737 protein-coding genes, 6 tRNA genes, 3 rRNA genes and 10 pseudogenes (1 of these 756 cut by a window edge) are annotated in these 922,746 nt (G+C 72.6%); 289 read left to right on the top strand and 467 right to left on the bottom strand.

Features of this window, described 5'->3' with window-relative positions:
* The 3 genes in view from AC5R91_RS26640 to AC5R91_RS26630 are tightly spaced (at most 30 nt apart) and all read right to left on the bottom strand, a layout consistent with a single transcriptional unit that may run on beyond the window.
* Nucleotides 1–133, bottom strand: partial view of a hypothetical protein gene (locus AC5R91_RS26640; RefSeq protein WP_495394027.1) — the beginning only. The gene continues 1,553 nt to the left of window position 1, outside the view; the window shows 133 of its 1,686 coding nt (coding positions 1–133); its start codon is at nt 131–133; its stop codon lies off the left edge, out of view.
* A 30-nt stretch (nt 134–163) separates the two neighbouring features.
* A complete protein-coding gene (locus AC5R91_RS26635; protein ID WP_495394026.1) occupies nt 164–2,707 on the bottom strand; it encodes an FtsX-like permease family protein in 2,544 nt (847 codons plus the stop codon).
* Nucleotides 2,708–2,718: 11 nt separating this feature from the next.
* Nucleotides 2,719–3,453 carry an ABC transporter ATP-binding protein gene (locus tag AC5R91_RS26630; protein WP_495394025.1) on the bottom strand — a complete coding sequence of 245 codons (735 nt, stop codon included), beginning with the start codon at nt 3,451–3,453 and terminating at the stop codon, nt 2,719–2,721.
* 651 nt (nt 3,454–4,104) lie between these two features.
* On the opposite strand from AC5R91_RS26630, the gene AC5R91_RS26625 reads away from it, so the two are divergent.
* The gene (locus AC5R91_RS26625; protein WP_495394024.1) at nt 4,105–4,524 is read left to right on the top strand and encodes a YciI family protein; all 420 of its coding nucleotides are present in this window, start codon (nt 4,105–4,107) and stop codon (nt 4,522–4,524) included.
* Nucleotides 4,524–5,859 (top strand): annotated as a pseudogene (locus AC5R91_RS26620) (RNA polymerase sigma factor). Before AC5R91_RS26625 ends, AC5R91_RS26620 begins: the two are co-directional and overlap by 1 nt.
* Nucleotides 5,860–5,944: 85 nt before the next feature.
* Here the strand turns inward: AC5R91_RS26620 and AC5R91_RS26615 are convergent.
* The 7 genes from AC5R91_RS26615 to AC5R91_RS26585 form a co-directional block, all read right to left on the bottom strand.
* On the bottom strand, nt 5,945–6,871 hold the full coding sequence (locus AC5R91_RS26615) for a DUF1684 domain-containing protein (protein WP_495394023.1): 927 nt from the start codon (nt 6,869–6,871) through the stop codon (nt 5,945–5,947).
* A gap of 49 nt (nt 6,872–6,920) precedes the next feature.
* A complete protein-coding gene (locus AC5R91_RS26610) occupies nt 6,921–7,952 on the bottom strand; it encodes an LLM class flavin-dependent oxidoreductase (RefSeq protein ID WP_495394022.1) in 1,032 nt (343 codons plus the stop codon).
* Nucleotides 7,953–8,004: 52 nt separating this feature from the next.
* The gene (locus AC5R91_RS26605; RefSeq protein WP_495394021.1) at nt 8,005–9,372 is read right to left on the bottom strand and encodes an NtaA/DmoA family FMN-dependent monooxygenase; all 1,368 of its coding nucleotides are present in this window, start codon (nt 9,370–9,372) and stop codon (nt 8,005–8,007) included.
* A 90-nt stretch (nt 9,373–9,462) separates the two neighbouring features.
* The gene (nikE, locus tag AC5R91_RS26600; protein ID WP_495394020.1) at nt 9,463–11,247 is read right to left on the bottom strand and encodes a nickel ABC transporter ATP-binding protein NikE; all 1,785 of its coding nucleotides are present in this window, start codon (nt 11,245–11,247) and stop codon (nt 9,463–9,465) included.
* 14 nt (nt 11,248–11,261) lie between these two features.
* Nucleotides 11,262–12,170: an ABC transporter permease gene (locus AC5R91_RS26595; RefSeq protein ID WP_495394019.1), complete on the bottom strand. Its 909-nt coding sequence runs from the start codon at nt 12,168–12,170 to the stop codon at nt 11,262–11,264.
* A 2-nt stretch (nt 12,171–12,172) separates the two neighbouring features.
* A complete protein-coding gene (locus AC5R91_RS26590; protein WP_495394018.1) occupies nt 12,173–13,198 on the bottom strand; it encodes an ABC transporter permease in 1,026 nt (341 codons plus the stop codon).
* Nucleotides 13,199–13,415: 217 nt separating this feature from the next.
* Complete coding sequence (locus AC5R91_RS26585; protein WP_495394017.1) at nt 13,416–14,969, bottom strand: ABC transporter substrate-binding protein; 1,554 nt, start codon at nt 14,967–14,969, stop codon at nt 13,416–13,418.
* Between the two features lie 677 nt (nt 14,970–15,646).
* Between AC5R91_RS26585 and AC5R91_RS26580 the strand changes: the two genes are divergently transcribed.
* A complete protein-coding gene (locus AC5R91_RS26580; RefSeq protein WP_495394016.1) occupies nt 15,647–16,333 on the top strand; it encodes a CGNR zinc finger domain-containing protein in 687 nt (228 codons plus the stop codon).
* A gap of 295 nt (nt 16,334–16,628) precedes the next feature.
* Here the strand turns inward: AC5R91_RS26580 and AC5R91_RS26575 are convergent, their stop codons facing one another.
* The gene (locus tag AC5R91_RS26575; protein ID WP_495394015.1) at nt 16,629–17,186 is read right to left on the bottom strand and encodes a MarR family winged helix-turn-helix transcriptional regulator; all 558 of its coding nucleotides are present in this window, start codon (nt 17,184–17,186) and stop codon (nt 16,629–16,631) included.
* Between the two features lie 103 nt (nt 17,187–17,289).
* On the opposite strand from AC5R91_RS26575, the gene AC5R91_RS26570 reads away from it, so the two are divergent.
* Nucleotides 17,290–18,867, top strand: coding sequence for an MDR family MFS transporter (locus AC5R91_RS26570; RefSeq protein ID WP_495394014.1), 1,578 nt, complete (start codon nt 17,290–17,292; stop codon nt 18,865–18,867).
* Nucleotides 18,868–18,922: 55 nt separating this feature from the next.
* Here the strand turns inward: AC5R91_RS26570 and AC5R91_RS26565 are convergent, their stop codons facing one another.
* The 3 genes from AC5R91_RS26565 to AC5R91_RS26555 are packed head-to-tail and all read right to left on the bottom strand — an operon-like array spanning nt 18,923 to nt 21,465.
* Nucleotides 18,923–19,690, bottom strand: a complete 768-nt coding sequence (locus AC5R91_RS26565; protein ID WP_495394013.1) for a MerR family transcriptional regulator — start codon at nt 19,688–19,690, stop codon at nt 18,923–18,925.
* 12 nt (nt 19,691–19,702) lie between these two features.
* Nucleotides 19,703–20,497 (bottom strand): ABC transporter permease, encoded by a 795-nt coding sequence (locus AC5R91_RS26560; protein ID WP_495394012.1) that lies wholly within the window; start codon nt 20,495–20,497, stop codon nt 19,703–19,705.
* Nucleotides 20,494–21,465, bottom strand: coding sequence for an ABC transporter ATP-binding protein (locus tag AC5R91_RS26555; RefSeq protein ID WP_495394011.1), 972 nt, complete (start codon nt 21,463–21,465; stop codon nt 20,494–20,496). Before AC5R91_RS26555 ends, AC5R91_RS26560 begins: the two co-directional genes overlap by 4 nt.
* 196 nt (nt 21,466–21,661) lie before the next feature.
* On the opposite strand from AC5R91_RS26555, the gene AC5R91_RS26550 reads away from it, so the two are divergent.
* The 4 genes from AC5R91_RS26550 (at nt 21,662) to AC5R91_RS26535 (ending at nt 26,474) form a co-directional block, all read left to right on the top strand.
* Nucleotides 21,662–24,340: an FAD/NAD(P)-binding protein gene (locus tag AC5R91_RS26550; protein ID WP_495394010.1), complete on the top strand. Its 2,679-nt coding sequence runs from the start codon at nt 21,662–21,664 to the stop codon at nt 24,338–24,340.
* Nucleotides 24,341–24,401: 61 nt separating this feature from the next.
* Nucleotides 24,402–24,692 (top strand): helix-turn-helix domain-containing protein, encoded by a 291-nt coding sequence (locus AC5R91_RS26545; RefSeq protein ID WP_495394009.1) that lies wholly within the window; start codon nt 24,402–24,404, stop codon nt 24,690–24,692.
* Complete coding sequence (locus tag AC5R91_RS26540; protein ID WP_495394008.1) at nt 24,685–24,873, top strand: hypothetical protein; 189 nt, start codon at nt 24,685–24,687, stop codon at nt 24,871–24,873. The genes AC5R91_RS26545 and AC5R91_RS26540 overlap by 8 nt, the downstream gene beginning before the upstream one ends.
* 239 nt (nt 24,874–25,112) lie before the next feature.
* Nucleotides 25,113–26,474 (top strand): glycosyltransferase, encoded by a 1,362-nt coding sequence (locus tag AC5R91_RS26535; protein WP_495394007.1) that lies wholly within the window; start codon nt 25,113–25,115, stop codon nt 26,472–26,474.
* A gap of 25 nt (nt 26,475–26,499) precedes the next feature.
* Here AC5R91_RS26535 and AC5R91_RS26530 read toward each other — a convergent pair whose 3' ends face one another.
* From AC5R91_RS26530 to AC5R91_RS26510, 5 genes are read right to left on the bottom strand one after another with little or no spacing between them, the layout of a single operon-like run.
* A complete protein-coding gene (locus AC5R91_RS26530; protein ID WP_495394006.1) occupies nt 26,500–26,688 on the bottom strand; it encodes a hypothetical protein in 189 nt (62 codons plus the stop codon).
* Between the two features lie 45 nt (nt 26,689–26,733).
* Nucleotides 26,734–28,098 (bottom strand): TIGR02679 family protein, encoded by a 1,365-nt coding sequence (locus tag AC5R91_RS26525; protein WP_495394005.1) that lies wholly within the window; start codon nt 28,096–28,098, stop codon nt 26,734–26,736.
* Nucleotides 28,099–28,129: 31 nt separating this feature from the next.
* On the bottom strand, nt 28,130–32,515 hold the full coding sequence (locus AC5R91_RS26520) for a TIGR02680 family protein (protein WP_495394004.1): 4,386 nt from the start codon (nt 32,513–32,515) through the stop codon (nt 28,130–28,132).
* Nucleotides 32,512–33,783, bottom strand: a complete 1,272-nt coding sequence (locus AC5R91_RS26515; RefSeq protein ID WP_495394003.1) for a TIGR02678 family protein — start codon at nt 33,781–33,783, stop codon at nt 32,512–32,514. Before AC5R91_RS26515 ends, AC5R91_RS26520 begins: the two co-directional genes overlap by 4 nt.
* Nucleotides 33,780–35,420 carry a TIGR02677 family protein gene (locus AC5R91_RS26510; RefSeq protein WP_495398068.1) on the bottom strand — a complete coding sequence of 547 codons (1,641 nt, stop codon included), beginning with the start codon at nt 35,418–35,420 and terminating at the stop codon, nt 33,780–33,782. The genes AC5R91_RS26515 and AC5R91_RS26510 overlap by 4 nt, the downstream gene beginning before the upstream one ends.
* Before the next feature lie 349 nt (nt 35,421–35,769).
* On the opposite strand from AC5R91_RS26510, the gene AC5R91_RS26505 reads away from it, so the two are divergent.
* Nucleotides 35,770–36,162, top strand: coding sequence for a hypothetical protein (locus AC5R91_RS26505; RefSeq protein ID WP_495394002.1), 393 nt, complete (start codon nt 35,770–35,772; stop codon nt 36,160–36,162).
* A 121-nt stretch (nt 36,163–36,283) separates the two neighbouring features.
* Here AC5R91_RS26505 and AC5R91_RS26500 read toward each other — a convergent pair whose 3' ends face one another.
* The 3 genes from AC5R91_RS26500 to AC5R91_RS26490 form a co-directional block, all read right to left on the bottom strand.
* A complete protein-coding gene (locus AC5R91_RS26500; RefSeq protein WP_495394001.1) occupies nt 36,284–37,540 on the bottom strand; it encodes an IS701 family transposase in 1,257 nt (418 codons plus the stop codon).
* A gap of 725 nt (nt 37,541–38,265) precedes the next feature.
* Nucleotides 38,266–39,519, bottom strand: a complete 1,254-nt coding sequence (gene ltrA / locus AC5R91_RS26495) for a group II intron reverse transcriptase/maturase (RefSeq protein ID WP_495392341.1) — start codon at nt 39,517–39,519, stop codon at nt 38,266–38,268.
* Nucleotides 39,520–40,391: 872 nt separating this feature from the next.
* The gene (locus AC5R91_RS26490) at nt 40,392–40,826 is read right to left on the bottom strand and encodes a hypothetical protein (RefSeq protein WP_495394000.1); all 435 of its coding nucleotides are present in this window, start codon (nt 40,824–40,826) and stop codon (nt 40,392–40,394) included.
* Between the two features lie 126 nt (nt 40,827–40,952).
* Here AC5R91_RS26490 and AC5R91_RS26485 point away from each other — a divergent pair, with 126 nt between their 5' ends.
* Nucleotides 40,953–42,236, top strand: a complete 1,284-nt coding sequence (locus AC5R91_RS26485; protein ID WP_495393999.1) for an IS256 family transposase — start codon at nt 40,953–40,955, stop codon at nt 42,234–42,236.
* Nucleotides 42,237–42,273: 37 nt separating this feature from the next.
* On the opposite strand, the gene AC5R91_RS26480 is transcribed toward AC5R91_RS26485, so the two are convergent.
* The 3 genes from AC5R91_RS26480 to AC5R91_RS26470 form a co-directional block, all read right to left on the bottom strand.
* Entirely contained in the window at nt 42,274–43,050 is a 777-nt protein-coding gene (locus AC5R91_RS26480; protein ID WP_495393998.1) for an IS4 family transposase, read from the bottom strand.
* Nucleotides 43,051–43,438: 388 nt separating this feature from the next.
* Nucleotides 43,439–44,530 carry a CU044_5270 family protein gene (locus tag AC5R91_RS26475; RefSeq protein WP_251743708.1) on the bottom strand — a complete coding sequence of 364 codons (1,092 nt, stop codon included), beginning with the start codon at nt 44,528–44,530 and terminating at the stop codon, nt 43,439–43,441.
* Nucleotides 44,530–45,105 (bottom strand): RNA polymerase sigma factor, encoded by a 576-nt coding sequence (locus AC5R91_RS26470; protein WP_251743709.1) that lies wholly within the window; start codon nt 45,103–45,105, stop codon nt 44,530–44,532. The genes AC5R91_RS26475 and AC5R91_RS26470 overlap by 1 nt, the downstream gene beginning before the upstream one ends.
* 424 nt (nt 45,106–45,529) lie before the next feature.
* Here AC5R91_RS26470 and AC5R91_RS26465 point away from each other — a divergent pair, with 424 nt between their 5' ends.
* The 4 genes and pseudogenes from AC5R91_RS26465 to AC5R91_RS26450 all read left to right on the top strand — a co-directional run.
* A complete protein-coding gene (locus AC5R91_RS26465; protein ID WP_495392250.1) occupies nt 45,530–46,777 on the top strand; it encodes an IS4 family transposase in 1,248 nt (415 codons plus the stop codon).
* Nucleotides 46,778–47,024: 247 nt separating this feature from the next.
* Nucleotides 47,025–47,738: a DUF6461 domain-containing protein gene (locus AC5R91_RS26460; RefSeq protein WP_495398067.1), complete on the top strand. Its 714-nt coding sequence runs from the start codon at nt 47,025–47,027 to the stop codon at nt 47,736–47,738.
* A gap of 43 nt (nt 47,739–47,781) precedes the next feature.
* Nucleotides 47,782–48,303 (top strand): annotated as a pseudogene (locus AC5R91_RS26455) (IS6 family transposase); the annotation flags it as partial.
* Nucleotides 48,248–48,748 (top strand): annotated as a pseudogene (locus tag AC5R91_RS26450) (hypothetical protein); the annotation flags it as partial. The pseudogenes AC5R91_RS26455 and AC5R91_RS26450, both read left to right, overlap by 56 nt.
* Nucleotides 48,749–49,173: 425 nt before the next feature.
* Here AC5R91_RS26450 and AC5R91_RS26445 read toward each other — a convergent pair.
* From AC5R91_RS26445 to AC5R91_RS26435, 3 genes are all read right to left on the bottom strand, one after another.
* A tRNA-Ile gene (locus AC5R91_RS26445) sits at nt 49,174–49,247 on the bottom strand.
* A 239-nt stretch (nt 49,248–49,486) separates the two neighbouring features.
* Entirely contained in the window at nt 49,487–50,500 is a 1,014-nt protein-coding gene (locus AC5R91_RS26440; RefSeq protein ID WP_495393997.1) for a methyltransferase domain-containing protein, read from the bottom strand.
* A gap of 89 nt (nt 50,501–50,589) precedes the next feature.
* On the bottom strand, nt 50,590–51,402 hold the full coding sequence (locus AC5R91_RS26435; protein WP_495393996.1) for an SAM-dependent methyltransferase: 813 nt from the start codon (nt 51,400–51,402) through the stop codon (nt 50,590–50,592).
* 350 nt (nt 51,403–51,752) lie between these two features.
* Between AC5R91_RS26435 and AC5R91_RS26430 the strand changes: the two genes are divergently transcribed.
* Nucleotides 51,753–52,331, top strand: a complete 579-nt coding sequence (locus tag AC5R91_RS26430) for a TetR/AcrR family transcriptional regulator (RefSeq protein ID WP_495393995.1) — start codon at nt 51,753–51,755, stop codon at nt 52,329–52,331.
* A gap of 20 nt (nt 52,332–52,351) precedes the next feature.
* On the opposite strand, the gene AC5R91_RS26425 is transcribed toward AC5R91_RS26430, so the two are convergent.
* From AC5R91_RS26425 to AC5R91_RS26415, 3 genes are read right to left on the bottom strand one after another with little or no spacing between them, the layout of a single operon-like run.
* Entirely contained in the window at nt 52,352–53,308 is a 957-nt protein-coding gene (locus tag AC5R91_RS26425) for a pantoate--beta-alanine ligase (protein ID WP_495393994.1), read from the bottom strand.
* A complete protein-coding gene (locus tag AC5R91_RS26420) occupies nt 53,305–54,360 on the bottom strand; it encodes a hypothetical protein (RefSeq protein WP_495393993.1) in 1,056 nt (351 codons plus the stop codon). Before AC5R91_RS26420 ends, AC5R91_RS26425 begins: the two co-directional genes overlap by 4 nt.
* Nucleotides 54,357–55,613: an ABC transporter substrate-binding protein gene (locus AC5R91_RS26415; RefSeq protein WP_495393992.1), complete on the bottom strand. Its 1,257-nt coding sequence runs from the start codon at nt 55,611–55,613 to the stop codon at nt 54,357–54,359. The genes AC5R91_RS26420 and AC5R91_RS26415 overlap by 4 nt, the downstream gene beginning before the upstream one ends.
* A 349-nt stretch (nt 55,614–55,962) precedes the next feature.
* On the opposite strand from AC5R91_RS26415, the gene AC5R91_RS26410 reads away from it, so the two are divergent.
* The 6 genes from AC5R91_RS26410 to AC5R91_RS26385 all read left to right on the top strand — a co-directional run bounded on the left by AC5R91_RS26410 (nt 55,963) and on the right by AC5R91_RS26385 (nt 59,953).
* On the top strand, nt 55,963–56,703 hold the full coding sequence (locus AC5R91_RS26410; RefSeq protein WP_495393991.1) for an SDR family oxidoreductase: 741 nt from the start codon (nt 55,963–55,965) through the stop codon (nt 56,701–56,703).
* 90 nt (nt 56,704–56,793) lie between these two features.
* Nucleotides 56,794–57,717 carry an LLM class F420-dependent oxidoreductase gene (locus tag AC5R91_RS26405; RefSeq protein ID WP_495393990.1) on the top strand — a complete coding sequence of 308 codons (924 nt, stop codon included), beginning with the start codon at nt 56,794–56,796 and terminating at the stop codon, nt 57,715–57,717.
* Nucleotides 57,718–58,016: 299 nt separating this feature from the next.
* The gene (locus tag AC5R91_RS26400) at nt 58,017–58,217 is read left to right on the top strand and encodes a hypothetical protein (protein WP_495393989.1); all 201 of its coding nucleotides are present in this window, start codon (nt 58,017–58,019) and stop codon (nt 58,215–58,217) included.
* A gap of 23 nt (nt 58,218–58,240) precedes the next feature.
* Entirely contained in the window at nt 58,241–58,816 is a 576-nt protein-coding gene (locus AC5R91_RS26395) for a hypothetical protein (protein ID WP_495393988.1), read from the top strand.
* Nucleotides 58,732–59,145 (top strand): effector-associated domain EAD1-containing protein, encoded by a 414-nt coding sequence (locus AC5R91_RS26390; RefSeq protein ID WP_495398066.1) that lies wholly within the window; start codon nt 58,732–58,734, stop codon nt 59,143–59,145. The genes AC5R91_RS26395 and AC5R91_RS26390 overlap by 85 nt, the downstream gene beginning before the upstream one ends.
* 181 nt (nt 59,146–59,326) lie before the next feature.
* Nucleotides 59,327–59,953, top strand: coding sequence for a malonic semialdehyde reductase (locus tag AC5R91_RS26385; protein ID WP_044886974.1), 627 nt, complete (start codon nt 59,327–59,329; stop codon nt 59,951–59,953).
* 55 nt (nt 59,954–60,008) lie between these two features.
* Here AC5R91_RS26385 and AC5R91_RS26380 read toward each other — a convergent pair whose 3' ends face one another.
* Nucleotides 60,009–60,866, bottom strand: coding sequence for a metal-dependent hydrolase (locus tag AC5R91_RS26380; RefSeq protein ID WP_495393987.1), 858 nt, complete (start codon nt 60,864–60,866; stop codon nt 60,009–60,011).
* Nucleotides 60,867–61,256: 390 nt separating this feature from the next.
* Between AC5R91_RS26380 and AC5R91_RS26375 the strand changes: the two genes are divergently transcribed.
* Nucleotides 61,257–62,165: an LLM class flavin-dependent oxidoreductase gene (locus AC5R91_RS26375; protein WP_495393986.1), complete on the top strand. Its 909-nt coding sequence runs from the start codon at nt 61,257–61,259 to the stop codon at nt 62,163–62,165.
* A gap of 76 nt (nt 62,166–62,241) precedes the next feature.
* Here the strand turns inward: AC5R91_RS26375 and AC5R91_RS26370 are convergent, their stop codons facing one another.
* Nucleotides 62,242–62,637 carry a (R)-mandelonitrile lyase gene (locus AC5R91_RS26370; protein WP_055409094.1) on the bottom strand — a complete coding sequence of 132 codons (396 nt, stop codon included), beginning with the start codon at nt 62,635–62,637 and terminating at the stop codon, nt 62,242–62,244.
* A gap of 242 nt (nt 62,638–62,879) precedes the next feature.
* Between AC5R91_RS26370 and AC5R91_RS26365 the strand changes: the two genes are divergently transcribed.
* Nucleotides 62,880–63,620 (top strand): hypothetical protein, encoded by a 741-nt coding sequence (locus AC5R91_RS26365; RefSeq protein ID WP_495393985.1) that lies wholly within the window; start codon nt 62,880–62,882, stop codon nt 63,618–63,620.
* 59 nt (nt 63,621–63,679) lie between these two features.
* Here the strand turns inward: AC5R91_RS26365 and AC5R91_RS26360 are convergent, their stop codons facing one another.
* Nucleotides 63,680–64,447: an MmyB family transcriptional regulator gene (locus AC5R91_RS26360; RefSeq protein WP_495393984.1), complete on the bottom strand. Its 768-nt coding sequence runs from the start codon at nt 64,445–64,447 to the stop codon at nt 63,680–63,682.
* 87 nt (nt 64,448–64,534) lie between these two features.
* Between AC5R91_RS26360 and AC5R91_RS26355 the strand changes: the two genes are divergently transcribed.
* A complete protein-coding gene (locus AC5R91_RS26355; RefSeq protein WP_495393983.1) occupies nt 64,535–65,623 on the top strand; it encodes an LLM class flavin-dependent oxidoreductase in 1,089 nt (362 codons plus the stop codon).
* Here the strand turns inward: AC5R91_RS26355 and AC5R91_RS26350 are convergent.
* Entirely contained in the window at nt 65,528–66,304 is a 777-nt protein-coding gene (locus AC5R91_RS26350; RefSeq protein ID WP_495393982.1) for an IclR family transcriptional regulator, read from the bottom strand. The two genes, AC5R91_RS26355 and AC5R91_RS26350, sit on opposite strands and share 96 nt — an antisense overlap.
* Nucleotides 66,305–66,615: 311 nt before the next feature.
* On the opposite strand from AC5R91_RS26350, the gene AC5R91_RS26345 reads away from it, so the two are divergent.
* The 4 genes from AC5R91_RS26345 (at nt 66,616) to AC5R91_RS26330 (ending at nt 72,386) form a co-directional block, all read left to right on the top strand.
* Nucleotides 66,616–67,992 carry an FAD-binding oxidoreductase gene (locus AC5R91_RS26345; protein WP_495393981.1) on the top strand — a complete coding sequence of 459 codons (1,377 nt, stop codon included), beginning with the start codon at nt 66,616–66,618 and terminating at the stop codon, nt 67,990–67,992.
* 82 nt (nt 67,993–68,074) lie between these two features.
* Nucleotides 68,075–70,252, top strand: coding sequence for a malate synthase G (locus AC5R91_RS26340; protein WP_495393980.1), 2,178 nt, complete (start codon nt 68,075–68,077; stop codon nt 70,250–70,252).
* Nucleotides 70,253–70,316: 64 nt separating this feature from the next.
* The gene (locus AC5R91_RS26335) at nt 70,317–71,465 is read left to right on the top strand and encodes a thiolase family protein (protein ID WP_495393979.1); all 1,149 of its coding nucleotides are present in this window, start codon (nt 70,317–70,319) and stop codon (nt 71,463–71,465) included.
* 132 nt (nt 71,466–71,597) lie between these two features.
* Entirely contained in the window at nt 71,598–72,386 is a 789-nt protein-coding gene (locus AC5R91_RS26330; protein WP_495393978.1) for an enoyl-CoA hydratase/isomerase family protein, read from the top strand.
* Between the two features lie 70 nt (nt 72,387–72,456).
* Here the strand turns inward: AC5R91_RS26330 and AC5R91_RS26325 are convergent, their stop codons facing one another.
* The 4 genes from AC5R91_RS26325 to AC5R91_RS26310 form a co-directional block, all read right to left on the bottom strand.
* Nucleotides 72,457–73,296 (bottom strand): ABC-2 membrane transporter-related protein, encoded by an 840-nt coding sequence (locus AC5R91_RS26325; protein WP_495393977.1) that lies wholly within the window; start codon nt 73,294–73,296, stop codon nt 72,457–72,459.
* Nucleotides 73,293–74,162 (bottom strand): ATP-binding cassette domain-containing protein, encoded by an 870-nt coding sequence (locus AC5R91_RS26320; RefSeq protein WP_495393976.1) that lies wholly within the window; start codon nt 74,160–74,162, stop codon nt 73,293–73,295. The genes AC5R91_RS26325 and AC5R91_RS26320 overlap by 4 nt, the downstream gene beginning before the upstream one ends.
* The gene (locus AC5R91_RS26315; protein WP_495393975.1) at nt 74,159–74,569 is read right to left on the bottom strand and encodes a GntR family transcriptional regulator; all 411 of its coding nucleotides are present in this window, start codon (nt 74,567–74,569) and stop codon (nt 74,159–74,161) included. The genes AC5R91_RS26320 and AC5R91_RS26315 overlap by 4 nt, the downstream gene beginning before the upstream one ends.
* Before the next feature lie 142 nt (nt 74,570–74,711).
* On the bottom strand, nt 74,712–75,281 hold the full coding sequence (locus AC5R91_RS26310) for a TetR/AcrR family transcriptional regulator (RefSeq protein ID WP_495393974.1): 570 nt from the start codon (nt 75,279–75,281) through the stop codon (nt 74,712–74,714).
* 119 nt (nt 75,282–75,400) lie between these two features.
* Here AC5R91_RS26310 and AC5R91_RS26305 point away from each other — a divergent pair, with 119 nt between their 5' ends.
* The 5 genes from AC5R91_RS26305 (at nt 75,401) to AC5R91_RS26285 (ending at nt 81,004) form a co-directional block, all read left to right on the top strand.
* Entirely contained in the window at nt 75,401–76,645 is a 1,245-nt protein-coding gene (locus AC5R91_RS26305) for a cytochrome P450 (RefSeq protein ID WP_495393973.1), read from the top strand.
* Nucleotides 76,646–76,827: 182 nt separating this feature from the next.
* Nucleotides 76,828–77,271, top strand: a complete 444-nt coding sequence (locus AC5R91_RS26300) for a nuclear transport factor 2 family protein (protein WP_251743306.1) — start codon at nt 76,828–76,830, stop codon at nt 77,269–77,271.
* The gene (locus AC5R91_RS26295; protein WP_495393972.1) at nt 77,268–78,341 is read left to right on the top strand and encodes a ResA-like WAxxUGC motif-containing protein; all 1,074 of its coding nucleotides are present in this window, start codon (nt 77,268–77,270) and stop codon (nt 78,339–78,341) included. The genes AC5R91_RS26300 and AC5R91_RS26295 overlap by 4 nt, the downstream gene beginning before the upstream one ends.
* Nucleotides 78,338–79,765, top strand: a complete 1,428-nt coding sequence (locus AC5R91_RS26290) for a phosphotransferase family protein (RefSeq protein ID WP_495393971.1) — start codon at nt 78,338–78,340, stop codon at nt 79,763–79,765. The genes AC5R91_RS26295 and AC5R91_RS26290 overlap by 4 nt, the downstream gene beginning before the upstream one ends.
* Before the next feature lie 99 nt (nt 79,766–79,864).
* Nucleotides 79,865–81,004 carry a ResA-like WAxxUGC motif-containing protein gene (locus tag AC5R91_RS26285; protein ID WP_495393970.1) on the top strand — a complete coding sequence of 380 codons (1,140 nt, stop codon included), beginning with the start codon at nt 79,865–79,867 and terminating at the stop codon, nt 81,002–81,004.
* Here the strand turns inward: AC5R91_RS26285 and AC5R91_RS26280 are convergent.
* The 6 genes from AC5R91_RS26280 to AC5R91_RS26255 all read right to left on the bottom strand — a co-directional run bounded on the left by AC5R91_RS26280 (nt 80,983) and on the right by AC5R91_RS26255 (nt 89,226).
* On the bottom strand, nt 80,983–81,204 hold the full coding sequence (locus AC5R91_RS26280; RefSeq protein WP_495393969.1) for a hypothetical protein: 222 nt from the start codon (nt 81,202–81,204) through the stop codon (nt 80,983–80,985). The two genes, AC5R91_RS26285 and AC5R91_RS26280, sit on opposite strands and share 22 nt — an antisense overlap.
* 31 nt (nt 81,205–81,235) lie before the next feature.
* Nucleotides 81,236–83,965: an MFS transporter gene (locus AC5R91_RS26275; protein WP_495393968.1), complete on the bottom strand. Its 2,730-nt coding sequence runs from the start codon at nt 83,963–83,965 to the stop codon at nt 81,236–81,238.
* A gap of 34 nt (nt 83,966–83,999) precedes the next feature.
* Nucleotides 84,000–85,505 carry a N,N-dimethylformamidase beta subunit family domain-containing protein gene (locus AC5R91_RS26270; RefSeq protein WP_495393967.1) on the bottom strand — a complete coding sequence of 502 codons (1,506 nt, stop codon included), beginning with the start codon at nt 85,503–85,505 and terminating at the stop codon, nt 84,000–84,002.
* 203 nt (nt 85,506–85,708) lie between these two features.
* Entirely contained in the window at nt 85,709–86,005 is a 297-nt protein-coding gene (locus tag AC5R91_RS26265) for an acyl carrier protein (RefSeq protein WP_495393966.1), read from the bottom strand.
* 180 nt (nt 86,006–86,185) lie between these two features.
* The gene (locus tag AC5R91_RS26260; protein WP_495393965.1) at nt 86,186–86,758 is read right to left on the bottom strand and encodes a flavoprotein; all 573 of its coding nucleotides are present in this window, start codon (nt 86,756–86,758) and stop codon (nt 86,186–86,188) included.
* Between the two features lie 113 nt (nt 86,759–86,871).
* Complete coding sequence (locus tag AC5R91_RS26255; RefSeq protein ID WP_495393964.1) at nt 86,872–89,226, bottom strand: protein kinase domain-containing protein; 2,355 nt, start codon at nt 89,224–89,226, stop codon at nt 86,872–86,874.
* Nucleotides 89,227–89,740: 514 nt separating this feature from the next.
* On the opposite strand from AC5R91_RS26255, the gene AC5R91_RS26250 reads away from it, so the two are divergent.
* The 10 genes from AC5R91_RS26250 (at nt 89,741) to AC5R91_RS26205 (ending at nt 103,461) form a co-directional block, all read left to right on the top strand.
* Nucleotides 89,741–91,921, top strand: a complete 2,181-nt coding sequence (locus tag AC5R91_RS26250) for a TIR domain-containing protein (RefSeq protein WP_495393963.1) — start codon at nt 89,741–89,743, stop codon at nt 91,919–91,921.
* 4 nt (nt 91,922–91,925) lie between these two features.
* Entirely contained in the window at nt 91,926–92,876 is a 951-nt protein-coding gene (locus tag AC5R91_RS26245; RefSeq protein WP_495393962.1) for a hypothetical protein, read from the top strand.
* Entirely contained in the window at nt 92,873–96,325 is a 3,453-nt protein-coding gene (locus AC5R91_RS26240; protein ID WP_495393961.1) for a helicase HerA domain-containing protein, read from the top strand. Before AC5R91_RS26245 ends, AC5R91_RS26240 begins: the two co-directional genes overlap by 4 nt.
* A gap of 138 nt (nt 96,326–96,463) precedes the next feature.
* On the top strand, nt 96,464–97,387 hold the full coding sequence (locus AC5R91_RS26235; protein WP_495393960.1) for a ParA family protein: 924 nt from the start codon (nt 96,464–96,466) through the stop codon (nt 97,385–97,387).
* Entirely contained in the window at nt 97,380–97,847 is a 468-nt protein-coding gene (locus AC5R91_RS26230; protein WP_495393959.1) for a hypothetical protein, read from the top strand. The genes AC5R91_RS26235 and AC5R91_RS26230 overlap by 8 nt, the downstream gene beginning before the upstream one ends.
* A gap of 49 nt (nt 97,848–97,896) precedes the next feature.
* On the top strand, nt 97,897–99,195 hold the full coding sequence (locus tag AC5R91_RS26225; RefSeq protein WP_495393958.1) for a PIN-like domain-containing protein: 1,299 nt from the start codon (nt 97,897–97,899) through the stop codon (nt 99,193–99,195).
* A 22-nt stretch (nt 99,196–99,217) separates the two neighbouring features.
* Nucleotides 99,218–99,652 (top strand): NUDIX hydrolase, encoded by a 435-nt coding sequence (locus AC5R91_RS26220; RefSeq protein WP_495393957.1) that lies wholly within the window; start codon nt 99,218–99,220, stop codon nt 99,650–99,652.
* A 134-nt stretch (nt 99,653–99,786) separates the two neighbouring features.
* A complete protein-coding gene (locus tag AC5R91_RS26215) occupies nt 99,787–100,944 on the top strand; it encodes an esterase-like activity of phytase family protein (RefSeq protein ID WP_495393956.1) in 1,158 nt (385 codons plus the stop codon).
* 462 nt (nt 100,945–101,406) lie between these two features.
* Nucleotides 101,407–102,750, top strand: a complete 1,344-nt coding sequence (locus tag AC5R91_RS26210) for an ATP-binding protein (RefSeq protein WP_495393955.1) — start codon at nt 101,407–101,409, stop codon at nt 102,748–102,750.
* A 156-nt stretch (nt 102,751–102,906) separates the two neighbouring features.
* The gene (locus AC5R91_RS26205) at nt 102,907–103,461 is read left to right on the top strand and encodes a flavoprotein (protein ID WP_495393954.1); all 555 of its coding nucleotides are present in this window, start codon (nt 102,907–102,909) and stop codon (nt 103,459–103,461) included.
* Between the two features lie 87 nt (nt 103,462–103,548).
* On the opposite strand, the gene AC5R91_RS26200 is transcribed toward AC5R91_RS26205, so the two are convergent.
* The 3 genes from AC5R91_RS26200 to AC5R91_RS26190 form a co-directional block, all read right to left on the bottom strand.
* Nucleotides 103,549–104,673, bottom strand: coding sequence for a hypothetical protein (locus AC5R91_RS26200; protein ID WP_495393953.1), 1,125 nt, complete (start codon nt 104,671–104,673; stop codon nt 103,549–103,551).
* 161 nt (nt 104,674–104,834) lie between these two features.
* Nucleotides 104,835–106,259, bottom strand: coding sequence for a sensor histidine kinase (locus AC5R91_RS26195; RefSeq protein ID WP_495393952.1), 1,425 nt, complete (start codon nt 106,257–106,259; stop codon nt 104,835–104,837).
* 44 nt (nt 106,260–106,303) lie between these two features.
* Nucleotides 106,304–106,456: a hypothetical protein gene (locus tag AC5R91_RS26190; protein WP_495393951.1), complete on the bottom strand. Its 153-nt coding sequence runs from the start codon at nt 106,454–106,456 to the stop codon at nt 106,304–106,306.
* 75 nt (nt 106,457–106,531) lie between these two features.
* On the opposite strand from AC5R91_RS26190, the gene AC5R91_RS26185 reads away from it, so the two are divergent.
* On the top strand, nt 106,532–106,885 hold the full coding sequence (locus tag AC5R91_RS26185) for a hypothetical protein (protein ID WP_495393950.1): 354 nt from the start codon (nt 106,532–106,534) through the stop codon (nt 106,883–106,885).
* Here AC5R91_RS26185 and AC5R91_RS26180 read toward each other — a convergent pair.
* Complete coding sequence (locus tag AC5R91_RS26180; RefSeq protein ID WP_495393949.1) at nt 106,882–107,838, bottom strand: HpcH/HpaI aldolase/citrate lyase family protein; 957 nt, start codon at nt 107,836–107,838, stop codon at nt 106,882–106,884. The genes AC5R91_RS26185 and AC5R91_RS26180 overlap by 4 nt on opposite strands.
* A 417-nt stretch (nt 107,839–108,255) precedes the next feature.
* Here AC5R91_RS26180 and AC5R91_RS26175 point away from each other — a divergent pair, with 417 nt between their 5' ends.
* Nucleotides 108,256–109,308: an alpha/beta fold hydrolase gene (locus AC5R91_RS26175; protein WP_495393948.1), complete on the top strand. Its 1,053-nt coding sequence runs from the start codon at nt 108,256–108,258 to the stop codon at nt 109,306–109,308.
* A 26-nt stretch (nt 109,309–109,334) separates the two neighbouring features.
* Here the strand turns inward: AC5R91_RS26175 and AC5R91_RS26170 are convergent, their stop codons facing one another.
* Entirely contained in the window at nt 109,335–110,027 is a 693-nt protein-coding gene (locus AC5R91_RS26170) for a M50 family metallopeptidase (RefSeq protein ID WP_495393947.1), read from the bottom strand.
* A gap of 280 nt (nt 110,028–110,307) precedes the next feature.
* Nucleotides 110,308–111,855 (bottom strand): acyl-CoA synthetase, encoded by a 1,548-nt coding sequence (locus AC5R91_RS26165; RefSeq protein ID WP_495393946.1) that lies wholly within the window; start codon nt 111,853–111,855, stop codon nt 110,308–110,310.
* Between the two features lie 406 nt (nt 111,856–112,261).
* Between AC5R91_RS26165 and AC5R91_RS26160 the strand changes: the two genes are divergently transcribed.
* The 6 genes from AC5R91_RS26160 to AC5R91_RS26135 all read left to right on the top strand — a co-directional run bounded on the left by AC5R91_RS26160 (nt 112,262) and on the right by AC5R91_RS26135 (nt 116,937).
* The gene (locus tag AC5R91_RS26160) at nt 112,262–113,308 is read left to right on the top strand and encodes an aldo/keto reductase (RefSeq protein ID WP_495393945.1); all 1,047 of its coding nucleotides are present in this window, start codon (nt 112,262–112,264) and stop codon (nt 113,306–113,308) included.
* Between the two features lie 147 nt (nt 113,309–113,455).
* A complete protein-coding gene (locus AC5R91_RS26155; RefSeq protein WP_495393944.1) occupies nt 113,456–114,514 on the top strand; it encodes an ATP-binding cassette domain-containing protein in 1,059 nt (352 codons plus the stop codon).
* A 6-nt stretch (nt 114,515–114,520) separates the two neighbouring features.
* Complete coding sequence (locus AC5R91_RS26150) at nt 114,521–115,363, top strand: ABC transporter permease (RefSeq protein WP_495393943.1); 843 nt, start codon at nt 114,521–114,523, stop codon at nt 115,361–115,363.
* 189 nt (nt 115,364–115,552) lie between these two features.
* Complete coding sequence (locus tag AC5R91_RS26145) at nt 115,553–116,068, top strand: mycothiol transferase (protein ID WP_495393942.1); 516 nt, start codon at nt 115,553–115,555, stop codon at nt 116,066–116,068.
* Nucleotides 116,069–116,153: 85 nt separating this feature from the next.
* Entirely contained in the window at nt 116,154–116,342 is a 189-nt protein-coding gene (locus AC5R91_RS26140; protein ID WP_495393941.1) for a hypothetical protein, read from the top strand.
* A 19-nt stretch (nt 116,343–116,361) separates the two neighbouring features.
* Nucleotides 116,362–116,937 (top strand): GNAT family N-acetyltransferase, encoded by a 576-nt coding sequence (locus AC5R91_RS26135; RefSeq protein ID WP_495393940.1) that lies wholly within the window; start codon nt 116,362–116,364, stop codon nt 116,935–116,937.
* A 12-nt stretch (nt 116,938–116,949) separates the two neighbouring features.
* On the opposite strand, the gene AC5R91_RS26130 is transcribed toward AC5R91_RS26135, so the two are convergent.
* Together AC5R91_RS26130 and AC5R91_RS26125 are read right to left on the bottom strand one after the other, a co-directional pair.
* Nucleotides 116,950–117,387, bottom strand: a complete 438-nt coding sequence (locus AC5R91_RS26130) for an SsgA family sporulation/cell division regulator (protein ID WP_495393939.1) — start codon at nt 117,385–117,387, stop codon at nt 116,950–116,952.
* Nucleotides 117,388–117,623: 236 nt separating this feature from the next.
* Nucleotides 117,624–118,601, bottom strand: coding sequence for a DUF3710 domain-containing protein (locus tag AC5R91_RS26125; protein WP_495393938.1), 978 nt, complete (start codon nt 118,599–118,601; stop codon nt 117,624–117,626).
* Between the two features lie 316 nt (nt 118,602–118,917).
* On the opposite strand from AC5R91_RS26125, the gene AC5R91_RS26120 reads away from it, so the two are divergent.
* From AC5R91_RS26120 to AC5R91_RS26105, 4 genes are all read left to right on the top strand, one after another.
* Nucleotides 118,918–119,832 carry a mechanosensitive ion channel family protein gene (locus AC5R91_RS26120; RefSeq protein WP_495393937.1) on the top strand — a complete coding sequence of 305 codons (915 nt, stop codon included), beginning with the start codon at nt 118,918–118,920 and terminating at the stop codon, nt 119,830–119,832.
* A 157-nt stretch (nt 119,833–119,989) separates the two neighbouring features.
* Complete coding sequence (locus AC5R91_RS26115) at nt 119,990–120,460, top strand: Rv3103c transmembrane domain-containing protein (RefSeq protein ID WP_495393936.1); 471 nt, start codon at nt 119,990–119,992, stop codon at nt 120,458–120,460.
* Nucleotides 120,461–120,976: 516 nt separating this feature from the next.
* Nucleotides 120,977–121,348: a LapA family protein gene (locus tag AC5R91_RS26110; protein WP_495393935.1), complete on the top strand. Its 372-nt coding sequence runs from the start codon at nt 120,977–120,979 to the stop codon at nt 121,346–121,348.
* Nucleotides 121,349–121,358: 10 nt separating this feature from the next.
* Entirely contained in the window at nt 121,359–122,510 is a 1,152-nt protein-coding gene (locus tag AC5R91_RS26105; protein WP_495393934.1) for a YihY/virulence factor BrkB family protein, read from the top strand.
* A gap of 69 nt (nt 122,511–122,579) precedes the next feature.
* Here the strand turns inward: AC5R91_RS26105 and AC5R91_RS26100 are convergent, their stop codons facing one another.
* From AC5R91_RS26100 to AC5R91_RS26090, 3 genes are all read right to left on the bottom strand, one after another.
* Nucleotides 122,580–123,086: a universal stress protein gene (locus tag AC5R91_RS26100; protein ID WP_495393933.1), complete on the bottom strand. Its 507-nt coding sequence runs from the start codon at nt 123,084–123,086 to the stop codon at nt 122,580–122,582.
* A 122-nt stretch (nt 123,087–123,208) separates the two neighbouring features.
* Nucleotides 123,209–126,043, bottom strand: coding sequence for a WD40 repeat domain-containing serine/threonine protein kinase (locus AC5R91_RS26095; protein WP_495393932.1), 2,835 nt, complete (start codon nt 126,041–126,043; stop codon nt 123,209–123,211).
* A 56-nt stretch (nt 126,044–126,099) separates the two neighbouring features.
* Nucleotides 126,100–126,534, bottom strand: coding sequence for a hypothetical protein (locus AC5R91_RS26090; RefSeq protein ID WP_495393931.1), 435 nt, complete (start codon nt 126,532–126,534; stop codon nt 126,100–126,102).
* A gap of 4 nt (nt 126,535–126,538) precedes the next feature.
* Here AC5R91_RS26090 and AC5R91_RS26085 point away from each other — a divergent pair, with 4 nt between their 5' ends.
* From AC5R91_RS26085 to AC5R91_RS26075, 3 genes are all read left to right on the top strand, one after another.
* Nucleotides 126,539–127,867 (top strand): hypothetical protein, encoded by a 1,329-nt coding sequence (locus tag AC5R91_RS26085; RefSeq protein WP_495393930.1) that lies wholly within the window; start codon nt 126,539–126,541, stop codon nt 127,865–127,867.
* A 261-nt stretch (nt 127,868–128,128) separates the two neighbouring features.
* Nucleotides 128,129–128,764 (top strand): hypothetical protein, encoded by a 636-nt coding sequence (locus AC5R91_RS26080; RefSeq protein ID WP_495393929.1) that lies wholly within the window; start codon nt 128,129–128,131, stop codon nt 128,762–128,764.
* 177 nt (nt 128,765–128,941) lie between these two features.
* A complete protein-coding gene (locus tag AC5R91_RS26075; protein ID WP_495393928.1) occupies nt 128,942–130,150 on the top strand; it encodes an HAF repeat-containing protein in 1,209 nt (402 codons plus the stop codon).
* Nucleotides 130,151–130,214: 64 nt separating this feature from the next.
* Here AC5R91_RS26075 and AC5R91_RS26070 read toward each other — a convergent pair whose 3' ends face one another.
* Nucleotides 130,215–131,099: a class I SAM-dependent methyltransferase gene (locus AC5R91_RS26070; protein ID WP_495393927.1), complete on the bottom strand. Its 885-nt coding sequence runs from the start codon at nt 131,097–131,099 to the stop codon at nt 130,215–130,217.
* A 403-nt stretch (nt 131,100–131,502) separates the two neighbouring features.
* Here AC5R91_RS26070 and AC5R91_RS26065 point away from each other — a divergent pair, with 403 nt between their 5' ends.
* Nucleotides 131,503–132,285 carry an enoyl-CoA hydratase/isomerase family protein gene (locus AC5R91_RS26065; RefSeq protein WP_495393926.1) on the top strand — a complete coding sequence of 261 codons (783 nt, stop codon included), beginning with the start codon at nt 131,503–131,505 and terminating at the stop codon, nt 132,283–132,285.
* A gap of 128 nt (nt 132,286–132,413) precedes the next feature.
* Here AC5R91_RS26065 and AC5R91_RS26060 read toward each other — a convergent pair whose 3' ends face one another.
* From AC5R91_RS26060 to AC5R91_RS26050, 3 genes are all read right to left on the bottom strand, one after another.
* On the bottom strand, nt 132,414–133,100 hold the full coding sequence (locus AC5R91_RS26060; RefSeq protein ID WP_495398065.1) for an EAL domain-containing protein: 687 nt from the start codon (nt 133,098–133,100) through the stop codon (nt 132,414–132,416).
* Complete coding sequence (locus tag AC5R91_RS26055; protein ID WP_495393925.1) at nt 133,003–134,850, bottom strand: diguanylate cyclase domain-containing protein; 1,848 nt, start codon at nt 134,848–134,850, stop codon at nt 133,003–133,005. Before AC5R91_RS26055 ends, AC5R91_RS26060 begins: the two co-directional genes overlap by 98 nt.
* 220 nt (nt 134,851–135,070) lie before the next feature.
* Nucleotides 135,071–136,507, bottom strand: a complete 1,437-nt coding sequence (locus tag AC5R91_RS26050; RefSeq protein ID WP_495393924.1) for an aminotransferase-like domain-containing protein — start codon at nt 136,505–136,507, stop codon at nt 135,071–135,073.
* Between AC5R91_RS26050 and AC5R91_RS26045 the strand changes: the two genes are divergently transcribed.
* Both AC5R91_RS26045 and AC5R91_RS26040 read left to right on the top strand, forming a co-directional pair.
* The gene (locus AC5R91_RS26045) at nt 136,506–137,435 is read left to right on the top strand and encodes an EamA family transporter (RefSeq protein WP_495393923.1); all 930 of its coding nucleotides are present in this window, start codon (nt 136,506–136,508) and stop codon (nt 137,433–137,435) included. The genes AC5R91_RS26050 and AC5R91_RS26045 overlap by 2 nt on opposite strands.
* Nucleotides 137,436–138,082: 647 nt before the next feature.
* Complete coding sequence (locus AC5R91_RS26040; protein WP_495393922.1) at nt 138,083–139,351, top strand: ABC transporter substrate-binding protein; 1,269 nt, start codon at nt 138,083–138,085, stop codon at nt 139,349–139,351.
* Nucleotides 139,352–139,587: 236 nt separating this feature from the next.
* Here the strand turns inward: AC5R91_RS26040 and AC5R91_RS26035 are convergent, their stop codons facing one another.
* Nucleotides 139,588–139,917 (bottom strand): hypothetical protein, encoded by a 330-nt coding sequence (locus tag AC5R91_RS26035; RefSeq protein WP_495393921.1) that lies wholly within the window; start codon nt 139,915–139,917, stop codon nt 139,588–139,590.
* 293 nt (nt 139,918–140,210) lie between these two features.
* Nucleotides 140,211–140,789, bottom strand: a complete 579-nt coding sequence (locus tag AC5R91_RS26030; RefSeq protein ID WP_495393920.1) for a TIGR03086 family metal-binding protein — start codon at nt 140,787–140,789, stop codon at nt 140,211–140,213.
* Between the two features lie 307 nt (nt 140,790–141,096).
* Here AC5R91_RS26030 and AC5R91_RS26025 point away from each other — a divergent pair, with 307 nt between their 5' ends.
* The 3 genes from AC5R91_RS26025 to AC5R91_RS26015 all read left to right on the top strand — a co-directional run bounded on the left by AC5R91_RS26025 (nt 141,097) and on the right by AC5R91_RS26015 (nt 143,370).
* Entirely contained in the window at nt 141,097–141,366 is a 270-nt protein-coding gene (locus tag AC5R91_RS26025; protein ID WP_495393919.1) for an alkyl sulfatase C-terminal domain-containing protein, read from the top strand.
* Nucleotides 141,367–141,481: 115 nt separating this feature from the next.
* A complete protein-coding gene (locus AC5R91_RS26020; protein WP_495393918.1) occupies nt 141,482–142,759 on the top strand; it encodes a helix-turn-helix transcriptional regulator in 1,278 nt (425 codons plus the stop codon).
* Nucleotides 142,756–143,370 carry a YbaK/EbsC family protein gene (locus AC5R91_RS26015; RefSeq protein ID WP_495393917.1) on the top strand — a complete coding sequence of 205 codons (615 nt, stop codon included), beginning with the start codon at nt 142,756–142,758 and terminating at the stop codon, nt 143,368–143,370. Before AC5R91_RS26020 ends, AC5R91_RS26015 begins: the two co-directional genes overlap by 4 nt.
* Nucleotides 143,371–143,395: 25 nt before the next feature.
* Here the strand turns inward: AC5R91_RS26015 and fabG are convergent, their stop codons facing one another.
* Entirely contained in the window at nt 143,396–144,178 is a 783-nt protein-coding gene (gene fabG / locus AC5R91_RS26010) for a 3-oxoacyl-ACP reductase FabG (protein WP_495393916.1), read from the bottom strand.
* A 131-nt stretch (nt 144,179–144,309) separates the two neighbouring features.
* Nucleotides 144,310–145,515, bottom strand: a complete 1,206-nt coding sequence (locus AC5R91_RS26005; protein ID WP_495393915.1) for a phosphotransferase enzyme family protein — start codon at nt 145,513–145,515, stop codon at nt 144,310–144,312.
* A 142-nt stretch (nt 145,516–145,657) separates the two neighbouring features.
* Between AC5R91_RS26005 and eutB the strand changes: the two genes are divergently transcribed.
* The 6 genes from eutB to AC5R91_RS25975 all read left to right on the top strand — a co-directional run bounded on the left by eutB (nt 145,658) and on the right by AC5R91_RS25975 (nt 150,494).
* Nucleotides 145,658–147,109 carry an ethanolamine ammonia-lyase subunit EutB gene (eutB, locus tag AC5R91_RS26000; protein ID WP_495393914.1) on the top strand — a complete coding sequence of 484 codons (1,452 nt, stop codon included), beginning with the start codon at nt 145,658–145,660 and terminating at the stop codon, nt 147,107–147,109.
* Nucleotides 147,110–147,207: 98 nt separating this feature from the next.
* Nucleotides 147,208–148,023, top strand: a complete 816-nt coding sequence (eutC, locus tag AC5R91_RS25995) for an ethanolamine ammonia-lyase subunit EutC (RefSeq protein ID WP_495393913.1) — start codon at nt 147,208–147,210, stop codon at nt 148,021–148,023.
* Between the two features lie 91 nt (nt 148,024–148,114).
* A complete protein-coding gene (locus AC5R91_RS25990; RefSeq protein WP_495393912.1) occupies nt 148,115–148,423 on the top strand; it encodes a hypothetical protein in 309 nt (102 codons plus the stop codon).
* 29 nt (nt 148,424–148,452) lie between these two features.
* Nucleotides 148,453–149,025 carry an NADPH-dependent FMN reductase gene (locus tag AC5R91_RS25985; protein WP_495393911.1) on the top strand — a complete coding sequence of 191 codons (573 nt, stop codon included), beginning with the start codon at nt 148,453–148,455 and terminating at the stop codon, nt 149,023–149,025.
* A 300-nt stretch (nt 149,026–149,325) separates the two neighbouring features.
* Nucleotides 149,326–150,147 (top strand): EndoU domain-containing protein, encoded by an 822-nt coding sequence (locus tag AC5R91_RS25980; RefSeq protein ID WP_495393910.1) that lies wholly within the window; start codon nt 149,326–149,328, stop codon nt 150,145–150,147.
* A complete protein-coding gene (locus tag AC5R91_RS25975) occupies nt 150,144–150,494 on the top strand; it encodes a hypothetical protein (protein ID WP_495393909.1) in 351 nt (116 codons plus the stop codon). The genes AC5R91_RS25980 and AC5R91_RS25975 overlap by 4 nt, the downstream gene beginning before the upstream one ends.
* Before the next feature lie 107 nt (nt 150,495–150,601).
* On the opposite strand, the gene AC5R91_RS25970 is transcribed toward AC5R91_RS25975, so the two are convergent.
* The gene (locus tag AC5R91_RS25970) at nt 150,602–151,264 is read right to left on the bottom strand and encodes an AAA family ATPase (RefSeq protein WP_495393908.1); all 663 of its coding nucleotides are present in this window, start codon (nt 151,262–151,264) and stop codon (nt 150,602–150,604) included.
* Between the two features lie 345 nt (nt 151,265–151,609).
* On the opposite strand from AC5R91_RS25970, the gene AC5R91_RS25965 reads away from it, so the two are divergent.
* From AC5R91_RS25965 to AC5R91_RS25955, 3 genes are all read left to right on the top strand, one after another.
* Nucleotides 151,610–153,295 (top strand): CocE/NonD family hydrolase, encoded by a 1,686-nt coding sequence (locus tag AC5R91_RS25965; RefSeq protein WP_495393907.1) that lies wholly within the window; start codon nt 151,610–151,612, stop codon nt 153,293–153,295.
* Nucleotides 153,296–153,557: 262 nt separating this feature from the next.
* A complete protein-coding gene (locus AC5R91_RS25960; protein WP_495393906.1) occupies nt 153,558–153,689 on the top strand; it encodes a hypothetical protein in 132 nt (43 codons plus the stop codon).
* Between the two features lie 161 nt (nt 153,690–153,850).
* Nucleotides 153,851–156,451 (top strand): helicase-associated domain-containing protein, encoded by a 2,601-nt coding sequence (locus tag AC5R91_RS25955; RefSeq protein ID WP_495393905.1) that lies wholly within the window; start codon nt 153,851–153,853, stop codon nt 156,449–156,451.
* Nucleotides 156,452–156,966: 515 nt separating this feature from the next.
* Here AC5R91_RS25955 and AC5R91_RS25950 read toward each other — a convergent pair.
* Complete coding sequence (locus AC5R91_RS25950) at nt 156,967–157,920, bottom strand: LysR family transcriptional regulator (protein WP_495393904.1); 954 nt, start codon at nt 157,918–157,920, stop codon at nt 156,967–156,969.
* Between the two features lie 194 nt (nt 157,921–158,114).
* On the opposite strand from AC5R91_RS25950, the gene AC5R91_RS25945 reads away from it, so the two are divergent.
* The 4 genes from AC5R91_RS25945 (at nt 158,115) to AC5R91_RS25930 (ending at nt 162,165) form a co-directional block, all read left to right on the top strand.
* Nucleotides 158,115–158,999, top strand: coding sequence for an NAD(P)H-binding protein (locus AC5R91_RS25945; protein WP_495393903.1), 885 nt, complete (start codon nt 158,115–158,117; stop codon nt 158,997–158,999).
* A gap of 600 nt (nt 159,000–159,599) precedes the next feature.
* A complete protein-coding gene (locus AC5R91_RS25940) occupies nt 159,600–159,839 on the top strand; it encodes a hypothetical protein (protein WP_495393902.1) in 240 nt (79 codons plus the stop codon).
* Between the two features lie 1,111 nt (nt 159,840–160,950).
* Nucleotides 160,951–161,640 carry a CRISPR-associated endoribonuclease Cas6 gene (gene cas6 / locus AC5R91_RS25935; RefSeq protein WP_495393901.1) on the top strand — a complete coding sequence of 230 codons (690 nt, stop codon included), beginning with the start codon at nt 160,951–160,953 and terminating at the stop codon, nt 161,638–161,640.
* 153 nt (nt 161,641–161,793) lie between these two features.
* On the top strand, nt 161,794–162,165 hold the full coding sequence (locus AC5R91_RS25930; RefSeq protein ID WP_495398064.1) for an AfsR/SARP family transcriptional regulator: 372 nt from the start codon (nt 161,794–161,796) through the stop codon (nt 162,163–162,165).
* Nucleotides 162,166–162,277: 112 nt separating this feature from the next.
* Here the strand turns inward: AC5R91_RS25930 and AC5R91_RS25925 are convergent, their stop codons facing one another.
* Entirely contained in the window at nt 162,278–163,123 is an 846-nt protein-coding gene (locus AC5R91_RS25925) for an SAM-dependent methyltransferase (protein ID WP_495398063.1), read from the bottom strand.
* 124 nt (nt 163,124–163,247) lie between these two features.
* Nucleotides 163,248–164,270, bottom strand: a complete 1,023-nt coding sequence (locus AC5R91_RS25920; protein WP_495393900.1) for a LysR family transcriptional regulator — start codon at nt 164,268–164,270, stop codon at nt 163,248–163,250.
* A gap of 250 nt (nt 164,271–164,520) precedes the next feature.
* On the opposite strand from AC5R91_RS25920, the gene AC5R91_RS25915 reads away from it, so the two are divergent.
* Both AC5R91_RS25915 and AC5R91_RS25910 read left to right on the top strand, forming a co-directional pair.
* Entirely contained in the window at nt 164,521–165,231 is a 711-nt protein-coding gene (locus AC5R91_RS25915) for a siderophore-interacting protein (protein ID WP_495398062.1), read from the top strand.
* Between the two features lie 145 nt (nt 165,232–165,376).
* Nucleotides 165,377–166,045, top strand: coding sequence for an O-methyltransferase (locus AC5R91_RS25910; RefSeq protein ID WP_495393899.1), 669 nt, complete (start codon nt 165,377–165,379; stop codon nt 166,043–166,045).
* A gap of 7 nt (nt 166,046–166,052) precedes the next feature.
* Here the strand turns inward: AC5R91_RS25910 and AC5R91_RS25905 are convergent, their stop codons facing one another.
* The gene (locus AC5R91_RS25905; RefSeq protein WP_495393898.1) at nt 166,053–166,754 is read right to left on the bottom strand and encodes an SDR family oxidoreductase; all 702 of its coding nucleotides are present in this window, start codon (nt 166,752–166,754) and stop codon (nt 166,053–166,055) included.
* A 159-nt stretch (nt 166,755–166,913) separates the two neighbouring features.
* On the opposite strand from AC5R91_RS25905, the gene AC5R91_RS25900 reads away from it, so the two are divergent.
* Nucleotides 166,914–167,771 (top strand): helix-turn-helix transcriptional regulator, encoded by an 858-nt coding sequence (locus tag AC5R91_RS25900; RefSeq protein ID WP_495393897.1) that lies wholly within the window; start codon nt 166,914–166,916, stop codon nt 167,769–167,771.
* A gap of 89 nt (nt 167,772–167,860) precedes the next feature.
* Here the strand turns inward: AC5R91_RS25900 and AC5R91_RS25895 are convergent, their stop codons facing one another.
* Nucleotides 167,861–169,387: an MFS transporter gene (locus AC5R91_RS25895; protein ID WP_495393896.1), complete on the bottom strand. Its 1,527-nt coding sequence runs from the start codon at nt 169,385–169,387 to the stop codon at nt 167,861–167,863.
* Nucleotides 169,388–169,741: 354 nt separating this feature from the next.
* On the opposite strand from AC5R91_RS25895, the gene AC5R91_RS25890 reads away from it, so the two are divergent.
* Nucleotides 169,742–170,665, top strand: coding sequence for a helix-turn-helix transcriptional regulator (locus AC5R91_RS25890; RefSeq protein ID WP_495393895.1), 924 nt, complete (start codon nt 169,742–169,744; stop codon nt 170,663–170,665).
* A gap of 136 nt (nt 170,666–170,801) precedes the next feature.
* On the opposite strand, the gene AC5R91_RS25885 is transcribed toward AC5R91_RS25890, so the two are convergent.
* The 4 genes from AC5R91_RS25885 to AC5R91_RS25870 form a co-directional block, all read right to left on the bottom strand.
* Nucleotides 170,802–170,954: a hypothetical protein gene (locus AC5R91_RS25885; RefSeq protein WP_495393894.1), complete on the bottom strand. Its 153-nt coding sequence runs from the start codon at nt 170,952–170,954 to the stop codon at nt 170,802–170,804.
* Nucleotides 170,955–171,129: 175 nt separating this feature from the next.
* Nucleotides 171,130–172,020, bottom strand: a complete 891-nt coding sequence (ypfJ, locus tag AC5R91_RS25880; RefSeq protein ID WP_495393893.1) for a KPN_02809 family neutral zinc metallopeptidase — start codon at nt 172,018–172,020, stop codon at nt 171,130–171,132.
* A 107-nt stretch (nt 172,021–172,127) separates the two neighbouring features.
* A complete protein-coding gene (locus AC5R91_RS25875; protein WP_495393892.1) occupies nt 172,128–172,547 on the bottom strand; it encodes an ester cyclase in 420 nt (139 codons plus the stop codon).
* A 235-nt stretch (nt 172,548–172,782) separates the two neighbouring features.
* The gene (locus AC5R91_RS25870; RefSeq protein ID WP_495393891.1) at nt 172,783–173,424 is read right to left on the bottom strand and encodes a protease; all 642 of its coding nucleotides are present in this window, start codon (nt 173,422–173,424) and stop codon (nt 172,783–172,785) included.
* Between the two features lie 533 nt (nt 173,425–173,957).
* Here AC5R91_RS25870 and AC5R91_RS25865 point away from each other — a divergent pair.
* On the top strand, nt 173,958–175,058 hold the full coding sequence (locus AC5R91_RS25865) for a GlxA family transcriptional regulator (protein ID WP_495393890.1): 1,101 nt from the start codon (nt 173,958–173,960) through the stop codon (nt 175,056–175,058).
* A 98-nt stretch (nt 175,059–175,156) separates the two neighbouring features.
* Nucleotides 175,157–176,059 (top strand): TerB family tellurite resistance protein, encoded by a 903-nt coding sequence (locus AC5R91_RS25860; protein ID WP_495393889.1) that lies wholly within the window; start codon nt 175,157–175,159, stop codon nt 176,057–176,059.
* Between the two features lie 18 nt (nt 176,060–176,077).
* Here the strand turns inward: AC5R91_RS25860 and AC5R91_RS25855 are convergent, their stop codons facing one another.
* Together AC5R91_RS25855 and AC5R91_RS25850 are read right to left on the bottom strand one after the other, a co-directional pair.
* Nucleotides 176,078–176,293, bottom strand: a complete 216-nt coding sequence (locus AC5R91_RS25855; protein WP_495393888.1) for a hypothetical protein — start codon at nt 176,291–176,293, stop codon at nt 176,078–176,080.
* 258 nt (nt 176,294–176,551) lie between these two features.
* Nucleotides 176,552–177,022 carry an SCP2 sterol-binding domain-containing protein gene (locus tag AC5R91_RS25850; protein WP_495393887.1) on the bottom strand — a complete coding sequence of 157 codons (471 nt, stop codon included), beginning with the start codon at nt 177,020–177,022 and terminating at the stop codon, nt 176,552–176,554.
* 126 nt (nt 177,023–177,148) lie between these two features.
* Here AC5R91_RS25850 and AC5R91_RS25845 point away from each other — a divergent pair, with 126 nt between their 5' ends.
* Entirely contained in the window at nt 177,149–177,931 is a 783-nt protein-coding gene (locus AC5R91_RS25845; RefSeq protein ID WP_495393886.1) for an aminotransferase class IV, read from the top strand.
* A gap of 450 nt (nt 177,932–178,381) precedes the next feature.
* Nucleotides 178,382–180,781, top strand: a complete 2,400-nt coding sequence (locus AC5R91_RS25840; RefSeq protein WP_495393885.1) for a hypothetical protein — start codon at nt 178,382–178,384, stop codon at nt 180,779–180,781.
* A gap of 153 nt (nt 180,782–180,934) precedes the next feature.
* On the opposite strand, the gene AC5R91_RS25835 is transcribed toward AC5R91_RS25840, so the two are convergent.
* The 3 genes from AC5R91_RS25835 to AC5R91_RS25825 all read right to left on the bottom strand — a co-directional run bounded on the left by AC5R91_RS25835 (nt 180,935) and on the right by AC5R91_RS25825 (nt 184,970).
* A complete protein-coding gene (locus AC5R91_RS25835) occupies nt 180,935–182,173 on the bottom strand; it encodes an effector-associated domain EAD1-containing protein (protein ID WP_495393884.1) in 1,239 nt (412 codons plus the stop codon).
* Nucleotides 182,174–182,398: 225 nt separating this feature from the next.
* Nucleotides 182,399–183,394 carry a malate dehydrogenase gene (locus tag AC5R91_RS25830; protein ID WP_242418035.1) on the bottom strand — a complete coding sequence of 332 codons (996 nt, stop codon included), beginning with the start codon at nt 183,392–183,394 and terminating at the stop codon, nt 182,399–182,401.
* 286 nt (nt 183,395–183,680) lie between these two features.
* The gene (locus AC5R91_RS25825; protein WP_495393883.1) at nt 183,681–184,970 is read right to left on the bottom strand and encodes an ABC transporter substrate-binding protein; all 1,290 of its coding nucleotides are present in this window, start codon (nt 184,968–184,970) and stop codon (nt 183,681–183,683) included.
* A gap of 161 nt (nt 184,971–185,131) precedes the next feature.
* On the opposite strand from AC5R91_RS25825, the gene AC5R91_RS25820 reads away from it, so the two are divergent.
* Nucleotides 185,132–185,431, top strand: a complete 300-nt coding sequence (locus AC5R91_RS25820; RefSeq protein WP_495393882.1) for an Rdx family protein — start codon at nt 185,132–185,134, stop codon at nt 185,429–185,431.
* A gap of 11 nt (nt 185,432–185,442) precedes the next feature.
* On the opposite strand, the gene AC5R91_RS25815 is transcribed toward AC5R91_RS25820, so the two are convergent.
* The 3 genes from AC5R91_RS25815 to AC5R91_RS25805 form a co-directional block, all read right to left on the bottom strand.
* The gene (locus AC5R91_RS25815) at nt 185,443–185,880 is read right to left on the bottom strand and encodes a heme-binding protein (protein ID WP_495393881.1); all 438 of its coding nucleotides are present in this window, start codon (nt 185,878–185,880) and stop codon (nt 185,443–185,445) included.
* Nucleotides 185,881–186,402: 522 nt separating this feature from the next.
* Nucleotides 186,403–187,374 (bottom strand): hypothetical protein, encoded by a 972-nt coding sequence (locus AC5R91_RS25810; RefSeq protein WP_495393880.1) that lies wholly within the window; start codon nt 187,372–187,374, stop codon nt 186,403–186,405.
* A 12-nt stretch (nt 187,375–187,386) separates the two neighbouring features.
* Nucleotides 187,387–187,623, bottom strand: a complete 237-nt coding sequence (locus AC5R91_RS25805; RefSeq protein WP_009742485.1) for a DUF397 domain-containing protein — start codon at nt 187,621–187,623, stop codon at nt 187,387–187,389.
* A 1,302-nt stretch (nt 187,624–188,925) separates the two neighbouring features.
* Here AC5R91_RS25805 and AC5R91_RS25800 point away from each other — a divergent pair.
* Both AC5R91_RS25800 and AC5R91_RS25795 read left to right on the top strand, forming a co-directional pair.
* A pseudogene (locus AC5R91_RS25800) lies at nt 188,926–190,086 on the top strand (IS701 family transposase); the annotation flags it as partial.
* A 391-nt stretch (nt 190,087–190,477) separates the two neighbouring features.
* Complete coding sequence (locus AC5R91_RS25795; RefSeq protein ID WP_495393879.1) at nt 190,478–191,344, top strand: Sco1979 family transcriptional regulator; 867 nt, start codon at nt 190,478–190,480, stop codon at nt 191,342–191,344.
* A 54-nt stretch (nt 191,345–191,398) separates the two neighbouring features.
* On the opposite strand, the gene AC5R91_RS25790 is transcribed toward AC5R91_RS25795, so the two are convergent.
* A complete protein-coding gene (locus tag AC5R91_RS25790; RefSeq protein ID WP_495393878.1) occupies nt 191,399–194,104 on the bottom strand; it encodes a sensor histidine kinase in 2,706 nt (901 codons plus the stop codon).
* A 234-nt stretch (nt 194,105–194,338) separates the two neighbouring features.
* On the opposite strand from AC5R91_RS25790, the gene hrpA reads away from it, so the two are divergent.
* Nucleotides 194,339–198,784 (top strand): ATP-dependent RNA helicase HrpA, encoded by a 4,446-nt coding sequence (gene hrpA / locus AC5R91_RS25785; protein ID WP_495393877.1) that lies wholly within the window; start codon nt 194,339–194,341, stop codon nt 198,782–198,784.
* A gap of 150 nt (nt 198,785–198,934) precedes the next feature.
* On the opposite strand, the gene AC5R91_RS25780 is transcribed toward hrpA, so the two are convergent.
* Nucleotides 198,935–200,278 carry a CE1 family esterase gene (locus tag AC5R91_RS25780; RefSeq protein ID WP_495393876.1) on the bottom strand — a complete coding sequence of 448 codons (1,344 nt, stop codon included), beginning with the start codon at nt 200,276–200,278 and terminating at the stop codon, nt 198,935–198,937.
* Between the two features lie 472 nt (nt 200,279–200,750).
* On the opposite strand from AC5R91_RS25780, the gene AC5R91_RS25775 reads away from it, so the two are divergent.
* Nucleotides 200,751–201,596 (top strand): IS5 family transposase, encoded by an 846-nt coding sequence (locus AC5R91_RS25775; protein ID WP_495393875.1) that lies wholly within the window; start codon nt 200,751–200,753, stop codon nt 201,594–201,596.
* Between the two features lie 77 nt (nt 201,597–201,673).
* On the opposite strand, the gene galK is transcribed toward AC5R91_RS25775, so the two are convergent.
* Entirely contained in the window at nt 201,674–202,945 is a 1,272-nt protein-coding gene (gene galK, locus AC5R91_RS25770) for a galactokinase (RefSeq protein WP_495393874.1), read from the bottom strand.
* The gene (locus tag AC5R91_RS25765) at nt 202,942–204,075 is read right to left on the bottom strand and encodes a UDP-glucose--hexose-1-phosphate uridylyltransferase (RefSeq protein WP_495393873.1); all 1,134 of its coding nucleotides are present in this window, start codon (nt 204,073–204,075) and stop codon (nt 202,942–202,944) included. The genes galK and AC5R91_RS25765 overlap by 4 nt, the downstream gene beginning before the upstream one ends.
* A gap of 419 nt (nt 204,076–204,494) precedes the next feature.
* Here AC5R91_RS25765 and AC5R91_RS25760 point away from each other — a divergent pair, with 419 nt between their 5' ends.
* The 4 genes from AC5R91_RS25760 to AC5R91_RS25745 all read left to right on the top strand — a co-directional run bounded on the left by AC5R91_RS25760 (nt 204,495) and on the right by AC5R91_RS25745 (nt 208,579).
* On the top strand, nt 204,495–205,655 hold the full coding sequence (locus tag AC5R91_RS25760; RefSeq protein WP_495393872.1) for an alkaline phosphatase PhoX: 1,161 nt from the start codon (nt 204,495–204,497) through the stop codon (nt 205,653–205,655).
* A 42-nt stretch (nt 205,656–205,697) separates the two neighbouring features.
* Complete coding sequence (gene soxR, locus AC5R91_RS25755) at nt 205,698–206,252, top strand: redox-sensitive transcriptional activator SoxR (RefSeq protein WP_495393871.1); 555 nt, start codon at nt 205,698–205,700, stop codon at nt 206,250–206,252.
* A 75-nt stretch (nt 206,253–206,327) separates the two neighbouring features.
* Nucleotides 206,328–207,062: an NADPH-dependent FMN reductase gene (locus AC5R91_RS25750; protein ID WP_495393870.1), complete on the top strand. Its 735-nt coding sequence runs from the start codon at nt 206,328–206,330 to the stop codon at nt 207,060–207,062.
* Between the two features lie 230 nt (nt 207,063–207,292).
* The gene (locus AC5R91_RS25745) at nt 207,293–208,579 is read left to right on the top strand and encodes an ABC transporter substrate-binding protein (RefSeq protein WP_495393869.1); all 1,287 of its coding nucleotides are present in this window, start codon (nt 207,293–207,295) and stop codon (nt 208,577–208,579) included.
* A gap of 25 nt (nt 208,580–208,604) precedes the next feature.
* Here AC5R91_RS25745 and AC5R91_RS25740 read toward each other — a convergent pair whose 3' ends face one another.
* Nucleotides 208,605–211,640 carry an ABC transporter permease subunit gene (locus AC5R91_RS25740; RefSeq protein WP_495393868.1) on the bottom strand — a complete coding sequence of 1,012 codons (3,036 nt, stop codon included), beginning with the start codon at nt 211,638–211,640 and terminating at the stop codon, nt 208,605–208,607.
* A gap of 624 nt (nt 211,641–212,264) precedes the next feature.
* Between AC5R91_RS25740 and AC5R91_RS25735 the strand changes: the two genes are divergently transcribed.
* Nucleotides 212,265–213,356 carry a CAP domain-containing protein gene (locus tag AC5R91_RS25735; RefSeq protein WP_495393867.1) on the top strand — a complete coding sequence of 364 codons (1,092 nt, stop codon included), beginning with the start codon at nt 212,265–212,267 and terminating at the stop codon, nt 213,354–213,356.
* 55 nt (nt 213,357–213,411) lie between these two features.
* The gene (gene cds1 / locus AC5R91_RS25730; RefSeq protein ID WP_495393866.1) at nt 213,412–214,497 is read left to right on the top strand and encodes an L-cysteine desulfhydrase Cds1; all 1,086 of its coding nucleotides are present in this window, start codon (nt 213,412–213,414) and stop codon (nt 214,495–214,497) included.
* Between the two features lie 71 nt (nt 214,498–214,568).
* Here the strand turns inward: cds1 and AC5R91_RS25725 are convergent, their stop codons facing one another.
* Nucleotides 214,569–215,669, bottom strand: coding sequence for an amidohydrolase family protein (locus AC5R91_RS25725; protein ID WP_495393865.1), 1,101 nt, complete (start codon nt 215,667–215,669; stop codon nt 214,569–214,571).
* A 234-nt stretch (nt 215,670–215,903) separates the two neighbouring features.
* The gene (locus AC5R91_RS25720) at nt 215,904–216,275 is read right to left on the bottom strand and encodes a hypothetical protein (RefSeq protein ID WP_495393864.1); all 372 of its coding nucleotides are present in this window, start codon (nt 216,273–216,275) and stop codon (nt 215,904–215,906) included.
* A gap of 461 nt (nt 216,276–216,736) precedes the next feature.
* Between AC5R91_RS25720 and AC5R91_RS25715 the strand changes: the two genes are divergently transcribed.
* Nucleotides 216,737–218,017 (top strand): hypothetical protein, encoded by a 1,281-nt coding sequence (locus AC5R91_RS25715; RefSeq protein WP_495393863.1) that lies wholly within the window; start codon nt 216,737–216,739, stop codon nt 218,015–218,017.
* A 48-nt stretch (nt 218,018–218,065) separates the two neighbouring features.
* Here AC5R91_RS25715 and AC5R91_RS25710 read toward each other — a convergent pair whose 3' ends face one another.
* From AC5R91_RS25710 to AC5R91_RS25680, 7 genes are all read right to left on the bottom strand, one after another.
* Entirely contained in the window at nt 218,066–219,400 is a 1,335-nt protein-coding gene (locus AC5R91_RS25710) for an alkaline phosphatase PhoX (protein ID WP_495393862.1), read from the bottom strand.
* Nucleotides 219,401–219,633: 233 nt separating this feature from the next.
* Nucleotides 219,634–220,866: a hypothetical protein gene (locus AC5R91_RS25705; RefSeq protein ID WP_495393861.1), complete on the bottom strand. Its 1,233-nt coding sequence runs from the start codon at nt 220,864–220,866 to the stop codon at nt 219,634–219,636.
* A 137-nt stretch (nt 220,867–221,003) separates the two neighbouring features.
* A complete protein-coding gene (locus AC5R91_RS25700) occupies nt 221,004–221,306 on the bottom strand; it encodes a GmrSD restriction endonuclease domain-containing protein (RefSeq protein WP_495398061.1) in 303 nt (100 codons plus the stop codon).
* Nucleotides 221,307–221,332: 26 nt separating this feature from the next.
* The gene (locus AC5R91_RS25695; RefSeq protein ID WP_495393860.1) at nt 221,333–221,533 is read right to left on the bottom strand and encodes a hypothetical protein; all 201 of its coding nucleotides are present in this window, start codon (nt 221,531–221,533) and stop codon (nt 221,333–221,335) included.
* 38 nt (nt 221,534–221,571) lie between these two features.
* A complete protein-coding gene (locus AC5R91_RS25690) occupies nt 221,572–221,937 on the bottom strand; it encodes a hypothetical protein (protein ID WP_495393859.1) in 366 nt (121 codons plus the stop codon).
* Nucleotides 221,938–222,099: 162 nt separating this feature from the next.
* Nucleotides 222,100–224,451, bottom strand: a complete 2,352-nt coding sequence (locus AC5R91_RS25685) for an FUSC family protein (protein WP_495393858.1) — start codon at nt 224,449–224,451, stop codon at nt 222,100–222,102.
* A 669-nt stretch (nt 224,452–225,120) separates the two neighbouring features.
* Nucleotides 225,121–226,191: a LysR family transcriptional regulator gene (locus AC5R91_RS25680; protein ID WP_495393857.1), complete on the bottom strand. Its 1,071-nt coding sequence runs from the start codon at nt 226,189–226,191 to the stop codon at nt 225,121–225,123.
* Between the two features lie 167 nt (nt 226,192–226,358).
* On the opposite strand from AC5R91_RS25680, the gene AC5R91_RS25675 reads away from it, so the two are divergent.
* The 4 genes from AC5R91_RS25675 (at nt 226,359) to AC5R91_RS25660 (ending at nt 231,340) form a co-directional block, all read left to right on the top strand.
* Nucleotides 226,359–227,024 carry a succinate dehydrogenase cytochrome b subunit gene (locus AC5R91_RS25675; protein WP_082121678.1) on the top strand — a complete coding sequence of 222 codons (666 nt, stop codon included), beginning with the start codon at nt 226,359–226,361 and terminating at the stop codon, nt 227,022–227,024.
* Nucleotides 227,025–227,042: 18 nt separating this feature from the next.
* Complete coding sequence (locus tag AC5R91_RS25670; RefSeq protein ID WP_495393856.1) at nt 227,043–228,980, top strand: fumarate reductase/succinate dehydrogenase flavoprotein subunit; 1,938 nt, start codon at nt 227,043–227,045, stop codon at nt 228,978–228,980.
* A 111-nt stretch (nt 228,981–229,091) separates the two neighbouring features.
* On the top strand, nt 229,092–229,838 hold the full coding sequence (locus AC5R91_RS25665; protein ID WP_044883743.1) for a succinate dehydrogenase/fumarate reductase iron-sulfur subunit: 747 nt from the start codon (nt 229,092–229,094) through the stop codon (nt 229,836–229,838).
* A gap of 212 nt (nt 229,839–230,050) precedes the next feature.
* A complete protein-coding gene (locus AC5R91_RS25660; RefSeq protein WP_495393855.1) occupies nt 230,051–231,340 on the top strand; it encodes an NAD(P)/FAD-dependent oxidoreductase in 1,290 nt (429 codons plus the stop codon).
* 89 nt (nt 231,341–231,429) lie between these two features.
* Here AC5R91_RS25660 and AC5R91_RS25655 read toward each other — a convergent pair whose 3' ends face one another.
* The 3 genes from AC5R91_RS25655 to AC5R91_RS25645 all read right to left on the bottom strand — a co-directional run bounded on the left by AC5R91_RS25655 (nt 231,430) and on the right by AC5R91_RS25645 (nt 236,242).
* Nucleotides 231,430–232,041 (bottom strand): hypothetical protein, encoded by a 612-nt coding sequence (locus AC5R91_RS25655; protein ID WP_495393854.1) that lies wholly within the window; start codon nt 232,039–232,041, stop codon nt 231,430–231,432.
* 98 nt (nt 232,042–232,139) lie between these two features.
* Nucleotides 232,140–234,290 carry a DUF4012 domain-containing protein gene (locus tag AC5R91_RS25650; protein ID WP_495393853.1) on the bottom strand — a complete coding sequence of 717 codons (2,151 nt, stop codon included), beginning with the start codon at nt 234,288–234,290 and terminating at the stop codon, nt 232,140–232,142.
* On the bottom strand, nt 234,287–236,242 hold the full coding sequence (locus tag AC5R91_RS25645) for a tyrosine-protein kinase domain-containing protein (protein WP_495393852.1): 1,956 nt from the start codon (nt 236,240–236,242) through the stop codon (nt 234,287–234,289). The genes AC5R91_RS25650 and AC5R91_RS25645 overlap by 4 nt, the downstream gene beginning before the upstream one ends.
* A gap of 116 nt (nt 236,243–236,358) precedes the next feature.
* Between AC5R91_RS25645 and AC5R91_RS25640 the strand changes: the two genes are divergently transcribed.
* Nucleotides 236,359–238,353, top strand: coding sequence for a polysaccharide biosynthesis protein (locus tag AC5R91_RS25640; RefSeq protein WP_495393851.1), 1,995 nt, complete (start codon nt 236,359–236,361; stop codon nt 238,351–238,353).
* Nucleotides 238,354–238,428: 75 nt separating this feature from the next.
* On the opposite strand, the gene AC5R91_RS25635 is transcribed toward AC5R91_RS25640, so the two are convergent.
* Nucleotides 238,429–239,412 (bottom strand): NAD-dependent epimerase/dehydratase family protein, encoded by a 984-nt coding sequence (locus AC5R91_RS25635; protein ID WP_495393850.1) that lies wholly within the window; start codon nt 239,410–239,412, stop codon nt 238,429–238,431.
* 155 nt (nt 239,413–239,567) lie between these two features.
* Between AC5R91_RS25635 and AC5R91_RS25630 the strand changes: the two genes are divergently transcribed.
* From AC5R91_RS25630 to AC5R91_RS25620, 3 genes are all read left to right on the top strand, one after another.
* Nucleotides 239,568–240,296, top strand: coding sequence for an acetyltransferase (locus AC5R91_RS25630; RefSeq protein WP_495393849.1), 729 nt, complete (start codon nt 239,568–239,570; stop codon nt 240,294–240,296).
* Nucleotides 240,297–240,454: 158 nt separating this feature from the next.
* Nucleotides 240,455–241,210, top strand: coding sequence for a tyrosine-protein phosphatase (locus AC5R91_RS25625; protein WP_495393848.1), 756 nt, complete (start codon nt 240,455–240,457; stop codon nt 241,208–241,210).
* An 82-nt stretch (nt 241,211–241,292) separates the two neighbouring features.
* Nucleotides 241,293–241,817: a lytic transglycosylase domain-containing protein gene (locus AC5R91_RS25620; protein WP_495393847.1), complete on the top strand. Its 525-nt coding sequence runs from the start codon at nt 241,293–241,295 to the stop codon at nt 241,815–241,817.
* 105 nt (nt 241,818–241,922) lie between these two features.
* Here AC5R91_RS25620 and AC5R91_RS25615 read toward each other — a convergent pair whose 3' ends face one another.
* On the bottom strand, nt 241,923–242,141 hold the full coding sequence (locus AC5R91_RS25615) for an RNA-binding S4 domain-containing protein (protein WP_495393846.1): 219 nt from the start codon (nt 242,139–242,141) through the stop codon (nt 241,923–241,925).
* A 626-nt stretch (nt 242,142–242,767) separates the two neighbouring features.
* Between AC5R91_RS25615 and AC5R91_RS25610 the strand changes: the two genes are divergently transcribed.
* The 6 genes from AC5R91_RS25610 (at nt 242,768) to AC5R91_RS25585 (ending at nt 249,825) form a co-directional block, all read left to right on the top strand.
* Entirely contained in the window at nt 242,768–244,213 is a 1,446-nt protein-coding gene (locus AC5R91_RS25610; protein ID WP_495393845.1) for a PucR family transcriptional regulator, read from the top strand.
* 216 nt (nt 244,214–244,429) lie between these two features.
* Complete coding sequence (locus AC5R91_RS25605; RefSeq protein ID WP_495393844.1) at nt 244,430–245,443, top strand: ACP S-malonyltransferase; 1,014 nt, start codon at nt 244,430–244,432, stop codon at nt 245,441–245,443.
* 20 nt (nt 245,444–245,463) lie between these two features.
* Nucleotides 245,464–246,387, top strand: a complete 924-nt coding sequence (locus tag AC5R91_RS25600) for a beta-ketoacyl-ACP synthase III (protein WP_495398060.1) — start codon at nt 245,464–245,466, stop codon at nt 246,385–246,387.
* Nucleotides 246,388–246,559: 172 nt separating this feature from the next.
* Nucleotides 246,560–246,805, top strand: coding sequence for an acyl carrier protein (locus AC5R91_RS25595; protein ID WP_009742445.1), 246 nt, complete (start codon nt 246,560–246,562; stop codon nt 246,803–246,805).
* The gene (gene fabF, locus AC5R91_RS25590; protein WP_495393843.1) at nt 246,802–248,028 is read left to right on the top strand and encodes a beta-ketoacyl-ACP synthase II; all 1,227 of its coding nucleotides are present in this window, start codon (nt 246,802–246,804) and stop codon (nt 248,026–248,028) included. Before AC5R91_RS25595 ends, fabF begins: the two co-directional genes overlap by 4 nt.
* A gap of 393 nt (nt 248,029–248,421) precedes the next feature.
* Entirely contained in the window at nt 248,422–249,825 is a 1,404-nt protein-coding gene (locus tag AC5R91_RS25585) for an acyl-CoA carboxylase subunit beta (RefSeq protein WP_495393842.1), read from the top strand.
* 125 nt (nt 249,826–249,950) lie between these two features.
* Here AC5R91_RS25585 and AC5R91_RS25580 read toward each other — a convergent pair whose 3' ends face one another.
* The gene (locus AC5R91_RS25580; protein ID WP_495393841.1) at nt 249,951–250,424 is read right to left on the bottom strand and encodes a DUF222 domain-containing protein; all 474 of its coding nucleotides are present in this window, start codon (nt 250,422–250,424) and stop codon (nt 249,951–249,953) included.
* 207 nt (nt 250,425–250,631) lie between these two features.
* Here AC5R91_RS25580 and AC5R91_RS25575 point away from each other — a divergent pair, with 207 nt between their 5' ends.
* On the top strand, nt 250,632–251,996 hold the full coding sequence (locus tag AC5R91_RS25575; RefSeq protein WP_495393840.1) for an MFS transporter: 1,365 nt from the start codon (nt 250,632–250,634) through the stop codon (nt 251,994–251,996).
* 67 nt (nt 251,997–252,063) lie between these two features.
* Here the strand turns inward: AC5R91_RS25575 and AC5R91_RS25570 are convergent, their stop codons facing one another.
* Together AC5R91_RS25570 and AC5R91_RS25565 are read right to left on the bottom strand one after the other, a co-directional pair.
* Nucleotides 252,064–254,622: an AAA family ATPase gene (locus AC5R91_RS25570; protein WP_495393839.1), complete on the bottom strand. Its 2,559-nt coding sequence runs from the start codon at nt 254,620–254,622 to the stop codon at nt 252,064–252,066.
* 107 nt (nt 254,623–254,729) lie between these two features.
* Nucleotides 254,730–255,383 (bottom strand): hypothetical protein, encoded by a 654-nt coding sequence (locus tag AC5R91_RS25565; RefSeq protein ID WP_495393838.1) that lies wholly within the window; start codon nt 255,381–255,383, stop codon nt 254,730–254,732.
* A 657-nt stretch (nt 255,384–256,040) separates the two neighbouring features.
* Between AC5R91_RS25565 and AC5R91_RS25560 the strand changes: the two genes are divergently transcribed.
* A complete protein-coding gene (locus AC5R91_RS25560) occupies nt 256,041–256,463 on the top strand; it encodes a hypothetical protein (RefSeq protein ID WP_044883756.1) in 423 nt (140 codons plus the stop codon).
* Here AC5R91_RS25560 and AC5R91_RS25555 read toward each other — a convergent pair.
* From AC5R91_RS25555 to moaA, 3 genes are read right to left on the bottom strand one after another with little or no spacing between them, the layout of a single operon-like run.
* Entirely contained in the window at nt 256,427–256,795 is a 369-nt protein-coding gene (locus tag AC5R91_RS25555; protein ID WP_495393837.1) for a DUF6457 domain-containing protein, read from the bottom strand. The two genes, AC5R91_RS25560 and AC5R91_RS25555, sit on opposite strands and share 37 nt — an antisense overlap.
* Before the next feature lie 2 nt (nt 256,796–256,797).
* Nucleotides 256,798–257,412 (bottom strand): molybdenum cofactor guanylyltransferase, encoded by a 615-nt coding sequence (gene mobA / locus AC5R91_RS25550; protein ID WP_495393836.1) that lies wholly within the window; start codon nt 257,410–257,412, stop codon nt 256,798–256,800.
* Nucleotides 257,409–258,395, bottom strand: a complete 987-nt coding sequence (gene moaA / locus AC5R91_RS25545) for a GTP 3',8-cyclase MoaA (RefSeq protein WP_495393835.1) — start codon at nt 258,393–258,395, stop codon at nt 257,409–257,411. Before moaA ends, mobA begins: the two co-directional genes overlap by 4 nt.
* Nucleotides 258,396–258,775: 380 nt before the next feature.
* Between moaA and ppgK the strand changes: the two genes are divergently transcribed.
* From ppgK to AC5R91_RS25525, 4 genes are all read left to right on the top strand, one after another.
* On the top strand, nt 258,776–259,645 hold the full coding sequence (ppgK, locus tag AC5R91_RS25540) for a polyphosphate--glucose phosphotransferase (protein WP_495393834.1): 870 nt from the start codon (nt 258,776–258,778) through the stop codon (nt 259,643–259,645).
* Nucleotides 259,646–259,891: 246 nt separating this feature from the next.
* A complete protein-coding gene (sepH, locus tag AC5R91_RS25535) occupies nt 259,892–261,817 on the top strand; it encodes a septation protein SepH (RefSeq protein ID WP_495393833.1) in 1,926 nt (641 codons plus the stop codon).
* 158 nt (nt 261,818–261,975) lie between these two features.
* Nucleotides 261,976–262,176 (top strand): DUF7455 domain-containing protein, encoded by a 201-nt coding sequence (locus AC5R91_RS25530; RefSeq protein WP_009742431.1) that lies wholly within the window; start codon nt 261,976–261,978, stop codon nt 262,174–262,176.
* A gap of 233 nt (nt 262,177–262,409) precedes the next feature.
* On the top strand, nt 262,410–263,750 hold the full coding sequence (locus AC5R91_RS25525) for a YihY/virulence factor BrkB family protein (RefSeq protein WP_495393832.1): 1,341 nt from the start codon (nt 262,410–262,412) through the stop codon (nt 263,748–263,750).
* On the opposite strand, the gene AC5R91_RS25520 is transcribed toward AC5R91_RS25525, so the two are convergent.
* Nucleotides 263,744–265,345, bottom strand: a complete 1,602-nt coding sequence (locus AC5R91_RS25520) for an LCP family protein (protein ID WP_495393831.1) — start codon at nt 265,343–265,345, stop codon at nt 263,744–263,746. The two genes, AC5R91_RS25525 and AC5R91_RS25520, sit on opposite strands and share 7 nt — an antisense overlap.
* A gap of 1,199 nt (nt 265,346–266,544) precedes the next feature.
* Here AC5R91_RS25520 and AC5R91_RS25515 point away from each other — a divergent pair.
* Nucleotides 266,545–267,948 (top strand): aminopeptidase P family protein, encoded by a 1,404-nt coding sequence (locus AC5R91_RS25515; protein ID WP_495393830.1) that lies wholly within the window; start codon nt 266,545–266,547, stop codon nt 267,946–267,948.
* Between the two features lie 220 nt (nt 267,949–268,168).
* Here the strand turns inward: AC5R91_RS25515 and AC5R91_RS25510 are convergent, their stop codons facing one another.
* Nucleotides 268,169–268,510, bottom strand: coding sequence for a histone-like nucleoid-structuring protein Lsr2 (locus AC5R91_RS25510; RefSeq protein WP_011606763.1), 342 nt, complete (start codon nt 268,508–268,510; stop codon nt 268,169–268,171).
* 437 nt (nt 268,511–268,947) lie between these two features.
* On the opposite strand from AC5R91_RS25510, the gene AC5R91_RS25505 reads away from it, so the two are divergent.
* Nucleotides 268,948–269,721, top strand: a complete 774-nt coding sequence (locus tag AC5R91_RS25505; protein ID WP_495393829.1) for a hypothetical protein — start codon at nt 268,948–268,950, stop codon at nt 269,719–269,721.
* Between the two features lie 468 nt (nt 269,722–270,189).
* Here the strand turns inward: AC5R91_RS25505 and AC5R91_RS25500 are convergent, their stop codons facing one another.
* The 4 genes from AC5R91_RS25500 to AC5R91_RS25485 all read right to left on the bottom strand — a co-directional run bounded on the left by AC5R91_RS25500 (nt 270,190) and on the right by AC5R91_RS25485 (nt 279,089).
* Nucleotides 270,190–271,014, bottom strand: a complete 825-nt coding sequence (locus tag AC5R91_RS25500; RefSeq protein ID WP_495393828.1) for an ABC transporter ATP-binding protein — start codon at nt 271,012–271,014, stop codon at nt 270,190–270,192.
* A 94-nt stretch (nt 271,015–271,108) separates the two neighbouring features.
* The gene (locus AC5R91_RS25495) at nt 271,109–275,182 is read right to left on the bottom strand and encodes a SpoIIE family protein phosphatase (protein ID WP_495393827.1); all 4,074 of its coding nucleotides are present in this window, start codon (nt 275,180–275,182) and stop codon (nt 271,109–271,111) included.
* On the bottom strand, nt 275,179–277,824 hold the full coding sequence (locus tag AC5R91_RS25490) for a bifunctional acetate--CoA ligase family protein/GNAT family N-acetyltransferase (protein ID WP_495393826.1): 2,646 nt from the start codon (nt 277,822–277,824) through the stop codon (nt 275,179–275,181). Before AC5R91_RS25490 ends, AC5R91_RS25495 begins: the two co-directional genes overlap by 4 nt.
* A complete protein-coding gene (locus AC5R91_RS25485; protein WP_495393825.1) occupies nt 277,821–279,089 on the bottom strand; it encodes an acetoin utilization protein AcuC in 1,269 nt (422 codons plus the stop codon). Before AC5R91_RS25485 ends, AC5R91_RS25490 begins: the two co-directional genes overlap by 4 nt.
* A 204-nt stretch (nt 279,090–279,293) precedes the next feature.
* Here AC5R91_RS25485 and AC5R91_RS25480 point away from each other — a divergent pair, with 204 nt between their 5' ends.
* A complete protein-coding gene (locus AC5R91_RS25480) occupies nt 279,294–281,336 on the top strand; it encodes an acetoacetate--CoA ligase (protein WP_495398059.1) in 2,043 nt (680 codons plus the stop codon).
* 184 nt (nt 281,337–281,520) lie between these two features.
* Here AC5R91_RS25480 and AC5R91_RS25475 read toward each other — a convergent pair whose 3' ends face one another.
* Entirely contained in the window at nt 281,521–282,789 is a 1,269-nt protein-coding gene (locus AC5R91_RS25475) for an RNA polymerase sigma factor (RefSeq protein ID WP_495393824.1), read from the bottom strand.
* An 806-nt stretch (nt 282,790–283,595) separates the two neighbouring features.
* Between AC5R91_RS25475 and AC5R91_RS25470 the strand changes: the two genes are divergently transcribed.
* Nucleotides 283,596–284,933: an MGH1-like glycoside hydrolase domain-containing protein gene (locus AC5R91_RS25470; protein ID WP_495393823.1), complete on the top strand. Its 1,338-nt coding sequence runs from the start codon at nt 283,596–283,598 to the stop codon at nt 284,931–284,933.
* Nucleotides 284,934–285,317: 384 nt separating this feature from the next.
* On the opposite strand, the gene AC5R91_RS25465 is transcribed toward AC5R91_RS25470, so the two are convergent.
* The 3 genes from AC5R91_RS25465 to AC5R91_RS25455 all read right to left on the bottom strand — a co-directional run bounded on the left by AC5R91_RS25465 (nt 285,318) and on the right by AC5R91_RS25455 (nt 290,194).
* Nucleotides 285,318–288,332, bottom strand: coding sequence for a vitamin B12-dependent ribonucleotide reductase (locus AC5R91_RS25465; RefSeq protein ID WP_495393822.1), 3,015 nt, complete (start codon nt 288,330–288,332; stop codon nt 285,318–285,320).
* A 394-nt stretch (nt 288,333–288,726) separates the two neighbouring features.
* Nucleotides 288,727–289,512 (bottom strand): transcriptional regulator NrdR, encoded by a 786-nt coding sequence (gene nrdR / locus AC5R91_RS25460; protein WP_495393821.1) that lies wholly within the window; start codon nt 289,510–289,512, stop codon nt 288,727–288,729.
* A 376-nt stretch (nt 289,513–289,888) separates the two neighbouring features.
* On the bottom strand, nt 289,889–290,194 hold the full coding sequence (locus tag AC5R91_RS25455; protein WP_495393820.1) for a LysM peptidoglycan-binding domain-containing protein: 306 nt from the start codon (nt 290,192–290,194) through the stop codon (nt 289,889–289,891).
* A 671-nt stretch (nt 290,195–290,865) separates the two neighbouring features.
* Between AC5R91_RS25455 and lexA the strand changes: the two genes are divergently transcribed.
* Nucleotides 290,866–291,624, top strand: coding sequence for a transcriptional repressor LexA (lexA, locus tag AC5R91_RS25450; protein ID WP_495393819.1), 759 nt, complete (start codon nt 290,866–290,868; stop codon nt 291,622–291,624).
* A 129-nt stretch (nt 291,625–291,753) separates the two neighbouring features.
* Here lexA and hflX read toward each other — a convergent pair whose 3' ends face one another.
* Nucleotides 291,754–293,214, bottom strand: coding sequence for a GTPase HflX (hflX, locus tag AC5R91_RS25445; RefSeq protein WP_495393818.1), 1,461 nt, complete (start codon nt 293,212–293,214; stop codon nt 291,754–291,756).
* Nucleotides 293,215–293,574: 360 nt separating this feature from the next.
* Between hflX and AC5R91_RS25440 the strand changes: the two genes are divergently transcribed.
* Nucleotides 293,575–294,597 (top strand): helix-turn-helix domain-containing protein, encoded by a 1,023-nt coding sequence (locus tag AC5R91_RS25440; protein WP_495393817.1) that lies wholly within the window; start codon nt 293,575–293,577, stop codon nt 294,595–294,597.
* Here the strand turns inward: AC5R91_RS25440 and AC5R91_RS25435 are convergent.
* From AC5R91_RS25435 to miaB, 7 genes are all read right to left on the bottom strand, one after another.
* Nucleotides 294,522–294,932: a VOC family protein gene (locus tag AC5R91_RS25435; protein ID WP_495393816.1), complete on the bottom strand. Its 411-nt coding sequence runs from the start codon at nt 294,930–294,932 to the stop codon at nt 294,522–294,524. The genes AC5R91_RS25440 and AC5R91_RS25435 overlap by 76 nt on opposite strands.
* An 89-nt stretch (nt 294,933–295,021) precedes the next feature.
* Nucleotides 295,022–296,101: a diaminopimelate epimerase gene (gene dapF, locus AC5R91_RS25430; protein ID WP_495393815.1), complete on the bottom strand. Its 1,080-nt coding sequence runs from the start codon at nt 296,099–296,101 to the stop codon at nt 295,022–295,024.
* A gap of 68 nt (nt 296,102–296,169) precedes the next feature.
* Nucleotides 296,170–297,060 carry an EAL domain-containing protein gene (locus AC5R91_RS25425; protein ID WP_495393814.1) on the bottom strand — a complete coding sequence of 297 codons (891 nt, stop codon included), beginning with the start codon at nt 297,058–297,060 and terminating at the stop codon, nt 296,170–296,172.
* Nucleotides 297,061–297,168: 108 nt separating this feature from the next.
* On the bottom strand, nt 297,169–298,080 hold the full coding sequence (gene miaA / locus AC5R91_RS25420; RefSeq protein WP_495393813.1) for a tRNA (adenosine(37)-N6)-dimethylallyltransferase MiaA: 912 nt from the start codon (nt 298,078–298,080) through the stop codon (nt 297,169–297,171).
* Between the two features lie 65 nt (nt 298,081–298,145).
* Nucleotides 298,146–298,949, bottom strand: a complete 804-nt coding sequence (locus tag AC5R91_RS25415; protein ID WP_495393812.1) for an alpha/beta fold hydrolase — start codon at nt 298,947–298,949, stop codon at nt 298,146–298,148.
* Between the two features lie 61 nt (nt 298,950–299,010).
* Nucleotides 299,011–299,859, bottom strand: coding sequence for a class III extradiol dioxygenase subunit B-like domain-containing protein (locus AC5R91_RS25410; RefSeq protein WP_495393811.1), 849 nt, complete (start codon nt 299,857–299,859; stop codon nt 299,011–299,013).
* Nucleotides 299,856–301,346: a tRNA (N6-isopentenyl adenosine(37)-C2)-methylthiotransferase MiaB gene (gene miaB, locus AC5R91_RS25405; RefSeq protein WP_495393810.1), complete on the bottom strand. Its 1,491-nt coding sequence runs from the start codon at nt 301,344–301,346 to the stop codon at nt 299,856–299,858. The genes AC5R91_RS25410 and miaB overlap by 4 nt, the downstream gene beginning before the upstream one ends.
* Before the next feature lie 312 nt (nt 301,347–301,658).
* Here miaB and AC5R91_RS25400 point away from each other — a divergent pair, with 312 nt between their 5' ends.
* The 4 genes from AC5R91_RS25400 to AC5R91_RS25385 all read left to right on the top strand — a co-directional run bounded on the left by AC5R91_RS25400 (nt 301,659) and on the right by AC5R91_RS25385 (nt 305,362).
* Complete coding sequence (locus tag AC5R91_RS25400) at nt 301,659–302,393, top strand: amino acid ABC transporter ATP-binding protein (protein ID WP_495393809.1); 735 nt, start codon at nt 301,659–301,661, stop codon at nt 302,391–302,393.
* Nucleotides 302,394–302,575: 182 nt separating this feature from the next.
* Nucleotides 302,576–303,565 carry a glutamate ABC transporter substrate-binding protein gene (locus AC5R91_RS25395; RefSeq protein ID WP_495393808.1) on the top strand — a complete coding sequence of 330 codons (990 nt, stop codon included), beginning with the start codon at nt 302,576–302,578 and terminating at the stop codon, nt 303,563–303,565.
* 187 nt (nt 303,566–303,752) lie between these two features.
* The gene (locus tag AC5R91_RS25390) at nt 303,753–304,448 is read left to right on the top strand and encodes an amino acid ABC transporter permease (RefSeq protein WP_495393807.1); all 696 of its coding nucleotides are present in this window, start codon (nt 303,753–303,755) and stop codon (nt 304,446–304,448) included.
* Complete coding sequence (locus tag AC5R91_RS25385) at nt 304,445–305,362, top strand: amino acid ABC transporter permease (protein WP_495393806.1); 918 nt, start codon at nt 304,445–304,447, stop codon at nt 305,360–305,362. Before AC5R91_RS25390 ends, AC5R91_RS25385 begins: the two co-directional genes overlap by 4 nt.
* Before the next feature lie 97 nt (nt 305,363–305,459).
* On the opposite strand, the gene rny is transcribed toward AC5R91_RS25385, so the two are convergent.
* From rny to AC5R91_RS25365, 4 genes are all read right to left on the bottom strand, one after another.
* The gene (gene rny / locus AC5R91_RS25380) at nt 305,460–307,670 is read right to left on the bottom strand and encodes a ribonuclease Y (RefSeq protein ID WP_495393805.1); all 2,211 of its coding nucleotides are present in this window, start codon (nt 307,668–307,670) and stop codon (nt 305,460–305,462) included.
* A gap of 348 nt (nt 307,671–308,018) precedes the next feature.
* Complete coding sequence (gene recX, locus AC5R91_RS25375) at nt 308,019–308,627, bottom strand: recombination regulator RecX (RefSeq protein ID WP_495393804.1); 609 nt, start codon at nt 308,625–308,627, stop codon at nt 308,019–308,021.
* 3 nt (nt 308,628–308,630) lie between these two features.
* Nucleotides 308,631–309,671: a recombinase RecA gene (gene recA / locus AC5R91_RS25370; protein WP_495393803.1), complete on the bottom strand. Its 1,041-nt coding sequence runs from the start codon at nt 309,669–309,671 to the stop codon at nt 308,631–308,633.
* Between the two features lie 167 nt (nt 309,672–309,838).
* Nucleotides 309,839–310,033, bottom strand: coding sequence for a DUF3046 domain-containing protein (locus tag AC5R91_RS25365; protein WP_495398058.1), 195 nt, complete (start codon nt 310,031–310,033; stop codon nt 309,839–309,841).
* A 141-nt stretch (nt 310,034–310,174) separates the two neighbouring features.
* Between AC5R91_RS25365 and AC5R91_RS25360 the strand changes: the two genes are divergently transcribed.
* From AC5R91_RS25360 to AC5R91_RS25350, 3 genes are all read left to right on the top strand, one after another.
* Nucleotides 310,175–314,980 (top strand): ATP-dependent helicase, encoded by a 4,806-nt coding sequence (locus AC5R91_RS25360; protein WP_495393802.1) that lies wholly within the window; start codon nt 310,175–310,177, stop codon nt 314,978–314,980.
* Nucleotides 314,977–316,398: an MFS transporter gene (locus AC5R91_RS25355; RefSeq protein ID WP_495393801.1), complete on the top strand. Its 1,422-nt coding sequence runs from the start codon at nt 314,977–314,979 to the stop codon at nt 316,396–316,398. The genes AC5R91_RS25360 and AC5R91_RS25355 overlap by 4 nt, the downstream gene beginning before the upstream one ends.
* Nucleotides 316,399–316,512: 114 nt before the next feature.
* A complete protein-coding gene (locus tag AC5R91_RS25350) occupies nt 316,513–317,418 on the top strand; it encodes a DNA-formamidopyrimidine glycosylase family protein (RefSeq protein ID WP_495393800.1) in 906 nt (301 codons plus the stop codon).
* Nucleotides 317,419–317,519: 101 nt separating this feature from the next.
* Here the strand turns inward: AC5R91_RS25350 and AC5R91_RS25345 are convergent, their stop codons facing one another.
* The 37 genes from AC5R91_RS25345 to rimP all read right to left on the bottom strand — a co-directional run bounded on the left by AC5R91_RS25345 (nt 317,520) and on the right by rimP (nt 366,867).
* The gene (locus AC5R91_RS25345; RefSeq protein ID WP_011606798.1) at nt 317,520–318,083 is read right to left on the bottom strand and encodes an RNA polymerase sigma factor; all 564 of its coding nucleotides are present in this window, start codon (nt 318,081–318,083) and stop codon (nt 317,520–317,522) included.
* 516 nt (nt 318,084–318,599) lie between these two features.
* Entirely contained in the window at nt 318,600–319,481 is an 882-nt protein-coding gene (pspM, locus tag AC5R91_RS25340; RefSeq protein ID WP_495393799.1) for a phage shock envelope stress response protein PspM, read from the bottom strand.
* Nucleotides 319,482–319,500: 19 nt separating this feature from the next.
* Nucleotides 319,501–320,430: a PspA/IM30 family protein gene (locus tag AC5R91_RS25335; protein ID WP_495393798.1), complete on the bottom strand. Its 930-nt coding sequence runs from the start codon at nt 320,428–320,430 to the stop codon at nt 319,501–319,503.
* Between the two features lie 491 nt (nt 320,431–320,921).
* Nucleotides 320,922–321,389, bottom strand: a complete 468-nt coding sequence (locus tag AC5R91_RS25330; RefSeq protein WP_495393797.1) for a Dps family protein — start codon at nt 321,387–321,389, stop codon at nt 320,922–320,924.
* Nucleotides 321,390–321,639: 250 nt separating this feature from the next.
* Nucleotides 321,640–321,951, bottom strand: coding sequence for a helix-turn-helix domain-containing protein (locus AC5R91_RS25325; RefSeq protein ID WP_009742389.1), 312 nt, complete (start codon nt 321,949–321,951; stop codon nt 321,640–321,642).
* A gap of 108 nt (nt 321,952–322,059) precedes the next feature.
* On the bottom strand, nt 322,060–323,373 hold the full coding sequence (locus AC5R91_RS25320) for a competence/damage-inducible protein A (protein WP_495393796.1): 1,314 nt from the start codon (nt 323,371–323,373) through the stop codon (nt 322,060–322,062).
* The gene (locus AC5R91_RS25315; protein ID WP_495393795.1) at nt 323,363–324,154 is read right to left on the bottom strand and encodes a CDP-alcohol phosphatidyltransferase family protein; all 792 of its coding nucleotides are present in this window, start codon (nt 324,152–324,154) and stop codon (nt 323,363–323,365) included. The genes AC5R91_RS25320 and AC5R91_RS25315 overlap by 11 nt, the downstream gene beginning before the upstream one ends.
* A complete protein-coding gene (locus AC5R91_RS25310; RefSeq protein WP_495393794.1) occupies nt 324,151–325,839 on the bottom strand; it encodes a MiaB/RimO family radical SAM methylthiotransferase in 1,689 nt (562 codons plus the stop codon). Before AC5R91_RS25310 ends, AC5R91_RS25315 begins: the two co-directional genes overlap by 4 nt.
* A gap of 152 nt (nt 325,840–325,991) precedes the next feature.
* On the bottom strand, nt 325,992–326,876 hold the full coding sequence (locus tag AC5R91_RS25305) for a helix-turn-helix domain-containing protein (RefSeq protein WP_495393793.1): 885 nt from the start codon (nt 326,874–326,876) through the stop codon (nt 325,992–325,994).
* Between the two features lie 104 nt (nt 326,877–326,980).
* Nucleotides 326,981–329,692, bottom strand: coding sequence for an FtsK/SpoIIIE family DNA translocase (locus tag AC5R91_RS25300; protein ID WP_495398057.1), 2,712 nt, complete (start codon nt 329,690–329,692; stop codon nt 326,981–326,983).
* 360 nt (nt 329,693–330,052) lie between these two features.
* Nucleotides 330,053–331,738, bottom strand: coding sequence for a ribonuclease J (locus AC5R91_RS25295; RefSeq protein WP_495393792.1), 1,686 nt, complete (start codon nt 331,736–331,738; stop codon nt 330,053–330,055).
* Nucleotides 331,735–332,742 carry a 4-hydroxy-tetrahydrodipicolinate synthase gene (gene dapA / locus AC5R91_RS25290; protein ID WP_495393791.1) on the bottom strand — a complete coding sequence of 336 codons (1,008 nt, stop codon included), beginning with the start codon at nt 332,740–332,742 and terminating at the stop codon, nt 331,735–331,737. Before dapA ends, AC5R91_RS25295 begins: the two co-directional genes overlap by 4 nt.
* Nucleotides 332,743–333,387: 645 nt before the next feature.
* A complete protein-coding gene (locus tag AC5R91_RS25285) occupies nt 333,388–333,582 on the bottom strand; it encodes a hypothetical protein (RefSeq protein WP_495393790.1) in 195 nt (64 codons plus the stop codon).
* A gap of 21 nt (nt 333,583–333,603) precedes the next feature.
* Nucleotides 333,604–335,271 (bottom strand): hypothetical protein, encoded by a 1,668-nt coding sequence (locus AC5R91_RS25280; RefSeq protein ID WP_495393789.1) that lies wholly within the window; start codon nt 335,269–335,271, stop codon nt 333,604–333,606.
* Between the two features lie 36 nt (nt 335,272–335,307).
* Nucleotides 335,308–336,423, bottom strand: coding sequence for an acetate/propionate family kinase (locus AC5R91_RS25275; RefSeq protein WP_495393788.1), 1,116 nt, complete (start codon nt 336,421–336,423; stop codon nt 335,308–335,310).
* 17 nt (nt 336,424–336,440) lie between these two features.
* Nucleotides 336,441–338,888 (bottom strand): phosphoketolase family protein, encoded by a 2,448-nt coding sequence (locus tag AC5R91_RS25270; protein WP_495393787.1) that lies wholly within the window; start codon nt 338,886–338,888, stop codon nt 336,441–336,443.
* A 56-nt stretch (nt 338,889–338,944) separates the two neighbouring features.
* Nucleotides 338,945–339,787, bottom strand: coding sequence for an FAD-dependent thymidylate synthase (gene thyX / locus AC5R91_RS25265; RefSeq protein ID WP_495393786.1), 843 nt, complete (start codon nt 339,785–339,787; stop codon nt 338,945–338,947).
* 642 nt (nt 339,788–340,429) lie between these two features.
* Nucleotides 340,430–341,752 (bottom strand): histidine--tRNA ligase, encoded by a 1,323-nt coding sequence (gene hisS / locus AC5R91_RS25260; RefSeq protein ID WP_495393785.1) that lies wholly within the window; start codon nt 341,750–341,752, stop codon nt 340,430–340,432.
* 206 nt (nt 341,753–341,958) lie between these two features.
* The gene (locus AC5R91_RS25255; RefSeq protein WP_495393784.1) at nt 341,959–343,482 is read right to left on the bottom strand and encodes a UDP-glucose dehydrogenase family protein; all 1,524 of its coding nucleotides are present in this window, start codon (nt 343,480–343,482) and stop codon (nt 341,959–341,961) included.
* On the bottom strand, nt 343,460–344,527 hold the full coding sequence (galE, locus tag AC5R91_RS25250) for a UDP-glucose 4-epimerase GalE (RefSeq protein WP_495393783.1): 1,068 nt from the start codon (nt 344,525–344,527) through the stop codon (nt 343,460–343,462). Before galE ends, AC5R91_RS25255 begins: the two co-directional genes overlap by 23 nt.
* Nucleotides 344,528–345,049: 522 nt before the next feature.
* The gene (locus tag AC5R91_RS25245; RefSeq protein WP_495393782.1) at nt 345,050–346,000 is read right to left on the bottom strand and encodes a UDP-glucuronic acid decarboxylase family protein; all 951 of its coding nucleotides are present in this window, start codon (nt 345,998–346,000) and stop codon (nt 345,050–345,052) included.
* Nucleotides 346,001–346,566: 566 nt separating this feature from the next.
* The gene (locus AC5R91_RS25240) at nt 346,567–347,181 is read right to left on the bottom strand and encodes a hypothetical protein (protein ID WP_495393781.1); all 615 of its coding nucleotides are present in this window, start codon (nt 347,179–347,181) and stop codon (nt 346,567–346,569) included.
* Complete coding sequence (locus AC5R91_RS25235; protein WP_495393780.1) at nt 347,178–349,736, bottom strand: hypothetical protein; 2,559 nt, start codon at nt 349,734–349,736, stop codon at nt 347,178–347,180. The genes AC5R91_RS25240 and AC5R91_RS25235 overlap by 4 nt, the downstream gene beginning before the upstream one ends.
* A gap of 12 nt (nt 349,737–349,748) precedes the next feature.
* Nucleotides 349,749–351,602, bottom strand: a complete 1,854-nt coding sequence (locus AC5R91_RS25230) for an Hsp70 family protein (protein ID WP_495393779.1) — start codon at nt 351,600–351,602, stop codon at nt 349,749–349,751.
* A 97-nt stretch (nt 351,603–351,699) separates the two neighbouring features.
* Nucleotides 351,700–352,452, bottom strand: coding sequence for a 4-hydroxy-tetrahydrodipicolinate reductase (gene dapB / locus AC5R91_RS25225; protein WP_495393778.1), 753 nt, complete (start codon nt 352,450–352,452; stop codon nt 351,700–351,702).
* Nucleotides 352,453–352,544: 92 nt separating this feature from the next.
* Nucleotides 352,545–353,957 (bottom strand): M16 family metallopeptidase, encoded by a 1,413-nt coding sequence (locus AC5R91_RS25220; RefSeq protein WP_495393777.1) that lies wholly within the window; start codon nt 353,955–353,957, stop codon nt 352,545–352,547.
* 9 nt (nt 353,958–353,966) lie between these two features.
* Nucleotides 353,967–356,156, bottom strand: a complete 2,190-nt coding sequence (locus AC5R91_RS25215) for a polyribonucleotide nucleotidyltransferase (protein WP_495393776.1) — start codon at nt 356,154–356,156, stop codon at nt 353,967–353,969.
* A gap of 279 nt (nt 356,157–356,435) precedes the next feature.
* Complete coding sequence (gene rpsO, locus AC5R91_RS25210; RefSeq protein WP_009742365.1) at nt 356,436–356,705, bottom strand: 30S ribosomal protein S15; 270 nt, start codon at nt 356,703–356,705, stop codon at nt 356,436–356,438.
* 299 nt (nt 356,706–357,004) lie between these two features.
* On the bottom strand, nt 357,005–357,934 hold the full coding sequence (locus tag AC5R91_RS25205; protein WP_495393775.1) for a bifunctional riboflavin kinase/FAD synthetase: 930 nt from the start codon (nt 357,932–357,934) through the stop codon (nt 357,005–357,007).
* 66 nt (nt 357,935–358,000) lie between these two features.
* Nucleotides 358,001–358,924 carry a tRNA pseudouridine(55) synthase TruB gene (gene truB / locus AC5R91_RS25200; protein ID WP_495393774.1) on the bottom strand — a complete coding sequence of 308 codons (924 nt, stop codon included), beginning with the start codon at nt 358,922–358,924 and terminating at the stop codon, nt 358,001–358,003.
* Nucleotides 358,921–360,054: a DHH family phosphoesterase gene (locus AC5R91_RS25195; protein WP_495393773.1), complete on the bottom strand. Its 1,134-nt coding sequence runs from the start codon at nt 360,052–360,054 to the stop codon at nt 358,921–358,923. The genes truB and AC5R91_RS25195 overlap by 4 nt, the downstream gene beginning before the upstream one ends.
* A gap of 61 nt (nt 360,055–360,115) precedes the next feature.
* Nucleotides 360,116–360,724 carry a 30S ribosome-binding factor RbfA gene (gene rbfA, locus AC5R91_RS25190; protein ID WP_495393772.1) on the bottom strand — a complete coding sequence of 203 codons (609 nt, stop codon included), beginning with the start codon at nt 360,722–360,724 and terminating at the stop codon, nt 360,116–360,118.
* 231 nt (nt 360,725–360,955) lie between these two features.
* Entirely contained in the window at nt 360,956–361,288 is a 333-nt protein-coding gene (locus AC5R91_RS25185) for a DUF503 domain-containing protein (RefSeq protein ID WP_495393771.1), read from the bottom strand.
* An 86-nt stretch (nt 361,289–361,374) separates the two neighbouring features.
* On the bottom strand, nt 361,375–364,431 hold the full coding sequence (gene infB, locus AC5R91_RS25180) for a translation initiation factor IF-2 (protein ID WP_495393770.1): 3,057 nt from the start codon (nt 364,429–364,431) through the stop codon (nt 361,375–361,377).
* A 219-nt stretch (nt 364,432–364,650) separates the two neighbouring features.
* Nucleotides 364,651–364,983: a YlxR family protein gene (locus AC5R91_RS25175; RefSeq protein ID WP_495393769.1), complete on the bottom strand. Its 333-nt coding sequence runs from the start codon at nt 364,981–364,983 to the stop codon at nt 364,651–364,653.
* A gap of 7 nt (nt 364,984–364,990) precedes the next feature.
* Complete coding sequence (gene nusA / locus AC5R91_RS25170) at nt 364,991–366,085, bottom strand: transcription termination factor NusA (protein WP_495393768.1); 1,095 nt, start codon at nt 366,083–366,085, stop codon at nt 364,991–364,993.
* Entirely contained in the window at nt 366,082–366,867 is a 786-nt protein-coding gene (gene rimP / locus AC5R91_RS25165) for a ribosome maturation factor RimP (RefSeq protein WP_495393767.1), read from the bottom strand. The genes nusA and rimP overlap by 4 nt, the downstream gene beginning before the upstream one ends.
* Before the next feature lie 406 nt (nt 366,868–367,273).
* Between rimP and AC5R91_RS25160 the strand changes: the two genes are divergently transcribed.
* The gene (locus AC5R91_RS25160) at nt 367,274–367,936 is read left to right on the top strand and encodes a hypothetical protein (protein ID WP_495393766.1); all 663 of its coding nucleotides are present in this window, start codon (nt 367,274–367,276) and stop codon (nt 367,934–367,936) included.
* Between the two features lie 95 nt (nt 367,937–368,031).
* Nucleotides 368,032–368,472 (top strand): DUF4439 domain-containing protein, encoded by a 441-nt coding sequence (locus AC5R91_RS25155; RefSeq protein ID WP_495393765.1) that lies wholly within the window; start codon nt 368,032–368,034, stop codon nt 368,470–368,472.
* Between the two features lie 15 nt (nt 368,473–368,487).
* Here AC5R91_RS25155 and AC5R91_RS25150 read toward each other — a convergent pair whose 3' ends face one another.
* The 14 genes from AC5R91_RS25150 to rpsB all read right to left on the bottom strand — a co-directional run bounded on the left by AC5R91_RS25150 (nt 368,488) and on the right by rpsB (nt 383,953).
* Nucleotides 368,488–368,943: an RrF2 family transcriptional regulator gene (locus AC5R91_RS25150; RefSeq protein ID WP_495393764.1), complete on the bottom strand. Its 456-nt coding sequence runs from the start codon at nt 368,941–368,943 to the stop codon at nt 368,488–368,490.
* A gap of 131 nt (nt 368,944–369,074) precedes the next feature.
* Nucleotides 369,075–370,148 (bottom strand): ABC transporter permease, encoded by a 1,074-nt coding sequence (locus AC5R91_RS25145; RefSeq protein ID WP_495393763.1) that lies wholly within the window; start codon nt 370,146–370,148, stop codon nt 369,075–369,077.
* On the bottom strand, nt 370,138–370,899 hold the full coding sequence (locus AC5R91_RS25140; protein ID WP_495393762.1) for an ABC transporter ATP-binding protein: 762 nt from the start codon (nt 370,897–370,899) through the stop codon (nt 370,138–370,140). The genes AC5R91_RS25145 and AC5R91_RS25140 overlap by 11 nt, the downstream gene beginning before the upstream one ends.
* Nucleotides 370,900–370,956: 57 nt before the next feature.
* Nucleotides 370,957–372,036, bottom strand: a complete 1,080-nt coding sequence (locus AC5R91_RS25135; RefSeq protein ID WP_495393761.1) for an ABC transporter substrate-binding protein — start codon at nt 372,034–372,036, stop codon at nt 370,957–370,959.
* Between the two features lie 479 nt (nt 372,037–372,515).
* A complete protein-coding gene (locus AC5R91_RS25130) occupies nt 372,516–373,367 on the bottom strand; it encodes a GNAT family N-acetyltransferase (protein ID WP_495393760.1) in 852 nt (283 codons plus the stop codon).
* 13 nt (nt 373,368–373,380) lie between these two features.
* Entirely contained in the window at nt 373,381–374,535 is a 1,155-nt protein-coding gene (gene ispG, locus AC5R91_RS25125) for a flavodoxin-dependent (E)-4-hydroxy-3-methylbut-2-enyl-diphosphate synthase (RefSeq protein WP_251746192.1), read from the bottom strand.
* 123 nt (nt 374,536–374,658) lie between these two features.
* Complete coding sequence (locus AC5R91_RS25120) at nt 374,659–375,843, bottom strand: M50 family metallopeptidase (RefSeq protein ID WP_495393759.1); 1,185 nt, start codon at nt 375,841–375,843, stop codon at nt 374,659–374,661.
* Between the two features lie 178 nt (nt 375,844–376,021).
* Nucleotides 376,022–377,245, bottom strand: a complete 1,224-nt coding sequence (gene dxr, locus AC5R91_RS25115; protein WP_495393758.1) for a 1-deoxy-D-xylulose-5-phosphate reductoisomerase — start codon at nt 377,243–377,245, stop codon at nt 376,022–376,024.
* Between the two features lie 186 nt (nt 377,246–377,431).
* On the bottom strand, nt 377,432–378,478 hold the full coding sequence (locus AC5R91_RS25110; protein WP_495393757.1) for a CE1 family esterase: 1,047 nt from the start codon (nt 378,476–378,478) through the stop codon (nt 377,432–377,434).
* A 277-nt stretch (nt 378,479–378,755) separates the two neighbouring features.
* Nucleotides 378,756–380,024 (bottom strand): dual-specificity RNA methyltransferase RlmN, encoded by a 1,269-nt coding sequence (gene rlmN / locus AC5R91_RS25105; RefSeq protein WP_495393756.1) that lies wholly within the window; start codon nt 380,022–380,024, stop codon nt 378,756–378,758.
* Nucleotides 380,025–380,211: 187 nt separating this feature from the next.
* On the bottom strand, nt 380,212–381,129 hold the full coding sequence (locus AC5R91_RS25100; protein ID WP_495393755.1) for a phosphatidate cytidylyltransferase: 918 nt from the start codon (nt 381,127–381,129) through the stop codon (nt 380,212–380,214).
* Nucleotides 381,130–381,270: 141 nt separating this feature from the next.
* Nucleotides 381,271–381,828 (bottom strand): ribosome recycling factor, encoded by a 558-nt coding sequence (frr, locus tag AC5R91_RS25095; protein WP_495393754.1) that lies wholly within the window; start codon nt 381,826–381,828, stop codon nt 381,271–381,273.
* 346 nt (nt 381,829–382,174) lie between these two features.
* On the bottom strand, nt 382,175–382,789 hold the full coding sequence (locus AC5R91_RS25090) for a translation elongation factor Ts (RefSeq protein ID WP_495393753.1): 615 nt from the start codon (nt 382,787–382,789) through the stop codon (nt 382,175–382,177).
* Between the two features lie 285 nt (nt 382,790–383,074).
* The gene (rpsB, locus tag AC5R91_RS25085) at nt 383,075–383,953 is read right to left on the bottom strand and encodes a 30S ribosomal protein S2 (RefSeq protein WP_495393752.1); all 879 of its coding nucleotides are present in this window, start codon (nt 383,951–383,953) and stop codon (nt 383,075–383,077) included.
* 1,223 nt (nt 383,954–385,176) lie between these two features.
* On the opposite strand from rpsB, the gene AC5R91_RS25080 reads away from it, so the two are divergent.
* Nucleotides 385,177–385,554, top strand: a complete 378-nt coding sequence (locus tag AC5R91_RS25080; RefSeq protein WP_495393750.1) for a M23 family metallopeptidase — start codon at nt 385,177–385,179, stop codon at nt 385,552–385,554.
* 21 nt (nt 385,555–385,575) lie between these two features.
* Here AC5R91_RS25080 and AC5R91_RS25075 read toward each other — a convergent pair whose 3' ends face one another.
* The 26 genes from AC5R91_RS25075 to recG form a co-directional block, all read right to left on the bottom strand.
* Nucleotides 385,576–386,556, bottom strand: coding sequence for a tyrosine recombinase XerC (locus AC5R91_RS25075; RefSeq protein ID WP_495393749.1), 981 nt, complete (start codon nt 386,554–386,556; stop codon nt 385,576–385,578).
* A 314-nt stretch (nt 386,557–386,870) separates the two neighbouring features.
* Entirely contained in the window at nt 386,871–388,193 is a 1,323-nt protein-coding gene (gene dprA / locus AC5R91_RS25070) for a DNA-processing protein DprA (protein WP_495393747.1), read from the bottom strand.
* A complete protein-coding gene (locus AC5R91_RS25065; RefSeq protein ID WP_495393745.1) occupies nt 388,190–389,728 on the bottom strand; it encodes a YifB family Mg chelatase-like AAA ATPase in 1,539 nt (512 codons plus the stop codon). The genes dprA and AC5R91_RS25065 overlap by 4 nt, the downstream gene beginning before the upstream one ends.
* On the bottom strand, nt 389,728–390,084 hold the full coding sequence (locus AC5R91_RS25060; RefSeq protein ID WP_495393744.1) for a YraN family protein: 357 nt from the start codon (nt 390,082–390,084) through the stop codon (nt 389,728–389,730). The genes AC5R91_RS25065 and AC5R91_RS25060 overlap by 1 nt, the downstream gene beginning before the upstream one ends.
* Nucleotides 390,085–390,379: 295 nt before the next feature.
* Nucleotides 390,380–390,676 (bottom strand): DUF2469 domain-containing protein, encoded by a 297-nt coding sequence (locus AC5R91_RS25055; protein ID WP_009742334.1) that lies wholly within the window; start codon nt 390,674–390,676, stop codon nt 390,380–390,382.
* Nucleotides 390,673–391,398 (bottom strand): ribonuclease HII, encoded by a 726-nt coding sequence (locus AC5R91_RS25050; protein WP_495393742.1) that lies wholly within the window; start codon nt 391,396–391,398, stop codon nt 390,673–390,675. Before AC5R91_RS25050 ends, AC5R91_RS25055 begins: the two co-directional genes overlap by 4 nt.
* Complete coding sequence (lepB, locus tag AC5R91_RS25045) at nt 391,395–392,225, bottom strand: signal peptidase I (protein ID WP_495393741.1); 831 nt, start codon at nt 392,223–392,225, stop codon at nt 391,395–391,397. The genes AC5R91_RS25050 and lepB overlap by 4 nt, the downstream gene beginning before the upstream one ends.
* A 505-nt stretch (nt 392,226–392,730) precedes the next feature.
* A complete protein-coding gene (rplS, locus tag AC5R91_RS25040; RefSeq protein ID WP_011606861.1) occupies nt 392,731–393,087 on the bottom strand; it encodes a 50S ribosomal protein L19 in 357 nt (118 codons plus the stop codon).
* A 373-nt stretch (nt 393,088–393,460) separates the two neighbouring features.
* Entirely contained in the window at nt 393,461–394,315 is an 855-nt protein-coding gene (gene trmD / locus AC5R91_RS25035) for a tRNA (guanosine(37)-N1)-methyltransferase TrmD (RefSeq protein ID WP_495393740.1), read from the bottom strand.
* 83 nt (nt 394,316–394,398) lie between these two features.
* The gene (gene rimM / locus AC5R91_RS25030) at nt 394,399–394,941 is read right to left on the bottom strand and encodes a ribosome maturation factor RimM (protein ID WP_495393738.1); all 543 of its coding nucleotides are present in this window, start codon (nt 394,939–394,941) and stop codon (nt 394,399–394,401) included.
* 47 nt (nt 394,942–394,988) lie between these two features.
* Entirely contained in the window at nt 394,989–395,222 is a 234-nt protein-coding gene (locus AC5R91_RS25025; RefSeq protein WP_009742328.1) for an RNA-binding protein, read from the bottom strand.
* Complete coding sequence (gene rpsP / locus AC5R91_RS25020; RefSeq protein ID WP_495393736.1) at nt 395,223–395,669, bottom strand: 30S ribosomal protein S16; 447 nt, start codon at nt 395,667–395,669, stop codon at nt 395,223–395,225.
* 242 nt (nt 395,670–395,911) lie between these two features.
* Nucleotides 395,912–397,465, bottom strand: a complete 1,554-nt coding sequence (ffh, locus tag AC5R91_RS25015) for a signal recognition particle protein (protein ID WP_044886248.1) — start codon at nt 397,463–397,465, stop codon at nt 395,912–395,914.
* 469 nt (nt 397,466–397,934) lie between these two features.
* A complete protein-coding gene (ftsY, locus tag AC5R91_RS25010) occupies nt 397,935–399,203 on the bottom strand; it encodes a signal recognition particle-docking protein FtsY (RefSeq protein ID WP_495393735.1) in 1,269 nt (422 codons plus the stop codon).
* Between the two features lie 70 nt (nt 399,204–399,273).
* Nucleotides 399,274–403,110 carry an AAA family ATPase gene (locus AC5R91_RS25005; RefSeq protein ID WP_495393734.1) on the bottom strand — a complete coding sequence of 1,279 codons (3,837 nt, stop codon included), beginning with the start codon at nt 403,108–403,110 and terminating at the stop codon, nt 399,274–399,276.
* 427 nt (nt 403,111–403,537) lie between these two features.
* The gene (locus AC5R91_RS25000; protein ID WP_011606869.1) at nt 403,538–403,735 is read right to left on the bottom strand and encodes a hypothetical protein; all 198 of its coding nucleotides are present in this window, start codon (nt 403,733–403,735) and stop codon (nt 403,538–403,540) included.
* A gap of 213 nt (nt 403,736–403,948) precedes the next feature.
* Entirely contained in the window at nt 403,949–404,245 is a 297-nt protein-coding gene (locus AC5R91_RS24995) for an acylphosphatase (protein ID WP_495393732.1), read from the bottom strand.
* Between the two features lie 407 nt (nt 404,246–404,652).
* Nucleotides 404,653–405,417: a DUF2786 domain-containing protein gene (locus tag AC5R91_RS24990; protein WP_495393730.1), complete on the bottom strand. Its 765-nt coding sequence runs from the start codon at nt 405,415–405,417 to the stop codon at nt 404,653–404,655.
* 205 nt (nt 405,418–405,622) lie between these two features.
* Nucleotides 405,623–406,588, bottom strand: coding sequence for a bifunctional DNA-formamidopyrimidine glycosylase/DNA-(apurinic or apyrimidinic site) lyase (mutM, locus tag AC5R91_RS24985; protein ID WP_495393729.1), 966 nt, complete (start codon nt 406,586–406,588; stop codon nt 405,623–405,625).
* 96 nt (nt 406,589–406,684) lie between these two features.
* Nucleotides 406,685–407,503, bottom strand: coding sequence for a ribonuclease III (rnc, locus tag AC5R91_RS24980; RefSeq protein ID WP_495393728.1), 819 nt, complete (start codon nt 407,501–407,503; stop codon nt 406,685–406,687).
* Entirely contained in the window at nt 407,500–408,573 is a 1,074-nt protein-coding gene (locus tag AC5R91_RS24975) for a phosphate starvation-inducible protein PhoH (RefSeq protein WP_495393727.1), read from the bottom strand. Before AC5R91_RS24975 ends, rnc begins: the two co-directional genes overlap by 4 nt.
* Nucleotides 408,574–408,579: 6 nt before the next feature.
* Nucleotides 408,580–408,750, bottom strand: coding sequence for a 50S ribosomal protein L32 (gene rpmF / locus AC5R91_RS24970; RefSeq protein ID WP_009742317.1), 171 nt, complete (start codon nt 408,748–408,750; stop codon nt 408,580–408,582).
* A complete protein-coding gene (locus tag AC5R91_RS24965) occupies nt 408,750–409,364 on the bottom strand; it encodes a YceD family protein (protein ID WP_495393726.1) in 615 nt (204 codons plus the stop codon). Before AC5R91_RS24965 ends, rpmF begins: the two co-directional genes overlap by 1 nt.
* 322 nt (nt 409,365–409,686) lie before the next feature.
* The gene (gene coaD / locus AC5R91_RS24960) at nt 409,687–410,175 is read right to left on the bottom strand and encodes a pantetheine-phosphate adenylyltransferase (protein WP_011606879.1); all 489 of its coding nucleotides are present in this window, start codon (nt 410,173–410,175) and stop codon (nt 409,687–409,689) included.
* Entirely contained in the window at nt 410,172–410,729 is a 558-nt protein-coding gene (gene rsmD, locus AC5R91_RS24955; RefSeq protein ID WP_495398056.1) for a 16S rRNA (guanine(966)-N(2))-methyltransferase RsmD, read from the bottom strand. Before rsmD ends, coaD begins: the two co-directional genes overlap by 4 nt.
* Nucleotides 410,730–410,740: 11 nt before the next feature.
* The gene (gene recG, locus AC5R91_RS24950; RefSeq protein WP_495393725.1) at nt 410,741–412,918 is read right to left on the bottom strand and encodes an ATP-dependent DNA helicase RecG; all 2,178 of its coding nucleotides are present in this window, start codon (nt 412,916–412,918) and stop codon (nt 410,741–410,743) included.
* Between the two features lie 217 nt (nt 412,919–413,135).
* On the opposite strand from recG, the gene rpmB reads away from it, so the two are divergent.
* Nucleotides 413,136–413,324 carry a 50S ribosomal protein L28 gene (gene rpmB / locus AC5R91_RS24945; protein ID WP_055409184.1) on the top strand — a complete coding sequence of 63 codons (189 nt, stop codon included), beginning with the start codon at nt 413,136–413,138 and terminating at the stop codon, nt 413,322–413,324.
* Nucleotides 413,325–413,330: 6 nt separating this feature from the next.
* Here rpmB and AC5R91_RS24940 read toward each other — a convergent pair whose 3' ends face one another.
* Nucleotides 413,331–414,647, bottom strand: coding sequence for an HNH endonuclease signature motif containing protein (locus tag AC5R91_RS24940; protein ID WP_495393724.1), 1,317 nt, complete (start codon nt 414,645–414,647; stop codon nt 413,331–413,333).
* A 241-nt stretch (nt 414,648–414,888) separates the two neighbouring features.
* Between AC5R91_RS24940 and AC5R91_RS24935 the strand changes: the two genes are divergently transcribed.
* Nucleotides 414,889–415,992, top strand: coding sequence for a D-alanine--D-alanine ligase family protein (locus AC5R91_RS24935; RefSeq protein ID WP_495393723.1), 1,104 nt, complete (start codon nt 414,889–414,891; stop codon nt 415,990–415,992).
* A 46-nt stretch (nt 415,993–416,038) separates the two neighbouring features.
* Here the strand turns inward: AC5R91_RS24935 and AC5R91_RS24930 are convergent, their stop codons facing one another.
* Nucleotides 416,039–416,512: a DUF3515 domain-containing protein gene (locus tag AC5R91_RS24930; protein WP_495393722.1), complete on the bottom strand. Its 474-nt coding sequence runs from the start codon at nt 416,510–416,512 to the stop codon at nt 416,039–416,041.
* A 357-nt stretch (nt 416,513–416,869) separates the two neighbouring features.
* Nucleotides 416,870–417,103: an Lrp/AsnC family transcriptional regulator gene (locus tag AC5R91_RS24925; RefSeq protein ID WP_009742309.1), complete on the bottom strand. Its 234-nt coding sequence runs from the start codon at nt 417,101–417,103 to the stop codon at nt 416,870–416,872.
* A 267-nt stretch (nt 417,104–417,370) separates the two neighbouring features.
* On the opposite strand from AC5R91_RS24925, the gene thiD reads away from it, so the two are divergent.
* Nucleotides 417,371–418,195, top strand: a complete 825-nt coding sequence (gene thiD / locus AC5R91_RS24920) for a bifunctional hydroxymethylpyrimidine kinase/phosphomethylpyrimidine kinase (protein ID WP_495393721.1) — start codon at nt 417,371–417,373, stop codon at nt 418,193–418,195.
* A gap of 185 nt (nt 418,196–418,380) precedes the next feature.
* Nucleotides 418,381–419,733 (top strand): UDP-N-acetylglucosamine 1-carboxyvinyltransferase, encoded by a 1,353-nt coding sequence (gene murA, locus AC5R91_RS24915; protein WP_495393720.1) that lies wholly within the window; start codon nt 418,381–418,383, stop codon nt 419,731–419,733.
* An 84-nt stretch (nt 419,734–419,817) separates the two neighbouring features.
* Here murA (AC5R91_RS24915) and AC5R91_RS24910 read toward each other — a convergent pair whose 3' ends face one another.
* A complete protein-coding gene (locus AC5R91_RS24910) occupies nt 419,818–420,828 on the bottom strand; it encodes an NAD(P)H-dependent glycerol-3-phosphate dehydrogenase (protein ID WP_495393719.1) in 1,011 nt (336 codons plus the stop codon).
* 547 nt (nt 420,829–421,375) lie between these two features.
* Between AC5R91_RS24910 and cofC the strand changes: the two genes are divergently transcribed.
* Entirely contained in the window at nt 421,376–422,128 is a 753-nt protein-coding gene (gene cofC, locus AC5R91_RS24905) for a 2-phospho-L-lactate guanylyltransferase (RefSeq protein ID WP_495393718.1), read from the top strand.
* Nucleotides 422,129–422,174: 46 nt separating this feature from the next.
* On the opposite strand, the gene AC5R91_RS24900 is transcribed toward cofC, so the two are convergent.
* Together AC5R91_RS24900 and AC5R91_RS24895 are read right to left on the bottom strand one after the other, a co-directional pair.
* On the bottom strand, nt 422,175–424,727 hold the full coding sequence (locus AC5R91_RS24900) for a putative bifunctional diguanylate cyclase/phosphodiesterase (RefSeq protein WP_495393717.1): 2,553 nt from the start codon (nt 424,725–424,727) through the stop codon (nt 422,175–422,177).
* 284 nt (nt 424,728–425,011) lie between these two features.
* Entirely contained in the window at nt 425,012–426,028 is a 1,017-nt protein-coding gene (locus AC5R91_RS24895) for a transglutaminase family protein (protein WP_495398055.1), read from the bottom strand.
* A 351-nt stretch (nt 426,029–426,379) separates the two neighbouring features.
* On the opposite strand from AC5R91_RS24895, the gene AC5R91_RS24890 reads away from it, so the two are divergent.
* Nucleotides 426,380–428,578 carry an RNA degradosome polyphosphate kinase gene (locus tag AC5R91_RS24890; RefSeq protein ID WP_495393716.1) on the top strand — a complete coding sequence of 733 codons (2,199 nt, stop codon included), beginning with the start codon at nt 426,380–426,382 and terminating at the stop codon, nt 428,576–428,578.
* A gap of 20 nt (nt 428,579–428,598) precedes the next feature.
* On the opposite strand, the gene AC5R91_RS24885 is transcribed toward AC5R91_RS24890, so the two are convergent.
* The 3 genes from AC5R91_RS24885 to leuC all read right to left on the bottom strand — a co-directional run bounded on the left by AC5R91_RS24885 (nt 428,599) and on the right by leuC (nt 431,493).
* Complete coding sequence (locus AC5R91_RS24885; protein ID WP_009742300.1) at nt 428,599–428,883, bottom strand: HU family DNA-binding protein; 285 nt, start codon at nt 428,881–428,883, stop codon at nt 428,599–428,601.
* Nucleotides 428,884–429,404: 521 nt separating this feature from the next.
* Nucleotides 429,405–429,992 (bottom strand): 3-isopropylmalate dehydratase small subunit, encoded by a 588-nt coding sequence (leuD, locus tag AC5R91_RS24880; protein WP_495393714.1) that lies wholly within the window; start codon nt 429,990–429,992, stop codon nt 429,405–429,407.
* Nucleotides 429,993–430,095: 103 nt separating this feature from the next.
* Entirely contained in the window at nt 430,096–431,493 is a 1,398-nt protein-coding gene (gene leuC, locus AC5R91_RS24875; protein ID WP_495393712.1) for a 3-isopropylmalate dehydratase large subunit, read from the bottom strand.
* 161 nt (nt 431,494–431,654) lie between these two features.
* Between leuC and AC5R91_RS24870 the strand changes: the two genes are divergently transcribed.
* On the top strand, nt 431,655–432,362 hold the full coding sequence (locus AC5R91_RS24870; RefSeq protein WP_495393711.1) for an IclR family transcriptional regulator: 708 nt from the start codon (nt 431,655–431,657) through the stop codon (nt 432,360–432,362).
* Nucleotides 432,363–432,828: 466 nt separating this feature from the next.
* Nucleotides 432,829–435,000, top strand: coding sequence for a serine/threonine-protein kinase (locus tag AC5R91_RS24865; RefSeq protein WP_495393710.1), 2,172 nt, complete (start codon nt 432,829–432,831; stop codon nt 434,998–435,000).
* 383 nt (nt 435,001–435,383) lie between these two features.
* Here AC5R91_RS24865 and AC5R91_RS24860 read toward each other — a convergent pair whose 3' ends face one another.
* Entirely contained in the window at nt 435,384–436,964 is a 1,581-nt protein-coding gene (locus AC5R91_RS24860; RefSeq protein WP_495393709.1) for a sensor histidine kinase, read from the bottom strand.
* A gap of 201 nt (nt 436,965–437,165) precedes the next feature.
* Here AC5R91_RS24860 and AC5R91_RS24855 point away from each other — a divergent pair, with 201 nt between their 5' ends.
* Complete coding sequence (locus tag AC5R91_RS24855) at nt 437,166–437,450, top strand: hypothetical protein (RefSeq protein ID WP_495393708.1); 285 nt, start codon at nt 437,166–437,168, stop codon at nt 437,448–437,450.
* A gap of 117 nt (nt 437,451–437,567) precedes the next feature.
* Here the strand turns inward: AC5R91_RS24855 and AC5R91_RS24850 are convergent.
* The 3 genes from AC5R91_RS24850 to AC5R91_RS24840 form a co-directional block, all read right to left on the bottom strand.
* A tRNA-Glu gene (locus AC5R91_RS24850) sits at nt 437,568–437,640 on the bottom strand.
* Nucleotides 437,641–437,734: 94 nt separating this feature from the next.
* A tRNA-Gln gene (locus AC5R91_RS24845) sits at nt 437,735–437,806 on the bottom strand.
* A 358-nt stretch (nt 437,807–438,164) separates the two neighbouring features.
* A complete protein-coding gene (locus tag AC5R91_RS24840) occupies nt 438,165–438,944 on the bottom strand; it encodes a fumarylacetoacetate hydrolase family protein (protein WP_495393707.1) in 780 nt (259 codons plus the stop codon).
* Between the two features lie 245 nt (nt 438,945–439,189).
* Between AC5R91_RS24840 and AC5R91_RS24835 the strand changes: the two genes are divergently transcribed.
* On the top strand, nt 439,190–439,453 hold the full coding sequence (locus AC5R91_RS24835) for a hypothetical protein (protein ID WP_101829849.1): 264 nt from the start codon (nt 439,190–439,192) through the stop codon (nt 439,451–439,453).
* A 181-nt stretch (nt 439,454–439,634) separates the two neighbouring features.
* On the opposite strand, the gene cimA is transcribed toward AC5R91_RS24835, so the two are convergent.
* The 5 genes from cimA to AC5R91_RS24810 all read right to left on the bottom strand — a co-directional run bounded on the left by cimA (nt 439,635) and on the right by AC5R91_RS24810 (nt 445,509).
* On the bottom strand, nt 439,635–441,239 hold the full coding sequence (cimA, locus tag AC5R91_RS24830; protein ID WP_495393706.1) for a citramalate synthase: 1,605 nt from the start codon (nt 441,237–441,239) through the stop codon (nt 439,635–439,637).
* 457 nt (nt 441,240–441,696) lie between these two features.
* The gene (locus AC5R91_RS24825) at nt 441,697–442,374 is read right to left on the bottom strand and encodes a Crp/Fnr family transcriptional regulator (protein ID WP_041941001.1); all 678 of its coding nucleotides are present in this window, start codon (nt 442,372–442,374) and stop codon (nt 441,697–441,699) included.
* Nucleotides 442,375–442,483: 109 nt separating this feature from the next.
* A complete protein-coding gene (locus AC5R91_RS24820; protein WP_495398054.1) occupies nt 442,484–442,870 on the bottom strand; it encodes a CBS domain-containing protein in 387 nt (128 codons plus the stop codon).
* Between the two features lie 438 nt (nt 442,871–443,308).
* The gene (locus tag AC5R91_RS24815) at nt 443,309–444,235 is read right to left on the bottom strand and encodes a branched-chain amino acid transaminase (protein ID WP_495393705.1); all 927 of its coding nucleotides are present in this window, start codon (nt 444,233–444,235) and stop codon (nt 443,309–443,311) included.
* 245 nt (nt 444,236–444,480) lie between these two features.
* On the bottom strand, nt 444,481–445,509 hold the full coding sequence (locus AC5R91_RS24810) for a 3-isopropylmalate dehydrogenase (RefSeq protein WP_495393704.1): 1,029 nt from the start codon (nt 445,507–445,509) through the stop codon (nt 444,481–444,483).
* Nucleotides 445,510–446,173: 664 nt separating this feature from the next.
* Between AC5R91_RS24810 and AC5R91_RS24805 the strand changes: the two genes are divergently transcribed.
* Both AC5R91_RS24805 and AC5R91_RS24800 read left to right on the top strand, forming a co-directional pair.
* Nucleotides 446,174–447,535 carry an EAL domain-containing protein gene (locus tag AC5R91_RS24805; RefSeq protein ID WP_495393703.1) on the top strand — a complete coding sequence of 454 codons (1,362 nt, stop codon included), beginning with the start codon at nt 446,174–446,176 and terminating at the stop codon, nt 447,533–447,535.
* Entirely contained in the window at nt 447,532–447,828 is a 297-nt protein-coding gene (locus AC5R91_RS24800; protein WP_082122007.1) for a DUF1059 domain-containing protein, read from the top strand. Before AC5R91_RS24805 ends, AC5R91_RS24800 begins: the two co-directional genes overlap by 4 nt.
* A 172-nt stretch (nt 447,829–448,000) precedes the next feature.
* Here AC5R91_RS24800 and leuA read toward each other — a convergent pair whose 3' ends face one another.
* From leuA to gatC, 11 genes are all read right to left on the bottom strand, one after another.
* Nucleotides 448,001–449,758, bottom strand: coding sequence for a 2-isopropylmalate synthase (leuA, locus tag AC5R91_RS24795; RefSeq protein WP_495393702.1), 1,758 nt, complete (start codon nt 449,756–449,758; stop codon nt 448,001–448,003).
* Between the two features lie 367 nt (nt 449,759–450,125).
* Complete coding sequence (locus tag AC5R91_RS24790; RefSeq protein ID WP_495393701.1) at nt 450,126–450,950, bottom strand: septum formation family protein; 825 nt, start codon at nt 450,948–450,950, stop codon at nt 450,126–450,128.
* A 381-nt stretch (nt 450,951–451,331) separates the two neighbouring features.
* A complete protein-coding gene (serA, locus tag AC5R91_RS24785) occupies nt 451,332–452,924 on the bottom strand; it encodes a phosphoglycerate dehydrogenase (protein ID WP_495393700.1) in 1,593 nt (530 codons plus the stop codon).
* Nucleotides 452,925–453,289: 365 nt separating this feature from the next.
* The gene (gene ilvC / locus AC5R91_RS24780) at nt 453,290–454,282 is read right to left on the bottom strand and encodes a ketol-acid reductoisomerase (RefSeq protein ID WP_495393699.1); all 993 of its coding nucleotides are present in this window, start codon (nt 454,280–454,282) and stop codon (nt 453,290–453,292) included.
* Between the two features lie 114 nt (nt 454,283–454,396).
* The gene (gene ilvN / locus AC5R91_RS24775; protein ID WP_044886230.1) at nt 454,397–454,921 is read right to left on the bottom strand and encodes an acetolactate synthase small subunit; all 525 of its coding nucleotides are present in this window, start codon (nt 454,919–454,921) and stop codon (nt 454,397–454,399) included.
* 40 nt (nt 454,922–454,961) lie between these two features.
* Nucleotides 454,962–456,803, bottom strand: coding sequence for an acetolactate synthase large subunit (locus AC5R91_RS24770; protein WP_495398053.1), 1,842 nt, complete (start codon nt 456,801–456,803; stop codon nt 454,962–454,964).
* 350 nt (nt 456,804–457,153) lie between these two features.
* A complete protein-coding gene (locus AC5R91_RS24765) occupies nt 457,154–459,016 on the bottom strand; it encodes a penicillin-binding transpeptidase domain-containing protein (protein ID WP_495393698.1) in 1,863 nt (620 codons plus the stop codon).
* Between the two features lie 438 nt (nt 459,017–459,454).
* Complete coding sequence (gene gatB, locus AC5R91_RS24760) at nt 459,455–460,972, bottom strand: Asp-tRNA(Asn)/Glu-tRNA(Gln) amidotransferase subunit GatB (RefSeq protein ID WP_495393697.1); 1,518 nt, start codon at nt 460,970–460,972, stop codon at nt 459,455–459,457.
* A 43-nt stretch (nt 460,973–461,015) separates the two neighbouring features.
* Nucleotides 461,016–461,288, bottom strand: a complete 273-nt coding sequence (locus tag AC5R91_RS24755) for a hypothetical protein (protein WP_495393696.1) — start codon at nt 461,286–461,288, stop codon at nt 461,016–461,018.
* Between the two features lie 91 nt (nt 461,289–461,379).
* Nucleotides 461,380–462,912 carry an Asp-tRNA(Asn)/Glu-tRNA(Gln) amidotransferase subunit GatA gene (gene gatA, locus AC5R91_RS24750; RefSeq protein ID WP_495393695.1) on the bottom strand — a complete coding sequence of 511 codons (1,533 nt, stop codon included), beginning with the start codon at nt 462,910–462,912 and terminating at the stop codon, nt 461,380–461,382.
* 13 nt (nt 462,913–462,925) lie between these two features.
* Nucleotides 462,926–463,222: an Asp-tRNA(Asn)/Glu-tRNA(Gln) amidotransferase subunit GatC gene (gatC, locus tag AC5R91_RS24745; RefSeq protein WP_495393694.1), complete on the bottom strand. Its 297-nt coding sequence runs from the start codon at nt 463,220–463,222 to the stop codon at nt 462,926–462,928.
* Between the two features lie 339 nt (nt 463,223–463,561).
* Between gatC and AC5R91_RS24740 the strand changes: the two genes are divergently transcribed.
* Nucleotides 463,562–464,275, top strand: coding sequence for an ACT domain-containing protein (locus AC5R91_RS24740; protein ID WP_495398052.1), 714 nt, complete (start codon nt 463,562–463,564; stop codon nt 464,273–464,275).
* Between the two features lie 25 nt (nt 464,276–464,300).
* Here the strand turns inward: AC5R91_RS24740 and ligA are convergent, their stop codons facing one another.
* The 10 genes from ligA to AC5R91_RS24690 form a co-directional block, all read right to left on the bottom strand.
* Nucleotides 464,301–466,610 (bottom strand): NAD-dependent DNA ligase LigA, encoded by a 2,310-nt coding sequence (gene ligA / locus AC5R91_RS24735; protein ID WP_495393693.1) that lies wholly within the window; start codon nt 466,608–466,610, stop codon nt 464,301–464,303.
* Nucleotides 466,607–467,662: a methionine synthase gene (locus AC5R91_RS24730; RefSeq protein ID WP_495393692.1), complete on the bottom strand. Its 1,056-nt coding sequence runs from the start codon at nt 467,660–467,662 to the stop codon at nt 466,607–466,609. Before AC5R91_RS24730 ends, ligA begins: the two co-directional genes overlap by 4 nt.
* Before the next feature lie 62 nt (nt 467,663–467,724).
* Complete coding sequence (gene mnmA / locus AC5R91_RS24725; RefSeq protein ID WP_495393691.1) at nt 467,725–468,783, bottom strand: tRNA 2-thiouridine(34) synthase MnmA; 1,059 nt, start codon at nt 468,781–468,783, stop codon at nt 467,725–467,727.
* A 69-nt stretch (nt 468,784–468,852) separates the two neighbouring features.
* Nucleotides 468,853–470,043, bottom strand: a complete 1,191-nt coding sequence (locus AC5R91_RS24720) for a cysteine desulfurase family protein (RefSeq protein ID WP_495393690.1) — start codon at nt 470,041–470,043, stop codon at nt 468,853–468,855.
* A gap of 46 nt (nt 470,044–470,089) precedes the next feature.
* The gene (mftF, locus tag AC5R91_RS24715) at nt 470,090–471,622 is read right to left on the bottom strand and encodes a mycofactocin biosynthesis glycosyltransferase MftF (RefSeq protein WP_495393689.1); all 1,533 of its coding nucleotides are present in this window, start codon (nt 471,620–471,622) and stop codon (nt 470,090–470,092) included.
* Between the two features lie 43 nt (nt 471,623–471,665).
* Entirely contained in the window at nt 471,666–472,172 is a 507-nt protein-coding gene (locus AC5R91_RS24710) for a MarR family winged helix-turn-helix transcriptional regulator (protein ID WP_495393688.1), read from the bottom strand.
* A gap of 184 nt (nt 472,173–472,356) precedes the next feature.
* A complete protein-coding gene (icmF, locus tag AC5R91_RS24705) occupies nt 472,357–475,644 on the bottom strand; it encodes a fused isobutyryl-CoA mutase/GTPase IcmF (protein WP_495393687.1) in 3,288 nt (1,095 codons plus the stop codon).
* 262 nt (nt 475,645–475,906) lie between these two features.
* Nucleotides 475,907–476,023, bottom strand: a 5S ribosomal RNA gene (gene rrf, locus AC5R91_RS24700).
* A 70-nt stretch (nt 476,024–476,093) separates the two neighbouring features.
* Nucleotides 476,094–479,198, bottom strand: a 23S ribosomal RNA gene (locus AC5R91_RS24695).
* Between the two features lie 422 nt (nt 479,199–479,620).
* A 16S ribosomal RNA gene (locus AC5R91_RS24690) occupies nt 479,621–481,130 on the bottom strand.
* Together the 16S, 23S and 5S rRNA genes form the textbook arrangement of a ribosomal RNA operon.
* A gap of 1,593 nt (nt 481,131–482,723) precedes the next feature.
* On the opposite strand from AC5R91_RS24690, the gene mftE reads away from it, so the two are divergent.
* Complete coding sequence (gene mftE / locus AC5R91_RS24685; protein ID WP_495398051.1) at nt 482,724–483,458, top strand: mycofactocin biosynthesis peptidyl-dipeptidase MftE; 735 nt, start codon at nt 482,724–482,726, stop codon at nt 483,456–483,458.
* Nucleotides 483,455–484,261 carry a mycofactocin-coupled SDR family oxidoreductase gene (locus AC5R91_RS24680; protein ID WP_495393686.1) on the top strand — a complete coding sequence of 269 codons (807 nt, stop codon included), beginning with the start codon at nt 483,455–483,457 and terminating at the stop codon, nt 484,259–484,261. Before mftE ends, AC5R91_RS24680 begins: the two co-directional genes overlap by 4 nt.
* A 61-nt stretch (nt 484,262–484,322) precedes the next feature.
* Here AC5R91_RS24680 and AC5R91_RS24675 read toward each other — a convergent pair whose 3' ends face one another.
* The 3 genes from AC5R91_RS24675 to AC5R91_RS24665 all read right to left on the bottom strand — a co-directional run bounded on the left by AC5R91_RS24675 (nt 484,323) and on the right by AC5R91_RS24665 (nt 487,334).
* The gene (locus AC5R91_RS24675; RefSeq protein WP_495393685.1) at nt 484,323–485,474 is read right to left on the bottom strand and encodes an ROK family protein; all 1,152 of its coding nucleotides are present in this window, start codon (nt 485,472–485,474) and stop codon (nt 484,323–484,325) included.
* A 99-nt stretch (nt 485,475–485,573) separates the two neighbouring features.
* The gene (locus tag AC5R91_RS24670) at nt 485,574–486,536 is read right to left on the bottom strand and encodes an electron transfer flavoprotein subunit alpha/FixB family protein (protein WP_495393684.1); all 963 of its coding nucleotides are present in this window, start codon (nt 486,534–486,536) and stop codon (nt 485,574–485,576) included.
* A gap of 12 nt (nt 486,537–486,548) precedes the next feature.
* Nucleotides 486,549–487,334, bottom strand: coding sequence for an electron transfer flavoprotein subunit beta/FixA family protein (locus AC5R91_RS24665; protein WP_261569943.1), 786 nt, complete (start codon nt 487,332–487,334; stop codon nt 486,549–486,551).
* Between the two features lie 566 nt (nt 487,335–487,900).
* Between AC5R91_RS24665 and AC5R91_RS24660 the strand changes: the two genes are divergently transcribed.
* Together AC5R91_RS24660 and AC5R91_RS24655 are read left to right on the top strand one after the other, a co-directional pair.
* Nucleotides 487,901–489,277, top strand: coding sequence for an NsdA family TPR-like regulatory protein (locus AC5R91_RS24660; RefSeq protein ID WP_495393683.1), 1,377 nt, complete (start codon nt 487,901–487,903; stop codon nt 489,275–489,277).
* A gap of 191 nt (nt 489,278–489,468) precedes the next feature.
* Nucleotides 489,469–490,542, top strand: a complete 1,074-nt coding sequence (locus AC5R91_RS24655) for an endonuclease/exonuclease/phosphatase family protein (protein ID WP_495393682.1) — start codon at nt 489,469–489,471, stop codon at nt 490,540–490,542.
* Between the two features lie 5 nt (nt 490,543–490,547).
* On the opposite strand, the gene AC5R91_RS24650 is transcribed toward AC5R91_RS24655, so the two are convergent.
* Complete coding sequence (locus AC5R91_RS24650) at nt 490,548–491,324, bottom strand: enoyl-CoA hydratase/isomerase family protein (RefSeq protein WP_495393681.1); 777 nt, start codon at nt 491,322–491,324, stop codon at nt 490,548–490,550.
* Between the two features lie 324 nt (nt 491,325–491,648).
* Between AC5R91_RS24650 and glgX the strand changes: the two genes are divergently transcribed.
* On the top strand, nt 491,649–493,931 hold the full coding sequence (gene glgX, locus AC5R91_RS24645) for a glycogen debranching protein GlgX (RefSeq protein WP_495393680.1): 2,283 nt from the start codon (nt 491,649–491,651) through the stop codon (nt 493,929–493,931).
* 120 nt (nt 493,932–494,051) lie between these two features.
* Here the strand turns inward: glgX and glgP are convergent, their stop codons facing one another.
* The 13 genes from glgP to AC5R91_RS24580 form a co-directional block, all read right to left on the bottom strand.
* A complete protein-coding gene (gene glgP, locus AC5R91_RS24640) occupies nt 494,052–496,610 on the bottom strand; it encodes an alpha-glucan family phosphorylase (RefSeq protein WP_495393679.1) in 2,559 nt (852 codons plus the stop codon).
* Between the two features lie 143 nt (nt 496,611–496,753).
* Nucleotides 496,754–498,748: an acetate--CoA ligase gene (acs, locus tag AC5R91_RS24635; protein WP_495398050.1), complete on the bottom strand. Its 1,995-nt coding sequence runs from the start codon at nt 498,746–498,748 to the stop codon at nt 496,754–496,756.
* 144 nt (nt 498,749–498,892) lie between these two features.
* On the bottom strand, nt 498,893–499,747 hold the full coding sequence (locus tag AC5R91_RS24630; protein WP_495393678.1) for a sucrose-6-phosphate hydrolase: 855 nt from the start codon (nt 499,745–499,747) through the stop codon (nt 498,893–498,895).
* Nucleotides 499,744–501,039, bottom strand: a complete 1,296-nt coding sequence (locus tag AC5R91_RS24625) for a cysteine protease StiP family protein (protein ID WP_495393677.1) — start codon at nt 501,037–501,039, stop codon at nt 499,744–499,746. The genes AC5R91_RS24630 and AC5R91_RS24625 overlap by 4 nt, the downstream gene beginning before the upstream one ends.
* Nucleotides 501,036–502,490, bottom strand: a complete 1,455-nt coding sequence (locus AC5R91_RS24620) for a phosphoribosyltransferase family protein (RefSeq protein ID WP_495393676.1) — start codon at nt 502,488–502,490, stop codon at nt 501,036–501,038. Before AC5R91_RS24620 ends, AC5R91_RS24625 begins: the two co-directional genes overlap by 4 nt.
* A complete protein-coding gene (locus tag AC5R91_RS24615; RefSeq protein ID WP_495393675.1) occupies nt 502,487–503,695 on the bottom strand; it encodes an HpcH/HpaI aldolase/citrate lyase family protein in 1,209 nt (402 codons plus the stop codon). Before AC5R91_RS24615 ends, AC5R91_RS24620 begins: the two co-directional genes overlap by 4 nt.
* Nucleotides 503,696–503,983: 288 nt before the next feature.
* Entirely contained in the window at nt 503,984–505,780 is a 1,797-nt protein-coding gene (locus AC5R91_RS24610) for a glycoside hydrolase family 26 protein (protein ID WP_495393674.1), read from the bottom strand.
* A gap of 622 nt (nt 505,781–506,402) precedes the next feature.
* Complete coding sequence (locus AC5R91_RS24605) at nt 506,403–510,272, bottom strand: zinc ribbon domain-containing protein (RefSeq protein WP_495393673.1); 3,870 nt, start codon at nt 510,270–510,272, stop codon at nt 506,403–506,405.
* A gap of 374 nt (nt 510,273–510,646) precedes the next feature.
* Nucleotides 510,647–512,317, bottom strand: a complete 1,671-nt coding sequence (locus tag AC5R91_RS24600; protein ID WP_495393672.1) for an Hsp70 family protein — start codon at nt 512,315–512,317, stop codon at nt 510,647–510,649.
* A 52-nt stretch (nt 512,318–512,369) separates the two neighbouring features.
* Nucleotides 512,370–514,802, bottom strand: a complete 2,433-nt coding sequence (locus AC5R91_RS24595) for a hypothetical protein (RefSeq protein ID WP_495393671.1) — start codon at nt 514,800–514,802, stop codon at nt 512,370–512,372.
* Nucleotides 514,803–514,869: 67 nt separating this feature from the next.
* Nucleotides 514,870–515,550 (bottom strand): TerD family protein, encoded by a 681-nt coding sequence (locus AC5R91_RS24590; protein WP_495393670.1) that lies wholly within the window; start codon nt 515,548–515,550, stop codon nt 514,870–514,872.
* 197 nt (nt 515,551–515,747) lie between these two features.
* Entirely contained in the window at nt 515,748–516,953 is a 1,206-nt protein-coding gene (locus AC5R91_RS24585; protein ID WP_495398049.1) for a DUF475 domain-containing protein, read from the bottom strand.
* Between the two features lie 388 nt (nt 516,954–517,341).
* Nucleotides 517,342–517,917: a TerD family protein gene (locus AC5R91_RS24580; protein WP_495393669.1), complete on the bottom strand. Its 576-nt coding sequence runs from the start codon at nt 517,915–517,917 to the stop codon at nt 517,342–517,344.
* A 691-nt stretch (nt 517,918–518,608) separates the two neighbouring features.
* Between AC5R91_RS24580 and AC5R91_RS24575 the strand changes: the two genes are divergently transcribed.
* The 4 genes from AC5R91_RS24575 (at nt 518,609) to glgB (ending at nt 526,718) form a co-directional block, all read left to right on the top strand.
* Nucleotides 518,609–520,642 carry an alpha-1,4-glucan--maltose-1-phosphate maltosyltransferase gene (locus AC5R91_RS24575; protein ID WP_495398048.1) on the top strand — a complete coding sequence of 678 codons (2,034 nt, stop codon included), beginning with the start codon at nt 518,609–518,611 and terminating at the stop codon, nt 520,640–520,642.
* A complete protein-coding gene (gene treS / locus AC5R91_RS24570) occupies nt 520,642–522,366 on the top strand; it encodes a maltose alpha-D-glucosyltransferase (RefSeq protein ID WP_495393668.1) in 1,725 nt (574 codons plus the stop codon). The genes AC5R91_RS24575 and treS overlap by 1 nt, the downstream gene beginning before the upstream one ends.
* A gap of 228 nt (nt 522,367–522,594) precedes the next feature.
* Nucleotides 522,595–524,019, top strand: coding sequence for a maltokinase N-terminal cap-like domain-containing protein (locus tag AC5R91_RS24565; RefSeq protein WP_495393667.1), 1,425 nt, complete (start codon nt 522,595–522,597; stop codon nt 524,017–524,019).
* A 197-nt stretch (nt 524,020–524,216) separates the two neighbouring features.
* Nucleotides 524,217–526,718, top strand: a complete 2,502-nt coding sequence (gene glgB, locus AC5R91_RS24560; protein ID WP_495398047.1) for a 1,4-alpha-glucan branching protein GlgB — start codon at nt 524,217–524,219, stop codon at nt 526,716–526,718.
* 160 nt (nt 526,719–526,878) lie between these two features.
* Here the strand turns inward: glgB and AC5R91_RS24555 are convergent, their stop codons facing one another.
* Both AC5R91_RS24555 and AC5R91_RS24550 read right to left on the bottom strand, forming a co-directional pair.
* Nucleotides 526,879–527,886 carry a tetratricopeptide repeat protein gene (locus tag AC5R91_RS24555; RefSeq protein WP_495393666.1) on the bottom strand — a complete coding sequence of 336 codons (1,008 nt, stop codon included), beginning with the start codon at nt 527,884–527,886 and terminating at the stop codon, nt 526,879–526,881.
* A 92-nt stretch (nt 527,887–527,978) separates the two neighbouring features.
* Nucleotides 527,979–528,332: an MTH1187 family thiamine-binding protein gene (locus tag AC5R91_RS24550; protein WP_495393665.1), complete on the bottom strand. Its 354-nt coding sequence runs from the start codon at nt 528,330–528,332 to the stop codon at nt 527,979–527,981.
* Nucleotides 528,333–528,560: 228 nt separating this feature from the next.
* Between AC5R91_RS24550 and AC5R91_RS24545 the strand changes: the two genes are divergently transcribed.
* A complete protein-coding gene (locus AC5R91_RS24545) occupies nt 528,561–530,345 on the top strand; it encodes a hybrid sensor histidine kinase/response regulator (RefSeq protein ID WP_495393664.1) in 1,785 nt (594 codons plus the stop codon).
* A gap of 108 nt (nt 530,346–530,453) precedes the next feature.
* On the opposite strand, the gene AC5R91_RS24540 is transcribed toward AC5R91_RS24545, so the two are convergent.
* The 5 genes from AC5R91_RS24540 to AC5R91_RS24520 all read right to left on the bottom strand — a co-directional run bounded on the left by AC5R91_RS24540 (nt 530,454) and on the right by AC5R91_RS24520 (nt 535,160).
* On the bottom strand, nt 530,454–530,915 hold the full coding sequence (locus AC5R91_RS24540) for a cupin domain-containing protein (RefSeq protein ID WP_495393663.1): 462 nt from the start codon (nt 530,913–530,915) through the stop codon (nt 530,454–530,456).
* Nucleotides 530,916–531,052: 137 nt separating this feature from the next.
* Nucleotides 531,053–532,192, bottom strand: a complete 1,140-nt coding sequence (meaB, locus tag AC5R91_RS24535) for a methylmalonyl Co-A mutase-associated GTPase MeaB (RefSeq protein ID WP_495393662.1) — start codon at nt 532,190–532,192, stop codon at nt 531,053–531,055.
* Nucleotides 532,189–533,376 carry an acetyl-CoA C-acetyltransferase gene (locus AC5R91_RS24530; RefSeq protein WP_495393661.1) on the bottom strand — a complete coding sequence of 396 codons (1,188 nt, stop codon included), beginning with the start codon at nt 533,374–533,376 and terminating at the stop codon, nt 532,189–532,191. The genes meaB and AC5R91_RS24530 overlap by 4 nt, the downstream gene beginning before the upstream one ends.
* 234 nt (nt 533,377–533,610) lie before the next feature.
* Nucleotides 533,611–534,606: an FG-GAP repeat domain-containing protein gene (locus tag AC5R91_RS24525; RefSeq protein WP_495393660.1), complete on the bottom strand. Its 996-nt coding sequence runs from the start codon at nt 534,604–534,606 to the stop codon at nt 533,611–533,613.
* Nucleotides 534,603–535,160, bottom strand: coding sequence for a SigE family RNA polymerase sigma factor (locus AC5R91_RS24520; RefSeq protein ID WP_044886710.1), 558 nt, complete (start codon nt 535,158–535,160; stop codon nt 534,603–534,605). The genes AC5R91_RS24525 and AC5R91_RS24520 overlap by 4 nt, the downstream gene beginning before the upstream one ends.
* A 304-nt stretch (nt 535,161–535,464) precedes the next feature.
* On the opposite strand from AC5R91_RS24520, the gene ccrA reads away from it, so the two are divergent.
* Entirely contained in the window at nt 535,465–536,814 is a 1,350-nt protein-coding gene (gene ccrA, locus AC5R91_RS24515; RefSeq protein WP_495393659.1) for a crotonyl-CoA carboxylase/reductase, read from the top strand.
* Between the two features lie 74 nt (nt 536,815–536,888).
* Nucleotides 536,889–537,605, top strand: coding sequence for a F0F1 ATP synthase subunit B family protein (locus tag AC5R91_RS24510; RefSeq protein WP_495393658.1), 717 nt, complete (start codon nt 536,889–536,891; stop codon nt 537,603–537,605).
* Between the two features lie 36 nt (nt 537,606–537,641).
* Here the strand turns inward: AC5R91_RS24510 and AC5R91_RS24505 are convergent, their stop codons facing one another.
* From AC5R91_RS24505 to AC5R91_RS24470, 8 genes are all read right to left on the bottom strand, one after another.
* Complete coding sequence (locus AC5R91_RS24505; protein ID WP_495393657.1) at nt 537,642–537,959, bottom strand: Rv1322 family protein; 318 nt, start codon at nt 537,957–537,959, stop codon at nt 537,642–537,644.
* Entirely contained in the window at nt 537,956–538,690 is a 735-nt protein-coding gene (locus tag AC5R91_RS24500; RefSeq protein ID WP_495393656.1) for a YkvA family protein, read from the bottom strand. Before AC5R91_RS24500 ends, AC5R91_RS24505 begins: the two co-directional genes overlap by 4 nt.
* Nucleotides 538,691–538,930: 240 nt before the next feature.
* Complete coding sequence (locus AC5R91_RS24495) at nt 538,931–540,952, bottom strand: 3-hydroxyacyl-CoA dehydrogenase family protein (RefSeq protein WP_495393655.1); 2,022 nt, start codon at nt 540,950–540,952, stop codon at nt 538,931–538,933.
* A 334-nt stretch (nt 540,953–541,286) separates the two neighbouring features.
* Nucleotides 541,287–541,949 carry an endonuclease NucS gene (gene nucS, locus AC5R91_RS24490; RefSeq protein ID WP_495393654.1) on the bottom strand — a complete coding sequence of 221 codons (663 nt, stop codon included), beginning with the start codon at nt 541,947–541,949 and terminating at the stop codon, nt 541,287–541,289.
* A gap of 56 nt (nt 541,950–542,005) precedes the next feature.
* On the bottom strand, nt 542,006–542,572 hold the full coding sequence (locus AC5R91_RS24485; RefSeq protein WP_495393653.1) for an HD domain-containing protein: 567 nt from the start codon (nt 542,570–542,572) through the stop codon (nt 542,006–542,008).
* A complete protein-coding gene (locus AC5R91_RS24480) occupies nt 542,553–544,736 on the bottom strand; it encodes a protein meaA (protein WP_495393652.1) in 2,184 nt (727 codons plus the stop codon). Before AC5R91_RS24480 ends, AC5R91_RS24485 begins: the two co-directional genes overlap by 20 nt.
* A gap of 250 nt (nt 544,737–544,986) precedes the next feature.
* Nucleotides 544,987–545,592, bottom strand: coding sequence for a hypothetical protein (locus AC5R91_RS24475; RefSeq protein WP_495393651.1), 606 nt, complete (start codon nt 545,590–545,592; stop codon nt 544,987–544,989).
* A gap of 224 nt (nt 545,593–545,816) precedes the next feature.
* Nucleotides 545,817–546,182 (bottom strand): STAS domain-containing protein, encoded by a 366-nt coding sequence (locus AC5R91_RS24470; RefSeq protein WP_495393650.1) that lies wholly within the window; start codon nt 546,180–546,182, stop codon nt 545,817–545,819.
* Between the two features lie 381 nt (nt 546,183–546,563).
* Between AC5R91_RS24470 and AC5R91_RS24465 the strand changes: the two genes are divergently transcribed.
* Nucleotides 546,564–546,947 carry a hypothetical protein gene (locus tag AC5R91_RS24465; RefSeq protein WP_495393649.1) on the top strand — a complete coding sequence of 128 codons (384 nt, stop codon included), beginning with the start codon at nt 546,564–546,566 and terminating at the stop codon, nt 546,945–546,947.
* An 80-nt stretch (nt 546,948–547,027) separates the two neighbouring features.
* Here AC5R91_RS24465 and murA (AC5R91_RS24460) read toward each other — a convergent pair whose 3' ends face one another.
* Entirely contained in the window at nt 547,028–548,287 is a 1,260-nt protein-coding gene (gene murA / locus AC5R91_RS24460) for a UDP-N-acetylglucosamine 1-carboxyvinyltransferase (RefSeq protein ID WP_495393648.1), read from the bottom strand.
* Nucleotides 548,288–548,446: 159 nt separating this feature from the next.
* A complete protein-coding gene (locus AC5R91_RS24455; protein ID WP_495393647.1) occupies nt 548,447–548,602 on the bottom strand; it encodes an NUDIX domain-containing protein in 156 nt (51 codons plus the stop codon).
* A gap of 35 nt (nt 548,603–548,637) precedes the next feature.
* Between AC5R91_RS24455 and AC5R91_RS24450 the strand changes: the two genes are divergently transcribed.
* The 5 genes from AC5R91_RS24450 to AC5R91_RS24430 all read left to right on the top strand — a co-directional run bounded on the left by AC5R91_RS24450 (nt 548,638) and on the right by AC5R91_RS24430 (nt 551,816).
* Nucleotides 548,638–549,627: a hypothetical protein gene (locus AC5R91_RS24450; RefSeq protein ID WP_495393646.1), complete on the top strand. Its 990-nt coding sequence runs from the start codon at nt 548,638–548,640 to the stop codon at nt 549,625–549,627.
* Between the two features lie 94 nt (nt 549,628–549,721).
* Nucleotides 549,722–550,465, top strand: coding sequence for a protein phosphatase 2C domain-containing protein (locus AC5R91_RS24445; RefSeq protein ID WP_495393645.1), 744 nt, complete (start codon nt 549,722–549,724; stop codon nt 550,463–550,465).
* Between the two features lie 126 nt (nt 550,466–550,591).
* Nucleotides 550,592–551,164: a cob(I)yrinic acid a,c-diamide adenosyltransferase gene (locus AC5R91_RS24440; protein WP_495393644.1), complete on the top strand. Its 573-nt coding sequence runs from the start codon at nt 550,592–550,594 to the stop codon at nt 551,162–551,164.
* Nucleotides 551,165–551,256: 92 nt separating this feature from the next.
* A complete protein-coding gene (locus tag AC5R91_RS24435; protein WP_495393643.1) occupies nt 551,257–551,478 on the top strand; it encodes a hypothetical protein in 222 nt (73 codons plus the stop codon).
* Complete coding sequence (locus AC5R91_RS24430; protein WP_495393642.1) at nt 551,475–551,816, top strand: type II toxin-antitoxin system PemK/MazF family toxin; 342 nt, start codon at nt 551,475–551,477, stop codon at nt 551,814–551,816. Before AC5R91_RS24435 ends, AC5R91_RS24430 begins: the two co-directional genes overlap by 4 nt.
* A gap of 140 nt (nt 551,817–551,956) precedes the next feature.
* On the opposite strand, the gene AC5R91_RS24425 is transcribed toward AC5R91_RS24430, so the two are convergent.
* From AC5R91_RS24425 to AC5R91_RS24315, 23 genes are all read right to left on the bottom strand, one after another.
* Complete coding sequence (locus AC5R91_RS24425) at nt 551,957–552,214, bottom strand: F0F1 ATP synthase subunit epsilon (protein WP_495393641.1); 258 nt, start codon at nt 552,212–552,214, stop codon at nt 551,957–551,959.
* Nucleotides 552,214–553,653 (bottom strand): F0F1 ATP synthase subunit beta, encoded by a 1,440-nt coding sequence (atpD, locus tag AC5R91_RS24420; RefSeq protein WP_041939784.1) that lies wholly within the window; start codon nt 553,651–553,653, stop codon nt 552,214–552,216. Before atpD ends, AC5R91_RS24425 begins: the two co-directional genes overlap by 1 nt.
* Before the next feature lie 312 nt (nt 553,654–553,965).
* Nucleotides 553,966–554,862, bottom strand: coding sequence for a F0F1 ATP synthase subunit gamma (locus AC5R91_RS24415; protein WP_495393640.1), 897 nt, complete (start codon nt 554,860–554,862; stop codon nt 553,966–553,968).
* Between the two features lie 3 nt (nt 554,863–554,865).
* On the bottom strand, nt 554,866–556,524 hold the full coding sequence (gene atpA / locus AC5R91_RS24410; RefSeq protein WP_495393639.1) for a F0F1 ATP synthase subunit alpha: 1,659 nt from the start codon (nt 556,522–556,524) through the stop codon (nt 554,866–554,868).
* Nucleotides 556,525–556,599: 75 nt separating this feature from the next.
* Complete coding sequence (locus AC5R91_RS24405; RefSeq protein ID WP_495393638.1) at nt 556,600–557,433, bottom strand: F0F1 ATP synthase subunit delta; 834 nt, start codon at nt 557,431–557,433, stop codon at nt 556,600–556,602.
* 2 nt (nt 557,434–557,435) lie between these two features.
* Nucleotides 557,436–558,029, bottom strand: a complete 594-nt coding sequence (locus AC5R91_RS24400; protein ID WP_495393637.1) for a F0F1 ATP synthase subunit B — start codon at nt 558,027–558,029, stop codon at nt 557,436–557,438.
* A 15-nt stretch (nt 558,030–558,044) separates the two neighbouring features.
* On the bottom strand, nt 558,045–558,287 hold the full coding sequence (locus AC5R91_RS24395) for an ATP synthase subunit C-like protein (RefSeq protein WP_009742208.1): 243 nt from the start codon (nt 558,285–558,287) through the stop codon (nt 558,045–558,047).
* A gap of 64 nt (nt 558,288–558,351) precedes the next feature.
* Entirely contained in the window at nt 558,352–559,221 is an 870-nt protein-coding gene (gene atpB, locus AC5R91_RS24390; protein ID WP_495393636.1) for a F0F1 ATP synthase subunit A, read from the bottom strand.
* A gap of 721 nt (nt 559,222–559,942) precedes the next feature.
* Nucleotides 559,943–560,263 carry an AtpZ/AtpI family protein gene (locus AC5R91_RS24385; protein WP_495393635.1) on the bottom strand — a complete coding sequence of 107 codons (321 nt, stop codon included), beginning with the start codon at nt 560,261–560,263 and terminating at the stop codon, nt 559,943–559,945.
* The gene (locus AC5R91_RS24380; RefSeq protein ID WP_495393634.1) at nt 560,260–560,697 is read right to left on the bottom strand and encodes a Cg1360 family ATP-synthase-associated protein; all 438 of its coding nucleotides are present in this window, start codon (nt 560,695–560,697) and stop codon (nt 560,260–560,262) included. Before AC5R91_RS24380 ends, AC5R91_RS24385 begins: the two co-directional genes overlap by 4 nt.
* Nucleotides 560,694–561,800, bottom strand: a complete 1,107-nt coding sequence (locus AC5R91_RS24375; RefSeq protein WP_495393633.1) for an MraY family glycosyltransferase — start codon at nt 561,798–561,800, stop codon at nt 560,694–560,696. The genes AC5R91_RS24380 and AC5R91_RS24375 overlap by 4 nt, the downstream gene beginning before the upstream one ends.
* Nucleotides 561,801–561,888: 88 nt before the next feature.
* On the bottom strand, nt 561,889–563,145 hold the full coding sequence (gene glyA / locus AC5R91_RS24370) for a serine hydroxymethyltransferase (protein WP_495393632.1): 1,257 nt from the start codon (nt 563,143–563,145) through the stop codon (nt 561,889–561,891).
* A gap of 116 nt (nt 563,146–563,261) precedes the next feature.
* Nucleotides 563,262–563,912 (bottom strand): L-threonylcarbamoyladenylate synthase, encoded by a 651-nt coding sequence (locus AC5R91_RS24365; RefSeq protein ID WP_011607002.1) that lies wholly within the window; start codon nt 563,910–563,912, stop codon nt 563,262–563,264.
* Nucleotides 563,912–564,919 carry a peptide chain release factor N(5)-glutamine methyltransferase gene (gene prmC, locus AC5R91_RS24360; RefSeq protein WP_495393631.1) on the bottom strand — a complete coding sequence of 336 codons (1,008 nt, stop codon included), beginning with the start codon at nt 564,917–564,919 and terminating at the stop codon, nt 563,912–563,914. The genes AC5R91_RS24365 and prmC overlap by 1 nt, the downstream gene beginning before the upstream one ends.
* The gene (gene prfA / locus AC5R91_RS24355; RefSeq protein WP_495393630.1) at nt 564,916–565,986 is read right to left on the bottom strand and encodes a peptide chain release factor 1; all 1,071 of its coding nucleotides are present in this window, start codon (nt 565,984–565,986) and stop codon (nt 564,916–564,918) included. Before prfA ends, prmC begins: the two co-directional genes overlap by 4 nt.
* A 135-nt stretch (nt 565,987–566,121) precedes the next feature.
* The gene (gene rpmE, locus AC5R91_RS24350) at nt 566,122–566,358 is read right to left on the bottom strand and encodes a 50S ribosomal protein L31 (protein WP_011607005.1); all 237 of its coding nucleotides are present in this window, start codon (nt 566,356–566,358) and stop codon (nt 566,122–566,124) included.
* Nucleotides 566,359–566,721: 363 nt separating this feature from the next.
* Nucleotides 566,722–569,166, bottom strand: a complete 2,445-nt coding sequence (rho, locus tag AC5R91_RS24345; RefSeq protein ID WP_495393629.1) for a transcription termination factor Rho — start codon at nt 569,164–569,166, stop codon at nt 566,722–566,724.
* Nucleotides 569,167–569,604: 438 nt separating this feature from the next.
* Entirely contained in the window at nt 569,605–570,810 is a 1,206-nt protein-coding gene (locus AC5R91_RS24340) for a homoserine kinase (RefSeq protein WP_495393628.1), read from the bottom strand.
* Complete coding sequence (gene thrC, locus AC5R91_RS24335) at nt 570,807–571,991, bottom strand: threonine synthase (protein ID WP_495393627.1); 1,185 nt, start codon at nt 571,989–571,991, stop codon at nt 570,807–570,809. The genes AC5R91_RS24340 and thrC overlap by 4 nt, the downstream gene beginning before the upstream one ends.
* Complete coding sequence (locus AC5R91_RS24330; protein WP_495393626.1) at nt 571,988–573,271, bottom strand: homoserine dehydrogenase; 1,284 nt, start codon at nt 573,269–573,271, stop codon at nt 571,988–571,990. Before AC5R91_RS24330 ends, thrC begins: the two co-directional genes overlap by 4 nt.
* The gene (gene lysA / locus AC5R91_RS24325; protein ID WP_495393625.1) at nt 573,268–574,680 is read right to left on the bottom strand and encodes a diaminopimelate decarboxylase; all 1,413 of its coding nucleotides are present in this window, start codon (nt 574,678–574,680) and stop codon (nt 573,268–573,270) included. The genes AC5R91_RS24330 and lysA overlap by 4 nt, the downstream gene beginning before the upstream one ends.
* 135 nt (nt 574,681–574,815) lie before the next feature.
* Nucleotides 574,816–576,474 (bottom strand): arginine--tRNA ligase, encoded by a 1,659-nt coding sequence (argS, locus tag AC5R91_RS24320; protein WP_495393624.1) that lies wholly within the window; start codon nt 576,472–576,474, stop codon nt 574,816–574,818.
* 121 nt (nt 576,475–576,595) lie between these two features.
* Nucleotides 576,596–576,982 carry a response regulator transcription factor gene (locus tag AC5R91_RS24315; protein ID WP_495393623.1) on the bottom strand — a complete coding sequence of 129 codons (387 nt, stop codon included), beginning with the start codon at nt 576,980–576,982 and terminating at the stop codon, nt 576,596–576,598.
* Between the two features lie 74 nt (nt 576,983–577,056).
* Between AC5R91_RS24315 and AC5R91_RS24310 the strand changes: the two genes are divergently transcribed.
* Nucleotides 577,057–577,128, top strand: a tRNA-Arg gene (locus AC5R91_RS24310).
* Nucleotides 577,129–577,799: 671 nt separating this feature from the next.
* Here AC5R91_RS24310 and AC5R91_RS24305 read toward each other — a convergent pair.
* The 4 genes and pseudogenes from AC5R91_RS24305 to AC5R91_RS24290 all read right to left on the bottom strand — a co-directional run.
* Nucleotides 577,800–578,636 (bottom strand): annotated as a pseudogene (locus AC5R91_RS24305) (recombinase family protein); the annotation flags it as partial.
* A 254-nt stretch (nt 578,637–578,890) separates the two neighbouring features.
* Nucleotides 578,891–579,277 carry a hypothetical protein gene (locus AC5R91_RS24300; RefSeq protein WP_495393622.1) on the bottom strand — a complete coding sequence of 129 codons (387 nt, stop codon included), beginning with the start codon at nt 579,275–579,277 and terminating at the stop codon, nt 578,891–578,893.
* A gap of 1,326 nt (nt 579,278–580,603) precedes the next feature.
* On the bottom strand, nt 580,604–581,419 hold the full coding sequence (locus tag AC5R91_RS24295) for a hypothetical protein (RefSeq protein WP_495393621.1): 816 nt from the start codon (nt 581,417–581,419) through the stop codon (nt 580,604–580,606).
* Nucleotides 581,420–582,471: 1,052 nt separating this feature from the next.
* A complete protein-coding gene (locus AC5R91_RS24290; protein ID WP_495393620.1) occupies nt 582,472–583,230 on the bottom strand; it encodes a glycosyltransferase family 2 protein in 759 nt (252 codons plus the stop codon).
* Nucleotides 583,231–583,303: 73 nt separating this feature from the next.
* On the opposite strand from AC5R91_RS24290, the gene AC5R91_RS24285 reads away from it, so the two are divergent.
* Entirely contained in the window at nt 583,304–584,545 is a 1,242-nt protein-coding gene (locus tag AC5R91_RS24285) for a hypothetical protein (protein ID WP_495393619.1), read from the top strand.
* A 74-nt stretch (nt 584,546–584,619) separates the two neighbouring features.
* On the opposite strand, the gene AC5R91_RS24280 is transcribed toward AC5R91_RS24285, so the two are convergent.
* Genes AC5R91_RS24280 through AC5R91_RS24270 form a run of 3 tightly spaced genes read right to left on the bottom strand, consistent with a single transcriptional unit; the run spans nt 584,620 to nt 586,255 of the window.
* Nucleotides 584,620–585,276, bottom strand: a complete 657-nt coding sequence (locus AC5R91_RS24280) for a hypothetical protein (RefSeq protein WP_495393618.1) — start codon at nt 585,274–585,276, stop codon at nt 584,620–584,622.
* The gene (locus AC5R91_RS24275; protein ID WP_495393617.1) at nt 585,276–585,620 is read right to left on the bottom strand and encodes a hypothetical protein; all 345 of its coding nucleotides are present in this window, start codon (nt 585,618–585,620) and stop codon (nt 585,276–585,278) included. Before AC5R91_RS24275 ends, AC5R91_RS24280 begins: the two co-directional genes overlap by 1 nt.
* A 29-nt stretch (nt 585,621–585,649) precedes the next feature.
* Nucleotides 585,650–586,255 carry a hypothetical protein gene (locus AC5R91_RS24270; RefSeq protein ID WP_495393616.1) on the bottom strand — a complete coding sequence of 202 codons (606 nt, stop codon included), beginning with the start codon at nt 586,253–586,255 and terminating at the stop codon, nt 585,650–585,652.
* Nucleotides 586,256–586,482: 227 nt separating this feature from the next.
* On the opposite strand from AC5R91_RS24270, the gene AC5R91_RS24265 reads away from it, so the two are divergent.
* The gene (locus tag AC5R91_RS24265; protein ID WP_495393615.1) at nt 586,483–587,091 is read left to right on the top strand and encodes a putative immunity protein; all 609 of its coding nucleotides are present in this window, start codon (nt 586,483–586,485) and stop codon (nt 587,089–587,091) included.
* On the opposite strand, the gene AC5R91_RS24260 is transcribed toward AC5R91_RS24265, so the two are convergent.
* A complete protein-coding gene (locus AC5R91_RS24260) occupies nt 587,024–588,586 on the bottom strand; it encodes an NsdA family TPR-like regulatory protein (RefSeq protein ID WP_495398046.1) in 1,563 nt (520 codons plus the stop codon). The two genes, AC5R91_RS24265 and AC5R91_RS24260, sit on opposite strands and share 68 nt — an antisense overlap.
* 220 nt (nt 588,587–588,806) lie before the next feature.
* Here AC5R91_RS24260 and AC5R91_RS24255 point away from each other — a divergent pair, with 220 nt between their 5' ends.
* The 3 genes from AC5R91_RS24255 to AC5R91_RS24245 all read left to right on the top strand — a co-directional run bounded on the left by AC5R91_RS24255 (nt 588,807) and on the right by AC5R91_RS24245 (nt 590,497).
* Nucleotides 588,807–589,670 (top strand): helix-turn-helix domain-containing protein, encoded by an 864-nt coding sequence (locus tag AC5R91_RS24255; RefSeq protein WP_495393614.1) that lies wholly within the window; start codon nt 588,807–588,809, stop codon nt 589,668–589,670.
* A complete protein-coding gene (locus tag AC5R91_RS24250; protein ID WP_495393613.1) occupies nt 589,667–589,882 on the top strand; it encodes a DUF397 domain-containing protein in 216 nt (71 codons plus the stop codon). The genes AC5R91_RS24255 and AC5R91_RS24250 overlap by 4 nt, the downstream gene beginning before the upstream one ends.
* Before the next feature lie 273 nt (nt 589,883–590,155).
* Nucleotides 590,156–590,497: an alcohol dehydrogenase catalytic domain-containing protein gene (locus AC5R91_RS24245; RefSeq protein ID WP_495393612.1), complete on the top strand. Its 342-nt coding sequence runs from the start codon at nt 590,156–590,158 to the stop codon at nt 590,495–590,497.
* A gap of 13 nt (nt 590,498–590,510) precedes the next feature.
* Here the strand turns inward: AC5R91_RS24245 and AC5R91_RS24240 are convergent, their stop codons facing one another.
* Together AC5R91_RS24240 and nhaA are read right to left on the bottom strand one after the other, a co-directional pair.
* Nucleotides 590,511–591,752: an IS256 family transposase gene (locus AC5R91_RS24240; protein WP_495392706.1), complete on the bottom strand. Its 1,242-nt coding sequence runs from the start codon at nt 591,750–591,752 to the stop codon at nt 590,511–590,513.
* 194 nt (nt 591,753–591,946) lie between these two features.
* Entirely contained in the window at nt 591,947–593,266 is a 1,320-nt protein-coding gene (nhaA, locus tag AC5R91_RS24235; protein WP_495393611.1) for a Na+/H+ antiporter NhaA, read from the bottom strand.
* Nucleotides 593,267–593,602: 336 nt separating this feature from the next.
* Between nhaA and AC5R91_RS24230 the strand changes: the two genes are divergently transcribed.
* On the top strand, nt 593,603–594,757 hold the full coding sequence (locus tag AC5R91_RS24230; RefSeq protein ID WP_495393610.1) for a glycoside hydrolase family 26 protein: 1,155 nt from the start codon (nt 593,603–593,605) through the stop codon (nt 594,755–594,757).
* Nucleotides 594,758–594,859: 102 nt separating this feature from the next.
* Nucleotides 594,860–597,325, top strand: coding sequence for an FxSxx-COOH system tetratricopeptide repeat protein (gene fxsT, locus AC5R91_RS24225; RefSeq protein ID WP_495393609.1), 2,466 nt, complete (start codon nt 594,860–594,862; stop codon nt 597,323–597,325).
* 148 nt (nt 597,326–597,473) lie between these two features.
* Here fxsT and AC5R91_RS24220 read toward each other — a convergent pair whose 3' ends face one another.
* From AC5R91_RS24220 to AC5R91_RS24200, 5 genes are all read right to left on the bottom strand, one after another.
* Complete coding sequence (locus tag AC5R91_RS24220) at nt 597,474–599,306, bottom strand: chloride channel protein (protein WP_495393608.1); 1,833 nt, start codon at nt 599,304–599,306, stop codon at nt 597,474–597,476.
* A gap of 80 nt (nt 599,307–599,386) precedes the next feature.
* Nucleotides 599,387–599,698, bottom strand: coding sequence for a hypothetical protein (locus tag AC5R91_RS24215; protein ID WP_495393607.1), 312 nt, complete (start codon nt 599,696–599,698; stop codon nt 599,387–599,389).
* 288 nt (nt 599,699–599,986) lie between these two features.
* On the bottom strand, nt 599,987–601,084 hold the full coding sequence (locus tag AC5R91_RS24210) for a cytochrome c oxidase assembly protein (RefSeq protein WP_495393606.1): 1,098 nt from the start codon (nt 601,082–601,084) through the stop codon (nt 599,987–599,989).
* 778 nt (nt 601,085–601,862) lie between these two features.
* The gene (locus tag AC5R91_RS24205) at nt 601,863–602,228 is read right to left on the bottom strand and encodes a response regulator (RefSeq protein WP_495393605.1); all 366 of its coding nucleotides are present in this window, start codon (nt 602,226–602,228) and stop codon (nt 601,863–601,865) included.
* Between the two features lie 210 nt (nt 602,229–602,438).
* Nucleotides 602,439–602,861, bottom strand: coding sequence for a chloride channel protein (locus tag AC5R91_RS24200; protein WP_495393604.1), 423 nt, complete (start codon nt 602,859–602,861; stop codon nt 602,439–602,441).
* Nucleotides 602,862–602,995: 134 nt separating this feature from the next.
* Here AC5R91_RS24200 and AC5R91_RS24195 point away from each other — a divergent pair, with 134 nt between their 5' ends.
* The 3 genes and pseudogenes from AC5R91_RS24195 to AC5R91_RS24185 all read left to right on the top strand — a co-directional run bounded on the left by AC5R91_RS24195 (nt 602,996) and on the right by AC5R91_RS24185 (nt 605,265).
* A complete protein-coding gene (locus tag AC5R91_RS24195; RefSeq protein WP_495393603.1) occupies nt 602,996–603,514 on the top strand; it encodes a MarR family winged helix-turn-helix transcriptional regulator in 519 nt (172 codons plus the stop codon).
* A gap of 212 nt (nt 603,515–603,726) precedes the next feature.
* Nucleotides 603,727–604,226 (top strand): annotated as a pseudogene (locus AC5R91_RS24190) (IS5 family transposase); the annotation flags it as partial.
* A 166-nt stretch (nt 604,227–604,392) separates the two neighbouring features.
* Nucleotides 604,393–605,265, top strand: a complete 873-nt coding sequence (locus AC5R91_RS24185; RefSeq protein ID WP_495393602.1) for an ISAs1 family transposase — start codon at nt 604,393–604,395, stop codon at nt 605,263–605,265.
* A gap of 156 nt (nt 605,266–605,421) precedes the next feature.
* Here the strand turns inward: AC5R91_RS24185 and AC5R91_RS24180 are convergent.
* From AC5R91_RS24180 to AC5R91_RS24165, 4 genes and pseudogenes are all read right to left on the bottom strand, one after another.
* A pseudogene (locus tag AC5R91_RS24180) lies at nt 605,422–605,610 on the bottom strand (hypothetical protein); the annotation flags it as partial.
* 114 nt (nt 605,611–605,724) lie between these two features.
* Nucleotides 605,725–606,630 carry a replication-relaxation family protein gene (locus tag AC5R91_RS24175; RefSeq protein ID WP_495393601.1) on the bottom strand — a complete coding sequence of 302 codons (906 nt, stop codon included), beginning with the start codon at nt 606,628–606,630 and terminating at the stop codon, nt 605,725–605,727.
* Nucleotides 606,631–606,806: 176 nt separating this feature from the next.
* The gene (locus tag AC5R91_RS24170) at nt 606,807–607,469 is read right to left on the bottom strand and encodes a hypothetical protein (RefSeq protein WP_495393600.1); all 663 of its coding nucleotides are present in this window, start codon (nt 607,467–607,469) and stop codon (nt 606,807–606,809) included.
* Nucleotides 607,470–608,155: 686 nt separating this feature from the next.
* Nucleotides 608,156–609,406: an MFS transporter gene (locus tag AC5R91_RS24165; protein WP_495393598.1), complete on the bottom strand. Its 1,251-nt coding sequence runs from the start codon at nt 609,404–609,406 to the stop codon at nt 608,156–608,158.
* A 130-nt stretch (nt 609,407–609,536) separates the two neighbouring features.
* Here AC5R91_RS24165 and AC5R91_RS24160 point away from each other — a divergent pair, with 130 nt between their 5' ends.
* A complete protein-coding gene (locus AC5R91_RS24160; RefSeq protein ID WP_495393597.1) occupies nt 609,537–610,454 on the top strand; it encodes a LysR family transcriptional regulator in 918 nt (305 codons plus the stop codon).
* A 33-nt stretch (nt 610,455–610,487) separates the two neighbouring features.
* Here AC5R91_RS24160 and AC5R91_RS24155 read toward each other — a convergent pair whose 3' ends face one another.
* From AC5R91_RS24155 to AC5R91_RS24105, 11 genes and pseudogenes are all read right to left on the bottom strand, one after another.
* The gene (locus AC5R91_RS24155) at nt 610,488–611,429 is read right to left on the bottom strand and encodes a DMT family transporter (RefSeq protein WP_495393596.1); all 942 of its coding nucleotides are present in this window, start codon (nt 611,427–611,429) and stop codon (nt 610,488–610,490) included.
* Nucleotides 611,426–613,681 (bottom strand): WD40 repeat domain-containing protein, encoded by a 2,256-nt coding sequence (locus AC5R91_RS24150; protein ID WP_495393595.1) that lies wholly within the window; start codon nt 613,679–613,681, stop codon nt 611,426–611,428. Before AC5R91_RS24150 ends, AC5R91_RS24155 begins: the two co-directional genes overlap by 4 nt.
* Before the next feature lie 22 nt (nt 613,682–613,703).
* Complete coding sequence (locus AC5R91_RS24145) at nt 613,704–615,044, bottom strand: lysine N(6)-hydroxylase/L-ornithine N(5)-oxygenase family protein (RefSeq protein WP_495393594.1); 1,341 nt, start codon at nt 615,042–615,044, stop codon at nt 613,704–613,706.
* On the bottom strand, nt 615,034–616,614 hold the full coding sequence (locus AC5R91_RS24140; protein ID WP_495393593.1) for a class I tRNA ligase family protein: 1,581 nt from the start codon (nt 616,612–616,614) through the stop codon (nt 615,034–615,036). Before AC5R91_RS24140 ends, AC5R91_RS24145 begins: the two co-directional genes overlap by 11 nt.
* Nucleotides 616,615–616,714: 100 nt before the next feature.
* A complete protein-coding gene (locus tag AC5R91_RS24135; RefSeq protein ID WP_495393592.1) occupies nt 616,715–617,506 on the bottom strand; it encodes a 2OG-Fe dioxygenase family protein in 792 nt (263 codons plus the stop codon).
* A gap of 89 nt (nt 617,507–617,595) precedes the next feature.
* A pseudogene (locus tag AC5R91_RS24130) lies at nt 617,596–617,799 on the bottom strand (tautomerase family protein); the annotation flags it as partial.
* 36 nt (nt 617,800–617,835) lie between these two features.
* Nucleotides 617,836–618,717, bottom strand: coding sequence for a DUF6282 family protein (locus AC5R91_RS24125; protein WP_495393591.1), 882 nt, complete (start codon nt 618,715–618,717; stop codon nt 617,836–617,838).
* Entirely contained in the window at nt 618,710–619,414 is a 705-nt protein-coding gene (locus tag AC5R91_RS24120; RefSeq protein ID WP_495393590.1) for an RraA family protein, read from the bottom strand. Before AC5R91_RS24120 ends, AC5R91_RS24125 begins: the two co-directional genes overlap by 8 nt.
* A 64-nt stretch (nt 619,415–619,478) precedes the next feature.
* Complete coding sequence (locus tag AC5R91_RS24115; RefSeq protein ID WP_495393589.1) at nt 619,479–621,221, bottom strand: isocitrate/isopropylmalate family dehydrogenase; 1,743 nt, start codon at nt 621,219–621,221, stop codon at nt 619,479–619,481.
* Entirely contained in the window at nt 621,218–621,979 is a 762-nt protein-coding gene (locus AC5R91_RS24110) for an alpha/beta fold hydrolase (protein ID WP_495393588.1), read from the bottom strand. Before AC5R91_RS24110 ends, AC5R91_RS24115 begins: the two co-directional genes overlap by 4 nt.
* Nucleotides 621,976–622,932: a hydroxymethylglutaryl-CoA lyase-like TIM-barrel protein gene (locus AC5R91_RS24105; RefSeq protein ID WP_495393587.1), complete on the bottom strand. Its 957-nt coding sequence runs from the start codon at nt 622,930–622,932 to the stop codon at nt 621,976–621,978. Before AC5R91_RS24105 ends, AC5R91_RS24110 begins: the two co-directional genes overlap by 4 nt.
* 555 nt (nt 622,933–623,487) lie before the next feature.
* On the opposite strand from AC5R91_RS24105, the gene AC5R91_RS24100 reads away from it, so the two are divergent.
* Nucleotides 623,488–623,760 (top strand): hypothetical protein, encoded by a 273-nt coding sequence (locus tag AC5R91_RS24100; protein WP_495393586.1) that lies wholly within the window; start codon nt 623,488–623,490, stop codon nt 623,758–623,760.
* Here AC5R91_RS24100 and AC5R91_RS24095 read toward each other — a convergent pair.
* On the bottom strand, nt 623,726–624,253 hold the full coding sequence (locus tag AC5R91_RS24095; protein ID WP_495393585.1) for a DUF2231 domain-containing protein: 528 nt from the start codon (nt 624,251–624,253) through the stop codon (nt 623,726–623,728). The two genes, AC5R91_RS24100 and AC5R91_RS24095, sit on opposite strands and share 35 nt — an antisense overlap.
* Nucleotides 624,254–624,368: 115 nt before the next feature.
* On the opposite strand from AC5R91_RS24095, the gene AC5R91_RS24090 reads away from it, so the two are divergent.
* The 3 genes from AC5R91_RS24090 to AC5R91_RS24080 all read left to right on the top strand — a co-directional run bounded on the left by AC5R91_RS24090 (nt 624,369) and on the right by AC5R91_RS24080 (nt 626,806).
* Nucleotides 624,369–624,809, top strand: coding sequence for a BlaI/MecI/CopY family transcriptional regulator (locus tag AC5R91_RS24090; protein WP_495393584.1), 441 nt, complete (start codon nt 624,369–624,371; stop codon nt 624,807–624,809).
* A gap of 88 nt (nt 624,810–624,897) precedes the next feature.
* The gene (locus AC5R91_RS24085) at nt 624,898–625,821 is read left to right on the top strand and encodes a M56 family metallopeptidase (protein WP_495393583.1); all 924 of its coding nucleotides are present in this window, start codon (nt 624,898–624,900) and stop codon (nt 625,819–625,821) included.
* Between the two features lie 109 nt (nt 625,822–625,930).
* Nucleotides 625,931–626,806 carry a TIGR03620 family F420-dependent LLM class oxidoreductase gene (locus AC5R91_RS24080; RefSeq protein ID WP_495393582.1) on the top strand — a complete coding sequence of 292 codons (876 nt, stop codon included), beginning with the start codon at nt 625,931–625,933 and terminating at the stop codon, nt 626,804–626,806.
* Nucleotides 626,807–626,922: 116 nt separating this feature from the next.
* Here AC5R91_RS24080 and AC5R91_RS24075 read toward each other — a convergent pair whose 3' ends face one another.
* Nucleotides 626,923–628,962 carry a helix-turn-helix domain-containing protein gene (locus tag AC5R91_RS24075; protein ID WP_495393581.1) on the bottom strand — a complete coding sequence of 680 codons (2,040 nt, stop codon included), beginning with the start codon at nt 628,960–628,962 and terminating at the stop codon, nt 626,923–626,925.
* 391 nt (nt 628,963–629,353) lie between these two features.
* Nucleotides 629,354–630,214, bottom strand: coding sequence for an LLM class F420-dependent oxidoreductase (locus AC5R91_RS24070; RefSeq protein ID WP_495398045.1), 861 nt, complete (start codon nt 630,212–630,214; stop codon nt 629,354–629,356).
* A gap of 454 nt (nt 630,215–630,668) precedes the next feature.
* Here AC5R91_RS24070 and AC5R91_RS24065 point away from each other — a divergent pair.
* Nucleotides 630,669–633,213 (top strand): annotated as a pseudogene (locus tag AC5R91_RS24065) (putative bifunctional diguanylate cyclase/phosphodiesterase).
* Nucleotides 633,204–634,040, top strand: coding sequence for a leucyl/phenylalanyl-tRNA--protein transferase (aat, locus tag AC5R91_RS24060; RefSeq protein WP_495393580.1), 837 nt, complete (start codon nt 633,204–633,206; stop codon nt 634,038–634,040). The pseudogene AC5R91_RS24065 and the gene aat overlap by 10 nt, the downstream one beginning before the upstream one ends.
* A 28-nt stretch (nt 634,041–634,068) precedes the next feature.
* Here aat and AC5R91_RS24055 read toward each other — a convergent pair whose 3' ends face one another.
* A complete protein-coding gene (locus tag AC5R91_RS24055; RefSeq protein ID WP_495393579.1) occupies nt 634,069–635,382 on the bottom strand; it encodes an aminotransferase class I/II-fold pyridoxal phosphate-dependent enzyme in 1,314 nt (437 codons plus the stop codon).
* 850 nt (nt 635,383–636,232) lie between these two features.
* Here AC5R91_RS24055 and AC5R91_RS24050 point away from each other — a divergent pair.
* Nucleotides 636,233–636,970, top strand: a complete 738-nt coding sequence (locus AC5R91_RS24050; RefSeq protein ID WP_495398044.1) for a class I SAM-dependent methyltransferase — start codon at nt 636,233–636,235, stop codon at nt 636,968–636,970.
* A gap of 159 nt (nt 636,971–637,129) precedes the next feature.
* On the opposite strand, the gene AC5R91_RS24045 is transcribed toward AC5R91_RS24050, so the two are convergent.
* Nucleotides 637,130–640,756: a UvrD-helicase domain-containing protein gene (locus AC5R91_RS24045; protein ID WP_495393578.1), complete on the bottom strand. Its 3,627-nt coding sequence runs from the start codon at nt 640,754–640,756 to the stop codon at nt 637,130–637,132.
* Nucleotides 640,757–641,082: 326 nt separating this feature from the next.
* On the opposite strand from AC5R91_RS24045, the gene AC5R91_RS24040 reads away from it, so the two are divergent.
* Entirely contained in the window at nt 641,083–646,215 is a 5,133-nt protein-coding gene (locus AC5R91_RS24040) for a PDDEXK-like endonuclease domain-containing protein (RefSeq protein ID WP_495393577.1), read from the top strand.
* Between the two features lie 17 nt (nt 646,216–646,232).
* Here AC5R91_RS24040 and AC5R91_RS24035 read toward each other — a convergent pair whose 3' ends face one another.
* Nucleotides 646,233–647,723: an acetamidase/formamidase family protein gene (locus AC5R91_RS24035; protein ID WP_495393576.1), complete on the bottom strand. Its 1,491-nt coding sequence runs from the start codon at nt 647,721–647,723 to the stop codon at nt 646,233–646,235.
* A 362-nt stretch (nt 647,724–648,085) separates the two neighbouring features.
* On the opposite strand from AC5R91_RS24035, the gene AC5R91_RS24030 reads away from it, so the two are divergent.
* The 3 genes from AC5R91_RS24030 to AC5R91_RS24020 all read left to right on the top strand — a co-directional run bounded on the left by AC5R91_RS24030 (nt 648,086) and on the right by AC5R91_RS24020 (nt 653,721).
* Nucleotides 648,086–649,054, top strand: coding sequence for a thiamine-phosphate kinase (locus tag AC5R91_RS24030; protein WP_495393575.1), 969 nt, complete (start codon nt 648,086–648,088; stop codon nt 649,052–649,054).
* 554 nt (nt 649,055–649,608) lie between these two features.
* Nucleotides 649,609–653,415, top strand: a complete 3,807-nt coding sequence (locus AC5R91_RS24025) for a multifunctional oxoglutarate decarboxylase/oxoglutarate dehydrogenase thiamine pyrophosphate-binding subunit/dihydrolipoyllysine-residue succinyltransferase subunit (protein WP_495393574.1) — start codon at nt 649,609–649,611, stop codon at nt 653,413–653,415.
* 126 nt (nt 653,416–653,541) lie between these two features.
* Nucleotides 653,542–653,721: a DUF6104 family protein gene (locus AC5R91_RS24020; protein ID WP_009742177.1), complete on the top strand. Its 180-nt coding sequence runs from the start codon at nt 653,542–653,544 to the stop codon at nt 653,719–653,721.
* Between the two features lie 13 nt (nt 653,722–653,734).
* On the opposite strand, the gene AC5R91_RS24015 is transcribed toward AC5R91_RS24020, so the two are convergent.
* Nucleotides 653,735–654,709 (bottom strand): zinc-binding dehydrogenase, encoded by a 975-nt coding sequence (locus AC5R91_RS24015; protein ID WP_495393573.1) that lies wholly within the window; start codon nt 654,707–654,709, stop codon nt 653,735–653,737.
* Between the two features lie 179 nt (nt 654,710–654,888).
* On the opposite strand from AC5R91_RS24015, the gene AC5R91_RS24010 reads away from it, so the two are divergent.
* Nucleotides 654,889–655,134, top strand: coding sequence for a hypothetical protein (locus tag AC5R91_RS24010; protein ID WP_495393572.1), 246 nt, complete (start codon nt 654,889–654,891; stop codon nt 655,132–655,134).
* 91 nt (nt 655,135–655,225) lie between these two features.
* On the opposite strand, the gene AC5R91_RS24005 is transcribed toward AC5R91_RS24010, so the two are convergent.
* A complete protein-coding gene (locus AC5R91_RS24005) occupies nt 655,226–656,455 on the bottom strand; it encodes an NAD(P)-dependent malic enzyme (RefSeq protein ID WP_495393571.1) in 1,230 nt (409 codons plus the stop codon).
* Nucleotides 656,456–656,895: 440 nt separating this feature from the next.
* Here AC5R91_RS24005 and AC5R91_RS24000 point away from each other — a divergent pair, with 440 nt between their 5' ends.
* From AC5R91_RS24000 to AC5R91_RS23970, 7 genes are all read left to right on the top strand, one after another.
* Nucleotides 656,896–657,759 (top strand): ABC transporter substrate-binding protein, encoded by an 864-nt coding sequence (locus AC5R91_RS24000; protein WP_495393570.1) that lies wholly within the window; start codon nt 656,896–656,898, stop codon nt 657,757–657,759.
* Nucleotides 657,756–658,751 (top strand): amino acid ABC transporter permease, encoded by a 996-nt coding sequence (locus AC5R91_RS23995; protein WP_495393569.1) that lies wholly within the window; start codon nt 657,756–657,758, stop codon nt 658,749–658,751. Before AC5R91_RS24000 ends, AC5R91_RS23995 begins: the two co-directional genes overlap by 4 nt.
* A gap of 83 nt (nt 658,752–658,834) precedes the next feature.
* Nucleotides 658,835–659,593 carry an amino acid ABC transporter ATP-binding protein gene (locus AC5R91_RS23990; protein ID WP_495398043.1) on the top strand — a complete coding sequence of 253 codons (759 nt, stop codon included), beginning with the start codon at nt 658,835–658,837 and terminating at the stop codon, nt 659,591–659,593.
* Nucleotides 659,594–659,806: 213 nt separating this feature from the next.
* Nucleotides 659,807–660,433 carry a dTDP-4-dehydrorhamnose 3,5-epimerase gene (gene rfbC, locus AC5R91_RS23985; RefSeq protein WP_495393568.1) on the top strand — a complete coding sequence of 209 codons (627 nt, stop codon included), beginning with the start codon at nt 659,807–659,809 and terminating at the stop codon, nt 660,431–660,433.
* Between the two features lie 5 nt (nt 660,434–660,438).
* The gene (locus AC5R91_RS23980) at nt 660,439–661,137 is read left to right on the top strand and encodes a GNAT family N-acetyltransferase (RefSeq protein WP_495393567.1); all 699 of its coding nucleotides are present in this window, start codon (nt 660,439–660,441) and stop codon (nt 661,135–661,137) included.
* Between the two features lie 363 nt (nt 661,138–661,500).
* Nucleotides 661,501–662,037 carry an anti-sigma factor gene (locus tag AC5R91_RS23975; protein WP_011607046.1) on the top strand — a complete coding sequence of 179 codons (537 nt, stop codon included), beginning with the start codon at nt 661,501–661,503 and terminating at the stop codon, nt 662,035–662,037.
* A complete protein-coding gene (locus tag AC5R91_RS23970; RefSeq protein WP_495393566.1) occupies nt 662,034–663,005 on the top strand; it encodes an RNA polymerase sigma factor SigF in 972 nt (323 codons plus the stop codon). Before AC5R91_RS23975 ends, AC5R91_RS23970 begins: the two co-directional genes overlap by 4 nt.
* A 91-nt stretch (nt 663,006–663,096) precedes the next feature.
* On the opposite strand, the gene AC5R91_RS23965 is transcribed toward AC5R91_RS23970, so the two are convergent.
* Nucleotides 663,097–663,630 (bottom strand): hypothetical protein, encoded by a 534-nt coding sequence (locus tag AC5R91_RS23965; protein ID WP_495393565.1) that lies wholly within the window; start codon nt 663,628–663,630, stop codon nt 663,097–663,099.
* 304 nt (nt 663,631–663,934) lie between these two features.
* Here AC5R91_RS23965 and AC5R91_RS23960 point away from each other — a divergent pair, with 304 nt between their 5' ends.
* Nucleotides 663,935–665,008 carry a diacylglycerol/lipid kinase family protein gene (locus AC5R91_RS23960; RefSeq protein WP_495393564.1) on the top strand — a complete coding sequence of 358 codons (1,074 nt, stop codon included), beginning with the start codon at nt 663,935–663,937 and terminating at the stop codon, nt 665,006–665,008.
* Between the two features lie 396 nt (nt 665,009–665,404).
* Here the strand turns inward: AC5R91_RS23960 and AC5R91_RS23955 are convergent, their stop codons facing one another.
* Entirely contained in the window at nt 665,405–666,256 is an 852-nt protein-coding gene (locus tag AC5R91_RS23955; RefSeq protein ID WP_495393563.1) for a glycerophosphodiester phosphodiesterase, read from the bottom strand.
* 538 nt (nt 666,257–666,794) lie between these two features.
* Here AC5R91_RS23955 and AC5R91_RS23950 point away from each other — a divergent pair.
* Nucleotides 666,795–667,043, top strand: a complete 249-nt coding sequence (locus AC5R91_RS23950) for a WhiB family transcriptional regulator (protein WP_495393562.1) — start codon at nt 666,795–666,797, stop codon at nt 667,041–667,043.
* Nucleotides 667,044–667,412: 369 nt separating this feature from the next.
* Here the strand turns inward: AC5R91_RS23950 and AC5R91_RS23945 are convergent, their stop codons facing one another.
* Entirely contained in the window at nt 667,413–668,873 is a 1,461-nt protein-coding gene (locus AC5R91_RS23945) for a sensor histidine kinase (protein ID WP_495398042.1), read from the bottom strand.
* A 184-nt stretch (nt 668,874–669,057) separates the two neighbouring features.
* Between AC5R91_RS23945 and AC5R91_RS23940 the strand changes: the two genes are divergently transcribed.
* From AC5R91_RS23940 to bioB, 3 genes are all read left to right on the top strand, one after another.
* Nucleotides 669,058–670,275 carry an 8-amino-7-oxononanoate synthase gene (locus tag AC5R91_RS23940; protein WP_495393561.1) on the top strand — a complete coding sequence of 406 codons (1,218 nt, stop codon included), beginning with the start codon at nt 669,058–669,060 and terminating at the stop codon, nt 670,273–670,275.
* A complete protein-coding gene (bioD, locus tag AC5R91_RS23935; RefSeq protein ID WP_495393560.1) occupies nt 670,272–670,988 on the top strand; it encodes a dethiobiotin synthase in 717 nt (238 codons plus the stop codon). The genes AC5R91_RS23940 and bioD overlap by 4 nt, the downstream gene beginning before the upstream one ends.
* A 433-nt stretch (nt 670,989–671,421) precedes the next feature.
* Complete coding sequence (bioB, locus tag AC5R91_RS23930; protein WP_495393559.1) at nt 671,422–672,489, top strand: biotin synthase BioB; 1,068 nt, start codon at nt 671,422–671,424, stop codon at nt 672,487–672,489.
* A 72-nt stretch (nt 672,490–672,561) separates the two neighbouring features.
* Here bioB and bsaP read toward each other — a convergent pair whose 3' ends face one another.
* Together bsaP and AC5R91_RS23920 are read right to left on the bottom strand one after the other, a co-directional pair.
* Entirely contained in the window at nt 672,562–672,756 is a 195-nt protein-coding gene (bsaP, locus tag AC5R91_RS23925) for a biotin synthase auxiliary protein BsaP (protein WP_055408282.1), read from the bottom strand.
* A gap of 197 nt (nt 672,757–672,953) precedes the next feature.
* Complete coding sequence (locus tag AC5R91_RS23920) at nt 672,954–673,184, bottom strand: biotin/lipoyl-binding carrier protein (protein ID WP_011607058.1); 231 nt, start codon at nt 673,182–673,184, stop codon at nt 672,954–672,956.
* Between the two features lie 160 nt (nt 673,185–673,344).
* Here AC5R91_RS23920 and AC5R91_RS23915 point away from each other — a divergent pair, with 160 nt between their 5' ends.
* Both AC5R91_RS23915 and AC5R91_RS23910 read left to right on the top strand, forming a co-directional pair.
* The gene (locus tag AC5R91_RS23915) at nt 673,345–674,232 is read left to right on the top strand and encodes a DUF5317 domain-containing protein (protein ID WP_495393558.1); all 888 of its coding nucleotides are present in this window, start codon (nt 673,345–673,347) and stop codon (nt 674,230–674,232) included.
* A 32-nt stretch (nt 674,233–674,264) separates the two neighbouring features.
* Nucleotides 674,265–674,339, top strand: coding sequence for a 50S ribosomal protein bL37 (locus tag AC5R91_RS23910; protein ID WP_369299096.1), 75 nt, complete (start codon nt 674,265–674,267; stop codon nt 674,337–674,339).
* An 81-nt stretch (nt 674,340–674,420) separates the two neighbouring features.
* On the opposite strand, the gene AC5R91_RS23905 is transcribed toward AC5R91_RS23910, so the two are convergent.
* From AC5R91_RS23905 to AC5R91_RS23890, 4 genes are all read right to left on the bottom strand, one after another.
* Nucleotides 674,421–675,374 (bottom strand): NAD-dependent epimerase/dehydratase family protein, encoded by a 954-nt coding sequence (locus AC5R91_RS23905; protein WP_495398041.1) that lies wholly within the window; start codon nt 675,372–675,374, stop codon nt 674,421–674,423.
* 148 nt (nt 675,375–675,522) lie between these two features.
* Nucleotides 675,523–675,807 (bottom strand): mycothiol system anti-sigma-R factor, encoded by a 285-nt coding sequence (gene rsrA, locus AC5R91_RS23900; protein WP_495393557.1) that lies wholly within the window; start codon nt 675,805–675,807, stop codon nt 675,523–675,525.
* A complete protein-coding gene (locus AC5R91_RS23895) occupies nt 675,804–676,613 on the bottom strand; it encodes a sigma-70 family RNA polymerase sigma factor (protein WP_495393556.1) in 810 nt (269 codons plus the stop codon). The genes rsrA and AC5R91_RS23895 overlap by 4 nt, the downstream gene beginning before the upstream one ends.
* 41 nt (nt 676,614–676,654) lie before the next feature.
* On the bottom strand, nt 676,655–677,302 hold the full coding sequence (locus AC5R91_RS23890; protein WP_495393555.1) for an alpha/beta hydrolase family protein: 648 nt from the start codon (nt 677,300–677,302) through the stop codon (nt 676,655–676,657).
* Between the two features lie 257 nt (nt 677,303–677,559).
* Here AC5R91_RS23890 and AC5R91_RS23885 point away from each other — a divergent pair, with 257 nt between their 5' ends.
* The gene (locus AC5R91_RS23885) at nt 677,560–678,348 is read left to right on the top strand and encodes a class I SAM-dependent methyltransferase (protein WP_495393554.1); all 789 of its coding nucleotides are present in this window, start codon (nt 677,560–677,562) and stop codon (nt 678,346–678,348) included.
* Between the two features lie 12 nt (nt 678,349–678,360).
* On the opposite strand, the gene AC5R91_RS23880 is transcribed toward AC5R91_RS23885, so the two are convergent.
* The gene (locus AC5R91_RS23880) at nt 678,361–679,767 is read right to left on the bottom strand and encodes an amidase (RefSeq protein ID WP_495393553.1); all 1,407 of its coding nucleotides are present in this window, start codon (nt 679,765–679,767) and stop codon (nt 678,361–678,363) included.
* A 54-nt stretch (nt 679,768–679,821) separates the two neighbouring features.
* Between AC5R91_RS23880 and aroA the strand changes: the two genes are divergently transcribed.
* From aroA to AC5R91_RS23860, 4 genes are all read left to right on the top strand, one after another.
* The gene (gene aroA, locus AC5R91_RS23875; RefSeq protein ID WP_495393552.1) at nt 679,822–681,144 is read left to right on the top strand and encodes a 3-phosphoshikimate 1-carboxyvinyltransferase; all 1,323 of its coding nucleotides are present in this window, start codon (nt 679,822–679,824) and stop codon (nt 681,142–681,144) included.
* A gap of 107 nt (nt 681,145–681,251) precedes the next feature.
* Nucleotides 681,252–682,238, top strand: coding sequence for a ribosome small subunit-dependent GTPase A (rsgA, locus tag AC5R91_RS23870; RefSeq protein WP_495393551.1), 987 nt, complete (start codon nt 681,252–681,254; stop codon nt 682,236–682,238).
* Nucleotides 682,239–682,337: 99 nt separating this feature from the next.
* Nucleotides 682,338–683,177 carry a histidinol-phosphatase gene (gene hisN / locus AC5R91_RS23865; protein WP_495393550.1) on the top strand — a complete coding sequence of 280 codons (840 nt, stop codon included), beginning with the start codon at nt 682,338–682,340 and terminating at the stop codon, nt 683,175–683,177.
* 57 nt (nt 683,178–683,234) lie between these two features.
* Nucleotides 683,235–683,954, top strand: a complete 720-nt coding sequence (locus AC5R91_RS23860; RefSeq protein ID WP_495393549.1) for a glycerophosphodiester phosphodiesterase — start codon at nt 683,235–683,237, stop codon at nt 683,952–683,954.
* A gap of 340 nt (nt 683,955–684,294) precedes the next feature.
* Here the strand turns inward: AC5R91_RS23860 and AC5R91_RS23855 are convergent, their stop codons facing one another.
* The 3 genes from AC5R91_RS23855 to AC5R91_RS23845 form a co-directional block, all read right to left on the bottom strand.
* Nucleotides 684,295–684,438 (bottom strand): hypothetical protein, encoded by a 144-nt coding sequence (locus tag AC5R91_RS23855; protein WP_235487522.1) that lies wholly within the window; start codon nt 684,436–684,438, stop codon nt 684,295–684,297.
* Nucleotides 684,439–684,892: 454 nt separating this feature from the next.
* A complete protein-coding gene (locus tag AC5R91_RS23850; RefSeq protein WP_495393548.1) occupies nt 684,893–686,146 on the bottom strand; it encodes an alpha/beta fold hydrolase in 1,254 nt (417 codons plus the stop codon).
* Nucleotides 686,147–686,158: 12 nt separating this feature from the next.
* Nucleotides 686,159–687,589: a gamma-aminobutyraldehyde dehydrogenase gene (locus tag AC5R91_RS23845; protein ID WP_495393547.1), complete on the bottom strand. Its 1,431-nt coding sequence runs from the start codon at nt 687,587–687,589 to the stop codon at nt 686,159–686,161.
* 189 nt (nt 687,590–687,778) lie between these two features.
* On the opposite strand from AC5R91_RS23845, the gene AC5R91_RS23840 reads away from it, so the two are divergent.
* Nucleotides 687,779–689,137, top strand: coding sequence for an NAD(P)/FAD-dependent oxidoreductase (locus tag AC5R91_RS23840; protein WP_495393546.1), 1,359 nt, complete (start codon nt 687,779–687,781; stop codon nt 689,135–689,137).
* Between the two features lie 730 nt (nt 689,138–689,867).
* On the opposite strand, the gene AC5R91_RS23835 is transcribed toward AC5R91_RS23840, so the two are convergent.
* Nucleotides 689,868–691,271: an aspartate aminotransferase family protein gene (locus AC5R91_RS23835; protein ID WP_495393545.1), complete on the bottom strand. Its 1,404-nt coding sequence runs from the start codon at nt 691,269–691,271 to the stop codon at nt 689,868–689,870.
* A 228-nt stretch (nt 691,272–691,499) separates the two neighbouring features.
* Here AC5R91_RS23835 and AC5R91_RS23830 point away from each other — a divergent pair, with 228 nt between their 5' ends.
* Together AC5R91_RS23830 and AC5R91_RS23825 are read left to right on the top strand one after the other, a co-directional pair.
* Nucleotides 691,500–691,988, top strand: a complete 489-nt coding sequence (locus AC5R91_RS23830) for an Lrp/AsnC family transcriptional regulator (RefSeq protein WP_495393544.1) — start codon at nt 691,500–691,502, stop codon at nt 691,986–691,988.
* A gap of 294 nt (nt 691,989–692,282) precedes the next feature.
* Nucleotides 692,283–692,543, top strand: coding sequence for a hypothetical protein (locus AC5R91_RS23825; RefSeq protein ID WP_044885396.1), 261 nt, complete (start codon nt 692,283–692,285; stop codon nt 692,541–692,543).
* Between the two features lie 293 nt (nt 692,544–692,836).
* On the opposite strand, the gene AC5R91_RS23820 is transcribed toward AC5R91_RS23825, so the two are convergent.
* A tRNA-Met gene (locus AC5R91_RS23820) sits at nt 692,837–692,913 on the bottom strand.
* A 119-nt stretch (nt 692,914–693,032) separates the two neighbouring features.
* Nucleotides 693,033–696,089 (bottom strand): UPF0182 family membrane protein, encoded by a 3,057-nt coding sequence (locus tag AC5R91_RS23815; protein WP_495393543.1) that lies wholly within the window; start codon nt 696,087–696,089, stop codon nt 693,033–693,035.
* A gap of 158 nt (nt 696,090–696,247) precedes the next feature.
* On the opposite strand from AC5R91_RS23815, the gene AC5R91_RS23810 reads away from it, so the two are divergent.
* Nucleotides 696,248–696,754, top strand: coding sequence for a PPA1309 family protein (locus AC5R91_RS23810; RefSeq protein ID WP_041939808.1), 507 nt, complete (start codon nt 696,248–696,250; stop codon nt 696,752–696,754).
* Between the two features lie 89 nt (nt 696,755–696,843).
* Here the strand turns inward: AC5R91_RS23810 and AC5R91_RS23805 are convergent, their stop codons facing one another.
* The 3 genes from AC5R91_RS23805 to AC5R91_RS23795 all read right to left on the bottom strand — a co-directional run bounded on the left by AC5R91_RS23805 (nt 696,844) and on the right by AC5R91_RS23795 (nt 698,815).
* A complete protein-coding gene (locus AC5R91_RS23805; protein ID WP_495393542.1) occupies nt 696,844–697,884 on the bottom strand; it encodes a YlbL family protein in 1,041 nt (346 codons plus the stop codon).
* A gap of 91 nt (nt 697,885–697,975) precedes the next feature.
* Nucleotides 697,976–698,356, bottom strand: a complete 381-nt coding sequence (locus AC5R91_RS23800; RefSeq protein ID WP_495393541.1) for a hypothetical protein — start codon at nt 698,354–698,356, stop codon at nt 697,976–697,978.
* A 60-nt stretch (nt 698,357–698,416) separates the two neighbouring features.
* Nucleotides 698,417–698,815, bottom strand: coding sequence for a molybdenum cofactor biosynthesis protein MoaE (locus AC5R91_RS23795; protein ID WP_495398040.1), 399 nt, complete (start codon nt 698,813–698,815; stop codon nt 698,417–698,419).
* A gap of 310 nt (nt 698,816–699,125) precedes the next feature.
* On the opposite strand from AC5R91_RS23795, the gene AC5R91_RS23790 reads away from it, so the two are divergent.
* The 3 genes from AC5R91_RS23790 (at nt 699,126) to AC5R91_RS23780 (ending at nt 704,069) form a co-directional block, all read left to right on the top strand.
* Nucleotides 699,126–700,538 (top strand): zinc-dependent metalloprotease, encoded by a 1,413-nt coding sequence (locus AC5R91_RS23790; protein WP_495393540.1) that lies wholly within the window; start codon nt 699,126–699,128, stop codon nt 700,536–700,538.
* Nucleotides 700,539–700,749: 211 nt separating this feature from the next.
* Entirely contained in the window at nt 700,750–701,988 is a 1,239-nt protein-coding gene (locus AC5R91_RS23785; RefSeq protein ID WP_495393539.1) for a ThiF family adenylyltransferase, read from the top strand.
* A gap of 119 nt (nt 701,989–702,107) precedes the next feature.
* Nucleotides 702,108–704,069, top strand: coding sequence for an ABC1 kinase family protein (locus tag AC5R91_RS23780; protein ID WP_495393538.1), 1,962 nt, complete (start codon nt 702,108–702,110; stop codon nt 704,067–704,069).
* 150 nt (nt 704,070–704,219) lie between these two features.
* Here the strand turns inward: AC5R91_RS23780 and AC5R91_RS23775 are convergent, their stop codons facing one another.
* From AC5R91_RS23775 to AC5R91_RS23760, 4 genes are all read right to left on the bottom strand, one after another.
* Nucleotides 704,220–705,770 carry an alkaline phosphatase family protein gene (locus AC5R91_RS23775; protein WP_495393537.1) on the bottom strand — a complete coding sequence of 517 codons (1,551 nt, stop codon included), beginning with the start codon at nt 705,768–705,770 and terminating at the stop codon, nt 704,220–704,222.
* Between the two features lie 127 nt (nt 705,771–705,897).
* Nucleotides 705,898–706,185 (bottom strand): WhiB family transcriptional regulator, encoded by a 288-nt coding sequence (locus tag AC5R91_RS23770; RefSeq protein WP_173402707.1) that lies wholly within the window; start codon nt 706,183–706,185, stop codon nt 705,898–705,900.
* 106 nt (nt 706,186–706,291) lie between these two features.
* Nucleotides 706,292–706,906: a glycerate kinase gene (locus AC5R91_RS23765; protein ID WP_495393536.1), complete on the bottom strand. Its 615-nt coding sequence runs from the start codon at nt 706,904–706,906 to the stop codon at nt 706,292–706,294.
* 45 nt (nt 706,907–706,951) lie between these two features.
* Entirely contained in the window at nt 706,952–709,204 is a 2,253-nt protein-coding gene (locus AC5R91_RS23760) for an ATP-dependent DNA helicase UvrD2 (protein ID WP_495393535.1), read from the bottom strand.
* A 95-nt stretch (nt 709,205–709,299) separates the two neighbouring features.
* Between AC5R91_RS23760 and AC5R91_RS23755 the strand changes: the two genes are divergently transcribed.
* Both AC5R91_RS23755 and AC5R91_RS23750 read left to right on the top strand, forming a co-directional pair.
* Entirely contained in the window at nt 709,300–709,539 is a 240-nt protein-coding gene (locus AC5R91_RS23755; protein WP_011607091.1) for a mycoredoxin, read from the top strand.
* A gap of 242 nt (nt 709,540–709,781) precedes the next feature.
* The gene (locus AC5R91_RS23750) at nt 709,782–711,308 is read left to right on the top strand and encodes a GAF and ANTAR domain-containing protein (protein ID WP_495393534.1); all 1,527 of its coding nucleotides are present in this window, start codon (nt 709,782–709,784) and stop codon (nt 711,306–711,308) included.
* Between the two features lie 94 nt (nt 711,309–711,402).
* On the opposite strand, the gene AC5R91_RS23745 is transcribed toward AC5R91_RS23750, so the two are convergent.
* The 3 genes from AC5R91_RS23745 to AC5R91_RS23735 form a co-directional block, all read right to left on the bottom strand.
* Nucleotides 711,403–712,797, bottom strand: coding sequence for a M16 family metallopeptidase (locus tag AC5R91_RS23745; protein WP_495393533.1), 1,395 nt, complete (start codon nt 712,795–712,797; stop codon nt 711,403–711,405).
* On the bottom strand, nt 712,794–714,095 hold the full coding sequence (locus AC5R91_RS23740) for a M16 family metallopeptidase (RefSeq protein WP_495393532.1): 1,302 nt from the start codon (nt 714,093–714,095) through the stop codon (nt 712,794–712,796). The genes AC5R91_RS23745 and AC5R91_RS23740 overlap by 4 nt, the downstream gene beginning before the upstream one ends.
* Before the next feature lie 297 nt (nt 714,096–714,392).
* Nucleotides 714,393–714,764 (bottom strand): hypothetical protein, encoded by a 372-nt coding sequence (locus tag AC5R91_RS23735; RefSeq protein ID WP_495393531.1) that lies wholly within the window; start codon nt 714,762–714,764, stop codon nt 714,393–714,395.
* Between the two features lie 100 nt (nt 714,765–714,864).
* Between AC5R91_RS23735 and AC5R91_RS23730 the strand changes: the two genes are divergently transcribed.
* The 3 genes from AC5R91_RS23730 (at nt 714,865) to AC5R91_RS23720 (ending at nt 718,670) form a co-directional block, all read left to right on the top strand.
* Nucleotides 714,865–716,436, top strand: a complete 1,572-nt coding sequence (locus AC5R91_RS23730; RefSeq protein ID WP_495393530.1) for a helix-turn-helix domain-containing protein — start codon at nt 714,865–714,867, stop codon at nt 716,434–716,436.
* Between the two features lie 119 nt (nt 716,437–716,555).
* Nucleotides 716,556–717,347 carry an endonuclease/exonuclease/phosphatase family protein gene (locus tag AC5R91_RS23725; RefSeq protein ID WP_495393529.1) on the top strand — a complete coding sequence of 264 codons (792 nt, stop codon included), beginning with the start codon at nt 716,556–716,558 and terminating at the stop codon, nt 717,345–717,347.
* A gap of 135 nt (nt 717,348–717,482) precedes the next feature.
* Complete coding sequence (locus tag AC5R91_RS23720) at nt 717,483–718,670, top strand: MerR family transcriptional regulator (RefSeq protein ID WP_495393528.1); 1,188 nt, start codon at nt 717,483–717,485, stop codon at nt 718,668–718,670.
* Nucleotides 718,671–718,705: 35 nt separating this feature from the next.
* Here the strand turns inward: AC5R91_RS23720 and AC5R91_RS23715 are convergent, their stop codons facing one another.
* Both AC5R91_RS23715 and AC5R91_RS23710 read right to left on the bottom strand, forming a co-directional pair.
* Entirely contained in the window at nt 718,706–722,269 is a 3,564-nt protein-coding gene (locus AC5R91_RS23715; RefSeq protein ID WP_495393527.1) for an ATP-dependent helicase, read from the bottom strand.
* Entirely contained in the window at nt 722,266–725,649 is a 3,384-nt protein-coding gene (locus tag AC5R91_RS23710; protein WP_495393526.1) for an ATP-dependent helicase, read from the bottom strand. The genes AC5R91_RS23715 and AC5R91_RS23710 overlap by 4 nt, the downstream gene beginning before the upstream one ends.
* A 126-nt stretch (nt 725,650–725,775) precedes the next feature.
* Here AC5R91_RS23710 and AC5R91_RS23705 point away from each other — a divergent pair, with 126 nt between their 5' ends.
* Nucleotides 725,776–726,525, top strand: a complete 750-nt coding sequence (locus tag AC5R91_RS23705; RefSeq protein WP_495393525.1) for an SDR family NAD(P)-dependent oxidoreductase — start codon at nt 725,776–725,778, stop codon at nt 726,523–726,525.
* 177 nt (nt 726,526–726,702) lie between these two features.
* On the opposite strand, the gene AC5R91_RS23700 is transcribed toward AC5R91_RS23705, so the two are convergent.
* On the bottom strand, nt 726,703–727,059 hold the full coding sequence (locus tag AC5R91_RS23700) for an MGMT family protein (RefSeq protein WP_495398039.1): 357 nt from the start codon (nt 727,057–727,059) through the stop codon (nt 726,703–726,705).
* 38 nt (nt 727,060–727,097) lie between these two features.
* Nucleotides 727,098–728,270: an adenylyltransferase/sulfurtransferase MoeZ gene (gene moeZ / locus AC5R91_RS23695; RefSeq protein WP_495393524.1), complete on the bottom strand. Its 1,173-nt coding sequence runs from the start codon at nt 728,268–728,270 to the stop codon at nt 727,098–727,100.
* A gap of 205 nt (nt 728,271–728,475) precedes the next feature.
* Here moeZ and AC5R91_RS23690 point away from each other — a divergent pair, with 205 nt between their 5' ends.
* The gene (locus AC5R91_RS23690; protein ID WP_495393523.1) at nt 728,476–728,679 is read left to right on the top strand and encodes a CsbD family protein; all 204 of its coding nucleotides are present in this window, start codon (nt 728,476–728,478) and stop codon (nt 728,677–728,679) included.
* Nucleotides 728,680–728,740: 61 nt separating this feature from the next.
* Here the strand turns inward: AC5R91_RS23690 and ku are convergent, their stop codons facing one another.
* Nucleotides 728,741–729,961 carry a non-homologous end joining protein Ku gene (gene ku / locus AC5R91_RS23685; RefSeq protein WP_495393522.1) on the bottom strand — a complete coding sequence of 407 codons (1,221 nt, stop codon included), beginning with the start codon at nt 729,959–729,961 and terminating at the stop codon, nt 728,741–728,743.
* A gap of 222 nt (nt 729,962–730,183) precedes the next feature.
* Here ku and ligD point away from each other — a divergent pair, with 222 nt between their 5' ends.
* The 4 genes from ligD (at nt 730,184) to AC5R91_RS23665 (ending at nt 732,677) form a co-directional block, all read left to right on the top strand.
* Entirely contained in the window at nt 730,184–731,119 is a 936-nt protein-coding gene (ligD, locus tag AC5R91_RS23680; protein ID WP_495393521.1) for a non-homologous end-joining DNA ligase, read from the top strand.
* A gap of 110 nt (nt 731,120–731,229) precedes the next feature.
* Nucleotides 731,230–731,430 carry an Rv3202a family protein gene (locus AC5R91_RS23675; RefSeq protein WP_495393520.1) on the top strand — a complete coding sequence of 67 codons (201 nt, stop codon included), beginning with the start codon at nt 731,230–731,232 and terminating at the stop codon, nt 731,428–731,430.
* A gap of 152 nt (nt 731,431–731,582) precedes the next feature.
* Nucleotides 731,583–732,317, top strand: coding sequence for a TetR/AcrR family transcriptional regulator (locus tag AC5R91_RS23670; protein ID WP_495393519.1), 735 nt, complete (start codon nt 731,583–731,585; stop codon nt 732,315–732,317).
* A 135-nt stretch (nt 732,318–732,452) separates the two neighbouring features.
* On the top strand, nt 732,453–732,677 hold the full coding sequence (locus AC5R91_RS23665; protein WP_044888299.1) for a DUF3107 domain-containing protein: 225 nt from the start codon (nt 732,453–732,455) through the stop codon (nt 732,675–732,677).
* A 95-nt stretch (nt 732,678–732,772) separates the two neighbouring features.
* On the opposite strand, the gene AC5R91_RS23660 is transcribed toward AC5R91_RS23665, so the two are convergent.
* Nucleotides 732,773–733,465 carry a ferritin-like fold-containing protein gene (locus AC5R91_RS23660; protein ID WP_495393518.1) on the bottom strand — a complete coding sequence of 231 codons (693 nt, stop codon included), beginning with the start codon at nt 733,463–733,465 and terminating at the stop codon, nt 732,773–732,775.
* 413 nt (nt 733,466–733,878) lie between these two features.
* On the opposite strand from AC5R91_RS23660, the gene AC5R91_RS23655 reads away from it, so the two are divergent.
* On the top strand, nt 733,879–735,480 hold the full coding sequence (locus AC5R91_RS23655) for a DEAD/DEAH box helicase (protein ID WP_495393516.1): 1,602 nt from the start codon (nt 733,879–733,881) through the stop codon (nt 735,478–735,480).
* Between the two features lie 88 nt (nt 735,481–735,568).
* Here the strand turns inward: AC5R91_RS23655 and AC5R91_RS23650 are convergent, their stop codons facing one another.
* The gene (locus AC5R91_RS23650) at nt 735,569–735,955 is read right to left on the bottom strand and encodes a hypothetical protein (RefSeq protein ID WP_495393515.1); all 387 of its coding nucleotides are present in this window, start codon (nt 735,953–735,955) and stop codon (nt 735,569–735,571) included.
* Nucleotides 735,952–736,896, bottom strand: a complete 945-nt coding sequence (locus AC5R91_RS23645) for a ParA family protein (RefSeq protein ID WP_495393514.1) — start codon at nt 736,894–736,896, stop codon at nt 735,952–735,954. Before AC5R91_RS23645 ends, AC5R91_RS23650 begins: the two co-directional genes overlap by 4 nt.
* Before the next feature lie 385 nt (nt 736,897–737,281).
* Here AC5R91_RS23645 and AC5R91_RS23640 point away from each other — a divergent pair, with 385 nt between their 5' ends.
* On the top strand, nt 737,282–738,697 hold the full coding sequence (locus AC5R91_RS23640; RefSeq protein WP_495393513.1) for a hemolysin family protein: 1,416 nt from the start codon (nt 737,282–737,284) through the stop codon (nt 738,695–738,697).
* Nucleotides 738,694–739,806, top strand: coding sequence for a hemolysin family protein (locus AC5R91_RS23635; RefSeq protein WP_495393512.1), 1,113 nt, complete (start codon nt 738,694–738,696; stop codon nt 739,804–739,806). Before AC5R91_RS23640 ends, AC5R91_RS23635 begins: the two co-directional genes overlap by 4 nt.
* A 42-nt stretch (nt 739,807–739,848) precedes the next feature.
* Here AC5R91_RS23635 and AC5R91_RS23630 read toward each other — a convergent pair whose 3' ends face one another.
* On the bottom strand, nt 739,849–740,283 hold the full coding sequence (locus AC5R91_RS23630; protein WP_495393511.1) for an antibiotic biosynthesis monooxygenase family protein: 435 nt from the start codon (nt 740,281–740,283) through the stop codon (nt 739,849–739,851).
* Between the two features lie 52 nt (nt 740,284–740,335).
* Between AC5R91_RS23630 and AC5R91_RS23625 the strand changes: the two genes are divergently transcribed.
* Complete coding sequence (locus AC5R91_RS23625; RefSeq protein WP_495393510.1) at nt 740,336–741,025, top strand: hypothetical protein; 690 nt, start codon at nt 740,336–740,338, stop codon at nt 741,023–741,025.
* A 22-nt stretch (nt 741,026–741,047) separates the two neighbouring features.
* Here AC5R91_RS23625 and AC5R91_RS23620 read toward each other — a convergent pair whose 3' ends face one another.
* Entirely contained in the window at nt 741,048–742,256 is a 1,209-nt protein-coding gene (locus AC5R91_RS23620; protein WP_495393509.1) for a pyridoxal phosphate-dependent aminotransferase, read from the bottom strand.
* 59 nt (nt 742,257–742,315) lie between these two features.
* Nucleotides 742,316–743,164: a RecB family exonuclease gene (locus AC5R91_RS23615; protein WP_495393508.1), complete on the bottom strand. Its 849-nt coding sequence runs from the start codon at nt 743,162–743,164 to the stop codon at nt 742,316–742,318.
* A gap of 434 nt (nt 743,165–743,598) precedes the next feature.
* On the opposite strand from AC5R91_RS23615, the gene AC5R91_RS23610 reads away from it, so the two are divergent.
* Nucleotides 743,599–743,955, top strand: a complete 357-nt coding sequence (locus AC5R91_RS23610) for a chorismate mutase (RefSeq protein ID WP_495393507.1) — start codon at nt 743,599–743,601, stop codon at nt 743,953–743,955.
* 127 nt (nt 743,956–744,082) lie between these two features.
* Here AC5R91_RS23610 and AC5R91_RS23605 read toward each other — a convergent pair whose 3' ends face one another.
* Both AC5R91_RS23605 and AC5R91_RS23600 read right to left on the bottom strand, forming a co-directional pair.
* Complete coding sequence (locus tag AC5R91_RS23605; protein ID WP_495393506.1) at nt 744,083–744,898, bottom strand: DUF1003 domain-containing protein; 816 nt, start codon at nt 744,896–744,898, stop codon at nt 744,083–744,085.
* Nucleotides 744,895–746,238 (bottom strand): magnesium transporter MgtE N-terminal domain-containing protein, encoded by a 1,344-nt coding sequence (locus AC5R91_RS23600; RefSeq protein ID WP_495393505.1) that lies wholly within the window; start codon nt 746,236–746,238, stop codon nt 744,895–744,897. The genes AC5R91_RS23605 and AC5R91_RS23600 overlap by 4 nt, the downstream gene beginning before the upstream one ends.
* Nucleotides 746,239–746,534: 296 nt before the next feature.
* Between AC5R91_RS23600 and AC5R91_RS23595 the strand changes: the two genes are divergently transcribed.
* The 3 genes from AC5R91_RS23595 (at nt 746,535) to AC5R91_RS23585 (ending at nt 749,772) form a co-directional block, all read left to right on the top strand.
* Nucleotides 746,535–747,494 (top strand): HpcH/HpaI aldolase/citrate lyase family protein, encoded by a 960-nt coding sequence (locus tag AC5R91_RS23595; protein ID WP_495393504.1) that lies wholly within the window; start codon nt 746,535–746,537, stop codon nt 747,492–747,494.
* Nucleotides 747,495–747,527: 33 nt separating this feature from the next.
* Nucleotides 747,528–748,745 (top strand): acyl-CoA dehydrogenase family protein, encoded by a 1,218-nt coding sequence (locus tag AC5R91_RS23590; RefSeq protein ID WP_495393503.1) that lies wholly within the window; start codon nt 747,528–747,530, stop codon nt 748,743–748,745.
* A 103-nt stretch (nt 748,746–748,848) separates the two neighbouring features.
* The gene (locus tag AC5R91_RS23585; protein ID WP_495393502.1) at nt 748,849–749,772 is read left to right on the top strand and encodes an NAD(P)-dependent oxidoreductase; all 924 of its coding nucleotides are present in this window, start codon (nt 748,849–748,851) and stop codon (nt 749,770–749,772) included.
* Nucleotides 749,773–749,833: 61 nt separating this feature from the next.
* Here AC5R91_RS23585 and AC5R91_RS23580 read toward each other — a convergent pair whose 3' ends face one another.
* Complete coding sequence (locus AC5R91_RS23580; RefSeq protein ID WP_495393501.1) at nt 749,834–751,309, bottom strand: TerD family protein; 1,476 nt, start codon at nt 751,307–751,309, stop codon at nt 749,834–749,836.
* 129 nt (nt 751,310–751,438) lie between these two features.
* On the opposite strand from AC5R91_RS23580, the gene AC5R91_RS23575 reads away from it, so the two are divergent.
* The 4 genes from AC5R91_RS23575 (at nt 751,439) to ctaD (ending at nt 756,570) form a co-directional block, all read left to right on the top strand.
* Nucleotides 751,439–752,047 (top strand): suppressor of fused domain protein, encoded by a 609-nt coding sequence (locus AC5R91_RS23575; protein WP_495393500.1) that lies wholly within the window; start codon nt 751,439–751,441, stop codon nt 752,045–752,047.
* A 103-nt stretch (nt 752,048–752,150) separates the two neighbouring features.
* On the top strand, nt 752,151–752,657 hold the full coding sequence (locus tag AC5R91_RS23570; RefSeq protein ID WP_495393499.1) for a MaoC family dehydratase: 507 nt from the start codon (nt 752,151–752,153) through the stop codon (nt 752,655–752,657).
* 161 nt (nt 752,658–752,818) lie between these two features.
* The gene (locus AC5R91_RS23565) at nt 752,819–754,552 is read left to right on the top strand and encodes an alkaline phosphatase D family protein (RefSeq protein ID WP_495393498.1); all 1,734 of its coding nucleotides are present in this window, start codon (nt 752,819–752,821) and stop codon (nt 754,550–754,552) included.
* 281 nt (nt 754,553–754,833) lie between these two features.
* Nucleotides 754,834–756,570: an aa3-type cytochrome oxidase subunit I gene (ctaD, locus tag AC5R91_RS23560; RefSeq protein WP_495393497.1), complete on the top strand. Its 1,737-nt coding sequence runs from the start codon at nt 754,834–754,836 to the stop codon at nt 756,568–756,570.
* 120 nt (nt 756,571–756,690) lie between these two features.
* Here ctaD and AC5R91_RS23555 read toward each other — a convergent pair whose 3' ends face one another.
* The 3 genes from AC5R91_RS23555 to gabT form a co-directional block, all read right to left on the bottom strand.
* Complete coding sequence (locus AC5R91_RS23555; protein WP_495393496.1) at nt 756,691–757,701, bottom strand: diacylglycerol/lipid kinase family protein; 1,011 nt, start codon at nt 757,699–757,701, stop codon at nt 756,691–756,693.
* Nucleotides 757,702–757,763: 62 nt separating this feature from the next.
* Complete coding sequence (locus AC5R91_RS23550) at nt 757,764–758,408, bottom strand: DUF6758 family protein (RefSeq protein ID WP_495393495.1); 645 nt, start codon at nt 758,406–758,408, stop codon at nt 757,764–757,766.
* A gap of 251 nt (nt 758,409–758,659) precedes the next feature.
* On the bottom strand, nt 758,660–760,036 hold the full coding sequence (gabT, locus tag AC5R91_RS23545; RefSeq protein ID WP_495393494.1) for a 4-aminobutyrate--2-oxoglutarate transaminase: 1,377 nt from the start codon (nt 760,034–760,036) through the stop codon (nt 758,660–758,662).
* Nucleotides 760,037–760,239: 203 nt separating this feature from the next.
* Between gabT and AC5R91_RS23540 the strand changes: the two genes are divergently transcribed.
* Complete coding sequence (locus AC5R91_RS23540; protein ID WP_495393493.1) at nt 760,240–761,682, top strand: aldehyde dehydrogenase family protein; 1,443 nt, start codon at nt 760,240–760,242, stop codon at nt 761,680–761,682.
* A gap of 88 nt (nt 761,683–761,770) precedes the next feature.
* The gene (locus AC5R91_RS23535) at nt 761,771–762,637 is read left to right on the top strand and encodes a PHP domain-containing protein (RefSeq protein WP_495393492.1); all 867 of its coding nucleotides are present in this window, start codon (nt 761,771–761,773) and stop codon (nt 762,635–762,637) included.
* Nucleotides 762,638–762,726: 89 nt separating this feature from the next.
* Here the strand turns inward: AC5R91_RS23535 and AC5R91_RS23530 are convergent, their stop codons facing one another.
* Nucleotides 762,727–763,248 (bottom strand): MarR family winged helix-turn-helix transcriptional regulator, encoded by a 522-nt coding sequence (locus AC5R91_RS23530; RefSeq protein ID WP_495393491.1) that lies wholly within the window; start codon nt 763,246–763,248, stop codon nt 762,727–762,729.
* A 336-nt stretch (nt 763,249–763,584) separates the two neighbouring features.
* Between AC5R91_RS23530 and AC5R91_RS23525 the strand changes: the two genes are divergently transcribed.
* On the top strand, nt 763,585–764,727 hold the full coding sequence (locus tag AC5R91_RS23525) for an Mrp/NBP35 family ATP-binding protein (protein ID WP_495393490.1): 1,143 nt from the start codon (nt 763,585–763,587) through the stop codon (nt 764,725–764,727).
* A 518-nt stretch (nt 764,728–765,245) separates the two neighbouring features.
* Here AC5R91_RS23525 and tatB read toward each other — a convergent pair.
* The 4 genes from tatB to sigE all read right to left on the bottom strand — a co-directional run bounded on the left by tatB (nt 765,246) and on the right by sigE (nt 771,040).
* Nucleotides 765,246–765,767: a Sec-independent protein translocase protein TatB gene (tatB, locus tag AC5R91_RS23520; protein ID WP_495393489.1), complete on the bottom strand. Its 522-nt coding sequence runs from the start codon at nt 765,765–765,767 to the stop codon at nt 765,246–765,248.
* 66 nt (nt 765,768–765,833) lie between these two features.
* Entirely contained in the window at nt 765,834–768,077 is a 2,244-nt protein-coding gene (locus AC5R91_RS23515) for a S1C family serine protease (RefSeq protein ID WP_495393488.1), read from the bottom strand.
* 1,419 nt (nt 768,078–769,496) lie between these two features.
* Entirely contained in the window at nt 769,497–770,234 is a 738-nt protein-coding gene (locus AC5R91_RS23510) for an anti-sigma factor family protein (protein WP_495393487.1), read from the bottom strand.
* Nucleotides 770,231–771,040, bottom strand: coding sequence for an RNA polymerase sigma factor SigE (gene sigE, locus AC5R91_RS23505; protein WP_495393486.1), 810 nt, complete (start codon nt 771,038–771,040; stop codon nt 770,231–770,233). The genes AC5R91_RS23510 and sigE overlap by 4 nt, the downstream gene beginning before the upstream one ends.
* Before the next feature lie 165 nt (nt 771,041–771,205).
* On the opposite strand from sigE, the gene AC5R91_RS23500 reads away from it, so the two are divergent.
* The 3 genes from AC5R91_RS23500 (at nt 771,206) to AC5R91_RS23490 (ending at nt 774,092) form a co-directional block, all read left to right on the top strand.
* Nucleotides 771,206–771,868 (top strand): O-methyltransferase, encoded by a 663-nt coding sequence (locus AC5R91_RS23500; protein ID WP_009742078.1) that lies wholly within the window; start codon nt 771,206–771,208, stop codon nt 771,866–771,868.
* Between the two features lie 178 nt (nt 771,869–772,046).
* Nucleotides 772,047–773,588 carry a hypothetical protein gene (locus AC5R91_RS23495; protein ID WP_495393485.1) on the top strand — a complete coding sequence of 514 codons (1,542 nt, stop codon included), beginning with the start codon at nt 772,047–772,049 and terminating at the stop codon, nt 773,586–773,588.
* 135 nt (nt 773,589–773,723) lie between these two features.
* Entirely contained in the window at nt 773,724–774,092 is a 369-nt protein-coding gene (locus AC5R91_RS23490; RefSeq protein ID WP_495393484.1) for a hypothetical protein, read from the top strand.
* Nucleotides 774,093–774,161: 69 nt separating this feature from the next.
* Here the strand turns inward: AC5R91_RS23490 and AC5R91_RS23485 are convergent, their stop codons facing one another.
* The 3 genes from AC5R91_RS23485 to AC5R91_RS23475 all read right to left on the bottom strand — a co-directional run bounded on the left by AC5R91_RS23485 (nt 774,162) and on the right by AC5R91_RS23475 (nt 776,770).
* Nucleotides 774,162–775,928: a leucyl aminopeptidase family protein gene (locus AC5R91_RS23485; protein WP_495393483.1), complete on the bottom strand. Its 1,767-nt coding sequence runs from the start codon at nt 775,926–775,928 to the stop codon at nt 774,162–774,164.
* A 91-nt stretch (nt 775,929–776,019) separates the two neighbouring features.
* Nucleotides 776,020–776,187, bottom strand: coding sequence for a DUF3117 domain-containing protein (locus tag AC5R91_RS23480; protein WP_011438211.1), 168 nt, complete (start codon nt 776,185–776,187; stop codon nt 776,020–776,022).
* Between the two features lie 220 nt (nt 776,188–776,407).
* Nucleotides 776,408–776,770 carry a DivIVA domain-containing protein gene (locus tag AC5R91_RS23475; RefSeq protein WP_495393482.1) on the bottom strand — a complete coding sequence of 121 codons (363 nt, stop codon included), beginning with the start codon at nt 776,768–776,770 and terminating at the stop codon, nt 776,408–776,410.
* Nucleotides 776,771–776,784: 14 nt separating this feature from the next.
* Between AC5R91_RS23475 and folP the strand changes: the two genes are divergently transcribed.
* Nucleotides 776,785–777,804, top strand: a complete 1,020-nt coding sequence (gene folP / locus AC5R91_RS23470; protein ID WP_495393481.1) for a dihydropteroate synthase — start codon at nt 776,785–776,787, stop codon at nt 777,802–777,804.
* Nucleotides 777,805–777,982: 178 nt separating this feature from the next.
* Here the strand turns inward: folP and AC5R91_RS23465 are convergent, their stop codons facing one another.
* From AC5R91_RS23465 to AC5R91_RS23390, 16 genes are all read right to left on the bottom strand, one after another.
* On the bottom strand, nt 777,983–778,597 hold the full coding sequence (locus AC5R91_RS23465) for an LOG family protein (protein ID WP_495393480.1): 615 nt from the start codon (nt 778,595–778,597) through the stop codon (nt 777,983–777,985).
* The gene (locus tag AC5R91_RS23460) at nt 778,594–779,544 is read right to left on the bottom strand and encodes an LOG family protein (protein ID WP_495393479.1); all 951 of its coding nucleotides are present in this window, start codon (nt 779,542–779,544) and stop codon (nt 778,594–778,596) included. The genes AC5R91_RS23465 and AC5R91_RS23460 overlap by 4 nt, the downstream gene beginning before the upstream one ends.
* Nucleotides 779,545–779,624: 80 nt before the next feature.
* Nucleotides 779,625–782,312, bottom strand: coding sequence for a GDSL-type esterase/lipase family protein (locus AC5R91_RS23455; protein WP_495393478.1), 2,688 nt, complete (start codon nt 782,310–782,312; stop codon nt 779,625–779,627).
* Between the two features lie 12 nt (nt 782,313–782,324).
* Complete coding sequence (locus AC5R91_RS23450; RefSeq protein ID WP_495393477.1) at nt 782,325–783,500, bottom strand: acyltransferase family protein; 1,176 nt, start codon at nt 783,498–783,500, stop codon at nt 782,325–782,327.
* 107 nt (nt 783,501–783,607) lie between these two features.
* The gene (locus AC5R91_RS23445) at nt 783,608–786,001 is read right to left on the bottom strand and encodes a glycosyltransferase family 2 protein (protein WP_495393476.1); all 2,394 of its coding nucleotides are present in this window, start codon (nt 785,999–786,001) and stop codon (nt 783,608–783,610) included.
* Between the two features lie 740 nt (nt 786,002–786,741).
* A complete protein-coding gene (locus AC5R91_RS23440) occupies nt 786,742–788,232 on the bottom strand; it encodes a sugar transferase (protein ID WP_495398038.1) in 1,491 nt (496 codons plus the stop codon).
* A gap of 741 nt (nt 788,233–788,973) precedes the next feature.
* Complete coding sequence (locus AC5R91_RS23435) at nt 788,974–790,110, bottom strand: Gfo/Idh/MocA family oxidoreductase (protein ID WP_495393475.1); 1,137 nt, start codon at nt 790,108–790,110, stop codon at nt 788,974–788,976.
* On the bottom strand, nt 790,110–790,976 hold the full coding sequence (locus AC5R91_RS23430; protein ID WP_495393474.1) for a phytanoyl-CoA dioxygenase family protein: 867 nt from the start codon (nt 790,974–790,976) through the stop codon (nt 790,110–790,112). Before AC5R91_RS23430 ends, AC5R91_RS23435 begins: the two co-directional genes overlap by 1 nt.
* A gap of 55 nt (nt 790,977–791,031) precedes the next feature.
* Nucleotides 791,032–792,663, bottom strand: coding sequence for an FAD-dependent oxidoreductase (locus AC5R91_RS23425; RefSeq protein ID WP_495393473.1), 1,632 nt, complete (start codon nt 792,661–792,663; stop codon nt 791,032–791,034).
* Nucleotides 792,664–792,729: 66 nt separating this feature from the next.
* Complete coding sequence (locus AC5R91_RS23420) at nt 792,730–792,924, bottom strand: hypothetical protein (RefSeq protein WP_495393472.1); 195 nt, start codon at nt 792,922–792,924, stop codon at nt 792,730–792,732.
* A gap of 7 nt (nt 792,925–792,931) precedes the next feature.
* The gene (locus tag AC5R91_RS23415) at nt 792,932–794,989 is read right to left on the bottom strand and encodes a hypothetical protein (protein WP_495393471.1); all 2,058 of its coding nucleotides are present in this window, start codon (nt 794,987–794,989) and stop codon (nt 792,932–792,934) included.
* 43 nt (nt 794,990–795,032) lie between these two features.
* Nucleotides 795,033–795,395, bottom strand: coding sequence for a hypothetical protein (locus AC5R91_RS23410; RefSeq protein WP_495393470.1), 363 nt, complete (start codon nt 795,393–795,395; stop codon nt 795,033–795,035).
* A gap of 29 nt (nt 795,396–795,424) precedes the next feature.
* Nucleotides 795,425–797,857: a hypothetical protein gene (locus AC5R91_RS23405; RefSeq protein WP_495393469.1), complete on the bottom strand. Its 2,433-nt coding sequence runs from the start codon at nt 797,855–797,857 to the stop codon at nt 795,425–795,427.
* A 209-nt stretch (nt 797,858–798,066) separates the two neighbouring features.
* A complete protein-coding gene (locus AC5R91_RS23400; RefSeq protein WP_495393468.1) occupies nt 798,067–799,122 on the bottom strand; it encodes a polysaccharide pyruvyl transferase family protein in 1,056 nt (351 codons plus the stop codon).
* A 2-nt stretch (nt 799,123–799,124) separates the two neighbouring features.
* Complete coding sequence (locus AC5R91_RS23395; protein ID WP_495393467.1) at nt 799,125–800,783, bottom strand: lipopolysaccharide biosynthesis protein; 1,659 nt, start codon at nt 800,781–800,783, stop codon at nt 799,125–799,127.
* A gap of 113 nt (nt 800,784–800,896) precedes the next feature.
* Nucleotides 800,897–802,282 (bottom strand): glycosyltransferase family 2 protein, encoded by a 1,386-nt coding sequence (locus AC5R91_RS23390; protein WP_495393466.1) that lies wholly within the window; start codon nt 802,280–802,282, stop codon nt 800,897–800,899.
* Between the two features lie 1,109 nt (nt 802,283–803,391).
* On the opposite strand from AC5R91_RS23390, the gene AC5R91_RS23385 reads away from it, so the two are divergent.
* Nucleotides 803,392–804,240 carry a glycosyltransferase family 2 protein gene (locus tag AC5R91_RS23385; protein WP_495393465.1) on the top strand — a complete coding sequence of 283 codons (849 nt, stop codon included), beginning with the start codon at nt 803,392–803,394 and terminating at the stop codon, nt 804,238–804,240.
* Nucleotides 804,237–805,238: a glycosyltransferase family 2 protein gene (locus AC5R91_RS23380; RefSeq protein WP_495393464.1), complete on the top strand. Its 1,002-nt coding sequence runs from the start codon at nt 804,237–804,239 to the stop codon at nt 805,236–805,238. Before AC5R91_RS23385 ends, AC5R91_RS23380 begins: the two co-directional genes overlap by 4 nt.
* Before the next feature lie 118 nt (nt 805,239–805,356).
* On the opposite strand, the gene AC5R91_RS23375 is transcribed toward AC5R91_RS23380, so the two are convergent.
* From AC5R91_RS23375 to fdxA, 5 genes are all read right to left on the bottom strand, one after another.
* On the bottom strand, nt 805,357–806,322 hold the full coding sequence (locus AC5R91_RS23375) for a glycoside hydrolase family 16 protein (RefSeq protein ID WP_495393463.1): 966 nt from the start codon (nt 806,320–806,322) through the stop codon (nt 805,357–805,359).
* A gap of 384 nt (nt 806,323–806,706) precedes the next feature.
* A complete protein-coding gene (gene dapE, locus AC5R91_RS23370; protein WP_495393462.1) occupies nt 806,707–807,780 on the bottom strand; it encodes a succinyl-diaminopimelate desuccinylase in 1,074 nt (357 codons plus the stop codon).
* Nucleotides 807,781–807,863: 83 nt separating this feature from the next.
* Complete coding sequence (locus AC5R91_RS23365; protein ID WP_495393461.1) at nt 807,864–808,706, bottom strand: 2,3,4,5-tetrahydropyridine-2,6-dicarboxylate N-succinyltransferase; 843 nt, start codon at nt 808,704–808,706, stop codon at nt 807,864–807,866.
* Nucleotides 808,707–808,889: 183 nt separating this feature from the next.
* Complete coding sequence (gene dapC, locus AC5R91_RS23360) at nt 808,890–810,773, bottom strand: succinyldiaminopimelate transaminase (RefSeq protein ID WP_495393460.1); 1,884 nt, start codon at nt 810,771–810,773, stop codon at nt 808,890–808,892.
* A 59-nt stretch (nt 810,774–810,832) separates the two neighbouring features.
* A complete protein-coding gene (gene fdxA, locus AC5R91_RS23355; protein ID WP_009742053.1) occupies nt 810,833–811,156 on the bottom strand; it encodes a ferredoxin in 324 nt (107 codons plus the stop codon).
* Nucleotides 811,157–811,241: 85 nt separating this feature from the next.
* Between fdxA and AC5R91_RS23350 the strand changes: the two genes are divergently transcribed.
* Nucleotides 811,242–811,607: a putative acetyltransferase gene (locus AC5R91_RS23350; protein ID WP_495393459.1), complete on the top strand. Its 366-nt coding sequence runs from the start codon at nt 811,242–811,244 to the stop codon at nt 811,605–811,607.
* 117 nt (nt 811,608–811,724) lie between these two features.
* A complete protein-coding gene (locus AC5R91_RS23345) occupies nt 811,725–812,681 on the top strand; it encodes a transglutaminase family protein (protein WP_495393458.1) in 957 nt (318 codons plus the stop codon).
* Here the strand turns inward: AC5R91_RS23345 and AC5R91_RS23340 are convergent.
* The 6 genes from AC5R91_RS23340 to AC5R91_RS23315 all read right to left on the bottom strand — a co-directional run bounded on the left by AC5R91_RS23340 (nt 812,678) and on the right by AC5R91_RS23315 (nt 819,319).
* On the bottom strand, nt 812,678–813,265 hold the full coding sequence (locus tag AC5R91_RS23340) for a flavin reductase family protein (RefSeq protein WP_495393457.1): 588 nt from the start codon (nt 813,263–813,265) through the stop codon (nt 812,678–812,680). The genes AC5R91_RS23345 and AC5R91_RS23340 overlap by 4 nt on opposite strands.
* A 178-nt stretch (nt 813,266–813,443) precedes the next feature.
* Nucleotides 813,444–813,914: a DUF6113 family protein gene (locus tag AC5R91_RS23335; protein ID WP_495393456.1), complete on the bottom strand. Its 471-nt coding sequence runs from the start codon at nt 813,912–813,914 to the stop codon at nt 813,444–813,446.
* 363 nt (nt 813,915–814,277) lie between these two features.
* Nucleotides 814,278–815,255, bottom strand: coding sequence for a S1C family serine protease (locus AC5R91_RS23330; protein WP_495393455.1), 978 nt, complete (start codon nt 815,253–815,255; stop codon nt 814,278–814,280).
* 100 nt (nt 815,256–815,355) lie between these two features.
* Nucleotides 815,356–816,237, bottom strand: coding sequence for an N-acetyl-1-D-myo-inositol-2-amino-2-deoxy-alpha-D-glucopyranoside deacetylase (gene mshB, locus AC5R91_RS23325; RefSeq protein ID WP_495398037.1), 882 nt, complete (start codon nt 816,235–816,237; stop codon nt 815,356–815,358).
* A gap of 217 nt (nt 816,238–816,454) precedes the next feature.
* Nucleotides 816,455–818,290 carry a translational GTPase TypA gene (typA, locus tag AC5R91_RS23320; protein ID WP_495393454.1) on the bottom strand — a complete coding sequence of 612 codons (1,836 nt, stop codon included), beginning with the start codon at nt 818,288–818,290 and terminating at the stop codon, nt 816,455–816,457.
* A 486-nt stretch (nt 818,291–818,776) separates the two neighbouring features.
* Complete coding sequence (locus AC5R91_RS23315; RefSeq protein WP_495393453.1) at nt 818,777–819,319, bottom strand: (deoxy)nucleoside triphosphate pyrophosphohydrolase; 543 nt, start codon at nt 819,317–819,319, stop codon at nt 818,777–818,779.
* 239 nt (nt 819,320–819,558) lie between these two features.
* Here AC5R91_RS23315 and AC5R91_RS23310 point away from each other — a divergent pair, with 239 nt between their 5' ends.
* On the top strand, nt 819,559–819,858 hold the full coding sequence (locus AC5R91_RS23310) for a 4a-hydroxytetrahydrobiopterin dehydratase (protein WP_495393452.1): 300 nt from the start codon (nt 819,559–819,561) through the stop codon (nt 819,856–819,858).
* Nucleotides 819,859–819,914: 56 nt separating this feature from the next.
* Nucleotides 819,915–820,976 carry a DNA glycosylase family protein gene (locus AC5R91_RS23305; RefSeq protein ID WP_495393451.1) on the top strand — a complete coding sequence of 354 codons (1,062 nt, stop codon included), beginning with the start codon at nt 819,915–819,917 and terminating at the stop codon, nt 820,974–820,976.
* Here the strand turns inward: AC5R91_RS23305 and AC5R91_RS23300 are convergent.
* From AC5R91_RS23300 to ychF, 5 genes are all read right to left on the bottom strand, one after another.
* Complete coding sequence (locus AC5R91_RS23300; RefSeq protein WP_495393450.1) at nt 820,951–821,514, bottom strand: DUF952 domain-containing protein; 564 nt, start codon at nt 821,512–821,514, stop codon at nt 820,951–820,953. The genes AC5R91_RS23305 and AC5R91_RS23300 overlap by 26 nt on opposite strands.
* A 256-nt stretch (nt 821,515–821,770) precedes the next feature.
* Complete coding sequence (locus AC5R91_RS23295) at nt 821,771–821,968, bottom strand: hypothetical protein (protein WP_495393449.1); 198 nt, start codon at nt 821,966–821,968, stop codon at nt 821,771–821,773.
* Between the two features lie 94 nt (nt 821,969–822,062).
* Entirely contained in the window at nt 822,063–822,299 is a 237-nt protein-coding gene (locus AC5R91_RS23290) for a type II toxin-antitoxin system MqsA family antitoxin (protein ID WP_495393448.1), read from the bottom strand.
* Nucleotides 822,299–822,625 (bottom strand): DUF4258 domain-containing protein, encoded by a 327-nt coding sequence (locus AC5R91_RS23285; RefSeq protein ID WP_495393447.1) that lies wholly within the window; start codon nt 822,623–822,625, stop codon nt 822,299–822,301. Before AC5R91_RS23285 ends, AC5R91_RS23290 begins: the two co-directional genes overlap by 1 nt.
* Nucleotides 822,626–822,779: 154 nt before the next feature.
* Entirely contained in the window at nt 822,780–823,856 is a 1,077-nt protein-coding gene (gene ychF / locus AC5R91_RS23280) for a redox-regulated ATPase YchF (RefSeq protein WP_495393445.1), read from the bottom strand.
* Nucleotides 823,857–823,994: 138 nt separating this feature from the next.
* Here ychF and AC5R91_RS23275 point away from each other — a divergent pair, with 138 nt between their 5' ends.
* The 3 genes from AC5R91_RS23275 (at nt 823,995) to AC5R91_RS23265 (ending at nt 828,508) form a co-directional block, all read left to right on the top strand.
* Nucleotides 823,995–825,530, top strand: coding sequence for a DNA recombination protein RmuC (locus AC5R91_RS23275; protein ID WP_495393444.1), 1,536 nt, complete (start codon nt 823,995–823,997; stop codon nt 825,528–825,530).
* Entirely contained in the window at nt 825,530–826,159 is a 630-nt protein-coding gene (locus AC5R91_RS23270) for a DUF6542 domain-containing protein (RefSeq protein ID WP_495393443.1), read from the top strand. Before AC5R91_RS23275 ends, AC5R91_RS23270 begins: the two co-directional genes overlap by 1 nt.
* A gap of 1,161 nt (nt 826,160–827,320) precedes the next feature.
* Nucleotides 827,321–828,508, top strand: a complete 1,188-nt coding sequence (locus AC5R91_RS23265) for a polysaccharide deacetylase family protein (RefSeq protein ID WP_495393442.1) — start codon at nt 827,321–827,323, stop codon at nt 828,506–828,508.
* Between the two features lie 82 nt (nt 828,509–828,590).
* On the opposite strand, the gene AC5R91_RS23260 is transcribed toward AC5R91_RS23265, so the two are convergent.
* Both AC5R91_RS23260 and glpX read right to left on the bottom strand, forming a co-directional pair.
* Nucleotides 828,591–829,289 carry a sterol desaturase family protein gene (locus tag AC5R91_RS23260; protein WP_495393440.1) on the bottom strand — a complete coding sequence of 233 codons (699 nt, stop codon included), beginning with the start codon at nt 829,287–829,289 and terminating at the stop codon, nt 828,591–828,593.
* 23 nt (nt 829,290–829,312) lie between these two features.
* On the bottom strand, nt 829,313–830,368 hold the full coding sequence (gene glpX / locus AC5R91_RS23255) for a class II fructose-bisphosphatase (protein ID WP_495393439.1): 1,056 nt from the start codon (nt 830,366–830,368) through the stop codon (nt 829,313–829,315).
* A gap of 360 nt (nt 830,369–830,728) precedes the next feature.
* Here glpX and AC5R91_RS23250 point away from each other — a divergent pair, with 360 nt between their 5' ends.
* Nucleotides 830,729–831,319, top strand: a complete 591-nt coding sequence (locus AC5R91_RS23250; RefSeq protein WP_495393438.1) for a DUF4245 domain-containing protein — start codon at nt 830,729–830,731, stop codon at nt 831,317–831,319.
* A 313-nt stretch (nt 831,320–831,632) separates the two neighbouring features.
* On the opposite strand, the gene AC5R91_RS23245 is transcribed toward AC5R91_RS23250, so the two are convergent.
* Entirely contained in the window at nt 831,633–831,971 is a 339-nt protein-coding gene (locus AC5R91_RS23245) for a hypothetical protein (RefSeq protein WP_495393437.1), read from the bottom strand.
* Between the two features lie 349 nt (nt 831,972–832,320).
* Here AC5R91_RS23245 and AC5R91_RS23240 point away from each other — a divergent pair, with 349 nt between their 5' ends.
* Nucleotides 832,321–832,728, top strand: a complete 408-nt coding sequence (locus AC5R91_RS23240; RefSeq protein WP_495393436.1) for an exodeoxyribonuclease VII small subunit — start codon at nt 832,321–832,323, stop codon at nt 832,726–832,728.
* Nucleotides 832,729–832,777: 49 nt separating this feature from the next.
* Here the strand turns inward: AC5R91_RS23240 and xseA are convergent, their stop codons facing one another.
* Nucleotides 832,778–833,992 (bottom strand): exodeoxyribonuclease VII large subunit, encoded by a 1,215-nt coding sequence (gene xseA, locus AC5R91_RS23235; RefSeq protein ID WP_495393435.1) that lies wholly within the window; start codon nt 833,990–833,992, stop codon nt 832,778–832,780.
* Between the two features lie 142 nt (nt 833,993–834,134).
* Between xseA and AC5R91_RS23230 the strand changes: the two genes are divergently transcribed.
* From AC5R91_RS23230 to sthA, 3 genes are all read left to right on the top strand, one after another.
* Nucleotides 834,135–835,100: a 4-hydroxy-3-methylbut-2-enyl diphosphate reductase gene (locus tag AC5R91_RS23230; RefSeq protein WP_495393434.1), complete on the top strand. Its 966-nt coding sequence runs from the start codon at nt 834,135–834,137 to the stop codon at nt 835,098–835,100.
* Nucleotides 835,101–835,794: 694 nt separating this feature from the next.
* Nucleotides 835,795–837,186 (top strand): class II fumarate hydratase, encoded by a 1,392-nt coding sequence (locus AC5R91_RS23225; protein ID WP_495393433.1) that lies wholly within the window; start codon nt 835,795–835,797, stop codon nt 837,184–837,186.
* A gap of 662 nt (nt 837,187–837,848) precedes the next feature.
* Complete coding sequence (gene sthA / locus AC5R91_RS23220; RefSeq protein WP_041941053.1) at nt 837,849–839,258, top strand: Si-specific NAD(P)(+) transhydrogenase; 1,410 nt, start codon at nt 837,849–837,851, stop codon at nt 839,256–839,258.
* A 143-nt stretch (nt 839,259–839,401) separates the two neighbouring features.
* Here sthA and AC5R91_RS23215 read toward each other — a convergent pair whose 3' ends face one another.
* Entirely contained in the window at nt 839,402–840,595 is a 1,194-nt protein-coding gene (locus AC5R91_RS23215) for a serine hydrolase (RefSeq protein WP_495393432.1), read from the bottom strand.
* Between the two features lie 271 nt (nt 840,596–840,866).
* On the opposite strand from AC5R91_RS23215, the gene AC5R91_RS23210 reads away from it, so the two are divergent.
* Complete coding sequence (locus AC5R91_RS23210) at nt 840,867–841,961, top strand: PfkB family carbohydrate kinase (RefSeq protein WP_495393431.1); 1,095 nt, start codon at nt 840,867–840,869, stop codon at nt 841,959–841,961.
* Here AC5R91_RS23210 and AC5R91_RS23205 read toward each other — a convergent pair.
* The 14 genes from AC5R91_RS23205 to AC5R91_RS23140 form a co-directional block, all read right to left on the bottom strand.
* Nucleotides 841,913–842,608 (bottom strand): nucleoside/nucleotide kinase family protein, encoded by a 696-nt coding sequence (locus tag AC5R91_RS23205; RefSeq protein ID WP_495393430.1) that lies wholly within the window; start codon nt 842,606–842,608, stop codon nt 841,913–841,915. The genes AC5R91_RS23210 and AC5R91_RS23205 overlap by 49 nt on opposite strands.
* Before the next feature lie 144 nt (nt 842,609–842,752).
* Nucleotides 842,753–845,305, bottom strand: a complete 2,553-nt coding sequence (locus AC5R91_RS23200; protein ID WP_495393429.1) for a xanthine dehydrogenase family protein molybdopterin-binding subunit — start codon at nt 845,303–845,305, stop codon at nt 842,753–842,755.
* A complete protein-coding gene (locus AC5R91_RS23195; RefSeq protein ID WP_495393428.1) occupies nt 845,302–845,898 on the bottom strand; it encodes a (2Fe-2S)-binding protein in 597 nt (198 codons plus the stop codon). The genes AC5R91_RS23200 and AC5R91_RS23195 overlap by 4 nt, the downstream gene beginning before the upstream one ends.
* Nucleotides 845,895–848,435, bottom strand: coding sequence for a xanthine dehydrogenase family protein molybdopterin-binding subunit (locus AC5R91_RS23190; protein WP_495393427.1), 2,541 nt, complete (start codon nt 848,433–848,435; stop codon nt 845,895–845,897). Before AC5R91_RS23190 ends, AC5R91_RS23195 begins: the two co-directional genes overlap by 4 nt.
* A complete protein-coding gene (locus AC5R91_RS23185) occupies nt 848,435–849,343 on the bottom strand; it encodes an FAD binding domain-containing protein (RefSeq protein WP_495393426.1) in 909 nt (302 codons plus the stop codon). The genes AC5R91_RS23190 and AC5R91_RS23185 overlap by 1 nt, the downstream gene beginning before the upstream one ends.
* Entirely contained in the window at nt 849,340–850,149 is an 810-nt protein-coding gene (locus AC5R91_RS23180; protein ID WP_495393425.1) for a class II aldolase/adducin family protein, read from the bottom strand. The genes AC5R91_RS23185 and AC5R91_RS23180 overlap by 4 nt, the downstream gene beginning before the upstream one ends.
* Nucleotides 850,146–850,988: an isochorismatase family protein gene (locus tag AC5R91_RS23175; protein WP_495393424.1), complete on the bottom strand. Its 843-nt coding sequence runs from the start codon at nt 850,986–850,988 to the stop codon at nt 850,146–850,148. Before AC5R91_RS23175 ends, AC5R91_RS23180 begins: the two co-directional genes overlap by 4 nt.
* Entirely contained in the window at nt 850,981–851,400 is a 420-nt protein-coding gene (locus AC5R91_RS23170) for a VOC family protein (protein WP_495393423.1), read from the bottom strand. Before AC5R91_RS23170 ends, AC5R91_RS23175 begins: the two co-directional genes overlap by 8 nt.
* A gap of 177 nt (nt 851,401–851,577) precedes the next feature.
* Nucleotides 851,578–852,465: an SDR family NAD(P)-dependent oxidoreductase gene (locus tag AC5R91_RS23165; protein WP_495393422.1), complete on the bottom strand. Its 888-nt coding sequence runs from the start codon at nt 852,463–852,465 to the stop codon at nt 851,578–851,580.
* Nucleotides 852,462–853,781, bottom strand: coding sequence for a Rieske 2Fe-2S domain-containing protein (locus AC5R91_RS23160; RefSeq protein WP_495393421.1), 1,320 nt, complete (start codon nt 853,779–853,781; stop codon nt 852,462–852,464). The genes AC5R91_RS23165 and AC5R91_RS23160 overlap by 4 nt, the downstream gene beginning before the upstream one ends.
* Before the next feature lie 122 nt (nt 853,782–853,903).
* Nucleotides 853,904–854,314: a VOC family protein gene (locus tag AC5R91_RS23155; RefSeq protein WP_495393420.1), complete on the bottom strand. Its 411-nt coding sequence runs from the start codon at nt 854,312–854,314 to the stop codon at nt 853,904–853,906.
* Nucleotides 854,311–855,459: a 2,5-dihydroxypyridine 5,6-dioxygenase NicX family protein gene (locus AC5R91_RS23150; protein ID WP_495393419.1), complete on the bottom strand. Its 1,149-nt coding sequence runs from the start codon at nt 855,457–855,459 to the stop codon at nt 854,311–854,313. Before AC5R91_RS23150 ends, AC5R91_RS23155 begins: the two co-directional genes overlap by 4 nt.
* A 234-nt stretch (nt 855,460–855,693) precedes the next feature.
* Nucleotides 855,694–856,521, bottom strand: coding sequence for a fumarylacetoacetate hydrolase family protein (locus AC5R91_RS23145; protein WP_495393418.1), 828 nt, complete (start codon nt 856,519–856,521; stop codon nt 855,694–855,696).
* 156 nt (nt 856,522–856,677) lie between these two features.
* The gene (locus tag AC5R91_RS23140) at nt 856,678–857,748 is read right to left on the bottom strand and encodes an LLM class flavin-dependent oxidoreductase (RefSeq protein ID WP_495393417.1); all 1,071 of its coding nucleotides are present in this window, start codon (nt 857,746–857,748) and stop codon (nt 856,678–856,680) included.
* Nucleotides 857,749–857,933: 185 nt separating this feature from the next.
* Here AC5R91_RS23140 and AC5R91_RS23135 point away from each other — a divergent pair, with 185 nt between their 5' ends.
* The gene (locus tag AC5R91_RS23135) at nt 857,934–858,614 is read left to right on the top strand and encodes a GntR family transcriptional regulator (protein ID WP_495393416.1); all 681 of its coding nucleotides are present in this window, start codon (nt 857,934–857,936) and stop codon (nt 858,612–858,614) included.
* Nucleotides 858,615–858,652: 38 nt separating this feature from the next.
* Here the strand turns inward: AC5R91_RS23135 and AC5R91_RS23130 are convergent, their stop codons facing one another.
* Nucleotides 858,653–860,023, bottom strand: coding sequence for an amidase (locus AC5R91_RS23130; protein WP_495393415.1), 1,371 nt, complete (start codon nt 860,021–860,023; stop codon nt 858,653–858,655).
* Complete coding sequence (locus tag AC5R91_RS23125) at nt 860,017–860,469, bottom strand: VOC family protein (RefSeq protein WP_495393414.1); 453 nt, start codon at nt 860,467–860,469, stop codon at nt 860,017–860,019. Before AC5R91_RS23125 ends, AC5R91_RS23130 begins: the two co-directional genes overlap by 7 nt.
* A gap of 391 nt (nt 860,470–860,860) precedes the next feature.
* Here AC5R91_RS23125 and AC5R91_RS23120 point away from each other — a divergent pair, with 391 nt between their 5' ends.
* Both AC5R91_RS23120 and AC5R91_RS23115 read left to right on the top strand, forming a co-directional pair.
* Nucleotides 860,861–861,751, top strand: a complete 891-nt coding sequence (locus AC5R91_RS23120) for a GntR family transcriptional regulator (RefSeq protein ID WP_495393413.1) — start codon at nt 860,861–860,863, stop codon at nt 861,749–861,751.
* Complete coding sequence (locus AC5R91_RS23115) at nt 861,748–863,103, top strand: multidrug effflux MFS transporter (protein WP_495393412.1); 1,356 nt, start codon at nt 861,748–861,750, stop codon at nt 863,101–863,103. The genes AC5R91_RS23120 and AC5R91_RS23115 overlap by 4 nt, the downstream gene beginning before the upstream one ends.
* 201 nt (nt 863,104–863,304) lie before the next feature.
* On the opposite strand, the gene AC5R91_RS23110 is transcribed toward AC5R91_RS23115, so the two are convergent.
* A complete protein-coding gene (locus AC5R91_RS23110) occupies nt 863,305–863,910 on the bottom strand; it encodes a TetR/AcrR family transcriptional regulator (protein ID WP_041939841.1) in 606 nt (201 codons plus the stop codon).
* A gap of 467 nt (nt 863,911–864,377) precedes the next feature.
* Here AC5R91_RS23110 and AC5R91_RS23105 point away from each other — a divergent pair, with 467 nt between their 5' ends.
* The 10 genes from AC5R91_RS23105 (at nt 864,378) to AC5R91_RS23060 (ending at nt 876,484) form a co-directional block, all read left to right on the top strand.
* Entirely contained in the window at nt 864,378–865,427 is a 1,050-nt protein-coding gene (locus tag AC5R91_RS23105) for an ATP-binding cassette domain-containing protein (RefSeq protein ID WP_495393411.1), read from the top strand.
* Between the two features lie 17 nt (nt 865,428–865,444).
* Nucleotides 865,445–866,323, top strand: a complete 879-nt coding sequence (locus tag AC5R91_RS23100) for an ABC transporter ATP-binding protein (protein WP_495393410.1) — start codon at nt 865,445–865,447, stop codon at nt 866,321–866,323.
* Between the two features lie 91 nt (nt 866,324–866,414).
* Nucleotides 866,415–867,425, top strand: a complete 1,011-nt coding sequence (locus AC5R91_RS23095) for an ABC transporter permease (protein ID WP_495393409.1) — start codon at nt 866,415–866,417, stop codon at nt 867,423–867,425.
* The gene (locus tag AC5R91_RS23090) at nt 867,422–868,360 is read left to right on the top strand and encodes an ABC transporter permease (RefSeq protein ID WP_495393408.1); all 939 of its coding nucleotides are present in this window, start codon (nt 867,422–867,424) and stop codon (nt 868,358–868,360) included. The genes AC5R91_RS23095 and AC5R91_RS23090 overlap by 4 nt, the downstream gene beginning before the upstream one ends.
* Before the next feature lie 280 nt (nt 868,361–868,640).
* The gene (locus AC5R91_RS23085) at nt 868,641–870,353 is read left to right on the top strand and encodes an ABC transporter substrate-binding protein (RefSeq protein WP_495393407.1); all 1,713 of its coding nucleotides are present in this window, start codon (nt 868,641–868,643) and stop codon (nt 870,351–870,353) included.
* Nucleotides 870,354–870,616: 263 nt separating this feature from the next.
* Nucleotides 870,617–871,930 carry an NtaA/DmoA family FMN-dependent monooxygenase gene (locus AC5R91_RS23080; protein WP_495393406.1) on the top strand — a complete coding sequence of 438 codons (1,314 nt, stop codon included), beginning with the start codon at nt 870,617–870,619 and terminating at the stop codon, nt 871,928–871,930.
* 57 nt (nt 871,931–871,987) lie between these two features.
* On the top strand, nt 871,988–873,277 hold the full coding sequence (locus AC5R91_RS23075; protein ID WP_495393405.1) for an NtaA/DmoA family FMN-dependent monooxygenase: 1,290 nt from the start codon (nt 871,988–871,990) through the stop codon (nt 873,275–873,277).
* Nucleotides 873,278–873,354: 77 nt separating this feature from the next.
* Nucleotides 873,355–873,861, top strand: a complete 507-nt coding sequence (locus AC5R91_RS23070) for a flavin reductase family protein (protein ID WP_495393404.1) — start codon at nt 873,355–873,357, stop codon at nt 873,859–873,861.
* A 72-nt stretch (nt 873,862–873,933) separates the two neighbouring features.
* Nucleotides 873,934–874,773: an MBL fold metallo-hydrolase gene (locus AC5R91_RS23065; protein ID WP_495393403.1), complete on the top strand. Its 840-nt coding sequence runs from the start codon at nt 873,934–873,936 to the stop codon at nt 874,771–874,773.
* Between the two features lie 169 nt (nt 874,774–874,942).
* Nucleotides 874,943–876,484, top strand: a complete 1,542-nt coding sequence (locus AC5R91_RS23060) for a serine/threonine-protein kinase (RefSeq protein WP_495393402.1) — start codon at nt 874,943–874,945, stop codon at nt 876,482–876,484.
* A gap of 28 nt (nt 876,485–876,512) precedes the next feature.
* On the opposite strand, the gene AC5R91_RS23055 is transcribed toward AC5R91_RS23060, so the two are convergent.
* Entirely contained in the window at nt 876,513–877,070 is a 558-nt protein-coding gene (locus AC5R91_RS23055; protein ID WP_495393401.1) for an NUDIX hydrolase, read from the bottom strand.
* Nucleotides 877,071–877,748: 678 nt separating this feature from the next.
* Complete coding sequence (locus AC5R91_RS23050) at nt 877,749–878,873, bottom strand: IS630 family transposase (RefSeq protein WP_495393400.1); 1,125 nt, start codon at nt 878,871–878,873, stop codon at nt 877,749–877,751.
* A 91-nt stretch (nt 878,874–878,964) separates the two neighbouring features.
* Here AC5R91_RS23050 and AC5R91_RS23045 point away from each other — a divergent pair, with 91 nt between their 5' ends.
* Nucleotides 878,965–879,318, top strand: coding sequence for a hypothetical protein (locus AC5R91_RS23045; protein WP_495393399.1), 354 nt, complete (start codon nt 878,965–878,967; stop codon nt 879,316–879,318).
* 152 nt (nt 879,319–879,470) lie between these two features.
* Nucleotides 879,471–880,067, top strand: coding sequence for a hypothetical protein (locus AC5R91_RS23040; protein ID WP_495393398.1), 597 nt, complete (start codon nt 879,471–879,473; stop codon nt 880,065–880,067).
* Between the two features lie 25 nt (nt 880,068–880,092).
* Here AC5R91_RS23040 and AC5R91_RS23035 read toward each other — a convergent pair whose 3' ends face one another.
* The 4 genes and pseudogenes from AC5R91_RS23035 to AC5R91_RS23020 all read right to left on the bottom strand — a co-directional run.
* Nucleotides 880,093–880,749: an adenylate kinase family protein gene (locus AC5R91_RS23035; protein WP_495393397.1), complete on the bottom strand. Its 657-nt coding sequence runs from the start codon at nt 880,747–880,749 to the stop codon at nt 880,093–880,095.
* Between the two features lie 378 nt (nt 880,750–881,127).
* Nucleotides 881,128–882,714, bottom strand: coding sequence for a group II intron reverse transcriptase/maturase (gene ltrA, locus AC5R91_RS23030; protein WP_495398036.1), 1,587 nt, complete (start codon nt 882,712–882,714; stop codon nt 881,128–881,130).
* Nucleotides 882,715–883,628: 914 nt separating this feature from the next.
* Nucleotides 883,629–884,876 (bottom strand): IS4 family transposase, encoded by a 1,248-nt coding sequence (locus AC5R91_RS23025; RefSeq protein ID WP_495392250.1) that lies wholly within the window; start codon nt 884,874–884,876, stop codon nt 883,629–883,631.
* Nucleotides 884,877–884,963: 87 nt separating this feature from the next.
* A pseudogene (locus AC5R91_RS23020) lies at nt 884,964–885,347 on the bottom strand (polyphosphate kinase 2); the annotation flags it as partial.
* A 330-nt stretch (nt 885,348–885,677) separates the two neighbouring features.
* Here AC5R91_RS23020 and AC5R91_RS23015 point away from each other — a divergent pair.
* The gene (locus AC5R91_RS23015; protein ID WP_495393396.1) at nt 885,678–887,168 is read left to right on the top strand and encodes a hypothetical protein; all 1,491 of its coding nucleotides are present in this window, start codon (nt 885,678–885,680) and stop codon (nt 887,166–887,168) included.
* 185 nt (nt 887,169–887,353) lie between these two features.
* Here AC5R91_RS23015 and AC5R91_RS23010 read toward each other — a convergent pair whose 3' ends face one another.
* Together AC5R91_RS23010 and AC5R91_RS23005 are read right to left on the bottom strand one after the other, a co-directional pair.
* Nucleotides 887,354–888,109 carry a maleylpyruvate isomerase family mycothiol-dependent enzyme gene (locus tag AC5R91_RS23010; RefSeq protein WP_495393395.1) on the bottom strand — a complete coding sequence of 252 codons (756 nt, stop codon included), beginning with the start codon at nt 888,107–888,109 and terminating at the stop codon, nt 887,354–887,356.
* A 10-nt stretch (nt 888,110–888,119) separates the two neighbouring features.
* Nucleotides 888,120–888,680 carry a hypothetical protein gene (locus tag AC5R91_RS23005; protein WP_495393394.1) on the bottom strand — a complete coding sequence of 187 codons (561 nt, stop codon included), beginning with the start codon at nt 888,678–888,680 and terminating at the stop codon, nt 888,120–888,122.
* Between the two features lie 682 nt (nt 888,681–889,362).
* Between AC5R91_RS23005 and AC5R91_RS23000 the strand changes: the two genes are divergently transcribed.
* Both AC5R91_RS23000 and AC5R91_RS22995 read left to right on the top strand, forming a co-directional pair.
* Entirely contained in the window at nt 889,363–889,620 is a 258-nt protein-coding gene (locus tag AC5R91_RS23000) for a hypothetical protein (protein WP_495393393.1), read from the top strand.
* A 64-nt stretch (nt 889,621–889,684) separates the two neighbouring features.
* Nucleotides 889,685–890,563, top strand: a complete 879-nt coding sequence (locus AC5R91_RS22995) for an HAD-IIA family hydrolase (protein ID WP_495393392.1) — start codon at nt 889,685–889,687, stop codon at nt 890,561–890,563.
* Nucleotides 890,564–890,648: 85 nt separating this feature from the next.
* Here the strand turns inward: AC5R91_RS22995 and msrA are convergent, their stop codons facing one another.
* From msrA to AC5R91_RS22980, 3 genes are all read right to left on the bottom strand, one after another.
* Entirely contained in the window at nt 890,649–891,314 is a 666-nt protein-coding gene (gene msrA, locus AC5R91_RS22990; protein ID WP_495393391.1) for a peptide-methionine (S)-S-oxide reductase MsrA, read from the bottom strand.
* A gap of 148 nt (nt 891,315–891,462) precedes the next feature.
* Nucleotides 891,463–892,755, bottom strand: a complete 1,293-nt coding sequence (gene phoH2, locus AC5R91_RS22985; RefSeq protein WP_495393390.1) for an RNA 5'-3' helicase PhoH2 — start codon at nt 892,753–892,755, stop codon at nt 891,463–891,465.
* Nucleotides 892,756–894,793: 2,038 nt separating this feature from the next.
* Nucleotides 894,794–896,617 carry a phosphoenolpyruvate carboxykinase (GTP) gene (locus AC5R91_RS22980; RefSeq protein ID WP_495393389.1) on the bottom strand — a complete coding sequence of 608 codons (1,824 nt, stop codon included), beginning with the start codon at nt 896,615–896,617 and terminating at the stop codon, nt 894,794–894,796.
* 363 nt (nt 896,618–896,980) lie between these two features.
* On the opposite strand from AC5R91_RS22980, the gene trhA reads away from it, so the two are divergent.
* Nucleotides 896,981–897,595, top strand: a complete 615-nt coding sequence (gene trhA, locus AC5R91_RS22975; RefSeq protein ID WP_495393388.1) for a PAQR family membrane homeostasis protein TrhA — start codon at nt 896,981–896,983, stop codon at nt 897,593–897,595.
* 17 nt (nt 897,596–897,612) lie between these two features.
* Here the strand turns inward: trhA and abmR are convergent, their stop codons facing one another.
* The 3 genes from abmR to AC5R91_RS22960 all read right to left on the bottom strand — a co-directional run bounded on the left by abmR (nt 897,613) and on the right by AC5R91_RS22960 (nt 901,005).
* Nucleotides 897,613–898,326: an ATP-binding transcription factor AbmR gene (abmR, locus tag AC5R91_RS22970; RefSeq protein ID WP_495393387.1), complete on the bottom strand. Its 714-nt coding sequence runs from the start codon at nt 898,324–898,326 to the stop codon at nt 897,613–897,615.
* 149 nt (nt 898,327–898,475) lie between these two features.
* A complete protein-coding gene (locus tag AC5R91_RS22965) occupies nt 898,476–900,506 on the bottom strand; it encodes a thioredoxin domain-containing protein (RefSeq protein ID WP_495393386.1) in 2,031 nt (676 codons plus the stop codon).
* 316 nt (nt 900,507–900,822) lie between these two features.
* The gene (locus AC5R91_RS22960; RefSeq protein ID WP_495393385.1) at nt 900,823–901,005 is read right to left on the bottom strand and encodes a hypothetical protein; all 183 of its coding nucleotides are present in this window, start codon (nt 901,003–901,005) and stop codon (nt 900,823–900,825) included.
* Between the two features lie 360 nt (nt 901,006–901,365).
* On the opposite strand from AC5R91_RS22960, the gene AC5R91_RS22955 reads away from it, so the two are divergent.
* Nucleotides 901,366–904,647: a leucine--tRNA ligase gene (locus AC5R91_RS22955; RefSeq protein WP_495393384.1), complete on the top strand. Its 3,282-nt coding sequence runs from the start codon at nt 901,366–901,368 to the stop codon at nt 904,645–904,647.
* 102 nt (nt 904,648–904,749) lie between these two features.
* On the opposite strand, the gene AC5R91_RS22950 is transcribed toward AC5R91_RS22955, so the two are convergent.
* Together AC5R91_RS22950 and mca are read right to left on the bottom strand one after the other, a co-directional pair.
* A complete protein-coding gene (locus tag AC5R91_RS22950) occupies nt 904,750–905,106 on the bottom strand; it encodes a hypothetical protein (RefSeq protein WP_495393383.1) in 357 nt (118 codons plus the stop codon).
* A gap of 201 nt (nt 905,107–905,307) precedes the next feature.
* Nucleotides 905,308–906,201, bottom strand: a complete 894-nt coding sequence (gene mca, locus AC5R91_RS22945; protein ID WP_495393382.1) for a mycothiol conjugate amidase Mca — start codon at nt 906,199–906,201, stop codon at nt 905,308–905,310.
* A gap of 445 nt (nt 906,202–906,646) precedes the next feature.
* Between mca and greA the strand changes: the two genes are divergently transcribed.
* From greA to AC5R91_RS22930, 3 genes are all read left to right on the top strand, one after another.
* On the top strand, nt 906,647–907,129 hold the full coding sequence (gene greA, locus AC5R91_RS22940) for a transcription elongation factor GreA (protein WP_495393381.1): 483 nt from the start codon (nt 906,647–906,649) through the stop codon (nt 907,127–907,129).
* Nucleotides 907,130–907,380: 251 nt separating this feature from the next.
* A complete protein-coding gene (locus AC5R91_RS22935) occupies nt 907,381–908,832 on the top strand; it encodes a magnesium chelatase ATPase subunit I (RefSeq protein WP_495393380.1) in 1,452 nt (483 codons plus the stop codon).
* Nucleotides 908,833–908,856: 24 nt separating this feature from the next.
* Nucleotides 908,857–910,851 (top strand): vWA domain-containing protein, encoded by a 1,995-nt coding sequence (locus AC5R91_RS22930; RefSeq protein ID WP_495393379.1) that lies wholly within the window; start codon nt 908,857–908,859, stop codon nt 910,849–910,851.
* Here AC5R91_RS22930 and AC5R91_RS22925 read toward each other — a convergent pair.
* Nucleotides 910,771–911,442, bottom strand: coding sequence for a PadR family transcriptional regulator (locus AC5R91_RS22925; protein WP_495393378.1), 672 nt, complete (start codon nt 911,440–911,442; stop codon nt 910,771–910,773). The genes AC5R91_RS22930 and AC5R91_RS22925 overlap by 81 nt on opposite strands.
* Before the next feature lie 94 nt (nt 911,443–911,536).
* Between AC5R91_RS22925 and AC5R91_RS22920 the strand changes: the two genes are divergently transcribed.
* From AC5R91_RS22920 to AC5R91_RS22910, 3 genes are all read left to right on the top strand, one after another.
* Nucleotides 911,537–911,986: an antibiotic biosynthesis monooxygenase gene (locus AC5R91_RS22920; protein ID WP_495393377.1), complete on the top strand. Its 450-nt coding sequence runs from the start codon at nt 911,537–911,539 to the stop codon at nt 911,984–911,986.
* Nucleotides 911,987–912,179: 193 nt separating this feature from the next.
* Nucleotides 912,180–913,397: a trypsin-like serine peptidase gene (locus tag AC5R91_RS22915; protein WP_495393376.1), complete on the top strand. Its 1,218-nt coding sequence runs from the start codon at nt 912,180–912,182 to the stop codon at nt 913,395–913,397.
* Between the two features lie 174 nt (nt 913,398–913,571).
* Entirely contained in the window at nt 913,572–914,033 is a 462-nt protein-coding gene (locus AC5R91_RS22910) for a hypothetical protein (RefSeq protein ID WP_495393375.1), read from the top strand.
* A 38-nt stretch (nt 914,034–914,071) separates the two neighbouring features.
* On the opposite strand, the gene AC5R91_RS22905 is transcribed toward AC5R91_RS22910, so the two are convergent.
* A complete protein-coding gene (locus AC5R91_RS22905) occupies nt 914,072–914,971 on the bottom strand; it encodes an alpha/beta fold hydrolase (protein ID WP_495393374.1) in 900 nt (299 codons plus the stop codon).
* A gap of 244 nt (nt 914,972–915,215) precedes the next feature.
* Between AC5R91_RS22905 and AC5R91_RS22900 the strand changes: the two genes are divergently transcribed.
* On the top strand, nt 915,216–916,823 hold the full coding sequence (locus AC5R91_RS22900; protein ID WP_495393373.1) for an MBOAT family O-acyltransferase: 1,608 nt from the start codon (nt 915,216–915,218) through the stop codon (nt 916,821–916,823).
* 396 nt (nt 916,824–917,219) lie between these two features.
* On the top strand, nt 917,220–918,263 hold the full coding sequence (locus tag AC5R91_RS22895; RefSeq protein ID WP_495393372.1) for a DUF459 domain-containing protein: 1,044 nt from the start codon (nt 917,220–917,222) through the stop codon (nt 918,261–918,263).
* 88 nt (nt 918,264–918,351) lie between these two features.
* Here AC5R91_RS22895 and AC5R91_RS22890 read toward each other — a convergent pair whose 3' ends face one another.
* Complete coding sequence (locus tag AC5R91_RS22890) at nt 918,352–918,732, bottom strand: hypothetical protein (RefSeq protein ID WP_495393371.1); 381 nt, start codon at nt 918,730–918,732, stop codon at nt 918,352–918,354.
* A 109-nt stretch (nt 918,733–918,841) separates the two neighbouring features.
* Here AC5R91_RS22890 and AC5R91_RS22885 point away from each other — a divergent pair, with 109 nt between their 5' ends.
* Together AC5R91_RS22885 and AC5R91_RS22880 are read left to right on the top strand one after the other, a co-directional pair.
* Nucleotides 918,842–919,069 carry a DUF4287 domain-containing protein gene (locus tag AC5R91_RS22885; RefSeq protein WP_044883402.1) on the top strand — a complete coding sequence of 76 codons (228 nt, stop codon included), beginning with the start codon at nt 918,842–918,844 and terminating at the stop codon, nt 919,067–919,069.
* Between the two features lie 177 nt (nt 919,070–919,246).
* On the top strand, nt 919,247–919,657 hold the full coding sequence (locus tag AC5R91_RS22880) for a PPOX class F420-dependent oxidoreductase (protein WP_495393370.1): 411 nt from the start codon (nt 919,247–919,249) through the stop codon (nt 919,655–919,657).
* 20 nt (nt 919,658–919,677) lie between these two features.
* Here the strand turns inward: AC5R91_RS22880 and AC5R91_RS22875 are convergent, their stop codons facing one another.
* From AC5R91_RS22875 to AC5R91_RS22865, 3 genes are all read right to left on the bottom strand, one after another.
* Nucleotides 919,678–920,436 carry a Bax inhibitor-1/YccA family protein gene (locus tag AC5R91_RS22875; RefSeq protein ID WP_495393369.1) on the bottom strand — a complete coding sequence of 253 codons (759 nt, stop codon included), beginning with the start codon at nt 920,434–920,436 and terminating at the stop codon, nt 919,678–919,680.
* Nucleotides 920,437–920,737: 301 nt separating this feature from the next.
* A tRNA-Leu gene (locus tag AC5R91_RS22870) sits at nt 920,738–920,812 on the bottom strand.
* 363 nt (nt 920,813–921,175) lie between these two features.
* Nucleotides 921,176–922,705 (bottom strand): NAD(P)/FAD-dependent oxidoreductase, encoded by a 1,530-nt coding sequence (locus tag AC5R91_RS22865; RefSeq protein WP_495393368.1) that lies wholly within the window; start codon nt 922,703–922,705, stop codon nt 921,176–921,178.
* Nucleotides 922,706–922,746 lie beyond the last annotated feature (41 nt).

The following is a 922,746-nucleotide window of genomic DNA, read 5'->3' as shown; positions in this document are numbered from 1 at the left end:
CGGCCGCGGCAAGGACCCGCTCGGTCGTCGCGAGTTCCGGCAGATGATCCTGCTCGCCCCACCCGTCGGAGGCGGCGGCGACGGCGGGGCGGCGCAGCCACCGCCGCAACCGCCTACCCATCCTCGGGGCCACCGGTGCGCCTCCTTGCCCGGCAGGCGGCCGTCACCGTCCCGTTCCCGCGGTCTGGACGGGTGGGGTGCGCAGGACGGCGCGGGCGGGAAGCAGGCTGCCGGCCATGGCCAGGAGCAGGCCCGAGCCCAGCAGAACGGCGGCCCACTGCGGTGGCACGTACGGCGTGCCGGTCCCGCTGATGCCCCGGCTGAAGGGCACCAGCGTGACGGCGATGATGGCGGCGCCGACTACGAGGGCGATGGCGGTGATGAGGACGGCCTCCCAGCGCACCATGCGCAGCACCTGGTGGCGGGTGGCGCCGGTCAGTCGCAGGGTGGCGAACTCCCGGCCGCGTTCCAGGGTGGCCATGGCCAGAGTGTTGACGACGGCGATCGCGGCGAACGCGAGGAGCAGGGCGACCAGGAGGTAGTTGGTCCAGGCACCGAGGTCCTCCTGCTGCTGATCGGCGCTGCCGAGGGCGGCGCTCCCGAGGGCGGCACGGTCGCGGACGTGCAGCCCGGGCTGGGCGGCGGCCAGCGCCCGCCGGTCGAGGTGGGCCCCGGGTGCGGTGTCGACCAGGACGGTCTGGATCAGGGGGCTGGTGGTGTGGGTGGAGACGACCGCGTATGGCAGCAGGTAGTCGCCGAAACCGATGCTGCGCCGGTAAACGGCGACCAGGCGCAGGTCGCGTCGGGTGCCGTCGCCGAGCCACAGCCGGACCGTGCGGCCCACGTGTTTGCCGTGGGCCCGGTCGGCGCTCAGGGCGACGGTGTCGCCGCGCAGGTCGGCCAGTGAGCCGGCGGTGACGTCAAGGTCGAGCAGGCCGGAGGTGCCACCGGGGGTGCCAGGGGCGCCGCCGAAGGTGATGGCCTGGGCGGCGTAGCCATCCGATCCGCCGGTGACGACGGTGGTGGGGGTGAGGCCGGCCGCCGCGGTGACGCCGGGGGTGGCGCGGACGGTGTCGACGAAGCCGGCCGGCAGTCCCTGCCGGGTGGTCAACGCCTGGTCGGCCAGGACGCGGTCGCGGCCCTGCACCTCGCCGGCGTGGGAGCGGCTGGTCTGGAGAAACAGCAGTGTTCCGCCCAGCGCGGTGCACAGCACGAGAGGGGTGAACACCGCGGTGACCCGGCGGGTGTGGGCCCTGCTGTTGGCCACGGCGAGGAAGCCGGAGGTGCGGGACAGTCCGCGGATGAAGGGGCCGAGCAGGGCGAGGGCCAGGCGGGCCACCAGCGGTCCGAGCAGGCCGGCGGCGAACAGGTGGAGCAGGACGGCTCCGGCGGCGATGGCGGTGAGCACGCCGCCGGTGAGGAAACGGGTCGTGGCGACCACCGCGATCCCGCCCGCCGCGCACAGCAGCCCGAGCAGGAACCGGCCGAAGCCGAGGCGGGCAGGCGGCGCGGAGGCTTCGGACAGGGCCTGCGCCGGGCGCAGGCGACCCGCGCGCAGCCCGCTTACCAGGACGGCGAGCTGCGCGGTGAGCACGGTGGCGCCCGCGGCGACGAGCAGCGGGATCCATCCGACGTCCAGGCGCATCGCCGCGGGCGCCACCCCGTGGTCGACCAGGACGGCGCGCAGGACCCAGGCCAGCGCGGCGCCGCCCACCAGGCCGGGCAGGCAGGCGAGCAGGCCGAGTACCAGGGTCTCCCCGCCGACCAGGCGGCGGATCTGGCGTCCGGTGGCGCCGACGGCCCGCAGCAGGGCCAGTTCGCGCCGGCGCTGCTGCACCGACAACGCCAGGGTGCCGGCGAGGACGAACAGTGCGACCGCCATCGAGATGCCGCCGAAGGTCGCGCTGAGCGCGACGACGTTCTCCAGGGCGCTGTCCACGTCGAGGAACTCGGCGGTGCCCCGGCCGTCGCCGGTGCGCACCGACAGCGGCAGGCCCCGCACGGCCCGGCGGACCGCCTTGGCCACGGCTGCGGAGTCGGCATCGGGGGCGGGATAGACGCCGAGGACGTCCACCAGGCCGGCGGTGAGGCGGTTCGCCTCGGCGTCGGCGACGAAGACGGCGGGCCCCGGATCGGCGCTGTGGGGAGCGGCGACGCCGACGACGGTGTAACCGCCTGCTACCCGGTCGGTGGCGGCCACGGTCACCCGGCTTCCGGGGGCGAGATGCGCGGAGCGGGCGAGGCGGCTGTCGACCACCACCTCCCCGGGGCTGGCCGGTGCGCGTCCCTTCGTCAACCGGTAGGGGGTGAGCCGAGCGCTGCCCCAGCCGTGCAACTGCACGATGTCGGGGGTGGAGACTTCGGTTCCGTCGGCGGCCAGTCCGACGGGCAGCGAGACATCCGCGACCACCTGCCCCACGCCGGGGACGGCACGCAGCCGCTCGGCGAGGTCCGCCGCGGGGCGCACCCGCTCCGGCAGGGCCACGTGCTCGGTGTTCTTCCCGTCCCCCGAGCCGTAGGTGAACGCCAGTGACTGCCTGCCCGCGACCACCAGGGGAACGTCCCGGTAACGCTCGGTCGGCGGATGAGAGGTGAGCGCGGACTGGAACAACAGCCCACACGCGGTGATCAGCGCACAGGTGCACACCAGCGCGATGAACGAGCCGAGGAAGGCGGACCTGCGCGTCCGCAGGGTCCGCAGCGCCAACCAGAGCACCGTCACCCCCCGAGCCCGAGCAGGCGCCGGGCCACCGCCTCCGCCGACGGGTGGGGCACGGTGTCCACGATGCGACCGTCGGAGAGGAACACGACCTCGTCGGCGTATTCGGCCGCGCCGGCGTCGTGGGTGACCATCACCACGCTCTGGCCGTAGTCGTCGACCGCCTCCCGCAGCAGGCTCAGCACTCCCCGCCCGGACTCGATGTCCAGCGCCCCGGTGGGCTCGTCGGCGAACACGATCTCCGGACGGGTGACCAGCGCCCGGGCGATGGCCACCCGCTGCTGCTGCCCGCCGGACAGCGCGGCTGGGCGGTGCCGTACCCGCTCCTGCAGGCCGGTGCGCGCCACCACCTCACGCACCCAGGCGCGGTCGGCGCGGGTTCCGGACAGCCGGAAGGGCAGCGTGATGTTCTCCAGCGCCGTCAACGATTCGACGAGGTTGAACGCCTGGAAGACGAATCCCATCTCCCGGCGCCGCAGTTCGGTCAGCGCCGGCTCCGGCATCCGCGCGAGATCGTGTCCCGCCAGCCACACCGACCCCGAGGTGGGACGGTCCAGCCCGGCGGCACACTGCAGCAGCGTGCTCTTACCGGAACCGGAGGGGCCCATCACCGCGGTGAACGCACCGCGCCTGAAGCCAATGCTGACGCCCCGCAGCGCCGTCACCCCGGCCAGACCACCGCCATAGGACTTGACGACCCGCTCCAGCCCAACCACATCCGCGTCACCGTGCATGACCCATATCTTCCTACCCACAGCGACTGCCCGCGTACGATCTCGGCCACCTCGCGGGTACTGCATGACCGAGCCCGTGGCGGGCGGGTACTACGTGGCGCCGCAGCCCGACGGCGGCTGGATGCTCGGTGGCCTCGGCACCGCCCGCATCCTCGGCTGAACCACCCGCGCGGACATCACCACTGCCACCGCCGCGTTCAACCTCCGCGCCTTCCTGACCAATCAGGACAGATCCCGATGGGGCCGGAGCCCTGACGGTGACAGCAAGCCGCTCGGCTGACATACCTGACACCCGACAAGGGGTCTCGCGGAAGCGAAGCGTTCGTCACGGGCCGGCTGGGGTGGCGGCCATCCCGGGCACCGGCACAGTGGATGGCCGGCTCAACCCGACCTGACCTGAGCCTCGCCGCGGTTCCGCGGAACCGCGGACCCGGCCGGCGGCCCCGCGACCGATCGGGCAGTCATGCCGGCCCGACTCGACGCCGGCCCCCGACTCGATACCGGCCCCCGACTCGACGCCGGCCCCCGACTCGATGCCGGCCGCAGAGCAGGCGTCGAATTTTCGTCCGGGCGCCGTGTCGATCGGCTGCTGTGCCGTTCGACCTGATGGTGAGAGGGTCGGGAGGCGACCCGTGCTCGAGGAGGTCAACGATGGCGAAGTACATGCTGATCATGCGGGCCACGGACGAGTCCCTGGCGAAGATGATGGCGACGCCCTTCGAGGAGATGCTCGAGATCGTGGGCCGTTTCAACGAGGAGCTGATCCGGGCCGGCGTACTCGTCGCCGCCGAGGGCCTCGACGATCCGGCCCAGGGCGTGGTGGTCGACTTCGGCGGCGAGACTCCGGTGGTCACCGACGGCCCCTACGGCGAGACGAAGGAGCTGTTCGGCGGCTTTTACCTGATCGACGTCGCTTCGAAGGAGGAGGCGGTCGAGTGGGCCCGGCGCCTGCCGGCGAGTGCCGGCGCGAAGTGCGAGATCCGCCGGGTGCCGACCATCGACGAGTTCCCGCAGGACAACGAGTGGATCATCAGGGAGCGTGCGTGGCGCGAGCGGACCGGCCAGCTCTGATGCCCGCGGCCGTCGATGGTCCGCCGCGTGACGAGTCGGCCCGGCGGGCCGTCGAGGCCGTCTGGCGGATGTCCTCCGCCCGGATCGTCGGCGCGCTGGCCCGCTACACCGGGGACGTCGACCTCGCCGAGGATGTCGCGCAGGAGGCGGTGGCCCAGGCGCTCGTCGCCTGGTCGCGTGACGGCGTGCCGGCGAACCCGGTGGGCTGGCTGCTCACGACCGCACGGCGGCGCGCCATCGACGGTTTCCGCCGCCGGTCGGCCCTCGACGAGCGCTACGCCCTGCTCGCCGGCCAGCTCGCCGAGGGCGAGACCAGCTCGAGCCTGTGCTCGGCCTCGGCCTCGGGCTCGGGCTCGGTGCCACCGGCGGACCGGTCGGACGACCTGCCGTGGGATCCCGACCGGATCGACGACGACGTCCTCGCGCTGACGTTCGTCGCCTGCCATCCGGTGCTCTCCCCCGAGGCCCGCGTGGCGTTGACGCTGCGCGCGGTCGGCGGGCTGACGAGCGAGGAGATCGCCCGGGCGTTCCTGGTACCCGTCGCGACGGTCCAGGCGCGGATCACCCGGGCGAAGAAGACCCTCGGCGCGGCCAGGGTGCCGTTCGCCCTGCCGCCGGCCGAGGAACGACGCGGCCGGCTCGGTGGTGTCCTGAGCGTGCTCTACGTGATCTTCACGGAGGGCTCGACGGCGACCACCGGGGACAGCCTGCTGCGCCCCGACCTCGCCTACGAGGCCATCCGGCTGGCCCGGACGCTGGCCGCACTGATGCCCGTCGAACCGGAGGTGCACGGGCTGCTCGCCCTGTGCGAACTCACCGCCGCCCGCTTCCCCGCCCGCACCGGTCCCGACGGCGAGGCCGTCCTCCTGGCGGATCAGGACCGGCGCCGCTGGGACCGCTCGGCGATCCGCCGCGGCCTGGCCGCCCTCGAGCGGGCCGCGGCGCTCGGGGCCGCCGGCCTCGGACCGTACGGCCTGCAGGCGGCGATCGCCGGCTGCCACGCGTCAGCACCGTCGGTCCCGGAGACCGACTGGGAGCAGATCGTGCTCCTCTACGAAGCACTCGGCCAGGTGGCTCCGTCCCCCGTCGTCGAACTCAACCGGGCCGTCGCCGTCGCGATGGCGCAGGGACCGCAGCAGGCCCTGGCCATCGTCGACGACCTCGTCTCCACCGACCGCCTGGCCGGGTCGCACCTGCTCCCGAGCGTGCGGCGAGCTGCTCGGCCGGCTCGGCCGGACGACGGAGGCCCGATCCGAGCTGGAGCTCGCCGCCCGGCTGTGCCGCAACGACCGCGAACGAGCGGTCCTCCTACGCAAGGCGGCCGCGCTGGCGTGACCGTCCTCCGCGGTTCCGCGGTTCCGGTGGGAGGACCAGCGGCCGCGCTACGCCCCGGGCGTCCCGTACAAGGAGCACCTGCCGGTCATCGGGACACAGCGCGTTCCTCGGTCTCGGCGGGCTCGGGGCGGAAGGTGGGGATCTGCTCGCCTGCCTCGATCGGGATCGGGAGGCGGTTCTGCGGCGGGGCGAGCGGGCAGGGAGCGTACGGGGTGTAGGCGCACTGCAGGTTTCCCGCGCGGTTGAAGTCGAGCACGATCTGCGTGCTGCCCGGGACGGGCAGGGGCGTGGTCAGCCGGCGGCTGGCGCGGTAGGTGGTGACGCCGCTCGTCGCGTCGGTGAACAGGATGAGGCCGGCGCCTGGGAGATGCTCCGCGCGTAGGAGGATCAGCCGCCACTCGGTACCGTCGAGCGCGAAGACGGCTTCACCGACGGCCTCGTGGGTGTGCACGATGCCGTCGACCGCCGCGGCGACCTCGACCGGGCGCGGGGCGGGGAACGGCTCGAACTCGGCCGGGATCACCCAGGCGGGGTCGTAGTCGAACGCCGGCGTCCGGACGTAGGTCTCGCGCAGCAGGTGCCGGGGATCGAGCGAGCGGAGCAGGTCGTGCCCGCCGCGGCGGGACAGCTCGACGACGACGTCGCCGAACGACGCCGCCCGCCGGAACTCCCGCTCGCGGACGGGGCCGAACACATGGCGCCCGGTCACGGTCGCGCCGTCGACGGTGAGGGACTCCCCGGCGTCGAGGTCGACGACCGGCCCCTGCTCGCCCGTGGCCCACCGTCCCGGGAAACCCTCGACGCGGCCGGGCTCCTCGTCGAGGAAGTGCAGCGCGCTGTAGGCGAGGAAGCCGTATGGCTCGCGCCGCTGCTGCTCGGCCTCCTCCCGCCACGCGTCCCATTCGGCTCGCGCGGCCGCGACGGCGGCCGCGCTCCCCGACGCCGGGTCGGTCAGAGCCGACGTCTCGGTTGCAGCCGACGTCTCGGTCACGGTCTCGGTTGCAGAGGTCATGGTCGGTTCCTCACCTTCGATGGGCCATGCGCGTTGACGTCGTTGACGGTCACGCCGTCGCTGCCCGGTCGTACGCCGGGAGGCGCGGGAAGATCTCCTGCGCGATCAGCCGAAGTCCGTCGCGGAACTGGGGGGAGGACTGCGGCAGCGGGACGCTGAACAGGTAGTCGGTCGACCGCGTGAACGCGGCGTCCTGCTGGAGCTGCTCGACGATGTCGTCCGGGGCGCCGTACTTCACGTTCGACCTGGCCAGGAACTCCTCGGCCGTGGCCGGCGGGCCGCCCGGGGTGACGTACTGGCCAGGGTTGCGGCGCAGCTCGGAGTCGAGCAGGGCGATCGCGTCGCGCTTGGACGCCGCCGGGAGCAGGACGCGGGAGATGCCGATCCGCGGGCTGCGCTCACCGGTGTGGGCGTCGAGGTAGTCGTTGATGAGACCCGCCTGGACCTGGCCGGCGTCCCCGGACGGGACGAGGCGGTGCAGGAGCAGCCGGTCACCGGCGCGCCCGATCTCGGCCGCCGTCCGCGAGTTCCCGGTCGCCTGCCACAGCCGCGGCAGCAGCCCGGCCGGCGGCGGGTACAGCTTCACCTCCTTGTCGCCGGCGGCGATCGTGCCGGCGAGGGCCCGGCGCAGATCGGCGAGCGCGTGGGCGTACAGCGACTCCCGGTCGTCCTCGGACAGGTTGAAGGCCTCGAAGGCGACGGTGGAGAAACCCCCGCCGTTGCCCTTGCCGACGCCGAACTCCAGCCGCTCGCCGCTCAGGGCGTCGACCAGCGCCGCCGTCTCGGCCAACCGGATCGGGTTGTCGAAGGTCAGCGGGACCACCGCGGTTCCCAGCCTGATCGTCGTCGTGGTCTGCGACGCCGCCGCGAGGAAGGTGAGCGCGGACGGGAGACCGATGAGGGTGAAGTGCGCCTCCGCGGCCCATGCCGTCTCGTAGCCGAGCTCCTCCGCGAGGCGGATGACCTCGAGCGACTGGTTGTACGTGCGGGCGGGCTCGCCGTCCGCGGGAATCGTCAGGAACAGCGACAGGCCGCGCTGCGGATGCGATGTCACCGGATTCGATGTCACGTCCACGGTCACCGTCAGGACCTCCAGTTCACGACCATGTTGATCTCATTGCTGACAGGCATTACTACCGCCGTCCCCCGTCGCGGACCGGACCGCTGGACTCCCCCGCCGCCGCGCCGCCGGGCCGTGCGCCGGAAACCCCGAGGTTGTCCCGCAGGGTGTCGTGGGCGTACTCGCGCCGGAAGCGGCCGCGGTCCTGCAGCTGCGTCACCACGCCCTCGATGAACTCGACGAAGCCCGCGGGCTGGACGTCGATGTTGATGACGAAGCCGTCCGACGCCCGCGTGTCGACCCATTCCACGATGTCGTCGGCGACCTGCTCGGGGGTGCCCACGATCAGCCGCTGGCCGCCGGAGAGGTTGTGGAACAGCAACTGGCGGATGGTCAGCCCGCGGCGCCGCGCCTCGGCGACGAGCTGGTCGCGACGCGCGGTCACCGCCGGCGCGGCGGCACGCGCCGCCAGCTCGGCGTAGGGGAGCTGTGCGTCGAGGTCGAGCCCGGAGACGTCGAACTCGAGCTGCGCGGTGAGGAGCTCCACGAGCGGCCCGACGGCGAGCAGTTCGTCGAGCTCCCGCTTGCGCTCGCGGGCCGCGGCCTCGGTCGCCCCGAGGACGGTGAACAGCCCCGGCAGGACGAGCAGATCGTCGGGATTGCGGCCGTTCGCCGCCGCGAGCCCCTTGACCTCGGCCGAGAACTCCCGCGACAGCTCCGGCAGCCGCTGCGAGGTGAACAGCGCGCCCGCCCAGCGGGCGCCCAGCTCCTTGCTCTGCCTCGACGCCCCGGCCTGGAAGAGCACCGGGCGGCGGCCCCGGTAGCCCCCGGGCAGCGGGAGCACCCCGGACGTCCGGTAGAACTCGCCGGTGACATCCGCCGGCCGGGTGCGCCGCGCGTCGATGTAGACGTCGGCCGCGGCGTCGGCGACCACGGCGTCCTCGGGCAGCGAGGCCCACAGCGCGTCGACGGTGGAGATGAACTCCTCGGCCTTGCGGTAGCGCGTCTGCGGATCGAGGACCTCCTCGACACCGAGCGCGGCGCGGGTGACGTCCTCCTGGCTGGTGATGATGTTCCAGCCGGCGCGTCCCCTGCTGACGTGGTCGAGGGTCGCGATCGAGCGGGCGAGCAGGAACGGGTTGCCGTGGATCGCCGGGTTGGTCGACACCAGGCCGATGTGCTCGGTCTCGCGCGCCAGCGCCGCGAGCAGGACGGTCGGATCCGTCCCGCGCCACGGCCGGCGGTAGGAGGCGGCGTCGAGCGAGCCGAGGCGGTCGGCGATGAAGATCGCATCGAAGCGGGCCCGCTCGGCGAGCCGCGCGATCTCGGTGTAGTAGTCGATGCCGGCGATCCAGTCCGACGTCGGCGGCAGGGTCTTCCAGGCCGCGTCGTGGCGGCCGGTCGCCTGCAGGTTCAGGCACAGTCGCACCTGTCGAGTCACGAGTATTCCTTGCGGTCGTCGGGAGCGGGAGGTCGTCGGAAGCAGGTGGTCGTCGGCGTCAGGGGGCGTCCGCGTCAGGGGGCGTCGACGTCAGGAGACGGCGAGGCCGGCCCGCAGCCGTTCGCGCTGCTCTCGGTCGGCCGGTCGGGAGGTGAGGGTCGGCGCCGACTCCACGAGCAGCCGGGTGTAGGGATGCGACGGCGCGCTGACGATGCGCGCGGTGTCGCCGGCCTCGACGATCCGGCTGCGGTAGAGCACGATCGTCCGGTCGGAGATCCCCGCGACCGAGCCGAGATCGTGGGAGATGAACAGCATCGCGACGTCGAGGGTGGAGCGCAGCTCGCGCAGCAGCTCGAGGATCGCGACGCGGTTGGCCGAGTCCAGCGCGCTCACCGGCTCGTCCAGGATCAGCAGGCGCGGCTCGCCGATGAGCGCCCGGGCGATCGCCACCCGCTGGCGCTGCCCGCCGGAGAGCTCGCCGGGGAACCGGTCCAGCAGCGACTCGTCGAGCCGGACGGCGCGGAACTGGCGGCGGACGGCGTCGTCGATCGCCGCCCGGTCGAGCCCGCCCCGGATGCGCAGCGGTTCCGAGACGGACGCGGCGACGGTGTGCTCCGGATCGAGGCTGCGCAGCGGATCCTGGAACACGTACTGGACGACGCCGTCGCGGCCGAACGCCCGCCGCTCCCGCCCCGACAGGTCCGTGACGTCCCGCCCGCCGACGTGCACGGAACCGGCCGTGGCCCGCACCAGGCCGAGCACCGCGCGCGCGAGGGTGGACTTGCCCGCCCCGGACTCGCCGATGACGCCGACGGTCTCGCCCGGGCGGATCACCAGGGAGGCGTCCTCGAGCGCCTGTTTGCGCCCGCGCCCGCGGCCGAAGTGGACGCCGAGCCCGTCGACCCGCAGGACCGGCTCCGTCGACTCGGGCACGCTCGAACTCCTGGGCGCCGGCACCGACACCGACGCCGCCACCGGCACCGACGCCGACGCCGCCACCGGCTCCGGCGGGCGCGGACCGGCGGCGGAGGCGCTCAGGCCATACTGCTCGTGCTCGGCGACCAGCAGGCGCGTGTACTCGTGCTGCGGGGCGTGCAGGATCGCGGCCGTGGGGCCCTGCTCGACGACGTGCCCCTCGCGCATGACGAGCACCTCGTCGCAGAGCTGGGCCACGACGGCGAGATCGTGCGAGACGACGACGAGCGACAGCCCGATGCGGTCCTTCAGCTCGACGAGCAGGTCGAGGATGCCGGCCTGCACCGTGGTGTCGAGCGCGGTCGTCACCTCGTCCGCGATGAGCACCTCGGGTTCGAGGGAGATCGCGATGGCGATGAGGACGCGCTGCAGCATGCCGCCGGACAGTTCGTGCACGTACTGCTCGTAGACGTACTCGGGATCGCGCAGGTGGACGGCGTCGAGCAGCTCGACGGCCCGCTGCTTCGCGTCGGCCCGGCGCAGCCCCTGCTTGACCCGCAGCACCTCCTGGACCTGCTTGCCGACCCGGATCGACGGGTTGAGGTACGACGCCGGGTCCTGGAAGACGGCGCTGATCGAGGTGCCGCGCAGGGCCGTCCACTCCTGCGGGGACAGGCCCCCGACGTCGCAGCCGAGCAGCTCGATCGATCCGCCCGAGACCTCGAGGTGCTCCGGCAGGACGCCGAGCACGGCCTTGCAGGTCAGCGACTTCCCGCTGCCGGACTCCCCGACGATGCCGACGACCCCGCCGCGCCTCAGCCGCAGGCTCACCCCGTGCACCAGCTCCTCGTCGGCGGCGTCGTTGTGGATCCGCACGTCGGTCAGCGTGAGCACCGCGTCGCGATCGGCACGGTCAGCGCGGGCGGCACGGGCGGCACGGGCGGGCGCGCTCGGCGTCATCTGCTGCTCCTCAGTCATGGCCGGGACGGATCTGCCGGGTCCGCCAGGTCTGCCAGGGCGGCGAGCCGCCGGGTCCGGTTGGACCTGGCGGTCTTCGCGCCGGTCAGGGCGCGGCCGGTCTCGCCCGCGGCGTCCCGGATGGCGTCGGCGAGGAGGTTGCAGGCCAGGACGGCGGCGAGGATGAGCAGGGTCGGGAAGATCGGCGCGTACGGCTTCTGGGCGAGGTAGCCCAGGTCGGAGGCGAGGATCCCGCCCCAGGTCGGGGTGGGCGGTTGGATCCCGATTCCGAGGAACGTCAGGCTCGAGATCACCACCAGCCCGACGCCGAGGGTGTTGGCGAGGGTGACGGCGATCGACGGCAGCACCTTGGACCACACGTGACTGCGGACGATCCAGCTCGTCGATGCCCCCGCGATGGCGGCCGCCTCCACGTACTGCGACCGGGCGACGGACATCGTCGCCGCCCGGCTCACCCGGTAGAACACGGGCGCGATGAGCATGCCGACGACGATCATGGCCTGGGTGATCCCGTTGCCGAGCAGCGCCGTCATGGCGACCGCGAAGACGAGGAACGGCAGTGCGATGAACGTGTCGACGACCCGCAGGCTCAGCCACTCGAACACCGAGCCGAGATAGACCGACAAGATGCCGGGGATCGTGCCGAGCACCAGGGCGATCCCGGCGACCTCCAGCGCGCTGAGGATGCTCAGCGGCGCGCCGGCGAGGATGCGACTGAGCACGTCGCGGCCGATGTAGTCGGTGCCCAGCCAGTGCTTGGCCGAGGGCCCCGCGAGCGTCTGGTCGCCGCCCTTGAGCGGGTCGTAGGGCGCCAGGACGGGGCCCAGCACGGTCACGAGGGCGATGATCGCGAGCAGCGCGAGGGCGACCCGCGCGGTCGTGAGCCGCAACACGGTTCTGAGCACGGTCAGACCCCCCGGTTGGCGTCGGGGGTGACGCGGTTGAGCACGATGTTGACGAGCAGGTTGAACACCACGACGAGGACGACCGAGACGACGAGCACGCCCTGGACGGCCGGCACGTCGCCGCGGACCGCGGCCTGGCTGGCGTACACGCCGTACCCGGAGAGCCCGAAGATCGCCTCGATGATCACCGCGCCGCCCAGCAGGTTGGGGAACTTCAGGCCGAGGACCGCCACCGCCGGCGCGACGCCGTTGCGCAGCACGTGCACGAAGAAGATCCGGCGCGGGCCGAGGCCACGCACGATCGCGCCGGTGACGTAGTTCCCGCGGTAGGCCGACACCAGGCCGTTGCGCAACTGCCGGGCCACGTCGGCGGCCGTGTCGAAGCTGAGCGCGATCGCGGGGAGGATGAGATGGCTCAGCCACGGGCCCAACCCGGCCTGGATCGGCACGTAGCCGGCGGCCGGCAGAATCTGCAGGCCGACCGCGAACACCGCCGCCAGCCCGATCCCCACGATGAACGGCGGCAGCACCGAGATGACCGTGGTGAAGGTCGTGATCGCCCGGTCGGGCCAGCGGGTGTGGAAGTGGGCGGCGAGCGCACCGAGTGCGAACCCGAACACGACGCCGATGACGAGCGCGACCCCGGCGGCCGAGAGAGTGATCGCGGCCCGCTGGCCGAGCGCGTGGGCCACGCTGAGCCCGTTGTACCAGCTCGTCCCCAGGTCGCCGTGCAGGACCGAGCCGAGCCAGTCCCCGTACTGCACGAGGAAGGGGCGGTCGAGGCCCCACTTGTGCTCGATGGCCGCCACTGCCTGCGGGGAGGCCGCGTCGCCGAGCTGCAGGTAGGCCGGGCTGCGCCCGCTGAGATGCCCGAGAAGATAGGTGAGGAAGGTGCCGAGCAGGAACACCGGGACGAGGATCGCGAGCAGCCGGGCGGTCGAGGTGACCGCCCGGCCGATCCGGTGAGCGACCACGCCACGACGGGCGGCAGGCGGCGGCGCGGTGAGCGCGGGCGGTGGTGCGGACACTGGCTTCTACTCCCGTTGATCTTTCGTCGTGCGGGCTACTCGCTGGTCGGTCGGGTCGGTCAGGTGGGAGGGGTCCGGTCGGGTGGGCGAGGTCGATCGGGTGGGAGGGGTCCGGTCGGGTGGGAGGGGTCCGGTCGGGTGGGAGGGGTCGGTCGGGTGGGTGAGGTCGATCGGGCAGGCGGGGCCCCGTCCTCACGGACCCCGCCTGCGCCGTTTCTCAGTCGCCGTGCGTGAACGTGACGCCCTTCCAGCTCAGGAAGCCGTCGATCGCGGGCAGGTCGGAGAGCGACTTCTTCTTCGCGATGGCGGAGGCGTAGGTGTAGAGCGACACCGTGGAGCCGTTCTCGTAGCCGGCCTTGGCGGCGGCCTGCAGGCGGGGCCCGTAGTCCGGCGAGTCGATGGGCGTGGCCCGGACCGCCTTGAGCGCCTGCTGGAAGGGCGCGGACGTGTAGGGAGAGCTCAGGTTGAGCACGCCCCCGGTGTCGTAGTGCTCGGTCAGCGCCTGGACGTGGGAGTCGCGGCCGACGTAGCCGAAGATCGACGCGGCGAGGGTCTTGCCGTAGTACCCCTTGCCCCAGTTGGCGAAGTCGGCCAGCTTGATCGTCGTCCTGATGCCGACCGCCTTGAGCTGCCCCTGGAGGACCTCCGCGACCTGGTCGAAGTTGTTGGCGACGCCGGCGATCTCGAAGGAGATGGCACCGTCCGCGTAGCCGGCCTTCGCCAGGATCTCCCGGGCCCGGGCGGGGTTGTAGGGGTGCTCGGATTCCAGCGCATCGACGTAGGCCGGGTGCCCCTTGGGGAAGGGCTGGTGGTTCGGCTCGCCCTCACCGAACCCGAGCTTGGTGGAGAACTCGGCGGGGTTGACGGCGTAACGGATCGCCTCGACGACCTTCGGGTCGGTGAACGGCGCCTTGTTGATGTTGAGGCTCAGGAAGGTCGACCCCCACTGGCGGTTGACCCCCGCCAGGATGTCGAATCCCGCGCTGCGCGCCTGTTGGATCTGCGACCCGTCGATCTGGGCGAAGTTGTACACGCCGGACTGCAGGCCCGGCACGAGCGTGCTCGCGTCGATGCCGAAGTCGATCTCGATCCGCTTGACGTGGATGTTCGCCGCGTCCCAGTAGCCGTCCCACTTCTCCAAGACGATCTTCGATTCGGGGACGATCTCCACGACCTTGTACGGACCGGCGCCGACCGGAGCCGTCTGGTTGAGCTTGCCGGGGTCCGCCTGCGCGGCCGCCTTGCTGGGCAGCATGCCGCCGCGCACGGAGAGCAGGCGGGGGATCTGGTAGTCCTGCTGGCCGAGGTCGAGCCGCACCGTGAGGTCGTCGATCACGGTCGCCGACTTCACGTTGTTGTACGACCCCTTGAGGGCCGAGTTCTGCTGTGTCTTGATCCGGTCGATGTTGAACTTGACGGCCTCGGCGTTGACCGGCGTCCCGTCCTGGAAGGTCAGCTTGGGCTTCAGCCGGATGGTGATCTGGTCGCCGGCCTGGTTGTACGAGTAGCCCTCGGCGAGGGCCGGTTTCACCTCACGCTTCTCGTTCAGCGTGAACAGCGACTCGTAGATGGGCGTGAGGTAGTTCGTCGCTCCGGTCGATCCGGTGACGACCGGATCCCAGGCGGCCTGGACCTGCTTGGTCCCCCAGTGGACCGTGTCCGAGCCGCTCCCCCCGCCGGCGGCCGCGCTGGTCGAGCATCCGGCCAGAAGTGCGCCGGCCGTCACCAGTGCGGTGAGGACACCGAGGCGCCTCTTCCTCGTTCTGATCATTTCTCTCCGATCGGGGGATCGTTCGGGTGCCGCCGTGGCTGCAACCGGCGGGTCGTCGCACGACGGGCGCGTTGGTCCGGGCGACGGGTGCGAAGCCCCGTCGCCGATGTCGACGTCGATGTCGGTGTTGGCGTCCTCGTCCCGACCGCCCAGCCGGGTCTGGGTGCCCGGCGACGCGCATCAGGAGGACGTGTCCGAACCCGGCGCCACGCCTGTGGGGCGCCGGGCGGACTGTGGAGGTACTGCTCGGGGGGTTACCGCTCGGGCGGGCAGCCGCTCGCGGCGGACCGCTCGGGGGGACTACTCGGGGTCGTCAGGGATGGTGTCGCGGACGACCCAGGATCGGCCCCGCGAAGATGACGTATGGGTCGTGGCTGGAGCACGCGCGCTCGGGGGCACCGACCGGCCCCCTGCCCCTCAGCGACAGCGGGCGCTACCGGTGCGCATGAGGTCGACCTCACGGCAGGTGACGAGCGGCATGAGCACGCGAAGGCGCGGCACGCCTGTCCTCGGTTCCTCGATCGCCACGGGACCGATCAAAGCCGGCCGAGGCGGCGATGTCAACCCATGTTGTAATGATTTTGATCAGAAAGAACCCGCAGTTCCGCCGTCCGGGCCTCCCGTCTCATGACATCATCCCTTGACGACCTCCAGGGTCCCGCAGTCCAAGGAGTCACGTGTCCACCTCCGTTGCGGCCGAGCCCGCCCCGATGCGCACCAACGCCCGTCTCAGGCCGGTCGACACCGGCAGCCTCTGTCTCGATCTCGTCGCCACCCGCACGCCGGGCGGCCCGGACCTGCTCGAGACGGCGGACGACACGGCGGCGTGGCTCGACACCTTCGACCTGCCGACCCCCGCGGCCGGGCTCACGTCGCGTGACCTGGACCGGATCCAGGCACTGCGCGCCGCGGTGGACCGCCTCGTCCAGGCCCGGCTCGCCGGCGCCGGCCCCAGTCCCGAGGACGCCGGGCACCTCAACACCTGTGCCACGCCGCCGACGCCGACGTTCTTCCTCCGCGGGGATGCGTGGGGGCGGGTCGAGGTCCCACAGCCCGACCTGGCCGGCGTGCTGTCCGTTCTCGCGCGCGACGCGGTCCACCTGTTGACCACGAGCGAGCCGAGCCGCCTGCGCTCCTGCGAGGGCTGCGGCCTCGCCTTCTACGACCGCTCGCCCTCCGGCGCCAGGCGCTGGTGCTCGATGAAGCGCTGCGGCGAGCGCACCGCCTCCGCCAACTACCGCCGCCGCCACGCCGACGCCGACGCCGACGCCGACCACAGCGCCATCCCGGCCGACGCGGCGACGGAATCGACCGTGTCGTCGGCGAACCCACGTTCCCGGCGAAGCCCCGCGTCCAACCACTGACTCCGGAGCTGTCCAAGGGGCGTGCGTTCGACGGCGGACAATGAATGCCGTGATCAGCTCGCCGAATGATTCGGCCCATCCACCCTGGCAGCCGTTGGTGGTGACGGACGACGCGCATGCCCACTACACCGCGAGCGGCTTCACCCCTCTGGCCAACATTCAGCGGTGGATGCAGTGGCGACGCGACACCGGCTCCGCGTACACGCCCGATCCCTGGGCGCCAGGTCCCCCGTCCAGTCAGAGCTCCTGCACTTCCGCTGGGCCCCCTATTCACACCGAACCGGACGGCTGCCGATCAGTCGGACGGGGATGTGACGGGGCGCGGGCGCATCGCCGCGGGGATGGTGGGCTCCGCGTCGACGACGCGCACCAGCAGGCGTAGAAGCTGCTTCTGCTCGTCCGGCGAGAGCATCAGGACCGACGCCGGGGGAACGGACAGCGCCTCCTGGGCGTGGGCGAGAACGCGTCGGCCCTCCTCGGTCATCGCGACCGTCTTGGCCCGCCGATCGGTCGGGTGCGGCTCTCGCCGGGCGATGCCGCGGCGCTCCAGCAGGTCGACGACGCCGGTCAGATAACTCGGGTCATAGCGAAAAGTCTCGACGAGCTCGCGCATCGGACGCGGGGCACTCGACAACACCATCATGATCTTGAAGGCGGCGGGCGTGATATCGAACGCCTGGCAGACCGCGTGCATCCGGCCGGGCGCCTCGCCGCTGAACATCAGCGCCAGGATGGCGCGCCACGCTTCCCGGGCCGTCGCCTCACCGTCCGTCGCCCCACCAGCCAGCGCCTCGCGCGTGGCCGCGCCCTGGGCGATCGCCGCTCCGGCAGCCTCCCGAGCGTCCTCGATCATGCCTCAATCGTAGCGGTAGGCCGGCGCCAACATATCGTGGTTGCCACTATATATTTGACACCACTCAATGAAACTCGCCGCCGCCTTCCCCATGGAGACCAACATGCCTGACCAACCCCACGCGGCCCCGCCGCCCGCAACCGCCGCCCCCGATCCCGGGCCCGCGTCGGACGACAAGCTCGACCCGGCGCTGATCCGGCTGTCCGCCACGGTGATGCTCGGCGCGATCATGGTGATCCTCGACACGACGATCGTCTCGGTCGCCATCCACGCGCTTGGCGGCGAGTTCCACACGTCGCTGTCGACCATCTCCTGGGTGACCACCGGTTATCTGCTCGCACTGGCCGTCGTGATCCCACTGGCCGGCTGGTCGGTCGAGCGGTTCGGTGCGACGAGGATGTGGAACATCTCCCTGACGCTGTTCGTCGCCGGCAGCGCCCTGTGCGGTGTCGCCTGGTCGGCGGAGACGTTGATCGCTTTCCGGATCCTGCAGGGCCTCGGCGGCGGCATGATCATGCCGATCTGCATGACCGTGCTCGCCCAGGCCGCGGGCCCGCAGCGGATGGGCCGGGTCATGAGCATCATCGGCGTCCCGACGCTCATCGCGCCGGTGCTCGGCCCGGTCATCGGGGGTCTGATCGTCGACCATCTCAGCTGGCGATGGATCTTCTACGTGAACGTACCGATCGGCGTGCTCGCCCTGTTCCTGTCCTGGCGCGTGCTGCCCCGCGACGACCGCGGCTCGGCGCACCACCGCCTTGACCTGCCCGGCCTGGCGCTGATCTCGCCGGGGCTGGCGGCGCTCGTCTACGGCCTGTCCGAGGCAGGCAACGGCGGCGGCTTCGGGGCCGCGAAGGTGCAGGTCAGCATCGCCCTCGGCATGGTGCTGCTGGCCGGCTTCGTCGGGTACGCCCTGCGCCGCAACGGCGCCCTGCTCGACATGCGGCTCTTCCGTGACCGGACGTTCAGCATCGCGAGCCTCACGACCTTCGCGATCGGCGGGATGCTGTTCGGCGCGATGTTCCTGTTGCCGCTGTACTACCAGGTCGCACGCGGGCAGAGCGCCAGTGACGCCGGACTGCTCATGGCACCACAGGGACTGGGCGCCATGATTGCGATGACGATCGCGGGACGGGTCGTCGACCGCCGCGGCGCCCGGTCGGTCGTCCCGCTCGGCATGGCGCTCGCCCTGCTCGGCACGCTCCCGTTCACCCAGGTCGACGCGCACACCAACGAGGTGCTGCTGGCCCTGTCCCTGTTCGTCCGCGGTCTGGGCTTCGGGGCGGCGATGATGCCCGCGATGACCGCCGCCTACGCGACGATCGGGCCGGCGACGGTGCCGCGCGCGACCACGACCCTGAACATCCTGCAGCGGGTCGGCGGATCGCTGGCCACCGCACTCGTCGCCGTCGAGCTGCAGCACGCCCTCGCCAGCCGGCTGCCGGGCACCGGTGGTGCCGACGGCGCCCTCACCGAATCGGCGGGGGCGAAGCTTCCCGGCCCGGTCGCAGACCAGGTCGCCGAGGCGTTCGGCGTCACGTACTGGTGGATCATCGCGCTGACCGCCGGCGGCTTCGTCGCCAGCCTCTTCCTCCCCGGCCGCCCCACTGCCCCCACGGCGAACGGCCCTGCCCACGCCCAGCCGCGGACCCCGCGGCCCGAACCGGTCGTCGTGGAATAACCGCAAGAGTTCGTCGGGGGTCGCCGACCGGGTCAGTCGGTCAGCCGAGGCGGCGCTATGTCGGACAGATCCGCTCGAGCTTGGTCCAGCCGCGCCAGCCGCGCTCCTCGAGCCGTTCCAGGAGCCGGCGGGCGACCGGCACCGAGTCGAGGAAGACCGAGTCGAGGAGCTCCGCGAGCTCGTCGGTCATCTCCTGGTCGTGGCTATCCCATCCCTCGGCTTCGGCGGCCTCGAGAGAGGCGACCAACCTGTCGGCCAAAGCCGTCAGCCGCGGGTCGTCCACCTCCCAGTCGATCATTGCGACCAGATCCCAGTAGAGTTCGACCGCCGCCGGGTTGTCGAGCTGCTGCTGCTTCGTCTTCATGTAGAACGGCATGTGCTCCGGGTGTTGGGCGGCCACCAGGATCCAGGCGTCCCGCTCCCCCTCGATCATCAGGTCCGGCAGTCCGAGCTCGCGCAGCCGGTCGAGGTACGCCACCGCCTCCGGCGGCAGGGCCAGACTGTCCCCGGCCGCGAGCTGCGCGATCCGTTCGCGGTGCCGCTGCCGCTGCCTGATCTCCGCGCGCAGGCGCCGGTCGATGTCGGCGACGGCGGCGGCGAACTCCTCCTCGCCCGCGGCCAACAGCTCGCGGACGCGCGCGAGCGGCACGCCGGCGTCGGCGAGCGTCCGGATCCTGACGAGCTCGACGACAGCGGGGGCGCCGTAGCGCCGGTAGCCGGAGTGGTCGCGCTCCGGCTCCGGCAGGAGACCCTTGGCGTGGTAATGCCGCACCGCGCGCACGGTGACGCCGGCGTACGACGCGAGCTGGCTGATCGTGAGCACCGCGCCAGTCTCCTATTTCGCGGGCACGCGGAGGAACAGCCGGCGCGACCAGAGGTAGCCGAGCAGCGCGATTCCGACGCACCAGCCGATCGCGAGCCACAGGTCGGAGTCCGTCGAAGCGCCCGTGACGAGTGCGCGGAGGGTGTTGATCATCGGGGTGAACGGCTGGTACTCCGCGAACTGGCGCAGCCCGGTCGGCATCGCGTCGGTCGGCACGAAGGCGCTGCTGACGAACGGCAGGATCACCAGGAACAGCGGGGTGTTACTGGCCGTCTCGACGCTGTCCGCCGCCAGGCCCATGCCGACGGTCAGCCAGGTGAGCGAGAACGCGATGAGGATCAGCAGCCCGATCACACCGAGCCAGCCGAGCGGACCGGCCTCGGAGCGGAACCCGAGCAGGAACGCGAACGCCGTCACGATCACCACGGCGAAGCCGGTCCTGAGGACGGCGCCCAGCACGTGGCCGGTGAGCACCGACACCCGGGCGATGTCCATGGTGCGGAACCGGGCGATGATCCCGGTGGTCATGTCGGTCGCGGTCGAGATCGCGGTGCCGAGCGCGACGCTGGCGACGGTCATGAACAGGATGCCCGGCGTGATGAAGACGAGATAGTCCCTGCGGTCTCCGCCGCCCGCCTGGCCCGGCAGGCCGGCGCCCAGAGTTCCGCCGAACACGTACACGAACAGCAGCAGGAACAGGATCGGCTGGGCGATCAGAATGATCGACAACGAGGGGTAGCGGCGGATGTGCAGCAGGTTGCGCCGCAGCATCGTCGCCGAGTCACGGACGGTGTAGGTGGTGCTCATGCGGGGACCTCCTCGGATGCGGACGCCTCGGATGCGGGCGCCTCGGCCGCGCGGCCGGTGAGCGCGAGGAACACGTCGTCGAGGTCGGCGGAGGAGACCGTCAGGCCGGCGACGCCGTCGTCGTCGAGGCCGTCGAGCACGCGGCGCAGCCCGGCGATGCTGCCGTCGCCCGGTACCTGCAGGGTGAGTGCCTCGGCGTCGGTGGTGGCCGCCGGGTGCGCCGCCGCTGCCGCGGCCAGCCCCGCGGCGTCGGTGAACTGCACCGACACGTGCCAGCCGGGCACCCGTCTCTTCAGCTGGGCAGCCGTCCCCTCGGCGACCAGACGGCCACGGTCGAGGACCCCGATCCGGTCGGCCAGCTCGTCGGCCTCCTCGAGGTACTGCGTCGTCAGCAGCACGGTCACGCCGTCGGTGACCTGCTCGCGCACGATCGCCCACAGGTCGCGACGGCTGCGCGGGTCGAGGCCGGCCGTCGGCTCGTCGAGGAAGATCAACCGGGGCCGGGCGATGAGCGTCATCGCCAGATCCAGCCGTCGCTTCATGCCGCCCGAGTAGGTCTGCGCCCGCCGGTCGGCCGCGTCGACGAGGTCGAAGCGCTCCAGCATCACGGTCACCGCGGTGGTCGCGGTCGCCCGCTCCAGGTGCGCCAGATCGGCCATCAGCCGCAGGTTCTCACGACCGGTGAGCAGCTCGTCGATCGCCGAGAACTGCCCGGTGACACCGATCGCGGCGCGCACCCCGGCGGGCTCGCGTCGTACGTCGAAGCCGGCGACGCGAATCTCGCCGTCACCGGGTGTCAGCAAGGTGGAGAGGATGTTGACGACGGTCGTCTTGCCGGCGCCGTTGGGTCCGAGCAGGGCGTAGACGGTGCCCTCCGGGACGGTCAGGTCGACGCCGTCCAGCACGGTGTGGTCGCCGTAGGACTTGGTGAGTCCGGAAACCTCGATCGCGGAGTTGGTTGCGGTCATGCCGCCATGCTGGAACCCCGACGCAGGGTCAAGGTCAAGCCGGTGCGCCCGGAAATCTGGACCTCCCCGCCAACGTAACGTTCTGTCGATCCGGGCCACGGTCCGCCCCGTCTGTGCCTAACCTGAATCGACCGGAATGGACGGGGAAGGAGCTCTCTATGCCCAGGTGTCCGCACACGTACTGTCGACGGTCCCGATGAGTGCGCCGGTGGTCGTCGCGGTGGTGGGTGGCGGGGCAAGCGGTTGCCTCGCCACCGCCCAACTGGCAAGGTCCGTGGCGGTTACCGGCCGAAAATTCACGATCTTGCTCGTCGAACCGGACGACGTCGGTGAGGGCCTGGCGTATCTGACCCGGGATCCGCGGCACCGGCTCAACGTCCCGGCCGCGAAGATGAGCGCATTCGACGATGACCCGCAGCACTTCCTGCGCTGGCTTCGTCGGCATGTCGCGGTCGACTTTCCAGCCAGGGGTTACGCGCCCCGCCAGTTCTATGCCGACTACCTCCGCCACACGCTGGAGGAGACGCTGCGCGCCGCGAGCGGAGTGCACTACGAGCGGGTGCGCGCCCGCGCGACGGACGTCCGCCGGCACGGCCGCCGGCTGCGCCTCACGCTCGACGACGGGACCAGCCGTCCGGTCGACGGTGTCGTCCTCGCGCTCGGACACGGCGCTGCGACGACGTCGTGGGCTCCGCCGGCGCTGGCCCGGTCGCCGCGGTTCGTCGGTGATCCGTGGCGGGCGGATTCCCAGCCTCGCGTCCCGGCCGGCAGCGAGGTGCTGCTCGTCGGCTCGGGCCTGACGATGGCCGACATGGCCCAGCGCTGGAGCCGGGCCGGCGTGCGCCTGCACGTGACCTCGCGTCACGGGCTGCTTCCACTCCCCCACGTTCTGGACCCGGCGCCGCCGCTGGCCGCCCCGGAGTTGCCCGACGGACCGGTGAGCCTCGCCCGGGCCCGCCGGCTTGTCTTCGATCACATCCGCGCGGCCGGTGGCGACTGGCGGCGGGCCGTGGACGCGATGCGCCCGGTGACGGCCGAGCTGTGGTCACGCCTGGACGCCCCTGCCCGGTCGAGCTTCGTCGCCACGACGATGCGGCGCTGGGACCAGGTGCGCCACCGCGTCGACCCCGCCATCCACGCCTGGCTGGAGCAACGCCGCGCCGAGGGATCGCTGGTCGTGCACGCCGCGCAGGTCGTCGACGCTTCCGACACCCCGGCCGGCGTCGAGGTCTCGCTCAGTGACGGCTCGCGGGTACTCGCCGCGGCCGTGGTCAACTGCACCGGTGCGGGCGCCGGTGTGCGGACCAGCCATGATCCCCTGGTCATGAACCTGCTCGCCGCCGGCCTGGCGACCCCGGACGGCCTGGACCTGGGCTTCGCCACCGAGGCGTCCGGGCGGCTGGTCGCGGCCGACGGGCCCCGGCCGGCGATCTGGGCCATCGGACCGTTGCGGCGGGGGGAGCTGTGGGAGAGCACGGCGATCCCCGAGATCCGCGGCCAGGCGGCCGCGCTCGCCCGTGCCATCGTGGCCGCCCTGCCTGGGCCACGGGTCGTCCGGCGGGTGCGCGACCCCTACGGCCTGCCCCTCACCGCCAGCCCGGAGGCAGCCGGTCGCTATGTCGCCGGGCTCGGACGGATCCTGCGGGTACGGTCCGGAGCCGAGACGCTGGTGGCCGAAGCGGTCGCGGCGGACCCCCAGTTCGCCCTCGGGCAGGCGGTGCTGGCGCTGCTCGGTGCCGAGTGGGGCGCCGACGTCGACGTGGAAACGGCTCTGCGGAACGCGCAACGCCACGCCGGCCGGGCCGACGAGCGGGAGCGGCGCTTCATCGAGGTCGTCGCCGCCCGCATCCACGAGCCGGGCGGAGCCGGTTCGGCGGCGGCACTGCTCAGCTACATCCAGGCATACCCGGAAGACGCCCTGGCCGTCAGCATCGCCGTGCCGACAATCGCGTTCAGCGGCGCGACGGAGATCCCGGCCGAGGCATGGGCCCTGGTCGAAGGACTGGCTGCCGTCTACCGCGACGACTGGTGGTACCGGGGGCTGCTCGCCTTCACCCGCCAGGAGCAGGAGAACTGGGACGAGGCGGCCGAACTCGCCGCACTGGCGCTGGCCGTCGAACCGACCGCCGGCCACGCCGTCCACGCGAAGACCCACGTCCACTACGAGACCGGCGACCACGAGGCGGGGCTGGCCTGGTTGGACGCCTGGATCTCGACCTGTGGGTCGGATTCGTCGCATCGGGCGCACTTCTCCTGGCACGCGGCCCTGCACGAACTCGCACTCGGTGACGACAGCGCGATCCGGGCGCGTTTCTCGACCCAGCTCTCGCCGCCGGCCGTCTCCGGCGTCCGGGCGCTGATCGACTCGGCGTCGCTGCTGTGGCGCGGCTTCGCGGCCGGCGCCTGGACCTCGCTGGAACTCGGACCGGTGTTGGCGACCGTTCCCGCCGCGTTGCTCGTCGATCCGCCGACGCCCTTCGTCGGGCTGCACTCGGCGGTCGCCCTCGCCGCCGCGGGCGACTGCCGCCGACTCGCGCAACTGCGCCGGTCCGCGGCCGCCCGGGGCAGCGCGGCGTTCACCGACACCGTCGCGCCGCTGGCTGACGCCCTGATGCACCTCCTGCACGGTGACCCCGACCGGGCGACCGACGCACTGATCGCGTTGCCCGGCGTCGAGCGGCTCGGGGGCAGCGCCGCCCAGCGCGAGATCGTCGAGGACACCACGATCTACTGTGCCATCCAGGCCAACCGGCCCGACATCGCCCAGTCGCTTCTCCAGACTCGACTCGACCGCCGCTGCTCCCCCCGCGACGTCCACCGCCGCGCACAACTCCTCACCGGCCAGCACACCGGGCGCTCGTCACCGAGCGAGTGAGCAGCCGCTGCCGGGGCACCGCCTTGGCCACCTCAGCCGCCTCGGCCGGCGGCTGCTCTGTGTGGAACCGTTCCAGCCCACGCCGCTCGGCGACCCACTGGGCTTCAATGATGTCGGACGCGCGCGGCGTCGCACCCCGGGACTGCGCCGCGAGGAGGTGGCGCAGCTGGCGGACATGTCCACCGACCACTACACACGGCTGGAGCAGGCCAGGGGCTCACGCCCGTCCCGCCAGATGCTCGCCGCCGTCGCCCGCGCGCTGATCGTCTACACCGCCCGTCCGGGCAGCAGGTCCTACGAGCGGCTGGAACTGCTGCGCGTGGTCGGCCTCCAGGATCTGAGCCGTGGCTGAACCGCTCCGCACGATCCAGCAGATCGACGACGCCGTCGCCTCCCTCGGCCTGGACATCACCGACGAGGAGGCCCTCCGTCTGGAAGCCCCCTACAACCCCCGCCACGACTTCCAGGGCATCTCCGACGAACGCGAACTCGAGCGCATCAAGGCCAGCATCCCCGGCTACGCCACCCGCTGACACCGGGCCCGCCGGCTTCGCCCCCCGCACCCCGCGACGGCGTCGGAAAGACCACCGAGTGAGAGACCCCGGCGGCGGCTGTAAAGATCCTTGGTGCCTTGGTCGTCCGATACCATCGGCCCCTGTGGCGGTAGCGTCCATCGTGTCCGTGACTGGCCGGGCATTCCCACCACAATGGTCAGACCATCGCCCCGCCGTCGAGCGGCTCTTGGTTCATCGGCTCCCCGTTGTGTTTTCTGTTGTCGACGACGAGGTTGACTGTCCTCGGCATCGGCTCGGCGATGTTCGTGTCCTTCTGGAGAGGGGTCGTCGTGCGCGTCGCGATTTTCGCCGTGGGCACCCGCGGTGACGTTCAGCCCGCGGCCGTGCTCGGAGCCGAACTGGTCCGGCGCGGGCATGAGGTGATCATGGGTCTGCCGGGTGAGATCGCCAGCTTCGGGATCCGAATGGGTGTCGAGGTGTCGCCGATCGGCGCGGAGCCGCGCGAGTTCATGGGATCCGAGGAAGTCCGGCACTGGCTGGGCGCGGGCGACGTGCGGCAGGTGATCAAAGGATTCATGGACTTCAAGCGCCAGAACACCGACCGCATCGCCGAGGCGATGGCGGAGGCCAGCGACGGGGCGGATCTCATCGTCTCCGGGATCCTCACCGAGGACGAGGCGGCCTGTATCGCGGAATGGCGACAGGTGCCCATGGTCAGTCTGCACCACGCGCCGCTCCGCCGGAACAGCGCTTTTCCGCTTTTCGTCCTCAGTACCCGCCGACTCCCCGGTGCGGTGAACCGTATGATGTATCCACCGATCGAATTCGCCGGCTGGCGCGTGATCGCCGCGGACGTCAACCGGCTGCGCCGCCGGCTTGGTCTTCCGCCGACCCGTGAACCCACCCCGACCAAACTGGCCCGGGCCGGAACGACCGAAATCCAGGCGTTCAGCCGCTTCCTGGTGCCGGAACTGGAGAACTGGGATACACGCCGACCACTCGTCGGTTTCCTGGGACTGTCTCCGGAACAGCGGCGGCTGCTCGGGGAGGACAAGCTCGACCCGGAGGTCGACGTGTGGTTGGACGAGGGCGAACCACCGGTCTACTTCGGATTCGGGAGCATGCCCATCCACAACGCGCGAGGCACGCTGACGTTGATCGAGCGAGTGTCGCGTTCCCTGGGGGTCCGCGCGTTGGTCAGCGCCGGATGGACCGATCTGCCCGCGGGGATCAGCTCGGACGGTCAGGTCTGTGTGGTCGGGGCGCTCGACCATGACGCGGTGCTGCCCCGGTGCCGCGTCGCGGTGCACCACGGCGGCGCCGGCACCACGGCGGCGTCGATCGGCGCCGGCCTGCCGACCGTCGTCTGCTCGGTCCTCGGCGACCAGCACTTCTGGGGCGCCCGGCTGCAGCGGCTGGGGATCGGGGCCACGCTGCGCTTTTCCGACCTCAACGAGCGAGTGCTGGCCCGGGCCGTGGAACCGCTCCTGCACCCCGGGCGGCGGGAACGGGTGGCCCGCTTCGCCGCCCAACTGAAGTCCGACGATGCCGCCGGTCGCGCCGCCGACATCCTGGAACAGGTGCACGGCTCCCGGCCGACCCGGCCCCGGGTGGGTTAGGCGCCGGACCTGACGTCGCTCCCGGTCACGAGCCGCGGCGGCTACCGGCGAGGTCCTCGGCTCCGGTCTCGACGCGCGCTACATGATGTTCGTGTTTGTAGTTGTGGACGTGTCCGGCGAAGGCGTGGTACGGGCGGTCGGCGAGCGCGGCTCGGATGCGCCTCCAGGCCGGGTGGTCGCCTTGCCACAGCGGCATGTGCATGGACAGGAACATGGGCCTCCGTGGCAAGTTCAGGCAGCGGTCAACCTGGGCGCCGGCTCACGTCCCGGTCCCGGCCTCGGCGAGGTCGTCGAGGAGGGCGTCGAGAACCGCTTCCTCCTCGACGCGGCGGCGGTGGGTGGCGAGGGCGTCGGCCAGGTCCGGGTCGAAGCGGGTGCGGACCGGGCGACCGGTGAGCGCCCCGAGGCCGGGGCGTAGCGCGGCCTCGTAGTGGGCGCGGTCGTAGCGCCATGGGACGGCGTCGAACCGGTCGATGACGGTGTTCGCGATCGCCAGGCCGCCCCAGTCGAAGTCCCCGTGATAGCGCAGGAGCGCGCCCGCATCACGCAGCAACCGCAGCAACGTGCCCACGGGCGCGGCCGGCATGCCGCCGACGCAGACCAGCGGACGGCACCGGGCACCCAGGCGGTCCGCCGCGGCGCTCACGACCGTGGGGTTCTCGCAGACGAACACGGTCAGGCCGCGTGCCGCGTCCAGGACGGGCGGGTCCCGCACCAGCTGGCGCAGCGACAGGTGCACGGGCTGGCCGGCTTTCCGCCACAGGTCGAGCACCCGGCCGGTGACGCTGCGCGCGTCTCCCGGAAGGCCGAGCGTCAGCGCCGGCAGGGCCAGCTCGCTGACGAGGACGCCGACGGCGGCCCATGCCTCGCGCCGCCACTCGGCGGATCGCACGCCGCGCACGGCAGGTTCCGCCTGGGCGTCACTCGGCGCAACGACGTCCGCCGGTGCGCCAGCCGGCTCAGCGAGGTCGTCCGACTCGCCGCCGGTGCGGGCGGCCGGGCGGCCCAGCAGGGCGACGGCACCGAGCACCAGGGTGGACAGTGGGCGATCCGCGTCCAGCCCGTGGCCGTCACCCAACACCTGGGCGGCCAGCACCGAGATCGGTACGCCGTCGGCCGGCAGCGCGTCCAGGACGGCCACTGCCGCCTCCATGAGCTGGCGCCCGTGTGCCGGCCCGTCACCGAGCCGGCGCAGCAGGCCGGTCGCGGCGAGATGCCCGGTCCAGCCGGCGAGGGCAGGCCGGGCCGCCACCAGCGGGTCCGCGACGACGATCGCCGCGTCCCAGCCGCGGGCCGCCTCGGCGGCGGCGGCCGCGAGGTCGGTGACCGGGCCGGTGAGCGCCACCACGGCGGCCGCGAGGCTCGGCGCGCAGCCGCTACGCCGCACCACGGCGTCGATGTCGCCGAGGTCCACCCGCAGGGAACGCCCCGATCGGGGCCGGGAGCCGAGCAGGCCGGCGACGGCCGCGCGCTGCTCGTCGGTCGCGTCCGGCAACGTCACGGCGCCGGTGAGCGGCGTGCCTCGCTCGAGGCGGGCCCGCGCGCGCTCGACGATCCACCACGACGGCGGTCCGAACAACCGCGCCAGGCGAACGGCGTCGATGCCCCCGTCGGTTCCTGTCATGGGACGACCCGCTGTCACGAGGACGGCGGCGTCACGATGTGGCCCAGAGGCCGTCCGCGACGGTCGGCCCGGCCGCGACCTGCCCAGGGACGGCCGCGGTCGCCTGGGGTGCCGCCGCAGTTGAGGTCTCCGCACGGGGGTTCGGCCCGGGGCGGCGTTGGCGTCCGTCCCACTGCCAGCGGGTGACGAGGACGGCGTCGATGCCGTCGCGCCGGGACAGCTGGCTGATCGCCAGGCCGGGGACGGTCGGGTAGCAGCCCCATTCGCGCTCGCTCGTCATCACGACGTCCATGTCGAACACGGCGAGCAGCCCGAGGCAGGACGCGCGGGCGTCGTCGTCCACCCCGGCGAACGCCTCGTCGAGCATGACGAGCCGGGGCGCATGCGGGTTGCCCGCGGACCGGTAGTGGCCGGACGCGGCCGCGAACAGCGGGATCGTCACGGCGAGGGCCCGCTCGCCGCCCGACGCGGGACCTGACGCCGGACGCCACTGGCCTTCGGCGTAACGCTGGACCGCGAACACGTGCCACCGCCGGTAGTCCAGGGCACGGCCGAGGTGTTCCAGCCAGGTCCCACCGGCGTCCTGTTCGCGCTCCCGGCTGATCTGCGCCTGGAGGAACGCGCCGACAGCCTCGCGGTCGTCCGGGGACCAGGCGTCCGCGACCTGGCGCAGCAGCCGTTCGCGGGCCGGGCCGAGGCCTGGCGGGGCGCCCGGGCCGGGGCGCCACTGGAAGCGGAGTTTCATGCCGGTGCTGTTGGGGCGTTCGTCGAGCTCGGCGTTCATCCGCGCGACCTGGCGCTCGGCGTCGCTGATCAGGTCCTGCAGGTGGCTGGCGACCTCGCTGACGAGGTGGTTCTCCAGGATCGTGCGTTCCCGTTCGGTCAGCAGCCGCTTGCGGTCCACGACCTCCGCGCCGAGCGCGTCGGCCAGTTCGGCGGGGCTCATCGTGCGGGAACGGAAGGTCGCCTCGACCACCCAGCCGTCGTCGGTGAGCGTCGCGGCGGCGTGGTGGCCGTGGCGGCTCATCACCTCGCGCAGCGTGCCGTGCTCGGCGGCGATCAGCTTCTGCACCCGTTCCCAGGCCGCGTCCGAGTCGTCGACGTCGGCGACCGCGGCCTCGATCTGACGCGCGATCCGCACCGCTGGATCGGGCGCCCAGTCCCGGGTCGGGTCGGGCACCTCCAGGTCGGGCAGGGCCACGGTGAGCAGGCCGCCGGCGGCGAAACGACGCAGCCGGCCGGCTGCGTCCCGGCGGCGTTCGCCGTGATCGGCGACCTTGCCCACCAGTTCCAGCTCCCGCCCGCGGGCCTGCCCGACGGCTTCGGCCGCCGTCAACCGCTTTCCGCCGAGGGTCCGCATCGTCTCCGTGGCCTGCGTCAACGCGCGTTCGGCGGCGGCGAGCTGGCTCTGCACCTCCGCGACGGCGACGCCGACGGTCCGTTCCATCGTCTCGAACGCAGTGCGCGCGGCCAGCTGGTCCTCTTCGGCCATCGCCCGCTGGTCCTCGCGTTCGGCGAGGACCGCCTGGGCCCGGCCCAGGTCCTGCTCGGTCTGCTCCAGCTGGGCGACGGAGTCGGCTCGCTCGCGGACCGCCGGCCACAGCCCTGACAGCGCGACCCGGTAGGCGACCACCGCGTTCCTGATCTCGTCCAGGGACGCGGTGACGACGGGCAGCGCGAGCTCGGCGGCGGTCTCGTCTCGCTCCGAGCCGGCCTGCCGCGCCGCCTCCTGCGCCGCTTCGGCAGCCCGGGCCGCGCGCTGGTGGACCCCGTCGGCCCGGTGTCGGTCCAGGTCCGTCTGCCGGGCGGCGGTGAACGCCTGGCGCACAGCCGTGTCCGGCGGCAGCCCCGTCACCTCGCTGCCGAGCACCGATCGGCGGCGGCGCAGGTCCGCACGGTCGGCCTCGCGGTCGGCCACCCGGCGCGCGAGGGTCGCCAGCTCCTCGTCGATCTCCGCGAGCCGGGTCCTCCTGGCATGCTCGCGGGCCGCGTGCCCGAGGTAGCGGGCCGCCGGCTTGGACCAGGCACCGGCCAGACGCCCGACGCGGAAGCGGCCGTCCACGGCGACCCAGGTGTCCGTCGCCGCCTCGCCAGACCCAGTGTCAGTGCCGGCAGCGGTGTCAGTGCCGGCAGCGGTGTCAGTGCCGGCAGCGGTGTGTGTGGCGGGTCCGGCGTCGGCGTCGGCGTCGGCGGACCTGGTGACCGTCACGAGGCCGATGCTCGCGAGTACGGCGGCGACGGTTTCGTCGGAGACGGCGGCCGCGGCCGGGTCGGAGCGGTCGACGGCCGGCCGCAGCACCAGGCCGAGGTGCGCGGTGTCGGGCGATGCCGACGGACGCGCGCCGTCGACGCGGATCACCGCGTCGTGGGTGTCGGGTGACAGGAGCTGGCCGTCCGGGCACAGCCAGGCGTCCAGGAGCCCGGCCGCTTCCAGCGCCGCCTCCACTCCGGCGATCCCGGCGGCTGCCAGCGGCTGCGGCCCTGGTGCCAACGGCGCCGATCGGACGTCCATCCGCTCGCCAGGCTTGTACGGTTCGATGAGCTGCCACAACGGTGCGCCGGGTCGGCCGTCGCGGCTCGCGGCGCGGGTGTGCGGCGGCGGAGGCGACAGCCGCGCGCCGTCGGTCAGCGAGCGACGATCATCGGTCAGGACCTTCGTCCTCGCCCGCGCCTCGTTGCTCTCGATCACCAGCCGCTGATCGGCCGCGCCGAACTCGTTCTCGAGCTCGCGGGCCCGCGACGTCACCGCGGCGAGCAGCGGACTCGGACCGTCGAAGCCGTCAAGCCAGCCCGCCAGCTCGTCGAGAACGTCGTCGAGGTCGGGCAGGCGCAGCTGCTCGGCAGCGTCGAGGTGGCGGCGGACCGCGGCGACGAAGCCGTCGGCGGCGGTCTCATGGGCGGCGGCCGCCGTCGCCGCCGCCTCGACCGCCTCGTCGAGGGCAGACCGTACGTCGTCCAGCTCCCGCAGCCGATCACCGGCCTTCTCCTCCGCGCGCAGGGCGGTGGTGACCAGGCCGGCGACGAGCTTCGCTGCCTCCTCACGGCGGCGGGCCACGTCCTCGGCGGCCTCGCGCGCCGTCTGGCTGGCGTCCCGCACCGCCGCGGCAGCCGGCCCGTCCGGAAGCAGCAGCGGCACGACAGCCGCTCGGTGGTCGTCAAGGATGCCTGCGTCGCGGGCCGCGTCTTCCGCGGTGACCTGGGCGCGCTCCAACGCCGTGGCGGTCCCGCCCGCCCGGGTGCGTTCGTCGGCGACCCGACGGGCGTAGCTGTCCCGCTGCCGGGAGGCGGCCGTCTGCTCGGCACGGGCTCGGTTCGCGAGGCGTTCCAGCTCGGTGGCCCGCTGGCGGAGCTGGTTCAGTTCGCAGCCCTGGTCCATCTCGGGGCGGGTGGCCAGGGTGTTCCGTTCCGCGGTGAGTCCCGTGATCCGCAGGCCGAGTTCCGTTTCCTGCCTGCCGATCTCCGCTGCCTCGGCCTCCGCCCCCTCGCGCAGAGACTTCACCTCGCTGAGCTGGCGAGACGCCGACTCGTACAGGGACTGGGCGGCGCGGGGCTCGCGGGCGCGGCGACGGGCGCTGATGCGGGCGTACCGGCGGTAGTGTTCCAGGAACGCGGCGGCCGCCGCGTGGGCCTCCTCGAACCCGAGCAGGTCGGACCGTTCCTGCTCCAGCCCGCGGAACGCCTCGGCCGCATCGGCGATCACCGCCTGGTCGAGCGGGGCCAGCGCCTCGGTCAGCGCATCGGACAGGGCCCGCTCGTTCGGCTTCTTCGACAGCTGCGGCTGGCGGAGCTGGATGAGCAGGTTCACCAGGGCGTCGTAGCGCTCCTCGCCGAGGCCGAAGAACGCCTCGTCGACGGCCCGCCGGTACCGCGACGCCTGGTCGAAGACGCGCCCGCCCGGCCCGAGGACGTCGGCCAGCCGGTCCTTCGTCAACGCGGTCCGGGTCGGGCCGACGAGGGTGAAGTCGACGCCGACCCGTCCGTCGGCAACGAAGAACCAGGTGGTGACACCGCCGCGGCCCGTGACCGCTTTCAGCCCGGCCCCGATCGAGCGGTAGCTCGCGACCCCGGCGGCGTCAACGCGCCCGAACTCCAGCCAGCTGTAGCCGTGCCGCTCCGGGTGCGGGTGGCGCCCGCCCATGAGCAGGTTCCACTCCATCCGCTTCTTCGGGTCGCCATCCGGCTCCACACGGTGGGCCGCGACCTCGCCGTCGAGCAGGAACGGCAACAGCATCGCCAGCACCTTCGACTTGCCGGTGCCGTTGTTGCCGCGCAGGAGCAGGTTGCCGTCGCGAAAGTGGAACTCCTCCTCGTCGTAGAGGAAGACGTCCACAAGCCCCGCGCGCAGCGGCTGCCACCGGCTCGTCGTCGGCTCGGGCAGTGATCCGGGGATGGGTGGCTTCCCGTTGGCTCCGCTCACAGCAGGCTCCCCTGCTCGGTGTCGGTGGTGTCCCGCAGCTCGCCCAGCGCGAACCGGCTCAGCGCGGGCAGCACGATGACCGTGTCACCGCGCCGTCGCAGCAGGCCCAGAGCGGCCATCCGGGTCAGTGCCCGGTCGACCAGGAGGATCTCCGCCCCAGGCTCCGTCACGCCCTTGCGCCAATGGGTGCGATGCTGCGTGATCAGCTCCCGCATGTGCGCGTGCAGGGTGGTGATGGGCGTCGGCTCGGCGGCGCCAGGACGGGCGCCGGCACGCGCGAGGTACTCGGCGAGCAGCAGGGCGGAATGGCCGTCGGTGCCGTCCTCCGGCATCCTCGCGTCGGTGAGGTCGCCGTCGGGGTCGACCATCGCGATGCCCTCCGCCCGGACCTCGGCGACCAGGCCGGTCGCCTCCGTGATCCGCCGGGTCAGCGCGGCGCGCTGGCTCGTCAGGTAGGACAGCTGGTCGGCGTCAAGATCGGCGAAATAGACGACGGGGTCGTCCAGGAGCCGCCGGGTCAACGACTGGCGGCGGGCGAGGTTGCGTGCGTCGTCGGTGTCCGTGACCAGCTCCTCCACGGCGCCGGCCAGCCTGTCCTCGAACACGGCGGCGGCGAGCGTCGACGGGCCGCGCCGGGTGATCAGTATGCCGGCGAGCGCCGAACGGTCGAGATCGTACAGGGCGTCACCGGTACCCGAGGTGAAGGTGGCCTCGTCGCCGGCGACCCGCCGCAGGACCCCGAGGTCGAGCAGCACGCGGACGGCCGCGACCAGGTCCGCGCGTTCCTCGCGGCTGTCCAGACCGAAGCTGATGCCGGCTTCGGCGAGCCGGGGGTCGGCGCAGCCCAGCATCACGTCCTCCGCCAGCCGACCCAGCGTGACCTGTTTCTCCGCCCGTTCCAGGCCGGCGAGCGCCAGGCAGAGCAGCACGTAGCGGCGGCGGCTGAACGCCTGGTGCGCCGCGCCGGCGGTGGCCGGACGGGTGCCATCGGTGAGGTCCGCCGGTAGCTTCGCGAGTCTCGCCACCTCGGGGTCGACGCGCAGCGACCAGCCGGTCTCCCGCGCGAACCAGGCCCGCAGCCAGGTCTGATGCCCGCGGATGAGACGGAAGGCCGCCGCGTCGTCGCCGTGGGCGGTCAGCAACGGGCGGCGCAGGAGGGCCCGCATCGCCCGGCGGCGTTCATCCAGGAGCTGGGCGTCCAGGGCGTCGACGATCGCCCCCGACGAATCCCTGCGGCCGGATGACGTGCGGGGGCGCGGGTTCGTCATGCCGGCTCCGCCAGCAGGTCGTGGATCTCCAGGATGTGGTCCGGACCGGTGAACAACCCGGCGCTGGTCGGGATCGTCGCCACCGCACCGTCGGCGGTCGCGGTCAGCGCGATCGACAGCGTGCCGTCGGCGCTGGTCGTGTCGACGGAGGGCTGCCCCGGGCGGCTGCGGGCGAGCGCGTCGCCGAGCAGGGTGAGGAACAGCCGGAAGGACGGGTCGTCGAGCTCGGCGAGCTCGGACAGGCGGATCGGGACGCCGGTGGCGAGCCGGCGCCGCGCGGCCCGGACGATCTCCTCCTCGGCCGCGAGCCGTTCCGCGAGCAGTCGGCGTTCCGCGGCCCGGTCGCGAATGCGGTTCGGCGCGCCGCGACGCTCGTACCGCCCGGTGCGACGCAGGCGGACGTCGACCAGGATGGGCGGTGCCGCGCGCCATGAGGTCGACGGCGGCACCGGGCTGGTCGCCCGCGCCTCCAGCGTCGCGGCGTCGATAGTGAGGTGGCGAGCCGGGGCGAGCCCGAAACAGGCCCGCCAGAGCCGGTGGGCATCGTCGTCGCTCGGCGCCTGCGCGAACCAGAGGGCGAGGGCCCGGAAGTCGGCGGACCGGTCGCTGCGGCCGGAGCGCCGCTCGTTGAGTGCCAGCACCACCGACAGCAGGGCCGGCACCGCGGCGCGCGCCCGTTCCCGCAACAGCCGTGCCTGCGGCGGATGGAGCCGGTCGCCGACGAACCAGCGCCGCAGGCCCTCCCACCGCTCGGTCCACACCGCGAGCCGCTCGCCGACCGCACCCGACCCGGCAGAGACGACGCCGTCGGCGGAGGTGGTGCTACCGCGGGAGGTGACGCCACCGAGGGCGGCGGCGTCCGGTCCGGCGCCGCCGTCGAGGTCGGGCGCCGCGTCTCGCGCCTCACGCTCGGCCACGGCGCGCAGCACGTCGGTCAGGTCGTGCTCCTCGATCTCGCGGAGCACCTCCACGATGCGCGCCGAGGTCACGACGAGGTCCCGGATGAAACGCTGCAGGTAGTCGACGAGCCGTTCCTTGTAGGCGAGAAAGACGTCGAGATCGGCATCGTGCAGGTCGATGGTGCGCTGCATCGATCCCATGAACGCCTGCGCGTTGTCGGTCAGCCCCCGGAAGACCCCGGTCAGATCGCGCAGGAGCTGGTGCGCCTTCGCCGCGTCGACCTCGGGCTGCGCCAGCACCGCCAGGAGCGCGAGGAGTTGGCTGTGAATGTCGGACAGGGCGACGGCCTGCAGCTCGCCGCGCCGCCCGAGCGCCTCGTCGAACGTCTCCAGGGCCGCCTCGGCCGCCTCGCCGGCCGGGGTCAGCTGATAGAGAAATCGAGGGCGGTTGAAGTCCTCGACGGTGGTGACCCGGCTGGTGTCCGGATCACCACGCAGGTTTCCCCAGCCCTCAAGACTGCGCAGCTCCGCATCGACGTCCCGGACCGCCAGCCCGCCGGCGGCAGGCTCGTTCGCGAGCATCTCGACGACATCCTCAGGACGCAGATGAACGTTGAAACGACGCTTCGCGCGCACAAACGTCCGCATGATTGCCCGATACAGCTCGGCTTTTTCCGTCGTGACGTGGGTGAACGGGCCGAACCTCGAGACGGTTCCGGACACCTGACCGCTCGACATCCGCACCTCTGCCACCCGCACCAGCCTCCTCCGGACCTCTCGATGACCTCATATGTACACTCCGCCACCGATCGATGTGAGGTCGTCGGCGCACAATACCGTTCGTCAGCTCTGCGTCCTCGTCTGAGCTCGACGCCGGAGGCGTCTGAAGCTGCGTTGCGCACGACGTACAGGATCGCGTCGACGGGATCGCGCCGGTCGTGCTTCTCGCGACGGCCGATCGACGCCGCCGGCGGCAACAGCGGCTCGACCAACAGTTACCTGCGGTGGGGCGGCGGAGGCTCCTGCCACTACATCGCGCCGTATACCGGCCAGCCGAACATCAATATCCCGTCGTCACAGATCTTGGATGTCCCGCATCGGCGCCGAATGCTGTGCGGTGGTCGTGAGCCCAAGCGCGGAACGCGCGAGCCGGGTGGCCGAGGATGCGTTCGACATCGTCGGTGACGACTGCGTTACCGCCGTCCCGGACGAGCTGGTAGCCGTTGACGGCGGAGTCCGCGATGGACGGATCGAATCCGGCGCGGACCAGCTGCTGGCGGACCGCATGGGGAGGCACGTCAACCATCGTGACGGTTCGTCCGAGCTCGGCGGCGAGCTGGGCGACCTGGTCAGGAACGCTGAGAAGTTCGGGGCCGGTCAGGGTGTGGGCCGCGCCATCGTGCTCGTCGGTCAGCAGGGCCTCGACCGCGACCGCCGCCACGTCGCGGGGATCGACAACGCCCTAGTAGGACTTTGTTAGGTGACTCCGAGGAGTTGTGGCGATTTGCCCTGTGACGGGTCGTAGGGGCGGTGGCAGGTGCGGCAGGCGCCGGTCCAGACGTTGAGCAGGGTCTGGAGGCTACGGAGGACTCCGTAGAGGGTCAGGCCGGCGCAGGGGCTTTTGGGGTGCGGCGTAGCTGGGTGCACAGGGCTTGGGCGACGGAGACGAGGGTGACGTGGCGGTGCCAGCCGAGGAAGGAACGTCCTTCGTGGTGGTCGAGGCCGAGGCCGTCCTTGAGTTCGCGGTAGTCGTGTTCGATCCGCCAGCGGATCTTCGCGAGGCGTACCAGTTGGCGCAGGGGGATGTCGGCGGGCAGGGTCGAGAGCCAGTAGTCGGTGGGTTCGGTCTTGCCGGGGGGCCATTCGGCCAGCAGCCAGCATTCGGGCAGGCTGCGGTCGTCGGCGCGGGTGACCGACCGGCCGGCGGGGCGGACCCGCAGGGCCAGGAACCGCGACCGCATCGCCGCGGTCGGGTTGTTCGCGCTGTGGTGGGTGCCGTGCCGCCAGGTCACGGTGCGCAGCGCGGCCCGGCCGGCGGCCAGGGCGAGGTCCTTCAGGGTGGACGGCGGGTCCGGGTAGGCCGGGACCGGGCGGCGTCCGGTCCCAGAGTACGGCGGGGTCACCGGTGCGGCCGAGGCCGGGTGCGCGGTGGCGGTGGGGGTCACCCCGAGCACGTAGACCAGGTGCCGGTCGGTCAGGGCTTGGCGGAACTGCGCGGCGTCGCCGTACCCGGCATCAGCGACGACCGGCCGGGCGGGCACGCCCCAGCCGGCCAACTCGTCGAGCATGTCCAACGCCAGGCGCCACTTCTCTCGGTGCCGGACGTCGGCGGGGATCCCGGCCCGGGTCCGGCGAGCGCGGACCGCCGCGGCCTCGGTCGGATCATCGCAGCATGTGTCGTCCCAGCTGGCCGGCAGGAACAGTCGCCAGTCCAGCGCCGCCGACGCCCAGTCGGTGACCGCGTGCACGGACACCCCGATCTGGCAGTTCCCGACCTTGCCCAACGTCCCGGAGTACATCCGGGCCACTCCGGGCGAGGCGGGCCCGTCCTTCGGGAAACCGGTGTCGTCGACGACCAGCGCCTGCGGGGCCACGAAGTCCACCGCCCAGCCCGCCAGCCGGGCACGGACCTCACCATGCTCCCAGGTCGAGTTCCGCAGGAACTGCTGCAACCCCTGATGATCCACCCCGAGGCGCTCGGCCATCGGGACCAGGCTCTTGCGCTTCCCGTCCAGCATCAGCCCACGCAGATACGCCTCGCCCTTGGCCCGCTGGTCCTTACGCGGCAGGTCCGCGAACATCCGGGCCGCGAACTCCTCCACGACCGGACGCACCTGCTCCATCTCCTCCGGCGTCACAGCAGGCAGCGAACCAGGCGAAGATCCCAACAGCCAAACCAGACGATCAAAGACCTAACAAAGTCCTACTAGTACCCATCTACTCTGTGTTGCTACCATCGGCACCTGCGCTGGTCCATCGTCTACTTTCTGTCAGGGATCTGCACGCCAGAGTGGAAGGACCACAACTTGATCAGCAGAGTTGCGCGCATTTTTCCGACGCTAGGCATCATCTCCGTCTTGACCGCCATCTTCCTGGGGGGGAGCACGACTTCGCCCGCGTCGGCGGCGGAGGCGCCAAAAATCACCCAGCATTACAACGGCAAGCTCCTGCCCTGGGACAAGGAGACCTGGAACGGGGCGAAGATCTGCACTGTGACTTCGGCGACCGACGTCTACTGCTTCGACACTGCGGCCGAGGCAGAAGCGTTCAATAGCGAGCAGGCGCAGGCGGCGCCAGCAAGCACCCAAGGGTACAACTGTTCGGGCACGACCAGTCTAAACGGCGACGGCCATATCCTGAATTTTCATGATTGGGGATACTGGCAGAACCTGAGCCAGTGGGTCAACATCCCATTTCACGTCGCAGCTTGGAGTAACCCCAACAGCTGCAAGGCGTACATCCGTTATGCCGGTGGAGCCTGTGCATACATAGCTGCCGGGTGGCCCGGGGGGATCTCACCCCCGGGCTCCCACAGAACGGAGCATGACGATCTCTCGTCACTCCGCTCTTCTCACCTGATCCGTCAGAAATCGGGCATCCACGCCCAATGGGCGAACAGCCGGGGCTGCCTTCGCAGGAGCCCGTTCCACCATCGCTTGGCGCGCTTGAACGCCCTCAACCGTTGGAACTTCCGCCGCGCCCACCGCACCAGGTAGGTGTTGATGCGTCGCAGAAGAACATACATCTCGGTCCGGTAGAATCTGCCGTAGTAGTTCATCCAGCCACGGATGACAGGGTTCATCCACACGGCGATTTCCCCGATGTCCGAGGTGGTACGCAGGTGCAGCCGCCAGCGCCTGACAGTACGGCCCTTGTCTTTCAGGGCCTCCCCGCTCATCGCCGGCAGGAACGCGGTGAACATGCTCCCGCCGTCCTTCGTCGGGGCCTTCCGGGGGCGGAACGTATAGCCCAGGAACGTGAACGACGTCTGTTCATGGTTCTGACGCCGTTTCCGATCCTTGCAGTACACTATTCGCGTCTTGTCGGGATGCACTCGCAGCCCGACACTGGCCAACCTTTCGGTCAGTTCCCCCAGCAGCTGCCTGGCCTGCCGCTCGGTCGCGCAGTGCGCCACAACGTCGTCCGCGAACCTCTCGAACGGGACAGCCGGATACTCCCGGACCATCCACAGGTCCAACGCATAGTGCAAGAACAGATTAGCGAGCACGGGTGACACGGCCGATCCCTGGGGAGTACCGCGATCCCGTTCCACCAGCCTGCCATCGGGCATCCGGATCGGCGCTTTCAGCCACCGCTCCACATACAACACCACCCACTTTTGATCGGTGTTGGCCTTCACCGCCTTGACCACCAGATCATGATCAACCGAATCGAAGAAGCTCTGGATGTCAAGATCGATCACCCAGTTCTTCTCCCAGCACCGCTGGCGGCACTTCTCCACCGCCATCAGCGGCGACCGCCCTGGCCGGTACCCGTACGAGTCCTCATGAAAGATCGACTCGGTACGGGGTTCCAGGTGCCGGGCCACCACTGTCTGTGCGATTCTGTCGGCGACGGTGGGAACACCTAGCATCCTTGTCCCTCCGCCGTGCGGTTTTGGTATCTCGACCGCCCGAACCGGAGGCGGAAAGTAGGTCCCCGAGGACATCCTGTTCCAAATTCGGTACAGGTTGTTCTTCAGATCCTTCTCGAAGTCCTCGACGGACCACCCGTCCACCCCGGCGGCACCCTTGTTGTCCCTGACGTTCTCGTACGCCTCCCACACCAGTCGCTTCGATATATCGAACGGTTTACTTTCCGGATCCAACTTGCCCACTCGTGTCCTCCCAGAAGAATATTCTGGTTGCTCGTCCTCCCGGAGGGAGCCCCTCCGGTTGCTCGTGTGCGCAAACCACAGGTGAGCCGACCCCTTCGCTCCGCTCCCATTACAGAAGCTTCATCACTACTACGAGTCGGTCCGCCAGCGCGCATCGCATCGGTACTCAACGCCTCACGGTTCCCGCCGCTCGACGCACTCCCTCTCGGAGCCACCGTCATCTTTGCCCGGTGGACCCTGTATCGACGCGCGCCTTCTCACGTTCCGTACAGGAGCAGCAGACCAGAATCCCGCCGCCTGCATGCCGGACGCCACCTGGCCAATAGACGGGCACCCGCCAGGCTCATCCCGGAGTCGCATTGACACCCCGGTTTCGACGCCGTTTCCTAAATCTCGACACGTCATCAGCGGTTCACTCACGTTCGGCTTTCTGGTCCCCATCTGACGGCTCTTACACCGCCTTTTCCTCGACGCTCACCACGACAGTCGTCAACTAACGCAGCTCAAGGTGATTTGACATCTCCCCCCGCAGGGCGACGCCGGAGGGCCACAATCCTCCATCTCCTGCACAGCATCACATCGAGTAGTCGCTACCTACCGACCGACTCCTCTCCGTGTTCGTGACGCAACAATGCCGTGAAGCTTAGTTTGATTTTCTGGGGTCTGGTCAGGCTGCGCGTGGGGTGAGTGGGTGGAGCCGGATCGTCGGCGGGCCTGGGTGGCGGGTCGAGGCGGGTTCGTCGGGTTTTTTGACGCGGTAGCTGTTGTGGCGGGGGCGTTTGATGGCGCGGGGGCAGGTGCGGTGGCGCCGTGGCGGGTTGAGCGCGCGGGTGATCTCGGCGTGGAACCGTGGCAGCTGGACGTGCCAGTCCTCAGGGGGAAATGTCCGCCGTCCCGATGGCGGAACGGCGGACGAGACGTAGGGTTCGGGCGAAGCCGACCCGGTCGGGATCGATGTCGGCAGCCTCGGCTGCCTGGGCGATCAGGGCGGTGAGCGCGTACTGGACGGTCAGCCAGGCCCACATCTCCCCGACGGCCAGGTCCGGGAGCCGGGAACGCAGGATCCTGCCGGGGCCGCGTAGGTGGGTCTTGAGCTGGTCGTTGGAGATCTCCTCCTCCCATCGTTCGTGGTAGCCGGCGGCGATCTCGTCGGCCCGGGCGTCACGTGGGTCGAGGATGGTGGTGAGCAGGACGACGAGTTCACCGGTGCCGCCCCCGGCCCGGTCGGGGATGTCGTACTCGACGACCCGGGCCAGGTGTGCCTCGTCCGGATCGAGGTCGGTGCCGGTCTTCGCGGCGGCGAGCAACGCGGCCCGCCGCCGGGCACCGGTGACCTTCGGGTTGATCAGCAGGGCGTGTCATGACGACTGTGTAAGCCGGAGGTGGACCAGGATCGATCTACCTTGATCGGGTAGGTCGGAAAGGGACACCGAATGACACAGAGCACGACGCTTCGGACAAAAGACGAAGCGGCGGCGAAGAGGATCGCCGAGGCTTTCGCGCCGGAGGCGATCGACACGTTGTTGAAGGACGCGAAAGCGACCGGAACACCGATCGACGGTGTCGATGGCCTGTTGAACCAGATGACGAAAGCTGTCCTCGAACGGGCCTTGCAGGTCGAGATGACGGACCATCTCGGCTACGAGGTGGGTGATCCGGCCGGTCAGGGCACGGGAAACTCCCGGAACGGGAAGTCCACGAAGACGGTGTCGACACGGAACGGGCCGGTCGAGATCGAGGTACCGCGTGACCGGAACGGCTCCTTCGAGCCGACGATCGTGCCGAAACGGGCGCGGCGGATCGGGAATCTTGACGACACGATCCTGTCGTTGTACTCGCGGGGCATGACGACCCGCGACATCGAGGCGCACCTGCGTGAGGTGTACGGCGTCCAGGCGTCCCGGGAGCTGATTTCCAATGTCACCGAGGTCGTCGTCGACGAGATCAAGGCCTGGCAGTCCCGGCCCCTCGACGAGGTCTACCCGATCCTGTACGTCGATGGGATCCGGCTTCGGATCAAGGACAACGGGGTGGTCACGACCAAGGTCGCCTACCTGGCCGTGGGTGTCGATGTCGATGGCCGCAAGCACGCGCTGGGCTGTTGGATCAAGGACACCGAGGGCGCGAAGTTCTGGCAGAAGGTCCTGGCCGATCTCCGCAACCGCGGGGTGCGCGACGTGCTGATCGTGTGCTGCGACGGACTCACCGGCCTGCCCGACGCCGCGGTCGCGGTCTTCCCCGAGACCGTCGTGCAGACCTGCGTTGTGCACGTGATCCGCAACGCGATGAGGTTCGTGTCCTACGGCGACCGGAAAGCCGTCGTCAAGGCGATGAAGGACATCTACACGGCACCGACGCTGGAAGCCGCCGAACTCGGCCTGGCCGCGTTCGACAAGAAGTTCGGCGTCCAGTACCCCGGCGCGGTCGACGTGTGGCGTCACGCCTGGCCGGAGTTCATTCCGTTCCTCGACTACCCACCCGAACTCCGGAAGATCGTGTACACGACCAATGCGATCGAGTCGATGAACTTCCAGCTCCGGAAAATCACGAAGAACCGCGGGCATTTCCCCGACCGTGACGCGGCGATGAAGCTACTCTACCTCGGGCTCCGTAACATATCGAGCCAACGCGGCGGCGAGTCCGGTACCGGGACCCACGGATGGAAAATCGCGCTCAACACGCTCTCCAGCCTCTTCCCCGGACGCCTACCTTTCTGATAGTGTGAACGCGTAGGCCAAGCTATTCACCTCTGGCTTACACGGAAATCGTGACAGGCTCGATCAGCACGGTCAGGAACGTGCCGTCGGGCAGGACGTCGACGACGGGCAGGCCCAGCCCGGTCGGAGCCCGCCAGATCAGGTCCGCGCCGGTGCCGGCCGCCAGTCCCCAGTGGTCGAAGGAGTAGAACCCTCGGTCGGCGGTCAGGACCTCGTCGCGGCGAAGCCTCATCAACAGTCCCCGGGCCAGGGCCTTCTCGCTGGTCGCCCACCCGCCGACCTCGGCGGCCCGGAACGCGTGGGTGCCGCACTCCGCCAGTGTGACGACCCGGATCTTCGGAAACGCCGACCGCTTCTCACCCGACCCGGCGTAGCCGAACTCGGCGGCGTTCTCCTCGGTGTCGGGAACGTCGACGTCGAACCCGTCGACCGCGAGCAGCAACCGGTCCCGTAGCCACGCGCCCCGCGTCGACATGGTCGCGACCTGGCCCGCGACCCGCTCGAACACCTCGGCCATCACCGCCCGGCCCAACCGTTTACGGGCCTGGGTGATCCCGCTCGCGCTCGGCGGCGCCCACGCCGCGTCCCAGCAGCCGAACCGGTCCAGCGACCCGGTGACCTTCACGGCGACCTCGGCGTAGTCGTCGTCCGGGAACAGGCACATCCCCAACGTCAGATAGGCCGTCACATGCGGCGGGAGCTTCCCGCCCCTGCGCCGCTCACCGACCCCACAGGCCGCCACCGCGTCGTCCACCGCGTCACGCGGGACCGCCGTCACCAACACCCCGACCGACACCTGGTCCGGGGTCACCATCGAAGCCACGAACCGTGACCAAACCACCCAGCGGCGCCGAGGCCACGCCGCCACGCCGTACCAACCGGACCAGCCACGAACAGCGAAAGATCAACCATCCAAGATCGACTTAAGCTTCACGGCATTGATACATAGCTCCGAATTACTACGAGATCGATTTTATTCCTCCTCGGGCGACGGATCAGATCTTCCTGCAGAACCCGTCGTACGCTCCGGCGCCGGGCTGCTAGAACAGCGTGACCGCGCGTAACTGCTACCTGTAGCAGGCTGATGGCACGGAGGGCGGGAGAGCTCATGAACCGAGCGGTTACCCTGACAGTCGCGATCGGTTCTGCTGTCGCTGCCCTCCGTGCTGTCATCGTTGCCAGTCGATGCGCGTCAACGGCCGTCATGTGACGGCACCGACGGTGGGAACGCGCCGGGTCGTGATGATCTCGGTGTAACTCATGACGGTCGGGGCGGCGGGAAGGCGCAGTCCAACGGGCGGTTGCGTGATGACCTGTTCGATGGTCAGCGGTACACCAGTGTCGGAGAAGATCACATACTCGGTGGCGAGGCTGGGCTGGTCAGAGACCACCAGGCCGACCGCATGACCGGGCCGGCCGGCGTGGTCGCGAACCGGCCCCACGTCGAAGACGCCAGGGACCATGGCGAGGGCCTCGTACAGCGCGGCGTTCTGGGCCGGGCTCGTCAGGCCAGAACGCAGGTCGCTCAGGACGTTGGACGAGATCGAGGTGTCGCTGGGGTAATCGACTGTTGCGGCACGGGTCTTCAGCCTCGCCACCAGCTGCGCGGGGTCGGTGGGAGTCAGGGCCGGATCGAAGTCCCGGGGCACCGGTGGCCGGTCGGACCTGCCCCCGAACCGGTCGTCGTCGAAGGGAGTCGGACCGCCGACGTCCCCGCCGGCACGGTCGATCTGCTGGATGTACCGGTCGGTCCGCGTCATCCCATCGTGGTCACGCCACAGGTCCGTGATCGTCGTGCGGGCGGTGGTCGTCGCCTTGCGGCGGGCGACCGTGACGTCGAGCCCGTAGGTCTGAATGCGGGCATAGCGGACCGGGCCCGTCCCGGGTTGCACGCCGTCCCGCTGGCCGCGGGCGGCATCCGTCAACGCCACCACGGCACGCTTATGATCACCAGTTGTGGCGGTGAGGAGCGGCGTGGGCAGCAGGGGGGCGGCTGCGGCCGTGTTGGGTGTTCGCACGGCCGTCCATCCCACCAGCACACCCGCGATCAGCAGGACGGTGGCCGCCGCGGCCAGAATCCCCCTCCGGCTCGGGGCAGAGCCCCGGCTGAACGACACCCCGCGTCGGCGGGGTCGCGCGGGCGGGTCGGCCATCAGCAGGGCAAGCCTGCGCTCCCCTTCCCGCTGCTCGACGGCGCTGAGCGGATGGTCTGCCACCGGGTTGGCGGCACTGAGAAGCGCCCGCACAACAGCAGGATCGTCCTCGGTGCCGCCACGATCGATGCGGTCGGACATCATGACCTTTCCCTGGCAGTGAGTGGGGGCGTGGGTTCGGGGATGACCGGTGTCGAGGCAGCGTCGGCCAGGGCCGTCTCGAGACGGCTCCGGGCACGATGCAGGCGGACCTTTGCCGTGGTGGTGGACACGGCCAGGGCCACGGCCAGGCCAGAAAGGTCCAGCCCCTCCCACCCGGCGAGCTGCAGAATCTCCCGGTCGTTCTGAGAAAGCCGTTTCAACGCCTGCCAGGCGAGGTCTTTGCGTATCGCCTCGTCCGCGACGTCCTCGTCGGTCAGGGTCGCCGGGCTTCCCAGCGCGAACCCGAGGAACCGGGCTTCAAGCCGTGTCCGACGAACTCCCGCGCGACGCTGGTTACGCACGACGTTGCCAGCGATCCCATACAGCCACGGCCGGACCTCCGCCGAGACGGTGGGGCTGCGCCCCCAGTGCCGCCAGGCCGCGAGGAAGGTCTCCGAGACCACATCCCAGGCGGCCTCGTCGTCACCCAGGCGTCGCTGCGCGAACCGCAGGACCGCCCCGTGGTGCTCCCGGAACAGCGCCTCGAACGAGGGCATGTGCGAACTGACAGGCACAGGGACAGTCCTTCCGCAGGGGCGTCGTCCTGTATATGTCCCGCACCCCCGCGCGGTTACATCCCCACCAAGATTTTCCGCCCGGCCGGCAGGCCACCGGGACTCTTCTCTTCCGTAGTTCCTCGCGGGCAACGCCACACTGCCCGTGCTGACGTCTCGCGCGGCTCTGTTCCGTTGCCGGCCCTACGGATCTGTGAGTGTGTCGTTGCGGTGCTCCCGGGTGGAGTGCCTTCAGGCTCGGTGCCGGTGACCCCGGCGTGACTCGCTACGGATCCGGCCGCTGCGGCGTGCCTTGCCTTTGACCTGTCCATCGGGGTTGCCGGTACCGGCCTGGCCGCAATGCCACTTCCACTATTTGGATCTTGACTGGTTGCGGTGTGTCGGTTCGGGTGGTTCTGCCTGGTTGGCGGCATGATCGTGGGCTGTGACGGACACGGGTAGCCAGCTGATGGACTGGATCTCGTTGGGGGTCCTGACGTCGTTCGTGTCGCGGGATGCGGTCGACGAGGCGATCGAGGCGACCGGGACGGGTGCCCGGCGCAGCGACACGACGATCCCGCCGCGGGTCGCGGTCTACTTCGTGATGGCGCTCGCGTTGTTCGCGGACGACGACTACGAGGCGGTCGCGCGCCGGCTCGCTACCACGCTTGACGATCTCGACGTGGTCGGGCCGCGATGGGAACCGACCTCGGGCGGGCTGACCAAAGCCCGCCAGCGGCTCGGTGCGGCACCGCTGGCGGAACTGTTCTCGCAGGTCGCCGGGCCGGTCGCGGACCTCGACACGGTCGGGGCGTTCCTCGGCCCGTGGCGGCTGATGAGTATCGACGGACTGGAGTGGGACGCGCCCGCCTCGGCGGAGAACATCGCCGCGTTCGGCCTGCCCGCGGGCCGCGACGGCGCGCCGGGGGCGCTGCCGAAGGTCCGCGCCCTCACCGTGTCCGAGTGCGCCTCGCACGCGCCGGTGCTGGCCGTGCTCGGCCCGGCCGGCGGCGCGAAGCCCGCCAGCGAGCAGGCCCTGGCCCGCACCCTGTACCCACGGCTGGCCGAACGCTGGCTTCTGCTCGCGGACCGCAACTTCTACTCCTGGACCGACTGGTGCACGGCCGCGGACACCGGCGCGGCACTGCTGTGGCGGGTCAAGGCCAGCCTGCGGCTGCCGCCGCTGCGCGCGTTGTCCGACGGCTCGTACCTGACGGTCCTGGTCAACCCGAAGATCACCGGGAAGGCGCGGGACGCCCTGGTCGCCGCGGCCCGCGCCGGTGAGGTACTCGACCCGGCGAAGGCCCGCTACGCCCGTCTCGTCGAGTACGACGTGCCCGACCGGGACGGCGACGGGAAACACGAGGTCATCGCCCTGCTCACCACGATCCTCAACCCACGCGACGCGACCGCGTCCGCGCTGGCCGGGGCCTACCGGCAGCGCTGGGAACACGAGACCGGTAACAGGCAGCTCAAGACCTACCTACGCGGCCCGGGGAAGGTCCTGCGCTCGAAGCACCCCGACACCGTCTACCAGGAGATCTACGGCTACCTGCTCACCCACCACGCGATCAGCGCGCTGACCTGCCAGGCCGCGACCGCCGCCGGGATCGACCCCGACCGGATCAAGTTCAAGCGCACTGTCAGGATCATCCGGGACCGGGTCGCCACCGACCCGGCTTTTTCCCCCTGACCAGCGGGCACGCACCCAAGGCGAGATCGCCACCGACATCACCCGACCGACCCGGCTCAACACCCGCCGCGAACGCACCTACCCCCACGTCGTCCGCCGAGCCCGCCACAACCAGTACCCGGTCAAGAAACCCGGCCAGCACGGCATCCGCCACCAGGCCCCGCCCACGATCAGACTCGCCAACCCGGTGAAACCCCAGGTCACAGCTTGATCAACTTAGCGGAAGTGGCATTGGGACTGGGAGGCGATCGGCCGATACGGACCGTTCTGCCTCACCTTCACCCATGACGTGGCACCCCAGAACCTGCTGGAACGCTACGGAGCCGATCCCGCGACAGCCCATCCCGTCGCCTTCGCCGAGACCGGTCCCGTCCTCGACCCTCGCCCGGACCAGTGCATCCTCGCCACCGGCACCCTCGGGGAATGGGCCTTCTGCTTCGAGACCCTGGGAGTCGAGGGCATCATGTCCGCGACCCTCGCCGCGCTGTCCCACGACACGCAGACAGTCGCCGTCAACAACGACGCCAACGCCATGCACTACCTGACGCACTGGGTCGACGGGCAACCCCGAGAGGAGTTCGAGCCCGGGGCATCCTCCACCCTGCGCGCCCCCGGCCCCCATCCCTTCTGGGATGCCACCGAGCGCCACCGTGCCGTCCACCCCGACCAGAGGCACGTTATCGCCGCCCTGCGGGCCGCAGGCGACCACATCGGCGGCCGCCTCACCGTCCGGACACTCACGGCCCCGCTCCTCACGACCGTGCTGACCGTGCCCCGCTCGCGGCCCCCGTCACCCGCAGCCCCCCTCCCACTCGTGCACCCGCCGCAATCCACCTCGAAGCTCGGCCGGCGCCTCGCCGCCCTCGGCCCCCTCGACGCGGACCCGACGCCGACGACCCTGCACAGCCGCGTAGGCCTGTCTGGCCCGGGCCTCCCGCGAACAGACAGGGAAGGGTCGTGACGAACTCGTGGATCATCAGCGAGCCAGATCATGACCCGAGTAGCGCCGGTTCACTCCGCTACTGATCGACGCCGCCCGGCCCTGCCGTCACAGCCCGGGTGACAGGTGATTCACCGACGAGACCCATGTCAAGATCGCAGGGCGGTGGTGCTACCTGTACCGGGCGATCGACCAGTGCGGCCAGAGCATCGACGTGGCGGCCTCCCAGAAGCGTGACCTGGCCGCCACCCGCCGGTTCTTCACCGCGGCGCTGACCCACGGCCGCCGGCCCGTCGAAGTGACCACCGACTGGGCCCCGGCCCACCCGCGCATCCTCGACGGGCAACTCCCCGCCGCCCACCACATCGACGCCCGGTACGCGAACAACAAGGCCGAAGCCGATCATGGCCGGCTGAAAGCCCGACTGCGGCCAATGCACGGCTTGAAACGTCTGCGCTCCGCCCAGGTCACCGGCTCCGAACACGCCTTCGCCCAGAACATCCGCCGCGGCCACTACGAACTCGCCGTCGATGCAGAACCCCACCATCGGCTCGCCGCAGCGTTCACCGAACTCGCCCGGGCGCTCCGGCCAGGGCACCACCGTCGTCCGCCATGCCTCGCACCGGCTCAACGCAACAGCGCCCCCTGGCACGACCGCCAGGTCTCGCGCGGGACCGCAGTCTGACCTGTCGGCCAGGCCCGGCCGTTTCGGCGCGTGCCGTTCCGGCAGGAGACGGCCCGGCAGCAGGCTCACCCCCAACGGCGTTTCCCAACGCTTCGAACGATTCATCGTCCGATTCGCCACCATCCGCCGCGAGCACGCCGAGCATGGTTGGACCGTCGAACAGCTCGCCGCTCGGCATTTCATGCCCGAGGACTCCATTCAGACCGCGCTCGCCTTCGGGCCGTTGCCTCCCATCCGACTGCACGACCTGCGGCACACCGCCGCCAGTCTCACCTACCGCGCCACCAAGGACCTCAAGGACATCTCCGAGCTCCTCGGGCACTCCTCGGTCCACTTCACCGGCGACATCTACACCTCGATCTTCGCCGACGCGGACCGCGCCGCCGCCAAAACCGCCGCCGACATCGTTCCCCGCCGATACCCACCCGGCCCGGTAGAACCGGACAGCGCAGGCGGCCCCACGTCACCATTCCCCGCGAACGGTCCTGCCCTCGACCTGTGGGACGGGTCCGGGCAGGTGCGCAGCACGCGTCGGTCACACAGACCAGATCGGCTCCACCGACCGGCTGCCGAGAGCAACCACGAATGCACTCGCACCGTTCGGCATCACGGCATTGCAGCTGACCATCGCCGGCTGGGAGCACTCTCCGTAACCGGCGAAGGGGGCTCAAAAAGTGGTTGCGGTCGCAACGTCACCGGCACGTCATCACCAAGGCCACTTGTCGATCTTCAAGCCGCCCCGGCCGCTACAAAAGGCCTGGTCAGAGGGTGTGGGGCGGGTGGGGCTCGAACCCACGACCGACGGATTATGAGTCCGCTGCTCTAACCGGCTGAGCTACCGCCCCCTGGCCTGGTCCCCGGGCGTCCGGCAGTGCGGGAGCGCCGAGTGCCTACAGCGTAGCGGGTGGGTTCGGGCGCGGGGCGGGTGCTCGGGCAGGGCCTCCTGGACCCGAGGCCGGTGTCTGGGGCTGCCTCGGGTCCAGGCGCCTGCAGCTCCGAGGGGCACGCCGTCGGCGTGGGCGGGTTCTGTCCGCGCCGAGACGTCGACGGTCGTCCGGATGCGATGCTTCCCGAGGCTCGCCGGTCAGGCGCTGGGGCTCGGCACGGTCCGTTCCGAGCTGTCCAGCCAGAAGGTCTGTCCGTCGGGGGTGACGGTGAGTCCGAACCGGTCGCAGCCCGGCCGGTCGACGCTGACCCACCAGTCGTAGGCCGCTTCGAGTTCGTCCCAGAGCCGCCGGGTGCCGTACTGCGTGACCTCGTGGTCCTGCTCCCCGGGGGTCAGCGACGCCCAGGACCCCGACGCCGCGTGCGACAGCAGCAGCGTCGGAGCCGGACCGCCTTCTTCCAAACAGCCGAGCACGCAGCCCGGCAGCCGCGTGTTCACGGCGAACCCGGCCGTCTCATCCTCGAACGGCTCACGCAGATGCCGCCGGGTGCGACGGACGTCGGCATCGTCCTCCCCCAGCCACCACAGCCCCTTGCCGGGCCGCTGGCCGCGAAGCCGCATGAAACCCGCCGCACTGTCGAACCGGCCCGATGCCGCACCGTCCCCCACGGTCAGCGACAGCAAACCACCACCGAACTCACTCTCGAACGGCAAAACGATCCGCCCACCCGGCCGACATTGCGCCACCCAGGCGAACGGCACCAGCGCCACCGAGGCCGTCACGATCAACCGGTCGTAGGGCGCCCCGCCGGGAAACCCCGCCTCCCCGTCCCCTACGATGACCCGCACCGGCCAGCCGGACCGGGCCAGCGCCACCCGAGCCCGCTCGGCAATCCCCGCGTCGATCTCCACCGAGGTCACCGCGCCCGACGGGGTCCGCTCGGCGAGCAACGCCGCGTTGTACCCGGTTCCGGTGCCCACCTCGAGCACGGCCATCCCGTCACGCAGGTCGAGAAGCTCCAGCATCCGCGCCATCACCCACGGCGCGCTGCTCGAACTGGTCGGGACAATGCCCTTCCGGTCCCCGTACCGGCCCGTGCCGTCGTCTACCTGTGTGGCGATCCCGTCATCGGTCCGGCACAACGCCGCCCACCGCTGCGGATCGTCCTGCCGCCGCAGCGGGACAAGGAAGAAGCCATCCTCAGCGCGCACCCAGACCTCATCCGGTATGAAGTCCTCGCGGCGTACGCGACCGCCAGTCACGCCTTCCTCCCCTGCTCAGGGCATAGGGCTGATCCGACCTATGGCTTGCGGGCCACCGCGCCGTAGCCGTCCACTGCCGCGGCGCCCTCGGCGTCCGGTCGCCACTGCGAGATCGACACCACGCCCGGTTCGAGGAGTTCCAGGCCCTCGAAGAAGCGGGCGACCTGGTCCGGGCTGCGCAGGATGTAGGGAACGGCGCCGGTGTCGTCGTAGCCCTGCTGGGCCTCGTCGAATCCCTCGCTGGTGTTGGTGCTGTCCCACAGCAGCAGATAGCTGCCGGAAGGGACGGCGTTCACCACCCGCGCCACGATCGCGCGCGCCTCGTCGAAGTCGGCGACGTGGCCGAGGATTCCCATGAACATGACGACGATCGGCCGGGAGAAGTTCAGCACGTTCCTGGCGTCGGCGATGATCTGGTCCGGTTCGTGGAGGTCGCCGTCGACGTAGGTGGTCACGCCCTCCGGCGTGGTGTTGACCAGCAGGGCGCGGGCGTGCGCCAGCACGAGCGGGTCGTTGTCGACATACACGATGCGGGACTCAGGGGCGAGGCGCTGGGCGACCTCATGGGTGTTCTGCATGGTCGGCAGGCCGGTGCCGATGTCGAGGAACTGGTGGACGCCCACCTCACCGGCGAGGTGGCCGACGGCCCGGATGAGGAAACGTCGGGATTCCTTGGCCAGGGTGACGATTCCCGGGAACGCCTTGATGTAGGCGTCGCCGGCCTCGCGGTCCACCGGGTAGTTGTCCTTGCCGCCCATCCAGTAGTTCCAGATCCGAGCCGAATGCGGCGTCGTCACGTCGATCTTCGGATGGTCCACCGGGTCCGGGATGCCATCGCGCTGCTCAGCCACGTCTCTCCTCGCGCTAGCTGGGCCGGGCGAACCCGGCGAAGCCGGAAGATTCAGCCGGAACGCGGCCTGCGGACCAGATCGGCACGCACGGCGGTCTCGGCTACCGATCCAAGGCTAGATCATCGCGAACGGCAGCGGACCAACTACAGGGACATGAACGCCCAACGGTCGACTCTCGCCGTGCCGGGATGCGCCGGCCTCCCACCAGGCCGGCGAGCCGCTGGCCACGACCAGTCCCACCTGACCGGTGACGACCCGGTCCGACAGCTCCTCCCGGTTAGGGGACGTTAGCCTGACACGAGGCTGCGTCGTCAGGTGTTGCACCATGCATGGAACGCGGGAGGATCCAGGTGGGTAGAGCCGGCGCGATGCGACCGAGCGCCCAGCGGACGCGCGAGCGGCTGCTGCTCGAGGCCGCCCGCATGTTCGCCACCCGTGGTTTCCACGGAACGTCCATCGACGACCTGGGCGCCGCTTCCGGCATCAGCGGGCCGTCCGTGTACAAGCACTTCGGCAGCAAGGACGAGGTACTCGCCGAGCTGCTGATCGACATCGGCCAACGGATGCTCGACAGCGGGCACGCCGTCGTCGCGGCCGCGAGCGACGACGCGGACGCGCTGCGGCAGCTCATCGCCTGTCATGCCGGTTTCGCGACCAGCGAGCCCGACCTGATCAGGGTGCACGACCGGGACATGGCGAACCTGTCGGCCGAGGCGGCCCACCAGGTCAGGTCCCGCCAGCTCGCCTACACCAGGCTGTGGGTGACGCCCCTGCGCGCCCTGCGGCCCGGTCTCACCGAACGTCAGGCCCAGATCGAGGTGCACGCGATCTTCGGGCTGCTGAACTCGACGAAGTACAGCGACATCGGCATCGCGGCGCGCACCCGGCTGATCGGGATGGCCGAGCGCGCGCTCGCGTTGTCTGCCTGATGATCCGCGGACAACCGTCGCTAGCCCGGGGTGCGACGGCAGGTGGCCGGGTCGGGGACGGTGACCCCGACGTTGTCGAACAGGTGCGTGCCGGTGAAGTCGGCGGACACCAGCAGCCGCAGCTCGCCGGCCAGCGGGTCGACCCGGGCGAGCGTGGCGGCGTCGACCACTTCGGCGTAGTCGACCGGCGCCACCGCGGCAATCCGTCGCCGCAGCAGGGAGCGAATCGCCCCCGCGTCCCGTTCGCCTGCCTCGACGGCGGCGACGGCCTCCCTCAGCGCCGCGTAGAGCGTGGGTGCGGCGGCTCGGTCCGCGGCGGACAGCTTCCTGTTACGGCTGGAGGCGCACAGGCCGTCGGCGAGCCGGACGACGGGACACGCGACGATCTCGGCCCGGATCGACAGGTCCACGACCATCCGGCGCAGCACCGTCAGCGGCACCCAGTCCTTCTCGCCCGTGTACGCCCGGCACGGGCCGACGATGTTGTAGTACTTCGCCAGCGCCGTGGCCGCCATCCGCATGAACGACGGGTCCTCGGCGTTCTCCCACGGCGCGGCCAGCTCGTCGGCCGGCACGACGGCCGTGCGCACCGGGAGATCGGGGTACATCTCCGCCACGGCCGGGCGGAACACCAGGTTCACCCCGGCGCCGAACGCGAGGGCCGCGTCCGCGTCGAAGTCCCGGTCGTAGGCGGGGACCGCGTCGGAGGTCACTCCGGGGACCGGGGCCAGGAACAGCGGCATGATCGACAGGTCGCACTCGGCCGCCATGCGCCGGATCACCGTCAGGTGCCCCTCGTGCAGGGCACCGCTCGTCCCGAAGAAGCCCACCCGTCCACCGGCGGCGCGCACCGCGTCCGCCGCCGCCCGCACCCCGGCGATCGTCGTGACCGTCCGGGCCGAACCCGCGACGGTCCCGTTCCCGGTCCCGTTCCCGCTCCCGGTCCCGCTTCCGCTCCCGGTCCCGCTTCCGCTCACGGCGTGGCCTCGCCCAGGACGGTGTCACTCGACGTGATCATGGGTAGGTCCAGCACGGAGACGCAGCCGGGCGGCGCGGCGACCAGGGCGGCGAGCACGTTGATCGCCCGGGCCGAGTTGAGCTGGGCGTTGGCCGCCGCCGCCGCGGTCCCCGCCGGCCAGGTCAGGGTGGCGACCAACGGCGGTGACGCGTCGAGTTCCACGGTCCACGCCGGCTCCCGCTCCGTCTCGCGCCAGCCCGCGCCGAGCCCGAGCACGGCGGTCTGCTCGTTGGTGATCGTCAGGAAGGCGGTCGGCCCGCTGTAGGCGGTCCAGGTCCAGCGGACCCCGCCGACCGTGCCCGCCTCCACGGTGAGGCCGCTGCCGGGGAGCGTCACGGTCTCGGCGGCCAGCGCGGTCCGCTTGTCCGTCTGCTCGATCCGGGTGAAGGGGACGCGCAGCGCGGCGGCCACCATCCTGGCCGAGGACGTCATCAGCCACAGCCAGCCGGCGTCCAGCGCCGCGGCGCTCTCGGACTCGCCGGGTGGCAGCCCGAGGCCCAGACCATCGCGAAGCTGCGCGGCGGACGGGTAGTGCGACACGTGGTTGCGCTGGACGGCGTCGATGTGCCGCACGGAGCCGGTGTAGCCGGTCAGGAAGATCGGCAGGACGTCGCTGATCAGGCCCGGGATGTTGCCGCCGGCGGCGAACGTGGAGCCGCCCGTGCGGCAGGCGTCGGCCAGCAGGGCCTGTTCCGGCTCGCCGTCGAGGAAGTAGCCGCCGAGCCCGGTGTAGACGTTGATGCCGGCGGCGAGCAGCCGGGCGATCGACGCGGGGTCGTAGCCCTGCGCGCTCCAGATCGCCGCGTCGGGGGCCAGCTTGATGATCTCGTCGAGGCTGCGGGTGGTGGTGATGCCGAGCGGGGGGATGCCCACCACGTCACCCGCGTCGCGACCGTCCTTCGCCGCGCTGTGGACCAGGACCCCGACGAGCTCCATCCGTGGATGGCGGGCCAGCCGGCGGACGTTCTCCGCGCCGACCCCGCCGGTGAAGCACTGCACGATCCGGATCATCGCAACGCCACCACCTGGGCGTCGGTGGCCTTGCCGTGGTCGAACCGCTCGAAGATGTTGCTGCTCGAGCACACCGAGATCAGCGGCTGGAGCGCCGTGCCGTCGCAGGTGAAGGTGATCCCGTGCCCGATCGGCAGCGGCACGTTCTTCGCGCTCTTCATCGCCGCGATGACGGCGGCGGGGCTGATGTCACCGCGCACGCCCTGGGCAGCCCGGATGAACGACATCATGCCCTGGTAGCCGATGCCGGCGTAGCCGCCCGTCGGGGTGTCCGGCGCGTACCTGGCCATGATCGCGTCGTAGCGCCGTACCTCGGGATCATCCTTGCTGATCACGTCGTACGGGGTGGCGACCTGGGTGCCGTCGATGGCGGACCCGACCGCGTCCAGGACGCTGCGCTCCACGCAGGGCTGGGTGATCAGCGTGTCGGCGCTGTTGCCGACGGTCTCCAGGGCCTTGATGACGCTGATGCACACCGTCGACTCGCCGATGACGGCGACCGCGTCGGGCTTGCGCCGCAGCGCCGCGCTGACGATCGGGGTGGCGTCCGGGGTGCCGGCCGGGACGGTGGCGACCGTGAAGTCCACCCCGGCGGCCTTGAACGCCGGCGCCCCCAACTGCTGGGCGGCGCCGATGGCGGACGGGGAGTCGATGACGAACGCGGTGAACGATCGGTATCCCTTGTCCTTGGCGTACTTCGCCCACGCCCGCAGGATGGAGGGGAAGCCGCCCGTCCAGACGAACGAGGCGGGGGAGGTCAGCTCGGGGGCCGTCGCGCCGTTGGCGGTGATGTACGGGATGCCGGCCCCGGTCACGATCGGCGCGATCGTCGCGCCCAGGCCCGTCGAGGTCACGACCAGCGCGTCCGCCTTCGCCTCGACCACCTTGTTGGCGCAGGTCCGGGCGGTCGCGACGTCCTCCCTCGTCGGGCAGGTCAGCACGATCTCGATCCGGTGGCCGCCGATGCCGCCGAGGTTGTCGTTCGCGTAGCTGACCGCCGCCTTGGCCGCCGCGGTCGTCTCGGGCTGGCTGATCGCCGCCCCGCCCTCGTTCGTGATGATCGCGACGCGCACCGGCGCCGACGCCGACGGCTTCGTGCCGGGAAAGAGGCTCGGGTCCGCCGACGCGGCCGCTCCACCCGCGGCGGAACCGCTTGATCCACAGGCGGCCGTCGTCAGGACGAGCGCAGAGAGCACCGTGCCGGCCAGCGCGCGCGGGGCGATGCCCGCGCGCCGTAACGGGATGATCGACATCGTCGGTCCTTTGCCTGGAAGTCGGGTTCCTCCGCTGGGCCTCCGGCCTGTGCCGGACGTCACAGCGATGATCCAGGAAGGTAGAGCTCCCGCGCCGGCAAAGTCAACGTTCGTTAGCCGGCCACCCTGCGAACCATCGCGCTGACCCTGCCAAGTCGGGCACGAAACTCGCTGGTTGACCACAACCGTGAACGAACGTTAGCCTCTGCGACGACGGTGTCGGATGACCTGCCACACGTTTCGCGTTCGGCTCCGCCTCGTCGCCCCGCCCGCACGCACCAGTCCCGCCTCGCATCGGAGCAGGACGTGCCGATCGGCCGCGTTCCCCGCGAGCACCCGAAAGGCTGACATGACCCTCTCCGGTAAGACCGCGCTCGTCACCGGCGCCGGCCGCGGTATCGGCCGTGCCATCGCCCGTCGGCTCGCCCGCGACGGCGCGGCCGTCATCGTGAACTACGCGACCAGCGCCGAGCAGGCCGCCGGCCTGGTCAGGGAGATCGAGGCGGACGGCGGCGACGCCTGGGCGGAGCAGGCCGACGTCGCCGATCTGGCCCAGGTGGACGATCTGTTCACGCGGATCCGGGCCCGCACCGATCGCGTCGACGTGCTCGTCAACAACGCCGGGCGCGGGGCCGGCGGCATGCCGACGCTGGCCGCGACGACGCCGGCGATCTACGACTCCACGTTCGGCCTCAACGCCCGCGGCCTGTTCTTCGTGACGCAGCGGGCGGTCGAGCTCATGCCCGACGGTGGGCGCGTCATCAGCATCAGCAGCGGCAGCTCGTCGACCCGCCAGCCCGGACTGTCGGCGTACGCGGGCAGCAAGGCGGCGATCGAGGCCTTCACCCGCGTCTGGGCCACCGAGCTGGCACCCCGCAAGGTGACGGTGAACGCGGTGGTCCCCGGCATCGTGGACACCGACCTGATCCGCAACGGGATGACCCCGCAGCTCGCCGAGCACTACGGCAGCCTGGTCCCGCTCGGCCGCCTCGGGCAGCCGGAGGACATCGCGGACGTGGTGGCCTTCCTCGCCGGCGACGACGCCCGATGGATCACCGGCCAGTGCGTGACGGCCAGCGGCGGCGCCTGACCGCCAGCCCTGATCCAGCAGCCCTCCCTTCCGCCGCGGCCGTCCGTCGCCCGCCGTCCGCCGCCCGCCATCGCAGTCAGGAGCGCCGTCGTGCACGTCACCGTCGAGTTCCCCGTGTCGGACCCGCAGTACAGCCCCGAGCTGGTGACCGCGGCGGGGGTCACCCGAGTGGTCCAGACGGCCGAAAGGCTGGGCTACGCGGCGGTCGCCTTCACCGAACACCCGGCGCCGTCGCTGAAGTGGCTCAGGTCGGGCGGGCACGAGGCGCTCGACGTCGTCCCGGCCCTCGCGTTCTGCGCCGCGGCGACGACCCGGCTTCGCCTCATGACGTACCTGTTGGTGCTGCCGTACCGCAATCCCCTGCTGACGGCCCGGGCGGCGGCGACCGTGGACATCCTGTCCGGGGGCAGGTTGACCGTCGTGGTCGGAACCGGCTATCTACGCTCGGAGTTCCGGGCCCTGGGCGTGGACTTCGACGAGCGCAACCTGCTGTTCGACGAGGCGCTCGAGGTACTACGGGGCGTGTGGAGCCGATCCCCGTTCGACTACGAGGGCCGGCACTTCACCGCCGCCTCGATCGCCGCTCTACCGATGCCCGTCACGCCGGACGGACCGCCGATCTGGGTCGGCGGCAACAGCGCCGTGGCCCGGCGCCGGGCGGCCCGGGTCCAGGGCTGGAGCCCGCTGATGATCCCCGACTCGATCGCCGCCACGACACGCACGCCCGCCCTGACGTCGTTCGCCCAGCTCAGGTCGGCGGTGACCGAAGTCAACGAGCTTGCCTCCCGGGAGCGGGGACGGGACGTCACCGTCGACGTCCAGCTCCAGTCCCTGCAGAGCACATGGCTCCAGGACCCGAACGGCTCGCCGGACGAGCACCTGGACTTCCTGGGCCAGGCCAGGGACGCGGGCGCGACCTGGTTCGTCGTGCAGCCCCCCGGGCACAGCGTGGCAGCCTGCGTCGACGCTCTCGAGCGCTACGCCGACGTCGTCCACCTCACGGGCGAAATCTGAGCCGTGTCGTGTACACGACCGGACGCGATCCCTCCCGCCCATCGGGGCTCAGGCAGAACCGTGCCGCGTAGAGTGATCCTTCCGTCACCTGCCTCGGGGAGGGGAAGATCGCGGGGATTCCTGTCGGTTCCCACGCGGCGAACATCGGGGCGACGTCGGTGTCCCTGGGGCTGTCTCTCCTGGGTCTGGCGCCCGCTCTCCTCGCCGGGAGCATCCTTCTCGTCCCGCTCGCTTCGGCGCGGCCCCGCGGTAGGCGGCAGCGGCAGCAGCGTCGGGCGCGCGTGCGGGTCGATCGGGCCGTGGGTGCGCTCGCGCCCCGGCCGGATCTGTTGCCGGCTGATCGGGTCACCGATGTCGTCGCCCATCGGGGTCGCCTCGTCGTCCGGACCCACCTGACACTGATCGTGCCGCTCGCGGTGATGACGGCCGGCTTTTTTTTACGTCGGAGGGGGTGCTCCTCCGGGATCTCGCGCGTTTCCACGGCGATGTTCCCGCTCTGACCATGTTCCGGATGCTCGTTGTCATGGCGGCATACTCGCTTTTCCTGGCCGCCGCCGTGGCTGTTCAACGATCAATCTGGAATCGGCATCCGGACCTCTTCGCGGCGCATCACCTGCTGAAAGCCCTCGAACAGATGTCGACGCTTCGACCGGGTGCCGCGGCTCTCGGCGTCACCGGCAGATCCGGCGGGGATGTGGACGTCGACCGGGTCCGGCGGGACGTCGTGGCGACGCTGGGGCAGTCGGCGCGGTACGTGCGCAGGCTGATCGGACGGCGGTTGCCGTTCGTCGGACGTGCGGAGCTCGCGGACGTCCGACGACAGGCGGCCGAGACGGCCCAGGCGATCAGCGGCCTACAGAAGGTTCTCGTCTACGGCTCGCAGCAGGAGATCGTCGCGCTGATCCCGACCGTTGCGGAAACACTGGCCGCCCTCGTCGAGCAGCGGTTCGGAGACCTGTCCAGGAAAGAGGACGGGAAGGTGGCCGCGAGGATCCCGGACATCAGCCAGGCCGCATTCGCGTCGGTCGGCTTGCTGCGCAAGGACCCGACGACGGCACGCCGGCGGCGGTCGACCGTGCCTTCCGGCCGGATGACGTAGAGCTGCTGCGGCGGGAGCTGGCCAGGATCTACACCTCGTCCGCGGCGGCGGACCAGGTGCTGGCGTGGGTGGACTATCCCCGGGAACAGCGTCCGAACATTGACTACCATCGGCCCGACGTCGCCTGGCGGGAAATATTCCATGACTTCGAGGTGGGAATCGTCGCGGACCCGTATCGGCGACTGCTCGCCGGGGCACTCGAAACATACAGTGCGAATGTTGTGCTGCGGGACCTGGCGCGGCGATACTCCCTTCCCGTTCCGCCGGCGCGTACGCCATTGCCTCGGATCACGAACTCGAAGCGATGGCTCCGCCGCCCGCCCGGGTGACGTCGGACGTGATGAGCACCGAGTGCCAGCCGCTCCCCGTCAGAGCGCACCCCGAGGCCGCGTTCGCCCGTCGGCCTCGGGCGACGTGTGGCGCAGCGGACAGCGGAACGGGGACTCCGGACGGCCTGGCTAGAGTTACGGCAGTAGTACGGGGGGCCACACACACTCAGGGAGCTCACGCATGACCTCTGCCGTCGAGAGCATCGAGGCGCCGGACGTTCCCGTCCTCGACGAGGCGGGGCGCGCCCTGCTGTTCACCGAGGCGCGGACGGGGAACGCCTTCGCGGACACCCCGGTCAGCGACGAGCAGCTCGCCGCCATCTGGGAGCTCACCCGGTGGGCGCCGACCAGCGCCAACCTGCAGCCGCTGCGGGTGACCTTCGTGCGCACGCCCGAGGGCAAGGAGCGGCTGCTGCCGCTGATGAGCGAGGGCAACCGGGTCAAGACCGCCTCAGCGCCCGTCACCGCCATCCTCGCCGTCGACTCGCGCTTCCACGAGCACGCCCCCACGCTGCTGCCGATCCGGCCACAGATGCGCGACGCCCTCGAGGCGGATGAGGCCACCCGCAGCGCCATGGCCCAGGTCAACGGGCCGCTACAGGCGGGCTACTTCATCCTCGCCATCCGCGCCCAGGGCCTGGTGGCCGGGCCGATGGCCGGCTTCGACGCCGCGGCGATCGACGCCGAGTTCTTCCCGGACGGCCGGTGGAAGTCCCTGCTCGTCATCAACATCGGCCATCCCGGTGAGAACCCCTGGTTCGACCGGCTCCCCCGGCTCGACCCCGCCGACGTCATCCGCTGGGCCTGACCGCCAACCCGGTTCTGGACCCGGCCGCCGGACCCCGAGCAGGCGAGCCTCGGGGTCACGTGCTTGTGGACCGTCCTCGTCCTGCGGCGGCCGCGGGGTAGCGGGCCAGGGTGGCCTGCTGGCCCGCCGGCGGGGGCGTCGTCGCCGGGTCGTAGAACGGCGAGAACGCGCGGGCGAGCCGGCGGAGGTTCGCCGTGCCGAGTTTCCTGGCCGTGGCCGCCTCCCGCTCCTCGGACTGCCGGCGCTGCTCGTCGGTCATCCCGCGGCGATCGGTGTCCAGCAGGTAGCGCCGCAGCGGTGAGGTGCGCCGGTTCAGGTGCCGGGAGGCGGTGACGATGCCCCGGGCCCGGTATAACCACGCGAACAGCCGGGGGCGGCCATAGAGACGGTGGTAGACGCGGTTCACGACCGTGCGGTGTTCGTACTCCTCGGCGAGATGCCATTTCCACAGGTCGACCGCCGGTGACGGCGGGGCGCCGAGTTCGGACTCCATCAGGCCGTCGACCCACAGCTCCGCGCCGGTCGAGCCGATGGTCTCGAAGCCCTCGCAGTAGGCGAGCAGCCAGCGCAGCGACCTGGTCCGCAGGAAGTGCTCGTAGTCCCGTTCGAAGACGGCCTCGTAGGCGATCATATCCGGGTAGCCGCCGTCGCGGACCATCGCGTTGAACGCCCGGTGCAGCCGGTAGTGCTGGCCCTCCTGCCGGTTGAACAGGTCGATGTCGCGCAACAGCTCGGCGTCGGCCAGCGGATCCAGCTCCTCCGCCGCGCGGCGCATCACCTTGATGAGGAACGGTTCGATGTAGGCCGGGATGATGCCCTGCGCGTTGACGAGATGGACGGCCTCCAGGTTCGCGCCCCAGCGCGGCGAGACGTCGGTGAAGTCGAATTCCGGCGAACGGACACGCATACCCATACCAGACCCTTCCGAGCACGGACGGTACGACCGAGGAGCGACCGTGATCCCGCCGCCCGCTCCGCCGCCAATGATCCGACACTCGAAGGCCACAGGGACGGATCTCGGTGCGGTACCCCGGCAAGTGCCCGCGGCCGGCGTTGCCCCGCGCCCCGAACCCGAGCCCGAGCCCGAGCCCGAGCCCCGCAAGCGTGGCTCTGTCCCTACCAGCCCGGTCCCTACCAGCCCTGGCCCCTACCAGCCCCGATCCCTACCAGCCCCGGCCCGGTCTTCCCGCGCTCCGCGCCGGGACCGAGGGTGAGGGACGGGACCTCGACGGTCCTCGCCCGGCCCGGCGGGACCTCACCTCACCGCCGCGCCGAGGCCCACAGCGGAGAGGAATGATCGCCGGTGACCAGCGAGAAGGTTCTGTTCGGATTCGGCCTCGAGACCGGCGTCGGCGAGGTCGACGCCCTGCTCGCGCACGCGACGCAGGCGGATCGCGACGGGCTTGACCTGGTCACGCTGTCGGATCATCCCTACTTCGCCGACCGGCTGGACGCCTACGCGGTCCTGGGTGTCGTCCTGGGCCGGACGGCACGGGTCACCGGGGCGGTGAACGTGACCAACGTGCCGAGCCGACCCGCACCGATGCTGGCCCGCACGGTCACCGCGCTGTCCGCGCTGACCGGCGGCCGCGTCGCGCTCGGGATCGGGGCGGGCGGGCTGTGGGACGACATGGCCCGTCTCGGCATCCTCCGACGTTCTCCGGCGCAGGCCGTCCGGGCGATGGAGGAGGCGATCCTCGTCGTGAAGTCGCTCTGCGGCGGCGGGGACCCGGTGACCTTCGACGGGGAGTTCTACCAGGTCGCGGGCCTCGTTCCAGCATCCGTCGCGGCCCCGCCGATCTGGACGGGTTCAGGCGGCCCGGCATCGCTGGCGGTCACGGGCAGGCTCGCCGACGGCTGGATTCCCGGCTACGCCGCCGACTGGCGCAGTGCGCGGGTAGTCCAGTCGCGCCCCCTCATCGACGCGGCGGCTGCGGCGGCCGGCCGGAATCCGACGGAGATCGCGACCATCTACAACCTCCCCGGCCGCTTCACCTCGACGCCGCTGACCGCCACCCGCGACGATGCCGGCCGTTGGATCGGCGGTTCGGTCGCCCAGTGGGTCGACGAACTCACCGCGGCCGTGCTGACGTTCGGCGCCGCCGGATTCGTCTACTTCCCGGTCCAGGACGGCACGTCGACCGACCTCGCCCTCGGCACCTGGACGGGCGAGGTCGTGCCGGCTGTCCGCGAGGCCATCGCCCGCGCCTAGTTTCACCGGCTCGCCGCCCGAGGCGCGGCCCGTTGCGGTGCGGTGCGGGTCACGCGCCGCGGCGGCGTCGGACTCGCTACCTGCGGTTGTACTCGGCGTCGGTGACGTGGGTGCCCCACGTGACCTCCGGGCCGTCGGCGGGGGCCTCCCAGATGGCGATGTGTGTCATGAAGTGGTCGGGCGCCGCGCCGTGCCAGTGCTCCTCGCCGGGCGGCGTGTAGATCACGTCGCCGGGACGCATCACCACGACCTCGCCGCCGCGGGCCTGCACGTAGCCGACGCCCTCGGTGACGTAAAGGGTCTGGCCCACGGCGTGGGAGTGCCAGGCCGTGCGGGCGCAGGGCGCGAAGCGCACCGTGTTGACGCGAACCCGGGAGGGTTCCTCGCCCCTGGCGACGACGTCGAACCACACGTCCCCGGTGAACACCTCCGCCGGCCCCTTGGTCGTGGGCTGCTTGGTCAGAACCTGCATTGCCGCTCCTGGTGGCGTGGCGGGTGGTGGCGGGTGGTGGCGGGTGGTGGCGGGTTGTGGTGTGGCGGGTGGAGGTGAGGACCGTCTGGAGGACCGTACCGGCTCCAGTGCCCGCGCTGGAGTCGTCCGGGCTGCCTCGATCCCGTCCTCTCTCGCCGGCTTACCCCGAAGTCAATCCCCGCGGCGACCGTGACTGCTAGTTTTGACGACGAGCACAGCAGCGTGGATCCAGGGGGAAACAGATGGCAGAGGCGAATCCGGAGCAGTTCACCTGGCCGGAGACGATGCGGCGCGTGAACGACGCGATAGGCGTTTCGGTGCTGGGGGCCAACAGTTATGTGGAGAACGCTTTCTCGGCGGTACTGGAAAAGGCGCCGGCGGGCCAGCGGAAGACCCGGGACGAGTTGAAGGCGCCGGGCGCGAAGAGCCGCCGGCCACCGACGCCGGACACCTGCACCTACATGCCGGAGTCGATCGGCCCCGGTCGCAACGCCCGAGCCAGGTACCTCGCCGAGGGCCTGGCCAAGTTCGAGAAGGATCCGACCGCCGGATTCTTCTACGGTGTGTGCAACGACTACGCGTGGGCGGTGAACGGGGCGCTCGTCGCCAAGGTGTTCAAGCGGCCGGCCCTGAAGGTGTATGCGCCGCTGCTACCCGAGGGCACCAGGGTCGAGCTCTACGGCATCGTGGGGATACATTCGGACAAGCATTTGTTCACCGTCGTGAACCGTGCAGTCGACAGCACCCCCACCGATTATCGGACCTGGGGTCGCGGCTGCTTCGTGGTCGACCAGTGGTACGGCCGGCAGTCCGTGACACCGGCCGTGAAGTCGTTCGACCCGCAGGACGATCTGCCCGGTGCGGGTTTCTACGACCTCGCGTTCATCGCCTGGTGGGACGAGGTCCTCGCCAGGGTGCTGCCGACGTCGGGCGGCGGAAACACCCTCGCTCCCCAGGCCGAGTTCGCCGCCGGCCGGAAGTAGCGCCGCCGGTCAGAGGTAGCGCAGGCGGCCAGAAGTAGCGCAGCCACACCCAGGCGCAGCTACCGGGAGGCCGTGCGGCGCAGGAGGACGGCGGTGGGCTGGTCGGCGGGGAGGAAGGCCTCGAGCTTCAGTTCGGCGATGGTGACGTCGACGGCGGTGGCAAAGGTGGTGATCGTGCTGATGAGCCGTAGTTCCCCGTCGGCCGAGCGAAGGTGCAGGGGAACCGCGAAGCCGAGATGATCCGGCCTGAGCGGCTCGGCCGGCACGTACCGGCGGAGTTCGGCGTGGAGATCGCCGAGACGGTCGTCGGGATTGCGCAGGTTCTCGGCGTGAATGCCGTCGAGGATGTGCCGGGACCATTCGGCGAGGTTCACGATGCGCGGCGCGAGGCCCGCGGGATGCAACGCGAGGCGGTAGACGTTGGCGCCGGGCCCGAGCAGGTCCGGCGCCGCGCCGTCGGTAAGGAGGGCGAACGCCTCGTTGGCGGCGACCAGGTCGCCGTGGCGGTCGACGACGATCGCCGGGTAGGGCAGGTGCCCGGTCAGGATGTGCGTCAGCGCGGCGCGCACCGGGGCCAGCGGCGGGTCGTCCAGTGAGGTGCGCGGGTAGGCGGGGGCATAGCCCGCGGCGAGCAGCAGACCGTTGCGCTCCCGCAGCGGCAGGTCGAGGGATTCCGCCAGCCGGACAACCATGGCCCGGCCCGGTTCCGACCGGCCGTTCTCCAGAAAACTGACGTGCCGCTGGGTCGTCCCCGCCCGCTCGGCCAGTTCGAGCTGGCTGAGCCGCCGGCGCAGCCGACGTTCGCGCAGCGCCCGCGGGAAGTCCACGAGCCCCGTTGTACCGCCCGGGATCGCCCGCCGGCCATTCCTCCCGGGGAATTGCCGCCCTTCACCGCCGCCGGCACGATGCGGCGCATGACCGATGACAGGCAAACGAACGATGACATCCGCCTCGGCGTGCTCGTCCCGATCGGAAAGGCCCAGTGGGGCGCGGGAACCGACCCACGTGAGCTCGTCGACTTCGCGGTCCGGGCCGAGGAACTCGGCTACGACTCGCTGTGGGTCAACGACTCGCTGCTCGGCCCGCGCATCGAGGCGCTGACCATGCTCGCCGCCGTGGCACCGGTCACCGACCACGTCACCCTCGGCACGGCGACGCTCCTGCCGGTACTTCGCCGGCCCGTGCAGGCGGCGCAGACCCTCGCCTCCCTCGACCTGCTGGCGGGCGGACGGCTGACCGTGGCCGTGGGCGCGGCCTTTCCCGGCCGTTTCGGCCGGCCGTTGCACGACCTTTCCGCGGTTCCCTGGGCCGACCGGTTCACCCGGCTCGACGAGACCGTCGCCCTGTGGCGCCGCCTGTGGACCGCCGACGGCCCGACCTCCTTCCACGGCGATCTCCTGCACTTCGACGAGATCCCGCCGGCCACGGCGCCCAGCCAGGCCGGCGGCCCGCCGATCTGGCTCGGCGGCGCCGCCCCCGCGGCGCTCACCCGCACCGGCCGCCGCTACGACGGGTGGCTGCCCTACCCGCCCGACCCGGCGGACTACCGCAGCGGTCTGGCCGAGGTACGGAGGGCGGCCGCCGACGCGGGCCGTGTCCCGGACTCGATCACGCCTGCCCTGTTCGCGTCGGTGCTGATCGCCGACAGTGTGGCGAGCGGGCGCGACGCCCTGGCGGACTACAGCCGGGCCAACTACGGGCTCGCGCTGCGCGATCTCGAAGCCATCCAGGCCGTGATCACCGGTCCGCCGGCGCAGGTGGCCGCACACCTGATGCGCTACCTCACCGCCGGCGCGCGGCACCTGGTCTGCCGCATCGGCACCGTCGACCTCAGGTCCGCCCGCGACCAGCTCGAACGGCTCGCCGAACTCCTCCCGCTCCTGCGCGAGGCTGCCAGTGGTCCAGGTTCAGGTGAGGGCCGCGGCGAGAGCGGCGCAGGCGCGGGTGAGGGCCGGCGCCGCACGGCCGGCGAGATCGTCGCTCATGCGTACCGCGGGGCCTGACACGGACAGCGCCATCGGCGCCATGCCGGGCACGGACACCGGCATCGCGACGCAGCGCACCCCGACCTCCATCTCGCCCTCGTCGAGGGCGTAGCCGCGGGCGCGGATGCCGGCCAGCTCGTCGAGCAGCGCGTGGACCTCGACGATGGTCGTGGCCGTGTGGGTGGACAGTGTCGAACGCGTGAGGATCGCGCGGGCCTCGTCGTCGCCGAGCGTCGACAGCAGCGCCTTGCCGACGCCGGTGCAGTGCAGGGGAACCCGCCGGCCCACCTCGGTGAAGGTGCGCATCGAGTACACCCCGGGGGCCTGGGCCACGTACTCGGCCCGCTCGCCGGCCAGGACCGCGAGGTTCGCCGATTCCCCGAGCCCGTCGGCGAGCTCGCGTAGGACCGGGGCGGCCCGCTCGCCCAGCAGTGCGTTCGCGCCGGCGCCCAGCGGGACCAGTCGGGAACCGAGGCAGTACCGGCGGTCGGGCAGCCGACGCAGGTAGCCGCGGGTGGTGAGGGTCTGGACCAGCCGGTGGATGGTCGGCAGCGGCAGGCCGGTCGCCGCGGCCATCGCGCTGATCGAGCAGCCGCCGCCCGCCGCCTCGACCACCTCGAGGATGTCCAGGGCACGCTGGACCGACTGCACCCCCGCCGCACGCTGCTCGACCGGCATTCCCGCACGCCTTCCTCTCATCTCGGGTCGCCTCGGGCCAGGCGTCGACTCCGGGCATCCGCGCCTCGGCCCGCACTCCACCCACTCGCGACCCACCTGGCCGACTCGACCCACCTGGCCGACTCGACCCACCTGGCCGACTCGGCCCACGTGGCCCGCACGCGGCCGGTGCTTCGCCACCACTCTGCCTGCCCGTCGGTGCTCGCCTTGACCGGGACGGCGGTCCCGCCCTACGTTCGTATCACGATACAGATTTGTTTTTCCGTATGGTGGAACCCGGCAGGGTCGCCAGCGACGTCGTGCGGACCCTCCCCTCGGAAAGGCTGGCCCCTGTGACCGTGGAGGACGTCACCATCGCCGAACTGGTCGACGCACTGCCCGCCGGGGTGGTCGTCACCGATCCGGGCCTGCTCGACAAGTACCGCCGTGACCGCGCGGCGGACCCGCTGGCGGGGCAGCCGCTCGCGGCGGTGCGCGCGGAGTCGACCGAACATGTCCAGATCGCCGTCCGGTGGGCGGCGCGGCACCGCGTCGCGGTGGTGCCGCGGGGGGCGGGCACCGGGCTGTCCGGCGGCTCCACCGCCGTCACCGGGGGCATCGTGCTGTCGACGGAGCGGATGCGCGCGATCCGCGTCGATCCGCTCACCCGGATGGCCGTCGTGCAGCCGGGCCTGCTCAACGCCGAGGTCAAGGCAGCGGCCGCGGCCCACGGGCTGTGGTACCCGCCGGACCCGTCGTCGTTCGAGATCTGTTCCATCGGGGGCAACGTCGCAACGAACGCCGGCGGCCTGTGCTGCGTGAAGTACGGCGTCACGACCGACTACGTGCTCGGGCTGGAGGTCGTGCTCGCCGACGGGCGGGCGGTACGCCTCGGCGGCCCGCGGCTCAAGGACGTCGCCGGGCTGTCGCTGACCAAGCTGTTCGTCGGCAGCGAGGGGACGCTCGGCATCGTCACCGAGGCCACCCTGCGGCTCATCCCGGCCCAGCCGCCGTCGAGCACGCTGGTCGCCACCTTCCCCACCACCGAGGCGGCCACCGCGGCCATCCTGGCGATCACGTCCGCCATCCGGCCCGCGATGCTGGAGTTCATGGACCAGACGTCGATCAACGCCGTCGAGGACGTCCTGCACATGGGGCTCGACCGCGACGCGGCCGCGCTGCTCGTGGCCCGCTCCGACAGCCAGCATCTCGCCGCCGAGCGTGAGATGAGGATCATGAACGACGCCTGCGTGGCCAGCGGCGCCACCGAGACGCTGGCCACCGACGACCCGGACGAGGGCGAGGCGTTCGTCGCGGCGCGCCGCGCGGCGATCCCCGCGGTAGAGCGGCGCGGCGCCCTGCTGCTCGAGGATGTCGGCGTGCCGTTACCTCGGCTGCCGGAGCTCGTCCGGGGCATCGAGACGATCGCCGCCGACCGCGCGCTGACGATCGCGCTGATCGCGCACGCCGGCGACGGCAACACCCATCCCCTCGTGGTCTTCGACCCGGCGGACGAGGACATGACCCGGCGGGCCGAACTCGCCTTCGGTGAGGTGATGGACCTCGCCATCAAGCTCGACGGCACGATCACCGGCGAGCACGGCGTCGGCCGGCTCAAGAAGGCCTGGCTGCCCGACCAGCTCGGCCCGGAGGTGATGGAGCTGTCCCTGCGCATCAAGCGGGCGCTCGACCCCCTGGGCATCCTCAACCCCGGGGCGATCTTCCCCTGACGGCGAGGGCCACCGGCGGACGACCGCCCCGGACATCCCGACCGCGCCGCTCGGCACCGCAACCACACGACAAGGACAGACGATGACCGAACGGATCCAGATCGGCGCCCTCCAGGTGGCGGCGAGCCTGCACGAGTTCGTGCAGACCGCCGCCCTGCCCGGCTCGGGAGTAGAGCCCGCGGCCTTCTGGCGGGGCGTCGAGGAGATCGTCACCGCGCTCACGCCCGTCAACCGGGCCCTGCTCGCCGAGCGCGACGAGCTGCAGGAGAAGATCGACGACTGGCACCGCGCCCGCGCGGGCGAGGAGCACGACGCGCAGGCCTACCACGACTTCCTCGTCGAGATCGGCTACCTGCGGCCCGAGCCCGAACGGTTCCAGATCACGACCGAGAACGTCGACGACGAGATCGCGCTGACCGCCGGTCCGCAGCTCGTCGTGCCGGTCCTCAACGCCCGGTACGCGCTCAACGCCGCGAACGCGCGCTGGGGCTCGCTGTACGACGCGCTCTACGGCACGGACGCGATCGCCGAGGACGACGGCGCGCACCGCGACGGGCCCTACAACCCGGTCCGCGGCGCGAAGGTCATCGCCCACGCGCGGGCGCTGCTCGACGAGGTCGCGCCGCTGCGCGAGGGCGGCCACGGCGACGCGTCGCAGTACGCCGTCGTCGGCGGCGAGCTGGTCGTCACGCTGACCGCCGGCACGAAGACCGGCCTCGCCGACCCCTCGGCGCTGCGCGGCTACACCGGCGAGGCGGGGTCCCCCAGCGGGATCCTGCTGGTCCACCACGGCCTGCACGTCGAGATCCTCATCGACCGCGCCGGTTCGATCGGCGCCGGCGACCCCGCCGGGGTGCAGGACGTCGTCCTCGAGGCCGCGATCACCACGATCGTCGACTTCGAGGACTCCATCACCGCGGTCGACGCCGAGGACAAGGTGGCGGCCTACGCGAACTGGCTGGCGTTGAACCAGGGCACCCTGACCGCGAAGGTGGCCAAGGGCGGGTCGTCGTTCGACCGCGCGCTGGCCGCCGACCGGACGTTCACCGCGCCGGACGGCGGGCAGGTCGTGCTCCCGGGGCGGGCGCTGCTGCTGGTCCGCAACGTCGGGCACCTGATGACCACCGACGCGATCCTCGACGCCGACGGCGCGGAGGTGTTCGAGGGCATCCTCGACGCGATCATCACGTCCCTGGCGGCGCTGCCGAGCCTGCGCGCGGACGCGGCCCGGCGCAACAGCCGCACCGGCTCGATCTACATCGTCAAGCCGAAGATGCACGGCCCGGCCGAGGCGGCCCTCACCGTCGACCTGTTCGCCCGGGTCGAGCAGCTACTCGGCCTGCCGGCAGACACTCTCAAGATCGGGATCATGGACGAGGAGCGCCGCACCACGGTGAACCTCGCCGCGTCGATCGAGGCGGCCCGCCGGCGAGTGGTGTTCATCAACACCGGCTTCCTGGACCGGTCGGGCGACGAGATCCACACCTCCTTCGAGGCCGGGCCGATGGTGCGTAAGGCCGACATGAAGGCGCAGACCTGGATCACCACCTACGAGAACAACAACGTCGACCAGGGGCTGGCGGCCGGCCTGTCGGGGCGCGCTCAGATCGGCAAGGGCATGTGGGCGATGCCCGACCTGATGGCCGACATGCTGGTCCAGAAGATCGGCCAGCTCCGGGCCGGCGCGACGACGGCCTGGGTGCCCTCGCCCACCGCGGCGACCCTGCACGCGCTGCACTACCACCAGGTCGACGTCTTCGCCCGCCAGCGCGAGCTGGCCGAGCGGCCCCGCGCGGACCTGCGCGACATCCTGCGGATCCCGCTCGGCGACCCGAGCGCGTGGAGCGCCGAGGACCGCCAGCAGGAGATCGACAACAACGCGCAGTCGATCCTGGGTTACGTCGTGCGCTGGATCGATCAGGGCATCGGCTGCTCGAAGGTGCCCGACATCCACGACGTCGCGCTGATGGAGGACCGCGCCACCCTGCGGATCTCCAGCCAGCTCATGGCCAACTGGCTGCGCCACGGCGTCGTCACCCCGGAGCAGGTGCACGCCAGCCTGCAGCGGATGGCCGCCGTCGTCGACAAGCAGAACGCCGACGACCCGGCCTACCGGCCGATGGCCCCGGACTTCGACGGTGTCGCCTTCCGCTGCGCCACCAGCCTCATCTTCGACGGCGCCCGGCAGCCCAACGGCTACACCGAGCCGATCCTGCACGCCCATCGCCGGGAGGCGAAGGCGCTGGCCGCGGGCCTGTGACGCCGTGGCGTGTGACGCTGGCCGGTAAGGAGAAACGGACGACTATGGGCAAGGTGGTGTGGTCATGCGGGACGCAGTGATCGTCGAAGCGGTGCGGTCGCCGGTGGGCAAGCGGAACGGGGCGCTGGCGGGGGTCCATCCCGGCGATCTGTCGGCGCATGTCCTGACGGAGCTGGCGGCCCGAAGCGGAATCGACCCCGGCCTGGTCGACGACGTCGTGTGGGGGGTCGTCTCGCAGGTCGGCGAGCAGGCCCTCGACGTCGCCCGGACCGCGGTGATCACCGCCGGCTGGCCGGAGCACGTGCCCGGGACGACCGTCGACCGGCAGTGCGGCTCGTCGCAGCAGGCGGTCCACTTCGCCGCCGCCGGGCTCATCGCCGGGCATTACGACGTGGTGGTGGCGGGCGGCGTCGAGTCGATGACCCGGGTGCCGATGGGTTCCGCGGTCGGCGACGCCAAGCCGCATCCGGCCCGGTTCATCGAGTACTGCGGCGGGGTGCGTCCCAACCAGGGCGTCGGCGCCGAGATGATCGCCGAGAAGTGGGGCTTCTCGCGGACCGACTGCGACGAGTTCTCCCTTGCCAGCCACGAGCGGGCGGCGACGGCCCAGGACGCCGGCCGGTTCGGGGCGCAGATCGCCCCCGTCGACCTGCCCGGTGGCGGCGTGTTCGCCGCCGACGAGGGCATCCGCCGCGGCGGCACGGTCGAGACCCTCGGCAAGCTGAAGACCGTGTTCCGCCCGGACGGCGGCGTCGTCACGGCCGGGAACGCCTCGCAGATCTCTGACGGCTCCGCCGCCCTGCTCCTGACGACCGCCGAGAAGGCGGCCGAGCTCGGGCTCACCCCGATCGCCCGGGTGCACACCGCGGTCGTCGTCGGCTCCGATCCCGTCATGATGCTGACCGGTCCCATCCCGGCCACCCACAAGGCGCTGGCGCGCAGTGGCCTGTCCCTCGGCGACATCGGCGCGTTCGAGGTCAACGAGGCGTTCGCGCCGGTGCCGCTGGCATGGCTGGCCGAGTTCGGCGCCGACCCCGCGACGGTCAACCCCAACGGCGGCGCGATCGCGCTCGGCCACCCCCTCGGCGGCTCGGGCGCGCGGATCATGACCACGCTCGTCCACCACATGCGGGACAACGGCATCCGGTACGGCCTGCAGACCATGTGCGAGGGCGGCGGTCAGGCCAACGCCACCATCCTCGAGCTGCTCTGACCCGCGGGCTGCTCTGACCCTCAAGCTGCTCTGACCCTCAAGCTGCTCTGACCCGCGAGCTGCTCTGACCCGCGAGCGGCTGCGGCCCGATCCGATCCTCCCTTTCCGTCCTCACGAAGTGGACCAAACCCAGTGGTAGACGACGCCCACGACCTGCTGCGCTACGAGTCGGTCGGCCCGATCCGGGTCATCACGCTGAACGACCCCGACAAGCTCAACCCGATGACCGACGCGCTGCACGAGGCGCTCACCGACGTGTGGGTGAAGGTCATGCGCGACCGCGAGGTCCGCGCCGTCGTGCTCACCGGTGCCGGGCGCGCCTTCTCCGCCGGCGGCGACGTGCCGGGCTTCCTGGCCTGCGTCGAGGACCTCGACCACCGCCGGTCCAACATGCGCACCGCCCGGCTGCTGGTCGACCACATCCTCGGCTGCCACGTGCCGGTGATCGCCGCGGTGAACGGCCCGGCGGTGGGCCTCGGCTGCAGCATCGCGGTGTCCTGCGACATCGTGCTGATGTCGGACAAGGCCTACCTGGCCGACACCCACGTCAACGTCGGGCTCGTCGCCGGCGACGGCGGCGTGGTGACCTGGCCGTTCATGATGAGCCTGCTCAAGGCCAAGGAGTACCTGTTCACCGGCGACCGGATCCCGGCCGCCACCGCCGTCGAGCTGGGCCTGGCCAACCGGGTCGTGCCGCACGAGAAGCTGCTGGACGAGGCGATGGCCCTGGCGGAGAAGCTGGCCGGGCAGCCCGCCCAGGCGTTGCAGGAGACCAAGCGCTCCCTCAACCTGCACCTGCAGCACGCCGCTCTCAAGGTGCTGCCCTACGCCTTGTCGGCCGAAAGCGAGTCGTTCTCCTCGCCGGAGGTCGCCGAGCGGGCCCGCGCGTTCGCGGCCCGCTCCAGCAACGGCAAGGGCTGATCCACGCGAATCTCGGCGGACGGGTTCCTGAAACGGCTACGGCCAGAACAGGAACCCGCCCGCGTGGGGTTCACGCGCCGTGGGTGCGGGTGGCGCGCCAGCCGAACGCGAGCAGGCCGGTGCCGAGCACGAGCAGGGTGATCAGGAAGGTGACCTGCAGCGGCCAGAACTGGCTCGCGGGGTGGTAGCTGCTGTTACCGTGGACGATCCAGCCGTCGCGGGGGACGCTGGGCCGGGGCCCGGTGGTGTGGCTGGTGGGTGTGAGCGTCTGGACGGCCCGCCCGGTGCACAGCAGGAGTACGAGGAACCCGACCAGCGCGATGCCGACGGCGGGCAGGGTGCGTCGTAGCCAGGCGCCGGCGGCGACGGCCAGGGCGAAGGACAGCAGGATCTCCCCGACCGGCGTGAGGCCGACGGAGAAGAACCATGGCCAGCGTGAGGTCGTGAGGCCGCCGTCGGTGAGGGGTCGCTGGAGCCGGTCGTTGGCGAGGCCCGCGATGAGCCCGGTGAGGGCGAGCACGGTGGCGGCGGTGAGCACCTTCGCCGTGTACCAACGCTGACGGGGCACGGACTGGGTCCAGGCCGTGAGGTGGGTGCGTTGCTCGAGCTCGCGGGCGACCAGGGGCGCGCCGACCAGGGCGCCGATGACGGCGACGACCAGCGGGACACCGAGCTCGAACAGGGGTATCGCGTAGTTGAAGTCCGGGCCGAACCCCTCGAGTCCCGCGCACCCGGAGCCGTGCAGTTCGCCCGGGTCCTGGCCTCGGTTGATGCAGCCGGCGGCCCGAAACGGCGCGAGCGTGTGGGAGGCGTGCAGCCCGACCCAGAGCATGAGGGCGCACAGGGCCGCGACGGTCAGCGCGGCCCACAGCGCCTGCCCGCGGTGCTGTCGCCAGGCGAACCAGGTCATGTGAGTGCCTCCTGCGGGGGGTGGCGGGCGTCGTCGAGGTAGCCGAGTACCAGTTCGTCGAACGTGGGTTGGGATTCGTCGAGGCCCGGTCCGGCGACGGCGGCCGGGTCGGGCCGGACCAGCGCGGTGGTCCGCCCGGCGGTGCTTCGCGCGCTGATGACCGACCACCCGCCGGCCTGCGGCCAGCCGGCCGGCCCGGTGACGACCCGGTGGTCATGCCGCAGGTCGTCGATGTCGCCGGCGAGCCGCACCCGGCCATCGCGCAGCACGACGAGGTAGTCGCAGATGCGTTCCAGTTCGGCCACGACGTGGGAGGAGAACACCACGGCGGCGCCGGACTCGGTGCACGCGGCGAACATCGAGGCCAGGAAGTCCCGGCGGGCGAGCGGGTCGAGGTTGGCCAGCGGCTCGTCGAGCAGCAGCAGGTCCGGTCGTTTGGCCAGGACCAGGGTGAGCGCGACCTGGGCGCGTTGCCCGCCGGAGAGGGTGTGGATCCGGGCGCGTGGCGGGATGGCGAGCCGCCCGATCCGCTCGGCCGCCAGGACCGCGTCGAAGCGGGGGTTGAGGTGCCGACCCGCATCGAGGAGGTCGGCGACCCGCAGGCGCGGCCACAGCGGCGCGTCCTGGGCGACGAAACCGATCCGCGCGAGCTGGCGGGCCGGGGCCAGGCCGGCGACGTGGACCGTTCCGGCGCTGGGGGGCAGCAGCCCCGCGGCCAGGTGGAGCAGGGTGGTCTTCCCGGAGCCGTTGGGGCCGACCAGCGCCACCACCCGTCCGGCGGGCACCTCGACGGTGCAGTCGCGCAGCCCCCACGTGCCCCGTCCGTAGCGGCGTCCCAACCCGTCCGCACGCAACACGGCCGTCATGCGGCACCTCCGGCGCTGCGGTGGACGGCGTCGCCGGTGCCCGGCTCGTCCAGCGCGAGGGCGACCAGCGCCCGGATCTGTTCGGCGGACAGCCCCTGCTGCCTGGCCCGCCGGACCCAGCGGACCAGCGAGGCCAGCAGCGCGGGCGGCGCCTCCAGCAGCGGCGTCGGTGGCGTGGACGCGACGAAGGTCCCCACGCCCTGGCGGCGCACCACGATTCCCCCATGCTCCAGCTCGCCGTAGGCCTTCACGACCGTGTTCGGGTTGACCGCGAGCGCCTCCACCACCTCCTTCACCGTCGGGAGCTGCTCGCCCGGCTTCAGCCGGCCGAGCATGACGTCCTGGCGCACCTGTTGCACGAGCTGCCGGTAGATCGGTACGCCGGACCCGGCGTCGAGACGAAACATGCGCACTCCTAGATCACTGGTCTACTACTAGACTAGTGGTCTAAAGGCTGGCGGCGCAATGCCGGAGGCGCGGCGCCATCGCGCCCGCGCAGCGGCGCGCGAGAGCCCCGGTTCGCCGAGATGACGCTTGCGGACCGTCTCGCTAGGACGGAGCGCCGAGGGCCGCGTCGACGATGCGGTCGGCGAAGTCGCGGTCGACGGGTGCGCGTTGAATCGTCACCCGGAAGATCAGCGGGCCGAGGATCTGGGCGAGCAGTTCGTCGTTGTCGCGCTCCGCCACCGTCTCACCGGCGGCGACCGCCCGGTCGATCGCGGCGCGCAGCAGCGATGAAATGCGCCGCAGCAGATCGTCGCGGAGTTCGGCCACGGCCGGGTTCCGGTCGGCGGTGGCGATGACGGTGGTGAGGAACTGCCGCGCGACCGGCTGGGCGAGATCGGCCCCGGACCGGATCAGCTCGCGGCTGAGCCACTCCCGAAGGGGGCCCTCGCCGGCGCGCAGCAGCGGCTGTTCGGTGATCTTCAGCGCCTCGGTGATCAGGTCGACCTGACGCGGCCAGTGCCGGTAGATCGTCGCCCGGCCCACCTCGGCCCGCTGCGCCACGCGCTGGTGCGTCAGCGCCGCGGGCCCCTCCTCCTCGAACAGCGACCGCACGGCGTCGCGCACCGCGGCGCGGGTACGGGCGATTCGGGCATCCTCGACCGTCGTCTCCACGGGCCGAAATTCTATGAGACGCCTTGACTCACAAAAGATTTATGAGGCACTCTGCCTCACATGCCCGGGATGAGTCGTGGGTCACACGGCGCGCCGGTGGACGAGTCGAGGGGACAGCGATGACCGACGACCGCAACAGCGGGAAAATCACGCTCAACGATCTTCCGATCGCGCGGGATCGGGACGCGGCCTGGCGCCAGCTGCGCGAGCACGGTCGCACGGTGCACCTCGACGGCGGCATCGCGGTCACCGACGTCGAGACCGTCGAGACCGTGTTACGGCAGCCGACGGTCTTCTCGTCGAAGAAGGCGTTCGACGTCCTCGGCAGCCCGCTGCCGCTCGTTCCCATCGCCTTCGACCCGCCCGACCAGACCCGCTACCGCCGCATTCTCCAGCCGTTCTTCAGCCCGCGGGCCATCCGACCGCTGGAGGAGGAGCTGCGCCGGCAGATCATCGAGATCATTGAGCCGTTGGTGCAACGGGGGTCCTGCGAATACGTCTCCGAGGTGGCGGGAATCTTCCCGGTCCAGGTATTCCTCACGCTGTTTGGGCTCCCACTGGAGATGCGCGACCAGTTCATCGAATGGAAGGACGCCATCCTCGGGCTCAGCGACCCCTCCGGGAACACCGCCTTGGACGAGGCCGCGACCGAGGCCGCCATGGCCACGGCGCTGGGGCTGTTCAGCTACCTGTCCGACCTGGTCCCGACGCGCCGCGGCGTCGCGGGCGACGACGTCCTGAGCCAGCTTCTGTGCCCGCCGAACACCGAGGCCAGCATGGGCGACGAGGCCCTCACGGACGAGGAGGCCATCGGCCTGTGCTTCCTGTTCGTCCTGGCGGGTCTGGACACCGTGGTGGACGCGCTCTCGTTCGGCATGGACCGGCTGATCCGCAACCCGGCCCGGCGCCGCGAGATCGTCGACGATCCCGCGCTCATCCCGGCCGCGATCGAGGAGCTTCTGCGTCTCGACCCACCGGCGCCGTTCGTGCCGCGGGTGACCACCGAGGAGACGGTGCTGGACGGGCGGACGCTGCCCGCGGGCACCCGGGTCACCACCAACCTCGCCGCCGCGAACCGGGACGAGCTGCGTCATCCCGACCCCTACACGGTGAACTTCCACCGCGGCGAGAGCCCGCACCTGAGCTTCGGCGCCGGGGTGCACCGCTGCCTGGGGTCGCACCTGGCGCGCCTGGAGATGCGCCTGGTGTTCGAGGAGTGGCACCGGCTGATCCCCGACTACGCCCTCGCTCCGGGTGCGTCGCCGCAGGTCAAGTGGCCGCGCGGCACGCTCGGACTGGACACTCTGCCGCTGCTCTTTCCCACGTCGGCGCCGTCCACCGGGTCGGGGGCGCAGGCGTCATGAGATAGGCAGTTGAGTTCATTTATCGACCTGATCCTTGCGGTTTGTCGGGGGCGGTGGTTATGGTTCGCCCGGGCCTGCCCGGAGGATCCCGCTGCCCCCGGACACCTCGCCGGACACCTCGCGCGAGGGCCCTGCAGAAGCCGACCCAGCGGGCCGACCCGACCTCCGAGGAGGGCTCCCGCATGGGTACACGGCAGGAAGCACCCGTCCGCGAACTCCTGCGCCTGTTCGACGAGGGCGACTTCGTCGGCAACATGGACCGGCTGCTGGCCCAGTTCACCGAGGACGCGACATACCAGATGAGCGTGCCCGGCCGGGAGGCGCTGCGCGGCCGGGAACTCATCGCCAAGGAACTCGCTCGACAGGCCGGCGACTACTCCGACTGCGTCTGCGAGATCCTCACCGTGGTCAGCGACGACCGCCACGTCGTCACCGAACGGATCGACCATGTGACGATGCTGCACGACGGCACGCGGGTGTCGAACCCCCTGCTCGCCATCTTCGAGGTGAACGACGACGGCCGCATCGTCGCCTGGCGCGAGTACTGGGACGCCCTGTCGCTGTCGCACCGCATGGGCGTCGACCCCGGGACCATGCTCGGCCTGATGGGCCTGGAGACGGCATGATCCTCGACGATCTCACCGTGGACCCCGCCGGCTTCCACGCCGGCACCGGCTGGGCCATCAAGCCTCAGGGCGCCTGCAAGGGCGACGTGTGCGTACCGTTACCGAGCTCGGTGCGCCGGCCCGACGGCCGGCTCGACGTGACGGGGCTCGCCGAACGTCTCGGCATGGGCCTGGTGGCGGACGAGGCGCACGGCGTGTGGGCGCTGGGCCCGGAGTCCGCGGTCACCGGCCGGGCGCTCACCACCGCCGAGGCGCCGGCGCTCGAACTGCCCCGGCTGGACGGGACGCCGTGGCGGCTGGACAGCCTGCGCGGGCAGAAGGTCGTGCTCGTCGCGTGGGCCTCCTGGTGCGGCTGCCGGGAGGACCTACGGCTGTGGAGCGCGCTGCGCGAGGAGCTGCACCCGCTGGGCCTCGAGGTCGTCACGGTCGCGCTGGACACCGGCGGTCCGGACGCCGCCCGGCCCTGGATCGAGAAGGCCGGGCCGAACCATCCCGCGCTCATCGACGCCCGGCACGAGCTGGGGGCGAAGTTCGGCGTCGTCAACGTGCCCAACGGGCTGTGGATCGACGAGGACGGCGTCATCGTCCGCCCGGCGGAGCCGGCGTGGATCGAGGATCCGCACGCCAGCTCCGAGACTGCCGCGCGGTCGCTCGACGAGCTGCCCCCCGACCACCGTGACGTCCGCGCCGAGATCGGGAAGATGGCCATCGACCCGGCGGTGTACCCGGCGATGATGAGGGACTGGGTGGCGAACGGCCGCGCCAGCCGGTACGCCCTCCAGCCGCACGAGGTGCTCGAACGCGCCCGGCCGCGCGACGGCGCCGTCAGCCGGGCAGCCGCCCGCTTCGAACTCGGCGAGTACGTCCACCGCGCCGGCGACCACCCCGCCGCCGTCGCCCACTGGCGCGAGGCGCACCGCCTGCAACCCGACAACTGGACGTACAAGCGCCAGGCCTGGAACCTCGCCGACCCCGAGTCCGTGCGGACGATCGACGCGTACGGCACCGGCTGGCTCGACGACGTCCGCGCCCTCGGCGCCGAGAACTACTACCCCCAGATCCAGCCGTGACCGGCGCCGCGGCAGCCGAGGACGCCGCCGACATGTCCGGGGGCGCCGCCGCGTCCGGGGGCGCCGCCGGCCCGGTACCCGCCGCCCGCACCGCGGAGGAGGACCGCCTCGTCGCCCGGGTCGAGGAGCTGGTCGGGGGCAGGGTCACCGCGATCGAGCGCCAGCCGCGCTGGCGCAAGGCCTGGTACCTCACCGTCGACCGGGACGGCACCCGGATCCCGCTGTACGTCCGCGGGGACAAGCAGATCGACGCCGAGCCCTACCCGGGGTTGGACCGCGAGGCCGCGATCCTGCGGATCCTGGAGCGCAACGGCGTCCCGGTCCCCCACGTCCACGGCATGAGCAGCGATCCGATCGGCATCGTCATGGACCGGGTGCCCGGGACCCGCGACGTCGCCGAGGCGGCGGACGACGAGCAGCGCCGGGGCATCGCCGAGCAGTACATGGAGATCCTCGCCCGGATGCACAGCATCGACGTGGCCGAGTTCGCCGCCGCCGGCATCGAGGTTCCGACCACGCCCGAGGGCGCGCAGCTCGCGTTCGTCGACGCCAACGAGCGGCTGTACCGGCGAACGAAGAAGGCTCCCGAACCGCTCGTCGAGTGGGCGCTGCGCTGGGCGCGGCGCCGGCTGCCCACCGCCGGCAACCGGGCCCGGTTCATCCACGGCGACACCGGCCAGTTCCTGTTCGTCGACGGCCGGATCACCTGCGTCTACGACTTCGAGGCGTCGCACGTCGGCGACCCGCTGTCCGACCTGGCCGGGCTGCGAACCCGGGCCGGCACCGAGCCGCTCGGCGCCGACATCGAACACATGATCCGCCATTACCAGCGGGTGGCCGGCACGACCGTCGACCCCTCGGCGCTGTCGTTCTACACGGCCACCTACATGCTCACCGCGGTGATGGCGCTCAGCGGGCCACTGACCGAGCTGCGCACCGCCGATCTGCAGGCCGAGTACCTGACCTGGGACCTGATGGTGCGCCGGGCGATGCTGTGGGCGATCGCCGAGGTCGAGGGCGTCAAGATCGAGCCCGCGCCGCCGGTGACCCTCCCGACGGGCTACCCCGCCCGCGTCACCACGGTGCTCGCGGGCACCGTGCGGCGGATGGTGCCGGCGACGCCCGTCGACGAGGCCAACCAGAGCGCCGCGCTCGCCCTGGCCCAGTGGGCGGGCGCGATGGTCGCCGTGGGGGCGGCCAACGTCGAGCGCGACCTCGACCGGGCCGCCGCCCTGCTCGGCCACCGCCCCGCCGGCCAGGCCGCGGCCGACGCCGAGCTGGAACGGTTCGTGCTGGCGGCCGGGCCCGAGCACGACGTCGCCCTGCTGGAATACTTCGCCGCCCAGACCGAGGCGCGGGTCGCCGAGGCCGTACCCATGCGGCAGCGGCTCGAGCAGTACGCGCTGCCAAGGGTCGTCCTCTGAACCTGAACGCGACCCCGAGCCCGAGCGCGCCCCCGAGCCTGGACGCGAGCCCGAGCCTGGATGCGACCCCATGCCAGCCCTGATCCGAGGGAGCAACCCATGCTGGTGAGCACGGACACCGTGGACCCGGCGGTCTTCACCGCGGGCACCGGATGGTCGATCAAACCGCAGGGCGCCTGCAAGGGCGAGCACTGCGTACCGCTGCCGGCCGAGGCGCGGGACGCCGCCGGTGACATCGTCGTCGAGGTGGTCGCCCGCCGGCTCGGGATGCCGCTCGTCGTCGACGCGGAGCACGGGCTGACGGCGATCGGCCCCGAGGCCGCCGTCACCGGCCGGATGCTGACCATCGCCGAGGCGCCGGAGCTGACGCTGCCGACGTTCGACGGCGCGACGTTCCAGCTCTCGCGGCTACGCGGCACGAAGGTGCTGCTCGTCGCCTGGGCGTCCTGGTGCGGCTGCGCCCACGACCTGCCGCTGTGGGCCGAGCTGCGGGAGCGGCTGCGCGGGAACAACCTGGAGATCGTCACGGTGGCGATGGACGTCGCGGGGCCCGAGGCCGGGCGGCAGTTCGTGGAGCGCGCGGCGCCGCGGCACCCGGCGGCGATCGACGCCGAGCACAGCCTCGGCCGGCTGTTCGGCGTGGTCAACGTGCCGAGCGGGGTGTGGATCGACGAGGCGGGGATGATCGTGCGCCCGGCCGAGCCGGCCTTCCCCGGCCGGGTCGTCATCTTCGACGAGTTACGCGAGGCCGACCTGGCGCGCGAGGCCGCCGCGAGCGCCGGCACCCTCGACCGGATGCGCGAGGTGCTGCGCAGCGACGACGGGCTGTCCGACTCGACCGTCTCGCTGGTCGAGATGACCCGGGTCATCGCCGACCACGCCGAACCGGAGCTGTACCTGCGGATGCTGCTCGACTGGGCGGACAAGGGCGCGGCCAGCGAGTACGTCCTGGCGCCGGACGAGGTCGTCGCACGCTCCGCGCCCCGCCCGCCCGACGTCGCGACGGCCGCCGCCCACTTCGAGCTCGGTCAGCATCTCGAACGTGCCGGCGACCACCTCGCCGCGGTGGCGCACTGGCGGCGGGCGCACGAGCTGCAGCCGCTGAACTGGACCTACAAGCGCCAGGCCTGGCGCTTCGAGTACGGCCCCGACGGCCAACCGGACCTTTACGACGGCTCCATGGAACAGGATCTACGCGCCGTCGGCCCGGCGAACTACTACCCCAGACTGCGCCCCTGACCGCCGCCAAGGGGGCGGGGCGCATAGATGTGGTGGGCCGCCTTTGCGTAGACGGCGCCGACCATGAATCCGCCGGCTGCGTAGCCGTCGGTGCCGGAATCGAGCCAACCGCCCACCCAGCCACCGACGAGCCCCGTCACGATGGGCGCGGAAGCGGTGAGTACTAGCAGCAGCGCAAACCGCCACCTTGGCTGTTTCATCTCGCAATCGTTCCATGACGGACGGCTCGCGTCAGCCCGGCGCAGCCGGCGCGACCGGGACCGCGGACTGGGCGGCCGGGACGAGCAGCCGCGGGCGCCCGGTGCCGTCGGCCGGGACCGTCCAGGTGTCGGCGAGGGGCGTGCCGGAGCCGGGGTTCGCCACGGCGTAGCTGACGTGGTCGTGGTCGGTCCAGGCGGCCTGGTCGTCCACGTTGCGGGTCTCGGCCAGCGGATGGTCCGCGCCGGTCGCGAGATCGAGGACGTGCAGGCGCCAGGTGGCGGGGGCGAAGCCGTGGCTGCGCCGGGACTTGTAGGCGATGCGGTCGCCGTCCGGAGACAGCGACGGGCACTCCACGCCGTCGCGGAGGATCTCCGCCCGCCGGTCGTGCACGTGCCCGCGGATCAGGTAGTAATGATCGCCGGTGTGCAGGGTGGCGTAGAAGGTGTCGGAATCCGCCGCGAAGGTGACGCCCCAGAGGTTCTCGTCGATGGCGTGTAGCCGGCGCCCGCCCCGCGTCACGGCGAAGTCCTCCAGGTCGGCGACGATCCGGCCGGCGGTGAGGTCGATGAGCAGCGTCCGGGTCGAGAAGGTGTCGATGTTGTAGGCGTCGCCGACGACGAAGGTCGTCACCGCGCCGATCCACCCGTCCGGCGCGACCCGCGTGCGGCTGGCGAGGCCCGCGATCGGCAGCCGGAACAGCACGTGCAGCCGGTCGTCGAACACGGCGACCCCGGCGCGGGCGGACGCCCGGTCGTCGCGCAGGCAGATGCCGCGTCCGGCCCGCTGGTCCACCCGGTCACAGGTCAGGGCCGTCGACGCGCGCGGGCCGGCCGGATCGCGCAGGTCGGCGGCCTCGACCCGGCCGAAGCCCGCACCTTCGGCGGCGTCGAGCACCAGCAGGTGCGGGCGGGCCAGCAACGCCGGCAGCGACGCGGTCATCGGCACCGGGCGGGCGGCGCCCGGCGACGCCGCCGGCCCGGTGCGGTGTGCGGCCGACGCCCGGACGGCGGCCGCCTCGCGCCGTCCGTCCCGCACGCTCACCACCACCACTGCGGTCAGGCACACCGCGACGACCACGGCGAACGCCCCCACCCGAAGGCCCGACGGCCATCGCAGTCCCCGTCCGAGACCGCGGCCGCGACTGCGCGCTCCCCTGGAGGCTGCGGAGACCGCTGCTACGGGAACGCCGGATACGGGGATCGCGGATGCGGAAACGGCGGGCGCGGAAATCGCGGGCGCGGAAATCGCGGGCGCGGCACGGCTGGTCGCGGCGCGCCGGGAAGCGGCGCGTCTGGACGCGGGGAGCCGGGGAGCGGGAACGGCATCGGCGGGGCGGGGAGCCGGATGTCCGGGTCGGAAGGAACGCAGCAGCACCGCCGCGCACGTCCCGCTCACCAGGGTCAGCACGAGCGCGTCGGCGAGGGCGGCGCCCGGTCCGAAACGGGTCCAGACCGCGCCGAAACCGAGCGTCGCGGTCCCTCGCCCGGCGGCCAGCACGACACCGACGAGGGCGAGCCCCGTGGTGCGCGCCGACGCGGGCACGGTCTGACTGGTCAAGGCGGCGATCACGCCGTCCGAGGCGGCGAAGTAGATCCCCAGCAGCACGGGCAGGGCGAGCACGCTCCACCCGTACGGGGCCGGGGCGAGCAGGACGGCGAAACAGCAGCCGAGCGCCACCTGACCGCCGAGCAGTACCCGCCCGGCGCCGACCCGGTCGGCCAGCCGACCCATCGGCACCGCGAACAGCAGATAACACAGCGACTCGACGACGAACAGGGAGGGGAAGAGCCGGCTGTCCACGCCGGCCTGGTGGCGCAGCGCCAGGAACAGCAGCGCATCGCTCACCGCGGGCAGGCTCAGCAGGGCCGCCGCCGCAAGCAGCCGGCGCAGCGCGCGGTTCGCCCACAGCTCGGCGAGAGGAGTCCACAGCCGGCCGGGCGCCCCACCGGCCGGCGTCATCGCGGGCTTCGGCCCGGCGTCCGCGGGGCGGCGGTTCTCCACGAACAGTGCCAGGACCGCGAGGCCGACGACGGCGATGAGGAACGCCGCGGTGAACACCGTCGAGTAGGAACCGGGTGCGACGCCGAGCAGGGCCACGGCCAGCAGCGGCCCGAGCAGCGCGCCGCCGGTGTCGAACGCCCGGTGCAGCCCGAACGCCTCGGTGAGCCGCCCGCGGGGCGCGGACAGCGAGATGAGCGCGTCGCGGGGACCGGTCCGGATCCCCTTGCCGAGCCGGTCGGCGCCGAGCCAGGCCAGCACGGGCAGCCAGCCGTGCGCCCCGAGCAGACCAAGCCGGGAGGCCGCCGACAGCGCGTACCCGGCGCCGGCCGCCTCGCGGTAGCGCCGCCACCGGTCGGCGAGCAGTGCTCCGGCCAGCGCGGCGACCGCGGCGACGACCTGGAGGAGACCGTCGGCGGCGCCGAACTGCAGGGCGCTGAATCCCAGTCGCACGGTCAGATACAGGGGCAGCACCGAGGCCACCATCTCGGCGGACAGGTCGGTGACCAGGCTCGTCAGACCGAGGAACAGGACGTTGGCGGACACGGCGGGCGCCGCGGCCCCCGCGTCGGTCTCGGCCCCGGCCCCGACATCGACATCGGCCCCGGCCTCGGCCTCGGCCCCGACATCGAAATGGGGGCCGGCTTCGGTGCTCGCGCCGGCCTTGGCGTCGACATCGCCGCTCAGGTTGTCGCCGGCCTCGACGCCGGTCTTCCGGCTGCGTGCGGACTCGGGCAGCGGGCCCCGCCCCGCCAGGTACACGGCCGGCCCCGCTACCGCGCCCGACCCCGGCCGGTCAGTTCTTCTCTCCCGGCGCGGTGCCGCCGTGGTCCTCGGCCGGGACGGCGTCGACGGCGGGATGGCGCAACCCGGCCGGACCCGCGGCGAAGGCGGTCAGCAGGTTCGTGGTGATCTGGGTGATCGCCCGTTGGATGACCGGGCCACCGGTCCCGGGCCCGCAGACGTCGGCCAGCGGGCAGACCCAGGCGCTGGTCCCACTGTCGAACACGCCCGCCCCGGACGGCGTCGTGTAGTAGCTGACGTCGGAGAAGTCGTGGACGCCGCGGCAGGTGATCGGCGAGTGGGCGATCACCTCGATCGGCCGCGGGGTGGGGTAGGCGAGGTCGACCCGGTCGTACTCGGAGCCGATCAGGCCGGGCAGGCGGGCGCCGGCCGCGAGCCCCGTGCCCTCGAGCAGCCACGACTGCGGGCGGGCGACGATCAGGTCGCCGTGGACCGGGTTGCACTGGTACATCCCGCCGGTCAGCGAGCTTTCGGGGTCCGCGTTCGGCGGGGAGGGCCAGTTGGCGGTGATGTGCGCGTCGTCGCGGCCGTACAGGGGATCCTCCTGCCCGACCTTGTAGGCGGTCTCCAGCCGATCGGGTCCCAGCGGCGACGGGTCGAGGCGGATCCGCCGGTACACGGCGTTGGCGCCCAGAAACGCGAGGTTCGTGCCGCGGTCGCGGGCGGCGGTCAGCGCGGCCCGCATCGCCGGGGAGTAGTACTCGTCGTGGCCCAGTGAGATCACCGCCCGGGCGCCGTCGAGCAGGTGCGGGTCGGCGTGCAGGTCGAGATCGGTGGCGTAGGACACCGGCAGGCCGAGGCGCTCGGCGAGAGCCACGAGGGGCTCCTCGTTGCCGGTGAAGTCCGCCGCGCCGTCGCCGTAGTCGTACGGCCGGTCGAACGAGACGACCCTCGCCCGGTCCGCGAAACCGCGCGGACCGTGGTAGAGGCTGTAACCGCCCCAGGCGTTGTAGGCCTGCCAGGTGGTCACCGCGCTGAGGATCACCACCCGTCCCGCGGCGGACGGCCCCCGGACGGTCAGCGGCACGTACCGGTGGTTTCCGTCGGAGGCGTCCAGCCGGAACAGGTAGTCACCGGGCGGCCAGGAGGCGGTGGCGAAGGTGGTGGTGGGTGCCCAGGACGCCGCGGAGATCGTGTTGGTCGCGGGGCTGTGCGCCTGGCCGGCCTGGCGACGGCCGGGAAGCGGCCCGACCGTCGTCATCAGGCGGCAGGTCCGCCCGCCGTACCACCCGGTGCGAAAGGCCGAGATCGTCAGCGAGGGGGCCGTGGTCGACGCGAACAGCCGGACCGGCGTGCCCGCGGCGACGCTGGCGTGGTCGAGCCAGCCCTCCACCGCGTTCTGCGGGCCGAGCTGACTCAGGCCGCACTCGGCCCCCGGGCGGGCGTTCTCGGCCCGCACGTCGAAGCCCCGGGCCTGATCACCGCCGGGGCCGGTCGACGTCGGGACGCGGGCCGCCTCGGGCCGGCGCGGCGGGGGTGTGCCACCGACGCATCCCACGAGGACGAACCCGCATCCGATCACACAGACAAAGGCCACAAGGCGGATGAGTCGGCGCCGACGCACGGCTCATCGTCGCAGTATCCGCCGCACCCGGCCTCCCGGGGTGGCCGAATCCGACCGGATCGACCGGGTATGGCGCGCAGGCCCAACCTCACCAGCACCTCACCAGGACCCGGCCGGACCGGATCGGTCAGATCAGGTCAGGTCACGGCGGAACCCGCGGCCGGAGTGCCGGACAGGTGGGCGAGGTACCGGTGGCAGGCCCTCGCACGGTCGGCGTCCTCCCTCATCAGGGTGCGGAAGAACTCGGCGATCTCCCGCTCGTCGGCGTTCTCCGCGTCGCGGATGAACTGGTCGTAGTCGTTCCCGGCCTTCAGCGCGTGGTACTGCACCGTGATCAGGTCGTGGACGATGTCGCTGAACCCGGTCGCACCAGTCGCCCCGGTCTCACCAGTCGCCCCGGTCTCACCAGTCGCCCCGGTCTCACCAGTCGTCATGGGATGCCTCCTTCGCAGTTCCGGGAGGTCGCAGGGATATCCACGGCGTTCCGCGGAGGCTCGCCGCCAAACATCCCGCGCCGCCGGAACGACGACCGGAATCGGCGGCGGGGGCAGGCAGGGACGCAGGCGGGACAAGACGGGCCGTCCCGGTGGGAATGTTGCAGGACAAAGGACCTTTCATCTGGCCTGCCCCGTCCCGCCACGAGCCGGCGGGAGGGCTTCGAGCGCGGCACGCAGGCCGTCCCAGGGAAAGGCGGTGTTCTCCCGGCCGGGCTGGTCGGCGCCGCCGCGCGGGTCACCGGGCCGACCGAACACGAGGCGCACGCCCCAGGAGCGCAGCGCCTCGACGCTCGCGGCGTAGGCGGGGTGGCCGGCCAGGGCACTGTTCGGGTAGGGCGCCATGATGATCGGCAGACCCGCGCCGAGAGCCTCGTTGAGCAGGCCCAGCGCCAGGGTGTCCGAGATGCCCGCGACGATCTTGTTGACGGTGTTGAACGTCGCCGGCGCGACGACGAAGACGTCGGCCGGCGGCAGCACGTCGGGCTCCCCCGGCCGCTTGTACGCGGAGCGGACCGGATGGCCGGTGAGCTCGGCGAGCCGCCCGGCGTCGAGAAACACCATCGCGGCCGGAGTGGCGATCACGCACACGTCCCACCCGGCGGACCGGGCGTGCTCGACGAACGCCGGCAGCTCGACCGCGGGATACCCACCGCAGGCGACGAGGTAGAGCACCCGACCGTCGGTTGTCATGAACCATCCTCCCGCGGACCGTCTCGGCGCACGGGCGGCTGCCCGCCGACCGGATCGTCCCGCCTGCACCGACCGCGGTCGACCGAACCCCGCCCACCGGGCGCAACCCGCGGTCAGTACAGGATGCGCTGGCCCGGACCGGATCCGCCGGCGGCGAGCGCACGCGCGGGCATCCGGTAGAGCGACGCCTGGGTGGCGTCGTTGCAGGTGTAGTACAGGTCGCCGCCGCGATCGGCGAGGACGCCGAACAGCCGCTCGGTGTCGCCGACGCACGCCTGTCGCAGGACGGGCCGGGCGAGGGCGACGGCGCCGGCGGTGGCGGTGGCGGTGGCGGTGCGGGCGGTGCCGGTGCCGGTGCCGCCCGGCCGGTCCCCCACCTGCCAGACCGTCCCGTGCCGGGCGTCGGTGAACAGCACCCCCTCGCCGCCAGGGGCCGGCGTGAGGCTGGTGATGTCGGCGTCGTCGAGGCCGCGGTCGACCACGGTCCTGATCCGGCCGTCCTCAACGACGTGGATGCGGGCGTGCCCGTCGGCGTACGACAGGACGTACACCCGGCCGGCGGCATCGACCGCGACGCTGTAGGCGTTGGCCAGCGGGACCTCGCTCGCCCGGTCGGTGCCGTCGTCGTACCGGCGTTCGTGGGCCGCCCGGTGGCCGCGGGCGGTGGCGGCGCCGTTGCCGGCGACGAGCTGCGCCGCGGTGGTCCGGTAGTCACCCGATCCGGCGGCGGGATCGATCTTCCAGACCTGGCCGACGTAGCCGGTGGTGAAGTACAGGACCCCGCTCGGGCTCACCGCGACGCTGGTCGGCGTGCCGATCTGCGCGCCGACGTTCTTCGGCCCGCCCCCACCGCCCACCGGGCAGATCGTCGCCGGCGCCACCGACTTGCCGCGGTCGGCCGCGCCCGCCAGCACCCGGTCCACCGCCTCCGTCGACGGGCGCCCCGCGACGGTCTCGACCCGCCACGGCTGACCCGCCGGCCGGTAGACCCGGCGGACGACGCAGTTCCACTCGTCGGCGACGAAGACGGACCCGCCGCCGGCGGCGATGCCGGCCGGGCGGCGCAGCGCGGCGACCGCGGCGGGTTCGTCCCGGGCCGGTCCCGGCTGGCCGCTGCGGTCGGCGGCGGCCCGGCCGACGACGGTGCTGGCCGCCCCCCGCGCGAACAGCGTCAGCGCGTGCTGGCTGGAGTCGGCGAGTAGGATGCCGCCGTCGCCGTCCGCCGCCAGGCTGACCAGGCCCCGCAGCGGCAACGGCGCGCTCACCGGGTACGCCGGCGGGGCACTCGGGCGGACGGGCGCGGCCGCGGGTCCGCCGCCGCCACCCGATCCGACGCGCAGGACGCCGGTGGCGAGCAGCACGGCGACGGCGAGGACGACCGCGATCAGCGCCGACGCGGACCAGCCGAGCTTCCCCGCCCGCGCCCACACCGGCCTGGCCCCGTCCCGCAGGGACCGCAGGGACCGCACGACCCCGGCGTATCGCGAACTGGACCCGCCGCCGCCCGCGCCCGGGGGCCGACCGTCGGTCGGGAGGCTGGCGTCCGCCGGCCGGTAGCGCCGCGTCGGCGGGAGCGGGCCGCGGATGCGGCGACGCAGGTCCTCGTCGCCGCGGAAGCTGATCCCGGTGCCCGCCAGCCAGTCCGGTCCGAACGCGTACCTGGTGGCGGCGATCAGGTCCGCCGCGAAGGCCAACGCGCTCGGCTGGCGGTCCGCCGGATCCTTCGCGAGCGCCCGCAGGGTGACGGCCGCCAGCTCGGCGGGGATCCGCGGCAGCGGGTGCGGCACGGCGCGGCGGTGCCGCTCGGCCATGACGTGTGGACGCGGGTCGGCCCCGAACGGCGGCGAGCCGGCCAGCAGCTCGTACAGCACCGCGCCGAGGGCGTAGACGTCGGCGGCCACCCCGGCGGCGGAGAGGTCGAACTGCTCGGGCGCCAGGTACGGCGTCGAACCGACCACGCTCGTCGGCGTGGCGGTACCGGTCGCCTCCAACAGCCGCGCGATGCCGAAGTCGGTGAGCTTGGGCGCCCCGTCCGCGGCGAACAGGATGTTCGACGGCTTGATGTCGCGGTGCAGCAGGCCCTCGCGATGCACCCGGTCGAGGGCGACGGCGACCGCCGCGACGGTGGCGCAGGCGGCCGGCGGCGCGAGCCCCGCCTGCGCGCGCCGCGCGAGCGTCCCGCCGGGCAGCAGCTCCATGACGATGAGCGCCATGTCCGCGTCGCGCACGTAGTCGAGGACCCGGACGATGTGCGGATGGTCGAGGCTGGCGACGATCCGCGCCTCGGCGTCGACGCCGTCGGCGGGCAGCTCCGGCGCGGGCGCGGGCACCGCCAGCACCTTGACCGCCACGTCCCGGTCGAGCCGGCGATGCCGGGCGGCGAACACGCGGCCGAATCCACCCCGGCCGAGCTCGGCGCCGATCTCGTAGTCCGGCAGCACCGCCTGGACGTGCCCCTGCACGATCACGCGCTACTCCGCGTCCGCCGCGTTCCCCCGCCGCCCCGGCCCGCCACCAGGTCGGGATCATCCGTGAGCCGACTATAACCGAGCGCCTCCGGCCGATCCGGCGCCAGAGCGGTCAGCGTGCCGGGGCGCGGACGACGACCGGGACGGTGACAGCGAGCGCCCGTGGCCGCCCGGGATTACCGCCGACGTCCTATCCACCGTCCCCGACACGGGCCCGATGGGTTCTTCGAAACGGCAGTTCGGGGCGGGAGGACTCCCTCGCCGTTGTTCTCCGAGCAAACACCTCGGATTTCTCGGCCGGGAGGTCGGCGGGTTTCGGGGAACACCGCGTCGGTCGGATCGCGAGAGAAGGTGCCACGAAAAGCACGGGCCGCTCGACGCCCGGCGGTGGGTGATCGGCTGTCGGCTGCGGGCGGCCCCGCGGGTACCGGAACCACCGGCCGTCACGGGCCTTGCGGCCCGGTGGCACAATCGGCGCCGAGTCCGAAACGGGGGTGAGGACGGCGTGTCGGCCATGGGACGATGGGACTTCTTTCTTTCGTATGCGGCCGAAGATCGCCAGTGGGCCGAGTGGCTCGCCTGGCAACTGGAGTCCGCGCATTACCGGGTGCTCATCCGGGCCTGGGACTTCGTGCCAGGATCGAACTGGAGCCTGCATATCCAGCAGGGCGTCGTCGGCGCGGAACGCACCATCGTCGTGCTGTCTGCGGCGTATCTGCGCTCCCTGGACGACACCCCGGAGTGGCAGGCGGCGTTCGCCGCCGACCCGTCCGGAGCCGGGCGGCGGCTCCTGCCTGTCCGGGTCGAGGACTGCGAGCTGCCCGGGTTACTGAAGCAGCTCGCCCCCATCGACCTGTTCGACCAGCCCGCCGATTCCGCCCGTGACACGCTGATCGCCCTGGTCCGGCACGCGATCGACGGACGCGCGAAGCCGAGTATCGAACCAGCCTTCCCAGCCCAGGCGCAAACCCGGCTGGCCGAACCCGCCTTTCCCTCGGCCCCAACCGGCTGTGGCTCGCGGGCCGGAAGTCCGGCCACACCGCCGACCGGCGAAGCGGCGTCCGCATGGCGACGAAGAACGAACCAGGCCGCCGGCACTGCTCGCCCCCCGGTCGCCGCACCCGGTGGTCCGCCCCGGACCACGCAGCCACGGCCCGCGACGATGCTGGCGATCCGGCCGGGCAGCGGCAATGCCTCGGTGTCTTCCTCTCCGAACGCGGCCCCAGCCTCTCCGCTCTCCGACCCTGCCGCCCGAGGCCCATCAGACCCTGCCGCCCGGGGCCCAGCGGAGGCCGCCCGCAATCCGGGGCAGGCCGCCCGAGACGCACCACGCGCGAACCCGCCAAAGAAGTCAGGTCGGCCGGCGGCGGCGCCCCGGCGCCGGCGCGGTGGATCCTGGGCGACGCTGCCCGCGGACCGGGTCATCCGGCTGGCCGACACGGTCGAACCGGCGGTCCGCGCCGCGCTGGACCCGTTGCCCGCCGACGCGCCCGCCGTCCTCGGCTACCGCCCGGACGCACAGCCGTCGCTCGCCGCCTGCCAACGGGCGTTGCTCGCCGATCTGGAGTCGGTCGCGGTGGCGCTGTTCCCCGACTGGCTGCCAGGCGCCGAGGTCATCGAGTCGGCGGGCGGGGTGGGCGTGGCCGCGGCGCGGGCCCTCGCCAGCCGGAGCGCCGCCGCGCTGGACGTCTTCGGGCCGTACCTGGCGGATCTGGCCGAGCGGTCCCTGCGCGGGGCGCCGACGGGCACGCGGTTCACCGTCGAGGTACGGGCCGCGGGCGTCGCGAAGGCCATCGCCGCCGGGTTCGGCCGTGATCGGCTGGTGCTGCTCGTCGATCCGGGGGCATCCGGGGGTCGGCTCCGCGACCGACGGACCGCCCTCGACGCACTGGCCTGGTTCGCCTATACGGCACGCGTCGGCGTGTGGTTGACCGGGCTCCCCGACGGCCCGGACGCCGACCAGGTCAGGACCGTGTCCTGCCCCGCGAGCGGGCGCCCGGCCCCGGCCGACGGGGCGTCCGAGACTGCGGCGTCCCCGCTGCCGGGCGAGGGCGCCACACCGACCCCCGCGGCCCTGACCACGGCCGCGATCAACCAGATGGAGCCGACGGCAGCGACGCGCGAGGGGCGCATCCGGGCGCGGAGCGCCGGGGCGGAGCCGGCCCGGCCGCAGTCCACCTGGAGGGCGCCAGCCGCCCCACCGTCGGCGTCGACGACGACGGCACCGACGGCGACGGCGACACCGACAACGGCGACAGCGACGGCGACGGCGACGGATGAGCCGGGTATGCCGGCGGGCGGCGATGACCGACCGAACCGAGTGGTCCTGCCGGCGGTCGTCGGCCGGCCGCATCCGGCGAGCCGGGCGGAGAAGCGGCTCGAAGGCGCGTTGCGCGCCAAGGAGTGGGCGCACGGGCGGGCCTGGAACCAGCCCTACCGCTCCGGCCCCCTGACCGGGCTGCACTACCTCGACCTCATCTGGTCCGCCGAGCGGGTGGTCATCGAGGTCGACGGCCCGGAACACCGCGGGATTGCGCACTACGAATCGGACCGGCGGCGGGACGCCGAACTCGTCCTCGACGGTTTCGCCGTCCTGCGGTTCACCAACGACCAGGTGCTCGACGACGTGGACGCCGTCGCGAGCCAGATCGAACGATGCGTCGAAGCGCGCCGAAAGACTCCGAAAGAGGCATAGGACCATGACCCCCGCCAACTCCCCGACCCCCGCCAGCTCTCCGACCCCCACGAGCTCCCCAGCCCCCACGAGCTCCCCAGCCCCCACGAGCGCCCCGGCCCGCCCGACCACGGCGCGCCGCACGGGATCAGCCAGCAGCGACCGCTCAGCCCTGTCCGCCCGGGAGGCGGCGATCCTGCTGGCCCTGCTCGCCCAGGACCGGCCGATCTCCAACGAGGAGCTGCGCGAGCGGTTCCGCTTCACCCTGGTCGGCGCCGAGCGCCGCCGGCTCAACGAGCTGCGCCTCGTCGAGAGCGGCAAGGTGCCCGGGCACGGCAACTTCCTGTTCCATCAGGTCACCGACGCCGGCTGGGCACGGGGCTGCCAGGAGTTGGCGCCGCGTCCGATCGAGACGGGCACCCTGCCCGCCGGGGTCTTCTTCGCCGTCGCCGAGGGCCTGCACCGGTTCCTGGAACGGGAGCAGATCGCCATCGGGGAGTTGTTCCGCGCCGATCCGCCCGGCCCGGCCGATTCCCCGCCGGCGAGTGCCACGACCCCGGCGCTGCCCGATCCGAGCACGGAACCGGCGGCGGGCACCGCGACGGCTCCATCGACAGCGACGACGGCAACCGTGGACGCCGAGCCCGCGGACGAAGCCAGGCCTGCGGACAGCGGTCGGCCCGCGGACGGCCTGGTCGACGAGGACGGTGGCGTGGCCATCGAGGCGGCTATCCGGGCGGCGTACGCCAGTCTCGCCGCCGGGCCGTACGACTGGGTGCGGCTGGCGAAGGTCCGCCCGCTTCTCGGCGGCACGGCCAAGGCTCAGGTCGACCGGGCGTTGCGGCGGATGGCGCGCCAGCCGGACGTGCGGGTCGTGCCGGACGAGGACCAGAAGTCGCTGAATGCCGCGGACCGCGCGGCGGCGGTCCGCATCGGCGAGCACGACAACCACCTGCTGCTGATCGGACCGGCATGATCACCGAACTGGACGCCCTGGCCGCTGTCAGGCTGGACTGGGTGCACGCGCTGGAGGACGTCTGGCGCAGCTCCCCGGTCCACGTCGACGGCCTGCACACGGAGCCGCGGCGACGCATCCTCGCCGCGCTGATGGAGGCCGACACGCGCAAGCCGCTCGGCGTCGTCGTGCAGGGCCAGGCCGGCGCGGGCAAGACGCACCTGCTTGGCTGGGTCCGTCAGCAGGTCCAGGAACTCGGCGGGTACTTCTTCCTGGTCGGGCACGCGAGCAGCGAGGCGTTCCATGCCAGTGTCGTCGGGTCGATGCTGTCCGACCTGTTCCGGCCCGTCGACGGGGAGACCCAGCTTCGACGGTTCCTGCGGTCGCTGTGCGAGCTACTGCGCGTACCCGCGGAGCTGACCGCCTCCGTCGTGGGCGAGACGGCGTTGGAGCCGGGGCACCTGAAGGACCTCATCGTCGCGCTGGGCGACCACGACCGGGCGCTGGCCCGGGAATGTCAGCACACCCTGCGGGCTCTGACGCTGTACAACTCCGACGACTACGACGAGCTGACCGTTGGCGAGACGTATCTGCGATCGATGGACGAACAGGAGCCCGGCGAGCGGGCCCGCCGCGGCATCCGGCCCGCCACCCGCCGCCCGGCCGACATCGTGCACGAGCTGTCCCGGCTGCTGGCCCTGACCGGGCCAAGCGTGATCGCGGTGGACCAGGTCGACACGGTTGTGGCCGAGGCAGCGGTCCGTGACGACGATCCGGACGGGCGGCGCGGCGGGTCGGTGGCGTTCAACGTGCTCGCCGACGGGCTGCTCATGCTGCATGAGCGGACCGAGCGGACGCTGTGCCTGCTGGCCTGCCTGCCAGCGAGCTGGATCCTGTTCCGGGAGAACGCGGTGACGTCCGTGCGCGACCGCTTCCACGAGATCATGCCGCTCAATCGGCTTGAGGATCCCGCGATCACCGTCCGAATCATCGAGCGGCGGTTCCGGGAGGACTTCGACCGGATCGGCTTCACCCCGCCGTACCCGACCTGGCCGGTGAAGCGCGCGGCGTTCGACCGCGCCCCCCACTACACCCCACGCGAGCTGCTACAACGCATCGACCGGCATCTGGAGACCTGCCTGTCCGCCGGCGTCGTCCGCGAGCTGGACGACTTCTCCGCGCAACCCGACGCGCACGCTGCCGCCCGGGCCGCCGAACCGGCCAGGCCCGATGCGTCCGCAACCGCGGCCGGATCCGCCGGGACCGTCGGATCCGGTATGGCTGGGAGCGCGGGGGAAGTGGCCGGCCAGGCCGAAGCCCGGCCGGCGGCCGCGTCCCAGGAGGGTGCGAGGCGAGTCGGTTCGACACCCGCGGCGGACGGGAACTCGACCGGGCCGGCCTCGACCGCGGGGACGCCGCCGCATCCGGCCGAACCATCCCTGGCGGCGCTGGACGCGGTGTTCGCCGAACTGGTCGCGACCGTGCCGAGCGTGACGCCGGCCAATGAGGACATCGTCATGCCGGAGCTACTGAACGCGGGACTCACCGCCTGGATCACCGAGAACGGCGGGACGCGCCGCGGCTTCGGCCTCGAACCGAGCCCGAGCGCCCGACCGCCGCTGCACGCCCGGCTGTCCCACACCCTCAACGCCGAGACCGGCGAGCAGGCTCAGTGGTCGTTCCGGGCGATCACTTCCGGCCACGGCCGGGCGATCCTGCCCCGCATCACCAGCGCCTGCGTCATGTCCGGGATCGCCGCCGGCAATCCGCGCCGGCGGCTGTTCCTGCTGCGCAACACCGACTGGGGCCACGGCACGAAGACGCACGAGGCACTCGCCGCCTTCACCGAGGCGGGCGGCGTCGTGCACCGCCTCGACCGCGACGACCTGGCCACCTTCGCGGCGCTGCGGACCCTGTTCGACCGTCAGCATCCCCACCTGCGCGAATGGCTGACCGCGCGCCGCCCCGCCAGCGCAACGTCCCTGCTGCGCACGGCCTTGGGGGACGCCGCCGTCGAACCCCCCGGCGGCGCCGCAGAACCCGAGGCCGGCGCCGCGCGGACAGTGGACGACAGGGCGGGTGCGGCCGGCGGCTGCCCGACATCGGCGAACGGCTCCCCCGACCGGGTCGCCGGCATCCCCGCCCCCACCGAGCGGACGAGCGCGCCGGGCACGCCGTCCGCCTTCGTCCTAGGCACCTCGCTGGCTTCGGCGGAACCGGCCCGGCTCGATCTGGCCGTCCTGCGCCGGCACGTGGCGATCTTCGCCGGGTCGGGGTCGGGCAAGACCGTCCTGATCCGGCGGCTGATCGAGGAGGCGGCGCTGCGGGGCGTGTCCTCGATCGTGCTGGACCCGAACAACGACCTGGCCCGGCTGGGCGAGGCGTGGCCGAGTCCGCCGGCCGGCTGGCAGGGCGAGGACAAGAGCCTCGCCGACGACTACCTCGCCGGCACCGACGTGGTGATCTGGACGCCACGGCGCGACGGCGGCCGGCCGGTGAGCTTCCAGCCGCTGCCCGACTTCGCCGGTCTGCGCGACGACCCGGACGAGTTCGCCGCGGCGATCGACGCGGCCGTGGCCACGCTCGCCGCGCGGGCGGGCGTGACCGGCGCGACGTCCCGGGCCAGCATCGGCCGGGCGATCCTCACCGCCGCGCTACGTCATTTCGCCCGAGGGAACCGGTCCGGTCTGACCGCGTTCGTCGAGCTGCTCGCGGACCTGCCCGACGGGGTGACCGACCTCGACCCGGCCGACAAGCTCGCGAAGAGCCTGGCCCAGACGCTGCGCGCGGCGATGGTGAACGATCCGCTGTTCGGCGGGCAGGGCGCGCCGGTCGATCCCGGGGCGCTGCTGCGCCCGGCCACGGGACGCCGCGCCCGCGTCTCCGTGATCAGCCTGATCGGGCTGCCTCAGGACGAGCAGCGGCAGAGCTTCGTCAACCAGCTCCAGCTCGCCCTGTTCGCCTGGGTGAAACGCAACCCCGCGGGCGAGCGTCCCCTCGGCGGGCTGTTTGTCATGGACGAGGCGCAGACGTTTGCCCCGTCGGGGCCGACGACCGCCTGCACCGCGAGCACGCTGGCGCTCGCCGCCCAGGCCCGCAAGTACGGCCTCGGGCTGGTGTTCGCGACCCAGGCGCCGAAGAACCTGCACAACGGCATCCCCGGCAACGCCACCACGCAGTTGTTCGGCCGGCTCAACAGCCCGACCCAGATCGACGCGGCCCGGCTGATGGCGCGCGCCAGCGGCGGCGACGCGGCGGACATCGGCCGGCTCGGCGTCGGCGAGTTCTACGCCACCAGCGAGGCGTTGACCTTCGAGAAGATCCGCACCCCGCTGTGCCTGACCCACCATCCCGCCTCTCCCCTGACCGACGAGGAGGTCATCGCCCGCGCCAAGGAGGACTGGCCCCCGAGACGCGCACCGACGACGGTTCCGCTGCGCCCGTCTCGCGCACCCGCGAGCGCCAAATAAGCGCATAAGGCGCCAAGCGGGCACCCGATGACGCGATTGTCCGGGCTGATCCGAACGCCCGAACGCCGTCGGCCCCGACTATTAGCGTCCGATCCGTGGCCCGCTGCGGGGGCGGCCCGGTCGGAGGCGGACATGCGCGTGGTCACCGTCGTCAACTACAAGGGCGGCGTCGGCAAGACCACCGTCACCGCCAATCTCGGCGCCCAGCTCGCCCGCGAGGGCCGCAAGGTCCTGCTCATCGACCTCGACCCGCAGTCCAGTCTCTCTTTGTCGTTCTACCGACCGGAAGACTGGCAGGAGCGGATCCGACCTGAGCGGACAATCTACCGCTGGCTGGAGTCATGGCGGGCACGGGGTGCCCCGCCGAGCCTCCTGCCTTTCGTGTCGACGCCGGAACAGGCCAATTTCTATCTCGACGGCGGCCAGCTCGACCTCGTCTCCGCTGATCTGCGGCTGAGCGACGCCGAGGAGCGACTTATCCACGAGCTCGGCGGCCCGAATCCCCCACGAACGCCGTTCCTCCGGGTATACGGACGACTTGTCGCTGCGCTGGAGACCGTGCGGGAGGCCAGTTATGATCTCGTGCTGTTCGACTGCGCGCCGAACTTCGGAGTGCTGACCCGGACGGCGATCGTCGCCAGCAACTGCCTACTGGTACCGAGCCGTCCGGATCGGCTTTCCACTCTGGCGATCGACCACCTCGGGGAACGGCTCGATCATTTCGTCGGCGAGTACGACGACAGAGCGGGCCCGGCAGCGACACGGAAGGGAATGCCTGCCCGGCTGATCCCTCGGATCCTTGGAGTCGTCTTCACGATGGTGCGGTCATACCAGCGCGACGAGGTCGCCCCCTCTCAACGCAACGCGATCGACCAGGTCCAGCGCAAGCTTCCGGTGCTGAACTCCATCATCTTCGACACCGTCCGGTATGGCGGCACGACAGCGAGCGCACCCATCGTGCTTGCGGATCCGCAACCCCGCCAGCAGCGGGACATTCCCGGCCAGTGGCAGGCTCTAGCAGCCGAGTTCACCGCGAGACTGGAGGCGCTGCACGATGAATGACACGAGGCCGGCGGCGCTCGCGGCCGCGCTTCGACGGCTCGCCGACCTGGTTGAGAGTCTGGACCTCGCGAGCCTGGACGATCTCCTCTCCGGCCGGCGATCTCTGATCCTCGGCGTGCGAGAGCAGTCGGCGAACGCCCGCCAGGCTGGACGCTCCCCTGTTCCAGCCACCTCCACCAAACCGGCCTTCGGCGACAATCTGGGGCATATCGTCTCGCCGCAGGAGGCCACTGCCGCGCACGCCGCCCTGACGGCGATGTCTAGCCGAGAGGAGGCGCGGCGATACCTCGACACCTTCGGAACCATTCCCCGGTTGACGGCACTCGCCGACGCGCTGCACGTCCCGCACCGTGCGCGGGAACGACGAGCCGATCTCATTGACAAGATAGCGGACGCGACCGTCGGCGTTCGCCTGGACACCCGGGCCATGCGAGGAACCCCGCCGAGACCCGCCCCGTGACCAAGGAATAAAGTTTTCCGGTATGGGGGACTCTGCGGTAACACCGGGATTGGCGGCAAGCAAGTTCGGCCTGTTCGACGGGTTCGAGGCGTACCGCACGCCGTCGGTCGAGGACTACCGGCGGGTGCTGACGAGTGGCATGGTCGTGCCGGACACGAACGTCCTGCTCAACCTGTATCGCTATCACCCGGACGCGCGCGACAACCTGTTGGATGTGCTCACCGGGCTTGGCGAACGGGTGTGGGCACCGCATCAGGTCGTCGCGGAGTTCTGGACCCAGCGCACCAACGTGCTGCGCGACCCGCGTGGCACGACGGCGGCCCAGAGCGAGCTGCTGAAGCTGCGCGACCAGGCTGACAAGGTGATACGCACCTGGGTTAACCGGCTCTCCCTCGACCCGGTGGAGGCGACCGGCCTACACAGGGCCCTCGCCGCCGGGTTCGACCATGTGTCGGAGCGGATCGCGGCCACCCATGACCGCGAGATGGCACGATATTCCACCGACTCGAATCTCGACCCCGTCGTGAAGCGACTGGCGACCATTCTCGAGCGGCGGGTCGGTCCCGCCCTGCCGCCCGACGAGCACCGCGAGGCGGTCGACGAGGGTCTGCGCAGAGTCGAGCAGCAGCGCCCGCCCGGTTACAAGGACGGCACGAAGAAGGGTGCCGCTCCGGCCGGCGACTACGTGCTCTGGAAGCAGATCCAGGTGGAGGCCGGCGCGCGACACTGCGCCGTCCTCTTCGTCACCGGGGACGTCAAGGAGGACTGGTGGCGTCTCGACCAGGGCCTCCCCGTGGGCCCGCGGCCCGAACTCGTCCGGGAGCTGCTCGACACCGCCGGCTGCGCCCTGTACATGGTCCGGCCCGACACGCTGCTCCGGCTGGCCGGGGAGGTGCTCAGCGTCGAGGTGCCCGCCGCCGCGCTGGCCGACGTCGGTCGCGTCCAGCAACTGCAGCAGGAGCGGAACGATCGGGACGACGAGCCCGAGGACCAGGAGACCGGCTGGACCGCGGTGGCGCTCGACGCGGTCCTCGGCCGGCTGCGCCAGGAGGCGGCGGTGCAGGCGCGGGCGATCGAGCGGGCCGCCGAGTCCGACGGTTTCATCAGCCGCGACGAGGTGTACCGGATCGCCGGCTACGGGGCGGACCGCAGCCTGCGCGGGTTCACCCGTCCCGTGCGCCGCATCGTCGCCTACTTCCAGGGCCGCGGGCGCATCCCGCTCGACGCCGAGCCGCTGCTGGACGCCGTCTACGACGACCAGTCCGGCCAGGCCATCGGCTTCCAGCTCCCCGTCTCCGTCACCGCGCTGCTCGGCTCCCCCGCCGACCCGGCGGTCGACGAGGACTGAATCCACCGGCCCTGGAGTTCCGATGGCCTACACGAGTCCCGTTGACGTGTTCCTGCTGCTGGTTCGCGACGACCAGGTGCTGCTAGCCCTGCGCGCGGGAACAGGGTTCGCCGACGGCTGGTGGAATCTACCCAGCGGAAAACTCGAACAGAACGAGGACGCCGCCAGCGCGCTCGTGCGCGAGGCCCGCGAGGAGACCGGCCTCGTCCTCGACCGGTCCAGGCTCTCCCTCACCGCCACGGTGCACTCCCGCAACCACCGCGGCATCGCGCGCCTCGGCCTGGTCTTCCGGCCCGCGAGCTGGACGGACGAGCCGGTCAACGCCGAGCCGGACAAGTGCGCCGGAATCGCCTGGTTCCCCCTCGGCGCGATCCCCGCGCGGACCTACGGAACGTCCCGTACCGGCATCGACCTGTTCCGACGCGGCGAGAACTTCGCCGCCGAAGGCTGGTGGTGATGTACCGCCCACCGGGTGGAGGAGGGCGGGCAGAGAAGGGGAGGAGGGTGGGCAGAGAAGGGGCGGCGTCTGTTCGGGCGCCGTTCACCTCACGGGCCTTCCGCCGGTCACCCTCACCCGGCGAGGGTGACGGTATGACAGCGATCCGTCGCACCGTCCTGGCGGCCGCCGCGGCGGCGGCACTCGCGGGTTCCGCCGTCGCGCCCGCAGCCGCATCGACGACGGCAGCCGCATCGACGGCCGGGAAGCCCGCAGCGGCCGGTGCCGCGACGGCGCCGGGCGGGCCGCGGGAGCGAATCTGCCCGCCCACCGCGGTCGCGGTCGGGTTCAGCGACGCGCTGGACAAGGCGTCGATCGGCGGCGTGGCGGTCGGGGGGCTGTCGGGGCTCGCCGCGGATCGGCGCGGCGGCGGGTACGTGGCGGTCCAGGACCACAGTGGGACGGAGCCGGCGCGGCTGTTCTTCTTCCGCGACCCACGCCACCCCAAGCTGACGGGCACGCTGACCCTGCGTCGTCCGGACGGCACCCCGTACGACGCGACGAGCTTCGACGGCGAGGGCGTCGCCGTGCTGCCCGACGGGCGGTTCCTGGTCAGCTCGGAGACGGAGCCGTCGGTGCGGGTGTTCGGGCGGGACGGCCGGCAGGCCGGGGAGCTCGCGGTGCCGGCCCGGTTCGCGGTCGCGCCCGCCGGTGAGGCGACGGCGAACGCCACCCTGGAGGGCCTGTCGATCTCGCCGTCGGGGCGGTTCGTCTACGCCGCGATGGAGGGCACGCTCGCCGGGGACGCCCCGGCCGGCGGCGCGGAGGCCCGCTACCGCCGAATCCTCGTCTACGTCGCCGACTCCGGCGCGCCCGGCGGGTTCCGGCTGACCCGCCAGATCGGCTATCAGGTCGACCCGGGCAACCGGATCGCCGAGGCGACGGCCTACGGCGACGGGCGGCTGGTCGTGCTGGAGGCCTCGTTCACGGCGAACGTCGGCAACACCGTGACCCTCTACGCCGTCACCGGCGCCGACCGGACCCCGGACGTCGGCGGCATCGCCGACCTCGCCACCGCGCCGGCCGCCGACATCGTGGCCAAGCGACCGGTCGCGGACCTCGTCCGCTGCCCGACTCTCGGCGCGCTCAGCCGGGAACCGCAGCTCAACCCGCTGCTCGACAACTACGAGGGCCTCGCCGTCGCCGCGTCGCCGGCCGGCCGCGGCCCGGCGACGCTCACCCTGATCAGCGACGACAACCTCGCCGCCGCCCAGATCACCCGCGTGCTCACCCTCGTCGCGCCCCTGCCCTGACAATCGCTCGCGCCGACCTCTCGACGAGGCGATCCGGGCAGCGAGGGCCCTGCCCCGCGAGGCGGTGCCGGACACCATCCGAACGCAGGGCGATTCACCCGTTCGGGGGCGCCGGGGCGGAGTGGTCACCCCCGGATGGGCGTGGCGGGGTCCACGATGCGGGCGCCCGAACGAGCGTCACCAGGCCGGCCGTCGAAGGTGCCTGGCGAGCAGCGTCACCACCGCAGCGCGCCGCGCCCCCACCAGCGTTCCCGCGGCCGGCCGAGCGGCCGTGCGCGCCGCCGGACGACGAGACGGCGACCCCGCCCGGGGGAGCACGCCCGGGCACACAGACTGCCTTCGTCAACCGGTGCCGGTCCCTTGGTCCCCCCACAAAGCTCCATCAGTCCCAGCGGGTTCGCCGCGACCGCGCAGGCAGAGTCGTCTCGACGATCCGTCGGTGACCGACCTGAAGGAGCCAGCGTGCCCATCTGGCACATCCGTCCCTACGAGACCGTCGACTACGCGGCCACCGTGCGGCTGCTCGAGGAGGTGCGCAGCACCCCGGGCGGACCGCCGATCAACCTGACCGACACCGTGCTGGCGCTGCGGCACGAGCCGCCCGACACCGAGTCCCCGGTGGTGGTCGCCGTCGCGGGCGAACACATCGTGGGGGCCGCGGTCGGGCGCAAGGAGGGCGGCGCGGGCCGGGTCCTCACGGTCGCGCTCGCGCCGGCCTGGCGCCACCACGGCATCGGCTCCGGCCTGCTGCAGAGCGTGGAGAACCTGCTCCTGCACGCCGGCTGCCGGCGGATCACCACGCTGATCACCCCCGGCCAGTCCGGGGAGGAGGCGTTCCTCAACCGCGGCTTCACCGCCACCGGGCAGGTGCTCTACGACAAGCAGATCCCGCTGCGCCCGGCGGACGTGTCGACCGTCGAACGCTGGGGTGGGGCGCTGCTGAGCACGTCCGAGTGGTCGAACCTCGCGGGCATGGAGGACGAACGCAAGCTCATCGAGCAGCGGCTGTTGCTGCCGGTGCGCGAGCGGGAGCTGGCCGAGGCGTACGGCGTCGTCATCCCCACGGCGATGCTGCTGTTCGGGCCGCCGGGAACCGGCAAGACGTCGTTCGCCCGCGCGGTCGCCGCCCGGCTGGAGTGGCCGTTCGTGGAGCTGCTGCCGTCGCGGCTGGCGTCGGGGGCGGCCGGGCTCGCCGCCGAGCTGCGTTCGGCGATCAACGACCTGATGGGCGTCGAACGCGTCGTCGTGTTCATCGACGAGGTCGACGAGATCGCGCAGTCCCGCGAGACCCGGCCGGAGAACCAGTCGGTCGTCAACGAGCTGCTCAAGGCGATCCCGCTGTTCCGCGGGGTGCAGGGACGGCTGCTGATCTGCGCGACGAACGCGGTGTCGGCACTGGACCCGGCGTTCGTCCGGCCCGGCCGGTTCGACCTGGTACTCCCCGTCGGGCCGCCGGACGCCGGCGGGCGGCGCGTGCTGCTGGCGGGTCTGCTGGAGCGGGTCGCCAACAAGGCGGACATCGACCTGGACGCGGTGGTGGCCGCGACCGACCTGTTCACCCCGGCGGACCTCTCCGCGGTCGTGCAGCGCTCGGCCGCGGCGGCCTTCCACCGGGCCGCCGACAGCACCTGGCTGCACGGCAAGCCCGGCTCGGACGCGGCCGGCCCCGACGGCGGCCAGAACCCCGCCGCCACACCGCTGGGCACCGCCGACCTGCTCGACGCCGCCCGACAGGCCCGTCCGACGATCAGCCTGACCGAGCTCGACCGCTTCCGCCGGGACGCGGAGGCCTTCACCCGCATCTGACCCCGTCCCCTGCCGGTGCCGGGTGCGGGGGGACCTTCGGACCGTCCGCACCCGACGTTCGGCTGCTCCGCCCGGAAAGCGGCCGAACCGGCGGAGAATGACGGCTGGAACGAATGCTTCCGGTTTCTCCGCGGCCTCGAGATGGGTTTCTTCGCCATGACTGTCGGAAATCGCGCGCTCTACATCGTCGTCTGCGGCGGCGGGTACCCCGCCGACGACCTCCCTGTCTTCGTCAAGCAGGCGCAGTCCACCGGGTGGGACATCCGGGTCGTCGCCACCCCGTCGTCGCTGAAGTTCATCGACACCGGGCTGCTCGCCAACCTCACCGGCCACGGGGTGCGCAGCGAGTACACGCTGGTCGAGGACGACAACGAGGAGCGCCCGGTACCCGACGCCATCGTGGTGGCGCCGGCCACTTTCAACACGGTGAACAAGTTCGCCGGCGGGATCTCGGACACCCTCGCGCTGAGCCTGCTCAACGAGACCATCTGCTCGGGAATCCCCATCATCATCGGGCTGCCGCCGAACCCGACCCACGCGAAGCATCCCGCGTTCCTCGCGAACATCGCGACCCTGCGCTCCTGGGGCGTACAGGTGATCTTCGAATACGAGGACGTCGTGCTGGAGAACATCCCCGACATCGAGGCGTGGAAGGCGTTGTTCCCCTGGCAGAAGCTCCTCGACGCGCTCGAGGCCGCGAAGACCTCCTGACCGAACGGCCGGCCGGCCCGCAGGTGAGCCGGGGACCGTGCGCGAACAGCTCCGCACGGTCACCCGAGCACGGTCACCCCAGCACTGTCACCCGAGTGCCGGCTGACCGGCGGCCGGCGCTGGCGCGTCCGCCCGGATCCGCAGACCGGTTCGGAAGGCCGCGCCGGCCAGGAGCAGCAGTCCGACGCCGGCCCAGACGACGAGGCAGACGACACCCGCGGCGATGCCACGGCCGTCGAAGTACTGGACGCCGCGCAGCACCGACAGGCCGCCGCCGTGGGGGAAGTACGGGGTCAGCGTGGCGTAGAAGTCGTTGAGCAAGGGCCGGCCCACCGGCCCGCCCGCGCTGGGGTTGCCGAGGATCGTCAGCGTCAACGTGAGCGCGATGGAGGCCAACGTTCCGAACCGCGCCGCGACGCCCGTGCAGGCCAGGCAGATGGCCGTCGTGTAGCCCCAGAGAACGGCGAACAGCGGCAGGGGATGGCCGGCCAGTGCGCCGTAGACGGCGTCGACGAACACCGTTGCCACCAGGCTGAGCAGCCCGGTGAAGAACATCAGGAACCCGACTCGCAGTGCCATGTGCCGGAGGTTGCGCACGGTACCCAGGACGCGCCCCAGCACCGTGGCGCCGAGGGCGCTGCCGATCGCCAGGAAGACGATGGCGTAGAACTCGATCGTTCCGTTGGGATTTTTCGGCGCGGTCGGGGCCAGGTCCGTAACGGTCAGCTTCGTCCCGCTCGCGGCGGCGAAGCGCTGGCCGACCTGGACCAGGGCCGACTCGACGGACCGCGCGGCCCCGCTCGCGACCACAAGCGTGGCCGATTTCGCACCGGTGACCACCAGTGCTCCGTACACGGTCCGGTGCTCGACGGCCCGCCGGGCCGCGGCCAGGTCGTCGACCTGGCGAACGTCCAGCGCGGGCGAGGCGTCGAGCTGATCGGCGACCGCCGGCGGTGCCGCCACCGCGACGCTGATGTCGTGCGGGGAGACCTTGCCGAAGGCACTCGCGTAGCTGCACATCAGGAGCATGACGACGGCGATCAGCGCGAAGGAGGCGATGAGGCCGTTGCGCAGCGGTTCGAGGGAACCCGGGCCCTCCTCCTGCAACGGGCCGCCGGCGATGGTCTCGGCGACGAGACGACGCTGCACCGGCGTCAGCGTCGACGGCGGCGGCGGCGGCGGATCAAGGACCTCGCGCTGTCCGTCAGCCATGCAAACCCATCCTCCACTTGTCGAAAGTCACAATTGGTACGTTCGTGAGTACGAACCGGTAACGACTCTATTCATCGCCACGCGCTCCGGCTCGCGGAGGCGGATGATCAGGTCTTCTCGGTCAGGCCGCCGCGGGGCCGGCGCCGTCCGTCACGGTTCGGTCAGGCGTGCAGCGGCAGGTCGACGCTCACAGCGGTCGGGCCGCCGGGCGGGCTGGTGACGGCGAGCCAGCCGTCCACGGTGCGGACCCGCTCCACCAGGCCCGCGAGTCCCCCGCCGCCCCCGGGGTCGATGCGCGCCCCGCCGGCACCGTCGTCGCCGACGACGACGCGCACCCGCCTGGCCCGCCCGACGATGCTGACGTGCGCCTCGTCGGCGTGGCTGTGCTTGGCGGCGTTGGCCAGCAGCTCGGCGACGCAGAAGTAGGCGATCGTCTCGATCGCGGCCGACGGGCGGTCCGGCAGGTCGACGCTCACCCGCACCGGCAGCGCGCTGCTGGCGGTGAGGCTCGCGAGCGCGGCGTCCAGGCCCCGGTCGAGGATCGGCGGGTGGATCCCGCGGGCGATGTTCCGCAGTTCGACGAGGGCCTCCTTGACGTCGCGGTGGGCCGCGTCGACGAGCGTGCGGGTGGTGTCCAGATCGACGGCGTCCCCGTCGGCGGCGAGGTGCTCGCGGGCGATGCCGAGGTTCATCGCCATCGCCACCAGCCGGGCCTGCGCCCCGTCGTGCAGGTCGCGTTCGATGCGGCGCAGCGCCGCGGCCGAGTCGTCCACGGCGGCGGCGCGGGTGCGTTCCAGGTCGCGCATCCGCTGCGCGGTGAGGGATCGCCGGGTCGGGCCGAGCAGGCCGCGGGTCAGCAGCACGTCCAGGTGCACCAGCCCGCGCACCGCCCAGCGGGCGACGGGCAGCAGGAGCAGGCCCGTCGCGGTCACCGCGGCGATGAGGGGCGCGGTGTCGAGGAAGTAGTCGGTGCCGAACGAGGCGCCGCGGTGGCCATGCCCGTCGCTGTCGTGCTGCAACGGCAGGAACGGTCGCCAGACCGGGTAGGTGACCGCGCCCAGCGCGTAGCCCCACAGCGTGATCGAGACGATCCCGCTGGCCAGCGCGAGCGGAAACTTCACCAGCAGGTAGGCAAGGGCCCGCCAGCCGACCGTGTCGCCCAGCCCCGCCCGGATCCAACCGGACGCGCCGGGGCGGCGTGGCCGGAACGGGCGGGGCGCGGGAACGCGGGCGCCGAGCAGTCCGACGGCCAGCCACCGGTTCGCCTCGCCGAGCTGGCGGGCGCCGACGACCAGAACCGCCAGCAACGGTAGGCCGATGACGGTGGCGGCGAGGCTGGCGCCGACGGAGATCGCGACGACCGCGTAGACGAAGCCGACGATGCACAGCGGCAGACCGACCAGGGTGTAGGCGAACTCCCGGTGCACCCGCCAGCGCGGCGGATGTCCGCCGGGCTGGAGTCCTCCGGGCTGGGGTCCGCCGGGCGGAAGATCGCCCCGTTGCTCACCGCCCCGCGGGCCGTCCACCGGCCGGCGCGGCGGTCCTCCGGGCTCCCGCGAGGGGACGGGGGGCGGAGGGGTCGTCATGGTCATCGGCGCCTTCGGGTTATCCCGACCCCACCCCGCTCCGCTCAGACCGGCGAGGCCAGCCTCGGGGCGGGAAGCTCCGCGGCGTGCGTGTCGAGCCACTGGGCGTAGGTCCGCGGCGGGCGGCCGAGCAGCGCCTCGACGGTGGGCAGCACGGGCGACTCGTCGAGCGAGCCGTCGAGGTAGAAGTCGGCCATCGCGGCGGCGTCCGGCAGTGGTTCACCGAGGCGGCGGAGGCGGGCGGGACGTCGCCGCGCGCGCGGATCCTCGCCGTGTTCGACGCCCTGGTCGAGCAGACGCGGCCCGACCGCTGCCGCGGCTGCCCGTTCCTCATGGCGCTCGCCGAGATCCCCGACCCGCAGGCGCCCGCCCACCGCCACGCCGTCGCCGCCAAGGCGTGGGTCCGCGATCAGTTCGCCGCGATGACGGCCGCCCTCGCCGCGCGCGCCGACCCCACCGCGCCCGGCGCCGACTCCACCTCAGATTCGCGGGAGCTGGCCGACCGGCTGGTTCTGATCATGGAAGGCGTCTACGCCAGCGTGGCGGCCCTCGGCGCCGACGGGCCGGCGCGGCACGCCCGCGGCCTCGTCCGGATCCTGCTGGACAACCACGGCGGTCGCCGCTAGCCGGCGTTGGCGAGCTCGGCGATGGCGGCGTCGACGGCGAGCAGCCGGCGGGCGTTGTCGACGTGCAGATTCTCGATCATCCGCCCGTTGACGGTGACGACCCCCCGGCCCGCGGCCGCCGCATCCGCCCAGGCCTGCACGATCTCCGCGGCCTCGGCAAGCTGCTCGGCGGACGGCGAGAACGCCTGGTTGCAGGGCTCGACCTGGCCGGGATGGATCAGGGTCTTGCCGTCGAACCCCAGCTCACGACCCTGCCGGCACTCGGCGGCGAACCCCTCGGCGTCGCGGACGTCGTTGTAGACGCCGTCGAGGATCGCCTTGCCGCTGGCCCGCGCCGCCAACAGGCACAACCCCAGACCGGTCAGCAGCGGCGCCCGGCCGGGCACATGCTCCGCGCGCAGCTCGTTGGCCAGGTCGTTGGTGCCCATGACCAGCACGGCCAGGCGCGGCGAGGACTGGGCGATCTCCAGGGCGCGCAGCATCGCGATCGGCGTCTCGACCATCGCCCAGATCAAGGTGCGCGCCGAGGCCCCGGCGGCATCCAGGTCCCGCTCGACAGCGTGCACGTCCGCCGGCGAGCCGATCTTCGGCACGACGACGGCGTCCGGTCCCGCCTGGGCGGCGGCGCGCAGGTCGTCGGCGTGCCAGGGCGTGTCCCGCCCGTTGACCCGGATCGCCACCTCCCGCCGGCCGTAGGCGCCGGCGGCCACGGCGGCGCAGACCCGCGTCCGGGCGTCCTGCTTGGCGGCCGGGGCGACCGCGTCCTCCAGGTCGAGGATGAGCGCGTCGGCCGGCAGGCCCTTCGCCTTCTCCAGCGCCCGCTCGTTCGCCCCCGGCATGTACAGCACCGACCGGCGCGGCCGGTAGTCCGCCGCCGGCCCCCCGGCCGTGGCCTTCTCGGCCGCTGCCCTCCTGGCCGCCGTCTCCTCGGCTCTGGCCCCCTCCGCTGTCACCGCGTCCCTCCCATCCCCGCGCGCCCGTGCGGGCCCGGCCCGGGCGTCATCCTCACGGGGCGGACCGACGTCAGCCACCACCCGCCCCCGCGGGCCTGGCCTGGACCAGACCTGTCGGCTTGCCAGTGCCAGGCGGACCTGGCCCCGCTTCAACCAGACCGGCTGTTTCCGGTCGAGGACGCGGCGGTCTCACCCTACTAATGGGAGCTGCCGGGTCGCCGTAGGGCACAAGCTCGGTGCCGGTAGCCGCCGGCAGGTGAGCACGCTCGTCTACAGGACCATCGCGCGTCTTAGGGTCGAGCCAACCCGGTCACGTGAGCCAAGCCGGCCAGGCAAGCCAAGCCGGCCAGGCGAACGTGCGCGACGAGGTGAACCGACCAACCATGTGAGCGGGCCCAACCAGGTGAGGATGTGCGCGTGGTCAGTGCGAGCGGGTGGCGGTTGCCGGTGGTGGCGGGGCTGGAGCTGCACGTCGAGGACGTACGGCCGGACGACCGCCCGCCCGGCGCGACGGCTCTGGCAGGTGCCCCCCATATCGAGGTAGGCGTCACACCTTCCGAGGTCGGTGCCCCACCGGCCGGGATCGGTGCCCCACCGGCCGAGGTCGGTGCGCCCGGTGCCCCAGGCGCCGGGGCAGGTGGCTGGGGCAGCCCGGTCGTGCTGGTCCACGGGATCGCCGGCAGCACCGCGGACTGGGCCGCGGTGGCACCCGAGCTGGCCGCGTCGCGCCAGGTGATCGCCTACGACCATCGGGGGCACGGCGCGAGCGGCCGGGCATCCGGCGGTCGGGCGGACTACACCTTCGACCTGCTCCTTGCCGACCTCGCCGCCGTGGTCGCGGCGCTCGGGCCGGCCGAGGTCCATCTCGTCGGCCACTCGCTGGGCGGGGTGATCGCGCTGCGGTACACGCTGGAGCATCCGGACCGGGTGCGTTCCCTCGTGCTCGTCGACACCGCGGCCGCGCCGGCCACCGCCACCGGCCCGGTCGCGAGGCGGATCGTGGCGGCGGTGCTGGAGGGAGCGGCGGCGATCGCGTCCGGCAGCGGTGGTGCGGCGGAGGGCGGCGACAGCGTGAGTGCGGTCCACGACCGACGCAACCCCGCCGAGCGCCAGGTGGCGGGGTTGGGCCAGACGGACCCGGAGGCGCTCGCCGCGCTGGGCCGGGAACTCGGCGGCTATCCCTCGCTCGTTCCCCGGCTCGGCGAGATCACCGCGCCGACGACCGTCATCGTCGGCGAGCACGACTCCACGCTGCGGGCGGGTGCGCAGACCCTGGCGCACGACATCCGGGGGGCCCATCTCGCCGTGATCGCCGGCGCCGATCACAGCCCCCAGGTCAGCCGTCCGCTCGCGTGGCTGACCGCCGTCGACGACCACTTCGCCCGCGTCGAGACGGCCGCGGCCGGCGGCACCCCGGACAGCGGTGCCCCGGCCGACGGTGCCCCGGACAGCGGTGCCCTGGCCGGCTGACAGGACACCTTCCGCTTGTCCGGAGGTCAGGCGAGCAGGAGGGCCGCGCCCTTCAGCGCGCACCACAGGCTGAAAGCGGCGAAGGCGAGAACCCAGAACAGCGCCGGAAGGTGGGTGCTCTCGGCGAGCTTGTCGGCGTCCGAGCCGACCGCGCCGCGCCGGCGGGCCCGGTGCAGGACCAGCACCGATCGCGGGCCGGAGAACAGCAGCAGCCAGGTGAGCAGGTAGGCGTACCAGACCTGGACCCAGCCCGGGGCGTACCGGCCGGCGAGGACCAGCGAGGCACCGACCGAGACGACGACCAGTTCGCCGAACCCGTTGCGCATCACGAGCAGCAACGCGGCGAGCGCCACCACCGCCAGGATGAGCACGGCGGTCGCCTTGCCCGCCGCCAGCAGTCGCGCCGAGCAGACCCCGATCAGAGAGGGGAAGACGTAACCCGCCGCCCGCGTCGCGAACAACCCGACGCCGCGGCGCCGACCGAACGAATAGGTCAGGCCACTCCCGTCGGACTCCACCCAGACGCCGCCCACCCGCCGGCCGGCGAGAAAGGCCGCGAAGGCATGGCCGCCCTCGTGGACCGCGGTGTCGAGATGCTCCGGCACGCTGCTGACCAGCACCGCCAGCAGCGCGAGGAGCCCGGTCACGACGGCGACCGACCGCGGCGCCGCCGCACCGTCCAGAACGACGGCAAGAGTGCCGTCCGCCACCACGCTCACCGCGCCCCCGAAGCCACGCCGAATCCCCCGGGCCGGCGCAGGCGCGTCACCCCGAGCCCGAGGCTGCCCGCCGCCGGCCTGGTACCCCCAGCAACGGATGCGCCCTGACACGGATGCCGCTCTGACACGGATGCCGCCCGGCCACGGATGCCGCCCGGCCTCCGCTCCCGCGTCCGGCCACGATCATCCCGGGCCGATCTGGGTAACTCCTCGTCTTTTCCCGGTATCGCCGGGATTCCGCGGCCGACGGGATGTCCGGTGAACCCGCCCGGTCACGGCTTCAGACGGTGTTGAGGTACTGGTCGCGGAGCTGGCGCTTGACCAGCTTGCCGGTGGGGGTGCGCGGCAGGTCGTCGACGAAGTCGACCGTGCGAGGGATCTTGAAGCCGGCGAGGCGGGGGCGCAGGAAGTCCAGCAACTCGGCGGCCAGCTCAGGGCCGGGGACTGCGGCCGGGGCGGGCTGGACGACGGCGACGACCCGCTCCCCCATCTCCTCGTCGGGCAGGCCGATGACCGCGACGTCAAGCACCTTGGGATGCAGGGTCAGGCTGTCCTCGATCTCCTGTGGGTAGATGTTGACCCCGCCCGAAATGATAGTGAACGCCCTGCGGTCGGTGAGGAACAGGTAGCCGTCCTCGTCGAGGTAGCCGACGTCGCCGGTGGTCGACCAGGTGGGGTGGTCGGGGTGGCGGGCGGCGGCGGTCTTCGCCGGATCGTTGTGGTATTCGAACGCGGGGACGTCCCGTTCGAAGAAGATCGTGCCGACCTGGCCGGTGGGCAGCTCGGCGCCGTCGTCGCCGCAGATGCGGACGATCCCCATCCCGGGGCGGCCGACCGAGCCCGGCTTGCGTAGCCATTCCTCGGTCGTGATGAACGTGGCGCCGGCCTTCTCCGTCGACGAGTAGTACTCGTAGATGATCGACCCCCACCAGTCGATCATCGCGCGTTTCACCTCGGGCGGGCAGGGCGCCGCCGCGTGGACGGCGACCCGGTGGCTGGACAGGTCGTACTTCTCCCGGACAGCCGGGGCGAGTTTGAGCATGCGGACGAACATCGTCGGCACCCACTGGCTGTGGGTGATGCGGTGGTGCTCGATCGCGGCGAGTGCGCCCTCGGCGTCGAAGCGGTCCATCAGCACGACCGTCCCGCCGTGACGGTGCACCCAGCCGCCGAACCGCAGCGGCGCGGCGTGGTAGATCGGTGCGGGCGAGAGGTAGACGGTGTCGGGGCCGAAGTCGTACATCGACCCGAACAGGGTGACCAGCGGGTCGCCGGGTTCGTGGACCTCGCGCTCGGGCAGGTCGTCCCGGATCCCCTTGGGCCGGCCGGTGGTGCCGGACGAGTACAGCATGTCCGTGCCGCACGGCTGGTGGGGCAGCGGGCCGGGAGGCACCGAGGCCAGCGCCTCGTCGTACGAGCTGTACGTACTCGACGCACCCGCGTCCGCGCCATAGACCAGCCGGATCCCGACCCGGGGGGTCGCCTCGACGATCTGTTCGGCCACGTCGAGCAGGGCGGCCGAGACGGCGAGGCCGCGCGCGCCGCAGTCGTCGATGATGTAGGCGATCTCGTCCGCGACGAGGTGCCGGTTGACGGCAGTGATGTACAGGCCCGATCGAAGCGCTGCCCAGAAGACCTCGAAGGCCCGCGGGTCGTTGTCGGTGAGCAGGGCGAGATGATCCCCGCGGCGCAGACCAACCTCGTGCAGGCGGCGGGCGAGCCGGCTCGAGGCGTCCTCCAGCTCGCCATAGGTGAGCACGGCACCCGTGCCGGCGACGATCACGGCCGGCTTGTGGGGAGACTGCTCGGCAAACACCCCCGGGTACATGCGCTCTCCCTGATGCCGATGCGGCGTGGCTGTTCGAGCGGATCCGAATGTGGCAGTCATCACAATATCGACGCGGTCACGTTACGTCCACAGACTTCGACACATCGGCGCCAGGCTCGACCCCCGAACCGGCCTCGCCAGCCGGGTTGACTTCGAGTGCGCTCTCATCGTTACGGTCGGCTGCGGGCGACGTTTTCCTGCCTGTCCGGGACCCTCGATGTCCGATTAATCCCTCTGGGTAGGCGGTGCGGGGGAGCTCTCAGCCGCGGGATCGGCGTCCAGACATGCAGGGTCAGCACACATGCAGGGTCAGCACACATGCAGGGTCAGCACACATGCAGGGTCAGCACACATGCAGGGTCAGCACACATGCAGGGTCAGCGATGACGAGCAGGAGGCTTCACCCATGCGGTACCGCAAGCTCGCCCGGACCGGCGTCGAGGTCAGCACCCAGTGCCTGGGCGCCATGATGTTCGGCGCCTTCGGCAACACCGACCACGACGAGTGCGAACGCATCATCAACCACGCGCTCGACGCGGGCATCAACTTCGTCGACACCGCCGACGTCTACTCCCAGGGCGAGAGCGAGCAGATCGTCGGCAAGGCCATCAAGGGCCGCCGTGACGACATCGTCCTGGCCACCAAGTGCTTCACCCCGATGGGCGACGAGCGTAACCACCGCGGCGGCTCGCGGCGCTGGATCACCCGGGCCGTCGAGGACAGCCTGCGCCGGCTCGACACCGACTACATCGACCTCTACCAGGTACACCGCCACGACTGGGACGTCGACCTGGAGGAGACCCTCGGCGCCCTGACCGACCTCGTCCGCCAGGGCAAGGTCCGCTACCTGGGCTCGTCGTCGTACCCGGCCGACTGGATCGTCGAGGCGCAGTGGGCCGCGCGCCGCCGCAACAGCGAGCGGTTCGTCTGCGAGCAGCCGCAGTACTCGATCTTCGCCCGGTCGATCGAGGAGGCGGTGCTGCCCGCGACGCTGCGCCACGACGTGGGTGTCATCCCGTGGAGCCCGCTGGCCGGCGGCTGGCTGACCGGCAAGTACCGCCGCGACGCCGAGATCCCGTCGGGCTCGCGCTACGGGTCGGAGGGTCTGTTCGCCCGCCGCCGCGGCGGTGCCGGGCTGGACGAGGACCCGAGCACGCCCGCCCGCTACGACGCGGTGGAGGGGCTCGCCACCGTCGCGGAGCAGGCCGGGATCTCGCTGACCCACCTGGCGCTGGCGTTCGTGGACAGCCACCCGGCGGTGACGTCGACGATCATCGGGCCGAAGACGATGGCCCAGCTCGACGACGTGCTCGCCGGCGCCGACGTCACCCTCGACGCGACCACGCTCGACGCGATCGACAAGGTCGTCCCGCCGGGCACCGACATCGCCGGCATCGAGCACCACAGCGGCAACCCCTCGCTGCGCCCCGCGTCCCGCCGCCGCGCCGGCTGAGCCCACGTCACTGGCATGACCCGGTTACTGGCATGACCCGCTGACACGCACCCGTGTCAGCGGGCTGTCAGCGCGGCGGCCGCGCCACGCCGGGCGACCCGCCGGCGTCTCGCCAAACTGTCAGTGGTGGCCGGCAAGCTGATCGGCATGACGGTCAGACACGAACACTCCACTCCCGCGATCGTCGCCGAGGGGCTGGTCAAGCGCTACGGCGCGACGACGGCGCTCGCGGGCGTCGACCTGAGCGTGCCGGCCGGCACGGTCTTCGGCCTACTCGGCCCCAACGGCGCCGGCAAGACCACAGCGGTGCGCGTCCTGGCGACCCTGATCCGGCCGGATGCCGGGCGGGCGCTGATCGGCGGCTACGACGTCCGCCACGACAGCCACCGGGTCCGCCAGCTCGTCGGGCTCACCGGTCAGTACGCGTCGGTGGACGAGATGCTCACCGGCCGCGAGAACCTGCTGATGATCGGCCGGCTGCTCGGGTTGTCCCGGTCCGCCGCGAAGGCCCGGGCCCGCGAGCTGCTCGCCGACTTCCGGCTCGCCGAGTCCGCGGACCGGTCGGCGCGGACCTACTCCGGCGGCATGCGCCGGCGCCTCGATCTCGCCGCGAGCCTGGTCGGCCGCCCGCGGCTGCTGTTCCTCGACGAACCCACCACCGGCCTGGACCCCCGCAGCCGCAACGAGATGTGGGACGTCGTACGCGACCTTGTCGGCGGCCAGGGCGTCACCGTGCTGCTCACGACGCAGTACCTCGAGGAGGCCGACCAGTTCGCCGACGACATCGCGGTCGTCGACCACGGGCGGATCATCGCCCACGGCTCGCCGGAGGCGTTGAAGAAGCAGACCGGCGCGCAGACCCTGGCGGTCCGCCCCGGGGACGTCGCCGACACGCCGCTGGTCGCCACGACGGTGGCCGAGCTGGTCGGGGTGGCGCCGGACGTCGCCGGTGGCCTCGTCAGCGCCCGCGTCACCGACCCGGCCGTGCTGCCGGCGCTCGTGCGCCGCCTCGACGACGCCGGCGTCACCGTCGGCGAGATCACCCTGCGCAGCTCCAGCCTGGACGAGGTGTTCCTCGCGCTGACCGGCCATCCGGCCACGGACGGCTCGAACCCGCCCGCGCCGACCTCCCCCACCGACGTGGACGGCGGCGAGCCGGCCGTCGACGACCCGGCCGCGCGGATCCCCGCGGCGACGAGGAACTGACCCGCCATGACCGCTCTCACCACAGCCCTGCCGAGCCAGACCCCCGGGACGACGCGGGGAGCGGAGCCGGTCGGCTCCGCGCGGGTCACCCCGCTCGACGCGCTTCGCCACACCGCCACGCTGGCCTGGCGCACCCTCGTGCAGGTCAGGCACAACCCGATGGAACTGCTCGACTTCAGCGTCCAGCCGCTGATGTTCCTGCTGCTGTTCACCTACGTGTTCGGCGGGGCGATCTCCGGCTCGACCGGCGACTACCTGACGTTCGCGCTGCCCGGCATCATCGTCCAGAACACCCTGTTCACGACGCTGAACACCGGCACCGGGCTGAACACCGACCTCACCAAGGGGGTGTTCGATCGGCTGCGCTCACTGCCGATCGCCCGCTCCGCGCCGCTGGCCGGGCGGATCCTCGCCGACATGACCAAGCAGCTCTGGGCCATCGCCATGCTGCTCGGCCTCGGCTACATCCTCGGCTTCCGGGTCCAGACCGGGCCGCTGCAGGCGCTGGCCGCTGTCGGCCTGGTGGTGCTGTTCGCCCTGGCCGCATCGTGGATCTCCGTGCTCGTCGGCATGCTCGTCTCCGAGCCGGAGAAGGTGATGATCTTCGGCTTCACGTTGATCTTTCCGTTGACGTTCGTCAGCAACGCGTTCGTCCAGACGTCGACCATGCCCGGCTGGCTGCAGGCGTTCGTCAAGGTCAACCCGGTCACGGCGCTCGCCGACGCCACCCGCGGCCTGCTCGTCTCCGGCCCAGTCTGGACCCCGACGTGGCACGCGTTGCTGTGGGCCGCGGGCCTGGCCGCGGTGTTCGCGCCGCTGGCGGTGGCCGCGTTCAAGCGGCGGGTCTGACCGGGACGGAGCTCGCCACCGCGGCGGCGGCCGGCGGCTCGCCGGCGGTCGACGCCTTTGTCGCGGCAGCCGCATTCGCCCGCGCTGGCCGGCTGGCGAGCATCAGCGGCGCGCCGGGGCGGCCCGTCCTCACTAAGATCGAGACCGGCGCCGTCGGCGTCGCATCGACCACGTGAGGGAGCCCGCGCGATGAACGGTTCCGATCTTCTCGCCGACGCCTTCGGGCGGATCCGGGACGAGGTGCGCGACGCCGTCGCCGGGCTCGACGCGCACCAGCTCGCCGACCGCGTCGACGGGACGTCCAACTCCATCGGCTGGCTGGTGTGGCACCTGACCCGGGTTCAGGACGACCACGTCGCAGATGTCGCCGGGCTCGAGCAGGTCTGGACCGCGGGGGGCTTCGCGGACCGGTTCGCGCTGCCGCTACCGGCCGCGTCGATCGGCTACGGGCACACGACCGAGGAGGTCGACGCCGTCCGCGTGGCCGACCCGGCGCAGCTCGTCGACTACCACGAGGCCGTCCACGACCAGACCGTCCGCTACCTCGCCACGCTCACCGGCGGCGACTTCGACCGCGTGGTGGACGAACGGTGGGAACCGCCTGTCACCCTTGGGGTCCGCCTGATCAGCGTCGTTTCAGACGACCTCCAGCATGTCGGCCAGGCGGCGTTTCTGCGGGGCATCATCGAGCGACGGCAGTCGTGACGGCGCCGGGACGGGCCGCCGGCCGACCGGACGTTTCGTCACCTCGGCCGGGAACCCATCGCATATTCGGCAAAAGGTAGGCGTCGTGCCCCATCGTTTCGTTGCCGGCGACGGTCAGCTCATCGTGCTCGACGTCTGGCGGCCCACCGAGGCCTTCCACCAGTTCTTCATCGACCCACCCGCGCTCGACATCCTCATGCGGGACGCCGGGGTCGTCGACCCGCCCGAGATCCCCGTCTGGCAACCGACCGAGGGCGCTCCCGAAACCCCCTGACCCCTCCACCGATGGGAGGATGACGGTCGTGCCCGACGCCGGATCACGCCCCGTTCCCGGTCCACGCCCCGCGGCCGCGCTTCCGGCTCCACCGCCGCAGGACGGGATCATCCTCGCGACAGCCCGGGACGAGGACGCGGATCAGATCGTCAAGCTGCAGTATCTCTGCTACCAGTCCGAGGCCGAGCTGTACGGCGACCACTCCATCGCGCCGCTGACGGAGACCGTCGCCGAGCTGCGCAGCATCCTCGCCGCGGGCGGTGACGGGCGGCGCGGCGACGCGACGGTCGTCCTGGTCGCGCAGCGCGGCTGGGAGGTGGTGGCGGCGGTGCGCGGGCAGCTCGACGGCGACACCTGCCGGGTCGGCCGGCTCGTCACCCATCCGCGGCTGCGCCGCCGGGGGCTCGCCAGCCGGCTGCTCGCCGAGATCGAGCTCCGCCACCCCACCGCCACCCGCTTCGAGCTGTTCACGGGCGCCCGCAGCGTCGACAACATCCGCCTCTACACCCGCTGCGGGTATCGGGAGACCGGGCGAGCCGTCGACGGCGGCATCGAGATGATGCTCCTCGCGAAGCCGGCCGGGGCGCCCGCCTGAGCGGGCGGGCCGTCAGGGGTTGCGGGTGCGCAGGAGGGTACGCAGCTCCGCGTTCCAGTCGATGCCCTCGCTCTCCCGGCCCGTCGGCACCTTCTCCTCGATCTCCGCGAGGAACCGGGTGACGATCGAGCGGGGCAGTTCGAGGTCGGCATGCCCGGACGGGCTGGACAGGGAGACGGTGACGACCGCACGCCCCTCCGACCGGGTCGGCCGGATCCGCACGTCCCCGGTGCCGGTGGGGCCCTGCGTCCCCTCCGCCAGCAGCGTGCGCGCGAAGATCCAGGTGATGGATTCCCGGCCGGGGCGCAGGATCAGCTCCACCGCGAACGGATCCGCCGGATCGTAACGCAATGTGCCCGCAACGGAGGCTCGCGCACCGTCCTCCGTGACGAAGTCGGCGGAGAGATCGCGCACCACGACATGCGCGGGCGTCGAACTGTGACGGAGCATCGCTGCCTCCCAACACGGTCGGATCCGACCCTGTCAGCATCGCTCCCGCCACGCTCCGGATCAGCCGCCCGAGGGGCCCCTGTGTACAGGCGGAACAACCCGACGCCCACGGGCCGATCAGCACAAGCGCGGGCGAAACGGCGGGCGGCCCGCGGCGCTCGGACGTCAGCCCAGGTGGCGAGGCGCCCAGGAGGCGGAACGCAGCAGGGGCCCCGCCCTGAGGGCCGTTTCCCGGGTCAGCCCCAGGTGGTGAGGTTGCGGCTGAGGCCGCCGACCGGTGCGCCGATCACCTCATGGCTGGTCCCCCGCGTGTCCAGGACGATGGCGCCGGACGGTCGGATCCGACCGAGCTCGCCGTCGGGGTCGTCGTCGGTGTCGCCGCCGGAAGCGCCGGGAGAGCCGCCGGGAGCACCCTCGTGGCCGACATCGGCACCGCGGCGGGCGGCACCGGGAACGATGGGCGGATCGCCGTCCCGGTCGGTGGGTCGGCGCAGCGGCAGGGCCGCGCCGCGCGGGGCCGCCCGCCCGCCGCGCAGCACGATCACCCCACGCAACACCTCGTCGACGAGGACGTCGGCGTCGGCCGGCGCGGCGGCCGGCGCCGTGACCACTGCCCGCAGAAGCCAGCGCGGTCCGTCGAAGCCGAGCACACGCACCAGCCAGGCCTCTCCGGCAGGCGCCGCCCCCGCCCCAGGCGCCAGCTCCGGGCCCTGCGCCGCCCCCGCGCGGCATGCCCCCTCCGCACCGGGGGCCGTCTCCGCACCGGGGGCCGTCTCGACCGTGAGCCGAAGCTCCGCCCCGCAGTCGCCGACGCTTTCCACGACCGGCCCGCACGTCCTCGGCCCGGTCCAGGGGGCGAGGCCCGCGAGCCGCTCGCCGGGCGATGCGCGCAGCTCGCCGCGTGTCTCCTCCCACAGGCTCTGGCTCTTCGGCGCCGCGTACGCGGCGAGCGTCATCGCCGCCCGGCCGGCGCTCACCTCGACGGCGACGCCACGGCCGGTGTCCGGATCCGTTCGCAGGTCGACGGTGACGCCGGCCGGCACGGGTACGACGAGCGAGCCCAGATCGAGCCGGCGAACCCGGTCGTTCGGCGCGTCGGCGAGGTCGTAGGGCCCCGGGGGCGACTCGCGGCGGCCGGCGGGGACGCCCGCGGGATAGTCCGATCGGTCATCGGCGTTGGCGCCGAGACGGTTGCGGCCAAACCTTCCAAACATCCCGACCGCCCTCTCCACCTGGCAACCCGTCCAGGATCGCCGATCTCCCGGCCGGTGTCGACGCGGACCGGGATTCAGGGAACGCTCGTGTGACCTCGAGCCGGTGTGTACCCGTTGGGTAGACCGAGGGTAGGTTCGGGGGGGTGAGCGGAGTTCGACAGTCCCGGCCGGCGCCGCCGGCGACGAACCGTCCGCGGCCACCCGCCCCCGGGTGTCGCCCGGGCGGACGGTCGGCAGCACACGCCCCTCACCCGGGCCGGCAGTCGTCCGCGCGGGTGACGCACCCGGGTGGCCCGTGCCCGCTCCGCCGAGTCGCATGATCGGCGCTGCCGGCGCGTCCACGACCGTGATCACGGCGTCCGCTCCCCTGAGCGACATCGGTCACTGGGCCCGCGGCAGTGGCCTGGAGATCGTGCTGCTGGTGACGGGGGCGGCGCTGCTCACCCGGTTGGCGACCTGGCTCGGCGACCGCGTCACCAGCCGGATCGACGTACCCGCCACCGGCGCCGACCGGGTGGTGCGCACGGAGGCGGCCAAGCACCGGCATGCCGTCGCCCAGGTCGTCACCTGGGTCGTGCTGGTCATCGTCTACTGCCTGACGGCAGTGCTGGTGCTGCAGCGCTTCGGTGTGCCCCTGACCGGCTTCGTCGCGCCGGCGACGATCGTCGGTGTGGCCCTCGGCTTCGGTGCGCAGCGGGTCGTGCAGGACATCCTCGCCGGGTTCTTCATCATCGCCGAGCGCCAGTATGGCTTCGGCGACCTGGTCCGCCTGCTCGTCGCCGGCGGGCCGCCGACCGGGTCGACCGGCACGGTGGAAGAGGTCACGCTGCGCATCACCCGGATCCGGACGACCAGCGGCGAGGTGGTCACCACGTCCAACGGACAGATCGTCCAGGTGATCAACCTGTCCCGGGACTGGGCCCGCGCGATCGTCGACGTGCCCATCCCGGCGACCGCGGACCTCACCACCGTCAGCGACCTGCTCAACCGGGTCGGCGCCGAGGCGTACGCGGACGAGACCCTGCACGCCCTGCTCCTCGACGCCCCGACCGTGATGGGAGTGGAGAGCATGGACCTCGACGAGTTCAAGATCAGAGTCGTGGCCCGCACCCAGCCGGGCCGGCAGTTCGAGGTGGGCCGGACGCTGCGGGCGCGCATCGGCACCGCCCTGCTGCGGGAGGGCATCATCGTGCCCACCGATCTCGACACCGCCGCCCCCACCTCCTCGTGACCCGCCTCGGCCTCGTCACCCGCCCCAGCCTTGCGAGTCGCCCCAGCCTTGCGAGTCGCCCCAGCCTTGCGAGTCGCCCCAGCCTCGTGAGTCGCGTCGGCCTCGTGAGTCGCGTCGGCTCCACGGCGCGCCCCGATCCGACCAGGCGGTGCCGAGCATGACCACGCTGTCCTCGCTGCGGCCGGTCCAGTTCCTGCAGTCGATCCACATGCGCCGCTCCACCATCGCCCTGGTGGTGTTCTTCCTGCTGACCGTGGCGCTGTACCTGCTGGTCCGCCCGACCCCCGAGCGCGTCGTGCAGAGCCGCCGCTCGGCGCAGACCACGCAGGCGACCGTGACCGACGGGTCGGACGACAGCGGCGTGGTGAGCACGCCCAAGCCGCATCGCGCCACCGCGACGCCGACCGGCTCCGCGACGCCCACGCCGAACCCGTCGCCCACCGCCACCGGAGATCCGGCGGCCACGGCGACCCCCACCGCGCCGTCGACCCCCCTCTCCCCGACCGCGACCGCCGACGCCGGCTCGGGCCTGCGGTCGGACGGCACCGCGACGACGCCGGGCGCCATCGTGCCGGCACCCTCCGCCACGCCCGGCCTCGACTCGTCGGGAACCACTACCCAACCGTGACCCAACCACCCAAAGCCGCACGATGTCAGACCACGGAAAGACCACGCATGGCCACCCGAAAGTGGGGATATAGACCGGCCGGTTGGGTAGAGACCGGCCATGACCACACCGCCCACCCCCGCATCGCCCGAGGGCGGTGCCCCGCGAGCCGGGACCGGTCCTACGGGATCACCGAGGTCGACGACCGAACCGATTCCCGCAACCCAGATGCCGACCGGCGCGCCGCCGCCGGCCACCGCGTTCCCGGCGCCGCCCGCGTCCGGTGCCGCCCCGTACGGCCAGGCGCCCCCGCCTGCCCCGTACGGCCAGGCGTCCCCGCCCGGCGCGGCGCCGGGGCAGTACCCGCCGCCGACCGCCGCGCCCGGATCACCGACCTCTCCGCCGACCGCGCCAGGATCATCGCCCCCGCCGACCACCCCGCCGGGTGCGGGACGGCCGCCGGGTGCGGGACGGGGCGGGCGCGCCGAGCGGACGCACATTCCGGTGACCCGCACCAGCCGGGTCTGGACGACGGTGGTGCTGTTCGCGCTCGTCCTCATCCTTCTACTGATCTTCATCCTGCAGAACCAGGACGATGTGAAGCTGTCGTTCCTCGGGGCGCACGGGTCGATCCCGCTCGCCGTCGCGATGCTGTTCTCGGCGGTAGCCGGCGCGCTTCTCGTCGCGATTCCCGGCGTCGGCCGCATGATCCAGCTCCGCAAGATGGCCCGGCGCGGCACGGCGGCCGTCCCGGCCGGTTCAACCGGCGTGGCTGGCTCGACCGGGGCGGCTGGCTCGAACGGCGTGGCTGGCTCGAACGGGCCGGCTGGCTCGGCCGATCGACCGGTCTCCGCGGATCCGCCGGCCGGCAGGCCCGCCAAGAAGCTGCTGCACCGCTCGGCTCGGTAACCGACTCGCGATGAGAGGGCGCCGGAGGGACGGCCGGGCCACCGGCGAGCGTGCCGCCGCCGCACCGGACACCGGTGCCGGTGGCGAGGTCGGCGATCAGTCCGCGATCGGGACCGGCTCGGATGCCGGAACCGGGCAGAGCCCGGGAGCGGTGGTGGTGCCCGACCAGGCGGTGCTGCGGGATCAGGCGGTGGCGGCCGTGCGGGCGGCCGACGGGCCGGGGCAGGTCACCGAGCTGCCCCGGCGCTCCTGGTTCGGGGTGTTGCGCCGCACGGTCCACGAGTTCATGGACGACGATCTCCCCGACCGGGCGGCCGCGCTGACCTACTACGCGGTGCTCGCCGTCTTCCCCGCGCTGCTCGTGCTGGTGTCGCTGGTCGGCCTGCTGGGCCGGTCGACGACGGACCGCCTGCTCGACAACATCGAACAGCTCACCCCCGGTGCCGCGCGCGACATCCTGCACAATGCCGTGAACGGGCTGCGCGACAGCGCCGGATCCGGCGGGGTCGTCGCGATCCTCGGCCTGGCCGGCGCGCTGTGGTCCGCCTCGGGGTACATCGCCGCGTTCATCCGCGCCGCGAACGCCGTCTACGACATGCCGGAGGGTCGGCCCGTCTGGAAGATCGCACCGCTGCGGCTGCTCATCACGATCGCCCTGGTGGTGCTGCTCGCGGTCAGCTCGGTGATCGTCGTGTTCAGCGGCGCGCTCGCCGAACAGGCGGGCACCGCGATCGGCCTGGGCCATGAGGCGATCACCGCCTGGTCGTTCGCGAAGTGGCCGGTCCTCGTGCTGATCGTCACGGCCATGATCGCGCTGTTGTACTGGAGCACGCCCAACGTGCGGCCGCGGGGCTTTCGCTGGCTGACGCCGGGCAGCGTGCTGGCCGTCGTGATCTGGCTGGTCGCGTCGGGCGCGTTCGCCTTCTACGTGGCCACGTTCGGGTCGTACAACAAGATCTACGGGACGCTCGCCGGCGTGATCGTCTTTCTGGTGTGGCTGTGGCTGTCGAACCTGGCGGTCCTGCTCGGCCTGGAGTTCGATGCCGAGATCGCCCGGGCGCGGGCGATCTCCGCGGGCCTCGACGAGGGCGTCGAACCGTATGTGGAACCGCGCGACACCCGCGCCTGGCCGCGCCCGCGCCGACGGGTCGCCCGGAACTGACGGGGCGCGACCGCCCGAGGACCCGACAGCCGGCAGCCGCGAGACGAGCAGCGGGCCGGCAGTGACGGGCTAAGGGACAACGGTCACCGGCCACAGGCCGCTGCGGACCAGCCGGCTCGCCAGGGAGCCGATGAGCCGGTGCCCGGCGCTCTCGGACGCGCCGACGACGACCATGTCGGCCTGCACCTCGGCGGCGCTCCGCTTGATCCCGTCGAAGGGGTCACCGGCGCGCACGAGGAACCGGATGGGCACGCCGAGCTCCTCGGAGCGTTCCTGGATCGACGAGCGCACCTCGGCGGCGATCGAGTCGATGACCTGTTGGACCGCCTCGCCGGCCGGGGCCGGGGACAGCGCCGCCCAGACCGACGGCGACGCCACGTACACGACGACGAGCCGGGACGCCTGCCGGCGGGCGAGACCCGCCGCGAACGCCGCCGCGCGCATCGCCGTGCGGGAGCCGTCCACACCGGCGAGGATCGCCCGCGGGCCGTCCGTGCCGAGCTCGAACCGCCCCGGCTGCCAGACCGGCCCGAAGTCCTCGACCAGCATCACCGATGGCCCCATCTCAGCACTCACACCTGCAGTCTTTCGCACCCGACGGCGTCTGAACACCGGCCGGGCGCCGACAGCGCGAGCCGGTGGTCGACGTCAGACGCAGGGCCACCTCAGGCGCCGGCCTGGCTCAGGCGCTGGCCGCCTCAGGTGCAGGGCTGGTGGTAGGGCATCGACGCGAACGCGTCGGTCCACTCCTCCTGCGTGATCCGGTTCGCCGGGGCGGCGCAGGCGGCGCGGGCGAGCAGGCCCGGGTCGGCCTCCCACAGCCGCAGCGTGCCGTCGTACCCGGCGGACAGCACGACGCCGGTGCCGGCGACGAACGTGACCGTGCTGATCGGGCGGGTGTGCCCGTGCCACTGGGTCAGCGTGACCGGCGCGGCGGGGTCGGTGACGTCGAACAGGCGCACCGTCTCGTCGTCGCCGCCGGATGCCACGAGCGCGGGGGCGGCGCCACGGGCCACGCTCGAAACCCCGCCGAGCTGCCCGGCGACGACCGCCTGCGGGACGGGACGCCCGGGGTCGCGCACGTCCCACAGGCGGACGGTCGCGTCGACGCCGCCGGTGACGAGCAGGCCGCCGTCACCGCTGAAGGTCACGGCGCGCACCGCGCGGGTGTGCCCGCGCAGGACCGCGCCCGGCGTGGGGTGGGCCGCGTCGCGGATGTCCCACAGCCGCACCGTGCCGTCCTCCCCGGCGAGGGCCAAGGTCCGCCCGGCGGGGGCGAACGCGACGGCGTAGACCCCGCCGGTGGACGTGTCGGCGCGGGAGCGCCGCGTCGGGCTGGCGGGGTCGGTGACGTCCCACAGCGCGAGGACGCCGTCGGCCCCGGCGGAGGCGAGGGTGTTGCTGTCCGGGCTGAAGGCGACGGTGCGCACGGCGTCGGTGTGCAGGCTGGCGACGGACCAGCGCCGGATGTGGGCCGGGTCGTGCACGTTCCACAGCCGCACCGCGCCGTCGGTGCCGCCGGAGGCGAGCAGGTCGCCGCCGCCGTTGAAGGCCAGCGCGCCGATCCAGCCGGTGCTCGCCACCGAGCCGAGCCGGACGAGTCTGGTCCGCTCGGCGACCTCCCACAGGGTGATGACGCCGTCCGTCCCGCCGGTGGCGACCCGGCTCCCGTCCGGGCTGACCGCCGCCGACAGCACGGCGCCGGGCCCGGCGTCGACGGTGGTGGGGGCGACGTCGGCGCCGAACAGGGCGATCATTGCGCTGCGGGTGGCCGGCGAGCTCGGCGCGGCGGTGTAGGCGGCGAGGGCCAGGCGGCGGGCGAGCCCGCTGTCGTTGTCCTGGAGGGTGATCGCGCGGGTGGCGACCGAATCGGGCACGTTCGACGCGGCCGACCCGTTCCCGCCGCGACCGACGAGGACCACGATGAGGCCCGCGGCGACGGCGATGACCGCGACCGCCGCCACGATCAGCCACGGCCGGCCCGAGCGGCGCCGCCCGCGCGCGGACGCCGGTGCCGCGTCCTCGGCGCCCGCACCGGACGCACCGCCGGCTGGCCAGCCCGCGACGTCTCCCCCGCCGGCCCCGGCCCTCGCCCCGAGCCCGGATCCCGCCCCAAGCCCGGGTGCGGCTGCGCGCCCGGATCCGGCCCCGGCCGCGGGTGCGGCTGCGGGGTCCGGCTCCGGAGTTCGGGCGACGCCGCCCGGCGCGTGGCCGGCCGCGTCGCCCGCCAGGCGCTCGCCCACGCCGCCGCGGGACTCGGCCTCGGTCCAGACTGTGACCAGGCCGTCGGTGGCGTCCGGCGGGCTCGCCCACCATCGCTCGGCCGGCTGCCAGACGGGATGCCGACCTGACGGGGACGCCTCCCCGACCGGCCGGGACGGTGCGGACCCGGAGGTCGCGGCCGGCGGACCGGACCGGACGCTGCGGTCGCCCCGGTCCGCGGGCGTCGGGGGGCCGGAGAGGTCGGCGCGCGCAGGCGTCGGCGGGAAATCGGGCGGCGGCCCGACGGGCTGATGATCCGTGATGGGGGTGACGGGAGTGAGGGGGCCCGCGGCGGCTGGGGTGGGGGGCGGCTGGGTGCCCCGCGGGGTGGTGTTCAGCGGCCGGATGAGCGCGGTCACCTCGGACAGCGACAGCGGCGGCTGCGGCACCGCGACCGGCGCGTCGGCCCGCAGGTCGAGCAGCCGGGCGTAGAGCTCCTCGGCGCGCGGCCGGTCCGCGGCGACCTTGCGCATCGCGTCCTCGACGAGCGGGCGCAGGCTGTCCTCGAACCCGTCGAGTGCGGGCGGCTCGTTCACGGTCCGGAACAGCAGCCCGGGCGTCGGGCCGCCGCCGAACGGGTAGCGGCCGGTCCCGGCGTAGATGAGGACGCCGCCCCAGGCGAAGACGTCCGCGGCCGAGGTGACCGGCTCGCCCTTGGCCTGCTCGGGCGCCATGAAGGTCGGCGTCCCGAGCTGGCGGTCCCCGCCGTGGTCGAGATCGAGCCTGGTGGCGGTGTCCAGGGCCCGCGCGATGCCGAAGTCGATGACCTTGGGGCCGAGCCGGGACAGCAGGATGTTGGACGGCTTGAGGTCGCGGTGCACGATGCCGGCCCGGTGGATGGCCATCAGGGCGGTCGTCATGCTCACGGCGAGCTGGTGCAGCTCCGCCGTGCTCAGCGGGCCGCGCCCCACCACCGCCTCGGCGAGCGTCGGGCCGTCGACGAACTCGGTGATCAGGTAGGGCTGCTCTGCGGTGATGTCGACATCGAGGACCGCGGCGGTGCAGAACCGGGCCACCCGACGGGCGTTGTCGGCCTCCTGCTTCAGCCGCGACCGGAACTCGGCGAGGCGGGCGAGGTCCGGGCGGATCAGCTTGACGGCCACCTGCCCGCCGGTGGGGTTCACCCCCAGGTAGACCGTGCCCATGCCGCCCGCCCCGAGCCGGCGCAGCAGGCGGTAGGGGCCGACCTGGGTCGGCTCCCCGGACCCGGGCCCGGGACGGCGGTCGTGCGCGCCGTCGGCGGTGGCGCCGTGACCGGATGGGTGGGACATCGGTGCGTCACTCCCGCCCTGGTCGTCGAGGAAGCCGGCCAATGCTCGGCCGGCGGCTAGCGGCGCTGCGCCCTGGCCCGGCGCCGGCCCCGAGCCGCGAGCTGGTAGTGCACGGCCAGGAAGGACAGCGCGAGGAACAGCGGCAGCAGGACCGACGACGCCGTCGCGCTGGTGTCCGCGGAGACGAGCACCATGTCGATGCCGGCGTCGAGGTCCTTGCCGCAGTCCGCCCTGACCGGGCGGTAGCCCGGCCGGAAGCTGGCGAACTGGACGACAGTCTCGAAGGTACCGGCCTGGTCGGCGACTGCCCGCCCGACGAGTTCGCCGCTGGCCGTGAGCACGGCCGGCGCCCCGGGCCGGCAGCCGGCGCCGCGGGCGAACAGGGTGTCCCCCGCGGTGACGACGGTCCGGTCGAACAGCAGCTCCCCGGGTTGCGCCTCCCGCGCCACCGGGGTGCCGACGGGCGGTTCCGGTGCCCCGGCGGGGAGCACCGGGGTGCACTTTCCGAGCACGCGGACCGTGCCCTTCGCGCAGCGCGGCGGCGCCGGGACGGCGCACTGCTCGTCGAGGGGCACCGCGACGCCCCCTGGGCACAGCCGCCGCCCGGCCGGGCAGTCCAGCGTCGCCGCCCGCACCGAGCCGTCCCAGCAGACGACCGGAACCGGCGGTGACGGCGTCGGAGCCGGGCACGCCTCACCCACCGGCACCCCGACCGGCGAGCCGGCGCAGAACCGCTGCGGCAACGGGCACTGGTCGGCGGTGGCCCGCACCGACCCGTCCGGGCAGGTGACCGAGGCGGCGTGCGGCGACGGCGAACCGCTGGTCGGCGTGGGCGCGGCCTGGTCGGTCCGGGTGGCGGTCGGCGAGGGGCAGGGCGTGGCGGCAGCCGCCGCCGGGCCGCGGGGGCGAGCCGGGGCCGGGCTCTCGCACGGCGGCTGCGTGCCGCAACCCGGCGCCGGCGACGATCCGGCGGGGCAGGGCGTGGAGCAGGGATCGGTGGACGGCTCAACCTCGACGACGGGCGAGTCCGGGAGCGCGGGCTGCGGGCTGCAGGTCGGCGCATGGCAGTTTCCGGCGGGAACGCCGCGGGACGGCGCTGGGCACGTCGGGGTGGATCCGCAGGTCCCGTTCGGGCCGGGGGTCGCGCCGGTCGGGCACACCGGCGGAGACGTCGGGCAGGCACCGGCACCGGCCTGCGCCGGGCAGGCCGTCGGCGTGTGCGTGCAGTCCCCGCCGGCGGCGACGGTCGTCCCACTCGGGCAGGCGGACGGAGTGTTCGTCGGGCCGGTAGGGCTGGGCGTGTCCGAGGGCCCTAGGCCGCTCGGCGACGGGGAGTCCTCGCCGTCGGGGGTCTGCGGCGCGGGTGCCGGAGTCGTCGGCCTGGGCGGGGGCTGCGGCGCGGGATCCGTGGTCGGAGACCCCGAGGTTGCGCCGCCGGAACTCGGCGGCGTGCCACCCGACGGGGACTGGCCACCCGACGGGCCGCCGCCGGTGGAAGTACCCCCGGCCCCGCCGGAACCCGACTCGGCTGCGGAACCCGACACAGCGGCGGCACCCGACGAATCGGCGGAATCCGTCGCGACTGCCGAATCCTGCGCGCCGGCGGAATGCGGCGGGGCGTCGGTGGCCGTCGCGGCGGCGTTCACGCCCGCCAGCCGGGGTGGCCCGGCCAGGCCGCCGGCCACCCCCGCTCCCACGCAAAGGAGCAGAACGCCGAGAAAGACGGTCGGCACGACGCCGCGCCGAGACCGCCCCATGAGCCGGTCAGCCGATCGATGGCCAGACACCAGTGCGCCCCCCCGGGTGCGACCGGCAACACGTTGAGGCCGGCCCGTCCCCACGACCCGCGAAAACACGTGATGCACGTTTGGTGGAAGTCCCACCATACGACGATCGTTAGAATAACAGCAGACCGGCCGCGCATCCCGGTCGCGGGGGGAAGTAGTGACAATCGCAATGCCGGCCGCGCGGCCGGCTCGGGAAAGAATTCTTATCACTGTTTGCCTGGCGGCGTGCCTCGGTTGGCTCATGTTGTCTGCGGCACCCGCTGCCCGTGCGGTACCGGGGGGTGGCGTGGAGCTGGCCGTGACCGTCGACGGCCAGCCGCTCGGCCGGGGCGATCTCGTCCTCGACGCCGGCGCGGTAGCCCGAGTGGTGGTCGGCGTGCAGAACCTGAGCCGGTCGGACGTGGACGTCGACTCGGTGCGGCTGAGCGGCACCGTGCTGGGCCTGACCTTCTTCGACTACGACACCCGCGTCCGCACGACGGTGCCGGCCCGCGGCTCGGCGAACTGGACGGTCGATCTCGACATCCGGGACCTGGACGGGCGGGCCACCGGGCTGATGCCGGTCGAGGTCGCGCTGCGGGACACCGATCTGCACACCGTGGCGAAGGCGTCCGGAACCGCGAGCGTGCACGGCTCGCTGCTGTCCGTCTACGGCCTGTTCGGGCTCGGTCTGCTGGTCCTGATGGGGCTGCTGTGGGCGGTGGCGCTGCTCCCGCTCGGTCGACACGCCACGCCGGCCACCTGGTGGCAGCGGGGGTTGCGGTTCCTGCCCGCCGGCTGCGCGGTCGGGTTGTTCGGCGTCTTCGTCCTCTCCGCGACCCGCCTGCTGTCGCCCACCACCGCCGTCGACGCCTCGCTGACCGTCATCTCGGCCGCCGTCTGCTTCGCGGTCGGCGCCCTGCTTCCACGGCTGACCGCCGCCCGTCCCGGCTGACACCACCCGTCCCACCGGTCGCCAACCGTCCCGCCGGTCGCCAACCGTCCCGCCGACCGCCGGGGCGTGTCGCTCATTGACGACACCGCAACCTAGCGCCACCCTTCAACTCCATAGGGTAGTTGCACGGTGGAGAGCGCCAGGTCCTCCGTCGGGCGGACTGGGAAGGCGGACCACGTGCCGAACGACCGCAGGACATTCATGCGGCTGGCCGCGCTGGCCGGCGCCACCGCTCCACTCGCGCTCGGCGCGGTCACACCCGCCGCGGCAGCGACGGGCGACGCCGCGATCGGGACCGCACCGGCCGCGGTGCCGCTGCCGCGTTCCCCGTTCGGACGGCCGCCGGTGCTCGTCCCCGGCCCCAGTCTCTACAGCGCGGGCCGGCTCAGGGCCGGGAACGCCGCCGGGCTGCTCGTCGGTAGCTGGGACGACTTCCCGTACAGCGCCATCGGCGGCATCTGGCGCGACGGGACCGTGCACTTCCTCGACGGCAGCAACGATCCGACGGCCGTGAACGAGGCCGGCGTCGTCATCGGCGACGTGGTGAGCCACTACGACCGCCAGGCGTTCCGCTGGTTCAACGGGAACTACCAGCGGCTGGGGTTCCTCGGCGGCACCAACACCATCGGCGGATACCGCAGCAGCGCGAACGCCGTCAGCCGCAGTGGGGCCGTCGTCGGTTACAGCAGCACCGACAGCGGCGCGCAGCACGCCACCCTGTGGCAGGACCTCCGGCCGCAGGACCTCGGCACCCTCGGCGGCCCGTCGAGCGAAGCCGTCGACGTGAACGCCGCAGGCCACATCGTCGGCTCCAGCGCGACCGCCGCCGGGCAGTCGCACGCCGTCGTCTGGTTCGGGGGGGCGATCCACGACCTCGGCACCCTTGGCGGCTCGTCGAGCACCGCCGTCGCCGTCAACGAGCGCGGGCAGATCGTCGGCCACAGCGAGACCGCGGACGGCCACCGCCGCGCCGTGCTGTGGGACCGGGGCCGCGCGATCGACCTCGGCACCCTGCCCGGCGACACCACCTCCAGCGCGGTGGCGATCAACAACGCCGGGCAGGTGCTCGTCAGCTCGTACGGGACCACGAACGGCGCCTTCCTCTGGCAGGCCGGGCGCAGCACCCCGCTGCGGGTGGCCGGCAGCTCCGTCGAACCGGCCGACCTGAACGACCAGGGGGTCGCCTGCGGCACGGTGACGGCGTCCGCCGACGGCACCACGCGCGCCTTCCGCTGGCAGGCCGGCGGGCTCACCCAGCTCGCCACCCTCGGCGGCTCCTACGGCAACGCGTGGGCCGTCACTCCCACCGGGATCATCGTCGGCTCGTCCCGCTCGGCGAGCTCGCCGGTCCCGCAGGCGGTGTTCTGGCCTGCCCCCGGCCGCTGAACCCACCACCGAGGCAAAGCGGCGGCCGGGGAGCTGGGGAGCGGGCCGAGGCGGTAAAGCGCCGTCAGGCAGCCGGTTCGGCCAACACCAGGAGATATTCGAACTCGTAGCGGCCCGGACCGCCCAGCGGGCCGAGATACTCGCCGGCGGCGAATCTCAGCAGGTCGTCGTCGAGGGCGGCGAGGAGTTTCGGATTCGTGCCGAGACGTTCGTATGTCTCGACCACCGGGGCGAAACACGCCCGGTAGAGCGCGCACCATTCCGCCGGCGAGCCGGCGAAGTCCAGGCGGGCCGTGCGCCGGTGCGTTTCCAGCCGGGTGACCCGATCACCGAACAGGGCGCGCACGTGGGCCGGGTCGCCCCAGTCGGTCGGCGCCGGCGCACCGTCCGGACGGGTGGGGGCGTGCCGCTCCAGCAGCGCGAACAGCCGTCCCATCGCCCCGCCGGCGGTCCAGTTCGCCATCGCCACCGTGCCGCCCGGACGGCACACCCGCGCCAGCTCCCGGGCCGTGGCCGCCTGGTCGGGCGCGAACATGGCGCCGATGCAGGACAGCACCACGTCGAAGTCGTCGTCGGCGAAGGGCAGCAGCTCCGCGTCCGCTTCCACCCATTCCATGCTGATGCCGCGGTCGGCCGCCGCCTGCCGGCCCCGCTCGATCAGCTTGGGCGTGAGGTCGGAGGCGGTCACGTCCGCGCCCAGCTCCGCGGCCGCGATGGCCGCGTTGCCACTGCCGGTGGCGACGTCGAGCACCCGGTTGACGGGGGCGATCCCCGCGGCCCGGACGAGGTCGCCGCCGAGTCCGACGAGCAGGCGGGCGATCACCGAGTAGTCCCCACGGGCCCAGGTTCGGCCGTCCGGGGCGGGTTCTCCCGGTGCCTCTGGCGCAGCGGTCGCGGCGCTTGTCGGCGCCCCGACCAGCGTGTGCGAGTAGAGATCGTCAACAGTCATGATCTTCCTTTCCCCGGCACGGGTTCACGGATTCCACCGGGCCGATCCACCCCACCACGAAAGAAACCCCAGGTGGATCGCCGATAAACAGCACGGAGCACCCATGAAGGGCACACCGCACTCGGCCCCGAGGCCGCTGAAAATCCCCGGAAGCCGACGGGAACTATTCTCAGTGATCGGCCGGTGACACGCCAGCGATACGCATAGCCGACGAAATTGAAGCAGCCACCGCCCGGCAATGCGGCGGATGCGGTATAAGCCGCGGCCGGACGGCCGAGCGCCGGTCACCCGATTACGCCCGGCCGGTACGGCGCGCCCCAGGCCGGCGGATCGGCCAGGATGGCGGACGGGGCGTCTGACCCCCGGCAACCGCCGGCACCGACCAGCACAACGGAGGATCAGCATGAGCGAGTCCGGCGACGTCGCCGTCGAGACCCGGCCCGACCACGTCGCGGTCGTCGAGATCCGCCGCCCGCCGCACAACTACTTCGACGTGCACCTCGTCGAGGAGCTCGCCGACACCTACGACAAGCTCGCGGCCGGGTCCGAGGTCCGCGCGATCGTCCTCGCCGCGCAGGGCAAGCACTTCTGCGCGGGCGCCGACTTCGCCGGCGCCAGCACGGCGGCGGCGGTCACGGCCGAGGAGGGGGCGCCGGCGCTCTACCGGGCGGCGGCGCGGCTGTTCGCCGCCCCGATCCCGGTGGTGGCCGCGGTGCAGGGCAGCGCGATCGGCGGCGGGGTGGGGCTCGCGCTGTCCGCGGACTTCCGGGTGGCGAGCCCCGAGACCCGGTTCGTGGCGAACTTCTCCCGGCTCGGCCTGCATCAGGGCTTCGGCCTGTCGGTGACGCTGCCGGCGGTCGTCGGCCGGCAGAAGGCGCTGGACCTGCTCTACACCGGCCGCCGGGTCGGCGGGCAGGAGGCGTTCGAGATCGGCCTGGCCGATCGCCTCGCTCCGGCGGAGGGCCTGCGCGACGCGGCGCTCGCGTTCGCCGCCGAGATCGCCGCGGCTGCGCCCCTGGCGGTGCGCAGCATCCGGCAGACGATGTGGGCGGACCTCGTGCCCGCGATCCAGGCCGCCACGGACCGGGAGGCGTCCGAGCAGGCCCTCCTGCGGGCCACCACCGACTTCGCCGAGGGCGTGCGGGCCACCGCCGAGCGCCGCGACCCCCGCTTCACCGGCCGCTGAGCCCGCGCCACGGGCCGGCGATCTACCCGCTGATCTTCCTCGTCGGACTCCCGTCGGCGGCCACGGCGGCCGGCTGGCTGCTCGCCGGCCGGGAACCGGCGACGATCGCGCGCCGGATGCCCCCGTGATCACGCGCGGGTGGCGGTCGCGGATGGCGGGGAACGGTTGTCGACGACGTCGCCGGTGGCGAGGTGGCAGCCGCGTTCGAGCAGGCGGCGTGCCGTCGACCTGCTGTCGACACCGTCGGCGATCACCTCGATCCCCAGGTCGATCATGGTGGCGAGGAAGGCGTCGGTGAGGATGCGCAGCCGGTCCTGCGTCGACCGGTCGACCCACAGCGCCGTGTAGGCGGGGTGCAGGGTGATCGTGTCGACTGGCAGCAGCCGCAGGCTGTCCACGGTGGTGTCCGCCGAGCCGACCTCGGCCAGGGAGATCCGCACACCCGCGCGGTGCAGCCGGGTGAGGACCTCAGCGGTGGCGTCGAGGTCGCGGTCCCGGCTCGTCCCGCGGATGTCGAGGACGAGCGCGCCGGCCGGCAGCCCCGCGTCGGCCAACGCCGAGGAGATCTCCGCCGGCAGCCCCTCGCGGGTCGCCCGCTCGGCGAGCAGCGGCACGTGCACCGCCGCCGGTCGCGTGCCGGACGGCGTCCGGCGGGAGATCCACGCCAGGGCGTGGCGCAGCAGGAACCGGTCGAGGGCCGGCCCGACACCGGCCGAATCACCCAGGGCGGCCAGCTGCTGCGGCCGGAGCACGCCCAGCCGCGGGTGGTGCCATTCCAGCCGGGCCTGGTAGGCGGGCACCTCGTCGGTCGCCAGGTCGACGACGGGTCGCAGGCAGACGCCGAGCCGGCCGCCGCTCGGGTCGTCGCGGGCGGCCGCGGCGAGGGCGGCCTGCAGGGCGGGGACCGTGTCCGGCGCGCCGAGCTCGGCGTCGTAGACCGTGAGGAGTCCGCTCTTGCCGGACTTGGCGGAGTACATCGCCAGGTCCGCGCGATGCAGCAGGGTCTCGGCGGTGATCGCGGTGTCGGCGGTGCCGACGACGACGAGCCCGAAACTGGCCGCGACGGCGTAGGTGCTGGACCGGAAGGCGAACCGCCTCCGCGAGCCGGTGCCCGATCACCACCGGGTCCTCGGCGTCGCCCGCCGGCGCGGATTCGAGCAGGATGGCGAACTCGTCCCCGCCGAAGCGGGCCACGGTGTCGGTGGCCCGAACGGCCGCGGTGAGCCGGCGGGCGGTGACGCGCAGCAGCTCGTCGCCGGCCGCGTGCCCGAGCGCGTCGTTGACCTGCTTGAAGTCGTCGAGATCGCAGAAGACCACGGCGACCGGGTGCGGCACCCGGGCGTAGCGGCACAGGGCCTGGTCGAGCCGGTCGGCGAACAGCGCCCGGTTGGCCAGGCCCGTCAGTGGATCGTGGAAGGCCAGCCGGCGCAGCTCCCCCTGGTTCTCCTCCAACCGCTCCAGCAGCCGCACGTTGTCGGCCATCGTCGTCATCTGCCGGATGAGGGCCAGCACGAGCAGGCACAGCAACGCCCAGATCTCCTCCTGCCCGGCCAGATCGGCCCCCAGCACCCGCACGACCGCGACGGCGCCCGCGACGAGCAACGGCAGGTACGGCAGCATGACGTGCCACCAGCGCCGCCGGTACTGTGCGGCGGTCCACTGCGCCGCCGGGACGACGGCGAGGGGCGGCTGCGCCGGTGGCAGCAGCGCGGCGAGGCCCACCAGCAGCGGGCCGGTCACGAAGCCCATGTCCAGGATGCGCGGAAGGTCGGCGAGGTCCCGCGTCGTCGCGTACAGGTAGATCATGATGGCCAGCGCGAAGACCATCAGCCCCGAGCCGAGCAGACCGAGGCCGAGCAGGGAACGCGGCCGGCGGAACGTGGCGATCAGGATGATCGTCACGGCGGTGACGAGCGCGGCGGCGGTCACGACGAGGGCGGGCAGGATGTCGTAGACGGGATGGTCGTCCCCCTTGATGCCGTTCTCCAGCACCGTCACCCAGGCGAGCAGCGCCACGGCACCGGTCACGATGACGCTGTCGAGCACCGTGATCAGGTACCAGCGCCGCTGCCGGGCGGTCCCGCGCGCGAGCGTGTCGAACGGCTCGGCCGGGTAGCGCAGCACCCCGGCCAGCCCGCACAGCCACGGCGCCAGCAGCGCCAGCATGGGCAGGGTGATGTGCGGCACGGGTTGTCCGCCCCGGACGACGTCGTGCAGCGAGGCGAGCGCCGTCCCCGACAGCGCCAGCACCATCACGCCGACGAGCACGCGCCAGGTGCGTTCCGCGCCCTCGCGCCGGGCCGCGGTCACGAAGCAGGCCAGCGCGCCGGACGCCGTCGACGCGAGCCCGGCGGCCCGCACCACGATCAGCGCGGCCCGGGCGGGCAGCGTCAGCGTGGCCAGCGCCACCGCGACGACGACCACGGCGACACCGAGCGCCGTCCACCGCCACCAGCGGGCGACGGGCGGCCCCCCGAACCCGGGCGGGCGGGCCCGCGCGGGCGCGGGCGGACGGCCCCGCGCGGGCGCGCGTGCCTCGTCCCCCGTCCGGCCGTCACGCCCCATCTGAACGTCACCGTCCAACCCGGCCAAGCGCGGCGTCACCGCGGCGGTGGCGCCCCTCGGCCCCCGTTACCTATGCCCGTCCTATGCCCGTCCGGCGGCCCAGATCCGACCGAATCGGCCCGACCGCTGCCCAGCGTGACCCCCGGTCCGGGGTCTGGCCCGGACGACCGAGGGGGACTACGGCGCTCCCGGGCCCGGACCTCACCCGTCGCGCAGCACCTCACCCGTCGCGCAGCACCACGGCGAGCCGGTCGACCGCGGCGACGAGGCCCTCGCCCGAGGTGCGGCTGTAGGTCAGCCGCAGGTGGGGGGCGACGGCCTCGCCCACGGTGTAGGCGCTGCCGGGGCCGACGGCGACGCCCGCCCGCCGGGCGGCCGCGGTGACGAGCCGATCGTCGGCGCCGAGCGGCAGCGGCAGCCAGACGTGCACACCCCCGCTGGGCGGCTGCGGCGGGTCGAGGGTGGGCAGGGCCCGCGCGATCGCGGCGAGCAATGCCGCCCGGCGGGCCAGCAGCACCCGGCGCAACCCCGCCAGGTGCCGGCGCCAACCCGGGGTGCTGAGCAGCTCCACCGCGGTCTGCTGGAGCACCGGGGCGACGAACAGGTCGTCGGTGATCCGCACCCGGGCCAGCCGGGCCGCGACGGGGCCACGGGCGGTGACCGCCGCGATCCGCAGGCCCGGCGACACGCTCTTCGACAGCGACAGCACGTGCACGACGTGACCGTCCGGATCGGCGGCGGCCAGTGGGGGCGGGCTGACCGCGGTGAGGTCCAGCGGCGCCACCCAGTCGTCCTCGACGCAGAACGCGCGGTGGTCCCGCAGGGCGGCGAGCACCGCCGGCCGGCGGTCCGGGGCGAGCACCGCCCCGGTGGGGTTGGCGTGCCGCGGCTGGAGATAGACCAGCCGGGCCCCGCTGCGACCGAGGACGTCGGCGAGATCGTCCGGACGCACCCCGGCGGCGTCCGCCGGCACCGGGACCGGGACGAGCCCGGCAGCCCGCGCGGCGGCCAGCGCCCCCGGATAGGTGGTGTGCTCGACCGCGAGGGCCTCGCCGGGCCGGCCGAGGGCGCGGAAGACCAGCGCGAGCGCCGCCTGCCCGCCGCTGGTGACGAGCACGTCCTGCGCGGTGTGGGACGGGCTGACCAGGCCGGCGATCAGCCCGCGCAGGTCGGGCAGGCCGGCGACCGGGGTGCGATCCCAGGCGCCGGGCCGGCGCGCGGCGCGGGCGGCGGCCGCCGCGAGCAGGCCCACCGGCTGGGCCGCCGGATCCAGGTAGGCCGAGGCGAGGTCGAGCACGCCGTCGGGGACGGGCGAGTAGAGGTCGGTCATGTCGTGCGGCAGGTCGTCGCGGGCGCCGAGCGCGGCGGTCTGCCAGCTCAGATCGGTCGACCGCGACGCCGGCGGCTCGGCGACGACGCTGCCGCGGCCGGGCGTGGTGACGAGCAGCCCGCGGGCGGCGACCGTCGCGAGGGCCCGCTGCACGGTCAGCGCGCTCGCCCGGTGCCGGCGTTGAAGCTCCCGGGTGCTCGGCAACGCCGAGCCTGCGGGCAGGCGGGCGCACAGCGCGGTCAGCTCGTCGGCGATCCCCGCCGGGCCGCCCCCACGGCCCCGCCCGGCCGCTGACCCGTCAGCGCTTCCACCGCTATCCTCATACATGAGGGACAAGGAAAGCGCATTCGTCGGGCGCGGGGAAGCGCGGGGGCTGGTGTCGGGCGCCGCGGGGGTGGTGGCGTTCAGCCTCACGCTGGTCGCGACCCGGGCCGCGGAACCCGCCTTCGGGGCGCTCACCGTCGGCGCCGGCCGCGCCGTGCTGGCTGCCGGCCTAGCGGCGGCCCTGCTGCGCCGCCGCGGTCTGCCCCTGTGCCCCCCCGACGGGCGGGCGGCGACGATCGTCATCGCGGCGACCGTGGTCGTCGGGTTCCCGCTGCTGACCTCGTGGGCGCTCGCGGACGTCCCGGTCGCGCACGCCGCCGTCGTGGTGGGCCTGGCGCCGGCGGCGACGGCCGGATTCGCGGTGGTGCTGGCCGGGGAGCGGCCGACCCCGCCCTACTGGGCGGCCCTGGGCGTCGGGCTCGCCGCGGTGCTGGCCTTCGCGGCGGTCCAGGGTGCGGGCCGGCCACGGCTGGCCGACGTGCTGGTGCTCGCCGCGGTGGCGCTCGTCGGCCTCGGATACGCGGCGGGCGGGGTGCTGGCGCGGCGCTTCGACGGCGCGGCGGTGATCTGCTGGGCGCTGCTGGCGGCGCTGCCGGTCACGGTGCCGCTGACCGCGATCGGCCTCGCCGTGCATCCGCCGCGCCAGGTGACGGCCGGGGCCGCCACCGGACTGGGCTACGTCAGCGTCGTCAGCATGTTCCTCGGCTTCGTCGTCTGGTATCGGGGGCTCGCCCTCGGCGGGGTGGCGCGGGTCGGGCGGCTCCAGCTCGCCCAACCGGTGCTGACACTGCTCTGGGCGGCTCTGCTGCTCGGTGAGCCGCTGACGCCGGTCGGCGTCGGGACGGCGGTGGTCGTCATCGCCTCGGTCGTCGTCGGCCGCCGGGCTCCCGTACGCCCGAGCCAGACCGACGGGACTCCCCGCCAGGCATGACCCAGGTCACCCGCAGTTGCGCGGGACTGAGCCGGGGGTGGTGCGCCGGGCCGCTGCGGCCCGCCCACCGGACGGCCGGTGGGCGCCGCCCGGTGCGCGGTGCCCACCGACGGTGGGGGCGGATTTGCCGCGCTGGCCGGCAGCCGATATGCAGGAAATTTTACCCGCGGCCACTTTCGCCGACTCGGAACCCGGAGTGCGGCCGTCACGGCGGACTCCGCGCGCGTCCGCGCATCGCCGGGGCCCGGAGAACAGCGTGCATCCGCAGGCCGGATCGGCATCACCGCACCCCCCACACCGGTAATACGGCCGGGCCGATGACATCGACCGGGGCGGCCGTCAGCACCGGTCAATGAGTCGCATCACGCATTCACCCGGTCGGGGCACCCACCGCCCACGGGCCGGACCATCTCGGCGTCGCACTGCGCCGCGGTATACACCCCGAAAGGCGTAGCACCGACGCCCGGAATCAGAACACGACGAATCCCTCTTTGCGACGCCCTGTACCTTGTGCTGCTCCTGGCCCGGCCGCCGACATTCACCGGGCACCGGCCCGACCACCACCCATGGGCCGGCGCAGGGGCTCGAAAGGGCCGGTCCGCCGCATTGGTCGGCGGCCACCGCGCAAGGCACAAAAAAGGTGGGTAATGAGAAGAAGCCTGCGTTCATGCGTCGCGGCGGTTGCCGCGGTCGCCAGCATGGTCGTCGGCATGACCGCGTGCGGCGGCGGGAACGGCGGAGACATCCTGAGCCAGGCCCGAAACGGTGGGGCGGACCCGTGCGCACCGACGCCGGGCGCCGACCGGAGCAAGATCGACCTCGGCATGCTGTACTCCGGCTCGCCGTACGACGGCGACCCCAGCGCGCTGTTCCGGGCGGGCGTGGACGCCCGCCTCGGCGAGCAGAACGCCAACGGCGGGATCTACGGGCGCCGGCTCTCCTACAGCATCGAGGACGACGAGGCGGCCCCCGAGCTGAACACCGTCGGCGGGCGTGCTCTCGCGCAGCGCGACAAGGCGCTCGGCATCCTCCAGTTCAGCGTGGCGGCCTCCGGATCGGCGCACCTGCTGGAGTCCGCCGGGGTGCCCGTCGTCGACGGGCAGATCACCGATCCGTCGCTGGCGCCCCGCTCGAACGTGTTCAGCTACTCCCGGCCGACGGTGGAGGAACCCACCTCCAGCGGCTGGGGCGAGTTCCTCGCCAACCGAGGCGCGCACCGCGCGGTCACGGTCTCCCTGGAACTGTCCTCGGCCACCAGGTCGATGGCCGATGCCGCCCGCAGGAGCGTGCTCGCCGCCGGCCTGAAGGTCGCGGACAACCTGCAGGTGCCCAGCGGGCCCTTCGACGCCGACCGGTTCGCCGACGAGGTCCGGGACTCCGGCGCCGACAGCCTCATCGCCTTCGTCCCGGCGCCGAACTTCTACCAGATCGTCGCCGCGGTGCAGGACGCCGGCGTCGACCTCAAGGCGATCCTGGGCAACCCGACCAGCTACGACCGCAGCCAACTCGCCCGGTTCGGGGACTCCGCCGCGGGGGCGTACGCGTTCCTCGACTACACGCCGTTCGAGCTCAACACCCCGGCGCACCGGCGGTTCCTCGCCGCGATGGCCACCTACGCCCCGCAGGCCGCCGCGCTGCCGGACGGCACGGCGCTGATCGGCTGGATCAGCGCCGACCTGTTGCTGCGCGGGATCACCGCCGCCGGCGTCTGCCCGACCCGCGCCGGCGCGCTCGCCGGCCTGCGCCGCCAGACCCGCTTCGACGCCGACGGGCTGCTGCCGGCGCCGATCAACCTGAGCAAGGGCGTGGCCAACATCGCGCCCTGCTACGACTACGTGCAGGTCACCAAGGACGGTAAGAAGTTCGTCCCGGTGCCCGGCAAACCACGGTGCGGACGGATCCTGCGGGCCGGATGACCGCGCGAGCCGCATGACCGTCCGAGCCGCATGACGGTCCGAGCCGCATGGCCGTCCGAGCCGCATGGCCGTCCGAGCCGCATGACCGCGCGAGGCCGGACGACCGCGCCCGCGCGGACGGCCGGGCTTCCCACCGCCGACCCGAGCGGGCCGACGGCGGGAACCCGGCGCGCCGCGGTGTCAGACGCCGCGGTCAGCAGGCGGTCACCAGATCGGGCAGCCACCGGTAAAGCGGTTTACCACTTGCCCCAGTAGTAGAAGCCGGGGTGCCATTCCTTGGGATGCCAGACCTTGGGGAAGTAGTGGTGGTGCCACCAGTAACCGGGAATCCAGTATCCGGGCTCCCAGTATCCGGGGTGGAAGATCCGGTGCTGCCCCTTGTGGTCCTTGGGGCCTTCGTGCGGCTTTTCCACCGCCTTCGGAGGCGGCGGCGCGGGCGTGGTGACGGCCGGACTTGGGCTTGCCGGTGACGGCGTGACCGCGCCGGCGGGCGCGGCCGTCAGGAATGCGGCGAAGGCGAGGACGACAGCCAGTACCAGAGATCTGCAACGCTTGATGATTTTCATGGCCATCCCTTCGGCAGATGCGCCGTCACGACACCCCGACTGTTCGGATCTCCCGTCGGGAAGCCGTCCCCGGCGCGTCTACTGAATACCCTCGCCACGCTCCGCACAACCGCCGACACGCCACGTCGTCACCAATACGCGAACCGCGTTGTCCGGCGCTTGAACCCTGCTTGTGCCCTGCGCCTGGATCGGCGCATCCGAAATCGGTGAAAGGGCGGTTTTTCCTGTTGCCCGCCCGCGCGAGGCGGCTCGTCAGGACACGGCTCGTCAGAACACGGCGTCAGGACATGGCGTCAGGACATGGTGCGACCGAGGTGGCCGGCCAGCCGACGGTAGGCGTCCGCGTCGGCGGGCACCTCGACCACCGGGCCGAAGGGCATCTCCTCGCGGCCCTCGACCGGCACCGCCCGCCGGGCGATCTCCAGCGAGATGACGGCGAGTTCGGGATCGAGCCCGCCGGTACGGCCCGTCGCGACCGCAAGATCCCAGGAGTGCATCGTCAGCTCCTGGGTGTAGGCGGCCGCGGCGACCCGGCCGGGCAGCACCGCCCAGGGCAACTGCAGGGGCCGGTCGAGCAGGGTGTCGTCGGACCAGACCGCACGCAGGTCGGCGGCGGACTTCGCATAGCGCTCCGCCCAACCGTCCAACGGCACCCCGGTGGTCACCGGAGGCAGCTCCCGGGGGTCACCGCCCCGACCGACGACCGCGATCCGCGCGACCACGGTGAACAGGTGCCCGACCAGGGTGGCGACGTCGAATTCGGAACAGGGGGTCGGCAGCGCGGTCTGGTCCGGCTCGACGGCGGCGACGAGCCGCCCCGCCTGGTCGAGGGCACGGTCGAGCAGCGGGCGCGGGTCATCCAGCGGGTTCATGCGGGCGGGTGCTCCTTCGGTCGTCTTCGGTCGCCGTCAGTCGTCGCGGCGTGTTCGAGGGCGACGGTAGCCACCGAACAGGTCGCCTTCTGTCCTGTTCCCAGCGCCGGACGCGCCCCGCCCGCGCGGCACCTCGCGAAACATGACCACGCCAGATTCCGGGTACGGACTCATCACTCTCGGTAATGCCGCATGCCGGCGGGACCGCGAATTCTGTCTCGGGCCGGCGATGGTCCGTGCCGAAACTTCGGCCCGAGATCCCGGCAGGGCCGGAGAGATCCGTGCGCAGATTTCGGGAAGGTCGATGATGGTCACCGGCGCCGGGCAGCGCCACCGCAGCGTGCTCTCCCACGGCGCGTTCACGCACTGGCCCAACCCCGACCCAGACGTCCGCGCCGGCGCCGGCGCCGGCGCCGCGGATGCCACCGTGCGTCTCAGCCGCGCGCAGCTACTCGGGCTGCTCGGTGGGCAGGTCGCGCACGACACGCTGGCCGTCGACGGCGACGCCACCGTCCTGGCCCGGCTGCTGGGACTGCTCGACGCGCCCGACCCCGCGTTCGCGATCGTGACCCCCTGAGCCGGCCGGGACGCCCGCCGCGAGCGCGGCCGCGGGCCACCCCACCGGACCACCCCACCAGCCCGCCCGGCCACCGGCCCGACGCCGCGCACCGCCGCCGGCCTACGGTGATCGGGTGCGTGCGAGTCGGCTGATCGCCATCATCATGCTGCTGCAGGCGCACGAGCGGCTCACCGCCGCGCAGATCGCCGGGCGGCTCGGCGTCAGCGACCGGACGGTCCGCCGGGACCTCGACGTCCTCGGCGAACTCGGGGTGCCGCTGTACTCCGAACGGGGATACGGCGGCGGGTGGCGGCTGGTCCACGGCTGGCGCAGCGATCTGTCGGGGCTCACCGCCGACGAGGCGCACGGGCTGTTCCTGGTCGCGGGTTCGGCGGCGCGTCCCGGGCTCGGGCTGGAGCCCGCGGTGGACTCGGCGCTGCGCAAGCTGCTGGCGGCCCTGCCCGCGGCGACCCGCCCGGACACCGAGGCCGTTACCGCCACCTTGCTCGTCGACCCGGGCCGCTGGGGTGGCCCGGCCGTGACACCGCCCGCCCAGCTCGCGAAGCTGGCCGGGATCCTGCGGGCGGGCCACCGCGCCCGGGTCCGCTACGCCGGCCGGGCCGCCCGCGCGGCCGGCGCGCCCGCCCGCGACCGGGACGTCGACCCCTACGGCCTGGTCCAGAAGGGTGACACCTGGTACCTCGTCGCCGGGACGGACGACGGTCCACGAACGCTGCGGGTCTCCCGCATCGAGTCGGTCACCGAGCTCCACGAGCCTGCGCACCGGCCCGCCGACCTCGACCTGCCGGCCCTCTGGGCGCAGTCGCGCCGCGCGGTCGAGGAACGGATGTGGGCCTACCGGGTCCGGCTGCGCGCCGATCCCGCGATCGTCCCGATCCTGCTCGGCGTGCTGGGCGCCCGCGGCCGCATCGAACGGCCGGCCGGGCCCCCCGCGGGCGGGGGCACCGTCGCCGGCGCCGAGCATGTCCCGGCCGGCATCGCGCACCTTGGCACCGCCGACGCAGACACCGCCGGCGCAGACACCGCCGGCGCAGACACCGCCGGCGCAGGCACCGCCGCCGACACGGTCGGCACCGCGGCCAACCCGGTCGACTCGGCCAGTCCGACCGACTGGACCGACCCACTCGACGCCGCGGGTGGCACCGCCGGTTGGACGGCGTTGTGCGCCTCGTTCCCGAGCGCGGCCGTCGCCGCCGCCGATCTCGCCGGGTTCGGCGCGCGGGTCATCGTCGACGAACCGCCCGGCCAACCCGACGGCGTCGCCGCGCACCTACGGCGCATCGCGACCGAACTGCTCGCGCGATACTCGGACCCGGCACCGCGGACGGCACCGAACCCTGAAACGGCACAGAACCCCGAAGCCGACGATCGTCAGGAGACCGCACCGTGACCCAGACCGGTACCGAGCCCCAGACCCTCATCGAAACCCTGACCGGCACCGAGACCGCGACCAGCACCGAGACCGCGACCAGCGCCGATCCCGGGACCGGCATCGAGACCGCCGGACCTGACTTCGCCGGACTGCCGCCGCGCAGCCGTCTGGTCGCCGAGGCGCTGCACGCAGCCGGGGCGGAGCAGGCCGCGCGGGCGATCCGCGAGCTGCCCGACTCGGCGCGGACGGCGGCGGAGGCGGCTGCGGCGGTCGGCTGCGAGGTGGGCGCGATCGCCAACAGCCTGGTGTTCGTCACGGAGGCCGCGCGGCCGGTGCTGGTGCTGACCAGCGGCAGCCACCGCGTCGACACCGGCTCGCTGGCCGCCCGGCTCGGAGTGGCCGCCCTGTCCCGGGCCAGCGCCGCCCAGGTGCGGGAGGCGACCGGGCAGGCCATCGGCGGGGTGGCCCCGGTGGGTCATCCGGCGCCGCTGCGCACCGTCGTCGACGTGACGCTCGCGGACCACCCCCGGATCTGGGCCGCCGCCGGCACCCCGCACACCGTCTTTCCGACGACCTACGAGGAGCTCGTCCGGGTCACCGGCGGCACCCCGCTGTCCGTGACGGCCTGAGCCGCCGTCCACGGCGCGCGCGGCGTCACGACGCCTGCAGGGCGGCCGGCGACTCGGGCAGGACCTGACCGCCGTCGATCACCAGCGCCTGCCCGGTGATGTAGGAGGCCTCGTCCGAGGCAAGGAACAGCGCCGCGTGACCGACCTCGTCAACCTCTCCGAGCCGGCGCATCGGGATCGCGGCCTCCATCGAGTTCAGGTAGTCCGCGCCCAGCTCGTCGAGTCCCTCGGTGCGGACGTTGCCCGGGAGCACCGCGTTCACGGTGACCCGATCCCGGGCGAGCTCGACCGCGGCGGTGCGCATGAACCCGAGCAAGGCCGCCTTGGACGCCCCGTAGTGCGACCAGCCGGGATGACCGGTGACCGGCCCGGTGATCGACGAGGTGAGGATCACCCGGCCGCGGCCGGAGGCGACCAGCGCCGGCAGGAACGCCTGCACGGTGAGGATGGCGCCCTTGACGTTCGTGCCCAGCACCTCGTCGATGTCGGCCTCCGTGATCGTCGCCAGCGGCGCGGACGGGAAGATCCCGGCGTTGGCGCAGACGACGTCGACCCCGCCGTGCCGCTCGGCGACGGTCCGGGCCAGCCGCGCGTTGTCCTCGGCGCTGGCCGCGTCGGCGAGCACGAAGCTGACGGTGCCCTCGCCGAGCTCGTCGAGCTCCTGGGCCGTGGTGGCCGCGGCGACGACGTCCCGGCCGCTGAGCACGACGTTCGCCCCCGCCCTCGCGAAGACCCTGGCGATGCCCTTGCCGATCCCCTTACTCCCGCCGGTGACCACGACGGTCCGACCCGCGACCGAGGTGAACATGTGGCACGTCCTTTCGTCGATGCGGGGTGATGTCCGCATAGTCCCCGGCGGACGAGACGTTCAAGCGGCCAGACTTGACCGTCCGCCCCGGCATGCCGTCCGCCCCGGCTTGCCGTCCGGCCCGGCCGCGGTCAGCCGGCGAGCAGGCGGCCGTTCAGGTAGGCCTCGGCGAGGTCGCAGCTCTCGCGGGCGTACGCCGGGATGCTGGGCACCGCGTCGGAGTGCGGGTGGGTGCCGAGCCACGCGACGAGCAGCAGCCGGCGCAGCAGCACGAAGGTCGGGATCATCGCGACGTCCGCGGCGGTCAGCGGGAGCCGCCGCTGGTAGGCGGCGAGCCACGCGGCGACGAGATCGCCGGCGGAGTCCAGGTGCTCGATGAACGACAGCGACGCCGCGAGATCCCACAGATACCAGCCGAAGCCGCAGTCGTCGAAGTCGATGACGCACACCTCGTCCGCCTTCACTGACTTCGCTGACTTCGCTGACTTCGCTGACTTCGCCGCCTGCGCCGCGCTCGCGCCTCCCGTGCCGATGACCAGAGCGTCGTCGGGGACGAGGAGGTTCGCCATCCGCATGTCCGCATGGATGAGCCCGAACCGCTGCGGCCCCCGGCCGAAGGCCGCCAGGCGCTCCTCGGCGACGGCGACGGCCCGGCCCAGCAGCTCCACGGCCTCACCCGCAGCGCCACCCCGCGATCCCCGCCCGGCGGCGACCTGAGATCCCGGCGCGTGGACGACCCGCGATCCCGGGTCGTCCACGCCCGCGGCTGCGTCCGCTCCGACGACGACCGCCTCGGCCAGCGCCGTGCGCAGGCCGGAGATCCAGCTCCCCCACCGGGCAGCGGGGCCGAGGGTGCTCTCCCAGGTCCAGGCGAAGCGGGCGAACGACGGCGGGCGGGCCCAGCTCCGCGCGTGCCGATGCAGCCGGGCGGTGACGTCGCCGAGCTGGCTGAACGTCCCTTGCAGCGCGGCGAGTTCCAGGGCCTCGGGCGACCGGCCGTCGACCCACTCGAACAGCACGGCATGCCGCCCGGTCGCGGTCGCCACGAGGGCGCCGGTGCGGGTCGGGACAACCGGCGGAGTGCGCACGACACCGTCGGCGCGAAGGGCGGCCACCCAGGCAAGCTCCCCGTGGATCTCGGCGAGGCTGTGGTAGCCGGGGCGATGCAGCCGCAGCGCCCAGCGACGCCCGCCGGCCGGGTCGTCCACCTGGTAGGTGACGTTCTCCGAGACGTGCAGGAGGGTGGCCTTCGGCGCCGGCCCGAGATCGTAGGCGCCGAGCACCTCGTCGACGGTCTCGTCCAGCCCGAGCAGCCCCTCCGCCGAGGTTGCGCTCATCGCACGGCCCCCCAACCCGACGGCACCGCCCCCGCGTTCCCGTTCCCGTCCTCTGGCACGGGGAGCACCGTAATACGGCTCCATCGGCCGCCCGGGCAAAGGTCCGTACCGTTACGCGAGCGGAGGGCGTTGGGGACGGGAGGTGGCGGCATTGGCCTACCGGGTGACGTTGCGCGGCGAGCGGCACGTCTTCGCCGATCTGGCGGGGCTGTTCGCGAAGGCGAACGAGGAAAAGTCCGGCGACCAGCTCGCCGGGATCGCCGCCGGGTCGGCGCGCGAGCGGGTGGCGGCCAAGCTCGCGCTCGCCGACGTCACGCTCGGCGAGATCGTCGCCGCGCCGCTGATCGACGACGCGGTCACCGACCTGATCCTGCGCGGCCACGACACCGCGTTGTTCGCTCCGCTGACCTCGCTGACTGTGGGTGAGTTCCGCGAGCTCGTGCTGTCGCCGTCGTTCCCGGCGCGCTGGCGTGACGACGGCCTGGCCCGCGCGATCACCCCCGAGATCGCCGCCGCCACCGCGAAGATCATGAGCGACAAGGACCTGATCTGTGCCGCGAAGCCGCTGCGGACGGTCACCCGCTGCCGCAACACGATCGGCGAGGCGGGCGTCCTCGGCGTGCGGGTGCAGCCGAACCATCCCGCCGACAACCTGGAGGGCATCCTGCTGTCGGTGCTCGACGGCCTGCTGCACGGCTGCGGTGACGCGGTACTCGGCGTCAACCCGGCGCGCGAGTCGGTCGAGCAGGTCGGGGACATCCTGCGCGGCCTCGGCGCTCTGGTCGACGCACTGGCGCTGCCGACCCAGACGTGCGTGCTCGCGCACCTCACCACCCAGCTCGCCGCCCTGGCCGCCGGCGCGCCGGTGGACCTGCTGTTCCAGTCGGTCGCCGGCACGGAGGCGGCGAACACGAGCTTCGGGATCACCCTGGACCTGCTGGCCGAGGGCCGGGAGGCCGTGCTCGCCCACCACCGCCGGGACCGGCCGGGCGACTTCGTCGGCGAGCAGGTCATGTACTTCGAGACCGGGCAGGGCAGCGCGCTGTCCGCCGACGCCCACCACGGCGTCGACCAGCTCACCTGCGAGGCGCGGGCGCACGGGGTGGCCCGGGCGTTCGACCCGTTCCTCGTCAACTCGGTCGTCGGTTTCATCGGCCCGGAATACCTCGCCGACGCCCGCCAGATCACCCGCGCCGGCCTGGAGGACCATTTCGTCGGCAAGCTGCTGGGCCTGCCGATGGGCTGCGACGTCTGCTACACGAACCATGTCGACGCCGACCAGAACACCAACGACGACCTGCTCGTCCTGCTGGTCGCCGCGGGCTGCACGTTCGTGATGGGCGTCCCGAGCGCCGACGACGTCATGCTCGGCTACCAGTCGACCAGCTACCACGACGCCGCCGGCATGCGCGAGCTGTTCAACCTGCGCGCCGCGCCGGAGTTCACCGCCTGGCTGACCGACCGCGGCCTGCTCGTCGACGGCCACCTCGCCGACCCCACCGGCCCGGTCGCCGCTCTCCTCACCGCCGGCCTCGACGGCGCCCTCGCCACTCTCCCCACCCCACCCGCCATCCCCTCGGGCCCGACCCGGTGACCCCGGGCCGCTCCCCCGACCCCGACCCCGACCCCGACGCTGATTCCGACCCCACCGCCGCATCCCCCGAACGGACCAGTCCGGATCGGGAGCCCGCGGTGGTGCCGGTGGATCTGGCGGCGCTGGCCGAGCGGGTCCGGGCGGTGACGCCGGCACGGGTGTTCGTCGGCCGGACCGGAACCTCCTACCGGACGGCGAACCTGCTGACGCTGCGGGCCGACCACGCGGCGGCCCGCGACGCCGTCGACGCCGAACTGGACCTCGCCGGGGCCGCACTGGCCGCGACGACCGAGCGGTTCGGCCTGTTCGCCGTCCGCTCGGCCGCCGCCGACCGGGCCCAGTACCTGCGCCGGCCAGACCTGGGCCGGCGGCTGTCCGACGCCGGCCGCGCGCAGGTCGCCGCCCGCTGCCCGCCCGGCGCGGACCTGCAGATCGTGATCGGCGACGGCCTGTCCGCGGCGGCGGTGGACGCCCAGGTCCCGGCGCTGCTGCCCGCGCTGCTCACCGCGGCGGCCGCGGCCGGCTGGTCCACCGGCCAGCCGTTCGCGGTGCGCCAGTGCCGCGTCGGCATCATGAACGACATCGGCGACCTGCTGCACCCCACGGTGATCGTCCTGCTGATCGGCGAACGCCCCGGCCTCGCCACCGCCGAGAGCCTCTCCGCCTACCTGGCCCACCGCCCCCGCTCAGGCCAGACCGACGCCGACCGCAACCTCCTGTCCAACATCCACCGCGGCGGCCTCACCCCCGCCCAGGCCGTCGAGCGCCTCACCAGTTTGGTCGATACGATGCGCACATTGGGCATCAGCGGCGTCTCGATCAAGGAACCGACCGCCGCGGGGACCCTCCCCACCGGCGCGCCGACCGAAGCTGATGCCGCTCCGCCCGAAGCCAATGCACCTTCCAGCATGTGAGGCGCCCTCGCTTTGCGACTTGCCCGAACTAGGCAAATCGGGCGCCCATTAACAAATAAGTCATCATTGGCACCCCGGAAGATCGGGCAATGTGACCGGCGGGGCATGGAGCCCCGACAACACCCGCATCCTCACCACCAGCGACGATGGCACCGCTCGGATCTGGGACGCCATCACCGGCCGACCGATCGGCTGGCGGCTCGAGCAGCTCCCGGACGGCGAGCTGGCGGTCTGGTCGGCGGACGGGGACGAGCTGCTCGGCGCGTCGGAGGAAGCGTGGCGGTGGTTGGGCTGTCTGGTGCCGCGTGGTGGTCGGCTGGTCCGGTTGCCGGCCGAGACCTGGGGCCCGCTTCCGCCGCTGTCCCGGCCGACCGGTCATCGCCCTGACACTCCGCTCTGACGAAGGCGATGGGCAGCAAGGATGGTCCCATGGCAGCAACAAGGCTTCTTCTGATCTCGGGCAGCACCCGTGGGGCGTCGACGAACACGGCTGCGCTGCGCACCGCCGCCGCGCTGTCGCCCGACGGGGTGGCGACCGTCCTCTACGACGGGCTGGCGGAGCTGCCGGCGTTCACCCCGGATGCCGACGACTCCGCGCCGCCGCCCGCGGTCGCCGCGTTGCGGGCCCAGCTCGCCGCGGCCGACGCGGTGCTGTTCTGCACGCCGGAGTACGCGGGCGCGCTGCCCGGCAGCCTGAAGAACCTGCTCGACTGGACGGTCGGCACCGGCGATCTCTACGGCAAGCCCACCGCCTGGATCAACGTCGCCGCCCCGGGCCGCGGCCTCGGCGCACTGGCAGAGCTCGCCACCGTGCTGGGCTACGTCACCGTCGAGGTGATCGAGGCGGCGTGCGTGGCGATTCCGGTGGACCGCGATGCCGTCGCCGCCGACGGGACCGTGTCCGACGAGGCCGTCCGGGCCACGCTCGTCGCCGCGATGCGCGCAATCACCGAGCATCTCGAGGCACGGAACTCCGCGTCCCCGGCCGCAGCACAAGCCTGACCCGTTCGACCCACCCCGCTTCGCCGGATCGTCACCTCATGGTCGCGCTGCGTGCGATATCGTCCGCCGTGGGTGCATTCGCAGAGCGGCCGGGAGGAAGCGATCAGTCCCTCGCGCCGCCGGCAGCCAGACCGGGCCGGACGCGGACGGCGGGACTGACCCGTGGCCGAGTTCGACAACCCGCGCCCGGCCGGCGTATCCGGCGGGGATGCCCGGCCGTCCCGGCCCGACACACGTCAACCCGCCGCCGACGCTCTACCGCCCCAATCCGACCGGCCCACCGCCACCCCTCGCGAGGGAGTGGAACGCAAGGCCGCGCTCCTCGACCGCCGCGCCGCCGAGGTCTCCGCCCACGACCGGCCAGCACCTGCCGTCACCTCGGCCGAGCGCAAGGCGGCGTTACTCGAAGCCCGCGCCGCCGGCATGGATCGGACCGCCCCCGACGAATCCGGCAGGCCGTCCTCCGACGCTCCCCGCGCCGCCACCGATCCCGAACGCAAGGCGGCCCTGCTCGACAGCCGCGCCACAAACCGCTCGCCCCGGCCCGAGGCTGTCCCGAACGCCGAACAACGCCCGCCTGCCGAGACCGCGCACGCCCCGTCCCCGCGGGACCCGCCGTCTCGATTGCCAGACCGACCGCCGACCCGCCCCACGGACGCACCCGCCCGGCCCGAGATCAGCGAGAAGGTGTTCCAGCACATCCTGCACGGCGAATGGAACAGGCGCGGCCGACCAGTCGGCTTCCACAGCGCCCCCGACGGCCATCCCCCACCCGACCGCCGCATCACCTCGGTGGAAGACAGGAAGCCGGACGGCACCTACCATGCCGACGTCGAGTTTCGCCATCCGACCACCCGAGAATGGAAGAGGAAGGATGTTCCGGAGCACACCATGTTCCCGAACCAGTGGTCGGAGCAGAAAGTGCGCGATGCCGTGCAGACAACCTACGAGAAGATCTACGAAGACGTCATCGAGCCGAGACTGAGAAATAATGATGAACTTCCCAAGAAGGCGCTGCGAAACAGCTACGATGGCGTGCTGATACAGCTCTACATCAGCCCAGGCGGAGAACTCAGGACTGCATTCCCGATCCAGAAGGCCGACCCAGGGGAGCCTCGATGAGCAGATGGACGTTCCGGCGCGACGAAGATCAGAACCTGGAGATAGCCGCGCCACCGCTCGACCGGAACACCCAAGCTGCCGTCCTCGACTTCCTGGAAAGCGATGTCGGCCCAAACCCGCCGGACATCGCAAGGTATTTCCGACGATGGCAGAAAGTTCGTGCGGGCGAGCTGAACGCTGCGCTGGGGAACGGCACCGTGCAGGAGATCGAGGGGGATCGGGTGCTGTTGGAGTCGCTGTATGAACAGTGGGAGTCGGTGTATTTCACGGTTGCGGAGTTCGAGGAGCTGCTGGACGACTATGCGGCGTTCCTCAACTCCCGGAGCCGGCCCGGCGCCGACGGGTGAGCGGTTCCGCGGAACCGTCGTCGGGTAGGCCGTCGAGCGGTTCCGCGGAACCGTCGGCGAGGGCCGGACGACGAGCGAGGGTTGGACCACCAGCAAGAGCCGAACCGTCAGCGGGGTAGGCCGACGAGTTCGTCGAAGCGGATGTGGCGGAGTTGCACGCCGAGGCGGCGGGCCTGGCGGCGGACCGGGCCGGCGGGGTCGGGGGTGAACGCCAGGCCGGCGTCGGCGGCGATGTTCGCGGCGACGGCGCCGATCGGCAGGCCGTCGGTGAGCAGGTGGCGGGCGAATTCCGGAGCCCGGAGCGCGGCAAGGGAACGGTCGGCCTGGGTCGCGGCGTAGCTGCGGGCGGTCTCCCCGCGCGAGCGGATGCGCCGCAGCAGGACGGCTCGGTCGGCGAGCAGCGTCACGTGCCGCACCTCGTGGCCGGCGGCGCGCAGCGGGTCGACAAACGCGGCCAGCAGGCCGGGGTCCAGCACCGTCATCGGCACGACGACCGGCCCGTCGCCGGCATCGAGCACAGTACCGAGCATCTCGACGACGCCGTCCCGCCACAGGGGCATGTCGCGAAAGTCGCCGCGCAGCGGCGCGGGCAGCATCCGGCGCAGCGCGAAACCGAGGTGCTCCGGGTCGCAGACAAAGGAGCCGGCCAACCCACGGTGCAGCTCGTAGGCCACCTGCGTCTTACCGATGCCATTGGGTCCGTTGAGCCATATCAGCACCCGGAAGACGATATCAGCGCCAGGACCGACCCTTGACGGCCATCCCCGCATCCGCCCTCCCACACCGGCGGATACGGGATACGCGAAGCGCCGGCAGCCGCTGCCAAAAGGGCCGATCCGGCGGCGGCCGGGCCGAAGACGGACCAACACCGCGTCGCCGAACGCCACGCATCAAGTGTCCGCTTCAGCGGCAGCGGTCGCGGCCGGCCCTACGCTTCGGGCCTGTGACCGGAAACCGTCATCGCCGCGGCCTCGCGGGTCGGCGACGAACCGGGCGGTGGTTTACGGACCGCCGTTCGCGGAAAACGGGGTAATCCCGCCACCTCACCTCACGGCCTGACGCCGCCCGGCGATCGGCCCTGTTCTGCTCCGACTTTCGGCAAGGAGACTCCACGAGTGGCCACCAGCCCCCAGCGAACGACAGTCTTCGATTTCGCCCCCCAGGACCGATCCCTGCTCGACGCCCAGATCCGGGCGTTGGAGAACCTGGACCGCGGTGACTTCCGGGAGCTTCCGTCCGCGACCGCCGGCAAGTTCCAGCAACTTCAGGGCGCGGGAACGTTCGCGTCCGTCCGGATTCCCGGCGCGGACCCGGACGTCCAGCTCGACGCGGGCGTGTTCGTCCCGCTCGGTGCCGGTCCGCACCCGGTCGTCGTCCTGCCGGCGCCACTGGCCCCCACCGGATGGCGTTCCTACCCCGGGCTGCTCGTGAACTTCGCGATCCGGGGATATCTGGCCGTCTCGTACAGCGAGCGGGGTCTCGCCGAATCCACCGGGAAGATCGACGTCGCCGGGCCGCGGGACCGGGCGGACGGCTCCGCCGTCATCGACTGGATCCTGGAGAACCACGCCGATCGGGTGAACCCGGACCAGATCGCGTTCGTCGGATCGTCCTACGGCGCCGGCCAGAGCCTGATCATCGCCGCGCACGACGACCGGGTGAAGGCCGTCGGCGCGCAGAGCGCGTGGGCGGATCTCACCCGCTCGCTGTACGAGAACGAGACCCGGCACATCGCCGCCTTCGAGGCCCTCGCGGCGCTGTTCGGTGAGGACCGCCTGTCCGACGAGACGCGGCAGATCTTCGAGGACTTCCGCGCCAACAAGAACATCAAGAACCTGCTGGACTTCGGGGCCATCCGGTCGCCGATCAGCTACGTCGAGCGGCTCAACTCCCGGCAGGTGCCGATCTTCCTCGGCACGTACTGGCACGAGACGATCTTCTCTGTGCCGGCCGTCGTCGAGTTCTTCAACCAGCTCACCGGCCCCCGCCGGCTGCTGGTGCAGATCGGCGACCACGGCGGAGACGAGATCCTGGGTTTCCTCGGGGGCTGGAGCCGGCCGACCGCGACGTCCTTCCGCTGGCTGGACCATCACCTTCGGGGCAAGGACAACGGCGTCGGCCAGGACGGCAACGTCCACACCGAGTACATGCACAACCTGTTCGACCTGCGTAAGTCCAACGACTGGCAGTCGTACGTCCAGCCGACCCGGCGGTTCTACCTCGACCAGCCGCGCAACGGCTCCACCGACGGCGCCCTGGCGTCCCGGCCGGCCACCGGATGGACGACGACCATCCAGGCGGGCGTGGACACCCCCGCGCACGTCGCCGAGCAGCTCGTCCAGACCGGCGTCCTGGAGCGGCTCGGCGCCCCCGCGATCTACGACACGGCGTCGATCTCGCGGCGGGACGCGGCCGTCTGGGTGACCGAGCCGCTGGTGCAGCAGAGCCAGCTCACCGGCAACGTCCGGCTGCACCTGACGGTCCGCCCGTCGGCGGCGACGGCGACGATCGTGACCCACCTGTTCGACGTGGATCCGGGCCGCGCCAAGGGCAAGATCATCACCAGCGCACCGTACACGCTGCTCAACGAGCGGGAGGGCGAGGCCCGCGCGATCGACGTCCAACTACAGCCCGCGGACTACCGCATCGCCGCCGGCCACCAGCTCGCCCTCGTGATCGACACGAAGGACCGCCTGTTCGCCGACGCCACCGTCGACGGCAGCCAGGTCGAGCTCGCCTCCCCGGACGGCGCCGCCTCCTACCTGGAGCTCCCGCTCGCCAACCTGCCCGACGCGGAATAGCCCTCCTGTTCCGCGGAACATTCGCCTGAGTCAGGGACGGGACGACGGCCGGGCCCGTGCGGTGGACGCCGCACGGGCCCGATCCGTCCGCGACGATGGCGGCGACCGAACGGCGTTCGGCGGCCGGCCCGGCACCGCGGTGCGGATCGGTGGGGCGCGGACCCACCGGCGGCTACGCTCGGCGGCTGCGCCCGCCGCCGCCACTTACCGCCGCCACCGCTCACCGCTGCCACCGCCACCGCCGGTTCGGAGACGTCCGTCCATGAGCTCCGACTACGGCATTCCCTCCGCCGAGATCGCCGAACTGGCCGATCTCACCTGGCCGGACCCCGAACCACCATCCGTAGCCCGCCACCCGGCGATCACCCTCGGTAGTAGGCATCCCGAGCGGTGACGGTGAGGCGCCGTCCGGCGGTTCGTCCGCGTCACGACCTCGGCGATACGGCGACCACTTCGCCGGGCTCGTCCTGCTCTCTCTGCGAGCGCTGTTGTCCCTGTGTGAACGCTTGCCGACTGGCGGCGGGCTCGGCAGGCCCGGCGGTCACAATGGTCCCGATGTCCTCCACGCCCTCCTTCGCCACGCATCTCGCCGGTCTCGACCCGGTGGAGCTGGGTGCCGTGCTGCGCGCCCGCCCCGACGTACTGGTCGAGCCACTGCCTCTTGGTTTCGACCAACTCGCCCAGCGGCTGGCCGACGCCCGCTCGTTGAGCCGGGCGCTCACCGAGCTTGACCGGGACAGTCTGCAGGTGGGCGTGGCGGTCGCCCTGCTGCCGGGCCCGGTGACCGTCGACCGCCTCGCGGGACTGCTGGACGTGCCCCGCGACGCCATGCGCGCCGTGGTGGACGGTCTGTTCGTCCGCGGCCTGGCCTGGCCCGCCCCGGCGCCGGCGGCCGGCACCGAAGGCGGGGAGAGCACCCCCGGCGAAAGCAACCCCGGCGAGCCGGTCATCCGCCTCCTGTCGCCGCTGCAGCACCACTGGTCGGAACCTTTCACCGAGATCGACACCGCGGCGCAGCTTGCCAGCGCCGCGCTCGTCGAGGACGTGCGGACGGCAGTGCGTGCGCTCGGTGAGGACCCGACCGGGCTGCGCAAGCCCGAGCTCGTCACGCTGTTCGCCCGTCTGCTGGCCGATCCCGCGCGGGTGGCGGTCCTCGTCGCCGAGCTCCCGGCGCCGGCGCGGGAGCTGCTGACGGACCTGTGGTCGGCGGTCGACGAGGACGACGACCTCCCGTTCGTCGTCGTGCTGGCCGAGCGTGAGCAGCACGTCGGACCGTCCGCCGTGCGGGCTCTGATCCGCGCCGGCCTGATGCTGCCGGTCCGGGGCCTGGCGGAGCTGCCTCGCGAGGTTGTCATCGCCGCCTGGATCTCCGAGCACCGGCGCACGCTGACCGGCCCGCCGGACATCCCCCGCCCGTCGGTCGACCCGGCCGGGGTGCAGTCGAGTGCGCAGGCGGCGGCGCAGGACACCGTCCGTAACGTTGCGGCCCTGCTCGACGAGGCGGCGGCCGTGCCGATCGCGGCGCTCAAGCGCGGCGGGATCGGCGGGCGGGAACGGCTGCGGCTGGCCAAGCGGTTGTCGCTGCCGCCGGCGGACCTGCCGGTGTGGATCGATCTGACCGCGACGGCGGGCCTGCTGATCCCCGACGCGGCCGGCTATGTGCCGGGACCGGAGTTCACCGCCTGGCGGGAGGCCACGCCGAGCCGGCAGTGGGCCTCGCTCGCGCTGGCCTGGTACGTCCAGGAGCACGCCCCGTCGGGCCGCGAGCTCGACGACGAGCGGGACATCGCCCCGCCGCTGCCCATCGAATCCGACGCCGGCCTGCTGCGGGGGACCCTGCTGCGCGCCGCCGCCGACGGCCGGTCGGTGCGGCTGACCGCCGAGAACATCGACTGGTTCTTCCCGCTGGACGGATACCCCGACCCCCTGCGGACGGCCGTGATGGCGGCGACGATCCGCGAGGCCGAGCTGCTCGGCGTCGTGGCGCTGGACGTCCTGTCCGGTCTGGGTGAGGCGCTGCGGACCAGCACCGCCGACCTGGCCGACCTCGCCGGCCCCGCCGCAGCCTTCCCGTCCTACCGCGCCCTCACCGCGGCGATCACCACGGCTGCGACGGCCCTCGGCGACCGCTGCGCCAAGCTGCTGCCCGAGTCCAGGCCCAGCCTGATCCTCCAGTCCGACCTCACCGCCGTCGTCTCCGGCCCACCGACCGCGGCGATGGCCCAGGTGCTGCGCGCCACCGCCGAACCCGAATCCCGCGGCGCCGCCGGGACCTGGCGGTTCACCCCCGCGTCCGTCCGCGCGGCGTTGGATGCCGGCTGGTCCGCCGACGAGCTACTCGACGAACTGCGCGCCATGGCCGACCACACGCTGCCCCAGGCCCTGGAATACCTCGTCGCCGACGTCGCCCGCCGCCACGGTCACGTCCGGGTCCGCGGCCTGCGCAGCGCCGTCCTCGGCGACGAGCCGACGACCACCGAGCTGCTGCACACCCGCGTCCTCGCCAAACTCTCCCTGGCCCGGCTCGCCCCCACCGTCCTGTCCAGCCCCGAGAACCCGGACACCGTCCTCGCCGAACTGCGCCGCGCCGGCTTCTACCCCGTCGCCGAGGACGCCACCGGCACCGTCATCGTCCCGTCGTCCGGCCGCGCGCCGGCAGGACCTCCGCCGCGCCGCCAGAAATCCGCCTCTGGTCGACGGTCCTCGACGGCGTCGCCCGGCCGCACCCCGTCCGCAGCCTCCCCCGGCGGCTCCCGGGACCGTCGGTCCGATCCTTCGGGTACCTCCCCAGCTTCCGCCGGTAGCGGCCGGACCCGAGCCGCCGACGGCGCGCCCCGGCGGGTGACGCCGGAGGAGCTCGTCGCGCGCCTGCTCACCGACGCCGACGAGGGCGTGCCCCCGCCGAGCCCCCTGGTCCGCGAGCTCGCCGGCCTCAACGACCGCCTCAACGACAGCGAACTCGCCCTGCTCGCCGAGGCCGTCGAGTCCCGCGGCGACGTGGTGATCACGTATCGCGACAAGAACGGCAAGCGCACCGTCCGCCGCATCACCATCAACGCCATGTTCGGCCGCTGGCTGGACGCCTGGTGCCACCTCCGCAACGACGACCGCGAATTCGCCATCGCCAACATCCAGTCCATCTCCCCCGCCGGCTGACCCGAACCCGCTCGAGCCGGCAGTCCCTCCATGAAGGACAGCCGCGGCGCGCCAGACCGTCGGACGCTGGCACGCCACCCCGTCGCACCCCCTCCAGGGACGATCAGGGACCCGTACGCCACGCTGACCGCGGCGGTCCAGGCGGCGTTGCAATCCCTCCAGGGATGATCAGCGACCCCATAGTAAAGGTGCAGGTCAAGGGCGGTGCGGACCGGGTGCTGAACGGCGATCTTGCAGCGGTCCGGCGGTAATGCAACTGCGCAGGTCAGAGCCATGATCCGGAGCGGGCATCCTGAAGCACTCGGGAAGTGCCCGGCTCGCTCGGATGCGTCATCACAGTGGGTGCCGGAGGTACTCGTCCAGCGCCTACCGCCAAAAGCCGACGATTTCACGGCCCGCCGCCGCGTCTCCTGCGCGGCGAACTCGAGGGCTCCGGATGAGTGCCTGAGCGACGTCGAGCTGGCCCTCCTTGTCTGCGCGGTCAATCCTGCGACGGTCACCGCCTGGCGGAGCCGTCATATCGCCACCGTCTGGGACGTCTGCGCGTCCGGCTGAGCGGCTGCCGCGACGACGGTGGCCGCGCGGACGAAGGCGGCGACGGCTGGCGAGCGGGAGTCCTGCGGCCAGGCCAGAGAGAGCGTGGACGGGGGGAGATCGCCGACGGTCCGGTAGGCGATGCCGAGCCGGCGGTGCCGGGAGGCGACCGAGACGGGCAGGAACATGATGATGCCGCCCAGCTCGATCAGGTTGAAGATCTTCGCCAGGTCCAGGGGAGTCGGCTGGGCCTCAACGACCCGTCCCCGGGGCGGGGAGGGTGACTGCTCGCGGCCGTTCTGGGTCCGCGCGGTCGTGGGCGGACGGCCGTCACGGTCGGCGGGTGTGCCGTCGGGCAGCGATCGGCCGGCGAGGTCGGCCAGGCACAGGGAGGATCGGGCGGCCAGCGGATCGTCGGCCGCCAGTGCGAGCAGGCGGGGCTCGGTCACCAGCGGCTCGACGTCGAGATCGTGGTCGTCGAACGGGGTGGGCAGCAGCGCGATGTCCGCCCGGCCGTCGCGCAGGGCGGGCACCTGCTCGCCACGGCCGCCGAGCAGCAGCTCCACGGGGAGGGCCGCGTCCTCGCACTGGAAGGCGGCGAGGATTCGCGGGAGCAACCCGGCGTCGAAATCAGCTTTGAGGGCGAGCCGCAGACTCGGCGTCGGCTGCCCGGCATGCCGGGCCCGTCGGGCGGCCGCGGTGACCGCGTCGAGTGCGGTCCGGGCGTCGTGCAGGAAGACCTCCCCCGCCGGGGTGAGCGCCACCTGACGGGTCGTCCGCTCCAGCAGCCGCACGCCCAAGTGCCGTTCCAGGTCGCGGATCGCCCGGGACAGCGGCGGCTGCGCCATGCCCAGCCGCTCGGCCGCACGCCCGAAGTGCAGCTCCTCGGCGACGGCCACGAAGTACCGGAGCTGCCGGACCTCCAGCTCACTCATATCCGCACGGTATCAATGCGGTGCCGGTCGGTCCTTCAGCTCCGACGCCGTATCGGATTGACTGAGCGACGCCGACGCCGACGCGCGGGCCCACACATCCCGCTCACGCCGTCGCCGAGTAGGCCATCTCCCGTCCCGCAGGCGCAACGGCGCGCACCTCGCCGTTGTCCGGGCGCAATCCCTTGGAGTCCGTCTTGATCGTCCTCACCGCCCCCACCGGTCAGATCGGCCGACAGCTCCTCGACACCCTCCTGACCAGCGACCAGCCCATCCGCGTCATCGTGCGCGACCCCTCCCGCCTGCCCACGCACACCCGCGAACGCGTCGAGGTCGTGCCGGGTTCGCACAGCGACGCCGACGTCGTCACCCAGGCGTTCGCGGGCGCCGACGCGGTGTTCTGGCTGGCTCCCCCGAACCCCCAGGCCGTGAGTGTCGACGCCGCCTATCTCGACTTCACCCGACCGGCATGCGAGGCGATCGAGAAGCAGGGGGTCAGCCGGGTGGTCGGCGTCTCGGCCCTCGGCCGCGGGGTGGCCCTGGGCCGCAACGCCGGACTTGTGACGGCGGCCCTGGCGATGGACGACCTGATCGCGAGCACCGGCGTGCACTACCGGTCGCTGGCGATGCCCGGATTCATGGACAACATGCTCAACCAGGTCGAGGCGATCAGGAACCAGGGAATGTTCTTCTCGACGCTGTCCGGCGACCGCAAGCACCCGACCTGCGCCACCCGCGACATCGCCGTCGTCGCCGCCCGCCTGCTGCTCGACGATTCCTGGACGGGCCAGGACGACGTCCCGGTACTCGGCCCCGAGGACCTGTCCCAGAACGACATGGCGACAATCATGTCCGAGGTGCTCGAACGCCCGATCCGCCACCAGCAGATCCCCGTCGACGCCTTCAGGGCGACGCTGATCCAACACGGCATGTCCGACGCGATAGCGCAGGCCATGCTCGACATGTTTACAGCCAAGGCCAACGGCCTCGACAACGCCGAACCCCGCACCCCCGCATCCACCACCCCCACCACCTTCCGCCAGTGGTGCGAGGAAGTCCTCAAGCCAGCCATCCTCGCCTGATCACCCCGCCCAACCCGATCCCACCAGGGTGATCAGCGACGGCACCCCCGGTCTTCGGCTTCGGCCGCTTCGCGTGTTGCGATCCCTCCAGGGATGATCAGCGACCGGCAAACAGGCCGAGCAGCAGCGCCATGGACCGCGTTGCGATCCCTCCAGGGATGATCAGCGAACTTATAGTAAAGGTGCAGGTCAAGGATGGTGCGCACCGGGCACAAACCGGCGATCTTGCAGCGGTTCGGCGGTAGTGCAACTGCGCAGGCCAGAGCCATGATTTGGAGGGCGGCCGGGACGCTCCGATGGGTCGGGTTCCCGGCACGTCATCCTGGCGGGGGCGGTGGAACTCGGCCGGCGCCACCGGCAGTGGGGAGCGTGGCAGGACGGCCCATTCGTGCCTGGCTGGCTTGTTCTCGGTCACGGTCTGGCCGGAGCCGAGTTCCCGGACGATCTGGCGGATCGGCGCCTTCGCGGTCCGCTCACCTGCTGTGAAGCTCCATCTCGGGGATTCACGGTCCGAGAACGGGGCGCTGCGCCACCTGTCTGGCCAGGATGGGTGGCCTGCGCCACGACGCGGCGCCGCATTTTGGCAAAGAAGATGGGTCGATGAACTCCGACCCCCTCATGACCGTCCTTGAGGTGGCCGATCACCTCAGGATCACTCCGTCATCCTGGCGGGCCAATGTGGCGAGCGGGGACGCCCCGGCCGCCGACGACCCCGACGCCGATCGACCAGCCAACCGGCGCAGGCCACGCTGGCGGCGCTCGACGGTCGAGGAATGGAACCGGACTCGACGTCGAGCGGGGCGCCCGGACCAGGACACCCCACCGGTCGATCCCGCCTGACGACCTTGCGGACCGCCGGTCCGGTGCGGTTCGACGCCGGTTCGACGCCGGCCCAGCGTCTGTTCGACGCGGACCCAGGGAGCACGCTGGGGTGGCCAGTGTTGGTCCTCCTCGTCCAGCCAGGGGCGGAGCACCCGCTACCGCCGGACCACACACCAGCGGTCGCTTCAAGGATCTCCAGAAGTACCTCGTCGGCGCCAAGAAGCTAGTCTCGGTCGAGTCACCCCGGCCGCCGCGAGGAGCAACCGCGCTCATCCGCAGCACCTACGACGTCAAGACGGCGACCGGCACGGTCCCACACCACCGGTGACGTCGTCTACGTGTACAGGCGATGGTGGACCAGATCACGGCCAAGCTGACCAAACAAAAACCGCCCCCACCGCGCCCCGGCGGTTCCGCGGAACCGCCGGCAGCCGGCATCCTCCAGAGATGATCAGCAACTCCACCTGCGGCCAGGACGAGGCCCTCTGCCGTGCGGGGTTGCGATCCCTCCAGGGATGATCAGCTATGCCAGGGTCAAGGTGCAGGTCGGGGACCCCCGGGACGAGGATGCAAAAGCGATCTTGCAGCGGTTCGGTGGTCATACAAGTCCGCAGGTCAGAGGCATGATCCTGAAAAGGATCTCCGGGGAGGCCGGTAGCCCGACGTGAGGGCTCCGCGACCTGTGGACTGCCCCGTCAGGGCGGCGCCGCGAACCGGATGTGACCCGTCGAGAAGTACCGCATCACGGACCCTCCCATCCGCCCAAGAGGCTCGCCGCGATCCAGGTCACGTCCTCCGGCGGGGAGGAGCAGCCACAGCATCATGGCCTCCGGCAACGCAAGGGTCTGGTTCGACGCATGGCGCGGGCGCATTCGGAGCCGGACTCACCTCATCTTTGAAGCAAAGAAGTCGGAATAGATGCAGGTCGGACCGTGCGCCTGCCCGCAGGCGGGAATCATCGGCCGGCCCGCCGCGGTGAAGTCCGGGTGGGGTGCCCCTTCGCCTTGTGGCGCTGCGCCGACCCCCGCCAGCGGGTGGCGGTTGCGGCTGTGCGACACTTTCCGGCTGTGCAGGGGGCGGCACGATTGTCGCCACCGGACTAAACGGTCCACGCATGATCGGGGGATGCATGAGGTTTCGGGTCGATCTCGCGGCCGATGGGTCGCCCCTGCGATGGGATGACGTTTTCACTCCGGCGCGGGCGTTGGCTTACGACCTGATCCGCGGTCAGGATCCGGAGCTCGCGGAGGAACTGCACGAGCGGGGCTACGCGGGTTCACCGCTGCGCCCACTCGGCATCTCGTCGCCGCAGTTCCGCGCGACGCGGAAGAGCCGCGGCGTCTACGCCACCTCGCCGGACGGCTCGCTCTGGCTCGGTTCTCCGGTGCCCCGCGTCGCCGCCGGGCTGCTGGCCGGAATAGCCGGCCGGCAGACGCTCCGCTGGGCGTCGTTGCAGCTCACCCTCCGCGGCGTTCAGCTCGAACCGGCGCCTGATCACAAGGCGGGCGAGGCGGTGTTCTCGACGCGCACGCCAGTCCTCATCAAATGGGAAGACCGTTACATTCATCCTGACCATCCCCACTTCACCGAGAGGCTCAGCCATAATCTGCGGCACAAGGCCGACCTGCTTGGCCTCCCCGCCGACAACGACGTCGACGTCCTCTCCGCCGGCCAGCCCCGTAAATTCCTCGTGCAACGTGCGCCGCGGCACGGCAGCACGGCCGAGGTCCGCATCCGCGCGAATCCCGCCCTCCTCGATGCCGTCTACGACTGGGGCCTCGGTCTCGGCACCAATCAGGGCTTCGGATGGATCCGGTAGCGTGGCTGCCGCCAAAGTCTCCGCGAGCCAGGTCAACGAGCGCCTGTTCCTGACGGAACATCCGCTGCAACGATCCGGGGCGCGTTCCATCAGGTGAACACGCTGCCGCCACGGCTCGCCGGCTGGCCGGTGTGCCGTCCGTGCCGGCTGGCCATGTGGGCGATGCCCGACGGTGCCTCGGTCACGCTCGGTGAACATGAGCAGGTAGGTGTTCGCGAACTCCTGCGGGTTGGCGATGTCGGCCATTGTTGCTCCGTGAGCCGACTACGCGTCCTGCTGGAGCACTACCCCCTGCGGCAGCGGGCCTGGGAGCAACTCATGCTCGGGCTCTACCGCGTCGGCGACGTCGCCGGCGCTCTCGATGCCTACCGACAGGCCAAGCGGGCGCTCGCCGAGCACACCGGCCTCGACCCGGTGCCACGTCTCAGCCGGCTCCACGACGACATCCTCCACCACCGCGCGAGCCTGACAGGCCCGGGTACCGAAGCCGGCAGCCTGGTCACGTCGAGCGGACGTACGGCCTGACGGCCGCGCGTTTGATGGTTGATCCATCTGGGCGACCCGGCGCAGCCCGGCTCGGTCGGCGTGGACGGTGATGAGATGGCCGGCGGTGCACCCCTCGGCGCGGGCGTCGGGTCTACGGCTTGCGGGCGATACCGCCGTAGCCGCTGACCTGGGCGTCGGTGAGCTCAGGCGGGACGTCGGCGTCGGGGCGCCAGCGGTGCAGGGGCTGGACGCCGGGTTCGACCGGCTCCAGGCCGCCGAACAGGGACTCGACCTCGGCGCGGCTGCGGGCCGCGGCGGGGATGCCGCGGTCCAGGTAGGTCTGGACGAGCCGCGCGACCCCCTGGTCGTAGTCGGCGGTCGAGTGGGTGATGACGACATGGCTGCCGGACGGCAGGCCGTCCACGAGGCGGCGCACGATGCCGTGCGGGTCGTGGTCGTCGGGGAAGAAGTGGAAGATTGCGACCAGGGAGAGCGCGACCGGCCTGGTCAGGTCGAACGTCGAGCGCAACTCCGCGGAGGCGAGGATGCTCGACGGATCGTGCAGGTCGGCGTGGAGGTAGGCGGTCCGGCCCTGGGGCGTGCTGGTCAGCAGCGCGCGGGCGTGCGTGAGCACGATGGGGTCGTTGTCCGCGTAGACCACCCGAGCGTCGGGCGCGATGTCCTGCACGACCTCGTGCAGGTTGGGCGAGGTCGGGATGCCGGTCCCGACGTCGAGAAACTGCCGGATGCCCACCTCGGCGGCGAGGTAGCGGGCGGCCCTGACCAGGAACGCGCGGTTCTGGCGGGCGGCGAGCGGCGCGTTCGGGAAGGCGGCGATGGCCTGCTCGGCGGCCTCGCGGTCGGCCGGGAAGTTGTCCTTCCCGCCGAGGTAGTAGTCGTACATCCGGGCCACGTGAGGCTGGTCGACACGTAGATCCACCGGATCGCTCCGGTGCCCGGCACCGGCCGATGATCCCTCGGATCCCGCATCCCGCAGTCCAGTGTCACTCACCGCATCAACCCCTACCGGTGCGTCCGACTCGAAGAACCGAGCCAGAAAACCCTATCCCGCAGTGAATTCAGGAGTCGATGACGGCACGACGCACGGGGATGGCGACGATCTACGAATCACCCTGAGTGATTGATTCGCGGATGACGTCGCGGACCTGGGCGCGCAGCCAGCGGTGGGGGGCGTCGGCGTCGTAGCGGGGATGCCAGGCCAGGCACAGAGACAGGTTCGGCAGGTCCAGGCCGAGGTCGAGGGGCACGAGCCCGAGCGCGGCGAGGCTGTCCCGGCCGAGTAGCCGCGGCGCCACACCGACAAGATCGCTTTGCGCGACGAACGACAGTGCCACGGTGTGTGACGGGACAGAGGCGGCGACGGCGCGGCGTAGACCGAGGGTCGCCAGCGCGTCGTCGATCGGGCCGTGGAGCCGACCGCGGCGGGAGGCGACGACGTGGCGGGCGGCCGCGAGGCGCTGCGGGGTCAGCGGACCCTCGGTGAGCGGATGTCCGGCGCGGACCACGGCGATGGCCGAATCCTCACCGAGGGTCTCGACGCGGATCTCCGGCGCGGTGGAGTCGATCTGGCCGATCTCCAGGTCGGCGGTGCCGTCACGCAGAGGGTCCGCCGACGGCGTCGGCTCCGGCAGGAAGCGCAGGCGCACGCGGGGAGCCTGGCGGGCCACCCGGTCGAGCAGGCCGACACCGATCGTCGCGACGAGCATGTCGCTGCCGAGGATGGTGAAGGTTCGGTCCAGGGTGGCGAGGTCCGGCGCCCCCACCGGCGCGAACACGCCGTGGGCGCGCTGGACGAGATCATGCACTTCGGCGTGGATCTCCAGGGCCCGCGGGGTCGCGACCATGAGGTTGCCGGCGCGCACGAGGATCGGGTCGCCAGTGGCCCGGCGGATGCGTCCCAACGCCCGGCTCACCGCCGGTTCGGTGAGGTGCAGGCGCCGAGCCGCGCCGCTCACGCTCCGCTCGGCCAGCAGCGCGTCCAGGGTGACCAGCAGGTTGAGATCAACGCCGGCGAGCGGGCGAGCCTCGGCGGATTCGCCGGACGTGGCGGCCGGGAGGACGACGGGATGTGCCGGCCTTCCGTCGCGTCCGGTGGCGGCGGGAAGGTCGGCGACGGAATGCATGGCATGCATCCTCGCATTGCCGTAATTGCATTTGAAGGCAGATCGCCGGCGACCTACGCTCAGCCCTAACGACCTATCGCGATGTTACGTAAACCGTCGAGGAGCTGCCGTGACCGCCGACTCCCCCGCAGCCGTGCCCACCGAGCCATCCGATCCGAGGCCACCCGATCCAACGAGGCCGTCTGATCCAGCGAGGGCGTCCGCCGCCGCGGGCCGGCCGAAGCCGGGGCGCCGCCGCCTGCTGGACCGGGTGTTGCTGCGGGTGCGGGTGGCTGCGGTCGAGCCGCTCGCCCGGCGGACCCGGCGCATCGTCCTCGCGGGCGAACCGCTGGCCGGGCTCGACTGGACGCCGGGGCAGAACGTGACCGTCTTCCTCGCCGACCCGACCTCCCTCGCCTCGTGGCGCCACGGACCCCGCGACCTCAAGCGCACCTACTCCGTCTGGGACTACGACCCGGCCGGGCGGCTGGAGCTCGCCGTCTACGACCACGGCGGCGAGTCGCCGGGGGCGAGCTGGTCGCGGACGGTCCGGCCCGGCGACGGCGTCATCGTCACGAAGCCGGACGGGCATCTCGTCGCCCGCGCCGGCGCGCCCCTGCACCTGTTCGCCGGGGACGACACGGCCGCCGTCCCGCTCGGCGCGATCCTGCGCAGCCTCCCCGACACCGCACAGACCTTCGCGGTCTTCGAATGCGACGAACCGGACGACGAGATTCCGCTGCCCGGGGCGTCGGCCCCGAGGTGGGTGCACCGCCACGGCGCGCCGGCCGCAAGCTCGCCGCTGCTGCCGGCCGCCGTCGCCGAGCTCGACCTGCCCGCCGAACCGGGCGTCGCGTACGTCGCCGGCGAGGCGCGCACCGTCCAGGCCGTGCGCGACCACCTGGTCAACGACCGCGGCTGGCCCCGCCGGGACGTCCTCACCCAGCCGTTCTGGACCCCGGGCAAGCGCGGGATGGACTGACACCGAGAACTCACGGACCCCCGCACACCGGCCGCCCGATCGAGGGCGAGCCGTCATCCCGGCGCGCACCGGATCAGCACGCCCCCGAACCCGACGAGGGCGGCACGACCCAGACCGTCGGCCTTCCGAAAGGGATTGATTCCGCATGCCCACCTTCCTGCAGGACGATGCCGTCAGCGCGGTCCTCGACCGGTCCTTCGCCGCCGCCGAGAAGGACGCCATCACCCTGGACGCCTTCCGGTCGACGGTGGGGCCCCACCGGACCATCGGGGACTACATCCCGGCGGAGCTGGCCGACCTCGCCGCCGACGTCTACATGCCGGTGTCACGGGAGGTCGGCACGCTGCTCTACCTGCTCGCCCGCGCGAACCGGCCGGCGCTGACCGTCGAGTTCGGCACCTCCTACGGCATCTCCGCGATCCATCTCGCGGCGGCCGCGCGGGACAACGGCGCCAGTCGGATCATCACCACCGAGCTGTCGGCCACGAAGGCGACGGCGGCGGCCGGGAACCTCGCCGAGGCCGGCCTGGACGCGTTCGTCGAGATCCGGGCGGGGGACGCGTTCGAGACCCTGCGCGAGCTGCCCGGCCCCATCGACCTGCTGGTCCTCGACGGCTGGAACCAGCTCTACCTGCCGCTGCTGCTCCTGCTCGAACCCCGACTCGCCCCGGGCGCCCTCGTCGTCGCCGACGACGTCACCCTGTTCCCCGAGGAGACCCGCGACTACCTCGACTACGTCCGCACCCCCGGCAACGGCTACACAGGCGTCGAGATCCCCCTCGACGACGGCCTCGACCTCGCCCTGCGCCACTGACCGTCCGTCACCACGCGGCCGGGCCGGTCCTGTCGAAGTAGCCGCCGGTCGGGCCGTCGGCGCCGATCGAGGCCAGGCGGACGATGACCTCCGCGCCCTCCTCGACGGTCTGGGTGCCCTGGTGGCCGTTGAGGTCGGTGGCGGTGTAGCCGGGGTCGACGGTGTTGAACCGGATGGCGGGGAACGCCTTGGCGTACTGCGAGGTGATCATGACCAGCGCGGTCTTGGAGGAGTGGTAGTCCAGCCCCGTCACCTGGAACTCGATCCGGCTGGGGTCGCTGGTCGCCGCCAGCGAGCCGAGACCGCTGCCGACGTTGACGACGACCGGGGCGTCGCTGTCCGCCAACAGCGGCAGGAAGGCGCGCGTGACCCGCACGACGCCGAAGACGTTCGTGTCGTACGTGGTCAGCATGTCGGCCGCGGTGACCTCGCCGAGCCGGCCGAGCTTGCCCCCGCCCACGATCCCGGCGTTGTTGACCAGGACGTCGAGGCCGCCGGCCTCCGCGCGGACGGTCTTGGCGGCGGCGTCGACGGAATCCTCGTCGGTGACGTCGAGCTGGACGAAGCGGGCGCCGAGTCGCTCGGCCGCCTCCCGGCCGCGGTCCGCGTCGCGCGCGCCGACGTAGACGGTGTGCCCGGCCTCGGTCAGGCGGCGGGCGGTCTCGAAACCGAGACCCTTGTTCGCTCCGGTGATCAGGGTGGTGGTCATGGTCTGGTCATCTCCGATGATCGGCGGGCTGGTGTCGCCTGGTGTCGCCTGGTGTCGCCTCCACCGTCGCCGTACCCCGGACGGGCGGCCAGTGCCCACCGTTGCCAGTGGACTGCCAGTACCAGGCTGTCCCGGCGCCGCCGCCGGATACTGGGGACCGTGAGCGGATCCGGAGAACTGGGCCGGGCGCTGCGTGGCTGGCGTGACCGCACGGCCCCGGCCACGGTGGGGCTGCCCGCCGGCGGAGTGCGCCGGGCCGCCGGGCTGCGCCGCGAGGAAGTGGCGCAGCTCGCCGGCCTGTCGGTGGACTACCTCGTCCGACTGGAGCAGGGCCGGGCCACCTCCCCATCCGCGCAGGTGCTGTCCGCGCTCGCCCGCGCGCTGCGCCTGTCGGCGGTCGAACGCGAACACCTGTATCTGCTCGCGGGCCAGTGGGCGCCGGGTCCCGGGCAGGTGTCGGCGCACATCCCGCCGGGGGTCCGACGGCTGCTCGACCAGCTCGACGGCGCACCGCTGAGCGTGTGGGACGCGGCCTGGAACCTGATCCTGTGGAACCCGTTGTGGGCCGCCCTGCTCGGGGACCCGTCCGCGCTGCGCGGACGGGAGCGCAACATCGTCTGGCTACATTTCACCGGTCCGCCGAGCCGGATCAGCCACACCCCCGAGCAGGCGACCCGGTTCAGGGCGGCCATGGTCGGCGATCTGCGGGCGGCGGCCGCCCGCTACCCCGCCGATGCCGGCCTGCGCGCCCTGATCAAGGACCTGCGGGACGTCAGCACCGCCTTCGCAGACCTGTGGGACGCCGGAGCCGTCGGCGTCCATGAGGCGGTCACCAAGACCGTCCACCACCCCACTGTCGGCGTGCTCGCCCTCGACTGCGACGTGCTCACCGCTCCCGGCGGAGACCTGCGCATCGTCGCCTACACCGCCGCCGCCGGCAGCGACGCCGCCGACCGGCTCCGACTCCTCCACGTCATCGGCACCGAGGCGATGACCGCAGACGGCACCCCGCGATAGCAGCCGGCGGCGCAAGCCAAGTCAGCCGGCGCGGACGGCCTGCGCGGGGGCGAGGCGAGCGTCGAACCGGGACGGACGGGGCTGTCGCCTCACCGGTCGGTGCCGAGGACCGGCTGCGCCCGCGGTGGCACGGTCGCGGGCCCGTTGCCCGCGGGCCCGATCTCGGTGACCTCGACGATCCCGTCCCGTCCGGCCGGCGCCGGGACGGCGGCGGCGGTACGCGTCGCCGGCGGGGTGCCCGCCGCGGGCGCCGCAGTCGGGGCGGGCTGCCGTGCCGTGCCGCGGGTCAGGAACGCGGCGCTGACCGCGGCGAGCAGCGCGAGGGCGGACAACGCCCAGCTGATGTCATGCTCGGCGTGCCCGGTCGAGCCGCCGTCGTCGACGACGGTAAGGAACAGTGTGCCGACGGTGGCCAGGCCGATGACCTGGCCGAGCTGCATCAGCGTCAGCAGCAGGCCGCTGGCGTCGGAGGCGTCCTCGACGGGAACATGGGTCAGGGCGACCGAGATGGTGATGGACAGGACGCCGAGGCCCAGCCCGATCAGCGCGGTGGCCACCTCATAGCTCGCGCCGCCGCCGGCCGTCGGGCCGAGGAGCAGGTAGGACGCGGCGGCGCAGGCGAACCCGATCGGGATCAGCGGCCGGTGCCAGGCCGCGGGCAGCCGCTGCCAGGAGGTGCTCGTCAGGCCGAAGGCGGCGACGCAGGGGATGAACGCGATCCCCGAACGAAGCGGGCTCATCTCCAACTCGCCCTGCAGGTGCAGCGTCGTGGTGAACAGAAAAGCCCCCCACGTCGACGGCCCCAGCACCAGCGTCCCGGCCGCCGCCGCCAGGCCAGGGGCACGCAGGACGCGGCCCGAGATCAGCGGGCGTCCACCGGCGGCGGACACGTGCCGCTCCACGGCCACGAACACGACGGCAAGCACGACCGAGGCGGCCAGCGCCACGAATGTCCACGGCGGCCAGCCCAGGTCGTGGCCCAGCACCAGCGGCAGCACGAACAGCAGCACCGTCGCGGACAGGACGAGCAGGCCCGGCACGTCCAGGGACGGCCCGCGCAGCTCCTCGTCCCGCGGCAGGACCCGCGGCGCGGTGACGAGCAGCAGCAGTCCGATCGGAACGTTGACGAGGAACACCGCCCGCCAGCCGGTGTCGAACAGGTCGGCGCTGACGAGCAGTCCGCCGGCAGCCTGGCCGACGACCACCCCGCCGGCGAGCACGGCCCCGTAGTACCCCAGCGCCCGGGCCCGCGCGGGCCCGACGAAGTTGCGCTGGATCAGGCTCATCACCTGCGGAGTCATCAGCGCGGCACTGGCGCCCTGCAGGAACCGGAAGGCGATGAGCGTCCCCGCCTGCGGTGCCGCCCCGCAGGCGGCGGAGGTGAGGGTGAATCCCGCGAGGCCGAGCAGGTATGCCCGCCGGTGGCCGATGAGCCCGCCGAGGCGAGCCCCGGTGATCAGGAGTACGGCGAAGGTGAGGATGTAGCCGGCGGCGACCAGTTGCAGGCCGGCGTCGGAGACGTGCAGGTCGGCCCGCAGCGTGGGCAGGGCGACGTTCACGACGCTGACGTCGAGGTTCGCCATGAACTGCCCGGTCAGGATAACGGCGAGCAGCACCCCGCTGGCCCGTGCCGTCCCGGCGGCGGGCCGGGTGGCCTGGGTGCTGGCAGGTCCGTGCCGGGTAAGCGATTCACGACGTGATGACGGTGCACGGGCAGCAGACGTGTTCCGCGGCATGAATACAGCGTGGGGCCGGCCTGGTGCTGGTAACGAGAGCCTGTTGATACTGGTACTGACGGCACCCGGCGAGAGTCGCCGCAGCGATGTCGGGATTCCCGACAATGGAACCGGGGCTCGACGCCGACGCGGCGGGCGCAGCCGGTTCTGGTAGCGGGTACGCGGTGATACTGGTACTGACAGCACCTGGCGCACCATCACGACTCCGGCGAGGCTGTAGCCATGACGACGCCCGTGACAATCCCGACCGCGGTGCGGGACATCTCCTCCACGTCGCAGACCGTGTCGGTCCGGGCCGTTGCCCGCTCCGGGCGACGGCGCGGCGAGCTGGCGTCGTTCCTGCGCAGCCGGCGCGAGCGCATCAGCCCGGAGGAGGTCGGCATGCCGCCCGGCCCCCGCCGGCGTACTCCCGGGCTGCGCCGCGAGGAGGTCGCGCAGCTCGCCGGGGTGGGCGTCACCTGGTACACCTGGCTTGAGCAGGGCCGTCCCATCAACGCCAGCGCCCAGGTTCTCGACGCGGTCGCCCGCACGCTGCGCCTCGAAGACGCCGAGCGGCAGCATCTCTACCGGCTGGCCGACGTGCCCCAGGTGCAGCCCACCGCGGACAAGGACGACGACGTCCCGCGGGACGTGCCCGCGATCCTCAACGCCCTCGATCCGCTGCCCGCGATGCTGCTGAACGCCCGCTCGGACGTGCTGAGCTGGAACGGTGCCTTCGCTGATCTCCTTCCGGCGCTGGCGGCGGCGCGGCCCGAGCGGCGCAACACGGTGTGGTACGCATTCACCACCCCGTCGTGCTGCAACCCGTTCCGTAATTTGCACGAACAGGCGTCCGAGCATGTCGCGATATTCCGTTACCGCTACAGCCAGCACATGTGCGAACCGGAGTGGCTGGATTTCGTGCGGCGGATCTGCGCCGCCAGCCCACTGTTCGCCGAACTGTGGGCCACCCACGACGTGGCGCCGCCAGGCCAGTGCAACAAGGTGTACTGGTATCCGAAAATCGGCGATATCGCGATGCGGTCGACCAGCCTCGACCTGACCGATCGGCCCGGCAACCGCCTGGTCGTCTACACCCCGGTCGACGGCGACAGCCGTGACCGGCTCGCGCGGCTGCGGGCGCACCCGGAGTTCGCGGTCGCCCCGCACCGGCACTGATCCGGCCTGCCCGAGGCAGGGGGGTCACCGCGCGTGGACCCGATGGACGCGGCCGGTCCCCTGTCGAGATCCCCCTCGACGACGGCGTCGACCTCCGCCCTGCGCCACTGACCCCGCGATGCCCTTCGGAGCCGGCTCAGCCGGCACGGCGACGTTGGCGTCCCCGGTCGCGTCCAGCGCCGTCGCGGGCGACGTCGACGTCGACGTCGACGTCGAACCCCTCCGCGGTCAACCCGGCGTGCAGCACCTCCGCCAGCCGGGCGTCGTCCTCCACCACCAGCACCCGCACGCCGTCCCCTTCCCGCGGCCGCCTCCGCCGCCGGTCGGTCGCGGCCGGCGGCGCCACGGGCCGGCCGGTGACCGCCCCGGGTGCTTCAGGCTCTCAGCGGGAGCTGAGAACGACCTGAACTCAGGTCGGACAGCGGTCCCGGTGGCGGCACGGACGCCCCGGGTCAGGCGCGAGGTCAGGCGTGCGGGACGGTGCCGCAGGAGGACATCGTGGCGCCGCGGTAGCCGGTGAGGAACGAGTCCTTGCGCTGCTGGGCGGAGCCGTGGGTCCAGGTCTCCGGGTTGACCTGGCCGGCCTGGGCCTGGATGCGGTCGTCGCCGACGGCCTGGGCGGCGCCGAGAGCCTCGTCGAGGTCGGCCTCGCCGATGGTGACGTTGCCCGCGTTGTTCGCCAGCGTGCTCCACACCCCGGCGTAGCAGTCGGCCTGCAGTTCGAGCTGGACGCTGAGCGGGTTCTCCCGGGACGGGTCGGCCTGCTGGGCCTGGCGGACGCGCGCCTCGGTGCCGGTGAGCGTCTGCAGGTGGTGGCCGACCTCGTGGGCGACGATGTACGCCTGCGCGTAGCGGCCCTGGGCGCCGTAGTTGCGCTGAAGCTGGTCGAGGAAGCCCAGGTCGATGTACACCTTGCGGTCCGGCGGGCAGTAGAACGGCCCGACCTGCGACGACGCCGTGCCGCAGCCGGTACGCACCGCCTGGGAGAAGTAGACCAGCCGCGGCTTGGTGTAGGTCTGGCCGGCGCGGGCGAACTGGGCGCCCCACACCTCGTTGATCTCGTTGAACGCCTTGAGGACGAAGCAGTCGTCGTACTGGTCGATCGCCCCGGCGGTGTTGCAGCGCCGGGCGACGTCGCTGGACGTGCCGCCGCCGGACGTGCCGCCGCCGGGCTGCGACAGCGGCGACCCGGCCGAGTCCGACCCGCCGCCGCCGAGGACCGCGACGAGCAGGTAGATGACGACGCCGAGGATGCCGGCCCCGCCGCCGCCGACCGCGAGCCCCCGGCCGAGCCCCCCGCCCCCGCGCTGGTCCTCCAACTCGGAGGCATCCACCGACTCGTCGTCGAACTGCATGTCCCGCCCTCCGCCGCGTCCCGAGCCCGTCCGATCTGCCCGAGTTCCGCTGGCAGTATGTCCGGATCGATCAGGCTCCGAACATCGACCCGCCGAACCGACGGCGGTCAGCCGGCGGCGTCGAGCTGGCGGGCCAGCAGGGTCTGGTCGAAGTAGAGGCGGTTCTCGGTGATCAGGCCGTGCTGGACGCGGTAGACCTCGACGACCCGCAGGGTGACGCGCCGTCCGGTCGGGGGGTGCTCGGTGCCGTCGGCGTCGCGCAGGACCCCGGTGTGCGTGGCGGTGAGGGTGTACTCCTCGACGACGAGCTCGCCCTGCTCGGCGAGGATGTGCGTGTCGACGTCCGCGTCGCCGAACGCGGCGAGGAACGCGGCGCTGTACCCGGCGGCGGCGTCGCGCCCGCAGATGCGCACCCCGCCGGGGGCCTCGACGACGAGGTCGTCGTCGAGCAGCGCGTGGACCGCGGCCTCGTCGCCGGCGTCGAAGGCGTCCAGCGCCCGCTTGACCGTGTCCAGCGCCTCCCCCATCGGGCCCTCCCGCTGCGTCGCCGCGACCTCACCGAGGCGGAATCATCCCACCGGACGCGGCCGCGCGACGACGGATTCACCGGATCCCGCGGCCGCCGCGTGGGGCTCTGGCCGCCGCATGCGACCTTGGCCGCCGGCATGGGACCTTGGCAGCCGCATGGGACCTTGGCCGCCAGCACGGCGCCGGCGGTACCGCGCGCGGCGCACCCGGCGGGCGGCGGCGGGTGGGCGGCGGTCAGACGCCGGTGGTCGAGCCGGGGCGGAGGATCATCAGCACGGTGACGGTGGCCCAGAGCAGGTTGAAGATGCCGACGGTCATCGCGAGGCGCTTGGTGCGGGCGAGCGCGATGCCGTTGCCGGTCGCCGCGCCGCTGTCCAGGGCCGCCGCCACGCGGGAGGCGGGCAGGCTGGTGGTCGGCATGTCGGCGGTCGGCAGGTCCATCGCCGAGACGGCCCCGGCGGCGGGCGCGCCCCCGGGCGAGGCGTCGGCGGTACCGGTACCGGTACCGGCGCCGGCGACGCGCGCGGCCGCGGCGGCGGTGATCTCGTCGATGAGGTTGCGCTGGGCGGGCAGGATCGCGAAGGCGAGCACGAGGGCGGCGAGGCCGGTCAGCGCGATCGCGACCATGAGCCAGGTCTGGCCGAGAACGTCGAGGCTCTGCGCGGTGAAGAACCCGAACACGACCACGAGCAGGCCGAGCGCCGAGTAGATCCCGCAGATCCGGTACAGCACCCGCGCGATCCCGGCGGAGTGCTCATCGCCCGGGCGGGCCAACGCCGCACGGGCGGCCGGCGGGAACATGCTCGCCGCCACCGTGACCGGTCCGATCGCGACGATCGCGGCAAGGACGTGCACGCTGAGCAGGAACTTGGTCACGCCTTCGCCCCGCGGGACGCCTCGGGCGCCGGCCGCAGCGGTCGGAAGCACAGCAAGCAGTTCACGCAACACACCTCGCCGGAACGGGCACCGCCCGGCCGCGAAGCCACGGAGATCACTGAGCCGCGGGGATCGCTGAGCCGCGGGGATCACCGGGCCGCGGACATCGCGGAGCCGGGAGAAGGGTCGGACGGTACGACGTCGACGCTACGACCCCCGGGACGCCGGCACGCTGACAGGATTGCCAGGTATCGCCGTCTTCTCGCCACCCCCGGCCAGCGCCGGCGGCCGCGGACCCGCCCGTCCGCGCCTCCCGAGCCTCGGACCAGCACAAATAGCTTGAATGTCATCAAAACGCCCATGCGACGACCGAGATGAACCGTGCGCCACCATCGGGCTCGCCCGAACCCCCGACGTCGCGTCCGGCCCCGGGCAACCGGACCGGGACTGGGCCCGCCGAGCCGCCGCGAGTTCCCGCCGGCGGGCCGTAAGCGGGCGGACGGGCGCCGCGGGCCCGGGTTAGGTTGGCCGGTATGCACGTGGTGGCCGTCCTCGCGATGGACGACGTCGTCCCGTCCGACCTCGCGACACCGCTGGACATCTTCGGTCGCACCCGCCTGGCGGACGGGCGCCCGGCCTACGAGGTGCGGCTCTGCGCCGCGGACGCGGAGGTGACGACTGGCGCGTTCGCCCTGCGCGCTCCCTGGCGGCTCGACGCGCTGACCGCGGCCGACACCGTCATCGTGCCGGGTTGCGACGACCCCGCGACGAAGCCGGACCCCGCGGTGCTCGACGCGCTGCGGACCGCCGCGGCCGGTGGGGCGCGGCTCGCCTCGATCTGCGCCGGCGCCTTCGTCCTCGCCGCGGCGGGCCTGCTCGACGGGCTGCGTGCCACCACCCACTGGATCGCCGCGGCGGAACTCGCGCGGCGCCATCCCGCCGTCGACGTCGACCCGAACGTCCTGTTCATCGACAACGGCCAGATCCTGACCTCGGCCGGCGCCGCCGCGGGGATGGACCTGTGCCTGCACATGGTTCGCCGCGACCACGGCACGGCCGTCGCCGCCGAGACCGCCCGGATGTCCGTCATGCCGCTCCAGCGCGACGGCGGGCAGGCGCAGTTCATCGCCCGTGAGCCGCCGCCGCCCGACGGCACCGAGCTGGAACCGCTGCTGCACTGGCTGACGGCGAACGTCCACCGCGAGCTCACCCTCGCCGACATCGCGGCGCACGCGATGGTCAGTACCCGCACGCTCAACCGCCGCTTCCGCGAACAGACGGGGTTGACGCCGGTGGCCTGGTTGCAGCGCTCCAGGCTGCGCCGGGCCCAGTACCTGTTGGAGACCACCTGCCATCCGGTGGAGACCATCGCCGCGCAGGTCGGCTTCGGCTCGCCGGCCGCGTTCCGGGAGCAGTTCCGCCGACTGGTGGGGACGAGCCCGCGGGCCTACCGGCGGGCCTTCGGCGGCGGCACCCCGGCCCCGGGCGCCGGGACGTTCGAGACGGCCAGAAGCGCCGGATCGGCCGGATCGGCCGGATTGACCGAGGCGAGCATGGCCCGATCGGCGGTCCTCGTCGCGGACGCGCCCACACCGATGGGCCACCGGAGCCGGACACCTCACCGTGCGCGGTGACGCAGCCGAACCGCCGGGTCGGGTCCCCGGCCCGTCTGGGGGATGATGCCGTCAGCGAGTGACCCACCTTGTGCCGTGCGTCTTCGGAGGGAGTCGGTATGCCAGTGCAGGCCGCCGTTCGGCTCGATGTCCGGCTGTTGCTGCGGATCGACGACCAGGTGCTGCTGGCACGACCGCCGGACGACGTCTGGCACGTGCTGCCCGGGGGCCCGGTGGCAGGCGGCGAGAGCACCGACGACGCACTCGAACGGCAGGTGGGACGGCTCGCCGGGCCGCGGGTCGTCTCCCGGCAGTTCGTCGGCGCGGTCGAGCACGACGGCTCCATCACCGGCCGGTCCCCGGAGTCCTCGACGGACCATGTGCTCAGCGTGCTGTTCGCCGGGGTCTGGCCGACCGGCATCCCGACCCCGTCCCGCTGGGGGGAGCACACCATCGTCCCGGTGAACATCGACGTCCTGCTCGCGACGCGGCTGCGCCCGCTGTCCATGGCCGAGGTCGTGCGCCGCTGGCTCGCCGAGGGCTGGCCGCTGTGGCGCGGGCTGGAGCCCGCCGGGGCCAACCGGCGGCTGCCGTCGCTGGCCTCGCTGCGGGCACAGCTTTTCGCCCGCCGCGAGGAACTGCGGACGCTGGCCTTCCGCGACGCGGCGGTGGCGATGTGCGCGCTGGTCACTGCCGCCGACGGGCACATCGACCCGACCGAGCAGGAGGGGCTGCGCGGCTTCGCCGCCACCGACCCGGTGCTGTCCCAGTTCCCCGAGCAGGACACGGTGCGGCTGTTCGAGGCGCACCTCGACCGGCTGACCACGGATTTCGCAGCCGGCCGCCAGGCGGCGCTGGCCGAGATCACCAAGGTGCGCGGCCGAGTGGCGCAGGCCGCCGCCGTCGTGCGGATCGGGCAGGTCATCGGCCTGGTCGACGGGGAGTTCGTCGCCAGCGAGCGGGCGGTCGTGCGGGAGGCGGCGCTCGCCCTCGGGCTGGAGCCGGCCGAGTTCGCCCTCTGACCAGCGTTCAGCCGCCGGTCAGGCGTCGTCCTCCGAGCCCGCCTCGACGACGCGGACCGTGCCCACCGCGCGCCAGTTCACCGCCAGGACGTCGCCGTCCGCGAGGGTGATCCGGTCGAGCCCGACGTTGCCGGCCCGGCCACTCATCACCTCCTCGGCGCGTCGGCGGAGCGCGGCCGCGTCGGTCCCGGCCGGCAGGTCGTACGCCCGGCCGTCGAGCACCAGCCGCACCATCCCACCCTCCCGGAACCACCCTCGGGGAACCACCCGACCGGAACCACCCTCGGGGAACCACCCGACCGGAACCACCCTCGGGGAACCACCCGACCGGAACCACCCTCGGGGAACCACCCGACCGAAGCTGCCGGACCGGAGCCGCGCCCGCCGCGGCACATCGCCACCCGCCACCCGCCACCCGCGTCAACCGACCGTAATACGTGCCGTACACGGAGTGCGTCGCCGTGAGCCGGGCAGCGCCGGGCGCACGCCGGCTCAGTCGTCCTGCTTGATCCCGAACCAGGACATCACCTTGCCACCGAACTTCAGGTCTCCGTCAATCTTGATTTTCCGGGTGAGGAACAGCTTGGCGCCGCTGACCTGGCCGACGAGCACCCGAACGAAGCGGACCCGGTCGGTGGTGATGGTCAGCGCACGGTCCGCCGGCGCCGTGTCGGAGCCGGCGGACGGCCCGGTCGCGAGCGTGCAGGCGCCGTCGACGACGCGCAGCTCGTAGGTGCGGGTGCTGCCGCCCGGACCGCCGGTGAGCGCGAAGCGAACCAGCGCGTTCTCGCCCTGCGCCTGCTCGGGCCGGAACGTGTCGCGCATCTGGCGGAAGATCTCGTCAAGGACGCCCTCCCCGGCCGGGCCACCCAGCAGATCGGAGATCTCCCGCTCCGACAGGGCAGACAGACCGCTGACGATCTTGGCCGGGTCGGCCGTGGGGTCGACGGCGAGGTCGGACATGGCCACTCCATTCATTGACGGGCGGCCCGCCAGGCGACGGGCGCGGCACGAGCACGCTAGCGAACCCGGCGGCGGCATTCGTCGCCCGGGGCGCCCGATCGGGTCCCCCGCGCCGGGGTGGCTATCGTGACCGGAGTGGCCAGCCCGGCGTTGCTGCGCATCGAGATCGACGGATGCCCCGTGCCCCTCGACGATCCGCCTCCGCTGGCCCTGCTTCCCCACGGTCATTTCACGGTCATGCAGGTCCGCGACGGCCGGACCCGCGGGCTCGCTCTGCACCTGCGACGTCTCGACGCGGCGAACCGCGAGCTCTACGCCGAGCCGCTCGACGACGAGCTGGTGCGCGCCCGGATCCGGGCGGCGCTGGCCGCCTCGACCCGCGACGCCACCGTGCGGGTCGTCGTCACCGGCGCCCCGGACGGCGGACCGACGCGGCTCATCGTCGCGGTCGGGGCACCCGCCGAGCCGCCCTCGGCCCCGCAGCGGCTCATGTCCGTGCCGTACTCGCGTCCGTTCCCGCACCTCAAGCACCTGGGTACGTTCGGTCAGCTCCAGTACGGCCGGCTCGCGCGCCGACAGGGCTTCGACGATGCGCTGCTCACCGGGCCGGGCGGCGTCATCACGGAAGGCGCGACGACCAACATCGGCTTCCTCGCCGGGGACGCGGTCGTCTGGCCGGACGCGCCGGCGCTGCACGGCGTGACGATGGCCCTGCTGGAGCAGTCGCCGGACAGCGTGCGGGCGCCGGTGCGGCTGACCGACCTCGACCGCTTCGAGGCGGCGTTCGTGTCGAACTCCCGCGGGATCGTGGCCGTGGCCGCCGTCGACGACCACCGCTTCGCCGGGTCGACACCGCGCATCGCCGAGCTCGCCCGCCGGTACGACGCCGTTCCCGGCGACCTCGTCTGAGGGATCGGCGTCCGCGGCTCGACGCCGGCCGATCGACGCCGGCCGATCGGCGGGGCAGCGGATCGGCGAGGCCGGCGGAGCCGGGTGGCGTCTCTCGCCGATCGCGCGCCGGTGGCCCGTCCTTTCCGGGGCCGCCGAAAGGTCGAAGTGAAATTATTTTTCTACTTGACCGTGCATACATTATCATCACGTCGACGACCATTTCCGCGAGATACATTCGATGCCACAACCGGGCCGTCACGGAACCACCACGAGCCATTTCCCGGCGGCGGAATGCTAGGTACTGTCATGGCTCCGCCGGCATTTTCCGGCGGGTCCGAACAGTCCGAACCGGATACGGTTCCGTGTCGCCCGTGAAGGAACACCGCACCGATGCCGCTTTCCTCAGCAAGGCTCCTCATAGCGCTCCTGCTGCACGAGCAACATCGCGTCGAGCCCGCCGGAGTGCCCGTGCGGTACCCCTTCCCGCCGCCGACCGAGCGCCACCTCCTGCGCGCCGCGACCGCCGTCGCCGCCGGCCGGTCCAAGGGCGCCCTGCGCGAGCTGCGCCAGAGCGAGCACGATCCCGCCGACCCCGACCACGTGGCGGTACACGAGGCGCTCTACCTCGCGGCACTCGCCCTCGACCGGAACTGGTCCCCGGACGACGCGGGCCTCCTGCGGCCCTCGCCGGCCACCGCCGGCCGGTCCGCAACCCCGTCCCGCACCCGCGACCCGGCACCCCCCGCAGACGGCCCGCTGACGGCCTGGACGGCGCAGGCGATCGTCCGGCAGCGTCACAACCTGCTCGCCCCGACCACCGCGGTCATCTGCGTGCTCGCGGCCGAGGTGATCCCCGCGATCCGGATGGCCCGCGCCCGTCTGCTCGCCGCATCGGTCCCGCCTGCGGCGGGCGCCGGCGCCGAGGCCACCGCCGCCGCCCGCCGCCCCCTCCCGGCCGTGCCCGGCGACGTCCGCACCAGCGAGCCCGCAGTCGTCCCCACCCTCGACACGGCCCGACCGACCCCCGGCACACCCACCGCTCGAAGGCTCGGCGCCAGCCACTCGCCCACCACCAGCCACTCGCCCCATGCCAGCCACTCGCCCCATGCCAGCCACTCGCCCCATGCCAGCCACTCGCCCGTCACCGGGACGAGGCACCGGACCGCGGCCGCCGGGAAGGGGCGCGCGCACGCGGTCGCCACGAGACGCGGTGCCGCCGGTACCCCCTCCGCCGGCGGCACCAGCGCGGACATCGCGCCCTGGCTCAACACCCTGCCCCTGGTCCTCGGCTGGACGGGTGCGGCGGGGCTCGTCCGGCACACGGCCTCCGCCCATGGGCTGCACCGGACGGGACCGCGGGCACGCTCCCGTGCCGGCGGCTTCCTCCCCGCCATGCTGGGCTGGGGCTCCACCGTCGGCCGGTCGTCCGCGGGGCACCCGATGCCACCCAAGCACCCGTTGTCACCCCACGGCTCCCCGCTGCCCGACCGCCCGCTGTCTCCGGACGACTCACCGCTGGACGGCCCGCTCCTCCCGGACCGCCCGCTTCTCCGGGACGGCACAGTCCCACCAGACAGCCCGAACTCCCCGGCCGTCGCTATCTCCCCAGCCGTCGCGGTCGCCCGGGACGTCGAGAGCCCCGGGGGCACAACGATCCCCACGGCCGTCGCAGTCGGGCCGGACCTGCCGCTCAGGTCGAACGCCGAGGCACTCCCAGCCACCGGCAGAGCCCCGGCGCGAAGCGACCCGACCGATCCGACCACCCCCGCCGGCATGGCCACCCCCGCCGGCGTGGGCCCCCCACCCGGCCCACCCGGCCCTGCTGCCGACCTTCCCGCCGCGACCGGTTCCCCTACGCAGACGGACCGGCCCTCCCCAACCCTGGCACCATCCCCGACCTCAGCGCTTTCCCCGACCCCGGTGCCCTCCCCAACCTCAGCGCACTCTCCGGCCCGGATCCCCGTGCCAACCCGGACCCCCGCTCGGGGCGGGCTGCCGGGCTCTGCCGGGACGCCCATGCCCGCGGACCCGGTCGGCCTGCCGCTCCGGGTCGCCGCGGTGGGCGGCCCTTCGCCGTCGGGGAAGGCCGCGGTGGCAGGGCTCGCCGCACCCCCGGGGGTGGTCGCGCGGGCGCGCCTGGCGATGACCGCGGCGGCACCCGATTCGAGCGTCGAAGGCGCGGCCCTGGCGGCGGTGGACGCGCTCACGATGGCCGACGCGTTCGTCGCCCGGCTGGCCGAGCTGCCCGTGCAGCAGGCCAGCGCATACGCCCGGATCCTGCGCGCGGACCTGCTGTTCCGGCTGGGTCGGGCGGCCGAGGCCGGCGTCGCGCTGGACGCCGTGGAGACGGCAGGCGGTGCTGACGACGCGACGCTCGCGCACGCGGCCCTGGTGCGAGGCGACTGGGCCGGCTTCCCAGACGGCGGGGCGCAGACCCTGGGTCGCAGGCCGGACGGTTCGCCGATCCCCTCGGCCCGCCCGGCCTACCTGGACCGGGCCGAGGAGCTGTGGCGACGGTCGCTGGCCGCCTACGGCCGCATCAACTCCGACGCCGGGCGGGCCGCCGGGCTACTCCGGCTCGCCGAGGCTCCGACCGCCACGGGACGTCCGATCCTGCGTCGCGCTCGCATCGACGAGGCCGCGCGCCGGGCGCGGGCCGCGGGCGACGACGCCCTCACCTGGACCGCCCGGGTACACAGCCTGATCGAGCGAGCCCGGACCGGAGAGGCGTCCACGACGGAGCTGCGGACCATGATGACGGCGCTGGCGGAATGGAGCCGCTTCGACGGGAGCACCAGCTACGGCCGCGGCCTGAGCCAGCTCCTCGCGGCGGCGACCGGCGGCGCGGTGACCGTGAGCACCGCATGACACCGCGAGCACCCCGTAACAACGTGGGCACCGCATGACAACGGCGATCCCGGGACGGCGCACCGGCCGAGAGGCCGGGTGGACGGGGCACGAACGCCACGCCGCCGCAGACCGCGGTCTGCGGCGGCGGGCGGGCCGACCAGTCGGCGAGGGTCAGCCGCGCCTGCCGGGAAACGGCGGTGGCGAGGCTGGACGCTTCCCGCGTCCTCGGAGAACCCCGATCCGTCCGCGCACCTCGTCCTCGCCCGGCAGTCCCGGCGCCCCGGAGCCCGACGATGCCGGTGCCGCAGCGGTCCCGGCCCCCTCGGCCGCGACTGCCGAGGCAGCGCCCTCCGGGATGCCGCGTGGCTCGACCGTGCGCGGGATGTCGCCGCGCGAGTCGCCCGGGGGCAGGGTGACGGCGCCCGGCAGGTTCGAAGCCGCGCCGGCGGGAGAGTCCGCGGACAACGCGGCGGTGGGGTCCTCGGCGAGGGGTGGATTCCCGGGATGACCGGGCAGCGTCACCCAGGCGGTCCCGGTGTACTTGTCGCCGACGGACACGTCGATTTCGCGGAACTTCGCCGGGTCGAGATCTCGCAGCCGCTCGGCGGCGGTGTCACGGTAGTACTCCGGGGACAGCGCGAGGACCAGATCGGCGTCCGGGTAGCGCTCCAGCATGCCGCGCACCTGGGGTGCGTCGATCAGCCGGGCGGCGACCACCACGGCGTCGCCCGGGGCACCGGTTCGATCGATGATCACGTCGCCGTGGTGCAGCGACATCCGCAGCCGCAGCCGGCTGCCGGATTCGCGCCCGTTGTTGTAGGCGCGCTGGGCGATCTGCAGCTCGCGGACGAAATCGCTGGCGAGGTACGCCTTGGCGACCGAACCGGCCACGGCGATGAGGAAACCGTCGCCCTGGTCCTGACGCAGCCGGATCGACTCCGCCGGCAGCCGCAGCCCCGCGACGGCCGCCGCCACGATCTCCCGCAGGGCAGCCCGCCAGTCGACCTGGCCGAGCATGCCACGCCGGCTGTACCGGCGGGCGTCCAGAAAGAACAGGCTGACCTGCTCCGGCATGCCCGCAACCAGTCGTCCCCGCCCCTGCGCGGCCGGGAGGATGTCCTGTGGCGCATCGGCGTCGAGGGGGGACGCGAGGCCCTGGTAGGCCCCGAAGACCTTGCTGGCCGGGAACGCCTCCGCCGCGGCGGCCAGCAGGCGCGCCCGGCCGCCGACGAGCAGACCGTTCTCGAGCTGCCCCGAGATCTCCGACCAGTAGTCGTACGGCGTGCCGGCGAGCTCCGGCACCCGGCCGCGAGGGATGCCGGCGCGCACCAGTAGCAGCTTCGCCGTGGAGTGCGTGTCGAACGCGTCGGCGAGCGCCCTGATCTCGACCTCGCTCAGCCGCTGCGTCACGAGTCCCCCGAACCGGTTCCAAGATGCGGCGGACGCCGACAGGCCTCTGCCGGCCGGCGCGATTTCCGCGATCATTCTAGTCCGGGGATCGGCGGCCTCGGCCGGATGCGTCTCATCCGTGACAGGTCGAGTGCACACCCGCGTCGGCAGCGCGCGGACGGTGAGGTGCCGCCCGCGCGCGCCGCGGATCGTGTGCCGCGCCTGGAGGAGCTCCGCCGACAGAGCTCAGATGAGGCCGAGCGCGCGGACGGCCTCGCGCTCCTCGGCGAGCTCACGCACCGAGGCGTCGATCTTCTCCCGGGAGAAGGCGTCGAGCTCCAGACCCTGCACGATCTCGAACTTCCCGCCGGCGGCGGTCACCGGGAACGAGGAGATGAGTCCCTCGGGCACGCCGTAGGAACCGTCGGACGGGATCGCCGCGGAGGTCCAGTCCCCCTCGGGGGTGCCGTTGACCCAGGTGTAGACGTGGTCGATCGCGGCCGAGGCGGCCGAGGCGGCCGACGAGGCGCCGCGGACCTCGATGATCTCGGCGCCGCGCTTGGCCACCCGCGGAATGAACTCCTCGGCGATCCACTTCTGGTCGCCGACGGCCTCGGCGCCGCTGCGGCCCCCGACCTGGGCGTGGAAGATGTCCGGGTACTGGGTGGCCGAGTGGTTGCCCCAGATGGTGATCTTGCGGATCTCGGCGCTGGGAACGCCGAGCTTCTTCGCCAACTGCGCGATCGCGCGGTTGTGGTCGAGGCGGGTCATGGCGGTGAACCGCTCGGCGGGCACGTCCGGCGCGTGCGTCTGGGCGATGAGCGCGTTCGTGTTCGCCGGGTTGCCGACGACCAGGACCCTGATGTCCTCCGCCGCGCCGCTGTTGATCGCCTCGCCCTGCGGCTTGAAGATGCCGCCGTTGGCGGACAGCAGGTCGCCGCGCTCCATGCCCTTGGTCCGCGGGCGGGCGCCGACGAGCAGGGCGACGTTGGTGCCCTCGAACGCCCGCTTGGCGTCGTCGAACACATCCACCCCGGCCAGCAGCGGGAACGCGCTGTCCTCGAGTTCGAGGGCGGTGCCCTCGGCTGCCCGGACGGCCTGCGGGATCTCCAGCAGCCGCAGCTTCACCGGCGTGTCCGCGCCCAGCAACTGGCCCGACGCGATGCGGAACAGCAGCGCGTAGCCGATCTGACCGGCGGCGCCGGTGACGGTGACGTTGACGGGCGTTGAACTCACTGGCATCTCCTGGTACAGGTCATCCGGAAGCTCGGGCGGCGGACCGGGACGACCGGCGGCGATCGTGGACCGGCCCACGAAATGCGATGTCTTTCCTTCGCCCCAGCGATGCTAGTCCGACCGCCTGCAACACGGGGAGCTTGGCGGGGCGGAGCCGCTCACACCCCCCGGTGAGGCGTCGGCCCGACCGGCGGGCGCGCCGGCGCCGGGCCGCGGACGTGCGCGGACAGGCCGTCGAGGGGTGGGCGCGCCGGGGCCCGCGCCACCGGCGACTCCCCGGCGGTGCCGGCCCCTACTGGCCGATCTCGTCGCCGCAGCGAGGCGCCGGCGGCACGAGCTCGAAATGCCGCGCGTCCGCGGTGACCTGCAGAAAGGTGTAGCAGCGGTTGATCTGCCCGAAATGCGAGGAGAAATCGATCGGCGCGGGCAGCAGACCGTCGGCGTCGTAGCCCTTCAGCCCGCGCAGCCCCCGGATGAACGACTCCCGGCTCGGGCACGGCCCGGCCGCGGCGAGGCCCCGCAGGAACATGTCGGCCGAGATCCAGCCGGACAGGGCGGCCTGCTGGGCCGGCGGTGACACCTGCGGGGCGTACTTGACCATCCCTGCGAGGAAGCGCTGGTGCGCGGGCGTGCCCACCTCGAACGGCTGGTAGTCGACGAACGTGTAGAGGCCGGCGAGCACCGGGCCGAAGACCTGCAACAGCCGCTGGTCATAGCTGACGGGCGACAGGATCACGCGCAGGTTCGCGTGGGCGGCGCGGGCGCCGACGACCACCTGGCCGAAGGCGGCGCCGGTGACCGCGCCGACCAGGACGTCCGCGCCGCTGGCCCGCACCTTCTCCCCGATGCCGGGAATGTCGATCGGGCCGGTCGCATCGACGCGGCCGACCACCCGGATGCCTGCCGCCTGCAGGCTCACCGCCAGCTTGTCCGCCATCGTCATCGACGTCGCCGAGAACGCCGACTGCGCGATGACCGCGGTGCGCCCGCCGCGCTCGGCCACGAACGTGCCCCAGGTGGTGACGGACGGCCCATCCGAGATCATGTTGGAGTAGCTGAACATGTTGTCGTTCTGCGTCCAGGCCGCCTCCAGCGAGGTGCCCGTCACCGGCACCCGGGCGCCGTGCAGGTAGGCGGCGGAGCCGCTGGCCACCGAGGTCGACTCGATGAGGCCGAAGACCCGATCGGTCTGGACCAGCGCGCGGGCACCGGCCTCGTTGCCCGCGGGGTTCGAGACGTCGTCGCGCCAGGTGTAACGGACCTGGCGACCGCCCACGCCGCCGGCCTCGTCGGCGACCCCGAGCCGCGCGTCGACGCCGGCCCGGAACGGCGCGAACAGCGACGCCGCGTTGCCGGTGTCCGGGTAGAGCAGCCCGAGGCGCACCGCGTCCGGGGTGACGCCCGGCTCGGTGCAGACCGGCGCCGTCGGCTTCTCGTCGCTGGACACCCGGCAGCCGACCGCCCCCAGCGTGACCGCGACACCGAGCAGGCCGACGAGGATGCGGCGGTGGGCCCGCGCTCGACGCCGAGACCCGCCCCGCGGTCGACGCCGGCCGGCGGCCGGGACCGTGACGCTGCTCACTCCACCAACCTTGGCGCAGGATGACATGGTCCGGTGCCATTCCGTTGATTTTGTGAGATTCGCCGGAGCTGGGTTGGGCTGGTTTAGGCTGCCGACGGCGCCGCCGGCCCGCTGGCTCACGCCGCGGCGGGCGGGGAGGATGGTTCGGGGAGGATGGGGCGATGGCCGCGGCGAAACCGACCCTGAAGATCGAGTACTGCACCCGCTGCCGTTGGCTGCCGCGGGCGGCCTGGCTCGCCCAGGAGCTGCTGACCACGTTCGAGGGGGATCTCGCCGAGGTCTGCCTGGTGCCCGGGACGGGCGGGGTGTTCGTCGTGCGGCTCGGCGACCGGGTGCTCTGGGACCGGCGGGAGCAGGGCTTTCCCGAGCCGTCCGCCGTCAAGCGGCTGGTGCGGGACGAGGTTGCGCCCGGACGGCCACTCGGCCATGTGGAGGCGTCGGCCAGCGATCCGGACGCCTGAGCGCGGACAGATCAGAACGCGGCGGCGGCGGCTCGGGCGATGGCCTCGTCCAGCGGCGCGGGACCGCCGCTGACCCCGACGGCGCCGACGATCATCCCGTCCCGCCGCAACGGCAGCGCGCCGGTCAGGCCCGAGCCGGGCTCGGCCGGCGGGCGTTCCCAACCCCCGTACCCCTCGTCCCCTGCTCCCACCCCGGCCCCGGACCCGGCGGCGGCGCCCTCGCCCCCGGTGTGGTTCACCAGGCGGGCCGGTGCGGCGGAGGCCCGCGCCGCGCACGCCCGGTCGACCGAGATGTCGGCGGTCTGCAGGCGGGCGTTGTCCATCCGGACATGCGCCACCAAAATGCCCGCATAGTCGACGACGGCGATGTTAACCGGTTGGCCGAGGTGAATCGCATATCTTTCCCCGGCGGCGATGATCCGGCGGGCATCCTCGAGCGATACGGTCATCCGCGACTCTCCCCATAAAGCGGCGTTCCGGTGCGCCTGACCATAGGCCCAGATCGGCCGTCGGGTGGTGGAAGGCGCGCCGCAGAACAACCGTCGCTCACGGCGGTTCCCCATGCGAGCGGCGGAACACAGAAGGACACAGCTTGCCCGCAGCCGGCGCGGTGGCGCCGCGGCCGGGGCCCGGAACACGGGGAAACAGTGAGGTCGCGCCAGGCGGGTCGCGCGGCGGCGCCGTCCGCGCGACCGCCGGCAGGACGCGGGGGCCCTGGGTTCCCCGATGGCCCTGGCCCGCCGCCGGGGTCGCCCGCCCGGGCCAGGCGGGTGGCCCGGCCGGACCACCACCGCCGCGCGTAGGCCCGCCCGTCCGGTCCGGCGCGGGGCCGTCCCGGCCAGCGGCGGCGCCGCGCCGAGGTGGGTAGCGCGGGCGGCGGCGGTCCACGTCGCCGCCGCCCGCGCGGGACACCACGACCGACCCGCGCCGTTGCGGGGCGGCCGTGGTGAGTCCGGTGGCCGGCGGCCCGGTCAGGCCGCCGCGGCCAGCGGTAGCACGACCCGGGGAAAGCGGTGGATCAGCCGGGTCGTGAGCTGCCCGCCGTCGAGCATGTCGAGCAGCGCGCCGGCCCGGCGATGGTCCAGCCGGCCCGACCGGTGCAGACCCCGCAGCCGCAGCAGACCAGGCAGGTGCGCCTCGATGGCCCGCTGGTCAGGTCGGGGGGCACCGTCGAGCCAGGCGTCGAACTGCCCGCCGGTCATGATCTCCCACACGATCGTGTCGGCCACCGCGCCGGTGCCGTCGGTGATCGTCACCAGGTGGGGCACCCGGACCAGGTCGTCGAAGCCCGCCAGGTCCGGCCGCAGCCCGGCGGTCACCACGTTGTTGCCGAGCCGGGGATCGAGCCCCGGCGCCGGGCGGCGTAGCACGTTGCGCAGATGGGAGGCGAAGGCGAGGGCCAGAGCGCTGCGCCCGGGCGGGCTGGCGTGGGCGTGCAGCACGATGGCGTCGACCCCGGGCGAGCGCACCTGCTCGGCGGCGGCCCGGACCAGCCACGCCGGCTCGACCAGGACGAACCCCACCTGGGCCCGCCGGCGCTCGGCGATCGCGTCGCCGCCGTCCTCGACCGAGCCGGGCACTCCGAGGGTTTCGTGCGTCCACTGGCAGGTGATGAGCCCATCGGCACCCGGCAGTGAGAGCAGGGGAAGGTCTCCCGAGCTGAAGATCCGTTCCGTGGCGGGCGGGGGCATGCTGTCTCCGGTCCGGTTGGCCGGAAGCGCCGCGAAGGCGATCACCGGCCGCAGGGGCGGGTCGGTACGGGCAGGGACAGAACGGGCCTCGTTGCACCGCATGTCCGTCCAATCCAGCAGGTTGGGAGCCGAGACGACGTCGCGTTGGGACGTCTGGACCAGCCACGCATGCTGCGGGCTGCGGGCGAGCGGAGCCCGCACGGCCGTGGCGCACGCCTGCCGGGAAGGGACGACCGGAGTCAGCAGGACCATGATGGCGGACGCCTACTGCAGCAGGTTGTCGAAATCGCCGTCCTTGGCGCCGAGTATCAGGGCCTCTATCTCGGCTCGGGTGTAGACGAGGGCGGGGCCGTTCGGATGCCGGGAGTTGCGGACGGCCACCTCGTCGCCCGGCAGCTTCGCCATCTCGACGCAGTTGCCCTGCGAGTTGCTCCGCCGGCTCTTCTGCCAGGTCACGCGCTCCAGCGCCGCCGCAGACATGCCACTGTAGATCTTGGTCACGCGATCTCCTGAAGCCCCGAGTAGCCGTGCCACGACGGCCCTCACCCACGCAGCCCGCCTGTCGCACCGCCGCACTGCGATGGACCCCTCGCCGACCACGCCGGACGGGTCTACCTCCGAAAACCCCCGCCGATGTGCTCGCGTGTGCGCCTGCACGAACTTCGGCTCACGATACAGCACGGTCAGGTGCACGTGCATCAAGCGGGTCGCATGTGCGCGCCACGGCCTCACGTGCGATCGGCGATGCGGCCGCCGCGGTCGCGGCCTCCCGGCCAGGCGGACCGGCGAGCGGCCGGCGGGGGCGCTCGCCGGCCGGCCGCATACCCCGGTGGCGCTAGCACTCCTGGTCGGGAGTTCACAGAGATGACCCGAAGGAGGTAGCGAATCGTCCGAATAGACCCGCAAAGTGGCGAATCACGCAGCCGACCAGCGGCTCCATAACGGCGTACCAAGGGACCTGGCCACGGGAAGGGGACCGTGACATGCGGGAATGACCTGCGAGCGCGGCGGGGCCCTGGGACTCCGGCACCAAGGGACGCCGATCAGAGGGGCGCTCGCTGGTGTAAAAGTTCATAGCCCCGACACGTCGGGCATCGGGACACAGCCCACGACGACCGGATTCGGAGGCGCCTCGAACTCGCGGGGACAACGCAATGAGAACCCATCGCCTGACCACCGGGGAGGCCGTCGCACCACACAGCGTCTCGCCGGCCACATCCCGGATCCACCGTCCCGGCGCCGGAACATCTCCGGCCGCCGCGGCGGAGCAGGGCGGAGCGACCGGCACCGGTGGGCGGCGCGGGGAGCACGACCGGGCCGTCGACCCGGTCGCATTCACCCGAGTGGGGAGTCGGCCGCCCTGCCCGGTCCCGCCGTCGGGTGGAATCAGACGACGAGCAACCGCGCAGACACCCGCGCTCCACGGCCGGGGACGCCGGCCGGTGGTCCGGGGCTCCCGACGGACGCACCGGACGAACGTGGGGACCATGGGACAAGCGGGCGGGCGGGGGCACGAGAGAGTGGGAGCGAGAGTGGGAGTGGCCCCATGCGACATCGTCGGAACGGATCGGAAGGCCCGTATCACTGGGAGCTACGGCCGATCCCTGGCCGCACCTTCGGGGGCATCCGCACCGCCAAGCCAGCGGACACCCACCACCGGCACTCTCTGTGAGCGTGTATACAAATAACCCTCACTGCGCTAAACAAGCAACTGTCACCTAGTACTACAGCCACAGTGATCTCTTTGTGGTCTCTGGTGCGGAAGGGGTAGCGCGACACGAATATCCTGTGATCGTCGGGTGTATGCGGGGATCTGGCGAGGATGCGCTGGCGACGGATGATGGCGTCGACGACGTGGATGTGCAGGCATGGGAAGCGAGCCTGGAAAGGCTGTTCTCCCGCGTCTCGGAATGTTTCCGTAGCGACGAGTCGGCTGCCCAGGCCCGCATGTATCTGACGGGTCTGCTGTCGGGTGTCGAAAGGAAGAACGGCTGGACACTCGCCGAGCATGCCGGCGATCCGGCCCCACACAAGATGCAACGACTGTTGAACTCCTACGCCTGGAACGCCGACATGATGCGGAACGTGATCCGTTCCTACGTCCTGGAGAACCTCTCCGAACCGGACGGGGTGTTCGTCGTCGACGAAACCGGATTCGTGAAGAAAGGCACCGAGTCCGCCGGGGTACAGCGGCAGTACTCCGGTACCGCGGGACGCATCGAAAACTGCCAGCTCGGGGTGTTCGCCGCCTACGTGTCCGGGAAAGGCAGAGCGCTGATCGACCGCCGCCTCTACCTGCCCGTGTCCTGGACGAACGACCCGGCCCGCTGCCAGACCGCCGGCATCGGCAAGGACACCACCTTCGCCACGAAGCCCGCCCTCGCCCGGGCCATGGCCGCCGACGCCTGGCAGGCCGGGGCACGGTTCACCTGGTTCGCCGCGGACGAGGCCTACGGCAACAGCCCCACCCTGCGCGACTGGCTCGAAGCCCACGACGTCGGCTACGTCCTCGCCGTCGCCCGCAGCCACCAGGTCTCCACCGCCACCGGCCGCCACCGCGTCGACACCCTCGCGGCCAAGGTCCCCACCCGCGCCTGGGAAACATACTCCGCCGCCGACGGATCGAAAGGCCCCCGCCTCTACGACTGGGCCGTCATGGACACCACCGACACCGCCCCCAACACCGGCCGCCGCCGCCAGGTCCTCCTCCGCAGATCCCGCACCGGCAAGCACGAACTCGCTTTCTTCCTCACCTACAGCCCTCGCCCGGCCCCGCTCTCCCTACTCGTCACCGTCGCGGGACGCCGATGGGGAGTCGAAGAAGCCTTCCAATGCGGAAAGAACGAAGTCGGCCTCGACCACTACCAGGTTCGGCTTCACGACGCCTGGTACCGGCATATCACCCTCGCAATGCTCGCACAGGCCTGGCTCGCCGTCACCGCCGCAAACAGCGGCGAAACCCAGCACAAACACTTAAAAAAAAGAATTCCGTCTCCTCTGGCTACCGCCGCCACCGCGGCGGCATCGCGATCGACGCACCACCCGAACTCCCCACGAACGCGATGATCCCTCTCACCGCCAACGAGATCCGGCACGTCTACGCCCTCACCCACCGCATCAATCACCCCACAGGCCACATCCGCCGATGGTCACACTGGCGCCGCCGCCACCAGGCCCACGCCCGCTACTCCCACTACCAACGGCGCATACACGCAGCTCAGACCCCCTCCATGAGGATCAAGACCACACCACAACCACTGTCGCTGTAGTACTAGCCAAGAGAACCAGCCGCATAACCGCATCCAGAAGATCAGATGTCATACTCTTGCGTTGACCGATGGCGAGGGGGCCGACCGTGACGACAGCTCAGCCGGGAAGTGGGCCGACCGTGCGTCGGATCCTGCTCGGCTCTCAGCTCCGTCGACTTCGCGAGGAGAAGGGCATCAGTCGGGAGACCGCTGGATACCACATCCGCGCCTCCGAGTCGAAGATCAGCCGGATGGAGCTGGGCCGAGTCAGCTTCAAAGAACGAGATGTCGCCGACCTGCTGACCTTCTATCAGGTCACGGACGATGCCGAGCGCGCTCCTTTGCTGGCGCTCGTGCGCGAGGCGAACACCGCCGGCTGGTGGCAGAACTTCAACGACGTTCTCCCCACCTGGTTCCAGCCGTACGTGGGACTTGAGGAGTCCGCCCAACTGATCCGCACCTACGAGCTGCAGTTCATTCCGGGGCTGCTCCAGACCGAAGACTATGCACGAGCCATCATCACTCAAGGTAGTGGCGGGGCACCCGTCGAGGTGATCGAGCGGCGGGTGAGCGTCCGCATCAACCGGCAGAAGTTGCTTTACCGCAAGAACCCCCCGCGACTGTGGGTGGTCATTGACGAGGCGGCGCTGCGCCGGCCGATCGGCGGCCCCAAGGTGATGCGCGCGCAGATCGAGCATCTGATCAACATCACGCCGCTGCAGAACCTCACCCTGCAGGTGATGCCCTTCGCCTTCGGCGGCCACGCGGCCGAGGGCGGCGCGTTCACCATCCTGCGCTTCCCGGAGATGGACCTGCCCGACGTCGTCTACCTGGAGCAGCTCACCGGCTCCACCTACCTGGACAAGCGCGAGGACGTCGACCGGTACATGGAGGTCTACAACCGGCTCAGCGTCGACAGCACGACCCCGGCGTCCACCCCCGACGTCCTGCGGCGCATCGTCAACGAGTACTGAGTCCGCGCCGGCCCGGCCACGCACCTGCCCGGTGCCGGCCGTCGGCGCGGCCGTTCAGCGGCCCTGGGACCCGACGGTGCCGGCGTCGGCGCACGCGGACGGCGGCCAGGCGAGCTCCAGGCTCAGCCACTGATCGTCCAGGTCGACGCCGATCCCCAGCATCGGGGCACCCCCCTCCGGCCCGGCGGCACCGGCATCGTCCGGCCAGGGCGGTGGCACCCGGTCCGGCCAGGGCAGCGCGACGAAGACGCTGCCCCCGGCGGGCGCCCACAGCACCGTGACGATCGCCCGCCCGCCCGAGGCCGCGGCGAGCAGCGCACCGACCCGGTCGGCCAGCGCCGCGCGCACCGGCGCCGGGGCCGAGCGTAGATCGCCGGAGAGCTGGATCTCGACGCTGATCCCCGCGTTCTCGGCGTCGGCGAGCACCGGGTCCAGATCCGCGAGCGCGGACGACGGCCCGCCGCCGGTCAGCATCCGGCGGATCGCCGCGGCCCGCACCGCGCAGCGACTGCGCACGGCCGCCGCCCGCGGGTCGAGCCGGCCGGCGGCGATCCCCGCCAGCAGCGGCAGCGCGTCCGCCTCGACCGAACCCAGCCACTGGACGCGCTCGCGGCGGATCATCAGCGACGCGTCGATGCGCGCGGCGACCTCGGCCTCGGCCGCCAGGGTGCGCGCGGTGGTGTCGGCGGTGGCGCGCAGCAGCGGGCCGAGCATGGCGGTAACGATCTGTACGCTGCACATCCCGTAGATGTTCGAGCTCAACCGGGCGAGCACCAGCGGATTGTCCGGATCCCGCACGAGAACCAAGCCGACCACCAGCAGGATCGTCACCACGAGGGCGGCGATCCACTCCCGGCGAGGCCGGGAGGCGGTGATGAACGCGAGCAGCAGTGGCAGGGCGAGCAGCGGCCAGTCGGCGATCCGCACGATGTCCGGTCCACGGGTGTTCGCCGCGCCGACGACGGTGACGGCAAGGATCACCGCCAGCAGCGCGAGTGATTCGGCGCGCCCCAGCGGCCGGTCCCGAACCCGCCGCAAGGTCTCGGCGATCACCAGCGCGAGGACCACCCACAGCAGCGCCGCGACCGGGCGCTCCCGCACCCAACCGAGCGTCGCGACCAGCGGCGCCAGCATGACGACCAGCCAGAGGCCGGCGACCTGGCCGACAGCACGCCGCTGCCCGGCGGCATAGGCGTCGCCGAGGTCGGTGGCGATCGCGGTGACCCCCCGCCGGTCGGCGGCGACCCCGCCGTCACGACCCGAGGCCGGACCCGCGGCGCGCGCGGGGCCCTCGGCGTCGGGAACTTTGCCCCGGTGACCGGCGAACAGGCCACCCCTCGCCCCGCCACCACCAGCACCACCGGCACCACCGGCACCACCGGCACCACCGGCGAGGATCGGCGTGGTCGTCGGCGTGCGCCACTGGAGCCGCACGGTCGTGCCGCGACCAGGCGCCGAGACGATGTCGACCGTCCCGGCGACGTCGTCGAGCCGGCCGACGATCGAACGGCGCAGGCCGAGCCTGGCCGGGTCGACCCGGGTCGGGTCGAAACCGCGGCCGGCGTCGGACACCTGCACGGTGACGACCCCCGCGCCCCCGTCGAGGCGGACCCGTGCCCGCCGGGTGCCCGCGTGGCGCTCCACGTTCGCCAACGCCTCGCCGACCGCGCCCGCGAACGCGGCACCGACGACGGCGGGCGGCTCGGTTCGGACCGCCCCGCGGGCGGCGGCGCGCAGGTGGCTGTCGAAGGCGACCCGCAGCCGCGGACCGTTGGCGTTGCGGACGACCTCGGCCAGGCGCTCGTCGATGGCCGGCTCGTTGGCCTCGTCCGGATCGAGCAGGCCCTGGACGGCGGCGAGACTCTGCCCGCAGCGCCGACGGGCCAGTGCCACGTCCCGCCCGCCGCCCCAGGCGATCCCGGTCAGCGTGTTGAGGACCGTGTCATGGATGATCCGCTCGCGCTCACGGCGGTCCCGGGCGACCGCGTGGACCACGGCCTCGCCGCGGTGGCGGGCGACGACGTTCGCCCAGCGTCGGTCGGCGGTACGGGCGATCTGGCGCAGCCGGCCGATCGCGAGACCCAGCAGTCCCGGCGCCAGCACCAGAATCGTCGACTCGACGATGACCTGCGGGTTGTGCCCCCATCCCCCGGCCAGGGTGCCCGCACCGAGCAGCAGGACGCTCGGCGCGGCCAGCGCCGGCGGGAAGGCCCAGACGGCGACGACCGCCGCGTTGATCGCGGTCAGGAACACGAAGTTACCGCTGTCCCCGACGGACTGGGGCGGCAGCCAGTGCCCGGCCGTCAGCCCCAGCGCCAGCGCGACCGCGACGCTCGCGGCGGCGAGCGGGCGCCCCACCCCGCGACGCAGGCCCGCCACGCAGAAGAACACGCCCCAGCCGACGCTGAGCAGCACGACCGCCATCGCCGCCGGTTGGCCGGCATACCAGTGCCAGACCAGCAGGTAGGCCAGGGTCAGCAGGACCGCGACGGCACGCAGCGCGACGAGCACCGCGGCCATGATCTGTTCCAGTGCCCGGTAGGCACGCCCCGCCTCGACCGACGCGCGACCCAGCTCCAGCGCGGCGGCGCCGAAGGCGGTGTCGGTGATCCCGTCCCCCGCCGCCGGCGCGCCCGGCGGCGGCGCCCCCCTGCCGCGGCTGCCGGTAGCCTCGGGTTCGAGTTCCTCCGCCGTCCCCACGGTGGAACCAGTGCCGCGCATCACCACTGTGGCTCCGTCATGGTTTGGCGGTTCCGTCATGGCTTGACATCACTTCCGACCCGAAGCCCGTTCCGCCCGGGCGAGCTCGTCGCAGGCTACAGGCCGCACACCCCCTTCCGCTGGCAAGCGACGCCTCCGGCCGCCGGCATCGTGAATTGGGCGTCCGGGCAGGTCGGCGACGCGAGATCGGGGAGTCGGTCGCCGATGGCCGCCCGAGCCGGCGGCCCCGTGCCCGCGGTGCCCTAGGCTTGACCGCGTGTGGAAGGACCGCCAGTGAATCCTCCGCCGTCCGCGGACCCCGCCCGCGTGGACCGGGAACCGGCCCACCGCCACCCGACCGGTCGGGACCGGACCGCCGGCCCCCCAGCAGACCGGGAGCGGGTCGACCCGCAGCGAACCGACCCGCAGCGAGCCGACCGGGAGGGGACGCCGCGGGTCGGTGAGCTGTCCGCCCGGCTGGCGGACCTGGGACCCGGCGACGCCCACCGGCTCGGCCGGCGTCTCGCCGACACCCGGCGCACCCGCGAGCCCGCCGCCCGCCAGCGCGCCCTGCGGGCCATCGCCGCCGATGCCGATCGGGCGGCCGCGCGCGTCGCCCGGCGGCGGGCGAACGTGCCGGTGCTCAGCTACCCCGACATCCTCCCGGTGACGCAGCGCAAGGACGAGATCCTCGCCGCGATCCGCGACCATCAGGTCGTGATCATCGCCGGGGAGACCGGCTCCGGCAAGACCACCCAGCTACCGAAGATCTGCCTGGAGCTCGGCCGCGGGGTCCGCGGGATGATCGGCCACACCCAGCCGCGGCGGATCGCCGCGCGCACCGTCGCCGACCGCATCGCCGAGGAGCTCGGCACCCCCTCGCCGCAGGCCGGCGGGGTCGTCGGCTACCAGACCCGGTTCACCGACCAGGTGCACGACGACACCCTCGTCAAGCTCATGACCGACGGCATCCTGCTGGCCGAGATCTCCTCGGACCGATCGCTGCGCCGCTACGACACGCTGATCATCGACGAGGCCCACGAACGCAGCCTCAACATCGACTTCATTCTCGGCTACCTGCGTTCGCTGCTCCCCCGCCGGCCGGATCTCAAGGTGATCATCACCTCCGCAACGATCGAGACGGCCCGGTTCTCCGCGCACTTCGGGGACGCGCCCGTCATCGAGGTCTCCGGACGCACCTACCCGGTCGAGGTGCGCTACCGCCCGCTGGTGCCGGGCGCCCGCGACGCCGACCCGACCGGCCCGACCGGCCCGACCGCGGCCGAACCGGATGCGCGGCCCGCCGAGGAGTCGGCCGGCGTCCGCGGGGCCGGCCGGGGCCGCGGTGGCAGCGGCCCGGGCGGGCGCCGCGGGCAGCCGGCCGAGCCCGAACGCGACCAGACCCAGGCGATCAGCGACGCCGTCGACGAGCTGTGCGCCGAGGGCCCCGGCGACATCCTGGTGTTCCTCAGCGGGGAACGGGAGATCCGGGACACCGCCGAGGCGCTCGCCCGCGAGCAGCGGCCGAACACGGAGATCGTGCCGCTGTACGCCCGGCTGTCCGCCGGCGAGCAGCACCGGGTCTTCCAGCCGCACACCGGACGGCGGGTGGTGCTGGCGACCAACGTCGCGGAGACCTCGCTGACGGTGCCTGGCATCCGTTATGTCATCGATCCCGGCACCGCGCGCATCTCCCGTTACAGCCATCGGACGAAGGTGCAGCGCCTGCCGATCGAGCCGGTCTCGCAGGCATCCGCGAACCAGCGCAAGGGCCGATGCGGGCGGACCGCGGACGGAATCTGCATCCGGCTGTACAGCGAGGAGGACTTCGCCGGCCGACCCGAGTTCACCGACCCGGAGATCCTGCGGACGAATCTGGCCTCGGTGATCCTGCGGATGGCCGATCTCGGGCTGGGCGACATGGCCACCTTCGGCTTCCTCGACCCGCCCGACCCGCGCCAGATCAGCGACGGGGAGCTGCTACTCACCGAGCTGGGGGCGTTCGACGCGGGCGGCGCCGGCCCAGGCGAGCCCGCCGCAGGGGCGACCGGCACGGGCGGCACCGGCACCGGCGGCACCGGCACGGGCGGCACCGGCGGCACCGGCACGGGCCGGCGGATCACGCCGATCGGTCGGCGCCTCGCGCAGATCCCCGTGGATCCCCGGCTGGCCCGCATGGTGCTCGCCGGCGACGAGCAGGGCTGCCTGCGCGAGGTGCTGGTCATCGCGGCGGCGCTGGCCATCCAGGATCCGCGGGACCGTCCGGTCGAACACCAGCAGGCCGCCGACGAGCGGCACGCCCGGTTCGCGGACCCGACCTCGGACTTCCTCGCCTACCTGAACCTGTGGAACTACCTGCGCGACGCCCGCGGCGAGCTGTCCGCCAACCAGTTTCGGCGGATGTGCCGGACCGAGTTCCTCAACTACCTGCGCATCCGCGAGTGGCAGGACGTCCACGGCCAGCTCGCCGCCGTGGCCCGCGGTCTGGGCCTGAACGCCGACGCCCGCGCCGGCGACCGCGCCCCCCGCGACGACCGTGGCGGCCGGGACAGCGCAGCCGGCAGGGAGAACGCGGCCGGCAGGGACGGCGCAGGCGGCACGGCCGATCCGCGGGCGGTGCACCGGGCGCTGCTGACGGGCCTGCTGTCGCACATCGGCCGGTACGACCCGGAGCGCCGCGAGTACGCCGGGGCCCGCGGCAGCCGGTTCATGCTGTGGCCGGGCTCGGCCATGGCCCGCGGCCGGGCCCGGGCCGACCGCGCCGCCTCGGCGGACGCCGCCGCCGACGGGACCGGCCCGGACGCGCCGCGGCAGCGTCCGTCCGGGCCGCCGGCCTGGGTGATGGCCGCCGAGCTCGTCGAGACGTCGAGGCTGTGGGGCCGCACAGCGGCGCGGATCGACCCGGACTGGATCGAGCCGCTGGCCGGGCATCTCGTGCACCGCAGCTACAGCGAGCCGCGCTGGTCCCGCCGCCAGGGGGCGGTGCTCGCCGACGAGCGGGTGACGCTGTACGGCGTGCCGATCGTCGCCGGCCGCCCGGTGCAGTACAGCCGGATCGACCCGGCGCTGTGCCGGGAGCTATTCATCCGCCACGCCCTGGTCGAGGGCGACTGGCAGACCCGGCACGAGTTCTTCCAGCACAACGCGCGGTTGCTCGCCGACGCCGAGGAGCTGGAGCACCGGGCGCGCCGGCGCGACATCGTCGTCGACGACGAGGTGCTGTTCGGCTTCTACGCCGAGCGGATCCCGGCCGACGTCGTCTCCGTCCGGCACTTCGACGCCTGGTGGCGCAAGGCCAGGCGCGGCTCCCCCGACCTGCTCGACTTTCCCCGTTCGCTGCTCGTCTCCGCGGGCGCGGCGGACGTGCGCGAGACCGACTACCCGGACGTCTGGCGGCTGGGCGAGCTGGCCCTGCCGCTGAGCTACCAGTTCGAACCGGGGGCGGCGGCCGACGGGGTCACCGTGCACATCCCGTTGCCCGTGCTCAACCAGGTGAGCGCCGAGGGCTTCGAGTGGCAGGTCCCGGGGCTGCGCGAGGAGCTGGTGACCGCGCTGATCCGCGGGCTGCCGAAGGTGGTCCGCCGCAGTTTCGTGCCGGCGCCGAACTACGCCCGCGCGGTGCTCACACACCTCACCCCGGGTCAGGCCCCGCTGCTGGTCGCGGTCGAGCACGAGCTGCGCCGGATGGGCGGCCCGGAGATCCCGCGGGACTCCTGGTCGCTGGCCGCCGTCCCGGACCATCTGCGGATCACCTTCCGGGTCGAGGATGCTCGCGGGGCGGTGCTCGCCGAGGGCAAGGACCTCGACGCGATCAAGCAGCGGCTGCGGCCGCGGACCCGGGAGGCCGTCGCCGCCGCGGCGGACGGCGTCGAACGGACCGGGCTGCGGTCCTGGGAAGGCGTCGGCACCCTGCCGAAGGTCGTGGAGCTGCGCCGCGGCGGCCACGTCGTCAAGGCGTTCCCGGCGCTGGTCGATGAGGGGAAGTCCGTCGCGGTCCGGGCCACCGACACCGAGACCGAGCAGCGCCAGGCGATGTGGGCCGGCACCCGCCGGCTCGTGCTGCTCGGCGTCGCCTCGCCGATCCGCGGCCTCAACGGGCGGCTGTCCAACGCGGCGAAGCTCGCCCTGAGCCACAACCCGCACCGGGACGCCGCCGACCTGCTCGACGACTGCGTGCGGGCCGCCGCCGACCGTCTCATCACCGCTGCCGGCGGTCCGGCCTGGGACGAGGCGGGCTTCACCGCGCTGCTCGCCGCGGTGCGCGCCGGCCTGCCCGAGGCGTCGTTCGCGGTCGTCCGCGAGGTCCAGCAGGTCCTCGCGCTCGCGCACACCGTCGACCTGGCGCTGCGGGACCTGCGCGCTCCGGCGCTGGCCGCCTCGGTCACCGACGCCCGCGGGCAGCTCGACGCGTTGATCTACCGCGGTTTCGTCACCGACACCGGCGCGGACCGGCTCGCCGACCTCGCCCGCTACCTCACCGCCCTGGAGCGCCGGCTGGAACGGCTGCCCCGCGACCCCGGTCGGGACCGGATCAACACCGCGACCGTGGGGCGGGCGTGGGAGGCCTACCGGGAGCTGCTCGCGACGGTGCCCGCCGGCCGGGAGCCGGGCGAGGAGATCCGCCGCATCCGCTGGATGCTCGAGGAGCTGCGGGTGAGCCTGTTCGCCCAGAACCTGCGCACCCCGTACCCCGTCTCCGAGGAACGGGTCTACCGCGCCATCGACACCCTCCTCGGCTGACGGCCTCCCGTCCCGCGCGCCTGGCCGGCCGGCCAGGCGTCCTCGTCGAGATCATCACCGGCCACGCGGTGACCCGCGGACCACGGCCGTCCATCGAACGCCCCTGGGGCTGGCGGAGGTGATCGGCGCGGGGACGCCGGGCCGACCGGGTTACGGCCTGTCCCCCTGGGCGGCAGGAGCGGAAGGAGCATCCGCGGCGACGCTGGCGCCCAGGGCGGTGGGAGCGTTCAGGGCAGCGGGAGCGTTCAGGGCAGCGGGGGCATCCGGGATGACCGGAGTGTCGAGGGAGGCGGGGGCGGAGAAGTCCCACAGGGCGCCGACGGCCCACCACGGCCAGGCATGGCCGCCGTCCCACAGGATGTGTTGCAACTCGGAGTCGGGCGCGAAGCGGGCGGCCTCCGCCTCGCCGTCGGGGAGGTTCATCTTCAGGTAGTCCGACCAGCCGCCGCGCCATGGCACGGTCCTGTCCGCGGTGCCGTGGATGTGCAGCATCCGGACGGGGACGGTCGGGCAGGACACCAGCGCCTGCCCGCCGACCATGCCGACCGCGGCGACGAGGTCGGGGGCCTCGCAGGCGACCCGGGCGGCGAGCATCGCGCCGTTGGAGAAGCCCCACACGTACACCCGGCTGCGGTCCACCGGGGTGTGGCGGGCGGCGTCGTCGACGACCTGGCGCAGGTAGCCGACATCGTCGGTGGTGGCCTGGCCGCAGCAGTCGCCGGCGTTCCATGCCTCGCGGACGCCGACCCCGTAGGCGACGGCGAAGCCCTGGGCGTCGGCGAACGGATCCGCTCCCGACATCTCCCGCACGTTCTCGGGGCTGTTGAGCAGGCCGTGCAGAAGGATCACCAGCGGGCGGGCAGTGCCGCGGAACGTGGGCGAGAGCCGGACGTCGGTGTGCAGTTCGTAGGTCCGCCCGGAGGCCAGGCGATGCACCGTGTCCGCGGACGGTGCTGCCGGGCCGGATGCGGCCGGGGACGGCGCGCCCGGGGACAGCGCGGCCGGGGACAGCGCGGCCAGGGACGGAGCCGCGGAAGCGGATGGCCCGGCCGAGGTCGCCGCACCCAAGGCTGCGGCCAGACCGGCGACCGCGGGCGAACCCGCGGCAGCGGGCACGCCGGTGCCGCCAGGCGAGCCGGCGCCGGCGGGCGAGAGGCCGCCGGAGGGCGAGACGCTCCCTGCGGGCGAGACGGAGGCGACGGCCGGGAGCCGGGGCGAGGCCGCGGGGCTGGACGCGGTGGGAGCCGTGGGCGCGGCAGGTGCGGCGGCTATCGAGGACGGGCCGGTGAGGTGGGCAGCGCCGGCCGAGGACCCTGCGGCGGCCGCCGGGGCCGAGGTGACCGACGCGGCGGTGGCCGACGCGGATGACGACGGCGACAACGCCGCGAGGATGAGGGTGGCCAGGCCGACGGCGACGACGCCGACGATCCCGACCCCGCGCCGCAGCCGTCCCCGCCGGGACAGCCCGACCCGCGCCCAACGCAGCACGGACACCGTCCTCTCAACTCCTCGTCTCCGCCCGGTCAGAGCGGTCATGCTAACCCGCTTCCGGTCAAGAACTCCTATACCGGGCTAGCACAGCACAGCCACGGGCGATTCGGCCGAACTCGGACGGCTTGCGCACCCGCCCGGGTGCGCCCGACCGTGCCGCGACCGCCCGGGCGCGGGCACCCGCCCGCACCGGACCTGTGCATGGCCGCGGCGTCATCTGTGTCGTTCTGGGGGGACGAATCGGACGCTGAACCCTCCAGAAGGACCCGGGTGGGTGTTCTCTCCCATGCCTGCGCCGCCGACGCACCAGCCGTCGCCCGTTCCGCGACCCGCCTCAGAGAGTGTTGGGTAACTGAGGATGTTCGAAGTGTGATGGTGCTGGTGGGGTGGCGTGTCGTGGGGTGTCCGCGAGGATCTTCCGGTCACGATCGGACCGGTGTGTGTCTGTTCGTGTAAGGCTGCCTACGACACGTCGTTGACGGACGGGCAGTGGGCGGTGATCGGACCGTTGTTGCCTGTGCGGGACCCGCGCCGCGGCGGTGCCCCGGTGAAGTACGACCGACGCCTGGTGATCGACTCGATCCTGTACGTGCTGGGAACGGGTTGTTCGTGGCGGCGGATGCCGCATGACCTGGCGCCGTGGGACGTGGCCTACCGGTGGTTTCGGGACTGGACCGCGGACGGGACGTGGGCGCGGGTCCACGACACCCTGCGCGACCGGGTCCGTCTGGCCGACGGGCGGGATCCGCAGCCGTCGGCTGCGGTGCTGGACTCGCAGTCGGTGAAGTCCGCCGAGGGCGGTGAGGCGATCGGCTACGACGCGGGCAAGCGGGTACGCGGCCGTAAACGCCACCTGCTGGTCGACACCTGCGGGCTGCTGCTGACGATGGTCGTGCACTCCGCGTCGGTGCAGGACCGGGCCGGTGCCCGCCGGGTACTGACCGGTCTGCACCAGCTGTTCCCGCAGGTCGGGTTGGTGTGGGTGGACGGCGGCTACGTGAACGTCGTCGATGCCTCTCTGGTGGCCTGGGCGGCCGAGCAGGAGAACATCGAGATCGTCGCTGTTCCGCGTAACGCCGACGTGCGAGGGTTTCAGGTGCTGCCCCGCCGGTGGGTGGTGGAACGAACGTTCGGCTGGTTAGGCAGGTGCAGACGCTTGGCACGCGACTACGAACGTAAGACTGCGCACGCCGAAGCCATGATCCAGGTTGCGATGATCCGGCTCATGGCGGCCCGGCTCGCCGGTGAGGACGTCGAGCCCCACGGTCCCATCGAGACCGAAGCCGCTCGACGCCTCACCGAAGACCTCACCAACGAGTAGCCACCCGGATACCCAACACTCTCTCAGTCACACCGCCAGACGTCACGGATGGGAAGCGGACTTCTCTGGGCGTTGCGCTAGCGCAGCGCCGTGACCGATGTGCCGGCTACCGCCGAGCAAATATGTAGCACGGCTTCCCGGCCGGTGCGGGCGGAATAGGCGGGTTTGAACGCCGCCGTGAACGCGTCCAGCCGAGCACGGTCCACGAGGGCCACCGCACAGCCCGCGAACCCGCCTCCGGTCATCCGGGCACCGAAGCAGCCCGGGGCGTCGTCCGCCGCGGCCACGGCCGCATCAAGCTCCGGCCCCGACACCTCGAAGTCGTCCCGGATGCCCCGATGGCCGGCCAGCAGCAGCCGGCCGGCCGCCTCGGCGTCCCCGCGGGCCAGTGCCCCGGCGACCGCGTCGACCCGCGCGTTCTCGGCGATGACGAAGCGGGCACGGCGCAGCGCCACCGGGTCGAGGCGGCCGGCGGCGTCCGCCGGCAGGGCCTCGAGGTCGCGCAGCGCCGGCACGCCCAGCGCCCGCGCGGCGCGCTCACATTCGGCGCGCCGGTCGGCGTAGGCGCTCGTGACGAGCTCCCGCCGCGAGCCGGTGTCGATGACGACGACGGCGAGCCCGGCCGGCAGCGGCACCGGTGTGACGGTCAGCGTCCGACAGTCGATGCGCAGGGCGTGCCCGGCGATCCCCCCGACGCAGGCGAGCTGGTCGAGCAGGCCGGTGGCGGCGCCGACCCAGGCGTTCTCCGCCCGCTGGGCGAGCCTGGCGAGCTCCGTCGGCGCCGGCACGGAACCGGCGAGGTGGGTGCAGGCCACGGCGACGGCGAGTTCCAGGGCGGCCGAGGAGGACAGGCCGGCGCCGAGCGGGATGTCGCTGGCGAGCGCGCCCTGCCACGGCACCAGGCCGGCCCCGGCGAGCTGGCCGGCCCCGGCGAGCTGGACCGCCACGCCCTGCACGTACCGGGCCCAGCCGGTCGCGCGGGCCGGCGGCGGGGTGTCCGCGGCGGGCGGCGGCAGCCCGACGACGGCGGGCGTCGGGTCCTGTTCGGATACCAGCCGAAGATGCGCGCCGGTGGCGGTACCCGCGGCGGGGACGTGGTCGGTGCGGCGCAGGGCGATGCAGAGCTCGCGGTCGATCGCCACCGGCAGGCACAGGCCGTCGTTGTAGTCGGTGTGCTCGCCGATGAGGTTGACCCGGGCCGGTGAGCGCACCAGCAGGGTCGGTTCGCGGCCGTAGGCCGCCACGAACGCCCGCACCGCCCGTACCGCCGCCGGTACCGCCCGTTCGCCCGGGCCGCCCGCCGAACCCGGGCTGCCCGCCGAACCCGGGCTGCCCGGGGGCGGCGTCACGACGGCCGGATTCGCAGCGGCGCGGCCGGGACCGCCTCGAGGCCGCCGGGCAGGGTCGCCTCCCCGTCCCAGGTGTCCGCCATGACCGCGCGCAGCCGGCCCGCGGCATCCTCGGGGGTGAGATCGCGCGCGGGCTCCGCGAGCATCTCGTAGCCCACGAGATGCTTGCGGATCGTCGGCGAGCGCAGCAGCGGCGGATAGAAGTGGGCGTGTAGCTGCCAGACCCCCTCGGGGGGGCGCCGCGAACCGGTCGCCCGGCCCGTGGCCCCCGCCGGATGCGGACCCGGGGCGCCGTGCCAGCCCATCGAGAACGGGAACGGGTGATCGAACAGGGCGTCGTAGCCGGCGAGCAGGCGGCCCAGCACGTCGGCCAGGCTGTCCCGTTGGGCGCGGTCGAGCTCGGCGAGCCGTTGCACGGGTCGGCGGGGCAGCAGCAGCGTCTCGAAGGGCCACACCGCCCAGAACGGCACGACGACGAGCCAGTCGGAGTCGTCGAGGACGATCCGCTCCGCGGCGCGTGTCTCGGTGCGGATGTAGTCGAGCAGCAGGGAGCTGCCCGACCGGGCGAAGTGCTCCCGCTGGTGGGTGTCCTCGGCGGCGGCCTCGTCGGGCAGGGCGTCGCAGGCCCAGATCTGCCCGTGCGGATGTGGGTTGGAGGCGCCCATCGCGGTGCCGCGGTTTTCGAAGACCTGCACCCAGCGCCACTGCTCGGACAGCTCGGCCTCCTGCGCCGCCCACGTGTCGACGACCGCGCGGACCTCGAAGGAGGACATGTCGACCAGCCCGCGGCCGTGGTGCGGGCCGAAACAGACGACCCGGCAGGTCCCGTGCGCGGGGGCGCTGCGCAGCAGGCCGCCCGGCTCGGCGCCGGGCGGCGCGGGATCGCTCCCGGCGGGTCGCAGCGCCGGGAAGTCGTTGGTGAACACGTACGTGCCCCGGTAGTCGGGGTTGCGAGCGCCGCCCGCGCGCTCGTTGCCGGGGCACAGATGGCAGGCGGCGTCGTACGCGACGGCGGGAGGCGTCGCCGCCGTCTCCCGACCGCCGTGCCAGGGGCGCCGAACCCGCCCCGGCGAGACCAGAACCCAGCGGCCCGTCAGTGGATTGAACCGCCGATGCGTGGTGTCGTCCATCGATTCGACAGCCTGCCACGGCCGCGGCCGGACCAGCCCCGTCCGGACCACCCCGGAAGATCCACCGGCGGCCGCGGCGGCAGGCGATCCTCACCGCCCGGTTACCTGACGCGACGCTCCGATGACCCTAAGGTCAGAGGGGTGACACCGCCGCGGTGCGGCCGCGACAACCCGCACGTGCGGCGATCCGGACGGGCGACGACCGGGGCCGCCGGTGCGTCGCGGCCGCCCGATGCATGCAACGCGCATCACACGGCGGACCGCGGACGCGCAGCACACGGCGGACGCACAGCACACGGCGGACCCACCACACGGCAGACCCACCACGCGACGGACCAGCACACGGCGGATCAGCACACGGCGGATCAGACGGGCGGGGACGGTCGACAGCCGACCGGCCCGGAAGGGACGGGCAGGGCATGGATCGACGGACGCTGCTGCGCTCGGCGGTGGCGGCGCTGGGCACCGCCGCGTTCTCCGGGGCTACCTGGCATGCGGCCCTGGCCGCCACCGCCCGGCCGGGACTGGGGCCCTACGGGCCACTACGCCCACCGGACCACTCCGGGGTGGCACTTCCCGCCGGTTTCACCAGCCGGATCGTCGCCCGCTCGCACCTGCTCGTCGGCGCGACCGAGTACGTGTGGCACGACGCGCCGGACGGCGCAGCCTGCTTCCCCGGGCCCGGCGGCGGCTGGACCTACGTGTCGAACTCCGAGGTGATCCTGCACGGCGGCGCCTCGGCGCTGCGGTTCCGGGCGGACGGCTCGATCGCCTCGGCGGGGCGCATCCTCGGCGGCACCACCGCCAACTGCGCAGGCGGGGCCACCCCGTGGGGGACGTGGCTGTCGTGCGAGGAGTTCTTCTCCGGCCGGGTGTACGAGGCATGGCCGGACGGGTCGCGCAAGGCCGTGGCGCGCCCCGCCCTGGGCCGTTTCACCCACGAGGCGGCGGCCTGCGACCCCGACCGCCGGGTGATCTACCTGACCGAGGACCGCAAGGACGGCTGCTTCTACCGGTTCCGCCCGGACCGCTGGGGCGATCTGTCCGCGGGCCGGCTGGAGGTGCTGGTCGCCGATTCGCACGCCGAGTCCGGGCCGGTGCGCTGGGAGCAGGTGCGCGATCCGGACGGCTTCCCCCGGGCGACCCGCCGGCAGGTCCGCGAGGCCCGCCGGTTCAACGGCGGCGAGGGCTGCTGGTACGCCCACGGCGTCTGCTACCTGACCACCAAGGGAGACGACCGGGTGTGGGCGTACCGGGTGGACGCCGGGCGGATCGACCTGCTCTACGACCGGGCAAGCCTGCCCGACCCGCCGCCGCTCACCGGGGTGGACAACGTCGTCGGCGCGCGCTCGGGCGACCTGTACGTGGCCGAGGACCACTCCCGTCCCGCCCTGGTGCTCATCACCCCGGACGGCGTGGTCGCGCCCTTCCTCCGGCTTCCGGAACACGACCGGTCCGAGATCACCGGCCCGGCGTTCAGCCCGGACGGGAGCCGGCTGTACTTCTCCTCCCAGCGCGGGGTGACCGGGCGCAACCGCGGCGGCATCACGTTCGAGGTGACCGGCCCCTTCCGCCGGTAAAGCTGAACCTGACTTCAGCTCCAGGGACGTAGGATCGCGGGCATGCTCCCCACCGACCTGCTGACTGTAGGTGAGCTGTCGCAGCGCAGCGGATTCGCGCCCTCGGCGCTGCGCTTCTACGAGCGGCAGGGACTGATCGCCGCCACCCGCACCGCCGGCGGCCAGCGCCGGTACGAACGGCACGTGCTGCGCCGGCTGGCGTTCATCCGCGCGGCCACCGCGATGGGCCTCAGCCTCGACGAGGTGGCGCAGGCGCTGGCGTCGCTGCCGGATGCCCGCACCCCGACGAAGGCGGACTGGTCGGCCATCTCGCGGCGCTGGCGCACCCGGCTGGACGAGGAGATCGCGGCCCTGGAGGCCCTGCGCGACGGGCTCGACTCGTGCATCGGCTGCGGCTGCCTGTCGCTGCGCCGCTGCCGGATCTCCAACCCCGCCGACCGGATCGGCGCCCTCGGCCCGGGGGCCCGGGCGCTGCCCGCGTCGCTGCGTGGCGCCGGGCGGATGCATCACGGCGGCCACCGCCCGCAGCCCGCCCCCGACCGCGCCGGCCCGTGTCCGAGCGGACCCGCCGCCACCGAGTCGGGGTCGGTCGGATAGACAGACGTGACGGCGGGTGGCGCGGCGGTCCGCGACCGCGCCAAGGCGAGCCGAAGCAGGGTCTGAGGAGGGGTTGTGGGGGACACATACGGTGCGTTCCGGTCGAACGCCGGCTCCACGGAGCAGGTCGATGGCCTCGGCCAATGGACTGGCGGCGATCCGATCTCCTCGCTGCCCAGCCGGGTCGGCCACCGACCCGTCGAGGCGCCGCCCACCGGGCCCGGCCCGGTTCGCGTCCGTCGCCGCCGGCCGATGATCGTCGGGATCGGCGGCACCACCAGACCCAACTCCACCACCCACCGGGCCCTGACGACGGTGCTCGCGACGATGGCCCAGGCCGGCGCCGAGACGGTGCACTTCGGCTCCGCCGAGCTGGACCTGCCGATGTACGCCCCCGAACGCCCGGAGCGCTCCGCCGCGGCCCTGCGCCTACTCGCCGCCGTGGAGCAGGCCGACGCCGTCGTGATCGCCACCCCCGGTTACCACGGCGGGATGTCCGGCCTCGTCAAGAACGCGCTGGACTACCTGGAGGACCTGCGCGGTGCGCCGCGGCCGTACCTCGACGGGCGGGCGGTCGGTCTCATCGTCTGCGCCCAGGGCAACCAGGCGGCCGGAACGACGCTGAGCGCGCTGCGCTCGTCCGTGCACGCCCTGCGCGGCTGGCCGACCCCGCTGGGCGTGACCTTCAACACCGAGCAGCCTCTCTTCGACGCCCACGGCCGACTCGTCGACGCGGCCGCCGCGGCGAAGCTCGAGACGCTCGCCGATCAGATCATGGGATTCACCTATGCCTGGTCCCAGGTGATCTGAACCGCCCCGCCGCAACGCCGCCCACCGCAACGCCGCCCCGCCACCCCGCACCCTGCCCACCGCCCCTCCCGGTGGCACTCTCCCGTCCCGGTACTGTTCCGCACCGCGACGATCCCGCCACGATTCACCCTGACGTTTCCGCCCAGACGGGACGGGTCTACCGTGGCTGGCCCCGGCGGCGGAGCGCGGGTGCCCGGCCCGACCGGGTGGGCGGATGACGAGGAGACGACGTGCGACGACGGTACGGGCTGCGTGGACTCGCCCGGACAGGTCTGGCCCGGGCTGGTCTGGCTGCCGCACTCGCGGCGGCGCTCGCCGGGTGCGGCGGTGGGTCGGATGCCGGGTCGGGCAGCGCCGCGGCGTCCGATCCCGCCGCGAAGGGATCACCCGTCAAGCTGATGATCATCGCGCCGACGGGCACCGCCGGGACGAACTATCCCGAGATGGTGGCGTCCGCCCGCGCCGCCGTCCGCGGGGTCAACGCCCGCGGCGGCATCGGCGGGCACCCCGTCGAGCTCGTCCACTGCAACGAGCGCAACGACGCCGCCACCGCGAAGAAGTGCGCCCAGCAGGCCGTCGATGAGGGCGTCCTCGCCGTCGTCAGCGAGGTCAGCGGCACCGGCGGGATCATGCCGATCCTGCAGAACGCGGGTATCCCGTCGATCGGGTCGGCCGGCATCTCCGCCGACGGCTCCGAGCTCAGCTCCCCCGTCAGCTACGTCATCAGCCCGCTGACGCTCTACCCGGCGGTCTGCCCGGCGCTGCTGGTGAAGGCGGGCGCGAGCCACCTCGGCCTGGTCGGCTACGACCTCAGCGCCAGCGACCGGCTGATCGTCATGGCCGAGGGCGGCGCGAAGGCCGTCAACCATCCGATCAACCCGAAGATCCGCATCCCGATCACGACGAGCGACTTCACCCCGGCGATCTCCCAGTTGTCCCGCTCCGGCGCCGACGGCGCCGTGCTGGTCGTGTTCGACCAGGCCGCCTACGCGGTGATCTCCAAGGCGGGCCAGCAGATCCGTACCTGCCACGCGGCGGGCACCCTGTCGCCGACGTACCTGGCCACGCTCGGCCCGGCGGCGGACAAGCTCGTCGTCGCCACCGCCTTCCCGGAACTCAGCCAGGCCGCCGAGTTCCCCGAGGTCGCGCGGATGGTCGCCGAACTGGACGCGGAGCAGTCCGCCGGGGACGCCGACGCCGCACCCGCCCTGCGCACCACGACGACCACCACCGGGGCGTGGCTGTCCGTACAGATCGCCGAGAAGGTCGGCAACCAGGTGTCCGGACCGCTGACGTCGAAGAACCTGCTCGCCCAGCTCAACCGGACCAGGAAGCTGGACCTGGGCGGCATCGTCCCGCCGCTGGACCTCACCGCGACCACCCCGATCCCCGGCGCGGAGCGGATCTTCAACACCACCCTGCGGGGTGCCCGCTGGGACAGCGCCTCGAAGTCGTTCGTCCCCCTCGGCCCCGAGACCTACAACGGCCTGGACATCCTGCGCCGCGCCGCCTCCTGACCCGCCGTCCGCGGCTCAGGGGCCGTCAGGGCAGGGGGAGGTAGGCCGGTTGGCGGGCCGGCTCGTCGGCGTCGCCGAGGTAGGCCGCCCGCACGCGCGGGTCGGCGGCCACCTGCGCCGGCGTTCCCTCGGCGATGAGCGCGCCGGCGTCGAGCACGACCACCCGGTCGCAGACGCTCATGATGACGTCCATGTCGTGCTCGTTGAGCAGGATGCCGAGCCCCCAGTCATCGGCGAGGCGGCGCAGCAGGGCGGCGACCTCGGCGCTTTCGGACTCGTCCAGGCCGGCGCACGGCTCGTCGAGCAGCAGCACGGCCGGCCCGGCCGCGACGGCGCGGGCGATGGCCAGCAGCCGGCGGCGGCCGTAGGGCAGGTCGGAGACGGTGCGCAGCAGGTCCTCGCGCAGCCCGAAGGCGTCGACGGCGGCGATCGCCGCGGCGGGCAGCGGCCGGGACCGCGGGAACACCAGATCGGTGAGGTACGCGCGGGCGTCGCGGCGGTCGCTGGCCGCCTGGATGTTCTCCAGCACGGTGAGGTCGTCGAACAGCTCCAGGTTCTGGAACGACCGGCTGATGCCCGCGCGGGCCCGCCGGTGCGCGGGCAGCCGGTCGAGGCGGACCTCGCCGAGCGTCATCGAGGTGACCGCCGCCGAGGTGTAGCCGGTGATCGCGTCGATGACCGTCGTCTTGCCCGCGCCGTTCGGGCCGATCATCCCGACCACCTGGCCGGGAACGACCCGCAGGTCGACGGCGCGCACCGCGCGCACCGCGCCGAAGCTGACCGTCAGCCCCCACACCGACAGCGTCGCCGGCTCGACCGCGCCCGACGGCGGGCCCTGGCCGGGAGCCGCGCGCAGCGCCTGGTCCAGCCGGGCGGCATCGGCGCGGCGACGGCGGTCGGCCGCGCCGGGTAGGCAGCGGTCGCGGAGCAGGCGGGCGGTGCGGGCGTTCTCGGGCGCCATCCCGCCGCCGGAGCGGGAGAGCACGACGACGAGGACGATGCCGCCGATCAGCGGCACGTACCGGTCCAGCTCGGCCAGCCAGTCACGCACCGCGCCCCCGAAGACGGCGGCGAGCACGGCCGCGGCCGCCGCGACGAGCCAGGGCAGCCGGCGCCGCGCCGCCGCGCCGAGCCCGCCGCCGGTGCGCCGATCGCCGGCCACCGCGGCGCCGGCGGCGAGGCCGAGCAGGCCGGCGATCGCCGCGACGACGACCCGCAGCAGCGCGCCGAGCCGGCCGAGCCACTCCCCGACCGAGCCGCCGATACGGGTCGCCAGCGCGCCGGCGGCCATCGTCGCGCCCGCGAACGAGCCGCTCACCCAGCCGACCCCGCCGACAACGGCGTAGGCGATGAGCAGGATCGAGGAGAACGGCGCGAACGTCCCGTCGCCGTAGTCGATGTTGCCGCGCTCACCGTAGACGTAGAAGGCGTAGAGCACCCCGCCGAACCCGGCGATGGCCGCGGACAGCGCGAACGCGTACAGCTTGGCGGCCACGACGCTGATGCCCAGCGCCGCGGCGGCCCGCTCGTTGGTCCGCACCGCGATGAGCCGCCGGCCGGCCCGGCCGCGGCGCAGGTTCGCCACCGCGAGCGCGACCAGGACGAAGGCGAGCACGGACACGGTCGCGAAGCCGCGCGGATCAGTCACCTTGTCCAGTGGGACGCCGAGGAAACGCTGGCGTCCCACCACTGTCCCCTCGGGCGAGGCGAGGTCACCGAACAGCGAGCCGAGCGCCCCCGCCCCCGGGGGTGGCGGGGAGTGGTAGCCCCGCTGGAACAGCAGGGCGTCGACGGCCGCGCCGAGACCGAGGGTCACCACCGCGAGCTGCAACCCCCGGGTGCGCAGCGCGGGCAACGCGAACAGCAGTCCGACGACGGCGGTGCCGGCCACCCCGACGGCCATCGCCGCCTCCAACGGCCAGCCGCGGGTCGCCACCAGCCGCCCGGCGATCAGCGCCGCGATCCCGGAGAAGGCGAGCTGGGCCAGGGAGAGCTGCCCGGTGAACCCGACAAGCACCACGACGGACAGGATGATCAAAGCCCACAGCGCGTTGGCGTCAAGGGCGTCGACCCAGTCGCGGGGCAGCAACCAGACCGCCGCCAGCATCGCCGCGACGGCCACGGCGAGGGCGCGCGGATGGACCCGGCCGCTGCCGAGCACCGGGTGGCGCTCGGCGAGGTGACCCCGCTCGGGCAGGCCCCGGCCGCGCACGGCCAGGTAGAAGACGATGACGGCCAGCGGCACCGCCCGGTCGACCCCGCGCCACCAGGGATGGTGCGCGACGAACTCGTACTGCGCCTCCACCTCGATGACGCCGAGGACGAGGCCGCCGAGCAGCACCCCGGGGAAGGACTGGAACCGCGCCACCAGCGCCACCGCCAGCGCCGGCACGATGAGCAGCAGCAGGTTCGTCGCGGACAGCGGATTCTGCAACGGGGCGAGCAGGACGCCACCGAGCCCGGCGAGCGCGCCGCCGGCGCCCCACGCGCCGGCGGCGATCGCGTCGACGGACCAGCCGAAGGTGGCGGCGGCCCGCGGGTTCTCGGTGGCCGCCGTCGCGGCGAGCCCCACCGTCGTGAACCGGAAGACCGCCCACGCCGCCGCGATGAGCACGACGACGGCGGCGAGCCGGACGAACACGTCCACACCGATGGACTCGCCGAACAGCTCGACCGTGCCGGTGGGCAGCACCGTCGGGGAGGTGCGCACCGCGCCGGCGAACATCAGCGTCAGCGACGACTGGAGAATGATCAGCAGGCCGAGGGTCGCCATCAGCCGCAGCAGCGCCGTCGCCTCCCGCAGCGGGCGCATGACCAGCAACTGGAACCCGACGCCGATACCGGCCGTCGACGCGACGGCGAGCACCGCGGCCAGGACCAGCGGGAGCCCCCACGGGCCGCGCAGGCCGTGGAAGGCGTAGGCGGCCCACGCCACCAGCGCGCCCTGGGCCATGTTGAGCACCCCGGCCCCGCGGGCGATCACCACCACGCCCGCGGCGACCAGCGCGTACAACGCGCCCGTCCCGAGGCTGAGCAGCGCGAAGCCCATGACGTCGTTCACGGTCCACCCTGCTCCGGGCGCCACACACCGGCGCGCCCTGCTTCATCCCCCCAGCGGTCCCCCACGGCGGCCACCGGCCCGCCCCGGCGCGACGAGCGGCTCCCGCCCATCGCGCCACGGACCTCGCGCGCCGGAACCATTGATCACGGCGACCGACGCAGACGGTACGGCGGGCGCGACCGGCGTGACAAGCAAACCATCCACAACAGCCATGGCGACCCACGTCGCGATCATTGGTTGGCGGTGGCAGCCACCGCGACCCACGGGAATCCCGGCGGCGGACCAAGTCGGGTGATCGTGGTCTTACGGGCGGACACCGGACACTCACCGATGTCACTCGGACGAGCCACAATCCCGCCCGGACGTGGCACGGACCTGGCGCCGCACCGCGTCAGGCATGGTGGCCGCGCCCATCACCCGGTACATCTAGAACAGGCGGACACGTCGCCGTCGCCCGGCGCCCGCCCCAACCCGGCGATGGGCCGGCGGCAGCGCATCCTCACCGACCAGTACACGGCCACGGCCAACAGCCAAGGCCGACCACAACTGCCAAGGCCGACCAGAACAGCCAAGGCCGACCACAGCCAGCCAAGGCCGACCAGAACAGCCACGGGAGTGGGACGGATGACAGAGCTCGTGCCCGGTGCGAACGCGCCGCTGCCCCGCGGCCCCGTCTCGGTTCGCCTGATCGGGCCGTTCGACCTGTGCGCGTTGGTGACCGCGGCGCACGGCAAGGTCGACGGGGATGACGACTTCGTGTTCTACAACCAGCCGGCGACGGCCGGCGTCATCCTCAGCGGCGACGAGGTGATGGTCGACCCGGAGCGGCTGCGGCCCGGCGCCGAACGCGTCGTGATCGTCGCCAGCTCCGAGGACGGCACGACTCCCTTCGGGCAGCTGCCCGGGCCCGTCGTCACGCTGCACGACCGGCGCGGCAACCTCAGCGCCCACTTCACCCCGCCGCCGCTGTCCAGCGAGACCGTGGTCACCCTCATCGAGATCTACCGCCGGGGAGCGGAGTGGAAGGTCCGCGCCGTCGGGCAGGGTTACGCCGACGGCCTCGCCGGCCTCGCCCGTGACTTCGGCGTGGACGTCGACGACGGCAGCCCGGCCGCGCCCGAGGCCGCGGCGCCCCCACCCGGTCTCGTCCCGGCCGTCCCCCGCCAGGACGCCCCCGCCGCCACCGCTCCCGCCAGCACCGCTCCCGCCAGCACCGCTCCCGTCCCCGCCGGCGGCCCGCCGGCGGGGTGGGGCGGCCCCTGGGCATCCGGCCACGGGAAGGTGCCCGACGATCGGCCGGCGCCGGACGGGGCCGGGGAGGGCGACGTTCCGGCGATGTTGGCCCAGGTCGTCGCGCTCACGAACATCGAACGCGAGCGGGAGGGTCTCGCCCCGCTCGCCGTCGACCCGACGCTGACCGCCGCCGCCGCCGAGCACAGCCGGGACATGGTGGCGCGCGGCTTCTTCGCCCACACCAGCCCGGACGGCCGGACCGTGTCCGATCGGGTCACGGACCTGGGCTACCGCTACGCCCGGGTCGCCGAGAACATCGCCGCCGGCCAGACCACGGCCGAGGAGGTCGTCGCCGGCTGGATGCAGAGCCCGGGCCACCGGGCCAACATCCTCATCCCGCAGCTTCGCCAGATCGGCGTCGGCTACGCCGCCGGCGGCGAGTACGGCACCTACTGGACGCAGGTGTTCGGCACGCTCCTCTGATTCACGGCGGCCCGAGAATCGGCAGGTCAGCGGTCAACCGGGTTGGATGTCGGCCATGGACGCAGCACCCAGCCGGCGGGATCGGCGCTGGATCCGGGAGGCCGTCGCGCTGGTGGAGGCCGACACGAACCGCTCGGCGGACACCCACCTGATCCCGCTGTCGCTGTGGTCGGCGCGCCGCGGCGTGGACGTCTACCTCAAGGACGAGTCGACGCATCCCACCGGTTCGCTGAAGCACCGACTCGCCCGGTCGCTGTTCCTCTACGGGCTGAGCAACGGCTGGATCCGGGAGGGCACGACGGTCGTGGAGGCGTCCTCGGGCTCCACGGCGGTCTCGGAGGCGTATTTCGCCCGGATGCTGGGCCTGCCGTTCATCGCCGTGATGCCCGCGTCGACCAGCGCCCAGAAGATCGCCCTGATCGAACGGGAGCAGGGCCGCTGTCACCTGGTCTCCGACGCGGCCATGGTCTACCCGGAGGCGCACCGGCTGGCCACCGCGACCGGCGGGCACTACATGGACCAGTTCACCTACGCGGAGCGCGCCACGGACTGGCGCGGTAACAACAACATCGCCGAGTCGATCTTCAGTCAGATGGCCCTGGAACGCCATCCCGTCCCGGCCTGGGTCGTCGTCGGCGCGGGCACCGGCGGGACCAGCGCGACGATCGGCCGCTACCTGCGCTACCGCCAGCACGACTCCGCCCTGTGCGTGGTCGACCCGGAGGGGTCGGCGTTCCACCGAAGCTGGTCCACCGGCGACCCGCACGCGGCAGGGGAGAACTCCCGCATCGAGGGGATCGGCCGGCCGCGGGTCGAACCGAGCTTCCTGCCCGACGTCGTCGACCGGATGATCAGTGTCCCGGACGCCGCGTCCATCGCCGCCATGCAGTTCCTGCAGGCGCTCACCGGCCGGCGGGCCGGCGCCTCGACGGGCACGAACCTGTGGGGTGCCATCCAGCTCGCCTGCGAGCTCGTCGCCGCCGATCGCCAGGGCAGCATCGTCACCCTGATCTGTGACGGCGGCGACCGCTACGCGGACACCTACTACTCCCCCGCCTGGCTCGCCGCCGCCGGCATCGACCCACGTCCCAGCGCCGAGTTCCTGCGCCGCGCCGTCGACAGTGCCACCTGGCCCACCTGACCGCCGCACCGCCGCACCGCCGGGGCGACGCCGCGCGGCACCTCCCGGGGACGCCGTCCCGGCCCGACGGGTCAGGGGGCGACGGGACGGCCGCGCAGGACGATGACGTCGGGGGCGGCGAGGACGCCGACGTCGGCACGCGGGTCGGCGGGGTAGACGACCAGGTCGGCGGGGGCGCCCTCGGTGAGCGCCGGATGACCGAGCCAGGCCCGCGCCGACCAGGTGGCGGCCGACAGGGCGACCTCGGCCGGCAGGCCGGCGCGGCGCAGTTCGGCGACCTCGGCGGCGACCAGGCCGTGCGGCAGGCTGCCCCCGGCGTCGGTGCCGACGTAGATGGGGATCCCGGCGTCGTGGGCGGCCCGCACCGTGTCGTACCGGCGGGCGTGCAGGGCCCGCATGTGCCGGGCGTAGGCGGGGAACTTCTCCTCGGCGCCGCGGGCGATGCCCTCGAAGGTGGCGATGTTCACCAGGGTCGGGACGATCGCGACCCCCCGCTCGGCGAACAGCGGGATCGTGTCCTCGGTGAGCCCGGTGGCGTGCTCGATGCAGTCGATGCCCGCCTCGACGAGGTCGGCGAGCGAGTCCTCGGCGAAGCAGTGGGCGGTCACCCGGGCGCCGACCGTGTGGGCAGCGTCGATCGCCGCCTTCGCGGCGTCCGCGGGCCAGCAGGGCGCGAGGTCCCCGACGCCGCGGTCGATCCAGTCCCCGACGAGCTTGACCCAGCCGTCGCCGCGGCCGGCCTGGGCGACGACCTCGGCCACCAGGTCGTCCGGCTCGACCTCGGCGGCATAGTTGCGGATGTAGCGGCGGGGACGGGCGATGTGCCGGCCGGCGCGCACCAGGCGGGGCAGGTCGTCGCGGTCGTCGACCCATCGGGTGTCTGCCGGGGAGCCGGCGTCGCGCAGCAGCAGCGCGCCGGCCGCACGGTCGGTGGTGATCTGCTCCTCCGCGGTCGGCCGGTCCACGGCGCCGCCGGCGTCGAGGCCGACGTGGCAGTGCGCGTCGACCAGCCCGGGCAGCGCCCAACCGGACACCGTTCGCACGTCCCGGGCGGCGGTGCCGGCTGGCGCGGTGAAACTGATTCGACCGTCCACGACCCAGAGCTCGTCGCGGACCTCCTCCGGCCCGACCAGCACCGCGCCCCGGATCCGCAGGGCCGGCTGAGCCGTCATCACCGGCCTGCCCCCGACCGGCCTGCCCCCGACCGGCCTGCCCCCGATCGAGCGGTCTCCGTTCCGCGAGCTCCCGCCTTGGGGACGGCCAGCCTGGTTCCGACCAGTGTCGTCAAGTTCGCCTCCGCTGCTCCGTCAGGCCCAGTCTGCCCTTTTCCCGCCGGAGCAGCGCGCCCCGGCCCGCGCTGAGGCCGGGCGCGGGGATGCGCCGAAGCCGGGGCGACGGTGCCGGCGTCAGACGTCGAGCTGGGCCTCGATGGCGCGCAGGCGGTGACGGGCCAGCGCGAGGTTCGCCCGCCCCTTGTCCAGCACCAGGTAGAGAAACAGACCGCGGCCGGAATGACTCTGCAACAGGCGGATCAGGTGGTATTGACGGCCGAGCGTGATGAGGATGTCCTCGATGGTGTCCTGCAGGCCGAGGCTCTCCATGGTCCGCAGCTTCGCCCGGATGACCTCGGTGTTGCCGGCGGCGGCCACCTCCAGGTCGAGGGTGTGCGCGTTTCCGGTCGTGCCGAGAGTCATGCCGCTGGTGAAATCGACGAGGGCCGCCCCGAGCGCGCCCCCGATCTCCAGCGACTCCTTCAGCGCTATATCGACACTGTTCATATCGCCTCCCGCGTTGTCGAGGTGGATGGCGGCGCCGACACTGCCGCCCGTGTGCACCGACGTGGGCTCACGCGAACCGCGCGTCGACAATCGTCCCCGCATCACAGTCCCTCGCAGACTTCAAACCGCCCGATCTACGACTGCTCATCCAACTTTAATCGGCCGCGACCGGAACGCACGAGGCTGAGCCAAAAAGGTACGTCCGCGGACAGAGAGACCACATTGGCCGGCCGTCGCCAACCCGCGAAAAACTTCCCGACCGAATTACTGGGCATTGCATTGACATGCCGATATGATTATGAAGATAGGATTTAGACGACGTAGATGTCCGTCGGACGGCGTGCAGGCCACGCGGGAGCCACCGGCGGCCGCATCGTCGCCGCCGGATCCTCCTGGGCGGCAGCGCAAATCCCCCTGCTCGGACGCCATGATCCGGTGTTGCGCGGGGTAGGAGCGGCGGCATGGCCGATCACCGAGCGACATGGCACCGGGGCAGCCTTCGGCAGGACGACCCGCCGCGCAGCGGCGGGCAGCAGGGCGGCGGCGGGCAGCAGGGCGGCGAGCAACGGCGCGGCAGCGAGCGGCAGGGTGGCGGGAACCAGCAGGGTGGCGGTGAACGGCGGCTCAGGGCCCGGCGGGGTGGCGGGCAGCCCGGGTGGCGAGATGCGCTGCCGGTCGCGGTGCTGGGCCTCCTGCTGCTCGTCTCGGTTCTCGGGGCGGGATGCGGCTCGCAGCCAGAGGGCGCGCAGCAGACTGCGGCGGCGGCGCAGCGCGCACCCGCCGCCAGTCCGACCGGCCTGACCCACCCGATTGGCCCGACCAGCCCGGCCGACCTGATCGGCCCGACCGGCCCCACCGGACAGAGCGGCCCCGGCGGGGGGCCGGGATCGACGCCCGAGCCCGAAGCGGCCGGGCATGGGGACGAGCCGGGGCGGCCCGCGGCCGGGGGCGCCGACGCGCCGCAACTGCCGATGGGCGGTCGCACGCTGCTACCGCGCTTTCGGATCGTGGCGCACTACGGTTCGGTGGGCGGCGGGGCGCTCGGCGTGCTCGGCGAGGGGACGCCGGAGCAGGCGGCGCAGCGCGTGCTCGCGGCCGCGGCGCCCTTCGCCGCGGGCGGCCGGCCGGTGCAGCCGGCGATGGAGCTCATCACGACCGTCGCGTCGGCCTCACCCGGCACGGACGGGCTGTACAGCTCCGCGCTGTCGCCGGCCGCGGTCGAGCCGTACCTCGCCGCCGCCCGGGCGCACCGGATGCTGCTCATCCTCGATCTACAGCCCGGGCGCGGGCGTTTTCTGGACCAGGCGCGCAGGTACGAACGTTTCCTACGGGAACCGGACGTCGGGCTCGCCCTCGACCCGGAATGGAAGATGGGGCCGGGCCAGGTCCCCGGCCGCCAGATCGGCAGCAGCGACGCGGCCGGACTGAACGAGGTCTCCGCCTGGCTCGCCGGCGTCACCCACGCGCACAATCTGCCACAGAAACTGTTCGTAATACATCAGTTCACCGAATCCATGCTGCCCGACCGGGCGGCCATCGCGGCCCGCCCCGAACTCGCCACCGTCTTCCACATCGACGGCTTCGGCGTCCGTCAGGACAAGCTCGACAAATACGCGCTACTGGCGGCCAAGGCGCCGTTCTTCACCGGATTCAAGCTCTTCCTCGACGAGGACACGAACATGTTCAGTCCGGCGGAGACGCTGACCCTCACGCCCCCGCCGGACCTCATCACCTATCAGTGAGTGGCGCCGTCGCCCTTGGAGCGGCCGCCGTCACCTCTGGAGCGGCGCTCAGCCCCGCCACCACGGCCCGGTGATGGCCACCGTGAGGCCGTCGCCCTGGACGTTGGCGTACAGCCAGCGGCCGTCCTGGGAGAAGGTGGCGCCGGCCCACTCGCTGTCGCTGCCGGCGTTGCGGGCGAGCGGGTAGGGGGTGCCGTCCGCCGAGGGGGCGACGAGGTAGTTCTCGCCGTCGCCGTCCTCGCAGAGCACGATCCCGCCGAGCGGCGAGACGGTGATGTTGTCGGGCCCGTCGAACCGGCCGCCCGGCTCCAGGCGCAGGACGAGTTCCAGGGTGGAGTGCTTCGGGTCGAACCGCCAGACCTGCCCGGAGTGGTCGGTGGCGGCGCCGTCGGCCTTCTTCGCGTAGCTGGAGACGATGTACGCGGTGCCCTCGGACCAGAAGATGCCCTCGGCCTTCGGCACCCGGGTGATCTTCGCGGCGTCGAACTGCGAACGGACCGACACCGTGGTCGCGTCCGGGTCGGGCACGTCCACCCAGGTGACGGCCAGCTTGGTGTGCAGCTCCCGCACCGCGGACAGGTCACGCACGTCGGGCACCGACAGGGCCTGCAGCTTCCCGCCGGCCCGCAGGCTGCCGGGGCCGCCGAGCGGGCGGCGCGGCAGGAACCGGTAGAGCAGGCCGTACGGCTTGGACGCGTCCTCGGTGAGGTAGACGATGCCCGAACGCGGGTCGATCGCCACCGCCTCGTGCGGGAAGCGGCCCAGCGCCGTCAGCGGCACCGGGGCGGCGTCGCGCAGCCGACCGAAGGGGTCGACCTCGAAGACGTAGCCGTGCTTCTTGGTCAGCACCGCCTCGGTGGCCGGGGTGGCCTCGGTCTCCTCGCAGGACAGCCAGGTCCGCCACGGCGTGCCGCCGCCGGCGCAGTTGCGGTAGGTGCCGGCGAGGCTCGGCACGTGGCCGAGCAGCCGGTCGCCCGCGACCGTGAGGGTCGTCGTCCCGCCGGCGCAGGCCGGGTCGTAGACGAGGCCGTCGCGGTGCGGCACCGCCGGGATGTCGGTTCCCGGCGACAGCTCGTGGTTGCGCACCAGCACGCTGCGCCCGAACCCGCCAGGGAAGGCGTACATGCCGTCGTGCGACCCCGGCACCGCGCCGCCGCCGTCCAACGTGTCCTTGCCGGCGCGCGAGAACACCGCGTAACGGAAGCCGGCCGGCAGGTCGATGACCTTCTTCGGATCCGCGACGAGCTCCCCGTACCCGCGGAACGCCTTCGGTGTCGCGGCGTTCGCGGTCCCCGCGAAGACGGCATCCACCGCCCCGGCCAGGGCGAAGCCGAGGCCGGCGGTCCCCGCACCGGCCATCAACTGTCGACGGTTCACAACCATGTGTGTCCTCCTCCGGCGCCGGTCCCATCGACGCCGCAGGGAACGCTGTCAGCCGAACATGGCCGGAGATCGACACGGACGGAAACATCAGTGCACCTACAACCAACCGATACGCTCGCCGACCGTCACCGAACCGACGCTCCCCGGCCCCGACGACCAGCACCGACGACCAATCCCCCGCCGCGCCACCACGAGCGAGACCCTCTCCATCGGCTACTCAATGTAACGATGCTCTACTCGGTATCGATCTCCGCCTCACCCGCCGTCACATCAGCCGGGCGTATTCCCTTTCTCAGGATGAATTCCCGCTCCCGCTCGGCGAGATGCTTCGCGCGGCGGGCAATGAAGCCCTGATCGTCTCCCTCATGCAGCGAGGCCATCGCCTCGGGCGGGATGCCGTGGCTCGCCAGCACCGCGTCGGCAACGTCCGGCGCGAGCGTGAGCAGCGCCCGACGAACGGACAGACCCGGCCCGGTCGGCATGATCAACCTGTTCGCCGGACTCTGTTCACCGCCGGCGGAACCGGACGTGACGACGTGCCGGTACGCCCTGGTGTCCGCCTTGACCAGCTCGTCCAGGGCGTCGAATGTCTCTCCGGTCGGATACAGCCGCTCGGGCAGCTCCTGGAGTTCCCATAGCAGGTAGGTCCGAACCCGCGCGCTGCGCATGTCGAAGCGGTCCGGGAACGGGCGGGCCTGCTCGTCGCAGCCGTCGGGGTCGGGCCCGCCCTCCGCGAACTTCTTCATAGCCGCGAGATAGTTCTTGACCTGGGTCGTGTTGGCGCTCGCGAAGAACCCGGACCAGGACGTCGACCAGAACCAGCGGATCAGCACATCGCGTTGACGCCTGTCGGGTTCCGGACACAGATCGAAGAAGGCAGTGAGCAGGAGAACCTGGATGCTGTATGGAACCAGCCGGGCCAGCGGCACCCCGACGGCAGAGCGCAGAAAGTCGACCGTCAGACCGAGTGCTGTCTCAGTTCGTTCGACCGCAGTGTCCAGCTTTCCCTTTGTCCGCCTGGCGAGACTCTCCCACCGCCCCGTCTGGACATCTTCCTCACCGGCGACGGCAAGCACTGCCCGGAAGACCGTGCTGGACGGCAATTCGGCGAAACCCCGACTTCCCAGCCCTTCGAGGATCAAGGAGATCCGATCCCCCAGATTGTCCGCCGAACCCGCGTCATAGGTCAACGCGGAGACCATCTGCTGCGGAGTCATCGGGCTACCCTTGCTGTTCAGCCGGGAGAACACTTCGACGGCCTGATCCAAGGTGCCACCCTGAAGTCGGATGACAGCGAATCGATAGGATTTGATTCGCTGTGAAACCTGTTCGGCCTCGTCGATCATGTTCTCGACATCATGCGAATCGACAAAGAATTCAGTTCCGCCCTGAAGCCTCCGAGCGAAGTTCAGGAAGTCCAGCGTTCGCAGCACCGAGCGCATCGGAAGAAGTTGCGCAGGTGGCATACCGACCTGCTTCCAATGCCGGTAGCGGTTCCGTGAGGAGCGATCGCTCAGCTCTCGAGAAGGACGGTCACCGAGCTCTCGAAAAACCCGCCAGATCCAGTCGCTCTGACCATCGGGTACGGCCTGGTCAACCGACCTCATGAGGGTCCCGAACAGGGTGGATAGTCGCTGGTGGCCGTCGAGCACGAAGGCCGTGGCGTCCCTCGAGGGGGCCCCGGAACCGCTATGTCGCCCACTCGGTCGAGGCTTGGGAGGGGAAGATTCGTCTCCCAGACGAGCAGGCTGCCGACCGGGTATCCGCGCTCCAGACTGTCGAAGAGCTCCAGCATCTGGTCCGGTCGCCAGACATACGGGCGCTGGAACCGAGGGATCCGCAATGTCCCCTGGGCGATCGCGCCCAGGGTGTCGCCCAGTAGCTGTACCTCCGGCTTCACGATCATCGCGGTCTGCCCCGGGGCGGTCTCCATCACAGCACCTCGTCGATCATTGCGAGCAGCTCGTCAAGCTCGGCCTGGACGCCCGGCGCGACAGCCTCAAAATCGGCAGCCGTCAGGTCCAGGTCGCGACGCACCAGGCACTTGATGATTTTCCCGTCGAAACCGTGTCCCAGTTCCTGCACCAGTTCCGGGTCCAGATCGGCGAACAGATTCCGCTGCTCAGGCCGCACCGTCGCCGGCTTCGAACCGGTGGCACCGAAGCCATTCTTCAGGTCATAGTAACCACGCTGCTCGGGGCTGAGTCGAGCAAGTGCCGTGACAGCCCGTCGACATTCTGGACGGTCGCCTCGATATCCATCGCGTCGAAGCGCAGTCCGAAGGTGACATTTCCATGCGGGCGCTGGCCGAAGATGAGGTCAGTGAAGTCGCCGGCCAGTTCGATCCCGAGATTTTCCCGTTCGAGCGGCGCCTCGGAGTCGGTGCGCAGCCCGGTCTCCAGCAGGAGCGGCAGGCGGGCGAGGGCGCTCTTACCGGAGTTGTTGCGGCCCAGCAGGACGGTGATCGGGCGCAGCTCGAGGGTCTGGCGGCGCTCAAAGCACTTGTACTTCTCGACGGTGAGGGCCACCAGGGACATGCGGCCAGCCTAGCGGGGCCGCATGTGGTATCCCGCACGATCGCGGCAGGCGGCCCCCCTAGGGGCAAGGTCCACGCCGGCGCGGACGCGCTGCCGGCCCGGCGGTCGGTGCCGCCGGGCCGCAGAACGCCGGTCACGGGAAAGGGAGCCAGGGGACGGAGGTCAGCCGACGCCGACGGTGTCGTAGTCGGCGATGCGCAGGGACATCGTCTCGGCGAGGCGGGCCATGGCGCCGTCGATGAGCTTGAGGTCGCGGATGGCGAGCTGTCCGTCGTGGACGGTGCCGGCCTGCTCCTCGCTGCGGCGTTCGGCCCGGTCGAGCAGCGCCGACGACCGGGTGTAGGTCGCGTCGCGCGGGCCGTTCAGCGCGGCGGCGATGACGTCCAGCGACTCGTGCAGGGTCGCGGTCGCCCCCTTGATCTCCCGTCGGCTGCCGAGGTCGAGCGGGCCGGCCTTCTCGACGTCGTGGACGAGGTTGCGGCTGTAGCTGCGCGACGCGGTGGCCAGGCGCATGACCTCCCCGATGCCCTCGTCGATGCCGCCGACCACGGTGCGGCGCAGGGGCTGGGCGGTCGCGACCAGGCCCTGGTACGCCGCGTCGACGGCGCGGGCGTCGGCCCGCAGGGCGGAGTCGCCGCCGACCGGATCGCCGAGCAGGCGGGAGCTGGCGTGCTCGACGAGGTCCGCCACCGCCTGCACGTACGCCCGCAGGGCGACCCGCAGCACCCGGCGCGTACGCAGCGGGAACACCACCATCACGACCACGATGGCGACCCCGGCGCCGAGGGCGGTCTCCTCCAGCCGCAGGCGCAGCAGCGAGTTGGAGAACTCGTCGAGCTGGACGTAGAGCTGGGAGACCATCACGGTGATCCCGACGACCATGAAGGCGTAGTTGATCCGCATCAAATAGAAGCCGAGGAACAGCGAGACGAAGATGACCGTGAGCGAGAGCGCCGTGTCGTGGCCGACCGCATGCGCGAGCACCGAGCCGATCAGGATGCCGACCAGCGTGCCGATCACCCGGGACAGCGCCTTGCGCACCTGCTCGCCGGAGTTGTTCGCCCCCATGAAGGTGATGAACGCGGCGATCACCGCCCAGTAGAACCGCCGGCCCGACAGCAGGTCGCCGAGCGCGATCGCCCCGGCGACCGCGACGCCCATCTGGATGGCCGCCCGCACGTGGGGGGCGAGCCGGACGCTGCCACCGGAGTGGACGCCCCGTTCCAACGAGGCCACGGCGCTGGGCACCGCGGACCCCGGCAGCCAGCCGCCGAACAGCATCACCGACGGCTGGAACGCGGCCGCGCCGTCCTCGGCCTTCACCGAGCCCAGGGCGAGCCACTGGACCATCGCCTCGGTCAGCGCGAGCACCGACCCGGCGAACCGGTGCACGACGACGACCGCGGTACGGTCCCGGTCGCCGACCAGGGGATCGGGATCGTGGTCCACCGCCGCCAGCAGCTCGATCAGGGCGCGGGCGTGGGCGTTGGCCGCCTCGGCGTCGCGGTCGAGGATTCCGTTCAGGGCCCCGCGGACCTCGCCGAGCTGGTCGGCGGGCAGGTCGAGGCGGGCCATGGCCTGGGCGAACCGGGCGACGTTGGTCAGGGCCAGCTCGACGTCGAACAGGCGCTGGTGCAGGAGCTGGCCGGAGGAGCCGTCCGCCACCGCGGCCGGATCGCCGAGCTGAGCGTCGATCATCAGGGCGGCCTCGTTGAGCCGGACCAACTGCCGCTGCAGGCGCTGCTCCTGCCGCTCGCTGTGTTCCGGGTCCTCGAACAGCTCCAGGGCGAGCTTCGCCACCTTGCGGGCGCGGGCGGCGTAGGAGCGCTGGGTCCGCTGCAGGGCCTTCGCGGGATGCGGATAGAACAGCACGAAGCGGATGACGATCGCCACTGCCAGGCCCACCCCGAGCTCGGCGCACAGCCAGCCGAGGTCACCCAGCGACACGCCCGCCCCCAGGAAGAACCCCAGGAAGACGCCCATGAACAGCAGCATGCCGCCGATGAAGCCGCGCATGCCGAAACGCCGGCAGTAGGTACCGACCGCCAGGCTGAGAGCGAGGACGATCAGCGAGATCGTCCGGTGATCGGCGAGGCTGATGCCGAGCACGAGCATCGGGACCATGGGGACCGGCAGCAGGAGCATCGTCACGAGCTGGCCCCGCGCGGTCGCGTCCATCACCCCGAAGACCGAGATCAGCCCGATCAGCGCACCCATCATCATGGCGATGACCTGGTACTGGTGGTTGGCCGCCGCCACCGCGGCCGCCTTCGCCGCGGGCAGGTGCGCGCCGTGGGTGTCGATCTGCAGCGCGTGGGTGGCCCGGACGAACAGCCATTCGACCAGCAGGATCGCGCCGATCGTGATGACGCAGTGCAGCGCCATCCGGAACCGGTTCAGGCCGGGGTCCGAACCGAGGAAGCGGTCAACCCAGCGTTTGCGGAGCTGCTCGACCGGCCGGGCCGGCGGGCTGACGGTGGCGACGACGTCGAGCCGGGCCTCACCGATGCTCAATACATCCCTCCAACGGGGGGTCGCGATCCTGCCCTGGTCGAGGACCGGATCGGCTGGATCAGGGCGACGGGGGACCGCCCTCGCGCATGACGCGGAGGTGCCCGGCGAACGGCATCGGTCATCCAGACCGGCGCCCGTGCGGGCGATGGACGCGGCCGGGCCGACGGCCCCGGCGGCGATCCGCACGATCGGAATCCCGAGGTGCGGCTATTTGTAAGTTAGCAACAATTCAGCTTCCGGAGTGCCCTCTCCGGATGTGGGAGATGTGACAGCAGGTGAGGGAATAGGGTGATCTCCCATGGGCCGTTCGGGCCGGTCATGACGGGGGCTCACCACACGCCCGCCGGGCACCACGGAACGTGCGACGGTCCGCGCCCCGCTCGCCGCGCCCGAGTGAGACCAGCCACCCCGCCGGTCGCCGAACGTGACGGTGTGCTCGCCGGTCGCGCGCGGACGACACCTCTGCCGGCACCAGCGGGACAACATCCGGCGACCACCATTTCCGGACCGAATTCTCCGTAGACGGACTTCCCCAAGAATCCTGTTGCGCGGAATTTCGGCGCACTGCCGTCACAGGTGCCGGTGAGCTACGAAATGCCGGCCGGCGTCGATGTCAGCCGGCGGCTTTCCGGCCTCGCCGACAATCCGGCCGCCAACTCACACCTGCCGCTAACTCGCATCGCCATTCCCGGCCAGGCCCGGAGGGTCGGTGGCCGACGGCTCCCGCCGACCGGCCTCGACCCCGGCGGCGGGCGCGGCGGCGGGCGCGGCGGCGGGGACGGGGACGGCGGCGGGCGCGGGACCAGCGCGGTCGCCGAGCAGTCGGGTGCCGTCGGGGAGGTTGCCGGTGGCGGCGGCATGGCGCAGGTACTCCCACAGGGCGCGCTGGAGCTCGACGGCGGCGCGGGTCGGCTCGACGTCGCGGCGCCGCGCCAGCCCGATCGTGCGCTGCAGCCCGGGTGCCACGAAGGGGGTCACCCGCATGCCGAGGCGGCGGGCGACCATGCTCGGGATCACGGCACTGCCGAGCCCCGCCGCGACGAAGCCGAGCACCGCGTCCATCTCCCCGCCCTCGATCGCGAAGGTCGGCTCGAAGCCGACCTCCCGGCAGGCCGTCACGGTGGCCTCGCGCAGGTCGTAGCCGCGCCGGAACATGACCAGCGGATGGTTGCGCAGGTCGGCGACGGTCAGCGAGCGACCGGTGACGACTGGTGGCTCGTCGAGGGAGGAGACCAGGACCAGGCTCTCCCGGATGAGCGGGGAGGTGGCCAGGGCCGGGTCGGAGCTCTGCAGCGGCAGGATGATCAGGGCAAGGTCGAGGTCGCCGCCCGCGAGGTCGCGGACCAGGTCACGTGAGCCGCCCTCCTCTACCAACAGGCGGATGCCCGGGTATCGCTCGTGGAACAGGCGCAGCACGTCGGGCAGGAAGCCGGTGCACAGGCTCGGCGTCGCGCCGAGGCGGACCGTGCCGTGGCGCAGGTCGAGCAGCTCGTTGACGCGCTGGCGAGCCGTCTCCGTGTCCGCGAGGATGCGGCGCGCGAGCGGCAGCAGCGTCTCCCCCGCCGCGGTCAGGCTGATGTTGCCCCGGGCGCGGTTGAACAGTGGTGTGCCCAACTCCTGTTCGAGCGCGCGAACCTGTTGGGACAGTGAGGGTTGCGCCACATGCATCCGCTGCGCGGCCCGAGTGAAATGGCGGGTCTCCGCGACGGCGACGAAATAGGCGAGCTGGTGGAACTGCACGCCCGCCAGCGTAGACCTCGATAGCAGCCGACTATGGAGTCCAGGTTTATCATGTCTTGGACCACTCGAGGCCCCGGTTCTAGGGTGCGGGCGTGGCTGTAACAACCCCGACGCGACCGGCGCCCGCTGGACGCCCCCCGCGCCCCGCGCGATCCTCCTTCGCCCCGTTGAACTTCTGGCGTTCGACGATCGGCAAGAAGACCGTGATGGCGGTCACCGGTCTGCTGATGCTGCTGTTCCTGATCGTCCACATGCTCGGGAACCTGAAGATCTTCTTCGGCCGAACCGACTTCGACCACTACGCCCACTGGCTGCGCACGATCGGGAACCCGGTCCTGCACGAAAGCTGGTATCTGTGGATCCAGCGGTTCGTCCTGGTAGTGGCCGTCGTGCTACATGCCGTCTCGGCCTACCAGCTCAGCCGACGTGACCTGAAGGCCCGGCCGACGAAATACTCCCACCACCAGCGAGCCAGGGCCGGCTACGCCACGCACATCATGCGTTACGGCGGCATCACCCTGGCGCTGTTCATCGTTTACCACATCCTCGACTTCACCACGCTCACCCTGAACCGCCACGGAGTCGACGGCGCGGCCTACGACAACGTCGTGTCGAGCTTCAGCGTGTGGTGGGTCACGGTCATCTACATCGCCGCCATGATCTGCCTCGGCCTCCACATCCAGCACGGTTTCTGGAGCGCCGCCCAGACCCTCGGGTACAACCGGCCGAGCCGCGACCGCGCCTTCAAGGGTGTGGCGACGGGTCTCGCCGTGCTTCTCACGGTGGGATTCCTGATCGTTCCGGTGTCGGTCCTCGCCGGCCTCGTCGACTGACGCACGAAAGAGGCTGACATGTCCTTCTACAAGCTCGGCGACGACATCGCCGACACCACCGCGCCGGACGTGCCGATCGAGCAGCGCTGGGACAAGCGCCGCTTCGACGCCAAGCTGGTCAACCCGGCCAACCGGCGGCGACACAGCGTGATCGTCGTCGGGACGGGCCTGGCCGGCGGGGCTGCCGGGGCGACCCTCGCCGAGCAGGGCTACCACGTCATCCAGTTCTGCTACCAGGACTCGCCGCGCCGGGCGCACTCCATCGCCGCGCAGGGCGGCATCAACGCCGCGAAGAACTACCGCAACGACGGCGACTCGGTCTACCGGCTGTTCTACGACACGGTCAAGGGCGGCGACTTCCGGTCCCGGGAGTCCAACGTCTACCGGCTCGCGCAGACGTCGACCCAGATCATCGACCAGTGCGTGGCGCAGGGTGTGCCGTTCGCCCGCGAGTACGGCGGCCTGCTCGACACCCGGTCGTTCGGCGGCGTGCAGGTCGCGCGCACCTTCTACGCCCGCGGCCAGACGGGCCAGCAGCTCCTGATCGGCGCCTACCAGGCGCTGTCGCGGCAGATCGATGCCGGCAACGTGGAGATGCACGCGCGCACCGAGATGCTCGACCTGATCGTCATCGACGGCCGCGCCCGCGGCATCGTCGCCCGTGACCTGATCACCGGCGAGATCTCGACCTACCTCGCCGACGCGGTCGTCCTGGCCACCGGCGGGTACGGCAACGTGTTCTACCTGTCGACGAACGCGAAGAACTCGAACGCGAGCGCGATCTGGCGGGCCCACCGGCGTGGGGCCTACTTCGCCAACCCGTGCTACACGCAGATCCACCCGACCTGCATTCCGCGTTCGGGCGACCACCAGTCCAAGCTCACCCTGATGAGTGAGTCGCTGCGCAACGACGGCCGGATCTGGGTGCCGAAGAACCCGGGCGACACCCGTTCGCCGGACCAGATCCCCGAGGACGATCGCGACTACTACCTCGAGCGCATCTACCCCGGCTTCGGCAACCTGGTCCCCCGCGACATCGCCTCCCGCGCGGCGAAGAACCAATGCGACCTGGGCCGCGGGGTCGGCCCCGGCGGACTGGGCGTCTACCTCGACTTCGCCGACGCGATCAAGCGGATGGGCGAGCCCGCCGTCCGCGAGAAGTACGGCAACCTGTTCGAGATGTACGACCGGATCACCGGCGAGGACCCGTACAAGGTCCCGATGCGGATCTACCCCGCCATCCACTACACGATGGGTGGCCTGTGGGTGGACTACGACCTGCAGAGCACCATCCCGGGCTGCTTCGTCATCGGTGAGGCGAACTTCTCCGACCACGGCGCCAACCGGCTCGGCGCGAGCGCGCTGATGCAGGGCCTGGCCGACGGCTACTTCGTGCTGCCGCCGATGCTCGGCAACTACATCGCCTCCACCAAGCTCGACAAGGTCGACGCCAGCCACCCGGAGGTGACCGCGACGGTCGCCGAGGCGACGGGCCGGCTGGACCGGCTGCTGTCGATCGACGGCGAGCGCACCGTCGACTCGTTCCACCGCGAGCTCGGCGAGATCCTCTGGAACGAGTGCGGGATGGCTCGCACCGAGGACGGCCTGCGCAAGGCGCTCGGCCGCCTGCCCGAGCTGCGCGAGGAGTTCTGGCGTTCGGTGAAGGTGCCCGGCAGCGGCGCCAGCCTGAACCAGAGCCTCGAGCGGGCCAACCGGGTGTCGGACTTCCTGGAGCTCGGCGAGCTGCTGTGCGTCGACGCGCTGCACCGCGAGGAGTCCTGCGGCGGTCACTTCCGGGTCGAGAGTCAGACCCCGGACGGGGAGGCCCGTCGCGACGACGACCGGTTCGCCTACGCCGCAGCCTGGGAGTTCGGCGGCACCGGAGGCACCCCGGTCCTGCACCGCGAGCCGCTCGAGTTCGACTACGTCCACCTCGCCCAGCGCAACTACGCGTGAGAGACGGGGTCGGACAGCCATGAACCACGAAGCATCGATGATCAACGCGCAGACCATGACCCGCGCGCTCCCGGAAAACCACGACAGCGCAGACAGCGCGAGGAGCCGACCGTGAAGCTCACCCTGCGGATCTGGCGCCAGGCCGGCCCGGCCGAACCCGGCCGCATGGTGGCCTACGAGGTGCCCGACGCGAACCCGGACATGTCCTTCCTGGAGCTGCTCGACGTGCTCAACGAGCGGCTCACCCTGGAGGGCGAGGACCCGGTCACCTTCGACCACGACTGTCGCGAGGGCATCTGCGGCTCCTGCGGCGTGGTCATCAACGGGCAGGCGCACGGGCCGCGCGCCCTGACCACCACGTGCCAGCTCCACGTGCGCTCGTTCTCCGACGGCGACGTGATCGACATCGAGCCCTGGCGCTCGGTCGCGTTCGGCGTGCTCAAGGACCTGATGGTGGACCGGTCGGGCCTCGACCGGATCATCCAGGCCGGCGGGTACATCAGCGCGCCGACGGGCAGCGCCCCGGAGGCGCACTCCACGCCGGTGCCGAAGCCGATCGCGGACACGGCGTTCGACAACGCCACCTGCATCGGCTGCGGGGCCTGCGTCGCCGCCTGCCCGAACGGCTCGGCGATGCTGTTCACCTCGGCGAAGGTGACGCACCTCAACAGCCTGCCGCAGGGGGCGCCGGAGCGGGCGAGCCGCGTGCTCAACCTGGTCGAGGCGATGGACGCCGAGGGCTTCGGTGGCTGCACGAACACCGGCGAGTGCACCAACGCCTGCCCGAAGGGCATCCCGCTGGACAGCATCGCGACCCTCAACCGCGAGTACCTGCGCGCCTCCCTCGGCCGCAAGTAGCCCCACCACGCCCGACTTCCTTACCTTTCCAGAGGGACGAAACGGACACCAAACCCTCCGGAAGGGCAAGGAAGTGGCCGGCCCGCGCCCCGTCGACAGCACTCCCGTCGGCGGGGCGCCGCCGCGCGTGGCGCTGACTGGCGTAACCGGCAACCGTGGCATAGCTCGCGAACGGGCGGGAACCGCGACGCGGCCGCGCCCGCCGGCGGACCATGGGGACGGTGGACAGGCGCGCGCGGGACGTTCCCGATCAGGTGGCGGTGATCGGCGGCGGGATGGTCGGGCTGTGCGTGGCCTGGTTCCTGCAGGAGCGCGGGGTGCGGGTGACGGTCTTCGACCGCGACCGGCTCACCACCGGGCCGACCTGGGCCGGCGCCGGCTCGTCGTGGGGCAACGCGGGCTGGCTCACCCCCGGCCTCGCCACCCCGCTGCCGGAGCCGGCGGTGCTGCGCTACGGGCTGCGGGTGCTGCTGCGGCCCGATTCGCCGGTGTACGTGCCGCCGGTCGCCGACGCCGGGCTCGCCCGCTTCGTCGCCGGGTTCGTCCGGCACAGCACGACCGGTCGCTGGCGGCGCGCCATGCGGGCACTCGCGCCGCTGACCCGGGCGGCCCTCGGCGCGTTCGACGAGCTCGCGGCGGGCGGCGTGACCGCGCCGACCCGGGCCGCCGCGCCCTTTCTCGCCGGCTACCGGGACCGTGCCGACCTCGACGCGCTGTTCGTCGAGCTCGCCGAGGTGCGCGCCGCCGGCCAGCCGGTCGACGCCGAGGTGCTCGATCCCCTCGCCGCCCGCGACCTCGAGCCGCTGCTGTCCGAGCAGGTCCGTTACGTCGCGTCCGTGCACGGGCAGCGGTTCTGCGACCCTGGGCGCTTCGTCGCGGCCCTCGCCGACAGCGTGCGGGCCCGGGGCGGAGTCCTCCACGAGTCGACGGCCGTCACGGGCGTCCGGGAGGTCGGCGACCGGGTCGAGGTACTTGGCCCGCTCCCGGCGGCGGGCGCGTTCGACGCCGCGGTCCTCGCCACCGGTGCCTGGCTGTCGAGGCTGGCCCGGCCCTTCGGGGTCCGCCTGCCCGTGCAGGCCGGCCGCGGCTACAGCTTCCACGTCACGACCGAACAGCCACCGAGCGGGCCGATCTACTTCCCGGCCTCCCGGGTGGCCTGCACGCCCATCGGCGACGGCCTGCGGGTCGCCGGGATGATGGAGTTCCGCCATCCGGACGCGCCGCCGGATCCGCGGCGCACCCGCGCCGTCGTCGAGGCGACGCGAGGCCTGCTGCGCGGGGTCGACCTCGACACCCGCACCCACGAGTGGGTCGGGCCGCGCCCCTGCACGCCGGACGGGCTGCCGCTGATCGGCCCGACCGCGTCACCGCGGGTGTTCGTCGCGGGCGGCCACGGCATGTGGGGCATCACCCTGGGCCCGGTCACCGGCCGACTGCTCGCCGACGCCGTGGTCGCCGGCACCCCCGCGGCCGACCTGGCTCCCTTCGACCCGCTGCGCTGACTCGCAGGCCCCACCACACCGAGTGAGTGCGGCCGGGGTGGGCGGTCTCGCCCTCCCCCCGGCCGCACTGCCTCCGTTACCGGGCTCGATCAGGCCTCGGTACGGGGGGTGGCCTCAGTGGCCCGGCGACGCCGGGCCGCGACCCGCAGCAGCGCACCGCCGCCGAGCAGGGCCACCGCGATCGAGGCAATGGCTCCGGTCTCGACACCGGTGAAGGGCAGCGCGCCGCCGGCGGGCGCCGCGGCACCGGCGCCGACGCCCGCGCCCGCGCCCGCGCCGACCACGCCGACCCCGACGCCGGCACCGACGAAGCACGGGCCGCCGTCACGCTTGTCGCGGTCCTTGTCGTCTTTGTCCCCGAACCAGTCGTCGTTGTCGTCGCGGCCGTCCTTGCCGTCGCGGAAGTCCGAGCCGTCCTTGCCGTCGCGGCCGTCCTTGTTGCCGAAGCCGTCGTTGCCGAAGCCGTCGTTGCCGAAGCCGTCGTTGTCGAACCCGTCCCTACCGAAGCCGTTGTTGCCGAACCCGTCCTTACCGTCGCGGCCGTCCTTGCCGCCGAAGCAGTCGTCGCGGTTGTCCTGACGGCTGCCGTCGTCGGTGCCGATGATGGGCTTGTCAAAGGCTGCGGCTGGAGATGCCGGCAGGGCGGCGAGCGCCACGCCGCCGCCTGCCACCAGCGCGACTCCGAGGGGTCTGAACTTCATACAGGCACTCTCCCTGCGGATCATCAGGTCACACAGTTGGACGATTGACTACACGCAGAGTATCGATGATTACTCTCCGTGTCCACAATCCTCCATAGTCAGTTTTTCACTCTGCGTGACCAGGGAGAAGTGACCGGCACCCCCTCGACGTCGAGGCGCTCGGGAACCGGCAGCGGCTGGGAACGGACCGCGAGCGCGGGGCCCGCCTGCGGCTCGAGCACCTTGAGTTCCAGGGTCCTGGTCTGGCCGCGGTCGACGGTCAGGAAGGTGGAGACGATGGGCAGGCCGTCCTCGGAACCGCTGGTCAGCCCGAGCGGCTGGCCATCGAGATGGGCGCTGGCGAACAGGCTGTCCCGACCCGTGTACACCGACAGCCAGAGGTTGTTCTGGGCCTGCGGGTTGCTGCCGGAACCGCGGACATCCTCGCGATTACGGACGTACTCCGGCAGGCCGTCGGGGGCCGCGTTGGTCAGTTGGACGGCGATCGTCACCGCGCCGGCTCCGTTCGGCAGCCGCCGCACGCGATAGCTGGTCCGGCGGCGAAGCCAGTAGTCGAGCTTGCTCGCCGTGGCGTTCTGCGTGACGACGGCGAGATAGGGCCCGGATCCCGTCGGCAGCGCGCCACCCAGCGCGGTCGTCGAAAGCACGTCCTGCTCATCGGCATGGTTACTTGACAGACTGAGTCGCCCCTCTCCGGCCGCCTTGGACAGGGCGGTCAGCAGCTTCGTCGTCTCCCCGCTGCCCGATTCCACCGCCGCATAGACGGCCTGACCCACCTGAGCGAAGAAACGGTCCCGGGCAGCCACCGTCGGGATGCGGGCGTACACCTTGGACTCGACGAGGTCGACCAGGTTGGCCGACGTGACGACCTGGCCGTCGGGCAGCACGGCGGGCCGGCTCGCCGCCAGCAGATAGGACAGCGTGGTCGGGTCGACGCTGATGGTGCCGTCCACATCGATGCCGGTGCCGGACTGGTAGAGGTGCGAGTAGAGCTTGCCGACCGTGGGGTAGTCGGGGGTCAGGTTGGCGTTGGCCCACACCCGGTCCGGCCAGAACGACGCGTAGCGTGCCGCGAACGGGCCCGGCAGCACCGTGGCCGGCGTCCGCTGGGTGGGACCGCCGGGCAGCGAGCCGTTGCCCGAGATTCCGTCGAGGGACAGGCGTCCCCGATCCGCGGTCAGCAGGCCGAAGCCGCCGATGATCCCACCGGTCGCCCGTGACTCCGCGGGGTTCTGGACGATCAGCAGGTAGCGCCGCCGCTCGGAGGCGCCGAGCATGTCCGGCCCGAGGCGGGCCGCCAGCGCCACGCTGTCCAACGCCCCGGACAGGGTCCGCCCGCGATCGATCACCTCGGCGCGGGCGTCCTCGACGCCGCTGACCCGACCCGGCCAGCCGCAGGTCTCGGTTCTCTCGCCGGCCGCCGACAGCGCCGACAGCGCCGCCGCGGCTCGCTCGGCCGGGGCGCGGGCGGCGGCCAGCGCGGAAACGTTGATCGTCATCTGGTGGCGCAGCCGGTCCGGATTGAGGTCACCGCCGAGGTCCGCGACGGCCGGCAGCCCGGCGTCGGCCATCGTGTCGACGGCCCGCACGAGCGCCGCCGCCGAGCGCAGTGGGCAGCCTGCCCACGGCAGCCGCCCGAAGGCCGACCACACCGGGTCGCCGGTGAGTGACCGGGCGGCCCGGGCCCGCTCGGCGATCCCCGCCACCTGTGCCCGCAGCTCGCCGTCGGCCGGGATGTCCCCGGCCAGCACCTGCCGCTGCAAGGTCGCGATGCGCGTGCGGGCCTCGTCGAGCTGCGAGCGGGCCAGCAGACCGCGGACGGCCACCCAGCCGGCGAGGCCCACGATCAGGGCGAACGCAACGGCGAGGCCCCCGATCAGCCAGCGGGCCCGTCCGCCGCGTCGGCGGGACGACTCCGTTCCGCCCACGGGCTGCCCGCCGCCCGCGCCGGCCACGGCCAGTTCGGACGCGCCGATCGCCTCATGCCGATCGATCGCCTCGGACCTGTCGATCTGACCGGCAGCACCGATCTCACCGGGGGCAGCGCTGGCGGGGCCGGGCGCAGGAGCCGCCGCACTCCGGTCGGCCGGCCCGCCGGCCGAGGACGCCGAGCGCGCCCCGGCCCGGCTCGGCGCGCCGTCCGGGGCGGACTCCACGCCGAGCTGGCGCGGGATGGCCTGCCCTGCGTGCGGGCGCCCGCCCGCACCGCTGTTCCCGGATCCCTCAGCCCCCGATTTCCCAGCCGTCACCGGTTGGACGACGGTCGGGTGGAGTCGCGTCCGCCCGTCGCCGCGGCGGAGCCGGCACCGCCCGAGCTGTCGGCACTACGCGAGCTGTCGGCACGCCGTGAGCTGTCGGTTCCGGGTGCGCTGTCGGTCCCGGGTGCGCTGTCGGTCCCGGCCGAGCCGCCGGGCGTGCGGCGATCCGCGGGCGGCTTCGTCGCTGACCTGCCGGCGACGCCCGGCCGAGTCTCACCCCGGCGGTTGCGGGCGCGACCCGGGACAGCGAATCCGCGGCGCAGCCCGGCGCCGGCCAGGTCCCTCGGCTCGCCGGGTTCCGCCGAGGCGGACGGATCCGCGTCGATCGGTTCCCGCGCGGCCGGTACGGAAACGGCGCCACGCCCGCGGTCCCCGGCCGCGGGTCGGGTGCCGCCCGACCGGCCGGCCGCGGCGGCCGACGACGCGCCCGACGACGACCTTCCCGCCGATGACGTTTCCGACGACGCGCCGGCCGACGCGGGCACCCCGAGCGGCCGGACGGGCCCGACGCCGACGTCCGGCGCGGGGATGCTGGCCGCCCGCCGCATCGACGAGCGGGCGTGTCGGCCCCGCTGCATGAAGTTGCCGTACTGGCCGTAGTAGTAGGCGTCCGGCCCCTTCGTCGGGACCATGTTCAGCACCGTGCCGACCATCCGGGCGTCCACCGCGCGCAACGCCTCGGCGGCCCGGCGAAGCTGCTCGCGGCGGGTCCGGCCGACCCGCGCCACCAGCAGTACCCCCTCGGCCCGGGTCGCGAGCACCGCCGCGTCGGTCACGGGCAGCAGGGGCGGGGCGTCGATCAGCACGATGTCGAACCGGGCCTGCAGCAGCTCGACGAGATCGGCCATGCCCTTGGAGCCCAGCAGCTCGCTGGGGTTCGGGGGGACCGGTCCGGAGGCGAGCACCTCGACCCGGCCCTCCCCCACGCGGCCCTCGCCCCACGGCTGCAGGACGTCATCGAGGTCGGCGGCGCCGATGAGGACGGAGGTCAGGCCCGCCGCGGACTCGACGCCGAGATAGTCGCCGAACGACGGGCGGCGCAGGTCGCCCTCGATCAGGCAGACCCGGGCACCGCCCTGGGCCAGGCTGATGGCCAGATTGCAACTGGTGGTGGTCTTGCCCTCACCCGGCACGGAGCTGCTGACGAGGATCGACCGGGGGCCGGCGTCCACGTCGACGAACTGCAGGTTGGTGCGTAGCTGCCGGAAGGCCTCCGCGCGGGCGGAGTTCGGCCGGGCGTTGGTGATGAGCGGCCGGCGGACCGCGTCGGCGTCGAAGGCGATCACGGCCAGGTTGGGCAGGTCCGTCGACTCCCGCGCGTCCTCTTCCCCGGAGATGCTGGTGTCCAGGCGGAAGCGGATGAGCGCCACCGCCACGCCGGCCATCAGCCCGAGCAGCAGGCCGAGAGCCATGTTGCGGGTCGGTTGCGGGGAGACCGGCGAGACCGGCAGCTTGGCCCGTTCCCAGACGCTCACCCGGACCGACGGCGGTTCGTTGTCCGCGGGCGCCTCGATCTGACCGACGGCGACGGAGAACGCCTCACCGACCGCGTCGGCGATCGACTGGGCCCTTCTTGGCACCCGGTCGCGGACGATGGCGCGAAGCAGCACGGTGTCCGGAACCGCCTGCGCGGAGATCTGCCCCCGCAGCGCCTCCGGAGTCGACTTCAGGTGGAGCCGGTCGATGACCGAGGCCGCCACCCGCTCGCTGGCCACGAGGTTCGCGTAGGACTTCACCCGCTGCTGGGAGAGCAGCCCGCCCTGGTACGCCGAGGCGGCGCCCTCGGCATTGTCGGGCGAGGAGACGACCATGGTCACGGACGCGGCGTACTCCTTCGTCGCCCGCCAGGTCGAGGCGGCGGCGAGCAGGCCGCCGAGCACCAAGCAGGCCACTATGAGCATCCAGCTGCGGCGAAGGACGCGGACATAGTCACGCAGTTCCACTCGCTGACCACCCTCCGGGATGTATGTACCGACCACTCGCCGTCATCGAGGACCGCCTCAACATACTCGATGAGTAGCGATTACTTTACTCTCAGTCACGCTTACTCTATGGCCTCATGTGGAAACGTAGAGTAGACGGCACGGTCGACCGGCGGCGGACAGCGCACCTCGCGCGGCGCGTCCTGAGGCTCAACCTCCGCCAACGGGTCGGATTGCAGATCGCCCTGGACAGCGCGGCGATGGTCCTCGGCCTCACGTCGGCCCAGCTCGGAAGGTTCGACTTCGCCCACGACGCCCTGGCCGACCTCGACTTCTGGGTGATCTGCGCCCTGGCGGTCTGCCTGCTCCACTTCCTGGGCACGGCGCTGCACCTCTATCTGGGGCGTTACCGCTTCGGCGGCTTCGAGGAGGTCCTCGGCCTGCTCGTGGCGGTGGTGCTGACGAACGTCGGCGTGCTCGTCGTCATCGCCGCGTTCGACTCGCCACGCCCGATGCCGCTGAGCGTGCCGCCGCTCGGCGGCGCGGTGACCCTGGTCGTGATGTTCGGCGTGCGCTACCTGTGGCGGCTGGTGGAGGAGCAGCTACGCCGGCCGAACCGGGACAGCGCCGAGCCGGTGCTGATCTTCGGTGCCGGCGACGGAGCCGAAGGGGTCCTCGCGGCGATGCTGCGCACCCGGGACAGCCCCTACTACCCCGTGGCCCTGCTCGACGACGACCCGAACCTGCACAACCTGCGGCTGCTCGGGGTCCGGGTACTCGGCGGACGGGAGTCGATCGGCCAGGTCGCGGCGGCCACCGGCGCGAGGACCCTGCTGGTGGCCATCCCGAGCGCGGACGCCGGCCTTCTCCGGGACATCAGCAGAATCGCCGAGAGCGCCGGTCTCACCGTGAAGGTCCTCCCCAAGGTCGGCGATCTGATCGACGGACGGGTCGGCGTCGGCGACATCCGTGACCTGGACCTCGCCGACCTGCTCGGCCGCCGCCAGGTCCGCACCGACATGGCCGCCGCCGCGAGCTACCTGGTGGGGCGCCGGGTGCTGGTGACCGGCGCGGGCGGGTCGATCGGCTCCGAGCTGTGCCGGCAGATCGCCGGGTACGACCCAGCCGAACTGGTCATGCTCGACCGGGACGAGTCCGCGCTGCGGGCGGTGCAACTGTCGATCACGGGCCGCGCGATGCTCGACGACGACGCGATCGTGCTCGGCGACATCCGCGACCTCGATCTCGTCACCACGCTGTTCATGGAGCGCCGACCGCAGGTCGTCTTCCACGCCGCGGCCCTCAAGCATCTCCCACTGCTCGAACGCTTCCCCGGGGAGTCGGTGAAGACCAACGTCTGGGGCACCCTCGCGATCCTGCGGACGGCCGTGGCCTGCGGCGTCGAGCGGTTGGTGAACATCTCGACGGACAAGGCCGCCAACCCGGTCAGCGCGCTGGGCTACTCGAAGCGGATCACCGAACGGCTCACCGCCCATCTGGCCCGGGAAGCCGACGGGACGCTGGTCAGCGTGCGGTTCGGCAACGTGCTGGGCAGCAACGGCTCCGTACTCACCGTGTTCGCGGGCCAGCTCGCCGCGGGCGGCCCGATCACCGTCACCCATCCCGACGTCACCCGGTACTTCATGACCATCCCCGAGGCCGTGCAGTTGGTGCTGCAGGCCGGCGCGCTCGGCGCCCCCGGCGAGGCCCTCGTCCTCGACATGGGCGACCCGGTGCGGATCGCGGACGTCGCCGCGCGGCTCGCGGCCCGTGAGAAGCGGCCGATCGAGATCGTCTACACCGGCCTGGGTCGCGGGGAGAAGCTGCACGAGGAGCTGTTCGGCGACGGTGAGACCGACCAGCGCCCGCACCATCCCCTGATCTCGCACGTCGACGTGCCCGCGCTGGACCCGACCAGGGCGCTTGCCCTCGACCCCTGGGCCCCGCCGGCGCAGGTGCTGGCCGAGCTCGCCGCCCTGGCCGGCGAGGCGGTCCTCGTCCCCGCCACCGCGGCTGTCGATGTCCCGGCCGCCCCCACAGCCCCCGCCGCTGCGGCCGCCCCGGCGGCCGGCCTGATTCCCCGCCAGCCCACCGCGGACCGCTCCGACGCCGCCCGGCCTGTCACGCCCTGACCCGGCGGGCGGCGGTGGCTCCCGGTGGGCGGCGGTAGTCCTTGCGGCCGCAGTAGTCCCTACGGCCGCGGTGGGTCAGAGCCGCTCGGATGCCGGCGCACCGGGCACTGCGCCGGGACTGGTGCCCGCTGCGGTGCCGGTGCGGTCGGCGTACCAGGCGACCGTCGCCTCCAGCGCGGCGGCGAGGTCCAGGCCGGTCGCGTCGGGGAACAGCGTCCGCATCGTCGCCGCATCCGCCTGCGAGTCGCGGATGTCGCCGGTGCGGGGGGCGCCGTGGAGCACGCTCAGCCGGCGCCCGACGATGCGCTCCAGCTCGCCGATGACGGTGAGCAGATCCGTGCGGGTGCCGAAGGCGATGTTGACCGGCCGCGGGTGGTTCACCCGGCGCATCGCCGCGTCGCACAGCATGCCGGCGACGCTCGCCACGTACGTGAAGTCCCGGGTCTGGCGGCCGTCGCCGTGGACCGTCAGCGGCCGTCCCGCGAGCGCGGCGTCGATGAAGGTGGGGACGACTGCGGCGTAGGCGTGCCCCACCGACTGGTACGGGCCGAACACGTTGAACAGCCGGACGGCGAGCACGGGCAGGCCGAATCCGGCCTGGTAGGCGAGCGCGTACCCCTCCGCGGCGAGCTTCGAGGCCGCGTACGGGCTGCGCGGCAGGGTGGGGGCGTCCTCCGCGCGGGGCAACGGCCCCACCCCGCCGTAGACGGACGACGACGACGCGACGACGACGTGCGTCTCGGCGCGCTGGGCGACGCCGAGCACCGTCAGGGTGCCCGTCGCGTTGACCGTGTGGGTGGCCATGGGGTCCAGCAGTGAACGTTCCACCGACGGCCGGGCGGCCAGGTGCACGATGCTCCCCGCCCCCGTGCACGCCTCCTCGACCAGGGAACGGTCGGTGACGCTGCCGATCACCAGCTTCACGGGCAGGCCCGTGAGGTTCGACACCGCCCCGGTACTGAGATCGTCGATCACCACCACCTCGGCCCCGGCGGCGAGCAGCGCTCTGGTCAGGTGGGCACCGATGAAGCCGGCACCGCCCGTCACGACTACCTTCACCGATTCATCACCCTTCGAGTTCAGAAGGATGCCGATAGTAGTAGAGCCGACCCGATCCACCGACCATCCCGCGCGGAGACGGCCGTCAACATCGCCCACACGACTACCCTGAGTGTCACGTTGAACTCATAGAGACGCGGGTCTACGGTCACCACGTGCCCGACCACCCGCGCTCGCTGGTCATCGTGGGCGCCGGCGGCCACGGCCGGGAGTTGCTCGACGTGGTCGAGGCGGTCAACACGGCCGACGGTCGGAACCGCTACGCCTTCCTCGGCTTCCTCGACGACGGGTCGGCGGACCCCGACCTCGTCGCCCGCCGCGGCGCGCCCCTGCTCGGCGGGCTGGACATGCTCGGCCGCCTCGACGCCGACTACCTGATCGGTTTCGGCGACGCCGCCGCCCGCCTCCGCGTCGACCGGTACGCCAGCGTCCACGGCCGGCGCCCGGCGACTCTCGTCCACCCCCGCGCCAGCCTCGGCGGCGACGTCCGCCTCGGGCCCGGCACCGTGGTCTGCGCGCTGGCCAGCATCACCACGAACGTCCGCACCGGTCGGCACGTGGTGGTCAACGTCGGCGCCAGCGTGGCCCACGACTGCCGCCTCGGCGACTACGTGACGGTCGCGCCCGGAGCGCGGATCTCCGGCGGGGTGGCCGTCGGCGCCCAGGCGTGGATCGGCGCCCAGGCGAACATCGTCGCCCGCCGCAGCGTCGGCGACCGCGCCGTCGTCGGCGCCGGCTCCGTCGTCACCGACGACATCCGCGCCGCCCAGGTCGTCGCGGGCGTGCCAGCCCGGCCGATCGACGCCGCCCCCGACCGACCGCGGCCGCCAGGCGACCGCACGGGCCGCCCGCCCGGCCAACGCGACGCCCCGACATCGGGCTGAGGACGCCTCCCACCCGGGCCGAGGACGCCCCGGCACCGGAGGGACCCTCACTCCCGGGGGCTGAGGACGCCTCGCTCCCGGGCGGTCCGCGCCTGCCGGCGGCACCGATTCGCCTGATTCGGCCCGGCGGGTGCCACCCATGGCCCTAGGATCGCCTTGTGGAACGTTGGTTCAACCTCGCGGGCTGCGACAACGTACGCGATCTCGGTGGCCTGCCCACCGTCGACGGAGCGGCCACCCGGCACGGCGTGTTCCTGCGCTCCGATTCGGTGCAGACGCTGACCGAGGCCGATGTCCTCCTGCTACGGGAGACCTTCGGCCTGCGGACGATCATCGATCTACGGGCCAGGGAGGAGGCGGCGCGGGAGGGCCGGGGGCCCCTCGCCGAGCATCCCATCGACTATCACAACCTGTCGTTCCTGCCCGGCGAGTGGGTGATGCCGGACGACCCGCGGTACCCCGCGATCGTCCGGGACCTCGACTCGGTCGACCGTATCGAGCACTACCTGGACTACCTGCGCCTCGCCGGGCCCGCCGTGGCCCAGGCGCTGCGGGTGCTGGCCCAGCCCACCGCGGGCCCCGCACTGTTCCACTGCGCGGCCGGCAAGGACCGCACCGGCGTCCTCGCGGCCCTGCTGCTGAGCATCGCCGGGGTCGACCGGGACGCCATCGTCGCCGACTACGCACAGACCAACGAGCGGATCCATCTGGTCAACGCGCGCCTGGCGAAGCGTCCCTCCTACAACCGGCCGACCGCCCCGCTCACTCCCGACCAGCTCTCCTGCCGCCCGGAGGTCATGCGGGGCTTCCTCGCCGGCGTCGACGCCGGCTGGGGCGGGCCCGCCGACTGGGCCCTCAAGGCGGGTCTCGCCGAGTCAGATCTGACCACGCTGCGTCAGATCCTGGTCGCCTAGTCCGCGCCGGGAGCGGATCGTCCGGACTGCCATGACCGACCGGACCCCGCCGACGGCACCGTCGTTGACGGAAGATGCGCACATGGTCCACCGGGTGCCCCTGCGAGCGGTCCTGGCCGCCCTGCTCGCGGTCACCCTGGTGGCGAGCTGCGGCATCCTGCGGCGGACCCACCGCGTGCCGGACGACCTGATCCCGGTGTTCCGCTCGGCCGCCACCGCGTACGGCATCCTGACCCCCGCCCAGCTCGCCGCGCAGGCACGCGTCGAAAGCAAGTTCGACGCGCAGGCGGTGTCGCACGCCGGTGCCCGCGGCATCATGCAGTTCCTGCCCACCACCTGGGCGGCTTTCGGGCTCGACGGCAACGAGGACGGCGTGGCGGATCCGCTGGAACCGCGCGACGCCATCCTGTCCGCCGCGTACTACGAGTCACGGCTCGCCGAACAGGTCGCTCACCTGCCGGGGGACCGCGTCTCGCTGATCCTCGCCGCCTACAACGCCGGGCCGGACGCCGTGCGCCTCGCGGGCGGCATCCCCGACATCGGCGAGACCCGGGCGTACGTGACGAAGGTCCGGGACTGGGCGGACACCTTCTCCGACCAGCTCTGACCAGACCGCCCGAGCCACTCCCCGACCGGCCCGCGCCAGACCGCCCCACTCCAGCCAGGCCGCCCGTCTCCCCGCGCCGGCCGTCTCCCCGCGCCGGCCGTCTCCTCAGCCCACCCGCAGCCGCTCCCCCGGCACCTCGACCTCGTCGCCGGGGACGAGCTGGCGCCCGCGGCGGCTCTCCACCTCTCCGTTGACCCGCACCATGCCGCCCGCCAGCAGCCCCTTCACATCCGACCCGACGCCGACGACGTCGGCGAGCTTGAGGAACTGGCCCAGCCGGATCGCGTCACCCTGGATGCTCACCTCGCGCATGCCCTCAAGCATCGCCGGTCCCCTCGGCCGGGCGCGCGGGGCATCCCCCGGCGCATCCGCCCCGCCCGGTCCGCCGGCCTTGGGCCGGACACGCCGCACCTCGGGCTGCTCGCGGCCGACGCCCCGCACAGGCACCATCGGGCGTGGCCGGCGCGACCGCGAACACACCCGCTCACCCGCGTCACCGGCCCGTCCGGACCACCGTTCGGGAACGACAATCCACATCCCGGGCGGAGGGCTGAGGCATGCTGGCGGACGTGGCAGGTATCCCCTCGGACCCGTCGGACGGGCCGGGCAGGCGCGGCGGCGGATCCCCGCGGCCAGCGAAAACACCCGGTAGCGGCCCGCCGGCGCCGCGCGACGCGCCCCCGCCTGCCGCGCCGGACGGCCGAACAGCCCCGATCCACGGCTCACTCTCCGCGCCGGCCGGCCCGCTCCGTTCACCGGACGGCCCACGCGACTCGCCGGACAGCCCGCTTGACTCGGACGATTCACGCGCCCCGTCGGACGAACCAGGCATCTCGTCGGACAGTCCCTTTGCCCCGGCCGGCGACGGGGACGGCGACCCCACGCCGGCCGAGGCCGATCGGGCGGCGGCGCGACGCCGCATCGCCGCGCGCGGGCGGGCGAGACGTGGCGTGCGCACCCCCGCCCTCGGCACTGCGGCCCCGGGCGAGCTGCCCGCGCTCGACGACTACCCGGACCAGCGCATCCCCCCGCTGGACAGCCTGCGAACGGGCGCCCAGACCGGCGACGGGTCGGCATCGGCGACCGTCGGCGGCACGAGCGAGGACGTGGTCCGGCGGGTCGAACGCTCCAGCGGGATGCTCGCCTCCCGGGCCGCGGCGCGGATGGGCGAGGTCCTGCCCTGGTTTCCGGCCATGTCTGCGAGCCATCGGGCCGGAATCCAACTCGTGGTGCAGGCCGGCATCTCCTCGTTCGTCGAGTGGTGCCGGCGGCCCGAGCATGCCCGGCAGCTGTCGGAGGACGTCTTCCGGGTCGCCCCACGCGAGCTCGTGCGGGCGGTGACCTTTCGCCGCCTGGTCGATCTGGTCCGGGTCGCGGTGGAGGCGATCGAGGCCGAGGTGCCGAACCTGGCCGGCCCGGAGGACGAGCTGCGGCTGCTCGCCGACGTCCTGCGCTACTCCCGCGACATCGCCTTCGCCGGGGCGGTCGTCTACGCCCGCGCCGCCGAGGAGCGCGGCGCCTGGGACGCCCGGCTGGAGGCGCTGGTCGTCGATCACGTGGTGCGCGGCGAGGTGGACCGGGCGCTGCCGTCGCGGGCGGCGGCGGTGGGCTGGCGCAACCCGCCGGCCGTGACCGTCATCGTCGGCGGGGCCGAGGGCAACGCGCCGGAAGCGGTGGTCGACGAGGTGCATCGGCTGGCCCGGACGGCCCAGCTGGAGGTGCTCGCCGGCGTCCATCACAACCGGCTGGTGATGGTGGTCGGCGGCCGGTTCGCCACCTCCGACGACACCGGCCGACCCGACGGGATGGCGACCGCCACCACGGCCGGGGACAACGCGACCGCCGGCGGCCCCGCCGGCGCCGGCACGCGGGGCGGCCCGACGCCGGACCGGCAGCCCGGCGCCGTGGTGCACACCGCGCTCGACGCGGCCCGGGCGCTGCTGCCCGCCTGCGGTCCGGGGCCGGTCGTCGTCGGCCCGGTCGTCGCCGACCTGACCGGCGCGCCACGCGCGGCTCGGGTGGCGCTCGCCGCGACCGACGTCGTCGCCGCCTGGCCCGCGGCGCCCCGGCCGGTTCAGGCCCGGGCGCTGCTGCCGGAACTGGCGCTGGCCGGGGACGCCGACGCCCGGCGAGCGCTGGTCGAGGAGGTCTACGTCCCGCTGCGCGACGCGGGCACGCCATTGTTGGAGACCGCCGGGGCATACCTCGACTTCGGTTCGTCCCTGGAGGCCACGGCCCGAGCCCTTTACCTCCACACCAACACTGTCCGTTACCGGCTACGGAAGGCCGCGGAGGTCTGTGGTCTCGACCCAGCGGATCACCGGGAGCGATTCATCCTGCATGTTGCGCTCGTCCTGGGACGCCTCGACGGTGCGTTATCTACAGGGAAGACATGATCGAGTGCATCGCTCCGGAGTCGTCGCACCCCAGTGCGAGAACGGTCACACCAGGCCACTCTGCTGGCCTGTCACGCGAATCCGGCCCGATGCCCGCAGCACGAACGAATTCACGGTGACGGCAGATCGGTTTGTAGGCCATCTACAACGCCCGGTCGGGACATCGGTGAGTGGCCGCCAGCGACAAGTAGTCCTCGCGAAGGGTTAGGTAGTCACGTGCTCGCGATCCTCGCACCCGGCCAGGGTGCACAGACCCCCGGACAGCTCCGCGCCTGGCGTGGTCTCCCCGGGGCGGAGGAAAGGCTGCGCTGGTGGTCGGCCGCTGCCGGCATCGATCTGCTGGAGGTCGGGTGCGAGGCGCCCGCCGAGACGATCCGGGACACGGCGATCGCCCAGCCGCTCATCGTCGCCAGCGGTCTCGTCGCCGCCGAACAGCTCGGCCTGCCCGTCGCCGCCCCGGTCGGTACCACCTCCCTCGTCCTGGCGGGCCACAGCGTCGGTGAGATCACCGCCGCCGCCCTCACCGGCATCCTCTCGGCGGAGGAGGCCCTGGTCCTCGTGGCCCTGCGCGGCCGCGCGATGGCCGAGGCATCCGCGCGGACCGCGACCGGGATGACGGCGCTGCTCGGCGGGGAGCCGGAGGCGGTGACCGCCCGGCTGGCCGAGCTCGGCCTGACCGCGGCGAACCGCAACGGCGCCGGCCAGATCGTCGCCGCCGGCACGACGGAGGACCTCGCCCGGCTCGCGGCTGAACCGCCCGCGGGCGTCCGGCTGCGCTCCCTGTCCGTCGCCGGCGCCTTCCACACTCACCACATGTCCTCGGCGCGCGACGCGCTCGACGCCGTCGCCGGCGGCATCCGGCCGGCCGCGGCCCGGGTGGCGACCCTGTCCAACGCCGACGGCGCGATCGTCACGGACCCGGCCGATCTCGTCTCCCGGCTCGTCGCCCAGGTCGCCGCGCCGGTGCGGTGGGACCTGTGCCTGGCGACACTGCGAGAGCTCGGTGTCACCGCGGTCATCGAGCTGCCGCCGGCCGGCACCCTGGCCGGAATCGCCCGCCGCGAACTGCCCGGCGTGAAGATCCTCGCCGTGAAGAGCCCGGACGACCTGCCCGCCGCGCGCGAGCTGATCGCCGAACACGTCGGCACCGACCACCTCAACCAGGCGCCGGCGAGCCCAGCGCCGCGGACGCCGGCGGACGACGCGGCCCTCGTCGGGGTGCGGGCGTGAGCGCCGTGGGCGGAGCCCGGATGCTCGGGCTCGGCGTCTACCGCCCGGCGCGGGTCGTCACCAACGACGAGATCGCCCAGCGGGTGGACACCTCGGACGCGTGGATCCAGAGCCGCACGGGCATTGCCACCCGGCGGGTCGCCGACGAGGAGGAGACGACCGTCGCCATGGGCGCGGCCGCCGCGGAGAAGGCGCTCGCGGCCGCCGGCCTGACGGCGGACACCATCGACCTCGTCATCGGCGCGACGTGTACCTCGCCCTCGCAGATCCCCGGCGCCGGGCCGCAGATCGCCCACCGCATCGGGGCCGGACAGGCCGGCGCGTTCGACATCAATGGCGCCTGCGCCGGGTTCAGCTACGCGGTGTCGACCGCCGCCGACATGGTCCGCGCCGGCAGCGTGCGCCACGTCCTCGTCGTCGCCACCGAGCGGCTGTCGGACTACACCGACTGGGATGACCGCAGCACCTGCATCCTGCTCGCCGACGGCGCCGGGGCGACCGTGATCGGCGCGGCCGAGACCGACGAGATCGGCCCGGCGGTCTGGGGCCATGACGGCTCCCGGCCGGAGGCCATTCGCGTCCCCGGCTACGGGGACAACATGTTCCGCATGGAAGGCCAGGCGGTCTTCCGCTGGGCGATCTCCCTGGTGCCGACCGTGCGGCAGATCTGCGAACGGGCTGGCGTGGCGCCCGACGAGCTCGCGGGTATCGTTCCGCATCAGGCCAACCTGCGGATCGTCGAGGCACTCGCGACGGGCATCGGCGCCACGAACGCCGCCGTCGCCCGCGACGTCGTCGAATCGGGCAACACCTCCGCCGCGAGCATTCCGCTGGGGCTTGCCCGCCTGCTCGACACCGGCGAGATCCGCCGGGGCGACCCGGTGCTGCTGTTCGGTTTCGGCGCCGGCCTGACCTACTGCGGGCAGGTCGTGCGATGCCCGTGACCCTGTTTGACCTCGCGGCGCGGATGCCCGCGCGCCGCACCCCTGGCGGTCCGACGACCGGGCCCGCCACACCCCTGTCCCAGGTACCAGCATCCTGGCGCCTGCCCGCGACGATCGCCTGATCGCGCGCAGCCACCGCCGCCACCAGCCCAATCCCACAGGAGGAACCACCGTGTCCCAGGACATTCTCGCCGGTCTCGCCGTCATCCTCGAAGAGGTCGCCGGTGTCGACCCCGCCGACGTCACCCCCGAGAAGACCTTCATCGACGACCTGGACGTGGACTCGCTGTCCATGGTCGAGGTGGTCGTCGCCGCGGAGGAGAAGTTCTCCGTGAAGATCCCGGACGACGACGTGAAGTCCCTCAAGACCGTCGGCGACGCGGTCTCGTACATCCAGCGGGCTGGTGTGGCGGCGTGACCACAACCCCAAGGCAGGTCGTCGTCACCGGCCTCGGGGCAACCACTCCCCTCGGTGGCGATGTCGCCTCGACGTGGGAGGGTCTGCTCGCGGGCCGCTCCGGCGCCCGGCGGCTCACCGAGGAATGGATCGAGCAACTTCCGGTCCAGATCGGCGCGCCGCTCGCGGTGGAGCTCCCGCTGGGCCGGGTCGAGGCACGCACCCTCGACCGCAGCCAGCAGATGGCGCTGGTCGCCGCCCGCGAGGCGTGGGCCGACGCGGGCTCGCCCGACGTCGACCAGGAGCGCCTCGCGGCCTGCGTGGCCTCCGGGATCGGCGGCGTGATCACCCTTCTCACCCAGCACGACGTGCTGCGGGAGAAGGGTGCCCGGCGGGTCTCGCCGCACGTGGTGCCCATGCTCATGCCCAACGGCCCGGCGAGCACGGTCGGCCTGGAGTTCAAGGCGAAGGCGGGCGTGCACGCCCCGGTCAGCGCCTGCGCGTCCGGCTCGGAGGCCATCGCCCTCGGGCTGGACATCATCCGGGCCGGCCGGGCAGACGTCGTCATCGCCGGCGGGACCGAGGCGGCGATCGCGGCCCTGCCGATAGCCGGCTTCGCCCAGATGCAGGCCCTGTCCCGCCGCAACGACACGCCGGAGACGGCGTCCCGCCCGTTCGACAAGGCGCGGGACGGTTTCGTTCTCGGCGAGGGCGCGGCGATCCTGGTCCTGGAGGCCGCCGAGCACGCCGCCGCCCGCGGCGCGCGGGTCCACGGCACGCTGGCGGGCGCCGGGATCAGCTCGGATGCCTACCACATCGCCGCCCCGGATCCCACCGGTGCCGGCGCCGCGCGGGCCGTTCGTGCCGCGTTGCGCTCGGCGTCGCTGGAGCCCACCGACATCATCCACATCAACGCACACGCCACGTCGACCCCGTCGGGTGACGTGGCCGAGGCGGTGGCCCTGCGCTCCGCGCTGGGCAACCACGTCGACGAGGTCGCGGTGACGTCGACCAAGTCGATGACCGGTCACCTGCTCGGGGCGGCCGGCGCGGTGGAGGCGGTGGTCAGCATCCTGGCCCTGCGCGAGCGGATCGTCCCGGCGACCCGCAACCTCGACGCCCTCGACGACGAGATCGCGCTCGACGTCGTGAGCATCGACAACCGCAAGATCGGCACGGGCGCGGCCCTGTCGAACTCGTTCGGCTTCGGCGGCCACGACGTCTGCCTGGCCTTCACGGTCTGACGGCCCCGCCGCGGGGACGGCCCACGCCGCCCCGCATCGGCCAGGCACTCGGCCGTCACCGTCGGGACGCCGGCGGAGCCGCATGCCGCGCCCGGCCGGGCGCGGATCCGGATCCGCCGGCCACAGCGACGGCAGTGAGGCACCGAACGGGTGCCCACACGGCTCAGCACCACCCCTGCTCCACCGCTGAGTGCCGCACCAGATCCGCCCATCGCAGTCACCTAGATGTCGCCGTGACGCCGGCCGCCCCACCGCCGCCACGGCACCGCCCGCCGGTGCGGCGGGCGCCCATGGTCGCCGGACCGAGTGTCTCGCGGGTACCGGCGCGTACCCCAGGTGGTCGCGCGTCGGCCGATGAACCGGTCCGGCGCCGTTCAGGCAAGGAGACGCACGGTGAGTCTGTCCACGATCGACCGAGTTGACCCACGCACACCCGAGGCCCGGCTTGGCCGGTTCTTCGACGCCGACACGGTGTCCCTGTTCGCAGCCGGCGACACATCCGGGGTCGTCGCCGGTCAGGGCCTCGTCGACGGGAACGAAGTCGTCGCATTCGCCACCGACCCGACCGTACAGGGTGGTGCGATGGGGCGCGACGGCTGCGCCCGCATCGTCCACGCCATCGAGTCCGCCGTCCGGCTCGGCTGCCCGGTCGTCGGCATCTGGCACTCCGGCGGCGCCCGGCTCCAGGAGGGCGTTGCCTCGCTCGACGGCGTCGGACGGATCTTCGCCGCGACGGTCCGGGCCTCCGGCCGCGTCCCCCAGCTCTCGCTGGTGCTCGGCGCGGCGGCGGGCGGCGCTGCCTACGGCCCCGCGCTGACCGACATCGTCATCATGGGGCCCGAGGCGAAGGTCTTCGTCACCGGCCCGGACGTGGTGCGGTCGGTGACGGGCGAGGAGTGCACCGCCGCCAGCCTCGGCGGCCCCGAGGTGCACTCCAAGCGCAGCGGGGTCGTGCACGTGACCTGCGACTCCGAGGACGAGGCGATCGAGCGGACCCGCGCGCTCGCGGTGCTGCTCGCCGACCAGCGCGACATCGGCCAGGTCGCCGGGCGCGAGCTCGCCGAATTGCTGCCCGAGAACCCGCGGCGGGCCTACGACGTGCGGCCGCTGGTGAACGCCGTGCTGGACGGCGAGGGCATCGAGCTGCACCCGCAGTGGGCCCGGAACATCGTCACCTCGCTCGGCCGGCTCGGTGGCCGCACCGTCGGGGTGGTCGCGAACAACCCGCTGCGCCGCGGCGGCTGCCTCGACGCCACCTCCGCCGAGAAGGCGGCGCGCTTCGTGCGCATGTGCGACTCGTTCGGCGTGCCGCTGATCGTCCTGGTCGACGTGCCCGGCTACCTGCCTGGCGTCGGGCAGGAGTGGGAGGGCGTCGTCCGCCGCGGGGCGAAGCTGCTCTACGCCTTCGCCGAGTGCACCGTGCCCCGGGTCACCGTCGTGACGCGCAAGGCCTACGGCGGCGCGTACATCGCGATGAACGCCAGCTCGCTCGGGGCGACGGCCGTGTTCGCGTGGCCGACGGCGCAGGTCGCCGTCATGGGCGCGGAGGCCGCGGTCGGCATCCTGCACCGGCGCAAGCTGGCCGAGGTGCCGGCCCAGCGCCGACCGGACGTGCTGGCGGAGCTCACCGAGGAGCACATCCGCACGGTCGGCGGCATCGACCGGGCCGTCGAGCTGGGTGTGATCGACGCCGTCGTCACCCCGGCCGCGACCCGAGGCGCCGTCGCCTCCGCGCTGGCCAGCGCGCTCGCCGATGCCCGTGCGGACAAGAACGTCCACGGCAACATCCCGCTGTAGCGGCCACCGGGGCCACCTCGCCCCGTCTCCCGGTACCCTCGGACCCCCCTGACCCGGGGTCCGAGCCGCAGACCGTTCCACCCCCGACCGCCTTCCCCGGCATCCGTACCGCCCGATCGTGGCGCTCATCCGTCCGCCAACTGCATCCAGGTGCGCACGACATTGCTCATCTGCCGCGGGTTCATCCACAGGGCGGCGCGGGCGAAGATCGGATCCGCCCGCAACGCGACCTCACGCCGCTCCGGTGCGGCGGCGGGCGCGATCGCCCGCATGTGCTCAAAGCTGAGGGTGCCCGCGCGGAAGGCCTCGCCGGAGGCCGGCAGCGCCTCGACGGCACGCGCGACCACCAGTGCCGTGGCCGTCGTGGGGTGCACCAGCCGGCATTCCCGGCGCAGCCAGGCCGCGGCCGACCGCGCACCGTCGAGCCGCCACAGCCCGCGCCGGTCGAATTCGGCCAGCAGCCGGATCCACAGCGCGTCGGTGGCGTCGACCAGCCGGCGGACGTCGACGACCAGCAGGGCGACCTCCACATCGGGCAGCTCGCGCGCGTCGACGGCGACGACCCCGCCCAGCAACGCCTCGACATCGATCACGATCACCAACCCCTCCCGCACCGATGCACCGCACCGGACTCCGGCGGAACTCCGCCTGCCCCACGGCGCATCAATCGAACGTCTGTTCGCATAGTAGAGCGGGTTGCGGCGAAAGCCAACCGGCGGCTCGGCTCCGTCACCATCGGGCAAGATGGTTACCTGTTGCGAAATAACGATTCGCCCCCAGGCGTTGGTCCGTCTGGAGGTGTGTGCATGTCCCTGCAGGTCGACAGTCCCGGCCGGCCCCCGGCAACGGAGCCGGACCGGCCGGACCCCGGTACCAGTGCCACGGCTGGATCAGCCGTGGTGGCCTCACCGAGTGGCGGCACCTTCGCCGCCCTGCGGATACCGAACTTCCGCCGCTTCCTCACCGGGCAGGTCGTCTCGCTGTGCGGGACCTGGATGCAGACCATCGCCCTGGGCTGGCTGGTGCTCTCGCTGGGCGCCTCGGGAACCGCCCTCGGCCTGGTGACGGCCGTGCAGTTCCTGCCGGTGCTGCTCTTCGGGCCCTACGGCGGCCTCATCGCCGACCGGACCAACCGACGGCATCTGCTGATGATCACCCAGGTCGGCTCCGGGCTCGCCGCGCTGGCCCTGGGAGTACTGGACCTGACGGGTACCGCCCGGCTGTGGATGGTCGCGGTGGCCGCGGCGCTCATCGGCCTGTGCAACGCGGTCGACAACCCGGCCCGGCAGAGCTTCGTGCAGGAGATGGTCGGTTCCGACCACCTGCCGAACGCGATCACCCTGAACTCGGTGACGGTGAACGCGGCCCGCATCGTCGGACCGGCCATCGCGGGCGTGGTCATCCTGGCCGTCGGCACCGCCGGGTGCTTCCTGTTCAACGCGGCGTCGTTCGGCGCGGTGCTGCTCGCCCTGCACCGCATGGACACCTCGGCGCTGCACGAGAGGCCGCCGGTACAGCGGGCACCGGGACAGCTACGGGCCGGTTTCGCCTACGTCCGCCGCACCCCGGTGCTGCGGATTCCGCTGATCATGATGCTGGTCATCGGCGCGCTGTCGTACGAGTTCCAGGTCGTGCTGCCGCTGGTGGCGCGGGAGACCTTCGGCGGCAACGCGGCGACCTACAGCATGATGACCTCGGCCATGGGGGCCGGCGCGGTCATCGGCGGGCTGCTGGTGGCCCGTCGCCGCCGCATCGGCGTCCGGCCGCTCGCAGTGATCGCCGGGGCCTTCGGCATCGCGTTCCTTCTCGCCGCCGCCGCGCCCTCCATCGAGCTGGAGCTGGCCGCGCTCGTGCTGGTGGGCGGGACGAGCGTCGCGTTCATCTCGACGGGGAACGCGACCGTGCAGCTCTCCGCCGACCCGGCCATGCGCGGGCGGGTGATGGCGCTGTGGTCGGTGGCGTTCCTCGGCACGACCCCGTTCGGCGGACCGATCGCCGGTTGGGTCGCGCAGACCTTCGGCCCGCGTGCCGGCCTGGTACTCGCCGCCGGCGCGGCCCTCGCCGCGGCCGGGTTCGCCCTTGCCTCGCTACGCCCCTCCCCGGTCGCCGGTGCCCCGGCCACCGGTGCCCAGCCCCGGCACGGAGCGGGACGGGCGAAGGCGATCGAATGACCCTCGGCGGTCTGCCCGGTGGTCAGGGTGTTCCGAGCGATTCGGAGTCATTCGTCTCGTCACCCGCCTAGTTGCCGGGGCCCTGCTGGCCCTGACCGGCGGCCGACGGCCGGCCGGCGGGTGGGGCCGGCGGGGCCGCCGCGGGGGCCGCGGACGGCGGCCCTGGCGCCTCGGCGGAGTGGCTGGCCGCCGCGCGGCCGAGCTCGGGGAGCTTGTGCAGCTCCCGGGTCTGGCCCCGGTGCGCCCGCACGGCGTCGGAGTGGTAGCGCTCCGCGACGTTGAGGAAGTCCGGCTCGTGGTAACGACGGCCGTCGACGGTGGGCCCCGTGCGGCCCTCCATGATGGCTTCCACATCCTCGCCGGTGATCGTCTTGTGGGTCTCCAGGGCGTGGGTCAGGGCGAGGATCTCCCGGCGGTTCGCGCCCAGCACCGCCTCGGTGCGCTCGTAGAGCTCGCGCAGCTTGACCTCGACCTGCTCGCCGAAGGGCCGGTCGGCGTCGATGGAGGCGTTACCCATCTGCTGTTCGAGCATCGACAGCCGGGAGGCCAGGGTCTCGCCCATCGCCGCCGAGGAGATGAAGTTGGCCACGAGCAGGGTGGCGCTGCGCAGGTCGCCGCCGACCCCGACGGTGTTGTCCCCCTCGAAGAACATCCGCTCCCCGGCGAGGGAGGCCAGCGAGACCATCACCTGGATCTCGATCTCGGACTTCCACATGAACATCCGGTCCTCGACGGCGACGTGGGCCACGAAGCCGCCGACACCGCCGCGCCGCTCGATGGTCGCCAGGTCGATCACGCGACCGCGCTGCATCCGGTAGGCGACGACGGCGTGACACGCCTCGTGCAGGGCGATGCTGTGCCGTTCCCGGTCGATGTGCTCGTGGTCGTCGGCGAGGCCGTACTCCTTGATCACCCGAGCCCGGAGCATGTCCTGCCAGGTGATCACCTCACGGCCGTCCTTGACCGCCTGCACCAGCGCCTCGTTGACGGTGTCCTTGATGGTCGCGCCGGTGGACTCCGGGCTCATGATGGCAAGCCGGTCGATCTGCTCCGGGGTGAGCTCGTGGCGCACCTTCGCGAGGTACCCCTCGAAGGTGCGGATGCGGCCCTCCTTGCTCGGGTAGCCGACCTTGTACTGGCGGTCGATGCGGCCGGGACGTAGCAGCGCCTCGTCCAGCGACTGCGGCATGTTCGTCGCCATCATCACCAGGATTCGGTACTTCGGCGGCGGCTTCGGACGCATGCCGAGCGTGCGGCGCACCACCCGGTTGAGGAACCCACGCGGCTTCTTCAGCCCCGACATCTCGGTGAGCAGCGCCTGCAGGGTGCCGTCGAACCCGCCGCCACCGCCGCCCATCACGAACTGCTCCCGCGCGTGCTCCCGGGTGATCTCCGAGCGGGCGGCGGAGCTGAGGTAGGACAGACCGTTGCACAGGTCGCGCGACCCGCCATCGCCACGCGCGCCGAACGGGTCGGCGAGGCGCCCCGCCGCGCCCGATCCGGCCATGCCCGACGCCACACCGGACGCCCTGGCCGCGGGCGCGCCCTGGCGGGCGAACCACGACCGCGCCCCGCTGCCCATCCCACCGAAGCCGCCGTTCAGCGCCCCGCGGCTGCCCAGCGTGTCGGCCTCGTCGAAGAAGACGATGACGCCGCCGTAGCGCAACGAGAGCTTGCGCAGCTTGCGGAACAGCGACTTCACCTTGAGGATGCCCACGCCGATGAACATCGCCGAGAAGGCGCCCGGGTCGACGAACACGAAGGGCTTGCCGGTCTCACCGGCCACCGCCTCCGCGATGAGCGTCTTGCCGGTGCCGGGCGGCCCCCACAGCAGGATGCCGCCGGGCACGTGCCCGCCGCGACTCTCGATCTCCTCGGGCCGTTCCAGGTAGAAGACGTTCTCCTGCACCCGGCTAACGACGTGGTCCTGACCCCACACGTCGGCGAAACGGGTGGTGATGTCCTCCGGGAAGTAGGTGTCGACCCCGCCCTTGGACAGGAACCAGAACATGACGACGAACTGGCCGACGACCAGGACCATCAGCAGGACGATCTGGAGGACGAACGGAATGGCCTTCCACAGGTCGCCCGGCACCTGCACGAGCGCGTCGAAGACCGAGGTGTGGGACAGCCGGGCGTAGACGAACAGGGCGAGGGCGAGAGCCACGACCCACTTCGCCGCCCGGCTGAGCCGGTAGCGGTTCCAGTCGTTGAGCCGCAGCATCCGGCGCTCCGCCAGACCGAAGATCCGGTCGGTCCAGAACACGTGGTAGCCCGACCACCGCTCGGCGAGGAGCATGTGGAGCTGGTGCAGCACCTCGAGGCCGAACAGGACGAGCACCCAGGCGCTCTTCCTGGCCTGGATCCGGAACGCGTCGGCCCAGGTCATCAGCGGATCGCCGGAGACGTCCGCGGCCACCACGAACAGGAACACGGCGCCGAGCAGGATCAGGAACTTCACCCGGTCCCACAGCGGGAGCGGGCGGCGGCGCGGCTTCCCGTCGCCCTTGGCCGTCGTCTCCGGTTGGGCCGTCGCGGTCGACGCCGCCGCCGGCCCGCCGGGCGGCGCAGGGCCGTCCGGCCCGGCCGCGTCGACGCCGCGCAACCCGGTGTCGAGGCCGGCCACGCTCCCATCCGTCCGGGCTCCACCCGGGTGGGGCCCATCCGTGCCGGGCCCGTCCGCGCGGATCCCGTCTACGCGGATCCCGTCTGCGTGGTCCATCACGCCCACCCCTACTGCCCTCGGTCCGTCGGCTCGATCGTGAAGGACTTGGCCACATCGCCGATCTGGTCTGCGTGTTGCGCGTAGCACAGCGACGAACACGCGAGGATGAGCTGGTAGAGGACCGTCTGCCCGTTGTCGAGCAGACTCGTCTGGTCGATGGTCACCAGGCCGGCGTCGGTCTGCACCTGGTAGACGAGGTGCACCCCGTGCACGCCGTCCTTCTTGTGCACGACCTCATCCGCCAGCAGCAGGAAATCGGGCGTCAGCCGGGCGCCGTAGGGGTCCTGGCGCACGGCCTTCTCCTGGGCGGCCACCGCGTCGTCCACCGACAGGACGAAGTTGCGCAGGTCGTTGGTCGACACCGCGTTCGCCTCCTCCGGCAGCAGGTGGCGAACCTGCGCGAACCCCTTGGGCAGGGTGGCGTCCGGGACGAGCAGGCGCGAGTCGTCGAATCGCCGGGCCGCGTCGAGGCCCATGACCCATTCCCGCGACATCAGCCCCTGCAGCATCTCGGGACTGACGTTGCGGGCATCGATACCGAACAGTGCCGGCCCGGGCATCTCCTGGTGATTCCACCCGTTCGGAACCCGGAGAAACGCACCGTCCTTCTTGTTCGTCACATATTCGTAACTCGGCGAGCCGCAGCCGCCGACCAAAAGCACCGCCGCCGCTACCGTGAGCAGTAGCAGGGTGCCTGGTAGAGACTTTCGGCGCGGACGGGTCGTCCGACGTCGAGCCGCCACGGCAAACCTCCCGCCTCGCAAGGTCGAACGCATGGTGCGGCGCCGGGCCATGGGTCCATATCGCTTTCCTCCGAAAAGTGTGGCCCAGAAGCCGCCCGACGTGCACAACCTTCACCAAAAAGGGTGAGACTCCATACCCTCCGCTGTCGGGCGTCGACCGGCGACGCCACCGTCACGTGCAACCGCGCCACCTGCCCACAGAGGGCTCCCGACGGCCGGTCCGATGCCCCGCGGCCGAACTTTCGGGCCGCCAGAATCACCGTCCCGTGCCGGCCCGGACGTCGACCCGGGTGTCTCACCCCGGGCACGACGAGCGTCGCCGCGCGGTCGTGCCGGTCAGGTCAGGTCAGGTCCCTGCTGGATACCCGGAAGGCCCCGGCCGAAGCGGTGGAACGCGACCCGCGTTCCCACTCACCCACGCCGGGACTCACCCATCGAACGAGCGTGCCGGTCGACTTCCCGGCCGCAGCCGGCTCGACACCCCGCGGGTCCCGACCGACCACATGAGGACACGCCGACCACATGGGGACACGCCGGCCACACGAGGACTCGCCGACCGTGGGGCACACTGTCGGTATGGCGCACTATCGGCGTGGTCGAAAGGTTCCCGCGCTTCGTCCCACTCGACGCCACCTCGTCGGGGGGCTGACGGTGGTCGCGGTGTTCGCCCTGGTGGGGCTGACGGCGTGGAACCCGATCGCGGCCGTGCCCGCGCTGGCGGCGATCATCGTGCTCGGCGTGATCGACTGGGCCGTCGTGACGGCCGCGCCCGGCGCGGACGACCTGCCCTCCGGCCCGGCCGCCTTCACCGGCGACGAGCCCGAGTGGGCCGACGACCTCGACACCCCGACGCAGGTGCTGCCCCGGCTGACCTTCGGCTACGCCCGGGCGACGAGCGGCGGCGAGCAGTACGAGGAGCCCGACCAGGACGCGGTGCGCACCATGGCGATCGACATGCGCGGCTACCTCGACGAGGCGGGCCCCGGCCGGATGGGCTGAGCGGCCTCGTCCGCCCGCCGGTCGAGCAGATCGTGCACGGCGGCCGTCGCCGCCCGGACCGCCGCCGCCACGTCGGTGCCGCCCGCGGCGTCTCGGCCCGCCGCGAGACCCACCAGAAACGCGGTCAGCGGCGCCGCCGGGCGCGCGACCCCGTGCGCGACGTCCCGGGTGAGATCGAGGAGTGCGGGCACGTCGACGCCCGCCAACTCCAGGCCGAGCTCGGCGCCGACCTGCGCGAACCATCGGTCCAGGACGTCGCCGCCACCACCGGGCGGCGGGCTGTCCCCGGGTCGCGGGCTGTGGGCGGGTCGCGGGCTGTGGGCGGAGGTCATCGTCACATCGTGCCCGGCCGGACCCGGCCGGCCCACCGCCGTGCGCGAGCCACGTCGGCGGGCGCGTCACAGTCCAGGCAGGCGAGGGCGTCCGCGCGCACGGACGTCACCTCCTGGTCGGTGAACAGGCCGCGCACCGGCCGCCCGACCGGGTCTGTGGGCAGCGCGGCACGCAGCCGCGCGGTGCGCCAGACCGCGGCGAGGTACTGGCGCCGCCCGCCCGGGTCGACCAGGACGGCGGCGTGGGCCGCTGGCTCCTCGGCGGCGCGGCGCAGCAGTTCGATCTCCCGGCCGGTGAGGAACGGCAGGTCGGCCGCGAGGACGGCGACGAACGGGGTGGCGACCGCGGCCAGCCCCGCGGCGATCGCCGCGACCGGGCCGCCGCCCGGCGGGTCCTCCCGGCACCACCACACCCCGCCCTCGGGAGGCGCCGCGAGCTGTCGACGGGGGCCGACGACGACGATCCGCTCGGTGCCGGCGCCGGCGACCGCGGCAAGCACCCGATCGAGCAGGGTCGTGCCGCCGACGACGACAGCCGGCTTGTCCCGGCCGCCGAGGCGGCGGCCGGCGCCACCGGCGAGCACGAGCGCGCTGCAGCCGGCCCGCGGGGCGGTCATCCGCCGATCGCCGACATGGGCCGGTCCGGCTGGCGGAAGCCGCGCTCGCCGATCCCGTGGCCGGCCTTTTTGCCCCGTACCGCGGCCCGCCACAGTGCGGCGAGCCGCTCGTCGTCCGCACCGGCGCGCAGGGCCGCGCGCAGATCGCTCTCCTCCCGGGCGAACAGGCAGTTGCGCACCTGACCGTCGGCGGTCAGCCGGACCCGGTCGCAGGCCGCACAGAAGGGGGCGGAGACGGAGCCGATCACCCCGACCCGGCCGGGCCCGCCGTCGACCTCGAACAGCTCGGCGGGCGCGCTGCCCCGCCCCGGCAGCGGCCGCAGCGTGAACTCGGCGCGCAGGGCCGCGAGGATCTCCGCCGCGGTGACCATCTCCGATCGCTGCCAACCGTGCTGGGCATCGAGCGGCATCTGCTCGATGAACCGCAGCTCGTAACCCCCGGCCAGCGACCAGCGCAGCAGGCGGGCGGCCTCGTCGTCGTTGACACCCCGGACGAGGACGCTGTTGACCTTGACCGGGGCAAGACCGGTCGCCGCGGCGGCGCGCAGCCCCGCGAGCACGTCGCCGTGCCTGTCGCGGCGGGTGATCCGGGCGAAGCGGGTCGGTTCCAGGGTGTCCAGGGAGACGTTCACCCGGTCCAGGCCGGCCGCGCGCAACGGCTCGGCCAACCGGACGAGCGAGAGCCCGTTCGTGGTGAGCGAGAGCTCCGGCCGCGGCCGCAGGGCGGCGAGCCGGGCCACCAGCGCCGCGAGCCCCGGCCGCAGGGTGGGCTCACCGCCGGTGAGTCGGACCTCGGTCACGCCGAGCAGCCGCACCGCGATGCCGACCAGGCGGACGACCTCGTCGTCGGTCAGCAGGCGCGCCGACGCCAGCCAGGGCAGGCCGTCGGCGGGCATGCAGTAGACGCACCGCAGGTTGCACCGGTCGGTCAGCGACACCCGCAGGTCCGTCGCAACGCGACCATGGGTGTCGACAAGACTCACCGCTCCAGCGTATAGAGCCCAGGCGCCCGAACCCACCGGGCCCTTCGGCCGGGGCGGACGGCCGAGCGGACCGACCGGTGATGCCGGCGAGGCAGACCCGGCCGGGCCGACCGAACCACGCCCCGGCGGCGCCCGCGGCCGCCGGCGGGCGGCGGGCCGGGGACGTCGCGCCGCACCGTCCGTCGCGCGCCGGAGGGGCTGCCGGGCGGGCGGCCGGCGCCCGTGGTCAGCGGGCCTGCGAGACTTAGCTCGCGGCGGTCGATGGACCGGCCCACCCGGCCGCGCATGTGCGGCGGGCGGCGCCGTCCGCGCACGCGACCGCGGGGCCGGCGTCGCCGGCGCCACAGGCGGGAACTTTCGGCGCGGGGAGGGGCTGGGCGATGCAGATCTTCGGAGTTGACGTCGGAGGAAGCGGGATCAAGGGCGCTCCGGTCAACATCGAGGACGGCACGCTGGCCGCGCCCCGGTTGCGGATCCCGACCCCGCAGCCCGCCGAGCCCGCCGCCGTCGCGGCGACCATCGCCGAGGTCGTCGGCCACTTCGGCTGGTCCGGTCCGGTGGGTGTCGCCCTGCCCTCGGTGGTCAAGAACGGCGTGGCGCTGACGGCGGCGAACATCGCGCCGTCCTGGATCGGCACCGACATCGTCGGCGTACTTGCCGGCGCCCTCGGCCGAGCCGACGGGGATGTCACCTCGGTGCCGGCGCAGCCGGCCGGATCCGCCACTGCGGCGGACATCACCACGGTGAACGACGCGGACGCGGCCGGGATCGCGGAGATGGCCTTCGGGGCGGGCCGCGACACCGCCGGGCTGGTCGTCATGACGACGTTCGGCACCGGCATCGGGACCGCCCTGTTCCTGCACGGGCAGCTCATCCCGAACACCGAGCTCGGGCACCTGGAGATCCATGGACACGACGCGGAGACGAAGGCCTCCGACGCGGCCCGCGAGCGGGAGGACCTGTCGTGGGAGAAGTGGGCCAAGCGGGTGACCCGGTACCTCAACACGCTCGAGGCACTGCTCTGGCCCGATCTGATCATTGTCGGCGGCGGGGTCAGCAAGAAGGCCGACAGGTTCCTCGACCAGCTCGAGCTGCGCACCCGGGTGGTACCGGCGCAGCTACAGAACGAGGCGGGCATCGTCGGTGCCGCGCTGTCCGGCCTCGCCGATCAGAGCCGGCCGCGACCGTCGGCCCGCCCGGCGCGGCGGCGGGGACCGGCGACCCGGCCGCCCGGCGGCCGGCGACCGTAGGATCATCCGGCCGGCTCCCGGCCCGGACGGACAGGCCCGACTCGGTCAGACTGTGCGTGTCGTCCGCCGCCAGCCCGCCAGCCGGCCGCATCGATGGCAGGCTGTCACCTACCGGGACGCACATGCCGAAGGCGGGTTCAGGTGCGTCATGCCGATCTGCCCGCAGGCTCGTCGGCCGACCGGCGCGATGTGCGCCGCGGCGTGCCGACCCGGGCACGGTACGGCTTCGAGTGAACAGGAGGCGCCATGCGTGAGCTGAGGGCGGTCGCACTCAGCGAGGACGGCGGCTACCTCGTGCTCGCGGACGCAGGCGGCAGGACCGACGGTGAGCAGTTCCGAGTGCCGGTGGACGACCGACTCCGGGCTGCCCTGCGCGGGATGCGCCGCAGCGAGGTGCGCACCGAAAGCGCGCTGACCCCGCGGGAGATCCAGGCCCGGCTGCGTGCCGGGGAGACCGCCGCGGAGGTCGCCAGAGCCGCCGGCATACCCGTGGAGCGTGTGGAGCGTTACGAGGGTCCCGTGCTGGCCGAGCGCGCCCGCGTCGTGCAGGAGGCCCGGGCGGCGCTGCTACCCAAGGACCCCGGCGGGGTGCCCGGGCGGCCGCTCGGCGAGGTCGTCGACGCCCGCCTGATCGTCGCCCAGGACAATCCCGCCGCCGCCCAGTGGGACGCCTGGCGCCGCGTCGACGGCATCTGGCTCGTCCAGCTCACCTCGGACAGCCGCTGCGCCCGCTGGACGTGGGATCCGGTGGTGCGCCGGGTCCGCCCCCACGACGACGCCGCCCGGGCGCTGGTCGCCCCGGAAAGCGCCGAGCAGGCCCCCCCGCCGCCGCCCGCGCCGCCCGTGCTTCGGGCCGCGGGTCCGGCGCTGACGCTCGTGTCCGACCAGGGGCTGCCGGCCACGCCGGCCCAGCCGACGGTCGCCGCCGCTCCGCCCCCGGCTGCGCCGCAGGAGCCCATGGTCCGGCCCCACGTCCAGCCCACCGCCTTTCCCGCCGCCCCGGCGGCCGCCTACCCCGCCGAGGATCGTCCGTCGGGTGGCGGCGGGATGCCTCCGCAGCGTCCCGCGGCCGGGCCGCCAGCCGCCGCCACGATGCGGCACCCGGCGGCCCGTGCCGACGGCCGCTGGCAGCCGGCGCCCCGCGAGCACTGGGACGAGCCGGCCCGGACCGAGACCTTCCGCGCCGTGCCGGAGCCCGGCCCTGCCACCGACCGTGACGACCCTGCCGCCGACTACGCCGGCTCGACCCGCCCGGTGAGCCGGCCCGAGCCGGAGTCGGCCGACCGGTTGGCCGCCGAGACCGGTCTGGGCGCGGGTGCCGGCACGCGGCCGGCCGAATCCTGGGCCGCCCCGGCGGGTGGCGAGGTGGCCGGTGAGGCTCCTGACCTTTCCCTGCCCGCCGAGGAGGCTGGTGCGCGCCGACCCGAGCCGCAGACGCCGCGGCGGACGGCGGCGACCCGGGTCGGCTCGCTGCCTCGCGGGACCGGCCGCCGGGTCGCCCCCGAGCCGGGCGGCACCAGGACCGCAGGCGCGCCGCCGGCAGCCGCCACCGGTCGCGCCACCCCGGCCGCCCGGTCCCGGCCGGGCGCACCGGCCGCGGCCGGATCCGGGCGAACGGGAGGAACCCCCCGGGCCGCCGTCGCTCAGGCCGGCGCGCCGGCCGTGACTTCCGCCACGTCGCCGGCCGGATCCGGCGCGATACCCGCCGCAGCCGCCGGCCCGAGCACCGCCGCCGGGGCCCCCACCGGCCCGGCCAGGCCGGTCGCCACCCCCCCGGGCCGGCGTCCGGGGCAGGCCGACGATGCCGCCGCCGCAGCGCCATCCGCGGATGGCGGCGCCTCCGCCACCCCCACCGAGGAGTCTGCTCAGACACCCGCGGTGAGCTCACCGGCGGTCCCGATCGCGGCGGAAGAGGCCCCCGCCGCCGCCGCCAGGCAACGCCGAGGCGCGTCGGCGCCGGCGGCCAAGAGCGAGCCGACTTCTACCGATCCGGAGGAGTCGACGACGGAGAGTACCGACGACTCGACCGCAGAGAAGTCGAGTGCACCCGCTGCGTCACGAAGCCGCCAGAACAACGGCACCCGTGGGGGGGAACGTCCCGCAGGCGGTCGACGCGGACGCAAGTCAGTGCCAGCATGGGACGACATCGTCTTCGGCGCCCGACGGCCCTGATCAGGCCGCCGCTCGCCGGGGGCGAGTAACCATCCGCGGTCCGAAGCTCCGCGGACACCACGCCGCTCTGGATGCAATGACGCCACGAGAGCCGGCTGTGAGTAAACCGTCACATGGTCAGCAGGAACGTCTGACCGCCTAACACAGTTGGAGTAGATGTGACAGGGACTACCACGAAGCCGACGCTGACCAACCTCGATCGTTGCGACCGGTGCGGTGCCCAGGCATACGTGCGGGTGGTGCTGCCTGGCGGCGGGGATCTCCTTTTCTGCCGGCATCATGCCAAGTCGCACGACTCCAAGCTGCGTGAGATGGCCGTCGAATACCACGACGAGACCGACAAGCTCAGCGTGTCCTGAGTCCTACGCTCAGGTATTAAAGGGGCATGCCACGATCACGTGGCGTGCCCCTTTCGCTGCTCTCCGTCACTACAGGGGAGCGGACGCGGTGACATCAGGCCGAGCGTTTCCCCGTCCGCTCCCCCGATCAGGGGATCTACCCCGACACCGCGTGGGCTCCGTTGACCTCCAGGCGCTCCACCAGGCCATACGGTGGGGCCGTGTCCGCCATGGGGAAGGAGGCATCCACCCCCGTGGCTCGCAGCCCGGCGCGGGGCCGCTGGTCGGTGCTGCTTCGCCGGGCCGTCCTCGAGGCCAATCCGGAACTGGTGGCGCAAGCCCGGGAGCGCCGGACGGTGGCCCAGGCGAAGGTGCGGCGCAGCGCGATGTTCCGCCGTCTTGACCGCCAGCAGCGCCGGGTCCCCCGGGGGCCGCTGCGCCTGGCGCGCACGACGCTCGCCAACGCCTGGCGCCACCGGGTGCTGGGCCTGGCGGCGGAGGCGGGATTCTGGCAGTTGCTGTCCCTGCCGCCGTTGCTGCTGTCCCTGCTCGGCGCGCTCGGCTACGTCGCCGACGCCATCGGCGGTGACGCGCTCAGCAGCATCCGGGACAGCATCCTGCGCGGAGCCGGTGACCTGCTGACCGAGTCGGTGGTCGATGACGCGGTGCGGCCCACCGTGGACGAGATCCTCTCCCGCGGTCGGCCGGATGTGATCTCCATCGGCTTCGTGCTGTCGCTGTGGACGGGTTCGACGGCGATGGCGACCTTCGTCAACACCATCACCATCGCCTACGGCCAGCGCGACCAGCGCTCCGCGGTGCGTAGCCGGCTGGTGGCGCTGGGGCTGTTCCTCGCCCAGGTCACCAGCGGCGTGATCATCCTACCGGCGCTGATCCTGGGACCTGGACTGATCTCCCGGATTCTCGACGCCGACCAGCACCCGTCGGTCGACCATCTGCTGACCCTGCTGTTCTGGCCGGTCGTCGGGCTGGTCGCGCTCTCGATGCTGACCTCGCTGTACCACCTGTCCCTGCCGGTGCGCCGGCCCTGGTGGCGGGCGCTTCCCGGAGCCACCCTGGCGCTGGTGTGCTGGCTGGTCGGCAGTGACGTGCTGCGGCTGTACCTGGAGATCGTGTTCAGCCACGAGCTGGTCTACGGCTCGCTGGGCGCGCCCGTGGCGGCGCTGCTGTTCTTCTACATCACCGCGCTGGCTGTGCTGCTGGGGGCCGAGCTCAACGCGGCGCTGGACGAGCAGTCCTCGCACCGGAGGAAGAGGGGGGACAGCGGGCCCACCACCAGCGACACCCCGCCTGCCGCCGGTAGTCCCTCTGCCACCGGCAGTCCGCCTCCCACCAGAAATCCGCCTCCCACCGGGAACCCGCCTGCCGCCGGCGGCTCAGCTCCCACGAGCCGTCCGCGCTCCGCCGGCGGTCAGTCCCCCACCGGCGGCTCGCCGACCGGCGACGGCCCGTGCCCGGGCGGCGGGGAGGCCGATCGCCCCGGCCCCGGCGGCGGCGTCTCGTTCGACCGTTGCGCCGTCGACGACAACCCCACCGCGCCGACGACCGCGCTGTGGCGAGGGCCTGCTCAGTAGGTGCAGGAGACGCCCGCCGGCGCAGCAGCCGGGGTCGCCTGTGCGCTGGCCGGGGCGCCGTCGCCCACGGCCACAGCCGGCCGGGACCAGGACACCGGGACGGCCGTGACGGTGGCCGGACCGGCAGGCAACGCGCCCGCCGAACTCGCCCCGGCGGCGCGGCCACCGAAGGGCTTCAGGAAGGCACCGAGCTGGTCGGGATCGGGCACCAGCACGCTCTGCCCGGCGCGTTGACCTGCCGCGGCCGGCACGGTGGCGAACGCGACCCCACCGGAACCGATCGACTGCATACGGACCGCCAGCAGGCGCAGGTCGGCCAGGGAGGTCCCGTCGTCGAGGGTGATCGCGGAGGTCGCGGCGTCGACCACATTGATCAGCTTCGCCGGATTGAGCAGCGTGTCGGTGGAGGCGATCCGTTGGAAGACGACCCCCAGGAACTGCTGCTGGCGGCGGATCCGATCGATGTCGCTCTCCGGCAGGCCGTACCGCTGGCGGACGAAGGCCAGGGCCTGCGCGCCGTTCAGCCGATTCTCCCCCACCTGGCCGGAGAACCCCGAGTAGTGATCATGCAGGTTGTCGAAGCCGCGCGCCGTCAGCTCGGCCGGTAGCTCCTTGATGCAGACGGTGACCCCGCCCAGGGCGTCGGTCATCCCCTGGAAGCCGACGAAGTCGATCTGCACGTAGTGGTCGACGCGGATCCCGGTGAGGCCCTCGATGGTCGCGACCAGCAGGGACGGGCCGCCGTAGGAGAAGGCCGCGTTCAGCTTGGAGCGCTGGGCCGCGTGCTGGACGCCCCGCGCGTCGGTGTAGGCCGGGATCCGCACCCACAGGTCACGAGGGAAGGAGATCAGGGTCGTCGAACCGTTGCCGTCGAGATGGGCGAGGATCGTGGTGTCTGACCGCTGCCCCTCGGCCGCGCCGAACTCGCCGTTGGTCCCCGCCCGGGTGTCGGATCCGACCAGCAGGATGTTCTGCGTTCCGCCGGTGGCCGACGCCGGCCGGTCCACGCCTGCGGAGAAGGTCAGAGGGGTGTGTCGGACCCGACCGTCGTAGTGTCGCAACACGGCCCAGCCGCTGGTGGCCAGAACGAGTACGACCGCGGCGAGCACCGCCGCGACCGCGGTGACGCCGCGGCGGATCGAGCTGCGGCGCGGCGCGGGTTCGCCGGTCTCCGGCAGGTCCGGCCGGGTCGGGCCGGGCGGATCGCCCACCCGCCGGCCGCCGGGCGGCTCGGCGCGGCCAGTCTCGGGATGACGCCCGGCCTGGGGATCACGCCCGGCGTAGGGATCACGGCCCGAACGGGGATCGGCGTAGGGATCGCGGGAGCCGCCGCCGGCGCCCGGCTGGGCCCGTGGACGAGCCGGGCGGTCCACTGCGGGCGGATGCGACCCGGCGTCGCGGCGCGGCCACTGCCCCGCAGGCCAGTTCTCCTCGGACGCGGGCCGGGGCACCTCACGACGGGGCACCTCACGTCGGGGCACCTCACGTCGGGGGACATCGCGACGCGGGACATCGCGACGCCGGCCGTCGTCCTCCCCCGCGCGGCGTCCCTCGGGCGGCCCGTGCCGTTCCGGCCGATCCGGAGGCCAGGTCATGGCCGCCTCCCCCTCCCTCGTCCACCGGGAGCAGATCTCCCGCGCCGGTGACACCGTCCTGTGCCGGGCATCCGTTCCAGGCGGCGCGCCGCGAGCCGACGAACGGAACACTCCGGGACAGCCTCTCACCGATGTCGTGCTGTGGGACACCATCGGCGTCCCCGGCGGCTGTCGGATGGGCGACCCGACACGCCGGCGACCGCGGGTCCGACGAGTGCGGGTCCGGCGAGCGCGGGTCCGGCGATCGCGTGGCACGCGGTCCCGACCCACAATCCTTGGGCGCGACCGGACCGCAATTGCGGTCCCGCGCCGACGATCGGGCCGAAAATGCTGACATCGCCTGGATGTGAGGTCACTTACAGCACCCTGGTGGAGTCACCCACGCCGACTCGGATGTCCGGGCTCACCGGGAGTCCCCCGATCCCCGCCCCGGGAGGCGGATGAACGTGCGGATATCGGGCCGAGATTGCGGGGATCGATGACGTCCGCACCCGGACCGAACCTCCCTAGGGCGCACCGTCCCGGCCCTTATCCGCGGTCCGGCACCCCCGTCAACGGGCAGCGACAGAAAGTTACGTAACGGCGGATTGGACGGATCTCGCACAACCCGTTGCTTGCCCGCGTTAACCCGTTCGAAGCGGGAAGGCCAGCCCTTGGGTAACCTTCCGAAGTCGCCGGAGGCAGCCGGCACGTACCCTCGGCCCGGGTGATCGGATGACGGCGCGCACGAGTACCCGATCGCCGCGCGACGGATCGGGCCGGGCGCCATCCGGATCGGCTCACATCATCCGGACGATCGGCGTACCGAAAATCCGGCTCCGACCGCGGCGAGATGTCCGCCGCAGTCTCGATGGACGGCGGACCGGTTCAGCACTACCCGCCGGAGCTCGACCCGGCCTACCGTTAACGGTATGAGTGCCCAGTCCCACCAAAGCACACCTCCACCGGCCGGCACGGGGGTACCCGAGGGAGCCTCGGCGGAGCGTGACCAGAACGTCATCACTGTCGGCGAAGCGGACGTTGTCCGCCCCCGCATCGATGTACCCGGGGCGGCGACGGATTCCGCTGGCGCGGAGTCGGATTCGGAGCCGGCGACCGCCGGGCCCGGCGAGTCGACGGTCGAACCGACGGCGTCTTCCGGCCGCGAACCCGGCCAGGCCAACCACGATGAGGAACCGCACGCGGCGTTCCGGCGGTTTATGGCAACCGGCTGGGCGCCCATTGACGACGCTGTGCCATCCCGCGATGACTGTGCACCCTACACCGCGAAACGCCGCGCCTTGTTGGGCTCACGGTTCCCGACCGATGCCCTCGTGGTGCCCAGCGGCGGCCTGCGGGTACGGGCAAACGACACGGATTTTCCGTTCCGTCCGGGAAGTGACTTCTTCTGGTTGACAGGCTGTCATGAACCCGATGCGGTGCTGGTTCTGCTACCCAACGCGGCCGGTGAGCACGATGCCACGCTGTATGTCGCCGGCCGCTCGGACCGGTCCAGCTCGGCGTTCTACACCGACCGCCGATACGGGGAACTCTGGGTCGGTCCCCGGCCGGGGGTTCGCGAGACGGCCGCCGCCCTGGAGATCGAGTGCCGGCCGCTGACCGAACTGCCGGGCGCGCTGGCCCGGCTGGCGCCGGGAAACACCAGGATGCTGCGGGGAATCGACTCGCTGGTCGACCGCTCGGTACTGCGGTGGTCCGACGACAGATCGGGCGACGACCGCGATGTGGTCCTCGCACAGGCCCTTTCCGAGCTACGGCTGGTCAAGGACGACTTCGAGATCGCCCGGTTGGACGAGGCGGTCGCGGCGACGGCGCGAGGCTTCACCGAGTGCGTGGGGGAAATCGGCCGCGCGATGGAGCTGCCCAACGGGGAACGCTGGTTGGAGGGCACCTTCTGGCGGCGCGCCCGCGTCGACGGCAACGACGTCGGCTACGGCTCCATCGTCGCCTGCGGACACCATGCGACCACCCTGCACTGGGTGCGCGACGACGGACCGGTGCGCGCCGGTGAGCTGGCCCTGCTGGACATGGGGGTGGAGGGGAGGTCGCTCTACACCGCCGACGTCACCCGCACGCTGCCGATCACCGGCCGTTTCACGGACCTGCAGCGCCAGGTATACGACGTGGTTCTCCGCGCGCAGCAGGCCGGCATCGACGCGGTCCGCCCGGGAGCCTCGTTCCTGGCTCCACACCGGGCGGCGATGCAGGTCATCGCCGCCGCGCTGGCGGACTGGGGACTGCTGCCCGACGGGGCCCAGGCATCGCTGTCGGAGGATCCCCACGCACCGGGCGCGGGGATCCACCGCCGATACACGTTGCACGCCACGTCGCACATGCTCGGGCTGGACGTGCACGACTGCGCCCAGGCGCGAGACGAGACCTACCGGGATGCGGCGCTGGAGCCGGGGATGGTGCTGACAGTGGAACCGGGCCTGTACTTCCAGCCCGACGACCTCACCGTTCCGCCCGAGCTGCGCGGCATCGGGGTCCGGATAGAAGATGACATCCTGGTCACCGGGGAGGGAAGGCGGAACATGTCCGCCGGGCTTCCGCGAACCTCGGAAGACGTCGAAAACTGGATGGGCCGGCATCTGCCGAACTGACGGAACGAACAGAGCCGACGACAGCGCGCGTCGGCTCTGAGGTCAAACGTTCCTGCCACACCGGCGAGGCCGGTGTGGCAGGAACCTGCCCTGGCAAAACCTGATCAGCAGGTCTTTGGGCACCGGGGCCTGCGGCCCGCGGCCGAATACCGCGGGCACGACGGGTACTACGGGGTCCACCGCTTCGAGTCTCGACCCGGAAAAGTCGTCAAGACCAGGATCAGTGGGCCTTGTCGTACGCCTCGACGATGTTGGAGGCGATACGGCCACGGTCACTCACCGTGTATCCGTTGCTGCGCGCCCACTCGCGAATGTCGGCGGTGCGGTCGGTTCCACCGGTACGCCGCGAAGCGGTACGCACGCCACGGCGGCTGCCCGCCGCACGGCCGCCGGAACGGCGGGCCGCGGTCACGAACGGGGCCAGCGACTCACGCAACTTCGTCGCGTTCTTCTCCGACAGGTCGATCTCATACTGCGCACCGTCGAGTCCGAAGCGGACAGTCTCGTCGGCCTCTTCTCCACTGAGATCGTCAATCAACGAGACGATGGTCTTCTGGGCCATGCCACACTCCTTCAGGTCAGCGGACCGCAGAACTCACGCGTCTAGTATTACCACGAGAACACCGGGAACTGTCACGCCTGGTTCGGCGGACTCGCAGACTTGGGGCCGCCGAACACGAAGACACCGGTCTAGGCACGCTGGTGAGGCTGTCGGAGTGCGGAACCCAAAGACGGTGGCCAAGCTCGGCATGATAGGGGCGATCATGTTCTGCGAATCACACCTTCCGAGCCGAAACGCCGGCCGCAAGCGGACAGTTGGGCCGCCGTCGGCCGGGCGGCGACCATGTCCGCCGACCTTGGGACACCGATCGTGTTCGTCTACCGACTCCCCGGACGATTGCCGGGCAATCGGCAGGCATCAGCCGGTGGGTGCTTTGGGGTGCTGGCGCCGCGAGCGGAACCGACCGGTACGAATGCCAAAGGGGATCGTGGCGGCGGATGAGTACGCCTGATTCCGGCGCCGACCCTATGGCTCGGCGCACGGACGAGTACCCACGGACGTGGGTGGTGGACGGTGCCAACGTCATTGGGTCCCGGGCCGACGGCTGGTGGCGCGACCGTCCGGGCGCGGCCCGGCGCCTGCTCGCCGATATTTCGGCCTGGATCGCCGGGTCCGACGGGCACGTCGGATCGCCGGGGTCAGCGGAATGGCCGACGGGGATCGTGGTCGTTCTGGAAGGGGCGGCCCGGGCCGGGGTTCCCGCCGCGGCGGTGGTCGTCGAGCCGACTCCGGCGAAGCCCCTGGCTCCCGACGATGACCATGTCCAGTCACGCGGAAGCACGGACCAGCCGAGCGGAAGCATGGATCAGCCGAGCGGGAACACGGACCAGCCGGCCGGGAACAGGTACCGGCAGGCAGGGAACGCCGGCCGGCCACGCGGGAAGGACGACCGGTCTACGGGGAAGGGCGACCACTCTGCCGAGAACGGCGACCGCTGCGCGGAGAAGGGCCGCCGCCCGCCCGGAGACGGCGCCGGCAATTCCGGGAACGGTTCCGCCCGATCGGACGCGACGAACGGCGACGGCGCCACACCCGCGCTCGCCGTCGTCCACGCCCCCGGTAACGGCGACGACGCGATCGTCGACGCCGCCCGCGACGCCGGCCCCGGCGTCATCGTGATCACTTCGGATCGCGGGCTCGCCGCCCGCGTCCGCGCCCTCGGCGCCGAGGTGCGTGGCGCCGGCTGGCTGTGGGACCGGCTTCGCCGGTAGGAGCGCCCGCCCAGTTCTCGGCCGCACCCGGCGGCGCCCACCGGGCTCACCGCCCGGCGGCTCCCGGACCCGGCCCGTCCGGCATACCCCTTGCGGGGCTCCCAACGCGCATGCGGGGCCGGAAGGGTGCTATGGGAGAAAAAGACCCGACCGTGGTGCCAGCGCACGTCTGACGCCTTCTGAGGGCCTCGCGTCACCCTGACGCATCAGCCTGCGCACTGAGGGCCTCGCGTCACCCTGACGCATCAGCCTGCGCCGCGGCGACGGCGACCACGCATCGCCCGGGGAACCCGCCCCCGGAAGCCCGCGGGGATCGCGCGCGCGGCGGTCCTCGGGCGCGGTGCCGGCCGCAGGCGCCCGGCTCCTCGTGATACGCCAAGCGGCCCCTGAGACGTGCCGTGCGGACGCCCGGCGTAGAGCCGGGCGAGGCCAGAGCCGGGCGAGGCCAGAGCCGGGCGGGACGCAGCCTCAGACGCCGACGGACACCGGTCGCCGTGGCGGCGGGCCGGCGGCCAGGCGGGCGGCGTAGCGCCCGGCCGCGACGCTGAGGTCGAGGGGAATTCCGAAGCAGTCGGACAGCCTGGGCGCGGTGAGCACCTCGGCCACCGGACCCGCGGCCCGCACCTGGCCGCCGCGCACCAGCAGGGCGTGGGTGACGCCCACCGGGATCTCCTCGACGTGGTGGCTGACGAGGACGCTGACGGGCGCCGAGGGGTCGGCGGCGAAACGGGTCAGCCGGCGCAGCAGTGCCTCCCGGGCCCCGAGATCAAGCCCGGAGGCGGGCTCGTCGAGCAGGAGCAGCTCCGGGTCGCTCATGAGCGACCGGGCGATCAGCACCCGCTTGCGTTCGCCCTCGGACAGCGTCCCGAAGCGCCGGTCCCGCAGCTCCCGGCAGCCGAACTGGGCCAGCAGGCCGGCGGCGCGGGCGAGGTCGACGTCGTCGTACGGCTCGTCGCCGCGCCCGAGCACCGACCAGCCGGCGGTGACCACCGCGTCGAGCACCCGTTCGTCCGGGGGCGGCGTCTCGACCAGCGCCGGGCTGACGACGCCGACCCGGTAGCGCAGCTCGAGGAGGTTCACCGTGCCCAGCCGGTGGCCGAACAGGTCGACCGCGCCCGAGGTCGGGAACAGCCGGCCCGAGGCCACCTGCAGGAGGGTCGTTTTTCCCGCGCCGTTGGGGCCGAGGACGACCCATCGCTGACCGGGAAGCACCTCCCAGGCAACATTTCGCAGAAGGTACGACCCATCCCGCACGACATTGACATTGTCGAGCCGCAGCACCGCGTCCGGCATGCCGCTCACGTTACGCGAGACGTGCTCGCCCGGCGGCGCCGGGACAGCCCGACCCCGCCACACCCGCCCTGCGCCGCCCGCCCGGGCGATCCGATCACGGCGCGCCCGGATCGGCGGGGGCCGGCCCCACCAGGTCAACCTCCGCCCAGACCACCTTGCCGTCGGGGATCGGGCGGAAACCGTGCCGCACGGCGAGCCGGGAAACCAGGTCGAGCCCGCGCCCGGCCTCGTCGTCCGGCGAGGCGTGCCGGCGCCGGGGCAGCCGGCCGCCGCCATCGGCGACCTCGACGACGGCCCGGTCACCAAGCCGCCGCAGCCGCACGGACAACGGCGGCCGGCCGTGACGCACGGCGTTGCTTGTCAGCTCGGACAGGACCAGGACGACGGCGTCGATGATCTCGACCGGCAGCTCGGCGTTCTCCAGGGCGAGCCGGCACTGTGCCCGCGCCGCGCGCAGCCCGGACGGACCGTCGACGGTGACGTCGAGCAGCGTCGGTCCGGCGGTCGGCTCGTCGGGCAGGCGGGCGAGCAGCAGCGCCACGGCGTCGTCGGCGGGCGCCGGCTGGTTGTCGCGGCCGAGCCCCGCACAGGCCGCGGTCGCCAGCGCGTCAAGGTTGTCGTCGGGTGCCTCGCTGGTGCGGGCCAGGACGGCCGCGAGATCCGAGACGCCGGCGTCGACGTCCCGGCCACCCCCGCGGACCAGGCCCTCGGTGAACAGGGCGATGAGGTAGCCCCGGCCCAGGCGGACGGTGTACTCGGTGGCGTCGGTGTGCCCCGACGGATCTCGGTGGACGTCGCCGAGCGGGGAGCCGACCGCCATGTACAGCCGCGAGACGAGCCCGTCCGGGGCGACCACGAGGGGCGGCGGATGGCCGGCGCTGGCCAGCGTCAGCACGCCAGTGTCGAGCTCGGCGATCGCGTAGATGCAGGTCGCGACCTCGCGTCCCGGCATGTCCGCGACGACGCCGTCGAGCAGCGCCAGCACCTCGCCGGGTGGCAGGTCGAGCCGGGCGCAGGCGCGCGCGGCGGCACGTAGCTGCCCCATCACGGCGCTGGTGCGCAGCCCCCGACCCCGGACGCCGCCGATCACCAGGGCAGCCCGGCCGGCCCCGAGGTCGATCACGTCGAACCATTCCCCGCCGGCGTCCCCCTCGGTCCCGGCGGGCAGGTAGCGGGAAGCCACCTGCAACCCCCGGGGCACCACCGGTGCCGCGCCACGCAGGGTTTCGTGCAGCTCCACGGCGCTGCCGCGCGCGCTGTGCTCGCGGTCGAGGCGCTCCAGGGCGACCCCGGCGCGCCCGGCGAGCTCGGTCAGGAAGGCCAGGTCGGCCTCGGTGAACGGGGCCCGGTCACCGACGGCGGTCAGGCTGAACACGGCCGCGATCCGGCCGGCCCGCACCACGGGCAGCACGGCCGTCGTGTGGGCGCCGGCCTGACGGATCCAGCGCGCGATGTCGGACGGCGCCTCCCAGCCGTCCCCGGCGTGGCTGACGACCTCCCCAATCCCACGGGCCGCGACCTGCGTGATCGGGTTCGACGGCGAGGCGAGCGCCGCGATCCAGGCGCCGGTCGACGGCGCGGCGCCGCTCGCGGCGGAACCCGCGACGATCAGCGGCCGGAGCCGCGGAGCCTGCGCCGCCCCGTCGGTTCGCCCACCGTCGTCCTGCTCGGTTCCGGTCGGGCCCTGCGCGCCGCCCTCAGCCGCCGCAACCGCGGTGGGCGCGAGGGCCGGATGGGCCGTGACCAGGTGGACCGCGCACAGGTCCGCGATCTCCGCCACGATCAGCTCCGCGACGGCCCGCAAGGACGGCTCGGGGTCCTCGGCCGCGGTCACGATCTGCGTGGCCCGGGTCAGCAGGCGCAGCCGCCGGTCGGCGCGCTGCCGGGCCTCGCGCTCCTCGTCCGCCGCGGTGAGCGCCGCCTGCGCCCCCGCCGCCTCGGTCACGAGCCGCTCGTGTGCCCTGGCCCGCTCCAGCGCGCGTGCGCCGGCCGCGGCGAGGCCGCCGAGGTAGGCCCGATCCGCGGCGGTGAAGGTCCGCGGGGCCGGGAAGGCGAAGGTCACCACGCCGAAGGCCGAACCGTCGGAGGCGACCAGCGGCAGCATGGCCCACGCCTGCTCACCCGCCGCCGCGGTGGCGTCGGCGAGGCCGGACACCGGCCAGCGGGCGAGCAGCTCCTCCCGGTCGGCCAGGAACAGGGGCCGGGCTCCCCGCACCACCTCGGCCACCGGATGCACCGCTCCCAGCGCCACATCCGGCCAGCGGCCGAGCCGCTGCGCCGGATCCCCACCGGGACGGGCGAACCGCAGCTCCGCCTGGCCGTCGTCGACCAGCGCGACCCCGCGCCCGGCCGCCCGCGCCGCCTGACCGCCGACGTCGAGGATCGCCGCGAGGACCTCGTCGACCGTGCTGGCCCGGGCCAGCGCGACGGAGAACAGCCCGCCGGACTCGGCCCGCTGCGCGGCCGCCTCGGCCTGTTCGACGGCCGCCTCGGCCCGCTGATCGGCATCGGCCCGCGCCGCCTCGGCTGTCCGCTCCCCGGTGAGGTCGCGGACCACGCCGAGCCACTCGGCCGGCCGGCCGTCGCGCGCCGGACCGGTGCCGGCGGCGGCCTGGCCGCCGGCGGCATCCACCGCGGGTCCGGGCACGGGCAGCACTCGGGCGGTGACGACGCGTTCGGCGGCGCCCAGACCGCTCGGCGCGGAGATCCGGAATTCGGCCTCGAAGGTCTCGCCGCGTTCGACCGCCCCCCGCCACAGCCGCGCGACCCGGTCCCGGTCGTCCGGATGCACCCCGGACAGCCAGCCGCTACCGGCCAACGCCCCCGGTTGCTGGCCGGTGGCGGAACGCCAGCCGGGCAGGTCGACGTCGAGGGCGCCGTCGGCCGTCGCGTGGAACACGTCCAGGCCGGCGGCGTCGGCGAGCCCGCGGTAACGCGCCTGCGCCCGCAGCCGCTCCCGATCGGCGATCTGCAGGCCGGTGACGTCCAACGCGACGAAGGACACCCCCACCGGACCGAGCTGCGGATCGCTCACCGGGAACCAGCTCGCCAGCCAGGTCAGCGGTGTTCCGGCCGAGCCCGCGACCCCTACCTCCAGGTCCACCACGGCCTCACCGGTACGCAGCACCCGGGCCAGCAGGGCGTCGAGTTCGGCATCGCTGTCACCGAGCACCTCGGACACGGTGCGGCCCAGGTGGTCCCGGGCGGACCGGCGGTCCAACCGGGTGAGCGCCTCGTTGACGCGCACGAACCGGCCGGCCCGGTCGAGCAGGGCGAGTCCGACCGGTGCCCGGACGAACAAGGCATCCAACATCGCGTATGCCGCCACCGCGGGATCCACCCCGCTGCCGCCCCCGCTGCCACCGCCACCCGGTACCGGTGGCCCGCCGCGGGCAAGGCTCAGCGGCCCGCGCTCCGGGGGGACGTCCTCGGGGCCTCGCCGCGGGCCGGTCCCATCGATGACGTCGCGCGGCATCGCCTCGCCGGCCCCCGGCGGATCGGCCCGCGGGACAAGTGGCCATCCCTCGGGCAGCACGGGCAGGTCTCCGCGGCCCCCGCCGCTCTCGGGGTCCTGGCCGGGCACCAGGCTCGGGCCGGGGCTCGCCATCGAACCGGGACCGGGACCGGCCAGGGAACCAGGACCGGCCAGGGAACCAGGACCCGCCACGGCACCATGGCGAGGCGTGGACCCGGCGCCGGAGCCGCCGGCGGGGCCACCCGGCGCGGGGCGGGTGCCCGGCGCGGGGGCTGGGCCGGGCACGCGAGTCGGCGGGGCAGTCGGTGTGCCGTCGATCGAGCGACCCCCGCCGCCCACGTCCGGCCGACCCGGCCCGGGAACCTGACCCGGCATGATCGGCCCCGAGGCCGACCCTGTCTGGATCGGCCCCGTCGAGACCGGCCCCGTCGAGACCGGCCCGGTGGAGAGCGGCCCCGTCGGGATCGGCCTGGCGTCTTCCGGACCGCTTCCGGCGGGACCCGTCGCCCCCGACTCCGGCGGCCGCTGCGCGCCCCGCTCCGGGCCGTACATCGGCACCAGCTCCGCCTGCCCGGGTGCCCCGGCCCCGGGGGTACCCATGGCCTCGATGGGCCCCCCGGAATCGGACTGCGACACCCCGAAGGCGCCGGATGCGGGCCAGACGGGCGGCTGCCCGGAGTACGGCGACGTCATGGGAGACGATTGTGGACGGTGTGACCATGTTGTGCCGAACCGCCCCGGACGGGGGGTCGGTCGACTACAGGCAGCGCCGGGGTCCAGAAACGCCGCGGCCCGGCGTCCGCTCTGGGCACGGACGGGCCGGTCACGACCTCCGCCGACAGCACGGTGACCCGCCCGGTCGACACGATGACCGGGTCAAGAGTGAGATGAACCACCTCGGGGACGTCGTCGGCGAGCCGGCCGACGCGCAGCACGAGATCCTCCAGCGCCGCGATGTCGACGGGGGTCGAACCGAGGTAGCCGAGCAGCAGCGGCGCCGCCCGCACCGAGCGGACCAGCCGGGCGGCGTCGACGTCGGTCAGCGGCAGGATGTGGTGGGCGCGGTCACCGAGCAGCTCCGTCGCCGGGCCCGACAGGCCGAAGGAGACCAGCGGGCCGTACTGCGGATGCTCCTCGGATCCGACGACCACCGACACGCCGACCGGCGCCATCCGCTGCACGACGATCGGCACCTCCGGTCCGAGCTGGGAGCGCAGCGACGTCCAGGCCGCGCGCACCGCCGCCGCGTCGGGCAGGTCGAGGCGCTGCCCGCGCAGGTCCGGCCGGTGTCGGTACGGGCGTGACCGGGCCTTGACGGCCACCGGGTAACCGAGCCGCGCAGCCGCCTCGACGGCGCGCCGCGGCGAAGTCACGAGCTCCGCCGGCTGCACCGTGATGCCGTAGCAGTCCAACAGCGCGGCGGCTCTCTCCTCGGGCAGCCGACCGGCCAGGCCGGCGACGAGCGCGCGGGCCTCGTCGGTCCGCACGGCCGTCACCGGCTCGGTGCCGGTCGGGCGGGACCGCCACTGTGCGTAGCCGACGACGCGGCGAAGTGCGGTCACCGCGGCCTCCGGGGACGGGTAGGCCGGGATGCCGGCGAGCTCGCTCGGCATGTCGACGCCCTGTACGGAGGCCAGGATCGGCACGGTGATGCGCTCGGCCGCCTCGACCGCGCCGGCGGCGACCGGGCCCGGCGCCGAGGGCGGCAGTCGGGCCACCGTCACGATGAGTGCGTCGGCCCGTTGCACCGCGGCGAGCAGCGCGGCCGTGATCGCCGCCGAACCGCTGCCCGCGGGCAGTAGGACCTCCTCGGCGATCAGGCCGGCGGCGTCGGCGGCGTGCGCGGTCAGCCGGACCAGCGCCCGGGAGTCACCGATCACCGCGACCCGGTTGCCCGCGGGCAACGGCTGCGAGGTGAGCAGCAGTGCCACGTCGAACGCCTGGGAGATGCGGTCCACGCCGATCACACCGGCCTGCCGCAGCAGGGCGTCGTCGAGGGCGGAGCGGCCGGAGTACACGGTCACGATCGGCTTGCGCCGGCCGAGACGGCGCGCCAGCCGGGCGAACTTGCGCGGGTTGCCGAACGTCTCCAGATGCATGATCACCGCGTCGGTCTCCGGGTCCTCCTCCCAGTACTGGAGCAGGTCGTTGCCGCTGACGTCGGCCCGGTCCCCCGCCGAGACGAACACCGACAGCCCGACCCCCCGCGCGGCGGCCGCCTGCAGGATCGCCCCGCCGAACGGTCCGGACTGCGAGTAGCAGCCGACCCGGCCGGCCGGCGGCATCTGCGGCACCATCGACGCGTTCAGGCCCCCCGCCGGGTTCTGAATGCCCATGCTGGCCGGACCCACGACGCGCATGCCGTCGGCCCGCGCCTCGGCGGCCAGGGCGGCGTCGGCGGCGTCGTCACGCTGGTCGGTGAGCACGACCAGGCCCCACACGCCCGCCCGCCCGCAGGCGGCGACGACCCCGGGCACCTCGGCCGGCGGCACGCACACGACGGCCAGGTCGATCGGGCGGGGCACCTCCTCGATGCCGCCGTAGGCGCGGATCGAGGCGACCGCGGTGCCGGCCGCCGCGGCCGCCGGGTTCACCGGGTAGACCGGGCCGTCGAAGCCGCCGGTGAGCAGGTGGCGCAGCACCGAGTTGCCCACGGAGCCCGCGGCCCGCCCGGCGCCGATGACGGCGATCGACCGGGGATGCAGCAGCCGGCCGATGGAGGCCGCCTCCGCGCGGTGCTCGCGGGCGCGCATCACCGTCACCGACTGCTCGGTGGGGGTGATCTCGAACGACAGCCGGACGGCACCGGAGTCCCAGGCCCGGGCGACGGTGTAGCCGGCGTCGAGGAAGACGCGGATCATCTGCCGGTTCTCGCCGAGCACGTCGGCGTCGAAGCGCCGGATCCCGCGGTCCCAGGCCGCGGCGGCGAGGTGCTCCAGCAGCACGGAGCCGAGACCCCGACCCTGCTGGGCGTCCTCCACCAGGAAGGCCACCTCCGCCTCGGTCGGCCGGGCCGCGGTGCCCTCCCAGTGCGCCACGGCGACGAGATCGTCACCGATCATGGCGACGATGGCGCCGCGCATCCGCTGGTCCACCACGGTCATCCGGTGGATGTCGGCGTCGCTGAGCGCCCGGCGGGCGGTGAAGAAGCGGAAGTAGATCGACTGGGGGGACAGCCGGGTCCAGAACGCCCGCAGCAGCGGGCCGTCGGTCGGCAGGATCGGCCGGATGTGGGCCGTGCCGCCGTCGGTGAGGATGACGTCGGCCTCCCACTCCGCCGGGTACGCCAGGGGCGTCTCGTCCCCGGCCGGGGACGGCAGCGGCGCGGTGCTCACCGGTCCACGGTCGGGTCGAGACCGTGCAGGGGCAGCACCTCGCGCCGGGTGGCGGCGACCGCGCGGTCCAGCGGGTCGTCGGGATCGCCCTCGCCGGCGTCCCAGGGCCGGTACCGCACGCTCACCCCGTCGCCGAGCGTCCGGGGCATCCCCGCCGTGGCCCCGACGGAGTCGTGGCCGGTGACGGCGCGGACCCGCTGCGGGGCCTCGGCGCGCCACTGCGCCGGCAGCGCGGTGCCGGGATCGAGGGAGTGGTGGGCGGCGACCGCCAGCAGTTGCGTCCACGCCCGCGGCACCACCGCGTCCAGCGCGTACCCGCCGCCGCCGCAGGCCAGCCAGCGACCGTCGCACAGCTCGTGGGACAGCGCGTGCAACGCCTCGTAGGAGGCCCGCTGCCCGTCGACCGACAGCTCCAGATCGGCCAGCGGATCGAGGGCGTGGGTGTCGCAGCCGTGCTGGGTCACCAGCACCTGCGGCCGAAACGACCGCAGCAGCACCGGGACGACGCCAGAGAAGGCCCGCAGCCAGCCGGCGTCACCGGTGAACGCGGGCAGCGCGACGTTCACCGCGCTGCCCGCGGCGCCGGGCGCGCCGACCTCCTCCGGGAAGCCGGTGCCGGGGAACAGCGTCCGCCCGGTCTGGTGCAGCGAGATCGTGAGCACCCGCGGGTCGTCGTAGAACGCCGTCTGCACCCCGTCGCCGTGATGCACGTCCACGTCGACGTAGGCGACCCGGGTCGCCCCGGCGGCGAGCAGCCAGGCGATCGCGATCGCGGGATCGTTGTAGATGCAGAAGCCGCTGGCCATCCCCGGCATCGCGTGGTGCAGACCGCCGGCGATCGACACGGCGTGGCGCGCCGGCCCCGCCCACACCGCCCGGGCGGCCTCGATCGTCCCCCCGGTGATCAGGGCGGCGGCCTCGTGCATCCGCTGGAAGACGGGGTTGTCGGCGGAGCCGAGGCCGAACAGGGCCGCCATCCGGGCCCGGGTGGGGTCGGGCGCGGCGCGCACCGCGTTCAGGTACAGCGGATCGTGGACAAGCTCGATCAGCTCGTCGGGAGCCAGGGTCGGGGTGGCGATCCGCAGCCCCGGCGCGTCGAGCACGCCCAGACTCTCGGCGAGGTCCATCGTCAGGCCCAGCCGGACGGGGTGCAGCGGGTGCTGCGGCCCGAAGTCGTAGCCGGCCATGGCCGGATCCCACGCCAAGATGGTGGGTTCGACCGCCGACGGCAGGGTGCCGCCGGACCGCTGTGTTTCGCCCGGCACCGTCACCCCTCGACGGTAGCCCGAACGGGTCCCACGCCGGTAGCGGTGGTGACAGTCCCGACCGGCCACCGGCGGATCGAGGTTCGCCGTAGATCCGCGCCAAATGCCCTAGGGTCAGTGCCCGTGGCAGCAGACGGAACGGCACCGCAGCGTCCGGCGGCGGCGGCGGGCGCGGAGCATTCCGCGGCCGTCGGCTCGACCCGGGTGCGTCCCGGCACGCCGCTGTGGGAGCCCTCCGCGCGGCGGATCGAGCAGGCGGCGGTGACGAACTACCGTGGCTGGCTCGCCGCCGAACGCGGAGTGGATCTCGGCGACGAGGCGGCTCTGTGGGAGTGGTCGGTCACCGAGCTGGGCCCCTTCTGGGAGTCGATCTGGGACTTCTGCGCCGTCGAGGGCGAGCGCGGCGGCGGCCCCGCCCTGGCCGGCAGCCCAGCCCGCGCCGATGCCACGATGCCGGGTGCCGTGTGGTTCCCCGGCGCCCGGGTCAACTACGCCGAGAACGCGCTCACCCGGCGGGGTGCCGCGCCGGCGGTGATCGCCGTGCGGGAGGACGGCGCGACCGCGGTGGTCTCCTGGGACGACCTGCGCCGCCAGGTCGCCCGGGCCGCGGCCGGCCTACGCGCCCTCGGGGTCACCGCGGGCGACCGCGTCTGCGGCGTGCTGCCGAACACCGTCTACGCGACGGTGGCGATGCTCGCGGCCGCCAGCATCGGCGCGGTGTGGTCGTCATGCTCGCCCGAGCTCGGCGCCACCGCCCTCGCCGCCCGCTTCGCGCAGATCGCCCCGAAGGTACTCATCGGCGTCGACGGCTATACCTACCGCGGCCAGGGGTACGACACCGTCGCCGCACTCGCCGCGCTCGCCGCCGACCTGCCCGGGCTGGCCGCGACCGTCATCGTGCCCTACCTGGCGCCGGACGCGTTCGCCCGGGCCCGCGGCGCGGGGCTGCCGGGCCTGCTCACCTGGGACGAGCTGATGGCGGCGGAGAGCGCCGAGCTCGAGTTCACCCGGGTCGCCTTCGACGCGCCGCTGTGGATCCTCTACTCCTCCGGCACGACGGGGCCGCCCAAGGCGATCGTCCACGGGCACGGCGGCATCCTGCTGGAACACCTCAAGGCGCTGGCGCTGCATCTCGACCTCGGCCCCGACGACCGGTACTGCTGGTTCACCACGACCGGCTGGATGATGTGGAACTACCTCGTCTCCGGCCTGCTGGTCGGCGCGACGATCGTGCTCTACGACGGCGCCGCCGGCTACCCGGCGCTCGGCACCCTGTTCGGCCTGGCCGAGGCGCTGGAGGTGACGTGCCTCGGCACGTCCGCGGCCTACCTGCAGTCCTGCCGGGACGCGGGCCTCGTGCCCCGCGAACATGCCGATCTGTCCCTGTTGCGCACCATCGGGTCAACCGGGTCACCGCTGTCCGCCGCCGCGTACGCGTGGGTGTACGACGCGGTCAGCTCGCAGGTGATGCTGACGTCGATCAGCGGCGGCACCGACGTCTGCACGGCGCTGGTGGCCGGGCTGCCGACCATGCCGGTGCGCGCCGGAGAGATCGGCTCGCGGGCGCTGGGCTGCGCCGTGGCGGCCTTCGACGCCGACGGCAAGGAGGTCGTCGACGAGGTCGGCGAGCTCGTCGTGACCGCGCCGATGCCCTCGATGCCGCTGCGCCTGTGGGATGATCCGGACGGCAGCCGGCTGCATGACAGCTACTACGCGACCTACCCCGGGGTCTGGCGGCACGGCGACTGGGTGCGAATCACGCCCGATGGTGCCGTCGTCGTCGAGGGGCGTTCGGACGCCACCCTCAACCGCGGCGGGATCAGGATCGGCACCGGCGAGCTCTACGACGTCGTCGAGCAGCTCGCCGAGGTCACCGACAGCCTCGCCGTGGACACCTCGGACGCCGACGGCGGCGGAGGGCTGCTGCTGTTCGTCGCCCTCGCCGAGCCGGGCCTCACGGCGGAGCTCGCGCAGCGGATCCGACAGACGGTGCGCACCGAACTCAGCCCGCGGCACGTGCCGGACCGGATCCTCGAGATCGCCGAGGTGCCGCGGACGCATACGGGCAAGAAACTGGAGGTCCCGGTCAAGCGGCTGCTCGCCGGCGCGGCGCTGGCCGACGTGGTGAGCCTCGACGCCGTCGCCAACCCGCAGGCGCTGTTGGCCATCGCGGCCACCGCCGACCAGGCCCGAGCGGCCAGCGCCGACTCGGCCGCCGGGGCGCCCACCGCCACACCGGACAACTGACCGACCGCACCCCGGGACGGCGCCCCCGCCGACAGCAAAGCCGGATCTTCGCTGGTCCCAGCGAAGATCCGGCTTCCATGGAACACCCGGCCGCGCCGTCACCGGCGTGCCGTGCCCCCCGCGGGGGATGCCACCCGTGGCCCTGTGCGCGCCCGCCGTGCCGGCGGTCTTCGGCCGCGAGCGGTCAGTCGAGAAACTCCCGCAGCCGGCCGGCGACGGCGGGCTTGCGCAGCTCACGCAACGTGTCCCGCTCGATCTGCCGGATCCGCTCACGGGTGAGTCCGAGCCGGTTACCCACCTCGGCGAGGGTGTGCTGCTTGCCGTCGGCGAGGCCGAACCGCAGCCGCATCACCTCCCGCTCCCGCGGGTTGAGGCCACCGAGCACGTTCTCGATCTCGTCCTGCATCGCGCCGTACGAGGCGGCATCGGCAGGGGAGGTCGCGTCCGAGTCCTCGATGAAGTCGCCGAGCACGGAGTCGCCGTCGTCGCCGACGGAGGTCTCCAGGCTCACCGTGTCCTGCGCGTAGCGGCGCAGCTCGACGACCTGCTCGATCGGCATGTCCAGCTCGAGGGCGAGCTCCTCGTCGGTCGGCTCGCGGCCGAGCGTCGAGACGAGCTGGCGCTGCAGCCGCGTGATCTTGTTGATCTGCTCGACCACGTGGACCGGGATCCGGATGGTCCGGGCCTGGTCGGCCAGCGCTCGACCGATCGCCTGGCGGATCCACCAGGTCGCGTAGGTCGAGAACTTGTAGCCCTTGGCGTAGTCGAACTTCTCCACCGCGCGGATGAGCCCGAGGTTGCCCTCCTGGACCAGGTCCAGCAGGGTCATCCCGCGGCCGCTGTACTTCTTCGCGACGGAGACGACCAGGCGCAGGTTCGCCGAGACGAGCTGCTGCTTGGCGGCATGGCCGTCCTTCACAAGCAGACCCAGGTCACGGCGGAGGTCCGCGGGCAGGTCGGGGTCGGACTCCAGCTTGTGCTCGGCGAAGAGACCGGCCTCGACCCGCTTGGAGAGCTCGACCTCCTGCGCGGCGTTGAGCAGCGGCACCTTCCCGATCTCGCGCAGGTACATGCGCACGAGGTCGGCGGTGCCGGCGTGCTCGGCGGTGGAGCGGGTGGCGGCGGTGACTTCGTCGGTCGTCTCCTCCTCTTCGAGGAGCTCGACGCCGGCAGCGCTCAGCTTGGCGATCAGCGCGGGCAACAGCTCGAGGCCGATGTCCGCGGACTCGAGCGCGTCACGCAACTCGGACCGGCTGATCTCGCCGGACTCGCGACCGCGCGCGATGACCTCGGCGACGGCACTCACATCGAGTTCGTCGCCGTCATCGGGAACGGCGGCCAGCGAACGGCCGGGGGCGGTACGGGCAGAGGCAGCGGACCGGCGAGTGCGCCGCGGGCTACGCGGGCGGTTCTCGTCGGTGCGCTCGGCAAGTTCCAGGGCAGGCAGCGTCATCAGTGGCAAATCCGATGGTCGGTGCGGGTGGGACGTCTGTTTCCGTGCACGTGGGAGGTAACGAACGAAGTCGCGGAACCATTCCCCGTGCAGGCGCACCCGGACATCAGCGATCGCCGGGCCTACCGGCAGTGTAGACCCATGCCCTCGAGACGCTGAACTCGCTGTCGCGAAGACTACCTGGCAGATCCCATGGTGTGGCGCGTTCCGCGAACTATCTTGACCTTCTCGCGTGGCGAGACCCCCATCGAGAGCCCGGATCCTGAACGATGCGTACTCGCCCCCTCACTGGAAGTGAGGATTTTCGAGGGGCTGCCGTCCGCACCACATTTTCCGTCCAGTACCGCCATCGGGCGGCGTCGGTCATCCGACAATCCCGACAGTGCCGCCGCGTCTCCCCGATGCCGTCCCCGATGCCCCCGAGACCCCCTCGAGAACCGGCTCAGCAGCGTGACCCGGCCTCGGATCCGGCCGGATCGGCATACTCCGCGCCGCCCACTCGGGCGGCATCCGGCGCCCGGCCGGCCTCACTCCCCGAGAGCAGTTCACTCCCCGGGTGCACCTCATCCCCGGGTGCACCTCATCCCCGGGAGCACCACATCCCCGAGAGCACCACATCCCCGAGAGCACCACGCCACCGACAGCACCGCGCCACCGACAGCACCGCGCCGCGACCGCCCGCGGTCCCGTCGCCGGTTGCCCGGCGCATCAAGTCGGCCGCGGGGCGCCAACGAGGTTTTCGTTAGGCAGACCACACCAGGGGCGCCCTCCACCTGGGCACAGCGCGTGACGGCTACTCTCACACGATGTCCGTCCCCAGCCTCCCGGCAGAGCTGGCGGAGTTGCGCGAGACCGCGGTCTCCGTGCTGCGCGGCAACGACCTCGGCGACATCACCCGGCCGTCGCCGACGCTGTATCCACACCAGTGGCTGTGGGACTCCTGCTTCATCGCGATCGGGCTGCGCCACCTCGACCCGCAGCGCGCCGCCGCCGAGATCCTCTCCCTGCTGCGCGGGCAGTGGCCGAACGGCATGATCCCGCACGTGATCTTCGCGGAGACCACCGACTTCTACCATGCGGGGCCGCAGCGTTGGCGCTGCGACCGGGTGACGACCACCGCCGGCGGCGCGCAGAGCACCGGCGTCACCCAGCCGCCGATGATCGCCGAGGCCGCGGTCCGGGTCGGCGCCATGATGTCCGACTCCGAACGCGGGGAGTTCTACCGCCGGCTGTTCCCCGGGCTGCTGCGCTTTCACCAGTGGCTCTACGACGAGCGTGACCCGGACGACGACGGCCTGGTGTCCCTGGTCCACTCCTGGGAGTCCGGGATGGACAACACCCCGACCTGGATGGAGATCACCAGGCCGGTGGCGCCGCTGGGCGTACGGGCGCTGCGGCGCATCAACGGCGACGACGCCCTGGACGCGCTGCGCCGCGATTCCAAGGAGGTCCCCTCGGATGAGCGGCTCACCTCGGGGGACCTGTTCACGCTGTACCGGATCGTGCGCGAGCTGCGCCGGGCGCACTACAACTTCCGCGAGGTTCGGCGGACCATCGTGCCCCTCGTACAGGACGTGGCGTTCAACGCGATCCTGGTCCGCGCCAACGAGCACCTGAGTACCATCGCCGCCGAGATCGGCGAGGTCATCCCGGCCAGGCTGCGCCGGTCGGCGCGCCGCACCCGGGAGGCGATGGGAGAGCTCGTCGTCGACGGCGTCTACTACAGCCGCGACTTTCGGACCCGGACCCTGCTGCGCCACGAGACGATCGCCGGCCTGCTGCCGCTCTATGCCGGCGTCGTGCCCGAGGACCGCGTCGACGAGATGGTCAAGACGCTCACCTCGCCGCGTTACTGGTCGCGCTTCGGCGTCGCGAGCGTTCCTCTGGACGACCCGAACTTCCTGCCCCGTTGCTACTGGCAGGGCCCACTCTGGGTCAACATGAACTGGCTGATCGCCGACGGGCTGGAGCGCTACGGCCGGCTCGACGCCGCCGAGGACCTGCGCCGCAACACGGTCGACGTGATCGCCTCCTCCGGGGCGATGTTCGAGTACTACTCGCCACTCGACGGCTCGGGCGCCGGCAGCAACCGGTTCTCCTGGACGGCCGCGCTGCTCATCGATCTCCTCGACGCCGAGCGCTGACCCGGCGCCGCCCGCGCGCCGGACGACCGCGCCGCCGTCAGACGTGCACGACGGCCACCCGGCTGTCCTTGGGACGTTCGGGTTCGGCCACGAGCCGGTGCAGGCCCTAGACATCGCTGGTGAGCAGTACCGCGGGCCGATCCGCCCGCAGCGCGGTCGCGGCCACGACCGCGTCGATCGCGCACCGGTGACCAGACAATCCGGCAACAATCCGGCAGCACCGAGCAAGTCGCCGGCCGCGGAAGGCGCCCGGCCCGACCCGGTCCCGCACGGCGGCGGTGAGTTCCTCCTACCAGCGGTGGCAACGAGGTGGACCATCGTCGCCGGCTGGCCGGCCCGGCCGGGGGAACCCTCCCGGCCGGGCCGCGGACCCTGCCGGCTCGCTCAACTGCAACCGCTGGTGGAGCCGCACTGCTCGCAGACGTAGCAGCTCCCCGCCGGGCGCATCGTCACCCCGCAGGTGAAGCACAGCGGGGCGTCGACGACCGTCTGGGCGACCAGCGACTCGCCGGGAGGTGCCAACCGCAGCTCGCGGGCCACGTGCGCGGGCCCGTGCCCGACGGCCACGCCGTTGCTGCCCGGCCCCGGCCGGCTCGCGGTCGGCGCCGGCCCGGCGCCGACCGGACCCACAGCAGGGCCACCCACAGCCGGACCACCCACAGCCGGACCCGCGCCCGGGTCGTCCGCGCCGGGCAGTGCGTCCGCGAGCGACCCGGCGGGCGCCGCGACGGCGTCGACGGCCGCGTCGGCCTGCGAGCCGTACCGGCCGTTGACCTCGCGGACCCGTTCGGCCGCGGTGGAGATGCCGAGCTCGGCGCGGCGGTCCGCGTCGAGGTAGTCCAGGGCCAGCCGGCGGAACAGGTAGTCCATGATCGACTGGGCGATCCGAACGTCCGGGTCGTCGGTCATCCCGGCCGGCTCGAAGCGCATGTTGATGAACTTGCTGACGTACGCCTCCAGCGGCACGCCGTACTGCAGGCCGATCGAGATGGCGATCGCGAAGGCGTCCATCACGCCGGCCAGCGTGGAGCCCTGCTTCGACATCTTGATGAAGACCTCGCCGAGGCCGTCGTCCGGGTAGGAGCCGGCGGTCAGGTAGCCCTCCGCACCGCCGACGGCGAACGAGACCGTCTGCGACGGGCGGGTCTTCGGCAGCCGCCGGCGCACCGGCCGGTACTCGATCTCGGCGGCTCCGCCCGGGGCGGTCCCGGCGAGCGCGGGCGCGCCGGCCGGGGGTGCCGCCAGGGCCGCGGCGGTCGCGGCGCTCGCCGCGGCGTCCCGCTTCGCCCCCCGGACGTCGGACAGCGGCTGGCCGACCTTGCAGTTGTCCCGGTAGATGGCCAGCGCCTTCAGACCCAGCCGCCACCCCTCCAGGTAGATCTCCTCGACCTCCTCGACGGTCGCCGTCGAGGGCATGTTCACCGTCTTGGAGATCGCGCCGGACAGGAACGGTTGCACCGCGGCCATCATCCGCACATGCCCCATCGGGGAGATGGCCCGTTCGCCGATCGCGCAGTCGAACACGTCGTAGTGCTCCGGGCGCAGGCCGGGGGCGTCGACGACGTGGCCGTGCTCGGCGATGTACTCGACGATCGCCTCCACCGTCTCCTCCGGGTAGCCGAGTGCGCGCAGCGCCGCCGGGACCGTCTGGTTGACGATCCGCATGCTGGCGCCCCCGACCAGCTTCTTCATCTTCACCAGGGCGAGGTCCGGTTCGATGCCGGTGGTGTCGCAGTCCATCGCCAGGCCGATCGTGCCGGTCGGGGCGAGCAGGCTGACCTGGGCGTTGCGCCAGCCGTGCTTGTCGCCGACGGTCTGCGCCCGCGCCCATTCCCTGGACGCCGCGGCGAGGACCCGCGTGTCCTCGGTGTGTACGGACCGCACGGCGTCGTTCGCGGCGGAGTGCTTGCGCACCACCCGGCGGTGCGCGTCGGCGTTGCGGGCGAAGCCGTCGTAGGCGCCGACGATGCCGGCGAGCTCCGCCGAGCGCCGGTAGGCGGTGGCGGTCATCAGGGAGGTGATCGACGCGGCGAGCGCGCGGCCGCCGTCGGAGTCGTAGGCGCGAGCGCTGGCCATGAGCAGCGCGCCGAGGTTGGCGTACCCGATGCCGAGCTGGCGATAGGCGCGGGTGACCGCGGTGATCTCCGGCGTCGGGAAGTCCGCGAAGCAGATCGAGATGTCCATCGCGGTGATGATCAGCTCGACCGCGGCGACGAACCCCTCGGCGTCGAACGTCCGGTCCGGGCGCAGGAACTTCAACAGGTTCAGCGACGCGAGGTTGCAGCTTGAGTTATCCAGGTGCACGTACTCGCTGCAGGGGTTGGAGGCGCTGATCCGGCCGCTCTCGGGGCAGGTGTGCCAGTCGTTGATCGTGCCGTCGTACTGGATGCCGGGGTCCGCGCAGGCCCACGCCGCCTCGGCGACGGTGCGGAACAGCCCCTTCGCGTCGATCGTCTCGATCGTCCGGCCGTCGAGGCGCGCCCGCAGGTCGAAGCTGCCCCCGTCGACGACCGCGCGCATGAACTCGTCGGTGACCCGGACCGAGTTGTTGGCGTTCTGGTACTGCACGGAGGCGATGTCGCGCCCGCCGAGATCCATGTCGAACCCGGCGTCCCGCAACGCCCTGATCTTGTCCTCCTCCCGGGCCTTCGTCTCGACGAACTCGACGATGTCCGGGTGATCGACGTCGAGCACGACCATCTTCGCGGCCCGCCGGGTCGCCCCGCCCGACTTGATCGTGCCCGCCGACGCGTCCGCGCCGCGCATGAAGCTCACCGGGCCGGACGCCGTGCCGCCGGAGGACAGCAGCTCCTTCGAGGAGCGGATGCGGGACAGGTTGAGCCCGGCCCCCGAGCCGCCCTTGAAGATCAGCCCCTCCTCGCGGTACCAGTTGAGAATCGACTCCATAGTGTCATCAACTGAAAGAATGAAACACGCGGAGACCTGCTGGGGGGCCGAGGTTCCGACGTTGAACCACACCGGGGAGTTGAAGCTGAACACCTGGTGAAGCAGCATCCAGGTCAGCTCGTGCTCGAAGATCTCGGCGTCGGCGTCGGCGGCGAAGTAGCCGTGCTCGCGGCCGGCCGCTCCGTAGGCGTGCACGACCCGGTCGATGAGCTGGCGCAGGGAGGACTCCCGGCCGGGCGTGCCCAGCGCCCCGCGGAAGTACTTACTCGTCACGATGTTCGACGCGTTGACCGACCAGGAATCGGGGAACTCCACCCCGCGCTGCTCGAAGTTGACCGAACCGTCCCGCCAGTTGGTCATGACGACGTCCCGGGTCTCCCAGGTGACCTCGTCGTACGGGTGGACGCCGGCGGTGGTGCGCGAGCGCCGGATCTTCAATCCGCCCGCCCTGGCCGCAGACCTGCCCGCCTTCGTGCCGCGACTTTCGGTCATGACGCTCCTCGTCCTGTCTTCTCATCGGCGCGCGCTGGCGCACTGGTGGTGGCATCCCCGCCCGGGCCCGGTCCACTGCACGCGTGGACGGCGGACCGCGGGCGAATCGGCGTATCGGCCGACGCCGAACCCTGGGGTCGACCGGGTCCGGCGGCAGCGACACGCATGACGAACACACCGGCCCCGGCGGTCCGGCCCCCGTCCCCGCGCCGTCCGCCCACGGGCGCGGCCGGGTAGGGGTCGCGAGCAGGACGCGCGAAACCGGGTCGCGCGGGATCGGACGCCCACGCCGGCCGGGTCAGGTCGTCCCGTCCAGACGGGAACGGGCCGGCGGGGCGGCGAGCTGCTAGCGGGACGGGCGGGACGGGGCCTCGGCGGTCCCGCGGCGGCCCCGTCAGGTGCGGGTGGCCGAGGCGCCGCGCACCCGGCCGACCTCGTACTCCCCCGTGATCGGCTCGGCCCGGCCGAGCCCGCCCTCGACGATGTTCAACTGGTTTCCGCCGCCACGGCGGCCCGGGGTCTCCGGCTGCTCGCGGACGGCGGCGGGTGTGTCCCGGCCTGGGCGGCCGGGGCGTGGGGTATCTGAGTCGGCCCGCCGGCCGCCGGGTGGGGGGCCTTCGGGACCGGCCCGCTGCGACGGGTCCGCCTGGTCGGTGAACGCTCCGCCGGCGGGACGGACGGTTGGATCTCCCAGCTCGTCAAGGTCGTCGAGGTCGGCGCCGCGGCGGGCTCCGGACGTCTCGGCCCGCAGCGCCGCGATCGCGCTCTCGAAGTCGCCGAGCGACTCGAAGGCCAGGTACACCGAGGCGAAGCGGAGGTAGGCCACCTCGTCGAGCTCGCGGAGCGGGCCGAGGATCGCCCGGCCAATCGCCTCCGCGGGGACCTCCGCCGAGCCCGAGGAGCGCACGGCATCCTCAACCCGCTGGGCCAGCAGAGCAAGATCGTCGTCGCGCACCGGCCGGCCCTGGCAGGCCTTGCGCACACCGGTGATCACCTTCGCGCGACTGAACGGCTCCGCCACGCCGCTGCGCTTGAGCACCCGCAGCGACGCCTCCTCCATGGTGGTGAACCGGCGACCGCACGACAGGCAGGATCGCCGCCGCCGAATCGCCGAGCCCTCCTCGGCCTCCCGGCTGTCGACGACACGGCTGTCCGGATGCCGGCAGAACGGGCATCGCACGCGATACGCCTCCTTCGTCCGGTCCGGCGCGGCCACCTGGCGCGGCGGGACAGCGAGCCGACCCGCGCCTCCGCACCGGCCGAGCCGCCCCTGTGGACGGCCGCCCGCACCTCTGTGGAAAGCCTGTGCGCAACCTGTGGATGACTTACACCCGCATAAGCACCAGATGTTGTGTCTAACCTAGCGCACAACCCCAGTGATGGGGACACCGACCCCCCGCGTGTCACACCGGGACATCAGCCCGCGGGGGCGCGACAACCCTGCGCGAGGGCGCCGCACCCGCCCGCTGCCGCCGGGCACCGGCCCGTCACGGCGGCGAGCCGCCGAGCGCCGATCGGGACCGGACGGTGGCGGAGCGGACCGGCCGACCGGAGGGTCAGCCCAGCAACAGGAACTGGCCGGGGGTGAGCTCGACCGAGGGGAGATGGTTGATCCGCATCAGCCGATCCACGACGGCGCGGGTGTCGGCGTCGGGATCGAGCGCGACTGCGATCTCCCACAGCGTCTCCCCGGCGAGGACCAGGTGACCCCGCGGCGGCTCGCCGGACCACGCGATCGAGGCGCGCGGCAGGACGACCACCAGCACCGCGGCGATCGCCAGCGCGACGACGGCGACCACGACCACCCGGCCGCGGTGGGTCAGCCGCAGCGGCGGCAGCGGCTCGCCGGCGGCGCGGCGCACCGGCGGCCGGGATCCTGATCCGCGGGCAAGCCGCCGCGGCGGGCCCGGCGACCGGGATCTCCGCGACCGAGATCCCGGCGCCTCGGACCTCGACGCCTGAGACCTCGACACCTGAGACTTCGACACCTGAGACTTCGACGCCTGGGACTTCTGCGCCTCGGACCTCGTCGCCCGGGGAACCGGCGCGTGCGAGGGGCACGCCCTCGGAACCGGCCTCCCGGCACCGACCCTGGCGGCCGGCAGGGCCACCCGCATCCGCGCCGGACCGCTCGCCGGCCATCCCCCGGCGCGGCGCACCGCCCGCTCCCGGGCGGCCGCCAGATCGACCACCTGTGTGGTGTGCGCGCTTTGCACGGCTTCCTCCCAAGGCGCCCCGGACCACGTCGTCGACGCCACGAACTCCCGTTCGATCGAACTCCTGATCGATTGTCACACCGGAGTCCCGCCAGGGAAAGGGACACGCTCGAACAGACGTTTGAGATTCCGCGACCGGGCGGTTACCGTCGAGACGATCAGGTTTGCACCGGGCGGTCTCCCCCGGTCGCGGACAGCCGGGTGCCGTGGGGGGTGCCGGTCTCGCCGGGCGAGGCCGACAGCCGCGCGCACGTCCAGCGCGCGGCCGAGCGGCGGCCCACCGGCGACAGAGTAGGCGACGAGGAGAGCGGTAGGCGATGACCAGCCAAGGCAGGGGTACACGCCGGGGCGGGGCCCGCGGCAACGTGCGGGCCTTTCCCGAAAACCCCGCGGACGCAGCCGGCCTGACCCCCCGGCAGCGCAAGGTGCTCGAGGTCATCCGGGCCGAGGTGGAACGGCGCGGGTACCCGCCCAGCGTGCGGGAGATCGGGGAGGCGGTGGGGCTGACCAGCACGAGCAGCGTGGCGCATCAGCTCAAGGTGCTGGAAGAGAAGGGCTACCTGCGCCGGGACCCGAACCGTCCGCGGGCGATGGAGGTGCTCAGCCCCGATCGGCCGCGGCGCAAGGCCGACTCCGGCGCGGCGGCCGTCGTGTCGACGTTCCCGGGCGCCGCGGCCCCGGCCGGCGCGAGCGGCGAGGGGTCCGCGGCCTACGTGCCGGTCCTCGGGCGGATCGCCGCCGGGGGGCCGATCCTGGCCGAGCAGGCGATCGAGGACGTCTTTCCGCTGCCGAAGGAGATCGTCGGCGAGGGCACCCTGTTCCTGCTCCGGGTCGTCGGCGAATCGATGATCAACGCGGCAATCTGTGACGGCGACTGGGTGGTGGTGCGCCAGCAGCCGGTCGCGGACAACGGTGAGATCGTCGCCGCGATGATCGACGGCGAGGCGACGGTCAAGCGGCTACGGGTCCGCGACGGCAAGGTCTGGCTGCACCCGGAGAACTCGACGTTCAGCGACATCCCTGGCGAAGAGGCGACGATCCTCGGGCGGATCGTCGCCGTGCTGCGCCGGGTCTGACCGTGGACGGCCGGCCGCGCGAGGCGGCCGGCCGATTCGGCTGCCGTGGACCGGGCGGGTATGCTCCGCCGACCGCGCCGACGGCGAGCTCAGCGCCGGTCCCGGCGCGGCGGATCAGGGCTGGACGGGTCAGGGCTGGAAGGTGTGCAGTTCCGCGGCGAGCGACGGCGACACCCTCGCGAGCAGTCGGGTGCCGTCCGCCGTGTGCTCCAACTCGAGCACTTCGCCGTGAGCGTGTACCCGCGAGACGAGATCGCCCCGCGTGTAGGGGACGAGGACCTTCATCTCCACGTCGGGGTGGGGGACTCGGTCGCACAGAGCGTCGACGAGCGCGGTCAGCCCCTCCCCCGTGCGCGCCGAGACGAAGACCGCGTCGGGCGCGAGCTGGCGCAGGCCGGCGAGGACGGTCGACTCGGTGGCGTCGACCTTGTTCACGACGATCAGCTCGGTCACGTTGCCCGCGTCGATGTCGTTGAGCACCTCGCGTACGGCTGAGATCTGGGCGGCCGGGTCGGGGGCGGAGCCGTCGACGACGTGCAGGATGAGGTCCGCGTCGGCGACCTCCTCCAGGGTCGAGCGGAACGCCTCGACGATCTGGTGCGGGAGGTGCCGGACGAACCCGACCGTGTCGGTGAGGGTGAACGCCCGGCCGTCCGGCAGGGTCGCGCGCCGCACGGTGGGATCCAGCGTGGCGAACAACGCGTCCTCGACGAGGACGCCGGCGCCGGTGAGACGGTTGAGCAGCGAGGACTTGCCGGCGTTGGTGTAACCGGCGATCGCCACCGCGGGCACCTCGCCGCGCCGGCGGGCCGACCGCTTCGTCTCCCGCACGGTTGCCATCCCGGCGAGCTCCCGGCGCAGACGCGCCATCCGCGCGCGCAGCCGTCGGCGGTCTGTCTCGATCTTCGTCTCGCCAGGTCCGCGAGTACCGATGGGCGCGCGCCCACCGCCGCTGGCCGCGGCGCGGGACATCGACTCACCCCAGCCGCGCAGGCGGGGCAGCATGTACTGGAGCTGGGCGAGCTCGACCTGGGCCTTGCCCTCCCGAGACGTCGCGTGCTGGGCGAAGATGTCGAGGATGAGCGCGGTCCGGTCGATGACCTTGACCTTGACGACCTCCTCCAACTGGCGTAGCTGGCCCGGGGTGAGCTCGCCGTCGCAGATCACCGTGTCCGCGCCGGTCGCGGTGACGACCTCGGCGAGTTCGCGGGCCTTGCCGGACCCGACGTAGGTCGAGGCGTCCGGCCGGTCGCGTCGCTGCACGAGCGCGTCCAGCACGACCGAACCCGCCGTGGTCGCGAGGGCGGCGAGCTCCGCCATGGATGCCTCGGCCGACCGCAGCGAACCCGACGTCCACACGCCGATGAGGACGACCCGCTCCAGCCGCAACTGGCGGTACTCGACCTCGGTGACGTCGTCGAGCTCGGTGGCCAGGCCGGGCACGCGGCGCAGTGCCGCGCGCTCCTCCAGGTCGAAGCCGTCCCCCGAATCGTCATAGAAGCCCGAGAGGTACGCCGAATCCGAATCGGCGAGGTCGATGAGGGATCTGTCGAAAGTGGACGCCGTCAGGGCGTCGGCAGGAAGAGTCATACCATCCGTTCTCAACGCGGCTCGCTGCCGCGAGATTCCGCGCCGCTTCGTCCGGCCAGGTCACGCTCGCGGGTTCCGGCGACCTGATGAGGTCCGCGGGCAAGCGTCGGCGCGGGGCGCCGACCGCTTCCCTCGCGGATTCATCCCGTCTCCCACCAGGGTCCCACGCCGCCATGACGATCGCGAACGGTTTCCGGGCTGGCACACCGTGACCTTCGCGCCGGACCGGACGGGCACCTGGACAGGACGGGCACCTGGACGAGACCGGTGCCCCCGAACGGGACCGGCGTTTGGACGAGACAGGCGCCCCGAACGGGACAGACGCCCGCACGGTACGCCGGGCCGCGTACCGTCGACGCCGTGTACCGGGAACGGCCGACGACCCGGCTGCCGGCGACGCTCTGGTCCGCGCAAGGCCCGTCCGGGCCCACCAGCGACCTCGATCGGGCGGGTGCCAGCCCGCTGCGGCGGCGCCTGCCGGCGGGCAACCCGGCCGCCGACGGACGGGCCGCGCAGGTCCACCGGATCCTGCCCGACGGCTGCATCGACATCATCTGGAGCTCCGACGGCCGGTTGATCGTCGCCGGCCCGGACACGGTCGCCACGCTCGCGAGCTGGGCGCCGGGGGTGTGCTACCTCGGCCTGCGCTTCGACCCCGGGCGCGGGCCGGCCCGGCTCGGGGTGCCCGCCGCGGAGCTGCGCGACCGCCGCCCGGACCTTGCCGACCTGTGGGGCGCGGGTCCGGCCCGCCGACTCGCCGAACGGCTCGCCGACGCGGGCGATCCGGCGCTGGTGCTCGAGACGTGCGTCGCCGCCCGCCCCCGCGATCCGGGACTGGGCGATCCGCTGGTGCCGGCGATCGTCGCCGGAATCCGGGCCGGGTCGCCGGTGGCGGATGTGGCGCGAGCGGCCGCGCTCAGCGAACGCCAGCTCCTGCGCCGCTGCCGGCAGATGTTCGGGTACGGCCCGAAGACGCTCGCCCGCATCCTGCGGCTGCAGGAGGCGCTGAGCTCGGCGCGGACCGGCCGGCGCCTGGCCGCGGTGGCCGCCGACGCCGGCTACGCCGATCAGGCCCATCTGGCCCGGGAGGTGCGCGCCCTGACCGGCGTCACGCTGACCAGCCTGCTCGACCCCGCCCGGCCGAGCAGCCCGGCACCGGCGGGTCTCGCGGAACCCCTGGAACCCCCGGGGCCCCCGGGGCTGCCGGGGCTGCCGGGGCTGCCGGGGCTGCCGGGGCTGCCGGGGCTGCCGGGGCTGCCGGGGCTGCCGGGGCTGCCGAACGAGGATGGGCCTGCCGGCCCTCTCGGTCAGGGCGCCGGAACGGCGGGTAGCGGGGCGAACAGGTCGACGTGGTTGCCGTCCGGGTCGAGGACGGTCGCGTAGCGCTGGCCCCAGAAGGCGTCCCAGGGCGGCAGGTGGCCGGTGTGGCCGGCGGCGAGCAGGTCGGCGTGGAGCGCGTCGACCTCGGTGGGGCTGTCGCAGGCGAAGGCCAGGCTCACCCGCCCGGCACCGCCGGTCGCCGGCGCCCAGTCCGGGTCGAAGGAACGGATCGTCTCCTCGGTGTCGAAGGCCAGGCGCAGCCCGCCGGGCAGGGTCACCTCGACGTGCGGTTCGGCCTCGGCGCCGGCCGGCGGGTCGAGCCCGAGCAGGCGGTAGAAGGCGAGGCTGCGGGCCATGTCGGCGACGATCAAGCCGATGAGGTTGAACGTGGATGGCATGACCGCACCGTAGGACGCCCCAGGGCAGGCGGTCTTGTCGAAAACGGACGTCGCCGTCGGAGGACACGCCCGAGGTCCCCCGGAGCGGGTCAGCGGGTGGGAGAGCCGGGCAGCCCGGCGGCCGCCAGGATCTCGGTGGCGTCGGCGACCCCGGCCGCGTCCGCGCTCGCGGCCGCACCATGCCCGTCCAAGGCCGCCGGCCGCGGGGCCGCCGGACGCAGGGCCGCCGGACGCAGCACGCCGTCGAAGACCAGCTCGGCCGGTCCCCGCAGCAGCACGGTGTCGGGACGCCAGACGACCACCAGGCCGCCGCCCGGGACGTCGACCTCGACCTCGACCTCCGGCGGCGGCGCGCCGGCGCCGTCACGCACCCCCGACGCGGCCGACGGGCGGGCAGCCGCCGCGCCGTCCCCGGCCCCGGAGGCGGTGGCGGGCGTGAGGGCGGGGCGCAGGCCCCGGCGGGCGGCCCAGGCCACCGCGACGGCGCAGGCACCGGTGCCGCAGGAGGCCGTCTCCCCGACCCCGCGTTCGTAGACCCGCATGGCGACCCCGCCCGGCCGGTCCACGACGATCTCGACGTTCACCCCGTCCGGGAAGTCCACCGGGGAGAACGCGGGGGGGCGGGTCAGGTCGAGGCCGCGCAGCGCGGGCACGTCGAGATCGTCGGCGAAGCAGACCGCATGCGGGTTGCCCATCGACACGCCGACCGCCGTGAAGTCGCGCTCGGCGACGGTCACCGCCGACCCGGGCCCGGTGGACATCCTCGGCGGGCCCATGTCGACCGTGACGTCCCCCGCGGCCGGCACCTCCACGAGCCGCAGGCCGGCGCGGGTCGCGATGGTGAACCGGCCGGGCTGGGCGTAGCCGGCGGCCACCAGGTAGCGGGCGAACACGCGGGCGCCGTTTCCGCACATCTCCGCGACGGACCCGTCGGCGTTGCGGTAGTCCATGAACCAGCGGGCCGTCCCAGCGAGGGAGGCGGCCTCGGGGACCGCGGCGGACAGCACGACCCGCAGCACCCCGTCCGCGCCGACGCCGGTGCGCCGGTCGCACAACGCGCGGACCAGGTCCGCGGTGAGGTCGAGGTCGCCGTCCGGGTCGGGAAGCACGACGAAGTCGTTGCCCGTGCCGTGGCCCTTGACGAAGCGCAGCTCCCGGTCGTCCCGCACCAGGCGATCGTACGGCGCGGCAGCCCATGCCGCCGAGCCGCCCAGGCTGCCCGGGCCGCCGCCGCGGCTCATCCCCCTGCGGCGCGCACCCACTCCCGCATCCGATCGTCGGTCCGGGCCGGCGGCTTGTACCAGCGATCCGGGCGGCCCCGACCCAGCGCGATCAGCCGGGCGTCCTCCACCGGGACCGGCGGGCAGAACACCGGCCCGATCGCCCGGTCGCAGCCGAGGTCGACCACCCGGGTGGCCAGCCGGGCGGTGTCCACGCCGTCGGCGACAACGGTGAGCCGCCGCTGGTGGGCCAGCCGGGCGATCGCCGCGACGACCGCCTCCCCCTCCAGATCGCGCATGGTCGCCCGCAGGAAGACGCCGTCGAGCTTGACGAGGTCCAGCGGCAGCAGGTCGAACATCGCCAGCGACCCGAACCAGGTGCCGAACGACTCGACGGCGATCGCGACGCCGAGGGCGCGCAGCCGCTCCAGCAGGCGGGGCACCACCGGCGCGGCGAGCCCGAGGTCCCGCTCGCTGAACTCCAGGCCGATCGCCCCCGCCGGCAGCAGCCGGCCGGAGAGCAACCGGTCGACCTCTGCGACGAAGGCGGGGCTGGCGAGCTGGCGGCCGTCGACGTTGACCCACAGCCGGGGCGGCCGGATCGGCGTGCCCACGGCCATCCGGTGCCAGGTGCGCGCCTCCGTCACCGCCATCCGAAGGACCCACTGGTCGACCTGGTGGACGAGGCCGGCGGCGGCGGCGATCGGCATGAACTCCGCCGGGCCGAGCACGCCGCGCTCAGGATGCTGCCAGCGCGGGTGGGCTTCCATTCCCGGAACCGACCCGTTACGCAGGTCCACCTCGGGTTGGAAATGCAATCGCAACGAGCCGTCGTCGAAAGCGGCGTAGAGGGCGGGAACGAGAGTCAGGTCGGGTGGGGAACCGGCAGCAGCGGAGGGCGCGGTCACATCGATCTCTCCAGACGCCGAGCGGGACCGGCCGCCGCACGCCGGGCGTCGGCGACGCCGCGGTTCGGCGCCGACCCGTCGCCCCGGAGCCGCTTGACCGATCACCCGTCAGAGCGAACCCACCAGCCGTAGCACCTGAGTGACATCCGGTTGGTCCAGCCAGACTATCCGCTCGTCCCGACGAAACCAGGACCTTTGCCGTCGGGCAAAGCGTCGCGTCGCGGTAATTGTGGCCTTCTTGGCCTCCTCGGCGGAGTCCATTGCTCCGTCGAACCAGGCGAGCAGTTGAGCATATCCCAGCGCACGGGACGCCGTACGTCCTTCCCTGAGTCCCTTTTCCGCCAACCTCCGCACTTCGTCGGGAAAACCCGCGCCCCACATTCTCTCCACCCGTTCGACGATGCGTTCGTCCAGATCGGTCCGGTCCACCCCGATCTGGACGACGTCGTAGACGGAGCGGTGCTCGGGCAGGGTGGCCTCGAAGGTTCCGGTCAGCTCGACGACTTCCAGCGCGCGCACGATGCGGCGACCGTTGGTGGGCAGGATCGCCTCGGCGGCCCGCGGCGCGAGCCGCGCCAGCTCGCCGTGCAGCGCCGGCGCGCCGCGGCTGGCCAGCTCCCGCTCCCAGCGGGCCCGCACGGCCGGATCGGTGCCCGGGAAGGTCAGATCGTCGAGAGCGGCGCGCAGGTACAGCCCGGAGCCGCCGACCAGCACCGGGGTCCGGCCCGCCGCGAGCAGGCCGTCGATCACTCGCCGGGCGTCGGTCTGGAAGCTGGCGACGTCGGCGGTGCGCGTCACGTCCCAGACGTCGAGCAGATGGTGGGGCACCCCGCGGCGCTGCGCCGGCGGGACCTTGGCGGTGCCGATGTCCATCCCACGGTAGAGCTGCATCGAGTCGGCGTTGACGACCTCACCGCCGAGCGCGAGCGCGAGCTCGATGCCAAGATCGCTCTTGCCCGCGGCCGTCGGCCCCACCACCGCCACCACCGGTCCCGACCCTGACCGCTCCCGCGTGCTCATCGCCCCGATGGTGCCACGCGCCGGCGCGGCGCCGGCGTGCCCGGTCGGCGTCCCGGCTCAGCCGGTCACACGGCCCCCGAGCTGGCCTCTGCGACGGCGGGCGCCGGCCGCCGCGCCGGCAGGCCCGACGACCGCCAGAAGCCGACCAGCGCGGCGACCAGCGCGTCCGGGGCGTCGGCCGCCGGGTCGTGGCGGGCGCCCGGCAACACCTCGTAGCGGGCCGCGAGCCGGCGGGCCATGTCGGCCTGCACGGCGGCCGGCCATCCGTCGTCGCTCTCGCCGTGTGCGACGAGCACCGGCAGGCCCGCGCCGCGGGCGGCCGCCGCCAGCTCCGCGACCCGGTCCGGCGTGTCGAGCAGATGCTGGGCGATCGCCATCAGGGAGGTCTGGTTGTGGGCGAAGAACCGCCGGCGCAGGAAGTCGGCCGTCGGCGCCGGGCGGGGCCGCTCCACTGCGTGCAGTGCCGCCCACACCGCGGCCGACCCGCCCCGCTCCAGGACCAGCCGGATCGTGCGCAACGCGGCCTGGCGCCGCCCGACGATCCCGGCGGGTCCGGAGGACAGCAGGGTCAGCGTGCGTATCCCGCCGGGGTCGGCGATGACCGCCGCGCGGGCGACGAGGCCGCCGAAGCTGTGCCCGACCAGGTGCACGTCCTGCGCGCCGAGCGCGTCGATCACGCGATGCACGTCGTCGGCGAACGCTTCCAGGCTGTACGCCGCGATCTCGTCGGGGCCGGGCGACTCGTGCTGGCCGCGCTGATCGAGCGCCGTCGCGGCGAAGCCCGCGGCGGCCACTGCCGGCATGATCGGCAGGAAGTCCTCCTTGCTCGCCGCGTAGCCCGGCAACAGCAGGACCCCAGGGGCGTCCACCGACCCGCACCGCAGCGCGGCCAGGCCAGCGACATTGGTCCGCCAGACACCTGGCGGCAGCTCAGCCGGACTCCCTACCACGTTGCGCGCCCCCCCGATTCCATACGGCAACCAGATAGCCGACACCGTAGGGCGCGTCGTCATAGGTGAGCTCGCTGGACCAGGCTTTGGTTGGCGTGTTGTCCCGAGTCGCGGCGAGTAGCGCACCGGCGAGGACCTGCCACGAGGCCCGGCCGGCGGCCAGCAGCTCGGCCGCCAGCTCGGGATCGAGATCGAGCAGCGCGGCGGGATCGGGTTCGGCCAGAGCCGCCGCGGCGGCTGCGTCGAACGCTGCGGCGCGCTCGTCGAGCCCTCCCGGCGCCTTGAGGGTGCGCCGCGCCGACCCGTCCCCCATGACCAGCAGGGCGAGCCGCTCCCCGCGCCGCACCTGCGCGACGAGGCGTTCCCCGAGGCCGGCTGCCTGCCGCGTGGAATGGGTGGCCGGCACCCCGAGCGCCGTGCGGTCCCCGGACCAGCCGGTGCTCGCCAACAGCCAGGCGCCGACGGTCAACGACAGGGGCAGCGACGGCGCCGCTGCGGCCAGCGCCGCGCCCGCCGGCAGCTCGGCGGTGGGCGGCCCGGCGGCCGGCGGCCCGGCGGTGAGCGGCCCGGCGGTGAGCGGCCCGGCGGCCGGCGGTCCGAGCGGCACGCGCAGGTCCACCCCGAAGCCGGCGAGCGACCCGACCGACTCGGGCCCGTAGCGCGTCTCTGCCGGCGCGTCCCCGACGACCACGATGCGGTCCGGCCGCGCGGCGCACAGCCGCCGCACGGCGTCCACGGCCGCGGCGCGGGCGTGGACCTGCTCGCCGCGGCCGACCTCGGGGACCAGCAGCGGCGGGTGCGGGCAGACAGCCGCGGCGACGAAGGTCACCGACGGCCCGGGCTCGGCGCCGGCCCCACCGACGGCATGCCGAGGGCGACGGTCTGCCGGGGCGCCGCCGCAACGCCGTCATCGGCGCCGCCGGCGGGGGCGGTGCGGGCGAGCTCCCAGGCGTCACCCGCGCGGGTGCGGCGGTGGGACAGCAGCGGACCGTCGGCGGTGAGATGGTGCGGCGCCGCCCGCGTCACCACGGTCTCGACGACGTCACCGGGCCGCACCACGGGCCCCGGGCCGGCCCGGAAGTGCACGAGACGACCGTCGCGCGCCCGGCCGGACAACCGGCCGGTGGCGTCGTCCTTACGGCCCTCGCCCTCCGCGACGAGCAGCTCGACCCGCCGGCCGACCAACTCGCGGTTCTGCGCCCAGGAGACCTCGTCCTGCAGCGCGACCAGGCGGCCGTACCGCTCGGCCACGGTGGCCCGGTCGATCTGGCCGTCCATCGTCGCCGCCGGGGTTCCCGGGCGCGGGGAGTACTGGAAGGTGAACGCCCCGGAGAAGCGCGCTTGGCGCACCACGTCGAGGGTGTCGGCGAAGTCTGCCTCGGTCTCGCCGGGGAAACCGACGATGATGTCGGTGGTGATGGCCGCGTCCGGCATCGCCGCCCGCACCCGCTCGACGATGCCGAGAAACCGGTCCCGGCGGTAGGAGCGGCGCATCCGGCGCAGCACCTCGTCCGAGCCGGACTGCAGGGGCATGTGCAACTGGTGGCAGACGTTGGCCGTGGCGGCCATCGCCTCGATGACGTCGTCGGTGAAGTCCCGCGGATGCGGCGAGGTGAAGCGCACCCGCTCCAGGCCCTCGACCCGGCCGCAGGCGAGCAGGAGCTTGGCGAACGCTCCGGGGTCGCCCAGCGAACGGCCGTAGGAGTTCACGTTCTGCCCCAGCAGGGTGATCTCCAGCGCCCCCTCTCCGACGAGCGCCTCGACCTCGGCTAGCACGTCGCCCGGCCGGCGATCGCGCTCGCGGCCGCGCAGGCTGGGCACGATGCAGAAGGTGCAGGTGTTGTCACAGCCCACGCTGATGCTGACCCAGGCCGCGTGGTGGCTGGCCCGGCGGGTCGGCAGCGAGCTGGGAAACACCTCCAGCGCCTCGGCGATCTCCAGCTCGGCGGCGGCGTTGTGCCGGGCCCGCTCCAGCAGCACCGGCAGGCGATGCAGATTGTGGGTGCCGAAGACGACGTCGACCCAGGGGGCCCGGTCGAGGATCGTCGAGCGGTCCTTCTGCGCCAGGCAGCCCCCGACGGCGATCTGCATCCCCGGGTGGCTCTTCTTCACCGGGACGAGCTGGCCGAGATTGCCGTACAGCCGGTTGTCGGCGTTCTCCCGCACCGCGCAGGTGTTGAACACCACGACGTCGGCCTCGCTGCCGGGGGCGGCCGGGACGTAGCCGGCGGACTCGAGCAGTCCGGAGAGCCGTTCGGAGTCGTGAACGTTCATCTGGCACCCGAACGTGCGTACCTCGTAGCTGCGGCCCGTCACGTCAACCAGCCTACGGCGCGTCGCTCGCGGCCCGGCGGGCGACCGGCGCCCCGCCGGGCCGGCGACGGCGCCGGAACATCGCCCGGAGGGACGAGCACCCCGAATCAATGTCACGAAATATACAGGTTGGCGAATTTTGGCGGCCGGTGGCGTATCATCCGCGAATGTCGCTGCAACGGTCCGGAAACGGAACGCAGCGACCGTCCACCTGTCCGACCCACGACTATCCGCGCGCCTGGCCCGTCCGTCCCCGATCCGCCGGGATGCTCGGTCCAACACCACACCGTTCTGTCATTGTGTCGGGAGGTCGATGTGCCCCTGGTGACCCTGGAGGGAGTCGGGAAATCCTTCGGCGACAACCGGGTACTGAGCGACGTCGATCTGTCCGTCGAGGCAGGGGAGGTCGTTGTCGTCATCGGGCCCTCCGGGTCCGGGAAGTCGACGCTGTGCCGCTGCATCAACCGGCTGGAGACGATCGACGAGGGCCGTATCCTGTTCGAGGGGAACCCGCTGCCCGCAGAGGGGCGGGAACTCGCCCGGATGCGGTCCCGGGTGGGGATGGTTTTCCAGTCGTTCAATCTGTTCGCCCACCGTACGATTCTCGACAACGTGACGCTCGGGCCGACGAAGGTGCTCGGACAGAAACGGGGCCAGGCCGAGGCCCGCGCCCGCGAGCTGCTGGCCCGGGTCGGCATCGCGGACAAGGCCGACCGGCTGCCCCGGCAGCTCTCCGGCGGCCAGCAGCAGCGCGCCGCCATCGCCCGGGCGCTGGCCATGGACCCGGTTCTCATGCTGTTCGACGAGCCGACCTCGGCACTGGATCCCGAAATGATCTCTGAGGTGCTCGACGTCATGCGGTCCCTGGCCGCGACCGGGATGACCATGATCGTGGTCACCCATGAGATGGGATTCGCCCGCTCCGCCGCCGATCGCGTGGCCTTCATGGCCGACGGTCGCATTCTGGAGATCGCGCCGCCCGACGACTTCTTCGGCGCGCCCACATCCGAACGGGCCAGGGACTTCCTGGCCAGGATCCTGCAGCACTGATCGCAGCACTGCTCTCAGGCACTGATCTCAGCACTGATCGGGGACGGCCCCGACGCAGGGCCACCCCCATGGCCCCGCGCGCGCCGGGCGGGAGCCGCACCCCAGGCAGCACCGGGACACCTCGTTCGACACCAGCCCGCGCTCCGGATCCGGCGGTCCGGGGCACCGCGAGAGGATCGGTCATGCGTACACCGTTCAGTCGGGGCCGGCGGCCAACCGCCGGGCGTCTTCCCGGGAACCCCGGGCAGCCCGGCGCGAGCTCGCCCCGGCGGTCCGGCGGGGCCGGCCGTGTCCGGCGTCGCGGCGGCGCCCTGCTGCTCGGCGCCGCGATGCTCGCCACCCTCGGCCTGACCGCCTGCGGTGGCGACGACGACGCCGAGGACGCGGTTGCCACGAACGCCGCGGCCAGCTTCGCCCCCGGCACCACCATGGCCCGCCTCCACGACGCCGGGAAGATCACCGTCGGGACGAAGTTCGACCAGAACCTGTTCGGCCTGAAGAACCTCAGCGGCAAGCCCGAGGGCTTCGACGTCGAGATCGCGGAGATCATCACGGATGCCCTCGGGATCCCCCGCGACAAGGTGAACTTCGTCGAGACGGTGTCGGCCAACCGCGAGCCGTTCATTCAGCAGGGCCGCGTCGACATGGTCGTCGCCACGTACACGATCAACGACAAGCGCAAGAAGGTCGTCGACTTCGCCGGCCCGTACTACGTCGCCGGACAATCGATCATGGTGGCGAAGAAGAACACCGACATCACCGGCAAGGACTCCCTCGCCGGCAAGAAGGTGTGCTCGGTCAGCGGCTCCACCCCGGCGGAGAACATCCGCAAGGTGGCGCCGGCCGCCCAGTTGGTGCTGTTCGACGTGTACAGCAAGTGCGCGGACGCGTTGAAGAACGGGCAGGTGGACGCGGTCACCACCGACAACGTGATCCTGCTCGGCCTGATCGACAAGGATCCGGACGCCTTCAAGCTCGTCGGCGGCACCTTCACCAAGGAGCCGTACGGCATCGGGATCAAGAAGGGCGACACGGCCTTCCGGACCTTCATCAACGACACGCTGGAGGCCTCGTACTCCGACGGTCGCTGGGCGAAGGCGTTCAGCTCGACCGTCGGGAAGGTCGAGCCGAACACGCCGACCCCGCCGCCCGTCGACCGGTACACCTCCTGACCCGTGTACTGATCCACACCCTGATCCACCTGGTCGCGCCGATCGGCCGGATCCACCGGTCCGGTCCGGTCCACTGATCACTGATCACTGATCGTCTGATCACTGATCCGCAACCGCTGACGCGGCGAGGGCCCGGGACGCCGGGGCCGACCGGCCGCCGGACCCCGTCCCGGCCCTCGCCGCCGTCGTGCCGCCGCACCGCATCGGGCGTTCCACCGCACGAGGGAGCATCGCGATCGACGCCGTCTTCGACAACCTCGACACCTTCGCCGAGGGATTCCGCCGCACGGTGGGTCTGAGCCTGTTCGCGGCGATCGTGGCGCTGATCCTCGGCACCGCGCTCGCGGCGATGCGGGTCTCCCCGGTGCCCCCGCTGCGCTGGTTCGCCACCGCCTACGTGGAGATCGTCCGCAACACCCCGCTGACGGTGGTGTTCTTCTTCGTCGTGTTCGTCCTGCCGCAGGTCGACATCGTGTTCTCCTACTTCACCTTCGCGGTGGTCGCCTTGTCGATCTACCACGGGGCGCTGGTCTGCGAGGCGGTCCGCTCGGGCATCAACGGGGTCGACCTCGGTCAGGCCGAGGCCGCCCGCGCGCTCGGCCTGACCTTCACCCAGACGCTGCGGATGATCGTGCTGCCGCAGGCGTTCCGCAACGTGCTCCAGCCCCTCGGCAGCGTGATCAGCGCCCTGATCCGCAACACCTCGATCGCGGCGGCGTTCGGCGTCCAGGAGCTGACCGGGGTGGTGCAGCGGCTGACGACGGCCAACCCGGACTCGGTCATCGCCGTACTGCTCGGCGGTGTGGTCGCCTACCTGATCCTCACCCTAGCGCTGGCGGGCGCGCTGGCCCTGACCGAACGACGGGTGGCGAGGGCACGATGAGCGGCACCCCGATCGTCCTGGCGGATCCTCCCGGCCCCCGGGGTCGGCGGCGCATCCTGATCTCCAGCATCGTCGTGCTCGTCGTCCTCGCCGGGCTGATCACGCTGGCCCTGCTGCGGCTGGCCGACTCCGGGCAGCTCGACGGCGAGCTGTGGAGCGTGTTCGTCGACCAGCCCGACCTGCGGACCCTGCTGTGGAACGGTCTACTCGACACGCTGCGTGCGGCGCTGACGGCGATGGTCTTCGCCGTGGTCCTCGGAGTGGCGCTGGCAATGGCGCGGATGTCGCGGCACCGGGCCGTACGCATCCCCGCCACCGCCGTGGTCGAGCTGTTCCGCAGCCTGCCGGTGCTCATGCTGATCCTGTTCGCCTACCTGGGGCTGCCGGCGCTCGGCTGGAAACTGTCGGCCTTCTGGGCCCTGGTGCTCGGCCTGACCGCCTACAACGGGGCGGTGATCAGCGAGATCTTCCGGGCGGGGATCGCCTCGATCGACCGGGGGCAGACGGAGGCCGCCGCCGCGCTCGGGCTGCGGCCGGTGCAGGTCTTCCGACTCATCCAGTTCCCGCAGGCGGTCCGGCGGATGAGCCCGACGCTGATCAGCCAGTTGGTGACCCTACTCAAGGACACCTCACTCGGTTTCGTCATCGCCTACAGCGAGCTGCTGCGCTCCGGGCGCGGCGCCGTGGAGTTCCTCGGCAGCCGGTATGCCCTGCCGATCTACACGGCAATCGCCGTGATCTACATCGTGACCAACAGCCTGCTGTCGGCACTGGCCCGGTGGCTCGACCGCCGGCAGAACCGCCGGCTCGGCGGGGGGCACGCGGAGCTGCCCATGGACGCCGCGGCGGCCACGGGCGCCCGGCCGGCGGCGGCGGTGCCCGAGCAGGGTGGGCCGGGCGGTACCCGGACCTGAACCGCCCCGGAGCAGGAACACCGACGCCCACACGCCCGGGCCCGGACGCACCGTGGCGCTGAGCCGCCCCTGTGGAACCGTCCGGCCGGGCGCCTGGTCAGCGGGCCGTGCCCACCGCCCGGGTCTCGCGGACCACGGTCACCCGGATCTGACCCGGATAGGTGAGCTCGTCCTCGATCTGCCGGGCGACGTCGCGGGCGAGCAGGTGGGCGGCGACGTCGTCGACCTCCTCGGGGACGACCATGACCCGCACCTCCCGGCCCGCCTGCATCGCGAACACCCGGTCGACCCCCGGGCGATCACCGGCGATCTGCTCGATCCGTTCGAGCCGCTTCACATACGACTCCAGGCTGTCGCGGCGCGCCCCCGGCCGGCCGCCGGAGATCTGGTCGGCCGCCTGGGTCAGCACGGCGCACAGGGAGCGGGGCGCGACCTCGTTGTGGTGCGCCTCGATCGCGTGCACGACCTCCTCGGTCTCCCCGTAGCGGCGGGCCACGTCCGCGCCGATGAGCGCGTGGGAACCCTCGACCTCGTGCGTCAGCGCCTTGCCGAGGTCGTGCAGCAGGGCCGCGCGCTTCGCCAGGGGCAGCGCCATCCGCAGCTCCGCTGCCATGATCCCGGCGAGATGCGCGCTCTCGATGAGGTGTGCGAGCACGTTCTGGCCGTAGCTGGTGCGGTAACGCAGCCGCCCGAGCAGGGTGACCAGCTCCGGATGCATCTCGGAGATCCCCGTCTCGAGCAGCGCGTCCTCGCCGGCCCGCACGCAGCGCTCCTCGACCTCCACCTGGGCCCGCGCGTACTCCTCCTCGATGCGGTGCGGGTGGATGCGTCCGTCGGACACCAACGCCGCCAGCGTGATCCGACCGATCTCCCGGCGCACCGGGTCGAAGCAGCTCAGCAGGACCGCCTCCGGGGTGTCGTCGATCAGCACGTTCACCCCGGTGACGGACTCGAAGGTCCGGATGTTGCGCCCCTCGCGGCCGATGATCCGGCCCTTCATCTCGTCGCCCGGCAGGTGCAGCACGGTCACGACGGACTCGGTGGTCTGCTCGGAGGCGACCCGCTGGATGGCCGTGGTCACGATCCGGCGGGCGCGTTCCTCTCCCTCTTCCTCGGCCCGCGACTCGATCTCACGGACCAGCAGGGCGGCCTCGCGGCGGGCCTCATGCTCGATGGTCGAGACCAGCTCCGCCCGGGCCTGGGCCGCGGTGAGCTCGGCGATCCGCTCCAGCGCCGCCTGGCGGGCGGCCTCGATGTCGGCCGCCTCGGCCGTCCTGCGGGCCAGCTCGTCCTCCCGGTCGAGCAGGTCCTGCTCACGCCCGGCGAGCCGGCTGGCGTGCTCGTCGAGACCGGCGGTTCGCTCTTCGACCCGCTGTTCCCGGGCCGCGAGCGCCTCCTCCCGGCCGCGCAGTTCGGCCCGCCGGACCCGCAGCTCGTCCTCGAAGGCCGTCCGCGCCGAGGCGATCTCGGCCCGGACGGCCTCCAGCTCGCCGCGGGCCGCATCGCGCATCGCGGCCTCCGCGCGGGAGGCGTCGGCCGCAGCCTCGGCGCGGGCCTGGTTACGCAGCGAGGCGACCTCGTCCTCGCCACGTCGGCGGATTTCCGCGGCTTCCCGCTCGACCCGGGCTAGCCGCTGCGCCGCCTCACGTTCCGCGCGCGCGACAGTCTGCGCCGCCTCCCGCTCGGCCGCCCGCCGCACCGACGCCGACTCCCGCGCCGCCGACTCCCGCGCCGCCGACTCCCGCGCCGCGGACGCCGACGCCGACACCTCCGCCGACGCCGGCTCTCGCGACTCCGACTCCGACTCCCGCGATGGTGCTTCGATCGATGCCACCACCGTCGAGGCAACCTGCCTCGCCGCCCCGGCGACGACCGTCTCGGCGAGCCGGCCCGCGTCCGCGCCGGCGGGCGATCCGGCGTCCGGCGCGGGCGCGGGCGCACCATCGCCCGCTGCCCCGGGCCCCGACGCAGGTGCCGCATCGTGGTGTGCCGTCCGGGGGGCTGAGGAGTCGGCACCGGCGTCCGGTGCGCCACCTTCGGCCGCCCCAGGAGCGTCAGCCGCCGGCTGGTCGCCACCGGCCGTGGACCGGACGAGGGGCAGCACCCGCACCGCGGGTTCGGCGTCGTCGTCGTCGAGCGGAAGCGCGTCGACCGAGGCCGCGATACCCGAGGAGCTCCGGGTTGCGCGTATCGCGGCGCCGTAATGCCGATCCCCCCGCGCCGTGCGCGCCAGCCACGCCACGGCGAGGATAAGCGCGACGAGCACGACGAGAACGAGTGACAAGAGGATGACGAGAACGCCGTCCACCGCTGCTCCCTCCGCTATCGTCGGACCCGCCCAGGCGGGCTGGATCGGAGCGGCGAAGGACCCACGACCCGGCGCGATCACAGCCGTGGAGGGGCAGCACGCGGACTCCACCATTACGATAAGGAGCCCACGGCGGCACGCTGGAGCAGACCATCAACAGTGATGGCCCATCCCGGCATAGCGACTCGGACACCCGCTCGTGGCGGCTGCCTCCTTGTGAAGTTGAACGAGCTATCGTCACCGCGTCCCCGCGGGGGATCCTGTCACCTTTCTGGGAGAATAAGTCGGGTCACATTCTCCGGTCAAGAAATTCGTCACATTGACAACTGACGGAATTCCCGCTAGAGCTCAGGCGGAGGGGTCGAGGTCGCCGCCGTCCCACGTCGTCGGCGGCGGCTCGCCCTCGTCCGTACCTGCGCCGACCTGCTCCTGCACGACCCGGATGGCAAGCTCGGCCGGATAGCCCCGCCGCATGAGCATGGCCAGCAGCCGCCGCGCCCGCGCCCGCTCGGGCAACCGGTCCATCGATCGCAACCGGCGCCGCACGAGGTCTCGGGCCATCTCCTGCTCGTCCTCCGCGGCGAGAACGGACGTGGCCGCCTCGATCACGTCCGGCTGGACCCCTCTCCGACGAAGCTCCGCGGCGAGCGCCTGCCGACCGAGCCCGCGGTGGGTTCGCGCCGAGGACACGAAGGCGGTGGCGAAGGCACCGTCGTCGACGAGCCCGACCGCGGTCAGTCGGTCGAGGACCGTCTCGGCGACGTCGTCGGCCACGCCTCGGCGGCGCAGGGTTGCGGCCAGTTCGCCCCTGCTGCGCGCCCGCGTCGCCAGCAGGCGCAGGCAGATCTCCCGCGCGCCGCCGACCGGGTCCGTCGGCCGACCGGCACCGGGATCGCCTGCGGCGTCGGTGCCGGTGGCCGGACGGCGGTCGGCATCGCGCCGACCGGCTCCCACCATCGGTTAGAGGTCGATGGGGACCGGTGCCACAACGTCGGATTCGACGCTGGGCAGGATGCCAAGCTTTTCCTTGATCTTCTTCTCGATCTCGTTGGCCAGGTCGGGATTGTCCCGCAGGAACGACCGGGCGTTCTCCTTGCCCTGGCCGAGCTGGTCGCCGTCGTAGGTGTACCAGGCACCGGACTTGCGGATGATGCCGTGTTCGACGCCCATGTCGATGAGGGAACCCTCGCGACTGATGCCACCGCCGTAGACGATGTCGAATTCGGCGGTCCGGAACGGCGGGGCGACCTTGTTCTTCACCACCTTGACCCGCGTGCGGTTACCCACTGCCTCCGTGCCGTCCTTGAGTGTCTCGATACGGCGGACGTCGAGGCGCACCGACGCGTAGAATTTCAGCGCCTTTCCACCGGTCGTGGTCTCCGGCGAACCGAACATGACGCCGATCTTCTCGCGGAGCTGGTTGATGAAAATCGCGGTCGTGCCGGAGTTCGCCAGCGCGGCCGTCATCTTGCGCAGGGCCTGCGACATCAGCCGGGCCTGGAGGCCGACGTGGCTGTCGCCCATCTCACCCTCGATCTCGGCCCGCGGGACCAGCGCCGCCACCGAGTCGATGACGATGATGTCCAGCGCCCCGGACCGCACGAGCATGTCCGCGATCTCGAGTGCCTGCTCACCGGTGTCCGGCTGGGAGACCAGCAGGTTGTCGATGTCGACACCGAGCTTCCCCGCGTACTCCGGGTCGAGGGCGTGCTCGGCGTCGATGAACGCCGCGATGCCGCCGGCCGCCTGCGCGTTCGCCACGGCGTGCAGGGCGACGGTCGTCTTCCCGGACGACTCCGGGCCGTAGATCTCGATGACGCGGCCCTTCGGAAGGCCACCGATACCGAGCGCGACATCCAGCGCGATCGAGCCCGTGGGGATGGCCTGGATCGGCGGCCGGGTGTCGTCCCCCAATCGCATGACCGATCCCTTGCCGAACGCCTTGTCGATCTGCGCCAGGGCATTGTCCAGCGCCTTGTCACGGTCGAGTCCTGCCGCCATTGGAGTTACTCCATGCTGAGGTCGTCGATTCTTGGCCACGGGGGTGACGTTAGGCCGTGGGTCCGACAGTTTCGAGGGCCGGGGGTGATCTGTGGATAAGTGCCCGCATGGGGATAACTCTAGCCGAACAGGCGTTCGACGGCTCGGCGACACGCCGATCGGCGCACTCAACGCTCCCGAGCGGGCACGCCGAACTCGTCGCACACGGCCCGCCACACGGTCCTGGCGTCGTCACCGCGGGCCAAGGCGGCCTCGACCGTCGCGCCGCCGAGCCCCGCGAGCACATGATCGCGGGCAAACGACTCCGCGTAGGCCGAACCGAACCGTGTGTCCATCTTCGCCCAGAACTCGGTCAGCCGCACCTCACCAGTGTGCACCGCCCGGAAAGGACCGGGTCAACCGCCGCCGCAGCGATCGGTCCACGCCTCGCGGGCGCCCACCGGACCCGAGCGCACCCGGTGCGCCGGGCGGGACCGGCAGGACCGGCAGGATCACCGAGCCCGATGGACCGCGGCCGCCGGAATCTGTCGGTACCGCGTCGCAGACTGGTTGACGTGCCCAGTCGCAGCCCCAACGACCAGCCGGATCCGCTCGCGCCGTTCTCCGCGCCGACGCGGAGCTGGTTCGGTGCGGCCTTCGCCGCCCCGACGCCGGCCCAGCATGGTGCGTGGGGGGCGATCCGCGGGGGCGGCAACGCGCTGGTCGTCGCCCCGACGGGCTCCGGAAAGACGCTCGCCGCGTTCCTGTGGTCCCTGGACACACTGGCCCGTTCCCAGCCGCCGCCCGAGCCGACGCGCCGGTGCCGGTGCCGGGTGCTCTACATCAGTCCGCTCAAGGCGCTCGGCATCGATGTGGAACGCAACCTGCGCGCCCCGCTGGCGGGGATCCGGGGCGCCGCGCAGCGCCTTGGCCTGCCCCAGCCCGATATCACCGTGGGCGTCCGTTCAGGCGATACCCCGGCCGCCCAGCGGCGCGGCTTCGGGACCCGTCCGCCCGACATCCTGATCACCACTCCGGAGTCGCTGTTCCTCATGCTGACCAGCGCGGCCCGCGAGGCGCTGCGCGGAGTCCGCACGGTGATCGTCGACGAGGTGCACGCGGTGGCCGGCACCAAGCGCGGCGCCCACCTGGCGCTCAGCCTGGAGCGCCTCGACGCGCTGCTGGAGACGCCGGCGCAACGGATCGGCCTGTCGGCCACGGTGCGCCCGGTCGAGGAGGTCGCGCGCTTCCTCGGCGGGGCGGCCCCGGTGGCGGTGGTCCGGCCGCCGGCGGCGAAGACCCTCGAGATCGAGGTCGTGGTCCCCGTGGAGGACATGACCCGGTTGGGCGAGCCGCTCGTCGACGCGCCGCCGGACGGTTCCGCCGCGGCCGCCCCGCCACGGGCGTCGATCTGGCCGGCGGTCGAGGAGCGCGTGCTCGACCTGGTGCTGGCGCACTCGTCGACGATCGTGTTCGCCAACTCGCGGCGGCTCGCCGAGCGGCTGTGTGCTCGGCTGAACGAGCTCTACGCCGACCGGCTGGTCGAGGCCGCAGCCGCGGCCGGGGGGCCGGAGTCGAGCCCGGTCGCGACCGGTTCCGACGGCACCGGCGCAACTCCGGCGCGCGTGGCCCCGGCCGCGATGATGGGCGCGGCCGGCCAGGGCGGCGGCACCGCCGGGTGGCCGGAGGTCGCGCGGGCACACCACGGCAGCGTCAGCCGGGAGCAGCGGTTGCTCATCGAGGAGGATCTCAAGGCCGGGCGGCTGCCGGCGGTCGTGGCGACCTCCAGCCTGGAGCTGGGAATCGACATGGGCGCGGTCGACCTCGTCGTCCAGATCGGCTCGCCACCCAGCGTCGCCGCCGGCATGCAGCGCGTCGGCCGGGCCGGTCACCAGGTCGACGCCACGAGCCTCGGCGTGGTCCTGCCGCAGCATCGCGGGGACCTGCTCGAGAGCGCCGTGGTCGCCGAGCGGATGCGGGCGGGAGCGATCGAGGAGGTCCACGCTCCGCGAAACCCGCTGGACGTACTCGCCCAGCAGATCGTGGCGATGACGGCGATGGACGACTGGTCCGTCGACGATCTCGGCGGGCTGGCCCGGCGTGCCGCGTCCTTCGCGTCCCTGCCGGCTTCGGTCCTGGAGGCCGTGCTCGACATGCTCGCCGGGCGCTACCCCTCCGACGCCTTCGCCGAGTTGCGTCCCCGCATCACCTGGGACCGGGCCACCGGCATCCTGCGTGGCCGGCCCGGCGCGCAGCGGCTTGCGGTGACCAGCGGCGGAACGATCCCCGACCGGGGCATGTTCGGCGTGTTCCTGGTCGGGGAGAAGGCCAGCCGGGTCGGGGAGCTCGACGAGGAGATGGTCTACGAGTCGCGGGTCGGCGACGTCGTGCTGCTCGGCTCGTCAAGCTGGCGGATCGAGGAGATCACCGCGGACCGGGTGCTGGTCACCCCGGCGCCGGGCCGCCCCGGCCGGCTGCCCTTCTGGCACGGTGACGCCCCCGGTCGGCCCGCCGAGCTCGGTCGCGCGCTCGGCGCCTTCCTGCGCGAGGTCGGCCGGCTGCCGGCGCCGGCCGCTGCCGAGCGGGTGCGGGCCGCCGGGCTCGACGACTGGGCCACCGCGAACCTGCTGCGCTACCTCGACGAGCAGCGGGCCGCCGTCGGGCACCTGGGAGACGACCGCACGATCGTCGTCGAGCGGTTCCGGGACGAGATCGGCGACTGGCGACTCGCGGTGCACTCGCCGTTCGGCGCCCCGGTCAACGCGCCCTGGGCCCTGGCGCTCGGGGCCCGGCTGCGGGAACGGTACGGCACCGAGGTGCACGTCATGCACACCGACGACGGCATCGTCGCCCGGATCCCGGACGCGGCGGAGGTGCCGGGCGCGGATCTCGCGCTGTTCGATCCGGACGAGATCGACGCGATCGTGCGGGCGGAGATCGGCGGCAGCGCCCTGTTCGCCAGCCGGTTCCGGGAGTGCGCCGGGCGGGCCCTGCTGCTGCCGCGGCGCACCCCCGGCCGGCGGACCCCGCTGTGGCAGCAGCGCCAGCGCAGCGCTCAGCTCCTCACCGTCGCCGCCACGTTCAGCGACTTCCCGATCGTGCTGGAGACGATGCGGGAATGCCTGCAGGACGTGTTCGACACCCCGGCGCTGGTCGGGCTCATGCGTGAGGTAGCAGCCAGGTCGCTGCGGGTGGTGGAGGTGGAGACGGCGTCCCCGTCGCCGTTCGCCTCGTCGCTGCTGTTCGGATACGTCGCCGCGTTCCTGTACGACGGCGACGCGCCGCTGGCCGAACGCCGCGCCCAGGTGCTGTCGCTGGACAGCTCGCTGCTCGCCGAGCTGCTCGGCGAGGCCGACCTGCGGGAGCTGATCGATCCCGCCGCGCTCGCCCAGGTGACCGCCGAGCTCACCCGGCTCGCTCCCGACCGGCGCGCCCGCGACGCCGAGGGGGTCGCCGACCTGCTGCGCGTCGTCGGCGACCTGACCATGCAGGAGGCCGTCGACCGGGGTGCCACCCCTGGCTGGCTCGCCGAGCTGGAGCACGATCGCAGGATCCTGCGGGTGCGCATCGCCGGTGAGGAACGGTGGGTACCGATCGAGGACACGGGCCGGCTGCGCGACGCCCTCGGCGTCCCCCTGCCGGTGGGGGTGCCCGAGGCGTTCACCCAGCCGGTGCGCGACCCGCTGGGCGATCTGATCTCCCGGTACGCCCGCACCCACGGTCCGTTCGATGCCGAGGAGCCGGCGCGGCGGCTGGGGCTGGGCACGGCGGTCGTCGTCGGGGTGCTCGAGACCATGACCGCCCAGGGCCGGCTGGTGCGCGGTGAGCTGCATCCCGAGCGCACGGGCATGCAGTGGTGCGACGCCGGGGTGCTGCGCGCGCTGCGCCGGCGCAGTCTCGCCGCGCTGCGCCGCGAGGTCGAGGCCGTGCCGACCCGGGCACTCGGCGCCTTCCTGCCCATCTGGCAGGGATTGACCAGCGGTCGGGGCCGGGGGGTCGACGGCGTGCTGCGGGCCGTCGAACAACTGCAGGGCGCCCTGATCCCGGCGAGCGCCTGGGAGCAGCTCGTCCTGCCGGCCCGGGTCACCGACTACTCCCCCGCGATGCTGGACGAACTGTGCTCCGCCGGCGAGGTCCACTGGGCGGGCGCCGGCGGCCTGCCTGGCGGCGACGGTTGGCTGACGCTGGTCACCGCCGACGCCGCCGCCCTCCTGCTGCCCGCCGCCGACCTCGACGCCGCCGCCGGGCAGCCGCACGCCGCGGTCCTCGACGCTCTCGCGGACGGCGCGGCGCTGTTCTTCCGGACCCTGTCGGATCGGGTCGGCTCGCTCGACGACAACGGCCTGACCGCGGCTCTGTGGGATCTCGTCTGGGCGGGCCTGATCACCAACGACACTCTCGCGCCGCTGCGCGTCGCCCTGAGTGCCACCGGCGGGACCGCCGGACCCGTGGCGAGGCGGCGGGCCCCACGGCCGCGGCAGTCCCGATACGGTCGGCCGACGCTGCCGCGGCGGACCGGCCCCCCCACCGCGGCCGGCCGGTGGTCGCTGCTACCCGAGCGCGATGAGGACCCGACCCGCCGCGGCCACGCGCTCGCGGAGGCGCTGCTCGACCGGCACGGCATCGTCACCCGGGGGGCGGTGACCAGCGAGCGCCCGTCGGGCGGTTTCGCCGCGGTCTACCGGGTGCTCAGCGCGTTCGAGGACGCGGGCCGGGCCCGGCGCGGCTACTTCGTCGAGTCGCTGGGCGCAGCCCAGTTCGCCGTGCCCGGCGCGGTCGATCGGCTACGAGCGATCGCCGCGGCGCAGCGCGACGCGGCCCAGGCCCCCTCCTGGGCGCCACCACCGACCGGATCCGACCTGGGCACCTCGGCGGCTGACGGAGGGCCGTGGGCACAGGCGGATCCCCGCCGGCCCGGATCCGCGGTGGGCCGGGCCGGCGCAGGCCCCGCGGCCGTGGTTCTCGCGGCCACCGATCCGGCCAACCCATTCGGTGCCGCACTGGCGTGGCCGGACCGGCCGGGACCGGGGGCGGACGCGGCGGCCGGGCATCGACCCGGCCGTAAGGCGGGAGCGCTGGTCGTCCTCGTCGACGGCGAGCTCATCCTCTACGTGGAGCGGGGCGGGCGGTCCCTGCTGTCGTGGACGGCGGACGAGCGCCTCACCGGGACCGCCGTGGAGGCCCTGGCCCGCGCCGTCACGGATGGATCACTCGGCCGGCTGACCGTGGAGAAGGCCGACGGGGAGCCGATCGCCGCGAGCGGCCTCGGCGCCGCCCTCGAACGCGCCGGCTTCCATCCGACGCCGCGCGGCCTGCGGCTGCGGGCTTGACCGACCAGATCGGGGCACGCGAGGTAGACGGGCCCGAGCCGGCGGTGCGGTCCCTGTGGGACCGGCGGATCAGGGCGCTGACCGTCGGTCTCGTCACGATCATCACGCTGGTCGCGTTCGAGGCCCTCGCCGTGGTCACGGTGCTACCGGACGTGGCCGCCGATCTCGACGGCGTCGGCCTGTACGGCTGGGCGACCAGCGCGTTCTTCCTCGGCACAACGGTCGGCATCGTGCTGGCCGGCGCCGGCGCCGACCGGGCCGGCCCGGCCCGCCCGTTCGCCGTCGGGCTGCTGTTCTTCTGCGCCGGGCTGCTGCTCGCCGCCCTGGCGCCGACGATGGGTGTGCTCGTCGTCGGCCGGGGGCTGCAGGGCCTCGGCGGCGGGGCGATCCCGGCGATCGCGTACGCCACGATCGGCCGCGCCTACCCCGCCGAGCTGCGGCCCCGGGTGTTTGCGGTGCTCTCCACCGCATGGGTGGTGCCGGGCCTCGGCGGGCCGGCGCTGGCCGGCCTGATCGCCGCTCACGCCGGCTGGCGCTGGGTCTTCGGCGGGCTGCTGCCGCTGACCGTCGCCGCGGGGGGCATCCCCTTCCGGGCGCTGCGCGCGCTACCGGGACGACCGGCCGGCGGGCACGTCCGGATCCCGATCGTCGCGGCCGTGCGGATCAGCGGCGGCGCGGGCCTCGTCCTGGCCGGGCTGACGAACCGCTCGCCGCCCGGCCTACCACTGATCGCCGCCGGCGTCGCCTGCGGTCTCGGCCCGCTGCGCCGGCTGCTGCCGGCCGGCACCCTGCGCCTGCGTCCCGGCGTCCCCGCCGCCGTGGCCGCCCGGGGCCTGCTCACCTGGGCCTTCTTCGGGGCGGACACCTTCGTGCCACTGTCGATCACTACGGTGCGGCACGCGTCGACCACGACGGCGGGACTCGCGGTGTCCACGGCGACTCTGTGCTGGACGGCGGGCTCCTGGACGCAGGCCCGACTCGCCGAGCGCCGGTCGTACCGCGAGCTCATCGGGGCGGGACTCGGCCTGGTCGCCCTCGGCACGGGCGGGTTCGCCACCGTGCTGCTGCCCGCGAGCGTGCCGTTGGCCGCCCCGATCGCCTGCTGGGGAGTCGCCGGGATGGGAATCGGTCTGTCGTACTCGACCATCGTCACGCTGGTCCTCGGCGAGACGCCGGCCGACCGGCACGGGGAGGCCAGCACCGCGGTGGCACTCAGCGACAACCTGGGCACCGCTTTCGGCGCTGGGGTGAGCGGTGTGGCGGTCGCGGCGAGCCAGGCGACGACCGGCGCACCGGACACCGGGCTCGCGGTCGCCTTCGGCCTCACCGTCGGCATCGGGCTGTTCGGCGCGATCGTGGTCGCCCGGCGGCTCCCGCGGCGCCGCTCGCCCCGCCCGGCCGATGTGCCCCAGTCGTGACCGGGCCCGGGACCCTGACCTGCGGCGGCAGGTGACGCGAGGAGTCGAACGGCGAAAGGTGGACGGTGGAGGCACCGGCCGCGGAGGCGCGCAGGAGGCGGGGAGGATGCGGGGATGCCCGAGGGCGACACCGTGTGGCGGGCGGCCCGGCGGATGGACGCCGAGCTCGCCGGCGCGCGGCTGCTGAGCACCGACTTCCGGGTGCCCCAACTGGCCACGGCCGACCTGTCCGGCCAGCGGATCACCGGGGTGGCGGCGCGCGGCAAGCACCTGCTGACCAGGTTCGACGGCGGGCTGAGCCTGCACACTCATTTCCGGATGGAGGGCTCGTGGCACCTCTACCGTCCGGGGGCGGCCTGGTCGGGCGGTCCGGCCTGGCAGATCCGGGTCGTGCTCACCACCGCAGAGCAGGTCGCGGTCGGGTACCGGCTGGCGATCGTCGAGCTGCTGGCGACGAGCCGCGAACAGGACGTCGTCGGCCATCTCGGCCCGGACGTGCTCGGCGCGGACTGGGATCTGGACGCCGTGGTGGCGACGCTGCGGGCAACGCCGCAGCGGCAGATCGGTGCCGCGCTGCTCGACCAGCGAATCATCGCCGGCCTGGGCAACATCTGGCGGACCGAGGCATGCTTTGTCGCCGGGGTGTCACCCTGGACGCCCGTGGGCGACGTACCCGATCTACCGGGACTCGTCCGACGAGCCCAAGCGATGATCAGGACCGGCGCCCACGGTGGGCATCAGGTGACGACCGGGTCAACGCGACCCGGAGAGGAGCACTGGGTCTACGGCCGGGCCGGGCGGCCCTGCCGGCGGTGCGGGAGCCGGATACTCACAGCCGACCAGAGCCGGATACCCGGCCGGGTCGACGACGAGAGCCGGCGCACCACCTGGTGCCCCCGATGCCAGACCGGACCGGCGGCTCCCGAGGGAGCCGTCGCCCATCGCGGACGTGCGAACCGAGGCGCCGAGGCGCGCTCCGGCCGCGTCCGCCGGCCTGATGCCGGGGAAGGTGGTGCCTGATGGTGCATGCGTGCGTGATGGTGCCTGATGGTGCATGCGTGCGTGATGGTGCGTGATGGTGCGTGATGGTGCGTGGTACACGCCCGATCCTGGCGAAACCGTCAGTTCCGGGAGAAGGAGATCAGCCGCGCCCGGCCGCGGGTGAAGGCACCCTCGGCCGCCTTGAGACTGATTTCCAGGTCCGCCGCCGCCTCCCGCGTGCTCATCCCGGCCGCCCGCGCCATGATCACCTGACGCTCGCGGCCACGCAGCGAACCGGCCCGGGCCAGCAGCCAGCGGGCCTCCGCCCGGTCGCAGACGGCGTCGTCCGGCGCGGGTTCCCACGGCTGCAGGTACCCGCGGACGACCGCCCGCTCCGCGCGCTGACGGGCCCGGTGGTGGTCGACGCACAGGCGCAGCACCGTCGTCGTCAGGAACTGACCGACTCGACTCGCGTCGAGGTCCCGGAAGCCCGCCGCACGGATGAACGCCTCGTGCACGCAGTCCTCCGCGTCGGCCTTGCTCGGCAGCCGACGGCGGGCGATGTGGATCAGCCGCTCCCGGTGGGGCAGCATCAGCGACCAACGCTGCTCGCTGTAGGGCCGGTCCAGCTCGGCCAGGGACGTTGCAGTTGCCGTCGCGGTTGCGGAATCAACCGGGGGGAACTCCCCGGCAGGGCATGTCACGGTTCAGTCCACCTCTGACTTGCTCGGACCGCGCCACCCCCCAGCGCGATCACGGTCGGCCCGGTGCACGCCAGCACCGGCAGAACCGCGATGCGCCTTGGTCTTCTATGTCCGCTGCGTGCCAAGCAGCGGACTTTGGACAAGCCGGACATTACACATCCACTCCTGGGCAAGCCAGTCCCGACTTCTCCGTACACGCGGCACGGCCGCCCAACATGCACGCACCGTACGCTCCACGGAGCCGGAACCTTCGCTCCTACGCCGGAGCAACACCACCAAACGGTGGCAAAACGCCGAGAAAGCCAAGAGAATGGCGTTCTCCAGCCCAACGGACCGTATGCCTAATTGCCATTCGCTACGCACCGTGTTCAGTGAACCCGCTGTAAACGTGGCGATCTACGACCCGAAGGTGCCACCCAGTCGAATAGACGACACGTGGTCGGAGCCTCGCAGTTCGTACCGGCCCGAGCATGGGTGCTCCCGCCGTATGGGGCGGGGCAGCGGGGAGCCGGACGGCTAGATGCCCGCGAGTTCTCGCAGGGCCGCCGCGTACCCCCGCAGCGCCTCGGTGTCCTCGCGCAGCCTGATCAGGCCGGGTGCCGACGACGACACGGTACCGACCGTCTCTCCGGCCGCGACGAGCAGGTCGTCGAAGACGGCGACCGACGTCGTCATCGTCGCCACCAGGGCCTCGGTGGTCCGGGCGAGTTCGGCCCGCCGCCCGGGATGGGAGATCGCCCGAACGGCCGCCTCGCAGGCGACGACCCGGGCCGCGCCGACGCGCAGCCCGTCGACCAGCTCCGCCGCGCCGGCCGCGGCCGTCTGCAGGAGCGTTCGGGCCGGGCCCGGGCCGAGGGAGCGGGTCATCGCCACGAGCGCGGCCAGCCCCGCCTCCCCGCGGCGCAGCGGCTTGGCGGCCGCGGACCGGCGCAGCTCCCACGGGCTCGGCGCGGGGGTACGCGGCAGCGGGAGCCCGTTGTCGGCCCGCCGCAGCAGCCCCAGTTCGCGCCCGGCGAGAGCCGCCCGGGCGAGCGCGGCCCCGCCGGCCACCAGCCAGCCCCAGGAGTCGGACGCCACGGCGGCCACGGGGGTCAGCGCGGCGACCCCGGTCCAGATCGACACGGTGGCCGCCTCCCGCCGCCGAGCCCAGCGCAGCCCGCGCCCGGCCCGGCGCTCGGCCCGCTCCAGCGAGCGTCGCTCGACGTCGGCGCCGACCCAGGCCGGCAGGGCAGGTACGACGGCGGCGGCGGCGTCCGCGGTCGCGCGTGCCACGCTCGACCGCCGGTCGAGAAGCGCCTGAACCCGCTCCCACGCCCGGCCGGTGGGGCGGGGGGCGCCCGCAGGACCGGAGGCGCCGGGGGATGCCGCCCGACCGTCGCGCGTCGACCAGTCCGTCACCGTCGGCTCCTCACCCGGCTCACGCCGCCGGCCCACCGGGCGCGGACGCGGGGCCGTCGGCGCCCTGCCCGCCCGCGGCAGGCGGCGGTGCGCCCCGGCCGCCGGCGTCGGGCGCCCGGTACGACTCGCCGTCGGACTGCCCCTTGGTCAGCGACGCCCGCTGCGGGTCGGACCCGGCGCCGAGAGCCGTCGGCGTCCCGCTGCCCAGGGCCGCGCCCGGGCCGCCCCCGCCGCCGAGATCGCCGCGCAGCTCGGCCAGCCGGGACAGGGCCCGGGCGTCCATGGTGGCGCGGCGGACCTCGACCATCCGCGCCTCCATTCCCTGCGAGGCGAGCTCGTGGCGACCGAGCGCCACCGCGTAGCGGTGCTCGACCTTGTCGCGGATCTCGGCGAGCGTCGGGGTGTCACCGGCCGGGGCCAGCGACGACATGCCCTCCATCGCCTGGGTCATCTGCTCCTGCATGGCGGCGTGCTCGATCTGGGTCAGCAGCCGGGCCCGCTCGGCCAGGTGGCGCTGCATCCGCGCCGTGTTGTCCTCGACCGCCGTGCGGGCCTGGGCCGCGGAGGCCGCCGCCTGGCGGTGCAGGTTCTTCAGGTCCTCGAGGGAGGTCTCCGCGGAGACGAGCTGGCTGGCGAATGCCTGCGCGGTCTCCTCGTAGCTGGCCGCGGAGACCGGGTCACCCGAGGCCCGCGCGTTGTCCGCCAGCAGCAGCGACGAGCGGGCCGACTCGGTCAGGCCGGCGACCTCCTCGGCCTGACGGGCCAGCCGCATCTCCAGTTGACGCTGGTTTCCCACGACGAGCGCGGCCTGCTGCACGAGCGCCTCGTGCTGGCGGCGGGCCTCCTCGATGGCCTGGTCGATCTGCACCCGCGGGTCGGCCCGCTCGTCGAACTTGCGGTTCGCCGACGCGGAGAGATACCGGGCAATCTTGCGGACGACATTCGCCATACCACGATCGTCGCACGACCTCGGCCCAGTGGTGACCCGGCCGGTACACCAATCGCGTCGTCCACCCGTCAGACGGGCGCATGGGCGTCAGACGGGAAGGCGTCCGTCAGACGGGAGGGCACAGCGCGGTGCGACCACGTCCCTGGCAGACCACGCATGAGCGGCAGGCCGGCACGAAGCCACCGCGTGCCGTCGCGAAGACGACCAGTTGCTCACCCAGCCCGTTACACGCCTTGCAGACCTGGATCGGCAGGTGCGCCGGGGCTGCGTCATCCTCCTCGGGTTGCGAGGCGGTGCTCACCTGATCTTCTCTCCCTCCGGGCAAGGCCCGGGAGCCATGCCCGGGGGGACGACGACCGACTCAAGCTGCACCGTGAGAACTACCCGGGGAGAGTGGCAGACCGACCCGCGCGCCGCCACCGGAGTCGCCCGTTCGGGCCGGTGGTCCCGGCGGCCGCCGTGGTGGCGGCGGCCCCGGTGGCGGGCCGGGCTCAGACCATCGCCTGGAACATCCAGTGCTGTTCCTCCAGCTCGCGCACGACGTCGATGACCAGATCCTGGGTGACCGGGTCGGGCCGCTCGGTGGCGTCCATCCGGGTGCGCATCCGGGTGACGACCTCGGCGAGCACGTCGGCGATCAGCCGGACCACCTTCTCGTCGGCGAGGTAACCGACCTCGACTCCGTGCAGATGGGTCCCGCGGGCGACGGTCGACGACTGGCCGTCCGGGTTCACCCCGATGGCTACGGCCCGTTCGGCGGCGGCGTCCGCGTAGCGGCGGGCCAGCTCCACGATCTCGTCGAGCTGGCGGTGCACGCTGCGGAAGTTCCGCCCGATGACGTTCCAGTGCAACTGCTTCGCGAACAGGGACAGATCGATCAGATCGACCAATGCGCCCTGCAGCGCCTCGCCGGTGATGGAACGGGCCTCGTCGGACAGTGGGCTACGGATCGCACTCATGCTCGTCCTCTCGGGTCGGAGCCGCTTGCGTTCCCTGGCGTGCCCCGGAAGAAGATCCGTACGCGGAACTTCCGGCGCCGTCCCGCTCCGTCACCGAAGAGCGTCGACACGCGGTAACCACGCTGGTACAGGCCACAGCGCACGGAGACCTGACCGGCATCGAGCACCGGCAGTGACCAGCGGGACGCCGCCTGCGAAGATCGGTCCAGGGTGGGACCTGCGGCCGTCGAGCGGGCGCGACCGGGTGAGCTCAGGCAGCCCGATCCACGACCGTCGGGCGAGCCGGCACCACGACCGTGGCCCCGCCGACGCCCGCGCCCACCGCCAGCTCGGCGAGCTCCAGGTCCTCGCTCACCTCGCGCAGCAGATCCGCGAGCCGGACTCCCAACGCCTCGCAGATGGCTGCGAGCAGCTCGGAGCTGGCCTCCTTCTGCCCACGCTCCACCTCGGAGAGGTAGCCCAGCGACACCCTGGCCGCCGAGGACACCTCCCGGAGCGTGCGGTGCTGATCCTGACGGCGGCGGCGCAACGCCTCGCCGATCATGCGTCGGAGCAGGACCATCGAGCCTCCTCCTTCGTCCGCGGGATGCGTTCACCGTATACCCACCACCGTGGCCCTCGGGCCCTCGTTGATGGGACTGTAACTGTGTAAGCACCTCGGGTCCGGCGATTACTCCCGCGATCCGCCCGTGGTGTCGTCACCGAAGGTGGCGATCTCGCTGCCCGGCAGTCCCGCCAGAGTACGCCGCACCAAGTCCAGAGCGGTCACGGCGGCGAAGGCGCGTACCCGCGTGCGGTCGCCGGGCAGACGGACCGAGCGGGTGATCGTCCCGTCCGGGCCCGCGAGGCCCAAGTGCACCGTACCCGCCGGCTTGCCCTCCAGCTCCCCCGGGCCGGCGACACCTGTGGTGGCCAGCCCGTAGTCGGCACCGAGACGTGCCCGCACCCCGGCCGCCATCGCCGCGGCGGTGTTGGCCGACACCGCTCCCTCGGCGGCGAGCAGGGCCTGATCAACCCCGAGCGCCGACGCCTTGACGTCGGTCGCGTAGGACACGACGCCACCGCGGAACACCACACTCGCGCCGGGCACGTCGGTCAGCCGGCCCGCGAGCAGCCCGCCGGTGATGGACTCGGCGACGGCGAGCGTCGCCGACCGCGCGCGCAGCAGCCCCAGCACGACGCTCTCCAGCGAGTCCTCCTCGCCGCCGTACACCCCGGCGCCGAGCGCCGCGCGCGACGCGGCCTCCACCGGGGCGATCAACGTCTCGGCCTCGGCCCGGTCGCGTGCCCGGGCGGTGATGCGAACCCGGGTCTGGCCGCCGCTGGCCAGGAACGCGATCCGCGGGTTGCCGATCGGCGCCAGCCGGTCGACCTCGGCCGCAAGCGCCTCGGCGACCGCCGACTCCCACATCCCCGCCGTGCGCAGCACCCGGTGCACGACCACCGCCGGCTGGCCCGCGCGGCGCAGGATGTCGGGCAGGACGCTGGCGGTGAACATGTCGTTCATCTCGAAGGGCACGCCCGGCATGGCGTACACGACGCCCGCGCCGATCTCCATCCGGATGCCCGGGGCCGTGCCCGGCCCGTTGGGCAGCGGCTGCGCTCCCGCGGGCAGGTCCGCCTGCCGGTAGTTCATCACCGGGACGTCGCGGGCGTCGCTGCGGCCCATCGTCCGGAACCGTCGACGCAGCTCGGCCTCCAGGAAGTCGTCGCGGCGCAGCTCGACGCCGGCCGCCGCGGCGATGCCCTCGCGGGTCAGGTCGTCCTGGGTCGGCCCGAGACCGCCGGTCATCACGACCGCGTCGGCGCGTTCCAGCGCCACCCGGATCGCCGTGGCGATCACGTCGACGTCGTCGCCGACGACCGTGGACGTCGCGACCGTCACCCCGACGTCGGCGAGCTGGCGGCCGAGCCACGCGGCGTTGCCGTTCACGATGTCGCCGTAGAGGAGCTCGTCCCCCACCGCCAGCAGCTCAGCGCGCATCCGTCAGCCCCTTGTCGTCGGTGATGCCCGTCCCGGCCGCGGGCTCGCCGGTGGCGTCGCGCGCGGTCTGGCTGCGCAGCGCGAGCGCCCGGTACACGTAGTCGACCCCGGTGGCGACGGCGACGACCACCCCCGCGGCGAGGATCACCGCCCGGCTGGTCGCGGCGACCCCCGCCAGCGGCAGCACGTAGAGCCCGATCGCCACGTTCAGCAGCAGTGTCTTCGCCTTGCCCCCGCGGCTCGCGGCGATCACCCCGAAGCGGATCACCCACAGCCGCAGCAGCGTGACCCCGACCTCGCGCAGCAGGATCACCGCCGTCACCGGCCACGGCAGCTCCCCGAGAACTGACAGCGAGATCAGCGCGGCGCCGGTCAGCGCCTTGTCGGCGATCGGGTCGACGAGGATGCCGAAGTCGGTGACCAGCTGCCAGTGGCGGGCGATGGACCCGTCGACCTGGTCGGTGATAGCGGCCACGGCGTAGGCGACGAAGGCCGCGTACCGCCATCCGTCGTCGTCGGGACCGGCGAACAGCAACAGCACGAAGACCGGCACGAGAATCAGTCGGATGATCGTCAGCAGGTTGGCGACGTTGAGCACCGACACGCTCGGCCGCGGGTCCGGCCCGTTCGCGGCGGCAACGGGACGGCCGAGGGCGGCGGCGCCCGGCTCGGGCGGGGCCGACGAGAGGTCGGCGGGTGGCAGCTCACGGGTGGGCTGGCCGGCCGACGACGGCCGCCGCCCGCCGACGCCGCCCGGGGCGTCGGCTCCGGGGGCCGTCACGTCCCGTCCGCGCCGGGCCGGCCCACCAGGACCGACGCCCGCGCCCCGCTTGCCCGCGCCCCGGTTGCCGGCGGCGCGGCCTCACCTCGCCCGGCCGAGGGACGGGCCCGGTCGAGCACCGCGGTGAACTCGGCGACCAGGTCGACCCCTTCGGTCGCGACGACCCGGGCCTCGATCAGGTCCCCCACCTCGACACCGGGCAGACCGGGCAGACCGGGCAGACCGGCGCGGGGCGGGCCCCCGCCGGACGGGCCGGCCGCCGCGGCGGGGCCGGGCAGTCGGACCATGCACGAGCCGTCGGCATCGGGCTGCTGGTGTCCGGCGCACCCGGCGGCGATCCCGTCGGCGACCTCCTCGACGAGGACCTGCACCCGGCTGCCGATCCGCTCCTGCGCCCGGGCGGCGGTGAGCTGTTCGACGAGATCGGTGATCTGCACCCGGCGTCGCTCGATCTCCTCATCGGCGATCTTGCCTGGCAGCGAGACCGCCTCGGTGCCCTCCTCGTCCGAATAGCCGAACACACCGACCGCGTCGAGCTCGGCGGCCTCGAGGAACTCCGCCAGGATGTCCACGTCCGCCTCGGTCTCGCCGGGGAAGCCGACGATGACGTTCGATCGGGCGCCGAGGCCGGGCAGCAGGTGGCGACCGCGGTCGAGCAGGTCGAGGAAGTGCTCGGAGCCGCCGAACCGGCGCATCCGGCGCAGCACCGCCGGGCTCGCGTGCTGGAACGACAGGTCCAGGTAGGGGGCGAGACCCGGCGTGGTCAGCAGCACCTCGAGCAGCGAGGGGCGCAGCTCCGCCGGCTGCAGGTAGACCGTGCGCACCCGCACGATGCCCGGCACGGCGGCAAGCTGCGGCAGCAGCTTCTCCAACGCCCGCAGGTCACCGAGGTCCTTGCCGTAGGACGTCGAGTTCTCGCTGACCAGAACCAGCTCGCGGGCGCCCTCGCCGGCCAGCCACTCCGCCTCGGCCAGGACGTCGTCGACGGGACGGGACACGTGCGAGCCGCGGAATGACGGGATCGCGCAGAACGCGCACCGCCGGTCGCAGCCGCTGGAGATCTTCAGGGCGGCGACCGGCCCCGCCGTCAACCGGCGACGGCCCGGGGCAACCACCGCTCCCCCACCACCGGCACCACCACCAGGTGCGCCGCTCGCCGGCCTGCCGATGGTCCGCCCGCCGGCGCCGGCGTGCCCGGGAACGTGCACGGCGACGTTCGCCGAGGCGCCCCGCTCCACCGGGGTGATCGGCAGCAGGGTGCGCCGGTCACGCGGGGTGTGGGCGGGCACGGTGGCGCCGCCGAGGACCGCCTCGAGATGCTCGCCGATGCTCGGGTAGGCGTCGAAGCCCAGCACCGCGTCGGCCTCGGGCAGGCTCGCCGCCAGCTCGTTGCCGTAGCGCTCCGCGAGGCAGCCGACGGCCACCACCGCACGAGGGCCCGCGCCGGCCGGTTCGCCGTCGCCGGCCCGCAGGTCGTCCACGGCCAGCAGGGCGTCGATGGAGTCCTTCTTCGCCGCGTCGACGAATCCGCAGGTGTTGACCAGCACGGCGTCGGCGTCGGCGGCCTCTGCGACCAGCTCCCAGCCCTGGGCGGCAAGCCGGCCGGCGAGCTCCTCCGAATCCACCTCGTTCCGGGAACAACCGAGCGTGACGAGAGCTACCCGGCGCGGGACGTGAGTGGACACCAGGTCAGGCTACCGGGACGGCGGCACCCGGCGCCGCACCAGCCCGACATGGCCGACTCGCACGGATGGGGAGCCTCACGGGCGGGCGGGCCCGGTCTCGATGGACCGGCAGGCCGCCGGTGGCGCCGGATCGCCGCGCCCGCGGGTCGCGATCAGTCCGCCGACGCGACGGGCGCGGCGGCGAACGCGGACGGCGGCGGGCCCGCGGCGAGGGGGGTGCGGCCGGCCTGCCCGACCTCGCACTCGCCGGAGGCGACCGCGCTGACCCGGATCGTCACCACCTGACCGGCACCGCCGGAGGGCCCCAGGTTCCGGCCGTTGCAGGACACGTCGACCGCGCCCGCGTTGCCCATCCTGATGTTCAGCGCCCCCGGCGCCGTGATGGTACGGCTGTCGCCGGAGTGCAGGAGCTGCGCGAGCAGCACATGGCGGTCGTCGTCACGCACCTCCAGCCAGCTCTGCGCGTCGCGCGCCGCCACCACGACGTTCACCCCCGCCGGAGGGGAGGTGCTGGGAGCGGGGACGGGCGCGCTGCTCGGCGCCGCGGCCGGTGACGGCGCGGTCGGCGCAGGCGCAGCGGCGTCGCCCTGCCGGGTGGACCCGGATGAGCCGGACGACCCCGAACCGGGCACCAGCAGGGCGATGACCGCGATCAGGCACACCGCGGCCAGCGACACGATCATCGCGGCGCCCCAGCGGAACCCGCCGCGCCGGCGCCTGGTCCCGCCTCGCAACGGGTCGAACTCGCCGGGCGGGACGCCGAGCACCGGCCCGGTCAACGCCTCGTGCGAGGCGTCGTAGGCGGCGAGCACGGGGCCGGGGTCGAGGCCGAGGCTGGTGGCGATGCTGCGCAGGTGGCCACGGGCGTAGACCGTGCCGCCGCAGCGGGAGTAGTCGTCCCGCTCGATCTGGTCGATCAGGCTTGCCCGCACCCGAGTGCGCTCACTGACCTCGTCGATCGTCAGGTTGCGCTCGCGACGGGCCGCGGCGAGCAGCGAGCCAGCGCTGGCCGGCTGCGGATCGTCCACGGATTGCATGAGCGACCTCCGCAAGCGTGAATTTCTGCCTACCGTGGAGGCACCGGCTCAGTTTACGGTCCGTCACCCCGCCTCGAAAGCGCAGACCCGGCCACCGGCACTTCCTAGCCGTTACGCAGGGTTGTGAGCAGGCCTTCGAGTTCGTCGGGCATGACCAGCACGTCGCGCGCCTTGGAGCCCTCGCTGGCTCCGACGATGCCCCGGCTCTCCATCAGGTCCATCAGCCGGCCAGCCTTGGCGAACCCGACGCGCAGCTTGCGCTGCAGCATGGACGTGGAGCCGAACTGGGTACTCACCACAAGCTCGACGGCCTGCAGGAACAGCGCCAGATCGTCGCCGATCTCCTCATCGATCTCCTTCTTCGCCTCGCCGCCCCCGTCGAACACATCCTCCCGAAATGCCGGCGGCGCCTGTTCCTTGGTGTGGTCGACGATCGCGGCAATCTCGTCCTCGGAGACGAATGCCCCCTGGATACGCGCCGGTTTGCCCGCGCCCATGGGAAGAAACAACGCATCGCCCAGTCCGACGAGCTTCTCCGCCCCGGCCTGGTCGAGAATCGTGCGGCTGTCCGCGAGCGACGCGGTCGCGAACGCGAGCCGGGACGGGACGTTGGCCTTGATCAGGCCGGTCACCACGTCCACCGACGGGCGCTGGGTGGCGAGCACGAGGTGGATGCCGACCGCGCGGGCCATGGCGGTGATCCGGCAGATGGCGTCCTCGACGTCGCGCGGTGCGACCATCATCAGGTCGGCGAGCTCGTCGACGATCGTCAGGATGTACGGGTACGGCGTGTACACCCGTTCGGAGCCGGGCGGGGCGACGATCTCCCCATTGCGGACCTTGCGGTTGAAGTCGTCGACGTGGCGCACCCCGCAGGCGGCGAGATCCTCGTAACGGTTCTCCATCTCCTTGACAACCCACTGCAGCGCGTCGGCCGCCTTCTTCGGGTTCGTGATGATCGGCGTGATCAGGTGCGGGATGCCCTGGTAGTTCGTGAGCTCGACCCGCTTGGGGTCGACGAGGACCATGCGGACCTGGTCCGGCGTCGCCCGTGCCAGCACCGAGGTGATGAGCGTGTTGATGCACGTCGACTTGCCTGCGCCGGTGGCTCCGGCGATGAGGATGTGCGGCATCTTCGCCAGGTTCGCCAGCACGTAGCCGCCCTCGATGTCCTTGCCGAGGCCGACGACCAGCGGGTGGGCGTTGGCGAGCGCCTCACCGCTGCGCAGCACGTCGCCGAGCGACACCAACTCCCGGTCGGTGTTGGGGATCTCGACGCCGACCGCGCTCTTGCCCGGAATCGGGCTGATGATCCGCACGTCCGGGCTCTTCACGGCGTACGCGATGTTCTTCGCGAGCTGGGTGATCCGCTCGACCTTCACCGCGGAGCCGAGCTCGACCTCGTACCGGGTCACCGTCGGGCCGCGGGTGAAACCGGTGACCCGGGCATCGACCTTGAACTGGGCGAAGACGTCGGTGAGCGAGGCGATGACGCCGTCGGTCGCCGCGGACCGGACCTTCGGCGGCGTGCCGGAACGCAGCAGCGTCGGCGACGGCAGGGTGTAGTCGCCGTCGGTCGGCGGGACCAGGTGCTCGATCTCGTCCGGGGCGCTCGGGGATCCCGGCCCGGGCACGCCGGTCGCCGTATCCGCGGCGCCGCCGGTCACCTTCGCCGCCCGCGTCCGCTCACGTCGGGCCGCGGCCGCCGCCGGACGCGCCGCCGAGGCGCCCCCCGTGCCGGCCAGGCCGGCCACCGGGTCCTCGTCGTCGGGGCCGCCGACGTAGCCGGTGTCGGCCTCGGGGCCGGCGAGCTCCCCGAACAGGTCGAGGCGGAGGTCGCCGGCCGCGGACGCGCCGTCGGCCGCCACGGCATCCGCGGCATCCGCGGCGACACCGCGCCGGGAGCGACGCCGGGACCGGCCGCCGCCCGGCCCGGCCTCGACGTCGAACACCTCGTGCGGACCCGGATCGTCCAGGCCCGAGCCGCCGGCGCCGCCCGCATCGTCCAGACCCGCGCCGACCGGGCTCGCGCCGTCCGATCCGGGGATCGCGGCGCCCGCCCGGCTGCGGCGGCGGCCACGGGCCGGCCGGGCACCGCCGGCGGCGTCCGGGTCGAGCAGATCGTCGGCGAGCACCGAATCGTCGAGGTCGCCGTCGTAGTCGGAGTCGTAGCCGTCGTCGCGGCGCGCCTCGGGATCGCGCACCCCGGCGGTGAGCCGTTCGACGAGCTCGGCGAGCCGCTCGGGCACCTGCCGGATCGGCGTCGCGGTGATCACCAACACGCCGAACGCCGCGATCAGCAGCAGCAGCGGGACGGCGACGAACGGCGTCACGGCGCTCGCGAGCGGCAGACCGCCGAGCAGGCCGACGAGGCCGCCGGCCCCCCGGACCCGCCCGATGCCGTCGGAGAAGTCGGGCAGCCCGCGGGCGATGTGCACGACGCCGAGCAGGCCGACCCCGAGTGCGGCCCAGCCGATCACCACCCGACCGCGGCTGTCGGGGTCGCTGGGCGCGCGCACGAGCCGCCAGGCGGCCCCCAGACCGAACAGCGGCAGCGCCCACGCCCCAGCGCCGACGAACAGTTCCAGGACGGCGGCGACGAAGGAGCCCACGGGCCCGCCCGCGGAGAACCAGACCGCGACGGCGGCGAGGATCGCCCCGCCGAAGGCCGCGAGCCCCAGCCCGTCACGCCGGTGGGCGGGATCGATGCGCAGATCGCGGGCGCCCCGCCCGGTCCGGCGCAGCATGGTGCCGAGCAGCGTCGCCGCTGCCATCCACACCTGGTAGACGGTTCGGACGACGGCCCGGCCGACCATCAGGGTCAGTGGCGTGCGGCCCTGCCGGTCCTGCGCCTTCGCCCGGCCTGCGGGCGCGGGCCGGGTGGATCCCCCGGGCCGCGCCGCGCGGCCGGCCGCGGGCACGCGGGCCTTGCCGCCGGAGGCCGGGCGGCTCTTGCCGCCCGCGCCACCGCGCGTTGCTGTCCGACGCCCATCGCCCCCCGGCGGGGACGTGGCCGTCCCCGTCTGCACACGCGTACGCGCGCCGCTGGTACGTGTGGCCACCGTAGAAACGGTACACAGGGAGGCGGCCGAGTCCCTGCAACCCCGACGAACCGGGCGTGCCGTGCTGGGCACACCCACCCGCACGGGCAGGCGAGGACGGGCCACCCCGCCGGATCAGACCTCCAGAACGACCGGAACGATCATCGGCCGACGGCGGTAGTGCTCGTTGACCCAGCGGCCGACCGTGCGCCGCACGAGCTGCTGCAGGGCCGAGGTGTCGTTCATCCCGCCGCGCATCGCGTCCGCGAGCCCGTCACTGACCAGCCGGGCCACCGAGTCGAAGGTGGCGGGCGAGTCGGTGAAGCCGCGGGCGGACAGGTCGGGGCCGACGACGACCTTGCCGGCGGCGGCGTCCACCACGACGGTGATCGTGATGAACCCCTCCTCACCGAGGATCCGGCGGTCCTTCAGGCTCGGCTCACCGACGTCGCCGACCGCGGCGCCGTCGACGTAGACGTAGCCGCAGGGCACCGCGCCGGTGATCCGCGCCCGGCCGTCGATCAGGTCGATGACCATGCCGTCCTCGGCGAGAACCACGTGGTCCGGCGGCACGCCGGTGGCCTCGGCGAGCTTCGCGTGCGCCCGCAGGTGACGCCATTCGCCGTGCACCGGCATGACGTTGGACGGCCGGGTGGCGTTGAGGACGTAGAGCAGCTCGCCCGCGGGGGCGTGGCCGGAGGTGTGCACCTTGGCGACGCCCTTGTGGACGACCTTCGCGCCGTAGCGGGTCAGACCGTTGATGACCCGGAAGACCGCGTTCTCGTTGCCGGGGATGAGGCTGGACGCCAGCACGACGGTGTCCCCGGCCTGGATGCGGATCTGGTGGTCGCGGTTGGCCATCCTGGACAGCGCCGACAGCGGTTCGCCCTGCGACCCGGTGGAGATCAGGCAGATGTTGCGGTCGGGAAGCGAGTCCACGTCCCGGGCGTCGACGATCAGACCCGGCGGCACCCGCAGCAGCCCGAGGTCGCGCGCGACGCCCATGTTGCGCACCATCGAGCGGCCGACGAAGCAGACCGAGCGGCCGTGCGCCTCGGCGGCGTCGAGGACCTGTTGCACCCGGTGCACGTGGCTGGCGAAGCAGGCGATGATGATCCGGCGGGTCGCGTCCCGGAACACCCCGTCGAGCACCGGGGCGATCTCCCGCTCCGAGGCGACGAACCCGGGCACCTCGGCGTTGGTCGAGTCGGACAGCAGCAGGTCCACGCCCTCGCGGCCGAGCCGGGCGAAGCCGCCGAGGTCGGTGAGCCGACCGTCGAGCGGGAGCTGGTCCATCTTGAAGTCGCCGGTGTGCAGGACGAGGCCGGCCTCGGTGCGGATGGCGACGGCCACCGCGTCCGGAATCGAGTGGTTGACCGCGAAGAACTCGCACTCGAACGGCCCGTAGGTGTGCCGCTCCTCCTCGCGGATCTCCTGCGTGACCGCCTTGATCCGGTGCTCGGCGAGCTTCGCGTTCAGCAGCGCCAGCGTGAGGCGGGTGCCGATGATCGGGATGTCGCGGCGCTCCCGCAACAGGTAGGGCACCGCACCGATGTGGTCCTCGTGCGCGTGGGTGAGGATCAGCGCGTCGATGTCGGCCAGCCGGTCCCGGATGGCGGTGAAGTCCGGCAGGATCAGGTCGATCCCGGGCTGGAAGTCCTCCGGGAACAGCACGCCACAGTCGACGATGAGCAGCCGGCCGGAGTGTTCGAAGACGGTCATGTTGCGGCCGATCTCGCCGACTCCGCCGAGCGGGATGATCCGCAGGCCGTCCGCGCGCAGCGGCGGGGGCGGGCCGTAGTCGGGGTGCGGGCGGCTCATGAGACCTCACCCGCCGCCATGACGGCGAGCCCGGCCGGCGGACCGGACGGTACCTGGCGTGTGCCAGCCCCGCGCGGGTCGCCCACGTCGAGCGTCGCCGCGGCGAGGTCGGCACGCAGCCGTGCGACCTCGGCGGGGGTGGCATCGACCAGCGGCGGCCGGACCGGACCAGCCGGCAGCCCGGCGAGCCGCAGCGCGGCCTTGGCCAGGATCACCCCCTGGGTTCGGAAGATTCCCTCATACGCGGGCAGCAAGCCCTGATGCAGCGCGATCGCCCGACCCACCTCACCGGCCCCAATGGCCTCGATCATGGCACGGATCGCCGGGGTGGCCACGTGCGAGACGACGCTGACGACCCCACAGGCCCCGATGGACAGAAGCGGCAGGGTAAGCGCGTCCGTGCCGGAGTAATACGCCAGATCCGTCCGCGCCATCACCCAGGAGGAGGCGGCCAGGTCGTCCTTGGCGTCCTTGACCGCGACGATACGCGGGTGTTCGGCCAGCCGCATCAGGGTGTCGGTCTCCACCGGCACCCCCGTCCGGCCGGGAATATCATAGATCATAACGGGCAGGCCGGTCGCGTCGGCGACGGTGGTGAAGTGCAACGCGAGCCCGGCCTGCGGCGGCTTGCTGTAGTAAGGCGCGACGACGAGCAGCCCGTGGGCGCCCGCGCCCTCGGCCGCCCGGGCAAGCTCCGCCGTGTGGGCGGTGTCGTTGGTCCCGACGCCGGCGACGACGCGGGCGCGCCCGGCCACGGCCTCGACGACGACCCGCACCAGGCGGGCCTTCTCCGCGTCGGTCGTGGTCGGCGACTCCCCGGTCGTGCCGTTGACGACGAGCGCCTCGTTGCCCGCGTCCACCAGGCGGACCGCGAGCTGCGCCGCACCCGCCTCGTCGAGAGCGCCGTCCGCCAGGAACGGCGTGATCATCGCCGTGATCATGCGCCCGAACGGCGCCGGCGGCAACACTGACATACCGGTCACGCTAGAGCGCACCTCCGACATCATCTCTCCGGCCGGCGCGAAACCGCCGAACCTCCGGACAATCCACCCTTGCTGCCCACACCCTTGCCGCACCCGGCGCCGTACGGCACCCGGCGCGGACCCATCGTCCGCCCGACCCGCCACCCCGGCCAGACCGGCGCGGCCCGCGCGGGGCACACCCGCCCAGACCGGACGGCCGCACCGCACCGGCGGGCAGGCCGTCCGCCAACACTCGATCCCCATCACCCCCGCGCACCAAGCCACATCCGCGCCCGCGCATCCGCACGCCCGCATCCACACCCGCCACGCCTCGTCCGCACCCACCCGCCTCGCTCGCGCACACCACACCTCGTCCGCGCACCCGCCTCGTCCGCGCACCCGCCGCATCCGGCACCGACGCGCCGCGGCGGCAGGGTGAGAACCGGCCGCGCCAGACCGAGCCGCCTCCCCACCGGCCGACACGCCCGCGGTCGCGATCTCGTCCGGCCTGGCCCGACAGCGTGACCGACCCCCCGGACGCGCGCGCCCGGCCCACCCGCTACCGCCACCGACGGCGGTGGCGCCAGTCGGCCGCGCGCCGCCGACGATCGCTGCGGCCGGGCCCGACCGTGGCACCGAACGGCATCGGGCGGGCCGACGAGGGGCGGGAAACAGGGGCGGGAACGACTAGTGCGTGCGAACAGACCCCCCGGACACCCGACCGGGCGATCCCAGCCCCGGCACGCTCCCGCGGTCGCCCGCGCCCAGCATGTTGCGGTCCAGCCGGATCCACAGGTCCCGGCGACCCAGGCGCACCAGCGACCGCAGCCCACCGGAACGGAGCGGGCCGAGCGCCACACCCGGGCCGTAGTTCTTCGGCATCCGCCACCGTCCCGTTCGCCGCTACAGAGCCTCCAGCGTACCGCCACCGGGCCGGTCGGGGACGGTCACGGCGGCTTCCGCGGGCCGCGCGGGCGAATCCGTCACCGCGGCGGCGGGGGCCGGCGGCGCCGGATCGGGCGGGGCGTGCCAGCCGCTGGCCCGCAGCCCGGCGAGGACCGCCAGCGCCACCAGCAGGGCGAGCAGGGTCGTCTTCGCCGGACCGAGGACCCAGGCGGCCAGGCTGCTGCGCTCCCGGGTGAGCAGCACCGTCGCCGCGAACGAGGAGGGCAGCGTGATCACGGCGACGGCATCCGGGGCCAGCTCGACGGGCAGGGCGGACAGGCCCACCGTGAGCAGCATCAGCACGCCGATCGCGCCGGTGATGCGGGAGACGTCCGCGGAGACGCTGAGCCCCACGACCAGCCGGGATCGTGGCGGCCGGCGCGCGTCGGTGGTGTAGAAGGCGTACACCTCCCGGTTGCGCTGGACGTCCTCGATGTAGGTGCGCGGCACCGGGTCGCCGAACAGGTCGATCATCATCGGCGTGTCGAGTTCGATGCTCGTGTCGTCGGTGCCGATGCTGACGTGGTAGCTGCCCGTGCCGCCCGAGTCGACGTCGACCAGCGCCGCGGGGTGCAGGAGCTGGCGCCACGGCGGTCCGGACCGGCCGAGCACCGGACGGCCGCGGATGAGCACGGTGCGCAGCTCCTCGCTCGTCTTGATCAGGAACGGCCGGTAGGGGTCGAGGGTGACGGCGGCGAGCGCCTCCCAGCGCCGCCCGTACTCCGCCACGGTCGTCAGCACCGGTTCGGCTGCCGCCCCGACGCCGACCAGCGCGTCGATCCAGGTGGTGAAGCCGGTCAGGTACCGCTCGACGGCGGCCAGGTCGCGCCCGTCGGGGACGTCCGGGTCCCGCCAGAGCTCCCCGACGGCGAGCAGCAGCGTCTCGGCGCTGCTGAGGGGATCGAACGGCTCGGCGAGGGCGGCGGCCAGCACCCGTTCGGCGTCGACGACCTGGTCCTGCCACCGGCGCAGCCGGGACGCCGGCACGGCAAGCTCGGCCTCGCGCTCCAGGTAGGTGCGGATCGCGTCGAGCCGCAGCGGGCGCCCCCGCCCCGGCACCAGCCGTGGATAGTTGCCGGACAGCCGGCCGGGGCGGAAGCGGGAGATGGCGTCGACCATGCGGCGGGCCGGCTCCTCCAGCGGCGCCCCGAGCGGATCGGCGAGCCTGGCGATCAGGTTTCCCTGCAGGGCCACCGACGTGCCGTAGGGCATCAGGTGCGCGTCCGAGCCCCCCGGGCCGGTCAGGTCGAAGGCCACGAGGGCCCGCTTGGACAGCGTCGAGACCGGCAGCAGTACCAGCACCTCGGGCGGCAGCCTGCCGACGGTGTTCACCCGGCCCGCCCCCGTCACCGGCACGACCTGGTTGAGCACGTCGTCCAGCGGACCCCAGTTGACCGAGCGCGCCAGCCGGCACCGGTTGGCGCTGAGGATCGTGAACTGGTCGACCACCCGCCGCCGCAGTCCCTGGAAGGGCGCCGGCGGGGCGAGCAGGGTCATCGTGACCTCGTCGACGTCGGTGAGGTCGAGAACGGGGGCGTGCTCGGCGTCGTCACGCCGGCTCCACCGCCGTAGCCGGCCGAACGCGCCGGGCCCGGCCCCAGCCCCGGCCGCACCGACGGTCCCCATCACGAATCAGGACATTACCGGCTCATCCGCTGTTGCTCACCCAGCGCCACCGGCGAGGACGCTCCGGACCCCGCGGGCGATCTCCAGATCCTCCCGGGCGGCGAGGACCAGCGTGCGCACCGCCGCCCCCGGCACGCCGATCTCCCGGTCGACCGTGCCATCGACGGGGGCGGCGTTGCGCGCCGGGTCGACCGCCACCCCCAGGTACCCGAGTCCCGCCGCGGCGCCGGCCCGGACCGTCGCCGAGCCCTCCCCGACCCCGCCGGTGAACACCAGGGCGTCCAGCCCGCCGAGCGCCGCGGTCATCGCCGCGATCTGCGCCCGCAGGCGGTGCAGGTAGACATCCAGGGCTAGCCCGCAGGCCGGGTCACCACCGGCGGCGCCGGCCTCGACCGCGCGCAGGTCCGCGGTGCCGGCGAGCCCGAGCAGCCCGGCCGAGCGGAACAGACCGTCGGTGAGCTCCGCGGCGCTCACGCCGGCCTCGGTCTGCAGCCACAGCAGGGCACCCGGGTCGACGCTGCCCGAGCGGGTGCCCATCACCAGGCCCTCCAGCGGGGTGAAGCCCATCGTCGTGTCGACGCCGACCCCGTCGAGCACCGCGGCCAGCGAGGCGCCCGAGCCCAGGTGGCAGGTCACGATGCGCCGGGCGCCGGTGAGCCGGGCCGCGCGGCGGGAGGCGTGGGCGTGGGAGAGCCCGTGAAAGCCGTAGCGGCGGATGCCGTAACGTTCCCGCCACCGGGCCGGCAGGGCGTAGGTCATCGCCGCCGCGGGCAGCCGGCTGTGGAACGCCGTGTCGAAGCAGGCGACCTGGTCGACCTCGGGCAGCGCCGCCCGCACGGCGTCGAGCGCGTCGAGCGCCGCCGGCTGGTGCAGCGGGGCGAGCGCGGTCAGCGCGCGCAGCCGGTCGGCCACCGGCGCGTCGACGAGCACCGGATGGGTGAACTCGGTGCCGCCGTGCACGATCCGGTGCCCGACCGCGGCCGGCTCGCCGTCCGCGGCGCCGGTGAACTCGCCCAGCGCCGCGGCGAGCTCGGCCGGGTCGGCGCGGCCGGCCGGGGTGTCGAGGTCCCGGGCGGCGAGCAGGGTGTCGTCCGGGCCGATCAGCCGCAGCTTGAGGCTCGCCGACCCGGCATTGACCACCAGGACGTTCACCGTCGGGCCGATCACCGTCAGTACGGCCAGGTCCAGTCGCGGATCTCCGGGTCGTCCTCGCCGTGGTCGCGGGTGTAGGCGCGGGCGGCGAGGCGGGCGTCGACCATCCGCTGGCGGACGTGGGCGGCCCGGGCGCCCAGGCTCGGCACCCGGTCGATGACGTCGACCACGAGGTGGAAACGGTCCAGGTTGTTGAGCATGACCATGTCGAAGGGGGTGGTGGTCGTCCCCTCCTCGATGTAGCCGCGCACGTGCAGGTTCTGATGGTTGCGGCGGCGGTAGGTGAGCCGGTGGATCAGCCACGGGTAGCCGTGGTAGGCGAAGATGACCGGGCGGTCGGTGGTGAACAGCGCGTCGAAGCGGGCGTCGGAGATGCCGTGCGGGTGCTCGGCGGAGTCCTGCAGGCACATCAGGTCGACGACGTTGACGACGCGGACCTTCAGGTCCGGGAAGTGCTGGCGCAGGATGTCCACCGCCGCCAGCGTCTCCAGGGTCGGGATGTCGCCGGCGCAGGCCATCACGACGTCGGGCAGCCCGTCCCCGCCGGCCACGCCGTCCCCACCGGCCAGGCCGTCCCTGGCGGTCAGGTGGTCGTTGCTCGCCCAGTCCCAGATGCCCAGGCCGCGTGTGCAGTGCGCGATCGCGTCGGGCATCGACAGGTAGTTCAGCGCCGGCTGCTTGCCGGCCACGATCACGTTGATGTAGTGCCGGCTGCGCAGGCAGTGGTCACCGACGGAGAGCAGGGTGTTGGCGTCCGGCGGCAGGTACACCCGGACGACCTCGGCCTTCTTGTTCACGACGTGGTCGATGAACCCGGGGTCCTGATGGGAGAAGCCGTTGTGGTCCTGCCGCCAGACATGGCTGGTCAGCAGGTAGTTCAGCGAGGCGATCGGCCGCCGCCAGGGGATGTGCCGGGTGGTCTTGAGCCACTTCGCGTGCTGGTTGACCATCGAGTCGACGATGTGGATGAACGCCTCGTAGCAGGAGAACAGCCCGTGCCGGCCCGTGAGCAGGTAACCCTCGAGCCAGCCCTGGCACAGATGCTCGGAGAGCACCTCCATGACCCGGCCGTCGACGGCGAGGTGGTCGTCGCCCGGCTCGATCCGCGCGTTCCAGGCCCGGTTCGTCACCTCGAACAGGGCGCCGAGCCGGTTCGACGCCGTCTCGTCGGGGCCCATGACCCGGAACGTGGTCGGGTTGGCCGCCATCACGTCGCGCAGGAACCGGCCGAGGAGCCGGGTCGGTTCGGTCAGGGTGGTGCCCGGCGCGGTGACGTCGACGGCGTAGTCACGGAAGTCCGGCAGGGTCAGGTCGCGCAGCAGCTCGCCGCCGTTGGCGTGCGGGTTGGCGCTCATCCGCCGGTTGCCCGTCGGGGCGAGCGCCGCGAGTTCGGGCACCAGCCGGCCGTCGGCGTCGAACAACTCCTCCGGGCGGTAGCTGCGCAGCCACGACTCGAGCTGGGCGAGGTGCTCGGGATTGTCATGCACCTCGGCGACGGGCACCTGGTGGGAACGCCAACTGCCCTCGACCCGGTTGCCGTCGACGACGGCGGGGCCCGTCCAGCCCTTGGGGGTGCGCAGCACGATCACCGGCCAGACCGGACGGGTGGTCTCGCCCTGCTCCCGGGCGCGGTGCTGAATCGCCTGGATCTCGGTGAGCGCCTCCTCCAGCACCCCCGCCATCCGCTGGTGCACCACGGCCGGGTCGTCACCGGTGACGTGGTACGGCCGGTAGCCGTAGCCGCGCAGCAGCTCGTCGAGCTCGGACTCGGGGATGCGGGCCAGCACGGTCGGCTCGGCGATCTTGTAACCGTTGAGGTGCAGGATCGGCAGGACCGCGCCGTCGCGGGCCGGATCGAGGAACTTGTTGGAATGCCAGCTCGCGGCCAGCGGCCCCGTCTCCGCCTCGCCGTCGCCGACGACTGCGCAGACCACCAGGTCGGGATTGTCGAAGGCGGCGCCGAACGCATGGGTGAGCGCGTAGCCGAGCTCGCCACCTTCGTGGAAGGAACCGGGCACCTCGGGGGCGACATGGCTGGGGATGCCGCCGGGAAAGGAGAACTGGCGGAACAGCCGCCGCAATCCGTCGGCATCTCGGCCGATCGAGGGATAGACCTCGCTGTAGGTGCCCTCAAGGTAGGCGTTCGCCACGATTCCGGGGCCGCCGTGCCCCGGGCCGATGACGTAGACGGCATTCAGGTCGAGGCGGCGGATCAGCCGGTTCAGGTGGGCGTAGATCAGGTTGAGCCCCGGCGTGGTGCCCCAGTGCCCCAGCAGACGCGGCTTGACGTGCTCGGCGCGCAGCGGCTCGGTGAGCAGCGGATTGTCCAGCAGGTAGATCTGGCCGACGGACAGATAGTTCGCCGCCCGCCAGTAGGCGTTGAGCAGGTCGAGCTCCGCGGCGGACAGCGGGCCCGAGGCCTCGCCCGAGTCCTCCCGCCGCGCCGCGTCAACGACACTGGTCATCCGCTGCTCCTCCTTCGGCCGACCGGCGCCGGCTGCCTCAGCCCTCCCCGACCAACTCAGCCCTCCCCGACCAACGGACTGGAGGCGACTTCCGTGCCGTCCTCCAGGGCGGAGATCCGGAAATCCGCGAAGACGTTCGGCGCCACCGCCTGCAGCTCGCGCAGGATCGTGACGGCGAGACCGCGAATCTCCACGTCGGCGTGCTCGCTGGCGCGCATCGCGATGAAATGCCGCCACGCCCGGTAGTTCCCGGTCACGACGATGCGGGTCTCGGTCGCGTTCATCAGGACCGAGCGGGCGGCCTGCCGGGCCTGCTTGCGCCGCGAGGTGGGGGCGGCGATGTCGGCGAACCGCTTCTCCAACCCCTCCAGCAGCCGGCCATACGCCTCCAGGGACGCCGCCGCCGCCTGCTCGAACAGGGCGTGCAGCTCCGGGTCGCCGGCCACGACCTCGGGCTCGACGATCGCCGCGTCGCGCTCGGGGACGTAACGCTGGGACAACTGGCTGTAGGAGAAGTGCCGGTGCCGGACCAGCTCGTGGGTGAGGCTGCGCGAGACGCCGGTGAGGTAAAGCGAGACGGTGCCGTGTTCGAGCACCGACAGGTGCCCCACGTCGAGGATGTGGCGCAGGTAGCCCGCGTTGGTCGCGGTCGCCGGGTTGGGCTTGCTCCAGCTCTGGTAGCAGGCCCGGCCGGCGAACTCCGCCAGCGCCTGGCCGCCGTCCGCATCGGTGCTCCACGGCACGTCCGCCGGCGGGATGAACTCGGTCTTCGCGATCACCTGGACCCGCAGCCGGGCGGTCGCGGGACCCGCGGGCGCCGTCGCGGACACCGGCGTCGCCCCGCCGGGTACCGCCTGGGACGCCGTCCCGGGATTCGGTTCGGACGCCGGCTCGGACACTGCCACCTCCATCGCCCACCGCGGCACCCGGGGCAACCCTTGCCCCGGCGCGGACTGCGACCACGGTAGACGCCCCGGGGTCCCCGGTGTGCGGCGGACCTCGCGAACCCACCTCCGCCGCCTGGCCGCCGGCCGCGATCGGCGCGCCCCAGGACTGCCCGGTCGCAGTCGGCCGCAGCGGGCCGGCGGGCCACTGCGCAATCAGTCGAGCCGGTCAGCAATCAGTCGAGCGGGCCAGCAATCGCCCAACGCGGCCGGTGTCGGCACCCACTTACCCGTCCGGTCACGCGATCGGCGCACAGGGATTGGGGGTCGGCGCGAGCGTGGTACACCGGTTGTGGACGCCTCGTCAGTCCCCAACGACGAGGAGTCGCAGTGCCCGCTCACGGACGTGGCCTGGCGCGGTCGGGGGTCTCCGCCCCCGTCAATCCCCGGCCGCCCAGCCACGTCGCGGCGGGCAGCCCTCCCCCGCGATGGCGCGGCGGCCCACCCGCCGCGCGCATCCCGGAACCCGCCAGGCCGGGGCCGGGGCCATGCCGAGGCCTGGTCGGCATCGAGGCCTGGTCGGCATCGAGGCCCGGTCGGCATCGAGGCCCGGTCGGCGGCGGAGCCAGGTCGGGGTCAGGTCAGCATGAGGTCAGGTCAGGTCGAGGTGGGGGTCCAGGCGGCGGGGTCGGCGGCAGCCTGGTCACCGGTCGCCATGTTCTTCACCTCGTGCTCCCGCCCCTCGTCGAAGGGAGGGAACCAGACGAAGCCGATGCCCTTGCGGGCGGCGTAGCGGACCTGCTTGGCGAGCTTGTCCGGCTGGTGGTAGGTCTCGACCTTCAGCCCGCGGGCGCGCAGGGCGGTCGCGGTGGCCAGCGCCGCCGCCCGGCGCTGCGCGGCGGGGATCACCACGAGCACGTCGGCGGGGCTCGCCGGGCCGCTCGGCAGCAGGCCCTCGGCGAGGAGCTTGGCGAAGATGCGGGTCAGGCCGATGGAGATGCCGACCCCGGGCAGGTTGCGACGGATGAACGAGCCGGCGAGGTTCTCGTACCGCCCGCCGGAGCAGATGCTGCCGAAGTCGGGCCAGTCGACGAACTTCGCCTCGTAGACCGTGCCGGTGTAGTAGTCGAGGCCGCGGGCGATGGACAGGTCCGCGACGACGCTGCCCGTGGGCAGGTCGGCCAGGTCCTCGAGGACCTGGGCGAGCTCGTCAAGGCCCTCGGTGAGCAGATCCGACTTCACGCCGAGGCGGCGCACCTCGTCGACGACCCCGGGGCCCGTCGCCCGGATCGCGGCGAGATCGAGGCAGGCCCGCACCTGGTCCGCGTCGAGGCCGGCCTGGGCGGCGAGCAGGTTCGCGACGCCGTCGGGACCGACCTTGTCCATCTTGTCGGCGATCCGGATCACCGCGAGCGGATCGCCGATCCCCAGCCCCTCGTAGAACCCCTGCAGCACCTTGCGGTTGTTGATGTTGAGGGTCCAGGGCGGGACGCCCAGGGTGCCGAGCACCTCGTGGACGATCCGGGGCAGCTCGGCGTCGAAGTGCAGGGGCACCCGGTCGACGTTGATGACGTCGATGTCGCACTGGGTGAACTCGCGGAACCGGCCCTCCTGGGGCCGCTCGCCGCGCCACACCCGCTGCATCTGGTAGCGCTTGAACGGGAAGACGAGCTCGTTGAAGTGCGCGGCCACGTACCGGGCGAACGGCACGGTCAGGTCGAAGTGCAGGCCGAGGCGGGCGCTGTCGTCGTCGGCGTCGGCCTGCAGGCGGCGCAGCGTGTAGACCTCCTGGGAGGTCTCCCCCTTCGCGGTGAGCACGTCCAGCGCCTCGACCGACGGGGTCTCCACCGAGCAGAAGCCGTAACGCTCGAAGGTCCCCCGGATCGTGTCGAGCCAGCGCTGCTCGACGATCCGGACCTCGGGCAGCCATTCCGGGAAACCGCTGACGGGCAGGGGGCGGACGATCGGCGCGTCACTCATCGCCGGGAGGTCTCCTCATCGATCTCGAACGGACGGGCACCTGTCGTCCCGGGCGCGGCCGACCGCGACGCCGGGCGGGGCTCACCGATGTCGAACGAGACGACGCATGCGTTGCACCCTACTCCGCGGATCACCAGAACCGTCCCGCCGGGACGGGGCCCCTGCGCCATCGGGCCCCGGGCCGGCGAGCGGCACACCCGCGCCCGTCAGGATCGGCGTCCCACCGGCGTCTCGATCTCCGCGTCCCGGGCGGCCGCGCCGTCCGGGCCGGCTGCGGCCGGCAGCCCGAACCGCGGCCGCTGCTCCGGCACGGGGCTGGGGATGACGCCCGTGGGCCGGCCAGGGGCCAGGTAGACCCAGCCGGCCTGGCGCCACCGGTCGCCGTCGAGGGCGTGTCGGGCATCGATGATGAGCTTGCGGCGGACGAGCTGGCCCAGCCGGGCCGGGTCGAGCTCGGCGAACTGGCGCCACTCGGTGAGCAGCACGACGGCGTCGGCGTCCGCGGCCACGTCCTCGACGGTCTCGCTGTAGGCGACGCCGGGCAGGGCGCGCCGCGCGTTGGGGGTCGCCACCGGATCGACGACCGTCACGTCGGCGCCGGTGCGGGCCAACAGGTCCGCGACCGCGAGCGCCGGCGAGTCGCGCACGTCGTCCGAGTTGGGCTTGAAGGCGGCGCCGAGCACGAGCAGCCGCCGGTGCGCCAGCGTGCCGTCGAGCGCCGCGGCGACCAGGTCGACGACCCGGTCCCGGCGCCGGTTGTTGATCTCGTCGATCTCGCGCAGGAACCGCAGCGCGACGCCGACGCCGAGCTCGTCGGCACGCGCCTGGAAGGCGCGGATGTCCTTGGGCAGGCAGCCGCCGCCGAACCCGACGCCGGGACGCAGGAAGTTGCCACCGATGCGGACGTCGTGGGACAGCGCCTCGGCCAGGGTGAGCACGTCGGCGTCGACCGCCTCGCACACCTCGGCCATCGCGTTGATGAAGGAGATCTTCGTGGCGAGGAAGGAGTTCGCCGCGGTCTTGACGAGCTCGGCGGTCGCGTAGTCGGTCACGATCACCGGCACGCCCTGGGCGATCACCGGGGCGAAGGCTGCCCGCAGCGCCCCCTCGGCGGCGGGCGAGGCGACCCCGAACACGAGCCGGTCGGGATGCAGGGTGTCGGCGACGGCGAAGCCCTCGCGCAGGAACTCCGGGTTCCAGGCGAGCTGCACGCCGGCAAGGTCGGAGACGATGTGGGCATCGGTCCCGGCGTTCGCCGGGGCGAGCCGGGCGAGGGAACGGGCGATCCCGGCGGCCGTGCCGGCCGGGACGGTGGACTTGCCGACCACCAGGCACGGCCTGGTCAGCAGGGGCGCCAACCGCTCGATGGCCGCGTTGAGATGGCTGAGATCCGCCCCGTACCCGTCGGGACGCTGCGGCGTGCCGACGCACACGAAGTGCACGTCGCCGAATTCGGCGATCTCCTCGAAGGAGGTGGTGAAGCGAAGCCGGCCGGTCGCGAGGTTCGCCCGCAGCAGATCGGCGAGATCGGGCTCGAAGAACGGGATCTCGCCCGCGGAGAGCCGCTCGATCTTCGAGTGGTCGACGTCGACGGCAAGCACCTCGAAGCCCAGCTCGGCCATGCAGACCGCGTGCGTGGCGCCGAGGTAGCCGGTTCCGATGACCGTCAGCCGCGGTCGGGGCCCGCTGCCCGGCGCCGCCGCGTCCTCATGACTGTCCGACGTGCTCATCAGGCTCCTCTTCATCGTCGTACCCCCCTGGATTGAGGCGCTGGAACTGCCAGGCGTCCCGGCACATGTCCGCGACGCTGCGGCGAGCGGTCCAGCCGAGCGCCTCGCGGGCGAGCGTGGCGTCGGCGACGAGCGCGGCGACGTCCCCGGGCCGCCGGGGCACGACGCGGCAGGGAAGATCCCGGCCACAGGCGGCGGAGAACGCCGCGTGCAGCTCCCGCACGGACGTCCCGGTGCCGGTTCCCAGGTTGATGACCCGGTGTCCCGACTGGTCGGCGAGGTGGTCGAGGGCCAGGCGATGGCCCTCGGCGAGGTCGACCACGTGGATGTAGTCGCGCACCCCGGTGCCGTCGGGGGTGGGGTAGTCGTCACCGAAGATGGACAGCTCGGCGCGCCGGCCCACCGCCACCTGGGCGAGGTAGGGCATGACGTTGTTCGGCACCCCGTGGGGATCCTCGCCGAGCAGGCCCGACTCGTGCGCCCCGGTGGGGTTGAAGTACCGCAGCGAGATGACGTGCCAGGCCGGATCGCGGGCGCACACGTCGGCGAGGATCTGCTCGCACATCCACTTGGTGCGCGAGTAGGGGTTGGTCGGCCGGGCCGGGGTGTCCTCGGTGATCGGCACCGTGTCGACCGTGCCGTAGATGGAGCAGGACGACGAGAAGACCAGGCGGTGCACGCCGTGCTCGGCCATGACGCTGACCAGGCCAAGCGTGGCGTTGACGTTGGTGTCGTAGTACTCCAGCGGCATCTCGACCGACTCGCCCACCGCCTTGCGCGCGGCGAAGTGGATCACAGCGTCGATCGGCCGGCGGCGGAACACCTCGCCGAGAGCCGCCCGGTCGCGCACGTCGAGCCGGACGAACTCAAGGTCCCGGTCGGCAACCTTGCGCAGCCGGTCCAGAACCCGCGGCGAGCTGTTGACGAAGTTGTCCACACCGACAACTCGGTGCCCCGCCGCGAGGAGGTCGACACAGGTGTGCGAGCCGATGAATCCCGCGGCGCCGGTCACCAGGACGGTCCCGGTCCGGTCCGTCGACGTCATACCTCGACCATCCAGTTCCTCTTCGTCAACTCGCTCACCGTCAACTTGGCTCCGCGGCGAACCCGGCTGTCCAGGCACCTCGGATGGCCCGACGACCCGGCTGTTCCTCACCCCGGACGACCCGGGTTCCCGGTGGACGGTTCGAGGGACACCACAACGCAGGCGGCACAGACAACAGGCACAGGAGAACATAACCCCCAGGTCGAACGGTCACCGCCCCGGCATTCCCGGTCGACCGGGCGCCGCTGGCCGCGCCGACACACGGGCTCCCGGACCGGCCGGCGCTCCGGGTGCCAGCGCCGACGGGGCCGGCCGCCGCCATCGCGGCGGCACTGTGAGCGCGCGGTGTGAGCGCGCGGTTTTGGGAGTGTCGCACCCGCACACTCCGCACGCCCGGATTCCGGTAACCTCGCGCACGCACTCCGCGACCGAACAACGCCGGTGAATGCGGGGCCGGAAAGCGGAGCCGAACCCGATCCCGTCGCGAGGCGGCCGGTGGCGCCGAGAGAGCGCACCGTGTGCTCAGGCGACCTGGCGGCTCTCGGTGAGCTGGCCGGCAAACCAGGAGATCGTCCGGGTCAGGCCGTCGTGCAGGCTCGTCTTCGGCTCCCAGCCGAGCCGGGTGCGGGCGATGGTGATGTCCGGCTGCCGGACGGAGGGATCGTCCTGGGGGCGGGGGACGAAGGTGATCGGCGCCGTCGACCCGCACAGGTCGCGCACCAGCTTTGCCGTGTCGAGGATCGACATCTCGTGCGGGTTGCCGATGTTGACCGGGCCGGGCAGATCCGAGTGCAGCAGTCGGACGATCCCGTCGATCAGGTCGTCGACGTAGCAGATGGACCGGGTCTGGGAGCCGTCGCCGGCGACGGTGATGGGCTCCCCGCGCAGCGCCTGAGAGACGAAGGCGGGGATGGCACGCCCGTCATCCACGCGCATCCGGGGACCGTAGGTGTTGAAGATCCGCACGATCGCCGTGTCGACGCCGTGCTTGCGGCGGTAGGCCATCGTCACGGCCTCGGCGAAACGCTTCGCCTCGTCGTAGACGCTGCGCGGGCCGACCGGGTTCACGTTGCCCCAGTAGGTCTCCGGCTGCGGATTGACCTGGGGATCCCCATAGGACTCCGAGGTGGAGGCGAGCAGGAATCGGGCGCGCTTCTCCCGGGCGAGGCCCAGGGCGTGGAACGTGCCGAGCGAGCCGACCTTGAGCGTCTCGATCGGCAGCTCATAGTAATCGAGGGGCGATGCCGGGGAGGCGAAGTGCAGCACGACGTCGACCGGGCCGGAAACATAGATGAAATCATTCACGTCCCGGTTGACCAGGCGGAAACGGGGATCGACGAGCAGGTGCTCGACGTTGTCCGGCCGGCCGGTGAGGAAGTTGTCGAAGCAGATGACCTCGTAGCCTTCGCCGAGCAGACGCTCACAGAGGTGACTGCCGAGGAAGCCGGCGCCGCCGGTCACTATCGCACGCACGTCGAGTGCTCCCGGATCTGAAACATCGAGGACCCTGGAAAGTGGCAACCGACCGCCGCTGGGACGGGCGGCGGCGCGGATGGACCGCATCCCGAGAGCCAGGCAGGAGTGCGGCGCAGCGGGTCGGACGGCGCCGCATGAGCAGGTGAAACCGGACCTCAGATCATCCGGAATCGAGGGATCACCGTAGCCGCCGGTCCGCCCGGGTGGTCAGCATAGCCACTGCCGGATCGGCCATGAAAGGCCGCGCGACACCACCACAGCACTACCCCCCAGTAGTCTAGACGGCCGGCTACACCGACCTCTGGGGCATGGTACACAGGGCGTCGGCCGGCTAGTCCACCACCCCCTCCCCCAACGTCAGCCTGTTACCAGGAAATCCGCGGTCAGGCACCACACCTGATCACGTCGCGTGGATGGTCAATGCTCCGACTGAACCGTTCGCATTCGGTGAGCAAACCGCCGCCGTCCGGCCGGTGGACGCGGCCGGGCGTCGCAGGCCGAGTCGGCTGGCAATCGCGCGGCCGCATCCCGCCAGATTCCCGGGCCGGAGCCGGCCCGCCCGATCAGCAGGGGTCGCGCTCGAGGGCGATCGCGTGCCGCATCGCCGCGCGTCCCCGGCGGGTGTCGCCGGCGTCGCCGTAGGAGACCGCGAGCCGGTACCAGCGCCGCCAGTCGCCCGGGTCCGCCTCCACCTCGGCCCGCCGTCGCGCGAACACGGCATCGGCGGAGGCCCGATCGATGCGCCCCGAAGGCCGGCGAACCAGGACTGGCTCGCCGGCTGCGACCGGCTCGTCCGCCCTGGCCCTGCCCGCACCGCCGGCACCGCCGGCAGCGCCGGCACCGCCCGCACCGCCGGCACCGCCCGCATCGCCCGCACCGCCGGCCAAGCCCGTCCTGGCGGCCTGGGCGTCGCCCACGGTACCGATCTCGCCGGCGATCCCGGGGCCGACCTCGGTGCCGGCCGCCAGCATGCGGGTGAGCCGACCGCTTTCACGGCCGAACCGCAGCTCACGCGCGATGACGACGAGCCCGACCACGGGCAGCAACAGCACCCCGGCGCCGAGCCCGCGAGCGGCCCAGCGATCGTCGCCGAGCAGGACGACACCGCGCCAGCCGATCAGGCCGAGGTAGAACAGGCAGGCAGCGACCAGGACCGCGACCGTCGCCCGGGCCCTCACCGGCCAGCCCCGTCGCCCCCCGGCGCAAGCCGGAGCCGGGCCCCGGCCAAGGCCGCCACGGCCAGTCGCCCCGCCTGACGCGTGCAGCAGAACAACGCGACGTGCAGGGGACGGCCTGGCGGGAGGGCGACTCCGCCGTCGATCTCGTAGCGAGTGTTGGTCACCTTACGGGCCTGCGCGCGGGGATCGTCGGCGGCCGTCGGCGGCTCGTCCGGTCGCCAGACCACCATCATCTCCGTGCAGCCCGCCGGCCAGGTCCATTGCAGCCGTTCATCGGCCCACCGTAGCCCGACGGGCGGGGGCAGGGCGTCGGCGGCATTGACGGCAGGCCCGGCGCAGCCTGCATCCGGCTCGTCGACGCCCCTGGTCGACGAAGGGGCCTCGGCGCCGGTCGCGGAACCCACCGGCAGCCGCACTGGCGCCCCTGGCGCGCCCGGCGACGGCACACCGGTCGGCGGCACCAGGTCAGCGGACGGCACCGGGTCAGCGGGCGGCGGGCCGGGCTCGGCCGTCCCGGCCGGTGCGGACCAGGTCCCGCCCACGCCCGCGGCGACCTCGTAACGCGGAATGGCACCGTCGGGCGGTACGCCACCGTCCTCGAGGCTGCTGCCCGCGGTCACGCCGACCGCCCGGCCGACGCCGTCGGCGGTGAACCGGGTGACCCGGTATCGCACCTCGCCGGCGGTCGTCGACGGTTGCCAGCTCACCAGGACCGAACGGCCATCCCGCCGAGCCCGTACCACCGCCGGCGGGGCGACGGTGCCCCCGAGCGGGGCCACGCCCGCCGGACCACCCGGCGCGGCCGACGGAGAAGTGGCCGCCGAGGGACGGGGCACCGAGGGACGGGGCACCGAGGGCTGGGGCGGCGACGTCGGGGCGGGGCCGGGCCGGCTTCGCGCGAGCAGCGCCGACGCCTCGGCATGGTCGGTGACCAGGGCGAGGGCCTCATCGAGGAGGCGGTCGTGGTCGGGCGCACCGGCCGTCCGGGCGCGGGCGACGAGCGCGTCGGCGGCGCTGCAGCGGGCCTCGGCCAGGGACAGCAGCTCCCCGACGAGCTGGTTACCCGGGCCGGGCACGTCAGCGCCGGTCTCGGCGAGCCGCCGGGCCGCGGGAATCACCGCCCGGTACCGCCCGGCCGCGATCAGCGGGGCGAGCGCCGCCCACCGGTCGGCCGCTGCCCGGATCGCGGTCTCCACCTCGTCGTCCATCGCCCGGATGGGCGGCAGGGTCTCGCCCGCGAACTCGCGGGCGGCCGCCACGTGCTCGCCGGCCTCCACCGGACGGCCGGCCCGCAGCGCCGCACGGGCGCGGGAGACCGCCGCGCGCCAGGCGTCCGCACGGGCAGGAGGCGGGCCGCCGGGGTGCGGGGCGCCGGGGTGCGGTCCCCGTCCCGCTGCGGCCGCCGGATCGGGGAACGCGCCTGGACCCGGCCGGGAGGAGCCTGGGCCCGGCGGCCGGGAGGAACCCGGCGGCGCGGCTGGGGGCAGTGGGGCGGCCGGGGGCCATGGCGCAACAGGAGGGGGCAGCGTGGCCGGAGGCAACGGCGCAACAGGAGGCCGTGGCGCAACAGGAGGCGGCAGCGGCGGCGCGGTGACCCCCTGCTCCCGGGCGAGGGAGCGGACCACGGCACGCGCGCGGTGCGGGTCGAGGCCGTCCGCCTGCGCCTCGGCGACGAGTTCGGCCGCCTCCGCCGGGAGCAGCGCGTCCTCGACGAGGACCGCCGCCGCCACCCGCGGCCGCAGCCGCTCGCTCGTCGCGACGGCGAGCGCATCGAGGTAGGCGTCCGCGTCCCCCTCGACCAGCAGCGCGCCGACGGCGGCCAACAGGTCGTCGAGCAGCGCGCGGCGGCGGTCCGGCCGGCGAGCGCGATTGCGGACCAGCGCCTCGTCGCGCAGGTCCCGGATCTGCTCGCGCGAGGCGCCGGGCGGCACGCCGAGCAGGCCGAACAGGCTGCGTGGCGGGGCGGACGCGGTGATCCGACCCAGCTCGTCGAGATCCGCGCGGATCTGGCGGAGCACCTCGGCGGGAATCGGCTCGGGCTGTGGCCGGTCGGTCGGTCCGGTGGCCGGGCCCGCGGGGACGATCCGATGGCGGCGGGTCCGCAGCGCGAACGCGGACTCGTCGATGCCCTGGGTCGCCGCCCACGCCCGCAGGCCGGCGACCCGGTCGGCCGGGATGCCCCCGAACCGGGCGACGAGGCGGGCGACGGCGGCATCGAGCGCGGCGAACCGCTCGTCGTCCCGGGCGGCGCGGGCGGCGGCGACCCGATCGCGCAGGGCCAGGCGCGAGGTTCGGTCGGCGAGCGCCGCGGACAGCTCGGTGTGCAGGTCGAGCAGACCGATGATCACGCCACGGTAGCGGGGATGGTCCCGGCTGCGCTGCCAGAAGGCCCAGACCTCGGCGATGCGGGCACGGATCGCCGCGTCGTCGAGCGTGTCCACCTCCGCCAACGGGATGTCGTAGATCTCGAACGGGTCGCTGTGCTCGGCGCCGCCGCGGCGGTGCACCACGGCGAGCACCCGGCGACGGTAGTCGTCGGATTCGAAAGCCCGCATCGTCGTCCCCCGTCAGACCCAGCCGCCCGACATACCGCCCAGTCCGCCCTCCGGCCCGCCCGGCCCGGAGGGTCCGCCGGGTCCCCCGGGGGGCCCGCCCGGACCCGGCCGGCCGTCGACGCCCGGGAGGCCACCGCGTTCCCGGCGGGCCCGGGCGACCTGCTCCCGCTCGCGAGCCACGTCGGCCTGGCTCAGCGCCGCCGACGTCTCGACCCGCACCGTCAGCGGTCGATCGGCGAGACCCTCGTGGGTGGCCGTGACCTCGAGGATGCCGTCGAAGCCCATCCGGAAGACGATCTGGATCTGCGACCCGGCCGGGAAGCCGGGCGGGATGCCGGTGATCTCGGCCTCGGCTATCACCTTGTTGTCCTCGACCCGGGTCGACTCCATCCCACCGGCCTGTTCGACCACGTAGACGGTGACGGCGTCCTGGTCGTCGCGCACGGTCCCGAAGGACCGCCGGACCGCAATCGGCAGCCGGTCGTTGCGGTGCACCAGGAACACCGCGCCCTGCTCGCCCAGACGGCTGAGCGCCAGCACGCCGAAGCCGCGGGAGACGACGTTGACGACCTGCACCTCGACGGTACGACGCACCCGCTGGGCGGGCAGGCCCAGCGCGTCGGCGAGCCGCCGGCAGGCCGCGTCCAGATCGGCCGGGGCGGCGGCGTCCGCCCCGGCGCCGTCGACGAGCTGGCCGCGGGTGACCAGATCGGCGAGCACCAGCCGTTCCAGGGCCTTCTTCTCGCCGTAGACGGCAGCGCCGCGGGCGACCGCGAGATCCGGGTCGGACAGCTCGACGGGCACCCCGAACTCGGCGGCGAGGCGGCGGGCCACGGCGGGCATCCGGGAGGCACCGCCGACGAGCAGGATCCGGTCGATGCCGCGGACCCCGCGGGCGAGCGCCGCGTCGCGGGCAGCCCGGGTCAGGGCGACGGTCCGGTCGAGCAGCCCGGCGGTGAGCCGTTCCAGCTCGTCGCGGGTCAGCACCACCCCGGTGCGGCGGCCGGCGTGCTCGACGACGACGGTGGTGGTGGCGACGTCGGTGAGGTCCCGGCGGGCCCGCTCGGCGGCGAGCAGCAGTGCCTGGGAGCCCGCTCCCTCGTCGAGGGGGTCCGGTGCACCGGGATGCTCGGCGAGGAACCGGTCGCACAGGTGCAGCACGATCTTCTCGTCCCAGTCGGCGCCGCCGAGCTGATGGTCGCCGTCGATGGCGACGACGGAGACCCGCCGGTCCGCGAGCTCGACGACGGTGACGTCGAAAGTGCCGCCACCCAGGTCGTAGACGAGGGCGACCTCCTCTGTCGCGATGCCGGGGCCGCTGAGGGTACGCCGGCTGCCGATCTCGAAGCGGGCGAACCCGTAGGACAGGGCGGCCGCGGTCGGCTCGTTGATGACATCGACGACGTTGAGCCCCGCGTACTCGCCGGCCAGCACCGTCGCCCGGCGCTCCTCGTCACCGAAGTACGCCGGAACGGTGATCACGACGTCCTCGACCCGCTCGCCGGTGGCGAGCGCCGTGTCGGCGACCAGCGCCTTGAGGATCAGGCCGCTGACGGCCGGCGCGGACCAGGCGGCGCCCTGGGTGATGAAGCGCCAGTCGCCATCGCCCATCCGCCTCTTGACCAGCGAACAGACGTCGTCGGGTCGGGCCCGGGCGAGCTCGCGGGCGGTCTGCCCGGTGAGATAGTCGTCCGCGCCCACGAACAGCACGACGCTCGGCAGGGTCAACGCGCCGTCGGACAGCGGCACGATCTGCGGCTCCCCGGTGCGCGACACGCGGGCCAGGCAACTGAACGTCGTGCCCAGATCGATTCCGAAGACGCTGCGGGTACCCGCCGGCGGCCGGCGGTCGACGTGTCCGACCACACCCGGAAACCTATCTTTCGCGGCGGAGCCGCCTCGCGGACACCCGGCGACTAATCCAGCTCGAGCGGGCCAGTCAGGCCAACGCAGGTCGAGCAGATCAGTCCAGGTCGAGCAGGTGCTCCAGGCCGACGGTCAGGCCGGGACGGTCGGCGATGCGTCGCACTGCGAGCAGCACGCCCGGCATGAAGGAGGTGCGGTCATAGGAGTCGTGCCGCAGGGTCAGGGTCTCACCCGCGCCGCCGAGCAGCACCTCCTGGTGGGCGACGAGGCCCGCGAGGCGCACGGCGTGCACGGGCACGCCCGCGACCCGCGCGCCGCGGGCGCCGTCGAGCGCCGTGGCCGTCGCGTCCGGCCCGCCTGGCGTGAGTCCGGCGGCCGCGCGGGCCTGCGCCACGAGCTCGGCCGTGCGCCGGGCGGTGCCGCTCGGCGCGTCGACCTTGTTGGGATGGTGCAGCTCGACGATCTCGACGGAGTCGAAGAAACGGGCGGCACGGGCGGCGAACATCATCATGAGCACGGCTGCCACCCCGAAGTTCGGGGCGACCAGCACTCCGACCTTCGGCGCGTCGCCGAGCCAGCCGCGCACCGTGGCCAGCCGCTGGTCGTCGAAGCCGGTGGTGCCGACGACGACGTGCCGGCCCGCCTCGACGCACCAGCGGACGTTGTCGAGCACCGCGTCCGGCGTGGTGAAGTCCACGACCACGTCGGCCCCGGCGAGCGCGTCCCGGTCATCGCCGACATCGAGCGCGGCGACGAGCGCGAGGTCCGGGGCGGCCTCGACGGCGGCACACACCGTCGACCCCATGCGACCACGTGCACCGAGAACCCCCACCGTGAGCTGCTCGCTCATGCCTCTCCCCTCCGTGGCGGACGCCGGACGACGCCCTCGCCGCCGCGGCCGGACCGGCCGTCCGCGCGCCCGGGCCGGGCCGGGCCCGCGGATCAACGGGCGACGGCCGCGCCGAAGTCGTGGTCGTCGAACGGCCCGATGACGCCGAGCGCCCAGGGCTGCTCGACGAGCGTCGCCGCGACCTGCGTGACGTCGTCCAGGGTGACCGCGTCCACCCGGGCGATGATCTCGTCGACGGACAGCAGCTCGCCGTGGACGAGCTCACTCTTGCCGAGGCGGCTCATCCGCGAGCCGGTGTCCTCCAGCCCGAGGACGAGGGAGCCGTGGCTCTGCCCGCGGGCGCGGTCGAGCTCCTCGGCGCTGATCCCGCGCTCGGCGATGGACCGCACCTGGTCCCGGGCGATCGCCAGGACCTCGTCGGCACGCTTGGGGGCGCAGCCGGCGTAGACGCCGAACAGGCCGGCGTCGGCGAAGTGCGAGGCGAACGAGTACACCGAATACGCCAGGCCCCGCTTCTCGCGGACCTCCTGGAACAGTCGGGAACTCATCCCACCACCCAACGCCGTCGAGAGCACCCCGAGCGCGAAGCGGCGCGGATCGTGCCGGGACAGGCCGACCGTGCCCAGCACGAGGTTCGCCTGCTCGGTGGGCCGCTCCGACACGACGATGCCGGGCGCCGGCGGGTAGTCGTAGCGGCCGGCGCGCACTGCCGACGGATCCCCGGCCGACGTCAGATGGTCGCCGAAGGCATCCGCGACGAGCGCGAGCACGCGATCGTGCTCCAGGTTCCCGGCGACCGAGACAACCATCGCCGGCGGGACGTACCGGGAACGGTAGTAGTCGGCGATGGTCTCGCGGCCGAGCCCCTCGATCGACTCGATCGTGCCGAGCACCGGCCGGCCGAGCGCCGACGCGCCGAGCATCGCCTCGGCGAAGACGTCGTGGACGACGTCGCCCGGGTCGTCCTCGTGCATGGCGATCTCCTCGAGGATCACGCCACGCTCGGCCTCGACGTCGTCGGCGGTCACCAGCGAGTTGGTGACCATGTCGGCGACGACGCCGACGGCCATCGCGAGGTCGGAGTCCAGCACCCGCGCGTAGTAGCAGGTGTACTCCTTGCTCGTGAACGCGTTGAGGTCACCGCCGACCGCCTCGACCGACGCGCTGATCGTCAGGGCGTCCCGGGTCGGGGTGCCCTTGAACAGCAGGTGCTCGAGATAGTGGGAGCAGCCGGCGGTCACCGGGGTCTCGTCCCGCGAGCCGACGCCCACCCAGACGCCGATCGCGGCCGAGCGGACCCCGGGGACGCGCTCGGTGATCACGCGCAACCCGCCGGGCAGCACGGTGCGCCGCACCGCGCCGCCCAGCAACGTCTCGCTGCCGGAGCCCCCGGCGAGCAGGCGGGCCACCCGCTCACCGGCGTCCGCGGCGCCCCGAACCGAGGCGCCGACGCCGTCGGCGCCGTCGGTGGAGCGGGTCAGGTCAGGGGCGGGGGTGTCGGACACGGCGGGCCGTCAGGAAGCCGCCGCCGCGTCCGCGGCCTCGGCACTCGGAGAAAGGCTGATCTTGCCGCGGGCGTCGATCTCGGTGATCTCCACCTGGAGCTTCTGTCCCACGGTCAGCACGTCCTCGACCTTCTCCACCCGCTTGCCGCCCGAGAGCGTCTTGAGCTTGGACACATGCAGCAGGCCGTCCCGGCCCGGGGTGAGCGAGACGAACGCCCCGAAGTTGGTGATCTTGACGATGGTACCGAGGTACCGCTCGCCGACCTCGGGCATCTGCGGGTTGGCGATCGCGTTGATCGCCGAGCGGGCGGACTCCGCCGAAGGGCCGTCCACCGCGCCGATGTAGATCGTGCCGTCGTCCTCGACCGTGATCTCGGCGCCGCTGTCCGCCTGGATCTGGTTGATCATCTTGCCCTTGGGCCCGATGACCTCGCCGATCTTGTCGACCGGGATCTTCACCGAGATGACCCGCGGGGCGTGCGCGGACATCTCGTCCGGGCTGCCGATCGCCTCCGCCATGACGTCGAGGATCGCCAGCCGCGCGCCGCGCGCCTGCTGCAGGGCCGAGGCCAGCACCGAGGCGGGGATGCCGTCGAGCTTGGTGTCGAGCTGCAGGGCGGTGACGAAATCGCGAGTGCCGGCGACCTTGAAGTCCATGTCGCCGTACGCGTCCTCGGCGCCGAGGATGTCGGTCAGCGTGACGTAGGCGTCGTCGGCGTGCACGAGTCCCATCGCGATGCCGGCGACCGGCGCCTTGAGCGGTACGCCGGCGTTGAGCAGGGACAGCGTGCTCGCGCAGACCGACCCCATCGACGTCGAGCCGTTGGAGCCCAGCGCCTCGGAGACCTGCCGGATCGCGTAGGGGAACTCCTCGCGGCTGGGCAGCACCGGCAGCAGCGCCCGCTCGGCGAGCGCGCCGTGGCCGATCTCGCGCCGCTTCGGCGACCCGACGCGACCGGTCTCGCCGGTGGAGTACGGCGGGAAGTTGTAGTTGTGCATGTAGCGCTTGGTCCGGTCGGGGTTGAGCGTGTCGACCGTCTGCTCCATGCGCAGCATCGCCAGGGTGGTGACGCCGAGGATCTGCGTCTCGCCCCGCTCGAACAGCGCCGAGCCGTGCACCCGCGGGATGTAGTCGACCTCGGCCGACAGCTCCCGGATCTCCGTCGTCGATCGGCCGTCGATCCGCACGCCCTCGGTGACGATGCGGGAGCGGACGAGCTTCTTGGTCAGCGCCCGGTAGGCGGCGCCGATCTCCTTCTCCCGCCCCTCGAACTGGGCGGCGACCTTCTCCGCGGCCAACTGACGGACCCGGTCGAGCTCGTTCTCCCGCTCGGCCTTGCCGGCGATGCGCAGCGCGGCGGACAGCTCGTCGCCGACGGCGGCGGACAGCGCCTCGAGCACGTCGTCGTGGTGGTCGATGAAGACCGGGAACTCCCGCGTCGCCTTGCCGCCGGCCAGCGAGGCCAGCTCGCTCTGGGCGCGGCACAGCTCGCGGATGGCGGGCTTGGCGGCCTCGAGGCCCGCGGCGACGACCTCCTCGGTCGGCGCGGGCGCGCCGCCGGCGATCAGCTCCACCGTGCCCGGGGTGGCCTCGGCCTCGACCATCATGATCGCCACGTCCGAGCCGTCCTCGACGACGCGGCCGGCCACGACCATGTCGAAGGTGGCCCGGGCCAGCTCCGAATGCGTCGGGAAGGCGATCCACTCGCCGTCGACGTACCCGACCCGGGTCGCACCGATCGGGCCGGTGAAGGGCAGCCCGGACAGGGTCGTCGACGCGCTGGCCGCGTTGATCGCGACGACGTCGTAGAGCGTGTCCGGGTCGAGGGCCAGCACCGTGGCGACGACCTGGATCTCGTTGCGCAGCCCCTTGGCGAACGAGGGGCGCAGCGGCCGGTCGATGAGGCGGCAGGTGAGGATCGCGTCCTCACTCGGCCGGCCCTCGCGACGGAAGAACGAGCCGGGGATCCGCCCGGCGGCGTACATCCGCTCCTCGACGTCCACCGTCAGCGGGAAGAAGTCGAGCTGTTCCTTGGGCTGCTTGCTGACCGTCGTCGCCGAGAGCACCATCGTGTCGCCCAGGTAGGCGACGGCGGAACCGGCGGCCTGCCTGGCCAGCCGACCGGTCTCGAATCGCACCGTACGGTTTCCGGCCGGGGTCGCAATGACCGCCTCGGCCGCATGTGTCGAGTCGTCCACTCGAACCACTCCATCCTCTTCTTCGGCCGGGTCCACGCAGCCGATCTTGTTCTCCGGGCCGGGTCCACGTCTCGAGGATGCCGGTGCTCAGTCGAAGCCCCCGGGGAGGGCACTGCCCGCTCCCGGCGACCACGACCGAGGACCGGCGGCTCTCGCCACCACGGACCCGGTCAGGTCCTCCGATCCGCCGGCGGAGACCTCCGCCGGCGGGCGACGCATCTGGTATCTACCCCCGATGCGTCAGAGGGAGCGTCCCCGAAGGGCCGCTCCCTCTTCGCGCTACCGTCGTAGCCCGAGTCGCTCGATCAGGGCCCGGTATCGGTTGATATCCGTCTTCGACAGGTAGTTCAGCAGCCGGCGGCGGCGCCCGACGAGCAGGAGCAGACCCCGGCGGCTGTGGTGATCGTGCTTGTGCACCTTGAGGTGCTCGGTCAGGTCGCTGATCCGACGGGTCAGCATCGCGACCTGCACCTCGGGCGAGCCGGTGTCCCGCTCAACGGTGGCGTAATCGGACATGATCTTCTGTTTGACGTCGCTCGCGAGCGGCACGCTCCACCCTCTCCTTCTGCTTCGGGACGGCGCGCGCCCGGGGTCTTCCTCACCCGAACCGACCGCCGGACCACGGCCTCATCGCCGTGTGGTCCGGACACGCCGCACCCGCCTGGACCCGAAGCCTATCAACCCGAGGGGAACCGCTCGGACACCGGTGGCCCCCGTACCCGCGGGCCTCCACCCCGGCCCCCGCTCCCCGACCGGGCCGACGCCCAGCCGGGGCCGACGCCCAGCCGGGGCGCACGCTCAGACAGGCCCGCGCTCAGACAGGGCCCACGCTCAGACAGGGGCCGCCCTTAGACAGGCAGGGTGACCGCCCTGGTCGCCTCGACGTCGGCAGCCATCTGCGTGACGAGCTCGTCCACCGACTCGAAACGCAGCGTCGGGCGCAGGCGGCTGGTGAACTCGTAGGCCATGTACTCGCCGTAGAGATCCCCGTCGAAGTCCAGCAGGAACGCCTCCACCCGCCGCTCCCGGCCGGCGAACGTCGGGTTCGTGCCGATCGAGATCGCGGCGGGCTGACGATGGCCGTCCCAGCAGGCGAACCCGGCGTACACCCCGTCGGCCGGCACCGCCGCCCATGGCGTCACCTCGACGTTGGCCGTCGGGTAGCCGATCGTCCGGCCGCGGGCGTCGCCGTGCACGACCACGCCCTCGACCCGGTGTGGTCGGGCCAGGGCCACGGCGGCCGACTCCACGTCGCCCTCGGCGACGCGACGGCGGATCTCGGTCGAGGACAGCACCCGGTCTCCCGAGCGGACCAGCCGGACCCCGTCGACCTCGAACCCCTCCCGGGCCCCGTCCGCCGCCAGCGTGGCCAGCGTGCCGGCGGCCCGATGGCCGTAGGTGAAGTTCTCCCCCACCACGACCACGCTCGCGCCGAGCCGCTCGACCAGCATCCCGTGCACGAACTCGGCCGGGGGGAGCCGGCTGAAGTCCAGCGTGAACGGCTGCACGCACAGCGCGTCGACGCCGATCGCCGCGAGCAGCTCGGCCTTGTGCCGCAGCGTCGTCAGCAGGGCCGGATGGCTGCCGGGGCGGAGCACCTCCCCCGGATGCGGATCGAAGGTGAGCACGACGGCCCGTTCGCCGCGGTCGCGGGCGCGGCGCACCGCCTGCCCGATGATCTGCCGATGCCCGAGGTGCACCCCGTCGAAGAAACCGATCGTGACGACCCCGCCGCGCCACTCGGCCGGCGTGTTCTCCGCCCCTCGCCACGTTTGCACGTGGGAAGCCTAGGACATTCTCGCGCGGTACGGTCGAGCGCCGCCCGCCCCCGGCCGCGCGCGGCGTCAGGCCGGGGCGAACACGACCAGCGAGCGGACCGCCTCGGCGCTTTCCTCGACCAGTGCCAGCACGGACCCGTCCGGGCCGAACACGCCGTAGGTGCCCGGCCGCCCTACCGGCGCCAACCGGCGGCCGTGACGCACGTCGACCGCCGCGTCCCCGGCCACGTCCCGGCGCGCGAAACCGGCCGAGACGGCCTCCGACAAGCCGATGACCGCCCCTGCGCCCAGCTCGGCGAACGTGTCGAGGCTCACCGCCCGGCCCAGCCCGAACGGCCCCACGACGGTGCGTCGCAGCGCCGTCAGATGCCCCCCGCAGCCCAACGCCGCCCCGAGGTCACGCGCGAGCGCCCGGATGTAGGTCCCGCTGGAGCAGCCGACCGTCACGTCGAGATCGCAGCCCCCCTGGTCCGCCAGGCCGTCGGCGCTGCGGCGGGCGAGCAGGTCGAAGCGGTGCACCGTGACCCGGCGGGCGGCGAGCTCGACCTGCTCACCGGCCCGCACCCGGGCGTAGGCGCGCACCCCGCCGACCTTGACCGCGCTGACGCTCGACGGCACCTGGTCGATCGACCCGGTCAGGGCCGCGATCGCCCGCGCGAGCCGCGCGGGGTCGACGTCGACGGGCCGGTCCTCGAGCGGCTCACCCTCGGCGTCGTCGGTCGTCGTGGTGCGGCCGAGCCGGATCGTCGCGTCGTACACCTTGTCGGTGAGTGCGAGGTGACCCAGCAGCCTCGTGGCCCGGCCGGCGCCGAGCAGGAGCACGCCGGTCGCCATCGGGTCGAGGGTGCCAGCGTGACCGACGCGGCGTTGGCCCAGGATGCGCCGGGCGCGGGCGACCACGTCGTGCGAGGTGAGCCCGGGCGGCTTGTCGACGACGACCAGCCCGTCGACCTGCGGCCCCCCCGCCGGGCGGGATCCCCGCGGGCTCACCGGACGCTCACGGCCGGGCCCCGCCCGGCCCGGCCCTGGGCGGTGACGGGCGTGGGCGCGCAGATGCGCCCGGCGGCCGCGTCGGGGCCGGTCAGGGCCCCGCCCGCGGGGTCGGCCAGCCGCGGCGCCCGAGCCAGCGCCGCCCGCACCGTGTCCATGAGCTCCGGCAGCTCCGCGCTCGTCACGAAGCCGGCGGCCAGGCGGTGGCCGCCGCCCCCGAGACCGGCGCACAGCGCGCCGACGTCGACGCTCCCCTTGGACCGCACGGAGACCTTCCAGACGCCGTCGTCCTGCTTGCAGATCAGGGCGACCTCGGCCTCGGAAGCCGTACGCAACGTGTCGATGAAGCCCTCGATCTCGTCGTAGTCGAGCCCAGCGGCCCGCAGGTCGGCCTGGGCACACCAGGTCCAGGTCAGGTCGTGCTCGGGTTCCAGCCGGGCCCGGCCCAGCACCTCACCGAGGAGCTTCAGGTAGCCGAACGGGTGGGTGTCCCACAACGCCTGGCTGATCAGATCGTGCCGGATGCCGGTGGCCAGCAGGCGCGCGGCGAGGCGGTGCACCGCGGGCGTCGTCGCCGCGAACCGGAAGGAGCCGGTGTCCGTGACCAGGCCGGTGTAGATCGCCGCGGCCAGGTCCGCGTCCAGCGCCACCCCGAGGGCGTCGATCAGGCCGACGACCATCGCGCTGGTCGAGGCGGCCTCGCTGTCGACGAGGTTGAGGTCGCCGAAACGGGTGTTGGAGGCGTGATGGTCGACGACGACCACCCGGCTGCCGGCGGTGATCCGGGCGAGCCGGCCGAGCCGGGACCGGCTGGCCGCGTCCAGGCAGACCACGAGACCCGGCCGGGCGGTGATCGCCACCGGATCGACGAGCAGCTCCTGACCGGCGAGGAAGCGCAGTGTCCGGGGAACGGCGAAGGGCTCGGCGTCGAAGGACACCCTCGGCCGCGCCCCGAGCGTCCGCAGCGCCAGCGCGAGGGCCAGCGCCGAACCGAGGCTGTCGCCGTCGGGATTGACGTGCGCGACGAGCAGGATGTCGCCACCGGCGTCGACGGCCGCCGTCAGCGCGGCCACCACGGCCGCCCGGTCGGCCGCCACGAGATCGCTCGCGTCGCTCATCGCCCGTCCCATCGCCGTGTCCGTGGCCCGCCGACGCACCGGCGGTTTGCCCCCTTGGAGCGGCTTATCACTCTCAGCGCCCGACGGTCGGATCGCCGCCGGGTGACGCCGGATACACCTGGTGGCCACCGGCCGCGCCGGCCTCCCACGCCCGGGCATCTGCGTCTGGGGCGTCGACCGCGTCGACCGCGTCGAACTCCTCGACCTCGTCGAACTCGTCGACGAGGTCGGTGTCCGCGTCGTCCTCGACGTCGTCGTCGACGGTCCGCGGACGGCGGTAGGGATCCTCGTCGCCCGCCGGCCGGGCGTCGCGGCGCACCTCGGCGAGCCGGGCATCCCGCTCGCGGGCGACGCTGATCAGCTCCTCCAGGTGCTTGGCGTCGTCGGGCAGCCGGTCGTGCACGAAGGTGAGGGTCGGGGTGACCTTCACGCCGGTGGCGCGGCCGACCTGGCTGCGCAGCAGCCCGCGAGCGGACTCGAGAGCCTCGGCCGACGCTTGGCGTGCGGCCTCATCGCCGTACACGGTGTAGAACACGGTCGCGTCGACCAGGTCGGGCGTGACCCGCACTTCCGTGACCGTCACCATGCCGAGGCGGGGATCCTTCACGCCGCGTTCCAGCGCGGACGCGACCACCTCACGAATTCGCACGGCCAGCTTCCGTGCCCGGGCCGGATCAGCCACCGTAGACCTCCTCGCTCCGTGTTACCTCGGCGTCGTTCCCGCCGCGATCCCGCCCACTCGGAGACGCCACCATGATCGGTACCGCGCGGGGATCGGTACCGCGCGGGGATCGCTGCCGCGGAATCGCTGCCGCGTGATGGACAGCCACCACGCGGGAGTTCCAGCCGCCCACCGGAGGCCGATCGCCTGAGCGAGGGCCGGGCAGGCGCTCGGCGCCCACCGGCGTGCGGCTCAGTCGAGGGTGCCCGCCGACTGGTGGGGCTGCCCGTCGGCGTCGTCCTCGGCCAGGCAGCGCTCGCGCGCGGCGAGGACCTCGACCTCGGGGCGCCCTGCCACCAACTGCTCACAGGCGCGCAGGACCTCGATGCAGTGCGCACGGTCGGCGGCGACGACCGCCATCCCGATCTCGGCCCGGCGGTGCAGGTCGAGATGCCCCGTCTCGGCGACGCTGAGGGCGAAACGACGGCGCAGTTCGGCCACGATCGGCCGCACCACCGAACGCTTCTCCTTCAGCGAATGCACATCCCCGAGCAGCAGGTCAAGGCTGAGAGTACCGATCCACATGGTCGTCTCCCGCGGTGCCGCACGAGCCGGCGGTGCCGACCGGGCGCGCAGGCGCCCGACCGGCCGGCACCGACCGACACTGTGCCTCAGACGCGGGGAACCTCCCGCTGCTCGAAGGTCTCGATGACGTCATCGACCTTGATGTCGTTGAACGACCCGAGACCGATACCGCACTCGTAGCCCTCACGGACCTCGGTCGCGTCGTCCTTGAACCGCTTGAGCGACTCGACCGTGAGGTTGTCCGCCACGACCACGCCGTCGCGGATGAGGCGGGCCTTGGTGTTGCGGCGGATGATGCCGGAGCGGACGAGCGAACCCGCGACATTGCCGATCCGCGGCACCCGGAAGACCTCGCGCACCTCGGCGGTACCGAGCTGCGCCTCCTCGTAGACCGGCTTGAGCATGCCCTTGAGGGCGTTCTCGATGTCCTCGATGGCCTGGTAGATCACCGAGTAGTACCGGACCTCGACACCCTCGCGGTCGGCCAGCTCCGTCGCCTTGCCCTGCGGGCGGACGTTGAAGCCGATGATGACCGCGTCCGACGCCGACGCCAGCATGACGTTGGTCTCGGTGATCGCACCGACACCCCGGTCGATGATCCGCAGGCCGACCTCGTCGCCGACGTCGATCTTGAGCAGGGCGTCCTCGAGAGCCTCGACCGAACCGGAGACGTCGCCCTTGAGGATGAGGTTGAGCTGGGTCTTCTCGCCCTCCTTCATCCGCTCGAGGATCGTCTCCAGCGTCGGGCGACCACGGCTGAGCGCGAGCTCGGCGTTGCGCTCCCGCGCCTGCCGGCGCTCGGCGATCTGGCGGGCGACCCGGTCCTCGGGCACCACCAGGAAGTTGTCACCCGCGTCGGGAACGCTGGTGAAGCCGAGCACCTGCACCGGACGGGCCGGACCCGCCTCGGTGACCTGACCGCCGTGCTCGTCGAGCATCGCGCGGACCCGGCCGAACGCCTCACCGGCGACCACCGAGTCGCCGACCCGCAGCGTGCCGCGCTGGACCAGCACGGTCGCCACCGGGCCACGGCCACGGTCGAGTCGGCCTTCGATCGCGACGCCCTGGGCCTCGGTACCCGTCGGGGCCCGCAGGTCCAGCGAGGCGTCGGCCGTCAGGATGATCGCCTCGAGCAGCCCGTCGATGTTCGTCTTGTTGCGGGCGGAGACGTCGACGAACATCGTGTCGCCGCCGTACTCCTCGGCGACCAGCCCGTACTCGGTGAGCTGCCCGCGCACCTTCGCCGGGTCGGCGCCCTCCTTGTCGACCTTGTTGACGGCCACGACGACCGGCACCCCGGCCGCCTGGGCGTGGTTGAGCGCCTCGATGGTCTGCGGCTTCACCCCGTCGTCGGCCGCGACCACGAGGACCACGATGTCGGTGACCTGGGCACCTCGGGCACGCATGGCGGTGAACGTCTCGTGACCCGGGGTGTCGATGAAGGTGATCGGCCGCTCGTCGCCGTCGACCACCGCCCGCACCTGGTAGGCACCGATGTGCTGGGTGATGCCGCCGGCCTCGCCCCCGACCACGTCGGTGAAGCGGATGGCGTCGAGCAGCTTCGTCTTACCGTGGTCGACGTGACCCATGACGGTCACGACCGGCGGCCGGATGCTGAGCTCGACGTCGTCGCCGTACTCGCCGCCGAAGGACAGGTCGAAGCTCTCCAGCAGCTCCTTGTCCTCGTCCTCCGGGCTGACGATCTGCACTTCGTAACCGAGGGTCACGCCAAGCAGCTGCAGCGTCTCGTCGGTGCAGGACTGGGTCGCGGTCACCATCTCACCGAGCTGGGTGAAGACGACCTGGACCAGCGCGCCGGGGTTCGCGTCGATCTTGTCCGCGAAGTCGGCCAGCGAGGCGCCGCGCGGAAGTCGGATGGCCTGCCCGTTGCCACGGGGGACCATCGCGCCCATCCGCGGCGCCTCCAGGCCGCTCTCCCATTCCTGCCGCTTGGCGCGCTTGGACTTGCGCTGACGGCCTGGGCGACCGCGGCCACCCGGGCCGAACGCGCCCGCCGTGGTACCGCCACGCCCGCGACCACCCGCCGCGGGACGACCGCCACCGCCGCCACCGGGACGACCCGGCGCGCCGGCACCGGCACCGCCACCGCCGCCACCGGGACGGCCGGGAGCACCGCCGCGACCGGCGAAACCGCCGGGACGCGGGCCGCCACCGCCACCGCCACCGGGACGACCCGGCGCGCCGCCACCGGGACGGCCGGGAGCGCCGCCCGCGGGACGGGGCTGGAACATGTTCGCGTTGGGCCGCGGACCTCCGCTACCTCCCGGCCGCGGCGGCATCCCGCCGGCACCACCAGGGCGCGAGCCGGGACGCGGCGGCATCGAGCCGGGCGAGGGGCGAGGACCGCCGGCGCCGGGAGCACCGGGACGAGGCCCACCCGGGCGAGGACCCGGGCGCGGCGCACCCGGCCGCGGCGGGGAGGCCGGGCCGGAGCCGGACTGACCGGCCGACTGGCGGGGCCCGGCGGACGGCGTCGTGTACGGGTTGTTGCCGGGCGCGGACGGCCGGGGGCCGGGGCGCGGACCGGGACGAGGGCCACCGGCGGACGGACCGCTGGGAGCGCTGCCGCCGGGCGGCGGAACCGGGGCGCCGGGACGCGCACGGCCGGGGGCCGCGGGGCCGGCGGGACGCGGGCCGGGCCGAGGGCCCGACGGAGCGGCCGGAGACGACACCGGAGGAGCCGACGCCGCGGCGGGCGGCGGCGCGGCCGCGCTCGCCGCGGCGGGCCGCGGCTGGGATGCCGGCACGCTCGGCGCCGGAGCGCCAAGTGCCGGAGCGCCAGGCGCCGGCGCACTCGGTGCCGGCGGCGCGGCCGGGCCGGGACGACCGGCCGGGCCGGGACGACCCGGGACGGGACGAGGGCCGGGTCGAGGCGCGAGACCCGGGCGCGGCGGGGCTGGGCGGGCGCCGTTACCGGGCGCCGGCCGACCGCCGGGACGCCCGCCCGAGGCGGGCCCACCCTCGGTGGGGAAGGCTTCCTTCAGCTTGCGGACGACGGGGGCTTCGACGGTGGACGAAGCGGACTTCACAAACTCGCCCAGATCCTTGAGCTTGGCGAGCACGGTCTTGCTGTCGACACCAAGCTCCTTGGCGAGCTCGTGTACGCGGGCCTTTCCTGCCACGGTGCTCCTTCGTTCGGCCCGCGGTCCGTGCCCGCGTGACCTCGTTACCTGCCGGTCGTGATCATGGCTGGGTGCTCATTGAGCGATCATCGCTGTCTCGACCTGCTTCCCTGTCGACGTCATCTGGCGCCGCCTCCCGGACCGGGCGCCGTGGCTGGCGGCGTCCGTCCCGTCTGACCCGGGCGCTCCGCTGCCGCGGACCACCCGTACCTCCTACCTTTACCCGACTTTCGCCCCGTCCGGAGCCCCCGCGGCGGACGGATCCCGCGGACGGGATCCGGCTGCCGCGGGGCGGAACCGCTCCAGATACAGCCTGACCTGCACCGACCCGAGCGGGCCCGCCACCCGCAGCGCTCGCGGGAACGCCTTACGACGCTCCGCGAGATCGAGACAGGCCAGGTCCGGATGCACGTGCGCACCCCGACCATGCATACGGCGACGAGCGTCCGGCAGGAGCTCGCCGCTGTCCACGACGATACGCAAGAGGTCGGAACTTGGCGCACGGCTTCGACATCCGATACAGGTACGGACGGGCTCCGCACGACACGCCATCATAAGTCTATCCCGCCCGACCCCGGGAGTGGCCACCCGCGGTGGGAGAGCGGCGCGGAACCCCGGGCGGCCCGGATCGCCGCGGCGCTCCCGCCGGCGGCGGCTCGGCGGCCGGCGGCCCGCCGGCCCGGTCCTCGGTGTCGGAATGGATGTCGATGCGCCATCCGGTCAGCCGCGCCGCCAACCGCGCGTTCTGCCCCTCCCGACCGATCGCCAGCGACAGCTGGTAGTCGGGGACGACGACCCGCGCCGACCGGCTCGCCAGATCCGTCACTTCGACCCGCGCCACCCGGGCCGGCGACAGGGCGCTGCCGACGAAGGTCGCCGGGTCGGCCGACCAGTCGACGATGTCGATCTTCTCGCCGTGCAGCTCGGCCATGACGGCGCGCACCCGGCTACCCATCGGCCCGATGCAGGCGCCCTTGGGGTTGACCCCGGCCACCTTGGAACGGACGGCAATCTTGCTGCGGTGGCCGGCCTCACGGGCGATCGCGGCGAGCTCGACCGTGCCGTCGGCGACCTCCGGAACCTCCAGCCGGAACAGGCCCTTGACCAGCTCAGGGTGGGTTCGCGACAGGGTCACGGTGGGACCGTGCGGCCCACGGGCGACGTGCACCACATAGCACTTGATCCGGTCGCCGTGCTCGAGCCGCTCGCCGGGGACCTGCTCGGCCGGCGGCAGGACACCCTCGATCGTGCCGAGATCGACCAGCACCACCTTGGAACCGGCCCGCTGCTCGTGATGCTGCACCACGCCGGAGACGACCTCGTGCTCACGGTCGGCGTACTGCCCGTAGGTGACCTCCTGCTGCGCCTCCCGCAGGCGCTGCATGATCACCTGCTTCGCCGTCATGGTCGCGATCCGGCCGAAGTCCGCCGGCGTGTCGTCGTACTCGCGACTGGTCCCGTCGGGACCCTGCTCGCGGGCGAGGACGGACACCTCCCCCGTCGTCCGGTCGATGACCACCCGGGCGTCGGGAGCCGACCCGGCCGTGTGGTGATACGCCGTCAGCAGGGCCGTCTCCATCGCCTGCACCAAGGTGTCGAAGGCGATGTCCTTCTCCCGCTCGATACCGCGCAGCGCGGCCACGTCGAGCTTCACCGGGTCATCTCCTCACCGGCCGCGCCCTGGGCGTCGGCCTGGCGGCCCTCGTCGTTGGATACCGGCCCCGGCGACGCCGGGTGATCGTCCTGATCGCCCTGCGTCGCACCATCACGGGCGGCGTGCGCCTGCGGCGCACCGGCGCTCACGCCGGAGTCCGGCGCGCCCGGCGCGTCCCCCGACGGTTGCGCCGGCGATTCGCCAGAAAGATCATCATACCCCTCGGCCGCGAACTCGACCTCCACCGTCGCCCGCTCGACCTGCGCATAGGTCACCCGCGCGACGCGACGCCGCTGCGGTCGCCCGCGCCGCGCCGGGCCGGTGGCAACGGCCAGATCCGCCCCGGCGTCGTCGGCGGACAGCACCCGGCCGGACAGGACATCCCCGGCGCTGTCCCGCACGGTCACCAGCCGTCCGACGGCGCGGCGCCAGTGCCGGGGCGCGGTCAGCGGCCGGTCGACCCCCGGGGAGGTGACCTCCAGGACGTAGGGCCCGGCGCTGAGGCCCTCGCCCGCCGCCTCCGCCGCGTCGAGCAGGTCCGAGACCACCCTGCTGGCCTCGGCCACCGCGTCCAGGTCGATGCCGCCGTCGCGGTCCACCGCCACCCTGACCAGGCTGCGCGAACCGGCCCGGCTCACCGTCACATCATCAAGATCGAAACCCGCCCCGGCCAGGCCGGACGTCAACCGGTCGCGCAACGCCGGCCGGACGGTCCCCGCCCGCCGAGCCGCTCCGGATGAGCCTCGGCCCCGTCCGTGACCGGACTCCCCCGCCCCTGACACCTGGTCCGTCCCTTCTCGTGTTCACGCCTGACCTGATCGTCTCGCCGCCCCCTGCCGGCCGGCCACCCCGCCCGACCGTCCGGGCCCCGGGCAGCCATGAAGCCGGCCGCCGGCGACCGGCCACCAGGAGCGATACCCGGGTTCGGCCGGACACCACGGATGCACCGCCGGGTTGGCCGGCGACGACGCATGGCGGTCCCCCGCCGGCGGACCACCGCCCACGAGCCCACCGGGCCACGGCGGCGGCGAACAGGATGAGATCCATAGCCTACGTCCGCCGCCGCGCCGGCCGGCCGGGGCCCGCGCGCCGAGATACCGCCGGCAGGCGGATGGATCGCCCGGGCGGGTCGGACGGCGGTCAGCCCGGCCGGCGGGATGTGCGAAGCTCGGGACCGTGGACCCGGCGTTGCACATACCCGTCTCGCGGCGGCGGATCCTGCTGGGGCTCGGCGGGCTCGTCCTCGCCGACGCCGTCGGGGTGGCCGGCTGCACGACCACGGTCTCACCCTCGACCGGGTCGAACGGCGGTCTCAGCGCGACGGACACGGCCGCGGCGCGGGGCGCGATCGGCCGCGCCACGGCGCTGGCGGCGGCATACCGGACCGCGGCCGGACGCCATCCGTCCCTGCGTCCCCTGTTCGACGCGCTGCGCGCACATCACGAGGTCGCCGTGTCGGCTCTGGGCGCGCAGGTCCCCGCCGCGGTCGCGACGATCCCGGCGGCCAGGGCCACCGGCTTGATCCCGGCGGCGTCCGCACCCGCCGGGCCCACGCCGGCCGGGGCGGCGGCGACGGCCGCGGTCGTCACCGACGACTCGCCCACGGCCCGCGCGGCGACGCTGGCCTCGCTGCGCGCCACCGAGAGCGGCGCGACGGCCGCAGCGCGCACCGACAGCCTGCGTGTGAGCGGCGTACTCGCGCCGTTGCTGGCCAGCCTGCACGCCGCCGGTGTTGCGCAGGTGGAGCTCCTCGACCTCTACAGCGCGCAGGCCGGCGCCGGCAGCCCGGCCTCGACCGCCGGCAGTGCCGGGAGCGTCGGGAGTACCGGGAGCGTCAGGAGTGCCGGGTGACCCCGGGCAGGCGGGGCGGACAGGTCGTCGCGGCCCCTTCCGCCGCAACGGGGACAGCCCGGGATAGCCCGGCGGCTTCCGGGCAGGCGGCCGCCGTGGCAGCCCTGAACACGATGCTCACCGCCACCCACGCCGCGATCTACGCCGCCGCGACGGCGGGCGGTGCGCTCGCGCCGCTGGGCCCCACGGCCGCCGGCGCCCGGGAGCTGGCCCGGCTGAGCTGGGTCGCCCATCAGGCGCTTCGCGACGACCTCATCGCCGCGATCGGCAGCCGCGGCGGTCAGCCGTCCCCGGCCCTGCCGGCCTACCGGATCCCCACGACGCCGGTCAGCGTCGCCGCCTCGCTGACCCTGCTGGCCCAGATCGAGGACGCCTGCGCCGTGGCGGCCCACGACGCCACAGCCGTCCTCGTCGCCGACGCCCGGGCGCTGGCCGTCGACGCCTTGGGCGGGGCGGCCGTGCGGGCCCAGCGGGCGCGCCTCGCGGCCGGCCTGCCGCCCGCCACGGCCTCCCGCGCGCTGCCGGGCGCGACGTGAGCGTCCGCCGATCCGCTAGCGAGTGGTCCAGGCATCGGGATCATTGCCGAGGGTGGTGACGATCTCCGGAAGGCGGCCGCCGGCGACCTCGGCGAGGGTCACGTTCTCCAGGACACGGCGCAGGTTGACCCGCACGGCGATCCAGACGTCCTGCAGGTTCTTGGCCGCACCCTCGTAGCAGGCGTCCTCGGGGCGGCGCCCGCGCACGCTCGCTAGCGGGCCGTCGGTCACCCGGATCACCGTGGCGACCGTGATCTGGTCGGCGGGGCGGCCCAACTGGTAGCCCCCGTCGGCGCCCCGACGGCTCTGGACCAGCCCGGCCCGGCGCAGATCGGTCAGGATGTTCTCGAGGAAGCGCAGCGGCAGATCCTGCGCCAGGGCCAGCGACTCGCCCTTGACGAGCTGACCGTCACTCGCCGCCAACGTCAGGAGTGCGCGCAGCGCATAGTCGGCGCGAGCGGAGATCTGCATGCACCCATATTGCCGCCCGGCAGCGCCGAGCGCGCCCGACGGGTTGGCCTGGCGCGCCGCGGGTGCACGTGCCGGCACTCACCGTCCGCAGCGGCGTCCCGGCCACCCGAGGGAAACGGGACGCCGCTCGCTCACCCCGCGCCGCCGGAATGCCCACCGTCTCCGCCGCCGGCGCCCAGGTCGACCGGCGCATACGGCACCCCGCCGTCCCCGGAGCTTCCCCCCGGATCGATTCCGCCGTCGGCCACGCCGAGTCCCCGGCTCCCCCGGGCCGCCCGCACCGCGGACGTCCCCTCGGCGACGAGACCGCGGCGCACACGCATCCGCTGGTCGGCGGTGTTGAAGGCGGCGTCGACGACGACTCCGATGACGAAGATAGTGATCATCGAGGCCATCACCCCGACCGTGTCGAGCAGTTCCCGGGAGTTCTGCAGGTCGGCCCCGACCGAGGGATGGCCGGGAACGATGACCAGCAGCTCGCCGGCCATCAGGCTGCGCCAGGCGAACGCCCAGCCCTGCTTGAGCCCCGCGAGCACCGAGGGCAGGGCGGCTGGCACGACGACGTACCGGTACAGGGAGAAGCCGCGCGCACCCATGCTGCGCCCGACCCGTATCAGCAGCGGCGGCACATAGTCGACGCCGTAGATCACCCCGTTGGCGACCGAGGGGCCGGCCCCGAGCACCACGACGAACATGATCGCCGACTCGCTGAGCTTGAACAGCAGGATGGCCAGGGGGAACCAGACGATGGAGGGCATCGTCTGCAGCGCGGTGATGAAGGAGCCCACCGCTGTCCGCAGGATGGTGGAGCGGGAGACCGCCACCCCCACCACGACCCCGATCACGACCGCGAGGGCGTAGCCCTCCAGCGCCCGGACCAGGGTGCGCGCCAGGGCGTCCCAGAAGTGGCTGGTGCCCAGGCGGCTGCCGAACTCCGACAGGGCCTTACCCGGTCCGGGCAGCACGTAGGAGGGCTTCCAGCCGCTCCAGACGACGACCTGCCACAGCAGCAGGAACAGAGCGAGGGCGCCGATCTTCGGCCACGTGCCCGACCACACCCGCGCCGCGAACGGCCGCTGCTGCGCGGTCGGGATGTCGAGCGCGTCGAGCCCTGCGAGCGCGGCATCGACCTCGAGTCCGGTCTCGGTGTCGAGGGCGGTCGACCGGGTGCGGAGCTGGGTCGAGGCGCTGCTGTCAGTGGCCATGCCGGCCGACCTCCTCGCGTAGGCGCGTGGTCACCTCGGTGGCCAGCTCCGCGACCCGCGCGGAGTCGATCCGCCGTGGCCGCTCGATGTCGACGTCGAAGACCTCCGCGACCCGCCCGGGCCGGGAGGACAACAGCACGATGCGGTCGCCGAGCCGGACGGCCTCACGGACGTCATGCGTCACGAAGATCACCGTGACGCCTGTCTCCCGCCAGATCCGCTCCAACTCGTCGTGGAGCAGATCTCTGGTCATCGCGTCGAGGGCGCCGAAGGGCTCGTCCATGCAGAGGATGTCGGCCTCCTGCGCGAACGCCCGGGCGAGACTCACCCGCTGGCGCATGCCCCCGGACAGCTCGTGGGGACGCTTGTCGGCCAGCCCGGCGAGGCGAACCATCGAGAGCAGGCTCTCCACCCGCTCCCGCCGCTCGCCGCGGCGGATACCCCGCAGCCGCAGCGGCACCTCGATGTTGCCGCCCGCGGTGAGCCACGGCAGCAACGCCGAGTCCTGGAACATCATCCCGGCGCGCCGGCCGGTGATGTCCACGGTGCCGGTGGTCGGCGCGTCGAGCCCGGCGATCAACCCTAGCAGGGTCGATTTACCGCAGCCCGACGCGCCGAGCAGACAGATGAACTCGCCGGACCGGACATCCAGGGAGACGTTGTCCAACGCCTGCACACGTGCGGCGCCGGAGCCGAAGAACCGGCTGACGCCGTCGATGCGCACGGCGGTGTCGGAGCGGACAGCGGTCACGGATCATTCCCTCGTTGCGGTGGAGACGCACGCCCGGCCAGGCGCCCTGCGGGTGGATCAGGAGTCGGAGACGGTCGCCTTGCCCTGCTTCGCCAGGATGTCGTTGAGGATCGTCAGGTCGAAGATGCCGTCGAGCTTCGGATTCTTGATCAACCCGAGCTCCTCCTGATGCTTGGCCGAGGTGAGCAGGGAGGCGGCAATCGGGTCGGGCGTGAACGTCAGCGACTTCCACGCCGAGGTCAGGACCTTGTCCGACAGCGGCTTGCCGGCAAGCTTGCCCAGGGCCGTGTTGGTGACCGTCGCGGCGGCGTTCCGGTCGGCGTTGAGACCGTTGATCGACGCCACGTTGGCGCTGACGAGCCGGCGGACGATCTCCGGGTTCTTCTTCAGGTAGTCGGTGCGCACCAGCAGCACTGTCGTGACGAACTGGCCCTTGGTCTCGGGCCACTCGTCGGCCTCGTTCACGAGCACCTTGCCGCCCGCGGCGACCAGCCGGGACGCCGTGGGCTCGGGCACCCAGGCGCCGTCGATCGCCTTGTTGGTGAAGGCGTCGACGGTGATGGAGTTGTCCTGCGGCTTGATCGAGACGTCGCCGCCGCCCTGGGTGTCCGTCTTCAGGCCGTTCTTCTTCAGGTAGTAGCGCAGCGCCACGTCCTGGGTGTTGCCGAGGCTCGGCGTCGCGAGCGTGGTCCCCTTGAGCTGCGCCACCGAGGTGATGTCCGGCCGGACCACGAGGGCCGCGCCGCCCGACGTCGCGCCGGAGACGATCCGCACCGCCTCGCCGTTCGACTTGATGAAGCTGTTCACCGCGGGGTTCGGCCCGATGTACCCGGCGTCGAGCGCCCCGGACAACAGCGCCTCGGCCTCCTGCACCCCGGAGTTGAACGTCGAGATCTTCAGCGTGACGCCGGAGCCGAGCTCCTTGGTGAAGATCCCCTTCTCGACGCCGTAGAGCGCGGGCGCGTGGGTGAGGTTCGGGAAGTACCCGAGGCGCAACGTCCCGCCCACCTGGCCGGGCGTCGCGTTCGCCGAGGCGTTGGCGTCATCGCCCGAGCTCGAGCAGCCCACCACCGCCAGTGCCAGTGCCCCGGCGGTGATCAGTGGCGTCATGGCTCGCCACAGTCTGCTCGGCCTCATGAAAACCCCCTTCGCGCAGGCTGACGCCCGCGCCATGCAAGTCAATCGACGTCATCGGGATGGTAAGCATGCCAGATGCCCCGCATCCTGGCCATGTGCCTTCATCGTCCAGACATCGTTCAGCAATAGAAGAGCTGAATTTCTGGGCAATCTCAACAAAACGGACAGAATTTGATGATGGAAGACTGATCCCCGCGGACCATCCCGGAACAGGCTGCGGACCAGGTCACAGGCCTGTTCGGCAGGCGCGACGCGGCGGCGCGGACGATGCGGCGGCGCGGACGATGCGGCGGCACGGACGATGCCCGGGCTCAACGTCAAAGCTCAGCGCGTGGCGGCGCGGCGCCCCCACGCGCCACCACGGACGATCGACAACCTGCCGGAACCCGGCCAGGCGACCCTCCGCGCCGCGCCCGGCCCGAGGCGCCCCCGTGTGGCCCGAGGCAATCGCACCTGGCCTGAGGCTGAGGGGAAGCGAGCTAGAAGAGGATCGAGGCGAAGGTGCCCACGCGCTGGAATCCGACCCGCTCGTAGGCTCGGCGGGCGGCGTGGTTGAAGTCGTTGACGTACAGGCTCACCCGCGGGGCGAACGCCGCCCGCGCAAGCGCGACGACGCTGGCGGTGCCGGCTGAACCCAGCCCACGCCCACGCAGCGCCGGGTCCACCCAGACGCCCTGGATCTGGCAGACGTTCCCGGCCACCGCGCCGATCTCGGCCTTGAACAGCACGCGGCCGTCGACGATGTGCGCGAACGAACGCCGCTGCCCGATGAACTCCGCGACGCGGGCCCGGTAGAGGGCCCCGCCGTCGGCGAGGACCGGGGACACCCCGATCTCCTCGGTGAACATGGCGATGCAGGCGGGCAGCAGGATGTCGAGCTCATCGGGCCGGACCGGGCGGACGGACGGGTCGGGCGCGATGAGCGGCGGCCCGTCGATCACGAGCAACGGCTGGTCGGACCGGACCTCGCGGGCCCGTCCCCAGGTCGGCTCGAGGTGCCGCCACATCGCCATGACCGACGAGGAGACGCCGACGACGGAGGAGCAGCGGCGGCCCTGCCGGCGGGCCCGCTCGGCGAACAGCTTCGCCGAGGCGGGACCCGCCGCCACGGGCCAGAGATTGGCGCCGGAGTAACACACCGCGGCCAGGCGGCCGTCGACCGTGTGACCCCACATCTCCGCGCCGAGCCGCCACGGATCAAGCCCGGCGGCCTCGACGCGGGACGCGACGAACACGTCGGCGACCGGATTACGGGCCAGCAGCTCGCGCACGGCGGGGAGATCCCGGTCGTCGAGCAGTCGCGTCGGCGCGGAGCGCAGCGGCAGGCCCATCCGGTCGCGCCGCCTAGCTGACGGTGACCGAAGGCTCGCCGGACGGGGTGCCGTCCGCCGTCATCTCCTCGGCCAGCCGCATGGCTTCCTCGATGAGGGTCTCCACGATCTGCGCCTCGGGCACGGTCTTCACGACCTCGCCCTTGACGAAGATCTGGCCCTTGCCGTTACCGGACGCGACGCCGAGATCGGCCTCCCGCGCCTCCCCCGGCCCGTTGACCACGCAGCCCATCACGGCGACGCGCAACGGGACCTCCATGCCTTCGAGACCGGCGCTGACCTGGTTGGCGAGGGTGTAGACATCGACCTGGGCCCGACCACAGGACGGGCAGGACACGATCTCGAGCTTACGCTGCCGGAGTCCCAGGGACTCCAGGATCGCGGCGCCGACCTTGACCTCCTCGACCGGCGGCGCGGACAGCGAGACCCGGATGGTGTCGCCGATGCCCTCGGCGAGCAGCGCGCCGAAGGCGACCGAGGACTTCACGGTGCCCTGGAAGGCGGGGCCCGCCTCGGTCACGCCGAGGTGCAGGGGGTAGTCGCAGGACTGGGCGAGCAGTCGGTAGGCCTGGATCATGACGACCGGGTCGTGGTGCTTGACCGAGATCTTGATGTCGCGGAAGTCGTGCTCCTCGAACAGCGAGCACTCCCACAGCGCCGACTCGGTGAGCGCCTCCGGCGTGGCCTTGCCGTATTTGGCGAGCAACCTCTTGTCGAGGGAGCCGGCGTTCACCCCGATCCGGATCGGGATGCCGGCGCCCTTCGCCGCGCGGGCGATCTCGCCGACCTTGTCGTCGAACGCCTTGATGTTGCCGGGGTTGACGCGGACCGCCGCGCAGCCGGCGTCGATCGCGGCGAAGACGTACTTGGGCTGGAAGTGGATGTCCGCGATCACCGGGATCGGCGACTTGCGCGCGATGGCCGCGAGCGCGTCGGCGTCGTCCTGGCTGGGGACGGCCACCCGGACGATCTGGCAGCCCGACGCGGTGAGCTCGGCGATCTGCTGCAGTGTCGCGTTGACGTCCGAGGTCAACGTGGTGCACATCGACTGCACGGAGACCGGAGCGTCACCCCCGACCGGGACGTTGCCCACGTTGATCTGCCGGCTGTGCCGCCGAGTGCCGAGCGGTCGGGCCGGAGCGGCTGGCATGCCCAGAGTAACGGTCACGTTGTCCTCACTGGCGAATCGGAACTGGCGAATCGAAAAAAAGGATCGACGTGCGACTGATTCGGCCTGTCGGCTGCGGGACGCAGGGCAGTAGGGCGCACGGTCTCGCGCAACCGTGCGGGATCACTGGTTCAGGCGGATCGGATTGAAGATGTCGGCGGACAGGAGGAGCAGGCTGAACCCGAGCAGGACGACAACCGTGGCGTACGTGGCCGGTAAAAGCTTGGCGAAATCCACCTTCTGTACCGGACCACGGTAGCCCCGGAGCCTGCGCAGACCGTGTCTGGCCTGCTCAAAGCCCAGCACGGCAATGTGGCCGCCATCCAACGGGAGCAGAGGCAGCAGGTTGAAGATGCCGACCGCGAGGTTGATCGCGGCTACCAGGATGAGGAACTGGCGCACCCGGTCGAGCACCGAGCTGTCAGGCGCCGAGACGACGTCACCGCCGATGCGCGCCGCACCCACGACGCTGATGAAGCCCTCGGGATCGCGATCGTCGCTGAAGATCTTACCGATGTCGCCGATCCGGTGGGTCAGCGTGTCGTACATGCCGGTGAAACCGGAGCCGATCACGTCGAAGGTGTGCGGAACGGCCTCGATCGGGTTGTAGTGCACCGTCTCGAGTCCCGGCCGGACGCCCAGCGCGCCGACCCGGTCGTTGCCCGCCTCGCCGGTGGAGCGGTTGCGGCGGACCTCGACGAGGTCCGGGCTGAGGGTCAGCGACCGTCCGTCCCGCTCCACCACGAGCGAGGCGGGGCCGGCGCCGTGCTCGCGCACCTGGCGGGTGAAGTCCTTCCAGGTGTGCACCGCGATTCCGTCGAAGCTGACCACCCGGTCGCCGGGTCGCAGCCCCGCGGCGGCGGCGGGGCCGGGCCCGGAGCAGCTCGCGGTCGTCGCCACGCAGCTCGTCGAGCCGATCTTCGACTCGCTGATCTGCGTGGTGCCGAGCGCGACCAGCACCCCGTAGATCAACACGATGGCGATGACGAAGTGCACGAAGGAGCCGGCGGACATGACCACCAGCCGGGCCCGGGCGCGGGCGTTGTGGAACGCCCGGGGCTCGTCGGCCGGATCGATCTCCTCCAGCGGCGTCATCCCCTCGATCTTGACGAAGCCGCCGGCGGGGATGGCCTTGATGCCGTACTCGGTCTCGCCGCGCTGGCGGGACCAGATCGTCGGGCCGAATCCCACAAAGAACTTCGAGGCCTTCATGCCGTAGTGCCGGGCGGTCACGAAGTGACCGCCCTCGTGCAGCACCACGGACACGAGCAGCGCCGCGGCGAACGCCACGATGCCGAGAATCGCCATCAGGTCGGCCTCCGCCCGACGGGACACCGTTCGGGGGCGCCCGGATGGACCCTGGCCCCCCGCGAACCACCGCGCCCGGCCCGGCCCGGGCGGATCACATCGACCCCGGAACGGAAGCCGGCCGGGTGGGATCCACCGCCCGCCAGGGACCCACCGCTCACTCCGGACAGAGCGTGATTCACACCGATTCCCGTTCGCTCTCGCGCCGGATCAATCGCTGCGCCGCGTCGCGCGCGGCCCGCTCGGTGGCGAACACCTCGTCGAGCGAAGGGTGATCGACGACCTCGTGTTCGGCGATGACCTCGGCCACCAGATCGACGATACGGACGAAGGGCAGGCGTCCGGCCAGGAAGGCGGCCACCGCCTCCTCGTTGGCCGCATTGAACACCGCGGGAGCGGTACCACCCCGGCGACCGGCCGTGCGCGCGAGCTCCACGGCCGGGAAGGCCACCTCGTCGAGCGGTTCGAAGGTCAGCGCCTGGGCCCGGGTCCAGTCCATCGGCGGCTGCGCCTCGGCCACCCGCTCCGGCCAGCCCAGGGCCAGCGCGATGGGCAGGCGCATGTCGGGCGGCGAGACCTGGGCCAGGGTGGACCCGTCGGTGAACTCGACCATCGAGTGCACCAGCGACTGGGGATGCACGACGACGTCGATGTCGTCGTAGGGCACCCCGAAGAACAGGTGCGCCTCGATCAGCTCCAGACCCTTGTTCATCAGGGTGGCGGAGTTGATCGTGACCACGGGTCCCATGTCCCAGGTGGGATGGGCCAGCGCCTGCTGCGGGGTGACGGCGGCGAGCTCGTCGCGGCGGCGCCCGCGGAACGGGCCGCCGCTGGCCGTGAGGACCAGCTTGCGTACCTCGTCGCGGCGGCCGCCGCGCAGGCACTGCGCCAACGCCGAGTGTTCGGAGTCCACCGGGACGAGCCGGTCCGGGTCGCCGCCGAGCGCGTCCAGGACCAGGGGACCCCCGGCGACCAGAGACTCCTTGTTCGCCAGCGCCACCGTCCGGCCGGCGGCCAGCGCGGCGAGCGTCGGCGCGAGACCGACGGACCCGGTGATGCCGTTGAGAACAATGTCACAGGGCCACTCGGCGATCTCGCTGGCCGCATCGGGCCCGGCCAGGATCTTCGGCACGGCGAACTCGCCCCGGCGGTAGCCCCGCCGCGTCGCCTCCGCAAAGAAGGCGAGCTGCAGGTCCTGGGCCGCCGATGCCGCCGCCACGCCGACCGCCTGGACACCGAGATCGAGTGCCTGGGCTGCCAGCAGGTCCACCCGGGACCCGCCGCCCATCAGCGCAACCACCCGGAAGCGCTGCGGATTGCGGCGTACGACGTCTATGGCCTGGGTTCCGATCGAGCCCGTGGACCCGAGCAGAACAACTTCACGCAGGTTCGAAGCCTCCACCACACCTCCATTCTCTCAGGCCCGTCGACGCCTCGGCGCCGCCCTGTTCGGTTCATGACAGGTGCCACCCGTAGATGTGCAATGGGTCTGACGGCCACTACCTTTTGTGACCTCATCCTCTCCCCGTCGAAGCGACGTCGACCCCAACCCGGCAGGGTCGCCGGTCTCGCACCCAACCGGGGGAGCTCATCCGTCCGCGGCCGCCGACGAGGGGGTCCCCGTCACCGAAGGTGATGGCGACGGCACGGGAGTCCCCGATCCGCCCGTGCCGGCGCCCGGGCTCGCACTCGCCGAAGGCGATGCGTTCGCCGCCGACGACGGTGTGGCCGGCGTGGCCGAGGCTGCGGGCGAGCCGCTCGGGGCGAGCGGGCCCGGCAGCGGGAGCGCCCCGCCCGAGCCCGACGTCCCCGCGCCGCCGCCGGCGACGTCCCCGGACGTGGGGGTGTAGCCGAAATAGGTCAGCGCCACGACGGTGGCGCTGAAGGCGTCCGAGGTCGGCCCGAGCGCCGGACGGGCCTGCGCGCCGGGCCAGGTGTGTCCGGCGCCCTGCATGGCCAGCAACCCGACGTCGCTCCCGTTCGGGCAGCCGGTCCACACGGTGCGCTGCCAGGCCGCGGTGTCCCGGGAGGCCTGGCTGGCACCGCTGCACCGTAGTGCGGAGGCGTAGCGGGCCAGCCGGTCGGGCGTCGACTGGGCGATCACGCCGGCGAACGGCGCCGGACGGGGGTCGCCCCCGCCGTCGAGCGGCGCGATCCGGTCGGCCGTCCCGTGGATCTCGAGCAGGTTCGTGGTGGGCGCCGCGCAGGAGGTGGGCAGCACGCTCGAGCCGACCGTGACCGCCGCCGCGAGCCTGCCCGGCAACGCGCAGGCCACGGTGAGCACCATGTTCGCGCCGTCCGCGTAACCTACGGCGAAGATACGCTTCGTGTCGAGGCACATCCGGCCCGTGAGCTCGTTGAGCAGCGTCCCCGCGAACAGCACGTCGTCGGGGCCGACGGCGGCGGAACGCGGAAAGTTCCACCGATCCTGCGCCCCGATCGGCGCCGCGACCGCGAAGCCGGCCTTGGTGCCCTGGTCGGCGAGCCGAGTGTAGGCCTCCAGATCGTCGGTGCTCTGCCCGAGATCGTGGAAGGTGAGGATCAGCGGGAGCGCCCGGGCCTGCGATCCCGCGGTGGGAACGGCCAGGACGTACGTGCGGTCGATGCCGCCGACCCGCAACGTACGGGTACTCACCCCGGACGGCAGAGTCTTACCGGTGACGCATCCGCTGGGTGGCGGCGGGGGGACCGTGGGCGTCGGGGACGCCGAGACGGCCGCCGCGCGCGGCTCGCGTCCGCCGGCGGGACCTGTCGCGGAGGATGGCCCCGAGCCGTGCTCCGAGCCGGCATCCCGCGAGATGGCGTACCACAACAGAAGCAGGAGCACGCCGACTGCGGCCGTGATCGGCAACCAGACCGTGTTCGTCGTCCGCGCGCGATGCCGAAGAGAACCGCGCCGTCGGCTCGCCGGACTACCGAAGGACACGGCTGCCGTGCGCAGGCGAGCCGCTCGCCGCGCCAGCGGCCTCGACGGGCTTCGCGGACTCGACGGGCTTCGCGGACTCGACGCGCCTGGCACGTCCGGCGGGCTCGGCGGCGAGCTGACCGCAGGCCGCCGCTATCTCCCGACCGCGGGTGTCGCGCACGGTGGTGGCGATCCCCCGCTCCCGCAGCCGGCGGACGAACGCGCGCTGGCCGGCGGGTGCACTGGCCTGCCAGGACGAGCCCTCCGTCGGGTTCAGCGGAATGAGATTGACATGCGCCAGGCGGCCGGCGAGCAGGGTCGCGAGCGCGCCCGCGCGGGCCACGTCGTCGTTGACCCCGTCGATCAGCGCGTACTCGATGCTCACCCGCCGGCCGGTGACCTCGGCATATTCCCAGGCGGCGGCAAGCACCTCGGCCACTGGCCACCGCGTGTTGATCGGCACCAGCTCGTCGCGCAGTTCGTCGTCCGGGGCGTGCAGCGACACCGCGAGGGTCACCGGCAGGCCCTCGCCGGCCAGCCGGCGCATCGCCGGCACGAGTCCGACGGTGCTGACCGTCAGCCCACGCGCGGACAGCCCCAGCCCCTCGGGCGGCGGCGCGATCAGGCGACGCAGCGCCGCGGTCACCGCGGTGTAGTTGGCCAGCGGCTCACCCATGCCCATGAAGACCACATTGGACAGGCGGCCCTCACCGCCGGCCAACTCCCGGCGGCGCAGCACTCGAGCGGCGTGCACGACCTGTTCGACGATCTCCGCCGTCGACAGGTTACGGGTCAGGCCCCCCTGACCGGTAGCACAGAACGGGCAGCCCATGCCGCAGCCCGCCTGGCTGGACACACAGACCGTCGCCCGATCCGGATACCTCATGATCACAGACTCGAGCAGCGCGCCGTCCGCGGTCCGCCACGCCGTCTTTCGGGTCAGGCCGTCGTCGCAGCTCAGCGTCCGGGCGGGCACGAGCAGCCGCGGGAGCAGCGCCTCGAGGAGCGGTCCACGGGCGTCCTCGGGCAGGTCGGTCATCGCGTCGGTCTCGTCGGCATCGACCAGCCGGGCGAAGTAGTGGCGCGACACCTGATCGGCGCGGAAGGCGGGCTGGCCCAACGAGACCGCGATCTGGCGGCGTTCGTCCCGGGAAAGATCTGCCAGGTGCCGCGCAGGCCGCGCGGCACGCCGGGTCAGGGACAGGCGGACCGGCCGGCCGGTCCCGGCGGACACCGGGCCGTCCGGGGATTCGGATTCGGCGGTCATGGGAGTCATCGCGGCTCCAGTGTGCCAGGAGGCCGCCGCCTAGACGAATGCGGCGATCGCCCGCGCGGGCGGCGCGCACCGCCCGGCGCCCCCGACCGGGCCTGTACCACCGCCGGTACGGGCCGGTGCCACCGGCCCCCGGTCGAGAACGGAGGCTCAGGTCTCGCGGCAGCGGCTCACTCGTGCCTACGGCTGCTCAGTCGAGGAAGGCGGTGAGCAGCAGCCAGGCGACGGGGGCGGTGCACAGCAACGAGTCCAGGCGGTCCATCACGCCGCCGTGACCAGGCAGCAGATTACTCATGTCCTTGATGCCGATGTCCCGCTTGAGCAGCGACTCGCCCAGGTCTCCGATCGTCGCCGTGCAGGCGGTCGCGAGGCCGATCAGGATCCCCTGCCACGCATGTGCTCCCAGCGGCCATGCCAGCAGGATCCCCGCCACCAGCACGCAGCCCACCGCGGAGCCCGCGAACCCCTCCCACGACTTGCCGGGGGACACGCTCGGGGCCATCTTGTGGCGCCCCCCGGAGAGGACCCCCGCGGTGTAGCCGCCGACGTCGCTGGCCACGACTGTGGCCAGGAAGGCGAGGACCCGCCAGCTACCGTCGGACGGCTCGGTCAGCAACGCCGCGAACCCCGCCGGGAAACCCACGTACCCGGCGACGAAGGCGATGCCGCCCACATCCCGGACCATCCCCTCGGCTGGCCCGACGGCTCGCACCGCAACGCCGGCGCCGACGGTGGCGGCGAGCGTCAACAGCAGGCCCGTCGTCCCCTCGACATAGGCCACCGCCGGCATCGCGAGCGCCCCGGCGACCAACGGCACGGGCGGCACCCGCACTCCGGTGAGCCAGACCGCTCGGATCACCTCCCAGGTGCCCAGGGCGACGGCAACGCTGATGACGCCGACGAACGCCGCCCGCACGGTGAACAGCGGGACGAGAATGATCGCGCCGAGCAGGACGCCGACCGCGATCGCGGCCGGCAGGTTGCGGCCGGCGCGGGAACGGCGCGGTGGGGCCACAGCGGGCCCGGGGCCGCCGGCAGCGGCCCCGGTCGCTTCGGCGCTTCCGGATGGCCCGCCGTCAACCACGGCGCGGCCGTCGACTGCCGTCATGGATGCCTGTATCTCGACTATCTCGACAGAGGCGGACAGGACCGGCACGCATGCCCCGCCGTCGCCCTTCGCGCGCCACCACGATCATCTGGCTCGCGTCGCAGGGTGGGCGGGCCGCATCGGCTCCGGGGACGGCGATGATCAGACCGACAGCAGGTCCGTTTCTTTGAGGCGGAGGAGCTCGTCCACCTGCCCGACGTAACGGTGGGTCGCCTCGTCGAGGTCCTTTTCGGCGCGTCGACCCTCGTCCTCGCCGGCGTCGCCGTCCCGGACGATGCGGTCGATCCCGTCCTTGGCGTGACGCCGGACGTTGCGGATGCTGACCCGGGCCTCCTCCGCCTTGGAGCGGGCGACCTTGACCAGGTCACGCCGCCGCTGCTCGGACAGCTCCGGGAAGACGATGCGGATGATCGTGCCGTCGTTGCTCGGGTTGACCCCGAGGTCGGAGTCGCGCACCGCCTTCTCGATCGAGGGCAGCGACGACTTGTCGTACGGGGTGATGATCACCATGCGCGGCTCGGGGATGTGAAAGGACGCGAGCTGCTGCACCGGCGTCGGCGCGCCGTAGTAGTCCACGAGGATCTTGGAGAAGACCGCGGGCGTGATGCGGCCGGTGCGGATGTTCGCGAAGTCCTCCCTGGCGACCGAGACGGCCTTCTCCATCTTCTCCTCGGCATCGAGAAGTGTGTCGTCGATCACCGCGTTTCCTTCCGTCCACTCTGACTCGCCGGCATCCGTCCGGCTCCAACAGCAGCCTCCCTGCCGGCCGCCCTCCGGACACGGCCGCCTTCCGACCTGCGGAATGACACGTGCTGCCCGTGGGCGCCAGGGCCCCGGCCCCGTCGATGATCGCACAGCCGTGACAAGCAGTGTCCCGCACGAAGTCACCCCCACGGAGCCCGGGGGGACGCGCCACGCCGAACATGTCGAACCGTCGTGTTGCCGCCCCGATACGTGACACCGGGGCATCACACCGGGGCATCGTCGCGGCGAACACGAAACAGGCGGGCGGCCACTGTCCGCCCGCCGTCCCGTGAACCTGCGCTCAGGCCTGCCGGATGTTGAACCGGGAGAACCGACCGACCTCGATCTTCTCGCCAAGCGAGGCGCCCGCCTGGTCGAGCAGGGCTCGGATGGTCACCTTGCCATCCTTCACCCACGGCTGGTCCAGCAGCACGCTGCTCTTGACGTAGCCGTTGACCCGGCCGTCGACGATCTTCGCAATCGCCTGCTCGGGCTTGCCCTCCTCGCGGGCGGCAGCCTCGTAGATCTTGCGCTCGGCCTCGAGCACCTCGTTGGGGATCTGGTCCGCGGTGACGTACAGCGGGTCCGCGGCCGCGATGTGCTGGGCGAGGTCGCGGGCGAGCTGCTTGAAATCGTCGGTCTTCGCCACGAAGTCCGTCTCGCAGCGCAGCTCGACGAGCACCCCGAGGGTCGGGGGCAACTGCGGGTCCGTCCGGTGCAGGTAGGACTCGACCAGGCCGTTGGCGGCGCTGCGTGTCGCGCGCTTGGCGACCTGTGCCTTGCCCTTCTCCCGCAGCCAGGACTTCGCCTTCTCGAAGTCGCCGTCGTTGTCGACCAGCGCCTTCTTGACGTCGCTCATCCCGGCTCCGGTGAGCTCCCGGAGCTTGCGAATGTCGGCGGCTGTGATGTCTGCCATGGTGCTCTTCTCGTCGGTGTCCGTCGGAATGCTGTCGTTGTCCTGGTGGCGTGGCGTGGCACGAGAGCCACCGGCAAGCCGGGTGTCACGGCCGGTACCCCGCCCTCGGACCCGCCGACCGGAGCACTACGGGCCCTCAGATCGGCAGGCTCCCCGCGGCAGCGGTCCTGCGCCGCCTGCCCTGACCGCCACGCGTGCCCGCTGCGGGGCGGCCGCAACCGATGCCGGCCGCCGGGCGGCGCGCACCGGGCGCCACGGAGGCCCGGTGCGCGGGGCGACGCGAGGTCAGACCGCCGTACCGACCGCTGCGTCGGGCTGGGTCTCGGCGGCGGCGGCCGGCGCCGGCTCCTCGGCGGGCTGCTCCTCGCTCGCCGCCGGCGCGGCGGCCTCGCCGCGCAGCAGCGCCTGCTCCCACTCGGCCAGCGGCTCCTCACCGGCGGACTGCTCGGGCTTGGCGTCGGCGGCCTTCGAGGCACCGGCCCGGGCCATGAGGCCGTCCGCGACGGCGTCGGCGACCACGCGGGTCAGCAGCGCCGCGCTGCGGATCGCATCGTCGTTGCCGGGAATCGGGTAGTCGACCTCGTCGGGGTCGCAGTTCGTGTCGAGGATCGCCACGACCGGGATGCCCAGCTTGCGCGCCTCGCCGACCGCGATGTGCTCCTTCTTCGTATCCACCACCCACACCGCGCTCGGCACCCGGCTCATGTCCCGGATGCCGCCGAGGGTGCGCTCCAGCTTCGCCTTCTCCCGGGTCAGCACGAGCTGCTCCTTCTTCGTGCGGACCTCGGTACCGCCGGTCACCTCGATCTCCTCGAGCTCCTTGAGCCGCTGGAGACGCTTGTAGACGGTCGAGAAGTTGGTCAGCATGCCGCCGAGCCAGCGCTCCTTGACGTAGGGCATGCCCACCCGGGCGGCCTGCTCCTCGATGGCCTCCTGAGCCTGCTTCTTCGTCCCGATGAACAGCACCGTGCCACCGTGCGCCACCGTCTCCTTGACGAAGTCGTAGGCGCGGTCGATGTACGAAAGAGTCTGCTGCAGGTCGATGATGTAGATGCCGTTACGCTCAGTGAAGATGTACCGCTTCATCTTCGGGTTCCAGCGCTTGGTCTGGTGCCCGAAGTGGACGCCGCTCTCGAGCAGCTGCTTCATGGTGACGACGGCCATGGCGCGTCGCTCCTCCCCGTCCGGCCGTGGCCGGACGCCTCGGTTGTGACGGCGCCGCCTGACGACGGCTGCCCCTGACGCCCGGAGTGGTCGTGGCCGCCGCGATGCGGCGGACCGAGGAGACCCTTCCGACGGCCTCATGGAGACCCTCGGAAGCGGGCGTGCGAACTGAACCCGCGATGCGGGCCCTGCCGACGATGATACCCGGACCCACGCTGCGGCCCAGCGGAAAACCCGCCCACCCCGGTCCACCGGGATCGGGCGCCGCTGCAGCATGCCCGCCGGCGGGATCATCCTTCGCCGATCTCGGTCGTGGTGGACGGAGGGACCGCAACGACCGCGCAGCGGGCCGATCCGCAGGTCGACGGCTCACCTGAGATCAACGTCAAAGCAAGTTATCCACAGCCAGAAACTTTGGACTACCCAACGAGAGCGAAACATCGCACCGTTGAACCGGCCGATCCGCCGCTCTCGCGGACCGGCCCAGCGGCGGCCGGGACCGTCGCCCCGGACGCCACCCGGCCGCCGCGCCTCCCTCGACCCCGGAGGTTAGGACCGCCATGCCCCGACTGCCCCGCTTCGACCCGCTCTGGCTTGTCATCCCGGCGATCGCGCTGCTGATCGCCGTCGGCTGGCCCACCAGAGTTCCGATCAACCCGCGTGGGAGCGGGCCGCCCGCCACCATCACCGCGCGCACCGCCGACCCGGCCGGTCCGCTGCCAAGGACGGAGCAGGATGACGGCCGCGGAACCGATCCGCGAGACGGGGCGGTCCCGCACGACACGATCGGCCAGGCTCTGGCGGTGGCGCCAGGACCCGTCGCCGCCACGACCCGAGCGCCCGTCCCCGGCACGGGGGTCACCGTCACACCCCCACGTCCGACCAGATCGCCTGGCGCGCCCTCCGCCCGAGCGGTCCCCGCCGTGCCGGGCACGACGGCACCGGCGTCCAGCGCGTCCCTGCCCGCACGCGACGCCGCCTCCGGATCGGGCCCGGGCGATCCGGTCTCCATCCACCGACCCCCCGAGCCGGGTTCGCCCCGGCCCGGGGACCCTCGGCGACCGGCCCTGTCCCCGCCGGTCGCCGATCCGCCGGGCGGTGGCGCGCGGGCGCCACGCCGTGCACCACCGTCCGGCGCTTCCGACCTACTCGCTGCCACGGCGGCGCCCGCGACCGCGGAAGGCGTTCCGCCGCTACGGTGGCCGCTGCCGGGACCGGTGGCGGTGAGCCGAGTCTTCCAACGCCCGGCGACGCCCTTCGGCCCCGGCCACCGCGGCGTCGATCTGCGGGGTTCGCCGGCCGGTCCCGTGCTCGCGGCCGCCGCCGGAACTGTGAGCTTCGCGGGTTCCGTGGCGGGACGGGGAGTGGTCACTGTCGATCACGGGCCGGTCCGGACGACCTACGAACCCCTGCGGCCGGCCGTCCGCGCGGGTGCCGCCGTACGGGCGGGCGACCTGCTCGGCTGGCTCACCGACGGCCACCCCGGCTGCCCCACGACGACGTGCCTGCACTGGGGGCTGCTGCGCGGCGTCGAGTACCTCGACCCCTTGAGCTCGTTCCGGCGTGTTCCGCCTCGGCTCCTGCCCCTTCGCCCCGGATGACCGACGACAGTCCAGGGCGAGTCACGCCCGCGGGTGCGCCTGATCGAAGGCCGCGCGGAGTCGCTCCGGCGTCACATGCGTGTAGATCTGTGTGGTGGCGAGGTTGGCGTGGCCGAGAAACTCCTGGACAGAGCGCAGATCGGCGCCTCCCTCGAGCATGTGCGTCGCTGCCGAATGGCGCAGTCCGTGCGGCGTGAGCCCCTTGGGCACGATGCCCATCTCCACACAACGCGCCAGGACCCGCCGCACCGTGCGTGGATCGAGCCGGCCTCCGAGCTGTCCCAGCATCAGAGCCGGCCCGCTTCCGGATCCGACCAGGATCGGCCGGCCCGAGGTCCGCCACGCCCGCAGCGCGCCGGCAGCGGGCACGCCGAACGGGACGCTGCGCTCCCGACCGCCCTTGCCGTGTACCCGCAGCAGCCGCCGCTCGTCGTCGATGTCCCCGAGGTCCAGTCCGCACAGCTCGGACACCCGCAACCCGCTGCCATAGAGCAGTTCGAACACCAGCGCGTCACGCAGGCCGAGGGCCCTTCGCACGGCTGGATCGTCATCGCGGCCCGGTCGTGTGCCGGTGAGGTGCCGTACTTGTGCGGCGGCCGGATCGCCCTGCGCCTGGCCAGGCCCGGACACCGCATCGAGGAGCTGGCGCGCAGCGACGGCAGTCAGGACCTGCGGCACCTGCCGGATCGCGCGCGCGCCGACCAGCCGGGCGGCCACGTCGGTCGCCAGGAAGCCGCGGCGGACCGCATAGGCCGAGAACACTCGGGCAAGCGAGGCACGCCGCGCACGTGTCGCCGGAGCGGCACCGGCCGCGCGCATGGTGGCCAACCAACTGCGCAGAATCGTCAGGTCCAGGTCGGCGAGCTCCGGGCGCCCCTCCCGCTCCGCGTGCGCCCGCAGACTCGCCAGATCTGCGACGTAGGCACGAACCGTCTCCGGTGACCGGTCAAGCTCGGCGACGAGGTGGCGCCGGAAGCCAGCGATCGCCGCGGCCCAGCCCACTTCGGCGCCTTCGACCGCCGCCGGCCTCGGAGCGGGGTGCGCGCTCGCCGTCCGGGCTCCCCCGGGGACCGGATCCACCCGGCCACGCTCAGGACCACGATCGCGGTGCGATGCCATGCGAGGACCGTGTCCGGACCCGGTCGCCGCGTCAAGACCCCGTCGACGGCGGACGTTGTCCTGCCCCTCGCCGGCGGCGTGGCGCGGGCAGGCGACGGATCCGGCTCGACTGCATCGGCTCGGCTGCATCGGCTACCCGGGCAGTCCCCCGAAGGGAGACCCCGCCGGCTCGGACCGCGTCCGGACGGGGTCTCCGCTCAGCTCCGGCGGGACCGGGACCGCGCGTTGGACGGCGCCCGGCCGAGCGGCGTCAGCCGGTAACCGTTGGGGACGCTCTCGACCAGCCCCTCCACGGTCAGCGGCCCCAGCATGGCCAGCACCTCCTCCGGGCGCAGCCCGGTCCGCTGGGACAACACCGACACGCCGACCGCCGCGCGGGAAGGCATGGCATCGAGCAGATCACGCACCATCGCGGACAGTTCATCGCGAGGCCCGACGGCCGTCGGTGGGCGTGCAGCGAACCGGCCCACGGCCGCGATCTCCTCGCTGACGTCCTCGGCCCCGGTGACCAGCACGGTCTGTTCCCGGAAGTCGCGGAGCAACCGGTGGCAACCGGCGCTCATCGCGCTGGTGACGGGCCCGGGTACGGCCATCACATGGCGGCCGAGGCGACGGGCGTGGGCGACGGTGTTGAGCGCGCCGCTGCGAAGGCCCGCCTCCACCAGCACGGTGCCTCGGCACAACGCGGCGATCACTCGATTCCGGGTCAGGAAGCGCCGGCGGAAGGGCGGGGTGCCGGGCGAGACCTCGCTGACAATGGCGCCCGTGCGACCGATCTCGGCCAGCAGCTCCACATGGGCAGCCGGATACGGCACGTCGACGCCGCCGGCGAGGACGGCGACGGTCGGGCCGGCCGCGGCCAGCGCGCCGCGGTGCGCCGCCGCGTCGATCCCGAACGCCGCCCCTGACACGACCGCCCAGCCCTGCTCCGCCATCGCGAAAGCGATCTCGCCGGCGAGATGCAGTCCGTAGCTCGTCGCGGCCCGGCAACCCACCAGGGCGACCGCCCGCGACGCGAGCTCTCGCAGGTCACCGGGGCCGCGCACCCACAGGCACAAGGGCGCGCCGATCGCGGAGCCGTCGCCCTCGTCGCGCAGGCGATCCAGCGCGTCAAGCTCGATCGGCCATTCGGGATCCTGCGGGCACACCAACCGGGCACCGACCCGGGACGCGGCATCCAGGTCCCGCAGGGGATCCACCCCGGGATGCGCCGACCGCACCTCGGCCCACACTCGAGCGGCACCGCGCCGCCCCACCTCGACGGCCACGCGCTGATGCTCGGGTCCGAACACCCGGGTCAGTGCGATCCGGGCGAGTCGCTCCGGGTCCGTCTCCACCATGCCAGCGGACGTCGCCGTCACCGGGATGACGCCATCGGTCGGCTCCCCACCGCCCTGCTCGGGGAACGGAGCTCCGACATCGGCCCCGTTCGCCGCCGACCGCAGGGGCCCCACTGCCTCCGGTGCGGGCAGGTCGGTCTCGGGTTCGGGCTGCTCAGAAGGCGTGAAGGGCACGGTCATGCCGCCCATCCGGGCAACCTCAGGTCCAGCGCGGCGCCGAACTGTTCCGGCCCGGGCGATGCCCGCCCGGCGAGGTCGGCGAAGGTCCATGCCAGGCGGTGGACGCGGTCAAGGCCACGGGCGGTGAGCAGGCCCGCGTCAAAGGCGCGCTCGGCCACGGCGGTGACCTTCGTGGGCAGCGGCCAGAGCCTGCGCAGCGCCGGACCGGGCACCTCCGCGTTGACCCGCCACGGGGTGCCCGCCAGCCGGCTGCCGGCAAGTTCCCTGGCTCCCGCCACCCGGATGGCAACCTGCGCCGAGGTGGCCGAGCGGCCCAGGTCTGCCTTGAGCTCGGCCCGGCTGGGAGCGCTCAGGGCCACCTGGATGTCGATCCGGTCCAGCAGCGGGCCGGAGAGGCGGGCGAGGTAGCGCCGACGCACCAGGCTCGGACACTCACAGCCCGTCGCCCGCGGGCCACGCGCCTTTGCGCAGGGGCACGGGTTGGCGGCGAGGACCAATTGGAACCGCGCCGGAAACCGGGCGGTCGCCCGGGCCCTGGCCACCTCGATCATGCCGCTCTCCAGCGGCTGGCGCAGGGCGTCGAGACTCTGTCGATTGAACTCGGGGGCTTCGTCCAGGAAAAGAATCCCGCGATGGGCCTGGCTGGCCAACCCCGGGCGAATGACCGCCGAGCCCGACCCGACCAACGCCGCCGGGGTCGCGCTGTGATGCGGGCTGCGGTAGGGCGGCCGGGTGACGAGCGGCGCGTTCGACGGCAGCAAGCCGGCCACCGAGTGCACTGCCGTCACCTCCAGCGAGGCGTCGGTGTCGAGCATTGGCAGCAGGCCGGGCAGCCGGTCGGCCAGCATCGTCTTCCCGCTGCCGGGCGGCCCCTGCATGAACAGGTGATGGCCGCCCGCCGCGGCGACCTCGACGGCGAGCCGACCCCGGGTCTGGCCGGCCACGTCCGCCAGCTCCAAGCCCGACTCCTCGGCCGGGGCGGGTGCAGCGGGCGGCGGCGCCGGCACCTCCGGCGCGGCGGCCTCCCCGCGCAGGACTGCCAGCACGCCGGCCAGATCGCTGGCCGGTTCGACCCAGGCGCCGGGCACCAGCGCCGCCTCTGCCGCGTTGGCCGCCGGGACCACCACGCGCTCGACGCCCGCAGCGGCCGCCTTGAGCACTGCAGGCAACACCCCTCGCACCGCGCGCACACGACCGTCGAGCGCCAGCTCGCCGATGAACACCCGGCGAAGCAGGGAGTCCGGCGGCACCACCGCGGCGGCGCCGAGCACGGCGACGGCCATCGCCAGGTCGAAGCCGCTGCCCGCCTTCGGCAGGGTGGCGGGAAACAGGCCAAGGGTGATCCGGCGGTTCGGCCACCGGTGGCCGGAGTTGACCACCGCGGCGCGGATTCGGTCGCGCGACTCGTGCAGAGCAGCGTCGGGCAGGCCGATGAGAGTCAGCCGCGGCAGCCCGTCGGCGAGATCCGCCTCGACCTCGACCAGGTGTCCCTCGACCCCGAGGACCGCGACCGCCCGGGCTCGGGCGAGCGCCATCAGAACGCACCCCGCAGATGCTCGACGCGGACCGGACCGACCGGCGGGCGCGACACCAGCACCACGTCGAAACGCACCGGAGAGGGCTCGTGCGGGTGCTCCGCGAGCCAGCGGGCGGCCAACCGGCGGATCCGGGCCGCCTTCCGACCGGCCACCGCTTCCGCGGCGGACCCAAAGCGCGTCCCGGATCGGGTCTTGACCTCGCAGAACACCAGATCCGCCCCGTCCCGGAGCACGAGATCGAGCTCGCCCTCTCGGCAGCGCCAGTTGCGGTCGAGGATCGCCGCGCCCCCCGCCGCCAGATGCCGGGACGCGACCTCCTCCCCGAACCGACCCAGTGCGTCCTTCGCGCGCATCGCCACGCTCCCGTCCGCCGGGGGACGTGCGCCCGCCGGCCTGATTCAGGGTCGGCGTTGCGGGCGGAAACAACCAGGAGCCTTGATCAACATGTGGATGACGGACTTTATCCACAGGCGGGCCGCAGTCAGACGGTACGGTCGGGTACTGGCCAGAGGGCGCCGGCGGAGGTGGCCGGCCAGTGAACGAAGCGCCTCGCCCGGAGCGCCACATCCATGGCCACCAAGGCGGGGGCGGAGTCGGGGCAGAGCCCGCTGGCAACGCCAGAGAGGGCCTGCGACCAGGAGCGGAGCGTCAGAGCTCGGCCTTGGTCAGCTCCTCCACATTGATGTCCTTGAACGTTACGACCCGGACATTCTTCACAAAGCGCGCCGGCCGGAACATGTCCCACACCCAGGCATCCCGCAGGGTCAACTCGAAGAAGACCTCACCGTCCGTGCTGTTCCTGACCTCGATCTGATATTCGTTGGCGAGGTAGAACCGGCGTTCGGTCTCGATGACGTACGAGAACAGCCCCACCACGTCGCGGTACTCGCGGTAGAGCTGGAGCTCCATCTCGGTCTCGTACTTCTCGAGATCTTCCGCGCTCATGCGGTCTCCGTGACGCCGTGCAGGCTGGTCGCAAGCACTCTGTCCTCCAGCCGCAATGATCGGGCTTCCCTCGTCGGCACCGCGTGCGCAGCCACGTTGACGTACGACTTCCGGTGCTCGTCACACGGTCCGTACCGCGCCAGCGCCGCCGCGTGGGCCGCGGTGACGTATCCCTTGTGCTGCGCGAAATCGTACTCGGCATAGCGCGTGTGCAACGCACGCATGATCCGGTCCCTCGTCACCTTCGCCACGATCGAGGCCGCCGCGATGCACGCGGCAACCCGATCCCCCTTCACGACCGCCAACGATTCCGTACCGAAGCCGGCGACCGCAAACCCGTCCGTGAGCACGTAGCCCGGCCGACACCCCAACCGCGCGACGGCACGTCGCATGCCGGTGATGTTGGCCACGTGTACTCCGGTCCGGTCGATCTCCGCCGCGGGGATCACCACCGTGGACCAGGCCGCGGCCGATCGCAGGACCTCGTCGAAGAGGTCCTCCCGAACCTGCTCGGTCAGCAGCTTGGAGTCCGCCAGCCGAGGCGACAGCCGGCGCCTGCCATCAGGGCCCAGCACTACCGCGGCCACGACCAGAGGACCGGCGCAGGCGCCACGACCCGCCTCGTCGACTCCGGCGACCGGGCCCAGTCCACAACGCACCAACGCCCGCTCGTAACCGAACAGGCCGGCATCGCGCCTGATCACGACCCCGCCCGGCCTCATGGGGATCCGCGTCGCGGCGGGACCGAACTCCCCGCGACGACGGGCGGTCGATGACGGCGCCGCGCCCGCCAGGCCGGCGGAGCCAGTGCGACGATCGCCACCAGGGACGTGTCGTCCGTCGCCGGCCGGCCCGACCCGCGTTGGGCCGCCCCCGCGCCAAATGTGTCCGACGCCGCAGGTGTCGTGTGCGTCGGCGTCACGCGAGGAGCAACCGACGCGGCGGGTATCCCGCTGAAGGTGTCCGGCACGCCCAGGAAACCGAGCCGACTCAGCGGCCAGACCCGGACGAAGGCACGCCCCACCACCTTGCCCTTCGGGATCGGTCCGTTCTGGCGGGCATCCGACGACGCCCCCCGGTGATCGCCCATCACCCACAGATAGCCCGCGGGCACCTTCACCGGGCCGAAGCGCTGGTAGTCGTTCTGATACACATACGGCTCGTCCAGCGGATGGCCGTTGACCGTCACCCGGCCCTCCGCGTCGCAACACGCGACCGTGTCACCGCCGACCCCGATGACCCGCTTGATGAAATCGGTTTCGCTCGGGGCCCCGAGGCCGAGCAGGTTCTGCGCACCACGGACGAACTTGCTGAAGACATTGGTGGGCTTGGGAACGATCGACTCCTGATGGTCGAAACCCGTCCCCTTGCCGTTGAACACGACGATGTCGCCCCGATGCACGTCACGAAAATGGTAGACGACCTTGTTGACCAGCACACGGTCGTCGACCAGCAGGGTGCGTTCCATCGACTCTGACGGGATCCAGAAAGCCTGGACCAGCAGCGCCTTGATGAGCAGCGCCAGCAGAAAGGCGACCAGCACGAGCACGGGCAGCTCGCGCAGGAACGAGCCCCGACCCCGGACTCCCGATCCGGGTCGACCGGCTCGGCGGCCTCTGCCCTGCTCGTCCGACTCCGCGGCCAGCGCCCCGCCCGCGCCGTCGAGTGCAGCCGGGCCGCCGACATCGCCGCGGGCCTCCGCGGAGTCAGCAGCCCGGTCGGACCGTTCGTCGGCGGAATCACTCCGCGGAGGTGAAACCTGCGGCGGCCCCTCGGATACGGGACCGACCCATCGTGGATCGTCGACGGGCCGGTTGCCTCCCGCGTCCCCCGACGACGGACGATGCCCACCCGGACTGGATGCGTTCACTCCGCCACCTCGCTGGATCGACCGTCTGACCTCATCGGACCGGTCGACGTGCCACCAGCCGCCCCATGCGACGTCGTTGCGGACCGTGCCGCCCATCTTCGTCCAAGAACGAGGTCAACACGCGCACGGAGTACCGGCAAGTCGCCGACAATGGGCCCGGGCGGGGCACTGGGTGACGAGGACGTCAGCGCGAGATCGGGTCCCGCTTCTCCTTGATCTTCGCGGCCTTGCCGCGGAGCTGCCGCAAGTAGTACAGCTTCGCCCGGCGAACATCACCGCGGGTCACGATCTCGATCTTGGAAACGATCGGGCTGTGCAGCGGGAAGGTGCGCTCGACTCCGACGCCGAAGCTCACCTTCCGGACGGTGAAGGTCTCCCGCACTCCGCCGCCCTGCCGACGGATGACGGCACCCTGGAAAACCTGGATGCGCTGACGGTTTCCTTCGACGACCCGCACGTGGACCTTGAGGGTGTCGCCCGGCCAGAACTCGGGCACGTCGGTCCTCAGCGACTCGGCGTCGAGGCTGTCCAGGGTGTGCATGGCAGTCGCTTCCTGAAGAGGTTGAGAGTGGATCGTCCGCGCCCTCGGCCCACGACCGCGGCGAACAACCCATGGCCGAGCCCGACCCGGACCCGTGCATCGACAGGCTCCACCGCGGAGACGTCCCGCAGGGATCATTCGACCTGAGGCCACCCGAGCCGGTCACGAACCGGCGGACACTGCATTGTACTGTGCCACACGAGCGGGCGACTCCGGCCGTGCACCCCAGGGCCGCCACCCGCCCCGTCAGGCAGCCACACGCCATTTCAGGGCAGAGGACACGACACGACGGCGGCCCGCGATGACCGCCAGGCGTGGCGGCCGGGAGCAGACCCAGGCTCCACGTGGCCATGCGCCCCGTCGACTCGGAAGATCATCGCCGGTCCGGCGAATCCATGGCCGAACCGCACCTGGCCGCGGACTCGCCCGCCACGGCCGCCCCTGCCCCTGTCGCGGTCGCGGTCGCGGTCGCGGTCGCGGTCGCGGCATGCTGCTGTACTTCGGCGGCCACGGCTTCGAGGACGGCACGGTCCGCGTCGGACAACTCGGCGTGCTCCACCAGATCCGGCCTCCGCACCACGGTGCGGCGAAGCGCCTGCGCCCGCCGCCACCGGGCCACGGCCGCGTGATCCCCGGATCGCAGGACCGCCGGTACCTCGGCGCCCCGCCAGACCGGCGGGCGCGTGTACACCGGTGCCTCGAGCAGGCCGTCGGAAAACGAATCGTCTGCCGCCGAAGCGGTGTTACCGAGCACCCCCGGCAGGAGACGGGCGACCGCCTCGAGGATGACCAGCGTGGCGACCTCGCCGCCGGCCAGCACATAGTCACCGATCGAGATCTCATCATCCGCCCAGGTATCGATCACCCTGGAGTCGATGCCCTCGTAACGACCGCAGCAGAACACCAGCCACGGCTCCCGTGCGAGCTCCTCCGCGTGACGCTGCGAGAACGGCCGGCCCGCCGGGGTCGGCACCACGACCCGCGGGCGGCGCGCCGGATCCGATGCCGCGATCTCCGACAGCGCCGCGTCCCACGGCTCGGGGCGCATCACCATGCCGGGACCACCGCCGTAGGGGGCGTCGTCGACCGTCCTGTGCACGTCGCTGGTCCACGTCCGCAGGTCATGGGTGCGGACGTCGAGGGTCCCGCGCTCCTGGGCCCGACCTACCAACGACAGGCGCAACGGCTCGAGGTAGGCGGGAAAGATGGTCACGACGTCGGCGCGCATCGGCAGCTCCCCGGAGCATCGGGGCCGGCCCCGAACCGGGGGTCGCCCGCAATGGCGGATCATCCGACCGGGCCGGAGCGGAGTCAGTCTAGATCAAGCAGACCAGGCGGTGGATCGACGACGATCCGACCCACAGCCGGATCCACCGTCGGGACGATCTCCCGCACGAACGGAACGAGATGCTCGCCCCCGCCCGGACGCCCGACGGCGAGCAGGTCACCCGCCGGTGTATGGATGACGTCCGTCACCCGCCCCAGCGTGGCACCGGCCGTCGTGACCGCTTCCAGGCCGACGAGGTCACGGTCCCACCACGTGTCGCCGGCTTCGCCCTCGGCATCCTCGTCATCGTCCACAGGTGGTCCGGCCTCGGCGGGGTCGATGGTCAGCAGAACGTCGCGCAGGGACTCCGCGGCGCCACGATCCTCGACTCCCTCGAAGTGGAGCAGGAGACGGCCCGAATGCCAGCGGGCCGCGGCGACCGTGAGGGGGGCACCGCCGCCCTCACGCCCGAGCACCGCACCCAGCGCAAACCGACGCTGCGGCACATCCGTCCGCACCTCGATCGTGACGTCGCCTCGAACACCATGTGGTCGGCCGATCCGGCCGACGACGATCGACTCAGTCACGGAGGTGGGCGTCGGGTGGACCGGTGGCATCGCCAGGCCGACGAGTGTCAGCGGTCCACATCGACGACGTCGATCCGCAGTCCACGGCCGCCAACGCCACCCATGACCGTGCGCAGAGCACGGGCTGTGCGGCCCCGCCGACCGATGACCTTCCCGAGGTCGTCGGGATGCACCCGCACTTCCAGGGTCCGGCCGCGCCGACCGTTGTTGAGATCCACGCGGACATCGTCAGGATGATCGACGATGCCCCGCACGAGATGCTCGAGGGCCGCTTCCAGCACCTACTGCCCCGCGGCGGTCGGCGCGTCCGCGGCCGGCGCGTCCGCACCATCCGCAGGCGCGGCCTTCTTGGCCTTCTTCGGGGTGGTCGCCGGACGGTCCTCGGCGCCCGCGGCGGCCCGCGCCGCCGCCTGGAAAACCTCCCGCTTGTCGGGCTTCGGCTCGGCGACCTTCATGGGCGGCGGGGCCGGCAGGTTCTTGAACTTCTGCCAGTCACCGGTGACCTTGAGGATCGCGAGGACCGGCTCGGTGGGCTGAGCCCCGACCGACAGCCAGTGCCCAACCCGCTCGGCGTCGACCTTGATGATGCTCGGGTCGGACTTCGGGTGGTACTGCCCGATGGCCTCGATGACCCGGCCGTCCCGCTTGGTGCGGGCGTCGGCCACGACGATGCGGTAATGCGGCTCGCGCATCTTGCCGAGACGCTGCAATTTAATCTTGGTTGCCACGGTGGTCGAACGGCTCCAGACGTGTCGGTGACCGCCGGACCCCGGATGTACGGGAGGTCCGACGGTGGGAAAGCACCAGCGCCGGAACAACCACTCGAATCACTCTCGTAAGGCACGAGATCGGAGGGCAGCCACACCGACGCTGGCAGGCAGGGCCTGCACTAGAGCTTACAGTCTGCCAGACCGCGGCCGTCAGCCGTGCACCCGGGAGAGCGCGGACTCGCCGGGCTGGACCACGGCTGTCAGCGACCGCCGCGCGGACCTCCGGGCGGCATTCCGCCAAGGCCCTCCTGCTGGCGCATGAGGGCCGCCAGATCCGGCATGCCGTCCGGGAAGCCAGGACCCTTGCCGAGGCGCTCCTGCGCCGCGGACTTCTGCGCCTTGGCCTGCGCCGCGCGAGCCGCCGGGTTTCCCTTGCGGTTTGCGCCCTTCCCCTTCTTGGCGGCCTTGCGGGCGGAGGCGGCCTTCGCCCGGGCCATCCCGCCGGGCAGCCCCATCCCACCCGCCATCTGCCGCATCACCTTGCGGGCCTCGGCGAAGCGGTCGAGTAGCTGGTTGACCTCGGTAACCGTGACACCGGACCCGCGGGCCACGCGCGCCTTACGAGAGGCCTGAAGGATCCTGGGGTCGCGCCGCTCGCCCGGCGTCATCGACCGGATGATGGCGACCACCCGGTCGACGTCGCGGTCATCGACCTGGGCGAGCTGCTCCTTCATCTGCCCCATGCCGGGCAGCATGCCGAGCAGGTTGCCGATCGGACCCATCTTGCGGACCGTGAGCATCTGGTCCAGGAAGTCCTCGAGCGTGAACTCCGAGGCCGCCATCTTCGCGGCCATCGCCTCGGCCTGCTCGGCCTCGAACGCCTTCTCAGCCTGCTCGATCAGGGTGAGGACGTCGCCCATCCCGAGGATCCGCGACGCCATCCGCTCCGGATGGAAGACGTCGAAGTCGTCGAGGGCCTCGCCGGTGGAGGCGAACATGATCGGACGCCCGGTCACCTGGGCGACCGACAGCGCCGCGCCGCCGCGGGCATCACCGTCGAGCTTGGTCAGAACGACGCCACTGAACCCGACCCCGTCGGCAAAGGCGTTGGCCGTGGCGACGGCGTCCTGGCCGATCATGGCGTCGAGGACGAAGAGAATCTCGTCCGGCGAGACGGCGTCACGGATATCCGCGGCCTGACGCATCAACTCCTCGTCGACGCCGAGCCGGCCGGCCGTGTCGACGACGACGACGTCGAAGACCTGGCGGCGGGCGTGGGCGAGGGCGTCGCGAGCCACTCGGACCGGATCCCCGACCCCGTTGCCGGGTTCCGGGGCGAAGACCTCGACGCCGGCGCGCGCCCCGACCACCTGGAGCTGGTTGACCGCATTGGGGCGCTGCAGGTCGGCCGCGACCAGCAGCGGGGTGTGCCCCTGTGCCTTCAGCCATCGCCCCAGCTTGCCCGCGAGGGTGGTCTTGCCCGTGCCCTGCAGGCCGGCAAGGAGGATCACGGTAGGCGGCGTCTTGGCGAACCGCAGAGTCGTCGTGCCGCCGCCGAGGATGGCGACGAGCTCCTCGTTGACGATCTTGATGACCTGCTGGGCCGGATTCAGCGAGGCGCCGACCTCGGCGCCCCGCGCCCGGCTCTTGATCGCCGCGACGAAACTGCGGACCACGGGAAGCGCGACGTCCGCCTCCAGCAGCGCAACCCGGATCTCCCGTGCCGTGGCGTCGATGTCCGCATCGGTCAGGCGCCCCCGACCACGCAGCGACGTGAAGACCTTGTCGAGGCGGCTGGAAAGGGTGTCGAACACGCGCACACACTCCGAGATCGCAGGCGGACCGCAGGCACCAGCGTACGCACCCGACGACGAGGACAACACACCCCGCGTCCGAACACCCCGCGCCCGATCAGCCAGCGGTGGACGGCCACTCGCCCTACGCGGGCTCGAGTCCGGCTGGGCGGACAGGCGCGCCGGTGCACCGCCCGGCGCTGCCGGTCACCCCGCAACTATGCGCGGCCCGGCGAGGCATACCCGCACGGACGCCGACCTGGTCTCGTACCGGCCGGATCCGCCCTCTGCGCTGAGGACGGCGAGACGCCTCGCCGGACGCTCACCCCCCAGCCGGAAACTCGCCGAGGACGTTGGTCGCGGCTTACCGAGGAGCCTCCCGGCTCCGCTCAGCGATGAAGCCTAGATCACATTTGCAGCGACGGGAAGACCTCGACGTGTGACACTCCGTGGTCTTCACGCACGCAGGAGCCGATGGGCGTTCGGTCCGTCAGACCGGCTCGCCGAGCAGGGCGTCGACGAAGGCCTCGGGCTCGAAGGGAGCAAGGTCGTCCGGCCCCTCGCCCAGCCCGATCAGCTTGACCGGCACGCCGAGCTCGCGCTGCACAGCGATGACGATCCCGCCCTTCGCCGTGCCGTCGAGCTTCGTCAGCACGACGCCGGACAACTCCACCGCCTCGGTGAACACCCGGGCCTGGACCAGCGCGTTCTGCCCGGTGGTGGCGTCCAGCACCAGCAGGACCTCGTCGACGGGACCGTGCTTGCCGATCACCCGCTTGATCTTCGCCAGCTCGTCCATCAGGCCGGTCTTCGTGTGCAGGCGGCCGGCGGTGTCGATCAGCACGGTGTCGGCGGCCGAATCGATGCCCTGCTTCACCGCGTCGAAGGCGACCGAGGCCGGATCACCGCCCTCGGCCCCGCGGACGGTCACGGCGCCGACCCGCTCGCCCCAGGTCTGCAGCTGATCCGCAGCCGCCGCCCGGAAGGTGTCGGCCGCGCCAAGCACCACCGTCCGACCCTCGGCCACCAGCAGCCGCGCGACCTTGCCGCAGGTCGTGGTCTTTCCGGTGCCGTTGACCCCGACGACGAGGACGACGGCCGGACGATCCGGCACCGACGTCCGCAGCGAACGATCGGTCGCAGTGCCGACCTGGGCGAGCAGCTCGTCGCGCAGCATCGCCCGCGCCTGCACCGGGGTACTGGCGCCGAGCACCTTGGTCCGCTCACGCAGCGCCGCCACCAGCTCACCGGTGGCCGCCACGCCGACGTCGGCGACGAGCAGGGTCGCCTCCACGTCCTCCCACGTCTCCTCGTCGAGGTTGTCGCCCGACAGCAGGGACAGCAGACCGCGGCCGAGTGCATTCTGCGAGCGGGACAGGCGCAGGCGCAGGCGCACCAACCGGCCGGCCGCCGGGGCCGGCATCTCGGCCGGGCGCTGCTGCGGCGGAACCGAGGGCGCGAGGTTCGTGTCCGCCGGGCCCGCGGTCACGGCGTCCCTGGTCGTCGGCAGGCCGGCGGCGTCCGCTCGAGGCGGCGCGGTCTCGGGCGCGGCGGGCAGGCCGACGTCATCGATCGTCCGGGTCGCCGAATCGCGAGGCACCTCGGCGTCGTTACCGACGCCGGGAGCCAGATCGGTGTCAGACCGGCCGCCCCTTCGGACGGCCCGGCGGGGGCGCCGCCGCACGGCGCTGCCCACCACGAGTCCCATGGTGGCCAGCACGACGACGGCGATGACGACGATCAGGATGAGGAGCTCCACACCCCGATCCTGACAGATGGCCGGCGCGGCCCGGGGTGCTCACCCACCCCCGGCACCCACCCGGGCCGGGTCAGACAGCCGCGCGTTCCCGCAACCGCTGGCTGATCACGGTCGTGACTCCGTCACCACGCATCGCCACGCCGTACAGGGCGTCGGCGATCTCCATAGTCCGCTTCTGGTGGGTAATGATGATCAGTTGGGACTTCTGCCGCAGTCCCTCGATGGCGTCCAGCAACCGGCCGAGGTTGCGATCGTCCAGCGCCGCCTCGACCTCGTCGAGGACGTAGAACGGTGACGGACGGGCCCGGAAGATCGCCAGCAGAAGCGCGAGCGCGGTCAGCGATCGCTCCCCACCGGACAGCAGTGACAGCCGCTTGACCTTCTTGCCCGGCGGGCGTGCCTCGACCTCGATCCCGGTGGTCAGCATGTCGTCGGGGTCGGTGAGCACCAGCCGGCCCTCCCCACCGGGGAAGAGGGTGGCGAAGACCACCTCGAACTCCCGGGCGGTGTCGGCGAAGGCCGCGGCGAACACCTCGCGCACCCGGACGTCGACCTCCTCGACCACGAGCAGCAGGTCCCGCCGGGTGCTCTTGATGTCGTCGAGCTGCGCCGACAGGAACGCCGCCCTCTCCTGCAGGGCAGCGAACTCCTCCAGCGCGAGCGGGTTGATCCGGCCGAGGCGGGCGAGCTGCTTCTCCGCGGCGGCGGCCCTGGCGGTCTGCTCGGCTCGGTCGAACGGCGCCGGCGTACCGTCCGGGTCGTCGGGCGGGACCGGCACGTGCGGCCCGAACTCGGCCACCAGATCCTCGGCGCCGATACCGAACTCCTCCATCGCCTTGGTCTCGAGCGTCTCCGCCCGCAGCCGCTTCTCCGCGCGGGCCAGTTCGTCGCGGTGCGCCGCATCCCGCAACGCCGCGACCTCGGTGGCCAGTGCCCGCGTCTGCTCGCGTACGGCGGTCAGGTCCGACTCGGTCGCGCGGCGCAGGGCTTCGGCCTCCGCACGCTCGGCCGCGGCACGAGTCAACGAACGGTCCAGCCGATCCAGGGTCACCTGGGTGGCGTCGCCGAGCGCCGACGCGACCGCGGCCTGACGTTCGCGTACCTCGCGGCGGCGGGCGGCGGCGGCCCGGGCCGCTCGTTCGCTCGCCGCGGACCGGATCAGCCCGTCCGCTCGACCCTGCAGGCCGCGCACCCGTTCCTCGCTGGTCCGCACGGCCAGCCGGGCCTCCACCTCGGCGGCGCGCACGGCCGAGGTAGCGGTGACCAGCCGGTCCCGCTCGGCCGGCGTCGGCTCGTCGATCTCCGGCTGCGCCGAGGTCGCGGCGAGGGCGGTCTCCAGCTCGGTCAGCGCGCCGTAGGCCCGGTCCCTGGCTGTCTCCGCGCGGCCGCGAACGGCCTCGAGCCGGGCCACCTCCGAGCCCGCACCGCCCTTTGCCCGCTCGAGCTGTGCGACCTGCTCGGACAGCGCCCGATACCGGGCGTCGGCCCCGTGCAGAGCGGCCAGCGCCGCGTCGATGGCCGAACGGGTCCGCGCCACCTCGGCCCTGGCCGGCTCGAAGGACTCATGGGCCGTCTCGGCCCGTCGGGCCGCCTCCACCACTCCGGCCTGCGCCTCGTCGGCCGCCGCGCGCAGCTCGATCGCCGAGGGCGGATGTGCGCTGCCCCCGATCGACGCCGCAGGACCGAGGACGTCGCCGGACCTCGTGACAGTCCGCAGATCAGGCCGAGACCGAACGGCGAGCTCGGCGTCGGCCAGGTCGTCGACGACGATGGTGCGTTCGAGCAGCGACACCAGCGCGAAACGGAAACGGTCGTCGACGATGTCCACCAGCGCCAGGACGGGGACGCAGCCTTCGGGGAGCCGGCCCACCACGTCGGCGACCGGCTCGTCCGCCTCGCCGCGGCCCCGGTCGGTGCGCTGCCATCCGCCGGCGCCTTCGGCATCGTCTGCGGTCCCGCTCCCGTCCCCCATGGTCCCCGCGATCACCATGGCAGCTCGGCCGGCATCAGCCCGCCGCAACCAGGCGAACGCCGTCAGTACCTCGGTCGGCCCGGCGACCAGCAGCGCGTCGGCGGCCGGCCCCAGCGCCGCAGCCACCGCTACCTCGGCTCCCGGCCGCACGGTCACAACGTCGGACAGCCGGCCCAGGGGCGCAAAAGAGGGGTCCAGGGGCGGGAGTTCGGACCGGTGCCTGTCGGCCGGGTCGGAGTCCTTGACCGCACCTGATCGGTGCCGACGGCCGCCGGGACCGCCCCTCTTCCCGACGGAGGACCTCGCCGGCGACCCACCGCCCGACGACGTGCCATCGTCAGCCCGCTCGGCACCGTCCCGCGGGCCGCCCGCGTTGCCCGGCGGCTCGCCCTGGGAGATCCGTACCCGCGCGACGGCCTCGAGCAGAGCCGCCACGCCGTCGGCTGGCGCGAGCGAAAGCTGGAGAGCATCACGGCGCGCCGCCCAGGACGCCCGGTCCCGCTCGGCCGCACGCTCCTGTGTCCGCAGCGTCTCCAGGCGGTCGGTCGCGCTGGCGTGCACCGCCACCGCGGTGCCGTGCCGTTCGGCGAGTTCCTCCCGAGCGTCCTCCATCTGGCTGAGTTCCGTCTCCAGCGCGGTCCTGGACTGGGACGCCTCCGCATCGCGCTCCCGTGCGGCCGTCAGCGCCTCCGTCGTCCGCGCGATCTCCTCCTCCGCGCCGGTCGCCCTCGACCGCGCGGCCTCGACCTGGCCGGCGAGCCGAGCGATCTCCTCGCGCCGGGAGGACGCGGCGCGAGCCGCGGCGATCAGCTCGCGCTCCTCGCGTGCCAGCGCTGCCTCGAGGTCCGCCCGCCTGATGACCACTTCCTCGAGCAGCTCGCGATCGCGTTCCAACCGCTCAGTGAGCGCGATCTCCTGCTCGCGGACCGCGATCGCCTCCTGCTCGAGCTCCTCTGGATCACGGCGACCTCGTAGGTCATCGGATCCGATCCGCAGCAGCCGAGCTCGCTCGGTCGCCAGTGAGCGGGTTCCCAGCAACCGCTCCCGCAGGGAGGCCATCGCGTACCAGGTCTCCTGCGCCGCGGCCGCGCGAGGGACGACAACGGCAAGCTCCCCCTGGAGCTGTTCCTCACGCTGCGCCGTGGCGCGTTGCGCCGTCTCCGAGTCGGTGAGGCGTCGCCGCAGCGCCTCCTCGTCCACGACGTCCGAAGCGATCGCGGTCCGTGCAGAGTGGAGATCGTCCGCAAGCAGCCGAAGCCGGGCGTCCCTGAGCGAGGCCTGGATGACTCCGGCCTTTCGCGCGAGCTCCGCCTGCCGGCCGAGGGGACCTAGCTGCCGACGTAGCTCCGCGGAGAGGTCGCTGAGCCGGGTGAGGTTCGCCGACATCGCCTCAAGCTTGCGCAGCGCCTTCTCCTTGCGCTTGCGGTGCTTGAGAACGCCGGCGGCCTCCTCGATGAACGCGCGGCGATCTTCGGGGCGCGCGTGCAGCACGGCGTCGAGCTGGCCCTGGCCCACGATCACATGCAACTCGCGGCCGATCCCCGAGTCGCTCATGAGCTCCTGGATGTCGAGGAGCCGGCATCCCGTGCCGTTGATCGTGTATTCGCTCTCCCCGCTGCGAAACATGAGACGGCCGACGGTCACCTCGGTGTACTCAATCGGCAACGCACCGTCGGAGTTGTCGATTGTGAGCAGCACCTCGGCCCGGCCAAGCGCCGGGCGCGATGGTGTGCCCGCAAAGATGACGTCCGACATGGTGCCGCCGCGCAGGGCCTTGGCGCCCTGCTCCCCGAGCACCCAGGCGATGGCATCGACCACATTGCTCTTACCGGACCCATTCGGGCCTACCACACAGGTAATTCCGGGCTCGAGATGCAAGGAGGTCGAGCTCGCAAAGGACTTGAAGCCCCGCAGGGTCAGGCTCTTGAGGTGCACCGGTCTCCGGAGCGGTGAGGAGGGCTCGCCGGACTGGTGACGGATGGCCGGGATCAGCCGACGGTGGGATAGACCCATCCTATCGAGCGACGCAAAGCGATCGTTTAGCTACACTCCGCAGTCACACTCCGAATAGAGCCTGCGGAGTCGGAGAAATAACCTGTCTCACCAGGATTCCGGCAAGACCGACACTGCTTCCCAGCCCCTCAACGGGGACGGAACATCGCAGCACTTCAGGGCCACGCTAGGAGTCCACCCCCGAACGATGACCCTGACGCTGCGACGACCGCCCCCGACCAAGCGACACCTCAATTACAGTATGTAACCAATCGCACACACACTGAGGCCCAAAAATCGCTTGAAGCTGGGCGTAGTCAATACGAAGGGGCGTTCCTCACAGAAACGCCCCGATAGCCGACCTTGCGGTTCAGCTGTACGCCGGCTCGGCGTCGAGTGCCCGGACATCCTCCGGTACGTCGACACCTCCGACCAGTGCCTCGTTGACCTCGCGTACTCGAGTCAGTTCAGCCTCAAGCTCCGCAACTCGAGCACGGAGCCGGCGTACCTCATAGGAGAGACGCAGGTCGCTGCCGGAACCGACGTGGCCGAAAAGGGCCTTCGCCATAGTGATGGTCCTCCACGATGAGTGACCTAGTGGGTGTCGGACAACACAAGATCCGAACAGATCAGAGTGCGCCCCAAACAATGGCTCTAGAGTCCCACGCCGAGTGACCGAAAGTCAAGAGCATGCCACATGCCCCCCGACTGATCCGGTGAACACGCAAAAACTTGGACGTCATCCTGACGACAGTTGGGTCAGCGCAGTGTCCACAAGCAGTCACTTCCGGCGAAAGTCGGCCAGATCGCCCTGTGCTCTCTGCCACACCACCTCGACCCGATCCGTCCAACCGGGAGTGTGACCCGTCACGAGCAGGCGGGCGAGGTTCTGGCATGCAGGCGCTGCGCCCTCTGCAATCACCACGACGGCGCCATCGGGCATATTGGTGGCCGTTCCCACCAGGCCGAGCCGGCGGCCACGAGTGCGCACGTAGTCACGAAAACCGACGCCCTGAACACGGCCGACGACACGCGCCGTGAAGCGGACCACGGTCGGGCCAGGCGCCGCCTGCTTCATGGGTACCTCGCTCATCAGCACGGTAGGGTACAGCCCATCGTGGACACCTCATCTTTCTCAGACATGGCAGGCCGATCGAGCGAGACACGACGGCCGGTGGACCCCCAACGGGTGCGGCCGCTGGGGCCGCGTTCCCGCCGCAGGTCCACCGCCGTGGTACTCGTCTGCGGAGCCCTCGGTTCGGCGCTGCTGATCAGCGGTTGCGGGCAGAACTTCTCCCAGGACGGCGGAGCGCTACCCGTCCCGCACGCAAGCATCGACGGTGATCGTCATGTGACGCCGGAACCGGTCGACGGTGCAGATAAGATCATCGGTCCCGGTTACGCTCCGCCACGGACCTCCGGCCCCACGCAGACCGCAGTTCCCAATCTTCCAGGCGGCAAGCTCTAGCCAGGAAGATCCGTCATCTATCCACGCGAGCCGATCGCTGGCGAGACCCGACCGGACACCCGGTTGCCGAGCCCGAGGTCGGCTCGCTCGCCGGCCAGGTAACCCGCCCGACCGCCGCTACCGGAAAGCTGACGCACCCGCGGTGTCCGCAGGCGCGGATAGACGGCGGCGAGATGCGCGTCCACCCGCTGGCTCCGGTCCGCCAGGACCACCGCGACCGAGGGGTGACTCCCCAAGCCGTCGTCCTCCTCCGCCCGCTGCTGAGCCTGGGCCCGCTCGCGGGCCGTCCGCTCCGTGCGGGCCAACCGCTGCGCGACGGCCAGGGCGAACCCGGCCATCCATGACCGGCGAAACGCTCTCGGGTCCTCATGCCGCGGCGGGCGCGTGACGGCCAATCCGTGTGCCTGCTGCACAAGCAGCGAGGTGAACAGCAACTGCACGCGGCGGATGTCCGCATCCATGCCGAAAAGGTGCGCGGAATGCTCCGTCCCGTGGTCACGGCGAACCGTGCGATGCACGAGCCGGCATCCCAGCGGGGCTGCGATGCTCGCCAACAGCGAGACCTTGTCTCGGGCATAGGGCGAGTCGACCGCAACCACAAGGTCTGCGGCGGCGACCCGGCTCGGCGCGGCCTCCTCGATGAGCGCGCGGTCGATCCCATACTGCGCGATGAGCTCAGCCGCCTTGACGTTGTACGTCTCCCTGGCGGCCTCAGTGAGCCCCTCGGCCTCCGCCATGGCCAGGAGTTTCCGCACCCGGCCGAGCAGCGCATCCGGATTCATGGCATCTCCGTCCCTCTGCCTCGGGCGGCCGAAGCACGACCCGACGCCGTCGGTGGTGCCTCACCGAGCCGGAAGCATCCCCGGCTCGGCCCCGGATGAGGCGACAGTGTGGTCCAGCACGGGAGTGGGCTCTCACCGCCCTCGCGCTGCTACGTTCGGGATCACCCCGCGAGGAGGTCACCGTCTTCGAACGTATGATCGAATCCTACCATCTGGGCTGGCGGGGTGGGCGCTGACAGGTGGGGCAGGTGAAGCTGGATCTGTTCATGAAGGCGTCCCGGCGGATCGTGTCCCCACACCGGCCGCAGGGCAGACCTGCGCGACCGTAGACCTCCAGTGACCGCTCGAACAGTCCGCTGACGCCCTCGGTCGAGACATACAACCTGTCGAAGGATGTCCCGCCCGCGTCGAGGGCCGCAATCATGACCGTGCGGACGCAGTCCAGCAGCCGACGGATCTCGGGACGGGACAATGTCTCCGTCGGACGGGCGTAGTGCAGCCTGGCCGCCCACAGCGCCTCGTCCGCGTAGATGTTGCCGACGCCGCTGACCAGCGTCTGGTCGAGCAGCGCCCGCTTGACGCCGGTACGGCGGTCACGCAGCCGTCGGACGACGAGGTCCTCGTCGAAGTCGGGATCAAGAAGGTCCCGGGCGATATGAGCGACCGGCCCGGGCAGCTCCCCACCACCGACGTCGACCGCCAGGCCGCCGAAGGTTCGCTGGTCGACGAAGCGCAGTTCCCGGCCTCCGTCGAGGAAGGTGAAGCGGATTCGCAGGTGCTTCTGATCCGGAGTCGCCGGCGGCACCACGAGTAGTTGACCGCTCATGCCGAGATGCGCGATCAGGGCGTCGTCGGGGGCGGAGGACGGGGACGACTCCGGCGCGGGCAGACCCACCGGCGCACTTTCCGTCTCCGGATCGACCGCCAGCGCGGGCGCCCCGGCCGGGATCGCGGCCGCGGGGTCCGTCCTCAGGGCGAGCCAGAGGTACTTGCCGCGACGTCTCGCGGCCGTCACCCGCCGCCCGACGAGCAGGGCGGAGAATTCACCCGCGCCGACCGCATGACGGCGGACCGCACGCGGGTGACACACCGCAACCGAGGCGATGACCCGGCCGACGACGCCGCGCTGCAGCCCGCGGCGTACGACCTCCACCTCTGGTAGCTCTGGCATGATCTCCGACTGTCGGGGGTGGATCAGGGGCGGAACCGGCCCGAGCCATCCGTGAGAAGTAGGACGTCAGCACATGGCAGTCGGTGGTCGCGGCCCTCAGCGACCCGAAACGTGCCCCGGGTCCAGTTGACCTGCCACGGAAGCATCACCGAGCACGGCGGGACCGATCGGACCGCCGTCCCCGTCCTGCTGCTCCGCCGCGGCCGCTCGACTCTCCAGCACCGCGAAGGCCGCTGCCGCGGCCCGCTGCTCTGCTTCCTTCTTGCTGCCGCCCTCGCCCTCGCCCAGCGGCTCGCCGGCGATGCGTGCGTGCGCGGTGAATCTCTTGGCGTGGTCGGGACCGGCCTCCTCGACCACATATTCAGGCGGTCCAAGAGCGAGCAGAGCCGTCTGCTCCTGCAACGATGTCTTCCAGTCCAGCCCGGCGCCACGACCCGCCGCCTCGTCCAACAACGGATCGAACAGGCGATGCACGAAGATGGAGGCCGCGTCGAGGCCAGCCGAAAGATAGACCGCCCCGATGATGGCCTCGAGAGTGTCGGCCAGAATGCTCGCCTTGTCGCGGCCTCCGGTCGTCTCCTCCCCTCGGCCGAGCAGCAGGTAGGGCCCCAGGCCGTTCGGACCGATGCCACGGGCCACGTCGGCAAGCGCCCGCATGTTCACCACCGAGGCCCGCTGCTTGGCCAGCTGCCCCTCGGGAAGATCAGGGTGACGGAGGAAGAGTGCGGCGGTCACGACGAGACCGAGCACGGCGTCACCCAGAAACTCCAACCGCTCGTTGGTTGGAAGGCCGCCCTTCTCGTAGGCGTACGAACGATGCGTGAGCGCCCGGTCCAGCAGCTCCGGATCGATGGCAGCCTCGAGGACCTCGATCAGGCCGTCCCGTGGCGGGGGAGGCGGAAGATGGCGCGTCATCCGGCCAACCCAGCCAGCGCCCGCCGCCGCGCCACCAGGGTCGCCATCGCAGCCCGTGTGCGCGGGACGAGATCCCCGCGTACGGCCAAGGACGCCACCCTCAGCGCCGCGAGCAGCCCGCCGGCCCCGGCATCCACGGATCCTCCTTGGGTGTGCTCCGCATGGACCGCGACACCGTCGATCCCCAGCACGATCGTTCCCCCTCGCACATCAGGATCTTCCAATGTTCCCCATGCCGGATCCAGGCCGGCGTCCGTGCCGCCGGCAGTATTTCGACGTTCCCAGCTCGATACACCTCGAATGGTCGACAGCACGACATCACCGGTGTAACCGTCAGTCACCGCGACCTCCAGCCGCCGGTCTGAGCCTGCTGCTGAAGACCAGCCAACGGCCGCCCGATCCTGACCGGCCGGCTCAGATCGGGCGAGAATACTTTCCACCGTGCACGGGCCGACATAGTTCAGCTCGAGCGACCTAAGCAGCTCGTCGGCGAGGCGCCGCAGCGGATCCGACAATGCCTCCCGGGGTGCCAACAGCCCGATCCGGGGTGTGTCCACCGCGAACCGCAAGGCCGCGTATGCGTTGCCCAGCAGCGCGGACTGGGCAAGTTCGTCGGCCGTGACCCCGACGGTCGATCCGGCGTCGCACAACACGATGCCCGCGTCCTGCCGACCGATGATCGTAGCTAGTACCGCTCGCGTGGCACCGGGAAGCAGACCGTGGGTGAACTGGGCAGCAGCGACGACCGATTCGACGGGCGCTACCGAGACCATCGCATCGGCGTCGCCCTCACGTGCCAACCGAGCGGCCACCCGGACGCCCGCGTCCCTGCGCGAGCGGACTTCGCGAAGGGCGGCGGGTCCCCCCGCCACCGTGCGGGTAGCGGATCTCAGCAGCACTCTTTCGCCAGCCGAGATGCCCAGCCGTGCAAGCTCCTCACGCACACCTTCGGCGGGCGAAACCAGGATCAGCACCAGGCGCGGGTCCGCGTCCAACGCGGTGGGCAACGCCTCAAGGAGGGGCCCGACAGGGAGCCCCTCCCCCAGCAGATCAACGGCGATGCGGGTCACACCGGGTCAGACGTCAAGCACCTGACGATCGTTGTACCGGCCGCACGTCGTGCACACGGTGTGCGGCCGGATCACGTGCCCCCGGGAGCACTTCGCAAGGGTCGGCACCTTGGCCTTCCACTGCGAACGGCGAGACCGGGTGTTGCTGCGCGAGGTGCGCCGCTTCGGGACGGCCACTATTCCTTCTCCTTGCTCTCGTCAGGGTCGGACCGACCCTGATCAGTTCCCGTCGGAGCGCCGCCGTCCGCCAAAGCGGACAACGCAGCCCACCGCGCGTCGAGGCGGTCGTGGGAGTGATTCGACCCGACCTCGTCGAGCCGTGCCCCGCAGTCCACACACAGTCCCGCGCAGTCCGGCCGGCAGGTGGGCGACAGCGGTAGATCCAGTACCAGCGCGTCCCGGACCACGGGCTCGAGGTCGGCGTGATCGTCTACGAGGACCCGGGCGTCGTCGTCATCCGCCACGTCCGCAGCTCGGTCAGCGTAGTAGAAAAGCTCCCGGATCTCGACGGTACCGACGTCGGACACCTCGTCGAGACAGCGGCCGCACTCGCCCCTCAGTGGGGCCACGACCGTGCCGCTGACCAGCACCCCCTCGATCACCGACTCCAGCCGGAGATCCAACGTGGCAGCGGCCCCCGCGGGGACCCACATCATCTCGGTCCCGAGATCGGCTGGGAGCACCGCCTGGGTCCGGACACGGCGCATCGACCCCGGCCGCCGGCCGAGCTCGCGGGTGTCAAGCACCAGGGGGCCCTTGGGCGTCCTACGGCGGGGGTTGGATCCAGTCATGGCGGCAGTCGAATTCACGTCTAGGTTCGGCTCGGGAAAGCCCGCGGTGGCGGACCTTACGTGGGGCTGGGGCTGTTGCAGCGCCGGCTGACAACCGAGAAGCCGGCCTCCGATGGCCCCTCACGGCATCCCGGAGGACCGCCGGACGCACCCCAGCCAGTCGACGACTACGCGTCCAGCGTATCCGATCGGGCCACGACACGGCCCGCACGCTGTCGGCACCCGCCGGGGACGCCCGGCCCCATGGCCCTCATCCAGCCCCGGTGCGAAGCGGACTGCAGGGCGAGCGGCCTCGGGCGCACCCCAGCGGCTGCGATGGCGACTACTCGACCGCGCGCTCGCGAAGCTGCTTGAGCACCACGTCGGGCACGAGGTGCGAGACATCTCCGCCGTAGCGAGCGACCTCCTTCACCAGGCTTGAGGACAGAAACGCATACTGCGGGTTCGTGCTCATGAAGAGTGTTTCCACACCTGCGAGCGAATTGTTCATCTGCGCCATCTGAAGTTCGTAGTCAAAGTCGCTGACCGCGCGCAGACCTTTGACGATCGACTGGATACCGCGCGCACGGCAGAAGTCGACCACCAGGCCGTGTGATGCATCCACCACTACGTTGGACGGCGCCATCGGATGATTGCGCACCGCCTCACGGATGAGCTCCATGCGCTCATCGATGGTGAACAGGGTGGCCTTGTTCTTGTTGATCGAAACGGCGACCACGACCTCGTCGAAGAGCTTGCTCGCCCTGATGACGATGTCGAGATGGCCATTGGTGATCGGATCAAATGAACCGGGACAGACTGCCCTCCTCATGATCGAATACCGTACCAGAGAACACCCTCTCCGTACCTCCGGTCACGCAGTGCACACAAGCCATCCGGCCACGCAACCGGACCCGACCGGTGCGACCTTTCGACTACACAGACACCGTCCGCAGCCAGCCATGCGCCACAACAGAGCTTTGCCAGCACTTCGCCGAGCTCGACGTCGCTCATCGCATATGGCGGATCGAGAAACATCACGTCGTAGGGATCCCCCGAAGTGTTCTGCACCACACGCGACACCGGGGCCTGCACGATCTCGGCGCCCGAAAGCCCCAGGGCAGTCACGTTCCGCCGCAGGGCCCGGACCGCTAGCGGATCATGGTCGACAAGCAGAGCATGTGACGCGCCGCGGGACAACGCCTCCAGGCCCACCGCGCCCGAACCCGCGTAGAGATCCGCGACCCGGGCACCCGGCAGGTCGACACACGTCGACAACGTGTTGAACAGACCCTCGCGAGCACGATCCGACGTCGGCCGGGTGGATCGACCCGCGGGAACGACGAGTTGTCGACCACCTGCGGTCCCACCGATAATTCGCGTCATCGAGGCGCTGGTCATCCCTTCTCGAGAAAGGCCGCACTGGCGTCATCGAGCGCCGCGTCAAGCAGCCGCCGCAGGGCGGGATGCTGATCCAGTTCGGGATCGGCGTCAACCAACCGGGTTGCCTCGACGCGCGCCTCCCGGATCAGCTCCTCGTCCCGCAGCAGCGCCAGCAGCTTGAGGGATCGGCGTCCCCCCGACTGGGCCGCGCCGAGCACATCCCCCTCCCGGCGCTGAGCCAGATCGAGTCGGGCGAGCTCCGCACCGTCGTTGGTCGCAGCGACCGCTCCCAGCCTTTCCCAGGCTGGCGTTTCCTGGTCCGCCGCCGTGTGCAACAGGCACCACCCGGGTGCGGTGCCACGCCCCACTCGTCCCCGCAGCTGGTGCAGCTGCGACACGCCGAACCGATCCGCGTCGAGCACCACCATCACCGTCGCGTTGGGCACGTTCACCCCGACCTCGATGACCGTGGTCGCCACCAGCACATCGATCTGCCCCTCGGCGAAGCGGGTCATCGTGGCCTCCCGCTGTGCTGCCGGGAGACGGCCGTGCAGCGATTCCACCCGCAGGCCGGCGAGTTCACCGTCCACCAACTGTGGCAGCACGTCCGTCACCGTCGCCGCCGGACGCCCCGCCCGCCCCGCCGCCTCGTCCGGGAGCGCACCGGGATCGTCGTCCACGCTGTCCCCGCCGATTCGGGGGCAGACAACGTAGGCCTGGCGACCGGCCGCAACCTCATCACGGATCCGACCCCACATCCGATCGGCCCACGAGCGGATGGCGGCAGGAACGACGAACGTGGCGATCGGAGAACGGCCACTCGGCAACTCGGTGAGCTCGGATACCTCGAGATCCCCGAAGACCGTCATGGCCACGGTCCGTGGGATCGGGGTCGCTGTCATGACGAGCAGATGCGGTGGGCGCCGGCCCCGCGCCCGCAGCGCGTCACGCTGTTCGACGCCGAATCGATGCTGCTCGTCGACGATGATCAGCCCGAGATCCGCGAAGACGACCTCTTCGTGCAGCAGCGCATGCGTCCCCACGACGAGACCGGCAGAGCCCTCCGCGATGTCCGCCAACGCCTCCCGCCGAGCGCGGGCGCCCATCGAACCAGTGACCAGGGTCACTCGAGTCGCCTGTTTGTCGGCACCAAGCTCGCCGGATCGCGCCAGGTCGCCGAGCATCTCCCGCAGACTCCGGCAATGCTGGGCTGCGAGCGTCTCGGTCGGTGCGAGAAGGACGGCCTGGCCGCCCGCATCGACCACGATGAGCATCGACCGGAGTGCCACGACCGTCTTGCCGGACCCGACCTCGCCCTGCAGGAGGCGGTGCATCGGCACCGGGCGCCCGATATCCGCCGCGATGGTGGCACCCACCTCACGCTGGCCCGCTGTGAGGGGGAAGGGCAGCGCGGCATCGAACGCGGCCAGCAGGCCGTCTGGCCTGGCGACGCGGGCGGTCGTCGCCAACGCTTCCACCTCGCGGCGGCGGCGCGCCAGCGCTACCTGTAGCACCAGAGCTTCGTCCCAGGTCAGACGCTTGCGCCCCGCAGCAACCTCGCCGCGGTCGGAAGGTTGATGCACCAACCGGTATGCCTCGGCGAGCGTGGACAGTCGATGCCGCCGACGCAGTTCCTCCGGCAACGGGTCCTCGAGAGGACCGAGGGAGTCCAAGGCCAGGCGGACGCATCTGGCCAAGGTCCAGCTCGGTACTTTGGCGGCGGCAGGATAGATCGGCACCAGCGCGTTTGCGAACAGCGGGCCGTTGACGTCGCCCTCGACCTCCGATTCCAGCAGCTGGACCTCGGGGTTGGTCAGCTGCCGGCGGCCGCGGTACTCGTCGATCTTCCCGGCGAACAGCGCTGTCGTCCCGGGACGAAGGTCGCGTTCGCGCCAGCTCTGGTTGAAGAAGGTCAGAGCCAGCACGTGGGTGCCGTCTGTCACGGTGACCCGCAGCATGGATCGGCGGCTGCCCCGCATCGGTCGGCGCTCGATCTTCTCCACCCGCGCCTGGACCGTGACCGTGTCACCGACGACCAGGTCTGCGAGATCCGTCAGTTCGCCCCGCTCGTGATACCGGCGGGGCAGGTGCGCCAGAAGGTCACCGACCACGTGCAGCTCGAGGCCCTCCGCCAACAGGGTGGCGGCCCGCGGACCGAGGAGTGACTTCAGGGGCGTGTCGAGGTCGACCACACCCAGATACTGCCCGAACCGCCGACGGCGCCGAGCTCGATCGCCTTGTGCCCCGCGGCCGAGACCACAGCGCCTGGGGTAACCTCAACCTGGTCTCTGCTGCGCGAGTTCTCCCGACCAGGCCATCAGGCTCACGGGATGAGTACGATCGCGGTCCTGACCGCCCGACGTCCCGGGCATGCACCGGGACCATTACTACTTCGACGGAGTGTTTCTCGTGTCTTCGGTGTGCGACGTCTGCGGCAAGGGGCCGGGCTTCGGTATGTCGGTCTCCCACTCCCACCGACGCACCCGCCGTCGCTGGAACCCGAACATCCAGACGGTCCGTGCCGTCGTGGGTGGCACCCGTCGGCGGCTGAACGTCTGCACCTCCTGCATCAAGGCGGGTAAGGTCGCGCGCGCCTGACGCTCTCTACACCTGTTCGTCGAGGTAGGGCTCGGGCTCGCTGACGAACTGATGCCCGGCCCGGCTTGTCCAGACGTGGTGGCCGGGCACGGGCTGGCTCAGGGTCCACATCCCGGCATGTTTCAACCGATGGTGATGTCGGCACAGCGGATCCGTGTTGTCGACCCGGGTCTTCCCACCGTCGGCTCGCGCCTTCGTATGATCAAGGTCGCAGTCTCGTGCCGGCTTGGAGCATCCCGGGAAGACGCAGGTCCTGTCCCGCGCGCGGACGAACCGGGCCATCGCCGGCGAAGGGTGGCGTCGGTCTCCCACGTCAAGCACGGAACCGTCGACGGGATCGGTGACGATGCGCCGCCAGCTCGAACGTGAGCCGTGGGCGAGCTCGCGGGCCAGCTCGGCCGGGATCGGACCGTACCCTTCGAGCTCGCCGGGCGCGGTCGAGAGCCCCATCAACGTTGCCAGGGACACCACGACCGAGACCTCGGTGGCGACTGGGCCGTGTCGCTCGCCCATCACCAGATCGACCAACACGTCGGCCCGACGCTGACCGATACTGCGCCCGTCGTCCGGTCCCCCGGAATCTCGGGCCAGCGCATTGATGCGCCGATAGACGGCGACCATCCGATCCACGGGCAGCAACGCCGACAGTTCCCCCATCCCGTCCTCCTTGGCGCGGGTCCGAACATGACGGTCGCGCTCCCGCCGGCGCCGACGCTGGTCAGCACCGTCCGGGTCGACGGCGAGAACCGACCTGGTCACCGCGGCCCGGAAGCCGGGGCAGCTCGCCCGCGCTCCGCGCGCCAGCACCCTGTTCTCGACCGTCCGGGCCTGGCTGGCGTCGAGGCTTTTCGTGACGTCGGCCATCGCCCTCACCCGGTCGAGATCGATCTCGCCGGACTCCAACGCCGCAAGCGTCTCGGGCAGCCGATTGACTACCGCCACGGCCAGCTCGAGCTGGCGTCCGGCGGCGGCGGGTGCGGAACGCGCCGCAGCGGCGATCTCATCCCCGGCGAACTCGCTGAAGCCCCGTTCCGCGCCCTCCCGATCACCCGCAAGCGGCGGACGCAGCTCGGTGAACCTGGCCCGCACGCGCAGCCGCCACGCCTCAAGCCTGGCTAGTTCCCGGGCGATCCGGCCGTCCAGATGGAGACACTCGTCGTCGCTCAGACCATCCACGGGCCGCCCGAACACGGTCGCCCGCGCGGGCGGCGGGCTCGCCCGGTCCGCGTCCGCCGTCGCGGACCGGCTTGCGCGCTTACCTTCGGCGGGCAGGGCCATGCCAGCCTGAGAGGTCTTGTCAGTCTCGGGAGTCGAATCGAACATGTATTCGATTATGCCCCACCGCCACGACAACTCTGCCCCAACGCCTGCGATCGACCCGATCGACCCGATCGACCCGGTCGGCGCAGGCGGGCGCAGGTGGGCGCAGGTGGGCGCAGGTCAGCACCCGGCCATCGGCCCGTCTGGGACCGCCGCAGTCGACCCGTGCGGCGGCGGCGGCGCCGGTCACCGCCACCGGATGCGGCCGCGGACCTCGGCGCCGCCGATCCGTTAGGGTCCCGGCATGGCAGGCACCAGGCGTCGGATTCGAATCGCCCTCCTGTTCGGTGGCCGCAGCACGGAGCACGCGATCTCCTGCGTGTCTGCCGGCGGCGTGCTGCGCGCGCTCGACCCCGACGTCTACGACGTCGTCCTGGTCGGCATCGACCCGTCGGGGCGCTGGGTCGTCCTGCCTGGAGCGGATGCCCTCGCGCCGACGGGTGGTGAACTCCCCTCGGTCACGGCGTCTCGAGGGACGAGTGTCGTGCTTGCCCCGGACCCCACCGTGTCACGTCTGCTCCCCCGCGATGCGGCGGAGGCGATTCGCGGCCCGTTCGGGGACATCGATGTGGTCTTCCCGCTCCTGCATGGCCCATTCGGGGAGGATGGGACCGTACAGGGCCTCCTCGAGATGGCTGGGGTGCCCTACGTCGGCTCAGGTGTCTTCGCCAGCGCGGCCGCCATGGACAAGCAGCACATGAAATCCCTGCTGCGGGCCGCGGGCCTGCCGATCGGCCCGTACACCGTGCTGCGGGCCGGTCAGACCCTGTCCGAAGCCGACCAGGAACGTCTCGGTCTGCCGGTCTTCGTCAAGCCGGCCCGCGGTGGATCAAGTATCGGCATCAGCCGGGTGGACGCCTGGGCTGATCTGGACACGGCGGTCAAGACGGCCCGGGCGAACGACCCCAAGGTTCTCGTCGAGGCGGCGATCACGGGCCGTGAGATCGAATGCGGGGTACTCGGCCGGCTGGACGAGCCCGGCGCGCAGGCCAGCGTCCCGGCCGAGATCACCGTCACCTCGTCGGCCGGCTTCTACGACTTCGAGGCGAAGTACGTCTCCGACCAGACGCGCTTCGACATCCCTGCGCGGCTGTCTGCGACGGCGCTGGCCCGGGTGCAGCAGGTGGCGGTGGCGGCGTTCGAGGCACTCGACTGCGCCGGACTCGCGCGCGTCGACGTGTTCGTCACCTCGGACGATCAGGTGGTCGTCAACGAGGTCAACACGATGCCGGGCTTCACCCCGACGTCGATGTTCCCCAGGATGTGGGCGGCGAGCGGGATCACCTATCCGGATCTGGTCGACCGGCTCGTGCGGCTCGCCCTACGTGACGGCGCCGGGTTGCGGTGACCCTCCGGCCGACCCTCGGTGGACCCCGTCGAGCAGCCGACGGGACTCACGGAGTCGTCGAAGCGCTGTGCGCCCGCACGGCCGGGCCGACGGAGACAAGGATGTCGAAAGGTTGCACCTCGGTCGATGCGGAACCCGCCAAGGTGAGAACGACGTGGGGCGATCGGGTCGGAGTCGAGTACCGCACGGTCTCACCGAGCTTCTCCGCGAACCACCCGACACCATCGACCTCCGACAGCATCGAGTCCGGCCGGTAGCTCGCCGGCACCCCCGAGACCCCGCAGGTGAGGACGATCGGTCCCCCACCGTAGGCCGCCGCGGTGTCCCGTGGCGGATCAAGTCGGCGCCGGTCGAGGCCGTGGCCGAGTGAGGACGGCAACGCCCCGATGAGGGCCCGGCAGGACGCACGATCGGCCGGCGCCGGCACCGGGACGTTGGTCAGTCGGACCGGTCCTGGCCCACCACAGCCCGTCACCAGCAGGCATCCCACGGTGCCGCAGGCGGTGAGTCCGACAGCCACCCGGCGCGACGCAAAAACCGAAGGCCGGATCCCTGGCCGCCGACCGGCGCTCTCCGAGTCGATCCGACTCGGGTCGACTCGCCCGGAGTCCACCCGCCGAGCTGCCGCCGCCGACCGGCCCGCCCGTCGGGCGGCGGGCAGACGTCGACCCTGCTTGTCACGACCCACTGCTGTCATGTCCCGATTGTGGCCATCGCAGGGGTTGCCCGCCGGGCGGCCTTCGACCCCCACCAACAGCAGCCTTTGCCGACCAACGGTCAGGGTCTGCCGGTGTTCCTGCCCGGATCCCCGGGCGAACGATCGGCGGACGAAGCGCCAGCACGCCGGCCGTCAAACCGGGGCACGGGCCGGCGGCCTTCAGAAGTGGACGACCGGACAGGTCAGTGTGCGGGTGATGCCGTCGACCGACTGCACCCTGGACATGACCATCTTGCCCAGATCGTCCACCGTGGGCGCCTCGGCACGCACGATGACGTCGTAAGGACCGGTCACGTCCTCTGCCTGGGTCACCCCAGGGATCTGCTCGATCTCCTTGGCAACCGACGCGGACTTGCCGACCTCGGTCTGGATAAGGATGTACGCGTGGACCACAGACGCTCCCTCGTCGGACGTCAACAGCCCGTCGAGCAGAACTACGGGCCGACAGAAGGTAACAGGCAAACGGGCCGGATGAGAGCCTCTGGGGCCGAGGAATTTCTTCGACTCGACCGACGGGCGCCGGTCGACGCCCCTCGCACGCTCATCCGGCCCCAATCCTGGGGTGCGACGGCCCGACCTCGTACCCGATTGTGATGGCAACCACGATTCTCGCTACTGATAGTGAAGCCCGAGGAGACACATGAGGGTTCGGAGCGTCTCGTGATCAAACCCGCTCCCGTCGCCGCGTCCCCGGCCGCGGCGCCGCCACGGGTGCTGACCATCGCGGGCTCCGACTCCGGCGGCGGGGCGGGGATTCAGGCTGATCTCAAGACGATGCTCGCGTTCGGCGTCCACGGGATGAGCGCCATCGTCGCCGTGACGGCGCAGAACTCGCTGGGCGTCCACGGCGTCTGGGATCTACCGCCCGAGGCGGTCCGCGCCCAGATCAGGGCGGTGGTGGACGACATCGGGGTCGACGCGGTGAAGACCGGCATGCTGTCCTCGGCCGCCCTCGTCGCCCTGGTCGCCACGGAGCTGGAACGCGTCACCGCACCGGTCGTGGTCGATCCGGTGGGCGTGTCGAAGCACGGCGACCCGCTGCTCGCACCGGACGCGGTCGATGTCGTCCGCCGGGAGCTCATGCCGCGCGCGACGATCGCGACTCCGAACCTGGACGAGGTCCGCCTGTTGACCGGTGTGGCCGTGCGGGACGAGGCCGACCTGCCCCGGGCCGCCGCGGCGATGCTCGCGCTGGGGCCGCGCTGGGTGCTGATCAAGGGTGGTCATCTACCCGGTGACGCGGTCGATCTGCTGACCGACGGCTCCACGGAGATCCTCTTGCGCAGCCGTCGGATGGACCGGCGACACACCCACGGCACCGGCTGCACGCTGGCCTCCGCGATCGCCTCGAGGCTGGCGCGAGGAGACTCACCGACGCAGGCAGTTCAGGCCGCGAAGGAATACGTCAGTGGCGCGCTCGCGGCCGGTTTCCCCCTTGGGGCGGGGATCGGCCCGGTAGATCACGGTTATCGTCACCGCAGGTAGCCGGCGTTGGTCCGGGCCGAGCCGGCCCGTGCGATGTCTGGTTCAATCGCCCCGCCGCATGTGACCTGACGCATCCGCATCATCGCCGTGGGAGGTAGCCCGTGGGGGCGAACAGTGCTGCAGTGGCCACGCAAGGAGGCGCCACGCAGGAAGGCGCCACGCAGGAAGGCGCCACGCACGGAGGCGTGGACCACCGGTGGTACCGCATCAGCGGCGGCGCTCCGCTGCGGGGCTCGGTCGAGGCGTCCGGCGCCAAGAACTCGGTCACCAAGCTGCTCGTGGCCACCCTGCTCACCCCACAGCCGTGCACGCTGACCCGGGTCCCGCGGATCGCCGAGGTCGACGTCGTCCTGGGCATGCTCACGGAGCTCGGCACCCAGGTGGAATGGCTCGACGAGCACACGGTGCGGCTCACCACCGAACGGATCGTCGACGCCTCGCTGTCGGAGGCCTACTCCGGGGTGAACCGCATCCCGATCCTCATGATGGGTCCGCTGCTGCACCGCGTCGGCGAGGCCGTGATCCCGCTCCCCGGCGGGTGCCGCATCGGGAAGCGACCTGTCGACTTCCATCTCGCCGGGCTGCGGGCGATGGGTGCGGAGATAGTCGAACAGGTGCGTTCCGTGCAGGTCAAGACCCTCGGCCTGCGCGGCACCCACGTCGCCCTGCCATTCCCGAGCGTCGGCGCGACCGAGAACCTGCTGCTCGCGGCGGTGCGCGCGCAGGGCACCACGGTGATCTCCAATGCCGCGGTGGAACCGGAGGTCGTCGACCTCATCCTGTTCCTGCAGCAGATGGGCGCCCTGGTCGACGTGGAGGCCGACCGGACGATCGTCGTCCAGGGCGTGGCAACGCTGCGCGGCGCCACCCACGCGCCCATCCATGACCGGATCGAGGTCGCGTCGTTCGCCGCCGCCGCGGTGGCCACCGGGGGACGGGTGGAGGTGATCGGCGCCCGGCAGGAGCACCTGATGACGTTCCTGAACCACCTGCGCCGGCTCGGCGGCGAGTTCGAGGTGACCCCGCGTGGCATGACGTTCTTCCGAGCCCGGCCGCTCACCGCCGCGCATGTGCAGACCGACGTGCACCCCGGGTTCATGACCGACTGGCAGCAGCCGCTGGTGGTGCTTTTGACCCAGGCCAGGGGAGCCTCGGTGATCCATGAGACGATCTACGAGGACCGGTTCGGTTACACCCGCCAGCTCGCGGAGATGGGCGCCGACATCGCGCTGTCGACGCTGTGCCTCGGCGGAAAGTCGTGCAGGTTCGCCGCCCGCGACTTCGAGCACTCGGCGGTCGTGAGCGGCCCGACCCCCCTCACCGGCGGTGATCTTACGATTCCGGACCTGCGGGCGGGCTTCGCCTATGTGCTCGCCGCGTTGGTCGCGGACGGAACGAGCGTCATCCGCGGGACCAGATTTCTCGAGCGCGGGTACGAGGACCCGGTCGGCAAGCTCCGCTCGATCGGGGCCCGCGTCGACGCCGATCCGGTGCCCGCCCCCCGCGCTGCCGGTCCGTCACCCGAGCCACCCGCCTGACCGAGTCCACGCCGGAACCGGGAGTCCACGCCAGAACCGGCAGGAGTGTCATCCGCGGCCGGCCCCTGCGGTCTGGCGCCGATGTCATCGATGTGGTCGGTACTCCGGTCCCGGCTCCCGGCTCATCAGATCCTTGACCGCCTCCAGCGGCGGCAGACCCTCATAGAGGACCCGCTCGACCTGTTGCGTGATGGGCATCGAGACGCCGAGCTGATCGGCCATGGCCAGCAACGGTCGGCAGGACCGCACCCCCTCCGCGACCTGCCGCTGCTCCGCCTCCACCTGCTCCAGGCTGAGTCCGCGCCCCAGCTTCTCGCCGAAGGTCCGGTTGCGCGACAGCGGCGAGCCACAGGTCGCCACGAGATCACCGAGCCCCGCCAGCCCGGCGAAGGTCATCGGCTCGGCGCCCAGCGCGATGCCGAGCCGCGCCGTCTCGGCCAGACCCCGGGTGATCAGGGAGGCGAGGCTGTTGGTACCGAAGCCCATTCCCTCGAGCATTCCCGCGGCAAGGGCGATGACGTTCTTCACCGCGCCGCCGAGCTCGCATCCCGTCACATCGTGGTTGGTGTAGGGCCGGAAGTAGGGGGTCCAGCAGGCAGCCTGGACGATTTCCGCCGTCCGGGTCGAGGTGCTGGCGACCACGGTCGCCGCCGGATGCTCCGCGGCGATCTCATGGGCCAGGTTCGGGCCGCTGACGACCGCGATCCGGTCCGGCGTCACTCCGGCGACCTCGGCGATGACCTGGCTCATGCGCAGCCGGCTACCCGCCTCGACCCCCTTCATCAGACTGACGTAGATCGCGTCGGGCGCGATCCGTGGCACCCAGCGGGCGAGCACCGAACGCAGCGCCTGTGAGGGAACGGCCAGCACCACGAGCTCAGCGTCCGCCAGGGCGCCGCCCGGGTCGGACATCGCCCGGACCCGGTCGGGGAGCTGGACCGAGGGCAGATATCGCGGGTTGACATGCCGGTTGTTGATCGAGTGGATGATCTCCGGGTCTCGGGCGACGAGGTCGACCCGGGCGCCCGCGTCCGCGAGGACCTTCGCGAAGACGGTTCCCCATGACCCGGCGGTCAGCACCGCCACCCGCCTCACCTCGTCCTCCCGGAAGCAGCGCGACGACCGCCCTCGGTCGCGCCGACGCGGGCCCCGCCCGGCCGGACCGAGGCCGGGGGCGGGGGCGGGGGCGCGACACCGCTCGCGGCATCCTCGGACCGGTTGTTGGGATCGGCGGTAATGGTTCCCTCCGGATGGGTCACGGGACCGGCGTCGACGTCCGGTGCGGCGAGCACCCCGACGCTGCGCGATGGCGTGCCCACCGCGTCCTCACACTCGACCGTAGACGCCGCTCTGGCGGGCATCACGCAGGATGCGGCGCTCACCAGCGACGTCGCCACCCACCAGGGAGATTCCGACGACTCCATCGCCGAGAGGCCACGCTCAGCGAAGAGCCGCGCCCGCCACCCGCACGATCAACGCGGGCAGCGACCGGAGGCGGACACTGGGGATACGCACGCGGACGACGCTCACCCCACGACCAAGGCGAGACGTTGGCCGACTCTCGCGAAACACCTCCCTGCCACCGCTGGCCGTCGACCGGACCGGGGCGTCCGGCTCGCGACGCCACGCGGCGTCATGGCCTATGGTCACCTTCGTGTGGCTCCCACGAGGCGGGGCGTCCTGGACGGTCCTTCTGCCGCTGAAGAACCTGGCGCGGGCGAAGAGCCGGCTGGACCGGCCGGACCGTAGTCTGCTGGCGCTCGCGATGGCCCTCGACACGGTGACGGCCGTGCTCGCCTCGGCAACTGACCTCGTCGGCGCCGTGGTGATCGTGACCAATGATCAGACGGTCCGCCGGGCGCTGTCGCGGTTGCGGGACCAGGGTGACATCAGCGCCGGGCACGAAGCGGGTCGGGCGCCGGCCCTCTCGCTGTCGACGCAGGAGCGGGCCCGCCTCGTCATCGTTCCGGACACCCCCGACCAGGGCCTCAATCCGGCCCTGGCGCACGGCGCAGAGCTTGCCGCGGGCCGCTGGCCCGGGCGTCCGCTGGCGGCCCTGTCCGGGGATCTGCCGGCGCTGCGGACCGCGGAGCTGCACCAGGCCCTGGCGGCCGCCGGCGACCACCGCCGCGCGGTCCTCGCCGACGCCGCGGGCACGGGCACCGTGTTGCTCACCGCCGCGACCGGGTCGCCGCTGGGCCCGTCGTTCGGACCGCTCAGCCACGATGCGCACCGCCGCTCAGGCGCCGTCGACCTGACCGACGCCCTCGGGTCCTCGGTACCCGGGCTACGACGCGACGTCGACACCATCGATGATCTCGCGCAGGCACGTCGCCTGGGGGTGGGCGGCGCAACGGCGGCGGCGCTCCTGGTCGGCCGGGCGCCGGTGCCCTGACCAGGCCCGGCGGATGCGGGCCGGGGCCGTCACGCAGGCGGCGTCGTCAGGCGACCGGGTCCGCCCCTGGAGCCGGCTCGGCGGTCGGCAGCCGGCCGCCAGCGGGGGGCCACGGCCGGAGCGGCGAAAGGGGCAGCGGACCCGGCCGCGCGAAAAAGAATCCCTGGCCCAGTTCGCACCCGAGCTCCTCCAGTTCGGCGATCTGACCCTCGCGCTCGATGCCCTCTGCGACGACGACGGCGCCGAGCGCGTGCGCCAGAACGATCATGGAACGGCGCATCGCCGCGGCCCGGCCTCCGCCCTGCGGCGGTTCCAGCAGAGTCCGATCCAGCTTCACGACGTCCACAGGAAGCAGGTGCATCGCAGCGAGCGTGCTGTTGCCCGCACCGACGTCGTCCAGAGCGACGGCGACACCCAGCGCACGCACCTCGTCGAGCACCTCGCGCGCACCGTGCAGGTCGTCGATCCGGCTCGTCTCGGTGATCTCGACGACCAGGCGCCGGGGATCGAAGCGACTGGCGGCGAGCGCACGGGCGACGCTGTCGAGCAGGGTCGTGTCGGCGACCCTGCTGGCCGAGACGTTCACGTGCAGGCGCAACGTGGAGTCCGGGTAGGCCACCGCTATCTCCGCGCAGGCCCGGGTGAGGACCATGTCGTCCAGCGCGCCGACGATGCCGCCGTTCTCCGCGGCAGCGACGAAGGTGCCGGGCGGCACCGGTCCGCGGCCCGGTGCCGTCCACCGGGCGAGCGCCTCCAAGGCGACGGGACTGCGATCGCGCAGGCGCACGATGGGCTGGTAGTGGACGTCGAACCCGGCCGATCGGCCGCCGCGACGCAGCGCGGTGGCCAGTGCGTCGGCGAGATGGGTGCCGACGACGAGGTGGGCGCCGGGAGTGGCGCACAACCCGGGCCGATAGACGACCAGGCGGTTCTTGCCCGTCCGCTTCGCCGCGTGCACGGCCGTGTCGGCCCGGCGCAGCAGGGCCTCGGTCGTCTCCTCCTGGGTGCGGCCGGCCACGACCAGCCCCACGCTGCCCCGCACGGGCCAGTGATGGCCGCCCACCGACACGGGTTGGCGCAGGGCCGCGAGCACGCGTTCGGCCACCGTCTCGGGCAGCTCCCGCCCCCCGTCGAGCAGCACGGCGAACTCGTCGGAGCCCAGCCGGGCGACGGTGTCCGTGGCGCGCACGCAGTGCCGCAGACGCTGGCCGACGGCACGCAGCAGATGGTCCCCGGCGGCATGGCCGAGGCTGTCGTTGATGATGCGGAAGTCGTCCAGGTCGCAGTACAGGACGGCGACGTCCCGACCGTCCCGACCATTTCGGCGGCTGGCGGCGAGGGCGTCGGTCAGCCGCTGGTGGAACAGCGTGCGGTTGGCGAGCTCGGTGAGCGGATCGTGTGACGTCCAGTGCCGCACCTCGCGCTCGGCGTTCCCGACCAGCGCCACCAGCCGCTGGCTCGCCCGCAGGGTGACCATCTGCCGGACGACGACGGCGGCGATCAGGGCCGAGCCGACCACGATCTCGACCGGGTCGAGCACAACGCCTGCCCGCGACCGGTCGAGCATCAGCGCGGCGACGCCGGCGGCGGGAACATAGGGCAGCGCGAGCCGCAGCCAGCCGACGAGGTCGCCGCGTGGCCCGTCCCGGGCCACCCGACCGCCGTCGCCCGCCCAACCCGCACGCCACGCCGCCAGGACGACGAGCAAGGCGCCGACCACCGCGCCAAGACCCGCCAACGAGCTACCCAGCCGGCCGGCATCGCCGCCGACCTGCGCGCACCAGGCCCCGACCACTGCCAGGAACACCAGGCCGGTGCCGGCCGCGGCGACGGCCGGCAGGTCGACCGGCTGGCGGAAGCCCGCGACGTGCAGGACCGCGAGCGCCAGGACGAGGACGACGATCGGGTGCGCGACCGTTACCAGGTGTCGCACCACCCCGACACCACTTTCGCCCCCTCCAACGTCGGCGACGTCGGCCTCACCGAGGCCGGCCAGCATGCCCGACCAGGTGAGCAGGAACAGCGAACCGCCGAGGATGATCTCGTCCAGAGCCGTGGCCGGCACTCCGACGAACCCGCCGGTCAACCGGGACCCCCCGCCCGCGCCACCGCCAGCACCGCCAGCACCGCCAGCACCGCCAGCACCGCCGGCGCCGCCAGCACCGCCACCCGCACCGCTGGGCACGCCCGCAGACCGCAGGCCGTCGGCGAGGCGGCCCAGCCGCGAGCCTCCGCCGGCGGGCCAGCCCATCTCGCCCAGTCCCCCGGCCGAGATCGAGGAGGCGAGCAGGGTGCATCGGGCCCGGGAACGCCGCACCCGGCTCGCCGGTACCGCGGCGAGAGCGGCGAGAGCGAGGACGGGCATGGCGAGCTGCCCGGCGTCGGCGAGGTACCCGACGTCCGCGGCCGTCGGGCGGTCGGTGGCGAGCCGTTCCCAGCGGTGCAGCGTCCAGGCCGTCTGCCCCACGGTCCAGGCGGTCAGCGCGAACGACAGCCAGACCAGCCAGCGGCCACGGGGCCGGCCGAGCCGGCGTCCGGCCCACGCGCAGCTCAGCGTCGCGGTCAGGCCGGCAGCGATTGCGGCGGCGTCGACGAGCATCCCCCGTCCCGCCCTCCTCCCCGTGCATCGGCCGCCTGGGACAAAGGAATCCTCATGGAGCAACGGAAACGGCCGATCAAATCACCACATGTCATCAACAGGCGCGTTGGCGCCCCTCGTCAACGTAGCGCGTGATCGCCCTATCACAAAGAGTAGATAGATGCCTCGCGTGCCGCGCGGTCTTCTCGGGCGTCCACCGTGTCGACGGTCACGGCCAGGCCCCACTCGGGGCGGCAACCCGCGGGACGCTCATCCCCCGGAAGGGGCGCACCGCGACAGGGAGATCACGGCGCGGGCTCAACGTCGACGACGGTGACCCGCTGACTGGCGGTCAGGGTCCCCCGCCCCGCTCCGGTGTACCAGCCGGACGTCGGCGCGACGTCGGAGTAGTCGCGGCCGACCGCGACCGTCACGTAGCGGAGATCCGCCAGCCGGTCGTGGCACGGATCGAAGGCGACGGCGAGGGCGCCGGGTTCCCAGCCGGCCGCGTCGGCCGCCGCCCCTCCCCCCGCGCCGGTCCGGGGAACGCCATCGGCCACCCCACCGCTCATGACGACCTCCACCCAGGCGTGTGACGGGCCGTCCCCGACGAGATGCCCGGACACGTAGCGGGCGGGCAGCCCCGCCGCGCGGCACAGGGCGAGCATCACGTGCGCCTGGTCCTGGCAGACCCCGGAACCGCCGGCAAGGGCCTGGGCCGCCGTGGTCGTCACGTCCGTACTGCCGGGGACATATCGAATTCTGCTGTGCACCCAGCCGCAGAACCGGCGTGCCGTCGCCACCGGATCGTCGGTGGCCAGGGCGCGGGCAGCCGCGGTGAGCGTCGCGTCCGGCACGGTCAGCGGGGTGGCGTCGAGCAGCCGACGGCCGGCCAGTGCCGTGGCCCGCAGCCATGGCCGAACACCCCCGGCGATCCGGTCGATCGTCACGGTCACATCGAAGTCAAGTCGGGGCGGCACCCGGTCGAGGCGCACCACCGCACTTCGTGTCCCGTCGGCGCCACGTCGCCAGGTGGTGCGGGCCGCATCGGAGGAGACCGCCAGCCGGGCGTCGCGGACAGTCTGGTCGCCATGCCGATTGGGCGGGACCACGACGAGCCGGTGCACCAGGTCGGTGGCGTCGCCGTCGTAGGTGTACCGGAAGCGCTGCGCGACCCGATAGGTCACCCGCGTCCCGGCCTGCAGGTCGGTCAGGTTGACGGCAGCCACTCCCGGATGCTCCCCCCCGGGCAGATCACTCCCGGACGCCGTCGAGGGTTGCGGCAGCGTCGCAGCCCCGCCGGGTTCGAGCGGATCCGACATCCTCACCGGAGGTCTCCTCGCTCCAGCACCGGCCGTCCAAATGGTGTGATATCAGACACACAGTGCCCGCTTGACCGTGGAAGGGGCACAAGGACCGTTTTTGGAGAGAACGACCGATCGACGGCGGATGTTTCCATCACACTGCCGATCGTCGCCTTCGACTGTTTCCATGCCGTTAACGCCGGGTCCCGGGGCCCGGCAGGCGACCACGGGGAGGCGACCAAACCACTACAACGGGCACGGATCGAACCGGTGGCCCGCCATGATGCCCTCGATGAGTCATCGGCGCCGCCGTATCCGGACATCGTCCCGCGCTGCCGAGTTCGCCGTCGGCTGGCACCATCTAGAGGCATGAGCGAGCTGGTGGCGACCCGTCCCGAACAGCCTCAGCGCAAGGCCCGCAGCGGCCTGCTCGAACCTCTGGAGGCGCCCCGTCCGCCTGCGCCGTCCGATCTGCCGGCCGATCGGTTCATCAACCGCGAGGCGTCCTGGCTCGATTTCAACGCCCGGGTGCTGGCGCTCGCGGAGGACGTCTCCACGCCGTTGTTGGAGCGCGCCAAGTTCCTGGCGATCTTCGCCAGCAACCTCGACGAGTTCTACATGGTCCGGGTCGCCGGTCTGATGCGGCGTGAGGCCACCGGACTCGCGGTCCGCTCGGCCGACGGCCTGAGCGCACGGGAGCAGCTCGACCTTGTCAGCCGGACCACCGCCCAGCTCACGGAGCGGCACTCGCGCTGCTTCACCGACGAGGTCGTGCCGTCGCTGGCGCACGCGGGGATCAGCATCCGGTTCTGGTCCCAGCTCAGCGAGGCCCAGCGGGAACACCTGCACGACTACTTCCACGAGCAGATCTTCCCGGTGCTCACCCCGCTCGCGGTCGACCCGGCGCATCCGTTCCCCTACATCAGCGGCCTTTCGCTCAACCTCGCCGTTCAGGTCCGCGAGCCGGGCGGGGAGATCGACCACTTCGCCCGGGTGAAGGTGCCGCAGAACGTGCCGCGGCTGGTCTCCGTCGCGGTGGACCCGGCCGGGGACTTCCCCGCGGACGGCCCGACGCCGGCGGAGTGCGCCTGCTTCGTGCCGCTCGAAGAGGTGATCGCCGCGCACCTCGATCAGCTTTTCCCCGGCATGGAGGTGATCGACTCCCACCTGTTCCGGGTCACCCGCAACGCCGACCTCGAGGTCGAGGAGGACGAGGCGGAGGATCTCCTGCAGGCCCTGGAGCGGGAGCTGGCCCGCCGACGCTTCGGTCCCGCCGTCCGGCTGGAGGTCGACGACGACATCGATTCCGACCTGCTGGCGCTGCTCATGCGCGAGCTCGAGGTCACCGAGCGGGAGGTGCACCGGGTCGCGGGGATGCTGGACCTGTCGGCCCTCTGGGCCCTGTACGACCTCGACCGGCCGGAGCTGAAGGACGCGCCGCGGGTTCCGATCACCCATCCCCGACTGATCACCGAAGAAGGGGAGACGCCCGACTTCTTCAGCGTGCTGCGCGAGGGTGACGTCCTCGTCCACCATCCGTACGACTCGTTCACGACCTCGGTGCAGAGGTTCATCGAACAGGCCGCCGCCGATCCGCACGTCCTCGCCATCAAGCAGACGCTCTATCGCACGTCCGGCGACTCCCCGATCGTGGACGCTCTCGTCTCGGCGGCCGAGGCGGGCAAGCAGGTCGTCGTGCTGGTCGAGATCAAGGCGCGGTTCGACGAGAGCGCCAACATCCGCTGGGCGCGCGAACTCGAGCGGGCCGGTTGCCACGTCGTCTACGGCCTGATCGGATTGAAGACCCACTGCAAGACCTGCCTCGTCGTCCGGCAGGAGCGCGGCGGGCTGCGCCGGTACTGCCATGTGGGCACCGGCAACTACAATCCCAAGACCGCACGGCTCTACGAGGACCTCGGCCTGCTCACCGCCGATCCCGAGGTGGGCGCCGACCTCACCGATCTGTTCAACGTGCTCACCGGGTACAGCCGGCAGACCGAGTACCGCTCGCTGCTGGTCGCTCCGCAGCACATGCGTGACGGGATCCTGCAGCGCATCTCCGCGGAGGCGCGGGCGGCCCAGGAAGGCCGTCCGTGCGGCATCCGCCTCAAGGTCAACAGTCTGGTCGACGAGCAGGTGATCGACGCGCTCTACCGCGCGTCCATGGTGGGCGTTCCCGTGCACTGCCTGGTGCGGGGAATCTGCGCCCTACGGCCCGGTGTACCGGGCCTGTCGGAGACCGTGCACGTCCGGTCGATCCTCGGCCGCTTCCTTGAGCACAGCCGGGTCCTGGAGTTCGCGTCCTCGGACGAGTTCTGGATCGGCAGTGCCGACATGATGCATCGCAACCTGGACCGGCGGATCGAGGCGCTCGTCCGGGTGCCGCATCCGGAGCGCCGCGACACCGTGCGCCGCATCCTCGATCACGCCTTCTCCGACGAGGTGTCCGGGTGGGTGTTGCAGTCCGACGGCCGGTGGGAACGGCGGACGGCCGGCCCGGACGACGTCCGGCTGTCGGACTACCAACACGACCTCATGGCCGAGGCCATGCGGCGCGGGCACCGGTAGCCCGGCGCCCGCACCGTGGCTCAGTCGCCGCTCGCCGAGACGCTCGACTTGAACTCGGAGCCGGGCCGGAACTTCGGCACCACCGAGGCCGCGACGTGCACGGGCTCACCCGTCGCCGGGTTGCGCCCGGTGCGCGCGGCCCGCTCGACCCGCTCGAACACGCCGAATCCGGTGATGGTCACCTTCTCGCCGCTGGCGACGGCCTCCTGAATGGCGTCGAACACGGCGTCGACGGCTTTGGTGGCATTCGACCGTCCGCCCTCGATCTGCTGGGCGATGCGGTCAACCAACTGGGACTTGTTCACAACAACCTCCGGACGCCCCCCGCAGGCGCGGGGTGGGGAGCAGATCGGGCATCACACTGCGCTGCACCGTAGGCATCTCCACTGTCGAGGGCAATTCCCGCGACCGTGTCGCGTCACACAAACCCGCACGTCAACGGGTTCGAGCCAGTGGGCGACGGGATGCGTGCTGTACGGCCAGCGCGCAGCATCCGGTAGATTCATCACGTTGGGTAGCGAGAGGCGTCTGTTTTTTTGGGCGCAATGTCACGCTTTGGTAGCCGGCCGCCTCCGCGACCGCGCAACCAGCTCTGCTACGTAATCAACCAAACGCCGCAGGCGATGGTGAACAGGTCGGCGCCGGTCGGTAATCGACCGGCCACTCGGGCAGGACTACCCACACATCAGCCCCGATGTTAGTTTCGTCACATCGGGGCCGATGGGCGAGTGGAGAGGCCGAATCGTCTGTGCTGCAGGCCTCCGCCCGGTTGGAGCGGGATCCGCGCCGGAGCTGCCGCCGACGTCGGGACGCCCGCGCGCGGGCGCTACACCGCCGAGGGCAGCCAGACCGGCCTGGTCGCCTCGAAGCCGGTGATCAGCTCCTCGTGCCGCAGAGTCAGGCCCACGTCGTCGAGCCCCTCCATCAGCCGCCAGCGGGTGAAGTCGTCGAGCTCGAAAGGGGCCACCAGGCCGGCTCCCCGAACCTCGCGAGCGGCCAGATCGACGGTGATCTCGACGGTCGGGTCCTGCTCCACCGCCGTCTGCAGGGTCTCGACCGTCTCCGCCGGCAGCTGTACCGGCAACAGCCCGTTACCGAGCGCGTTGCCCCGGAAGATGTCGGCGAACCGGGGCGAGATCACCGCCCGGAAGCCGTAGTCCTGCAGCGCCCAGACGGCGTGCTCACGCGACGAGCCGGTGCCGAAGTCGGGGCCCGCGACCAGGATCGACGCCTCGGCGTAGGCCGGGTTGTTGAGCACGAAGCCCTCGTCGGCCCGCCACTCGGAGAACAGGCCGGCACCGAACCCGGTGCGCTCGATGCGCTTGAGCCACTCGCTCGGAATGATCTGATCGGTGTCGACGTCGCTGCGCCGCAGCGGCACGGCCCGACCGGTGTGAATCGTGAACGCCTCCATCGCCGGAAACGCTCCCCTCTGGACGAAGTCGTGATCAGGATGGCGGTCGCGGTCGCGGGGAACCCGGCTAGTTCGCCGGGACCCGCGGCCGCGCCGGCGCGGCTTACAACTGCGCCGGGGCGGTGAGCTGGCCGGTGACCGCGGTGGCGGCGGCGACTGCCGGAGAGACGAGGTGGGTCCGCCCGCCGGGGCCCTGGCGTCCCTCGAAGTTCCGGTTCGACGTGGAGGCGCTGCGCTCCCCCGGGCGCAACGTGTCCGGGTTCATCCCGAGGCACATCGAGCAGCCGGCGCTGCGCCACTCCGCTCCGGCGGCCCGGAAGACCTCGTCCAGCCCCTCCGCCTCGGCCTCCGCCTTGACCTGCATCGACCCGGGGACGACCAGGGCCCGGACGCCGTCGGCCACCCGCCGGCCCCGCAGCACGTCGGCCGCGGCCCGCAGGTCGCTGAGCCGACCATTGGTGCAGGAGCCGATGAACACCGTGTCGACGGTCACCTCGGACAACGGCGTGCCCGCCGTGAGTCCCATGTAGGTCAGCGCGCGCTCGACGGAGGCCCGCGCGGCCGGGTCCGCGTAGTCGGCGGGCGCGGGGATCAGCGAGTCCAGCGGCGCCGCCTGGCCCGGGTTGGTCCCCCAGGTCACGTACGGGGTGAGGCTCGCGGCATCGATGACGACCTCCCGGTCGAACACGGCGTCGTCGTCCGAGGCCAGCGTGCGCCAGTAGGCCACAGCCTCGTCCCAGTCCGGGCCGGTGGCGGCGTGCGCCCGACCGGCGAGGTACTCGAACGTCGTGTCGTCGGGAGCGATCATCCCGGCACGCGCCCCGGCCTCGATCGACATGTTGCAGACGGTCATCCGGCCCTCCATCGACAGGCCCCGGACCGCCGCGCCGCGGTACTCGATGACGTGCCCGGCGCCGCCGCCGGTGCCGATCCGGGCGATGATCGCCAGGATGAGGTCCTTCGCGGTGACGCCGGCCGGCAGGTCGCCGTCGACCGTGACCGCCATCGTCTTCGGGCGGCTCTGCGGCAGCGTCTGGGTCGCGAGCACATGCTCGACCTGACTGGTGCCGATGCCGAAGGCCAGCGCCCCGAACGCGCCGTGAGTGGAGGTGTGGCTGTCGCCGCACACGATCGTCATCCCCGGCTGGGACAGCCCGAGCTGCGGGCCGACGACGTGGACGATGCCCTGGCCGGGGTCGTTCATCGGGTACAGCCGCACCCCGAACTCAGCGCAGTTCTTGCGCAGCGCCTCGACCTGGGCTGCGGAGATCGGATCCGCGATCGGCGCCAGCGTGTTCGTGGTCGGCACGTTGTGGTCCTCGGTGGCGAGGGTCAGGTCGGGGCGGCGCACCGGCCTTCCGGCCAGCCGCAGCGCCTCGAACGCCTGCGGCGAGGTGACCTCGTGCACGAGGTGCAGATCGATGTAGAGCAGATCCGGTTCACCGTCGGCGCGGCGCACCACGTGGGCGTCCCAGACCTTCTCCGCGAGTGTGCGCCCCATGGCCCACTCCCCTCCTGCGCCGGGCGAGCTGCCCGCGCGGTCGTCCGACAGTCCTGAGTTCGGGGTCGTGCCACGACTAGGCGCCGCGCCATTTGCCCGATCTTGCTATCCCGCCTGCCTACCACCTACCATCCCATCATCTGGGATGGCAGTATCAACTTATGAAACAGCTTAGCGGAGTCGGGGTCCTGGACAAAGCAGCACTCGTCCTGGCCGCTGTGGAGCAGGGGCCAGCCTCCCTCGCCGACCTGGTGGCTCGGACCGGGCTCACGCGGGCGACCGCGCACCGCCTGGCCAGTGCGCTCGAGATTCACCGCCTCGTCGGGCGGGACGGCGCCGGCCGTTTCGTCCCCGGCCCGCGGCTGGCGGCCGGGGTGGCCACCCCGCTGCCCTGGGACGTGCTCGACCGGGCCGACCGGATCCTGACCGATCTGCGCGATGTCACCGGGGAGAGCACCCAGCTCTACGTCCGGCGCGGCGCCCTGCGGCTTTGTGTGGCCGCCTCCGAGCGGGCGAGCGGCCTGCGCGACACGGTTCCGGTCGGCGCCGCGCTGCCGATGACGGCGGGGTCCGGGGCGCAGGTCCTGCTCGCGTTCGCGGATCATCCCGACCCCGACCTGCTCGCCGCCGCACCGTTCGACAGCGGGACGCTCGCCCTGGTACGCGAGCGCGGCTGGGCCGAGAGCATCGGCGAGCGGGAGACCGGTCTGGCCTCGGTGTCCGCCCCCGTGCGCGGGGAATCCGGGACGGTGATCGCGGCGGTGTCGCTGTCCGGCCCGCTGGAGCGCCTGACCCGATCACCCGGGCGCCGGCACGGGGTGGCCGTGCTCGCCGCGGCGGCGCGGCTGTCGACATCGGCCGTCGACTGAAGGAACCACTCGCCGTCAACCCCAGGCCACCGCAGATCGGCCGGCTTGCCGGTCCGGTCGAGCCCTGCGTGCGGCCGGCGTGACCACGCAGACACGTTTTCCCCGCTTGTCCTGGCTTTCTTGAGATTGCGGATGCCCCGATCGGGCCCCACAACCAAACAGAACGCGGACTACGCCCGCTGGGTCCATTCCGGCGTCCCGGTGGCGCGGGTCTCCCCCGCCGCAGGGAGTGTCCTTCCGCCGTCGTAGCCTGTTCGAGTCGTCCGTCTCGGATGATCGGAGAAGTAGGCCGGATGACCCAGTGGGGTCATTGCCATCCAGCGAGCAAGCGATATAGGTCGCCCGCGCACTGGGGGCGCCCGTCCGGAGGACTCTTCGGGTTCCGCATGGCCGGGCGGTCGTCGCCCGCGGCGGCGCCGCCGTAGGTTCGGCCGCCTCGTGCGGCGCCAAGGAGGGACAGGGCGCGGTGCGCAAACTGGGTTCGCGGTACGTGCTGCACGAGCTGCTCGGGCAGGGTACGACCGGCCAGGTCTGGCGAGGTGTCCGGGTCCAGGACGACGCCGCGGTGGCGATCAAGGTGCTGCGTCCCGAGCTCGCGGGCGATCCGGAGATCGTCGATCGGTTCCTGCGGGAGTGGGATCTCCTCGTGGATCTCGACAGCCCCGATCTGGTCGCCGTCCGCGACCTCGTCAACGAGCCGGACGCGCTGGCCATCGTGATGGATCTCGTCGAAGGCCCTGACCTGCGGGCGCATCTGCGTGAGTTCGGCCCGCGGCCCGCCCAGGAGGCGGTCCGGCTGGCGATCGGCACCCTCTGGGCGCTCGACAGCGTGCACGCCGCCGGGATCGTCCACCGGGACGTCAAGCCCGAGAACATTCTCATCGACACGTCCCAGCCCGACCGCCCGATCGTCCGCCTCACCGACTTCGGCATCGCCCGCGTGATCAGCACGCCGTCCCGCATCAGCGCGACCGGGCCGATCGGCACCCCCCTCTACATGGCGCCCGAGCTCGGCACCGGCGCCCCCCCGACTCCCGCCGCCGACGTCTACTCGGCGGGGGTGGTGCTCTACGAGCTCCTCGCCGGATCGCCGCCGTTCGACTCGACGAATCCCGCGGAACTGCTGCGGGCGCACCGGGAGGACGACCCGCAGCCGATCGCCGGCGTGCCGGCGCCGGTGTGGGACGTGCTCGCCGGCATGCTCGCCAAGTCCCCGCGACGACGGCCGACGAGCGCCGCCGACGCGGCCGACGACCTGAGCGACGCGCTCGAGGTAGGCCTGCGCGGCGCTGGCGGCGCTGGCGGCGCTGCCGGCGCCGCCGAGGAGCGCGACCGGCGCGGCGCCGCGCCGAGCTCGGGACTCGGCGAGCTCCCCAACGAAGCGGCGCCGACCGGCGCCTACCACCGACGGACCGGCGAACGGCCGGCAGCGCCGGCCGCCACCCAGCGGGTGGTCCGGCCCGCGGCCGCCGCGGCGACCGTCGGGGCCGCCGCGGGCACCGGTGGCTGGAACGACCTCGAACACACCCAGATCGCGGGCAGCCTGACCGCGGCCGCGACGAAGGTCAACGGCTGGGACGGCGGCGAGTCCGAGCACACTCGTATCGCCCCGGCGACCAGCGCCCAGAGCGGCGGTCGCGGTGGTTGGGACAGCGACGCGCCGACCGGGATGAGCCCCGCGGTGCGCGTCCCCGCCCGCTCCGGTGGGCCGGCCGCCGACACCAACACGGTCATGTCGGCGATCCCGGCCAGCAAGCAGCCCGGCGCGGCCGGCGGCAACGCCGGGGGCGGGTCGCGGGCGGCGGCCGACCGCCGCCGGCGCACCCGGATCGCGGCCGGTGCCGGTCTCGTCGTCGCCCTCGTCGCCGGGGCCGGGGGCTGGGCGCTCGCCTCCGGCGGCAGCACCGACTCGGCGCTGTCGGCCGACAGCGCCTTCGAGTCCTCGGCCGATCCGAGCGCGGGCGCCCCGGCCGCCGGCTCCCCCGGTGCTGGAGCACCCGGCATCGCGGTCGGCGTCAATGGGAGTGCCCCCGGGGCGGTCGCCGTCCGGCCCGGGGCGAAGGGCTCCCCCGCGCCCGGTGAGCACCCGTCAGCCGGCGCCTCCGCCGCGGCCACGACCCCGGCCGGCAGCCCGACCGCGGGCAGCAGCCCATCGCCCTCGCCGACCGACGACGGCACGGTGACGGTCCCCAACACCGAGGGCAGTGCGCTCAACACGGCGCAGAACACGCTGAAGTCGGCCGGCTTCACGAACATCAACCAGACCTACGGCTGCTACAACACCGGCAAGGCCGACAACGTCGCCCACCAGTCCCCGAAGACCGGCAAGGTTGCCAAGACCACGGCCATCAGCCTGCAGGTCGAGGACTGCGCCCAGGTCCCGAACGTCAACGGGATGTCGGAGTCGGACGGCAAGTGGCAGCTCTACTGGGCCGGCTTCACCTCCACGGCGGTCAACGGCGCGTGCGCCAACGGTGAGACGAGCAGGATCTCCGGGTCCTCGCCCACGGGGCAGCGCCCGCGGCACTCCACCACTGTGACGCTGACGGTGACCTGCACCAAGCCGGCGCCGGCCCCGACGACGGCCGCGCCCGCACCTACCCCGTCGACAGCTCCCACGACGGCCACGAAGGCCTGACGCGGTCGGTCGGCCCGCCCGTCAGCGGCCCGACCGGCTCCGCTCGAAGCAGCGACTCCCGCACCGCTCCGCTTGCGGCGGGAGTCGCTGACTGCAGGGCCGCCCCGCGCGGCGTAGCCAGATGCGCCGGCCGGATTCCGCTCTCGCGATCTCATCCCCACCAGATCCCGGCAGGTGCGCGGCCGCCACCTGTTCCAATTCCGGCCGGGACAGGAACGCCGCTGCCCGCCGAGGCGAAGCCGGCAGGAGACCGACGCCGGCGGGGCCGGCCGTCAGCGGTCGGCGGGGGGCGATCGCTCGGACACGATGATGCTTGCATGATGCCCGGCGCGATGCGGCGACCGCGCCGTCCACGCGCCACCCGGCGGGCGCCCGGCCGCCGCTCAGCCGAGCTTGTCCATGGGCAGCGACCGGATGTCGTCCCGGGCCAGCGGACCGCCGCCCAGCCGCGGCACGCGAGGCTCCTCGTCGTCCGTCCGGATGCTGCGGGGCAGCGGCATGGGTACCGGCAGCGCCGCCTCCGGCTCCGGCGCGAGGGCCGCGTGGGCGGTGGCCGCCCACAGGTCGACCTCGACGATGATCTCGCCGTTCTCCGACGACATCCGCAGCCGTCCGCCGTGCACCTCGACGAGCCGCCGGACGACGTAGAGGCCCATGCCGGCGCCGTCGGTGGGTCGGGTAGCGGTGCCATCTCGCTGCGTGAACGGTTCGAAGAGCTGGCGGATCGTGCCGGGGTCGAGGTCGGGCCCGGGGTTACGGACGCGGAGAACGACCTCGTCGCCGACCCGACCCGCGATCAGCCGAACGGGCGCGCCCGGCCAGGAGTGCACCAGGGCGTTGTCGACCAGGTTCGCCACCACCTGGATGAGGGCCTGCCGCGCCATCCGCACGGGCAGTTCGGGCGGCAGATCCACCGTGATGCTGCTGGGCGAGCTGGTGTACGACAGGTTGGCGATCACATGCCGGACGACCTCGGGGAGATCGGCGATGGTCGTCTCGTCCGTGCCGGTGGCCGTGGCGGCCGTCAGCATGTTCTCCAGCAGCCGGGAGAGCCGGTCGGAGTAGTTCACCGCGGCGTCGAGCAGATCGTCGAGCTGGGCGTCGGAGAGCCGGCTGCGGCGCCGCTTGATGGTGAGCAAGTTCCCTCGGATTCCGGTCAGCGGCGTGCGGAACTCGTGCGAGACGGTCGCGACGAGGTCGCTGCGGATGCGGTCGGTCTCCTCCAGTCGGGCCATCAGGCTCTGCTGGCCCTCGTAGAGCTGCTGGCGGTAATGCTCCACCCGCCGCCGGGACTGCTCGTTGTAGTGCCAGAAGACCATCTGCGCGCAGGCGAGAGCGAAGATGAAACCCGCGTGCAGACCGGCCAGCAGCCAGGCATTGTCCAGCACCGCCGCGCCGGCGCTGACGATGTTTCCCATCGCCAGGTTCGCGACGAACACGAACGCGATGGCCAGCAGGTAGACCGTCCACTCCTCATACAGCGCGATCAGCGCCACGACCACGAAGAAGTGGAAGTACATCGGGGTGAGGCCGTCGGCGATGTGCACGAGCACGACCGAACAGCACAGTAGGCCGAGGCTCGCGGCAAGGGCACGGACCCGGCGTCGGCCGGGCACGACCGCGGCGGCGAACAGCAGGGCAGGCGGGCTGGCCGCCAGGAACCCGTGCGCGAGGCTCAGGTCCTGCCAGATCGCGTAGCCGACGATGACCGGCAGGTGCATCGCCAGCACCAGGCACATGAGGGTGTGCCGGGCCGTCCAGTCCTCGATCGGCAGCCCGCGGCCCTGCGGGAGCAGTGCGGTGAGACGCCGGGCCATCCCCGGCTGCGATCCTCCGCCCTCTCCCTCCGCCGTCGGCTCCCCGGCCGAACGCAGCCGTCCGGCGCGGCGCGCGGCGCGTCCCGCGTGGGCGCTGCCGTGCCGGCGTCGGGCCCGTTCGGGCGTCGATGGACTGACGGTGGACATCCGAGCAAGTTTCTACCGTTCCAACCCGGGAGCACCATGGTTGTCAAGGGTGGTGTCGCATGGCGACAGTGCCCAGGTTTGACTAGGCCATCCGCACCACTCGGCACCGGGCTCAACGGAGCATGGCGCGAACCTCGGTTGCGCCGCCAGGCTGTGGTCCGCGAGGTGGCCCCAGGACGGCCGCCCATGGAGGAGGACACCGTGCCCCCAGTGGCCCTGACAGCCTCGACCGCGTCCGCGATAGTTCCGCCGACCGCGGGACGCTGCGGCCCGTCGACGGCCGGCGCCACCGACGAGCCCGCCGGGCCCGCCGTCCTGACCCACCCGGCCCGTCCGCAGCTCCGGCTCGTCGCGGCGGCGCAGGGGGGCGTGGGCGGTCCCGAGGCCGAGGTTCACGGCTGGGGCGGTCCCGCCTCCTGCGGCTGCCGGGAGTGCGCGATGGCCCGCCACCCGGCCGCCATGCCGCGCCTCACCGTCGTGCGGTAGGCGGCGCCTGGCACCTGACATGACGATGGCCCCCGGATGGAAATCCGGGGGCCATCGTGAGTTCTGGAGAGTGGGCATATCTCTGAACCCCTACGAAGAAGGAAGATAGACCCGTTGTAGCCCCGACCGGATTCGAACCGGCGCTACCGCCTTGAGAGGGCGGCGTCCTGGGCCGCTAGACGACGGGGCCAAGACTTTTCCTATTTTACGCTGCGGTGCACGTCGTACTGTACACGATGCCGAAGCAGTCCGGCGAAGCGGTGCAACTCCGACCTTTGGTACAGCTGGGGTACCAGGACTCGAACCTAGACTAACGGAGCCAGAATCCGTTGGGCTGCCAATTACCCCATACCCCATGGGGCCCTGTTCGGGCGCTGCCCACTGTACCTCATGGCGCGGGGGTGTCTGCGCTCCGGGGGTCCGATGCACACCCGTCATCCCTCGATGCCGCAGCGATCCTGCACCGCCGGCACACCACCCACCCCCGCAACCACCGGCCAAACCACCCTCTGATCCCGCCGCCCAGCTCGTCCACAGTGCGCCTGCTCGTCGGCGCGGCGCCGGGTGGAAGGCACCGCGCATGCGAAAGCAGACCGCGCGGGCGAGGCAGGTGGAGAATCCGCGCGAGCCCCAGCGGCCCGGGGAGCGGTGTCGGTTGTCCGGCCGGCGGAGGACCGGCGGACACGCCGCCGCCCCGCCCCCAGGCGAGGGAGCTCAGCGGGCTGTCACGGGGTTGGTCAACGTGCCGATGCCCTCCACGGTCACCGCCACGGTCTGGCCCGGTCGCATCGGCCCGACCCCCGCCGGCGTGCCGGTCAGGAGCACGTCGCCGGGCAGCAGGGTCATGGCGGCGGACATGTAGGCGATGAGTGCGGGCACGTCGCGCAGCAGCAGCTTCGTGCGGGAGTTCTGCCGCAGCTCACCGTCGAGGGTGGTGCGGATCGGAAGGTCGGTGGGATCGAGCTCGGTCTCGATCCAGGGACCGATCGGGCAGAACGAGTCGTGCCCCTTGGCCCGCGTCCACTGACCGTCAGTCTGCTGCTGATCCCGAGCCGTCACGTCGTTGGCGCAGGTGTAGCCGAGTACCACGTCGAAGGCCCGCTCCACTGGGACGTCACGGCACAGCCGCCCGATGACGACCGCCAACTCCCCCTCGAAGTCGACCCGGTCGCTGTCCGGCGGGAGCGTGATCGGGTCGCCCGGACCGGCGACGCTCGTCGACGGCTTGAGGAACAGGATCGGGCGCTCCGGCGGGGTGTCACCGCCCATCTCCCGGACGTGGTCGGCATAGTTCTTGCCGACGCAGAGCACCTTGCTGGGCAGGACCGGAGCGAGCAGCCGGACGTCGCCGAGCGGCCGCCGGGCGCCGGTAAAGGAGAAGGGGCCGAAGGGATGCGGGGCGATGACCGAGATCACGGCGTTGCCCTCCTCGATCGACCCCTCGACGACCCCGAATCCGGGCTCCGAACCATCGGTGAACCTCGCGATACGCACGCCCTGACCGTATCCACCCGAGCGTCGGAACTCGGCGGCCGTCGGGCGGGCGCACCGCGCGGCAGCGACCCGTGTGATCGGGTTCGCCAGAACGCCGGGCGTGCCAGAGAATCGGGCCAGATCGAGTGACAGTTCCAGGTACCGGGCGGCACCCGATGCGGTCCAGCGTCCCGCCCGCCCGGTGCTCCGGCGCCGGCAGCGGTGGGCCCGCTTCGCCGTGTCACACCCGGATCGGAAGGAGAATGGTGAGCGAGACCGATACCACCCCCGTCTACGACGTCGGGGCGCCGGAGCCCAAGCCGATCGACGAGGAGCTGAGCGTCAAGCTGGGCCACCTTGCCGAGGACGCGATCCTGCGCGCCAAGCCCAACGGGGACGAGCGGTGCGACAACTGCCTGTACTACCTCGACACCGACAAGGACCTCACCTACTGCTGGCACCCGAAGCTGCGGATTCTCGTCGGCGGTGACTGGTGGTGCCAGTGGTGGGAGGAGATCCCGGAGGACTGACGGGCCGTCAGGCGCGGCTGATCGGTCCGATCGCGCAATGGGCCGCGACACCCCCTGAACGGGCCGCTACGGGCCTGTCAGGGGGTGTCGGTCACCTCAGGGGCCGCCGCCCCGGCCCTGGACATCGCCAGCCGGCCAGACCCAGTCCGCCAGTCAGACGCAGTCCGCCGTCAGCGGCCGGTCAGGTCGCGTTCGGATCAGCGCGCTCGCCCTGCCGCCGCAGCCCGAAGTTCACCGCGTCCTCGAGAGCCGACCAGGAGGCGGCGATGATGTTCTCGTCAACGCCGATGGTGTCCCAACGTGACCGCCCGTCGCTGGTGCCGACCAGAACCCGGGTGACCGCGCCGGTGCCCTGCTTGCCGTCGAGGATGCGGACCTTGTAGTCGACGAGCTCCAGGTCGGCGAGGCCGGGGTAGGCCTTCTCCAGGGCGTCACGCAGGGCGGTGTCGAGCGCGTTGACTGGCCCGTTGCCCTCGGCCGTCGCGACGTGCCGCACCCCGTGCGAGGTGAGCTTGACGGTTGCCTCGCTGACCACCTGGCCGTCGGAGCGCTGTTCGACGATCACCCGCCAGGACTCCAGGGTGTAGAAGCGCTGGCGGCCTGTCACCTCGTCGCGCAGCAGCAACTCGAACGACGCCTCGGCCGCCTCGTAGGCGAACCCGGTGGCCTCGCGCTCCTTGACCAGGTCCACGACCCGGCCCAGGGCTTCACGCTCGTTGGACAGGTCGAGCCCGAGCTCGCGGCCCTTGAGCTCGATGGTCGCACGGCCGGCCAGTTCGGAGACCAGCATCCGCATGTCACTGCCGACCGCTGCCGGGTCGATGTGCTGGTACATGTCCGGGTCGATCTTGACCGCGCTGGCGTGCAGCCCCGCCTTGTGCGCGAACGCGCTTGCGCCGACGTAGGGCCGGTGGGGGTCCGGCACCGAGTTGGTGACCTCGTCGATGGCGTGGGAGACCCGGACGAGTTCCCGCAGCCGCCCCGGTGGCAGCGCCGCGCGGCCGAGCTTGGTCTCCAGGCCGGCGATGACGCTGAGCAGGTTCGCGTTGCCGCACCGCTCGCCGTAGCCGTTCGCCGTGCCCTGCACGTGGGTCACCCCCGCCTCGACGGCGACCAGGGTGTTCGCCACCGCGCAGTCGGCGTCGTCGTGGCAGTGGATGCCCAGCCGGGCTCCGGTCCTGGCGAGAACCTCGGTGACGACGGCGCCGACGCGGGTGGGCAGCATGCCGCCGTTCGTGTCGCAGAGCACGACGACCTCGGCGCCGGCCTCGGCCGCGGCGGAGACGACCTCGAGCGCGTACTCGGGATGCACCCGATAGCCGTCGAAGAAGTGCTCGGCGTCGAGGAAGACCCGCTTGCCCTCGGCCCGCAGGTGGGCGACGGTGTCTCGGATCATCGCCAGGTTCTCGGCGGGGCTGGTGCGCAGCGCGCGCTCGACGTGCCGCAGATCCGACTTCGCAACCAGGCAGACCACCGGCGTGCCGGCCTCCCGCAGGGCTGCCACCTGGGGATCGTCCGCCGCCACGCGGCCGGCGCGCCGGGTCGCCCCGAACGCGGTCAGCACCGCGGTCGACAGCGTCAGCTCGGTGCGGGCCCGAGCGAAGAACTCCGCGTCCTTCGGATTGGATCCCGGCCAGCCGCCCTCGATGAAGCCGACACCGAGGTCATCGAGGTGGCGGGCCACCGAGAGCTTGTCACCGACCGAGAGCGACAACCCCTCCTGCTGGGTACCGTCGCGCAGGGTGGTGTCGTAGATGTGCAGGGAATCGGGATCGTATGGCCGCACGGGGGTGCCTCTCCGGTGGATCGGGGGCCGTGGAACCGCGTCCGGCACGGCCGTCCCGCGTCCCACCGAGTCACGCACGGACCGTGCTCCGGCACCGACGTCCGGCAGGGTTCGGGGACCATGGGACCGCCACGCGCCCGGTCCCATGGGTCAGCGACCGGAGCGCGCGACGGAGACGGGTTCGCCGCCGGGTGACAAGCCTACGATGTAACAGACTCGACATGTGACAAGTGTGGCGCGCGCCACAGTCGGTCCAGTTCGACCGCTCGCCGCGATCGCCGAAGGCGATTCCCGGAGACCACCCACGGCCACAACCACCAGCAGGGGTCCCCGCAGATTCGCCAAGCCCCGACCCCATCCCCACGGGGATCGCCGAAGGCGATTCCCGGAGACCACCCACGGCCACAACCACCAGCAGGGGTCCCCGCAGATTCGCGCAGCGAATCTGCGGGGCTGCTCAGTCTCCGGCGAAGCGGCGCAGGCGGTCGACCTGAAGGATCGTGATCGTCTGCCCTTCCGACAGGATCCAGGTGCGCCGTTCGAATTCGCGCAACGCCTGATTGACGGACTGCCGGGAACCGCCGAGCAGCGAGGCGATCTCCGTCTGGGTGAGGCCGAGTTCGATCACCGGCCGGCCCGCTTCTCGCATCCGCAGCAGCAGCAGTTTCGCCACCCGGCGCGGCAGGTCGAGGAAGACGAGGTCGGCGTTGGCTCCGGTGAGCCGCCGGACGTGGGCGACCAACGCCCGGATGAGCTGCTCGGCGACGGCCGGGCGTTCCCGGACGAGCTCCCACACGGCGGCCCGGTCGAGGACCAACGCAGTGCTGGGTTCCAGGGCCTCGACGCTGGCGGATCTCGTCCCCGCTTCGACGATGTTGAGCTCGCCCAGCGTCTCCCGGGGGCCGGCGATGTTCAGCACGTGATCGCGCCCGTCGTCGGCTTTGGTGAGCACCTTGAGCCGCCCCGTGGCGACCACGAGAAGGGTGTCTCCCGGCTCACCTTCGGTGAAGACGACCTGCCCACGGCGGAATCGCCGCGTGACCGCCCGCGAGGCGAGCCGCAGCAGGTCTTCTTCGTCCAGCTCCTTCAGCAGCGTGGTCGCTCGTAGCAGGGCGACCGCCTCATTGTCGTGCATGCGGTGACCGTAGCGCCGTTGCTCCGCCTGATGTTCCCCAACCACCGGGGTATGCCCATCCGGAGTGGACGGCGCATCGGGAACATCCTTGGCGTACGTCACGCAGGCATCATACCGTTATATTTTGGTCACTCCAGCACCGCACCACGTCGCGCATGGAGAGAATTCCGGCCACTCCACCACCCGACGTGACGATGAGATGACGAAATCCTCCGCGCAGCATCGCGGCTGCCGCGTCGTCGAGCGACCAGCCTGGATCCGCGAAGACGACATCGCGGGTGAGGTGATCGCCGGCGATCTCGACATCCGGATCCTGTTCCGCCGCGATCGAGCGGAGAATGTCCCGCTCGGTGAGAATTCCGTAGCCCTGACTGTCCGCATCGTGGACGACCGCCGCCCCCACCTTGCGAGCGGCCATCAGCCGCGCCGCCTGGCGGAGCGTGTGGCCCGGGCCGATCATGAGAACAAGGGAGCTCATCCCCTCCGAAACGCGCACGACGCCCTCCGAACCCCGCTGTACCGTCCGAAACCCCGGCACTACCCTCCGACACCCGGCAGCACCCTCGGGTATCGGCAGCACTCCGATACCGATAGAGCCGTCCGCAGCGGTAATGCCGTCCGCAAGCTCCGCGATGCCCACCCGGCGCTTGTGCATTCGTGAAGCCTGCTACTCGCGACGGTAGGCGCCGCAGAGCCGATTGGCCAGGGCGAAACGGGAATTGACGTGGCCGCATTGTGACCTCGACCACGTCACAAAAGCGAAGAATGCGGCTGAAACGGAGTCGGTCGGCGATGGCACCGCCGACCCGCCAAGGAGACACGGGAAGGACCGAGCCCACCCGATGCCTGGGCAGCCCGCGCACGTGGTATCCGCCGAGGCATGCCGCGGCCGCGCGGATCGGTGTGCCTCGGCGGGTCGACGAATCGCGGCTGCCTAGTTCCGGACCAGCTCGTTCCAGGATCGGTAGCGGTCCAGCTCACCTCGCGTGGCCCGGTGGAAGATCTCCAGCAGCTCTCGGGTCACCGGACCCGGCTTACCCGCCCCGACCTGCCGGTCGTCGACCGAGACGATCGGCACGATCTCGGCCGCCGTCCCGGTGAAGAAGGCCTCGTCGGCCAGGTAGAGGTCGGTGCGCACGACGTGCTGCTCGATCACCTCGTAACCCTGGTCGGCGGCGATCTGCATGATCGAGGCGCGGGTGATGCCGCCCAACGGCCCGTCGGTCAGCAGCGGAGTGATGACCTGACGGCCGGAGACGATGAAGACGTTCTCCCCGGTGCCATCCGCTATATGGCCGTTCGGGCTGGTCAGGATGGCCTCGTCGTAACCCGCCTTCACCGCCGCGACCTTCGCCAGCGACGAGTTCAGGTACTGCCCGGACGCCTTCGCCGCCGGCGGGGTGATGTTGGGGTCGTTCCGCTTCCAGGAGGAGATCTGTGCTCGCACGCCGTTCGCCTCGGCCTCCTCGCCGAGGTAGGCACCCCACGGCCAGACCGCGATCATCACCTCGACCGGTGAGGGCAGCGGGTTGAGACCCATCTCCCCGTAGCCGAGGTAGACCAGGGGCCGGATGTAGCAGGAGGAGATGTCGTTGACCGCGATGGTCTCCTTGGTGGCCGCCACCACCTGCTCCTGGGTGAAGGAGGGCTCCATCACGTAGATCTTCGCGCTGCGGTAGAGACGGGCGATGTGGTCCGACAGCCGGAAGACGGCGGGGCCGTCCGCCGTCTCGTAACAGCGGATGCCCTCGAACACGCCCCAGCCGTAGTGCAGGGTCGGGTTGAGCACGTGGATGCGGGCGTCGTCCCAATCGACGAGCTTGCCACTCATCCAGATCTTCGAGGTGGGGGTGATGGGCACAGCGGACTCCAGGCCAGGATCGACGAAGCGAACAGGGATGACGAATTCGCCGATCATCGCCGTGGTGGGCCCCGTCGGCTGCCGTCTACCGGATCTACGGCTCCCGCTTCGAGGATAACCACCTCGCCGCGCGGCGGGGAACGCCGCGAGAACGGCAGACGACCGGCGGCGACGGCCGGCGCGGTCCCGGCGGGCGAAGCGCCGGGGTGGGACGGAACAGCGAGGGCCGCGCCGGCCGAGTGGAGCTAGCCGACCGCGCGCGCGGCGAGGTCCTCGCCGCGCTCTCGGGTCGACAGGGCCGCGGCGCCCGTGCCCGCCCGGCTCGCGAGCGAGGCTGCGACCGCGGCCTCGACCCTCGCCGCCTCCTCGGCGTGTCCCAGGTGGTCGAGCAGCATCGCGACCGAGGCGACCGTCGCCGTCGGGTCGGCGAGCTGCTTGCCGGCGATGTCGGGCGCGCTGCCGTGGACCGGCTCGAACATGCTCGGGTGGGCGCCGGACGGGTCGAGATTGCCGCTGGCGGCCAGCCCGATGCCGCCGGTGATCGCCGCGCCGATGTCGGTGATGATGTCGCCGAACATGTTGTCGGTGACGACGACGTCGAACCGGCCCGGATCGGTCACGAAGAACATCGAGGCCGCGTCCACGTGCTGGTAGTCGACCCGCACGTCGGGAAACTCGGGCGCCACCTCGGCGACCGTGCGCGACCACAGGTCGCCGGCCTTGGTCAGCACGTTGTTCTTGTGCACGAGGGTGAGATGGCGCCGCTCGCGGCGGGCGGCGCGGCGGAAGGCGTCCCGCACGACCCGCTCGACGCCGTAGCGGGTGTTGAGGCTCTCCTCGGTGGCAACCTCGTGCGGCGTTCCCCGCCGCAGCACCCCGCCGGCACCCGCGTACGGGCCCTCGGTGCCCTCGCGCACCACGATCATGTCGATCGTCGGCTCTCCGGCCAACGGCGAGGCTACCCCGGGATACAGCCGCACCGGCCGCAGGTTGACATGGTGGTCGAGCTCGAAGCGCAGACGCAGAAGCAGGCCCCGCTCGAGCACGCCGCTCGGCACTCCCGGGTCGCCGACCGCGCCGAGCAGGATCGCGTCGTGACCGCGCAGTTCGTCGAGCACCGAGTCGGGCAGCGTCTCCCCGGTCTGATGCCAACGCCGGGCGCCCAGGTCGTACTCGGTCGTGTCGACCTTGGGGTGCACGGCCCGCAGTACCCGCAGCCCCTCCGCCACCACCTCGGGGCCGATCCCGTCACCGCCGATCACCGCAAGCCTCATGTGCCCGACTGTAGCCGGAACCGGCGGATCGGAGCGGCTCGACTCGATCCGGCGCCGGGGCTCCGAGGGGACCACCGAACCACGGCGGCGAACCTCCCGGCCCGCGGCAGCGGGGGTGGCACGGCGAGGGCGTCCTCGGACGGCAGCGGGGGTGGCACGGCGAGGGCGTCCTCGGACGGCCCCGGATGTGGAGACACGGCGACGGACGGACACCGTGGGATGAGCCGCCACGCCCGCCGCTACCACAGGGCATCACCGGGCGACCGGCGAGACCACCACACCGCGGCCTAACGATTACCAGCGGTGACCGCTACCCCATCGGGCCACGCGAGGTATCACGTTCGTTGTTCCCGAATTGATGTGCGCCCGCCGGAGCACCAACTCCGACCGCGCGGCACCGACACCTCAGAAAGTGAGGTGCATTGTCATGCTCGACAACAGATCGGTGACGATCGACAGCCCAGCCGTATAGAACACGCCGCCCCCGCCGGGCGGACGCAAGAAAGACGACAACCAGCAATCCGACCGCCACCCGCCGGTCACACAAAAGACCGCAGGCTTCACAACTCCGGACGGTACTCGCGACCAGCATCGAGGCCAGATGGTAAGAAACTCACTTACAGGACAGGTGCGACGTGCTTCGAGGCGAGGGGGTGCACGGCGCATGATTACTCGACAGCGGACTCCCGCGGGATCTCCACCCCGCGGCCGCTGCGATGTCGGCGACTCCGCAGAGACGTCCGGCGAGGTGGCCGACGCCCGGCGCGCCGTCGCGTCCGCGGGAGCCGAGACGTCTGGCTCGGCGAGTCCGCCGGGACTCGCCGACGGGGAGCAGGACGCCTACGAGGCCGACCATCCTGACCTGGCCCGGATTCTCGCCGATCCCGCCGAACCTGCGCTGTACTTCCAGCCGATCGTAGATCTGCAGCGTGGGGTTATCGCCGGATATGAGGCGCTCGCCCGCTTCCACAGCCATCCGACGCACTCCCCCGACCGCATTTTCGCCGCGGCGGACCGGCTCGGGCGCGCGGCCGAACTCGAGGCTCGGGTTCTCGCTGCCGCGCTCGCGGCCCGCGATCGGCTTCCCGACCGCTGTTTCCTGGCCGTCAACGTTCTGCCGCACCTGCTGGACGAGCCCGAAGTCGCCGAGGTCTGGCGGGAGGCGGACCTGCGCCGGCTCGTGCTGGAACTCAACGAGGCGGTCGACCTCGACGCCACGACCGGACTGACCGCCACCGCGAGCGCCCTGCGCAACCGCGGTGCCTTCGTCGCCATGGACGATGTCGGCTCCGGCTACGCCGGGCTACGCCAACTCGCCCGGATCCGTCCCGACTTCGTCAAGCTGGACCGCTCGCTGGTGGTCAACGTCGACGACGACCAGGTCAAGATCGCTCTGACCGAGCTGGTCGGCAACTTCGCCAGCCGGCTGAACGGCTGGGTGATCGCGGAGGGCATCGAACGGGTCGACGAGCTGGCCATGCTGGTCGCGCTCGGGGTTCCCCTCGGGCAGGGATTTCTGCTCGGGCGCCCGTCCGAGGGCTGGCAGCAGCTCGATCCGGGAGTGGCCCGGCGCATCCGGCAGCTCTCCGAGCGCAGCAACCGCGCGGCGAGCATCGAGAGCCTCATGGAACAGGTCACCGTCCGCGTGGGTGACTCGGGCTCGTGCGCCATGTCGCCGGACTGCCCGAGCTGCCCCATGCGGGCGGCCGCGAACCGCGGTGATCCGACCACTGCCGGCCCCGACGACGAGCAGGCTCCCAGAGCGACGATCATCGTGTCCAACCGATGCCGGCCGGTCGCACTGCACCTGTCCAGCGGACCCGGCGGCGGCACCGAACCCCGCCGGGTGCCCACCACCCTGTTCGCCCGCCCGGAGGAGCCGGTGACGGAGGTGGCGCGCCGCGCCATGACCCGCGCCAGGGCCAGCCGGTTCGACCCGGTGATAATCGTGACCGAGATGGGTCGACCCCTCGGTCTGGTACGGATGGAGCGTCTGATGCTGCGTCTCGCGGAAATGTCCACATGAGACGGAACCGATATTGGACCGCCCAGGCGCTGATGTCACCGAGCCCGGCGGCCGGGGGTCATTCCCTGCCCGCGGAGATCACCGTTCGGCGGCCGGCCATGAAGGAATTCTACTGTGGCGCGATCATTCACGGGTGCGAGACGCGCATCGTCGCGTCCGCCGAGGAGGATCTGCTCCGTGCCGTGGACACCCACGCCCGCGTGGATCACGGCATGACCGACGTTCCGGAGGCGATGCTGGATCAGGTCCGCCGCAGCGTCCGGGACGTGGAACCGGCGGATCTCCGCGACTGATCGCCGCCGTGGCAACCCGCCGGCGCGCCCGGACCCGCACCAGGAGACCGGGCCGCGACGAGGGCTGATCCCCCGCGAGCCGACCCGGCAGAGCGGCCGGAGCGGCCTGCCGCCTGCGGCGCCGCGAGGCGCCGCCGCAGGCCGCGGACATGCCTGCCGCCGCGCGCCAGGCTCAGGCCACCGGGGCGGCGGCGGGCTGACCGCCGTCCCTCGGCGCCGCGACGACCGGCGCCGCCGCCCGGTCACGGGAGGCGCGGTTGACGGCGCTCACGACGGCCCGCAACGACGCGGTGACGATGTTGGGATCGATGCCGACCCCCCAGTACACCCGGTCGTCGACGGAGACCTCGAGGTAGGCCGCCGCCCGAGCGTCGGCGCCCGAACCCAGCGCGTGCTCGTTGTAGTCGAGGATGCGCACGCTCAGGCCGCGGGTCGCCAGGGCGGCCACGAAGGCGTCGATGGGGCCGTTGCCGATCCCGGTGATCACCGAGTCCGCACCGTCGAACCGCACCGAGACCGAGACCTCGTCGCGCTCCCCCGAGGCGGCGTTCGTCCGCGACCCCAGCAGCTCCAGCGGGCCCGCCGTCTCGGCGCCGTCGAGGAAGTACTCGCTGCGGAAGATCCGCCACAGCTCCGCGGCGGTGACCTCGCCGCCCTCGGCGTCGGTGTGGCGCTGCACGACTCCGGAGAACTCGATCTGCAGCCGTCGCGGCAGTTCCAGCGAGTGCTCCGACTTCAGCAGGTAGGCGACGCCGCCCTTGCCGGACTGGCTGTTCACCCGAATGACGGCCTCGTAGGTGCGGCCCACGTCCTTGGGGTCGATCGGCAGGTAGGGCACCTCCCACCGGGTCTGGCCGGTCCGTTCCATCGCCTCCAGGCCCTTCTTGATCGCGTCCTGGTGCGAGCCGGAGAAGGCGGTGTAGACGAGGTCGCCACCGTAGGGGTGGCGGGGGTGCACGGGTAGCTGGTTGCAGTATTCGACCGCCCGACGGACTCCGTCGATGTCCGAGAAATCGATCATCGGATCGATTCCCTGCGAGAACAGGTTCAGACCGAGGGTGACCAGGCAGACGTTGCCGGTGCGCTCGCCGTTGCCGAACAGGCAGCCCTCGACCCGGTCCGCGCCGGCCAGCACGCCGAGCTCCGCCGCGGCGACCGCGCAGCCCCGGTCGTTGTGCGGGTGCAGCGACAGGATCACGGCGTCGCGCCGGGTCAGGTTCCGCCCGACCCACTCGATCTGGTCGGCGTAGACGTTCGGCGTCGACATCTCGACCGTCGCCGGCAGGTTCAGCACGACCGGTCGCTGCGGCGTCGGCGACCACACGTCCATGACCGCTTCGCACACCTCGACGGCATAGTCCAGCTCGGTACCGGTGAACGACTCCGGGCTGTACTGCCAGCGCACGTCGGTGCCCTCGAGCAGCTTCTCGGCGTACTGGACGCACCAGCGCGCGCCCTGTACGGCGATCTCGGTGACGCCGGCCCGGTCCAGGCCGAACACGACCCGCCGCTGCAGCGTCGACGTCGAGTTGTACAGGTGGATCAGCGCCCGGTCGGCGCCCACCAGCGACGCGGCCGTCCGTTCGATCAACTCCTCGCGCGCCTGGGTCAGCACCTGGATGACGACGTCATCCGGGATGCGGTCTTCCTCTATGAGCTGGCGGATGAAGTCGAAGTCGGTCTGGCTCGCGGCGGGAAACCCGACCTCGATCTCCTTGTAGCCCATCGCGACCAGCAGCTCGAACATCTGCAACTTGCGCGCGGGGGTCATCGGGTCGATCAGTGCCTGGTTGCCGTCGCGCAGGTCGACACTGCACCACTGCGGGGCGCGGACGATCGACTTCTCGGGCCAGGTCCGGTCCGGCAGCGGGACCGGGGTGAACGCCTGGTACTTCTCGATCGGCATGCCGGACGGCTGCTGCGTGGTCATCGTGCTCCTGCTTCCTCGGAAGAGCCCCACGTCGACCGGATCTCACGATCGCACAGGGGACTTGGGGGCCGGCAGATCCCTCCGCGCGTCGGACGGGGCGGCCGCCCGGGCTGGGCGTGACCGCCGGGCCACCATGACCGCGGGGATCCCGACGCTGGCGCACGAGAACACCGCGACGGGGAAGCCAGCTGGATCAGGCCCCGCCGCGGCGGCTAAGGAGGAGCAGCGCACGCATCGCGGATAAACAGTACCCGATGTCGGCCCCGATCGGTCGGTGGTGGGCCGCCACGGCCCGGTCGCGCCTCGCCTCGCCTCGGCCGCCCGCGCCTCGCCTCGGCCGCCCGCCTCGAGTCCGCTGCCCGCGCCCTCAGGCGCCGATCGAGCCGATGACCCGGAACGGGCCGGTGCGGGCCCGCAGGTCGTCGGTGCGCACCGTACAGGCGACCGAGCGCGCGCCGTCCTGCCAGCTCGGCTCGGACGGGTAGATCGTGCCGACGATGTAGTGCGGGGTGGCGTCGATGGCCCCGGCGAAGTCGCGCAGCGCCCCGGCGCAGCGCGCGTCCGCCACCTGGGCCACCGTCGACGCGCCGGGCCAGCGGCCGAACAGCGGCGCGAGGTTCACCAGCCGGGTGACCTCGTCGATGTGCGGCCGGTCGCAGCTCACCCGGACCGCGACCACCGGCACCATCGGCACGGGTGCGCCTGCCGGGTAGGGCGTCCAGTTCAGACAGTCGCCGCGGTGCAGGGCGGCCAGCAGTGCCGGGGCGACCGCATAGCCGGCGGGAGGGCCGGTCAGGGAGCCGGTGACCGCGGGCCTCGCACTCGTGGCGCTCGCCGCGCCGCCCTGCGACGCGCTCGGTGCGGCCAGGCGGGTGGCGGTGCCCGGCCCGCCCCGGGTAGCCGTCTGCCGCAGGGCCACCACCGTAATGGTGATCATCCCGACGACGATGGCGATGAAGGTGACCATCTGAGCGATCTGCCGGGGGCGTCCCGGCGGCTTCGGCGGCGCCACGAGCCGGTGAAAGAACCCGGGCAGCCCGCGGGGAGCGGGAACGACCTGGCAACGACCGGATGCGGTCCGGCCGTGCTGCCGGCTGCGTTCGGCCGCGGACGGCTCGAGAAAACGGGCTCCGCGGACGAATCGCTCATCCAGGCGAAGCCCCTCGAACGGGTCCTGATGCCGCGACGCCATGCTAGCCACGGTAAACCCGACACCCAGCCAAAGCCGCATGTTCGGCGTAAAGATCACTCCGGGCACTTCCGGGCGGGAACGGGGCGGCCGGCACCGCCGCGCCGGCCTGGCGGGCAGCCCCGACCGGCCGCCGCCGACGACCCACCTGCGGCGTCGCGGCACCCCGACGGCAGCCGACCGCCGCGCCATCGCCGTACCGTGGGCCGGCCCGCCCGCCCGTCGCCGCGGCGCGCCCCCACCGGGGTGCCACCGCCGCGGTCCGACCCCCGGCACCGACCGGCCACCCGATCCCAGGGGTCGGGCCCGAACTGCCGGCCACCCGGTCCGGCGCTGCTCGGCCTACATCCCTACTCGGCCTGGACCGCTACTCGGCCTGGACCGCTACTCGGCCTGGATGCTGACCGCGCGCGCGTAGGAAGCACCGATGATCTTCGCGATGTCGGCCAGGATGTCGGCGGCGACCGCGTCGTCCAGCGACAGCGACATCAGCGCCTCCCCACCCGCCTGGACCCGGCTCACCTGGGCACTGGCGATGTTGATGTTCGCCTCGCCGAGCAGCGCGCCGACCGCGCCGACGATTCCGGGCCGGTCCTCGTAGCGGAAGAACGCCAGGTGCGCCTCGGGTCGGATGTCGACCTCGAAGCCGTCGATCGCGGTGATCTTCTCGACCTGCCGGGAGCCGACGAGGGTCCCGCTGACCGACACCGGGGTGCCGTCGGCGAGCACACCGCGCACGGTCACCAGGTTGCGGTAGTCCCTGGAGCCCTCCTCCGAGGTCTCCAGGGCGACCTCGACGCCACGCTCCTTCGCCAGCAGCGGGGCGTTGACGTAGGTGACCTGCTCCTCGATGACGTCGGTGAAGACGCCCTTGAGCACGGCGAGCTGGAGCACCGAGACGTCGTGGACCGCGATCTCCCCCCGGACCTCGACGGTGATGGCGGCGGCGAGCCCGCCGGCGAGCCCGGAGAAGAGCTGCCCCAGCTTCTCGGCGAGCGGCAGGCCCGGCCGGACGTCCTCGGCGACGACCCCACCGGCCTGCACGTTGACCGCGTCCGGCACGAACTCGCCCTGCAACGCCAGGCGTACCGAGCGGGCGACGGCGAGCCCGGCCTTGTCCTGGGCCTCCTGGGTGGAGGCGCCGAGGTGCGGGGTGACCACCACGTTGTCGAGACCGAACAGCGGCGACGCGGTCGTCGGCTCGGTGACGAAGACGTCGATGCCGGCGCCGCCGACCTGACCTGAGCTGATCGCCTCGGCGAGCGCCGCCTCGTCGACAAGACCGCCGCGGGCTGCGTTGACGATGATGACGCCGGGCTTGGTCCCGGCCAGCTCCTCGGCGCCGATCAGGCCGAGCGTCTCCGGGGTCTTGGGCAGGTGAATCGTGATCACGTCGCTGCGCCGCAGCAGTTCGTCGAGGTCGACGAGGGTCACGCCGAGCTGGGAGGCGCGGGCCACCGACACGTAGGGGTCGTAGGCGATGACCTTCATGCCGAAGCCGGCCAGCCGCTGCGCCACGAGGACCCCGATGCGGCCGAGGCCGACGACGCCGAGCGTCTTCTCGACCAGCTCGACACCGGTGAACTTCGACCGCTTCCACTCCCCGCCGCTCAGCGACTGGTTGGCCGCCGGGACCCGGCGGGCGACGGCGAGCAGCAACGCGATCGCGTGCTCGGCGGCGCTGACGATGTTCGACGTGGGCGCGTTGACGACCATGACGCCGCGCTGGGTGGCGGCGGCGACGTCGACGTTGTCCAGGCCGATGCCGGCCCGGGCGACGACCTTGAGCCGGCTCGCCGCCGCGAGCGCCTCCGCGTCGATCTTGGTGGCGGAACGGACGATCACGGCGTCGACGTCGGCGATCGCGGGCAGGAGGGCCGACCGGTCGGCGCCGTCGACGTGACGAAGCTCGAAGTCCCCGGACAGCACCTCCAGCCCGGCCGGCGACAGCTCCTCGGCAACGAGTACGACGGGCACTGGACCTCTCCTAGCAACCTCTGGTCAGGCCGGAGGCGACGCGCGGAACGAGGTGTGATCACGTGGCCGTCGGCCTGGCGGTGGTGAGCGTGCTGACTGCGCGCCGGGTGGCGCGGCGGGCCCAGCCTACCGACGCGGACTGCGCCCGCCGAACGCTTTGCGCACCGGTCCCGCCGGAAATGCACGATCCCGGCGATGTGGTCCGGCTGTCCTCGCCGTTCGGCGGCCGGGCGCCGCCACCATCCGGCGGCGGAGCCCGGCACCGGCGTCCGCCGGCGGCTGACCGCCCTGCCGCTCGGCGATCCCGGTCCTACTGGCGATCCGCGCGTTACGCGGCGAGCCCTGCTTAAGCGGCGAGCCCTGCGTTACTTGGCGATCCAGGACATCAGCGGCCGCAGCTTGGCGCCGACCTGCTCGATCGGGTGCTGCTTGCCCTCCTCCACGAGCTTGGTGAAGTTCGGCCGGCCGTTGTCGTCCTCGGCGACCCACTCACGCGCGAACGTGCCGTCCTGGATCTCGTCGAGGATCTTGCGCATCTCGGCCTTGACGGCCGGGGTGACCACCCGCGGGCCGCGGGTGACGTCGCCGTACTCGGCCGTGTCGGAGATCGAGTAGCGCATCTGCGAGATGCCGCCCTCGTACATCAGGTCGACGATGAGCTTGAGCTCGTGCAGGCACTCGAAGTAGGCGACCTCGGGGGTGTAACCCGCCTCGACCAGCGTCTCGAAGCCGGCCTGGACCAGCGCGCTCGCGCCACCGCAGAGCACCGCCTGCTCGCCGAACAGGTCGGTCTCGGTCTCCTCGGTGAAGGTGGTGCGCAGCGCCCCGGCGCGGGTGCCGCCGATGCCCTTGGCGTAGGCCAGCGCGACGGCCAGCGCGTTGCCGGAGGCGTCGTTCTCGACGGCGACGAGGACGGGCACGCCCTTGCCCTCCTCGAACACCCGGCGCACCAGGTGACCGGGGCCCTTCGGCGCCACCATGAACACGTCGACGCCTGCCGGCGGCTCGATGAGCCCGTAGCGGATGTTGAACCCGTGCCCGAACGCCAGCGCCTTGCCCTCGCTCAGATGCGGGGCGATGGAGTCGGCGTAGATCTTGCGGTGGGTGGTGTCCGGAGTGAGCAGCATGATGATGTCGGCCTCGGCGGACGCCTCCGCCGGGGTGAGCACGCGCAGGCCCTCCTCGGCGGCCTTCGCCCGGCTGCGACTGTCCGCGGGCAGGCCGACCCGCACGTCGACGCCGCTGTCGCGCAGGTTCAGCGCGTGCGCGTGGCCCTGGCTGCCGTAACCGATGACGGCGACCTTGCGGCCGGCCAGGACGTCGAGCGAGGCGTCGTCGTCGTAGTAGATCTCGACCATCGTGGGGGTGTCTCCTCGTTGAGTGAAGGGAAGTGCGGGCGCGGCCTGACCGGGATCGCCGCGGGACGCCCCGGCCGGCCGGGCCGGGTGAAGCGGGTGGAACAGGTCGACCGGTCAGGCCGACCGGTCGACGGCGCGCAGGCTGCGGTCGGTGATCGACCGCGAGCCGCGGCCGAGCGCCACCATGCCGGACTGGACAAGCTCCCGGATCCCGAACGGCTCCAGCATCCGGATGAGGGCGTCCAGCTTGTCGCGGGTGCCCGTCGCCTCGATCGTGACGGCGTCCGGGGCGACGTCGACCACCTTCGCACGGAACAGGGTGACGGTCTCCAGCACCTGCGACCGGACGGACAGGTCGGCGCGCACCTTGAGCAGCATCAGCTCGCGCTGCACCGAGACGGACGTGTCCATCTCGACGATCTTCAGGACGTTGACCAGCTTGTTGAGCTGCTTGGTCACCTGCTCCAGCGGCAGGTCCTCGACCGCGACGACGATCGTCATCCGGGAGACGTCCGGGTGCTCGGTCGGGCCGACGGCGAGCGACTCGATGTTGAACCCGCGCCGGGAGAACAGGCCGGAGACCCGGGCGAGCACCCCCGGCTTGTTCTCCACCAGCACGGACAGGGTGTGCCGGGTCATGATGTCGCGCTCCTGGGGTCGGGGGTCGGGTCGGGGGCCGTCACAGGTTCACCTCGGCGTCCCCGGAGTAGTCGAAGTCGGGCGCGAGGTCGCGGGCGACCCGGATGTCGTCGTTGCTCGCGCCGGCGGCGACCATCGGCCAGACCATGGCGTCGGGGTGGACGACGAAGTCCACGACCACGGGGGCGTCGTCGATCGCCATCGCCTTCTCGATCGTCGCGTCGACCTCGGCGGCCGAGTCGCAGCGCAGGCCGACGCAGCCCAGCGCCTCGGCGAGGCGGACGAAGTCGGGCACCCGCTTGACCCCGGTCCGCGGCGACCCCGGGTGCGTGCCGAGCTCGGTGTTCGAGTAGCGCTTGTCGTAGAACAGGGTCTGCCACTGCCGGACCATGCCGAGCGAGCCGTTGTTGATGACCGCAACCTTGATCGGGATGCCCTCCAGCGCGCAGGTGGCGAGCTCCTGGTTGGTCATCTGGAAGCAGCCGTCGCCGTCGATCGCCCACACGGTGGCGTCCGGGCGGCCGACCTTGGCGCCCATCGCCGCCGGCACGGCGAAGCCCATCGTCCCGGCGCCGCCTGAGTTCAGCCAGGTGTAGGGGTTCTCGTAGGAGATGAACTGGGCGGCCCACATCTGATGCTGGCCGACGCCGGCCGCGAAAATCGTCTCCGGGCCCGAGATGCGGCCGAGCCGCTCGATGACGTGCTGCGGCGCCAGCGACCCGTCGGCCGGGGTGTCGTAGCCCAGCGGGTAGGTGCGCCGCCAGCCATCCAGGGTGCGCCACCAGCCCTCGAGGTCCGGGCGGGCCTCGGCGGCCAGTGCGGCGATCAGCTCGTTGATCACCTCTCGGCAGTCACCGACGATGGGCACGTCGGCGGTCCGGTTCTTGCCGATCTCGGCGGGATCGATGTCGGCGTGGATGATCGCGGCCTTCGGCGCGAACGAGGCCAGCCGGCCGGTCACCCGGTCGTCGAAGCGGGCGCCGAGGGTGATGAGCAGGTCCGCCTTCTGCAGCGCGGTCACCGCCGCGACCGAGCCGTGCATGCCGGGCATGCCCAGATGCTGGGGGTGCGAGTCGGGGAAGGCGCCGCGGGCCATCAGTGTGGTGACCACCGGGATGCCGGTCATCTCCGCCAGCGTGCGCAGCTCCGCGGCGGCGCGCGCCTTGAGCACGCCGCCGCCGATGTACAGCACCGGACGCCGGGATGCGCTGATCAGCTTCGCCGCCTCCCGCACCTGCTTGTTGTGCGGGCGGGTGATCGGGCGGTAGCCGGGCAGGTCGAGCGTGGGTGGCCAGATCTCGTGCGGCAGCACCGACGTGACCGACTGCAGGATGTCCTTGGGCAGGTCGACCAGGACGGGGCCGGGGCGCCCCGTGCCCGCCAGGTGGAACGCCTCGGCGATCGTCCGCGGGATGTCGTCGACGGACTGGACGAGGAAGTTGTGCTTGGTGATGGGCAGGGTGATGCCGCAGATGTCCGCCTCCTGGAAGGCGTCCGTCCCGATCGCGGCGCTGGCCACCTGCCCGGTGATCGCGACCATGGGCACCGAGTCCATGTAGGCGTCCGCGATCGGGGTGACCAGGTTCGTCGCCCCCGGACCGGACGTCGCCATGCACACCCCCACCCGCCCGGTGGCCTGCGCGTACCCCTCGGCCGCGTGGCCGGCGCCCTGCTCGTGCCGGACGAGGATGTGGCGCACCCGCGTGGAGTCGTACAACGGGTCGTAGGCGGGCAGGATCGCCCCGCCGGGGATGCCGAAGACCACATCCGCTCCGACCGCCTCGAGGGAGTGGACGAGCGACTGTGCTCCGGTGATCTCTCGTGTCATCTGGGCGTCTTCCTTGACAGGCCGGGAATCTGCGACAGCGGGTGGTCTCGGCAGGCGGAACGCGGGGGCGCGCGCTGGGGCTCGGTCACGTGACGGGGCAGGATCACGAACGCGGGTGGGGCAGGATCACGAACGCAGGGGCTGGATCACGAAGCGGGGCTGGGCACGAAAAAGCCCCTCGTGCCTAGGGCACTGAGGGGCGGCGCACGGGGTCGAGGTCGTCGACTACGCGCGCTCTGAACGTACGAGAATCTGACTGTGCACAGACATACCGTGCCGGAGTTCGGGCCGTACGTCAAGCAGCGACCGCAGGTGGCCGCCCCGCCGACCCTGCCGGCGAGCCACCGCGGCCAGATACTCGAGGCCGGCGAGGCCCGCGAGGCCGCCCGGCGGGCGGGGCGGGATCAGCGACCGCCGGAGCCGGGCGCGGCCACCGCGCCGCCGTCGAGGGCGGTCAGGAAGCGGGCGGCGATCGGGGCCGCCGTCTCGGCGCCGAAGCCGCCGTCCTCGACGACGACGGCGAAGGCCACGTCACCCCGGTAACCGACGAACCAGGCGTGGGTGGGCGGCGGGTCGCCGTCGGCGTACTCGGCCGTGCCGGTCTTGCCGTAGACCTCGCCGGGCATCGGCACGCTCGCGGCGGTGCCCTCGGTGACGACGGCCCGCATGAAGTCCCGCAGCGGCGGGAGCACCGCGGGCGGGATGGCGTTGCTGCGCGCCGGCTGGCCGGCGACGAACGGCTGGCGCCAGGTGCCGCTGGCGACGGCCGCCGCCACGCTCGCCATCTGCAGGGGCGAGACCTCGATGCGGGCCTGTCCGATCGACGCCGAGGCGGACTCGACCGAGTCGCGCGGGGTCGGGAAGCTCCCACCGACGCTGGCGATGTCCAGCGGCGCCCGGCCGTCGAAGCCGTAGAGCTGGGCGGCCTTCTCCAGGGCGTCGGACGGCAGCGACTCCTCCAGCCGGATGAAGGCGGTGTTGCAGCTCTTGGCGAAGGCGGTCCGCAGCGGGATGGGCCCGAACTGCTCGGACTCGGCGTTCTGGAAGGTCCGCCCGCCCACGCTGACCGTCTGGGTGCAGTCCAGCGGGGTGTTCGCCGCCTTGCCGTTCATCAGTGCGGCGGTGGCCGTCACGATCTTGAAGGTGGAGCCCGGCGGGTACTTGCCGCGCACGGCGCGGCTCGCCCCGCTCGGCGGGTGGTTCGCCAGCGCCAGCACGCCGCCGGTGCGGGTGTCGATGGCCACCATCGCCGCGGTGGGTCGGGCGGCGGTCGCGAGCGCAGTCTCGGCGGCCTGCTGGACCCGCAGGTCGAGGGTCGTCCGGACCGACCCGCCGTCGGTCATCGGGTAGGTGCGCAGCGTCTGGACGGTGGCGCCCCGCGCGTCGCGCACGACGACGGCACCACCCTGGGCGCGCAGCCGGTCGTCGTAGACGCGCTGCAGCCCGGACAGCGGGTCGGTCCGGCCGACGAGGTTGCCGGCGAGGTCCCCGGAGTCGCGCAGCGGCTGGCCGTCGGCGGCGAGCAGGTCGCCGCGGTGGCCGGTCGAGGCGGTCCGGTCCAGGTGCAGCCCGGGGCGCAGGGCGGGATGCACGGACGCCGGCTCCGCCCGGACCTTCCACCCTCGACCGGTGTCGACGAGGTTGAGCACGCCCGCGTACTCCAGCGGCGCCGGCAGGCCGGACAGGTCGAGCCGGGCCACGTAGGGCGCCCTCGCCGCCTTGCCGCTGCGATCGATCGATCCCGGGGTGAAGGTGGCCCCGGTGACCAGCAGCCGGTCCCGCACGTCGGCCATCGTGGTCAGCAGGGCCGCGACGTCGACGCTGCCGGGCACGCTCACCGCGCTCACCGCGGCCCGACCGGCCCCGTCACGGCCGCCGGCCGGCGCCGACCCGGCGGCCCCCGCGCCGGCCGCGGCCGGTGTCGCCGCCCCGCCGCTCCCGCTGGCCGGGGCGGCGCTGGCCGGCGCGGTGCTGGCCGGCGCGGTGCTGGCCGGCGCGGTGCTGGCCGCGGACGCCGGGCCCGCCGAGGTGCGGGTCGCCGTCCCGCCGGTGGTGGTCAGGGTTCGCCAGGCGGCGAGGTAGGCCGCGGCCGCGGCCTGGGCCCGGCGGTCGGCCGCCCGCTCGTCGGAGCGGCTCTTCAGCACGTAGCCGAGCCCGCTGCCGGCGGCCAGGACGAGGACCACCACGGCGGCGATGATCGCCCGCCGCCGGCCGCGGCCGCGGCGGCGCGAGGTCGACGCGGTGAATCCGGACGGAGTGAGGGGCATGACGAGACGCCTCCCCTCGCAGACGACTGCCCGATCGGAGACCCACCCTACGAAGGCCCCCGGCACTGCGCACCCGACGCGCCGGTCGGCGTCGGCAACTCGACACGCGGGTCCGACACGGAAGGAAAACGTGGTCTTCCCGGGCCCAGGTCACGTCGGGACAACCTTCGGCACCCGCGACTGACATCCCGAACCCGAATGACTACGTCCAACCGGGCAATATCCCCCGAATCGGGGTTGGCAGCCAGGAATCCCCGCAAGAGTCCGCGACGACGGCAAGACCGATCATATCGAGCAACCCCGCGCAGGCTGGAACGGCCCTGGACGGCGTCCCGGAAACCTCGGGCCGGCTGGCGGAGACGCCCGGGGGCGGGGGGTGTCCGGCGGGGCGGGGGGCCTGGCGGGCGGGGTTGGAGTCACACCGCCCGCCCGGCCGGTTCAGGACGCGCCGAGGCGCTCCAGCAGCAGGCCGCGCACGCTCGCCGCGTCCGCCTGACCCCTCATCGCCTTCATCACCGCGCCGACCAGCGGGCCGACGGCGTTGACCTTGCCGCCGCGGATCTTCTCCGCGATGTCCGGCGCCGCGGCGATGGCGGCGTCGACCGCCGCCGTAAGCGCCCCGTCGTCCGCGACGACGGCGAGGCCGCGCCCGGCGACGACCTCGTCCGGGGTGCCCTCCCCCGCCAGCACGCCGTCGATGACCTTGCGGGCCAGCGCGTCGGTGAGCTCGCCACCGGCGACGAGCACGGTGATCCGCGCGACGTCGGCCGGGCTGATCGCGAGGTCGCTCGGCTGGCCGCCGGCGTCGGCGGCGCGACGCGCCAGCTCGTTGAGCCACCACTTGCGCGCCGCCGCCGGGGTCGCCCCGGCGGCCACGGTCTGCTCCACCAGGTCCAGCACCCCGGCGTTGCGCAGGTCGGTCAGGTCCCGCGCGGTGTAGCCGTGCTCGGCGATGAGCCGGGCGCGCCGCGCCGCGGGCAGCTCCGGCAGGCCGACGCGCAGCTCGTCGACGTACTGCGCGGGCAGGGCCAGCGGGGTCAGGTCCGGCTCCGGGAAGTACCGGTAGTCGGTCGCCTCCTCCTTGGACCGGCCCGGCGACGTCCGCCCGGACGCCTCGTCGAAGTGACGGGTCTCCTGGAGGATCCGCTCGCCGTCGTCGAGCAGGCCGGCCTGGCGGGTGATCTCATAGCGCACGGCCCGCTCCACCGACCGCAGGGAGTTCAGGTTCTTCGTCTCGGTGCGGGTGCCGAACGGGGCGTCGGGTTCACCGGGGGCGGGGCGGCGGCGCAGCGAGACGTTCGCGTCGCAGCGCAGCGAGCCCTGCTCCATCCGCACGTCGGACACGTCGAGAGCGCGGATCAGCTCGCGCAGCTCGTCGACGTAGGCGCGGGCGACCTCCGGCGAGCGGACGTCGGGCTCGGTGACGATCTCGACGAGCGGGATCCCGGCCCGGTTGAAGTCGACCAGCGAGTGGGTCGCCCCGTGGATGCGCCCGGTGGCGCCGCCGACGTGCAGCGACTTGCCGGTGTCCTCCTCCATGTGCACGCGGGTGATCCCGACCCGGTGCACCTCGCCGTCGACCTCGACGTCGAGCCAGCCGTCCGTGCACAGCGGCTCGTCGTACTGGCTGATCTGGAAGTTCTTCGGCATGTCCGGGTAGAAGTAGTTCTTGCGGGCGAACCGGCACCAGGACGCGATGTCGCAGTGCAGCGCGAGACCGATCATGACGGCGAAACGCACCGCCGCCTCGTTGACCACCGGCAGGGCGCCGGGCAGGCCGAGGCAGACCGGGCAGACCTGGGTGTTGGGCTCGGCGCCGAACGCCGTGGGGCAGCCGCAGAACATCTTGGAGACGGTGCCGAGCTCGACGTGCGTCTCCAACCCGATCACCGGCTCGTAACGGGCGAGCGCGTCGGCGTAGGAGGGCAGCGCGCTGGCGGGAGCCGCAGTGCTCACCGGGGGTACTCCTCGTGGGTCGCTGGATGCGCGGGTCGGCCGGTCATGACGACGAATCGTCGGCCGAGCCGGGCTCGGCGGAGGTGGTCTCGGCGGAGGTGGTCTCGGTGCCGCCGGGTCCGCCGGGTCCGGCTGGCGGGCGGGTGTCGCGCAGGTGCACGTAGCTGAGGAACACCGCGGCCGGCAGGCCCAGCACGCCCCAGACGAGCAGGATCGGGTTCACCGTCGCGATGCCGAGGCCCAGCACCACGACGGTCAGCAGCCAGACCACGACGACCAGCAGACGGTCCTGCCGCCCGCTGCGCAGACTCACCATCGCCGACCCCCTCCGTCCTGCCCCGTCCCCGGCCCGGTCCGCACCTCCTGGCCGGTCCGCACGTCCTGGCCGGTCCGCACCTCCTGGCCGGTCACAGCGCCGGGGCCTCGTCGAGCAGCGCGTGGCCGCGCCGGACGTCGAGCGCCTCCTCCAGCGCCCCACCGACCAGGTAGAGCCGATCGTCGGCGAACGGCGGCGCCATGATCTGGATGCCCACCGGCAGCCCGTCCGCCAGGCCCGCCGGCAGGCTCATCGCCGGGCCGCCGGCCAGGTTCGACGGGATGGTGCACAGGTCCGACAGGTACATGGCGACCGGATCGTCCACCTTCGCCCCGAGCGGGAACGCCGGGGTCGGGGTGGTGGGCGAGACCAGCACGTCGACCTGCTCGAACGCGGCGGCGAAGTCCCGGCTGATCAAAGTGCGGACCTTCTGCGCCTGGCCGTAGTAGGCGTCGTAGTAGCCCGAGGACAGCGCGTAGGTGCCCAGGATGATCCGCCGCTTCACCTCCGGGCCGAAGCCGGCCTCGCGGGTGCGGCTCATGACCTCCTCGGCACCGGCCTGGCCGTCGTCGCCGACTCGCAGGCCGAACCGCATCGCGTCGAAGCGGGCCAGGTTGGACGAGCACTCGCTCGGTGCGATCAGGTAGTAGGCCGCCAGCGCGTAGGTGAAGTGCGGGCAGCTCACCTCGACGACCTCGGCGCCGAGCTCGGTGAGGGTCTCGACGGCGGCGGCGAAGGCGGCCTGCACCCCCGCGTCGTAGCCCTCGCCGGCGAGCTCCCGCACGACGCCGACCCGCAGGCCGCGGATGTCGCGCCGGCCCGCCGCCTCGACCACCGCGGGCACGGGCACGTCCACGCTGGTGGAGTCGAGCGGGTCGTGGCCGGCGATCGCGGCGTGCAGCAGCGCCGCGTCGGTGACGGTGCGGGCCAGCGGGCCGGCCTGGTCCAGCGAGCTGGAGAAGGCGACCAGGCCGTAGCGGCTCACGCCGCCGTAGGTGGGCTTCACCCCGACCAGCCCGCAGACCGCGGCCGGCTGGCGGATGGAGCCACCGGTGTCGGTGCCGATCGCCAACGGCGCCTCGAAGGCGGCGACCGCCGCCGCGCTGCCGCCGCTGCTGCCGCCGGGGATGCGGGTGGTGTCCCACGGGTTGCGCGTCGGCCCGTAGGCCGAGTTCTCCGTGGACGAACCCATCGCGAACTCGTCCATGTTGACCTTGCCGAGCAGGACGACGTCCGCCGCGCGCAGCCGGCTGACCACGGTCGCGTCGTACGGCGCGTGCCAGCCCTCGAGAATCCGGCTGCCGCAGGTGGTCGGCATCCCGCGGGCGGTCAGGACATCCTTGAGTGCCAGCGGCACCCCGGCGAGCGGGCCGAGCCGCTCCCCGGCGGCCCGGCGCTCGTCGACGGAGCGGGCCGCGGCGAGCGCGCCCTCGGGGTCGACGTGGAGGAAGGCGTGGATGGTGTCGTCGACCTTGGCGATGCGGTCGAGCGCGGCCTGGGTCGCCTCGACGGCGCTCAGCTCGCCCGCGGCGATCGCCGCCGCCGTGGCCGCGGCGGTCAGGTGCACGACGTCGGCCGCGGCGGCCGGGGTGGTCGTGGCGGAAGGTGTCGGGTGGTCCGTCATGCGGGCGGCGACCTCACTCGTCCGGATCAAGGATGCGGGGCACCCGGAAGCGGCCGTCCTCGGTGGCGGGGGCGCCGGCGAGGGCCTCGGCGGCGGTCAGCGACGGGCGGGCGACGTCCGGGCGGAAGACGTTCGTCAGCGGCACGGCGTGACTGGTCGGCGGGATGTCCGCCGCGGCGACCTCGGAGACCCGGGCGACCGCCGACAGGATCGCCTCGAGCTGCGGTGCCAGCGCGTCCAGCTCGTCGTCGGTCACCGACATCCGCGACAGCCGGGCGAGATGGTCTACCTCGTCCCGCGTGATCCCCATGGCGTGTGGCCCCTTCGTGGGCGGTGGGCGCGAAGCCCGTGACTGGTCGTGCGTGCCGCGGGCGGCAGCCGGGAAAGCCGGGGACTCCGGGCCGCCCGGAGGCTGGCCGCGGGGGGAGAACCGGACCGGACGCTTCGCCGCGTCGACGTCATGTCATGGTACGGGCCGCGGCGCGACCGGGACGGACCCCGCCCCGCCGACCTGCCGGCCGAGCCGACCCCGCGGTGGCGGCGGCGGGCCGGTCGGCGCCGCCCGCCGGGCCCCTGACCAGGCAGGCGGCGGCGCGGCGCGTCATCTCGGCGTGACCGGTCGGCCATGCCGACGACACGCTCTTTGTGCATGCTCAACTACATGTCGTACCTGCTGCGCGTCGTGTTGCCGGACCGCCCGGGCACCCTCGGCGCCGTCGCCACCGCCCTGGGCGCCGCCGGCATCGACATCGTCAGCGTCACCGTCGTGGAGCGCACCGCCGCCGGCGCGGTGGACGACCTGCTCGTCATGCTGCCGCCGGGCGGACTCGCGGATCGGGCGATGAGCGCGGCCCACTCGGTCCCGGGGGTGGTCGTCGAGTCGCTGCGCCCGTTCCTCGCGGACGGCGGCGGCGTGGCCAGCGACCTCGACCTCGTCGACGCGCTGACCGCCGAGCGGCCCGTCGACGCCGCGGCGACCCTGACGGAGCTGGCCCCGGGCGTGTTCAACGCGGACTGGGCGGTGCTGCTCGAGCATGTCGGCGCGGGCGACGTGCGGGTGCGGGAGACCTCGGTCGGCGCGCCCACCCTCGGCGGGGACGACCTCGGGGTGCCCGAACGGGTCCGGTTACCGCTACCCTGGCTGCCGCTGGACCGCGCGCGGCGGATCGGGCCGGACGAGGGCACCTTCCCGCCTCGGTGGGAGGCGGTCAGCATGGAGCTCGCCGCGGCACCCGTCGGCTGCGACCGGCTGATCATCCTCATCGGCCGTCCTGGCGGCCCGGCCTTCCGCCCCTCCGAGATCGAGCGGCTGGCCCACCTCGCCGGCATCGCGGCGAGCCTGAGCAGGACGGACCGCCCCTGACGGCTCGGCCCGCGCCAGCCCCGGGTCACCCCGGCGGGGCATCGTCCTGCGTCTGCGCCGCCTGGCGGGCGGAGTCGACGTCCGGAGCGGCTGGAGCATCCGGTGTGACTGGGGTAGCCGGTGTGACTGGGGTAGCCGGTGTGACTGGGGTAGCCGGTGTGACTGGGGTAGCCGGCGCGTCGGCGGGCACGGCCCGCTCCCGCGCGGCGTCCGCGCCCCGCTCGAGCAGCACGGCGAACCCGGCCTCGTCCAGCACCGGCACGCCGAGGCTGCGCGCCTTGTCGTACTTGGCCGCCCCCGGATCGGCGCCGACGACGACGAAGGCGGTCTTCTTGCTCACCGAGCCGGTGACCTTGCCGCCGCGGCCCTGCACCGCCTCGGTCGCCGAGTCCCGGCTCCAGCCGTCGAGCGTTCCCGTGATGACCACCGCTATGCCGTCGAGCGGGCGGGGGCCCTCCTCGGCGCCGGCGTCGGCGAGCGACGCGCCACCGGCGGCGATGCGGGCGACGATGTCGCGGTGGCGGGCGTCGGCGAACCAGTCCACCACCGCGCTGGCGATCTTCGGGCCGACACCCTCGACGGCAGCGAGCTGCTCGGCGGGGGCGGCGGCGATCGCGTCGAGCGAGCGCAGTTCCCGGGCGAGCGCGCGCGCCGCCGTCGGCCCGACGTGGCGGATGGACAGGCCGACCAGCAGCCGCCACAGCGGCCGGTGCCGCCCCGCCTCGACGCCGCGCAGGATCTGGTCGATCTTCTTCTGGCCGAAGCCGCGCAGCCCCTCGAACGACTCCGGCGTCAGGTGGAAGATGTCGCCGATGTCGCCGACCCGGTCGGCCTCGAGCAGGGCGATCGCCGTCTCGTAGCCGAGGCCGTCGATGTCCAGCGCGTTCCGCGAGGCGAGGTGGAAGATCAACTCGCGGAGCTGCGCCGGGCAGGCGTCGGTGTTCGGGCAGCGGATGTCCACCTCACCCTCGGGGCGCACCAGCTCGGTGCCGCACTCGGGGCAGTGGGTGGGCATGACGAAGGCGCGCTCGGTGCCGTCGCGCAGGTCGACGACCGGGCCGACGATCTCCGGAATCACGTCGCCGGCCTTGCGCAGCACGACCGTGTCGCCGATGAGGACGCCCTTGCGGCCGACCTCGTCGACGTTGTGCAGGGTCGCCAGGCCCACCGTGGAACCGGCGACGAGCACCGGTTCGAGCTCGCCGAACGGGGTCACCCGACCCGTGCGGCCGACGTTCACCCGGATGTCGCGCAGCTTCGTCGTGACCTCCTCGGGCGGGTACTTGAAGGCCACCGCCCACCGCGGCGCCTTCGACGTCGACCCCAGCCGCCGTTGCAACGCGAACGCGTCGACCTTGACGACCACCCCGTCGATCTCGTGCTCGACGTCGTGGCGGGCCCGCCCCCAGCGGTGGATGTACGCCAGCACGTCGCCCACCGAGGCCAGCACCTCGAAGTGCGTCGAGACGGGCAGCCCGAACTCGGCGAACCGGGCGTAGGCCCCGGACTGGGAGACGGCGTCGAACCCGCGCTGTGCCCCCAGACCATGGACGATCATGTCGAGGGGACGGGTGGCGGTGACCCGGGGATCCTTCTGGCGCAGCGACCCGGCCGCCGCGTTACGCGGGTTGGCGAACGGCTTGCCGCCGCCGGCCACCAGTGACGCGTTGAGCTCGGCGAACTTCTCGGTCGGAAAGAAGACCTCGCCGCGGACCTCCAGCAGCTCCGGCACGCCCGCCCCGTGCAACCGGGTCGGCACGCTCGCCAGCGTGCGGATGTTGGGGGTGATGTCCTCCCCCGTGCGCCCGTCGCCACGGGTCGCCGCGCGCACGAGCCGGCCGTCGGCGTAGACGAGATCGACGGCGAGCCCGTCGATCTTCAGCTCGCACAGCCAGCCGTCGACCTCGGTCTCCCGCGCCGCGCGCGCGGCCCACAGATGAAAGTCGTCGTCGTCGAAGACGTTGTCCAGCGACAGCAGCCGCTCGAGATGCTCGACCGGGGTGAACAGAGTCGAGTACGACCCGGCCACCTTCTGCGTCGGCGAGTCCGGGGTGCGCAGCTCGGGGTGGCGCTCCTCCAGCGCGGTGAGCTCACGCATCAGCCGGTCGTACTCGGCGTCGGAGACGGTCGGCGAATCCAGCACGTAGTACCGGTAGGCGTGCTCGTCCAGCTCGCGGGCGAGCTCGGCGGCGCGGGCCCGGTCCGCGACGGAGGCGGCGACGGTCGGTTTCGCCGCCGCATGGGCCTCGACCGCAGCCTCGACCGCGGCCCCGGCCTCGCCGGCCGCCGCAGCCTCGACGGCCGCCGCGTCACCGGAGCCCAGTGGCGCGCTCATGCCGGCGCGTCGACCAGGACGCGGCCCGCCCGGCGGCAGTGCCGCATGACCGCTCTGGCCGCGTCGACGTCGAATCCCGCAAGGCCGCACGCGGGTGCCACGGCGACCACCTCCCCGAGCTGTTCGGGCCGGAATCCGAGCCGGCTCCACAGTGCAGTGACGGGTTCGACCGTACGGCGGACGTCCGACAGTTTCGCCGACCCGCCACCGGTGGCCACCCCGCCGCCGGTGGCCACCAGGCCCGCGATGAGCCGCACCCCGGCCTCCACGAGCTCGCCGACCGCGTCGTCCTGGGCGCGGGTCAGCAGGGCCGCGTCGAGCCCGACGAAGTCCATCCCGGCGCCGCGCAGCGCCGCCAGCGGCACGTCCGCCGCACAACAGTGCACGCCGACCCCGGCGACACCGGCCAGCGCGCGGGTGGCGTCGGCGAGTGCGCGCAGCCGCTGCACCGCCAGGCCCTCCTCGACAGCCGGCACCACCGAGAAGCCGCTGGGCGTGCGCACCCGACCGGCCAGCACCACCGGCAGCGACGGCTCGTCGAGCTGGACGATCAGCCGCGCGCCCGGCACCCGGCGGGCGATGTCGCCGAGATGGTCGGCCAGACCGGCGGCGAGCGCCTCGGCGAGGTCCCGGGTGGCGCCGGCGTCGGACAGCGCCTTGTGCCCACGGGGCAGCTCGATGTCGGCGGCCAGCGTCCACGGCCCGGCCACGGCGACCTTGAGCGGCCCGGAGTAGTCGGCGGCGACGTCGAACAACGCGTCCAGGTCCTGTCGGAGCAGGTCCCGGGAACGGCGCAGGTCCAGGCCCGGCCGGGGCACCAACCGCCAGCCGGCCGGCTGCAGGTCGACGGGCAGGTCGAGCAGGATCGCCGCCGACCGGCCGATCATCGCGGCGCCGGGCCCGCGGGCCGGCAGCTCCGGCAGGTGCGGCAGGTCCGGCAGCTCGTCGAACACCGACTTCGTGGCCTCGACGGGGTCAGTGCCCGGCAGCGAACCCACCCCGGTGGCCGCGCCGGCCGGCCACAGCGGCGCGGGGCCGGCCTCAGTGCTCATCGGAACTCATCCCGCCATTGTGGCCGACGGTGCCCGGCACCCCGCCCAGCCCCGCCGGCCGCTCACGCGGCGGTGACGCGGATGTGCCCCCCTCCGAGCACCCGGTCGCCGTCGTAGAGCACGACGGCCTGACCCGCCGCCGTCCCGCGCACCGGGGTGGTGAGGGTGACGACGAGGTCGTCGCCGCGCGCCTCGGCCTCGGCGGCCACGACCCCGCCGTGCGCCCGGACCTGGGCCTGGCAGGTCACCACGCCCTCGTGCGGCCAGGCCGCGCGGTCGGCGACCAGCCGGCGGATGTCGAGCTCCTCCGCCGGGCCGACGGTGACCGTCGAGGTCGCCGGGGAGATGTCGAGGACGTAGCGGGGGCGCCCGTCCGGCGCCGGGTGCCCCACGCGCAGCCCGCGGCGCTGACCGACGGTGAAGGCGAAGGTCCCGTCATGCTCGCCGAGAGTCTGCCCGGTCCGGGAGTCGACGATGGGCCCGGGCCGCGAGCCGATCCGCTCCCGCAGCCAGCCGCCGGTGTCCCCGCCGGAGATGAAGCAGATGTCGTGGCTGTCCGGCTTGTCGGCGACGGCCAGCCCGCGCTCGGCCGCCTCGCGGCGCACCTGCGCCTTGGTGGAGTCGCCCAGCGGGAAACGCGCCGCGCCGAGCTGCTCGGGCCGCAGCGTGCCGAGCACGTAGGACTGGTCCTTGGCGGGGTCGACCGATCGGCGCAGCGTGCCATCCGGGTCGAGGCGGGCGTGGTGGCCGGTGACCACGGCGTCGAAGCCGAGGGCGAGCGCCCGGTCCAGCACCGCGGCGAACTTGATCCGCTCGTTGCAGCGCACGCACGGGTTGGGGGTGCGTCCCGCCGCGTAGGACTCCACGAACTGGTCGATGACCTCGGCCTCGAACCGCTCGGCCAGATCCCACACGTAGAACGGGATGCCCAGCACGTCCGCGGCACGGCGCGCGTCGCGGGCGTCCTCCAGCGTGCAGCAGCCCCGGGCGCCGGTCCGGTCCGACTCGGGCGATCGGGACAGGGCGAGATGGACGCCGGTGACGTCGTGCCCGGCGTCGACCGCCCGCGCGGCGGCGACGGCGGAGTCGACCCCGCCGGACATGGCGGCGAGCATCCGCATCAGACCTGCACCTCCCCAGAACCCTCCGGTTCCCAGAAACCTCCGGCGGCGCCGCGCACGCGGCGCGGATCAGGCGCCGGTCATCCCCGCGAGCGCGCCCGCGCGGCTCGCCCGCTCCACCACCGGCCCGATCGCCTCGACGAGCGCGTCCACGTCGGCGGCGCGCGACGAGTGGCCCAGCGAGAAGCGCAGCGAACTGCGCGCATGCTCCTCGCCGGCCCCCATGGCCAGCAACACGTGCGAGGGCCGGGCTACTCCCGCCGAGCAGGCCGAGCCGGTCGAACACTCGATGCCGCGCGCGTCGAGCAGCATCAGCAGCGAGTCGCCCTCGCAGCCGGGGAACGTGAGATGGGCGTTGCCGGGCAGCCGCTGCGGACCGCCCAGCGGGGCGCCGTTGAGCACGGCGCCCGGCACCTTCTCCTGAATCCGGCGGACGAGGTCGTCGCGCAACGCGGCCAGCCGGGCGCCCTCGCTCGGCGCCTGGGCGCAGGCCGTCGCCGCCGCGGCCGCGAACGCCGCCACCCCGGCGGTGTTCAGCGTCCCGGAGCGGATGTCGCGTTCCTGGCCGCCGCCGTGGGTCAGCGGCTCCAGTGCAAGGCCGCGGCGCACCACCAGGGCGCCGACCCCGACCGGCCCGCCGATCTTGTGGGCGCTGACGGTGATGGCGTCGGGCCCCTGCTCGCCGACCGTGACGGGGATCTGGCCGAACGCCTGCACCGCGTCGGTGTGGAACGGCACCCCGTGCCGATGCGCGACGGCGGCGAGCTCCGCGACCGGCTCGACCGTGCCGACCTCGCTGTTCGCCCACATCACCGAGACCAGGGCCACCGCGGCGGGATCGCGGTCGAGGGCGGCGGCGAGGGTGTCCGGGTGCACCATGCCGGCGGCGTCGACGTCGAGCAGCTCCACCTCGGCGCCCTGCTCGGCACCCAGCCATTGCACGGTGTCCAGCACCGCCCGGTGCTCGACCGCGCTGACCAGCACCCGGCGCCGGCCGGGCTCGGCCCGCCGCCGCGCCCAGTACAGGCCCTTGAGCGCGAGGTTGTCGCCCTCCGTGCCGCCGCCGGTGAACACCACGTCGGACGGCCGGGCGCCCAGCACGCCGGCCAGCGTCTCGCGCGACTCCTCGACGATGCGGCGGGCCCGGCGGCCGCTGGCATGCAACGACGAGGCATTGCCGGTGTCGGCGAGCACCGCGGCGTACGCGGCGAGCGCTTCCGGTCGCATCGGCGTCGTCGCCGCGTGGTCGAGATAGGTCACACGGTAGAGGGTAGCCGCGCGCGGCCGGGCGGCGCCGCCGCGCCGATCACACCCGCCCCGCGACCGCCCCCCGCCCGCGGCGCGGGACGGACGGCGGCGCCGGGATCAGCGGTTCGAGGTCGCCCCGCAGCAGGCAGCCGGACCAGACGCCGGCGCAGTAGGCGGCGTCGTCGGCGACGCGCAGGAGCAGGTACGGCACGGGGCCGACCGCCGGGCGCGTCACCCACCAGTCGTGCACCAACGGCAGCGTCGCCGCGGCCAGGACCAGCCGGCCCGGCGTGCCGGCACAGGCCAGCAGGGGCAGCCAGGTGCGCCGCGACGTCTCGGCGGCGGCAAGCAGGGCGTGGCGCCGCCCCCGGACGGTCAGGGCCAGCGCGGCGCGGCCGGGGCGGTCGGTGCGGCCCAGCCGGCGGGCGAGACGGGCGGTGGTCAGCGCCACCGAGCCCGCGGCCAGGGCGCCGACCACGGCGACCCCACCCCGGTCCCGGCGCAGCGCCAGCAGGCCGACCGCCGCCACCGCGCTCGCCGCCCCGCGGGCCGGTCGCAGCGGTCCGGGATGCCGCCGGGCGAGCTCCGCCGCAGACGAGCCGTAGCCATGGCGCTGACGCGCCCAGGCCCGCCAGGACGGCCGCGGATCGTGGTGCACCACCGCCGCCGGCTCGTAACGGACGGTGTGACCGGCGCCGACGAGCCGCCACACCAGGTCAACGTCCTCGCCGAAGCGCAGCGCCGGGTCGAACGCGGCATGCGCCCGCCGGATGAGCAGCACCGCCGACGGCACGTACGACACCCGCCCTCCGGGGCGCACCGCCGCCGGCCACGGCCCGAGATCGAGCGGGGAGCGGCCCGCCTCGTAGCGTTCCCGCAGGCCGCCACGCGACCCCGGCGGTACCGGGGAGGCGACCCGCGGCGCGACGGCGACGACCGCCGGGTCCGCGAGGTGGGCGATGAGGCGGTCGAGCCAGTCGGCGGTGGGCCGGACGTCGCAGTCGCAGAAGACGATCACCTCGGTGCGCGCGGCCCGGGCGCCCCTGGTGCGCGCCGCGGCGGGGCCGCGGGCCCGGTCGTGCCGGATCACCCGGGCGCCGGCCGCGGCGGCCTCGGCCGAGGTGTCGTCGCGGGAGCCGTCGTCGACGACGACGACCTCGGCGCACTGCCCGCGCAGCGCGCCGACCAGCGCGCCGATGCGCCCGGCCCCGTCCCGGACCGGAATGACAGCCGTGATCCCGCCGACCCCGGAGACCCCGGCGACCTCGGTGACCCCGGAGACCCCGGCGACCTCGGTGACCCCGGAGACCTCGGCGACCGTGCCCACCGGCGCCGTGCTGCGCGGCGGCAGCGGATGGACGATCCCGGCGTCGACGAGCCGGCGCGCCAGCAGCCCCGCGCCGGGCCCGGCCGCACCGACCGTGGCGCCCCCACGCAGCGCCGCGAACACCCGTGCCCCGGGGGCGGACAGCGCCATCAGCCGCAGCGGCGACCCGCCGAGCAGCACGATCCCACCGGCGGCCGCGGCGGCGGGCGCCAGAACCGTGACGCCGGGGTCACACTGCACCCGGAACAGAGCCGGCAGTGGCACCGGAGCCGGCTCAGAAGTCACCGGCAGCGCGACCGGAGCCGGCTCAGAAGTCACCGGCCGCCCGGCGCAGGTCGGTGAGCAGGTCGATGAGCGTCCGCACGCCCCCGTCGCCCAGGCCGGGGTCGGCGAAGACGGTGTCGTTGAGCTTCTCCGTCGCGGCGAGCGCCGTCACCCGCCCCTCCTCGGTGATCTCGGCGAGAATCGCCCGGCGGTCGGTGGGGTGGGGGGTGCGGCGGACCTGGCCGCGGGCCTCCAGCCGGTCGACGGCACTGGTGATGCTGGTCGGATGGACCTGAAGCCGGCTCCCGATCTTGTTCAGCGGGAGGGCACCGCGGCGGGAGAACAGCAGCAGCATGAGCAGCTCGTACCGGGCGAAGGTCAGATCGAGTGGGCGCAGGACCTCGTCGACCCGAGCCAGCATGATCTGCTGGGCGCGCATCAGCGACGTGACCGCCGCCATCCCGTCCGCCACCGAGCCCCAGCCGTGCGCGGTCCAGTGCCGGTGGGCCTCCGCTATGGGATCGGTGGGCAGCGGTTTGGGGGTGGCCACGGCTTGGACGCTCCTGCACTTCAGGGGATGTCTCCCACCCGGCCGGCGGGCCGGGGACCGCCCAGATGACGGCCGGCGTCCATTGCACCCCAGGACGCCACGTGCAGGCAAAGACTCATGCGTACGCGGAGATTACGGGTCGCCACGCTCAACGCACCGTGCGACGTCACCCCGTCGGGGAATGTCAGACATTCCGGCGATACTGGCCACCCACGTCGAAGAACGCCTGGGTGATCTGACCCAGCGAGCAGACCCGGACCGCCTTCATCAACGCCGCGAAGGTGTTTCCGGTGTCGGCGGCGACCGCGCGCAGCTCGGTCAGGGCGGCCTCGGCCTCGGCGGCGTGCCGGCGCTGGAACTCGGTCAGGCGGGTGAGCTGGGAACGCTTCTCGTCCTCGGTGGCTCGGGCCAGCTCCAGGGAGCCGGCGGCGTCGGCGGCGCGATCCGGGCCGCCGACTGCGCGGTCGGGGGCGAGGAAGGTGTTGACCCCGACGATCGGCAGCGTGCCGTCGTGCTTGCGGCGCTCGTAGAGCATCGACTCGTCCTGGATCCGGCCCCGCTGATAACCGGTCTCCATCGCGCCCAGCACGCCACCGCGGTCGCTTATCCGCTCGAACTCGGCGAGCACGGCCTCCTCGACCAGATCGGTCAGTTCATCGACGATGAACGAGCCCTGCAGGGGGTTCTCGTTGGCAGCGAGTCCCCATTCCCCATCAATGACCATCTGAATGGCGAGCGCGCGGCGCACCGAGCTCTCGGTGGGCGTGGTCACGGCCTCGTCGTAGGCATTGGTGTGCAGGCTGTTGCAGTTGTCGTAGATCGCGCACAGCGCCTGGAGGGTCGTGCGGATGTCGTTGAACGCCATCTCCTGGGCGTGCAGTGACCGACCGGAGGTCTGCACGTGGTATTTGAGCATCTGCGAGCGGGGCGTGGCGCCGTACCGCTCGCGCATCGCGACCGCCCAGATCCGCCGCGCCACCCGCCCGATGACCGTGTACTCCGCGTCCATGCCGTTGGAGAAGAAGAACGACAGGTTCGGCGCGAAGTCGTCGATCCGCATTCCCCGGGCGAGATAGGCCTCGACATAGGTGAATCCGTTGGCCAGTGTGAAGGCGAGCTGGGTGACGGGGTTCGCGCCGGCCTCGGCGATGTGGTAGCCGGAGATCGAGACGGAGTAGAAGTTGCGGACGTTGTGCTCGATGAACCATTCCTGCACGTCCGCCATCGCCCGCAGCGCGAACTCGGTGGAGAAGATGCAGGTGTTCTGCCCCTGGTCCTCCTTGAGGATGTCCGCCTGAACCGTGCCCCGCACGGTGGCGAGGGCGCCGGCGGTGATCTCGGCGGCTTCGTCGTCGCTCGGCTCGCGGCCGTGCTCGTCGACGAACGCGGCCAACCGCTGGTCGATCGCCGTGGTCAGGAACATCGCGAGGATGGCCGGCGCCGGGCCGTTGATCGTCATGGAGACGCTGGTCGCCGGGTCGCCGAGATCGAACCCGTCGAACAGGGCCGTCATGTCGTCAAGGGTCGCGATCGACACACCCGAGGTGCCGACCTTGCCGTAGATGTCGGGTCGGGGAGCCGGATCGCGACCGTAGAGGGTGACCGAGTCGAAGGCCGTGGACAGCCGCGTCGCGGGCGACCCGGCGGACAGGAAGTGGAAGCGCCGGTTCGTCCGGAACGCGTCCCCCTCTCCGGCGAACATCCGCGCCGGCGCCTCCCCGGCGCGCTTGAACGGGAACACCCCCGCGGTGAACGGGAAGTACCCCGGCAGGTTCTCCCGGCGCAGGAACCGCACCAGCCGGGCGTCGTCGTCGATGGCCGGGACCGCGACGCGGGAGACCTGGCTGCCGGCCAGGGTCGTGCGACGCAGCGGCGTGCGGATCTCGCTGCCACGCACCGTGTAGGAGAGCTGATCGCCCTGCCGCTCGGCCACGATCGCCGGCCACCGCTCGAGCATCTCCCTCGCCCACGGCGCCAGGGCCGCCTCCGCCTCGTCGCGTAGAGCGGCCAGGGCGCCGGCCTCCGCCGAGGCGGCGCCCAACGCGTCGAGTGCGGTGGTCAGGTGCTCGCGGCGGCGGGCGAGCTGGGCCTGCCGTTCCGTCTCGGCGTGGTAGTCGCGCACCGTCTCGGCGATCTCGGCCAGGTAACGCACTCTGGCCGCCGGGACGATGGTCGTCAGCCCGGTGGCTGCGCGCACCTCGACGGCGGGCAGCACGCCGGGCCTCGTCGCCAGGCCGACGTCGCGTAGCAGGCCGAGAAGGTGCTGGTATAGGGCGGTGACCCCGTCGTCCTGAAAGCGCGCGGCGGAGGTGCCGAAGACAGGCATGTCCTCCCAGGACCGGTCGAACGCCTCCCGGTTGCGCACGAGCTGGCGGGCGACGTCCCGGCGGGCGTCCTCGGCGCCACGGCGCTCGAACTTGTTCACCGCGACCACGTCGGCGAAGTCGAGCATGTCGATCTTCTCGAGCTGCGAGGCCGCGCCGTACTCCGGCGTCATCACGTACAGGGAGACATCGCAGTAGGGCACGATCGCCGCGTCACCCTGACCGATGCCGGGAGTCTCGACGATGACCAGGTCGTAGCCGGCCGCCTTGCAGGCCGCGATCGCCCCCGGCACAGAGGGTGGGACCTCGCTGCCCGCCGCCCGGGTGGCCAGGGACCGGAAGAAGACCTCGCCGGCGCCGGTGTCGCCCAGGGCGTTCATCCGGATCCGGTCACCGAGCAGCGCCCCACCGCCGCGCCGGCGGCTCGGGTCGACGGCCAGCACCGCGATACGCAGCGCGTCGCCCTGATCGAGACGGAAGCGGCGCAGCAGCTCGTCGGTCAGCGAGGACTTCCCCGAGCCGCCGGTACCGGTGATGCCCAGCACCGGCACGGCCGGCCGCCGACCGGCCTCCTCCCGCAGCGCCGCCGCCAGCTCGCCGTCCCGATCGGCCTCGAGAACCGTGATCGCCCGGGCGAGCGCGCCCTGTACGCCGGCGATGACCTCCTTGAGCTTCGGACCATCCGCGGCGAGGTCGACGTCGCAATCGGCGATGATCGTGTTGATCATCCGGGCCAGGCCCATCGCCTGACCGTCCTGCGGGGAGAAGATCCGGGCGACGCCGCGGGACTGCAACAGCTCGATCTCCGCCGGCACGATCACTCCGCCGCCCCCGCCGAAGACCCGGATGTCACCCGCACCGCGTTCCCGCAGTCGCTCGACGAGGTAGCTGAAGTACTCGACATGCCCGCCCTGGTAGGAGGACAGGGCGATGCCCTGGGCGTCCTCCTGGATCGCCGCGGTCACCACCTCCTCGACGCCACGGTCGTGGCCGAGGTGGATGACCTCCGCACCCTGGGCCTGCAGCAGCCGACGCATGATGTTGATTGCCGCGTCATGCCCGTCGAACAGGGCGGCCGCCGTGACGATCCGGACGGGATGGACGGGGACGTGCAGACCTGCCGTGTCCTGCTGGGCGTCGGATGACATCGTGCGGCTCCCCGGGGAGAACGGACGGGCCGGCGCACCGAGCCCACGGCCTTCTGGCTTCCGATAGTAGGACGTCCATCCGACAGGTGCCACTACGGCCAGAGCCGACGGAGGCCCGACGGGGGGCAGTGCGGTTGATCGGGGCTCCGCCCGGGCACGTGGGCTCCGGGAGTCGGGACGCGAGCCGGCATGCACCGGCTGAAAGGTCTCCCAAATACAAGTGTGGGGTTGCCTTAAAAAGGCAACCCCACACTTTGTGTAAGTCCGGCGGCGTCCTACTCTCCCACACAGTCCCCCATGCAGTACCATCGGCGCTGAAGAGCTTAGCTTCCGGGTTCGGAATGAGACCGGGCGTTTCCCCTTCGCCAAAACCACCGAAACACTATTCAACTATACAACCGAAACCGGCCATACAGCTGGGAACCGCACAGTGGACGCGTAGCATCTTCGAAGACAAGCCCTCGGCCTATTAGTACCGGTCAGCTCCATGCGTCACCGCACTTCCACCTCCGGCCTATCAACCCGATCATCTAGTCGGGGGCCTTACCAGGCTACCCTGTGGGAGACCTCATCTCGAAGCAGGCTTCCCGCTTAGATGCTTTCAGCGGTTATCCCTTCCGAACGTAGCCAACCAGCCATGCCCTTGGCAGAACAACTGGCACACCAGAGGTTCGTCCGTCCCGGTCCTCTCGTACTAGGGACAGCCCTTCTCAAGTCTCCTGCGCGCGCGGCGGATAGGGACCGAACTGTCTCACGACGTTCTAAACCCAGCTCGCGTACCGCTTTAATGGGCGAACAGCCCAACCCTTGGGACCTACTCCAGCCCCAGGATGCGACGAGCCGACATCGAGGTGCCAAACCTTGCCGTCGATATGGACTCTTGGGCAAGATCAGCCTGTTATCCCCGGGGTACCTTTTATCCGTTGAGCGACGGCGCTTCCACAAGCCACCGCCGGATCACTAGTCCCTGCTTTCGCACCTGCTCGACATGTCTGTCTCACAGTCAAGCTCCCTTGTGCACTTGCACTCAACACCTGATTGCCAACCAGGCTGAGGGAACCTTTGGGCGCCTCCGTTACCCTTTAGGAGGCAACCGCCCCAGTTAAACTACCCACCAGACACTGTCCCTGATCCGGATCACGGACCGAGGTTAGACATCCAGTACGACCAGAGTGGTATTTCAACAATGACTCCACCAGAACTGGCGTCCTGGCTTCACAGTCTCCCACCTATCCTACACAAGCCGAACCGAACACCAATATCAAGCTATAGTAAAGGTCCCGGGGTCTTTCCGTCCTGCCGCGCGTAACGAGCATCTTTACTCGTAATGCAATTTCGCCGAGTCTGTGGTTGAGACAGTGGGAAAGTCGTTACGCCATTCGTGCAGGTCGGAACTTACCCGACAAGGAATTTCGCTACCTTAGGATGGTTATAGTTACCACCGCCGTTTACTGGCGCTTAAGTTCTGAGCTTCGCCCCGAAGAGCTAACCCGTCCCCTTAACGTTCCAGCACCGGGCAGGCGTCACTCCGTATACATCGTCTTACGACTTAGCACGGAGCTATGTTTTTAGTAAACAGTCGCTTTCCCCTGGTCTCTGCGGCCACTCCCCGCTACGGAAGCAAGTCCCTACACGGAGAACGGCCCCCCTTCTCCCGAAGTTACGGGGGCATTTTGCCGAGTTCCTTAACCACAGTTCACTCGAACGCCTCGGTATTCTCTACCTGACCACCTGTGTCGGTTTAGGGTACGGGCGGCCCTGACACTCGCTAGAGGCTTTTCTCGGCAGCATGGGATCATCCACTTCGCCACAATCGGCTCGGCATCAGGTCTCAGACACATGGAACGCGGATTTACCTACGCACCGTCCTACACCCTTGCCCCAGGACAACCACCGCCTGGGTTGGACTACCCTCCTGCGTCACCCCATCGCTTGCCTACTACCAGCCGGGATCCCACCCTCCCGAACACATCTCCGAAAAGACACATCCGATCAGATGGTTAGCACAACCAGGTTCAGCATGGGCGCGTCAGCGCCGGTACGGGAATATCAACCCGTTGTCCATCGACTACGCCTGTCGGCCTCGCCTTAGGTCCCGACTCACCCTGGGCGGATTAGCCTGCCCCAGGAACCCTTGGTCATCCGGCGGACGGGTTTCTCACCCGTCATTCGCTACTCATGCCTGCATTCTCACTCGTATGGCATCCACGACTAGGTCACCCCGCCGCTTCACACGCCACACGACGCTCCCCTACCCATACACACACCTGGACATCAAAGATGCCTGGCTAACATGCGTATGCCGCAGCTTCGGCGGTGCGCTTGAGCCCCGCTACATTGTCGGCGCGGAATCACTTGACCAGTGAGCTATTACGCACTCTTTCAAGGGTGGCTGCTTCTAAGCCAACCTCCTGGTTGTCTATGCGACTCCACATCCTTTTCCACTTAGCGCACGCTTAGGGGCCTTAGCTGGCGATCTGGGCTGTTTCCCTCTCGACTACGAAGCTTATCCCCCGCAGTCTCACTGCCGCACTTCACTTACCGGCATTCGGAGTTTGGCTGACTTCAGTAAGCTTGTGGGCCCCCTAGGCCATCCAGTGCTCTACCTCCGGCAAGAAACATGCGACGCTGCACCTAAATGCATTTCGGGGAGAACCAGCTATCACCGAGTTTGATTGGCCTTTCACCCCTACCCACAGCTCATCCCCCAGGTTTTCAACCCTGGTGGGTTCGGTCCTCCACACGGTCTTACCCGCGCTTCAACCTGGCCATGGGTAGATCACTCGGCTTCGGGTCTTGGACATGCGACTCAACGCCCTATTCGGACTCGCTTTCGCTACGGCTACCCCACACGGGTTAACCTCGCCACACATCGCAAACTCGCAGGCTCATTCTTCAAAAGGCACGCGGTCACCAGACCGAAGTCCAGCTCCCACGGATTGTAGGCACACGGTTTCAGGTACTATTTCACTCCCCTCCCGGGGTACTTTTCACCTTTCCCTCACGGTACTAGTCCGCTATCGGTCACCAGGGAGTATTTAGGCTTAGCGGGTGGTCCCGCCAGATTCACACGGAATTTCACGGGCTCCGTGCTACTTGGGAACACGTCCGGGAGGAACACTGTTTTCAGCTACAGGGCTATTACCCTCTATGGCGGTCCATTCGCATGACCTTCGCCTAACAGCGCTCTTTCTGACTCCCTGACGGAACGGCAGTCCCGTCCGGACGATCCCACAACCCCACCATCGCAACGCCTGCCGGCTATCACACGACAATGGTTTAGCCTCATCCGCTTTCGCTCACCACTACTCGCGGAATCACGGTTGTTTTCTCTTCCTGCGGGTAATGAGATGTTTCACTTCCCCGCGTTCCCTCCACATGCCCTATGTGTTCAGGCATGGGTGACAGGATTTAAAGCCCTGCCGGGTTTCCCCATTCGGAAATCCTCGGATCACAGCTCGGTTGACAGCTCCCCGAGGCATATCGCAGCCTCCCACGTCCTTCATCGGCTCCTGGTGCCAAGGCATCCACCGTGCGCCCTTACTAACTTGGCCACAAAGATGCTCGCGTCCACTGTGCAGTTCTCAACGTACGGACGGCCCCAGCCGACCCGGCAGAACCCACCCCCACACAGGAAGGCGGTCTCCTACCACGACCGGTCCGTTCACCAGCAGACCCCCACCACAACCCCCCCGAAAGGGAATCAGCAGAAGGGGTCACACCAGACGAGGAAGCCTCACTCCCTCAGGACCCAACAGCGTGCCACGCACCACCAGCCACCCACCAGACCCGTTCCACCCCCACCCGACCCCCCTCCAAAGAGAGAAGACAGCCAAGGAGTACTAGACGCCCACCGGACAACCAGCAGCACAATCGTCAGCGTTCCACCCATGAGCAACCAGACCGGCATGCACATCCGGTCCTGGCCCTGAACCAGCCCACCCCCAACAGGACAGACCAGCCAGACGCTCCTTAGAAAGGAGGTGATCCAGCCGCACCTTCCGGTACGGCTACCTTGTTACGACTTCGTCCCAATCGCCGGTCCCACCTTCGACGGCTCCCCCCACAAGGGTTAGGCCACCGGCTTCGGGTGTTACCGACTTTCGTGACGTGACGGGCGGTGTGTACAAGGCCCGGGAACGTATTCACCGCAGCATTGCTGATCTGCGATTACTAGCGACTCCGACTTCACGGGGTCGAGTTGCAGACCCCGATCCGAACTGAGACCGGCTTTTTGGGATTCGCTCCACCTCGCGGTATCGCAGCCCTTTGTACCGGCCATTGTAGCATGTGTGCAGCCCAGGACGTAAGGGGCATGATGACTTGACGTCATCCCCACCTTCCTCCGAGTTGACCCCGGCAGTCTCCTATGAGTCCCCGACATAACTCGCTGGCAACATAGGACGAGGGTTGCGCTCGTTGCGGGACTTAACCCAACATCTCACGACACGAGCTGACGACAGCCATGCACCACCTGTGCAGGACCCTTACGGACCCCGTATCTCTACGAGATTTCCCTGCATGTCAAGCCCTGGTAAGGTTCTTCGCGTTGCATCGAATTAAGCCACATGCTCCGCCGCTTGTGCGGGCCCCCGTCAATTCCTTTGAGTTTTAGCCTTGCGGCCGTACTCCCCAGGCGGGGCGCTTAATGCGTTAGCTGCGGCACGGAGGCCGTGGAAGGTCCCCCACACCTAGCGCCCAACGTTTACGGCGTGGACTACCAGGGTATCTAATCCTGTTCGCTCCCCACGCTTTCGCTCCTTAGCGTCAGTTCCGGCCCAGAGACCCGCCTTCGCCACCGGTGTTCCTCCTGATATCTGCGCATTTCACCGCTACACCAGGAATTCCAGTCTCCCCTGCCGGACTCTAGCCTGCCCGTATCGACTGCAGGCCCGGGGTTGAGCCCCGGGTTTTCACAGCCGACGCGACAGGCCGCCTACGAGCTCTTTACGCCCAATAATTCCGGACAACGCTTGCACCCTACGTATTACCGCGGCTGCTGGCACGTAGTTGGCCGGTGCTTCTTCTGCAGGTACCGTCACTTGCGCTTCGTCCCTGCTGAAAGAGGTTTACAACCCGAAGGCCGTCATCCCCCACGCGGCGTCGCTGCGTCAGGCTTTCGCCCATTGCGCAATATTCCCCACTGCTGCCTCCCGTAGGAGTCTGGGCCGTGTCTCAGTCCCAGTGTGGCCGGTCGCCCTCTCAGGCCGGCTACCCGTCGTCGCCTTGGTAGGCCATCACCCCACCAACAAGCTGATAGGCCGCGGGCCCATCCCGAGCCGATAAATCTTTCCACACCACCAGATGCCCGGCAGTGTCATATCCGGCATTAGCCCCGGTTTCCCGAAGTTATTCCAGAGCTCGGGGCAGGTTGCCCACGTGTTACTCACCCGTTCGCCGCTAGGAGCCGAAGCCCCTCGCTCGACTTGCATGTGTTAAGCACGCCGCCAGCGTTCGTCCTGAGCCAGGATCAAACTCTCCATCAATGATTTCGAGAGTGCCGGCAAAACCGGCAGACCCCGACATCGACACCACAACCGTGATGCCGTGTCCAAAGGAATCCCTCACAACCACAACCAGCCACCCCCACACACCAGAACGATGCGCAAAGGACAACCAGCCAGGCCATGAACGGGGTAAAACAATTGGCACTGACAATCGGCACGCTGTTGAGTTCTCAAGGAGCAGGCGCTACCAGCTCTTTACCCTTGCGGGTTTCGCTCTGGTGCTTCTTTAAGTTACTCGCCTCTTCGTTCGGTGTCAAATCGCTTCGTTTTGTGCGAGTTGACCCTCTTCGAACAGGTCCTACTTTTTCCTACTTGCCCTTGCGGGCTCCGTGCTGGTGCTTCTTTAACTTACTCGGCCTCTTCGTCCGGTGTCAAATCGCCTCGATTTGTGCGAGATGAACCGTTTCGAACAGGTATTGCTTTCCTGCGCGCCCAAGACAATCCGCCTTGCGGTGATTGGCCTCTGCGATGTTTCTAGGTTACGAGCTTTGGCTCAATTGTGTCAAATCGCTCCGGCTTTCGATACTTTCGCACCGATCTGCCGGCGATTGCCACTTGGAGACCTTATCGCACCGTCCGCGGCCCGTTTCCTCGGGGGGTCTGTGCCCCCTCGGAGGAGATTTGGTCCTGCGCGACATCGGGCTCTTTGCGGAGCTCGGTGGGCGACGAAGGAGAACTATACACGAGGAGGACCGCCGTGGGCGGCCCCAGGGGCATAACTTTCCGGCACCGTCGACAGACGGTGCGTTAGCCCTCGTCCCGACCCAACGGCCGGGGCGCCGGGATGGTTCCCGGCCCGCGGAGCCGCGCCGACTGACGTCCGGCGTCGCCCCGTTGCTGTCTGCCCAGGTCAACGCGCGAGGCGTGCGCCGGGGTTCCGGTACGTCGACCTCGCGCTCGGCGAGCTCGAAGTGAGGTCTGCCCGATAGCGACGCCACCCAAACCTTCCTTCGCGACCGAGATCGATCGGTACCCCGTCCGTGGGGTGAACCGGGAAGGCGCCGCCGTACGGGCCTGCCGACCGAGGCTCCTCCCCCAAGGCGGCAGGCCTGTCCCCCCGAGGCCGCAGGCCTGTCCGCCAAGGCCGCAGGCCCGCCCTCCGGCGGGGTCGGACCCGAGCGCCGGACGAGGAGGACGGGCGCTCGGGCGGCGGATCGGTCGCACCTCGAGGCCGACCTCGGGCAGACCGGTCGACCGTGGGTCCCCCGACATGCTGGGATGGATCCGACGCGGGTGCGATGCCGCGATCGCCCCGGATTCCGGCGTCCACCGGGCCCGGCCGAGCCGCGCTCGTCGGCGTCGCCGGCCCCGGGCACTGCGGCCGCCAGGCCGGATCTCCCCGCGGTAGCCGGCATGTCCAGCCAAGTCCCGGGCCGCGTCCCGGCCGGAAGCCGCCGGCGCGACGCCGCGGCGAAGGGCGGAGGGAGGCGGAGGCGTGGTCGTCGCGCCGAGGGGAGCCCGCCCGGGCGCCGGGCCCCTGCGCGGGACCGGTCCAGCACGGGTGGCTGGGAGACCAGCACGGTTGTCCGGAGAGATCAGCACGGTTGTCCGGGAGAGGAGTGAGAGGTGTCGATGCTCGGCCGAGCCACCTGGCGGGAGCTCGGGAACGACCGCCCGCTGCTGCTGCTGCCGCTGGGCAGCACCGAGCAGCATGGACCGCACCTCCCGCTCGACACCGACACCCGGGTGGCGTCCGCCGTCGCCCACGGTCTCGCGCAGCGGCTGGAGCCCCTGCTCGTCGGGGCGGCGTTGCCGTACGGAGCCAGCGGCGAGCACGCCGGGTTCCCCGGCACGGTCTCGCTGGGCACGCAGGTGCTCGAGCGGTTGGTCGTCGAGCTCGTCCGCTCGGTCGACGACACGGCTAGCGCCGTCGTGCTGGTCAACGGACACGGCGGAAACACCGCCGCCCTCAGGTCAGCCCGGCGGATCCTGGCCGGTGAGGGCCGCCCGGTGCACCTGTGGGCCCCGACAGCGGCCCTGGCCGCGGCCGTCGGTGTGCCGGCGGCGGACCGCGACCTGCACGCCGGTCGTTCGGAGACCTCGCTGCTGCTGCACCTGGCCCCGGACCTGGTCCGGTTGGACCTGGCCGTGGCCGGACCCAGCCCGTCGCTCGACGACCTCCTCGCCCACGGCGTCGCCGCGCTCAGCCCCTCCGGGGTGCTGGGCGACCCGGGGGGCGCGTCCGCGGCCGAGGGCGCCCGCCTGCTCGACGCCTACGTCGACGACGCGGTCGAACGGCTGCTGGCCTGGACGCGGCGCCAGGGCCTCACTCCCCCCGCGGCACGGACCGTGGACCGGTCCGCGTGACCCGCGGCAGCGGCGGCCCGGCCTCGTCGCCGGCCCCCGTAGCGCTGATCACCGGCGCGGCGCGCGGTCTCGGTGCCGCGGTCGCCGAGGCGCTCGACGCGGCCGGCTACCGCCTCGTCCTCGCCGATCTGGCGGTGCCGGAACCGCCGACGGCGGGCTACCCGTACGCGACCGGGCGAGACCTCGACGCGGTCGCCGCCCGCTGCCGCGACGCGGTCGCGGTCCGGGTGGACGTCCGCCGGCAGGCCGACGTCGACGCGGCCGTCGCCGTCGCCGTCGAGCGCTATGGCCGGCTCGACACGGCTGTCGCCGCCGCCGGCATCATCGCCGGCGGGCCCCCGATCTGGCAGACCGACGACGACTCCTGGCAGACGCTGCTCGCCGTGAACCTCACGGGTGTGTTCCACGTCATCCGGGCGGCGGTCCCGGCGTTGCTCGAGGCGCCCGCCGGCCGGTTCGTCGCGGTCGCCTCGGCGGCGGGAACCCGGCCGCTGGCCCGCCTGGCCGCCTACTCCGCCGGCAAACACGGCGTTGTCGGGCTCGTGCGCAGCCTCGCCGCTGACCTCGCCGGGACGGCGGTGACGGCGAACGTCGTCTGCCCCGGCTCGATGGACACCACCATGCTGGCCGAGTCGGCGAAGATCTACGACCTGCCCGACCCGGGGGAGTTCGCCGGCCACGCCTACCTGCGCCGGCTGCTGCGACCCGAGGAGGTCGCCGCCGCGGTGGCCTTCCTGTGCTCACCCGCGGCGAGCGGGATGACCGGTTCCGTGCTGGCCGCGGACGGCGGGTTCACCGGCTGACCGCCCAGCCCGGCAGCCCGCCCGGTGGGGGCGGCGAGACGGGGGCGCGGCGAGACGGCTGTCAGTCGGGCCAGCCGTAGCGTTCCGGCGCCAGGACGAAGGCGGCGGCTCCCCGCAGCGCGATGCGGGCCGGATCGTCGCTAGGCCCGATGCGCATCCGCCGGACGAAGGCCAGACCGGCATGGCGCTCGAAGCCGGCGAGCAGGGCGTCCCAGAAGATCGGTCCGGACTGCGCGAATCCGCCGGCCACGACGGCCGCCTCCAGGTCGAGCAGGCTCGCGCTGGCGGCGAGCCCCGCACCGACTGCGGTCCCGGCCCGGGCGAGCTCCCGGCGGGCGATCTCGTCACCAGCCGCGGCCGCGGCGGCGAGGGTGTGACCGTCGGCCGGCTGGCCGGCGGCGGGAGTCCACCCGGCCACCCGCGCCCGGTGCACCGTCCGCGGACCGGACGCGAGGGCCTCGACGCAGCCCCGACCACCGCACGGGCAGTCCGGTCCGTCCACGTCCACGACGACGTGCCCGATGTGGCCGGCATTGCCGGAGGTGCCGTGGAACAGCCGGTCGCCCAGCACCAACCCGCCGCCGACGCCGGTCGAGACGGTCACCGCGAGCAGGTTGCGCACGCCCCGCCCCGCCCCGGCCCAGTGCTCGCCGGCGACGAGCGCGACGCCGTCGTTGTGGACCAGCACGGGCCGGCCGGGAAACAGCTCACGCAGCCGGGCGCGCAGCGGGAACGCCCGCCAGGACGGGATGTTCAGCGGCGATACCTCGCCCGCCGGCCATTCCATCGGGCCCGCGCACCCGCAGCCGACCCCGGCGACCGCGTCCGCCGCGACCCCGGCGGACGCCAGCGCCGCGCCGACGCAGTCCCGCAGCGCCCCGAAGACCTCCTCGGCGGACCCGCCCGCGCCGCCGCCGGGCTCACGCCCGCCCGGGCGACCCTCGGCCGGCCGGTGAACAGGCACGGGGCGGCGAGCGGTCGCGACGATCGTGCCGTCAACGTCGACGATCGCGGCCGCGATCTTCGTACCGCCGATGTCGACGGCGAGCGCAGGCCTGCCAGCGGGGCCCGGCGCCCCGAGCCCGACCACCGTCGCGGACGGTTCGGCCCCGAGGGCACCCTGCGACTGCGACGACTGCGACTGCGACTGCGACGACGTGGCGATGCCCGATCCCTCCCAACGGCCCGAGCTTGCCCCGTGGCCCGGCCTCACCGTAGTGCTCGCCGGGACGGACGCGGAGACAACAACGGCCGGGCTCCAGCCTCGTCTGGGGACGGGTGGAGGCCCGGCCGTGCCGGTCCGGGGAACCGATCAGCCAGCCTTGCGCTTCTCGATCGCCTCGGTGAGCTGCGGGACGACGTTGAAAAGGTCGCCGACCAGCCCGTAGTCCGCGAACTCGAAGATCGGCGCCTCGGGGTCCTTGTTGACGGCGACGATCGTCTTGGACGTCTGCATCCCGGCCCGGTGCTGGATGGCACCGGAGATGCCGACCGCGATGTAGAGCTGCGGCGACACCGTCTTGCCGGTCTGGCCGACCTGGTTCTGGTGGGGGTACCAGCCGGCGTCGGTCGCGGCACGCGAAGCGCCGACGGCCGCACCGAGGGTGTCGGCCAGCTTCTCCACCAGCGCGAAGTGCTCGGCGGCGCCGAGACCGCGGCCGCCGGAGACGACGACCTGGGCCTCGGTGAGGTCCGGTCGGCCGGACTTGGCCTCGACCACCCGGTCGACGATCTTCGCGCCCTTGGCGGCGTCGGAGATCGCGACGTCCACGATCTGCTCGGCCGGCGTCGACGGCGCGGCCTCGGGGGCCGTGGAGTTCGGCCGGACGACGACCACCGCGACGCCCTTGGTGACCTTCGAGGTGACGATCGTCGAACCGCCGAAGATCCCCTGGGTGGCGACCAGGTCCGCGGACAGCGCGGTGGCGTCCCAGATCAGGCCGGACTCGGTCTTGGCGGCGACCCGGGCCGCGACCTCACGGGAGTCCGCGGTGGCCGCGACCAGCACGGCCGCCGGTGACGCCTCGCCGACCAGCTTGGCCAGCACCTCCGCCGCCGGTCCGCCGACGTAGCTCGCGATGTCGTCCGACTCCGCGACGTACACCTTGGCGGCGCCGTACTGGGCGAGGTAATCCTTGGCCTTCGCGTAGGTGCCCGGGGCACCGAGGAAGACCGCGGACGGCTCACCGAGCGTGCGGGCGAGCGTCAGCAGCTCGGCGGTGACCTTCTTCGGTTCACCGTCGGCGTGCTCGACGAGTACGAGAACTTCAGCCATCGAACAAACCCCTCAGATGAGCTTCTGCGCGGCGAGGAACTCCGCGACCTTCGTTCCGCCGTCGCCCTCGTCCTTGACGATCGTCCCGCTCGAACGCGGCGGGGCGGGCTCCGACGTGACGACCGCCGAAGCGGCGCCCGCGAGGCCGACCGCGGCGCCGTCGAGCCCGGCGTCGGCGGCGGACAGCGTCGTCAGCGGCTTCTTCTTGGCCGCCATGATGCCCTTGAACGAGGGGTAACGCGGCTGGTTGATCTTCTCGACGACACCGACGACCACCGGCAGGCTCGCCTCGACGAGGGCGTAGCCGTTGTCGGCGAGCCGCTCGATCGTCACCTTGCTCGCGCCCGGGTCCACCGTGACCTTGCGGGCCTGGGTGAGCTGGGGCAGCCCGAGGCGCTCCGCCAGCAGGGCGCCGATGACGCCGCCACGGGCGTCCGAGGCCTCGGAGGAGGTGATGACGATGTCCGGGGACAGCGTCGAGATCACCTTGGCGAGCGCCGCGGAGGTCGCCAGCGCGTCCGACCCGTGCAGCGAGTCGTCCGTGAGGTGAACGGCCTTGTCCGCACCCATGGACAGGGCCTTGCGGATCGTCTCGACCGCCTTGGCGGGCCCCATCGTGACGACGGTGACCTCACCCCCGTGCGCTTCCTTGATCTTGAGGGCCTCTTCGACCCCGTACTCGTCCATCTCGTTCATGACGTTGTCGACGCTCTTGCGGTCGACAGTCTTGTCCGCGGCGTCGAGCTTCTTCTCCGCCCAGGTATCGGGAACCTGCTTGACGGTAACGACGATGTTCACGCCTTGGGGCCTCCGTAGCCAACATCCGATGTCAGTGCTCTTGACATCGTCGCATCTGGGGCGCTCACACGCCCGATGATCGGCGGCGTGACGCGGACCGCACTGTGCCCCTGACCTGGACAGCCGGCTCGGGACGGGGATCGACTACACGCCGTCACCAAGACTAGTCCGTGCGCCCCGCGGCAGCCATACCCCGCGGTGGGCGCACCACGCCCGGCCAGTTCCCCCCAGAGCGGGACAAGGCCTCCCCCGCCGACATTGCTTTGCGGCGCATTTGTCCCGTCCGCTCCAGGATGCACGTGCATAAGTGTCATGCATCTGGATGGTGCAGATGACCTGACATCTACGTTCCGTGACCTTGTCGTGAAGCCACCCCCAACCGGCGACGAGGCACTAGAGGCATCGGTCCCTGGTGGGCGTGCAATTCGGCCGGGTTGTGCACACCCTCTTCCGTTGACAGTGACTGGACCGCTACTTTCTGCCTCAGGCGGGTTACACCGCCTGCCAGGCAGGGTCAGCACCCAGGGCACCGCCTGCTTAGGTCGACCTAACTCGACGGGGGAACGATGTCGAATACGCCGCCCGACCACTCCGCACCCACCTCCCCCTTCGCGCGTCTGCTGCGCGAGGCCGGGGTATCGGACACCAGGTTCGCCTGTCAGGTGAACGCCCGCGCCCGCCAGCAGCGCCAGATCGAGCTGGGCCTGGCAAGGACGACGGTCGGTCACTGGCGACGGGGCATGCGCCCGCGCGACCCCATGGTCGCCGAGTTGGCAGCCGCCGAGATGTCGGCTGCGCTGGGCTACCCCGTCCTGCCGGCCGACCTCGGCTGGCGCGGGGAGTCCTACCGCCACGACGACCTGGGGCTGTGCGGAGCGAACGCGCCCGTCGAGACCCTGAGCACCCTCGCCGGACTATCGGGGAGAGACATGCGGCGACGTGACCTTCTCCAGGACGGAACCGCCTTCATCGCGTCCGCCTTCGCCGAACCGGTTCTCTCCAGCCTCACCGGCGTCGTCGACCGGATCGTCGGCGTGCAGCCGCCGGTCGCGGGCGGCGGCGCGCTGATCCGCGACGTGACCGAGACCTTCCGCACGCTCGACGCCAAGTTCGGCGGCAGCGAGATCCGCCCCCAGGCGGTCAGCTTCCTGCACGACCAGACCCGGGCCGCCCGCGACAACCGCCCCAACCCGGACCTGTTCAGCGCCCTGGCGGAGCTGACCCAGTTCTGCGGCTGGCTCGCCCAGGACAGCAGGCGCGAGGCGCTCGCCCAGCGCTACTACATCCAGGCCCTCAGCCTCGCCGAGCACGCCGACGACGCCATGCTCGCCGGGCGGATCCTCTCCGGCATGAGCGACCAGGCCGCCCAGCTCGGCCATCCGCGCCAGAGCCTGGCGCTGGCCCGGGCCGCGCTGCGCCGCTCGCTGACGCACTCCACCAGCGCGGTGCAGGCCATGCTGTACGACAAGAACGCCTGGGCGCTGGCGCGCAACGGCGACGAGTCCGGGTGCCGGCGCGCCCTGGACAGGATGGACGAGGCCATCGCCCGCGACGACGGGGCCGGGCCGTCCTGGGCCGGCCACTACAACGCCGGCGACGCCGCCGAGTGCCGCGGTCACTGCCTGCTGCTGCTGAAGCGGCCGCGAGAGTCGGCGGAGAAGCTGGTCGAGGCGCGCACGCTGCAGGGCGCGGCGCGCGCGCGTACCCGCAGCTACGCCGAGGCCGACCTGGCACTGGCCTACCTGCGTGGGCCCGTGGCGGAGCTGGAGGGCGCCCTGGAGGCGGGCTACCGGGCGGTCGCCGTCGCCGGGCAGGTCTCCTCGCAACGGATCGCAAGGAAACTGGCCGAGCTCGACGAGGAGCTCGGCAAACACCCGACCGTCGCGTCCCGAGAGTGGCGCGAGCAGGCCCGCCCCCTGCTCCAGTCCGCCCCCGCCGCCTAACCTCCCGAATCTCCCGAACCGCCCACCCTCCCGACGGAGGCGGCCACTCGGCGTGACCCGTCCCTCACGTGACGCACTCCTGGGGCCTGCCTCGCGACGGCCCGGCGCTCCCGCCGGGCCGCGCGGGGGTCCCCGTCAGGTCACACGGGTCACCCACCGCTCGGATGCCTCGGCGCGCCGGGCACTCTGGGATGGTGACATCCGCGCAGGAGTCCGGCCGCACGGCGCCGGACGCCAAGACCGACACCGGACCGGGCGACATCCCGGTCGCCGCCCCCGAGCCCAGGGCCCGGCCGGCCCTCCGGGTCGGCACCGTCATCACGGTGATCGCCTGGGTGGTCGCCACGGGCCTCGCCCTGCTCGCCCTCGGCCGGCTGGTTCACCTCGACGACGGCCTCGACTGGCCCTACTCGGCGATCAACGCCGTCACCCCGCTGCTCTACCTGCCGGCCTACGCCACGCTCGCCGTCGCCTTCGCCCTGCGCCGCAACCTGCTGCTGATCCTGTCGGTCGTGCTGGTCGCCGTCCACCTGTTCTGGTCGGTGCCCGAGATGCTCCCGGGCGACGCCGAGGACGCGCCCCAGGGGTCGGCCAGGTTGCGGATCATGTCGGCGAACCTGCTCTACCGCAACGCGCACGCCGACCGGCTCGGCGCGCAGATCCGCTCGGCCAACCCCGACGTGCTCATCCTCGTCGAGCTTTCGCCGCTGACGCTGTCCCGGGTGAACGCCTCCGGCGCCCTGGCCGGCTTCCCCTACCGGGAGGTGCACCCGGACGACGGCGCGTTCGGCGCGGCGATCTACTCCCGGTTCCCGCTGCGCGACGCCGCCGCCCCGGTCGTCGGCGGGTCGATGTCGCTGCGGGCCACCGTCGAGGTCGACGAGAACCGTCGCTTCGTGATGTACGCGGTGCACACCATCTCGCCGACGTCCGGCTCCTACACCAACCGGTGGCGCACCCAGCTCACCGCGCTGCGCCACGAGGCCCAGCACGCCACCCTGCCGGTGGTCATGGCCGGCGACTTCAACGCCACCCGCGACCACCGCCCGCTGCGCAAGCTCGTCAGCGCCGGGGTCCGCGACGCGCACGACGTCGTCGGCGGCGGGTGGGAGCCGACGTGGAACGCCCGCTCGGTGCTGCTGCCACCGGTGCTGCGCATCGACCACGTGCTGGCCTCGCCCGCCTTCGCGGTCACCGGCCTCCAGGTCGGTCACGACTTCGGCAGCGACCACCTCCCGGTGATCGCCGACCTCGCCATGCGGTAGCGGAATCAGCGGCCGGTGAAGTCGGCCTTGCCGGGGCCGTGAGCGAGGAAGGACTCCATGCCGATCCGGCGGTCCTCGGTGGCGAACAGGCCGGCGAACAGTGCGGCCTCCAGGCGCAGGGCCTCGGCGAGGGCCAGCTCAGAACCGTCGTCGACGGCCTGCTTCGCCGCCGCCAGCGCCATCGCGGGGCCGGCCGTGTACCGCCCGGCGATCTCCCGGGCCCGGTCGTAGACCTCGGCGGCGGGGACGACGACGTCGGCCAGCCCGATCTCGGCGGCCTCGTCGGCACGCACCTGCCGGCCGCTGAAGATGAGGTCCTTGGCCCGAGCCGGGCCGATCAGCCGTGGCAGGCGCTGCGTCCCGCCGGCCCCCGGAATCACCCCGAGCAGGATCTCCGGCTGGCCGACCTTCGCGTTGTCGGCGAACACCCGCACGTCGGCGCACAGCGCGAGCTCCAGCCCGCCACCGAGGGCGTAGCCGGTGACCGCCGCGACCACCGGCTTCGGGATGCGGGCGACCACCTCGAAGGTGGAGTTCAGGTCGCCGACCCAGGCCGACGCCTCCGCGTACCCCATCGGCGCCATCTGCCTGATGTCCGCGCCGGCGGCGAAGACCTTCTCGCCCCCGTAGATGACCACCGCCCGGATCGCCGGGTTGCGGGTCGCCTCCACGGCGGCCGTCCGCAGCTCGGCGGCGACGCCGGAGTCCAGCGCGTTCATCGGCGGCCGATCCAGCCGGATGGTGCCGATCCCACCGTCGACCTCGAGCCGCACGACGCTCATCCAGGGTCCTCCCGCTCTGGCCCGCGCCGGGCAGGCGGGGCATGGCGACACCCGGCCGGCCGTGGCGATCGCGTGCCGGGGCCGGCCGCTGCCCGGCCTGGTCGTCGGTCGCTCCAGGGGTGGGTCGCGTCGGCCGGCCGGGCCGGATCGTGCGGATCGGTGGGTGGTCGGAGGTCACGATAGGCCGACCGACGCTGATCTTCATGCGATCGCGGCCGCGGGGGCGGGGTGGGATGGAGGCGCCCGATCGGCGCACCTGGGGCGGGGGCGTCCGTTAACGTCACCGAGGTGTCCGACGCAGGCGGCAGCACCCGCGCATCCCACATGTCAACCCGCTCGGGCGGCGACCTGCGCCCGGGCCGGCCCAGCCCGCTCGGGGTGAGCTGGGACGGCGCCGGGGTCAACATCGCTGTCGCCGCCCCCGGCGCCGAGGCGGTCGAGTTCTGCCTGTTCGACGACGCCGACCGGGAGTCCCGTCACCGCCTGCCGGAGCGCGACGGCGAGGTGTGGCACGGCTACCTGCCCGGCGTCGGACCGGGGCAGCGCTACGGCCTGCGCGCGCACGGCCCGTACGACCCGAGTCGGGGCCAGCGCTACAACCCGGCGAAGCTGCTGGTCGATCCGTACGCCCGGCTGCTGACCGGGGCGCTGCGGCCGGATCCGGCGATCTACGGGTTCGGCGGCGGCGATCCCTACGGCTACGAGCCGGACGCACGGGACTCCGCCCCCTTCGTGCCCCGCTGCGTCGTCGCCGGCCCCGCGCGCCGGGACGGCGCTCGCCGCCGGGGCAGGGGCCGGCACCCGGCGGACAACAGGCCCGCGATCCCGTGGTCGCGGACCGTTCTGTACGAGGCGCACGTGCGCGGCTTCACCCGCCTCCATCCGGGCCTGCCGGCCCGCCTGCGCGGCACCTACGCGGGACTGGCCCATCCCGCCGTGGTCGACCACCTGCACCGGGTGGGCGTCACCGCGCTCGAGCTGCTGCCGGTGCAGGCCTCGGTCTCCGAGCCGGCACTGCTCGAACGCTCGAGGATCAACTACTGGGGTTACAACACTCTGGGGTTCTTCGCCCCGCACGCGGCGTACGCGGCGACCGGCGACCCGATCGGCGAGTTCCAGACGATGGTCGCGACGCTGCACGCCGCCGGCATCGAGGTGATCCTCGACGTCGTCTACAACCACAGCGCCGAGGGCAGCGAACGCGGCCCGACGCTGTCCCTGCGCGGCCTGGACAACGCGACCTACTATCGGGTGGAGCCCACGGACCCGCGGCGCTACCGCGACGTGACCGGCTGCGGCAACACCCTGAACATGACGTCGCCGCACGTGGTGAAGCTGATCTGCGACTCCCTGCGCTACTGGGTGAGCGAGATGGGCGTCGACGGCTTCCGCTTCGACCTGGCCACCGCGCTCGCCCGCAACCCTGACGCCTTCGACCCCGCCGCCGGCCTGCTGACGGCGATCCACGCCGACCCGCTGCTGTCGTCGGTGAAGCTGATCGCCGAACCGTGGGACGTCGGCTGGGGCGGCTACCAGGTGGGGTCGTTCCCGGCGCCGTGGGCGGAGTGGAACGGGCGCTTCCGCGACACGGTGCGGGACGTGTGGAACGGGCGGACCAGCGGGGTCGCCGACCTCGGCTACCGGGTGACGGGCTCGTCCGACCTGTTCGAGCACGGCGGGCGGCGGCCGTGGGCGTCCGTGAACTTCGTCACCGCCCACGACGGCTTCCCCCTGGCCGACCTGGTCTCCTACGCGGAGAAGCACAACGAGGCCAACGGCGAGGGCAACCGGGACGGGGAGTCGGACAACCGCTCGTCGAACTACGGCGCGGAGGGCCCGACCGACGACCCGACGACCCTCTCCACCCGCCGACGGGTGCGCCGCGGCCTGCTGGCCACGCTGCTGCTGTCGGCCGGGGTGCCGATGCTGCTGGCCGGCGACGAGTTCGGCCGGTCCCAGGGCGGCAACAACAACGCATACTGCCAGGACAACCCCGTGTCCTGGCTGGCCTGGCCGGGCTCCGAGCCCAAGGCCGGACCCAGGGCCGGACCCGGTGCCGGACCCGGTGCCGGGGCTGGCGGGCGCGACCCTGCCGGACCGGACGCGGCCCTGCTACGGCTGGTCAGCGGCCTGATCTCGCTGCGTCGCCTCGAGCCGGCGCTGCGCCGCGAGGTGTTCTTCCACGGCGGTGAGTCAGGCCCCGGGCGGCTCGCGGACATCACCTGGTTCCGCGCCGACGGGCAGGTGATGTCCACGGCGGACTGGAACGCGCCGAAGGTCGTCACGCTGGTCGCCCACATCGCCGCGGGCGCCCCTTCGAGCGCCAACGCCAGCGCCACCTCGGACACCGCCTCGGACGCATGGCGCGACGGTGGATGCACGCCGGGCCTGCTGGGCGTGATCCACCCCGACGGCGCGGACACCGCCGTCACCCTGCCCGCGGCGCCGTGGGCGCAGCGCTACGACCTGCTGCTCGACACCGCCGACGAGGACCTCGCGGGTTTCCCGGCGACTCTGGCCGACCCTCGCCGAACCCTGCTGCCCGGCGCCGTCGTGCCCGTCCGCGCCCGCAGCGTCCTGCTGCTGCGGGCGCATCCTCCGGCCTGATCAGCCCAGCCGGGGCCACCAGGGTCGGCGCCCGCCGCGCCGGCGGCCGGAGACCGAGCGACGGGCGACGGGCGACAGGCGACAGGCGAGCGACGGGTTGGCGAGCTACGGGTTGGCGAGCTACGGGTTGGCGACGAGACCCAGCTCGGCGACGCTGGCGGTGAGGCGGTGGCGGGGCAGCACCCGCACGGTGTAGCCGAACGGTCCGGTGCGGCCGAGCGGGATCGTGCCCTCGTAGCGGTGGCCGCCCTCGCCCTCGCCGACGAGCTGCAACGACAGCACCTCCGGGGCGAGGATCCGGTCGGTCTGGTCGATCCGGCCGTAGGAGGCGAGAACGTCGACGTCGTCGGGAGCGAGCCCGCCGAGGTCGATCGTCGCCCGCACCACCAGCGACTGGCCCACCTGAGGGGTGTCGCCGAGTCCGGCGGAGTCGACGTTGAGCACCCGCACCCCCGGCCAGGCGGCGCGGACCCGGCTCTTCCAGGCGGCGAGGTCGCGGGCGCCGGCCAGGCCGTCGGCGGCGGCGGTCCGGGCGGAGACGCCGGCCGGCACGTAGTACCGCTCGACGTACTCCTGCACCATCCGGCTGGCCAGCACCTGCGGGCCGAGGCTGGACAGGGTGTGCTTGACCATCGCCGTCCAGCGCCGCGGCGCGCCGTCGCCGGCGTCGCGGTCGTAGAACCGCGGGGCGACGGTGTTCTCCAGCAGGTCGTACAGGGCCGCGGACTCGATGTCGTCGCGCCGATCGGGGTCCTCGACGCCGTCGGCGGTCGGGATCGCCCAGCCGTTCTGGCCGTCGAACATCTCGTCCCACCAGCCGTCCCGGATGGACAGGTTGAGGCAGCCGTTGAGCGCCGCCTTCATCCCGGACGTGCCGCACGCCTCCAGCGGGCGCAGCGGGTTGTTCAGCCAGACGTCCGAACCGGAGTACAGGAACCGCGCCATGCCGATGTCGTAGTCGGGCAGGAAAACGATGCGCGCGCGCACGGCCGGGTCGTCGGCGAACTGGACGATCTGCTGGACGAGCTGCTTGCCGCCGTCGTCCGCGGGGTGGGCCTTGCCGGCGATGACCATCTGGATCGGCCGCTGCGGGTGCAGCAGCAGCCGGCGCAGCCGGTCGGAGTCCCGCAGCATCAGCGTGAGCCGCTTGTAGGACGGCACCCGGCGGGCGAAGCCGATGGTCAGCACGTCGGGGTCGAAGACGGACTCGACCCAGTCGAGCTCGCCGGGGGCGGCGCCGCGCTCCAGCCAGGAGGCGCGCACCCGGCGGCGGACCTCGCCGACGAGCCGCTCCCGCAACTGGCGGCGGGTGGCCCAGACGACCTCGTCGGGCAGGGCGGAGATCTTGGCGAAGCCGGCCGCGTCATCGGCGAGCAGCCCCGGGCCGGGCTGGCGGTCGGCCAGCTCGATGACGGCCCGCGACACCCAGGTCGGGGCGTGCACGCCGTTGGTCACCGAGCCGATCGGCACCTCGGCGGAGTCGAACCCGGACCACAGGCCCGCGAACATCTCCCGGCTGACGATGCCGTGCAGCTTGCTGACGCCGTTCGAGCGCTGGGCGAGGCGCAGGCCCATGTGCGCCATGTTGAACACGTTCGGGTCGGACTCGACCCCGAGCTCCAGGATCCGCTCGGCCGGCACGCCGGGCCAGGAGTTGTCCCCGCCGAAGTGGCGGGCGACGAGGTCGCGGGGGAAGCGGTCGATGCCGGCGGGCACCGGGGTGTGCGTGGTGAACAGCGTGCCGGCGCGGGCGGCCTCCAGCGCCTCGTCGAAGCTGAGCCCGGTCTCGACGAGCTCGCGGATCCGCTCCAGGCCGAGGAAGCCGGCGTGACCCTCGTTGGTGTGGTAGACCTCCGGCGTCGGCGTGCCGGTGACGGCCGCGTAGGCGCGCAGCGCCCGCACACCGCCGATGCCCAGCAGCATCTCCTGCAGCAGCCGGTGGTCGGTGCCGCCGCCGTAGAGCCGGTCGGTCACCCCCCGCTCGGCCGGCTGGTTGTCCTCGACGTCCGAGTCGAGCAGCAGCAGCGGAACCCGGCCGACCTGCGCCTTCCAGATCTGCGCGTGCAGAGTGCGGCCCTCGGGCAGCCCGACGGCCACCTTCACCGGCACGCCGGCGGCGTCGGTGAGCTGGGTCAGCGGCAGCCCGTGCGGGTCGATGCCCGGGTAGCGCTCCTGCTGCCAGCCGTCGCGCGACAGGGACTGGACGAAGTAGCCCGCCCGGTAGAGCAGCCCCACGCCGATGATCGGCACGCCGAGGTCGCTGGCGGTCTTGAGATGGTCGCCGGCGAGGATGCCGAGCCCGCCGGAGTACTGCGGCAGCACCTCGGTGATGCCGAACTCCGGCGAGAAGTACGCGATCGCCGCCGGCGCGCCCGGCAGCCGCTGGCGCTGGTACCACAGGTCGGCGGAGAGGTAGTCCTGGAGATCGTCTGCGATGTCGGTGAGCCGGCGCACGAAGCGGCGGTCCGCGGCGAGCGCGACGAGCCGGTCGTGATCGACCTCGCCGAGCAGGCGTACCGGGTCACCCTTGGTGGCCCGCCAGAGCTCGGGATCGACCGACTCGAACAGGTCCAGCGTCTCGGGGTGCCAGGACCAGCGAAGATTCAGGACAAGTTCCCCCAGTGGAGCAAGCTGCTCGGGGAGCTGCGCACGGACGGTGAACCGTCGTAGGGCTCTCACGAAGACGTGAGCCTAGAGGAGTGCCGGTGACATGGGCGCACCCGGGTTCGACCTGCGCGTTACGTTCTCCGAACAACTCGTCGCCCGGCCGAACGATCAGCCGGAATCCTCCGGAATTGCACTCCCGAGACCGGCCGGTCTTGCTACTCGTCGTCGGGCGCGGCGGCCACCTTCGCGGCGAGGGCGGACATGACCGCGGGGTCCCGCAGGGTCGTGACGTCGCCGAGTTCCCGACCCTCGGCGACGTCCCGCAGCAACCGGCGCATGATCTTGCCGGACCGGGTCTTCGGCAGGTCGTCGGCCCAGACGATCCGCCGCGGCCGGGCCAGCTTGCCGATGCGGCGGGCGACGTGCTCGCGCAGCTCGGCCTCGACGGCGGAGTCGCCGACCCGCTCGCCCGCCAGCGTCACGAACGCGACGATCGCCTGGCCGGTCTGCTCGTCGGCCTGCGCGACGACGGCAGCCTCGGCCACGGCCTCGTGGGCGACGATCGCCGACTCGACCTCGGCGGTGGACAGACGGTGCCCGGAGACGTTGATGACGTCGTCGATCCGGCCGATGATCCAGAAAAAGCCGTCGGCGTCGAGCCGGGCCGCGTCGCCGACCACGTACGTCGTCGGACCGAAGCGGGAGAAGTACGTCTCGACGAAGCGCTTGTCGTCCTTGTACAGGGTACGCAGCATCGACGGCCACGGCTGCGTGATCACCAGGATTCCGGTGCCCTCGGTGACGGGCCGGCCGTCCTCGCCCAGCAGCGCCGGGCTGATCCCGGGCAGCGGCGTCGTCGCCGATCCCGGCTTGGTCAGGGTCGCACCCGCCAGCGGCGAGATGAGCACCGACCCGGTCTCGGTCTGCCACCAGGTGTCGACGATCGGGCAGCGCCCGCCCCCGATCACCAGGTGGTACCACAGCCACGCCTTCGGGTTGATCGGCTCGCCGACCGTGCCGAGCACCCGCAGCGAGGACAGGTCGTGGCGGGCGGGGTACTGCGCGCCCCACTTGATACAGGTGCGGATCGCCGTCGGCGCCGTGTAGAAGACGGTGACCCTGTACTCCTCGACGATCCGCCACCAGATGTCGTGGTCCGGGTAGTCCGGGGCGCCCTCGAACATCACGCTGGTGACGCCGTTGGACAGCGGTCCGTACACGATGTAGGAGTGGCCGGTGATCCAGCCGACGTCGGCGGAGCACCAGTAGACGTCGGTCGCCGGGTCGAGGTCGAAGACCGTCCGCAGGGTGTAGGTCGCCCCGAGCAGGTAGCCCGCGGTGGTGTGCAGGATGCCCTTCGGCTTCGCCGTCGACCCGGAGCTGTAAAGGATGAACAGCGGATGCTCCGCCGGCAGCGCCACCGCCGGGCACACCGGGTCGGCGGCGGCGAGCAGCTCGTCATACCAGACGTCGCGGCCGGCGGTCATCGGCACCTCGGCGGCGTTCTCCCCCGGGCCGCGGACCACCACGATGTGCTCCAGCGCGGGCAGGTCGCCGAGCTCGACGTCGACGGCGGCCTTCACCGGCGCCCGGCGCCCCTTGCGCCGCGCCCCGTCGACGGTGATGAGCACCTTGGCGTCGGAGACCTCCATCCGCTCCCGGACCGCCGACGGCGCGAAGCCACCGAAGACCACGTTGTGGACCGCGCCGATCCGGGCGCAGGCCAGCATCGCGGCGGCCACCTCGGGGATCATCGGTAGGAAGATCCCGACGACGTCCCCGGCCCGCACGCCGAGGGACAGCAGACCGTTCGCCAGCCGCTGGGTCTCGGCGAGCAGGTCGGCGTAGGTGACGTCGCGGTGCTCGCCCTCCTCACCGCGCCAGTGGAACGCGACCCGCTCGCCCTGGCCGGCCTCGACGTGGCGGTCCAGGCAGTTGGCCGACAGGTTCAGCTCACCGTCGGCGAACCAGGTGTAGAAGGGCGGGTTCGTGTCGTCGAGCACCTGGGTGAACGGCTTGTCCCAGGTGAGCAGCTCGCGGGCCGCAGCGGCCCAGAACGCCTGCGGGTCCGCCGCGGCGGCGGCCTGGTCGGCGTCCACGGGGCGACGCCGGCTGAACCCGGCCGGTGGATCGAAACTCTCCACCGACAGCAGGCCCTCCAGCGTGGCCTCCAGATCGGTCGTGTCACTCAGATCGGTCGTGGCGTTCAGACCGGTCGTGGCGCTCGGGTTGGTCGTGGCGCTCACGCCCGGATCGGTGCTCACGGTTCCTCCTGGACGAACGGTGTCTGGACGAAACGGTGTGTGGCGGGACACCTACCCCAGTGTACCACGAAGACCGGTCGCCGCCCAGGATCACGCCGGGGCGGCGGGAGTCGGATCGGGCCGGTCGGCGCGCACCCGGTCCAGCAACGCCGCCAGCACCTGTTCGCCCGCGACCGCCCCCGCGCCGGCGGTGACGGCGACGTTCGGCGCCGACCAGCCGAGTTCGTGCAGCTCACCGTGGGCGGGCCGGACCGCGGCGTCGGCGGCCAGCAGCATCGGGATGTCCAGGACCGAGTCACCGGCGGCCAGCAGCGTCGCCGTCCCGGCCCGGCGGACCACCTCGTCGACGGCCCGCTGCTTGGTCAGCACCGTCGGCACCAGGTACACCTTGCGGCCCTGCACCGACACCGACCAGCCGCCCGCCCGGGCCGCCGCGGTGACGCCGGTCAGGTCCGGGATGGCGGGCCGGTCGTGGGCGACGAGGTAGACGAACAGGTCGTCGGCGGCGCGGACCGTCCGGGCCCAGCCGCCGGCGGCGAACCGTTCGGCGAGCGCCAGCATCTCGGTCAGCGGCGCGCAGGCGGCGGCCACCTCGGCCGCGATCCCGGCCGCCCACGCCGGATCGGGTTCTCCGTCGACGAGCAGGTGCCCGCCGTTGGCCGCGATCGCGTACCGCGGCCGGATGCCGAGGTCGACGCGGCGGTACTGGGCGAGCGTGCGGGTGGTGACGGGGACGACGACGGCGCGGCGGTGCAGCTCGGCCAGCAGCGTGAGCTCCCGAGCCGTCGCGAAGGACAGCGGGGCGCCGTCGAGCCGCTCGACCTCGACCAGCTCGGGCTCGACCAGCTCGGATTCGGCGGTGCCGGCCGGCAGCAGCGAACGCCGGGAGAAGATCAGCGTCTTGTCCAGGTCGAGTGCCACCAGGTGGCCGGCTCCCGCCGTCACGAGGCGTCCGAGGGGCCTGCGGGGCCTGCAAGATCCGAGGAGCCTGGGAGATCCGAGGAGCCTGGGAGATCCGAGAGCGCGGGGACCGCCGGCAGGTCCGGCAGGTCCGGGACGTCCGGGCGCCAGCGCGCGTTCGGGGTGTGGAACACCGGCGCCGCGCCGACCGGACGAACCAGCCCCACGCACGAGAACGGCAGGTCGGCCATCTCCTCGACGGGAACGCCGCGGTCGGCGGCCAGCGCCAGGACGTGGGGCAGCTCGTTGACGCGGTCCGGGGCGACCAGGATGCGCCACGGCACCCGGCGCAGCAGCACTCGGGTCGTCTCGCCGACCCCGGGCTTCACCATGATCACGTCCGGGATGTCGTAGGTGGCGGCGATGCGCTCCACCGCCGCCCAGCCGGCCCAGGTAGGCCGCCGGTCGCCCGCCCACAGCCGCGGCCAGGTCTCGGCGACCTCGTCCGCGACCGCGTCGAACTGCGCGACGACCGTGTCGATGAAGTGCCGGGACAGGTCGTGCGGCGCGAGCTCGCCGTAGAACTTCGCGCCGTGGAAGTCGTCCGGGCCGATGTGCTCGGCGTTGAGGACGGTCCGGCTGACCAGCCCGCTGACCGTGGAGTTCAGACAGGCGCTCGGGATGAGGAAGTCGTCGCGGGTGCCGTACAGCGGCACGCACCGCGCCGGATCGGCGAGCACGGCGAGGGTGTCGTCGAGCCCGAGACCCGCGACCGCCTCGCTGAGCACCCGCGTCATCACGCCCTTGCCCGTCCAGCCGTCGACGAACTGGATCGCCTCGCGATCGAACCGGTCGGTCAGGTAGCGCACGGCGTTCATGTCCACCCCCCGATCCTTGATCACGGAGATGGCGTGGTGCGGGGTGTCCAGGCCGTGCCGCCAGCCGTACCAGCGGCGCATCAGGATCCCGACCGGCGTCCCGGCCCGGGCGATCGAGGCCAGGACCGGCTCGGGCTTCGTGACCCGGACGAGCTCGGCGACCAGCCCCGTGGCCAGCGCCACCCGCCGGGCCGAGCGTTCCAGCGCCTGGTGGTAGAGGCGCAGGTAACCGGCGTCGGGCTGGTACTCGACGGGCAGGTCCTCGGAGTAGTGCCGGCCGGCCTGCATCGCCTCCTCGCGGTCCTCGGTGGGCCGTTCGAGGTCCACGGCGCTCAGATCGGTGAGCAGGAAGGTGACGTCAGCCGGGTCGTACGAGCCCGAGCCGATCGTCCCCGCGAGCGCGGGGTCGCCCGGCCGCCCGGCCACCGGCGTCGCCGGCCCGGAACCCGTGGCGCTCATCGGGCCTGCTCCGGCCGGGCCGGGCGGTAGGCGGGCAGGGTGAGCACGGTGACCGGGGCGCAGCGGCGCAGCTCGGCGACGAGGCCCGCCGGGTCGGCGACCGGCACGGGCGAGGCGGCGTCCGCGCCGGAGTCGACGATCAGGACTATGTCGTCGTAGGCGCCGGGACGGACGTTGTAGACATGGCTGACCCGGCTCGGGTCGTCCGGCGCCGGGAACGTGAGCGCCGCCCGGATGGCGTAGCCCTCGACGTCGACCGGATGGACCGGCGAGCGGGTCGTCGACTGGTAACGGACCTCGCCGAAGCCGGCGGCGGCCAGCGTGTCCGCGATTCGCATCGGGGTGTACATCAGTTCCTCCGTCCCGAGGACGAGTGTGCGGCCGTCCGGCCGGGTCAGCGCCGCGCGCACGGCGGCGGCGACCGGTGCCAGGGCGTCGTCGAGCCGGCGCCGATGCGCTGGCGACCAGCCGTACCGGCCGCCTTCGGGCAGGTCCGCCGGCCAGTCCGCGGCCAGCCACCGAACCGGATGGCCGGCCTGGGCGGGCGGCGGCACCTGAGCGGGTAGCGCGATCGCGTCGGACGGCGAGGGCCCGGCGGGCTCCGTGACAGCGGCAGGCGGCGGCACCTGAGCAGGCGGCGGCATCTGAGCAGGCGGCGGCATCTGAGCAGGCGGCGCGGCCCCGGCGAGGCGGGCGCGGATGCTCGCCGCCCGGTCGGCGATCTCGGGCGGCACCGTGACGGTGGCCGCGATCAGGGCGACGACCTCGATCCGGACGCCAAGCTCGGCGGCGAGGTCGGCGAACGCCGTGCGGGCCGCGGCCGGCCGGGCGTCGACGAGGGTCGCCACCACGTAGCGCCCGCGGGGGGCGTGGGCGTGCAGGATGCGGATCGTGCCGAGAGCGGTCCGGCCGGTGGACAGCTCGTCGTCGACGAGCACGATCGGCTCGCCGCCGCGCAGGATCGCCGGATCCTCGGGAACCAGCCAGTGGTGGGAGGCGTGCGAGTGCGACTCGGTGAACTCCAGCACCGGCGGCACTCCGGGCAGGTCCCGCCGGGTGGTGTGCAGGTAGTGGCTGCCCGGCAGGCCGTCGGCGACGGCGTGGCCCAACGCCGTCGCCGTCTCGCAGTAGCCGATGACGAGCGGCCCCGTCCGGGTGCCGCCGCCGTGGTGGGCGGCGACGGCCGCGCCGTCGGCGGGGAAGTCGGGCAGAGTCCGTACCAGCGCCGCGAGGTCCGCGCCGGCGGCCAGGCCGGCACCCGGCGCGACCGGCAGGTGCTTGCCGAGCACCCGGCTGACCAGCAGGTGGGCGCGGCGCGGGTTGCGCCGCAGGGCCAGCCCGACCAGCGCGTCGAGGCCCCCGCCGCGCACGTCCGCGCTGACCTCGACGGCGAGCCCCAGCTCCGCCCACAGCCAGCCCGGGTCCGCCGGCAGCGGTGTCGTCGTGGTCATCGGGCGGTCCCCACTCCGCCGTGACCGCGGGTGGCCGCCAGCACCTCGACGAAGGTGTCCCCCTCGCGCAGGACCCCGAACGCCCTGGCCCGGCGCAGCACCGCCTCGGCCCAGGCCCGGTGCGGGCGCAGCTCGTTCATCTTGTTCGCGTAGCTGCTCGGGCGGACCCCGCCGGAGTCCCCGGCGAGGATCGTCTCGGCATCGGTGTACTCCTCCTGGCTGACGACGTGCAGCGCGTGCACGGCCGGGATGTGGCTGGGATGGATCACGGTCTTGCCGATCAGGCCGTTGGCCCTGTCCAGGACGACCTCCCGGATCAGCCGGTCGAGGTCGGCCGAGACCAGCGCGCTGCGCATCCGGATCGCCTCCTGGCTGCCGTCGACCCGGTCGGCCTGCGCGAACGGGGTCACCCGCAGCGAGCTGACGAACAGGCGCTCCGGCTGGGCGAAGTACTCCCACACCGGGCCGGTGACGATGTGATCGCCGCCGCGGGCGCAGATGTTCACGATGTCGGCGATGCAGTCGCGGACCACGGCGATGTCGTAGATCGTCAGGTCCCGGTCCCGGCGCAGCCCGAACAGCCCGCACAGGTCGGTGGCGCCGAGCCGGATCGCGAGAACCTGCTCGGCGTGCTTGTCGACCAGGCGCCGCACGGCCGTGAGCGCCTCGACGCGGGTCTCCCTATTGATCACCGGCGGGCTTTCCAGCACCGGCATCGCCCACAGCGGCCGGCCGACGACGTCGGATGCCCGCAGCACCGCCTCCAATGCCGCCTCGCCGCCCTCCTCGGCGAACTTGGGCAGGACGAACCCGCCGAGGCAGCGGGCCCCGCCCGGACCGAGCCGCGCGATCAGGTCCGGGATCTGCCCGACGGCGCGCACCCGGACGAACAGCAGGGGCAGCCCGTCGCCGGAGCGCGGCGGGTCGTCGGCGAGCGAGCGCAGCGCCGCGACGACGTTGGCCTCGGCGTCGGCCACCTCGGTGTCGGCGATCGAGTCCTCGAGACAGAGCACCATCGAGTTCACCCCGGCCGCGGTCTGCCGGCGCACGTCGGACGCCAGGCGGGGCCTGGTGCCCGGCGCGTACAGCGTCGCGCCGAGCGCGGTGGCCAGCAGCCGGCGGTCCCCGTCGACGGCGATCTCCTCCGGCGGCCGGTGGAACAGGGTCTCGATCGTCTCGTCGTCGAGGAAGGCGAAGTGGCGCAAGCGACGTTCCCCTCGTGAAAGGCGGCGGCGTCGCTCGACCAAGGTCCCCGGTTCGGTGGGCGCCGGCCGGAGTTGCAAGATCGTCAAACGTCGCCTTTCGGGTGACGGTACCTGCCCGGGGGCGTCTGACGACAGACAACGACAACCGTCAGTCAGCCGACATTCGGCGGTCACCCTGAGGTCATCGGCAGGCAGCCGACCTGCGACGGAGCAACCCTCAACGGGTCGGGCCGGGACGGATCTCTCCGTCCCGGCCCGACGATCTGCCGTTGACCAGCCCTGCGCCGGTCAGCTTGCTCCGGTGCCGAAGAGCTTCTTGTACTCGGCGGCGGACTTCGGGTTCTGACCGCCGTTCGTGATCGTCGAGCAGACGTTGCCGGGGGTGGGATCGCTGAAGTAGGCGTCGTAGCCCATCACGTCGCCGGCCGCCTTGAACGTCTCGAACATCTTCTGGATGTAGAACGGGTTGTCGCCGCCGCCGTCACCGCTGCAGGAGGCCACGCCCCATTCACCGACCCCGACCTTCTTGCCGTGCTCCCGGGCGAACCGGATCACGTAGCACAGGCCGTTGACGTCCTCGCACTGCTTGTTCCACGTCGCGTCGTCCTTCGACGGCGGGAAGTGGTCGTAGGCGTCGATGCCGACGTAGTCGACGTACTCGTCGCCCGGGTAGGCGCTCCACGGGCTGTTGCCGGTGGGCACCGGCGAGTTGTGCGCGTTGAACGTCCAGTCGATCTTGACTTGCGGGTCGGTGGACTTGATGGCCGCCGCGATCTTCTGGAAGCAGGTGCGGAACGTCGTCGCGTCGGCGTCGGTGTGCCAGTACATGAACGTGCCGTTGAACTCCCAGCCGATCCGGACGATGGAGTCGCCCCGGCCGTGGGAGACCAGGAAGCTGCCCAGCTTCTTCCACTGACCGTCGTACTCACCGCGGGCGCAGGCCCCGTTGTCGCCCTGGCCCTTGGGGTAGGTCGGCTCGCTGATCAGCAGCTTGCCGGCGAACCCCTTGAACAGGTCGACCGGCCAGGCCGGCTCCACGAGCCCGCCCCAACCCGAGGTGCGGTCGGTGTAGACGTGGACGAGGTCGTTGGGCCGCCCGCGCCAGTTGCCGAACTCCGTGAGCTGCGCGAGCTGGTGCGACTGGAACCCGGACAGCCAGGGCAGGCCCGACTTGGCCCCGCCGGCGTCGATCTCCGGCGCACCGCCGGCAGCCGGGGCAGCCGGGGCGGCCGCGCCGGTCGTGGGGGTCGGGCTTGCCGGCGGGACCGTCGGCAGCCCGGCGGCCGACGGCGAGGCGGCCGAGGCGGCCGAGGCCGACGGCGAGGCTGCGCCGAACTGCCGGCGCCCCCCCTTGCCCTCGGCGGCGGTCGGGCTCGCGGTCAAGCTGGGCGACGCGGTGACGTCGGCGGTGGGTGACGGCTGCGGCGCGGCGCTCGGCGTCGGCGATCCCGCGGCGTCCGGACTCGGCGACACGGTCGGCGTCGCGGCGCCGGGGCTCGCCGAGGCGGCGGTGCCCGTGGTGTCCGTCGCGGTGGTGGTACCCGTCGCGCTGGTGGTACCCGTCGCGCTGGTGGTGTCGGAGTGCTGCACGGGGACGTCGGGCAGGGCCGGCGCCTCCTTGAACTCCTTCGCCGCCGCCTCGGGGCCGGTCACGTCGAGGGCGTCGGCGGCGGTGGCGCCACCCTGGGTCGCCTTGACGTTGACCGTGCCCTTGAAGTCCGCCGGTACCCGGAAGCCCAGGATGAAGCGACCGTCGGCGTCCGCCTTGGTCAGCGCGCTGCCGCCCAGGCTGGTGGTCTCGGCGGCAACGGTGACGTCGTCACCGGCGGCGAAGTCACGACCGCCGACGAGCACGATGTCCTCGTCGAACAGGACCAGCGTGATGCGGCTGCGGGCCTGCGGGGTCATCGTGGAGATCGGGACCCCGGGCTGGACGGTGTTCGCGGTCTCGGTCGAGGCCGTCGGGCTGGCGCTCGGCGAGACCGCGCTCGGCGGCGTCGGGGACGGCTGGGGACTCGGCGTCTCGCCCGCGGCCTGCGCCAGCGGGGTGACCGCCCCCAGCAGTCCGAGGACGAACACCGACACCAGGCCCAGCCGGGCACCGGTACGGACCGGTCGGCGGGTCCGGCGGCGGCCAGGGCCGCGGCGGCCGGGCGCGCCACGAGGTCGAGTGGGCGGGGAGACCGAACGGCCGACCGGAGGGGACGGTCGGCGACGAGAGGTCGAGACCATGCTCGCGCGCTGCCTTTCGGAGTTGGCGTGAGACGCACCCGCCGAGCGCACTGCACACCGACAACGGAGCATGGTCGGATCACGACCGTTGATGGGGCGTCCCCTCCGAGCCGCCGCCTACGCGGCCACTCAGCGCGCCATCAGAGCTCGACGACACCGCGGCGGGCGCGTCGACCGGGCTGCCACTGCGGCCCGTCCGTGACGCCGACCGTCTCCGACCTCGGGGTCAGGACGGTTCGACAGATGCTCCGACCAGGTGGCGAACACCCACCTGGCCGGTACTGGAACTACGCGTGATGGACCCAATCGTAAGGGGCACACCGACTACAAGGAACAGCACCAGGACGAATACTTTCCGTGGTAGTGCCATTATTGCAGACCTGGTGGGACATCTCCGCACGGCGGACGCCACAAGACAACACTCGCCCAAATCACGACGCGGAAGAACATGATCTGACCAGGCCGGAACGGTCGTTCAGCGGACGACCAGATCCTCGTCGGCGGGATGCGTGACGCTCCAGCCGGTGGGGTGGACCAGCGCCGGCAACAATCGGACGCCCCACGGAAGCTGCGCCCCGTCGAGCGTGACGTCGATGGTGCGGGTCACGGCCTGATCGACGGCCGCAAGCCGGGACAGCTCGTGGGCCTCGGCGGCCACCCGCGGCGGCGCGGCGCCCGGCCGCGCGAACAGGATCAGCTCACCGACCGGGCCGGAGGTGTGCACCTGGACCCGCATGGTCCGCCGCCGCCAACCGGATCGACTCACCGTGTAGGTGACCGTCGGCTGAATCAGCGCACCGGCATCCGACCCGAGCGGCACCGGCCCGGTCACCACCGGACCGCCCCCCGCACCCGCCGGGGTCCCGGACCCGGCCGGGGCCCCTGGCGGGTCCAGGACACCGGGGGCGCCGGGGGCGCCACCCTCACCCCGGCCGTCCGAGCCGCCGGGACCGTCGGGGACGACCGGCTGCCCCGCGCCGGGACCGGGTCCCGCCGGTGCCGTGCCACCGGGAACGAGCGGGCCGGGCGAGCCGGGCGCGAACCGCCCGTGCCACGCCTGTGCCGGGCCGCCCGCGGCCGGCATGCCGCCGGCCGGCGGGAGCAGGGGCAGCGGCAGCCCGCCGAGTGGGGCCGTCGGCGGGTTGTCCCCATGCGCGGACCCCCGGGTCCCACCCGGCTGAGGGACCCCCGCCACCCGATGGCGGGCGCCGACCGGCACGGGCACGGGCACCGGCACCGCGCCGGTGCGCGGCTGGGCCGGGCCCCCGAGCGGGTGCGCGGCGGTGATCGGATCGGAGCCGGGCGGGTCGGACCCGGCGGTGGGCCGCCCCGCGAACGGACCGCCGAGGATGCTCCCGGGTCCTCCCCCCGGTCCACCGACGACGTGACCGCCGGTGGCGGGCCCGGACGCCGTGGGAAGCAGCGGCGGCGGGTCGCTGCGGGTCGCGGGCCGGGCCAGCACCGCCACCCCCGCGGTCGCGACCCGGGCGATCCCGCCCGCCCGGTACATCGGATACGCGGCCACGTGGTAGGCCCATCCGTCCGCCGGGGCGGCGAGATGCCAGCCGCCCTTGATCTCCAGGCTGGTGTTGGTGACCTTGGCACTGGCGGCGTACGGGTCGTCCGGGCCGGTGGGCGTACGGTCCCGCCGCCAGAGCACCCGCGCCTCGGTCACCCCGGGCGGCATCTGGAAGGACAGCACGATCGACTCGCCGCGGTCGTCGGCGCGCAGGTCGCGCACGGGCTCGATCACCACGTGCCGCACGGCCCGGCCGACGACGGCCGACTCCCCGTGCACCGTCACCGGGGTGTAGATCACCTCGCCGACCGGGGCGGACTCCGCGGCCTGCCCGGCACGGCTGGCGCCGACCAGGCGGACGGGCCCGGTGATGGCGGCGAGCTGCACGTCGTCGCCCTCGCCACCGAGCCCGCCGAGGGGCAGCGGGCCGGAGCCCGGCATGGCCAGCGGGCCCGAGCCGGCGCCGGGCAGCGGCAGCGGGCCGGAACCCGAGCCCGGCACCAGCCGCGGACCGGTGTTCCCGGCACCGCCGGCAGGACCCGACGCGACCGGCGTCGCGTAGATCCGCACCTCCCAGCCGGGCGGGGGCGTCCAGCGCAGCGTGGTGCGACCGCTGGTGGTGACGGCGGCGAGATCCTGCACCGGCCGGGGCCGGGCGGTCACCTCGACCTCGGCCTCGGCACCGGGCGTGCGGACGGGGCGCCCGGCCGCGTCGTGGTACTCGACGAAGACGTGGTAGCGGTACGTCACGCCGACGACGACGTCCGTGTCGTGGAACACGCCGCCGGTGACCCGGGCCCGCCGGGGCGGCTGGCTGACGGGCGAGCCGGGCGCGACGGTCCGCTCGACCGTGACGACCGACAGGGCGCCGTCGAGCTGCCAGCCCAGCCGGATCCCGGCGGCGGTCCGCTCGGCGCGCAGCTCGGCGAGGTCACGGGTGCAGACCACGGGCGCGGAGGCGACCGGCTCGGAGCGGCGCTCGCCGCAGATCGCGGTGACCTCGTGCCGCACCGGCGTCCACGCCGGCGCGCCGGCGTCGTAGAGCTCGGTGGAGCGGGTGGTGCCCAGGCTGCGCCGGCCCAGCGTCGCCCCGCCGCCCTCGACGAGCACGACGCGCTCCACCCGGTAGGAGACGGGGCCGCCGACGGACGGCGACGCCCGCCAGCGAAGCTGCACCGAACCGTCGGGGCCGGCGACCGCGGCGAGGTCCGACGGCGGCGACAGCGGCAGCGCCGCCAACGCCGCGAGCGCCTCCCGGTTGTCCGCGGCGGTGGCGAGCACCGCGGCCAGGGCGGCCTCCTGGGCCTCGGGTGGCAGCGCCCGCGCGGCCTCCACCCGCCGGCGGATCACCGCCTGGGCGGCGATGAGCTCGGCCAGCACCTCCGCCGGGCTGCGGCCGTCCGGACCGGGCACGTCCGCCGCCTGCGCGGCGAGCCAGCGGGCGTCGTCGAGGGCGGCGTCGGCCCGGTTGGCCGCGCGCGCCTCGGACAGGGCCCGCCAGCCGGCGTCGGCCGCGCCGAGCGCCGCGGACACCCGGGCGCCGAGCTCGTCGGCGGCGCCGGCGACCGGGCCGCCGACGGCGACCAGCACGGGATGCGCGGCGGCGAGCAGCTCACCGGCCTCGCGGGGACGCCCACCCTCCAGCGCGCGGCGCACGGCGGCGAGCGCCTCGGCCGCCTCCCGGGCCTGGCGCAGGCTGTGCCCGCAGTGCCGGCAGACCACCGCGGCGGCCTCGGTCATCGAACCGCAGGACGGGCAGGTCGTGTAGAGGTCGGTGTCGCAGTACCGGCAGTGCCGGGCGGCGCCGGCCGCCTCCGGGCGCCCGCAGCCGGGGCAGACGACGTAGTCGACGACCCCGCCGACGTTGACCGCGGCACCGAGTTCCCGCGCCACCCCGAGCACCACGGACTTCGCCTGCGCCGCGGTGAGCCCGCGCCCGGTGGCCAGCGCCGCGCGGACGAGGCCCTCGAAGGCGACGGCGGTGAGCTCGCCGTCGAGGACGACGTGTTCCTCCACCGCGGGGCGCAACTCGTCGGCCGCGTCCGCCATCAGGCCGACCGTGTAGGCGGCCGGATCACCCTCGACCAGCCGGGTCGAGACGAGGGCCAGCAGATCGGCCGTGACCGTCTTCTCCCGGTCGTGCGGGCGGCGGCTGTTGGCGGCCGCCACCGCGGCGTAGGCGGCGGCCAGCCGTTCCGGCGAGGCGTCGGGGGCGAGCCCGAGGAACGCCCACAGCGACGCGCTGGACACCCGGTCGCCGCCGCGCAGAGCTCGCAGTTCGGCCAACCGCTCGGCGATCTGGCGGCGGACCTCGGGCGGCAGCGGCTCCACCCCGCCGCCGACGCCGTCGACGATGATCTGCTCCCGGCTGAGCCGGGCGTCGAACTCCTCGACGGTCACCCCGGCGGCGACGGCGAGCCGGCGCAGGCCGTCGACGCGGGAGGCGGGGATGCCGCCGAAGCGTTCCCGGACGGTGGCGAGGTAGCCGTCGACCTTCGCCAGCCGCTCCGCGTCCCCGCTGCGCCGGGCGGCGAGCACGTGGGCGCGGACCCGCTCGCGGGACTCGGCGTCGCGCAGCGGCTCCTCCCACTCCCCGCGGCGGCGCACCAGCTCGGTGGCGAGCGTGGCGTACTTGGCCGAGTTGCGCTCGCGCTGTAGGAAGGCGAGGACGCGGACGAGATGGGCCCCGATGTCGGAGTCGGTGTACGGCACGGTGGGGTCGAGGCCGGCGATGAGGAAGGGGTCGGCGGTGTCCAGGGAGGAGCCCGCCCGCAGCGGTGCGAGCACCCGCTGGCGATAGCCGCTGCCGTCGAACGCCGCGCTCAAGGATCCACCTTCGTCCCACGTGACCGCCGTGCCCTCCGGACGGACCGGCGACCGGCCCGTCTTCGGGCGCCGAACGCGGGGCGGCAGTTTACCGCCCCACACCCGGCAGGCCCCACACCCGAGAGTACGAAGCGGCGCCCCGCCCCGGGTCCCGGACGCCGCGGACGCCCAGTCCGGTCCTTGCGGACCGGCGGCCCGTATCGCCGTCTGGCGACGATTGGCGGACCCTGACCGTGCGTCCCGGCTGACCCTACCGACTACGGGGCCGACACCCGGAAGCGCCTGCGTACGTGGGAAATTGGCAGCTCATAACACTTCTCGAGCGGGTTTTTCCCGGGCCGTGGGAGAAGTCCCTGGTCGCGGGATCGACCGGCTCAGTCCCGCTGCTTGAGCAGGCTGACCTTCGCCGACTCGGTCGCCCGCATCTCCTCGGAACCGACCCCGGCACGCACCTGAAGGACCAGCGCGTTGGCGGCACCCTCGTGCGCCGCGGTAACCCGAATTGTCTGGTCCCCCGCCATCGCGAAGGTGACCTCGACCGGCGTGCCGCGCTGGTGACCCGGCGGAATCCCGGAGATCGCCCCGGCGACGATCACCTTGTTGTCGTCGATCGCCGTCGATTCGGCCGTGGTCCCCTGCTCGAAGACCCGGATGTCGACCTCGGCCTGATCGTCGGTCACCGTGTAGAAGGTGCGGGTCACCGAGATCGGCAGCGGGTCGTTCTGGTGGGCGAGGAAGGCCGCGACCGGCACGCCGCGGTCCTCCGCGAAGATCCCGAAGCCGCGGGAGGTGACGTTGGTGACCTTGGTGCGGACGAGGTCGACCACGGACGCGGTCGCGAGCCCCGCGGCGCCGGCGCTGGCCGCCGCCGCCTTCTCCACCGCGGCGGCGTCGGCCGCGGCGAGGTCCTGATCGGGACGCAGCGCCCCGCTGGCCACCAGGTCGGAGTGGACCTCGCGTTCGAGGGCCTTCTTCTGCCCGTACACGGCGGCGCCCTTGGCCACCGCCAGGTCCGGGTCGACGAGCCGGGACGTGAGCCCGAAGGACTCCTGCAACCGGCGGCCGACCGCCGGCGTCTTGCTCATGCCGCCGACCAGCAGGCACAGGTCGATCTTCTCGACGCCCTTCTCCCGGGCCCGCTCCAGCACGGAACCGGTCAGGTCCAGGGTGCGGCGCAGCAGCGGCCCGGTGATCTCCTCGAACGTCGCCCGGGTCACCGGCACGCTCACCCGCCTGCCCTTGTGCACGACAAGGACGTCGACGCTGTCCCGCCCGGACAGCGCGAGCTTGGCGTCCTCGGCCGCGGTGAGCAGCTCCTGCTCGTCGTAGACGTCGTCGAGGGGGTCGCCCGCGTCCGGCTGCGCCTCGGCGAACTTCTGCGCCAGATAGCGGACGAGCTCGTTGTCCCAGTCCGCACCGCCGAGCTCGTGGTCGCCGTCGGTGGCCACCACGGTGATCGCGCCCTCGCTCAGCCGGATGACCGTGGTGTCGAACGTGCCGCCGCCGAGGTCGTAGACCAGGACGGTCGACTCCTCCGCGCCGTCCTGGCCGAAGCCGTACGCGAACGCCGCGGCCGTGGGCTCGTTGATGATGTCGACCACGTTCAGCCCGGCCAGCTCGCCGGCGAGCTTGGTCGCCTTGCGCTCCTCGTCACCGAAGTACGCCGGCACGGTGATGACCGCGTCCGTGACCGGGGTGCCGGTCGCCCGCTCGGCGTCGGCGGCGAGCGCCTTGAGCACGAGGCTCGACACCGCCGAGGCGCTGTACTCCACGTCGTGCGCGACGAAGCGCCAGTCGGACGCGCCCATGTGCCGCTTGACCAGCCGCGCGACGTCGTCGGGGCGGATGCGGGCCTGCCGCTTGGCCTGAGTGCCCACCACGAAGGACGTGGCGCCCTCGCCACCGCCGTCGAACAGCACGACCGACGGTGTCGTGGGCTGGGACTCGATGTTACGGATCACGTCCGGCCGGCCGTACTCGTCGACCTGGGCGATGCAGGAGTAGGTCGTGCCCAGGTCGATCCCGAACACCTTGGTACCCGCCACCGTCTGAACTCTTCCCTTCGCAAGTCTCGTCAGCGTTCGCCGCCACCGCGACTCAGCGCGTGCGGTAGACCTCGGTCTCCGCGGGCCGGACGACGGTCGTCTCGCCACGGACGAAGCCCGGGCGCACGGTGCGGGCGATAGTCCCGTCCCGTCCGGGATCGTCCGTGGCCACCCGCCGCACACCGAGATGCCGCGCCGGGTCGAAGGTCCCCCCCGGTACCGCTGTGTACGGCCGCACGTCCACGGCCAGGTCCAGCACCTGGAGGAGCTGCTTGCGCAGGATGCCGGCGACGCTCTGCGGATCGTCCGCCCCCAGGCTACCCATCTGATCGTGGAGCCGGATCAGGCCCCGCAGCAGCGGCGCCATCGCCTCGGTGAGCTCCCCGGCCCGCAGGCGGCTGTTCTCCGCGTGCAGCCGGTCCACCAGCTCCGCATCGTGGCGGCGTAGCCGGGCGAGCTCGTCGACCTGGCCGGCGAGTCGCTCGAGGGCCACCGCCTGGATCGCGCCGATCGACCCGGCCAGGTCCCCGGCTCCCGCCGACCCGGCGCCCGCCCGCCCGCCCTGCGGGAGACGCGCAGCGGCCACGGAGTCCTCCGTCCGCCCGGCGGCGTCCTCACGGTCGGCATCCCCACGGTTGAGATCCTGGTGACGACCGACTTCGCCGCTCCGACCGACCGCCGCGCGTGCCGTCAACATGCCGTCCGCATCGTCGTCGGGGCCGGGAGCGGAGGGGCCCGGCGGCCCGCCGACGCGCGCCGCACCTCCACTGGTCCCGCCGTCCGGCAGGGAACCGCCGGCATGATCCGATCGCTCGGCGCGATCCGATCCGACGGGATAGTTCGAGTCGTCGAGGTAGTCCGCCTCCGCGGGATCGTCCACCTCGTCGTGGTAACCCTCGCCCGCCGGGCTCGCCACGTCGTCGTGGTCGCCGCCGCCCCAGACCGCCGGCGACCCGATGTCTCCCACCTCGACGGCACTCGACCCGTCCGCACCGGACCCGGCGCCCGCGGCGTGGCCGGCGTCGGCGGCAGGACTGCCGCCAGGCGCCGGCGGCGGGCCCGTCGCCGGCGATACGGCGAAACCGGCCGCCCGCAGCTCGTCGTCGTCGATGCCGCGTGCGATCGTCCCCAGGTTCGGCCCAGGGCGCTGCGCCGGCCCGGCGAGATCGGCATACCCACCGGCCGCCGCCACCATCGGGTCGTCGGGCCGCGCCCCGTGCGGGTACTCGCCCGGGTGGTGGCCCTCCCTCGGCGCGAGCAGATCCGGATAGTCCATACGGCGGGAATGCTCCAGCTCCTGCGGGTACAGACCTCGGCCACCGTCCCGCCGCGGGCCGCCGGGGTCCAGCTCGGCAACCGGCTCGACAACCGGCTCGACACCGCCGGGCCAGGCGGGCTCGGTGCGGCCCGGGTGGTCCGGGTCCGCGAGGTCGGCCTCGTGGGCAGGCTCGGCCAGGTGCCGGGGATCGGCGGCGTAGCGCCGGATGGCGGGTGGGTAGGGCTCGCCGCGGTGGCCGTCGGCCGGCTCGTCGCGCCAGTGCCCGCCCTCGTAGCCGTCTGCCGCGGGCCCCGGGTCGGTGGCGGCCGCACCCGCCCCCGCACCCCCGAAGGCATCGGCGGAGGAGCCGAGGGCATCGGCCGCGGAGCCGAGGGCGCCGCCGCCGGGAGGCGCGCCTTCGGCATAGGTGGCGTCGGCGACATAAGGCGGGTTGTCGGCATACGAAGCAGCGTCGGCATACGAAGCAGCATCGGCATACGAAGCAGCATCGGCGAACGAAGCAGCATCGGCGTAGGAAGCGGCGTCGGCATAGGAAGCGGCGTCGGCGTACGAGGCGGCGTCGGCGGCGGGGCGGACGTCCGCGGTATCGGCGCGATCGCGTCCCGCGGGCTCGTACGGGCTGACCGCCGGGGCAGAGCCCAGCGGCGGCACCCCGAATCCGCGCACCCCCACCGGCACGGACTCGTCCCAGTCCACGCCGGTCCCGGGGGCAGACCGTCCGCCGGCTTCGGGGCGCCCGCCGAAGCCCTGGGCTCGGTCGGGCGGGTCGAAGTAGTCCCCCGGACCATGGCCGGCAGGCTGCGGATCCCAGCCGCGGAGCAGATCGTCGCGCTGCGGTCCGGGAGCCCGCCCCGACCGCTCGAAGGCCCCCTGGTCCTGCACCGCCCGGTCCTGCACCGCCCGATTCTGGGCCGCCCGATTCTGGGCCGCCCGGTCCTCAGGATGGTCCGGTCCCCGCCAGGCCGAGTAGCCGTCCGCGCCGAACGGCTCCAGCCCGTCCCGTGCCCCCCGCGGGTCACGGCCCGGCTCGCCTCCGCCCGCGAGCGGATCCGGGGCCGACGGGTCGGGCTCCAGCGACTCCGGATCCAGGGGATCCGGATCCAGGGGATCGGGAACCAGGGGGTCCGGCGGGCCGGGGCGCGGCCCGCCGGGCGGGAACCAGCTTCCCCGGCCGCGGGGCGCGGGATCGCGACGTGACTGGAACATCGGGTATCGATCCTCCTCGCCGCCGGGCGGCGGGACCGGGGGGGTCATCGCGAGGTACCGGCGTTACTCACTTACGGCCGGCGGTCCAGTTCAGCCCCCAGCCGTAAGCCTGGTCGAGCTCGCGGTGACCGCTGACGTACCGCACCTCGCGGCTGACGGTGAAGTCGTTGCCGGTGTTGGTCAGCAGCGCGATCGCGCACATCCGGGCGCCGCCGGCCTGCTCGTCGAGGCGTACCTCGATCGGGGCACCCTGAGCGGGCGTCAGGGTTACCACCGCGTCGGCCTGGTCGAACGAGGCCACACCCTGGTAGATGAAGGCGAACACGAGCAGGCGGCGGATCTGGCCGATCTGCGCGAGGTTGACGTAGAGGTTCTCGCCGCCCGTGGCGGCTCCGGTCCGGTCGTCCGCGTCGAGGTTGACGTAGGGCGGTCCGTCGAACGAGCCGAACGCGTCGCCGAGCGCCTGCACCACGCCGGAACGGCCGTCGGTGAGCTCGAACAGCGCGGCGAGATCCAGGTCGACGCCCCCGCCGGCGGCGCCGAGCACCCGCTTGAGGAAGCCGCCCTTCTGCTGCTGGCCCCCGGCCGGGGTCTGGTTCCAGTTGAGGTTGACGTGGAGCCGGCCGCCGCCGCCCTGCTTGCTCAGCGACACGGACGGCGCGGACTTCGTCAGCGTCACCTTGCTCAGCGAGACCGGTCCGGAGCCGGCCGGTGGCGTGGCGGGACGCTTGGTGTAGTCGATGCCCATGGTCCGCTCCTTCGCGGTTGCCGGATTGGTGATCTGCAGTCGGTGGGCGGATACGACCGGTGGGTGGATACGACCGGTGGGTGGACCGTCGCCGGCTGCGCCCGGTGTCGCCCCGACGATGTCACATCGGCGGCGGACCACTCCAGACCGCAGCACCCACCGGATGCGCGAGCCGGCCCCGGCCGGTCGCGCCGGCGCTACAGCGGCGCGCCCACCGCCTCGCGCGGCTGGCCCTGGCCGCCCTCGCCTCCGTCGCCCGTGGCGGAGCCGGTGGAGTCGGCGTCGGCGTCGGCCTGCTGGCGGCGGTGGCGGATGGAGGACACCAGCGCCAGGCCGATGAAGGCCACCCCGACCAGGCCGGTGACGATCTCCGGGACCTCGGTCTCGATCGAGATGGCCAGGATGATCGCCAATGCGCCGATCGCGTAGTGCGCACCGTGCTCGAGGTAGATGTACTCGGACAGGGTGCCGCGGCGGACGAGGTACACGGTCAGCGAACGGATGTACATCGCGCCGATGCCCAGGCCGGTGGCGATGACGAAGATGTTCTGGGAGATCGCGAACGCGCCGACGACGCCGTCGAACGAGAACGACGCGTCGATGACCTCCAGGTAGAGGAACAGGAAGGCGGCCGCCCTGCCGGTGGCGAGCACCAGCTTCGGCTGCCCGGAGGGCCTCGGGGCACCGGCGTTCTTCCCGGCGCCCTCGACGGCCGCGCCGTCGGCGGCGTCGTCGGCGGCGTCGGCGGTGTCGTCCTCCTCGGCGCCGACTCCGCGCGACTCGAAGAACTCGCCGAGACCCCGCACGCCGAGGTAGGTGGCGAGACCCGCGACGCCCGCGGTCAGCACCTGCTGGGTGTGGTCACCGGAGAACGCCTCGCCCACGACGAGCAGCGCGATGAGACCGATCACGGTCGGGATCACGTCAAGCTGGCCGGCGCGGCGCAGCGGCTCCTCCAGCTTCTTGATCCACTGGACCTCCCGCTCGGAGTCGAACAGGAAGTCCAGGAACAACATGAACAGGAAGATCCCGCCGAAGGCGGCGATCGCCGGGTGGGCGTCGCCGAGCTTCTCGGCGTACTGCGCGCTGTCGTTGAGCGCCAGGTCGAAGACCTTGATCGGGCCGAGGTGCGCGGTGAGCGCCACGATGATGATCGGGAAGAGCAGTCGCATGCCGAACACGGCGATGACGACGCCGAGCGTCAGGAAGAGCTTCTGCCAGAAGGCACTCATCCGGCGCAGGATCGTCGCGTTGATGACCGCGTTGTCGAAGGAGAGGCTGATCTCGAGCACGGCGAGGATGGCGACGATGGCCGCGTCCCGGGGGCTGCCGATCACCCCCGCTCCGGCCACCCCGATCGCGGTGATCGCCAACGACCACCCGAAGATCCGCAAGGCGTGCACGCCCATCAACACCTTCCCGGACCGATCGCCAGACCCCGGTCGCGCCACGCGGGCGGATCCGCGGTCCGTCGGATCCCGCCGCGTCGCCTGAACTCGCCGGAGACCGCGTCGGCCCGCGGCCGGTTGGCCCGGAGCGGCGGTCGTCGGCATCGTAGCTGTTCATCCGGTGGGTGCGACCTGACAAATGGGTTACACCGGATACGTCGCGCCCTACCCGCGCACTACCTCCACACACTCCGGGTGATGGAGTCGTTGCGCTGCCGCCGCCGGCCGTCCCGGGCCGGTGAGCGGCTTCCTCGGGACGGCCGGTGCCGGTCCTGCGACCGGCGCCGGCCGTCCCCGCCGCCGGGCACGCGGCCCGGCGTGCCACACGTGCTGCGAACCCGGGTCAGACGTTGACGCCGAAGTCGCGGGCGATCCCGGCCAGGCCCGAGGCGTAGCCCTGGCCGACGGCGCGGAACTTCCAGTCCGATCCGTGCCGGTAGACCTCGCCGAACACCATGGCCGTCTCGGTGGAGGCGTCCTCGGTGAGGTCGTAGCGGGCGATCTCGGTGCCGCCGGCACCGTTGACGATGCGGATGAAGGCGTTGCGGACCTGGCCGAAGTTCTGCTGGCGCGAGTCCGCGTCGTAGATGGACACCGGGAACACGATCTTGTCGATGTCCCCGGGCAGCGACGTGAGGTTCACGGAGATGGCCTCGTCGTCGCCCTCGCCCTCACCGGTGAGGTTGTCGCCCTGGTGCTCGATCGCACCCTCGGGGCTCTTGAGGTTGTTGAAGAAGACGAAGTGCCCGTCCGAGACGACCTTGCCGTCGGCGCGGCACGCGATGGCGCTGGCGTCCAGGTCGAAGTCGGCGCCGGTCGTGCTGCGCACGTCCCAGCCGAGGCCGACCAGGATGTTGGTCAGGCCGGGCGCCTCCTTGGACAGCGACACGTTGCCGCCCTTGCTGAGACTGACTCCCACTGTGTTCCTCCTGCTGTGCGTCGACTGCGTTGTCTGGGGGCCGCACCCGAGCCGGGCGGCGGCCGCTGTCCGGAAGCGCGGCACGCCCCCGGGTGTCCCGGATACCCCGGCGGCCGGGCGCCGGCAGCCTACTGCCCGGCGCGAACGGCACGGTGACTCTCCGCCCGCGGAGGCCACGTGCCGGAGTACGTGTGCTCTGCGGGACGAACGAGTCGCGCGCGAGGTTCCCACCGCCGGTCCGGCGGCGGACGGCCGCCCGACCCGATCCGGTATACCCGGCTGACGGCCCGCTCGCCGTCGCGCAGCCGACAGGGCCCGGACCTGCCCCGCGATGACCCGATCGGGCGGTCACTTCACCCGCCGGAAACGCGGGTGGAACACGACCCGACCGGTCACCCAACGCAACAACAACGCCGGCCGGGCCCGCCAGACCCGCTCCGGGCCCGGCACTGTCACCGGTACGGCAGCGAATGCGCACGCCGGACGGCACAACAGACGAGGTTCGGACGTTCGTGGGCGCAGCAACTGGGGAACATCGGCTTCGGCGGGAACCATCCGGACGGGGCCGGCGGACCCACCCCAACGCCAACAATCACCCATCCGGTGGCCGCAGGCAGTTCACGCAGAGGTGTCGTTATTCGCCACGTGCAGGGCGGACCATTGAGGTGTGGTTCGTCTGGATAAGGTCGCCATGATGATCGGACGTTCAGTAGGCCGGGTTGTCATCTCCGATGTGACCCCGGTCGTGTCGTGTGGGCAGTGGCCCGCGCGCGCGGTCGTGGGCGAGAACCTCACCGTCGGTGCGACCGTGTTCCGGGAGGGTCACGACCTCATCGGCGCCAACGTCGTGCTGTCGGGTCCCGACGGTCAGGGCACGCCGTTCATCCGCATGCGTTCCGCGGGCCCCGGCACCGACCGGCTCGAGGCGGAGATCACTGCCGGCGACGAGGGCCTGTGGGGGTACCGCGTCGAGGCGTGGTCCGATCCGGTCGCCACCTGGCGGCACGGCATCGAGCTCAAGGTCGACGCGGGGCAGGACGTCGACGAGCTCGCGGTCGACCTCGAGGACGGCGCGCGGCTGCTGCTGCGGGCGCTGCCGGGCGTGCCGGAGGGCCGGCGCGCCGAGATCGCCCGGGCGGTGGCCGCGCTGCGCGACGACACCCGCAATGATCCCCACGAGCGGATCGCCGCCGCCCTGGACCCTCGGCTGACGAGCCTGCTGGACGCCTTCCCGCTGCGCGAGCTGGTGACCCGCTCCTCCCTGTACCGGGTCTGGGTCGACCGGCCCCGGGCGCTGTACGGGAGCTGGTACGAGATGTTCCCCCGCTCGGAGGGGGCGACCCTCGACCCGCCGCGCTCGGGGACCTTCCTCACCGCCGCCGAGCGTCTGCCGGCGATCGCGGCGATGGGCTTCGACGTGGTCTACCTGCCGCCGATCCACCCGGTCGGCGAGGTCAACCGCAAGGGTCCGAACAACACCCTCGTTCCCGGCCCGGACGACCCCGGCTCGCCCTGGGCGATCGGCAGCGAGCACGGTGGCCACGACGCCGTGCACCCGGACCTGGGCACGATCGAGGACTTCGACCTGTTCGTCGCGCGGGCCCGCTCCCTGGGCATGGAGATCGCCCTGGATCTCGCGCTGCAGTGCGCACCGGACCATCCGTGGGCGAAGCACCACCCGGAGTGGTTCGTCGTGCGCAGCGACGGTTCGATCGCCTACGCGGAAAATCCGCCGAAGAAGTACCAGGACATCTACCCACTGAACTTCGACACCGACCCGACCGGGCTCTACCAGGAGATCCTGCGGGTCGTCCGGCACTGGACCGCGCACGGAGTGCGAATCTTCCGGGTGGACAACCCGCATACGAAGCCGGTCGAGTTCTGGGAGTGGCTCATCGGTCAGGTGAAGGCGACCGAGCCGGACGTGCTGTTCCTCGCGGAGGCGTTCACCCGGCCGGCGATGATGCACACCCTCGCCAAGATCGGCTTCACCCAGTCGTACACGTACTTCACCTGGCGCAACCAGAAGTGGGAGCTGGAGGAGTACGCCCGCGAACTGATCGACGCCGCCCACTACATGCGGCCGAACTTCTTCGTGAACACCCCGGACATCCTGCCGGGCTACCTGCAGGAGGGCGGGCCGGCGGCGTTCCGGATCCGGGCGGCGCTCGCGGCCACGATGTCCCCGACCTGGGGCGTCTACGCCGGGTACGAACTGTACGAGAACACCGCGGTGCGGCCGGGCAGCGAGGAGTACCTCGACTCGGAGAAGTACCAGTACCGGCCGCGGGACTGGGCGGCGGCCGAGCGGGAGGGCCGCTCGCTGGCGCCCTACCTGACCCGGCTCAACCAGATCCGCCGGGCCCACCCGGCGCTGCACTGGCTGCGCAACCTGCACCTGCACCACGCCGACGGCGACGAGTTCATCGTCTACTCCAAGCGACTGGCGGATGTGGACGACCCGGGCGGTTCGGCCGAACCGGGCGGGACGGGCGGGACGGGCGGCGCCGACACCGTGCTCGTCATCGTCAACCTCGACCCGCACGAGACGCGGGAGACCACGGTGCGCCTCGACATGCCCGCCCTCGGCCTCGGCTGGGACGACTCCTTCGACGTGACCGACGAGATCACCGGGCAGACCTTCCGGTGGGGCCGGGACAACTACGTCCGGCTCGACCCGTCCGTCGAGCCCGCGCACATCCTCACCGTGCGAGCCCGGTCGTGATGGAACCGGAACCCCTCAGCGAGCCCATCGGCGACGACACCCCCCGCCCAGCCCCCGCCGGACCCGTCGGGGAGTCGTCCCGCGACCCGTACTGGTTCAAGCGCGCCGTGTTCTACGAGGTGCTCATCCGGGGCTTCGCCGACTCCAACGGCGACGGCACGGGCGACATCCGCGGCCTGATCTCCAAGCTCGACTATCTGGAGTGGCTCGGCGTCGACTGCCTGTGGCTGCTGCCGATCTACTCCTCGCCGCTGCGCGACGGCGGTTACGACATCAGCGACTACTTCCAGATCCTGCCCGAATTCGGCGACCTGGGGGACTTCGTCAGCCTCGTCGACGAGGCGCATCGTCGCGGCATCCGGATCGTCGCCGACCTGGTGATGAACCACACCTCCGACGCCCACCCGTGGTTCCAGGCGTCCCGGTCGGATCCGGAGGGGCCCTTCGGGGACTTCTACGTCTGGTCCGACACGGACGAGCGGTATCCCGAGGCGCGGATCATCTTCGTCGACACGGAGAAGTCGAACTGGTCCTGGGACCCGGTGCGCGGCCAGTACTACTGGCACCGCTTCTTCTCCCACCAGCCCGACCTGAACTACGACAACCCGGACGTGCAGGAGGCGATGCTGGAGGTCCTGCGCTTCTGGCTGGACCTCGGCATCGACGGTTTCCGGCTCGACGCGGTGCCCTACCTCTACGTGCGGGACAACACCAACGGCGAGAACCTGCCGGAGACCCACGAGTACCTCCGGCGGGTCCGCAAGGAGGTCGACGCCAAGTACGCCGACCGGGTGCTGCTCGCCGAGGCCAACCAGTGGCCCTCCGACGTCGTCGAGTACTTCGGCAACGACGACGAGTGCCACATGGCGTTCCACTTCCCGCTGATGCCGCGCATCTTCATGGCGGTGCGGCGGGAGTCGCGCTATCCCATCTCCGAGATCCTGGCCCAGACACCGCAGATCCCGCCGAACTGCCAGTGGGGCATCTTCCTGCGCAACCACGACGAGCTCACCCTGGAGATGGTGACCGACGACGAGCGCGACTACATGTGGGCGGAGTACGCCAAGGACCCCCGCATGAAAGCGAACATCGGCATCCGCCGCCGGCTGGCCCCGCTGCTGGACAACAGCCGCGACCAGATGGAGCTGTTCACCGCCCTGCTGCTGTCACTGCCGGGTTCCCCGGTGCTGTACTACGGCGACGAGATCGGCATGGGCGACAACATCTACCTCGGCGACCGGGACAGCGTCCGGACCCCGATGCAGTGGTCACCCGACCGCAACGCGGGCTTCTCCACGTCCGACCCGGCCCGGCTCTACCTGCCCCTGATCATGGACCCGGTGTATGGCTACCAGGCCCTGAACGTCGAGGCCGGGCAGCGGATGCAGACGTCGTTCCTGGCCTGGACGAAGCGGATGATCGAGGTGCGCAAGCGCCATCCCGTCTTCGGCCTGGGTACGTACGAGGAGCTGGCCGCGTCGAATCCGTCGGTCTTCGCGTACGTGCGCGAATTCGGCGACGACCGGGTGCTGTGCGTCGCGAACCTGTCCCGCTTCGCCCAGCCGGTGGAGCTGGATCTGCGCCGTTTCGAGGGATTGGTCCCCGTCGAGCTGCTCGGCCGGGTGCACTTCCCGCCGATCGGCGAGCTCCCCTACCTTCTGACGTTGCCCGGGCACGGACATTACTGGTTCGCGTTGACCGTACCGGGGGAATTCACCCCCTAGCCCCCTGGGGCCGACGGGGGGAGAGTAGGGCGCTAGACCCGGCCCCGGTGACGGCGGCCGGGTCCGGTGAAACCGGCGGGCCGGCCGGCACACCGCGGGGCTGGCCGGCGGGAACACCGAGGTCGCCGCGGTGTACGCGCGCGACGTGGCCGACGAAAGGTAACTTTCGGGACATTCGACGTTAGGTGCACACGATGATCGTCGAGCACAGGCATCGGGAGGTCGAGGATGGGTGACCACCACACCGAACTGACCGGCCTGCTGACCGACTGGCTTCCCCGACAGCGCTGGTTCGCCGGCAAGGGCCGCGGCGCCGGGCGGATCCGGATCCGCCGGGACACCACCGTCTTCGAACCGCTGCGGCTGCTCGTCGTCGACGTGGACTACGACCACGGGCCGCCTGACCACTACCAGGTTCCCCTGGTGGTCCGGGCCGACGCCCCCTTCGGCCACGACGGTTTCCTGATCGGCGAGTGTGCCGGCGGGCTGGTGTACGACGGGCTGCACGATCCCGACGGAAGTGCTGCCCTGCTGCGGTTTCTCGGCCGCTCGGCCCGCCGGGACGACCTCGTCGCCGAGGCGACGCGGACGCTGGACGACCTGCCCGCGCACGCCGTCGGCGCGGAACAGTCCAACACCTCGATCATCTACGGCGACGCCTACATCCTGAAGGTGTTCCGTCGGCTCTGGCCGGGCGTCAACCCGGACCTGGAGGTCACCCGGGCCCTCGCCGAGGTCGGCAGCACGCACGTCGCCGCCCCGGTCGCCTGGTTCTCCGGGGAGGTCGAGGGGCGGCAGACCACTCTCGGTTTCCTCCAGGAGTACCTGCGCAGCGGGACCGAGGGCTGGCGGCTGGCGCTGGCCAGCGTGCGCGACCTCTACGCCGAGGCCGACCTGCACGCCGACGAGGTCGGCGGGGACTTCGCCGCGGAGGCCGAGCGGCTCGGCGCGGCCACCGCCGAGGTGCACGCGGACCTGGCTCGGGCGCTGCCGACGCGCCAACCCACCGCCGACGCGCTGCGCGCCCTGGTGACGTACCTGCACGGCCGCCTCGACGTCGCCGTCGAGGCCGTCGCCGAACTGCGGCCCTTCGAGGCCGCCGTGCGCAAGTCCTACGACGAGCTCACCGGCGCGGCGCCGGCGGTCGTCCATCCCCGGCCGTTCCAGCGGCTGCACGGCGACCTGCATCTCGGCCAGGTGCTGCGGGTCGACTCGGGCTGGGTGCTGTTCGACTTCGAGGGCGAGCCGGCCCGCCCGGTCCCCGAGCGGGTGGGGTTGGAGTCGCCGCTGCGCGACGTCGCCGGGATGCTGCGCTCGTTCGACTACGCGGCTCGCTCCATGCTGCTGGAACGGGGCGACGAGCCCGCACTGGTCTACCGGGCGCAGGAGTGGGCCGACCGCAACCGGGAGGCGTTCTGCCAGGGGTACGGCGCCGCGGCAGGTCGCGACCCACGCGACGACGCGGCGATGCTGCGCGCGTTCGAGCTCGACAAGGCGGTCTACGAGGTGCTGTACGAGGCGCGCCACCGGCCGGGGTGGATCGGCATCCCGATGGCCTCGGTGGAGCGGCTCACCCAGACTCACCCACCGGCCCAGACCCATTCGCCGGCCCAGACCCATTCGCCGGGCCAGACTCACCCACAGACCGGATGAGCGGGAGCGGGCGGACCGACCCGCCGCCGGTGCGCCGGACCATCATCCCCATCGCGGAGAGAGGCAGGGGTGTCCCAGTGAACAGCGGCGACGTCAACAACGGCATGGCGCGGACGGGACACCGCGGCGCCGGGCCGATCACCGGCCGACCCGACGCCGATGCGGCGGGCGCACCGGCCCGCGACCGCTCGGGCCGCGTGGCCCTGGCCGACCGGGTACCGGGGTCCCTGCCCGACCTGGACAACTCGGCGGCCGACGCGCCGGCGGCGGCCGGCGACCAGCCGGCCCCGGGCGGCCCCGAGGCGGCTACCAGGCCGCCGGCGTCCCCCGGCGCCGCCGCGCCGGCCCCGGTCGAGCCGCTGGGCCTGCCGCGCGAGGAACTGGAACGGCTCGTCAACGGCACCCACCACGACCCGCACGCGCTGCTCGGGGCGCACCCGGCCGGGGACGCGACCGTCGTGCGGGTGCTGCGTCCCGACGCGAGCGCCGTGACGGTGCTCGTCGGCGAGGACCGCCACCCGGCGGCCCGGCTCCACAGCGGCGGGGTGTTCGCCGTGGCGCTGCCGGAGGTCCTGCCCGACTACCGCGTCGAGGTGGCCTACCCGCACGGCTCCCACGTCGTCGACGACCCCTACCGGCACCTGCCGACCCTCGGCGAGATGGATCTGCACCTGATCAGCGAGGGCCGGCACGAGGAGCTCTGGAAGGTGCTCGGGGCACACCTGCGTGAGCTGACGACCCCGGGCGGCGCGACCGTCACGGGGGTGAGCTTCGCCGTGTGGGCGCCGTCGGCGCGGGGGGTGCGCCTGGTCGGCGACTTCGACTTCTGGGACGGCCGGGCGTTCCCGATGCGCTCGCTGGGCCACAGCGGCGTGTGGGAGCTGTTCGTGCCCGGCGCCGGCGTCGGACTTCGGTACAAGTACGAGATCCTCGGGTTCGACGGGGTGTGGCGGCAGAAGGCCGACCCGATGGCCTTCCGCACCGAGGTCCCGCCCGCCACCGCCAGTGTCGTCACCCACTCGGACTACACGTGGGACGACCGGGACTGGCTCGACCGGCGCGCCCGCACGGCCTGGCACGCCGAGCCGATCAGCGTCTACGAGGTCCACCTGGGCTCGTGGCGGCGCGGGCTGTCCTACCGCGAGCTCGCCGACCAGCTCACCGCGTACGTCCTGGACAACGGCTTCACGCACGTGGAGATGCTGCCCGTCGCCGAGCACCCGTTCGGCGGCTCCTGGGGCTACCAGGTGTCGGCGTACTACGCGCCGACGGCGCGCTTCGGCAGCCCGGACGAGTTCCGCCACCTCGTCGACACGCTGCACCGCGCCGGCATCGGCGTGATCGTCGACTGGGTGCCGGCCCACTTCCCCCGGGACTCCTGGGCGCTGGGCCGCTTCGACGGCACGCCGCTGTACGAGCACCCCGATCCGCGCCGGGGCGAGCAGCCCGACTGGGGGACCTACGTCTTCGACGTCGGCCGCAACGAGGTGCGCAACTTCCTCGTCGCCAACGCGCTGTACTGGTTCGAGGAGTTCCACATCGACGGCCTGCGGGTCGACGCCGTGGCCTCGATGCTCTACCTCGACTACTCCCGCCCGGAGGGCGGCTGGCTGCCGAACGTGCACGGCGGCCGGGAGAACCTCGAGGCGGTGGCGTTCCTGCAGGAAACCAATGCGACGGTCTACCGACGCTTCCCGGGCGTCATGATGATCGCCGAGGAGTCGACGGCCTGGCCGGGCGTCACGCGCCCCACCCATCTCGGCGGGCTGGGCTTCGGCTTCAAGTGGAACATGGGCTGGATGCACGACACGCTCGACTACAACTCCCGCCAGCCGGTGCACCGCAGCTACCACCACCACCAGATGACGTTCTCGATGGTCTACGCCTACTCGGAGAACTTCGTCCTGCCGTTCAGCCACGACGAGGTCGTCCACGGCAAGGGATCGCTGCTGCGCAAGATGCCGGGCAACCGGTGGGAGCAGCTCGCCAACCTGCGCGCGCTCTATGCCTACATGTGGGCGCATCCCGGCAAGAAGCTGCTGTTCATGGGCTGCGAGTTCGGCCAGGACAACGAGTGGAACGAGGCCGCCTCGCTCGACTGGCCGCTGCTGAGCGACCCGCCGCACCGGGGCGTGGCCAACCTGGTGGCGGACCTCAACGAGCTGTACCGGTCCATCCCGGCGCTGTACCGCCGGGACAGCGATCCGACCGGCTTCTCCTGGATCGACGCCAACGACACCGCCAACAACGTGTTCTCGTTCCTGCGCTGGTCGGACGGGACCTCCGCCGGCGGCCAGCCGTCCGCCGCCACCCCGAACTCAGCCACCCCGAACTCAGCCGCCCCGAACTCAGCCGCCCGGGCCGGCGCCGACGCGGCGGGGCGGCCGGCGGCCGGCGGCAATCCGGCGGGCGCGGATGTGGCGGACGGCGGGGTCCTGGCCTGCGTCACGAACTTCGCCGGAATCGGTCACCACGGCTACCGCCTCGGCCTGCCCTTCCCCGGCCGCTGGCAGGAGGTGCTCAACTCGGACGGGCAGCGCTACGGCGGCGGCAACGTCGGCAACTTCGGCGCCGTGCAGGCCGTCGAGGAGCCTCACCACGGCCTGCCCGCCTCCGCGACCCTCACGCTGCCGCCGCTGGGCACCGTCTGGTTCCGCTACGACCCCGGCACCGCCGACTCCCCCGGTTCCCCGGCCTGAAGGCCTGACCGGGGTCGGCGTCTCGTCGGCGGAGCCGGGGCCGCGGTCGCCGGGCCGCGGTCGGAACAGGCCCGCGCTGGCACCGGGCCGTGCTCGGAACAGAGCTGTGGTCAACACCGGCCTGTGGTCAACACCGGCCGGTGGTCAGAACAGGCCGCGGTCAGAACAGGGCCGCGGCCAGGGATCGGCGGGCGGGGGCGACGGCGGGTTCGGCGTCGCCGAGTGCCTGGAACAGGTCGACGAGGTGGGCGCGCGCCTGCTCCCGCTGCGGACCGGAGGTGCGCCGCACGACCTCGACGAGACCGGCGAGCGCACCGGCCACGTCGCCCTGCGCGATACCCAGATCCGCCGCGGCGATCGCGGCGTCGACGTCGTCGGGATCGGCCGCGAGCCGCGCGCGGATGTCCGCCGGGTCGTGGTCGCGCACCCGGCGCAGCAACTCGGCGCGGGCCAGGCCGGTGAGCGCCTCCGGGTCCCCCGGCGCCTCGGCGAGGCGGACCCGGTAGGACTCGACCGCCGTGTCGATGTCGCCGCGGGCCAGCGCGGCCTCGGCCGCCGCCAGGTGCGGATCCCGCGCGGAGTCGCCGGCCGCCGCGCCGGGCATCCCGCCCATCGCCTCGTCGACGAGGGAGAGTAGCTGGTCGAGCCAGTTGCGCACCTCGCGCTCGGGGACGGCTCCGGTGAACTCGCCGATGATGCGGCCGCCGACGACGGCCTTCACCGCCGGGATGCCCTGCACCCCCGCCGCCTGCGCGAGGCCCGGATTGGCGTCGACGTCGATCTTGGCGAGGACCCAGCGACCGCCGTCGGCCAGAGCCAGCTTCTCGAGCACCGGGCTGAGCTGCTTGCACGGGCCACACCAGGACGCCCAGAAGTCGAGCACGACCGGCACCTGCATCGAGCGGCTGACGACGTCGGTGGCGAAGCTCGCCTCGGTGACGTCGATGACCACGGGACCGGCGGGAGCGTCACCGGAGGCGGCGGCGCCGTTCGCGCCCGTCGCGGCGGGCCCGGCGTTCGCGGGCGGGGGCGGGGTGGCCGGCTTCGGGTCCAGGGGGACGGCGCCGGCGAGGCGCAGACCGCCGAGGCTGTCGGGCAGGCGCCCGGGTCGTCCCGGGCCTCCCGCACCCCGCGGCGGTCCGGATGGGACTGGTGGCCTACGTTGCATGCCTCCATCGTGACATCCGGGTGGGGCGGACGGCCCTGCCGGCGGATGACTTTTCGGGGCCCGTTGTCCGCACCGTCGCCCGGCGGCCCGGATCAGCCGGCATCGTCCCCGGCGTGGTCCGCCACGCCGTTGCCTGCCACGTCTCCCGCGGGGCCCCCGGCGAGCAGCCGGTCGATACTCGCCACCTTTCCGTGCAGGGCGTCGCTGACGCCGGGGCGCAGGTCCGCCTTGAGCACGAGGCTGACCCGGCCGGCACGGGCGCCCACGGCCTGCGTGGCCCGGCGCACGACGTCCATCACCTCGTCCCACTCGCCCTCGATCGTGGTGAACATGGCGTTGGTCTCGTGCGGCAGGCCGCTCGCGCGCACGATGCGGACCGCCTCGGCGACCAGCTCGGCGACACCCTCGCCGGTTCCGATGGGCGTGACACTGAAGGCAACCAACATGCGATCAGACCTACCACGCCGACGCCCCCGCCGACCATCGCTCCGACGCAGTGCCACGCGCCTGCTACTTTGACAAAACGGATTGGTCGGTAAGCTAGCGACTTGTCACGAAAAGTTGCGCGATCGACCCCCAAGTGGGCGGTTACGCAAACCCGGGACAACGGGCTCTGACGGCACGCCCTACCATTGCCCGCCGTGGGGTGGAAGAAGACGGATGACGAGGCGTAGGTGGGGCCACGCACACTGCTCGACGCGCTGACGGACCTGGCTGTGGTCGTCGGCGCGGACGGCCATGTCACCGACCTGGGCGCCGCGGCTCGCGCCTTCCTCGGTGACCGGATCCCCCGTGACCCGCATCTGCGGGACCTCGTCGAGGTGGTCGACCCGGCGTTCCGTGCCGCGCTCGGCGAGGCTGCGACGGCCGCGCTGGCGCAGTCCGGGCAGTGGCGCGGCTCCGTGGGTCTGGTCGACCCCGCCGGGACGACCGTGCCGCACCACGTGACCATCCGGCGCGATCCGGACGGCGGCCTGGTCCTGCTCGCCCGCGACACGACCGACCAGCGTGCCCGCGAGATCGCCGAGAACGACTCCCGGGCCAAGGACGAGCTGATCGCCCGCCTGGGCCACGAGCTGCGCACCCCGCTCAACGCGATGCTCGGCTTCGCCCAGCTCCTGGAGCTGGAACCGCTCACCCCCGACCTGCACGACGACGTCGAGCGGATCATCACCGGCGGCCGGCATATGCAGGCCCTCATCGACGATGTACTCGACCTGGCCCGGCTGCGCGCGGGTCGCGGCGACATCAACAAGGGCCCGGTCAACGTCCTCGACATCGTCCAGGGCGTGGTGGAGCTGGTCGAGCCGCTCGCCGCGCAGCGCAGCATCCGCCGCGTGATCGACCCGGCCGTGCCGCTCGTCGCCGACGCGGACCGCCGCCGGCTGTGGCAGGTGCTGCTCAACCTTGTCGGCAACGCCCTGAAGTACGGCCGCGAGGGCGGCAGCGTACGGGTCGGCATCGTGCCGATCACAGGTTCCCGCATCCGCATCGAGGTCGAGGACGACGGTGCGGGCCTGTCCCCGCGGGCGATCGACCGGTTGTTCCGACCGTTCGAACGGCTCGGCGCCGAACGCAGCGGGATCGAGGGCAGCGGGCTGGGGCTCGCCCTCTCCCACGCCCTGGTCACCGCGATGGGTGGGGTGCTGACGGTCGCCAGCCGTTACGGGGTCGGCAGCGTGTTCGCCATCGTGCTCGACGCCGTCGACATGCGCTTCGAGGACCCCGACTCCGACGACGACGGCTTCGGGGATCACCTCGGCGGCCACGGCTACCGCGAGACGGGTTACGGACGCGCCGGGTACGGCGATTCCGGTCACGGACGCACCTACGACGGCGAAGCCGGCTACGGTCGCGCTGGATACGGCGAAACCGGCTACGACCGTGCCGGGTACAGCGAGACGGGTCACGGACGCGCCGGATACGGCGAGCCGGGCCACGGCGACACCGCCTATGGCGACACCGGCAATGGGCGGGCCCGCCGTACCGGCACCGGCGAGGGTGCCCACGGCGGGCGGCACGCGGGCGTCTCCGGCGGCGGCGCGGGTGGGGTCGGGCGGCGGGCGGCTCCCGGCGACCTGCGGGTCGTGCACGTCAGCGGCGATCCGGCCGTGCGGGCGGCCGTCGCGGACATGCTCACCGAAAGCCTCGCCGCCGATCCGGTCACCGTGCCGCGGGCGGCCCTCGCGATCGACGCGGTGCGCCGCGCGCGGCCGGCGTTCATCCTGCTCGACCGCGACCTGCCCGACGCGAGCGCGCCCGAGCTGCTCGCCCAGCTCGCGGCGGACCCCACCACGGCCGCCACTCCGGCGTTCGTCCTGACCGAGGACACCGACCCCCGCGAGCGCACCATGCTGCGCCGCGCCGGGGCGGTCGACATCCTCGCCCTCCCGCTGGACCCGGCAAGCCTCGTCGCCGCCGCGACCGCTCTCACCGCCGCGATGACCGCCCCCCGCTGACCCGCTCCCAGCGGTCTCCCGCCCCACTCGGAGGCTGCTGCGACGGCTGGGACGGCTGCGACGGCGAGGTTGGCCAGCGACTGCCCACGGTCGACGAGCGGTTCGCAGCTACCCGGTTTCGTCAGCCAGGAGTTCGAAGTCGGCGAAGTCGAAGCCGGGCGCGACGACGCAGCCGACGAGAACGTGCCGCCCGCCACGGGGCACGGCGGTCTGCCACTCCCCTGCCGGGACGACGAGCTGCGGCACCTCGCCGGCCGCCGCGTTCGGCCCGAGCAGGCCCGCGGGTCCCGGCGACGGCCGGCGGGCCGTGCCGCCGAGGGTGAGCTCAAGGGCGCCACCGCCCTGCCAGAGCCAGATCTCGGCCGAGGCCACCCGATGCCACCGGGACGCCTCGCCCGGGCGCAGCAGGTACAGGATGGACGTCATCACGGGCCGCCGTCCGCCGTGCGCCGTGACGAGGTCGGGGCTGGCCCAGGTCTGGCGGTACCAGCCGCCCTCCGGGTTAGGTTCGAGGCCGAGGGTGCCGATCAGCTCGTCGGCGGACGTCGTCGGGTCGTCGAGGCGGCTCATCGACGGTTCCTCCCCATGGGTCTCAGGGATATGACGGGTCGCAGCGACGTTGCGGTCGCAGAGACGTGGCAGTCGCGGGGACATGGCGGTCGCAGGGACATGGCGGTCGCAGGGACATGGCGGGTCGGCCGGACCGCTCAGGGGGATGGAACCGGCCGTGCCGGCATGATGTCGGCGAGGAGGCGCTCGGCGGCTGACAAGGGGTCGGCGGCACCGGCGAGGACCTGGTGGGCGAGCTCCGCCAGGCGCGCGTCGTGCGGCGGGGCGGCCAGGCGGTCCCGCAGCGCGGTCAGGGCCAGACCCCGGATCTCGTCGGCGGCGCGAGCCAGCCGGCGGCGGTCGAGCTCACCGGTCGCGGCGAGTTTCCGCCGGTGCGCGGCGATGCGCTCGACGAGCTCGTCGATGCCCTCGCCCAGGGTCGCGGCGACGCGGACCACCGCCGGCTGCGGGGCGCCGGCGCGCATCCGGGTCAGCGCGGTCAGGTCGGCGACGGTGCGTGCCGCGCCCGGCCGGTCCGCCTTGTTGACGACGAGAACGTCCGCGACCTCCAGCAGGCCCGCCTTGACCGCCTGCACGTCGTCGCCCGCGCCGGGCGCGAGCAGGACGCAGGTCGTGTCCGCGAGCGCGGCGATGTCGATCTCCGCCTGGCCGACGCCGACGGTCTCGATGATGACGACGTCGAACCCGGCCGCGTCGAGGACCCGCAGTGCCTGCGCGGTCGCGGCCGCCAGCCCACCGAGGCGCCCGCGGCTGGCCAGGGAACGGATGAACACCCCGGGATCACCGGCGTGTTCACTCATCCGAACCCGGTCGCCGAGCAGCGCGCCGCCGGAGTACGGCGAGGACGGGTCGACCGCGAGCACCCCCACCCGGCGCCCGGCGCGGCGGTAGGCCCGCACCAGCGCGGTGACGGTCGTCGACTTGCCGACCCCCGGGGCGCCGGTCAGGCCGACTGTCTGCGTGCCGCCGGCGTGCCCGGCCAGCGCCGCGCCGATCTCGGGCCACCGTCGGGGAGTGTTCTCCACCGCCGAGAGCAGCCGGGCGAGCGCCCGCCGATCACCGCCGGCCGCCGCCGCCAACTGCGCCGCCGCCAGCTCCGCTCCGGATGAGTCCGCCGTGACCGACTCCGCCTTGGTCAGGTCCACCGTGACCGACTCCGCCCCCGTCGGCCCCACCGTGGCCGAGACCGGCCTGGCCAGCTCCGTCGTGGCCGGGCCGCGAGCGCGGTCGGGCAGACCCCGCTCGCGGCCGACACCCACGGCGGAGCCGGTGGTCACGCCGCCGGGACGCGAAGGATCAGGGCATCGCCCTGGCCACCACCGCCGCACAGGCCGGCCGCGCCGAGCCCGCCGCCGCGCCGAGCCAGCTCGTTGAGCAGGGTCAGGGCGATGCGGGCGCCGGACGCGCCGAGCGGGTGGCCGATCGCGATCGCCCCGCCGTTGACGTTGACGATGTCGGAGCTGATGCCGAGGTCGCGCATGGACTGGATGGAGACCGCGGCGAACGCCTCGTTGATCTCGACGAGGTCGAGGTCGGCGGGCGTGAGCCGCTCCTTGGCCAGCGCGGCGAGGATGGCGTTGGACGGCTGCGACTGCAGCGAGGTGTCGGGGCCGGCGACGAAGCCGTGGTGGCCGACCTCGGCGAGGATCGGCAGGCCGAGCTCCTCGGCCTTGGCCCGGCTGGCCACGATGACCGCGGCCGCCCCGTCGGAGATCTGCGACGCGGACCCGGCGGTGATCGTGCCGTCCTTGCCGAACGCCGGGCGCAGCTTGCCGAGCACCTCGGCGGAGGTGTCGGCCCGCACGCCCTCGTCCTGGCTGACGACGAGCGGCTCGCCGCGGCGCTGCGGCACCGAGACGGGGACGATCTCGTTGTCGAACAGGCCGTTCTTGGCGGCGGCGGCGGCCCGCTGGTGCGACCGGGCGGCGAACTCGTCCTGCTCGGCGCGGGAGATGTTCAGCGAGCCGTTGTAACGCTCGGTGCTCGCGCCCATGGAGATCTGGTCGAAGGCGCAGAACAGGGCGTCCTGGTCGATGGCGTCGAGCGCCTCGGCCGCGCCGTACTTCACCCCGGCGCGCATCGAGCGCAGCAGGTGCGGCGCCCCGGTCATGGACTCCATCCCACCGGCGACGACCAGGTCGAACTCGCCGCTGGCGATGTAGGTGTCGGCGAGGGCGATCGCGTCGAGGCCGGACAGGCACACCTTGTTGACGGTGATCGCGGGCACCGTCATCGGGATGCCGGCGGCGACGGCCGCCTGCCGGGCGGTGATCGGGCCGGTGCCGGCCTGGATCACGTGCCCCATGATGACGTACTGGATCGCGTCGCCGGACAGCCCGGCCCGCTCCAGCGCACCCTTGATCGCGATGCCGCCCAGGTCCGTCGCGGTGAAGCTCTTCAACGCCCCGGACAGCTTCCCGATCGGTGTCCGCGCGCCGGCCACGATCACGGAACCAGGCATGGCTGCCTCCTCATCACTTTTGGGACGATCCTCGCCGGCGTCTTCCCGCAAGCCGACGCCGGACGTACCCCTGCGACGACGTCACGGCAGTACGGTCCGGTGCGCTCGCCCCACGGGCACCTGCAACACCACGATAACGTGATCTTGTTCCTGGTGCCCGGCCCGGCGGCGCACCCCGTGCCCGGCCAGGGCCGCCCCGCGGCGGCCGGGCGGGATCCCGCCGCCCGGCCCCGGTCAGGACAGTGCGCCGCAGGCCACCACGAAGGGGGAGGGATCCGCCGGCAGCCGCACCGTGCTGGAGGCGCTGTCCTGGACGGTCAGGCCGTCGGGGGTGAACCCCAGCGTCGTGGTGACGACGTTGAACTGGGTTCCGTCGTTCGAGGTGCCGGTGCTGATCTGCAGGGTCTTGTCGGCGCAGCGCAGGCCGATGCCGGAGTTGCCGTGGACGCCGGCACCGAGAGCCAGACCGCTCGGCGGCGTCACCGCGACCAGTTCGTCGAGGCTGACGTAGCGCAGCAGGGCGTAGCTCTTCGTGCCGTTGGTCACCTGGGTCTGCACCAACAGCTCACCGAAACCGTCGCCGTCGATGTCGACGACCGCGCTGTTCAGCGGGGTGACGATGCTGCCGAGGGGGATCCTGGCCTGCTGGCCGTCCCGGGAGAACCGCACGCGCAGGTTCGTCCCCTCCACGGCGACCGTGTCGGCCTGACCGTCGCCGTCGACGTCGTTCACGCCCGCCGGCTTCGCCACCGGCGTGGGCAACTGCGGGCTGCCCGGGCCGGTCGTGCCCGTCGGCGCGGTCGGCTGCGTGCTGGTGGGGGCCACCGGCGGCGAGGACGCCGACGTCGTCGGCCGGGTCGGGGGCGGGCTCGGCGGCGTGCGGGTGGCCGAGCCCAGGGTCGACCCACGGGTGCCGCCGGAGCTGGAGTGCCCCCCGCCGCCCAGCGACGGCACGGTCGCCGCCCGGCTCGGCTCGCTGAACGTGCTCGGCAGGACCGGCGGCGCGGCCGGCTCGACGACCTGGCTGGACGGGCTCGGCCGGATGGCCACCACCGCCAGCCCGATGAGCGCCGCCATCACCATCCCGCCGACGGTGAACACGGGGATGCGCCAGCGGCGCCGACGGGCGATGCCGGCGCGGATCTGCCGGTAGGCGTCCGGGGACGGCCGGATGGGCTCGACCGCCTCGGTCAGCAGCCGAACGAGCTCGTCCGGTTCCAGCGCGCTCACCGTAGGCCCTCCAGCTTGCCGCTCAAGGCGGACAGCCCTCGGGAGGTGTAGGCCTTGACGGAGCCGACGCTGCAGCCCATCACCGCCGCCGCGTCCGCCTCGGACATGTCGGCGTAGTAGCGCAGGACGACCGCCTCCCGCTGGCGCCGCGGCAGCTCTCGCAGTGCCTGGATGACGGCGGCTCGCTCGACGAGAGAGTAGGCCCCCTCCTCGGCGCTGGCGGCATCGGGCATGGGCTTGGGGGCATGCTTGAGAGCGACGAGTCGACGACGCAGCGTGGAACGTGCGAGATTGACGACGGTCTGCCGAAGGTAGGCCAGGGCCTTGTCCCGGTCCTGCAGGCGTCCCCAGGCCCCGTGGACGCGGATGTACGCGTCCTGGACGACCTCTTCGCACAGGCCGACGTCATCCAGCAGCAACGCGGCAAGACGCACCAATGACCGGTAGTGCTCGGAGTACAAGGCGGTCAGGGCGGCGTCCGCGTCCCGCGCGACGTCGCTACGGGCGGCGTCGCTCCGCGCAGGCACGGGCCGCCACCCCTCCACGACTGTCATGGGCGCGGTCACACCACGTTGGACGCGGACCGAGCACTCGAAGTTGTCCCGAAAGTTCTATCGCGTCGCGCACCAAACAGACAGCCCCCACATCCCGCGACCCCGCCTCCGTACCCATCGGTTACCTCTGCCGCCCTGTCGACGTCGTGTGCCGCCCTGTCGACTACCTGTACTGCCTGTCAGTTGACTACCTGTGCCGCCCTGCCAACTGCCCGTGTCGCCCGTCCGACTGCCCGTGCCACCCGTCCAACCTGCCCGCGCCGCCCGTCATCCCCCCTCGACCACGCACCGCCGGAGGCCGATCGTGAAGGACATCCTCGAAGCGATCCTCGCCCAGACGCCGCCGTCCCCCGACCGGCGAGCGGAGTTCGCCGCGTTCGCGATCCCGGAGTTCTACCGCGGCGTCGTCGTGCGCCGCGAGGAGACCGGGATGTTCGACGGCCTCCCGTCCCAGGACAAGGACCCCCGCCGCTCCCTGCACGTCGACGAGGTGCCCACGCCCGAGGTCGGCCCCGGCGAGGCCCTCGTGGCGGTCATGGCCTCCTCGGTGAACTACAACACGGTGTGGACATCGATCTTCGAACCGATGTCCACGTTCGGCTTCCTCGAACGCTACGGTCGGACATCTCCCCTCGCTTCCCGCCATGACCAGCCTTACCACGTCGTGGGTTCCGATCTGGCCGGAGTCGTGCTGAGGACAGGAGCCGGCGTACACGTCTGGTCCCCGGGGGACGAGGTCGTGGCCCACTGCCTGTCGGTCGAGCTGGAACACGCCGACGGTCACAACGACACGATGCTGGATCCGGAGCAACGAATCTGGGGTTTCGAGACGAACTTCGGTGGGCTGGCCGAGCTGGCCCTCGTCAAGGCGAACCAGCTCATGCCCAAACCAGGCCATCTCACCTGGGCGGAGGCGGCCGCGCCGGGGCTGGTCAACTCCACCGCCTACCGCCAGCTCGTCTCCACCAACGGCGCCCGGATGAAGCAGGGCGACGTCGTCCTGGTCTGGGGGGCGTCCGGGGGGCTTGGGTCCTACGCCACCCAGCTCGCACTGCACGGCGGGGCAATCCCGGTCTGCGTCGTGTCGTCGCCGGCGAAGGCGGAGATCTGCCGATCCCTCGGGGCCGAGCTGGTCATCGACCGGGCCGCGGAGGACTACCGGTTCTGGAGCGACGAACGCACGCAGAATCCGCGGGAATGGAAGCGGTTCGGCCAGCGCATCCGCGAACTCACCGGCGGCGACGACCCGGACATCGTGCTCGAACATCCCGGGCGGGAGACCTTCGGCGCGTCCGTCTACGTGACCCGTCGTGGCGGCACCATCGCGACCTGCGCCTCCACCAGCGGCTTCCTGCACGAGTACGACAACCGGTACCTGTGGATGAACCTGAAGCGCGTCGTCGGCTCCCACTTCGCCAACTACCGGGAGGCCTGGGAGGCCAATCGGCTCATCGCCCGGGGGATGATCCATCCCACCCTCTCCCGGGTGTACCCGCTCGCCGAGACGGGGCAGGCCGCCTACGACGTGCACCGCAACACCCACCAGGGCAAGGTCGGCGTGCTCTGCCTGGCCCCCGCCGACGGGCTGGGTATCCGCGACCAGGAGTTCCGCGCCCGCCACCTGACCGCAATCAACCGGTTCCGTGGCGTGTAGCCAGCGAAATCTCGACGGGCCCGATGCCCGGCTGGCGTCACGTTCACATTGACGGTCTGAGATGCTGAGGTCCTATGACCGAGCACACGGATCTCATCCCGATGGCCGGCGAGACCGACGGGCCCCCAGCCTTCGATCTGGTCCGCCGTGGCTACGACCCCAACCAGGTCACCCACCACGTGAACTGGCTCGTCGAGCAGCTCCGCGAGGCCGAGGCGCACCGGGCCGCGGCCGAGGCCGCCGCCTCGGAGGCGGCGACCGAGGCGGCCCGCGTGCGCGACGACCTGGCCGCGAACCGTCCCGCCTGGGAGGAGTTCGGCGGCCGGGTCACCCAGATCCTCCAGCTCGCGGAGGAGGAGGCGGCCACCGTCCGCGCCGAGCGGACCCGCGAGGCCGACGCCCAGCTCGAGGAGGCCCGCCGGATCGTCACCGAGGCCGAGGCCGCCCGGGAGAAGACGCTGCGGGAGGCCGACGAGCAGGCCGCCTCGATCGTCTCGACGGCGCGCGCCGAGGCCGAGCGGATCGTCGAGATCGCCCGGTCCACCGCGGCGGCGGCCGAGGACGAGTCGAAGCGCCGGCTGGCCGATCTGGAACGTCAGCGCGAGCAGGTCACCACCCAGCTCGCCGCCCTGCGCGAGCAGGTGACGGCCCAGCTCGGCGCGCTGCGCGACAAGCTCACCGCCGCCAGCGCCTCGATCGCCTCGATCGAGGCGGCGCCGACCGAGGAGCGCAAGGCGATCGGCGGGGAGACGACCGTGCTGCCGGCGCCCGCCAGCGTGCGCAGCGCCTGAGCCCGAGCCCTGCGGCTGGCTCGGGCGGGCGCGCCTTCAGCCGGCGCCCTCCGACCGCAGGCGCGCCGCCCGGCAGCGGCGATCCCAGCACGGGCGATGCCAGTGCCGGCGGTCCTCGACGCGCTCCGGCGGCCAGACGACCAGGTGGGCGGTGCCCGGGTTGATCTCGTGGTCACACCCGGGGCACCGGTAGACCTTCGCCGTCGCCGCCCCGGTCACCGGGCGGACCACCCACTCTCCGTCGCGCAGCACCACCACCGGATCGGGCAGCCACGCCCCGACCGGCCGCCCGCGCCCGTTCTGCCCGCGCGCGTCCCGACCCCGGGTGGGACGGCGCCGCGCCCGACGCGTCACCGACCCCGTCTGCCCGGCTCCCAGGAGCGCGCCCGCCGCGGCCACGGCCACGGCCCCGCCGGGCCGCCGTCCGACTCCGGCGAGGCGACCCACTCGGCTCGGTCGACGACCTCCCCGTCGACGATGCGGCCGGGATCTCCGGCCGGGTCGCCACCACGGCCGCCACGGCCGCCGCGCCCGCGCCCCCGGGCGCGCCCAGCCGCACCCGTGGCGCCCGCAGAACCCGCGGCCCGCCCGCTGGCGCCGCCGACACCGCCCACCCCGCCGGCGCCACCCGCGCCACCGACACCGCCGGCGCCGCCCACTCCGCCCGGAGCGGCGCCGCGGACCCGGTCGATGCCGGCCGCCACGAGCGACCGGGCCACCTTCGCCTTGCGCAGGGCCCCGGCCGGGCTCGCCAGGGCCGAGGACGCGCCGATGAGCACCTGGAAGCCACGGTCGCTGCCCCGCCAGTGCTCGCGCAGGATCGGCTCGCCGGCGCCGACGACCAGCCGGCGGAACGCGAAGGCGACGATGGCGACGTCGTCGAGCTGGCCCACCACGGGGATCATGTTCGTCAGCCGGTTGCGCGGCGACACGAGGTAGGCCAGCGCCGCCGCGGCCTCGACCTTCGCGGACTGCGGCACCCGCGGATCGGCGACGACCCGCCGCAGCATGATGACCAGATCGGGGAGAAACATCGTTATCTCCCGACCGAACAGCCGCACGGCGTCCTTGTCGAGCGTGACCATCGCCGTCGCGTCTCCTCTTGTGCGAACCAGGACTTCCCGCCGACCGGCGACATCCTAGTGCCGCATCCGGCACCTTCCACGGGCGACCGCGGCGCCGGCCGTCATCTGTCAACGGACGGCGCCCCCACGGCGTGCCACGTTCTGTCTGGAACGCCTCGATCTGGCGACCCCGCCGGCGCCGTGTCTCGGGCGGCGCGATCCCCGCCCCGGCACCCCCGGTTCCGCGTCCGGCGGATCGGACTACCGGTGTGGATGTGCGAGAAAGCCCCGGCCGGTCTTGCGGCCCAGGAAGCGGGCCCGGACGAGATGCTCCAGCAGCGGTGCCGGGGCGTAGCCCGGCTCACGGAACTGCTCGTACAGCGAGCGGGTGATGGCGAGGGTGACGTCGAGCCCGACCACGTCGGCGAGGGCGAACGGGCCCATGGGATGGCCGCAGCCGACGGTCATCGCCGTGTCGATGTCCTCGATCGTGGCGTAGTTCGCCTGCAGCATCTTCACGGCGTCGTTCAGGTAGGGGAACAACAGCGCGTTGACGATGAACCCGGCCCGGTCGGCGCAGCGCACCGGGTGCCGGCCCGCCGCCCGCGCCAGCGCCAGCGCCGTCGCCGTCGCCCCGTCCCCGGTGAGCACCGTGGGCACCACCTCGACCAGGCGCATCACCTGGGCCGGGTTGAACCAGTGCATGCCGACGACGTCCTCGGGCCGCCGGGTCGCGGTGGCGCACTCGACGACCGGCAGCGAGGACGTCGTGGTCGCCAGCACGGCGCCGGGCCGGGCGACCTTGTCCAGGTCGGTGAACAGCTCCCGCTTGACCGCCAGGTCCTCGACGACCGCCTCGAGCAGCACGTCGCAGCCGCCGAGATCGCCGAGGTCCGTGGTCACGCGCAGCCGGCCCAGCGCGGCGTCGCGGTCGTCCTCGGACAGCCGGCCCTTGGCGACGGCCGCCGCCAGCGACGCCTCGACCCGGCCGAGCGCCGCGTCGGCGGCGTCCGGCCGCCGGGCCCGCAGGACGACGTCATGGCCCGATCGGGCCAGTACCTCGGCGATGCCCCGCGCCATCGTGCCGCTACCCACGATCCCGACCGACCGAACCCGCGGTGCCGCCCCGCCGACCGCCCCCGCCCCGCCGCCAGTCGCCGCCCCGCCGCCAGTCGCCGCATCACCGGAGGTCGCCGCACCACCGGAGGTCGCCGCGGCGGCTGTCCTCGCGCCACCGATTCCTCCGCCGGGCTCCCCGACTGCGCCGGGATCCGCCCTGGCGGGGCCCTCGGGCGGCACCTGCGGGGAGTCCGTCTCCGGGTAGGTGTAGAAACCGCGGCCGGTCTTGCGGCCCAGCAGGCCGGCCGCGACGAGCTGGCCGAGCAGCGGCGCCGGAGCGTGGAGGTGATCGCGGGTCTGGTCATACATCGACGCCAGGATGGCGTGCGCCGCGTCGAGGCCGATGAGGTCGAGCAGGGCCAGCGGGCCCATCGGATGACCGCAGCCGAGCCGCATCGCGGCGTCGATGTCCTCCCGGGTGGCGAAGCGCGCCTCGACCATCCGCACCGCGTTGTTGAGGTAGCCGAACAGCAGCGCGTTGACGATGAACCCGGCCCGGTCCGCGGCGACGATGGCCGTCTTGCCGACCGCGCCCACCAGCGAGACGACCGCCGCCAGGGCGTCGGCGTCGGTCACCACCGTGCGGACGACCTCGACCAGGCCCATCACCGGCGCCGGGTTGAACCAGTGCATGCCGAGCACCCGGGCCGAGCGACCGGTACCCGCGGCGAGCTCCGTCACCGACAGGGAGCTGGTGTTCGTCGCCAGGACGGTCGCCGGTGGGCAGACCTCGTCGAGCCGGGTGAACAGCGCGGTCTTGGCGTCGAGCCGCTCATCGATGGCCTCGATCACCAGGTCGCAGCCGGCCACCGCGGCGAGCTCGGTGCCGAGGCGCAGCCGGCCGAGCAGCTCGCCGCGAGCGGCGTCGGCCAGGCGGCCATGGCGGGCCGCCCGGTCCAGGGAGTGCTCGATCCGCCCGCGGGCCCGGCCCAGCGCCTCGGTGTCCCGTTCGACGCCGACGACGTCGAGCCCGGCCCTGGCCAGCACCTCGGCGATCCCGGCCCCCATGGTGCCGAGCCCCACCACCCCGACCCGCCGCCACCGCGGGTCCCCGTCGGAGGCGGGCCGCCCACCCGCCGAAACCGTCGCGACGTCGCCGCCGGTGCGGGAGGCATTTTCCGACCTGTCGTGCGAATGCGTTCCCCGCCGGGCTCTTTCGGCCATGCCCTGGCTCCTCAAGGTCGTCGCGACAGCCCGACGACAATGTGCCCGATATCGCGGGCCGCACGGTATCCAACCGCGGACCCGTCGATTCTCCCAGCCTTTCCACCGCCCGGCCCGAGATCAGGCGGAGTTCACCGGTGCGACGAGTCCCTCAGCCCTGAAACCTCTTCTCCCAGCCAGGGGAAAAGAGCGACGAAAGACGAGACCGCCGGCAATGCCGCAATGACCCGTCAGGAATTTCCGCAGCCGACCCCGGAAGAACCGATACTCCGGAGTGTCGCGCCGCCCGACTCGAACGGATTTCCAGCCGGGACGCGCCGGCGGGGACGGGCGGTCAGAACAGGGTCGGAATCGAGGGTTCCAGCCCGCGCAGCTCGTCGTAGTCGACGACGGCACAGCCCAGTCCGCGGTCGGCGGCCAGCAGTCGGGCCTGCGGCGTGATCGACTGCGCGGCGAGGATGCCCCGCACCGGATGCGGCAGCGCCGGGTCCGCATCCAGCCGGACGAGGTAACGGGTGAGCTGCTCGACCCCGTCGATCTCGCCCTTGCGCTTGATCTCGACGGCCACGGTGGATCCGTCGCTGTCGCGGCAGAGCAGGTCGACCGGCCCGATCCCGGTCTCGTACTCGCGGCGGATCAGGGTGAGCCCCGCGGCTATCGCGTCCGGCCGGTCGGCGAGCAGCACCTGCAGGTGAGCCTCGACGCCGTCCTTGCGCAGCCCCGGGTCGACGCCCAGCTCGTGGCTGGAGTCGTGGAGGATCTCCTCGAGGGTGATGACGAGCTGCTCGGCGGCCCGGTTGGTCACCCGCCAGACCCCCGCCTCCTCCGCGATGACGCAGGGCGGGCTCATCCAGTTCAGCGGCTTGTAGGCCCGCCCGTCGGCGTGGATCGACACCGACCCGTCCGCCTTGACGAGCACCAGTCGGACGGCGCTCGGCAGATGGGCGGTGAGACGTCCGACGTAGTCGACACTGCACCGAGCGATGACAAGCCGCATGACGTCACGTTATCGCGACCCCCCTGACCGCCCCGCCGTCCGGTGGCCGCCGGTGTTCACCTCCGGCCGGGACGGATGTCGCGGGCGGAGACGAGGTCGTCGAGAAGCTCGCGGCGGCCGGCGTAGCGGGTGGCGAGTCGTTCGGCCTGGTCCGGGGCCAGGCGGCCGAGGCGGACGGGGTCGGAGTTGTCCTGCATGTCCGCTCGCTTGACGACGACGGCGAGCGGGTCGGCGGCGACGCGGGCCAGGTAGTCCTGCATCGACTCGTCGGGACGGTGCGACAGGGCGTCCACGGCGGCGACGACCGGCGCGGGGTAGCCGGCGGCCGTGAGGTCCGCGAGCGTGGTGTCGCTGTCCTCGACGACGTCGTGCAGGACGGCGGCGAGCTGGGCGGTGTGCGGGTCCACGCCGGCGGGCTCGGCGGTGCGGGCGACCGTCGCCATGACGCGCAGCGGATGGCCGATGTACTCCTCGCCGCCCTTGTCGATCTGGCCGGCGTGGGCCCGGGTGGCGAGGGCGATGGCGTCATCCAGGGTCGGACCGGCGCTCGAACCGGCGGTCGAGCCGCCCGGCGCCGGGCCGGGCCGGCTGGGTTCGGCCGCGTCAGGGGTGGTCGAGGGCATGCCTCGACCGTACGACCTCCACGATGCCGCGAATTATGGCGCTGAGCTCATAGTCCCGGGGCGTGAACACCGCGGCCACGCCGAGTCGGGCCAACTCCCGCGCGTCCGCCGGGGGGATGATGCCCCCGACGACGACGGGGATCTCCCCGGCGCCGGCGGCACGCAGCCCGCCGAGCACCTCGGGCACCAGGTCCAGGTGGGCCCCGGAGAGCACCGACAGCCCGACGACGTGCACGTCCTCCTCGACGGCGGCGGCCACGAGCTGCCCGGGGGTCAGCCGGATCCCCTGGTAGACGACCTCGAAGCCGGCGTCACGGGCGCGCACGGCGATCTGCTCCGCGCCGTTGGAGTGGCCGTCGAGGCCCGGCTTGCCGACGAGCATCTTCACCGGCCGCCCGAGCTGCGCGCCCGTGCGGGCCACCAGGGCACGCAGCTCCTCGAGCCCGGTCCCACCCCCACCCCCTTCCCCGCCGACTCCGACGGCGCCGCTCACCCCGGTCGGTGCGCGGTATTCGCCGAACACCTCCCGCAGGGTGTCGGCCCACTCCCCGGTGGTGACGCCCGCCCGTGCGCAGGCCAGCGTCGCGGGCACGAGGTTCACCTCGGTGCCGGCGGCGGTGCGCAGCCCGAGCAGCGCCTCCCGGACGGCGGACGGATCACGCCCGGCCCGCCAGGCGGCGAGCGACTCCCGGGCCGCGGGCTCGAAGGCCGGGTCGACCGACTGGATCGCCGTGTCGAGCTCGGCGAGCAACGGGCTCGGCTCGGTCTCGGTGAACCGGTTCACGCCGACGACGACATCCTCGCCACTCTCGATCCGCGCGCGGCGGCCCGCCTGGGCGGAGACCAGCGCCGACTTCAGGTAGCCGCTTTCGACGGCGGCCACCGCCCCACCCATCGCCTGGACCCGGTCGATCTCGGCGGTCGCGTCCGCCACCAGCCGGCGCACCCGTTCCTCGACGACGGGCGAGCCGGTGAACAGGTCCTCGTACTCCAGCAGGTCGGTCTCGTGGGCGAGGATCTGCTGGACGCGCAGGGACCACTGCTGGTCCCACGGCCTGGGCAGGCCGAGCGCCTCGTTCCAGGCCGGGAGCTGCAGCGCCCGGCACCGCGCGTCCTTCGACAGGGTGACCCCGAGGGTCTCCAACACGATCCGGATGACGTTGTTCTCCGGCTGGGCCTCGGTCAGCCCGAGCGAGTTGACCTGCACGCCGTAGCGGAACCGGCGCGCGGAGGGGTCACTCACCCCGTACCGGGTGCGCAGCAGGTCGTCCCACAGCTCCCCGAACGCCCGCATCTTGCACATCTCCTCGACGAAACGCTCCCCGGCGTTGACGAAGAACGAGATCCGGGCGCACACCTCCCCCATCCGCGCGGCGGGGATCGTCCCCGTGGCCGCCACGGCGTCGAGCACGGCGATCGCCGAGCACATCGTGAACGCGAGCTCCTGCACCGGGGTCGCCCCGGCCTCCTGCAGGTGGTAGCTGCAGATGTTGATCGGGTTCCACCGCGGCAGCTCCGCCACCGAGTAGGCGATCAGGTCGGTCACCAGCCGCAGCGACGGCCCCGGCGGGAAGACGTACGTCCCACGCGAGAGGTACTCCTTGATGATGTCGTTCTGCGTGGTGCCGGTGAGCTCGGCCGGGTCGGCGCCCTGCTCCTGCGCGACGACCTGGTAGAGCGCGAGCAGCCACATGGCGGTGGCGTTGATCGTCATCGACGTGTTGGTGCGGGCCAGCGGGATTCCGTCGAACAGAGCGCGCATGTCGCCGAGGTGCGCGATCGGCACGCCGACCCGGCCCACCTCGCCGCGGGCGAGGGGATGATCCGGGTCGTAGCCGGTCTGGGTCGGCAGGTCGAAGGCCACCGACAGGCCGGTCTGGCCCTTCGCGAAGTTGCGGCGGTACAGCGCGTTGCTCTCGGCGGGGCTGGAATGTCCTGCGTAGGTGCGGATGATCCAGCCCCGATCCCGGGCTCCGCGCCCATCGCCGGCACCGGCGTCGGTGTGAGGCCCGGCGTCGGTGTGAGGCCCGGCGTCGACGCGAGCCCCGGTGTCGGGACGAGCCCCGGCGTCGGCGGGGCGGTTGGCGCCGGCCCCGGGGCGGGAGGACGGCTGCGGGGTGCGGGTGCCGTGCGGATTCGCCGAGCGGGTTGACAGGTCCGTCATCGCCGCCGCCTCCCTGGAGCGCTGCGCCGGGGTCGGTGACCGACCCACGGCAGGCGCGGGCGGGGTCATCACGCCGGCCTCAGCCCGCGCGGACCGCGGGCGACGAGTCAGAGACTAGGCCGACCCACCGAGCCCCGCCTGTCGGCGCGGCAGGCGGCACGACCGCCCGTGCCGGCCGACCCCCGGCCGGACCCGCCACCGGCCGCGCAGCCACCGGCCTGCGCAGGCGCCGGCCTGCGGCGCCTCCGGTTCAGCCCGCGCAGGGAGCCGGTTGGCCCTTCCACTCCTGGATGAGGGCCGCGGGAATCGCCGTGCAGGCGCCCGGGCCGTTCCTGACGACCGTCCACGGTCCCGTGCCGATCCGCCGCCACACGTGCGGGTCGGCGGGCGGGTTGGCGATGCTCGGGACCTGGATGCGGCCGATCGCCCAGTACTCGTCGTGCGCGGCGTCGGCGCCCTCGATGGCGCCGAAGAACATGCCCTGCGGCACGATGACCTGGGCGGCGGTGATCGTGCTGTTGCCCGCGGCCCTGATCTGCTCGGCGACCGTCCAGGACAGGGCCAGCCGAAGTGCGGTGGGGTTCGGCTCGTCGTCGACCCGCATCTGGTGCGCCCGGTTTGGCTGGCGTGTGCCGTCCCACGGTGCGGTGCGCAGGGCGGGGGTGAGCTCGGGCGCCGGCTGGCCGGACGAGTTGACCGTCGTGCCGTCGCCCGAGCCCCGGTCGGCGGTGGCGTAGCCGATGGTCACGCCGATCAGGACCGCGACGACAAACGCCGCGATCACGACGACCGGCCGCAGCTCACGCACGCCGAGAAGCCCCGCGGGTCGCGCACTGCGTTCGCTGGCGATATCCACCCGCGCGGGCACCTCCACGTCCTGCAGACCTCCGTCCGGCGTCCACCATGCCATCAGCCGGGCCAGTGACCCGAAAGCAGTACCCGATCAGCAGGTACCCGGCAAGCATGCCGCATCGGACGTCCAGCAGGCACGCGGGCGCGCCCGGGATGACGGTACGCATCCACCCAGGTTCGGTCCGCTTCGCTCGGTCGCCGAACGCGAGGGCGGCGCCGCGAGGCGGCTCAGGCGTGCCCGACGTGCACCAGCTCGGTCGACTCCTCGAACCGCAGCAGCCGCCCGAGCCGGTCCGCGGCGAACATCCGGCCCAGCGCGCTCGGTACGTCGACGAGCACCATGGATCGGCCCGCCGCCCTGGCCCGGCGCGCCCCGCCGAGCAGCACCCCGAGCGCCGCATGGTCGCCGAGCTCCAACCCGGCGACATCGACGCGCAGCGGCCCGCTGCCGTTGTCGATGGCGGCGTGCAGCAGGGACCGCAGCGCGCCCACCGTCCGCACGTCCACCATGCCCACCAGCCGCACCGCCTGCCCGGAGCGGCCGCCCGCCCCGCGCGGTCCGTACATGTGCACCACGTTCACGCCGTTGTTCATGTGGTCTCCCGTCCCCGGCCGCCCGGCACCCCCGCTCACCGTGACGCCGGCGCTACCAGCTATCCGCGCCGACCGCGGGTAGCACCCAGGTGCGGTTCCGCGCATGACGGACCGCCTCACGCCCTCTCACCTCGTCCGAACCGTCGTCGCTCGGCCACGGGGGGTCGGGGCCGGTTACCCCGATGATCCCAGCCGTCGCGGCGCGATGTTTCCTCTGTCGGATTCCGCGACGGGATCAGGACGGATCGGGGCGGGAACTCCTGCCGATCCGCCGTGCGTCTGGGACCATGGAGGCCGGATGTCGACGGGCGAGAAGCTCCGTCCGAGGGCTCCCGTGCGCCCCCGTGACCCGGCTGCGGCGCGGCGATTCGGAGGTGCCAGGTGGCCGTGAACTCGGCGCAGTACTTCGTCGAACCGGCGTTGGCGATGCTGACCGTGGGGCTGCTGATGGTCATGGCGCGCTGGGCGTCCACCCCGCTGCGGGCGCTGCCCCGCGGGGTCGTGCTCGGCCACGACTTCGGGCTGCTCGTCCCCGTCGCGGTCGTCGACACGCCGGCCGAGGTGATCCGGGCCCGGGCCGCCCTGCGCAGGCAGGGCATCCGCTCCACCTGGGCGATGGCGATGACCCCGCTGCACATCGACGCCGCCGGCAACATCCTGTCCCGGCCCCGGCAGCGCCGGCACGTGCTCGTCTTCGGCGCCGACGCGACCCGGGCCGCCCGTGCCCTGGCCACCCCGCCCGGCGGGCTGTCCTCGCAGACCTGAGGCGGCGCGGACCCGGACGGCAGCAAGACGGCGGCGACCCGGGATGGCAGCCGACCCGAGACGGCTGCTCAGGCCACCGCTCAGGCCACCGCCCGGTCGGAGACCCGCCGGATGTCGGCGCCGAGCGCGGTCATGTTCTCGACGAAGCCGGCATAGCCACGATCAATGTGGTACACGTCGGTCACCTCGGTCTCGCCCTCGGCGACGAGGGCGGCGAGCACCAGGCCCGCGCCGGCCCGCACGTCCGACGCCATCACCCGGGCCGCCGTCAGCCGGTCCGCGGGCCGCACGATGACGTGATGGCCGTCGGTGCGCAGGTCCGCGCCCAGCTTGTGCAGCTCGCGGCAGAACACGAAGCGGCTGTCGAAGACGTTCTCGGTGATCAGCGACGTCCCGCTGCTGATCGCCTCCAGCGCGATGATCTGCGGCAGCAGGTCCGTGGGGAACCCCGGGTAGGGCAGGGTCACGACGTCGATCGAGCGCGGGCGGTCCCGGCCGACCACGCGGAACCCGTCGTCACGGACGTCGATCTCCGCGCCGGCCTGCACCAGCTTCTCCAGCACGATCCCGAGATGCCCGGCCCGGCCGTGCCGGATCATGACGTCGCCGCCGGTCATCAGCGCGCCGATCGCGTACGTGCCGGCGACGATGCGGTCCGGCACCGTCCGGTGCTCGACCGGGGACAGCGCGTCCACTCCGTCGATCACCAGGGTGGACGAGCCCGCGCCGTCGATGCGCCCGCCCATGGCGGTGAGCATCGCGCAGAGGTCGGCGATCTCGGGTTCCTGCGCGGCGTTGTCGATCACGGTCGTGCCCTTGGCGAGGACGCCGGCCATGAGGAGGTTCTCGGTGGCGCCGACGCTCGGGAAATCCAGCCAGATCGACGCGCCCTGCAGCCGACCCGAGCAGCGCGCCACCAGCGCGCCGCCCTCGACGTCCACCAGCGCCCCGAGCTTGGCCAGCCCGTTGACGTGGATGTCGAGCGCCCGCGAGCCGATCGCGTCCCCCCCGGGCAGGGCGACCCGGGCCTCCCCGCAGCGGGCGACCAGCGGGCCGAGCACCGCCACCGACGCCCGGATCCGCCGCACGAGCTCCCCGTCGGCCGAGAACCCCGGCGTCTCGGGAACATCGATGGTCAGCCGGCCGCTGCCCACGTCGCGTTCGACCACTGCCCCGAGTCCGACCAGCACCTCGGACATCACCGTGACGTCGAGGATGTCGGGAACGGCGGTCAGGGTCGTGCGACCGGCGGCCAACAGGCTCGCGGCCATCAGTTTGAGAACCGAGTTCTTCGCGCCCGGGACGGCGACCTCGCCGGCCAGTCGGGTGCCGCCTGTCACGACGAAGCGCTCCACGGACCTCGATGCTAGGTCCTGCGGCAAAGATCTTCATCGGCACCCACCGGATTGACCCCCACCACCCTGCGCGCTTGCCTCATCCCGATCCGTCCGGGCTCACGACGGACACCCCGTCATGAGCCCGGACGAACGGCTCCCCCTCTACTCGGCGACCTCACGGCACAGCCCGGCCTGGATGGTCTCGCCGCGTTCGAGGACTCCGCCGGGGATCTGCCAGGCCCCGTTATCCCTGCGGCGGATGCACAGAATCGACCCGTTCTCGTGGAGTGTCACTCCGGCTACGCTCACCGAATGCATGTGCGGAACGTACTCTTTGCACCACGGAAATCGGGGTGAGCGGCAGTCTCCGTCAGCGGTTGGCGGACCTGCCGCCGGAGACCGATCCGGGGTTCGGCACCGCCGCTCGAGCGTTGCTGGCCGGGCCGGACGCGGGCGACGAGGCCCTTACCGCGATCATCGAGGACGCCGACCTGCCCGAGCAGACCCGGTTCAATGCCTTCTACTGCCTGCAGGCACGGGCCTGGCGACGCAAGGACCATCGCCGACACCGTGCGAACACGGACCGCTACCAGTCTCAGTTCGGGCGGCACCCGATGTTCTTCTATCTGCAGGCCGAGTACTACGCCGCGCTCGGCGACGATCCCGCGAACCTCGACGCCGCATTGACCTTTGCCGTCGAGGCCGTCCAGCGGTTGACGGGTGTTCCCGGTGTACTGCACTTGGCCGCCGAAGTCATCGCGGACCGTCATGAACGTGATCCTGACAGCGACCCTCGCCTACTGCTGGACGCCGAACGGCACGTCCGTCAGGCCATTGCGCTCAGCGACGGTCGGTACGCCCGCTATCACGCCACCCACGCCAGGATCGCCACGTTGCGGGGCGCGTTCACCGCCGCCCGCGCCAGCATCGCGCGGGCGATCGAGGACGAGGACTCGACCGGCGCCGAGTACGCCCTGCGCATCGGGGACTACCAGCTCATCCGGTCCCGGATCCAGTACGCCCAGGAGGCCGAACGGCTCGGCGCCCGACAGGAGGAGGCGACGCGCGAGCTGCGACAGATTCGCAGCCAGGTGCTGGAGATCATGGGTCTGCTCGCCGCCGTGATCGCCTTCATCACGACGGCGGCGAACATCGCGGCCGGCCAGCCGGCACGCCCGGCCGCCGGGTTGCTTACCCTGTCGGGCGGCGTCACGCTGCTGGTCTTCTGGGGCTTCCACGTCCTGCTCATCGGCACGGCGGGCGGCGGCGGGTCCCCCTGGCGTCGGCTCGCCCCCGCGATCGTCGGGGTCATACTCGTGGCGACGGGTTTTCTCATGACCTGATGGGGGCCGACGGGTGCGGGTGCTGCGGTCCATCAGTCGGTCGGACAAGCCGGATAACGAGGATGCGGCCGGCTGCCGTCCGGATGGGCTGTGGGTGATCGACGGCGCGACCCCACTGGGCGACGAGGTCCAGGTGGACGGTCGTTCCCCGGCGGCCTGGCTCAGCGCGGTGGCCGACGCGTTTCTGGTCCGGGTGCCGTGGGAGGGCCGTCCGCTGCGGGCGGTGCTGCGAGACCTCATCGGCCACGTCCGGGCCGAGGGGCGGCGAGCCGGGCTGCGGGCCGGCGGCTTCCCGACGGCCACGCTGAGCCTGGCCCGCGTCCTCGACGGCCAGCTCGATCTCTGCCTGCTCGGCGACAGCCCCGTCCTGCTGCGCCAGCCCGGCGCCGCTGTGATCGAGTTCGTTGATCCACAGTTCGCGGGGGTGGAGGAGGCGCTGCTCGACCGGGTCCGCGCCGAGCTCGACCGGGGCGACGCCGCCGCCGACGCCTACGCCCGCGCCCACAGCCTCAACCGGGAGCGTCGACGGTGGCGCAACACCCCGCGGGGTTCCTGGGTCCTGTCGGACGTGCCTGCCGCCGCCGAGCACGCCTTCGTCACCAGGCTCGCGGTGGCGCCGGGGACGGAGTTGGTCGCGATGTCCGACGGATACGCTCGCGCGCTGCTGCCCTTCGGCCTTGTCCGCGACAGTGCCGGGCTGCTCGACGAGGTCGCCGCCGGCCGCGAGGCGGAGCTGCTCGACCGACTGCGGGCGGCCGAGCGCGCCGACCCGAGCTGCGCGTGCTTCCCCCGCTTCGGGATGAGCGACGACGCGACCATGCTCTACGCACGGCTCTGACCCCGAAGGCGTCCCTGACCCCGAAGCCGGGCCTGACCCCGAAGCCGGCTCCGGCCTCGGACCTGACACCGTCGCCGGTCGGGCGGCGGCTCCTAGATCGGGCGGCGGCTCCCTAGAGTAGAGAGCATGGCGGTACACCTCACCCGGATCTACACCCGCACCGGGGACGACGGCACGACGGCGCTCGGCGACATGTCCCGGGTGGCGAAGACCGATCCGCGGCTGGCCGCCTACGCCGACGTCGACGAGGCGAACGCGGCGATCGGCGTGGCGCTCGCCCTCGGCGGACTCGCGGACGACGTTCGGGCGGTGCTCGGGCAGGTCCAGAACGACCTGTTCGACGTCGGCGCGGACCTGTGCACGCCGGTCGTGGCCGAGCCGGCCTATCCCCCTCTTCGGATCACCGCGGCCTACGTGGACCGGCTGGAGGAGGCGTGTGACCGCTTCAACGCCGACCTGCCGAAGCTCGACTCGTTCATCCTGCCCGGCGGCACACCGGGCGCCGCCCTGCTGCACACCGCCCGCACCGTGGCCCGCCGCGCGGAACGCTCCGTCTGGGCTCTGCTCGACGCCGAACCCGAGCGGACCGGCCCGCTGCCCGCCCGGTACCTCAACCGCCTGTCGGACCTGCTGTTCATCCTCGCCCGGGTGGCGAACCCGCAGGGTGACGTGCTGTGGCGGCCGGGAGCGCACGCCTGACCGGCCGCCCCGGTGGAGCCAGGCACATACCGGAGGGTCGACAGTCCAGTCAACCCAATTGTAGACTGGCGATCATGAGTACGACGGTGCGCGTGAGTGACCGGACGCGGCAGCGGGTCGCGGCCATGGCCGCGTCCACCGGCCAGCAGATGCAGACCATCATCGACGAGGCCGTCGAGGCCTACGAGCGCGAGCTGTTCTGGCGCGGGTTCGAGCAGGGTTACAACCAACTCGCCGACGACCCGGCCGCCTGGGACGACCTCGAGGCCGAGCGCTCGGCCGAGTCGCCGACCCTGCGGGACGGGCTGGAGTGATCTCACCTCGCCGCGGCGAGGTATGGATGGTCGACTTCGGTGAACCGATCGGCCACGAGCAGGGGCTGCGCCGGCCGGCGGTGGTCGTGTCCGCGGATCGGCTCAACCGCAGCCGCGCGGGCCTGTCCATAGTTGTTCCCGTCACCAGGACCCGCCGCGGGCTGCCCTCCCACGTCGAGCTCACGCCCGGCGGCACGGGCCTGCACCAGACGAGCTACGCCAAGGTCGAGGACGTCAAGTCGGTGTCGCAGCAGCGGTTCGACCGCCGCCTCGGCGTCGTTGGCCCCGACCACCTGCTCCGGATGACCGAGGCGCTGAAGTTCCTGCTGGACATGTGACCGCGACGGACCGGGACGGCGAGTCCCGAGAACGAGCGAGGGCGCGTCCCCCGCAGGGAACGCGCCCGTGACTGCCTCGAAGGCCCGACCCGACCCGACCCGGCCAGACGCCGGAACGGAGCCCGTCGGGCCCTAACCACTCAGCTCAGCGTGGCCGTCTCGGCCAGGATGCTGACGCCCTGGTGGGTGACGGAGATGAAGCCGCCGTCGACCTGCGCCGAGATCTCCCGCCCGCCGGTCTTGACCCGCACCATGCCGCCCGGGACCAGCACCCCGAGCAGCGGCACGTGGCCGGGCAGGACGCCGAGATCACCGTCGGTGGTCCGGGCGACGACCATGTCGGCGTCGCCGGACCACACCTCCTGCTCGGGCGAGACGATCGCCACCCGGATCGGCATTACAGGTTCTCCGCGTTCTTCTCCGCGTCCTCGATGCCACCGCACATGAAGAACGCCTGCTCGGGCAGGTGGTCGTAGTCACCCTGGGAGAGCCGCTTGAACGAGTCGATGGTCTCGTCGAGCGGGACGAACTTGCCGGGGATGTTGGTGAACTGCTCCGCGACGAAGAACGGCTGCGACAGGAACCGCTGGATCCGCCGGGCCCGGTTGACGAGGATCTTGTCCTCTTCGGAGAGCTCGTCGATGCCGAGGATGGCGATGATGTCCTGCAGGTCCTTGTAGCGCTGCAGGATCCGCTGCACCTCGCGGGCCGTGTCGTAGTGCTCCTGACCCAGGTAGCGGGCGTCGAGGATCCGGGAGTTCGAGTCCAGCGGGCTCACCGCCGGGTAGATGCCCAGGTCGGAGATGGACCGGTCGAGCACCGTCTGGGCGTCGAGGTGGGTGAACGTCGTCGCCGGGGCCGGGTCGGTCAGGTCGTCCGCGGGCACGTAGATGGCCTGCAGCGAGGTGATCGAGTGGCCGCGGGTCGAGGTAATGCGCTCCTGGAGCACACCCATCTCGTCGGCGAGCGTCGGCTGGTAACCCACGGCGGACGGCATCCGGCCGAGCAGCGTCGACACCTCGGAGCCGGCCTGGGTGAACCGGAAGATGTTGTCGATGAACAGCAGCACGTCCTGCTTCTGGACGTCCCGGAAGTACTCGGCCATGGTCAGCGCGCCGAGGGCGACCCGCAGCCGGGTGCCGGGCGGCTCGTCCATCTGGCCGAACACCAGCGCGGTGTCCTCGATGACACCGGCCTCGGTCATCTCCAGGAACAGGTCGTTGCCCTCACGGGTGCGCTCGCCGACTCCGGCGAACACCGACACGCCACCGAACTCCTTGGCGACGCGGCGGATCATCTCCTGGATGATGACGGTCTTGCCGACCCCGGCACCGCCGAACAGGCCGATCTTCCCGCCGCGCACGTACGGGGCGAGCAGGTCGATGACCTTGATCCCGGTGGTGAACATCTCGGTCTTGGACTCGAGCTGGTCGAACGCCGGCGCCTGCCGGTGGATCGACCACCGCGTCTCGGCGTCGACCTTGTCGACGTCGAGCGGGGTGCCGAGCACGTTGAACACGTGGCCCTTGGTCGCGTCGCCGACGGGCACGGAGATCGGGGCGCCGGTGTCACGCACGACGGCGCCGCGGACCAGACCGTCGGTCTGCTGCATGGAGATAGCGCGCACCGTGTTGTCGCCGATGTGCTGGGCGACCTCCAGCGTCAGCGTCAGCGTCTCGCCGCCGATCGTGCGGTCGACCTCGAGGGCCTGGTAGATCTCGGGAAGCTCGTCCGGCGCGAACTCCACGTCGACGACCGGTCCGATGACTCGGGCGACCCGGCCGATCCCCGGGGTCCGGCCCTCCGCCGTGGCCGGCGAGCTGGTGGTGACGGTCATGGCGTCCTCAGTTTCCCTCATTGCCCGTCGCCGCAGCCTCGGGCTAGCCGTTCTCTGGCACCTCCGGCGCCGCCGGCCTGGTGGGCGCGTCCCCGCCCGCCGTCCGCCGGCGCCGTACTTCTACGTAGTGGTCAGTCGGTGTCGTCTCGCCCGGGCACTCGAGGTGAGGTGGGTGCTCGTCCCCCGAAGGTGTCTCACCTCGACGATGCGCCCTCCCGCGTGAGGACGCCCCACTGTCAGTGTCACCCAAGGGATCCGGCGGCGCGACGACATGGGGGATGTCCTCGCCCAGCCGTGCGCCGCCGGTTCACGTCAGGAGGCCGAAGCCAGGGCGTTGGCGCCGCCGACGATCTCGGAGATCTCCTGGGTGATCGCGTCCTGGCGGGCCCGGTTGGCCTGCCGGGAGTAGCTGCGGATGAGGTCCTCGGCGTTGTCGGTCGCGGACTTCATCGCCCGCTGCCGCGCCGCCGACTCCGATGCCGCCGACTCGAGCATCGCCGCGTACAGGCGGCTTTCGACGTACCGGGGCAGCAGCGCGTCGAGGACCGCCTCCGCGGACGGCTCGAACTCGTACTGGGGCAGCGGACCGCCGGCCGGCGGCTCATCGGTCTCGGTCAGCACCATCGGCAGCAGCCGGCGCGCGACCGGGTTCTGCGCGATGGCGGAGACGTACTCGGTGTGGACGACGTGGATCTCGTCGACCCCGCCGTCCTCGGCGGCGGCGACGAACGAGGCGATCAGCGCGTCCGCGACCGACTTGGCGTCGGCGTAGGACGGCTGCTCGGAGAAGCCGGTGTACTCGCCGCTCATCGCCCGGCCACGGAAGCGGTAGTAGCCCACTCCCTTGCGGCCGATGACGTGCAGTTCCGGCTCCTTGCCCTCCGAGCGCAGCAGCTCGATGAGCTCGTTGGTGCGCCGCAGCGCGTTCGAGCTGTAGCCGCCGGCCAGCCCGCGGTCACTGGTGATCACCACGACCGCGGCCCGGGTGGGCTGAGGTCGCTCGGTGGTCAGCGGGTGGCTGATCGTCGTCTGCGACGCCACCGCCTCGATCACCCGGGTGATCTCCTCGGCGTAGGGGCGGGCCGCGGCGACCCGCGCCCGAGCCTTGGCGATCCGGGAGGCCGCGATCAGCTCCATCGCCCTGGTGATCTTCTTCGTCGACTGCACCGAGCGGATGCGCCGCCGGTACTCGCGAAGCTGCCCCGCCACGGATCAGCCCTCGTCGTCGGTGCGTGCCGGAGCCCGGTGAACCGGGATGGACTCCTTGCGGACCGCACCGGGGTCGAGCGGGCTGGCGGCGGGCTCGTTGACCAGCGGCCGCCCGTCGGACAGCGTGAACTGGTTCTTGAACTCGGCGATCGCCGCGGTCAGCTCCTGAATCGTGTCGTCGCCGAGCTTGCCGGAGACGAGGATGGCGTCGTAGACCCCGCGGTGGGAGCGGCCGACGTAGTCCAGGAACTCCGACTCGAACCGCCGGACGTCGGCCACCGGCACGTCGTCGACCTTGCCGGTGGTGCCGGCCCAGATCGACACGACCTGCCGCTCGATCGGGTACGGCTGGTTCTGCGGCTGCTTGAGCAGCTCGACCAGGCGCGCACCGCGGGCGAGCTGGTCACGCGAGGCCTTGTCCAGGTCGGAGCCGAACGCGGAGAACGCCTCCAGCTCGCGGTACTGGGCGAGGTCCAGGCGCAGCCGGCCGGCGACGGACTTCATCGCCTTGGTCTGCGCGCTGCCGCCGACGCGGGACACCGAGGTGCCGACGTTGATGGCGGGGCGGACGCCCTGGTTGAACAGGTCCGACTCCAGGAAGATCTGGCCGTCGGTGATCGAGATGACGTTCGTCGGGATGTAGGCCGAGATGTCGCTGGCCTTCGTCTCGATGATCGGCAGCCCCGTCAGCGACCCGCCGCCGAGCTCGTCGGAGAGCTTCGCGCAGCGCTCCAGCAGGCGGGAGTGCAAGTAGAACACGTCGCCGGGGTACGCCTCGCGGCCCGGCGGACGGCGCAGCAGCAGCGAGATCGCCCGGTATGCCTCGGCCTGCTTGGACAGGTCGTCGAAGACGATCAGCGCGTGCTGACCGTTGTACATCCAGTGCTGGGCGATCGCGGAACCCGCGTACGGCGCGATGTACTTGAAGCCGGCCGGCTCGTCGGCGGGGGCGGCGACGATCGTGGTGTAGGCCAGCGCGCCGGCCTCCTCCAGGGTGTTCACGACCTCGCGGATGGTCGACTTCTTCTGGCCGATCGCCACGTAGACGCACTTGACCTGCTTCGACGGATCGCCGGAGGCCCAGTTGTCCCGCTGGTTGATGATCGTGTCGATGGCCACCGTCGTCTTGCCGGTCTGCCGGTCGCCGATGATGAGCTGGCGCTGGCCGCGGCCGATGGCGGTCATGGCGTCGATCGCCTTGATGCCCGTCTGCAGCGGCTCCTTGACCGGCTGGCGCTGGACGACCGTCGGCGCCTGCAGTTCGAGGGCCCGGGTGCCCTCGGCCTGGATCTCGCCGAGACCGTCGATCGGCCGGCCGAGCGGGTCGACGACCCGCCCGAGGAAGCCGTCGCCGACGGGGACAGCGAGGATCTCGCCGGTGCGGCGGACCTCCTGCCCCTCCTCGATGTGCTCGGCCTCCCCCAGGATGACGGTGCCGATCTCGCCGATCTCGAGGTTCAGCGCGAGGCCCAGCACGCCGCCGGAGAACTCCAGCAGCTCGTTGGTCATCGTGTGCGGGAGACCCTCGACCCGGGCGATGCCGTCACCGGTGACGACGACCCGGCCGACCTCCTCCCGGCCGGCGGAGGTGGCCTGGAAGGAGTCGACGTACTCCCGTAGGGCGTCGCGGATCTCCTCCGGCCGGATGGAGAGCTCAGTCATCGCTTACGTCCTTCGTCGTTCATCGCTGGCAGGGCAGGTCGCCTGGGCGCCGCCATGGTCATGACCGCCACCCGGCTATCGGAGCAGCGCCCGGCGCGCGGCGGCCAGGCGGCGTAGCACGCTGCCGTCGACCACCTCGTCGCCGACCTTCACCACGACCCCGCCCAGGAGGTCGGGATCGAGATCGACCTGAAGTTGGATCTGGCGGCCGAAGTACCGGCTGATCGCCGCGCCCAGGCGGGCGATGACCTCGTCGGTCAACGGCACCGCCGTGCGCACGATCGCGACGACCCGACCCCGGCGGGCCGCGGCGATCCGGCTGAAGTCGGCCAGGCGACGCTCGACGTCACCGTGGATCCGGTCGGCCGCGGCCTGCTGGGCCAACCGCAGGGTGACCGGGTGAGCCCGACCGGACAGCAGCCGGCTCAGCAGCGCGTTCTTGACCGACGCCGGCGCGGCCGGGTCGGTCAGCGCCAGGGCGAGCTGCGGGTGCTGGCCGAGGATCCGGGCGAACCTGAACAGCTCGTCCTCGACCTCCTCCAGCGCGCCGTCCCGCTCCGCCTCGACCAGCAGGGCCTCGACGCTCAGTTCAAGCAGCGCGTACTGCAGGTCGACCGGCCGGGACCAGCGCGCCGAGACCGCGGTCTGCACGATCCGCAGGCTCACCGCGTCGAGCTGGCGGCCGAGCAGCCTGGCCGCGAGCTCCGTGCGCGCCGTCGGGGGTGCGCCCGGGTCGGTCAGCGCGCGGCGCACGGTCGGCTCCCGGCGGAGCAGGTCGGCGACGGCCCGCAGGTCGTCGGCGACCCGACTGGCATCCACCGAGGTGACGGCGGCGCCCGGCGGCGTCGCCGTGGCCTCGTCGAGGGTCGCCCGCGCGGTGGCGAGCCCGTGCCTGCTGGCTCCCTCCACCGTCAGCCTCCCGACCCCACCGGCGCGGGAGTGCTGCCCGCACCCTCGGCCGAGTTGTCCAGGGCGGCGATGAAGTCGTCGACGAGCCGAGCCTGGGTGGCGGTGCTCTCCACCTGGTAGCCGACGATCTTCGAGGCGAGGTCGATCGCGATCACGCCGACCTCCCGACGGACCTGGGCCACGATCTGCGCCCGGTCGGCCGCGAGCTGAGCGTCGGCGCGCTCCTTGATCTCGGCGATCTCCCGCTGCGCGGACGCGCGGAGCTCCTCGACGATCTGCCGGCCCTCGGTGTGCGCATCGTCCCGGATGCGCGCGGCCTCGGCCCGGGCCTCGGTGAGCTGCGCCCGGTACTGCTCCAGCAACGCCTGCGCCTCACGCTGCGCGGCCTCGGCGCGGGCAAGCCCGCCCTCGATGCGCTCGGTGCGCTGCGCGTAGGTCTTCGCGATCTGCGGGCGGATCTTCCAGAAGAAGAAGGCCACCAGCAGCCCGAAGGCCAGGGTGCCGATGAGCAGTTCGCTCAGCGGCGGGATAAGAACGTTCTCGTCGGAATGCCCGCTCTCGCTCGCGGCGAGAAGGATGGCGGCTGATGCGCTCATGGTCGCTGCGCCGGTTTACGGGAAGACGAAGGGAACGACGAAGCCGATAAGCGCGAGCGCCTCGGCGAGGGCGAAGCCGATCAGCATGTACCGGAAGGCGACCTGCTCCGCCTCGGGCTGCCGGGCGATCGCCTGGACGCCGAGACCGAAGATGAGACCGATGCCGATACCCGGGCCGATGGCGGCCAGACCGTAGGCCACGGCGCCGAGGCTCCCGGTCACGGCGTCCTTGGAGGCGAGAACGATCGAGGGGTCCATTACGGTGCTTTTCCTATTCAGTCGGGCACCGGGACTCGGCCGGTGCTGGGGGGAGTGTTCAGAACTAGGCGTGCGCGGCTGCCGGCACGCCCACCGGGGCGTGCTCGGCGAGTTCCTCGGACGGAGCAACCTCGTGCTCTCCATGCGACATCGCCCCGCCGATGTAGGCGGCGGTGAGGATGGTGATGATGTACGCCTGGAGGGCATCGATGACGAGCTCGAACGCCGTGAGGATGATCGCCACGAGCAGGGACGCGACGCCGAATACGAAGGGAGGCTTGGGCAGGAGGTAGTCCGCGCCCAGCGAGAAGACCAGCAGCAGGAGGTGACCGGCGAACATGTTCGCGAACAGTCGGATGGCCAGCGTGAACGGCCGGACGATCAGCGTCGACAGGATCTCGATCGGGCCCAGCAGCAGGCGGATCGCCAGCGGCGCGGTGGGCGCCGGGTCGATCATCTCCTTGAAGTACGCACCCGCGCCGTTGGCCTTGATGCCCGCGTAGTTGAACATCACCCAGGTGACGACGGCGAGGACCATCGGGACCGCGATGCGCGAGGTCGCCGGGAACTGGGCCGCCGGGATGATCGCGAGGACGTTGCTGACCAGCACGAAGCTGAACAGGACCAGCAGGTAGGGCGTGTAACGCGCGCCCTTCTCCCCGATGACCCCGCGGGCGATCTGCAGATCGACGAAGTCGTACGCGGACTCGCACAGGTTCTGGATCCCGCGAGGTATGATTTTAGCTCGACGGAAACCCAGCCAGAAGATCACGCCAACGAACAGCGCGGCGAAGATCGTAAGCGCGGTGGCCTTGTTGAGGTAGAGATTGACCGAGCCGATCCCGACATCGAACCAGTGCGGAGTCTGGAAGACCTCCTTCGTGGGGCCTTCGAAGCCCTCATCAGCGAGGACCGGCACGACAAACACCTCCATGATCGATTAAGTAGCGCGTCCACGGCTCAGCGAGGTTGCCGTGCCGGCGGCAGATTGCCCCCACCCTACCGGGTTCGCACGACACGCTCACACCGAAGAACGACCCGTAGCCAACCGGCGGCAGCGCTTCGAGGGACACCTCGACAAGCCCAGGCCCTGATGGGTGTCGGCAGGCCGACGTCCTGTTGCCCGCGATACTATCCACACCGGCGCGCCACAGGCACCAACTCGCTTCGAGGTTCACCCCGGTTCATGTGCGCGTTGTCCGGAGGTTTCGCTCCGTTGATGACGATTCCACATTGCGTGACCACCTCATGACGTCCAGTTCGCGTTGACGCCCGCCTGCGGGCCGTCGCTCGGCGTGGTGCCGGGACGTGCACGGGTTGCGGTCATCTCGCCACTCCCTCCCGGCGGTCCGCCGCTTGCGCCCACTCTTGCCTATTTCGCCCGCGACGTCGATGACCTGGGAGGTCATGGTTGCGCCGGTGGGACCGGTGCGCGGTCGCCGCGGGTTTTCCCGATGACCGGTGAGATCGCGGCGAATCGGACCGACCGCACCCATGGAACAGCGGGGAATGGTCGGATAGACAGGTCCACGGGAGGGAACGCCCCGGTCCATTCGGAACGGGACGGCCGGGACCATCGGGATGCAACGAACGGGACGACCGGAACGTCCCCACCAACTCCGGCAAAAAGGGGCGAACGACCCCCGACCAACCGGCTAACGCTGAGTCAGCCGGTAGATGACCAGGTACATGGCGGCCCCCATGCCGACCGCGAGGCCGATGGGCAGGAACAGCGCCCGAAAGCCGAACAGCCGGTCGGCACCAAAGCCCACCAGTCCCCAGAACGCCATCCCGGCGATCAGAGTTCCGAAGACGTTCCACGCCTCGCCGGGATGCTGCCCGCCCCGCGCACGCTGCCGGGGCGGACGACCGGACCCGTGCGGGGTGCCGGCACTTTCGGGTGCCCCACCATCGGGCCCGGGCCGCGGCGCGCCGCCGGCGGCCGGCCCCGGGCTCCGGTCGCTCCGGTCGCTCATCGCGTCGGCGGCCGCCGCGCGGCGTCCCAGGCACCGGGGCGATCCGGGTCGAAAAAGGGCACCCGGGTGTGGGTCGCGACCCACAGCTCGGCACCCATCCAGGCGAAGACGCCGCCGAAGATCGACCAGGCGAAGGCCGGCAGGTCGAGCGCCGAGCTGTCCTGGAGCCCCAGCAGCACCACCCCGAGCACCGCGATCTTCAGCGCGTAGGTGCCGAGGGCCGCCGGCAGCAGCAGGTGCGGCGCGCGGCGCGCGACCGCGCCCACCGCCAGCTTGCTGATGGTGAAGAACGCGACGACGATGGCGAGCCCCAGCGCCGCGCTCAGCGCGCCGGTCCCGCCACGCAGCCCCGCGGAGATCGCCACGGCGGGCACCGCGAGCGCGAGAGTGAGGATCAGGCCGAGTCGGATCACCCGGGCCGCCGGCACGATCACGCGCGTGCCGACTTCTGCGTGCGGACCAGCAGCGCGAGCAGCGCCGCCAGCCCGACCCCGACGGTGGCGACGAGGATCGGCAGGGGGGAGGCGGAGAACGACGCGGCGACACCGCCGAACCCAACCAGAGCCGCCCAGAAATACATGAACAGAACCGCCCTCACGTGCGAATTACCGATCTCCAGCATCCGGTGGTGGAGATGCATCTTGTCGGCCGCGAACGGCGACCGCCCCGCCCGCGTCCGCCGGATGACCGCCAGCCCGAGGTCCAGAAAGGGAACAGCGAGGACGGCCACGGGAATCGCCAGCGGGATCAGCGACGGATACGACCGCGAGGGTCCAGCGTAACCTCCATAGGCGACCTGCCCGGTGACAGAGATCATCGAAGCGGCGGACAGCAGGCCGATCAGCATGGAGCCGGAGTCGCCCATGAACAGCCGGGCCGGATTGAAGTTGTGCGGCAGGAACCCGACGCACACCCCGGCGGTGACCGCGGCGAGCAGGGCCGCGGGCGACGCCCGGTAGAAGCCGTCGATCACCGCGATCTCGTAGGCGAAGTAAAAGGTCGCCAGCGACGCGATCGCCGCGACCCCGGCGGCGAGCCCGTCGAGCCCGTCGATGAAGTTCATCGCGTTGATCATCACGACGGTGGCGAGGATCGACAGCGGGACGGCGGTCTCCGGCCCGAGACTCAGGGTGGTCTCGCTGTTGCGGTCGATGGCGAACGACCACTGGACGCCGAGCAGCACCATGATGCCGGCGGCGGCGACCTGGCCGGCGAGCTTGGTCAGGGAGTCCAGCTCCCACCGGTCGTCGGCGACCCCGAGCAGGCAGATCAGCGTGCCGGCGATGAGCACCGCCCGCGTCTCCGACCAGTCCTGGGACACCACCGACAGGAACGGCAGCCGGTCGGCCACCTCCAGCCCGGCGTAGAGGCCGGCAAGCATCGCCAGGCCGCCGAGCCGGGGCGTCGGGATCGCGTGGACGTCGCGGTCACGGACCCCGGCGACGGCGCCGATGCGCATGGCAAAGGTCCGGGCCAGCGGCGTGGCGAGGAACGTCACCGCCGCCGAGACCACGAAGACGAGCAGGTACTCGCGCACCGTCGGGTATCTCCCACTGCCGACCCGGATGTGGTGGAACGCTGTGATGGAAACGCGGAGGTGGAACTCGGAACGTCGCCCGCGGCGGCTACCGCGGGTACGCGGGGTGCCGTTCGACGAGTGTGGCAACGCCCGCCGCGATGTCCGCCGCCGCGGCGGGATCGCGCACCGCCCGGGCGATCAGGGCGGCGATCTCCTTCATCTCGCCCTCCCCCATTCCCTGGGTGGTGACCGCCGGCGTGCCGACCCGGATTCCGGAGGAGATCGCCGGCGGCTGCGGGTCGTAGGGGATCGCGTTCTTGTTCAGGGTGATGCCGGCGGCGTCGCAGCGGACCTCGGCGTCGCGGCCGCTGACCCCGAGCTCGCGTAGGTCGAGCAGCGCGAGGTGGGTGTCGGTGCCCCCGGCGACCGGCCGGATGCCCTCGGCGGCGAGACCGTCGGCCAGCACCTGCGCGTTGGCCACCACCTGGCGAGCGTACTGGGCGTAGGCGGGGGTGGCCGCCTCCCGCAGCGCGACGGCCTTCGCCGCCACCGCGTGCATCAGCGGTCCGCCCTGGCTGAAGGGGAACACCGCCTTGTCGATGCGCCCGGCCAGCTCCTCGCGGGCGAGGATCATCCCGCCGCGGGGGCCGCGCAGCACCTTGTGCGTGGTGAAGCTGACGACGTCGGCGTACGGCACGGGGCTGGGGATCGCGCCGCCCGCGACCAGCCCGATGAAGTGGGCCGCGTCCACCATCAGCCACGAGCCGACCTCGTCGGCGATGGACCGGAAGGCGGCGAAGTCGATCAGGCGCGGGTAGGCGGTCGCGCCACAGATGATCATCTTGGGACGGTGCTGACGGGCGAGATCGCGGACCTGGTCGTAATCGATGAGCTCGGTGTCCTCGCGCACGCCGTAGGCGACGACGTCGAACCACTTCCCGGAGAAGCTCACCTTGCTGCCGTGGGTGAGGTGACCACCGTGCGGCAGCGACATCGCCAGCACCGTGTCGCCCGGGGTCAGCAGCGCCGCGTACACGGCGAAGTTCGCCGACGCGCCCGAATGGGGCTGCAGGTTGGCGTGCTCCGCGCCGAAGAGCTCCTTCGCCCGGGCGATGCCGATCTCCTCGGCCCGGTCGACCACCTGGCAGCCGCCGTAGTACCGCCGGCCGGGATAACCCTCGGCGTACTTGTTCGACAGCGTCGAGCCCAACGCCGCGAGCACCGCCGGCGAGGTGAGGTTCTCGCTCGCGATGAGCTGCAGGCCCCCGCGCAGCCGAGCCAGCTCGTCGAGCACCACCCCGGCGATGTCCGGATCCGTGTCGGCGAGCTGGTCGAAGTCCGGGCCCCAGAACGGGGTGCTCATGGCGTACCTACCTCCTGCGCTCGTGCCGCCCGATCGGGACCAATGGTCCTCCGCGCCGGCACGGCCCTCCACTCGGGCCGGCCCAGGGCCGGGTCGCGGGCCGATTCAGGACCGGCTCAACGGCCGGCGGGTTCCCGCACGAGGGGCAGGACCTCGCGCAACGCGTCGAGGCCGACGGCGCCGCTGCGGACCACGACCGGCACCTCGCCGGTGCAGTCGACGATGGTCGAGGGCACGGCCGCCGGGCACGGGCCGCCGTCGAGATACACCTCGGCGGCACCGCCGAGCTGGTCGACCGCCTCGTCCGCCGTGGTCGCCGGCGGCTGGCCGCTGATGTTCGCGCTGGAGACGGCCATCGGCCCGGTGCGGCCCAGCAGCTCGATCGCCACCGGATGCAGCGGCATGCGGACCGCCACGGTGCCCCGGCCCTCGCCGAGATCCCAGCGCAGCGACGCCGCGTGCCGGACCACGAGCGTCAGCCCACCCGGCCAGAACGCCGAGATCAGATCCTTCACCTGCGGGGTCTTCCGGTCGATGAGCCCGTCCAGGGTCCGCCAGGAGCCGACCAGGACCGGGACGGGCATGTTGCGCCCGCGCCCCTTGGCGGCCAGCAACGCGGCCACCGCGTCCCGGTCGAACGCGTCGGCCCCCAGGCCGTACAGCGTGTCGGTGGGCAGTACCACCAGCCCGCCGCGGCCCACGGCGGCGACCGCCGCGTCCAGCCCACGGGCCCGCTCGGCCTCGTCGGAACAGTCGAAGCGCTGCATCACCGCTCCTCCCCTGTCGCTCGCTCCCCGGCGCCGGCCCGGCGCCGGCCGCTGACGAACCGGTCCCGCCCGGCCAGGTCGGGATGGTCGGCCACCTCCGCCCACCGCCCGTCGGCCCGCAGCAGGCCCGGTGCGGCGGCACCGTGACCGTCGGCGTGCTCGACGACGAGCAGGCCCCCCGGGCGCAACAGCCGGGCCGCCAGCGCGACGACGGCTCGCACCACGTCGAGGCCGTCCGCACCGCCCCACAACGCCCGGGGCGGGTCATGCTCGCCCACCTCGGGCTCCACCTCGTCGCGGTCGGCATCCGGAAGATACGGCGGATTGCTGACGACCAGGTCGACCGACCCGGCGAGCCGGGCAAGCGACGCGGTGGGCGCGGCGGTGACGTCGGCCTCGTGCACCGTGACCGGAAGTCCGCTCGCCGCAACGTTACGCCGCAGCCAGCCCAGCGCCGCGGGGTCCACCTCCACGGCGTGCACCCGGGCACCGGGCACCTCCGCGGCGAGGGACAGCGCGATCGCCCCGGACCCCGCGCACAGGTCCACACACACTGGGCCGCCCGGCGCCGCCGGCGCTGCGGACGGGGCGGGCAGGGCAGGTAGCGAGGACGGGGCGGGCAGGGCGGGCACCGAGGGCAGCGCGGGCACCGAGGGCAGCGCGGCGAGGGCCCATCCGACGACCGACTCCGTCTCCGGCCGGGGGATGAACACCCCGGGGCCGACGGCGAGGTCGAGGTAGCGGAACCCGGCGAGGCCGGTCAGGTGCTGCAGCGGTTCACGCCGGGCACGCCGGCCCACGAGCTCGTCGAGGCGCTCCGCGGCCGGCGGGGGCAGCTCGTCGACTGCCACCAGCCGGGCCCGGGAGATCCCCAGGGCGAACGCGGCCAACTGCTCGGCGTCGGCGCGGGGGCTGGCCACCCCGGCCGACCGCAGCCGTTCGGTGGCCCGCGCGAGCCAGGCCGCGAGTGTCACGGCGGACCCGCGGGTCATCGACGGGCCGGTCATGACGCCTGGGCGGACAGCCGGGCCTCCAGATCCGCGGCGGCGAGCGCGTCCAGCACCTCGTCGAGCTCGCCGTCGAGCACCTGGTCGAGGTTGTGCGCCTTGTACCCGACCCGGTGATCGCTGATCCGGTTCTCGGCGAAGTTGTAGGTGCGCACCCGCTCCGAGCGGTCCACGGTGCGGACCTGGCTGGCGCGCGCCAGCGACGCCTCCGACTCGGCCTTCTCCCGGGCGACGCCGAGCAGCCGGGCGCGCAGGATCCGCAGCGCGGACTCCTTGTTCTGGAGCTGGCTCTTCTCGTTCTGGCAGGACACCACCAGACCGGTCGGGACGTGGGTGATCCGGACCGCCGAGTCGGTGGTGTTCACGCTCTGCCCCCCGGGTCCGGACGAGCGGAACACGTCGATGCGCAGGTCGTTCGGGTCGATCTCGACGTCGACCTCCTCCGCCTCGGGAAGCACCAGCACCCCGGCCGCGGAGGTGTGGATGCGCCCGGCGGACTCCGTCACCGGCACCCGCTGGACGCGGTGCACCCCGCCCTCGAACCGCAAGCGGCCATACACGCCGTCGCCGGGCGCCGAGCCGCGGGCCTTCACCGCCACGCTGACGTCGCGGTAGCCGCCGAGATCGGACGGGTTGGCGTCGAGGATCTCGGTCTTCCAGCCGCGGCGCTCCGCGTAGCGCAGGTACATCCGCAGCAGGTCGCCGGCGAACAGGGCCGACTCCTCGCCGCCCGCGCCGGCCTTGACCTCCAGGATGGCGTCCCGGGCGTCGTCGGGATCGACCGGGACCAGGTAGGCACGCAGCCGCTCGTTGAGCCCGGCCAGTTCGGCGTCGAGGTCGGTGACCTCGCCGCGGAACGACGTGTCCTCCGCGGCGAGCTCGCGGGCGGCGGCGAGGTCGCCCTCCACCCGCTCGAGCTCCCGGGCCAGATCGACGACCGGGGCGAGCTGCGCGTAGCGGCGGCTCAGGGCACGGGCCTTCGCGGGGTCGTTGTGCACCGCCGGATCGGCGAGCTGCCCCTCGATCTCGGCGTGCTCCGCGACGAGGCCGTCGAGCGGGGACGTCATGGTGTTTCCTCTTCGCGCATCACGGTCCCGGACGCCACACGGCTCCGGAGCCAGGGTCGGCGGGGCGGCGCTGCCTGCGGCGCCCCGGACGCAAACGGCGCCCGCCCGGGGATCCGGACGGGCGCCGTGGCCGCACTACTTCGCGCCGCCGACCTTCTCGCCGGGGCGCCGCCGGCCGAACCGGCGCTCGAACTTCTCGACCCGCCCGCCGACGTCGAGGATCTTCTGCTTGCCCGTGTAGAACGGGTGGCACTGCGAGCAGACCTCGGCGTTGACGACGCCGTTCTCCTTGGTGCTGCGGGTGGTGAAGGTGCTCCCGCAGGTACAGTTCACGGTCGTCTCGTGGTAAGTCGGGTGGATATCAGCCTTCATGGTCCCTCTTTCGATGTGGCCGCCGGGTCGCCGTCCGGATGGAGGGCGTGAACCGGAGCCGTTCCGCTACCAGTCTGCCAGAGGCGGACGCCACGTCCGCGGTGACTTTCCCAGGTCCGTCAACGCCCCCACGGGCCAAGCTGTTCCGCCCCGGCTGCGTCCCCCGCTGCTCTCCCCCGACCTCACCGAGGACCCCACCGGCTCCCCAGCCGGACCATCCCTGGACGACTACCGGCATCCCCAAATTTCGCCGAAGGCCCCACCAGCTTCCCCAGCCGGACCGCCGAAGGCGATCCGGCGTCACCCCGAACGGCGACCAAGGAATCCGGGGTCCCCAAATTTCGCCGAAGGCGAAATTTGGGGCTAATCCTGCGGCGGCGCCGTCTTGGCGATCTGCATGAGGAACTCGTAGTTCGTCCGGGACTGCTTGAGCCGGTCCAGCAGGAGCTCCAACGCCTGCTGGTTCTCCCGGGTGTGGAGCACCCGGCGCAGCTTGTGCATGATCGAGAGCTCTTCGGGGGCGAGGAGGATCTCTTCCTTGCGGGTGCTGGAGGCGTCGACGTCGACCGCCGGGAAGATCCGCTTGTCGGCGATCTTGCGGTCGAGCTTGAGTTCGGCGTTACCCGTCCCCTTGAACTCCTCGAAGATCACGGTGTCCATCGTCGAGCCCGTCTCGACCAGCGCCGTCGCGATGATCGTCAGCGACCCGCCGTTCTCGATGTTGCGCGCCGCGCCGAGGAAGCGCTTCGGCGGGTAGAGCGCGGTCGAGTCGACACCACCGGACAGGATCCGGCCGGAGGCGGGGGCGGCCAGGTTGTAGGCGCGGCCCAGCCGAGTGATCGAGTCGAGCAGGACGACGACGTCGTGGCCGAGCTCGACCAGGCGCTTGGCCCGCTCGATGGACAGCTCGGCGACGTTGGTGTGGTCGGCCGGCGGCCGGTCGAAGGTGGAGGCGATAACCTCACCCTTGACCGAGCGCTGCATGTCGGTGACCTCCTCCGGCCGCTCGTCGACGAGGACGACCATGAGGTGGACTTCCGGGTTGTTCGTGGTGATCGCGTTGGCGATGGACTGCAGCACCATCGTCTTGCCGGCCTTGGGCGGGCTGACGATGAGGGCGCGCTGCCCCTTGCCGATCGGCATGACGAGGTCGATGACCCGCGTCGTGAGCAGGTGGGGCTCGGTCTCCATGCGCAGGCGCTCCTGCGGGTACAGCGGCGTGAGCTTGGTGAACTCGGGCCGCCCGCGCGCCTCGTCGGGTTCCATCCCGTTGATCGTGTCCAGCCGGACCAGCGCGTTGTACTTGTCCCGACGCTGCTCGCCCTCCTGCGGGGCGCGCACGACGCCGGTGATGGCGTCACCGCGGCGCAGCCCGTTGCGGCGCACCTGGGCCAGGCTGACGTAGACGTCGGTCGGGCCGGTCAGGTAGCCGCTGGTCCGGACGAAGGCGTAGTTGTCCAGAACGTCGAGGATGCCGGCGACGGGCACGAGGACGTCGTCCTCGCGCAGCACCGGCTCGTTCTCGGCCGGGCCGACCTGTCCACCGCGACCGCGGTTGCGGCCACGCTCACGGAAGCGGCCCCGCCGGCTGCGGCCGGCGAAGTCGTCGTCGCCCTGACCGTTCTGGCCGGAACGGTCACTACCCGGACGCTCACTACCGGCACGGTCACCGCCGGCACGGTCACCGCCCGAGCGGTCGCCGCCGGTACGGTCACTGCCCGAGCGGTCGCCGCCGGTACGGTCACCGCCCGAGCGGTCACCGCTCGAACGGTCGCTGCCGGAACGGTCGCTGCCGGAACGATCACTGCTCGAACGGTCACTGCTCGAACGGTCACTGCTCGAACGGTCACTGCCGGAACGGTCACCCTGGGTCCGGTCGGCGCGGCCCGATGAACGGTCACCGGACTGCCGGTCCTGACGATCCCCGCCGGACCGACGATCCGTGCCCTGGCGGTCGTTCGTGGGCCGCTCGCCGCCGTCGCCGCCAGAACGGCCATTGTCGCCGGAACGACCGCTGTCACCGGAGCGACCATTATCGCCGGAGCGGTCGCGGCGGTCCTCACGACCGCGGGCAGCGCCTTCACCCTGTCGGCCGGGGCTGGTCGCCGGCTGGGTCGGGGCGGACTGGGCGGAAGCGGCGGCCGGCTGTGCGGAGACGGCCGCGGGCTGCGCCGGGGCCGCCACGACCGGGGCCGGACGGGTCTCGACGACCGTGTCGCCGGCCGGGTCCGGCAGGGTCGGCTGCTCGAGGGCAGGGCTGGCCACACCGCGCGACGCGCCGCGGCGAGAACGGGTGCGGGTGGTGGTGCTGGGGCCGCCGCCGTCGCCGGCGGGCTGACGGGCCGCCGCCAGGGGCGCCCCGGCGGGCGCCTCACTCGGCGCCGGGATAGGCGCCACCGGCGCCAGGTCGGTGGCGGAAGCCGTTGCGGAACCGCCTGCGCCCTCGCCGTTCTGCAGGTTCTGGATCGCGGCGATGAGCTGGCCCTTGCGCAGCCGGCCCACCCCCTGGATACCCATGGACGAGGCCATGGACTGCAGCTCGGGGAGCAGCATCGCGGACAGCCCGGTGCCCTGCCGCCGCCGCCGGGTCGCGGTGGCGCCCTCGGCGGTCGGGGCCGCGGTCGCGGCGGCGGCCCGGGAGCCGCGGCCGGCGCGCGCGCTGCCGTTGTCGGCGGCGGGCGCGGTGGTGATGGCGTCTGCGGACGAGGTGCCGGCCGCCGGCCCGCTCTCGTGGGGCGGCGATGCAGGCGTCGCAGGCGCCGCAGACTCACGTGCGCTCACTGGCAGCACGTTGGTGGTGTCGCTCAAGGTTTTCCTTCCCTGAAGGAACTGGCTCCTGATGAGCCGGGCGTAGCTTGTGAACCTTCTTCGCCTGCACAGATGCCGGGTGAAGGGGATGTACAGCACCGGATGGGCGACGTCGCGCCCGTCTACGGCGCCAGCGGCCGACTGCCGCGAGCGAACTCGCCGATCCCGCCCAGGTGTGCCGGTGTGGAGCCGAGGCAACGACGACGAGGCCGATAACACCGGAGTCCCGAACCACGGCCCATCTGGCACTGCCAGAGCGGCACTGCGGGAGCGAGCACGCGCCGCGGTGGCAGCGGGTGCAGTCACCAGACTATCCAGCGGCAGACACCTCGGCAACAACCTTGAGACGTCAGGACTTCCCGATGTGACCCACGACCACGAGCTGCGGCCCGACCGCCCCACCCCAGCCCGAAAATATTACCTTATGAATCCGTTTGACTACCTTTCGGGGTCGAGGCGGGTAACCTGCGCCCCGAAACGGTCAACGCTCAGCGGCGCGACCGAGAACTCGGAGCTCGCCGCGCCCACCGCCGCCGCGGCCTGCTCCCCGCCGACCGCGAGGGCCAGCACGGACGGCCCGGAGCCGGACAGGGTCGCCGGCACTCCCAGGGCGCGCAGTCGGGCGACCAGCTCGCCGGTGGCCGGCGCGGCGGGCAGCCGGTAGGGCTGGTGGAGCAGGTCCTCGGTGGCGCTGAACAGGGTGCGGGCGCGCTGCGCCGCTCCCGCGGGCTCGGCGGCGGACATCGTCAGCGCCAGCAACGCAGCCCGGCCGAGGGTCCGGGCGGCGTCGGGCAGCCCGACGAGCGCCGGCAGCGCGCCCCGCGACGCCTCGGTGGACTGGCGCACGGTCGGCACGAAGACCACCGGCCGCAGCTCGGCGAAGGGGTCGACGCGCAGGCAGCGGGCCCCCTCGACGTCCTGCCAGGCGACGGTGAAACCACCCGACAGCGCGGCGGCCACATTGTCCGGATGGCCCTCGATGTCATGCGCGAGACGCAGCATCCACGCGGCTCCGGCGGGCACCGAGGACCCGGGACCGGCGGCGGCCGCGGTCACGTCGGAAGGGACGCCAGGACGGGCTACGCCGGGGTCGCCCTCGTTCGCCGCGGCGCCGGCCTCGAACTCCGGGCCGAGATCGGCCCGGGTGAGCGCCGCCGCCGCCACGATCCCCGCCACGATCGCGGCCGCGGACGAGCCGAGCCCGCGGCCGTGCGGGATCCGGTTCACGCAGCGCAGGGCGAGCCCCGGCTGTGCCCGGCCGAGCAGGTCGAACGTCGCCCGGATCGCCCTGACCACCAGGTGCGTCTCGTCCTGGGCGACCTCGTCCGGGCCGACCACGTCGACCGTCAGGCCGGACGCGGTCACCTCCACGTCGACCTCGTCGTACAGCCCGAGGGCGAGGCCGAAGGCGTCGAATCCCGGGCCGAGGTTCGCGCTCGTCGCGGGAACCCGCACCCGGACCCGCCGGGGGGCGCCGTCGGCAGCCGTCCAGCCGGCGCCGGCCGCCGGCAAGCTCCCGTCCGCCCCCGGCGCGTCGCGAGCTCTCGCGCCGAGGATGCTGCGGTCACCCGCGCCGGAGATCTCGCGGACCGCGGCGCCGAGGGCCACCTCGGCCCCCGGGACCGCGCCGGACACGGCGGTCACGACGTCCGCAGCCCGAGCGCCTCGGCGGCGCCCGCGACGGTCGGCCGGATCGTCTCCGGGCGCGCCGCCCCACTGATCGCCCAGTCGGGGTCCTTCAGGCCGTTGCCGGTCACGGTGCAGACGACGCGCTGGCCGGCCTCGATGCGGCCGTCCTTGCGCGCCATCAGCAGCCCGGCGATGCTCGCCGCGCTGGACGGCTCGACGAAGACGCCCTCCCGGCGGGCGAGCAGCCGGTAGGCGGCGAGGATCTGCCGGTCGTTGACGGCGTCGATGAGGCCGCCGGAGGAGTCCCGTGCGTCCACGGCGAAGTCCCAGGAGGCCGGGTTGCCGATGCGGATCGCGGTGGCGATCGTCTGCGGCGAGGTGACGATCTCGCCGCGCACGATCGGGGCCGCGCCCGCCGCCTGGAAGCCGCACATCCGCGGCCGGCCGGCGCCGACGCGGGCGTCCTCCTCGAGGTACCCCCGCCAGTAGGCGGTGATGTTGCCGGCGTTGCCGACCGGCAGGCAGTGCACGTCCGGGGCCCGCCCGAGCGCCTCGACGATCTCGAACGACGCCGTCTTCTGGCCTTCCAGGCGGTACGGGTTCACCGAGTTGACCAGGGTGACCGGCGAGGTGTCGGCGAGTTCCCGGGCGACCCGCAGGCAGTCGTCGAAGGAGCCGTCGAGCTGGAGCAGCCGGGCGCCGTGCACGAGCGCCTGGGCGAGCTTGCCCAGCGCGATCTTCCCGCTGGGGACGAGCACCGCGCAGGTGATGCCGGCGCGGGCGGCGTAGGCGGCCGCCGAGGCCGAGGTGTTGCCCGTGGAGGCGCAGATGACCGCCTGGGAACCCGCGCCGACGGCCCGGCTGATGGCCATCGTCATCCCGCGGTCCTTGAACGAACCCGTCGGGTTCGCGCCCTCCACCTTGAGATGAACCTCACAGCCGGTGAGCTCGGACAGGTGCTCCGCGTGCAGCAGCGGCGTAGCGCCCTCCCGCAGGGTGATCACCGGCGTGTCGTCGTCGACCGGCAGCCGGTCGCGGTACTCCTCGATGATCCCCCGCCACGGCCGGTGCGACCGGTCGGGCGGGGTGGACGCCGCCGGCGCCGCCGGCCCGCCCGGGAACGACGCGGACTGTTCACGAGCGCTGGACTCGGCGGCGGCGCTGGACTCCGCACGAGCTGTGGACGTCGTGGTCACGGCTCACCTCCCTCGACCCGCATCACGCCGGACACCGCCCGCACCCCGGCGAGGCCGCGTAGCTCCTCGACGGTGGCCGACAGCGCCGCGTCGGGCGCGGCGTGCGTCACGAGGACAAGGCTCGCGTCGTCGCCGCGGCCGTCCTGGCGGACGCTCCTGATGGACACATCGTGACGCGCGAAGGCACCGGCGACCGTCGCGAGCACGCCGGTCTTGTCGGTGACGTCGAGATTCACGTGATACCTCGTCACGGTACGGCCCATCGGCAGGACGGGCAGCGCCGCGTAGGACGACTCGCCGGGTCCGCGACGGCCCGCGATGCGGTTGCGCGCCACAGCGACCACATCACCGAGCACCGCCGACGCGGTCGGCGCCCCGCCCGCCCCCTGGCCGTAGAACATCAACTGCCCGGCGGCCTCCGCCTCGACGAACACGGCGTTGAACGCCTCCCGCACCCCGGCCAGCGGGTGGGTCCGCGGGATCATCGCGGGATGCACCCGGACGCTGATCCCGTCGGTCTCGGCGGAGCGCTCGGCCACCGCCAGGGCCTTGACGGTGCAGCCCATCTCCCGCGCGCTCGCGATGTCGGCGGCGGTGACGTCGCCGATGCCGACCCGGTAGACGTCGTCGATGGTGACCGGCGAGTGGAAGGCGAGCTGAGCCATGATCGCCGCCTTCGCGGCGGCGTCGTAGCCGTCGATGTCGGCGGACGGGTCGGCCTCGGCGTAGCCGAGCGCACCGGCCTCGGCCAGCGCCTCGGCGAACGACGCGCCGGTCTCGTCCATCCGGGTCAGCACGAAGTTCGTGGTGCCGTTGACGATGCCGAGCACCCGGCGGACGCGGTCGCCGGCCAGGCTTTCGCGCAGCGGGCGGATCAGTGGGATCGCCCCGCCGACCGCGGCCTCGTAGTACAGGTCGGTGCCGGCGGCGGCCGCCGCGTCGTGCAGCGCGGCGCCGTCGGAGGCCAGCAGCGCCTTGTTCGCGGTGACGACCGGTTTACCGGCCCGCAGGGCGGCCAGCAGCCAGTCCCGGGCCGGCTCGATCCCCCCGACGACCTCGATGACGAGATCGACGTCGTCGCGGGCGACGAGTCCGGCGGCGTCCGCGGTGAACAGGTTCGCGTCGATGTCGAGGTCACGGACCCGCTCCGGGCGGCGCACCCCGATCCCGACGAGTTCGAGCGGCTCGCCGACCCGGGCGGCGAGGTCGCCGGCGTTGGCCCGCAGCAGCCGGACGATCTCGCTGCCGACGACGCCGCAGCCGAGCAGCGCGATCCTCACGGTGTCACCGCCGGGTCCGCCGGGTCCGCCGGGTCCGCCGGGTCCGCCGGGTCCGCCGGCTCCGCGGGGTCGATGTCGAGGCGCAGCAGGTCCTCCTCGGTCTCCCGCCGGACGATCAGCCGGGCGGCGCCGTCGCGCACCGCGACGACCGGCGGGCGGGCGACATGGTTGTAGTTGCTGGCCATGGACCGGTGGTAGGCCCCGCTGGCCGGCACCGCGACGAGATCGCCGGGGCGCACGTCGTCGGGCAGCGGCACGTCGTGGGCGACGACGTCGCCGGACTCGCAGTGCCGGCCGACGAGCGTGACCACGTGGGCCGCGGCCGAGCCCGTGCGGGAGACCAGCCGGGCGGTGTACCGGGCGTCGTAGAGGGCCGTGCGGATGTTGTCGCTCATCCCGCCGTCGACGCTGACGAAGGTGCGCAGCCCGGGCAGATCCTTGACCGTGCCGACCTCGTAGAGGGTGACCGTCGTCGGGCCGACGACGGCCCGGCCCGGCTCCACGCCGAGGCGCGGGACGGCGAGCCCCGCGGCCGCGCACTCCTTGCCCACGACGGCGGTCAGCCGCTCGGCGACGTCGGCCACCTCCAGCGGGGCGTCCTCGCTGGTGTAGGCGATGCCGAGCCCACCGCCGAGGTCGAGCTCGGGCAGTTCGAGGTCGTGGGTGTCGCGGATGCGCGCCAGCAGGCCGACCATGCGGTGCGCGGCCAGGCCGAACCCGGCCGTGTCGAAGATCTGCGACCCGATGTGCGCGTGCAGGCCGACGAGGTGCAGCGAGCCGGCGGCGAGCACCCGCTCCACCGCCTCGGCGGCCGCACCGCCGGCCAGCGAGAAGCCGAACTTCTGGTCCTCCTGGCCGGTGGAGACGTAGTGGTGGGTGTGCGCCTCGACCCCCGGCGTGACCCGCACGAGGACCCGCTGGCGCACCCCGGCCTCGGCGGCGACGGCGGCCAGACGGTCGATCTCGGCGAAGGAGTCGACGACGATCCGCCCGACGCCGTAGGCCACCGCCGCTCGCAGCTCGGCGACCGACTTGTTGTTACCGTGGAACAGCAGCCGCTGCGCCGGGAAGCCGACCGAGCGGGCCACGGCGAGCTCGCCGCCGGTGCAGACGTCGAGGTTCAGCCCCTCCTCGGCCACCCAACGGGCGACCGCGCGGCACAGGAACGCCTTACCGGCGTAGTAGACGTCGCAGTCGGAGAACGCGCGCCGCCAGGCGGCGCACCGGGCCCGGAAGTCGGCCTCGTCCAGGACGAACGCCGGGGTGCCGAACTCGGCGGCCAGCTCGTCCACCCGGACGCCGCCGATCCGCAGCACGCCGTCGGGGTCGAGCCGGGCCGTCGCCGGCCAGAGGCTCTCCTCCAGTGCCACCACCGGGGCCGCCACCGCCGGGTTGTCGGTCTCGCTCATGTCGCCTCTGCCTGTCTCATCCCGCGGCCTGCCTCATCGCCGCGGCCTGTCCCAACGTCCCGGCCTGCCTCGACGTCCCGGCCTGTCTCGACGTCCCGGCCTGTCTCGACGTCCCGGCCACTGTCCGCCATCCGGTCACATCCGCTCGGGAGCGCTGACGCCGAGCAACCCGAGGCCGTTCCCGAGCACCACCCGGGTCGCGGCGACCAGCAGCAGCCGGGCACCGGTGAGCGGGCCCGCCTCCTCATCCCCCTGCGGGAGTACCCGGCAGGCGTCGTAGAACCGGTGGTAGACCCCGGCGAGTTCCTCCAGGTAGCGGGCGACCCGATGGGGGCCACGCAGGCTGGCCGCCGCCTCGATCACCCGCGGGAACTCGCCGAGCCCCCGCAGCAGGTCGACCTCGCGCGGATGGGTCAGCAGCGCGACGTCCGCCGTCTCCGGCGCGGTCGGCAGGCCCAGTGCCTCGGCGTTGCGCAGCAGCGAACTGATCCGGGCGTGGGCGTACTGGACGTAGAACACCGGGTTGTCGCTGGTCTGGCGGGTCACCAGGTCGAGGTCGAGGTCGAGGGACGAGTCGAGCGAGGACCGGACCAGCGAGTAGCGGGCCGCGTCGACCCCGACGGCGTCGACGAGGTCGTGCAGGGTCAGGAAGGTCCCGGCCCGCTTCGACATCTTCACCGGGGCGCCGCCGCGCGACAGCGTCACCAACTGCCCGATGATGACATCCAGGTTGCTCGCCGGGTCGTCGCCGAAGCAGGCGGAGATCGCCTTCAGTCGGGCGACGTAGCCGTGATGATCCGCCCCGAGCAGGTAGATGAGCTGGTCGAAACCGCGGCCCCGCTTGTCGCGGTAGTAGGCGGCGTCGGCACAGAAGTACGTCGGCTGGCCGTCGCTCTTGACCAGGGGACGGTCCTTGTCGTCACCGAAGTCGGTGGTGCGCAGCCACACCGCGCCGTCGGCGTCGTAGACGTGGCCCTGCGCGCGCAGGTCGTCGATCGCCTTCGTCAGCGCGCCGGCGGTGTGCAGCGCCCGCTCGGAGGCCCACCGGTCGAAGTGGACGCCGAAGCCCTCCAGCGTCGACCGGATCTCGGTGAGCATCAGGGCCAGGCCCTCTTCGGTGGTCACCGCGAGCGCCTCGTCGCCCGGCAGGTCGAGCAGGCCCGGCCGGGCCGCCAGCACCGCCGCGGCGATCTCCGCGACGTACGCCCCGTGGTAGCCCTCCGCCGGGATCTCCCGGCCGGCGGCCGCGGCCAGCACCGACGCGCCGAACCGCTCGATCTGCACGCCGGCGTCGTTGACGTAGTACTCGGTGCCCACCGAGTACCCGGCCGCGGTCAGGATGCGGCCCAGCGCGTCACCGACGGCGGCCCACCGGGCCGAGGCGAGTGTGACCGGCCCGGTCGGATTGGCGCTGACGAACTCCAGGTTGACCCGCACGTCGCGCGGCTTCGCCGCCTGGCCGTAGCTTTCACCGGCCCGCACCACCGTGCGGGCGATCTCGCCGAGGGCGTCCCCGGCGAGGGTGAAGTTGAGGAATCCCGGACCGGCGATGTCGACACTCGCGATCCCGCTCTGGGTCACCAGCCGGCCGGCCAGCACCTCGGCGACGGCGCGCGGCGGGCGGCGGGCGGACTTGGCGAGCTGCAGCGCCACCGGGGAGGCGTAGTCGCCGTGCCCGGGGGTCTTCGGTCGCTCCACCGTGACGGTGGTCGGCACAGTCACGTCCAGGTCACCGTCGGCGACCGCGCGGCCAATGGCCGCGACGATGGCGTCGGCGAGATCGGCGGGAGTCATGTCGCGATGCTATCGGCGCGACGCCATCCCACGTCCGCCCGCCGATCCGCCGTCAATGCCACCGCGCGGCGAACCAGCGGTCCGGGCGGCGCGAACCCGGTGATCCGCTGGCTGGACCTGGCTAGACCGGCTGGCCGGCGGCAAGCTTCTGGACGACGGTGATCAGCTCGTCGGGGTCGAACGGCTTCGTCAGGTAGTAGTCCACCCCGATGCGCGTCCCACGCTTGACGTCGGCCTCCTGCGCCCGCGCGGTCAGCATGATCAGCTTGATGTCGGCGGTCGACCGGTCCTCCCGCAGGTGGGCGGCCACGTCCCAGCCGTTCATCCGCGGCATCATGATGTCGAGCGTGATCACCTGCGGGGCTACGGTCCGCACCATCTCCAGCGCGTCGACACCGTCGACGGCGGTATGGACCTCGAAGCCTTCCAACTCAAGGTTGACGACCACGAGCTGACGTATCACCGCGTCGTCGTCGACGACGAGGACCCGGGGGGCGGCGGGGTACACACCGGAAGCTTACGGCCGACCCGGGTGCGCGATCCGGTGTTCCCGCCTGGTAACGTATGCCGCGTTGACCCGGAGCCCCCGTAGCTCAGGGGATAGAGCACCGCCCTCCGGAGGCGGGTGCGCAGGTTCGAATCCTGCCGGGGGCACGTACAGCATCCAGGCAGTGAAGAGACTGAATGGCTGTTGTACGGGGCGCGGAGGTGCCGACGACCACCCCCGCCACATCGGCAACCTGATCAAGATTGATAGCTGGAATTTTGATCATTATCTGTACCTCCCGACTCTCATGATCGACATGAACGGTGAGTTGCGTGACCTCGTAGAGGCGTCGCTGTAGCGCTTCGGGCGCTTGGCCGAGCTCGAGTTGAAGCGTCGGTAGCGCGTCGAGAAGGGTGAGGTTGTCAGGTCCAGGTCGGTCTGGTTCAGCTTCGTCCGCCACGTCAAGATCTTCGATCTTAGCGAGGGCGGTCGTGCGCTCTACATCGAGTTCGTTGTAGTTACGCCGTAGCCCCCGTGTGAAGGGATCGGCGGGATCACCGTCTTGCGCTTGGCGCAGGATGTTGTCCTGCCTACGCGCGAGATCGTCGATCTTTCGCTGGAGCCTGTCCCTCTCGGCGACCAGTTTGTCTTCCCGTCCCCGGTGGTTCGCCTTCGGCCAGCAGATGTAGTAGACCGGGTCCCCGGGCCGGCGGAGGTTGCCGGCCATACGCCGCCCACAGGTGCAGATAACCATGCCCCGGAAGACGTAGGTGCGCAGAGTAGCGGGATGGCTGTTGGGGGCATTCCCCTCACGGGAGCCCCGTTTGGTCTGCCGCTGGGCGTTGAACTCGTCGAACATCCATTTGGGGATCAACGGCTCATGGACCGGTTGGGGTGACCAAACCCACTTCTCCGGGTCGTTGACCGCCCCATGCCTGGACCGGCTTGCGCGACGGTTGAACACCTGGTAGCCGGTGTACTTGGGGTTGCGGAGCAGGTCGGCCACCGTGGACTTGGACCAGGCCCCGCGTGCCTTGTGGGCCCCGCCGACCGGCTCGGGTGGGGGGTAGCGCTCAAGGTCGGCGTTGAGCTGTTCAGCGATCGCGCCGTAGCCGATCTTCCGGTAGTAGCGCCAGTGCGCGATCTGGGTGACGGTCTCACCGCGCGCCCCGTCCGGCTCGAGCCGGTTCTTCGTCGCCCCACGATCGGCCTTGGCCGAGTTGGGGTGCCGGAAACTCTTGGCACGGTAGCCGTAGGGCGGCTTACCGATGTTCCACCCGTCCCGGACATGGGTGCACAGCCCACCCCATGAGCTCTCCAGGGTGTTCCATACCTCGTACTCGGCGACGGACTGGTTGATCCGCCGTTGCAGGATCTGCGACGCCCGCGGCCCATCGACCTTGATCGGCTCGTTCCACGCGAACAGCGGAACCCCGGCCCGTTCGAGCTGACGTTCGATCGAGAGGTTCTCGAACATCCTCCGGGCGATCCTTGACATCGACTCACAGATCACCACGTCGAACCGGCGGTTGGGATGACCCGCTTCGGTCAGGAGGTCGTCGATGCCCCCGTCTCGGGGGATCGGGATGTCGAAGCGGGAGACGTCGGCGCCATGGCCGCGCTCCCCCAGCTCCTTACGCCCGGACTCCACATCGTAGAAGTGGGCGACGATCATCCAGGACTCCGGCAAGACCGACTTGGCCCGGTCAAGCTGGCGTATCAGCGACTGGCGCGGATCTTGCTGCTCCTCGGTGGAGGTGCGCCCGGCAAAGGCGGCGCGGACCTCTCCACGCAGGACCGAGAGCGGCATCCCGAACGGGGAGACCGCCAGGTCCGAAAGTGCCGGGTTCGTCAGATCCGCCGCCCGGTACGCGGGGCCGGGTCCCGGACGGTCCGGTCCGGCCGCGCGGGACGGATAACCAGGATCGATCACGCCGCCTCCTCATCCGATGTGCCGTTGCCGGTACCTTCTCCGGCAGCCCAGAGCAGAAGATCGCGGATGACGGCCGCCAGCTCGGCCCGTATCCGGTCGGCTTCCGGCCCACTGATCGTCTGGACCTCGCCGTGGAACACCCATCGCCGGCCCGGCCGCCCACTCCCGCCGTCCGGCCGCGTCCGGGGCCGCAGCGCGAGGACCCCCGCGTCCTCGACCTTCGGCGGTTCCTCCACCGACCCGTGAGGTTCTTCGATCGGGGCGCCTCCCGTCGGCGCGACCTGTTCGCTCGCCTCAGGGTGAGCGGTGTCGGGTCGGGGCATCCGCGGCCCGCCGTTGTCGTCGGGGTTGTTGAGGGGACCGGTGGTGCGGGCAGCCGTCATAGAGCCTCCTGACGTCGAGGGAAAGGACGAGGCAGGGGAGGTCAGGATCGGGCAACCGCTTCCAGCAGGGCGCGGTGCAGTATCCGGCTCATTGACGGAAAGAGTAACACCCGGATGGGCCGGAAGGGTACCCGCGAAACACGGAAAATGCTCCGATCCGGGAATTGATCGCGGGCACAGGACCGCCGGAGCCGGGTACGGATTCCCACCTACGGTGGGGGCGGACGACCGATCGGGAAAGGAGCCGGGTCCGGACCCGGACTCCTCCCCTGCCACTGGGTCAGGACGTGGTGGGTCGGCGGATGCCGCTGACGGCCCGGACGGCGAGGACACGGGCCGCGGGCCGTCTGACTGCTGCGCTGCAGGGGATTCTGGGCGTTCAGGGCACGGCAGGCGAGGGGAGTCGGGACGGTCGGGGTCGGCATGGGCCGGGTCGGTCACGAGGTGGGTCTCCTTTCGCGCGGCGCGAAACGCCGCTGTATAGGAAGCCGGTTTTTGGGCCCGCTTTTGACACTCGATCTTCAGAGTTGTTGGAGTGTTGTTCGACGGGCAGTGAGGGTGATAGGGGCCGGCAGGATGCTCGGGACGTTGTTTCCGTGTCCCGGCTAGTAGGAATGGGGCCCACCCACCGGACCGCCAGGTTTAGAGATCAAGATGTGCCATGACATGCATTCACAGCAGAAAATAGTGTGCATTAACTAGTTCGAATGAATGGTGATCGCTGGGCACGGTAACCAGCCCAGTCCGAAGATCGCTGGCGCCCCGCCACCGTCGCCGTGCGGCTCCGGGCCGCGCGGGACGGTCGACGGGCCTACGACGATCGCCGCGCACCGCGCGGAGCGGCCATCGGACCCGGCCACCGGCGGGCGAGGGTCCCCGCCCGCCGGCACGCAATCCACGCGACGACCAGAACCCGAACGGGCCTGCCGCATAACCCACCCGAAGGTCCGGGTCCGGACCCGGACCCGGACCAGGTCGGCCGTGAGACCGGATCGCCCCCCCGACCGGACACGAACACGACCGCAACCATCGGGACCGGCGGGGCGGAACCGGCGGCCGGCGGGACCCGCACGAAGCAGGGCAGGACCAGCGCGAGCCGGGGAGGTCCGACCCGAGGGACCGGCGGTATCGACACGACCGAGTCGGCCGCGGGACCGGCACGGCCGGCGGGACCCGACTCGACCGACCGGACCAGCAGAACCGACGCGACCGACGCGACCGGAGCTGAGCGACTCGACCGGCCGGACCGGCGGCCGGTGGTTCCGAAGTTGTGATCATGGACGGAGCCTCCGAGCGTGCATGCTCGGAGGCTCCACGGGGTGGGTGTCAGGCGGTGGAGATGGGCCGCCGGGACCGGTCGCGGTGGGTGAGTTCGTCGCGGATGTCGTCGCAGCGCGCGGTGAGTTCGCGTGATTCCGTGCGTGCCGCGTCACGGACCTTGATCACGGAGCGGCGTGATCCGTACTTGCCCCCATACATCTGCTGAGCGACCGTGGCGAACATTCCCGTGCGTCTCAGGTCATCGGCGCTGTTCGCGACCTTCATGATCCGTTGAAGGGTCGGGAAGTCTCGTCCGTCACCCCACGCCTGCCCGAAGATCACTTCAGAGATTCCGGCGAGGAAGGTCACGGCCGCCAGATGCTCCGCCTGCCCGTCTACCGCTTCGGGGGTGGGGCTAACGGGAGTGGGCTTGATGGTGCGGTAGCCGTTGCGGTGGGCGGCGTCGTGCACGGCCCACCCCCGGATCATGGACCGGTCGGCAAGGAACATGTCGCCGTTCTTCGGCTGGTACTGCCACCGGTCGGGTTCGCGGGTGGTGACGTCGACGGAGGCGACGACACAGTCGCGGATGATCATCCCGAGTCGGCGGGCGAAGATCAGTACCGCGTCCTGGGCGACGCCGTCGGACACGTCGTCGCTGCCGTAGCTACCGCGTCCGTCCCGCGCGATCGTGGCGGAACCGTCCGCGCGGCGACGCGACCGGGACGCGTCGACCTTCCAGCAGTAGCGGTGGGCGTGGTTGACGATGTCGGCCCAGTCCGCTTCGGTGACCCGCGCCATGTCCTCGGTCGTGGCGGCTTCAGCCGGAACGGTCGACGGAATGTCCCGGGAAAGTAACGGAGAAAAGAAGGAATACGACATGGAAGACCTCCATGCGGGTGGGGGAATTAGCGCCGCGCGCCGGGCGCAACGCGCCGATAACTAATACTCCCTCCCCCACGCGGGAGAATCAATACCTAACGGCGACTTTTTCGGACTTTTTCCGACGATTCTTCCGCCCGCGTTTCCGCAGATCGAAGTCCATTTGTGCGAATTAGGAGCAGGGGAACGCAAGGCGAAAGGTACACAGAAAGAAAAGGGGAAAGGCAAGAAAGCGGGGTCTTCAAATATAGAAAATCGAAGTCAGGAAGACGAAAAAGCGAGTAATGGGCGATGCCGAAGAGCAGTCAGAGAAAGGCGGCGGTACGGGTCGCTGCCGTCCGCCCACAGCGAGGCCGTCCTACTATCTTCCGGGCTCCGGTAGCCCAGTCTGGCTGTTCTTGGGCAGTGCCACGTAGGCTCTGATCTGCGCCAGCATGCGGTGGGGGGATAGCTCGTCAAATGGGCGACCCCTGTGCGGACCGGGTTGGCTACCCGATGGGCGAGGGGTACGCCGATACAGGGATCGGATCTATCTGGCCACCCGCTGGGCCACTCGGCGACTGTGTGGCCAGCAACGCGGTCTACATGGCCAACCTGCTGGTCAGAGCCCTCGCTGGCGGTCGCTGTGTTGCCGCTGACAGTGGCAGCGGTGGCCAACTACGCGGCGGTCGGGGCCGCCAGCGGTGGCCAACAACCACCATCTGGCAGCTCGGGCTGGCCATCTTCATCCGACCTCATACAGCCGACTACAGTATGCAATGCGTGTCGAAAGTTCCAGAACGTGAGATTCTGGTGATCAAGCGCCGTCCTGACGCCGCTTCGCGGAGGCCGTTGTCGGCGCATCACCGTCGGGCTTGGCTGCCTGGGAGGGGCTGCCACTGGCCGAGCCAGGGCGCTTGGCCTATTGCCGGAACCGTGTCCGCCAGCGCCTTCCTGCCGCGCTTTCCCAGCCCCCTACTCGCATACGGCCGTCGCGGTATTCCGACCGTTCAGGGTGCGCCGAACGACTGGCCTGCGAGGTACGGGCGATCCTCGATCGCCGGGCGCGCTGGTTATCGGTCTTCCCAGGGATGCCCTGCGGCGAGGAGTGCGGCGCGCTGCCAGATGAGCAAATATTGACCCCCCCCCCCGGAGAAATTGCCGTTCTGACGGGAACGCTGTGCGTCGTGACGCCGGTAACGCAGGGTGGGAATGTCGAGCAGGATTCCGGTGGCGAGGGCGGAGCCGGCGATGAGGGTTGCGGTGTCCTCGACGCCGCGTAGTGCCGCCCATCCCCCGACGGCGAGGAGCAGAGTGCGGCGCCACATCACCCCGGCCGGGTGCACCGGTGGCAGGGTCTGGTCGGGAAGAGCAGACGCCCACGCGACAGCCAGCGCACCGCGGGCCAGCGGCCCGGCGGGCACGGCCAACGGCAAGGTGTGCAGGGTGCCGTCCCCGTGCAGGTCACGGGCATGACCGACCGCGTAGCCGGCCGCGGGATGCGTGGCGAGCGCGCCGCTGAGGGCGGCGAGCGCGTCGGGTTCGAGCTCGTCGTCGGCGTCGAGGTTCTGGACCAGCGGCGCGGTGCATTCACCGAGGGCGATGTTGCGGGCGACGCCGGGGCCTTCCCGGGTGCCGTGCGCGCCGATCCGGACGCGGCCGTCAGCCGCCGCTCCACAGGCGGCCAGCGTGTCGAGAACTTCGTCGGACGGCCCGTCGATCTGCACCCGCCACGTCCAGTGCGGATGACGCTGCCGACGCAGCGACTCCCACGCCGCCGGCAGGTAGCCCGCGTACTCGGCGTGAGCCGCGGTGACCACATCGACCCGCATGTTCGCAGTATGTACCGATCCGGTCCGCATTCGTGTGGTACATATCCGGAGAAGATCCGCCGGAAGGAGGCACGTGGACGTCGCATCGATCAACGCGCGGCTCGGTCAGGCAGCCTCCACCGACTCCCGTGAGCTGGACCGGGTCTGCGAGGATCTCGCCGCCGAACTGATCGACGCCGGCATCGAACCCCCCTTCCAGATCCCGTCGGCGGACTTCGTCATCGACCCCTGGCTGATCTGCGCCGACCGGTACTGGCGCCGCCGATTCCTGCGCGAGCCCACCGTCGAGGTCGCGGCCCGCTGCGCCCGCTGGCTATACGACCACACCGAGGCGCCGATCCGCCCGAACATCATCGACAAGTGGTCGCTGGGCTACGCCTTCATCACCAAGGACAGCGTCGAGTCCCGCCACGACCTCACCCTCGCCACCGGCCGGATCGTCGAGACAACCCAGGGCTCGGCCGACATCTGCTACTTCGCCGCGCTCTACCACGCCGGAAAGCTCCGCTCGAACTTCTGGTTCGACGAGCTCCACCAGTTCCTCGAATCCTCCCTGCTCGCCGTCGCCGCCGGCCGCCACCGCGACGACCCGCTGTTCACCGGCCTACGCGCCTTCGCCGCGTTCGGCAGCCGCACCATCACCACCAGCCACGCCCTCGACCTCCTCGACACGGCCTGGCGCGCCACGCCACGTTCCCGGGCCGTCGTCGACGTCTGCCTGGGCGCCCTCGCTGCCGCCCCGCGTTTCCCGGGACGGGGCGAGCAGCTACGTCGCCGCGCCACCGACGCCGTCGCCGAGTTCCCGGACGACCATCTGTTCCGGTTTCGCCTCGCGTGCGGCCAACGCATGTGCGGCGACTACACCGACGCACTCGACACCATCGACACCGCGCTGCGCCTGCTGCCCGCGATCGGCACCCGGATCAGCCACGAACTTCTTCAGGAGCAGTACCTACGGGAACGCGACGTCATCGAAAAGGGTCTCGATCTCGCCGAACTGGCCGCCGGCCAACAAACGCGCTGGCGTGCCCAGGACGCCGCCAACCGCGATCTGCGCCGGACGTTGCAGACCTCCGCCATCCGCGCCGTCGAACTCGTCACCGTCTTCACCGCCGCCGTCGCCTTCGCTGTCGGCTCACTCCCGATCACCCTCACCGGCAACCTCGGCTTCCGCGACCGCGCACTCCTGCTCACCATCCTCGGCGCCGGGCTCCTGCTCTTCGCGTTCGTCATCATCGCCGGCACCTGGATCATCACCGGTCGACACCACCCCGACCCCGACGCCAATCCGCCGGACAGAACCAGCAGGCCCTGAACCCAGCCGCCCAGAGCCTCCCCATCTTCACGTCTCAGCCCCGGAGGCTCGGCGTAGCTGGGCTGCGCAGACCCTCAGCCTCCGCCAGTGGTCAACGCGGGAACAGAGATCACGGTGACCTGGGTGGTGGAGACGGTGGTGAGGCCGTTGAACACGCCGGTCTGGCCGCCGCCGGTCCAGGTGACGTTCCAGGTGACGGTGGCGGTCACGGGGAACACGCCGCCGGGCTGGTCGTCGGAGCTGGTCTGGTAGGTGTGGCCGCAGTCCGGTGAGGACGCCTTCGGGTCGATGTCGGGCCGGTAGGGGGTACCGGGGCCGGTGCAGCGGACCTGGGTGCCGTCGCCCATCGTCCAGACAACCTCGGCGGGGGTGGCGACGGCGGTCACCGACACGCCGCCGGCAGCGGCCGTAGCGGAGACAGGCTGCCAGCCGGCTGGGTCGAGCCACATCCAGGTCGGGAGGCGGACGAGCTGCCGGCCGGTCGGGCTCAGGGCGATCTTCGGGCCTTGGAGGCGGAGCTGGTTGCGGGCCTGGTCGGCGAGGGCCGCCGGGTCGGGGGCGGCAGCAGCCGGACCGGCCTGCCCGTCGGCGATCCAGACCGGGGGGCGGTAGAGCGCGTCGCGCCACCCGTCGTTCTGGCACTGGTAGACATACCAGGCCCCCGGTCGCCCATCCGGGCCGGTCGCGGCGGGCCGGACGTGTAGCGCACCTGGCCGGTCCACCGCGGCCATCACGCGAGTTCACCGTCGGGCGGGGCGGGACGGAACAGGACGGGCTGGATGGGATCGCCTTCGGGTTGGAAATCGCTGCGGGTGTAGGAGCACGTCGCAAGTTCTGACGGGTCGAGCGACACGTCACCCGGCGGACTCACCGTCCCGCCGCTGGCCGCGCCGTCCTTCGACGCGCCGCCACGCGGCGCGGGACGAGGTCCATCGTCGTGTGGGACCTGGGGGCTGCCGTTCTGGCCGGCGGCGAGTTCACATCCTGGATGCGGGTTCTGGTCGCAGGTGGTGAATGCGTACGGGTCGCGGGCGAACGCCGGGGAGGCGACTGCGGCGGCCAGCAGGAGAGACATCGCGGTCACTGTCGCCGCGCGCCGGGACCTCAGCATGATCCGAGTGCCTCAACGGCGAAGCGGGTGACCTTCCACGAGCCGTCCTGGTGCAGACGCACTTCGGAGGTGACAGCTCGTCGGCCGCCCGGTTCGTCATCGACCAGCGCCCCGTTGGTGCGGTACTGGAGCCAGTTCGTACTGTCGGCGCAGTCGAACACCATCACCGTCTTCGGCGCGTCGATCGGGCTGACCGAGGTGACCTTCGGATGCAGCACGGGCGCCCCGCGCGACACCAGTCCGTTGTAGTGGTCGGCGTACAGGCTGCCGGAGGCGACCTGCAACGCTGGCCCGGAGGCGTAGCGCACCAGGTCGGGTGACTTCCAGTTCGAGGTGTGACTGGCCTCGGCCATCGCCTGCCACAACCCGACATAGGCGGCCACCGCCCGTTGCCCAGCGATCTCGGCCGGCGAGCTCGGCGTCGGCGACACGGTGACACTCGGCGCCGCCGACAGACCGGTCGACGTCGTCACCGGTCCCGGCTCGGAGCCGTGATCCGAGCTGCACGCCCCCACGACCACGGCGACGGCCAGCAGCGCGCCGGCCGTCGCCCACCGCGCCGGCCGGCGGTCCGTGTCGAGGTCCGAACGAGGAGCCACAGCATCCACCTCGCAATGTGCGGCGGCGGTCCGTCACCCCTTCACCGGCGAAGTCCGGGACTACCTGGCAACCATCGGCGTGTCTCATGAGACACGCCGATGCTTTGGGCGTGCTGCGTGCGGACGTATCGAGCTCGGCCGCTGTGGGTGGCCCCCAGGATCCACCCGCTGGCGGCCCATTTCGTCACTCCGGGTGACGGCTGCTGCCAAGGCGCTCGCGCTGGGAGATGACGCTCGGCGCTTCTGATCAGCTATGTAGTGTTGGCGTGGTGGGATCTCCGCAGACGCTCAGCGAAGCCGACCGACGTCTTGTCGCCGCATGGGCCGCCGATTGCGCAGAGCGGGTTCTGGGGCTGTTCGAGGCCGAAGCTCCACAGGATGACCGCCCTCGCGCCGCCATCGCCCGGACCCGGGCGTTCGCCCGGGGAGAGCTGAACACTGCCGAGGAGATCAGCCGTCGATTCGTGGGTGGCGTCGCTGCCGGTGATGCGAAGGCTCCCGCGGCAGCTGCCGCTGCCCGAGCCGCCGGTCAAGCCGTAGCCATCTGCCACATGGGCGCGCACGCACTGGGCACCGCCGCGTATGCAGCCAAAGCAGCCGGCCTGGCGGCCCCCGGCCGGCCAGGAGCCGTCAAGGACGAGATCCGCTGGCAGCTCAATCACATGGCGGCAGAGGTCCGGGCCGCCCTGCGAGCCCTCCCGCCTGTCGGCGAGAATCGATCAGGTCCTCTCGGGCCCGGGCTCCTCGCATCAGGCCAACTCGGCACGATCATTCGCGACCTCCAAGCCGGTCTTGCCCTGCCCGACCGGGACTGCCCGAAAATACGGTCGTTGTAAACGTAGTGCGATCGGCGGCCTTCAGCCCCGTCGCACCATCACTCAGGTGGTCGTAGCCGTCGCCGGCGACTTGGCCACCTGCGGGCAGTTTCCGCTGGTCACCGACGGGCGGCCGAATCCGCCAGGTGGTTCTCGACGGAGGGGACGAGCATCGTCCAGACCCACCTGGCGAACCGCTGCTCAGCGTCGGCGCAGCTCGCCACCTTCCCTTGGACCGGACAGCGTCTGTGCACCCGCGCCGCGACGCCACAGAACCGCCGAACGACGGAGCCGTCCGTGCCTGTCGGGCGTTCGGGCAACATCGACCGCCGGCGTGCCCGCCCGGACTACTCGTCGCCGTCCGGGCCGAGCCGAAGGGCTTCACAGAGATCGGCCGTGGTCGGGCTTCCTGGCCAGCGGGCGGCCAGGTCGGCGTGCAGCCGCCGTAGCCGTGGCAGGAGCCGGGCGGACCCGGTCGCGATGGCGCGATCGTGGCTGCTTCGATGCCGGCGGCGCCGGCGAGGTCGGGGCTGTCGGCCTGGAGGTAGGCGGCGGCCAGGTGGCAGAGGAACTCCGCCGCCCAGCCGGAGGTCCGTGCCTCGCCGAGTCCGGCGAGTCCGCGAGTGAGGCAGGCGATTGCCTCCTCGTTGTAGGCCGGGTCGTCGCGGCCGAGGTAGCGGCAGACCCAGCCGCGTTCCAACGCGTAGAACTCCGGCGTGTAGTAGTAGATCCACGCCGGAGCGGCCTCCCCGTCCGCCGCCGCGGCGGCGGCGAGATCGGCGCCCCGTGCCAGCGCCTCGACCGCCGGCCGGCGCTGGCCGGCGAGCGCGTGGGCGCGGGCTTCCTGGTGGGCGTCGTAGGCCCGCTGGCCCACCCACACCCGCCCGTCCCGCGACGCCGCTCGTGACAGGCCGACCGCGGCGTCGAGTTGGCCGAGGTGGAACGCCAGATGTCCCTTGAAGCTGATCGTGGTCGCGTGCAGGGTCACCTGGTCCGCCTCCCACGCCCACTCGGCGGCCCGGTCCAGCCACCCGCGTGCCGCCGCCCAGCGGCCGGTGGAGATGTGCAGCCAGCCGGCGAACTCGGCCCACTGCGCGCCGATCTCCACCAGCGGGCCCCGTACCCGCCCCGACGCCTCGCCGATCAGCCTCTCCACCTCGCCCAGCTGCGCCACGACCGGGGCCAGCAGACGGGCCGAGCCGATCAGGTCCTCGGTCGCCCGCTGCTCGGCCAGGATCGCCGCCGACGACGCCACCACCCGACCATCCACCCGGCTCGGCCGGGACACCGCACGGCGCAGCCGCTCCTCGACGTCCGCCAGCGGCGACAGCCCCCACTCCTGCAACACGGACCGGACGTACCGCCGTAGCTGCGGAACCGCCGCCGCCACCGCGGGAAGCGTAATTTGGCTCGCCCGCTGACAGGTCACCACGCCGTACATGAGATCATCCCCGCCCGTCGTCTCGGCTTTGACGCTGTCCCCTCCGGGCCTTGCCTTGCGGTGGTCATCCGGCAGGGACAGCCGACTGCGAGAGGACGCCCTGGTGCGACGAACCCTGGGACCAGCGATCAGCCCGGTCGGCTCCGGAGTGCCCTCGGGACAAGATGATGAGTCCGTGCACCTTTAAATGCAACTGCATCTGTACCATTGTTTATGGGGCGTGCGGAGTCCGCCGGACCGGGTGCGGGCGATGGCAGACTGCGATCAGGTGTGGGTGTCCGATGGCGGAGGAAGCGTGGCGAAGTCGTCAGCAGGGCCGACGGTGCGCAGCCGTCGACTCGGAGTAGAGCTCCGGCGGTTGCGGGAAGCCGCCGGCCTGACGGCCGAGGAGGCAGGGCAGGCCATCCGGGCGTCCGACGCCAAGATCAGCAGGATCGAGAACGGACGGGTCGCCGTACGCGCCGTCGACGTGGCGGATCTTCTGACCCGCTACGGGGTCGAGGACACCGACCAGCGGGACGCGATCCTCACGCTCGCCAAGGAGACACGTCAGCAAGGCTGGTGGCGCAGCTTCAGCGACGTCGTCCCGCGTTGGATGGAGGTCTACATCGGCCTCGAAGCCGACGCCTCGTCGATCAACGTCTACCAGTCGTCCCTCGTGGAAGGACTGCTCCAGACACCGGAGTACGCCGCCGCCGTGATCCACTCGACGTGGCCGGAGCTCCCCGACGAAGAGGTGCGCCGCCGCGTGACGCTGCGGACCAGTCGCCAGGAACGTCTCCGCGGAGCCCGACCACCACGACTGTGGGTGGTGCTCGACGAAGCCGCACTCCGGCGGCCGATCGGCGGACGCGACGTGCTCCACGCCCAGCTCAGGCACCTGGTCGACGCCGGAGCCCAACCGAACATCACGATCCAGGTACTACCGTTCGACGTCGGAGGGCACGCCGCGCTCGGCACCTCCTTCACGCATCTCGGGTTCCCGGACGCCGCCGATCCAGAAGTCGTCTACCTGGAGGTCTTGACAGGCAGCCTCTACGTCGAGAAGCCCGACGAGGTGCGGCAGTATAGAGACAAGCTCGATCATCTCCGAGCCCTCGCGCTCAGCCCCCGCACCTCCGCCGAGATGATCACGAGCTTGTCGAAGGAGCCATCATGACACGCAAGATCGAATTTGACCGGGACAGTCTCTCCTGGCAGCTGTCCAGCTACACCAACGGTAGCGGCGCCTGCGTCGAAGTCGCCGCACTGCCGGAGGACGGACGCGCCATCCGGGACTCGAAGGACCGCAGCGGCCCGATCCTCGTCTTCACCGCAGCCGAGTGGACCGCATTCGTCGCCGGTGTCCGCGATGGCGAGTTTGACTCCTGAAGCAGCTGCAGGTTCCCCGTTGGACCTCAGCCGCCGACGATCTGCGATGGCTGTTCAGAAACCGGCATGGAGACATCTACAGGATCAGTTCCGCGCTCAGGACCCTCATAGGACCGCCCTATCCTCCATCCCGCCGCCGCGGCTACTGGCCACGCAACGGCGAGGAAACACCCGACGCCGGACTCCCTGGCCAACCATGACGGCTCTCAACCGGCACTAGGCAATGTCCGAACAGGAAGGTGGCACCGACGAGCCACGGAGCTCACGTTGTGGGTGCGGTCCCGTGCTGCGCCGGGTGAGCGAGCCACCGCCGGCCGGGTCGGGGGTCCTGCGCGCCGGCACCCTCGTCGTCGACGCGGCTGCCCGCACAGCCACCCGCCACGGCACATCCTTAAAGGTGACGTTCCGGCGAGGACCGACGGGCGCGTCATCGGGCATGAGGCGGTCGGTACCGTCGAGGAGGCCGGGGCAGCCGTCAAGAACGTGGCCGTCGGTGACCGGGTCGGCGTGTCCAAGCCGTCCGGCCGCCGCCTCGGACACGCCATAGTTTTCGCCGGCGAAGGCCAGGCGCGGTCACGTCCGGTGGCGTGGTGTACGGAGGGTGACTCCGCGTGATCCTTGGTTTAGTTTATGCGGTGAGTGTTTCTGGTGTCACGCTGATCTCGGGTGTGTCGGCCGGCGTGTTCCCCGCGTCGGCTTTCCCGAGGATTTCCAGGCCGAAATAGCGGTGGGTTTCGATCCACTCGTCGTGTTGCTCGGCCAGGACCGCGCCGACGAGACGTATGATCGCACCACGGTCCGGGAAGATACCCACGACGTCGGTCCGCCGGCGGATCTCCTTGTTCAGCCGTTCCTGCGGATTCGACGACCAGATCTGCCGCCAGATCTCCCGCGGGTAGCCGGTGAACGCGAGCAGATCCGCTTTCGCCTCTTCCAGATGTGCGGCGGCGCGCGGTAGTTTCTCGGTGAGAGCGTCGACGACCCGGTCGAACTGCACGGCCACCTCGTTCGCGTCCGCCTGATCAAAGATTGTCCGGACCAATGTTGCGACCCACGGCTGCGACGACTTCGGTGTGAACGTCAACAAGTCGCGCAGGTAATGCGTCCGGCATCTTTGCCACGACGCGCCCGGCAGCGTCGCCCCGATCGCCGCGACCAGGCCCCGGTGGGCGTCCGAGGTCACCAGGCGGACCCCGGACAGGCCGCGGGCGACCAGCCCGCGGAAGAACGCCAGCCAGCCGGCCCCGTCCTCGCTGGACACGACGTCGAGGCCGAGGATCTCCCGGTGCCCATCGCCGTTGACCCCGACCGCGAGCAGGCAGTGGACGTTCACGACCCGGCCGTCCTCGCGGACCTTCATCGTCAACGCATCCGCCTGCACGAACCGGTACGGCCCGGCGTCCAGCGGCCTCGAGCGGAACGCCTCGACCTGGCCGTCGAGATGCTTCGCCAACTCCGACACCTGCGACTTCGAGATATGCGCCACCCCGAGCTGTTCCACGAGCTTGTCCACTCTTCTCGTGGAAACACCGAGCAGATAGGACGTCGCGACCACCGAGATCAACGCCTGTTCCGCCCGCCGCCGGCGTGTCAGCAGCCATTCCGGGAAGTACGACCCGGACCGCAGCTTCGGAATTGCTAGATCAATCGTCCCGGCGCGCGTGTCCCACTCCCGCATCCGGTACCCATTCCGACGATTCGTCCGATCCGGTGATATCTCCCCGTACTCCGCACCACAGATCCCATCTGCCTCAGCGCCCATCAACGCCTCCGCAAACGCCTTCACCATCGAACCCAACAGATCCGGACTCGCCGCCACCAGTTCCTTGCCCAGCCCGTCGGCGTCGGTCACAGTCGGACGCACGGCCATCGCGTTTCCTCCTCATCGAGTTGCCTTCGCATGTTTCTCGAGAGGATCACGCGGTGGCCGTCCCACGTCACGGACCGCCACTCCGGCAAGTCGTCAGACGATCACAACCCGTACACCACGTCTGTGGACTCAACTGCCAGGCGCGGGGTGTCGACGGTTTGGGCACCCGCGGGCAACGGCTGTGGCGTGTTGGTTCAGTCGACCGTTGGTTGGGGCAGGTCCTGGTAGACGTCCGGGATGCCGTCGTGGTCACGGTCGACGGTTTCCGCTTCCTGTATCCGGCGGTAGACACGGTTACGGAGGCGAAGCACCACGGTGGCCAGCAGGGCGGCGAGCAGGGAACCGGTCAGGACGGCGATCTTGACATGGTCGTCGCGTTCACTGCCGGTGCCGAAGGCCAGTTCGCCGATGAGCAGAGAGACGGTGAACCCGATACCGGCGAGGACTGCCAGGCCGACGACGTCGACCCAGGCCAGCCCGTCCTCGAGGGTGGCGCGGGTGAAGCGGGCCACCAGGTAGGTGGCGGTCATGATTCCCAGCGGCTTTCCGACGACGAGGCCGATGACGACGCCGATGGCGGCGCGGTCGGAGAGCGCGTCGGCCAGTCCGTTCAGGCCGCCGAGGGTAACTCCGGCGGAGAAGAACGCGAAGACCGGTACCGCGACCCCGGCCGAGAGGGGCCGCCAGCGGTGCTCGAAGTGCTCGGCCAGCCCCGGGCCTGCATCGGGCCCGCCAGCCCGCTGGCTGCGTAGTACCGGTACGGCGAAGCCCAGCAGCACGCCGGCGACGGTGGCGTGCACACCGGAGGCGTGGACCAGTGTCCAGGTGGCGGCGGCCAGGGGCAGCAGGAGCCACCATGAGCGCACCCGGCGTTGCACCAGCAGGGTGAACACCGCCAGCGGCACCAGGGCGCCTAGCAGCGGGAGGACTGAGAGGTGGCGGGTGTAGACGACGGCGATGATGACGATGGCGAGCAGGTCGTCGACCACCGCGAGGGTGAGCAGGAACGTGCGTAGCGCGGACGGCAGATGCCGGCCGATGACCGCCAGTACCGCCAACGCGAAGGCGATGTCGGTGGCGGTCGGGATCGCCCAGCCGCGCGACGCGCCGCCGCCGAGGTTGACCAGCGTGTAGAGGATGGCCGGGACGGCGACGCCACCCAGCGCGGCGACGACCGGGACGGCGGCCCGCCGAGGGTCGCGGAGATCTCCGGCGACGAACTCGCGTTTGAGTTCCAGGCCGGCGACGAAGAAGAAGATTGCCAGCAGGCCGTCGGCGGCCCACTGGGCCAGGGTGAGGTTCAGGTGCGCCCAGGACGGGCCGACCTGGTAGGACAGCATCGACCGGTAGGAGTCCGACCACGGTGAGTTCGCCCAGGCGAGGGCCAAGACCGTGGCGGCGAGCAGCAGCGCGCCACCGATGGTCTCCCTGCGCAGGATCGCGGCGATGCGGCGGGTCTCGGGCCACGACCTGCGGTCGAACAGGCTGAACCGGCGAGGCGGGGTCTGGCTCATGGCGGGGCTCCTAGCCGAGGGGTCAGGTCACAAGCTGCCGACCAGACTTCCCGGCGCACCACTACTTCCCACCGTAGTCGGATCGAAGAGGACATGCGCGCCGCCGCAGTCGAAAGTGCCGGACGGACACAGGCCCACTCCGCCATCGCCGGCCGGTGACGTCCAAGGGCGCCGCACCAAACCCGATCTTGCCCTGCCCGTCGCGTGGGGGCCATCCCACGCGAACCCGAAAAGACCCAAATCAACCCTTACGTTAATGTCTTCCTCTCGGTGCGGTTTCGTCGAGGCATGGGCGGGACGACGCAGGTCGCTGCCGATCAAGGGGGGTGTTCGGTCTTGGGGACCGCACGGGAGGCCGCGGGGCCCAGGACGGCCCAGCCGGGGTGGCTTCGGCCGCCGTCGACGAAGCCGGAGCCGCCGGTACTGACCGGGCTGTGGGGGGTCGCCGCGGTCACGGTGTTCCTCCTGGTGGTGGATCCAGGCCGGCATCTGCGGGGGCGTGGCCGACGCCGCCGGTCGCGGCTCGTGTCACTGTCGCTGCTGCTGATCATCGGGTTGCTGGCCGCAGGGCTCGGGGCCTGCTCCAGCTCCTCGGGGCCGGAGCAGGATCATGGCGCGGCGGGAGTGCACTGGGTGTCCGGCGCCAACGGCAACTACCCGGCCGACGTCAACGCCTGGGGTACGTTCACCGGCCGCGAGATCGGGGTCGCGGTCGTCTTCACCAGCCGTAAGGACTGGTACAACCTCGTCTCGGCGGACTGGCCGACGGCGGCCTTCACCGGGGACAAGTTCCCCGGCGAACTGTCGATCGCGCAACCGCCGTTCCCCGAGGACGGTGACGAGGCCACCTGTGCCAGCGGCGCCTACGACGACTACTGGCGCACCTTCGGCACCACGCTGACGAAATTCGGCCGGGCCGGCGCCTACGTCCGCCTCGGCTGGGAGTTCAACGGCGCCTTCAACTACTGGCACGTGCGCAGTGCCGAGACCTGGAAGACGTGCTTCCGTCGAACGGTGACCTCGATCCGGTCGACCGCACCGAAGGTCAAGATCGACTGGAACATGAATGCCCACTCCGACAAGCTGCCCGCCAGCGGGCAGGACGTGTGGGATGCCTACCCCGGCGACCAGTACGTCGACGTCGTCAGCATCGACTCCTACGATTTCTATCCCCCGTCGATCAACGAGGAGAGCTGGGACCGGCAGTGCCACCAGCGGTCCGGACTGTGCACGGTGATCCAGTTCGCCCGTGCTCACGGCAAGAAGTTCGCCGTCCCGGAGTGGGGGGTGGCCTGGTCGAACGGTGGCGGGAAGGACAACCCCTTCTACATCAGCAAGATGCACGAGACGTTCGTCGCGAATGCGGCGAACCTGGCCTACGAGGCCTACTACAACAACTCCGAGCCGACGAACGTCCGGTCGTCGCTCTACCGGCCGGACCTGAACCCGAACTCCTCGAAGCGCTACATGGAGCTGTTCGGCGCCCGCTAACCCTGGTCCCGCCGATCGGAGCGCGGACTGTTGTCGCTGGAAGAGGGAGTGTCCAACGTACGTTGACCGTAACGGTTCGCGACTCTGGCAGGCTGTACGGCTATGGGAACGGCGGCCCCGGCATCGGGCAGCGCAAGCGGTTCACCGGCGGCGGTGGACTTCTTCATCTCGTACACGGGCGCGGATGAGGCGTGGGCAACGTGGGCGGCGGAGGTGCTGGAGACCGAGGGCCGATCGGTGACGGTGCAGGTGTGGGACTCCCCGGCGGGGGAGAACTTCGTGACCTGGATCAGTGTTCAGATGGACGCTGCGGGCCGGACGGTCGCGCTCTGCTCGGAGGCGTACTTCGCCTCGCACTGGTGCACCCAGGAGTGGACCGGCGCCCTGGCCGGGCGCAAAATCATCCCGTTACGCGTCACCGACTGCCCGATCCCGACCGTGCTGTCCACGATCGGCTACCGGGACCTGCACGGCGTCGACGAGGCGACCGCCCGGCGCCGGCTGGTGGAGGCGGTCGGTCTGGCCCGCCCGACCCGCAGGTCCGACGGCTTCCCCGGCGGTACCGTGGCCGGGCCGCGGGGCGGAGCGGAGGCGGTGTTCCCGGGGCAGACGCCCGAGGTTTGGAATGTGCCGGGACGTAACCGTCATTTCGCCGGCCGAGAGGCGCACCTCGATCAGATCCGCCGGGAACTGGCTGCGGGACCGGTGGCAGTGACCGCGCTGCACGGCATGGGCGGGGTGGGCAAGACCCAGCTGGCCGTCGAGTACGCCCACCGACATGCCGGCGACTACCGGCTGGTGTGGTGGGTCGACGCGGAACAGACCGCGCTGCTGGCCGAGAAGTTCGCTGCCCTGGCCGGACCGTTGAACCTGCCGTCGGACGGGCCGCTGCCCGACGTCGCGGCCGGGGTGGTGGCCGCGTTGGGCCGGCAACAGAGATGGCTGCTTGTCTTCGACAACGCCGAAGAACCTGCCGCGCTGCGTTCCTGGTTTCCAGCCGGCCCCGGGCACATCCTGATCACCTCTCGTAATCCGGCCTGGGACGCCCTGGCCGCGACCGTCGAGGTGGACCTGCTCCCCCGGGTCGAGTCGACTGCCCTGCTGACCCGGCGGCTACCCTCACTGGACGTTGCGGTAGCGGACGGGCTGGCAGCGGAGTTGGGTGATCTGCCGTTGGCACTGGCACAGGCAGCGGGCTATCTCACTCGCACACAGCTGCCTGCCGTCGACTACCTGGACCGTTTCCGCCGGCGGCGGCAGGCGTTCCTCGGGAAGGGCGACGACCCGTTGTATGCCGGACGGATCGACACCTGCTGGTCGGTCTCTCTGGATCGGCTGAAGACCGAGGCGCCGGCCGCAGTGCAGTTGCTCGAACTGTGCGCCCTGCTTGCCCCGGAACACATCCCCATCGGCCTGCTCGGACAGCCCGACCTGCTCGAACCACCGCTGTCCGGCAGCGTCGCGGGCGACGATCCCGACGTCGACCTCGACGACACGATCGCCGCCCTCCTGGACTACTCACTGGCCCGCCGCATCGGGGACGGCCTCGTCGTCCACCGTCTGGTCCAGACGGTTGTCGCCGGCCAGCTGACCTCCACCCGCCGCACCCACGTAGGCGACATGCTGGGCCGACTGCTGGGCGCCGCCGTCCCCGACGATGCCGAGGACCCGGCGGCCTGGTCGGCCTGGGCAGCCCTCGGCCCCCACCTGCTACACGCCCAGGCCGGGCTGATCAGCGTCGACGACCCGCACCGGCTACGCCACGCAGCCGACCTGTTCTGCTGGCACCTGTACGTCCGCGGGGAGTACCGCGCTGCCCGCCAGATCGCCGGCCGGCTGCACCAGCAGACCCTCACCGACCTCGGCCCCGATCACCACGACACCCTGGAAACCGCTACCACCCTCGCCGCCGTCCATGCCGCTCTCGGTGACCACCAAGCTGCCCGGACGTTGGACGAGGACGCCTGGTCCCGGCGTCGGCGGATCCTCGGCGATGACCATCGGCACACGCTGGTGTCGGCGGGAAACCTTGCCATCCGGCTGGCCGCCCTCGGCGACGCGCAGGGCGCGTCGGAACTGGAGAGGGACACCTGGTTGCGGCGCCGGCGGGTCCTCGGCGACGACCACCCCAACACCCTGGCCACCGCGTCCAATCTCGCCATCCGGCTGGCGGAACTCGGTGACCTGCGGGGCGCCCGGGACCTGGCCAAGGACATCTTGGACCGGCGTCGGCGGATCCTCGGCGACGACCACCCCGACACCCTGCAGTCCGCGAACAACCTTGCCGTTCGGCTGGCCGCCCTCGGCGACCTGACAGGCGCGCGGGCGTTGGACAAGGACACCTTGGACCGCCGCCGGCGGGTCCTCGGCGAGGACCATCCCCATACCCTGGCCTCCGCGTTCAACCTCGCCGTCCGGCTGGCCGCCCTCGGCGACCCGCAGCGTGCTCGCGATCTTGCGGAGGACACGCTGAGACGCTGGCGGCGAGTGCTCGGCGAAGAACATCCCGACACGCGCCAAACAGCCCGGCTGCTGGCAAGCTTGCCTGACCGGATCGAATGCAGGTGACAGAACCCCACGCGGCGGGTGGTCCCCGCCGCTGATCACATTGCCGTTCCGCCGCCGGTAGGGCCACGAGGGACGCGCGGGCTCGGCGCCGCTGGCAGATTGCCGCTACTCGGGTCACCCGCTCGGGGCCCGTCGCAGTGCCTTGTCATTAGGCGATCGTAAGGAGCGGACGCGGGTTCTCGCCGGGAGGTTGCGAGGTGAGGGAGGGTGATGCGGTGGCGAGGGCGGAGGCGCGGGAGGGCGGGTAGATGGCGGCGAGTATCGACTGGTGGGTGATCCATCCGATGGCCTTTTCGCCGCTGTCGTCGAGGACGGGGAGGCAGTGGGAGTCGGTGCTGGTGAGGGCGTGCAGGGCGGCGGCGAGGCTGGTGGCGGCGCTGACGTGCGGCGGGAGAACGCAGAGGTCGCCGACCGTCCGCGGCATCGTGCCCAGAGCTGGGTCGGGGACGGCCTCGCTGTGGGAGACGGTGCTGTCGAGGGCGGTGGCGACGGCGTGCGCGGTGACGATGCCCTGATAGCGGTCCTGATCGTCGGTGAGGGGGAGAGCTGCGTGTGGGGATCGGGCGAGGGCCTCGGCGGCGTGGGTGAGGCTGGTGGAGGCTGGGATGGCCGGGGGTGGGGGGCGCATTGCCCGGGTCGCGGGGATGGCGCGCAGGCGGCGGGTCTCGTGGGAGGCGGTGAGGTCGATGCCGCGGCGGGTCAGTTTCAGGGTGTAGACGGTGTCGTGGCTGAGTAGCCGGCTGATCAGGGTGGCGATGACGACGGCGGTCATCAGCGGAAGGATGATCGTGTATTCGCCGGTGAGCTCGAAGAGGATGAGGACGGCGGTGATGGGGGCGCGGGCGGCGCCGGCGAACACGGCACCCATGCCGACGAGGGCGTAGGCGCCTACAGGGGCGACGAGCCCGGGGGCGAGGTCGTGGGCGAGGGTGCCGAAGGCGGCGCCGGTCGCGGCGCCGATGAACAGGGAGGGGGCGAAGACGCCACCGGAGCCGCCGATGCCGATCGTCAGACTGGTCGCGATGATTTTTCCGCCGATGAGGATGAGCAGGAACCACAGGGCGTACCCGCCGTGGACGGTGCGTTCGAGGACCGGGTAGCCGACCCCGTACATCTGGGGCAGGGCGAGCAGGACGGCGCCGAGGAGCACGCCACCGACGGCGGGGCGGAGCCATTCGGGCCAGCGCCATGCCCAGTCGCAGAGGTCCTCGATCAGGTAGAGCAGGCGGGTGAACAGCACGCCGACCAGGCCGGCGAGTGCTCCGAGAAGTATGAACAGCAGGTATTCGCCGCCGTGGCGGAGTTCGAATACGGGCAGGGTGAGGAACGGGGCGGTGCCGAAGGTGGCGCGTCCGATGATGCTGGCGGTGACGGCGGACAGGACGACGACGCCGAACGCCTCGGCGGTGAACGACCGCAGGATGACTTCGAGGGCGAAGAAGACTCCGGCGATGGGGGCGTTGAAGGTGGCGGCGATGCCGCCGGCGGCGCCGCAGGCGACGAGGATCGGCAGTCGATGGTGGGCGACTCGTAGGAGTTGGCCCAGGGTCGAGCCGAGGGCGGCGCCGATCTGCACGATGGGGCCTTCTCGGCCGACGGAGCCGCCGGTGCCGATGCAGAGCGCGGAGGCCAGGGATTTGACAGCGGAGACGCGGGGTGCGATGCGGCCGTCGCGTTCGGCGACGGCGTACATCACTTCGGGTACGCCGTGGCCGCGGGCCTCGCGGGCGAACCGGTGGATCAGCGGGCCGTAGACGCACCCGCCGAGGACGGGTACCAGCAGCAGGAACCAGTAGCCCAGACCGGGGACGTGCGGGTTGGGTAGACGGCCACCGACCGAGCAGTCGGCCCTGCCGCAGAACACCTCGGTGAAGACTTTGATCAACCAGCGGAAGGCCACCGCGCCGAGCCCGACCCCGGCACCGATGACCACCGCCAGGCCGGCAAGGCCGGCTCCCGCCCGTTGCGAACCGAGGTCCACGGCTACCGCCCACCGGGCCACGGCCGATCTGGAGCGTTGCCACATGTGTACGTAGTCCAAAGGTCGTAGGGGTGGTCCTGTCAGGGGAACCAGCGGACCAGCGGCAGACGCTGGCGACGGTGCACGGGACGCGCTCTCACCAGGGGCGGCGGTGCCGACGGTGGGACGACGCCGACCCGGGTGTCGGCGGTGACCCGCGGGCCGCCGCAGGCCGGGCACGCAATCCCGCTTGTCGGCGCGGGCACCGGTATCCCGTACTGCTCGTAGAACTCGAACTGGGTGCCTTCGAGGTCCTGCCATCGCCGCACCTGGTACTCCCGGCACCACCACGCCTGGCAGCGCCGGCACGTGAATCGGAAACGGGCCGCCTCGACCGTTGCCTGCCATGCCATCGCGTTGCCTCCCTCGAGGGTGCAGCCGAGGACCGACGGGGCCAGCCGGTCGGGTGCGGGGCGGGCCGCGGAGCCCCGTCGCATATTTGCATAGTACAAAAGTTGCTGTGGGCGTGCTTGCCTCGTGCGGGGTCGATCACGGCTGGCCGCGCGCGGTAGAACGGTGACATGGCGCGTGCGTCGGATGACCCCGCCCCGACACCCCCGGTCCACGGTCGGCCGGGCGGGACGACCCCGCCAGATGTTTCCGGGTCCGCCGTCGACGAGGTCGTACGAGACCGCTTCCACTCACCCGTCGGCGTCAAGGCGGGCGAGCCAGTCGTTGTAGGCATGCCAGCTCGCCTCGTCGTCGTCGATGTCGACCTGCCGTGGCCGGGCACCCGGACCCGCAACGAGCGCGGGGGTTCGGGTGGGTTCGTGGCCGGTGTGGACGGCGAAGGTGGCCGTGCGGGCCCGTTCCGTCCAGCCGGTGCGGGCCCGGCGCACCGCCTCGGGCTTGCGGGTCCATGCCCGGAACACCAGAACGATCATCAAAGCCATGATTCCGTCACCGGCGACCCACATGACGCCGCCGCCGGTCTGGGTGTCCAGCAGGGGGCTGCTGCCCCAGGTGTGCGGGGCCATCGCGATCGGTGTCCGGGACTGCAGCAGGACCAGCCCGACGAAGGTGTCGACCCCCATCGACAGCACGAGCAGCGCGAGCCGGCCGGGCATGGACAGCCGCCACCGGATCGGCTCGTCCCCGAACAGCAGTACGAAGAACTGGTAGCCGGCGGCGAGATAGAGCAGGTGCTCGAGCTGGCCGAGCCAGGGCCGGGCCATCACCGCGCCCATGAACCCGGTGAGGTGGGTTCCCACGATGGTGATCGTGTAGCAGGTGAACGCAGCCGGCGGGGAGAGCAGGACGCCGACCGGCCGGGAGCGAACCGCTGTGCGGACTCGGCCGTGTAGCGGGTTGCCGGTGCTGTGCAGCAGGAGGGTGAGTGGCCGGCTGGCGACGAACAGCGGCGGAGCCACCATGATCAGCATCAGGTGCTGGGCCATGTGCATGCTGAACAGCGTCTCGTCGTAGACGCCGACGGCACTGCTGGTGGCCAGCACGACGACCCCGGTGCTGGCCAGGAACGCCCCGGTGCGGGGCCATGGCCAGGGCCGGGCCGGGTGCCGGGTGCGGACCCGGGCGACTCCCCACAGGTACAGCGCGGTGAGGGGCAGCAGGTAGGCCAGTGCGACCGCGTCGAGCTGCCAGGTGTCGAGCAGGCGGCCCGGACCGAAGGGAGGCAGTGCCTCGCTCTGGCCCCAGCGACACCAGGAGACCGGCAACACAGGCGTGCCCGGCCTGCGGCGGGTCATCCAGAGGACCGTCGCCGGCACGACGAGCGCCACCAGCGCCACCGTGACGGCAGTTGCCGGCAGTGCGGCACCGCTGAGCAGCGGGCCTGCACGGCCAGGGCGCCGACCGGCATCGCACGGCTCGGCACGGCGACTCAGCGTCCCGGGCTCGGATGGCTCCACGTGCTCGACCAACGCAGCCGGATCAGTGGTGTGCTGGGCATCCCCTGTCATGACCCCGCCGGGAGATGCCGGATCGGCCGGTCCATCAGCAGACGACGACCCTTCCTGGTCCTCGCCGCACCGGATCCGCCACCCACGTCCGCCATGCCCCCCGATGGCAGAACTTGATCTCTCGCACGGCTACATGTGTTCATGACAACTATTGTAAAGTGCAAATATTGGCCAGCGGAGGTGTCGGGCCGTCGATCGGGTGCGCCCCACGTCGCCTCGGCCCGCAGGCGCCACCCGGCCAGGGAGGATTTGTGATGAGCCTGGATGCGACGATCGACGAGGCCCGTTCCGGTTCGCGTGTCGCCGTTGCCAGCCGGCGTGGTGCCGGCAGTACCGGGTTCGCCGCTGGCGGGACTTCGAGGGCACCCGGTACGAGGTCTACGAGGCAGAACGGGATCGCCCTGCCCGCGCCGCACGCAGGGGAGGCCTGCCCGGCATGCGGCGGCCTACGGGTGACCGTGGACACCTGGGTGGAGCTCGCCCCGCCGCCCTCCCGGCCGTCACCCCCGGTCCGCCATCGGCCCCGCATGCTCACACCCCAGGTACGCCGGTTCCCCTGAGCCGCATCGCCGCTCCAGACAGCGGCCCCCGGCGAGCTTCAGCCGTGGCCCCGACCGTCGCATCGCTTCTCCCGACCGGGCTCGGCCGGGACGCGCGGTCCATCCGACGACTCGGGAGCGAGGCAGAGATCTTCGATCCTGCGGACCAGTTCCAGGAAACCATCGAAATCGTCAGGCTTCGCCACGAAGACGATCATGGAATCCGGCGGGCCATGGGGCACCTCCACCATGCCGGGCGCCGTCAGGACGATCGTGGGGATCCCTCGCACGTCGAGCTCCGCCTGAGCCCGAGCCAGGAGGCCCCCACCGTCCGCACCCGGCGCGTGAAGATCCAGAAGGATGGCATCCGGCAGTATCGCAAGGCCCCGCAGGAAGTCGAAGGCACGCTTGCTGTCCGGGCACACGTGAAGATCCCAGTCCCGCCCACGGTCACGCAGTGCCTCTCGTAACAGTGCGGCGTCAATCGTGTCCTCGTCGACGAGCAGTAGCCGTCGGCGCCGTGCCTGCTGGTGATCGTGGCTCACGTCTCTCCCGGTGTCAGGTCTCTACCGACCTCGGACGCGCCGATGACTGCCGGCAGCGGATACGCGACAGGCCGGACTCCCCCATGCCGATCAGCGCATCGGCCCCGACCGGCGCGACCAAGCGCGGGACGGCGTGGTGGGCGCACACGCCGGACGTCGCCCCGGTGATCGCGCCGGTGATCGCGCCGACGAAAGGGAGGGTGCGAAGATCCCGCCAGACCCGCCAATACCGATGGTCGGACTGGCAGCGACAATCTTGCCCGGCAGGGCCCGACCGGCGACGCTGACGCACACGCAAGACAGGACCACGACTCCGAACGCCTCAGCTGTGAAGGACGCCAGGATCAGCTCACGGGCGAACACTACTCCGGCAAGCGGCGCGTCGAAGGTCGCGGCGATCCCGCCCGCGGCCCCACAGGCGACGAGGACGGGCAGCCGCTCGGTCCCGACCCGGGCGAGCTGTCCGAGCCCGGAGCCGAGTGCGGAGCCGATCTGGCCGCACGCTCGATCCAAGCCTGGAAGGCACCCGTGACCTCGCTCATCGCGTCAGCCCACACACATTTGCAGGATACAAGAGTTGCCGTAGACGATCGACATTTTGGTGTCCTGGTCGACACACTGGTCGCGGCGCACGGTAAAACGGTGGCATGACCGGGACGCCGGATGCCTCCACTCCCCCGTCCGGCAGCCTGGACGGGGGAGTGGACGAGGTCACCGACGCCGTCCTCACGGCGTCCCGCCTGCTGGTGGCGGTCTCTGCCCGTTCGCTGACGGCCGTTGGAGAAGACGTCACCCTGCCCCAGTTCCGGATGCTCGTAGTTCTCGCGAGCCGCGGCGCGCTGCGCGCCGGTGAACTCGCAGACCTCCTCGCCGTCCATCCCTCCACCGCCACCCGCATGGCCGACCGCCTCGTCGCCGCCGACCTGGTCGACCGCCTCGGCAACCCGGAGAACCGAAGAGAAGTCATCGTTCAGCTCACGGCGACCGGCCAGCAGCTCGTCGCCGACGTGACCCGCCGCCGCCGATCCGAAATCGCGGAGATCGTCGAGAGGATGGACCCCCACCTGCGCGGCAGCCTGGTGGCGGCACTACGCGCGTTCGCGCGGGCGGGCGGCGAACCGGGCGTCGACTCCAGCCGCGACGCCAGCGCCCTTGGCTGGAGTTGACCCGGACCCGAACGGCCCGCGACGAGGTCGGGGCGTTCCTCACGCCAGGGAACGCCCGCCGTCCCGCGGCCTGGAGGTGACCTGGAGGCCGATAGAAGTAGTGACAGGTCACCAGGAGCCCGGTCACCGTGTCGACCACCTCGTCGGCGGGTCCGACGACGGTGAAGCTGCGGCGGCTGATCTGAGAAGGTGTTTTGGATCTTGATGCTTGTGTGCTGAGTGTGGTCGCTTGGGTTGAGTTCGGGGTGTTGGGGCTGGCGGGTCGGGACGGTCGGGTCATGACTCGGTCTGATCCGTATCCCTCTGATCTGTCCGATGTGGAGTGGGGTTGGTGGAGCCGTTACTGCCGCCGCCGTCGAAGGATGGGAGGAAGGAGGCGCATCCCCGCCGGGAGATCGTGAACGCGATTCTGTATGTGACGCACACAGGGTGTTCGTGGCGTTCGTTGCCTCGGGACTTCCCGCCGTGGGAGACGGTCTATGGTTTCTTCGCCCGGTGGCATGACAAGGGGGTTATCGCGCGGGTTCACGACGGGTTACGGGACGTCTCCCGCGAGCTCGAGGGCCGGGACCGGCAACCGACGGCGGGGGTGATCGACTCGCAGTCGGTGAAGGGCGCCCAGACCGTCGACGCGGCTTCGCGTGGCTACGACGCGGGCAAGAAGGTCAACGGCCGCAAGCGGTTCCTCATCACGGACACGCTCGGGCTCCTGCCAGGGTGCCGGCAAGTTTGCCGAGTAGCTGCCCATAGGTCGTGGTGAGGGTTTCTCGTGGAGACGGGGTGTGTGGGCGGGTGGGGCTGGGGCCCTGAACGAGGACGGGCATGACCCTCGGCTGATCATGGAGGTTCTCACGCCATCCTGATCGCCCTGAGGTGTCATGCCCGCCGAACCATTATCTCCGTCTGCCCCTGTCCTGGATCAGCTGGCCTTGGCCGTCACGGAGCGTGCGCCACGGTCGGCGTCGCCGGCGGGTTTGCTGGCGGTATTCGCCCAGGTCACCGACCCCCGGAAACGCCGCGGGCGCCGGCACCGACTACCGGTCCTTCTCACCCTGGCGACGTGCGCGGTGCTGGCAGGGGCCCGGTCGTTCACCGCGATCGCCGAATGGGCCGCGGACGCCGGCGAGACCGTCTGGTCGGCGCTGGGGATCGTGCGGGTCCCGGACGCCTCGACGTTCCGCCGGGTCTTCACCCACCTCGACGCCGACGCGTTGGACACCGCCCTCGGAGCGTGGGCCGCCACCGCGACCACACCGGCTCCGGGGCAGCGGCGGCGGATCGCGGTCGATGGGAAGACCCTGCGCGGCTCACGAGCCGGCGACACCCCCGGCCGGCATCTACTCGCCGCGTTCGACCAGCAGCACCACGTCGTGCTCGCCCAGCGCGCCGTCGACGCGAAAACCAACGAGATCGGCGAGCTGAAAACCCTGCTCAGCGCGGTCGAGCTGGCCGGTGCGGTGGTGACCGCGGACGCGTTACACACCCAACGCGACACCGCCGCCTGGCTTGTCGACCGCGGCGCCCACTACGTCCTGGTCGCGAAAGCGAACCAGCCCGGCCTGTCCGCCCAGCTCGCTGCCCTGCCCTGGACGAAGGTCCGTACCCGGGCTCGCTCCCACGACCGGGGACACGGCCGCGTCGAGACCCGGGTCCTGAAAACCACCGAGGTCCGCGCCGGCATCGGTTTCCCTCACGCCGTCCAGGCCATCCAGATCATCCGCCGCCGGGCAGTCGCCGGCCGGCCAGCTTAACTTAGCGGTATTGGTCGGCTGGGCCGCGATGACCGGTGCGATCTGCTGCATTCGGACGATCTCGCCGTCGCTGATCAGTACGCCGGGGGCATCGATGGCGCGGGCTTGGTCGTCCTCGTCGATCCCGAGGATGATGAGCCCGCCAACAGCGTTCGCGAGCGATGCGACATCAGTAGCCAGCTCCCGCTTATCGCTATCGCTGGATCCGTAGAGATCGCGCTTGAAGTCGAGATCGATCGCTTCGCTGACATTGCTACCGGCCAGCGCGGCGATCCCTGCGTGCCCAGCGGCGTCGACACGCGCGCCGAGGATCGCCTCGAGGCGAGGGGACCGGAATACAGTCATGGACCCCATCCTCGCCGGGATCGCCGCGTTGCCCGCGCTTGAGCGTCTGGGACGCGCCTGGGTCCTGCCGCCCGGCGTTACGTCGGGCGGCAGGACCCTGCCGATCGGAGGGGTTCAGGCCGCAGACTGCTGGTGGTCGAGTCCACTGGGTGGCATCGGCTGCGGTAGGTGTAGCCGATTGGGTCGTTCCAGGACGGTGGAGGCTTCCCCGTCGCCGCGGCGCTGCGGGTCGGTCGGTAGCGGCCAGAAAGCGGTGAGCTGTCCCAGTCCGAGGCGGCCGGCGCCGGCCGGGGTCAGGGGAAGCCAGCGGGCCAGGGTGGCGTCGAGGTGTGCGTCGGGGTCGGCGAGGTCGGCGGCGGTGGTCGCGACCGTTACCCGTGAGGGCTGGTCGAGGCGGCGGAGGGGTTCGGTGCCGTAGTCGAGTTCGAGGAACCATTCGATCTCGGCGCCGCGCTCCGCCCACCGGCCGTAGGCATCTGGGCGGACGATGTCTCCGTATAGCCGCGCGCACCGCTCCTCGGGCCACCACGCCACGAGCCGGCCAGTGGCGCGGTGCTGGCGAGCGTGGTGGATTAGCCGGATGAACATCCCATTGGCCGCAATCCGGTGGGCCAGATGCAGGGAGTGTGCGATGCCCATGGCCCGGTCATGCTGGTAGCCGATCTTCTTTGGGTCCAGACCATCCTCGTGCGCCAGCACCGCGGCGCCGGCGACGTCGAGGATGTAGTGCATGGGTGACAGGCCGCTGACGGCCAGCGGCTGGAACCGGTCGAGGACCCGCCAGCGGTACAGCTCCAGCAGGCGGATGTTCGCCGACCGGCGGGTGATCCAGCCGAGTTCGACGATCTGGTGGGTGGTCAACACCCGATGTTCATGGATCATCCGGACGATCCACCGGTCCCGTGGGGTGAGGTGGCGGGCCAGCCACAGCTGGTGCTCGCCGCTGGACACGACACGGGCGGTGGGCCGGGCGTAGGTACGGCGGCCGAGGTAGGTCTGCTGCCGAGGATTCGTGATCACGCGGAGAGGTCTCCCAAAGGAGTCGTCAGGCAGGCTGAGGTCGACGAACAAGCAGGCAGGAACGGGCAGACGGCGAGCCAGGCCGGGGGGCGAGCGAGCTGGCGCATGCGCGCCGGGGCATTCCGCCCGCCAGCACTCTGGGTTCACGCCGGTCCCGCCCGTCGGGGCGGGGGCCTTCATCCGACGGCGGCCAGCGCACCTGTCCCGGCCGGCTCAGCCGGCCCGAGATCAACCATGTCGACGTCGTCCGGCCCGACCACCGCTAGCAACCCATCCGCGGCCCCGCCGTCGGCTTCCGACACGGTCGCGGCCGTGCCGGCCTCGGACACCTCGGCGTTAGGGGCGTGTTCTTCCAACACCCGGTGCGCCTCGGTGCGCAGTTGCGTGACCAGGGCCCGTGCCTTCTTCGAACCGACTTTCAGCCGCTTGCGCAGCTCGTCTGACGAGATCGGACGGCGGTGCTGCTCCCAGTAGCGAGCGTCCTCGCGCCGCGCCCGGTCCAACAACGAGCCGTCGAGGACCACGATGCCCGGCCGGTCCGGACCGCGCTGCGCAGGAACCGCCCCCACCTCAGCCCGAGGGCTCTCGCCTCCCGCCGGCGCAGACACCGCAGTGGACACCGCCGCCCTGCCGATCTCTGCCGGCTGAGACACGGACGGACGGATGGTGGCGTCCTGCGCTTCAGGGTGGAAGGTGGCGGGGTGGCGCATCGCGCGCAAGAGCCCCGGGCCAACCTCAGACCAGCCAATAAGCAGCGCCGGGCCGACAGCGTCGAACGCGGCCTTCCCGTAGTCCCCCGCGATCACGGGCTCGGCGATGTTCAACGCCAGCGTCACCACGCTGGAGAAGACCAGCAGCCGGCGCGCCGGCTAGCAACTCGGCCGGTGCGCCCTGCAACGCCAAGTGTCGCGTCCCCAGCAAAAGGCCCACGACGGACAGATCGACCGCCGGCGCCACCAACGGTGCGACCCAGATTGGCACTCCGAGACGCAGTCCGAGCTGCCAGACATTGCCAAACCCGAACGCGAACGTTAGGCCGACCACCACAACCATGATCACCGTGACGAGAGTGACCGCCACGTCGCGTCCGTCCGTCGGCCGTCCCACTGTCGGCTGGTCCGCCACGGCGACACTGTCGGCGGCCATCACGCGTCGCCCCTGGTCAGGACCCGCGCGCCCACCGAACGGCTACCGCTACTCGGGGTGATGAGTGCAGGTAGACGAGCCGACACGACCAGGCTGGCCTTCGCCGAACTTTGCGTGGATGCTGTACGACCCTCTCCGGGGGCACCACGCACGCTCGGGTCGCGGTGACGGACCATGCCGACAGCGTCGAGAGCTGCCGCGCCCCGCATCTTGGATTTTCCGCACCCACGATCCGACCAGGCTGCGTCCTCACAACTCCGCCGACGCAGCGTCCGCGCGGATCGATCCCCCCGCGGTGTCGCACCCCACACGTTCGAGCCTTCTCCGTACCGGCCGGGCCGGCCCGCAGACCGGCCGGGCCGGCCGCGGGCGGCCGTGGTCACCGTCCGGCGCGTTCCCCGATCACCGTTCCCAGCAGGGCGATCAACGCCACCACGGACATGATGAGGGCGAACAGGTAGAAGGTCGAGGACAGGCCGATGTGCGTGGACACCACGCCGGCCACCATCACCGGCACGGAGATGGCCAGGTAGGCGACCACGAAGTAGTTGGCCAGGACCTGGCCGCGCGTGTGTGCCGGCGCGGCCACGGTGACCAGCCGGGTACCGCCCATGAACGCCAGCCCGAAGCCGACTCCGGTGACACCGTCGCCGACCAGGAACAGCGCGGCGTCACCGGTCCAGATGGCAAGACATACGGTCGCCATGCCGATGATCAGCGCAGCGCATCCGGCGATCGACGCCAACGCTCCGGACATCCTGGTCAGGACGAACTGGGACAGACCCCCGACGCCCTGCACGGTGAGGATGACCAGGCCCGCGACCAGATGGTTGTGAATGTCAAGCAGTTCTCTGGCCAGACTGCCCCCCAGCGCGAGGTACAGCCCACCCACGGACCACGCGGCCGTGACGGCGAGACAGCCGATCACGAACGGCCGGCGCACCTCCGCGGGGATGCCGATTCGCTGCGGCCTGATCAGGGTGCTCAGGCGGACACGCTCGCGGCGGCGCACCGTTTCGGGCACGCTGACGGCAACCAGCAGGAGCACCACGACCGCGATGGCCATCAGAACGAGGTACGGCAGCCGCAGAGGCCACGGGCCCCACTGCGCGAGCGCCCCGGAGAGGGTCGCGCCGACCGCGATGCCGAGGGAGGTGGACGTGCTGTTCACAAGCGCCGCCGCGCGGGTGTCCCGGGTGGGATGCAGCTCGCTGAGGGCCGCTCCCGCGGCACCGGTGAAGACGCCGGTGGCGAGCCCCTGCAGCAGCCGCGCGACGAACAACCATGCGGTCGAATCCGCGGCCAGGAACACGGCCAGGCTGGCCAGCAGGCCCACCAGCCCACCGAGCAGCACCGGACGCCGCCCGACCCGGTCGGACAGACCGCCGGCGAGGAGCAGCGTGACGATGACCCCGCCCGCATACATCGCATAGATAATCGTCAGTGTTGTCGAGGAGAAGTGCCAGCGCGCCTGGTAGTCGACGTAGAGCGGGGACGGCATACCGCTCGCGGCGAGTGCGAGCGCGGTGGCCGACGTCACCGCCCAGAACGCGACCGGCGGTCTGGTTCCGCCCGGCACGACTGCGATCTTTTCGGAGGTGGACAGGGCCACGGGCGCTTGCGAAGACATGGACCACCCTCTGGTCGCGAGACTGGTCTCCACCGTAATTCCGAGCATTGACGCTGTCGAAGATTGTGGATCCTATGCGAGCCATAGGCCCCGGGCGATATCCGATACTGCGCGCAGTCTGGATGTGATCGTGGACGAGCTGGACGGCCTGGAGATACGACATCTGAAATACTTCCTCCTAGTAGTGAAGATCGGCAAGATTTCGGAGGCATCGCAGGAACTCGGCATTGCGCAGCCCAGTCTGAGCCAGATGATCCAGCGCCTCGAGCGCCGGTTGGGACTCAAACTTTTCGTACGCACGGCGCGCGGAGTCGAACTGACGCCGGCCGGAGTCGTGTTCCAGCGCGGCGTCGAACGCATCCTGGACGAGTTGACGGCGACGCTGACCGAAGCCGGCTCCATGCCGTACGTGGTCCGCGTCGGCGTCTCGGTGGGCGTCGATCCCGGTCTGCTCACGGAGATCGAGGAGCTGATCTCGCGGAACTATCAGGCGGTGCCGTCGGGAAACACGGTCTCCGTCACCTTTCACGCGGAGAGCTCGAGTCGGCAGCTCGATCTGCTCCGCGCGGGGGTGCTGGACTTCGCCGTCGTTCGCCTTCCGGTCGATGACGACGACATCGCCGTCGCGACGGTCAGCGAACTCGAACTCGGCGTCGTCACCCATGTGCGCCATCCACTCGCCGGGCGAAGCCAGCTCAGATGGCGGGATCTGGCGGACCAACGACTGCTCTGGTTCGACTCCCGCCGAGCCCCCGGTTACGCCCGGATGCTGCTGGCCGAGCTGGCCGAGCGGGGCTGGCTGCCCCGTCTGCACACGATGGAGAGCGATCGCCATGCCCTTTTCACCCATGCGTTGGGCTCCGCCGCGGATCTGGTGGCCCTGCGGCCGAGCCTGGCGGTGAAGGCGGAACCACAACTGATGTGGCACCCGATCGCCGGCGGGGCGCCGTGCGAGCGGCTCGGCCTCGCCGCCCTGCGCTCGGGAACGCATGCCGAGACGATCGAGCGCGTCGCCGACGCCATGCGGGCCGACCTCACCCCGACGTGACAGCCCGGCCCGCGTCGGCGGGGGCCCGAGCGCTCAGCCTGTGCGCCTGCGGTTCACGAGAACGGCCCCGACCAGCGAGACGACGCCGCCGGCCAGTCCGAGAAAGGAGGGCAGCTGCCCGAGGAAGACGAGTGACACGACGATGGTGACCGCGGGGAGGGCATAGAGGGCGGACGTCGTCGTGGTGACTCTGACCCGGGCCAGCGCGAAGTTCCACAGCAGGTAGGCGACCCCTGCGGGAAAAACCCCGAGATACAGGACGATGAGGATGCTGCTCCCCCGCGCCGTCGACACGTCATGGACGAGGCTGCCCATGAAGGGAAGCAGCATCACCGCCCCGGGGATCGTCACGAAGACGTTCAGCTGGAGCGGCCGGTAACGTTCCAGCAGGGATTTGGACAGCACGAAGTACAAGCTCTCGCCGATGGCCGCGGCGAGAACGTAGACCGAGCCCGCGTTGAACTCGATTCCCGCCCGATCCGCGAAGAGCATGAGCACGGTTCCGGCGATACCGATCCCGACGCCGATCCAGCCGGCGGTGGTCACCCGCTCCCGAAGGTAGATCGCCGCGAGGATGATGCTGAACACGGGCACCTGGCCGACGAGAAAGCTCGCGGTTCCAGGGGTGACCGAGCGCTCGCCGTACCCCACTCCCAGGTTGTAGACCACAATGAGCAGGAAGGAGCACGCCAACAGCACCGGAACGTCCCGGACCGCCGGCAGTCGCAGACCGCGGGACCGCCCCTCGGTCATCGCCCAGGCGATCAGCAGCCCGGCGGAGGCGAGAAGAAAACGCAGCAGGGCCAGGGCGCCGGGATCGAACTCGTCGAGCACGGCCTTGATGCCCACGAACGCGGACGCCCAGAGAACGACGGGCGTGCCGGTGGCAAGCCAGACCGCGAGCGGCATGCGTCCTTCGCCGCCTCGGCCGACGATCTCGGCGTCCTCCGGCAGGATGTCCTCACCGGCGGTCATGAGCGCGTCCTGTCGACCAGCACGCCGCCGACCAGCGCACACAGGTGTCGGCGACGCTCCGCCCGGTCTGCTCCGCCGTACCGGTACCAGTCGAAGCCGCGCAGATGGTCGGGCAGCCCGCGTGGCTGCGTCGCCCCGGGTGCGGCGGTCGGCAGCCAGCGGATCCTGCGCGCCTTCTCCGTCGCCCGAGAGGTGAGGACGTCGTAGGCGGTGGCCAACGGACCCACGTCCCACGAGCGCAGCGCGGGAGTCATGAGTAGAAGGCACACCCGTGCCTCGCTCCCCATCGCCACGAGGCGGGACGCGTCGGGCGCCCCGAACGTCGCACGCAGCCCGAGGACGGTCAGGTGCGTGGCGAGTTCGGCGGCGAGGTCGTGATCCTCGGCCAGGTGCCAGATGTGGACGTCGACCGGCGCGTCGAGCGGAGCCTGACGCAGCACGAGTCGCTCCTGGCGGGCACGCTCGTCGTCGACCTGTTCGTCGATCAGCGCGACCACGTCCTCGCGTGCAGGCGGAAGGTCCTCCTCGGCGAGCGCCCAGACCGCGGCCGCCGGCGGATCCCACTCCCGCGGCTCGCCCGGCTCGGGGAGACGGACAGCGGTCTCCTCGACCCGCGACGGGGGGCAGCCGACGTTCCTACGGGAGAGCCGACGGACGAGCAGCTCGCTGATCAGGTGCCGGACCGGCTCGCCCTGCGCGCAGACCCGCACGCGCAGCCCACCACGAGTCGGCCGCACGGCCTCCACGCCCACCCGCTGGTCGTCGGGGGTGACGGCCACCAGGAGGTTCCGCCACGCGTCCCACCGCCGGAACAGGGTGGTGTTGAGCACGTCGCTGAAGACCTCGGACGGCCGCGTGCTCACGTCCTGCGGCCAGTGCAGCTCGACCGCCGGTGCTGTCACCGCGCCCGCCGGGGCCGAGCTCGGGAAGGCGTCCGGGATCCACAGCTCCCAGGGACGCGCCGTGCTGCTGATCCAGGCCCGGCCGCGTTGGATCAGCAGCGCCCCGCCCAGGGGCCCGGAGGGCGACGGCACGGCGCCGTCCACCAGGTTCACCAGCCCACGGCAGGCGGCGGCAGCGGAGCGCTCGACGAGCCGGTCGCCGACCTCGGCCAGCGCGGACGGTCCGGTCGCGATCACGTGCGCGCCGAGGAACGCGACCTGTCCGGCTCGAGCGCCGCGCTCGCCCGCGGACCGGACCCAGCCCTCGGGTGTCGGCAGATCCGGCAGCCTCCGCGCCAGATCCTCGGCTGCCTCGCGCACGGTGGTGTACATGCGGCCCCCGTCCTGCGTCCTCCTGAGGAAGTCCCGCAGAGAGGTCGACACCACCTCGGCCGCCCCCGTGGTCGAGCCCGCACCGCCCAGCGGCCACAGCCGGATCTCCCGGCCACTGACGTCGGTGCCCGCGAGCACCTCCTGGGTCGGGCTGGCTTCCAGGCATCCCGACCACCCCGGGTAGGCGTCCTCGTTCCGCCACAGGGGATCGCCAGTTGCCGCGTCCCACACGGCAATGCTCTGATCGTGACCGAGAGTCGCCAGAAGCTGGGCGTTGTGGCTGACGGTGACACGCGCGATCGCTCCGCCATGCCCGTCGACCGTGAAGCGCGGGGCCATCGAGTGGTCGTCCCAGACCCTCAGTTGGCCAGCCGCGTTGCCTGTGGCGATGCCGCCGCGCCACCAGCACACCGTCCAGACGCTGCCCGGTCCGGCCGGCTGGTGCCTGCGAGCCGTCCACGTTCGGGGGTCCCAGACGGTGAGGAACTCGCCGCGTGCGGTCGTTGCGAGGCCGCTGCCGTCGGGCGACCACGCCAGGCTCAGGAACACGCCGTAGGGAGTCGGCAGCGGGGCGCCCGCCGCGCGCCCCGCCACGTCCGTGATCACGGTGCGGCGGTCGCCTCCGGCCGCGGCGACTCGTCCGCCGTCCGGCGACCACGCCACGCCGTTGACCCACCGTCGACCGGCCTGCGGCGTCGCGACCTGCCCACCCGTCGTGGTATCCCAGACGACGACGGTGCCGTCCTCGGCGCCCGATGCCAGCCATCGGTCGTCCGGACTCCACGAGAGACAGCGAACGGAACCGCGGTGTCCACGCAGCGTCACCTGACACACGCCATCACCCTCGAAGGGCAGCCAGATGTGGATCAGGCCGTCGTTGCCTCCGGAGGCCAGTCGCCGGCCGTCGTGCGACCAGGAGACGGCGCACACGCCCGTCGGATGCGCCGACCAGCCGCCGACGGGCGTCGGACCACTCACGCCGCTCCCTCCGTGGGCCCGCTCATCCGATGGGCCATCGCGCGGTAGGTGAGACCGGCCGGGATGCCGTCGTCTTGCCGCCCCAGTCGATCGTGGTGCCGTCGACGTCGACGTCATAGACGTCGCGGCCGGCCAGACTGTTGACGATCACCCCGCTGCGCCAGGCCATGCCGGCGAAGTTCGGATCGATCCAGCCGTGCGTGTGAAGCGCCATGTTGTGCACGAAGATCCTGTTGTCCACCAGGCCGTCCAGGCGGAGCGAGAAGTCGTCGTTCACCACTGGCCGTCCGTGTTCGTCGAGAACGATCCGCGCCCGCAGGCCGTCCAGGATCGAGGGAACTGTGGCGGCGAAGCCCGTCGCCAGGATCACCAGGTCCGCCTCGACCGCCTCGGTTCCGGCCGGTCCGTCGAGCTGCAGCAACCAGCTGGACGGAGTCCGGGACAGGCGGGTGAAGGTCCGGTCCACCAGGAGCCGGTGCCGAAGCCGCGGTCCCTCCAGGTAGTCGAGCTCGTACAGGCGGCGATGGATGTCCTCCAGCAGCGGCTGGAGGACGGCGTCGCTGGACAGCTTCTGCAGGGGCAGGAGTCGTTCGCGTTCGGCGCTGGACTGCGCGTAGAAGTGTCGCGTGTATCCGGGCACGTACAGCTCGTTGGCGAACGGGGACTCGTCGAACGGGGCGAAGTTCGACCGCCGGGTGATCCAGGTCACCTCGCGAGGAAGATCCGAATCACTGCCGATGAGGTGGTCGAAGATCTCGGCTCCCGTCTGGCCGCCCCCGACCACGGCTATCCTTCTGCCCGCGACGGCGGGGGCGCGCAGCAGATACTCCGTCCCGTGGAACACGGTTTCACCGAGATGATCCCGGGCGCCCTCGGGTATGGCGGTCGCGCGACCGACGCCCAGCACGATGTCCCGGGCATGAACGGTGCCCCGGCTGGTCTCGGCCCGGAAGGACCCGCCGTCGAAGGAGAGCGTGTCCACCCGCGTGCCGAACTGCACCGTGTCGAGGTTCTCGCAGATCCACCTGAAGTAGTCGGTGAACTCGGCGCGCCGGACGTTCCGGTAGTCGGCGACGATGAACCTGTTGAGCCGACGGTGGCGGGCGAGGTAGTTCAGGAAGCTGAACTCACTGGTGGGATCGACGAGTGTCACGCAGTCCTTGAGGAAGGGGGACTGCAGGGTCGCCTTCCGAAAGAGCAGACCGGGGTGCCAGGAGAAACTCTCCTTGGCGTCCACGAACCGCGCGGTCAGATCGTCGACCCTGGTCAGCAACGCCGCGGTGCTCAGATTGAACGGGCCCACGCCGATCCCGAGCACGTCGAGCCGGCGAGGCGCCCCCTCGGCCGGGTGGTCATCGGGCACGGCTGCCTCCTGTCCGGGACACACGGGCGAGTTCCTCGACGGTGAGTGGAGTCGCGGTCGGCGGCAGTGCCGGCGCCGGTGCCGGCGCCGGTGTCGGCACGTCGCCGGTGAGGGCGGCGATGGTGGGTCGACCGGGCCGGCCGAGCATCGTCCAGAGGTATCCGGCAAGGTCCGGCATGAACGGCTCGGCCAGGAGAGCGAGGCCGGCCAGCCAGCCCGCGTCGTGGGGCGCCGGCTGCCGCGCCAGCCACCCGTCCAGGACCTCGACCGCCGCCGGCAGGCAGACGGCGGCACCGGGTTGGAGGTGCGCGGCCTGCGCTTCGACGGCCGCGAGCGCCCGCTCGACGTGTTCGCCTGCGAGCTCGAGGGAGGTGGGCCGGGTTCGCACCCGCCCGAGCTGGGCGCGCAGCCGGTTGGTCCGTTCGACGAATCCCGCCACCGTGAAGTCACCGCTGCCGCGCTCCAGGGCGATGTGGCTGAGGTGGTAGCGCAGCTCGTCGGAGGTCGTGGACGTGTGGGCCAGGATCTGGTTCACCCAGATGCCGTGCCCACGGCTGGTGGAGACCTTCTCCCCCTCGAACAGCAGGAAGTGGTTTGTCACCATGTGGTCGAACGGCTTCAATTCCTCGTGGGACGCGGCGAGAGCATGGCTCGCACCGATTCCACCGACGACGTTGTCGATTCCGAAGAGGCCGACGGTGGTGACGTCCGAATCGGGCGAGAACGGGCTGAGCTTCTCCTGCCGTTCCTCCCGGTACACCTCGGCGCAGTACAGACTGAAGACGTAGTAGGGGTTGCTCAGGATCCCGTCCGGGCCGGCGAGGGCGCTCGGAATGCCCCACGCCCCCGGCTGGGACAGCCGGACCCGCCCGCCCGTCTGCCGGATGTACTCGACCGCGATCTCGCGGAACTCGGCATCGACGTCCGCGGACCGCAGGTGGTCGACGACTCCGTCGACGGAGGGTGGGGTGAGGTACCAGCTCTCGCACTTCTCCCAGTACAGCTCACCCTCGTCCAGCCTGGAGCGCGGCTCGAGGATCTCCGCCGGCTGATAGTGGTATCCGCACTCCTCGCAGGCGTTTCCTCCGCCGGGAGTCCGACATCTCGGGCATCGGCCCAGCAACCACACTCCGATGACGTACCGACCCGATCCCGTGGCGCGCGGCACCGGGTCCAGGATCTTCTTCGCACGGCCGCCGGCGGCGAGTTCCGACAGGAGGCGCTCGTGTACCGCCCGGTACCCGTCCGAGTGCTGATCGTCCAGCGGGGAGATCCAGTGATCGAACTCGACGCCGAGGCTCCTCAGGTCGTCGCCGATCAACGAATGGAACCGCCAGCAGGTCTCTGCCGGGGTGCGTCCCGACGTGAGGGCCTCCAGTTCGATCCAGTTCTCGTACGCGTCGCTGCCGCAGATCACGGAGACGGCGTGACCGGCGCGCCGCAGGTGCCGCGCAATGACATCTCCGCGCAGGTAGGGGCCGGCCGCGTGGCCGATATGCAGCCGGCCGTTCGGGGTGGGTTGCATGGGCAGGAGCAGATAGCGTTCTGGAGGTCCGGCGTTGATACCCACGAGTCTCCTCGGCCGTCCGCGGGAACGGAGTACTCCGCTGCCTTCGGATACTGGGCTGATCGTCAGATACTGGGCAGAGCGTCAGATACTGGGCTGATCGTCAGATACTGGGCAGATAAGGGGTGAAGTCGACGAGGAGCACGGAGCGCTCACCCGGACGGGGTTCGGTGCCGCGCCGCACCGGGCTGACGTAGTGGCTGACCCTGGGATCGTGGACCGCGTAGGAGTCCAGCGGGCGGTCGAGGGTGAACTCGGCCTGGAGCAGGTCGTAGGACACCTCCTGCGGGCGGAGACCGGAGCAGCGTGGCGGCGCGATGTAGTTGACCCCGCCGCTGATGTTGTCTCGGCGGATCAGGTGCGCGAAGGTGAACGGCTCGCCGTCCTGGTGCAGCTCGTTCGGCGACGAGACGACCTCGTCACCGGCAGCCGTCGCAGTGAGCTTGACCATGTGCACTCCGATGTGCAGGAGAGAGTCCTGGAAAGAACTCAGCCGCATGGCCTCACCCGCATCGAAGAAGATCAGATGATTCAGCAAAGCGTTCGATCGTACCTCGGCCGGGATCGCGGCAAACCGGCGTCGCGCACCCGGATGCTCCGGGTTGTATGACCCCTGGTAGTACTCCGCGACGGGGCCCATCTCGGGGTCCTCCACGGCCGGAATCCACGTGACGGACCGGTCCCAGGGGACGTAGACGGCGCGACTGTACCTGCGAAACCGGTTCACATCTGGTGCGTACGGGTCGGCGGGAAGCTCGGCGAAGACTGCCTGGAGCTCGGCCAGCTGAGCGTCCACCTCGAACTCACCGGTCTTTCCCAGGAGTTCCTCCCGCCCGTACCGACAATAGCCCTGGAGCAGCAGACGAGAGCGGGTTCCGCCCTCGGTGATTGTCATGCCATCTCCTTGCTCGCTGGTGTTCCCGTGGTTGGTGGTGCGCCCGCCCGGCAGGTCAGCGCGTCGGGCGGGCGTCACCGGTCAGCGCACTACCGGTTCGCGGCCCGGGCGGTCAGAGTCTCTCCGGCGATACCCCAGTTGTCGCGGGGCGTCTCCTCGATCACAACCCAGACGGACTCCGGCCTGCCGCCGGCGACCCGGACGTAGGAATCAGTCAGCTCGCGCACGATGGCGGCCTTCTGCTCGGCGGACTGACCGGCCGGCTGGTTGACCTGAATCAATGGCATTCGCTTCTCCCTGCCGTAGTTAGTGTTCTAGACTGCCGGCGGTCAGAGTGCCAGCAGCTCCTTCGGGGTGCCGAAAGTAATGCGGGCGATCTGCCCGGCGGTCAGGCCGGCCTCGGCGAACCACTGCCTGGAAAGCTCCAGCCACTGCCCGACATCGGGCTGGTCCGGCTGGCCGAGATCCGAGCTGTACACCAGGCGGGGATGCGAACGCAGAATCTCGCCGAAGCGTGGGCCGTCGTGATGGCCGAGTAACCGGGTGAGCGAGGTCAGCTCGACGTACACCGGGGACGCGTCGGCGAGCGAGTCCAGGTCGTCGAGGTCGAGCCCGCACATCGGGTGGGTCGGGTGGGTGAGCAGCAGGCGGTCCAGACCCGCCTGCATCGACTCGTCGACGATGCGGAATATCTCGTCCCGACTGGCATGGCCGGTCGCGATCACCACCGGGAGATCCCGCGCGGCCCGCAACACCTCCCGCAGCTGCGGCAGAAGGTCCGTGACCCGCTGGCCGCCCAGCGCCGCATCGTCCATGCGAGGGTGAAACGGTGTCCTCACCAGCCCTGACCCGTGGACCAGCCCTGACCCGTGGACCGGCCCTGACCCGTGCGAGCCGCCCACCAGCGTGGGAAGGTAGACCACCAGCCGGGCCGGGCCGTCGTCGCCGTGCTCGTAGACGGCACGCAACACCGTGCGCGTCTCCAGCCCGCCGCCGATCCGGTTCAGGGTGAGTGAGCCGGAGACCGGCAGCCCGTCCTGCCGGGCCTCCCAGGCGACCGCGGCCGTCGACCCCAGATGGCTCTTCACCACGACCCATCCCGCCAGCTCCGCATAGCGCCGACCGGTCCCGAGCACCGAGCGACGCCGCCGGTAGATGTCGGCTCCCGCATGGTGGTGCAGATCGATGAAGTCGGCGGCGAGCTCAGGCATGGTCGACCGGGGATCGGTCCGCCCGCGCGCCACGGTCCGCCTGCCAGGGCGTGGCGTAGCCGAAGGCAGCGCGGGCCTCGTCCAGTCGGCTTCCGGTCGCGACGGCGGCCGCGATGCGACGCTCGGTGATCTCCACCCGCTCGGCGCGCTCGGCCACCTCGGCGGCATGCCGGGCGGGAATCACCAGGGCTCCGCTGTCGTCGGCCAGGACGACGTCACCGGGACGCACGATCGTGCCGTGGATGTCCACGTCCGCGTTCACGCGTTGGAGTTCCACCCGGTTCTTGCCGCTCACCATGGTGATCCCCGTGCTGAACAGCGGATACCCGGCGGCGCGCACCTCACCGATGTCGCGCGCCGACCCGTGCAGGACCGTCCCCCGCACACCGCGGGCCGCGGCGACCGCGGTCAGCAGCGAACCCCAGGAGGTGCACGCGGTGCTGCCCCCGTTGTCCACCACCACGACCGCCCCGCAGGGCACGTCGTCCAGGTAGTTCGCCGCGCCCCGGAATCGGGGACCCTCCTGCGTCAGGGGTCCGTAGGTCACCGTGTGGGCGGGTCCGCACGCCCTGGCGCCCGGCACCCTGGCGGCTATCCCCGCCAGCACACCGCGCAGGCCGAGGCTGTCCAGGGCGTCGGACACCGCGGGCGTGTCCAGTCGGGCCAGCCGGTCGAGTACGGACGGATCGACGGTCATCAGAGCTGCCTTCCGGTGAGGGCTCGGCTGATGCTCCAGGCACACCAGGCGGAAACCACATCGGTCACCTGCGGTCCGCGCTTCGGGACGGAGAGGTGGAAGCAGACGGGGTCGTCGTCGACGGTGACCTCCGCGGTGAGTGCGAGGCCACCGGCGTACTCGGTGGTGCCGCCCGACCACGCGGATCGCCCCCGGGGCCGGCCATGGGCAGCTCGTCGACCGCCGCCGTCGCCATCGGCAGGCATTCCGCCGGCGGGCCCGGCAACATCAACAGGATGGTCCCGGGCAGGTCGAGCCGGGCACCCCAGGCGGTGCCGTTCCCGTTCGGGATGACGACGCTTCCCGGCGGGAAGAGCGCCTGCCGCCGATGGGCGTCGTGCACCGGCAGCCCGTACGACTCCAGCCGTGCGCGCACCGCCGCCCAGACCGCCTCGTCCTGTTCCAGGGGACGGCCGCAGGCGGCCGCGACGGCGGCCCGCGTGACATCGTCGGCGGTGGGCGTCAGGCCGCCGAGGACGACCACCACGTCGTCGACGCCCACGCGGGAGCCGATGGCCTCCCGCAGATCGGGCAACGTGTCTGCGACGGTGAACCGGCCGCGGACCTGATAGCCGGCCGCGTCCAGCAGCCGGCTCACCGCCGGGCCACTGACATCGGTGACCGCACCGCTGAGCAGTTCGTCTCCGACGGTGATGACGGATGCCTGCCTGCTGGGCTCGCGCGCGTCGAGAGCGTCTTCCACCGCGGCCGCCGCGGCCGCGGTGGTCGCCGTTCCGCCCAGGTCGTACGTCACGGTCCGGCGGGCTCGGGCCACCGCGCGCACCGCGGCGCGGATCTGCTCCGCCGGGGCGGGCAGCTCGAGGTGACGCAGCAGTTGGGCAGCCGTCAGGAACAGCGCCATCGGATTCGCCCTGCCCTGCCCTGCCATGCTCGGCGCACTGCCGTGAACGGGCTCGAAGTAGCTTCCGTGCTCGCCGATGTTCCCACTCGGAGCCAGGCCCAGCCCGCCCATCACCCCGGCCCCCAGGTCGGAGAGGATGTCGCCGAACATGTTCTCCGCGACAATCACTCCGAACCGCTCGGGCCGGCGCACCACCCACAGTGCGACCGCGTCCACGTTCAGGATCTCGACGTCGATCTGCGGGTAGTCCGCGGCCACCAGTTCCAGCCGGCCACGCAGGTAGTTTCCGCTGTCGCGCAGCACGTTCGGCTTGTCCGCGAGCGTCACCCTCCGATACCCGACTCGACAGGCGTGCTCGAATGCGAAGCGCAGCAACCGGTCCATGCCGTGGCGGGTCTGCAGTCGCAGTGTCACGCTGGTGCCCGACGCACCGGATGCCGCGGCGTTCTGATGGCGCCTGACCACCTCCCACAGGCGCTCGTCCGGACCATGGAAGTCCAGGCCCGCGTACAGGCCCTCGGTGTTCTCCCGGATCACCGTGAAGTCGAACCGGCCGCCACGCGCGTCGATCACCGGCCGCACGTTGGCGTAGAGCGACAGTCGCTGGCGCAGTTGCACCACCGGCGAGACGTATTTCAGCCCGGTGCCGCGAAGGTGGGCGGCCAGTTCGGCCTCCGCCTCGCGAACCGCCTTGCTCGTGACCGCCCCCAGCAGACAGGTGTCGGTCTCGGCCAGCAACTGCCAGGTGGCGGGCGGAACCGGGTCACCGTGCTCGCACCACTGCCGCCACCCGATATCACCGAACCTGAACCGCAGCGGCAGGCCCATACGCTCCAGCACCGGCAGTACGGCGTCGACCACCTCCGGCCCGATGCCGTCTCCCGGCAGCACCGCGATGCTCTTCATCGGTCGACATGCCCCCTTAGGAACCGGATGATGTGGTTGTTGACCGTCTCGGGGCAGTCGCTGTGCGGACGCATCCCGGCGCCTTCGACGGCGACGACCTCGTGGTTGGGCGCCGCGACCACGTGTGCCGCGGTGACCAGTCGGGACCTGGTTCCGACCAGGTGGAGCAGTGGCCCGCGGAAGGCCAGCACGCGATCCGTCAGGTCGGCATCCAGAAGCAGTCGCATCCCACCCGCGACCCGCCTGCCGGCGACCTCGTCGGTCTGCCCGGAGTCCGGCGCCCTGATGGACGCCGAGGTCTCGGCTCCGTCGGGCGCGACCAGCTCGGCCAGCCGGGCGAGGGCCGTCGTCAGGTCCCCCACTGCGGCCGGGTCTGCGACCGTGGACAACCGTCGGGCCAGGACCGCGTCGACGCGGGTGGGGGCCGAGACGAGTACGACCGGTGACGTCGGCGGGATGCAGGGCAACAGCGCCTGGGCGACGGTGCCGCCGAGCGCATTGCCCGCCAGCAGGTGCACCGGCTGGAGCCGGGCCATCTCGGCCGCCCACCGGCCCGCGAGTTCCACGACCGTCGTCACCGCGTCGGTCAGGAGGGCAAGGGTGTCGACGACGGTGACCCGCCAGCCGAGAGTGGTCAGCGCCCGCGTCACCGTGGCGAAGAACCGTCCGCCGTCCCACCTCGGCAGAACCGGCGAGAAGGCGAGCGCGTGCGGAGATTCCGCGGGGAGCGCCGACGGTGGAGCGAAGGTCGCGATCACGCCGCTATCCGGCCCGGCAGCTCACGGCCGGAGGACAGCTGACGGGCCCGCGAGACCACCTCCCGGTGGTCGTCGACGACGATGCTGCCTCGCGCCTCCACCGACAGGTCGAAATGCCCGAGCACCAGATCGGGCAGCGGCAGCGACGGCGTCGATTCCGGAACGCTTTGCCCCAACGTGTCGGCCAGTTGCAGAACCGAGCCCAGGTCGTAGCCGGAATCGGCCGGAGCGGTACGGTCGAGATAGGCTATCCACTGCTCGGCGACCAGGTTTCCCGGACCCTTGCCCATGCCGAGAACCGACGAGTCGATCCAGGTGGCACCCGCGTCCACGGCGGCCATCGCGTTCGACATGGCGAGACCGAGGTTGTTGTGGGCGTGGAGGCCGACCTCGCCGCCGGTCACGGACTTCACGAGAGTGACAAGTCTGCTCGTCTGGGAGGGCAGCAGGCTGCCGTTCGAATCCGCCAGATAGATCGCGTCAGCGCCCGCGTCCGCCGTGGCCGCGGCAATCTCGACCACCGCGCGGGAAGCGATCTGGGAGACTCTCGTCAGGTTCGCGCACACCGTGAAGCCGACCTCGCCAGCCTCGCGAATGACCCTGAGCGTGGGTTTCAGATCGCCCGCGGGAACACAGATCCGTACCAGCCGCGCACCCGCCCGATACATCGCCGGAAGGTCGTTCTCGCCTATGTTGTGCGGGTGCAGGATCACCCCCACGTGCTCGGGTCCGATCTCCGCGGCGACCGCCGCGATGTAATCGTCGTCGCCCCGCCCGGTCAGTCCCAGTCTGGGCATGGGCTTGAAGGAACCGTTCCGGTAGGCGATTTCGACCCAGTCGAAACCGGCGTCCACACTCAGCTTCGCATGCCGCAGCGCGTACTCCTGACTGAATTCGAATGAGTTGCGGTATCCGCCGTCACGCAAGGTCACATCAACATTCACGCAGGACATGGTCTCTCCGTTAGCTTCAGATAAAGGTAAGAATCTCACGAGTCGAGACAGGTTGGACGGAGGCCTGCAGATGCGGAAGCTTTGTGATGTGAAGGCTAGGAGAGCCCACTGGACGCGTCAAACAGGATGTCACCTATAGCGGTTATAGCCGACGGCCTATTACTGCCCGACGACCTGCAATTCCGCCAGCTCGAAGGCGCGCCAGCCAAATAGCGACGGAGGCGGGCCGCCGACCACGGACCGACGCCTTGTATCGCAGATCACAGGTCTCAAAGTTGCTTATCCGCAACGTTGCGGCAAGCATTCCGATTGAGAATGATCTTGCTTTACGTCGGCTTTCAGGTGTCGTTGACACGACAAGTTATCCCGCATACCTGCTTCGCCCGGACGACGAGATCCTGCCGGACCGATTGAGACCCATACGGGAAGCCGCTCGCGACGGTGGACCCAAGGGCAGACAGAAAGCCAACATCTGGTGACGGGGCCGGGGCGCGGCCGCAGGTCAACGACCCCTTCGACGTGAGCCCATGCCTCGGACGACCACGTCAACCAGACATGTTCAAACGCGGATCCTGCGCTCCATCGCGGTGCTGGCCGGCGCGTTCGACGCGGCCGGCTACGAGGCCGCGCACCCTCGGGCCGGTCGACCATGCCGCGCAGCCGGCGCTGGTCGCGCAGGCGCAGGCGGAGGCGGAGGCGGAGGCGGAGGCGGAGGCGTTCGCGTCGACGAAGGAGGGCTTCGGGCTGGCCGCCCTGTACGAGCGACTCGCCGGGGCGGGCGGCGGCTGCAGGTTCAGCCGTGCTCGCCGGGACCGGGGTTCGGACTGAAGCTGTCGTGCCAGACGGCCTTCGCCCCGCTGTCGCCGATCCGGTAGATCTGCACCACCGAGCCGACGGCGACCGCCACGCTCAGGACCGCGAGCGCGATCATCACCGCCGGCCCGCCGGGGCGGGCGGCGGCGTGCGCCCCGCCGTCGCCGGACCGGCCGACCTCGGCCCGCCGGGCCCACAACCAGACCGCCGCCGCCAGGACGAACAACCCGATCGCCCAGGGCAGCAGGCCGTCGCCGAGCTCGGCGTGCCGGCGGACCAACGCATCCGGAGGGACCCGCGCCTCGAGCCATTCCCCGGCATGGGTCGTCAGCGGCACGCTCACCAACGCGACCAGGGCGACCGACGGCGTGAGCACGCCGAGCCGGCGCCGGGCGGCGGGCCAGACGGCCGACAGCACGACCAGCAGCGCGGCGAGCGGCACAAGCACGACGACCACGTGTACGAGCAGCGCATGCGCTGGCAGCCCATTGATCTTCGTTGGTCCCACCGTGACTCCAATCCGGGCCGGCGCCGCACAGGGACGACGCATCATCAACTATCGCTGTAGTACTACAGCGATAGTGATACTACCGGTGTCGTAGTACGCGGCTAGACTTCAGGCCATGCGTGGCAAGGGGCCTGGGCGGCGGGAGGCCGGCGAGCTGGAGTCCGCCGTCCTCGCCGTGCTGTGGGAGGCCGACGGGCCGCTCACCCCGAGCCAGACCCAGGAGGCCCTGATCCGGGACGGCCACGAGCTCGCCTACACGAGCGTCGCGACGACGCTCGCCCGGCTGCACGGCAAGGGCATGCTGGAACGGACAGTCGCCGGCCGTGGTCACGCCTACACCCCGACGCCGGCCGCGGCCCGACAGCTCGCTGACCGCATGCGCGGGCTGCTCGGGGACGGCCGGGGCCGGGCCGAGGTCCTCAGCCACTTCGTCGCCGGGCTCACGGCCGACGACGAGGCCGCCCTCCTCGCGTTGCTCGCCGCCGCCGAGGACGAGCCTTCGACGGACGGCGGCCCGGCGCCCGTCGCGGGCGAGCCACCGGGCTCACTGTCATGAGCGAGGCATCCCCCGGGCCGTCGCGTGCCAGCCGGCCGTCCGCGCGACAGAACCGGCCGCTGGCCGACCGGTGGTGCCGGTGAGGTACATGGTCTGGGTTCCCCTGGCCGTCAACATCGTGGTCGCGATGTGCGCACCGGCGCTCGCCCGCCGGCTGCCCTACCGGGTGAAGCCGGCGGCACTGACCGCCGGTGCGGTGATCGCGGCGGCTGGCTGGGTGTGGTCCCTGACGTTGCTGGCGGCCAGCTTCGCCGATCGGATGCCGGCGCTCGCGCATCGGCTCGGCGCCACCGTCGGCGCACCGCCAGCCGAGCTCCCGCCGTCACCGGCGGGTGCGGTGGCCGTTCTGGCTGTCGGGGGCACTGCCGGCATGTTGCTGGCCGCGGCCGCTCGCATCGGCCGGGATCTGATCAGGGCGGAGCGGCTGGTCCGCCGGCTACCGCCCGGGCGGGTCCACATCGTCCCGCTGGGCCAGCCCGACGCCTGTGCGATCGGTGGCGTCACCGGGGGGCGGGTCGTCATCACCGCAGGCATGATCGACTGCTTGGACAGCGCCGAGCGGGACGCCGTCCTGGCCCACGAGCACGCCCATCTCGCCGGGGGACATCACTGGCTACGGATGATCGTCGCCTGTTGCGTGGCGGTGAATCCGCTGCTCAGACGCCTGCCCGGTCTCGTCGAGAACGCCTGCGAGCGGTGGGCCGACGAGCACGCGGCCCGCGCGACCGGGCAGCGTCGCGTCCTCGCCCGGGCACTCGGGAAGGTCTCGCTGGCGACGCTGCGCGAGGCCCAGCGCCACGGACCGGGCGTCGCGGGAGAAGCCCGATCGACGCCCACCACCTGCGGCTTCGACCGCAGTGGCGTCGCAGAACGGATGACGGCGCTCCTCGACGGATCATCCGGCGCCACCCGGGTGCCCGCGACGGTCCTGCTGGCGACCAGCGCGCTCGCGGCCATCATGATCGGTGCGGCGGTGCACGCCAGCACGGACTACCTCGCCTTGCTCCGCTAGCCGGCGCCGCAACCAGTCGCCGTGCGTCAGGCGTCGAGCACCGACCGCGCGCAGGCTTGGGAGTCGTAGCCACACGACCGGGCGCTGGCGGCGCTGGAGAGGCGGAGCGATGACGGTCAGGACCGGACGGTTCGGGGTGTGCATGGGCCAGCGCCATTGGCCGGCTGAGGCGAGTGAGCGGGCGGCGATCGCGGGCGAGCTGGAGGAACTGCGGTTCGGGGCGATCTGGTTCGGCAGTGCCACAGGCGATCTGGACCTGCCGGCGCAGATCCTCGCGGCGACGTCGCGGATCACGGCGGCGACCAGCATCATCAACATCTGGACCGAGCCGGTCGAGCTTGTCACGCGCCGGCACGCCGACATCACCAGAGATCATCCGGACCGGCTCCTGCTCGGCCTCGGCGCCGGGCACCGGGAGTCCGTCGAGGCCCGGACCGGACGCCGCTACGAACGCCCCTACCAGGCCGTCGTCGACTACCTGGACCGGCTCGACGCGGCCGTCCCGCCGGTGCCGCCCGCCGAACGGGCGCTCGCCGCCCTCGGACCACGCATGCTCGGCCTCGCCCGCGAGCGCACCGCCGGGGCCGTGCCGTACCTGGTCACCCCGGCGCACACCCGGCGGGCCCGGGAGATCCTCGGCGACGGCCCGCTGCTGGCCCCCGGTCAGGTGGTCCTGCTGGAATCCGACCCGACCGCCGCGCGCCGCGCCGCCCGAGCCGCCCTCGCCGTGTACCTGAAGCGGGTCAACTACACCCGCAACCTGCTACGGATCGGCTTCACCGCGGACGACCTCGCCGACGGCGGCAGCGACCGTCTCGTCGACGGGCTGGTGGCCTGGGGCGACCCGGCGACCGTGGCCGACCGCCTGACAGAGCATCATCAGGCCGGCGCCGACCACGTTGGCATCCACCTGATCACTTCCGGCGGCCCGCCGCCCCTGGCACAGTGGCGCAGACTGGCCGCAGCCCTGTCACCGCCCGGCTAGCCTCAATAGCCGCTCCGACTGGCGGGCGTAGCGGTCTGCCGCCGCCACCGGCGGCACGGTGCCCTGGGCGGGTCGGGTCTGGACGGGGATCGACATGGGCCGCAGACCCGCCCGGATTACCGGCCCGGTTCCGCAGGCTGGCCCGTCACCGGGCCGGCCGGAACCGGGCTGTCCGCCGGTCTCGCCACGGCCGGGGTCCCCTGGCCAGTGGATGCCGCCGGCCCGGCCGCGCCGGAACGGGCCGCGGCGGGCGGCACGGGCCGCGGCGCCGCCCCTGGTTCCGTACGCGGCCGACCGCCGCCGGGGACCGTGTCCCGCAGCGTTCGGTAAACCTCGCCGAACTCGCGGACCGCCCGCACGGAGCGGTACCCGCCGAGCCGGCGGGCCAGCATGCGCAGCCGCTCGGCGGTGCGCGCGGAGTTCACCCGGGCGTCGAGCCGGGCGGCGCGGACGGCCCGTTCGCAGGCCCGCTCGACGTCGCCCTGTTGCAGGTGGACCTCGGCGAACCACGTCTCGTACAGCGAGATCTCGCGGGCACGCAGCGGGTCGTAGCCGGTCAGGCCGTGCCGCAGCCGATCCTCGGCCCGGTCGGGGCGGCGCAGCTCGGTCCAGCACCTGCCGGCCATCACGTCGATCTCGCGGGCGTCCAGCCAGTAGACCCATTCGGGGTCCGCGGCCGGATCGCTGCGGTCGTAGAGCCGCTCCACGACGGCGAGCGTCTGCTCGCAGGCCCGCCGTTCCCCGGCCCGGGCGTGCGCCCAGGCAAGCCTGTCGGCGAGCAACGCCCGGGTCGTCGCCGACGCCGAGCGCCCGACCCCGGCACAGGCGGTCTGCGCGAGCAGCACCCCCTGCCGGGCATCGGCATGGTTGACCGTCTGGTAGGCCTGGGTGGAGATCAGGTTCGCGGCCAGCGCGGTGTCCCCGCCGGCGTGCGCGGCCCGGATCCCGCCGGCGAGGAAGCGCACCGCCGCCCCGTGCCGCCCGGCGTCGGCGGCGATCCACCCGGCGAGCTGGCAGAGCTGGGCCACCGACGACAGCAGCCGGCGACCGACCGCAGCGTCGTAGACGGCCTCGCGCAGCATCGTCACGCTGCCGAGGAGCTCCCGTTCGACCAGACCGACGAGGTCGCGCCCACCGACGTAGTCGTCCAGCCGGCGGAACTGGCCGACCCGTCCCTCCACCTTCTCCGCCAGGGCCGCGCCGACATGCCGCCCGGCGGCGAGCTCCGCGACCTGGGGCGGTTCCAGCAGCAGCCACTCGTGGGCGAGGCGGACCGAGTCCCACTCGTCGGCCTGCGCAGGTCGGGTCGCCGCCGCGACAGCGGGGGCGCGGACCGGCCGCGCCGACGCCGGCCCGGCGCTGCGGGCCGCCGGCACCAGGATCGGCGCGGGCACCGCGACCCGACCTCCCGCCGCCGGCGGTGCGCCCACCGCAGGGCCCGAGGCCGCGGGCGACGGTCGCGCGGACGCTGATCCCCCGGCCGCCGGTCTCGCGCCCGCCGCACCCTGCACCGCGGCGGCCAGGTAGTCGGCGAGCAGCTCACTGCTGCGCCGCGTCCACGCCCCAGGGGGACCCGCCGACCCTGGCGGCCCGGCGCCGGTCGATCCCGGCGGCCGCCCCGAACCGCCCGGTCCCGAACCGCCCGGTCCTGAATCGGCCGGCGCCGAATCGAGCGGCATTGAACCGGCCGGCATTGAACCGGCCGGCGCCGAACCGGCCGACACCGCCCGGCCTGATCCGGCGCCTGACCCGACCCGCCCCGACCCACGCGGCTGCGAGCGGCTGCCCGCCAGGCCCACGAGCCCCGACCAGGCCGCGTCCATATCCGCGTCCGCGTCCACGTCCACCGCCGGCGGCCCGGACCCGCCGGTGCGCCCGCCGGCGACGGACTCCCCCGGCAGCGGTGGCCGGAATCCCAGCTCGGGCTCCGTGACGCCGAACAACTGGCAGTAGGAGCGCCGATAGGCGACCCCGGGGAAAACCTTGCCGAGTTCGTGGCGGCGAATCATTTCCGCGGTCGCCGCCGGCGGGGTGAATCCGCTCTTTTCCGGCAGGCCGCGCAGCCGCTCGGCGAGGCCGTCCTGGGTCAGGCCGTGCGCCTCACGAAAACGCCGGAGAATATTCGGCGTCCATCCCGGATGTCTATCGACCGACACGTCGACTCCGTTCTCTCGCCCACCGCCGCGCCCCTAGATCAGGATAGTCAGTGGGATGAGACGAACGGGCAGAATTACCGGAACCGGAACCGGCGCATCGTCGATGTCCCTTTCATGTCCGGTCGTCGGCCTGCCCGGTCGTGGACCTGCCCGGCCGGTCGCCTCCCCGATGCTCTGGTCAGGCCGCCCGGGGTGCGGTGAACTCGTGGTCACGCGGCTGCGCCCGGGTGGACGGGAGGTCCCCGGCCGTGGGGCCGCACCACGGGTGCCGGTCGGCAGCGAGTTGCCCCCTCGAAGACCGGTACCCAGGTCGGTTCCGGGTGGGCGCCCACGGGCCACGCCGGCCCGCCCGGAGCCGGCCGCTCGGCGCCGACCCCCGCCCAGGGCCCCCTCAGGGAGCGGTGCCGAGCTCCGCCGCCACCGGGATCACCCGCTCGCCGAGGATGTGCAGCGGTTCGAGCCGCCACACGTCCCGCACACCGCCGATGACCGCCTGCACGCCGAGTTCGGCCAGCCGACCCAGGTCGTCGAGAATCCTTTCGACCCGCTCCCCGTTCGGCCCGACGTCGAAGGAATAGGTCGTGGTCTTCAGGATTTCGTTGTAATCCCGACCCTCGGCCTCGCAGTGCGCCCGCAGGATGTCGAGCTTTCGCGGCAGCTCCGGGCCGGGAAAGAGATTGCACGCCTGGGCGTAACGGGCCACCAGCCGCAGCGTCTTCCGTTCGCCGCCGCCGCCGATCAGGATGGGCGGGTGCGGCCGGGTCAGCACCTGCGGCGAGTTGAGCGGCCGGGTCAGTCGGTAATGCCGGCCGGAATAGGGGCCTTCGTCGTCGCTCCACATCCGCAGGCAGATCTCGAGGGTCTCCGCGAGGCGTTCGAAGCGTTCGGCCAGTGGCGGGAACGGCAGGCCGAGGCCCGCCGCCTCCGCCTCGTACCAGGCCGCCCCGATGCCGAGCCAGGCCCGACCGCCGGAGAGGACGTCGAGCGTGCTGATGATCTTGGCGAGAGCCCCCGGCTCTCGGTAGACGGCTCCGGTGACCAGCGTGAGCAGCTTCACCCGCCGGGTGTGGGCGGCGAGGAAACCGAGGGTGGTGTACGCCTCCAGCATCTCGTTCTCGGCCGGGCCGACCAGCGGGATCTGGAAGCTCCTCCCCGCCCCCGCCCCCGCCCCCGCCGGCGCGGAGACGGACCGTAGTTTCTCCCTCAGAGCGACCGGGACCCACGACGGACAGGATCCCGCCGGTGACGACAGCCACCCCTTCCGTACACGGAGAGTCGCTCGTAGAACGGCATCCCCGCCGTACACGCCCGCCAGACCCAACATCACAACAGGCATCTCGCGACGGACTTCCACCCGTAATGCCGGGAAACCCGGATGTACGACAATCCAGGCATGTTCGGTCCGGTAGCCGCCAGGACGGCCGTCGGGTGTCCGGGTGGCGGGACCTCCGGGGTGTCCGTACCCTTTTGCGCGAAGGTGGTGGCATCGCTCCGTCCGCTCCGCAGACAATCACATACGGTGACGGCCGGTCGGAGTCCGGGCCGGCGGGGGCGGCCACGCAGCCCGGTCCGTGCCCGGCGGTCGGCTCGGCGGACGTCCCGCCGCGGCGGGCGGTCGACCGGCTCGCGCACGCCGACCGCGCCGGGCCGCAACCGGAGGCCCGGCTCGCGGGCCCGCACCCAGCATCCGGCGGGGGGATGACCGGTTGACCACATCGCCACCTCCCCCACGCCGGTTCCGCCTGATCCGGCTCGCCCAGCTACTGCTCATCCTCGCCACGCTCGCCCTGTCCGTCGCCTCGTTCGTGGACATGCCGCACTTTGGCGACGAGGCCCGGTCGCTGAGCTACGGCGTCGCCATCGGCTCCGGCCTGATCTGCGTGTCCCGGGCCGTCCTCGTCCGCGGCGAGCGCGCCCCCTGGGCACTGCTCGGTGCCGGGCTCATCAGCTACGGCTGCGGGACGATCTACCACAACGTCGCCGTGGACGGGCGGGGCGACGACATCCAGCCCTCGCTGGCGGATCTCGGCTGGCTGCTGTTCTACCCGGCCTGCTACGTCGCCGTGATCCTGCTGCTGCGCCGGCGGCTGGTCCGGCTGCACCGCAGCGTCTGTCTGGCTGGACGCGTTCGTCGGGCTGCTCGGCGTGGCCGCGCTGACCAGCGGCATCGGGGTGGCGATGGCACGGGCCAACCCCGAGCACAGCGCGTGGACGATGACCGTCAACGTCATCTACCCGCTCGCGGACCTGCTGCTGATCCTGCTCGTCGTCACCGTGTTCGGGCTGCTGGGCTGGCGCCCGGGACGGGTGTGGTGGCTGCTGGGCGCCGGGCTGGTGAGCTTCGCCCTGGCCGACTCGCTGCTGCTCGTGATCGTCACCGCCGGGCACACACCGTCGAACGGGGTGCTGTCCAGCCTGTGGCTGCTTTCGGTGCTCATGCCGGCGCTGGCGTCCTGGCTGCGCCCGCGCTGGCAGCCGCCGGCGAAGATGTCCGGGTGGGGCGTGATCGCCGTGCCGCTGGTCCTCGCGACGGTCGCGCTGGGCCTGCTTGTGCTCGGCGCCGCGATCGACCTGCCGGCGGTCACCGTGGCGCTCGCGGCGGCGACGGTGCTGTCCGCCCTGGCCCGCGCGGCCTTCACCTTCATCGAGGTCCAGCAGCTCGCGGAGAGCCGGGTGCTGGCCCGCACCGACGACCTCACCGGCCTGGCCAACCGCCGTGGCTTCATCGAGCGGCTGACCCGGGCCGAGCAGCACACCACCGGACCGGACACCTTCGCCCTGCTGCTGCTCGACCTCGACCGGTTCAAGGAGATCAACGACTCGCTCGGCCACCAGGTCGGGGACGCGCTGCTGACCCAGGTCGGCACCCGCATCTCCGACGCCCTGCGCCCGGGCGACCTGCACGCCCGCCTCGGCGGCGACGAGTTCGCGGTGCTGCTCGAACACGCCGACGCCGACGCCGCCCGCCGGGTCGCCGACCGGGTGCTGACCGTACTCGCCGACCCCTTCGACGTCGGGGGAGTGACGCTGCACGTGGGCGCGAGCATCGGGGCGGCCGTCTACCCGGACCATGCCCAGGACGCGCACACCCTGCTGCAGCGCGCCGACGTGGCGATGTACGCGGCGAAGTCGGGCCGCACCGGCGTGGAGTCCTACCGGCCGGGCGCCGATGTGAACAGCCTCGTCCGACTGGACATGATCGAGTCGCTGCGGGCCGCCCTCGGCACCGGCCAGTTGGAGGTGCACTACCAGGTCAAGGTCGATCTCGGCTCCGGGCGGGCGGACGCCGTCGAGGCCCTCGTCCGCTGGCGGCACCCGACCAGGGGCCTGCTCGGCCCGGAGGAGTTCGTCCCGCTGGCCGAGCAGGCCGGGTTCATGCGGATGCTCACGATCGAGGTGCTGCACACCGCCCTCGACCAGTGCCGGCGCTGGCACGCCGCCGGCCTCGAGGTCGCCGTGGCCGTCAACCTGTCCGCCTCCGATCTGCTCGACCGGGGCTTTCCCGCGCAGGTCAGCGGGATGCTCGCCGGCTTCGGCCTGAGCCCCGCGGCGCTGGAGCTGGAGATCACCGAGACGACGCTCATGCTCGACCGGGTGCGGTCGGCCACGGTGCTCGGGGAGCTACGGGCGCTGGGCATCGGCATCGCCGTCGACGACTACGGCACCGGCTACTCGTCGCTGGCGCGGCTGCTCGAACTGCCGGTGAACGTGCTCAAGCTCGACAAGTCGTTCATCCAGCGGGTGGAGGACGACAGCCGAGCCGAGGCGATCGTGCGGTCCACCGTGGGCCTGGCGCACGCCCTCGACCTGCGGATCGTCGTCGAGGGGGTCGAGACCGCGGCGGCGGTGCGGATGCTGCGCGACGTCGGCTGCGACTTCGCCCAGGGCTACTTCCTCGGCGAACCCGGCCCGTCCGAGCTGGTTACCGAACAACTCCGGCAACAGGCGGCGCCGGCTGGCACGATCGACCTGGAGACCGCGACGCAGGAGACCGCCCCGCGGGAGACGACGACACGGGAGACGACGACACGGGAGGCGGCGACACGGGAGGCGGCGACACGGGAAACGGCGACGCGGGAGGCGGTCGGGCTTGCGACGCCCCGCGAGGCGGGCGCCCGGGAGACGGCCCGCGACCCCGTGGCCGACCGCGGGGCTCGCCGCACCGGCGGCCGTGCCCCGACGAGGGAGGGTGGCGTGCGTAACACTCCGGTGGCCCCCGGCTCGACGCCGGCGGGCAGCCCGTGGCGGTGACCGCGGCGCCCCGCGCGGTGGGTCCCACCGTGTGGGACGGCTTCTCGCTCCTGCGTAGCCCCGGACGGGCACCGGTCGCGATCGGGGGCACGCTGGACCCGGCGACGCTGGTCGGCGCCTACCGGGCGGGGGCGTTCCCGTGGCCCACCGGGGACGAACCGGAGGGCGCCGAGGCCGGCGAGCCGGCGCCGGCCGGGGTGGGCGGCCTGCGCGACCTGTTGCGGGCCGCCGTCGCCGCCCGCCGGGTGCGGCATCTGTCCCCCGACCGTCCCGGCGGCCACGACCTGCCCTGGTGGAGTCCCGACCCGCGGGCGGTGATCCCCACCGGCGGGGTGCGGGTGAACCGGTCCCTGCGCAAGCGGCTGCGCAACTGCGGGTGGACGACGACCGTCGACGAGTCCTTCGTCGAGGTGGTCCGGGGCTGCCAGCGCGACGGCACGTCGGGCTGGATCACCGACGAGCTGATCGACGGCTACGCGCGACTGCACGCCCTGGGATGGGCGCACAGCCTGGAGGTCTGGGACGGTGACGACCTCGTCGGCGGCGTCTACGGGGTCGGCGTCGGCGGCGTGTTCGCCGGCGAGTCGATGTTCCACACCCGCACCGACGCCTCGAAGGTGGCCCTCGCCGACTTCGACGCGCGCTTCGCCGCCGCCGGAGGCGTGCTGCTGGACGTCCAGATGACGACGGACCACCTCGTCGACCTCGGCGCGCTGGAGATCCCCCGGGCCGACTACCTGGCGGTGCTGGCGCGGGTGCGCGACGCCGACGTCCGGCTCGACCGCGACCGGCGGCCGGTCGCCCGCCTCGCGCCGCCCGCGGGCTGACCGGCCACCCCTGCCGCGTGCCGGCGGCTCAGCCGGGATCGAGCGGGCCGCTCGCCGCCGTCAGCGGGAAGCGGTCACCGGCCTCGCCGAGGACGGCGAGCAGGTGGTCGATCTCGTCGTCGGTGTTCGCGGCGGTGATCTGCACCCGCACCCCGACCTGGTCACGGGGAACGACGGGGAAGGGCACCACCGACGCGAAGACCCCCCGCTCGTACAGGAAGCGGCCCAGCGGGTCGGCGTTGTCCGCATCCAGCAGCGGGATCTCGACGATCGGGAATCCGCTGGTGTTCAGCGTGCCCAGGCCCAACCCGCGCAGGCCGTCGAGGAACCGGCTGGTCAGCCGATGCAACCGGGCCCGCAGCGCCTCGCCGCGCCGCTCGTTGACCCGCAGGCCGACCAGGCCCGTCGCCAGCGACGCGACCGGCGACGGACCGGAGAAGATGTACGGCCCGGCCGCCGACTTCAGGTACTCCTTCACCTCCGTCGGGCAGGCGACGAACGCGAGCAGCGACGAGTACGCCTTGGAGAACCCGCCGACGAGCACCAGGTTGTCGTAGCCGGCGCCGAGATGGCGAACGATGCCGTTGCCTCGGCTGCCGTACGGGCTCGACTCGTCGGGACCGCGCTCCCCGACGACGCCGAAACCGTGCGCGTCGTCGACGTAGAGCAGCGCGTCGTGGGCACGCGCGAGCGGGAGGAGCTCGTCGAGCGGCGGCCCGTTGCCCGTCATGCTGTGCACCCCGTCGACGCAGATCACCCGGGGATGGGGGGCCGCGCGCAACAGCCGGTCCAACCGGTCGAGCCGGTCCTCGCGGAACCGCGCGACGGTTCCGCCGCGGCTGGCGACCATCGCGGCCCCGTCGTGGGCGGTCTGGTGGGCGTGGAGCTCGACGAACAGCGCGCCCCGGCCGACCAGCGCGGGCAGTACCGAATGTTGGATATGTGTGATGGTCGGCAGCAGCAGCGCGTCCTCGGCGCCGAGCAGCTCCGCCAGCGTGCGCTCGATGTCGTCGTAGGGGCGCGGGCTGGCAATCAACCGCGACCAGCTCGGATGCGTACCCCACAGGTCCAGGTACGCCGGAACCGCCTCGATGATCTCCCGGTCGAGATCGAGCCCCAGATAGTTACAGGAGGCGAAATCGGTGAGCCAGTGGTCACCGATCCGTATCCGGCGACCGTCGATCTCGTCGACCGTCGCGTCGTAAAAGGGAGCCTGCCGGCGCATGCGGTCGAGTTCCGTGCGGATACCCAGCGGCCGGTCGAGTACGTGCCGCCAGGCCGGCGAGAATGCACTCGGCGCAGGTGGCAGGGGTCGACCCAGGGTTTCAAAGGTCTGGGACATCCGGCCCGCTACCTGGCCGGTCGAGGGTTCGGGGGGATCACGCGACCCGGCCTGATGATCGCGGATAGCACAGAATGTCGCGGGGATCCGAGTTTTCGGGAATTCATCGGATCCGAGTTGCTGGTCGGGCGCGCCACTACCATCACCCATCCTTGGGTTCACCGGGAACGCACGTCGCCGGGTCAGGGAACGAGGGGAAACCAACGGAACCAAGGGAACGTTGAACAGGTAAACGATAAACCCCCCGACCCGCCGATTCCACACATCGCGCGCGAGCTGGGCAAACGCATAGCGAGGTCCTCCGTTCACCGCACCCGACGCCCGCGCGGCGATACACCGGGGACGGCGCATCCCGGCTCCCCCGACCGAGCCGACCCCGCAGGGGGGTGCCGGCCCCTCCCGCCAACCCCGCCGGGGGGCGCCTTCCCGCTCCCACCAGGCCCGCAGGGGCGCCCGCCTCCTCCCAGCAGGCCCGCCGACGGTGCCCTCCCGCTCCCAGCCGCCGCCGGACCCCAGCCGCCGCCGGACCCCAGCCGGCGAGGCACCGACCGGCCCTCGCCCGGGGCCGGCGGCCCCCCGCGGCCGGAGTGTTATCGTCCCCGCCATGTCTGACACGGCGGCATCCGCGGCGACTTCCGCCGAGCCCACGACGGCGACAGCGGGGCCCTCCTCGTCGGGCGCGGGGCGGTCCGCGGCCCGCCCGGCGAAGGAGGCGACCCCGCCGACCCAGGCGGCACCGGCCCAGCAGGCAGCACCCGCCCAGCAGGCAGCATCGGATCCCCGGTCGGCACCGGCCCACCAGGCGCCCACGACCAGCACGGCGAACAGCCCGGACGGCGAGGCGACCCTCGTGCGCACGCTGCCGTACTCCGGCTGGGGCCTCGGCCGATCGAAGACCCTCTTCCTCGCCCACCGCAAGGAGCCCGTCGACCCGGCGGGGTTCTACTCGCTGATCGCCGCGGACTCCGTCCGCCAGCTCATGCGGTACACCTCGCTGACCGGCCAGCTCGTGCTGGACGTCGGCGGCGGCCCGGGCTACTTCCGCTCGGCGTTCCTCGACGCCGGCGCCCGCTACGTCTGGGTCGAGCCGGACGTCTCGGAGATGGAGGCCGGGGGCATCGAGGTCCCCGGCCGGGTCCGGGGCAGCGCGCTGGACCTGCCGTTCCTGTCCGGCAGCGTCGACCTGTGCTATACGTCCAACGTCCTGGAGCACGTCCCCGACCCGTGGCGGATGTGCTCGGAACTGGTCCGGGTCACCCGCCCCGGCGGGCTGATCTTCCTCAGCTACACCAACTGGCTGTCGCCCTGGGGCGGCCACGAGACGGCGCCGTGGCACTACCTCGGCGGTGACCGGGCGGCGGCCCGCTTCGAGCGCCGCAAGGGGCAGGCGCCGAAGAACATCTACGGCCGGACGCTGTTCCCGGTGTCGGTCGCCGACACGCTGTCCTGGGCACGCCGCCGCGCCGACGTCGAGATCCTCGACGCGATGCCGCGTTACCTGCCGGACTGGGCGAAGGTGATCCTGAAGGTGCCCGGAGCCCGCGAGATCGTCACCTGGAACCTCGCGATGGTGCTCCGCAAGCGCTGAGGCCGCCGCGAGCGGCGCCAGCGCCGCGGCCCGAACGTGGCCCGGCGCAGGGGAGCGGCGCCACCTGTCTCTTCCACAGGGATAAATCGGACGCCGAGCCCTGTGGAAGAGCCACGGAGGCGCTCTCCCACGCATCCCCCGCCGGACCGGACGCGCGGTTCAGACGAGCCTGAGCTGCTGGCCCATCGATGGGCGGCGGGCCTGCGGGCGCGTGCTCGCGGGCTCGCCCGTCGACAGCAGGGCCGGGCTGATGTCGGCGAGGAACGGCGAGGGCCGGGTCTCGGCATCCGCGCCGGCCCGGCGGCGCGCCGCGGAGGTCAGGATCAGCCGGTGGCGCGCCCGGGTGACGCCCACGAAGAACAGCCGCCGTTCCTCGGCCTCGGCAAGCAGCGCCGCCGCGGCCGGGCCGGCCTGGCCGCCCGGCGCCTGCTCCCCCGCCGTTTGCTCCCCCGCCGCCTGCCCGCCTTCAGTCGCACGGGCACGGCCGGCGGGCCCGAAGCGCATCGGCAGCAGCCCGTCCTCGCAGCCGACGATGAAGACCAGACCGAACTCCAGGCCCTTGCTCGCGTGCAGGGTGAGCAGGCTGACGCGGTCCGCCCGCGGGTCGAGGCCGTCGACCTCGCTGGCCATCGTGACCGACGTGAGGAAGCCGTCCAGGTCGGTCCCGGCGGCGGCCGCGGCGGGCGAGAGCAGCTCCACGGCCAGCCGCAGCTCGGCCTCGGTCGGCACCCGTCCGCCGGGGAAGCCCGCGAACCCCGCCGGCAGCGACGCCCCCAGTTCGGTGCCGAGCGCAGCCGCCAGGTCGACCGCCTGCGCCCCCGCGTCACGCAGCAGCCCGGACACCGCACGCTCACCCACGGCACCGGCCGCACCGGCCGCACCGGCCGCACTCGCCGCAGTCACCGCACCGGCCGGGCGCAACAGGGCCAGCAGGGCGGCGACGGCCGGGGCGTCGGCCAGCGGCAGGTGCGAACGGCGTTGGAAGGGGAATCCCCGCTTCGCCAGCGCCTCCATGATCGGTTCCGCCTGACGGGCGGTCCGGTAGAGCACCGCGACGTCCGCGAACGACAGGTCCGCCTCCACCGAGCCGTCCACCCCGGAGTCGAGTGCGTGGAAGGACGTCCCGCCGAGTGCGGCGTCGATGGTGTCGACGACCGCGATGGCCTCCTCTGCCTCGCTGCGGTAGCGCCGCAGCAGCACCGGGCCGTCCCCCTCGGCGCCCCGCACCGCGGTCAGCGCCCGGCCCGGCACCAGGCTCGCCGGAGCGATCACGTCGAGGGCCGCCCGCACGATCGTGCGCGTCGACCGGTAGCCGCGGGTGAGCGCGACCGTGCGCGCGTTCGGGTAGTCCTGTTCGAACCGCAGGAAGAAGCCGACGTCGGCGCCGCGGAAGCTGTAGATCGCCTGGTCCGGGTCGCCGATCACGCACAGGTTCGCCGCCGGCGGGCACAGCAGCCCCAGCAGCCGGTACTGCAGCTCGTCGGTGTCCTGGTACTCGTCGACCCAGACGTGGCGCCAGCGGTCGCGGTAGTGCTCGACCAGCTCCGGTGCCGAGCGCAGCAGAGTCAGCGGCAGCGCGATGAGGTCGTCGAGGTCGACCATGTCCCGTTCCCGCAGCTCGGCGTCGTAGCGGGCGAGGACGCCGACCAGGTCATGGTCGCGCTGGGCCTGGCCGAGCGCCCGCAGCCGCTTGAGCTCGGCGAGCCCGGCCGACACCCGGCGCCGGGCGCGGGAGTCGCCCTCGCCGTGCAGCGCGGCGTCGAGCAGCTCCGCCCGCACGGCGTCGTCGGCGACCTGGACCTGCGCCCCGCGCGCCAGCCGCTCGTGCTGCTCACGGACGATCGTCAGCCCCAGGCCGTGGAACGTCGTCGCGAGCACCCGGCGGGCTCGTTCGCCCAGCATGGCGTCGAGCCGCTCGGCGAGCTCCCCCGCCGCCCGCCGGGTGAACGTCACGGCCAGGCACTGCTCGGCGGGCACGTCGCGCTCGGCGACCCGGTGGGCGATCGCGTGCACCAGCGTGCGGGTCTTGCCGGTGCCGGGACCGGCGAGGACGAGCAACGGGCCGGCCGGATGCGCCGCCGCCTGCCGCTGGTCCGGGTCCAGCCCGTCGAGCACGGACGGTGCCGCGCCCGCGACCCGACCCCCCGGCTCGGCCACACCCATCGACTCGACCGAACCCGCCGACTCGACCGAACCCATCGGCTCGACGAAACCCATCGGCTCGACGAAACCCATCGGCTCGACCGGACCCGCCGGTTGCGCGGAACCGACCGACTCGACCGCAGGCGTCCCCGCGGCGACGGCCCGGTCAGCCGGTGACCCCTCCCCCCTCGCGGCGAGCGCCTCGTCGAGCGTCGGGCCGCCGTCGGCGACGTCCGTGCCGCCCGCCGCGGCCGCAGCGGCGGCGAGTGCGCTGTGACGGGACCGCTGACCGCGTCCCGCCTGCCGCGGGATCCGGCCGCCGCGCCCGGCCGCGTCCGGCTCGGCAGGGGTGGCGGGGGCGAGGTCGAACAGGGTGCCGCCGTCCCCGGCGAGCTCCTCCGGCTCGAACAGCTTGATGACGCCGTACTCGCCGTCGAAGCCGGCCTGGCGGATCACCTCGCCGCGCCGCAGCCGGGAGATCGCCTCGACCAGTTCGGCCGAGCCCACCTCGGCGATCGCCGACACCGGGACGTCGCCGAGGATGCCGAGCTCCGGGCCGAGTCGGGACACCAGCGAGGTGACCTGGCCCGCGACCGCCTTGCTCTTCGGCCCCACCCCGAGGATCTCCCCGACGACCTCTGGCAGCGGCACCAGCGAGGTGACGTCGGCGGCTGTCGCGGGACGCACGCCGGCCCCGCGGTCGGACAGCGCCTCCACCCGGTTGAGCACGCCCACGGTCAGCAGGCCGCCGCAGGTCGGGCAGCGCCCGCCGACCTCGCGGGTCTGCTCCGGGGTCAGGCACACCCCGCACTTGCGGTGCCCGTCGAGGTGGTACTTGCCCTCCTCGGGGAAGAACTCGACCGTCCCGGCGAACCCGTCCCCGCCGCGCAGCGCCGCCTCGATGGCGAAGTAGTCCAGCTCGCAGGTGAAGGCCGTCGCCTCGCGGCCGAGCATGGGCGGCGAGTGGGCGTCGGAGTTGCTCACCAGGCGGTAGCGGTCGAGGCCGGAGATCCGCCAGAACATCTCCGGGTCGGCGGACAGCCCCGTCTCCAGGGCGAAGATCTCGTCGGCGAGGTCGACGTAGCAGTCCTCGACGGCGTCGAAGCCGGACTTGGAACCCAGCACGGCGAACCACGGCGTCCACACGTGCGCCGGCACGAGGTAGCAGCCCGGCCCGCCGGCCAGGGTGATCTCCAGCAGGTCGCGGGAGTCCAGGCCGAGGATGGGCCGCCCGTCCGCCGCCAGGTTGCCGATGCGGGCGAGCGCCGCGGTGATGGCCGCGGCAGCTTCCCGGGTCGGCGCGTAGAGCAGGTGATGGACCTTGCGGGTCCGATCGCCCCGCTTGTAGATCGTGGAGATCTCGCTGGAGATCATGAAGCGGGTCACCGTCCGGCAGGAGGCCGGCAGCGTGCGCAGCACGTCGCGCTCCAGATCCGGCCGCAGCCGGAACAGGCCGGGCTCGGCCGGAACGAGTTTCTCGGCGAGCTCCTGCGACCACGCGGGGTGGGTGAAGTCTCCGGTGCCGACGACCGCGATGCCCTTGCGCGCCGCCCACCAGGCCAGGTGCTCCAGGTCGCAGTCGCGGCTGCAGGCCCGGGAGTACCGGGAGTGAATGTGCAAATCAGCATAGAACCGTGACCTCACGGATGCGTATGTTGTCGCATCCGTGAGCGGCGATCGGCGGCGGCACGCCGAAGGGGCGGCCCCAGGCGCCGACCGGCCAACGGCAGGCATACACCGAGGCCACGGTCGATCCATGGCCGCCGGCCGCCGACAGGTCGCGGCGTGCCCCGCGCGGACGTGCCACCCGGCCCGCACGCCCGCCGGGGACAACCGTCATTATTCGTCGTGGCGGAGCCCTGATCGCGGCGGCGCGGAGGGGTACGGGAACGGGAGGGACGGCAGATGGCACCCTACGGGCGGCGCCTCCTGGCCGCCGCCGGCGCGAGGCGAGCGCGGCGGGTGATCCGGTGACGGCGCGCCACGCCGACGCCGAGCAGCGGGCGGCGCTCGCCGACCGCTGCCACCGGCTGGTGCGCTTCCTGCACGAGATCGCCGTGGCCCGCTCCGAGCGGGTGCGGACCGTCGAGGAGCATCCGCTCACCGTCTGGCTCGCCGACATCCCGACCGGCGTCGCCCTGTCGGAGCACGCCGGCGCCGGCGAGGTCCTGCTGACCGCCCCCGCCGCCGCCGCGCTGCCCCCGCCCCCGCCGCTCCCGCCGATCCTCGCCGGTCGGATCCGCCTGCCCGACGCGGCCCTGGCCGACCCCGACCGTCCCCCGGTGTGGCCGAGCGCGGGCGCGGACGCTGCGGCCGGTCCCGACCCGGCAAGCCCGGATGACGACCGGCTGGAGGCCGCCTACCGCGACTGGCTGCCCGGCTGGCGGATCTGGGCGACGCGCGCCCACGCCGACGCCGAGCGCCGCGCCCTGCACAACACGCTGCACGCCGTCGCCGCCCGGGTGGCTCAGGAGGGCGACGCGCTGGAGCTGGTGCTGGCCACCGGCCTGCTCACCTGGACGCCACCCGGCGGCCCGCTCATCCGCGAGCATCTGCTGTCCACCCGGGTGAGCTGCGAGATCGACCCGGTCAGCTCGGACATCCGGGTGCGGGTGCCGGCGGGTGGGGCCACCCGGCTGGGCGACGGCCCGCTGCTCGACGGCCTTCCCGGTTTCCGCCGGGAACGGACCAACCACCTGCACGAACGCCTGCAGAACCGGCCGCCGGTCCCGCTCGGCGCGGACGACCCGCGGCTGCTGCGGGACTGGTTGACCCTGGCCCTGGACGTGCCGGTGGACGGCTTCGAGCCGCAGGACACGCCGCCAGCACCACCGCACGGCGCGACCCGCCCCCGTGTGACCTTCGCCCCCGCGCTCGTGCTGCGCGTGCGTGACCAGGCCTCGCTGCTGACCTACTACGAGCGGATGCTGGCGGCGTTGCGCGGCGACGGGCCGCCGCCGCTGGGCCTAGTCCAGCTCGTCGCGACCCTGGACGCCGACGAGCGGCTCGCCTGGCTCGACGCCGAGGGCGCGACGAGCGGCGCCGAGCTCGGCGCCGACCCGCTGCTGCCGCTGCCGGCCAGCCCCGAGCAGGCCCGGGTACTCGAACGACTGCGCCACGACAACGGCGTCGTCGTCGAGGGTCCGCCCGGCACCGGCAAGACCCACACGATCGCGAACCTGATCTCCGCGCTGCTCGCCGAGGGTCAACGAGTCCTCGTCACCAGCCAGAAGGCGCAGGCCCTGCGGGTGCTGCGGGAGAAGCTGCCGCCCGAGCTGCAGCGGCTGTGCGTGTCGCTCACCGACGTCGAGGAGGCGTCCGGCCCCGCCGCCGGGACGAGCCTCGCCGCGGTGGACGTCGGTGCGGTGGACGTTGGTGCGGTGGACGTTGGTGCGGTGGGTGGGGTGGGCTCGCCCGAGCTCGCCGCGAGCGTCAGCGCGCTGGCCGCGGAGAAGGCGGTCCACCATCCCGAGGCGCTCGACCGCCGGATCGAACAGGCCGCGCGGCGGCGGGCCGAGGCGCTGCGCGCCCGCGCCGAGCTCGCCGAGCGGGCCCGTGACGCGCGGGCCGCCGAGCGCGCCGTGCATCCGGAAAGCGAGGTCGGCGCCGCGGGATGGGGCGGGACCCGGGCGAGCATCGCCGCCCGGGTTCGTGACGGTGGCGGGACCCACGGCTGGTTGCCGCTGCCGCTGCCGCCCGCGCGGACCGGCGACGATCGGCCCGCGCCACTGACGGACGCCGAGGCGGTGGAGCTGTACGCCCTGCTGCGCGCCGCCGCCGACGACCCGGCCGCGCCGAACGCCTCCTCCACGAACGCCTCTTCTACGGGCGCCTCCTCCACGGGCGCGGCGGCAGCGGCAGCAGCGGAGGAAGCCGGGCGGACGGCGGACCGGGCGGACGTCCCGATCGGTGCGGTACCGCCGGTCCTGGCCGCGGCGCGCTTCGCCGCGCTGGTGACCGCGGACCGCGCGGCCCGGCAGGCGGCCGAGGCAGCCCGGGCCGGAGTCACCGCCGCCGCCTGCGGCCTCCTGGACGAGATCGCCGCGGCCGGCCCCGGACCGTCGCCGACCGGCCCGCTGCGGGCGGCGGTGACCGCGCTCGTCCGCGCCCTCGACGACCTGACCGCGCACGGCGCCCGCGGACCGGACCGGGACTGGATCCCCGCCGCCCTCGACGATGCCCTCGCCGGGCGGGACCGCCTGCTGTGGGCCAAGGTGAGCGCCGCCGCGCCGCTCGTCGCGGAGGCGGCCCGCCACGTCGACGACCTCGGCCTGCACGCCGTGGTGCTGCCTGCCGCCGGCGGCGCCCGCACCGATCCGGCCCGTGCCGCGGCCGGCGACGAGGGCGAACCCGGCGACGCCGAACCCGGCGATGAGGGCGAACCCGGCGGCGCCGAGCTCGATCCCGCCGCGCTGCTCCCTCGCGCCGAGGCGCTGCGGGCGCATCTGGCCGGCGGCGCCGAGCTCCGGCGTCGCTTCAAGCCGAAGGTCCAGCGGGAGGCCGACGCGCTGCTGCGCCAGGTGACCGTCGACGGGGTCGCGCCGACGACCCCGGAACTGCTCGACATCCTCCTGACCCGCTTGCGGGCGGAGCTCGCCGTCGAGGCGGCCGGTCGCGGCTGGACCCTGGTGGGCCGCCCGCCGCGGCCCGGTGATCCGCTCGAGGTCCGACTGTCCCGGCTGGTCGAGGGGCAGCAGGCCGTCGAGGGAATCGACGCCGTCGTGGCCGCGCGGGACCGGGTCGTGACCCTCGCCCGCGAGGCGGCGCCCGGGCAGCCGGTCACGATCGACTCCGCCGCGGACGGGCGGGATCTGGCCGCGGCGATGGCCGCGATCGAACCGATGGCGGCCGCGGCCGCGGCCGACCGGGCGCTGGCCGACCTCGCCGACGAGTACGACCGGCTCGCCGCCGACCCGGACGCCCCCACCGCACTGGCCGCCGAGCTCGGCGCCGTGGCCGCCGCCGCCCGGACTCGCGACGCCGATGCCTACGCCACCGCCCGCGCCGGGCTCGACGCCGCAGCGGCCCGGGGGCAGGCCGCCGCCCGGCGCGCCGTGCTGCTCCGCCGGCTACGGGCGGCCCATCCCGTGTTGGCGGATCTCCTGACCGCCGCCACGATCGACGGATCCGACCGCGGCCCTGGCGGCGAGCGAGGGCGCGAGGACGGCGGCGGTGATCCGTGGCCGGCCCGGCTGGCGTCGTTCTCGGCCGCCTGGGCCTGGGCCGTCGCGGCAAGCTGGCTGGCCCGAGCCGCCCGTCCCGACATCCCGGCCGGCTCCTCGGGTTCCGCGGGCGCTCCCGGCGGCGGGTCCCACGGCGACGGCGTTCCCGGCAGCGTTCCCGGCGGTGCGACCACGGTGTCGCCCGTCGACCTGGACGCCCAGCTCGACGCGGCCGAGGACGTCCTCGCCGCGGCCACCGCGGAGCTGGCCGGGGCGAAGGCGTGGAAGCACTGCCTGGAACGGATGGGCGCCGAGCAGTCAGCCGCGCTGCGCGCCTACGCCGACACCGTCGCCGCCGGCGGCACGCTGGCCGGTCGGCACGCCGAGCGCTACCGACAGGCCGCCCGAGAGGCGATGGAGATCGCCCAGACGGCGGTTCCGGCCTGGGTGATGCCGATCCGGGAGGTGCTGTCGACCATCCCCGCGGTCCGCGACAGCTTCGACGTCGTCATCGTCGACGAGGGCAGCCAGGCCGGACTCGACAGCCTGTTCCTGCTGTGGCTGGCGCCCCGCGTGATCGTCGTCGGCGACGACCGCCAGTGCACCCCGCCGGTGGACCCGGCGCAGGAGCTCGACCCGGTCCTCGACCGGCTCGACGCCCTGCTGCCGGACGTGCCGGCCTGGCTGCGCGTCGGTCTCACCCCGCGGTCCAGTCTGTTCAGCCTGCTGCGGACCCGCTTCGGCGAGGTGATCCGGTTGCGGGAGCACTTCCGCTGCATGCCCGAGATCATCGAGTGGTCGTCGGCGATGTTCTACCGGGACGCGCCGCTGCTGCCGCTGCGCCAGTTCGGCGCGGACCGGCTGACGCCGCTGGTCGCGCGGTTCGTCCCGCACGGGTTAACCACGGCCACCCCGGCGGGGCCGCGCAACCCGGCCGAGGCCGAGGCGCTCGTCGCGCAGGTCCTGGCCTGCGCCGAGGACCCTCGTTACGCCGGGCTCAGCTTCGGGGTCGTGGTCACCCAGGGCACCGCGCAGGCCGCGCTGATCCGCGACCAGCTCGCCGAGCGGATGTCGGCCGCCGAGCACCTGCGCCGCCGGTTGCGGGTGGGCACGCCGGCCGACTTCCAGGGCGATGAGCGCGACGTCGTGTTCCTGTCGCTGGTCGTCGCGCCGGGCGACCAACCGGTCCCGCTGACCCGGCTGGAGTACCAGCGGCGGTTCAACGTCGCGGCCTCCCGGGCGCGCGACCAGGTCTGGCTGTTCCACTCGGTGTCGCCGGCCGACCTCGACCACCAGGACCTGCGGCACAGCTACCTCAGCTACGTGCTGTCGGCGGCGCGCCCGGCCGCGCCGCTGCCCGGCATGGCGCCGCCGCTCGCCGAGGTCGCCACGGACCGCCCCCATCCGGCCTTCGGTTCGCTGTTCGAGCAGCGGGTGTTCCGCCATCTCGCGGGCCGCGGCTATCTCGTCACGCCCCAGGTGGAGGTCAACGGCCGGCGGGTCGACCTGGTCGTGGCGGGCGGGCGGGCCCGGCTCGCGGTCGAGTGCGACGGCGACGTCGGCCCCGGGCCGGCGGAGATCGCCCGCGAGTTCGACCGTGAACGGGAGCTGCGCCGGGCGGGGTGGCGGTTCTGGCGGGTCCGCCAGTCCGACTTCGAGCTCGACCCCGAGGCGGCGCTGGCCTCGCTGTGGCCGCGGCTGGCCACCGCCGGGATCGCCCCGGTCCCGGCCGAGCGGGCCGGCACCGACGGTCGGGGAACGCCGGGCGGCCCGACCGTCGCCCGCGGGCCCGTCCGCGCCGGCGCGGACGAACTGCTGCACCGTTGGCGCCCGATCGCGCTCTCGGAGTTGGAGGGCCTCGACGACGCGCCGGCGCCAGCCGTGCGACGCGATCCGGCGGGTGCACGGCGCTCACCGGGTACCGGCGCCTCGACCGACTGACTTATCGGCCCGCCGGCTTATCGGCCCGCCGGGCGGCCCCTCCGGTCGGCCGGCCCCGAACGCGTTGACCCTGCCCGGGGGGACCGGAGCGTTCCTGCCTGCTGCGGCCCGGGCCCGCCGGCGGGCTCGGCGGCGGGCCGCTCGCCGCCTACCGGTTGCGCGGGCCCGTCCGCCGCACCGACCGGCTCGGGGCTGTCGTCTGCCACACCGCCCACGCCCGCCACACCGGCCACGCCCGCCACACCGGCCACGCCCGCCACGCCGGCCACGTCATCCACGTCATCCACGCCGGCCACGCCGCCCGCCTCCTCTCCGCCGCCCGCCTCCTCCCCGCCGGCGGCGGCGCCGACGATGCGGGCGAACGGCGGCCGGTGCAACCGGGGCTTCGCCGCCGTCGGCTCCGTGAAGTCCGCCCGGTGGATGCGGCAGAACGCGGTCTGCGCCCCGGGACCGATCCGGCACACCCCGATGTCGGCCGCCGCCGACAGGTAGGCCAGTGCCTCCGCGCGTTCGAGCCCGACCCGGCTCTGCAGGAACAGCACCGCCGAACGGGTCGCGCGGCGGATCGCCTCGGTCAGGTCTGCGTCGAGGCCCACGGTGACCCACACGGAGTCGGTCTCGACGAACGGCTCGCGCAGCGCCCCCAGGGCGGCGCGGGCGGCCGCCTCCCGCAGCGCCGTCAGGCGCAGCGTCGCGCGCAGCGGGCCCTCCAGGGCCGTCGCACCGATCTTCCCGTCACCGACAGCATAATGGGGGTCACCGACGGCGAACAGCGCGCCGGCGACCTGGACGGGCAGGTAGAGCCGGGCGCCGGTGCCGAGATCGCGGCAGTCCAGGGCGCCGCCGTGCAGGCCGACCGAGGTGGAGGGAATGACCTCGGTGGTACTGTCCACGGCGACCGCCATGACGCCCAGGAACGGGGCCAGCGGGAAGCGGGCTCGTCCGCCGCTCGTGCTGGTCAGCGAGCCGAAGAGGCGACCGCGGCGGCGTTCGACGGCGCAGAAGGTGGTGACGGTGCGAAAGCGCTGCCAGTGCCGCGCGTCGGCGTCCGGCTCGGGCGGGCTGCCCTCCGGAAACTCCCCGGCGAGCAGGCCGGCGCCGTGGCGGGACGAGACGATCCCGTACCGGGCCCGCGGGTGCAGCGACACGACGTCGACGCGCAGCATGTCACCGGGCTGGGCGCCGCGGACGAGCACCGGCCCGGTCACGATGTGCGGGGCGTCCACACCGAACCGGTGCGGCAGGCCGGAGGCGGCGATGGCCCGGGCGTCGGCGAGAACCTCCGAAGGCGGCACGCCGAGGTCGGCGAGGAACGCGTCGGGGTCACGGCCCTGATCGCCGAGGATACCCTCCGGGCTGACCGTGTCGAAGGTGACCGCGGCACCGGAGTCGACGCTGAGCACGGGCCTGGTCAGTGCGTTGGGCAGCTCGCCCCATGTGACGGTCTCGGGGGTGGAGGGCAGGTAGTGCTTTCCCTCGATCTTGCCCCGGCCTGGCTGCAGCGCCACAGGCGGGCCTACCAGGCCCGATGCCGGCTGGGCGGGCTCCCGCCGTGACGAGCCGCCTGGGCGCGCGGGCGACCGGCCCCCGGGGTCTCGGTGGGCCGGACGCGACATGCGGAACGACAGGACTGGTCATGCACGCGCGTCAGATTTTCAGTGGGATATGACGAAAAGGTGACGCGGATGTTGCGATCACGGTCATTCCGCCGGAAGGGGGGTGCTGGGCCGGTGAACGGGGGGTCCATGGGCGCGCGGAGGCGGTCGGGCAGGCGGCACCGGCGCTTCGGTGCCACCCTCCGCGGCGCCCCGTCATTCCACGGCGGCCGGTCGTTCCACGGCGCCCGGTCGTTCCGCAGCGCCGGAGCACCGTGACCGCGACGCTGCGGGATCTCGGCGAGTTCGAGCTGATCCGCGCGATCACCGCCCGTTTCGCCCGCGGCCGGGACGTCCTCGTCGGCCCGGGCGACGACGCCGCGGTGCTGGCCGCGCCGGACGCCCGGGTGGTCGTCACCACCGACCTGCTGCTGGAGGGCCGCCACTTCCGGCGGGACTGGTCGTCGGGCGTGGACGTCGGGCACAAGGCCGCGGCGCAGAACCTCGCGGACGTGGCGGCGATGGGCGCCCGACCGACCGGGCTGTTCGTCGGCTTCGCCGCGCCCGGTGACCTCACCGTCGACTGGGCCCTGGCGCTGGCCGACGGGCTCGCCGCCGAGTGCGCCCGGGCCGGGGCCAGCGTCGCCGGCGGCGACATCAGCTCCGCCGACTCCATCATGCTGGGGGTGACCGCTCTCGGCGATCTCGAGGGCCGGGCACCGGTGCTGCGCTCGGGGGCCCGGCCGGGCGACGTGGTCGTGCTCGCCGGCTCCGTCGGCCGGGCCGAGGCGGGCCTGGCCCTGCTCACCGCGGGCCTGGGCCACGGCGCGGACACCGGCCGGGCGGGGCTGGTCACGGCGCACCGGCGACCCAGGCCGCCCTACCCGCTCGGCCCGGCGCTCGCCGCGGCGGGCGCGCACGCGATGTGCGACGTCTCGGACGGCCTGGTCCAGGACCTCGGCCACATCGCCGCCGCCTCGGGGGTGCGGATCGATCTCGACCTGGCCGACCTGACCGCCCTGGCCGGCAGCGCGCCGCTGCGTTCGGCCGCCGCCGAGCTGGGGGCGGACCCGCTGGACTGGGTGCTCACCGGCGGCGAGGACCACGCGCTCGTCGCCTGCCTGCCCCCGTCCGCGGCCATCCCCGAGGGCTGTGCACGGATCGGGCTGGTGCTGCCTGGAACCGGCGTGACCCTGGCCGGGCGGCCGACCGCCGGCCGAGGGGGTTGGAATCACTTCAGGTGACCGGGGGCTCGGCGACGTAACCGTCCGGCCGGCCACCGCACCTCGGCGGGCGGTCTCGCCGGGCGGCGCGAGATCCACCGAGATCCACCGAGTGCAGGTGAACAGGTCCGAACAGCAGAAATCGCCCCGGCGAACCGCCGGGGCGTGCTGCATTATCCGAACCAAGTAGACGCCGGCCCGCCAGGTCGCCTCACGGGCGTAGGTCGCTCGAAGCGACTTTTATTGGGTCCGGGGGCCATGATGCGGGCCGGCGACACTCAGCTTAACGGATGGACCGCCCCGGGTGTTCCCCAAGCGGGAAACCGGACGAACGGCCCGCATCGGGTGGGGACCGCCAACGCCGGGGTGAGTCACCCTCCGCCGCCGGCCAACCACACGAACACCGGCCAGGTTCGCAGCAGGGCGGCATCGACCCGGCACGCACCGTGCCTGTGACCCGACCGGGCAGGCCCGCCCCTGCCCTGGGTGTCCAGAGCGGGTAGCCTGAGCAGACGGTGGCAGAAGGGCCTTTCGGAGGCCGTGAAGTGAGACCGTGGATAGAGGCGAATGGCCCCGTGACAGCACCGACGGTTCCTGCGTCAGGACCTGACTTCGGACCTAATGAATGGCTGGTCTTCGAGATCTACCAGCAGTTTCTCGAAGATCCACAAAGCGTGTCGCCGGAGTGGCAGGAGTTCCTCTCCGACTACCGGCCCACCGCGCCGCCGGTCGGCCCCGGTGCGGATGCGCCCGCCGCGGAGGTGGCACCAAGCGGGATCTCACCCGACGGTGAGGTCGCCCACACGGCGCCGCCTGAGGCGAAGCCTACCCCGCCCGCGGTCCCGGCGTCCGTGCCCACTCCGGCCCCGCCCGCGAAGCCCGCCGCGGCGGCGCCCGCGAAGCCCGCCACGCCCGCACCCTCAGCGCCCGCGAAGCCGGCAGCCGCCAAGCCCGTCGTGGCCGCCAGGCAGCCGGCACCCGCCCCCGCCGGCGCGGAGGGCTCGGCCACCACGCCGCTACGCGGCGCGGCCGCCCGCGTGGTCAGCAACATGGAGACGTCGCTGCACGTCCCGACCGCCACGTCGGTGCGGGCGTTCCCGGCGAAGCTGCTCGCGGACAACCGCATCGTCATCAACCGGCACCTGGCCCGTTCCAGCGGCGGCAAGGTGTCGTTCACGCACATCATCGGCTACGCGATGGTCAAGGCGCTGGCCAACCACCCCGCCATGAACGCCTCCTACGCCGAGGTCGGCGGCAAGCCGGCGCTCGTCCAGCCGGAGCACGTCAACCTCGGTCTGGCCATCGACCTGGTGACCCCGAAGGGCCGCCAGCTCGTCGTCGCCGCGGTGAAGAAGGCCGACACGCTGGACTTCAACCAGTTCTGGGCGGCCTACGAGGACCTGGTCCGCCGCGCTCGGGCGAACAAGCTGACCACCGACGACTTCACCGGCGTCACCATCAGCCTGACCAATCCCGGCGGCATCGGCACGGTGCACTCGGTGCCCCGGCTGATGGAGGGCCAGGGAACGATCATCGGCGTCGGCGCGATGGAGTATCCGGCCGAGTTCTCCGGCGCCGCGGCCAACACGCTGGCCAGGCTCGCGATCTCCAAGACGATCACGCTGACCAGCACGTACGACCACCGCATCATCCAGGGCGCCCAGTCCGGCGAGTACCTGCGCCGGATGCACCAGCTCCTGCTGGGCGAGGACGGCTTCTACGACGAGATCTTCCAGTCGCTGCGGGTGCCGTACGAGCCCATCCGCTGGGTCGCGGACAAGCCCGTGGTGCACGAGGGCGACCTCGACCACAACGCCCGGGTGCTGGAGCTGATCCACGCCTACCGGGTGCGCGGTCACCTGATGGCCGACACCAACCCGCTCGAGTTCGCGATCCGCAGCCACCCCGACCTGGACATCATCAGCCACGGGCTGACGCTGTGGGACCTCGACCGGGAGTTCGCCGTCGGCGGGTTCGCGAGCCAGCGCACGATGTCGCTGCGCGACGTGCTCGGCGTCCTGCGCGACTCGTACTGCCGCCGGGTCGGCATCGAGTACATGCACATCCAGGAGCCCGACGAGCGCGCCTGGATCCAGGCCCGGGTCGAACGGAGCGCGGAGCGCCCGGACCCGGCCGAGCAGCTGCACGTGCTGGAGCGCCTCGGCGCCGCGGAGGCGTTCGAGTCCTTCCTGCAGACGAAGTACGTCGGCCAGCGCCGCTTCTCGCTGGAGGGCGCCGAGTCGACGATCCCGACGCTCGACGAGGTGCTGGAGCGCTCCGCCGACGCCGGCATCGACGAGGTCGTCATCGGCATGGCCCACCGCGGCCGGCTGAACGTGCTCGCCAACATCGTCGGCAAGTCCTACCGGCAGATCTTCGCCGAGTTCGAGGGTCACCTCGACCCGCAGACGGCGCACGGCTCCGGCGACGTGAAGTACCACCTGGGCGCGGAGGGCGTGTACACCGGCCGCGAGGGGCGCAAGGTGCCCGTCTCGGTCGTGGCGAACCCGTCGCACCTGGAGGCCGTCGACCCGGTCACCGAGGGCGTCGTCCGGGCCAAGCAGGACATCCTGGACAAGGGCACGGCCGGCTTCACCGTCCTGCCGATCCTCGTCCACGGCGACGCCGCGTTCGCCGGGCAGGGCGTCGTCGCCGAGACCCTGAACCTCTCCCAGTTGCGCGGCTACCGCACCGGCGGCACGATCCACCTGGTCATCAACAACCAGGTCGGATTCACCACCTCGCCGGAGTCGAGCCGGTCCTCGGTGTACGCCACCGACGTCGCGCGGATGGTGCAGGCCCCGATCTTCCACGTCAACGGGGACGACCCGGAGGCGTGCGTGCGGGTGGCGGCGCTGGCCTTCGAGTACCGCCAGGCGTTCAACAAGGACGTCGTCATCGACCTGCTCTGCTACCGCCGGCGCGGCCACAACGAGATGGACGAGCCGTCGTTCACCCAGCCGCTGATGTACGACACCATCGCCAGCAAGCGCTCGGTGCGCAAGCTCTACACCGAGGCGCTGATCGGCCGCGGGGACATCACCCGCGACGAGGCCGAGCAGGCGATGAAGTCCTACCGCGCCGAGCTGGAGAAGGCGTTCGCGCAGACCCGGGACACCACCCCGTCGGGCACCGCGCCGCAGCCGCGGATCGTCACCACCCCGGAGGAGGCGGCCGCCGCCGCCGCGGTCAGCACCGCGGTCTCCGCCGAGGCCGTGAAGAAGGTCGTCGAGACGCAGGTCAACCTGCCCGACGGCTTCACCGTCCACCCGCGGCTGCGCCCCCAGATCGAGCGGCGCACCCAGATGATCGAGACCGACGCGATCGACTGGGCGCTCGCCGAGACCCTGGCGTTCGGCACGCTCATCCTCGACGGCCGGTCGGTCCGCCTGACCGGGCAGGACAGTCGCCGCGGCACCTTCGGCCAGCGCCACGCCGTGCTGGTCGACCGGCACAGCGCCGAGGATCACACTCCGCTGCGGACACTGCGGTACGGCGTCGACGGGACCGAGAACAACGACGGCGTCGGCACCTTCTACGTCTACGACTCGCTGCTCAGCGAGTTCGCGGCGATGGGGTTCGAGTACGGCTACGCGGTCGCCCGGCCGGACATGCTGGTGCTCTGGGAGGCCCAGTTCGGCGACTTCGCCAACGGCGCCCAGTCGATCATCGACGAGTTCATCAGCGCGGGCGAGGCGAAGTGGGGCCAGCGTTCGGCGCTGGCGCTGCTGCTCCCGCACGGCTACGAGGGCCAGGGGCCGGACCACTCCTCCGCCCGCATCGAGCGGTTCCTGTCGCTGTGCGCGGACAACAACATGACGGTCTCGGCGCCGTCCTCCCCCGCCAGCTACTTCCACCTGCTGCGCCGGCAGACCCTCTCGCCGGTCCGGCGACCGCTGGTCGTCTTCACGCCCAAGTCGATGCTCCGGCTGAAGGCTGCCACCTCGACGGTGGCGGAGCTGACCGAGGGTAGCTGGCAGCCGGTGATCCCCGACGACTTCGTCACCGACCCGTCGACGGTCCGCCGGGTGCTGCTGTCGGCCGGCAAGGTCTACTACGACCTGGCCGCCGCCCGGGGCAGGCACGACGACGCCGAGCGGTTCGCGCTGCTGCGGGTCGAACAGCTCTACCCGACGCCCGGGCCGGAGCTGGCGAAGGCGCTCGAGCGCTACCCGAACCTCACCGACGTCGTCTGGGTGCAGGAGGAGCCGGCGAACCAGGGCGCCTACCCGCACATGGCGCTCAACCTCGGCGAGTTCCTGCCCGGCGGGATCCGCCTGCGCCGGATCTCCCGGCGGGCGGCGGCGGCCCCGGCGTCGGGTTCGTCGCGGGTGCACGAGCGCGAGCAGCAGGCCCTCGTCGAGGCCGCGTTCGAGGACTGAGCGACCGGCCACGCATCGACGAGATCGGCGAGGATGACGGACGGTCCCGGCCCTGCCGGGGCCGTCCTGTCCGCTGATCCGGCCGGACGGCGGGACCCAAGACGCCGCCGGGATGACGGGAGCGGGATGTACTTCACCGACCGAGGCATCGAGGAACTCGCCGACCGCCGCGGCGCGGAGACGGTGACCTACGAGGGGCTCGCCGACTCGCTGCGGGCGTTCGTCGACGTCCACCCGGAGTTCGAGGAAGCCGTCGAACGCCTCGCCACCTGGCTGGCCCGCCCCGACGACGACGCCGACCTCTGAGCCGGCCGGGCGCTCAGGGCGTCAGGACCAGCTTGCCGAAGACGGCCCCGTCCGCGAGCTGCTCGAACGCTGCGCGCGCCGCGGACAGCGGGCGCACCTCCTGCACCGGCGGGCGGACGCCGGTGCGCTCCAGGAAGGCGAGCAGATCGACGAGCTCCTCCCGGCTGCCCATCGTGGAGCCCACGACGGACAACTGCAGGAAGAAGATCCGGGTGAGCTCGGCCGGCGGGTTCGGGCCGCTGGTCGCGCCGGAGACGACGATGCGCCCGCCGGGCCGCAGGGACTTGACCGAGTGGCTCCAGGTGGCCGCGCCGACGGTCTCGATGACGGCGTCGACCCGCTTCGGCAGCCGGGCGCCGGACTCGAACACGCCGTCGGCGCCGAGGGCCGCGGCCCGCGCCCGCTTGCCCTCGTCCCGCGAGGTGACGAAAACGGTGTGCCCCGCGGCCTTGCCGATCAGCAGGGCGGCGGTCGCCACCCCGCCGCCGGCGCCCTGGACGAGCAGCGTCCCGCCGCCGCCCGCGGGCAGGCCGGCCCGGGACACCACCATCCGGTAGGCGGTGAGCCACGCCGTCGGCAGGCACGCCGCTTCCTCCCACGTCAGCCCGGCGGGCTTCGGCACGAGGTTGCGCCGGGGCACCGCGACCCGCTCGGCGAGGGTGCCGGGATGCAGCTCGGACAGTAGGGTTCGCCGCGGGTCCAGCGTCTCGTCGCCGGCCCCCGCAGCCGGATCACCGATCACCGCATGCACGACGACCTCCTCCCCCTCGGCGGTCACCCCGGCGGCGTCACAGCCGAGGATCATCGGAAGGCGGTCGGCCGGCAGACCCACTCCACGCAGACTGAAGAGGTCGTGATGGTTCAGCGAGGCGGCCCGCACCGTGACGGTGGCCCACCCGTCCGGCGGCGCGGGCTCAGGCTGCTCGCCGATGGACAGACCGTCGAGAGGGGCATCGGGATGCAGGGAGACCGCGGCGGCTGCGAGCACCCCACGAACCTACGGCCGCCCGGTCGCGGGCGCGAGCGACTCGAGGCGGCCGCAAGGGGGATGTCGAGGTCATTTCCGACGAACAGGGATCATCCGCCCCGGGCCGCGCGTCCCCGGGTCCGTTGTGCTGAACTCATCGCCGTGGGTACGACAAGCGCGGACGGTGCGGTGAACAAACCGTGGTGACCCGGGATGACCCGTCAGAGACGCCCCGTCGGCGCGGGGCGCACCGGCGGCTGAGCTTGCGCCGCCGGCACGTCGTCCCGATCCCGGAGGCACCCGCCACGGTCATGGTCGACGGCACACCGGTCATCACCGTCATGTCGGCGGACTTCGTCTGCTGCTCCTACAAGGGCTGCGGGACGCTCCGCCCGCTCGACGACGCCGTCGAGCACCGGCCTTGCCAGGGGTGCGGCCGGGTCTGAGGACGCGCCCGCTCGGGCCCTGCTCCGCCGTGGACGACGGGGACCCCGCAGGCGGCTGCCCGCGGGGTCCCCGACCGTCCGGGATCTTCCGTCAGCGCCGGGCGACCCCGTCGGCCCGGGCGGCCGCGGCGACCGCCGCGGAGACGGCCGGGGCCACCCGGGGGTCGAACACGCTCGGGATGATGAGGTCCTCGGCGAGCTCGTCGGCGATCACGTCGGCGAGCGCCGTGGCGGCGGCGAGCTTCATGCCCTCCGTCACCCGGCTGGCCCGCACGTCGAGCGCACCGCGGAACACCCCGGGGAACGCCAGCACGTTGTTGATCTGGTTGGGGTAGTCGCTGCGCCCGGTGGCGACGATGCGGGCGTACTTGTGGGCGATCGCGGGCTCCACCTCGGGGTCCGGGTTCGCCATCGCGAAGATGATCGCCTCGGGAGCCATGGTGGCGACCGCCTCCTCCGGCACCTGCCCGGAGGACAGGCCGAGGAACACGTCGGCGCCGCGCAGCGCGTCGGTGATCGAACCGGTCAGGCCGGCGCTGTTGGTCTCGGCGGCGAGCGCGGCCTTCACCGAGGTGAGGGCCTCACGGCCGGGGTAGATGATGCCACGGCTGTCACCGACCGCGATGTCGCCGATGCCGGCGGCCAGCAGGATGCGGGTCACCGCCACCCCGGCCGCACCCGCGCCGGACACCACGGCACGCAGGTCGCCGAGGGTGCGCCCGGTCAGCTTGGCGGCGTTCTCCAGCGCGGCCAGGGCGACGATCGCGGTGCCGTGCTGGTCGTCGTGGAAGACCGGGATGTCGACGCGCTCCTGCAGGAGGCGCTCGATCGCGAAGCACCGTGGCGCCGAGATGTCCTCGAGGTTGATCCCGCCAAAGCTCGGCGCGAGCCGGACGACGGTCTCGACGATCTCCTCGACGTCGGTGCAGTCGAGCGCGAGCGGGACGGCGTCGACGCCGCCGAAGTGCTTGAACAGCGCCGCCTTGCCCTCCATGACCGGCAGGGAACCCAGGGGGCCGATGTCACCGAGGCCGAGCACGGCGGTCCCGTCGGTGACGACTGCGACGGTGTTGGACCGCCAGGTGTAGTCGTCGGCGAGTGCCGGCGTCTCGGCGATCGCCATGCACACCCGCGCGACCCCGGGAGTGTAAGCCAGCGAGAGGTCCTCGCGGTTCTCCAGCGGGACGGTGAGCGCGACACCGATCTTCCCGCCGCGGTGCAGGGCGAAGGCGGGATCGTCGTCGGACGGGCGCGGGCTGACCCCGGCCAGTTCCGACGCGGCGGTGGAGTCGAGGGTCGAGTGGTCAGTGGTTGCGGTCACGGAGATTGCTCCTCGGACATGCCGCCGGTGGCCCCGTGGGCGATCGTGGTACCACCTGGGCGGCGCTACAAGACGCCCGCCCTCCGTGCGTGCCGTGTCCGCAGGAGGGCGGGCCTGAGCGGCCCCACTCCACGATGTTTGGTGATCGTGCAGCGGGACGAGCGCCCGGGGGTTGCCCGGGGTTACTTCCAATATCGCACGCCGACCCGGTCGGGCTCTCGCCGAAGGTTCGCCCACGGTGAACCTCGGACGAACCTCACCGCAACGCAAACGAAACATGTCGACACGGAGCGGGTGCGCGAGCGTAGCGAAGGCGTCACATGATCAGGGTTGGGTGCACTCGGACACCGCCCACATCACATAACGCTCCACCCGAATCCTGGAGGTCATCAGTGCACAGCGGCGTTTTTCGTCATGGTGCGAGGATATCTGCCCTGGTCATGAGCCTCGCGCTGCTGACGATCGCGGCGGGCTGTGGCGATGACGACTCCAACACCACGGCCACGTCGGCGACGACAACCGCCACCGACGGCGTCATCGCAGGTCAACTACCCCAAAGCAGCCGCGACAAGGGGACGCTCACGGTGGCCACCGACCCGTCCTACGCGCCGAACGAGTTCTTCGACACGGACGGAAAAACCATCATCGGAATGGATATCGACCTGGCCCGCGCGCTCGGCGGTGTCCTGGGTCTCAAGGTCCAGCCCACGCAGGTGGTCTTCGACTCGATCCTGCCCGGTCTCGCCTCCGGTCGATATGACGTCGGCATGTCGTCCTTCACCGACACCAAAGAGCGGGAGAAGCAGGTCGACTTCGTGACCTACTACTCCGCGGGCACCTCCTTCATGACCCGCGGCCAGGGTGGGGTGGAGATCGCCACGCTGGCCGACCTGTGCGGGCACACGGTGGCGGTGGAGACCGGCACCACCCAGCAGACCGACGCCGGCGACCAGAGCGGCCGGTGCACGGCGGCGGGCAGGCCCAAGGTCAGCGTGCAGAACTACGACGACCAGAACGGCGCCAACCTGGCCCTCACCTCGGGGCGTGCCGAGGTGTCGATGGCGGACTCGCCGGTCGCCGACTACCAGGCGAAGCTGTCCGGCGGAAAGATCAGGATCGTGGGGAAGCCCTACGGGACCGCGCCCTACGGTATCGCCGTGCCGAAGAACTCGGGCCTGGCCGCTCCGCTGCGCGCCGCCATGGCGAAGCTGATCGACGACGGCGCCTACGCGAAGATCCTCGACCGGTGGGGGGTCCGTGACGGGGCCATCAGCGACCCGCGGCTCAACGGCGCGGCCGGATGACGGCCGCGGACGCCTCTCCGCCCCAGCGCGGCGCCACCACCCCCGCCACCGAACCCGCCACCGCCGCCGAAGCCGCCCCGGCCGCCGAACCTGCCCTCGCAGCCGCGGCGGCGCCGGCGGCAGGCGCAGCGCCCGCGGCGGGGGTCGGGGTGGACGTCGACGCCGTGCCGCTGCGCCATCCCGGCCGGTGGGCGGCCGGCGTGGCCATCCTGGTGCTCGCCGCGATGGGGGTGCACTCCCTCGTCACCAACCGGAACTTCCAGTGGGGCACCGTCAGCGACTACCTGTTCGCCGCGCCGGTACTGCGCGGCATGTGGGCCACCGTCTACCTGACGGTCATCGCGATGGCGATCGGGATCGTCGGCGGAATCGTGCTGGCCATCCTGCGGATGTCGCCGAACCCGGTCGTGGCCGGCGCCGCCTGGCTGTACATCTGGTTCTTCCGGGGCACACCGCTGCTGGTGCAGATCCTGTTCTGGAGCTTCATCGGCGCGCTGTACCCCCGGCTTTCGCTCGGAATACCGTTCGGGCCGAGCTTCGTCTCCGGCGACGCCAACCACATCGTGCCGCTGTTCGCCGCGGCGGTGCTCGGGCTCGGCCTCAACGAGGCCGCCTACATGGCCGAGATCGTGCGCGCCGGGATAAACGGCGTCGACCCGGGCCAGACCGAGGCGGCGTCCGCGCTCGGCATGTCCCGGGCGCTGACCCTGCGGCGCATCGTGCTGCCGCAGGCCATGCGGACGATCATTCCACCCACCGGCAACGAGACCATCTCGATGCTCAAGACGACCTCCCTGGTGAGCGTGATCTCCTACAACGAACTGCTCAACGCCACGCGACTCATCTACGCCCGCAACTTCCAGACGATCCCGCTGTTGATCGTGGCGGCGCTGTGGTATCTCGCGCTGACCTCGGTGCTCACGGTCGGGCAGCACCAGCTCGAGCGCCGTTTCGCCCGTGGAACCCTGCCCCGCGTCGGGGAGCGCCGGTGAGCGGCGAGGCGGCGCCCGGGCCCACCGAGCCCGCCACGCGGGCGGCGGTCGGGGGCCCGGCCGGCGGGGTGCCGGCCGGCGGGGTGCCTATGGTCCGCGCCGAGCGGGTGCGAAAGTCGTTCGGCCAGCACGCCGCCCTTCGGGAGGTCTCCCTGACCGTCGTCCCCGGCGAGGTGACCTGCCTGATCGGTCCATCCGGCTCCGGGAAGACCACGTTCCTGCGCTGCATCAACCACCTGGAGCGGATCAGTGGTGGCCGGCTGGAGGTCGACGGGGAGCTCGTCGGTTACCGCGAGCACCGCGGGCGGATCCGGGAGCTGCGGCCCCGCGACATCGCCCGCAAGCGCCGGGAGATCGGGATGGTGTTCCAGCGGTTCAACCTCTTCCCGCACCTGACCGCCCTGGAGAACATCATCGAGGCCCCGGTCCGAGTGCGCGCCGAGCGGCGGTCCGAGGCGGTCGAACGGGGCCGGGCACTGCTGGCCCGGGTGGGCCTCGCCGATCGGGCGGGCGCCTATCCCGCCGAGCTCTCCGGCGGGCAGCAGCAGCGGGTCGCGATCGCCCGGGCGCTCGCGATGCGCCCCAAGCTGATGCTGTTCGATGAGCCGACCTCCGCGCTCGACCCCGAGCTGGTCGGCGAGGTGCTGGAGATCATGCGCCAGCTCGCCGCCGAGGGGATGACGATGATCGTGGTCACGCACGAGCTCGGGTTCGCCCGCCAGGCGGCCGACACCGTCGTCTTCATGGACGCCGGCACGGTCGTCGAGGTCGGGCCGCCGGCCACCCTGCTCACCGCGCCGGCGCACGAGCGCACCCGCGCCTTCCTGTCCAAGGTGCTCTAGTCCCCACGGTCGACGCTGGCCAACGGTGGACACGCCCCCACCGTGGCCGCTGCCCCCGCCGTGGACGTCGGCTCCACCGTGGACGTCAGCGCACGACACCGGCCGCACCACCGGAGCCGGCGCTCCGCAAGAGCCACACCTGCGCGCCAACGCGCGCCGACCCGACGGTCCGGCCTGCTGGGAGGCAACCGGCCGAACCGGTACCTTCGCTGCGTGGAGATCAGCGAACTATCGGTTCCGGACGCCTGGGTGTTCACCCCGCGTCAGCACTCCGACAGCCGCGGGACCTTCCTGGAGTGGTTCCGCTCCGACGCTCTCGCCGAGGTCGTGGGCCATCCGCTGACCCTGTCGCAGGCCAATCACAGCGTCAGCCGGGCCGGGACCCTTCGCGGCGTGCACTACGCTCAGGTGCCACCCAGTCAGGCGAAGTACGTGACATGCGTGCGCGGGCGCGTGCTCGACTGCGTCGTCGACATCCGCACCGGATCGCCAACGTTCGGCACTTTCGCCTCGGTCCTGCTCGACGACGTCGACCGGCGGGGCCTGTACGTCTCGGAGGGCTTGGGGCACGCCTTCATGGCGTTGACCGACGACGCGGCGATCTCCTACCTGTGCTCGACGCCTTACACCCCTGGTCGCGAGCACGGCGTCAACCCGCTCGACCCCGATCTGGCGCTGCCCTGGCCCGACGACCTCACGCCGCTGCTGTCGGAGAAGGACGCCGCGGCCCCCTCACTGAAGGAGGCCGAGTCGGCGGGCCTGCTGCCGGCCTACCGCGACTGCCTGGCCTTCTACGACGAGCTACGTGCCGCCGGCGCCATGGCGGGCGGATCACAGTGATCCGGGTGGCCGGCCCCGGGGACGTCGAGGTCGTCCTGGAGCTGGTCCGGGCGCTCGCCGCCTACGAGCGCGCAGCGGACCGGGTCGCCATGACCCCAGCCGACCTGCAGGCCGCCCTGTTCGGCCCGATCCCGGCCGCCTACTGCCTCGTGGCCACGGCCGACCAGCCACCCGGGGGTGCCACCCCGGACGGGGGCCCACCCCCGCCTGGGGGCCCCCGTCCGACCGGCGGTGCGCTCACGGCTGGCGGTGCGCTCACGGCTGGCGGTGCGCTCACGGCTGGCGGTGCGCTCACGGCTGGCGGTGTACGTCCGGCTGGCCATCCACTTCCGGCCGGGGCGGCGCATCCACCCCCGGTCGTGGGCTTCGCGATCTGGCATCCGACCTTCTCCACCTGGACTGGCCAGTCCGGCATGCGCGTGATCGACCTGTTCGTGCGACCGGAGCACCGCCGTGCCGGCCACGGCCGGGCGCTGCTCGCCGCGCTCGCCACGGTCTGCGTCACGCGCGGCTACCGGCGGCTCGAATGGGCCGTGCTCGACTGGAACACGCCGGCGCAGGCGTTCTACCGCTCGCTGGCGGCGCGGCCGCTGAGCGGGTGGTCGACCTGGCGGGTGGACGGCGACGCCCTCACCGATCTCGCCGCCCTGGCCCGCCCTCGCCCCTGCACCGGCACCGGCACCGGCACCGGCGATCCGGCCTGATCCCGCCGCTTCGGCCCGGATCGGGGCCCGGCCCGCCGGTTCGTCCCCGTTCCTGGGCCTCGCGTGCGTGGCCGGCACCGGCGTCGGCCAGGCCCGGAAAGGCGCCGACGGAGGGGGCTTACGATCACCCGACCTGCGGGACCCACCGGCGGCTGGGTACGGTGGAGGCGGTGGCCACCGACGGCCGCCGACGGAGCGGATCGCGACCGGCCATGAGGGACGTCACGGCCGCCGCGGAGATGCATGATGCCGTCGGTGGGCGGGAAGGCAGTCATTCACAACATCATCGTTCGGCCGGCTCCGGCCGGCGGATCACCCGCGAGGGTCCTCCTCGCACTACGCAGGCTCTTTGGGGGTAGGAACGTGGATCCGACGCCTTCGACCGGCGGCGCGGAGAACTCCGACACCATCGACAGCCAAACCGCCCATTCCGGCGGCCTGCGCGACGTCGTCGCGCTCACCCTGCCCGCGGCCAGTGCGTACCTGACTGTTCTGCGCACCGCCACGGCTTCCCTCGCGGCCCGGCTCGACTTCACCCTCGACGACATCGAGGACCTGCGGATCGCCGTGGACGAGGCGTGCGCGCTGCTGCTCGTCTCGGCGGTACCCGGGTCGTCGCTCGACTGCACGTTCACGCTCTCGCCCGGGGTGATGCACGTGCTGGTGACGGTCGAGAGCCTCGACGGCGAGCCCCCGTCGGAGGACACCTTCGCCTGGACGGTGCTCAAGGCCCTCGCGGGCGATGTGGACACCTCCACGGGCCCGGGCAACAAGGTGAGCATCACGCTGCAGAAGCGCCGGGGCGTGCGGGCGGACCTCGGCGAGCCGCCGGCGGGGCACGTCCGCGGATCGGGTGCGGCCGACCAGACACCATTGGGTGACGCGGTAGGTACACCGTGACGTCAACCGGCAGAACCCCGACTCCGCCCCGCACGGCAGCCGGCCAGGACGCCCCCGCGGTGGACCCGGTGGCCGCGCTGAGCCAGCGGGGGGCCGCCCTGGACGAGCATCCCGCCGAGCGCGGCCAGGAACCGGACCTCGGCACCGAGGTCGCGGCCCAGCCGGTGCCGAGCGCCGAACCCGAGCGCGGGGCCACCGAACGCACCCACTCGCCCGACCGGGCGATGGCCCGGGCGCTGTTCGTGCGCCTCGCCGAGCTACCCGATGGCGACGCGGAGCGCGCCGCCATCCGCGACCAGCTCGTCCGGATGCACCTGCCGCTGGTGGAGTACCTCGCCCGGCGCTTCCGCAACCGCGGCGAGCCGCTCGACGATCTCGTCCAGGTCGCCACGATCGGCCTGATCAAGTCGGTGGACCGGTTCGACCCGGAGCGCGGGGTGGAGTTCTCCACCTACGCCACCCCGACGATCGTCGGCGAGATCAAGCGGCACTTCCGCGACAAGGGCTGGGCGATCCGGGTTCCCCGCCGCCTGCAGGAGCTCAAGCTCTCGTTGACAAAGGCGACGTCCGAGCTGTCCCAGACGCTCGGCCGCTCCCCCACCGTCAGCGAGATCGCCCGGCATCTGCAGATGAGCGAGGAGGACGTCCTCGAGGGGCTCGAATCGGCCAACGCCTACTCGGCGGTCTCCCTCGACGCGCCGGACTCCGGTGACGACGAGGCTCCCGCCGTCGCGGACACCCTGGGCGTCCAGGACGAGTCCCTGGAGGGAGTGGAGTACCGCGAGTCGCTCAAGCCGCTGCTGGAGAAGCTCCCGCCGCGGGAGAAGCGCATCCTGCTCCTGCGATTCTTCGGCAACATGACCCAGTCGCAGATCGCCACCGAGCTCGGGATATCCCAGATGCACGTGTCCCGGCTGCTGGCCCGGACCCTGGCCCAGCTACGCCGCGGCCTGCTCGAGGACGGCTGACCCCTCCGACTCCGGTCGTCCGGCCTCACCCGGTCGCGTACCGCCGCAGGACCGCCACAACCTCACGAACGCATACCGCGCCGCGCACGTCTCAGGGACGCTGCGGCCCGCGGGGCGCCCGTCGGCCGTCGCCGCGTCCGGCGTCCCCGCCCTCGTCCTGCCCCACGTGGGTGGCGGGGCCGCGGGCGTCGGAGGCCGACGGACCGAACCCGACCGAGGCCAGCAGGGCCACGACGACCACGAGCGGGACGACGAACAGCGGGATGCCGTAGCCGTAGTCGCCGGCCTGCACCAGCCCCCAGGCGACCGGCAGGCAGAGGATCTGCACGACGAGCGTGGGCGACCGGTAGGACGCCCTGCGCCGCAGCACTCCCGCCGCGAGCACGGCCACGCCCACGGCGCCGAGGAGCGCGAGAACGCCACCGGTCTCGGCGCGCCCGACGTCGTCGATGTCGGAACCGAACCCGCGCAGCACCTGCAGGACGCCCAGCGCCAGCAGGACAAGCGCCTCGGCGGCAAGCAGGACGCTCGCCACCCAGGCCGGCACGGACGCCGTGCGCGCGGCCTCACGCAGCTCGCCGAACCGGCCGCCGGCCGGCTGCCCGGGACGGCTCGTGGACCCCATGGTTCCGACACTACGTCGCCAAGCGGCCAGACCGGTCTCTCACGAAGCCAGACCGGTCTCCCAAAAGACCAGAGCGGTCGCCCGGTCCGGACCGGTGCCCCACTACCCAGTCGGCGCGGACAGGGGTCGCCGTTACCGTTACACGACTCCCCTGGGCGCCCGTTACAGGCGGTTCATACCGATTCGCGGCCGGGCTCGGGACGCGGCGACCGCGACGGCGCTGACACCCGGACCCCCCGGTTTCACCGATGTGAGAGTTTTCCCAGCCGCCGCCCGGGATGGGCGGGCGGACTACGGTAGAGACATGCGAGGGCTGCTGGTCGTCAACCCCGTCGCCACCACTACAACCGAACGTGTTCGTGACGTCCTCGCCAGCGCGCTCGCGGCGGACGTCGTGATGGAGACCGTGCTGACCAAGGGCCGCGGCCACGGGGTCGAGCTGGGGGCGCGGGCCGTCGAGCTCGGCGTCGACGTGGTGATCGCGCTCGGCGGGGACGGCACCGTCAACGAGATCACCAACGGGCTGCTTCAGAACGGCCCGGTCGACGACGGGCCGGCGCTCGCGGTGGTGCCGGGCGGCAGCACGAACGTGTTCGCTCGTGCCCTGGGATATTCGGCCTCGCCGGTGGAGGCGACCGGCGAGCTGCTGGACGCGTTGCGCGAGGGGCGCAGCCGCCGGATCAGCATCGGTCGCGCCGAGTATGGCGACGAGGGCCGCTGGTTCACGTTCTGCTTCGGCATCGGGCTGGACGCACGGGTGGTCGCGCGGGCCGAGGAGAAGCGGCACAAGGGGCGCCGCAACAGCGCCGGCCTGTTCCTGCGGACGGCGGCGGGCCAGGTGACCCGCGGCACCGACCGGGGCGCCCCGCCCATCACCCTGGAGACGACCGACGCCCACAGCCTTCCCACCGACGCCGCTCTCCCCGCCGATGCCGATCCGGCTGCCGACGCCGCCCGCCCTGCCGACGCGGGCCTCCCTGCCTATGCCGGCCTGCCGACCGATGCCGGGCAGGCCGGCGCCGAGGCGGCCGGGAGCACCGAGGAGCGCATCGCCCTCGGCATCGTCTGCAACACCCGCCCGTGGACCTACCTGAACTCCCGTCCCGTGCTGGCCTGCCCCGAGGCGTCGTTCGACACCGGGCTGGACCTGCTGGCGCTGCGCCGGGTGCGGCTGTCCAGCGTGCTGCGCACGGCCTCGCAGATCCTGGGAGACGGGCGCGGTCCGCGAGGGCGCAACGTCGTGCGCCGCCACGACGCGGCCGTGATCCGGTTCCTTGCGGATCACCCGTTGCCGCTGCAGATGGACGGCGAGTACCTCGGCGAGTACGTCGACGTCACGCTCACCCACCACCCGCGGGCCCTGCGCGTCATCGCCTGACCAGCCGCCCCGGCCTCGACCGGGGACTGCCCGCCAGCCACGCCACCCGGCAGCCACCCCACCCAACAGCCATGCCGACGCGGTCGGGGTCGGGGTCGGGGTCGGGCATCCGCAGGTCCGCCCGCACCGGCGGCGGGTGTCGCGATCCTCGGACGGGTGGGACGAGCACGTCCGAGTCCCACGCCGACAGGCGACCCGCCGCTCACGGTCCGGATTCCGGGCACCTTTCGGGCGCCCACCAACCGCCGTGATCGATCGTGTACGGAATCGTGCCGAGGCTTGGGCACGGTCCGCGTCCGGAATGCCGTACTCATGCCTCGGCACGACCCGGCCGCATTCTAGCCGCGATCCCCGCCAGGACGATCAGGGGCCGGGAGAGGTGGTCCCCGTCTCGCCTCAGTCGTCCTGGGGGACTCCCGCGCCGGGCGGTGTGTCCGCGCCTCGCGAGGTGCCCGGGGCGGGCGGGGCGGGCGAGGTGTCCGGGGCTGCTGAAGTGTCCGGGGTTGGCGGGGCGCCGAGGGCTCGACGGATCTCGACCGGGTCGTCGCAGATCGCCCCGGCGACCCCGGCGTCCCGTAGCCGGCGGGCGGCGTCGACGGCGGTGACCGTCCACGTCACCAGGCGCACGCCGGCCTGCCGGGCGCGGGCGCCCGCGTCCGGCGAGCCGAGCACGGCGCTGGTGTGAGCATGCAGCTCGGCGTGGCCCGCGGACCGCGCGTAGGCGAGGCCGCCGCTGACGGACATCCGCGGCATCGTCAGGAACGCCGTCGTGACGGCCAGCTCCGCGTCCCGCAGGGCCTCGATGGCGAACCAGTCGAACGACGACACCGTGATGCCGCCGGCGCCGGCGTCGAGGTCGGCCACCGTGGGCCGTGGCCCCGTCCAGCCCCGGGCGCGCAGCCGCTCGGCGAGGGCCCGCGCCGTGCGCTCCCGGGGGGCGTCGAAGTCCGGCTGGCCGGGCTGGTTCTTGATCTCGCAGATCAGCCGGCCGCGGCCGGCCCAGACGTCGAGGATCTCGTCAAGCAGCGGGATGCCGCGGGCGCGCAGCGCCTCGGTGGGCTGCCGGACGATCGCCCGCCCGGCCGGCTTGGACAGCCGGGCGTCGTGCACGCACACCAGGTCCCCGTCGGCGCTGCGGCGGACGTCGATCTCGACGCCGTCCGCGCCGGCACACAGCGCCGCGTCCACCGCCTCGACCGTGTTCTCCGGGCCGGGAACCCTGCTACCGCGATGACCGAGAACCTCCATGGCCCAACCCTGCCATCTCCGGCGGGCCGTGCGTGTCACGGCAGGCGGGGAGGACGCCGCCCAGCCGCGGCCGGAGTAACCCGGATGCGTGCAGACGAACACCGATGCCCAGATGGCATGACGCCGGCCACTTGATCGGGAAGAACCCGCCGTGGGCCTCGCGGACCGACCCGACGGCAGCCGGCTCATGCCACCGCATCCCCTGTCAACCAGGACTTCTGTGGCGCTTCAGCAACCGTCGGAGACGGTCGCACCCCGTGGCCCATCTGTGTCCCTGCCGGACAAGTGCAGGCCAGACAGGGTGTGAAGACGGTTGCAGGTTCTTGCGCCCCTGCCCGTTCCGGTGGGAGGGTGGCGAATGTCCGAGGTGGATGCACGTGCACCCGGGCTCACCGACAGCCAGGAACCCGCTCCACGGCCCGCCGACGGGGCCGAGCAGACAACCTGCTCATTTAATTTTCATCCGCGGCACAACCGTAGCGGCTCGCAAAGCGTCTCATGTGCAGTGTGGCCCGAGACGAGAGAGGGAGTTGGACGCATGGACTGGCGCCACAGAGCGCTCTGCCGTGACGAGGATCCCGAGCTCTTCTTCCCGATCGGTACTACCGGTCCGGCGGAACGCCAGGTCGAAGAGGCAAAGGCCGTTTGCGCGCGGTGCGCAGTCACCAGTGACTGCCTCAACTGGGCACTGGACACCGGGCAGGACTCCGGGGTCTGGGGCGGGTTGAGCGAAGACGAACGCCGGGCGCTCAAGCGCCAGGTCCGTCTGCAGGTGCGAACCGCCTGAGTGCACGACCCCCGGTGGCCTAGCGCCGAGGACCGGGGAGCTCCAAGGACGTGCCACGTCCGCATCACCACAACCACCCGCGGTAGATCCTGCCCGCCGGACCTCGCACCATCGGCGGACCACAGCGGTCCCCGCACGACGCCACGCCATGACCCGTGCCTGGGCACGGGGGTGGCTGGCAGCAGCATCGGCCGTTCTGTCCGCGCGTCCGCCGCAGCGATGCGGCGCGACGCGGACGGGGCGGCCGTAATGTTTTCGACCCCCGCCGAGGCCCCCTCGCGCCCCGCCTGCGGGCGCGGCACATCGCCACACCAGCCGCGAGCGAGGGACACAACCTGGGGGATACCCCCGCGCGCGCACCCTAAACACTCAACTTTCAGAAAGTGGGATGGACAGGAGCGCCTCGGTGCCGCGCTCCGGACCGGCCTGCAGCCGGATGGTGCCGTGCATCTCACCGAGCACGAGCTGACGGACGATCTGCAGCCCCAGCCGGGGCGAGTGCTCGAGCTGGAAGTCCTCCGGCAGGCCGGCCCCGTCGTCGGCGACGACGACGTCCAGCCGGTCCACCGAGCGCTGCACGCGGATCTCGATCGAGCCCGCCGAGCCATCGAACGCATGTTCTACAGCATTCTGCAGAAGCTCCGAAAGCACAAGGGCCAGCGGGGTGGCGAGTTCACCGGGCAGCCGCCCGAAGGAACCCGACCTGCGGGTGTTCGCCCGCGCACCGGTGGACGCCAGGTCGACCGTCACTGACGTGATCTGGTCGGCGATCTCGTCGAACGGCACGCTCTCGCCCAGGCTCTGCGAGAGCGTCTCGTGCACAACCGCGATCGAAGTCACCCGGCGCACCGACTCCCGCAGGGCCGATCGTGCCTCGTCGACCTTGGTCCGGCGCATCTGCAGCCGCAGCAGGGCGGCCACCGTCTGAAGATTGTTCTTGACCCTGTGATGGATCTCACGGATGGTGGCGTCCTTGCTCAGCAGCAGCGCCTCCCGCCGGCGCAGATCCGAGACGTCCCGGACGAGGACGAGCACCTCCCGGGTGGCCCCGGGGAACAGCGGGATCGCCCGCAGCATCACCACCGTGCTGCCGACCCCGGCCTCGACCTCCACCGGCCGACGCCGGCCGATCGCATGCCAGACGGCGGGCGTGGTCGCGGGCAGGTTCAGCGCCCGGTGCACCGTGCGCAGGTCCTCGCCGGTGACATTGCCGGTGTAGCCGAGGCGGCGGTACGCCGACAGCGCGTTCGGGCTGGCGAAGATGACCTTGCCGGCACCGTCGAGCCGCATCATCCCGTCGCCGACCCGGGGTGATTCCGGCAGCTCGGCCGAGCTCCCGCGGAACGGAAAGGCACCCTCGGCGATCATCAGGGCCAGGTTGTTGGCGCCCTGCAGGTAGGAGGACTCCAGATCGCTGGGAGTGCGGGGATTGACCAGGTTGGTGTCGCGGGCGAGCACGGCGATCACCTCGTCGCCGTGGCGGACCGGGATCGCCTCCGTCCGCACCGGCACCCCGCCGTCCCACTCGGGTTCGCCCTCCCGGGCGATGCGGTGCTCCCGCCAGGCGTTCTGGACCACCCACCGGTTGATGACGACGCTGCCGACCTCGTCGTTGTGATACGCGGTCGGACCGGTCGTGGGTCGGACCTGGGCCACGACGAGGAACTCCGTCCCGCTGGTATGGCCCCGGCCCGAACCCGAACCGGAACGGACGGGCACGAGGAGCAGCAGGTCAGCGAAGGAGAGGTCGGCGAGCAGAGCCCAGTCCGCGACGAGCGCGTGCAGGTGGTCGATGTCGTCGTCGCTGAGATCCGTGCTCGCGCGCAGCATGTCGGCGAGGGTTCCCACGGCTCGCAGACTGCCAGACGGACCGGGGCTACGAGCTGGCGGGCACCCCCGCGCGACCGTCCGGGCCCGTACGCTCGCCGTCGTGACCGTCGACAACGCCGCCGCGGCCGTGGTTCCCGGCACGCACACGGAGCCGCAAACCACCGCAAGCGTAGCGAATACCGCCATGGAGCCCGCCATCGGCCCGCCCGCGGGTGGTCCGCTGGCCTGGCTCGCCGATCATGCCCGGAGCCGGGAGGCGGCCGGCCTTCGCCGCCGACTGCGCCCGCGCACCCGGACGCCCGCCGCGGACGGCTCCCAGGTTCGCGTCGACCTCGCCAGCAACGACTACCTCGGCCTCGGCCGCCATCCCGCGATCGTCGAGGGGGCGGCGCGCGCCCTGCGGGAGTGGGGCACGGGATCCACCGGCAGCCGGCTGGTGACCGGAACAACCGCGCTGCACGGCGAGCTGGAGGCGGCGCTCGCCGACCACGTGGGCTTCGCCGGCGCGCTGGTCTTCTCCTCCGGCTACACGGCGAACCTGGGCTGCCTGACCGGGCTGGCCGGCCCCGGCGACCTGATCGTCTCCGACGCGCTCAACCATGCCTCGATCGTGGACGCCTGCCGGCTGTCCCGGGCACGGGTGGCCATCACCCCGCACGGCGACGTCGCCGCCGTGACGGCCGCCCTCGCCGCCGGCGGCTGGCGCCGCGCGCTCGTGGTGACCGAGTCGGTGTTCTCCGCCGACGGCGACGCCGCTCCCCTGGCCGAGCTGCACGCCACGGCCCGCGCGCACGGGGCGGTCCTCGTCGTCGACGAGGCGCACGGGCTCGGCGTGGTCGGCCCGGCCGGGCGCGGCGCGCTGGCCGCCGCCGGGCTCGCCGGCCAGCCGGACGTGGTGGCCACGGTCACCCTGTCGAAGGCGCTCGGCGGCCAGGGCGGCGCGGTCCTCGGCACGGCGGCCGTCCGCGAGCACCTCATCGACACGGCCCGCGCCTTCATCTTCGACACCGGTCTCGCCCCGGCGAGCGCCGGCGGGGCGCTGGCGGCGCTGACGCATCTGCGGGCCCATCCGGAGCTGCCCGCCGCGGTCCGGCGCCGCGCCGGCGAGCTCGCCGCGCTCACCGGGGCGCCGCGCCCGGCCGGCGCGGTCGTCTCGGTCCTCGTCGGCGAGCCGGAGCCGGCGGTGGCCGCGGCGGCGAGCTGCCTGGCACACGGGGTGGCGGTCGGCTGCTTCCGGCCGCCGACGGTGCCCGCGGGCACGAGCCGGCTGCGGCTGGCCGCCCGCGCCGACCTCAGCGACGCCGACCTGGCTCTTGCGACCGAGGCGTTCGCCGCCGCCGGGGTCCTCGCCGCCGGGGTGGCCACCGCCGAGGTGCCCGCCGCCGAGGTGCCCGCCCGATGACGCTGCTGGTGGTCACCGGTACCGGCACCGAGGTCGGCAAAACGGTGGTGACCGCGGCGCTGGCCGCGCTCGCCCACGACCGCGGCCACGCCGTCGCGGTGGTCAAGCCGGCGCAGACCGGGGTTCGGCCCGACGAGCTGGGCGACGTCGATATGGTCGCCGGTCTCGCGGGCATCGGCGACGTCCACGAGCTGGCCCGTTACCCCGACCCGCTCGCGCCGGCGGCCGCCGCCCGCCGGGCCGGACGACCCGCCGTCGACCTCGGCGACGTGGCGGCCCGGATCGGCAAGCTCGCCACCGACCACGACCTCGTCCTCGTCGAGGGGGCCGGCGGGCTGCTGGTGCGCTACGACGACAACGGCGCCACCCTGGCCGATCTCGCCCGGCTGCTCGCGGCGCCGGTGCTCGTCGTGACGACGGCCGGTCTCGGCGCGCTGAACGCCACCGCGCTGACCCTGGAGGCGCTGGCCCACCGCGGCCTCGACCTCGCCGGCGTCGTGATCGGATCCTGGCCGCGCGAGCCGGACCTGGCCTGCCGCAGCAACCTGGCCGACCTGGCCGACCTGGCCGACCGGCCGCTGGCCGGGGCCCTGCCGGCGGGCGCCGCCCTGCTGAGCCGGCCCGAGTTCCTGGCGACGGCCCGACAGTCACTCGAGCCCGCCCTCGGCGGTACCTTCCGTGCACGGCAGTTCCAGGAACGCCATCCCCTATAGGGCGATTCCCTTGCGTTTCCCCGGGCCTACCCGGCCGAATTATCCCTGTAGAAAGGCGAGGGAGGAGGCGGCGCTCGGCGGCGGAGGCCGGCGGGTCGGCGATGGAGGCCGGCGGTGAGCGAAGGCGGTAAGTGCGGCTGCCGGCTGCCGGCCCGCTCGCTGCACGGAGGCCGGCCGGGTGACGAACGTGCCCGACGTCGCGCGGGAAAACCGGGCGGCGCGACGGACGCGGGCTCGACAATGGAGGGCGCACTCCGACCGATCTGACGCCAAGCTGATCCGAGAAGACCGACAAAGCAAGACCGACAAAGAGCAACACAACTCGCAAAACCGGACAAGACGAACCGGGAACCGCTTCGATCCCACCCGACGACGAGCCGACCCCTCACCACCGAGCGCATCTCCTCTGCCGACGTCCCGCCTGGAGGCCCCTGTGACCGCACCCGTGACCGCGCATCCCGCTCTGGCGACGGCGCCCCCGTCGGCGCCGGCCGCCGCCGGGCAGGACCCGGCCGCCCTGCTCGCCCACGCCCGGCGTGAGGTGCTCGAGGCCGGGCGGGGGCTCGACGAGGCTGGCGTGCTCGCCGTCCTGCGGCTGCCCGACGAGTACCTGGGCGACGCTCTCGCGCTCGCCCACGAGGTCCGGATGCGCTGGTGCGGGCCGGAGGTCGAGGTCGAGGGCATCATCAGCCTGAAGACGGGCGGCTGCCCGGAGGACTGCCACTTCTGCTCACAGTCGGGCAAGTTCGACTCGCCGGTGCGCTCGGCGTGGCTCGACGTGCCCTCCCTGGTCGAGGCGGCCCGCCAGACCGCGGCCACCGGCGCCACCGAGTTCTGCATCGTCGCGGCCGTTCGCGGACCCGACGCCCGGCTCATGTCCCAGGTCCGCGAGGGGGTCGCGGCCATCCGCGCGGCCGTCGAGATCAACGTCGCCTGCTCGCTGGGCATGCTGACCCAGGAACAGGTCGACGAGCTCACCGCGATCGGCGTGCACCGCTACAACCACAATCTCGAGACGTCCCGCTCGCACTTCCCCAAGGTCGTCACCACCCATAGCTGGGAGGAGCGCTGGGAGACCTGCGAGATGGTGCGCGCGGCCGGCATGGAACTGTGCTGCGGCGCGATCCTCGGGGTCGGGGAGTCGCTGGAGCAGCGGGCCGAGCTCGCCGCCCAGCTCGCCGTGCTGGAGCCCGACGAGGTGCCGCTGAACTTCCTCAACCCGCGGCCGGGTACCCCCTTCGGCGACTACCCGCCGGTGCAGCCGCGCGACGCGCTGCGCGCCATCGCCGCGTTCCGCCTGGCCCTGCCCCGGACGATCCTGCGCTACTCGGGCGGCCGGGAGATCACCCTGGGCGATCTGGAGGCGCAGGGGATGCTCGGCGGCATCAACGCTGTGATCGTCGGCAACTACCTGACGACACTGGGCCGGCCGGCCGAGTCCGATCTGAAGATGCTCGCCGACCTGAGCATGCCGATCAAGTCGCTGCAGGCCACGCTGTAGCACTGGGCCCGTCTCCGGCCGGCCGGCTCGCGCGCGCGGCGCGAGCCCTGGCCGGGGGTGTGCCGGGCGGAATCAGGCGTTGGTGGCCGTCTTAAGGCCGTGTTCGGTGCAGCGCGCCGACCAGCCCGCGGGGGTCACCTGCACCACCATCCGCCGCCGGCAGACCCGACAGTAACGCGGGGGTTCGAGCTCACGGGCCCGCGCGCACGCCTCATGACTGCCCACACTGGCCAACTGACCGCAACGGTCGCAGAACGAAGCGTCCACGAACGTCAGCTTAGGGCATGGCACCACGCAGCCCACAGCCGACGGCGGGGCCCACCCGCAGGCGGCTCGCCGCGGATCCCGGTGGGCCCGACGGTCGCGCCGGGCGCCGGGCGGAACGGCCAGGCGGAACGGCCCGAGATGAGCCGGGGCGGATGGGCCGGCCTGGGTACTTCAACCCCGGGTGAAACCGGGCGGGCTCAGCCCGCGGCGACCGGCTCGACCACGGCGATCAGATCGCCGTCCTGGACGACGTCGCCCTCCTGGACCGCGATCCTGGCGACCGTGCCGCCATCCTCGCTGATCACCGGGATCTCCATCTTCATGGAGTCGAGGATGACGAGGGCGTCACCGGCGGCCACCGGGTCACCCACACCGACGACGACCTTCCAGACGTTGGCCACCATCTCCGCGCGGACTTCCTCGGCCATCGGGCTCCCTTCAGCGGCGGGTCGAACCTGGCAAGAGCCTAGTGCCCCCGGTCACCCGGACCAACTGCCCTCCGCCCACAGGTGTGTTCGCACCGCAGCACAGAGGCGACTCGACCGCCCGGTGTTGGGACTGTCCGCCATAACCCCGCAGACTACGGATGTGCTCGTACTTCTCGTGCTGACCCTGGTGTGCGGGCTGGGCGTCGGCCTGGCCCGCGGCGGAACCCTCGGCGCCCTCGCCCGCGTCCACGTCCTGCGCCCGTGGTTGTTCGCCGCGGTGGTCCTGGTACTGGCGGTGGGCGGGCTCGTCCCGGCGCTGCACAGCCCCGCCTGGATCGTGGCGGCGGTGCTTGCCGCGTTGTTCGCCGGTATGAACAACCGCCTGCCCGGGCTCGGGCTGCTGGTGACCGGCATCATCGCCAACGCCGCCGTCATCACGGCGAACGGCGGGCAGATGCCGGTGTCGTTGTGGGGCGCGGACCGGGCCGGCGTCCCGATCGACGACATCCTCACCTCGGCCTTCCACACCCCCGCCGGGGACGGCACGAGCCTGCGGCTGCTCAGTGACATCATTCCGCTGCCCTTCCCGGGGGCGCCGGCGGTGGTGAGCATCGGCGACGTGGCGATGGCCGCGGCGCTCGGGCTGTTCGGTGCCGTGACCCCGGTGCGGGCCTGGCGCACGTTGCGAGCCCGACGCCAGGCGGCGCTGGCCGGCGCACCGCCGGCGGGGTACGGCGGCGCGGACGGGCTGACCGGTTCCGACGACCACTTCGGTCAGGATGACCGCCTCGGCCACGACGAGCGCTTCGCCGACGACGAGCGACTCGCCGACGCCCAGCCAGGTGAGGACGAGTCCGCCGGGAACATCCGCCTGGTCGGGCAGGTCGACGACGGCGGGGGCGACGGCCACCGTGCGGGCGGCGGGCGTGACACGGGCGACAGGCGTGACACGGACGCCGGGCGTGACACGGACGGGGACCCGGACGGCGCGGGTGGGGGCCCCACGGGCAGGTCGGTCACCACCCGCCGGCCCGGGCTGGCACGATGACTCCACATCCGATTGACGGAGGGGAGGACGCCATGGCGAAGAAGAAGCGCAAGCGGCGCGCGCGGGCCAAGAGCAAGGCCAACCACGGCAAGCGCCCGAACACCTGAGCAGCGCAGAACACCGGAGCAGCGCAGAACAGCTGACCAGCTCGGCGGGCCGTGCACGCACGGCCCGCCGCCAGGCGCCGCTCAGGCCGCGGCGACGGTCTGCCGGCGCAGCCAGGCGACGGTCCGCGCCAGGCCCGTGTCGAGGTCGACCGCGGGCCGCCAGCCCACCAGCCGCTCGGCCTGGTGCACGGCCAGGGCGATGCGGGCCAGCTCGCCGGGACGCGCCGGCGCCCGCAACGGGGTGTCGGGCGCGCCGACGATCGCGGCGATCCGGCTGTGCAGCTCCCGGACGCTGGTCTCGACGCCGGTGCCGATGTTGAGCCGGGTGCCGGCGGCGGCGTCCACCGGCAACACCCGGGCGAACGCCTCGGCCACGTCGCCGACGAACACGTAGTCCCGGCTCGCGGTACCGTCACCGAAGATCTTCGCCTGCCGCCCGGCCAGCATGGCCGTGCCGAAGATGGCGACGACGCCCGCCTCGCCGTGCGGGTCCTGCCGCGGCCCGTAGACGTTGGCCAGCGCCAGGGCGGTCGAAGCCACGCCGTGGGTGGCCCGGTAGACGTGGAGATACAGCTCGCCGGCGGCCTTGCCCGCGGCGTACGGGGACTCGGGCGCCACCGGCGCGGTCTCGTCCACCGGCAACCGCGCGGGCGAACCGTAGATCGACCCGCCGGATGACGTGTGGATGACCTTGGACGTGCCGGCGAGGCGGCTGGCCTCGAGGACGTTGATCGTGCCGAGCACGTTCTGCCGCGCGTCGCGCAGCGGGTCGGCGACGCTGACCCGGACGTCGATCTGGGCCGCCAGGTGGGCGACCACCTCGGGTCGCACCCGGTCGGCGAGGGCGAGCAGCTCGGGCGAGGTGACGTCGAGCTGCTCGAAGGAGAAGCGGGGGTCCGCCGCCGCGGCGGTGAGGTTGGCCAGGCGGCCGGTGGACAGGTCATCGACGCCGACGACGCTGTGACCGTCGGCCAGCAGCCGGTCGGTGACGGTGGAACCGATGAAGCCGGCCGCGCCGGTGACGAGGATGCGCACGAGGCAGGACACTAGCCCGCGCTCCTGTGCCCTTCCTGTACACCACGTCACCGCAAACGCCGTGACGGTCAGACACCGTCCCGGCGGGTGCTCGCGTTCGAGGAAGCGGGGCGACCCCGCGGCCGGGGCTGCCAGGGCTGCCAGCGCCCTAGTCGGGCCGGAACTCGGTGGCGTCCGCCTCCACTCGGGCCGACCGGAGCCGGGCCAGGACGCTGGTCCGCAGCGAGTCCGGCGCCCGCTCCCCGCCGCACTTGCGGGCGACGAGCATCTTCACCTCGTGTTCCACGCCGAACTCGCGCAGACACGGGGAGCACTCGTCGAGATGTGACCGGATGAGGTTCTGCTGCCCGCCGTCGCACTCACCGTCGAGGTACAGGAAGACGGCGTCCAGCACCTTCCGGCAGTCGATCTCGTGCTCACCACCGCAGCTCACGACGCACCACCCTCGCCGTCGGCGGACCCGGCGCCCACCAGCCCGCGACCCGCCGCGTACTGCTCCAGAGACTTGCGCAGACCGCGTCGCCCACGGTGCAGCCGGGACATCACGGTCCCGATCGGCGTTCCCATGATCTCCGCGATCTCCTTGTAGGCGAAGCCCTCGACGTCGGCGAGGTACACCGCCATCCGGAAGTCCTCCGGCAACGCCTGCAACGCGTCCTTGATGTCGCTGTCGGGCAGGTGCTCCAGCGCCTCGGTCTCCGCGCTCTTCAGGCCACTGGACGTGTGCGACTCCGCCTCGGCGAGCTGCCAGTCCTCGACCTGCTCGGTCGGGCTCTGCAACGGCTGCCGCTGCCGCTTGCGGTAGGTGTTGATGAAGGTGTTGGTGAGGATCCGGTAGAGCCACGCCTTGAGGTTCGTGCCCTCCTGGAACTGATGGAAGGCCGCGAACGCCTTGACGAAGGTCTCCTGGACGAGGTCCTCCGCGTCTGCCGGGTTGCGGGTCATCCGCAGGGCGGCCGCATAAAGCTGGTCGAGGTACGGGAGGGCGTCGCGCTCGAACCGCGCGCCCCGCTCCTCGGTGGTCTCGTCGACCAGGATCACTCCCTCACCGTCACGCTGTGCAACGGCCCACTCCGCGCTCCGGGTTTCGGACCGGACGGAACCGGACCGTCTCTCCGGAGCGGACGATACCCCGACCACGGCCTCGGCGCGCATCGGCACGATGGCCGCAGGAGGCCATTGTGGGACATGTCGCGGCTGCGCCGACGGCTGCCGGTGCGTTGCGTTCGCAGGAGTCATGGGACCTCCGTGACCTCGTGAGACAACGACCTCAACGCCGATCACCCCGCGGCTGATTCCCGCCCCGGGGCCGACGGGCCCACCCGGTCGAGCAGGAATGCGGCGCCGGTCCGGGCGGCCTCGGCGACGGCCTCGCCGTCCGGCCGGCCGTCGCGCACCCGGGTCCGGAACGAGTGGTCGCCGCCCGCGACGAGGTGCACCCGCCGGTCGAGCGCCGGATCTGGCTCCGGCCGGCCGAAGGTGTCCCGGTCGCCCTGGACGACGAGGACGGGCACGCCGGCGCCGTCGAGCTCCCCCTGCCGCGACGGCTTCGGACCGCCCGCCGCGGTGGTGCCCGGCGGCCGCAGCGGGAAGCCGAGGGCGAGCACCCCGCGCGCACCGGACTCGGCGGCGACCCGCATGGCGACCCGCGAGCCCATCGACACCCCGGCGAGAGCCAGCGGACGCGGCGTCCCGAGCGCCTCGATCGCGGCGGTGGCGACCGCGTCGAGGCGGGCCGGCCGGTCCGGCGCCCGGCGCCCGGCCACCCGGTAGGGCATCTCCAGCCGGGCGACCCGCACCCCGGCGGCGCCCAGGCGGGCGGCCAGCGCGTCGAACAGGGGCGTGTCGACGCCACTGCCGGCCCCGTGCAGGAACACGACGGTCGACGCGCCGATCCCGGGAACCACCCGCAGCCGCCCGCCGTCCACAGCTATGTAGGCACCGTCAGCTCTGCGGGCACCGTCAGTGTTGAAGGCACCGTCAGCGTTACAGGCACCGTCAGCGTTGCGGCCACCGTCGCCGGAGGCCGGTCCGGGGCCGGCGTCGGGGAGGGGCGGGGCCGGCGTGCATCGATCCGACACAGCAGGGAAGGACACAGCGTGGTCGAGCGTGGAATCTGTCAGACTTCCACCTTGAGTGTGTGACTTGCCTCGCATCATCGCCTCCCGAAGGGTAGGAAAGCTCCATGCTGCCTGGCCCCGACGCCGACCCGGGCCCGCCTCGTGGACGAGCGAACACCCTGGTCTGCGAGGCTCCAGCCGACAGTGACGATCCGTACTGGGCCTTTTATGAGGAGGTCGCGTCGGCCCAGTTGCGGGAGTGGCTGCCGGCGCAGCCGGCGCGGGTGCTTGACGTCTCCGGCCCGCGGGCCCGCTTCGCCCGCCAGATGGTGACCGCGGGTCACCAGGTCGTGCGGGTGGTGGCCCAGGCCGAGCCGGCCGACCCGGCCGTCGGCCCGGGCTCGCTGCTGCCGGTGGTGGGCGACGCCCGCTCGCTGGACTGGTTCTCCCCCGCCTCGTTCGACGCGGTGCTCGCCGAGGCACGGGCACTGTCGTTCTGCCTGGCCACGGAGACGACCCTCGACGAGATCCACAGCATGCTGCGCCCGGGCGGGAGGCTGCTGCTCTGCGTCGACTCGCTGCTGCTCGGCCTCGCCCGCCTCGCCGAGCAGCATCGCTGGGCGGAGCTGTCCGACGTCCCCCGCGCCGACGTCGTGCTCGTTCCCGCCGAGGACGGCACCATCACCCGCTGCTTCTGGCCGGAGGAGCTGCGGGCGCTGCTGACCAGCGCCGGCTTCGTCGTCGACTGGATCCGGCCGCGCACGGTGCTGTCCGCCGAGGCGGTCAAGCGGGCCGTGGCCGAGGACGTCTCCTGCTTCCCCACCCTCGTGCGCACGGAGGTGGAGCTCTCCGCCGAGCGCGAGGGCGAGTCCATCGGCATCCACCTGATCGCCTCGGCTCGCCGGCCCGCCTAACCGGCCCACCGGTCAGGCCCCCGGCGACGGCCAGGGGACGAGCCGTTCGAGGGCGGCGACGAGGCGCAGCAGTCGGCCCTCCTCGCCAGGGCGGCCGACGATCTGCAGCCCGACCGGGCAGCCGTCGGCGGTGAATCCCGCGGGCACGCTCACCGCCGGCTGCCCACTGAGATTGAACGCCCAGGTCAGGCTCACGCTGCGGACCTCGCCTGGGCCCGCATGCGGATGCGGCCGGTTGGGCGTGGTCGGCGTGAGCAGCACGTCCGCCCGAGCGAACACGCCAGCGAGGCCTCGGTCGTTATGCGCGCGCACCGCCGCGGCGGTCGATGCGGCCGCCGTCCCGGCGGACGCCGTCCCCGAGCCCGCCGACGCCGCTCTCAGCGCAGTCCACGCCGCCTCCGGGTCAAGCAGCTCGACGGGCTCGTCCGTCCAGCTCAGCACCCCCGCGGCGGCAAGCCGGTCGGCGGCGGCCCGGCTCACGGCGACCACCTCCGGCTCGGGCCTGGCGAAGCCGAGCGTCGACGACCAGACGGCGATTCCGAGCCGCCCACCGTCCCACTCCCGACCGATGAAGGGATCGGACAGGCCGTACGGGTCGGACAGGCCGTACAGGTCCGACGGGTGGGACGGGTCGGACGGATCTGGCGGACCGATGCCGAGTGGAGGATACAGCCCGGGAATCGGCTCGCCTCCCGCGGCCGACGACACGCCGCCTCTCACCGGCTCCCCGTCAACCGGCCCCTCGGGGGGCACCGCCGACGGCACCTCGCCGGCGCCGGCGACGACCGCCCACCAGGCGGCCGCGTCGGCGGCGTGGCGGACGATCGGGCCGGGCGCGGTCAGGCCGGCGCGGTCGGGGCCGGGGAGGCGGCCGCTGGTCGGCTTGAGCCCGACCACGCCGCACCAGGCCGCCGGGATGCGGGTGGAGCCGGCGCCGTCGGCGGCGGTCGCGAGGGGAACGACCCCGCTGGCCACGGCGACCGCCGAGCCCGCCGACGAGCCGCCGGGGACTCGATCGGGCCGCCACGGGTTCACCGTCGGGCCGCGGGTGGTGTGCCCCCAGGTCTGCCAGGGATGCGCCGCCCGGATCGGCACCGCCGTCGCCCCGATCGCGATGGCTCCCGCGGCGAGCAGCCGGCGGGTCGTGGGCGCCGTGACGCCGCTGCCCGCCTTGACCGCGATCGGCACGCCGGCCAGCGGCAGCTCGGCGCCGCGGGCGAGCGCCCGGCCGACCAGGCCGGCCCGGTACGCGGCCCAGGCCGGCCAGCAGGAGGTGAAGGCCCGCAGCGCGCCGTCGGTCTCCCGCAGCCGGGTCAGGGCCGCCTCGACCGGGGCCTGCGGGGCGATCAGCCCGGCACGGACCAGCGCGGCCAGCTCGGTGGCGCCGAGCGCCGGGTACTCACGGCGCAAATGATTCACCGGCCCGTACGGTACGGCCGCGCCGGGGGCCGGCCGACCATCCGGCATGCTGTCATGGTGAGCATCCTGACCGGCCCTGAGGCCACGGGCACGCAGTCCGACCCGTGGCCGGCCCCGACCGCGCAGCGCCCGGTGACGGCTGTCGTCCCGGTGCCCGGCGCGAAGTCCGGCACGAACCGGGCGCTCGTTCTCGCCGCCCTGGCGAACGGGACGTCCCGGCTGCGCGGCGCCCTGCGCTCGCGCGACACCCTGCTGATGGCGGGGGTGCTGCGCGCGCTGGGTGCCGAGATCAGCACCGACGGGCCGGACTGGGTCGTGCGACCCGCGCCGGCCGCGCGCCTCGCCGCCGGCGCGCGGGCCGAGTGCGGCAACGCGGGCACCGTCGCCCGGTTCACCCCGGCCCTGGCCACCCTGCGCGAGGGCGACGTCGAGTTCGACGGCGACGCCCGCATGCGCGACCGGCCGCTCACTCCGCTGCTCGGCGCGCTGCGCCGGCTCGGCGCCGACATCGACGGCGACCGGATGCCCTTCACCGTGCGCGGTCGCGGTCGGCTGCCCGGCGGCGAGGTCACCGTCGACGCCTCCGACTCCAGCCAGCTCGTCTCCGGCCTGCTGCTCGCCGCCCCCCGCTACGACGCCGGGGTCACGGTCGTGCACCGCGGGGCGCGCCTGCCGTCGGGCCCCTACCTGGACATGACCGTCGCCGACCTGCGGGCGGCGGGCGCGGTGGTCGAGGTCGCGCCGCCCGGCACCGACGGCAGCCGGCGCTGGCGGGTCGAGCCGGGCGAGCTCGCCGCCGCCGACCGGGCCATCGAGCCGGACATGAACAGCGCCGCGGCCTTCCTCGCGGCCGCGCTCGCCACCGGGGGACGGGTGGTGGTGCCGGACTGGCCCGAGGCGACCGAGCAGCCCGGCCGGATGCTCCCCACGCTGCTGGCGGCGATGGGCGCCACGACCGAGCGCACCGCGGCAGGGCTGGCGGTCAGCGGCGGCAGTGGGATCCACGGGATCGACGTCGACCTCGGCGACTTCGGGGAGGCCGCGCCCGTCCTGACCGCGCTCGCCGCCCTCGCCGACTCGCCGTCCCGGCTGCGCGGCATCGGGCACCTGCGCCTGCAGGAGACCGACCGGCTCGTCGCCCTCGCCCAGGAGCTCGGCAGTCTCGGCGCGCGGATCACGGTGACCGACGACGGGCTGGCGATCGAGCCGGCGCCCCTGCGCGGCGCGCGCCTCGACCCGCGCGGCGACCATCGGCTGGCGATGGCGTACGCGGTGGTGGGCCTGGTCGTGCCGGGGATCGTCATCGACGACATCGCGACGACCGGCAAGACGGTGCCGGACTTCCCCCGCATGTGGACGGCGATGCTGGCCGGATGAGCGCTGTCCGGATGAGCGCTGACGGAACGAGTGCTGGCGGAATGAGCGCTGGCGGAATGAGCGCTGGCCGGACGAGCGGCGCGGCGAACCGGGCCGTGGGCTAGCCGATGGCCCGCGAACTGGACGAGGACGATGTCCGGGTGCGACCGGGGCGCAGCTCGCGTCCCCGGACCCGGGAGCGGCCCGACCACGCCGAGGCGGTGCCGGCGGTGGTGGTCGGCGTCGACCGTGGCCGCTACACCTGCCGGCCGGGCCCGACGCCGCAACGGCTGGTCGCCGCGGTGCGCGGCGGGTCGATGCGCCGCACGTCCGTGGTCGTCGGGGACCGGGTCGCGCTGGTCGGCGACGTCACGGGGACGTCTGGGGCGCTGGCCCGGCTGGTGCGCCGCGAGGAGCGCACGAGCGTCCTGCGGCGCACGCCCGACGACACCGACCCGGCGGAGCGGCCGATCGTCGCGAACGCCGACATCCTGGTCATCGTCTGCTCGATGACCGATCCGGTGCCGCGGCCGGGCCTGATCGACCGTTGCCTGGTCGCCGCCTACGACGGCGGGCTGTCCCCGGTGCTGTGCCTGACCAAGACCGACCTGGCCGACCCCGCGCCGCTGATCGAGCTGTACCGGCCGCTGGGCTTCCCGGTGCTGACGACTCAGCCGGACTGCGACCTCGACCCGCTGCTGGCGCTGCTGACCGACCGGGTCAGCGTGTTCTTCGGCCACAGCGGGGTCGGGAAGTCCAGCCTGGTCAACCGGCTGGTGCCGGCCGCGGACCTGGCGATCGGCGAGGTCAACGCCGTGACGGGCCGCGGCCGGCACACGTCGTCGGCGGCCGTGGCGCTGCTGCTCCCGGGGGGCGGCACGGTGATCGACACGCCGGGGGTGCGGTCGTTCGGCCTCGGCGCGGTGGCACCGAACCGGGTGCTGCGGGCCTTCTCCGACCTCGCCGCCGCGGCCGAGCACTGCCAGCCCGGCTGCGAGCATCTCGCCCCGTCGCCCGACTGCGCGCTGGACTCGGCGGTGCGCGACGGCAGGGCCGACGCCGCCCGGCTCGCGAGCCTTCGCCGCCTGTTGGCGGCCCGCGGAACGCCCCTATGAGAATGCAGATCGCGAGATACATCACACTCTTCCCGCCACGCGGGGCCTGCCGTCCGCGTCACCGACGCGCCAGGGGGCTCGACTCGTAGTCTCGCAGGCGTGACCCCGCCTAACCCCACCTCCGTGGGCACCGAATCGACCGAGGACATCGACGCCGTCGCCGTCGCCGACGATCTCGCGCTCGCGCTGAGTCTCGCGGACGCCGCCGATCGGATAACTCTCTCCCGTTTCCAAGCCGTCGATCTGCACGTCGAATCCAAGCCGGACAACACGCCGGTCTCCGACGCCGACACCGCCGTCGAATCCATGATCCGTGAGCGGCTCGCCGTCGCCCGGCCGGGGGACGCCGTCCTCGGTGAGGAGGAGGGGCTCGTCGGCGCGGGCGCCCGGCGGCGCTGGATCCTCGACCCCGTCGACGGTACGAAGAACTTCGTGCGCGGCGTGCCGGTCTGGGGCACTCTGCTCGGCCTGGAGGTGGACGGCCAGATGGTCGTCGGCGTGGCGAGCGCACCCGCGATGAGCCGGCGCTGGTGGGGGGCCCGGGGCACCGGCGCGTTCACCCGGGACGCCACCGGCGACACCCGGGCGCTCAAGGTCTCCTCGGTTGGCCGGCTGGGGGACGCGTTCATGTCCTTCGCCTCGGTGGAGGGCTGGCGGACCGCGGACCGGCTCGACCAGTTCCTGCACCTGGCCGACCAGGTCTGGCGGACCCGGGCCTACGGCGACTTCTGGTCGCACATGATGGTCGCCGAGGGCGCGGTGGACCTCGCCTGCGAGCCCGAGGTGTCCCTGTGGGACATGGCGGCGCTGCAGGTCATCGTCGAGGAGGCCGGCGGCCGGTTCACCGACCTGGCCGGCCGCCGCGGCCCGGGCCACGGCACCGTGCTGACGACCAACGGCCACCTGCACGACGTCGCGCTGCGTTCCTTCAACGACTGAAGCCCCCAGAAAGGCCACGGGGCCCACACGTAACCCCCAGGAGATGAGTGGCGGCCGGTGATCGGCTTCGCGCACCGCGGGGCGCCGGCCCCGCACCAACGGGAGAACACCCTGCCCGCGTTCCGGCGTGCATTGGCCGGCGGGGCCAGCGGGTTGGAGTCGGACGCCTGGCTGACCGCGGACGGGGTGCCGGTGCTGCACCATGACGGGGTACTCGGACCGCCCGGCCGGCGGCGGCGGATCAGCGATCTGACCGCCGACCGGCTGCCCGGCTGGGTGCCGTCGCTGACCGCGTTCTACGCCGAGCTCGGCACGTCGTTCGAGTTCAGCCTCGATCTGAAGGGTCCGCCCGGCGGCTGGGCGCCCGCGGCGGATGCCGTGGTCGCCGTGACCCGCCAGGCGGGCGGAAGCCCGGCAGCTCGGCGGCTGTGGCTGTGCGGGAACCTCCCGGAGCTCGCCGCCTTCCGGGATCGTGACCCGGACGTGCGCCTGGTGAATTCCACGTCGATGCGCACGGTGATGGACGGTGGCGGGGTCAGCGCCTACGGCGGGCGGCTGCGCGCCGCCGGGGTGGCCGCGCTGAACCTACGGACCCGGGAATGGACGCCACCGCGGGCCGGGATCGTCGGCGTTCTGCACGACCTCGGTATCGCCGCGTTCGGATGGGATGCGCAGAGCACAAGCACCCTGACACGCCTGGCCGGATACGGGCTGGACGCGGTCTACAGCGACCATCTCGCGCGGCTGGTGCGGGTCACCGGTTCCGCCGCAGTATAGCGTCGGACCAGCGGCATAGCATCGGACCAGTAGCATAGCGTCGGACCGGCGGATGAGTCGGAAGCACGGGCGGCACACCGGGCGAATTGGCTGACGAAGCTGACGAAGCTGCCCATTGCGTTGTGCGCAGCGTGACCCGGCTCCGGCGCACTGTCATATCGTCGACTGTTAGGTTAGCTTGAGGTAGCTATAGGGACCACCGACGGAGAGTGGCCACGAAAGATCGGCCGACCAGCCGGATGGATTGGCCCGCAGAAGCGATTACCGCGCGGCCGACGACGGTGGGCGACCATGGCTCACCGTGGCACTTTCCTGACACCCGGATGACGGACGACTCCGCTCAGTCCTCCTCGGCGACTTTCAGCATCTGCTCCGGAAACCCGGTGCGTTCCGCCACATGCTCGACGGAGTAACCCTGTCGCACCAGGTCCCGGGCCTGCTCCAGCGTCCAGCCCCGCCCGGGGTCAACCCGGCTGACAACCACTTCACTCGCCTGGTGCCGTTCCTGCGGCCAGCTGAGTCGTGCACGGCGTGCCAAGGGTCGACCTCCGAGATTTGAGGACTTTGGTGTTACGCCACCAAGGATAGGCCATATTGACGCCGGCCTGCCCGTTGAACTCCACGATAGCGGGTGGCGACCTGTTAATGCAGACCCGCGCCGAAGGCTGTGCATCATCCGAACGCCGGGTGGCCCGAACAGGCGGCCATGCACAAGGTACGAGTGGGCAGGATCTCCGTCGACCTCGGGAACTTCCCGGTGACGAAGAGCGTCGAGGAGAGCGGTTCAGCCGAGAAGGCATGACCGCATCTGTCCGGGGGCCTTCCGGCCCACCCACCGCTTAGCCGTCCATCCGCGGCCGCGCGGGCATAGACCGAACCGCGGCGAGGGACGCCGGCCAGACCGAACCCGAAACGGCCTGATACCGGCCCCCGAGCCCTCAGCCGACGGGTGCGCCCGGATCGGGCGGCCCGCCCCGGCCGGTGCCTCCCGACTGCCGCTCCCCCACCCGAGACGCCCCCGCTCGCGCCTTCCCCACCCGCGACGTCCCCGAACGGGGGGACTCGGCGGTGGTGGCGTTCACGGTGCCGGTGGTGTTCGTCTCGGTCGCGGCAGTCGTCTCGGGCGCGGAAGTCGTGTCGGTCGCGGAAGTCGTGTCGGTGGCGGTGTTCGTCTCGGTGCCGGTGCTCTCGGTGACGGCCGTGGCAGCCTCCGCAGGCAGGGTCGTGGGGTCGGGATCGTCCACCGGCAGGGGGGTGCGCGCGTCCCGGCCGTGTTCGCGCAGCAACATCCGCCACTGGCGCGGCGAGTGGCTCGCCGGCCTGGTCGTGGCCAGAAAATCCTCGAGAACCCGCCGGAAGCGCGCGGGATCGCTGTGATGGGGGAAATGCCCGGCACCGGAGAAGATCTCCAGCCGGCTTCCGGGCATGGCCGCATGCGCGATCCGGGCGTGCTCGACCGGGATCACGGCGTCCCGGTCACCCCAGACGATCAGCGACGGCATCCCGGCGGCCAGATAGCAGCGGTCGAGCATCGTGATGGCCTGCCCGCGGGCGTCGACGACGCTTCGTAGCGTCCGGAGGAAGGCCGCCCGCGCCGTCGGCACCCCGAGCGAATCGCAGACGTGCAGGATGTCCTCGGCATCGCGGCCCAGGGCGGTGTGCAGCAGCCGCAGCGCCCGCAGTCCGGTCCAGCCGGCGAGCCGCACCGGCGGGACGCCCATCAGCGACATCACCGCGCCGGCGCCCGGCAGCGCCGCAGCCCGAAGCGCCGGGTGCAGATCGGGCCCGACCCCGCCGGTGGACACCAGGACGAGCCGCTCGCAGCGCTCCGGGAACTGGTAGGCGAACTGCATCGCGACCCCGCCACCGAGGGAATGCCCGACGACCGTCGCCCGCGCGATGCCGAGCACGGTGAGCAGGTCACGCATGCCGCAGGCATAGCCGGCCACCGAGTAGTCGCCGCGCGGCTTGTCCGACTCCCCGTGCCCGAGCAGGTCGGGGGCGATCACCGTGTGGCGTCGCGCGAGCTCGGGAATGATCGGCGCCCAGGTGCGGGCGTTGTCCCCGATGCCGTGGATCAGCAGGAGCACCGGTCCGCGGCCGGCGCGCAGGTAGCAGCGCCGGTACCCGTGGACCGTGACGAACCGCGGGGTCAGCCCCCCAGCCCCCGCACTCGGCGCACCGACGGTCATGGCCACCCCAGATCAGAACTCAATGTTGCTCATCACGTGCTTGATCCTGGTGTAGTCCTCCAGGCCGTACACGGAAAGATCCTTGCCGTAGCCGCTCTTCTTGAATCCGCCGTGCGGCATCTCCGCGACGATCGAGATGTGAGTGTTGATCCATACGCAGCCGAAGTCCAGGCGGCGCGCGACCCGCATGGCCCGGCCGTGATCGCGCGTCCAGACGCTGGAGGCCAGGCCGTACTCGACGCCGTTGGCCCAGGCCACCGCGGTGTCCTCCGAGTCGAACCGCTGCACCGTGATGACCGGGCCGAAGACCTCCGACTGGATGAGTTCGTCGTCCTGGCGCAGACCGGCGATGACCGTGGCGGGGTAGAAGTAGCCCGGCCGATCGAGGGCCGCCCCGCCGGCAAGGACCTCGGCGTGCTCCGGCGCCCGTTGGACGAACCCGCCCACCCGGTCGAGCTGGCCGGCGCTGTTCAACGGGCCGTAGTCGACGTCGGTCTCGTCCGGCGAACCCGTCGCGGTGCCCCGGGCCGCCTCGGCCAGCGCGGCGGCGAGATCGTCGTGGATCCCCGGCGCGGCCAGCACCCGGGTCGCCGCGGTGCAGTCCTGGCCGGCGTTGAAGTAGGCGGCGCCGGCGATCTCCGCGGCGACGGCGGCCGGGTCCACGTCGTCGAAGACGATGACCGGCGCCTTGCCGCCGAGCTCGAGATGCACCCGCTTGAGCGAGTCCGCCGCCGCCCGCGCCACCTCCATGCCGGCCCGCACGCTGCCGGTCACCGACACCATCGCCGGCCCCGGGTGCGCGACCAGCGCCCGCCCGGTGTCCCGGTCCCCGCAGACGACGTTGAGCACGCCGGGCGGGAGGAACTCGGCGGCGATCTCGGCGAGCAGCAGGCTGGACGCCGGGGTCGTGTCCGACGGCTTGAGGACGACCGTGTTGCCGGCCGCGATCGCCGGGGCGATCTTCCACACCGCCATCATCAGCGGGTAGTTCCACGGCGTGACCTGCGCGCAGACCCCGACGGGCTCCCGGCGGACGTAGCTGGTGTGCCCGGCGAGGTACTCCCCGGCGGCCCGGCCCTCCAGCAGGCGCGCGGCCCCGGCGAAGAAGCGAATCTGGTCGGCGGACGGCCCGATCTCCTCGTCGACGGTGAGCTGCAGCGGCTTGCCGGTGTTGGCGCTCTCCACCGCGGCGACCTCGTCGGCGCGCTCCTCCAGCGCGTCCGCGAGGCGCAGCAGCGCCCGGGAGCGCTCGGCCGGGGTGGTGTCGCGCCAGGTCTCGAACGCCGTGGACGCGGCGCGGACGGCGGCGTCGACGTCGGCGGGACCCGACCGCGGGGACTCGGCGAACAGCTCGCCGGTCGACGGGTTCAGAATCGACATCGTCTCGCCGTCGGCGGTCTGACTGGAAACACCGCCGACGAAGTTGGCGAGGATCGCGTCCATATGTCTCTCCTAGCGCTGATGGTCTCCCGACCGTCCGGCTGCCCGACATGTCGCCACAACGATTACGATGGTTCCACGAACTTCAGGCCACGGATAGCGTGAGTAAAGGACCGTGACGCCACGGAAACACGCTACCCGCGCCCCGTCCAGCGGAGGGCGCGCGGCCCCGGAGAAAGGCAGGTCGAAACGATGCCGGGCCGCCGCCGTCCCGCCGCCGCAGCCACCGTCCCGTCCCTGTGGCTGGATACCGCCGGCCCCGCCACCACACCCCGGCCGCGTCTGTTGGGCCGGCTCACCGCCGACGTCGCCATCGTCGGCGCCGGCTTCACCGGCCTGTGGACCGCCTACCACCTGCGCCGCGACGACCCGACCCTGCGGGTGGCCGTCGTCGAACGGGAGACCGCCGGATTCGGCGCGTCCGGGCGCAACGGCGGCTGGTGCTCGGCGCTGTTCCCCGTCCAGTCGATGGCGCCGGCGATGCGGGGGCCGCTCGCGGCCACCATCGACGACATCGACGCCGTCTGCCGCGCCGAGGGCATCGACTGCGACCTCGTCAAGGACGGTTTCCTCGAACTCGCCACCACCCCCGCCCAACTCACCCGCCTACGCGCAACCCTCCCGAGCGCGCCCGCCGTCGACTCCGCACCGCGCTGGCTGGACGCCGACCAGGCCGCCCGCCTCGTCCGGGTGCCCGGCGCGCTCGGCGGGATCCTCGACCCGCAGTGCGCCGCGCTACACCCGGTCAAGCTGGTCCGCGGCCTCGCGGCGGCGGCGCAGCGCCACGGCGCCGAGCTGTTCGAGCACTCCCCCGCCGAGCGCATCGAACCGGGTCGGGTGGTGCTGGCCGACGGCGAGATCCAGGCGGGCGTCGTCGTGCGGGCCACCGAGGGCTACACCCCCGCCCTGCCCGGCCTGCGCCGCGACCTGGCCCCCGTCTACTCGCTCGTCATCGCCACGGAGCCGCTGCCGGAGTCGGTCTGGGCGGAGATCGGCTGGGACCGCCGGGTCACCCTGTCCGACGGGCGGCGGCTGCTCATCTACGCCCAGCGCAGCGCGGACGGCCGGATCGTCCTCGGCGGTCGCGGCGCGCCCTACCACTTCGGCTCGCGCACCAGCCCGGCCTTCGACTCCTCCCCCGCCGTCTTCGAGCACCTCCGCCGCACCCTGGTCACCCTGTTCCCCGCCGCCGCGAACGCCCGGATCACCCACCGCTGGGGCGGCCCCCTCGGCGTCCCGCGCGACTGGACCCCCGGCGTCTGTTTCGCCCCCGACACCGGCCTGGCCTGGGCCGGCGGCTACGTCGGCGACGGCGTGGCCGCCGCCGCCCTGGCCGGACGAACCCTCGCCGACCTGATCCGCGGCCAGCACTCCCCCCGCACCGAGCTCCCCTGGGTCGTCGACCACCGCCGCCCCTGGGAACCCGAACCGGCCCGCTGGCTCGGCATCAACGCCGGCCGCCTGCTCGCCGCCGCCGCCGACACCCGCGAGAACCGCACCGGCCGCCCCTCCCGCCTCGGCCCCGCCCTCGACCACCTCACCGGCCACTAACCCCCTCACCGGCCACTAACCCCCTCACCGGCCACTAACCTCCTTCCCGGCTCACTGATCTCCTCCTCGATCGCGAGCCCGCGAGGCGATCAGCGGGCGCGAGAGCGCTCGCCTTACAAGCGAGTGGTCCGCACAACCACAATCCCGCGATGTTCGTTCACTCCCGAGGCGGAAAGCCCGAACGGGCCGGCCGAACGCCATCTCCGATCACCCCGCGGATCATCAGCGACGGGTGGGCACTCAGCCCGCCGGTACACAACTCGGCGGCGATCTCCTCCCGGACGGGATCCACCCGGTCGCGCGATGCGGTTCCGCGGAACACCAAGATCGCCGGAGCTGGGGGCTGCAGCTGGGGCTGGGGCGCGCAGCGCGGTTCCGCGGAACACCAACATCCCGCGATCGAATCGCCACTCCAACCGGGCGCCGTTGTTGCGATCCCTCCAGGGATGATCAGCGACCCCATAGTAAAGGTGCAGGTCAGGACGTTGATCCAGACCGGTTGGCAGGGCGGGTTCACGGGCGGCCGCCTTGCTGGTTCGGGCGGGTTGCGGTGCGGAGAGCTCGTTGCGGTGCGCTATGCATGGTTCGGATGCTCAGACCGTACACAGCGCGCCGCAATTGCCAGACGGGCCGGAACGCGACGTCCGGAGCGAGCACCCAGGCTCGATCGTCGGAACGGCGGCAGGACTGGCCGGGTGGGCCGGAGGTCCGGTCGGGCAGGTCAGGCGGGTCAGGCGGTGAGGTCGCGGGTGAGCTGGTCGAGGCTGTCGAGGTAGCGGTCGACGTCGGCGTCGGTGTGCTGGACCGACAGGGTCCACTCCTCCTCGCGGCCGGGGGCCATCAGGACGCCGCGGTTGGCGTTGTAGAGCCAGGCGAGCTCGGGTAGTTCGGCGTTCTGGTGGGCCATGAAGGACGTGTAGTCGCGGATGGGTGCGTCGGAGAAGTGCACGCAGCCCTTGGAGCTGATCCCGACCGTGTAGCCGGGGATGCCGTGGCGGGCCAGGATCTCGTCGCAGCCGGCGATCAGGCGGTCGTTGAGGTGGTCGAGGTGCGCGTAGGCGTCGGGGGTGAGCACCTCGAGCAGACTCGCGCGGGCGGCGGCCATGGTCAGCGGGTTGCCGTTGAACGTGCCGACCTGCTTGACCTTGTCCGAGGCGACGACCTCCATGATCTCCGCGGTCGCGCCGATGGCGCCCGACGGCAGGCCGCCACCGAGGGCCTTGGCCAGCGTGATCATGTCGGGTCGCACGCCGAAGCGCTCGGTGGCGCCGCCGGCCGCGACGCACAGGCCGGTCTTGACCTCGTCGAAGATGAGGATGATGCCGTGTCGGGCGGTGATCTCCCGGACCGCCTCGAGGTAGCCGGGCTCGGGCAGGACGACACCCAGGTTCATCATCGCCGCCTCCATGATGACGCAGGCGGGCAGGCGGCCCTCGGCGGCGAGGGCCTCGATCCGGCGTTCCATCGCGGGGGCGTCGTTGAACGGGACGGGCACGGTGAGGTCGATGACGGCCTGCGGGATTCCCGCGCCGTAGCCGAGGGAGTTCATGTTGTCGGCCGGGCCGATGTCGTCGTAGGGCGCGCCGATCGACACCATCACGTAGTCGTGGTGGCCGTGGTACGAGCCGAAGATCTTGACGATCGTGTCGCGGCCGGTGACCCCGCGGGCGATGCGGATGGCGTCCATCGTCGCCTCGGAGCCGGAGTTGACGTAGCGCCACTGCGGCAGCCCGAACCGGCGGGCGAGCTCCTCGCTGACGACGACCGAGTCCTCGGTCGGCATGGCGAAGTGGGTGCCGAGGGCGACCCGCTCGGTCACCGCGCGCACGATCGCGGGGTGGGCGTGACCCTGGACCATCGAGCCGAAGCCGTTGTGGAAGTCGGCGTACTCGTTGCCGTCGACGTCCCAGACGAGCGATCCGCGCCCGTGGGTGAGGTAGATCGGCCACGGGTCGCGGATCTGGTAGGACGAGGGCACCCCCGACGTCATCGACCGCGCCGCCCGCGTGTGCATCTGTTCGGAACCGCGGGTCCGGTTCTGCAGGCGGGCCTCCTCCCGATCGGTGAGCTCCGCCGCCCTGGCGTGAAGTGCGGCCTGGGTCACACTTGCCTCGGTAACGATCAGATTCGACACCGTCCACGCATCCCTTCAGCCAAGCGCCTACCGAAAGCGTAGCTCGACTGGCCATTGGACGAGTGAATCCGTGGACAAAAGCGGATTCGGGTATCGCTTCCCCGTTCATTCACTCGTAGCCATACGATGACAACGGGACGCCCTCCGAGCGGTCCGGGCCGGCGCGGCCCGACACCCCGGCCGGCGATCGGACCGGCGCGCCGCCGGGCGAGACGAGGAGGATGCCGGGTGCAGTCTCGACGGACACCCGGCCAGCGCTCCGCCTCAGACGGGCTGCTGGACGACATCAACAAGGCCATCATCGAGCAGCTCCAGCAGGACGGACGGCGCTCGTACGCGGCGATGGCTGCCGCCGTCGGGCTGTCCGAGGCCGCGGTGCGCCAACGGGTCCAGCGGCTGCTCGACGCCGGCGTCATGCAGATCGTCGCCGTCACCGATCCCCTGCGGGTCGGCTTCCACCGGGAAGCCATGATCGGCGTGCGGGTCACCGGCGACACACGGGTGGTCGCCGCCACCATCGCCGATCTCCCCGAGGTCGACTACGTCGTCCTCACGGCCGGCTCGTTCGACCTCATCGTCGAGATCGTCGCCGAGGATGACGAGCACCTGCTGGAACTGATCAACGACCGGATCCGCGCCCTGCCGCAGGTGCTCGCCACGGAGACGTTCGTCTACCTGCGTCTGGTGAAGCAGACCTACACCTGGGGAGCGCGCTGACGGCGCCGGCGCGACAAGGACGGGCGGGCAGGGGTGACGCGGGGTTCAGGGGCACGAACGGGACGGCGGCCGGGGGCGGCGAAGTGCGACGACGGCGGCGATAAGCCGTGGTCGGAGGCTTGCCCGAGCCAGGGCCGGCGGAGGGGCACTCATCGCCGCGGGTGAGGCGCCGTGAGCGGGGAACGGTCGCGGAGTCACGCCGCCGACAGCGTTCCCCGAACAACCAAGCAGTACCAACAAGAGTCCAACACGTGCAATGACACAACAACTCGGCCCAGACACGATGGGGTGAGCATGGCGCTTGTCCACCATGACCCGCAGGACGGCATACTCGTTACTCGCATTGGCCAGGCCGAGATCACCGTGCGGCCCGAGCCGCCGGCGAGCGCCGGCAAGGCTCCGGTGATCCTCCTCCGCCTGGACGCTCCCATGCTGGATACGCTCGCCGCCGCCTACCTCGACCCCGACGAGGCCCGCCGCCTCGCCCAGTCCCTGCTCCGCGCCGCCGAGGCAGCGCGACCCAGCAGCCCCTGGCGCACGCCCCGCCCCCGCTGACCCGCGCCCGCCGTCTCGCTCTGCATCATCGGTCGACTGCCGAGCCGAGCCGAGGTCTCGATGCGATTTTCCGGTCTGAAACCGTACCCAGATCTCGGGATGATGCGGCCGCGATCTGGCCCTGGCCGGGATGACGAGCGGTCGCCGTGGCCGGGAGCGGAAGTCCTCAGCCGCGGCGCCCGGCGTCTCGCTTGGCGAGGGAGGCTGCGGCAGGAGACAGAGCCGGCAGGAGACAGAGCCGGCAGGCCACAATGCGAAGAGGCTCCCGGAGAATCTCCGGGAGCCTCTTCGTTTGGTAGCGGGGACAGGATTTGAACCTGTGACCTCTGGGTTATGAGCCCAGCGAGCTACCGAGCTGCTCCACCCCGCGTCGGTGTGTCTTTACTATACAGGGCCGCCACCGGCAGATGTCAAACCGATGGCGGCCCTGATTTTGGGAAGTTCCCGGCGAAGATCACAAAGGGGGCGGATCGTCCCGATTCGCTCGCGTCAGCCGGGCGTCGCCGGGGCCGTGGGGCTCGTGGGACCCGGGGGCCTCGCGGGGCTCACGGGGGCAACGGCGGCCGCCGCGGTACTCGGCGGCGCCGAGCCTGCGGCGGCGGTGCCGCGGGGCGTGGACGCCGCCGAGCGGCTCGGCGAGGGACTCGCGACCGGCGGGGTCGTCGGTGGGCTGGCGAGAGCCCGCAGTCGACTCAGCGCGTCGGCCAGGTCGGTCTGCGCCTGGCCGTAGGCGTTGAAGTCCGGCGGGTTCTTGCGCAGGGCGTCCTGACCGGCCTTGTAGGCGCTGTCGGCGTCGTTGACGGCGTCCTGCAGCCCGGACGTCCCGCCCGGTGGAGCGGCGCCCGTGCCGCCGCCCTGCGTAGCGCCCTGACCGCCACCGGTGGTCGTGGTGGCTCCGGTACCGGCGCCGGCCGCGGCGGCCCCGGCGCCGGGGCCGAAGACCTTGTCGAGTGCCTCCCCCAGGGAGGTGCCGAAGCCGATGCGCTCCCCGAAGGCGGTGGCGATGCCCTGCAGGGTGGGATAGCCCGAGCCGCCGCGGGCCTGGACGTAGTAGGGCTCGACGTAGAGCAGTCCGCCCGCGACCGGCAGGGTCAGCAGGTTCCCCTCGATGGTCTGCGAGCCGGCTCCGCGCCACAGGGTCAGCTTGTTCGCGACGTCACCGTTGGCCTCGATCGCGTTCTGCACCTGCACCGGACCGTTGATCGTGCCCCCGGGCGGGAGTTTGAGCAGGGTGAACTGCCCGTAGTTGGACGGGTCGCTGGAGACCGCCATGTAGGCCGCGAGCTTCGACGACCGGGCCGAGATCAGCGGCGAGGTCAGGTTGTACGACGGGCCCGAGCGGCCGGGTAGCTGGCTGTAGACGTAGAACGGAGGCTGCGGCTGCCCGCTGCCGTCGGGAGAGTCCGACACCTGCCAGAAGTCCTCCTGCGAGTAGAAGTCCCGCGGGTCGGACACGTGGTACTGGCCGATGAGGTCACGCTGGACCTTGAACAGGTCCTCGGGGTACCGCAGGTGCTCCATCAGCGACGGCGAGATGTCCCGCTTCGGCTTCACCGTGTCCGGGAAGGCCTTCATCCACGTCCGCAGCACCGGGTCGGACTCGTCCCAGGCGTACAGGGTGACGGTGCCGTTGTAGGCGTCGACGGTCGCCTTCACCGAGTTGCGGATGTAGTTGACCTGGTTGGAGGCCTGCCGGGCGCGGTTGCCGCTCTGCGCGGTCACCGAGTCGGCGGTGACGTTGCCCAGGGTCCGCCGGGCGGAGTAGGGGTAGCCGTCGGACGTGGTGTAGCCGTCCAGAATCCAGGTGATGCGGCCGTCGACGACCGCGGGGTACGGGTCGCCGTCGAGGGTGAGCCAGGGCGCGGCCTTGCTGACCCGGTCCCGCGGGTTGCGCTCGTACAGGATGCGGGAGTTCTTGGTGATGTCGCCGGAGAGCAGCAGGTTCTTCTCACCGAAGCGCAGCGCGAACAGGGCCTGCCGGAAGGTCGAGCCGATCGAGACTCCGCCGTCGCCGGTGTAGGTGGTCGTGACCTGGGTGTCCGCCCCGGGGCCGGGTCCGTCGATCTCCACCTGGCGGGTGCCGACGACGGAGTAGTTCGGCGACATCTCGCCGAAGTAGACCCGGTTCTCCTTGACACCGAAGTCGCCCTCCTGGGGGAGGTTTCGCTCGCCCTGGTCGAAGGCGGGCTGACCCTCGTCCACGGTGTTCGACGGGGCGGCGACGAAGCCCTTGCCGTGGGTGTAGGTGAGGTGCTCGTTGATCCAGTTGCGCTGGTCGGCGCCGAGCCCGGCCTGGTTGAGCTCCCGCACGGAGACGACGTAGTCGCGGGTGGTCTTCTTCTTGTCGGCGCCGGTCACGGTGTACCGGTCGACGTCGAGGGTCTTCTCGAACCCGTAGTAACCGCGGATCTGCTGGAGCTGCTGGAAGGTCCGCGACAGCTTGCTGGGGTCGAGCAGGCGGGTGTTGGGCACCGTGCCGGTGTCCGCGGCGACCTGCGCGGCGGTGACGTCGGTGCGCGCGGCGTACGGCTGCGGCTTGACGTTCTGGATGCCGTAGGCCGCGCGGGTCGCCGCGATGTTGCGCTCGATGTACGGCTGCTCGCGGGTCGCCTCGTTCGGCCGCACCTGGAACTGCTGGATGAACGCCGGGTAGATGCCGCCGATGACCACCGACGACAGCACGAGGATCCCGGCGCCGAGCAGCGGCAGCGTCCAGCCGCGCTGGAAGATGTTGTAGATGAACAGCACCGCGCAGGCCAGCGAGATGAACAGCAGGATCAGCTTCGCGGGCAGCACGGCGTGGACGTCGGTGTAGGACGCGCCGGTGGCGACGCCGCGCGAGGAGAACACCGAGCCGAACCGGTCGAGGTAGTAGGCCCAGGCCTTGAGCAGCGCGAGCAGTCCGAGCAGCACGGAGATGTGCGCCTTCGCGGCGGGCGTCACCCGCTCCCCCGGCGTCTGCAGCCGGATGCCGCCGAACAGGTAGTGGGTCAGCACGGTGACCAGCAGGGACAGCAGCACGGCGGTCAACAGGAAGCCGAGCAGGAAGCGCTGGAACGGGTACGTGAAGGCGTAGTAGCTGATGTCCCGGTGGAACTGGGGGTCCCTGGTCCCGAACGACTCGCCGTTCACCCACAGCAGCCAGGTCCGCCACCGGCCGGATGCCGACAGCCCCGCCGCCAGGCCGAACACCGCCGCGACGGCGAAGAGGATCAGCTTCATGTACGGCTCGATGGCCGACCGGTAGCGTTCGAGGTTCTGCTGTTCGGTGGAGAGTGGGCGCAACTGCGGGCGAAACCGGTAACCAAGTACGATGTTGATCCCGATGACGACGGCCATCACCGCGCCGAAGATGAGGAACAACAGGATCCGGGTGTAGATGACGGTCGTGAAGACCTTGCTGAAATCGACCGAGCGGTAGAACAGCAGGTCCGTGTAGAGCCGCGTGAAGATGGCGAAGAACGCGATCACGAGGGCGACGGCCAGCAGCACCGGGACGATCACCTTGGCGCGGGTCAGCACCGGGCGGCGACTGGTCGTTGCCACAGTTCCTCCGTGCGGTCAGGACGGTCGGGTGTTCATCGGAAGGGCGGATCCGGGGTTTCCGGACCCACCAGCCGGGCGGTGCCGACGCGAGGGGCGCGTACCGCCCCAGTACGGCAACCTACGCCAGGCACTCAGGGGAGATCGGAGAGGATGGGTTGGTGAGCAGCCCGAACATCACGGAGTTGACCTCCGTCGTACTCGAGGTCGAGCGGCACGTCGCGGACTCCGGCTGGGACCAGCCCAGCCAGGTCTACGCACTCGCCGACACCGCCGATCTGCTGGCGCGGGAACCCGCGCTGGCCCCCCACATCGGGGATTCGCCGCCCGGTTCACTGACTCCTGTCGAACAGGAGCCGCTGCCGGTGGGCCGGCTCGACGAGGTGCTCGCCGGGATCGGGTGGCCCCCTGAGGTGCTGGGCTGCGTGCTGGTGACCGAACTCGTCGTCCTCCCGCCGAGCGCGGAGGAGGAGGCGCCGTACTCCGACCACGAGATCGAGTACTGGGCGGCGAACCACCCGGAGCGCCAGGACGTCCGGCTCGCCGTCGGGGTCACCCGCAGCGGGCTGCACGCGTCCTGCCTGCGGGTGCGCGGGGACGACGAGCTCGTCGTCGATCCCGACCTGGCCGACAACCTCGTCGACGGGCTGCTCGCGACGTTCCAGTGACTTCGACCGCCGGGTGGGGCGGCCGGCGACCCGCGTGGCCCGAGGGCCGTCCGCACGCCCCACCCGTCCGGCCCCGACGGCCGGACCGCTCAGCAGGACGGCACGCTCGCTGCCGGATTCGTCCGCAGCGCGTCGACCGCCTTCAGGGCGCCGGCCAGGGTGTCGACCTTCACCAGGCGGGGCGCGCGGCCGGAGTCCACCGACAGGGCGTCGGCGCAGTTCGCCGCCGGCACGAGGAAGATCGACGCCCCGGACGCCTTCGCGCCGAGGATCTTCTGCTGGATGCCGCCGATCGGCCCGACCTCGCCCGCCGCCGTGATCGTCCCGGTACCGGCGATGGTCTTCCCGCCGGTGAGTGCCCCGGGAGTGAGCAGATCCACGATGCCCATCGCGAACATCAGGCCGGCGCTCGGCCCGCCGACGTCAGACAGCCGGATGCGAACGGTGAACGGGTAGGCCCGTTTCTCGGTCGTGGTTATGCCGATCATGGCCCGGGACGGGTCGTCGGTCGCCGGACGGGTGGTGATGGTGACGGTGGCCGGCTTGCCGCCCCGCCTGTAGGCGACGGTGACGGCCGTCCCGGGGCGTACCTTGCCGACCTGGGCGCGTAGCTGGTCCTGGGTCGTCACGGCGACCCCGTCGACCTGGGTGATGACGTCGCCGGCCGCGAGTTTGCCGGCGGCGGGCGACCCGCCCGGGATGGTGTAGACGGCGACCGATCGGCCCGTCGCCGCGATGCCGAGCTGGGCGAGCGCGGCCGCCGTGGCCTGGTCCTGCGAGTCCAGCATGGCCTGGGCGTTCTCCTGCTGGACCTGCTCCTGGCTGGAGCCGCGGGGCCGGATGAGCTCGGTGGGGACGACCGCCCGGTCGTCGTCGATCCAGTCCTGCAGGGCGCTGACCAGATTGAGCTTCGGGGTCTCCTCGACCGTGGTCAGCTCGAGCCGACCGGAGGTCGGGTAGGTGCGGTGCCCCTCGATCGTGATCAGCCGGGTGCCGTCGACGGCGCCGAGCGTGTCGGTGACCGGCCCGGGGGCCAGGGTGACGAACGGTACCGGCATCCACAGGCCCACGACCAGGAGCACCAACGCCAGTACCGACGCCACCACGAGAGACTGGGTGCGCCGGGCCATGAAGGCAGTCTATGTAAAGGCCCTCACCCGGTCGGGTCGGCGTCCGGGGCGGGCGACCCTCCGCCCCGGACGCCGGAGGTCCGACGCGCGGTCAGGATGTCTCGGGTGGACGACCCCTGGCCTGGTGCCGCAACGACGACACGTCGATGGGCACGGTGTCGGCGAAGGGCGACACCTGGGCACCGGTGGCGACACCCAGGTCATCCAGGTCGTCCAGGTCGCTCGGGGAAAGCGGGTCGTTCGGGAGGAGCGGGTCATCGTCCGGAGGCGGTTCGGGGTAGCCGGATTCGTCGAGGTCGGCACCGGTCCGCGTGGCGGACTGGGCGGGTATCGGGCGGGCCAGCGCGGCCATGCTGCGCCGGTAGCCCGCGATGGTGATCATGGCTTCGGAGGTGCGGTCCGGCCGGCCGCGCAGGGCGACCCACACGGCCGTCAGGAGCAGGGCGACAGGGGGGATCAACAGGAACCACATGGGAGCCTCGACGTCGAGACGAGTAAGAAGATGACTTAATTTCTATCGTAGGTGCCCCGCTCAGCAGGCGCCTACCCATTCAGCCGCGCCATCCTCAAAAACCTGGTGTTTCCAAATCGGAACCTGCGCCTTGATGTCATCGATCAGACGACGACAGGCGGCAAATGCCTCCGCTCGGTGGGCCGCCCCCACGGCCACCACGACCGCGGTCTCGCCCACCCGTAGGTGCCCCGTGCGGTGGGCCACCGCGATCGCCCGCACCGGCGCGCCGGCCGCCACCTCGGCGGCGACGCGCTTGATCTCTGCGGCCGCCCGCGGATGCGCCTCGTAAGCGAGGCTCGTCACCCCCCGACCGGAGTCATGGTCGCGAACGGTGCCCACGAACAGCGCAATCCCGCCCACGTCCGGGAGCAGGACGGCGGCCATGCACTCGTCCACCGACAACGGGGTGTCACGAATGTCCGCGAGGACGACGCGGGCCGGAGCCCCGGTACCGTGCCCCGCGCCGGAACCGAGATCGGGGCCGAGATCGGAGCCGGCGTCCGCGGCCGGCTCCCCCGACGCCGGGGACGGCCCGCCCGCCCCGGCCGTCGCGCGCGCCGAGGCACCGGCCGGTGGGACGGGTGCGGGAGAACGCGTCGAGTCCACGTCTACGACCGTAACCGGCCGCGGCGGCCTCCGTTTCGCCCGGCGGGCAGAAAACGCATTACCGTGGGTTCATGTCCCAACCGCGCGTGCGACGTCCCGCTCCCCGATCAGGCCACGTCCGATGAGTGGCGACTTCCCGTTCGGCTTCGCGTCGTCCGGTGGCGGCGGCGAGGAGCCCCGGTCCCCCTTCGGCGGCGGCGCGCCGTTCTTCGCCGAGCTCGAGCGGCTGCTGTCCTGGCAGGGCGGTCCGGTCAACTGGGAGCTGGCCCGGCAGGTGGCGGTGCGCTCCCTGGGCGACGGCGAGTCGAGCGTCCCCATGGGGCAGCAGCACATGGTCGCCGAGGCGCTGCGGATCGCCGACGTCTGGCTCGACCCGATGACGACCCTGCCCGCCGGCGCGACGACCGCCGGCGCCTGGTCGCGAGTCGAGTGGATCGAGAAGACGCTGCCGGTCTGGAAGACGCTGTGCGACCCGATTGCCGCCAAGGTCGTCGAGGCGATGCGCACGGGGATCTCCAGCGGGCTGAGCCAGCTCGGCGGGGGTGGCATCGAGCTGCCCAGCGAGCTGCGTGACGCCCTGCCGCCCGGGGTCGATCTCGGCGCCCTGATGGGGGCCGGTGGACCGATCATGCAGATGATGAACCAGGTCGGCGGCATGCTCTTCGGCGCGCAGGTGGGGCAGGCGATCGGCACCCTGGCCGCCGAGGTCGTCTCGTCGACCGAGGTCGGCCTGCCCCTCGGTCCGGCCGGGACGGCCGCGCTGGTCCCGGCGGGGGTCGCCGCGTTCGGCTCCGGGCTGGAGATCCCCGAGGACGAGGTGCGCATCTACCTCGCGCTGCGGGAGGCCGCCTCCACCAGGCTGTTCGCCCACGTGCCGTGGTTGCGCGCCCACGTGCTCGGCGCGGTCGAGGAGTACGCCCGCGGCATCGCGGTGGACACCGAGGCCGTCGGCCGGGTGATGCGGATGGTCGACCCGACCGCCCTGATGAACCCGGAGCGGCTGTCCGAGGCGCTCGGCGAGGACGTGTTCAACGACGCGACCACGCCCGAGCAGAAGGCGGCGCTGGCCCGCCTCGAGCTGATCCTCGCCCTCATCGAGGGCTGGGTGGACCACGTAACTGACGCCGCGGCCACCGGCCATCTGCCGGCCGCCGGCCGGCTGCGCGAGATGGTCCGGCGCCGTCGGGCCGAGGGTGGGCCCGGTGAGCAGACCTTCTCCACGCTGGTCGGGCTCTCCCTGCGCCCGCGCAAGCTGCGCGAGGCCGCCGCGCTGTGGGCGGCGCTGGCCGAGGCCCGCGGGCGGGAGGGGCGCGACGCGGTCTGGGCACATCCCGACCTGCTGCCCACGGCGGCCGACCTGGCCGCGCCGGACGGCTTCGTCACCGGCGCGTCGGCCAGCGTCCTGGACGATCCGATCGGCGAGATCGAGAAGCTGCGCGACACGCCGCCCGCCGAGGGCGGCGGGAAGTCCCCCGGCGGCCCCGCCGACAAGCCGGACACCCCCGACGGCTCGGACCCCGGCACCGCGGGCTGACCGACCCGCTGGCACGAGCCAGGCACGCCCGGACCAGGCACGCTCGGACCAGGCACGATCCACAGGTTGGTCCACAGCCTCTCCACAGCCGCCGGCGCGGTCTCGCGTTCTGTCGGACCCGCATGACACGGTGGGGATCAACCGGCCGGCTGGCCGGTCGTCCTGATCCGCGTCCGGTGGCTTCGGCCGCCGGCGGACCTGCGGGGGATCCATGCGCCCGATCCTCAAGCCCGGCCTTCGTCGGCTCTGGCACAACAGCTCCACCCTGCAACTCGGCATCGACCCGGCCCGCGCCGTCCTCGTCACCGATCTAGGCCCGCCTCACACGGCCCTGCTGGACGCCCTCGACGGCCGGCGCACGCTGGAACAACTCCGCCTCGACGGCGGCGAGGCCGCGCGCGATCTGCTCGATCTGCTCGGCCGGGCCGGCCTGCTCGACGACGCGGCGACGGCCCCGGGCACCACGCCGCCGAGTCCGGCCGACCGCGACCGCCTGGCGCCCGACCTCGCGGCGTTGTCGGTCCGCTCCGCCGATCCGGCCCGCCCCCGCCGGGTGCTCGCCGCGCGCCGCGCCGCCCGGGTGCTCGTGCGGGGCGCCGGGCGGGTCGGCGCACAGATCTCCACCCTGCTCGCCGCGGCCGGGGTCGGCAGGGTCGTGGTCGACGACGCGGAGGTGACGACGGCCGCCGACGTGTCTCCGGGCGGGCTGCGCCTGGACGACGTCGGCCGACCCCGGGCCCTCGCCGCGGGGACGGCGATGACCCGGGTGCGCCGGCAGGCCGATCGGTGCCCCGGTCTCGGCGCGGCCGGCTCCGCACCCCTGCCGCCCCCGGGCCGCGGCGACGGATCGGGGGTGGCCGCCTTCGACGCGGATCTGATCGTGCTGGCCCCGGTCGGCCCGCCGACCGTCGCACCCGGCGCCTGCCTCGACCTCGAACGCCGCGGGACCGCTCATCTGCTGGCCGGGGTGCGCGAGACGACAGGAGTCGTGGGCCCGCTCGTCGTGCCGGCCGCGACGGCCTGCCTGCACTGTCAGCACCTGCACCGGCACGCCCGCGACCCGGTCTGGCCGATGCTGGCGATGCAGTTGGTCCGCCCGCGCACGGCCGGCCACGACCCGTGCGAGATCACCCTCGCCAGCCTCGTCGCCGCGATCGCCGCCATGCAGGCGCTCGCCTTCCTGGACCTCGCCGTCCCGCCGTCGCCCGACCCGGGCTCGGGCGTTCACCAGTCCGACAACACCGACTTGCCCCACGCAACCGCAAGCACCAGAGATGAGATGTTCGACACACCGGACTTGGCTCCGAGGATCCTTCCAGTAACGGCGGACGGGGCGCTGGAGCTCGCCCTGCCGGACTGGCGCATCCGTCGGCGAAGCTGGCCGGTGCACCCCAACTGTCCCTGCCGCACCGCCCGATCCGCGGCGGGGCAGGCTGGCGCCGATGCCTGAGATCCGGGTGCCGGATGCCCGCACGCCGGCAGCGGCCCGGGCTCGGCGGCGGCAACATCGCCGCGACCGCTACCCACGGTCGGCGCCCCTCACGCCTCGGAACAGGGCACGATGGAGCGGTGTCCGACATCCCACGGCGGGCCGTCGTCCGCACCGCCAAACTGGCCACCCTCCCAATCGGAATCGCCGGCCGAGCCACGCTCGGCGTCGGCAAGCGGATCGGCGGCCGTCCCGCGGAAGCCGTCGCCTCCGAACTCCAGCAGCGCACCGCCGCGCAGATCTTTCGCGTCCTCGGGGAGCTCAAGGGCGGCGCGATGAAACTCGGCCAGGCGCTGTCCGTGTTCGAGGCGGCCCTGCCCGACGAGGTCGCCGCGCCGTACCGGGCCGCGCTGACCAAGCTCCAGGAGGCAGCGCCCCCGCTGCCGGCGCCCGTGGTCCACCGCGTCCTCGCCGAGGAGCTCGGGGCGGACTGGCGGTCCTTGTTCGTCGAGTTCGACGACGCGCCGGCCGCGGCGGCAAGCATCGGCCAGGTCCACCGGGCGGTGTGGTCGGATGGCCGGCCCGTCGCGGTCAAGGTGCAGTACCCGGGGGCCGGGCCGGCCCTGGTCGCCGACCTCACCCAGCTCGGGCGGGCGGCCCGGCTGTTCAGCGCGGTGACCCCGGGGCTGGACATCAAGCCGCTGGTCGAGGAGCTCAAGGCCAGGATCACCGAGGAACTCGACTACCGGCTGGAGGCGGCGTGGCAGTCGGCCTTCGCGCAGGCGTACGCCGACGACCCGGACATCGTCGTCCCGCGCCCGCTGGCCGGCTCGGACCGGGTGCTGGTCAGCGAGTGGATCGACGGGGTCCCCCTGTCCACCATCATCGCCGACGGCTCCACCGAGCAGCGTGACGCCGCCGGCCTGCTGCTCGTGCGGTTCCTCTACTCGTGTCCCGGGCGCGCCGGCCTGCTGCACGCCGACCCTCATCCGGGGAACTTCCGCCTGCTGCCCGACGGCCGGCTCGGCGTGCTGGACTTCGGCGCCGTGAACCGCCTGCCCGGAGGGCTTCCCGCGCCGATCGGCCGGCTGGCCCGCCAGACCCTGGCCGGCGACGCGGAGGCGGTCGCCGCCGGCCTGCGCGACCAGGGGTTCATCCCGCCGTCCGCCGGGATCGACGCCGACGACCTGCTCGACTACCTCGCGCCGATGCTGGAGCCGATCGCCGAGGAGGAGTTCACCTTCTCCCGAGCCTGGCTGCGCAAGGAGGCGGCACGCCTGAGCGACTGGCGCTCCGCCGCGGCACAGCTCGGCCGCCAGCTCAACCTCCCGCCGTCGTACCTGCTCATCCACCGGGTCACCCTCGGCGCGATCGGGATCCTCTGCCAGCTCGGCAGCACCGGCCACTTCCGCGCCGAGATGGAGCGCTGGCAGCCGGGGTTCGCCGAGCCCGGTTCCGCGGCCGCCCTGGCCGCCGAGGAGGCCAACCGCCAGGACCGGCCGCTGCCCGTCCTGGCGGTCCGGGACGAGGCCGGGGTCATCCGGCCGATGCCGGGTCCGGTCGTGCTGCCCGGAGTCCCGACCGGCGGCCGTACCCGCCGAACCACCAGGACCGCGAAGATCCCGAAGCCAGGGCGAGCCGCAAAGCCGGCCCAGACCACAAAGCCTGAACCGGTCACAAAGTCCGAACCGGTCACAAAGCCTGAACCGGCCACAAAGCCTGAACCGGCCACGAAGGCGGAACCAGCCAAGAAGGCGCGGGCCGGTCAGCGGATCGACCGACCGGCCGAGGCCGCGACGAAGGACGGCGCGCCGCGACGCGCCCCGGCGGCCACGCGCGCCAGGAAGCCTGCCGGCGATCCGGTGCCCCAGCCCACTCCCGTAGCCGACGCGGTGCCCACGCAGGCCGAACCCGACGAGACGAGCCGGCCAGCCCGGTCAGCACGGCGCGCCGCCAGGACCGCCGTCTCCCCCGCGACCGACCCCCCAGGCGCATCCGCAGCGCCCGGCCCCCGTCGCGCCGCAGGCCGGGCAAGGGCAGCTCCCCCTCGCCAGCCCCCCCGGGACGAGGCACCCTCGGACCCGATCACCGCCGAGGACTGACGGCTCCGACGCCGACACGCAGCGGCGCCACCTGCTCGACCGCCGGGTGGCGACGCGGCGTCACAACCAGACCCCAGCACCGTCGATCATGGATCACAACCCGGTAGCCGCCCGGTAGCCGGGCACCGCGGACCTCCGCGCGGGGTCCCGTCAGGAGGCGACGACCCCGACGGCGGGGTCGTCCGGGGTGAGATCGTCGAGAACGGACTCGCCGAGGTAGAGGAAGCCGTAGCCCTCGTCGCGGAACCGGACCCCGGCGGCGCGCAGGGCATCGCCCCAGTCGCCGCGGCAGGCCGGGTCCGCAGCCTCCGAGCCGTGGTCGGCGGTCAGCAGGATCGCGGTCTCGGCCAGCAGCCCGCGCTCGGCGAGCAGCTCGAGGAAGCTGCCGAGGCGGGCGTCCGCGTCCCGCAACGCGGCGCGGGACTGGTCCGAGTAGGGACCGCCGCCGTGATGGCCGGTGTCGGTGATCGTGGTGTTCCACCACATGACGTCGGGTGGCGTCGTGCCCGGTGCCCAGAGCTGGACGACCTGGGCGAGGCCCAGCGCGTCCACCCGGGTGGACCAGGCATAGTCGGAGCTCTCCTGGACCCAGCGCGCGCTGGCGTGCGGGTCGCCCTCGGCCGGCGGCAGGTAGTCGCCCATGTCGCCGGCTCCACCGGTGTTACCGGCCGCCCGGACCAGGCCGAACGTCGAGTAGTGCGCGCCCCGGTCGACGGGCTCGTTCACGCAGGCGCTCACCGCGCCGGGGCGCTGGCGGGCGACGGCCTCGAAGAGCGTCTCGACGCCGTCGCGGAGCTGCTCGCAGGCGGCGTGCCAGGTCTTCACGTCGTTGACGATCACCTGGCGGCCGGTGGCCCGGTCGAAGTAGACGTTGTGGAGGATGCCGTGCCGGCCGGGCCCGACACCGGTCAGCGCGGACGTGTGGTTGGTCAGCGTCACGCTGGGGAACTCGGCGATCGCCCCGCCGGTCAGCGCGGTCCCCTCGGCCAGCAGGCGGGCGACGTTCGGCAGCTCGCCGGTCTGGGCGAGGTGCAGCAGGTCGTTGCAGTTCGCGCCGTCCCACAGCAGGCCGACGACGTGGCGCGCGCCCGGTCCGGCAAGCTCGGTCAGCGGCGTGCCCTCGGCGTCGGGCAGGGTGACGCCGGCCAGCGTGGCGAGGGTGGGTGCGACGTCGATGATCCGCGCCGCGCCGGGCCGCAGCCCCCGGACGCGCACGCCGGGGCCGGACAGCACCAGCGGGGCGCGGGACTGGCCGGCGTTGAGCGAGCCGTGCTCGCCGAGGTGCCCGCCGCGCTCGGGCCAGTAGTGCCGCGGGGTGTGCACGACGATCAGGTCGGGCGACCGGGTGGCGTCCCCGAACGCGGACAGCAGCCGGTGGCCGGCGAAGGGGTAGGCGTCGCGTTCGTTCGGCGGCGACGGATCCGCCAGCGCCGCGGCCAGGGGAACGCCGTGCATCGGGTCCTGGCTGGCCAGCGGATGCCGCCCGAAGCGGACCTCCCAGGGGCCGTCCGGATCGGTCACCGACAGCCGGGCCGAGCCGCCGGCGTTGGCCACGTAGAGCCAGCCGGCGTCCACCCAGGCAGCGAGATCCACGATCTCGGCCAGTTCGGGGCTGGTGAGGGCGGCGACGGCGAGAGACAGGTCGTCGGACCCGACCGGTTGCGGCGGCACGCCCGGCGCCGTTCCCGTTCCGGTCGACATCGGATATACACGCTCGCTGCTGGGCACGCCGGAACAGTACCGGTGCCGACGGGAGCACTGAAAGAAATCAACGGCCAACGGCGGCGGGCGGGACGCCGACAAACCGGTGTCCCGCCCACCGCGCCCGTCAGGCCGCGACCTCCTCCGGGCGGACCTTGCGCGGCCGGCCGCGGGGCCGCTTGCGGGGCACGACGGTGCCGGTCACGACCAGCTCGCCACCCCACACCCCCCACGGCTCGGCCCGGTCAAGGGCCGCGGCCAGGCACGCCACCCGGACCGGGCAGGTACGGCAGACCGCCTTGGCGGTCTCCACATCCGCCGGGGACTCAGCGAAGAACATCTCAGGATCGACGTCCCAGCAGGGCAGGACGAGCCGATCCCGCTCGATCCGGGAGACGATCGAGTGATCGAACACCGGTGTCACCTCCGACACGGGTAGGTCTTCGAGCGGATAGAAGGAGCGAAACGACAAAGGCCGCGATCCCCATGGGGATCGCGGCCTCGGCGTCGGCTCCGCGGAGCTAGTCCGGGAGCGGATCGCGAGCGGATCCCGAGATGAGGTGACGGTCTGCGTGCTGGGACGCCTGGGCCGCGGCGGAGGCCGTGTTCCAGGACGACGCCGGGTTCCCGGACATGGCGAGGCGACGCGTAGGCTCGCCGGCCGGACGCTCGGCGAACGGGGCGAACCCGCCCAGGCCGAGGACCGTGCCCGAGATTCCGGCGGCGGGCGCACCCGTCCCCTGGGCCTCGGTGCCACGGCAGGCCGCCAGCACACGGACGTCCGCCCCCACGAGGGCACCGACCGTGCTGACCACATCGGACCGGCCGAGACGGCCGACCGTGCCGAGAGCACCTATGCCGAGGGCGGGGCTGCCGAGGGCGGGGCTGCCGAGGCCGGCTTTGCCGAGGGCGGCTTTGCCGAGAACGACGGACGCCTCGACGGCGGCCGGCACGGGCGCGACGGCATCCCTGGCCGACGGGCCGGGCCGATATCCCCGGGGACGGGCGATCTCGGTGCCGGCTTGGTCCATCACAATGTTGAGCACAGCGAGATCACCTCCTTCTCGGGAAGCCGTGGAGCGCAGCCGTTCCAGGGCCTGCGTCGGGCGTCGTGGGTAACGGTAGAAGGTCGCCACGCGAACCTCAACGTATTTTCTGTGTCGCGTGTCGGACACCCGCGGTTACGAAGGCTCGCGTGTGGACGCCGCCGGCGGGGTGCGACCGGCGACGAGGTCGAGCACCGTCTGCCCGTAGCGGTCGAGCTTGGCCTGGCCGATCCCGGGAATCCGGACGAGCTCCGGGACCGAGCGCGGCCGGCATTCGGCGAGCGCCTGCAGGGTCGCGTCGGTGAAGATCACAAAGACGGGCATGTGCAGCTCCCGCGCGGTGGCCGCGCGCCACGCCCGCAGCCGCTCGTACAGCGCGGCGTCGACGTCGCCGGGGCAGCCGTCGCAGCGCCCGACCCTGGCCTGAGCGCCGGTCAGAGCCCGCCCGCAGACCCGGCAGCGCACCGCCGAGCGCCCCCGGCCCGACTCGCCCGCGCCGGTCTCCTCCGTCGCCCCCTGGCGCCCCGCCGCGCCGCCGGCCCCCCCTGTGGTGCCAGGCCCCACCGAACTGCCAGACCCCGCCGAACTGCCAGGCCCCTTCAGGCCACCGGCCCCGGGGCCGCCCCGCCCGCCGGCGGCCGGGCCCAGGCCACGGCGCACCGGCCGCAGGTCGTCGAGGAAGCGGGACGGACGCCGCGAGCGGCGGCCGTCGGCGCGGGCCAACGCCCAGGACAGGACGAGGTGGGTACGGGCCCGCGTCACGCCCACGTAGAGCAGGCGGCGTTCCTCGGCGATCTGCTCGGCGGTCTTCGCGTGGACGAGTGGCAGCGTGCCGTCGGTCAGCCCCACGAGGAACACCGCGTCCCATTCCAGGCCCTTCGCGGCGTGCAGCGTGGACAGCGTCACCCCCTCCACGGTGGGCTGGTGCTCGTGGGTGACGCGATCGCCGAGCTCGGCGACGAACTCGGCGAGGCCCGCCTGCGGGGAACGGGCGGCGAGGTCGGCGGCGAGGCGATGCAGGGCGGCGAGGTTCTCCCACTGCTCCCGCTCCGCACCGGACCCGGCCGACGGCCGGTCCGCCCGCCAGTGCAACGCGCCGAGAATGTCCGCGACGGTGTCGGCGAGCCCGGCGGGCCGGTCGGTGTCGGCCGAGCGCAGGGCGGCCCGCAGCAGCCGCAGCGCCGCGACCACCTCATTGCGGGCGAAGAACTTCTCGCCGCCGCGGACGAGGTAGGCGATGCCGGCCGCGCCGATCGCGGCCTCGTAGGCCTCGGACTGGGCGTTGATCCGGTACAGCACGGCGATGCGGCTGGCCGGCGTCCCGCGGGCGATCAACGTGCGGATGCGGCTGGCGACGGCGGCGGCCTCGTCCGCCTCGCTGTCGCACTCCAGCCAGACCGGCGGCGGGCCGTCGGGCGCCGCGGCGACGAGCCTCGTCCCGGGCGCGGCCTGCACGAGCCGGTTCGCCAGCCCCACGACCTGCGGGGTCGACCGGTAGTCCCGCACGAGCCGGACGACCGCCGCGTCCGGGTGGCGGCGGGGGAAGTCGAGCAGGTAGCGAGGCGAGGCGCCGGCGAACGAGTAGATGGTCTGGTGCGGGTCACCGACGACGCAGAGGCTGTCGCGCTCGCCGAGCCAGGCCTCGAGCACGCGCTGCTGCAACGCGTTGACGTCCTGGTACTCGTCGACGACGAGGTGGCGGTACCGGGAGCGGACCTCGGTGGCGACCCAGTCGTGCTCCTCGATCACGGCCGCGGTGAGCAGCAGCAGATCCTCCATGTCGACGACGCCGGCCTCCCGCTTGACCTCCTCGTACGCGGCGTAGAGCCGGGCGACGGTCTGCGCCGGGGTGGCGGTCTCCCGGCCGCCGGCCGCCGCCATCTCGGCGTAGTCCGCGGGCGCGACGAGGCTGGCCTTGGCCCACTCGACCTCCGCGGTCAGGTCCCGCAGCTCGGCGCGGTCCGGGCTCAGCCGCAGGCGCCCCGCGGCGCGCGCCATGTTGGGGATCTTGCTGGACTCGGGCCGGGGCAGCGGTCCGCCGGCCACGGCCGGCCAGAAGTGCTGCAACTGCCGCAGCGCCGCCGAATGGAACGTACGTGCCTGCACACCGGGCACACCCATGGCCCGCAGCCGGCCGCGCAGCTCCCCCGCCGCCCTGGTCGTGAAGCTCACGGCGAGGATCTGGCCGGAGCCAACCCCCCGGTCCACGACCATGTGGGCGATTCTGTGCGTGATGGTGCGCGTCTTGCCCGTACCAGCACCAGCGAGGATGCAGACCGGTCCCAGGGGGGCGTCGGCCGCGGCCCGCTGCTCGGGATCAAGCTCGGCGAGCAGGTCCCCGGCCCCGGGGGAGGCGGCCCGCGCGGCGGGGGCAGGCGATCCGGACATCCCCCGACACGGTAGTCCCCACCCGCGCCGGGAAGCGTCGCAGGCACGACGCTGTTACAACAACCGTTGCGTCCCAGTGGCTTGGAGGCCCTTTCGTGCTCACGATCTACACGACTTCCTGGTGCGGCTACTGCGTTCGGCTGAAGAGCCAACTCGACCGCGCCGGGCTGGAGTACAAGACCGTTGATATCGAGAACGACCCGACAGCAGAGCAACTTGTCCGCGATGCGAACAACGGGAACGCGACCGTACCGACCGTGCTCTTTCCCGATGGCACTGTGATGACGAACCCGAGCGTCCGCCAGGTCACCGAGAAGGTCACTTCTGCCGCATAACGGATACGTAGAGCAACAACATCCCGGGAGTTCTTACCTTCCCACCGCACACGCGGCCGGCTCGTGGGACGGTGTCCGTCACTGCCCGTGAAGTTTGTGGGAGAGTTCGGCCTGTGTCGTCAGCACCTTCAGAACAGGCGTGGAGCACCGTCGATGCCGCGCTGCGGGCCGTTCGCGCCCTGGACCGGATGGAGACAGCCTGTTTCGTCGTGGTATCTGCGACGACTGCGAGCTATCTCCGTGTGACCGGAACCCTCGCCGATCTCGGCGAGGGAACCCACTATCCCCGGGCGGACAGCGTCATCGCCCGCATGCTCGACGGTGCGCCCGCGGCGGCGGCCGGAGTCGGCCCGGGGCATCCCGCGGCCGACACGGCCGAGCATCGCCAACTGGGGGTGCACAGCTATCTAGCGATGCCGGTGATCCCCACGGACGGCCGACTACTCGGCTTTCTGGTCGGTCTGGACCACGGTGAGGTGAGCGTGTCCGCCGACACGCTGGCCCTGGTCCGGGCAATCGCGGACGCCCTCGCGGCCACGGGCGACATCCCCCCGCCACCCCCGCCGGCCGTCTCGCCCAACGGACCGCGGCCCGGCGATCACTCCCGGGAGGCCGGCGGCTCAGCCGACCAGGTCTCGGTCGGCGCACCGGACGAGGAACGTCCGGCCCGGGAGGAACCTGCGGCCCAGGAGGGGACGCCGGCCGAGCCCGGCCCGACGCCGGGCGACGAGCAGCGACCGACCCCTGCGGCCCCGCCGACGGGCGCCGCTCCCACCCCGGGCGCGGGTGTGGCACGGCACGGTGACGCAGCACCCAGCACGGCCGCGGGACCCAGCACAGCGACGTCACCCGGCGGCGAAGGGTCACCAAGCGGCGAGGGACCAACGCGCGGCGAGCGACCGACAGGCAACGAGGGGCCGACAGGCAACGAGGGGCCGTCCGGGGGTGCGCCGCCGGGGCCCGTGGACGGGCCGGAGCCCGCCGCGGCCCCGCCGTCCCCCCCGCGGCCACCCGGCCGGGTGCCGACGCCCCAGGCCCTCGCGCGGGCGGTCCGCCCCGGACCACCCGGCCGGGCCGGTCCGCCGCGACCGGCTCCGCCGCCCGCGACCGGCGGCGGCACCGGCCCGGCGGGGACAGGCGCAGCGGGGACCGGCGCCGCCAAACCGGCTCCGGCCGTCTCCCGGCGTTCCACCGCGGACATGCGGCTGCGGCGGACGCCCGCCGGCTGGGTCGTGGAGGGTCCGGGGGCGGAGGTCCGCCCGGTCGGTGATCTCATCTCAGCGATGGTTCTCGCCGACCTGCTGGCCGAGGACCTCGCCCCACCCGGTCGCCCACGCCGAGCGGAGCGTGACCTTGGCGAGATCGAGCAGCTCCGGCTGTCCGTCGTCCAGCTCGAGCACGCCCTGGCGTCCCGGGTGATCGTCGAACAGGCCATCGGCGTGCTGGCGGAACGCAATCAGATCCGGCCGCGGGAGGCGTTCGAGCGGTTGCGGCGCACGGCGCGAGGCATGGGCCGTCGCGTCCATGACCTGGCCCGACAGGTCGTGGATTCGGTCGGCGACCCGCGAGCGGTGCTCCCGGGCGAGCTCGGCGGCCGGGGCCCGGCCGGCAGCGGTCCCGGCGGCGGCGGCGGTCCCGGCGGCGGTTCGGGGCATGGCGGCGGTTCGGGGCATGGCGGCGGGGGCCCCGCAGGCGCGATACCGGGACCGGGATCGGGCGGGGGGGCGCCTCGCCCGACGCCGCCGCGGTCCACCTCGGGGCGGCGCTGACACCACGTCGGTCGGGCGAGCGCTCAGCGCTGCCCGGCGGGCTGGCGCGCCTCGCCCGGCCGGGGCTCGCCCGGCCGCGGCTCGGCGGACCGCGTCAGGACTCGATCAGCCCGAGGGCCCCCACCGCCCGGACGATCTTGGCCTTGTCGCCGACGAGCACCGTGATCAGGCCGGTGGGCGCCAGCAGGTCGGCCGCGACGGCCTGGACGTCGGCGGCCGTCACCTCGGCCAGTGCCCGTGGGTGGTCGCGCAGGTACTCCACGCCGATGCCGACGCCGGCCAGCGCGGACAGCGTCGAGGCAAGCCCCGCGGCGGTGGCGCTGCCGATGGCGAGCGTGCCGACGGCGTACTGGCGGGCCGCGTCGAGCTCGTCCTGCGTCGGCGGGAGCACCGCCAGCCGCCCGAGCTCGTAGAGGATCTCCAGCAGGGCCGGGCCGGTCACCTCGGTGGCGACGTCCGCGGCGACGGTGAAGCGCGATCCGACCTGGTAGTGGTCGATCGAGCTGCGCGGCGAGTACGTGTAGCCCTTGTCCTCACGGATGTTGTTGACCAGCCGGGAGCTGAAGTACCCACCGAAGATCGTGCTGGCCAGCCGCTGCGCCGGGTAGCCGGGAGCGGAGCGGTCCAGGGCAGCCCCGCCGAGGCGGATGTTCGTCTGCACCGCGCCGGGGCGGTCCACGATGACGATCGGGCCGGGGCGCAGCTCGGGCAGCGGCGGCGCGCTCGACGCGGGCCGCCCCGACCAGTTCCCGAGCGCCGCGGTGACCGCCGCCAGCGCCCGTTCGGGCGACACGTCGCCGACGAGGGTGAGGATGGCCCCGGCCGGCGAGACCCGTTCGGCGTGCAGGCCGCGCACATCCGCCGGGCCGACCTGCCCGACCACGTCCGGGTCGGGGATGGCGGTGGCGTAGGGGTGGTCGCCGAACAGCCGCTCGAGCAGGGCCTCGCGGGCGATCACCGCGGGCTGGCTACGGGCGACCGCGGTGTCCTCGACGATCCGGTCACGCTCGCCGGCGACCTCGTCGTCGGGAAAGGTGGCACCGAGCAGCACATCGGCCATGATCTCCAGCAGCGGCTCGAGGTTCGCCGCGAGCGCGGAGCCGACGACGGCGAGCCGGTCGCTGTCGACCCCCGTGGACAGCGAGCCGCCGAGGCGCTGGACCTCCGTGGCGAGCCCCACCCGATCGAGCCGCCGCGACCCGGTGAACAGAGTCTCCGCCAGCACCTCGGCGCGGGCCTGGTACACGGGCCCGAGCCCGGCGAACGGGATGCGCAGCCGCACCTCGACGATCGGCACGCTGCCCCGCTGCACCACCAGCACCCGCAGGCCGTTGGCGAGGGTGCGGTCGGTGACGGCGGGCAGCGCCGCCGGCTCGGTCGGCCGGACGGCGGGGATCACGCCCGCCGGGGCGGCCGGGGTGGCGGTGGCCGCCGGCGGCGCCGAGCGCCCGGAGTTCGTCGAAGTCGAGGTCACAGCACTCCCGATCATGAGGCGGCGCCGGCATGCAGCTCCAGGACCGAACGGCCCTGGTCAAGCAGGGAACCGGCGGCGGCGGCGACCGCCTCGCCGGTGACGGCCGACAGCTCCGCCGGCAGTTCGTTCACCAGCTCGGGCCGGCCGCGGTGCAGCTCGTGCACGGCCATGGCCAGCCCGCGGCCGAGGGCGTCGTCGGCCTCGCGCAGCAGCGAGGAGGCCACTCGGGCCTGCACCCGCTCCAGTTCGCCGGCCTCCAGGCCGTCCCCCGCGAGCCGGGCGAGCTCCTCGTCGACGGCCGCGAGGACCGCGTCGGCGCTGGACTCCTCGGACTGGCGGGCCTCCAGGGTGAGCAGCAGCGGGTCGCGCTGGTCGAACGGGTTGCCGAACGCGCCCAGGTAGGTGCTGACCCCGATCACCGAGCGGTCCTTCTGGACCAGGCGACGCTCCAGCCGGCTGGCATCGCCGTCGCTGAGCACCTCGGTCAGCAGGTAGTAGGCGAGGTAGGTGGGCAGGTCTGCGATCGGGTCGGGGACGCGGTAGCCGACCGCGAGCGCCGCGCGGGGGGCGAGCGGATCGGTGAGGACCGCCCGGCGCTCCGCCGCGGGCACCGGCTCGGCGAAGCTCGCCCGCGGCGGCACCGCGCGGGCGGGGATGTCGCCGAAGTACCGGTTGACGAAGGTCAGCGCCTCCGCGGGGTCGAAGTCGCCGACGATGGTGAGCACGGCGTTACCGGGGGCGTAGTACTTGTCGAAGAAGTCCTCCGCGTCGTCGAGGCTGGCCGCCGCCAACTCCGAGAAATCCCCGTATCCGTTGTGCGCGTTGGGAAAGGTGTCGAACGCCACCGGCGGCAGTTTGATCCAGGGAAATCCGCCGTACGGCCGGTTGAGGACGTTGACCCGGATCTCCTCCTGCACCACGGCGATCTGGTTGTCGAGGTTCTGCCGGGTGATCTTGGGCGCCCGCATCCGGTCCGCCTCGAGGAACAGGGCCAGTTCGAGCGCCCCGGCCGGCAGCAGCTCGAAATAGTCCGTGTAGTCGGGGTGCGTGGAGCCGTTGAAGATTCCGCCGGCGGCCTGGACGTGCTTGGGATGTTCCGCCTTCCCCACGTTCGCGCTGCCCTGGAACATCAGATGCTCGAACAGGTGGGCGAAACCGGTGCGGCCTTCGGGCTCGGACCGGAAGCCCACGTCGTAGTGCACACAGACGGCCACCACCGGCGCCGTGCGGTCGGGGGCGAGCAGGACCCGCAGGCCGTTGTCGAGCCGAGTCCGCTCGATCGGATAGGAGGATGCCGGCAGGGCCGACCTCACCGCGGCAGCGCCGACCGGACCGGGTTCTCTAGGCGAGGACACAGTTGCCAACGCTACTGCCCGCCGGCCCGGCCCGGTGGCGAAGAAGGCCACCGGCCGGCTTTGCGCCATCCGCCGCCGCATTCCGGGGCGCGCGAGGGCGGGGTGACGCGATCGTCGGAACCCACCCGGGCCGGGGTACGCCGCGGGTGCCGGGCGGTCCCACCTACGGAGGCCCGCATCCGGGCACCCGGCTGCGGCCCGAGTGCGGCCGCGCGGCCGTACCGGGCGCCGACCGGGCCGCCCGCCATCCGGCGTTCACCACCCTCGCGCCGCGCCCCGGCGATCGCGCGCGCGGCGCCGACCGCCCGACCGCGCGACCCCGCGGTCACGGCCCGGGCCGCCGCGGCGCCGGGCGGCCGAACCCGCCCCCCGGCCGGGCGCGCCGGCCGCGGAGACCAGAAAGACCAGCGTGGCGGCGATCGCGACCTGCAGGAGCAGGGTCACCAGGGCACCGGCGTCGATCGCCGCAGCCACCACCAGCCCGAGGGCCGCGCCGAGCAGGCCCAGCAGAATGGTCATCACGCAGCCGATGGGGGCGCGCCGGGACCGGGGAACGACGGCCCGCCCCAGCAACCCTATGATCACGCCAGTAATCAGAGCGCTGATGATGCCGGTCAGAGCGTCCACGGGCCGATTCTGCCGGCTGGGGACGATCGACGACCACGAGCGACCCGGCTCGGGTGACGAGGTGCGGGAAATGGCGACCACCAATCGGCAAACTGTCCCCATGGGACAGTTTCCGGCCGGTCTACCCGAGAGCCTCGCGGCGGAAGTTGACTCGCTGGGCGAGGAGATCATGGCGGCGATCGCCCGCGAGGTGCCCGCCTACGCCCGCCCGTTGGAGGGTCGGTTCGGCCGCGGCGTGCGCCGCGGGGTCGCCGAGGCCCTGCACCGCTTCCTCACCGTGGTCGAGGCCGGCCCGCACTGCGCCCCGGACCTCGCCGCCAGCCGCGAGGTGTACGTCAGGCTCGGCCGGGGCGAGGTCCGCTCCGGGCGGTCGCTGGACAACCTCCTCAGCGCCTACCGGGTCGGCGCCCGCGTGTCCTGGCGGCGCTTCGGGGAGGCCGCGGTGCGCCACGGCGGCGTCGACGCGGCGGGCCTGGTGTCCCTCGCCGAGATGATGTTCGCCTACATCGACGGGATCTCCGCGGCCTCCGCCGAGGGCTACGCCGCCGAGCAGTTCGCGGCGGGCGGCGAGCGTGAGCGGCTACTCGACCGCATCGGCGAGATGCTGCTCACCGGCGCTCCCGCGGACGCCGTCGCCCAGGTCGCCGACGCGGCCAGCGTGCGGCTGCCCCGCCGGCTGGCCGCGGTCCTCATCCCGGCCCGGCCCGATCCGCAGCCGGCGGCCGGGCGCGAGCCGGTCGCGTCCGTCCCCGCGGGGCTCCTCCTGACCGGGCCCGTTCCGGCCGAGTTCGTCCCGGCCGAGTTCGTCCCAGCCCGATCCGTCACAGCCCGATCCGTCCCGGCCCGATCCGTCACCGGCGGGTTCGTCCCGGCGGTGCCCGCCCTCACCGAGTCCGCACCGGCGGCGCCCGCGCTTGGCCGCGCCGAGCCGTTCATACTGCCCGCGGACTGCCCGCGGGCCGTGCAGGGCCAGGACACCTGGCTGTTTGTGGGCTCGGCGGAACGCGGTCCGGCGCGAGCGGCCCTGGCGAAGCGGCTGGCGGGCCTGGCCGCGGTGGTGGGACCGGCGGTGCCCTGGGGCCAGGCCAAGGCGAGCGCTGCCCGGGCCCGATTCGCCCGCGACGCCCGCAGCGCCGGCCGGCTCGCCGCCGCGGGCGCCGCCGACCCGCTGTTCACCGACGAGCACCTCAGCGCGCTGGTGCTCGCCCGCGACCCGGGTCTCGTGACGGATCTGGCGACCCGGCTGCTCGCTCCCCTCGACGGCCTGCCGAGCCGGACCCGGGAACGGCTGGCCGAGACCCTGCTGCACTGGCTGTCGCTGCGGGGGCAGCGCGGACTGATCGCCGAGCGGCTGCACATCCACCCGCAGACCGTCCGGTACCGGGTCAACCAGCTCCGCGAACTGTTCGGGCCGTGCCTGGAGGATCCCGACGTCCGCTTTGACCTCGAGCTGGTGCTGCGCGCCGGCGCCACCGCCACCCGCGCCGAATCGGCACCCGGTCCGAGTGGTGCGCTCGGTTCGAACGGTGGGGCCGGGGTGAACGGTGGGGCCGGGGTGAACGGTGGGGCCGGGGCCAGCGGCGCAGGCCGGACGGGTGGTCCGGAGGACGGGGACGGGTTGGCCGAGCCGGGCCGGTCGGACCCCTCGGCGGGCGCTGCGGCGAGGCACTGACACCCGGGCCTCGCCGCCGGCGGCGAGGCCCGGCGCCCCCGGCGATCCTGCGCCCCCCGCCACCGCGCCGCCGCGCCGCCAGGGGAGTTCGGGACCGTCCGATCCGGTACGGTCCAGGCGTGCGGCTGGGCTCCTTCAACGTGATGCACGGCCTGTCCCTCGCCGACGGGCGGGTCGAGCCGCACCGTTTCGCCGCCGCCGTCGCCGGGCTGGGCGCGGACGTGCTCGGCCTGCAGGAGGTCGATCTCGACCAGCCTCGATCCGGCGGGATCGATCTGGCCGCCGAGGCGGCGGCGGCGCTCGGGGCCGCCGACGGGAACTGGCGGTTCGTCCCGACCGTGTTCGGCACGCCGGGGGCCGACTGGCGGCCCGCCGAGGGCGTCCGCGCGCCCGGTGAGCCGGCGTACGGCATCGCACTGATCAGCCTGCTGCCGGTCCACGAATGGCGGGTGATCGACCTCGGCCGGGCTCCGGTCCGCTCCCCCATCGCGATTCCGGGTGGCCCGAACGGGCCGGGACGCCTCATCCTGCTGGACGACGAGCCGCGGGTCGCGGTCGCCGCCCGGATCGACGCGCCCGGCGGGCCGCTCACCGTCGTCACCACGCACCTGTCGTTCGTCCCCGGGTGGAACGCGTTGCAGTTGCTGCGGCTGTCCCGGCGCCTCGGCGACCTCGACGGTCCCCTGATCGTGCTCGGGGATCTCAACCTGCCGGGGCGCCTGCCGGCGGCGCTGACCCGGTGGCGACGGCTGGCGGTCACCCCGACCTATCCCGCGCACGCCCCCCGCGTCCAGCTCGATCACGTGCTGGCCCGCGGGCCGGTGGGCGACGTCACCGCCGTCCTGTGCCGGCGTGCGGAGATCTCCGATCATCGGGCCCTGCTGGTCGATCTGGGCGGCCAGCCGGTCTGACCCGGCCCGCCGCGATCGCGCCGGCGGTTGACCTTGCCCTATGGGCAGGCCGAAGCATGGCCGCAGCCGGGCGCCGTGCCCGCTACGAGGAAGGCCCTGGGCCGAGGAAGGCCCTGGGCCGAGGAGGCGGTGGCGATGGCTCTGCTGACGATCGGGGAGTTCTCCCGGCTGAGCCGGTTGTCCCCGAAGGCGCTTCGGCTCTACGACGAGCTCGGGTTACTCCGTCCGCAGCAGGTCGACGCGGTGACGGGCTACCGCCGCTACGCGCCGGAGCAGCTCGACCAGGCCCGGCTGGTGGCCTGGTTGCGCCGGCTCGGGATGCCGCTCGCGCGCATCCGGCGGGTCCGCGAACTCGACGGGCTCGCCGCGGCCCGCGAGGTGGGCGCGTTCTGGGCCGAGACCGAGGCCGACACCGCCGCCCGCCGCGACCTGGCCGCCGTCCTCGTCGAACACCTGTCTCGAAAGGCTGTCGACATGCCCGACCCGCACCCGCTCACCCCGACCGCAGCCACAACCGCGACCCCCGCACCCGCCACACCCACACCCACACCCACACCCACACCCACCGATCTTCCCAGCGCCCTGTTGACGTTGCGACACGCCGCGTTGACGGACCGGGGCCTCGTCCGGCCGAGCAACCAGGATGCGGTGCACGCCGGCTCCACCGTGCTCGCCGTCGCCGACGGCTTCGGTGCCGGCGGCGCCGCGGCCGGTGCCGCAGCCGTCGACGCCGTGGCCAGGCTGGAGGCCGCCCCCGTGCCGCCCGGGGAACTGCTCGGCTTCCTCGCCGACGCGGTCGCGCGGGCGAACCGGGCCGTCCGGGAGCTTGTCGACCCCGGGCCCGACCCGGACCCCGAGGCCGCCGCAGCGCACGCGGTCGGGACGACGCTGACCGCCCTGCTGTGGACCGGCTCGGCCCTGGCGCTCGTCCACATCGGCGACTCGCGGGCCTACCTGCTGCGCGGCGGCGAGCTGCGGCAGATCACCCACGATCACACGTTCGTCCGGTCGATGGTCGAGGACGGGCGCCTTCGCCCGGAGGAGGCGGCGACCCACCCGCAGCGGCTGCTCCTGCTGCGCGCGCTGGACGGCAGCGCGGCGACCTTCCCCGACATCGGGCTGCGCGAAGTGCGCCGCGGCGACCGCTACCTGCTGTGCTCCGACGGGCTGTCCGGTGCGGTGCCGGCGGCGGGGCTGCGCCGGGTGCTGGTGACGGCGGCCGAGCCGGAGCAGGCGGTCCGCGAGCTCGTCGCCCTGGCGAACGGCTCCGGCGGCGTGGACAACGTCAGTTGCGTGGTGGCCGACGTCGTCCCGGCCGGCTAGGGCGCCGAGGCCGCATCCGCGGGCCGGGCGCGCGCCTATCCGTGCTCGGGGGCGGCGAGCAGCGCGGCGAGTGCGTCCTCGGTGACCAGGGGCGGGCGAACGACGGCGCCGGTGCGGACATAGAGGAAGGCGGCGTCGACGGCGCTCGGGTCGATGCCGCGCAAACGGGCCCAGGCGAGCCGGTAGACGGCGAGTTGGAGCTCGTCGGCGGGCGACTGGCCGGTCTTCCAGTCGATCACCTCCCACCGGCCGTCGCCGAGGTCGTAGACGGCGTCGATGCGGCCGCGCACGATCCGCCCGGCGAGGGGGAGCTCGAAGGCCTCCTCGATCGCGGCGGGCCGGCGCGAGCCGTACGGAGTCCGCAGGAACGCCTCCTGCAGCGAGCGCAGGTCGTCGTCGGTGAGCTCGGCGTCCTGAGCACCGGGCAGGTCCTCGGCGTCGATCAGCGCCCGGTGGTCGAACAGTTCCTCCACCCAGGTGTGGAAGCGGCTGCCGCGGCGGGCCGCCGCGACCGGCTGACGCGGCAGCGGGCGGACGAGCTCCCGGGCGAACGCCGCCGGATCGGCCTGGAGCCGGACGATCTCGGATGCGGTGAGGTTCGCCGGCATCGGCACGTCGAGCTTCGGGACGCGGGCGGCCCGCTCCTCGGCGAGCAGCAGCTCCGCCTCGCGGTCGAGCTCGGCCAGCAGCGCCCGCTCGGCCGCGGTCAGCCCTGGCGGGTCGACGCCGCCCAGAACCGCCGACGCACCCTCGGGAGAGGGCGTCGGTGGCGGTGGAGGGGCGGGGGCCGGCGGGACGTCGGCGCCGAGCGGGGGCGGGATGAGCGCCGCCTCGAGCCGGGCGAGGACGTCGCGGGCCGCCTCGACGCGGCGGGCGAACGGCTCGGGTTCGTAGGGGATCGGCCAGGCGAACTGGCGGGGGGTGGCGAGGGCCGGGTTCGACTTCTCCTCGGGCCGCAGGGCCCAGGCGTCGACCCGCCCGCCGCCGCCGCGGGCGTGCTCGGCGAGCTCCGTCAGGAAGACCGACGCTCCGCGCGGGCGCTTCTGCGCCGGCCCCCACCAGTGCCCGCTGGCGAACAGCAGCGACTTTGCCCGGGTCACCGCGACGTAGGCGAGCCGGCGTTCCTCCCGCTCGGCGTAGGCGCGGACCTCGGCCGTGAAGGCGTCGAGGTCCGCCTTCTGGTCGGAGACCTCGAAGGCGGGCAGGTCCGCCGCGTCGCCGCGCAGCGGCACGGGCAGCACGCCGGGCGAGGTCGTCCACTGATCCCGGACGGTGACGTCGGGGAAGACCCGCTCGCTGAGGTTCGGCACGGCGACGACCTCCCATTCCAGGCCCTTGGAGCGGTGCATCGTCATCAGGGCGATCGCGTCCGCCCCGGACGGGCCGGTGACGTCGAGGCCCCGCTCGTGCTCCCGGGCGGCGCGCAGGAAGCCGAGGAAGGCGTGCAGGGAGGTCGTCCCGTCCGGGTCGGTGAAGTCGGCGGCCACGTCGAGGAAGGCCGCGACGTTCTCCTGGCGGCGGGCGCGCACGGCCGCCTCGGTCGCGGTGAGCTCGACGTCCAGCCCGATCGTGGCGACGACACGGTGCAGCAGGTCGAGCAGGCCCTCGCCGACGTGGGCGCGCAGCTCGGCGATCTCGGCGGCCAGCCGGCGCACCCGCAGACGGCCCTCGGCGGACATCTCCGGGCCGGGGTCGTCGAGGACGTCGGAGATGGCGACCACGTCCGCCGGATCGACGTCGGCCACCGCCGCGGCCAGCGGATCGGCGCGCCCTGGCGGGTCCGGCTCGGCGTCGGCGGGCGGCGAGCCGACGCCCGAGGCATTGCCGGGGCGGGGAGCGGGCACTCCTCGGGCAGGTCCCGGATCGGCAGGTCCCGGATCGGCGGGACCGCGGTCGGCGGCGAGCGGGAGGTCGGCGGCGGGCGGGGGGAGGCGGACGGCCTCGCGGGCGTGGCGGCCGAGCGCGGCGAGGTCGCGGGCGCCGAGGCGCACCCGCGGGCCGGTGAGCAGGCGGACGAGCGCGGCGTTCGCCGTGGGGGCGTCGAGGACCTCCAGCACCGCGACGATCTCGGCAACCTCCGGCACGGTGAGCAGGCCGGTCAGCCCGACGACCTCGACCGGGAGCCCGACGGCCTGCAACGCGGTCAGCAGCGGCGGAATGTCCCCACGGGCCCGGACGAGGACGGCGATGTCGCCGGGGCCGGTGCCCGCGTCGACCACCGCGCGCAGCCGGCCCGCGATCCAGGCCACCTCGTCGGCCCAGCTCCGGTGCAGGGCCACAACCGTCTCGCCGCGGTCGGCGACGTCGGCCCGCGGACGCAGCTCGACGACCCGGTGGCGCGCGCGCAACTGGGCCGCCACCACGTTGGCGAGGTCGAGCAGCCGGCCACCGCTGCGCTGGTTCACCGACAGCTCGTAGACGCCGGCCGGCCGGCCGTCGGCGCGCGGGAAGTGGGTCGGGAAGTGGTCGAGGTTCGCCACCGACGCCCCCCGCCAGCCGTAGATCGCCTGGCACGGGTCGCCGACGGCGGTGACCGGATGGCCACCGCCGAACAGGCCGGTGAGCATGCGGCGCTGGGCGACCGAGGTGTCCTGGTACTCGTCGAGCAGGACGACGGCGGCCCGGGCCCGCTCGGCACGGCCGACCTCCGGCATCGTCTCGGCGAGACGGGCCGCGTAGGTGACCTGGTCGCCGAAGTCCAGCACGTCCCGCTCGCGGCGGGCGGCCCGGTAGTCGGCGACGAGCGCGGCGAGCTCCGAGCGGCCTCGGGCGGCGGCCGCGAACCGGCGCAGCCGCTCCTGCACGCCCTTGGTGCCCCGCCGACCGCCGGCGGCGTCCAGGGCGGCCAGCACCTCCTCGAGGAAGGCGGTGTCGAACCCGACAAGCTTCGCCGGGTCGATGAGGTGCTCGCTCATCTCGGCGTCGAGCGCGACCAGCTCGCCGACGACGGCTCCCAGCGACCGGGTCAGCGCCTGCACCGGGCCGCCGTAGGCACGGGCGACCCGCGCGGCGAGCTGGTAGCGCGCCGCCCCGGACAGGAGCTGGATGTCCGGTTCGAGACCGAGACGCAGCGCGTTGTCGACGACGAGCCGCCCGGCGAAGGCGTGGTAGGTGGCGACGGTGGGCTCGCCGTCCACCTCGGCGTCGCCAGCCGGTCCGGGCGCGCCCGACCAGCCGCCGGGGTCGGCGGCGCCCGCCTTGCGCAGCGCCAGGCGCACCCGACCGGCCAGTTCCCCGGCCGCCTTGGTGGTGAACGTCAGCCCGAGCACCTGCTCCGCGCGCACCTGGCGGGTCGCGACGAGCCAGACCACCCGGGCCGCCATCACCGAGGTCTTCCCGGAGCCGGCGCCGGCGACGATCACCCCCGGTTCCAACGGGGCGGTCGCGGCGGCGATCTGCTCGTCGGTGTACGGGACCTCGAGCAGGTCGCGCAGGTCCTCCGGGTCGAGCCGGGGACCGGCGGGAGCGCCGTCGGGGTCGCCGCCCGGATCGCCGCCGAACCCGGGCAGGAACGGCTGGCGCGACGCCGCCGTCCCGCCGGCTCCCGGGTGGCCCCGGCCACCCGCCGGGCGAGGATGACCGGATCCGGCCGCGTTCAATCGATCACCTGCCGTCCCTCGGGGCGGGCGGGGCAGCTCGTCTGGAACGTGCACATCGTGCAGTGCTCGCCCGGGGTCGGTCGGAACGCCTCCGCGTCGATGGTGCGCACCGCCTCGCCGAGGACATCGTCCATCCAGGTGGGTCCCTCGGCGGGCAGGGCCTCCTGCGCCTGGACCTCGGGCGGGCCGGGCGCCTCGCCGGGCAGGCGTGGCCCGGCGCCGGCGCCCCCGGCGTCGCGGCGGAGCTGGACGAGCTCGGCGCCGCCGGGCACCGCGGGGTCCGCCGAGGCGGGGCCGGCGGCGGCGATCGCCGGGTCCAGCGCGCCGGCCCGCACGGCGAGCTGGTAGCTGCCGAGCTGCGGGTGGGTGGCGAGCTCGGCGCGGCCGGGCGCGGTCCGGCCGGTCTTGAAGTCGATGACGTGCACCCGGCCGGCGTCGTCGAGCTCCAGCCGGTCGATGAACCCGCGCAGCATCACCTCGCGCCCCGCGACGTGAAGCCGGCAGGTGAACCGGACCTCCGCGTCGACGACCCGGCGCCCTCGCTCGCCGGCGTGCCAGGCCAGGAAGCGGGCCAGCGCCTCCCGGGCGGCGGCCCGCTCCTGGTCGCTGCGCCAGCGGGCCTCGTAGTCGAGATGCCGCCAGACGGTGTCGAGCCGGGCGTCGAGGGCGGCGAGGTCCGCCGGGGTGCGCCCGGTGGTGACCTCGTCGGCGAGGGCGTGCACCACCTTGCCGAAGCCCTGCGCGGTGGAGGCGACGGTGACCGCGTGCGCCTCGTGCTCCAGGAACCACCGCAGCGAGCAGGTGCCGATGCTCGACAGCGACGAGCCGGACAGCCGCAGGGGCGCACCCGGCGCGACGACCGGCACGTCGGAGTCGGTCACGTCGAGCAGCCCCCACCAGGTGGTCGGGTGCGCGGCGGGGACGAGCGGGCGGTGGGCGTCGTCGCGGGCGGCGGCGAGGGCGGCGAGGCGGCGGCGGGCGGCGGCGCGCAGGGCCGGGCTGGACGTCGGCTCGGTCGCCAGCCGGCGCAGCGTCGCGACGAGGCCGACGAGGGTCAACGGCCGGGCCGGGCGGCCGGGGACGTTCTCGACGGCGACGCCGAGCTCGTCGAGCAACCGGCTGGGCAGGCTGCCATCGTCGTCCGGGCTGTTGACGGCGGTCACCAGCAGGCGCCGCCGGGCCCGGGTGAGCGCGACGTAGAACAGCCGGCGTTCGTCGGCGAGCAGATCCTGGCGGGTCAGCGGCGGGCGCAGGCCGCCGCGGGCCGGCGCGTCGAGCTGCTCGGCGCCAAGCAGCGAATGCCGCTCCCGCAGGTCCGGCCAGATCCCGTCCTGGACCCCGCAGACGGCGACCACGTCCCACTCCAGGCCCTTGGCGCGGTGCGCGGTCAGCAGCCGCACGCCGCGGCGGCGGGCGTCCTCCCCCACCGGCGCGATGGCGTCGGCGGCGATCTGCTGGCGGCCCAGCTCGTCGACCAGCGAGGCGCTGCCGGTGCCGGGCCCGCGCCGCTGGGCGAGGCGGGCGACGGCGTCGAACAGGGCCACCACCGCGTCGAGGTCGCGGTCGGCCGCGCGCCCCGCCGCCCCGCCGGCCGTCGACGCCGCCACCAGCTCCCGCTGCCAGCCGCTGGCGGACCACAGCGCCCACAGCGCCTGCTCGGGCGAGCCGGAAGGCTCCCGCAGCGCCCGGCGGGCCGCGACGAGCAGGTCGCCGACCCGGCGGGCGGGCCGGGCGATTGGGTCTGCGACGCGCACCAGCCAGCGGTCGGGATCTGCGACGGCCCGGCGGACCAGCTCGGCCGACGCGGCGGGCTGCCCGGCACCGGCGTCACGATCGCCGGCGCCGGTGTCGCGATCGAAGGCACGCAGCGCGCGGCCCAGCTCGCGCAGGCCCGCCGGGTCCGCGCCGCCGAGCGGGGAGGTGAGCAGGGTGCGGGCGGCATCGGCGGTGAGCGCACCGGTGGGGTCGTCCGCGCAGCGCAGCGCCAGCAGCAGCAGCGCCGCGGCCGGTTCCTGCGCGACGGGCAGGTCGTCGCCGTCCACGCTGACCGGCACGCCCGCGGCGGTCAGGACCCGGCGCAGCCGAGCGATCCGGTCCGCGGTGCGGACGAGGACCGCCATCGCGGGCCAGGGGGTGCCGTTCTCCAGGTGCTCACGGCGCAACAGGTCGGCGACGGCCTCCGCCTCCGCGCCGGCACTCGGGTAGGTGCGGGCCTGGACCCGGCCCGCGCCGAGGTCGGTGCGCCCGATCAGGTCGCGGTGTGCCCGGATCTCGGCCACCGGGAGCCCGGCGGCCGGGATCCGCCGGGCCACGTGCCGGCTCGCCTGCAGCGGGGCGGGCGCCATCCGCCGGCCGGTGCGCAGCGCGACGATCGGCGCGCCGGCACCGCGTCCAGGCGCGCCGAATCGCTGGGGGAAGTCGAGCAGGCCGGCGACCTCCGCCCCGCGGAAGGCGTAGATGGACTGGTCGGGATCGCCGAACACGACCAGGTCGCGCCCGCCGCCGGCGATCGCGCGCAGCAGCCGCTCCTGCGCCGGGTCGGTGTCCTGGTACTCGTCGACGAAGACGTGCCGGTAGCGGGCGCGCAGCGCCTCGCCCGCCTCGGCGCCCTCGGCGACGACGACGGCCCGGTGCACCAGGTCGGCGTAGTCGAGCGCGCCCTCGAAGCCGAACACGTCGAGGTACATCTCGTAGAACTCGGCGAGGGCGGCCCAGTCCGGCCGGTCGGTGCGCCGGGCGAGCTGGGCCAGGCCCACCGGCTCCAGGCCGACCTCGCGGGCCCGCGCCAGCAGCGCCCGCACCTCCTCGGTGAAGCCGCGGGTGCCCAGGGCGCGGGCGAGCTGCGGCGGCCAGACGGGGCGGCCGTCCTCGCGCGAGCCCTCGATGAGCTCGCGCAGCCGGGTGTCCCGCTCCGGGCCCGACAGCAGCCGGAACCCGCCCTGCGGCGCCGGCCGATCATGCGCCCGCAGCAGCGCCAGGCACCAGGCGTGGAAGGTCCACGCCCCCGGACCACCCCCGGAGCCGCCCCCGCCCCCGGAGCCGCCCCCGCCCCCGGAGCCGCCTCTGCCCCCGGAGCCGCCGGGGCCCAACCGGGCGGTGATCCGCTCCCGCAGCTCGCCCGCGGCCCGGCGGCTGAAGGTGAGGACCAGGATCGACCGCGGGTCCGCCCCGGCCTCGATCCGGGCGGCGACCGCCTCGACCAGCGTGGCCGTCTTGCCCGTGCCCGGGCCGGCGAGCACCAGCAGCGGGCCGCCCGGGTGCTCGATGACCCGGCGCTGCGCCGCGTCGGCGACGAACGGGCGCGGCGGCGCGACCGGCGTCGGGACGAGCCGGTGGCCGGTGGGCGCGGCGGGCGCGGCGGGGGCAGGTGCGGCAACCACCCCGACAGCACATCACGCGGGTCCGACAGCCTCGCGCCGGCTCCCGACCACGCCACGCCGCGCGGGGGTGGGCCGGGGGTGACGTCACGTGCACGCGCGGGCCGGAGCGTGGCACTGTCATGGCTCATGACCGAATGCAGCGGCAAGGTCGCGCTGGTGACCGGGGCGGGATCCGGCATCGGCGCCGCCTGCGCCCGCCGGCTGGCGAGCGCGGGCGCCCAGGTTGTCGTCACCGATCGCCACCCGGACGGTGTCAAGGAGGTGGCGGCGCTGATCGAACGGGACGGCGGGGCGGCGATCGCGCTGGAGGCCGACGTCACCGATCCCGACGCGCTCGAACGGGCGGTGCAGGCCGCCGTCGGCACCTTCGGGCGACTCGATCTGGCGGTGAACAACGCCGGCGTCACCGCCGGGCGCGAGCCGGTCGGGACCACTCCCGCCGAGGACTGGCAGCGGGTGCTCGACGTCAACCTGTCCGGGGTCTTCTACAGCATGCGCGCCGAGATCACGGCGATGCTGCACGGCGGCGACGGCGGCTCGATCGTCAACATGGCCTCGGTGTTCGGCACGGTCGGCTTCGCCGGGTCCGCGCCGTACGTCGCCGCGAAGCACGGCGTGATCGGGCTGACCAAGACCGCGGCCCTGGAGTACGCGACGCGGCGGATCCGGGTCAACGCGGTCGCGCCCGGCTTCGTCGACACGCCGCTGCTGCACGTCGACGGCCGCCGCCAGCGCGGCGCGGCGCTGCTGGCGCCGATGAACCGGCTCGGCACCGCCGAGGAGGTCGCCGAGGTGGCCGTGTTCCTGCTGTCCGACCGGGCGTCGCTGGTGACCGGCAGCGTCTACCTCGCCGACGGCGGCCTGTCCGCCCGCTAGAACCGCGGCGGATGCGTGGGAAAGCGCCGCCATGGTTCTTCTGTAGGGCTCGGCGTCCGATTTATCCCTACAGGAGACAGGTCGGGCCGCTCCCCTACACACCGCCTCGCGGGGCGGGCCCGCCGCCGCGGACGGGGCCCCGGCTCTGGAGGGGAGTCACAGGGGGCGCGCGGCTGGTCAGGGCGGCGGCGCGGGGGTGCCGTCCCAGCGGGCGGCGGCGAGGTCGACCCGCTCGCCGTTCGCTGACAGCGGGGTGCGCTCGGCGGCGAGCCGGCGCAGCGCCTCGGCCGGCGCGGCCGGGTTCGGCTCGCCGGTCGAGCGGATGACCCGGTGCCACGGCAGGTCGTCGTCCGCGTAGCGGGACAGCGCCGCACCGACCGTCCGGCCGGTGCCCGCGCCGACGTACTCGGCGACGTCGCCGTAGGTCATCACCTTGCCCGCCGGGATCCGGGCGACGGCGGCGAGCACCTCGGCCGCGTGCGGGCTCGGCTCGTCCCCGCCGAGGCGGATCCGGGTGCCGAGCCCGGCGGACAGGCTCGCCGGCGGTGCGTCGCGGCGGGCGCGGGGACGGCTCAGTAGACCGGCAGGGACTTGTCGACCTGGGTGGCCCAGGCCGTCACGCCGCCCTGGACGTGCACGGCCGAGGAGAACCCGGCGCCCTTGAGCGTCGCGAGCGCCTCGGCGGAGCGCACCCCGGACTTGCAGTAGACGACCACGCGCCGGTCCTGGGGCAGCTCGGCCAGGTGGGCCGGCAGGTCGCCCTTCGGAATCAGCCGGGCGCCGGGAATCCGGACGATCTCCCACTCGGCCGGCTCGCGGACGTCGACCAGCTCGATCGGCTCGCCGCCGTCCAGCCAGCCCTTGAGCTCGCTCGCGGTGATCGTCGAGCCGGCGGCCGCGAGCTGGGCCTCCTCGGAGACGACGCCACAGAACGCCTCGTAGTCGATCAGCTCGGTGATCGACGGGTTCTTCCCGCAGAGCGGGCACTCCGGGTCCTTGCGGACCTTGATCGACCGGTAGGTCATCTCGAGGGCGTCGTAGACCATCAGCCGGCCGACCAGCGGGTCGCCGATCCCGGTCAACAGCTTGATCGCCTCGGTGGTCTGGATGGACGCGATCGAGGCGCACAGCACGCCGAGCACGCCGCCCTCGGCGCAGGACGGGACCATCCCGGGGGGCGGGGGCTCTGGGTAGAGGCAGCGGTAGCACGGACCGTGATCCGCCCAGAAGACGCTGGCCTGGCCGTCGAACCGGTAGATGGAGCCCCAGACGTACGGCTTGCCGAGCAGGACAGCCGCGTCGTTGACCAGGTACCGGGTGGCGAAGTTGTCGGTCCCGTCGACGATCAGGTCGTACTGGCTGAAGATCTCCATCACGTTGGAGGTGTCCAGGCGGGTCTCGTGCAGGACCACGTTGACGTACGGGTTGATGTTGAGGACCGAGTCCCGCGCCGACTCGGCCTTCGACCGGCCGACGTCGGACTGGCCGTGGATGATCTGGCGCTGCAGGTTCGACTCGTCGACGGTGTCGAACTCCACGATGCCGAGCGTTCCGACGCCCGCGGCCGCCAGGTACATCAGGGTCGGCGAGCCGAGCCCGCCGGCGCCGACCGCCAGCACCCTGGCGTTCTTCAGCCGCTTCTGGCCGTCCATGGCGACATCCGGGATGATCAGATGCCTGGAGTACCGGCGAACCTCGTCGACGGTCAGGCCCTCGGCGGGGTCGACCAGGGGCGGAAGGGACACGCTTGCTCCTCGCGTTCGGTGTCGTTCTTCGACGATGCCACAACGGCGCGTGGCCTCGTCGGGAATGAGTCATCCCGCGCCGGGTCCGCGTGCGCCCGCTGCCGCTTCGGCTCGCGGACCTCGCCCGGAACGACTCCCATTGGTGCAGCGCCTGGCACCCCCGGCGTGTTCCCCGGACCCCGCTGGGTACACCGACGATGACCTGATGACCACACCCCGTGGGGAGTTGAGTGCGGTGTCCTTCGTTGACAAGGTCAAGAACAAGGTGGACGAGCTGCGAGGACGGGGCAAGGAGACGGCCGGGAAGGCCACCGACAACCGGGACCTGCGGGCCGAGGGCCGGGGCGAGCGCGGCGTCGCCGACCTGCGCGACGCCGGCGAGAAGGCCAAGGACGCCTTCCGCCGCTAGCCCCCGACCCCGCCCGCGGCCGCCAGCCTCGGCTGGCCACGCAGACGCCCACCCGGCCCGATCAGGCTGAGCGCCGGGTGGGCGCGGCGGTGCGCGGGGGCGCCGCCTTCGACTTCGCCGCACCCTTGGCAGCCGCACCTCTGGTGGCAGCCGCACCTCTGGCGGCCGCGTCCTTGACGCCCGCGCCCTTCCCGGCCGTGTTGTTGGCGGAAGTGCTCTTGGCGGAAGTGCTCCTGGCAGACGAGCCCTTGGCGGCCGTGCCCTTGGCTGGCGCCGTCTTGGCAGACGTGATTTTGGCTGGTGCGGCCTCGGCTGGTGCGGCCTCGGCTGGTGCGGCCTCGGCTGGTGCGGCCTCGGCTGGTGCGGCCTCGGCTGGTGCGGCCTCGGCTGGTGCGGCCTCGGCTGGTGCGGCCTTCGGCGGCACGGCCTTCGGCGCCGCGCCCCTCGCCTTCGGCGGGGCCTTCTCGTCGGCGGGCGCGGCGGCGCCGGCCCCTTCGGCCCCGTCCGGGTGGTCCCGGCGGGCGGCGGCGATACTCGCACGCAGCGCGGCCATCAGGTCCCCGACCGGCTCCTGCTGCGGGCTGGCTGGCGGGCTGACCACCTCACGGCCGGCGATCTTGGCGTCGATCACCGACTGCAGCGCCTCCCGGTACTCGTCGGTGAACCGGGTGGGATCGAAGTCGGCGGCGAGGGTTGCGATCAGCGAGGCGGCCATCGCCAGCTCCTGCGGGCGCACCTCGACGTCCTCGTCCAGGAACGGGAAGTCCGGCTCGCGCACCTCGTCCGGCCAGATCATCGTCTCCAGGACGAAGACGCCGTCGCGCACCCGGAGCGTCGCGAGCTGCTCGCGCTGACGCAGAGCTATCTTCACCAGCGCGACGCGGCCCGATTCGGCGAGCGCGTCGCGCAACAGGACGTAGGGTTTCGCGCCGGTGCGGTCCGGTTCGATGTAGTAGCTCTTGGCGAAGTAGATCGGGTCGACCTGCTCCAGCGGGACGAACTCCAGCACATCGATCGCCCGGGAGGTGGACAACGGCAGGTTCGCGAAGTCCTCGTCGGTGAGCACGACGGTCTGACCGTCCGGCAGCTCGTAGCCCTTGGCGATGTCGGCGTAGTTGACCTCGTCCCCGTCGGCCTCCGCCACCCGGCGATACCGCACGCGGGAGCCATCCGAGCGCCTGACCTGGTGAAATGCAACATCCCGCTCCTGCGTCGCGGAGTAGAGCCGGACCGGGATCGACACCAGGCCGAAGGAGATCACACCCTTCCAGATCGAACGCATGTTCGCCCCTCACGTCGACTACCCACCATGGTGACCCACCGGACGCCCACGAGTAAGCCAGATGAGGGAAACGCCCAAAGTTATCAGCAGACGCGACCCTGAGCATGGCGGATCGCGAGCGGGACACCGCGCGGCCGACGCCGGGTTGCCACCGTCGGCACCGGCCGGAAGGGGTGAGGGCGTGCCCGGGACAGCGACGGGAACGGCGGGAACGGTGCCGGGATGAGCGACGCTGTTCACCAGACGACGGTCGAGGTCGACGGCCGGCAGCTACGGCTGTCCAACCTGGACAAGGTCCTCTACCCGGCCACCGGCTTCACGAAGGCCCAGGTCATCGACTACTACCACCGGATCAGCGAGGTCGCCGTGCCGCACCTGGCGGACCGGCCGCTGACCGTCGTCCGCTTCCCGAACGGTGTCGCGGAGTCGAGTTTCTTCACCAAGAACGCGCCCTCGCACCGGCCCGACTGGACCACCACCGCGCGACTGCCCTCGCCCGGGTCGACGAAGGACCGTTCGACGATCGACTACCTCGTCGCCACCGACCGCGCCACCCTGGTGTGGCTGGCCAACCTCGCGGCGCTCGAACTGCACACCCCGATGTGGCGGATCTCGACCGGGCTGCCCGACCTCGTCATCGCCGACCTGGACCCGGGCGCGCCGGCCACGGTGGTCGACTGCGCCCGGGTGGCCCTGCTGCTGCGCGAGGTTCTGCCCGAGCCGCTGTGCGTGAAGACCAGCGGGTCCAAGGGCCTGCAGGTATATGGACGGGTGACCGACAGGCGGACCGCCATGCAGGTCCGGGCGGACATGCGCGCGGTGGCCACCCGGCTGGAACGCGAACATCCCGACCTCGTCGTCGCGAACATGCGCAAGGATCTGCGCGGCGGCCGGGTGCTGCTCGACTGGTCGCAGAACAACCCGGCCAAGACGACAGTGAGCGTCTACTCGCTGCGCGGGCGGGAACGCCCCACCGTCTCCACCCCGGTGACCTGGGCGGAGGTCCGCGACTGCCGGCACCCCGAGGATCTGACCTTCACCGCGGACGAAGTGCTGCGGCGGGTCGCCGAGCACGGGGACCTGTTCGCTCCCCTGCACACGGACCCGTCCGGCGGCGGGCGATCGGCCCGACCGGGCGGGTCGGATGGTTCCGCGTGAGACGGCCCGATCCCGGGCACATCGCGATCCGGACCCGGCCCGGGTTCCGGACCGAATCCGGCGCCCGCCGCGGCGGGCAGCCACCCCGACGAGCGCAGGAGGACGTCCCCATGGGAGTTCCCACCGATCTGCCGGCCTCCGGCCTTCCCCTGGAGGCGCCGGACGCCGACTCGGCCGAGCAGGCACGGGAGGTGCGCCCGCCGGCGGGCGCACCTCCCGTGCTCCCCGCGCCGCCGAGTGAGGCCGACGAGTTCGACGTCGTCGAGCAGAGCATCGTCGTCGAGACCGACGAGGACGACTACGACCGCTGACCCCGCCGCCCGGCCTTCGCCATACCGGACGCCGGGCCGGCTCGCTGTGCGACAGTGGGCCGGCCCCGGGGCCCGGTGATCGCGTTCCGGTGCCCCCCGCCGCGCCGGTGTCCGCGGGTAGGGTTTGACCACATCGACCAGGAGGTGCGCCGGTGACCGCCGAGCCAGCCTCGCCCGGCACGCGCCCGGGACGCACTCCCCGGCTACCCCGCACCGCCCGCCGCTTCCAGCTCCTCGGAGCCGCCCGCGAGGTCTTCGTCGCCCAGGGCTACCACGCCGCCGCGATGGACGAGATCGCCGAGCGGGCGGGCGTCAGCAAGCCGGTGCTCTACCAGCACTTCCCGGGCAAGCTGGAGCTGTACCTCGCGCTGCTCGACGAGCACACCACCCAGCTCGTCACGAGCGTGCAGGAGGCGCTCGCGTCGACCACCGACAACCACGCGCGCATCGCGCGTTCGGTGCGCGCGTACTTCGACTTCGTCAACGATCCGTCCGGGGCCCACCAGCTCGTGCTGGAGTCCGACCTGCGCAGCGTGCCCGCGGTTCGCCAGCGCATCGAGACCGCGTTCGCCCAGTGCGTGCGTTCCATCGCGGCGACCATCGTCGCCGACACCGGGCTGACCCAGGACGAGGCCGACCTGCTCGCCGTCGGGCTGGTGGGGCTCGCCGAGACGGCCTCCCGGTGGTGGCTGGTCCGCGGCGGCACCGTGGCGAAGGAGCGGGCCATCGAGTCGATGGTGGAGCTGGCCTGGCGCGGCATCGGCGGGTACCCCCGTCAGGACCACCACGACGACCAGCACGTCGACCTCCACCAGGACCACCGCGATCCCCGCGCCGACCCGCAGGACCCTCGGCCCACGCGCGAGGGGCCGCGGACGGACCGGTGAGCGCCGGGTGTGCCGGGAGCGAACACGCCGTTCCCGTCCCGGTGGAGAAGTCCCGGAAGCCATAGTGTGGGCGGTGATCCAACCTCGGCGGCGGGTGTCCGCCGGCGGTAGGTCCGACGAAGGCGGAGGTCATCGGTGGAGGTCAAGATCGGCGTGCGGCAGGTCAGCCGGGAACTGGTGCTGGAGAGCGACCAGTCGGCGGAGGCCCTCGCCGCGTTGGTGGGAGAGGCAGTCAAGGCCGACAACGGCGTGCTGACCCTCACCGACGACAAGGGTCGGCAGGTGGTGGTTCCGGTCGCGTCCCTGGCCTACGTGGAGATCGCCGCCGGCGGGCCGCGGCGCGTGGGTTTCGGCGGTTGATCGAAGGCTGATCGCGAGCTCGGCGTGCCGTGCGGCCTGTCCGCCCGGCACGCCCGGCAGGCGATCAGGCGGACACGCGATGAGGGGTCGGGTGATCAGGCCGACAGGCCCAGGGCCGCCATCCGGCGGCCGTGCGCGGCCATGAGGCGGTTGAAGATCGCCGCCAGCGCGTCCAGGTCGCCGACCCCGACCAGCAGGCCGGTCAGCGCGTCCCGGTCGACCCCCACCCGCTGCGCCTGGGTGAGCGCCTCGCCGACCAACCGGCGGGCCCACAGCGCGAGGCGGCCGGCGACCGTCGGGTTGGCCTCGATCGCCGCCCGCACCCGGTCCACCGCGAACGCGGCGTGGCCGGTGTCGTCGAGCACATTCAGCACCAGTTCCCGCGACGGCGAGGGCAGTCGCGCGGCGATCTCGCGGTAGAAGTCGGCCGCGATGTTGTCGCCCACGTACGCCTTGACCAGGCTCTCCAACCAGTCGGCCGGGGCGGTCGAGTTGTGGAACGCGGTCAGCGGGCCGATGAACGGCGCCATCGCGTGCTCGCGGTCGACGCCGAGCCGATCCAGTTCCCCGCAGATGGCCTGAAAGTGGGAGAACTCGGCGGCAGCCATGGCCGCGAGGGCGATCTTGTCACCGAGAGTCGGGGACATCCGCGCGTCAGTGGCCATCCGCTCGAAGGCGGTCAGCTCGCCGTAGGCGAGCAGGCCCAGCAGGTCGACGGTCGCCTGGTCCGGCTGGCCCGCCAGGTCCGGTCCGGGCGCGTCGGTCAGCGGGGAGGATGTCTGCGTCACAGGCGCGATTCTGGCACCTGCCGCCGTCGCTGTCGGCAAACCTCGGCCAAGGAGCCCCCACTCGGCGTACACACCAGCTATGCTAGGTCGTAGCCAGAGGTCATTATGTCACCTCGGCTGTCGCGTAGCAGGCGTCGCCTCGTCACCTGTGCACCCAGAGTAGCCACCTATGGCGCCGGGGCACATGGACTTCGGGTCGCGGGCGCCGCGCGGCTCACCGCGAGCGGGTTCAGCGTAGACACCGCTCAGAGAAGACCAGGAGCGTCCCGCTGTCCGTCACAGCCGCAGCACCCTCGGATGATCTACCCACCTCCCAACCCCTGACCGACACGCCCGCAACACCGGCCGCGCCCACCTTCGCCGACCTCGGGGTTCGCCCCGAGACGGTCGAGGCGCTGACCGAAGCGGGCATTGTGCATGCTTTTCCCATCCAGGAGCTGACGCTTCCGCTCGCCCTGGCCCGCAACGACATCATCGGTCAGGCCCGTACCGGCACCGGCAAGACCCTCGCCTTCGGCATCCCCGTAGTCCAGACGGTGCTGGCGGCGAAGGAGGGCGCCGACGGGCGGCCGCAGGCCCTCATCGTCGTGCCGACCCGGGAACTGTGCGTCCAGGTGACGTCCGACGTCACCCGCGCCGGCGCGGGCCGCGGCCTTCGGGTGCTGTCCGTCTACGGCGGCCGCGCCTACGAGCCGCAGCTCACCGCGCTGCGCGCCGGTGTCGACATCGTCGTCGGCACGCCGGGCCGGCTGCTCGACCTCGCCCGGCAGCGGGTGCTCGACCTCGCCGGCGTGCGCACGCTGGTGCTCGACGAGGCCGACGAGATGCTCGACCTTGGCTTCCTGCCCGACGTCGAGCGCATCATGGCGCAGCTCCCGACCAGCCGGCAGACCATGCTGTTCTCCGCGACCATGCCCGGCCCGGTCATCTCGCTGGCCCGGCGGTTCATGCAGCGGCCGGTGCACGTCCGCGCCGAGCAGCCGGACGAGACGCGCACGGTGCCGACCACGCACCAGCACGTCTTCCGCGCCCACGCGCTGGACAAGATGGAGGTGCTCGCCCGCGTCCTGCAGGCGGGTGGCCGCGGGCTCGCGATGGTGTTCGTGCGCACTCGCCGCACCGCGGACAAGGTCGCCGAGGACCTGGACAAGCGCGGGTTCGCCGCCGCCGCCGTGCACGGCGACCTCGGGCAGGGCCAGCGCGAGCAGGCGCTGCGCGCGTTCCGGGCCGGCAAGGTCGACGTCCTCGTCGCCACCGACGTGGCTGCCCGCGGCATCGACATCAGCGGCGTCACCCACGTGGTGAACTACCAGTGCCCCGAGGACGAGAACGTCTACCTGCACCGGATCGGCCGCACCGGCCGTGCCGGCGAGAGCGGCGTCGCCGTCACGTTCGTCGACTGGGACGACCTGCCCCGGTGGACGCTGGTGAACAAGGCGCTCGCGCTGCCGTTCGAGGGCCCGCTCGAGACCTACTCCACCTCGCCGCACCTGTACGAGGCGCTCGGCATCCCGACCGAGGCCAAGGGCACCCTTCCGCACGCCGCGCGCACCCGCGCCGGGCTCGACGCGGAGGACCTCGAGGACCTCGGCGAGTCCCGTCGTGGTGGGCGCCGCGGGGCGCGTTCCGGGCGCGAGGCGTCCCCGGCGGACAACCTGCCGGTGCCGGCCCGCACCCGTACCCGTCGCCGCACCCGCGGTGGTGGCGCCGCGGCCGCCGCGACCGGCCTGACCATCGCCGCCGACGGCAGCGAGCAGGACGACCCGGCGGGCACGGCACCGGGCCTGGATCTGGACCTCGACCTCGACACCTCTGACGGCACCGCCGACACCGCGCACGTCGTCTCGGCGCTGTCCCCGGAGGCGGCCGGCGAGCCGGTCCGCCGTCGCCGTCGCCGCCGCGGCAACCGTGGGCGCGGCTCCGGTGCGGCCACCGAGCTCACGGAGGCCGACGGCGACGCGATCAGCTCGATCGGCGCGCTCGACGACGAGTCTCCGCGGGCCGAGTCCGCCTGACCGGACGGACCGCCAGCCCGCTCATCCCGTCCAACGCCGGCCCGCGTGGCCCCCTGGCCCGGCGTTGGGACTCCCCCGCGGGAGCTGCTCAGCCCGCCGGCCGCAGGTGCAGCCCGAGGCGCACCCAGCTCATCCGCCGGCAGGTCGGGCAGCGCAGCAACGAGGGATGCCGCGGGCGCACCAGCGGCAGGTGGACGCTGGGGGTGAGAATCCGCAGCGCCTGCCACGCACCGAGCAGGCTCGTCTGCCCGCAACGGGAACACTCGACGCGCAGGCTCGTGTTCGGCGGGGTCGTCGGCCGCAGCCCGCTGTACAGCGCGCGCTTGCCGTGCGCGTCCCGTCCCACCGCCGGGCCCGACGGGGTCGGCGTCACCACCGGTGGTCGGGAACCGCGCGGGCGCAGCCGGTCGAACCCGGCGGAGGCGCGCTGCTGGGCGCGCGGCGACCGCGACGGGCCGCTCGGCCCCACACTCACCCCCGGGCTCCATTGACCCCGACCGGCACCTGTCCGACCCGAACCGCTTCGAGTGCCCCCGCCTCAAGGGCCCCCGCCTCAAGGGGCACCGGCTCAAGGGGCACCGGCTCAAGGGGCACCGGCTCGAGCGCCACAGCCTCGGGGGGCACAGCCTCGGGGGGCTCGGCCCTGAGCGGCCCGGTTCCGACCGTCACGGCGATGGCCCGGGCATGCGCCCGATAGGCCTCGGCGCCCTTGGAGCGCCGCGCCGTCGACAGGATCGACCGGCCCGTGCCCGGCGCCTCGGCGAACCGCACGGAGCGGGCGATCGGCGGCGTGAGCACGGCGATGTCGTACCGCGCGGAGACGTCGGCGAGCACGGCCCGGCAGTGCGCCGTCCGCCCGTCGAACAGCGTCGGCAGGACGCCGCGGACCCCGAGGCCCGGATTCGTCAGCCGCTGCACGTCGTGCACCGTGTCGAGGAGCTGGCCGACGCCGCGGTGCGACAGCGTCTCGCACTGCAGCGGCACGATCACCTCGTCGGCGGCGGTGAGCCCGTTGATGGTGAGCACGCCCAGCGACGGCGGGCAGTCGACGAGCACGAAGTCGTAGGCGTCGATCACCTCGGCGAGGGCGAGCCGCAGCGCGTGCTCGCGGCCGGTGCGCGACAGCAGCACCGCCTCGCAACCGGCCAGCTCGATCGTCGCGGGCAGCAGGTCCATGCCGTCGGAGGTCCTGGCGATCACGATGCCCGCGGAGAGCCGACCGAGGAGCACGTCGTGCACGGACAGCTCGAGGGTGTCGGGATCCAGGCCGAGCGAGAAGGTCAGGCACGCCTGTGGGTCGAGATCCACCAGCAGGACGCGGTGACCCAGCTCGCTCAGCGCGGCGCCGAGGCTGGACACGGAGGTCGTCTTGGCGACGCCACCCTTCTGGTTCGCTACCGCAAGTACGTGTGCCACACCAATCAGTGTGGATGCGTAATCGTGTGGTCACAACACTTGGCGCCCCGAAACCTCGACGCGCCTCGCCGCCCGCGCGCCAACCGGCACAGACCGGACGCCTCGGGCCGGGGCCCTGCCCCTGCCACGGTGTGCGGCCCGGCGTCGCCGGGTAGCGCAGCACCATCGGCCCCTGCAGGCCGCAGCGTCGCGGGCGGAACCGGCGGTCAGCCCCTCGGTGTTCACTCGCCAGCATCACCGACTCTCCATCTGTCCAACCGTCCCAAGCCGGACGGCCCGCCTACAGAAGGGACCCCCCGGTGAACGCGGGGCGCCACCTGCCCGGCCTGACGGCTGGCATCGAGGCCATGAGACCTGCCATGCCTGCCAGGAGCGGCGGCGCCGGGTGATCCAGGCGATCGTCTACCTTGCGATCGTCGTGGTGCTGATCGCCGCCAACGCGCTGTTCGTGGCGGCGGAGTTCGCCCTCGTCGCGGTCGAGCCGCACCAGGCGGAGCAGGCCGCCCGCGCCGGTGACCGGCGATCCCAGGCCCTGCCGGCGGCCGTGCGCTCGCTGTCGTTCCAGCTCTCCGGCGCGCAGCTCGGCATCACGGTGACCTCGCTGGCCGTCGGCTACCTCGCCGAGCCGGCGCTGGCCGCCCTCATCCATCCGGCGCTGCACGCCGTCGGCCTGCCGGACACGCCCAGCTCGGTGCTCGCACTCGCCCTCGCCCTGTTCGTCGCGACCGTGAGCCAGATGGTCTTCGGCGAACTGGTGCCGAAGAACTGGGCGATCAGCGAGCCGCTGCGGGTGGGCCGGGCCGTCTCCTGGCCGCAGGTCGGGTTCTCCCGGGTATGTGGTCCGCTCATCAGGCTGCTGAACGGGGTCGCCAATGCGATCCTGCGCGCCCTGGGGGTGGAGCCCCAGGACGAGATGCACGCCGGGCGGTCCCCCGCCGAACTCGGCTCGATCGTGCGGGCCTCCGCCCGCCAGGGCACCCTGCCGACCACGACGGCCGCGCTGCTGCGGCGATCGCTGCGCTTCGGTGACCGCCACGCCGCCGACGTGATGACCCCGCGGGTCCGGACCGTCTGGGCCGACGCCGACATGCACGTCGCCGATCTGCTTCAGGTGGCGCAGCAGTCAGGTCATTCCCGGTTCCCGGTGCGGGGACGGGCCGAGGGAGAGCGCGCCGACGGGGACCGGGCCGGCGACGTCGACGGCGTGGTCGGGGTCGTGCACGTCAAGGACGTCTTCAGGATCCCGGCCGCGCGCCGCGCCACGGTGAACGTGCGCGAGATCATGGTTCCGCCGCTGCTCGTGCCCGCGTCGCTGGGCTGCGACGCGCTGCTCTCCCGGCTGCGCCGGCACGGGCTGCAGCTCGCCGCCGTCATCGACGAGTACGGCGGGAACGCCGGGATCGTCACCCTGGAGGACCTCGTCGAGGAGCTGGTCGGCGAGGTGTCGGACGAGCACGACCTGCCGAGCACCCCCGGCGTGGTGCCCGACGGGCCGCGATCCTGGCTGCTGTCCGGGCTGCTGCGACCCGACGAGGCGGTCGACGCCACCGGCGTTAGGCTGCCCGACGGGCCGTACGAGACGGTCGCCGGGCTGGTGCTCGCCCGCCTCGGCCATCTCGGCACGGTCGGGGAGCAGGTGGAGGTCGACGGCGTCACCCTGACGGTCGTGGCGGTCGATCGGCACCGCATCGACCGGGTGCGGCTGTCCGCCCCGCCCCCGCAGGCGCCCAAGGCACGACAGACGCCCGAGGCACGGCAGACCCGGCAGATCCGGCGGTCCCAGGCGGAGAGCGGACCTTGACCCTGCTCGCGCTGCTCGCCGGGCTCGCGCTGATCGCCGGCAACGCGTTCTTCGTCGGCGCCGAGTTCGCCTTCGTCTCCGCGCGCCGCGACCGGCTGGAACCCATGGTCGAGGCCGGCGACAAGCGGGCCCGCTCGGTCATCGGCGCCCTGGAGCACCTCTCACCGCTGCTCGCCGCGACCCAGCTCGGCATCACGCTGTGCTCGCTGGCCCTCGGGGCCGTCGCCGAGCCGGCCGTCGCGGGGCTGCTGACGGATCTGCTCGACGCGCTCGCCGTCCCCGAGGCGGCGCAGCACGCGATCGCCTTCGCCGTCGCGCTGACGATCGTGTCCGCGCTGCACATGGTGCTCGGCGAGATCGTGCCGAAGAACCTGTCGATCGCCGGACCTGAACGGGCCCTGGTCTGGCTCGGGCCGCCCCTGATCGCCTTCGCCCGGGCCACCTCGCCGTTCGTGCTCCTGCTGAACACCTTCGCCAACCGGGTGCTGCGGCTGCTGGGGGTCGAACCCCGCGACGAGCTCGCCTCCGCCTACACCCCGCAGGAGCTGGCCGCCATCATCGCCGAGTCGAAGCAGGAGGGGCTGCTCGAACAGGCCGAGCACGAGCGGCTTACCAGCGCCCTGGAGCTGTCCGACCGGGACGCGGGCACGGTGATGATCCCGCTCGCGCAGGCCGTGACGATCGCCTGGACGACCACCGCCCGCGAGCTGGAGGATGTCGTCGCCCGCACCGGCTACTCCCGGTTCCCGGTGCGGGTGCCCGACGCCGGGACCACCCCAGCCCCTGGCCGCGACGCCGGGTCCGGCTCCGGCTCCGGTCCGGGTGCCGCCGGCGGCGGCCACGAGATCGCGGGGTTCCTGCACGCCAAGGACGTGCTGGGGATCGCGCCCGGCGACCTCGACACCCCGCTGGCCCCGGTACGGCTGCACGAGATGGTGGAGCTGGCCACGGACACGCCCCTGGACCAGGTGCTGCGCCGCATGCAGCGCGCCGGCAGCCACCTGGGCCGGGTCGTCGACGCGGCGGGGACGACCGTCGGCGTCATCGCGATGGAGGACGTGGTCGAGCAGTTCGTCGGCGAGGTCACCGACGCCAGCCACCACGACTGAGCACGAGCCGGCCCCCGGCGCCGGGCTCAGTCGGCGCCGGGCTCAGTCGGAGCCGGGCGCCGCCGACTGCACCACCTCGAACGACCAAAGCGTGGCCCCGGTTGCCGCGGGAGCGCCGGCACCACCGTGACCGCCCGCCGCGCCGTGACCGGCACCCCCGCCGTGACCGGCACCCCCGCCGTGACCGGCCGGCGCGCCCTGCCCGGCCGGCGCGCCCGTGGCGGCTGCGGCCTCGGCGGCCGCCCGGCGGTGGCCCTCCTCGAACGCCTGCGAGGACTGCCACTTCTGGAAGTCCTCCTCGCTACGCCAGCGGGTGTAGACGAGGTAGGTGTCCGTTCCCTCGATCGGGCGCAGCAACTCGAACCACTCGAACCCGTCGGCCTGCTCGACCATCCCGGCCCGGCCGGCGAACCGCGATTCCAGGGCAGCCCGCATTTCGGCGGGCACGGTCAGCGCATTGATCTTGACGACGCTCATGTCTTCACCGTAGTGCGAAGGCCCCCGCGCGGCGCCACTAGAGTGCCCCAGCGTGACAGGTCTTCCCCGGGTCGCCGTCCTCGGCGTGGACGCGGCCACCGCCGCCGCGACGATCTCCCTCGTCGACGGGGGGCTCGCGGTCGCCGCCTTCTGCCCCGGTCCCGTGCCGCCCGCCGCCCACGCCCGCCTCGCCGCGTACGGCTGCGCCGACCAGGTCGTCGCGGTGTCGCCCGGCACCCTGCGTCTCACGGCGACCGGCCCGGCGGCGCCGCCCTTCGAGGTCCATGGCGTGCGGGCCGATCCCCGGCCCCCGGCGACATCCGCGTCCCCGGCCGCCGCGGTGGCGGCCGCGGGAGCCGAGGCGGGGGGCGACCTGCTCGGCGTCTTCGACGCGGTCGTGCTGGGCGACGACACGGCCCGGCTGGGGCCGGGCGGGCCGGACTCGCCCCGTTTCGGCGGCGTGTTCGACCTGGCGGCCGCCTGGGTCTTCCACGTCGGCGGCTCCCCGGAGCTGGCCGGCGCGCAGGGCCGGTGGATCGGGGAGTACCTGCGTGGCCGATACGCCCCGCCCGAGCCCGCGGCGATGAGCGCCCGCCCGGCGCTGCTCGGCCGGTCGACGCGCGGCGGGGTGCGCGCCGAGCTCGCCGAGCTGGACCGCGAGCTGCGCGCCGGGCACGCCCGCGCCGCCGGCATCGGCTACCGGCTGCCGACGCCGCCGGCCCGGCTCACCCCGGCGCCGTGACGAGCCCGCCCGAGCGCCGGATTCAGCCGCCGGCGGCCGGGCGGCTCAGGCGGACCAGGCGGTCCGCGGCGGCCTGCAGTGTGGAGATCTTCTTGGGGAAGCCGAACCGGATGATGTGGCGTCCGTCGGCGGGATCGGCGAAGAACGACGAGCCGGGCACGGCCGCCACCCCGATCTCGGTGACCAGCCGCCGGGCCAGGGCCACGTCGTCCCCGGCCGGGTCGATCGCGCGGGTGTCGCACATCACGTAGTAGGCGCCGTCCGGCTGCCGGAACGTGAACCCGGTGTCAGCCAGCGCGGCGCACAGCAGGTCGCGGCGGGTGCGGTACTGCTCGGCGAGCCCGTCGTAGTAGGCGGGCGGCAGGCCCATCGCCGCCACGCCGCCGGCCTGCAACGGTGCCGCCGCGCCGACGGTCAGGAAGTCGTGGACCTTGCGGATCGCCGAGGTGTAGGCGGGCGGCGCGATCGTCCAGCCCACCCGCCAGCCCGTGACCGCGTAGGTCTTCGACAGGGCGTTGATGGTGACGGTGCGATCCTCGAGGCCGGGGATCGTCGCCGGCGGGATGTGGCCGCCGGGTCCGAGGTAGTGGATGTGCTCGTAGATCTCGTCGGTGAACACCAGCACGTCGTGGCGCTGGCAGAGCTCGGCGACCAGCTCCAGCTCGTCGCGGCGCAGCACCTTGCCGGTCGGGTTGTGCGGGGTGTTCAGGACGATGGCCCGGGTGCGGTCGCTGAAGGCCGCGCGCAGCTCCGCCGGGTCGATCGACCAGTCGGGAGCGTGCAGGCGGACCAGTCGCGGGCGTGCACCGGACAGGATCGTGTCGGGCCCGTAGTTCTCGTAGAACGGCTCGAACATGATCACTTCGTCGCCGGGGTCGACCAGCGCCAGCATGGTGGCGATCATCGCCTCGGTCGAACCGCAGGTCACGCAGATCTCGGTGTCCGGATCGACCGACCAGCCCGGGTAGGTCCGCCCCACCTTCGCGGCGACCGCGGCGCGGAACTCAGCCGCCCCCCAGGTGATCGCGTACTGGTTCACGTCCGCGTCGATGGCGGCCTTGGCCGCCTCCTTGAGCTCGGGCGGGCAGGCGAAGTCGGGGAACCCCTGGGCGAGGTTCACCGCGTCGTGCGCCAGGGCGAGCCGGGTCATGTCCCGGATGACGGACTCGGTGAAGGTCATCGCCTTCGCGGAGACCCGCGGCTGGGCGGGGGCTGTGGTCTGCTCGGACACGGTCCCATGTTGACATCCGGCGGGCGAGGAGGTCGCCGGATGGCCGGTGCCGCGGCAGGTCAGCCGGCCGGCCCTGGGTCCTCGCCGAGGGCGGCCCAGGGCTGGCGCTCGGGGCTGGCGGCCTGACCTTCCGCGCACAGCCGGCGGAAGTCGCACCACGAGCACAGCGGGCCGGGGCGGGGCGGGAAGGCGCGATCGGGTTCACCGCCGCCGCTCAGCGCCTCCGTCGCCTCGACGGCGTCGGCGGCGACGGACTCGGCGCGACGGACGTGGCGGGCGATGCTGTCCTCGGTGTGCTCGGCGACGGCGACCCGGCCGGTGGGCACGTGGTGCAGCTCGACCCGCCGGCAGGGCTGGCGCAGCATCCGGCCCGCGGCCAGCGCGTAGAGCGCCAGAGCCCGCGAGGTCCGGGCGTCGTCGTCGGTGACGGGTCGCCGGCCGGTCTTGTAGTCGACGACGACGAGCTCCCCGTCCCGGTCGTCGAGGCGGTCAACCCGGCCGGAGAAGGCCAGCGCCTCGGTGCGGGCGGCGACCGAGCGTTCGACCCCGCGCGGCTCGGCCGCCGGGTCCAGGCCCTCGACATAGCCACGGACCATCCCGACGGCCCGCTCCCGCCACTGCTGCGACTGCTCGGGATCGCGGAACCCCTCGTCGACCCAGCCCAGGCGCAGCAGCTCGGCGGCGCGCAGCGGGGTGCGGCGTTCGAACGGCTCCTCCCACCACCGGCGCAGCGCGTTGTGCACGCTGACACCGAAGGAGGTGTGCGCCCAAGGCGGACCCTTCGGCGGGCGCGGCCGGTCCAGATAGATCATCCGGTAGCGACGGGGGCAGTCCTCGAACGCGGCCAGCCGCGACGGCGTACAGGCGAACAGCCTGCGGGGCATGCCGCCGAGCTCCATCTGTCCCATCGACCGATCATCCCACCCCGCAGGAACCCGTCGGTCACGCACCGATCGCCCTCCGGCGAGCACCCACAGGTACCGCTCCCGGTAGCGGTGCGTTCCGTCCGATCTGGGCATCCTGGCCCGTGCACGGCGCACCGCACCCCGCCCCGCAGCCGGGGAGCGGCGGCACCAGCGAAAGGGTGACCATCCGGGACGAGGGGGGTGGTTGCGGCGCCGCGTCGGTTCCTGGACGGATCCGTGCCGGGCTGGCATGCTTGCTGCATGGAGAGCAGCCGAACCTCGCGCCATGGCGCGCTGCTGCCTCCGTTTTATGGGGACCGGGCACGGTCCCCGCTCCACCGCTGACCTCACGCGGTACGAGCGTCAGACCCAGGCCCGGTCCGCCCCGGGTCGTCTCGGCCTGGGCTGCGCCGGGCCTCCGATCGAAAGGCCCATTCGTGGATAACCTCGTCGACCGTCCCGACGCCGCGATCCCCTCGCCCACGGCACCGGGCGCCATCCTCACCGGCGCGGGGCGCGCGCCGATCACGGGCGAGCCTCTGACGATCAGCAACATCGCCGAGGGACGCCAGCACATCGACGACATCGACGCCCAGCTCCGCGAGCTGCTGGCCACCCGCCGCGACCTGTCCCGGCAGATCCAGGCGCTGCGCTCGGCCGAGGGCGGCCCGCGGATCGAACACGCCCGGGAAAACGAGATCATCGCCATCTGGGCGAACGAGCTCGGTCCCCGCGGCGTCGAGATCGCGATGGCGGTGCTGACGCTCTGCCGCGGCGCGGCGGGCCAGCCCTAGGCCGCGCACCTGCTTGTTGACACGCGAGCCCCTGGCGCGGGGCGGTTCACCCGCGGCGGCGACCCCGCCCCCGCGAGGCGGTGTGCGTGGGAGCGGCGCCAGGGCGTCCGCCCCATCGCCGCGGCGGTCAGCGCTCCCCCGTCCCGCCGGGCGGCCCGCCAGCGGGCCGGGTGCCGTCCTGGTCCGAGTCGTGCCCTCGCTCCCCGGCAGGGGGACGCTTCTCGGCAGGGGGACGTTCGGCGGCAGGCATGCGCTCCCCGACAGGGGCCCGCTCCCCGACAGGGGCCCGCTTCCCGGCAGGGACACGCTTCTCTGCGGGGGTGCGCTTCTCGGTGGGGACGCGCTCGGTCGCAACAGCCCGGTCGGAGCGGTCGGGGCGGTCGCGGCGCTCGCCCTCGCGGCGCCGGCGCCGGTCGCGCCGTTCCCGGTCGCGGTCGCGGTCGCGGTCGTGGTCGTGGTCGTGGTCGGCCGCGTCCAGCTCGGCGAGCAGGGCGCGCAGCTCCGAGCGCAGGAAGTCGCGGGTGGCCAGCTCCCCGATGGTGATGCGCACGGCGGCCAGCTCCCGGGCCAGGTACTCGGTGTCATCGCGGGTGCGGACCGACTGCTCCCGGTCCTGGGCGAGGTTCGCCCGGTCTCGGTCGTCCTGCCGGTTCTGCGCCAGCAGGATGAGTGGCGCCGCGTACGCGGCCTGCAACGACAGCACCAGCGTCAGGAAGATGAACGGGAACTCGTCGAAGCGCGCGGAGCTGGGGACGAAGACGTTGTATGCGACCCACAGCACGATGACGATGCTCTGGGCGACGAGGTAGCGCGCCGTCCCGATGAACCGGGCCACCCGCTCGGCGATCCGGCCGAACGCGTCCGACTCGTAGGCGGGCCGTAGCGACGCGCGCCGCGACAGCCGCGGCTGGTCCAGGCGCGCGCCGCGCCGGCGCCCCCTCACGGAGCCGCCGGCGGGCTGGCGCCCACTCCACCCAGAGCGCCGGGTTCCCCACCGCCCGGGGGCGGGGCGAACAGGCCGGGCGTCGTGTGGGTGTCGACGTCGGATTCGAGCTGGCGCTCGCGCCAGTCGGCCGGCAGCAGGTGGTCGAGGACGTCGTCCACGGTGACCACGCCGACGAGCCGTCCGCCGCGGTCGAGCACCGGCGCGGCGACCAGGTTGTACGACGCCAGCAGCCGGGTGACCTCGGCGAGCGGGGTCTCCGGCCGCAGCGACGCCATGTCCACGTCGATCACGCCGCCGACCAGGGTGGACGGCGGCTCCCGCAGCAGCCGCTGGAAGTGCGCGAGGCCGAGGTAGCGGCCGGTGGGCGTCTCGTACGGCGGGCGGACCACGTAGACCTGCGCGGCCAGCGCCGGGGACAGCTCCGGCTCGCGGATGCGCGCGAGCGCCTCGGCCACCGTCGCGTTCGGGGCGAGCACGACCGGCTCGCTGGTCATGATCCCGCCGGCGGTGTCGTCGGCATAGCGCAGCAGGCGGCGCACGTCGGCGGCCTCGTCCGGCTCCATCAGCCGCAGCAGCCGCTCGGCGTCCTCGGCGGGTAGCTCGCCGAGCAGGTCCGCCGCGTCGTCGGGGCCCATCGCCTCCAGCACGTCGGCGGCGCGTTCCTCGGCGAGCCCGCCGAGCAGCTCCACCTGCTCGTCCTCGGGCAGCTCCTCCAGGACGTCGGCGAGCCGTTCGTCGTCGAGGGCCGCGGCGACCTCGGCGCGCCGCTTGTCGGACAGGTCGTGCAGCAGGGTCGCGAGGTCCGCGGGGCGCAGCTTCTCGAACGCGGCCAGCAGGTTCGCCGCGCCCTGGCCCCCCTCGGCCAGCGACAGGCCGGTGACCTCGTCCCAGGCCACGGTGCGCACCTCGCCGCGCCGACCCCGCCCGGTGCGGACCGCCACCTGGTCGAGCACCCAGTCCCCGCCGCGGATCGGCTCGATCGCGGCGTCGACGACGGTGACCTCGGTGCCCGAGGACAGCAGCGTCGCGCGGCGGTCGAGCAGCTCGCCGAGGACCCGGGTCTCGTTCGGCCGTTGCTGGAAGCGCCGCCAGCTCAGCCGGGCCGAGGAGAGCACGACCGCGCCGGACTCCACGCCGGTGACCCGCCCGATCGGCACGAAGATCGGCCGACGCTGGACCTCGACGGCAAGGCCCAGCACGCGGGGCGGCTCGTGCCCGAGGCGCAGCGTGACGACGATGTCGTGGACCCGGCCGACCTGGTCGCCGTTCGGGTCGAGGACCAGCAGGCCGGCCAGGCGGCGGCAGTACACCCTGGACGGGGCGGGGCGCGTGGGCATCGTGGTCACTGACCGTTCCCGACGTAGGCGGACATACCGCCGCGGGCCGGCGCCGCAGTCCTGTTCACGGCCGGAGGCTACCCGCGCGGGCGCTTCCCGCAACCCCGACCCCGACATACCCGCCCGCCTGGGCAATCACGAGGCAGGCGGGTATGTCCGGACGGCCGGGCCCAGGCCGCGTCGCGCTGGTCGAAGGCGGGCACACGCGGGCCCGTCGATGCTCACCGATCGGATCCATCCGGGGATCCCGGACCGACGTTGAGCACGGCGAGTGACAGGTCGATAGCATAGAGGTCATGCCGCAGCGTTCCCGCCGGTCGTGTCTGGCCGTCCCCGGATCCTCGACGAAGATGCTCGGCAAGGCCCAGGGCCTGCCCGCCGACCAGGTGTTCTGCGATCTGGAGGACTCGGTCGCGCTCGGCGCGAAGGAGGCCGCCCGGGCGAACGTGGTCGCGGCGCTCAACGAGGGCGACTGGGCGGGGCGGACCCGGGTCGTCCGGGTGAACGACCTGACGACCCGCTGGACCTACCGAGACGTCATCGAGGTCGTCGAGGGCGCCGGGGCGAACCTGGACTGCGTCATGCTGCCGAAGGTGCAGTCCGCCGCCCAGGTGGCCTGGTTGGACCTGCTGCTCACCCAGATCGAGAAGGTGCTGGGGTTCGAGGTCGGCCGGATCGGGATCGAGGCGCAGATCGAAACGGCGCTAGGCCTGTCGAACGTGCGCGAGATCGCCTTCGCCAGCCCCCGGATCGAGACCATCATCTTCGGCCCGGCCGACTTCATGGCCTCGATCAACATGCCGTCGCTCACGGTCGGCGCGCTCAGCCCGGACTATCCGGGCGACCCCTTCCACTACGTGCTGTTCAAGATTCTCGAGACGGCCCGCGCCCGCGGGGTGCAGGCGATCGACGGCCCCTTCCTCCAGATCCGCGACACCGAGGGTTTCCGGGCGACCGCCGCCCGCTCGGCCGCGCTCGGCTACGACGGGAAATGGGTGCTGCATCCCGGCCAGATCGAGGCGGCCAACGAGATCTACGCACCGCGCCAGGCCGACTACGACCACGCCGAGCTGATCCTGGACGCCTACGCCTGGCACACCTCGGCCGAGGGCGGGCTGACCGGCGCGGTGATGCTCGGCGACGAAATGATCGACGAGGCCAGCCGCAAGATGGCCGAGGTCGTCGCGGGCAAGGGCCGCGCCGCGGGGCTCGCCCGCACGCGGAAGTTCGAGCCGCCGGTCGGCGTCGGGCGCTAGCCGGCCGCGCAGGCCGCAGGAGGGGGACGACCGATGGGCAGGATCGCGCAGACCGACGACCTGACCGACGTGCAGCGCGACATCCTCGCGGCGGTGCGCACGTTCGTCGACAAGGAGATCCTTCCGTTCGCCACCGAGCTCGAACACGCCGACGAGTACCCGGAGTCCATCGTCGAGTCGATGAAGGAGATGGGGCTGTTCGGGATCACCATTCCCGAGCAGTACGGCGGACTGGGCGAGTCGCTGCTCACCTACGCGCTGGTCGTGGAGGAGATCGCCCGGGGCTGGATGAGCGTCGCCGGAGTCGTCAACACCCATTTCATCGTCGCCTACCTGATCGGCCAGCATGGCAGCGCCGACCAGCGCAGCCGGTTGTTGCCGCGGATGGCCACCGGCGAACTGCGCGGCGCGTTCTCGATGAGCGAGCCCGGCTGCGGCTCGGACGTCGCGGCGATCACCAGCCGGGCCGACCGGAGGGCCGGTGGCGACGGCGACGGCGACGTCTACGTGCTCAACGGGCAGAAGATGTGGCTGACCAACGGCGCGCGGGCCGGGATCGTCGCCACCCTGGTGAAGACCGACGAGGGCGCCGAGTCGGTCTACCGGAACATGACCACGTTCCTGCTGGAGAAGGAACCGGGCTTCGGCACCCACGGCGGGATCACCATTCCCGGCAGCATCGACAAGCTCGGCTACAAGGGCATCGAGACGACCGAGATGGTCCTCGCCGACCACCGGGTGCCGGCCGCGGCGATCCTCGGCGGCGACGACGGCCGCGGCCAGGGCTTCTACCAGATGATGGACGGCGTCGAGGTCGGTCGGGTCAACGTCGCCGCGCGGGCCTGCGGCATCATGATCCGCGCCTTCGAGCTCGGCATCGCCTACGCGCAGACCCGGCGCGCCTTCGGTCGGCCGATCGCCGAGCACCAGGCCATCTCCTTCAAGCTCGCCGAGATGGCGACCAAGGTCGAGGCCGGTCACCTGATGATGGTCAGCGCCGCCCGCAAGAAGGACAGCGGGCAGCGCAACGACGTCTCCGCCGGGATGGCGAAGTACCTGGCCAGCGAGTACTGCCACGAGGTGACGACGGAGGCGTTCCGCATCCACGGCGGCTACGGCTACTCGAAGGAGTACGAGATCGAGCGCCTCTACCGGGAGGCGCCGTTCATGCTCATCGGCGAGGGCACCTCCGAGATCCAGAAGCGGATCATCAGCCGGGCCCTGCTGCGGGAGTACGAAACGCCTCGCTGACCCGCTCGGGCCGGGGGCGACCGCGGGCGCCGATCGCGCCGGCCGCCCGGTCCGACATGCGTAGTCTGCTCCTGACCGACCATCCGGGAACAGGAGCACGCTGATGCAGGTTGCCTTCGTCGGCCTCGGCACCATGGGCTTCCCCATGGCCGGCCATCTCGCCCGCGCCGGATTCGACACCGTCGTGTACAACCGCACGGAGACGACCGCGGCGCGCTGGTCGGCTGCGCACCCGGGCCGGGTCGCGGCCACGCCGGCGCAGGCCGCCGCCGGATCCGAGGTGGTCTGTGTCTGCGTCGGGGCCGACGACGACGTCCGCGCGGTGCTGCTCGGGCCGGACGGCGCGCTCGGCGCGCTGGCGCCGGGGGCGACGATCGTCGACCACACGACGACGTCGGCGGAGCTGGCCGCCGAGATCGCGGGGCAGGCGGCGCAGGTGGGAGTCGGTTTCGTCGACGCGCCGGTGTCCGGCGGGCAGGCCGGTGCCGAGGCGGGGCGCCTCAGCGTCATGTGCGGCGGCGAGGTGGACACGGTGGAGCGGGTCCGACCGGTGCTGGCCGCCTACGGGACGACGATCACCCGCATCGGCCCGGTCGGCGCCGGCCAGCTCACGAAGATGGTCAACCAGATCCTGGTGGCCGGGGCGATCGAGGGCGCGGCCGAGGCACTCAACTTCGCCGCCGCCGCCGGCCTCGACCTGGACCAGGTGCTACCCGCCGTGTCGGGTGGCGCCGCGAGCTCCTGGTACCTGACCAACCGCGCCGCCACCATGATCCGCGATGAGTTCGACTTCGGCTTCGCCGTCGACTGGATGCGCAAGGACCTGCGGATCTGCCTGGCGGAGGCGGCCCGTCGGGGCGTCCCGGTGCCGCTGACCGAGCTCGCCGAGAACGATCTCGCCGCCTCCCAGGCGCGCGGCGACGGGCAGCTCGACGCCACCGCCGTCATCCGCCTGCGCCGCCTCGCCACCGCCCAGCCCGCCACCAGCGCCCAGCCCGCCACCGACACTCGGCCCGCCGACGCCTGACCCGCCGACCGCCTGACTCGCCGACGCCCGGACCGCGGGCGCCGGCCGGTGGCGGCAGGTGTCAGAGGTACTGCTTCGACGGGTTGACCATCGCGCGGACGGTCTTGCCGTCGTGGAACTCGCCGATCGCGGTCATGGCCCAGGTCTGGCCGCCGCCCTCGCGCTGCACACGGCACATCACCAGCCCGGTCGACGGCTTGGACTCGGACAGGTCGAAACGGACGAGCTCCTGGCCGGTGACGTCGTCGTAGAGCCGGCAGTAGGCGTTGCGCACGTCGGTGAACGGCTGCCCCTGGAAGCTGTTCACCGTGAAGATGAGCGTGACGACGTTCGGGGGCAGCGCGGCGAGATCCACCTGGATCGTCTCGTCGTCGCCGTCGCCGCGGCCGGTGAGGTTGTCGCCCGAGTGGCGCACCGCGCCGCGCGCGCCCTTCTTGGACATGAACCAGACCTTGTCCACGTCCTTGCCGCGCTCGTCGAACAGGATGCAGGACGCGTCGAGGTCGATCGACCGACCGCGCTGCGCCGGATCCCAACCCAGGCCCATCCGCACCCGGGTGAGCGGGGGCGCGCCGGTCTTCACCAGCGACACGCTCTGGCCCTTGGTCAGCGAGACCCGGCCCTTGTCCAGGTTGACCCGGCCGCCGGGCTGGCCGGGAGCCGGCGGCGGCGGACCCCACTGCTGACCGCCGGCCGGCGGGGGCCCGGGCGGACCCCACTGCTGGCCTGCGGGCGCGGGCGGCGGCGCGCCGGGCGGCCCCCACTGCTGACCGGGCGGCGGCGGTGGCCCCCACTGCGGCGCGGCGGGCGGCGGGCCCCACTGCTGACCGGGCGGCGGCAGTGGCGCGCCCCACTGCGGCGCCCCACCGGCCGGAGCCGGCGCGGGCGGGACGGGCGGGGGCCCCCACTGCTGACCTCCGGACGGCGGGGGCGCAGGCGGCGCGGGCGGGCCCCACGGCTGGCCCGCGGGCGCGGCGGGCTGCGGGCGGGGAGGGGCGGCCGGCGGCTGGGCCGCGGCCGGTGACGGGCCGGAGGTGCCGGGATCGTCGACGGCGATGCCGAAGTCGGTGGCGATGCCGGCGAGGCCGGAGGCGTAGCCCTGCCCGACCGCGCGTGCCTTCCACGCGCCGGCCCGGCGGTAGAGCTCGACGAGGATCAGCGCGGTCTCCGCACCGAGCCCGGCGGGGTCGAACCGGACCAGCTCGGTGCCGCCGCGGGAGTCGCGCACCGAGATGCCCAGCCCTCGCACGCCCGCGAACGTCACCGGGCCGGAGCCGTCCAGGCTGCCCGTGACGACGACCTTGTCGATGTCCGGCGGCACCGCCGCCAGGGTGAACTCCAGCGCCGCCGGTGGCAGCAGCCGCACCCCCGGGCCGGTCGGCTGGTTGAAGAACACGAAGTCGTCGTCGGTGCGCACCTTGCCGGCGGCCGTCACCAGGATCGCGGCGATGTCCAGCGAGATCGACGAGGCGATCTCCACTCGGACGTCGGTGGTGGACAACGGCGCATTGCCGCCCTTCGTCAGCACCTGTCCCACAGCCCCTCCAAGGTTGCCCACCATGTTGAACGCACCCACCGGGCACGGCGGTTCCCGAACGCCGACCGGCGGCACGAGCGCTCCCGCCGACCCTACGATCGATCCCATGCGAACTGCGGCACGGGTCCCGTGAGCGACAGCGCCCTGAGTCGATCCGTCGAGGGGCACGTCACGGCGCTGTTCGGCCGGGACACCGGCCGCGCCTCGGTGACCTTCCTCGGCACGGAGCGGATGGACGTGCTGCGGTTCGGCCCCGACCGCGGCGGCGTCGTCCGGTACCTCACCCTCGGCATGTCCCGGGAGCCGATGACGGCGTCCGACTCCGCCGTGCGCGACCCCGCCGGGCCGCGGGCCGAGCTCGTGCTGTCGCTGCGCGGCCACCGCGACAGCGTGCTGCGCCGGCTCGCCGTGCTGGCGGCCGTCCCCGCCGTCGAGGGCCGGCCCATCGCCCCCGGTGCCGGCCTGGACCTCGGCGAGCCGCTGTGGGACGGCGCGCCGTTCACCGCGGTGCTCGTCGCCGAGCCCGGCGGCCTGATCCCCGACCTGCCGATCGCCGACGCCCTGGACGACCCCGCGTTCGCCGCCGCCGCGCCCGTGCGCTTCCTGCCCGTCCTGCCGATGACCATGAACGAGGCGGCCTTCAAGCGGGTGCACGGCCCCGAGGCGCTGCACCAGCGCTGGCTGGCCGCGGGCACCGACCTGCGCGACCCGAACCGCCGCGAGGTCGACCTCGGCTGAGGCGGACACCCGAACACGGCGACGCAGCGCAAGAATTGACTACTCTCTGCGTTCAACGGTCCGTGTGGCGCGCCGCCACCGCCGCGTCCGGAGGGGGTCTGTCATGCGGTTCGGCCGCTGGTTCGAGGAGTTCGAGGTCGGGGACGTGTACCGGCACTGGCCGGGCAAGACGGTCACCGAGTACGACGACCACCTGTTCTGCCTGCTGACGATGAACCACCATCCGCTCCACCTGGACAGCCACTACGCCGAGCAGAGCACCCAGTTCAAGCGCAACGTGGTGGTCGGCAACTACGTGTACTCCCTGCTGCTGGGCATGTCGGTCCCGGACGTCTCCGGCAAGGCCATCGCCAACCTCGAGGTCGAGTCGCTGCGGCACGTCGCGCCGGTGTTCCACGGCGACACGATCTACGGCGAGTCCACCGTGCTCGACAAGGTCCCCTCCCGCAGCCGCGATGACCGGGGCGTCGTCACCGTGGAGACCCGTGGCAACAACCAGGACGGCACGGTGGTCTGCGTCTACCGGCGCAAGGTGTTGGTTGCGACGCGGGCCTACGGCGAGGCGCACGGCGGCGAACAGCCCGGCCGCCCCGCCACCGCCCACACCTGACCCGCGGCCGCGCACCACCGGCGGGCGACCGGACCGCCGACGGGCGAACGAGCCACCGGCGGGGGAGCGAGCGGCCGGCGGGCGAACGAGCGGCCGGCGACCGGGCCGGGTGCGGATCCGGCCCTCCTCTGCTGGTCCGGACGCACTACTCTCATGACGTTGTGACCGGTGATGCCGCGGCGGGCCCCTCTCGTCCCCTTCGATCCCTGTCCGCCGGCTCCGGGTCCGCCCCGCACGGACGCCCGCACCGGCGGGCGGTACTGCTCGGCGGGCTGAGTCTCGGGGGCGCGGCGGCGGCCGCGGTGGGGCTGGCGGCGTGTGGCGGCTCGGGCGGCCCGACACCGATCCCGGCTCCGACGCTGCGCGCGCCGACTCCTGTCCCAGGGGTGACCGATGGTGTGTTCGCCCTGGGAGTGGCCAGCGGCGACCCACTGCCCGACGGCGTCATCCTGTGGACCCGGCTGGCGCCGCGCCCAAGCGAGGGCGGCGGGATGCCCTCGCGCGACGTCCCGGTCGACTGGCAGATCGCCGAAGACGAGAACTTCCGGTCGGTGGTGCGCGCCGGCACGCAGACCGCGCAGGCGGCGTTCGCCCACTCGGTGCACGTCGACGTCCGCGGCCTGGAGCCGGGACGCGAGTACTTCTACCGTTTCCGGGCCGGCACCGTGCTCAGCCCCGTCGGGCGCACCAGGACCGCCGCCGCCCCGCAGGCCGGCACGGACGTCACCGGCGGGGCGCTGACCCTGGCGCTGGCCTCCTGCCAGGACTTCCAGAACGGCTACTGGCCGGCCTTCGACGCCATCGCCGCGGACGCGCCGGACCTCGTCGTGCATGTCGGCGACTACATCTACGAGTACGACCCGGACAGCCGGTTCCCGGACCGTCTGCACACCACTCCCCAGCAGCCCGGACTCGACCAGCTCCAGACACTGGCGGACTACCGCAACCGCTACGGCCAGTACAAGGCGGACCCGGCCCTGCAGGCCGCCCACCATGCCGCGCCCTGGGTCGTTACCTGGGACGACCACGAGGTCGAGAACAACTACGCCGGGCTCGTCGACGAGGCTGGCGACTCCGGCGACCGCCACCAGGACCCGGCCCTCTTCGCCCGCCAGCGGGCCGCCGCCTACCAGGCGTACTACGAGCACATGCCGATCCGGGTCGAACTCAACCCGGGTTCTCCCGACCTGCGCATCTACCGCCGCCTCGCCTTCGGCGGCCTGCTGACGCTCAACGTCATGGACACCCGCCAGTACCGGACCCCGGTTCCGGGCAACTCGCCGGAGGCCATCGGCCCGGCCGCGCTCGGCGCCGGCAACACCGGTGGCACGATGGCCGGGGCCGCCCAGGAACGCTGGCTGCGCGCGGGGCTCGACGCCTCCCGGACCCGCTGGAACGTGATCGCGCAGCAGACGATGATGGCCCAGCTCGACGGCCAGCTTCCCGTCGGGTCCGGGAGCATGCTGACCAACCTCGACCAGAACGACGGTTACCGCCCCTACCGGCGGCGGCTGCTGTCCGGGGTGCGCGACAGCCGGGCCCGCAATCCCGTCGTGCTCTCCGGGGACCTCCACTGCGCCTGGGTGAACGACCTGCGCGTCGACTTCGACCGGCCGGAGACCCCCGCGGTCGCGACCGAGTTCGTCTGCACCTCGATCAGCTCGGCCTTCTTCCTCGTCAACGACGACTTCGTCCGGAAGAACAACGCCCGCCTCAACCCGCACGTCCGCTACTTTCGCGGCGATCGCCGGGGGTACACCCGCATCCGGGTGACGCCGACGGAGTGGCGCGCGGACATGCGAGTCGTCGCCGACCTCTCCCGGCGGGACTCGCCGGTCTCCACCGACGCCACCTGGGTCGTCGAGGACGGCGTTCCCGGCGCCCAACCGGCCTGACCGCGACCGCGCCACCGCCCCGGGAATCACGGGCGCGAAGACAATAAATTCCGCGAATCCCCCACATCGAATCCCCCACATCGCCCGGCGGGCATCGCGAAACATATCGAAGAAAACTCGACCAGCGTCCAACCGGAATCCCGCCCGGCACGTTAGGCTGCCGCCGGCCGACCGCCGCTGGTCCGCGGTCGCCGGCGGCGTCGGCCGGCTTGTCGGCCGCCGCCCGCTCACCGCGGCCCGCCTGCGGCGCCGCGCGGACGACGAGGAACCGGGAGCCGAGCGTGACGATTCTGGAGGAACCGCGGGAACCGGCGTCACTCCCTCGGCCCGACCCGCAGGACGTCGTCGCGGCGCATTCGAGGCCGCGCACGAACGTGCTCGGCTACCTGCGGACGACGTCCCACAAGGACATCGCCGTGATGTACTTCGTCACCGCTTTCGGTTTTTTCCTGTTCGCCGGGATCCTGGCCGTCATGATGCGGGCGGAGCTCGCCCGGCCGGGGCTGCAGTTCTTCTCCAACGAGCAGTACAACCAGTTGTTCACGATCCACGGCACGGTCATGCTGCTGCTGTTCGCGACACCGTTGGCGTTCGCGTTCGCCAACCTCCTGGTGCCGTTGCAGATCGGCTCCCCCGACGTGGCGTTCCCCCGCTTGAACTCGCTGTCGTACTGGTTCTTCCTGTTCGGCGGGCTCACCGTCATCGCCGGGTTCCTCACCCCGGACGGCGCCGCCGACTTCGGCTGGTTCGCCTACGCCCCGCTCAACAGCAAGGCATACTCGCCCACCACCGGGGGCGACCTGTGGGTCATGGGCCTGGTGGTGTCCGGACTCGGCACCATCCTGGGCGCGGTCAACATGATCACCACGATCCTGACGCTACGCGCACCCGGGATGACGATGTTCCGGCTGCCCATCTTCTGCTGGACATTCCTGGTGACGTCGATCCTGGTGATCGTCGCCTTCCCGGTGCTGGCCGCGCAGTTGCTGTCGCTGGAGGCGGACCGCCGGTTCGGCGCGCACGTGTTCGACGCGGCGAACGGCGGCGCGATCCTGTGGCAGCACCTTTTCTGGTACTTCGGCCATCCCGAGGTCTATATCATCGCTCTGCCGTTCTTCGGCATCATCAGCGAGATCCTGCCGGTCTTCTCCCGAAAACCCCTGTTCGGCTACAAGGGGCTGGTCTTCGCCACGATCGGGATCGGCGTGCTGTCCCTCGCGGTGTGGGCGCACCACATGTTCGTCACCGGTGCGGTGCTGCTGCCGTTCTTCGCACTGCTGTCGTTCCTCATCGCGGTGCCCACCGGCATCAAGTTCTTCAACTGGATCGGCACGATGTGGCGCGGGCAGCTCACCTTCGAGACGCCGATGCTGTTCGCGCTCGGCTTCCTGGTGACCTTCCTGTTCGGTGGGTTGACCGGGGTGCTGCTGGCCAGCCCGCCGATCGACTTCCACGTCAGCGACAGCTACTTCGTCGTCGCCCACTTCCACTACGTCGTGTTCGGCACCGTCGTCTTCGCCGCGTTCGGCGGCACCTACTTCTGGTTCCCGAAGATCACCGGTCGGATGATGAACGACCGGCTGGGTAAGATCCACTTCTGGACCATGTTCTTCGGCTTCCACGCCACGTTCCTGGTGCAGCACTGGCTCGGCGTGCGCGGCATGCCGCGGCGCTACGCCGACTATGGTCCGACCGACGGTTTCACCACCCTGAACACGGTCTCGACCGCCGGCGCGTTCCTGCTCGCCATGTCCACGCTGCCGCTCATCTACAACCTGTGGCACTCCTACCGGCACGGCGCGCTCGCCACCGTCGACGACCCGTGGGGATACGGCAACTCGCTGGAATGGGCGACGTCCTGCCCGCCGCCGCGGCACAACTTCCGGTCACTGCCGCGGATCCGCTCCGAGCGGCCCGCCTTCGACCTGCACTACCCGCAGGTCAGCGGCGTCGTCGACTACCACGCGACGCCGGAGCTTGCCGCCGCGCCCACCCAACCCGCGCAGCACGAGGACTAACCGCACCCGGACGCCGGCCGGCCCGGTCCGGTCCGGTCCCGGCGCGAGATCCGCGCTGCGGCGCGATGTGCCCGGTCTGCGGCTTCAGACCGTGCAGAGCGCACCGCAATCGGATCACGATCAGCCGGGCGGGACGAGCAGGCGCAGCGCGGCCGGGCGGACGACGATCTCGGCCGGCAGGTCGGCCAGCGGATCGCCGTCGGCGTACACCGCGAACGGCCGGTCGGCGCTGATGTGCACCCGCCGCCCCCGCAGCACCCGCACGTGGCGGGTGTGGACGTGCCCGCCGGTGAACACCCGCGGGAACAGCGCCAGGAAGGTCAACCGGGACGTCCGCGAGATCAGCAGGATCTCCAGCAGCCCGTCGGCGACGTCGGCGTCGGGGGCGAAGCGCATCCCACCGCCGTAGTACGCCGCGTTGGCCGCGGCGACCGTCCAGCCGTGCAGCGTACGGGGCGGGCCGCCGTCGACCGTCACCGTGAACCGCACCGGCCGCCAGGCCGCCACCGCCCGCAGCGCCGCGTAGGTGTAGACGTGCCGCCCGCGCAGCAGGCGCGTCCGATTGGCGATGACCTGCACGTCGGAGTCGAAACCGACACTGGCGATCCCCAGGTACGGCCGGCCGGCGACCTCGGGCAGGTCGACCCGCCGCTCCCGAAACCCGGCGAGCTCGGCGGCGACGCGGCGGGGGTCGGCGGACAGGCCCAGCCCGCGGGCGAAGTCGTTGCCGCGGCCGCCGGGCAGCACGGCGAGCAGACCACCCGCCCGCGCCACCGACCCGGCGACCGCCCCGGCCAGGCCGTCCCCGCCGAGCGCCACCACCACCCGGCCCTGCGCGGTCGCCTCGGCGGCGAGCCGGCCGGCGTGGGCAAGATCGCGGGTGGGCGCGACCCGGACGTCGGCGGCCCACCGGTCGAGCTCGGCGCGGACGCCGTCGAGCAGGCGCAGCGCCCGCCCGCGCCCCGCACTCGGATTGACGATCACGGTGAGCAGCCGCCGATCGACCTCCGCGGCGGTCGGAGCCGCCGGCGCCGGCGCGGAAGATGCCGGCGCCGAGGACTCCGGCGCCGAGGACATCGGCGGTGAAGGTGCCGGCGGGGAGAACGCCGGCGGTGGCGGCGGTTCCGTCATGGCTGCCCGATCCCTTCGCCGGCTGATCCGATCGGATCAGCCTACGGCCGCGGGAACCTCGCTCACCGCACCGCGCTCGGCGCGACGGTGAGATGCTCGCTGACGGCGCCGAAGAACGACCGTTCACCGATCTCGGGGGCGTCCCGCACGTCGCGCAGCACCAGGTGCTCCAGCAGGATCAGGGCCGCGTCCGCCGGCCAGAGCACCAGCCACAGCCATACCCCGCGGGCCTCCCCGACGAAGGCGGCCCGGTCGGACGGGACGGCCAGCGGCCACATGGCGGTGGGATGCCCGGCGGCCTCGACCTTGGCCTCGGGCACGCCCGGCAGCGTCTGCGGGTCGAGGCCGGTGATGCCCGCGAGCCGGGCGCCGAGGCCCACCCCGGGCGCCTCGGCGACGAGGATCATCTCCGCCGGGCCGCCCAGCGGGCAGGGGCCGGCGAGGGCGAGCGCGGTGGCCCGTGGCCCGGTGCGATCGTCACCGGCCCAGCCGACTCCGCTGACGTACCAGTGCACCGGCATGGGCTCGGGCAGCCACACGGGCACAGTCGAGGACGTGGCCAGGGCGTGCAACGCCTGCTCGCGGGAGGAGACGGCAGTCCGGTACGGGCTCACCTCCCCGTGCTCGTCGCAGCGGTACTGGCTGCTCCACAGGTCGGGCGGGCGGAGCGGGCCGAGACAACGAGGGCAGGCGGCAGCGATGGTCACCGGGCGCCTCCAGGCGTAGGTGGACGAAGCCGCCGGACCTCGGCGGTTCAGATATCGCTGTTCCCGTCCTGTACCACGAGCAACCGCCCCACCAGCACAGATGTGCCGAACCGCCGGGCACGACAAGCCGGCGACAAGGCCGGCGACGGGTCCGCGACAGGCCCGCAGCAGGCCCACGAGGGGCCGGCGACCGAGCGGTACGGGGGACGGCGAGTCCCTGGGCGGGGACGTGCGCGCCTGCCGACCCGGCCTCAGCGGCCCGCGGCGACCTCGGCGAACGCCTCGTCGAGGACGTCGAGACCGGCGAGCAGCAGCGAGGGGTCGATGACCAGCGGTGGCAGCAGCCGCAGCACGTTGCCCCACGTGCCGGCGGTGAGCACGATCAGGCCGCGGCGGTGACAGGCCGCCGCGACGGCGGCCGTCAGCTCCTTGTCCGGGCCGGTGTCGCCACCGCCGCGGACGAGTTCCAGGGCGAGCATCGCGCCCCGCCCGCGGACGTCCCCGATCACGTCGTGCCGCGCCGCCAGGGCGCGCAGCCGGGGCAGCGCCAGCTCGCCGATGCGCCGCGCCCGCCCGGCGAGGTCCGCGGACTCGATGAACCCGATCGCCGCGAGCGCCGCCGCGCACGCTGCCGGGTTGCCGCCGTACGTGCCGCCGAGCCCACCGACCTGGGGGGCGTCCATGATTTCGGCCCGTCCGGTGACGGCCGCCAGCGGCATCCCCCCGGCGATGCCCTTCGCGGTGGTGATGAGGTCCGGCACGACGCCCTCGTCCTCGCAGGCGAACATCGTGCCGGTGCGGGCGAACCCGGTCTGGATCTCGTCGGCGACGAACAGGATGCCGGCGTCCGCGCAGAACTCGGCGAGGCGGGGCAGGAAACCGCGGCCGGGGACGATGAACCCGCCCTCCCCCTGGATCGGCTCGATGACCATCGCGGCCACCTCGCCCGCGCCGATCTCGTCCCGGACGAGTTCGATCACCCGAGCCGCCGCCTGCTCGCCGCAGCGATCCGGGCCGGTCGGCCAGCGGTAGGGGTAGGCCAGCGGCGCCCGGTACACCTCGGGGGCGAACGGCCCGAAACCGGCCTTGTAGGGCATCGACTTCGCCGTCATCGCCAGCGTCAGGTTCGTCCGCCCGTGGTAGGCGTGCTCGAAGACGACGATCGCGTCGCGCCCGGTCGCCGAGCGGGCGATCTTGACGGCGTTCTCGACGGCCTCGGCCCCGGAGTTGAACAGCGCCGTGCGCTTGTCGTGGTCGCCGGGGGTCAGCCGGTTCAGCGCCTCGCAGACCGCGACGTACCCCTCGTAAGGGGTGATCATGAAGCAGGTGTGGGTGAACCGGCCGACCTGTTCGCGCACCGCCTCGACCACGCCGTCCGCGGCGTTGCCGACGCTGACCACGGCGATCCCCGAGCCGAAGTCGATCAGCGAGTTGCCGTCGACGTCGACGACGACCCCGCCGCCGGCCGCATGCACGTACACGGGCAGGGTCTCCCCCACCCCGCGGGCCACCGCGCCGGCCCGGCGGGCGGCCAGCGCCCGCGAGCGGGGGCCGGGGATCTCGGTGACGAGGCGGCGGGCCTGGGGCAGCCCCGGGCCGCCGCGGGCCGGCACGTTCGGAGGATTCATGTGATCGGCTCCCGCCTGCTCGCCCAGCCGCTGTCCACCTGGGCATCGTCCCCCGACCGCGGACTCGGGGCCGGCCTGTCCGCCCAGCTCAGCGCCACCGGGGCGCCGGCACGCCGATGGGCCGGCCGGGCGCGTTGGCGCCGCTGGGACGCCGGCGATGCGCCTAGGATGACGGTTGATGGCGACGACATGGGCAGATCGCGATGGCTGACGTCACCTCGTTCTGGTTGGCGGGCAACCGCGCCGAGGGGGCCGCGACGATCGACGTCCGCCACCCCTTCGACGACGGCCTCGTGGCCACCGTGGCGCAGCCCGACGCCGACCAGGTCGAGCACGCCGTCGCGGCCGCCGCCGAGGTCGCCCCGCGGTTCTCGGCGCTGCCGGCGCACGTGCGTGCCTCGGCGCTGGCGCACGTGTCCAGGGAGATTGCACGGCGCGGCGACGAGCTCGCCCGGCTCATCACCGCGGAGAGCGGCAAGCCGCTGACCTGGGCTCGGGCCGAGGTGGCCCGGGCGAGCTCGACGTTTCGCTGGGGTGCGGAGGAGGCCCGCCGCTTCACCGGCGAGCTGACCCGGCTGGACACGGACCCGACCGGGGAGGGGCGCCTGGCGCTGAGCCGGCGCTTCCCGCGCGGGCCCGTGCTGGGGATCACCCCGTTCAACTTCCCGCTGAACCTGGTGGCACACAAGGTCGCGCCGGCGCTGGCAGTCGGCGCCCCGATCATCGTCAAGCCCGCCCCTCGCACGCCGCTGTCCGCGCTGTTCCTCGGTGATCTGCTCGCCGAGACCGACCTGCCCGAGGGGTCCTGGTCGGTCCTGCCCGTCCCGAACAGCGAGGTCACCGCCCTCGTCACGGACCCGCGCCTGCCGGTGGTCTCCTTCACCGGCTCCGGCCCGGTCGGCTGGTCGATCCGCGACGCGGTGCCCCGCAAGCACGTGGTGCTCGAGCTCGGCGGCAACGGCGCCGTGCTGGTGACCGCCGACTACGCGGCGCCCGGCGACCTCGCCCGGGCGGCCGGGCGCATCGCCCTGTTCGCCAACTACCAGGCCGGCCAGTCCTGCATCGCCGTGCAGCGCGTCTACGCCGACCGGTCCGTCTACGACGAGCTGCTGCGTGAGATCGTGACCGCGGTGCGGGCGCTGCGCGGCGGCGACCCGACCGACCCGGCCACCGACGTCGGCCCGCTCATCGACGAGGCCGCGGCGCGCCGCGTCGAGGAGTGGATCGCCGAGGCCGTCGCCGCCGGCGGCACGCTCGTCTGCGGCGGCACGCGCACCGGCGCGAGCGTCGCCCCGACCGTGCTCAGCGACGTCCCCGCCGACGCCCGGGTCGTGCGCGAGGAGGTCTTCGGGCCGGTGGTCGTCGTGTCCGCGGTGGACGGTCTGGACGAGGGCCTCGCCCGGGTCAACGACAGCGAGTTCGGCCTGCAGACCGGCGTGTTCACCCACGACCTGACCACCGCGTTCCGCGCCCACCGCGAGCTCGCCGTCGGCGGGGTCGTCATCGGCGACGTCCCCTCCTACCGCGCCGACCAGATGCCCTACGGCGGCACGAAGGGCTCCGGCATCGGCCGGGAGGGCGTCCGCGCGGCCATGACCGACCTCACCGAGGAGCGCGTCCTGGTCCTCACCGGCCTCGACCTGTAGACACCCGAACCTCCGGGCGACCGTGACGCTCGGCCGGCCGGGCCTCGACGCGGTGCGGCGGGCGGGTGTGAACTGACAGCATGGGCGGGTGACCATCGACCTGCACACCCACTCCACCGCGTCGGACGGCCTGGTCTCCCCGGAGGATCTCGTCCGCCTCGCCGCCGAGGCGGGTCTGTCGGTCATCGCGCTGACCGACCACGACACCACCGCGGGCCTCGGGCGCGCCGCCGCGGCACTGCCCGGCGGCCTCACCCTCGTGCCGGGCGCGGAGATCTCCTGTTCCGTCGATGTGCCCGGTGGGTCGATCTCCCTGCACGTGCTGGCCTACCTGTTCGACGCGGCCGAGCCCGCCTTCGCCGCGGTACGCGCCCGGGTCCGCGAGCACCGGGCCGTCCGCGCCCGCCGGATGGCCGACCGGCTGGCCGCCGACGGGCACCCGATCCGCTGGGAACGGGTGGCGCAGCTCGCCGCCGGGACGGTGGGCCGCCCGCACATCGCCGCGGCGATGGTCGAGGCCGGGCTGGTGCCGACGGTGGCGGCGGCCTTCACCCGGGAATGGATCGGCACCGGGGGCCCGTACTGGGTAGGCAAGGAGCAGCCGGACGTCTGGCAGACCCTGCGGCTGATCCGCGACGCGGGCGGGGTCAGCGTGTTCGCGCACCCGTTCGCCAGCCGGCGCGGGGCGACGGTCGGCCCCGACGTGATCGAGCAGATGGCCCGGGCGGGGCTCGGCGGGGTCGAGGTCGACCATCCCGACCATGACGCCGACGAACGGCGCCGGCTGCGCGGACTCGCCGCCGACCTCGGCCTGATCGTGACGGGATCGAGCGACTTCCACGGCAGCAGCAAGCCGCAGGGCCTTGCCGCCGAGACGACCAGCCGGGAGTCCTACGAGCACCTGGTCGCCGCCGCCACCGGCGCCGCGCCCATCCACGGACCATCCCCGACCTGACCACCGCGCAGAACCCGACCGCACCCGCACCCGCACCCGCACCCGCACCCGCACCCGCACCCGCACCCGCAGGGATGATATGGCCGAGCTCACACGCCCTTGCCGCACCCCCCGGCGCCGGCGTCCCGGTCGCGCCGCGGGCTGAGCCGCCCGAGCAGCTCGGCGAGCTGGTCCTGCTCCGCCCGGCTGAAGTGGGACAGCACGTGCCGTCCCACCCCCTTCAGGTGGGTCCCGGAGGCGGCCCGAAGCCGGTCGAGACCCTGCGGCGTCAGGGTGGCGAGCGTTCCGCGGGCGTCGGACGGACAGGTCCGCCGGGCGACCAGCCCCTCGCGCTCCAGCCGATCGACCAGCCGGGTCAGCCCGCTGCGGGACAGCAGCACCGCCTGCGCCAGCTCGCTCATCCGCAGCTCGTGGGTCGGCGCCTCGGCGAGCTGGACGAGCACGTCGTAGGAGGCCAACGGCAGGTGGTGGATGGCTTCCAGCTCGGCCTCGAGCACCCTGGTGACGTGCGCATGCGCCTGCAGCAGCCCCCGCCAGGCCCGCATGCCGCGCTCGTCGACCCAGTCCGCGTCGGTCTCGGAGCTGGCGCCGATCACCTCTTCGACTGCCATCGCGTCCTCCCGCTGCCGCCTCGATCAGCCTATGCCGTAGCGTGCCCCCACCGGCTCGCCCGCCACGGCCCCGGCCGGGCCTGGGGCGCCGCCGCGCGTCCCAGAATCCAGGTCACGGCGATCGGCCCGGTTTCGAGTCGGGTATCCGACAGGCCCGAGAACCGGCGGGCCACATCGATCGACAACCACCGGTACCACCGGATTCATCCGGGTCCTGGCACCCGTGGCTCACACCTGGCCGGCGGGCCAACGCCGGCGAGCTTTCCGCGGGCTATCGTGGAGCCAACAGCGGCTCCGAGGGCCGCATCTGATGCCAATCAGTGACTGAGGTTTCCCTTGTCCCCATCCCGGCCTTCCTCCGACGCGATCCAGTCGGCTCTGGCGACGGTGCACGATCCCGAGATCGGCCGCCCCATCACGGAGCTGGACATGGTCTCGTCGGTCCACGTGCTCGACGACGGCTCGGTTGACATCACGGTGCTGCTCACCGTGTCCGGCTGCCCGATGCGCGATGAGATCATCAACCGTGTCAGCCGTGCTGTCAGCGCGGTCGAGGGGGTGCGCGAGGTCCGCGTCGACCTGCAGGTCATGACGGACGAGCAGCGCGCCGCCCTGCACACGAAGCTGCGCGGCGGCATCGCCCCCAAGGTGATCCCGTTCGCGCAACCGGGCTCCATGACCAGGGTGTATGGCGTCGCCAGCGGCAAGGGCGGCGTCGGCAAGTCCTCGATCACTGTGAACCTGGCCGCGGCGATGGCCCGATCGGGCCTCTCCGTGGGCGTGCTCGACGCCGACATCTACGGCCACTCCGTACCGCGGATGCTCGGCATCGAGCGGCCGCCCACCCAGGTCGAAAAGATGATCATGCCACCCCAGGCGCACGGCGTCCGGGTCATCTCCACCGGCATGTTCACCCGCGGAAACCAGCCGGTGACCTGGCGAGGGCCGATGCTGCACCGCGCCCTTGAGCAGTTCCTGTCCGACGTCTTCTGGGGCGACCTCGACGTCCTCCTGCTGGACCTGCCGCCCGGCACCGGTGACATCGCCATCTCCCTGGCCCAGCTCGTGCCCTCCTCCGAGCTGCTGGTGGTCACCACCCCGCAGCTCGCCGCCACCGAGGTCGCCGAGCGCGCGGGCACCATCGCCGTGCAGACCCGACAGAACGTCGTCGGCGTGGTCGAGAACATGGCCTGGCTGCCCTGCCCGCACTGCGGGGAGCGTGTCGACGTCTTCGGCTCCGGCGGCGGCGCCGCCGTGGCCGAGCGACTGACCCGCGTCCTCGGCCACGACGTCCCCCTGCTCGCGCAGGTCCCGGTGGACGTCCGCCTGCGCGAGGGCGGCGACAACGGCCTCCCCCTCGTCGTCGCCGAGCCGGACGCCGAGGCCAGCAAGGCCCTGCGCGCCGTGGCCGACCGCCTCACCTACCGCTCCCGCGGCCTCGCCGGCCGCAGCCTCAACCTCACCCCCGCCGGTCGCTGAGCGCATCCCCGAAGCACGGCCCACGCCCGCGGGCGCCCGGCCCCCCGGTGACACCACCGGCCCCGGCCGCCCGCGGGCGTCCTGCTGCCGCCTCGCTCCTGCCTGGAACGATCGAGCCCCAGTCCACGACTCCCGACGTAGTCCGTCGACGCGGCTCAGATGATCAAGGGTGGGCCCCACCGCGGCCGCGTTGCGGTGCGCTGTGTACGGTCTGGGCCCACAGAACGTACATTCCGTACCGCAATGCGCCGCCTCCCGCCATCCAACCTGGATGATCGTCGCGTCCGCGGACCTGTGCCCGCGGCATAACCTGCCACCGCGAAGGCTTGGCACGGTCCCGTCGGTTCCGCGGAACCGCGTCGGCGCCGTCGGAGGCCAGCCCGACGTCAGGACAACCCCGACGCCCATGACCACACGTTCCCCACGACCATGCCTCGATTGTCGGGGGTCAGGTGGCACCACCACGACGCCTGATCACAACCACATACGCGACCTAGTCGGCCGCGGGGAGAGTCGGCTCAGGTGGCGTCGGGGTCGAAGGGGGCGGCGTCCGGCTGGGCGGTGGGCTGGGGCGGGACGGCGCGGGAGGCGGTCGCCTTGGGGGACGACGACTTCGACAGCAGCGCGGGCGTCGACGGGGCCGGCGGCGCGGGAATGTCGGCGGCGGGGCGGCCGGGCTCGCGGGAGGCGTCCTTCGGCAGGGAGGACTTCGTCAGCGACGGGGTCGCGGGCGTGTCGTCGCCGAGGAGCAGCGCGTCCAGCGCGGTCCGCTTCGTCAGGTACGGCGGCAGCGGGGGCTCGTCCTCGAACAGGTGCTTGCGGACGAAGGTCTTCGGATGCAGATCCCGGATGTCGAGATCGGCGAATTCCGGGCCGAGCTCGGACCGGAGATCATTGCGCATGCCGTTGGCCATCTGCCGGAGCTGGCGGAGCATGCGCCCCGCGTCCCGGGCCGCCTTGGGCAGCCTGTCCGGGCCGAAGACGAACAGGCCGATCAGCAGCAGGACGACGACTTCACCCCACCCGACACCGTTGAACACCGGCTGAGCGTACCTCTCCCCATGATGCCGCGCGGAACTCCTGGGCAACGAAAGGATGTCTAATACTCAGTTCTGTTGTTCCTGGAGTGTCATTTGGGTGGTTGCGGTAACGCCGCCGCGCACGTAGGTGACGGCGACCTTGTCGCCCACCCGGTGCAGCCGGGCCGCCACGAGCAGATCGTTCGTCCCGCGGATCGTGTTCGCGTCGATCCGGGTGATGACATCGCCGACCCGCAGGCCAGCCCGGGCCACGGGGCCGTCGGGAACGAGGCTGACCAGCCGAGCGCCGGGCACCCCGCCGGTCGCCGTCGCCTCACCCGCGGTGACGGTCGCGGCCGAGGCGCCGACATAGGGATGGGTGGCTCGACCGGTCGCGATGAGCTCCTGGGCGACGGAGCGCGCGAAATCCACCGGGATGGCGAAGCCCACGCCGATGCTGCCGCTCTGGGTCTGCTCCTCGTGGCCGGGGACCGCCGCGATCGCCGCGTTGATCCCGACGACCTGCCCGAGCGCGTCGAGCAGGGGGCCACCGGAGTTCCCCGGGTTGATCGCCGCGTCGATCTGGATCGCGCCGATGAGGACCGTGGGAGCGCTGCCGTTCTCGGCCGGCACGGTCGGATTGCGATCCAGGGCGCTGACGACGCCGGTCGTCACCGTCCCGGACAGGCCCAGCGGCGCCCCGATGGCGACGACCGGCGCCCCGACCACGAGGGAACCGGACTGGCCCAGCGTGGCGGCGGGCAGCGGCGTCGGGGCGGGAATGCGCAGCACGGCGAGGTCGGTCTGCGGGTCTCGCCCGACGAGCTGGGCCTGGATCTGACCGAACTCCTGGTAGCGACGCACCGAGATCGGGCTGCCGCTGGCGACCGCGGACGCGATGACATGGTTGTTCGTGAGGATGAAGCCGTCGGAACTGATGATCACTCCGGAGCCGGTGCCGCCGCTGCCGTCGTCGCCCACCCCGCCGACGTCGACCGTCACCACGGTGGGCAGCGCGGCCGCGGCGATCGCGGCGACCGTGCGGCGGTCGGTGACGGGAGCCGGGTTGCCGACGGCGAGCGTCTTCACCGGTTGGACGCTGGTGTCGCCCGTGGTGATGGCGACCGCCAAGCCGCTGATCGCACCGCCCAGCAGCCCCGCGACCAGCACACACGCCAGCAGTACCCGCCGGCCGAGGACGACCGGGGCACCCCCCAGCCCCGCGCCGCCGCCCGGCGCCGACCGTGGCGCCGGGGACGCGGGGTACGCGGAGCCGGCATCGCGCTCGTCATCGCCGTCACCGCCGCCTCGCGGATCCGGCTTCGCCTCCCCACCGGGACCGGCGATCCCGACGCGCCGAGCGGGCCGCAGGGCCGTCACCGATCCGGCTCCCCGGCGGGACTCCCGCGCCGGCGCGACACTCACCCCCGACCCGGCGCGTCCACTCGGAGCCGGCCTGGCTTCGGTGGCCCGGCCAGCACCCTGCCCGCGGGCGCCGGTCGCCGCCGACCCGTCGCGGGTTCCCGTGACCGACTGCGACCCGGCGACAGCGGTAAAGATCCCTGCGGCCTGTCCGGTGGGCGGCCGGCTACCCGCAGTCGCCGATGTCGACATCGCCGGCCGCTCCACCCTGCTCGCGGCCGGCGAGTCGCCGATGGGCTCGCCGCGAAGGTCAGCGGCATCCTCGTGGACGACTCCACCGCGTTGGGCTCCGGCACGCTCAGCACCGGCACGCTCGGCACCGGCACGCAGGCTCCAGGTCCGGCCGCCGACCCGGGTGACGCGGTCCGCACCGTCCGGCGTGGCCACCGTGGCACCAGGGCCGCCGGTGCCACGGCCGGAGTGCCGTCCGTGCCGGGCGCCGGTCGACGGACGCTGCCCACCCTCACCGGGCGGCGGCACCGGAGGCCGGCGGGCCGCGGGACGCGCTGCCGGCGCCGGAGCCGCCCGGTCCTGGTGGGCCGCTTCCGGCCCGGCCGACTCCGAACGCGGACTCACTGCGCCCTTGGTGTGCACGTCGTCGAACACCTCGAGCCCGTCGGTCGCGCCGGTAGCGCTCGCCCGCAGCCCGGCGTCGTCCCACGTGGGCAGCACGCCGTCGGACGCCGACGGCGCGGAGCCGTCGGCCGACGTGACGCCGTCGGACGTCCCGGCCGCACGCGCGCGCTCGACGCGCCCTGCGGGCTCACGATCCCCAGCCGGCGCCGCTCGACGCGCCGGCGCAGCCCCCGGCGTCGGTGTGGTCCCCGGCGTCGGCACGATCCCGTGGGCCGGCGTGGTCCCCTGAGTCGGCAGGGTGCCCTGAGTCGGCAGGGTGCCCTGAGTCGGCAAGGTGCCCTGAGTCGGCAAGGTGCCCTGAGTCGGCAAGGTGCCCTGAGTCGGCAAGGTGTCCTGGGCCGGGACGGTCGCCGCCGGCGGTGCGGACCGCCGGGCTCCCGAGGTCGGCATCGCGCGCACGGGCGGCTCCGGGACGGCGTGGGTGGACGGGCTGGAACCTGTCTGGGAGCCCAGTCCGGCGGCCTGGGTTCGCGGGAGGGTGGCCCCGGCGCGCAACCCGGACCGCCCCGCCGCGGGAGCACCCGCCGCGGGTTCGGAAGACGCCGCCGGCCTGCCGTTCCGGGCGGCCAGGTCGGGCCGGACAACCCCGGGCGCAGGCACCTCAGAGGGAAGCGTTGCAGAGGGAGGTGCTGCAGGCGATGGCACCGCGGGCGGAGATACCTCGGACCGGATGACCGGCTCTCCCGCGGCCGACGGAGCGCCGGGCCGAGGATCGGTGGAGGGGGGCCAGGCAGCCCGAACCGCGCCGTTGAAGCTCCGGGGCGGCGGGCTGGCGGGCATCGCCGCCGAGGTCGACGGGATGGTCGTCTCGTCCCGGACGCCGGGGCCGGCCGACCGCCGATCCATGCCCCGCTCGACCAGAGCCGAACCGCCGGTCCGCACAGCGGTCCCAGCGGCACCGGCAGAAACAGCGGCACCGGCGGGACCGCCAGAGGTGGCCGGAGCCGCGGGACCGGCCGGAGCCGCGGACCTGGCCGAAAGGGCGGACCTGGCCGGAGCAGCCGGAGCAGCCGGATCGGTGGGGCTGGCGGCATCGGCATCACCGGCGACGGGCCGGCCGGCGGCCGACCCGGCCGGCCCCGATGTTGCGGTGGGCGCGAGGTCGGTGGGCGCGAGGTCAGTGCGTGCCGGACGGCCGGCCGGCTCGCCGGCACCGGAGTGTCGCCCGGCGGGCTGCGGCTCCCCGGTCGGTTCGGTCCCGCCACACCCGGGCATGGCGGACGGATCGATGACCACGGATGACCGTTCGAGGCGCCGCGGCCTGTTCGGCGTGTCAACCGGCTCCATGCTGGCGATCGCCGCCTTGTCGTCGTTGCCGTCCACCACGACCTCCCGACTCGCTCGTCGCGCGACACGGCGGAACACCGGCAACCGGTTCCGTCCTGGGAGGCCCCGCGCAACGACTCCGAGCGGGTAACACGGTAAAGCCTCACATCAGAGCAGAGGAGACCTCTCCTGCTGAACAGCCGAAAAAAGACTTTTCAGGTATCGGTCAGTAGCATCCTCCCGCCACCCTGACGGGGGTGAAAGCGCCGTCGGTCTCCGCTGCTCCGCGCGATGACCGCCACGTGCGGGCACCCCCGGAAGGGAACACGGGGGCAGCACGGACGCGGCCGACACGGGCCCGGTGGGTAAGCAAATGTTTCCGCGACGTTCAGTACTCGTCAACGGCGGACGTCCGGGAACGCCACGTCAACGGCGCAACGAAACCTTCATCGGCGCGAACATGGGGATCAGGCGCAGGGAGCCACCGGCCGGGGAGCCTGGGGCAACCACGGAGGAAACGGTCGGCACGGCGATGGGACCGGCTGGACGGGCGTTGCCCCGACCGTCCGAGACGGCGGCGCCGGTGACGGCGAGCATCAGCAGCGCGGCGGAACCGAGCAGGGTCCGACGCATGCTCGAGCGGCCCAGGCCGGGCCGCGGGGGTGGCGACGGCCGCCGACGAAGCCGATCACGCGATCCACCCGGGCGAGCCCCCTGCCGACGCCCGGCGTCCGGCCGCGCGGCCCGGGATCCAGGCCTCGTCCTGCCGGGCAGCTCAGTGGATCCGCGGCGCGATCTGCGCCGGGACGCCACCCGATCGGACGCCACCCGATCGGACGGCTGTGCCGCAGACCGGCCGTGGCCGGTGGCATCGGGTCGGCTGGGCGCACGCCTGGACGGCGACGAGGGCAAGGGACGGTGATCGACCACGGTGCGATTCGGCCGCGGCTCGCCCGCGCCGATGCGCAGCAGCCGGGCGGCGACGTCGTCCGGCAGCGCCGGATCGCCGAGCGCGACCAACCGGGCCTTCACCTGGCGGAGCGCCACCACCTCACGCTGGCAGTCCGCGCAGCCGGCGAGATGCGCGAGCGCACGGTCCCGCGCATCGTGATCAAGCTGATGATCGATGAGGGGCGAGACCCGGTCGCCGAGATGCTCGGTCACGCGGGCCGCTCCGCGGGAGCACCACCCTTGCCTCCGGCGGGGACGGCTCCACGCCGCCGCCCGCCCCTGCCACGCCCGTCGTCGCGGCTTCGTCGCGAGGCGGGCGAGGCGGCCAGTTGATCATGATTGGCATCGGCGACACCGGGCGCATCGGCTCGGCCGGCCAGGGCCGCGGGACTGGCGTAGACGTCCTCCGCGTCCTCGGCGGCGGCCAGCACGGCGCCGTCGGCGGTGCGGGGCGCCCGGTCCGCCAGCGCCGACCGCAGCATCGCCCGTCCGCGCGAGATCCGGCTGCGGACCGTGCCGAGCTTCACACCGAGTGTCTGGGCGATCTCCTCGTAGGAGAGCTGTTCGATATCGCACAGCACCACAGCGGCCCGAAAGTCGGGTGGCAGCGCCGCGAGCGCCGCCTCGACGTCGGCGTCGAGGTGAGCCTCGGCGTAGACCGCCTCGGGGCTGGCCTCGCGCCCGGCCAGCCGCTCGGTGTCCTCGGGCAGCGCGTCGAACCGGATCTTCTGTTGCCGGCGCATGCGATCGAGGAAAAGGTTGGTCGTGATCCGGTGCAGCCAGCCCTCGAAGGTGCCGGGCGTGTAGTCCGCCAGGGACCGGAACACGCGCACGAAAACGTCCTGCGTGAGGTCCTCGGCGTCGTGGGCGTTGCCGGTGAGACGGTAGGCGAGCCGATAGACCCGGTTGCCGTGCTCGCGGACCACGTCCTCCCAGGACGGAGGCACCCAACCGGAAGCATCTGAGGTGGCGGCGGCGCCGGCGGCGTCGGAACCCGCCCCGGAGTCCTGTGCAGCCACGGCCGCCTCTCGGTCGGTTCGCGTCGAACGTACCCGACGAGCCGGCCAGGGAGCGGCGAATCCCGCTGCGGACACCGATGTTTCTCCCCTCGTTCCTCGACACGATGCGCGTTGACCAGATGAACGCGCCTCTATGCTCTCCCGTTCCCGTAGGCTGCGGGTGTCATGCCGGACACCGACATCGGCGAGCTTGACTCCGCCGCCGCCTACGCCGAGGGCTTCCTGCTGGAAGACCCGATCCTTCGTGCTGCCCGCGCCCGCGCCGAGGAGGTCGGGATCGTCCCGGTCAGCCCGGGTGCCGGCGCGGTCCTGCGTTTCCTCGCCGCCGCCGTGAGCGCCCGCGCGGTTGTCGAGATCGGCACCGGTACCGGGGTCTCCGGTACCTGGCTGCTGCGCGGGATGCGGCCCGATGGAACCCTAACCACCATCGACGTCGAGGCCGAGCACCTCCGGCTGGCGCGCCGCACCTACGCCGACGCCGGGATGGCGCCGGGCCGCAGCCGGCTCATCACGGGCCGCGCCCTCGACGTCCTCCCGCGCCTCACCGATGGCGCCTACGACCTGGTGTTCTGCGACGCCGACCGCCGAGAGGGCACCGAGTACCTCACGCAGGCGCTGCGCCTGCTCCGCCCGGGTGGAGTGGTCGTGTTCGCGGGCGTGCTGGCCGAGGGCCAGGCGGCCGACCCCGGCGCCCGCGGCCCGGACGCGGTTGCCGTCCGCGAGCTCGCCACCGCCGTGCGCGATGACGTCCGGCTCACCCAGATGCTCCTCACCACCGGCGGCGGCCTGCTGGTTGCAGTGGTCGCCAAGTCCTCACCTGTCGGTTAGGACCTGCGGGGGTAGCCCGGGGTAGCCCGTAAGGGTCATCCTCCGGCCGGTCGACCGTCCTGGCAGCAGTCTTGCCCGGACGCGGCGCCCAGGCCCGGTGCCGTGACTGGCCCGAACCCGCCCGCCACCGCGTTGCGCCGAGGGCCCGACCCGCTCGGCGCGTAAGGTGCCCTCAAGCGTGACATTTCGACGCCTTGGGGAGTGGATGGCACCGGCGGCCCGGGAGTACCGGCGCTACGACGACTTCGGCGGGTACGAGGGCGATGGTCGCGATACCCACGCCGATCGCGGTGCCCACGCCACTCGCGCCGATCGGGCCCGTTCGGGCGCCTACCCGGACACCAGTGCCCGCGGGGATCGCCGAGGCTACGACGGCCCCGGCGGATACCAGGATCACGGCGGCCACGACGGCGGCGGGGGCTACGACGGCGGCGGGGGCTACGAGGACCCCAGGGCCGCCTCCTTTGACGACCGCCGCCGCTACGACGACCGCGGGGGCTACGGCAACCGGGGCTACGACAACCGCGACGGCCATGCCGGCCGCGCCCCCTACCCCCGTGATCCCGACAACGGGCGCGATCCCTACGACGGCCGCGGAAACCACGACGGCCGCGGAGACCAAGACGGCCGCGGCCGGTACGACGGTCCCGATGAGTACGCCGGCCGCGGGGGCTACGGCGATCGCGGCACCCCGGTCGATCGCGGCACCCCGGTCGATCGCGGCACCCGGGACGATCGCGCCGCCCAGGGTGGTCGCGAGAGCCATGCCGACCGCGGTAGCCAGAACGACCGCGGTAGCCAGAACGGTCGCGGTAGCCAGAACGGTCGCGGTAGCCAGAACGGTCGCGGTAGCCAGAACGGTCGCGGTAGCCGCCCCGTCCACGATGAGCACACCGACCCCGGCATCCACACGAACCGCCGCGAGGGCGCCGACCGCGCCGCCCGCGGGGCCTACATCGGCCGCGGGAGCTATGACGGCGGCGGGGCTGGTCTCGCCGGCGGCACGGGCTACCGCACGCGCGCAGGGGCCGATCCTCGCGGCGGGGCCGACGAGCGGGATGCCGGGCCGCCCGGCGCCGCCGCGCGGGACGGCCTACTGCCCTACGTCGCGATCGTGCTGGTCGTGGCCATCCTGGCCGGCGCCGCCGGGTACGCGCTGAACCGGATGGTGGGACCGGCGCACCGGACGCGTACGGCGCCGACCGCGAGTCCGGGTCCGGCGATGCCACCCGCGGCGAGCCCGGGGGCGGCCGGCACTCCGGGAATCCCCACCGCGACCGGCACGGCCGGCCCAGCCCAGGGCGGTGCCGGCGGCCTCCTGACGAGCCTCACCGCCGAGCAGGTCGCGATCAGGCTGGCCGAGGCCGGCCTGCCGTTGCACACGACCATCGTCTACACCGCCGCCACCGACCCCGACCGGCTCCTGGGCACGGCGGGCGGCTACTCCAGCCGGATCGCGTTCAGCGACTCCCGGGTGGGCTCGAACGAGGTGGCGGGGGCGCCGGCGGGGGCGATCGAGCGCGGCGGCGCCGTCGAGGCGTTCCACGACGCGGCGGCCGCTCAGCGGCGGGCCGCCCGGCTCCTCACCGTCACCGAGGACAATCCACTGGTCACAGAGTACGTCTACGTGCGGGGCGGCGTGGTCCTCCGCGTCTCCCTGGTGCTGACCGACGGGCAGGCGAAGGGCTACGAGACGGCGCTGCAGCGGCTGGCCTCCTGAGCGACCGACCACCCCGGGCCGGGCTGGCGGGGCCGGGCTGGCGGGGCCGGCGAGGCTGGCCATGGCCGGGCGGGGCCAGCCGCCGACCGGCGTCCGGCCGTTTACGCGGGTCCGTCCCGCGGGGAAGGATGCTTCATGAACATCCGGGAGTTCTACGGCGAGCAGCCGCGGCGGCAGGCCTCCACCGAGGTCCCCTTCGGGGACGGGTGGACCGACCACCATGACATCCACAGCACCTACCGGCTGAGCTGGGTCGAGGACACCCGGGAGATCTACTCGGTCCGCGAGCCGCACCCCGGCGGGATTCTCGCCCGCTACCTCGACCAGCTCCGCGTCGACCAGGCGGACATCGACGAGCTGCGGGTCGAGGTCCTCGCGGTGGCGGACCGCGAGGCGGTCGAGGCGGCGCTGGCGGGCTGGCCCGCGGTGATGGACGAGCACGACAGCCTGCGCTGGGCCCGCCGCCAGCTCACCAGCCTGAGCTCGGCCGGGGCGGCCTCCTGACCGGCGCCCCGCGCCGCCCCGCCCCGCGCCGCCCCGCCCCGCGCCGCCCCGCCCCGCGGGTACCGGTCGCTACCCGACCTGGGCTGACGCCTCCGCCTGCGTCGGTGTGATCACGTCCGCCGGCGACGTGGCGTCCGCGGCCAACCAGCGCAGCAGGGTACGGACCCCCCAGCCCGTGCCGCCACGGCTGATCTCGCCGTCGTCGGAGTCGGACCGCGCCGTGCCGGCGATGTCGAGATGGGCCCACGGCAGCTTCCCGGCGAACTCGCGCAGGAACAGCGCGGCGGTGATGGACCCGCCGCCGACGTCCAGCGCCCGGCCGATGTTGGCCAGGTCCGCGACCGGCGAGTCGATCGCCGGCCGGTAGTCCTCGGTGAGCGGCAGCCGCCACACCCGCTCCCCGGCGGACTCGGCCGCGGTGGCCAGCTCCGCGGCGAGATCGTCGTCGGAGCTGAACAGGCCCGCGGTGCGCCGGCCGAGCGCGACGGCGATCGCCCCGGTGAGGGTGGCCAGATCGACGACGACGTCGGCGCCGAGCTCGCCCGCCGCGTAGGCGAGGCCGTCTGCGAGGACCAGGCGCCCCTCGGCGTCGGTGTTGAGCACCTCGACCGTCGTGCCGCCCCAGCAGGTGATGACGTCGCCGGGGCGCATGGCGTTGCCGCCGATCATGTTCTCCGCGATGCAGAGCAGACCGGTCACCCGACCGGGCACGCCGAGCGCCGGCAGCGCGGTCATCGTCCCCAGGACCGCGGCCGCGCCGGACATGTCGGTCTTCATCCCGATCATCGACACGGCCGGCTTGAGCGAGAGGCCGCCCGAGTCGAACGTGATGCCCTTGCCGACGAGAACGCGATGGCGGGCGGCACCAGCCCCGTCGTACTCGATCCGGACCAGCCGCGGCGGGCGCGGCGAACCCCGGCCCACGGCCCGCAGCCCGCCGAAGCCCTGCTCGGCCAGTTCCCGCGGGCCGAGCACCGTCGCGGTGAGGCCGGCCGCGGTCGCGATGCGCACGGCCCGGTCGGCGAGCCATTCCGGCGACTTCACCAGGCTCGGCGTGTTCACCAGATCACGGGCGATGTACACCCCGAAGGCCACGGCGCGGGCCGCCCGCAACGCGGCGAGCGCCGCGGGATCCGCCGCGAGGTCGGTGACGACCACCACCTCGCGCAGCGACCCGCCGGCGGGCGCCGACGCCCCGCCGCCCGCGTCCACGGCAGGACCGGCGGCGTCGACGCCGTCGAGGCCGGCATCGTCCACCGTGATCTCGTTGACGTTCAGCGCGTCGCGACCGGGCGCCTCGGCTCCGGCCCCGGGCAGGGTCCGGGCGTCCGCGCCACCGCCCGCGGGACGGCCGGGCTGACCGGCCCGTTCCAACAGCCCGGAGACGCGGTAGGAACCGAGGGCGACTCCCTCGGCGAACGCCCGCAGTCCGACCGGCGCGGGCTGCGCGATCACCGCGAGCCGCGCCGCCGCGCCGGCCCGGCGCGCCACTGCGGCGCCGGCGGCCCGCCAGTCCCCCGGCTGGCCGGCGCCGACTCCCACCACGAGCAGCCTGGTGATCGAACGCTCCGCGCCGGTGAGCGGGACGACCAGCACGGACCCGGCGTCACCGCGCAGGGACTCGGTCTCGACGAGTCGGTCGAGGTCCACACCGAGATCGGCGCCCACCCGCCGGGCGGCCGCCTCGAGGACCGGCTCGCCCTCCCCCGCCGCCAGCACGACGGCGACGACGGAGGCCGCCGCGTCGGTGGCGCTCCCGGACCGGAGAGTGATCTCCGGCGGCGACCCGATGAGAGCATCGAGCACCGGACTCGACGCGGATCCGTCCATGGTCATCTGACCCTCCCTCATCGCCGCCGCCTCGGCCTCCGGTCCGGCCGGCCCCGCTCAACACGGGTCGGCCGCCGGCGCCGGTACGCATCGACAGCTAGCTGACCGCGGTCTTGAGGGCGTCCCCCAGCGCGCTCGCCTCGTCGGCGGTGAGTTCCACAACGAGCCGACCGCCCCCCTCCAGCGGGACACGCATGACGATGCCGCGCCCCTCCTTGGTCACCTCGAGCGGACCGTCACCCGTCCGCGGCTTCATGGCCGCCATCGGTGCACCTCTTCCTGCAGTCGGACCTGCGTCTGGCGACGATTATCCCGTAGACCGGACCGCAAACCGAAACACGTCTCCCCGCGGCATCACAACGGTCGGCGGCGCCGGCATCGGACGGTGGGTGTCCGGTGTCGACGGGCGCGCCCGCGGTCGGTCTCGCGTGACCCAGATCGACCGTCCGTCAACGGGATGCCGAGACGCGCGGGACGCGGGCCGGTCAGTCCTGCGGCTTGTCCAGCGGCACGACGGGGTGCTCCTGCACCGACGGCTCGGGGCCGATGCGCGCGAAGGTAGCCAGCCGGACGAGTTCGTCGTCGCGCCGGGCCAGCTCCTCGTCGCGCCAGGCCAGCTCCTCGGCCAGGCGCAGCAGGACGGCGTCGACCTCGGCCATCCGGTAGCCGCGCGGTGCCATCGCGAAGCGCAGTCGGGCGACGTCGCCCGCCGTCACCGTGCCGGCGGGCAGGCCGACGGAGGCGCCGTCGGGCGGCGCGGGGGCGAGCCGATCGAAGCGGCCGACGGCCAGCGCGGCCACGGCGAACACGACGGCGGCCACGATCACGATCTCGACGACGAGCACCACGGGTCGATCGTGCCATGCCCCGACCACCCTGGTCACCCCGCCCGATCTGGCAGTCTGGCCGGGTGGACGCCGACCCCGCCGAGACGACCGCCCCGACGCCCCGCCCTCCGATCGGTTCCCCCACCGACTCCCGGACCACCACGACCTCCCGGACCACCACGACCGCCGCGTCGCCGCTGCGGCTGGGGCGGCGGGTGTTCGGACCGTCGGAGCTGGTGGTCATGGCCATCGTCAACCGCACGCCGGACTCGTTCTTCGACCGCGGCGCGACGTACGGGCAGGCCGCGGCGCTCGACGCCGTCGACCGCGCCGTCGACGACGGGGCGGGGATCATCGACATCGGCGGGGTCAAGGCGGCCCCCGGCGGCGAGGTGAGCCCGGCCGAGGAGCTTCGCCGGGTCGGCGGCTTCGTCGCCGCGGTCCGCGCGCGCCATCCCGACCTGGTGATCAGCGTCGACACCTGGCGGGCGGCGGTCGGCCGCGTGGTCGCCGGGGAGGGCGCCGACCTGCTCAACGATGCCTGGGGCGGGGTGGATCCGCAGCTCGCCGAGGTCGCCGCCGAGTTCGGCACCGGCCTGGTCTGCACCCACGCCGGGCATCTGCCGCCCCGGACCCGGCCGCACCGGATGACCTACGACGACGTCGTCGCCGACATCGTCACCACGACCGTGGGTCTCGCCGAACGCGCCGTGGCGCTGGGGGTGCGCGCCGACGCGGTGCTCATCGACCCGGGTCACGACTTCGGCAAGAACAGCCGGCACTCGCTGGAGGCCACCCGGCGGCTGCCGGAGCTGGCAGCCACCGGGTGGCCGGTGCTGGTCGCCATGTCGAACAAGGACTTCGTCGGGGAGGCCCTGGACACCGGGGTCGACGAACGCCTGGAGGGAACCCTCGCCGCGACGGCGATCAGCGCCTGGCTCGGCGCCCGGGTCTTCCGCGCCCACCAGGTGGTCCCGACGCTGCGCACGCTGCGGATGGCTGCGGCGATCCGCGGCGACGCCGACCTCGCCGTCGCCCGCCGCGGCGTCGTCTGACCCGCCTCCCATCCCCATCCCCGGACCCGGACCCGGCCGCTTCCTCACTTCCTCACTTCCTTACTTCCTTGCCCTTCCGGGGGACGAACCAGACAGAAAACCCCCCAGAAGGGCAGGGAACGCCGAACGCCACTGGACGGGCAGGGCAGCAGGCCGACGGCTCGGGGCAGGGCCCCACTCAGTCGCCTTCGATGATCTCCCGGTCGGTCGGCTGCGACGGGGCGACGCCGGCGCCCGCGGGGACGGCGCCCGCCGGCGCGGCGGCCTCCAGCCGGTCGAGGGCCTCGTCCACGCTGTCGGCCCAGATCAGCGTGTCGCGGGCGACCGGCCGGACGAACCCGCCCTCGACGAGCTCGTCGACGAGCAGCCGCAGATGACCGAAGACCCCGCCGGGGTCGAGGACGACCACGGGCTTCGTGTGCAGGCTCAGCACCCGGGCCACCCAGATCTCCAGCAGCTCCTCCAACGTGCCCAGCCCACCGGGCAGCGCGAGGAAGCCGTCGGCGCGGGCGTCCATCAGCGCCTTGCGCTCCCGCATCGTGTCCGTGACGATCAGTTCGTCCGCGTCGGTGTCGCTGACCTCCAGCGCCAGCAGCGCGCGCGGGATCACCCCGATGGTGCGGGCGCCGCCGGCCCGCGCCGCCAGGGCCACCGCCCCCATGCACGACACCGAGCCACCGCCGGACACCAGGGTGTGGCCGCGCCGGGCGAGCTCCGCCCCGGTCCGGGCCGCCAGCTCCACGTGGGCTGCGTCGATCGCGGACGAGGACGCGCAGTAGACGCAGATGTTCACGGTTCCCGCACCTCCGGACGGGGCGGCTCGGCGTGCCCGGCCGTCCCCTGCACGATGATGCGCACCGCCTCGTCGACGTCGTCGGTTATCGCCAGAATCTGCAGGTCCGATTCCTTGATCAGGCCGGCCGACAGGACGGTGGAGCGCAGCCACTCCACCAGGCCCGACCAGTACTGCGACCCGATCAGGACCACCGGGAACCGGGTGACCTTGCCGGTCTGGACGAGGGTGAGCGCCTCGAACAGCTCGTCGAGCGTGCCGACCCCGCCGGGAAGGATCACGAACGCCTCGGCGTACTTGACGAACATGGTCTTGCGCACGAAGAAGTACCGGAAGCTGACGCCCAGGTCGACCCAGTCGTTGAGCCGCTGCTCGAACGGAAGTTCGATGCCGAGGCCGACCGACAGCCCGCCCGCCTCCTGGGCGCCGCGATTGACCGCCTCCATCGTCCCCGGCCCCCCGCCGGTGATGACGGCGAAGCCGGCCTCGGCGAGCGCGGCGCCGAGGCGGCGCCCCTGGGCGTAGATCGGGTCGTCCGCGGTGATGCGCGCCGAGCCGAAGACCGTCACGGCCCGCGGCAGCTCCGCGAGCAGCCCGAAGCCCTCGACGAACTCGCTCTGGATGCGCATCACCCGCCACGGGTCGCCGTGGACGAAGCCCGACGGGCTACGGGTGTCGAGCAGCCGCTGGTCGGTGGTGGAGCGTTCGACCTGCCCGCGACGGGCGACGACCGCGCCGCGGAACTGCTCCGGCGGCGGGTGGCGGCGCTCCCGACCCGACGGGGCGGCCGAACCGGCACCGACCCGCGGGCCTGCGGGCGTGGCGGGCGTCCGCGGTGTGGCGGGGGTCTGCGGTGTGGTGGGGGTCGACTCCTCCTCTGGCGGGGGCGGGGGCGCGGCCGTCTGATCCGAATCTGAGGGCGGCATCACCACGGCACCATAGGACACGGCTCGAACATCGCCAGATGACGTGGCCCACGTCCGCGGATCCGAGGCGGCGCACCGTCACCCGGGTGAGCGCGTGGGGGTCAGGGCGCGGTGCGGACGGTGAGATCGGCCACCGACCACCAGTGGTCGCCCACGGCAATGGTCAGTTGCACCCGGACGTAGCGGACGGTGACCGGAGGGAAGGAGACGGCGGCCCGGGGACCGTCGTCGCCGCGGGTCGCGACCGTCCGCCAGGTGGTCCCGTCGAGGGAGACCAGCACCTCGTAACCCCGCGGCTGGTCGCCGACGCTGGGGCCGGTGTCGAGGTCCACGCCGCCGACCCGCGTCGGGGTGCGCATGTCGGCCTGCAGCCACATCCCCGGTTCCTGGGGGTAGCCGCTGGTCCAGCGGGTGCCGGGCAGGCCGTCGGCGGCGAGGGCGGGCGAGGTGTCGGTGCAGCAGGCGCTCACCGCGACCGTCGAGGCCGACATGCGGGGTCCGGGTGCGGCCGCGGAGGCTGCGCGCAGGCGACGCACGACCGGCCTGACGGCGCCGTACCAGGCGTCGCCGAGCGCGTTGTAGCCGGCCTGGTCGGGATGCAGCCCGTCGACGTAGTGGTCGGGGCCGACCACCGAGGACAGGTCCACGACCGAGACGTTCGCGCCGGCGGCCCGGCTGGCGGCGACGACGCCGGGGATCGCCGCGTTGAAGGCCGCCCAGGTGGCGTCGTGGCCGTTGTGCATCGGGACGAGGGTGGACACCAGCACGGTGACGCCGGGGCGGGCGGCGAGGATCGTGCGCAGCAGTGCGTCGAGCCGAGCGGTGGCCTGCGGAGCGCTGGCCCCCTCGTTGATGTCGTTCGTGCCGGCCATGAGCAGGACGACGTCGGGCCGGGCCGAGCCGACCCAGGCGGCCGTCTGGTGTTGTAGCGCGTCGAGTCGCCACCCGGGATGGCCTTCCTCCCGCTGGTCGCCCAGGTCGGGCGGGCCGCTGCGCTGGGAGCCGACGAACACGACCGGCTCACCGTCGTTCTGCACCAGCCGGTGCCACAGTTGGGTACGCCAGCCGCCGCTGGTCACGAACCCGTCGACGAGCGAGTCCCCCAGCGGCATCACCCGGATGCGGTTCTGCGCCCCGGCGAGCTCACCGCCGAGACCGGGAGGCCCGGTGGTGGGGGTTGACCCGGTGGCAGGGGGCAACGCGGTGGCAGGGGGCGACCCGGTGGCAGGGGGCGACGCGGTGGCGACGGCGGGAGAGGACGCGGTTGCGTGCCGGGGGCCCGGCCAGGAGAACGAGGCCATGGCGCCGGCCGGGACCCGCGCGGTGAACGACACCCGGCCGTCGTCGACGGTGACCGCCGCCGGCGCCGTCCCCGGGTTGTAGGCGACCAGCGCGCGCGAGCCGTCCGGGTTCACGAAGGCGACGTTCTCCAGGCCGCCGGGTCCGGGCGAGGACGTGTCCACCCGGACGGCACCCGGCTCGGTGACTTTGGCGAGTTGGCCCAGCGCGTAGTACTCGGGGCTGTACTCCACGTTTCCGGTGCGCCCGTCGATCGTGACCAGGCCGCGGCAGCTCGGGCAGCCGCCGAGCTTGGGCCCGCCGGTCTCGTCGAGGGCCACGTTCCAGTAGGCGACCGTCGCGGCGCCGTTGCGCGTCGCGCCGATCACCATGTTCTGCGCGCTCCAGCGCAGGCTGTCGCCGAAGCCCTTCGACCAGGACCCGCTGGAGCATTCGGTGACGTACTGGGCGAGGTTCGGCGCCTGGCCGCGCAGCACCGCCTGGGTGGAGGGGTCCCCGCCGTAGCAGTGCGAGGCGACCCCGGCGATCCACGGCGCCGCCGCGGGGTCGCTGAGCACCTGCAGGGCGTAGGAGCCGAAGTCCCAGTTCTGATCGGAGACCGCTATCCGGGTGCTCAGCCCGGCCGCGCGCAGCGCCGGACCGAGCGCGGCGATCACCGCCGCCTCCTGCTGGGCCGCCATCGGCATGGCGGGATGGTTCCCGGGCGGTGCCAGCGGTTCGTTCAGCGGCGAGATCAGGTCGATCGGCACGCCGCCGTCCGCGTAGGCACGGGCGTAGGCGGCCAGGTAGGCGGCGAAGGCGGCGGTGTACTCGGGCCGCAGGGGGCCGCCGGAGGACCCGGACAGCGTGCCGCCGGTGCGCATCCAGGCCGGTGCGGTCCAGGGCGTCGCCATCACCCGCAGGTCCGGGTTGAGCTCGCGGGCCTGGCGCAGCAGCGGCAGCAGGTGCTGTTCGTCGCGGGCGACGCTGAACCGCCGCAGCCGCGGGTCGCTCTGCCCCGCGGGGACGTCGTCGTAGGTGACCGCGGCGCGGGAGAAGTCGCTGGCGCCGATCGGCTGGCGCAGGAAGCTCAGCCCGGCGCCGGCGTCCCGGTCGAACAGCGAGCGCATCAGCCTGCCGCGCTCGCGTGCCGACAGCCTCGTGTCGATCAGGTAGGCGGAGGAGTCGGTCAGGGCGGCACCGATTCCCGTCAGGACCTGGAAACGCCGGTCCGGCTCGACCCGCAGGACGCCCTGCGCCGCGACCCGACCGGTCGACGGGAACAGCCGCACGTCCGGCTGGCGGTCCAGGTGGTGCGCGCCGTCCGCACTGGTCAGCCACGCCGAGGCGGACGGGTCCGGGCCAGGACCCACCACGCCGAGGATGATCGACACGGCGACGACGACGGACAGCAGCCCGATCACCGCGAACGCGAACGTGCGGGACCGCGACCGGGACGCAGCCACGATCTCGTCAAGCTGCGGGACTCGTAGCATGGTCGGCTCGGCCATGGTGCTGATCCGTCAGCCCTCGTGCCGGGGACCGTAGTACGAACGCAGCCGACCGTCCGGTCGGAACAGGGCCTTCAGCTCGCCCGCGGGCCTTTCGAGGATGACATAGCTGATCCAGCCGAACGGCACGGAGACGACCACCAGCAGCAGCGCCACCCAGGGGAACGCCGCCGCCTGGTGACTCAGCAGGTGGTGCGTGTCGAGGTAGAGCAGGATCGGTTCGTGCCACAGGTAGACGCTGTAGCTGACGGTACCGACGAACATCAGGGGGCGGGCCGCGAGGGCCCGTCGCCACCAAGCCCGCGGATGCGCGAACAGCGAACTGCCGAGCAGCAGGGTGAACGCGACCATGGCCAGCAGGTTGAACTCGGTCGAGGCCCGGGCGTCCTCGGTCCGGATGGCGCAGCCGTAGGCGAGGATGGCCAGCGCCGCGAGCCGGACGGGGAGGAGCCAGACCGCGCGCACGGGCCGGTCGCCCCACCGGGCGTGGGCGATGGCGAGGAACATCCCCATGGCGAACATCTCCGCCTTCGCCAGAGGGTTGAACCAGATCGCCCACCGGTCCGACGGCTGGTGGGCGATCTCGAGCGCCCACCAGTGGTACGCAAGCGAGCCGACCAGCATCACGGTGGGCGGCGTCGCGATCCCCAGCAGCCGCACAACCGGGCGTGACCGGGCGGGAAGCCAGCCCCGCAGGGCCAGCAGGATGAGCGCCACGGCGACGTAGAAGAAGATCTCCACCGAGAGCGACCAGGCCGGGCCGATGGTGTAGAAGATGCGGCGGCTGTCGAAGACCTGGGTGAAGGTGAGGTGTTCCACCAGGTCGCGCCAGTCCCCGGGCAGGTCGGGGTTGCGGTAGGTCCACACCAGCAGGGTCGCGAACCAGTACAGCGGCAGGATGCGCACGGCGCGGCGCAGCAGGAAGACCCTGGGGCTGCCCACTCGCCGCCCGGCGAGGACCTGGCGTGCCGCCGGGGCGTAGAGCAGGAAGCCCGACAGCAGCAGGAACAGGCTGACGAGGCCGTCGAGGTTGAGCAGCAGCCGGCCCAGCGGCGTCCCGGCGTACGCGTAGCCGTCGGGGGACGAGCCGGCCGAGTCCCCGCCGGCGCCCTCCCGGCAGAACTGGTAGGCGTGGAAGACCACGACTCCCAGGGCGGCGATTCCCCGGTATCCCTCGAGGTCGTCCATGCGCGCCGGCGCAGGCGGCGCAGGCGTTGACGTTGACGTTGACGGCGACGGCGACGGCGACGTGGACGACGGCGACGGCGTGGACGTGGTGAGCAGGCCGGTCATTGTCAGGCCGACTCCCGCCGGTAGGCCGGGCTGGGCACGGGCACCTGGCGCGGGGTGACCCGCCACTGGCGCTCCCCCCCGATTTCCTTGATCTGGGCCACCCGGGCCAGGCCGTTCTTGTATTCGGTGTAGAAAAAACCGCCGAACAGGGCGTAGCCGAGGAACCAGCGCCGGCGCCGACGCACGTCCGGATGGGCGAGCAGATAGGCGAAGAGGCTTTGCGCCACGCCGACTCCCATCGTGACCAGTGTGAGGAACAGGAAGAACGGCATGGCCCAGTGCACGCCCCGACCAGGTGCCGGATGCAGCAGCAGATATCCCAGCAACGGGAAGATCTGGATGGAGATCCACGGGTAGAGCTCGCGCCAGCCGAACAGGAACGCGGCGCCGGCCTTCTGCCGGCGGTTGAGGGCGGGAGAGGCCAGCGCGACGCCGAAGTACTTCCGCGACACCTGGAACCAGCCCTGGGCCCAGCGCAGCCGTTGGCGGGTCAGCGCCCGCAGCGTGGTCGGCGCCAGCTCGAAGGACAGCAGCGCCGGATCGGAGGCGATGCGAACACCGGCAAGGATGGAACGGACCGAGGAGTCTATGTCCTCGGTGAGCATGCGGGGGCGCATCCGGACGCGGCGCAGAATGTCGGTCCGCCAGAATCCGTTGGAACCGCCGAAGATTCCGAAACCGTGCAGTTTCGCCCGCCCCGGATGGCCCACCGCGTACATCGACTCGAACTCCACCGCGACCATGCGCGACAACCAGCTCGCACCGCCGTTACGGATGACGCAGTGACCCTGCACGACGTCGTAGGCATCGGCCAGCCAGCGCCACGCCCGCGTCACCGAGTCCGGCGCCGGATGGTGGTCGGCATCGAAGACGCCGGTGAAATGGCCGGTGGCGATTTCGAGGGCGGCGTTGACGTTCTGGGCCTTCGAGGTGCTGCCGGGCACCCTGAGCACCACCAGCCGGGGATGATCGTGCGCCATGTCCTGGAGCACGGCCTCGACCGGCAGTGAATGTGGGGTGTTGTAGGCGAGGATCACCTGCAGGGGCCCGGCGTAGCTGATGCGCAGGAACGCCTCGAGGGTGTCGATGATCGTCGCTGACTCGTTCGGCAGGTACGCGGCGATGACGACCGTCGCCGGCGGCGGGTCTCCCGGCGGCAGTGCCGGAGGCCGAACCGGGTCGAGCGCGAGCAGACCCTCGACGTAGATCGACCCGGCGGTCGCCACCAGCGCGAGCACGATGAAGGCGTAGGCGGGGCCGAGCACGTCGACACCGAACTGGGCCGTGAGCGTGTAGTAGAGAAAGGGCGGGCCGAGGGCGAGGGCGAGGCTGAGCAGGGCCTGCGCGGCGGTCGACCCGATCCCCCGCCTGGCCATCCGCCAAGCCGCCACCGCCGCACCGGCACCGGCAGCGGTGGGGAGCTCGCCGTGGACGGAGGCCACCTCCTCGGACGGCTCCCAGGTGCAGGGCTCCAGATCGAGGCGGCTGGCCGCGGTCGCGGCGGCGGCCCTGGCCCGACTGATCAGCACGGCCGGATCCGTCCGACTCACGCCGACCAGGCCGACGGCGGGCGTGACGCGCAGATGCTCCTCGGCGTCGCCGACGGTCACCGTGACCGACCGGCTCGCCAGCGCGGCGTTGAGCTGCTCGAGCTGTTTGCGGACCCGAGCGGCCGGCGCGGCCGGCAGGACCCACAGCAACTCGCCGTTGCTGCGCAGAGCCGGCGGCTTGGCCAGGCTCAGTTCCGCGACGGTGACGTCGCGGATCCGGCCGACCAGCTCCCAGGTCGCCTGCGCGCCGAGGCGCTCGCGGACCCGCCCCAGCTCGCTGACCCGCAGGCAGACCAGCACACCCTCCCGCCCGACCAGGCGCAGCCGCCGACCGGAGCCCTGCTGGACGGCGACGTCGTCGAAGATGTCCTCGTCCTCGAGGGCGAGTTGCGCCAGCCCCCGCCGGTTGCGTTCGCCCCTGCGCTGGACGGTGGCGACGAGGCGGCGGGCGACCGCGTCGAGGTCATGCATGGTCAACCGCCCGGGCTGCGTCACCTGCTCCTCGTCGGAACCGCCGGCCGGGGGTGTCGCCGGCCGATCGGTCGGCGGGATCCGGGGCGGGTCACCCCGGCGCGCGGCCGGAATGAGCCCGGCGACCAGCTCCTGACTGACGACGATCTCGTTGGTTACCTGCTGGTCATCCCCGCCCGGCTCGTCCTCGCCCGGCAGCGCGACACGCACCGCCAGCCCGTGATCCTGGAGCAGGTCGGCGAGGTACTCCGACTCGGTGCGGTCCCGTAGGGAGACGCGAATCCACGGGCCGGCCGGTGCCGCTCCGGTGGCAGTCGGCGCAGGGGCGGCACGGACGCGGTGACGGCCGGCGGCGCCGCCGGCCTCAGCGCCCACGACGAATCCTCGGTCGCATCGCCGACGGTCGGCGCCCAATCGCCGACATCACTGACATCACCGCATGGGAATGACAGAAAAAGGTAGGCATATCTTCCCCCGATATGGCCTCTGCACGGTTCCCTCGGAACCTGGGATCAGGCCGCTGACACCTCGGCGCTCACGGCCCGCCTGGCCGCACGAGAACGGAATGTGGTCGGCGGCGGAATCAATACCGCGTCGCCGGGGTCCACCTTACGACCGAGACCCCGCCACATACGACCATCAATGCGCACGACGCCCATCTGTGACCCATATCACGGCAATGGCGTACAATCCTGTAAATGAAATCTGCGACCGCGCCGACGACATCCCGGTCGGACATTGATGATATCCACGGATCAACGGCCGAATGCGGTCACGCGCCGACATTCAGCACCATTCGCATAGCGCAACAATTTCAGGCGACAGAAATGTCGACGTTGCACAGCAATTTCATTGAGCGCCATCCGGAGCACATACAGGCGCAGTGCCGGCGCTCAACGGACAGCGCCTGATGGCAGCGGGACCGGTTTCCTGGCTCCGTTCCCCTGCACAGCTCTCGCGCGGCCGGTGCCGGCGGACCATCCGGTGGCGAGGCGAGCGCGGTCTGACAACACAGGCCGTCACCGAACACCGGCAAGGAACACGTGAGCGGCTGCACTAGTCAGTGCCTGAAGCCGGCTACCGGCCCCGCCGCAGCAGATCGGCGGATCGGCGGATCAGTAGGCTCCCTCGCGGCGCAGCACCGCGAACATCGTCCGCCAGAGGATGTAGAAGTCCATCGCCAGCGACCAGTTCTGCACGTAGCGCAGGTCAAGTCGCACCGACTCGTCCCACTCCAGATCGGACCGGCCGCTGATCTGCCACAGGCCGGTCAGGCCGGGCTTCACCATCAGCCGGCGGTGCACGTCGTCCTCGTAGCGGGCGACCTCCGCCGGCAGCGGCGGGCGCGGGCCGACCAGCGACATGCTGCCCCCCACGACGTTGAACAACTGCGGCAGCTCGTCCAGAGACCACTTGCGCAGGAACTTCCCGACCCGGGTGATCCGTGGGTCCTCGCGCATCTTGAACAGCAGGCCCTCGGCCCGCTCGTTGTGAGACTCCAACTCCGCCTTGCGCTGCTCGGCGTCGACGTACATCGAGCGGAACTTGTACATCGTGAAGTGCTCACCGCCCCGGCCCACGCGCACCTGCCGGAAGATCGCCGGCCCCCGGCTGGTCAGCCGGACGGCCAGCGCGAGGGTGACCAGCAGCGGCAGGCACAGCAGCAGGATCCCCGCGGCCACGCTCCGGTCGAACAGGCCCTTCATCGCGCGTCGGGTACCGCTGAGTTCCGGCTCCTCGACGTGCAGCAGCGGCAGCCCGGCGACCGGACGGATCGAGATACGCGGCCCGGTCACGTCGGTGAGCGCCGAGGAGACCAGGACGTCGACCTCGCTGCCCTCCAACATCCACAGCAACCGCCGCAGCCGCTCACCGTCCATCTGCGGGCTGATCGCGACGGTCGTCGCCGCCGTCTGCGCGATGGCGGTGTGCAGGCTCTCCGAGGTCCCGACGATCGGCACCCCCAGCAGATCGAACCCGCCGCGCTCCGGCGAGTCGTGGCTGTGCCGACCCGGCGACCGATCGAGGACGACCCCGACGACCGACCAGCCCGCGGTGGGCTCCCGCTGCGCTATCCGGATCATGGACGCCGCGGACTCCCCCGCGCCGACGACCAGCACACGGTGCAGGCAGCGGCCCGTCCGGCGCAGCCGGTGCAGACCGGCTCGCGCGCCGACCCGCAGCGCCACCGTCAATAACAGTGCGGCGGGGAACGCGATCAGTACGTAGGCTCTGGCGAGCTCGGCCTTGGTCGCATAGGAGACGACCGCCACGACCGCGGTGAGCTGGGCGGCGGCGTTGAGCACGCGCCGGAACTCCTCGGATCCCCCGCCGAGGAAGCGGCTCTCGTAGGCACGCCCGAAGAACATCGACAGGACCCAGGCGAGCGGCAGCAGGACCGACATCACGATGTAGGGCCGCGCCGATACCGGCTTGAGGTCGAACTCGACCAGGCCGCCGAACCGGACCAGGTAGGCCACCCCCACCGCCACCACGCAGGCGAGGGCGTCGGTGAAGACCAGCAGCCGGGTGTAGGGACGCTCCCAGGGAACCCGGGCCCGGTAGCCGGCATCGCCCCGCGCGTCCGGGTCGGGCAGGCCGGGCAGGTCGCCGGCCGAGGGGTCGAGCCCGCCGGCCGGCCTGGGCGCCGTGGCGATCCCCGCGGCGTCCGGCTGCGCCGCGCCGAGGTCCCGACGGCCGACACGATCGACCGCCGGCGCCGGCGGGGGGACGTCCCCGACCACCACCGCCAACTGGGCACGCTGGTTCGGTATCCGCCGGCCGGGCCGACCCGGCGCGACGGGCGAGGCGCCGAGCGTCGCCGCACCGGCCGGGACCGCCGCCCGGTCGTCGGGCCGGCGGCCGCCGCCACGCTGGGTCACTGAACGGCCCCCCGCCGATCCTGAGCATCGCTGAAGACAGTGTCCGTCACTCGGAAAACCCCCCGCGGTCACGACTTCTTCGGACGGGCCAACAGCCCGACGAGGGACGACCGACCGGGCTGTGTGCCACGTCAGCGCATGACAGCAACACCCGCTGTGCCGATCGACGAACCCCCCACTGGTGCACGTCGCACCACCGGCTTGTCGGACCCCCATCCAGCCGGCCCCGTGCGTGCAAACCAACTCTAACGTCCAGCGAGGGAGCGAACCATCGGACCTCGGTGGAATGCGTCATGCGCGTGACAAAAATTGCGGTAGGCCCGAATCGCTTGAGCCGGTACACCCCGCCTGCCTCCCGAACCCCGGTTCGGCTCGGTCACGAGGTTTTCCGGGTGGGGGATAAGCCCGGAAGATAACGACATATCATAAACTATCCGGACCCGGACCCGGCGGCCTGGCGGGAACTCACCCGGGCCCTCGCGTCGGCGTCCCTCCCCGGCGCGCCGCCGGCCTGGTGATGACGCCCCGAGCCCGGGCCAGCCCGGCGAACATGCCGTCCAGACCGCCGACGATGTTGCCGCCCACGCCCGCCACCGGGTCGACGAGCAGCGGGCTCGTGCGCAGGGCCACCGTCGTCAGGTGGTCGTAGAGCGCCTCCCGGTAGGTGTACCGGGAGTGGAAGGCCTCTCCCGTCACCGCCGCGAGCACCTCCAGCAGGCCGCAGGTCTTCAGGGCGTTGAACAGGCTGCGGTCGGGCACCTCGGCGTCGAGCAGGGCGGGCAGCGCCGGCAGGTCGAGCTCTGAGCCGCCGAGACGCTCTGAGCCGCCGAGACGCTCTGGGCCGCCGAGAAGGTAGCCGTCGGGCCGGTCGTCCCCGCGGGGCCGCAGCACGTGCACCGGGCCGTGCTCGGCACCCACCTGCGCGGAGTCCGTGATCACGCCCTTCTCGCCCGTGATCGTCGTCGTCCCTCGGGCCTGGTCGTACGGCTCGGTGATGCGCCCCCGCAACCCGCCCCGCAGCCGGAAGTCGAAGTGCACGTCGGCGCCGACCCGCCGCCGGGTGCCCACGGTGACATGGTCGAAGTCGGCCAGTGACCGGATGAGGGCGAGCCCGTGGTAGCGGTAGCCCGAGTGCGCGAGCTCCACCGAGCGCACCTCGCCGATCAGGCCGTCGGCGACCGCGCGGCGGGCGAGGGTCCACTGCGGGTAGTTCATGTAGTCCTCGGCCACGACCACCCGGGCGAACGTCCGCAGGGTCGCCATCGCCGGCAGGTGGGCGGCCTGCCCGAACACCGGCGTGTCCAGGACGACCGAGAGCTGGGCCGCCCGCTCGGCGAGTTGGCGCAGGACCGCGCGCACCGCGGTCGTGGAGACCGAGACGACGACCGTGTCGACCGCTTCGAGGACCGCGGCCGGGGAGTCCACCACCGGCACCCCCCACGGCGCGGCCGCGCGTTCGGCGTGCTCCCGGGTGCGCGACCACAGCCCGACGATCTCGAACTGGTCCCGCCGCTGCGCGAAGGCCGGCAGGAAGTTGTTCCGGATCCGTCGCCCGGACCCGATGATCAGGACCCGGCGCCGGTCCACCCCCGTGGCCGCCATCAGCCGACCGGCAGCCGGTACTTGACCGCGCTGACGCGGTGCCAGAGGGCGTCCGCGCGGGAGACCTCGACCACGGCGTTGGGCACGAGATCGGCCGCGGGCGGGGGCGGGGTCGCCGGATCCGCCGCGCGCGGAAGCTGGCGCGGCGCGGCCGGCCCGCCCCGCCCGGCGCCGAGCAGGAAGCCGAGGTACTCGTCCGCCGGGTTGACCGCCGTGCGGGCACGGGCGAACTCGGGCAGCTCGATCCGGTCGTTCGGCAGCGCCGTGGACTGGATCGACAGCTTGAGCACGCGCCGGCGGACGGGGCTGAGGTTCGGCGTCGCGCGGTGGTAGAAGGAGCGGTTCCACACGAAGGCGGTGCCGGCCTGTCCCTGCACCACGACCGAACGGTTGCCGGGCTGGATGGCGTGCGCCGGCGGCAGCGTCCTGAGCTCGAAGCCACCGGAGCCGCTCGCGACGTCGCTCAGGTAGACGAAGATGCTGATGTACTGGGGGGCCGCGGTGGGATCGAACAGACGGATCGTCTCGGTGTCCCGGTGCCAGCCGCCCAGGCGCCCGGAGTGGATGTGCGACCGTTCCTGGTTCGCCGCGGTCTCGTAGACGTGGCAGTGGTACAGCACCGCATCGGGGATCAGCGCACGGATCGCCTGGCGCAGCGGCGTGGAGAACACCTCCTCGGCGATCCCGAGCGCGACGAGCCGGTCCGCGCCGACGTAGGCCCGCGCCTGATCCGCCTTCTCGGCGAACTCCCGGTCGAGGATCTCGTTCCACCGCGCCACGGTCTGCGGCGGGTAGAGATCGGCGACCGAGAAAATGCCCGCGGTCCGCAGTCGGGCGCGGTAGTCCGCAGCTTGCCCGGTACTCACACCATCCTCCTTCTACTCCCTAGGAATCATTGGAAATGCTGGGGATTCGGCGGAATCACGTGGCGACGCCCGGCAGTGGCAGGCGCAGCCTTTGCAGGGCCGCCCGGATCTCGGGATAGGCGACGTCCTGAACGGCCACGCCGCGGCGGACTCCCGTGCCCGCGGCGATGGCCGCCACCTGGCCGAGCATCATGAGCACCGGCTCCATCCGCAGCGAGGACCAGGCCACGTGGGAGGAGGAGACGCAGACCGGCACGACGAGGTTCACGCACTCCTGCCGCCGCGGCAGGATCGAGCGCAGCGACACCGTCCACGGGCCGGGCACGGGAACGTCCACGCCGCCCTCGTTGACGAGGCAGTTGTTCGCCACGACCCGCTGCACGGCGTGCGAGTCGACCTTGAAGGATGCGTAGGCGATCGGGTCGGGGCAGCGCCGGACGCCCGACGTGTCCGCCTCCGTCGCGACGTAGTCGCTGACCATCCGCCTGGCCTCGCGCACGTAGAGCTGGCGCGGCCAGTTGTCGCTGTCCACGAACTCGTCGGCGGCGAGGCCGAGGGAACGGGCCTGGGTACGCTGCCAGGCCGGCACGGCTGGATCGTTCGCGAGGAACCAGAGCAGGCCCTGCTGGTAGGAGAGGTGATCCTGGTAGATCTGCTCGCGGCGCTTGTAGTCGGCGGTCGCCCAGTTCGCCGAGCCGCCCACCAGGTTGGTCGAGACCGGACCGCTGTTGTTGAGGTCGAATTTCCGCCCGGGCAGCTCGACCATGAAGGACATCACGTTCCGGTTCCCAGCGGCCAGATAGCGGCGGTGCAGCTCATACCGCTCGGGGTCGTAGTGCGCCGGCTTCGGGAACGGCCGCGCGTTCGACCCGGCGTGGGTCAGGCAGAGCCGGAAACAGAAGTCCATTCCGAGGGGGCTGCCCTGACCCGTCGCCCCCAGCCCGTTCACCGAGACGTCGGGCAGCAGACCGCTGGTCGGATCGCCGTCGCGGCGGTAGGGACTGACGCAGGACAGGAAGGTCGATCCGGCCGGCCGGTTCTGAATGCCGTTGAGGGTCTCGCCGTATTCGCTGTTGGCCTCCCGCCCGGTCGCGAAGGCGACGCGCGCCGCGGCCAGCAGGTCACCCTCGTAGCTGGCGTCCACGAAGGCGTTCGCCCGGTGGGTGCCGCCGCCGTCGGTGTTGATCCAGCGGATGCGGTTCCCGCTGAGCACGACCTCGGCGAGCCGCTGGCGGGTCATGACCCGCACGCCCGCCTTCTTCAGGACCGCGACGAAGACGTCGCGGGCGACATGCGGCTCGAAGTTGTACACCGGCCCGGTCGAGCGGTAGTGCTCGCCGATCGCGGCGAAGATCTCCCGGGCGAACCCGCCGATGGTCGAGGTGTAGCCGGTGTCCGTGGCGGACAGGCCGCCCGACATCATCCCGCCGATCTCGTCGTCGAAGGCCAGCAGCGTGGTGCGCAGGCCCATCCGCCGAGCCTGGACGGCCGCGGCGATCCCCGCGGGCGTCGCGCCGTAGACGCACAGGTCGGCATCCGTGCGGGGGGCCTGACCGTTGTCGGTCGGGCCGAGGTAGCGCGCCTGCGAGTCCGCCTGGTCATCGCCGCATCCCGCGAGTGCCAGCGCCCCGGCCGCGCCCAACCCCAGCAGGAGGATCTCCCGCCGGCTGCGGCCTCGCCCGCTCATCGCCGCCACTCCCGGCCGCGGGACCAGGTCCTACCCAGGTGCGAGGTCCCCCCCAGGTGCCGGGTCTCACCCATTCGACACCCGCACCCAGCAGGCGGCGAAGGCCGCCACGGCGACCACCGGGAGACCGACGTTCATCAGCCGGCCAACCCCCCGGGCGCGGGGGGACCGCGCCTCGCGCAGCAGATCCACGCCGATCGCGAGGCCCGCCGCCAGGCAGACGAGCACCAGCCCGATCCGAATCACGTTGTGCTGGTCCATCCGTCCCTCACCCCTCCTGGTCCACCGAGAGCACCGGGCGGGTCGACGCGTCCACGCGCGATGTCCGAAGTCCGCCGTCGACCCCGCGCGCGAGAATGACCGCGTCCGGACTGTTCCGAATGCGGTGGTATCCGGCGGACCGTTCCAGAGATGCCGCGTCCGCCGCCGCCCACTTCTCGGGACGGGATTCCGACTCCCGGCCGTATGCGTCCTGGGCCCGCGTGATCAGAATGTAGTCGGGCTTCAACTGCAGAGCGCACTGGTACGGATCGACGACCGGTTTGCACTTGCTCTCGAGATTTATCAACGACACCCGACCGAGATCGTCGTTCTGACCCGGGAAAAAGCCGTTGAGAACGCCGATGGTACTGCCCGCGGGAGCCAGGTCGTAGAGCTCCTGGGTGGCCGCGACCTCCTCGTGGGAGAACCAGACGAACTCCTCGTTGCCGCCCCGACAGACGAGCTGCACCGCGACCGCCCCGATGCACACGACCAGCAGGAGCGCCGACAGGCGCCGCGAGAGCTCCGGCCGCCGCGGGCGGGCCCGCCGGATGCGCACCTGGACCGTGTCCTCGCCGCGACCGGCCTCCCCGGCGCGCGGGCGCCGGCGGGCGGGGCCGCCGCGGCGGCGCCCGCGGCGGGCGAGCGTGCCGAAGTCGGGGTCGGGCGCGGGCAGGAAGGCCGCGGCGCACAGGGCGCACAGGAACGGCAGCGCGAACAGGTAGGCCCGCAACAGCGCCTCGCCGCCGTAGGACTGCAACGCGAGCAGCCCGAACGGCGCGCAGGCCGCGGCCTGTGCCACCGCGCCGAGCCGCCAGCGCCGTCTGCGCAGGGAGCCGACCGCGGCGCCGACGAAGAGCACGCCGACCACCACGATGCGCAGGAACGCGATCCGCAGGTGGGTCGGCGAACCCTGCACCCGGTTCGACAGGGTCTGGTTGACCGTGCCGCCGACCCCGCCCACGTCCCCGGTGACGACCGACAGATGACCGCTCCAGAAGTCGACCGCACCGAACGTGAAGTAGCCGACGAACAGGATCGGCACCAGCAGGACGAGCCCCCGCCCGCGCAGCCGGCGGGTCAGCAGCAGGCTCACGAGCAGCAGCGTCAGCAGCGGCGGGGAGAGCTGGTGGCTGGCCACGACGGCGAAGGCGAGGACGGCCGCGCACGCCAGCAACGCCATCTGCTCGCGCGGCCCGAAGGCCGGCGGGGGCGGTTCGAGCAGCGCGCGCAGCCGGTCACGCCGGCCGCGCGCCTCGCCGCCTCCCGCTGTCCCGCCGCCCACCGCTGTCCCGCCGCCCACGGGCGCGCGTCGCCCGCTCGTGCGCAGCGCGATCACGAGCACCACCAGCGACAGCAGGTACGCCGTCCCCTGCGGGGAGAGGTACTCCTGGTCCGCCCAGTCGGCGCAGAGGAACAGCCACAGCGCGAGCCAGGTCGCCCGGCGGCTCAGCCCGAGCTCGCGGAAGATCATCGCGAGGCAGGGCAGGTAGGCGAGCATGAACACCACGGAGGCGTACAGCAGCAGGTGGCTGGCGTCGCCGACGCCGGCGGTGTTCATCAGCACGGCGACGCCGGCGAAGAACCCCGGCCAGGAGAACCGCGCGTCGTAGTGGTGGAGCACGGTGCCGTTGTCGTGGATGTAGTTGATGAAGCCCGCGTGCCGCCACGAGGTGGGCAGCCGGGCCGTCTGCTCGACGACGGGGGACACCCCGTAGATCGCCATCACCAGCGCGCAGGTCGCGGACGCCAACAGCCAGGTCCGCGGGCGGGCGGCGCCGAGCTCCCAGACGAAGGCGGCGGCGAGCGCCACGATACCGGCCGCGTAACGCCAGTCGAGGGCGTCGACGATGCCCAGCGCGCCGATCCGGTGCGGATCCGCGGCGGCCATCCCCCAGCCGATGAGCACGGCGGCCACGGCGAGCAGCGCGACCGGCGCGGGGCCGCGCGTCTGCCCGGGCGCCGCCGGCGCGGTCCGGCCCGCCGCCGCGCCGCGGTCGGCGTCGGTGGCTCCCGCCAGCTCCCGCGATCCCTTCCCCGGCCGCGTGTACGCATCCGTCGTCATGAGAGACCCACCCCGCCATCGCGGGCACCGGGACACGCCGCGATCACGCTCCGCTCCCCCGCAGGCCGCCCCGCCCCGCGCCGGCCCGCGTCGCCGACGGGCGCGCCCGCCAGAAGTCGACGGCCAGCGCCGCCAGCGAGACGAGCGCGAAAACGACCACCAGGGCGAGGGGATGCCACGCGTCGGACCACAGCATGAGCTGGGCGCCGACGATGGTCAGCGCCACGGACAGCGCGCCGCCCACGCAGGCGAGCAGGACCGGGCCGTCCAGGCGGGTGAGCAGGAGCAGCGGGACGCCGGGAATCGTCACGTGGAAGGCGAGCGCCAGCACGACCCGCACCGCCCCCCCGGTGTCCGCCGCCTCCAGCAGGGGGACCAGCACACTGAGCAGCCCCAGGACGCTCAACCGGACCGTCGTCGAACGCCACGCCGCCATCAGGGCCGCCCCAGCGACACGGTGGCCGCGGCCGGCCCGCTCGTCACGACGGCGTCCGCCGTGGGCGAGGGAGGCGGGGTCAACCGGACGTTGTTCGCCACGCCGACCGCGTTCGACACACCGACCGCTCTGGAGTCGGCCAGGGCGTAGATGCGCGTGTCGGCGTTGCTGTACCAGAGCCGGAACGAGGGCGACCGGGCCACGGCCGCCTCCAGCCGCCCGAGTGCGCCGGCCGGTGCGAGCTGGAACGTCCGGACGTAGGCGTCCCCGCTGTCGGCAAAGGCGAGGTATCCGCGACTGGAGTACTTCCTGATCTCCGACACCACGGTGCTCACGTCCGCCGGACCCAGATCGCGCCCTCGCAGGTCCGGATTGAGCAGCATGTTCGGTTCGTCGCCATTCTTCATGTGGATGAACTCGTCATAGTTGGGCCCGTAGCTACGGGGGAAGTTGGGGGCGGCGCACATGAGCACGGAGCCCGACAGCGCGTGCCCGTAGAAGTAGTCGCTGGCCGCCACGGTGCCGGCCGGCATGTAGTTGAGTTCCTCCTGGCCGAAGAAGGCGGGCAGGAAGGCTCCCGTGCAGGCCAGGGCCACCACCCCGACCCGCCGTGCCCGCACCACCGGCACCGCGGGACCCGCTGGCCGCGCTGGCCGCGCCGGCCGCGCCGCCGGTCTCGCCCGCACCGGCCGCGGCTCGCCCCGGACCATGCCGCTGGCGATGGCCAGCGCCGCCCAGGGCAGGGAGAACAGGTAGACCCGGAAGATCGCCTCGCCCCCGTAGTCCTGCCCGAAGACCAGGATCGCGGGCGAGACGAACAGCAGGCCGAGCACGCCGGCCCCCGGCCGCCGGCGTATCCGGCCGTGCACCACCGCCGCGGCGGCCAGCAGCCAGACGAGCATCGACAGGGCGGTACCGGCCCGGGCGTGCAGCGCCTTCCCCGGTAGCGGCGTCGCACCGTACGGGTCGACCCGCCGCAGGTTCTGCAACGGATCGGGCGAGGACGCGACCCCGAAATGGCTGGTGATGTAGGACAGGTTCGGGATCAGGAACGCCACGGCGAGCACCGTCATGAGGACGACGAGCAGCCACGGCCGGACCAGGCCGGAGGCGACGAGCACCACCACGCTGACCACGATCAGGTACGGGGTGAGCTGGTGGGAGACCACCACGGCGGCCTGCAGCAGCACCGCGACGGCGATCGCCCAGCGGCGCAGCGTGGTCGCGTCGGTCGCACCCGTCGCACCCGTCGTCCCCCGCCCCGGGGACCGGCAGAACTCGACGAGCAGGCAGTAGATCGCGAGGGCGAGGGTGAGCGCGAGGCCCTGGGGTGCGAAGTAGCTCTGCCCGACCCAGTTGCCCGCGACGAACACGAGCGCGGCCACCCAGCCGAGACTCACCGAACGCAGGTACGACCGGCCGAGGCAGGACACCAGCAGTGCGGAGACGGAGACGAAGAAGACCTCCGCCCACTGCGCGAACACCAGGGGATCCGTCGTCCGGGTCAGCCCCGACAGGAAGGCGGCCACCGCGAAGAAGCCGGGCCACCGCTGGTAGATGTCGACGTTCCCGTCGAGGGAGTGGTGCGCCAGGATGTAGCGCGTCACGCCGACGTAGTTGTACACCCAGGAGTAATGGGGCACGGAGTACACCAGCGGAGCCGTGCCGAAGAGCACGAACACGATCCCGAAGAGGTATCCGGCCGCCGCCGCCCGGTTGACCTCGGGCCGGGTCAGCACGGCGACCGCGCCCGCCAGCAGCAGCGCGAGCGCCAGATACCAGGTCGCCGGGAGCACGGTCAGCATGCCGTACTGCCCCATCCGCCCCGGATCCACCCGCCCGACGCTGACCGCGAACAGGACGGCGGCGAGGACGCCGGGAGCCACGAGCGGCCCCGCGGCGGCGGCCCGCGGCCGCGGCGTCCCCGCGCGCCCGCCGGCCTGGACGTCACCGGTGCGGCGCGCGATGGGTTCGGTGTGGACCCCGACGGTGCCCCGCGCGATGGGTGCGGTGGGAGCACCGACGCCGCCGCGCGCGATGAATTCGGTGGGGGCGGCATCGGTGAGAGTGACCGCGACGGGCGCCCGCGCCTCGCCGCTCTCGGGTGCGGACCGGGATCGTCGCGCGTTGACCATGATGATCGCCACCGACAGCACGACCAGCACGGCGGCCACCGCGTCCGGATGCCAGATCCGCAGCCACAGCAGCACGCAGAGCACGACGGCCTCGACGGCGAGGCTCACGCACACGGCCAGGCCGGCCCAGAGCGCCCGATCTTTGATCACCACGAAGCTGAGAACGGCCGCACCCGGCAGGAGCAGGACCGCCGGGAGGATCACCGCGGCCCGCAGGCCGCCGGGAGCACCGAGCGGCAGCATCACGAGACAGATCAGTCCCAGGCCGACCGCCAGGCGGGCGCGAACTCCGCTCATCTGCACGTAAACCTGTCTCCGCTGGGTGGATGCCGGGGATGCCGGGTGGATGTGGACGCCGGGTTGGAGGTGGATGCCGCGGTGAATGTGGAGGTGAAGGTGGATGGGGTGGGGGTGGATGAGGTGCCAGGGGTGGCGTCGCCGGGGCCGTGCCCGGGCCGGCGCCGGTGGGAATCCGACGCCGGTGCTGGTCGAGGCCCGCCCGGTGCCTACCCGGCGGCGTGGTCGAGGCCGAGCTGATCGCCGATGCGCGCCAGCGCCGCGCGCAGGGCCGCGCGGCGGGCGTCGACGGCGATCTGCAGCCGCATCACGTGGTCCGTGCGATCCGCGTCGACCTTCTCCACCAGATCGACGAGCGACTCGGCGTCGACCTCGTCCGTGCGCAGGAGGAACCGCTCCTGGCCGAGGGAGGCCATGAAGTCGTCGCACTTGGGCTGGTAGCCGATGGCGATGGTCGGCACGGCGGCGGCGCAGGCCAGGATCGCCGCGTGCAGCCGCTGGGCCACGAGCACCGAGCAGCCGCGCACCGAGTGCAGGTAGGTGTCCGGATCGACGGTGACGTACACCTCGGTCCGGTCGGTCACCCCGGCGTCGGCCAGCAGCCGTTCGGTGTACGCCCGGTCGCTGTCGTTGGCGAGGAAGGCCCGGAACCGCCAGCCGCGCCGGGCGAGCTGGCGCAGCGCGCCGGCGAGCTCCCGGCCGACCCGCTCGGGATCGTGCCCCCACATGTCGTCGCCCCAGCCGACGTTGAGGCCGAGTACGCCCGCGTCCACCGACCGCGGCAGCGGGCCGGGTTCGAGCAACAGAGCCGGATCCCCCACGACCTCGCTGACCACTCCGATGGTCCCCAGCAGTTCCGCGGAGCGCGGTCCGCGGACGGTCACCCGGTCGAACTGCTCCAGCAGCGGTCGCCACCGGCGCAGTTCTCCGTTCGCGGAGAACGAGTTACGGCCCTGGAACACCGGATCCTCGACACCGGCGCCGAGCAGGTGGAACGGGCGGCGTCCCACGAGCCGGCCGCCGGTCAGCAGGTGGACCCGCCAGTTCTTGCGTCCGATCACCGTGCCGCCACCGAGCAGCAGGGAGGCGTCCCGGAAACTCAGGTGCCGGCGCTCCCGCAGGTGGCCGGGGAGGTCGCCGGGATACAGCGGCAGGGCGGCGATCCGCGCCTGCGGGAACGCCCGCCTGTAGACGAGCTCGATCGCGTCGTCGCCGAGGTTTCCGCGACCGGCGTAACCGAGATAGGCGAGTGCGACTTTCTGCATCTCTACAAGACCGTCCTCATGTGGTGATCCGAATGCGGTGACGCCAGCCGGCGATCCCGGCGGCCGGCCTGCCCGCTCGGTTCCGACGACGACCGCGGGGGGTCGAGCTCGCCGCCGGCCCCCGCCGGATCGGCGACGTACTCCCGCACGGAGGGCGCCGCCGGCCCGGCACCGCGCGCTGCGGACCCCGGTGGGCGCGTGCCGGACTGGCGGGGGTCGGGGAATGACGGCCGGCGCTCGATGAGCCAGGTCGTCTCGGGGTCGGGGAGGTACGGGTCGGGCTGCTCGGGTGCCACCAGGCCCGGTTCCGGGACGTCGGCGTAGGGCAGGGGCAGCACCGGCCGACCCCGGGTGGGCGCGGGCTCCCGCAGCCCGACGCGGGCGGGGTCGGGTGCCGACGACGGCCGGCGCAGCGCCTTGACGTAGATCGGCACCACGGCCAGGGCGATCACCGCGTGGCAGGCGAGGTAGGCCAGCCCGATGGCGGTCAGCCCGTGGGATCCGACGATCAGCGCGGTCGTCAGCAGGCAGACGCTCACGGAACCCTGGATGGCCAGCAGCAGCCGCGCCTTGCGCTGCACCCGGCTGATCGTCACCGCCAGCAGGATCGTCGCCCGGAAGATGGCGCCCAACGCCAGGCACGCCAGCAGGTTCGTCCCCTCGTGCGAGTACTCGCTGCCGAAGACGCCGAGCAGGGTGCCCGAGAAGATCGCCGTGAGCAGCGCGACCGGGACGATGAACGCCAGCAGGAACTTGACCATGCTGAGGATGTGGGCGCTGACCCGGGAGGACTCCCGGGTGCCCTCGACGGTCAGGGACGCGGTGGCACCGCCCATGAGCTGGTCGAAGACCGAGACCAGGTTCCACGAGGTGTAGAAGTACGCGGTGGCCTCGTAGCCCAGCCGGGCGGAGACGATGACGGGCAGCAGGGTGGTGGCGGCGAGCTGGACCAGCCCGCCGGCCATGTCGCTGATGATGTACCAGTCGGCCCGCCGCCGGGGTGCGGCCGCCGCCGCCGCGACCGCCACGGGCAGCGGACCGGTGAGGTCGGGGGAGTCCTTCCTCGGCAGCACCCGGCGCCAGATGAGCGTGTTGATGACGAGGACGAGCAGGAAGACGGGCGCCGTCCAGGCGAAGAACAGGCCGGCGGAGATCCCGAGGGTGGCGAACACGAACAAAAGGACGAGCTTCGCCCCCGCGAAGAACGCGTTCTCGATCGGCACCCAGGGCGCCTTGCGCAGCCCGGCGAGTACCGAGTCCTGCAGCGTGAACAGACACCAGAAGGCGACAGCCGCCACGAAGAACACCGAGAACCACGGGTTGAAGTCGGCGAGGAACGTGCTGCGGCCGAACAGCGCCACGAAGCCCAGGGCGAGCACCGCCGCCAGCAGGCCCGACAGGGCGTACGCGTTGCGGATGATCTTCCGGCGGGGCTTCGCCGCCGCGGGGATGGTGGCCGGCAGGATGTTCTGCTGGTTGAGCTGTGCCAGCCCGGAGAGCAGCAGCATCGTGGAGACGGCGGTGGAGGCGCGTCCCACGTTCTCGGGCGAGTACTTCCAGGCGGCGATCGCCCAGAAGGCGATGCCGAGCACTCCGGTGATAGCCGTGGACGCCATCAGCAGGATCGCGTTGCGCAGCAACGGCGAATGCAGGATCCCCATGGCCGAGGAGACCGCCCGCAGGGGGGCGAACCGCGGACGGGATCGGGTCCGGGCATGACGCGGGTGGGAACGCTCCCGCCCGCGCGCGCCGGGGCGCCCAGGGCTACTCCGCTTCACCTGGCGTGGTCCTCCGCTTCACCTGGCCTGCTCCGATCCCCGTGGCCGAGCTGGGCGCGCCGCGCCCGCGCGTACGCGAACGGTCCCGAGGCGATGCCGAGCACCTCGGTCAGCACCAGCTCGGCGGGGAAACGCGGCCCGCGGCTGACGTTCTTCGACGACCGCGGGAGCAGGAGGAACAACAGCCCGGCGGGTACCCGGCGCATGATCTCCAGGAGCTCCCGGGGACTGGCCGTCGCCTGGGCCAGCAGCATCGCGGACAGCCCGGTGCCGTAGTTGCGGAGCTGGTCGAGCAGCTCGCCGTACTGCTGCCGGTGGGTGTGGTAAACGATCGCCGAAGGTTCGTAGACGATCCGGTGGCCGGCGCGGATGGTCCGGGTGAACAGCTCAAGGTCCTCCCCGGCATGCGTCGGCGTACCGGGCCCGAGGATCTCGTTGAAGCCACCGAGTTCGCGGACGGTGTCCGCATCGAAGGCGACGTTGTTGCCGGAGCCGAAGGCGCCGGCGGCGTACGGGTAGAGGGCGCTCCCCCGGGTCCAGCGGTCGTAGACCCTCCGCTCGAACCCCTTGCCGAAGCCGCCGTACTGCTCGAACCAGATCTGCGCCGAGGTTGTCAGCTCGTCGGGCAGCACCAGACCGGTCACGCAGCCGACGTCGTCCGCGGCGTCGAACCCGCCGAGGATCGCCGGCAGCCAGTGCTGGTCGACCTGGGTGTCGTCGTCGAGGAAGGCGATGGCACGCCCTCCGGCCGCGGCGAGCCCGGTGTTGCGCGCGCGGGCCGCGCCCCGGCGTGGCTCGCACAGGTAACGGAAGCGCCCGTCGGACCGGCTGACCGTCTCGACGAGGTCGCGGGTCGCGGCCGTGCCCGGGGCGTTGTCGACGATCAGGAACTCGATGTCGGTGGCGGCCACCGCACGCAGGGAGGTGATCAGCCGGCCGAGGCTCGCCGGCCGGTCGCGGGTCGGGATGACCACGCTGGCCGGACTGCGCCGCTCGTGCACGGAGACCGGCCAGGTATGGGAGCACCCGTGCTGGTCCAGCCCCTGCTTCTTGACCAGCAGGGGAATCTCGACGGCGTTGGCGTCCCCACTGTCCGGAATCTCGAGCTGCCCGACCGGGACGCCGTGGCAGCGGACCAGCACCCGGACCTCGCCGAAGGTGGCCTGCGGGCGACCGAGGGCCGCCCGGGCCGTCAGCAGCGCGGTGGTCAGCTCGTATTCCGCGATCCGGACGGCCCGGCCGGCGTCCGGCTCCTGGCCGACCACTCGATGACGCCCCTGCACCCGCGAGCACAGGACGGCGAGCCGGTACCAGGCCGCGAGAGTGGTGAGCAGCCGTCGTGCAAGTGCCGGTTGAGGTTCGGATTGAGGTCCGGATTGCACGCCGGAACCGGACCGGCGCGCGGGCATTCCCGCTCCGGACCCGGTCACGGACCTGGCCGCATTGATGTCAAGGGCGTCTACCGACGGAGCCGGGATGGAGGCATCGTCGACGCGCGCGGGAGTCGCCAGAATATCGGCCTTGATGGCCGCGGGAATGTGCTCTTGACCACACATCTGAGGTTCGTCCGTTGGATTCGGCGCCGCGCAGGCGCTGATGGCCTGCCTGAGAGAACAGCAAGGTGCAACCAGAGCGGCCGGACTTTCCGACGCCGTGCGGGATGTCAGATCGGAACGCTCCGCGCCGCCTTGCCGATCGAATTCGAGCATGCTGAAGCCAGCCCCCCAACTGACCAACGACAGAGATCCACCATGGACGATTCGGACAATTATGCCCAATGGCGGTAATAACCAGCTACGCGCGAAGTGTCCGACTCCCGAACCAGCCCCCCAGCCTTCGGAAGGTGGCGCGCCAGGCTTCCATGCCTTTTTGCGTATACGCCACCCGTTCCGGTCATGCTAGCACGTCGGTGGGCCCCCTCCGGGTGCCGGACGCCACGGACCGGATCCACCCGAACCCGCAGTAACCGCTGGCGAGCGGGCTTCACGCGCTTGTTACGCCGCAGACCCGGCCCGTTCTCTTCGGGGCCCCAGGATCGGCCTCGTCCGCCCCCGACCCGGCGTCCCGGCACCGGGTCAGACCCGGCGGCGGTCATATAGAGATTCTAGTTACACATGGATCGTTCGCCTTGCCGACCGTTCGAACTGATGGTTAGCGACAGGCGCAAAGCCGCCGTCCGCCCGCCCTTTGCTCCGGCGAAAGAATCCCGATCCGGCCCGCATCACAAAGCGTGATCGAGCCATGGCATCCACGGAACCTTCGAGGGGATCGGCGGGCTGGTAGCCCTCGAGCATCGCTTCCTGCTATCCTTCAGCGGGGGTATGTGGTGCGCGCCAAGAATCGGCGACGACCTACGGGGGCACGGGGAGAAATTTAGCCTCCATCCACAGGCATTCCTCCGCGGCGACTCCGCCTGTCGAGGGTCCCGCAGGGCATAGCGCCGAGGGCCCTTCGCACGGGGGGGCACCGAGTTTTATGGGGGGAAATACTCATGTCGTCAACGCAGCATCGACCGACCGTGAGCGTCATCATTCCGACGCTGAATGAGGCCCGCAATCTGGCGCATGTCTTCGCGCGGCTGCCAGCCGACGTGGAGATCGTGGTCGTCGACGGACGATCGACGGACGGAACCGTGGAGGTCGCCCGCCGCCTGCGTCCGGACGTGGTCATCGTGAGCCAGACCAGACGCGGGAAGGGCAACGCGCTGGCGTCCGGGTTCGCGGCCGCCACCGGTGCGATCATCGTCATGCTCGACGCCGACGGCTCGGCCGACCCAGGCGAGATCGACGCGTACGTGTCGGCGCTCGTCCTCGGCGCGGACTTCGCCAAGGGCTCGCGCTTCTGCGCCGGCGGCGGAAGCAGCGACATCACCCAGCTGCGTGCTCTGGGTAACCGGGTCCTCAACGGCCTGGTGAACCTGCTCATCGGCAGCCGCTACACCGATCTGTGCTACGGATACAACGCCTTCTGGCGCCGGTGCCTGCCCGTCCTGGAGATGGACCCGGGCCCGTCGGACTCGGTGAAGCGTTGGGGCGACGGATTCGAGATCGAGACCCTCATCAACATGCGGGTCGCCCTCGCCGGGCTGCGGGTGGTCGAGGTGCCGAGCTACGAGCACCACCGGATCCACGGCGCCAGCAACCTCAATGCCCTCTCCGACGGCATCCGGGTGCTGCGCACCATCATCGTCGAGCGGCGCGGGAAGGGCCGGCTGCGGCCGCACGCCACCGTCCTGCCGCATCCGCTGCTCGAGATCCCCGAGCAGCCGCAGCCGCGGAGCGCTGCCGGCGGTCCCGCCACGCCGGTCGCCAACTCCGCGACCCAGTTGGAGAGCGCGTGACCCAGGACCTGACCGACGACCTCCGGGGCCTCGGGGTCAAGACCGTCGACGCCCCCGCGGCCGAACGCCGCCCCGCCGGCGAGCGGCCGAGCGCCTCGGTGGTTGTCTGCTGCTACACCGAAGCACGCTGGAACGACCTGCGCGGAGCCGTCGACAGCGCCCGTGCGCAGCTCGCGGCCGGGGACGAACTCGTCCTCGTCGTCGACAACAACGACGCGCTCCTGCGGCGCGCCGGCGCGGCCATGCCGGATGTCACGGTCGTGCCGAGCACCGGCCCGCGCGGCCTGTCCGGCGCCCGCAACACCGGGATCGCCGCCACCACGGGCGACGTCGTCGTGTTCCTCGACGACGACGCCCGGGCGGAGCCCGGCTGGCTCGACCGCATGCTCGCGCCCTACGCGGATCCCCGGGTCATGGGCGTCGGCGGAGCGGCCCTGGCGGCCTGGCCGACCGACCGACCGGGCTGGTTCCCGCCCGAGTTCGACTGGGTGGTCGGGTGCAGCTATGCGGGGCTGCCCACCTCCCGCGCCCCCGTGCGCAATCCGATCGGCGCCTCCATGTCGTTCCGGCGCTCGGCCTTCGAGGCGGTCGGCGACTTCACCGAGGGCATCGGCCGCACGGGCACCGACCCGATGGGCTGCGAGGAGACCGAGTTCGGGATCCGCCTCCGCCAGTCCAACCCGGACGCGGTCGTCCTGTACGAACCCGGATCGGTGGTCGCCCACCGCGTGACCACCGACCGGGCGACGTTCACCTACTTCCGGCGACGCTGCTACGCGGAGGGGCTGTCGAAGGCCCGGGTCGCCGGCCTCGTCGGCCAGGAGTCTGCCCTGGAGGCCGAGCGCACCTACGTGAGCCGGACCCTCCCGCGAGCCGTCTGGCGCGACCTGACCGGCGGCGGTCACCGCGCCCGCGCGGCGGCCGTCGTCTTCGGGGTGGCCGCGACCTCCTTCGGCTACGTGCGGGGCCGGGTGGGTCTGCGCCGCGCCGCAAACTGAGGAAAGAGCACCGGGAAGGGGTGCCGCGAGCCGTCGGATTCGGCTCCCGGCACCCCTTCGCTCGTTTGCCCTCCGGTGCACCGCGGCCCGGTACCGGCGCCACCGCGGCGGTAACGCCTCAGAGCAGCGTCGACGGGGCGCGATATATCTTGATCCAGTCGACGTACATCGACACGGTGGGCGGCGTCTGCGCGTTACGACACGGAATGAGCTGGAAACAGCCACGGTCATGTTGCAGCGTCATGTGCATCGGCTTGCTCGGAATCATGTTGCGCTCGCGTGAACTCGCCGGTCGCGTGACGGTCCAGGCAACCGCGCCATCGAGGTAGTAGGTGATCCGGTTCGGCAGCCACTCCACCCCGACCGTGTGCCACTGGGTGAAATCCGCGTGAACCTTGTTCTCGATCTGCCGGTTGTCGCTGCCGAGATGAAGGAAGTTGCCGCCGACCTGCCGCTGGGGGTCCGGCACCTCGATGATGTCGATCTCACCGTCCGTCGGCCATTTCTCCGACTTCGGCCAGAGCAGGACCACCGCCGAGTAACCCGAACCGCGTTCGGCCCGGATCCTCGCCTCCCAGCGGCCGTACCGGAGGTTGATGCGGCTTGCCACACCCCCCGAGACGTCCCGCCCGGCGGAGTCGATCCAGCCGGTGAGGCGCAGCGCGCCATCCGAGACCGCGACATTCGCCGGTGACCGAGGCATCAACTTGACCTGCGGCGAGTCGTAGATCACCCATTTACGGGTATCGAGCGCGGTTCCGTTGAAGGAGTCGGCCAGAACCGGGGTTCCCCACACCGGATTCGGCGGATCCGTCGCCGCCGTGTCCGCCGTACCGCCGGTGACGGCGGGCACGGGCACGGGGGACACGGATCCCGCCGATGAAGTTGGCACCTTGTTGGGAGATCCCGGTGAGGCCATCGTCGGCGCGGTCGGAGCGGGCGACGCCGACAGACCGGGGCTGGCCGAGTCGCCGCCGGTCCCCCCGTGGCCGCCGCTCTCGATCGACACCGGGCCACACGCGGCCACCAGCAGCAACAGCACCAGGGAGAGGCGGCGGCCGGGCGGGCGAACGAACCTTCTCATGACAACCCCCCGTTGTGGACTTTTCACGGCGCCTCTCAGCTTTCACCGATGTCGCGACAGCACTATGGATCATGAGCCACTCGCCGCGTGATGACGCCCCGCCATCACAGAATGCCAGCCTAAGAGGCCGACCTAGCCCGCTGAGATTAGCCGAGAGCGCCCATTTTACCGTGAGCCAGATCGACGCCGGCAGCCAGTGGTCGGGCGGATTGCGAACCCTTCGATGACCGCCCGAATACCAACGTTGCGAGGGGCTACGCATCCCCGTGCCGGCCTCGTTCGGACCAGCACGCGGGGAGCCGCGACGCTCAGGTGCTCAGACGGCCAGGTGCTCAGCCGGTCAGCCGGCCAGCCAGGCGGCCAGGCGGCCAGGCGGTCAGGCGGTCAGGCGGTCAGGTAGCGGCGCAGCAGCCGTTCGCCCTCGTCGATCGCGGCGAGCTCCACGTACTCGTCGCGGGTGTGGGCGAGGTTCGGGTCACCCGGGCCGTAGTTCAGCGCCGGGATGCCGAGCTCGGCGAAGCGCGCGACGTCCGTCCAGCCGTACTTCGCCACCGGGACGCGCCCGGTGGCGGCGACGAAGGCGGCCGCGGCCGGCGCGGCAAGCCCGGGCGGCGCGCCGCCCGCCCGGTCGGTCAGCTCCAGGTCATAGCCCTCGAAGACCTCCCGGACGTGGGCGAACGCGTCCTCGGGTGTGCGGTCCGGCGCGAACCGGAAGTTCACCGTCACCCGGCACAGGTCGGGGATCACGTTGCCGGCCACACCGCCGTCGATGCGGACCGCGGACAGCCCCTCACGGTAGGTACACCCGTCCAGCGTCACCGTCCGGGCCCGGTACTCACCGAGCCGGCGCAGGACCTCGGCGGCCTTGTGGATGGCGTTGTCACCGAGCCAGGAGCGGGCGGAGTGTGCCCGGGTGCCGGGCAGCGTGACGACGGCGCGCAGCGTGCCCTGGCAGCCGGCCTCCACCTCGCCGGAGGTGGGCTCCATGAGGATGGCGAGGTCCGCGTCCAGCCAGTCCCGGTGCCGCGCGGCGAGGCGGCGCAGCCCGTTGCGGTCGGCGGTGACCTCTTCGTTGTCGTAGCAGATCCAGGTGACGTCGTGCCGCAACGCACCCGCGTCGGTGATCGGCAGGGTGGCCGCCAGCCGCAGCGCGATCGCCACGCCCGCCTTCATGTCGGACGTGCCGCACCCGTAGAGGCGCCCGCCCACCACCCGCGCGGGCAGGTTGTCCGCCAGCGGGACGGTGTCCAGATGCCCGGCGAGCAGGATCCGCGACGGCCGGCCGAGGAAGGTCCGGGCCACCACGGCGTCGCCGTCGCGGGCGACCCGCAGCCCGTCGACCGCCGCGAGAGCCTTCTCCACCGCGTCCGCGAGCGGAGCCTCCTCGCCGCTGACGGACGGCACGTCGACCAGCCGCCGGGTGAGCTCGCCGACCGGAACGGTGAGATCCAGATCCATGCCGTCGACCCTACGGCCCGCGCGGTGCCGAGCCGCGGCGCCGACGCGCCCGGTGGCGCGGCTCGACCCCGCGAGGCCTGAGGTCAGCCGGCGACGCCGTGCTCGCGCAGGATGTCGTTCAGCGCCAGCTTGTCGTGGATCTCGCCCTCGGCGAGGGTGCGCAGCACCAGGATGCACGGCATCGCGAACTCGCCCCCGGGAAACGACTTCAGCCGGCTGGAGCCGACGGCGACCGCCCGCTCGGGGATCTCGCCGCGCGGGTACTCTTCGCCCGTGTTGGCGTCGAAGACGTGGGTGGACGCGGTCAGGATCGCCCCGGCGCCGAGCTTGGCGCCCCGACGGACCCTCGCCCCGTCGACGACCATGCACCGGCTGCCGACGAAGGCGTCGTCCTCGATGACGACGGGGACCGCGTTCGGCGGTTCGAGCACGCCGCCGAGCCCGACCCCGCCCGAGAGGTGGACGTTGCTGCCGACCTGGGCGCAGGACCCGACCGTCGCCCAGGTGTCGACCAGGGTGCCGGCGCCGACGTAGCCGCCGATGTTCGTGTAGCTGGGCATGAGGATCGCGCCGGGCTGGACGTGCGCACCCCAGCGGACGATGGCCCCCGGCACCACCCGGACACCGTCGAACCGGGTCTTCAGCGGCATCCGGTCGTGGTAGTGGAAGTCCCCGGCGGCCGACTCGGCCATCGGCAGAACCTTGAAGGACAGCAGGATCGCCCGCTTGGCCCGCTCGTCGACGACGACCGAGCCGTCCGCGGCGACGGTCGCGACGCGGGCGATCCCGGCGTCGACGGCGTCGACGGCCGCGACGATCGTCTTGCGGGCGTCGGCGTCGTCGGGGGTCAGGTCGGCCCGGCGGTCCCACAGCTCGTCGATGATGGGATCGATCGGGGAGTCGAAGCTCGTGTTGGGTGCGCTCACAGGCCCGACCTTACGAGGTCGGCGGCGGTACCGGCCACGCCGTGGTTTCCGCTCGCCCCGGGACGGCCGTTGTGGGGTCGCCTGCCCCCGAGGCCGCGTGGCGTGGGACGCGTGGCGTGGGACGCGTGGCGCGCGGGTTCCTGGCAGCGCCGGCTGCGGCCGGCCCGGGGGCCGGCCGCAGGGTCAGCGGATGTCCGGCTCGCCGTTCCACGAGCCGCCGGCGGCGTGGCGGCCGGCTCCGGAGGGCTGGCCGTGGCCGGTCGGCGGGTCGTCGTGGCCGGTCGACCGCTCGTGGCCCGCGGGATTCTCGTAGCCGCTCGTGTGGTCGTATCCGGTCTGGCCGTCGCGCCGGGCCGGATCGTCGTGACCGCTCGGGCGGGCGCCGTAGTCGGACTGCCGCGCATGGCGCGGGGAGCGCTCGTAGCCGGGCTGGCTCTCATAGCCGCGCTGGCCCTCGAAGCCGGCCTGACCCTCATAACCGGCCTGACCCTCGTAACCCGCCTGACCCTGGTAAGCGGCCTGGCCCTCGTAGCCGGGCTGGCCCCGATAGCCGGCCTGACCCTCGTAGCCGGTCTGACCCTCGTAGCCGGTCCGGCCCTGGAAGGCGGTCCGGCCCTGATAGTCGGGCTGACCCTGATAGTCGGGTTGGCCCTGGTGGTCGGGTTGGCCCTGGTAGGTGGGCTCACCCTGATAGGTGGGCTGGCCCTCGTAGCGGGGCTGGCCGTCGTAGCCACGTGCGCCCTCGTAGCGGGGCTGGCCGTCGTAGCCGGGCTGGCCCTCGTGACCCGGTCGCGGCTCGTACGCGGGCCGGATCTCGTACCCCGCCGCGGACTCGTAGGGCACCCGCGCCGGCCCGGCCGGGTAGCCCGGACCCGGGGCGTAGCCGCCCTGCTGGGCGCCGTACCCCGCCGGCGGCCCGGACTGCGGGTAGCCGCCGCCCGCCGGCGGCCCGCCGGCCGGCCCGGTCGGATGCGATCCGGCGCCGCCCGCCACGACGGCCGGCGCCAGCATGGTCATCCGCTCGGGGACGGTCGCCACCTGGGAGTCCGGCGCGGTGAGGGCGACCCGGACATGGTGGCGACCGCCCTCCCCGTAGAACGTCCCGGGCGCGACGAGCACGCCGACCCCGGCGAGGGCGTCGACCGTCGCCCACGCGTCCTCGCCGCGGGTGGCCCACAGGTACAGGCCGGCCTCGCTGTGGTCGATGGTGAACCCGGCGACCGCGAGCGCCGCCGCGAGTACCGCCCGCCGGTTGGCGTAGCGGGCCCGCTGGTCGGCGACGTGGATGTCGTCGGCGTAGGCGGCGGCCATCGCCGCCGCCACCGGGGTCGGCATCATGAACCCGGCGTGCTTGCGGACCCCGGTCAGCCCCTCGACGAGCTGCGGGTCGCCGGTGACGAAGCCGGCCCGGTAGCCCGCGAGGTTGGACCGCTTCGACAGGGAGTGCACCGCGAGCAGGCCCTCGTGGGATCCGCCGCAGACGTCCGGGTGCAACACGGAGACGGGCCGGGCCTCCCAGCCCAGCTCGATGTAGCACTCGTCGCTGGCGACGATGACGCCCCGCTCGCGAGCCCAGGCGACGACCGCTCGCATCTCGTCGACGGTCAGCACCCGCCCCGTCGGGTTCGCGGGCGAGTTCAGCCAGACGAGCGTCACCCCGTCCGCGGGGCCGACGACCGGCTCGCAGCGAGCAAGCAGGGCACCGACCTCATAGGTCGGGTACGCCGGCGTCGGCACCCAGACCCGGTCTCCTGGTTCGAGACCGAGCTGCCCCGGGAGCTGGGCGACCAGCTCCTTGGTACCGAGCACCGGCAGGACGGCACCCGGATCCACGAGGACGCCGAGCCGGCGGGCCAACCAGCCCGCCGCCGCCTCCCGAAGATCCGGGGTGCCGACCGTCAGCGGATAGCCCGGAGCATCCGCGGCACCGGCCAGCGCCTGTTGCACGACGGCCGGTGTGGAGTCGACCGGAGTCCCGACCGAGAGGTCAACGAGCCCGTAGGGGTGCGTGCGGGCCTTCTCCTTGTAGGAGACGAGCTGGTCCCAGGGGAAGTCGGGCAGCCGCACGCGGGAACGGGCTGGTGACCGCAGGACTCCGGAGGTGTTGCCCGACCTCCCAGAGCCGCTCAGGACTCGCCCTGGGGGGCCAGCGCGGCGACCGCCGGCGGGTCGAAGTCCAGCGCGCCGACCTTCGAGGCACCGCCCGGCGAACCGAGCTCCTCGAAGAAGTTGGCGTTCGTGTCCGTGTACCCCTTCCACTGATCGGGGACGTCGTCCTCGTAGTAGATGGCCTCCACGGGGCAGACCGGCTCACATGCTCCGCAGTCGACGCACTCGTCGGGCTGGATGTAGAGCATCCGTCCGCCCTCGTAGATGCAGTCGACCGGGCACTCCTCGATGCAGGCCCTGTCCTTGACATCGACACAGGGCTCCGCGATGACGTAGGTCACCGGTTGTTCCTCCTCGGGCTCGCGGGCGACTGAGTCCTTAGTATCGACATGGACAGTTCCGTGTCGACAACAAGGGCGTGCGCTGGTGGTGTATGTCGTCCGCATCACTCAGGCCGACATCGGCGCGCGAGTCATGATCCGCAGGCGCATCCCGGGTCCGATACCTCTCAGTGACGTTCTCGGGACGCTACGGTCATGGTCATCGCGCGTGCTGACGGTCGAAACGGCGGAGGGCACGCACGTCCAGATTACCGAGGATGACGTGGTCGCGGCACGCGTCATACCCCCTAGACCCCCCGCGCGGCGATCACCCACCGATCCGGCCGCGCAGGTCACGACCGCGGCTGGTCCTCTCGACGCCGATGCGGACATACCGGCTCCGGGCACCATCGTCCGAACCCGGCCGGTCCGGCGAGCGACAATCCCAGACATGACGGAACCCCAGACGTGACGGAACCCCAGCCATGAACGAACAGGGCACTGCGCCGAACCCGGCTCCGGGGACGGCGGCCGGGGCCGCCGGCGGGCGGGCGAGCTCCCCGAGCGACGCGGGCGGGACGGATCGCGGATGAGCGCCCGCAGCCGTAGCCGGTTCGCCGAGGTCGTCCGGCGCGAGCCCGTCGACCTGGCCGTCGCCTGCCACCTGCTCGCCGCCGAGGCGGACGTGACCGCCGACGCCGCCGACGCCGCGGCCACCCTCGGGGCCCTGGATGCGCTCGCCGTGCGCGCCCGCCCGCTGCTCGCCGCCCGAGCCACCGCCACCCGGGGTTTCCCCAGGGTGGAGCGCGGCACGCCGCCGCCGGCCGGTGGCACCGGCGGGGGTCAGCCGGGGCCCGGCGCCGACCCGGTCGGCCGCCTCGGGGAGCTGCGCCGCTTCGGCGCCCTCGATCCGCGGGCCGCCGCGGAGGCCCTGCACGAGGCGCTCGGGCTCGACGCCGGCTTCGCCGGTTCCGCGGACGACTACGACGATGTGCGCTCCTCGCTGCTGCCCGACGTGCTGCGCCGCCGCCGGGGCCTGCCGATCCTGCTCTCCGTCGTCTGGCTGGAGGTGGCCCAGCGGCTCGGGGTCGCCGCGTACCCGGTCGGCCTGCCGGGGCATGTCGTCGTCGCCGTCGGCTCGCCCGAGGACTACGTGCTCGTCGACCCCTTCGCGGCCGGCCGGCTGCTGACCATCCACGACGCCGCGGCGAAGGTCCGCGCGGCGGGGGTCGCGTTCAACCGGGCGCACCTGGCTCCGATGAGCCCCGCGGACGTGCTGAGCCGCATCCTCGGCAACATCCGCATCCTCGCCGCCCGCGCGGACACGCCGCGGACCCGGCTGTGGGCCGTCGAGCTCTCGCTGCTGCTCCCCCACCACCCGGCGAACCTGCGCCGCGAGCGCGGCGAGCTGCGCGTGCGGCTGGGCGACTTCCTCGGCGGCGCGACCGATCTGACGACCTTCGCCGACACCGTGGCCGAGGTGGAGCCCGCTGCGGCCGCCGCCGCCCGCCAGGCCGCCGCGGCGGCCCGCGCCCGCCTCAACTAGATCCGCTTCGCCTCACCGTCCTGGGCGGGGACCGTCTCGCGGGACGGCGCCAGGTCGAGGTACTTCCCCTCGAAGAACACGAGTGGGTCGGCGTCGTCGCGAGGCTGCGCGAGCGACACCACCTCACCGACGACCAGGGTGTGATCCCCACCGGCGTGCGTCGACACCGTCCGGCACTCGAAGACCGACAGGGCGCCGTCGAGCAGGACGACGCCGGTCTGCCCCCCGATCGTGTGCGGCCACTGGGCGAACATGTCGCCGGGCTGTTCGTACGCCCGCCGGGCGAAGAAGCGCGAGACCTCGGTCATGTCGGCGGCGAGCACCGAGACGCCCCAGATCCCGGCGGCCAGCAGCGGGCCGTGGAACCGGGCGTCGCGGCGGATGCTGGCCAGCACCAGCAACGGGTCGAGGGAGACCGAGACGAACGAGTTCGCCGTCATGCCGAGATGGCGCCCCTCGACCACGGTGGTGAGAACCGTCACACCGGTGGCGAACCTGCCGACCGCCCGGCGAAAGTCACCCGCATCCAGGGGTACCCGGACGGCGGGTGGATCGCTGCGGATCTCCTGCGGCGGGCTGCCCACCCGCTCACGCTACCGTCGCGGTCCCCTGCCGTGGCCCCGGATGCCGGAGCCGGTGACATCTTGCACAGTGGGCGTACCCCCGCCATCGGGGGCACCTCCGTCGTCGCGGGGGAACGCCGTCGCGGGGGAACGCCGTCGCGGGGGAACGCCGTCGCGGCCGGGAGCGTGCCGGCGCCGGTCAGCGCAGGGGCGGGAGCACGGTGAACCCGCGGCGCGCCCCGCCGAGGACCGCCACGACGATCGGGCTCAGGCCGCCGAGCAGCAGGAACGCGTACGCGGTGGCGCTGGACTGCAGCAGCAGGTCGCCCTCGGGGCGGGAGGCGGCGAGCAGCAGCACCACCGGCATCCAGCCGATCAGCACCGTCGCCGGGCCCAGCCGAGTACCGGTCAGCCAGCGCACCAGCAGCGCCGCCGCCCCGTTGCCCACCAACGCCAGCAGCAGTCCGACGGACAGCAGCGTGCCGCCCGGACGGGGGCCCTCGGGGACGAGGAAGACGCCGTAGAGACCCAGCCCGACGCCGAGGATGACCCCCAGCGCATACGAGAAACCGAGGAAGACCCGACCCGGTTCCGGTTCGGACGTCGACGCGGCGGGCCCGGGCCGGCCGGACAGCCCCGACTTCCCGCCCGGAACCACCGAACCGGTCACCCCCGACGTCCCCGACGTCCCCGTCACCCCCGCTGAGCCGTTAGCGCGCTTCGCGCCCTTCCCAGCGGCCCGGGACGGCGCCGCGCCGGCCGCGGAGCCGCCCCCGGACGAGGCGCCCTGGGCCGGCCCCATTCCCGGCCGTCGGGATGACCGGGACGACTCGGACGACCGAGACGAAGGCGGCGTCCGACGGGGACCGGTACCGGGGCGGGGCATGGTCCGACAGTAGGACATGAAGCGCCAGAACCGCCTGGGCAGTCCGACCGCATCCCCCTGCCGGGCGGCGGAGTGCGACGTCGGCCACGACCTCACCCCACCCGACGCGCCCCGCCCGGCGCGGCCTGCCCGGGCCCCTGACGAGGGTCAGGTGGTGACGAGCTCCCGGGGGACGACGATGACGTCCACCATGGCGCCGCGTCGCCAGACCGTCAGCTCCACCGCGCGGCCGATCGTGGCCTCCGTCAGCAGCCGCTGAAGATCACTGGGGGTGACGATGGGAAGCCTGTCCAACGACAGCACGAGATCCCCGGTGAACAGGCCCGCGCCGCCCGCCGGGCTGTCGACGACCACTTCGGCGAGGCGGACACCGTGGCTCTGGCCGGTGCGCTCCGCGACGGCCGGCGGCAGCGGGACCCGGACCCCGGCCACGCCAAGGTAGGCCCGGCGCACCCGCCCGTCACGCATGAGCGCGGCGAGGATCTTCCGGGTCGCCGCGTTGACGGGGACGGCAAGCCCCAGCCCCACTCCGGCGACGGCGGTGTTGATCCCGATCACCCGCGCGTCGGCCGTGCCGAGCGCGCCGCCCGAGTTGCCCGGGTTCAGCGCCGCGTCGGTCTGGATGACCTCGTCCACCACCCGCACCGCGGAGCCGGCGCGGGTCGGCAGCGACCGGCCGAGCGCGCTCACGACGCCGGCCGTCACGCTGCCGGTCAGCCCGAGCGGGTTGCCGACGGCGACGACGAGCTGGCCGACCCGAAGCCCGGCGGCGTCGCCGAGGACGGCGGCCCGCGGCGTCGCCCCACGGGCCCGCAGCACGGCGAGATCGGACAGCGGGTCGGCGCCGACGACGTCGAACTCGCGCTCGGTCCCGTCCGCGAACTGGGCGAGCCCGACCGGGGAGCCATCCCCGCCGAGCAGCCCCTCGACGACGTGGGCCGAGGTGAGCAGGAAACCGTCGTCGGTGAACACGACGGCCGATCCCGCCCCGGCCCCGCGCCGGGTCCGCACCCGCAGGCTGGCCACCGACGGGGTCAGCGCGGCGGCGACCTGGGTGACGATCGTCGAGTAGGCGTCCAACGGCTCATCCGGACGGTGGGGATATTCCTCGTTGCTGGCGTGCATCCGACCTCCCGGGCCCGCACCCGTGCGTGCACTGATTACAGCGTTACACCGCTGCACATGTGCACCAACGGCGGGCAGGCCGGCGGGATTCCCGGGATGGTCAGAAGGTGACGCCGGCGAGCAGGTCCCGCTCGCGGCCGTCGGGCCCGTCGCCGGGACCACGGGTGCCCGCGGCGAGCACGAAGTGCTCCACGCCCCACGCCCGCTGGCCGATGCCGTCGGCGAGGGCGAAGAAGAAGCCGTCGACGGCCATCTGGGTCCGGTGCGCCCGCATCGCGGCGATCTTGGCGTCGAAGAACTCCGGCGCGGTGATCTCGGCGGTGATGTCGGCGTCGTCGACGAGTGTCATCGCCAGGTCGTCGACGGACTTCAGGCCGGCGAAGGGGTTGTTCTGGTCGGCGGAGTCGCGGAAGAGCTCGAAACCCGCGACGGCCCGCGAGCGGGGCATCGCCGTCTCGTAGCGCTTGGCGACCTGCCAGGGCTCGCCGGTGCCCGGGGCGAACGCCGGGTCGGCGGCGTCGGTGAAGGCCCGCGCGGTGACCTGGTGGGCCCGGATGTGGTCGGGATGCCCGTAGCCGCCGTTGGAGTCGTAGCTGACCAGCACGTGCGGCCGGACGTCGCGGACGATCCGGACCAGCTCGGCCGTCGCCTCGGCCAGGTCGGCCCGCCACAGGCTGCGGGGATGGTCGTTCGCCGGGGTACCGATCATGCCGCTGTCCCGCCAGCGACCCGGGCCGCCGAGGAAACGCTGGTCGGTGATGCCGAGCGCGGCGCAGGACCCGGCGAGCTCGGCGATCCGGTAGCCGCCGAGCTGATCGCCGCGGTCCGCCCGCAGATTGATCAACTCGGGCACCAGCACCTCGCCCTCCTCCCCCAACGTGCAGGTCACGAGGGTGACGGAGGTGTCCGGGGCCGCAGCGTAGGAGGCGAGCGCGATCCCCGTGGAGATCACCTCGTCGTCGGGATGGGCATGGACGAACATCAGCCGGCGGGCGGCCGGCGGGGTGGACGGGGCCGACGGCGTGGTAGCAGACGTCACCATCCCGACCCTACGGCCCGTTTCGGCCACAGGTCCGTCCCGGCGAGGCCGCCGGCATCCACCCGAGGCGGACGCGGCGACCCCACCAGGCAGGCTGCGACCCCGCCGGCACGCGGCTGATCCGGACCAGCCGCGCGGCCCGCGCGGCCCACGCGGGAGGTCAGCGGCGGCGGGAGCGCAGCTTCTCCCGCTCCCCGGCGGTGAGCGCCACCTTGCGGAGTCGGACGAAGCCCGGCGTCACCTCGACGCACTCGTCCTCGCGGCAGAACTCCAGCGCCTGCTCGAGGGTGAGCACCCGGTGCGGGGTGAGCCGGACCAGCTCGTCGCCGGTGGACGAGCGCATGTTCGTCAGCTTCTTCTCCTTGGTCGGGTTGACGTCCATGTCGTCCGCCCGGGAGTTCTCGCCACAGATCATGCCCTCGTAGACCTCGGTCGTCGGCCCGATGAACATCGTGCCGCGCTCCTGGAGGTTGAACAGCGCGTAGGCGGTCGCCACCCCGCTGCGGTCGGCGACCATCGAGCCCGTGGCCCGCGTCCGCAGCTCGCCGAACCAGGGCTCGTACCGGTCGAAGACGTGGTGCAGCAGGCCCGTGCCGCGGGTCTCGGTGAGGAACTCGGTCCGGAAGCCGATCAGCCCGCGGGCGGGGACCAGGTACTCCAGCCGGACCCAGCCGGTGCCGTGGTTGACCATCTGCTCGACCCGGCCCTTGCGCAGCGCGAGAAGCTGGGTGAGCGTGCCGAGGAACTCCTCGGGCGCGTCGATGGTGAGGCGCTCCACCGGCTCGTGCACCTTGCCGTCGACAATCCTGGTGACCACCTGCGGCTTACCGACGGTCAGCTCGAACTCCTCGCGGCGCATCAGCTCGACGAGGACGGCGAGCTGGAGCTCGCCGCGACCCTGCACCTCCCACGTGTCAGGCCGCTCGGTCGGCAGCACGCGGATGGACACATTGCCGACAAGCTCGGCGTCGAGCCGGTTCTTCACCAGCCGGGCGGTGAGCTTCTTGCCGGACCTGCCCGCCAGCGGCGAGGTGTTGATGCCGATCGTCATGCTGATCGACGGCTCGTCGACGGTGATCACCGGTAGCGGACGGGGGTCGTCCAGGTCGGCGAGGGTCTCGCCGATGGTGATGTCCGGGATGCCGGCGATGGCGATGATGTCGCCCGGTCCGGCCTCCTCCGCCGGCACCCGGTCCAGCGCCTGAGTCATCAGCATCTCACTGATCTTGACGCGCGTCTGGGTGCCGTCCGCGCGGCACAGGGTGGCCTGCTGGCCGCGCTTGATCGTGCCGTTGTGCACCCGGCAAAGCGCCAGGCGGCCAAGGTAGGGCGACGCGTCGAGGTTGGTGACCAGCGCCTGCAGCGGCGCGTCCGGGTCGAACGACGGCGCCGGGACGGTCTCCAGCAGCAGGTCGAACAGGGGCTTGAGGTCTGGCGAGTCGGGGCTCGCGCCGTCGGCCGGGCGGGTCGTCGAGGCGCGGCCGGCCTTGGCGTTGCAGTAGATGATCGGGAAGTCGATCTGCTCCTCGTCCGCGTCGAGGTCGAGGAAGAGCTCGTAGGTCTCATCGACGACCTCGGCGATCCGAGCGTCGGACCGGTCCACCTTGTTGATGACCAGCACCACCGGCAGCCGGGCCGCGAGCGCCTTGCGCAGCACGAAGCGGGTCTGCGGCAGCGGGCCCTCGCTCGCGTCGACCAGCAGCAGCACGCCGTCGACCATGGACAGGCCGCGCTCGACCTCGCCGCCGAAGTCGGCGTGGCCGGGGGTGTCGATGATGTTGATCGTGATGTCGCCGTGCCGGACCGCGGTGTTCTTCGCGAGGATCGTGATGCCCTTCTCGCGCTCGAGATCCATCGAGTCCATCACGCGGTCGGTCAGCTCAGCGTGCTCGCCGAAGGCGCCGGACTGGCGCAGCATGGCATCGACGAGCGTGGTCTTGCCATGGTCGACGTGGGCGATGATGGCCACGTTACGAAGATCGGCACGAAGGGACACGGTGGGGCGCTCCGGGGCGGACGTGGGGCTCTCGACCCCGCAACAACGACAACGGCACCGTGCGAACGACGGTGCCGGCTGGAACCGGTGACGCGAACGCCGCAGCGGAACTCCACCACGCCGATCTGCGCCGAGGCACGCCGACGCGCCCGCCAGACGGGCACTGGCGACGTGCGTGCCACCGCCCATGGTACGGACACCTCGCCCCGGCGTGTCCGCCCCGCCACGGCCACCCCTGCCCGACACCCCCGCGCCGCCTCCTCGCCCACCCGGGGCCACCTCCCCGCACCCCGGTGCCACCTACCCGCCCGCCCGGGGCCACCTCCCCGCCGACGAAGCCTGGACCAGGCTCGTCGGGGCCCTGTCTGGCCCGCTTCCCCTGCCTGTCGAGAGGGACGAATCGGACCCGAAACCCTCTGGAAGGGCAAGGAAAACCGAGACAGAAACGATCAAGCGTCGGGAGGCCGTCACCGGGACTCGGGAGCGTCAGGGCCGCCGGGGCCAGCGGATCTGGTCCGGGCCGGTCAGCGCCAGGCGGAGTTTCTCGACGAGCGGGCCGTCCGCCGGCATCCAGCGGACGTCGTCGAGCTCGTCGGCGGTCAGCCAGCGCAGCTCGTCGTGATCGAGCAGGCGGGGGCTGCGCCCGGTCACCCGCCCAAACCAGACCCGCAGGATCCACCCCGGGCTCGCCAGGCTCACCTCGCCCAGCGGCGGCCCGATCTCGATCTCGACGTCGAGTTCCTCACGGCACTCCCGCGCGAGCGCATCGAGCTCGTCCTCGCCCGGCTCGACCTTGCCGCCGGGAAACTCCCACATCCCGGCGTAGGCCGGCGGCTCCCGGCGCCGAGCGGCCAGCACCCGGCGCTCGTCGTCGAGGAGGGCGACCGCGACGACCAGCCGGCCCCGCGCCGCAGGCGGCCCCGCCGTCCCGGCCGCCGGCACGCCGGCGGCGGCATGCTCTCCGGGGGCTGCGTCCCGTCCTGGCGGGGTAGGAACGCCGGCACGCGGGCCGCCCGCATCCGCATTCATGGTGCCGGACTCTCCCAGACTCCGACCATCAAGGGTTCGGGTACCAGGTGTTCGGGTCGGATGGCCCGATCGGGCCACCCGAGGGCAGTCGACCTGCGGCGGGAGCGGGGACGGCGACGGATCGGCTTCCGGTCCGGCGCGCCGCCGCGCCGACCATCCCGAGAGCGGCTAGGCACACAGCTAGCCAACCCCGGCCCGCGGTCGCCGGACCGCCGGGCCCGAAGACGGAGGGCAGCAGCATGCCGACCAAACTGGACAGCGCCGAGGTCGCGGACGCGTTGGCGTCGCTTCCCGGCTGGCTCGGCGACGCCGACCGCATCCAACTGCAGATCATGGTCGACGGCGACGAGGCCGATGCGATCGTCGCCGAGGTGGCTCACGCCGCCGACGAGATGGATCACCACCCGGTGATCGACCGCGGCCCGGGGACCACGACGTTCACGGTCTGGACCCACTCGGTCGGCGGCGTCACCGAGCTCGACGTCGCCCTGGCCCGAAAGATCTCCCAGATCCTCTACGCCGCGGGCGTGTCGTACTGACCGACCCGTCCTGCGGCATGATCACCCCAGGCGGACGACGGAGGTGATCGCGGGCTGTGGGCGCGCAGGCGGCGGCGGAGATCCGCGCAGGCGGCCGGTTCGGCCGGCCCCCGGCCGGCACGGACCTCCCCCGCGCCGGCACCCTGCGCCTCGGCCCGCTACCGCCCGGCTTCCGGCTGTCCGCGGTGGCACTCAGTCACGCGGCGAGCGGGCTCGGACCGTCCTGCTTCGACGTCGACCGCGGCGAATGGCACCGCGTCCTGGCCACCCCGCATGCCGGCCCGCTGACCGTCACCGTCCACGAGGCTGCCGCCCCCGCCGTCCCCGACCGCGCCGGGCCGCGGGGTGGGGCGCCGGGCGAGGCGTTGCCGGGTGGCGTCGGCCCGCATCTCGTCGTCAGTTGGGGCCGGACGGCCGGCGGGAACGCCGACCGGGAGGCGATCCGCCGCCAGGTGCGACACGCACTCGCCCTCGACGACGACCTTTCCGACCTCTACGCCGCGCTGGCCGGCGAGCCGGACCTCGCCTGGGTGGCGGCCGGCGGCCACGGCCGGCTGCTGCGCAGCCCGAGCGTCTGGGAGGACCTGGTCCGCGCGCTCGCCGCGACGAACGCCGCGCTGACCCGGACCCGGTCGATGCTCGACGCGCTGGTGGAGCTGTTCGGCGCGCGCGGCCCGGCCGGGGAACGAGTGTTCCCGGACGCGGCGGCGGTCGCGCGCGGCGTCGCCGCGAGTGGCCCCGAGATCCTGCGCGACCGGGCTGGCTGGGGCTACCGCGCCGGGTCGCTGGCCATCCTCGCCCAGCGGATCGACGCCGGCACCCTCGACGTCGAACGCTGGTGGGACCGCAGTCCGCGTGGCCCGAGCGACGGCGAGGTGGCCGCCGAGATCCGCGCCCTGCCCGGCTTCGGCCCGGTCAGCGCCGACGGGCTGCTCGGCCTGCTCGGCCGCCCCCGCGGGCTCGCGCTCGACGCCTGGGCCAAGGCCCGCGTCGGCGAGCTCGCGGGCCTGCCCGGCCCGGCCGGCGAGCGGGAGGTCCGCGCCCGCTACGCCCGTTTCGGCCGCTGGGCCGGGACGGTGTGTCGGCTGGAGGTCACCAGAGGGTGGACGGAACGCTGAATGTACCGTCCGGCCCCGGTGGGAACGGGACGACCGCCGCGACCGCCCCGGCGTCGATCGGCCCGTACAGATGCGGGAAAAGCTCCCCGGCCGCCGGTTCGCTCGCGCCGACAGGCACGGTCCCCGACGACGGCACGGTCCCCGACGACGCGGACTCCGACGACGGCACGGACTCCGACGACGACGGCACGGACTCCGACGACGACAGAGTCCCGGGCGGCGGCAGAGTCCCGGGCGGCGGCGTGCCGTCAGGTGGCTGCCCGGCACCCGCGGCCGGTGCAGTGGGAGCGGCGGGGGGCTCCCAGCGCAACGGGGCGCTGAGCCGCTCCGGGTCGACCACGACGAGGAGCAGATCGTCGCGGCCGGCGTAGAACCGGTTGGCGGTGGCGACGACCTGTGCCGGGGTGGAGAAGTGGATGAACCCCTCGGCGCCGAGGCTCGCCGGCCGGTATCCGGCCGCCCCGACCGACCACGCGGTCCGCCCGACCAGATGGCAGATCACCCGGTCGTCCCGCGCCTGCTCGTCGTCGCCCGCCACGTCCGTCCGCCCTTTCCCGCGTGCAGCCATAACCGGAATCCGGCGGGCCCGCCCCGGCCCGCTCGGCCCGGACCGATCAGCCCGCGCCGGTCGACGTCCCACGGCAGCTTTGTACCCCGCGGGAGCGGCCGCCTCGCACGGATCGCCCGCCTCAACCGCCCGTCCGGGCCGGCCGCATTGAGCCGCCGGCGCGCCGCGTCCGCCTTCGTCACCGGCTCGGGTTCAGCGACGCCATCCCCATCCCGGCAATCATGGACTAGTTCCGCCAGCCGGCCGCATTGCTGGCGGATCCGCGGGAAATGCCCGAACCGGTGTCCGGCCAGCCGCCGAACCGCCCCCGGTGCAGATGAGCGAAGAAGTAGCACATCCGTTCGCACTCGGCATCGAGTATCGCCGCGGCGGGGTTGGCACTCACGGCCTCGTAGACCGCGACGGCGCAGGCAGGCAGTTGCACCAGGCGGCCAGGTTGCGCCGCGGACCTGCGGAAGCCGACCGGTCAGACGTTGAAGCGGAACTCGACGACGTCGCCGTCGGCCATGACCTGGTTCTCAGGCAGCGGCCGCTGCCTGAGCATAGGGGCGGATCGCCACGACATCGGCTGCCAGCATCTCTCGGAAAAGATCATCCAACCGATGGGCTACCGGACCATCCAGCCATGTCATGCCGCAGGATGGACACTCCTCCACCGGTATGTCCGTCACGACCGCAACGCGGCCGCCACGCTGCACGACCTTCGGCTTCCGGCCTGGACGGATCTCGCCGTTGCCACACGCGTCGCAGCGCACTACCGCCTCCTCCGAAAGTCATCCGACCATTCAGCCGGATACGGCTCGTACACAGTAACCAGTGTCTCGCGCCGCCGGCTCTCGTCAACGGCGATCACAACATGCAGCGGCCGAAGCCACTCGATCAAGAGCACCAGTTCCTTGAGGACGAACGGCCGGCCCAACGCCTCCTCGATGACCTCGCCCGATCCGAGTAGCCGCTCAAACTCACCGAGCCCGATGTCGATGATCTCGAGCTTGTCGAACACGTGCTCGGTGTAGCGATAGCCGAACCGTCGCGCGTAGGGCCGCGAGACCGGGCGGTAACGATCCTCACCTTCGCGCACGAGATCTCCACCGAGGACGAGGACAAGGCCGTCGAATGCAAGATCCTAGGCCAGATGTCGGGCAGCGCCTCGGAGCACAGCGTGACCCACCTGTGATCCCGGCGCGGTGCTGCGGGGCAGCGTTCCAGGGAGCGCTGCGTGGCTGCGAGCCTCGTCAGACGTTGAAGCGGAACTCGACGACGTCGCCGTCGGCCATGACGTAGTCCTTGCCCTCCATGCGGACCTTGCCGGCGGCGCGGGCGGCGACCATGGTGCCGGCGGCGATGAGCTCGCCGAAGGAGACGATCTCGGCCTTGATGAAGCCGCGCTGGAAGTCGGTGTGGATGGCGCCGGCGGCCTCCGGGGCGGTCGCGCCGGCCCTGATCGTCCAGGCGCGCGATTCCTTCGGGCCGGCGGTGAGGAAGGTCTGCAGGCCGAGGGTGTGGAAGCCGATCCGGGCGAGCTGGGCCAGGCCGCTGACCTCCTGGCCGAGGGAGGCGAGAAGCTCGGCGGCGTCGGCGTCGTCCAGCTCGGCGAGCTCGGCCTCGACCTTGGCGCACAGCACGATCGCGTCGGCGGGGGCGACCGACTCGACGAGCTCCTTGTGCTGGCCGGGGTCGGCGAGGACGTCCTCGTCGACGTTGAACACGTACAGGAACGGCTTCGCGGTGAGCAGGAACAGCTCGCGCAGCGCGTCCCGGTCGATCTTTGGCTCGGAGGAGAGGGTGCGGCCGGCGTCGAGGACCTCGCGGGCGGCCTTCACGGCGGCGAGCAGCGGCTGCTTCGCCTTGTCCGCGCGAGCCTCCTTCTCCAGCTTCGGCAGCCGGGCGTCGAGGGTCTGCAGGTCGGCGAGGATGAGCTCGGTGTTGATCGTCTCGATGTCGTCGGCCGGGTCGACCTTGCCCTCGACGTGCACCACGTCGGGATCGGAGAACACCCGGACGACCTGGCAGACCGCGTCGGACTCGCGGATGTTCGCGAGGAAGCGGTTGCCGAGGCCCTGGCCCTCGGAGGCGCCGCGGACGAGCCCGGCGATGTCGACGAAGCTGACCGTCGCCGGCACCACGCGGGCGCTGTCGTACAGCTTCGCCAGCTCGTCGAGCCGCGGGTCGGGGACGCCGACGACGCCGACGTTCGGCTCGATCGTCGCGAACGGGTAGTTCGCGGCGAGCACATCATTGCGCGTCAGGGCGTTGAACAACGTGGACTTGCCGACGTTGGGCAGCCCCACGATACCGATCGACAAGCCCATGGCGGATCAGTCTACGGGCCGGCGGGCGGCGCGCGGCGGGTCGGCCGCCGCCGGCGACCCGGCCGGAGTCGGCCGGGTCGCCACGCCGCCGACCGGCTTGCCGCAAAACTGTCGGAGGGTCGTGATTGCCTTCCCATCGTGAACACCACCAGCGCGTTGCTGACCCTCCTCGGGCTGGCTGTCGGGGCCGTGGGCGGCCTGTTCGCCGCCCGCCGGCTGGCCGACCCGCGCTACGCGGCGCTCGCCGCCGCCCATGCGACGGCCCAGCGGGAGCGGGACTCCGCCCGCGAGGCCGCCGCGGCGAGCGCCGAGCGCGCCCAGCTCGCCGAGTCGGATGTCTCCGGCCTGCGCACGGCGCTGGATTACGAGCGGCGCGCCGCCGCCGAGCGGGTCGCCCTGGTCGAGCAGAGCCAGGAGCGGCTCGCCGAGAGCTTCCGGGCCCTGTCCGCGCAGGCGCTGGAGGGGGCGAGTCGCCAGCTCGTGGAGCTGGCCACCGCCCGGCTCGACGAGGCCGGCGCCCGCGCCCGCGGTGATCTCGACGCGCGCCGCGCGGCGGTGGAGGGCATGGTCACCCCGCTGCGCGACGCCCTGGGACGGATGGAGAGCCGCCTGCACGAGCTGGAGACGGCCCGCACGGAGGCGTATGCGGCGCTCGTGGAGCAGGTGCGCTTCGCCCGCGAGGCATCGGAGAGCCTGCGGTCCGAGACGGCGGCGCTGGTCACGGTCCTGCGCCGCCCGCAGGCCCGCGGGGCGTGGGGGGAGATGCAGCTACGCCGGGTCGCCGAGGTGGCCGGCATGGTCAACCGTTGTGACTTCACCGAGCAGATGACCGTCCAGGGCGACGACGGCCCGCTGCGGCCCGACATGGTGGTTCACCTCGCCGGTGGGCGCAACGTCGTCGTCGACGCGAAGGTCCCGCTGGCCGCCTTCCTCGACGCCGCCGAGAGCACCGACGAGGAGTACCGCGCCGGGCGGATGGCCGCCCACGCCCGGCACCTGCGCGCCCACGTCGACGGACTCGCCGCCAAGTCGTACTGGCGGCGGCTGCCGGCCTCGCCGGAGTTCGTCGTGCTGTTCGTGCCCGCCGAGGCGTTCCTCGCCCCGGCGCTCGACCACGATCCGGGCCTGCTGGAGCACGCCGCCGCCAGGAAGGTCATCATCGCCACCCCGACCACGCTGATCGCGATGCTGCGGACCATCGCGCATGCCTGGACCCAGGAGGCGTTGACCACGCGGACCAGGGAGATCTTCGAGCTCGGCCGGGATCTCTACACCCGCCTGGGCACGCTCGGCGAACACGTCGACCGGCTCGGCCGCTCGCTGGGCCGGGCGGTCGGGGACTTCAACGCGACCGTCGGTTCGCTGGAGAGCCGGGTGCTCACCCCAGCCCGCCGGCTCGCCGCCATGGAAGTGGTCGAGGCGGCGCTGCCGAGCCCCGCGCCCGTGGAGTCCGGCGTGCGCGCGCTGTCCGCGGCTGAACTACTGCACGACCCCGGCCTGCCCGAGCAGGCGGCGCCGACCGCCGGCGGAACCGGGGATGTCGGATATCGGACCTCGGCAGAAGTGGCGGGGAGGACATCGGGGTCAAACAACCAGAAAGACAATGACTGGACGACGCAAAGCAGTGGTTCGACCACCGAAGGTTCCGACACGGGGGCCGATGCCGCGGTCTGATGCATCGTCCTGACGCATTTGAAATCCCCGGGCGGTACCTTGCGTTCGTGAGTGTGCCGCCGCATCGGCAGTCAGCCGGGCCGCCGGGGAGATCCGTGCGCGCCGACAGGTTCGACGATCCGTATGTCCGCGGCTCGCGGGGCCGCGCGAGCGCACCGCCGCCCACGCTGTTCACCGGCAGCAGGCGGGGGCTGACCGCGCTCGGTACCGGGATCATCGTGCTCGTTGTCGGCGGCGTGGGCGCCCTCATCGACTCGGTCGCCTTCGGCTCGGTGAAGTACGCGTTCGGCACGCTGTTCATCGGCGCCTGCGTGCTCGTCGCGGTGCGGGTCCACACCGACGATCTGATCGGCGTCGTGATCATGCCACCGCTGGTGTACGCGCTCATCACGATCGGCGTCGGCTATCTTGATCCCTCCACCGGAGACGGCAGTTCCGGACTGCGGAACAAGGCGATCGACATCGGCTCGGAGATGATCCTGCACGCGCCGATCCTGCTGGCGGCCTTCCTGCTGGTCGCCCTCATCGCGGTTTTTCGCGGCCGGCGCGCGCAGATCGCCCGGCGCGAGCGGCAACGCGCCCTCGCCGCCCAGTCAGCCGCCGAGCGCCGCCGACGCCCCGGCCACTAGGCCTTCCTGGCCCGCTCAGAGCCAGTCAGCGAGCGCGCCAGCAGGCCCACCGAACGTGGTCTGCGAACCATCGGGTCGCGTCGAAGAGCCCCCGGCGGCCACACCGGCCCTCCCCGGACTGGTTCCCGCCTGCACAACATCCGCCAGCCGCAGCAGCGCGTGCAACGGCGCGGGAGCGCTGCGGGTGGGACACCTGCCGGCCCGCAGGGAATACCCCAGACAGGCACGGCCCCGGCCCCGGCGCCGCGGCCACCGCGGCGACCGCATCTGATTGCGCCTGAGTAATGTCACCGAGTGGTAGCGCCGAGGAAGGGGGGCTCCATGGGAGCGATCTCTTCGTGGTGGGATCGATGTCGTTGCGGCCATAGCCGCGATCTGCATCGGCATTATCGCAAGGGCAATGACTGCGCGCGCTGCGACTGCCGGGCGTTCACCCGGATCCGGCCTCGCCGCTCCGGCGACGACCCGACGCCCTGACCTTCCCGGATCCACGGCCGGCACCGGGGCACATCGGACGCCCGGACACATCCCGTCCCGGAGCACACAGGCACCGGACACACGGGCACCGGAACACATCGGCGCCAGGACAGATCGCCAGCCGGGACACATGGCCAGCCGAAGCCGGCGGGCCGCCACCTCGGCTCGCCCCCGGCCGGAAAGAAGCGCCCGCGGGCGCCGAGAGCCGCAACGTGGCAGTCGGGCCCACAGCGCAGGAGCGCACGACCGGGCGCGGCAGCCGGAGCTCGGCTGCGTGCCGGCCGCCCCGACGACTCGTTGACGGCCCGCACCAGGCCTGACGCCGACCGCACCAGGCGGTCACCGGATGCCCCAGTCGCAACTCCCGCACCACGTCCGCGCCCCCGACGATCCACTGATTGCGCGGCGACACCTCTCGGAAAAGTTCTGTTTTCTTAATCAGCACAATGATGACGGGCTCCGACGGCCGGTCGGCAAGGTACTCGCCTTCCCGGTTCACCGGCTATTGGGACCACTCGTGCTACATTCCATGCCGCATCACGGACTCACTCCTCGGACGCACTTCGGCGCAATTACCCGATGCCGCGTCCATGCCCGCGGCGTTCGCAGGGAGGCCCGCTTGACGTTCGCTCCGCCCGAACCGCTCGCCGAGCGGGACGCGCGCGGCACCGTGCTCGGACCGCGATGACGCTCGGTCTACGGACGGCCCGGCGCGGACAGATGATCCCGGTCCTGCGCTACCGCTCGCTCGACCCGCACACCACCCGGGGTGCACCGCGTCGACCCATGCCGTTCTCGACCTTCGCTCGGCACTGCTGCCTGATCGCCGCGTCCGGCCGCCAGCCGATGACGGTGTCCGGGTACGTCGCCTCCCTCGGTGTCGCCTCCGCCCCGAAGAATCCGATCGTCATCACCTTGGACGACGGCGGCGCGGAAACAATGAACGCGCTGCGCCGCCTGGCCGAGTGGGGACTGACGGCAACGGTCTTCGTGACCAGTTCCCGGGTCGGTGATCCGGGCTATTTCCATCGGGCCGACCTACATCGCATCCGCGGGCTGGGAATCGAGATAGGAGGGTCCGGACACACCGGTCGACCGCTCAACGAGTTGGCTCGCACGGACGTGATCGCGGAGCTGACCCTTTCCAGGCGCCGCCTCGCCGTGGCGACGGGGGACGAGCCGCGCACGTTCGCCTACCCCGGCGGCGGCTATGACCTGTCCGTCCGCCAGTTGGTGATCTCCGCCGGGTACAGCTCGGCCTGCGCGGTGCGCGACGTGCTGTCCCATCCCGCCGACGACCGCTTCGCTCTGGCCCGCCTGACTGTCGACGCGACGACGCCGGACAGCCGGCTGCTGGCCTGGCTTGAAGGAGTCGGCCGGACGGAGCCGCATCCGGTGCTGCCGCGGGACCGGGCCTTCCGGTTTCCGCGCGTGGCCCGGTCATCCGGCCCGTTCCGCCCCCGCCTCGGACGCTCCGAGCCCCGGTCGCCCGGTCCGGCCGTGCCGAGCTCCGCCGCCGGTGCCGACCCGGCCCCCAGCTCCGTGCCCAGCCCCACACAGGCAACCAGCCCCACCGAGGCGGCCGGCGCCACCACGTCAGTCGGCGCTGGCGTCACCGGGACAGTCGGCACCAGCGAAGCAGCCAATCCCGTCACCGGGACGAACCCCGGCGGGCCGGACGGGAGAACTGCCGCTGACGCCGTCGGCGCCGAGTCCCACGCCGCCACGTCGGCCCCGATGCGGGAGTGCGACCTGTGCCGACCGACCTCGCCCAGCGCTGCGCGCACGACGCCGAGCGCGCCGCCCACCAGGGCACTGACGGCAGGGTCAGCCCAGCAGCAGCCCGGACAGCGGATACGGCGTTCCAGTTGAACGAGTCAAGTCAGCCGCCGACGACCGGCGCTCGGTTTCCGCGCCCACCCGCCACCGCACCAGCCGTCAAGGGTTCGCTCCGTCAAGGGTTCGCTGCAGAATCGAGGCCACGGGCGGTCGGGGAGAGCTCCACGGCGTCCCGCGGCGGGTTCGTGCGCAGCGCCAGATCTCCGAGGGGGCTGGTCACGCCGAGCCAGTAGCGCTCGTTGCGGTAGTGGTGCAGCCGATGGCCACGCCAGAGCCGCCGGTAGTACGTGGTGCGCGGCGGGACCCGGGTGTGGATGAGGAAGTGCGTCCAGTCGTAGGCAAGGACGCCGACACCCGCGCACAGCGCCCCCGTCGCCGCCCAGGGTGGTCCGAGCAGCGCCGGCAGGGCGGCCACGGCCGTTCCGGTGATGACCTCGCGGGGGCGGAGGAACATGGTGTCGAGGTCGGTCGGGTCACGGTGGTGCTGTTCGTGGCCGTAGCCGGCAAGCTGGTAGCCGACGGCGCCCAGCCGGCTGGCCGGGCGGGCGTGCAGCAACAGGCGGTGCACGCCCCATTCCACGAAGGGCTGGGCGAGGGCGGCGGCCACAGCGACACGGGTGTCACGCGCCCGCCACGACCCACGGCCCGCGCGCACGGCGGCGAGCGTCCCCACGCAGCCGAGCAGGACGGGCGGCCTTGGATGGGCGAGGAACCGGCGGGCGGCGCCGGCCAGCGTGCGGACCTCCGCCGCGCTGCCATGCGGCCCCGGCCGGTCGAGCCGGACGAACAACTCCGCGGGAGACAGCCGCGCCACGCGATCGCCTCCCCGGGGTGAGATCAGAACGGAACGGTGGAGTACGCCTGCAGCTTGGTGAGCTGATGCTGGCTGTCAACCCGGCGAATCGTGCCCGAGCGGGAGCGCATCACCAGCGACGACGTGTTCGCGCCGCCCGGGCGGTACCGTACCCCGGCCAGCAGCTCACCATCTGTGATCCCCGTCGCGACGAAGAAGACGTTGTCGCTGGCCACCAGGTCCCGCGTGGACAACACCCGCTCCGGGTCGTGCCCGAGGGCGACGACCTTGCTGCGCTCGGCCTCGTCCTTGGGCCACAGCCGGCCCTGGATCACCCCGCCGAGACACGTCACGGCGCAGGCGGTGATGATCCCCTCCGGCGTGCCACCGACGCCGAGAAGCAGGTCGACGCCGGTGTCGGCGGAGGCGGCCATCACGGCGCCGGCGACGTCGCCGTCGGAGATGAGCTTCACCCTGGCGCCGGCGGCGCGGATCTGCTCGACGAGCTCGGCGTGCCGGGGCCGGTCCAGGACGACCACGGTGACGTCGCGGGGATGGATCGCCTTCGCCTTCGCCACGGCCCGGATGTTGTCCTCGACGGAGGCGGTGATGTCGACGACATCCGCCGCCTCCGGCCCGGTGACCAGCTTCTCCATGTAGAAGCAGGCACTCGCGTCGTACATCGAGCCGCGCTCGCTGACCGCCATGACGGACACCGCGTTGTTCATGCCCTTGGACGTGAGCGTGGTGCCGTCGACGGGGTCGACGGCGACGTCGCACTCCGGACCCTCACCCGAGCCGACCTGCTCCCCGTTGAACAGCATCGGGGCCTCGTCCTTCTCCCCCTCGCCGATGACGACGACGCCGCGCATCGACACGGTGCCGACGAGCCGGCGCATCGCGTCGACGGCGGCCCCGTCGGCGCCGTTCTTGTCGCCACGACCGACCCAGCGCGCGGCGGCGAGCGCCGCGGCCTCGGTCACGCGGACGAGTTCGAGGGCGAGGTTGCGGTCCGGGGCCTGCCCCTGCACGGCCAGCGTGTCGGGCACAGCCGAGGAGTCGGAGGACCTGGCGGCGAAGGCATCGGGAGCGGAAGGCACGGGCGTGAGCCTAGTTCGGCCACCCCGCTGGCGCCCGAGATACGCAGCCGCACGACGGTCGACACCCCGGTCACCGTATCCCGGAGCATCTACCGCCGTCAGGCGAACCGGGGCATCCGGACTGTCGTGCGCGTGACAGGCCAGAAGCCGAAAACTTGCGCGCAACCTTCCGGTGCATGCAGGCGTCAAACGCTTCGATCGGGCGGCCGTCACGCGGAGGGGGCGTGACGGCCGCCCGTCGACGTTCCGCCCCGTCCGCGGCAGGCTGTGGGCGAGATTCCGACCACACGAGCGCCGCAAGGGGCCGCCCAAACCGGTCCCGGGCCCCCACCGACCCGCCGAGACCTGGAAGATGGGGGCGTGGCACAACGACAGCGACGCGGCCAGGAAACGATCAGGGACATGATCCTCTCCCTCGCCGCGGTCATGGCGGGCGTTCTGGTCTTCGTCATCTTCGTGATGCCGCGCGGCGGCGACGAGTCGGCGGTCAAGGTCGTCGAGACGGCCGAGCCGATGGCGGCCTTCGCCCGGCAGACGCCCTACACCCCGCTCGCTCCCGCCGGGCTGCCCGGGTACTGGAAGGCGACCTCGCTGCGGCTGACCGGCCCCACCGGCAGCTCCGACGGCGGCAACGTCGCCGAGGCGACGGTCGGATACGTCGTCGACCGGTCCGGCCACCGGACGTACGCCCGGCTGCGGGAGAGCAATGCGCCGAACGCGGTGCAGAAGCTGCTCGGCAACCGCCCGGCGCGCGGGACGGTGGACGTCGACGGGGTCCCCTGGGAGCAGCGCCCGGACAACAACGGCCATCTCGCCATCAGCCGGACCGACGGGGGCCTCACGGTGGTCGTCGACGACGGTGACGGGAAGGGCGGCGCGTCCCAGGTGGACCTGGCCGCCCTCGCCGAGTCGCTCCAGCCGGTCCAGGCGATCCAGCCCAGCGGCACCTGACGGGGGCGCGGGCCCGGGCCACACAGTCCCGCGCCCGACGGAACCGTGGCCCTTGATGCGGAACGCCGAGGATTCGGCGATCCCGGCCGTCGTGCGGCAGATACCTGAACGTCGTTAGTTAGTAAGGATTCGGACCAATCGTCCGGATTTCTCGATTGAAAGGCCCGCATCCTTCGGCGGAATTACCCCGCCGAATGGACCGGAGTCGGCGTCGGCGGGGATCGGCTCCGCGGGCTGGATACCCGGACCTGCGGGCCCGGGTATCCAGTATCACCGAATGATCGCTGCGGTGGCGAGGCCGGCCTCGACGACCTCAGTGGTGGCTGGCCCCGGCGGCGACGGGAGGCCGCCCGGACGGCGCGGGATTCCCGTGGGATCCGTGCGAGCCGTCCCAGGCGGTAGCCGCCGGGATGAGTACCGCCAGCCCGAGGATGAGACCGGCCGCGCGCCGCAGCAGCGGCCCGCCGGCCGGGGTGCGCCGGTTGTACCGGCCACCCCGGCCGCCCTGATCGATGGAACTGGCGTCGCGAGACGCCGTGCCGGCGAGGTCGTGCCGCAGCAGGACCGGACCTCCCGGAGAGGCGGGTGGAACCTGCCCCCGGGAGCGACCACCGACGGCCTGACGTCGGAGCGACGGACGTGCGCCGGGCATGTGGTGTACCTCCGGACCGCCCGAAGCGGACGGGCGGTCAGCCGAGTGGGGCCCGCAGATTCGCGGACCGCCACCAATCTGAAACGTCCTGCAGTGACCTTGTACTATGGATCTCCGCCGAGCCAACCCGCTACGACCATGATTGTCGCCTGATTGATATCACGTTGTGCGGACGGAGTGCGGCATTTCAGGCTCGGGTGACACCCGGCGTGGCGTCGGCGCCGGTCAGGAATACTCGTGACACGCCACGTCGAATTGCGCCCGAGCCGCGCGGAGGCACGAGGCGTCACGATCGGGCCATGGCAACGCATTGGCCTGGAATTGGGTATGCGGGGGCGCGGAGGTGGCGATGTCTGAAAGTCCTGGATCCACGACGGTAGGCGACTCTCCCGGCACCGGGCGAGCCGCCCGACCGAACTCGAACGCACCGAACTCCGACGCACCGAACTCCGACGCACCGGAGGCGCCCGGCATCCCCGCCGTGCCGGCCGTGGTCGGCTCGCCGACCGCCGGCGGCGCGCCGACCGCTGCCGGCGCGCCGGCAGTGCGCGGCACCCAGGCGGCGCCGGCGATCAGCTACGAGACCGCCCGCGCCGAGTTGGAGGAGGTCGTCCGCCAACTCGAGGCCGGCGGAGTGACACTGGAGCAGTCACTGGCGCTGTGGGAGCGCGGCGAGGAGCTGGCCCGGACCTGCCAGGCGCTGCTCGACGGCGCCCGCGCCCGGCTCGCCGCCGCCGACCCCACCCGCCCCGCCTGACACCCCGCCCCGCCTGACACCGATCCGCTCCCCCGCGGCCGGGGTCCCGTTAGTCCTCGCTGGCCGCGGCCCCGAACGCGCCGCCCGCCACCCGGATGGTGAGCCGCTCGCCCGGTCCGACCTCCGCGGGGTCGCGCACGACCGCGCCGTCCGCCGCGCGCTGCGCGACGGCGTACCCGCGATCGAGGGTCGCCGCCGGGGACAGCGCGCGCACCCGGGCGCGGGTGGCGACCAGATCGCGCGCCGTGACGTCCAGGGCGTGGTGCACGCAGCGGCGGGAACGGGCCAGCAGGGCGGCGACGTCGTCCGAGCGCCGGGCGAGGTCGCGGGCGGGCGCCGCGAGGACCGGGCGGCCCCGCATGTCGGCGAGCCGGCGTTCCTCCCGCTCGAGCCGGTGTTCGACGACCCGCCGCGCGCGGCCTCGCAACTGGGCGACCACGGCGGTCTGCTCGCCGACGTCGGGCACCACCCGCTTGGCGGCGTCCGTCGGGGTCGAGGCGCGCACGTCGGCGACGAAGTCGAGCAGCGGCGCGTCCTGCTCGTGTCCGATCGCCGACACGACCGGGGTGCGCGCGGCCACCACGGCGCGCAGCAGCGCCTCGTCGGAGAACGGCAGCAGATCCTCCAGCGACCCGCCGCCGCGGGCGATAACGATCACCTCGACCTCGGTCCGGCCGTCGAGCTCGCGCAGCGCGTCGATGACCTGGGACACCGCCAGCGGGCCCTGGACGGCGACCTCCCGCAGCACGATGCGCACCGCCGGCCAGCGTCGCCGCGCGTTCTCGACGACGTCGCGCTCCGCGGCGCTGGCCCGCCCGGTGATCAATCCGACGGCCGCCGGCAGGAACGGCGGACGCCGCTTGCGGGACGCCGCGAACAGGCCCTCCGCGGCCAGCGTGGCCTTGAGCTGCTCCAGCCGAGCCAGCAGGGCGCCTGCGCCGAGGGGGCGGATCTCCACCACCGCGAGGGCGAGGGTGCCGCGCCCGGGGTGGAAGGACGGCTTGCCCCACACGACGACCCGCGCGCCGTCCACGAGCGCGGGGCCGACGGCATCACAGACCGCTCGCGGACAGGTGACCCGCAGCGACACGTCCGCGACGGGGTCCCTGAGGGTGAGGAAAACAGTGCCCATTCCGGGACGGCGGACGAGCTGCGTGACCTGTCCCTCAACCCACACCCGGCCGAGCCGGTGGACCCAGTCGCCGACGGCTCGCGAGACCGTGCGAACCGGCAAGGGCTGTTCGGGAGTCGAGGTCAGGGCCATTCGGGCACCGTAGCCGGTGCGTCCGACAGGTCGGGGAGAGTGCGCGTGACCGTGGCGCGAGGCGGACCGGACGATGTCGCCATCCGGGTATGCATCGCCCGCGGCTCTTCCAGCAGGCCCCTCACCGCGTAGACTGCCCAGCATGGGCCGGGTCCTTCTTGCCAAGCCGCGCGGCTACTGCGCCGGTGTCGATCGAGCTGTCGTGACCGTGGAGAAGGCGCTGGAGCTCTACGGATCGCCGGTCTACGTACGTAAGCAGATCGTGCACAACCTCCACGTCGTACGGACGCTGGAGGCCAAGGGCGCGATCTTCGTTGACGAGACCGACGAGGTACCACAGGGCGCCACCGTGGTCTTCTCAGCGCACGGGGTCGCGCCGACCGTGCACGAGGAGGCCTCCTCGCGTCAACTGCGCACCATTGACGCAACCTGTCCGCTCGTCAGCAAGGTGCATTCCGAGGCGCGTCGGTTTGCCCGCGAGGATTACGACATCCTACTCATCGGCCATGAGGGCCACGAGGAGGTCGTCGGCACCACTGGCCAGGCGCCTGACCGCATTCACCTGGTGGACGGTCCCGAGGATGCCGCCAAGGTGAAGGTGCGCGACCCCGAGCACGTCGCCTTCCTCTCCCAGACCACCCTCTCCGTCGACGAGACGCAGACGACGGTCAAGGCCCTGCGCGAGCGCTTCCCGCACCTGCAGGGTCCACCGAGCGACGACATCTGCTACGCGACGCAGAACCGGCAGGTCGCCGTCAAGGAGATCTCCAGCGCGGTCGACCTGGTCATCGTCGTCGGCTCGCCGAACTCCTCCAACTCGGTGCGCCTGGTCGAGGTCGCGCTCGACGCCGGCGCCCCCGCCGCCTACCTCGTCGACGACTCCACCGAGGTCGACGCGAGCTGGCTCGACGGCGTCGAGACCGTCGGTGTGACCAGCGGCGCCTCGGTTCCCGAGGAGCTGGTCACCGGCGTCATGGCCTGGCTGGCCGAGCGTGGGTTCAACGACGTCGAGGAGGTCACCTCCGCCGACGAGCACCTCCTGTTCGCCCTCCCGCCCGAGTTGCGCCGCGACATCCGCGCCCGCGAGCGCGAGACCGCCGCTTCCTAGCGGTAGCGGCACCACCCAGACAACGACGCCCACTGCCCCGCCCCGTGGCATCGACGCCACGCGGCAGGGTAGTGGGCGTCTCTCATTGGCGCCGCGCTCCCCGTCCCTGCCGGCCGGCCCGACCTGCCACTCCCCCGGGTTCCCCACATAGTGCACCGCCTCGGCAGCCCGCTTCCCGTCCAACTATCACTTTCCGTGACAGCAGGCGGTGTGGCTGAGTCGGGTCGCAGACCGGACGACGGCTCGTGCGTCGGCAGCGGATGCGCGGGAAAGCGCCTGCCTGTTCCTTCTGGGGGGTTCCGCGCCCGATTCGTCCCCCCAGAAGGAACAGGTAGCCCCGCTCCCATGCACACTGCCGGGCATGGCGTGCGGCGGCACCCGCCAAACCATGATCGCACCAGATTCGCCCCACCACCCCGGCCACCAGGCCCAGGGGAGATCGCCGAAGGCGAGCTGACCGAAACCCGCACGGCGCCCAATACCAGGGGTCCCCGCAAAGCGCCGAAGGCGCTTTGCGGGGGATGGTGTGAGAGCTCCCATGCGCCCGTGCGGCGCGGGCACCAGTCGCCCGGCATGTCCTAGGGTCGGGCGATGGGGCCGCTGTCCAGACGGCCTCTCGCCGGGTGGTGGGCACCGGCGTGTGGTGCTGGTCAGATGCAGGTCAACGGCGACGGAACATCGGGAGAACGGGCGCATGAGCGAGCAGGAATACCGCATCGAGCACGACAGCATGGGCGACGTCCGGGTGCCGGCATCGGCCCGGTGGCGGGCCCAGACGCAGCGGGCGGTGGAGAACTTTCCCGTCTCCGGCCAGCGGATCTCCCGGGCGCACATTCAGGCGCTCGCGCGGATCAAGGCGGCGGCGGCGACGGTGAACGCCAAGCTCGGGGTGCTCGACGCCGACATCGCCGAGGCGATCGCGGACGCGGCGGCCGAGGTCGCGCGCGGCGACTGGGACGACCAGTTCCCGCTGGACGTGTTCCAGACCGGCAGCGGCACCTCGTCGAACATGAACACCAACGAGGTGCTGGCGTCGCTGGCGTCCGAGCGGCTCGGCCGGGCGGTGCATCCGAACGACCACGTGAACGCGTCGCAGTCGTCGAACGACGTCTTCCCGTCGTCGATCCACGTGGCCGCGACCCAGGGGATCGTGCAGGAGCTGATCCCGGCGCTGCAGCACCTCGCCGCCTCTCTCGGCCGCAAGGAGACCGAGTTCGCGGACGTGGTGAAGTCCGGGCGGACGCACCTGATGGACGCGACGCCGGTGACGCTCGGTCAGGAGTTCGGCGGCTACGCCGCGGCGGTCCGCCTCGGTGTCGAGCGCCTGAACGTGGCCCTGCCGCGGGTGGGCGAGCTGCCGCTGGGCGGCACGGCCGTCGGCACCGGCATCAACACCCCGCCCGGCTTCTCCGCCGCGGTGATCGAGGAACTCGCCGCCAACACGAACCTGCCGCTGACCGAGGCGCGCAACCACTTCGAGGCGCAGGCGTCGCGGGACGGCCTGGTCGAGGCGTCCGGGGTGCTGCGGGTCATCGCCATCTCGCTGTACAAGATTGCCAACGACCTGCGCTGGGCCTCGTCAGGGCCGCGGGCCGGCCTCGGGGAGATCCACCTGCCGGACCTGCAGCCCGGCTCGTCGATCATGCCCGGCAAGGTGAACCCGGTCATCCCGGAGGCGGTCTGCCAGGTCGTCGCGCAGGTCGTCGGGAACGACGCGGCGGTCGCCTTCGGCGGCTCGGCCGGGAACTTCGAGCTCAACGTGATGCTGCCGGTGATCGCGCGCAACCTGCTGGAGTCGATCCACATCCTGTCCACGATCAGCCGGCTGCTCGCGGACCGCTGCGTCGACGGGATCGTCGCCAACGTCGAGCGCTGCCGCCGCTACGCCGAGTCCTCGCCGTCCATCGTGACGCCGTTGAACAAGTACATCGGCTACGAGGAGGCGGCCAAGGTCGCGAAGCTGTCCCTCGCCGAGGAGAAGACGATCCGCGAAGTGGTGATCGAGCGCGGCTACATCGAGGCCGGCAAGCTCACCGAGGCCCAGCTCGACGCCGCCCTCGACGTGCTCTCGATGACCCACCCGTAGGCAGTCCACTCGTAGACGGTCCACCCGTCGGCGGTCCACCCGTCGGCGGTCCACCCGTCGGCGGTCCACCCGTCGGCGGTCCACCCGTCGATGACCCGCTCGTCGGTGGCCCATCCGTCGACGAGCGGCCGGACGGACCGGCTCCGGTGGACCACTCCGGAGCCGGCGTCCGGCGCCGCTCCCCCCGCCCGTCACCGCTCCCAGCGCACCTCCCGCCAACGGGTGGGCGTCCGTCCCGAGCGCGGCGACGCGGCGGCGGCGCGGCGGGGGTCGTGGAAGACCCCCCAGACAGCCTCCACGACCCCCGCCCAAGGTCTAACGAGACGGCGGCGCGTTCGTTACGGGTGGCGGCGGCACAAATTTCGAGCGGGCCCGCGAAGATCATTCGACACCGTCGCGCGGTAGACCCGCCCCGGCGGCGTACGGCCGGCGGACCGGCTCGGCTCGGCTCGGCTCGGGTGTGCCACCCGCCGCCGGCACGTCTCGGTCATCACGGACGGGTTACTCTCGAACACAGCCCGTGATATCGCGTGGCTGAAACCCCCGGGGGAAAGCGCGGAGAAGAAATAAACGTAACAAGACCGTGCAACATGCCGACCCGCCCGCTCCAGCCAGATAGCCTCTGCTTCACCGGGAGCCGGAAAGAATGCGGGGAGGTGACGGTGTTCGACTATGACGTCCTCGTCATCGGGTCCGGACCCGGCGGGCAGAAGGCTGCGATCGCGGCAGCCAAGCTCGGCCGGCGGGTCGCGATCGTGGACAAGCGGGAGATGATCGGCGGTGTCAGCATCAACACTGGCACGATCCCGTCCAAGACGCTTCGGGAGGCCGTTCTCTATCTGACCGGCATGTCGCAGCGCGAGCTGTACGGGTCGAGCTACCGGGTCAAGGACGACATCACCGTGGGTGATCTGTCCGCCCGGACCAGACATGTGATCAGCCGAGAGATCGATGTCATCCGCAACCAGCTCAGCCGCAACCACGTCACGCTGCTGACGGGCCTGGCGAGCTTCATCGACCCGCACACGGTGAGCGTGCGGGCGGCCGGGGACATCGAGGACCGGCGGGTCCAGGCTGAGCGGATCATCATCGCCACCGGCACCCGGCCCGCGCGGCCGGACACGGTCGACTTCGACGGCCGGACGGTGGTCGACAGCGACCAGATCCTGGCCCTCGAACGGTTGCCGCGGTCGATGGTCGTCGTCGGCGCCGGGGTGATCGGCATCGAGTACGCCTCGATGTTCGCCGCGCTCGGCACCAAGGTGACGGTCGTCGAGCGGCGCGACCGCATGCTGGACTTCTGCGACGTCGAGATCGTCGAGGCCCTGAAGTACCAGTTGCGGGACCTCGCGGTGACGTTCCGCTTCCGCGAGTCGGTGGTGTCGGTCGAGCGGCACAACGGCGGGACGCTCACCCTGCTGGAGAGCGGCAAGAAGCTGCCCGCGGACACGGTGATGTACTCGGCGGGACGGCAGGGGCTCACCGACATCCTCAACCTGCCCGCGGCGGGGCTGTCCGCGGACAACCGCGGCCGGATCAAGGTCGGCTCCGACTTCCGCACCGAGGTCGAGCACATCTACGCCGTCGGCGACGTGATCGGTTTCCCGGCGCTCGCCGCGACCTCGATGGAGCAGGGCCGGTTGGCGGCCTATGCCGCGTGCGGCGAGAACGTCAACGCGATGCGGGCGGAGCTCATGCCGATCGGGATCTACACGATCCCGGAGATCTCCTACGTCGGGCGGACCGAGGACGAGCTCACCGAGCTCGCGATCCCGTTCGAGGTGGGCATCGCCCGGTACCGGGAGCTGGCCCGCGGCGCGATCCTCGGTGACTCGTACGGGATGCTGAAGCTGCTGGTCAGCCCCGAGGATCGGAGCCTGCTCGGGGTACACGTGTTCGGCACCGGCGCCACCGAGCTGATCCACATCGGCCAGACGGTGATGGGGTGCAACGGCACCATCGACTACCTTGTCGACAGCGTCTTCAACTACCCGACGCTGGCCGAGTCCTACAAGGTCGCGGCGCTCGACGCGATGAACAAGATGCGAGCCGTCGCCCGCTTCAGCGGCTGATCCAACCGCTACGGCGACCCCAGCATCAGCAGCACCCACGCACCCCCGTCGCGGGCCGAGGTACAGCTCCCGGTCCAACGCACGCGACGGGGGACGACGACCGCGGCGGGCCCGGGCCCGCGGCCGCCGCCGCCGCACCGTCGCTACCCGGCGGCCGTCGAGCTTCTCGCCGCCTTCCAGGCCAGCGCGGACAGGCCCTGCACCGTCGCGACGCCCGACCGCATGCTCGGCCCGTTCTTCGTGTAGACGGCCATGATGTAGTCGCGTCCGGCGCCGTGGACATGCGCCAGGCTGGTGATCACCCAGCCGCTGGTGCGGGGCAGCCAGCCGTTCTTCAGCTCCACCGTGGCCCCCGCCGCAACGCCCCCGGTCAGGCCCCACCGCTGCGCCGGGATGACGGTCCTCAGCAGGCCGCTCACCGTGGCGCGCCCAGCGGGCGACAAGGTGCCCGGGTAGGCGATCGCGCGCAGCACCGCGAGCTGGTCGGCCCCGGTGGTCCGGGTCAGGCCCCACTTCCCGCCCGGGCCCGCCGTCGTCGCGTGCATGCCGAGACGGGCGAAGAAGGCGTTCATCGCGCGCGCGCCGCCGACGTCGGCCCACAGGGCGCTCGCCGCCGCATTGTCGCTGACCGAGATCATCCGCCGGGCGAGCGCCTGCTCGCGGGCCGTGAGCCGCCCCGATGCGCCCGCCCGCTGCACGAGCGCCGTGAGGATGTCGAGCTTGACCGAACTCGCCGTCTCGTAGCCGGCGGCCGCCGGGTCGGTGTAGACCGCCGTGGTGCCGGCGACCGCGTCGTACATGGCGACGCTGACGTGCCCCGGCCGGCCCGCGAGGTAGCCGCGGAACCGCGCAGCCAGGCCGCTCGACGCGGTACCACGCACCGCCGCGACCGGCTCGATCGCGGCGAGACCGCCGGCCCGCGCCGTCGCGACCGCGCCGTCCGTCGCCGGCGCGGTCGAGGCGGGAGACGCGGGCCTGGCCACACCGTCTGCGAGCACGTAGGACGGGGTGCGCGGCGCGACCGCCGCAGCACGCAGCCGGGGCACGGCGAGCGCCGCGGGCCCCAGCGCCGTGCCGAGCACCGACGACGGCGCGTCCGTCCCCGCGGCCTCCACGCGGCGTCGCGCCAGCGCCGGGCTGATGGTTCCGAGGCCCCCCGCCCGCGGGGCCGACGCCGGGGCGGACACCGCGGCGGGCACGCCGGCAGCCATCGGACCGCCGAGCCCCGACGACCCGGGCGCCTCGCCGGCCGGCCAGTACATCACGCCACCGGCCACACCGGTGACAGCCAGCAACACCACACTCGCGCCCCACCGGCGCGCCACTCGTTCAAGCACGCCGCCTGTCTAACTAAGGCGGACCAATTTAAGAAGAGTACGGAAGGAAACGACATCAATCTTTTACCGCCACGACAAAGAGAACCCTCAGGGCGACAATGATGTTTCCTTCGCGATGAACGTTAAGGCGTTATACCGCCATATTAGTCCCCACTCGGCAGGGTGACACCTTTGCGCCGAAACGCAGTTGCCCGAATACTCGGACGGAGGCACCGATTCCTGCCCGGCGTAAGCCATCCAGACTGGATCCGGGCCGATGACGGGAGGGCGCGTGGCGGAGCAGGCTGGCGGGGAGCAGGCTGGCGGGGAGCAGGCGTGGCCGGTCGGGGAGGTGGCCGGACGGCCGGCGGGGCTGTTCGTCGGCCTCACCACCCTCGACACGATCTACCTGGTCCGACAACCACCCGGGCCGGACGAGAAGATCGTCGCCGACGATCTGGTGGTCGCCGCGGGCGGGCCGGCGACGGGCGCGGCCGTGGCCTTCGCCCATCTCGGAGGTCAGGCCACACTCGTCAGCGCGGTCGGCTCCGGGCCGCTGGCCGCCGCGGCGCGGGCGGATCTCGCCACGCTCGGAATCCGGCACCGGGACCTGCGGCCGGGAGAGCAGGTCCTGCCGGTTTCAGCGATCATGGTCAACGCGGCCGGGGAGCGGGCGGTGGTGTCGGCGCACGGCGCGCTGCCGGTCGCCGCGCCGCTCGCCGCGGACGCCGCGCGGGCCCTGCTCGCCGGGGCGGACGTCGTCCTCGTCGACGGCCATCAGCTCGACGTCGCCGTCAGCGTCCTGGCAGCCCGCCGGTCCAGGACGACGGGATCAACGGCAATGCCCGCATCAGCCGGCACCCCACCGGCGGCGGTGCCGGCGGGGCCGGGCGGGACAGCGACCTCGGCCGGGTGGCCGCCCGTGGTGTTCGACGGCGGCTCCTGGAAGCCAGGCACCGAGCGGCTGCTCCTCCACGTCGACGTGGCGCTGTGCGGCTCCGCCTTCCGGCCGCCGGGAATCGGCGTCGGCGACCCGGATGCGGTGCTGCGCTATCTGCTGGCGCACGGGCCCTCCTTCGCCGCGGTGACCCACGGCCCCGGCCCAGTCCGGTGGGCGACCGCCCACGCCGCTGGCGAGATCAGGCCCCCCGCCGTCCACGCGGTGGACACCCTCGGCGCCGGCGACGTGTTCCATGGCGCGTTCGCCTGGTCCATCGCGGGGCTGCCGCGCCGCACCACCGCCGGTCTGGTGGCCGCGCTCGCGGCGGCGTCGCGGGTCGCCGCCCGGTCGGTCGGAAGCTTCGGCACGCGCTCGTGGCTGATCCGCGGCCTCCCCCCTCAGGGAGCGGACGAGCCCAGTTCGTCCGGGGCCAGCCGTACCAGGTAGTCGGCGCGCGACGCGGTCGCGTTGACGAGGCGCAGATTGCGGAGATCGTTTTCCTCCACCCGGATGCGGGCGGCCGCCGCGGTCCGCCCGCCGGCGATGTGCCGGGCGATCAGACGGGTCCGGGCGATCTCCTCGCCGGTCTGGAGAAACCACGTCTCGTCGCAGCATGCGCGCACCTGGGCCCATGCCCCGGTGTCCAGCAACAGATAGTTCCCCTCGCAGATCACCAGCCGCACGGCGGCCGAAATCCGGTGCGCACCCGGGACAGGGGCGTCGTGGACGCGGCTGAACGACGGCGCGTCCACCGTCCCCGGTCCGCCGGCGCGTAGACGGGCCAACAGGGCCGCGTAGCCGGCGCCGTCGAACGTCTCGGGGGCACCCTTGCGATCAGCGAGCCCGAGCCGGGCGAGCGTGCCGTTCGACAGGTGGAAGCCGTCCATCGGCGCCTGCGCGACGAGCCGCGGGCTCGTGCCCTGGCGCAGGTCGAGTTCCATCGCAAGCCAGTCGGCGAGCCTGCTCTTCCCCGCGCCCGGCGGCCCCGCGATCCCGAGTAGGTACCGCCCGTCATCGGCCAGCAGCGCCTCGGCCCTCGACAGCACGGCTGCCGTACCCGCCAGCACGCCGGGCCCGGCGGATCGTGGGTCCATCCCGCCATGATGTCACCGGCCCGCGGCGGGTCGCACGCGAAGATCACCAGTGACGGTCCGGTTCTCGCCCCGCGCGGTGCACCCGACTCGCATGGGCGTGGTCTTCGCCCGCCCTCGCGCGACCATCGACTCTGCGAGGCCCGCTCACCGCGCCGGTCCCGTCGCGTCGCCGGTTCCCCCCAGCCTGCCGCCCACCCGGGCGGGCCTGGCCGTGCCATCTGGGCCATCGGCGGCTCCCCCGTCGACCGCCGCAGCGGCAGCGACTCCAGCGCCGACCGGCGTAGCGTCGCGGGCGGCCGCCCAGACTCGTTCGGGATGAAGGGGCAGCTCGTGGACGTGTCGGCCGAGCGCCTCGGCGACCGCGTTGCCGATCGCGGCGGGCACCGCCGGGGAGCCGGTCTCGCCGAGACCGTGGATGCGCGCCCCCTCCGGGCCGGCCGGGTCCTCGGTCATCCCGACGCTGAAGGTGTCCGGCAGGTCCCGGACCGACGGGATTCGGTAGTCGAGCAGGCTGTCGGTGAGCAGGGCACCGGTGTCGCCGCCCCACCGCATCGCCTCGGACAGGGCCTGGCCGACCCCGAACGCCACGTTGCCCTCGCACTGCAGCTCCGCGAACGTCGGATGGATGACCCGCCCGGCGTAGCTCTCCACGTGCAGGTCGACGACGCGCACGGCGCCGGTCTCCAGGTCGACCTCGACCTCGGCGCCGGCCGCGGCGTGGAAGAAGTGCGGGGTGACGACGCCCTGGCCGGTGTCCGGGTCGAGCCCGCCGTCGCTCGCGTGCACCTCGGAGACGGTCAGGCCGCCGGCCTTCGCCCGGTCGAGCACCTCGCCGTAGGTGAGCCCGCCGATCGGACCAGGACCCCCAGCCGGAGCAGGACCCCCAGTCGGACCAGGACCCCCGGCCGGAGCAGGCTCGCCGGCCGGCGCCGGGCCGCCGGTCGGGGCTGCTGCCGCCCGCACCCGGCCGCCGCGGACCTCGACGGCGTCCTCGGCGACTTCCAGCAACGGCGCGGCCAGCGCGGCGAGCCGGGCGCGCAGGGCGGCGCCGGCCCGCTCGACCGCGACGCCCATCATCAGCGTCGACCTCGACGAACTGGTGGTCTGGTCCCAGGCGGTCGTCGCCGAGTCCGGGTAGGTGACGTGCACCCGGTCCAATGCGACGCCGGTGGCGTCCGCGGCGATCTGGGCCAGCACCGTGCGAGCACCCTGGCCGATCTCCACCGTCGAGCAGATCACCGTGAGGTTGGCCTGTTCGTCGAGCTTCAGCGCGACGGTGGACGTCGACGGGGTCACCGTCGTCTTGAGAATGGTCGCGACCCCGCGTCCGCGGACGACCCCGGGGGCGACCTCGCGGCGGCGGGTGCCGGCGGGGCCGGTGTCCCAGCCGATCCGTCGGGTGACCGTGGCGAGCAGGTCGGTGAGGTGGAAGTCCTCGATCGGCTGGCCGGTGGCGAACGCGTCGCCGGGGGTCAGCAGGGTGCGCCGGCGCAGCTCGACCGGGTCGAGGCCGAGATGCTCGGCGATCAGATCGGTGTGGTTCTCGTACGCCCAGGCGACCTGCGGGATGGCGTAGCCGCGGAACCCGCCGGCCGGAGTGGTGTTCGTGTAGACGGCGTAGGAGTCGATCGAAACGTTCGGGATGCGGTAGGGGCCCGCGGCGCTGTAACCGCCGTTCTTGATCGTGCGGGGGGAGATGTCGGCGTAGGCGCCGGCGCCCCAGAGGATTTCCACCCGGCGGGCGAGCAGGGTGCCGTCACCGGTGAATCCGGAGCGGATGCGGACCAGCGAGCTGTGCCGGGCGACGGTGGCGAACTCCTCCGCGCGGGTCAGTTCGACGCGCACCGGGCGGCCGTCGGCGACCCAGGCGAGCACCGCGACCAGCGGTTCCAGCCGCGGGTAGGTCTTCGCCCCGTACGCCCCGCCGACGTTGAGGATGCGCACCCGCACCCGACTCTCCGGCAGCCGCAGCGTCTCGGCCACCTGCGAGCGCACCGTGAACGGTGACGCCGCCGACGTCCAGATGTCGGCCGACCCGCCGCGCACCGTCGCGATCGTCACATGGGGTTCGAGCGGCACGTGCTGCTGCTGCGGGGTGCGGAACTCGTGCGCGAGCACGTGGTCGGCGGCGGCGAGGGCGGCGTCGGCATCACCGCGGCGCAGCCGGAAGTGGTTGCAGACGTTGCCGCCGTCCTCGGTGTGCAGGACCAGGTCGGGGAAGGTCATGACGTCCCGGGTCGGCACGTGGTCGTGCAGCCTGGGCGCGCCGGGGGCCATCGCGGCGTCCGGGGTGAACACCGCGGGTAGCGGGTCGTAGTCGACCCGGATGGCGGCGGCGGCCTGGCGGGCGGTGTCCAGGTCGCGGGCGATCACGGCCGCCACCGGCTCGCCGGCGAAGCGGACCCGGCCGATCGCGAGCACCGGCCGGTCGGGCAGCACCGGCCCGAAGAACGGGTACGGCGCGTCCGTGGACGCCGCCCACTTCTCCAGGTCGGCGCCGGTGACGACGGCGACGACGCCGCGCTGACGACGGGCCGCGGCGACATCGACGGCGCGCAGGGTGGCGTGCGCGTGCGGGCTGCGCACCAGCGCCGCGTGCAGGCATCCCGACGGGGTCAGGTCGATCGCGTACGGGAAGCGGCCGGTGACCCGGTCCGGGCCGTCGCTGGCCGGCACCCGCCGACCGGCTGCCCTCACCGCCAACCCTCGACCTCTGGCCGCCCCTGCACCACGGCCTCGGCCTCGGCCTGAGACTTGCGCTGGGCCTTGGTCTCAGACCCGGCCTGCGGCTGCGGGACGGCGGGCGGGTGGCCGCGCAGCCGGTCGCGGGCGTCCAGGACCGCCTCGAGGATCTTGACGTAGCTGCCGCACCGGCACAGGTTGCCGGCGAGCACGGTGCGGATGCGCTCGCGGTCGGCGTCCGGCTCGGCGGCCAGCAGCGCCACCGCCGTCAGGATGAACCCGGGCGTGCAGTAGGAGCACTGGAACGCGGTGTGGTCGATGAACGCCTGCTGCACCGGGTGCAGCTCCCCGTCGCGGGCCAGATCCTCGACCGTGCGCACGGCCCGCGTGCCGACCTGCTCCACGGGCAGCAGGCAGGAGCTGACCGGTGCGCCGTCGAGCAGGACCGTGCACGACCCGCAGACCCCGGCCGTGCAGCCCGGCCTTGCGCCGACCAGGTCCAGCTCCCGGCGCAGCACGTCGAGCAGGGTGTGATGACCCCGCACGGACACCTCGACCACGTCCCCGTTGACCTCCAGGGTGAGTGTGTGCCGGTCGTCCGGGGTCACTGGGTCTCCTCATGGCCGGGGATCGTGCGAGCGGCGCGCCCTGAGACCGCGACAGCGGCCCGGGACTGGTCTGCGGCCCGGCACCGGTAAGCGGCGGCGGCCTGGTCCGAAACGGGGGCCTGGTCCGCAGCGGGGGTCTGCTGGGCGGCGGGGGTCTGGTGGGCGGCGGGGGTCTGGTCCGCCGTGGGGATACGCAGAGCGGCGAGCACCCTCTCGGGGCGCAACGGCAGGTCGGTGACGACGACGCCGGTGGCGTCGGCGACCGCGGCGGCGACGGCCGGTGCGACCGGGGGGACGGCGGTCTCCCCCAGCCCGTAGATCGGGTCGGTCGGCCGGCCGAGCAGCTCGACGGTGATCCGCGGTGTGTCGGTGAGCGCGGGTAGGCAGTAGTCGAGCAGGTCGCGGGTCACCTGGCGGCCGTCGGTGAGGCGCAGTTCCTCGCCGAGCACGGAGCCGAGCCCGAGCAGGACCGCGCCCTCGACCTGCATCTGGGCCTCCACCGGGTTGACGACCCGGCCCGCCCAGACCGCGGCGTGGTAGCTCAGCACCCGGACCTGGCCGGTGTCCAGGTCGACCTCGACCTCGGCGGTCCCCGTCGCCTGGTGCCAGCGGGACGAGGCGACGCCCTGTCCGGTGTCGTGGTCGAGGCTGCCCACCGAGGTGTAGGACCCCTCGCACCGAAGCTGCCCGGCCCGCACGGCGGTGACCAGCTCGCCGTAGCCGAACCGGGCGGTGCCGGCCCGCACCTCCCCGCCCCCCGCTCGGGCCGCCTGCCGGGGCACCCCGCAGTGCCCGGCGGCGAGGTCGGCGAGCCGCTCCAGCAGGGCCCGGCAGGCGTCCTGCACGGCGGCGCCCATCGCGATCGTCGAACGGCTGGAGCTGGTCTGCTGGTCGTAGGGGGTGACGTCGGTGTCGGGCAGGCTGACCGAGACGAGCGCGACGTCGATCCCCAGCGCCTCGGCGGCGAGGCGCGCGAGGGCGAGATGCGCGCCCTGGCCCATCTCGACGGTGCTCGTCAGCACGTGGACGCTGCCGTCACGGTTGAGCGCGACCGCCGCCTGCGACACCGAGGGGGTGTTCGTCCCCTTCACCGTGACCGCAACCCCCCGCCCGCGGACCCGCCGCTCCCCGCTTCCATCCGGTCCACACCCGACCGCCCCGGACGGGCGGTGCGGTCCGCCTGCCAGGTCGGCCTGGTCCGATCGGGCGGCTGTCCCGGGCCCCCGGGGTGGCCGTCCCGGCCGGCCTCCCCCATCCGGGCCAGGTACGCGGATCGCGGCGTCGAGCAGCTCGTCGTAGTGGCAGTCCGTCATCAGTTCGCCGGTGACGTTGCGGGACCCGTCACGCAGCAGGTTGAGCCGGCGCAGGGCCACCGGGTCCAGCCCGAGCCGGCGGGCGATCAGCTCCAACTGGGCCTCGTAGGCGAACGCGGCCTGCGGCGAGGCGTACCCGCGGAACGCCCCGGCCGGCGGGCGGTTCGTGTAGACCGCGTAGACGTCGACGGACATGTCCGCCACATCGTAGGGACCACCGTAGCCGTAGGCCCCGTTCTTGATCACCCGAGGGCTGATGTCGGCGTACGCCCCGGCGTCGAACCAGGCGGTCACCCGGCGGGCGGTGATCCGGCCGTCGGCGCGCACCCCCGTCACCAGCAGGCTCTCGGTCGCGTGCCGGGTCACCGTGGTGAACGCCTGCGCCCGGTCCAGACAGACCCGCACCGGACGGTCGGTGATCCGGGCGAGGCACGCCGCCAGCGGCTCGATCTTGGCGTAGCACTTCGACCCGAACGCCCCGCCGAGATGGAGCACCCGCACCTGGACCCGGTCGAGGGCGACGCCGAGCATCTCCGCGAGCTGGACCCGAAGCTTGTAGGGCGTCTGGCTGGCGGCCCACACCACCATCCGCTCGGCGCTGGGCACGGCGACGGCGACGTGCGTCTCCAACGCCGCATGGTGCATCGCGGGGGTGGTGAACCGGTCGACGAAGACATGCTCCGCGCGGGCCATCGCCGCGTCGGCGTCGCCCTTGCGGATGACGAAGTGGTTGACCAGGTTGCTGCCGGAACGCCGGCGCAGGCGCAGGTCGGGAAAGGCCTCGGACGCCGCCGCATCCCGCGGGTGCAGCACGGCGTCGGCGGTGGCCGCCAACGCCGTGCGTGCCTCGGTGACGACGGGCAGCGGCCGGTAGGTCGTCCGGACCCGGGTGAGGGCCGCGTCGGCGGCATCCGGGTCGGTGGCGAGCGCCACCGCGATCGGCTCGCCGGCGTAACGGACCCGGTCGACGGCCAGCGGCGGCTGGTCCCGCAGGATCGGGCCGAACCGCGCGGGCCGCCCGAGGGCGGCCTCCAGCTCGGCCCCGGAGTAGACCGCGGCGACGCCGGGCGTCTGGCGCGCCTGGGCGGTGTCGACCCGGATCAGGGCGTGCGGCTCGGTCGACGTCAGCAGCCGGGCGTGCAGCAGCCCCGGGCCGACGTCGGCGCCGGCGAGATCGCCGACCATCTGCAGCCGGCCCGTCACCTTCACGCGCGCGTCGAGCATCAGCCCGCCGTCCCAGCCGGGGTCGCGGCCGCCTCGGCGAGGGCGGCGGCGAGGGTGCGGCGGACCCAGACGCGGACCATCTCGGCTCGGTAGGCGGCGCTGGCCTTGAGATCGTCGACGCAGACGACGGCGTCGGCGTAGGCGTCGGCGACGGCGCGGATGCGCGCCTCGTCCGGTGCCCGGCCGACGAGCTCGGCATCGATGTCGCCGAACCCCACGGGCACCGGGGTCCCGCTGCCGATCACGATCCGGGCCCCCGCACAGACCCCGTCGACGACTCGCATCGTCACCGCGACTCCCAGGCAGGTGGTGTCCTCCGCCGACCGGGTCCTGAACGACTGGTACCGCCCGACCGTGCCAGTCGGAGGCGCGTCCACCTCGACCGCGATGATCAGCTCACCGGGCCGCAGGACGGTCGTGCCGGGGGCCGGGTAGAACTCGTCGAGCGGGACGACCCGGACCGCCCCGCCCGATCCGGCGATGCGGACCCTGGCACCGAGCGCGAGCAGCACGGTCGGGGGATCCCAGGCGTAGCCCGCGCCCGCCAGCACACCGCCCACGGTGGCCACCCCCCGCACCCGCACGTTGCCCACCCGGGCGAACGCCTCGGCGAGGACCGGCAGCGTGGCGCGCACAGCGGGGTGCGCGGCGACCTGCGCGTGCGTGGCCATCGCCCCGAGCAGCAGGCCCCCGCCGGCGGTCCCCTCGACGGTCCACTCGGCGGTGGTGCCGGCGGTGATGGCGGCGAGGTCGGGCAGGCCGCGCAGCGACACGAGGTGCGCCGGCCGGTGGCGGGGGTTGGCGAGGTCGAAGGCCAGGCGGGTGCAGCCGGCCGCGGCCGCGGCGCCGGGCTCGGCGAGGGCGGCCAGCGCCTCGACGAGGCTGGTCGGATGCGTCCAGATCGTCATGATCCCGTCTCCGCCACGCCATCGACCCGCCCGTACGGGCCCCGGCCGGGGGCGTCGTCCTCCGGTTGGACCGGTCGGGCCGGTCGTAGCCCGCCCGGGCCGAGGGCGGCCGACCAGGGGAGGTCCAGCGCGGCGACGGCGTCCGCCCAGATCGCCGCCATCCGCCCGGCGTGACCGGCCTCGAAGGCCGCCGACAACCGCGTCACCGTGACCGGGTCGATCGAGCGGGGCCGGCCCACCGCCATCGCCGCCAGCCGGACCGCCAACGCCCGGTGCAGCAACAACGCGAGAGCGGTGGCCTCCACGATGTCGCGGCCCACAGTGACCAGCCCGTGCGCGCGCAGCAGCGCCGCCCGATCGGACCCCAGGCAGCGGGCGAAGGCCCGCCCGCGCCCGGCGTCGGCGACGAGGTCGGCGTCGTCGTACCAGGCGACTCCGGCGGCGAACGGGACCTCGTCCTGGCTGAGGATGCCGCCGCTCATCGGCGGGAACAGCGTCGCCGTCTGGGCGGCGAGCGGGTGGGTGTGCACGACGGCCCCCACGTCGTCGCGATGGGCGTAGACGGCCCGGTGCAGGGCGGTCTCCTCGTGCAGGCGCAGCCCGGGGGTGCGCGCCGCGCCGTCGGGACCGACCTCGGCGACGTGCCCCGGCCCCACTCGGGCCAGAGACGCCCCCGCCGTCTTGACCAGTAGCCCGCCGTCCGGCATCCGGACGCTGACATGCCCGAAGCAGAAGTGGTCCTGCCCGTCCGCGGCGAGCACCCGGCAGGCGGTCGCCACGTCGAGGCAGTTCGGGTGGACGCTCACCGGGACTCCCCGGGCAGGGCATGCACGGCCCGCCCGGGCCGGGCGGGTTGCTGCGCGTCGGAGGTCTGTCCGGGCCGGACGGCTGGGACGGGTGGAATGGCTGGGACGGGTGGAATGGCTGGGACGGGTGGAATGGCTGGGACGGGTGGGATGGCTGGGACGGGCCGGCCCGCGTCCGGGGTCCGGCCGGGCCAGGCGGCCAGCCTGGCGACGACGGCGGCGAGGTCCTCGACGTCGGCGTACTTGGCGTCCAGGTCGAACAGGCTCACCTCGTGCACGAGCGTCGCCCGGTCACCGACCGCCTCCCGCACGACGATCGGCCGGAACCCCAACCCGCAGGCGTCCACCACGCTTGCCCGCACGCAGCCGCTGGTCGTCGCGCCGGCCACCAGCACCGTGTCGACGCCGAGCCGGCGCAGCCGGACGTCGAGGTCGGTGCCGAGGAAGGCCGACGCGTGCCTCTTCACGACCCGGTCGTCCTCGGGCCGGGCGTCGAGCCGCTCGTCGAGGTCCACCCAGGGGCCGCCCTCGACGAGCAGGCGCTGCGCGGGGATCTTGGCCGGCCACACCCCCGCGTCGCCCATGTCGGGGCGGTAGCGCACCATCGCCCAGAAGATCGGCACCCCCGCCGCACGGGCGGCCGCCAGCAGCGCACCCGTGGCCTCGACCACCTCGCCGAGCTCTCCCCCGAGCGGGCAGGCCGGATCGGTGAATCCCCGGATCAGATCGACGACGACGACCGCCGGGCGCTCCCCCCAGCCGATGCGGCGCACCATCCCGGACCGGGCGAAGCGCGCCCGCAGCTCCCCCAGCTCGGCGAGGGCACCCCCGTCAGGCATCGACGCCCGCGAACCAGCGCACCGGCTCGTCGCACAGCTCGACGATGTTCCCCTCGGGGTCCATGAGCTGGGCGACGCGCCACTTCGGGGCGTCGTCGCCGTCGATGACGACCGGGGCGACGTGCACCGGCGTGACCCCGCGCCCGGCGAGCTCGGCGAGGGTGGCGTCCATGTCGGTGACGCTGAAGGTGAACAGGACCTGGTTACGCTCCCACCCGGTGAACGGCGGGTTGTTCGCCGGGCCGTTGTCGTGGCGGCCGATGAGCACGAGGATGCACGGCCCGGTGTCGAACACCGCGGACTGCGCCGTCGACGTCATCAGCCGCAGCCCCAGCCCGTCGCGGTACCAGACGGTCATCGGGCCGATGTCGTGCGCCCACACCAGGTTCCAACTGATCGATCCCAACGCCATCGGACTCTCCTGCCCGGTCGGTGCCCCGCCGCTCGCCGCACCCGCCGCGCGCGGTGACCGGGGGACACGGACGTGACTCCCGGTGCCCGGGCGCGGCGGCCGGCGGCCGGCGCGACAGGCTGACGTGAAAGCTGGTGGCGGGAGCGCACGAAGCCGGCGGCACCCCCGCCCGGCCGCTCACCCCACGGCGGCCACGCCGCCGTCCACGACCAGCGAGGTGCCGTGGACGAAGTCGGCGATGTCGGAGGCGAGGTAGACGGCGGCGGCCGCGACGTCGACGGGCAGGCCGTTGCGCCGCGCCGGGGTGCCCGCGGCCGACGCCTCCGCGGCGCCCGGCGGGGAGAGCAGCTTGTTCGTCGGCATGTCGATGCTGCCGGGCACCACGCAGTTGACGTTGATGCCGTGCGGCGCGAGCTCCCCCGCGAGCACCCGGGTGAGGAAGCCGACGGCCGCCTTCGTCGCCCCGTACACCGACACCCCGGGGAACGCCCGCAGCCCGGCCACCGAGCCGACGGTGATGATCTTCCCGCGCCGGCCCTGGTCGACGAGGTAGCGTGCCGCCGCCTGGGCGCAGAAGTACGTGCCCTTGACGTTGATGTCGAACTGGTAGTCGTAGTCGGCCTCGGTCGCGTCCAGCAGCGCGGCGCCCTCGTAGACGCCCGCGACGGTGGCGAGGATGTCGAGCCCGCCGAAGTGGTCGACGGTGGCCGAGACCATCCGGGCCGCCTCGGCGACGATGGTCACGTCGGCCTGGATGCCGATGATCTCGCCAAGCGGCGCCAGCGACTCGACGACCGCGTCCATCTTCGCCTTGTCCCGCCCGACGACGGCGACCCTCGCCCCGGCGGCGAGGAACGCCTCGGCCACGCCGAGCCCGATGCCCTGCGTGCCGCCGGTAATCAGCGCGATCCGCCCGGCCAGCGGCGTACCCGGCAGCGGCGCCGGGCTCGACGCCGGGACCGGCGCGGACACCCCGGTCACCTCGGCGCCGCCGTCGGCGCCGGGCGGTTCGGCGCTCACCGCGTCCAGCGGCAGTGCCACCCCGGCCGCGGGCTCCTCGCTCATCGGGTCCGTCCCCGGGTGGGGTTGCGCCGGCTGCGCGGCGCGACGAGCTTGTCGGGCGTCTGGATCGCCCGCGCGTGCTCGCTGAAGAACTTCCGGAACATGGTGATCTCGAGGTCGGGGCGGTAGAGGCGCTCCCGGTCCCAGCCATTCTCGGTCTCGTAGAAGGTCTGCATGCTCTCGCGCGCGGCGTTGTCGTCGACGAGGAACTTCTCGACGCTGGGCACCAGCCACTCGACCCGGCCGACCTCGCCGCGCCAGTCGGCGGCCTCCTGCTCCGTCGCGCAGACCCGCCCGCCGATCATGAAGCTGCGGGTGGTGTTCTCGTCGATCGGCACGAGCCAGTCGTAGGTGATCATGTCGCTCGGGAAGTTGACCGTCTCGTTGCAGGACGGCAGCCAGATGCCCACGTCGATCGGCGGCATCGCCATGAACGCGTCGACCAGTTCCTGGTGCGAGCGGCCGACCGCCGCCGGGGCGGTGTAGGTGGTGTCCGGCCGGCCGTCCTTGCCCGGGATGACGGCAGAGAAGATCAGCTCGGTCGTCCGCGTGCAGCGGGAGAAGCCCTTGGGCCCGGTGGTGTCGACGACGTACTTGACCTCGCCCGCCTCCTCGCCCGGCTTGGCGACATAGCCGAAGGTCATCGGGAAGCCCGATTCGATCACATACTGCGACCAGTTGTGGATGAAGTGATGGCCGGGATCGAACGAGTTCTCCAGCGCCAGCCGCCAGTTCGCCCGGATGACGTTCGGCTCGGCGTAGTGCATGACGATGTCGTCGGCGAGGAAGCTCGCCGGGACGTCGGCCTCCAGCGGCGGCGGCTCGGCGTCGCCGACGTAGACGAAGATAAGGCCCTTGGCCTCGGTGATCGGGTAGGCGCGGACCCCGGTCTTGCCGGCCAGCGCCGTGCCCGGCTCGTTGAGGATGCAGCGCAGGTCGCCGTCCTCCAGATCGAACGTCCACGTGTGGTACCAGCACGTGATCGTGTCCTCGGAGAGCACCAGCGGCCGCTCGGAGAAGCGGGTGCCGCGGTGGGCGCAGCGGTCCTCGACGGCATACAGTTTGCCGTTCTTGCGGACGAGCAGCACCTCCTCGCCCAGCATCTTCACCTTGTGCGTGCCGCCCTCGGCGAGCTCGCCGGAGTGCGCCGCCGGGTACCAGTACTCCCGCAGGCCGAGGTCGGCCTCCAGGTAGCGCTGCCACGGCCGGGCCCGGCGCGGCGGGGCCTCGGCCTGGTCGACCTGGTCGCGGGTCTCGGCCACGAGCCTGTTCGCGACCTCCATCCCCGAGCTGGTCTGCTCGGGCACGCTGATGCTCACGTCGTCATCACCTCAATCACGGATCTGGGCAGCCAGTCAGTGGCGGCCGGACGCGCCGGGCAGCCAGGCGGGGCAGCCAGGCGAGGCGGGGCAGCCAGGCGAGGCGGCCAGGCGAGGCGGCGTCAGTAGAAGACGGGCTCGTCGCAGAGTTCGAAGATGTTGCCCTCGGGGTCGGCGAACTGCGCGACGCGGCCGTCGGGCTCCTGGCCGTCCTCGTTCACCGTCGGCGCCGGGCCGTGCAGTAGCCTCGCGCCGCGGCGGCCCAGCTCGGCGATGACCTCGTCCATCTTCTCGACCTTGAACGACATCAGGACACGGTTGCGGTCCCAGCCGCGGCGCAGGTTCTCCGCGTCGGGGCCGTTGTCCTTGCGCGCCATCAGCTCCAGCGTGCAGCCGCCGGTGTTGTACGCCGCGAAGTACTTCGTGGCGTGCCGCAGCGGCAGGCCGAGGACGTTCTCGTAGAACTCCCGCATGGCGGCCAGGTCGTCGACGTAGACGAGGTTCCAGGACAGCGGCCCGAGCAGCGGCCTCATGACGCACCCACCAGCGGGGCGCCGGCCGCGACACCGGCCGCACCGCCCATGCCGGCCGCGTCGAGCCGGGCGAAGCCGTCGTCGAAGGCGAGCTCGTCGACGACGAACCGGCCGTGGTCGAGGATCTGCCGACCGTCGAGCCACACGCTGCACCGGCGCACCGGGACGTCGGAGTGGGCGAGGGTGAACCGGCTGCCGCCCGCCTCGTTGTTCGGGCCGGTGGAGAACAGCACGTTGCCGGCGTAGCAGCGGCCGTCCATACCCTGGGTGGCGGAGCGGTCGAGCAGGGCGAGTGCGTTCCAGCGGGCCCGGTCGTTGCAGCCCCAGCCGATGTGCGACATCGCGAAGCCCTCCGGGTCGCCCCAGGACTCCAGGTAGTCGCGGTACAACTCGGCGTCCACGCCGGGCCCGGTGATGGCGACGATGAACCCGTCGACCACGTCCACGGTGATCGGCGACTGCACGTAGGTCTTGAACGGAAAGATGATGTCGCCGGCGTCGATGACCCAGCGGCCGTTCGCGCCGCCCTCGTTCGGGTAGATCGCGGCGAGGCCCGAGCCCAGGTGGGCGTGGGTGCCCGGCCCCGAGGTGAAGCCCCAGCCGCCGCCCGCGCCGAACTGGCCGAGCTTCATCGTGATGTCGGTGCCGGCGTCGGAGCGGATGAGGATCTCGCTCGCCGCGCCGAGCAGTCTCGCGCTGGCCTGGACCCGCTCGCGCAGCTCGTCGGTCGGGAACATCCGTTCCAGGATCTCCGGCGGTTCGGTGATCATCAGCATCCGCGTGCCGGCGGCCAGGATGGCCTCCTGCTCGGCGGAGTGCAGCAGGACGGACAGGTCTACGACCATGTCGACGCCCTTGAGCGCCTCGACGAGCGGCCCGAGGTCGGTCAAACCGGTCAGCCCGTAGACCTCGCCGACGCCGGGCACGGTGCCGGCGGCGCGCTGGATGGAGGGCAGGCCGACGGTGAAGACCTTCGCGCCGAGGGTCGCCGCCGCCGCGGCGGTGGCCTCGATGTAGGCGGGGGGCGACTGGGCGTTGGACAGCACCGCGACGGTCTCGCCGGGCTGCACCTGGCACCCGGCGAGCGCCCGCCGGAACAGGGTGGTGAGGGTGCCGCCGTCGGCGGCCTGGTTCGGAATGAGCACGATGCACCTTCAAGTGGTTTTGGCGCGCCGGCCAGACTGATCTATATCAGTGTGCGGAGCAGGTGTTTCCGTTCCCGGTCGACCTGATTTCGGTTCAGCAAAGTCTGCGTTTCCTGGGCGACCCCGAGAAGTCCATCGAATGGAGTCACCATCCGCAGCAGATCACACGTTCTCCGTCACCACACACATAACGTTGATCACCCGGACGACGCCTGGGCGTGGCCGACCCGGGAATCAGGCGAATCGCACGGTGTTACGCACGAAGCCCAGTCCCTCGACATCGACGGTCACCACGTCGCCGTCGGCGAGATAGACCTTCGGATTCCGACCGTGGCCGACGCCGCCCGGCGTTCCGGTGGTGAGCACGTCGCCGGGCTCCAGCGTGATGAACTGGCTGACATAGCGCACGATCTCCACCGGTGGGAAAAGCAGGTCGGAGGTACGCGACTTCTGCATCACCTCGCCGTTGACGAGGGTCCGCAGCGCGAGGTCCGCGGGATTGTCCAACTCGTCCGGAGTGACCAGCGCGGGGCCGAGCGGGGTCGACCCCTCGAACGACTTCCCCTGCAGGAACTGGAGCGTCCGGAACTGCCAGTCGCGCATGGTGACGTCGTTCATGATGGTGTATCCGGCGATCGCCTCGCGGGCCGCCGCCTCGTCGGCGAAACGCACCGTCGTCCCGATGACGAACGCGAGCTCCCCCTCCCAGTCGACGGCGTCGGTCACCGGCGGCACCAGAATGTCGTCGGTCGGCCCGATCAGCGCGCGGGTGTACTTCGCGAACAGGGTCGGATGCGTCGGCGGCGTCCGCCCCATCTCCTTCAGATGGGTCGCGTAGTTGAGGCCCATACAGATGATTTTCGGCGGGGCGGGGACGAGCGGCGCCAGATCGGCGCCGTCGAGCGGAATCACCTCGCCGCCGGCCGCCGCGGCCGTGCGCCAGTCAAGGCCGGACGCGATGAGCGTGCCCACGCACGGATAGTCCAGCAACACGATCGTGTCGCCTTCGATCCGGCCGGCGGCGGTGGTGCCGCCTGGACGGCGGACGGTCGACAGACGCATGACGTCTCCCTTGCTCGAGGTGGAAGGGCTGGGGCTGGTGGGCGCCCGGGGATCTCCCTGGGCGCCGCGGGCGGCACGGGTGCCGGGAACGCATCGGGTGCCGGGAACGCATCGGGTGCCGGGAACGCATCGGGTGCCGAGAGCGCTGCACGCGGGCTACGCGGCGGAGGGCTCGGGAAAGGCCGGCATGACCTCGGCGGCGAACAGCTCCATCGTCCGGCGCGCGTCGGCGAAGGGCATCGCGGCAAAATTGATCTGCATGGACGGTTCGACGGCACCGAAGACCTCGAAGGTCGCGGCGACCTGCTCGCGCACCTGCGCCGGCGTGCCCACGTACACCTGGGCGTTCTCCTCCAGGGTCGCCAGCGACTTCTTGCGCATACCGGCGATCATGTCCGCGTAGCCGGCGTACTGCTCCGGCCGGGCGGTCATGTACGCCTCCCAGGTGTGGACCATCTTCTCGACGTAGTCGGAGTAGTACTCGGCGGCCTCCCGGCGCGCCCGGTCGCCGTCGGTGTCGACGAAACAGTGGATGCCCATCTGGATCCGCTCCGAGCCGTGGGGGTATCCCGCCTCGAGCCGCGCGCCGCGATACAGCGCCAGCAGCTCGGCGACCTTCTCGTTCGTCGACGTGAACGGGATGAACATCAGGTTGAAACCCTGGCTGCCGGCCCAGACGAAACTCTCCGGCGTCGAGGTGGCGGCGATGAACACCGGGGGCGTCGGCTGCTGGAAGACCCGCGGCAGCATGGTCACCGGGCCGAACCGATGAAACGTGCCGTCCCAGACGACCTCCTCCTCCTGCCACAGCCGCAGGATCGCGGCGATGCCCTCCTGATGGCGCGCCCGGCTCGAGTCCATGCTGATCTCGAACGCCTCGAACTCACCGGGCAGGAACGCGCGGGCGAATCCGACGTCGAGCCGGCCGTGGCAGATGTTGTCGAGCATGGCGAGCTGCCCGGCCAGTTTGATCGGATGATTGAATGCGGGCACGTTCGCCCCGGTGACGAGCCGGACCCGCTCCGTCCGAGTCGCCACCGCGGCCAGGAAGGTGACCGGGTCCGGGCTGTACCCCCCGTACGGGTAGAAATAGTGCTCCACGATCTTCACGGAGTGGTATCCGAGCCGATCTGCCAGGACGCTCAGTTCCAGACACTCGTCGAAGAACTGGACGGCCGGCTTCTCCGCCGGCGAGACGGTGGGAAAGAAGTTGATTCCGGCGAGCACCGGTACCTCCAGGCATCCTTGGATGCATCGTATGGTGTATACAAGTCACGGGACACGGGCGCGGCGTCCAGCAGCCTGAGCCACGGCTTCCCCGCCCCGGCGGCGTCGGGCACGCGGAGGGAAGCGACCGGCAGCCCTGCCCGTATACTGTCCACAAACTGAGAACTGCGGCGGTGGTCAACAGCATGAAGACGCTCGGAGCCGCCCACCGGCCCCTGCGCGAGCTCGTCGCCGACGAGCTCCGGCAGCGCATCCTCGACGGCCGGATCACCCAGGGCAGCAGGGTCATCGAGGACCGGCTCGCCGAGGAGCTCGGCGTGTCGCGCAACCCGGTCCGGGAGGCCATCCGGCTGCTGGAGTCGGAGGGTCTGGTCGAGGTGACCCCGCGCCGCGGCGTGGTCGTCACCGTCATCAGCGCCGAGGAGGCGCACGACCTCATCGAGGTCCGCGCGGCGCTGGAGGTCACGGCGGTGCGTCGGGCCGCCGCCCGTGGGGTGGATCCGGTGGTCCTCGCCGAGCTGGCGGAGATCCTCGCCACCGGTTCCCAGGCGGCCGCCGCGGGCGAGTTCGAGCGGCTGCCCATGCTCAACACCCGCTTCCACGACCTGCTCGCCCGGGGCAGCGGCAACGGCGCACTGGTCGAGGTCCTGCGTGACCTGCAGAACCGGCTCCAGCTCCTGTTCTCCACCGGCGTGCAGCGCCGCTCCGGCGGCGCGTGGGACGAGCACCGCCGCATCCTCGAGGCGATCCGCGCCGGCGACGCCGACTGGGCCGAGGCGGAGATGCGCTCGCACATCCGCGGTGCCGCCAGCCGGTACGAGGACACCCGAGCAGGCGTCGCGGCGGCGACCGACGGCGCGGCCTAGCGTCGTCATCCCGGCGGCGCTCATCGTCTCGGCGGCGCTCATCGTGGGGCTCCCGGGGCGACCAACGGCCAGGGGCGGGCCCGCTCGACGGCGGCGGCGAGTTCGATCAGCAGCGCGTCCCGGTGGTGCGGCGCGAACACCTGCAGGCCGACGGGCAGCCCGGTCGGGCCGGACCCGGCCGGGATCGAGATCGCCGGGCAGCCGCTGACGTTGGCGATGGCCAGCGGGCCCGGCGGCCGCGGCGAGGGGGCGCCGGCGGGGAACGCCTCGGTGGCCACCGTCGGGCAGGCGACCAGGTCGACGGCCTCGAACAGCGCGGCCACCGCCTCGATCACGGCGATCCGGTAGTCGTCGAGGCCGGCCAGCACCGTGGGATCGAGCAGCGTGACCGCCCGCATGGCCGACGCGATGTCGTCGGTCAGCTCGTCGGCGCTCGCCGGCCAGTGCGGGGCCAGCCAGCGGTAGAGCCGCAGCGCCGCGATGGCCGCGAAGCTCGCCGCACCGGCCGGGAAGCTCACCGCGGGCGCCTCGACCTGGCACAGCCCGGCCGCGGCGACCAGCTCCGCGAACGTGTCCCCGACCGGGGCGAGCACGCCCGGCTCGGGCTGCGCGCCGCCCAGCGTCGGCATCCAGGCGATGCGCAGCCCCCGGGTGGGCACCGAGCCGAGCCCCGCGGAGAACCGCTGACCCCCGACGGGGCCAGGCGCGCTGTAGGGGTCGCGCGGGTCAAAGCCGACCGTGAGGTCGAGGACGCGGGCAAGGTCGCGCACCGAGCGGGTCAGCACGGTGGTCACGACCGTCAGCGGCTCGATCACCGGCTCCGGGCCGCCGGGCGTGATCCGCCAGGTGGTCTTCAGCCCGGGCAGGCCGCAGAAGGCCGCGGGCTGGCGGGTCGAGCCGCCGCCGTCGGTGGCCGTCGCCAGGGTGACCAGGCCGCCCGCGACCGCCGCCGCACTGCCGCCGGAGGAACCGCCGGCGGAGGCGTCGGGACGCCACGGGTTGCGGGTGACGCCGTGCAGGCGACTCACCGTGTCGTCGCCGCGGGCCAGCTCGCTGGACGGTGTCTGGAACACCGGGATCGCGCCGGCCGCGACCAGCCGCTGGACCTGGGTGGACGTACACGTCGATCGGCGGTGACGCAGCGGCACCGACGCGTCGGCCCGGGGCCAGCCCGCGACCTGCTCCAGCTCCTTGACGGCGAACGGCACCCCGGCGAGCGGAAGGCCGAGGTCGACGTCGCGGGCAGCGACGCCGGCCGCCTCGGCGTCGACGTGGCAGACGGCGCCCAACCCGGACCGCTCGACCGCGCCGAGCACGGCGGCGAGCTCGCCCGCCGGGCTGCGCCGGCCCGCCCGGAACTCCTCGACCAGCCCGAGGACGTCGCCGAGCCAGGGCTCGGCCGTCAGCACGGGCCGTCCAGTTGGGAGGGTCCGTAGTGGCGCAGCTCGACGACGTTGCCGTCGGGATCGCGGATGTAGAGCAGGTCGCTGTTGCCGTACGCGCCGTAGCGGTGGAACGGCCCGCCGACGACGTCGAACGTGCCGGAGGCGGCGAGCTCGGCGAGATCGCAGGGCTCGATCACCAGGCAGAAGTGGTTGACGTTGCGACCCGGACCGGACCGCGGGGTGCGGGCGTCGAGATCGATGATCACGCCCGGCGCGACCTCCACCGACGGGAACGGCGCCCGGCCCTCGCGCCACTGCTCCAGCCGGTGGGTCTTCATGCCGAACTTCTCCACCCACCACCGCACGGACCGCTCCGGATCCGCCACCGCCAGCACGATGTGGTCGAAAGCGATCGTGACGATGGGTGGTCGGACGGTGGGCAGGAGGTTGGGTTCATCGACGACGCTCACAGACGCTCCCTCTCCGTCGCTCGGCTACTGTATACCAAATACTAGGCGGCCCGGAGTTGAGCGCAACTACTCGGCGTGAAAAGTGCATGTGACGGGCACGTTTCGACTTGCCCAGCCCGCCGGTCGCCCCGCACCTCTCGGCACGAGCCCATACTTCGTATACAGTGGACAGTGCGTATCGGAGGGAAGGTCGCACGTCCGGCAGATCGGACGGCGAGCTCCCAGGGGATGGATACGGAATGTGCCCGCCCGCGAGGAGCGCGAGGCGCGCGGGGTCGGCCCCGGGAAACGGTGGTCGCCGCGCACCGGCCGGCCGGCCGCCCCGCCCCATCGCCCCGGGGAGCACAGGACCAACCGGGGATCTCCACCGCAGAAAGGGACGGTGTCAAGCATGGTTGCGCCCGACAGGTTCGCCGAGATCGAGAAGTGCCGGGTCGAGTTCGGCCGGGCCCGTCGCGAGCGTGCCGAGACCCGCCCGTTGCACGCCTCCCCGCGCCGGGCCTACGAGCTGATCCGCGCCAGCCTGCGCTCGGGCGAGCTGGAGCCGGACGCGTTGTCGGAGGGCCGCCTCATCGACGCGCTGGGCATCACCCGTAACTCGGTGCGCCGGGCGCTGTCGATGCTCGCCGACGAGGGGCTGCTCAGCCGGGCCCCCCGGCGCGGCACCAGCGTCAGCCACGGCATCTGGCAGATCCCCGCCGGGGAGGTGCTCCCGCGCGAGATCAGCGAGTCCCAGGAGTGGCAACGGCTCCAGATCGAGGAACTGGCGCACTGCGCGGTGCCCGCCACCGACGGGCTGCGGGACCGGCTGGAGATCACCGACGCCGACATCCTCATGACCGAACAGCTCTTCCGCCTCGACGGCCAGCCGCTGTGCGTGCGCACCGGATACGTCCCCATGATCGTCGAGCCGGAGCGGTACTTCGCCGAGGTGGTGGCGATCGACCGGCGCCCGCCCCGCTACGAGGCCCTGTTCGAGCGGCTGTTCGGCGCGCCGCTGGGAACCGCCGAGGCGGTGGTCGAGGCGGTCCCGTGCGAGGAGCGCACGGCCCGGCTGCTCGGTGTCGAGGGGGGCAGCCCCGTCCTGCTGCGCGAGGTGCTCGTCCGCGACGGCACCGGCCGCCCCCGCGAGGTCAGCTACACGCACTTCCGCGGCGACCGGGTCGCCCTGTCCTCGGTGACCGGACCGCGCCCGGCCCCGCCGGGTCCGATGACCGCGCCCCGCGGCCCGGCCTTGCCGGCGGATCGACGGGCGGCCCCGCCCCGGGCAGACGTGGCGTGACCCAGACGGTGCCCGCCGCCGCGGCCGGCGCCGCCGACCAGGCAAACTCCGACCAGGTGCAGGTCGACCAGGTGCAGGTCGACCAGACGGAGGTCGACCAGACGGAGGTCAGCCAGGCAAACGCCGACCAGACGGAGGTCAGCCAGGCGAAGGTCAGCCAGGGCCGGATCACGACCACGGCGATGGTGCTGCTCGGGGCGATGACCGGCCTCGGCCCGTTCTCGATGAGCGTGCACCTGCCCGGCCTGCCGCGGATGGCCGACGACCTGGCCACGTCCCAGTCCTCGGTGCAGTTGACGATGACGGCGTGCGTGGTCGGGATCGCCGTCGGCCAGGTGGTGGCCGGCCCGCTGTCCGACGCCTACGGGCGGCGCCGGCCCCTGCTCGTGGCGATGACGCTGTACTGCGCGACCTCGGCGGTGTGCGCGGCGGCCTGGACGGTGCCGATGCTCGCCGGCCTGCGGTTCGCCCAGGGGATGTTCGCCGCCTTCGGCATGACGATCGCCCGTGCGGTCATCCGGGATGTCGCCGACGGTCAGCGCCTGGTCCGCCTCTTCGCGCGGATGGCGCTGGTCAGCGGCCTGACGCCGATCATCGCGCCGAACCTTGGCAGCGCCCTGCTCGTGGTCACCGACTGGCGGGGCATCTTCGTCGTGCTTGCCGCGCTCGGCGCGTTGTTCGCCGCGCTCAGCGTGGGCTCGCTCGGGGAGACGTTACCCCCGGCGCGCCGGACGAGCCTGCGCCCGGCCTCGACGGCCCGGACCTACGCCGCGCTCGCCACGGACGGCGCCTTCCTGGCTCCGTCGCTCGTCGTCGGGCTCGCCTACGGGGCGATGTTCTCGTACGTGTCGTCGTCGTCGTTCGTGCTCTCCGACGCCTACGGGATATCGCAGACGCTGTTCGGCGTCCTGTTCGCCGCGAACGCGGTCGGGTTCATGGCCGGCGGTCAGCTCGGCGCGGCGCTCGCCGGCCGGCGGGGGACGATCCGGGCGCTGCGGGTCACCCTGCCGGCGGCGGCGACGGCGGCGGCGGGGATCGCGCTGGCCGCGCTCGCCGGCAGCGGGCCCGCCGTCGTCGGCACGCTGTTCCTCACCGTGGCCTCGATCGGCGCCTGCATGCCGATCGCCTCGGCGGAGGCGATGCGCACCCGACCCGACAGCTCGGGCACGGCCTCGGGCCTGCTCGGCCTGACCCAGTTCGCCCTCGGCGGACTGATCGGCCCGATCGTCGGCGCCTTCGGCTCCACCAGCGCGCTGCCCCTGGGTATCGGCATGTGCCTGTGCCTGCTCGCCGCCTTCGCCCTGTGCCTACGCCCCGCCGCCCTCCGGTCGCCCACGCCTCTCGCCGACTGAGCGAGACGCCGACCCGACCCCGGAACTGGCCGAGCGCTGCCGCGCGGGGGCCGGTGTACCGGGGCGCGGCGCAACCTGTCTCCTCCACAGGGATAAATCGGACGCCGAACCCTGTGGAAGAGCCATGGAGTCGCCCTCCCACGCATCCCCCGTCGACGCATGAGCCGTCGCCCGTCGCGCGATCGTCCCAGCCGGCTCGCCTCAGGTGGGGCGCAGGAGGCGGCGGAGGAGTTCGTCGACGGCGGCGCGGGCGTGGCGGATCGCGGCGCGCTGGTTGTCGGCGCGGGCGACGAGCAGGGCGATCTCGTTCATCGAGGCGAGCAGCACATGGGCGAACAGGTCGGCCATCGAGGCGTCGAACACGCCGTCCCGCGCGAGTTCCGCGACCGTCTGCTTGATCTTGCCGAAGGCGTGCCGTTCGTCGAGTTCCCGCCAGCGCGCCCAACCGAGAACCCCCGGCGCGTCGATGAGCAGGATGCGCTGGACGACGGGGTCGCCCGCGATGCCGATCCAGGCCATGCAGCCCAGGCGCAGCGCCGTGGCGGGGTCGCGGGAGCTGTCGGTGCCGACCGCGGCCACCAGCCGGCGCCCCACGTCCAGCTCGACCGCCTCCAGCACCGCGTCGAACAGCGCGTCCTTGCCCTTGAAGTGGTGGTACAGCGAACCGCGGCTCACGCCGGTCTCGGTGAGCACGGCGTCGATCGAGGTGCCCTCGTAGCCCCGCTCGGCGAACAGCCGGGTGGCGACGCCGAGCAGGTGCTCCCGGGTCGCGGCACCCCGTTCGACGTTCCTGCTGGGTGGGTTCATGGGTACCTCGTGACTCGGAGCCGACACCTCATTGTCGGCGCGCGGTCGCTTCAGCCACCCCCAGAAAGCGCCATCGAAACGACGTACCGGGTGAAGATGTAAGGAACGCGAAAGAAACCGGGCCGGCGCCGGGCCGCGACCGGACCAGCCGACCGGGCCGCCCCCCAGGCCCGCAGGTCGACCGCCGGGCCTGCGCCGATCGATCAGCAAACCGATCGGCGGACCAACCAGCAGGTTGATCAGCGGACCGACCAGTGAACCGATCAGCGCGTCGCCGGCGGAAATCGTCGCAACGGCGTAACCAGACGTTTCTGCCTACGCCGCAGCGACTTTCGCATCACGATCATCGGCGCAATGCGCGGGTTACCCGCCTCGCGACGGCGAGAAACACACAACCGCGACTGTTGTCCCCACGGTGACCGGTGGCGCGAACCCACCGTCACGCGGACGACCTGGGGCGGTGGGCATTGACCACTGGCATTGTGATCCACGAGGCGGAGCCTCGCAACGCGGTCTCCGGCCTGACCGGCAGGCCCATCCTTACCGTCGAGGGCATGACGGTCCGTTACGGTACGTCGCACGGTGACGTCACTGCCGTCGACGACGTCAGCTTCACTCTCGGCCACGGCGAACGGGTAGCGCTCGTCGGCGAGTCCGGGTCCGGGAAGACCACGTTGGGCCTCGCGCTCGCCGGCTTCCTCACCCAGGACAACGTGCGCATCGAGCACACCCGGCTGGACTTCGACGGCGCCGCGCTGTCCCGGGTGGCCCGCTCGCGGCTGCCCGAGCGGACCCCCGGCCTGTCGATGATCTTCCAGGACGCGATGACGACGCTGGACCCGGTGTGGCCGATCGGCAGCCAGTTGCGGGCGGTGATCCGGGCCGCGGCCCGGGCCGGCGGCGGTGGCCGGCCGCGGCGGGCCGAGGTGCGCGAACGCGCCCGCTACTGGCTGGACAAGGTGGGCCTGCGCGACACCGAGCGGGTCCTGCGGGCCCGGCCGTACGAGCTCTCCGGCGGCATGCGGCAGCGCGCGATGATCGCGATCGCGCTGTGTGGGGGCCCGAAGCTGCTCATCGCCGACGAGCCGACCAGCGCGCTGGACGCCTCCCTGGCCCGGGAGGCGATGGAGACCATGCTCGCGCTGACCCGGGAGAGCGGGACCAGCGTGCTCGTGATCAGCCACGACATCCTGCTCGCGCAGGAGTACACCGATCGCACGTTCGTCATGTACGGCGGGCGCATCGTCGAACAGCGCTCCTCGGCACGCCTCGTCGACACGGCCACCCATCCATACACGGTCGCGCTGCTGCGCTGCGTGCCGACGCTGGAGTCCGCCGAACTCGACGAGCTGCCCACACTCGCCTCCGTCGCCGCCGAGACCCGACCCGCGGCGGCCGACGAGACCGCGGCCGCCGACGGCGGCTCCGCCGTGCCCGGCGCCGCCAGCACGTCGATTTCCAGCGCGTCGATTCCCGGTGCGTCGATTCCCAGTGCACGGATGGAGGGCCAGGACTGATGGACCGGTTCGCCCAAATGACCGTGGACGGGGTGTCGAAGTCGTTCGGCCCGCAGCATCGCCGGCACGTGGCCGTCGACGCGGTGACCCTGGAGGTGACGCCGGGTTCGCGGATCGGCGTCGTCGGGGAGTCCGGCTCCGGCAAGTCCACGCTGGCCCGGATGATGGTCGGCCTGGACGCGCCGTCGGCGGGCTCGATCAGCTTCAACGGCGCGCCGCTGCGCAGCCTGCTGAAGCTGCGCGCCTCCCGGTTGGAGCTGCGCCGCGAGGTGCAGTTCGTCGCCCAGGACACCACGTCGTCGTTCGACCCGCTGCGCACCCTGCGGGACTCGATCCGCACCCCCGCGCAGCGCCTGGGCGGGCTCGACCGGCGCGCCGCCGACGCGCGGGTCGACGCCACGGTGTCGATGCTCGGGCTGTCCCCGGCGCTGGCCGACCGCCATCCCGGCGAGGTCTCCGGCGGCCAGCGACAGCGCTTCGCGATCGCCCGCGCCCTGGTCGTCGAGCCGAACCTGCTCGTCTGCGACGAGGTCGTCTCCGCCCTCGACGTCTCCGTGCAGGGGTCGATCCTGAACTTCCTCAAGCGCTACTGCGTCGAGCGCGACGCCGCCCTGGTGTTCGTCTCGCACGGCCTGCCGGCGACGGCGTTCGTCTGCGAGCGCCTGGTCGTGATGCGCGGCGGGCAGATCGTGGAGGACGGCCCGACGAGCACGGTCCTGAACACCCCCCGCCACGACTACACCCGCAGCCTGCTGGCCGCCTTCCGCGGCCCATCCGCGGCCGCCGAGACCCCGGCCCAGCTCTCCTCACCGGCCAACTCCCCCCTCACCGGCCAGCCCTCCCCCACCGGCCAGCTTCCCCCCACCGGCCAGCTCTCCCAGCCGGCCTCGGCATGAACGCGAACCGGCCGGCGCCCGGCGCACGCCCGCGCAACGCACAGGAAGGGCCAGCCCGATGAGGGAGATGCTGCGCCGACATCGGTGGTGGATGGGCAGGGTCATCGCGCTGCCGTTCCAGTTGCTCGTCTTCGCGGCCGTGTCGTTCCTGCTCGTGCAGAGCATCCCGGGCGATCCGGTGGCCGTGCTGACCGGCGGCCAGGCCGACAAGGCGAACTACGCCGCGATCCAGAGGCAGCTCGGCCTCGACGGCAGCCTGCTCCATCAGCTCCTGCGCTACCTGGGACACACCGTCCAGCTCGACCTCGGCAACTCGATCATGACGGGCCGGCCGGTGGCCCACGAGTTCAGCGACCGGCTGCCGGCGACGATCGAGCTGGCGCTGATGAGCCTGTTCTTCTCGATCCTGCTGGCGGTCGGCCTGTCCTACCTGGCGGTCGTGCGGCCCCGCAACCCGGTGTCCTACATCGTGCGGGGCTACGCCCGGATCGCCGGGGGCCTGCCCGACTTCGCGATCGGCGTCGCCGCGGTGTTCGTGTTCTACGCGACCCTGCACTGGGCGCCCGCGCCGCTGGGCCGGCTGTCCTCAGGCGTCGACGACGTCCCGAAGGTCACCGGACTGCCGTTCCTCGACACGATCCTGACCGGCCACTTCGACGCGACGTGGTCGATGGCGGGCCACCTGGTGCTCCCGGTCGGCACGCTGGTGATCAGCCAGGCCGGGGTCCTGGTGAAGATGCTGATCGCCGGGCTGGAGGAGGCCGTCGACGCCCCGCCCACGCGGTTCCGCATCGCCTCGGGCGCCTCCCGGGCGATGGTGCGGGCGAGCCTGTTCCGCCGCGCGCTGCCACCGGCGGTCACCACCTCGGGGACGCTGTTCGGCTACGCGCTGGGCGGCGCCGTCATCGTCGAGTCGATCTTCGGGTTCACCGGGATCGGCGGCTACCTCGGCGATGCCGTGAGCAGCGGCGACATCCCGGCCATGCAGGGCTTCCTGGTGATCGTCGCCGCCGTGTCCCTGCTGGTCTTCCTCATCGTCGACCTCGTGAACATGAGCCTCGACCCGCGGCGGCGGCCCGGGGTACGGACGGAGGGATCATGACCACGACACCGACCGTGGGCGTCGCCCCGGCAGAGCTCGGCCCCCGGCCCGCCGGCGCGCCCGTCGCGCCGGCGACGGAGAGCACGCCGGCCGCCCCCAGCTCCGCAAGCGGCGAGCGCGCGCGGTGGCTGCGCCTCGGGCTGCGGCTGTTGCCGCTGGCCATGCTGGTCATCGTAGCGATCATCGGCCCGTGGGTGGCCCCGCACAACCCCGAGCGGGTCAGCGGCCCCACGTCGGCGGCGCCGAGCGGGGCCCACCTGTTCGGCACGGACACCTCCGGCCTCGACGTGTTCTCCCAGACGCTGGCCGCCACCCGGACCAACGTCTGGGTGGCCACCGTCGTCGTGCTGCTGGCGACCGCGGCCGGCGCGCTGCTCGGCCTGCTGACCGGCATGAACGAGTCCTCTCGCGGCCCGCGCGGCGTGATCGCCCGAGTCGTCGGACGGGTCGTCGACTTCGTCCAGGCGGTGCCCGGCATGCTGCTCGGCCTCGTCGCCGTCGCCTTCTACGGCGCCTCCGTCACCACGCTGGTCCTGACCCTGGCCGTCGTGCTCGCCCCGCTGCAGGCCCGCCTCGTGCGCACCGAGGTGCTGCGGGTCCGCTCGGACGCCTACGTCGACGCCGCCCGGATGGCCGGGCTCAGCGAACTGCGGCTGACCCTGCGCCACGTCCTGCCGAACTCCTGCCGACCGGCGCTGGAGAACATGTCGGTCATCTTCGCGGTGAGCATCATCCTGACCGCCTCCCTGGGCTTCCTCGGCGCCGGCCTGCCCACGCCGAAGCCCGAGTGGGGCTCGATGATCTCCCGGGGGGCGACCGACGCGGCAGTCGGCAACTGGTGGCCGGCCACCTTCCCCACCCTCGCCCTGATCCTCACCGTAGCGATCATCGCCACCACCTCGTCGACCCTGCTCGGCGGCCGGCGCGGCCGGTAACGCCGCCCCCATCCGTCCGCGCCGGTGCCCGCCCCGCGCGCGCCGGCCACGCCGGGCGCAGCAACCCGCTGACCGCCCGTCCCGCCCACCCGCCGCCGGCATTCCCTGCGCCCGGAATCCCTCTGCCGGCGTCCACCCAGCGCTGTCCCATCGAGTGCTGGCCCGCCCCGCGCCGACCCGCACCGCCCCGACCCGCACCGCCGTCCCCCGCCGTCCCGGCGCGGGCGGGCCTGCGAGGTCCCCCTGGCGTCTCGCTTCGTTCTCTGACAGGAGTGCACTGATGCGTGTCCGTCTCGCCTCGCCACGAGGTGACCGACCGGGAGCCGGTGTCGCCGGCTCCGGCGGGCACCGCCGGCTCGCCCGCACGGCCAGCGCGGCCGTCGCCGGCGGCCTGGCCCTCACGCTGGCCGCCTGCGCCGGCAGTTCCAGCTCCTCCTCTTCCTCCTCCTCGGGTTCCTCGGGTAACACGGACTCCCTCACCGAGGCGGTGGCCGCGCTGCCGACGGCGTTCGCCTACGACGCGGGGGCGTTCACCTACGAGGGCTTCGAGTTCCAGATCAACACCCAGGCCCAGCTCGTGCGCAACCCGACGGTCACGGCCGACCGGCCGAACGGCTCGCCGATGCAGAACTTCTTCAAGTTCGAAGGCGAGCTGGCGAAGAGCTACGACGTCAGCCCCGACAAGCTGACCTACACCTTCCACCTGCGCGAGGGTGTCAAGAGCGTCGCCGGCCACGAGCTGACCGCCGACGACGTGCTGTACTCCTACGAGCGCAAGTGGAACTCGACGTCGGTCGCGCCGTTCATCTCCAAGCCGGCCATCTACGACCCGGCGAAGCAGTTCAAGAAGATCGACGCGCACACGGTCAGCATCACCATCGACCGACCCGGTGACGGCTTCACCCTGCTGTCCCTGCTCGCGAACGTCAGCGGCGACATCTTCGACAGCACGCTGTTGAAGGCCCACGCGACGAAGGAAGATCCGTACGCGGTCAAGTGGTCGGCGAAGAATGGGAACTACGGCTTCGGCGCCTACACGCTGGACAAGTTCACCCCCGGCCAGAGCCTGGTGCTGAAGGCCAGCCCGAACTACTGGGAGGGTGAACCGGCGATCAAGACGATCACCCAGAAGGTCGTCACGAACCCCGGCACCCGCACCAACCTCCTCCAGAACGGCGACGCCGACATCGCCGTCCAGCTCCGCCCGTCCGACGTGGTCTCGATGGCCAAGGACTCGAAGCTCAAGACCTTCAACGTCGACTCCATCGAGTACCTCGACACGTTCATCAACACCACCAAGGCGCCGTTCACGAATCCGCTCGTCCGCCAGGCTCTGAGCTACGCGATCCCGTACCAGAAGATCATCGACGACGTCTTCATGGGCCGCGGCGACCCGATGAAGGGATTCATCAACCCGCATTACCCGAACTACACCACGGACGGGCTGCGGCAGGGCACGTACGACCCGGCCAAGGCCAAGGAGCTGCTCGCCCAGGCGGGGGTGAAGAACGTCAACGCGAAGATCCTCGTCGAGAACAGCATCCCGGCCCTGGAGCAGGCGGCGGTCCAGATCCAGTCCGCGGCGGCCGACGCGGGATTCAACTTCACCGTCGACAAGCAGACCGCGACCGCCGTGCAGGACCAGAAGGAGAACAAGGCGTTCGACATCCAGCTCAACCTGAACAAGGCGATCAGCCAGTCGCCGCCGTACGAGATGCTGCTGTCCCTGACGAAGGGCTCGCCGCTCAACACCTCCAACTGGTCGGACGACGCGTACTACGCGGCCGTCGAGAAGGGTAACCAGGCCGGCGACCCGCTGTCGCCCGCGGCGGGCAAGTACTGGAACGAGGCACAGCGGATCTGGCAGACCGGCCAGCCCGAGATCCCCATCGCCTTCGACCAGCCGAACGTCGTCTTCCGCAGCAACATCGACGGCTACGTCTACCGCTCCGAGGGCGCGATCGACTTCGCCCACCTGTCGAAGAGCCAGTAACCACGACCACTCGGATCGCCCGCGCGGCCGGCACCCGGCCGCGCGGGCGGTTTCGCCGCTGAACGGCCCGCATTCGCGGCGCCGCAGGCGAAAACCAGCCGGCGCGCCGCCCCGCCGGTGGCGCAATATCCGCCGAACCGGCCGGCCGCCGATCCGAAACACGGCTGAGATGTGCTGAGCTCAGCCCGAAGTTCCAGGCACCGGGTTCCAGGCGCAGATCTGCAGGCACGGAGTTCCAGGTTCGAAGCTCCAAGGGAGAAGACATGTTCCACATGGGATGGTTCGTCGGACACGGCTTCAGCGTGCAGTCCTGGAAAGGCACCTGGTCCGGCGCCGGTGCCCGCGAGTGGATGATGCCGGACCTCTACGTGGACATGGCCCGGTCCCTCGAGCGGGCCTGCTTCGACTACATGATCTTCGAAGACGGTCTGATGATTCCCGACGCCTTCGGCGGGAACATGGACACCTACCTGAAGTACAACATGGAATGCCCGCGGCACGACCCGACCGCGCTCATCGGCATCCTCGGCCAGGCGACCTCGCGGATCGGCCTCATCCCGACCATGTCGACGTCGTTCTACCCGCCGTTCATGGCCGCCCGGATGCTGGTCACCCTCGACCACCTCACCCGCGGCCGGGTCGGCGGGAACCTCGTCACCTCCTCCAGCCACCGGGCGGCCCAGAACTTCGGCCACGAGCAGCACTTCGAGCACGACCTGCGCTACCGGATGGCCGACGAGTGGATGGACCTCGTCGGGAAGCTGTGGGGGTCCTGGGAGCCGGGCGCGGTGGTCTTCGACGAGGAGACGGGCACGTTCGCGGACGGCAGCAAGGTGCACACCATCGACTTCTCCGGCGAATTCTTCCGCTGCCGCGGCCCGCTGAACGCCGTCCCCGGCCCGCAGGGCCGCCCGGTGATCTGCCAGGCCGGCGGCTCCCCCGCTGGGCGCGAGTTCGCCGCCCGCAACGCCGACACGGTCATCTGCGTCCCGCTCGGCGTCGCGGCGATGAAGGCCTACCGGGAGGACATGTCCGCCCGGCTCATCGCGGCCGGTCGCAAGCCCGCGGACTGCAAGGTGCTTTACCTCATCCGCCCCGTGCTCGCCGAGACCGACGCCGAGGCGCAGGAGAAGCGCCAGCGCATCCGCGCCGCCCAACGCGAGCAGGCGTCGATCGAGACGCAGCTCGCGGTGATGTCCTACTTCAGCGGTCTGGACTTCTCGAAGTTCGACCTCGACAAGCCGTTGCCCGACCTCACCGGGCAGGTCAACGGCCATCAGAGCTCGATGACGCGCTACGCCAAGGACAGCGAGGACGGCAAGACGCTGCGCGAGCTCGTCTCCACCCACGAGACGACCACGTCGCTGGAGCTGGTGGGCACCCCGGACACCGTCGCCGCACTGATGGGCGAGGCCATGGAGGAGGTCGGCGGTGACGGCTTCCTCATCTCCAACGACGTCGACCGGCACTCCATCGCCCAGATCGCCGACGGCCTCGCGCCCGCGCTCAAGCGCCGCGGCCTGATCCGCGAGTCGTACACGCACGAGCACTTCCGGGACAACCTGCTGGAGTTCTGACCGCCCATCGGCGGCGCCGACATCGAGAAACGCCGACATCGAGAACGGGGAGTGACGATGTTTCACCTGGGCCTGTTCACCGGCTGCGGCGTCCAGTCCTGGAACGGGATGTGGTCCGGCGAGGGCGCCACCGAGTGGCTGCACCCACAGCTCTACATCGACACCGCGAAGGCGGTGGAACGGGCCGGCTTCGACTGCATCATCCTGGAGGACGCCCACTTCATCCCGGACGTGTTCCACGGGAACATGGACTTCGCTTTGCACAACGGCTTCCACGCGCCCAAGCAGGACCTGTTCGTGATGGCGCCGTTCATGCTCACCGCGACCGAACACGTGGGCATTCTGCCGACCCTGACGACGACCTTCCATCCGCCGTACATGGCGGCCCGGACCCTGGCCACCCTCGACCACATCTCGCATGGCCGCGGCGGGGCGAACCTCGTCATGTCGCACAACGACCGCACCGCGCAGAACTACGGCGCCGACGCCCAGGCCGACCACGACGCCCGCTACGACGCCGGCGACGAATGGGTCGCCCTGGTCGAGGCGCTGTGGAACTCCTGGGACCGCGACGCCCTCGTCATCGACCGAGAGCGCGGCGTCTACGTCGACACGGACAAGGTGCGTCCCATCGACTTCTCCGGACGGTTCTACCGCTCCCGCGGGCCGTTGAACTCGCTGCCGCCGCCGCAGGGTCGCCCGGTGTTCTCCCAGGCAGGCGGCTCGGGGCGGGGCCGGGACTTCGCCGCGAAGAACGTCGACCTGGTGATGACGAACGTCACCGGCATCGACACGATGAAGGCGTTCCGCGACGACGTCGTCGCGAAGGCGCTCGCCCACGGCCGCAAGCCCGACTCCTGCAAGGTGATGTTCAACATCGCCCCCGTCCTCGGGGAGAGCCGGCGGGAAGCCGAGGAGAAGCGGCGGCGTTCCCTCGCCGCCGCGGCCGCGAACGTCGAGATCAACCTGGGCTGGATGTCCTACTACAGCGGCATCGACTTCGGGAAGTTCGACCTCGACGCCCCGATGCCGGCGCTGCAGACCAACGCCAGCCGCAGCACCACCGAGAACCTGCGCGAGAAGAGCGGCGGGATGACGTTGCGGGAGTTCGCCTCGTACCCGGCGTCGGGCGCCGTCGAGCTCGTCGGCACGCCGGACGCGGTCGCCGCCCAGATGGGCGAGGTGATGGACGAGGTCGGCGGGGACGGATTCCTCATCCAGCAGCCGATGTACCGCGAGGGGATCAGCATGATCACCGATGGGCTGGCGCCCGCGCTGCGGCGCCGGGGGCTGATCCGCGACGGCTACGCGCACCGGCAGTTCCGGGACAACCTCCTCGACTTCTGACGGCAGCTCCGACTTTCCGGCGGCAGCTCCGACTTTCCGACGGCTGCTCCGATTCCTGAAGGGAGAACGTTGGCGTGATGGGATCCGAGATGACCCTCGTCGACGCGGCGACCGACCCGAAGCTGCTGCGCTCGACGTTCGGCTGCTTCCCCAGCGGCGTGACGGCGGTCTGCGCGCTCGTCGACGGCGAGCCGGTCGGCATGGCGGTGAGCTCGTTCACCTCGGTGTCGCTCGACCCGCCGCTGGTGTCGGTGTGCGTGGCGAACACGTCGACGACGTGGCCGCGGCTGCGGGACCCGGCCCGGCTCGGGGTCAGCGTCCTCGGTGAGACCCACGACGTGGCCTGCCGCCAGCTCTCCGCCCGCGACGGCGACCGGTTCGCCGGGATCTCCTGGCGGGCCAGCGGCGGGGGCGCGCTGTTCGTCGCGGACTCGGCGGCGGCCCTGGAGTGCGAGCTCGTCCGGGAGGTCGCGGCCGGCGATCATCTCATCGCGCTGCTGCGCGTCCATGCGCTCAGCTCGGACACGAACGTGACACCGTTGGTGTTCCACCACAGCCGGTTCCGCCAGCTCGTGGCCCACTGACCAGCCCGCGAACCCGAGTCCACGAACCCGAGTCCACGAACCCCAGCCGCCGACCCGTCCCCGGGGGTGCCCGTGCCGCCGTTCCGTCTTCCCGACCTCGATCTCGACCTGCCGATCTGCCTGACCTGCGGGGTGCAGTACGGCGCCGTGCGGGTCGACTGCCCGGTCTGCGAGGACGAGCGACAGTACGTCGGGTGGGAGGGGCAGCGGTGGACGTCGCTGGCCCGGCTGCGCGCCGAGGGCTACCACGGCGTGCTGCGCCCGGAGGGCGAGCGGGTGACCGGCGTCGGCGCCGAACCGAAGATCTCCATCGGGCAGCGGGCGCTGCTCGTCCAGACGGACGCGGGCAACATCCTCTGGGACTGCGTGCCCTTCCTCGACGACGAGCTCGCCGGCCGGGTCGCCGAGCTCGGCGGCGTCACCGCCATCGCGGTCAGCCATCCGCACTTCTACGGGGCGATGGTCGACTGGAGCCGGACGTTCGGGGGGGCTCCGATCTACGTCCACGCCGCGGATGCCGACTGGCTCGGCCGGCCGGACGGCGCCGTCGAGCTGTGGTCCGGCGACGCGCTGACGATCGGCGCCGGGCTGACCCTGATCAACGGCGGGGTGCACTTCGCCGGCGGCACGGTCCTGCACTGGGCGCAGGGCGAGGGTGGGCGGGGGGCGCTGTTCTCCGGCGACATCCTGCAGGTGGTCCTCGACCGCCGGTGGGTGAGCTTCATGTACAGCTACCCGAACTACATCCCGGAGCGGCCCAGCGTCGTCCGCCGCGCGCTGGCCCTGCTCGAACCGTTCGACTTCGACGCCGTCTACGGCGCGTTCTGGCAGACCGTGGTCCGCGCCGACGGTCAGGCCGCCGTGCGCCGCTCCGCCGACCGCTACCTCCGCTTCGTCACCGACACCCCGTAGCCGCCTTCCTCCTCGACACCGACATCCCATAGCCGCCTTCCCTGCCTTTCCAAAGGGACGAATCGGACATCAAACCCCCCTGATGGGCGAGGAAGGTGAGCCGGTTCGGCGTAGCCTGCAAGACTTCTGCTCCGACGGCTGGACCCGGCGCGGCTCCCGGAGGTCTCCAATGGCGCAGAACGACCCACTCCGCGCGGACGACCCCCGCCGGGTCGGGCCGTACACGCTGCTGGAGCGCATCGGCGCCGGCGGCATGGGCGTCGTCTACCTGGCCCACGACCCTGCCGGTCGGCGGGTCGCCCTGAAGATCCCGGGCAGCCCCGGCCGCGACCACCAGATCCCCCAGACCTACGAGCGCTTCGCCGCGGAGGTGGCGACCCACCGGACGCTGACGAGCGAACGGGTGGTCCGCTTCCTCGACGCCGACGTGCTCGGCCGCCCGCCCTGGGTGGCGCTCGAGTACGTCCAGGGCGCCAACCTGGGCCAGGTCGTGGCCCAGGCCGGCGTCTTCCGCGACCGCTTCCTGCTGGCACTCGCCGCCGAGCTCGCCGAGGCGGTGGCCGACATCCACGCGCACGGCATCGTCCACCGCGACCTGCACCCCGCGAACGTCATCTGCCTGCCGAACGGCATCAAGGTCATCGACTTCGGCCTGGCTCGCGTCCAGGCCGACGACGAAAGCCTCACCACCCAGGGCCCGCCCATCGGCGTCCCGGCGTTCATGGCGCCGGAACGCTTCGCGGGCGTCGTCACCCGGGCCTGCGACGTCTTCGCCTGGGGGTGCTGCGTGGCCTACGCCGCCGCCGGGACGCCACCGTTCCCCAATGTGACCCCTCACGACGCCTACGCCGCCGTCGCGGGCTCCCCGCCGGTCCTGACGAACCTGCCCGGCGACCTCGCCGATCTGGTCGGCTGGGCACTGGAGAAGAGGCCGGCGGACCGGCCGACAGCCTCCCGGGTGGCCGCCGAGCTCCAGGGGCTGGGCGTCCCGGTGACCCGGCCGGCCGCCCGGCCCTGGCCCGCGCGGGCGCTCCCGCTGATCAGCCGATTCGTCCCCGGTACGGCCGACGACGGTGCTGACGACTGGATCAATGACCCGCGCGGCGGGATCGCCGACTCGAGGATCGCCGACTCGCGGATCGGCAACTCGACGATCGGTGACTCGACGATCGGTGACTCGACGATCGGTGACTCGGGCCTGGTCACGACGCCGAGCAGGCCGGACCACCCGGACCGCCCGGACCACAGCGAGCCGGCGCCGATCGGTCGCCGCAGCGCCGGCGGAATGCTGGGAGCGGTGATCGGGGCGGCGCTCTGCCTGCTCGGCCTCACGCTCGCGGCGGGGGGATACGCCGCGGGCGACGTCACCGGGCCGGTCGGCGCCGGCCTGGTGGCCGCCGCGGTGGGCATGCTGGCCTTCGTCCGGGCCGGCAGGGGCGGAGGGTGGGCCGCCCCGGACGCCCCGGGTGCCCCGGTGAGCGCGGGGGCGCCGCATCCACCGGACGGCGTACCCGCCTGGTTCGTCCCCATGACCGTCGTCGCCGGCGGCGTCGCCGGCGGCGTGTTCGGGCTGCTCCTCGCCCGCGGGCTGTGGGTCGACAGCCCCCGGGCGGCAGCGGCGTCGGAGCTCGCCCTGGCCTGCTGTTTCGCGGCGGCGTTCGCGCTGTACCTGCGTGGTCCGGCCGGCACACGGCCGGATTCGACCCGGTAGGCGGGGCACCAGGCCCCGCCTACCAGGATCAGGGCACCAGACGGGATTGCCGGGACGCCTTCGTGAGCTTCTCGCCGAGCTGGCCGGCGACCTGCCCGGGCTCGACCCAGCGGACGCGGGTGCTGACGGAGTCGGGCACGGCGAGGCTGCGGTCCTCGACGTGAAACAGGTAGGTCATCTCGTAGTGGACGTGTTCGGGTTCCCCGCGCGTCGGCGCGGCCTCGACGATCCTCGCCTCGACGTCGAAGGGGATGATCCCGTCGGGGATGACCATGTTCGTCTCCACTCCGGCACGGCGGGCGGCGAGCCCGAGCGCCGCGCCGAGCAGGGACGAGTCGCCCGCGTCCACGTGGCCGCTCGGCAGGTGCCAGGTGGACGTGGCCGAGTCCATGATCTCAAGAACCCGCCAGTCAGGGGAAACGATCGCGGCGCGGCAGGTGACGTGAGCCGGCGTCGTGCTACGGGCTGTGATGACAGGCCCGTGCAGGGCAAGCACGACCAGGGACCGCATGAGGTCCATCTCGTCCGGGTTCGCCTCGATGTAGCCGAGGGCTACACCGATCACCGCGTTGTTGGTGACCGCCACGCTCAGAGAACGTACAGGTGTCGGGTGCTCAACACGGAACACCGGGGCGGGACACTCCGAAGTTCGTACTGCACTCATACCCTCACTTACCGTGTCGAGAAATCTGGTTATATCGGAAGAAATCGGAATGCCAGTTCGGCATGTTCCTGGACTTCCTCGTCCAGTCGCGCTGGGCCGCGAGACGATGCGCGCGACGCTCGGCCACGCTCGGCGCGACGCATCCCTCCCCGCGGGCAACTCACCAGACCGCCCCGGCATCGCGACGGAGTGTGACAGTTGGTCGAGCTTCGCGGCACGCCGGCCGCAACCCCTACGGCATCCCGCACGTCGATCCATCCTTCCCGAGATCGGGTGAAGCGGACAAACAGGGCAAGTACCCGCCTGCCGGGTACCCCGCCCCTACCATCGCTAAACCTCCTTCGTGCCGCAAATCAGAAATTTTGCTCCACCTTCAGTCGAGGGTCGACCTCACCCCCAGGTCAGCCCGGCTGCGAGCGGCCCAGGGCGGCGGGACGCGCGGGCGCCGAACGCGGGGGCAATCGGCACCTGTAGGCAGCACGTTCGGGTGGCCCCCGCAGCGGCGCGGTACCCCCGCGACCGGTGGTCGTGACGGTCAGCCGACACCTCGGGCAGCCGGCGTCCGGCCGCGACTAGTGGGTGCCGCCGCAAGTTCGTCGGTTATGCGGCGAGGCCGAGGCGGCTGGCGGTCTTCAGGAGATCGGCGCGGGTGTACTTCCAGTCGAACGGGGTCGCGGCCTGGTTGTAGAGCGCCTGGAAGCCCATGACCCGGGCCGCGAGCGTGTCGAGGTCGGCGAAGTCACCGCGCTCGATGGCCTTGCGCTGCAAGATCGAGAAGAATACCTCGACCTGGTTGAGCCAGGAGGCGTGTACGGGCAGGTGGACCAGCGTCGCGGTCGGGTGGGCGGCGCGCATCCGGTCGATCGAGGCCTGGCCTCGGTGAGACGAGCCGTTGTCGACGATCCAGAACACCCGCCGCGCCGACGCGTAGGGCTCCTGGGCCATGACCTGGGCGGCGAGCCGACCGAACGGGGCGATCCCGGTGGTGTCCTCGATCCGGCCGATCACCTCGGCGCGGTGGACGTCGTAGGCGGCGAAGTACGCCAGCGTGCCCCCACGGGTGTACTCGAACTCCACCCGCGGGCCGTGGCCGGGCATCGCCGGCGCGGTCGGGTGGCAGCGGTGCAGGGCCTGCAGCTGGGACTTCTCGTCCGCGCTGATCACATAGTCGTCCGGGCCGAGCGGCTCGCCGTCCCAGCGGCGGGCATAGAGGTCCAGGACCCGGGACGCCTTCGCCACGAACGCCGGGTCCCGCGGGAAGATCCACGACCGGTGCCGCCAGGGGCGGATCGCGTCGGCGTCGAGCCAGCGGGTCACCGTCGAGGCGGACACCTCCTCGACGATGCCCTCGCGGACCGCGTGGGCGGCGAGCTCGGCCGCCGACCAGCGTTCCAGCGGCACGTCGACGTCGGCGGGCCGGGTGCAGGCCAGCGCCTTGACCTCGGCGACCTGCACCGCGGTGAACCGGGCCGGCCGGCCCGACCGGGGCCGGTCACGCAGGCCCGCGAGACCTTCCCGGGCGAACCGGCCCCGCCACGTGCAGACGGTGTCCTCGCAGACACCCAACCCGGCGGCGATCGCGGCGTTGCCCAGCCCGTCCGCGGCGGCGAGCACGATCCTCGCGCGCAGCCAGTCACGGCGCGGCACGGTCGCCGACCGGGCACGGCTGGCCAGTTCGGCACGGACGTCGTCGGTCAGGATGACCGCGGTAGCACGGCGAGACACCCTGATGTCCTATCGGGCAGGTCGCACCCGACCATCGCCGCCACCACACCCGCGGGCAACCCGCCCTCAACTGACGGCGACAATGAGAGCCGTGGCAGGTATCCCGGCATCGACGAAGATCTCCCTGCGCCAGCGGCTCGTCGCGCACGCGGCCGAGAACTGGCCCGGGATCCGCGAGATCTCCACCCGCTACCACGGCGCGTTCGCCTACGTCACCGCCACCGACCCCGACGGCGCCCCCCAGCCACTGTGCCGGCTGCGCTACCACGGCTACGCCAACGACTGGGGCTTCGCGATCTGGCGCGCCAGCCACGACGACTACGACGACTCCTACCTGCCCGACGGATCCCCCAGCGGCACCGCCGAAGCCGCGCTCGACCTCGCCGCAGGCCTCTACCTACCCGGCACCACCGATCACCGACGAACTAACGGCGACACCCACTAGGGTCGGCGGGGACGCAACGGCAGAATGCCGACACCGGGCCGCCATCCGTCGGCACCAAGGCACATCGCGCCATCACGTACGCCTTCACCGGCTACCTGGAGCGATGCGGCGGTTGGGCCCGGGAACCGCGGGACGAACGGGAGGACCCCACCGTGGCCGACAGTCAGGCTCTCGGCGCGACGCGCCCAGGGGACCGCCGTCCCCGTCGGGCCACGGTGCTCATGGCGGGGCTCGCCCTGACCGGGTTCGTCGGTCTGACGGCCGGTTGCGGCTCGGACGGCGTCGACCTGCCGGACCCGAGCGCCAGCGCGAGCCTGCCAACGGCACTGCCCACGGCACTGCCGAGGGGCCTGCCCACGGCACTACCGACCGCCCTGCCGACGGCCCTTCCCAGCTCGTTGTCGACGTCCATCCCCGGGGTGGGGAAGATCGATGCGGTGACCGGACCGGCCGCGCTGCACGGCACCAACGTCCCCGCGGACTTCCCCGTGCCGCCCGGGGCGGGGGTGAAGGTCGGCACGACCACCGGGAAGACCTCGACGGTGACGCTGTCGGGGGTGTCCAGCGACCGGGTGGCAGCCTTCTACCGCACGGCGCTGCCGCCGGCCGGCTACCGGATCACCTCGGACGTCGGCATTCCCGGCGTCGCCCGTGCGCTGGCCTTCAACGGGCATGGCGTCACCGGGAGCCTCGGCGTCGCGGGCCTCGGCCAGTCCAACGCGATCGCCATCGTGTTCACGAAGAACTGACGAGGCGGGCGGCGCCGGCAGGGGATCACACCGGCGCGGGGGCCAGGTCCGGCAGGTTGAAGTACCCGCGGATCTCCGTCTGAACGGCCCGCGGCTCGCGGCGGGCGTCGACCACGGCCACGAACTCCTTGCGCTGGAAGATCTCCATCACCGGCTGGGTCTTCTCGTGGTAGTCACGCAGCCGCACGGCCAGCGCCTGGGGATTGTCGTCGGCGCGCTTGCGCAGCGGTGCTCCGCAGACGTCGCAGGTGTCCGGCATGACCGGCCGGCTCGCTATCAGGTTGTAGTCCAGTCCGCAGCGGGAGCACAGCCGGCGGGCCAGCACCCGCCGGTAGACCTCGTCGTCCGGGAGGTCCAGGTAGATGACCCCGTCGATGTCGTAGCTCTCCAGAAAGAACTCTGCCTGCCGCGCGTTGCGGGGAAATCCGTCGATGATGAAGCCGTAGTTCCAGTCGTGGTCGGCCAGCCGGGTGCGCACCACCGATTCGACGAGGTCGTCGCCGACCAGGTGGCCGGCGGCAACCGTCCGCTTCACCTGGGCGCCCAGCTTCGTGTGATTCTGTACGTTCCAGCGGAAGACGTCGCCGACGCTTATGTGGACGAGGTCGAAATCCCGTGCCAGCATCGTCGCCTGGGTTCCCTTGCCACTGCCCTGTACTCCCATGATGACGAACTTGCGCACGAAATCCCTCTCCCGCTCGAATCGCAGGTCGCACAGGTGGTCGGCCGCGGACCGTCGTCCGGTTCATTCCCTGCCGGGTACCGTATCCGCTGAACGAATGGGTCGACCCGGAAGCCACCCGCGTGAATGCGGCGTGGGCAACGACACAGATCCTGGTCAACGGCGTGACGGGCCACGGGTGGGTGCCGAAGAACCGCGGGCAGCGGGAGGTACGGCCACCGCCGGCAGGCCCGTCGACCCGGCGGCGCCACCCGACGGACGGCCGGCGCAGGGCCGCGACCGGCACCGAAAGGGCGGTTGCGCGAGGGCCGTCTCACCCTGATCAGGTGGCACCTGCGCGCCACCCGCGGCGGGCCGCCTGGCCGGTGGACGGCCCGCTCAGCCCCGCACGTAGCGGCGCGGCACCCAGGTCTGGCTGTCGATCGGGGGTCGCTTGTAGGCCTTCTCCTGCCGCGGGGGCAGCACGACGCGGTCATGTGGCACGTCGCCGTACGGCACGACCGACAGCAGATGGCTGATCAGGTTGAGCCGGGCCGTGCGCTTGTCGTCGGCGTCCACCACGTGCCAGGGCGCCTCACGAATGTCGGTGTAGGCGAACATCTCGTCCTTGGCCGCCGCGAAATCCACCCAACGGGCCCGTGCCTGCAGGTCCATCGCCGACAGCTTCCACCGCTTGCCGGGATTGTCGATGCGCTCCTGGAAGCGACGCTCCTGCTCCTCGTCGCTGAGCGACAGCCAGTATTTCACCAGGACAATTCCGGAGCGGACCAGCGCCCGCTCGAGCTGCGGGCAGGTGCGCAGGAAGTCGTCGTATTCGTCGTCGGTGCAGAATCCCATCACCCGCTCGACCCCCGCCCGGTTGTACCAGCTCCGGTCGAACAGCACGATCTCGCCGCCGGCGGGCAGGTGCGCCAGGTATCGCTGGAAGTACCACTGGGTGCGTTCCCGCTCGGTGGGCGTGCCCCGGATGACAGGGTTCATCCACACGGCGATTTCCCCGATGTCCGAGGTGGTACGCAGGTGCAGCCGCCAGCGCCTGACAGTACGGCCCTTGTCTTTCAGGGCCTCCCCGCTCATCGCCGGCAGGAACGCGGTGAACATGCTCCCGCCGTCCTTCGTCGGGGCCTTCCGGGGGCGGAACGTATAGCCCAGGAACGTGAACGACGTCTGTTCATGGTTCTGACGCCGTTTCCGATCCTTGCAGTACACTATTCGCGTCTTGTCGGGATGCACTCGCAGCCCGACACTGGCCAACCTTTCGGTCAGTTCCCCCAGCAGCTGCCTGGCCTGCCGCTCGGTCGCGCAGTGCGCCACAACGTCGTCCGCGAACCTCTCGAACGGGACAGCCGGATACTCCCGGACCATCCACAGGTCCAACGCATAGTGCAAGAACAGATTAGCGAGCACGGGTGACACGGCCGATCCCTGGGGAGTACCGCGATCCCGTTCCACCAGCCTGCCATCGGGCATCCGGATCGGCGCTTTCAGCCACCGCTCCACATACAACACCACCCACTTTTGATCGGTGTTGGCCTTCACCGCCTTGACCACCAGATCATGATCAACCGAATCGAAGAAGCTCTGGATGTCAAGATCGATCACCCAGTTCTTCTCCCAGCACCGCTGGCGGCACTTCTCCACCGCCATCAGCGGCGACCGCCCTGGCCGGTACCCGTACGAGTCCTCATGAAAGATCGACTCGGTACGGGGTTCCAGGTGCCGGGCCACCACTGTCTGTGCGATTCTGTCGGCGACGGTGGGAACACCTAGCATCCTTGTCCCTCCGCCGTGCGGTTTTGGTATCTCGACCGCCCGAACCGGAGGCGGAAAGTAGGTCCCCGAGGACATCCTGTTCCAAATTCGGTACAGGTTGTTCTTCAGATCCTTCTCGAAGTCCTCGACGGACCACCCGTCCACCCCGGCGGCACCCTTGTTGTCCCTGACGTTCTCGTACGCCTCCCACACCAGTCGCTTCGATATATCGAACGGTTTACTTTCCGGATCCAACTTGCCCACTCGTGTCCTCCCAGAAGAATATTCTGGTTGCTCGTCCTCCCGGAGGGAGCCCCTCCGGTTGCTCGTGTGCGCAAACCACAGGTGAGCCGACCCCTTCGCTCCGCTCCCATTACAGAAGCTTCATCACTACTACGAGTCGGTCCGCCAGCGCGCATCGCATCGGTACTCAACGCCTCACGGTTCCCGCCGCTCGACGCACTCCCTCTCGGAGCCACCGTCATCTTTGCCCGGTGGACCCTGTATCGACGCGCGCCTTCTCACGTTCCGTACAGGAGCAGCAGACCAGAATCCCGCCGCCTGCATGCCGGACGCCACCTGGCCAATAGACGGGCACCCGCCAGGCTCATCCCGGAGTCGCATTGACACCCCGGTTTCGACGCCGTTTCCTAAATCTCGACACGTCATCAGCGGTTCACTCACGTTCGGCTTTCTGGTCCCCATCTGACGGCTCTTACACCGCCTTTTCCTCGACGCTCACCACGACAGTCGTCAACTAACGCAGCTCAAGGTGATTTGACATCTCCCCCCGCAGGGCGACGCCGGAGGGCCACAATCCTCCATCTCCTGCACAGCATCACATCGAGTAGTCGCTACCTACCGACCGACTCCTCTCCGTGTTCGTGACGCAACAATGCCACTTCCGCTAAGTTGATCAAGCTGTGACCTGGGGTTTCACCGGGTTGGCGAGTCTGATCGTGGGCGGGGCATGGTGGCGGATGCCGTGCTGGCCGGGTTTCTTGACCGGGTACTGGTTGTGGCGGGCTCGGCGGACGACGTGGGGGTAGGTGCGTTCGCGGCGGGTGTTGAGCCGGGTCGGTCGGGTGATGTCGGTGGCGATCTCGCCTTGGGTGCGTGCCCGCTGGTCAGGGGGAAAAAGCCGGGTCGGTGGCGACCCGGTCCCGGATGATCCTGACAGTGCGCTTGAACTTGATCCGGTCGGGGTCGATCCCGGCGGCGGTCGCGGCCTGGCAGGTCAGCGCGCTGATCGCGTGGTGGGTGAGCAGGTAGCCGTAGATCTCCTGGTAGACGGTGTCGGGGTGCTTCGAGCGCAGGACCTTCCCCGGGCCGCGTAGGTAGGTCTTGAGCTGCCTGTTACCGGTCTCGTGTTCCCAGCGCTGCCGGTAGGCCCCGGCCAGCGCGGACGCGGTCGCGTCGCGTGGGTTGAGGATCGTGGTGAGCAGGGCGATGACCTCGTGTTTCCCGTCGCCGTCCCGGTCGGGCACGTCGTACTCGACGAGACGGGCGTAGCGGGCCTTCGCCGGGTCGAGTACCTCACCGGCGCGGGCCGCGGCGACCAGGGCGTCCCGCGCCTTCCCGGTGATCTTCGGGTTGACCAGGACCGTCAGGTACGAGCCGTCGGACAACGCGCGCAGCGGCGGCAGCCGCAGGCTGGCCTTGACCCGCCACAGCAGTGCCGCGCCGGTGTCCGCGGCCGTGCACCAGTCGGTCCAGGAGTAGAAGTTGCGGTCCGCGAGCAGAAGCCAGCGTTCGGCCAGCCGTGGGTACAGGGTGCGGGCCAGGGCCTGCTCGCTGGCGGGCTTCGCGCCGCCGGCCGGGCCGAGCACGGCCAGCACCGGCGCGTGCGAGGCGCACTCGGACACGGTGAGGGCGCGGACCTTCGGCAGCGCCCCCGGCGCGCCGTCGCGGCCCGCGGGCAGGCCGAACGCGGCGATGTTCTCCGCCGAGGCGGGCGCGTCCCACTCCAGTCCGTCGATACTCATCAGCCGCCACGGGCCGAGGAACGCCCCGACCGTGTCGAGGTCCGCGACCGGCCCGGCGACCTGCGAGAACAGTTCCGCCAGCGGTGCCGCACCGAGCCGCTGGCGGGCTTTGGTCAGCCCGCCCGAGGTCGGTTCCCATCGCGGCCCGACCACGTCGAGATCGTCAAGCGTGGTAGCGAGCCGGCGCGCGACCGCCTCGTAGTCGTCGTCCGCGAACAACGCGAGCGCCATCACGAAGTAGACCGCGACCCGCGGCGGGATCGTCGTGTCGCTGCGCCGGGCACCCGTCCCGGTCGCCTCGATCGCCTCGTCGACCGCATCCCGCGACACGAACGACGTCAGGACCCCCAACGAGATCCAGTCCATCAGCTGGCTACCCGTGTCCGTCACAGCCCACGATCATGCCGCCAACCAGGCAGAACCACCCGAACCGACACACCGCAACCAGTCAAGATCCAAATAGTGGAAGTGGCATTGGGGCGTGCCCAGCGCGACGACCCGGCACTGACGGGCGTTGAGTCGCTCGAGGATGCGTTTGATGGTGCCGCCCTTGCCCGCGGTGTCCCGCCCCTCGAACACCACCACCAGTCGGAATCCGGTATGCCGGATCCATTCCTGCATCCGGACCAGCTCGGTCTGCAGGCCGGCGAGTTCCCTCTCATACTCCTTCCTGGAGACTCGGCGCGGGGTGATTCCCGCCGCGAGGGCCGCCGCGGTCGAGGGATCGGCCGCTGCGATCCCAGCAGTCCCAGCAGTCCCGGCGGGTCCGGCGGCCTGCGGCGACCCGCCGGCGGCGGCCGTCACCCCGCCGCCCTCGTCGGCCCTGTCTCCCGCCGGCCCGCTGCGTCGCCCCTGCGCCATGTCCCCACTCTCCCTGCCACGAACAACCGACCCGACCCGACCCGAACGCCTCTCCCGACCCGAACAACTCACCCGACCCGAACAACTCACCGGACGCCGATCTCCCGATACCGACAGCCCTTCCCCGTGCGGAGCTCGCGCATCGCCGAGACGGGTCCGGGATCGCCATCGCCCCATCGTCGCCGCGACCGGACGCGTGGCCACCCACTCGACGCCGGCCGTACCGGTGCAGAACGACAATTCACTACAGAGCAGGATGTGTACGGGAATCGGGGACGTGGGGAACGGCCGCGCGGGTGGCGACCTCCCCGATTTCGGGGAGGAACGCGGGTGTCGAGGGGACTGCGGCGGGCGGTGGGTGCGGCTCTGGCCGCGGCCGCACTGACGGTCGGGCTCGGGGCGTGCGGCTCCGGTGACGAGGCACCGGCACCGCCGGCGGAGGTAGTGCTGAACCGGGGGCAGGACGCCTCGATGCCGTTCCGGACCGGCGCCGAGGGCGAGGTCCTGCTCGACGTCACCACCGCCGCGCCCGGGGTGTCGTGGGGTTCACCGGGCAGCGAGTCGGCCGTCGTGTCCCTGTTCGTCGACAACACCTACGCCACCGACGTCGTCATCCCCGCCTCGTTCCCGATCAAGCGGAGCCTGGCGCTGGGCCACCTCACCGCCGGCGACCACACCCTGCGAGCGCAGTTCGCCGCCGATCGCTCGCCGCAGGCGGCCGCGTCGGCCCGGCTGACCGGCTTCACCTTCCGGACGGTGACGCCGCAGGACAACGGCTACCAGGCATTGGCGCACGCCCCGGTGGTGTATGGCCGGACGACGCCGCTGCCCACCGTCGGTTCTCCCGGCGCGGGCGCGCCGTCGGCGGCGACCGCGGCGGACCCGCTGGCCGGCGGACCGTTCCAGAACGCGATCACGGACACGCCGCTGCTGGCCTTCCACTCCGAGGCGCCGACGGCGATCTCGGGGCACCGGCTGCTGACCTACTCGATCGTGTGGAGCAACGAGGACGGCGGCACGTCCACCCCGGCGCTGATGGCGCAGTGGGGCCGCACCACCGACATCGAGTGGGCCTATCAGGTGGAGATCGACGCCGCCGGCAACGCGATCCCCGGCAGCGCGGTCATCCAGGGCCCCGACCACACGACGCAGCCCTTCACCGGCCGGTCCGAGGGCGGCCACCCGCTGCTCGGGACCTGCACGCTGAACAACGGCATGTGCCAGAACCCGGCCGACCCGATGCGGTTCGCCCTGTCCGCCGCCGACACCCTCGACCCGAACGCCGACGCCCGCGAGCGGCAGATGGACCGCAACCCGTGGACCTACTGGGTGATGGCGCAGGAGGTCGCCCGCGAGGGCAAGGTCGACGAGAACAAGGCGCCGAACTCCACTACGAAGATCAGCGACCCGCGCAACTACCTCTATCTGATCATCCGTAAGAGCACCGTGGGGCCGCCGAACACGGAGAACAACTGGGTCGGCCTGTCGGTCGGCGTGCGGTTGTCCGGCAACGGCGAAACCTACCGGTCGGCCAAGATCTATCCCCTCTGGGCGATCGAACGGGACACCCCCGCCGCGACCGCCGTAGAGCTACCCCCCGGCACGGTCGCCGAGGACATCTCGACGATCGAGGCCACCCGCGTCGTCGGGGCGGGCATCGACCGCGGGGCCCGGATCACCGTCGACTCGATCGAGCGGGCGTTCCTGCTCGGGCCGGACGGCGTGCCACAGCAGTCGTTCCTCTTCACCCCGGCGAAGGCGACCCTGAGCCAGGCCGCGCCGACCGCGACGCTGTTCCGGCGCCCCCAGGGCGGTTCCTGACCCCAGCGGTCGCCGGCACAGCGGTCGCCGGCACAGAGCGGGGCCCGCACCTGAGTGCCGGCACCCAGGTGCCGGCCCGGCACGCCCCGCCACCCTCAAAGCGTCATCCGGCGCCACACCCGGGTGGCACCACCGTGGTGTAGCCCCGGGCGCTCCGGCGCCGGGCCGCTCGGGCGGTCAGACGGTCAGACGCCGGGATGCAGCGCCGGGAGCAGGGCGACGTCACCGAAGGCGGCGAGACCAGGATCGTCGAACGGCAACCGGCCCCACAGGGCGAGCAGCACGGCGGCGGCGGGGCCACGCAGGGCGGCATCCCCCTTGGCATGCTCCCGGGTCACGGTGACGTCGTTGCCGGCCAGCGCGACCAGCCACTCCCCCTCGACGTCGGTGAGATGGACATGCACGCGGCCGTGAGGCAGTCCGGTGGTGGTAGCGCGGGCGCGCTCGCCGGGCAGCAGGACGGTCAGCAGCTCGTCCACGCCGTCCGCGGCCACCTCCGCCGCGGGTGGGCGGGCGGCGCCGACGGCGTTGTCGGCGTCCCAGCGATGCACGGTGAGCTCCTGGGCGAGGCGGCGGTGCCAGAACCCGGCGACCGGTGGCGCGACCCCGGTGTGGTTCCAGGCCGGCCGGGCGGGATCGGTCTCGCGCAGCACGCGCAGCAGGTCGTCGAGGGAGCGCCGATAGTAGGCGGTCAGTCCCTCGTCGTCGGTGGGCGCGGGCGGATTCGGCGGCGGCGGCTCGGCCGTGCCCCGCGCCACGACGGCGCTGACGCTGTGCAGCAGGCGTCCGACGTGCCGCAGCAGGCGTCGCGAACTCCAACCCGGGCAGGTCGGCACGGGACTGTCGAGATGCTCGCTGGTCGTCGCCAGCAGCGCGACGCCCTCGGCCTCGATGAGCGCGAGATGGTCCACCTGCCCGAGTCTGGCAGGGTGGACGCCCACGGGCGACGTGCTAGTTCGTCGGGACGATCTGCGCCGGCGCGCCGATCTGGGCGGCCAGCCTCGTCCAGTGGCCGTCGGCGGTGTTCAGGGCATCGGTCGTGCGCTGGAGCAGGACCGGCGGGGGCAGGGCGGTGCCGTCGAAGAGGTTCCCGCAGGCGGTGACGGCCTGGGCGTAGGCGGTGGCGCCGTCGGTCCAGGTCTGGCTGGCGGTGACGACGGGCGGCACGCCGAGCGCGCCGATCCGGTCCACGGCCTGGCCGAGCTGGACGCACGCCGGCCTCAGCGCCGTGCCGTCGGACGCCTGGATGTCCGTGCGCACCGCGTTGACGGACGCAACGATCTCGTCGCGGATCCCGGCGGTGGTGGAGTACCAGGTGGCGAGCTGGGACTTCACGTCGATGGTCGGCGGGACCACCGCGCCGGCCTCGGCCTGTGTTCCGCCGCCGCCGACGATCAGGTACACCGCGGTCACCGCGCCGGCGCCGGCCACGCCCAGGATCGCGAGGCCCCGGCGGCGCTCCTGGCGGGACAGTTCCTCCCAGTTGCGGTAATCGTTACGGCGCCGGCGCACTGATCCCCCACATCGCGAGAAGTAATCGACAGAACAGACGCCCGAATCAACCCGGACGTTGCGCCCGGATCGCCGCCGGCCGGACCCGAGACCTCCCCGGCCGATTCCGCTGCCTCCCGGCCAGGTCCGCGACCTCTCCTGCTCTGCCCGCCGCCTCCCGGCCAGGTCCGCGACCTCCCCTGCTCTGCCCGCGACCTCTCCGACCAGGTCCGCTCCCCGCCGGACCGCGCTCGCACCCCCGTCGGACCGCGCTCGCACCCCATCGAGCCCGCGCCGGGCGCCACCCCCGCGCCACCCCGCGGTGGGTCGCCAGCGCACTCGACGACGTTTGTCACATTGTCGATTCGGCCGTGTCCGGACCGCCGCGAACGTATGCCGGGTGAGAACGGCCGTGCACCAGCCAATGCAGACGCGCGTTCCGTGGGCCGCTCACCGGACACCGCCGAGAAAAATTCGGCCGTTTCGGTGGACAAGGCGACGGGAAAGCGCACGATATCGGAGGGGGCCATCCACGGCGTCGGCGTGCATCGTGGCGCATCGCCGGCCCGGCCGGAGGGACCAGCGACGATCATTTCGGCAGAGGCATCCAGCGACGCGAATTTGCGCGCTCGATGCGATGACCTGCCGAACCATGTGTCGCCGTCATGGGTGGCCGCTGAAAAACATGCATAAGGGGGCGTGAATGGTCGAGTGTGGGCCGTACTGGTGGGAATCCACATCCTTGCCGGACGGGGCGGCGGATGACGACGCCGCAGCCTGGGCCGTGGTCGTGCTCGGGGGCTCGGGCGGGCGGGTCCGCGGGGTGGTCGGCCCGTTTCGCACCCCGGGCTACGCGCACAAGTACGCGCACGACGAGGGGTTGCGGGAGTGGCTCGTCGTCCCCGCCCTGTGTCTGACGCTGCCGGCCAGCCAGCAGGCCGCCGGCGTCGCGGTGCTGTGAGACGCCGCTCCCAGTGACCGCCCCTGCCCGCCGGCGGGCCGGGCGGCGGGCAGAATCAGTGGTCATGTCGGAACGGATCATCGAGAACTATCTCATCGACATGGACGGCGTTCTCGTCCACGAGGAACACCCGATTGCCGGGGCGGACGCGTTTATCGCCGGCATCATCGCCTCAGGCCTCGGCTTTCTGGTGCTGACGAACAACTCGATCTACACGGCCCGCGATCTGTCGGCGCGGCTGTCCCGCTCGGGCCTCACGATCCCGCCCGAGCGAATCTGGACCTCCGCGCTCGCCACCGCGCTGTTCCTGCACACGCAGCGGCCGGGCGGCTCGGCGTATGTCGTCGGCGAGGCGGGGCTCACCACGGCGCTGCACGACATCGGATATGTGCTCAGCGACAGCTCGCCGGATTACGTGGTGCTCGGGGAAACCCGGACCTACAGCTTCGAGGCGATCACCCGAGCGGTCCGGCTGGTGCGCGACGGCGCCCGCTTCATCGCGACGAACCCCGATCCGACCGGGCCGTCGGTCGAGGGGCTCCTCCCGGCGACCGGCGCCGTCGCCGCCATGATCACCAAGGCGACCGGGGTCACCCCGTACTTCGTCGGCAAGCCGAACCCGCTGATGATGCGCAGCGCCCTGAACACCCTGTCCGCGCACAGCGAGACGACGGTGGTGATCGGCGACCGGATGGACACCGACGTGGTCGCCGGCCTGGAGGCCGGGATGGACACCGTGCTCGTGCTCTCCGGCATCACGACGCACGCCGACGTCGAGCGCTTCCCCTACCGGCCGACCGCGGTCGTGGACAGCATCGCCCGGGTCCCGGTCGGCCGGGACGTCCACACGATCGACGGGGCACACACCACGCCGCCCCGCCGCCCGACCTCGGCTGCTGCCACCCCCGACGACGCGGAACCACGCCACGCCACCCAGAGCTGACCCCGCGGCCTCAGGCGGCCGTCAGGCTGACCGCGGCGCTCGGCGAAGGCGATGACCGGCCGGTGGCCCGAACCACCGGCCGCTGTCAGCCGTCCGTGGAGGCGACGCCCACCGGGCAGGACACGCCCGTGCCGCCGAGGCCGCAGTAGCCGTAGGGGTTCTTGGCGTCGGACAGGTACTGCTGGTGGTACTCCTCCGCGAGGTAGAACGGGCCCGCCGGGCCGATCTCGGTGGTGATCGGGCCGAAGCCCGCGCCCTGCAGGACCTTCTCGAACCCGTCCCGGCTCGCGCCGGCCGCCGCCGCCTGCGCGTCGGACGTCGTGTAGATCGCCGAGCGGTACTGCGTGCCCACGTCGTTGCCCTGGCGCATGCCCTGGGTCGGGTCGTGCCCCTCCCAGAACACCTTCAGCAACTCGGCGTAGGAGACCTTCGCCGGATCGAACACGACCAGCACCGCTTCGGTATGCCCGGTCTGGCCGGAACACACCTCCTCGTACGTCGGGTTGGGGGTGGATCCGCCGGCGTAGCCGACCGCGGTCGTGTACACGCCGGGCACCCGCCAGAACGCGCGCTCCGCGCCCCAGAAGCAGCCGAGGCCGAACACGGCCGTGTCCAGCCCGTCCGGGAACGGCCCGGTGAACGGGGTACCGAGGACGGTGTGCCGGGAGTCGCCCACGAAAACCGGGCGGTCCCGGCCCGGGAGCGCCTCCTCGGGCGTGGGCAGCGTGGTCTTATGGCGACCGAAGAACATCTGTGCCACCTCCGGTGAGTGTCTCCTCTGACAACCATCCAGAGCGGCCAGGCGTTCCCGCGACCCGCCGGCGCCCAGCCGGATCCGCGGGCCGTTGGGCTGGACCGCGGACCGGGCCGCCACGCGGGCCCGGTCCGGGTGCAGCGTGTCAGAGGACCAGGTCCTCCAGCATCGTGGTCACGAGCGCCGCAATCGGCGAACGCTCCGAGCGGGTGAGCGTGACGTGCGCGAACAGCGGGTGGCCCTTGAGCGTCTCGATGACCGACGCGACCCCGTCATGCCGACCCACCCGCAGGTTGTCGCGCTGCGCCACGTCGTGCGTGAGCACCACCCGGGAGCCCTGCCCCAGCCGGGACAGCACGGTGAGCAGGACTCCACGCTCCAGCGACTGCGCCTCGTCGACGATCACGAAGGCGTCGTGCAGGGACCGCCCGCGGATGTGGGTGAGCGGGAGCACCTCCAGCATCCCCCGGTCGACGACCTCCTCGATCACCTCCTGGGAGACCAGGGCGCCGAGGGTGTCGAACACGGCCTGCGCCCAGGGCGCCATCTTCTCGTTCTCGCTGCCCGGCAGGTAGCCGAGATCCTGCCCGCCGACGGCGTAAAGCGGCCGGAAGACGACGACCCGCCGGTGGGCCCGGCGCTCCATCACCGCCTCCAGACCCGCGCACAGGGCCAACGCCGACTTGCCCGTGCCGGCCCGGCCGCCGAGCGAGACGATGCCGACGTCCGGATCGAGGAGCAGGTCGAGCGCCACCCGCTGTTCCGCGGAACGCCCATGCAGCCCGAAGGCGTCCCGGTCACCGCGCACCAGCCGGACCTGCTTGTCCGCCGTCACCCGGCCGAGCGCCGAGGCGCTGCCCCCCGCCGTGGTGAGCACCAGGCCGGTGTGGCAGGGCAGGTCGGCGGCCTCCAGGATCTCCGTGTACTCGCGGGAGTACAGCCGGTCCAGGTCCTCCTGGGCGACGGTGACCTCCGCCATGCCGGAGAAGCCGGTGTCCACCGGCGACAACGCCTGGTACTCCTCTGCCGGCAGCCCCAGCACCGAGGCCTTGACCCGCAGCGGGAGGTCCTTGGTGACCAGCACGACGTCCGCGCCCTCGCGGGCGAGGTTCATCGCGACACACAGGATCCGCGAGTCGTTCGTGTCCACCCGGAACCCCGGGGGAAGAACAGCCGCATCGGTGTGATTAAGTTCCACCCGAAGCGTTCCCCCACCCGCCAACGGGATGGGCTGGTCGAGGCGACCGTGCCGGATGCGCAGGTCATCCAGCAGGCGCAGGGCCTCCCGGGCGAACCAGCCCAGCTCCGGGTGGTTCCTCTTGCCCTCCAGCTCCCCTATGACGACGAGGGGGAGCACGACATTGTGCTCCGCGAACCGCAGCAGCGCGCCAGGATCAGAAAGCAGCACGCTTGTGTCGACGACATGCGTTCGTGGCACACGCCCACCCGCTTACTCGGAGGTAGTCCGGGACCGACCCCTCCAGGGGCCGGGCACCGGCCTCCTGGTGTAGTCGCGCTTGCGGCACCGAGGGGCCTCCCGAGAGGTCCGACACCACGCCGGACCACGGCTTGAGACGCTAGGGCTCTCACGGTAGCTGCCGCCTCCCAGGATGGCGACCCACTTCGGGCAACACGTTGCGTTAAGAACGGGAAACGTTTTGCCTCCTCGGGCGCCTACCGTGTCCCCTTTGGTGACATAGCGCCCCGATCATGACGCCCCGCACCGGCCCTCCTCCCCAGGGCGCCGGCCAGCACTCACCGACCTTCCCGCGAGTCCCACCACACCCAGACCACAAGATCAATACAGTCGCACCCGAGCAACAACCCTGTCACGCAGCCAGTCCCCACTTCACGCCCGGAGCACCATCCCCCGGAACCCGTCAGAAGTGATTCACCTCCAGCAGTTCCGCTACCCACGCGGCCGGATCGCCATGGCCCACCCGGCCTGCTCCGCCAGCGGCGCGCGGCCAGTGCCGATCGTCCCTCTTGCCACGGTTGCGATCCCTCCAGGGGTGATCAGCGACCGACGCTGTCTCCAGCCACGTGCCGGCCGGCATCGCGTTGCGATCCCGCCAGGGGTGATCAGCGACGCGGCTTGACCCTCGGTGTCGGTGTGACCGAACTGTTGCGATCCCTCTAGGGATGATCAGCGACCCATAGTAAAGGTGCAGGTCAGGAGCGGGGGTGGGGGTCTTGCTGGGCGAGATCTTGCGACGGTTCGGCGATGATGCAACTGCGCAGGTCAGGGCCATGATCCATAAGGGTGTGTCGGCGCCGTGCAGGCGGAGTCCGGTCGGGTTTGCCGGGGCGTCGGCGCCAATCCAGATCGTCGAGGCGTGGAGGTGGGGCTCATCATTCCCGTCCAGGTCAGGCGGAGAGGCAGGGTTCCGCGGAACACCACGATCATCGGACCTGCGGCCGAGCCGAGATCGGACGGGGCACGGTTCCGCGGAACACTGTGATCTTCGACCGCGCGGGCGTAGGACCGGTGGGGTCGGGGCCCGAAAGGGGGGCGGAGACTCGCACGGCGGTGCCACGGGAACCCGGAGCCGCACGGCTGCGGGGCCGCGGGAACCGCGTTGGTCGGCGCGGGCGGAGCGGGCAGCCGGGAGCGGGTAGCGGTCCTCTCCCTCGTGCAGGTGGAAAGACGTCAGAGATGCGGAAATCGGAGAAAGGGGAGCGGAGGGCGTCGGGTGCGGAGGAGCGGAGAACGAGCCAGCGCGACACGGGTGGGCCGTGCGGTCGGCCGGCGCGGTCGACGATGCCATGGTCCCGAGAAGACCAGGCGAGGTTAGGAGGACCTAACCAATCCGGATCTTCGGGCGTGTGTCTCGGGGCGATGATCGGGGACCCGCCGGCTGCCGGGATCAGGTCCGGACCCGGAGCAAGGAATCGGGCGGCTCCGGCCTGGGACCCAGGTAACGTGAGCGCCCTTCCGGGCGCGTATGGGGTGGCCGGAAGTCTTCCGGAAACATGGTCAGGTGGCCCGGCAACATCGGGAAATGTGGATGGAACGACTCGGGTCGGATGGATCGGGCGGCACGGGGCTGGACGGACCGCGATTTCCGGCGGGCGGGCGCCCCGGCATGGTCCGATTTCTCCTGCCGACCGGCTCTCAGGCCCTCTTGACGAAAATCCGCCGACCAGTCGCGGACGTTGCAGGAAATCCCCGCGACGACACGCGCAGGTGCCCGTGGAACATGCGGGCTGCCGGGCACCGCGAGCGGGGAGCGGGCCCGTTTTCCGGTGAATGCGGGCCTGCCGGTCGCGTCATAGCGGACGCAGGAGTGCGTGCGCCGTACACGGAAACCGTGACAGAGCGCAACCAACCGGAGAAGCCGGTCGCGGCGGACTTCCGACGGGGACCGGCTGGGGGACGGACTTCCGACGGGAACCGGCTGGGGGCGGGCATGCGACGGCCCGCGTCGGGCGGGGGGACCGTCCGACGCGGGCCGGGGTGACGCTGGTGTCGCGGGTCAGCCGTCGAGGCGGCTGACCAGGGCCTCGTGCTCGGCCCAGAGAGCGGCGGGGAGCCGGTCGCCGAACGTCTGGTAGTGCTCGGGGATCAGCTCGGCCTCCTGCTTCCAGACGTCGATGTCGACCGTGAGCAGGGCGTCCAGGTCGGCTTCGTCGATCTGGAGGCCTTCGGTCGGCAGGGCGTCCCTGGTCGGCAGGACACCGAGAGGGGTCTCCACGCCGTCGGCGTGACCCTCGAGGCGGCCGACGATCCAGGCCAGGACGCGGCTGTTCTCGCCGAAGCCGGGCCAGAGGAACTTGCCCTCCGGGCTCTTGCGGAACCAGTTCACGTAGTAGATCCGGGGCAGCTTCGCCTGGTCGGCCTTCTGGCCGACCTCAAGCCAGTGGGCGAAGTAGTCGGCCATGTTGTAGCCGCAGAACGGGAGCATCGCGAACGGGTCGCGGCGCAGCTTGCCGATCGCGCCGGCCTGGGCCGCGGTCGTCTCGGAGGCGACGATCGAGCCGAAGAAGACCCCGCGCCGCCAGTCGGGCGCCTCGGTGACCAGCGGAACCGCGGTCGCCCGGCGACCGCCGAACAGAATCGCCGAGATCGGCACGCCCTTCGGGTCCTGCCACTCGGAGGCGATGGTCGGGCACTGCCCGGCGGGGACGGTGAAGCGGGCGTTGGGGTGCGCGGCGGGCTCGGTGGACTCGGGGGTCCAGTCGCGGCCCTTCCAGTCGGTGAGGTGCCCTGGGGCCTGCTTGGTCAGCCCCTCCCACCAGACGTCGCCGTCGTCGGTGCGGGCCACGTTCGTGAAGACCGTGTTGCCCCACAGCGTCTTGATCGCGTTCGGGTTGGTCTGCTCACCCGTGCCGGGGGCGACACCGAAGAAGCCGGCCTCGGGGTTGACGGCGTAGAGCCGGCCGTCCTCACCGAACCGCATCCACGCGATGTCGTCACCGACAGTCTCCGCCTTCCACCCGGGAAGGGTGGGAATGAGCATCGCGAGGTTGGTCTTTCCACAGGCCGACGGGAAGGCCGCGGCAATGTAGTGAACCTTGCCCGCGGGCGACGTCAGCTTGAGGATGAGCATGTGCTCGGCGAGCCAGCCCTCGTCGCGCGCCATGACGGACGCGATGCGCAGTGCGTAGCATTTCTTGCCGAGAAGTGCGTTACCACCATAACCCGATCCATAGGACCAGATCTCGCGGGTCTCCGGGAAGTGGGTGATGTACTTCGTCGTGTTGCACGGCCACGGAACGTCGGCCGCACCGGACTCCAACGGGGCGCCCAGTGAATGGACCGCCGGAACAAAGAAGCCGTCTTCACCGAGCTGTTCCAGCGCGTCGGCACCCATACGGGTCATGGTGCGCATGGAAATGACGACGTAGGGCGAGTCGGTGATTTCGACCCCGAGGGCCGAGATATGCGATCCGAGGGGACCCATGCAGAATGGCACGACATACATCGTGCGACCGCGCATGGAGCCCTCGAACAGGCCCTGGAGCTTGACCCGCATCTCCGCCGGGTCCATCCAGTTGTTCGTGGGGCCGGCGTCCTCGGCCTTCTCGGAGCAGATGTAGGTGCGATCCTCGACCCGGGCCACGTCGCTGGGGTCCGAGGCGGCGTAAAAGCTGTTGGGACGCTTTTCGTCGTTCAGTCGGACCAGGGTCCCCTTCTCGATCAGGAGGCTGGTCAGCCGGTCGAACTCGGCCTCCGATCCGTCGCACCACTCAACCCGTTCCGGCTGGGTGAGTTCGGCGATCTCACGCACCCAGGCGACCAGCCTGGCGTGCTTCGTGGGGGCCGCTTCCAGCCCCGGAATCTGTGCCGCGGTCGTCACAGCTCACACCTCCGGTCGAGTCGAACCCGCCACGCTCTCGCCCCGTATGCAGGTGCCGACTTCAGTACTCGAACGTATTCGTTCACGCGCTGACAAAACCCGCGGTACAGGGGCAGTTCGAGGCCGCGTTCAGGATCATTAGACTGTACCGCGCGTTCCCCCCGCAGTCGCGCGATAGCGAGTGGACAGAAGCGTCGGATCCATCACGCACCGGTACGGACGGACCGCCGCCGGGTGACTCCGTCTCGTGGCTGCCGGAAGCCTCGGGTTATCGTCCTCGACGTGGCTTCCCTCACGCAGCAGCCCGCCGGGCCTCCGCAGGCGGACGGCCCCGCCCACCCCCGTGACCTGGTGCGACCACGCATGCGAGGTTGGCTACATGCCGGGGCATTCCCCGTAAGCCTTGCACTGGGTCTCCTTGCCGTGGCGCTGGCCACCACGCTCCGTGCCCGACTGGGGATCGCGATATACGCGCTGAGTATTGCGGCGCTGTTCGGAACGAGCGCGCTCTACCATCGCACGGTGTGGTCGACGTCACGTGCTCGATCACGCATGAAACGTCTCGACCATTCAATGATCTTTGTTTTCATCGCCGGGACTTATACCCCATTTGCCCTCCTTGCGATGCCGGAGCGCACGGCTCGTGTGGTCCTGGCCGTGGTCTGGGGCGGAGCGGCGCTCGGCGTGACCATCCGGATGCTGTGGCTGCACTCCCCGCGGTACCTGACCGTACCGCTGTACATCGCCCTCGGCTGGGTGGCCGTCTTCGTCATCCCGGAGCTCGCCCACCGGGCCGGGATCGCCTCGATGGTCCTGCTGCTGGTCGGCGGCGTCTGTTACAGCCTTGGTGCCGTCGTCTACGCCGCGCGGCGACCGGACCCGGCCCCGGCGACCTTCGGCTACCACGAGGTGTTCCACGCCTTCACCCTCGTCGCCGCGACCTGCCACTACATCGCCCTGATGTTCGCGATCCACTAGGCGAGACGGCTCACCGGCTAGCGGCCGGGGCCCTCGGAGCGGATCTTCTCGACCTGTTCGAGGGCCTCGCGAAGCTGGCGCAGCCAGGTGTCGGAGTTGTCCCCGACCAGTCGCACGCACCAGGCCAGCGCCTCGCTGCGGCTGCGCGCCACGCCGGATTCGACGAGCGTGTCCAGCACCTGACGCTCCGGCTGGCGCAGCCGCGTCATCACCGGCACGGACAGCACGGTGAACAGCTCGCTGGCCGTGCCGGCGGTCGCCCCCCACGCGACCTTGCGCCCGTAACGCCGCTCGGCCTCGGCGGCGATGGCGATCCGTTCCTCCCGGGTGCGCTCTCGGAACCGGCGGATCAGAGCGACGGCCTCCAGGTCACGTCCAGCCGGCAGCTCCGCCCCCCCGGGGTGAGGCGTCACCCCCCCGGAGTGAGGAGTACCGGTCTGCGGGGACCCGGCCTGGGAAGATCCGGCCTGGGGAGATCCGGGCTGGGGAGATCCGGGCTGGGGAGATCCGGGCTGGGGAGATCCGGCCTGGGGGGCGCCGGATCGGAGGGGTTCCTCGTCGGGGAGCTCCCCGACGACGGTGATCTCATCCCGGTCGACGACCACGGCCGGTGGGCCGGTGAACCACCCGGCGGGGATGTGGGCCGCGAACCAGTCCGGCGCGTCATGCGCCGGCACCGACTCCGCCCGATCCCCCGGCCTGCCATAACCACGCCCACGCGGACCGGACATGACGAGTCTCCTCAGGTCCCCCGGCCGGACCCGCGGGCGGGCCCGACCTGCCGAACTGATCCGGAGCCGTAGCCCCGCCGGGGTGTGCGCCGACACACCCCGCCGACGATTACACGCTTACCGGGTCATGAGTGAAAGTCCCTGGGGCCTCAGGTGGCGACCTTCACGCCGAGCTGACTGCGGACCTCCTCCGCGGTGTGCGCGGGCAGCTCGCAGACGAAGTCCCGGCAGACGTACACCCCCGGGGCCCCCCGCCCGGCGACCAACGGTCCGCTGGTCACCACGACGGCACCCGGCGCGGTGCCCAGCCGGGCGAGCCGTTCCAGGGCCGGACTGTCCACGACGGCGACCTCGGCCGGCCCGGCGAGCAGCGCCTCGGCGACCGCTCCGGCCCAGCCGGCGAACCGGGCGTCGCGGGACAGCAGCGGCGCGAACCGGGCCACGGTCGCCTCGGCGGTGCTCCGGTGCTCGGCCGAGCCGGTCAGGGCCGCGTAGGTGAGCAGGGCACCCGCCACCGCCGCCTGACCCGACGGGGTCGCCGAGTCCGAGTCGTCGCGGGGGCGGCGCAGCAGCGCCTCCGCGTCGTCCGCGGTGTCGAAGAAGCCGCCGTCCGGCGCGGCGAACCGGGCTCGAACCACGTCGAGCAGCTCGCCGGCCAGGGTCAGCCACTCCGGATCCCCGGTGACCTGGTGCAGGGTGAGCAGCCCCTCGGCGACGTCGCCGTAGTCCTCCAGCACGCCGGCGTTCGTCCCGACCCGGCCGTCCCGGCTGGTGCGCCGCAACCGGCCCGCCACGAGATGGACGTCGCGCAGCAGCACGGCGGCGTCCTCGGCGGCGCGGATCCAGGCCGGCTCGTCGAGCAGCGCGCCGGCCTCGGCGAGGGCGGCGATGGCGAGCCCGTTCCACGCGGCGACCACCTTGTCGTCCCGGGCGGGCTGCGGACGGCCGGCCCGGGCGGCGGCGAGGGCCGCGCGCACCGCCGCGAAGCGCGCCGCGTCCGGCGGGTCCGCCGGCAACTGCAACACGGACGTCCCGTGCTCGAACGTGCCCTCCGCGGTGACACCGAAGATCTCCGCCGCCCAGGCGCCGTCGTCCGCGCCGAGAGCGGCGCGCAGGCCGGCTGGCGTCCAGGAGTAGCTCGCGCCCTCCTCGGGCTGCGCGTGGGCCGCCGGGACACCCGCGGGCACCGCGTCCGCATCGAGCGCCGAGGCGAACCCGCCCTGCGGGGTGCGCAGGTCGGCGAGCAGGAACGCCGCGGTCTCCCCGACCACCCGCCGGGCCAGCGGCGAGCCGGTGGCACGCCACAGGTGCAGGTACACCCGCAGCAACTGGGCGTTGTCGTAGAGCATCTTCTCGAAGTGCGGGACGGTCCACGTCGCGTCGACGCTGTAGCGGGCGAAGCCGCCGGCGAGCTGGTCGTACATGCCGCCGCGGGCCATCCGCTCGCAGGTGAACGCCACCATCTCCAGGCTGTGCTCGTCGCCGGTGCGGGCGGCATGGCGCAACAGCATCTCCGCGACCATGGACGGCGGGAACTTCGGCGCTCCGCCGAACCCGCCGTGCCGCGCGTCGAACCGGGCGGACAGGCCCGCGACGGCCGTGTCCAGCAGCGGCGGGCTCAGCTCGTCGGCGACGCCGGACGTGGGGCTCGCGGCGAGCCCGGCCACCGGGCCGCGCGCCGCCGCCTCCGCCAGCCGGCGGGCGATGTCGGCGCCCGACTCCTCGATCTCCGCCCGCCTGGTCTGCCAGGCGGCGACCACGGCCTCCATGACCTGGCGGAACGACCCCATGCCGGGCCGGGGCCGGGGCGGGAAGTAGGTGCCGGCGAAGAACGGCTCGGCGGTCGGGGTGAGGAAGACCGTCATCGGCCAACCGCCGTGGCCGGTCAGGGCGACCGTGACGTCCATGTAGACGGAATCGACGTCCGGCCGCTCCTCCCGGTCCACCTTGATGTTGACGAAGTGGTCGTTCATGTAGGCCGCGGTGACCACGTCCTCGAACGACTCGTGCGCCATGACGTGGCACCAGTGGCAGGCCGCATAACCCACCGAGAGCAGCACGGGCACCCCGCGGCGGGCCGCCTCGGCGAACGCCTCCGGGCACCACGGCCACCAGTCGACGGGGTTGTCCGCATGCTGGAGCAGGTACGGAGACGTCTGCTCCGCCAGCTTGTTCGGCACCGGGCAACTCCTCAGGGTCTGGCGTCGCCCGGGTCTGTGGAGCCCCGGGTCACTGGCTATGCAACCAAAGCGACGAGCGGCTATGCCCCCACCCGTGCCGCGCCGCGCCAACTGTGGCCCTCGGCACCCCAACTCGCCAGCCACCCCTGCCAGCGGCCGGCGTGTCAGCCGATCCCCTCGTGTCGTCGAGGGCACCCTCTGGTGGCTCAGCCGCGGAAGATGTCGTGGGTGCCGACCCGAAGCCAGCTCACATGCGGGTCGGTACCGCGACCCGGCAGCGGGTCCCCGTACGTCACAGCGCCCGACCGGCCGGCGCCTAGGTCATCTCGAACAGGCCTGGCTTCGACGTGAACGCCTTAACCCGCAGCGACGGGTGCAATTTGCGGACGGGGAGGCCCTGAACGAACAGCCGCTGAGCGCGCAGGAACGCGGCGCGCTGCTCCGGCCGAAGCCGGTGGTACTCCGCCAGGAAGCGGGCAGCAGCCTCGTAGGTGGGCATGGCGCCACCCTAGAGGGCTGATCCGGCGATTCGGGCACCGACACGGCGCGGAAAACCGGTTGCCGAAGTCGATCATCGTGGCGACCATGGACGAGAAGATCACCCGATGCCCGGGGCCGCTCGGGCAGCACGGTCCGCTCGTGGTGGCGTGCGGTCGGAACCGGGGTGCACGGGACCGGATACGCTCGGAGAAAGGCACGATCCCGGCTCCTCCGCCCGTCCGCCCGTCCGCCGTCCACTCGCTCGACCGCCGTCCGCCAGGCCGCCGTTGCGCCGCGAGAGCGGTCGAAGGGTCGTCGCGGGCACTCGGAAGGGTTGTCGCAGGGTCGGAGTACCAACGAGTTGGGGTGGCACGAGCGAATGAGTGAGACGGCCGAGCACGGCACCGACGCCGGCGCCGCGAACGCCACGGCAGCCCCGTCCGGCGCCACATCCCCATCCGGCGCCACGCCCAGCGCCGGGACCGGCGACGAGCCCGGGTTCCGCTACGATGCGCGGCTCGCCGCGGACATCGAGCGCCGCTGGCAGCGCCGGTGGGCCGACGAGGGCACGTTCAACTCGCCGAACCCGGTCGGGCCGCTCGCCGCGGGCTTCGACGAGGTCGCCGGGCGCGAGCCGTTCTACATCATGGACATGTTCCCCTACCCCAGCGGCACCGGCCTGCACGTCGGGCACCCGCTCGGGTACATCGGCACCGACGTGTTCGCCCGCTACCTGCGGATGTCCGGCCGCCACGTGTTGCACCCGTTCGGCTACGACGCCTTTGGCCTGCCCGCCGAGCAGTACGCCATCAACACCGGTCAGCACCCGCGCACGACCACCGACGCCAACATCGCCAACATGCGTCGGCAGCTCTCCCGGCTGGGGCTCGGCCACGACACCCGCCGCGAGATCGCCACGACCGACGTCGGGTACTACCGCTGGACGCAGTGGATCTTCGAGCGGATCTTCGACGCCTGGTACGACCCGCAGGCCGGCCGGGCGCGGCCGATCGCCGAGCTGATCGCCGAGTTCGAGGCCGGGACCCGTTCTCCGGTGGCCGGCCCCGCCGCCGGCACCACCGCCGTGTCGGTCGACGCCGTCCGCGCCGCGAACCCGGCGGGCCTGCCCTGGGCCGAGCTGGACCGGGTCGCCCGCCGCCGGGTCGTCGACGCCCACCGCCTGGCCTACATCTCCGAACAGCTCGTCAACTGGTGCCCCGGGCTCGGCACCGTGCTGGCGAACGAGGAGGTCACCGCCGAGGGCCGCAGCGACATCGGGAACTACCCGGTGTTCCGCCGGCCGCTGCGGCAGTGGGTGCTGCGGATCACCGCCTACGCCGAACGGCTGGTCGCCGACCTGGACCTGGTCGACTGGTCGGATTCGATCAAGCAGATGCAGCGCAACTGGATCAGCCCGAGCGACGGCGCGAGCGTCGAGTTCGCCCTCGTCTCCGCCGGCACGACCGGACAGACCGGCACGACCGACAAGACCGGCACGACGGACGCGTTCACCGGCGCCGCCAGGTCCTCCCCCGCGCCGCGCATCGAGGTCTACACCACGCGCCCGGACACCCTCGCCGGGGCAACCTTCCTGGTGCTCGCACCCGAGCATCCGCAGGTCGACGCGCTGGTCGCCGACGCCTGGCCGGCGGGCACCCCGGCCGGCTGGCGCTTCCCGGCCGGCCACGGCGCGCCCGTCGCCGACGCCGCGGGCACGGGCGAGGCCGCCACCATCGACCCGGCCACCGCCACCGCCACCGGTACAGACACCGCCACCGGTACAGACACGGCCACCGGTACCGACACCTCCGCGGGCGCCGAGGCCGCCGCCGCCGACCCGGCCTGGACGCCGCGCGCCGCGGTCGAGGCCTACCGGGCCTTCGCGGCGCAGCGCAGCGACCGCCAGCGCGGCGAGGAGATCGACCGCACCGGCGTGTTCACCGGCGCCTATGTCCGCAACCCGGTGGGCGGCGCGGAGATCCCGGTCTTCCTCGCCGACTACGTCCTCGTCGGCTACGGCACCGGCGCGATCATGGCCGTGCCGGCGCACGACAGCCGGGACTTCAGCTTCGCGCGCGCCTTCGGCCTGCCGATCCCGGCGGTGCTGGCGCCCGACGAGCCGTGGTGCGCCGAGCGCGGCGTCACACCTGGTGCACCGCCGTCGGCGTGGCCCGAAGCGTTCAGCGGCGAGGGCGCCTACCTGCCCGGCCCGGCGGGGGCCCCGGTGCTCACCGGCCTGGGCAAGACCGACGCGATCAAGACGACCGTCGCCTGGCTGGAGGAGATCGGCGCGGGCCGGGCGGCCCGGTCCTACCGGCTGCGGGACTGGCTGTTCTCCCGGCAGCGCTACTGGGGCGAGCCGTTCCCGATCGTCTTCGACGACGACGGCCTGCCGCATGCCGTCCCGGACGAGCTGCTGCCCGTCGAGCTGCCCGAGATGACCGACTTCCGGCCGACGGCGATGGCCGAGGACGACGAGAGCGATCCGGTGCCGCCGCTGGCCCGCGTGGCCGACTGGGCGACCGTCACCCTCGACCTCGGCGACGGCCCGAAGCGCTACCGGCGCGAGACGAACACGATGCCGCAGTGGGCCGGGTCCTGCTGGTACCACCTGCGCTACCTGGACCCGACCAACACCGAGCGGTTCGTCGACGAGACCGTCGAGCGGTACTGGATGGCCAAGCCGGGCGCGGCGGCCGGCGACGGCGGCGTCGACCTCTACGTCGGCGGCGTCGAGCATGCGGTGCTGCATCTGCTCTACGCCCGGTTCTGGCAGAAGGTCCTCTACGACCTGGGGCACGTCTCGTCCAAGGAACCGTTCAAGCGGCTGTTCAACCAGGGCTACATCCAGGCCGACGCGTTCACCGACGCCCGCGGGATGTACGTCCCGGCGGCCGAGGTGGAAGCGAGCGGCGACGGCCGGTTCACCCACCAGGGGGCACCGGTCGACCGCCGCTCCGGGAAGATGGGCAAGAGCCTGAAGAACAGCGTCAGCCCGGACGAGATGTACGACCGGTTCGGCGCCGACACCCTGCGGGTCTACGAGATGGCGATGGGTCCGCTCGACGCCGACCGGCCCTGGCACACCGACGACATCGTCGGCTCACACCGGTTCCTGCAGCGCCTGTGGCGCGCGGTCGTCGACGAGGGCAGCGGGACGGTCGCCGTCTCCGACGAGCAACTGGACGCCGAGGCCACCCGCGTCCTGCACCGGACGATCATCACGTTGGCGGCGGAGTACGCGGGCCTGCGGTTCAACACGGCCGTCGCCCGGCTCATCGAGCTGACGAACTTCGTCTCGAAGCGGTACGGCCAGGCCGCGACCCCCCGGGCCCTCGCCGAGCCGCTGGTCCTGATGGTGGCGCCGCTGGCCCCGCACATCGCCGAGGAGCTGTGGACCCGGCTCGGGCACAGCGAGTCGGTGAGCCGCGCGGCCTTCCCCGTGGGCGACCCGGCGCTGGCCGCCGAGTCCGAGCGGACCATCCCGGTCCAGGTGAACGGGAAGGTGCGGTTCACCCTCCAGGTGCCCGACGGTGCCGCGGAGCCCGTGATCCGCGAGCTGCTCACCGCGCACCCCGACTACGCGCGCCAGACCGAGGGCCGAACCATCAAGAAGGTCATCATCGTCCCCGGCCGCATCGTCAACATCGCCCTGGGCTGACCGCTCCCTGCCCTGCCTTGCCTTTCCAGCGGGATAAGTCGGGCACAGAACCCGCTGGAAGGGCAGGTAAGCAGCGGTCGTGGGTGGGGCGGGGCTCCCGGCTCAGCCGCCGGAGGCCGGGGGGCCGGGCTGGACGGGCAGGTCGAGATGCTCGCCCTCGCCATCCGTGGCCGCGGCATCGTCGACGACCTCGCCGTCGATCACCGGGCCCCTTCGGCCGGCCAGCACCGACCGACGGCGGATCGCCTGGCGGGGATCGACCGGGCCGGTGAGCCGGTCGGGATCGACCCCGAGGAAATCACCGTTCGCCACGTTCGCGCGCATCCGGCGAAGGCTCTTCGAGAGCATGAAGAACAGCCCGGTGGAGACCACGATCAACCCCACGACGATGAGCAATCCAAGACCGCCCGCGCTGTGCTCCTGCTCGGCCAGCACCGAACCGGCGAAGATCTCGTTCACGGTGACGTCCTCACACCCGGGTCCAAACTCTGCGGTCATCCCGCCGCTGCGCCGCGCGAGTGCGCGGCCGGCCCCGCCCGAACAGGCGGTGCGCCGTGGGCTCCCGGCGGTGCCCACCTCCGACATTACGCCGCGCCGGACCGCCCCCGGCGGGCGCCGATCAGCCCCCGCCGGCCGGCCGGCCACCCGCCGTGCGCACGATCACACGCCGTTGAACAGATCGTCCTCGGGCAGCGTGCCGACCTCGATCAGCGAGCGGGCGAGCTGGTAGTCCTCGGTGGGCCAGGCCTCCCGCTGCACGTCGAGCGGAACCCGGAACCACCATCCGGTGGGGTCGACCTGGGTGGCATGCGCGATCAGGGCGCGATCGCGGGTCGGGAACCAGTCCGCGCACGGCACCCGGGTGGTGAGCCGGCCCGCGTCCGCCGCCCGGTCGGCCCACTCGTCGAGGCGTTCCGTGTAGGGAGACTCCAGGCCGCGGGCCAGCAGCGCCTCGTGCAGCGCGAGGATGCGCTCCTTGTGGAAGGTGAGGTGGTAGTACAGCTTGAGCGGCTGCCAGGGGGCAAGCCCGGCGTCCACCCCCACCTCGGGATAGCGCTCAGGGTCGCCGGCCGCCTCGAACGCCTCGATGCTGATCTTGTGCGTCATGATGTGGTCGGGATGCGGGTAACCGCCGGACTCGTCGTAGGTCGTGATGACCTGTGGCCGGAAGGTGCGGATCAGCCTGACCAGGGGCTGGGCCGCCGCGGTGAGTGGCGTGGTGGCGAAGCGACCCGGCGGCACGGGCGGCAGCGGGTCGCCCTCGGGCAGGCCGGAGTCGACGAAGCCGAGCCACTCCTGGCGCACGCCAAGGATTCGCCGGGCGTTCTCCATCTCCTCACGGCGGATCTCGGTGATGCGCTCGGCGACGCCGGGTGAGTCCATCGCCGGGTTGAGGATGCTGCCCTCCTCACCACCGGTACAGGTCACGACCAGCACGTCCACGCCCTCGCTCGCGTAACGCGCCATCGTGGCCGCGCCCTTGCTGGACTCGTCATCGGGGTGGGCATGGATGGCCATGAGACGCAGGCCATGCCGCTCGTCGACCGAAGGCATGCCACCATTGTCGCTGACGGCCGGGCCGGACCGCGGCCATCGACCTGGGTGGCCATGACGTGACCGCCGTGCTACACCACTGTGCGGAACCATGGAGCCCGCCTCCACGTTTGATCTGGAAAAGTTACCCAACGCCGTGGCACAATGCACCGTCCGCGCATGCGGTGACGGGTGTGACGTCGCCGGCCGGCGTACCGACATCGGTGTCGGTCCGGCCCCGGGGACCGATGGAGTGCGGCACCCATTCGCCACGCTCCCGCTCCGCCAGGCGTGCGGTCATGGTCGTAACCACGGACTGACGGTTCGCCCAGGAGGGTAGAACCGCTGGTCTGGGGTCTCCCAGCGGTGGAGGAGCCGCCGCCGGAGTCAGCGGGCTCGACCCTGGATTCCTTGATTCACCTTGATATCGTGACCCTTTTGATGTTCACCGAGGAGCGTGACCCGCGTGACGCAGCAGACTTGGCTCACTCAGGAGGCATACGACCGGCTCCGCTCCGAGCTCGACTACCTCACCGGCCCCTGGCGCACGGAGATCGCGACCAAGATCGAGGCGGCCCGCGAGGAGGGCGACCTCAAGGAGAACGGTGGCTACCACGCCGCCAAGGAGGAGCAGGGCAAGCAGGAGGCCCGCATCCGCCAGCTCGCCGACCTGCTGCGCGACGCGCAGGTGGGCGAGGCGCCCAACACGACCGGTGAGGCCGGTCCCGGCACGGTCGTCGAGGTGCGCTTCCCCGGCGAGCAGGAGACCGAGAAGTTCCTCATCGGCTCCCGCGAGGACCACAGCACTCCCATCGACGTGTTCTCCCCCGCCTCCCCGCTCGGTGGTGCCGTGAACGGCCACAAGGCCGGCGAGACCGTCAGCTACACGCTCCCCAACGGCCGCTCCGCGAAGGTCGAGATCGTCTCGGTCGCACCTTACGGCTCCTGACAGCACCGGAGCCTGGTTCGGCCATGCCACTTCGGCCGGACCGGGGGTCACCCATCGTGGCTGGCGCGCCGGCACCTAGGAGCCGGTCCGCCCGGATTGAGCCGGTCGGCGGGGGCGGGGCTCCTTCGGGCGGGGCGGGCGGCGTACCCCGACTACGCCTGCAGCGGACGGCAGTCGACTTGGCTGCGCCGCGGGCGGTGTCGACGTACCGTCGACGCGTGGAGGATCTGCCGGCACCGCCCCGTCATTCCATGCCACCGACCGCGACATCCCCGGCCACCGCGCCGGCGGATACCGCTCCGCCGTATGCCACGGTGGGTGAGCTTCGCCGCAGCGGGCACGTTCACCGGCCCGTCCGCACGGAGCTGCGCGACAACCTCGTCGCCCTGATGAAGGGCGAGGCGCCCCGCTTCCCGGGCATCGTCGGGTTCGACGAGACCGTCCTGCCGCAGGTCGAGCGCGCCATCCTGGCCGGCCACGACATCGTCTTCCTGGGCGAGCGCGGCCAGGGCAAGACCCGGCTCATCCGCACCCTGGTGAGCCTGCTCGACGAGTGGTCACCCGCCGTCGCCGGCTGTGAGATCAACGACCACCCGTACGCGCCGGTCTGCGGCCGCTGCCGGGCACTGGCGGCCCAGCTCGGCGACGAACTTCCGATCGGCTGGCGCCACCGCTCCGACCGGTTCGGCGAGAAGCTCGCCACGCCGGACACCAGCGTGGGCGACCTGATCGGCGACGTCGACCCGGTGAAGGTCGCCGAGGGCCGCACCCTCGGCGACCCGGAGACGGTGCACTACGGCCTGGTGCCGCGCACGAACCGCGGCATCTTCAGCGTCAACGAGCTGCCCGACCTCGCCGAGCGCATCCAGGTGTCGCTGCTCAACGTGCTGGAGGAGCGCGACATCCAGGTCCGCGGCTACCTGCTGCGCCTGCCGCTCGACCTGCTGCTGGTGGCCTCGGCGAACCCCGAGGACTACACCAACCGCGGCCGGATCATCACTCCGCTCAAGGACCGCTTCGGCGCCGAGGTCCGCACCCACTACCCGCTGCAGCTCGGCGACGAGCTCGCGCTGATCCGCCAGGAGGCCGTGATCTCCTGGGCGGGCTCGCCGCTGGGCACCCCCGAGATCGCCGATCACCTGCTGGAGATCGTGGCCCGGTTCACCCGGCTCGTCCGCGACGCCCCACAGGTCGACCAGCGTTCGGGCGTGTCGGCCCGGCTGGCGGTGGCCGCGGCCGAGACGGTGGCCGCCTCCGCGGTCCGCCGCGCGGCGCTGACCGGGGAGGAGACGGCCACCGCCCGGGTGGTCGACCTCGGCGCAATCGTGCCGGCGGTGCGCGGCAAGGTCGAGTTCGACCAGCTCGAGGAGGGGCGCGAGGACGAGGTGCTCGCGCTGCTGCTGCGCCGCGCGATCGCCGAGACGTTCCGGGCCCGCCTCGCCGGTGCAGACCTCACCGGGCTGCAGAACCGGTTCGACGCCGACGGCCCGGTCGAGACGGGGGACATGGTGCCCGCCGCCGAGCTGCTGCGCCGGGTCGGTCCGGTGCCCGGCCTCGCGGCGATCCTCAACCGGCTCGGCGTGGACGGCGCGGAGTCGCCCGGCCTCGCCGCGGCGGCGCTGGAGCTGGCGATGGAGGGACTGCACCTCAACCGCCGGCTGGCGAAGGAAGAGCTGCCGGGCCGGACGGTCTACGGCTCCTGACATGACCCCCGTGGGAGGATCCCGGTGAGCTCCGGCGCATTCCGTTACGGCCCCTGGGACGGCGGGCCCGACCCGCTCGCCTCCCCCTTCACCGCGGCCGGCGCGCTCGACGAGATGTCCCGCCAGATCCTGGAGGGACGCACCCCCCGGGAGGCACTGGAGGCTTTGCTGCGCCGCGGCATGCCGGGCCGGCGCGGGCTGGACGACATGCGCCGGGCCATCGAGCGGCGTCGGCGCGAGGCCCGGTCCCGCGGCCGGATGGACGGCACCCTGGAGGAGGTCCGCCGGCTGCTCGACACGGCTGTCGGTCAGGAGCGGGCGGCGCTGTTCCCCGACCCGTCGGACGAGGCCCGCCTGCGGGAGGCCGAGCTCGACGCGCTGCCCGCCGACCCGGCGCGCGCGGTGCGGTCGCTGGCCGAGTACGACTGGCGTTCCCCACAGGCCCGCGAGACCTACGAGAAGATCTCCGAGCTGCTGCGCCGGGAGGTCCTCGACAGCCAGTTCAGGGGCATGAAGCAGGCCCTGGAAGGGGCGACGCCGGAGGATTTCGCCCGTATCCGGGACATGATCGGGTCGCTGAACACCCTGCTGGAGGCCGACGCCCGCGGCGAGGACACCGACGAGGCGTTCGCCGAGTTCATGTCCCAGTACGGTGATTTCTTCCCGGAGAACCCGCAGTCGCTCGAGGAGCTGGTCGACGCGCTGGCGCGCCGTTCGGCGGCGGCCGCCCGGCTGCTCGCCGGGCTCACCCCGCAGCAGCGCTCCGAGCTCGCCGATCTGATGTCCACCGCCATGGAGGACCTGGGCCTGGCCGCCGAGATGTCCCGGCTCGCCCAGGCGCTGCGAGCCTCCCGCCCGGACCTGAACTGGGGCGGCCGGACCCGTGGGCGCGGTGGCCGGCTCGGCGAGGGCCTCACCGGGGACGAGCCGCTGGGCCTCGGCGACGCCACCTCCGCGCTGGAGGAACTCGCGGAACTCGACGAGCTCGCCGCCGCGTTCGGGCAGGACTACGCCGGGGCCTCGCTGGAGGACATCGACCCGGATGCGGTCGCCCGGGCGCTGGGCCGTTCCGCCGTCGACGACCTGCGCAGCCTGCAGCAGATCGAGCGGGAGCTGGAGCAGCAGGGGTTCATCACCCGCCGGGCCGGCAGCCTGGAGCTCACCCCCCGCGCGGTCCGCCGGATCGGGCAGGCGGCGCTGGCCCGGATCTTTCGGCAGGTCTCCGCCCGCGGCCGCGGCGACCACAATCTCACCGACGCCGGCTCCGCCGGCGATCTGCTCGGCACCTCGCGGGCCTGGCAGTTCGGCGACACCCAACCGATCGACGTCGTCCGCACGGTACGCAACGCCGTGCTGCGCGGCGGGCCGACCGGCAAGGGCCGGCCGGTGCGGCTGGAGGTCGGCGACTTCGAGGTCGCCGAGACCGAGCGGCGCACCACCGCCGCGGTCTGTCTGCTCGTCGACCTGTCCTACTCGATGGCCCTGCGGGGGACGTGGGGAATCGCGAAGTCGACGGCGCTGGCGCTGCACACCCTCGTCAGCACGTCGTTCCCACAGGACAAGATCCACATCATCGGCTTCTCGGACTACGCCCGCGAGCTGCGGCCGGTGGAGCTCGCGGGCCTGGACTCCGAGATGGTCCAGGGCACCAACCTGCAGCACGCCCTGCTCATCGCCGGCCGGCTGCTCAGCCGGTACCCGCAGGCCGAGCCGGTCGTCATGGTCGTCACCGACGGGGAGCCCACCGCCCACCTGCTGCGCGACGGCACTCCGTCGTTCTCCTGGCCGCCGATGCCCGAGACCCTGGAGCTGACCCTGGCCGAGGTGGACCGGCTGACCCGCCGCGGGGTGACCATCAACGTGTTCATGCTCGACGACGAGCCGCGGCTCGTGCAGTTCGTCGAGGAGATGGCCCGGCGCAACGGCGGGCGTGTCCTGTCACCCGACCCCACCGCCCTCGGCAGCTACGTCATCCGGGACTACCTGCGTTCCCGGGGACGCCACCGCGTCGCCCGCTGACCTGCCCGGGGCGTCCCTCGCCGGCCGCTCGGGTTCGGCGGGCGGTGGCGGGGTGCGGGCGAGGAGGGGGTCGGCGGCGAGCCGCTCCCAGAACTCCGCCACGAGCCGCTCGTAGGCGAGTCCCAGGTCCAGCGTGCGCCGCAGCGTCCAGACCATGGCGTCCGGTGGAAGCGCGGCCAGTGTGCGGTAGACCTCCAGGTGCGCCCGGTGCGCGGCGGCCTGGGCACGGGCGAGCCGGGCGACGTCGCCGGGGCGGCCGAGGTCGGCGAACGCAAGTTTGAGCAGGCCGAGGTCGCGTAGTTCGGTGCGCCCGGAATCGGCCGAGGAGAGCCAGTCCTGCAGGCTGCGCCGGCCGGCGTCGGTGATCCGGAAGACGCGCCGACGGCGGCCCCCGGCCTCCCGCTCCTCGGCCAGCAGCCCGGCCTCGGCGAGGCGCGGCGGCTCCTTGTAGAGCTGCGCGTGCGGGAACGACCAGTAGTTCCCGACCGATTCGGCGACCGACACCTTGAGGTCGTAGGGCGTGGCGCTGCCGCGGCGGGCCACCTCCCCGAGGACCAGGTACGACACCGGTGTCAGCGCGATCTCCGCCATGATCTCCATCATACGGCTTGACTCATACCGTCTCTTTCGGACTATCCTGATCCGGACGACAGTCCGAATCAGACGATTGTGGAGGTGGGTCACCGTGCCGACGATCCCCTGGGCCACCCCGCGGGGCGGCAAGGCCGGCGCCGCCAAGCCCGAGGACACCGCCGCCGCGGGCGGCGCCAGCACGAACGGCGCCGTCGAGGTGATGGCCTCCTACTTCGTTCTTTCCTCGTCCCGGTACTCGATCAGGATGCTGCGCTCGGCGCTCGCCGTCCGGCGGGCCCTGTTCGCCGCGCCCGGCGCCCTCGGCGTCTCACTCGTCGCCCGGCCGCTGCGACGGGAGTACTTCACCCTGTCCGCGTGGACGGACCGGGCCGCGCTGGACGCGTTCGTCGGCGACCCCCACCATCGAGAGGCGATGCGCCGCCTCGGACCCGCGATGGCCCAGGCCCGCTTCGTCTTCTGGCAGCCGCCGGCCGGCGCCGGAGCCCCCACCTGGGCGCAGGCCCGCGAGCACCTCGCCGCGCCCACCACGCCCACCGGCTGACCGCACCCGCCGACTGACCGCACCCATCGACCGACCGCACCCATCGACCGACCGCACCGGCAGTGCCGACGCCGACCACTCTCGGCGGTCGGGGCCGCCACCCTCACCCGCCGCGGGGGATCTGACCGGCACCCGGGGGGCGGTCGCCGCGCCCCGACCATCCAGATCTCGAACTCTGCTACTCTGCGCGATCGTGAAGTCACGGAGGGAAGGGGAGGGCGCGGCGGGCGCGAGGCATCGGGCGAGCCTGCGGCAGCGCGGACAGCAGCCCCGGCCACCGGCCCGTTCGCGGCTGGTCGCCGCCGTGCTGCTGATCGCGGGCGTGGGGCTCGCCCCCACGGCCATGCCGGCCAACCCTGCCCATGCCGCGCCCGGCGGCGCGATCCTCGCGGACGGCCTGCGCGGCCTCACCGGCCTGCCGGACTCGGGTGTGCGGTCGGCGGTCGGCGGACCGCCGATCGCGGGTCCCGACGCCGGACCGGTCCGCCCGGCCGACCTCGCCGCCGAGATCACCCGGGGGCAGCCGCCGCCGCTGTCGGCGCCGGGCGCGGTGACCGCCGCCGAGCAGCGCGCGGTCGAACGGTACTGGACGGCCGAGCGTCGCGACCGGGCCTTCGGCTCCCACACCACCGACCGCGCCGATGCCAACACCGGCGCCGCGACGGCGGCGGGCACGCCGTTCGCCGACGACACGAACCCCGGGCTGTCGAGCACACCGCCGCCGCCCAGCGACGGCACGCCGTACACCCGGGGCGGTCGGGTCACGGCCACCACCGGCCGGCTGTTCACCACGATCGGCGGCGCCGACTTCGCGTGTTCGGCGAGCGTGGTGACCAGCCCGGGCCGCGACCTCGTCGTGACCGCGGGGCACTGCCTGCACGGCGGCAGGGGCGCGCAGTTCGGCCGCCAGGTCGCCTTCGTCCCGGGCTACGTCAACGGGACCATGCCGTACGGCATCTGGACCGCCCGCCGGGTGACCGTGACACCGGGTTGGGCGAGCGGCTCGAGCTTCGACGTCGACGCCGGCTTCGCGCTGTTCAACACCCACGGCGGCCAGCACATCGAGGACGTGGTCGGGAGTCAGGGCATCGCGTTCGGCCTGCCGAACACCTACCCGCAGTACAGTTTCGGCTTTCCACGCCTGCTGCCGTACGACGGCAACAAGCTCATCTACTGCGCCGGGCCCGGGTCGGCCGACCCGTACGGGGGCCCGTCGATCGGGATGCGCTGCCGCATGACGGCGGGCTCGAGCGGCGGCCCGTTCATCACCGGGTTCGGCCGGCTCGGGCCCGGCCACGGCTGGATCGACGGGGTGGTCAGCTACGCCTACGCCGGCTCCACAGAACGCCTGTACGGGACGCACTTCGGCGATGCGGTGAAACTGCTCTACTACCAGTCCTACCCGCTCTGAGGCGCGGGCCCCGCGAGGCACAGGAGGCACAGGAGGCGCACGAGGGCGCACACGGTGCACGAGGCGAACAAGGTGCACGAGGCGCACAAGGCACAGGACCAGCACAGTCGCCCCACAGGCGGTTCACATGCGGTCGGTGCACAAGCGGGAGGAGTCAGTCGGTACCGTCTGCGCATGCCGCATCCGGGCAGCTTCGGGCTCCTCCTCACCCTGCACGTCCTTCTCGCGATCTTCGTCATCGGACCGCTGACCCTGGTCTGCGCGACCGTCCCCCGGCTGCTGCGGGCAGGGCCGGGCGCCCTGCCGATGCTGCGGCTCGCCGCGCGGCTGGTGCGCGGGTTCGGGCTGGCCTCGCTGCTCATCGTGGTGACTGGCGTGGGGATGGTGCACCAGGGGTCGTTCGGCAGCGTGCGGTCGTTCAGCGACTCCTGGCTGCTGGGCTCGCTGGTGCTGTGGGTGGTGGCGTGCGGCATCTGCCTGGCGGTCATCGCACCAGGCCTGTTGCACGCCGTCGCCGAGATCGACGCAGGCGGGGACGCTCGGCGCCGGCTCGGCACCGTCACCGGCGGCGCGGTGCTGAGCTCCGCCTGCTGGGTCGTGGTCGTCGCCCTGATGGTGGTCAAACCCGGCGCGTGAGCCGGCGGGCGGCGACCCCCGACGGGCCTTGCGTCCGCTCAGCTCGCGGCGGCGAGGGGGCGCCGACCGGCCTCCCCGCGGTCGACGACGTCCTCCAGCTTGTCCAGCACCCGGTCCCACACCTGCCGGGGCAGGTCGTGGCCCATCCCGTCGATCTCCAACAGCTCCGCGGCCGGGATGGCCGCGGCCGTGAGCCGGCCGCCGATCACGGGAACGAGCGGGTCGGCGCCGCCGTGGACGACGAGGGTGGGCGGGCGCAGCCCGGCGAGTTCCGCGGTGCGGTCCGGGGCGGAGAGCACCGCGGCGACCTGGCGCAGCACACCGTCGGGGCTGGCCCGGCGGTCCCAGTAGATCTCGGCGCGCCGGCGCAGCCACGCCTCGTCCGGCGCGAACTCCGGCGAGCCGAGCACCCGATGCGCCTCGTGCGCGGCGAGGACGGACTGCTCCACGTCGAGCGGCGCCGGGCGCAGGAACAACCCGATGGCCTCCGGCGTCGGCTGCACCCGGTGGTCGCCGGGGTGCGACATCACCGACGTGAGGCTGCGGACCCGCTCCGGGCTGCGCAACGCCGCGATCTGGGCGACCATGCCGCCCATCGACAGGCCCAGCAGGTGCGCCGACTCGACGCCGAGCGCGGTGAGCAGGCCCAGCGCGTCGGTGGCGAGGTCGGCGAGGCCGTAGGGGGCGAGGTCGAAGCGCCCGGCGATGATCGCCCCGAGGTCGGGCCGGCCGAGGTGATCGAGGTGGGTGGACAGGCCCGCGTCACGGTTGTCGAAGACGATCGCCCGGTAGCCGCGCCGGGCGAGCGCGGCGAGCAGGTCGGGATGCCAGCCGACGAGCTGCTGCCCAAGGCCGCCGATCATCAGCAACGGCAGACCGTCGTCGTCGCCGTGGATCTCGTAGGCGAGTTCGATGCCGTTGACCGTGACGATGCCCATGGTCGGAAGGTAGCCATCCCGTGGCTGGCGCGCACGCCTTCCAGGCCGAATCGAGCCAACCTCACCCATTCGGGCCGCTCCGCCGCCCGGGGGAACCGATCTCACCGGTCGTCCCGCCACGCGTGAGCGCGCACCCCTCAGCCGGTCGCTACTTTATGTATCTTTCTAAATCCATAGAGTAGCGACGTGCGGCGCCCCCCGAAAAGTCACCCGCCACCCGCCCGATCTCCCAGGACGGCTATACGTGATCTTTCCGACGATCGAGTTCGCGGCGTTCTTCGTCGTGGTGATGGCGCTGTCCTGGCTGCTGATGCCCCGGCCGGCGCTGTGGAAGCCGTTCATCCTCGCCGCGTCGTACTTCTTCTACGGCTTCGCCGACGCCCGGTTCGTCCTGCTCATCGTCGCCTCGACCCTGATCAACCAGGCCGCCGCGCGGGCGATCCACCGCTTCCGGGACCGCCGCATCCTCGCCGCCGCGATCGCCTGCGACCTCGGCCTGCTCGGCTGGTTCAAGTACTACGGCTTCTTCGCGCTGTCGGTCGATCGCGCCCTGGCCGACGTCGGGCTGCCCGCGCCGCTCCCGCTGCTCCAGGTGGCGCTGCCCATCGGGATCTCGTTCTTCACCTTCCAGGCGCTGAGCTACGTCATCGACGTCCACCGGGGGATCAACGCGCCGGCGCCGCTGCTCGACTTCGCCGTCTACGAGGCGTTCTTCCCGCATCTCGTGGCCGGTCCGATCGTGCGGGCCAGCGAGTTCCTTCCGCAGCTCGCCACGCCGCGCGACCCGGCCCGGGTGCCGACCACCCGGGCGGCGTTCCTCATCCTCGGCGGGCTGATCAAGAAGATCGTGCTCGCCGACGTCCTCGCCTCCCGGCTGGTCGACCCGGTCTTCGACGCCCCGGGCCAGCACTCGTCCGCGGAGATCCTCGCCGCCGTGTACGGCTACGCCGTCCAGATCTACTGCGACTTCTCGGCCTACTCCGACATCGCCATCGGGATCGCGCTGCTGCTCGGCTTCCGCTTCCCGGACAACTTCGACCGGCCGTACGCGTCGCGCAGCCTGCAGGAGTTCTGGCGACGCTGGCACATGACCCTGTCGCGCTGGCTGCGCGACTACGTGTACCTGCCCCTCGGCGGGAGCCGGCGCGGACGTCGCCGGACCTACCTGAACCTCCTGATCACCATGACTCTGGGCGGCCTGTGGCACGGCGCGTCGTGGACCTTCGTGCTGTGGGGGGCACTGCACGGCGCGGCCCTCGTCACCGAGCGCCGACTGCGGACCTGGCGGGCGAGGCGGGCGGCCGCCGCCGGGCTCGCCCGAATACCGCTGCCGCGCGCCGCCGCCCCGGCCACCACCCGCGGCGAGCCCCTCGCCGCCCAGCGCACAGCCTCCGGCCCTGGGTCGGACGCCGCCTCGCCCGCGCCCACGCCCCAGCCGGTAGGGGTGGCGGTGGCTCTCCTGCCAGCCGCCGCCGCTCGGAGCGCCGCCGGGGGTGCGGCCCGGATCGGCGGCCCCGTGCGCGGCTGGGCGGCCCGGCTGGCCGTCTTTCACTTCGTCTGCGCGACCTGGGTGCTCTTCCGCGCCCCGGATCTGGACACGGCGGGCCGGCTGTTCGCGCGGCTGTTCACCGCGGGCGGCCCGGCGCCGCTGGTCACCCCCGCGGTGCTGGCCGCGATCGTGGTGGGCCTCGCCACGGCAGCCATCCCGCCGGGCTGGTGGGCCGGGACGCGGGCCCGGTTCGCTCGGGTGAGCCTCGGCCCGCAGATCGTCCTGCTGACCGTCTCGATGATGGTCATCTACGCGGTCGTCGGGCAACAGGACGTCGCCCCCTTCATCTACTTCCGCTTCTGAGGACGGCCCGCCGGGGCGAGGGGCCGACAGGGCGAGGTAAATCACCTAAGGTAATCGACACACCACGGAAGATGAGGTCCGGTTCCCCTCCCCCAGCCGCCGACGGAGCCCGCGACCATGACCGAGCGCGACGACGCGGCGCCGACCCGGCCGTCGGCGTCCGCGCCCGCCACCGCATTTCCACCCGTCCCCACATTTCCACCCGCCACTGCATTTCCACCCGCCCCCGCACCCCGGACCGCCCCGGCGCCCCAGCCCGCCGGGCCGCCACCGCAGACCCCCCGCGGACCGCGGGGCCGTCCCTCCGCCCGGGACCGTCCACCGGACCAGACACCTCGCGGACCGCGGGGCCGTCTCCCCCAGGACCGTCCACCGCACCAACCAGCCAGGCTGGAGGTGCCGGCTCAGTCACAGCGACGCCATCGGGCCGGCCCGCCGCGGGTCGGGGCGGACGCCGTCCCGGCGCGCCGCGCCCTGTCGCTGGTCGTCGCCGTGCTGGGGCTGCTCGCCGTGCTGCGCGCCCCCGCCATGGTCCATGCCGGCGAGGGCATGCGTCCGGGGCTCACCCGCACGCTCGTGCTGAGCGCGGCGCGGCCGATCGAGCGGGTGACGCACACGGCGCGCCTGGACGCGCCGGACCGCTGGCTGACCCGCGCCTTCGGCCACGGGACCGCGCCGCGCGGCGGCGACTCGGAGCTGGCGACCGCGGCGAGCCGCGCCGCCGCGGGCGCGGCGGTGCCAAACCGCCCCGGCACCGCCGGTCTACCCACCGTCCCGCCCGCCCCCGCCCCGCTGCGCCGGCCCACCGCCGCCGACCCGCTGCGGGTGCTCGTCACCGGCGACTCCCTGACCGAGTCCCTCGGCCCCACGATCACGAACGCGGCGCCGGACACGGTCCGGGCACAGACCGAGACCCGGTTCGGCACCGGCCTGGTCCGGCCCGACTTCTTCGACTGGGCCGCCCATGCCCGCGACCAGGTCGCCGCGCGCAGCCCGGAGCTGGTCATCGTCGCCATGGGCGGCAACGACGGGCAGGGCATCACGCTCCCCGACGGGACGGTGCTGCCCGCCGGATCGGCCGAGTGGGAGGCCGAGTACCAGCGGCGGGCCAGCGTCGTGATGCGGATCTGGACCGGGAACGGTGCCAGGCGGCTGCTCTGGCTCAGCCTGCCCCCGGCCCGCTCCAACCGGCTGAACGGCTACTTCCACCGGCTGAACGCGGCGACGGGGGCCGCGGCGGCGGGGGTGAGCGGCGCGAGCTACCTCGACCTGACCCCGTGGCTGTCGAAGGGCGGCGCCTACAGCGACTACCTGACCGCCGGCGACGGCCGGGACGTGCTCGCCCGGTCCCACGACGGGGTCCACCTGACCCTCGACGGAGCGCGGATCGCCGTAGCGCACGTGCTCGACGCCGTCCGGAGTACCTGGCGGCTGCACTGACATCGAACGGTCCACCGGAGCCGAAGGCCGCGCTCACGCCAAACGGTGCGCTCACGCCGAACGGGCGGCCTGGGGCCGCGGGCCGCGATCAGCGCACGCGGAACCCGAAGCCGGCGCCGTCGAGGTCCGCACGCGCCCGGGTCACCGCCGCGCGGGCGTCGGTCAGCACCCCGGGGGCAGACGGAAGGGTGGCGCCGGCGGCGTCGAGTGCGGCCAGCAGGTCCTCGGCGAGCACGGCGAGCTGGTCGGGCAGAGCGTGGGCGGCGAGCCTCGGCGGACGCATCCCGACGGGCGCACCCGTGCCGATCCGTTCGCCGAGCGCGGCCAGCTCGTCGAGCAGCCGAACCGTGCGCTCCGCCCGGGTCATCCCCGAACCCACCGCGACGTCCCAGGAAGAGCCAGCCCATCCCCGGACGCGGCGGATGAGCAGACCCACCTCCCGACTGAGATCACCGACCTCATCGGACATCCCGGCAGGATACCCCACGAGGCCCGATCGGGGCCTTGCCCTTTGCTGTGGGATGGGGCACGCTGGCGACATGAGCCGTTGACGTCGGGTTTCACTTCTGGAGGCGCGCATGTCGCTCAACCGCTCCCCGCAGACCCACCAGAGCCTCATAGAGCGGATTCCGAAGGCAACTGGGCACGGGGTGAACCACTGGCTAAGCCGGCTGGACGACGGTCCGGGCCTGCTGCGCTTCACCGAACGAGTGAACTGGCTACGCGCCGAGCACAACCTGCCGCACAGCTTCGCAGCCGCCCTCGTCCACGAGGCGGACCTGCGGCGGCGGGCAAGCCGGGCGTAGCCGGGGCGCCGCGGGGGGCCTGGCCGGCCGCCACGGCGCCGCCGCTCCCCCCGTCCGGCCACCGCCTCGTCCGGCCTCCCCCGCCCGGCCTCGGTCACGTCCGGCCTCGGTCACGGTCCGCGCCCGCGCCCGCGGGTCACGTCGCGGGAGTCTCGTCCCGTCGGACAGAATGTGCGGATGGACCTCGATGCCGCCACCGAGTTCGTCCGCGATCATCACCGGGCGGTGCTGAGCACCACCCGCCGGGACGGCAGCCCGCAGATGTCGCCGGTGACGGTCGGGGTGGACGCCGAGGGTCGTCTGCTGATCAGCACCAGGCTCACCGCGTACAAGGTCGGCCACGTCGAGCGCGACGCGACCGTGCGGCTGTGCGTGCTGCCGGACGACTTCTTCGGCCCGTGGGTGCAGATCACCGGCACCGCGGAGATCGTCCGGCTGCCGGCGGCGATGGAACTGCTGGTCGGTTACTACCGCGACATCTCCGGCGAGCATCCCGACTGGGACGACTACCGCGCGGCGATGATCCGCGATCAGCGCTGCATCCTGCGGGTCACGCCCACCGCCGCCGGACCGGACCGCTCCGGCTGACCCGTTCCGGTGGCGCCGGGCTACTGACGCAGCTTGGACAGCAGCCGCAGCATCTCCAGGTAGACCCAGACGAAGCCGATCAGCAGGCCGAAGCCGGCCCGCCAGGCCTCGGAGCGCGGCGCGCCCGCGGCGATCGCCCGCTCGATGTAGTCGAAGTCGAGGATGAACTGGAGGCTCGCGACGCCGAGCACCAGCACGCTGAACAGGATGCCCAGCGGCGTCGCGTCATTGATCACCGGCAGGTGGCTCCCGCTGACCGCCCTGACGACCAGGTCGACCAGGCTGAGCAGGATGACGCCGAACAGCACGCCGGTGACGATGCGGGCCATCCGCGGAGTGGCCCGCAGCCGGCGGCTGCGGTACGCGAGGAGCATGACGACGAAGATCAGCCCGGTGCCGAGCAGCGCCTGCGGGACGATGCCCGCGAAGTCGTCCTCGTAGAAGCGGGAGATCGCCCCCACCGCGACGCCCTCGATCAACGCGAAGGCGATGACCAGCGACGGGCGCAGCCGATTGCGCATCGACACGACGAGGCTGATGACCAGTGCGACGAGACCGGCGGCCAGCGCGATGCCCGGGGCGTCCCGCCCGACCACCCAGCCGACGGCACCGCCGACACCCAGCAGGGCGAACAGCCCCAGCGTGTGCACCACCACGTCGTCGACGGTGAGGGTGGTCGGCTGCCGGTAGTGGCTGGCGAGCTCCTCCGGGGTGGGCGTCGGCGGCGGCGCGAACCCGCCGCGGCGCAGCACGGGGTTCGAGGAACGAAGGTCGGCCATCGAGCCGGCTCCTCTCGGTCGCCGCCGGGGCGGCGCCACCGTCATCAGTTGGTGCACACGTCAACCACGCAACGAACCCACCGTCGGTGAGGTTCCCGCCGCCCGGTCGGCGCCGTGGGCTGACAGGCTCGACCACCACGTACTGAAGTTGTGACGAATCTGGAACGGATAGTAGCGGATTCGATGATGCAAGGAATCATTGCGCCCCCGCGCGGGGGCGCACCTCACCATGGCGACGAAGCCTTCCATGCCGACCACCCGCGGCGTTCACCAACGCACGCGGGCGATCGGCAATGGATTGTGCCGGTGGTCGGAGTCGAACCGACACTCGAGCTGTTTTTAGGACAGCCTCCTCTACCAGTTGGGATACACCGGCTCGTCTACATCGCTGATGTTTCTACCATGCTGCGTAGGGTCTGGGAATAACACATCGCGGAAAAAGTGGTCCGGAGATGGCGCCCCCCAACGAAAGCGTGACTCTTCGTGACTAGGGCGCTGCCGCATTGCCATCCCCGCCGATCAGTGGACGACCCAGATCGTCGGAAAGCCGAGCTCGCGGCTCGTTAGCAGCGTCGGGCCAGTCCGGAGATGCCGGAATCCCGCCCCCACCTTGGTGTCGTTAAGCAGCGGTGGCCGGTGAAGCAGCGGTGGCCGGTGAAGCAGCGACGGCCGGTGAACCCCACGAGAGGCGGGGATTCACCGGCCGCCGTGGGGTCGTGGCGGGGCCCGCGGGCGACGGTCAGCTCCGGTGCTGCGCGGGCTGCGAGTTCGCCTCTGGCGCCGTGGCGGCGGGCGCGGGCGTCCCAGGCGGGGTGGGCGCGGCGGCGGGCGTCCCGGGGGAGGCGGACGCGGCGGGCACGGCCTTGTCCGCGCTGGAGTCGGCGGTGGAGTCCGTGGCGGGGGCGTCGACCGCGGCCGGCATGCCGAGGGCCGCCTGCGTGCCGGCGGCCGGCGCGGACGCGGGGGTCGCCGCCCGGCGGAACTCCGCCCTGGGGTCGGCGAACGAGCCCAGCGAGACGATCTCGCGACGGAAGAACAGCGCCAGGGTCCAGTCGGCCACCACGCGGGCCTTGCGGTTCACCGTGGGCACCCGGCTGAGGTGGTACGTACGGTGCATCAGCCACGCGGGCCAGCCCCGCAGCCTGACCCCGTAGACCTCGGCAACGCCCTTGTGCAGCCCCAGGGACGCCACGCTGCCGGCATAGCTGTGCTCGTAGGGCTTGATGGGCTCGTGCCGCAGCTCGGCGAGGAGGTTCTCCGCCAGCCGGCGGGCCTGGCGGACGGCGTGCTGGGCGGACGGCCCGGTCGTCGCCCCCTCGCCCTTGGTCAGGTCGGGCACGGCCGCGCAGTCGCCGGCGGTCCAGGCGTCCGCCGCCCCGTCGACCTGGAGGAAGGCGGTGGCCCGCAGCCGGCCGCGGTCGTCGAGCGGCAGATCGGTCCGGGCGAGCATCGGGTTCGGCTTGACGCCGGCCGTCCACACCACGGTGCCGGCCTCGAATTGCTCGCCGTCGTCGAGAACGACATTTCCGTCGAGCAGACTTTCGACCCTGGTGTTCAGCTTCACCTGGATTCCGCGGTGCTCGAGCTGCTTGACCGTATACAGCCCCATTGCGGGCGAAACCTCGGGGAGAATGCGGCCCGTCGCCTCGACGAGCACCCAGCGCATGTCCGCGGGCGCCAGATCCGGGTAATAAGAACATGCATCACGTGCCATGTCCTCAAGTTCGGCGAGTGCCTCAATTCCGGCATATCCGCCACCGATGAAGAGGAAGGTAAGCGCGCGGCGGCGGACCGCGGCATCGGTGGCCGACGCGGCCGCGTCGAGACGACTGATGACCTGGTTTCGGAGATAGATGGCCTCGGCCGCGCTCTTGAATCCGATTCCCTGCTCGGCGAGACCCGGGATCGGGAGCGTCCGGGCCACCGAACCCGGACATATCACCAGAATGTCGTATTTAAGGTCGAAAGCGTCCCCGAGGAGCGGCTGGATGGAAGCCGTGCGTTGCTCGTGTGACACCGTCGCGACATAACCACTGATGATCCGGCAGCCCTTAAGCACCTTGCGTAGCGGAACGACGACGTGACGCGGCTCAAGGTTGCCGGCAGCCGCCTCCGGGAGAAACGGCTGGTAGGTCATGTATGAGTTGGGTTCGACGACGGTGATGGTCGCCTCGTCCCCGTGCAGCTTCCGCCGAAGCCGCAGGGCCGTGTACATGCCGACGTATCCCCCGCCGACGATGAGGATGTGCGGTGCCTGCCCATAGCCCATGCAAAAACGGTACCCGCGGGGGCCGGCTTACACCCGGCGTG

It is taken from the genome of Frankia sp. BMG5.60 (assembly GCF_059428125.1).
This window is presented reverse-complemented; position numbering and strand designations above follow the sequence as displayed.

What these genes read in the sequence shown, in the direction of transcription:
- AC5R91_RS24790 (WP_495393701.1), bottom strand. Translation starts at nt 450,950, where the DNA reads ATGGCGTCGCGGCATCAGGACCCGTTCGAGGGGCTTCGCCTGGATGAG.
- ychF (WP_495393445.1), bottom strand. Translation starts at nt 823,856, where the DNA reads ATGGGCTTGTCGATCGGTATCGTGGGGCTGCCCAACGTCGGCAAGTCC.
- AC5R91_RS23500 (WP_009742078.1), top strand. Translation starts at nt 771,206, where the DNA reads ATGCCGGACACCGACATCGGCGAGCTTGACTCCGCCGCCGCCTACGCC.
- AC5R91_RS23425 (WP_495393473.1), bottom strand. Translation starts at nt 792,663, where the DNA reads ATGAGCGGGCGAGGCCGCAGCCGGCGGGAGATCCTCCTGCTGGGGTTG.
- cas6 (WP_495393901.1), top strand. Translation starts at nt 160,951, where the DNA reads ATGAGGTTTCGGGTCGATCTCGCGGCCGATGGGTCGCCCCTGCGATGG.
- AC5R91_RS23400 (WP_495393468.1), bottom strand. Translation starts at nt 799,122, where the DNA reads ATGCAGAAAGTCGCACTCGCCTATCTCGGTTACGCCGGTCGCGGAAAC.
- AC5R91_RS24055 (WP_495393579.1), bottom strand. Translation starts at nt 635,382, where the DNA reads ATGTCCCAGACCTTTGAAACCCTGGGTCGACCCCTGCCACCTGCGCCG.
- AC5R91_RS25505 (WP_495393829.1), top strand. Translation starts at nt 268,948, where the DNA reads ATGAGTACGCCTGATTCCGGCGCCGACCCTATGGCTCGGCGCACGGAC.
- AC5R91_RS25295 (WP_495393792.1), bottom strand. Translation starts at nt 331,738, where the DNA reads ATGAGCCGCCCGCACCCCGACTACGGCCCGCCCCCGCCGCTGCGCGCG.
- AC5R91_RS24510 (WP_495393658.1), top strand. Translation starts at nt 536,889, where the DNA reads ATGACCGAGCACACGGATCTCATCCCGATGGCCGGCGAGACCGACGGG.
- nucS (WP_495393654.1), bottom strand. Translation starts at nt 541,949, where the DNA reads ATGCGGCTTGTCATCGCTCGGTGCAGTGTCGACTACGTCGGACGTCTC.
- AC5R91_RS25660 (WP_495393855.1), top strand. Translation starts at nt 230,051, where the DNA reads ATGGGGACGGTGGACAGGCGCGCGCGGGACGTTCCCGATCAGGTGGCG.
- AC5R91_RS26245 (WP_495393962.1), top strand. Translation starts at nt 91,926, where the DNA reads ATGACCCCCGCCAACTCCCCGACCCCCGCCAGCTCTCCGACCCCCACG.
- AC5R91_RS24020 (WP_009742177.1), top strand. Translation starts at nt 653,542, where the DNA reads ATGTACTTCACCGACCGAGGCATCGAGGAACTCGCCGACCGCCGCGGC.
- AC5R91_RS23165 (WP_495393422.1), bottom strand. Translation starts at nt 852,465, where the DNA reads ATGAGCGAGGAGCCCGCGGCCGGGGTGGCACTGCCGCTGGACGCGGTG.
- AC5R91_RS23800 (WP_495393541.1), bottom strand. Translation starts at nt 698,356, where the DNA reads ATGTGGTTCCTGTTGATCCCCCCTGTCGCCCTGCTCCTGACGGCCGTG.
- AC5R91_RS23485 (WP_495393483.1), bottom strand. Translation starts at nt 775,928, where the DNA reads ATGACCATGGACGGATCCGCGTCGAGTCCGGTGCTCGATGCTCTCATC.
- miaA (WP_495393813.1), bottom strand. Translation starts at nt 298,080, where the DNA reads ATGAGCACGCGGGAGCGGTCAGGGTCGGGACCGGTGGTGGCGGTGGTG.
- AC5R91_RS23555 (WP_495393496.1), bottom strand. Translation starts at nt 757,701, where the DNA reads ATGACGGAACCGCCGCCACCGCCGGCGTTCTCCCCGCCGGCACCTTCA.
- gatC (WP_495393694.1), bottom strand. Translation starts at nt 463,222, where the DNA reads ATGGGGATCACGCGGGACGAGGTAGACCATCTCGCCCGGCTGTCGCGG.
- AC5R91_RS23245 (WP_495393437.1), bottom strand. Translation starts at nt 831,971, where the DNA reads ATGCCCGGCGCACGTCCGTCGCTCCGACGTCAGGCCGTCGGTGGTCGC.
- AC5R91_RS24265 (WP_495393615.1), top strand. Translation starts at nt 586,483, where the DNA reads ATGACGCTCGGCGCTTCTGATCAGCTATGTAGTGTTGGCGTGGTGGGA.
- AC5R91_RS25865 (WP_495393890.1), top strand. Translation starts at nt 173,958, where the DNA reads ATGCACGTGGTGGCCGTCCTCGCGATGGACGACGTCGTCCCGTCCGAC.
- AC5R91_RS26505 (WP_495394002.1), top strand. Translation starts at nt 35,770, where the DNA reads ATGTCCCGCATCGGCGCCGAATGCTGTGCGGTGGTCGTGAGCCCAAGC.
- AC5R91_RS26365 (WP_495393985.1), top strand. Translation starts at nt 62,880, where the DNA reads ATGGCAGAGGCGAATCCGGAGCAGTTCACCTGGCCGGAGACGATGCGG.
- mca (WP_495393382.1), bottom strand. Translation starts at nt 906,201, where the DNA reads ATGCCTTCGGTCGACGAGCGGCATGGCCTGCGTCTCATGGCCATCCAT.
- AC5R91_RS26165 (WP_495393946.1), bottom strand. Translation starts at nt 111,855, where the DNA reads ATGTACCCGGGGGTGTTTGCCGAGCAGTCTCCCCACAAGCCGGCCGTG.
- AC5R91_RS26160 (WP_495393945.1), top strand. Translation starts at nt 112,262, where the DNA reads ATGCGGTACCGCAAGCTCGCCCGGACCGGCGTCGAGGTCAGCACCCAG.
- AC5R91_RS23885 (WP_495393554.1), top strand. Translation starts at nt 677,560, where the DNA reads ATGCTGCCTGGCCCCGACGCCGACCCGGGCCCGCCTCGTGGACGAGCG.
- lexA (WP_495393819.1), top strand. Translation starts at nt 290,866, where the DNA reads ATGACCAGCCAAGGCAGGGGTACACGCCGGGGCGGGGCCCGCGGCAAC.
- AC5R91_RS25705 (WP_495393861.1), bottom strand. Translation starts at nt 220,866, where the DNA reads ATGCCACCTGCGCAACTTCTTCCGATGCGCTCGGTGCTGCGAACGCTG.
- AC5R91_RS26280 (WP_495393969.1), bottom strand. Translation starts at nt 81,204, where the DNA reads ATGAAACAGCCAAGGTGGCGGTTTGCGCTGCTGCTAGTACTCACCGCT.
- leuA (WP_495393702.1), bottom strand. Translation starts at nt 449,758, where the DNA reads ATGACCACGCAGCAGCCGTCCGGCATGCCGATCGAGAAGTACCAGGCG.
- AC5R91_RS23825 (WP_044885396.1), top strand. Translation starts at nt 692,283, where the DNA reads ATGGCGCTTGTCCACCATGACCCGCAGGACGGCATACTCGTTACTCGC.
- AC5R91_RS24755 (WP_495393696.1), bottom strand. Translation starts at nt 461,288, where the DNA reads ATGGTGAGTCTGCGCAGCGGGCGGCAGGACCGTCTGCTGGTCGTCGTG.
- AC5R91_RS26575 (WP_495394015.1), bottom strand. Translation starts at nt 17,186, where the DNA reads ATGATCGAGGACGCTCGGGAGGCTGCCGGAGCGGCGATCGCCCAGGGC.
- rpmE (WP_011607005.1), bottom strand. Translation starts at nt 566,358, where the DNA reads ATGAAGGCTGATATCCACCCGACTTACCACGAGACGACCGTGAACTGT.
- AC5R91_RS24550 (WP_495393665.1), bottom strand. Translation starts at nt 528,332, where the DNA reads ATGTTGGTTGCCTTCAGTGTCACGCCCATCGGAACCGGCGAGGGTGTC.
- AC5R91_RS24655 (WP_495393682.1), top strand. Translation starts at nt 489,469, where the DNA reads ATGGTGACATCCGCGCAGGAGTCCGGCCGCACGGCGCCGGACGCCAAG.
- AC5R91_RS24275 (WP_495393617.1), bottom strand. Translation starts at nt 585,620, where the DNA reads ATGTCTCTCCTGCTGGCCGCCGCAGTCGCCTCCCCGGCGTTCGCCCGC.
- AC5R91_RS25720 (WP_495393864.1), bottom strand. Translation starts at nt 216,275, where the DNA reads ATGAACAGTGTCGATATAGCGCTGAAGGAGTCGCTGGAGATCGGGGGC.
- AC5R91_RS22885 (WP_044883402.1), top strand. Translation starts at nt 918,842, where the DNA reads ATGTCGCTCAACCGCTCCCCGCAGACCCACCAGAGCCTCATAGAGCGG.
- AC5R91_RS26135 (WP_495393940.1), top strand. Translation starts at nt 116,362, where the DNA reads ATGACGGTCGTGCCCGACGCCGGATCACGCCCCGTTCCCGGTCCACGC.
- AC5R91_RS26510 (WP_495398068.1), bottom strand. Translation starts at nt 35,420, where the DNA reads ATGTCGAGCGGTCAGGTGTCCGGAACCGTCTCGAGGTTCGGCCCGTTC.
- AC5R91_RS26530 (WP_495394006.1), bottom strand. Translation starts at nt 26,688, where the DNA reads ATGTTCCTGTCCATGCACATGCCGCTGTGGCAAGGCGACCACCCGGCC.
- AC5R91_RS24500 (WP_495393656.1), bottom strand. Translation starts at nt 538,690, where the DNA reads ATGGTCACGCTCGACAAGGACGCCGTGCGGCTGTTCGGTCGGGAGATA.
- AC5R91_RS26205 (WP_495393954.1), top strand. Translation starts at nt 102,907, where the DNA reads ATGACTGTCGGAAATCGCGCGCTCTACATCGTCGTCTGCGGCGGCGGG.
- AC5R91_RS26555 (WP_495394011.1), bottom strand. Translation starts at nt 21,465, where the DNA reads ATGACCGCAACCAACTCCGCGATCGAGGTTTCCGGACTCACCAAGTCC.
- AC5R91_RS23805 (WP_495393542.1), bottom strand. Translation starts at nt 697,884, where the DNA reads ATGGCCCGGCGCACCCAGTCTCTCGTGGTGGCGTCGGTACTGGCGTTG.
- AC5R91_RS23135 (WP_495393416.1), top strand. Translation starts at nt 857,934, where the DNA reads ATGAAGACGCTCGGAGCCGCCCACCGGCCCCTGCGCGAGCTCGTCGCC.
- AC5R91_RS23760 (WP_495393535.1), bottom strand. Translation starts at nt 709,204, where the DNA reads ATGTCCGGATCGCCTGCCCCCGCCGCGCGGGCCGCCTCCCCCGGGGCC.
- AC5R91_RS26335 (WP_495393979.1), top strand. Translation starts at nt 70,317, where the DNA reads ATGCGGGACGCAGTGATCGTCGAAGCGGTGCGGTCGCCGGTGGGCAAG.
- AC5R91_RS24400 (WP_495393637.1), bottom strand. Translation starts at nt 558,029, where the DNA reads ATGAGCGCATCAGCCGCCATCCTTCTCGCCGCGAGCGAGAGCGGGCAT.
- AC5R91_RS23840 (WP_495393546.1), top strand. Translation starts at nt 687,779, where the DNA reads ATGCCGGGCCGCCGCCGTCCCGCCGCCGCAGCCACCGTCCCGTCCCTG.
- recX (WP_495393804.1), bottom strand. Translation starts at nt 308,627, where the DNA reads ATGGTGGGAGCCGGTCGGCGCGATGCCGACCGCCGTCCGGCCACCGGC.
- mobA (WP_495393836.1), bottom strand. Translation starts at nt 257,412, where the DNA reads ATGACCGCCCCGCGGGCCGGCTGCAGCGCGCTCGTGCTCGCCGGTGGC.
- leuD (WP_495393714.1), bottom strand. Translation starts at nt 429,992, where the DNA reads ATGGAGGCGTTCACGATTCACACCGGTCGGGCCGTGCCGCTGCGGCGC.
- AC5R91_RS23600 (WP_495393505.1), bottom strand. Translation starts at nt 746,238, where the DNA reads ATGCCCACGCGCCCCGCCCCGTCCAGGGTGTACTGCCGCCGCCTGGCC.
- AC5R91_RS24250 (WP_495393613.1), top strand. Translation starts at nt 589,667, where the DNA reads ATGACACGCAAGATCGAATTTGACCGGGACAGTCTCTCCTGGCAGCTG.
- AC5R91_RS24395 (WP_009742208.1), bottom strand. Translation starts at nt 558,287, where the DNA reads ATGGACCCCTCGATCGTTCTCGCCTCCAAGGACGCCGTGACCGGGAGC.
- AC5R91_RS23940 (WP_495393561.1), top strand. Translation starts at nt 669,058, where the DNA reads ATGGAGCCCGCCATCGGCCCGCCCGCGGGTGGTCCGCTGGCCTGGCTC.
- AC5R91_RS24425 (WP_495393641.1), bottom strand. Translation starts at nt 552,214, where the DNA reads ATGCCGATCCGGGTGGCGATCGTCTCGCCCGAGCAGGAGGTGTGGTCC.
- AC5R91_RS24455 (WP_495393647.1), bottom strand. Translation starts at nt 548,602, where the DNA reads ATGCATTCGGTGAGCGTAGCCGGAGTGACACTCCACGAGAACGGGTCG.
- AC5R91_RS25860 (WP_495393889.1), top strand. Translation starts at nt 175,157, where the DNA reads ATGCCAGTGCAGGCCGCCGTTCGGCTCGATGTCCGGCTGTTGCTGCGG.
- fxsT (WP_495393609.1), top strand. Translation starts at nt 594,860, where the DNA reads ATGGGAACGGCGGCCCCGGCATCGGGCAGCGCAAGCGGTTCACCGGCG.
- AC5R91_RS24965 (WP_495393726.1), bottom strand. Translation starts at nt 409,364, where the DNA reads ATGACTGGATCCAACCCCCGCCGTAGGACGCCCAAGGGCCCCCTGGTG.
- AC5R91_RS25055 (WP_009742334.1), bottom strand. Translation starts at nt 390,676, where the DNA reads ATGAGCGCGGAAGATCTCGAGAAGTACGAGACCGAGATGGAGCTCCAG.
- cofC (WP_495393718.1), top strand. Translation starts at nt 421,376, where the DNA reads ATGGTCACCTTCGTGTGGCTCCCACGAGGCGGGGCGTCCTGGACGGTC.
- AC5R91_RS23310 (WP_495393452.1), top strand. Translation starts at nt 819,559, where the DNA reads ATGCCGACCAAACTGGACAGCGCCGAGGTCGCGGACGCGTTGGCGTCG.
- AC5R91_RS26150 (WP_495393943.1), top strand. Translation starts at nt 114,521, where the DNA reads ATGACCGCTCTCACCACAGCCCTGCCGAGCCAGACCCCCGGGACGACG.
- AC5R91_RS25560 (WP_044883756.1), top strand. Translation starts at nt 256,041, where the DNA reads ATGGCGCACTATCGGCGTGGTCGAAAGGTTCCCGCGCTTCGTCCCACT.
- AC5R91_RS24100 (WP_495393586.1), top strand. Translation starts at nt 623,488, where the DNA reads ATGTTCAAACGCGGATCCTGCGCTCCATCGCGGTGCTGGCCGGCGCGT.
- AC5R91_RS26560 (WP_495394012.1), bottom strand. Translation starts at nt 20,497, where the DNA reads ATGAGCACCACCTACACCGTCCGTGACTCGGCGACGATGCTGCGGCGC.
- folP (WP_495393481.1), top strand. Translation starts at nt 776,785, where the DNA reads ATGCCCCGACCACCCTGGTCACCCCGCCCGATCTGGCAGTCTGGCCGG.
- AC5R91_RS24120 (WP_495393590.1), bottom strand. Translation starts at nt 619,414, where the DNA reads ATGACCGTCGATCCGTCCGTACTCGACCGGCTGGCCCGACTGGACACG.
- AC5R91_RS25875 (WP_495393892.1), bottom strand. Translation starts at nt 172,547, where the DNA reads ATGGGGGAGGCGCTGGACACGGTCAAGCGGGCGCTGGACGCCTTCGAC.
- AC5R91_RS25510 (WP_011606763.1), bottom strand. Translation starts at nt 268,510, where the DNA reads ATGGCCCAGAAGACCATCGTCTCGTTGATTGACGATCTCAGTGGAGAA.
- ilvN (WP_044886230.1), bottom strand. Translation starts at nt 454,921, where the DNA reads ATGACCCGGCACACCCTGTCCGTGCTGGTGGAGAACAAGCCGGGGGTG.
- AC5R91_RS24825 (WP_041941001.1), bottom strand. Translation starts at nt 442,374, where the DNA reads ATGCACGACAATGAGGCGGTCGCCCTGCTACGAGCGACCACGCTGCTG.
- AC5R91_RS26250 (WP_495393963.1), top strand. Translation starts at nt 89,741, where the DNA reads ATGGGACGATGGGACTTCTTTCTTTCGTATGCGGCCGAAGATCGCCAG.
- AC5R91_RS23790 (WP_495393540.1), top strand. Translation starts at nt 699,126, where the DNA reads ATGAGTGGCGACTTCCCGTTCGGCTTCGCGTCGTCCGGTGGCGGCGGC.
- AC5R91_RS25620 (WP_495393847.1), top strand. Translation starts at nt 241,293, where the DNA reads ATGGTCCACCGGGTGCCCCTGCGAGCGGTCCTGGCCGCCCTGCTCGCG.
- AC5R91_RS23775 (WP_495393537.1), bottom strand. Translation starts at nt 705,770, where the DNA reads ATGTCGACCGGAACGGGAACGGCGCCGGGCGTGCCGCCGCAACCGGTC.
- AC5R91_RS26615 (WP_495394023.1), bottom strand. Translation starts at nt 6,871, where the DNA reads ATGACCTCTGCAACCGAGACCGTGACCGAGACGTCGGCTGCAACCGAG.
- AC5R91_RS25300 (WP_495398057.1), bottom strand. Translation starts at nt 329,692, where the DNA reads ATGGTCGGCCGGGCCGTCGTCCGAACCGTCTACCAGGTGTGGATGGCA.
- AC5R91_RS22995 (WP_495393392.1), top strand. Translation starts at nt 889,685, where the DNA reads ATGTCGGAACGGATCATCGAGAACTATCTCATCGACATGGACGGCGTT.
- AC5R91_RS25175 (WP_495393769.1), bottom strand. Translation starts at nt 364,983, where the DNA reads ATGGCGTGTCGTGCGGAGCCCGTCCGTACCTGTATCGGATGTCGAAGC.
- AC5R91_RS25235 (WP_495393780.1), bottom strand. Translation starts at nt 349,736, where the DNA reads ATGCGGGCTTTCGAATCCGACGACTACCGTCGCCGGGTGCTCGCCGTG.
- AC5R91_RS25955 (WP_495393905.1), top strand. Translation starts at nt 153,851, where the DNA reads ATGTCCTCCACGCCCTCCTTCGCCACGCATCTCGCCGGTCTCGACCCG.
- AC5R91_RS23590 (WP_495393503.1), top strand. Translation starts at nt 747,528, where the DNA reads ATGGGCAGGATCGCGCAGACCGACGACCTGACCGACGTGCAGCGCGAC.
- AC5R91_RS23000 (WP_495393393.1), top strand. Translation starts at nt 889,363, where the DNA reads ATGGTCGAGTGTGGGCCGTACTGGTGGGAATCCACATCCTTGCCGGAC.
- ppgK (WP_495393834.1), top strand. Translation starts at nt 258,776, where the DNA reads ATGCAGATCTTCGGAGTTGACGTCGGAGGAAGCGGGATCAAGGGCGCT.
- AC5R91_RS23175 (WP_495393424.1), bottom strand. Translation starts at nt 850,988, where the DNA reads ATGCCTGACGGGGGTGCCCTCGCCGAGCTGGGGGAGCTGCGGGCGCGC.
- AC5R91_RS26260 (WP_495393965.1), bottom strand. Translation starts at nt 86,758, where the DNA reads ATGACAACCGACGGTCGGGTGCTCTACCTCGTCGCCTGCGGTGGGTAT.
- soxR (WP_495393871.1), top strand. Translation starts at nt 205,698, where the DNA reads ATGCTCCCCACCGACCTGCTGACTGTAGGTGAGCTGTCGCAGCGCAGC.
- AC5R91_RS26370 (WP_055409094.1), bottom strand. Translation starts at nt 62,637, where the DNA reads ATGCAGGTTCTGACCAAGCAGCCCACGACCAAGGGGCCGGCGGAGGTG.
- AC5R91_RS24485 (WP_495393653.1), bottom strand. Translation starts at nt 542,572, where the DNA reads ATGCCCTCGACCACCCCTGACGCGGCCGAACCCAGCCGGCCCGGCCCG.
- AC5R91_RS25395 (WP_495393808.1), top strand. Translation starts at nt 302,576, where the DNA reads ATGCGTACACCGTTCAGTCGGGGCCGGCGGCCAACCGCCGGGCGTCTT.
- AC5R91_RS24730 (WP_495393692.1), bottom strand. Translation starts at nt 467,662, where the DNA reads ATGAGCACTGAGGCCGGCCCCGCGCCGCTGTGGCCGGCCGGCGCGGCC.
- atpB (WP_495393636.1), bottom strand. Translation starts at nt 559,221, where the DNA reads ATGGAGGTGTTTGTCGTGCCGGTCCTCGCTGATGAGGGCTTCGAAGGC.
- AC5R91_RS26480 (WP_495393998.1), bottom strand. Translation starts at nt 43,050, where the DNA reads ATGGTGACCCCGGACCAGGTGTCGGTCGGGGTGTTGGTGACGGCGGTC.
- AC5R91_RS26320 (WP_495393976.1), bottom strand. Translation starts at nt 74,162, where the DNA reads ATGACGGCCGTGTTGCGTGCGGACGGGTTGGGACGCCGCTACGGACGG.
- AC5R91_RS24000 (WP_495393570.1), top strand. Translation starts at nt 656,896, where the DNA reads ATGAGCCTCGCGCTGCTGACGATCGCGGCGGGCTGTGGCGATGACGAC.
- AC5R91_RS25335 (WP_495393798.1), bottom strand. Translation starts at nt 320,430, where the DNA reads ATGGCGAATGTCGTCCGCAAGATTGCCCGGTATCTCTCCGCGTCGGCG.
- treS (WP_495393668.1), top strand. Translation starts at nt 520,642, where the DNA reads ATGGAACCGGAACCCCTCAGCGAGCCCATCGGCGACGACACCCCCCGC.
- bioD (WP_495393560.1), top strand. Translation starts at nt 670,272, where the DNA reads ATGACGCTGCTGGTGGTCACCGGTACCGGCACCGAGGTCGGCAAAACG.
- AC5R91_RS23205 (WP_495393430.1), bottom strand. Translation starts at nt 842,608, where the DNA reads ATGGACCCACGATCCGCCGGGCCCGGCGTGCTGGCGGGTACGGCAGCC.
- AC5R91_RS22875 (WP_495393369.1), bottom strand. Translation starts at nt 920,436, where the DNA reads ATGGCCGACCTTCGTTCCTCGAACCCCGTGCTGCGCCGCGGCGGGTTC.
- AC5R91_RS26055 (WP_495393925.1), bottom strand. Translation starts at nt 134,850, where the DNA reads ATGGGGCGTGACGGCCGGACGGGGGACGAGGCACGCGCGCCCGCGCGG.
- AC5R91_RS26145 (WP_495393942.1), top strand. Translation starts at nt 115,553, where the DNA reads ATGAACGGTTCCGATCTTCTCGCCGACGCCTTCGGGCGGATCCGGGAC.
- AC5R91_RS26065 (WP_495393926.1), top strand. Translation starts at nt 131,503, where the DNA reads ATGAGCGAGTCCGGCGACGTCGCCGTCGAGACCCGGCCCGACCACGTC.
- AC5R91_RS24670 (WP_495393684.1), bottom strand. Translation starts at nt 486,536, where the DNA reads ATGGCTGAAGTTCTCGTACTCGTCGAGCACGCCGACGGTGAACCGAAG.
- AC5R91_RS25130 (WP_495393760.1), bottom strand. Translation starts at nt 373,367, where the DNA reads ATGGGCCTGCCGCTGCGCTCCGCGCCGACGCGACTGCTCGACGACCGG.
- rpsB (WP_495393752.1), bottom strand. Translation starts at nt 383,953, where the DNA reads ATGGCCGTCGTCACCATGAAGCAGCTGCTCGAGAGCGGCGTCCACTTC.
- AC5R91_RS24895 (WP_495398055.1), bottom strand. Translation starts at nt 426,028, where the DNA reads ATGTCGGATCCGCTCGAACCCGGCGGGGCTGCGACGCTGCCGCAACCC.
- AC5R91_RS25830 (WP_242418035.1), bottom strand. Translation starts at nt 183,394, where the DNA reads ATGCCAGTGAGTTCAACGCCCGTCAACGTCACCGTCACCGGCGCCGCC.
- AC5R91_RS25725 (WP_495393865.1), bottom strand. Translation starts at nt 215,669, where the DNA reads ATGACGGCTCAGCCGGCCCTGCGGATCCGGGGCGCGGTGCTGGTCGGG.
- AC5R91_RS24385 (WP_495393635.1), bottom strand. Translation starts at nt 560,263, where the DNA reads ATGAGCGACCGGAGCGACCGGAGCCCGGGGCCGGCCGCCGGCGGCGCG.
- AC5R91_RS26125 (WP_495393938.1), bottom strand. Translation starts at nt 118,601, where the DNA reads ATGTTTGGAAGGTTTGGCCGCAACCGTCTCGGCGCCAACGCCGATGAC.
- AC5R91_RS25905 (WP_495393898.1), bottom strand. Translation starts at nt 166,754, where the DNA reads ATGACCACCACCCTGATCACCGGAGCGAACAAGGGTCTCGGTTTCGAG.
- AC5R91_RS26355 (WP_495393983.1), top strand. Translation starts at nt 64,535, where the DNA reads ATGACCGATGACAGGCAAACGAACGATGACATCCGCCTCGGCGTGCTC.
- AC5R91_RS25100 (WP_495393755.1), bottom strand. Translation starts at nt 381,129, where the DNA reads ATGACGGCAGTCGACGGCCGCGCCGTGGTTGACGGCGGGCCATCCGGA.
- AC5R91_RS26105 (WP_495393934.1), top strand. Translation starts at nt 121,359, where the DNA reads ATGAGAGGGCGCCGGAGGGACGGCCGGGCCACCGGCGAGCGTGCCGCC.
- AC5R91_RS26550 (WP_495394010.1), top strand. Translation starts at nt 21,662, where the DNA reads ATGAGTGCGCCGGTGGTCGTCGCGGTGGTGGGTGGCGGGGCAAGCGGT.
- AC5R91_RS26030 (WP_495393920.1), bottom strand. Translation starts at nt 140,789, where the DNA reads ATGAACCCGCTGGATGACCCGCGCCCGCTGCTCGACCGTGCCCTCGAC.
- AC5R91_RS23085 (WP_495393407.1), top strand. Translation starts at nt 868,641, where the DNA reads ATGCGTGTCCGTCTCGCCTCGCCACGAGGTGACCGACCGGGAGCCGGT.
- AC5R91_RS26220 (WP_495393957.1), top strand. Translation starts at nt 99,218, where the DNA reads ATGGCCTACACGAGTCCCGTTGACGTGTTCCTGCTGCTGGTTCGCGAC.
- AC5R91_RS23155 (WP_495393420.1), bottom strand. Translation starts at nt 854,314, where the DNA reads ATGAGGCCGCTGCTCGGGCCGCTGTCCTGGAACCTCGTCTACGTCGAC.
- AC5R91_RS23405 (WP_495393469.1), bottom strand. Translation starts at nt 797,857, where the DNA reads ATGAGCGGAGTTCGCGCCCGCCTGGCGGTCGGCCTGGGACTGATCTGT.
- AC5R91_RS23615 (WP_495393508.1), bottom strand. Translation starts at nt 743,164, where the DNA reads ATGGGACAGATGGAGCTCGGCGGCATGCCCCGCAGGCTGTTCGCCTGT.
- glgX (WP_495393680.1), top strand. Translation starts at nt 491,649, where the DNA reads ATGTCAACCCGCTCGGGCGGCGACCTGCGCCCGGGCCGGCCCAGCCCG.
- AC5R91_RS23240 (WP_495393436.1), top strand. Translation starts at nt 832,321, where the DNA reads ATGTCTGAAAGTCCTGGATCCACGACGGTAGGCGACTCTCCCGGCACC.
- AC5R91_RS25185 (WP_495393771.1), bottom strand. Translation starts at nt 361,288, where the DNA reads ATGTGGATCGGTACTCTCAGCCTTGACCTGCTGCTCGGGGATGTGCAT.
- gatA (WP_495393695.1), bottom strand. Translation starts at nt 462,912, where the DNA reads ATGACGGACCACCCGACACCTTCCGCCACGACCACCCCGGCCGCCGCG.
- AC5R91_RS26340 (WP_495393980.1), top strand. Translation starts at nt 68,075, where the DNA reads ATGACCGAACGGATCCAGATCGGCGCCCTCCAGGTGGCGGCGAGCCTG.
- AC5R91_RS26410 (WP_495393991.1), top strand. Translation starts at nt 55,963, where the DNA reads ATGACCCTCTCCGGTAAGACCGCGCTCGTCACCGGCGCCGGCCGCGGT.
- AC5R91_RS26285 (WP_495393970.1), top strand. Translation starts at nt 79,865, where the DNA reads ATGCTGGTGAGCACGGACACCGTGGACCCGGCGGTCTTCACCGCGGGC.
- AC5R91_RS23895 (WP_495393556.1), bottom strand. Translation starts at nt 676,613, where the DNA reads ATGACTCCTGCGAACGCAACGCACCGGCAGCCGTCGGCGCAGCCGCGA.
- AC5R91_RS22880 (WP_495393370.1), top strand. Translation starts at nt 919,247, where the DNA reads ATGGACCTCGATGCCGCCACCGAGTTCGTCCGCGATCATCACCGGGCG.
- AC5R91_RS24440 (WP_495393644.1), top strand. Translation starts at nt 550,592, where the DNA reads ATGGCGGTACACCTCACCCGGATCTACACCCGCACCGGGGACGACGGC.
- AC5R91_RS26130 (WP_495393939.1), bottom strand. Translation starts at nt 117,387, where the DNA reads ATGCTCCGTCACAGTTCGACGCCCGCGCATGTCGTGGTGCGCGATCTC.
- AC5R91_RS26305 (WP_495393973.1), top strand. Translation starts at nt 75,401, where the DNA reads ATGACCGACGACCGCAACAGCGGGAAAATCACGCTCAACGATCTTCCG.
- AC5R91_RS24990 (WP_495393730.1), bottom strand. Translation starts at nt 405,417, where the DNA reads ATGAATCCGGATGCGCTGCTCGGCCGGGTGCGGAAACTCCTGGCCATG.
- AC5R91_RS25325 (WP_009742389.1), bottom strand. Translation starts at nt 321,951, where the DNA reads ATGGTCCTGCTCCGACGCATGATCGGCGAGGCGTTGCGCCGCCGCCGT.
- AC5R91_RS26325 (WP_495393977.1), bottom strand. Translation starts at nt 73,296, where the DNA reads ATGACCTGGTTCGCCTGGCGACAGCACCGCGGGCAGGCGCTGTGGGCC.
- AC5R91_RS26240 (WP_495393961.1), top strand. Translation starts at nt 92,873, where the DNA reads ATGATCACCGAACTGGACGCCCTGGCCGCTGTCAGGCTGGACTGGGTG.
- AC5R91_RS24575 (WP_495398048.1), top strand. Translation starts at nt 518,609, where the DNA reads ATGATGATCGGACGTTCAGTAGGCCGGGTTGTCATCTCCGATGTGACC.
- ligA (WP_495393693.1), bottom strand. Translation starts at nt 466,610, where the DNA reads ATGAGCGCGCCACTGGGCTCCGGTGACGCGGCGGCCGTCGAGGCTGCG.
- sepH (WP_495393833.1), top strand. Translation starts at nt 259,892, where the DNA reads ATGCGTGAGCTGAGGGCGGTCGCACTCAGCGAGGACGGCGGCTACCTC.
- AC5R91_RS23945 (WP_495398042.1), bottom strand. Translation starts at nt 668,873, where the DNA reads ATGCTGCGCGCGAGCACGGATCTCAGCGACGACGACATCGACCACCTG.
- AC5R91_RS25600 (WP_495398060.1), top strand. Translation starts at nt 245,464, where the DNA reads ATGCTCGGGCTCGGCGTCTACCGCCCGGCGCGGGTCGTCACCAACGAC.
- abmR (WP_495393387.1), bottom strand. Translation starts at nt 898,326, where the DNA reads ATGTCCGGTCCGCGTGGGCGTGGTTATGGCAGGCCGGGGGATCGGGCG.
- AC5R91_RS22905 (WP_495393374.1), bottom strand. Translation starts at nt 914,971, where the DNA reads ATGGGCATCGTCACGGTCAACGGCATCGAACTCGCCTACGAGATCCAC.
- AC5R91_RS25910 (WP_495393899.1), top strand. Translation starts at nt 165,377, where the DNA reads ATGCCCACCTTCCTGCAGGACGATGCCGTCAGCGCGGTCCTCGACCGG.
- AC5R91_RS25690 (WP_495393859.1), bottom strand. Translation starts at nt 221,937, where the DNA reads ATGTCCCTGGTGGCCCTCACCGTCGAGAAGTACAAGTGCTTTGAGCGC.
- mftE (WP_495398051.1), top strand. Translation starts at nt 482,724, where the DNA reads ATGCTCGGCCGAGCCACCTGGCGGGAGCTCGGGAACGACCGCCCGCTG.
- AC5R91_RS24080 (WP_495393582.1), top strand. Translation starts at nt 625,931, where the DNA reads ATGACGGTCAGGACCGGACGGTTCGGGGTGTGCATGGGCCAGCGCCAT.
- AC5R91_RS24115 (WP_495393589.1), bottom strand. Translation starts at nt 621,221, where the DNA reads ATGAAGAGCATCGCGGTGCTGCCGGGAGACGGCATCGGGCCGGAGGTG.
- AC5R91_RS23850 (WP_495393548.1), bottom strand. Translation starts at nt 686,146, where the DNA reads ATGACCGTCGGTGCGCCGAGTGCGGGGGCTGGGGGGCTGACCCCGCGG.
- AC5R91_RS25135 (WP_495393761.1), bottom strand. Translation starts at nt 372,036, where the DNA reads ATGAGGCCGAGCAGACTGTGGCGAGCCATGACGCCACTGATCACCGCC.
- AC5R91_RS23060 (WP_495393402.1), top strand. Translation starts at nt 874,943, where the DNA reads ATGGCGCAGAACGACCCACTCCGCGCGGACGACCCCCGCCGGGTCGGG.
- AC5R91_RS25555 (WP_495393837.1), bottom strand. Translation starts at nt 256,795, where the DNA reads ATGACCTCCGCCCACAGCCCGCGACCCGCCCACAGCCCGCGACCCGGG.
- ilvC (WP_495393699.1), bottom strand. Translation starts at nt 454,282, where the DNA reads ATGGTCGAGATCTACTACGACGACGACGCCTCGCTCGACGTCCTGGCC.
- AC5R91_RS24365 (WP_011607002.1), bottom strand. Translation starts at nt 563,912, where the DNA reads ATGCAGCGCTTCGACTGTTCCGACGAGGCCGAGCGGGCCCGTGGGCTG.
- AC5R91_RS24185 (WP_495393602.1), top strand. Translation starts at nt 604,393, where the DNA reads ATGCCCGCCGAACCATTATCTCCGTCTGCCCCTGTCCTGGATCAGCTG.
- AC5R91_RS25760 (WP_495393872.1), top strand. Translation starts at nt 204,495, where the DNA reads ATGGATCGACGGACGCTGCTGCGCTCGGCGGTGGCGGCGCTGGGCACC.
- msrA (WP_495393391.1), bottom strand. Translation starts at nt 891,314, where the DNA reads ATGTTCTTCGGTCGCCATAAGACCACGCTGCCCACGCCCGAGGAGGCG.
- AC5R91_RS24740 (WP_495398052.1), top strand. Translation starts at nt 463,562, where the DNA reads ATGCTCAACTACATGTCGTACCTGCTGCGCGTCGTGTTGCCGGACCGC.
- trhA (WP_495393388.1), top strand. Translation starts at nt 896,981, where the DNA reads ATGCGAGGTTGGCTACATGCCGGGGCATTCCCCGTAAGCCTTGCACTG.
- AC5R91_RS25700 (WP_495398061.1), bottom strand. Translation starts at nt 221,306, where the DNA reads ATGATCGTGAAGCCGGAGGTACAGCTACTGGGCGACACCCTGGGCGCG.
- AC5R91_RS23170 (WP_495393423.1), bottom strand. Translation starts at nt 851,400, where the DNA reads ATGGCGTTGGGATCGATCAGTTGGAACCTGGTGTGGGCGCACGACATC.
- AC5R91_RS25270 (WP_495393787.1), bottom strand. Translation starts at nt 338,888, where the DNA reads ATGACCAGTGTCGTTGACGCGGCGCGGCGGGAGGACTCGGGCGAGGCC.
- atpA (WP_495393639.1), bottom strand. Translation starts at nt 556,524, where the DNA reads ATGACTGAGCTCTCCATCCGGCCGGAGGAGATCCGCGACGCCCTACGG.
- AC5R91_RS25285 (WP_495393790.1), bottom strand. Translation starts at nt 333,582, where the DNA reads ATGCCGAAGAACTACGGCCCGGGTGTGGCGCTCGGCCCGCTCCGTTCC.
- AC5R91_RS23080 (WP_495393406.1), top strand. Translation starts at nt 870,617, where the DNA reads ATGTTCCACATGGGATGGTTCGTCGGACACGGCTTCAGCGTGCAGTCC.
- AC5R91_RS23415 (WP_495393471.1), bottom strand. Translation starts at nt 794,989, where the DNA reads ATGACGACGGATGCGTACACGCGGCCGGGGAAGGGATCGCGGGAGCTG.
- AC5R91_RS23965 (WP_495393565.1), bottom strand. Translation starts at nt 663,630, where the DNA reads ATGGGGTCCACGAGCCGTCCCGGGCAGCCGGCCGGCGGCCGGTTCGGC.
- AC5R91_RS25790 (WP_495393878.1), bottom strand. Translation starts at nt 194,104, where the DNA reads ATGACGGAACCGCCAAACCATGACGGAGCCACAGTGGTGATGCGCGGC.
- AC5R91_RS25715 (WP_495393863.1), top strand. Translation starts at nt 216,737, where the DNA reads ATGGCCGATCACCGAGCGACATGGCACCGGGGCAGCCTTCGGCAGGAC.
- AC5R91_RS26230 (WP_495393959.1), top strand. Translation starts at nt 97,380, where the DNA reads ATGAATGACACGAGGCCGGCGGCGCTCGCGGCCGCGCTTCGACGGCTC.
- AC5R91_RS23585 (WP_495393502.1), top strand. Translation starts at nt 748,849, where the DNA reads ATGCAGGTTGCCTTCGTCGGCCTCGGCACCATGGGCTTCCCCATGGCC.
- cds1 (WP_495393866.1), top strand. Translation starts at nt 213,412, where the DNA reads ATGGACGCAGCACCCAGCCGGCGGGATCGGCGCTGGATCCGGGAGGCC.
- xseA (WP_495393435.1), bottom strand. Translation starts at nt 833,992, where the DNA reads ATGGCCCTGACCTCGACTCCCGAACAGCCCTTGCCGGTTCGCACGGTC.
- AC5R91_RS25120 (WP_495393759.1), bottom strand. Translation starts at nt 375,843, where the DNA reads ATGGCGATTCTCGGCATCGTGGCGTTCGCCGCGGCGCTGCTCGTGTCC.
- AC5R91_RS23420 (WP_495393472.1), bottom strand. Translation starts at nt 792,924, where the DNA reads ATGGACCAGCACAACGTGATTCGGATCGGGCTGGTGCTCGTCTGCCTG.
- hflX (WP_495393818.1), bottom strand. Translation starts at nt 293,214, where the DNA reads ATGACTCTTCCTGCCGACGCCCTGACGGCGTCCACTTTCGACAGATCC.
- AC5R91_RS24620 (WP_495393676.1), bottom strand. Translation starts at nt 502,490, where the DNA reads ATGACCACGACGACACCGCTGCCGGCGGACCCGGGCTGGCTGTGGGCG.
- gabT (WP_495393494.1), bottom strand. Translation starts at nt 760,036, where the DNA reads ATGAATCCTCCGAACGTGCCGGCCCGCGGCGGCCCGGGGCTGCCCCAG.
- AC5R91_RS23315 (WP_495393453.1), bottom strand. Translation starts at nt 819,319, where the DNA reads ATGAATGCGGATGCGGGCGGCCCGCGTGCCGGCGTTCCTACCCCGCCA.
- AC5R91_RS26265 (WP_495393966.1), bottom strand. Translation starts at nt 86,005, where the DNA reads ATGACGACTGGTGAGACCGGGGCGACTGGTGAGACCGGGGCGACTGGT.
- leuC (WP_495393712.1), bottom strand. Translation starts at nt 431,493, where the DNA reads ATGGGGCGCACACTCGCGGAGAAGGTCTGGGACGCCCACGTGGTGCGC.
- AC5R91_RS25090 (WP_495393753.1), bottom strand. Translation starts at nt 382,789, where the DNA reads ATGGCAGACATCACAGCCGCCGACATTCGCAAGCTCCGGGAGCTCACC.
- AC5R91_RS25950 (WP_495393904.1), bottom strand. Translation starts at nt 157,920, where the DNA reads ATGAGTGAGCTGGAGGTCCGGCAGCTCCGGTACTTCGTGGCCGTCGCC.
- AC5R91_RS26420 (WP_495393993.1), bottom strand. Translation starts at nt 54,360, where the DNA reads ATGATCCGGATCGTGCAGTGCTTCACCGGCGGGGTCGGCGCGGAGAAC.
- AC5R91_RS23090 (WP_495393408.1), top strand. Translation starts at nt 867,422, where the DNA reads ATGACCACGACACCGACCGTGGGCGTCGCCCCGGCAGAGCTCGGCCCC.
- AC5R91_RS24135 (WP_495393592.1), bottom strand. Translation starts at nt 617,506, where the DNA reads ATGACAATCACCGAGGGCGGAACCCGCTCTCGTCTGCTGCTCCAGGGC.
- AC5R91_RS25435 (WP_495393816.1), bottom strand. Translation starts at nt 294,932, where the DNA reads ATGCCATCCACGTTCAACCTCATCGGCTTGATCGTCGCCGACATGGCC.
- AC5R91_RS23435 (WP_495393475.1), bottom strand. Translation starts at nt 790,110, where the DNA reads ATGGCGGCCACGGGGGTGGACCGGCGCCGGGTCCTGATCATCGGGTCC.
- hisS (WP_495393785.1), bottom strand. Translation starts at nt 341,752, where the DNA reads ATGAGTGACGCGCCGATCGTCCGCCCCCTGCCCGTCAGCGGTTTCCCG.
- AC5R91_RS23225 (WP_495393433.1), top strand. Translation starts at nt 835,795, where the DNA reads ATGAGCGAGCAGGAATACCGCATCGAGCACGACAGCATGGGCGACGTC.
- AC5R91_RS23595 (WP_495393504.1), top strand. Translation starts at nt 746,535, where the DNA reads ATGCCGCAGCGTTCCCGCCGGTCGTGTCTGGCCGTCCCCGGATCCTCG.
- AC5R91_RS23955 (WP_495393563.1), bottom strand. Translation starts at nt 666,256, where the DNA reads ATGGAGGTTCTCGGTCATCGCGGTAGCAGGGTTCCCGGCCCGGAGAAC.
- ku (WP_495393522.1), bottom strand. Translation starts at nt 729,961, where the DNA reads ATGCGTTCGATCTGGAAGGGTGTGATCTCCTTCGGCCTGGTGTCGATC.
- trmD (WP_495393740.1), bottom strand. Translation starts at nt 394,315, where the DNA reads ATGCGCGCCGACGTCGTGACCATCTTTCCCGCCTACCTCGAGCCGTTG.
- AC5R91_RS25050 (WP_495393742.1), bottom strand. Translation starts at nt 391,398, where the DNA reads ATGAGGCCGGGCGGGGTCGTGATCAGGCGCGATGCCGGCCTGTTCGGT.
- AC5R91_RS25975 (WP_495393909.1), top strand. Translation starts at nt 150,144, where the DNA reads ATGAGCAGATGGACGTTCCGGCGCGACGAAGATCAGAACCTGGAGATA.
- AC5R91_RS25000 (WP_011606869.1), bottom strand. Translation starts at nt 403,735, where the DNA reads ATGGCGAAGGCCCTTTTCGGCCACGTCGGTTCCGGCAGCGACCTGCGT.
- AC5R91_RS26095 (WP_495393932.1), bottom strand. Translation starts at nt 126,043, where the DNA reads ATGTCCCACCCATCCGGTCACGGCGCCACCGCCGACGGCGCGCACGAC.
- AC5R91_RS25940 (WP_495393902.1), top strand. Translation starts at nt 159,600, where the DNA reads ATGAACTCCGACCCCCTCATGACCGTCCTTGAGGTGGCCGATCACCTC.
- AC5R91_RS24890 (WP_495393716.1), top strand. Translation starts at nt 426,380, where the DNA reads ATGAGCGAGCTGGTGGCGACCCGTCCCGAACAGCCTCAGCGCAAGGCC.
- AC5R91_RS25735 (WP_495393867.1), top strand. Translation starts at nt 212,265, where the DNA reads ATGACAGAGCTCGTGCCCGGTGCGAACGCGCCGCTGCCCCGCGGCCCC.
- ypfJ (WP_495393893.1), bottom strand. Translation starts at nt 172,020, where the DNA reads ATGCAGTTCGACGACGAGTCGGTGGATGCCTCCGAGTTGGAGGACCAG.
- AC5R91_RS23450 (WP_495393477.1), bottom strand. Translation starts at nt 783,500, where the DNA reads ATGGACGACCTCGAGGGATACCGGGGAATCGCCGCCCTGGGAGTCGTG.
- AC5R91_RS23145 (WP_495393418.1), bottom strand. Translation starts at nt 856,521, where the DNA reads ATGCGTCTGTCGACCGTCCGCCGTCCAGGCGGCACCACCGCCGCCGGC.
- coaD (WP_011606879.1), bottom strand. Translation starts at nt 410,175, where the DNA reads ATGAGGAGGGCAGTCTGTCCCGGTTCATTTGATCCGATCACCAATGGC.
- AC5R91_RS24480 (WP_495393652.1), bottom strand. Translation starts at nt 544,736, where the DNA reads ATGACGGACCTGTCAACCCGCTCGGCGAATCCGCACGGCACCCGCACC.
- AC5R91_RS25710 (WP_495393862.1), bottom strand. Translation starts at nt 219,400, where the DNA reads ATGGTTGTGAACCGTCGACAGTTGATGGCCGGTGCGGGGACCGCCGGC.
- AC5R91_RS26200 (WP_495393953.1), bottom strand. Translation starts at nt 104,673, where the DNA reads ATGGCTGACGGACAGCGCGAGGTCCTTGATCCGCCGCCGCCGCCGCCG.
- AC5R91_RS24090 (WP_495393584.1), top strand. Translation starts at nt 624,369, where the DNA reads ATGCGTGGCAAGGGGCCTGGGCGGCGGGAGGCCGGCGAGCTGGAGTCC.
- mutM (WP_495393729.1), bottom strand. Translation starts at nt 406,588, where the DNA reads ATGCCAGAGCTACCAGAGGTGGAGGTCGTACGCCGCGGGCTGCAGCGC.
- AC5R91_RS25515 (WP_495393830.1), top strand. Translation starts at nt 266,545, where the DNA reads ATGGCAACCGGCTGGGCGCCCATTGACGACGCTGTGCCATCCCGCGAT.
- AC5R91_RS26050 (WP_495393924.1), bottom strand. Translation starts at nt 136,507, where the DNA reads ATGTATGAGGATAGCGGTGGAAGCGCTGACGGGTCAGCGGCCGGGCGG.
- AC5R91_RS24590 (WP_495393670.1), bottom strand. Translation starts at nt 515,550, where the DNA reads ATGGGCATCGACTACACCAAGCGTCCCGCCACGCCACCGGCCGGCTCC.
- AC5R91_RS24870 (WP_495393711.1), top strand. Translation starts at nt 431,655, where the DNA reads ATGAAACAGCTTAGCGGAGTCGGGGTCCTGGACAAAGCAGCACTCGTC.
- rsgA (WP_495393551.1), top strand. Translation starts at nt 681,252, where the DNA reads ATGGCCCGCGAACTGGACGAGGACGATGTCCGGGTGCGACCGGGGCGC.
- AC5R91_RS24660 (WP_495393683.1), top strand. Translation starts at nt 487,901, where the DNA reads ATGTCGAATACGCCGCCCGACCACTCCGCACCCACCTCCCCCTTCGCG.
- AC5R91_RS25065 (WP_495393745.1), bottom strand. Translation starts at nt 389,728, where the DNA reads ATGGCGCTCGCCCGAGCCCGGGCGGTCGCGGTCCTCGGGGTCGAGGGA.
- AC5R91_RS23455 (WP_495393478.1), bottom strand. Translation starts at nt 782,312, where the DNA reads ATGGCCGAGCCGACCATGCTACGAGTCCCGCAGCTTGACGAGATCGTG.
- AC5R91_RS25520 (WP_495393831.1), bottom strand. Translation starts at nt 265,345, where the DNA reads ATGACCTGGCCTCCGGATCGGCCGGAACGGCACGGGCCGCCCGAGGGA.
- AC5R91_RS23745 (WP_495393533.1), bottom strand. Translation starts at nt 712,797, where the DNA reads ATGATCGGGAGTGCTGTGACCTCGACTTCGACGAACTCCGGGCGCTCG.
- AC5R91_RS25575 (WP_495393840.1), top strand. Translation starts at nt 250,632, where the DNA reads ATGTCCCTGCAGGTCGACAGTCCCGGCCGGCCCCCGGCAACGGAGCCG.
- AC5R91_RS22910 (WP_495393375.1), top strand. Translation starts at nt 913,572, where the DNA reads ATGCCGCATCCGGGCAGCTTCGGGCTCCTCCTCACCCTGCACGTCCTT.
- AC5R91_RS24555 (WP_495393666.1), bottom strand. Translation starts at nt 527,886, where the DNA reads ATGCAACGTAGGCCACCAGTCCCATCCGGACCGCCGCGGGGTGCGGGA.
- AC5R91_RS24155 (WP_495393596.1), bottom strand. Translation starts at nt 611,429, where the DNA reads ATGACCGCCGGTGAGGACATCCTGCCGGAGGACGCCGAGATCGTCGGC.
- icmF (WP_495393687.1), bottom strand. Translation starts at nt 475,644, where the DNA reads ATGTCATCCGACGCCCAGCAGGACACGGCAGGTCTGCACGTCCCCGTC.
- AC5R91_RS26070 (WP_495393927.1), bottom strand. Translation starts at nt 131,099, where the DNA reads ATGACTGTTGACGATCTCTACTCGCACACGCTGGTCGGGGCGCCGACA.
- AC5R91_RS24995 (WP_495393732.1), bottom strand. Translation starts at nt 404,245, where the DNA reads ATGAAGCAGGCGGCGCCTGGCCCGACCGTGGTCCGCTTCACGGCGCGT.
- AC5R91_RS23720 (WP_495393528.1), top strand. Translation starts at nt 717,483, where the DNA reads ATGGCTCTGCTGACGATCGGGGAGTTCTCCCGGCTGAGCCGGTTGTCC.
- AC5R91_RS24300 (WP_495393622.1), bottom strand. Translation starts at nt 579,277, where the DNA reads ATGACGGCTGCCCGCACCACCGGTCCCCTCAACAACCCCGACGACAAC.
- AC5R91_RS24085 (WP_495393583.1), top strand. Translation starts at nt 624,898, where the DNA reads ATGGTCTGGGTTCCCCTGGCCGTCAACATCGTGGTCGCGATGTGCGCA.
- mnmA (WP_495393691.1), bottom strand. Translation starts at nt 468,783, where the DNA reads ATGCGGATGCTCGCCGCCATGTCCGGCGGGGTCGACTCCGCCGTCGCC.
- AC5R91_RS26415 (WP_495393992.1), bottom strand. Translation starts at nt 55,613, where the DNA reads ATGTCGATCATCCCGTTACGGCGCGCGGGCATCGCCCCGCGCGCGCTG.
- AC5R91_RS23950 (WP_495393562.1), top strand. Translation starts at nt 666,795, where the DNA reads ATGGACTGGCGCCACAGAGCGCTCTGCCGTGACGAGGATCCCGAGCTC.
- AC5R91_RS26295 (WP_495393972.1), top strand. Translation starts at nt 77,268, where the DNA reads ATGATCCTCGACGATCTCACCGTGGACCCCGCCGGCTTCCACGCCGGC.
- AC5R91_RS25145 (WP_495393763.1), bottom strand. Translation starts at nt 370,148, where the DNA reads ATGGCCACTGACAGCAGCGCCTCGACCCAGCTCCGCACCCGGTCGACC.
- AC5R91_RS24565 (WP_495393667.1), top strand. Translation starts at nt 522,595, where the DNA reads ATGGGTGACCACCACACCGAACTGACCGGCCTGCTGACCGACTGGCTT.
- AC5R91_RS26045 (WP_495393923.1), top strand. Translation starts at nt 136,506, where the DNA reads ATGAGGGACAAGGAAAGCGCATTCGTCGGGCGCGGGGAAGCGCGGGGG.
- AC5R91_RS25930 (WP_495398064.1), top strand. Translation starts at nt 161,794, where the DNA reads ATGTGGGCGATGCCCGACGGTGCCTCGGTCACGCTCGGTGAACATGAG.
- AC5R91_RS25655 (WP_495393854.1), bottom strand. Translation starts at nt 232,041, where the DNA reads ATGAAGTTCAGACCCCTCGGAGTCGCGCTGGTGGCAGGCGGCGGCGTG.
- rplS (WP_011606861.1), bottom strand. Translation starts at nt 393,087, where the DNA reads ATGCACACCCTGGACAGCCTCGACGCCGAGTCGCTGAGGACCGACGTG.
- AC5R91_RS23540 (WP_495393493.1), top strand. Translation starts at nt 760,240, where the DNA reads ATGGCTGACGTCACCTCGTTCTGGTTGGCGGGCAACCGCGCCGAGGGG.
- AC5R91_RS24280 (WP_495393618.1), bottom strand. Translation starts at nt 585,276, where the DNA reads ATGGCCGCGGTGGACCGGCCAGGTGCGCTACACGTCCGGCCCGCCGCG.
- AC5R91_RS26005 (WP_495393915.1), bottom strand. Translation starts at nt 145,515, where the DNA reads ATGAGCGCAACCTCGGCGGAGGGGCTGCTCGGGCTGGACGAGACCGTC.
- AC5R91_RS24650 (WP_495393681.1), bottom strand. Translation starts at nt 491,324, where the DNA reads ATGAGCGTCGTGCGGCTCGAGGTCGACGGTGGGATCGGCACCATCCGG.
- AC5R91_RS23675 (WP_495393520.1), top strand. Translation starts at nt 731,230, where the DNA reads ATGGGAGTTCCCACCGATCTGCCGGCCTCCGGCCTTCCCCTGGAGGCG.
- AC5R91_RS25820 (WP_495393882.1), top strand. Translation starts at nt 185,132, where the DNA reads ATGGCCGCGGCGAAACCGACCCTGAAGATCGAGTACTGCACCCGCTGC.
- rnc (WP_495393728.1), bottom strand. Translation starts at nt 407,503, where the DNA reads ATGACGCGCCATCTTCCGCCTCCCCCGCCACGGGACGGCCTGATCGAG.
- AC5R91_RS24595 (WP_495393671.1), bottom strand. Translation starts at nt 514,802, where the DNA reads ATGTTCCAGTCACGTCGCGATCCCGCGCCCCGCGGCCGGGGAAGCTGG.
- AC5R91_RS23075 (WP_495393405.1), top strand. Translation starts at nt 871,988, where the DNA reads ATGTTTCACCTGGGCCTGTTCACCGGCTGCGGCGTCCAGTCCTGGAAC.
- AC5R91_RS25495 (WP_495393827.1), bottom strand. Translation starts at nt 275,182, where the DNA reads ATGACGTCGCCGTACTCCGGGCAGCCGCCCGTCTGGCCCGCATCCGGC.
- AC5R91_RS23385 (WP_495393465.1), top strand. Translation starts at nt 803,392, where the DNA reads ATGTCGTCAACGCAGCATCGACCGACCGTGAGCGTCATCATTCCGACG.
- AC5R91_RS25305 (WP_495393793.1), bottom strand. Translation starts at nt 326,876, where the DNA reads ATGCAATCCGTGGACGATCCGCAGCCGGCCAGCGCTGGCTCGCTGCTC.
- AC5R91_RS24935 (WP_495393723.1), top strand. Translation starts at nt 414,889, where the DNA reads ATGGCAGGCACCAGGCGTCGGATTCGAATCGCCCTCCTGTTCGGTGGC.
- AC5R91_RS26315 (WP_495393975.1), bottom strand. Translation starts at nt 74,569, where the DNA reads ATGTTTCGTCTCGACGCCGGGTCCGGCGTACCGATCTACCGGCAGCTC.
- fabG (WP_495393916.1), bottom strand. Translation starts at nt 144,178, where the DNA reads ATGTTCACCTCGGTCGCGGGTCGGACCGTCGTGGTCACCGGCGGGAGT.
- AC5R91_RS22960 (WP_495393385.1), bottom strand. Translation starts at nt 901,005, where the DNA reads ATGCCCACCTACGAGGCTGCTGCCCGCTTCCTGGCGGAGTACCACCGG.
- AC5R91_RS23230 (WP_495393434.1), top strand. Translation starts at nt 834,135, where the DNA reads ATGGGCCGGGTCCTTCTTGCCAAGCCGCGCGGCTACTGCGCCGGTGTC.
- AC5R91_RS25350 (WP_495393800.1), top strand. Translation starts at nt 316,513, where the DNA reads ATGCCCGAGGGCGACACCGTGTGGCGGGCGGCCCGGCGGATGGACGCC.
- AC5R91_RS26035 (WP_495393921.1), bottom strand. Translation starts at nt 139,917, where the DNA reads ATGAAAATCATCAAGCGTTGCAGATCTCTGGTACTGGCTGTCGTCCTC.
- AC5R91_RS24900 (WP_495393717.1), bottom strand. Translation starts at nt 424,727, where the DNA reads ATGCTCGTCGACGCCGCCGCAATCGCTGCCGGCCTGACCGCGACGCTG.
- AC5R91_RS26380 (WP_495393987.1), bottom strand. Translation starts at nt 60,866, where the DNA reads ATGGGTATGCGTGTCCGTTCGCCGGAATTCGACTTCACCGACGTCTCG.
- dprA (WP_495393747.1), bottom strand. Translation starts at nt 388,193, where the DNA reads ATGACCGTGCCCTTCACGCCTTCTGAGCAGCCCGAACCCGAGACCGAC.
- AC5R91_RS24165 (WP_495393598.1), bottom strand. Translation starts at nt 609,406, where the DNA reads ATGTCTTCGCAAGCGCCCGTGGCCCTGTCCACCTCCGAAAAGATCGCA.
- AC5R91_RS23705 (WP_495393525.1), top strand. Translation starts at nt 725,776, where the DNA reads ATGACCGAATGCAGCGGCAAGGTCGCGCTGGTGACCGGGGCGGGATCC.
- AC5R91_RS23110 (WP_041939841.1), bottom strand. Translation starts at nt 863,910, where the DNA reads ATGAACCCACCCAGCAGGAACGTCGAACGGGGTGCCGCGACCCGGGAG.
- AC5R91_RS23190 (WP_495393427.1), bottom strand. Translation starts at nt 848,435, where the DNA reads ATGCTCGACGCGCGCGTGAAGGTGACGGGCCGGCTGCAGATGGTCGGC.
- AC5R91_RS24940 (WP_495393724.1), bottom strand. Translation starts at nt 414,647, where the DNA reads ATGTTCGATTCGACTCCCGAGACTGACAAGACCTCTCAGGCTGGCATG.
- AC5R91_RS26155 (WP_495393944.1), top strand. Translation starts at nt 113,456, where the DNA reads ATGACGGTCAGACACGAACACTCCACTCCCGCGATCGTCGCCGAGGGG.
- AC5R91_RS25470 (WP_495393823.1), top strand. Translation starts at nt 283,596, where the DNA reads ATGTCCGTCCCCAGCCTCCCGGCAGAGCTGGCGGAGTTGCGCGAGACC.
- AC5R91_RS25970 (WP_495393908.1), bottom strand. Translation starts at nt 151,264, where the DNA reads ATGCGGGGATGGCCGTCAAGGGTCGGTCCTGGCGCTGATATCGTCTTC.
- AC5R91_RS24215 (WP_495393607.1), bottom strand. Translation starts at nt 599,698, where the DNA reads ATGGCATGGCAGGCAACGGTCGAGGCGGCCCGTTTCCGATTCACGTGC.
- AC5R91_RS22925 (WP_495393378.1), bottom strand. Translation starts at nt 911,442, where the DNA reads ATGGCGGAGATCGCGCTGACACCGGTGTCGTACCTGGTCCTCGGGGAG.
- nhaA (WP_495393611.1), bottom strand. Translation starts at nt 593,266, where the DNA reads ATGAGCCAGACCCCGCCTCGCCGGTTCAGCCTGTTCGACCGCAGGTCG.
- AC5R91_RS24295 (WP_495393621.1), bottom strand. Translation starts at nt 581,419, where the DNA reads ATGTCGTATTCCTTCTTTTCTCCGTTACTTTCCCGGGACATTCCGTCG.
- AC5R91_RS23570 (WP_495393499.1), top strand. Translation starts at nt 752,151, where the DNA reads ATGCGGTTCGGCCGCTGGTTCGAGGAGTTCGAGGTCGGGGACGTGTAC.
- AC5R91_RS25640 (WP_495393851.1), top strand. Translation starts at nt 236,359, where the DNA reads ATGTGGAAACGTAGAGTAGACGGCACGGTCGACCGGCGGCGGACAGCG.
- AC5R91_RS26395 (WP_495393988.1), top strand. Translation starts at nt 58,241, where the DNA reads ATGGCGGCATACTCGCTTTTCCTGGCCGCCGCCGTGGCTGTTCAACGA.
- rsmD (WP_495398056.1), bottom strand. Translation starts at nt 410,729, where the DNA reads ATGACGCGAATTATCGGTGGGACCGCAGGTGGTCGACAACTCGTCGTT.
- AC5R91_RS26120 (WP_495393937.1), top strand. Translation starts at nt 118,918, where the DNA reads ATGATCGGCGCTGCCGGCGCGTCCACGACCGTGATCACGGCGTCCGCT.
- AC5R91_RS25815 (WP_495393881.1), bottom strand. Translation starts at nt 185,880, where the DNA reads ATGACCGTATCGCTCGAGGATGCCCGCCGGATCATCGCCGCCGGGGAA.
- dapE (WP_495393462.1), bottom strand. Translation starts at nt 807,780, where the DNA reads ATGGATCTGGATCTCACCGTTCCGGTCGGCGAGCTCACCCGGCGGCTG.
- argS (WP_495393624.1), bottom strand. Translation starts at nt 576,474, where the DNA reads ATGACTCCCGCCGATCTCGCCGACGCCATCGTCGCGGCCATTGGCCGC.
- AC5R91_RS25500 (WP_495393828.1), bottom strand. Translation starts at nt 271,014, where the DNA reads ATGCCGGACGCGGTGCTGCGGCTCGACAATGTCAATGTCGTGCGGGAT.
- prmC (WP_495393631.1), bottom strand. Translation starts at nt 564,919, where the DNA reads ATGACCGGCCCGTCGATGACCCGCGGGTCCGCCGTGACACTCGCGGCC.
- ligD (WP_495393521.1), top strand. Translation starts at nt 730,184, where the DNA reads ATGAGCGACGCTGTTCACCAGACGACGGTCGAGGTCGACGGCCGGCAG.
- AC5R91_RS24290 (WP_495393620.1), bottom strand. Translation starts at nt 583,230, where the DNA reads ATGCGGGTCGATGTGGTCACCGCGGCTCACGCCGAGTACGCGGGCTAC.
- AC5R91_RS23480 (WP_011438211.1), bottom strand. Translation starts at nt 776,187, where the DNA reads ATGGCGGCCATGAAGCCGCGGACGGGTGACGGTCCGCTCGAGGTGACC.
- AC5R91_RS22865 (WP_495393368.1), bottom strand. Translation starts at nt 922,705, where the DNA reads ATGGGCTATGGGCAGGCACCGCACATCCTCATCGTCGGCGGGGGATAC.
- AC5R91_RS24810 (WP_495393704.1), bottom strand. Translation starts at nt 445,509, where the DNA reads ATGAGGCTTGCGGTGATCGGCGGTGACGGGATCGGCCCCGAGGTGGTG.
- AC5R91_RS23095 (WP_495393409.1), top strand. Translation starts at nt 866,415, where the DNA reads ATGGGCAGGGTCATCGCGCTGCCGTTCCAGTTGCTCGTCTTCGCGGCC.
- AC5R91_RS23395 (WP_495393467.1), bottom strand. Translation starts at nt 800,783, where the DNA reads ATGGGGATCCTGCATTCGCCGTTGCTGCGCAACGCGATCCTGCTGATG.
- AC5R91_RS26350 (WP_495393982.1), bottom strand. Translation starts at nt 66,304, where the DNA reads ATGAGAGGAAGGCGTGCGGGAATGCCGGTCGAGCAGCGTGCGGCGGGG.
- galE (WP_495393783.1), bottom strand. Translation starts at nt 344,527, where the DNA reads ATGACGTCGACGGACCGGACCGGGACCGTCCTGGTGACCGGCGCCGCG.
- AC5R91_RS25360 (WP_495393802.1), top strand. Translation starts at nt 310,175, where the DNA reads ATGGACCGCGGCCGCCGGAATCTGTCGGTACCGCGTCGCAGACTGGTT.
- AC5R91_RS22935 (WP_495393380.1), top strand. Translation starts at nt 907,381, where the DNA reads ATGCCACCGACCGCGACATCCCCGGCCACCGCGCCGGCGGATACCGCT.
- AC5R91_RS26215 (WP_495393956.1), top strand. Translation starts at nt 99,787, where the DNA reads ATGACAGCGATCCGTCGCACCGTCCTGGCGGCCGCCGCGGCGGCGGCA.
- aroA (WP_495393552.1), top strand. Translation starts at nt 679,822, where the DNA reads ATGGTGAGCATCCTGACCGGCCCTGAGGCCACGGGCACGCAGTCCGAC.
- AC5R91_RS25330 (WP_495393797.1), bottom strand. Translation starts at nt 321,389, where the DNA reads ATGAGTGCGATCCGTAGCCCACTGTCCGACGAGGCCCGTTCCATCACC.
- AC5R91_RS25920 (WP_495393900.1), bottom strand. Translation starts at nt 164,270, where the DNA reads ATGCATTCCGTCGCCGACCTTCCCGCCGCCACCGGACGCGACGGAAGG.
- atpD (WP_041939784.1), bottom strand. Translation starts at nt 553,653, where the DNA reads ATGACCGTCACCACCAGCTCGCCGGCCACGGCGGAGGGCCGGACCCCG.
- AC5R91_RS26385 (WP_044886974.1), top strand. Translation starts at nt 59,327, where the DNA reads ATGACCTCTGCCGTCGAGAGCATCGAGGCGCCGGACGTTCCCGTCCTC.
- AC5R91_RS25985 (WP_495393911.1), top strand. Translation starts at nt 148,453, where the DNA reads ATGGCAGCAACAAGGCTTCTTCTGATCTCGGGCAGCACCCGTGGGGCG.
- AC5R91_RS23070 (WP_495393404.1), top strand. Translation starts at nt 873,355, where the DNA reads ATGGGATCCGAGATGACCCTCGTCGACGCGGCGACCGACCCGAAGCTG.
- AC5R91_RS26515 (WP_495394003.1), bottom strand. Translation starts at nt 33,783, where the DNA reads ATGACGAACCCGCGCCCCCGCACGTCATCCGGCCGCAGGGATTCGTCG.
- AC5R91_RS25855 (WP_495393888.1), bottom strand. Translation starts at nt 176,293, where the DNA reads ATGGTGCGGCTGGTGCTCGACGGCCGGGCGTACGACCTGCCGGCCGGG.
- AC5R91_RS25670 (WP_495393856.1), top strand. Translation starts at nt 227,043, where the DNA reads ATGTCCTTCTACAAGCTCGGCGACGACATCGCCGACACCACCGCGCCG.
- AC5R91_RS26475 (WP_251743708.1), bottom strand. Translation starts at nt 44,530, where the DNA reads ATGTCCGACCGCATCGATCGTGGCGGCACCGAGGACGATCCTGCTGTT.
- AC5R91_RS24805 (WP_495393703.1), top strand. Translation starts at nt 446,174, where the DNA reads ATGATTACTCGACAGCGGACTCCCGCGGGATCTCCACCCCGCGGCCGC.
- AC5R91_RS24195 (WP_495393603.1), top strand. Translation starts at nt 602,996, where the DNA reads ATGACCGGGACGCCGGATGCCTCCACTCCCCCGTCCGGCAGCCTGGAC.
- lysA (WP_495393625.1), bottom strand. Translation starts at nt 574,680, where the DNA reads ATGAGCGAGACCGACAACCCGGCGGTGGCGGCCCCGGTGGTGGCACTG.
- AC5R91_RS25280 (WP_495393789.1), bottom strand. Translation starts at nt 335,271, where the DNA reads ATGGGGACCGTCGGTGCGGCCGGGGCTGGGGCCGGGCCCGGCGCGTTC.
- AC5R91_RS25765 (WP_495393873.1), bottom strand. Translation starts at nt 204,075, where the DNA reads ATGGACGACACCACGCATCGGCGGTTCAATCCACTGACGGGCCGCTGG.
- AC5R91_RS26585 (WP_495394017.1), bottom strand. Translation starts at nt 14,969, where the DNA reads ATGATCAGAACGAGGAAGAGGCGCCTCGGTGTCCTCACCGCACTGGTG.
- AC5R91_RS25475 (WP_495393824.1), bottom strand. Translation starts at nt 282,789, where the DNA reads ATGACGCTGCCTGCCCTGGAACTTGCCGAGCGCACCGACGAGAACCGC.
- AC5R91_RS23845 (WP_495393547.1), bottom strand. Translation starts at nt 687,589, where the DNA reads ATGGACGCGATCCTCGCCAACTTCGTCGGCGGTGTTTCCAGTCAGACC.
- AC5R91_RS23330 (WP_495393455.1), bottom strand. Translation starts at nt 815,255, where the DNA reads ATGCACGCCAGCAACGAGGAATATCCCCACCGTCCGGATGAGCCGTTG.
- AC5R91_RS26570 (WP_495394014.1), top strand. Translation starts at nt 17,290, where the DNA reads ATGCCTGACCAACCCCACGCGGCCCCGCCGCCCGCAACCGCCGCCCCC.
- AC5R91_RS24530 (WP_495393661.1), bottom strand. Translation starts at nt 533,376, where the DNA reads ATGCCTGGTTCCGTGATCGTGGCCGGCGCGCGGACACCGATCGGGAAG.
- recA (WP_495393803.1), bottom strand. Translation starts at nt 309,671, where the DNA reads ATGGCGGCAGGACTCGACCGTGACAAGGCGCTGGACAATGCCCTGGCG.
- AC5R91_RS24540 (WP_495393663.1), bottom strand. Translation starts at nt 530,915, where the DNA reads ATGAGCCGCCTCGACGACCCGACGACGTCCGCCGACGAGCTGATCGGC.
- AC5R91_RS26025 (WP_495393919.1), top strand. Translation starts at nt 141,097, where the DNA reads ATGGTCACCGGCGCCGGGCAGCGCCACCGCAGCGTGCTCTCCCACGGC.
- AC5R91_RS26630 (WP_495394025.1), bottom strand. Translation starts at nt 3,453, where the DNA reads ATGCACGGTGACGCGGATGTGGTTGGGCTGGAGCGGGTCGTCAAGTCC.
- AC5R91_RS23265 (WP_495393442.1), top strand. Translation starts at nt 827,321, where the DNA reads ATGACGCTCGGTCTACGGACGGCCCGGCGCGGACAGATGATCCCGGTC.
- AC5R91_RS25615 (WP_495393846.1), bottom strand. Translation starts at nt 242,141, where the DNA reads ATGCTTGAGGGCATGCGCGAGGTGAGCATCCAGGGTGACGCGATCCGG.
- AC5R91_RS25850 (WP_495393887.1), bottom strand. Translation starts at nt 177,022, where the DNA reads ATGTCCGACCTCGCCGTCGACCCCACGGCCGACCCGGCCAAGATCGTC.
- AC5R91_RS25060 (WP_495393744.1), bottom strand. Translation starts at nt 390,084, where the DNA reads ATGCGCGCGAAGGACGCACTGGGTCGGTTCGGGGAGGAGGTCGCGTCC.
- AC5R91_RS26300 (WP_251743306.1), top strand. Translation starts at nt 76,828, where the DNA reads ATGGGTACACGGCAGGAAGCACCCGTCCGCGAACTCCTGCGCCTGTTC.
- AC5R91_RS23345 (WP_495393458.1), top strand. Translation starts at nt 811,725, where the DNA reads ATGAGCGCCCGCAGCCGTAGCCGGTTCGCCGAGGTCGTCCGGCGCGAG.
- AC5R91_RS23630 (WP_495393511.1), bottom strand. Translation starts at nt 740,283, where the DNA reads ATGAGCGTCGTCAAGATCAATGCGCTGACCGTGCCCGCCGAAATGCGG.
- AC5R91_RS25255 (WP_495393784.1), bottom strand. Translation starts at nt 343,482, where the DNA reads ATGAGCACGTCGGACAGTCATGAGGACGCGGCGGCGCCGGGCAGCGGG.
- AC5R91_RS23785 (WP_495393539.1), top strand. Translation starts at nt 700,750, where the DNA reads ATGCGCCCGATCCTCAAGCCCGGCCTTCGTCGGCTCTGGCACAACAGC.
- AC5R91_RS23730 (WP_495393530.1), top strand. Translation starts at nt 714,865, where the DNA reads ATGGGACAGTTTCCGGCCGGTCTACCCGAGAGCCTCGCGGCGGAAGTT.
- AC5R91_RS24860 (WP_495393709.1), bottom strand. Translation starts at nt 436,964, where the DNA reads ATGTCCACCGTCAGTCCATCGACGCCCGAACGGGCCCGACGCCGGCAC.
- AC5R91_RS22890 (WP_495393371.1), bottom strand. Translation starts at nt 918,732, where the DNA reads ATGTCCGATGAGGTCGGTGATCTCAGTCGGGAGGTGGGTCTGCTCATC.
- prfA (WP_495393630.1), bottom strand. Translation starts at nt 565,986, where the DNA reads ATGACGTCCCCGCTCGACGGCCTCGTCGCGGAGCACGCCGAGATCGAG.
- AC5R91_RS23920 (WP_011607058.1), bottom strand. Translation starts at nt 673,184, where the DNA reads ATGGCCGAGGAAGTCCGCGCGGAGATGGTGGCCAACGTCTGGAAGGTC.
- AC5R91_RS23690 (WP_495393523.1), top strand. Translation starts at nt 728,476, where the DNA reads ATGACCACACCCCGTGGGGAGTTGAGTGCGGTGTCCTTCGTTGACAAG.
- AC5R91_RS26525 (WP_495394005.1), bottom strand. Translation starts at nt 28,098, where the DNA reads ATGACAGGAACCGACGGGGGCATCGACGCCGTTCGCCTGGCGCGGTTG.
- dapA (WP_495393791.1), bottom strand. Translation starts at nt 332,742, where the DNA reads ATGTCGGAGGTGCGCTCTAGCGTGACCGGTATGTCAGTGTTGCCGCCG.
- AC5R91_RS23995 (WP_495393569.1), top strand. Translation starts at nt 657,756, where the DNA reads ATGACGGCCGCGGACGCCTCTCCGCCCCAGCGCGGCGCCACCACCCCC.
- AC5R91_RS23100 (WP_495393410.1), top strand. Translation starts at nt 865,445, where the DNA reads ATGACCGTGGACGGGGTGTCGAAGTCGTTCGGCCCGCAGCATCGCCGG.
- AC5R91_RS25810 (WP_495393880.1), bottom strand. Translation starts at nt 187,374, where the DNA reads ATGGTCCTGCTGACTCCGGTCGTCCCTTCCCGGCAGGCGTGCGCCACG.
- AC5R91_RS22955 (WP_495393384.1), top strand. Translation starts at nt 901,366, where the DNA reads ATGAGTGAGACGGCCGAGCACGGCACCGACGCCGGCGCCGCGAACGCC.
- AC5R91_RS25195 (WP_495393773.1), bottom strand. Translation starts at nt 360,054, where the DNA reads ATGGGACGGGCGATGAGCGACGCGAGCGATCTCGTGGCGGCCGACCGG.
- AC5R91_RS23530 (WP_495393491.1), bottom strand. Translation starts at nt 763,248, where the DNA reads ATGGCAGTCGAAGAGGTGATCGGCGCCAGCTCCGAGACCGACGCGGAC.
- AC5R91_RS23490 (WP_495393484.1), top strand. Translation starts at nt 773,724, where the DNA reads ATGAACATCCGGGAGTTCTACGGCGAGCAGCCGCGGCGGCAGGCCTCC.
- AC5R91_RS24105 (WP_495393587.1), bottom strand. Translation starts at nt 622,932, where the DNA reads ATGTCCTGCGTGAATGTTGATGTGACCTTGCGTGACGGCGGATACCGC.
- nikE (WP_495394020.1), bottom strand. Translation starts at nt 11,247, where the DNA reads ATGACGCCGAGCGCGCCCGCCCGTGCCGCCCGTGCCGCCCGCGCTGAC.
- AC5R91_RS24520 (WP_044886710.1), bottom strand. Translation starts at nt 535,160, where the DNA reads ATGACAGTCGTGGAGGGGTGGCGGCCCGTGCCTGCGCGGAGCGACGCC.
- AC5R91_RS25385 (WP_495393806.1), top strand. Translation starts at nt 304,445, where the DNA reads ATGAGCGGCACCCCGATCGTCCTGGCGGATCCTCCCGGCCCCCGGGGT.
- AC5R91_RS24625 (WP_495393677.1), bottom strand. Translation starts at nt 501,039, where the DNA reads ATGAGCGCCACGGGTTCCGGGCCGGCGACGCCGGTGGCCGGGCGGCCG.
- AC5R91_RS23270 (WP_495393443.1), top strand. Translation starts at nt 825,530, where the DNA reads ATGCATCGTCCTGACGCATTTGAAATCCCCGGGCGGTACCTTGCGTTC.
- AC5R91_RS25150 (WP_495393764.1), bottom strand. Translation starts at nt 368,943, where the DNA reads ATGCAGATCTCCGCTCGCGCCGACTATGCGCTGCGCGCACTCCTGACG.
- AC5R91_RS24470 (WP_495393650.1), bottom strand. Translation starts at nt 546,182, where the DNA reads ATGAACAACGGCGTGAACGTGGTGCACATGTACGGACCGCGCGGGGCG.
- AC5R91_RS25465 (WP_495393822.1), bottom strand. Translation starts at nt 288,332, where the DNA reads ATGACCGAAAGTCGCGGCACGAAGGCGGGCAGGTCTGCGGCCAGGGCG.
- AC5R91_RS24240 (WP_495392706.1), bottom strand. Translation starts at nt 591,752, where the DNA reads ATGGCCGTGCGTCCGACTGTGACCGACGCCGACGGGCTGGGCAAGGAA.
- AC5R91_RS26195 (WP_495393952.1), bottom strand. Translation starts at nt 106,259, where the DNA reads ATGACGACCCCTCCGCCCCCCGTCCCCTCGCGGGAGCCCGGAGGACCG.
- dapB (WP_495393778.1), bottom strand. Translation starts at nt 352,452, where the DNA reads ATGAGCGAGCAGCTCACGGTGGGGGTTCTCGGTGCACGTGGTCGCATG.
- glyA (WP_495393632.1), bottom strand. Translation starts at nt 563,145, where the DNA reads ATGAGCACCCCGTTCTGGGGCCCGGACTTCGACCAGCTCGCCGACACG.
- rlmN (WP_495393756.1), bottom strand. Translation starts at nt 380,024, where the DNA reads ATGACTCCCATGACCGCCGAATCCGAATCCCCGGACGGCCCGGTGTCC.
- AC5R91_RS23185 (WP_495393426.1), bottom strand. Translation starts at nt 849,343, where the DNA reads ATGACGATCTGGACGCATCCGACCAGCCTCGTCGAGGCGCTGGCCGCC.
- AC5R91_RS25960 (WP_495393906.1), top strand. Translation starts at nt 153,558, where the DNA reads ATGAGCTCCGACTACGGCATTCCCTCCGCCGAGATCGCCGAACTGGCC.
- AC5R91_RS23960 (WP_495393564.1), top strand. Translation starts at nt 663,935, where the DNA reads ATGCGAGGGCTGCTGGTCGTCAACCCCGTCGCCACCACTACAACCGAA.
- AC5R91_RS23120 (WP_495393413.1), top strand. Translation starts at nt 860,861, where the DNA reads ATGGTTGCGCCCGACAGGTTCGCCGAGATCGAGAAGTGCCGGGTCGAG.
- AC5R91_RS26625 (WP_495394024.1), top strand. Translation starts at nt 4,105, where the DNA reads ATGGCGAAGTACATGCTGATCATGCGGGCCACGGACGAGTCCCTGGCG.
- AC5R91_RS24125 (WP_495393591.1), bottom strand. Translation starts at nt 618,717, where the DNA reads ATGCCTGAGCTCGCCGCCGACTTCATCGATCTGCACCACCATGCGGGA.
- AC5R91_RS26190 (WP_495393951.1), bottom strand. Translation starts at nt 106,456, where the DNA reads ATGGCCGACTTCTACCTCGACGGCTCGCTCGACGAGTCGCCCGTGCTG.
- AC5R91_RS23375 (WP_495393463.1), bottom strand. Translation starts at nt 806,322, where the DNA reads ATGAGAAGGTTCGTTCGCCCGCCCGGCCGCCGCCTCTCCCTGGTGCTG.
- AC5R91_RS25320 (WP_495393796.1), bottom strand. Translation starts at nt 323,373, where the DNA reads ATGCGCGCTGAGCTGCTGGCGGTGGGGGACGAGCTCCTCTACGGCGAC.
- AC5R91_RS26485 (WP_495393999.1), top strand. Translation starts at nt 40,953, where the DNA reads ATGACACAGAGCACGACGCTTCGGACAAAAGACGAAGCGGCGGCGAAG.
- AC5R91_RS24765 (WP_495393698.1), bottom strand. Translation starts at nt 459,016, where the DNA reads ATGCCCCTCACTCCGTCCGGATTCACCGCGTCGACCTCGCGCCGCCGC.
- AC5R91_RS26040 (WP_495393922.1), top strand. Translation starts at nt 138,083, where the DNA reads ATGAGAAGAAGCCTGCGTTCATGCGTCGCGGCGGTTGCCGCGGTCGCC.
- mshB (WP_495398037.1), bottom strand. Translation starts at nt 816,237, where the DNA reads ATGTTCGTCCATGCCCATCCCGACGACGAGGTGATCTCCACGGGGATC.
- AC5R91_RS26115 (WP_495393936.1), top strand. Translation starts at nt 119,990, where the DNA reads ATGACCACGCTGTCCTCGCTGCGGCCGGTCCAGTTCCTGCAGTCGATC.
- AC5R91_RS24495 (WP_495393655.1), bottom strand. Translation starts at nt 540,952, where the DNA reads ATGGCCGAAAGAGCCCGGCGGGGAACGCATTCGCACGACAGGTCGGAA.
- AC5R91_RS24800 (WP_082122007.1), top strand. Translation starts at nt 447,532, where the DNA reads ATGAGACGGAACCGATATTGGACCGCCCAGGCGCTGATGTCACCGAGC.